Annotated in this window: 708 protein-coding genes, 12 tRNA genes, 1 other RNA gene, 6 pseudogenes, 2 CRISPR repeat arrays and 2 riboswitches (1 of these 731 cut by a window edge); of the genes and pseudogenes, 385 read left to right on the top strand and 342 right to left on the bottom strand. The window is 59.7% G+C overall.

What is annotated here, in order from left to right; all coding sequences use genetic code 11:
* Window positions 1–217: 217 nt before the first annotated feature.
* On the top strand, window positions 218–1,150 hold the full coding sequence (speE, locus tag KTAU_RS04495) for a polyamine aminopropyltransferase (protein ID WP_151727212.1): 933 nt from the start codon (window positions 218–220) through the stop codon (window positions 1,148–1,150).
* A 232-nt stretch (window positions 1,151–1,382) separates the two neighbouring features.
* Here speE and speD read toward each other — a convergent pair whose 3' ends face one another.
* The 7 genes from speD to KTAU_RS04460 all read right to left on the bottom strand — a co-directional run bounded on the left by speD (window position 1,383) and on the right by KTAU_RS04460 (window position 9,773).
* A complete protein-coding gene (gene speD, locus KTAU_RS04490) occupies window positions 1,383–1,745 on the bottom strand; it encodes an adenosylmethionine decarboxylase (protein WP_069804310.1) in 363 nt (120 codons plus the stop codon).
* Between the two features lie 587 nt (window positions 1,746–2,332).
* Window positions 2,333–4,807 (bottom strand): leucine--tRNA ligase, encoded by a 2,475-nt coding sequence (gene leuS, locus KTAU_RS04485; RefSeq protein WP_151727211.1) that lies wholly within the window; start codon window positions 4,805–4,807, stop codon window positions 2,333–2,335.
* A gap of 442 nt (window positions 4,808–5,249) precedes the next feature.
* Window positions 5,250–5,322: transfer RNA gene (locus KTAU_RS04480), tRNA-Ala, on the bottom strand.
* 347 nt (window positions 5,323–5,669) lie between these two features.
* A tRNA-Ala gene (locus KTAU_RS04475) sits at window positions 5,670–5,742 on the bottom strand.
* A gap of 96 nt (window positions 5,743–5,838) precedes the next feature.
* Window positions 5,839–7,320: a polysaccharide deacetylase family protein gene (locus KTAU_RS04470; protein WP_151727210.1), complete on the bottom strand. Its 1,482-nt coding sequence runs from the start codon at window positions 7,318–7,320 to the stop codon at window positions 5,839–5,841.
* Between the two features lie 400 nt (window positions 7,321–7,720).
* Window positions 7,721–8,740, bottom strand: coding sequence for a phosphogluconate dehydrogenase (NAD(+)-dependent, decarboxylating) (gene gnd / locus KTAU_RS04465; RefSeq protein ID WP_151727209.1), 1,020 nt, complete (start codon window positions 8,738–8,740; stop codon window positions 7,721–7,723).
* 538 nt (window positions 8,741–9,278) lie between these two features.
* Entirely contained in the window at window positions 9,279–9,773 is a 495-nt protein-coding gene (locus KTAU_RS04460) for a hypothetical protein (RefSeq protein ID WP_151727208.1), read from the bottom strand.
* A 937-nt stretch (window positions 9,774–10,710) separates the two neighbouring features.
* On the opposite strand from KTAU_RS04460, the gene KTAU_RS04455 reads away from it, so the two are divergent.
* Both KTAU_RS04455 and KTAU_RS04450 read left to right on the top strand, forming a co-directional pair.
* Entirely contained in the window at window positions 10,711–12,393 is a 1,683-nt protein-coding gene (locus tag KTAU_RS04455; RefSeq protein WP_151727207.1) for an NAD(P)/FAD-dependent oxidoreductase, read from the top strand.
* Between the two features lie 243 nt (window positions 12,394–12,636).
* Window positions 12,637–14,214 (top strand): protein kinase domain-containing protein, encoded by a 1,578-nt coding sequence (locus KTAU_RS04450; RefSeq protein ID WP_151727206.1) that lies wholly within the window; start codon window positions 12,637–12,639, stop codon window positions 14,212–14,214.
* Between the two features lie 267 nt (window positions 14,215–14,481).
* On the opposite strand, the gene KTAU_RS04445 is transcribed toward KTAU_RS04450, so the two are convergent.
* The 3 genes from KTAU_RS04445 to KTAU_RS04440 all read right to left on the bottom strand — a co-directional run bounded on the left by KTAU_RS04445 (window position 14,482) and on the right by KTAU_RS04440 (window position 24,984).
* The gene (locus tag KTAU_RS04445; RefSeq protein ID WP_151727205.1) at window positions 14,482–18,678 is read right to left on the bottom strand and encodes a DUF6788 family protein; all 4,197 of its coding nucleotides are present in this window, start codon (window positions 18,676–18,678) and stop codon (window positions 14,482–14,484) included.
* Between the two features lie 1,579 nt (window positions 18,679–20,257).
* Entirely contained in the window at window positions 20,258–20,413 is a 156-nt protein-coding gene (locus tag KTAU_RS21470; protein ID WP_170293051.1) for a hypothetical protein, read from the bottom strand.
* Window positions 20,414–20,856: 443 nt separating this feature from the next.
* Window positions 20,857–24,984: a DUF6788 family protein gene (locus KTAU_RS04440; RefSeq protein ID WP_151727204.1), complete on the bottom strand. Its 4,128-nt coding sequence runs from the start codon at window positions 24,982–24,984 to the stop codon at window positions 20,857–20,859.
* Between the two features lie 933 nt (window positions 24,985–25,917).
* Here KTAU_RS04440 and KTAU_RS21465 point away from each other — a divergent pair.
* The 4 genes from KTAU_RS21465 to KTAU_RS04425 all read left to right on the top strand — a co-directional run bounded on the left by KTAU_RS21465 (window position 25,918) and on the right by KTAU_RS04425 (window position 29,083).
* Window positions 25,918–26,082 (top strand): hypothetical protein, encoded by a 165-nt coding sequence (locus KTAU_RS21465; RefSeq protein WP_170293050.1) that lies wholly within the window; start codon window positions 25,918–25,920, stop codon window positions 26,080–26,082.
* 40 nt (window positions 26,083–26,122) lie between these two features.
* The gene (locus KTAU_RS04435; protein ID WP_151727203.1) at window positions 26,123–27,049 is read left to right on the top strand and encodes a PP2C family protein-serine/threonine phosphatase; all 927 of its coding nucleotides are present in this window, start codon (window positions 26,123–26,125) and stop codon (window positions 27,047–27,049) included.
* Between the two features lie 76 nt (window positions 27,050–27,125).
* Window positions 27,126–28,169, top strand: coding sequence for a sigma-70 family RNA polymerase sigma factor (locus KTAU_RS04430; protein WP_151727202.1), 1,044 nt, complete (start codon window positions 27,126–27,128; stop codon window positions 28,167–28,169).
* A gap of 500 nt (window positions 28,170–28,669) precedes the next feature.
* A complete protein-coding gene (locus KTAU_RS04425) occupies window positions 28,670–29,083 on the top strand; it encodes a response regulator (protein WP_151727201.1) in 414 nt (137 codons plus the stop codon).
* Between the two features lie 143 nt (window positions 29,084–29,226).
* Here the strand turns inward: KTAU_RS04425 and KTAU_RS04420 are convergent, their stop codons facing one another.
* From KTAU_RS04420 to KTAU_RS04400, 5 genes are all read right to left on the bottom strand, one after another.
* Window positions 29,227–30,486 (bottom strand): DegT/DnrJ/EryC1/StrS family aminotransferase, encoded by a 1,260-nt coding sequence (locus tag KTAU_RS04420; RefSeq protein ID WP_151727200.1) that lies wholly within the window; start codon window positions 30,484–30,486, stop codon window positions 29,227–29,229.
* A 224-nt stretch (window positions 30,487–30,710) separates the two neighbouring features.
* Window positions 30,711–32,801, bottom strand: a complete 2,091-nt coding sequence (locus tag KTAU_RS04415; protein ID WP_170293049.1) for a DUF2961 domain-containing protein — start codon at window positions 32,799–32,801, stop codon at window positions 30,711–30,713.
* Window positions 32,802–33,276: 475 nt separating this feature from the next.
* Window positions 33,277–33,951, bottom strand: coding sequence for an SRPBCC family protein (locus KTAU_RS04410; RefSeq protein ID WP_069802948.1), 675 nt, complete (start codon window positions 33,949–33,951; stop codon window positions 33,277–33,279).
* Between the two features lie 207 nt (window positions 33,952–34,158).
* Complete coding sequence (locus KTAU_RS04405; RefSeq protein WP_151727198.1) at window positions 34,159–36,138, bottom strand: baseplate J/gp47 family protein; 1,980 nt, start codon at window positions 36,136–36,138, stop codon at window positions 34,159–34,161.
* Between the two features lie 87 nt (window positions 36,139–36,225).
* Window positions 36,226–37,017: a 4'-phosphopantetheinyl transferase family protein gene (locus KTAU_RS04400; RefSeq protein WP_228026315.1), complete on the bottom strand. Its 792-nt coding sequence runs from the start codon at window positions 37,015–37,017 to the stop codon at window positions 36,226–36,228.
* A gap of 1,215 nt (window positions 37,018–38,232) precedes the next feature.
* Here KTAU_RS04400 and lysW point away from each other — a divergent pair.
* The 9 genes from lysW to KTAU_RS04355 all read left to right on the top strand — a co-directional run bounded on the left by lysW (window position 38,233) and on the right by KTAU_RS04355 (window position 47,737).
* Entirely contained in the window at window positions 38,233–38,406 is a 174-nt protein-coding gene (gene lysW / locus KTAU_RS04395; RefSeq protein WP_052887885.1) for a lysine biosynthesis protein LysW, read from the top strand.
* Window positions 38,407–38,409: 3 nt separating this feature from the next.
* Window positions 38,410–39,273 (top strand): lysine biosynthesis protein LysX, encoded by an 864-nt coding sequence (gene lysX, locus KTAU_RS04390; RefSeq protein WP_151727197.1) that lies wholly within the window; start codon window positions 38,410–38,412, stop codon window positions 39,271–39,273.
* On the top strand, window positions 39,270–40,337 hold the full coding sequence (gene argC / locus KTAU_RS04385) for an N-acetyl-gamma-glutamyl-phosphate reductase (RefSeq protein ID WP_069802945.1): 1,068 nt from the start codon (window positions 39,270–39,272) through the stop codon (window positions 40,335–40,337). Before lysX ends, argC begins: the two co-directional genes overlap by 4 nt.
* A gap of 63 nt (window positions 40,338–40,400) precedes the next feature.
* On the top strand, window positions 40,401–41,270 hold the full coding sequence (locus tag KTAU_RS04380; protein ID WP_151727196.1) for a [LysW]-aminoadipate kinase: 870 nt from the start codon (window positions 40,401–40,403) through the stop codon (window positions 41,268–41,270).
* On the top strand, window positions 41,267–43,651 hold the full coding sequence (locus tag KTAU_RS21800) for a [LysW]-lysine hydrolase (RefSeq protein ID WP_151727195.1): 2,385 nt from the start codon (window positions 41,267–41,269) through the stop codon (window positions 43,649–43,651). The genes KTAU_RS04380 and KTAU_RS21800 overlap by 4 nt, the downstream gene beginning before the upstream one ends.
* Entirely contained in the window at window positions 43,648–44,799 is a 1,152-nt protein-coding gene (locus tag KTAU_RS04370; protein ID WP_151727194.1) for a LeuA family protein, read from the top strand. The genes KTAU_RS21800 and KTAU_RS04370 overlap by 4 nt, the downstream gene beginning before the upstream one ends.
* Window positions 44,787–46,040 carry a 3-isopropylmalate dehydratase large subunit gene (locus KTAU_RS04365; RefSeq protein WP_151727193.1) on the top strand — a complete coding sequence of 418 codons (1,254 nt, stop codon included), beginning with the start codon at window positions 44,787–44,789 and terminating at the stop codon, window positions 46,038–46,040. The genes KTAU_RS04370 and KTAU_RS04365 overlap by 13 nt, the downstream gene beginning before the upstream one ends.
* A gap of 102 nt (window positions 46,041–46,142) precedes the next feature.
* Window positions 46,143–46,640: a 3-isopropylmalate dehydratase small subunit gene (locus KTAU_RS04360; RefSeq protein WP_069802963.1), complete on the top strand. Its 498-nt coding sequence runs from the start codon at window positions 46,143–46,145 to the stop codon at window positions 46,638–46,640.
* Window positions 46,637–47,737 (top strand): isocitrate/isopropylmalate family dehydrogenase, encoded by a 1,101-nt coding sequence (locus KTAU_RS04355; RefSeq protein ID WP_151727192.1) that lies wholly within the window; start codon window positions 46,637–46,639, stop codon window positions 47,735–47,737. The genes KTAU_RS04360 and KTAU_RS04355 overlap by 4 nt, the downstream gene beginning before the upstream one ends.
* 132 nt (window positions 47,738–47,869) lie before the next feature.
* On the opposite strand, the gene KTAU_RS04350 is transcribed toward KTAU_RS04355, so the two are convergent.
* A complete protein-coding gene (locus KTAU_RS04350) occupies window positions 47,870–49,165 on the bottom strand; it encodes a phospholipase D-like domain-containing protein (RefSeq protein WP_218103975.1) in 1,296 nt (431 codons plus the stop codon).
* A 435-nt stretch (window positions 49,166–49,600) separates the two neighbouring features.
* Here KTAU_RS04350 and KTAU_RS04345 point away from each other — a divergent pair, with 435 nt between their 5' ends.
* The 11 genes from KTAU_RS04345 (at window position 49,601) to KTAU_RS04295 (ending at window position 60,889) form a co-directional block, all read left to right on the top strand.
* Window positions 49,601–49,930, top strand: coding sequence for a hypothetical protein (locus KTAU_RS04345; protein ID WP_151727191.1), 330 nt, complete (start codon window positions 49,601–49,603; stop codon window positions 49,928–49,930).
* Between the two features lie 451 nt (window positions 49,931–50,381).
* Window positions 50,382–52,187, top strand: a complete 1,806-nt coding sequence (locus KTAU_RS04340) for a Cas10/Cmr2 second palm domain-containing protein (protein WP_151727190.1) — start codon at window positions 50,382–50,384, stop codon at window positions 52,185–52,187.
* Window positions 52,171–52,959, top strand: coding sequence for an RAMP superfamily CRISPR-associated protein (locus tag KTAU_RS04335; RefSeq protein ID WP_170293048.1), 789 nt, complete (start codon window positions 52,171–52,173; stop codon window positions 52,957–52,959). Before KTAU_RS04340 ends, KTAU_RS04335 begins: the two co-directional genes overlap by 17 nt.
* Entirely contained in the window at window positions 52,956–54,245 is a 1,290-nt protein-coding gene (locus KTAU_RS04330) for an RAMP superfamily CRISPR-associated protein (protein ID WP_151727188.1), read from the top strand. The genes KTAU_RS04335 and KTAU_RS04330 overlap by 4 nt, the downstream gene beginning before the upstream one ends.
* Window positions 54,242–54,751: a hypothetical protein gene (locus KTAU_RS04325; protein WP_151727187.1), complete on the top strand. Its 510-nt coding sequence runs from the start codon at window positions 54,242–54,244 to the stop codon at window positions 54,749–54,751. Before KTAU_RS04330 ends, KTAU_RS04325 begins: the two co-directional genes overlap by 4 nt.
* 6 nt (window positions 54,752–54,757) lie before the next feature.
* A complete protein-coding gene (locus tag KTAU_RS04320) occupies window positions 54,758–55,234 on the top strand; it encodes a hypothetical protein (RefSeq protein WP_151727186.1) in 477 nt (158 codons plus the stop codon).
* The gene (gene csx7 / locus KTAU_RS04315; RefSeq protein ID WP_151727185.1) at window positions 55,234–56,184 is read left to right on the top strand and encodes a type III CRISPR-associated RAMP protein Csx7; all 951 of its coding nucleotides are present in this window, start codon (window positions 55,234–55,236) and stop codon (window positions 56,182–56,184) included. Before KTAU_RS04320 ends, csx7 (KTAU_RS04315) begins: the two co-directional genes overlap by 1 nt.
* 27 nt (window positions 56,185–56,211) lie before the next feature.
* Window positions 56,212–57,270, top strand: coding sequence for a type III CRISPR-associated RAMP protein Csx7 (gene csx7, locus KTAU_RS04310; RefSeq protein WP_151727184.1), 1,059 nt, complete (start codon window positions 56,212–56,214; stop codon window positions 57,268–57,270).
* Entirely contained in the window at window positions 57,267–57,932 is a 666-nt protein-coding gene (csx19, locus tag KTAU_RS04305) for a type III-D CRISPR-associated protein Csx19 (RefSeq protein WP_151727183.1), read from the top strand. The genes csx7 (KTAU_RS04310) and csx19 overlap by 4 nt, the downstream gene beginning before the upstream one ends.
* On the top strand, window positions 57,929–59,101 hold the full coding sequence (locus KTAU_RS04300; RefSeq protein ID WP_151727182.1) for an RAMP superfamily CRISPR-associated protein: 1,173 nt from the start codon (window positions 57,929–57,931) through the stop codon (window positions 59,099–59,101). Before csx19 ends, KTAU_RS04300 begins: the two co-directional genes overlap by 4 nt.
* An 18-nt stretch (window positions 59,102–59,119) precedes the next feature.
* Window positions 59,120–60,889, top strand: a complete 1,770-nt coding sequence (locus tag KTAU_RS04295; protein ID WP_151727181.1) for an SAVED domain-containing protein — start codon at window positions 59,120–59,122, stop codon at window positions 60,887–60,889.
* Window positions 60,890–61,085: 196 nt separating this feature from the next.
* Here the strand turns inward: KTAU_RS04295 and rpsU are convergent, their stop codons facing one another.
* Window positions 61,086–61,280 carry a 30S ribosomal protein S21 gene (gene rpsU, locus KTAU_RS04290; protein WP_052887903.1) on the bottom strand — a complete coding sequence of 65 codons (195 nt, stop codon included), beginning with the start codon at window positions 61,278–61,280 and terminating at the stop codon, window positions 61,086–61,088.
* Window positions 61,281–61,291: 11 nt separating this feature from the next.
* Window positions 61,292–61,630: a zinc-ribbon domain containing protein gene (locus KTAU_RS04285; protein WP_069802928.1), complete on the bottom strand. Its 339-nt coding sequence runs from the start codon at window positions 61,628–61,630 to the stop codon at window positions 61,292–61,294.
* 669 nt (window positions 61,631–62,299) lie between these two features.
* Between KTAU_RS04285 and KTAU_RS04280 the strand changes: the two genes are divergently transcribed.
* The 4 genes and pseudogenes from KTAU_RS04280 to KTAU_RS04270 all read left to right on the top strand — a co-directional run bounded on the left by KTAU_RS04280 (window position 62,300) and on the right by KTAU_RS04270 (window position 66,356).
* On the top strand, window positions 62,300–63,253 hold the full coding sequence (locus KTAU_RS04280; protein WP_069802927.1) for an MBL fold metallo-hydrolase: 954 nt from the start codon (window positions 62,300–62,302) through the stop codon (window positions 63,251–63,253).
* A gap of 58 nt (window positions 63,254–63,311) precedes the next feature.
* A pseudogene (locus KTAU_RS22305) lies at window positions 63,312–63,458 on the top strand (DUF2568 domain-containing protein); the annotation flags it as partial.
* Window positions 63,459–63,510: 52 nt separating this feature from the next.
* A complete protein-coding gene (locus KTAU_RS21865) occupies window positions 63,511–63,666 on the top strand; it encodes a hypothetical protein (RefSeq protein ID WP_228026347.1) in 156 nt (51 codons plus the stop codon).
* Between the two features lie 314 nt (window positions 63,667–63,980).
* Complete coding sequence (locus KTAU_RS04270) at window positions 63,981–66,356, top strand: phosphoketolase family protein (RefSeq protein ID WP_151727178.1); 2,376 nt, start codon at window positions 63,981–63,983, stop codon at window positions 66,354–66,356.
* Between the two features lie 134 nt (window positions 66,357–66,490).
* Here the strand turns inward: KTAU_RS04270 and thiC are convergent, their stop codons facing one another.
* Window positions 66,491–67,828 (bottom strand): phosphomethylpyrimidine synthase ThiC, encoded by a 1,338-nt coding sequence (gene thiC, locus KTAU_RS04265; RefSeq protein WP_228026313.1) that lies wholly within the window; start codon window positions 67,826–67,828, stop codon window positions 66,491–66,493.
* A 57-nt stretch (window positions 67,829–67,885) separates the two neighbouring features.
* A riboswitch (TPP riboswitch) is annotated at window positions 67,886–67,999 on the bottom strand.
* Between the two features lie 270 nt (window positions 68,000–68,269).
* A complete protein-coding gene (locus KTAU_RS04260; protein ID WP_228026312.1) occupies window positions 68,270–69,037 on the bottom strand; it encodes an SDR family NAD(P)-dependent oxidoreductase in 768 nt (255 codons plus the stop codon).
* A 208-nt stretch (window positions 69,038–69,245) separates the two neighbouring features.
* Here KTAU_RS04260 and KTAU_RS04255 point away from each other — a divergent pair, with 208 nt between their 5' ends.
* Window positions 69,246–69,866: a TetR family transcriptional regulator gene (locus KTAU_RS04255; RefSeq protein ID WP_151727176.1), complete on the top strand. Its 621-nt coding sequence runs from the start codon at window positions 69,246–69,248 to the stop codon at window positions 69,864–69,866.
* A gap of 221 nt (window positions 69,867–70,087) precedes the next feature.
* Here the strand turns inward: KTAU_RS04255 and KTAU_RS04250 are convergent.
* Window positions 70,088–70,173 (bottom strand) — tRNA-Leu (locus tag KTAU_RS04250).
* Window positions 70,174–70,493: 320 nt separating this feature from the next.
* Between KTAU_RS04250 and KTAU_RS04245 the strand changes: the two are divergent.
* Together KTAU_RS04245 and KTAU_RS04235 are read left to right on the top strand one after the other, a co-directional pair.
* Window positions 70,494–72,476 (top strand): annotated as a pseudogene (locus KTAU_RS04245) (Ppx/GppA phosphatase family protein).
* Between the two features lie 174 nt (window positions 72,477–72,650).
* On the top strand, window positions 72,651–73,292 hold the full coding sequence (locus KTAU_RS04235) for an HD domain-containing protein (protein ID WP_151727173.1): 642 nt from the start codon (window positions 72,651–72,653) through the stop codon (window positions 73,290–73,292).
* 131 nt (window positions 73,293–73,423) lie between these two features.
* Here the strand turns inward: KTAU_RS04235 and KTAU_RS04230 are convergent, their stop codons facing one another.
* From KTAU_RS04230 to secD, 3 genes are all read right to left on the bottom strand, one after another.
* Window positions 73,424–74,368, bottom strand: a complete 945-nt coding sequence (locus KTAU_RS04230; RefSeq protein WP_151727172.1) for a VOC family protein — start codon at window positions 74,366–74,368, stop codon at window positions 73,424–73,426.
* Window positions 74,369–74,514: 146 nt separating this feature from the next.
* Complete coding sequence (gene secF / locus KTAU_RS04225) at window positions 74,515–76,029, bottom strand: protein translocase subunit SecF (protein WP_151727171.1); 1,515 nt, start codon at window positions 76,027–76,029, stop codon at window positions 74,515–74,517.
* A 12-nt stretch (window positions 76,030–76,041) separates the two neighbouring features.
* Window positions 76,042–77,418 (bottom strand): protein translocase subunit SecD, encoded by a 1,377-nt coding sequence (gene secD / locus KTAU_RS04220; protein ID WP_151727170.1) that lies wholly within the window; start codon window positions 77,416–77,418, stop codon window positions 76,042–76,044.
* Between the two features lie 664 nt (window positions 77,419–78,082).
* On the opposite strand from secD, the gene KTAU_RS04215 reads away from it, so the two are divergent.
* Together KTAU_RS04215 and KTAU_RS04210 are read left to right on the top strand one after the other, a co-directional pair.
* Window positions 78,083–78,880 (top strand): ABC transporter ATP-binding protein, encoded by a 798-nt coding sequence (locus KTAU_RS04215; protein ID WP_151727169.1) that lies wholly within the window; start codon window positions 78,083–78,085, stop codon window positions 78,878–78,880.
* Complete coding sequence (locus tag KTAU_RS04210; RefSeq protein WP_151727168.1) at window positions 78,877–81,636, top strand: ABC transporter permease; 2,760 nt, start codon at window positions 78,877–78,879, stop codon at window positions 81,634–81,636. The genes KTAU_RS04215 and KTAU_RS04210 overlap by 4 nt, the downstream gene beginning before the upstream one ends.
* Before the next feature lie 124 nt (window positions 81,637–81,760).
* On the opposite strand, the gene KTAU_RS04205 is transcribed toward KTAU_RS04210, so the two are convergent.
* On the bottom strand, window positions 81,761–83,047 hold the full coding sequence (locus KTAU_RS04205; protein ID WP_151727167.1) for an alkaline phosphatase family protein: 1,287 nt from the start codon (window positions 83,045–83,047) through the stop codon (window positions 81,761–81,763).
* A gap of 135 nt (window positions 83,048–83,182) precedes the next feature.
* Here KTAU_RS04205 and KTAU_RS04200 point away from each other — a divergent pair, with 135 nt between their 5' ends.
* Together KTAU_RS04200 and KTAU_RS04195 are read left to right on the top strand one after the other, a co-directional pair.
* On the top strand, window positions 83,183–84,328 hold the full coding sequence (locus KTAU_RS04200) for an acyl-CoA dehydrogenase family protein (RefSeq protein ID WP_151727166.1): 1,146 nt from the start codon (window positions 83,183–83,185) through the stop codon (window positions 84,326–84,328).
* A gap of 382 nt (window positions 84,329–84,710) precedes the next feature.
* Window positions 84,711–85,589 carry a GNAT family N-acetyltransferase gene (locus KTAU_RS04195; RefSeq protein ID WP_151727165.1) on the top strand — a complete coding sequence of 293 codons (879 nt, stop codon included), beginning with the start codon at window positions 84,711–84,713 and terminating at the stop codon, window positions 85,587–85,589.
* 950 nt (window positions 85,590–86,539) lie between these two features.
* Here the strand turns inward: KTAU_RS04195 and KTAU_RS04190 are convergent.
* A complete protein-coding gene (locus tag KTAU_RS04190; protein WP_069802958.1) occupies window positions 86,540–87,439 on the bottom strand; it encodes a DNA-methyltransferase in 900 nt (299 codons plus the stop codon).
* A 521-nt stretch (window positions 87,440–87,960) separates the two neighbouring features.
* Between KTAU_RS04190 and KTAU_RS04185 the strand changes: the two genes are divergently transcribed.
* A complete protein-coding gene (locus tag KTAU_RS04185; RefSeq protein ID WP_151727164.1) occupies window positions 87,961–88,182 on the top strand; it encodes a hypothetical protein in 222 nt (73 codons plus the stop codon).
* A gap of 122 nt (window positions 88,183–88,304) precedes the next feature.
* Here KTAU_RS04185 and KTAU_RS04180 read toward each other — a convergent pair whose 3' ends face one another.
* From KTAU_RS04180 to KTAU_RS04155, 6 genes are all read right to left on the bottom strand, one after another.
* Complete coding sequence (locus KTAU_RS04180) at window positions 88,305–89,741, bottom strand: glycosyltransferase family 87 protein (protein ID WP_151727163.1); 1,437 nt, start codon at window positions 89,739–89,741, stop codon at window positions 88,305–88,307.
* 291 nt (window positions 89,742–90,032) lie between these two features.
* Window positions 90,033–90,983 carry a glycine betaine ABC transporter substrate-binding protein gene (locus KTAU_RS04175; protein WP_151727162.1) on the bottom strand — a complete coding sequence of 317 codons (951 nt, stop codon included), beginning with the start codon at window positions 90,981–90,983 and terminating at the stop codon, window positions 90,033–90,035.
* Window positions 90,984–91,116: 133 nt separating this feature from the next.
* Window positions 91,117–91,794 (bottom strand): ABC transporter permease, encoded by a 678-nt coding sequence (locus tag KTAU_RS04170; RefSeq protein WP_151727161.1) that lies wholly within the window; start codon window positions 91,792–91,794, stop codon window positions 91,117–91,119.
* 40 nt (window positions 91,795–91,834) lie between these two features.
* On the bottom strand, window positions 91,835–92,494 hold the full coding sequence (locus KTAU_RS04165; protein ID WP_151727160.1) for an ABC transporter permease: 660 nt from the start codon (window positions 92,492–92,494) through the stop codon (window positions 91,835–91,837).
* A gap of 124 nt (window positions 92,495–92,618) precedes the next feature.
* Window positions 92,619–93,626, bottom strand: coding sequence for an ABC transporter ATP-binding protein (locus tag KTAU_RS04160; protein ID WP_151727159.1), 1,008 nt, complete (start codon window positions 93,624–93,626; stop codon window positions 92,619–92,621).
* Between the two features lie 731 nt (window positions 93,627–94,357).
* Window positions 94,358–94,669 carry a helix-turn-helix domain-containing protein gene (locus KTAU_RS04155; RefSeq protein WP_228026311.1) on the bottom strand — a complete coding sequence of 104 codons (312 nt, stop codon included), beginning with the start codon at window positions 94,667–94,669 and terminating at the stop codon, window positions 94,358–94,360.
* Window positions 94,670–95,017: 348 nt separating this feature from the next.
* Here KTAU_RS04155 and KTAU_RS04150 point away from each other — a divergent pair, with 348 nt between their 5' ends.
* The 6 genes from KTAU_RS04150 to KTAU_RS04125 all read left to right on the top strand — a co-directional run bounded on the left by KTAU_RS04150 (window position 95,018) and on the right by KTAU_RS04125 (window position 102,958).
* A complete protein-coding gene (locus tag KTAU_RS04150) occupies window positions 95,018–96,370 on the top strand; it encodes a hypothetical protein (RefSeq protein WP_151727157.1) in 1,353 nt (450 codons plus the stop codon).
* 552 nt (window positions 96,371–96,922) lie between these two features.
* Complete coding sequence (locus KTAU_RS04145) at window positions 96,923–97,258, top strand: tRNA-binding protein (protein ID WP_151727156.1); 336 nt, start codon at window positions 96,923–96,925, stop codon at window positions 97,256–97,258.
* 559 nt (window positions 97,259–97,817) lie between these two features.
* The gene (gene proS, locus KTAU_RS04140; protein ID WP_151727155.1) at window positions 97,818–99,275 is read left to right on the top strand and encodes a proline--tRNA ligase; all 1,458 of its coding nucleotides are present in this window, start codon (window positions 97,818–97,820) and stop codon (window positions 99,273–99,275) included.
* A gap of 341 nt (window positions 99,276–99,616) precedes the next feature.
* Window positions 99,617–101,056 (top strand): MurT ligase domain-containing protein, encoded by a 1,440-nt coding sequence (locus KTAU_RS04135; RefSeq protein WP_151727154.1) that lies wholly within the window; start codon window positions 99,617–99,619, stop codon window positions 101,054–101,056.
* A 6-nt stretch (window positions 101,057–101,062) separates the two neighbouring features.
* On the top strand, window positions 101,063–101,902 hold the full coding sequence (locus KTAU_RS04130; protein ID WP_228026310.1) for a type 1 glutamine amidotransferase: 840 nt from the start codon (window positions 101,063–101,065) through the stop codon (window positions 101,900–101,902).
* Between the two features lie 270 nt (window positions 101,903–102,172).
* Window positions 102,173–102,958 carry a phosphodiester glycosidase family protein gene (locus tag KTAU_RS04125; RefSeq protein ID WP_170293046.1) on the top strand — a complete coding sequence of 262 codons (786 nt, stop codon included), beginning with the start codon at window positions 102,173–102,175 and terminating at the stop codon, window positions 102,956–102,958.
* A gap of 191 nt (window positions 102,959–103,149) precedes the next feature.
* Here KTAU_RS04125 and KTAU_RS04120 read toward each other — a convergent pair whose 3' ends face one another.
* Window positions 103,150–104,313 carry a D-alanyl-D-alanine carboxypeptidase family protein gene (locus KTAU_RS04120; RefSeq protein WP_170293045.1) on the bottom strand — a complete coding sequence of 388 codons (1,164 nt, stop codon included), beginning with the start codon at window positions 104,311–104,313 and terminating at the stop codon, window positions 103,150–103,152.
* Window positions 104,314–105,182: 869 nt separating this feature from the next.
* On the opposite strand from KTAU_RS04120, the gene KTAU_RS04115 reads away from it, so the two are divergent.
* Entirely contained in the window at window positions 105,183–106,568 is a 1,386-nt protein-coding gene (locus tag KTAU_RS04115) for a glutamine synthetase family protein (protein WP_151727151.1), read from the top strand.
* Window positions 106,569–106,686: 118 nt separating this feature from the next.
* Here KTAU_RS04115 and KTAU_RS04110 read toward each other — a convergent pair whose 3' ends face one another.
* Entirely contained in the window at window positions 106,687–108,387 is a 1,701-nt protein-coding gene (locus tag KTAU_RS04110; protein ID WP_151727150.1) for a phospholipase D-like domain-containing protein, read from the bottom strand.
* Window positions 108,388–108,632: 245 nt separating this feature from the next.
* Entirely contained in the window at window positions 108,633–110,030 is a 1,398-nt protein-coding gene (locus KTAU_RS04105) for an NAD-dependent succinate-semialdehyde dehydrogenase (RefSeq protein ID WP_151727149.1), read from the bottom strand.
* 279 nt (window positions 110,031–110,309) lie between these two features.
* Here KTAU_RS04105 and KTAU_RS04100 point away from each other — a divergent pair, with 279 nt between their 5' ends.
* Both KTAU_RS04100 and KTAU_RS04095 read left to right on the top strand, forming a co-directional pair.
* Window positions 110,310–111,101, top strand: coding sequence for a class I SAM-dependent methyltransferase (locus KTAU_RS04100; RefSeq protein WP_151727148.1), 792 nt, complete (start codon window positions 110,310–110,312; stop codon window positions 111,099–111,101).
* 44 nt (window positions 111,102–111,145) lie between these two features.
* Window positions 111,146–111,793, top strand: a complete 648-nt coding sequence (locus KTAU_RS04095) for a GNAT family N-acetyltransferase (RefSeq protein WP_151727147.1) — start codon at window positions 111,146–111,148, stop codon at window positions 111,791–111,793.
* Here the strand turns inward: KTAU_RS04095 and KTAU_RS04090 are convergent, their stop codons facing one another.
* Entirely contained in the window at window positions 111,794–113,062 is a 1,269-nt protein-coding gene (locus tag KTAU_RS04090) for a cytochrome P450 (protein ID WP_151727146.1), read from the bottom strand.
* 306 nt (window positions 113,063–113,368) lie between these two features.
* Between KTAU_RS04090 and KTAU_RS04085 the strand changes: the two genes are divergently transcribed.
* Together KTAU_RS04085 and KTAU_RS04080 are read left to right on the top strand one after the other, a co-directional pair.
* A complete protein-coding gene (locus KTAU_RS04085; RefSeq protein WP_151727145.1) occupies window positions 113,369–114,871 on the top strand; it encodes an alkaline phosphatase family protein in 1,503 nt (500 codons plus the stop codon).
* 420 nt (window positions 114,872–115,291) lie between these two features.
* Window positions 115,292–116,332: an alpha/beta hydrolase gene (locus tag KTAU_RS04080; RefSeq protein WP_170293044.1), complete on the top strand. Its 1,041-nt coding sequence runs from the start codon at window positions 115,292–115,294 to the stop codon at window positions 116,330–116,332.
* Here the strand turns inward: KTAU_RS04080 and KTAU_RS04075 are convergent, their stop codons facing one another.
* Window positions 116,333–117,289: a ribonuclease Z gene (locus KTAU_RS04075; RefSeq protein WP_151727143.1), complete on the bottom strand. Its 957-nt coding sequence runs from the start codon at window positions 117,287–117,289 to the stop codon at window positions 116,333–116,335. It abuts the gene before it with no gap.
* 13 nt (window positions 117,290–117,302) lie between these two features.
* The gene (locus KTAU_RS04070; RefSeq protein ID WP_112429143.1) at window positions 117,303–117,485 is read right to left on the bottom strand and encodes a hypothetical protein; all 183 of its coding nucleotides are present in this window, start codon (window positions 117,483–117,485) and stop codon (window positions 117,303–117,305) included.
* Window positions 117,486–117,760: 275 nt separating this feature from the next.
* Between KTAU_RS04070 and KTAU_RS04065 the strand changes: the two genes are divergently transcribed.
* Window positions 117,761–118,435, top strand: a complete 675-nt coding sequence (locus tag KTAU_RS04065; RefSeq protein WP_170293043.1) for a DUF3267 domain-containing protein — start codon at window positions 117,761–117,763, stop codon at window positions 118,433–118,435.
* A 113-nt stretch (window positions 118,436–118,548) separates the two neighbouring features.
* The gene (mutM, locus tag KTAU_RS04060) at window positions 118,549–119,574 is read left to right on the top strand and encodes a bifunctional DNA-formamidopyrimidine glycosylase/DNA-(apurinic or apyrimidinic site) lyase (RefSeq protein WP_151727141.1); all 1,026 of its coding nucleotides are present in this window, start codon (window positions 118,549–118,551) and stop codon (window positions 119,572–119,574) included.
* Here mutM and KTAU_RS04055 read toward each other — a convergent pair.
* Window positions 119,561–120,046: a hypothetical protein gene (locus KTAU_RS04055; RefSeq protein ID WP_151727140.1), complete on the bottom strand. Its 486-nt coding sequence runs from the start codon at window positions 120,044–120,046 to the stop codon at window positions 119,561–119,563. The two genes, mutM and KTAU_RS04055, sit on opposite strands and share 14 nt — an antisense overlap.
* Before the next feature lie 764 nt (window positions 120,047–120,810).
* Here KTAU_RS04055 and larB point away from each other — a divergent pair.
* Together larB and KTAU_RS04045 are read left to right on the top strand one after the other, a co-directional pair.
* Window positions 120,811–121,623: a nickel pincer cofactor biosynthesis protein LarB gene (larB, locus tag KTAU_RS04050; RefSeq protein WP_151727139.1), complete on the top strand. Its 813-nt coding sequence runs from the start codon at window positions 120,811–120,813 to the stop codon at window positions 121,621–121,623.
* A 104-nt stretch (window positions 121,624–121,727) separates the two neighbouring features.
* Entirely contained in the window at window positions 121,728–122,036 is a 309-nt protein-coding gene (locus tag KTAU_RS04045) for a KGG domain-containing protein (protein WP_151727138.1), read from the top strand.
* Between the two features lie 375 nt (window positions 122,037–122,411).
* On the opposite strand, the gene ftsZ is transcribed toward KTAU_RS04045, so the two are convergent.
* Window positions 122,412–123,917: a cell division protein FtsZ gene (gene ftsZ, locus KTAU_RS04040; protein ID WP_228026309.1), complete on the bottom strand. Its 1,506-nt coding sequence runs from the start codon at window positions 123,915–123,917 to the stop codon at window positions 122,412–122,414.
* Between the two features lie 539 nt (window positions 123,918–124,456).
* The gene (locus tag KTAU_RS04035; protein WP_151727137.1) at window positions 124,457–124,960 is read right to left on the bottom strand and encodes a response regulator; all 504 of its coding nucleotides are present in this window, start codon (window positions 124,958–124,960) and stop codon (window positions 124,457–124,459) included.
* A gap of 502 nt (window positions 124,961–125,462) precedes the next feature.
* Between KTAU_RS04035 and KTAU_RS04030 the strand changes: the two genes are divergently transcribed.
* Window positions 125,463–125,536 (top strand) — tRNA-Arg (locus KTAU_RS04030).
* A gap of 34 nt (window positions 125,537–125,570) precedes the next feature.
* On the opposite strand, the gene KTAU_RS22300 is transcribed toward KTAU_RS04030, so the two are convergent.
* Window positions 125,571–125,990: an MgtC/SapB family protein gene (locus KTAU_RS22300; RefSeq protein ID WP_151727136.1), complete on the bottom strand. Its 420-nt coding sequence runs from the start codon at window positions 125,988–125,990 to the stop codon at window positions 125,571–125,573.
* 291 nt (window positions 125,991–126,281) lie between these two features.
* On the opposite strand from KTAU_RS22300, the gene KTAU_RS04020 reads away from it, so the two are divergent.
* Window positions 126,282–126,521, top strand: a complete 240-nt coding sequence (locus tag KTAU_RS04020; RefSeq protein WP_228026307.1) for a hypothetical protein — start codon at window positions 126,282–126,284, stop codon at window positions 126,519–126,521.
* A 32-nt stretch (window positions 126,522–126,553) separates the two neighbouring features.
* Here the strand turns inward: KTAU_RS04020 and KTAU_RS21450 are convergent, their stop codons facing one another.
* Entirely contained in the window at window positions 126,554–126,718 is a 165-nt protein-coding gene (locus KTAU_RS21450) for a hypothetical protein (RefSeq protein ID WP_170293042.1), read from the bottom strand.
* A gap of 347 nt (window positions 126,719–127,065) precedes the next feature.
* Here KTAU_RS21450 and KTAU_RS04015 point away from each other — a divergent pair, with 347 nt between their 5' ends.
* From KTAU_RS04015 to KTAU_RS03995, 5 genes are all read left to right on the top strand, one after another.
* Window positions 127,066–127,806: a TetR/AcrR family transcriptional regulator gene (locus KTAU_RS04015; RefSeq protein WP_170293041.1), complete on the top strand. Its 741-nt coding sequence runs from the start codon at window positions 127,066–127,068 to the stop codon at window positions 127,804–127,806.
* Between the two features lie 67 nt (window positions 127,807–127,873).
* Entirely contained in the window at window positions 127,874–129,505 is a 1,632-nt protein-coding gene (locus KTAU_RS04010; RefSeq protein ID WP_151727133.1) for an MDR family MFS transporter, read from the top strand.
* Window positions 129,506–129,600: 95 nt separating this feature from the next.
* Window positions 129,601–130,164, top strand: a complete 564-nt coding sequence (locus KTAU_RS04005) for an alpha/beta hydrolase (RefSeq protein ID WP_151727132.1) — start codon at window positions 129,601–129,603, stop codon at window positions 130,162–130,164.
* A gap of 54 nt (window positions 130,165–130,218) precedes the next feature.
* Window positions 130,219–131,142: an alpha/beta fold hydrolase gene (locus tag KTAU_RS04000; RefSeq protein ID WP_151727131.1), complete on the top strand. Its 924-nt coding sequence runs from the start codon at window positions 130,219–130,221 to the stop codon at window positions 131,140–131,142.
* Between the two features lie 273 nt (window positions 131,143–131,415).
* Window positions 131,416–133,593 carry a serine/threonine-protein kinase gene (locus KTAU_RS03995; RefSeq protein ID WP_151727130.1) on the top strand — a complete coding sequence of 726 codons (2,178 nt, stop codon included), beginning with the start codon at window positions 131,416–131,418 and terminating at the stop codon, window positions 133,591–133,593.
* Between the two features lie 217 nt (window positions 133,594–133,810).
* On the opposite strand, the gene KTAU_RS03990 is transcribed toward KTAU_RS03995, so the two are convergent.
* Window positions 133,811–134,260, bottom strand: coding sequence for a kanamycin nucleotidyltransferase C-terminal domain-containing protein (locus KTAU_RS03990; RefSeq protein WP_170293040.1), 450 nt, complete (start codon window positions 134,258–134,260; stop codon window positions 133,811–133,813).
* Between the two features lie 1,242 nt (window positions 134,261–135,502).
* On the opposite strand from KTAU_RS03990, the gene KTAU_RS03985 reads away from it, so the two are divergent.
* Entirely contained in the window at window positions 135,503–136,459 is a 957-nt protein-coding gene (locus KTAU_RS03985; protein WP_151727128.1) for a DUF6585 family protein, read from the top strand.
* Between the two features lie 340 nt (window positions 136,460–136,799).
* On the opposite strand, the gene KTAU_RS03980 is transcribed toward KTAU_RS03985, so the two are convergent.
* The 3 genes from KTAU_RS03980 to KTAU_RS03970 all read right to left on the bottom strand — a co-directional run bounded on the left by KTAU_RS03980 (window position 136,800) and on the right by KTAU_RS03970 (window position 139,538).
* Entirely contained in the window at window positions 136,800–137,606 is an 807-nt protein-coding gene (locus KTAU_RS03980; protein WP_151727127.1) for an ABC transporter permease, read from the bottom strand.
* Window positions 137,607–137,609: 3 nt separating this feature from the next.
* Window positions 137,610–138,560: an ABC transporter ATP-binding protein gene (locus KTAU_RS03975; RefSeq protein WP_170293039.1), complete on the bottom strand. Its 951-nt coding sequence runs from the start codon at window positions 138,558–138,560 to the stop codon at window positions 137,610–137,612.
* A gap of 318 nt (window positions 138,561–138,878) precedes the next feature.
* A complete protein-coding gene (locus tag KTAU_RS03970; RefSeq protein ID WP_151727125.1) occupies window positions 138,879–139,538 on the bottom strand; it encodes a TetR/AcrR family transcriptional regulator in 660 nt (219 codons plus the stop codon).
* Between the two features lie 620 nt (window positions 139,539–140,158).
* On the opposite strand from KTAU_RS03970, the gene KTAU_RS03965 reads away from it, so the two are divergent.
* The 4 genes from KTAU_RS03965 to KTAU_RS03955 all read left to right on the top strand — a co-directional run bounded on the left by KTAU_RS03965 (window position 140,159) and on the right by KTAU_RS03955 (window position 143,071).
* Window positions 140,159–140,392: a hypothetical protein gene (locus KTAU_RS03965; protein WP_151727124.1), complete on the top strand. Its 234-nt coding sequence runs from the start codon at window positions 140,159–140,161 to the stop codon at window positions 140,390–140,392.
* A gap of 109 nt (window positions 140,393–140,501) precedes the next feature.
* On the top strand, window positions 140,502–140,654 hold the full coding sequence (locus KTAU_RS21445) for a hypothetical protein (protein WP_170293038.1): 153 nt from the start codon (window positions 140,502–140,504) through the stop codon (window positions 140,652–140,654).
* 672 nt (window positions 140,655–141,326) lie between these two features.
* The gene (locus KTAU_RS03960; protein WP_170293037.1) at window positions 141,327–141,689 is read left to right on the top strand and encodes a hypothetical protein; all 363 of its coding nucleotides are present in this window, start codon (window positions 141,327–141,329) and stop codon (window positions 141,687–141,689) included.
* Between the two features lie 986 nt (window positions 141,690–142,675).
* Entirely contained in the window at window positions 142,676–143,071 is a 396-nt protein-coding gene (locus KTAU_RS03955; RefSeq protein ID WP_151727122.1) for a hypothetical protein, read from the top strand.
* A gap of 104 nt (window positions 143,072–143,175) precedes the next feature.
* On the opposite strand, the gene KTAU_RS03950 is transcribed toward KTAU_RS03955, so the two are convergent.
* The 3 genes from KTAU_RS03950 to KTAU_RS03940 form a co-directional block, all read right to left on the bottom strand.
* A complete protein-coding gene (locus KTAU_RS03950; RefSeq protein WP_151727121.1) occupies window positions 143,176–143,526 on the bottom strand; it encodes a hypothetical protein in 351 nt (116 codons plus the stop codon).
* A 524-nt stretch (window positions 143,527–144,050) separates the two neighbouring features.
* A complete protein-coding gene (locus tag KTAU_RS03945) occupies window positions 144,051–145,061 on the bottom strand; it encodes a CPBP family intramembrane glutamic endopeptidase (protein ID WP_151727120.1) in 1,011 nt (336 codons plus the stop codon).
* Between the two features lie 556 nt (window positions 145,062–145,617).
* Entirely contained in the window at window positions 145,618–145,971 is a 354-nt protein-coding gene (locus tag KTAU_RS03940; protein WP_151727119.1) for a hypothetical protein, read from the bottom strand.
* A gap of 560 nt (window positions 145,972–146,531) precedes the next feature.
* On the opposite strand from KTAU_RS03940, the gene KTAU_RS03935 reads away from it, so the two are divergent.
* The 9 genes from KTAU_RS03935 to KTAU_RS03895 all read left to right on the top strand — a co-directional run bounded on the left by KTAU_RS03935 (window position 146,532) and on the right by KTAU_RS03895 (window position 154,749).
* Window positions 146,532–146,729, top strand: coding sequence for a helix-turn-helix domain-containing protein (locus KTAU_RS03935; RefSeq protein WP_151727118.1), 198 nt, complete (start codon window positions 146,532–146,534; stop codon window positions 146,727–146,729).
* A gap of 392 nt (window positions 146,730–147,121) precedes the next feature.
* Window positions 147,122–147,835, top strand: a complete 714-nt coding sequence (locus KTAU_RS03930) for a hypothetical protein (protein ID WP_151727117.1) — start codon at window positions 147,122–147,124, stop codon at window positions 147,833–147,835.
* A gap of 87 nt (window positions 147,836–147,922) precedes the next feature.
* Window positions 147,923–148,639: a hypothetical protein gene (locus tag KTAU_RS03925; RefSeq protein WP_151727116.1), complete on the top strand. Its 717-nt coding sequence runs from the start codon at window positions 147,923–147,925 to the stop codon at window positions 148,637–148,639.
* 194 nt (window positions 148,640–148,833) lie between these two features.
* Window positions 148,834–149,310: a helix-turn-helix domain-containing protein gene (locus tag KTAU_RS03920; protein WP_151727115.1), complete on the top strand. Its 477-nt coding sequence runs from the start codon at window positions 148,834–148,836 to the stop codon at window positions 149,308–149,310.
* Window positions 149,311–149,520: 210 nt separating this feature from the next.
* A complete protein-coding gene (locus tag KTAU_RS03915) occupies window positions 149,521–149,943 on the top strand; it encodes a TlpA family protein disulfide reductase (protein ID WP_151727114.1) in 423 nt (140 codons plus the stop codon).
* A 26-nt stretch (window positions 149,944–149,969) separates the two neighbouring features.
* Window positions 149,970–150,779, top strand: coding sequence for a peroxiredoxin family protein (locus KTAU_RS03910; RefSeq protein ID WP_151727113.1), 810 nt, complete (start codon window positions 149,970–149,972; stop codon window positions 150,777–150,779).
* Entirely contained in the window at window positions 150,776–150,973 is a 198-nt protein-coding gene (locus KTAU_RS03905) for a hypothetical protein (protein ID WP_151727112.1), read from the top strand. The genes KTAU_RS03910 and KTAU_RS03905 overlap by 4 nt, the downstream gene beginning before the upstream one ends.
* Before the next feature lie 34 nt (window positions 150,974–151,007).
* The gene (locus tag KTAU_RS03900; RefSeq protein WP_151727111.1) at window positions 151,008–151,394 is read left to right on the top strand and encodes a hypothetical protein; all 387 of its coding nucleotides are present in this window, start codon (window positions 151,008–151,010) and stop codon (window positions 151,392–151,394) included.
* Between the two features lie 3,058 nt (window positions 151,395–154,452).
* Window positions 154,453–154,749 carry a hypothetical protein gene (locus KTAU_RS03895; protein WP_151727110.1) on the top strand — a complete coding sequence of 99 codons (297 nt, stop codon included), beginning with the start codon at window positions 154,453–154,455 and terminating at the stop codon, window positions 154,747–154,749.
* Window positions 154,750–155,552: 803 nt separating this feature from the next.
* On the opposite strand, the gene KTAU_RS21760 is transcribed toward KTAU_RS03895, so the two are convergent.
* The 6 genes from KTAU_RS21760 to KTAU_RS03860 form a co-directional block, all read right to left on the bottom strand.
* Window positions 155,553–156,356, bottom strand: a complete 804-nt coding sequence (locus KTAU_RS21760; protein WP_174844054.1) for a hypothetical protein — start codon at window positions 156,354–156,356, stop codon at window positions 155,553–155,555.
* Window positions 156,357–156,558: 202 nt separating this feature from the next.
* Window positions 156,559–157,245 (bottom strand): DUF6230 family protein, encoded by a 687-nt coding sequence (locus KTAU_RS03880; protein WP_112428865.1) that lies wholly within the window; start codon window positions 157,243–157,245, stop codon window positions 156,559–156,561.
* A 179-nt stretch (window positions 157,246–157,424) separates the two neighbouring features.
* On the bottom strand, window positions 157,425–158,027 hold the full coding sequence (locus tag KTAU_RS03875) for a DUF6114 domain-containing protein (protein ID WP_151727108.1): 603 nt from the start codon (window positions 158,025–158,027) through the stop codon (window positions 157,425–157,427).
* Between the two features lie 213 nt (window positions 158,028–158,240).
* Window positions 158,241–159,551: a ribonucleotide-diphosphate reductase subunit beta gene (locus KTAU_RS03870; RefSeq protein ID WP_151727107.1), complete on the bottom strand. Its 1,311-nt coding sequence runs from the start codon at window positions 159,549–159,551 to the stop codon at window positions 158,241–158,243.
* A gap of 263 nt (window positions 159,552–159,814) precedes the next feature.
* Window positions 159,815–160,405 (bottom strand): TetR/AcrR family transcriptional regulator, encoded by a 591-nt coding sequence (locus KTAU_RS03865; RefSeq protein WP_112428858.1) that lies wholly within the window; start codon window positions 160,403–160,405, stop codon window positions 159,815–159,817.
* A gap of 541 nt (window positions 160,406–160,946) precedes the next feature.
* Window positions 160,947–161,192: a helix-turn-helix domain-containing protein gene (locus tag KTAU_RS03860; RefSeq protein ID WP_228026305.1), complete on the bottom strand. Its 246-nt coding sequence runs from the start codon at window positions 161,190–161,192 to the stop codon at window positions 160,947–160,949.
* A 365-nt stretch (window positions 161,193–161,557) separates the two neighbouring features.
* On the opposite strand from KTAU_RS03860, the gene KTAU_RS03855 reads away from it, so the two are divergent.
* The gene (locus tag KTAU_RS03855) at window positions 161,558–161,992 is read left to right on the top strand and encodes a hypothetical protein (protein ID WP_151727106.1); all 435 of its coding nucleotides are present in this window, start codon (window positions 161,558–161,560) and stop codon (window positions 161,990–161,992) included.
* Here KTAU_RS03855 and KTAU_RS03850 read toward each other — a convergent pair.
* Window positions 161,967–163,178: an FAD-dependent oxidoreductase gene (locus tag KTAU_RS03850; protein WP_170293036.1), complete on the bottom strand. Its 1,212-nt coding sequence runs from the start codon at window positions 163,176–163,178 to the stop codon at window positions 161,967–161,969. The genes KTAU_RS03855 and KTAU_RS03850 overlap by 26 nt on opposite strands.
* A gap of 426 nt (window positions 163,179–163,604) precedes the next feature.
* Between KTAU_RS03850 and aroA the strand changes: the two genes are divergently transcribed.
* From aroA to KTAU_RS03835, 3 genes are all read left to right on the top strand, one after another.
* Window positions 163,605–164,972 carry a 3-phosphoshikimate 1-carboxyvinyltransferase gene (gene aroA, locus KTAU_RS03845; RefSeq protein ID WP_151727104.1) on the top strand — a complete coding sequence of 456 codons (1,368 nt, stop codon included), beginning with the start codon at window positions 163,605–163,607 and terminating at the stop codon, window positions 164,970–164,972.
* Window positions 164,973–165,050: 78 nt separating this feature from the next.
* Window positions 165,051–165,353 (top strand): hypothetical protein, encoded by a 303-nt coding sequence (locus KTAU_RS03840; protein WP_151727103.1) that lies wholly within the window; start codon window positions 165,051–165,053, stop codon window positions 165,351–165,353.
* A 286-nt stretch (window positions 165,354–165,639) separates the two neighbouring features.
* Window positions 165,640–166,935 (top strand): radical SAM family protein, encoded by a 1,296-nt coding sequence (locus tag KTAU_RS03835; RefSeq protein ID WP_151727102.1) that lies wholly within the window; start codon window positions 165,640–165,642, stop codon window positions 166,933–166,935.
* Between the two features lie 65 nt (window positions 166,936–167,000).
* On the opposite strand, the gene KTAU_RS03830 is transcribed toward KTAU_RS03835, so the two are convergent.
* From KTAU_RS03830 to ispE, 5 genes are all read right to left on the bottom strand, one after another.
* Window positions 167,001–168,257 carry a glycosyltransferase family 9 protein gene (locus tag KTAU_RS03830; protein WP_170293035.1) on the bottom strand — a complete coding sequence of 419 codons (1,257 nt, stop codon included), beginning with the start codon at window positions 168,255–168,257 and terminating at the stop codon, window positions 167,001–167,003.
* Between the two features lie 38 nt (window positions 168,258–168,295).
* Window positions 168,296–169,696 (bottom strand): lipopolysaccharide heptosyltransferase II, encoded by a 1,401-nt coding sequence (gene waaF / locus KTAU_RS03825; protein ID WP_151727100.1) that lies wholly within the window; start codon window positions 169,694–169,696, stop codon window positions 168,296–168,298.
* Window positions 169,697–169,719: 23 nt separating this feature from the next.
* Window positions 169,720–170,955 (bottom strand): glycosyltransferase family 9 protein, encoded by a 1,236-nt coding sequence (locus KTAU_RS03820; protein ID WP_151727099.1) that lies wholly within the window; start codon window positions 170,953–170,955, stop codon window positions 169,720–169,722.
* Complete coding sequence (waaF, locus tag KTAU_RS03815) at window positions 170,952–172,166, bottom strand: lipopolysaccharide heptosyltransferase II (protein ID WP_151727098.1); 1,215 nt, start codon at window positions 172,164–172,166, stop codon at window positions 170,952–170,954. The genes KTAU_RS03820 and waaF (KTAU_RS03815) overlap by 4 nt, the downstream gene beginning before the upstream one ends.
* A 236-nt stretch (window positions 172,167–172,402) precedes the next feature.
* Window positions 172,403–173,335, bottom strand: coding sequence for a 4-(cytidine 5'-diphospho)-2-C-methyl-D-erythritol kinase (gene ispE / locus KTAU_RS03810; protein WP_170293034.1), 933 nt, complete (start codon window positions 173,333–173,335; stop codon window positions 172,403–172,405).
* Window positions 173,336–173,559: 224 nt separating this feature from the next.
* On the opposite strand from ispE, the gene KTAU_RS21435 reads away from it, so the two are divergent.
* Together KTAU_RS21435 and KTAU_RS03805 are read left to right on the top strand one after the other, a co-directional pair.
* Window positions 173,560–174,546: a hypothetical protein gene (locus tag KTAU_RS21435; RefSeq protein ID WP_170293033.1), complete on the top strand. Its 987-nt coding sequence runs from the start codon at window positions 173,560–173,562 to the stop codon at window positions 174,544–174,546.
* 7 nt (window positions 174,547–174,553) lie between these two features.
* Window positions 174,554–175,270, top strand: coding sequence for a PIG-L deacetylase family protein (locus KTAU_RS03805; RefSeq protein ID WP_170293032.1), 717 nt, complete (start codon window positions 174,554–174,556; stop codon window positions 175,268–175,270).
* Window positions 175,271–175,348: 78 nt separating this feature from the next.
* On the opposite strand, the gene KTAU_RS03800 is transcribed toward KTAU_RS03805, so the two are convergent.
* Window positions 175,349–176,185 (bottom strand): aldolase/citrate lyase/malate synthase family protein, encoded by an 837-nt coding sequence (locus KTAU_RS03800; RefSeq protein ID WP_151727095.1) that lies wholly within the window; start codon window positions 176,183–176,185, stop codon window positions 175,349–175,351.
* A 346-nt stretch (window positions 176,186–176,531) separates the two neighbouring features.
* Here KTAU_RS03800 and KTAU_RS03795 point away from each other — a divergent pair, with 346 nt between their 5' ends.
* A complete protein-coding gene (locus tag KTAU_RS03795) occupies window positions 176,532–177,425 on the top strand; it encodes a tyrosine-type recombinase/integrase (RefSeq protein WP_151727094.1) in 894 nt (297 codons plus the stop codon).
* Between the two features lie 4 nt (window positions 177,426–177,429).
* Window positions 177,430–178,296, top strand: a complete 867-nt coding sequence (locus KTAU_RS03790; protein WP_151727093.1) for a purine-nucleoside phosphorylase — start codon at window positions 177,430–177,432, stop codon at window positions 178,294–178,296.
* A gap of 241 nt (window positions 178,297–178,537) precedes the next feature.
* Here KTAU_RS03790 and KTAU_RS03785 read toward each other — a convergent pair whose 3' ends face one another.
* Window positions 178,538–179,233: a hypothetical protein gene (locus KTAU_RS03785; RefSeq protein ID WP_151727092.1), complete on the bottom strand. Its 696-nt coding sequence runs from the start codon at window positions 179,231–179,233 to the stop codon at window positions 178,538–178,540.
* 900 nt (window positions 179,234–180,133) lie between these two features.
* Between KTAU_RS03785 and KTAU_RS03780 the strand changes: the two genes are divergently transcribed.
* The 4 genes from KTAU_RS03780 to KTAU_RS03765 all read left to right on the top strand — a co-directional run bounded on the left by KTAU_RS03780 (window position 180,134) and on the right by KTAU_RS03765 (window position 183,429).
* Window positions 180,134–180,460: a Sec-independent protein translocase subunit TatA/TatB gene (locus KTAU_RS03780; protein WP_151727091.1), complete on the top strand. Its 327-nt coding sequence runs from the start codon at window positions 180,134–180,136 to the stop codon at window positions 180,458–180,460.
* Between the two features lie 451 nt (window positions 180,461–180,911).
* Complete coding sequence (locus tag KTAU_RS03775) at window positions 180,912–181,436, top strand: MarR family winged helix-turn-helix transcriptional regulator (protein WP_151727090.1); 525 nt, start codon at window positions 180,912–180,914, stop codon at window positions 181,434–181,436.
* A gap of 61 nt (window positions 181,437–181,497) precedes the next feature.
* Complete coding sequence (locus tag KTAU_RS03770; protein ID WP_151727662.1) at window positions 181,498–182,514, top strand: ATP-binding cassette domain-containing protein; 1,017 nt, start codon at window positions 181,498–181,500, stop codon at window positions 182,512–182,514.
* A 6-nt stretch (window positions 182,515–182,520) separates the two neighbouring features.
* The gene (locus KTAU_RS03765) at window positions 182,521–183,429 is read left to right on the top strand and encodes an ABC transporter permease (RefSeq protein ID WP_228026302.1); all 909 of its coding nucleotides are present in this window, start codon (window positions 182,521–182,523) and stop codon (window positions 183,427–183,429) included.
* Window positions 183,430–183,561: 132 nt separating this feature from the next.
* Here KTAU_RS03765 and KTAU_RS03760 read toward each other — a convergent pair whose 3' ends face one another.
* The 4 genes from KTAU_RS03760 to cysS all read right to left on the bottom strand — a co-directional run bounded on the left by KTAU_RS03760 (window position 183,562) and on the right by cysS (window position 190,470).
* Complete coding sequence (locus KTAU_RS03760; RefSeq protein WP_151727089.1) at window positions 183,562–184,734, bottom strand: DNA methyltransferase; 1,173 nt, start codon at window positions 184,732–184,734, stop codon at window positions 183,562–183,564.
* A complete protein-coding gene (locus KTAU_RS03755) occupies window positions 184,635–185,564 on the bottom strand; it encodes a DNA adenine methylase (protein WP_151727088.1) in 930 nt (309 codons plus the stop codon). Before KTAU_RS03755 ends, KTAU_RS03760 begins: the two co-directional genes overlap by 100 nt.
* 374 nt (window positions 185,565–185,938) lie before the next feature.
* Window positions 185,939–188,386 carry a penicillin acylase family protein gene (locus tag KTAU_RS03750; protein WP_151727087.1) on the bottom strand — a complete coding sequence of 816 codons (2,448 nt, stop codon included), beginning with the start codon at window positions 188,384–188,386 and terminating at the stop codon, window positions 185,939–185,941.
* A gap of 653 nt (window positions 188,387–189,039) precedes the next feature.
* On the bottom strand, window positions 189,040–190,470 hold the full coding sequence (gene cysS / locus KTAU_RS03745) for a cysteine--tRNA ligase (RefSeq protein WP_151727086.1): 1,431 nt from the start codon (window positions 190,468–190,470) through the stop codon (window positions 189,040–189,042).
* 753 nt (window positions 190,471–191,223) lie between these two features.
* Here cysS and KTAU_RS03740 point away from each other — a divergent pair.
* Window positions 191,224–191,412: a hypothetical protein gene (locus tag KTAU_RS03740; protein WP_151727085.1), complete on the top strand. Its 189-nt coding sequence runs from the start codon at window positions 191,224–191,226 to the stop codon at window positions 191,410–191,412.
* A 295-nt stretch (window positions 191,413–191,707) separates the two neighbouring features.
* Here KTAU_RS03740 and metH read toward each other — a convergent pair whose 3' ends face one another.
* The 4 genes from metH to KTAU_RS03720 form a co-directional block, all read right to left on the bottom strand.
* A complete protein-coding gene (gene metH, locus KTAU_RS03735; RefSeq protein WP_151727084.1) occupies window positions 191,708–195,304 on the bottom strand; it encodes a methionine synthase in 3,597 nt (1,198 codons plus the stop codon).
* Window positions 195,305–195,778: 474 nt separating this feature from the next.
* Window positions 195,779–197,692, bottom strand: coding sequence for a serine/threonine-protein kinase (locus tag KTAU_RS03730; RefSeq protein WP_151727083.1), 1,914 nt, complete (start codon window positions 197,690–197,692; stop codon window positions 195,779–195,781).
* 232 nt (window positions 197,693–197,924) lie between these two features.
* A complete protein-coding gene (locus KTAU_RS03725; protein WP_151727082.1) occupies window positions 197,925–199,142 on the bottom strand; it encodes an aminotransferase class V-fold PLP-dependent enzyme in 1,218 nt (405 codons plus the stop codon).
* Between the two features lie 275 nt (window positions 199,143–199,417).
* Window positions 199,418–199,858: a YbjQ family protein gene (locus tag KTAU_RS03720; RefSeq protein WP_112428804.1), complete on the bottom strand. Its 441-nt coding sequence runs from the start codon at window positions 199,856–199,858 to the stop codon at window positions 199,418–199,420.
* A 338-nt stretch (window positions 199,859–200,196) separates the two neighbouring features.
* Between KTAU_RS03720 and KTAU_RS03715 the strand changes: the two genes are divergently transcribed.
* Together KTAU_RS03715 and KTAU_RS03710 are read left to right on the top strand one after the other, a co-directional pair.
* Complete coding sequence (locus KTAU_RS03715) at window positions 200,197–200,838, top strand: TetR/AcrR family transcriptional regulator (protein ID WP_151727080.1); 642 nt, start codon at window positions 200,197–200,199, stop codon at window positions 200,836–200,838.
* Window positions 200,839–200,843: 5 nt separating this feature from the next.
* Window positions 200,844–202,046, top strand: coding sequence for a cytochrome P450 (locus KTAU_RS03710; RefSeq protein ID WP_228026301.1), 1,203 nt, complete (start codon window positions 200,844–200,846; stop codon window positions 202,044–202,046).
* A gap of 69 nt (window positions 202,047–202,115) precedes the next feature.
* Here KTAU_RS03710 and KTAU_RS03705 read toward each other — a convergent pair whose 3' ends face one another.
* Window positions 202,116–203,255, bottom strand: a complete 1,140-nt coding sequence (locus KTAU_RS03705) for a vWA domain-containing protein (RefSeq protein ID WP_151727079.1) — start codon at window positions 203,253–203,255, stop codon at window positions 202,116–202,118.
* Between the two features lie 89 nt (window positions 203,256–203,344).
* Window positions 203,345–204,349, bottom strand: coding sequence for an AAA family ATPase (locus tag KTAU_RS03700; RefSeq protein ID WP_151727078.1), 1,005 nt, complete (start codon window positions 204,347–204,349; stop codon window positions 203,345–203,347).
* 249 nt (window positions 204,350–204,598) lie between these two features.
* Between KTAU_RS03700 and KTAU_RS03695 the strand changes: the two genes are divergently transcribed.
* On the top strand, window positions 204,599–204,799 hold the full coding sequence (locus tag KTAU_RS03695; protein ID WP_151727077.1) for a hypothetical protein: 201 nt from the start codon (window positions 204,599–204,601) through the stop codon (window positions 204,797–204,799).
* A gap of 372 nt (window positions 204,800–205,171) precedes the next feature.
* On the opposite strand, the gene KTAU_RS03690 is transcribed toward KTAU_RS03695, so the two are convergent.
* The gene (locus KTAU_RS03690) at window positions 205,172–207,145 is read right to left on the bottom strand and encodes a variant leucine-rich repeat-containing protein (RefSeq protein WP_151727076.1); all 1,974 of its coding nucleotides are present in this window, start codon (window positions 207,143–207,145) and stop codon (window positions 205,172–205,174) included.
* A gap of 679 nt (window positions 207,146–207,824) precedes the next feature.
* Here KTAU_RS03690 and KTAU_RS03685 point away from each other — a divergent pair.
* Window positions 207,825–208,580, top strand: a complete 756-nt coding sequence (locus KTAU_RS03685) for a hypothetical protein (protein WP_151727075.1) — start codon at window positions 207,825–207,827, stop codon at window positions 208,578–208,580.
* Between the two features lie 37 nt (window positions 208,581–208,617).
* Here the strand turns inward: KTAU_RS03685 and KTAU_RS03680 are convergent, their stop codons facing one another.
* The gene (locus KTAU_RS03680) at window positions 208,618–208,869 is read right to left on the bottom strand and encodes a hypothetical protein (RefSeq protein WP_151727074.1); all 252 of its coding nucleotides are present in this window, start codon (window positions 208,867–208,869) and stop codon (window positions 208,618–208,620) included.
* Between the two features lie 414 nt (window positions 208,870–209,283).
* Between KTAU_RS03680 and KTAU_RS03675 the strand changes: the two genes are divergently transcribed.
* From KTAU_RS03675 to mutL, 5 genes are all read left to right on the top strand, one after another.
* Entirely contained in the window at window positions 209,284–210,993 is a 1,710-nt protein-coding gene (locus KTAU_RS03675) for an APC family permease (protein ID WP_151727073.1), read from the top strand.
* Between the two features lie 125 nt (window positions 210,994–211,118).
* The gene (locus KTAU_RS03670; RefSeq protein WP_151727072.1) at window positions 211,119–212,588 is read left to right on the top strand and encodes an APC family permease; all 1,470 of its coding nucleotides are present in this window, start codon (window positions 211,119–211,121) and stop codon (window positions 212,586–212,588) included.
* A 59-nt stretch (window positions 212,589–212,647) separates the two neighbouring features.
* A complete protein-coding gene (locus KTAU_RS03665) occupies window positions 212,648–213,472 on the top strand; it encodes a GNAT family N-acetyltransferase (protein WP_151727071.1) in 825 nt (274 codons plus the stop codon).
* A gap of 285 nt (window positions 213,473–213,757) precedes the next feature.
* Window positions 213,758–216,520 (top strand): DNA mismatch repair protein MutS, encoded by a 2,763-nt coding sequence (gene mutS, locus KTAU_RS03660; RefSeq protein WP_170293031.1) that lies wholly within the window; start codon window positions 213,758–213,760, stop codon window positions 216,518–216,520.
* Window positions 216,521–216,567: 47 nt separating this feature from the next.
* Complete coding sequence (gene mutL / locus KTAU_RS03655; RefSeq protein ID WP_228026300.1) at window positions 216,568–218,328, top strand: DNA mismatch repair endonuclease MutL; 1,761 nt, start codon at window positions 216,568–216,570, stop codon at window positions 218,326–218,328.
* Between the two features lie 134 nt (window positions 218,329–218,462).
* Here mutL and KTAU_RS03650 read toward each other — a convergent pair whose 3' ends face one another.
* The 16 genes from KTAU_RS03650 to KTAU_RS03575 all read right to left on the bottom strand — a co-directional run bounded on the left by KTAU_RS03650 (window position 218,463) and on the right by KTAU_RS03575 (window position 238,429).
* Window positions 218,463–219,302, bottom strand: a complete 840-nt coding sequence (locus KTAU_RS03650) for a hypothetical protein (protein WP_151727068.1) — start codon at window positions 219,300–219,302, stop codon at window positions 218,463–218,465.
* Window positions 219,303–219,366: 64 nt separating this feature from the next.
* Entirely contained in the window at window positions 219,367–220,806 is a 1,440-nt protein-coding gene (locus KTAU_RS03645; protein WP_151727067.1) for an MFS transporter, read from the bottom strand.
* 186 nt (window positions 220,807–220,992) lie between these two features.
* Window positions 220,993–221,232, bottom strand: a complete 240-nt coding sequence (locus tag KTAU_RS03640; RefSeq protein WP_170293121.1) for a DUF951 domain-containing protein — start codon at window positions 221,230–221,232, stop codon at window positions 220,993–220,995.
* The gene (gene nadD / locus KTAU_RS03635) at window positions 221,216–221,914 is read right to left on the bottom strand and encodes a nicotinate-nucleotide adenylyltransferase (protein ID WP_228026298.1); all 699 of its coding nucleotides are present in this window, start codon (window positions 221,912–221,914) and stop codon (window positions 221,216–221,218) included. The genes KTAU_RS03640 and nadD overlap by 17 nt, the downstream gene beginning before the upstream one ends.
* A gap of 59 nt (window positions 221,915–221,973) precedes the next feature.
* On the bottom strand, window positions 221,974–223,002 hold the full coding sequence (locus tag KTAU_RS03630) for a mechanosensitive ion channel family protein (RefSeq protein WP_170293030.1): 1,029 nt from the start codon (window positions 223,000–223,002) through the stop codon (window positions 221,974–221,976).
* Between the two features lie 80 nt (window positions 223,003–223,082).
* The gene (locus KTAU_RS03625) at window positions 223,083–223,841 is read right to left on the bottom strand and encodes a Maf family protein (protein ID WP_151727065.1); all 759 of its coding nucleotides are present in this window, start codon (window positions 223,839–223,841) and stop codon (window positions 223,083–223,085) included.
* Entirely contained in the window at window positions 223,838–225,208 is a 1,371-nt protein-coding gene (locus KTAU_RS03620; protein ID WP_151727064.1) for a class I SAM-dependent RNA methyltransferase, read from the bottom strand. The genes KTAU_RS03625 and KTAU_RS03620 overlap by 4 nt, the downstream gene beginning before the upstream one ends.
* A complete protein-coding gene (locus KTAU_RS03615; protein WP_170293029.1) occupies window positions 225,205–227,556 on the bottom strand; it encodes a tetratricopeptide repeat protein in 2,352 nt (783 codons plus the stop codon). The genes KTAU_RS03620 and KTAU_RS03615 overlap by 4 nt, the downstream gene beginning before the upstream one ends.
* A gap of 155 nt (window positions 227,557–227,711) precedes the next feature.
* Entirely contained in the window at window positions 227,712–229,367 is a 1,656-nt protein-coding gene (locus KTAU_RS03610; RefSeq protein WP_151727062.1) for a glycosyltransferase 87 family protein, read from the bottom strand.
* Between the two features lie 365 nt (window positions 229,368–229,732).
* Window positions 229,733–230,203 (bottom strand): GNAT family N-acetyltransferase, encoded by a 471-nt coding sequence (locus KTAU_RS03605; RefSeq protein ID WP_151727061.1) that lies wholly within the window; start codon window positions 230,201–230,203, stop codon window positions 229,733–229,735.
* A gap of 39 nt (window positions 230,204–230,242) precedes the next feature.
* Window positions 230,243–230,473, bottom strand: coding sequence for a hypothetical protein (locus KTAU_RS03600; RefSeq protein WP_069801374.1), 231 nt, complete (start codon window positions 230,471–230,473; stop codon window positions 230,243–230,245).
* Between the two features lie 266 nt (window positions 230,474–230,739).
* Complete coding sequence (locus KTAU_RS03595; protein ID WP_151727060.1) at window positions 230,740–231,831, bottom strand: NAD(P)/FAD-dependent oxidoreductase; 1,092 nt, start codon at window positions 231,829–231,831, stop codon at window positions 230,740–230,742.
* Between the two features lie 23 nt (window positions 231,832–231,854).
* A complete protein-coding gene (gene recN / locus KTAU_RS03590) occupies window positions 231,855–233,828 on the bottom strand; it encodes a DNA repair protein RecN (protein WP_151727059.1) in 1,974 nt (657 codons plus the stop codon).
* A gap of 169 nt (window positions 233,829–233,997) precedes the next feature.
* Window positions 233,998–234,840, bottom strand: coding sequence for an NAD(+)/NADH kinase (locus tag KTAU_RS03585; RefSeq protein WP_170293028.1), 843 nt, complete (start codon window positions 234,838–234,840; stop codon window positions 233,998–234,000).
* Between the two features lie 531 nt (window positions 234,841–235,371).
* Window positions 235,372–236,553: a DUF929 family protein gene (locus tag KTAU_RS03580; RefSeq protein WP_151727058.1), complete on the bottom strand. Its 1,182-nt coding sequence runs from the start codon at window positions 236,551–236,553 to the stop codon at window positions 235,372–235,374.
* Window positions 236,554–236,830: 277 nt separating this feature from the next.
* On the bottom strand, window positions 236,831–238,429 hold the full coding sequence (locus KTAU_RS03575; RefSeq protein ID WP_151727057.1) for a tRNA nucleotidyltransferase/poly(A) polymerase-related protein: 1,599 nt from the start codon (window positions 238,427–238,429) through the stop codon (window positions 236,831–236,833).
* Window positions 238,430–238,626: 197 nt separating this feature from the next.
* Between KTAU_RS03575 and cas6 the strand changes: the two genes are divergently transcribed.
* The 8 genes from cas6 to KTAU_RS03535 all read left to right on the top strand — a co-directional run bounded on the left by cas6 (window position 238,627) and on the right by KTAU_RS03535 (window position 248,218).
* A complete protein-coding gene (gene cas6 / locus KTAU_RS03570) occupies window positions 238,627–239,628 on the top strand; it encodes a CRISPR system precrRNA processing endoribonuclease RAMP protein Cas6 (protein WP_151727056.1) in 1,002 nt (333 codons plus the stop codon).
* Window positions 239,629–239,869: 241 nt separating this feature from the next.
* Window positions 239,870–241,696, top strand: coding sequence for a PrsW family glutamic-type intramembrane protease (locus tag KTAU_RS03565; RefSeq protein WP_151727055.1), 1,827 nt, complete (start codon window positions 239,870–239,872; stop codon window positions 241,694–241,696).
* Between the two features lie 293 nt (window positions 241,697–241,989).
* Window positions 241,990–243,084 (top strand): thiamine pyrophosphate-dependent dehydrogenase E1 component subunit alpha, encoded by a 1,095-nt coding sequence (locus KTAU_RS03560; protein WP_151727054.1) that lies wholly within the window; start codon window positions 241,990–241,992, stop codon window positions 243,082–243,084.
* Window positions 243,081–244,064 carry an alpha-ketoacid dehydrogenase subunit beta gene (locus KTAU_RS03555; protein WP_112428741.1) on the top strand — a complete coding sequence of 328 codons (984 nt, stop codon included), beginning with the start codon at window positions 243,081–243,083 and terminating at the stop codon, window positions 244,062–244,064. Before KTAU_RS03560 ends, KTAU_RS03555 begins: the two co-directional genes overlap by 4 nt.
* A gap of 160 nt (window positions 244,065–244,224) precedes the next feature.
* Window positions 244,225–245,613, top strand: a complete 1,389-nt coding sequence (locus tag KTAU_RS03550; protein WP_151727053.1) for a dihydrolipoamide acetyltransferase family protein — start codon at window positions 244,225–244,227, stop codon at window positions 245,611–245,613.
* A gap of 184 nt (window positions 245,614–245,797) precedes the next feature.
* Window positions 245,798–246,670 carry a lipoyl synthase gene (gene lipA, locus KTAU_RS03545; protein WP_112428737.1) on the top strand — a complete coding sequence of 291 codons (873 nt, stop codon included), beginning with the start codon at window positions 245,798–245,800 and terminating at the stop codon, window positions 246,668–246,670.
* 103 nt (window positions 246,671–246,773) lie between these two features.
* Window positions 246,774–247,580, top strand: a complete 807-nt coding sequence (locus KTAU_RS03540) for an alpha/beta fold hydrolase (RefSeq protein WP_151727052.1) — start codon at window positions 246,774–246,776, stop codon at window positions 247,578–247,580.
* A gap of 230 nt (window positions 247,581–247,810) precedes the next feature.
* Window positions 247,811–248,218, top strand: coding sequence for a response regulator (locus tag KTAU_RS03535; protein ID WP_170293027.1), 408 nt, complete (start codon window positions 247,811–247,813; stop codon window positions 248,216–248,218).
* Between the two features lie 251 nt (window positions 248,219–248,469).
* Here KTAU_RS03535 and KTAU_RS03530 read toward each other — a convergent pair whose 3' ends face one another.
* Entirely contained in the window at window positions 248,470–250,380 is a 1,911-nt protein-coding gene (locus KTAU_RS03530; RefSeq protein ID WP_151727050.1) for an MptA/MptB family glycosyltransferase, read from the bottom strand.
* 311 nt (window positions 250,381–250,691) lie between these two features.
* On the opposite strand from KTAU_RS03530, the gene KTAU_RS03525 reads away from it, so the two are divergent.
* The 4 genes from KTAU_RS03525 (at window position 250,692) to KTAU_RS03510 (ending at window position 254,944) form a co-directional block, all read left to right on the top strand.
* Window positions 250,692–252,266: a DUF1800 domain-containing protein gene (locus KTAU_RS03525; RefSeq protein WP_170293026.1), complete on the top strand. Its 1,575-nt coding sequence runs from the start codon at window positions 250,692–250,694 to the stop codon at window positions 252,264–252,266.
* 75 nt (window positions 252,267–252,341) lie between these two features.
* Window positions 252,342–253,604 carry a DUF1501 domain-containing protein gene (locus tag KTAU_RS03520; RefSeq protein ID WP_151727048.1) on the top strand — a complete coding sequence of 421 codons (1,263 nt, stop codon included), beginning with the start codon at window positions 252,342–252,344 and terminating at the stop codon, window positions 253,602–253,604.
* Between the two features lie 246 nt (window positions 253,605–253,850).
* Entirely contained in the window at window positions 253,851–254,399 is a 549-nt protein-coding gene (locus KTAU_RS03515) for a hypothetical protein (RefSeq protein WP_151727047.1), read from the top strand.
* Window positions 254,399–254,944: a hypothetical protein gene (locus tag KTAU_RS03510; protein ID WP_151727046.1), complete on the top strand. Its 546-nt coding sequence runs from the start codon at window positions 254,399–254,401 to the stop codon at window positions 254,942–254,944. The genes KTAU_RS03515 and KTAU_RS03510 overlap by 1 nt, the downstream gene beginning before the upstream one ends.
* A 315-nt stretch (window positions 254,945–255,259) precedes the next feature.
* Here the strand turns inward: KTAU_RS03510 and mctP are convergent, their stop codons facing one another.
* Window positions 255,260–256,846: a monocarboxylate uptake permease MctP gene (mctP, locus tag KTAU_RS03505; RefSeq protein WP_151727045.1), complete on the bottom strand. Its 1,587-nt coding sequence runs from the start codon at window positions 256,844–256,846 to the stop codon at window positions 255,260–255,262.
* A gap of 105 nt (window positions 256,847–256,951) precedes the next feature.
* Entirely contained in the window at window positions 256,952–257,146 is a 195-nt protein-coding gene (locus KTAU_RS03500; protein ID WP_151727044.1) for a DUF3311 domain-containing protein, read from the bottom strand.
* 585 nt (window positions 257,147–257,731) lie between these two features.
* Between KTAU_RS03500 and KTAU_RS03495 the strand changes: the two genes are divergently transcribed.
* Window positions 257,732–258,907: a protein kinase family protein gene (locus KTAU_RS03495; protein ID WP_151727043.1), complete on the top strand. Its 1,176-nt coding sequence runs from the start codon at window positions 257,732–257,734 to the stop codon at window positions 258,905–258,907.
* A gap of 422 nt (window positions 258,908–259,329) precedes the next feature.
* Window positions 259,330–260,238, top strand: a complete 909-nt coding sequence (locus KTAU_RS03490; protein WP_170293025.1) for an HpcH/HpaI aldolase/citrate lyase family protein — start codon at window positions 259,330–259,332, stop codon at window positions 260,236–260,238.
* A gap of 141 nt (window positions 260,239–260,379) precedes the next feature.
* On the opposite strand, the gene KTAU_RS03485 is transcribed toward KTAU_RS03490, so the two are convergent.
* The 3 genes from KTAU_RS03485 to KTAU_RS03475 form a co-directional block, all read right to left on the bottom strand.
* Window positions 260,380–260,895, bottom strand: coding sequence for a MaoC family dehydratase (locus KTAU_RS03485; RefSeq protein ID WP_151727042.1), 516 nt, complete (start codon window positions 260,893–260,895; stop codon window positions 260,380–260,382).
* A gap of 29 nt (window positions 260,896–260,924) precedes the next feature.
* On the bottom strand, window positions 260,925–262,103 hold the full coding sequence (locus tag KTAU_RS03480) for an acyl-CoA dehydrogenase family protein (protein WP_228026297.1): 1,179 nt from the start codon (window positions 262,101–262,103) through the stop codon (window positions 260,925–260,927).
* A 115-nt stretch (window positions 262,104–262,218) separates the two neighbouring features.
* Window positions 262,219–263,145 (bottom strand): LysR family transcriptional regulator, encoded by a 927-nt coding sequence (locus tag KTAU_RS03475; protein WP_112428705.1) that lies wholly within the window; start codon window positions 263,143–263,145, stop codon window positions 262,219–262,221.
* Between the two features lie 394 nt (window positions 263,146–263,539).
* Here KTAU_RS03475 and KTAU_RS03470 point away from each other — a divergent pair, with 394 nt between their 5' ends.
* The 5 genes from KTAU_RS03470 to pheA all read left to right on the top strand — a co-directional run bounded on the left by KTAU_RS03470 (window position 263,540) and on the right by pheA (window position 266,636).
* Window positions 263,540–264,370, top strand: coding sequence for a cytidylate kinase-like family protein (locus KTAU_RS03470; RefSeq protein WP_170293024.1), 831 nt, complete (start codon window positions 263,540–263,542; stop codon window positions 264,368–264,370).
* A gap of 241 nt (window positions 264,371–264,611) precedes the next feature.
* Window positions 264,612–264,803, top strand: coding sequence for a hypothetical protein (locus KTAU_RS03465; protein ID WP_151727040.1), 192 nt, complete (start codon window positions 264,612–264,614; stop codon window positions 264,801–264,803).
* Window positions 264,804–265,032: 229 nt separating this feature from the next.
* A complete protein-coding gene (locus KTAU_RS03460; protein ID WP_151727039.1) occupies window positions 265,033–265,413 on the top strand; it encodes a DUF983 domain-containing protein in 381 nt (126 codons plus the stop codon).
* A gap of 56 nt (window positions 265,414–265,469) precedes the next feature.
* Window positions 265,470–265,616, top strand: coding sequence for a hypothetical protein (locus KTAU_RS21430; RefSeq protein WP_170293023.1), 147 nt, complete (start codon window positions 265,470–265,472; stop codon window positions 265,614–265,616).
* A gap of 63 nt (window positions 265,617–265,679) precedes the next feature.
* Window positions 265,680–266,636 carry a prephenate dehydratase gene (gene pheA, locus KTAU_RS03455; RefSeq protein WP_151727038.1) on the top strand — a complete coding sequence of 319 codons (957 nt, stop codon included), beginning with the start codon at window positions 265,680–265,682 and terminating at the stop codon, window positions 266,634–266,636.
* Between the two features lie 328 nt (window positions 266,637–266,964).
* Here pheA and KTAU_RS03450 read toward each other — a convergent pair whose 3' ends face one another.
* Entirely contained in the window at window positions 266,965–267,996 is a 1,032-nt protein-coding gene (locus KTAU_RS03450; protein WP_151727037.1) for a P-loop NTPase, read from the bottom strand.
* A 532-nt stretch (window positions 267,997–268,528) separates the two neighbouring features.
* Here KTAU_RS03450 and KTAU_RS03445 point away from each other — a divergent pair.
* From KTAU_RS03445 to KTAU_RS03430, 4 genes are all read left to right on the top strand, one after another.
* Window positions 268,529–269,215: a Crp/Fnr family transcriptional regulator gene (locus KTAU_RS03445; RefSeq protein ID WP_112428693.1), complete on the top strand. Its 687-nt coding sequence runs from the start codon at window positions 268,529–268,531 to the stop codon at window positions 269,213–269,215.
* A gap of 346 nt (window positions 269,216–269,561) precedes the next feature.
* Window positions 269,562–270,599 (top strand): decaprenyl-phosphate phosphoribosyltransferase, encoded by a 1,038-nt coding sequence (locus tag KTAU_RS03440; protein ID WP_228026296.1) that lies wholly within the window; start codon window positions 269,562–269,564, stop codon window positions 270,597–270,599.
* Between the two features lie 21 nt (window positions 270,600–270,620).
* Entirely contained in the window at window positions 270,621–271,718 is a 1,098-nt protein-coding gene (locus KTAU_RS03435; protein WP_151727036.1) for a lysylphosphatidylglycerol synthase transmembrane domain-containing protein, read from the top strand.
* Between the two features lie 7 nt (window positions 271,719–271,725).
* A complete protein-coding gene (locus KTAU_RS03430) occupies window positions 271,726–272,523 on the top strand; it encodes a polyprenol monophosphomannose synthase (protein ID WP_228026295.1) in 798 nt (265 codons plus the stop codon).
* Between the two features lie 143 nt (window positions 272,524–272,666).
* On the opposite strand, the gene KTAU_RS03425 is transcribed toward KTAU_RS03430, so the two are convergent.
* The 5 genes from KTAU_RS03425 to KTAU_RS03405 all read right to left on the bottom strand — a co-directional run bounded on the left by KTAU_RS03425 (window position 272,667) and on the right by KTAU_RS03405 (window position 277,190).
* A complete protein-coding gene (locus tag KTAU_RS03425) occupies window positions 272,667–273,224 on the bottom strand; it encodes an NYN domain-containing protein (protein WP_151727035.1) in 558 nt (185 codons plus the stop codon).
* Between the two features lie 149 nt (window positions 273,225–273,373).
* Entirely contained in the window at window positions 273,374–274,390 is a 1,017-nt protein-coding gene (locus KTAU_RS03420) for a hypothetical protein (RefSeq protein ID WP_151727034.1), read from the bottom strand.
* A 287-nt stretch (window positions 274,391–274,677) separates the two neighbouring features.
* Window positions 274,678–275,079 (bottom strand): CRISPR-associated protein Csx15, encoded by a 402-nt coding sequence (gene csx15, locus KTAU_RS03415; RefSeq protein ID WP_151727033.1) that lies wholly within the window; start codon window positions 275,077–275,079, stop codon window positions 274,678–274,680.
* Window positions 275,080–275,171: 92 nt separating this feature from the next.
* Window positions 275,172–276,092 carry a restriction endonuclease gene (locus KTAU_RS03410; RefSeq protein ID WP_151727032.1) on the bottom strand — a complete coding sequence of 307 codons (921 nt, stop codon included), beginning with the start codon at window positions 276,090–276,092 and terminating at the stop codon, window positions 275,172–275,174.
* A gap of 210 nt (window positions 276,093–276,302) precedes the next feature.
* Window positions 276,303–277,190, bottom strand: a complete 888-nt coding sequence (locus tag KTAU_RS03405; RefSeq protein ID WP_151727031.1) for a CRISPR-associated ring nuclease — start codon at window positions 277,188–277,190, stop codon at window positions 276,303–276,305.
* Window positions 277,191–277,249: 59 nt separating this feature from the next.
* Here KTAU_RS03405 and KTAU_RS03400 point away from each other — a divergent pair, with 59 nt between their 5' ends.
* The 4 genes from KTAU_RS03400 to KTAU_RS03385 all read left to right on the top strand — a co-directional run bounded on the left by KTAU_RS03400 (window position 277,250) and on the right by KTAU_RS03385 (window position 281,860).
* Complete coding sequence (locus tag KTAU_RS03400) at window positions 277,250–278,464, top strand: CRISPR-associated protein Csx3 (protein WP_151727030.1); 1,215 nt, start codon at window positions 277,250–277,252, stop codon at window positions 278,462–278,464.
* Window positions 278,465–278,669: 205 nt separating this feature from the next.
* On the top strand, window positions 278,670–278,990 hold the full coding sequence (locus KTAU_RS21860) for a DUF805 domain-containing protein (RefSeq protein WP_170292938.1): 321 nt from the start codon (window positions 278,670–278,672) through the stop codon (window positions 278,988–278,990).
* A 415-nt stretch (window positions 278,991–279,405) separates the two neighbouring features.
* The gene (locus KTAU_RS03390) at window positions 279,406–280,080 is read left to right on the top strand and encodes a response regulator transcription factor (RefSeq protein ID WP_151727029.1); all 675 of its coding nucleotides are present in this window, start codon (window positions 279,406–279,408) and stop codon (window positions 280,078–280,080) included.
* A gap of 151 nt (window positions 280,081–280,231) precedes the next feature.
* Window positions 280,232–281,860, top strand: a complete 1,629-nt coding sequence (locus KTAU_RS03385; RefSeq protein WP_151727028.1) for a sensor histidine kinase — start codon at window positions 280,232–280,234, stop codon at window positions 281,858–281,860.
* Window positions 281,861–281,900: 40 nt separating this feature from the next.
* Here KTAU_RS03385 and KTAU_RS03380 read toward each other — a convergent pair whose 3' ends face one another.
* Window positions 281,901–282,359, bottom strand: coding sequence for a hypothetical protein (locus KTAU_RS03380; protein WP_151727027.1), 459 nt, complete (start codon window positions 282,357–282,359; stop codon window positions 281,901–281,903).
* 401 nt (window positions 282,360–282,760) lie between these two features.
* Between KTAU_RS03380 and KTAU_RS03375 the strand changes: the two genes are divergently transcribed.
* Window positions 282,761–283,528, top strand: a complete 768-nt coding sequence (locus KTAU_RS03375) for an SDR family oxidoreductase (RefSeq protein WP_170293022.1) — start codon at window positions 282,761–282,763, stop codon at window positions 283,526–283,528.
* A gap of 102 nt (window positions 283,529–283,630) precedes the next feature.
* Here the strand turns inward: KTAU_RS03375 and KTAU_RS03370 are convergent, their stop codons facing one another.
* The gene (locus KTAU_RS03370) at window positions 283,631–285,625 is read right to left on the bottom strand and encodes a chloride channel protein (protein WP_151727025.1); all 1,995 of its coding nucleotides are present in this window, start codon (window positions 285,623–285,625) and stop codon (window positions 283,631–283,633) included.
* Window positions 285,626–285,627: 2 nt separating this feature from the next.
* A complete protein-coding gene (locus KTAU_RS03365; protein ID WP_151727024.1) occupies window positions 285,628–286,128 on the bottom strand; it encodes a MarR family winged helix-turn-helix transcriptional regulator in 501 nt (166 codons plus the stop codon).
* A 247-nt stretch (window positions 286,129–286,375) separates the two neighbouring features.
* Here KTAU_RS03365 and KTAU_RS03360 point away from each other — a divergent pair, with 247 nt between their 5' ends.
* A complete protein-coding gene (locus KTAU_RS03360; RefSeq protein WP_151727023.1) occupies window positions 286,376–287,245 on the top strand; it encodes a CHRD domain-containing protein in 870 nt (289 codons plus the stop codon).
* Between the two features lie 82 nt (window positions 287,246–287,327).
* On the opposite strand, the gene KTAU_RS03355 is transcribed toward KTAU_RS03360, so the two are convergent.
* Window positions 287,328–288,266: a CPBP family intramembrane glutamic endopeptidase gene (locus KTAU_RS03355; RefSeq protein WP_170293020.1), complete on the bottom strand. Its 939-nt coding sequence runs from the start codon at window positions 288,264–288,266 to the stop codon at window positions 287,328–287,330.
* Between the two features lie 106 nt (window positions 288,267–288,372).
* Between KTAU_RS03355 and KTAU_RS03350 the strand changes: the two genes are divergently transcribed.
* The 4 genes from KTAU_RS03350 (at window position 288,373) to KTAU_RS03335 (ending at window position 292,666) form a co-directional block, all read left to right on the top strand.
* On the top strand, window positions 288,373–288,753 hold the full coding sequence (locus tag KTAU_RS03350) for a GntR family transcriptional regulator (protein ID WP_151727021.1): 381 nt from the start codon (window positions 288,373–288,375) through the stop codon (window positions 288,751–288,753).
* Window positions 288,754–288,795: 42 nt separating this feature from the next.
* Window positions 288,796–289,905 (top strand): DUF1648 domain-containing protein, encoded by a 1,110-nt coding sequence (locus KTAU_RS03345; protein ID WP_151727020.1) that lies wholly within the window; start codon window positions 288,796–288,798, stop codon window positions 289,903–289,905.
* A 108-nt stretch (window positions 289,906–290,013) separates the two neighbouring features.
* Window positions 290,014–291,636 carry an FAD-binding oxidoreductase gene (locus KTAU_RS03340; RefSeq protein WP_151727019.1) on the top strand — a complete coding sequence of 541 codons (1,623 nt, stop codon included), beginning with the start codon at window positions 290,014–290,016 and terminating at the stop codon, window positions 291,634–291,636.
* Window positions 291,637–291,892: 256 nt separating this feature from the next.
* Window positions 291,893–292,666 (top strand): 3-hydroxyacyl-CoA dehydrogenase, encoded by a 774-nt coding sequence (locus tag KTAU_RS03335; RefSeq protein ID WP_151727018.1) that lies wholly within the window; start codon window positions 291,893–291,895, stop codon window positions 292,664–292,666.
* A 57-nt stretch (window positions 292,667–292,723) separates the two neighbouring features.
* On the opposite strand, the gene KTAU_RS03330 is transcribed toward KTAU_RS03335, so the two are convergent.
* The 8 genes from KTAU_RS03330 to KTAU_RS03295 all read right to left on the bottom strand — a co-directional run bounded on the left by KTAU_RS03330 (window position 292,724) and on the right by KTAU_RS03295 (window position 298,951).
* The gene (locus tag KTAU_RS03330) at window positions 292,724–294,313 is read right to left on the bottom strand and encodes a PAS domain-containing sensor histidine kinase (RefSeq protein WP_151727017.1); all 1,590 of its coding nucleotides are present in this window, start codon (window positions 294,311–294,313) and stop codon (window positions 292,724–292,726) included.
* Window positions 294,314–294,425: 112 nt separating this feature from the next.
* Entirely contained in the window at window positions 294,426–295,370 is a 945-nt protein-coding gene (locus KTAU_RS03325; protein ID WP_151727016.1) for a mechanosensitive ion channel family protein, read from the bottom strand.
* A 240-nt stretch (window positions 295,371–295,610) separates the two neighbouring features.
* The gene (locus tag KTAU_RS03320; protein WP_151727015.1) at window positions 295,611–295,988 is read right to left on the bottom strand and encodes an anti-sigma factor family protein; all 378 of its coding nucleotides are present in this window, start codon (window positions 295,986–295,988) and stop codon (window positions 295,611–295,613) included.
* A complete protein-coding gene (locus tag KTAU_RS03315; RefSeq protein WP_151727014.1) occupies window positions 295,985–296,671 on the bottom strand; it encodes a sigma-70 family RNA polymerase sigma factor in 687 nt (228 codons plus the stop codon). The genes KTAU_RS03320 and KTAU_RS03315 overlap by 4 nt, the downstream gene beginning before the upstream one ends.
* 287 nt (window positions 296,672–296,958) lie before the next feature.
* On the bottom strand, window positions 296,959–297,153 hold the full coding sequence (locus tag KTAU_RS03310) for a hypothetical protein (protein WP_112428634.1): 195 nt from the start codon (window positions 297,151–297,153) through the stop codon (window positions 296,959–296,961).
* 139 nt (window positions 297,154–297,292) lie between these two features.
* Window positions 297,293–297,868 (bottom strand): alkaline shock response membrane anchor protein AmaP, encoded by a 576-nt coding sequence (gene amaP, locus KTAU_RS03305; RefSeq protein WP_151727013.1) that lies wholly within the window; start codon window positions 297,866–297,868, stop codon window positions 297,293–297,295.
* A 103-nt stretch (window positions 297,869–297,971) separates the two neighbouring features.
* Window positions 297,972–298,439 carry a hypothetical protein gene (locus tag KTAU_RS03300; protein WP_151727012.1) on the bottom strand — a complete coding sequence of 156 codons (468 nt, stop codon included), beginning with the start codon at window positions 298,437–298,439 and terminating at the stop codon, window positions 297,972–297,974.
* A gap of 20 nt (window positions 298,440–298,459) precedes the next feature.
* Window positions 298,460–298,951 carry an Asp23/Gls24 family envelope stress response protein gene (locus KTAU_RS03295; protein ID WP_151727011.1) on the bottom strand — a complete coding sequence of 164 codons (492 nt, stop codon included), beginning with the start codon at window positions 298,949–298,951 and terminating at the stop codon, window positions 298,460–298,462.
* Between the two features lie 598 nt (window positions 298,952–299,549).
* Between KTAU_RS03295 and KTAU_RS03290 the strand changes: the two genes are divergently transcribed.
* The 3 genes from KTAU_RS03290 to KTAU_RS03280 all read left to right on the top strand — a co-directional run bounded on the left by KTAU_RS03290 (window position 299,550) and on the right by KTAU_RS03280 (window position 302,558).
* Window positions 299,550–300,239 (top strand): response regulator transcription factor, encoded by a 690-nt coding sequence (locus tag KTAU_RS03290; RefSeq protein WP_151727010.1) that lies wholly within the window; start codon window positions 299,550–299,552, stop codon window positions 300,237–300,239.
* A gap of 47 nt (window positions 300,240–300,286) precedes the next feature.
* Window positions 300,287–301,723 carry a sensor histidine kinase gene (locus tag KTAU_RS03285; protein ID WP_170293019.1) on the top strand — a complete coding sequence of 479 codons (1,437 nt, stop codon included), beginning with the start codon at window positions 300,287–300,289 and terminating at the stop codon, window positions 301,721–301,723.
* 121 nt (window positions 301,724–301,844) lie between these two features.
* Window positions 301,845–302,558 (top strand): YceI family protein, encoded by a 714-nt coding sequence (locus KTAU_RS03280; RefSeq protein WP_151727008.1) that lies wholly within the window; start codon window positions 301,845–301,847, stop codon window positions 302,556–302,558.
* Window positions 302,559–302,797: 239 nt separating this feature from the next.
* Here KTAU_RS03280 and KTAU_RS03275 read toward each other — a convergent pair whose 3' ends face one another.
* Complete coding sequence (locus KTAU_RS03275) at window positions 302,798–303,211, bottom strand: DUF4383 domain-containing protein (RefSeq protein ID WP_151727007.1); 414 nt, start codon at window positions 303,209–303,211, stop codon at window positions 302,798–302,800.
* A 385-nt stretch (window positions 303,212–303,596) separates the two neighbouring features.
* On the opposite strand from KTAU_RS03275, the gene KTAU_RS03270 reads away from it, so the two are divergent.
* The 3 genes from KTAU_RS03270 to KTAU_RS03260 all read left to right on the top strand — a co-directional run bounded on the left by KTAU_RS03270 (window position 303,597) and on the right by KTAU_RS03260 (window position 306,449).
* Window positions 303,597–304,160, top strand: coding sequence for an RNA polymerase sigma factor (locus KTAU_RS03270; RefSeq protein WP_170293018.1), 564 nt, complete (start codon window positions 303,597–303,599; stop codon window positions 304,158–304,160).
* Between the two features lie 327 nt (window positions 304,161–304,487).
* Window positions 304,488–305,279, top strand: coding sequence for an anti-sigma factor (locus tag KTAU_RS03265; protein WP_170293119.1), 792 nt, complete (start codon window positions 304,488–304,490; stop codon window positions 305,277–305,279).
* Window positions 305,280–305,648: 369 nt separating this feature from the next.
* On the top strand, window positions 305,649–306,449 hold the full coding sequence (locus KTAU_RS03260) for a ferritin-like domain-containing protein (RefSeq protein WP_151727004.1): 801 nt from the start codon (window positions 305,649–305,651) through the stop codon (window positions 306,447–306,449).
* A gap of 117 nt (window positions 306,450–306,566) precedes the next feature.
* Here KTAU_RS03260 and KTAU_RS03255 read toward each other — a convergent pair whose 3' ends face one another.
* Window positions 306,567–307,433: an EamA family transporter gene (locus KTAU_RS03255; protein ID WP_151727003.1), complete on the bottom strand. Its 867-nt coding sequence runs from the start codon at window positions 307,431–307,433 to the stop codon at window positions 306,567–306,569.
* A 100-nt stretch (window positions 307,434–307,533) separates the two neighbouring features.
* Window positions 307,534–307,752 (bottom strand): hypothetical protein, encoded by a 219-nt coding sequence (locus KTAU_RS03250; protein WP_151727002.1) that lies wholly within the window; start codon window positions 307,750–307,752, stop codon window positions 307,534–307,536.
* Window positions 307,753–307,899: 147 nt separating this feature from the next.
* Here KTAU_RS03250 and KTAU_RS03245 point away from each other — a divergent pair, with 147 nt between their 5' ends.
* Window positions 307,900–309,468 carry a carboxypeptidase M32 gene (locus KTAU_RS03245; RefSeq protein WP_151727001.1) on the top strand — a complete coding sequence of 523 codons (1,569 nt, stop codon included), beginning with the start codon at window positions 307,900–307,902 and terminating at the stop codon, window positions 309,466–309,468.
* Between the two features lie 188 nt (window positions 309,469–309,656).
* On the opposite strand, the gene KTAU_RS03240 is transcribed toward KTAU_RS03245, so the two are convergent.
* Window positions 309,657–310,451 carry a CAP domain-containing protein gene (locus tag KTAU_RS03240; RefSeq protein WP_151727000.1) on the bottom strand — a complete coding sequence of 265 codons (795 nt, stop codon included), beginning with the start codon at window positions 310,449–310,451 and terminating at the stop codon, window positions 309,657–309,659.
* 332 nt (window positions 310,452–310,783) lie between these two features.
* Between KTAU_RS03240 and KTAU_RS03235 the strand changes: the two genes are divergently transcribed.
* Window positions 310,784–311,599, top strand: a complete 816-nt coding sequence (locus KTAU_RS03235) for a hypothetical protein (RefSeq protein ID WP_151726999.1) — start codon at window positions 310,784–310,786, stop codon at window positions 311,597–311,599.
* A gap of 220 nt (window positions 311,600–311,819) precedes the next feature.
* Here the strand turns inward: KTAU_RS03235 and KTAU_RS03230 are convergent, their stop codons facing one another.
* Window positions 311,820–312,242: a GlcG/HbpS family heme-binding protein gene (locus tag KTAU_RS03230; RefSeq protein WP_112428606.1), complete on the bottom strand. Its 423-nt coding sequence runs from the start codon at window positions 312,240–312,242 to the stop codon at window positions 311,820–311,822.
* A 177-nt stretch (window positions 312,243–312,419) separates the two neighbouring features.
* Window positions 312,420–313,322, bottom strand: coding sequence for an isocitrate lyase/PEP mutase family protein (locus tag KTAU_RS03225; protein WP_151726998.1), 903 nt, complete (start codon window positions 313,320–313,322; stop codon window positions 312,420–312,422).
* A gap of 463 nt (window positions 313,323–313,785) precedes the next feature.
* On the opposite strand from KTAU_RS03225, the gene tal reads away from it, so the two are divergent.
* From tal to KTAU_RS03190, 7 genes are all read left to right on the top strand, one after another.
* Window positions 313,786–314,931 (top strand): transaldolase, encoded by a 1,146-nt coding sequence (gene tal, locus KTAU_RS03220; RefSeq protein ID WP_151726997.1) that lies wholly within the window; start codon window positions 313,786–313,788, stop codon window positions 314,929–314,931.
* Window positions 314,928–316,673 carry a bifunctional transaldolase/phosoglucose isomerase gene (locus tag KTAU_RS03215; protein WP_151726996.1) on the top strand — a complete coding sequence of 582 codons (1,746 nt, stop codon included), beginning with the start codon at window positions 314,928–314,930 and terminating at the stop codon, window positions 316,671–316,673. Before tal ends, KTAU_RS03215 begins: the two co-directional genes overlap by 4 nt.
* A gap of 405 nt (window positions 316,674–317,078) precedes the next feature.
* Entirely contained in the window at window positions 317,079–318,629 is a 1,551-nt protein-coding gene (gene zwf / locus KTAU_RS03210) for a glucose-6-phosphate dehydrogenase (RefSeq protein ID WP_151726995.1), read from the top strand.
* A 492-nt stretch (window positions 318,630–319,121) separates the two neighbouring features.
* Window positions 319,122–320,378: a glucose-6-phosphate dehydrogenase assembly protein OpcA gene (locus tag KTAU_RS03205; RefSeq protein ID WP_151726994.1), complete on the top strand. Its 1,257-nt coding sequence runs from the start codon at window positions 319,122–319,124 to the stop codon at window positions 320,376–320,378.
* 113 nt (window positions 320,379–320,491) lie between these two features.
* A complete protein-coding gene (pgl, locus tag KTAU_RS03200; RefSeq protein WP_151726993.1) occupies window positions 320,492–321,241 on the top strand; it encodes a 6-phosphogluconolactonase in 750 nt (249 codons plus the stop codon).
* Entirely contained in the window at window positions 321,238–321,954 is a 717-nt protein-coding gene (gene rpe / locus KTAU_RS03195; protein WP_151726992.1) for a ribulose-phosphate 3-epimerase, read from the top strand. Before pgl ends, rpe begins: the two co-directional genes overlap by 4 nt.
* A 201-nt stretch (window positions 321,955–322,155) precedes the next feature.
* Window positions 322,156–323,127, top strand: a complete 972-nt coding sequence (locus tag KTAU_RS03190; RefSeq protein WP_151726991.1) for a P1 family peptidase — start codon at window positions 322,156–322,158, stop codon at window positions 323,125–323,127.
* Between the two features lie 902 nt (window positions 323,128–324,029).
* On the opposite strand, the gene KTAU_RS03180 is transcribed toward KTAU_RS03190, so the two are convergent.
* The gene (locus KTAU_RS03180) at window positions 324,030–324,647 is read right to left on the bottom strand and encodes an NUDIX hydrolase (RefSeq protein ID WP_151726989.1); all 618 of its coding nucleotides are present in this window, start codon (window positions 324,645–324,647) and stop codon (window positions 324,030–324,032) included.
* A gap of 655 nt (window positions 324,648–325,302) precedes the next feature.
* Here KTAU_RS03180 and KTAU_RS03175 point away from each other — a divergent pair.
* The 6 genes from KTAU_RS03175 to ispF all read left to right on the top strand — a co-directional run bounded on the left by KTAU_RS03175 (window position 325,303) and on the right by ispF (window position 334,496).
* On the top strand, window positions 325,303–326,763 hold the full coding sequence (locus tag KTAU_RS03175; RefSeq protein ID WP_170293017.1) for a 30S ribosomal protein S1: 1,461 nt from the start codon (window positions 325,303–325,305) through the stop codon (window positions 326,761–326,763).
* Window positions 326,764–327,337: 574 nt separating this feature from the next.
* The gene (locus tag KTAU_RS03170) at window positions 327,338–329,884 is read left to right on the top strand and encodes an ATP-dependent Clp protease ATP-binding subunit (RefSeq protein WP_112428582.1); all 2,547 of its coding nucleotides are present in this window, start codon (window positions 327,338–327,340) and stop codon (window positions 329,882–329,884) included.
* A gap of 220 nt (window positions 329,885–330,104) precedes the next feature.
* Entirely contained in the window at window positions 330,105–331,538 is a 1,434-nt protein-coding gene (gene radA, locus KTAU_RS03165; RefSeq protein ID WP_151726987.1) for a DNA repair protein RadA, read from the top strand.
* Between the two features lie 337 nt (window positions 331,539–331,875).
* Window positions 331,876–333,045, top strand: coding sequence for a PIN/TRAM domain-containing protein (locus tag KTAU_RS03160; RefSeq protein WP_151726986.1), 1,170 nt, complete (start codon window positions 331,876–331,878; stop codon window positions 333,043–333,045).
* A gap of 231 nt (window positions 333,046–333,276) precedes the next feature.
* Window positions 333,277–333,990 (top strand): 2-C-methyl-D-erythritol 4-phosphate cytidylyltransferase, encoded by a 714-nt coding sequence (ispD, locus tag KTAU_RS03155; protein WP_151726985.1) that lies wholly within the window; start codon window positions 333,277–333,279, stop codon window positions 333,988–333,990.
* Window positions 333,987–334,496, top strand: a complete 510-nt coding sequence (ispF, locus tag KTAU_RS03150; RefSeq protein WP_151726984.1) for a 2-C-methyl-D-erythritol 2,4-cyclodiphosphate synthase — start codon at window positions 333,987–333,989, stop codon at window positions 334,494–334,496. The genes ispD and ispF overlap by 4 nt, the downstream gene beginning before the upstream one ends.
* A gap of 239 nt (window positions 334,497–334,735) precedes the next feature.
* Here the strand turns inward: ispF and KTAU_RS03145 are convergent, their stop codons facing one another.
* Both KTAU_RS03145 and KTAU_RS03140 read right to left on the bottom strand, forming a co-directional pair.
* Window positions 334,736–335,218, bottom strand: a complete 483-nt coding sequence (locus KTAU_RS03145) for a DinB family protein (RefSeq protein ID WP_151726983.1) — start codon at window positions 335,216–335,218, stop codon at window positions 334,736–334,738.
* Window positions 335,219–335,452: 234 nt separating this feature from the next.
* Complete coding sequence (locus tag KTAU_RS03140; protein WP_151726982.1) at window positions 335,453–336,403, bottom strand: hypothetical protein; 951 nt, start codon at window positions 336,401–336,403, stop codon at window positions 335,453–335,455.
* Window positions 336,404–336,777: 374 nt separating this feature from the next.
* On the opposite strand from KTAU_RS03140, the gene KTAU_RS03135 reads away from it, so the two are divergent.
* The 3 genes from KTAU_RS03135 to KTAU_RS03125 all read left to right on the top strand — a co-directional run bounded on the left by KTAU_RS03135 (window position 336,778) and on the right by KTAU_RS03125 (window position 340,751).
* Window positions 336,778–338,307 (top strand): efflux RND transporter periplasmic adaptor subunit, encoded by a 1,530-nt coding sequence (locus KTAU_RS03135; RefSeq protein ID WP_151726981.1) that lies wholly within the window; start codon window positions 336,778–336,780, stop codon window positions 338,305–338,307.
* Window positions 338,308–338,526: 219 nt separating this feature from the next.
* Window positions 338,527–339,372 carry an ABC transporter ATP-binding protein gene (locus tag KTAU_RS03130; RefSeq protein ID WP_228026294.1) on the top strand — a complete coding sequence of 282 codons (846 nt, stop codon included), beginning with the start codon at window positions 338,527–338,529 and terminating at the stop codon, window positions 339,370–339,372.
* Complete coding sequence (locus KTAU_RS03125; protein ID WP_151726980.1) at window positions 339,369–340,751, top strand: ABC transporter permease; 1,383 nt, start codon at window positions 339,369–339,371, stop codon at window positions 340,749–340,751. The genes KTAU_RS03130 and KTAU_RS03125 overlap by 4 nt, the downstream gene beginning before the upstream one ends.
* Before the next feature lie 167 nt (window positions 340,752–340,918).
* Here the strand turns inward: KTAU_RS03125 and KTAU_RS03120 are convergent, their stop codons facing one another.
* Window positions 340,919–342,433 (bottom strand): hypothetical protein, encoded by a 1,515-nt coding sequence (locus tag KTAU_RS03120; protein ID WP_170293016.1) that lies wholly within the window; start codon window positions 342,431–342,433, stop codon window positions 340,919–340,921.
* An 843-nt stretch (window positions 342,434–343,276) separates the two neighbouring features.
* Between KTAU_RS03120 and KTAU_RS03110 the strand changes: the two genes are divergently transcribed.
* Window positions 343,277–344,197, top strand: a complete 921-nt coding sequence (locus tag KTAU_RS03110) for an SDR family oxidoreductase (protein ID WP_151726977.1) — start codon at window positions 343,277–343,279, stop codon at window positions 344,195–344,197.
* A 136-nt stretch (window positions 344,198–344,333) separates the two neighbouring features.
* On the opposite strand, the gene KTAU_RS03105 is transcribed toward KTAU_RS03110, so the two are convergent.
* From KTAU_RS03105 to KTAU_RS03065, 9 genes are all read right to left on the bottom strand, one after another.
* Window positions 344,334–345,431, bottom strand: coding sequence for a hypothetical protein (locus KTAU_RS03105; RefSeq protein WP_151726976.1), 1,098 nt, complete (start codon window positions 345,429–345,431; stop codon window positions 344,334–344,336).
* Between the two features lie 391 nt (window positions 345,432–345,822).
* Window positions 345,823–346,263, bottom strand: a complete 441-nt coding sequence (locus KTAU_RS03100) for a hypothetical protein (protein WP_151726975.1) — start codon at window positions 346,261–346,263, stop codon at window positions 345,823–345,825.
* Between the two features lie 5 nt (window positions 346,264–346,268).
* Complete coding sequence (locus tag KTAU_RS03095) at window positions 346,269–346,664, bottom strand: hypothetical protein (protein WP_151726974.1); 396 nt, start codon at window positions 346,662–346,664, stop codon at window positions 346,269–346,271.
* A 52-nt stretch (window positions 346,665–346,716) separates the two neighbouring features.
* Window positions 346,717–347,883, bottom strand: a complete 1,167-nt coding sequence (locus KTAU_RS03090; RefSeq protein ID WP_151726973.1) for a hypothetical protein — start codon at window positions 347,881–347,883, stop codon at window positions 346,717–346,719.
* A gap of 136 nt (window positions 347,884–348,019) precedes the next feature.
* Complete coding sequence (locus tag KTAU_RS03085) at window positions 348,020–348,616, bottom strand: hypothetical protein (protein ID WP_151726972.1); 597 nt, start codon at window positions 348,614–348,616, stop codon at window positions 348,020–348,022.
* A gap of 69 nt (window positions 348,617–348,685) precedes the next feature.
* The gene (locus KTAU_RS03080) at window positions 348,686–348,976 is read right to left on the bottom strand and encodes a hypothetical protein (RefSeq protein ID WP_151726971.1); all 291 of its coding nucleotides are present in this window, start codon (window positions 348,974–348,976) and stop codon (window positions 348,686–348,688) included.
* Window positions 348,977–349,048: 72 nt separating this feature from the next.
* Window positions 349,049–350,104, bottom strand: coding sequence for a hypothetical protein (locus tag KTAU_RS03075; protein WP_151726970.1), 1,056 nt, complete (start codon window positions 350,102–350,104; stop codon window positions 349,049–349,051).
* Window positions 350,105–350,125: 21 nt separating this feature from the next.
* Complete coding sequence (locus KTAU_RS03070) at window positions 350,126–352,252, bottom strand: phage major capsid protein (protein ID WP_151726969.1); 2,127 nt, start codon at window positions 352,250–352,252, stop codon at window positions 350,126–350,128.
* Window positions 352,242–352,724: a hypothetical protein gene (locus tag KTAU_RS03065; RefSeq protein ID WP_151726968.1), complete on the bottom strand. Its 483-nt coding sequence runs from the start codon at window positions 352,722–352,724 to the stop codon at window positions 352,242–352,244. The genes KTAU_RS03070 and KTAU_RS03065 overlap by 11 nt, the downstream gene beginning before the upstream one ends.
* A gap of 600 nt (window positions 352,725–353,324) precedes the next feature.
* On the opposite strand from KTAU_RS03065, the gene KTAU_RS03060 reads away from it, so the two are divergent.
* From KTAU_RS03060 to KTAU_RS03040, 5 genes are all read left to right on the top strand, one after another.
* On the top strand, window positions 353,325–354,851 hold the full coding sequence (locus KTAU_RS03060) for a hypothetical protein (protein ID WP_151726967.1): 1,527 nt from the start codon (window positions 353,325–353,327) through the stop codon (window positions 354,849–354,851).
* Between the two features lie 98 nt (window positions 354,852–354,949).
* Window positions 354,950–355,216 (top strand): hypothetical protein, encoded by a 267-nt coding sequence (locus KTAU_RS03055; RefSeq protein WP_151726966.1) that lies wholly within the window; start codon window positions 354,950–354,952, stop codon window positions 355,214–355,216.
* 85 nt (window positions 355,217–355,301) lie between these two features.
* Window positions 355,302–355,685, top strand: coding sequence for a hypothetical protein (locus KTAU_RS03050; protein ID WP_151726965.1), 384 nt, complete (start codon window positions 355,302–355,304; stop codon window positions 355,683–355,685).
* Between the two features lie 146 nt (window positions 355,686–355,831).
* Window positions 355,832–356,383, top strand: a complete 552-nt coding sequence (locus KTAU_RS03045) for a hypothetical protein (protein WP_151726964.1) — start codon at window positions 355,832–355,834, stop codon at window positions 356,381–356,383.
* Between the two features lie 520 nt (window positions 356,384–356,903).
* Window positions 356,904–357,425: a hypothetical protein gene (locus KTAU_RS03040; RefSeq protein WP_151726963.1), complete on the top strand. Its 522-nt coding sequence runs from the start codon at window positions 356,904–356,906 to the stop codon at window positions 357,423–357,425.
* Window positions 357,426–357,492: 67 nt separating this feature from the next.
* On the opposite strand, the gene KTAU_RS03035 is transcribed toward KTAU_RS03040, so the two are convergent.
* Entirely contained in the window at window positions 357,493–358,464 is a 972-nt protein-coding gene (locus tag KTAU_RS03035) for a dienelactone hydrolase family protein (RefSeq protein ID WP_151726962.1), read from the bottom strand.
* Between the two features lie 447 nt (window positions 358,465–358,911).
* On the opposite strand from KTAU_RS03035, the gene KTAU_RS03030 reads away from it, so the two are divergent.
* From KTAU_RS03030 to KTAU_RS03020, 3 genes are all read left to right on the top strand, one after another.
* Window positions 358,912–359,895 carry an ABC transporter ATP-binding protein gene (locus KTAU_RS03030; protein ID WP_151727653.1) on the top strand — a complete coding sequence of 328 codons (984 nt, stop codon included), beginning with the start codon at window positions 358,912–358,914 and terminating at the stop codon, window positions 359,893–359,895.
* Between the two features lie 42 nt (window positions 359,896–359,937).
* The gene (locus KTAU_RS03025) at window positions 359,938–360,732 is read left to right on the top strand and encodes an ABC transporter permease (RefSeq protein WP_151726961.1); all 795 of its coding nucleotides are present in this window, start codon (window positions 359,938–359,940) and stop codon (window positions 360,730–360,732) included.
* Window positions 360,733–360,996: 264 nt separating this feature from the next.
* Window positions 360,997–361,443, top strand: coding sequence for an Hsp20/alpha crystallin family protein (locus KTAU_RS03020; RefSeq protein ID WP_151726960.1), 447 nt, complete (start codon window positions 360,997–360,999; stop codon window positions 361,441–361,443).
* A gap of 264 nt (window positions 361,444–361,707) precedes the next feature.
* Here KTAU_RS03020 and KTAU_RS03015 read toward each other — a convergent pair.
* Window positions 361,708–361,779 (bottom strand) — tRNA-Arg (locus KTAU_RS03015).
* A gap of 358 nt (window positions 361,780–362,137) precedes the next feature.
* On the opposite strand from KTAU_RS03015, the gene KTAU_RS03010 reads away from it, so the two are divergent.
* From KTAU_RS03010 to KTAU_RS03000, 3 genes are all read left to right on the top strand, one after another.
* Window positions 362,138–363,001, top strand: coding sequence for a ComEA family DNA-binding protein (locus KTAU_RS03010; protein ID WP_170293015.1), 864 nt, complete (start codon window positions 362,138–362,140; stop codon window positions 362,999–363,001).
* A 39-nt stretch (window positions 363,002–363,040) separates the two neighbouring features.
* Window positions 363,041–365,620: a ComEC/Rec2 family competence protein gene (locus tag KTAU_RS03005; protein WP_151726958.1), complete on the top strand. Its 2,580-nt coding sequence runs from the start codon at window positions 363,041–363,043 to the stop codon at window positions 365,618–365,620.
* 450 nt (window positions 365,621–366,070) lie between these two features.
* Window positions 366,071–366,646, top strand: coding sequence for a hypothetical protein (locus tag KTAU_RS03000; RefSeq protein WP_151726957.1), 576 nt, complete (start codon window positions 366,071–366,073; stop codon window positions 366,644–366,646).
* A gap of 198 nt (window positions 366,647–366,844) precedes the next feature.
* Here KTAU_RS03000 and KTAU_RS02995 read toward each other — a convergent pair whose 3' ends face one another.
* Window positions 366,845–367,864 (bottom strand): tyrosine-type recombinase/integrase, encoded by a 1,020-nt coding sequence (locus tag KTAU_RS02995; RefSeq protein WP_151726956.1) that lies wholly within the window; start codon window positions 367,862–367,864, stop codon window positions 366,845–366,847.
* A 485-nt stretch (window positions 367,865–368,349) separates the two neighbouring features.
* Here KTAU_RS02995 and KTAU_RS02990 point away from each other — a divergent pair, with 485 nt between their 5' ends.
* A complete protein-coding gene (locus KTAU_RS02990) occupies window positions 368,350–368,769 on the top strand; it encodes a hypothetical protein (RefSeq protein WP_151726955.1) in 420 nt (139 codons plus the stop codon).
* Between the two features lie 292 nt (window positions 368,770–369,061).
* Here KTAU_RS02990 and KTAU_RS02985 read toward each other — a convergent pair whose 3' ends face one another.
* The 12 genes from KTAU_RS02985 to ade form a co-directional block, all read right to left on the bottom strand.
* On the bottom strand, window positions 369,062–369,556 hold the full coding sequence (locus tag KTAU_RS02985; RefSeq protein ID WP_151726954.1) for a hypothetical protein: 495 nt from the start codon (window positions 369,554–369,556) through the stop codon (window positions 369,062–369,064).
* A gap of 325 nt (window positions 369,557–369,881) precedes the next feature.
* Window positions 369,882–370,190, bottom strand: coding sequence for a putative quinol monooxygenase (locus tag KTAU_RS02980; RefSeq protein WP_151726953.1), 309 nt, complete (start codon window positions 370,188–370,190; stop codon window positions 369,882–369,884).
* Between the two features lie 290 nt (window positions 370,191–370,480).
* Entirely contained in the window at window positions 370,481–372,481 is a 2,001-nt protein-coding gene (locus KTAU_RS02975) for a serine/threonine protein kinase (protein ID WP_151726952.1), read from the bottom strand.
* Window positions 372,482–372,582: 101 nt separating this feature from the next.
* Window positions 372,583–373,599: a tetratricopeptide repeat protein gene (locus KTAU_RS02970; RefSeq protein ID WP_170293014.1), complete on the bottom strand. Its 1,017-nt coding sequence runs from the start codon at window positions 373,597–373,599 to the stop codon at window positions 372,583–372,585.
* Window positions 373,600–373,601: 2 nt separating this feature from the next.
* Window positions 373,602–374,948 carry an ATP-binding protein gene (locus KTAU_RS02965; protein WP_151726950.1) on the bottom strand — a complete coding sequence of 449 codons (1,347 nt, stop codon included), beginning with the start codon at window positions 374,946–374,948 and terminating at the stop codon, window positions 373,602–373,604.
* A 75-nt stretch (window positions 374,949–375,023) separates the two neighbouring features.
* A complete protein-coding gene (locus KTAU_RS02960) occupies window positions 375,024–376,043 on the bottom strand; it encodes a hypothetical protein (RefSeq protein WP_151726949.1) in 1,020 nt (339 codons plus the stop codon).
* A gap of 359 nt (window positions 376,044–376,402) precedes the next feature.
* Window positions 376,403–377,332 (bottom strand): amino acid kinase family protein, encoded by a 930-nt coding sequence (locus KTAU_RS02955; RefSeq protein ID WP_151726948.1) that lies wholly within the window; start codon window positions 377,330–377,332, stop codon window positions 376,403–376,405.
* 62 nt (window positions 377,333–377,394) lie between these two features.
* Window positions 377,395–378,636, bottom strand: a complete 1,242-nt coding sequence (gene thrC, locus KTAU_RS02950) for a threonine synthase (RefSeq protein WP_151726947.1) — start codon at window positions 378,634–378,636, stop codon at window positions 377,395–377,397.
* A 155-nt stretch (window positions 378,637–378,791) separates the two neighbouring features.
* The gene (locus KTAU_RS02945; RefSeq protein ID WP_151726946.1) at window positions 378,792–379,820 is read right to left on the bottom strand and encodes an alpha-hydroxy acid oxidase; all 1,029 of its coding nucleotides are present in this window, start codon (window positions 379,818–379,820) and stop codon (window positions 378,792–378,794) included.
* A 98-nt stretch (window positions 379,821–379,918) separates the two neighbouring features.
* Window positions 379,919–382,852 carry a molybdopterin-dependent oxidoreductase gene (locus KTAU_RS02940; protein WP_151726945.1) on the bottom strand — a complete coding sequence of 978 codons (2,934 nt, stop codon included), beginning with the start codon at window positions 382,850–382,852 and terminating at the stop codon, window positions 379,919–379,921.
* Between the two features lie 4 nt (window positions 382,853–382,856).
* A complete protein-coding gene (locus KTAU_RS02935; RefSeq protein ID WP_151726944.1) occupies window positions 382,857–383,816 on the bottom strand; it encodes an FAD binding domain-containing protein in 960 nt (319 codons plus the stop codon).
* A 98-nt stretch (window positions 383,817–383,914) separates the two neighbouring features.
* A complete protein-coding gene (gene ade / locus KTAU_RS02930; RefSeq protein ID WP_151726943.1) occupies window positions 383,915–385,651 on the bottom strand; it encodes an adenine deaminase in 1,737 nt (578 codons plus the stop codon).
* A 481-nt stretch (window positions 385,652–386,132) separates the two neighbouring features.
* On the opposite strand from ade, the gene KTAU_RS02925 reads away from it, so the two are divergent.
* Both KTAU_RS02925 and KTAU_RS02920 read left to right on the top strand, forming a co-directional pair.
* Window positions 386,133–387,122, top strand: a complete 990-nt coding sequence (locus KTAU_RS02925; RefSeq protein WP_151726942.1) for an ABC transporter ATP-binding protein — start codon at window positions 386,133–386,135, stop codon at window positions 387,120–387,122.
* Window positions 387,119–388,060, top strand: a complete 942-nt coding sequence (locus tag KTAU_RS02920) for an ABC transporter permease (RefSeq protein WP_151726941.1) — start codon at window positions 387,119–387,121, stop codon at window positions 388,058–388,060. Before KTAU_RS02925 ends, KTAU_RS02920 begins: the two co-directional genes overlap by 4 nt.
* A gap of 24 nt (window positions 388,061–388,084) precedes the next feature.
* Here KTAU_RS02920 and KTAU_RS02915 read toward each other — a convergent pair whose 3' ends face one another.
* Both KTAU_RS02915 and KTAU_RS02910 read right to left on the bottom strand, forming a co-directional pair.
* Window positions 388,085–389,653, bottom strand: coding sequence for a helix-turn-helix domain-containing protein (locus KTAU_RS02915; RefSeq protein WP_151726940.1), 1,569 nt, complete (start codon window positions 389,651–389,653; stop codon window positions 388,085–388,087).
* 295 nt (window positions 389,654–389,948) lie between these two features.
* A complete protein-coding gene (locus KTAU_RS02910) occupies window positions 389,949–391,475 on the bottom strand; it encodes an APC family permease (RefSeq protein WP_170293013.1) in 1,527 nt (508 codons plus the stop codon).
* A 787-nt stretch (window positions 391,476–392,262) separates the two neighbouring features.
* Here KTAU_RS02910 and guaB point away from each other — a divergent pair.
* Window positions 392,263–393,822, top strand: a complete 1,560-nt coding sequence (gene guaB / locus KTAU_RS02905) for an IMP dehydrogenase (RefSeq protein ID WP_151726938.1) — start codon at window positions 392,263–392,265, stop codon at window positions 393,820–393,822.
* A 153-nt stretch (window positions 393,823–393,975) separates the two neighbouring features.
* Here guaB and KTAU_RS02900 read toward each other — a convergent pair whose 3' ends face one another.
* Complete coding sequence (locus tag KTAU_RS02900; protein ID WP_170293012.1) at window positions 393,976–394,737, bottom strand: N-acetylmuramoyl-L-alanine amidase; 762 nt, start codon at window positions 394,735–394,737, stop codon at window positions 393,976–393,978.
* Window positions 394,738–395,191: 454 nt separating this feature from the next.
* Here KTAU_RS02900 and KTAU_RS02895 point away from each other — a divergent pair, with 454 nt between their 5' ends.
* The 4 genes and pseudogenes from KTAU_RS02895 to KTAU_RS21855 form a co-directional block, all read left to right on the top strand.
* A complete protein-coding gene (locus KTAU_RS02895) occupies window positions 395,192–395,557 on the top strand; it encodes a roadblock/LC7 domain-containing protein (RefSeq protein ID WP_112428463.1) in 366 nt (121 codons plus the stop codon).
* Window positions 395,558–395,742: 185 nt separating this feature from the next.
* A complete protein-coding gene (locus KTAU_RS02890) occupies window positions 395,743–396,237 on the top strand; it encodes a roadblock/LC7 domain-containing protein (protein ID WP_052888162.1) in 495 nt (164 codons plus the stop codon).
* 27 nt (window positions 396,238–396,264) lie between these two features.
* Window positions 396,265–396,840, top strand: a complete 576-nt coding sequence (locus KTAU_RS02885) for a GTP-binding protein (protein WP_151726936.1) — start codon at window positions 396,265–396,267, stop codon at window positions 396,838–396,840.
* 241 nt (window positions 396,841–397,081) lie between these two features.
* Window positions 397,082–397,825, top strand: a pseudogene (locus tag KTAU_RS21855) (DUF429 domain-containing protein); the annotation flags it as partial.
* Between the two features lie 171 nt (window positions 397,826–397,996).
* Here KTAU_RS21855 and KTAU_RS02875 read toward each other — a convergent pair.
* The 3 genes from KTAU_RS02875 to KTAU_RS02865 form a co-directional block, all read right to left on the bottom strand.
* Window positions 397,997–398,935 carry a DMT family transporter gene (locus KTAU_RS02875; protein ID WP_151726934.1) on the bottom strand — a complete coding sequence of 313 codons (939 nt, stop codon included), beginning with the start codon at window positions 398,933–398,935 and terminating at the stop codon, window positions 397,997–397,999.
* A gap of 332 nt (window positions 398,936–399,267) precedes the next feature.
* Window positions 399,268–399,729, bottom strand: a complete 462-nt coding sequence (locus KTAU_RS02870; RefSeq protein ID WP_151726933.1) for an HAD family hydrolase — start codon at window positions 399,727–399,729, stop codon at window positions 399,268–399,270.
* Between the two features lie 395 nt (window positions 399,730–400,124).
* Window positions 400,125–400,592 carry a ribonuclease FAU-1 family protein gene (locus tag KTAU_RS02865; RefSeq protein WP_170293011.1) on the bottom strand — a complete coding sequence of 156 codons (468 nt, stop codon included), beginning with the start codon at window positions 400,590–400,592 and terminating at the stop codon, window positions 400,125–400,127.
* Window positions 400,593–400,923: 331 nt separating this feature from the next.
* Between KTAU_RS02865 and KTAU_RS02860 the strand changes: the two genes are divergently transcribed.
* The 4 genes from KTAU_RS02860 (at window position 400,924) to KTAU_RS02845 (ending at window position 405,580) form a co-directional block, all read left to right on the top strand.
* The gene (locus tag KTAU_RS02860; RefSeq protein ID WP_151726931.1) at window positions 400,924–402,192 is read left to right on the top strand and encodes an aminoacyl--tRNA ligase-related protein; all 1,269 of its coding nucleotides are present in this window, start codon (window positions 400,924–400,926) and stop codon (window positions 402,190–402,192) included.
* Between the two features lie 153 nt (window positions 402,193–402,345).
* Window positions 402,346–402,429: transfer RNA gene (locus KTAU_RS02855), tRNA-Ser, on the top strand.
* 305 nt (window positions 402,430–402,734) lie between these two features.
* Window positions 402,735–404,324, top strand: a complete 1,590-nt coding sequence (locus KTAU_RS02850; protein ID WP_170293010.1) for a DUF4388 domain-containing protein — start codon at window positions 402,735–402,737, stop codon at window positions 404,322–404,324.
* A 170-nt stretch (window positions 404,325–404,494) separates the two neighbouring features.
* Window positions 404,495–405,580: a sigma-54 interaction domain-containing protein gene (locus tag KTAU_RS02845; RefSeq protein WP_151726929.1), complete on the top strand. Its 1,086-nt coding sequence runs from the start codon at window positions 404,495–404,497 to the stop codon at window positions 405,578–405,580.
* Between the two features lie 94 nt (window positions 405,581–405,674).
* Here KTAU_RS02845 and KTAU_RS02840 read toward each other — a convergent pair whose 3' ends face one another.
* The 4 genes from KTAU_RS02840 to KTAU_RS02825 all read right to left on the bottom strand — a co-directional run bounded on the left by KTAU_RS02840 (window position 405,675) and on the right by KTAU_RS02825 (window position 408,623).
* Window positions 405,675–406,895 (bottom strand): molybdopterin molybdotransferase MoeA, encoded by a 1,221-nt coding sequence (locus tag KTAU_RS02840; RefSeq protein ID WP_151726928.1) that lies wholly within the window; start codon window positions 406,893–406,895, stop codon window positions 405,675–405,677.
* 153 nt (window positions 406,896–407,048) lie between these two features.
* Window positions 407,049–407,125 (bottom strand) — tRNA-Glu (locus tag KTAU_RS02835).
* Window positions 407,126–407,251: 126 nt separating this feature from the next.
* Window positions 407,252–407,803 (bottom strand): hypothetical protein, encoded by a 552-nt coding sequence (locus KTAU_RS02830; protein WP_151726927.1) that lies wholly within the window; start codon window positions 407,801–407,803, stop codon window positions 407,252–407,254.
* A 277-nt stretch (window positions 407,804–408,080) separates the two neighbouring features.
* Window positions 408,081–408,623 carry a vitamin K epoxide reductase family protein gene (locus tag KTAU_RS02825; protein WP_170293009.1) on the bottom strand — a complete coding sequence of 181 codons (543 nt, stop codon included), beginning with the start codon at window positions 408,621–408,623 and terminating at the stop codon, window positions 408,081–408,083.
* A 175-nt stretch (window positions 408,624–408,798) separates the two neighbouring features.
* Between KTAU_RS02825 and KTAU_RS02820 the strand changes: the two genes are divergently transcribed.
* Window positions 408,799–409,590 carry a PhzF family phenazine biosynthesis protein gene (locus tag KTAU_RS02820; protein ID WP_151726925.1) on the top strand — a complete coding sequence of 264 codons (792 nt, stop codon included), beginning with the start codon at window positions 408,799–408,801 and terminating at the stop codon, window positions 409,588–409,590.
* A 75-nt stretch (window positions 409,591–409,665) separates the two neighbouring features.
* Here the strand turns inward: KTAU_RS02820 and KTAU_RS02815 are convergent, their stop codons facing one another.
* The 8 genes from KTAU_RS02815 to KTAU_RS02780 all read right to left on the bottom strand — a co-directional run bounded on the left by KTAU_RS02815 (window position 409,666) and on the right by KTAU_RS02780 (window position 418,826).
* The gene (locus tag KTAU_RS02815) at window positions 409,666–410,421 is read right to left on the bottom strand and encodes a response regulator (RefSeq protein ID WP_151726924.1); all 756 of its coding nucleotides are present in this window, start codon (window positions 410,419–410,421) and stop codon (window positions 409,666–409,668) included.
* Between the two features lie 16 nt (window positions 410,422–410,437).
* Window positions 410,438–411,202: a phosphate ABC transporter ATP-binding protein PstB gene (gene pstB, locus KTAU_RS02810; protein WP_371875059.1), complete on the bottom strand. Its 765-nt coding sequence runs from the start codon at window positions 411,200–411,202 to the stop codon at window positions 410,438–410,440.
* 159 nt (window positions 411,203–411,361) lie between these two features.
* Complete coding sequence (locus KTAU_RS02805; protein WP_228026291.1) at window positions 411,362–411,598, bottom strand: hypothetical protein; 237 nt, start codon at window positions 411,596–411,598, stop codon at window positions 411,362–411,364.
* Window positions 411,599–411,641: 43 nt separating this feature from the next.
* Window positions 411,642–412,394, bottom strand: coding sequence for a phosphate ABC transporter ATP-binding protein PstB (gene pstB, locus KTAU_RS02800; RefSeq protein WP_151727650.1), 753 nt, complete (start codon window positions 412,392–412,394; stop codon window positions 411,642–411,644).
* Window positions 412,395–412,497: 103 nt separating this feature from the next.
* A complete protein-coding gene (pstA, locus tag KTAU_RS02795) occupies window positions 412,498–413,424 on the bottom strand; it encodes a phosphate ABC transporter permease PstA (protein ID WP_228026290.1) in 927 nt (308 codons plus the stop codon).
* Window positions 413,421–414,422 carry a phosphate ABC transporter permease subunit PstC gene (pstC, locus tag KTAU_RS02790; protein WP_151726923.1) on the bottom strand — a complete coding sequence of 334 codons (1,002 nt, stop codon included), beginning with the start codon at window positions 414,420–414,422 and terminating at the stop codon, window positions 413,421–413,423. The genes pstA and pstC overlap by 4 nt, the downstream gene beginning before the upstream one ends.
* A 119-nt stretch (window positions 414,423–414,541) precedes the next feature.
* On the bottom strand, window positions 414,542–415,681 hold the full coding sequence (gene pstS, locus KTAU_RS02785) for a phosphate ABC transporter substrate-binding protein PstS (RefSeq protein WP_151726922.1): 1,140 nt from the start codon (window positions 415,679–415,681) through the stop codon (window positions 414,542–414,544).
* Between the two features lie 454 nt (window positions 415,682–416,135).
* Window positions 416,136–418,826 (bottom strand): ATP-dependent Clp protease ATP-binding subunit, encoded by a 2,691-nt coding sequence (locus KTAU_RS02780; RefSeq protein WP_170293008.1) that lies wholly within the window; start codon window positions 418,824–418,826, stop codon window positions 416,136–416,138.
* A 569-nt stretch (window positions 418,827–419,395) separates the two neighbouring features.
* Between KTAU_RS02780 and queF the strand changes: the two genes are divergently transcribed.
* Window positions 419,396–419,851: a preQ(1) synthase gene (gene queF / locus KTAU_RS02775; RefSeq protein ID WP_151726920.1), complete on the top strand. Its 456-nt coding sequence runs from the start codon at window positions 419,396–419,398 to the stop codon at window positions 419,849–419,851.
* A 158-nt stretch (window positions 419,852–420,009) separates the two neighbouring features.
* On the opposite strand, the gene KTAU_RS02770 is transcribed toward queF, so the two are convergent.
* Window positions 420,010–420,681 carry a queuosine precursor transporter gene (locus KTAU_RS02770; RefSeq protein ID WP_228026289.1) on the bottom strand — a complete coding sequence of 224 codons (672 nt, stop codon included), beginning with the start codon at window positions 420,679–420,681 and terminating at the stop codon, window positions 420,010–420,012.
* A gap of 289 nt (window positions 420,682–420,970) precedes the next feature.
* Here KTAU_RS02770 and queC point away from each other — a divergent pair, with 289 nt between their 5' ends.
* Window positions 420,971–421,648 carry a 7-cyano-7-deazaguanine synthase QueC gene (queC, locus tag KTAU_RS02765; protein ID WP_151726918.1) on the top strand — a complete coding sequence of 226 codons (678 nt, stop codon included), beginning with the start codon at window positions 420,971–420,973 and terminating at the stop codon, window positions 421,646–421,648.
* 44 nt (window positions 421,649–421,692) lie between these two features.
* Here queC and KTAU_RS02760 read toward each other — a convergent pair whose 3' ends face one another.
* The gene (locus tag KTAU_RS02760) at window positions 421,693–422,904 is read right to left on the bottom strand and encodes a tRNA dihydrouridine synthase (protein WP_151726917.1); all 1,212 of its coding nucleotides are present in this window, start codon (window positions 422,902–422,904) and stop codon (window positions 421,693–421,695) included.
* A gap of 324 nt (window positions 422,905–423,228) precedes the next feature.
* Between KTAU_RS02760 and KTAU_RS02755 the strand changes: the two genes are divergently transcribed.
* On the top strand, window positions 423,229–424,392 hold the full coding sequence (locus tag KTAU_RS02755) for an acyl-CoA dehydrogenase family protein (RefSeq protein ID WP_151726916.1): 1,164 nt from the start codon (window positions 423,229–423,231) through the stop codon (window positions 424,390–424,392).
* Between the two features lie 261 nt (window positions 424,393–424,653).
* On the opposite strand, the gene KTAU_RS02750 is transcribed toward KTAU_RS02755, so the two are convergent.
* The 7 genes from KTAU_RS02750 to KTAU_RS02720 form a co-directional block, all read right to left on the bottom strand.
* Window positions 424,654–425,574 carry an alpha/beta hydrolase gene (locus KTAU_RS02750; protein WP_151726915.1) on the bottom strand — a complete coding sequence of 307 codons (921 nt, stop codon included), beginning with the start codon at window positions 425,572–425,574 and terminating at the stop codon, window positions 424,654–424,656.
* 52 nt (window positions 425,575–425,626) lie between these two features.
* The gene (locus tag KTAU_RS02745) at window positions 425,627–426,295 is read right to left on the bottom strand and encodes a hypothetical protein (RefSeq protein ID WP_151726914.1); all 669 of its coding nucleotides are present in this window, start codon (window positions 426,293–426,295) and stop codon (window positions 425,627–425,629) included.
* 226 nt (window positions 426,296–426,521) lie between these two features.
* Complete coding sequence (locus KTAU_RS02740; protein WP_151726913.1) at window positions 426,522–427,202, bottom strand: CpsD/CapB family tyrosine-protein kinase; 681 nt, start codon at window positions 427,200–427,202, stop codon at window positions 426,522–426,524.
* Between the two features lie 242 nt (window positions 427,203–427,444).
* On the bottom strand, window positions 427,445–428,278 hold the full coding sequence (locus tag KTAU_RS02735) for a YveK family protein (protein ID WP_151726912.1): 834 nt from the start codon (window positions 428,276–428,278) through the stop codon (window positions 427,445–427,447).
* 85 nt (window positions 428,279–428,363) lie between these two features.
* Window positions 428,364–429,539, bottom strand: coding sequence for a glycosyltransferase (locus KTAU_RS02730; protein ID WP_151726911.1), 1,176 nt, complete (start codon window positions 429,537–429,539; stop codon window positions 428,364–428,366).
* 5 nt (window positions 429,540–429,544) lie between these two features.
* Window positions 429,545–431,203: a sugar transferase gene (locus KTAU_RS02725; RefSeq protein WP_170293007.1), complete on the bottom strand. Its 1,659-nt coding sequence runs from the start codon at window positions 431,201–431,203 to the stop codon at window positions 429,545–429,547.
* A 30-nt stretch (window positions 431,204–431,233) separates the two neighbouring features.
* Window positions 431,234–432,463, bottom strand: coding sequence for a glycosyltransferase family 4 protein (locus KTAU_RS02720; RefSeq protein ID WP_151726909.1), 1,230 nt, complete (start codon window positions 432,461–432,463; stop codon window positions 431,234–431,236).
* Window positions 432,464–433,286: 823 nt separating this feature from the next.
* Here KTAU_RS02720 and KTAU_RS02715 point away from each other — a divergent pair.
* The 8 genes from KTAU_RS02715 to KTAU_RS02680 all read left to right on the top strand — a co-directional run bounded on the left by KTAU_RS02715 (window position 433,287) and on the right by KTAU_RS02680 (window position 443,949).
* Window positions 433,287–435,653 carry a Stp1/IreP family PP2C-type Ser/Thr phosphatase gene (locus tag KTAU_RS02715; RefSeq protein ID WP_151726908.1) on the top strand — a complete coding sequence of 789 codons (2,367 nt, stop codon included), beginning with the start codon at window positions 433,287–433,289 and terminating at the stop codon, window positions 435,651–435,653.
* Between the two features lie 176 nt (window positions 435,654–435,829).
* The gene (gene aspS, locus KTAU_RS02710) at window positions 435,830–437,638 is read left to right on the top strand and encodes an aspartate--tRNA ligase (RefSeq protein ID WP_151726907.1); all 1,809 of its coding nucleotides are present in this window, start codon (window positions 435,830–435,832) and stop codon (window positions 437,636–437,638) included.
* Window positions 437,639–437,996: 358 nt separating this feature from the next.
* Window positions 437,997–438,416, top strand: coding sequence for an ArsR/SmtB family transcription factor (locus KTAU_RS02705; RefSeq protein WP_151726906.1), 420 nt, complete (start codon window positions 437,997–437,999; stop codon window positions 438,414–438,416).
* 585 nt (window positions 438,417–439,001) lie between these two features.
* Window positions 439,002–439,074 (top strand) — tRNA-Arg (locus KTAU_RS02700).
* A 511-nt stretch (window positions 439,075–439,585) separates the two neighbouring features.
* On the top strand, window positions 439,586–440,323 hold the full coding sequence (locus tag KTAU_RS02695) for a histidine phosphatase family protein (protein ID WP_151726905.1): 738 nt from the start codon (window positions 439,586–439,588) through the stop codon (window positions 440,321–440,323).
* A 54-nt stretch (window positions 440,324–440,377) separates the two neighbouring features.
* Complete coding sequence (locus KTAU_RS02690; protein WP_151726904.1) at window positions 440,378–441,226, top strand: hypothetical protein; 849 nt, start codon at window positions 440,378–440,380, stop codon at window positions 441,224–441,226.
* Window positions 441,227–441,477: 251 nt separating this feature from the next.
* Complete coding sequence (locus tag KTAU_RS02685; protein ID WP_151726903.1) at window positions 441,478–442,701, top strand: glycosyltransferase; 1,224 nt, start codon at window positions 441,478–441,480, stop codon at window positions 442,699–442,701.
* Window positions 442,702–442,836: 135 nt separating this feature from the next.
* The gene (locus tag KTAU_RS02680; protein ID WP_151726902.1) at window positions 442,837–443,949 is read left to right on the top strand and encodes a DmpA family aminopeptidase; all 1,113 of its coding nucleotides are present in this window, start codon (window positions 442,837–442,839) and stop codon (window positions 443,947–443,949) included.
* On the opposite strand, the gene KTAU_RS02675 is transcribed toward KTAU_RS02680, so the two are convergent.
* The 3 genes from KTAU_RS02675 to KTAU_RS02665 form a co-directional block, all read right to left on the bottom strand.
* On the bottom strand, window positions 443,930–445,813 hold the full coding sequence (locus KTAU_RS02675; RefSeq protein ID WP_151726901.1) for a lipopolysaccharide biosynthesis protein: 1,884 nt from the start codon (window positions 445,811–445,813) through the stop codon (window positions 443,930–443,932). The two genes, KTAU_RS02680 and KTAU_RS02675, sit on opposite strands and share 20 nt — an antisense overlap.
* Window positions 445,814–445,831: 18 nt before the next feature.
* Complete coding sequence (locus KTAU_RS02670) at window positions 445,832–446,281, bottom strand: hypothetical protein (protein WP_151726900.1); 450 nt, start codon at window positions 446,279–446,281, stop codon at window positions 445,832–445,834.
* A 92-nt stretch (window positions 446,282–446,373) separates the two neighbouring features.
* Window positions 446,374–448,140, bottom strand: a complete 1,767-nt coding sequence (locus KTAU_RS02665; protein WP_151726899.1) for a glycoside hydrolase family 3 protein — start codon at window positions 448,138–448,140, stop codon at window positions 446,374–446,376.
* Window positions 448,141–448,598: 458 nt separating this feature from the next.
* Here KTAU_RS02665 and KTAU_RS02660 point away from each other — a divergent pair, with 458 nt between their 5' ends.
* Entirely contained in the window at window positions 448,599–454,040 is a 5,442-nt protein-coding gene (locus KTAU_RS02660) for a HEAT repeat domain-containing protein (RefSeq protein ID WP_151726898.1), read from the top strand.
* Between the two features lie 197 nt (window positions 454,041–454,237).
* On the opposite strand, the gene dcd is transcribed toward KTAU_RS02660, so the two are convergent.
* Both dcd and KTAU_RS02650 read right to left on the bottom strand, forming a co-directional pair.
* Window positions 454,238–454,852, bottom strand: coding sequence for a dCTP deaminase (gene dcd, locus KTAU_RS02655; RefSeq protein WP_151726897.1), 615 nt, complete (start codon window positions 454,850–454,852; stop codon window positions 454,238–454,240).
* Between the two features lie 114 nt (window positions 454,853–454,966).
* The gene (locus tag KTAU_RS02650) at window positions 454,967–457,129 is read right to left on the bottom strand and encodes an exonuclease domain-containing protein (protein ID WP_151726896.1); all 2,163 of its coding nucleotides are present in this window, start codon (window positions 457,127–457,129) and stop codon (window positions 454,967–454,969) included.
* A gap of 486 nt (window positions 457,130–457,615) precedes the next feature.
* Between KTAU_RS02650 and KTAU_RS02645 the strand changes: the two genes are divergently transcribed.
* From KTAU_RS02645 to prfB, 3 genes are all read left to right on the top strand, one after another.
* Entirely contained in the window at window positions 457,616–458,605 is a 990-nt protein-coding gene (locus KTAU_RS02645) for a threonine ammonia-lyase (protein WP_174844053.1), read from the top strand.
* A gap of 97 nt (window positions 458,606–458,702) precedes the next feature.
* Entirely contained in the window at window positions 458,703–459,221 is a 519-nt protein-coding gene (locus KTAU_RS02640) for a GNAT family N-acetyltransferase (protein WP_151726895.1), read from the top strand.
* A 97-nt stretch (window positions 459,222–459,318) separates the two neighbouring features.
* Window positions 459,319–460,435, top strand: a protein-coding gene (gene prfB / locus KTAU_RS02635) for a peptide chain release factor 2 (protein WP_353739797.1) whose coding sequence is annotated in 2 segments (ribosomal slippage) — window positions 459,319–459,384 and window positions 459,386–460,435 — 1,116 coding nt in all. Because the reading frame shifts where the segments join, the coding sequence is not laid out codon by codon here.
* 132 nt (window positions 460,436–460,567) lie between these two features.
* Here prfB and KTAU_RS02630 read toward each other — a convergent pair.
* Complete coding sequence (locus KTAU_RS02630) at window positions 460,568–461,653, bottom strand: sigma-70 family RNA polymerase sigma factor (protein WP_228026288.1); 1,086 nt, start codon at window positions 461,651–461,653, stop codon at window positions 460,568–460,570.
* A gap of 1,989 nt (window positions 461,654–463,642) precedes the next feature.
* Here KTAU_RS02630 and ftsY point away from each other — a divergent pair.
* The 5 genes from ftsY to KTAU_RS02600 all read left to right on the top strand — a co-directional run bounded on the left by ftsY (window position 463,643) and on the right by KTAU_RS02600 (window position 468,452).
* A complete protein-coding gene (ftsY, locus tag KTAU_RS02620; protein ID WP_151726894.1) occupies window positions 463,643–464,665 on the top strand; it encodes a signal recognition particle-docking protein FtsY in 1,023 nt (340 codons plus the stop codon).
* A gap of 75 nt (window positions 464,666–464,740) precedes the next feature.
* The gene (gene accD / locus KTAU_RS02615; protein ID WP_151726893.1) at window positions 464,741–465,727 is read left to right on the top strand and encodes an acetyl-CoA carboxylase, carboxyltransferase subunit beta; all 987 of its coding nucleotides are present in this window, start codon (window positions 464,741–464,743) and stop codon (window positions 465,725–465,727) included.
* On the top strand, window positions 465,711–466,670 hold the full coding sequence (locus KTAU_RS02610; RefSeq protein WP_151726892.1) for an acetyl-CoA carboxylase carboxyltransferase subunit alpha: 960 nt from the start codon (window positions 465,711–465,713) through the stop codon (window positions 466,668–466,670). The genes accD and KTAU_RS02610 overlap by 17 nt, the downstream gene beginning before the upstream one ends.
* 174 nt (window positions 466,671–466,844) lie before the next feature.
* A tRNA-Leu gene (locus tag KTAU_RS02605) sits at window positions 466,845–466,925 on the top strand.
* Between the two features lie 537 nt (window positions 466,926–467,462).
* On the top strand, window positions 467,463–468,452 hold the full coding sequence (locus tag KTAU_RS02600; RefSeq protein WP_170293006.1) for an HNH endonuclease: 990 nt from the start codon (window positions 467,463–467,465) through the stop codon (window positions 468,450–468,452).
* Window positions 468,453–468,629: 177 nt separating this feature from the next.
* Here KTAU_RS02600 and KTAU_RS02595 read toward each other — a convergent pair whose 3' ends face one another.
* The 11 genes from KTAU_RS02595 to KTAU_RS02545 form a co-directional block, all read right to left on the bottom strand.
* On the bottom strand, window positions 468,630–471,977 hold the full coding sequence (locus tag KTAU_RS02595) for a type 2 lanthipeptide synthetase LanM family protein (protein WP_151726890.1): 3,348 nt from the start codon (window positions 471,975–471,977) through the stop codon (window positions 468,630–468,632).
* Window positions 471,978–472,541: 564 nt separating this feature from the next.
* Window positions 472,542–472,790 carry a mersacidin/lichenicidin family type 2 lantibiotic gene (locus KTAU_RS02590; RefSeq protein ID WP_069803490.1) on the bottom strand — a complete coding sequence of 83 codons (249 nt, stop codon included), beginning with the start codon at window positions 472,788–472,790 and terminating at the stop codon, window positions 472,542–472,544.
* 345 nt (window positions 472,791–473,135) lie between these two features.
* Complete coding sequence (locus KTAU_RS02585) at window positions 473,136–475,697, bottom strand: peptidase domain-containing ABC transporter (protein WP_151726889.1); 2,562 nt, start codon at window positions 475,695–475,697, stop codon at window positions 473,136–473,138.
* Window positions 475,694–476,299 (bottom strand): hypothetical protein, encoded by a 606-nt coding sequence (locus KTAU_RS02580; RefSeq protein WP_151726888.1) that lies wholly within the window; start codon window positions 476,297–476,299, stop codon window positions 475,694–475,696. The genes KTAU_RS02585 and KTAU_RS02580 overlap by 4 nt, the downstream gene beginning before the upstream one ends.
* 158 nt (window positions 476,300–476,457) lie before the next feature.
* Window positions 476,458–476,700, bottom strand: coding sequence for a DUF2630 family protein (locus tag KTAU_RS02575; RefSeq protein WP_151726887.1), 243 nt, complete (start codon window positions 476,698–476,700; stop codon window positions 476,458–476,460).
* A 111-nt stretch (window positions 476,701–476,811) separates the two neighbouring features.
* The gene (gene pqqE, locus KTAU_RS02570) at window positions 476,812–478,029 is read right to left on the bottom strand and encodes a pyrroloquinoline quinone biosynthesis protein PqqE (RefSeq protein WP_151727646.1); all 1,218 of its coding nucleotides are present in this window, start codon (window positions 478,027–478,029) and stop codon (window positions 476,812–476,814) included.
* Between the two features lie 109 nt (window positions 478,030–478,138).
* Window positions 478,139–478,444, bottom strand: coding sequence for a pyrroloquinoline quinone biosynthesis peptide chaperone PqqD (gene pqqD / locus KTAU_RS02565; RefSeq protein ID WP_151726886.1), 306 nt, complete (start codon window positions 478,442–478,444; stop codon window positions 478,139–478,141).
* Window positions 478,441–479,217 carry a pyrroloquinoline-quinone synthase PqqC gene (pqqC, locus tag KTAU_RS02560; RefSeq protein WP_151726885.1) on the bottom strand — a complete coding sequence of 259 codons (777 nt, stop codon included), beginning with the start codon at window positions 479,215–479,217 and terminating at the stop codon, window positions 478,441–478,443. Before pqqC ends, pqqD begins: the two co-directional genes overlap by 4 nt.
* Window positions 479,218–479,307: 90 nt before the next feature.
* Entirely contained in the window at window positions 479,308–480,234 is a 927-nt protein-coding gene (pqqB, locus tag KTAU_RS02555; RefSeq protein WP_151726884.1) for a pyrroloquinoline quinone biosynthesis protein PqqB, read from the bottom strand.
* A 682-nt stretch (window positions 480,235–480,916) separates the two neighbouring features.
* Window positions 480,917–482,920: an acetoacetate--CoA ligase gene (locus KTAU_RS02550; protein WP_151726883.1), complete on the bottom strand. Its 2,004-nt coding sequence runs from the start codon at window positions 482,918–482,920 to the stop codon at window positions 480,917–480,919.
* Window positions 482,921–483,049: 129 nt separating this feature from the next.
* Window positions 483,050–484,153, bottom strand: a complete 1,104-nt coding sequence (locus tag KTAU_RS02545) for a toprim domain-containing protein (RefSeq protein WP_170293005.1) — start codon at window positions 484,151–484,153, stop codon at window positions 483,050–483,052.
* 395 nt (window positions 484,154–484,548) lie between these two features.
* Here KTAU_RS02545 and KTAU_RS02540 point away from each other — a divergent pair, with 395 nt between their 5' ends.
* From KTAU_RS02540 to KTAU_RS02530, 3 genes are all read left to right on the top strand, one after another.
* Window positions 484,549–485,028 carry a hypothetical protein gene (locus KTAU_RS02540; protein ID WP_151726881.1) on the top strand — a complete coding sequence of 160 codons (480 nt, stop codon included), beginning with the start codon at window positions 484,549–484,551 and terminating at the stop codon, window positions 485,026–485,028.
* 166 nt (window positions 485,029–485,194) lie between these two features.
* Window positions 485,195–486,103 carry a C39 family peptidase gene (locus tag KTAU_RS02535; protein WP_151726880.1) on the top strand — a complete coding sequence of 303 codons (909 nt, stop codon included), beginning with the start codon at window positions 485,195–485,197 and terminating at the stop codon, window positions 486,101–486,103.
* 745 nt (window positions 486,104–486,848) lie between these two features.
* On the top strand, window positions 486,849–487,097 hold the full coding sequence (locus tag KTAU_RS02530; protein ID WP_112428347.1) for a helix-turn-helix domain-containing protein: 249 nt from the start codon (window positions 486,849–486,851) through the stop codon (window positions 487,095–487,097).
* 151 nt (window positions 487,098–487,248) lie between these two features.
* Here the strand turns inward: KTAU_RS02530 and KTAU_RS02525 are convergent, their stop codons facing one another.
* Window positions 487,249–488,157 carry a Rieske (2Fe-2S) protein gene (locus KTAU_RS02525; protein WP_151726879.1) on the bottom strand — a complete coding sequence of 303 codons (909 nt, stop codon included), beginning with the start codon at window positions 488,155–488,157 and terminating at the stop codon, window positions 487,249–487,251.
* Between the two features lie 505 nt (window positions 488,158–488,662).
* On the opposite strand from KTAU_RS02525, the gene KTAU_RS02520 reads away from it, so the two are divergent.
* The 8 genes from KTAU_RS02520 (at window position 488,663) to KTAU_RS02485 (ending at window position 497,867) form a co-directional block, all read left to right on the top strand.
* A complete protein-coding gene (locus KTAU_RS02520; RefSeq protein WP_151726878.1) occupies window positions 488,663–489,340 on the top strand; it encodes a helix-turn-helix transcriptional regulator in 678 nt (225 codons plus the stop codon).
* 157 nt (window positions 489,341–489,497) lie between these two features.
* Window positions 489,498–490,703, top strand: a complete 1,206-nt coding sequence (locus KTAU_RS02515) for an alpha-hydroxy-acid oxidizing protein (protein WP_151726877.1) — start codon at window positions 489,498–489,500, stop codon at window positions 490,701–490,703.
* A gap of 494 nt (window positions 490,704–491,197) precedes the next feature.
* Complete coding sequence (locus KTAU_RS02510; protein WP_151726876.1) at window positions 491,198–491,668, top strand: CBS domain-containing protein; 471 nt, start codon at window positions 491,198–491,200, stop codon at window positions 491,666–491,668.
* 163 nt (window positions 491,669–491,831) lie between these two features.
* On the top strand, window positions 491,832–492,884 hold the full coding sequence (gene pdhA / locus KTAU_RS02505) for a pyruvate dehydrogenase (acetyl-transferring) E1 component subunit alpha (RefSeq protein ID WP_151726875.1): 1,053 nt from the start codon (window positions 491,832–491,834) through the stop codon (window positions 492,882–492,884).
* A gap of 2 nt (window positions 492,885–492,886) precedes the next feature.
* A complete protein-coding gene (locus tag KTAU_RS02500; protein ID WP_069803505.1) occupies window positions 492,887–493,888 on the top strand; it encodes an alpha-ketoacid dehydrogenase subunit beta in 1,002 nt (333 codons plus the stop codon).
* Window positions 493,881–495,224 carry a dihydrolipoamide acetyltransferase family protein gene (locus tag KTAU_RS02495; protein ID WP_151726874.1) on the top strand — a complete coding sequence of 448 codons (1,344 nt, stop codon included), beginning with the start codon at window positions 493,881–493,883 and terminating at the stop codon, window positions 495,222–495,224. Before KTAU_RS02500 ends, KTAU_RS02495 begins: the two co-directional genes overlap by 8 nt.
* A 245-nt stretch (window positions 495,225–495,469) precedes the next feature.
* The gene (locus KTAU_RS02490; RefSeq protein WP_151726873.1) at window positions 495,470–496,888 is read left to right on the top strand and encodes an MFS transporter; all 1,419 of its coding nucleotides are present in this window, start codon (window positions 495,470–495,472) and stop codon (window positions 496,886–496,888) included.
* Between the two features lie 394 nt (window positions 496,889–497,282).
* Window positions 497,283–497,867 carry a Clp protease N-terminal domain-containing protein gene (locus tag KTAU_RS02485; protein ID WP_151726872.1) on the top strand — a complete coding sequence of 195 codons (585 nt, stop codon included), beginning with the start codon at window positions 497,283–497,285 and terminating at the stop codon, window positions 497,865–497,867.
* Between the two features lie 670 nt (window positions 497,868–498,537).
* A CRISPR array of direct repeats spans window positions 498,538–500,362; the repeat unit is 37 nt; unit sequence GTCAGACCACCGCAGAAGCCCGTTGAGGGATTGGAAC.
* A gap of 115 nt (window positions 500,363–500,477) precedes the next feature.
* Here the strand turns inward: KTAU_RS02485 and ssrA are convergent.
* The 3 genes from ssrA to fxsT all read right to left on the bottom strand — a co-directional run bounded on the left by ssrA (window position 500,478) and on the right by fxsT (window position 504,462).
* Window positions 500,478–500,844: a transfer-messenger RNA gene (gene ssrA / locus KTAU_RS02480) on the bottom strand.
* A 165-nt stretch (window positions 500,845–501,009) separates the two neighbouring features.
* The gene (locus tag KTAU_RS02475; protein WP_151726871.1) at window positions 501,010–501,387 is read right to left on the bottom strand and encodes a thioesterase family protein; all 378 of its coding nucleotides are present in this window, start codon (window positions 501,385–501,387) and stop codon (window positions 501,010–501,012) included.
* Window positions 501,388–501,531: 144 nt separating this feature from the next.
* Window positions 501,532–504,462: an FxSxx-COOH system tetratricopeptide repeat protein gene (fxsT, locus tag KTAU_RS02470; protein WP_151726870.1), complete on the bottom strand. Its 2,931-nt coding sequence runs from the start codon at window positions 504,460–504,462 to the stop codon at window positions 501,532–501,534.
* Between the two features lie 311 nt (window positions 504,463–504,773).
* Between fxsT and KTAU_RS02465 the strand changes: the two genes are divergently transcribed.
* The 6 genes from KTAU_RS02465 to KTAU_RS02440 all read left to right on the top strand — a co-directional run bounded on the left by KTAU_RS02465 (window position 504,774) and on the right by KTAU_RS02440 (window position 512,499).
* Window positions 504,774–505,541, top strand: a complete 768-nt coding sequence (locus KTAU_RS02465) for a glycerophosphodiester phosphodiesterase (RefSeq protein WP_170293004.1) — start codon at window positions 504,774–504,776, stop codon at window positions 505,539–505,541.
* A 234-nt stretch (window positions 505,542–505,775) separates the two neighbouring features.
* Window positions 505,776–506,813 (top strand): glycosyltransferase family 2 protein, encoded by a 1,038-nt coding sequence (locus KTAU_RS02460; protein ID WP_151726868.1) that lies wholly within the window; start codon window positions 505,776–505,778, stop codon window positions 506,811–506,813.
* Window positions 506,810–507,979: a lysylphosphatidylglycerol synthase transmembrane domain-containing protein gene (locus KTAU_RS02455; RefSeq protein ID WP_151726867.1), complete on the top strand. Its 1,170-nt coding sequence runs from the start codon at window positions 506,810–506,812 to the stop codon at window positions 507,977–507,979. Before KTAU_RS02460 ends, KTAU_RS02455 begins: the two co-directional genes overlap by 4 nt.
* Window positions 507,969–510,200, top strand: coding sequence for a DUF2079 domain-containing protein (locus KTAU_RS02450; RefSeq protein ID WP_170293003.1), 2,232 nt, complete (start codon window positions 507,969–507,971; stop codon window positions 510,198–510,200). The genes KTAU_RS02455 and KTAU_RS02450 overlap by 11 nt, the downstream gene beginning before the upstream one ends.
* Window positions 510,201–510,242: 42 nt before the next feature.
* Window positions 510,243–511,502, top strand: a complete 1,260-nt coding sequence (locus tag KTAU_RS02445; RefSeq protein ID WP_151726865.1) for a hypothetical protein — start codon at window positions 510,243–510,245, stop codon at window positions 511,500–511,502.
* 379 nt (window positions 511,503–511,881) lie between these two features.
* Window positions 511,882–512,499, top strand: a complete 618-nt coding sequence (locus tag KTAU_RS02440) for a DUF4388 domain-containing protein (RefSeq protein WP_151726864.1) — start codon at window positions 511,882–511,884, stop codon at window positions 512,497–512,499.
* Window positions 512,500–512,627: 128 nt separating this feature from the next.
* Here the strand turns inward: KTAU_RS02440 and mfd are convergent, their stop codons facing one another.
* The 7 genes from mfd to KTAU_RS02405 all read right to left on the bottom strand — a co-directional run bounded on the left by mfd (window position 512,628) and on the right by KTAU_RS02405 (window position 522,972).
* On the bottom strand, window positions 512,628–515,930 hold the full coding sequence (mfd, locus tag KTAU_RS02435) for a transcription-repair coupling factor (RefSeq protein WP_151726863.1): 3,303 nt from the start codon (window positions 515,928–515,930) through the stop codon (window positions 512,628–512,630).
* 685 nt (window positions 515,931–516,615) lie between these two features.
* Entirely contained in the window at window positions 516,616–518,103 is a 1,488-nt protein-coding gene (gene pth, locus KTAU_RS02430; RefSeq protein ID WP_151726862.1) for an aminoacyl-tRNA hydrolase, read from the bottom strand.
* Between the two features lie 69 nt (window positions 518,104–518,172).
* Complete coding sequence (locus tag KTAU_RS02425; RefSeq protein ID WP_151726861.1) at window positions 518,173–519,354, bottom strand: metallophosphoesterase family protein; 1,182 nt, start codon at window positions 519,352–519,354, stop codon at window positions 518,173–518,175.
* 194 nt (window positions 519,355–519,548) lie between these two features.
* Window positions 519,549–520,586, bottom strand: coding sequence for a D-alanyl-D-alanine carboxypeptidase family protein (locus KTAU_RS02420; protein WP_151726860.1), 1,038 nt, complete (start codon window positions 520,584–520,586; stop codon window positions 519,549–519,551).
* Window positions 520,587–520,715: 129 nt separating this feature from the next.
* A complete protein-coding gene (gatA, locus tag KTAU_RS02415) occupies window positions 520,716–522,179 on the bottom strand; it encodes an Asp-tRNA(Asn)/Glu-tRNA(Gln) amidotransferase subunit GatA (RefSeq protein ID WP_151726859.1) in 1,464 nt (487 codons plus the stop codon).
* Window positions 522,180–522,182: 3 nt separating this feature from the next.
* On the bottom strand, window positions 522,183–522,473 hold the full coding sequence (gene gatC, locus KTAU_RS02410; RefSeq protein WP_151726858.1) for an Asp-tRNA(Asn)/Glu-tRNA(Gln) amidotransferase subunit GatC: 291 nt from the start codon (window positions 522,471–522,473) through the stop codon (window positions 522,183–522,185).
* Between the two features lie 199 nt (window positions 522,474–522,672).
* Window positions 522,673–522,972 carry an acylphosphatase gene (locus KTAU_RS02405; protein WP_228026284.1) on the bottom strand — a complete coding sequence of 100 codons (300 nt, stop codon included), beginning with the start codon at window positions 522,970–522,972 and terminating at the stop codon, window positions 522,673–522,675.
* A 422-nt stretch (window positions 522,973–523,394) separates the two neighbouring features.
* Here KTAU_RS02405 and KTAU_RS02400 point away from each other — a divergent pair, with 422 nt between their 5' ends.
* The 9 genes from KTAU_RS02400 (at window position 523,395) to KTAU_RS02360 (ending at window position 534,145) form a co-directional block, all read left to right on the top strand.
* Window positions 523,395–524,366, top strand: coding sequence for an AAA family ATPase (locus tag KTAU_RS02400; RefSeq protein ID WP_151726857.1), 972 nt, complete (start codon window positions 523,395–523,397; stop codon window positions 524,364–524,366).
* Window positions 524,367–524,369: 3 nt separating this feature from the next.
* A complete protein-coding gene (locus KTAU_RS02395; RefSeq protein ID WP_151726856.1) occupies window positions 524,370–525,593 on the top strand; it encodes a DUF58 domain-containing protein in 1,224 nt (407 codons plus the stop codon).
* A gap of 127 nt (window positions 525,594–525,720) precedes the next feature.
* Complete coding sequence (locus KTAU_RS02390) at window positions 525,721–528,099, top strand: transglutaminase TgpA family protein (protein WP_170293002.1); 2,379 nt, start codon at window positions 525,721–525,723, stop codon at window positions 528,097–528,099.
* A 153-nt stretch (window positions 528,100–528,252) separates the two neighbouring features.
* Window positions 528,253–528,651: a hypothetical protein gene (locus KTAU_RS02385; RefSeq protein ID WP_151726854.1), complete on the top strand. Its 399-nt coding sequence runs from the start codon at window positions 528,253–528,255 to the stop codon at window positions 528,649–528,651.
* Window positions 528,652–529,709: 1,058 nt separating this feature from the next.
* The gene (locus KTAU_RS02380; RefSeq protein WP_170293118.1) at window positions 529,710–530,552 is read left to right on the top strand and encodes an ABC transporter ATP-binding protein; all 843 of its coding nucleotides are present in this window, start codon (window positions 529,710–529,712) and stop codon (window positions 530,550–530,552) included.
* Between the two features lie 9 nt (window positions 530,553–530,561).
* Window positions 530,562–531,404, top strand: a complete 843-nt coding sequence (locus KTAU_RS02375; protein WP_112428269.1) for an ABC transporter permease — start codon at window positions 530,562–530,564, stop codon at window positions 531,402–531,404.
* Between the two features lie 132 nt (window positions 531,405–531,536).
* Window positions 531,537–532,247, top strand: a complete 711-nt coding sequence (locus tag KTAU_RS02370) for a GNAT family N-acetyltransferase (protein WP_151726852.1) — start codon at window positions 531,537–531,539, stop codon at window positions 532,245–532,247.
* Window positions 532,248–532,462: 215 nt separating this feature from the next.
* Window positions 532,463–532,669, top strand: coding sequence for a hypothetical protein (locus tag KTAU_RS02365; protein WP_151726851.1), 207 nt, complete (start codon window positions 532,463–532,465; stop codon window positions 532,667–532,669).
* A gap of 153 nt (window positions 532,670–532,822) precedes the next feature.
* Window positions 532,823–534,145 (top strand): MFS transporter, encoded by a 1,323-nt coding sequence (locus KTAU_RS02360; protein WP_151726850.1) that lies wholly within the window; start codon window positions 532,823–532,825, stop codon window positions 534,143–534,145.
* 31 nt (window positions 534,146–534,176) lie between these two features.
* Here KTAU_RS02360 and KTAU_RS02355 read toward each other — a convergent pair whose 3' ends face one another.
* A complete protein-coding gene (locus KTAU_RS02355; RefSeq protein WP_151726849.1) occupies window positions 534,177–534,650 on the bottom strand; it encodes a PaaI family thioesterase in 474 nt (157 codons plus the stop codon).
* Between the two features lie 91 nt (window positions 534,651–534,741).
* Entirely contained in the window at window positions 534,742–535,185 is a 444-nt protein-coding gene (smpB, locus tag KTAU_RS02350; protein WP_228026344.1) for an SsrA-binding protein SmpB, read from the bottom strand.
* A gap of 276 nt (window positions 535,186–535,461) precedes the next feature.
* On the opposite strand from smpB, the gene KTAU_RS02345 reads away from it, so the two are divergent.
* The 12 genes from KTAU_RS02345 (at window position 535,462) to KTAU_RS02290 (ending at window position 554,821) form a co-directional block, all read left to right on the top strand.
* Window positions 535,462–537,882, top strand: a complete 2,421-nt coding sequence (locus tag KTAU_RS02345; protein ID WP_151726847.1) for an MMPL family transporter — start codon at window positions 535,462–535,464, stop codon at window positions 537,880–537,882.
* Window positions 537,879–539,015, top strand: a complete 1,137-nt coding sequence (locus tag KTAU_RS02340) for a lipocalin-like domain-containing protein (RefSeq protein WP_151726846.1) — start codon at window positions 537,879–537,881, stop codon at window positions 539,013–539,015. The genes KTAU_RS02345 and KTAU_RS02340 overlap by 4 nt, the downstream gene beginning before the upstream one ends.
* A 365-nt stretch (window positions 539,016–539,380) precedes the next feature.
* Window positions 539,381–542,029 (top strand): sensor histidine kinase, encoded by a 2,649-nt coding sequence (locus KTAU_RS02335; RefSeq protein ID WP_151726845.1) that lies wholly within the window; start codon window positions 539,381–539,383, stop codon window positions 542,027–542,029.
* Window positions 542,026–542,805: a response regulator gene (locus tag KTAU_RS02330; RefSeq protein ID WP_151726844.1), complete on the top strand. Its 780-nt coding sequence runs from the start codon at window positions 542,026–542,028 to the stop codon at window positions 542,803–542,805. Before KTAU_RS02335 ends, KTAU_RS02330 begins: the two co-directional genes overlap by 4 nt.
* A 139-nt stretch (window positions 542,806–542,944) precedes the next feature.
* Entirely contained in the window at window positions 542,945–543,796 is an 852-nt protein-coding gene (locus KTAU_RS02325; protein WP_151726843.1) for a response regulator, read from the top strand.
* Window positions 543,797–543,819: 23 nt separating this feature from the next.
* On the top strand, window positions 543,820–545,223 hold the full coding sequence (locus tag KTAU_RS02320) for a DUF4388 domain-containing protein (protein ID WP_151726842.1): 1,404 nt from the start codon (window positions 543,820–543,822) through the stop codon (window positions 545,221–545,223).
* A gap of 2 nt (window positions 545,224–545,225) precedes the next feature.
* On the top strand, window positions 545,226–545,660 hold the full coding sequence (locus tag KTAU_RS02315) for a response regulator (RefSeq protein ID WP_052888274.1): 435 nt from the start codon (window positions 545,226–545,228) through the stop codon (window positions 545,658–545,660).
* Between the two features lie 534 nt (window positions 545,661–546,194).
* Window positions 546,195–546,560, top strand: coding sequence for a response regulator transcription factor (locus KTAU_RS02310; protein WP_052888275.1), 366 nt, complete (start codon window positions 546,195–546,197; stop codon window positions 546,558–546,560).
* 85 nt (window positions 546,561–546,645) lie between these two features.
* The gene (locus KTAU_RS02305; RefSeq protein ID WP_112428246.1) at window positions 546,646–547,254 is read left to right on the top strand and encodes a chemotaxis protein CheW; all 609 of its coding nucleotides are present in this window, start codon (window positions 546,646–546,648) and stop codon (window positions 547,252–547,254) included.
* Between the two features lie 56 nt (window positions 547,255–547,310).
* Complete coding sequence (locus KTAU_RS02300) at window positions 547,311–549,461, top strand: methyl-accepting chemotaxis protein (protein WP_151726841.1); 2,151 nt, start codon at window positions 547,311–547,313, stop codon at window positions 549,459–549,461.
* Between the two features lie 163 nt (window positions 549,462–549,624).
* Entirely contained in the window at window positions 549,625–554,418 is a 4,794-nt protein-coding gene (locus KTAU_RS02295) for a hybrid sensor histidine kinase/response regulator (RefSeq protein ID WP_151726840.1), read from the top strand.
* A 178-nt stretch (window positions 554,419–554,596) separates the two neighbouring features.
* Complete coding sequence (locus KTAU_RS02290; protein WP_151726839.1) at window positions 554,597–554,821, top strand: hypothetical protein; 225 nt, start codon at window positions 554,597–554,599, stop codon at window positions 554,819–554,821.
* Window positions 554,822–555,126: 305 nt separating this feature from the next.
* Here KTAU_RS02290 and leuB read toward each other — a convergent pair whose 3' ends face one another.
* A complete protein-coding gene (gene leuB, locus KTAU_RS02285) occupies window positions 555,127–556,236 on the bottom strand; it encodes a 3-isopropylmalate dehydrogenase (RefSeq protein WP_151726838.1) in 1,110 nt (369 codons plus the stop codon).
* 472 nt (window positions 556,237–556,708) lie between these two features.
* On the opposite strand from leuB, the gene KTAU_RS02280 reads away from it, so the two are divergent.
* The 5 genes from KTAU_RS02280 (at window position 556,709) to KTAU_RS02260 (ending at window position 562,390) form a co-directional block, all read left to right on the top strand.
* Window positions 556,709–557,239, top strand: coding sequence for an NADH-quinone oxidoreductase subunit B (locus tag KTAU_RS02280; RefSeq protein ID WP_170293117.1), 531 nt, complete (start codon window positions 556,709–556,711; stop codon window positions 557,237–557,239).
* A gap of 3 nt (window positions 557,240–557,242) precedes the next feature.
* Window positions 557,243–557,983 (top strand): hypothetical protein, encoded by a 741-nt coding sequence (locus KTAU_RS02275; protein WP_112428234.1) that lies wholly within the window; start codon window positions 557,243–557,245, stop codon window positions 557,981–557,983.
* On the top strand, window positions 557,976–559,307 hold the full coding sequence (locus KTAU_RS02270) for a complex I 51 kDa subunit family protein (protein WP_151726837.1): 1,332 nt from the start codon (window positions 557,976–557,978) through the stop codon (window positions 559,305–559,307). The genes KTAU_RS02275 and KTAU_RS02270 overlap by 8 nt, the downstream gene beginning before the upstream one ends.
* Window positions 559,308–559,480: 173 nt before the next feature.
* A complete protein-coding gene (locus KTAU_RS02265; protein ID WP_151726836.1) occupies window positions 559,481–561,889 on the top strand; it encodes an FAD-dependent oxidoreductase in 2,409 nt (802 codons plus the stop codon).
* 294 nt (window positions 561,890–562,183) lie between these two features.
* Entirely contained in the window at window positions 562,184–562,390 is a 207-nt protein-coding gene (locus KTAU_RS02260) for a helix-turn-helix transcriptional regulator (RefSeq protein ID WP_151726835.1), read from the top strand.
* Window positions 562,391–562,537: 147 nt separating this feature from the next.
* On the opposite strand, the gene KTAU_RS02255 is transcribed toward KTAU_RS02260, so the two are convergent.
* Entirely contained in the window at window positions 562,538–563,185 is a 648-nt protein-coding gene (locus KTAU_RS02255; RefSeq protein WP_151726834.1) for a hypothetical protein, read from the bottom strand.
* A 276-nt stretch (window positions 563,186–563,461) separates the two neighbouring features.
* On the opposite strand from KTAU_RS02255, the gene KTAU_RS21420 reads away from it, so the two are divergent.
* Complete coding sequence (locus KTAU_RS21420; protein WP_170293001.1) at window positions 563,462–563,617, top strand: hypothetical protein; 156 nt, start codon at window positions 563,462–563,464, stop codon at window positions 563,615–563,617.
* 177 nt (window positions 563,618–563,794) lie between these two features.
* The gene (locus KTAU_RS02250; protein WP_151726833.1) at window positions 563,795–565,183 is read left to right on the top strand and encodes a glycoside hydrolase family 1 protein; all 1,389 of its coding nucleotides are present in this window, start codon (window positions 563,795–563,797) and stop codon (window positions 565,181–565,183) included.
* Window positions 565,184–565,215: 32 nt separating this feature from the next.
* Here KTAU_RS02250 and KTAU_RS02245 read toward each other — a convergent pair whose 3' ends face one another.
* A complete protein-coding gene (locus KTAU_RS02245; RefSeq protein WP_151726832.1) occupies window positions 565,216–565,452 on the bottom strand; it encodes a hypothetical protein in 237 nt (78 codons plus the stop codon).
* A 209-nt stretch (window positions 565,453–565,661) separates the two neighbouring features.
* Here KTAU_RS02245 and KTAU_RS02240 point away from each other — a divergent pair, with 209 nt between their 5' ends.
* Both KTAU_RS02240 and KTAU_RS02235 read left to right on the top strand, forming a co-directional pair.
* Complete coding sequence (locus KTAU_RS02240; protein WP_170293000.1) at window positions 565,662–566,663, top strand: BON domain-containing protein; 1,002 nt, start codon at window positions 565,662–565,664, stop codon at window positions 566,661–566,663.
* Window positions 566,664–566,987: 324 nt separating this feature from the next.
* A complete protein-coding gene (locus KTAU_RS02235; RefSeq protein ID WP_151726830.1) occupies window positions 566,988–568,478 on the top strand; it encodes an AAA family ATPase in 1,491 nt (496 codons plus the stop codon).
* Between the two features lie 82 nt (window positions 568,479–568,560).
* Here KTAU_RS02235 and KTAU_RS02230 read toward each other — a convergent pair whose 3' ends face one another.
* From KTAU_RS02230 to KTAU_RS22130, 5 genes are all read right to left on the bottom strand, one after another.
* Window positions 568,561–569,802 (bottom strand): trans-sulfuration enzyme family protein, encoded by a 1,242-nt coding sequence (locus KTAU_RS02230; RefSeq protein ID WP_151726829.1) that lies wholly within the window; start codon window positions 569,800–569,802, stop codon window positions 568,561–568,563.
* Complete coding sequence (locus KTAU_RS02225; RefSeq protein WP_151726828.1) at window positions 569,799–570,386, bottom strand: hypothetical protein; 588 nt, start codon at window positions 570,384–570,386, stop codon at window positions 569,799–569,801. Before KTAU_RS02225 ends, KTAU_RS02230 begins: the two co-directional genes overlap by 4 nt.
* A 35-nt stretch (window positions 570,387–570,421) precedes the next feature.
* A complete protein-coding gene (locus tag KTAU_RS02220) occupies window positions 570,422–570,952 on the bottom strand; it encodes a peroxiredoxin family protein (protein ID WP_151726827.1) in 531 nt (176 codons plus the stop codon).
* Between the two features lie 289 nt (window positions 570,953–571,241).
* On the bottom strand, window positions 571,242–572,099 hold the full coding sequence (gene purU, locus KTAU_RS02215; RefSeq protein ID WP_151726826.1) for a formyltetrahydrofolate deformylase: 858 nt from the start codon (window positions 572,097–572,099) through the stop codon (window positions 571,242–571,244).
* Between the two features lie 36 nt (window positions 572,100–572,135).
* Entirely contained in the window at window positions 572,136–572,258 is a 123-nt protein-coding gene (locus KTAU_RS22130; RefSeq protein ID WP_265576095.1) for a hypothetical protein, read from the bottom strand.
* A 119-nt stretch (window positions 572,259–572,377) separates the two neighbouring features.
* Between KTAU_RS22130 and KTAU_RS02210 the strand changes: the two genes are divergently transcribed.
* A complete protein-coding gene (locus tag KTAU_RS02210) occupies window positions 572,378–572,920 on the top strand; it encodes a YceI family protein (RefSeq protein ID WP_112428207.1) in 543 nt (180 codons plus the stop codon).
* A gap of 126 nt (window positions 572,921–573,046) precedes the next feature.
* Here KTAU_RS02210 and KTAU_RS02205 read toward each other — a convergent pair whose 3' ends face one another.
* Together KTAU_RS02205 and KTAU_RS02200 are read right to left on the bottom strand one after the other, a co-directional pair.
* On the bottom strand, window positions 573,047–573,862 hold the full coding sequence (locus KTAU_RS02205) for a Cof-type HAD-IIB family hydrolase (RefSeq protein ID WP_151726825.1): 816 nt from the start codon (window positions 573,860–573,862) through the stop codon (window positions 573,047–573,049).
* Window positions 573,863–573,867: 5 nt separating this feature from the next.
* Window positions 573,868–574,338, bottom strand: a complete 471-nt coding sequence (locus KTAU_RS02200) for a GNAT family N-acetyltransferase (RefSeq protein ID WP_151726824.1) — start codon at window positions 574,336–574,338, stop codon at window positions 573,868–573,870.
* Between the two features lie 195 nt (window positions 574,339–574,533).
* On the opposite strand from KTAU_RS02200, the gene KTAU_RS02195 reads away from it, so the two are divergent.
* The 3 genes from KTAU_RS02195 (at window position 574,534) to KTAU_RS02185 (ending at window position 578,551) form a co-directional block, all read left to right on the top strand.
* Complete coding sequence (locus KTAU_RS02195; protein ID WP_151726823.1) at window positions 574,534–575,409, top strand: LLM class flavin-dependent oxidoreductase; 876 nt, start codon at window positions 574,534–574,536, stop codon at window positions 575,407–575,409.
* Between the two features lie 280 nt (window positions 575,410–575,689).
* Window positions 575,690–576,127, top strand: coding sequence for a hypothetical protein (locus KTAU_RS02190; protein WP_151726822.1), 438 nt, complete (start codon window positions 575,690–575,692; stop codon window positions 576,125–576,127).
* A 1,131-nt stretch (window positions 576,128–577,258) separates the two neighbouring features.
* Complete coding sequence (locus KTAU_RS02185) at window positions 577,259–578,551, top strand: serine/threonine protein kinase (protein WP_170292999.1); 1,293 nt, start codon at window positions 577,259–577,261, stop codon at window positions 578,549–578,551.
* A 503-nt stretch (window positions 578,552–579,054) separates the two neighbouring features.
* Here the strand turns inward: KTAU_RS02185 and KTAU_RS02180 are convergent.
* The 6 genes from KTAU_RS02180 to KTAU_RS02155 all read right to left on the bottom strand — a co-directional run bounded on the left by KTAU_RS02180 (window position 579,055) and on the right by KTAU_RS02155 (window position 588,512).
* Window positions 579,055–579,894 carry a polyprenyl synthetase family protein gene (locus KTAU_RS02180; protein ID WP_265576094.1) on the bottom strand — a complete coding sequence of 280 codons (840 nt, stop codon included), beginning with the start codon at window positions 579,892–579,894 and terminating at the stop codon, window positions 579,055–579,057.
* Between the two features lie 1,220 nt (window positions 579,895–581,114).
* Entirely contained in the window at window positions 581,115–582,047 is a 933-nt protein-coding gene (locus tag KTAU_RS02175) for a hypothetical protein (protein WP_151726819.1), read from the bottom strand.
* 368 nt (window positions 582,048–582,415) lie between these two features.
* Window positions 582,416–583,369 (bottom strand): hypothetical protein, encoded by a 954-nt coding sequence (locus KTAU_RS02170; RefSeq protein WP_151726818.1) that lies wholly within the window; start codon window positions 583,367–583,369, stop codon window positions 582,416–582,418.
* A 232-nt stretch (window positions 583,370–583,601) separates the two neighbouring features.
* On the bottom strand, window positions 583,602–584,483 hold the full coding sequence (speB, locus tag KTAU_RS02165) for an agmatinase (RefSeq protein WP_151726817.1): 882 nt from the start codon (window positions 584,481–584,483) through the stop codon (window positions 583,602–583,604).
* Window positions 584,484–584,692: 209 nt separating this feature from the next.
* The gene (locus KTAU_RS02160) at window positions 584,693–586,624 is read right to left on the bottom strand and encodes a serine/threonine-protein kinase (RefSeq protein WP_151726816.1); all 1,932 of its coding nucleotides are present in this window, start codon (window positions 586,622–586,624) and stop codon (window positions 584,693–584,695) included.
* A 130-nt stretch (window positions 586,625–586,754) separates the two neighbouring features.
* Window positions 586,755–588,512, bottom strand: a complete 1,758-nt coding sequence (locus KTAU_RS02155; protein ID WP_151726815.1) for a BACON domain-containing protein — start codon at window positions 588,510–588,512, stop codon at window positions 586,755–586,757.
* Between the two features lie 733 nt (window positions 588,513–589,245).
* Between KTAU_RS02155 and KTAU_RS02150 the strand changes: the two genes are divergently transcribed.
* Entirely contained in the window at window positions 589,246–590,547 is a 1,302-nt protein-coding gene (locus KTAU_RS02150; RefSeq protein WP_151726814.1) for an amidase, read from the top strand.
* Window positions 590,548–590,655: 108 nt separating this feature from the next.
* Here the strand turns inward: KTAU_RS02150 and KTAU_RS02145 are convergent, their stop codons facing one another.
* The gene (locus KTAU_RS02145) at window positions 590,656–591,615 is read right to left on the bottom strand and encodes a hypothetical protein (protein WP_151726813.1); all 960 of its coding nucleotides are present in this window, start codon (window positions 591,613–591,615) and stop codon (window positions 590,656–590,658) included.
* Window positions 591,616–592,109: 494 nt separating this feature from the next.
* Here KTAU_RS02145 and KTAU_RS02140 point away from each other — a divergent pair, with 494 nt between their 5' ends.
* The 8 genes from KTAU_RS02140 (at window position 592,110) to KTAU_RS02105 (ending at window position 603,164) form a co-directional block, all read left to right on the top strand.
* A complete protein-coding gene (locus KTAU_RS02140; protein ID WP_151726812.1) occupies window positions 592,110–593,780 on the top strand; it encodes a mucoidy inhibitor MuiA family protein in 1,671 nt (556 codons plus the stop codon).
* 226 nt (window positions 593,781–594,006) lie between these two features.
* Entirely contained in the window at window positions 594,007–594,519 is a 513-nt protein-coding gene (locus KTAU_RS02135) for a (2Fe-2S)-binding protein (protein ID WP_112428178.1), read from the top strand.
* A gap of 87 nt (window positions 594,520–594,606) precedes the next feature.
* The gene (locus KTAU_RS02130; protein ID WP_151726811.1) at window positions 594,607–597,189 is read left to right on the top strand and encodes a xanthine dehydrogenase family protein molybdopterin-binding subunit; all 2,583 of its coding nucleotides are present in this window, start codon (window positions 594,607–594,609) and stop codon (window positions 597,187–597,189) included.
* Window positions 597,190–598,197: an FAD binding domain-containing protein gene (locus KTAU_RS02125; protein WP_151726810.1), complete on the top strand. Its 1,008-nt coding sequence runs from the start codon at window positions 597,190–597,192 to the stop codon at window positions 598,195–598,197.
* Between the two features lie 330 nt (window positions 598,198–598,527).
* The gene (locus tag KTAU_RS02120; protein ID WP_151726809.1) at window positions 598,528–599,817 is read left to right on the top strand and encodes a phenylacetate--CoA ligase family protein; all 1,290 of its coding nucleotides are present in this window, start codon (window positions 598,528–598,530) and stop codon (window positions 599,815–599,817) included.
* Window positions 599,818–599,923: 106 nt separating this feature from the next.
* Complete coding sequence (locus tag KTAU_RS02115; RefSeq protein ID WP_151726808.1) at window positions 599,924–600,739, top strand: hypothetical protein; 816 nt, start codon at window positions 599,924–599,926, stop codon at window positions 600,737–600,739.
* Window positions 600,740–601,131: 392 nt separating this feature from the next.
* On the top strand, window positions 601,132–602,142 hold the full coding sequence (locus tag KTAU_RS02110; protein ID WP_170292997.1) for a Gfo/Idh/MocA family protein: 1,011 nt from the start codon (window positions 601,132–601,134) through the stop codon (window positions 602,140–602,142).
* Window positions 602,143–602,279: 137 nt separating this feature from the next.
* Complete coding sequence (locus KTAU_RS02105) at window positions 602,280–603,164, top strand: LLM class flavin-dependent oxidoreductase (protein WP_151726806.1); 885 nt, start codon at window positions 602,280–602,282, stop codon at window positions 603,162–603,164.
* A 164-nt stretch (window positions 603,165–603,328) separates the two neighbouring features.
* On the opposite strand, the gene KTAU_RS02100 is transcribed toward KTAU_RS02105, so the two are convergent.
* A complete protein-coding gene (locus KTAU_RS02100) occupies window positions 603,329–603,856 on the bottom strand; it encodes a CoA-binding protein (RefSeq protein ID WP_228026283.1) in 528 nt (175 codons plus the stop codon).
* A gap of 366 nt (window positions 603,857–604,222) precedes the next feature.
* Here KTAU_RS02100 and KTAU_RS02095 point away from each other — a divergent pair, with 366 nt between their 5' ends.
* The 7 genes from KTAU_RS02095 (at window position 604,223) to KTAU_RS02065 (ending at window position 613,435) form a co-directional block, all read left to right on the top strand.
* Window positions 604,223–605,527: an O-acetylhomoserine aminocarboxypropyltransferase gene (locus tag KTAU_RS02095; protein ID WP_151726805.1), complete on the top strand. Its 1,305-nt coding sequence runs from the start codon at window positions 604,223–604,225 to the stop codon at window positions 605,525–605,527.
* 436 nt (window positions 605,528–605,963) lie between these two features.
* A complete protein-coding gene (locus tag KTAU_RS02090) occupies window positions 605,964–607,064 on the top strand; it encodes a right-handed parallel beta-helix repeat-containing protein (protein ID WP_170292996.1) in 1,101 nt (366 codons plus the stop codon).
* Between the two features lie 627 nt (window positions 607,065–607,691).
* Window positions 607,692–610,031, top strand: a complete 2,340-nt coding sequence (locus KTAU_RS02085; protein WP_151726803.1) for a xanthine dehydrogenase family protein molybdopterin-binding subunit — start codon at window positions 607,692–607,694, stop codon at window positions 610,029–610,031.
* Between the two features lie 306 nt (window positions 610,032–610,337).
* Entirely contained in the window at window positions 610,338–611,516 is a 1,179-nt protein-coding gene (gene moeB, locus KTAU_RS02080) for a molybdopterin-synthase adenylyltransferase MoeB (protein ID WP_112428158.1), read from the top strand.
* A gap of 271 nt (window positions 611,517–611,787) precedes the next feature.
* Window positions 611,788–612,066, top strand: a complete 279-nt coding sequence (locus KTAU_RS02075) for a MoaD/ThiS family protein (protein ID WP_112428156.1) — start codon at window positions 611,788–611,790, stop codon at window positions 612,064–612,066.
* 11 nt (window positions 612,067–612,077) lie between these two features.
* Window positions 612,078–613,013: a PLP-dependent cysteine synthase family protein gene (locus KTAU_RS02070; RefSeq protein ID WP_151726802.1), complete on the top strand. Its 936-nt coding sequence runs from the start codon at window positions 612,078–612,080 to the stop codon at window positions 613,011–613,013.
* Window positions 613,007–613,435, top strand: coding sequence for a M67 family metallopeptidase (locus KTAU_RS02065; protein ID WP_151726801.1), 429 nt, complete (start codon window positions 613,007–613,009; stop codon window positions 613,433–613,435). The genes KTAU_RS02070 and KTAU_RS02065 overlap by 7 nt, the downstream gene beginning before the upstream one ends.
* A 99-nt stretch (window positions 613,436–613,534) precedes the next feature.
* Here KTAU_RS02065 and KTAU_RS02060 read toward each other — a convergent pair whose 3' ends face one another.
* The 5 genes from KTAU_RS02060 to KTAU_RS02040 form a co-directional block, all read right to left on the bottom strand.
* The gene (locus KTAU_RS02060; protein ID WP_151726800.1) at window positions 613,535–614,206 is read right to left on the bottom strand and encodes a phosphoribosylanthranilate isomerase; all 672 of its coding nucleotides are present in this window, start codon (window positions 614,204–614,206) and stop codon (window positions 613,535–613,537) included.
* A 105-nt stretch (window positions 614,207–614,311) separates the two neighbouring features.
* Window positions 614,312–614,950 (bottom strand): VIT1/CCC1 transporter family protein, encoded by a 639-nt coding sequence (locus KTAU_RS02055; protein ID WP_228026282.1) that lies wholly within the window; start codon window positions 614,948–614,950, stop codon window positions 614,312–614,314.
* Window positions 614,951–615,014: 64 nt separating this feature from the next.
* Entirely contained in the window at window positions 615,015–615,431 is a 417-nt protein-coding gene (locus tag KTAU_RS02050) for a Fur family transcriptional regulator (RefSeq protein WP_151726799.1), read from the bottom strand.
* Between the two features lie 328 nt (window positions 615,432–615,759).
* Window positions 615,760–617,280 (bottom strand): MFS transporter, encoded by a 1,521-nt coding sequence (locus KTAU_RS02045; protein ID WP_151726798.1) that lies wholly within the window; start codon window positions 617,278–617,280, stop codon window positions 615,760–615,762.
* Window positions 617,281–617,409: 129 nt separating this feature from the next.
* A complete protein-coding gene (locus KTAU_RS02040) occupies window positions 617,410–617,889 on the bottom strand; it encodes a MarR family winged helix-turn-helix transcriptional regulator (protein ID WP_112428144.1) in 480 nt (159 codons plus the stop codon).
* A 184-nt stretch (window positions 617,890–618,073) separates the two neighbouring features.
* Between KTAU_RS02040 and KTAU_RS02035 the strand changes: the two genes are divergently transcribed.
* The 3 genes from KTAU_RS02035 to KTAU_RS02025 all read left to right on the top strand — a co-directional run bounded on the left by KTAU_RS02035 (window position 618,074) and on the right by KTAU_RS02025 (window position 622,025).
* Entirely contained in the window at window positions 618,074–619,309 is a 1,236-nt protein-coding gene (locus tag KTAU_RS02035; RefSeq protein ID WP_151726797.1) for an NAD(P)/FAD-dependent oxidoreductase, read from the top strand.
* Between the two features lie 581 nt (window positions 619,310–619,890).
* The gene (locus KTAU_RS02030) at window positions 619,891–621,420 is read left to right on the top strand and encodes a hypothetical protein (RefSeq protein WP_228026346.1); all 1,530 of its coding nucleotides are present in this window, start codon (window positions 619,891–619,893) and stop codon (window positions 621,418–621,420) included.
* A gap of 257 nt (window positions 621,421–621,677) precedes the next feature.
* Window positions 621,678–622,025: a hypothetical protein gene (locus KTAU_RS02025; protein WP_151726796.1), complete on the top strand. Its 348-nt coding sequence runs from the start codon at window positions 621,678–621,680 to the stop codon at window positions 622,023–622,025.
* Window positions 622,026–622,136: 111 nt separating this feature from the next.
* Here the strand turns inward: KTAU_RS02025 and KTAU_RS02020 are convergent, their stop codons facing one another.
* Both KTAU_RS02020 and KTAU_RS02015 read right to left on the bottom strand, forming a co-directional pair.
* Window positions 622,137–622,826, bottom strand: a complete 690-nt coding sequence (locus KTAU_RS02020; RefSeq protein ID WP_151726795.1) for a response regulator — start codon at window positions 622,824–622,826, stop codon at window positions 622,137–622,139.
* Window positions 622,823–623,959 (bottom strand): HAMP domain-containing sensor histidine kinase, encoded by a 1,137-nt coding sequence (locus KTAU_RS02015; protein ID WP_151726794.1) that lies wholly within the window; start codon window positions 623,957–623,959, stop codon window positions 622,823–622,825. Before KTAU_RS02015 ends, KTAU_RS02020 begins: the two co-directional genes overlap by 4 nt.
* A gap of 962 nt (window positions 623,960–624,921) precedes the next feature.
* Between KTAU_RS02015 and extP the strand changes: the two genes are divergently transcribed.
* The 6 genes from extP (at window position 624,922) to glgA (ending at window position 632,158) form a co-directional block, all read left to right on the top strand.
* The gene (gene extP, locus KTAU_RS02010; protein WP_174844052.1) at window positions 624,922–625,743 is read left to right on the top strand and encodes a selenite/tellurite reduction operon b-type cytochrome ExtP; all 822 of its coding nucleotides are present in this window, start codon (window positions 624,922–624,924) and stop codon (window positions 625,741–625,743) included.
* A gap of 251 nt (window positions 625,744–625,994) precedes the next feature.
* Window positions 625,995–626,534 carry a cytochrome b family protein gene (locus KTAU_RS02005; protein ID WP_052888330.1) on the top strand — a complete coding sequence of 180 codons (540 nt, stop codon included), beginning with the start codon at window positions 625,995–625,997 and terminating at the stop codon, window positions 626,532–626,534.
* A 39-nt stretch (window positions 626,535–626,573) separates the two neighbouring features.
* Window positions 626,574–627,278, top strand: a complete 705-nt coding sequence (locus KTAU_RS02000) for a QcrA and Rieske domain-containing protein (protein ID WP_112428132.1) — start codon at window positions 626,574–626,576, stop codon at window positions 627,276–627,278.
* Between the two features lie 241 nt (window positions 627,279–627,519).
* Window positions 627,520–628,500 carry a c-type cytochrome gene (locus KTAU_RS01995; protein WP_151726793.1) on the top strand — a complete coding sequence of 327 codons (981 nt, stop codon included), beginning with the start codon at window positions 627,520–627,522 and terminating at the stop codon, window positions 628,498–628,500.
* Between the two features lie 483 nt (window positions 628,501–628,983).
* The gene (locus KTAU_RS01990; RefSeq protein WP_151726792.1) at window positions 628,984–630,489 is read left to right on the top strand and encodes a hypothetical protein; all 1,506 of its coding nucleotides are present in this window, start codon (window positions 628,984–628,986) and stop codon (window positions 630,487–630,489) included.
* A 199-nt stretch (window positions 630,490–630,688) separates the two neighbouring features.
* The gene (gene glgA, locus KTAU_RS01985) at window positions 630,689–632,158 is read left to right on the top strand and encodes a glycogen synthase GlgA (protein WP_151726791.1); all 1,470 of its coding nucleotides are present in this window, start codon (window positions 630,689–630,691) and stop codon (window positions 632,156–632,158) included.
* Between the two features lie 223 nt (window positions 632,159–632,381).
* Here glgA and KTAU_RS01980 read toward each other — a convergent pair whose 3' ends face one another.
* A complete protein-coding gene (locus KTAU_RS01980) occupies window positions 632,382–633,359 on the bottom strand; it encodes a sensor histidine kinase (protein WP_151726790.1) in 978 nt (325 codons plus the stop codon).
* Between the two features lie 238 nt (window positions 633,360–633,597).
* Between KTAU_RS01980 and larC the strand changes: the two are divergent.
* The 4 genes and pseudogenes from larC to KTAU_RS01960 form a co-directional block, all read left to right on the top strand.
* Window positions 633,598–634,764: pseudogene (larC, locus tag KTAU_RS01975) on the top strand (nickel pincer cofactor biosynthesis protein LarC); the annotation flags it as partial.
* A 131-nt stretch (window positions 634,765–634,895) separates the two neighbouring features.
* On the top strand, window positions 634,896–635,462 hold the full coding sequence (locus KTAU_RS01970) for a DnaJ family domain-containing protein (RefSeq protein ID WP_151726788.1): 567 nt from the start codon (window positions 634,896–634,898) through the stop codon (window positions 635,460–635,462).
* Window positions 635,463–636,071: 609 nt separating this feature from the next.
* Entirely contained in the window at window positions 636,072–637,682 is a 1,611-nt protein-coding gene (locus tag KTAU_RS01965; RefSeq protein ID WP_170292994.1) for an APC family permease, read from the top strand.
* 351 nt (window positions 637,683–638,033) lie between these two features.
* Entirely contained in the window at window positions 638,034–639,527 is a 1,494-nt protein-coding gene (locus KTAU_RS01960) for an APC family permease (protein WP_151726786.1), read from the top strand.
* A 264-nt stretch (window positions 639,528–639,791) separates the two neighbouring features.
* On the opposite strand, the gene KTAU_RS01955 is transcribed toward KTAU_RS01960, so the two are convergent.
* Window positions 639,792–639,863, bottom strand: a tRNA-Thr gene (locus KTAU_RS01955).
* Window positions 639,864–640,343: 480 nt separating this feature from the next.
* Here KTAU_RS01955 and KTAU_RS22285 point away from each other — a divergent pair.
* Window positions 640,344–640,631 (top strand): annotated as a pseudogene (locus KTAU_RS22285) (response regulator); the annotation flags it as partial.
* Here the strand turns inward: KTAU_RS22285 and KTAU_RS01945 are convergent.
* The gene (locus KTAU_RS01945) at window positions 640,597–641,469 is read right to left on the bottom strand and encodes an HD-GYP domain-containing protein (RefSeq protein WP_228026342.1); all 873 of its coding nucleotides are present in this window, start codon (window positions 641,467–641,469) and stop codon (window positions 640,597–640,599) included. The pseudogene KTAU_RS22285 and the gene KTAU_RS01945 overlap by 35 nt on opposite strands.
* Window positions 641,470–641,824: 355 nt before the next feature.
* On the opposite strand from KTAU_RS01945, the gene KTAU_RS01940 reads away from it, so the two are divergent.
* From KTAU_RS01940 to KTAU_RS01920, 5 genes are all read left to right on the top strand, one after another.
* Window positions 641,825–642,496, top strand: a complete 672-nt coding sequence (locus KTAU_RS01940; protein WP_151726783.1) for an XTP/dITP diphosphatase — start codon at window positions 641,825–641,827, stop codon at window positions 642,494–642,496.
* A gap of 96 nt (window positions 642,497–642,592) precedes the next feature.
* Complete coding sequence (locus KTAU_RS01935; protein ID WP_151726782.1) at window positions 642,593–645,814, top strand: exonuclease domain-containing protein; 3,222 nt, start codon at window positions 642,593–642,595, stop codon at window positions 645,812–645,814.
* A 46-nt stretch (window positions 645,815–645,860) separates the two neighbouring features.
* A complete protein-coding gene (locus KTAU_RS01930) occupies window positions 645,861–647,063 on the top strand; it encodes a tRNA-ribosyltransferase family protein (protein WP_228026281.1) in 1,203 nt (400 codons plus the stop codon).
* A complete protein-coding gene (locus tag KTAU_RS01925; RefSeq protein WP_151726781.1) occupies window positions 647,008–647,853 on the top strand; it encodes a class I SAM-dependent methyltransferase in 846 nt (281 codons plus the stop codon). The genes KTAU_RS01930 and KTAU_RS01925 overlap by 56 nt, the downstream gene beginning before the upstream one ends.
* Window positions 647,854–647,939: 86 nt before the next feature.
* Window positions 647,940–650,108 (top strand): molybdopterin-containing oxidoreductase family protein, encoded by a 2,169-nt coding sequence (locus tag KTAU_RS01920; protein ID WP_151726780.1) that lies wholly within the window; start codon window positions 647,940–647,942, stop codon window positions 650,106–650,108.
* Here KTAU_RS01920 and KTAU_RS01915 read toward each other — a convergent pair.
* The gene (locus KTAU_RS01915; RefSeq protein WP_151726779.1) at window positions 650,105–650,914 is read right to left on the bottom strand and encodes a TrmH family RNA methyltransferase; all 810 of its coding nucleotides are present in this window, start codon (window positions 650,912–650,914) and stop codon (window positions 650,105–650,107) included. The two genes, KTAU_RS01920 and KTAU_RS01915, sit on opposite strands and share 4 nt — an antisense overlap.
* A 317-nt stretch (window positions 650,915–651,231) precedes the next feature.
* Here KTAU_RS01915 and KTAU_RS01910 point away from each other — a divergent pair, with 317 nt between their 5' ends.
* The 3 genes from KTAU_RS01910 to KTAU_RS01900 all read left to right on the top strand — a co-directional run bounded on the left by KTAU_RS01910 (window position 651,232) and on the right by KTAU_RS01900 (window position 654,861).
* The gene (locus tag KTAU_RS01910; protein WP_170292992.1) at window positions 651,232–653,220 is read left to right on the top strand and encodes an ATP-binding protein; all 1,989 of its coding nucleotides are present in this window, start codon (window positions 651,232–651,234) and stop codon (window positions 653,218–653,220) included.
* A gap of 7 nt (window positions 653,221–653,227) precedes the next feature.
* Window positions 653,228–654,088, top strand: a complete 861-nt coding sequence (locus KTAU_RS01905; RefSeq protein WP_151726777.1) for a CehA/McbA family metallohydrolase — start codon at window positions 653,228–653,230, stop codon at window positions 654,086–654,088.
* 422 nt (window positions 654,089–654,510) lie between these two features.
* Complete coding sequence (locus tag KTAU_RS01900; RefSeq protein ID WP_112428097.1) at window positions 654,511–654,861, top strand: hypothetical protein; 351 nt, start codon at window positions 654,511–654,513, stop codon at window positions 654,859–654,861.
* Window positions 654,862–655,101: 240 nt separating this feature from the next.
* Here KTAU_RS01900 and KTAU_RS01895 read toward each other — a convergent pair whose 3' ends face one another.
* Window positions 655,102–655,866, bottom strand: coding sequence for a PspA/IM30 family protein (locus tag KTAU_RS01895; RefSeq protein WP_151726776.1), 765 nt, complete (start codon window positions 655,864–655,866; stop codon window positions 655,102–655,104).
* Between the two features lie 288 nt (window positions 655,867–656,154).
* Here KTAU_RS01895 and KTAU_RS01890 point away from each other — a divergent pair.
* Window positions 656,155–656,229: transfer RNA gene (locus tag KTAU_RS01890), tRNA-Gly, on the top strand.
* A 119-nt stretch (window positions 656,230–656,348) separates the two neighbouring features.
* Here KTAU_RS01890 and KTAU_RS01885 read toward each other — a convergent pair.
* Window positions 656,349–657,713 carry a spinster family MFS transporter gene (locus KTAU_RS01885; protein ID WP_151726775.1) on the bottom strand — a complete coding sequence of 455 codons (1,365 nt, stop codon included), beginning with the start codon at window positions 657,711–657,713 and terminating at the stop codon, window positions 656,349–656,351.
* A gap of 637 nt (window positions 657,714–658,350) precedes the next feature.
* Here KTAU_RS01885 and KTAU_RS01880 point away from each other — a divergent pair.
* A complete protein-coding gene (locus tag KTAU_RS01880; RefSeq protein WP_151726774.1) occupies window positions 658,351–659,043 on the top strand; it encodes a DedA family protein in 693 nt (230 codons plus the stop codon).
* A gap of 155 nt (window positions 659,044–659,198) precedes the next feature.
* Here KTAU_RS01880 and serA read toward each other — a convergent pair whose 3' ends face one another.
* The 3 genes from serA to pyk all read right to left on the bottom strand — a co-directional run bounded on the left by serA (window position 659,199) and on the right by pyk (window position 663,905).
* Window positions 659,199–660,917: a phosphoglycerate dehydrogenase gene (serA, locus tag KTAU_RS01875; RefSeq protein WP_170292991.1), complete on the bottom strand. Its 1,719-nt coding sequence runs from the start codon at window positions 660,915–660,917 to the stop codon at window positions 659,199–659,201.
* 35 nt (window positions 660,918–660,952) lie between these two features.
* On the bottom strand, window positions 660,953–662,116 hold the full coding sequence (locus KTAU_RS01870; protein ID WP_151726772.1) for a pyridoxal-phosphate-dependent aminotransferase family protein: 1,164 nt from the start codon (window positions 662,114–662,116) through the stop codon (window positions 660,953–660,955).
* Window positions 662,117–662,405: 289 nt separating this feature from the next.
* Window positions 662,406–663,905: a pyruvate kinase gene (gene pyk, locus KTAU_RS01865; protein WP_151726771.1), complete on the bottom strand. Its 1,500-nt coding sequence runs from the start codon at window positions 663,903–663,905 to the stop codon at window positions 662,406–662,408.
* Between the two features lie 516 nt (window positions 663,906–664,421).
* Here pyk and rpsP point away from each other — a divergent pair.
* From rpsP to rimM, 3 genes are read left to right on the top strand one after another with little or no spacing between them, the layout of a single operon-like run.
* Window positions 664,422–664,715, top strand: a complete 294-nt coding sequence (gene rpsP / locus KTAU_RS01860; RefSeq protein WP_151726770.1) for a 30S ribosomal protein S16 — start codon at window positions 664,422–664,424, stop codon at window positions 664,713–664,715.
* Window positions 664,716–664,742: 27 nt separating this feature from the next.
* Window positions 664,743–664,973: a KH domain-containing protein gene (locus KTAU_RS01855; protein WP_069803405.1), complete on the top strand. Its 231-nt coding sequence runs from the start codon at window positions 664,743–664,745 to the stop codon at window positions 664,971–664,973.
* A 60-nt stretch (window positions 664,974–665,033) separates the two neighbouring features.
* On the top strand, window positions 665,034–665,633 hold the full coding sequence (rimM, locus tag KTAU_RS01850) for a ribosome maturation factor RimM (RefSeq protein WP_170292990.1): 600 nt from the start codon (window positions 665,034–665,036) through the stop codon (window positions 665,631–665,633).
* Between the two features lie 335 nt (window positions 665,634–665,968).
* Here the strand turns inward: rimM and KTAU_RS01845 are convergent, their stop codons facing one another.
* From KTAU_RS01845 to rpiA, 11 genes are all read right to left on the bottom strand, one after another.
* Window positions 665,969–667,246: an ROK family protein gene (locus KTAU_RS01845; protein ID WP_151726768.1), complete on the bottom strand. Its 1,278-nt coding sequence runs from the start codon at window positions 667,244–667,246 to the stop codon at window positions 665,969–665,971.
* A 426-nt stretch (window positions 667,247–667,672) separates the two neighbouring features.
* Window positions 667,673–669,154, bottom strand: coding sequence for a glycerol kinase GlpK (glpK, locus tag KTAU_RS01840; protein WP_228026280.1), 1,482 nt, complete (start codon window positions 669,152–669,154; stop codon window positions 667,673–667,675).
* A 179-nt stretch (window positions 669,155–669,333) separates the two neighbouring features.
* A complete protein-coding gene (locus tag KTAU_RS01835) occupies window positions 669,334–670,881 on the bottom strand; it encodes an amino acid permease (protein ID WP_151726767.1) in 1,548 nt (515 codons plus the stop codon).
* 268 nt (window positions 670,882–671,149) lie between these two features.
* The gene (locus KTAU_RS01830; protein ID WP_151726766.1) at window positions 671,150–671,623 is read right to left on the bottom strand and encodes an SRPBCC family protein; all 474 of its coding nucleotides are present in this window, start codon (window positions 671,621–671,623) and stop codon (window positions 671,150–671,152) included.
* Window positions 671,620–672,543: an NAD(P)/FAD-dependent oxidoreductase gene (locus KTAU_RS01825; RefSeq protein ID WP_170292989.1), complete on the bottom strand. Its 924-nt coding sequence runs from the start codon at window positions 672,541–672,543 to the stop codon at window positions 671,620–671,622. The genes KTAU_RS01830 and KTAU_RS01825 overlap by 4 nt, the downstream gene beginning before the upstream one ends.
* A gap of 78 nt (window positions 672,544–672,621) precedes the next feature.
* On the bottom strand, window positions 672,622–674,076 hold the full coding sequence (locus KTAU_RS01820; protein ID WP_151726764.1) for an NAD(P)/FAD-dependent oxidoreductase: 1,455 nt from the start codon (window positions 674,074–674,076) through the stop codon (window positions 672,622–672,624).
* Window positions 674,077–674,498: 422 nt separating this feature from the next.
* Window positions 674,499–675,338, bottom strand: coding sequence for an energy-coupling factor transporter transmembrane component T family protein (locus tag KTAU_RS01815; RefSeq protein ID WP_170292988.1), 840 nt, complete (start codon window positions 675,336–675,338; stop codon window positions 674,499–674,501).
* A gap of 22 nt (window positions 675,339–675,360) precedes the next feature.
* A complete protein-coding gene (locus tag KTAU_RS01810; protein ID WP_151726762.1) occupies window positions 675,361–676,245 on the bottom strand; it encodes an ATP-binding cassette domain-containing protein in 885 nt (294 codons plus the stop codon).
* Window positions 676,230–677,069 carry an ATP-binding cassette domain-containing protein gene (locus tag KTAU_RS01805; RefSeq protein ID WP_112428067.1) on the bottom strand — a complete coding sequence of 280 codons (840 nt, stop codon included), beginning with the start codon at window positions 677,067–677,069 and terminating at the stop codon, window positions 676,230–676,232. The genes KTAU_RS01810 and KTAU_RS01805 overlap by 16 nt, the downstream gene beginning before the upstream one ends.
* A 20-nt stretch (window positions 677,070–677,089) precedes the next feature.
* Window positions 677,090–677,710, bottom strand: a complete 621-nt coding sequence (locus KTAU_RS01800) for an ECF transporter S component (RefSeq protein WP_151726761.1) — start codon at window positions 677,708–677,710, stop codon at window positions 677,090–677,092.
* 265 nt (window positions 677,711–677,975) lie between these two features.
* A complete protein-coding gene (gene rpiA, locus KTAU_RS01795; RefSeq protein WP_151726760.1) occupies window positions 677,976–678,734 on the bottom strand; it encodes a ribose-5-phosphate isomerase RpiA in 759 nt (252 codons plus the stop codon).
* A 631-nt stretch (window positions 678,735–679,365) separates the two neighbouring features.
* Between rpiA and KTAU_RS01790 the strand changes: the two genes are divergently transcribed.
* A complete protein-coding gene (locus KTAU_RS01790; protein WP_170292987.1) occupies window positions 679,366–681,396 on the top strand; it encodes a response regulator in 2,031 nt (676 codons plus the stop codon).
* A 346-nt stretch (window positions 681,397–681,742) separates the two neighbouring features.
* Here the strand turns inward: KTAU_RS01790 and KTAU_RS01785 are convergent, their stop codons facing one another.
* The 6 genes from KTAU_RS01785 to KTAU_RS01760 form a co-directional block, all read right to left on the bottom strand.
* Entirely contained in the window at window positions 681,743–682,765 is a 1,023-nt protein-coding gene (locus KTAU_RS01785; protein ID WP_151726758.1) for a PspA/IM30 family protein, read from the bottom strand.
* A 239-nt stretch (window positions 682,766–683,004) separates the two neighbouring features.
* Window positions 683,005–684,567, bottom strand: a complete 1,563-nt coding sequence (locus KTAU_RS01780) for a flotillin family protein (RefSeq protein ID WP_151726757.1) — start codon at window positions 684,565–684,567, stop codon at window positions 683,005–683,007.
* 39 nt (window positions 684,568–684,606) lie between these two features.
* A complete protein-coding gene (locus KTAU_RS01775) occupies window positions 684,607–685,479 on the bottom strand; it encodes a hypothetical protein (protein WP_151726756.1) in 873 nt (290 codons plus the stop codon).
* 214 nt (window positions 685,480–685,693) lie between these two features.
* A complete protein-coding gene (locus KTAU_RS01770) occupies window positions 685,694–686,101 on the bottom strand; it encodes a helix-turn-helix domain-containing protein (protein ID WP_151726755.1) in 408 nt (135 codons plus the stop codon).
* A 275-nt stretch (window positions 686,102–686,376) separates the two neighbouring features.
* Complete coding sequence (locus KTAU_RS01765) at window positions 686,377–687,024, bottom strand: LysE family translocator (protein ID WP_228026341.1); 648 nt, start codon at window positions 687,022–687,024, stop codon at window positions 686,377–686,379.
* Between the two features lie 84 nt (window positions 687,025–687,108).
* Window positions 687,109–687,810 (bottom strand): dienelactone hydrolase family protein, encoded by a 702-nt coding sequence (locus KTAU_RS01760; protein WP_151726753.1) that lies wholly within the window; start codon window positions 687,808–687,810, stop codon window positions 687,109–687,111.
* 357 nt (window positions 687,811–688,167) lie between these two features.
* Here KTAU_RS01760 and KTAU_RS01755 point away from each other — a divergent pair, with 357 nt between their 5' ends.
* The gene (locus tag KTAU_RS01755) at window positions 688,168–690,132 is read left to right on the top strand and encodes a HEAT repeat domain-containing protein (protein WP_151726752.1); all 1,965 of its coding nucleotides are present in this window, start codon (window positions 688,168–688,170) and stop codon (window positions 690,130–690,132) included.
* 222 nt (window positions 690,133–690,354) lie between these two features.
* Complete coding sequence (locus KTAU_RS01750) at window positions 690,355–691,836, top strand: serine/threonine-protein kinase (protein ID WP_151726751.1); 1,482 nt, start codon at window positions 690,355–690,357, stop codon at window positions 691,834–691,836.
* A 184-nt stretch (window positions 691,837–692,020) separates the two neighbouring features.
* Here the strand turns inward: KTAU_RS01750 and KTAU_RS01745 are convergent, their stop codons facing one another.
* Window positions 692,021–693,787, bottom strand: a complete 1,767-nt coding sequence (locus KTAU_RS01745) for a CocE/NonD family hydrolase (protein WP_151726750.1) — start codon at window positions 693,785–693,787, stop codon at window positions 692,021–692,023.
* A gap of 262 nt (window positions 693,788–694,049) precedes the next feature.
* Here KTAU_RS01745 and KTAU_RS01740 point away from each other — a divergent pair, with 262 nt between their 5' ends.
* Window positions 694,050–694,835, top strand: a complete 786-nt coding sequence (locus tag KTAU_RS01740; RefSeq protein WP_151726749.1) for an IclR family transcriptional regulator — start codon at window positions 694,050–694,052, stop codon at window positions 694,833–694,835.
* A 432-nt stretch (window positions 694,836–695,267) separates the two neighbouring features.
* Window positions 695,268–695,963 (top strand): FHA domain-containing protein, encoded by a 696-nt coding sequence (locus tag KTAU_RS01735; RefSeq protein ID WP_170292986.1) that lies wholly within the window; start codon window positions 695,268–695,270, stop codon window positions 695,961–695,963.
* Here KTAU_RS01735 and KTAU_RS01730 read toward each other — a convergent pair.
* The 5 genes from KTAU_RS01730 to KTAU_RS01710 form a co-directional block, all read right to left on the bottom strand.
* Window positions 695,935–696,771, bottom strand: a complete 837-nt coding sequence (locus KTAU_RS01730; protein WP_170292985.1) for a hypothetical protein — start codon at window positions 696,769–696,771, stop codon at window positions 695,935–695,937. The genes KTAU_RS01735 and KTAU_RS01730 overlap by 29 nt on opposite strands.
* Window positions 696,772–697,039: 268 nt before the next feature.
* Complete coding sequence (locus KTAU_RS01725; RefSeq protein ID WP_151726746.1) at window positions 697,040–697,516, bottom strand: DinB family protein; 477 nt, start codon at window positions 697,514–697,516, stop codon at window positions 697,040–697,042.
* A 449-nt stretch (window positions 697,517–697,965) separates the two neighbouring features.
* Window positions 697,966–700,659, bottom strand: a complete 2,694-nt coding sequence (acnA, locus tag KTAU_RS01720; RefSeq protein ID WP_151726745.1) for an aconitate hydratase AcnA — start codon at window positions 700,657–700,659, stop codon at window positions 697,966–697,968.
* Window positions 700,660–701,459: 800 nt separating this feature from the next.
* Window positions 701,460–703,031: a sensor histidine kinase gene (locus KTAU_RS01715; protein ID WP_151726744.1), complete on the bottom strand. Its 1,572-nt coding sequence runs from the start codon at window positions 703,029–703,031 to the stop codon at window positions 701,460–701,462.
* On the bottom strand, window positions 703,028–703,744 hold the full coding sequence (locus tag KTAU_RS01710; protein ID WP_151726743.1) for a response regulator: 717 nt from the start codon (window positions 703,742–703,744) through the stop codon (window positions 703,028–703,030). The genes KTAU_RS01715 and KTAU_RS01710 overlap by 4 nt, the downstream gene beginning before the upstream one ends.
* A gap of 561 nt (window positions 703,745–704,305) precedes the next feature.
* Between KTAU_RS01710 and KTAU_RS01705 the strand changes: the two genes are divergently transcribed.
* The 4 genes from KTAU_RS01705 (at window position 704,306) to KTAU_RS01690 (ending at window position 709,270) form a co-directional block, all read left to right on the top strand.
* Complete coding sequence (locus tag KTAU_RS01705; protein WP_170292983.1) at window positions 704,306–705,904, top strand: tetratricopeptide repeat protein; 1,599 nt, start codon at window positions 704,306–704,308, stop codon at window positions 705,902–705,904.
* 121 nt (window positions 705,905–706,025) lie between these two features.
* Window positions 706,026–707,831 carry a serine/threonine-protein kinase gene (locus KTAU_RS01700; protein ID WP_170292982.1) on the top strand — a complete coding sequence of 602 codons (1,806 nt, stop codon included), beginning with the start codon at window positions 706,026–706,028 and terminating at the stop codon, window positions 707,829–707,831.
* A gap of 198 nt (window positions 707,832–708,029) precedes the next feature.
* Window positions 708,030–708,581: a hypothetical protein gene (locus KTAU_RS01695; RefSeq protein WP_151726740.1), complete on the top strand. Its 552-nt coding sequence runs from the start codon at window positions 708,030–708,032 to the stop codon at window positions 708,579–708,581.
* 86 nt (window positions 708,582–708,667) lie between these two features.
* Window positions 708,668–709,270 carry a magnesium transporter gene (locus KTAU_RS01690; protein WP_151726739.1) on the top strand — a complete coding sequence of 201 codons (603 nt, stop codon included), beginning with the start codon at window positions 708,668–708,670 and terminating at the stop codon, window positions 709,268–709,270.
* A 156-nt stretch (window positions 709,271–709,426) separates the two neighbouring features.
* Here KTAU_RS01690 and KTAU_RS01685 read toward each other — a convergent pair whose 3' ends face one another.
* Together KTAU_RS01685 and KTAU_RS01680 are read right to left on the bottom strand one after the other, a co-directional pair.
* Window positions 709,427–710,464: a fumarylacetoacetate hydrolase family protein gene (locus KTAU_RS01685; RefSeq protein WP_151726738.1), complete on the bottom strand. Its 1,038-nt coding sequence runs from the start codon at window positions 710,462–710,464 to the stop codon at window positions 709,427–709,429.
* Between the two features lie 203 nt (window positions 710,465–710,667).
* Complete coding sequence (locus KTAU_RS01680; protein ID WP_151726737.1) at window positions 710,668–711,612, bottom strand: MBL fold metallo-hydrolase; 945 nt, start codon at window positions 711,610–711,612, stop codon at window positions 710,668–710,670.
* A gap of 541 nt (window positions 711,613–712,153) precedes the next feature.
* Between KTAU_RS01680 and KTAU_RS01675 the strand changes: the two genes are divergently transcribed.
* Entirely contained in the window at window positions 712,154–713,887 is a 1,734-nt protein-coding gene (locus KTAU_RS01675; protein WP_170292981.1) for a DHA2 family efflux MFS transporter permease subunit, read from the top strand.
* A 238-nt stretch (window positions 713,888–714,125) separates the two neighbouring features.
* Here KTAU_RS01675 and KTAU_RS01670 read toward each other — a convergent pair whose 3' ends face one another.
* A complete protein-coding gene (locus KTAU_RS01670; protein WP_151726735.1) occupies window positions 714,126–714,746 on the bottom strand; it encodes a PadR family transcriptional regulator in 621 nt (206 codons plus the stop codon).
* 311 nt (window positions 714,747–715,057) lie between these two features.
* Between KTAU_RS01670 and KTAU_RS01665 the strand changes: the two genes are divergently transcribed.
* The 6 genes from KTAU_RS01665 to murJ all read left to right on the top strand — a co-directional run bounded on the left by KTAU_RS01665 (window position 715,058) and on the right by murJ (window position 723,163).
* Complete coding sequence (locus tag KTAU_RS01665; protein WP_170292980.1) at window positions 715,058–717,070, top strand: S9 family peptidase; 2,013 nt, start codon at window positions 715,058–715,060, stop codon at window positions 717,068–717,070.
* Window positions 717,071–717,488: 418 nt separating this feature from the next.
* Complete coding sequence (locus KTAU_RS01660; protein ID WP_151726733.1) at window positions 717,489–718,277, top strand: CAP domain-containing protein; 789 nt, start codon at window positions 717,489–717,491, stop codon at window positions 718,275–718,277.
* Window positions 718,278–718,554: 277 nt separating this feature from the next.
* Complete coding sequence (locus tag KTAU_RS01655; RefSeq protein WP_151726732.1) at window positions 718,555–719,949, top strand: sensor histidine kinase; 1,395 nt, start codon at window positions 718,555–718,557, stop codon at window positions 719,947–719,949.
* A 145-nt stretch (window positions 719,950–720,094) separates the two neighbouring features.
* Complete coding sequence (locus KTAU_RS01650) at window positions 720,095–720,496, top strand: response regulator (protein WP_151726731.1); 402 nt, start codon at window positions 720,095–720,097, stop codon at window positions 720,494–720,496.
* A gap of 512 nt (window positions 720,497–721,008) precedes the next feature.
* Entirely contained in the window at window positions 721,009–721,215 is a 207-nt protein-coding gene (locus KTAU_RS01645; protein ID WP_052888400.1) for a KGG domain-containing protein, read from the top strand.
* A gap of 199 nt (window positions 721,216–721,414) precedes the next feature.
* Window positions 721,415–723,163, top strand: a complete 1,749-nt coding sequence (gene murJ, locus KTAU_RS01640; protein WP_170292979.1) for a murein biosynthesis integral membrane protein MurJ — start codon at window positions 721,415–721,417, stop codon at window positions 723,161–723,163.
* Between the two features lie 613 nt (window positions 723,164–723,776).
* Window positions 723,777–724,184: direct repeats of the CRISPR family, unit length 38 nt; unit sequence GTTGCAGAGGGGACGATCCGCACGAGGATACTGAAAGG.
* Window positions 724,185–724,486: 302 nt separating this feature from the next.
* On the opposite strand, the gene KTAU_RS01635 is transcribed toward murJ, so the two are convergent.
* From KTAU_RS01635 to KTAU_RS01625, 3 genes are read right to left on the bottom strand one after another with little or no spacing between them, the layout of a single operon-like run.
* Window positions 724,487–725,275 (bottom strand): hypothetical protein, encoded by a 789-nt coding sequence (locus KTAU_RS01635; protein WP_151726729.1) that lies wholly within the window; start codon window positions 725,273–725,275, stop codon window positions 724,487–724,489.
* Window positions 725,226–725,504, bottom strand: a complete 279-nt coding sequence (locus KTAU_RS01630) for a hypothetical protein (RefSeq protein ID WP_151726728.1) — start codon at window positions 725,502–725,504, stop codon at window positions 725,226–725,228. The genes KTAU_RS01635 and KTAU_RS01630 overlap by 50 nt, the downstream gene beginning before the upstream one ends.
* Window positions 725,491–725,757 (bottom strand): hypothetical protein, encoded by a 267-nt coding sequence (locus tag KTAU_RS01625; RefSeq protein WP_151726727.1) that lies wholly within the window; start codon window positions 725,755–725,757, stop codon window positions 725,491–725,493. The genes KTAU_RS01630 and KTAU_RS01625 overlap by 14 nt, the downstream gene beginning before the upstream one ends.
* Window positions 725,758–726,159: 402 nt before the next feature.
* On the opposite strand from KTAU_RS01625, the gene KTAU_RS01620 reads away from it, so the two are divergent.
* Together KTAU_RS01620 and KTAU_RS01615 are read left to right on the top strand one after the other, a co-directional pair.
* On the top strand, window positions 726,160–726,417 hold the full coding sequence (locus KTAU_RS01620; protein ID WP_151726726.1) for a helix-turn-helix domain-containing protein: 258 nt from the start codon (window positions 726,160–726,162) through the stop codon (window positions 726,415–726,417).
* A 185-nt stretch (window positions 726,418–726,602) separates the two neighbouring features.
* Window positions 726,603–726,839 (top strand): helix-turn-helix domain-containing protein, encoded by a 237-nt coding sequence (locus tag KTAU_RS01615; RefSeq protein WP_151726725.1) that lies wholly within the window; start codon window positions 726,603–726,605, stop codon window positions 726,837–726,839.
* A 77-nt stretch (window positions 726,840–726,916) separates the two neighbouring features.
* Here the strand turns inward: KTAU_RS01615 and KTAU_RS01610 are convergent, their stop codons facing one another.
* A complete protein-coding gene (locus KTAU_RS01610) occupies window positions 726,917–727,888 on the bottom strand; it encodes a uroporphyrinogen decarboxylase family protein (protein WP_228026278.1) in 972 nt (323 codons plus the stop codon).
* Between the two features lie 133 nt (window positions 727,889–728,021).
* Complete coding sequence (locus KTAU_RS01605; RefSeq protein ID WP_151726723.1) at window positions 728,022–729,497, bottom strand: hypothetical protein; 1,476 nt, start codon at window positions 729,495–729,497, stop codon at window positions 728,022–728,024.
* A gap of 278 nt (window positions 729,498–729,775) precedes the next feature.
* On the opposite strand from KTAU_RS01605, the gene KTAU_RS01600 reads away from it, so the two are divergent.
* Window positions 729,776–730,768 (top strand): sigma-70 family RNA polymerase sigma factor, encoded by a 993-nt coding sequence (locus KTAU_RS01600; RefSeq protein WP_170292977.1) that lies wholly within the window; start codon window positions 729,776–729,778, stop codon window positions 730,766–730,768.
* Between the two features lie 207 nt (window positions 730,769–730,975).
* Here the strand turns inward: KTAU_RS01600 and KTAU_RS01595 are convergent, their stop codons facing one another.
* The 4 genes from KTAU_RS01595 to KTAU_RS01580 all read right to left on the bottom strand — a co-directional run bounded on the left by KTAU_RS01595 (window position 730,976) and on the right by KTAU_RS01580 (window position 735,236).
* Complete coding sequence (locus KTAU_RS01595; RefSeq protein WP_151726721.1) at window positions 730,976–731,833, bottom strand: ABC transporter permease; 858 nt, start codon at window positions 731,831–731,833, stop codon at window positions 730,976–730,978.
* Between the two features lie 26 nt (window positions 731,834–731,859).
* On the bottom strand, window positions 731,860–732,807 hold the full coding sequence (locus tag KTAU_RS01590; protein WP_151726720.1) for an ABC transporter ATP-binding protein: 948 nt from the start codon (window positions 732,805–732,807) through the stop codon (window positions 731,860–731,862).
* Window positions 732,808–733,183: 376 nt separating this feature from the next.
* Window positions 733,184–734,422, bottom strand: a complete 1,239-nt coding sequence (locus KTAU_RS01585) for a hypothetical protein (RefSeq protein ID WP_151726719.1) — start codon at window positions 734,420–734,422, stop codon at window positions 733,184–733,186.
* A 154-nt stretch (window positions 734,423–734,576) separates the two neighbouring features.
* Entirely contained in the window at window positions 734,577–735,236 is a 660-nt protein-coding gene (locus KTAU_RS01580; protein WP_151726718.1) for an RNA polymerase sigma factor, read from the bottom strand.
* 513 nt (window positions 735,237–735,749) lie between these two features.
* Between KTAU_RS01580 and KTAU_RS01575 the strand changes: the two genes are divergently transcribed.
* Window positions 735,750–737,276 carry a hypothetical protein gene (locus tag KTAU_RS01575; RefSeq protein ID WP_151726717.1) on the top strand — a complete coding sequence of 509 codons (1,527 nt, stop codon included), beginning with the start codon at window positions 735,750–735,752 and terminating at the stop codon, window positions 737,274–737,276.
* A 379-nt stretch (window positions 737,277–737,655) separates the two neighbouring features.
* Window positions 737,656–739,329, top strand: coding sequence for a HEAT repeat domain-containing protein (locus tag KTAU_RS01570; protein WP_170292976.1), 1,674 nt, complete (start codon window positions 737,656–737,658; stop codon window positions 739,327–739,329).
* A 105-nt stretch (window positions 739,330–739,434) separates the two neighbouring features.
* On the opposite strand, the gene KTAU_RS01565 is transcribed toward KTAU_RS01570, so the two are convergent.
* Window positions 739,435–740,244 (bottom strand): carbon-nitrogen hydrolase family protein, encoded by an 810-nt coding sequence (locus tag KTAU_RS01565; protein WP_151726715.1) that lies wholly within the window; start codon window positions 740,242–740,244, stop codon window positions 739,435–739,437.
* A gap of 207 nt (window positions 740,245–740,451) precedes the next feature.
* The gene (locus KTAU_RS01560; RefSeq protein WP_151726714.1) at window positions 740,452–741,762 is read right to left on the bottom strand and encodes a DUF1015 domain-containing protein; all 1,311 of its coding nucleotides are present in this window, start codon (window positions 741,760–741,762) and stop codon (window positions 740,452–740,454) included.
* Between the two features lie 994 nt (window positions 741,763–742,756).
* Here KTAU_RS01560 and KTAU_RS01555 point away from each other — a divergent pair.
* Together KTAU_RS01555 and KTAU_RS01550 are read left to right on the top strand one after the other, a co-directional pair.
* Window positions 742,757–744,802, top strand: a complete 2,046-nt coding sequence (locus KTAU_RS01555; RefSeq protein ID WP_170292975.1) for a protein kinase domain-containing protein — start codon at window positions 742,757–742,759, stop codon at window positions 744,800–744,802.
* Window positions 744,803–745,101: 299 nt separating this feature from the next.
* Entirely contained in the window at window positions 745,102–745,383 is a 282-nt protein-coding gene (locus KTAU_RS01550) for a hypothetical protein (RefSeq protein ID WP_151726712.1), read from the top strand.
* Window positions 745,384–745,495: 112 nt separating this feature from the next.
* Here the strand turns inward: KTAU_RS01550 and KTAU_RS01545 are convergent, their stop codons facing one another.
* Complete coding sequence (locus tag KTAU_RS01545) at window positions 745,496–746,161, bottom strand: type III secretion system chaperone family protein (RefSeq protein WP_151726711.1); 666 nt, start codon at window positions 746,159–746,161, stop codon at window positions 745,496–745,498.
* A gap of 384 nt (window positions 746,162–746,545) precedes the next feature.
* Here KTAU_RS01545 and KTAU_RS01540 point away from each other — a divergent pair, with 384 nt between their 5' ends.
* The 3 genes from KTAU_RS01540 (at window position 746,546) to KTAU_RS01530 (ending at window position 750,940) form a co-directional block, all read left to right on the top strand.
* Window positions 746,546–747,583 carry an aminopeptidase gene (locus KTAU_RS01540; protein WP_151726710.1) on the top strand — a complete coding sequence of 346 codons (1,038 nt, stop codon included), beginning with the start codon at window positions 746,546–746,548 and terminating at the stop codon, window positions 747,581–747,583.
* Window positions 747,584–747,831: 248 nt separating this feature from the next.
* Window positions 747,832–749,559 carry a serine/threonine-protein kinase gene (locus tag KTAU_RS01535; protein ID WP_170292974.1) on the top strand — a complete coding sequence of 576 codons (1,728 nt, stop codon included), beginning with the start codon at window positions 747,832–747,834 and terminating at the stop codon, window positions 749,557–749,559.
* A 247-nt stretch (window positions 749,560–749,806) separates the two neighbouring features.
* The gene (locus KTAU_RS01530) at window positions 749,807–750,940 is read left to right on the top strand and encodes a carboxylate-amine ligase (protein ID WP_151726708.1); all 1,134 of its coding nucleotides are present in this window, start codon (window positions 749,807–749,809) and stop codon (window positions 750,938–750,940) included.
* 102 nt (window positions 750,941–751,042) lie between these two features.
* On the opposite strand, the gene KTAU_RS01525 is transcribed toward KTAU_RS01530, so the two are convergent.
* Both KTAU_RS01525 and KTAU_RS01520 read right to left on the bottom strand, forming a co-directional pair.
* Window positions 751,043–752,446: a GNAT family N-acetyltransferase gene (locus tag KTAU_RS01525; protein ID WP_170292973.1), complete on the bottom strand. Its 1,404-nt coding sequence runs from the start codon at window positions 752,444–752,446 to the stop codon at window positions 751,043–751,045.
* 469 nt (window positions 752,447–752,915) lie between these two features.
* Window positions 752,916–753,872, bottom strand: coding sequence for a class I SAM-dependent methyltransferase (locus tag KTAU_RS01520; protein WP_151726706.1), 957 nt, complete (start codon window positions 753,870–753,872; stop codon window positions 752,916–752,918).
* 729 nt (window positions 753,873–754,601) lie between these two features.
* Here KTAU_RS01520 and KTAU_RS01515 point away from each other — a divergent pair.
* From KTAU_RS01515 to KTAU_RS01485, 7 genes are all read left to right on the top strand, one after another.
* Window positions 754,602–754,862, top strand: coding sequence for a 4Fe-4S dicluster domain-containing protein (locus tag KTAU_RS01515; RefSeq protein ID WP_112427959.1), 261 nt, complete (start codon window positions 754,602–754,604; stop codon window positions 754,860–754,862).
* A 169-nt stretch (window positions 754,863–755,031) separates the two neighbouring features.
* Entirely contained in the window at window positions 755,032–755,727 is a 696-nt protein-coding gene (locus tag KTAU_RS01510; RefSeq protein WP_112427957.1) for a hypothetical protein, read from the top strand.
* 716 nt (window positions 755,728–756,443) lie between these two features.
* Window positions 756,444–756,653: a hypothetical protein gene (locus KTAU_RS01505; RefSeq protein ID WP_112427955.1), complete on the top strand. Its 210-nt coding sequence runs from the start codon at window positions 756,444–756,446 to the stop codon at window positions 756,651–756,653.
* 270 nt (window positions 756,654–756,923) lie between these two features.
* Window positions 756,924–757,682: a Bax inhibitor-1/YccA family protein gene (locus KTAU_RS01500; protein ID WP_151726705.1), complete on the top strand. Its 759-nt coding sequence runs from the start codon at window positions 756,924–756,926 to the stop codon at window positions 757,680–757,682.
* 470 nt (window positions 757,683–758,152) lie between these two features.
* Complete coding sequence (trxA, locus tag KTAU_RS01495; RefSeq protein ID WP_112427948.1) at window positions 758,153–758,500, top strand: thioredoxin; 348 nt, start codon at window positions 758,153–758,155, stop codon at window positions 758,498–758,500.
* Between the two features lie 216 nt (window positions 758,501–758,716).
* Window positions 758,717–759,460 carry a GntR family transcriptional regulator gene (locus tag KTAU_RS01490; protein WP_151726704.1) on the top strand — a complete coding sequence of 248 codons (744 nt, stop codon included), beginning with the start codon at window positions 758,717–758,719 and terminating at the stop codon, window positions 759,458–759,460.
* Between the two features lie 520 nt (window positions 759,461–759,980).
* Entirely contained in the window at window positions 759,981–761,417 is a 1,437-nt protein-coding gene (locus tag KTAU_RS01485) for a tetratricopeptide repeat protein (protein WP_151726703.1), read from the top strand.
* Window positions 761,418–761,591: 174 nt separating this feature from the next.
* Here the strand turns inward: KTAU_RS01485 and hepT are convergent, their stop codons facing one another.
* From hepT to KTAU_RS01445, 8 genes are all read right to left on the bottom strand, one after another.
* Window positions 761,592–762,431: a type VII toxin-antitoxin system HepT family RNase toxin gene (gene hepT / locus KTAU_RS01480; RefSeq protein WP_151726702.1), complete on the bottom strand. Its 840-nt coding sequence runs from the start codon at window positions 762,429–762,431 to the stop codon at window positions 761,592–761,594.
* Between the two features lie 501 nt (window positions 762,432–762,932).
* A complete protein-coding gene (locus KTAU_RS01475; protein WP_151726701.1) occupies window positions 762,933–763,346 on the bottom strand; it encodes a molybdenum cofactor biosynthesis protein MoaE in 414 nt (137 codons plus the stop codon).
* A gap of 65 nt (window positions 763,347–763,411) precedes the next feature.
* A complete protein-coding gene (gene moaD, locus KTAU_RS01470; protein ID WP_112427938.1) occupies window positions 763,412–763,663 on the bottom strand; it encodes a molybdopterin converting factor subunit 1 in 252 nt (83 codons plus the stop codon).
* 56 nt (window positions 763,664–763,719) lie between these two features.
* Window positions 763,720–765,291: a leucyl aminopeptidase gene (locus KTAU_RS01465; RefSeq protein WP_170292972.1), complete on the bottom strand. Its 1,572-nt coding sequence runs from the start codon at window positions 765,289–765,291 to the stop codon at window positions 763,720–763,722.
* A 35-nt stretch (window positions 765,292–765,326) separates the two neighbouring features.
* Window positions 765,327–765,734, bottom strand: coding sequence for a response regulator (locus tag KTAU_RS01460; protein WP_151726699.1), 408 nt, complete (start codon window positions 765,732–765,734; stop codon window positions 765,327–765,329).
* A 96-nt stretch (window positions 765,735–765,830) separates the two neighbouring features.
* Entirely contained in the window at window positions 765,831–767,711 is a 1,881-nt protein-coding gene (locus KTAU_RS01455; protein WP_151726698.1) for a sensor histidine kinase, read from the bottom strand.
* Window positions 767,712–767,991: 280 nt separating this feature from the next.
* Entirely contained in the window at window positions 767,992–768,414 is a 423-nt protein-coding gene (locus KTAU_RS01450) for a hypothetical protein (RefSeq protein WP_151726697.1), read from the bottom strand.
* A gap of 413 nt (window positions 768,415–768,827) precedes the next feature.
* On the bottom strand, window positions 768,828–769,364 hold the full coding sequence (locus KTAU_RS01445; protein ID WP_170292971.1) for an RNA polymerase sigma factor: 537 nt from the start codon (window positions 769,362–769,364) through the stop codon (window positions 768,828–768,830).
* Between the two features lie 339 nt (window positions 769,365–769,703).
* On the opposite strand from KTAU_RS01445, the gene mtnA reads away from it, so the two are divergent.
* The 6 genes from mtnA (at window position 769,704) to KTAU_RS01415 (ending at window position 777,401) form a co-directional block, all read left to right on the top strand.
* Window positions 769,704–770,855, top strand: coding sequence for an S-methyl-5-thioribose-1-phosphate isomerase (gene mtnA, locus KTAU_RS01440; RefSeq protein WP_151726695.1), 1,152 nt, complete (start codon window positions 769,704–769,706; stop codon window positions 770,853–770,855).
* A complete protein-coding gene (locus KTAU_RS01435) occupies window positions 770,855–771,490 on the top strand; it encodes an HD domain-containing protein (protein ID WP_112427924.1) in 636 nt (211 codons plus the stop codon). Before mtnA ends, KTAU_RS01435 begins: the two co-directional genes overlap by 1 nt.
* 147 nt (window positions 771,491–771,637) lie before the next feature.
* Window positions 771,638–772,609: a PfkB family carbohydrate kinase gene (locus KTAU_RS01430; RefSeq protein WP_151726694.1), complete on the top strand. Its 972-nt coding sequence runs from the start codon at window positions 771,638–771,640 to the stop codon at window positions 772,607–772,609.
* A 145-nt stretch (window positions 772,610–772,754) separates the two neighbouring features.
* Window positions 772,755–774,023 carry an adenosylhomocysteinase gene (ahcY, locus tag KTAU_RS01425; protein WP_151726693.1) on the top strand — a complete coding sequence of 423 codons (1,269 nt, stop codon included), beginning with the start codon at window positions 772,755–772,757 and terminating at the stop codon, window positions 774,021–774,023.
* A gap of 185 nt (window positions 774,024–774,208) precedes the next feature.
* Window positions 774,209–774,331: riboswitch (SAM riboswitch) on the top strand.
* Window positions 774,332–774,545: 214 nt separating this feature from the next.
* Window positions 774,546–775,844: a methionine adenosyltransferase gene (gene metK / locus KTAU_RS01420; RefSeq protein WP_353739777.1), complete on the top strand. Its 1,299-nt coding sequence runs from the start codon at window positions 774,546–774,548 to the stop codon at window positions 775,842–775,844.
* Between the two features lie 408 nt (window positions 775,845–776,252).
* The gene (locus tag KTAU_RS01415; protein ID WP_151726692.1) at window positions 776,253–777,401 is read left to right on the top strand and encodes an acyl-CoA dehydrogenase; all 1,149 of its coding nucleotides are present in this window, start codon (window positions 776,253–776,255) and stop codon (window positions 777,399–777,401) included.
* A gap of 208 nt (window positions 777,402–777,609) precedes the next feature.
* Here KTAU_RS01415 and KTAU_RS01410 read toward each other — a convergent pair whose 3' ends face one another.
* Complete coding sequence (locus tag KTAU_RS01410) at window positions 777,610–779,517, bottom strand: anti-sigma factor family protein (RefSeq protein ID WP_151726691.1); 1,908 nt, start codon at window positions 779,515–779,517, stop codon at window positions 777,610–777,612.
* Complete coding sequence (locus tag KTAU_RS01405) at window positions 779,514–780,368, bottom strand: RNA polymerase sigma factor (RefSeq protein ID WP_151726690.1); 855 nt, start codon at window positions 780,366–780,368, stop codon at window positions 779,514–779,516. The genes KTAU_RS01410 and KTAU_RS01405 overlap by 4 nt, the downstream gene beginning before the upstream one ends.
* A gap of 298 nt (window positions 780,369–780,666) precedes the next feature.
* Here KTAU_RS01405 and holB point away from each other — a divergent pair, with 298 nt between their 5' ends.
* The 3 genes from holB (at window position 780,667) to KTAU_RS01390 (ending at window position 783,611) form a co-directional block, all read left to right on the top strand.
* Window positions 780,667–781,704, top strand: a complete 1,038-nt coding sequence (holB, locus tag KTAU_RS01400) for a DNA polymerase III subunit delta' (protein WP_151726689.1) — start codon at window positions 780,667–780,669, stop codon at window positions 781,702–781,704.
* A 111-nt stretch (window positions 781,705–781,815) separates the two neighbouring features.
* The gene (locus KTAU_RS01395; protein WP_174844051.1) at window positions 781,816–782,613 is read left to right on the top strand and encodes an enoyl-CoA hydratase-related protein; all 798 of its coding nucleotides are present in this window, start codon (window positions 781,816–781,818) and stop codon (window positions 782,611–782,613) included.
* A gap of 65 nt (window positions 782,614–782,678) precedes the next feature.
* Complete coding sequence (locus KTAU_RS01390; RefSeq protein WP_151726688.1) at window positions 782,679–783,611, top strand: hypothetical protein; 933 nt, start codon at window positions 782,679–782,681, stop codon at window positions 783,609–783,611.
* Window positions 783,612–783,723: 112 nt separating this feature from the next.
* On the opposite strand, the gene KTAU_RS01385 is transcribed toward KTAU_RS01390, so the two are convergent.
* Complete coding sequence (locus tag KTAU_RS01385; RefSeq protein ID WP_151726687.1) at window positions 783,724–784,953, bottom strand: acetylornithine transaminase; 1,230 nt, start codon at window positions 784,951–784,953, stop codon at window positions 783,724–783,726.
* Between the two features lie 79 nt (window positions 784,954–785,032).
* Complete coding sequence (gene argJ / locus KTAU_RS01380) at window positions 785,033–786,244, bottom strand: bifunctional glutamate N-acetyltransferase/amino-acid acetyltransferase ArgJ (protein WP_151726686.1); 1,212 nt, start codon at window positions 786,242–786,244, stop codon at window positions 785,033–785,035.
* A 560-nt stretch (window positions 786,245–786,804) separates the two neighbouring features.
* Between argJ and KTAU_RS01375 the strand changes: the two genes are divergently transcribed.
* Window positions 786,805–787,440 carry a CYTH domain-containing protein gene (locus KTAU_RS01375; RefSeq protein WP_170292970.1) on the top strand — a complete coding sequence of 212 codons (636 nt, stop codon included), beginning with the start codon at window positions 786,805–786,807 and terminating at the stop codon, window positions 787,438–787,440.
* A 216-nt stretch (window positions 787,441–787,656) separates the two neighbouring features.
* On the opposite strand, the gene ftsH (KTAU_RS01370) is transcribed toward KTAU_RS01375, so the two are convergent.
* The gene (ftsH, locus tag KTAU_RS01370) at window positions 787,657–789,669 is read right to left on the bottom strand and encodes an ATP-dependent zinc metalloprotease FtsH (RefSeq protein WP_151726684.1); all 2,013 of its coding nucleotides are present in this window, start codon (window positions 789,667–789,669) and stop codon (window positions 787,657–787,659) included.
* A gap of 359 nt (window positions 789,670–790,028) precedes the next feature.
* A complete protein-coding gene (locus KTAU_RS01365) occupies window positions 790,029–790,505 on the bottom strand; it encodes an acyl-CoA thioesterase (protein ID WP_151726683.1) in 477 nt (158 codons plus the stop codon).
* 378 nt (window positions 790,506–790,883) lie between these two features.
* Between KTAU_RS01365 and KTAU_RS01360 the strand changes: the two genes are divergently transcribed.
* From KTAU_RS01360 to KTAU_RS01340, 5 genes are all read left to right on the top strand, one after another.
* Complete coding sequence (locus KTAU_RS01360) at window positions 790,884–791,936, top strand: LacI family DNA-binding transcriptional regulator (protein WP_174844050.1); 1,053 nt, start codon at window positions 790,884–790,886, stop codon at window positions 791,934–791,936.
* A 456-nt stretch (window positions 791,937–792,392) separates the two neighbouring features.
* On the top strand, window positions 792,393–793,718 hold the full coding sequence (locus tag KTAU_RS01355; protein WP_151726682.1) for a substrate-binding domain-containing protein: 1,326 nt from the start codon (window positions 792,393–792,395) through the stop codon (window positions 793,716–793,718).
* 270 nt (window positions 793,719–793,988) lie between these two features.
* Complete coding sequence (locus tag KTAU_RS01350; protein ID WP_228026276.1) at window positions 793,989–794,915, top strand: carbohydrate ABC transporter permease; 927 nt, start codon at window positions 793,989–793,991, stop codon at window positions 794,913–794,915.
* 124 nt (window positions 794,916–795,039) lie between these two features.
* Window positions 795,040–795,957 (top strand): carbohydrate ABC transporter permease, encoded by a 918-nt coding sequence (locus KTAU_RS01345; RefSeq protein WP_151727637.1) that lies wholly within the window; start codon window positions 795,040–795,042, stop codon window positions 795,955–795,957.
* A gap of 197 nt (window positions 795,958–796,154) precedes the next feature.
* Window positions 796,155–797,540 (top strand): glycoside hydrolase family 5 protein, encoded by a 1,386-nt coding sequence (locus KTAU_RS01340; protein ID WP_228026274.1) that lies wholly within the window; start codon window positions 796,155–796,157, stop codon window positions 797,538–797,540.
* A 272-nt stretch (window positions 797,541–797,812) separates the two neighbouring features.
* Here the strand turns inward: KTAU_RS01340 and KTAU_RS01335 are convergent, their stop codons facing one another.
* The gene (locus KTAU_RS01335; protein ID WP_151726681.1) at window positions 797,813–800,080 is read right to left on the bottom strand and encodes an FdhF/YdeP family oxidoreductase; all 2,268 of its coding nucleotides are present in this window, start codon (window positions 800,078–800,080) and stop codon (window positions 797,813–797,815) included.
* Window positions 800,081–800,256: 176 nt separating this feature from the next.
* Window positions 800,257–801,528 (bottom strand): L-lactate MFS transporter, encoded by a 1,272-nt coding sequence (locus KTAU_RS01330; protein ID WP_151726680.1) that lies wholly within the window; start codon window positions 801,526–801,528, stop codon window positions 800,257–800,259.
* Window positions 801,529–802,370: 842 nt separating this feature from the next.
* Between KTAU_RS01330 and KTAU_RS01325 the strand changes: the two genes are divergently transcribed.
* Window positions 802,371–803,426: a class I SAM-dependent methyltransferase gene (locus KTAU_RS01325; protein WP_170292969.1), complete on the top strand. Its 1,056-nt coding sequence runs from the start codon at window positions 802,371–802,373 to the stop codon at window positions 803,424–803,426.
* A 178-nt stretch (window positions 803,427–803,604) separates the two neighbouring features.
* Here KTAU_RS01325 and KTAU_RS01320 read toward each other — a convergent pair whose 3' ends face one another.
* The gene (locus KTAU_RS01320) at window positions 803,605–806,565 is read right to left on the bottom strand and encodes a cellulose binding domain-containing protein (protein WP_228026273.1); all 2,961 of its coding nucleotides are present in this window, start codon (window positions 806,563–806,565) and stop codon (window positions 803,605–803,607) included.
* 539 nt (window positions 806,566–807,104) lie between these two features.
* On the opposite strand from KTAU_RS01320, the gene KTAU_RS01315 reads away from it, so the two are divergent.
* Window positions 807,105–808,400, top strand: a complete 1,296-nt coding sequence (locus tag KTAU_RS01315; protein ID WP_151726678.1) for a helix-turn-helix domain-containing protein — start codon at window positions 807,105–807,107, stop codon at window positions 808,398–808,400.
* Window positions 808,401–809,053: 653 nt separating this feature from the next.
* Entirely contained in the window at window positions 809,054–811,525 is a 2,472-nt protein-coding gene (locus KTAU_RS01310; RefSeq protein WP_151726677.1) for a glycoside hydrolase family 9 protein, read from the top strand.
* A gap of 434 nt (window positions 811,526–811,959) precedes the next feature.
* On the opposite strand, the gene KTAU_RS01305 is transcribed toward KTAU_RS01310, so the two are convergent.
* Complete coding sequence (locus tag KTAU_RS01305) at window positions 811,960–813,225, bottom strand: hypothetical protein (protein ID WP_151726676.1); 1,266 nt, start codon at window positions 813,223–813,225, stop codon at window positions 811,960–811,962.
* A 120-nt stretch (window positions 813,226–813,345) separates the two neighbouring features.
* Window positions 813,346–815,931: a glycoside hydrolase family 48 protein gene (locus KTAU_RS01300; protein WP_151726675.1), complete on the bottom strand. Its 2,586-nt coding sequence runs from the start codon at window positions 815,929–815,931 to the stop codon at window positions 813,346–813,348.
* A gap of 726 nt (window positions 815,932–816,657) precedes the next feature.
* On the opposite strand from KTAU_RS01300, the gene KTAU_RS01295 reads away from it, so the two are divergent.
* On the top strand, window positions 816,658–817,545 hold the full coding sequence (locus tag KTAU_RS01295; protein WP_151726674.1) for a fibronectin type III domain-containing protein: 888 nt from the start codon (window positions 816,658–816,660) through the stop codon (window positions 817,543–817,545).
* Here the strand turns inward: KTAU_RS01295 and KTAU_RS01290 are convergent.
* Entirely contained in the window at window positions 817,532–817,930 is a 399-nt protein-coding gene (locus KTAU_RS01290) for a ComF family protein (RefSeq protein WP_151726673.1), read from the bottom strand. The two genes, KTAU_RS01295 and KTAU_RS01290, sit on opposite strands and share 14 nt — an antisense overlap.
* Window positions 817,931–818,532: 602 nt before the next feature.
* On the opposite strand from KTAU_RS01290, the gene KTAU_RS01285 reads away from it, so the two are divergent.
* Window positions 818,533–818,910, top strand: coding sequence for a hypothetical protein (locus KTAU_RS01285; RefSeq protein WP_151726672.1), 378 nt, complete (start codon window positions 818,533–818,535; stop codon window positions 818,908–818,910).
* Between the two features lie 707 nt (window positions 818,911–819,617).
* The gene (locus tag KTAU_RS01280) at window positions 819,618–819,818 is read left to right on the top strand and encodes a hypothetical protein (RefSeq protein ID WP_112427862.1); all 201 of its coding nucleotides are present in this window, start codon (window positions 819,618–819,620) and stop codon (window positions 819,816–819,818) included.
* A gap of 367 nt (window positions 819,819–820,185) precedes the next feature.
* Here the strand turns inward: KTAU_RS01280 and KTAU_RS01275 are convergent, their stop codons facing one another.
* From KTAU_RS01275 to KTAU_RS01260, 4 genes are all read right to left on the bottom strand, one after another.
* Window positions 820,186–821,367 carry an acyl-CoA dehydrogenase family protein gene (locus KTAU_RS01275; protein WP_151726671.1) on the bottom strand — a complete coding sequence of 394 codons (1,182 nt, stop codon included), beginning with the start codon at window positions 821,365–821,367 and terminating at the stop codon, window positions 820,186–820,188.
* A 6-nt stretch (window positions 821,368–821,373) separates the two neighbouring features.
* A complete protein-coding gene (locus tag KTAU_RS01270; protein WP_151726670.1) occupies window positions 821,374–822,480 on the bottom strand; it encodes an acyl-CoA dehydrogenase family protein in 1,107 nt (368 codons plus the stop codon).
* Window positions 822,481–822,483: 3 nt separating this feature from the next.
* Entirely contained in the window at window positions 822,484–823,647 is a 1,164-nt protein-coding gene (locus tag KTAU_RS01265; RefSeq protein WP_151726669.1) for a thiolase family protein, read from the bottom strand.
* Window positions 823,648–824,036: 389 nt separating this feature from the next.
* On the bottom strand, window positions 824,037–825,143 hold the full coding sequence (locus KTAU_RS01260) for a Zn-dependent alcohol dehydrogenase (protein WP_151726668.1): 1,107 nt from the start codon (window positions 825,141–825,143) through the stop codon (window positions 824,037–824,039).
* 429 nt (window positions 825,144–825,572) lie between these two features.
* Here KTAU_RS01260 and KTAU_RS01255 point away from each other — a divergent pair, with 429 nt between their 5' ends.
* Window positions 825,573–826,541 carry a VOC family protein gene (locus tag KTAU_RS01255; protein WP_228026272.1) on the top strand — a complete coding sequence of 323 codons (969 nt, stop codon included), beginning with the start codon at window positions 825,573–825,575 and terminating at the stop codon, window positions 826,539–826,541.
* A gap of 371 nt (window positions 826,542–826,912) precedes the next feature.
* On the opposite strand, the gene KTAU_RS01250 is transcribed toward KTAU_RS01255, so the two are convergent.
* The 4 genes from KTAU_RS01250 to KTAU_RS01235 form a co-directional block, all read right to left on the bottom strand.
* Window positions 826,913–827,371, bottom strand: a complete 459-nt coding sequence (locus tag KTAU_RS01250; RefSeq protein WP_069801965.1) for a DIP1984 family protein — start codon at window positions 827,369–827,371, stop codon at window positions 826,913–826,915.
* Window positions 827,372–827,740: 369 nt separating this feature from the next.
* Window positions 827,741–828,607 (bottom strand): mycofactocin-coupled SDR family oxidoreductase, encoded by an 867-nt coding sequence (locus KTAU_RS01245; protein WP_151726667.1) that lies wholly within the window; start codon window positions 828,605–828,607, stop codon window positions 827,741–827,743.
* Window positions 828,585–828,803, bottom strand: a complete 219-nt coding sequence (gene mftA / locus KTAU_RS01240) for a mycofactocin precursor MftA (RefSeq protein WP_151726666.1) — start codon at window positions 828,801–828,803, stop codon at window positions 828,585–828,587. The genes KTAU_RS01245 and mftA overlap by 23 nt, the downstream gene beginning before the upstream one ends.
* A 293-nt stretch (window positions 828,804–829,096) precedes the next feature.
* Window positions 829,097–830,731, bottom strand: a complete 1,635-nt coding sequence (locus KTAU_RS01235; protein ID WP_151726665.1) for a peptidoglycan D,D-transpeptidase FtsI family protein — start codon at window positions 830,729–830,731, stop codon at window positions 829,097–829,099.
* 386 nt (window positions 830,732–831,117) lie between these two features.
* Here KTAU_RS01235 and mftB point away from each other — a divergent pair, with 386 nt between their 5' ends.
* Entirely contained in the window at window positions 831,118–831,447 is a 330-nt protein-coding gene (gene mftB, locus KTAU_RS01230) for a mycofactocin biosynthesis chaperone MftB (protein WP_151726664.1), read from the top strand.
* A gap of 105 nt (window positions 831,448–831,552) precedes the next feature.
* Window positions 831,553–832,785, top strand: coding sequence for a mycofactocin radical SAM maturase (mftC, locus tag KTAU_RS01225; protein WP_151726663.1), 1,233 nt, complete (start codon window positions 831,553–831,555; stop codon window positions 832,783–832,785).
* A gap of 223 nt (window positions 832,786–833,008) precedes the next feature.
* On the opposite strand, the gene KTAU_RS01220 is transcribed toward mftC, so the two are convergent.
* From KTAU_RS01220 to KTAU_RS01210, 3 genes are read right to left on the bottom strand one after another with little or no spacing between them, the layout of a single operon-like run.
* Complete coding sequence (locus KTAU_RS01220; RefSeq protein ID WP_151726662.1) at window positions 833,009–833,830, bottom strand: alpha/beta fold hydrolase; 822 nt, start codon at window positions 833,828–833,830, stop codon at window positions 833,009–833,011.
* Window positions 833,831–833,858: 28 nt separating this feature from the next.
* The gene (gene mftF / locus KTAU_RS01215) at window positions 833,859–835,523 is read right to left on the bottom strand and encodes a mycofactocin biosynthesis glycosyltransferase MftF (protein ID WP_228026340.1); all 1,665 of its coding nucleotides are present in this window, start codon (window positions 835,521–835,523) and stop codon (window positions 833,859–833,861) included.
* Window positions 835,523–837,154 carry a GxGYxYP domain-containing protein gene (locus KTAU_RS01210; protein ID WP_151726660.1) on the bottom strand — a complete coding sequence of 544 codons (1,632 nt, stop codon included), beginning with the start codon at window positions 837,152–837,154 and terminating at the stop codon, window positions 835,523–835,525. The genes mftF and KTAU_RS01210 overlap by 1 nt, the downstream gene beginning before the upstream one ends.
* Window positions 837,155–837,527: 373 nt before the next feature.
* On the opposite strand from KTAU_RS01210, the gene KTAU_RS01205 reads away from it, so the two are divergent.
* Window positions 837,528–839,147: an AMP-binding protein gene (locus KTAU_RS01205; RefSeq protein WP_151726659.1), complete on the top strand. Its 1,620-nt coding sequence runs from the start codon at window positions 837,528–837,530 to the stop codon at window positions 839,145–839,147.
* Between the two features lie 331 nt (window positions 839,148–839,478).
* On the opposite strand, the gene KTAU_RS01200 is transcribed toward KTAU_RS01205, so the two are convergent.
* A complete protein-coding gene (locus tag KTAU_RS01200; protein ID WP_151726658.1) occupies window positions 839,479–840,471 on the bottom strand; it encodes a hypothetical protein in 993 nt (330 codons plus the stop codon).
* Between the two features lie 628 nt (window positions 840,472–841,099).
* Between KTAU_RS01200 and KTAU_RS01195 the strand changes: the two genes are divergently transcribed.
* From KTAU_RS01195 to KTAU_RS01185, 3 genes are all read left to right on the top strand, one after another.
* On the top strand, window positions 841,100–842,158 hold the full coding sequence (locus tag KTAU_RS01195) for a DUF4097 family beta strand repeat-containing protein (RefSeq protein WP_151726657.1): 1,059 nt from the start codon (window positions 841,100–841,102) through the stop codon (window positions 842,156–842,158).
* 87 nt (window positions 842,159–842,245) lie between these two features.
* Window positions 842,246–842,653 (top strand): RidA family protein, encoded by a 408-nt coding sequence (locus tag KTAU_RS01190; RefSeq protein ID WP_174844049.1) that lies wholly within the window; start codon window positions 842,246–842,248, stop codon window positions 842,651–842,653.
* A gap of 223 nt (window positions 842,654–842,876) precedes the next feature.
* Complete coding sequence (locus tag KTAU_RS01185; RefSeq protein WP_151726656.1) at window positions 842,877–844,766, top strand: protein kinase domain-containing protein; 1,890 nt, start codon at window positions 842,877–842,879, stop codon at window positions 844,764–844,766.
* Between the two features lie 386 nt (window positions 844,767–845,152).
* Here KTAU_RS01185 and KTAU_RS01180 read toward each other — a convergent pair whose 3' ends face one another.
* The 5 genes from KTAU_RS01180 to KTAU_RS01160 all read right to left on the bottom strand — a co-directional run bounded on the left by KTAU_RS01180 (window position 845,153) and on the right by KTAU_RS01160 (window position 854,157).
* Window positions 845,153–845,638, bottom strand: a complete 486-nt coding sequence (locus KTAU_RS01180) for an Hsp20/alpha crystallin family protein (protein ID WP_151726655.1) — start codon at window positions 845,636–845,638, stop codon at window positions 845,153–845,155.
* Between the two features lie 238 nt (window positions 845,639–845,876).
* Window positions 845,877–848,021, bottom strand: coding sequence for an amylo-alpha-1,6-glucosidase (locus KTAU_RS01175; RefSeq protein WP_170292968.1), 2,145 nt, complete (start codon window positions 848,019–848,021; stop codon window positions 845,877–845,879).
* A 219-nt stretch (window positions 848,022–848,240) separates the two neighbouring features.
* On the bottom strand, window positions 848,241–849,413 hold the full coding sequence (locus tag KTAU_RS01170) for an LL-diaminopimelate aminotransferase (protein WP_228026271.1): 1,173 nt from the start codon (window positions 849,411–849,413) through the stop codon (window positions 848,241–848,243).
* Window positions 849,414–849,497: 84 nt separating this feature from the next.
* Window positions 849,498–852,653: a DNA polymerase I gene (polA, locus tag KTAU_RS01165; protein WP_151726652.1), complete on the bottom strand. Its 3,156-nt coding sequence runs from the start codon at window positions 852,651–852,653 to the stop codon at window positions 849,498–849,500.
* Window positions 852,654–852,747: 94 nt separating this feature from the next.
* On the bottom strand, window positions 852,748–854,157 hold the full coding sequence (locus KTAU_RS01160) for a metallophosphoesterase (RefSeq protein ID WP_151726651.1): 1,410 nt from the start codon (window positions 854,155–854,157) through the stop codon (window positions 852,748–852,750).
* A 447-nt stretch (window positions 854,158–854,604) separates the two neighbouring features.
* On the opposite strand from KTAU_RS01160, the gene KTAU_RS01155 reads away from it, so the two are divergent.
* Both KTAU_RS01155 and KTAU_RS01150 read left to right on the top strand, forming a co-directional pair.
* Window positions 854,605–854,805, top strand: a complete 201-nt coding sequence (locus KTAU_RS01155) for a helix-turn-helix domain-containing protein (protein WP_052888497.1) — start codon at window positions 854,605–854,607, stop codon at window positions 854,803–854,805.
* Window positions 854,806–855,218: 413 nt separating this feature from the next.
* Window positions 855,219–856,235, top strand: a complete 1,017-nt coding sequence (locus KTAU_RS01150; RefSeq protein ID WP_170292967.1) for an NAD-dependent epimerase/dehydratase family protein — start codon at window positions 855,219–855,221, stop codon at window positions 856,233–856,235.
* A 323-nt stretch (window positions 856,236–856,558) separates the two neighbouring features.
* Here the strand turns inward: KTAU_RS01150 and KTAU_RS01145 are convergent, their stop codons facing one another.
* From KTAU_RS01145 to KTAU_RS01135, 3 genes are all read right to left on the bottom strand, one after another.
* Window positions 856,559–859,063: a mannose-1-phosphate guanyltransferase gene (locus KTAU_RS01145; RefSeq protein WP_151726649.1), complete on the bottom strand. Its 2,505-nt coding sequence runs from the start codon at window positions 859,061–859,063 to the stop codon at window positions 856,559–856,561.
* A gap of 160 nt (window positions 859,064–859,223) precedes the next feature.
* The gene (locus KTAU_RS01140) at window positions 859,224–859,406 is read right to left on the bottom strand and encodes a hypothetical protein (RefSeq protein ID WP_151726648.1); all 183 of its coding nucleotides are present in this window, start codon (window positions 859,404–859,406) and stop codon (window positions 859,224–859,226) included.
* A 590-nt stretch (window positions 859,407–859,996) separates the two neighbouring features.
* Window positions 859,997–860,251: a DUF433 domain-containing protein gene (locus tag KTAU_RS01135; RefSeq protein WP_112427794.1), complete on the bottom strand. Its 255-nt coding sequence runs from the start codon at window positions 860,249–860,251 to the stop codon at window positions 859,997–859,999.
* Between the two features lie 767 nt (window positions 860,252–861,018).
* On the opposite strand from KTAU_RS01135, the gene KTAU_RS01130 reads away from it, so the two are divergent.
* The 6 genes from KTAU_RS01130 to KTAU_RS01105 all read left to right on the top strand — a co-directional run bounded on the left by KTAU_RS01130 (window position 861,019) and on the right by KTAU_RS01105 (window position 866,436).
* Window positions 861,019–861,930 carry a biotin--[acetyl-CoA-carboxylase] ligase gene (locus KTAU_RS01130; RefSeq protein WP_228026270.1) on the top strand — a complete coding sequence of 304 codons (912 nt, stop codon included), beginning with the start codon at window positions 861,019–861,021 and terminating at the stop codon, window positions 861,928–861,930.
* Between the two features lie 259 nt (window positions 861,931–862,189).
* Window positions 862,190–862,654, top strand: coding sequence for a transcription elongation factor GreA (gene greA, locus KTAU_RS01125; protein WP_052888503.1), 465 nt, complete (start codon window positions 862,190–862,192; stop codon window positions 862,652–862,654).
* A 245-nt stretch (window positions 862,655–862,899) separates the two neighbouring features.
* On the top strand, window positions 862,900–864,378 hold the full coding sequence (gene lysS, locus KTAU_RS01120) for a lysine--tRNA ligase (RefSeq protein WP_151726646.1): 1,479 nt from the start codon (window positions 862,900–862,902) through the stop codon (window positions 864,376–864,378).
* A 353-nt stretch (window positions 864,379–864,731) separates the two neighbouring features.
* Window positions 864,732–864,803, top strand: a tRNA-Val gene (locus tag KTAU_RS01115).
* 378 nt (window positions 864,804–865,181) lie between these two features.
* Window positions 865,182–865,826 carry a protein-L-isoaspartate(D-aspartate) O-methyltransferase gene (locus KTAU_RS01110; RefSeq protein WP_151726645.1) on the top strand — a complete coding sequence of 215 codons (645 nt, stop codon included), beginning with the start codon at window positions 865,182–865,184 and terminating at the stop codon, window positions 865,824–865,826.
* A 91-nt stretch (window positions 865,827–865,917) separates the two neighbouring features.
* Window positions 865,918–866,436, top strand: coding sequence for a hypothetical protein (locus tag KTAU_RS01105; RefSeq protein WP_151726644.1), 519 nt, complete (start codon window positions 865,918–865,920; stop codon window positions 866,434–866,436).
* A 191-nt stretch (window positions 866,437–866,627) separates the two neighbouring features.
* Here KTAU_RS01105 and KTAU_RS01100 read toward each other — a convergent pair whose 3' ends face one another.
* The 6 genes from KTAU_RS01100 to KTAU_RS01075 form a co-directional block, all read right to left on the bottom strand.
* Window positions 866,628–868,298 carry an ATP-binding protein gene (locus KTAU_RS01100; protein ID WP_170292965.1) on the bottom strand — a complete coding sequence of 557 codons (1,671 nt, stop codon included), beginning with the start codon at window positions 868,296–868,298 and terminating at the stop codon, window positions 866,628–866,630.
* A 132-nt stretch (window positions 868,299–868,430) separates the two neighbouring features.
* Window positions 868,431–868,820: a hypothetical protein gene (locus tag KTAU_RS01095; RefSeq protein WP_112427781.1), complete on the bottom strand. Its 390-nt coding sequence runs from the start codon at window positions 868,818–868,820 to the stop codon at window positions 868,431–868,433.
* Between the two features lie 471 nt (window positions 868,821–869,291).
* Window positions 869,292–871,952, bottom strand: a complete 2,661-nt coding sequence (locus KTAU_RS01090) for a CDC48 family AAA ATPase (protein ID WP_151726642.1) — start codon at window positions 871,950–871,952, stop codon at window positions 869,292–869,294.
* Between the two features lie 259 nt (window positions 871,953–872,211).
* Entirely contained in the window at window positions 872,212–873,363 is a 1,152-nt protein-coding gene (nrfD, locus tag KTAU_RS01085) for an NrfD/PsrC family molybdoenzyme membrane anchor subunit (RefSeq protein ID WP_151726641.1), read from the bottom strand.
* A 6-nt stretch (window positions 873,364–873,369) separates the two neighbouring features.
* Window positions 873,370–874,287: a 4Fe-4S dicluster domain-containing protein gene (locus KTAU_RS01080; RefSeq protein WP_151726640.1), complete on the bottom strand. Its 918-nt coding sequence runs from the start codon at window positions 874,285–874,287 to the stop codon at window positions 873,370–873,372.
* Window positions 874,288–874,428: 141 nt separating this feature from the next.
* Window positions 874,429–877,560 (bottom strand): molybdopterin-dependent oxidoreductase, encoded by a 3,132-nt coding sequence (locus tag KTAU_RS01075; protein ID WP_371875057.1) that lies wholly within the window; start codon window positions 877,558–877,560, stop codon window positions 874,429–874,431.
* A gap of 507 nt (window positions 877,561–878,067) precedes the next feature.
* On the opposite strand from KTAU_RS01075, the gene ftsH (KTAU_RS01070) reads away from it, so the two are divergent.
* From ftsH (KTAU_RS01070) to KTAU_RS01015, 12 genes are all read left to right on the top strand, one after another.
* Window positions 878,068–879,909, top strand: a complete 1,842-nt coding sequence (gene ftsH, locus KTAU_RS01070; RefSeq protein WP_308789032.1) for an ATP-dependent zinc metalloprotease FtsH — start codon at window positions 878,068–878,070, stop codon at window positions 879,907–879,909.
* A gap of 18 nt (window positions 879,910–879,927) precedes the next feature.
* A complete protein-coding gene (gene thpR / locus KTAU_RS01065; RefSeq protein WP_151726638.1) occupies window positions 879,928–880,512 on the top strand; it encodes an RNA 2',3'-cyclic phosphodiesterase in 585 nt (194 codons plus the stop codon).
* A gap of 749 nt (window positions 880,513–881,261) precedes the next feature.
* Window positions 881,262–881,642, top strand: coding sequence for a hypothetical protein (locus KTAU_RS01060; protein ID WP_151726637.1), 381 nt, complete (start codon window positions 881,262–881,264; stop codon window positions 881,640–881,642).
* A 198-nt stretch (window positions 881,643–881,840) separates the two neighbouring features.
* Window positions 881,841–883,607 (top strand): biosynthetic-type acetolactate synthase large subunit, encoded by a 1,767-nt coding sequence (ilvB, locus tag KTAU_RS01055; protein ID WP_151726636.1) that lies wholly within the window; start codon window positions 881,841–881,843, stop codon window positions 883,605–883,607.
* A gap of 40 nt (window positions 883,608–883,647) precedes the next feature.
* Window positions 883,648–884,187, top strand: a complete 540-nt coding sequence (gene ilvN, locus KTAU_RS01050; RefSeq protein WP_170292964.1) for an acetolactate synthase small subunit — start codon at window positions 883,648–883,650, stop codon at window positions 884,185–884,187.
* 15 nt (window positions 884,188–884,202) lie between these two features.
* Window positions 884,203–885,234: a ketol-acid reductoisomerase gene (ilvC, locus tag KTAU_RS01045; RefSeq protein ID WP_151726634.1), complete on the top strand. Its 1,032-nt coding sequence runs from the start codon at window positions 884,203–884,205 to the stop codon at window positions 885,232–885,234.
* A 150-nt stretch (window positions 885,235–885,384) separates the two neighbouring features.
* Window positions 885,385–886,566, top strand: a complete 1,182-nt coding sequence (locus KTAU_RS01040; RefSeq protein ID WP_151726633.1) for a 2-isopropylmalate synthase — start codon at window positions 885,385–885,387, stop codon at window positions 886,564–886,566.
* 224 nt (window positions 886,567–886,790) lie between these two features.
* Window positions 886,791–887,768 carry a branched-chain amino acid transaminase gene (locus tag KTAU_RS01035; protein WP_228026267.1) on the top strand — a complete coding sequence of 326 codons (978 nt, stop codon included), beginning with the start codon at window positions 886,791–886,793 and terminating at the stop codon, window positions 887,766–887,768.
* Between the two features lie 325 nt (window positions 887,769–888,093).
* Complete coding sequence (gene thrB / locus KTAU_RS01030) at window positions 888,094–889,134, top strand: homoserine kinase (RefSeq protein ID WP_151726632.1); 1,041 nt, start codon at window positions 888,094–888,096, stop codon at window positions 889,132–889,134.
* On the top strand, window positions 889,124–890,599 hold the full coding sequence (gene thrC, locus KTAU_RS01025; RefSeq protein WP_228026266.1) for a threonine synthase: 1,476 nt from the start codon (window positions 889,124–889,126) through the stop codon (window positions 890,597–890,599). Before thrB ends, thrC (KTAU_RS01025) begins: the two co-directional genes overlap by 11 nt.
* Window positions 890,532–892,727 (top strand): glycosyltransferase family 39 protein, encoded by a 2,196-nt coding sequence (locus tag KTAU_RS01020; RefSeq protein WP_151726630.1) that lies wholly within the window; start codon window positions 890,532–890,534, stop codon window positions 892,725–892,727. The genes thrC (KTAU_RS01025) and KTAU_RS01020 overlap by 68 nt, the downstream gene beginning before the upstream one ends.
* Before the next feature lie 255 nt (window positions 892,728–892,982).
* Window positions 892,983–893,423: a hypothetical protein gene (locus KTAU_RS01015; RefSeq protein WP_151726629.1), complete on the top strand. Its 441-nt coding sequence runs from the start codon at window positions 892,983–892,985 to the stop codon at window positions 893,421–893,423.
* 123 nt (window positions 893,424–893,546) lie between these two features.
* Here the strand turns inward: KTAU_RS01015 and KTAU_RS01010 are convergent, their stop codons facing one another.
* A complete protein-coding gene (locus KTAU_RS01010) occupies window positions 893,547–894,581 on the bottom strand; it encodes a type I phosphomannose isomerase catalytic subunit (protein ID WP_151726628.1) in 1,035 nt (344 codons plus the stop codon).
* Between the two features lie 476 nt (window positions 894,582–895,057).
* Window positions 895,058–895,732: an alpha/beta hydrolase gene (locus tag KTAU_RS01005; RefSeq protein WP_112427751.1), complete on the bottom strand. Its 675-nt coding sequence runs from the start codon at window positions 895,730–895,732 to the stop codon at window positions 895,058–895,060.
* 1,106 nt (window positions 895,733–896,838) lie between these two features.
* Between KTAU_RS01005 and KTAU_RS01000 the strand changes: the two genes are divergently transcribed.
* Window positions 896,839–897,933: a GGDEF domain-containing response regulator gene (locus tag KTAU_RS01000; RefSeq protein ID WP_151726627.1), complete on the top strand. Its 1,095-nt coding sequence runs from the start codon at window positions 896,839–896,841 to the stop codon at window positions 897,931–897,933.
* Between the two features lie 247 nt (window positions 897,934–898,180).
* A complete protein-coding gene (locus KTAU_RS00995) occupies window positions 898,181–898,573 on the top strand; it encodes a hypothetical protein (RefSeq protein ID WP_151726626.1) in 393 nt (130 codons plus the stop codon).
* Window positions 898,574–898,757: 184 nt separating this feature from the next.
* Here the strand turns inward: KTAU_RS00995 and KTAU_RS00990 are convergent, their stop codons facing one another.
* From KTAU_RS00990 to KTAU_RS00965, 6 genes are all read right to left on the bottom strand, one after another.
* Complete coding sequence (locus KTAU_RS00990; protein ID WP_151726625.1) at window positions 898,758–899,411, bottom strand: hypothetical protein; 654 nt, start codon at window positions 899,409–899,411, stop codon at window positions 898,758–898,760.
* 389 nt (window positions 899,412–899,800) lie between these two features.
* Entirely contained in the window at window positions 899,801–902,149 is a 2,349-nt protein-coding gene (locus KTAU_RS00985; RefSeq protein ID WP_170292963.1) for an ABC transporter substrate-binding protein, read from the bottom strand.
* Between the two features lie 64 nt (window positions 902,150–902,213).
* Window positions 902,214–902,798, bottom strand: a complete 585-nt coding sequence (gene ruvA / locus KTAU_RS00980; RefSeq protein ID WP_151726623.1) for a Holliday junction branch migration protein RuvA — start codon at window positions 902,796–902,798, stop codon at window positions 902,214–902,216.
* Window positions 902,799–902,889: 91 nt separating this feature from the next.
* Entirely contained in the window at window positions 902,890–903,441 is a 552-nt protein-coding gene (gene ruvC, locus KTAU_RS00975; RefSeq protein ID WP_151726622.1) for a crossover junction endodeoxyribonuclease RuvC, read from the bottom strand.
* Between the two features lie 93 nt (window positions 903,442–903,534).
* Window positions 903,535–904,296 (bottom strand): YebC/PmpR family DNA-binding transcriptional regulator, encoded by a 762-nt coding sequence (locus KTAU_RS00970; RefSeq protein ID WP_112427737.1) that lies wholly within the window; start codon window positions 904,294–904,296, stop codon window positions 903,535–903,537.
* A 67-nt stretch (window positions 904,297–904,363) separates the two neighbouring features.
* Window positions 904,364–905,131, bottom strand: a complete 768-nt coding sequence (locus KTAU_RS00965; protein ID WP_151726621.1) for an alpha/beta fold hydrolase — start codon at window positions 905,129–905,131, stop codon at window positions 904,364–904,366.
* A 178-nt stretch (window positions 905,132–905,309) separates the two neighbouring features.
* On the opposite strand from KTAU_RS00965, the gene KTAU_RS00960 reads away from it, so the two are divergent.
* The 7 genes from KTAU_RS00960 (at window position 905,310) to KTAU_RS00930 (ending at window position 911,197) form a co-directional block, all read left to right on the top strand.
* The gene (locus tag KTAU_RS00960) at window positions 905,310–905,738 is read left to right on the top strand and encodes a YraN family protein (protein ID WP_151726620.1); all 429 of its coding nucleotides are present in this window, start codon (window positions 905,310–905,312) and stop codon (window positions 905,736–905,738) included.
* Window positions 905,739–905,957: 219 nt separating this feature from the next.
* The gene (locus KTAU_RS00955) at window positions 905,958–906,491 is read left to right on the top strand and encodes a zinc ribbon domain-containing protein (RefSeq protein WP_151726619.1); all 534 of its coding nucleotides are present in this window, start codon (window positions 905,958–905,960) and stop codon (window positions 906,489–906,491) included.
* Window positions 906,492–906,590: 99 nt separating this feature from the next.
* A complete protein-coding gene (gene tsaE, locus KTAU_RS00950; RefSeq protein WP_112427729.1) occupies window positions 906,591–907,148 on the top strand; it encodes a tRNA (adenosine(37)-N6)-threonylcarbamoyltransferase complex ATPase subunit type 1 TsaE in 558 nt (185 codons plus the stop codon).
* Window positions 907,129–907,962 (top strand): tRNA (adenosine(37)-N6)-threonylcarbamoyltransferase complex dimerization subunit type 1 TsaB, encoded by an 834-nt coding sequence (gene tsaB, locus KTAU_RS00945; protein ID WP_112427727.1) that lies wholly within the window; start codon window positions 907,129–907,131, stop codon window positions 907,960–907,962. Before tsaE ends, tsaB begins: the two co-directional genes overlap by 20 nt.
* On the top strand, window positions 907,946–908,581 hold the full coding sequence (gene rimI / locus KTAU_RS00940) for a ribosomal protein S18-alanine N-acetyltransferase (protein ID WP_112427725.1): 636 nt from the start codon (window positions 907,946–907,948) through the stop codon (window positions 908,579–908,581). The genes tsaB and rimI overlap by 17 nt, the downstream gene beginning before the upstream one ends.
* A 213-nt stretch (window positions 908,582–908,794) precedes the next feature.
* The gene (locus KTAU_RS00935) at window positions 908,795–909,973 is read left to right on the top strand and encodes a tRNA (adenosine(37)-N6)-threonylcarbamoyltransferase complex transferase subunit TsaD (RefSeq protein WP_151726618.1); all 1,179 of its coding nucleotides are present in this window, start codon (window positions 908,795–908,797) and stop codon (window positions 909,971–909,973) included.
* A gap of 180 nt (window positions 909,974–910,153) precedes the next feature.
* The gene (locus tag KTAU_RS00930) at window positions 910,154–911,197 is read left to right on the top strand and encodes an ROK family protein (RefSeq protein ID WP_170292962.1); all 1,044 of its coding nucleotides are present in this window, start codon (window positions 910,154–910,156) and stop codon (window positions 911,195–911,197) included.
* A gap of 149 nt (window positions 911,198–911,346) precedes the next feature.
* On the opposite strand, the pseudogene metG reads toward KTAU_RS00930, so the two are convergent.
* A pseudogene (gene metG / locus KTAU_RS00925) lies at window positions 911,347–913,056 on the bottom strand (methionine--tRNA ligase); the annotation flags it as partial.
* A gap of 257 nt (window positions 913,057–913,313) precedes the next feature.
* Window positions 913,314–914,336 (bottom strand): ThiF family adenylyltransferase, encoded by a 1,023-nt coding sequence (locus KTAU_RS00920; RefSeq protein ID WP_151726615.1) that lies wholly within the window; start codon window positions 914,334–914,336, stop codon window positions 913,314–913,316.
* A 301-nt stretch (window positions 914,337–914,637) separates the two neighbouring features.
* Between KTAU_RS00920 and KTAU_RS00915 the strand changes: the two genes are divergently transcribed.
* Window positions 914,638–915,081 (top strand): response regulator transcription factor, encoded by a 444-nt coding sequence (locus KTAU_RS00915; RefSeq protein ID WP_069805134.1) that lies wholly within the window; start codon window positions 914,638–914,640, stop codon window positions 915,079–915,081.
* A gap of 328 nt (window positions 915,082–915,409) precedes the next feature.
* A complete protein-coding gene (locus KTAU_RS00910; protein WP_170292961.1) occupies window positions 915,410–915,826 on the top strand; it encodes a response regulator in 417 nt (138 codons plus the stop codon).
* A gap of 468 nt (window positions 915,827–916,294) precedes the next feature.
* On the opposite strand, the gene KTAU_RS00905 is transcribed toward KTAU_RS00910, so the two are convergent.
* The 5 genes from KTAU_RS00905 to KTAU_RS00885 all read right to left on the bottom strand — a co-directional run.
* Entirely contained in the window at window positions 916,295–917,302 is a 1,008-nt protein-coding gene (locus KTAU_RS00905; protein ID WP_151726613.1) for an ABC transporter ATP-binding protein, read from the bottom strand.
* A gap of 25 nt (window positions 917,303–917,327) precedes the next feature.
* Window positions 917,328–918,305 (bottom strand): ABC transporter ATP-binding protein, encoded by a 978-nt coding sequence (locus KTAU_RS00900; protein ID WP_151726612.1) that lies wholly within the window; start codon window positions 918,303–918,305, stop codon window positions 917,328–917,330.
* Window positions 918,306–918,339: 34 nt separating this feature from the next.
* A complete protein-coding gene (locus tag KTAU_RS00895; protein WP_223258233.1) occupies window positions 918,340–919,434 on the bottom strand; it encodes an ABC transporter permease in 1,095 nt (364 codons plus the stop codon).
* A gap of 12 nt (window positions 919,435–919,446) precedes the next feature.
* Window positions 919,447–920,406, bottom strand: a complete 960-nt coding sequence (locus KTAU_RS00890) for an ABC transporter permease (protein WP_151726611.1) — start codon at window positions 920,404–920,406, stop codon at window positions 919,447–919,449.
* Between the two features lie 750 nt (window positions 920,407–921,156).
* Window positions 921,157–922,746, bottom strand: the 3' portion of a protein-coding gene (locus tag KTAU_RS00885) for a peptide ABC transporter substrate-binding protein (protein WP_151726610.1). 129 nt of this gene lie beyond the right edge of the window; only the last 1,590 of its 1,719 coding nucleotides appear in the window; its start codon lies off the right edge, out of view; the stop codon is at window positions 921,157–921,159.

Genomic DNA, 922,746 nt, shown 5'->3' with positions numbered 1-922,746 from the left:
CTGGGTGATAAGCGAGCAGGGCGATGAGGCAGGCAGGACCGTGGTAGGAAGTGCAGAATAGCAGAGGCAGAGGGGCATGAATATGCTATAATAGTTGCCGGGACTGGAACAGCTTGGGAGCGAGGAGTGGCTTCAAGCCGCACTTCACTTCTTTTTATCAGATCCTCTCCTCTATACTTTTTATCTCACAATATCTTAGGAAGTTGAGGGGTGAATTATGCATTTGATGAAGCAGATGCAGGCACAGAACTGGCTCATAGATTTCCGCGGGGGCACGCGTGCCAACATGTACCGCGTGCTCAAGACGGTTGTTGCCACCAAGTCGCCGTATCAGGAGATTCTGATCCTGGACACTATTGGCTTTGGGCGAGCACTCTTTCTGGACGGCATTCCGCAATCCTCGGCTCTCGACGAGCATATCTATCACGAAGCGCTCATTCATCCAGTTCTGGTAGCGCACCGGCAGCCCAAGAAAGTCTTCATTGTCGGAGGGGGAGAGGGAGCCACGTTGCGGGAGGTGCTGAGGCATAACACCGTCGAGCGTGTTGTGATGGTAGATATTGACGACACGCTGGTAGCCCTGGCCAGGGAGCATCTTGGTGACTGGCATCAGGGGGCCTTTGATGATCCACGAGTGGAGCTGGTGCATGCTGACGCGCGGGGTTATCTAGAGAAGACCAGCGAGACCTTTGACAGCGTCATTGTGGATGCCACTGACCCGTTGGAGGGCGGACCAGCGGCTCTGCTCTTCACTAGCGAATTCTTCAAGCTGGCCAAGTCTCGTCTCAATCCGGGGGGGACTTTTGGCATGCAGGCCGAGGCGACCGACATTGGAGTTTGTGAGGCGCATGCCTCCATCATCAAGACCCTGAAGCAGTGCTTCAAATCGGTGTTTTCCTATCAGGCGATGGTTACCTTCTTCGGTCTGCCCTGGGGCTTTGCGGTGGCCAGTGACGAAGATATCGCGGCGCGCTTTACGCCGGAGGTCATCGCGGCCACCCTGCGAGAGCGGGGGTGCACCAATCTCAAATTTTATGATGTTGAGTCGCACCAACACATGTTTGCCCTGCCCAAGTACGTGCGGGAGGCTATTGAGGACCCGAACGTTGGCATGATCATTCGTGACGACCGCGTTCTGGTGGTGGAATAGAAAAAACGCCCACCTGAGCCATGCCCCGCTCAGCTTCGGCGCGGGGCATGGCCGTGAGCGTTTTCTGCGCCGAGGAGCCGACCCCACCCACAGGGATGTTCTCCATCCTCCTCTCGTTCCCTTTCCTTCCTCCTCCCTTCCTCTCTCTCACCTTCGCGACGACCCGTCCCTGCGGACAGGCAGGTGGATAGCGGGCAGGCGGACAGGTTTGGTGGATGAGCGGAGGGCGGAATTAGCGGGCGAGCCGGCGAGTTTCGACTTTACCTGGCTCGAAGAACGAGACGAGCGCGGCGTGGATGCGTTCAGCGGCGTCGGAGTTATCCCGCTGGTAGTTGCAGATGTAGACTTCCAGCGTCGCGTAGCCTAGTTCTGGCCAGGTATGGATAGCAATATGAGACTCAGCCAGGGCGATCAGGCAGGTGATACCGCCCCCATCGAACTGATGACAAAAAGCTCCCAATTGCGTGAGATTGTGCTCTTTCGTCATCCTAGAGACGGCTGCACGCAGCTTCTCGCTATCCAGCTGAGCCATCAGGTTCTTGTCGCACGAATACAGCTCCGACAAGATGTGCTTTCCAACCGGAGGGGGTGCCATCGATTCAGAAACGCTTCCTTTCCTGAATTAATGTACCACTTTATTAGCCCTGGTCGGTGCAACCAAACTCTATGTATCGCCAATGCGATATTGTTGAGGTGCGTTGGTGAAAGCAGATATATCAGCCCAGATGGCTCCAGGGCGTTTTGTCACAGCGGCCATACTAGTTTAGCACATTTCTTTCCCCATGACAATGGCTGGGCTTTCGGCCTCTGGTTGAGGTTGTGTAGTGTCTCTGTAGGCCTCTCAAGTGCTCTGAAGCTCTCTACCGTCTGTCAGATCATAGGTCAGAGGAATAGGGAAAGTTGGGGAAACGGTCAAAAAGAGGCTCCCAGGAAAAGATGGCCGTGATGCCGGTTTGGACATCACGGCCATCGGTAGGCTGATTGGTTGCCCGGTGCTTGCCTTTGCCGCTGTGAAAGAAGATCAAGGCACCAGCCTCCAGCCTTCTTCCATCGTTGGCTCTGCTGGCTGGGCCTGAGTGCGCGCTGCGGCTTAGGCGACCGTGGCAGAGGCCTCAAAGGCTATCAATATCAATAGTTATGGCGCTCGCTCGACTACGAGCAGCACGCTGCCTGAGCCGGGGTCTAAGCGTGGCGCGTGACCACGTTTGCTATGCGGCCAGGCACGTAGATGAACTTCTCCACGGAGGCCTCGCCGATGTAGGCGGCCACGCGCGGGTTGCTCAGCACCAGCTGACGGATCTCCTCCTCGGGCGTCTCGACTGGTATCTCCAGCCGTTCGCGCACGCGTCCGTTGACCTGTACCACCAGTGTGAAGGTCTCATCGTGTGTCAGAGCCTCATCGTATTGAGGCCAGTCGGTCAGGTGAATGCTGCCCTGGTGGCCGGTCATTTCCCACAGCTCCTCGGTGATGTGAGGAGCCATTGGAGCCAGCAGGTGCATCATAGTCTCCAGGGCCTGGCGATAGGCCGCGGTGCGGGCGACCGGCTCGTGCTGCTGCTTGATCAGGGCATTGTTCATCTCCATCAGCGCGGCCAGGGCTGTATTGAAGCGGAAGTGATGCAGGTCCTCGGTGACGCGCTTGATCGTCTTATGGCGCAGGCGCTCGATGGCGCGGGTGGCCTCGTTCTCCTCCTCGCTGACGGTGCCGCTGACCCAGCTCTCCGTCACCAGGTTCCAGACGCGATTCAGGAAGCGCCAGACACCTTCCAGGTTCTCGGCCTTGAAGCTCCCACCCTGATCGAAGGGGCCGATGAACATCATGTAGCAGCGCACCGTATCGGCGCCGTACTTCTCGACATACTTATCGGGGGCCTCGACGTTACCGCGCGACTTCGACATCTTCTGGCCATCGGCTCCCAGCACCATGCCCTGGTGGTACAGGCGCAGGAACGGCTCGTCGAAATGCAGGTAGCCCATATCGCGCAGGGCCTTGACGAAGAAGCGCGCGTACAGCAGGTGCATAGTGGCGTGCTCAGCGCCACCTACATACTGGTCGACCGGCAGCCAGCGACGGATGGCCTCCTGGCTCCAGGCTTCCTTATCGTTATGCGGGTCGGCGTAGCGCAGGAAGTACCAGGACGAACAAATGAAGGTATCCATCGTATCGACCTCGCGCGTTGCCGGGCCGCCGCACTTGGGACAGGTCGTATTCAGGAATGCTGGTTCGTAGCGCAGAGGAGACTCGCCCGTCGGTTTGAACTGAACATGCTCAGGCAGGTAAACGGGCAGCTGATCCTCGGGAACGGGAACCGTGCCATCCTTGGGACAATAGATGATTGGGATCGGGGCGCCCCAATAGCGCTGGCGACTGATCAGCCAATCGCGCAGGCGGTAGGTCACCTTCGACTGGCCAATGCCCTGCTCCTCCAGGTAGCTAATCACGCGGCGGATGGCCTGATCGGCGGGCGTGCCCGTAAAGGGGCCGGAATTGATCATCGTGCCATAGGCTGTTTTCGCCTCGCTCCAGGTTGCCGGATCGCTCTCCTCCTCGCCTGGGGGCAGGATCACCTGACGGATCGGCAGGCCAAACTTACGAGCAAACTCGAAATCGCGCTGATCATGGGCGGGCACACCCATCACGGCGCCCGAGCCGTAGCTCAGCAGCACATAATCGGCGATCCAGACCGGCACGCGATCGCCGCTGACAGGATTGATCACGTAGCCACCGGTGAAGACGCCTGTCTTTTCCTTCTCCGTGCTCAGGCGCTCGATCTCTGTCATGCGACGTGTACGCTCGACATAAGCCTCGACCGCGGCGCGCTGCTCGGGAGTGGTCAGGCGCTCGACCAGCGGATGCTCCGGAGCCAGTACAAAGAAGGTGACGCCATAGACGGTATCAGGGCGCGTAGTAAAGACGGGGATCTCGACGCGCTCGCCGTCGATCTCGGTGAAGAAACGGATCTCCGCACCCTCGCTGCGTCCGATCCAGTTGCGCTGCATCGTGACCGTCTTCTCTGGCCAGTCAATGCCATCGAAACGCAGCAGCTCCTCGGCGTATTTGGTGATGCGCAGCAGCCACTGCTCGATCTCCTTGCGGATCACCGTACTGCCGCAGCGTTCGCACGTGCCGTTAGGCAGCACCTGCTCATTAGCCAGGGTCGTGTTGCAGCCGGGGCACCAGTTGGCGGGGGCGCGAGTGCGATAGGCCAGGCCGTGCTTATAGAACTGCAGAAAGAGCCACTGAGTCCATTTATAGTACTCGGGCTGGCAGGTTACGACCTCGCGCTGCCAGTCCCACTGAGCGCCCATCATGCGCAGCTGCTTGCGCATGCGTTCGATGTTGGCCATTGTCCAATCGCGGGCCTGGATGCCGCGCTTGATGGCGGCATTTTCGGCGGGCAGGCCGAAGGCATCGAAGCCGATGGGCTGCATAACATTGTAGCCCAGGCGGCGCATGAAGCGGCCATAGGCATCGAACGGAGAATAGTTGTACCAGTGGCCCATATGCAGATCGCCGGAGGGGTAGGGGAACATCACCAGATGATAGAATTTTGGCTTAGGCGAATCGTCCGGCGCGTGATAGATCTGCTCCTCCTCCCAGCGAGTCTGCCATTTTGGTTCAATTACCTTTGGATCATATTTTGTGCGCGTGATCATTGCAGGTGTCCCTCCCCTGATAATCGGTCGGACCTGATCAGGCACTGCGGCCAACAGCAGGAAAGCAGAGGCAATGCGAGCCGACATCGTCATCGGTTCCCGAAGCCAGCCCGAGGCGCACGCATGAGAGCGGAGGCGCTTATTCTGCTGCTTCACCTGGTTTTCTCTATCTCCCTGGCTGTCGGGCGCTGTCTGGCTTGTAGTGAGTAGCCCTGCGCCTACGGCGGTGGCCCAGGCGGGAGCGGCAGCCGAAGGCGGAGCAGGCTGCAGCAGCATAGACGCAGGACAAAAGGCGACAGCGACAGGCCAGGAAATAAGCGATGCAGTAGGGAGTGAGCGTAGCAATAAAAAAACCTTTCATCCGCTCGGGACGAAAGGTTTTTCCGTGGTACCACCCTGTTTCCAATCACCATCGGTAGCTTACTGCGGAGCTGAAGAGAAGTGGACCTGAGGGGACTCGAACCCCTGACCTCCTCCATGCCATAGAGGCGCGCTACCAACTGTGCTACAGGCCCATCTGCAATAGACGCTTATGAGCGTCTCATCAAGAATTCTTCACTCCGCAGTGCCAGGTGACTGGCACTCGTTCATTGCTGTAACGGGCATACCGACAGGTGCTACTGACTCCCGAGGTGTTCGCACCTGTTGCTCACAGGCGAGTTCGGTCGTTATCCCGTATAGCCTTGCACCAGCCGGCTACTCTCTGGACGGGTCTGGCGACCTACTACTCCTGCTCATCGCCAGGTTTATTCTCTTTCCGCTGCCCTTTTACTATAGCACAAAGCTTTGCGGTTTGCAAGGGGGGGAAGGCCCTCCTGCCCTTGCTGCCCGTTGAGCTGAGCTGTACTGTGCTGGCAGCGGGTGGAGATGAGGGGACTCGAACCCCTGACCTCGACAGTGCGATTGTCGCGCTCTACCGGCTGAGCTACATCCCCATACCTTCGTGTTGGCGACTAGAATGATAGCACATCTGAGGGTGAATTGTAAAGACCCTTTTCTAGGGGATCTCCCAATTCACCCATTCGTTCTATCTATGAAGACGCTGGTAGGCTAGCGATAAATTCCGCCAGGTTTTCACGTCCGTCGACGCGGATGCGCAGCAGGGCGAAGGGCCGGGTGCTTTGCTGGAGCCAGCCGGTAAGGCCGGGATCGGTGGTGGCACCAACGTAGCCATCGGCGGCCAGCATGGTGGTGATGCGGGCCTGTTCAAGGGAGGTACCGTGGCGGAAAGGCTCGCCGCTGGGGTAACAGAACTGCTGAATGGGGATGCCGAGGTGCTGCTGCAGGGTAGCCTGTGACAGCTGCAGCTCCTGCTGAGTAAGCTGAGGATCGCCGACGACGATCCAGCCCAGGCTGATATGATGCACAGTATGTGAGCCAACCTGCATGCCCTCAGCGAGCAGGTTGCGGATCTCTCCCCAGCTCATATAGCCCGCGTTTCCCACGACACCGGTGATGATGTAGAACGTGCCAGTGAAGCCGTGGGCCTGCAGCAGGGGCACCGCGTAGCGATAGACATCCTCGTAGCCATCGTCAAAGGTGAGAATAATGGGATGCGGAGGCAGCGGTGCGTCAAAATAGAGGGCGTTGAAGAGCTGGTTGAAGGTAATGGTATGGTAGCCGTGGCTTTTAAGATAGTCGAGCTGGGCGGCAAAGTTGCGCGGTGTGACGGTCAGGCTGTAATCGAGCAGATTGTGGGTGGGTGCAGGTGAGACATGGTGATACATCAGGATGGGCACTGCAACGCTGCGGGCGGCTGGCTGAGGCGGTGGTAGAATGGGCGCTTCAGGATCAGCCGGTCCTCCGGCGAGTACATACCAGTGCGGCTGCTCATTGCCCTGGTCGGGGCTGGCCTGGACAATGAAAGGCAGGTTGCGGTAGATGCTCGCCGGGTGAAGGTCCTCGGGCGGTAGATTGGTTTCTTTGCTCAAAGTGGCATCGGGAACGAGCTGCAGGGAGACTGGGACAGTGAGGACATCGCTGTAGCTCGTCATGGTCTCTGGATCGACCCAGCGACTGAGTCGGCTGGGGAGCCCCAGGCTGAAGCCCTGCAGAGTGTAATGGGCAAAGCGCGCCTGCCAGAAGTGAGCAAAGGCTTGTTCATTGGGCCAGAGGGCGCGCCGGGCCGGTGCCAGGAGCGACCACATAGTGGTGTAGTCATGATGCAGGAAAGCGGTCAGATAGCGCTGGGCCAGGACGAGCACTTGTTGCTCGTTGGCCGCCTCCTGCGGGCGCTCGGCGATAAAAGTAGCGGGGTTGCGCTGGGCCTGCTTGCCACTCTGACTGTTGCCGCTCAGCAGCGCATAGAGACCCCAGGCAAGGACGGCGGTGGCGATCAGCAGCAGGGTGAGGAGTCCAGCCAGCAACATGGCCCGGGGTGAGGCCGGACGATGGCGCTGCCTCCTGGAAAGTGGCTGGCTCGCTGGTTGGGCCGTTTCTAGCCCTGATAGCGCTGCTCCCGATTCCCTCCGGGAGGCGTAGCCTTGTGACTCGTGATTGCTAGTGTATCTCATGGCTAAGGACCTGTGCGTGTTGTGTGTTCCTGCCTATAGCTGTACATGACCGCCCCCTCATTATACCAGAATCTAGGTAAAAATACCTATTCAGGAGCGGCAACTAGAGCACAGCCGTAATGAAATACGCCGGTCAATGATGAGGTTAAAAGAGCGGTTCGTATCCTCTTGGAGGACATGAGGGCTTTAGGGAGGCTTATCACCCTGAGATAGAGGCAGGGAGAAGAAGAAAGGGCAGGAAGGCTGGCTCCGCGAGGCAGCGGGCCAGCCTATCCCGGAGCCGCGGGCGAATGTGGCAGCGACTGCCCGGCGGGCGGCGTCCCCGGCGCGCATCTCGCGAGATAGGCGGGTGTGGCTGCGCGAGAGGAGTCAGGTCTGGTGGAGGCGGTGCCTACCGGGGCTAGCCTTGCTTCTCATGGTGGCCGCCGAACTCAAAGCGCATGGCTGAGAGCAGTTTGTCGGCAAAATCCGCCTCGCCGCGGGAGGCAAAGCGCTCATAGAGAGCGGTGCTGAGCACGCCAGCGGGCACGGCCTCATCGATCGCAGCTTTGATGGTCCAGCGTCCCTCACCTGAGTCGGAGACGCGTCCCGCAAACTGGCTGAGATCGGGGTCTGTGAGCAAGGCGTGGGCGGTCAGGTCGAGCAGCCAGGAAGCGATGACGCTGCCGCGGCGCCAGAGTTCGGCGATATCGGCCAGGTTGAAGTCGTACTGGTAGTATTCGGGATTGCGCAAAGGCGTCGTCTCGGCGTCGATCTCTTCGGGGTGCTTGCCGATGTTGGCGTGGCGCAAGATGTTGAAGCCCTCGGCGTAGGCGGCCATAATCCCGTACTCGATGCCATTGTGCACCATCTTGACAAAGTGACCGGCGCCGTGTGGGCCGCAATGCAGATAGCCGTGCTCGGCAGTACCGCCAACCTGCTCGCGTCCAGGAGTACGGGGAGCGGCCTGGAGACCGGGAGCGAGGGCTTCAAAGAGCGGTTCGAGCCGCTGAACGATCTCGGCCTCGCCGCCGATCATCAGGCAGTAGCCGCGCTCAAGGCCCCAGACGCCGCCGCTGGTGCCGACGTCCAGGTAGTGGATGCCATGCTCTTTCAGGGTGGCGGCGCGGCGAATGTCGTCCTGATAGAAGGAGTTGCCGCCATCGACGACGACATCGTCGGGAGAGAGCAATGGAATGAGCTGTTCCAGGGTGGCATCAACGGAGGCGGCGGGAATCATCAACCAGACAGTGCGGGGTGGCTTCAGCTGCCCAACGAGTTCTGACAGGGAAGTAGCTCCCGCGGAGATAGCCCCCTCTTTCAAACGCTTCTCCACGGTCTCGGCGTGGCGTGCGTAGCCAATGCATTTATGGCCAGCCCTTTGGAGCCGCAGGGCCATATTGGCTCCCATGCGTCCAAGCCCGATAAGACCAAGTTCCATATAGCGATCCTTTCTTTTTCTGTCTTTCTTCTCTAGCTAGCGAAATTGGTGCTCTCCGGGGTACGGATGGAGAGGCGGGCGCGGCGTGCTCTGGCCTGCCTGATGGGAGTTCCCTTCTGAACGGCAGGCGGCTGGAGGCCGGGCTAAAGGAAGAGCAACACAGCGCTGCCTGTCCATCGCTAAGTGTACCATACTAGCGCTGGGAAGTGAAAAGAGGAGGGCTGGTCGCGACGCTGGGAGAGGGAGGGCCAGCCTGGCCGTTCCCTGGGGCCGAAGGCTGGCGAGGGGAGGATCAGGGAAGAGGTGCTCCCTGGCAATTTGCCAGGGAGCAAAGGGCAAGGTAAGTCGCTGCTGTAGAGCTGTCGCAGGGCTGCGCGTGCCTGATCCGCTCTACCACAGAGCAGTGATCCTTGTTGAGCACCGCTCGGGACCAGCTGGCTGGGTGACTGGTTCTCTCTGGCAGACTGGAGGCAAGACAGCCGGTGCTGCCAGGGCCAGCGTCAGAGAGGGTCGGCGCCGGGGGCTGTCCCTGACGCTGTTAGCCGCTGGGGCGCTGGCGCGTTCGGCGCATCAGAACATAGCCCGTTTCCAGGATTGAGAAGATATCGATACCGAAGGCGTACAACTTCATACGCGTGCGCGAGAGGACGTTGCGTACGGGGCGCATCTCCTGGTCCCAGACGCCTTCAGCCTGGGCCAGGCTCAGGCGTCTTCGGCAACGCTCAACCTCGGCTTCTGTGATCTGGCCGTTGGTAAAGCTAGCGAGGAGGACTTCGTAGGGACAGTAGTGGGGGTAGGCTTCCAGTAGGGGGAGCAGCACACAGATTTCGCTGTTTGTGAATTGCTGCTCGGCGATGAGGCGGGGCAAACCCTCCTCGCAGGCGAGCTGGGCCAGGGTGCCGAGAGTCAGATTGAGAGCGAGATGATGCTCAGGAGGGAGCAAATCGGGCAAGGCGAAATGGCGTATCTCGGTAGGTGCTTCTTGTGAGGGACGCGGAAATGCTTTAGTCATACGCAGAGAGGTCTTCTGCATGGCACGCTCCTTCTGGCTGGATAAGATAGCTGCTGACAGATGGACCAATTGGCCGAACTAAGCCCACGCCGCGCCGGGAGCCTGTGGTGGCTTTGTGTCACCTGGTTGCTACTGAAGCGCCCGCGACGTTCTCCCCTCTTCCCGCGTGAAGGCCAGCGCAGTTCGTCGCCGGGCCGCGAACCCCTCTTCCGCTGGCGCTCGCTTGCTTGCTGGCTGGCGAAACGGCTGCCCCTCTTCAGAGGAGCAACAGGCCCTGCACTGCGAGAGCACTATGGTTTCTGCACGAAAATAACGCTCCTTTCCTCGTGCTGCTTCCTCACAAGCACTTCTCGCTCCTTAGATGCTGCTCTCTACAGAGGACGAACGAGCGGCGCAATGATCAAATTCAGTCTCGGGGGCGCGCTCGCTGCCGCTGAACCAGCGCTGCGGTGAGCTGGCCGTTGCCATGAGAAGCATGGACTGCTTCGATAGGTGCTGTACAAAGAAACGCAATGATATTCAATGTCTGATATATTTCGTTCCTTCCATATTTTACAGTACCAGATAATCGCCCAAAAATCAATACCTGAATTGGCTTTTTTTGCTTCTCTTGCCGTAATGATGGCTGCCTTTCCTGCGGCGGAGGGGGGTGGGCGCTTGGTATAGGATATTCTGGCTATTTGTCCGTGCTGCACCCGCAAATTGGGCAATTTTGTTCCATACTGCTTTCGGTATCAGCTTTTCAAAGTCAGCATGCAGCTGACCGTTCAAAGGTCAGCCTCTCTCAGTATCCCTTCCCTCTCCTTCCTGTTCTTCCATCCTGGCTATATCGGTTGATGTCGATTCCATAGCTTCATGCTGGAAGAGCTGCCTCGTTGTCAGGGTATGGGGTATGAGAGACGATTGCTGCTAAATGGATGATACAGACTTAATTCAATAGGAAAGGTGCGCTTCAACCATGCGGAAGACCGCCCTGCCGGCCTGGTTCGGCGATTCGCGGATACAAGCCAGCGCGGACATCGTGATTGTGGGGAATGGGATCGCCGGCCTGACTGCTGCAATCGAGGCTCGCCGTTTTGCGCCTGATGCCACGATTCTGGTCCTGACAGAGCAGTGCTATCCGACGATTCACACGCCGGCGCTGCGCCAGGTTCTCTCTGGCAAGGTGGGTCGGAGCCAGTTGCTGGCCTATCCGGAGGGGACGGAGCAAGCGCGGGGGATCAAAGTGGGAGTGGCGCGGGTCGAAGTGATCGATGCGGTCGAGCAGAGGCTGCTGGTAGCACGTGGGGGGGTAGTCCACTATGGGGTACTCCTCTTGGCGACGGGTAGTGTTGCCCGTGGGTTGCCGAAGGATCTGCCCGGCGCTGCGCTAGATGGCGTTCTGACGTTGCATCGCCTGCCCGACTATCTTGATGTCAGGCGCCGGCTACGGGAGGTCCGTGATGTGGCGGTGATCGGTGGTGGTGTGCATGGAGCCGAAACTGTCATGAGCCTCTTGCACCTAGGCAAGCGTGTTCACTGGTTCATTCGCGGTTCCTACTGCTTGCCGCGCCTGCTCAATCGAGCGGCAGCTGAGCTTGTTCTGCGGCACGTGGAGCAGGCGGGGGCGCTGGTTCATCTGGAAAGCGAGGTGATAGGCTTTCTGGGCAGTGTGGGGGAGTTAGCGGGGGTTGCCACTGCTGACGGGCGTGTTGTTCCGGCGCAGCTGGCGCTGATTTGTACGGGAACGCGTCCCGCGCTCGATCTGGCTGCTCGCTCCACGCTGCCTCTTGTCTATGATGAGAAGCAGGGCATCCTTGTCGATGAGCGGCTCTGCACCAGTGTCCCGGCAATTCTGGCGGCGGGCGATGTGGCCGCCTGGCGACATCCCCTGAGTGGTTCCTATCGCTCGCAACCATCCTGGCATGCGGCTGTCCTTCAGGGACGAGTGGCAGCGGCGACCATGACGGGACAGATGATGGCCCCTGTCAGTGGAGTGATCGGTGCTCCCTGGCAGGCCACGCGGCTGGGTTCGCTCTCGATCCTGGCTGTCGGCGATCCCTTAGCGGAGGAGGCGGAGGTAAAGGTACTGACGCGGCATGGGAAGCAGAGTTACCATCGCCTGGCGCTGGCTGGTGATCGTCTGATTGGCTATCTCGCGCTGGGAAGAGCGCAGCCCGATGCCCTGGCGATCAAGCGCCTCATCGATGAGGCCTTACCGGTGGCGGCGATCCAGGATGCTCTGCTCCGAGGCGACTTTGATGCGCGTGCCTACTTTGTGCGGCTTCGCTCGTCTAAGCTCTACACTCTAACGGCGCCCGGGCGGCTAGCGGAGCGTACATTGGCGACCTCCCGGTGTGCGCCCTCTCTGTCTCCTCCGCTGGGCACGACGGCTGCGGTGGCGGGATGGCAGGAGCCGCCCCAGGGCGGTAAACCCTTCCTGCAGGGAAGCGTGTCAAGAAGGAGGCCCCAAACTGAGCCACTACGGAGATTGATCCCTGCGCAGCATGGTACCAACGCGACCAATGCTGCGGGTTCTGGTTCACTTGCTGATCCTGATTCTTGGGCTGGGAGGCCGGAGCATGAGCTGTGGCCGCGGCGGCTTGCGCTGCCGGCCTCCTTGTCCCAGCCAAACCCGCGTTCGCTGCGATGTTGTCAGTAGCCAGGCGCCAACGCCTGGTGCGAACGTGTTACTCTCTGAGGTGATGCAATCTTCCTTTCTGACTGGGAGGTGCCCGGGTGGTTGGTCTGGTCGGCTGCTTGATTGCTCAATGGGTGACAGCTGCTAGTAGGCGCCGGCTCTGTGCTGACCATCCTGGCGTTATCCTGGTGATCCACCGCGCGCTGACCGGTAAGCAGGGATGCCGGTCATTCACACTTCCATACATCAGGGGAGGATGATCTTATGCTGTGTCCACGTTGTCACGCTCAGTGGGATGGAGAGAGACGAGCCTGTCTGCGCTGTGGCTTCGTGTTACCTGTGGCCGGTGGGGACGCGGTGGCTCGTCAGGGAGAGCAGGAGCAGCCGCGTTGGTCAGCTGGGGCTGAGGCAAAAACGCCGCACTGGCATGTTCCGCGAGTGACCCCTGTTGCGGGAAGACATGCTGGTAGGCAACAGCCTCCCGTTCCACCAGTATTGGTGAGTGAGGCCCCGCGCTATCAGACGCCAGCTGAGCAGCTACGTCAGCATCGGCCCTGGCAGGCTGCTGGCGGTGATGGGCGCCGGGAACCGACGACGCTTCATGACCAGCGCCGCACGGAGGAACAGCAGTCGGAGCGAGAGCGCCGCGGGATGGGCCGCTCTTCTGCGACGCCGCCGTCGACGGCTGAGGGGCTGCGGCCCCTGCAGGCTGGCGAGCTGCTCCAGGGTGGGCGCTATCGCCTGGCTGAGCGTCAGGGGCGTCATGAGTGGTTGGCGGAGTCTTACGAGGCGTTCTGGTTGGCTCATGATGCCCGTCGAGGCGGGGCGCCGGTCCGCATCTGTGAGTTTGTCCTGCCGCGTGAGGATAGTCGCTTGCGGGGAGCGCTTGTCCGTTCCGCTGCTTCTGCTCTCCACACGGCGGGACGTCATACGCAGATCCCTACGCTGCTCGATGTTTTCTCGGAGGCGGAGCGTGATTTCTTCGTCTTCGAGCATGTTGAAGGGGAGTCCTTGTTGCTCCGTTTGCGTCGACGCGGACGGCCACTCAGTGAGCAGGAGGTGGTCGAGTGCTGCCTGCAAATGGTAGATGTCCTGGAGTTTCTCGCCAGCCAGACTCCCCCGATTGTCCACGGTTTGATCCGACCAGACTACATTATTGCTGGTCGTACCCGTTCTCACTATGTGCTTACGGGCTTCTCGGTGATGCTGGCCTCGGGGGCGACGCAGTTTGTGACTGGTATGGCGCGCTCGCAGCTCTCGCCCTATACCGCTCCTGAGCTGACTCATGGGGTGATCGATAGCCGTATTGATCTGTATGCTTTGTTGGCTACGGCCTACCATCTGGCCACGGGCTGCCCACCGGCAAGGAGTCAGGGCCGGATTCCTCCAGCTCGTCAATTGAATCCAGCTCTCAGTCCAGGTTTCGAGGCCATCTTAGCAAAAGGCCTCTATTCGGGGCAGGGGCTGCGGCCAGATCTCTCGCAGCGCTATCAGCACCCTGCCCAGTTGCGGCAGGCTCTCACCGAGAGGGCAACGCAGTCGGAGACGCCGGCCCCGGTGGCTGAGTCTATCGCGGCGTCTTCGCAGCCTCTAGTCTCTGAGCCACGTCCACCCGCGACCGAGCCACTAGCTGATGCTTCTGAGGACTCTCTTCAAGGGCATCCGCTCTTGCAATCGCTGGCTCCGTCGGATCTGCTCCAGCATGAGGAGTCGCTGCTCCCTGCGCCTGAAGAGCTGCCTCCTCTGCCAGATAGCAATGATTATCAGCGACTGTTGCTCTGGGGGATAACACTTTTTCTCTCGCTTGCCTTGACTATTGCGCTCGCACGTGGCTGGTTCTGATCAGCTCAGCCTGCGGGTGACAGGCGGTTGGAAATGTGGGGCGTTGGGCGAGGCATCTGTCTGGGCTGAGGCGCGCGATCTCCTTACTTGGATGGCGCGAAGGGGGGGTGCCTCTCGGTTGGCTGGTGCTCAAGTGCAAGTCCTGCCAGGCGCAGGTAGCTGGCGAGGGAAAAAGAATAGAAGGAGAAGGCCCGGCTCACAGTTCGGGAGCCGGGCCTTTGCCTTTGTTCTGCTGAGTGGACTTGCTCGTCTGGCCGATGGCTCTGCTCAGAAACGTGGTTCTCCTGATTGGAGTTGAAGGAGGTCAAGAGTGGCTCCGCACTCGCTGAGGATGCCCGTGGCCTCGCGGCGATAGTTGAGGGCCTCGATCTGACGTGTGGGGCTGTGGTGCAGAAGCATCTGGGCATAGGTGGCCAGGGTGCGGGCATAATGCAGTCTCATACCGCGCTCTTGGAAGATGCGCAGGGCCTTCTCAAAGTGTTCTTCGGCGCGGGTGCGGTCCTCAGTGGTTCCCGACTGAGCGGAGATGCGGGCGAGTAAGGCCAGGGCCTCCCCTTGGATGATGGTCATGCTGGTGGTGCGCGCCTGTTCAAGGATGGCCTGAGCCTGGGACTGCGCTCGGCTGACTTCACCTAGCAGGAGGTTGATCTCGGCCAGTGCCAATTTCCCCTGGGCTTCGACATCGGCGGTGATTCCTGATTGGGCTAAGGCGAGCCGTAGTGCTGCTCGCGCTCGTCTCAGCAACTGTTGCCGAAGTTGCTGACCTTTCGCGCGCTGCTCTGATCCTGCCGCGGCCTCTCGGGCGAGGCTGATTTGCAGCAGGCGCGCCTGTCCAAGGCGCAGACGGGCCAGACCGACCAGGGCTGAGCTGATGCAGGGGCTGCTTTTGATGGCCCGCCCGATGGTCAGGGCCTGGTAGAGGACCTGGCCGGCCTCACTTAGCTGCCCTCGGGCTTGCAGGACGCCTGCCAGGTAGCCATTCCAGTAGCTCAAGTAGACCTGATCTTTCCCTTGCTCGCCCTGGGCAATGGCCCGCCTAAGATAGCGCTCAGCATCGTTGAGGTCGCCCGTGCGTTCTGCAAGGATGCCCAGGTTGCTGAAAACGACGGCCATCAGGGGCAGGTCGCCTACTTTGTCGGCCAGCTCCAGCGAGCGACGGCAGTAGGCCAGCGCTTCTTCGTGATCGGCGCGGTGGAGTAGAACATGGCCGATGTTGCAGCAGATGTGGGCGATTTCTCGCTTGTGACCGAGTTCTTCGGCCAGCTGCAGGGCGACGTGTAGGTGATGTAGGGCCTGCTCATGGCGACCGGTGTTGATCTCCAGTGTGCTTAAAAAACGATGTGTACGGGCCAGGCCGATAGGGTCACCGCTGATGAGAGGAGTGGCGGGCCGGGTTTCCGACGCTGCCTGCGATTCTCTGTCTCCACCTGTACGGGCGAGTGGGGCCGTCAGACGGCTGTCACGCTCCTGGGAGCTGCGAGCGGAGAGGGCTTCGAAAAGGCGCAGGGCCTCTTGCCCTTCCTGGCGAGCTTCGGCGTAGCGGCCTTCGTCGTTGTAGATATAGCCTCGTAGATAGCGGAGAGTTGCCCAGGCCATCCCCTCTTCGATGCCCGCTGCGCGTAGCCTGGCTGCGGCCCGATCACAGTAGTCGTGTGCTCGGGCGAAATCGCTCATATAAAACCAGGTTCGGCCAATCTCGGTGAGCAGGCGGGCCTCTAGTTGGGTCTGATAGAGTGGGTCGCTTGCTTTAGGTATTCGGCCTTCCTGTGCAACATCAAAGGCACGCTGATAGAGCTGACAGGCTTCGGCGTAGTGCCCCTGAATGCGGATACATTCGGCCAGTCTCCCCAGGAGATAAGCGCGGCGGTCGTAGGGGAGAGCCTGAGAGCTGCCTGTGGGCGAGTTGGGGCTGCCGAGCTGAGGGAAGTGCTCGACGGCGATCCGGTAGAGGCGGGCCGCTTCAGTGTAGGCGGAGAGCGCGTAGGCCGCTTCTGCTGCCAGCGAGGCATAGTGGATGATCTGCTCGGGCGGGCCGCCGCCAGCAACAAGGTGATAGGTGATCATGGCGGCGCCTTTCTCTTCGTGGCCGGCATAGAGCTGGCGCAGCGTCTCTGCGGCCCGTCGGTGGAGCAGAACGCGCTTCATGCCCGACATGCTCTCGTACAGGTGGCTGGCTAATAAGGGGTGCCAGAAGTGATAGCTGATGTGGCTACCGCTACTGGTCTCGCTGAGAACGCCGGCCTGCAGGGCTTCGTCCAGGAGATCGAGGACGCGCTCCTCGTTGAACGGCTGTGGATCGGCGGCCTCCAGAGCGCACAGGGCGTCGAACTCGAAAGAGCCACCAAGGATGGCAGCATCGTTGAGGAGGCGTCGGCAGTGGCGGCTGAGCCGGTTGAGGCGCATGTCGAGCACTGCGGTGATGGTCTCGGGCAGGCGCTGGAGACCAGCCTGGATGCTGCTCTCCGTAGGAGAGAGCAGCTGCATCTCAATGCTGCGAGCCAGTTCCTCGGCGAAGAAGGGGTTGCCAGCAGCGTGCGACTGGATGAAGCGCTGGGCCGCTGGGGGCATGTGGCTGACGATCTGGGCGATCTGTTCGTCGGTCAGCGGTGGCAGATCGAGGGTGATGACGCCGTGCTCGCGCTGCAGGTGGGCGATAAGTGTCTGGAGCACCGTATTGGCGGCCAGGTCGCTATCGCGGCAGGTGCCGATGAAGAGCACGGGGTAGCCTGCCAGGCGCCGGACCAGATAGCCAAGTAGCTCGCAGCTGCTGGCGTCGGCCCAGTGGAGGTCATCCAGGACGAGCAGGAGGGGGACCTGCCGGCTGACGCGCATGAACAGTTCTTGCAGGGCTTCTTTGAGACGCTGCTGCTCCTGCTCTGGTGGCAGGGGGAATGGTGGCGGCAGTATCTCGTAGAGTTCTGGCAGAATGGCCCCCAGCGGTGCGTAGAGAGCGGGATGCTGTTGAATCTCCTGAGTCAGCCAGATGTCCTGCGCTGTGATGCTCCGCAGTGGCTCGATCCAGAGGCGGTAAGGGATAGCGCTTTCTTGTTCGTAGACGCGGCTCCAGATGACGGTCCAACGGCGTTGCAGGGCTTCGCGACTGAGTTCCTCGGCCAGGCGAGTTTTGCCGAGGCCAGGGGCGGCGACCAGGACAGCATACTGGGGTTGTCGTTGGGTGGCTGGAGGCAAGGTGGCGGCGCTGCCGTTGCGGGTGGAGCTAGGGCCAGTTGTCACAGAGGTCAGCTGCTCTAGTGCGGTGGTGGCAAGTTGCTCTGTGTCGGTCAGTAATTGGCGTAAGACGGCCAGTTCCTGATCGCGCCCGACCAGCGGACTGCGATGGGTGCGCCCGATTGGGGGCGTAGCGGGGGTGGTGGTGAGAGTCTTCTCCTGTGAGGCCGGTGGGAGCGCCGGGTGGCTTGGTTGGGTAGCAAGTGTTGGCCGTGGTCGAGGGAGAGGCTGGTTGGCACAGATAGCCTGGTAGAGGGCCTGGGCTGCGTCAGAGAGGATTGTTTCATGGGTCGAGAGGAATTGCTGGTATAGGCGGATAGCCTCGCTGCGGCGGCGCAGTCCTGCCAGACAGTACATGGTCAGGGCAAGGGCCTCCCCGTCACCGAAATCGCTTGCTAAGAGGCGTTCGAGCAGCGGCAATGCCCCAGTAAAGTTGTCGCGGCTGAGGCGCAGATCGATCAGGGTCAGCAGGGCTTGACGCCAGCGCCAGCGCAGAGCCTCGCGTCGTCTGGTCAACTGGGCGGGATAGGGTGGCGCTGTCCAGCCGGCGAGTAGATCCCCTTTGTAAAGGCGGAGAGCCTCGTCAAGAAGGCTCTCACGCAGTGGCTCGTCGCTGCAGCGCGAGGCGTGATCGAGCAGTTCCTCGAAGGCGTCGGCATCGATCCAGAGGGTTTGCTGTCCGGCAAGGCTGAGTGCCTCTTCGCTCTCCTGGAGAAGCGTAGGGGGCGGAGGAGCGCCAGGTGGGGTCGGCGCTGAGGGCGTGGCAGTGGCGAACCAGTAGCGTAGGTTGGCGGCTGTGCGTTCGAGGCGGCGATTGGCCTCGCCGGGGGGGAGATCAGGCCAGAGGACAGTCAGGACCTGGTGACGTGGAAGCTGACGCTCTGGGCTGGAGATGAGCAGAGCCAGGAGGGCGCGACCGGCAGGCTGGAGAGCAGGGCGTCCGCTTCGTCGGGCGATGCGCTGTTCCTCGGTGGAACGTTCCAGGCGGAAGTTGCCCAGGAGGTAGAGACGTCGCAGCGGAGGCTGGCCTGGCTGACCGGCTATGATCTCTTGTTGTTCGACCTGGGCCAGCGCCTCTGGGGGCAGGCTACGACCAATGTAGGTGCGTGTAGTCTGACCGCCCTCGCTGCGATAGGCGTACCAGTAAGGTCCATGCCCACGCCCCTGGCGACATTTTTTACACTGTGGTTTACCACAGAAACTGTATTGACGATAGTAGGTGACCTTACTGTTCATCGCGCGCACTCCTTGCCTCTACGCAAGCTTGCTATTGGGGAGATGAGTACAGAAGCGGCCAGCAGCCCCGGAGAGTCTGCCAGGAGAGGCCTGGCCTGCGAGCGTTGCACCGTTGCTGATGGCGCGTCTAGGGGCCACTGGGCAGTACGCAGACTCCTTCTCCTGGTGGGGACGAGACAGTGGCTGAGTGGCTGCGCAGGCTCCGGCTGGGCCTGGAGGCATGCTCTTACCCAGGAAGTCCCAGACGCTTTCGTGGGGGGACGGCGGTGGTTGGCAACATGGGGCGGCTGATGTGGCTGGCCGCTTGCTGGCAATGCAAGGCCATCCCCAGCCTGCTCTGCTCTGGCAGAGGAGCGCGTTCTCTTTCCGTGCTCCAGAGCTGGTCTGGCGAGCTGGGCAGGAGAGCGCCGGAGTGCTGCAGGCATCGCGCAACTGTGGCGCTGGTACCTGGTTGGGTCATCTGGCGCCGCCGTTACTACACGCATGCGCTCTGCTGCTCCCTTGTCAACTGGCCTGGCTTACTTGGCATCGGGCACCCTGTGGGGCCATCGCAGGTGTGAAGCGGAGCCGCTGTCTGACCACTGGCCAGGCCGGCCTGTTTCATCTGTCTAGCACACTAAGTCTGCTCGCGGATCTTTGGCTGGACTGCTGTAATCCCGGTGCTGCCGCGGGACAGAGGCTTTGGGAGAGGCTCGATAGGTAGGTCTCTCCCTCCCCTTCTGAATGAATCCCCAGAAGGCCGCACTTTGCAAGGTAGGGAGTAGCTAGTCACAGCTAAGATTACCCGATAAATATCGGTGCTTCAACCTGACCGCCAATTGAGACCGCTGGCAAGCGGCGCGGGAGGTCGATCTCTCTATGCGAGCAACCGGCGTTTCTTATTATAGCTCATGAGGCGCGATCTGTCAGGCAATGCTCACTCCTGGTAGCAAGGAGAGACTGCTCAGGATTGCGGCAGGCTATGGTTGAGATTCAGGGGGATGAAGACGGGTGGTAGTTGAGAGAAGGGGAAGAAGAGACAGAAGGTGGGTCGGTCAGCGCTGTGGCTTCGAGGGGTTCAGATCGGGGGAGGCTGACCGACCCTTTTATCGACAGGCGGGCCAGGCAGGTGCGGCTGGTGCATCAGCGGGCCAGAGCGATACTATGGGAGGTGGCCATAGTTCATGGCCCGCTGGCCGTGGCACCCTGCCGGGGGCCTGAGCTAGCTCGCCGTGTCTGCGATTGTCACGAAGGGTGCGCCGATTAGTCGAAGTGAGACATCAGACGCTTCCTTTCTCAGGGACGTTACTCCGAGAGGGATAAGGTGCGATGGGTTGTGATATCTCGACCGGGTCGCTTCCTCTCCCGCTCAGGCAAGGGTTGTAGTCTGCCCACGATGGGCGGCTGGGTTGACCGCTTGGGCTGGAGCTGCTGGAGCCATGTGCTGGTGGGTCACCATAGCTCGCAGTCGTCACCAGCTCCCCCAGCTCGCTGCCAACCCAGCCGCAGGACCAGCAAGCTACAGGCATAACAGTGTTCGCGTGAATGCTCGCTTGCGGCTGAGCAGCTGGTTCTCTAGCCCAAGAGAGCCAGCTGGCGATTAGGGGCTACCGCCCCACTGGAAGCTGGGAGCGCTCAAGATATGGACGATGGCCTGGTGCTCAATCAGCGCCACCGCGCTCACGGCGGCGGCCACAAGGAGCGCCAGCAGGACGATCAGCGTCACCAATTGCTTCTTGCTGAGAGCGATCTGCATTGTGTTCCTCCTCGGCGGCATGTCAGGTTGACAGGTAAAGAGTACGACTGGTCTTACTGTCTGGATAGGAAAGGCTGAAGCCGACTCCCTACTATGAGATTCTGTCTGATAGATGCTGATCTGGGCTGGCTCACCTCCGACTCCGAGCAGCTAGAGCTTGGGATAAGCTTGGTCACTGGTAAGAGCTATCTTACCTCTTACCGGGTCTGCTCAGTTTTGTCATCAGTATCGTACCCTATCTTGATGGGGTCATGCCTTGAGTTTTCACCTGAGTAGAGGGGCAAATAACATAGCGCCTGGAGGAGGGACCTATCAGAACTTCTGGATGTAACAGGTGCCTTCTATTGCTGTCCACTATTGCAGAGTAAGTATCAAGGAGCCATGGACCTAGTGCAAGGGGTCTGCTTACTTTGATGCTGACACACTAAATTCTACTCTCCAGCCTATCTGAGGTGTTTCAGCAGATAGTGGGATGCCTGATAAGAAAGCATGTCATGGCAATTCTTAAAAATGTTTAGAACATTGTTTAGATTGGGGAAAAATATAGAATTTAGCATATTGCTTTTGCTATATATATTGGATAGCACTGCTATAGTGTATATAGAATAAGCATATTCTAATATGAGCCTCTTCTCATAGAGATTATTTAAGGCTTTGTTGATCTGATTTTCTGCTTGAGTATCCCCCCCTTGTAGCAGAAGGATAGCTCCCTGTAAAAATTGGGCTTTGGCGAACTCGAGAATCACTTCTTGCTCGTTTAACTCCTCCAACAGCTCCTTGACTAGCTTACTGGCCTCCGGAAGCTTACCCAGCAGGAGAAGGACCTGAGTTAATACCAGTTTCCCCTCAATGAGAGTTTCTGATTCAAGTTCCATGACGAGTGCGCGCTCCAGGATCAGTCGTGCTCGCTCGAGGCAATACCTTGGTCTTTCGCCTCTGCTCTCACGGCTGAGAAGCTTATCAGCCTGCGCTGGTTTGTGAGCCAGCTCATACATTGCCTGAGTCAGCCGCATGCTGCCCAGAGCTACGAGTGCAAAGCCGAGACAAGGCGGAAGATTAAGGGAGGCGCCCACGGAGAGAGCCTTTCTAATGCTAAGGGCTGCCTCCTGGCTCTTCATCCGCCTCTGCAAGATCGTAGCTAGAAAGGCGTTCCAAAGGCAGAAATATGTCTTATCGCTGGCTTTATCGGACATCTTCAGGCTTCGCTTAAGCTCTCTCTCGGCTAAGTCCAGATCTCCCAGCCTGGCGGCCAACAGACCCAGGTTGCTGATAATTACGGCCTGCAGCAGGGTATCTCCCAGCCTTTCTGCGTGCATCAGGGCCCGGCGGAAGGCGGCCTGCGCCGCTTGGAATTGGGCTTTGCTCAGATACGTGTGACCGATATTGCAGCAAGCTGCAGCGATATCTCTGTAACGGTTATATTGTTCAAATATAGTAATAGCCATTTTTAGATGATAGAATGCTTCTCTTTTCTTTCCAACGCTATTTAGGATCGTTCCCAGAAGTCGATGAGTAAGAGCTATGTCAATTTGATTTCCCATCAGACTGGTATTGATGTTGGTTTGTCTAAGCGGCTTATCCAAAGGCAGACTGGAATCTGCCTGTTCCAGATTCTGCTCAAACAGCTGCAGGGACCGATTGGCCTCCCGCAGGGCCAGTTGGTAATCTCCCGCTCTCCATGCGATATAACTACGTTCCCGATGAATACTGGCCCAGGCGGGACTCTTCTCGATATGGGCCTGCTGAAGGATCTGCGCGCTGCGCTCACAACAGCTTATGGCCTGTGCACTATTATTCGCATCGTACCAGGTCCAGCCGATCTCGACCCAGATCATCGCCTGATACTGTGCCTCGTAGAGGGCCTCCTCCGGGCTGGCCGGCTGGCGCAGATAGTTGCGCACCTCCAGAAGGCGCTCGTAAAAGTGGCGGGCCTCTTCGGGTCTGCTTTGCATCCGCAGCGAATAGGCCAGCAGCTCGTACAGGTCCGCCAGATGCAGGCGCTCCTCCTGGCTCCAGGAGGCCAGCGGGCGCCCCTGCGCTGCCTGCAGCAGATACTGAATCGCCAGGCGATAATAGTACTCGGCCTCCCCATAGGACGACAGCGCATAGGCATGATCGCCCGCCAGCTCCGCATAACGCCTGATCACCGCCGCCTCGCCGCCGCCCTTCACCAGATGCTGCGTAATCGTCGCCGCCCCCTCTGCCTCGCGCTCCGCATATTTCTGCTGCAGCACCTGTGCCGCCCGTCGATGCAAGCTGGCTCGACGTGCCCCCGACAGCCGCTGATAAAGATGTAAACCGAGCAACGGATGCCAGAAATGGTAACTGATACGCGTCCCTGCCCCCTCCTCTACCAGGACACCCTCACGCAGCGCCTCCTCCAAGAGATCAAGTAATTTCCCTTCATCGATACCGCTGCCGCCCAACTGCTCTAGCTGCAACACCTCCCCAAACTCGAAGGCCCCCTCCAAGACCGAGGCATTGCTCAACAGACGCTGGCAGGCCAAACTCAGACGTTGCAAACGCAGATCAAGCACCGCCGCAATCGTCTCCGGTAGCGGCAGCGCCCGCCCTAGCTCCTGCTTATGATCGCCGCTTCCCTTATCGATCAGCAACTGCTCTACCAGCTCCGGGCCTGCGCCGGCCAGCGTTCGCGCCAGCTCCTCAGCAAAAAACGGATTGCCACCAGCCTGCTTCTGAATATAGTGGACTAGCGGCTCAGGCAAATGCGCTACCAGCGACGCGATCTGCTCCTCGCTCAACGGCTCGATTTCCAGACGCAGCGCCACCTGCTCGCGCTGCAGATGAGGCAGCAGCGTCCGCAGCGGATGCGCCTCCGGCAGCTCCGTATCGCGGTAAGTTGCAATGACCATAATAGCTCGCTGCTGCAAATGGCGCACCAGATAGGCCAGCAGCTCACAGCTACTAGAATCAGCCCAATGCATATCATCCAGCACGATCAACAGAGGCGTACGCTCGCTGATCATCGTCAGCAGATCAAGCGTAGCCTCCCAAAGACGGCGCTGCTCATCCTCGGGCGAAAGGGGATTGGCAAACTCAACATGGGGCAAAGCGTTCAACTCAGGGAGGAGAATACTCAGAGGCTGATAGAGCAGGGGGCGGTGACTGATCTCCTGGATCTGCCAGAAGCCGCGGCTTTGGGCATTGCGCAGTACCTCCGTCCAGGGCCGGTAGGGAACATTGCTTTCCTGCGCGTAGACCCGACTCCAGGCGATCGCCCAACCGTGTTGCTGCGCCTCGCGTCCCACCTCCTCCGCCAGGCGCGTCTTGCCGATTCCCGCTTCGCCAGCCAGCAAGACACACTGTGGTTGGCGAGGCTGATCGAAGGGCGAAATCAGAGCGCGCCGGCGATTGCCCAGACGAACACGGCGCTGCTGCTCACACGTCTGCATCACCGTACGCAGCGTCTCCAACTCCTCCTCGCGGCCCACCAGCGGACTCTGATGCTGGCGTCCGACCTGTACCTGCGAGCGCCCGTCGCGTCCCTCCTGGCTGCGGCCCTCCACATCCAGCAGCGATGTCAGAGGCACTGGTGGCAGCCCCCTGACACTGACTGAGCCACGGCGCACCTCCTCATAGAGCCGGCGCGTCTCAGCCAGCGGGGCTATGTCATGCGCGCGCCGTAGCGCCTCAACCAAGCGGTGGTAGACGCGCATTGCCTCAGCTCGTCGACCCAGCGCCGTCAAAGCGATGATCAAGCGCTGCACAGCGGCCTCATTCGTATCATCTGCCGCCAGCAGACGGTCCATTGGCTCGATCACCGCAGCGTAAGCCTCACGAGCCAGACGCAGATCGGCCAGCTCCAGCAAAGCCCCCATCCAATGGCGGCGCAACATATCGCGGCGCGTCACTACCCACGGCACATCTGCCATCTCCGGTAGCAAATCGTTAGCATAAAGAGCCACCGCCTCCTCAAGCAGATGCTCGCGCTCGGAAGCCGTGCGCTGCTCCTCATGAGCCTGTGTCAGCAAACGCTCGAAGGCATCGCTATCCACCCAGATCTCGTGCTGATCGGCTAGTACCAGTCCCTCATGTTCAGTACGCAGCAAATGAGAAGCCGAAGCCCGAGGAAGCGAAGGCTCCAAAATACGACGCAGCGCATGTACCGTCCGGTCAAGTCGGGCGGCAGCGGTCTCTGGGTCAAGACCTGGCCAGAGCGCTTCCATGATCTGTTCGCGGCCCAGCTTGCGCCCTGGGCTCAGGAGCAAGAGGGCGAAAAGCAGGCGCTGACGCTGGTGATTCCACGGGGCGGCTTCCACAGTCTGCCAGTTGCGTCCAACACGGCGCTCAAGCTCAAAGCGACCGAGCATCGAAACACGGAGCACAGAGGGATCATCGTCCTGGGCGGGCCGCCCGGCAATCCAGGTCTGGATCTGCTCAGGCTGAACATCGGGCGGTAGGGTCTTCCCAATATAGGTACGCGTCGTACGGCCATTCACCGTCTTGTAGGCATACCAGTAGGGGCCATGACCAATGCCCGTGTTGCATTTGTGGCAGCGCGGCTTGCCGCAGAAACTAATTTGTTGATGGTAAGTCACTTTTGTGCTCATATGATGATCCCCTGATGGCGGTTCCAACCTGTCTCAGGACTGTGCTTTGCTGGAGATAGGGATAGGCTGAGCTGCGCAAAAGGAGCTTACTGGGACGCTTCGATTAACTCCCTCATTATAACTTATACCCGATTGTTCGCAAGCTGGCAGCAGGAGCGGGTCAAAAGGATAGCGCCCCTTCCTCGCTCTCTTCACCTGACAACGCTAGCGCTCACGGTGCCTGCTGAGAACAGGCACTGGCGGCGCTGACGCTGCTCACGGCCCTTTTGAATTACATCACGTGCAGAGGAGCAGAGCCTGACACCTACCAACCGGAGACAAGACCACCGCTGAGGGGCGGCCAAGACACCTCAGAGACAAGACCCTGTCTGTATGTAGGACCGGACCCCCGAGACAGGCTTGAGCACAAAGAACCGGCCCCCGGCGACCAGCAGGCAAGGCACACACTCTACGCTTTACATAAGACTGGTATAAGACAAAGCAGGGCAATATCTTCTACTGAAGTCAGTTCCTGTGGCAGCTGCGACCCTCTACCCACCTGCTCGGCAGCAGAAGCCTGCGACACGAATCAAGCTACTCAAGGGTCTGGATTACTCCAGTGCGAGGTATCCATCTTGTGATTCTGGGACGTCTGCCGAGGGAAGTCGCAGCATGTACTCCTTCACTCAGGGACCTCAGCATTCGCCCATTGTGCTGCTCCCCCACAGTTGGCCCTGCTGGCAAAGGCTCAGGGCTGCCGAAGACTTCCTCTCAGGAAGATGGTGAGGAGGTAGGAAAAACTGTCGGTCGGTATACTGCCCAGTGTCAGTGAAATCCTCGTCTGTCCTTGTGTTCTTCTGCGCGCCTGGCGCAGTTAACGAGGGAGGAAGACAGCCCATGTGCGAGAGCGAGGTTGCACGGCTGCGATCGCAGATTGAAAGAGAACTGGAAGCTATGCAACGCGGTCTTTACGGCCTGGCTCTGGGGACCGCCCGCCATGAGTTTATTCGGAGGCGCATGGATTACCTTGGACGCTACCAGCAGCGACTCGCGGGCCAGGTAGGAGAGGAGCAGGCCATACAGCTGGTGTATACCCTCTACGTCCAGGTAGTGGGCTAGCAGGGGCCAAGGCGCACGTGAGGAGGCGGAGACGCTGACTATGAAAGAGCAGCAGCTGCAGTCGGAGTGCGAGACGCCCCTGTTGGCACATCTGCAGGCTCTCCCAGGGTTGGTGAAAAGACAGCTCTCGGGGCGCAGCAGATCCCCTTTGCGTCGCTGGCAGCGCGACCTGCCCCTGCGCCTCGACGTGGGTACAGCCTGGCACCAGGGCGAGGGGCGCAGCCTCGGCCCCAACGGCGATCGCTTGATTGCCCTGCAAGGAAGCTGTATTTGCAGTGAACGCTTGCTACCCTTCGGCCTTTTTGGGGTGGCCGATGGGCTGGGTCTTGGTGATCGCGCCTTCGATTTGGAAGCAAGTAGTCTGGCTATCCAGGCCCTCTTACATTTCGTCCTTCTGGGGCTGGCAGGCTCCCGTCAACTGAGCGAGGAGCTGCTGCCAAAGCTGCTCGTCGAAGGCGTCAGGCGCGCGAACCAGGCTGTCTATCTTCGTAGCATAGAAACATGTGCATACATGGTGACAGCGCTAACAGCTGCCCTCGTTGTCGAACTGACAGCCTATATCGTCAACGTAGGCAACAGTCGGGCCTATCGTTATCGAGAGCGTGAGGGGCTGGTGCAGATCACCCGCGACCATTCCCTGGCTGCGCGCATGGTTGAGACCGGCGTTCTCACCTCAGAAGAAGCCCAGCATCATCCCGAGCGCCGGCAGCTCTACCGCGGACTTGGTAGCAAAGCCACCGTCGACGTCGACTGTTTCAAGCTCGGCCTACAGGTCGATGATCGCTTGCTGCTCTGCTCTGATGGCCTATGGGAGGTTGTCCAGGATGCCCAGCTATTAGAGATCCTCTGCCGGCCCAGCCTCTCCTCAGCTGAAGTCTGCAATCTGTTGGTGACTACGGCGCTCGACAATGGCGGCCTTGACAACATCAGCGCGATTGTGGTGCACGTTGCACCCATAACTGCCTGATTGGAAGCCTAACGATAGTTGTTGATGAAAATCAACAGCATATTTCTTGAAACAGAGAAAAGAGAGGAGTATAGACATGGTCAGTGTTTTGCCTCGGACCACGGCCACCACCTGCGTTGTCATTGGCGCTGGCCCGGCTGATGACGAGGAGCTGCGCTTGCAGCCGCGGCTTATGGAGCGGGCCTTCCTCGATATTACGGATGACAAGACATCCTTGCAACAGGAGCAAGATATTCTCTGCCTGCGCGATTCCCGCCAGATGTACAAGCGCGAGATTGGGCGTACGCGGCAGCTCTCTGCTGAAGAAGTGACAGTCCTTGCGCGGCAGATGGAGCGTGCTCGCGAGGAGCGCAAGAAGGCCCATCCCGATCCCTACATTCTAGCCCAGGGAGAGGAAGCCAAGCGGCAGCTGATCGAATCCAACCTGCGCCTAGTAGTCAGCATTGCGCGTCGGTACGTGGGCCTGGGGATGGACCTGATGGATCTGGTACAAGAAGGCAACATTGGCCTCATCCACGCCATTGAAAAGTTCGACTATCGTCGGGGCTACAAATTTAGCACCTATGCCACCTGGTGGATCAAGCGCGCCATGTCCCATGCCCTGGCCAAGCAGGCCCACACCATTCGCGTGCCCCTCTACAAGCGTGAAGAACTGAAGCGTCTGACTCAGGTACGTCAGCGCTTGCAGCAGGACCTGGAGCGTGATCCCACCACCGAGGACCTGGCGGAGGAGCTGGATCTCTCAGAGAGGCAGGTCATAGCCCTGTTGCAGGCTAGCGAAGAGACTCTCAGCCTTGACTCCCCGGCCACCGGCTCGGAAGATGAGATCCCTTTCAGGGACACCATTGAAGACGACATTGCCTACTCGCCGGAGCAGGTAGTCATTCGCCAGATGCTGGAAACCCATATCAAGGAAGTGCTTCAAAGTCTCAGCCCCAACGAGCGCAGAATCATCTCCTTGCGCTATGGTCTCCAAGGAGCGCGTGAGCACTCCCTCAAGGAGGTGGGGCGCAAGCTGGGGGTCACGCACGAGGCCATCAGGCAGGCCGAGGCCAAAGCCCTGCGCAAACTGGCCGAGCCTTGCCGCAAGCGCATGCTTGAAGAATTCCTTGTTCCCTGACGGAGCAGAACATGATTGGTCGCTGGCGCCTGGGCCAGGAGAACAGACAAACCGCAAGAGCGCTGTCCCTCTCCTGGCCAGGCCGGCCCGGCCAGACCCGTCTCCATCCAATTTCTCCATCCAATTGCCCTGGCCTCTGAGAAAGCAGCCGCAGGACGCTTTCGGCAAGAAAGAAGAGACTGCCGGGGAGAAGAGAAGGAGCTTTGCGTCAGATCAAGATCAAGGTCCAGCCTGGAGTCAATTTACTCGTAGACAGGCCTACCAGCAAGAGGAGGCAGGTATTTCGGCGAAAGCACCCGTGCCCATGCGCAACGAAGGCAAACCATCCTATCGCCTACGGCGGAAAAACCAGAGGCCTTCATCGCCGCTGGCTGACTACCCTCCTAGTCAGATGAAAAAGCAGCAACCACCTGTCAGCATGATTGACTGATGAGGGCCAGATCGCTCAGCTCAAGGCCAGCCAGCGGTTGGACCTCGTTTCCAGGAAGGGGCAGGCCACGATGGGCAAGCTTGTCATGGTGATCGACGACTCATTGCCAGTGCGCAAGATCGTCGAGGTATGTTTGCGACGCCAGGGCATCGATTGTCTGACCTATGCTGATGGCGTCGAGGCCATCAGAACCCTCGCGAAGCAACGCGATCTCCTCCCCGATCTCGTGCTCCTGGACATTGCCTTGCCGCGCCTGAGTGGCTATCGTATTGCACAGATCCTCAAAGCCCGTCACCCTCGGCGCCCAGTCATCGTCATCCTCTCCGGCTACGATGGCGTACTAGACCGCCTCAAGGGGCGTCTGGCGGGAGCCAGCGCCTATCTCACCAAGCCCTTTCGGACCGAAGAGCTGCTGGCGCTCATCAAGACGCACCTGGGTGAGAGCGAAGCCGAGCCGCCTGTTCAGCAGGCCCATCCTGAATAGAATAAAAATCACTGGTGAGAAGGAAGGAGAGAGGTCAGCGCCGGTGGCGAGGAGGAAGAAGAGAGACGGCGGGAGAGGCAGAGCGAAGCTTTGCCACCGGCGCTGGACCCATCCTCTGATGAAGAGGCCTGGCAGGGGGCTGCTTATGGGCAGCGGCTCAACACTTCCTCGATGCGAGCAACTTCCTCCTCTTCAAGCTCGGGATAACAAGGGATGGCCACCAGCAGGCGAGCGGCCTCCCGTGCTCGCTCAGCGGCCACGATACGGCAGGGAAGCAAACCCTGGCGATAGAGTGGCTGGTCTGGCACCACACTGTAGGTATCGGCGACCTGGATACCCGCCGCGCGCAGGCGAGACTCCAGCAGGCGACGGGCTTCCAGCGTGGGCGCTTTGACCATGTAATTAAAGAAAGCATGGGTGCGACCAGGTGCAGTATAGGGGGGCGTGAAGGAGGTGCTGGCCAGAGCAGCGTTATAGCGTGCAGCAATCTGTTGACGACGGCTCACCCAGCTATCGAGATAGCGCAACTGGGCCAGGCACTCTGACGCTGAATACTCATCCATCCGTGCACGGATACCCCAGGTCTGGTGCTCATAGCGGTGCCGACCGAAGCGGCCTGTATTGCGCCAGGCGCGGGCCTCAGCGGTGAGGGCTGGCAGGCGAGAGCCGAGGCGTGTAGTCAGTGTCAGCAGGCCCGCATCATTACCCATCGAGCCAATGTTTTTGACATCGCTCAGCGAAAAGCAGCCGCAGTCGCCCATGCTCCCCGCCTGGTAAATATGGTTCGTCCGGGGATCGCGGTAGGTCGCGCCGTGGGCCTGCGCGGCATCCTCAATGACAAAAAGCTGGTGCTCATCGGCCAGATCGAGCAGGGGGCGCATGTCGGCCATTTGGCCCAGCATATGAACGGCGATGATAACGCGTGTACGCTCGCTCAAAGCTTCCCTGGCGCTGGCCGGATCGATGGTATAGGTTTGAGGATCGATATCGACAAAGACAGGGACCAGCCCGCCTTTGGCTAGCGCACCGCTCTGCGACTCGAAAGCAAAGGCATCGTTGACCGCATATGCGGTCATAATAAACGTATAGGACGGGACAATGACCTCGGTTCCAGGGGGCAGGCGTAGCAGTTCGCAAGCGGCTCGCAAAGCAGAGCTGCCGCTATTGACGGCGATCGCCTCAGCCACCTGAAGATAGGTCTTAAATGCCTCCTCCAGGGCCTGGACACGAGGCCCATTGGTGTGACTGCCGCTCTCAACTGCCTCCTCTACGACCTCGGCCACTTCCTGCTGAAGAGCGTTGAGTCGTTGCAGGAGACGGCGCCCGTTGCCCTGAGCGGGAATCAGTGGCCGGGCCTCGCTCGGGGCAACTGCTGCTGTAGCGTAAGAAGCTGACCGGCTCATAGCTATGCCTCCTTGCTGCGCGGTCTACAATTGAGGCCGCGGTGGACGCGATGATCACTGTGCTCAAGATGAGCACTTCTATCGTAACGATAGGCTACCATGATCAGCTGCCAAATGCTTGTAATTTCTACCGCACTGGTGGTGAAAGGATGTCGATCTTACTGGATGCAAGGTGCGCTTCCGGGGCACAAGTGTGTGTGCCGCTGCGGGCAGAGGAGACTGGTCTAGGGCAGGAAGCTATACACTTGGTAGCGGAAGGCCGTCCAGGCTGATAAGGGTGTCTGGCTCAAAGAGACGGGGACAAGACGCAGGTGGATGGCGCTTTTGCCCGCCGTCAACTGAGCTGGCAGCGGATAGTCTTCCTCGCGCCAGCAGTGGCGAGGCGAGCCGGGCGGGCCGTGGTTGGCCACACCGGCGCTGTACCAGATCCCGGCGAAGGCCCCATCCACGTAGACTGCGGCGCTCTGATTGGGGGTGCAGTAGTCAAAAAGACGGCGCAGAAAAGCCCCGACGTTATTGGCCGCCAGGCGGAGACTGAACGAGAGCGCCCCGCTCGCCGCGCTGACAGTGCCGCTGCGCGTGATATTCCCCTGTTGGTAAATAGCGGCGGCGCGCAGATCATAGAAGTGTTCATCTACGGCCTGGTAGCCGTGTTGGAAGCGGCTGCCTGCCTGGGCTGGCAGCAGTGTATCGCTAAGAGTCGCCGTCTGACGTACTGTCCCATACCAGAGCAAGAGAGCGCGATAGGGGTAAGGACTCTGATTGTGGCTACCATGTCCCAGCCGGAAGACCAGATGGCGGTTGAACGGGATACTGTCTGCGACCAGGAAGCGGTAGAGGGCTGCGCCATCACGCTCGCTCCCAGGTGGATTATCGGGACCGCTGGGGAAGCCGCCCAGAGGCAGGCTCGTCTGGTGACCGCCGTGCCAGTAGTCGCCGCCGAGACCCCACTCCTCGGTGCCTGTAACCTCGATTTGAGGAGTCAGGCTATCGTCGAGCGTGATCTCTGGATTGCCTTCCAGCGTCCCGTCGGGTCGCCAGAAATTAATCACCGTTCCCACAAGCTTGCCACTTCCGCGGACGTCCAGCAAAGTCAGGGCCTGGCCCTGTGGCGGATGGGGCACACTGGTATAGGTAGCATGAAAGGTCCCCCACCAGCTGGGAGGATCGGGAAAAGGCTCAAAAGCCACGCTCCAGTCTACGGTGGTCAGCCGTTGGGACGACTGCAGCATAAAGCGAGCGCTGCGCGAAAAAGGCATCGGCCAATAAAGATGGAAGGCCATCAGTCGCTGATTGCCACTACTCTCGCTCTGGATCGTCGCCAACCAGCTGGCTACCAGAGGACGGCCCACGGGTTGGTAGAGGCCAGCGCCATCGCCAGCGAGGAACTTCACCGGAGCGACCACCGAGGGTTGCCGCTCACCGTCCCAGGCGATCGACAGCCAGCTCCTTCCAAAAGCGACCGCCTCGCTCAGCGGCACACGAAAGGTCAATTCCCGCACCTGGGCAGGCCCCCGTAGAGTCAGAAAAGTCACACGCTTCCCTGGCGACACTGTGAGCTGACCGCTTTTCCGGTGTCTGGAGGCCACTGCTGGCAAAACTGGGGTGTGGGTACTGACCAATGTGGCCGTCTGCGCTATCGTGCTGGCGGGGCACTGTGGGGGAACGGTCCCCCAGGGAAGGCGCCGATAAAGCGCATAAAAATTACCGTTGGGGTGCGTTGTGCTCAGCGTCAGGCGTTGGGCGAAAGACAGCGGCAACGCGATAATACTGCTGCCCTCATCTTCGCCCGGGTTCAGGGAGAAAGGATACGGAAAGAGACTGGCCGTCTGTGAGGTGGGCCGTAGCTGGCCCAAATCGCTGGCTGAGAACTTGTGCAGCTCGCCATCGCGGTAGAGCAGCCAGGGTGCACCGATCTCCTCCTGCATACGGGCGAAGGTCAAGAGGCCGGGGCCGAGCGCATCGAAAAGCACACGCCCACCGCCAGGGAGCGCACGCAGGTAATGAGAAGAATCGGCATTGTTTCCGAAAAGATCGGCGGTGGACAAACCCAAGGCGCGATCGCCGATCTCCAGATAGGCCAGCTTATCCACAAAGCGATAGGCCACCAGGCCCAGATAGAGCGGCGGCGTGCGCCCTGGAGAGAGGGAGAACGCGGTGCAGCCGCTGGCGAGCGAGTCGAAGCCGTCCAAGGCCGATCTGCCAAGGAGCGCCACCAGCAGTGGTAGCAGCACCATGAGCAGCACCAGATGCACCAGCAGACGACCACGACTGGCTCTCTGATCCCAATACGCATCAGGCCACTGCGCTCTCATCGCAAAAGCCATCCTCTGTCTCTTCTCTCCAACGGGGGGGAGCAGGCTACTGCTCTCTCGCTCGCAAGTACCAGGTCAGCTCAGCCAAAACCTGGCTCCTCCTGCTCAGCCTGCCCTTTCCTCGCTGCCGAGGCCCCGAGGCCCGAAAGGGGCCTGAGCCGGCCAGGACAGGCCTCGCCTGGTCTCGTGCCTCAATCGATGGCAGCAACTCTGGCGGACCAGGCAGGCAGCGGAAGGAGATAGCTGCTGGAAGCAAGCGAGCCTTTTTCTCTTTCAGAAGCGTGTCTTCGTTTTAATCAGGGCTAGCTTGTTTGTAATCTTCTGCATCTATCCCTGCTTTGGAGGATAACGACTTCGGAGAAGGTTGTCAAGCAGCGAGCGGCGAAAGAAGGAGAGAGCCGAGGAGACGCCAACCGTCTCAGGTGGCGTCTCTCCTGCTCAACTGAGGGTGATCAACGGTGGTCATCGGATCGACTCAGGCCCGCAGCGAGCGCAAACGAGGGAGCGCGCGGGCAGCCTGATGGCGAGCCTCACGGAGCCGCGAGCGGGCTTCTTTCAACTTACTGGCGGGGACAACGCGCGCTGGCAGCTTCGAGCGTCGGCGGCGTTGCTGGAACAGGCGAATCAACAAAGGTAGGGCGATGAGCAACGCTAATAGCGGTAACAAGAGCACTGGGCTGCTTGGGCGGCGCCCCTCGGCAGGTCGACCTTCGACCACAGCCGCCAGCGAAGCCAGGGTCTGGTTATAGATCCGTCGCAAGCCCAAAGGAGCGAAGAGACGCTCAAAGAAACCGCCGAGGCCACTGCCTCCTTCCCACATTGTGGCAATGCGTACCTGCGTACGTTGCCCATCGTCGAGCGGCGTGACCGTCCAGGTTGTGATCAGTGAAGAATTGAGATCACTCTCTGTCAGGGTTTGGCCCCGTACTGGCTCGCTCACGCGCATGCGGTAGAGACGTTCCCGTCCGCCAGCGTGCAAACGAAAGCTCACCACTGTGCCCTCGCCCTGGGCGCCCTGCTCAACCCGATAGTCCTGGAAGTTAGCTGGCAGAATCTGCGGATGACGGCCCTTATAGTCAGCTAGAATCGCGTAGATATCTTCTGGCTTACCAGAGATAACCTTTTCGCTCTGAACAATAATGCGACTCACAGAAGTCCACTCCTTTCCTGATGTGCGTCTCCATTGCAACGAGCATATATGCTGATCTGTCACTTTCCTTTCTGCTCTCAGTATGGACACGCCCTATGACAGACAAATGTATATATAGATATCCACTTACGAAGGAGCAAGGGGGGCGATGTCCTATCTCCTGTAGTGGGGAATGGCTGACATGGTAGATAGACGAAGGCAAGGCTGCTAGCTGTGGTCCATCTGATCCTGTGAGGAGACAGTAGGGGTGATCGCAGCGGATGAGGCCGTGGGAAAGGGAGGGGGAGCCGCCGAAGGTGTGCTATTGCTGAGGGGCTGTGCTGGTTCAGGAGGAGTGGAAGGCTGAGCGAAGCGCTGGTCAGGGAAAGCTGTTGGCAGCGGCGATGCTTTCAAACCAACAACCGTGGCTACATGGATGCTAATCGCATCAGCGTTGTCTGGCAAGCGGGAGCCGCTGCCACTGAGGGCGAGCGAGACACTTTGGATGCCGGGCTGCTCTCGAAGCAGGGCCAGCGCCTGATCCTGGGTTTTTCCTTTGATCAGGTTCGCCAGTCGCTGACGCGCTTGAGCGTCGAATTGATAGGTCCAAATGCCTTCGGCCTGCACGCGAAGCGTGATAAGGCCCTGCTGCTGCTGAGCGAGGGTGGCAGACACGATAGTGGTGGCGATCTGACCTATCAGGCTATAGCCTGGCCCTGGGTTCCGCGCTGCATCGTTAGCCAACAGACTGGCGGCCAGCACGCGTGCCCCCACTTGATCGTAGACCTCGCCGCTGCAGACGACAGCAACCGTCACTGTCACCTCTGACACCCGGTCGCCTGCCTGATGGTCGGCGCTCGTCAAGGCCGGGCACTCTGCTCCGCCGACGAAGCGCTCATTAGCTGCCGCTCGTGCCTGGAGATCGCGCTGGGCTGCTGCAATGAGGCTCATCTGGAGCGCCGTGCTGGCCTGATCGATATCGCTCTGTTGAACATAGGTGTAGGGCTGTGGATCAGCTCCACCGCTGAAGGCCAGAGCATTTTGGACTGTGAGGCCATTACCGCAGCAGGAAACGGTATGGAAGGCGAAGGCTGGAAGATTGCCCTGACTACCTGGTTGCAAGGCATGAGCCGGAACGCTGGCGCTGGACTCCACGGGGGGCGTAGCTGCCGGCAATGAGGCTGTCTGATCGGTGATGACTCGAACGCCGCTTGGGGCACTTAAGATGGTCCCTTTCGGAATGCTTTGGGGCACGGGCAAGGCATTGTAGAAAGTCAAGATGCCCTCGGCTCGTGTTGCTGGTATCACGCCGTGCCCGCTGGCTGGTACCTGGCGGCTCTGGCGCAATTCGGATGAAGCCAGGAGGCGGGCGCTGACCTGGTGGCGGGCGGCGTTGGAAGAAACACCCGGCTCTCCGCTCAAGGTATAGATCTGCTTGAGGTCGCGCGTTTCGGGAACAATGGTGACACTGGCGGCGCTGGCAGCCCCACCGAAGATCTGAGTCAGCGGAATCAGCACGATACTGATGAGCAGCAGGAGCACGATAATGAGACCGAGGAATAGCCAGAAACGCCGGCTGGCAAGAACGCGGCGGGGAACACGAGGCCTGCGCGTCGGCAGAGGAGGGATGCGGCTACTCGCCACCGGCACCAGCGCAGGAAGCGCTCCGGTCGCCTGCTCGGAAGGGGCTTGGGGACCGACTGCCGTAGTGCCAGGCTTGTCCTCTCCAACCGCAGAGCCGGGTACTGCTGGAACTGGACCAGGCAGAGCAGCAGCAGGCCACTCGACAGCGGGGCCACGTTCAGTCTCGGTGACCGGTACTGGCTCCGTGGCTGCGGCTGCCCCCTCGACCGGCGAAGGCTGGGGCAGCTGGGCTGTGGCGGCATAGTCTTCCAGCGAGGAGAAGACAGGAAAGCGCTGTTGGCGGGCGTAGTGGGCCACCTTCGAATCAGGCTGGGCAATAACAATGAGCTGCGTCTGAAGCTCCCGCTGTAGCTCTCGCAACCCTTCAAAATCAACCTTGCGGTGGAAAGCCTTATTCTCGGCTGGCAGAAGCAACACTGTTTGTCTGCGCCCCAGTTTCTCTTGCGTCAAGATGGCCGTGAGCACACTCTGGCGCGTGTCAGTGGGTCGCACCTCGATGATAGTGATAGCCTGGCTACGCAATACCTCTGATGGGGGCAGCTCACCGCTGTGATGCTCTTTCATGTTCCGGGCCTCCTTGCTCTCTGCGAAGGCCGCCGCCAACTGGTGATAGACTCACTGCCTGGATTATGAGCTTGGACGCTTGCTTTGTCAAGTAGCGAAAAGAGAAGGCTCCTGATCGTTCCAGCGGAAATACGCTACATGCTCGATATGGCCCTCGACGGCCAGGGCAGCGGTATAGGCCGGTGCTGGCTCGATGGCCAGCAGCGACCAGTGCTGAGGAGCATCTGGCTCTTCGGTGCTGGCTAGCAGCCTGGCGGGAGATGCGGGAGTCAACGACACCTCAAAAGCATCCAAAGGCAGCGCAAGGCCCTGACCGCGCGCCTTGACATAGGCCTCTTTGCTGGTCCAGCAGCGGAAAAAGGCTGGCAGCTTCTCCTCGTCTGCCAGACTGAGGAGCGTCCGATATTCCGCGGGCGCAAAGTAGCGGGCGGCGAGCTGCTCTAGCTCGGCCTCTGGCAGAGGGCGCAAATACTCCAGGTCGATGCCGATCGCCCGTCCGCCTGTCACAGCATAGAGAGCGAGCGCTTCGGAGTGCGACAGATTGAATGTCAGCCTCGGCTGAAGGCTAGCTGGCTCAGGATCTAGCTCTGGCTTTCCCCAGGGATTGGTACGCAGGCGCAACTGCTGTGGAAGCAACCCAAGATAGCGGCTCAGGATGAGGCGCAGGATCGCCCGCGCTGCCATAAACTGCTGGCGGGCCTGCGCCGAGCGAAAGCGAGCGGCGTGTTCCTGTTCTGCGGGCGTCAGAACTGTGGCCAGCTCTGCCATCCTGGCGGCGGGCAGAGCCAGCGAGGCGCACCAGATATGGACCTCGCCCTGGGCGAGACTCAGCTGAGCTGGCGCACATGGCCAGTAGTACCAGGGGAGCATAGTGCTCATGCAGTGGCCTGGCCCTCCTTCTTTCATTGGCAACGGAGCCGGGTGCCTGGTCCTTCCCCTCAGCAGAGGAAGGAACTGGCGAGCACCCGCACCTCTGTCTCTCTCTTCATTACATAGGACGTGCCAGGTGGCATCTCCTGTTGCAACAACCCGGCTGGGCGCCAGGGACCAAAACCAAAACTGTGGCTCCAGGCCAATGCCTTCCCCGGGACTTGACAGCAGCGGCAAAAAATGGTATAAATCCCAAAAAAGCAACCCATTCTAAGAGCGAAAGGCGTTGCGGGATGAGTAGCGGCCAAGCCGCATTCAGAGAGCGAACGGTTGGTGCAAAGTTCGTATGCTGGCAGGTCGCGAAGAAGGTCCCGAAGCTGCGAGAAGAAATCGTCCCGTCCGCTGAGGCGGGCGAGAGTAGACCTCTGCCGGAGGCCCCCGTTAACGGGCAGGAGTGCAGTCTCGCTCCTAGAGAAGCTCGCCCAGGGATTGAAACCAGGGATTGAAAGAAAGAAGATCAGGGGATTGCACTCGCCGAGGTCGCTGCCGTGAGGTAGCGGCGAATGAAGGTGGTACCGCGAGAGCCGCCATCTCTGTTGCGCTCTTCGTCCTTTCGAGGATGAAGAGTTTTTTTGTTGCTGCAGTCCATGACCTATGACGCCATCCGCTTACCACAGACCCGCGGAGAAAACGGACAGCAGCAGTAGCAGTAGCAGAAAAGAAGCAGGCGACTCAGAGTGAGAGCCTGGTGAGAGCCGGCCAGTGGGGACCGGGCCACACGTGCCGGTTACTGGTTCTCTAAGGAGAGCCTGATAGGTAAACAAGCAAGCAAACAAACAGATACGGTCACAGTCAGAGAAGGCGCTGAAGGGGACAGGTAGCGGTTCCTCCGATAGCCAGAGAGCGAGCGGTTGGTGGAAAGCTCGTCTATCGTGAGCCGTGAGAAAGACCCTGGAGCCGCGAGAAGAAATCGTCCCGTCCGCTGAGACGGGCGAGAGTAGACCTCTGCCGGAGGCCCCCGTTAACGGGCAAGAGCACGCTGGCGTGCTCGCTGAGGCCGGTGCGCAGGAGTGCCGGCGAATGAAGGTGGTACCGCGAGAGCTGTCGATTGCGATTGCTGACGCTCTTCGTCCTTCGCGAGAAGGGGCGAAGAGCGTTTTTGTTTGGCTGTAGCTGGTGAAAGACCCTGGCCTGCAATCAGGCTGCTAATCAGGAGGAACCGTCATGAGCAAACTGGTGGCCCTCTGTCCAGAGTGTGAGGCCGAAATTGATCTGCAGAATAGACTTGTCGGCGAAATCGTCTATTGTCCCGATTGTAATGCTGAGCTGGAGGTAACCAACCTGGAGCAGCCAGCGGTGGCGCTGGCCCCGCGTGTTGAAGAGGATTGGGGTGAATAGAGCATGAGGCTGGCAATTCTGACCTCGCGCATCCGCGTTGAGGAGAAGCTGCTCATCGAGGCTATGCGCCAGCGCAACATCGCCTTTGACCTGCTCAACGATGGCGAGCTGCTTCTCGATCTGGCGCGTCCCGATGAGCGCTGGCGCTCCTACGATGCCGTGCTGTGTCGCAGCGTGAGCCAGTCCCACGGCCTGGCTGTGGCTCAGGTTCTGGAGAGCTGGGGAGTGCACGTCTTCAATCGTCCAGCAACAACAGCTATGTGTAACGATAAGCTGCAAACCACCCTGGCCTTGCTGCGCGCCGGCATTCCTACGCCGCGCACGCTCCTGGCCTGTAGTGCCGAGAGCGCTCTGCGCGGCATCGAGGCCCTGGGCTATCCCGCGGTCATCAAGCCAACCACCGGTTCCTGGGGGCGGCTGCTCGCGCGCGTCAATGACCGCGACGCTGCTGAGGCCGTGCTGGAGCACCGTGAGACGCTAGGCTCCTATCAGCATCACCTGCACTATATCCAGGAATATATACAGAAGCAGCAGCGCGATATTCGGGCTTTTGTTGTAGGAGAGCATACAATATGCGCGATCTATCGCACAAGCGAGCACTGGATCACGAACACGGCCCGCGGGGCGCAGGCCAGCAATTGCCCAGTTACTCCCGAGCTTGATGCCCTCTGTGTCCGTGCGGCGCAGGCGGTTGGCGGTGGCATCCTGGCCATTGATCTCCTGGAAGACGAAGAGCGTGGTCTGCTGGTTAACGAAATCAATGCCACAATGGAATTCCGCAATAGCATCGCTCCCACCGGGGTCGACATTCCTGGCGCGATGCTGGACTACATCGAGCAATGCGTGCTGCAAGGAGCGGAGCGATGAGTCAGGTGCGCGTAGCGATCGTGGGCGGCTCGGGCTACACAGCGGGCGAGCTGCTGCGTCTACTGCTTTTCCATCCCCAGGTGGAGATTGCCCAGGTGGCTTCCAGCAGTCACGCTGGCCAGTATGTGCATAGCCTGCATCCCAATCTGCGCAAACTCTGCGGCCTTCGTCTCTGCCATTATGATGACCTGTCGACTTGTGACGTGATCTTTCTCTGCATGCCGCATGGAACGGCGATGCAGGCTATCGAGCGTTACCGCAATCTGGCGCCAGTAGTCATTGATCTCTCGGCAGATTTTCGCCTGCGCTCGCCGGACCTCTATCTGCGCTGGTATGGAAAGGAGCATCCGCAGCCGGAGCTGCTGGCCCAGGCTGTCTATGGGCTGCCCGAGCTGCATCGGCAGGAACTACGCGAGGCGGCCCTCATCAGCGGAACGGGCTGCATGGCCACGGCGGCCATCCTCGGTCTGGCTCCGCTCTATCGGGCTGGCCTTGTTGACCAGGGGCTGCCCCTGGTAGTCGATGCGAAAGTTGGCTCCTCGGCGGCGGGCGCTACGCCGGGGCCGGGAAGCCATCATCCCGACCGCAGCGGGGCGGTCCGCTCGTTCCAGCCGACCGGTCACCGCCATAGTGCCGAGCTGATCCAGGAGCTAGGCGCTCTGGCTGGCGTGGGTGGCTCCTGGCGGCAGACGCTGGCCTTTTCGGCGACCGCGGTGGAGCTGGTGCGTGGCGTGCTGGTCACTGCCCAGGTCTTCTTGAACACTGACCTCGATGAGAAGGTGATCTGGCGCCTCTATCGCGAGGCCTATCGTGAGGAGCCGTTTATTCGCCTGGTCAAAGAGCGAAGCGGTGTCTACCGCTATCCAGAGCCGAAGATTCTGGCTGGCAGCAACTACTGTGACATAGGCTTTGAACTCGACACGGACCAGCGCCGCCTGGTGGTCATGGCCGCGCTGGACAACCTGGTGAAAGGGGCCGCCGGCAACGCCGTGCAGGCGCTCAACTGTCGCTTTGGCTGGGATGAAACCCTGGGGCTGACCTTCCCAGGGCTGCATCCGATCTGATCTGAGTGCTGTTCTGTTCGGTTCGGTTCGGTCAGGAGAGCAAGAGAAGAGGAGGCACGGGCCATGACTCTCGTTGTCAAGATTGGCGGTGGGGCCGGGATTGATGCGACGCCGGTTGTTGAGGAGATTGCGCGCCTGGTGAGGGAGGGCGAGCGGGTAGTGGTGGTACATGGCGGCTCCCAGCTCACGAATGAGCTGAGCGAGCGCCTGGGCCACCCCATGCAGGTTCTCACGGCTCCCAATGGAATGACCAGTCGCTATACCGATGCCCAGACCTTGCGTATTTATGCGATGGCAGTAGCTGGTCAGATCAACACGGAACTGGTGGCGCTCTTGCAGCGCTGCGGTGTCAATGCTGTGGGGCTGGCTGGCGTTGATGGTCAGCTACTGCGAGCGCGGCGCAAGACGGCCCTGCGGGCGGTGATGCCGGATGGCCGCGTGCGTGTGGTGCGCGATGACTACAGTGGGCAGATCGAGCAAGTCAATGCCCCGTTGCTGCGCCTGCTCCTGGAGGCGGGCTATACACCGGTAGTAGCGCCGCTGGCCCTGGGTCTGGAGGGAGAGCGCTTGAATGTTGACGGGGACCGGGTGGCGGCGGCGGTCGCGGCAGCCTTGGGGGCGGAGACGCTGGCTATTCTCACTAACGTGCCGGGGTTGCTGCGCGATCTGGCCGATCCGCGCAGTGTGGTGCCCACGATCGTGGCCCACGAGCTGGAGCGCTATCTCTCCTACGCTCAGGGGCGCATGCGTAAGAAGTTGCTCGGCGCTCAGGAGGCCCTGGCTGGTGGAGTGCGCCGCGTCTGCATTGGCTCTGGCTCGCTGGCGGCGGTTCTGGCGGGTGCTGGGACAGTCATTGCCGCTTCCAGCTCCTGTGAGGCTGAGGCGTCCCCAGTTTATCAGCAGCCGGCGCTCTCGGGGGAGGTGCGGCGATGAGCATACTCAGCGAGCCAGCGGCGGCCTTCGAGACGCTGATGGATCTGGAGCGCCTTCACACCAGCGGCGTCTACAACAAGCGGCCAGTGGAGATCGTGCGCGGCGAGGGGGTGCTGCTCTGGGATGCGCAGGGACGCTGCTACATTGACTGCGCCGCCGGGCATGGAGTGGCAAACATCGGACATGGGCGGGCGGAGATTGCCGCAGCGCTGGCGGCCCAGGCGCAGCGCCTGATTACCTGCCCCGAGAGTGTCTACAACGATGTGCGGGCGCGTCTGCTAGAGCGTCTGGCGCAGCTCATGCCGTCCGGGTTGCAGCGTTTCTTTCTCTGCAACAGTGGGGCTGAAGCGGTCGAGGGAGCGATCAAGTTTGCTCGTCTGGCGACCGGACGACCGGGCATCATTGCCACTCTGCGTGGCTTTCACGGACGCACGTTCGGCGCGCTCTCGGCCACCTGGGAACGCAGCTATCGCGAGCCATTTGCTCCTCTGGTACCAGAGATCAGGCATGTGCGCTACAACGACCTGGCGGCTCTGGAGCGAGCGATCGACGATCAGACAGCAGCGGTTCTCATTGAGCTGGTCCAGGGAGAAGGCGGGGTCCATGTGGCCGATGCGACCTACGTGCGTGAGCTGGCCAGGCTCTGCCAGGAGCGTGGAATCTTGCTGATCGTCGACGAGGTGCAAACGGGCTGTGGACGCACGGGGCGCTTCCTGGCCTGCGAGCATTATGGGCTGCAGCCCGACCTGCTCTGTCTGGCTAAAGGAATCGCCGGAGGGTTGCCGATGGGAGTAGTGGCACTTGGTGAGCGTGTAATTGCCAGCGGGCGGCTGACGCCGGGCACGCATGGCAGCACCTTTGGCGGCAATCCGTTGGTCTGTGCTGCGGCCCTGGAGACGCTGGACATCATCGAGCGCGAGGAACTGGCTGAGAGAGCCGCGCGCCTCGGTCAGCATGCTCTGGAGCGTCTGAGGGCACTGCAGTCGCCGCTGATTCGCGAGGTGCGTGGCCTGGGCCTGCTGCTCGGCGTCGAACTGCGCACGCGCGTGCAACCCTATCTCGAAGCGCTGCTAGAGCGCGGCGTGCTGGCCCTGCCCGCAGGTCCCAACGTCATCCGCTTGCTGCCGCCGCTAGTCATCAGCGAGGAGCAGCTTGACCAGGCGCTCGACTGCCTGGCAGAGGTATTGCAAGCCGGCCAGCCGGCAGCGACGGCAGAGCCTCGTCCTGCGCACGCGCAGACGGCCTCGGCAGGGGAAGGGGCAGCCGCTGAACAGGCTGCTGAGATTGAGCTGCTCTATCGTATGGTCAGCATTCCCAGTCTCTCGGGTCAGGAGCGTGTCCTTGCGACCTGGCTGGCCGAATATCTGCCACGCCTCGGACTACAAACTGCCATTGACGAGGTCGGCAACCTGATCGCCACGGTACCTGTGGCCGCGGAAGCCGCCCGACGAGCGCCGCTGGTGCTGCTGGGGCATATGGATACCGTGCCCGGGGCGATCCCGGTGGCTTTCCGCGAGGGCAGGCTTTACGGACGTGGGGCCGTGGATGCCAAGGGGCCGCTGGCGGCTTTCCTGGCGGCGGCGGCGCGCCTGGTGGGACGTCGCCATCTGCAGCGTCCTATTGTGGTCATTGGGGCTGTCGAAGAGGAGGCGGCCACCTCGCGTGGAGCGCGTGCCGTCGTAGAGCGCTATCGTCCCTATGCGTGCATGATCGGTGAACCAAGCGGCAGCCGGGCGGTGACGCTCGGCTACAAAGGGCGACTGCTTGTTGACGGGCGAGTGGTACGTCCCTGTAGTCACAGCGCTGGGCCACGCCAGACGGCGGCGGAGGCAGCCGCGGCCTTCTGGGAGCGGGTCAGGCAGCATGCAGAGGAGTGGAACCGTCTGCATGGTGGCAGCTCACCTTTTGCGTCGCTGCAGCCGGTGCTGCGCAGCATCGAGAGTGACCAGGATGGTCTCCATGAGTGGGCGACGCTGCGCATCGGTTATCGTCTGCCGCTGGCCTGCTCAGCGCAGGCGCTGCGTGAGGAACTGCAGCACTGGGCAGAAGAGTCAGATCTAGCATTAGAATTCAGCGGCGAAGAAGCTGCGTTCCAGGCACCGCGCACGACCAGGCTGGTGCGCGCCTTTGTGCAGGCCATGAGGGCAATGGGAATCCAGCCTGCCTTTAAAGTCAAGACCGGCACTTCGGATATGAACGTCGTGGGGCCGGCCTGGGGACCTGAGATTGTGGCCTATGGTCCGGGCGACGCGCGCCTGGATCATACACCCGAGGAACACCTTGCTGTGGAGGAATATATGGAGGCCATTGCCATCCTGGAGCGCGTGCTGACAAGCCTGGCTCAGGAGGTGGCAGGCGGAGAGGAGGACGAGGAGCGATGAGACGAGCGCTGCACATTCTCGATACGACGCTCAGAGAAGGCGAGCAGTTCGCCGGCGCTTTCTTCAATCTGGAGCAGCAGATTGCTATTGCTCGTATGCTGGATGCCTTCGGCGTCGACTTCATTGAGGTGCCCTCGCCGATCTCGGCGCCGCGCATCCGCGAAGCCATCGAGCATCTCTGCGCCCTGGGGCTGCGGGCGCGCATCGTAACCCATGTGCGCTGTGTTGAGGCGGATGTCGAGGCGGCTCTGGCGACCCCGGTGGCCGGCGTCAACCTCTTCTATGGTACCTCACCCGAGTTGCGCTCTTATAGTCATGGTAAGCGCATCGAACGAATTATCGCCGACGCTGTGCCGCTGATTCAGCGCATTCGCGCTGCCGGGCGCTATGTACGCTTCTCGGCTGAGGATGCCTTCCGCAGTGATCTGGTCGACCTGTTGACCGTCTTTGATGCCGTGGTGGAGGCTGGGGTGGAGCGCATCGGCCTGCCCGATTCGGTGGGCATTGCCACGCCGCGCCAGGTCGAGCGCATCATTCGCCTCTGTGCCGAGCGCTATCCCCAGGTTGGGATCGAGTTTCATGGGCACAACGATAGCGGCTGCGCCATTGCCAATACCGTTGCCGCCTATGAAGCCGGAGCGGATTGTCTGGATGTGACTGTACTGGGCATCGGCGAGCGCAATGGCATTGCTTCACTGAGTGGCCTGGTGGCGCAGCTCTACCTGCATTATCCTGAGACGCTGCAGCAGCGCGATTTAAGGCAGTTAGCGCCTCTCGATGATTACGTAGCTCAATGTCTTCATCTCCCTATTCCTTTCAATAATCCGATTACAGCGCCGTACGCCTTCACCCATCGCGCCGGCGTGCACACGCGGGCCATTCTCAACAATCCGCGGGCCTATGAGATCCTGAATCCGGCGGACTTTGGCCTGGAGCGCCGCGTAGACCTTGGCTCGCGCTTTACGGGAAGCCATGCTGTAGCTCATCGGGCCGCGGAGCTGGGGCTGCAGCTGAACGACGAACAGGTGCGTGAGCTGACCTGGTCGCTGAAGATGCGTGCTGAGGAGGGGCCACTTTCTCCAGAGGCAGTCGATGCCTTTATTCGATCCTGGTATGAAGAACAGAGGAGTACCGCATGGGAACGCTAGCTGAAGAGATCTTTAGCTATAAACTGGGCCGGCCAGTGAACGCTGGTGAGATCGTTATCGTTGACGTTGATCACGTCATGAGCCATGACACGACCTCGCCGCTGGCCATTCAAGCCTTTCGCAAGCTGACGGGCGAGCGTGGCGGGCGCGTCTTTGATCCCGCACGCGCGCACATCGTGTTTGATCACATTGTCCCGGCGGCCACCGTGGCGGCGGCTACCCTGCAGCGAGATATCCGCGGCTTTGCCCGTGAGCAGGGCATCCAGATCCTGCAGGAAGGCATTTGTCATCAGGTAATGCCGGAGCGTGGCTTTGTGGCGCCGGGCGAGATTATCGTTGGGGCTGACAGCCACACCTGCACCTATGGCGCCCTCGGAGCCTTCGCCACCGGCATGGGGTCGACCGATATTGGCGTAGCCTATGCTACAGGGCGCAGTTGGTTCCGCGTTCCCGAGACCATCAATGTGCGCCTGACGGGGCAGTTGCAACCCGGCGTCTATGTCAAAGATGTGACGCTGGAGCTGGTGCGGCGTATTGGTGTGGACGGGGCCAACTACCGCGCCCTGGAGTATAGCGGCCCGCTTGTCGAAGCTCTTTCGGTCAGCGAGCGCTTCACGCTCTGCAACATGGCCATCGAGATGGGAGCCAAGACCGGTCTGGTCGCGCCCGATGCCACCACCGAGGCCTGGCTGCGTGGGCGTGTCAATCGTAGCTATCCGATGCTGCAGCCGCAGAATCCGCGCTACGAGCGTGTGGTCGAAGTCGATGTCTCAGAGTTGTCACCGCTGGTGGCCTGCCCGCCGGATGTCAACAACGTGGTCCCGGTTGAGCAGGTCGAGCACATTCAGATCGATCAGGTTTTCCTGGGCACCTGTACCAATGGCCGGCTGGACGATCTGGCGATCGCGGCCTCGATCTTGCGCGGGCGCACCATTCATCCTACTACGCGCATGGTCGTTATTCCGGCCTCGCGGGAGGTCTATCTGGAGGCGCTGCGCCTGGGCTACATCGAAACCTTTATCCAGGCTGGGGCCTCGGTCGGGACGCCGGGCTGTGGCCCCTGCATTGGTAGACACTTCGGTGTGCTTGGTCCCGGCGAGCGTGCCCTGACGACGATGAATCGCAATTTCACCGGGCGCATGGGCGATCCCACTGCCGAGATCTATCTAGGCAGTCCGGCCACGGTGGCGGCAACGGCCATCACCGGGCATATCACCGATCCGCGCCAGTTCCTTGCTTGAGTGTGTGAGCAGGTGCTGGTGAGCAAAAGGAGACGAGAGGGCAGATGCTCTGTCCAGTAGAGCAACAACTGTAGATTGAGATTGAGAGTGAGAGAAGGAGCGATCAAGAGCATGGGACGTATCTGGAAGCTCGGTGATAATATCAATACCGATGTCATCATTCCGGGGCGTTACAATGTCACGACCGACCGTGCGCAGCTGGCGAAGTACTGTCTATGTGAGATTCTGCCGGAGTTTGCCCAGCAGGTGCGCCCGGGCGACATCATTGTGGCCGGCCACAATTTTGGCTGTGGCTCCTCGCGCGAGCATGCTCCGGCGGCCATTCAAGCCAGCGGCGTCAAGGCGGTGATTGCCCGTAGCTTTGCTCGCATTTTCTACCGCAATGCCATTAACATCGGGCTGCCTGTCCTGATCTGCGAGGAGGCTGTGCTCAATAGTGAGGATGGGCAAGAGGCCGAAGTCGAGCTGGAGCAGGGTCTGATTACCAACCTGACCACCGGCCAGCGCTTTCAGGCGCAGCCGCTACCGCCCTTTATTGCGCGCATTGTGGAGGCTGGGGGCATCATCGAATACATCCGGCGTGAGGGCACGCTGCGATGAGCGCGGCCATCTTTCGGCGGGAACTGGTTCAGGACGAGCCGGCGCTGATCTGCGTCGTTGCCGGCGATGACGCCGCGCCCGAAGTAGTCTGGCCCACCGTGGAGGTCTTGCGGCGCCTGGTGCCGGAGTTGCGCTTTGTCAGAGGGAGCAGTGGGCGTGAGGCCGAGGAGCGCTACGGAGCGGCCTTTCCGCAGGAGACGCAGGAGCTGATCGACAGGGCGGTGTGCACGCTCTTTGGGGCCAGTGGCGGACCAAGCCGGCCTGTGCTCTGGTATCTGCGCTGGGGCAAAGATACGCGCGTCAACATTCGTCCGGTGCGCTGGCAGCCGGGCTATCGCAGTCCGATGCGCGAGCCGGAGCATTTCGATTTTGTCATTGTGCGCGACAATCTGGAGGGGATGTATCCACCGCGCGAAGGAGACCTGGCCGAACTGGCGGCCCTGGCGAGCAGCCGCACTTGGTGGCAGCCGCCGCCGGTGGACCGTCAGGGGGCCTATGCGGTGCGCATCTGCACCGATGAGCAAATGGCCTATGTGGCGCAGGCTGCCTGTGAGCTGGCCCTGGAGCGCAAGGCTCAGGGCTATCCGGGACGGGTGACGCTCGGCGCCAAGTATTCGATTCAGCCGCGCACCGATGGGCGCTTTCGCGAGATAGTGCGCGAGACGGTGCGTCGCTATGGAGAGCTGGAGTATCAGGAGTTCCTGATTGATGATCTGGCGCGGCGCATGGTAGCGGTGCCTGAGAGCCTCGATGTGGTTGTGCTCTCGAATGAGCACGGCGACATTCTGGCCGATATGGCCGCTGGCTGCATTGGAGGGCTTGGTCTGGCACCAAGTGGCTGCTATGGTCCCGCCTATGCCTATTTTGAGCCGGTGCACGGTTCCGCACCGGATCTGGCTGGCAAGGGGGTGATTAACCCGACGGCCATGCTGCTCTCTGGGGCCATGTTGCTGGACTATCTTGGCTATGGAGAGCAGGCGCGGCGCTTGAGGAAGGCCGTTGCTGAGGTCTATCGGCGCGGGCAGGTGCTGCCTCCTGATCAGGGGGGCAGGGCGACCACCGAGGAATTCGTGGCAGCGGTGGGGCAGCTTCTCTAGAGACTGATCAGCAGACGGTGGAGAGCAGGGGCGCGCCCCGGCTGAGTCTGGCAGATGATGCAGGCTGCCAGTGACTCAGGGGGCGCGCTCTCTTTTTGCTCGCTGGCGGGAAGACTGTGGCGGGTGGGGGAGTCATGTCAAGAAGCGCAGTGGGGTCAGAAGCCACTCGCTGAGGCGCACATACCAGGGCCGCTGCTCCCAGTCTTCGAGGCGCAGCTCGAAGGCATTGGTCTTGTCGTACTTGAAAAGGACCTCCATCTGACGGGCCAGGTCGCCGTTGTAGATCTCCACGTTGATCTCGTAGTTGCCGATCGAGCTGAGGCGGTCGAGGTTGGCGGTGCCGATGGTTGCCCATTCGCCATCGATGGTGCAGGTTTTGGCGTGGAGCATGTGGCGATAGCCGAAGATGCGGATGCCGGCCTTGAGGCATTCGCTGAAGTGGCTGCGCGAGAGCCAGTCGGCGATGATGTGGTTGGACATCCAGGGGACGAGAATCTCGACGTCGACGCCACGCCGGGCGGCAGCCTTGAGGGCGTCGAGCAGAATGGAATCGGGAACAAAGTAGGCGTTAGTGAGGTAAATAAACTGCTGGGCGCGGTCGATGGCCTCGATGTACATGTCGCGGATGGGGAACATGAGGCGCATGGCGCTGGTGCCGCGCACGTTGATGAGCGGGTTGAAGCAGCGCGGGTGGCGCCTGGTGATGCGTTCATAGGCGGGTACGTGCTGGTTCCAGAAGTCGACGAAGGACTGGGCCAGGTCGGCGGCGGCTGGCCCGCGGATGCGCAGGTGGGTGTCGCGCCAGCTGGTGGCGTAGGTTTCGCCGATGTTGTAGCCACCGATGAAGCCGATTTTGCCGTCGACGACGAGTAGTTTGCGATGGTCGAGAGCATAGCGTCGCGGATCGAAAAGATGCCAGGGGTAGCGGAACGCCTGGTACTGGAGCACATGAATGGTGGGAGGGAAGATTTTGAATTTGCGCGGGACGACCAGGTTGGCGAACCAGTCAAAGATGACGTAGACGGCAACGCCTTCTTCGGCTTTGCGAATGAGGTGCTCTTTAAAGGCACGGCCAACGCTGTCGTCTTTCCAGATATATGATTCCAGATAAATGGTTTCTTGAGCGGAGTCGATGGCGGCGAGCATATCGTCGTAGAGGTCGCGCCCGTAGTCGTAGAGCTGCAGGTGGTCCTGTCCGATGGTGACCTCGGCAAAGCGCGTGTGTGGGAAGCCGCCCTGGGGAAGGTAGCGCTTGCGCTGACGCGAGATGACTTGCAGGATGATCAGGGTGATGGCCTGGGCGCTGAGGATGGCCCCCACGGTGCGTAGGAGCAGGCGCTTAAGGGAGAAGTGGCGTGCGAGGGAGATGAGCAAGGCCATCGCTATGCTTGTTGGGCTGCTGCGCTCTCGATGCTCTCTATGCCTCATGTGGTTTTCTCCGTTCGTACTGTCTGTGAGGATGGCTGTTGTGTGTTCTCTCTGGCTGGTTCATAGGCTCTCGGTCCGGCCCGGCCCGGCTGGTCCTGCTAGTGCCGATGGCGGCTGGCTGAGGTACCCCCGTTGTCCTCTGCTGTTCCCGGCTGCCTTGATATGATAGCGTACTTTGCCCCCTCGGGGAAGGTGAGAGTAGGCTGAGACTGGAAATCCGGAGTGTTGGATCGTTCTGTTTCTACCGGATAGTACTCTTTTCAGCAGGCAGCGGGGAGAATTGCCATCTGTGTCTTCCTGGCCCAACTTGATTCTATGGAACCGCTTTCCGCTATTGACAGCTGAAGCCGAGAGTGCTAGATTGGTGACAATAAATATGGAGTCAGATATGAAGGATTTTTCACTTCAAAATCTGACTCCTGAAAGGAGTAAAATATGAAAAATAAGAAAAGAAAGAAAACGAGCAGTGTTACGACGGGAAGATCAAATCAGGCAAATTTAGCGCATTTCTCTAAGGAATTTCATCGTAAGCCTATGCGTGCTTCGGTTCCAAGGCGAAATGCGCCAGATTTGCCACCCGATGCTTCTGGACGAAGACCAGAAAGGCTTCATCCTCTGGTAAAGGCCGTTCTATTAAACATTGTAAAATCGATGCTTCAAGCGCTGGGGAATTGCTTTTGGCAGCTGGTCAAGCCACATGTATGTGAAACTATAAAAATTATCATTTGTATTATTGATAATATAATAAGGCATCGGCGCCTCTAGAGCTAGGCAGCTCTCGAAGTGGGGGCTGTCTTCTTCAGAAGAGAGGAAGGAAGAAATCTCCTCTCTTCTGAAGCTAAGGAAAGAAGAGGCCAGCTTCTCAAAGGAAAGTAGGCTTCGCTGGGGTACCAAACCTGTGCACTTCTCCAGGTGATGTGCTATACTCCAAGGAGGTAGACCAAGTTGGTTTTGAAACGAGCTAATTTGACTACTTTGATCCTCTCGACGTATTGTTCTCCCGTCTGGGCTTGCGAGAGGAGTAGCATAGCATCCACCTGCGCTGCACACAGCGTATGTGGATGCTTTTTTCTTGATGCCAGCTCTCCTTAGAGTTATTGAAAGAAATTAGTAGAAGTTCTCATATGCAATTCAGCTGAACTATGCTATACTCCTATTGCTTGCCGGGTAGGGCAGCTAGAGAGCGCTGTAGACATCAGAAGGAGGTAGTGCAGCTGTGGCCTATGCGCTGGTAGCGCTCGACACCGATCGTATCAAAAACTACGTCTTCAGCACCGATCGTCTGAGAGAGATCCGGGGTGCCAGCTCTATCCTCGACCGACTCAACCGTGAGATCATGGGAGCCATCGCCAGGGATCTCGATCCCAACGCGCGGGTGGTCTATGCCAATGGCGGCTCGGGCCTCTTCTTGCTGGCTGAGGACAAAGCAGAGGAATTCGTGAGACGAGTCCAGGCCAGATACCGCGAAGAAACCCAGGGTGGGGCTACTGTCACGGGCGCTGTGCAGCGGCTGCCAGCGGAGTTGGCTGAGCCTGATCTCTGGCAGGCTAACCTGCTCCAGCAGCTTGACCTGCTGCGCTACAAGCTGCGCCGCGCCAAGGATTGCCCACCGGCCATCGTGGCCTTGCCGTCTCATCCGCTGCTCCAGCTCTGCGACTCCTGCGGCCTTGCATATGCTGCCGGGCAAAGCCCCTGGAGAGAGCCTCGGGGGGAAGAGCAGCGTTACTGCCCTGTCTGCCTTCAGAAGAGAAGAGAGGATGCTCAGATCAAGAAAAGTATTGAGAGAATGGCAGCCAGGCCCCAGGAGGTGAGCCCCGACTCTGACGAGGAGGCGAAGCGAGCAGTACTCTGGGCCAACCTGATCTATCGGCTAAATAGAATAGCGCCTGATTACTTCCTGGAAGATGGTAAGCCAATCGTACCCAAGCGCCCACGTGATATCGATACCTTGCGCGCCGTTGCCAGCAGTGGTCGAGGTAGTGGTAGTGTCAGAGACTATCTCGGCCTGATCTACGCCGATGGCAACGGTATGGGCAGCAGGATTGAAAAGCTCTCGACCCTCAAACGAATCGAAGAATTCGCCAGCGATATCGACGATGCCATCTACGAGGCCCTGGCGAGCGCAGTCGCCGAACACCTCAAGCCGGTCCCCGTGAAGGGCCTGTTGGATGAGGAGGACAACGAGGAGGAGAATGGTCAGGCAAGACAAGAAGCTCAGCCAAAGGGCGACTATTTCTTTCCCTTCGATGTGCTCTTGCTTGGCGGCGACGACCTGATGCTGCTGACCAGCGGTGATCGTGCCCTTAACGTGGCGCTGGAGGTGGCCCGTGTCTTCCGTGAAAAGGCAGGTAAGCAGCAGGGCACACTCTCAGTGGGGGTAGTTTTTGCCCCATTGAAGTATCCTTTCGGCCTGATGCACGATCTGGCAGAGAATGCGCTCAGGTTCGCTAAGAAGCAGGCCCGGGTGGACCAGTGGCGTGACGCCGGAGATGGCGACGACACGCGCATCAATTTCCTGGTCGTAGCTGGCGCCGGTACCCATGAATTTGACTATCTCTACAAGACCGTCTACTGCAAGCGTGAGGCCAACACTGAATTCCGTGCCACGCTACGCCCCTATCGGCTCCCCGCGCTGGAGGATCTGCTACAAGCCATTCGCGAAGCGAAGCGCCTGGGTTTTCCGCGCTCCAAGTTGCATCAGCTACGCGAGGCCGTGCTCAAAATGAACCGGACCAGCACCGTTCTCGAGGCCCTGGCGGCCCTACAGGGCTGCCGCGACAGAGAGCGCGAGTTTCTGCTGAAACGGCTCTATGACTTCAGTCAGCGCTATCTCCTGCGCGGGGACCAGTCGATAGAAAACGCTAGTCTCTTCCAGGGTTTCCCGCGTGTCATTTTCCCCTGGTCGCGGCTTCAAGACCAGGGTCAGTCGGGGCGAGAGATCTACCTGACGCCGCTGCTCGACCTGGTCGAACTCTACGATTTTGTGGCAGCAGAGGAGGGCGAGCGTGAAAGCGAGGACTGACCGTCTGTCGATCGATTACAGACTAACCTTCCTTACCCCTTTCCACTTCGGGACCGGCTTCCGTCAGGGGTTGGTAGATCGCACGATCGCGCGCGATCGACAGGGCTGGCTCTACGTGCCCGGCGCCACCTTCAAAGGGGTCGTCCGTGAGTGCTGCGAACAGCTGGCCCGCACCTATGAGGAGCTGGCAGAAATGAGTGAACTTATGGCTACTCCTCACGACGACGATGTGGCCTTGCGTGGCCTGGGGGCACGTGTGAGTATGATCACGCGCATCTTCGGCTCGCAGATGTTGCCCGGTACGCTCTTCTTCGACAATGCTCGCCTCTTGACGACCGCGGAGACGGCTCCGACTGCAGGGACAGCATCCACGGCGGAAGGACTGCAAGAGTCTCCCGAAGCCCTGGTAACCCCCTATACGCAGGTGCGCCTGCGGCGCCTTACGCGCACGGCGGTCCCTGGTGCCCTCTACACCAGCGAGTTTGGTCGGCGCCATCTAACTTTCTCCGGCACCATTCGCGGCTGGCTGACCTGCCTGCCTCTTGATGAGGAGCCGCGTAGCCCGACTTACTCGCTGCTGCTCTTGCTCGCGGGCCTGCATCTGGTCGAGCAGCTCGGAGCCAACAAGTCAACGGGAAAGGGGCGTTGTCGCTGCGACGTGCTGCATCTGGAAATCAATGGTGAGGAGTATCCTCCCGAAGAATGGCGCGGCTGGCTGGCGCGTCTCGACGAGCTGATGTACTATTCGACGGCGCAGGAGGATGAAGAATGAAAGCTTTCGCCCTGCTGCTGCAAGCCCGCGCACCGCTGGCCATTCGCGCTGATCATGCCCCCTCTGGCTTTGGTTGCCTGGACTACCTGCCTGGCACTAGCCTGACTGGTAGCCTGGCTGGTCTGCACCGTCTGCTCTATCCGACCCAGCGTGACGAATTCAGTCGCCTCTTTCTCAGCGGGCGCGTACAATTTCCCGACCTGTTGCTCGCTCCTCTGGCCTCGGATGGAGAGAAGAAAAATAAGTCCCGGCAAGAGATAGCACTCAGCCCTGTCTATCCGCTGCCGCGCACGGCCCAAAGCTGCAAACGGCACCCAGGCTTTAAAAGCGATAGCGGTCAGGAAGCGGACGAGAACGGGCACGGCGTGAGCGATACACTGTTTGCCTGGGCTGTCTTTGCTCTGCAGCCCGGCAATGAATCGCAAGCGATCAAGGCGCTTAAAAAGCTGCACTCCTGTCCTAGTAAGGACTGCAGTGCCTCGATGCAGAGCATTACCGGTTGTTATGCGCGACACAACGGGGCCTTTCATCTGGCCGATTATCGCGGGCGGCGGCACCTACAGACTCATACTGGCATCGACCGCTTGCGAGGAACTGTACAGGAAGAGATCCTTTACAATCGTGAGGTTCTGGACGAGGGAACCTGCTTCTGGGGACTGGTGAAAGCCTCCGACGAAGAGGCCCCTTTGCTCCAGCGCTTTATCGAGGAGGCAGGCCATTCGGGTCTGGTGCGCATTGGAACGGGCCGCACACGCGGCCTCGGCGCAGTTGAGCTGACGCTGACTCCTCTGCAAGATGCAGCGACCTCTTTGGCTCGTTTCCGTGAGCGCCTGCTGACCTTCGATCGCAAGCTGAAGGACTACCTGGCCAGTCATGAGCTATGCAACGACCAGAAGCCTTTCTACTTTGCCCTTACGCTCTATTCGCCGACCATCCTCTGCGATCAGTTCCTGCGCTATCGCGGGCGCATCGATGAGACCGCTCTGGCGGAGCTGCTCGGCCCGCCTTTCACCAGCGATGATCTGCGCTGTCTTCACACGGCGGCAGCGCTGCGTCGAGTAACGGGTTGGAACAATCTCTGGGGGCTGCCACGCGCCGCTGAGTATGCCATTGAGCGTGGCTCCGTCTTCCTCTTCGCTTACTGGGAGCGCAGCGGCGCCGGCCTTGATCGGCTGATTGAAGCCCTCTTCCGCCTGGAAGAGGAGGGCATCGGTCGCCGTCGCAACGAGGGTTTCGGTCGGGTGTGCGTGTCTGATCCTTTCCATTTTGAGGTGTTGTGGTCATGAGCACAAAGCCCAGGGCGATCCCTGAGATTCAGATTGTGATTGCCGTGAGTAAGGAAGCGGATAGACCGGACTTCTATGAGCTGGCCGAGCGCCTTGGATACCATGCGGCGGTCGTTCTGAAAAAGGATCACCGCTCGCAGATGACCGGGCTGGAGGCTATCGTCAATGGAACGCTCAAGCGCAGCGATGTCCTGGACTATGTCAAGAAGCAAATCGCCCGTTTTGACTATTGGCGCTTGCCTCTCAAGGACGATAAGGCAGATCCTCAAACAGGTTTCGGCGAGCGTTTGCTGCGCGTCCTGGAGCAGGATCTGGCCGTGCGTGCTGACAGAGTCTGCCAGGAGCTGGGCATCGGCGAGAAAACTGAGGAAGACCGCCAACTCCGTCGACGTGTCCATCTCTCCTTGATGCGCCAGTTTATCCGCTCGATGGTAGCCCACTATGAGGTGCGCTCTACGATGGAGGGCCGCAAGGAGCTAGAGGCCTTTACGGAGCGAAGGAGGTAGTGGCCCGTGCTCTCAGAGGAACAGATTAACAGGATTGCCCTACTGAGCGACGAGGTGCTCTATCCAGAAGCTGTGAGCCTCATACGCCAGTTGCTGGACGAGGAAGACTGCGAGCCTCTGCCCAATAGCCAGATCAATGGCCTGCACGCCATCTCGCTGGCCCTCAACTACCAGGCGCTGCGTGACTTCGTCACCCATCAGACCGAGCGTAACTGGCCCGCCAGTAAAAGAAATATAGAAATTTTTTACCAGAATCTGAAGAAATACATGGAATCTATGCAGAAGAAGCGCCTGAAAACTGAGTTCCATCTGCTCGATGACCAGGGAGGGGTACAGGCCATGCGTGCTCAGACTGAGGAGCTGATGGCGCAGTTGATGGCCGAATTCATTCAGCATTTGGTGGCAGAAAATAGCCGCTTACAGGCGTATTACAAGCGACAAAAGGAGCAGACTAACAAGAGCCTTGTCGGGGGAGAGCAATAATGGCCATTCATCACCAGCTCTATACAGATGATCCCGTACGCCGACTGCGCCTGCGCAACCGCTATCTCTTCAAAGGGCGGCTTGTCATGGAGACGGCGCTCCACATCGGCGGTGGCAAGCTCACCCTGAACAGCAGCCGAAGCCCGATTGTCCTGACGCCCGAGAACATCCCTTTCATTCCGGGTTCGAGCTTTAAAGGGGCCTTGCGCAGCACGGTTGAAAAACTGGTGGCTGCCCTGGCTGAGCTGCCGCAGCCGCGCCTGCGCACCTGCGGCCTCATCGAGCGGGAGCAGGAGGAGCTAGAACAAATCCAGCATGAGGAAGGAAGCCTTGATAACATCTGTCCGACTGCGCGCCAGCGCACCATAGCTGAGGAGAGGCGTCAGCGGGGCGAGCTGGATCTGCTCCCTATTCTAGAGCAGCTTTGTCACACCTGTCGACTCTTTGGCTCACCGTTCTCGGCTTCGCGAGTCAATGTCAACGACCTCTACATTCCCGAGGAGGAATGGAACGGTATCATTCAGCTGCGCGACGGCGTCGCCATCGAGCGCGACAGCGAGCGTGCCAAGGAGCGCCTCAAGTACGACTACGAGGTCGTGCCGGCCAGCACTGCCTTTGACCTGGAGATCACTCTAGAGAACGCCACCAGAGAGGACCTCTGGCTGCTCAGCCTGGGACTCAGCGAGTTCGTCAACGGTTTCGGATCGATCGGCGGCAAGCGTTCGCGCGGCCTGGGGGCCTGCCGTCTGCGCGACCTGCGCGTCTACATCCTGGAACTGGAAGGCGAAGAGGACGCCGACGGTAAGAACGGTAGGCTAAGCCCCGAGGAGCGCGCCCGGCGTTTGCAGCGTTATCTGCTTGGGCGCAGTCCCGAAGAGAAATTTCACCGCGTCGAAGACGGTGAGGACTTCCTGGCGAAGCAGATTGAGCAGCTGTTTAGCGCCAACTAGCCAAAGAGATGGGAGGAATTGTTACCAATGCTCAAACAACTCCTCAATGAGGCCCGCTTGCGCCTGCGCATCACCACCACCGGCCCGCTGCTCGTCAAATCTGGCCTGCCTACGGTCAGCGGGCCGGACATGACGCCAGTGCTGACCTTTCGCAACGGGCGTCAGGAGCCGTTCCTGCCTGGCAGTTCGCTCAAAGGGGTCTTTCGCAGCCACGTAGAGAAGATTGTCGCCAGCCTGAAACCGTGCGTGGTTTGCTATCCCTTCGCCGGCAGCGAGGATCAGGAGGCTGATCTTGAGGAGCGTCGCCGCACCTATCGTGATTCCTGCGGCGAAAGCTTCAACCGCGAGGTCAGGAACAATGATCTGCGGCGCCGCTATCTTGAAGCCCATACTGATGAGGTCTATGCACGCTCCTGCCCGGTCTGTCGCCTCTTCGGTTCAACCTGGTTTATTGGGCGCCTGGCCATCGGCGATGCCTATCTCGTTTCGGCTCCTATCCGCGAGCAGCGCGACGGTGTGGGGATCGATCGCCTGACCGGAGGCGCCTCCCACGGGGCCAAATTTGAGCTGGAGGTCATCAGCGAAGGGGTCACCTTTGAATGCGCGATTCACCTGCGGAACTTCGAGATCTGGCAGCTTGGTATGCTCTTCGTGGTTCTGCAAGACCTGGAGGATGGGCTGATTCGCCTTGGCTCAGGGCGCTCGCGTGGCCTGGGTTGGGTCAAAGGAGCGATCAGCGAGGAGGAGCAAGAGGGCTGGCCTGGCGGCTTTGTCACGGCCACCATCCGCGGCAGCGACGCGCGCGAGCCGGTCAGCGAGCTGTGGGGACTGGGGCGCTGGCTGAATGAGCAGCCAGCCATCGGTGAACTCGGCTGGGGGCGCTACGGCACCTGGCATGACGACCTGGTGGAACTTCCTGCTGGCATTGAACGACGCCCGCGCGGTATTCGTCACCTGCGCGTCTTCACCGATCAAGCCCTGGCCCAGCTCCGCGAGGAGGCCATTCAGCACTTTATTCGCCGCATCCAGGAATGGCCAGATGAGTCGGCGATGCGCGCGGCATTAGCAGCAGGAGGACGTGCATGAGCGAGACGCCATCTCCTGAGCGTGGCCTCCGGAATCGTAGCGAGGTGGTCGCCAGCACATCCGTGGCGCACGCTGATCTCAAACAGCTTGTCAAGCCCTTTCCTGCAAACGCCTTCTTTCTTGGCGAGCATCTGCCCGACAGGGTTGTGGATGATAATCGACAAATGCGGCGTCTGTTGGTGCGCTTCGCCCGGCTGAGCGAGGTGCTGCAAGTGGAGAGGGACCCGCTTCCGTGGGCTGCCTATACCTGGGGACGGGTCTTCTGCGAAGAGGGAGAATTGCGCTGGGATGGCAGCGAGGGGGAGCTGCGCGTGGTCTACCTGGGACAGGCGCACTTGCTGGCCGAACATCTGCAGGCAAGCTCGCGCCCGGTGGAAGGTCTCAAGCGTCGCTCGACGCAATACTATCTTTTCGGGGAGCGTCCCCGTCGCCTGCATCCGCAAGAGGTAGGGGTAGCACCTGAAGAGGAGCCGCGCCTCTTTCTCACCACGCGCATTCCGCGGCCCTTGTTCTATCCTGCCGAGCTGCTCCCGACGGCAAAACGGGTAACGCTGAAAGTCTACTCCTACTACGACCCTGCAGATGGGGCGACGGCCTACTTTCGCTTTGCCGGTCTAGAAGCAGAGCCATTGCCCACAGAGATCAGGGGAGGTCGCTCATGAACCCGTATGATTTCGCGCGCATTGACTGGAGCCGTCCCCCGGAGCGGCGTAAGCCCGTCTGGCATCACCGCCTCTTTGGCGCTGGCCTGCCACGGCTCTACAGCGGCAGGCTGGAGCTGCGCCTGACGGCACGTACTCCCATTTTTATCGCGGCCTACTCGCTGGCTGCGGCTGGCAAAGCGATCAAAGATCCCAAGAAGCCAGTACCTTTCATCCAGGATAGGACTGGCCACTACATCATTCCCGGCACCTCGCTCAAGGGCCTGCTGCGCAGCCTGGTCGAAACCCTGGGCAACGGCTGCCTGACGCTCTTCGATGGCAACTATGAGCAGGAGAAAACAGGCGAGCGGGGTCGCTATAAGGCGGTGTATAAGGATAAAGTCAGGCCTGAATTCTTGCACTGCCAGGACGATACCCATCTCTGCATCGCCTGCCGGATCTTTGGCTCGCTCAAAGAGCACAAGCGGGAAAGCATCTTCATGGGCAAAGTGAATATCGGCGATGCTCAGGCCGACCCGGAAACGGTGGCTCTCTACAAGCCAATGTATACCCAGCCCCTGGTTGAGCCAAAGCCGCATCATCGTGCCTTCTACCTCGATGAGCAAGAGCGCTACATCGCCGGGCGCAAGTTCTACTTCCACCATGATCCTGACAGGGAACCTTTGCAGGCGAGCGGCTATGTCTACTTCACGCGCGCGGAACCGGCCAACCGCTACATTCACCCGCTGGACTACGACACCGTCTTTTACGCTCGCCTCGACTTTACCAATCTGGAGCGCGACGAGCTGGGCGCGCTGCTGCTGGCCATTGTGCTCGAAGAGGGCATGTGTCACAAGATCGGCTACGCCAAGCCGCTGGGCCTTGGCTCGATTGCTCTGGAGCCGCTGCGTCTGGAGTTGATCGACTATGCACGGCGCTACAGTTTCAGTGCGCGTGGTCAGGACGGCAGAGAGCAACTGCAGGGCGAGGCCCTGGCGCAGTTTATCGACGAGCTGGTAGAAGAGTTCAAACGCGAGCACTTGCAGCGGCTGGCAATGGAGGATCTGCGCCGTATCTGGCGCTGGCCGCCTGATCCCGACGTCGAATACTACTATCCTGACAAAGCCGGGTGGTTCGACCTGCCCGAGAACGCCCGCAAGCGCATTGCTGAGACGCGCGATTCTGCCTAGTAGAAGGGAGATCTTCTTATGGGAGCGAGTCAGTCGATTGCTGGTGAAATTCTTTGCTTGTATGCCAGTGAGGATAAGCGTGGTTTTGAGGAACTAAGCAAACACTTATATAATCTTAATAGGATAAGAGATATTCAAGATACCCTACCAGGAAAACCGCCGAAGCAGGAGCAGAGCAAGCTGATCAATCAGGCGAAGCTGATCATCATGCTTATCAGCCCTGATTTCTTGTTTTCGATGGGAGAAGTGGCCAGCATGGCCTTGAAACGAGCAACGAGTGGCGAGGCTGAACTTATTCCAATCTTATACAAGACCGTGGATCTCGGAGGCACTGACCTGGCCGAGCTGCAACTCTTGCCGCGCAATGGGGAGGCCCTCGCCCAGCGAGAGGGAGATAATCGCAATAAAGCATGGAAAGAAATAGCTGAGGAGATTCGGAAAATCTGGGAAGCCCTCGACGCAGGCTCTGGAACAGAGGAGAAAGAGAGGACGACGATGGATGCTGGCCAATCCGAGGCTCATCGATCCCAGCAGGAACAGGACCCGACCAGACCGGCCACCGTTTTCATCAGCTCTGCTGGCGATGCCGGAAAAAACCGCGAACAGCTAGAACTCATGCTGCGCCTGCGCGGCCTCAAGCTCTGGCACCGCGACAGCGAGGACCTGCCCTTTCTCGGCCTCCGTGAAAAAGCCGCAGAGCGGGCCGTGAGCGAGTTAGCCGATGCCTACCTGCTCTATCTCACACCCGAAGCCCTCAAGAAGCCGCAGCTCTGGCTACCCGAGGCACACGCTGCCCTCACGCGCCACGAAAGCGAGCTGGGGTTTCCTATAGTTGTGATCCTGCAGGGGGTCAGCCGGAAAAGAGTGCAGAACGCCCTGGCAAAGGTCAGTCTCGGGAAGCTGACGAATTTTATTGCGGACGAGCCTGAGCCGGAGGTGAGCCAGCAGGAGGTAGTGAGCGGCAAGCTACGCTCGCTTGCGCGCAAGATCCTGCGCGAGGCCTTTCGCCAGCGTCGCGTGAGAGCTGGGGAGAACCATGAAATCTGGATTGGGCTACGCACCTTTGTTTTTGGAGAGGGCAGCCCTCGGCTCGATCTGTCGGTTGATGCCAGGAGGCTTTTCCTTGAAGACGAGAATAGGGATGTGCGACGTGTCCCTACGGTCGCTGAATGGCAGGATCTTATTGTTCCCGCTCTGCAGGATATCGAAGGACTGCTCACGGCTATTGGTCCAGGCTCTGGAGAAAGTCTAAAAGTTCCGATTAAAGCAGTCTATTCGCTGACCTACCTGTTCGGCTTCATTTTCCAGGGAATGAGGCTGCAAGTACGTGATGAAGCAAGACAGCAGTATTGGGATAACGAAGGGCCGCAGAGCGATTCTTCCCCTCTTACCTGTGATGAGAGCATTCAGGAGGGAGATCCCCAGACAGCGGTAGTGGCTATTTCCATATCGAATAATATTGAAAATGATGTAAAGGTATACATGCAACAGGCAGGGAATAAGATTGACTATAGCTGCTTCATCCATTATTCGATGCCGGAGGGAGTAGACCACACCCGAGGGGTAAGGGATGGCAATCATGCCCTGGCCATTGCCCGTCAGATTGGACGTGACCTGCGCCGCCTGCGCAGCCAAGGCATTGCCCATATCCATCTCTTCTCATCACTTCCTGCTGGGCTTGCGGTCCTGATCGGCCAGCAGCTGAATGCTAGCGTTTTCGGCCCAGTTTCCTTATACGAGTTCTCTGCAGCCTATCGCTATGCCTACACACTCAATCAAAAAGAGTAGGAGTGAGATCCTGCAGATAGGCATCTGTTAGATGAGCACTCGCTTGAAGGGGGAGCCTTCAGCAAGACTGTGCCTCTAGCTTGCATCTGCGACAAGCAGTAGAAGAGCGAGCGCTTGTTAAGGACAGCTCTTCTACTGCTGCTATTGCTGAGTCTTCTATGGATGACCAGTCAGGCACTCTTGACCGTGTATGGAGCTAGCGGCGTGTGCGTGTATGGCGGCGGCGGCGGCGGCGGGCCACAGCAGCCTTACGCTTGCGGCGATCGCTGCGGCTCTCGTAATGTTTGCGGCGGCGCACCTCGGCCAGAATACCAGCGTTCAAAACCTTGCGATTAAAGCGCTTAAGGGCGACCTCAAAGGACTCGTCAGGGTTCAGGCGAACTTCGCTCATCTCGGCCCGCCTTACCAGCGCGCGCGGCGGCCCTGGCCGCGCCCGTACGACTCCTGGGGACGATAGCAATCGCTGCAATAGACGGGGCGATCATCGCGGGGCAAGAACGGCACCCGGGCCTCGTTACCGCAGCTAGCGCAGGTCACCGTATACATCTGGCGCTCCTCACGCCCGTAGCCACGGCCACGACGCCCACCGCTCGCCTTCCGCGCTGCCCGACAGCTGGGGCAGCGGCTGGGTGTATTGGTCAAGCCACGGCTGGCAAAAAACTCTTGCTCTCCAACGGTAAAGGTGAATTCCTGGCCGCACTCGCGGCAGACCAGGATTTGGTCCTGTCCAGGGTTAATCATGTAGATAGTCTCCTTACGCGCATTTCTCTGTGGTGGGAAATGCATTGGGACTCGTCTGACAGCGCTCTTATCTGCAAGCTACCAGACGGCAAAAGGCTATAGGCGCGGGAGCGTGCGACCTGAGCCTAGCAGAGTAGGGGCAGCGTCGGCGCGGAGCCGCTGAATGACAAAGAACGGCGTGCCAAAAAAAGCCGCTGCCCGTAACCATGGGCAGCGGCTTTGACAGTTCGCTTCCATGTGTCCTTTGCAGCATACCACACTCTCCGTCTCTCGTCAAGCCTGCCATCTCAAGCGCCAAAAGCTCGTCTGTTGCTTCTCAACGGCCTTTCTCGCTGCACTGCGCTCGAGAACTGGTCAGCACGCAACCGCTAGCGAGTGTCCGTCCGCCGGAGCGGGTATCAGAGACCTGCCCATGCGCCATGTCAGACCACACAAAGCCAAACAGCCCCCTTGACCAGGTTGGTGCGCGCTCCTCCTCCACCCCTGGCTTGCAGTCGTCCACATTTCTGCTGTATTCTGAAACCAGCTTGTCTGAGCTGGCAACAACGGGCGAGCAGAGCAGCGGCGAAGATGCAACCCAGTCCGGTCCAGTCGAGGAGAGAAGGCATCCAGTCGATCAAACCAGGAGAAAAGCCATCGTGCTACTTTTGCGCCAAAGGAGCACTACTCATGAGCGAACAGGTGACGCTGCCCCCGGTCGACACGATCGACGTCACGATTCTCGTAGATAACAGTGTCGATGTCCTGCTGCCCGGCAATGAGATGGTTCAGCGGGCCCCCCTGGCCATAAACTGGACCGAGCGCGAGCAGCTCATTGCCGAGCACGGCTATGCCCTGCTGCTCACAGTGGTGCGCAATGGGTGGCGGGCCTCTCTACTCTACGATGCCGGGCTTGGGCGCAGCACCCTCCTGCACAACATGGATGTGTTGGAGGTGCGTCCGGCTGATCTACGGGCTATCGTGCTCTCACATGGTCACGCCGACCATCACGGTGGGTTAGAGGGCGTCGTACGCCGTCTGGGGAAGCGCGGTCTGCCCTTGCTGCTCCATCCCGATGCCTGGCGCTACCGACGCATCGTCTTCCCAACCGGTACCGAAATCCATATGCCCCCACCGAGCCAGGCCGATCTCGATCGCGAAGGTGTTACCATCATCGAAGAACGAGGTCCCTCGCTGCTGCTCGATGGAACCGTGCTGGTGACCGGTCAAGTTGAGCGCGTCACCGATTTTGAAAAAGGCTTCCCCTTGCAACAAGCGCGTACCGACCACGGCTGGGAGCCCGATATCTGGGTCTGGGATGATCAGGCTATTGTCTGCCATCTCAAAAACCGCGGCCTGGTGGTCCTCTCTAGCTGCAGCCACGCCGGGGTCATCAACATTCTTCAGCATGCCCGGCGGCTTACCGGCATCGAGACCGTCTACGCCTTTGTCGGCGGCCTGCATCTCAGCGGTGCCGTCTTCGAGCCGATTATCCCGCGTACCATCGCCGAACTGCAGGCGATTGGACCCAGTGTCATTGTGCCTGGGCACTGTACCGGCTGGCGCGCGACTCACGAACTGGCTCGCGCTTTGCCCGCGGCCTATATCCAGACCAGCGTTGGCACCACGCTGCACTTTGCCTGATCCCCCTTTTCTCTGGCCTGGTGCACCAGGCCAGGGGCGGGAAACTATTACCATCGTCATGATTGACATTCTCAAAGAATGTAACCGTGCTCTGCGCTTCCTGCTGGAAGTGGCCATGATCCTGACGTTGAGCTACTGGGGAGCCAGCTCCACCAGTCTGGCGCTCCCACTCAGCTTCCTCCTGGGGCTGGCCCTGCCCCTGTTCGCAATGCTTGTCTGGGGCCTACTCGTAGCTCCCAAGGCTCGCTGCCTCCTGGTTGATCCCTTGGCGGCTGCTGGTCGAGCTGGCTCTCTTCGGCCTGGCTGCTCTGCCTCTGTGGCATCGACAATGCTACCTGCTCGCTAGCATGCTGATGGCGCTCTTCCTGCTTAACCGCCTGGCTCTCTCGCTCTGGGGACAGAACACGGTCTAGCGCATGGACCGCAGCGACACCTTTTGCGTGGCCCAGTCGTACCTGTGACAGAACGGAGATAACTGTTACTATTGTGCCTCTGCTTCTTGTGTGGCCCTGTGCCGTTCTTGTGAGAAGGAGCAGGATTGCTGTGAGTGCGCTGTGAGAGGCTCTTGCTATGCTCAGAAAGAAAGCGGGCGCAGCTCACTGGCTGTACCCCGAGGATGACCACGGCTGTGACCTCGAGCGACGATCGCTGCAAAAGCTGCCAGAATAACGAATGAATGTCAAGTGGGTATTCTTGCCTTGTTTGTCACTGAACAGAGGAGGGAAGCATGTCGACCGCTGCCGGGGCGCGTACACTCAGCCAGCAGCAGCTAGAACTGATGCATAAGTACTGGTGTGCCGCCAACTACCTGACTGTAGGGCAGATCTACCTCCAGGAAAATCCCTTGCTCAAGGAGCCACTGCGACCCGAGCACATCAAACCCCGGTTGTTGGGGCATTGGGGCACCTCGCCCGGCTTGAATCTCATCTACGTCCATCTCAATCGCCTGATCAAAGACTATGACGTCGATATGATCTTTCTGGCAGGACCCGGACATGGTGGTCCGGCGGTGATCGCCAACGTCTACCTTGAAGGGACCTATTCAGAGATCTACCCGGAAGTAAGCCAGGACGAGCAAGGGCTGCGTCGCCTCTTTCGCCAGTTCTCTACTCCTGGCGGCGTGCCCAGTCACGTCGGCGTTCCCATTCCTGGCTCCATCCACGAAGGGGGCGAGTTAGGCTATGTGCTGGCCCATGCCTTCGGCGCTGCCTTCGACAATCCCAATCTGATTGTAGCTGCCGTTGTCGGCGATGGCGAAGCCGAAACTGGTCCCCTCGAAGGGTCCTGGAAAAGCATCAAATTTCTCAATCCCGTCCGTGACGGAGCCGTGCTTCCTATTCTGCACCTCAACGAGTACAAGATCTCCGGTCCGACGGTTCTGGGTCGCACCAGCGACGAGCGGATCGAACAGCTCTTCTCGGGACACGGTTACCGCGTCTACTTTGTCGAAGGAGACGACCCGCTCACTGTGCATCGGGCCCTGGCCGAAACCCTTGATCACTGCTATCACGAGATCCGCAGCTACCAGCAGCAGGCCCGGACCCAGGGTTTCAGTGGCGTACCGCGTTGGCCGCTGATTGTCCTTCGTACGCCCAAAGGCTGGACCGGCCCCAAGGAAGTCGATGGTATCCCCGTTGAAGGGACCTTCCGCGCGCATCAGGTTCCCCTGGAGGAGGTCAGGACGAAACCGGCTCACCTCAAGCTGCTGGAGGACTGGTTACGCAGCTATCACCCCGAAGAGCTGTTTGACGAAGGCGGACGCCTCCGCCCCGAATTAGCGGCTCTGGCCCCGCAGGGCGAGCGCCGTATGGGCGCCAATCCTCACGCTAATGGTGGCAAACTGCTCGTTGACCTGCGCTTGCCCGATTTCCGTTCCTACGCGCTCGAAGTCTCCAAACCGGCTACCAGCTACTATAGCAACACTCGTCCGCTTGGGGTCTTTCTCCGCGACATTTTCAAGGAGAACGCGGAGCAGGCCAACTTTCGCTACTTCTGCCCTGATGAGACCAACTCCAACCGTCTCGGCGACGTCTTTGCCGTCCAGAACCGGACCTTTTTGGAACGCATCCTGCCCATCGATGACCATCTCTCGCCGGATGGGCGCGTCATGGAAGTGCTCAGCGAGCATCTCTGCGAAGGCTGGTTAGAGGGGTACCTCCTGACCGGCAGGCATGGTCTGTTCGCCACCTATGAGGCTTTTGCGATGATCGCCGACTCTATGATCATCCAATACTCAAAGTGGCTCGAAGGCTCCCGAGCCCTCTCCTGGCGCGCACCGATTGCCTCGCTCAACCTGTTGCTCACCTCCACCTGCTGGCGCAACGATCATAACGGCTTCTCCCATCAGGGGCCGGGCCTCATCGATACCCTGCTCTCGCGCCGGGGGAGCATCGCCCGCATCTACCTGCCGCCTGACGCCAACTGCCTGCTCTCGGTGGCTGACCACTGCCTGCGCAGCCGTGACTACATCAACCTGATCGTGATCGACAAGCAGCCGCATCTGCAGTATCTCAGCATGGCCGAAGCCATTGAGCACTGCCGGCGCGGCCTCTCGATCTGGCCCTGGGCAGGCAACGAGGATGATAACGAACCGGATGTCGTGCTTGCCTGCGCCGGAGACGTCATGGCAATGGAGACCGTGGCCGCCGCCTGGTGGCTCCGCCGCCGGCTCCCGCAGCTCAAAGTACGTGTCGTCAATGTCGTCGATCTGATGACACTCTATCCTCCCGAGCTGCACCCGCACGGCCTCGACCATGCAACCTTCGTCGCCCACTTTACTGAGGAGAAGCCTGTCATCTTCGCCTTTCACGGCTATCAGCGCGCTGTCCATCAGCTCGTACACGGGCGCCCCAATCCGGCCCGCTTCCACGTCCGCGGCTACAACGAGCAGGGAACCACGACCACACCCTTTGATATGGTCGTCCTCAACGAAGTCAGCCGCTACCATCTCTGCCTGCTAGCGATGGAGCACACGCCACGCCTGCGCCATCTCACAGCGCCACTCGTGCGCGAATGCGAGGAGCGGCTGCGTGAACACCATCGCTATATCCGTGAGCACCTGGAGGATATGCCTGAGATACGCGACTGGACCTGGACAGATTGAACTCTAAACGGGAGCGACTCAAAGAAGCGATGTTATCTTGCTTCTCTTGAGCCGCTCCCATGGAGTTTCAAGCGCGGCAGGACGACAACAGGATCTGCCTCCAATTGGGACCGCAGCGGCTCAGATGTAACCCCTCAGCGGACCAGCTGCTCCGCCGCCTGTGGATGCGGGCTACCGTCCCGTTGCTGTCGACGCAGCACATGCTCAACAAGATTCATCGGACAGAATGGCCCACACATTGAGCAGGCCCGCGTCTTGGAAGCGCGCTCAGCGAAGATGCGCCGTGCCTCTTCGGGATAGAGCGCCAATTGAAATTGGGTATCCCAGTCGAGACGATAGCGAGCCTCCGACATCTGACGGTTGCGAGCCAGAGCCTGGGGGTGGCCACGAGCTACATCAGCGGCGTGGGCGGCGATTTTGAAAGCCACCACTCCCTCGTAGACCTGGCGCGGGTTAGGCAGACCCAGATGCTCAGCCGGCGTCAGATAGCAGAGCATATCGGCCCCGTGCATGCCTGCCAGCGCCCCACCGATCGCTCCGGCGATATGGTCGAAGCCGGCAGCGGTATCAACGGGCAACATGCCCAGAATGTAGAAAGGAGCACCACGACAGAGCTTCTTCTGCAGCTGGACATTGGTCTGCACTTCGCTGAGGGGCACATGGCCCGGACCTTCAACCATCACCTGTACGCCTGCGCGCCGCGCTCGTTCGACTAACTCCCCCAGGATAATCAACTCGCCCACCTGGGCGCCGTCAAGATCATCGGCAAGCGATCCAGGCCGAAGGCCATCGCCCAGGCTCAACGTCATATCATACTGGCGAGCGATCTCCAGCAGCCAATCGAAATGCTCGTAGAGCGGATTCTCGGCTCCGTTCTCCAGCATCCAGGCCGCCAGCAGGCCCCCGCCGCGCGAAACAATCCCTGTCACGCGCTCCGCCTGCCGGTAATGCTCCAGATTCTGACGCGTCACCCCACAGTGCACAGTAATAAAATCGACGCCTGCCTTGCCATGCTGTTCAATCGTCTCAAACAGCTCATCGGCGCTCATCTTGAGAAAAGAACCCTTCTCGCGCACCGCCCGAAACTCGGCTTCGTAGATCGGAACGGTGCCCAGGGGAACAATACAGGACCCCAACAGCGTCTGACGAATGGCGGGAATATCGCCACCGGTCGAGAGATCCATGACGGCATCGGCGCCAGCCTGCTGGGCCAGTGCGAGCTTTTGACGCTCCTCTGCTAGATTGACATAGTCGTAGGAGGTACCAAGGTTGGCGTTGACTTTTACCAGGAGGCCCTGGCCGATAGCGGTGAAGTGAGAGAGGGTGCGATGATTGGGGTTGGCTGGAATAACTGCCAGGCCGGCAGCGACCTTCTCGCGGATTGCTTCAACGGGGAGACCTTCGGCTTGGGCCACGTAGGCCATTGCCTCGGTAATCTGGCCCTGACGGGCCTGCTCAAGCTGAGTTGGCACTGTTCCACCTCCGGTCATTGTCTGAGACTGACCTGAAGGGGAACCGGCAGCGGGTTGGGCGGCCAGACGGACCCTTCCCTCCGCCGGTATTACCCGGGTCAGGTTCGAGGGGTCGGCCCCGCTGACAGGGGCCCTCTCAGCCCGGTTGCCCGAGCTCCCCCAGGTCCAATGAGAAGCGCTCAGTCTTCTACTGAAAGAATCATACCATATGCATCCTGTTGATGAGCCATGCTTGATGGCCGGCAGCGCCCTTCTCTGGCTGGCTGAAGGCGACAGATGAGCAAATACGATCAGTTTGGGGAAGAGGGTAAGCATCTATCTATCAACCGGTGCGGATAATGCCCTTCGCCTGACACTACCCAGAAGGGGAGAGAGCAAAGAAAGGAGCCGCCGGAGCTAGAGAGCTGCCGGGCTCCGACGGCTCTTCGGCGGAGGCATAGCTCAGGCCGCTAGCCAGCCCCCATCGACGGGCAGAATGGCCCCATTAATGTAGCTTGCCTCTTTGGAGGCCAGAAAAGCGATGGCCGCAGCGATCTCGTCGGGAGTAGCTACACGCGAAGGGGCACTGGCATGAATAAAAGCCCCAACGCGCTCCAGGCCAGACTGGCTTGGCGCCCCCTGTCCCAGGCCAATGGCTGTCGCCACCGCGCCCGGGCAAACAGCGTTGCAGCGGATACCACGCTCACCATAGTGGAAGGCGATGCTGCGGGTCAGGCCGATCAAGCCGTGCTTGGAGACGGTGTAAGGGGTACCGGCGGCGCCACCGCGCAGACCAGCCTCGGAGGCCGTGTTCACAATCGTGCCGCCGCCCTGCTCCAGAAAAAGCGGAATAGCCCGGCGACAGGCCAAGAAAGGACCATATAAGTTCACAGCCAGCACGCGCTCCCACAACTCTAAGGGGACCTCGGCGGCGGGTGTCATGAGATCCATGATCCCTGCATTATTGCACAGGATATCGAGCCGCCCGTAGGTCGAGGTAGCAGTGGTCAGCATGGCCTCAACGCCGCTCTCCGAAGCCACATCGGCGCGGCAGGCGCAGAGCTTTGCCCCCTGCCCTTGCAATTCCGCCACCAGTGCCTGCAACGGCTCCTCGACAATATCGACGGCGACCACCGCAGCCCCTTCGCTAGTCAGGCGCTGCACCAGTGCGCGACCGATGCCCGACGCGGCTCCTGTCACCACGGCGACCTGTTGCTCGAAGCGCATCATCTCTTGCTTACTCCTTCTCTGCTAAGCTGAGACATCAGAAAGTGGGAATTGGAAGAGAAACGCTGAGCCATCCTTGCTCGTTGCCAGATCCAGGCGGCGCTTGACGGCCAGAGCTGCGGCGTCAGTGCACGTGCGGGCTGGTTGTCAACGCCGCTTGTTCGCATTATAATGTCACTAACTGACAAAAGTCAATGAAAGACAAAAGGAAATGAGTGATACAGCCATTTCGCAACAGAATCAGCTTGGGCAGCCTGGCCTACGGGAGCGCAAGAAGCGCCTGCTTCAGGAAGCGATCGAGCAGGCTGCGCTCAAACTCTTTCTGCAGCGTGGCTACGAGCAGACCTCGATTCAAGACATTGCCGAAGCAGTCATGATCTCGCCACGCACCTTCTTCCGCTACTTTCCATCTAAGGAAGAAGTTTTACTGGGGCCAACGCGCACCGTCATGAGGGCCGGGCTAGAGTATCTGCGTACCCTGCCGAAGGTGCAGTCAGAGGATGAGGCTGCGCGCATGGCGCTAAGAGCTGCCGTGTTGCACATTGCTCAGCTCTACCAGCAACAGCGCCACAGTTTCCTGCTTCGCTATCAGATCGCCCGCCAGGTTCCATCGGTGGCTGCATTCTACCTCTATGCCCTTTTGGAGGCCGAAACGGCTTTCTGTGATCTCCTCCAGGAACGCGCGGGAGGGACGTATGAGTATGGCCAACTTCGCCTGTTGGTGGCGACTCATGTGGCTATCCTGCGCGTTGCGCTAGAGCAATGGCTTGATGGGGACGTGCAGGACGATCTCCAGACTCTTCTCCTCAACTACCTTGGGGCACTGCACTAAAAAGCCAGATTTTGGTCTTCCCGCTCAAAGTCGCTTGTGGTGGTCTTGGGCAGGGGAGAGAAAGCCAGAGAGAGGGATGGCCATTGCCTGCTGAGGGGTACCAAGCCCTGGGAGGGGGATGCCAGAGAGTGCCAGCCGCTGTCGGCGAAGGAGCAAAAAAAGCGACTGCCACATGCAAAGGAGCTTGCAGAGCCTGCTCACATGTGGCAGTCTAAAAGAGGTGCCGAAGGTGGGATTCGAACCCACACGCCCGTGGTAAGGCACAACGCCCTGAACGTTGCGTGTCTACCAGTTTCACCACTTCGGCTTGCGCTTGTGGTCCGCTGCCCATCTGCCTGAGCGGTAGGGCTTTCGGTTCCGTGACGCTATATTACTCCAACTTGAGCTTTCTGTCAAGGGGTTTCCCGAAGAATTTTTCAATTGGCTGCTTATCCCGGCCCTCTTCTCCGGCCCGCTGGCAAGCGTGCTATAATGAGACAAAAGCGGCCAATTGTCGGTTCGCCTGAGAGATGGCCTGGTTTCTGCCAGCGGCCAGCGCAGCGCGAGGGAGCTGGCCAATCGAGTGGTCTCAAGGAGACCGGGCTGTAAGAAAGAGCAGGTCCTGCAGAGAGAGCGAGACAAGCACCTATGGGAGCAGAGTCGCGGCCAATTCGAGCGGCCATTGACATCGGTAGCAACACCATTCACATCGTAGTTGCCCGTTGCTGGCCTGATCACCTGGACATTCTTGCCGATGAACTCGACCTTACGCGGCTCGGGGAGAGCGTCAACGCCAGCGGCGCCATCTCTGAGGAAAAGATAGAACAGGCCTTAGCGGTCATTGCGCACTACGTTGCCCTTGCTCGCCGCCTGGGAGCTGAAACCATCCTTCTGATTGCCACCGAGGCCATTCGCCGGGCCAGCAATCGAGAAAATTTCCTCGAACGAATTGAGCAGCAGGTAGCGCTCCCTGTTGCCCTCATCAGTGGCGAGGCAGAGGCCGTTTTGACCTTCTATGGGGCCACCTACGAACTCTATCGTACAGGCCGAGCTCCCATTGACCTCGGAGTCGTTGACCTGGGTGGCGGAAGCACCGAACTGGTCACTGCCCGCGACGGGCAGATTACCTGGCGTCGCTCCCTGCCCATTGGCTCCGGCTGGCTGCTTGATCGCTATCTGACTTCCGATCCTCCGACCCGTCAGGAACGTGCTCGCGCGCGAGCCTTTCTACAAGATTACCTGCAAACGCTCACCATCCCATACTACCCGCCCGTGCTGGTTGCCACTGGTGGCAGCGCCAATTCTCTTTGGCTGCTGGCTGAACGGGCCTTTGGCCTGCCGACTAACCAGCGCTCCCTGAGCGGCGATGACTTAGCTCAATGCGAGGGACTGCTGGCGGCCCTCTCGGCGAGCGAAATCGCCCAACGCTATGGCCAGCCTTATAAACGGGCCCGCATTCTCCCGGCTGGTGCTCTCATCTTGCGCTCCCTGCTGGCGCGTCTAGGGTTGGATCAGCTACTGATTAGTCCCCACGGCATTCGCGAGGGAGCTTTGCTAGCCTATGAGCGCTACGGGCCGGCTTGGCTGCACGAGGTTGAGAGGCAGGGAGCCGTCGGCGGTCAGGATCGGACCCAGGGCCAGCAGCAAGTTACCGAGGGGGCCAGCCCGGACAATTTTCTTGCCTATGGTCGGCGTCTCCTTACTGAGCGCCTGGAGAAAATGCTCTCCTGGCGTCGCCTCCTCTTAAAGGAAGCTGATGAGGAAGCGATCCATAAGATGCGTGTGGCTTCGCGGCGTCTGCGGGCGGCTCTTGACGCCTATCAAGGCTATCTAGAGCCTGTGGCCTTCAAGAAGCTCTATCGCCGCCTCAAAAAAACCGCAGCTCTCCTCGGCACTGTGCGCGACAGCGACGTCCTGTTGCTGAACCTGCAGGCACTGCTGACAGAAGCTGGGACTGACGATCGACCGGCGCTCCTGTGGCTGCTGGCCCTGCTGGAGGAGCAACGTGCTCAGCAAGTCGCCGCTCTAGAGGAGCATCTGCGCGAGCTAGATGGCGAGACATTGCGTGCACAACTGCTGGCCTGCTTTGCAGAAGAGGAGTGTTAAGGAATGGCCAAAGCCCAGCCTGTCAAAGGTCTTGATCCCTGTGCTCCCGCCGCACACAATGCGCGACTGATCGCCTTGCAGCGCTTAGAGGAACTCTATAGCTGGAGCCAGGCGGCGGATGATCCGCGCGACACGCTGCACCAGCACCATCTGCGTATTGCTGTCAAACGGCTTCGCTATACGCTGGAGCTATTCCAGGAGATGTTACCGCAGGAGTGTCATGCTGTTCTCGCAGAGCTGGAACAACTGCAAGAAGAGCTGGGAAGACTCCACGATCATGATGTGCTCATTGCCTTGCTCAAAGGAATACTGATCGGACAGGACGTTGCTGATGAGGTAGCGGAGACCGCAAGCCTTCTCCAGGCCCTGGGGGAGCCACCTCCTGCGGTCCAGGAGAGCCTCCGTCACTTGCTACCGCGTCTCCTCCAAGAGCGCGAAGTGCATTTCTTCACCTTCCGTCAACATTGGCGCGAGCTTGAAGCTCGTCACTTTCGTCAAGAGCTGCAAGCCCTCTTACGTAGCTAGCGGAACGGAGTGACCTTCTCAGGCCTTCGCAAGCTGGTTTTTTTCTCTGCACGGCAGTCTTCGTCAATCTGGTGTACAATAAGAACAGGTAAAGGGATAGTAAACGCCGGGTTAAAACTATGCTACAAAGCATGGTCTGTTGAAGAGCGTGGCGTATAAAGGTGGGTATACCGCATGCATTCCATAGAAGATCAATTAGAGTGGTGGCAACTTCCTCAGCCCACACCCGAAGAGTTGCAGCTCAGCGGGGGATTGCAAGTCGAAGACTGGCCCCATGCCCGTCATGTGGCGCGCCTCTCCTTGCAGCTCTTTGCGGCCACAGAACCGTTGCATAGACTTGATACCAAAGCCCTGCGCCTGCTCGAGCGCGCAGCCCTCTTACACAACACAGGCATGCTCGTTGAAGAGCGGCGTCACCACAAGCATTCCTTCCGTCTCATCAAAGAGACCCCGCTCCCTGACTTTTCCGACGAGGAGCGTCACGAAATTGCTTGCATTGCACGCTATCATCGGCGAGCCTTACCGAGTCTGGCTCACGAGGAATATGCGGTCATGAGCCGCCCAGCGCGTAAGCGCGTCTCCATGCTTGCGGCCCTCTTGCGCATTGCTGATGCCCTCGACTACAACCACGATGCTCGTGTCCTGCGTCTGGCCAGTGTGCCCGAGGAGTGCACCCGGGAGCGCTGGACCATTCAACTCTGGACACGCCCCCTGGCTGATCTTGATGAGGAGCTTGACCAGGCTCACGAAAAAGCCGATCTGTTCGAGAAAGTCTTCAAGCGAAAGCTGCGCTTTCAAATCGCAGCGGCGGAGTAGGAGGAGGCTGAAACAGGTAGCTCAGCCGGATCGCTACCGGCCCGGCTCTACGCCTCGTCTGCTCCGCCGCTGCTCACTTCTGCTCCAGTGCTCTGATCTACTTCTAAGTGCTGGCTTTCCTTTCTGATCACTCAGGAAAGTTCGTGTAGCACAATAGCAGCTCCGCACGTAAAGTCTGGATGAATCCAGAGGGCTGCTTGAGGCTGCTCCTGGAGCATATAAGTTACTCCGTGCTGGTCCAGATAGCGCCGGGCTGTTTGCAGATCGGCAACCTCCAGCGTCATCCGACAGAGATTCTCGCCCACCTGCTGGAGAAAGTGCATCAGACTGGCTGGCTCCGGCAAAAGCTGGTCCCGGCTCAGAGGCGGATCAACGAGCGAGTTCTCAGCGCTGGCCTGCGCTAGAGGAGCGGCCAGTTCAAAGCTCTGGAAGCCATTACCCAGAGGAAAAGCCGCCAGGAGTGCTTCCCAGTGGTCGGCCTCGCCTGTGTAGGGAGGAGAGGCCTCCAGCCCATAGATATGGCTGAAGCGCCGCCGGCCCTCGTCCAGATCGGCCACAGCGATCGTCACACTGGAGACGCGCACTGCCCCCAATGGGTGGTGAGGTGGCTGCTGCCAGCCAGCAAGACGAAAACGGCGCTCCTCTCCGCTGCTGTCGTGCTGGATCAGGAAAGGATAGCGCTGAGCCAGGTCGGGGCGCTCGATATCGGCGCGTAGCCAGGAGCGAGAGCGGCCATCGGTGGCTCGCAGCTCTCCACGTGTGGGACCTAGCACGGGCACCCCGCGTGCTCGCATTCGCTGGCAATCTGCCTCAATCGCATCGGACGCCAGAGCAAAGTTCCAATAGCCTTCTCCCTTGGCGAGGCGTTCCAGCATAGCAGGCTGAGCCTCATCCGGCGCTATCACCGTAATCAGTTCCAGATAGGTGTCGCCGATCACAATAATACGATTAGCCGTCCCGGCGGCGGGGTGGCGCCCGCCGCCAGAGACGGTCAAACCCAGCTGCTCGCTGAAGAGAGCACTCGCCCCCTCCAGATCCTTGACCCCAATGATCACATGGTCAATGCCGGTGAGCATAACCGTTCTCTACCTCTTACCCGTTCAGGAGAGACCTGAAGGGTAGCTAGTTGATGCTTTCTTACGTGTGCTTCCGCCTGCATCGCTTGCTCGCTCAAGTCAGGAAAGGCGAACCAGGCACATGCTTCGCAGGTGGGATCGGCAGGTTAGCCGCGGGTCGAAGTCAGCTCGCGCTCGCGAGCGCGGCGCCCACTCGGAGCAGTTGCACCTGCACCGCCGAAACGGGCTCGTAGCCAGCTCAGACCAAGCTCGCCTTTCTCCCAGATCACCAGCAGCATACTGGCGTTAAAGATAGACGAGTACGTGCCGCTGAAGATGCCGAGCAGCAGCGTTCCCGTGAAAGGTCGGATCGAGACGCCGCCAAAAAGCGTCAGTGCAGCCAGCGTGAAGAGCACCGTCAGCGAAGTGTTCAGCGAGCGCGCCATTGTTTGGATCAGACTGGCATTCACCACCTCCTCGAAAGTTTCAACGGTGCGTCGCTGCATGTTCTCACGGATGCGGTCAAAAACCACAATGGTGTCGTGGACCGAGAAGCCGATCACCGTGAGCAAAGCGGTGATAAAGAGCGAGTCAACCTGGAACCCAACCGCCCAGCCCAGAATCGAAGAGACCCCCAGCACCACCAGCACGTCGTGCACCAGCGCGAGCACGGCGCAGACACCATAGCGCCAGGGACGCGGCACCTTGCGGAAGGCGAACCAGATATACAGCAGGATCAAAATGGAGGCTGCGACAACTGCCAGAATAGCATTGCGCTGTGTATCTGCTGCCACCGACCCCTGAACAGTGGCCGTCTGGAGCAGCTGCACGTAGGTATTGCCCTGATTAATAAAGGCTCCTTCGATCGCGGCCTGCAGATTCGGATCCAGAGGGGTCACTGTCAGAATATTGATCGTCTGGGTCGTGGTCCCCTGACGGATGTCCATAACCTTGACCGGGATAGTGGCCGCGTTACTATTGGAGCTGCTCGCTGGCGTGGCGGTTGCCGTGGCCGTAACCGTAGCCGTAGCCGTGGCCGTAGGCGTCACCTGCTTGGCCGTAGCCGTAGCCGTAGCCTGAGCCGCAGCCGTAGCTGTCGCCTTGGTTGGGGCGCTGGCCGTTGGGGTCGGCGTGCGCGCTACCGAAGGCCCCGAGGTCGGCGTAGGAGTGGCTGATGAGACACTGCTAGAGGAGGTGGCCTGCGTCGTATCGGTTGTATTAGGCAGCTTGCTCAGAGCATTACGGATGTCTTCCACCTTGGGGGTGACCCCTGTGGGGAAGTTGGTCACCGTGACGATCGTGACCTTCTTTCCGCTGTAGACCAGGTCATCGAAGGTAATCCCCAGACTCGTGCTCTTATAGAGTGTCTGCAGATCCTTCTTGATCGCGTTCTGAACTGTACTGTCGATGGTCGTATTCAAACGTACCCAGACCGTACCCTTGCCGGCCAGCGTCTGATCGTTGCCGAGCTGGACCTGCACATCCTTAAGCGGGAAGGGTCTGAGCAGGTTACGCACGGTTGTGATAGTTAGCTGCTTTTCTGGTCGCAGGCTGAGAGAAGATCCGCCAGCGAAGTCGATGCCAACATTAAGCCCTTTGATGATCAGGGATAGGGTACCAGGTACGATCACCAGCAGCGAGAGCGCCAGGAAGAGATAGCGCTTTTCAACGAGCCTGAACACGGCAGCCTCCTCTTACAGCGAGCTACGCCGTCCTGCAGTCGCCGCCGCGATCGAGCCGGCGGGCAGACCGAAGAGGGCGGGATGGTTGATGACTCCTGTCGGCACCAGCACGTTCAAGAAGGTCCGTGTCACCACAATGGCCGTGAACATGCTGATCAGCACGCCCAGGATAAGCGTAGTAGCGAAACCGCTGATGATCGTGGCGCCGAAGGTGTTGCCGAAGAAGAAGAGCACCAGGCATGTGATGATAGTAGAGAAGTTGGAGTCACGGATCGAAGGCCAGGCACGCTTCCAGCCGGCATCGATCGCTGCTGCCAGTAAGCGACCGGCGCGTAGCTCTTCCTTGACTCGCTCAAAGATCAAGACATTGGCGTCCACCGCCATGCCGATCGAGAGGATGAAGCCGGCAATTCCGGCCAGCGTCAGAGTGACGCCGATAAGCTTGAAGACAGCAAAGGTGAGTCCGGCATAGAGCGCCAGGGCCAGATCGGCCAGCAGGCCGGGCAGGCGGTAGTAGAGAAGCATGAAGAGCACAACCATGCCCAGGCCGATGGCTCCGGCGATCAGGCTCTTCTGAATCGAGTCCGTGCCCAGGGTAGGGCCGACTGTCTGCAAGCTAGCGATCTTGAGTGCGATGGGCAAGGCTCCGTAGCGCAGAACTGTCGCGATCGATTGGGCCTCCTGGAGGGTAAAGCGACCGGTGATGACCCCTGGGCCGTTGATGGCACTCTGAATCACTGCTGACTGAATAACCTTGCGGTCGAGGGTGACGGTCAGGTAGTCGCCGATGTGCTGCTGAGTGAACTGGCCGAATTTGGAGACAGCGTCACCCTTCATGGCAAAGTTGATCTGCAGCTGACCGGACGAGTCCGTGCTCACGCCAATCTGGCTGGGATCGAGATCCTTGCCGGTAAACCAGGGCTTGCCGCCCGGGTTAGTGCTGGTATATTGGCTAGGGTCGAACGTGCTATTCTCGGCGAGCGGCGTCGAGCCAGTATCCCAGAATTCGAGATTGCCCGCCTGCAGCAGCGTCTGCAGGGCCTGCGTCTGGTTACCGGTGTTGAAGCCCGGCAGCTCCACTGAGATGCTATACTGGTTACCGTTCTGCTGCACGCGGATGCTCGGCTCCGATACGCCCAGACCGCCATTGACGCGCTGCTCAATCAGATTGCGGGCGGCCTGGATGGTCTCATCGGTCACCTGTTCATTGGGGTTAGATGGCACCAATAAGGCGCGTACGCCTCCCTGCAGATCCAGTCCCAGATTGACCTTGAAATCGTGGTTGATCCCCAAAATGTGGATACCCGGCGTATTGGGCCAGTCAATATAGGCCGCACAGGCTGCCAGGATGACGATCAGCAGGAGGAGTAGGGCTGTTCCTCTACGCATAGCGTCTACGTTCTCCTCGCTCTCTGCCTAGCTTCCCTCCCCGTTGCCCACTTACGAGCGCTGGCTCTCCTTGCCGTCCTGCCCGCACTGCTGAGATCCCGGGGAAGGAAACTCAGGAAAAGAGATGGTATTGGGTTTGACCAGCGCCTGCCAAAACGCGCCGAAGCCAGCAACATTGCTTATAGGCTGTGTGGACCGGGCCGCTGATGCGCGCAGGCGGTCGCTGTTGTTCGATTCTTGTCAGTTGCTCGCTGTTTCCTCTGTCAAGGCTGTACGATGAGTTCCTGTGCAGTATAGCATAGTTGATGATACTTGCCTATCCCGGACTCTTGGACCGACGCAGCCCGGCCTCTCCTTCTCTCTGGCTGCCCTGTCCCCCTGGCCTGGCACCAGACTTTGACCGATTTGCACCGAGAAAGCTCCACGTTGCCCTAATTAAGGCGCTATTGTCCCCTTGACAGATCAGATAACAGTATGTTATAAATTCGAAAGCTATAACAATAAGCTATAGCCAGTCGGAGGATCGGCAGATCGCTGCCGGGCAAGCAACCAGCTACCCTCTTCCCTCTGAGGGGTTATCATATGCCTTATGAGGGAAAGGTGAGGAGACAGAGCGAGCGACCACTTGTCAAATGTCACCGGGAAGGAAGGAGAGATCACTGTGATGGAAGAAAGAGCGCAAGGCGATCTGGGTGCGGGTCAGTCCAACCTCCAGCCTGCAACGGCAGCGGTCGGTGAGCAGGGATCTTCAGTGCTGGGGGGCACCATCTTGCAGGTTGAGGAAGTGACGCGCAGCCTGCCGCTCGGTCACGAGCGTATTGAGATTCTGCGCGGTATCAGTTTCAGCGTGCGGCAAGGGGAGTTCATTGCCATCGTGGGACCTTCGGGTTCGGGCAAGAGCACCTTACTGGGGATCATTGCCGGCCTGGACAACCCGACTAGTGGGCGGGTTATCATTGACGGTATCGACGTCACGCAGATGAGTGAGGGCAGGCTAGCCGCCGTGCGCAATCAGAAAATCGGCATGGTCTTTCAAGCTTTCAACCTGATCCCCACCCTCACGGCTCAAGAGAACGTTGAAATCCCTCTCTACGTCGGCAAGCACAAGGGGTCGCCAGCCGCTCGGGCGCGGGAACTCTTGGAGTTGGTTGGCCTCTCGCACCGGCTCAATCATCGCCCGACGCAGCTTTCTGGGGGCGAGCAGCAGCGTGTTGCCATTGCCCGCGCGCTTGCGACCGATCCTCCCCTGGTGATTGCTGATGAGCCTACTGGGAATCTGGATGCTGCTAACGGCGAGAAGCTGTTACAGCTGATCGCTTACTTGCGCCAGACCACCGGCAAAACCTTTATTATTGCCACGCATGATGCGACGGTGGCCAGCCACGCCGATCGTGCCATTCGCATTATTGACGGTCGCATTGCCTCTATCGAGGTGCTCAGGGAGGAGGCAATCCGCTCATGAAAGCCTCACTCTACTTCAAGTATGCCTGGCGTTCGCTTCTCAGGGGTGGTCAGCGCAGCGTGCTAGCGATTCTGTGTATTGCGGTCGGTGTGCTGGCCATCGTCTCGCTTGAACTGGTCGGGCAGATGATCAATCTGGCGTTTACCAGCAACGTGCGTGAGGCCAATGGGGGCGATGTTGCGGTCGCTGCCTATGTTCATCCTTTCAACAACACTGATCTGGCCTTCTTTGAGCGCCTCAAAGAGCAGGGAGAAATCAGCGCCTATACCCCGGTGATTACGGCACGCGCCTCGACGCGACTGTCGGCCAGTATTGGCGATGCCTTCTCTCTCATCGTGATTGACCCTCAGACCTTCCCTGTGGTTCCCTCACCTACCTTCCTCCAGCCTGCCGACGGCAGCTTTGCACGCCTGGTCCAGGGGCAGCAGGTGGTGGTAACCAAGAATTTTCTGGATCAATATCATTACAAGGTTGGGGATAGTCTAACTATCTATGTCAGCCCTGACAGCTCTACTGCTACGGGGAGCATCTTCCATGTCACCATTGCCGGCGTCATCGGCAATGAGGGCCTGGCCGCCACAGCGGGCAGTACGATGTACCTGTCGGCGGCGACCTATCAGGCAGCTGCCCCTGATCAGCCTTTGCTTTATGACAGCATTTATATATCGACTAATAACGATCAAGCTCGCGCTGATCAAGTTGCCAAGGCTGTTCAGAACCAGTTCTATTATGCCTCGACACAGACGGCGACGGACGCTTTGAAGGCCGATGAGCAGCAGGTTGACTATATCCGCAAGTTCCTGGAGATCGCTGGTTTGCTGGCGCTGCTCATTGGAGGAGTGGGTATTGTTCACACCATGCAGGTGCTGCTCTTGAGACGGCGCACTGAGATCGCCATGCTTAAGACCACTGGCTATCGGCGGCGCGATCTGTACCTGCTCTTTGGTCTGGAGGCCGGCCTGCTTGGACTCGTCGGGGGAGTGATTGGCTCTGCCATCGGCCTGGGTGTCAGTCTGCTGGCGCGCGGCCTGATCATGCAGCTCTTTATGCTCAATCTGCCAGTCAGCTTTGACCCGCTCATCCTCGGAGGTGGAGTGCTCATCGGTCTGGGAACCGCTCTCATCTTTGGTCTGATGCCAATCGTCCAGGCGGCCAATATTCGCCCGCTGAGCGTTATCCGCGATCTCCCGGAGGGCTTTCGCCCTGGCAGTTATGCCCTCACGGCTGGTCTTCTCTTGTTGCTCTCGCTGCTCTTTTGTGGCATGGCTATTGTAGTGCTTAACAACAACGTTGGGCTGGGAATCGGCGTTGTCTATGGGACCTTCATCTTCCTCGGGCTACTCAGCCTCTTCTTTGTCCTGGCTGTTATTGTCATTAGTCTGCTGCCAGTACCGGAGCGGCTCAATGTTGGTTTTCTCGCTTTGATTGTGGTAGCCCTGGTGATTGCCGGCCTGATCACCCTGGTGCTGCCCGTCTTCGGCTCGCTGCTCTTGCTGGCAGCCGTGGCCGGGCTAGTGGTGGTCTTCTTACCCGCCACCTGGAAGGCCAATATCAAAATGGCCTTGCGTAATATCGGACGGCAGCGGGCGCGTACCACTACAACGATGCTGGCCCTCTTCGTTGGCATCTTCACGATTGGTCTAATCCTGATTCTGGGGCAGGACCTGCGCGATGCCATTAATTCTTCGCTGGCGCGAATCGTCTCGTTTAATGTCATTGTGACCGCCAACGACCGCCAGGCTCAGCAGTTAGAGGCGCAATGGAGCAGCGTGCCTGGCATTCAGAATCGACAGCATCTGATTGTAACCTCCTGCTTGCCACTGACGATCGACGGTGTGCCGCTGCAGACGCTGTTGCGCCAGAATGCAACTGCATCTTCGAATCCGAACAACTTTGAAAATCAGGCTGCTCTCTTCTACCTGGGAAGTTTGCAAGGTTTCGATCTGGCGCATGGCCAGGTGCCGTCTCAAGACGTCACCATTGTCCAGGGGCGCAACCTCAGTGCAGCGGATGCCGGTAGCGATAATGTGCTCTTGCCCCAGGCTGCTCTCCAGCTTGCTCCTCTGAAAAACCACCTGCATCTCGGCAGTAAAATCACCCTGATCAGCCAGGATGGTAAACTGCTCCACACGGTGACGGTGGTGGGCATTTACCGCTCACAGGGGATTACCTCCTCCGGCGCGATGCTGGCGTCCCTGGATCTGGTGCATGCGCTCAGCCCTGGCGGCCAGGTCACCAACATCTACTACCTGAAGATCGATCCGGCCCAGTTGGGCAAGGCTCTCGATCGTATGCAAGCCATTGCCGGAGCCATCTCGGTGACCAATCTGGCGAACTTGGGCGATTATGTGAACCAGTTCCTGAGCTATATCATTCTGACGCTGAGCGCCATCGCCTCGCTCTCGCTCTTCGCGGGTATCGTCATTATTGCCAATGCTGTGGGCCTGGCCATGCTAGAGCGAAGGCGCGAGCTGGGTATTCTCAAAGCGGTAGGCTATACCAGCCGTTCGATCCTGGGCGAGGTCTTGCTTGAAAACGGCACCGTCGCTGGTGTAGGGGCTTTCCTCGCTATGCTGCTGGTTAGTCTGGCTCTCAGCCTGCTGGGTCACTTCGTCTTTAATTTCAATCTGGGCACCAGCGAGATCATCGTTCTGGCGCTTATCGTCGGGGCGGCGGTTCTCTCGATGGCGGTGGCGGCCCTTGTCGCCTGGGGAGCGGTGCGTGTGCGTCCACTGGAGGTGCTGCGCTACGAGTGAGGGCGGCCCAAACCTTTGCGCGCAGGAGCAGGGCAAGCCCGATGTGGGGGGAGCCACAAGGACAGGCTCCCCTTGCTCTGGCGCTCTCTATCGAGGACCGAGGCCCTTCCGATGCTGGCGGCTTTCAAAGAGGCAGGAGCAGCAAGGGAATCTGCATCTCCGCCGGGGTCAGGCCGCCGTGATGGCCTCGGAAACGCATCTCGAAGCGTCCTTTTTCAAACCACCAGACGCTTTCCCCCGCATAAGGTAAGATGACAACATTGCCCACACGCTTCAGAAAGACCTCGCTGGGGGCCTGACGGCCAAAGAAATGGGCGGTGATCAGCTCCTGCGTTCGGTAGATCTCTGCCCGTCCAGCCAGGGCCTGTCTTAGTAGAGCAAGAGCCTCGTCCAGGGCTTCGTCTCTCACATAGAGAAACATATCGCGTGCCGAGCCTGCGGCGACCAGCGGGCGGCCCTGGCGTGTGGTGCGGAGGAGGGGAACCAGTTCCGGTAGCTGCACGTTCAGATAAAAGGTTGTTTCCGGACGAACGGGGACCATGCCGTGGTCGGCGGTGAACATCAGAAGCGTCTCGGAGAGCTTATCGTGTAGTGGTCGGTAAAAATGGGTTTCCAAAAGGCTCCAGAACTGGGTGATCGCCTCCTCAAACTCCGGAGAATCGGGACCAAAACGGTGACCGGCGGTATCGATCCCGTCGAAGTAGAGCAGATAGTAGGCTGGCCTGGCCTCATCGGCATGGTCTGAGAGGAGCTGCTCGCGCAGCTCATCAAGAGCCTGGGCCAGGGTGTCGAAGGCGTAGACGCGCGCCCCTCGAAAGACCGCGGTAGAGAACGTCGATGGGGTATAGGAGCGGTGCTGGAAGATCGTACTGCGCACACCGTGGCTCCCCAGCTTTTCGTAAAGCGTCTGTTGTGGATAAAAGGCTGAGGGCGGTAGGCCGCACTGCATCAGTGTATCGCGCGTGAATTCGCCCGCATATGAGAAGAGCAGAGGAGCAATCACCTCATCGACCAGTGGCTCATAGTAGGTCCATTCATAGATCCCACTCTGGCCCACTTCCAGGCCGGTGTGGATCGTTGTAGTGTGGGCTGCCGTGGTCGAAGGAAACTGCGAGGTGAGAAGCGAGACCGTGCCCTCGTTAAGAGCCAGTCGAAGCAACGGATGGCGCTCGGCATAGCGTTGCAAGAAGTGCCAGCCAAAGCCGTCGATAAAGAAGAGAATCAGCCGTTGATAGCGCTGGGGCAATGCTCCAAAAACATCGATGGGCAGGGCACTCTCGCCCGCGCCAGTCAGCAAGGTCAGGATGGTACCTGGAATGTTGGCAAAGCAATAGGTGTCGTAGAGTGGCCTGACGAAAGCTTGCGAGAAGCGGGCCTTCTCAACGGCCTGCACAGAAGCTGTATTCAGCATACCTGGTTCGCTTTCCAGAGGGAGGATCGATGCTCGCCTGGTTCATCATATAATAGAGTATACGCGACTTGCCGCACAAAAGATAGAGCACACAAGCGCAGTCCGTTTCCGCTGAGAGAAAGGATAAAGCCAAAGATGGACTTCGAACTTCCTGAAGAGCACCGACTGGCCTACGAAAGCGCTCTGCAGTTTGCACTCCGTGAGATCAAGCCTCTGACACCGGAGCTTGAGCGCAGCGATGATTTCCCGCGCTGGCTCTGGCAAAAGCTGGCAGCCCAGGGTTATACCGGCATTGGTATCCCTGAGAGCTACGGTGGTAGTGGCGGCGACTTCTTGATGGCTGCCCTGGTAGCGCGCGCCATTGGGCGGGCCAACGGAGGCATCGCCATGTCATTTGGAGCGCATTTGAACCTCTGTGCTCATAATATTTTGCGCAATGGAACAGAAGAGCAGAAGCAGCGCTATCTCCCCAAACTTGCGTCAGCCGAGATGATCGGCGGGCTGGCCCTGACCGAGCCTGATGCCGGCTCCGATGCTATGGGTATTCGTACGACGGCGCGCGCTGTTGATGGGGGGTTCGTGCTCAACGGTACTAAGGTCTTTATCACCAATGGCCCGATCGCCGATTTGCTCATTGTCTACGCCAAAACCAAGCCAGAGGCCGGTAGTCGTGGCATTACCGCCTTCCTCTTCGAGACAAAGACGCCAGGCTATCATGTGGCGCGCAAGATTGAAAAGGTCGGCATGCATGGCTCGCCCACGGGGGAGTTAGTCTTTGAGGAGGCTTTTGTGCCAGCGGAAAACGTTCTGGGCCGGGTCAACGAGGGCTATCGGGTGGTCATGAGCGGGCTTGATCTGGAGCGGGCCTTCTTCGCGGTCAGCATTGTAGGCGGGATCGAAGCCGCGCTGGAGCTTTCGCTCAAGTATGCTCGTGAGCGTCAGCAATTCGGGCAACCCATCGCCAACTTTCAGCTCATTCAAGCCAAGTTGGCCGATATGTACACCGATCTGGAAGCAGCCAGGCTGCTAGCCCATCGAGCCTTGTGGCTGGCGCAGCAGGGGCAGCGCGTCAGTAAGGAGGCGGCGGCGGCCCTGCTCTTTACGGCTCGTGCTCAGTGGCGAGCGGCAAACGAGGCGCTGCAGATTCATGGTGGCTGGGGGTACACCACCGATTTCGAGGTCGAGCGCATGTGGCGCGATGCCCGCCTGGCGGAGATAGGGGCGGGGACGACCGAGATTCGCCAGCTGATTATTGCGCGCGAGTTGCTTGGCCTGCGCTAGTCCCCTGTGGCTGCGGTCGGCTGTCGGATTGACTCCTTGCGACCATCGAGATCGAGAGGCAGCAGCTAGCTCTGATTCTTCAGCAGGCCCGCCCGGTGGGCGCCAGCGCCGTAGCGTCTCCTGGTTGACAGGGGAGCTGAGGCTATGGCAATGTATAGAGCGACAGCAGAGAACCTTTGTGGCAGAGAGAGCAGAGCACTACGCTGGCCCTGTAAAGCCTCTCTCTGCTGCACCCGGTTTGGCTGGGTCGGGTAGAGAGAGGTAGAGAGGCTGAGGGCGAGCGTCTGTAGCCCCCCTGCGGAGAGGTACTGAGCCGACGTGAGCCGCGCCGCAGGGGGAATGTGCTCGAAGTAAGCAACTGACTAGATTGGACCAGCGAGACATGCAGAAACACGGTCTGGTGCGTAAACGTACGCTGGCGGTTGAGGAATTGCAGGAGATTGCCGCCCTGGCGGCCCTCTGCCAGGAACGTGAGGGGATTGCAGTGCGCCTGCTCTGGGAGATGTTGCGGTCGCGCTCGGGGCAGGTGACCAATGACTTTCTCTACTATGAGGATGGCCAGTTGCTCGGTTATCTGGCACTCTATAGCTTCAATCCGCGCGAGGCCGAGCTAACGGGTATGGTTCATCCTGACAGGCGTCGCCAGGGTATCTTTTCGCTGCTCTTCCGCCTGGCCAACCAGGAGCTGAGGTCTCGTGGTGTGCCGCGGATTCTGCTCTTTTTTGATCGCAACTCGCTGGGGGCCCAGGGCTTTGCGCAAGCGGTAAAGGCGCGCTATCACAACTCGGAGTATCGAATGGTGCGCGAGTTGGAGAGTGCTCCCCTCCGGGTGGAGCGACAGGATGGAGTGCGTATTCGCCCGGCCAGGGCAGATGAGGCACCTCTGCTGACGCACATTACGGCGCGGGCTTTTGAGATGACGGAGGATAGAGCGCTCTTAGCGGAGACGACACGGGATATTACCAGTCCGCGGCGCGTGACGCTAGTAACGGAGGTGGCTGGCGAGGTTGTTGGGCTGATCCGTTATATCGATGATGAAGACGAGGCCTTCATCTATGGCTTCTGTATGTTGCCCGAGCACCAGGGCAAAGGCTACGGACGCCAGACCTTGGCCTGGACGGTTGAGCATGTTCTCCGCCGGCGTCCGCGCCGGATTGCGCTAGAGGTGGATACCACCAACGAAGGTGCGCTGGCGCTCTACCGCTCCTGTGGCTTCGAGATCACCACCACCTTTGATTATTACGAGGTGCCAGTTGGCTGATCGGGCTGGTTCAGTAACAGCCATAAGTCGTGAAAGAGCAGGTCCTGAAAGGACTTGACTTGCCCCTGGAGTCTCTGGTCTGCGCCCAGTTCAGGCCGATAGTCTACATAGTAGACTCCTTCCAGACGTCTCAGGAGATAGCTGTAAACGAGGAAATGATTTATTTTAAAGGTTGATCGAACACAGAATTCATTATCGCCAATAGTGGCTCTTTGAACGTCATGGAGAAAGACAGCTACAACTGGCGTTTTTCTCTTGAGAAGTCTATCGAGCAAATACTTATCGAGAAAAATCTTGTCGAGCCGGTCCTTGCTAGTGGTTTTGATAGAGGCGATAATCTCACCTGAATGTAGATAGGACTCTGAAGAAGAAAGCTGTCTCTCTTCGGGGGAAAGGACAATATCAAGCTCATATGACATATGCTCGGCTGTGGTATCTGGCACAGGCAGCCTGATTGTTCGTGGACTGCTTTTTAAACCAACTTCGTGAAAGATCTGCTTAATGAGACCTTCAAATAACTGACCCGTTCGCTTTCGAGATTGATTAGAGCTTTCTAAAGAATCGCTAATGCTCCCGATGATCTGCTGAATTAGACTACGCGGTTAATTAGACTATCTGCCTGGGAAAACCGCGAAAGGGCAGCCCACTCCCCTCTTGCGAGACGCAGGTCTTCTAGCATGTCTTTGAAGACTTCAAAGTTATATTCAAACTCATCAATATCATTAATAAATAAATATCTATTTATTGGTCGTGTTATTCTTCTTATTCCTAGTAGATTCTGGTAATTTAGGAACATATATTGAGGATGTGAGGAAGAGACAACGCACTCGATTGGTGACACTTTCATAAATTTTATGAAATCAGTACAGTAATCTTTATATTCATCTAATTGCTGGAATGCAAGAGTGTCGAGCATCTTTTTCTGAAATCTCTGCAGAATGCGGTTATAATCATCTGATTGACTGTCTGCGCCTGGCGTTCTCCTGGTCATATAAAATCCACCTCTCTATCGGCCAGTCCTCGACAAGCTCGAGGCGTTCAACTGCCCAGTGACAGTACTCGACGGATATATCGCAGCCCTTCCAGCGACGCTTGAGCTGCTCGGCGACGACAGCGGTGGTGCCGGAGCCGATGAAGGGGTCAAGAATTAGATCACCTGGGTTGGACGAGGCGAGCACTATTTTGCGCAGCAGCTCTTCAGGCTTTTGTGTTGGATGAGGAGTTTTCTCGTGCATGCCGTTGCAGGTCGTGGGGATCTCCAAGACATCGCGTGGCTTGGCTCCGTGTGGATGTGGTTGCCAGAGATGCGGGTGGCCTCGTCCATACTGGCTACTTGCAGCTTGTGGATGCTCGGGGTACTTCAGGGTATGGTTGCCGTAGGGGATGCGTACCGCATCGATATTAAACGTGAATTGCCGCGTCTTGCGGAAATGGAGGATGCTTTCATGCGAGCGTCCCCAGTCTCTACCAAGATTCGCTTTGTTCTTGTAATGCCAGACAAGCCAGCGGCAGCCTTGGAAATAGCGGGAAGCGGGCAGGCGCAGGTCAGCCAGAATCTCGGAGTAACCGCAGATATAGAGGGTACCTGTTGGCTTCAGCACACGCGCAGCCTGCTCGATCCACTGTAAGGACCAGTCCACGTATGCCTGCTGTGATTCAAAGCTATCCCATTCAGCTTTTTTGATATTGTAAGGCGGGTCGGCAAAGATGAGATCGACGGACTCACTTTCCAGCGAGCGCAGCCAGGCAATAGCATCTCCGACCCAAATCTCCCCATGAGGATGACGGTAGAATAAGTAAGGTTCCTCCCTGTGAACTGCAGGTGGCTCGTACACAATGCCTCGTCTCACAGGTTCTCCAAAAAAGCTCGGTAGTTCTCGCTCCCCTTTCTGGGCTCGCGCTCTAAAAGCCACGGACAACCACCTCTCTCATCCCTCGGGCTGACGATGCTCTCCTGATGAGGGATCATGTATTTACTACAGCTATGATACCATGCACCGCCCTCTGGGAACTAGTATGGGGTGAGCCTTTCCCAGGGCTTCCTGATCAAATAGCCAGGGGCAAGGAGGGCTACGGGCGAATGGAGCGACCGGCAGAGCCACGCCATCGGAGATCGCGCGATTGGCCCGCATTGATTCCTGTGAAAAGCTGTAGATTGGCTGTGGTTACGCAACCATCTTTCCTCTATGGTTGTTTCTAGGAAAGGAAGAACAATGATGGCAACATGAGCGGGCGGGATGTGGCTAGACCAGGTCGTTCATCGAATCTCTCCCCGGTCAGCAAGGCAGCTGCTAGCTACCGCTGCGCACGGTCGCCGTCGATCCAAGTACGTTGGTTGGCACATGGCCTGTCCTCATTCAGGAGGTACCTGGTGACTGGCATACTTCTCCTCTTACTGCTGATCTTGCTGATCGCGTTGCTCGACATCGCGGCCCTCCTCTGGGGAGCGGATAGCCGCGATGGTCCTGACAGCCCCGAATGGCAGCGGCGCGGCTCCTGGTTCCTACCCATCGACCATGCGCGTCCCTCGGGCCGCAGCGCTCATGAGACCTATCTCTATCGACGCCCACCTTATGATGAGCGAACGTCGTAACAAGAAGCTGTCCTATTCTCACAGGTAGCTGGCTCTGAGAGGAAGCTGCCTGCGAAAGTCTAAGGCATCTCTGACATCGAACGGGGCGCGGCAATGACGCAGCGCCTCTTACCAGGCGACCTCTACTTACGGACGCGACGATACAGGCTCAGCGCTGTTGCCAGTGTCAGCCCGAGGAGCGGAGGCCAATAGACCAGCGCATAGTAGAGTGTCCAGTCGCGTTCATACATGAAAAAGTAAGCCAGCGGAGTCGTACAGGCAAAATACCAGGCCCAGAAAGCTATTGGCCTTCCCAATCCCTGCTTGCTCTCGCTGCAGGTCAGGAGCAGCGCGGCCAGCGGAATCAGCACGGTCGTATACCAGGGGAAAATATGGGCTGACACGGCAAACAAGGCGCTGATCAGGAACAGAGCAGCGGCCTCTCCTGAAAGGTGACGTCGCCGGCGCAGCCAGAGCACTGCCAGCGCCGAACCTCCCATGATTGCCCCGATCACGGCCTCCTCCAGCCAATGCAGCAAGACCGGATTCAGAGAGGTATGCAGGGCCAGCCAGTGGCTCAGTTGCTGAGGTAAGCCTGCGTTCGGGGTATAGCTGCCGGCATAGCTCTCAAAGGGACTGAGCAACTGGCCGTGCCCCAAAATCAGGTATGGCAGGTAACCAGTGACCAGGGTCACGGCCCAGGTTGTCAGCAGGAGCCAGTCGCGCTGGCGGGCGATGGCGAGCAGCAACAGGGCTGGATAAAGGCGTACTAGTGTTGCCATGCCCAGCAGAAAGCCGGTCGTGGCCCGTCCGCGGTGGCTGGTATATTCAGCTGCCAGCAGAGTTAAGATTGTCAAAAGCACCGCTGGCGCATCGACGTGGCCCTGAATGGCGAACTCCGCCACTGGCAGCGGACACCAGGCATAGAGTACACAGCGTCCTGCGTCCTTACCCCTCCGATACAGCAGCCAGGCCAGAGCTGCGCAGGTCAGCCAGTCGCAGCCCACGAAGATCGCCTTCAAAACCGTTAGATTGCTGGGCGCCAGTAGATAGCTGACCAGAAAGAAGAGCTGGGCACCGGGCGGATAGAGCGTTGGCACATTGCGATAGCGGCTGTTGGCAAAGACAAAATCGCGCAGGTGGATGAAATGTGGATCACCGGGAGCATAGACGTAGGGGCTGTAGCCCAACAGCGTCACGCGCGCGTCCCACAAGTAGCGCCAGGCATCTGGCGAAAGCACTGGGGGGATGGGCAGCAGCATCAGACGGAGCAGTAGGGCCCCGCCTAGGAGCAGTCCAAGCTCAAAGAGGCGCGCTCGATCTGAGAGTGGCCGGCTAGTCAGCACAACCAGGCAGGCCAACAGATACGGAAGAAAGGTCAGCAGCCAGTGCCAGACGAAAGCATTGATCAGAGGGGCTGGGCTATCGGTGGTGGGAGGATTGATCAGCAAAGGTATTTGTAGAAGCAACTCTAGAAGCAACAGTACAGCGAGCAGAGCAAGACGTCGGCTTGAAGGCAGCGGGAAAGCCGCTGGCTTGCGTATCTTTTGCTGCTCGACCTCTCTGGCCAACTGTGCCATCGCTCTCTCCCAGAACGACGATCGGGAAGCAGAAACAGGGCCGCCCTGGCTGCGGCCTCAGTCGCATTCATGATAGCACATGGCTCCCCTGTTTGCCTCTGCTCAACGGGTTCTACACCGCCTGGGGGAACAAGGAGAGAGAACAGGATAAGCCCGGTACGAGCGGGAGCTGGTGGCCAACCGCAGCCAGGCAAAGCAGGGCTGCTGCCCTGCCTTTGGCCATAGATAGGAGGCAGCAGCCCTGTCAGTCAAAGCCTGGATACGTGCCCGAGGCTGGCGCGCAGAGAGTTCCTAGAGCAGGCCAACGCTCTTCAGCCAGTTCGTTGCCACCTGCGTAATCGCCTGGGAGCGCGGCGTACCGCTATTGACGGCCTGAGTCACCTGACGCTGCAGGTCGATGCTAACCTGGGTGGTTAGCTTTGGAGCCAGGGGATTGAGGGCAGTAGCGATAGCTGGCGCCTTCTTCAGGGTATCCTCCCGCACAATGGGGGCCGGATTGTAAATCGGGAAAGCGTTCTTGTCGTCTTGCAGCAGTACAAAGCCATTCTGATCGATGAGCGCGCTCGTCGTATAGCAGACATTCAGCTGCGCCTGATTCTGCTTCACGGCGTTAAAGGTCAGCGCCTCATCCATCACGATCACCTTCTTGAAATGGATGCCATAGATCGACTCCATCGTCTGTAGCGGCTCCTGACCATCTGTTGGGGCCGCGACTGTCAGCTGTGAAGCCACAGCAGCTGGAAGCTGGGAGAGCTTCGTAATCTGCAAAGGGGCGGCGGCCATCTTAGGGGCGCAGATCCCATAGGTATCATTGAGCGGGGCCACATCCAGCCAGACAATCTTGTACTTGCTCTCAAAGCCCTGCTTCACCAGCTCGTAGTCCTTCTGCGGATCGTGCGTCGTCTGCAAGCCCAGACGTTGCAGGCCCGTGGCCGTAAATTCAGGATAGAGATCGATAGCGCCGCTCATAATGGCATTAAAGACCACATCGTTGGTGCCAAGAGCTGGCTTTTCAATCACCTTGAAGCCGGCGTGACGCAGCAGGAGGGTGTACATCTTTGTCAGAAGCTGGGCCTCGACATCGAGCTTCCCGCCGACCGTCAGCGTGATCTGGCTATTAGGAGAGGACCCGCCACCCGAGCTGGAAGAGCCACCACAGGCGGCCAGGGTCATCAGGCTGATCCCCACTACAGACAACAGGAGCAGCGCGCGCAGGCGCGCTAGCAAGGCAACAGAGCGCATAGACTCTCTCCTCATACAATCCAAATAAGACAGGCTGACTCCACTCTCAGTATAGCCATCGAGCAAGAATGAAGAGTTGAACAGTGAGCGAAAGGCAGAAACAACTGACCAGACTCTCACCCCAGCTTGATCCTTAAGCCCGCGCAGCTTCACTCAACGCTGTCTCCTGGACCCGCAGACCGGCGGGCGTCAGGGCGCGCTGGAGCCAGCCCATCAGCAGCTCAATCAGTAGTGCCAGCAGGGCTACCGGCAGGGCCCCTGCCAGAATCTGAACGGTCTGAAACTCATAAAGGCCATTGACAATGTACTCGCCATAGCCGCCAGCTCCAATAATAGCCGCTAATGTGGCTGTTGCCACGATCTGCACTGCCGAAGTGCGCACACCAGCGGCCACAATGGGCAGTACCAGCGGCACCTGGATGCGCAGCAGGATCTGCCGCGTGTTGAGGCCCATCCCGCGCGCAGCATCGATGATCGCCGGCTCGATGCCGCGAATGCCAGTATATGTATTGAGCAGGATTGGCGGAATCCCCAGTAGTGTCAAAGCGACGATCGTCGGCTTAAAACCCACTCCCAGATAGGGGAGAGCGGCAGCCAGGAAAGCAATAATGGGGATAGCGCGCATCAGACCACTGAGATTAACAGCCAGGAATGACAATAGAGGACTGCGGACCACGGCCACCCCGATGGCAATGCCGAGCACAGTCGCCAGGACCACAGAGACAGCGCAGACCTCCAGGTAAGCGACCGTATGGTCCCAAAAAGCATTGGCTGGATCAAGAATGAACTGCCACAATTGGACGAGCAACATGGGGATCTCTCTCTTTTCAAGGCTTCTTCAGCGGGCTGGCCTAAGATGCCAGGGCCAACTGACTGCGTCCCCGTTCCAGTGCGCGCTGTAACAAGAGCAGCAGGAGATCGGCCACGAGCGCAAAGAGCGCCAGAAGAATCGCCCCGCCCAGGATCGTATCGTAGTCCCCCAAGGGGATACTCTTGAAGATCAAGTCGCCCAGCCCTCCCTGGTCTACTAACGAAGCCAGCGAAGCAATGCCAATCGTCGTGACAGTGGCCACACGAATCCCTGCTATAATCACGGGCATGGCCAGCGGCAGTGTGACACGCCAGAGAATCTGGAGCCGGTTCATGCCCATTGCCCGCCCGACCTCGATCAGCAGCGGATCGATGCTGCTAATGGCCGTGGAGATGTTGCGTACCAGCACCAGCTGGGCATAGAGCACCAGGGGAATGACCACCGTGGCCAGCGATAGCCCGGTGACCGTGACCAGAATACCGATCAGGGCCAACCCGGGGATTGTGTAGAGCAAGCCCATCAAAGTAATGACGGGAAGACGCAGGCGGCGGTAGCGCACAATCAGGAGCGCAAGCGGAAAGGCAATAGCCAGAGCGATCAGCATGCTAATCGCTACAATCGTGAAGTGCTGTAGAAGAAGGTTAGGGATACTGCTTGGATCGGAAAGGTCATAACTTGAAGGACTTGTTAAGTAACGCATAAAGAACCCCGTCAAGGAAAAACGGTCCAGAGACCAAGAGGCAGCAAAACAACTACTGGCAGCAGATGGTCTTGCCATCCTCGCTGGAGCAGCTCAGCGCCCCGTGCCCAGCTCTGCCGGGCCTTTAGTGGGTTGGGCTGGCCGTCGCCTTTTCTGCCTCTGCATGCCGGGCGGTAGTGATCGCCTGATTAATAGCGCTCAGGGTAATCGTGCCGATGGGGGCCTGGCTCTGCTCATCGTAGACAATCAGAGAGTGAGCGCCAGAGGCGATCAGGCTCATCAGGGCCTCTAGCAGCGTTGCCTCTGAAGAGCAACGTGGCTGGTTCTCATACCCGCCGGCTGCCTCTGTCCCTGTCAGCATCGCGCTTCTCACGGGCAAGTACTGAAGCTGACGCTGAATATTGTCGGACCCGATAAGGCGGCTCACAAACTCGTTAGCAGGCTTCAGCAGCAGATCGACCGGGGTGCCGATCTGAACAAGGCGGCCCTCGGAAAGAATCGCGATCTGGTCCCCCAGGCGGAAGGCCTCCTCCACATCATGGGTGACGAACAGGATCGTCTTGCGCATCTCGCGCTGGATGCGCTGTAGCTCGTCCTGTAGATGGACGCGTGTAATGGCATCGAGCGCACCGAACGGCTCATCCATCAGGAGGATGGCCGGGTCTGCGGCCAGGGCGCGAGCCAGACCGACGCGTTGCTGCTGGCCGCCAGAGAGCTGACGGGGGTAGCGCCGGCGATATTCTGCGGGGTCCAGGCCCACCAGGGTCAGCAACTCATCGACACGCCTCTCCATGCGGGCCTTAGACCAACCAGCGATTTCGGCAGTCAGGCGCACATTCTCGGCAATGGTCATGTGGGGGAAGAGGCCGACCTGCTGAATGACATAGCCAATGCGCCGGCGCAGCTGAATAGGGTTTTCCTCCAGAATAGAGTGGCCATCGATGGTAATCGTACCGCTGCTTGGCTCGATCAGGCGATTAACCATGCGCAGCAGGGTTGTTTTCCCTGAGCCGGAGGTGCCCAGCAGCATGCAGATCGAGCTTTCGGCGACCTCGAAGCTGACATGATCGACGGCGGGCTTGCTGGCACCGCGGTAGTACTTGCTGACCTCATGAAACGCAATTCTGGCCATGCGACACTCCTTCGCTAGAGCAATGCTTGCTGCTCTCTCTGACTGATCCCTCTGCGCAGCTCTCTCTTCACCCACGGTCTGCGTTTGTGGACAGTGACAGAGCATGACACGCTGCCGCTGTGCCAGCTGTTGCCTTGTGAGCGGATGGCTTGCTGTTGCCTCCGCTGGTGTCGGGAGAACGGAGTTCCGTCCCTCTCCTTGCCTTTCTCTAGCGCTTGCTCGATCGGAAAAGAACCTCTTCATTATGGCATACAGCCGTCTCCCCCTGCAAGCTAGCCAGCTACAGCCTGACAGCACGCGGGCAAGTCTTCACCATACAGACACGATGCAAGCCCCATCGAGGTATAGCTAGAAATGAGAAAAAAGGAGAGGAACGACTTGCCGCAGGCCAATGCTTGCAGCCGCCCTTGGAGAAAGGTTGCACCGCGTCTCGCCGATCCGCACCGCCGCCTTCATTGCTGTCGAGACAAGTTTTGACGGAAGTGCTGAAGGTACGAGGTGCGACCAAACAAATGGGGAGGCGTGTGTGTTACAGGTGTGGCCTTCTCATGGTGGTGTGTGGGGAGTGGACTCCTCACGCGAGAATACTAAGCATGGAAAAATGCGCAGTTTCATCCTCTACAGCGTTTTATCACGCGCTACGGCTCTCCCTCAGTGCTTTGCCTGGCCCCTCACTTCGTGGCCTCTTCGAGGCAGAACCTGGCTTATGCTGAGCACTGCGTGTTTCCTTCTCAGCGCTTCACGTCATCTGGTTCATCCTCTGGGTCGGGGAGTTCTTCAAACAGTGCCTCCATTGGGACACGCAACGCCTTGGCAACCTGAGCCAGGGTCGTGTAGGACGGTCTGTAGCTGTCTGGCTCCTTGATCATCTTGCTGATCAATTGGTCTTGCACCCCGGACTTTCTCGCCAGCCAGGACTGCGTCCGGCCCTTTTCTTGCAGCACTTCCCTCACCCGTAGTCGATACACGTGTCGCTCCCTGTTTTCGTTGTCTCCCAGAATAGGGTAAGGGATGATGGCATTGAACGCTAGCCAATATTTCACCAATACACTTCACGGTATTGATTGCTATATATTTTAAGGTGTATACTATTGTATAGTATGATTGTATAGAGCAAGCAGAAGCGTTGTCACACAGTGCATTCGTCTGGTTCCGAGCTGTCGCCTCTGGCGCAGCCCCTGTGGCGTATGGAAGTGCTGTAAGCAAAGGAAGTAGAGGGAGAGTATGGTAGAGACGTATCTGATTATTTCTTGTGTATATGGTGTTTTTGTGACACTACTCTGTGCTATGCTGCTGTTCATGTCTATAAAGTATGAAGCTGGTTATATAGATGCCATGACATGTGCTGACAGTGTAAAGCCTGATTGAGTACGTTGCGAAGGAGGAAACAGATGAGTACGCCGCTGTTGCCATTTGTGCCGCCGCCAGAGGGCCTGCTCAGGCTCCCTCAAGCGCTGCTGGAGCACCTGGAACAACCGGAATGGGGTCAGGCACACCTGCGCCTGCACATTGGAGGCGGAAAGATCTACTGGGGCGTCTCCCAAAACGAGACGGACATCGTCTATGCAGTCACGGATCTGCCCGCCTGGCTGGCGTGCACAGAGTGCCCACAGACCCTAGAGGGGCGCGTCCTGGCCTACAAGGCGAAGACGAGCGGCAAAGAGAGAGCAGGGACAACGCTCCTCGCCGAGTGGAAAGACGGCCTCCTCTTGCTGCAAGGCCAGGCCCCGCTCCTGGTGGCTCCATCCCCGTTGCTTGCCGCCTTGCAGGAAGCAGCCGAATGCCGCGCCCGTGCAGAGACCATCGAGGCGGGCTATCTTCCCTGGCAGCTTTTTGAACCGCCACGGGAGTGGCTCTACTGGCCGGGGCATGGCCTTGCTGCTGTTGTGCCACCTCAGCCGAGCGAAGCGAGCACGAGCGAGATGCTGCTATTTGTCGCCTCTGGGACAGGGCGTGACGCCTCTGGCGCAGTTCCTGCCCAGGTGCCTCATGCTGGTGCTGGCGACAAGCCTCAAGCTCCCCCGCTGCTTGCGTTTGCCTATCCCCCTGAGCTGGCACCGTTCTTCATGGACATGATCGTTGTGCGATTGCAGGAAGAGGAGGAGCAGGAACAGGAGGTACGCATCCTGGTTGCTGGCAGAGACATCCGAGGCCGGGGCGAGGAAGCTCACAGTTACGTGCTCACGTCTGCTCGCCTGATCCCGACCCTGACCCAGATCCAGGACGCCCCCGCTGGGACGCTGCACGTTGAGGCTGCCATGCAAGACGTGCTGGCTCCTCCAATTGCTGAGGCGCAGATCAACACACCGGATTTCCTGGCCGCTGGCTTTGACGCGCTGGCCAGCCGCTTCGACTACGCCCCTGTCGACGTCTGTTTCTTCCGCCACACCGTGCGGTTCAGGACCATTACCACGGAGGAAACAGAGCGTCTGCGCCAGTTAGACGAGGAGGAAGCGCTCTGCATGGCAACCGCAGAGGAGGGCGATCTGAGCCTTATCCTGGAGGCGTCCGCGCCCTGTCTCGAAGGAAGCACACCGCGAGATGGTCAGGATCAGGAGCAGGATGAGCCACGCGGCGCCCCAATGGCGCAAGGCGTCCTCAAAGCCAGCCAGATTGCGGCGGTCCTTGCGCCATTTGCCGCGGCGCCCTCGCCGATCGTCATTGGCATGGGGCGCCGCACCTTTTTTGCGCGCTCAGACCAGCTCTTTTTCATCGTGCCACTATGCTCGTGCTCGCTCTCGTAAGAGCGCCAGCAGGCACAAAGCCGAAAGATGCCCGAGCAAGGGGGGCCCTCCTGAGCGCCCCTCTGTTCCTATTCGCCTGGTTGCTTCCCATCTCCCCTACAATTTTTTGATAGAAATCTGACAACTTCCCCATACTTTCTTGAAGTTCTCGGCGTATGATCTTGACGTAACGATAGAGGCCCTGCACAACGAAGCAGTTGCGATGCGGCTTCTCTAGCCGGCGGATTGGCACACAATTTGCACGCACATGATCTCTGTCATGAGAATCCAACCAGGGCGGGAGGTGAGAGCAGCGGCCTGAGCTGATCGACAGTTGTGTGTTCTGGCGTACCCATTCTGCTTGGACCATACCATCCGGAGGCACCCGGATCGCGCGAAGGATCGGCGATCCGGGTGTTTTTTCTTGCTTGCTTGGGAGGCCGCTCAGCACGAACGCTGCTCGGAACCCCTGCCAGGTAGTGAGACCTTGTGCTATAATAGGCGCCACGCCAGGATGGTAAAGGGGATGCGACGAACGGGGCACTAACAAGGAAGGAGGATCGTATCGTTGTTATGGCAAGCATCAGCTATGAAGACTTTGAAAAAGTCGATATTCGGGTGGGCAAAATCGTGGCCGTCGAAGATTTTCCTCAAGCGCGCAAGCCCGCCTATAAGCTGACCATCGACTTCGGTCCTGAGATCGGCCTCAAACGCTCCTCCGCTCAGATCACCAACTATGCGAAGGAAGAGCTATTAGGCATGCAAGTCGTAGCCGTGGTCAATTTCCCGCCCAAACAGATCGGCCCCTTTCGCTCTGAGGTCCTGACCCTGGGCGTACCCGACGCTGACGGCAAAGTCATCTTGCTGACCCCCACCAGAGAGGTACCTCTTGGGGGACGCATGTTTTGAGGAGGCGAGGCAGATCTTCTCTCGTCTCTTCCTCTTCCGCCTCACCTGCTTGACAGCCCACAGCAAAAGGTGTATCCTGAGCGCCAGAGCAAAGCGCAGCTGCGATTAACCCAAAGATAGCATAGTGGAGTGCGGTGATCAGGACTAGTAGGCGTGGCGACCGTTCGATAGCGAGCCGGGACGGTGCAAGCCGGTGAATGGGACCGCGCTGAACCCACCTGAGAGCGTCGGCGAAGAGTCGACCGGTGCCCTCCCCGTTAACGGAGGAGACGATTGGGATTTGCCTGCTAGGGCAAGGTGCTGGCTGGCTACTGGCCTGCTTGCAAGAGAGGAGGTTGTCGCTGGGGCCGGGGCTTGGGTGAGACGAGTTGCTGCTGGAAGGAAGATAGCTGGCTGCCTGGTCGTACGAGTGGGGCTGTCTCGCAAGAGGCCGCTCAAGTAAGGTGGTACCACGGGTCTCGGTGCTCGTCCTTCTCGAAGGGCGAGTTTTTTTATTGGGCTGTTTCTCTTCCTATCCGTCTGCTGTCTGCTCTCTGCGAGAGAAAGGGTGTTCTTCACTATGGCCGAAGGAGCAAAGGAGAAGTACGTCGAGGAACTTGTCGATCAGAGTGACGATTTTTCACGCTGGTATAACCAGGTCGTCCGTAAAGCTGAGCTGGCCGATTATGCGCCGGTGCGCGGCTGCATGATTATCCGCCCCTATGGCTATGCCATCTGGGAGCATATTCAGCGCCTGCTCGATGCCCGCTTTAAGGAAACAGGGGTGATGAATGCCTACTTTCCCCTGCTCATCCCGCGCAGCTTTCTGGAGCGGGAAGCGAAGCATGTGGAGGGCTTTGCCCCAGAAGTGGCCTGGGTGACGCGCGGAGGCGGCGAAGAGCTGGAGGAGCCCCTGGCTATTCGCCCCACCAGCGAGACGATCATTGGCTACAGCTTTGCCAGGTGGATTCAGAGCTATCGCGATCTGCCGCTCTTGATTAATCTCTGGAACAATGTGATGCGCTGGGAGAAGCGCACGGTGCTCTTCCTGCGCACCGCCGAGTTCCTCTGGCAGGAGGGTCATACCGCCCATCGAACGCTGGAGGAGGCTGAAGAGCGCACGCGCCTGATGCTGGAAGTCTACCGCTCGTTTGTGCAAGAGGATCTGGCGATCCCTGTGCTTCACGGGCGCAAGAGCGAGAATGAGAAGTTTGCCGGAGCCTTGCGCACCTATTCCCTGGAGGCGATGATGCGCGATGGCAAAGCGCTGCAGTCGGCCACCAGCCATAATCTAGGCCATAACTTTGCGCAGAGCTTCGATATCCAGTATCTGGATGCTGATGGCCAGCGCAAGTATTGCGCGACCACAAGCTGGGGCCTGAGCACGCGCATCATTGGCGCTATCATCATGGTTCACGGCGATGAGTCGGGTTTGATTCTGCCTCCGCATGTCGCTCCCTATCAGGCCGTGGTTGTGCCGATCTGGCGCAAGGATGCCGATCAGGGGGCGATCATGGAGGCCATCGGGCGTATCGAGCGCATGCTGAAAGGCAAGGTGCGGCTGAAGGTTGATTTGAGCGACAATACACCAGGCTGGAAATTTAACGAATGGGAGCTGCGTGGAGTGCCGGTGCGTATTGAGATTGGGCCGCGCGATGTGCAGAACAATAGTGTGGTCCTGGTGCGCCGCGATAACCGCGCGAAGGAGGCCGTGGCGATCGATGCCCTGGAGACGCGCCTGCCCGAGCTGCTAGCGGAGGTGCAACAGGCTCTCTTCCAGCGGGCCCTGGCCTTCCGCGAGGAGCATACCTACTACGCTGAGACGTACGACGAGTTTAAGGAAATTATGAGCGAGAAACGCGGCTTTGTGCGTGTGAAGTGGGCAGAAGATAGCGAGGCTGAGCTGGCGATCAAGGAGGAGACGAAAGCCACGCTGCGTGTGATCCCCTTTGATCAGCCCGAAGGTGGGGTTCAGGGACGTTGCTTCTACACGGGAAAGCCGGCAACCTGCGAGGCCGTCTTTGCGCGCTCATATTGAGCATGGGGATCTGGGTGAGACTGTTCTCACCCAGGCCATGAGGTGCTGTCTCGGGCAATCGATCCTGGCCAAGGGGCAGTCTCCGGAGCAGTCTCAGATAGCTCTGCTTGGGGCTGTCCCTCGCTGCCTTCGTCCAGGCAAGGACGCTGAAGCCGGGCGTCCGGTGCCGGTGGGTCCGACGGGAGCAGCCTGGCTCTCTCAGCTCTTTCTCTGAAGGCAGCCGACCAGGCCGGATGGAAGAAAGCTAGCAAGAAGACCTATCTGACTTGCCCGCCTGAGCCTCCTTTGTTATACTGCTCACGATGAACTATCCGCCTTGAGTGCTGGGAGGCTCTTTTCGTATGGCAGACTACTCGAAACATGGTGGCGGGGGAATCTCATGGCCGAGCCGTGCGCGCCTGGCCCTGGCGATCTCCGCTGGCAAGCTGGCGGGGGCCTCGGGCCGCCTCTTTCGTATCGGCGGCGGCACAAGCCTGCCGGGCATGATTGCACGGCGCATCGATCCCAACGTGCTCCGCTCTGTCATGGCGGCCACGACCGCCAGTAAAATCGTCATTACCGGCAGCAATGGCAAAACTACTACCGCGCGCATGACCGCCGCCATCGCCGATGCCAGCGGTCGGCGCGTTTCTCATAATCGCACCGGCTCGAACTTGCTGCAGGGCGTGACCTCTGTCGTCGTCAACTACGCGGACGTTTTCGGGCGGCTTGATAGCGATCTCTTGCTCTTTGAGATCGACGAGGGCACGATGCCGGTGGCCATGCCCGAGATTCAGCCTGATGTGGTTGTCGTTACCAATATCTTCCGCGACCAGCTAGACCGCTATGGCGAGCTATATTCAGTGGCCAAGGCGCTCGACAAGCTCCTGGAGCGTCTGCCAGAGACAGCCACGATTGTGCTGAACGGTAATGATCCCCAGGTGGCCAGCTTTGGCCAACAGGCGCGTGCCAAAAAGCTCTATTTTGGCCTGCGCACCACCGATATCGGTCGCCCTGTGCCCGAGCACGCCGCTGACGTCATTCGCTGCATTCGCTGCAATGAAGATCTGGTCTATGAGGTGGCCTATCTTTCCCATCTCGGACTCTATCGCTGTCCCAACTGCGGCTATGAGTTGCCGCCGCTGGATGTGGCTGCGACCTCGATCCAGTTGGACCCACGGGGCGATGGCCCCACTCAGGTGACGATGCAGACACCGCTCGGTCAGTTAGAGCTGACGCTGCCGCTGCCCGGCGTACACAACGTCTACAATGCTGCTGCTGCCATCGCCGCCTCGATCGCTGCAGGCTTTGGCATTGAGAAGGTCCCGGCAGCGCTCAGCAATATCCGTACCGCCTTCGGGCGCCTGGAGAAGATCCAGGCTGGTGATCAGACCATCTATCTGGCCTTCGTGAAAAATCCCACCTCCTTCAATCTGGTGCTGCGTCTCATCGCCCAGCATCCGGGCGAGAAACATCTGCTGCTGGTTGCCAGCAACACAGTCGTCGACGGCGAAGACTTTGCCTGGTTGTGGGACGTCGATCTGGAAGAGATCTCGCCTCAAGTGGCCGATGTCATCTGCAGTGGAACCAAGGCCGAGGAGCTGGCGATGCGCCTGAAATATGCTGAGGTGCCGCTCGATCGCGTACGTGTCATCCATGAACGTGAGGCAGCGCTCAATGCGGCCTTGCAGAACGCTGGTCCTGGCGGCACACTCTATATCATGGCCAGCTATACACCTACACAGGAGCTGCGTCGCATTATGCAGAAGCGTGGCTGGGTCAAGCCCTATTGGGAGGAGTAAGCAGGCATGACAAACGAGCAGGGAAAAGATACGCGCCTGGTTTTGCGCATTGGGCACCTCTATCCGCAGTTGATGAGTGTGGCCGCCGACCGCGGCAATCTCTTCGCGATTGTCAAACGCTGCAAGTGGCGCGGCATCAAGACCGCTATTGACCAGATTTTTGTCAAGCAAACGCCGGACTTCACACAGTATGATCTGATCCTCTTCCACGGAGGTGCCGATCGCGAGATGGAGGTGGCGGCGCGCGATCTGCAGGCCAAGGCGCCCTCGCTGCGTGAGGCTGCTGAGGCGAATACAGTCTTTCTGGCTGTCTGCGCTGGCTACCAGTTGCTTGGGCACTCCTACAAACCCTTCGAAGGCCCTGAGCTGAAAGGTGTGGGTATCCTTGATCTGCATACCGAAGGCGGCAGTACCCGCTTCATGACCCATATCGCCATCGAATGTGAGTTCCCTGAGTGCGGCAAGCAGGTGCTGGTCGGCTACGAAAATCATAGCGGGCGGACCTATCTGGGACCGGGGGCTCAGCCGTTGGGGCGGGTTTTGGCTGGCTGGGGCAATAATGGCAAGGATGGCTATGAAGGAGCGGTCTATAAAAATGTCTTTGGGACGTATTTGCATGGGCCTGTGCTGCCGAAGAATCCCTGGTTCACCGATCTGCTGATTACACGCGCGCTGGCACGCCGCTATGGACAGGTCGAGCTGCCGCCTCTAGATGACTCGACAGAGCAGGAGGCCCACGCAGCAGCTTTCAAGCTGGCGATGGCCTTCAAAGGGACGGTCTCGGCTATCGACGCCACCCCCTGGCGGGAACGCCTCTCGCCTGGCTCTGCCTCGCGCTCCCTCTAGCTCTCTGCGCGTCGGGGCTCGCAGGCCGACTGCCAGGCTTTTTGAGGGGCCGAGTCTGGAGCTGGCGTTACGATCGGCTGGCTGTCTTTCCTCGCCCTCCGATCCTGACGAGCGCTGCATCTGCTTGAACGCACGAGGGAAGAATCAGCTCTTAAGTTATAATTGTGGCAGGAAGGGACTGTTGTCATGCCCTGGATGAGAGGGAGAGAAAAAGGCAGAAAAGGATTCTCCTGGCTCTTATTCTGCTTGCTGCTTCTGAGCACGTGGCTCATGACAGCTTGTCAGGAGCCGATCAACATCAGCATTACCGGATCAGGCACGCCTTCCCCGACGGTGATTACTTCCACTGATGGCACCAGCCGCCCATTGGATCGCTGGCTGATGCTCGCTACGGGTGTGGAGCTACGTTATGAGCATTGGAAGGGGCCAAGTGGCAACGAGGACACCATCATGATCACCCGCTTCGATCCGCGGCGCATCGCTTTGCGGGTGCTCTACAGCCCCTCTACGCCGCACTTCATTAGTGACTGGCTCAAACAGGAGAAAGGGGCGCTGGCAGTAATCAATGGCGGCTACTTCAACGATCAGGGTGAGGCCACCGGTCTGGTCGTCTCCGACGGCCAGGTCTACGGCAGCTCCTACAGTGGTTTCGGCGGTATGCTCTACGTCGATAGCCAGGGGGCCATCCATCTGCGCTCTTTGAGCCAGTACCCATACAGTCCCGGAGAGCAACTCCAGCAGGCCACGCAATCTTCCCCCATGCTTGTCCTGCCCGGAGGCAAGCGCACCCAGTTTGACGCCGACGCTTCGAGCAACCGGCGTACGGTGGTGGCTTTTGATAAGGAGGGACGCCTTCTCTTCATCATCAGTCCTGATGCGGCCTTTTCGCTGGATGAGTTCGACGATTTACTGCTGGCCTCTGACCTGAATATTGATGTCGCTCTCAACCTTGACGGCGGCTCCTCGACGGGGATGTACCTGAATGCCGGTGGCCAGCGCTTCGGTGTGGATTCCCTAACGCCAGTGCCGATTGCCATCGTGCTGCAGCCCCGTTAGCACCCGCTCTGGACCCAGGTCTGGCAGCGGATGCCAGTGTTGCTCTCCTGGGCGCGTGGCATAGCGACCAAGCAAGCACAAAAGCAAGCTGGCCCCGGCCAGCAGCTGTGCTGGTCAGCCCCCACTTCCCTTTGGGAAGGCCGGGTCTCAGCCAGGGGCTTCGCCGATGGCGGGTGTGGCGACTGGCTGGGCTAGAGACGTTTACACTGCTTACCGGCCAGATCGCACTGGATGGTAGCTTTCTGGAAACGTTGACTTACCAGATTCCCTTGATTGTAGTTGGGCATGCTGGTTGGAAAGCCAAATTGATCCAGGCCGCCGTTCTTATCGAAAAAGTTTAAAATAGGAGGTGAGACGCTGTAGCCTGTATAGATGTAGTAGCGACCGTGATTAGCCGTTGGCAGCGTGTTGGTCTTTTTATCACGAACAAAGTAGCCCCAGTCATAGTCATAGGGAATGGGGTGCTGCAGATCGACATCGTAAGGTGAGATCCACTGGAAATTGTCAAAGCCCCAGTTCATCAAATCGCGCATATCCGTCCACCAGTCTTTCGTGTTCATCGTTACGCCAATCAGGTGGCGGTTATTGCGTGTGCAAGAAACCACCTGTACAAAGTCTGTGTTCCCGTCCCAGCCGGGCTTACCGCCGTCAGCGCCAGGGTACCACCAGAGAAACTGGTTCCCATTGACCAGGTAGTGCTCGGCATGCTGGGATGTCTTGGGAATATGGTAGATGCGTGTGTTCGCGATCTGGTGGAGGATTGGGTTGCTCATGGTGTAGCGACCGAGCACCGCCAGGTCGTGGGCGCTAGAGTAATGGCCGGTGGCGAGCAGGCCGCTGGGGTTCATATAGTGAGTGTCGTACATGCCCAGTTCGCGAGCGCGCTGATTCATCATGTCCACGAAGTGTTGATAGGAGCCACCCACCGCATCAGCGATCGCCACTGCGGCGTCGTTGCCGGAAGGCAGGAGAAGTCCATAGAGCAAGTCTCGCAGCGTATAGGTCTCGCCTTTCTTCAGCCCGAAGAGGCTGCTGTCCGGGGAGATATGCTGTTGAATATCACGATCGAGGGCGCTCGTGATCGTCACCTGCTGATTGAGATTCCCATGTTCCACGGCCAGCAGGGCTGTCATCAGCTTGGTTGTGCTGAGCATCGGCAGGTGCATGAAGGGGTTGTAGGCGTAGAGCGTCGCCCCGGTGTCCATGTCCATGAGATAAGCGGCTGTTGCTAGCACAGGTGGAGGTGGATGATCGGTATCGCTGGGAATGATCACCAGCTGGTGCGGATTAACGGGGGCCTGGTTAAGCGGTGTGGCTGCCGCTGTGGCTGTGTTCGGTTGCACACTGAGACCCATAGGTCTGGGCGTCCCTAACCAGCTTACGAGTAGCGGAATAAGGGAAACAAGTACTACCAGCAGAGCGGCACATAGCAAAAGCAGGGTCTTGTTATGGCTCAAATCGTGCAAACGGCGAAGCAAACCTGGAGGGGGAGGGGCAGCCGAACGAGCAGGCTGTGGGGGGGGAGAGACCGCGCGCATTCTGCCAGTACTGGCTATAGAAGATGGAGGACGGCGCTGCTGGCTGGAAGCTGTCGACACGTCGTCGTCGGAAGTTGGCCAGTCAGAGACGCTGCGGCGGCTTCGGCTTGTGCTCTGGGTCGGTTGCCATGCGGGGCGTGTCTCGGGGCCTTGTTGCCTCTCAAGGCTAGGACCTGAGCGGAAAGCGCTGCTTGGTCCCGGAGCGGCAGAGCCTGCCTGGCCGGAGCCCCGGCTGGCCCGCAGCGAGGCCCGGCGTTTCGGGATAGAGACACGTGTCCAGGGTGGGGTGCTGATCGTCGATGATGGCTCAGAGTCATCGAGAGGTGGCAGCCGACGCGATCTCTGGGCCCGTTGTCTGGCGTACTGGGGAGCCTGCTGCGGAGAAGAGGCAGGCGGATAAGCGCGCTGCTCGTCGTCGTTAAGCGGCGTGCGTTGCATCGAAATGTATCTCTCCGTTCTATCGTAGTTCAGCAACACCGGTTCTAGTCTAGCATACCTGTTCAAGAGGAAAAGAGGGGGACGTCATAGGAAAGCGAGGCAGCCGCCCGCTCTTTCGGCCCTTGACGGTCCAGGCCAGGCATGCTACTCTGCAACCAATGCCTCGATACCTCAGCCGTCTGTCTGGCTCCCTGAAGAGAGTCAACGAGGCGCCAGCCCTCAGTTGCTGAAGAAAGGACGGAGATCGAATGGAACTCGCTCAGATTGAGCAGCTTGTACGCGATGGCAAACTGGAGTACGTCAAAATCGGAACTCCCGATATGGAAGGGGTCTACCGCGGCAAGCGCGTCGATGCCACCTATTTCTTACATGCGCTCAACGATGGCTTTGCACAATGCGATGTGCTCTTTGGCTGGGATATTGCCGAAAATGTCCTGCCTAATCTCAGATTTAGCAACTGGGAGCGCGGCTTCGCCGACCTGGTCATGCGCCCTGATCTCTCGACTTTTGCGCTGGTCCCCTGGGAAGAGCATGTCGCTTCTTGTATCTGTGATCTCTGGACCGAGGCAGGTGAGCCGGTGAAGCTCTCGCCGCGCTACCTGCTCAACCAGCTCGTTGAGCGTGCGCGCTCGCTTGGCTACAACGTGGCAGCGGCTGCCGAGCTGGAGTTTCGCCTCTTCCGCGAGAGTCAGGTCTCCCTGCGCGAGAAGGATTTCGGGCCGAATCTAACGCCGCTCAACCCGGGCATGAACTGCTATGCTATCAGCCAGGCCAGTGCCGATGATCATTTGCTGGGTCGTATCGCCCGTATGATGCGCGATTACGGCATCGCCCTGGAGGGCTACAATCGCGAGCATGGCCCCGGCATGTACGAGATGAACCTGCGCTATCAACCCGCTTTGGTTGCTGCCGATTACACTATGCTCTTTAAAACGGGGATCAAGGAGATCTGCTATCAGATGGGCTATGCTGCGACCTTCATGGCGAAATGGCATGACCAGGAGGACGGCAGCAGCGGCCACTCGCATATGAGCCTCTGGGACCTGGATATGGAGCGCAATTTGTTCTGGGACGAAGAGGCGGAGGGTCATATGTCGGCGACCATGCGCCATTTCCTGGCCGGCGTGCTGGAGTCCATGCCGGGTCTGATGGCGCTCTATGCCCCGACGATCAATTCTTACAAGCGTTATGTCGTTGGCACCTGGACGCCGCTCAATACCACCTGGGGCTGGGATAATCGTACCTGTGCCGTGCGTGTCATCAACAATGGTCCGCGAGCCATTCGCATTGAGAACCGCGTGCCGGGCGCCGATGCCAATTTCTACCTGGTCTTTGCCGCTATGTTGGCCGGTGGTCTCTACGGTATTGAGCGTAAGCTGGAGCTGGGGCCGGCTCTACGAGGAAATGCCTACGATCCGGCGACGATCGCCCGCGCCGCGGAAAGCGCTCCTATCCACTCGCTGGCGCGCAATCTGACGACAGCGACCGACCTCTTTGAGCAGAGCGAGGTGGCACGCGAGTACTTCGGCAGCGAATTCGTGGAGCACTTTGCGGCGACACGACGCTGGGAGGTCAGCGAATTTGAACGTGCAGTAACCAACTGGGAGCGCCGTCGCTATTTCGAACTTATTTAACTGCTTCTGGCGGCCCAAGCGCGCAGCTGAGCGCGAGCGATAAGGACGAGCGAGAGCCACAGCACAGTCGATCAGCGCTGTGCTGGCGTGCTCTCCTCGGGGACCTCACCTTTCTCCTCTATGCCGTGGGTTCAGAGGGCTTTTCCTGCTCAATCCAGCCTTGGGCTTCATCGCAGGGAAGACCTTGCTCTCTGGCCTCTTCCGCTGTCAGATAGGGGAGGACATGCCCGACCAGCAGCTGGCCAGCACGGTAGCGTTCGAGATTAGCGCGCGCTTGCTCTGCCAGGAGAAGTAGCCCTTGCTCACTCTGGCCCAGACGACGCTCCAGCTCCGCGAAAAGATCGCGGGCCCGTGCCTGCCGGGCGGGACGCAAAGGCTGGCGCCCGAGATAGCGCAGGAGAGCCAGCATATCCTCGTCGGGAACCAGACCGAGGTGTTCGCCCCATAAGAGAAGGCGCAGGCCACGAGCCAGCTCACTATCTAGCGTGGCCACATTCATCTCTGTATCATCACGCATGCCCCGGTTGTTCAGGTTGGCTGACCCCACTGTTACCCAGAGATCGTCAACCAGAGCCACTTTGGCGTGGACATAGATGGGACGGTAGCGCACCTGCCCGTCGACCAGGTCGGAAGTAGCCAGTGTCAGGACAAGCAAACGACCATCCTTGACAGCCTCGGGGGCTTCCTCGCGCAGACGCTGCAGACCAGCATCGCTGAAAGCACGGCCCACGTTGGGGTGGTCTGGCAGGACCATGACGAGCTGTGCGCCGCGCCGCAGAGCCTCCCCGAGCAGCCGGATATTCTGCTCCATATCGGGGCTGTCTGGTCCGATAAAGGGAACGTTCAGTCCGAGAAAGGAGCGGAGCCAGAAATACTGATTCTCCAAATAGATCAGGCGCTGAGCGTTGCGAAAGGCCGCTCTGTAGAGCTGAGCGATGCCCTGGATTCCTCCCTCTGGGGTGAAGCTGTAGGTATGTTGAGGAATGGTGCGGGCAATCTGTACCACCGTGTGGCTCTGGAGCGGAGGCGGTAGCGGATGCTCCGGTACCAGGAGGGTAGCCTCAAGCTCTTTGCGCTGCACCACATCGTTCCAGCGCTGGCGGAAATTCAACTCGACGTCGGCGGCTGCCGGTCCTTCGATCAGAGCATGGGCGTCATGCCAGGGGTGGGGTGAAGCTGGTTTGGCCAACAGGCGGCGTAGAGGGGTAAAGAGAGGGTGCGGGTGCATATCCCAGCGATCAAACTCACCATCGTTCTCGATCAAGGGATCAATGCCGCCCACAAAGGCGTAGCGCCCGTCGATAACACTGGTCTTCTGATGCAACGCCTCCGCTGGATGATGGAGCAGACCGCGTGAACTATCATCGAGCAGGCAGAGCACGCCGACCGCGCTCAGCTCCTCGTAGGCTTGCTGAGGGTGATAGTGAGAGAAAATTTCCGGGCAGTCCCAGAGCAAGGCTCGTACTTCAACGCCGCGTTGAACAGCATAGCCGAGGACCGTCTGAAGGGTCAGCTCGTGGTTGCACCAGAAAGCGATGGCTTCCTCGCTCAGGCCAGCCAAGCGCAGCTCGGCGACCAGCTCCTGCTGAGCGGGGCTATCGTCAGGTCCGGCGCGCTGATCCCTGCCACGCACGAGAGGCATTGAGGGGGTAATACCCCAGTGAGCGAGATAAATATAGTCTCTGGCCTGGAAGCAGGCCAGGCAGAAGGCGAGGAGCGTCGCATGGCCATCAACCAGATAGGTCACGCGCGAATCGCGGCGAACCGGTGTGTCGCCTTCAGCCCACCATTGCCGCTCGTCAACGCTCGCAGCGCTCATTGCATCTCTACCTCCGTCGCTCAAATTGTGCACCGGACCACAAAGCTCTTCCTACCGGCAGGCTCCCTGATTGTAGCATTCTCGCGGTAGCAGATGCAAGCCTGGGATGAGCTACGAAAGCAGAGCGGCGAGAGTGCACCGACCACCCAAGGCTGACGTTGCACATCGTAGCGAGGAGTGGGTCGATCGAGACTTTGCTTGCCGACTGATGACCCACTTCCTCACCCTCGAAGAGGATAGTCTACTTACTGGCGAGCAGGTCCGATCCAGACCGTCTGGATATTGACAAACTCGCGAATGCCGAAAATCGATAGCTCGCGGCCATAGCCGCTGTGTTTAACACCCCCGAAGGGCAAACGTGGGTCACTGGCAGTCATCCCGTTGATAAAGACACCGCCAGTCTCGAAATGGCGAGCCATCTGGCGTGCGCGCTCGATGTTGCGCGTCCAGATATTGCCACCCAGGCCAAAGGGCGAGGCATTGGCCAGCTCTAGAGCGTGCTCTGCATCGCGAGCATAGATCACCGCGGCAGCCGGGCCAAAGGTCTCCTCGCGGAACATCGGCATCGCCGGCGTCACTCCGCTCACAATTGTCGGCTCGTAGAAGAAGCCGCGACCCGAGCCGGGCTTGCCGCCCAGGAGCAGGCGCCCGCCCATCTGCAGCGTCTCCTCGACCTGGCGGCGCAGAGTCTCGCGCAAATCGCCGCGGGCCAATGGGCCAATCTGTGTCTCCCGCTGCAGCGGATCGCCCATGCGCAGGCGCGAAGCGGCCTCGACAAAGCGGCGCTCAAAATCGGCGGCCACCGACTCCACTACGATGAAGCGCTTGGCAGCAATGCAGCTCTGGCCGGTATTCTGGAAACGTGAACGCGCAGCCCATTCGGCAGCGGCATCGAGATCAGCATCCTCCAGGACGATGAAGGCGTCGGAGCCGCCCAATTCCAGGACATGCTTCTTCAGCGCGCGCCCGCTGGCAGCGGCTACCTCCATACCCACTTCGGCGCTGCCAGTGAGGGTCACCGCGGCAATGCGCGGATCGCTAATCAGCTTCTCTGTCTCGGAGCCGCGGACCAGCACTGTGCGGAAAACTCCCTCGGGAAAGCCACACTGGCGGAAGACGCGCTCGATCTCCAGAGCGCAGCGTGAAACGTTGGAGGCATGCTTGAGCACCGTCGTATTGCCCGCCATCAGCGCTGGTGCCGCGAAACGGAACACCTGCCAGAAGGGGAAATTCCAGGGCATGAGCGCCAGGACGACACCCAGGGGCCGGAAGGCCACATAGCTCTCGCTGGCACTGCTCTCGGCAGGCTGATCGGCCAGGAACTGCTCAGCATGCTCTGCGTAGTAATCGCAGCCCCAGGCACACTTGACGACCTCCGCCTCGGCCTCAGCGATGGGCTTGCCCATCTCCAAGGTAATCAGGCGCCCCAGCTCTTCCTTATGCTCTCGCAGGTAGGCGGCAAGGCGCTGGAAGAGAGCGGCGCGCTCCGGGAAGCTGACGTCCCGCCACTGCAGGAAGGCGCTCCGTGCCTGATCGAGTGCTGCGTGGATCTGCTCATCCGTGAAGAGTTCGAAGGTTTCCAGTACCTCTTCGGTTGCCGGGTTGATTGACTGGATGGTCGGCCTGGTCGATTGGATGGTCATCGGCACAACTCCCAGGGAACGAAAATCAAGGTCTCCTCTCGACTGATATTATATCATCCCCGGGGCGCCTTCCCGATCGCTTGCTCTCTGGCCACCAGATAAAATATTGCTACCGACCTCTTCATCTTTTTTGTATATTTGACATATCGCCATGAATATGGTAAAATTCTCCAATCAATTGGTAAAATAAATTCATTGATAAGGATCTTTTTGCTACGCTGGGCGGAGAGCCTCAATGGCGCCCTGCTAGCAAGGGTGAGCTGGAAGGAGGACCGACCTATGCTGACTCAGCCTGGTAGCCGGAAGCCGGATTATGGGATCGATGCCCCCGGGGTGGTGCGTGCGCTCATGCTGGGGGGACTGCTCCTTGGGGGGGTGGCCTTGTGGCTGCTGATCGCTCTACATCTGATCTGGCTGGCCATCTGGTGTATTGTGTGGGCCTGCGTCTGTCTGGGGGAGGCTTTGGCCATGCTCTGGACTTCGCGTGTTGGGAAGCTCTGGGAAATTCGACGTATGCTTGATTGTCTCGTGCTCTGCGGCGATGAAGAGGTGCTTGACGTCGGCTGTGGGCGAGGAATGTTGCTCATCGAAGCGGCCCGTCGCCTGGGCAGTGGGCACGCCACTGGCATTGATGTCTGGAGCGCGCGCGATCAGAGCGGCAACAGTCCTTTGGCGACCCAGGAGAACGCACGTCTGGCCGGAGTGGCGGAGCGTATCAGCGTGATCACTGCGGACGCCCGGCAGCTGCCTTTTCCGTCAGAGCGCTTCGACGTCGTCGTCTCCTGTCTCGCCCTGCACAATATCCACGGACGGGAGGAGCGCCGTCGAGCCTTGCGCGAAATGCTGCGGGTACTCAAGCCGGGTGGAAAGATGGCTGTTCTCGATTTTGCCCATGTGAAGGAATATGCTCGCGATCTGCAGGCTCTGGATGCTGGTCAGCTCGTCCTTGGACGCCCCTCATGGCGCGTCTTTCCTCCACTGCGTATGCTGCTGGTTCGCAGGCTGCCAGCCTCGGGAGAGGGCGAGGCTGCTGCGACGGCATCTGAAGCGCAGGGAGATACGCTTGCTTGAGACTGGCTGAAGAAGATTGCGAGGAGTGAGGAGGAGCCATTGCCATGAAGGCCCTATTGCATGGTCTGAGACTGGCCTCCCCTGGTCTGGCGGACCGCCAAGAACTGCGACAGCTCTTCGCGGTCTGCGGCTATGGTCTCTGCGATCCTGACTATGGTGACTATGGAAGCGAGCTGCTGCTCACTGCGGAAGAGAGCTGGCTGGTCAAAACTTGTGGGGGAGAGCCGATTGCCTACGCTGATCTCCGCAGCCAGAGAGTCAATCAAGAGATTGCAGGCTCTGCCGGTCTGGCCTGTCTGCTGCGCCTTCTCGTCCATCCTGACTATCGCCGTCGGGGTCTGGGTACGCTCTTACTACGGCTGGTGGAGGAGCAGGCTAGCCGGCTGGCCCTTGCTCTCTTCCCTCAGTCGAGGGGCGTCACCTATGTCCCGCTCCTGCTCTGGACGCCGATACTGCTGGGACGGGACCAACAGGGGGCGCTGCTCTTCTTAGAGCGTGAGGGCTATGCTCCTCTGGCCTTTGGCTGCCGACACTGGCCGCAGACAGAGGCAGAAGCGGGTGCGGGTAATCCTGACTTGCTGGCTCTTCTGCCCCTGCCAATGCGGCCATGCCGGCCTGTGGTCATCTATGCCAAAGAGATCGCTCTATCGCTGCGAACGGTGCTCTCCGCCGCTGCTGCACGTGACCTGTAGTTAGTCTGCTGCTGCTCCTGTTGCTGGCAAGACCGACGCAAACGTCACTGGCAGGGCCTTGATACCGCGGAAGACCAGAGACGGCAGGTGCTCAATCTGCTCTGTCGCCAGGCACAACTGTGGCAGGCGTCGAAGTAAGGTCGTAAAGGCAACCTCCGCCTCCAGGCGAGCCAGCGGGGCCCCAAGGCAGAAGTGGGGACCGTGGCCAAAGGCCACATGGCGATTGTCAGTGCGACGGAGGTCGAGTCGGTCAGGGTCAGGGAACTGCTCGGGGTCGCGATTGGCCGCTCCCAACACAGTCAGCACTTCCTCGCCGGCTTTGAAACGTCTCCCTGCCCAGTCGACGTCAGCTGTGGGGCGACGTGAAGTCAGCTGCACCGGACTATCGTAGCGTAAGAGTTCCATCACTGCCGTCGGCGCCAGACTGGGATTCTCCCGCAGTAACTGAAGCTGCTCGGGATGCTGCAAGAGGGCATAGAGGCCATTGCCAAGCAGGTGAGTTGTAGTACCATGACCGGCGGCGAGCAGCAGGACACAGTTCCCGAGTAGCTCCTCCTCGTTAAGGCGATCGCCCTGCTCCTCTGCCAGGATCAGCGCCTGCAAAAGGTCATCGCGCGGAGCCGTGCGCCGCTGCGCGATCTGGCGCCTGAAGTAGGCTAGAAAATCTGCGATGCCGCTCAGGGTGGTCAGCAACTCCTCGAAGCTTAGATTGCCACCGTCCAGCAGCCGGCCAAAGTCCTGTGTCCAGACAATGAACTGGCTGCGGTCCTCGGGCGGCACACCGAGCATCTCGGCGATCACGATTGCTGGCAGCGGATAGGCAAAATCGGCGACGAATTCCATCTCGCCCTGGTCCTGTACCGCATCGAGCAGCTCGTCGACAAGACGCTGCACACGTGGGCGCAGGCTCTCGACCATGCGCGGCGTAAAGGCCCGCGCCACCAGGCCGCGGAGACGCGAATGATCGGGAGGATCGAGAAAGAGCATCTGGCGCGAGACGGCCCGCAGAGCAGGCTCTAGCTGAGGACGCAGGTCCTCTGGCATCCAGGCCGTCTCGACTGGACCCCAGGCCGATGAGAAGCGCGGATCACGCAGCACAGCTACGACATCAGTGTAGCGCGTCAGCACCCAGGCGTGCATCTCCTCGTCCCAATAGATGGGGTCGTGCTCGCGCAGACGGTGATAGAGAGGGTAGGGGTTGGCCAGATATTCTGGCCTCTGGACATCGCTCAGCGTAAGACGCTGGTGACCGCTCTGATGATCTTGCATGACCGTTGCTGCTCCTTGCTGCACAAGCTGCAACTCGTAGAGAAGCGAGAACGAGTAAGACACGGAGCGTTTGCCGTCAGACCCCGGTCTGTTCATCCTTGCTTTCCCTACACCCTATCACAGCGCCCGGACCGAGGACAATGCTATCTCTCCTCTTCCCTGCGATAGCTGTCTCTGTCAGTCCAAGGCCGCCTATGGAGAAACCTTTATCAGTTGTGCCTGGCATTAACCAGATCTTGACAAATCTTCGCTATCTAGCGGCAACACCTGCGGTATATAATACTAGGCAGTAATTTGAGGGGGATCATGCGGGTCTTGCTTCTTGGGGTGGATGGCCTGACGTTGCGCATTGTCAAACCGCTGATGGCGCAAGGATTGCTTCCCCATCTGCGGCAGATCTACGAGGGGGGAGTGCACGCCTTGTTACGGGCGCCGCTACCGCCAGCGGCAACCACGCGTTGGCAAGCCATCCTGACTGGTCTTCCACCGCAGCGGCAGGGCCTGACTCCTGGTGACGGAGAGTACGATCGCTGTCTCCTTGAGACAGTTACTGAGCCTCAGTCGGCTTCAGGGACCTTGCACGAGCTGGGGCAAGAAGACAAGGCGCTCTGGAGCCTCCTCAGCGCCTGGGGGAGGCGTGTCTTAGTCGCTAATGTCCCCGCGACCTATCCGCCTCGTCCCCTCAATGGTATCATGCTCAGCGGTCCGCCGGCGCCACCATTCTATGCCGGCCTTGCCTATCCGCCCGACTTCGCCTCCAGGCTGCTGGAAGTCATCCCGAACTATCAGCTCACCCCTACCTGGCGAGGACTGGCGGTCTGGCTCGAAGAACCTCTGACGGAGATCCGCCGCCTCTTGGAAAAGCGCTTGGCTCTGCTGGACTTGCTTCTGCGCGAAGATTGGGATTGCTGTCTTTTTGTGCTCCATGAGATTGATCTGCTACAACATCTCTACTGGGACCGCGTGCTCGATCTCCGCCGCGAAGTAATCGCTTGCTATCGCCTTCTGGATGAGCTACTTGGGCAAGCGCTGAGCGTCTTACGGTCTGCCGATCTCCTGATCCTCCTCTCGCCTTATAGCTTCCAGAGCATCAGACGCACCTTCTATCTTCAGGAATATCTGAGACGCTATACGCTGAATCTGCCTGTCCAAGATACACTAGTTCGGCAGAGAGTCGACTGGCCTGCTCGCCGCTGGAAACTAGGGTTGCTGCCTCACCTTCCTGCGCAGCGGCGTTGGCGAATCTGGCGACGAGCGGCATTTCCTACAGGAGGGGGCGCGCCGCCTCTGGCTGGTAGCTCTCTCCTATTGCTCCCGACCTCATCACCGCTGGGGGGCTATGCAGCTATTGCTCTTGCCGATCACCTCACGGAGAAGCAGATCGAGGAGTTCATGGCTGATCTGCAGGCCCAGGTCGATCCTGCGACGGCCTATCCAGCCATTGGAGACCTTTACCGTGACGAAACCTACCCGGGAAGTCACGTGCCAGCCGCGGAGCCGGAGCCGACGCTATCCGGAAAGCCAACACGACGTCTCATACTCCTGGCCCACGATGGGATCATGCTCTCGCTGGCCACAGGGCAGCGGCGGCTCTGGAGCGCGGGCGAGCCATGCTGTGGTATGCATCATCCAGACGGACTGCTCTGCCTCTATGGGGCGGGCCTCCAGCGGTCCGTACTCAGGCCCGTGTCTGCCTATGACATCGTCCCGACCATTCTGGAGGCGCTCAATATTCCTGTCCCTGCGCAGCTGGTAGGCCGCCCGCTTATTGGTGCTGGGGCGCCCCTTGCAAGCCCGTTCTCGATATAGTATCATAGCTAATGAGCTAATTTAGAAGTAAGCAGGATTGCAAGAGCAACCTCAAACTGCCCGATTTATTGCAGCGGCAGGCCAATGACACCAGACAGCTCGCCGCTGCCTCTATTTCTCTCTGGGGTGGGGCGGCTATGGCGGGGGTTCATCTACGAAAGAAAGCGTGCACCGACGCGCTCGCGTACGCCTGGCTAGTGCAAGGTGCTTTTTTCGCCTTTTGCATGGCTTAGGTATACCCGGCTGCGAGGGGAGCACCGGCTCACCTGAACAAACGAGGGGCCGATGAGCCTGCGGCCAGGGATGCGAGTCGCAGCGTTATAGTGAAGGTATGCTAGTTAGCTCAGCTGTCCCTCTGGGCAGACGTGATCTTGTCCCTCTGGGCCAATCAGCTAGCGAGTAGAAAGGTTGGCGGCCTCTGTGCTAGAGTTAAGCAAGATTCGTGTAGGCAAGCCTTCTTTGAAGCAGCTTTTGGTTGGCGGCCTGGGGAGCGTCATCGGAGTGGCAGGATTCATCGTCACAGTAGCAGTCTATGTTGTTGAAACCCTGATCCGTCCCAAGAAAATCGTCAGTTTTGCAGACCTCTACAAAATCTCCCCGTTTGAGCTTGAGCTGCCTGCCGAGGCGGTGACCTTCCCGGCGTCCAACAGCGACCACATGGTCAATGGCTGGTACATTCCCTATCCCGGGGCCACTACGACTATTCTAGTCTGTCCCGGCTACCGCTCGGGGATGGCCGACGTGCTTGGCATGTGTGCCCACCTCTGGAAAGCCGGCCATAATGTCCTCGTCTTTGAGTATTACGGGCATGGACAAGAGGTTGGCAAGCCAGTCACCCTCGGCTACCGTGAGATTAATGATTTCATGGGAGCGGTGGCCTATGCCAAGGAGCGTGCTCCTCATGCTCGCCTGGGGGTCATTGCCTATTCGATGGGGGCTGCTGTGGCCATCATGTGCAGCGCCCACTGTCAGGATGTAGAGGCAATTGTCGCTGACAGCTCGTTTGCCACTCACTGGAGCGTCATCGACTATAACGTTCACCGTGTGCTTCACTTGCCGGCTGCCCCTTTTACCTGGGTGGCCGATTACCTCCTCTGGTGGCGCGCGGGCTATCGTTTTGACCAGGTGGCGCCGCTGCGTGATATTGGCAAGATCGCGCCGCGTCCCATTCTCATCATCCACGGTGGCAAAGATTCGCTGGTTGACCCGCGCGATGCTCCACTCCTTTACGAGGCAGCCGGCGAACCGAAAGAGCTGTGGATCGTGCCCGAAGCCGACCACTGCGGTGCCTACTTTGCCGACCGGCGCGCCTACGTCAGCAGAGTGCTCTCCTTCTTCGAGGAGCATTTAAAGAAATCACGCCCTCGCCTGCAGCTCGTCGAGGGGGAAGGAACAGGAGCGATGCTGCCACGGCCTGCTGAGCGCGCGGAGGAAATCACTGGCCTCTCGGAGGCCAGCTAATTAGTCAGCAGGTTCAGCTGACTGCGAGCGCTCCTGTTGCTCGCCGGGGGCGGGCGGATAGCTCAAAGTCAGAATCTCTCCATCTCGGGCGGCCCGCGTCGCGCGAAAAATGCGCCGGGCCGCTTTTTCTGCGCTGGAGGGATCACTGATCTTAGGGCTGAAGTGAGTCAACAGCAGTGCATGGGCGCCGGCCTCCCTGGCCAGGCGTGCCGCCTCCTCCGCCAGCATATGCGCGTGAGCGCGGGCCAGGGGAAGATCCGCCGGATCGTCATACATGCTCTCACAGATCAGCAGGTCAACGTCGTGGGCGAAGGCGCTCAGCCTCGTCGTCGGGCGCGTATCAGTGATAAAAGCCAGGGAGATGCCGCGCCGTGGAGGACCAAGTACCTGATCCGGGGTGATGAGCCGTCCCTCGTACTCCACGCTCTCGCCGTGCTGTAAGCGAGACCAGTACTGGACAGGCAGGCCCAGAGCTTGAGCGCGCTCCACCTGAAACTGGGGACGGCGTGGCAGCTCCAGGCGATAAGCCAGACAAGGTATGCCATGCTGAGCGGGGGCGCAGGAGCCTTGCAGTCCTCCTGGCAGGATCAGCCTCTCACCGCCCTGCAGCTCCTGCACATGCAGCGGGAAAGGAAGGTCTCCCGCAATGCGCAGCAAGCCTTCTACTACATAGGCCGTACCCGGTGGCCCATAGAGCTGCAGCGGCTCCGTACGTCCAGCATGGGCCACCATAAAGAGTACTCCTGGCAGCCCTGCCACGTGGTCGGCGTGCATATGTGTCAGGCAGATGGCCCCGAGCTGACGAAAGCCCCAGCCCAGGCTCTTCCAGGGGATCTGCGTCCCTTCACCGCAGTCCAGCAGCGTGAGCGAAGCGCCGCAGCGCACCAAAACGCACGAAAGCCAGCGTCCCGGTAATGGCATCATGCCGCCTGTTCCCAGCATGCAGATGTCAATCATCGTCCGCTCGCATTTACAGATTTTTCTGGTAGGCCCAAGCCAGCCCGAGGATGAAAAGAGAGATCATCAGATCACTGCTGAGGCTGAGAGTCACCACAATGAAAGGGAAGCCAGAGATGATCATCACCGTGGCCAGCAAGAGCCAGAAGACGAGCAAGGCACCTGCCAAATAGGCGAGGGCAGGAATTCGCCGCATAGGTTGCATCCTTTCACGCCATTTCCCTCGTATGGTAGCACGCCCGGATGGCCTTTGCAACCGGCATGGCAGCAGTCCGCGCCGCAGCCGAGGCAAGAGGAGAGAAACTGAGGTCAGCAGGAGATTCTCTCTCCTTGTCTGGCGACCTCCTCTATCTTCTTTCTGGCTCTGGACCAATAGCTGTGATATCATCAATCAGCAGAAGCCTGGTCTCGGGCAGGATCAGGGGCCTGGCCAGCAAACAAAAAAATTGCAAAGAGCAGGCGGGCGCAGCCGTGAGAGTTATTGATCGCTTCCATCCTCAACGACGTTACGAGCTTCAAGCTGCTCTCGACGCAGGCCTGGCGCTCCTGCGAGGGGAGGCTTCTCTGCTGGAGCCACCGTTGCTCTACCCTCTGACCTTGCTAAGTTTTCTGCTCCTTCTCATCGGGTTGGTGGGCTTTGGCGCCCTGGCTATACTGGCGCTCGTCTGGCGGCCTCTCCACGGCTGGTCTGTAGGGAGTGCTGATCTTCTGCACCTGCTCATCTGGCTGGGGATCAGCGGCGTCGTTTACCTGCTCCTGTTGCCCTTCCATGAGCTGCTGCATGGGCTGGCCTTCCGTTTCTGGGGAGGACAACCCTATTATGGAGTGCGCTTCCCTGTGGCCCTCTATTGTGGAGCGCGTGACCAGCTCTTCCGGCGCAACCAGTATCTTGTTGTGGGGCTGGCCCCCTGTCTGGTCCTCTCCCTTCTCCTGGCTCTGCTGATGTTCTGCTGGCCGGCGGTAGCTCCTTACCTGGTCCTGGCTGGGGCTGGACATCTCTCCGGCTGTGCCGGCGACTTGCTGGCGGTCTGGTTGCTCTTGCGTTATCCGTCCCACCTTTGCGTTGAAGATACAGAAGCGGGCTTCCGAGTATGGGAAATTTTCCCTCTTCTGCCCGACCTCGACTCCATGATCCAGGCAGACTGAGGCATACTATCCTGCGGGAGCAAGGAGTGGCGGACACGAAGCCGGTGGCTGTCTGTCCCGCCCGAGCGACTTTGCTCCCGGCAACTTATGCACCAGACGAGTGAGTAGCAATCATGCCAGAACTACCTGAAGTTGAATATACGGCGCGTCAGGTTCGCGCTGTCCTTGTCGGAGCCAGCATCGCTGAAGCACAGGTTTTCTGGGGGCGGAGCATTGCGCGGCCCGATCCGGACACCTTCCGTCAGGAAGTCGCCGGACGACGCATTGAGGGTGTGCGTCGTCGCGGCAAACTGCTTCTGCTGGATCTCAGTGGCGACTATCTGTTGACTATCCACCGGCGTATGACTGGTAACCTGCTTGTCCTATCTCCCGGCTGGCGCCTCGACTGTCAGCTCCTGCAGCAGGACCGGGCGTCGTGGGACCGCTTGGGGCCAGCCTTTGTGAATGAGGGCTATCAGTGCCGTTGCCTGGAGAAGCAGCGAGGGGAGCAGGAGGAAACCCTCTGTCTGCTACATGATCAGCCGTTCTACTGTCGTGTCTGCTTCACCTTAGCCGATGGGAGGCTCCTCCTCTACAACGACCTGCGCAAATTTGGTAAGCTGGCTCTCTGGCCTCGTACCCAGGAGGCTGAGGCTCTGGCGGGCCTGGGCCTTGAACCGCTCGACCCGGACTTCACCAGCGAACGGCTGGCCATGCTGCTACAAGGAAAGAAACGACCTATCAAGCAGGTACTACTAGAACAAACCCTGATCGCTGGCCTGGGGAACATCTACGCCGATGAAGCCCTCTTTGCGGCGGCCATCCATCCGCTGCGCCGTGCCGACACGCTCAGTTTCGATGAAGTGGTCGCCCTACGCCAGGCTATCGTCGCGGTGCTCCAGCTCGGTATCGAACATGGAGGAACCTCCTTCAACGACTATCGTGGCCTCTGGGGAGAAGCCGGCAACAACTATGCCCATATGCAGGTCTACCAGCGTACCGGCCAGCCCTGTCGACGCTGTGGTACAGCGATCCAGCGCATGAGCATCGCCCAGCGTAGTACCCATTTCTGCCCGCACTGCCAGCCAATCAGCCAATCAGCTAGTTCTGAGTCCTGTAACCAGCCCAGCGTGGTCAGCAGGCGCATTACTGAGGTGTAAAGAAAGCCGGGCTGCAGCGCAAGCTAGCAGGCCCGCCCGGGATATTGGTAAAGGTCACATCGACCGTCGCTGGAACGTTGCGCGGCTGCCGTCCAGCCAGGGAGAGCGTGAAGCGGACGTAGCCGCCCTGATCGCTCGTAGGCTGTTGCGTCAAAGGCACGTCTCCACTGCTAAAATGGACTACTGCTGTTGCTGTAGCTCCTGACACGCCTTGTAGATTTTTCGTCAGGCGGGCATAGATAGTAATCACCGCGGTTGGTGACGGAGCGTTATTGGAGGCCCAAGCGCCGCAGCGATAGGGCGGCACTGTAGGCAAGGGCGAAGTGCTTGCCTGGAAAGCGGGATTAATGGTCACCGTCGCCGCCGGAGAAAGCTGGTTGGCCGTTGGGCCGCAAGCGCTCAGCAGGAGCAGCCAGAGCATAGCCCACCCCGAGAGCAAGGCGCCCATGCGCTTATATCCAGATCTGCTCATACAGGTTGTCACCCTGAACCTCTCTCACAAGGCATCGTGGTTGTCCCTCCGGCCCGGGCGGAATCCAGCAAAGCGGCGAAGCGCGGATCTGAGCGATCCTGCGCTGCTCGCTCAACGGTCCTGCGATGTTCACTTGATGCTGACAGGCAGGATACATCTGAAATGGGGATCTGGCAAGCCCATTGCTGAGGGGCTGACCCGACTCTCTCCCCCGGGCAGGCAGGAGACGCCCAGCGAGTGATAGATGGTGAATTGCTGATGTCCTACAAAAAATGAGAAGAAAGATACTTCGTGTAGAAGTATAAAGCATCCTCCGGCCCGGAGTAGCAGTTGCTGGCGCGACTCCATAGCACCTGTTAGAAATAGACCACATTTGGAGGTGCGAGTACATTATATCATAGACAGGTAGTATAGGAGAGCTTGCGCCCAGCCGGCTTGGCCGGCAGACGCTGAAGCGAGGGGACGCTTGATGGAAAGTGGAGGAGAGCAAGAGCAAGTTGATCCTCTTGATAGAGTCCGCCTGGCTACTGTCCATCTGGCGTTCTGAGCCACTGTCTCGTCTGGCGACTGGCCAGGTCTGTGGTGGTTGAGGGGCGAAGGTTCTCCTAGGAGACATGCTTGTCCAAAGGTCCTGGTGGCCCTGGCGGTTCTGGTGCTGGCATAATTGCCTTGTTCTTTCTATCGAGATGTGTTACACTACTGGGCGTTGGAGAATTCCTGGATAGGAAGACAATTATTTTGCTCAATCAGGAGTGTACATTTCCATGAGTCATCGGTCTGACGAACAGTGGGAGCTGTTCGCGGAGCTGGAGCAGCTGAGCGAGGGGCCGGAGGCGCGCACGCGAGAGGTATCGAAGCCAGGGCCGTCGAGTGCGCAGTCCGAGCCGGTCACGATCCGTCCTGATCCTGGTCGCGAGCGCAGGAAAGGAGCGCCGGAAGTCGTCTTTGGGGAGACCAAAGAGACGGCGCAGGTGATTGCCATGGCCCAGGCGTTGCTGGCTGGTTCAGGGCGAGCGATTATCAGCCGCATGCGCTCAGAGACGAAGGAGGCACTCCTCGACGTCTTTCGTGACTACACCATTCGTCTGCGCGAAGCCGCCAGAGCGATGGTCATCTCCAGGCCCGATTTTGTGCGTCCCGACACGGGGGGGCACGTTGGCATCATCACGGCAGGCACCTCCGATGTCCCAGTAGCGGAGGAGGCGGCCCTCGTTGCCGAGGAAATGGGCTGCCGCGTGACCTGTATCTATGACGTGGGGGTGGCAGGGCTGCACCGTCTGGTTGGCCCACTGCGTGACCTGCTCTCGAACGACGTAGATGCGATCGTGGTGGCCGCTGGCATGGATGGGGCGCTCCCTTCGGTCGTGGCAGGACTGGTTCCTGTCCCTGTCATTGGCTTGCCCACTTCGGTTGGCTATGGCCTGGGCGGCAAGGGCATGGCCGCCCTGCTGTCAATGCTGCAGACGTGTGCGCCGGGCCTCGCCGTCGTCAATATCGATAACGGCATCGGTGCGGGCGTCACCGCGGCCCTGATCGCCAACCGTGTGGCTCAGGCTCGCAAGCATCCCTTGCGCTAGCTAGAAGGCTGCGAGATTTCTGTCTCTCTCGCTGGGAGCAGAGACTGTCTCGCCGCGTTGTTGGGTAAACGTGGAGTTTGAGTGAAAGAGAGGCGGGACCTTCTATGGCGAACAATAAACGCGGACCGGAACCCGGATCGCAGAAGGCCAAGCATGGCGGTCAGGCTGTGCGCGAGAAGTATGGTACGGAATTCTACGCAAGAATTGGTAAGAAGGGAGGCGAAGCAGTCAAGCAGAAACGCGGCCCTCAATTCTATTCTGAGATCGGTAAGAAGGGCGGAGAGTCGACGAAGCGTCAGCAAGGCTCGGCTTTCTACTCGCGCATTGGCAAGAAGGGCGGTGAGCGGGGACGTGCTGCTAGCTCCGCCGCTGCTCCAGCTCAGACCCAGGACGAGAGCAGCGCCAACCCTTAGCCTTAGCTTGGCATGGCTGGTTTTGCCTGCCGGGCACCTCAGAGAGAAAGTGGCTTGTCCGCTCTCGCCGTGTCAGGCGGACGTGAGATGAAGAGTGTAGACGCTTGAGGCGTTCGGCAAGCCTGCCGACGGAGAGGCTGACGGATGGGAAGAGCTGGCCTGCGAGGGGGCTGGCCAGCTCCTCTGAACTCATCCCAATGGCCGCCTTGTGGTCGTTGAGAAGGATGCGTTCTGTTTGATGGACTTACTTCACTCAGCTGCGCTCTGCCTCTGCTGACTTTCATGAACAGACAAGGCTGTCCTGAACGGCTCCATCAAATGCCCGGATGAGAGAGAGGCCGCTCTCTCGCCGGTCTGGAGGCTTTCCTCGCCGTCCTAGCGACGGCGCAAAAAGGGGGGCGCGCTAATCTCTCTCTCCTGCTCCAGCCGCTCCTGGTAGCGGCGCGCCAGGCTTCGCAGGCCACGGAGATCTTCCAGGCTGCGCTGCGGGCGTGGCAGAGCCGGTGGACGCAGGGGTGTGGCCGAGGCGGCTGGCGTCCCCTGAGACAGGGAGGGACGAGGCGTCAAAGGTGGCATAGGAATCATCTGGTGAGACGCCCGAGCCGGCTCGGGCGTCCCTGCGCCGTTGCTGGCCTGGGCTGGTGCCTGCAGCTGAGCCGGACGCGGCGCCCCTGAAATCAGCGCTGGTGTCTGAGCTGTGAGTGGCTCTCCCATACCAGCAGCGATCAGTGTCACACGCAGGCTGTCCTGCAACGTTGGATCGATGACTGCTCCGAAGGTAATGTCTGCTGCCTCATCGACCACACTACGGATGCACTCCGCCACCTCATTGACCTCGAAGAGCGTCAGATCTTCGCCGCCACTGATATTGAACAGCACGCGGTGCGCCCCCTTGATCGTCACATTCAGAAAGCCGCCGGCAATAGCCTGCTGAGCAGCAATCTGAGCGCGATTGCGGCCCTTTCCCTCGCCGATACTCATGAGAGCACTGCCGGCATCGCGCAAGACATTCCGCACGTCGGCGAAATCAACGTTGACCAACCCAGGCACGTTAATGACCTCGGCGATTCCCTGCACTCCCTGGCGCAGCACATCATCGGCGACCTTGAAGGCTTCTGCCAGACTGCGATCGCGTGTGCTCGACATCAGCAGCCGATCGTTGGGAACGGTGATTAAAGCATCGACCTCTTTGCTCAGCTCGGCCAGACCCTCCTGAGCCACGCGGCGGCGGCGGGAGCCTTCAAAGCTGAACGGAAGCGTCACAATGCCGATTGTCAGGGCGCCCAGCTTGCGAGCAATCGAAGCCACCACCGGGGCCGCTCCCGTGCCGGTACCGCCTCCCAAACCGGCGGTGATAAAGACCAGGTCAGCATCCTTGAGCGCGGCGCGAATCTCCGCCGCGCTCTCCGTTGCGGCGCGCATGCCTACAGCCGCGTTACCGCCCGCTCCTAAACCCTTAGTATAATGGTGGCCCAGGCTAATCCGCAGTGGGGCCTGTGACAGCTCCAGCACCTGCGCATCCGTATTCATCGCGATGAAACGCACGCCCCTGACATTCATATCAATCATGCGATTCACCGCGTTGGTACCTCCGCCGCCTACACCGGCCACCACAATATCAACATGGCGCGGCTCATCGCAGCGCTCCTCGGCGTCGGCAGGCGCCTCAGTAGCAATCATCTCCTCTTCCGTATCCCGCTGCTCCCAGCCGGCCAGGGTGTGCTCCTCCCGCATATCCTCTCCCACCTCTACCTCATGTCGGAGTACGGCCCAGCGGTTCGCCTGCTCATCGTAGAAGTCTGACCCTTCGTTCGCCGCCTGCCCCTGGCGGTCCCAGGGCCTCCCTCTCTCGTATCGATCGCCATGAAATATCGACTGCATGCGGACCCCCGTTTCTCTTCTCTCTGTGAGCGAGCAGCCCTTATCTGGGTGCTGCGATGAGCAGGTAGTATGTTGCCGAAAGGCGTTCTAAGCGCATTGTAGCAAGTGTGTCAAGGGATGGCAAGACGTTCCTTCTTCTTCAAAATGCGAACCCTCCCTATCAGATATTACGGAGAGCACTGGCGGTACGTAAAACGGAGAGTGAAAAGACCCCTTTGTCCCGGCTACCCGCGAGCCAAATTCTGCAGGCTACTCAAACCAGACAAGGCAGGCGGATCGAGGTGAAAGCCCTGGACTCGATAAGAGAGGGACGAAAGAAAGGAAAAGCGAGCTGAGGGACAAAAGAAGGGCAGCTCCTACCTCTTCTGTCCCTCAGCTCGCTCTGCCTTGGGCCTCTTGGCTCGTCCCTACGTCCCTGTCCCTGCTATCCCTGTGCAAGGAGTGTGTCAGCCCTTATGAGGGTAACGAGAAACTGCCTGGCGCCTCTGCGGAGGGGGCAGGTCAATCAATATATGACCTGATTGCCACTGCAGCGCTACTCAGGGTTGGGCACGCACCAATTGCTGTCGTGATTGCTGCTGGGACGGTTGAGGCGACTGGAGTGGCTGAAATGGCTGCTGAGCACGGGCCAGCTGTTGCTCTTCGCTTGTAGCCAGGGCATGGGTGATCACACGGATCACGCGCCGGATGTCCATAGGCTTGCGCAGGGGATGGATACCGCGCTGCTGCAGCTCCTCATAGGGCAGGTCAGCACTCATCATGATGGCTGGGGTACCGCGCGTCTCCTCCATCTCCTGCAAGCGATCAAAGACCTCTAAGCCGTTGATGTCCGGGAGCTTATAGTCGAGGAGTAGAAGGCAGGGACGGAGGCGCTTGGCCTTCTCCAGGGCGCAGGAGCCATTATCGGCAAGAGCCGCCTGGTAGGGGGTTTCACTGTTAATAACCTCCTCCAGAAACTTGCCGAAGTCGGCATCGTCCTCGACAATCAAGATAATAGCACTGCGTGGGCGTTGGGCTGCCGGCGGAAAGACAAGCCCTGACATTGTGTACTCCTTCCCTTTGTCTCTGTCAGCTCAATGGAGAGAGAAAGAATCTCCGATAACTACATTGTAGTCTAACGGTTATTCCTATGGATAGGTGACATGATCGCGACATTTAACCGCGACACCCTTTCTCTCTGTAAAGCATACCATCATCATGCGGACCGGCACTCTGAGTCTGCGCACTCTTCTTGTGAAAGATGTCCTATCTCTCTTCCCATTCTACCTTTTGCCCTCTCATCTGGGGAGGAGAGGATCAGGTGCTGACCAGCGACAGCTCAGAAGTTCAAGCCACTCAGGATGGGAAGGGGGCAAGTGAGCGGGAGCCCACTTACTGACCCCTATGTCGGTGTACCTGCTTGTGACTAGCATAGAGCAGAAAACCCTTTCTGGGAAGGGGGTAGGGAACAACTGGCCTCTCTTTCTGCCCGGGTCATTTATCTGCGAGCGAGAGAAAGAGAGGGACTTGAACATTGGTGGGGGACTATGCTATCATGAAAGCGCTGCACCTGTAGCTCAATTGGATAGAGCGCTTGACTTCGGATCAAGTGGTTGCGGGTTCGAGTCCTGCCAGGTGCGCTCTCCCACACTGGCCACCGTCTCCAGCCGCTTCTCAAGCCTCACGGCGCCACACGGGGAAGCCGGGCTGTCGAGACGGCGGTCTTGGGACCGCCTTCTTCCCCTGCAACGACCACCTGCCTCGCTCAGCGGTGGCGGACACAAGTGTTCCCTTTCTCTGGCGGCTGGGACCGCCTGTCTGCCTCAACTGGCAACCACCTGTCTCCAGGGGAAGCACGCTCAGCTTCCCACCTGGTTCCCGCATTGTTCCCCGATGCTCCTGCCCGGATTCCTCCCCCGTTCTGGGGGCGGCCCCCCCTGCTCTGCTATGGTTGTCCCTGGCAGACTCCTGCCCACGAGCTTGGACGAGAGCACTGGTACGTAGTCCAGCGGCCCGTTGCCGATATTGACGTTCGAGGCCAATGGCTAGGCCACAGGCCAGCGCACTCGACAAGCGCACGAGAAACAAACCCATTCATATGATATCCCTCTTTTCCATAACAGTGAGCAGGGCTAGTCCCTTCGCATCTCTCCTCGCCATCACAGCAGGCAGACAGCAGATTGGATGACAGCGGCGATGAGGGGCCTCTCCCAGGCGCTGGCGTGTACGGCACGCTGAGCTGCCCGGCGAGCAGGAGCCTGGAGAGGCGATCATTTGTCTTGCGAAGGAGCTGCCTCCAGCCCTGTCTGCCATTTGTCGTAGTGGGGTAGCGGCGCTCTGCCATGCTGGAGGCATGAGCATAAAATGCATAACCGGGAGGCGAGAATGGCGATGGCTATCAGCACACCAGCAGCCCCCCCATCACAACAGCTGAGAAAGACGCTGTTGTTCCAGAGGAGATGTGAGAGGAAAAACAAGAGGCTCAAGATCATCACGGCCACGATCAGGTTCTTCCAGGTGAGCTGCGGGTCGGCCTTGTTCCGCACCTTCGACCAGATGCTGCCTGCTGCTGTCAGCAGGAGACCAGCAAGAAAGCCCCCCGTGTTGAGGAGCAGGCCGTTGTGAAGCGTGGGAGAGGCCTGGTTCGCGACAAAGGATCAGATGAGGAGGAGCGCCAGGGCTGCCGCGGCCAGGGCTTTCAGCTGGAGGAAGCGTGACAGGAGGCAACCGGAGCGCACGCGCCTCTGTTCCAGAGGGGTCTTGTCATCGTATTTGGGATACTCGCGCGCGTATCTGGTGTCAAAGTCAGGGAGTGGGTTCATGATGCACTCCTGTTGTGAGCTGGGGAGCCAGCAAGAATGGTTGCAAGTGGTGTCACCGCTACCAGACAGTGTATGCCAATGATGATGGATGTGCAATGAGGTCGCTCACAATTGGGGAAGGCACCAGAGTGCCACTGGACCGGGATCATCGTGGCCCGGGCAGCGAGGCTACCCGGCCCGGAAGGCAGGGAGCCTGTCGCCAGCCGGAAGCCAGCGACCGTGGCTGTCCGGGCCGTGAGAGCACACGTGCTTTTCCTGGATGTCGAGCCGACTACTGTGACGTTCGACCCCCCGGGGGCTCTCTGGAAATGGGGACTCTCATCGTTTCGGTGAGGCAGCGTTGCGCGGTGAGCGAAGACCCTCTTGACATTCGGGTCCAGTGTCAGGTATACTTCTCTGATAAGTTAGTTATCGCTAACTATTATTCGCTGAGAGCACATTCGATGGCAGGCACACCACAGGAACCACAGTACCAGCGCACCCCTCGCAAACGACTTTCGGGCGAGGAGCGACGAGCGTTGATCCTACGTCGGGCCAAACAGGTCTTTGCCCGCTCTCCCTATGCGGAGGCCAGCACCGGGGAACTGGCACGCGAGAGCGAGGTGACTGAGCCGGTGCTCTACAAGCATTTCGGGAGCAAGAAGGGCCTCTTTCTGGCGGTGCTCGGCGAGTTCGGCGCGCAGTTCCTCGAAACGCTGCAGGAACGTGTTTCGCGCAGAGCGGAGGAGGATATTCTTGACGCGCTCGCCCACTTCGTCGACGACTACCGTGCCGCGATCCAGGCCGATCCTGAAACCCAGCGCGTCCTCTTCCAGGCTGTTGCCGAATCCAGTGATCCCGAGATCGCGCAGTGCATCCGCGAGCACAATCGCAAGATCTATGCGTTCCTCCATCAGCTGATCGCACGCGCCCTGGAGCGTGGCGACCTCGATGCTGCGGTCAACCCGGATGCCGCCGCCTGGGGCTATATGAGCATGATACTCACCTTCCAGTATGGCTTGATGCTGGGCCTCTCTGGAGAGGTGGCCGAGGTCCAGCAGGAGATGAGCCGTCTCTGGCTGCGCGGCCTACGCGCTCCGGCTTCGTAATTTTTTTGTCCTCGTATGTTAGTGAACGCTAACTCTATAATAGGGTGTCAGCGACAAGGAGCCATGCATGCACGACCTGACGACCGCCGCGCCGCAGCCAGGAGGCGCGCGTTTCTCCTACAAATGGATGGTCACCCTGGTGGTGATCTTCGGAGCCTTTATGAGCATCCTGGATCAGACCATCGTCAACATCGCACTTCCACGCCTGCAACACGCCTTTGGCGCTGACCTGGATAGCGTCCAATGGGTGCTCACCGCCTATATTCTCACGCAGGGCGTCGTCACACCAACCACCGCCTTCTTCGCCGATCGTCTGGGCACCAAACGCTTCTACATGCTGGCGCTCGCCATCTTTACCGCCGGCTCGGCTCTCTGCGGCCTGGCCTGGAGCCTGCCCGTCCTCATCCTTTTTCGCGTTGCGCAGGGGATAGGAGGAGCTGCACTTTTTCCACTGGCGGTGACGCTCCTGTACCGCGAGTTCCCTCCCCACCAGAGAGGGCTGGCCAGTGGCCTGCTGGGCATTGCCGCATTGCTGGCACCCGCCGTCGGCCCGACGCTTGGTGGTTACTTTGTCACCTACGTGGACTGGCGCTTGATCTTCTTTGTCAACGTTCCCATCGGCATCATTGGGCTGCTGCTGGCCGCTTTACTCCTGCGCGAAGTGCGGCCAGAGACACGAACACCGTTTGACGTCCCGGGCTTCGTGCTGGCCTCCACCGGTCTGGCAGCTGTGCTCTACGCCCTCTCGGATGCCAGCATTGACGGCTGGGGATCAGGAAAAGTGCTCGGCTTCCTTCTTGGTGGACTCTTTTTGCTCGGCTGCTTTGTGCTCGTCGAGCTGGACCGTGCAAGGCGCAACAGGCAGTCGTTGCTGGACCTGCGCCTCTTCGCCAACGGGCCATTCCTGTCAAGTAATATCGTCAATATCCTGATCACGTTCGCCTTCTTCGGAGGACTCTTCCTCTTTCCGGTCTACCTGCAAAATCTGCGTGGGCTGAATGCCTTCAATGCCGGTCTGCTCCTGCTCCCGCAGGCCTTCGCCTCGCTCATAACAGCCTTGATCGCCGGGCGAGTCGTGGATCGCTTCGGTGTGCGCGTGGTGGTCGTGCCGGGACTGATCTGCCTGGCTTTCGCGACGTGGCAGCTGAGCTTCCTGACCCTCTCGACGTCCTACAGGTGGCTGCAGATGCTCTTCGTCATCCGCGGCCTTGGGCTGGGAGTGGTCATCCAGCCGCTCAGCGTTTCAGCGGTGTCGGATCTACACCCTCGCAAATTCGCACACGCCTCCACGCTCTACACCGTCATGCGCTTCGTCTCGACCTCGCTGGGCATCGCCGTACTGGCGACCCTGGTGCAAACGCAGGCCCAGATTCACGCTGGTGACCTGGCCGGGCAGGTGACCGCAGCCTCCCCTCTCGGCCAGCTGGCCGCTCGCCTCCAGGCGCTCCTGATGCGACATGGAGTCAGCACGGCCCATGCCAGAGCCGCCGCACTTCAGGAGATCGCCCGGCTGGTACAGCAGCAAGGCTACCTGCTGGCGATCCAGGACGCTTTCCGGCTGGTGCTCTTCGTGATGATCGCGTCGATCATCGCCGCCTGCTTCATACGCATGCGGAAACAGAGGCCACCGGCTCCCCAACAGGAGGGCCAGGGCGTCGGAAGCGCAAAGGAAACGCTTGAACCAATGCTCCCAGGCTGATCCTGCTAGGATTGCTGCTCCAGGAAGGCAGGCAGACAGGCAGCAATTCTGGCCTCACCTGGGGCACCTCTCTTATGAGAAAGGACCGTTGTTCTATGGCTGATTTCAGCGACCCATCAACAGTCATCCCGCTCTGGCCGGAGAAGGCTCCCCGGCCGGAAGCGGCTGCACTTCCTGAGCAGGAGACCGTGCTGCCCCTGCCATCCGAGGTTCCTCAGACCATGCTCCCCCTGCCGTTTGGTATCACGATCGCGCGCAATGTGATGCAGCCAGGCCTTCTGCCCTATCTGCCCGATCCTTCCGTCGCGACCGGAACGGCGGTCATCGTCTGCCCAGGCGGGACTTTCCAATTCCTCTCTATCGAGGACGAAGGGAAGGCTGTGGCTCGCTGGCTGTGTGCTCACGGGATTGCTGCCTTTGTGTTGAAGTATCGCGTGTCCCAGACCGCCGCGCGCGATGAGGACTTCATCACGCAGTTGCTGGCGCGTTTTGCTAACCTCATGAGGCTGGTGGAGCTGATGCTGCAGATCGAGCCGCTGGCGGTTGCAGACGGGCGACAGGCCATCAGAGTCGTCCGCCAGCGGGCCGCTGCATGGGGAGTTGCGCCGGAGCGCATCGGCATCCTGGGCTTTTCAACCGGCGGCGTTGTCGCCAGATGATACAATGACTGACAGCAAGTCAACAACAGGCAGGAATGCCTGTGGAGAGATGTCATGGCTCACTCACCAGTTCAGGTCGATTGGACCTTCGACGGACTCTGGCCCTATCAACCGCGCTACTTTGCCACGCCAGAGGGACGCTGTGCCTACATCGATGAGGGACCCAGGTCGACTCACGCGGTATTGCTGCTCCACGGTAACCCAACCTGGTCGTTTCTCTGGCGGCATGCCATTGCCGCCCTGATCAGCGCAGGGCAGCGGGTGATCGCCCCCGATCTGCTGGGATTCGGGCGCTCTGACAAGCCGAACAGGCTGGACGCCTATACACTTGAGCGCCATGTCGCTCGTCTACTGGCGCTCTGGCAGACGCTGGGCGCTCAGCAGGTGTCGCTGGTCGTCCATGACTGGGGAGGGCCGCTTGGTCTGTGGTGGCTCTCAGCTTCACATGTCCCGCTGCGACGACTGGTGGTCTGCAACACCTTTAGCCCGGTGCTCCCGGGCCGGCTGGGTCAGACCCCTGCGCTCAAGCTGGCGCGCTTTGTCAGTCGCTCCCGCTTCGTGGCCGACTACCTGTACCGGCGGCGCCATCTGATGCTGCGCGACTTCCTCTTTGGAGGCGGAACGGCTCATCATACGGCCCTGACGGCGCAGGTGCGCACCGCCTACCGGGCCCCTCATCTGCATGCCGAAGATCGGGCCGGCGTACTCGCCTTCCCGCTGCAAATACCACGCACGACCAGCGAGCCGATCGCTCAGCACAGTGCAGAGGTGGCCAGGGAACTGCGCGAGACACTGGACGCTGTCCCGTCCCTGCTGCTCTGGGGGATGAAGGATTACTTGTTTGATGCCACGACCCTGGACTCCTGGATCGAGTTCCTGCCGCGAGCCAGCGTGGTGCGGATCGCAAGCGCCAGCCACTATGTGCAAGAAGATGCCCCGCAAGAGGTCGCATCCGTCATTGCCGAGGGGATTCTCTAGCGCATCGGTCCAGCCACAGAGGGGAACGCGCCCGGCGTGCGGCTCCTGCAGATAAGGATCTTGATCAGATTTGCTGCAAGCACAGCCGCTCTGATTGCTCAAGGAGCATGTGCTGCACTCGTATTCCTGACAAATGGCTAACTCTCTCCTCCATGCCTTGCATGTTTTCCCCGCTCTGTGCTATACTGCTTCCATCATGTCGACACCACAGCCTGCGACTAGCTTCCTCACTCGAACAGTACGGCCTCTGTTGCTTGAAAGGAGTGCTGCCTGATGCTCCCGGATCTCTCCGGTCAGCCTCTCGATCGCTATCAGCTCGTCCATTTGCTCGGCGCTGGCGGCTTCGGCCAGGTCTACCTTGCCGAGGATCGGCGCCAGCCCTCTTCCGCCCCCGTGGCCCTCAAGCTCCTCACTTCCTGCCCGCTCACCCCGGCCGACTTGCAGACCTTCCTCAACGAGGCCCGCACCCTGCTGCGCCTGCGCCATGCTCATATCCTGCCCTTGCTCGATCTCGGTTTTGAGCGCAAGCGTTCGCTTCCTTTCCTGGTGATGGCCTACGCCCCCGGCGGCTCCCTGCGCCAGCACCTTCCCCGCGGCTCACGTCTGCTCTTGTCCACCGTCCTGAGCGCCGTCAGCCAGCTCGCCTCGGCGCTGCAGTACGCCCACCAGGCCGGGGTCATCCACGGCGATCTCAAGCCCGCCAATGTCCTGCTCGATGCGGCGGGCCGCCTCCTGCTCAGCGACTTCGGCATTGGGCTGCTGACCACCAGCTTCGCCACCTCTCTCACGCCCGACGCGGGAGCAGAAGGCAGCGCCGTCTACATGGCGCCAGAGCAGTTCGTGGGGCAGCCGCAGCGCGCCAGCGATCAGTATGCGCTGGCCGTCATGGTCTATGAATGGCTCTGTGGGACTCCTCCGTTCCGCGGAACCTACCCCGAGCTGGCTGTGCAACATCAGCACACGTCGCCGCCGCCCCTGCGCGAGCGCGCCCCGGAGCTGCCCCCGGCGGTGGAAGCGGTCATCTTGCGCGCTCTGGCCAAGCAGCCTGCGGAGCGCTTTCCCTCCGTCGAGGCCTTTGCTACCGCCCTCAAGCAGGCTGCCGCTCGCCAGCAAAGCGTTGACCTGCCGCAAGCCATCTCTGCCTCTGATGCCGTCGCCTATCGCCACCGTGGCGCTCTTTACGAGCAGCAGGGCGACGTCGAGCGCGCCCTCGCCGACTTCAACGAAGTCCTTCGTCTCAATCCCACTGATGCCATCGCTTACAACAATCGCGGCCTCCTCTACGCTGAGCAGGGCAACTTCGAACAGGCCCTCGCCGACTTCACCGAGGCCATCCGCCTTGATCCCACCGATGGCACCGCCTACTATAACCGTGGCCTCCTCTATAAACAGCGGGGGGACGTCGAGCGCGCCCTTGCCGACTATACTGAGGCCATCCGTCTCGATCCCTCCTCCGCCCTCGCTTACCGCAAGCGCGGCCTCCTCTACGCTGAGCAGGGCGATCTCGAGCGTGCCCTCGCCGACTTCACCGAGGCCATCCGCCTCGATCCCTCCTATGCCGTCGCCTATGTCAGCCGCGCCGATCTCGGCGTCAAGCAAGGTAGCTTCGAGCGCGCCCTTGCCGACTATACTGAGGCCATCCGCCTCGATCCCACTCTGGCCGTCGCTTATACCAACCGTGGTCTGGTTCATTACTACCTGGGTAAGTTTGAGCGCGCCCTTGCCGACTATAAGGAGGCCATCCGCCTCGATCCTACCTACGCCGCCGCTTATACCAACCGCGGCATCCTCTATGCCAGGCTGGGGGACGTCGAGCAGGCCTTCGCCGACTACAGCGAGGCTATCCGCCTCGATCCTTCCTCTGCCCACATCTACAACAACCGCGCCACTCTCTATGCCAGGCTGGGGGACGTTGAGCGCGCCCTCGCCGACTATAAGGAGGCCATCCGCCTTGATCCTGCCTATGCCGTCGCCTACTACAATCGCGGCACGCTCTATGAGCGGCAGGGCGACGTTGAGCGCGCTCTCGCCGACTACAGCGAGGCCATCCGGGTCAATCCCACCTCCGTCCTTGCCTACTACAACCGCGGCAACATCTACTACCGCCAGGGCGACAGTGAGCGCGCTCTCGCCGACTACAGCGAGGCTATCCGCCTCGATCCCACTTTCACCGCTGCCTATAACAACCGTGGGGCCCTCTACGAGAAGCAGGGCGACGTTGAGCGCGCCCTTGCCGACTACAGCGCCATCCTCCGCCTTGATCCCCTCCACCTCGATCCCACCTCCTTCGCCGCCTACTACAACCGCGGTCGCCTCCACCGGAAGCAGGGCAACCTCTCCCAGGCCCTCGCCGACTTCACCGCGGCCCTGCGCCTCGATCCTACCAATCCGGCGCTCCAACAGGCGCTGAACGAGGTCCAGCAGGCCATCAAAGGCGAAGGGCGGAGCTGATGCTGACAGCCCACCTGGCTGCTCTTCTTCCTCCACGAACTGGCTGGGTGGTCGTACGCTAGCTGCCAGGCTCGCCTCGCTCAGCAGGCCGAGGCGAGCCTCAGTGAGCGACTGATTCCCTCTCCCCAGCGAGGACCAGGCAAGACATCGCGCACTGCGACGAGAATGGAATCGTCTGCGGCTCAATCAGCGCAATGCCCTGCGCCAGCGCCCAGGCCTAGATCCCCTGCCAGGCCGCAACGACCAGCCGATAGTCGCGCAAGTCTCCTTGCATCACCAGCTCACAGAGAGGAGCGAAGCCCTGCGGTAGATCGGGCAGGCTTAGGGCTTCTGGCAGCACCAGCGAGCGCTTCGTGTAGCAATGGCGCTGTGCCAGGCCCACGACCAGCGCCAGATACCAGGCCAGATCGACCGCACACTTGGGGAGATAGCTCGTCACCTGGGCCGCACAGGCATTGCGCATCTTACCAATGAGTTCATAGATGTCTCCCACCAGCACCTCTTTGATCGCCGCATGAAAGCTTTCGGGCGATCCCGAGAAGACCAGCGGCTTCAACCTCGCCAGGAAGGCCTCGGGATCGTACACTGGTTGCTTCTGGAGATAGGCACTGTGCGTCAGCGCCCAGTTGCCTTTGACGGCGCGCGCCTTCTCCTGGACGGCCTCCACAGTGGTGAGTTCGACCTCGGCCTTCCAGGTTCCGCTCCACCATTCGTAGACCGATCGCTCAGGCTGGCAGGTGAGGACGCAGAGCAGCTCGATATCCGAGAACGGCCATCATCACCGCGTGCCAGGGAGCCGTAGAGGCCAATGGCCTTGACTTGCTCACCATAGCGAGCCAGCAGGCGATCGCGCAGCTGTGCTACGATCACTAGGCGCTGCTCATGTCATGGCTCAAGGGGTCTGATTCACCATCATGTGGTCGCTTCTTGATTGCATTCATAGTCTTTCTGAGTGCCGTTGCTCCCCTCAGCCTGCGTGCCGCGATCGCAGCGGCACATCGCGGGCGGCAGCAGGGCCAGTCAGAGGCCAGATGAGAGAAAGGCTCATGCAACTCCCTTTCACTCAATTAGAAGGAAGAGGAGACAGCGCCACAGATCTCGCTGCCCCATCCAGGCGTCCAAGTAGCAGAGGGAACGGCGCGCCTCTCTTGCCTTCTGCCTCGACTGTCAGCCAGAGGTGTCGAAGGGATCTCGTCGGGCGCCATCCGCTTGCTTTCTTTCTTTAAGAGACATCTCTTGACAGAAAAGTCAGGTGTAGCTATACTCATCATGCATGCCTGTTTTCTCTTAGATGATTCTACACGCAGGGACAGGCTGGCGGTCGACCAGCCCCTGTCCCGGCTCAGGCTCAGGTGTTCTCCTGATGCCAGGCGCTCGTCTGGCTGGAGCACAAGCAAATGATCGACTCACCTCTGTCACCTCTGATGAACGATTCCTCACGATTCCTCCTTTCCTTCCTGCTCCACTCCCTGGAGCCAGTGAGCGACCGGGATGATGACCTCTCCGTTTCCGAAACGCCTATCAGAGCGGCCACGCTGAGCCGCCTCAAGCACCCTACACCGATGTTCTGGATACAGGGAGGTAAGTATGCCACAGTATCTGAGGCACACGATTGCTTCGTCGAGCAAGGCGAGGAGCATCCCCTATTGCGGGCAGTGGCCGACCGGGTGGGCAGGGCGCGAACTGAACCAGAGGATGCTTCAGAAACGAGATCACCTATCCAGCTTCAGCCGGTACAGAGCGATCAGAGGTGCTCAGGCGCCTCTCGTTGCCATTTCCCCAGGAGGGGAAACGCTTCCACATTGGCTCCGGCGTAGCTAAAGACCAGTCCACCTTGCGGCGTCTCCAGGCCCGAGGCGGAAACGAGAGCAGCCGCTGTTTGCCTTGCTGCATGTGGAGGTCGCGCACCATGTCTCAAGATGCTTCCGCTCTGGTAACGCGCTACCAGCTGGGCCCCATCCTCCGCGAGTATAGGACTCGCTCGTTCCCCCAGCTGGTCGGACGCGCCTGGCTTGGCATCCTCAGCTGCCTAGTGCTAGGCGGACTCTCCCTCGGAGGAATGTTTGCGATCGTACAACTGGGTGTCTTCCTCGTGACCGGGGCCTGGGAGCGAGTCCGCGAGGAATGGCTGGAATGGCTCTCCATCGAGTTGATCCTGGGAGGAAGTGCCCTTCTCATTGCTTTCCTGTTGCTCCTCCTCCTGATCTTGATGGCTCTAATCATCAAGGGAAGGATTCATTCGTGGCGAATCTATGTCTGCACTGAGGGACTGCTCGTCAAGAAAGGCCGAGTCAACGCCTTCCGTTGGGAGCAGATCGATGCGCTCTGGCAGAAGCCTGCAGAGCACGACCTCTTACGGCATGGCATCCTCGTCCTCTGGCAGCGACCGGATACCTGTGACGTGCACATCCGGGGAGCCGGTGGAAGACAGGTGGTCTTGGAACCCCACCTGTGGAGCCATTTCGGGGAGCTCTTCGCGTTCCTGGATCGCCAGATCAGCGCCCGTCTCCTGCCTCGCGCGCTCAACGCGCTCAATGCGGGCGAAGCCCTGGATTTCGGCGACCTCCAGGTGAATCAGAACGGTGTGAGCCTCCTGAGGCCGGAGCTGGGCGGCAAGGCTTCAGCCACGGTGCCGTGGTCAGATATAGGCGATCTCAAGATCAAGATCAGGAGAAGCCGCCTTGGACTCTCTACTTTTGTGGATGAGCCGCTGGCTTCCAGACCGACCGACCACTATTGCGTCGTGATAGAAAAACGTGACCAGACGTGCATACGCTGGGATGTGCCTACTGTGACCAATGTCAGTGTACTGCTGGCAATCAAGGAGACCCAGCTGGGGAAGCCGCCCGGCCAAGCTGCTCCCTAGCCGCCAGCAGCATCAGTGCTCCTGCCAGCGAGGCGATGCGATAGCGCCTGGGCTTGGAGACCAGCAGGCAATCGGCGATCAAGCTCACGGTCACCTCCAACAAGAGCGAGATGAATGAGGCAGCACTAGAGCTGAGGGAGGCCTACCAGGCGTAGCTTGCGTAAAGAGCAGGACCTGGCCATCAGCGACTCTGCCACCTGAACAGAGGCCCAGGGGCAGGTCTCTCCTCCCCAGCTTAGTCCGAGCAAGAGGCAGATTGCCACCGCGGCGGCGATGAGGAAACCTGGCAGGCCGAGCAGACTGAGCAGGCATCGATGGAAGAAAGGGGTTTCAGGAGCGTTTATCCAAAAGAGTACCGCTCTTCACGGCGATAGGCCCAGACTGCCAGACTCAAGAAGATCACGCTGTAAAGGACAAGCAGCCATACAGTATTACCGATCGTGCCGATGTGCACACCGACCGCATTCCAGGCCAGGAGGGCCAGGAGATAGAATGGCGAGTAGGGGGCTATGTTTTGTAAGGCGGCGGGAAGCTGCGTTAGCGGGACAAACACCCCCGAGGCAAACGCCAGGATGAAAAATGATAGGTTGATAATGGGGGTCGCGCCCGCCGGGTTGACAAGATTGCCAATAGCAAAGCCGAGCAGGATAAAGGGCAGCACACCCAGCAGCAGAGAAGCGATCAATGTGACCCACGAGAGAGCACTGAGCTGCACACCGCCCACTATCAGAGCAAAGCCACAGAGGACAAGTAAGATGATCAGAGCAGAGAGCAGAGCTGTCACCACTTTGGCCAGCAGGTAGATCGAAGCAGGCAAAGGAGTAGCTCGCATTAGGACATTCAAGCGCTGCCCTCGCTCATTGGCAATGCTCACCCCAAAGGAATAGAGCATTACACTGATGATACTATAGGTGGCAACAGAGGCAAGAGCATAGGCATGCCGACTGATCCCGCCCTCCAGGCTGTTTGCTTTGCCCAATCCCCCCAGCAGGCTGTAGAGGACAAGCGGAAGCAGCAAGCCGGGTACCAGAAAACTGGGGGTGCGCCACAGGCGCAATACCTCCGCCTGCACCTGCGGCCAGAGCATTGCCCGCAAAGGCGCAACGAGTCTGCGGGTAGAGGACCCTGGCGTTACTCTGGCGGGCATACTTCAACCTCCTTTCGCTTCAGATTCAGCACGGGTGAGCTGGAGAAAGGCCTCCTCCAGGCTTGCCTCAGTGATCGTGAGATTCGTGATCTCAGCAGGCTGGGTGAATAGAGCTCGCAGCACCGTTTCCAGCTGCGGCGTCAGCAAACTCACACGATGCCCCTGTATTTCAAGTTGGGAGACCGGGAGCTGGTCAAAGAACCCGGCTGGCAGCGGCTCGCTCACCTCGAAAGCGATACGCCTGTTCGTAACCTGCGCTTTCAGGAGGGCTGGAGGGGCATCGGCACGCACCCGGCCATGATCAAGAAGAATGATACGGTCGGCCAGAGTATCTGCTTCTTCCAGGTAGTGAGTGGTCAGCACGATGGTCTTCCCCTGCTGACGAAAGGCGCGAAGCTGCTCCCAGAAATGGCGGCGGGCCTCTACATCCAGCCCAGTTGTGGGTTCATCTAGAAAAAGGACATCAGGATCACCGCAGATAGCCAGTGCGAAGTAGAGCCGCTGGCGCTGCCCACCGGATAATGATCCCACGTGAGTCATGGCCTTCTTCTGTAGACCAGCTATTTCAAGCACCTGAGCCAGAGGCAAAGGATGGGGATAATAGCTGCGAAAAAGCGAAATGATTTCGCGCACCGTGAGGTTGAGAGGCACGCCAGATTCTTGCAACATGCACCCGCAGCGACTCCGTGCCCGGCGGTCGCGGGGATCAAGGCCAAACAAGCGTACCTGACCGTGAGAGGGGCGACGCAGGCCAAGCATCAGGCCGATGGCAGTGGTCTTTCCTGCACCGTTAGGCCCAAGTAGTGCCACAGCCTGGCCTTGAGGAATGGCAAAGCTGACATGTCGCAACGCTTCCACCGTGCCGAAAGACCGTGAGACATCTTCCAGCTCAATAGCTAGCCTCTGGGAGACCTCTTCGACTGTTTGCGCTCTATGAGTGGCTGAAGTGAGCATAGTGAGTACCTCTCGGGCGCCTCTTTGTAAGCTCAGGTTAGTCATTGCTCTCGCTCTCATTTCTTCGACTCCTCATCCTGAAGAGAAGCCGCACGAAGATGAAAGCCAGAAGAGCGAGCAAGATGATCGTCAGTGGTTGAAGTGTGCCAGCATGCACAAGGCGATACACCAGGTAAGCCGCAAGGGCCACGGTTATGCCCATTGAGAGCAGTGGAGGTAAGCGTAGGAGACCTGTCATGCAGAGTGTACCTCTTAATTAGTTATTTAGCTAACTAATACTGTGCAAAAATATGCATCCGTCTGGACTGCCACAACCTTTCAGGTACTACTCTGGCCAGGTGTGTTTTGGCGAGGCAGCAGGCCATAGACGTAGAGCCCGACCAGCGCTTCGGCTAAGCTCTCCAGGCTGGACGACAGCGTATTACCGGGTCCGCGCATGCTGACTGTCGCGATCAGGGTGCGCGTCAGAATATACGATACGAGCGCAGGATTGATAGTATTCATCTGCCTCTGCGCTATTTGCCTCTCCAGGTATTCACGAAATCGCTGTGCCAGGTGTCTGGCCAGGCCACTAACGGCTCGCCGCTCCTCCTCATTGCTCAACTCTCCATCAGGGACGCGACTGCCGGCGACTTGATACATGACGCGGAGTAGATGGCTGGCAGGAGGGGTCGACAAAAGTCGCACAGTCTCTTTCAGTAGCTGAGTCAGGCCACTGGCCAAGTCGGCTTCATCTACCTGCGCAAAAATAGCATCAAGCTGAGCGATCACCTGGTCAGTATAATAGGCGGCAGTGGCAAAGTAGACATCGGCCTTACTGGCAAAGTAGAAGTAGATCAACCCCTGATTTACACCGGCGCGTTCGGCAATGGCCTTATTAGTCGCCGCCTCAAATCCTTGCTCGGCGAAAATCTCCAGGGCCGCCTCCAGGATCTTCTGACGCCGATCAATCCCCGGCATTGCTGGCTTGCGCGGCATGGCCCATCGCCTTCCTCACACTTTATTAGTTATCTGATTAAATAATAATTGCTGGCATGCGCTTTGTCAATGCCAGCTCAGCGAAAGATCACCTCTACGGGGTGAAGTTCCTTCCCAGACGGGTCCTCTACGCGAGGCTGTGCCTTTACGCACAGTCCGCCCTGTTCGAGGCAGCAGGGTCACACTTGTGGAAGAGGGGCAAGGCCTGATGGCTACTATGACGGTGGTCTTTGCCTACACTGGCGTATCCTTATTCCACTGTGCTCAACAGGAAGGGCGGCGAGCGTTTTCATACACCCCGCTCATCTTTAATGCGCGTATCACGCAGCGACGTGTCAATCAAGCCTCCAGACACTCTGGCTCACAGTAGTCCATCTTTGCATCAAGAGCACTGGCTGCTGAGGATGATGGTAATCCAGGATACACATCTTTTGCTGCTAATGCCGTTGACTTCGAGGCTCTCGGCTCCCGGGTTTTCACGCAGCGATCCTCGAATGGCTCTCCAGGAGCACAAAGCCCTCTCTTCGCGCTGCGATCGTGCCCAAACAGGGCCTTCAGCAGTCTTTTTTGGGAGATGCTCGGTAAGTGTTCAGGCTTGACCTCTTTGTAAACTAAAAGCTATGAACCAGCAGGAAGAAAGCGAGCGCCTCCGAGGAGAAAATCACGAACTGCGGGAAGCCCTTCACCTGGTGCAGGAAGAACTGAGCCGGGTGAAGGAAGCCTTACGTGTGGCGCTGGCTCGCATTGAGGAACTGGAAAAGCCGCGCGAGCCGCCCGAATTTGTGAAAGGGAACGTGAAGAAGCGCCCAGCAGAAGAGAAACTCCCCGCGAGAGAAACGGGAGGGCAAGCATAATCGAGGCCGCATGTGTGCGGTGCCAACGCCGATCGTGGAGCACCGCATCCTTTGCTGTCCCCAGTGTCATTTGCGGCTAGGAGGCATCAGCCTGGCACGGGTGCGATAAGTGACCGAACTGCCGGAACCTCAGCCGGTCGAGGTGATCCATCATCGCCTTTTCAAAGGCTGGTGCTCGCAGTGTCAGAAGTGGCACGAGGCCCCGCTGGATCTGCATGAGCAAGCCCTGGGGCAGGGACGGGTCCGGGGTGCGCTTGAGTAGCTTGATAGCCTGTTGCGCACGGTCATGCGCTTGCCGGTAGGGCAAATTCTGGCGCTGCTCCGAGTCCTGTATGGATGCCAGATCAGCACGGGCGAGATGGTGGAGGTGCTGCACCGCATGGTGAAGCATGCCAAGCCTGTCTTGGAAGCGATCAAAGGCTAGATTCGAGCTAGCCCGGCGGTGCAGGCCGATGAAAGGGGTTGGCGAGAATGGCTATATCCGGTCTCAAAGCAGCCAGCGATCAGCCCTCTGCCGAAGTAGGCTGCGGCAGCCACCGCTGGCGCTGTCCCTATCGCGCCGGTGCCGCCTCTACCGGCTTCTAGGGCAGCGGGCTGGGCCGCCGCGAGTCTACCTGCTCACTCGTTGCAGGCGGCCCAGCCCCTGTCGATCTGGAGCTGGTCGTGATGATTCGACGTGCGTATGCCGAAAGATTGACAGGGCAGAAGATGCAATATACAATGGAGGTAGTCTTATCTAGGTGGCTGGCGTGAAGCCACGCAAGAATGACGTGTCAGGACACTCTGAAAGCGGCACGGGGGGCCGGTCTGGGGCCTCTGGCGCTGCTCAGATAGCTCACTCAGATATTCCGCAGATCTTCGGGCCAGGGCTGCTCTCTCTGGGAAGCTGGAGCAGCTTGTAAGCGTTTTCTCCGAGCACCGCAGGTATGACATCATGAGTGAGGACGACTGGCAACCTCAACTCAATCGCTCTGCCAGGGGCGATCGGCCAGAGGGGCTTTCTCCATATGATCAGGCTGATGTGGCTCCATCCTCGCAAAGCCAGCAGATGAGCGAAAGATCATTATGGCTCCAGCGAAGGGCGCAGGTCAAGGAGAAGCAGGATCAATATGCCGCAGGCGTCTGCCTGGCTGATCTCATTGGACTTATTGTTCTCTTCGCCTTTTTTGTGGCCTTCAACGGTCATCTGATAGGTTCGGGAGCCTTTATGATCGCTATGGTGGTGGATGTGGCCCTGATGGCAACGGTTCACGTGATCGCCTATGCGATGGCTAGAAGAGCTGAAGATATCTATTAATTTAATAGTTCTATTGCAGAAAGTCTGGCCGCAGCCCGAAGGGGGGCCGCCTGCGGTTTGGCATAGGCTGCCACGCCCAACCGGGGACTTTGCTGGAGGTCTTATTGACGCGCTGGGCATCGATTGTTGTGGTAAGCTGCCTTAAGGCCCTTTTCTCCGATGCCGTTCGCAGAAGCTTTTATCCCATGACCGGCCCAGTCGGGCAGATATCATGAAGGGTATGCCAGCAGAGCCTGCCGTTTCGGGAATCCAGTGCATATACGCCACCCTGGACCAGACTCACGCACTGGAGGAGCCGCTGAGCAAGCGCGAGCTGGAGATTCTGAGCCTGATGGCTGATCGCTCGCACCGCGGGCCACGCAGTCGAAACGGGAGCCGGATAGCGGCGCATATGGGCAGTCGCCACCCGTCCGGGCGCTGCTTGCACAGAGGCTGCTCCAGCGCCAGCGGCGCCCCACAGCTGTGGCTTCTCCCTTCCCAGGAAGCCGCTAGCGACCGTCCTCTCAGATAGCAAGCCTCTCTTTATAGGCGTGAGAACCTTTCTGATCGCTATAGATGTGGCGACGGCTCTTCTGCTCCTGATCAAAGTGATCGCCTACTTCATGGCAAAAAGGCTGAAAGCGACTTCTGAGCCTTCAGATCTCTGTGTGGAACTCTCCCGAGAGCGGATGTGCGTCTGATCGTGCATCTGTAGGGACTATGCTCATGACGCTGCGCTCTTCCCTGACCACCAGCGCGGGCCTCTCTGATGAAAACGATCCGCAGACACATACCCTCTCTGCTTAGATCGCCACGCTAGCCAGTGGCACACTGACTATCAGAGGAGCCGCCGTGAATGGGGCACCTTCTACCCCGCTGCTAGATGGTGTACAAGGCAACTCCGGGCGGTTCTCCTACTGGCTATCCGCCCTCGGTCGTCGCCGGTCCGCCGGGCACGACACCAGCCCTGGTCTACTACAGCGAGAGTACCAACGAGCGGCGACTCATTGCAATATGTCATTGAAAGCGATGGGACGCGCCAGAACTACGAGTGGGGTCTGGATCGGGTCTCCCTGGGGAACGAAGGGTCTGGGACGGAAGGGCGCTGTATCAGCATTAGTTATTTTCAAGATAAAACCTCGCATGGGGTGCGCAGCGCGGCGCCGCGCCAGATCGTCTACGGCGATGCCTCCAGTGCTGCCGGCACGATCGACTTCTACTACCGTGCCCCTTTCAGCAGCGCGCCCTCTGTCATCAGCTACGGTACCAACTACAACTGCAGCCAGGCACCGCCGCTGAATACGACCTTGCGCTGCGACGATCCCCTCGATCACGCCAATGGTCTGGTGGCCCCGCTCGTGTGCCTAGCTAATTCACGCTGGACCGCCTGGGCATGCCAGTAGCGGTATGTCTCTTTGGGATTCTGCGCTTCCAGGGCTTTTAACCGTTCGATTTCCGCCAATACCTGGCGGCGTAATTCGTCACGCTGCTGTTCCATGCGGTCTGTTCAAAGTATAATATCGCGCCGACCCGCCAGCCCTGCTGGCGTAGCAGTAACACGAGCCAGTCGGTCGGGAGCAGCCGTGCCAGCCTGCGCTGCTGATGGGCCGTGAGCCTGGGGGCCGGTGCCGGCAGCGGGCTGGAGCTGGCAGAGCAGGTCATGGGGCACCTCCTGCGCCTGCCGGGTCCTCTCCGTCCCCAGCAGACATGTCACTGATACGACCTGCAACCCATAGGGGGCCAGCAGCAGCAGCACTTGATCCAGGGTCGTGAGGATGAGGCCGAAGATCGTCAAGAAGACCAGGGAGAGCGCAGCCAGTGGGATCGCTTGCAGGATCCAGAAGGCCACAGCAGGCACAGTGAGCAGTCTGCTTCCGATCAGCCAGAGATGTAAAGAGTATTTATTTATAGGTAGCATAACCCAGGGGAGGCTTTCCCTCGCCTATTCAGTAGCGCCGCACCACGAGCATCCCCTGCACCGGCGGCTGTTCCATCGTCCTCCCTGCCCTTCTTGATTGATTGCCGGGCGGCAAGGTGAGCCAGAGCGCTGATGCGCTCCGCGCACAGGCCGCAGGCTCCCGCGTTGGAGAGCGTGGCGATCGTCTGAGCTCGATAGCAGGAGAATCACCTGCTTCTGCCAGCGCAAGGCGAGCGGCACGCTGGCCGGATCATGGACGATCACGCGCCTCTCTCACCGCACCATGCTCAGCCGTCAGCAGATGGCGCGCGGGTTGTCAGTACTGTTGACGGGCCTGACCGACAACCAGGAGCACCAGGTGGGAAAAGAGCATGTCAGTTGGCTGGAGCGCTTCACCGGCGGGCGCTGAGGGACCAGGGGAAGCGCAATGGCGCTCTCCGGGTCCAGCCGGCGCCACACCTTTGCTAACCAGATGTGACCAGGCCTTCCTGCTCGACATCAACCGCCCTGCGACTGCGACGAAGCGCCAGGAGAATGATCGCGAGCAGGCCCACTGCCACCACCGCAATCACCGGAATCCCTGCCTCCGGCCCGATGATCCCGCCCGTCATCCAGACCGGGCCAACGGACACTAACTTGAACAGCGTGCCACCAGCAATACTGTGCCCGCTGACGAACGAAGCAAGGACGTTTCCCTCCGTCCAGTTCCAGGCAGCGTGCCAGCCCAGCACACCCCACAGACTCTGTTCGTAGAGGACATAGGCGGCCAGGAACAGGCAGACGGCAACGAGACTCATGAGCGGAAGGACATTCAACCCTCCAGCCAGGAGCACAGGCCCATGAAAAAAGGCGAACATCACAGTAGCGATCAGCACGCCGATCCACGGCCGATAGCGCGCACCCATCGCTGGCAAAAGCCAGCCACGTGTCACGAGTTCTTCGCTGGCTCCCTGTACCAGCCAGCCAGGAAGGACGATGACAGTGCCGAGGAGCGCCCCTACCCCTGCCTGCTGCGGCAGGCCAGGCGTGATGGAAACAGACCCTGTCAGGGCAAGGATACCAACGGCTAACCCATACATGGCCATGCCCAGCACGAAGCCGCGCAGATACTTGATGAGCGCCCCTTTGCGCTCCAGGCCGACCGTCCAGAAGGGGCGCTTCTCCAGCCACTTAATCCAGGCCAACAGCAGCAGGATTCTGGTGGCATAGGTGATCACCAGGGCCAGCAGCTGGCCCAGAGCCGATAGCCGTGGATCCGCACTTTTGGTGAGAGCGGAGATCGGGACCCAGTTCACCAGAGGCGGCACGGCAAAGAGAAACTGCAGAGCAAAGCCGGAACCAAGCGTAATGATCGTGGCTACCACGATGGCGAGATACCACGGTGGAAGCCACCTGGCCCGGCGCGCCAGCGCGAAGATGCGATTGTCCGGATTCAGAAGGATACCCTGCGGTGAACCCTTGTTGATGACAGACATACATCGCTCCTCTAGAGTACAGCTACGTCCAGCCCGAAGGCATGCAGCAGAATCCCGCAGCCTCAGGAGCTCCTGGCGAGGACCGGGTAGACCAGCAAGCCAGGTCACCTTTCGTCACAGTGACCCGACCGCTCTGCGCCCTCCTTGCGAGATGCAACAGGAGAAAAAGCCTGGAAGTGGCAGCGTGAAGATGGATTGATCGAGGATGAGGGAGAACCAGACACGAGCAGGGCCCACGTGCAAACATGCAGTCGATTCATGACTGGATGCAACGGGCAATCTTCTGCCGGAGGGGATGATCGCGTGCACGTAACAGAAGCAAGTGTTGCCAGCTATCAGACGTTGCCCGGTAAAGCAAAGAGCGCCCAACTTGCATGTGGCAGCGGATAGCAGTACAAGGGCCTGGTTTTCATCTGCCAGAGCCAGCATCTATGTCTCTCCGGTCATATCGCAATAATTACGCCTCCATAGAAACGTGAAATCATCAACGGAGAACTATCGCTACTGCCCGGTCTGATCATATCATGATCTAAAGCACGCCCTGTTGTCAAGACCACTACGAGCGTGCACACTGCTGCTGAGCATCTTCTTCGCCAGACGTCGCCGGCGGGCGCTGAGGGGGCACAACGGAGAAGCGGATCACGCTCAGCCTCCCGACTTCAGCCCGGCGGGCCAGGACCCAGTCGCCTTCTTCCCCCTCCAGGAACGTTCCTCGCTGCCAACAGCGTACCACTTCCTCCAGCAGCCGCTCAGCGGCGGCACCGTCGCCGCACCGCCGACACGCTTCCGCCTGCTGGAGCAGCTGGAGCGCTGCCTCAGCATCAACCCAGAGAACCGCTTGCCGGCAGCCGATACCCTTGGACCAGCCATCCCTTGCCTCCCTCCACAGACCTACGTCTTGTTCAGCCAATGCTCCTGCAAGCAGCCTGTCTGCTTGCTCGTTCTCCAATCCATCCCTCGTCTACTGCTGCACTCTAGCTTGTGCTTTCACCAGACCGTCATCAGGAAGTTTCTGGAAGGTACTGATGCCAGGCAAAGCTCTCCCTGCTTCATAAGATGCCCGGTCTGCTGTTGCCTCTGGGACCATCCGCCAGGAAAGCAGGAACGATCTTGCTCCCTCGACTGCTCACCAGGCCCCGACAATGGACCTCGCGCGAGCTCCTAGACCTGCTGCGTCAGACTGCTCGCCGCGTCATGGCGATCGACCAGAGGAAAGCCTGGTGGCTCGACCAGGCAGTTTGCACGTTGCTCAAGAGTGTTTCGTCTGATACCCATTCGGCATTGTGCCAGCGGCTCTAACGGCTTCGTTAGTGACAGAAATGTTTCTATAGGGAAGTATCTATTGACTAGCATTTGGCCTATTGAATATGGTATACTCCTCTCATGGAACACATATCTCAATCTGGGGAAGAAAAGCGCCTCTATCATTCACACGTACGCCACCGCTAGGCCGAGGAGACGCAGCGACGTATCCTGACGGCAGCACGCTCACTCTTCGAGAACCAAAGCTATGCAGCGGCGACGCTAGAGGCCATTGCCGAGACCGCTGAGGACTCGCCCAGAACAATTACCGCCATGTTTGGCTCCAAGCGCGCGCTACTGGAGGAAGTCATCAATCCCGAAGCGTTCAGCGCGCCCATTCAGCAGCTTATCGAAGAGTTGCATTGACCGAAGCCCCACCACGGCGACTCTGCTGGTGGCTCAGATCGCCCGCCGGGCCTATGAGCTGCTGGCAAGCTCACTCGAATGGCTGAGTGTTGCCGGGACTCTGGCTCCTGAACTGGCAGCAGATCGAAGCAAGACGGCGTCAAAACCAGGTCCGGTTGATAGCCTCTCTGCTCGAACGGGAAGTATTACGTGCTGGCCTGTCGTTTGAGGAAGCAACTGACGTGTCGTGGGCGCTGACCAGCTATGCTCTCTATCGCATGCTGGTGGTGGAGCAGGGTTGACAGCCCGAACGCTATGAAACCTGGCTGGCGCAGTTGCTGATTAAGCAGCTACTTGCTTCCCGCTAAGGGATGTCTTTCAGGCGAGATGGGTCGAAAGGAAGGAACTTTAAGATGGCTCTCGCTCAAACACGGCTCAATCAACAATCGGCAGGAGCCGAGCCTTTCTACCGCAAGCTCCACCGCGCGTTCTTTGCACTGTGCATTGTGCTGGCCCCATTGATCCTCTCTTTCTGGTTCAGCCTCTGTCCTCAATACGGCAATCCGGCCTGTCTCACCGTCGGGAACAATCTCCTCGGCGTTCTGGTCGCTTACAGAGCGGCAAATCCGCTCCTGATCCAGATCTTCTTAGTCATCAACGTTGTGATCCCCTATCTCTATCCTCTCAGTTACATTGGCCTGGGCCTCCTCTCCATGAAACGTGCTCCCTGGCTTTCAACCATCGGCATTGCCTGCGGATTTGTAGGAAGCATCCCCTGGGGCCTCGTGGCAGACCAGGTGTTTTCCATCAACACCATGGCGCATTTAGGCTACAACCCATTGTTTGCCCTGCTGGAGGCAGGATACTCCACCAGCTGGGAAACATTTGTCATCTTCGGCGGTTGGGTGATCGGCCATCAGCTTGCCTATGTGCTATTGGGGATCGCGCTGGCACGAGCGCGCATTGTTCCTCTCTGGGCTGCTGCACTCATCATTGTCAGCGCACCTGTCATGGGGCCGCTGGCTTACGGGACGGGTCTAGGAATCCTTCAAATTCTCGGTTACGTCATGGTATTTGCTGGCAGTATTCCTGCTGCCTTTGCCATGCTCAAAGTTCGAGAGTCATAAGGGTGGGCAGCCCATGCCGCCAACGTGGGATACAAAGGGACCGTTCTGCACACCCGAATGCATCCTTTTCCAAGGAGAAAGAGCAACATGCAGTCAGCCGGTAATCCACCTCACCTGGGATCAGACCTCCGAGTGCCTGTGTTTTTAAAGGTACAACGCATTTTCTTCGCCATTTGTATGGTGTTACCATTCCCGCTCCTGATCGTGGGTTTCGTGACGGCGGGGAATCTCAACCCTGCAAATGGGAACATTGCGATTGCCAATGTAGCAAGCATGTCTCTCCCACCTTTCCTTGACTTAGCTCTCGTGACCATCGGCCTCTTCCTGCTCCCGTTTGGATTCCTGGGCATGGTATCTCTGGCCATGTCGCGCTCGCCCTGGCTGGCGAGTATCGGCGGCGTCCTCTCGCTCATCGGGATGATGACGACCATTGCCTTCGCCGCCCAGAGCGACATGACCTACGACATGGCGCAGTTGGGGAGCAGCCCGCAGTTTATTGCTTTATGGAATCGCTTCAATAGTGATACGTTTATGACAGCCTGCTTAATCCTTTTCATTATCGGCTTTGTGGGTGGTCCCCTCTTGCTTGGCATCGCGCTTGGCCGGGCACGGGCGATTCCTCTCTGGGCGGCCGCAGCTATTGTTCTCAGCCGCCTGCTCCCGATCATCGCCTTTCCAGCTCATCTCAACTCGTCCATCACCGACCCCGTTTCGTATGGGCTGTTCTTGCTTGGCAGCATTCCGGCTGCCTTTGCCATGCTCAAGCTCAGGAAAGAAGAGGAATCGGCACCCAAGAACCGCTAGTACCCAGAGCAGAGGAATATATCATAGTGATTCATCCAGCGCTCATTTCATTTATCAAAGAGACTCAGCGTCACTGCGTTCCTGTTGGGCCGTGGTGTAGTTGTGGGCTGCCTGCCTTTTCCGGAGGCAAGAAAGTTGGGGATCTCCTCATGTGCTGCTCGTAAGGCAATCGGACTCAGGTAGCCGAGCGTGGCATGCCTGCGAACTCGATTGCAAAAACACGCGATGTACTCAAAGATGGCGCATTGCGCTATAAGGTGCTCCCGCTGCCAGCCGCCCAGGAGGAGGTCCGGGAGCAGGTGAAAGTCCTCTCCTGGAAAAAGGCTGAGCTGGAACGGGAGCCAGGACAAGAAAAAGAGCGGCTGCTGCAGAAGCGGGGACGGCTGGTCAAGCTTTATTCCGAGGGCTACCTGAGTGAGCGCGACTTTCAGGTGGAGATGGCGGCTGTCGAACTGGGGCTCTATCAGCTCGAGCAGCCTTTCCGGGCTAGGGTCAGCAGCTGGGAAACGATCCAGCAGGCCGCAGCACAGCTGCCTCGCAAGATCTGTCGGAAAGGAACCTCCCTGTGCCAGGTCGCAAGGCGCTATGGCGTCTCCTACGCAAGTGTACGGCGCGTGCACCAGGCCTGGCGCGAGCTGCATCCAGAGGGGCCCACCTCGCAGGAAGAGTGACCAGCGAGGGCCCTTCCTCTGCTCATCTAGCAAGCTTCCTCGGCCCGGGCCTATGCCCAGGACCGGGATGAAAGCGCAATGAACACTGTCCTTTTGCTGGCCCTCTGCTGCCTGGGGCTGGGAACCAGGCTGGCTGGAGTGCAGGGTGGCGCTCCAGCCAGCGTCCGAGGCCAGACGGGGCAGCCTGCTCCGGATTTCTCGCTACCCTGACTGAATGGGACGACATTTTCGCTGTCCCAGGCGCGTGGGCATCCCGTCGTGCTCTACTTTCTGGCCCCGACCTGTGCCACCTGTGCTCAGGGCAGCCAGCCACTGGCACGTGTGATCCAGGCGGCCAGGACGACTGGGGCCATCGCCCTGGCGATCGATGTGAATAGCTGGGACCGTCCAGCGGATCTGGAGGCGTTTGTCCGCGCTGTGGGCCAGCCAGCGGCCTCGACGCTGCGGTGGGGAATCGATCCCAGTGGCGGCATCGTGAGCGCCTACGGCATCCAGACGCTGGAATCGATGGTCGTGATCAGCGCCAGTGGCCAGGTCTTCACGGTCAGTGCCACGCCGCTCTCGCCGGCGCAGCTGACAGCGCTCCTGCAGCAGGCCAGCGCGGGGGCAAGTGCAAGAGACGCTCAGCCGTGAGCTTCTTCTTTCACACGGGAGGAACAATGAACAGCCGCGAAGGGATGACCCCTGGACAGAAGACTCGTGAACCAGTGCATGGTGAACATGGGCAAGACAGAGGAAAAGAGGAGCAGGCTCTGCTGGACTACTGCGCCGGCTGTGGGGGGCGGTTTCCCCTGGCGCCCGCGCCTGCCCGCTTCCCGCTGGAGGACAGCGATCAGCCAGCGCGCAGACGGCTGCTCGGACCGCTGCTCCTGGGGGGCCTGGTCCTGGGCATCCTGCTGAGTCTGGTAGTGGCCAGTCGGGGGCTGCTCCCCACTGCCACCAGCCCGGCCAGCCCGGCGCTCGCCCCTGCATCCGCCGCCACGACCAGCGCTGCTGCAGCCCGGCAACCCGCACCGTCTCGGGGAGGTTCCACCCCCGGTTCGGGGCCAGTCGCGCCGGACCTGGTGGTTCCCACGCTGGCAGGAACGACCTTTCACCTGGCGGCCCAGCGTGGACAGGTGGTCATTCTCTATTTCATGGCCACAGGCTGTGCTGGCTGTGAGCCGGGCAGTACAGACCTGGGGCGGGCGCTGGCGACTGCCCATCTGCGTGGCGTGACGGCGCTGGCCATCGATCTGAATGGCCTGGATCGTCCCCAGGACTTGCAAGCCTTCGTCGCCTCGCTGGGTCTGCCGGCAGACACCTCCGTGCAATGGGGCATTGAGACGACTGGGGCCATTGGCCAGGCCTACGGGGTCCAGGAGCTGGAAACGACGATCGTTATCGATCGTGCCGGCCAGATCGCGTTTCGCAGTCATGGCCCGGTGCCGGCGGCTCAGCTGCTGCAGGTGGTGAGGCAACTCGTATGAAGGCGGTCTTGCTCTGGCAAGCCCTGATACCCTTACCAGCGGGGGATTCTCTGGCCGTGGCGCTCTCGCTGGCTTTTGGGGCCGGGCTGCTCTCGCCGCTCAATCCCTGCGGGTTGGCGCTGCTGCCCGCCCTGGTGGCTGGGCTGGTCAGCCGCCAGGCGGTGCGGCCCAGCCAGCGCGACGCTGCAGGGTAGCCTGCTCGCGCTGCCGCTGACAGGAGACTATCTGGTGAGCTTCCTGCTCGCCGGCATAGGGCTGGCCCTGCTGGTGGGAGCTAGCTTCATCCTGGGAGGAGCCTGGTCGCTGTGGAGTGGGCGAGCGCTGGAGCTGCCGGGCCTGGGCCAGCTGACACCGCGCAGCGCGAGCGATCCGAGCGATCGGCAGCGTCGAGCGGAAGGACTGCGGACGGCCTGGCTCTTCGGCCTGGGGTATGGCCTGGCCTCGCTGGGCTGTGCCGTTCCAATCTTCTTGCTGATGGTAGGGACCGCCCTGACGCGCGGGAGCCTGGCCGAGGCGGCCCTGGTGCTGGTGAGCTATGCCGCTGGGATGGCCCTGCTGCTGATGGGGGTGGGACTCTGGATCATCTGGTACTGGGTGCGTGCCGGCCTGTGGTAGCCGGGCCAGGGCCGGTGGCGAGAGAGGCCCGAAGGCAGATCTCCGCCTTGCGACTGACGGGCGGAGATCTCCTCTCAGGTCGAACAGAGCAGAAGACGAGATGGAAAGGAGCAGGAAGAACAGTCGGAATCGGACGAGACAGCGACCATTCCCTACTCCTGAGAGCCGATGACAGCGCAGGCGAAGTATGGCCTGAAGCTCTTGCCAGCAAGCCGGGTAGGAGAGTGGGCAGCGGGCGATATGGGCCTGCTTCTGCTGAATCTCGGCAGGGCCGCCTATGGTTGTTCTCTCTCCGGGTGGTCGCCAGGGGAGGTCAGGGAGGTAATCGTATCCCAGCCATAGTCACTACCAATCAAGAGCATGTGTTGGGTCTCCCAGCTCGCAGCCGAAGAACAAGAGCGCCTCTTCGCTGTCCTTGGAGGAGCGCAGGCACCAGCAGCTGATCTTCCGTTGCCTGAGCCGGACCTTTCCACTGCTCCACCCTGGCTTCCCCAGAATCCGGGGGTACCACTTCTGCTGGACCAGCCAGCTGCTGGGGGTATTCATCTGACAGATCTCTCGACGTACCGCGCTCTTGAGGCAGCGCTGCCCTTGCTCAGGGCATCGCATCAGCGCTGCAGCGCGCACCTGCTCTTCCAGCAGCTGGTGGAGCGAGCGTTCCTTTGTCTCGACGAGACCCGCCGTCCTGCAGACATTGCTCCGCTCGAGGCTTCCGACAGCCAGCAGTGGTCAGCGCTGACCACTGGAGAACAGCTTGCCTCTTTCCTCTTCTTCTCAGCCTCGCCAGACAGCCCGCGGCAGTGTTTCGTCAGCACGGCCCGCCCTGCGCTCTCTACTTCCGTGCGATCTTCACAGGGACCGCTGATGAGCATCAGCGGTGGTCTCCAAGAGGCTTGCCAGCTACCTCTTGTACAGTGCAGCCGCCAGAGATGGTAGTAGAGGGTAATAGCGTAGAAGCGCTCTGGGGAGGTTTCAGTACGTGCACGTCCTGAAAAGCGCCCATATCTCAAATCATGCAGGGTTTTTATCCCCATAGTTGCTTGCCCCTTTTTCCCTGCGAGTTGCTCTGAAGAAGGATATCACCGCGCATGGCAGCACGTGCGCCGTGCTGATGGGCAAGCACAGCCAGGCTGGCTGGTGATCGCTGTGTCTTCGTGCTCCTGACCTCTTGTGCTACACCTGCTTGCCGACGTCCGCTCTCGACCCCACCTGGTTCATCACCAGGACCCCGTGCTGTGGCCTCTGCCTGATCCTTCCCGTCTGGCTCCCAGGGGATTCCCAGGGGCACTCCCGTTGTCCTGGGGGTCCAGTGCGCTAGACTGCTCCATGAGCGTGACTGGCCCTCCGATGCCCAGCCTCACCGATGAGATGGAGAGGGGGAAGGCTGCCACTGTGGGGAGGAAGCCACCTGCGGCAAGGAGTCTGCGCTGGTCCTTCTGACGGGCAGGCTGAAAAGCTGCTCCTCCACTGTCAAGTAAGCCAGCAAGAAAAGGAGAACTATCTGATGACAGGCGAGCCACCTGGCGCTTCTGCAGGGCCGTCCTCTGGCCCATTGCACCAGACCGATCAACATGGGGAGCGACCCCTGTCGCCGACCCCACTGCGAGCACACGCCCTGTCGACGCCATCGGATTTTAATCCCAGAGAGCGGGCGCCACAGGCATGCTGACCTCGTAGCCCGTGTCCTGCAGGTTGGGGAAGCCCGGTTTCGATCCCAAATCGGGCTGAAGGGGCCTTCTGACCTGGGCCGCGGCCCAGGCTGGGCAGCCGGAGCGGGCAGTTTCAATCCCAAATCGGGCTGAAGCGGCCTTCTGACCGTATTATGAATATTCAGAGCATATCATGCCATTTGGTTTCAATCCCAAATCGGGCTGAAGCGGCCTTCTGACGGAGGATGGGGAGGAAATGAGAAGAACTCAGCGGGTTTCAATCCCAAATCGGGCTGAAGCGGCCTTCTGACAGCCCCCTCTCTAGGGTAGCATCAGGAGCGGCCTCCGTCAAGTCGTTTCGAGCATCCCAAAAAAGCGGTCACTACAGACCGCATTTGTACGGCCATGATGCCATCCCCTGTGGCCCTGCGGTGGCTTGTGAGGCCCTTCGAGCATCGCTGCGTGGAACGCCGGGTGCCGAGATGCTCGAAGCGAACAGCAGGAGCGGCAACAGCGGCAGCAAGAGGGACCGCCTCGCCTCGGCAAGGGGTGACGGCGATGGCTCGGGATGAGAAGGCAGAGGTGACAGGGTTCGGGAAAACAGTCGTTGGTGGGGAGGTCACGATCACCACGAGTGATCAGCCAGTGAGAGAGCGGTCCACCAACGCAGAAAGGGGAACAGCATGGCTTCTTTCCCTTCTGAACAGCGAGCGGGGAGAGACGAGTCCCCCGTTCTCTTGTCGCTCTGTTTCGACCGCGTGGAAGCCGTCTGTGGGGAGCGGAGGGATGCCTTCCCTTCCTGACATCCCTGAACAGCAAGCGGACGAACGAGCAGGACAGCGACCTGGCGGGAGCGCAGCGGGGTTCAACCAGCGCAGGCAGGTCGCTGCTGTCTGGGTCAGAATGGGACGGCGCTCCAGAGGGTTGTCGTCCTTGCGGGCCAGGTCAGGTCAGGCACAGCGCCATGGGCGTCGCCTGTTCCTGCCCTCGGTGGGGGGTGCTCTTGGGATCAGGGGGAAGCACCGGCGGCAGCGCTTCGCTTTCCCGAGGCCGCAGCACGTTTACACTGCTCGCAAGCAGACCCGCTCGACCCGAGAGCCACTCGGGAACGAGAGGGGAACACCCTGGGAAGGGAACGGGAACGCAGAGGGAAGGGGTTCCATCCCCGAGCAGGGAAGCGCAGCGGTGGAGCGAATGGTCTGGCTGCCTTATCCATCCCATGCTCTTGCTCCCAGGAGCAGGGAAGCCTGAGTCAGCGATATACCTGTCTGCTTGCTGCTGGGTGTCAGCCCAGCCGGCTTTCCTCCTGGTTCCTATGCGTGCTCCAGTCTGGGCCAACGCATCTGCCTGCATGCTCCTCGTCCTCCCCTCTCAGATAGTCAGCGGAAGAAAGGAGGCCACTCGTTCCGATGTCACGTGTCATGTCTGGTGATCAGGATCGGCATCGAGTCATACAGCAGGGGGGGCCAACGCTCTCACCTGCGCGACGCAAGCGCCTGCTCAAGGCCTATGGGCCAGCCCCAGCAGGCTACACCATCGAGGACCTGGAGTGCTTTCTGGACCTCCTCTACGGTCTCTATAGCCATATCACCTCCCCGAAAGCCTTGCAGGAGATGATCGTCAGCGATCCCTTTGATCGCAGCGAGCGGCCACGGCAATTGCGTCTGGTGGACCTTGCTGCCTGGCTGGAGGCGCTGGTGAGCTAAGAGAAGCCGCCTGTCCTGCCTTTCCCTCTGCTGAGCAGTGGGGGGATAGGTGGCTTCTGCCTGCCGGGGAGAGGAACCAGGAATGAATGGGAGAGGGGGAGAAACGGGTCAACCTTCGAAAAGGGAAGAGTACCTGACCGGACCTGGTGGGACCTGGCGATTGGAGTGCTGAAGAAAAGAGCAGGCTGGATGCAGGAGATTGCTTCCTGCAGATGAACGGCCCAAGGGGGCGCGCTCTGGGGAGTGCCCAGCCTGAAGGTTCCTGCAGAAATGGTGCTCGCTGTGAAGAGCCATCAGGTGTCAGGAACACATAGATGAACACTTGACACTCTTGTCTTTGTTGAAAGGGGAGCGTATAGTTATCGTAGTGCAGCCTTCTGCCTGGAGAACACTTTTGTCTAAAATCAGGCGAAGGACAGGTTGTCCTTTTCTGGAGAAGGCAGAGAGTCAGAGAGTAAGGAGCCTGTGACAACTTTTGCCAAGCGTGCGGCACTAAAGAAGCGGTTCCCGCCAGGCCGCCTGGAGAGCGGCTTCCGAAGCCAGGTGGCCGTTCGAGGGAAAACCTGACTTCGGATCAAGTGTTGGTAGGTTCGAGACCTGCCAGGTATGCCCAGACGCTTGGGCCTATGCTCCGGCTGGCAGCCTGGGATAGCGGAAGAGGAGATCCGCTCAAGTTCAGGCCAGGGCAGCCAGCCGGTGGTGAAGCCCTCTGTAAGCAGAAAGAAGCAAGAGGGAGACGCGCCAGTGCGTCCCCCTTCTTTTTGCTTGGCGTTGGGCTGCGCAGGGCAGTACCAGCAAAAGGATCAGGAGAAAGAGACCTGCAGCCCGCCAGCCTGGAGAGAGGCGCTGCTGAGCGAGCGGTCGATATAGAGTACCACATTGGTCATCACAAGACGGGGTACCGTGCCCCCAGCAGCCAGGATCAGCAGATCAGCCTTATTGGCGAAACTGCTCAGGCCAGTAACAATATCCTGCAAGATTGAAGTCTTGATTGAAACACCAGTTGCCACCGCTGTGCCCGAGGCTGTGATAGTAATAGTCACACTGCCGAGGTCACGTGAGATCTGCAGCCCCGACATGGTGGTTGAACTGAAGGTCAGCACGGGATGCAGCGGGTCGGGCAGAAGACTCAGGTGAGCATTGGTACCAATAATCTCGCTTGCCCGCAACACAATCGAGTTGGGGGCCGTGAGAATCGTCGGCTTCGGCGTAGCCGTAGGGGTTGGGGGGGGAGTCACCGTCACTGTCGCCGTTGCCCCAGGCGTCACAGTGACCGATGGGACCGCGCTCGGCGCCGGGGTTGCCGTGGCTGTTTCGCCCGGCGTTGGTGTTGCCCGTAGCGGAGGCGTCGGCGAAGGTGTCGGTGACGGTGTCGGCGTTGGGGTTGGTGGATCGACAGTTGGTGTCGGGGTCGGCGTCCGATAATGACACGGAATCAGCGGCGGCAGACAGAACACCGGCCCGGCCTGCGGTGCCGTCGCTGGACCAGCGGCGAAGGCCACCTGGCCCCCCGCAACAAAGGCTGGAATCAAGAGCACCAGAAAAGAACAGAGTGCGCCGACTTTCCCCCAGAATGCCAGCACTGCTAGAGAACGCTTCTTCTTCATAGCTTGGCCTGACCTTTATTCATTTACTCGTCCGCTGAGCTTGAGAGGATAGGAAGAAAAATACCGTCAGATGGCAGTAGTACTACTGGAGTACCAGACGGGGAGAGAGCGCGAGTGCAGCCGACCCTGGGAGCACCGCTGCACCCGCGCGGTGACGATGGACGGGTCTTACAGGAGGCGACCTGTCTCTCGCCAGCTTTTATTAGCTATGGGTGATGCTCAGCGTCAGACCGGGCAGCGTGATGCTGTTTGCAGCCTGGTATGGGGAATTAATGGTCAGATTGGTCAGCGTCGCGCTGGTGGCCGTCTGATCAAAAGGATTGGGGCCAGTGCTGAGCACGAGGTTCTGGAACTGGCCCTCGTCGGCCTGCAACCCCGTGGCGTCGTTCGTCAGCCCCGTCACCGACACAGGTGTGTTCTGGCCGGCCTCCAGCTTGACGGTCACTGTACCCAGGGGTCCCAGGCTGATGCTCTTGCTGATCACCAGGTCAGTGATGGTCCCATCAAGCTGGTTGACTGCCACCGGCGTGCTATTATCGGCGGGCGAGATGCCCGGATAGAGATGGAAGTTTGTGGCCTGCAGGACCTTGGCCTGCACCGTGACTGGCACCGGCGCCGCTGCCGCCAGGGCTATGGCCCCGTTCTCAACCGCTCCGAGCATGCCAAAGAGCACCAGGGCCGCGAGCAGCATCACCGACCAGAAAACGGTCCGGTTAGTACGCCCCACCGGCGGTAGCTCCTCGTCCTCGTCGGCAACCGCTCGGGTCTCGATAGTCTCCACCCGGCTGACGTCAATGCTTTCCTCATCGAAAGGCGGCAGGTGAATGGGCAGGCTAGTTTCTTCGCGCTCTGGCTCCCGGGTCATTCCGGTGTCGTGCTCTTTTTCCATGAGACGCTCTCCTTTTTAGGTACTACATGACAGATATATATTTATGTATATGCAATCCCGACGAGCGGGATTACAGACGAATGGATAGGGGCGCACATGGGATAACGATCTCAGAAGATAGACTGATTGGCGATCCTTGCGAGCTAAGAACTCCAGACTAGAACTCTAGGGCAACGGATTCACGGACGGGTCGTTGCGCGAGTACGAAGAGACGGGCGTGGCACACGGCTCCGTTTGCCGGCGGCGACGGGGCGCCAGGCCACACCCAAGGCCCCGCCGATGATGCCAAGTAGCATACCAATGCCGAAGCCGCCGAAAGAGGAAGCGATCAGCGAAGTCAGGGCGAGCACCACGCCAATAGCCCCTGTGATGAGCGAGTAGGCAGGGACGAGCAGCTGGATGACGCCCATAATGACCAGCAAGGCGCCAACAAGTATGCCGGCCCAAATCGTGCTACCAGGGAGCATGGCCAACCTGATTAACATAGCTGGACCCCAGAGGACCAGCAGGCCGGAGAGGATCAGAAGAATGGAGCCGGCAAAGGGTCGGGAGCGGCGCCAGCGGCGGAAGCGGCCCCAGCGCTGCCACTGTTGGACCAGCCGTGCCTCTTTGTCAGCGGTGCGCAGGCGTCGGTAAGTACGCCAGGCACTGAAGCGTTGGCGCAGTCCTGCCAGCTTATTGCGGCTGGAGCGACTGGAGAGGTCGACAACGATCACTTGTTGGCTCTGGCTACTGCTGCTTTGCGCGGTACCTTCCGCCTGTGGTTCTTGAGACATCGCCATTGTAGAAACTCCTTTTCCACGCCTCTACGGTGAAGCGACCTGCCGGTAAACAGCCCCGGCCAAACCAGCGAAGCGAACATTGCTCAACGAGCTAAGCGAATAGGGAGCGTGGGCGCAGCTGGATCAAGAGCGCTTGAGGATTGCAGCATAGCCCTCTTAACCAGCTGCGTGGCCCTGCGCCACCCTGGCGTGCAGAAGCTGACGCTCCGTCTCCTAAACAGCGAGCAGGCGCGGCAGCTCCAGTGCCAGCCGCCAGTCACCGCTGATGCGGAGGCGGCGTGAGAGTACAGCCTGGCGCTGATTGAGACGACGGCTGGAGAGGCGGGCCCAATCACTGGCCGAGCAGCGCAGCGTCAGCCGCGGATTCTCCACACGCCCCACGCCGGTGACTGGTGGTGCGCCCGGCTCTAATTTCAGGTAGCGAGGCTGCATGTCATCAAAGAGCCACTGGATAGAGGCGCGGATGGGCTTGGAGCGCTGCTGCGACCAGGAGGCTACCAGGCGCATCGAAGTAAAGATAGTCTCCATTGTCTCCTCGGTCACATGGGGGGCGTCCCCAGTTCCCAGGACCCCGCCTTCGATGAACTTGATGATGCGCTCAGCCTGCACCTCGAAAGGATCATCAAGGCCCAGTTTGGCCAGCTCGCTTACCTCATGGGGATCGATGCCCGCACGGCGCAACTTCGTATGAAGCGAACGCAGACCAAAAGCGAACATCTCCTGGGGGGTAAAGCCGAGGCAGGTAATGTACGACCAGTCGTGATTGGGGGGAGCAAGCACGCCCGCTGTCCAAGCCAGGATACGATTGAGCATGGTAATCGCTGCCTCCTTGCAACGTCGATCCTTGCTCACCAGCTCGCGCAACAACTGGATGCCAAAGGCGATATGCCGCGACTCATCGCGGGAGACAAAGAAGATGCCGCGCCCCAGAGCTGGAAGAAGGCCAGTGCGGGTGGTGTATTCGCGGAGAAAATGCTGTCCTGTATGGGCCAACATGCCCTCAATCACGATGTGGTAGAGGACGACACCCTGGGCCAGCAGCGGCAAGCTGTGGGGATTGCGGCGCAGCCGCTCTGCGGCGCGATCTAGCTCTGTGAAGACCTGCACAAAGCCCCAGCTCAGATGAGGACGAACCGCGCTCAGCGTCGTACTGATGTCCTGGCCGAGCTGGCAGACTTCGCGGATAAAGCGGTCGAAGAAGACATGGTGACGGGCCTCGTCAGCGATCTGCGTTGCGAGAAAGATTTTATCCTCTGGCCGCGGAGCCGGCTCCACGAAGGGGGCCAGCGTCAGCGTTACAGATTCCTCGCCATCGAGGAACATCGAACAATTCCAGAGAATCGCCGCCCGCTCTCGCTCACCGTGCTTTTCTCTCCAATCCAGCGCATCCTGGCTAAAGTCCAGCGCCTTTGCTGACCAGTTCCCTTCCTCCCACAGGCGATAGAGTCGATCTTTCTCAACCGGTGGCGTCTGTTCAGAATCGACATCGATGAAGCCTTCCTGTTGGGCCGGTTCGGTGGTCATGGGTTATTTCCCCCTGTTCCTGGTACCTGCCTGCCTGTGAGGGAGGCGCCGCCCCGACAAAGCCGCGTCGGGACCGGCTGGCCCTCGCCAGATCCTGAACCATCGACTAAATTGACTGACAGTCAGTCAACCGTTGTTGTATATGACTATAGCCGGCAATCAGGTGATTGTCAAGGGGAACACGGTCGCCTGGTAAATTAGGGTAGTTTCTGCAACCGGACAGGATACCGGGAGCGAGAGCGAGCGACCGGCGCGAATCGGCGTTAAGCAATGCCGAGTGCGTGGCGAATGAAGCTAGAGCATTCGGCGATGAAGACCTCGGGGGAGACGGGCGAGTTATAGATATAGCATTCTTCGGCGGCGTAGTAGACTGTACCGACGATAAGGATCGCCGTCACCTCGGGGTTGATTGTTGGGCTAAGGGTGCCATGTTGCTGCTCCTGGCGGATGATCTCAGCGATCAGCCCGTAGTAAGGGGCGAAGATATGCTGGCGTTCGGCGGGGTGCTCGGTCCAGCAGGTATTGAAGTGCACGATTGCCAGGATATCGCGGTACTCCGACATGATCTGGAACGTTTCGGCCACGCTACGCTCGATCATCTCCTGCAGATTGTGGGCCTCATCGTAGGCGCGTCGGAGCGCGGTCTCGATGCGCTCTTGCATCTCGCGGGCGAGCGTTGTCAAGACCGAGGCCTTGGATGGGAAGTACCAGTAGAAGGTTCCCTGGGCCACGCCGGCGCGGGCCACGATCTCGGAGATGGTCGTTGCTTCGAATCCTTTCTCGGCGAAGACCTCGCGCGAGATCCTGAGCAATTCGGCCTTGCGTGCTTCGCGATTGCCTCGATTTGCTGCCATTCCCTTCACCTTTGTGCTATCAGTAAAGCAGATCCCTTGCTAGTCTTTTCTAATAGCATAGCATACAAACACGGCCATACGCCAGGTTAGGATGGAACGGAACCTGCTGCCTGGGGAAGGGGAGGAAGATAGCGGGCTGTTACCTGAGCCGTGGTAGTGCGGTGTGTTGCTTTTCTGCCCTTACCTTGCGCCTGAGAGTGGCTTTAGTGCAAGGGGAAAAAAGCCGGCTCACCGCTCTTATTACGCACCTCGGACCTTAGCGCTCGCTAAGTGAGAGCCGAGCGAGGCCTGGGCTGGCTGAAGGTGGGCCGGCCTGAGACTCTGTTCCACCACGTACCTATTCCACGATGTTTCGCTGGCTGAGTGAGCCTGGTGCGGGGTCGGCAGAGGGTGAAGTGCTCCACCTCGGCTCAGCATTCATACCTTTCTCCTCCTTGTCTGCTTGCCCTTCAGTCTGACCAGCAACCAGCTCCTGGCTGTGCCGTGCCGCGTCGCTCTCCCTGACCAGGCTGCGCTAGACCAGGCTCTCTGTAGCCTTCATCTAGACGCTGACCGCTGTGGTACCATGGATCAGGGCGTCGAGCGTACTCTTCTTGACCCGGTAGCCCTGCCGTTTGCCACGGTGGGGGAGCAGGATGGCCTCCAGGGCGCCCGACTTGATCCAGCGCCGCACGGTGGTGTCGTCGACGCGGAGCCGCTGGGCGACCTCGCTCACGGTGAGCAACTCGGTGGGAGGTTCCATCTCACGATCTGTTGTCTCCTCATGATGTGTGCGTGTTCGTGCCATATGTCTCTCCTTCCTCCTGAATTCCAAAAAAGCACCTGCGGTATTCCTAGAACGGAGCAGCCTCCGTCTTACAACTAGCATACTGTAGTACACAAAGAGGACGTCTGCAAGCTGACGCCATGCCGCGCAGTAGTCCGCCGGAGGAGCTGCTTCGCGAGTGCCCTGCCTGGCTGTCGCAGCCCTGTCTAGCCTTGCCTGCCTGGCGAGACAGGGCTATGCAGGACGATGCGGGGCCTGCTGTTGTCAGCTTCCCTACGCTCCTCCCTTATATAATGATGATGCTCGCTTGAAATAATGCGGGTAATATGTCCTGACCGAGAGCGAGAATCTGACTATGGGCGATCGTCACCAGAGAGGTGAGCAGTATGTCTAGCCGGTTGACTTTCGGAGCAGGCTCGGACTCCAATGGAGAAGAGAGGCAGGAGCGAAGGCAGGGGAGGCTAGCGATCCCCTGTTCCCGACAGGGCTTGCCGGCCTTCACTGAAGAGGATGTGCGCACCTATCTCGCTGAGCACCCTCCGCTCTCTACCATGTTCGGCAGTGTGCCTGTGGTTGGCAGTGTGTGCTTTCTTTCCGTTGCTGAGGCGGTCTCACGGCTGGCCAGGTGGCGGACGGAGCAGACCCTGGCCTCCCAGCTCGCTGGACGAGGGCAGATCTGCCTGGTCGAGCTGCAGGGACCGTTTCAAATCCATGATCCACTGCGCCCTCTGGGGCGGGTGGCACCCATCGCCTCGCGCCTCTACTTGCTCTTCGACGCGGGCGATGGGTCACTGCTTACCTGGGTGCCCGCTGATCAATAGGCCCGGGCTGGCGGCGGCTCAGGGCATCGCGCTCATGGAAGCGTGCCAGGCGGAAAGGGGTCAGCGATACCAGTGGTTCCTCGCCACAGACTAAGCTGCTGAGTAGCTCACCGAGCAAGGGGCCAAATTTGAAGCCGTGGCCCGAGAGGCCCGTCGCAAAGGCAACGCGCGGCTCATCGGGCAGGAGGTCGATAATGAAATCGCCGTCGGGGCTCATGTCGTAGATGCATTTGCCAACGTGGGCCAGATAGGCCCGTCGCAGAGCCGGGATCAGCTCCTCTAAATCGTGGATGGCCTGACGCACAAGCTCCTGGCTTCGTGCAGGATGCTCGGTCTCGTCGGGATCGATCACCGGGCCGGTGGCGTGAGAGGCGACTTTGAGCCAGGGCAGCCCCTCGCCATTAGCGCTGTAGGTGCTGTGAATGGGAAGCCCATAGAGATCGTTGGCCATAAAGGCCGGGAAATTATGGACGCCAAAGCTCGAGAGCGGCAGACCACCAAAATAGAGCAGATATTGGCGGGTTGTCTGAACGGGCAGATGCAGCTCGCCAAGCAGACGGTGAACCCAAGGCCCGGTGGCCAGGACAACACGATCGGCGCTGATGGTGGCTCCATCGGCTAGCCGCAGACGAAGAGGCCGCTGCCGGCTGCTGGCGTCGAGGGCGCAGACGCGCGTTCTCTCACAAATTGTTCCTCCCATCTCGCTCACGAGTGCTTTGAGAGCGCGTAGAGCGGTCGAGGCATGGAGAATACCAGCTTCCAGATTATAGGTTAGCAGATCAAAGGCATGGGTCTCAAATTGAGGAAAACGTCGGCGACATTGTTGCTCGGCTAGCCGCTCTGTCGGCAAGCCCAAAGCTCGCAGCGTACGATAGCTTTCCAGGGTGAACCCGTCGTCCTCACGCCCGAGCAAGAGCAACCCTGTGCGTAGATAGAGTGTTCGCTTTGTCAGCTGCTCCAATGCCGCCCAGCGACTTAGACTGAGTATAACCATTTGCGAGTAGAGGGCATTAGCTCCGTATTCAAAGCGTAATAGACGCGAGGCTCCGTGAGAGGTAGAGCGCGGATGGTCGACAACTTCCTGCTCCAGTACGGTGACGCGCTCTATGCCTCGGGCCAGCAGCGCATAGGCCGTCGCCAGTCCCACGATCCCCGCTCCCACGATGACAAAATGGTCTTGTTTCACGATCGTCTGGCGCCTCCTAGAAATTCTGCTATATGGAATCCTAGTATAGCAGAATATACATTTTTAGTCAATTGATAGCTATGACTTTTCCCTTGTTGAAAAGGTAAAATGATGCACTATAAAGTGTAGCGTGACTTGTATGTACAGTGTAATCCTTTTGTAAGGCGAGCAAGAGACATATGTTGCCCTGGCTACTGACCACAAGGTTGCATCGGCTGGCTTGCATGTCATTCATCTCTTTCTTTCGCCTCTTGAGAGAGAGCGCACCGGCGTGATACTATCTTGAAGACAAGCTCCGACCTGCTGGCGGGGCTGTTGCGCAAGATGAATATGGCTCTGCTGCGCACTACAAGGCGGCGTGCTGCTTCTTGACAAGGCAGCCGGATGTGATGTGAGATGTTCGAGCATGAGCCAGGCTAATGAGAGATGGAACAACGAGACGCGAGAACCACAGCGGCGGGCAAACCAGGACGCAATCTCTCGATTGCGCCGACAACGTTGCTGCGGGGGGAACCGTCGTTTCCCTCTTCCAAGTACTATACCTTGCGTTACCTGTTAGCGGCAACCCTGGCGGAGGGAGAGAGCCAGATTCTCTTCCCCGCTCTTAGTGAGGATAGCGAAGCGCTTTTTCGGGGCTGTCGTGCCTTAGGGGCGCAACTCGACTGGCTAGGAGAACCGGGCGAGCGCTTGCAGGTGAGAGGTGTCGGGCGGCCCCGGGCTGCGGGAGCGGTTCTGATCAACGTCGGCAATGCAGGAGCAGTACTGCGCCTCTTGCTCGGCGTCTCCGCCTGGCTGCCCCAAGTGACTTTTGTGACTGATCAGCCGCAGTCGCTGGGGCGCAGGCCAAATCGCGAGCTGCTGCAGGCGCTGGAGTCTCTGGGCGTGCGAGTCGAGGCTCAGGGACCGGAGGGCTATCTGCCGATTACGCTCTATGGAGGCCAGCCGCATGGCGGTCGGGTGGTGGTCTCGGGAGCGCGCAGTTCCCAATATGTGAGCGCTTTGCTCTTTCTGGCCCCTTTGCTTGCTGAACCGCTGACGATCGAGGTTGTTGACAGCTTAACCTCTCAGGTGATGGTGGAGTTGACGCTCAAAGTCCTGCGTCAGGCAGGGATTGTCATTGAACACGATGCTGCTCTCCGGCGCTTCCGGGTGCCGGCCCCGCAAGCCTACCGCGCGGGTGCCTATGTGGTGCCTGGTGATTATCCTTCGGCGGCAGCGCTGCTGGCGGCCTGTGCGGCGATGGCCGATCCTGCCAGCGAGCTACGGCTTGGACGCTTGCCGGCAGGTGAGGAGGATGGCGAGGCGTTGGTGGCGGCTCTGCTAGCGATGGGCTGTGACCTCCAGCGCGAAGGCGAGACCTTGTGTGTGCGTGGTGGGCGGCCCCTGCATGGGCTGGAGCTGGATGGTAGCAGGATCATCGACTGTATCCCGGTGCTGGTGGCTCTGGCCTGCTTTGCCGAGGGGCGCAGTGTCTTCTATAACGTGGAGAATCTCCACTATAAGGAGTCGGATCGCATTAACGATCTCTGCGCCGAGCTGCAGCGTGCTGGCTGTCGCGTGACTCCTTTGCCGGACGCCATTGTGGTCGAGGGGCAGCCGGAGGGCGTCGAGGGAGGGGTCTGGGTCGATGGCCATAGTGACCATCGCCTGCTGCAGGCTCTGACAATCGTGGGGATGCGCAGCCGTCGCGGGCTGTCACTGCGTGGGGTGGAGCATATTGCCAAGAGCTTCCCGCACTTCTTCTCTGAGCTACAGCGCCTGGGGGCAGTGGTCAGTCCTGCGCTTTCGTGGTAAACTCTTGTCCAGATGGGTGATAGAAAGCGTTGTGTACCTGAGTCTGCCTGACTGTTCTAGCAGGGAAAGGACAGAGGGGTGTATCGATACAAAGGCTTTGATAGTGCCCAGTGCGGCGATAGCATCTCCGCCCTTGAGGCGGCCATCAATGCCTGGATGGAGGCCGAGCGCCCCCGCATCCGTCATGTCTGCCAGAGCGTGCTGAACAATCATATTCTGCTAAGCTTTGTCTATGAGGAGATGTCGGAGTTGGAGCAGCGTTTGCCTGCCCAGGCTCAGACCCAGGCCGGTAGCACTCACTCCAGGTTCTTAGAAGACGAGTGTTCCGAAGGGCCTCCAACCAATCCGCAGCTGCCGGTCATACCGCCGGTCGTCCACTGAGCAACTCGGCTTCCCGCACAGGGGCGTTCATCCCCTCGCAGACAACGCACGCTCTCAGTCGCCGCTGCCGCCTTGCTGTGCCTGCGTTGCGGGCAAATCAAGTGCAGCAGGCAGGTGAGGTGTGCCTGTCTTCTGCTGGGTTGTTCTTTACCTTTTTCGCCTGCTTGCTGGCTGACTTCGTTCTCTTGTGGGCATCCTTGGGCAACGACTGCGGCAGGTGGAGAGCATCCAGGATCAGGCGCTCGTCTTGTTCTTGCTGATTGATGAGCGGAGCGCAAGAGGTGCTATGAAGGAACCGTATCTTGTTTATTCGACGGCGCGTGGGGAGGTTCGTGAAGAGCGAAGTCTGCGCGCACTGGCCTTTGATGGAAGTCCGCTCCGGGCTGAGGAGCTGATTCCTCTCCCCGATGGGGCGACGCTCTCGATGCTCCCTGGTCGCCTGCCTGTGGGACTGGACGCGGCTGGTCAGCGTCGCACGTTACAGCGCCGGGGAGCCTGGGCCCTGGCGGCGCTGCTGCCGATCGGCTATACACGCACTCATCTGCCAGCTTATAGCAAAGACCCTGAGAGTGGTCCGCTCCCCTTTTTTGGCTACTGTGCTGTGGCCGGCCTGAAGGGACGGCTCTTTGTGGCAGCACTGCGAACCGATGATCCGCACAAGTGGCATCCACGAGCCTTCCCGCGCCGTACGCTGGAGCGTCTTATCCAGGAGAAGCTGGCAGCCTATCCTCACAATCGCGTGCTGAAGCAGCATGCCCATTGTGCACTAGACTACTATTGTCCGACGGCCAGTAATCTGTTTTTTGGCCGCTGGGAGATGGCTATTGCGGTTTCTCCTGGCTGCAATGCTCGCTGTGTAGGCTGCATCTCGAAGCAAGAAGAGGAGCAGTTGATTTCACCCCAGGATCGCCTGACCTTTGTGCCAACGGTGGAGGAGATTGTGGAGGTGGCCGTCCCCCATCTGGAGCTGGCTGAGGAGGCGATTGTGAGCTTTGGTCAGGGGTGCGAGGGCGAGCCGTTGCTGCAGTGGCGCCGTATCGAGCAGGCCATCCGTGAGATCCGCCGGCGGACGGATCGCGGCGTCATTAATATCAATACCAATGCGAGTAATCCGCGCTGGCTACAGCGCCTCTATGATGCCGGCCTCGATATGCTGCGGGCCAGCACCATCTCTGGCCGCGAAGAAACCTATACAGCCTATTATCGTCCGATTGGGTATACGCTGGCTGATGTGAAAGAGTCGCTCAAGCGCGCTCGCGATGCTGGCGTCTATGCCTCTATCAATCTACTTTGCTTCCCTGGTCTGATCGATCGCGAGCGCGAGGTGGAGGCGCTCCTGGCCTTTGTGCGTGAGACGGGCCTGCGCCTGATCCAGCTCCGTAATCTGAACATCGATCCCGAGGTCCTCTTGCCGCGTCTCCCAGCTCTCGATTCGCTCGGTAAGGCCCTGGGCATGCGCGCCCTGATTGAGATTCTGCGTCAGGAGCTGCCCGAGGTTGAGATTGGCAATTTCTCGCGTCCCGTCAAGCGTTGTACCGGTCAGCCCGCTGGCAACCGGGCCGAGGCTGGCGCCAGGGTTTAGCGAGCGAGAGAGCGCGGCTGGCTCACCCCTGGCTGCACGCCACGCCTCAAAGCCGCGGCTCGTCTTCAGTGGTCCTCATTGGGCGTGCCCGCTTGGGAAGGCTGAGAGGTGTGAAGGGGCGAGGCGGGCCGATAGCCAGCCTGAAGTAAAAGGCTGCGCGCTGCGGTAGCGACCGGATCGACGCCAAGTTGGGCCAGGCAGTCGCGGGTGGCGCAGCCCTCGGGAGTGCCCAGCTCATGACCGCGATAGAAGCAGGGCATGCAAGGCAGGTCGAGGCGTACGACGACTGCCTGTCGTCCAGGCACGCCGCCGGTATAGGGACCCCAGGCGCGATGGTTGGAGAGACCAAAGATAGCGACGGTGGGGGTGCCGGCGGCAGCGGCCAGATGCATGACGCCCGCGTCATTGCCGATAAAGAGATCGACCTGTTCCAGGACGGCTGTTGTGACTTTGACGCTCCCTTTGCCAGCGAAGCTGCGCGCTGGCACACCCGAGCGCAGCAGGCTCAGGATATGTTGATGCAGCTCCCGCTCTTCTGGACCCCCGAGCAGTACCAGTTGTCCCCCCACCTCGCGGTAGAGGGTGTCTGCCAGGGCGGCAAAGCGCTCGGGAGCCCAGCGGCGGGCAGTGCTATAGCTGCCGCTGCCCGGATGCATGGCGATAATCGGGCGCATGAAGGGATCAGGGGCCTCATCCATATACAGCAGGTAGCGGGCCTGCTCCCGCTCCGCCTCGCTCAGGGGGACGATCAAACGACGGTCGCTGGTGTGAGCGCCGACGGCTGCGGCGATGGCCAGGTTGTAGTCTGCTTCGTGCATGGCTCCGAAGCCCTCATCTTTGACGCGTACATTCAGAAACCAACCGTGCCCGTTATCCAAGCCAACTCGCCAGCGTGCCCCTGTAGCACGCACCAGAAGCTGATGTTTCAAGCGACCGAAGGGCAAAGTCAGGTGGTGCAAGAGCAGCACAGCATCGTAATGGGCGCTGCGCAGGCGCTGCCAGAGTGGGAAAAGGCGTCTGAGCCGCAGCGGATCGGTCAAGACCTGCTTGGGCGAATCAAACAGGTATTTATCAAGAACAATGATTTCGTCGATGATCTCCCAGCCGGCCAACAAATCCGCGGAACCGGGCGTCACGAGCAGGTCGATGCGCGCCTGCGGATAGGTCTCGCGCAAAGCGTGCAGGGCTGGCGTAGCCAGCAAGAGGTCGCCGATTGAAGCCAGCTTGATCACGAGGAGACGCGCCTCCGCTGGCAAGCGGATTGACTGCTGCTGATCCGGCTCTGCTGAAGGTGTTCTCAAGGACGCGCGTTGCTGCTGCACTACTGTAACTGCCTCCTCTGCAAAGGTCATACATAGGACTAGTGACTCTGGCCCGGCTGTTCGGGGTTGGCGGGATTAGAGGGTGGCGGCATAGCGGGACGAGCCGCCGCGGATGGGGCTGGCTGCCGTTTCTGGAGGCGGCGCAGGGCCAGGGTCAGCACCTGCTCCGGCGAGACCTCCTTCATGCACTGGACGGTATGGAAGCGACAGTCGGCTGGACTACGGGCATCGTAACAAGGACTACACCAGATACCGCTACGTACGATTGTGGCCTGCGGGCTGACTGGTCCACTAAGGGCCGGATCGGTCGGACCGTGGATAGCGATCAGGGGAGTCCCGGTGGCCGCCGCTATATGCATTGGGCCGCTGTCTCCGCTAATCACCAGGTCAGCCATCTGCATCAGCGCTGCCAGCTGAGGCAGATTCGTCTGACCGGCCAGGTTGAGCACTGAAGTGGAGCCTTCCAGACGCTGGAGGATGGCCAGAATGAGAGGCAAGTCGCCCCTGGCACCGGTGAGAACCAGGTGGGCCTGAGCCTCCCGAGCCAGACCTGTCAGCAAACGTGCCCAGTAGGGAATAGGCCAGCGCTTGGCGTAGCCGTTATGTGAGGCCACGTGACAGACCACCAGTGGTCTCGCGCGTGACCCGGCAACGTGTTCCTGCTCGTCGTCCAGGTCGATCGCAGGATCAAGACGCTTGAGGAGCCTCTCAACCTCAAGGCGGGCCTCTGGATCGACATGGAGGCGCGGGAAGCGATCTTCTGGTTGGAGGCTAACGCCTGCTGCGCGCGCCAGCTCCAGACAATAATCAACCTCGTGACGGCGATCACCAGGCTGCCAATGGCGGCCTGGCACCGGATCGGTCATAAAGCCTGCATAACCCTCACCGGCGAAGCCTACCCGTCGTCGGGCGCCGCTCAACAGGGACAATAGCGCCGCCCAGGGGCCGAAGACGCTCACGGCCAGATCATAGTGCCTGGTCCGTAGCCGGCTGAGCAGCGCCGCGGCCTCGCGCCAATTCCGGCCCCGTACGAGCGCTTGAGGCCGACGCCAAATGTTCGGATCGTACGTGATGATCTGGGCCAGATCGGGATCGGCGCCGGCGATTGGCGCTGTCGAAGGCATCGCCAGCAGATCGATCTCCGCCTCGGGATAGGTCCGCTTGAGGGCGTGCACCAGCGTGAGCGAGAGGACCAGATCACCGATCAGGTCCAGGCGAATAACCAGGATGCGCCGCGGCCTGAAGCGCTGCGGATCGAGCGGCTCGTGGCGTCGTGCCAGGCGAGCGCAGCGCAAGAGCAAGCCGTAGCTGCTCAGCGCCAGGTAGATGGTCGTCAGCAGCGTGCGTTTACTGATCTGGATCAACAGCTTGCGCAGGCGGCGCCGAGCTGGCGGGCGAAGTGGGTAGCCGTATTCATCGAGTTCTTCTCTTTCTGCCATAGCTCTTGCGTGCCATCCTTATTCTACAACATGCGTGCTGGCAAGAGTTGCTCCACCGCTGCAAGGACACGCTCCTCTGGAATCAGGCGTACGCAGGGATGCAAAGGCACGGCCTGCGGAGGAATATCGAGACGCCCGCAGGGGAGTTTTGGACAGGCAGGACAGCGTTCGCTTGCCAGAATGACCACGTGGCGTCTGGGGTTGCCCCAGGGACCGAAGATGTGTGGATCGGCAGGCCCGTAGAGCGCCACGGTTGGAGTCCCCTGGGAGACAGCCACATGCAGCGGACCGCTATCGACACCGAGCACCAGCCGCGCGCGGCGTAGAACGGCGGCCAGCTCTCCAACACTCAAGGCGGAGAGCAAGACGGGCGGCGCCTCGTGGGCCCTGAGCTGCTGATGGACCAGAGTCGCAATCTCCTCAAGCAGGGCTTGCTCTTGCTGGGTACCTGTTAAAACGAGACGCAGGCCATAGCGGCGCAGCAAGGACACGGCGCAGGTAGCCCAGCCCTCTGGACGCCAGAGCTTGACGGCGGCCCCACTGCCAGGATGGATGACCGCGAAAGGCACCTCACCTGTCAGACTGGCCTCAGCGAGCAGGGCGGTGGCCCGTTCTTCTTCCTGGGCCGTTGGCCTGAAAAGGAGCGGGTAGCGTTCGGGCGTAAATGGCTCCGCGAGAGGGGCCTGACCCAGCAATTGGAGTGCAGCGCTGACCAGACGCAGGCTGGAGCAGGTGCTATGCTCTCCTTCGGAGAAAGGCAAGGCATGCGTCAGGAAACGCCTACCCGGGGCGAGCGCATAGCCGACGCGCTGCGGGATGCCTGCCAGGTAGAGCAAGGCTGCCCCCCACCAGAAATCGGGGCGCAGGTTGATCGCCAAATCGTAGCGTTCGCGCCGCAGTTGCCAGGCCAGGCGTAGCAGCAGCCAATAGGGTCCCAAGGCTCCCTGGGCCGCCCGCCGGAAGCCAGGGAAGGCGCAGGTCAAGACCCGTTCCGCTGCTGGATGGCCCATCACAATCGCCTGTGACCAGGGTCCCACAAAGAGTGTCACCTGGGCTGTCGGGCAGCGCTCCTTAAGCGCCGTCAGCGCCGGGGTAGTCAGGACCAGGTCCCCCAGGTGGTCCGGGCGTAGGAGCAGCAGGCGAGGGGCCTGGGCAGATGAGGGGGGACGTCGGGCGCGTCGCTGTGCCAGCCATGCCCCCGGCAGGCCACAGAGGTAGATCAGCAGCAGAAGTGCCCCACGTAGCCGTTCTCGCATCATCGAATTCCCCCCCGCTCAGGGCTGGGCAGCAGTTGCCGCACGGCCTGCCAGACCAGATCGACACTGAGCGCCTGCATACAGGTGCATTCCTGGCAGGCGCGCATGCGACCCAGGAAAAAGCAAGGCTCCCCGCGCGGATGCTGCCAGAGAGCCACGTGGTGCGGCTCGTCCAGGGGATAGGGACCATACTCCTGTGGACTGGTCGGACCGAAAAGGGCGATCACTGGAATGCCCACAGCGGTGGCCAGATGCATCGGACTACTATCGTTGCCGATGAAGAGAGCACACTGCTCAAAAATGGCCGCCAGCTCGCCAAAGCTAGTCTCGCCTGCCAGATTGAGCACGCGGCCTGGTGGGACGGCCAGACCGGCCAGCACCTCCTCGTTGACGGCGCGGTCCTCTGGACCTCCAACCAGCAACACGCGAGCCTCTAGCTCGCTTAGCAGGCGCTGCACCAGCTCGCGATAGCGTGCTACTGGCCAGCGCTTGGCCGTCAAAGTCATCCCTGGGTTAGAGCCGCCGCCGGGCAAGAGCGCGACCTGCAGGCGTGGCTCGCCATCCCGACCGGCGTCACGAGAGAGCAAGGTCCGGGCGCGCTGGCGCTCCTCACTGGTAGGCACAAAGCGCATGTCGGCCCATTTCAGCGGCAAGTCCAGGGCACGTGCCAGGTCCAGGTACAGCTCAGCCTGATGACGCAGGTCGGACAGAGTAGCAGGGGCAGGCACACGGTCAGTCAGCGCGAAGCCGCGTCCCAGGCTGTCCGGCCCCACGCGGCGGGGAATACCCGCCAGCCAGGGGAGCAGGGTCAGCATAGGAGATCGATCCAGAACAAAGGCCAGATCGAAACGCTGCCTGCGTAAAAAGCGAGCAAAGCGCAAATACTCTGACAAGCGGTAGCGCCCAGGGATACCGACCGTACCACAATCCAGGACTGCATCCACGGCGGGATGATGCTCCGGCACCACTTTCGACCAGCTGCTGGCCACATACGTAATCTGGGCCTGGGGATAAGCCGCCCGCACGACCGCGAGCAGCGGCGTTGTCATTAGCAGGTCGCCCAGGCAACAGGGCTTAATCAGCACAATCCGGCGCGGTTCGCGCCAGGCGCGTCGCCGGAGCCAGCGCTCGACAAAATTGAAACAGACGAAAGGAAGGCGCAGCATGTAGCAGAGCAAGCTCACCACATGCTGGCGCAAGACTGCCAGTGGCATCGTCTACTGCTCCCTCATCCTCAACAAAGCGCGCCTCAGCCAGCACAGTCGCACCTGCCGGCCCGGCTCCGACCAGGCCGGCAGAGTAGCAGGCAAAAAACATATAACAAGCTTTGGACGTATACCTGCTCTCTCCATGCTGCATGGCAGGGCGCAGGAATTTGACGCTGTTATAGCAAAAGGCACTTTGGCAGCGAATCTAGTGTACGAGCTAGCTCGCTGCGGCCCGAAGCAGTTTAGTGAGCGGCGACAGACGCAAGAGTCAGGGATTCTGCTGAGGGATAGACCACCTGGGTCAGGTAGACCTCGTAGCCCTGCTCCTGGAGGCGGAGCCAGAGGCGGTGAGCCTCCTCAAGATCGGCCAGAGCCGTAAAGAGCGTCGGACCGCTGCCTGAGAGACGGACGAAAGGTGCCCCGGCCTCCAGAAGCGCGGCCCGTCCGACGGCCACCTCGGCATAGCGCTCCAGGACCCCGCGCTCAAGACCATTGTGGAGATGAGACAGGGCAGGCATCCGCTGCGCCTGCAAAGCCGCGCAGACCGCCTGCGTGTGCGAACCATCGCTATAGTCGTGCGCCGTCAACGCCCCAAAGACCCCGGCGGTTGCCACACTGATCGCTGGCTTCAGCAGCACCAGCCAGCGCAGCTCGGCGGGCCAGCAGGGAGGCAAAGGGGTTACCAGCTCGCCCCGGCCCTCGCAGAGTGCCAATCCGCCATAGAGGAAGAAAGGCACATCCGAGCCGAGCGAGGCCGCCAGCTCCATTAATTCCGTTGCAGTCAGTCGCAGCTGCCACAGGCGTGTCAGAGCCAACAGAGCCGCCGCGGCGTCGCTACTTCCTCCACCCAGGCCGGCAGCGCTCGGGATGCGCTTCTGTAGTTCAATCAGCACGCCACGTCGCTCGCCAGTATGTGCTCTGAGCAGCATCGCCGCGCGTAGCGCCAGATTCGTCTCCGTACTCAGCTCGGGCTGCGTGCAAACCAGGTGCACTAGCCCATCCTCGCGCAGCGTCAATGAGAGTGTGTCGTAGAGATCGATCGTCTGCATCACCGTCGCCAGCGCATGATAGCCATCGCCGCGACGGCCAAGGACGTCAAGTGTCAGATTGATCTTGGCGTAGGCGCGTACCGTGCAGCTGCTACCCGGTTGTAACCATTGCCATTGCATAGCCATAGCCATTCCATTCGTCTGGATTGTGCCGCTTCGTGACCAGGCTGTCAAGAATGCGGCCCCAGAGAAGGAAGTTAGTCCTTTTTCGCTCGTGGGAGAACTATTCTGTCCCACCTGTGGTATACTACCAGCGAGCTATTTCCCAATATAGCCCAGCTGCTTGCTCAGTACGAGTGAAGAATCGGTCTCCGCACCACCTATCCTGGACCGCTTGCCTGGTGAGCGTCATGGACATTACCGTTGCCTATTTCCACTCGCTCTTTCATCCCGACCTCGTCAAACGGGACTTTGAGCAGATCCGCGCCGCGGGCGCCAGCAGCATCGTTTACAGCATTCTAGATGAAGAGCGCCACTACTGGCCTCGTGATCTGGAGCGTGGCCTGCTCCTCGCGCAAGACGTGGGTCTCAAAGTCTACCTGAGTCCGGGCCAGCATGGTAATCTTTTCGCCACCCCTTCGCCGGCCCCAAGCTGGTATACCTTCCATCACCCTGAGTCACGTGTATTGGACCGCCACGGTCGTTATCACGATCTGACCTGCTTCAACCATGAGCCGTTTCGTCGCTGGCTCTTTCAAGAGATCGCTTTTTATTTAAACACCTATCCCATTAATGGGATTCTGCTCGATGAACCAGACTACGGAGAAATTACCTGCTTCTGCTCGGTGTGTCGGGCGCTTTGTCCCGATGTGACCGACCTGGCGGGCTTTCGTCGCCGCTCCTGGGTGACCTTCTTGAGCGATCTCTGCGCCTATATTAAAGGTCTGGACAAGCATGTTCGGACCGTTATTGTACTCCCCTCCTACGATGCCAGCCTGATCGAGGACCTTGCCCTCTTACCGGACCTGGACATGTTGGGCCTCCACTTGCAGCGTCGACCCCGCCAGCAGCCTCAAGCTACTGAGGTTGTGACTGGCAGTTATGATCGTAGCGAGCGGGAGATTGTTGATCGGGCGCGCCAGCATCAGAAGCGTAGCCTGCTCTGGTTGCAGAACTTCGATCTGGACGAAGAAGGCCAGCAGGAGCTACCGCAGCTCTTCCAGCTGGCGCTGCATGCTGAACCTGACGAAGTTGCTTGCTATTACTACTGGCGCAACAATAGTGATCCAGAGGGAGTCTGGCAGCTCACCAGGCAATTGCTGCGGAGCATTCCCCGGCGCCAGCTGCACTGGCAGACCGGCAAGCACTTTGCTATTCCACGCCTGGGAGATGAGTGAGGAAACAATGGTAGAGAACAGCAACATCCTTCTTCCCCCTGGTGGTCAGCGTATCCTGGTCGTGATGGCTCATCCCGATGACGCCGAGTTTCTCTGCGGTGGAACCATTGCCCGCTTGACCGCTCAGGGCTGTGAAGTCAGCTATCTTCTGGCCACCCGCGGGCAGCGCGGCAGCGATGACCCGGCCATGACGCCGGAGCGCCTGGCGGTGATCCGTGAGGCCGAACAGCGGCGGGCAGCGGAAGTCCTTGGCGTACGCCAGGTGCTCTTCCTCGACTATGTCGATGGCGATGTTGAGCCGTCGCTGCAGATGCGGCGTGAGATCGCCCGCATGGTGCGTCTGCTCAAGCCGGACGTAGTCTTTACCTTTGATCCCTGGCAGCGCTATCAGGTGCACCCTGACCACCGCGCAGTAGGTCTCTGCACCCTGGACGCCCTGGCCGCCTCACGTAATCTCATGTATTATCCTGAGCAATTTGCCGAGACGGGTGGGCCGCATCGCGTACGCCAGATCTACTTCTTTGCCAGTGACCAGCCGAACCACTGGGTAGACATTAGCGCTGTGATCGACAGGAAAGTCGAGGCGCTCCTTTGCCATGCCAGCCAGATGCGCGGGCGCGATGCCCAGGCCATCCGCGAACTGGTGCTCCAGCGTGGTCGTCCGCTCGGCAGCGAGCACGGCTTTACCTGTGCCGAGGCATTTCATCATCTGGTGATGAACTGAGCCACGTGATCACGCACGCATGGCCCGACCGTAGGCCCGCCCCGCGCTCAACCTGGCGCGAAGGCCGAACCGACTATTCTAGGGTTCTTCTTCCTCCTCAAAGGAGGTTGAGAGCGACGGCTGAGGCACGGTCGGCGGAGGAAGCTCCTTTTCTTCCTGCCGATGGACCTTCTCCAACCACTCGCGCAGCTCCTGAATGCGCTGCGTCGTCGCGGCGGTGCTCTCGCTGGCCGGCACAATCACCGCCTGAACGCCCAGCGTCAGCAGGCCATAGGCGGCAGCCTCGCTATTGAGCGACGTCAGGCTCAGAAGGGCCGGCAGGCGCAGCGCCTCGCGGATGGCGCGGTAGCCAAGAGCCTCTTCGATGCTCAGGCGCTCTAATGGTAGCTCTCGGCCATCCAGATGCAGGGCCGAGAGGCCCTCGAAGGCGCCCAGGTTGCGTACCACCAGAGGATAGAGGGGGTCGTTCCCGCGCCAGGGTAGCGTTACTGCCAGATCGAAGTCCTTCAGGTGCGTGCTCAATAAGCGGGCTGGGGCCTGGAGCGGCACGATCAGGAAATGGACTCCGTGCTCTTTGAGAGAATCCAGCATCTTGCGCTCGATATTGGCCCCGTTGCCGAGAAGGCGCAGGCCGAGGGCGGCGTTCTCGTCCTGGCTCTGAATAGTCTCACTGAGCTGTTTCAGAGTTGCAAGGCTAGCACTTTCCAGGGGGGAGCCAGACCAATGGAAGAGCAGGCCGTTGGCACCGGCTTTGATGGCGGCCTCCGCCTCGCCGGCGTCCACGGCGGGAAACTCAATCAGCAGCGCGGCGGCACGGGGCTTAACCGCTGGTCGGCTTTTGCCACCGAAGAAGCCGATGGCGCCGCCGCTCTGGCCGCGCCGCGCCTGGCTCAACATATCAGAAAACTTGCTCATCTCTCTCTCCCGCTAGCTGATAGTGGATAGGATTGTATCATAGCAACAGGGGTGGGGTCATCGTCGCTCGCTCGTCCGCCCGCTTGTGACGAACGAAGGCGACAACTGGCGCCCCGACCTGCCACATCTCAGTCTCTGCGCATGCCGGGCGGATAGTCCTATTATAGCATTCCGTTCTGGGTTGGCGCAGTGGTACTCTTCTGTCGCCACTCTTGCCTCTGTCCAGCCTCTGGCATATAATGCCAGCACCAAGGCAAGCCACCCACTCCTCCCTCAGATACGGACGAGACGAGAAGATGGTGGTAGGTGCACTTCTTTCTCATTTCTGGGCAGGGGATATGTTGCAATGTTGCAAGAAGCTGTCGATGCCTATCTCGCCACTCTGGCTGAGAGGGGCGCCGGAATCAATCACCACACGGTGGCGGCCTATCGCAATGATCTCTCTCAGTTCTCCTCGTTTCTAGAGCAAAAGCGGCTACGCCGGCACTGGTCGGAGGTAGAGAGCGAGGATGTGCAGGCTTATCTAGAGGAGATGCGTCAGGTACGTGCCTATCAGCCTACGACGATCAGTCGCAAGTTGGCCGCGCTCAAGACCTTTTTGCGTCATCTCAAAAGCCAGGGGCTGTTGGAGAGGAATCTGCTGGAGACGGTGCAAGCTCCCCGTGCTCTCAGGACCACCTTTCCAGTGCTTTCTGCTGAGCAGCTTGCGTGCCTGCTGGAGCAGATTCCGCCGTTCACACCAACGGGCATGCGCGATCTGGCGATGGTGCAGGTGCTCTATGCGACGGGGATGCATCTCACCGAGCTGGTGGCTCTCGATGTGAGCTGTTTCAATCGCCTCTATGGCTCGCTGGTTTATCCGCGCAGCGATGGTCGTTTGCGCGAGTGCCCGCTGACATCGCAGGCCATTATGGCGCTGGAGCAGTATCTGTTGCGCTCGCGTCCTTATCTGGCCCGCCGTCATCCCGAGGAGCCTGGCCTGTTCGTGAACCATCATGGCCGCAGGCTCACTCGCCAGGGCTTCTGGTTAGTGGTCAGAAACTATGCCCTGCGCGCCGGTATTGCTGAGCTGACGCCCTGCCAGTTGCGTCAGTCGCTGATGCTTCTGGCTATCAAGCGTAGTAGTGAGCCGCAAGGTATCCAGGCGTTATTGGAATATGCTCACCTATCAAGGGGAGCGGGACAGTCGGAGCGCTGGGGAGCGTCTGAGGGTGATGATTCTCTATTGAAGCGAGGATAGTGTCATGTTGTACGACCAGGTCGAGGAGGCCGTGGCGGCGATCCGGCAGCTTTCTCCATTGGTGCCTCAGGTGGCCCTGATTCTAGGGTCGGGCCTGGGCGAGTTGGCCGAGACGGTAGAGGCCGCTGCTGCCATTCCTTATGCTCAGCTTCCGCATTGGCCCTCATCGACGGTAGCGGGCCATGCTGGTCGCTTGATATTGGGGCAGCTGGAGGGAGTGGCGCTGGTAGCCATGCAGGGCCGACAGCATCTCTATGAGGGGTATACGCCCCAGGAGGTCACGCTGCCTGTGCGAGTGATGGCGCGTCTGGGGGCTCAGGTGCTCGTGGTGACCAATGCGGCAGGCGCTTTGAATCCAGCCTATCAGCCGGGTGATTTCATGCTGATTCGCGATCACATCAATCTGCCCGGGTTGGCGGGCTGGCATCCACTGCGTGGTCCTAACGATGAGCGGTTTGGGGTACGCTTCCCGGCCATGACCGTGGCTTACGATCAGGAGCTGCGGGCCTTGGTGCAGAGGGTGGCCGGGGAGATTCCCAGCCTGCACCTGCACGAGGGAGTCTATGTGATGGTCAGTGGCCCATCCTACGAGACGCCGGCTGAGCTGCGCTTTCTGCGCCAGATTGGGGGCGATGCTGTGGGAATGTCTACCGTGCCCGAGGTGATCGTGGCCCGCCATATGGGGCAGCGTGTCCTTGGTCTGAGCCTGATTACGAATAGCGCCACCGGGACCGAGGGGCAGCCGGTGGATCATGGCGAGGTGCTGGCAGCGGCGGCAGCCGCCAGCTCGCGCTTTGTGCTACTGATCCGGGGGGTGCTGCGCGAGCTGGCGCAGATGCTGCAGGGACGAGTGGAGCAAGCGAGTGAGTGAGTGAGTAGTGAGTAAGGAAGTGGAGCGCTGTCGTCGGCCTACGAAGGTACAAGGGAAAAAGGCCGCTGGCAGCTTCGCGTTCCAACTGCTCCCTCCTCTCCTCCGGAGACCAGGCCAACAAGAAGTTCCTGACGCCGAGCTGCTTGCTGGTCAGTGAGACGCAACAGGGCGACTACTGCTGGCACGCTGTCAGCTCTGGCCTGGCCGGAGATCGCGACGAGAGGCAGCAGCCGGAAGGTGCTCAGTCGTTGCCTGGTCCCATTCCCTGTGCTTTGGTAATGACGATGTGGGCCCAGCTCCAGTTGTAATGGATGCCCTGCCAGTCGGTGAGCAGGACGAGATCATACTTGCCCGGCGGCACGCTGGGGGAGATGGTGTAGTTCCAGGTGGCCCGCCCCTGAGAATCGCAGGACTGGGTTTGTGGGGTGCCTGCCGAAAACTGTAATCCTGCTACCTCGTCGTAGGGCTTGTCTTTGACCTGGCCCGGAATGGGTTGCTGGATGCTGGCCAGATCCATACGCTTGCCGATGTCTGGCAGCTGTAAGAGAGCCCCGTCAGGGACGCGGTGCACCAGCCAGAGCTTGCAGGTCACTCCACTGCGGTTGATCGCCTGCCCTTGCTTATCGATGGCCTGCACGGTAACGGTGTAGCTGGTTTGGCCGTCAGCAACTTCGCTGAAGGTTGGTCCGGCGGCAAAACGAGGAATACCGAGCAAAATGGGCACCGGCGAGGGGGTAGGCGTCGGTGTAATGGTGTGTTGAGCGATAGTAGGCACCGTCGGCGAGGGAGTCGGCTGGCTGGCGCCGGATCGGTGGTGCACAGCGGCCCCGAAGGCGAAGCCGCTCATGATACCGGCCAGAGCAAAAAGAACCAGGGCACTGACGACGATCGTACGGAGATGGGTTCCACTCTGCGGAAAGCTCTCTCTGGGCTGCATGATCTCCTCACTCACTTACTCGCTTACTCGCTTGCCCGCGTGACAAAGGTCACGTCGCTGCTCTCCCTTTTATTTCTGCATTTCTATATTCGGCTTAGATGATAGCACAGGCCAGGGAATGGGCAGTAGTGATAAGCCTGTTTCTCCCCCGATCTGGCCATATGGGAGGGCACGAGGGTGAATAAGCTAGTAGTTTAGGAGAGAGTTGAGAAGGTGGGAGGGGGCCAGGGTGGCTGATTGTTCTGCCAAAAAAGAAGGAGACCGATTGCTGTAGCAGGAACCAAAAAACAGCAATCGGCAGGCTCGGAGTGGGGGTGTGTGGGGGAAAGCCCCGGGCCTGGATCTCCTGCGTTGACCGCGTTGGCCTCTGTTCTCACAGCCATAGCCCTGGTCTTCAGCTTTCTCGTCTTCTCATTCCTCGTGGTGGGTTGCGATTGCCCCCTCTTACGAGGCGAGGCTGAGAGGCGCGAAGATATGCTGAGAGATAGGATGAACTATGCTATGAGTGAGAGCCGGGCGGTCAACCTCGGCACTCTCTCCATTATAATAAACTCCTAACGATAACTTTTTCGTTCCTGAATTTTTCGCTCTCCTGTCCCGGTCAGTCGTAAAGAATCCGTGTGAGCCAGGCAGCCTGAGTCAGGAAAGGAAACAGGCGACGACGGAGGAAGCAGCGACGGAGGCGTCAGGAGGGTCGCTATAGAGGGCGATCACATGGCCCGGCTGGCTTCAACCTGGGAGAGGCAGCCGGCTCTTGCGGCAAGCAGGCTCTCCCAGACCAGCACCGGAGAGATCTCGTCAGAGCAACAACCATGTGGTATCATACTCTTATAGCGAAGAGTCGAGAGAGCACTCATCGCCACCCAAAAAGCTGGAGAGCGAACAGGAAAGGCGGCCCCTATGGGCTTTCATCCAGTTGACCTGCTAATTATTCTCCTCTTCGGGCTAGCGCTCTTTGGACCGCGGGCGCTCCAATCGGTAGCGCGCAACCTGGGTAGAGGAGTTGGCCAGGCCCGCGTAGTGAAAGACAAGATCAAAGAAGAGCTGCAGGTTGAAGAGCTATCGCAGATCTCTGAGAGTATCCCTCGTCTGCCGCTCAATACACGGGAAGCTGCCAGCCTCTTGTTGAAGGAGCAGAAGGAGAAGCGCCCGAGTGAGGGGACAGCTCAAAGTCGTGCGAGCGAAACGAACGAGCGGGTGGTGCGCGATAGCGCGGCCAGCGCCTGAGACGCTCAGCCCCGCGAGCAGGCGGGCATCGTTCCAGTCCTGGTGTTCCTGCCTTGAGTGACCTGGTTTAACCTGCTGACCTCTGTTGTCCTGATCTCCCCGCGGCGGCGCTGCCGTCGTGGCCCTCTCTTTTTTACTTTCCTTTCTGAACCCCGTTTTTTGACCTGGACACTCCCCCGCGCTGTATTCCGGCGGAGCAGCAGGCGAAAGCGAGTGCTTGCCTCTTGCCCGGACCGACAGCTGACTCTGGCCTCGTGAGGGGCGGCCTGGGGCGCAGAGAAGCCGTCCCTGTCTCGCGGACAACGCGATATATCGTACCGGTGGGAGGGACTTGACAGAGGGACGAAGTCGCGCTATTCTTTGATTGTATCAATGATTGTTACTACCAGTAATTGGTGGCGACAATCAACGCAACACAGCAAGGCAGGGAGAAAGGAAAGAAGCAGGGGTCATGGAAAGAGAGACCGATGGTGAAAGGCAGGTGCGCGACCTGGAGGAGCAAGCGGAGCGCTTTGCATCCCTCTTCAGTCAGGTTCAGAGGGCGATGGGAGCGAGTTTCAAGCGTGCCCATCAACATGGAACGATGGTGAGTACGACCCAGTTCATGGTTCTGGGCTTGCTGCAGAGGGCACTGCAAGAAGGGGGGGAGCCGTATACCATCGGTCTGCTGGCCAGCCGTCTTGACCTTGATCCTGCAACGGTGGTGCGGGCGGTTGACAGCCTGGAACGGCGGGGGCTGGTGATGAGGAGGCGGGATCATCAAGACCGTCGCCAGGTTTTTGTTGAATTCACCGATACTGGGCGAGAATTGCGCCAGCACATGGCACAGCAGATGAAAGAGCAGCTCAAGACGGTCTTTAGCCTCATGAGCGAAGAGGGACGGTTTTCCCTTCTTCGTGGGCTAGAAGAACTGGCCGCTGTGATAGCTGAGAGAGCTGAGAGAGAAGGAGAGATACATGGCAGACATGGCTGCTGAAGAGCAGACGCTGCAGGGAGAAGAGCTCAACGGACGGATTCAGTCGCCGGCGGATTTGCGGATGGCCGTGGCGAGCGAGGGAGTGCGGCCCACGGGCACGCCCATCATCGAAGTTGAGGGCTTGACCCGTCACTATGGCAAGCTAGAGGCGGTCAAAGGCATCTCATTCGAAGTCTATCCGGGGGAGATCTTCGGCTTCCTCGGTCCCAATGGAGCCGGCAAATCGACTACCATCAACATGCTCTGTACGCTGCTGCGTCCCACCGCTGGGCGGGCGCGCATTGCTGGCTACGACCTTGTGACACAGCGCAACAAAGTGCGCGAATCAATCGGTCTCATCTTCCAGGACCCGAGCCTTGACGATCGCCTGACTGCGGACGAAAACCTGCGCTTTCATGCCACTGTCTATGGCTTGCCGGCGGCGGTCAGCAAGCAGCGTCGCGAGGAGTTACTCAAGATGGTTGATCTCTACGACCGGCGTGACCAGCTGGTACGCACTTTCTCGGGGGGCATGAAGCGCCGTCTGGAGATCGCTCGCGGCCTTTTGCACTATCCGCGTGTTCTCTTCCTCGATGAGCCAACTATCGGCCTTGATCCTCAGACACGCTTGCATCTCTGGTCATATATTCTAAATCTGCGTCAGCAAAAGCAGATTACGATGTTTTTGACCACGCATTATATGGATGAAGCCGAATATTGTGATCGAATTGCCATTATAGATCATGGCAAGATCGTGGCTCTGGACACACCGAGTCGGCTCAAGGACATGGTAGGAGGCGATGTCATTCGTCTCAGGACCAGCGATAATGCCCTGGCGGCGCAGCAGATCAAGGAGCATTTTGGAGTGGAGCCGCGCGAGAATAAGGGGGAGCTGGTCTTTGAGATTGCAGGCGGTGAAGAGCTGGTCCCGCGTATCGTTGAAAAGGTGACGGCGCGCATCGCCTCGATCAGCGTGCGGCGCCCGACGCTGGACGATGTCTTCATCAAGCTCACCGGGCGTGAAATCCGTGATGAAGAGGCTGATGCCCGAGAGCTGATGCGCGGCTTCATGCGCTCGCGCCGCTGGGGAAGGAGGTAAAAGATTATGGCGACAACTGTAGTGACGCCGCAACCGGCGCGGATGGAGCAGACCCTGACGCCGATCAACGGGCCGTTTCGGCGCAACCTCAATACGATTGTGATCATCTGGTACCGCGAGGTCTTGCGCTTTGTGCGTGACTGGATACGGATCATCACCTCGCTGGCCCAGCCGTTGATGTTCCTCTTCATTTTTGGCTCCGGCCTCTCCAGCAGCCTGAATGTGGTTGGAAGCCAAGCCAATCTACCGCCGGGGACGCCGACCCTGGATTTCCGAACCTTTCTCTTCCCGGGCGTCTTGAGCATGACCGTGCTCTTTACCTCGATCTTCTCGGCGATTTCAATTGTCTGGGACCGCGAGTTCGGGTTTCTGCGTGAGATGCTGGTGGCGCCGATCTCACGCACCTCGCTGGTCTTGGGGAAGGCTTTGGGTGGCAGCACGATCGCCATGTTGCAGGGGACGATCATGCTGATCTTTGCGCCGCTGGTGGGGGTCAATCTGAGCGTTGGCCTGGTGGTCAAGCTGATGCTGGAGATGTTGCTGTTGGCCTTCTCCTTGACGTCGCTGGGCATTGTCATTGCCTCGCGTATGAAGTCGATGGAAGGCTTCCAGATGATCATGCAGTTCTTCCTGATGCCGATGTTCTTCCTGAGCGGGGCGCTCTTCCCACTGCGCAATCTGCCCGGCTGGCTGGCCTTCCTGACGAAGATTAACCCGGTGACCTATGGAGTGGACCCGCTGCGGCAGGCGGTACTGCGGGCTCTCAATCTGCCCCAGTTCGTACTGGATGCCTTAGGTCTGGGGGTCAAGGTTTTTGATACCACGCTCTCGACATCGGTGGAGCTGCTGATTGTGGCTGTCCTGGGGCTGATCTTTATCGTCTGGGGCGCGCTGGCTTTCAATAAGCAGGATTAGGGCCGAGGGCGGTATAGCTGCCTGCACCTGCAGGCGAGCAGGTTGCTGATGGCAGGTTTTGAGCCGGTATCTCTTGCTCTTTGAGGCGGGGATACCGGCTTGATTATTGGGGCCATAGTCCTGCCGCCTGACTCAGTTCCCCTCGTCGCCGCCGATCCCGTTGCTACTTACTGCTGCCAAGCGCAGTGCTAGGAATGCCTCCTTCAGTTCTTGCCTGACGGAGCTTTCTGGCTCTTCTAAGAGGAGCTGTTGATAGATATCAAGGAAATTGTTTCTTAGGTGGTGAAAGAGATGCAAGAAATGTCTGATAAATGAGATACAATCAAGTATTGCAAATTCTATGCCACCTGTTCGCTTATATAAGCTGATTGCATATTGATGAACCTGTGGGGTAATCTCTTCTGTGGTGATAAATATATATTTATCTATTCTATGGCCTAGGCTGGCTACCTTTTGCAGGGCTATCTCTAAGTCACTGGGAGTAACGCGCCGTGTTTTCATTTCGTAGACTGTGGTGATCCGGCTGTCGCCAAGCAAGCAAATTTGCAGGTCACCGAGCGCTCCTGTTCTCCTATCTGCCGCGTTGTGAGGGGTCAGAGGAAGGACATGTTCTTTGAGGTGTTCCTCGGCTGCCTTATAGGCAGCTGCAACTACGAGGACAGGAAGACGACTAGAGTTAGGACATTTCAAGTGCTGCTCGATGAGCGTCACGATAGTTTCAGCTGAAAGAGTGACTCCCTCACTGGTCCTGAGCTGGTTCGAGATACCTTCTGTCCGTAGCAGCTGCTCTTCTCGAAGAAGCAGGAGCTGTCTTGTGACCTCGGCAAGGACATCTTCAGCTGTGAGTTTGTCTGCCTGGATATCTGAGAGCACCTCTAAAGTCGCTTGATAGAGTCGTTCGGGACGCCCTACCATTACGAGACCCGGAGTCAAGGGAACATTTCTATTCCTGAACGCTGGTGTGAGAAAGGCGGTTGTCATGTTACATGGAAGGTTATGCTGAATGATAAAAGGAGTAATATAGCGCTCATCATATGTACGACCTGGGTAAGAATCTGGACTTCTGATTTCTGTATAAGGTTTTCTTATATCCCATGAAGGATTATAGGCTTTTGCGAGACAACAAGCTAACAGGAAACGAGCACAAGCACGATTTGATATAGAGCGACATATATAGCTAATTTTCTGAAGATTGAGTGGATCACTCAGCTGGGGTTGATGAAGCTGAGTGTGAGCGCGCTCGAAAGCTCGATCAAGGATGGCTGGCGGATCTCGTCGCTCTCCTGCTGCATCGTTTCTTTCCATGATGTTGCTTCCATGATGTCGTAATTCACCCACAATACTTCTTGCCTGGGAGTCTTCTTCGAATGGCAGAGCTTTACTGGTGCCTCTATGCATCTCCAATCTTGATAAAGATGATCAAGGAGATCGCAGTGGTAGCCAGAGAGGGCAACCTTCCCTTTAACACTGTGCAGTACCTCTGCCAGACGGCGATGATCATCGTCGCTCATTTCATGAGCATAGGCATTGGCATCCCCTCGAGCATCGTGTGGATAGGGAGGATCGCAGTAGAAAAGGGTCTCCTCGCTATCGTAGCGCTCAATGACGTCGATCGCAGGGGCATGTTCAATTTGCACGCGCAGCAAGCGTTGGGCAATTTCGGCCAGTCCCTCAACGCTGCCCAGCCAGCGCGAAACGGCCCCTGCCATCCCGGCGCGGCTGGTCAGGATGCAGTGTGCCCAGCGTCCGGCGCTGGCGGACTGCGCCAGCCCGGTACGAACTTGCCTGGCGCGAATGAAGAAACGCCGGGCCCGTTCCAGATCAGAGAGGCCTGCCGGCGCTTCGCTGCAGGCGCGCTCGAACTCCTCGCGCGAGAAGGGCGTCAGGCCGATGGCTTCGATCAGGGCCTCTTTCTGCTCGCGCAGCACGCGGAAGAAATTGACAACCTCGCTGTCGAGATCATTGTAGGTCTCCACTGGTGATGGCTCGCGGTTGAGCAAGACGGCAGCAGAGCCGCCAAAAGGTTCGCAGTAGTGTGTGGTCTTGGGCAGCAATGGTAAGAGCCAATTGAGATGATTAAATTTCCCCCCGTACCAGCCAAAGGCGATCAGTCTTCTTTTCCCATCGTGTTCCATGCCAGCAGCCTCAATGCACTTGAAGTAGAAGAGTACCTCTGATCCGCCGCTTTGGATTCCCGCGCGGCTAAAACCGTGGCGGCGAATACTGTCAATTAGGCAGTATAGACCAGTTGCCTGGGCTTTGCAAGAGTCTCTGCAGCGATAGGCTTGTCCCTGCGCAGCTTCTGGCGATCGATCCAACTGGTGCCGGGTGAGACGCTGGCTATCGTTGCCTCTGACCTAGTGCGTGGGACGGCCATAGGGCAGCTCCGCGGAGAACCGGCGCACGGAGAAGGAAGAGGACAGACAACAGCTGATTCCAGCTGTTGTCTGTCCTCCGCAGTGACGGTATCCCGGGCCTGATAAGCTGCCTTGTCTCCGCAGAGAGGAGGCTAGCGCGGCTGTAAGAGCAAGTGGCCCTCCATATTGGCCTCGATCGCCTGGCGCTCGAAGAGCATCGGATGATGTTCCGTGCGCAGCCAGGGGCGCACAAAATCACCGTAGTGGCGGCTGCCGGGATGGCCCGACTGCCCGGGCGCGTGGCCCGAAAGCGAGGCATTCAGATCAGCCAGGTTCACAATCTGGCGATACGAAGGCACAATCACCACCTGCTCCGGCTGATTAGGCACCACCGCACCCATAAAGACCGTATCGATATCGCCGCCCGCTGGATAGGGGCCGCGGTTGAATAGCTTATCGAGCGGTTTCACATTCCCCAGCGGATGCTGGTAAGTCAGACGGTGGATTGCCCCATACTGCCAGCGTGTCACATCCGGCCCCAGCTTCTCCAGCAGCTCAGCGATCGCCGCCGACCAAGCTGCTGAGATAGCCGCATGCCACGAGCGTGGCCCATTGGGGATGGCCGACTCTGCAAACCAGGTGTCGTCACGCTCCTTGAGCAGGCGAATCAGCAGCGGCTTGCTTCGACTGGCATAGCCATTAAGAATTGCCAGCAGCGTCGAACCGACGCCCAGGTACTGATAGAGCAGCTGCTCATCATCCCCGATGACGGCGCCGAAGACAATACGCTCTAGCTTCTGCAAGAATGTTTCATAGATCGCCGCTCCCGCGCTGTCAGGAGAGAGCACGTAGTCCCAGTCGCGCAGCGTTTGTAGAGCGGTCTCCTCCAGAGCATTTGCAGGACTAACTGTCTCCAGCACCTGGGGAACGATCTCGCGCGCCGGCAGCGCATACTGATCCGATTGGATGCGAGCCATGTCGGCCAGCGACAGGCGTTCCTTGCTCTGCAGCAGGTCGCGGATGCGCTGTGCCCGATAACCATTCAGCCACTCGTGAGTGATGTAGTAAGGATAGTCGTCCTTCACCACCCGGTTATTGGCAGTCACAATCAGATGCTCGGGCGGATTAAAGAGGCGTGGCAGCTCCTCAAAGGGAATAAAGCCCGTCCACTCATATTCACCCGTCCAACCCGGCGAAGGCAGCAGCGTCTGGCGATGGCTGCGCACCGGAATCAAGCCCGCCATAATGTAGCCAATATTGCCCTCGCGATCCGCATAGACCACATTCTGTGGCGGCACATCCCAATCGCTCATAGCCTCCAGAAACTCCTCCCAGCACGTCGCGCGGTTTAACTTCTCCACTGCCGCAATGATGCGACAAGACTCGAAGCCGGTCCAGCGCAGGGCCAACGGCAACTCTGAGGGAGTGGCGCCATCGCCTTCGCTTGCCCGCTCCTTGCTCGTGGGCAGCGTTGTCAGAATGGGGCCATGACGTGTCACCACCACCTCTTCGACAACCGGCTCCTTCCGCCCCTTCACATGGATCTCCTCACGGATCACCTGAGCTTCCTCCCACTGGCCCCGGAACTCATAGCGGTATGGATGCTGCGGATCAAACTTCTCAATGTAGAGATCCTGAACATCGGAAATGGCATTCGTCAGGCCCCAGGCAATATGGCGATTGTGGCCGATGACGATCCCGGGCGTGCCAGGGAACGAGGCTCCGATGACATCGATGTCGCCGGCTGCCAGGTGGCACTCGAACCAGATCGAAGGAGCGCCCTGGGCCAGGTGCGGATCGTTGCAGAGAATAGGCGCACCAGTTACCGTCTTACTACCATCCACCACCCAGTTATTGCTGGCTCCCAGCGGACCAAAGCCGCTCAGCAGCTTCACCTGCTCATACGGCTCCAGCAGACCCGGATTGGCGCCGCCATATTCGGCGCCGGGCGGGATAATCAGCGGATGCGAAGGGTCATAGCCAGCCTCCAGTTTTGCCGCTCGCTCTGCTCCAGCACGGGCTACGATGCGTGCCCGAATCAACTCGCTCTCCCAGTTGCCGCTCAGATTCCAGCCCATCATCTTTGCCCAGAGCAGACTATCGGCGGGCTGCCAGGGGTCGGGCCGATAGCGCAAGAGCGTGAACTCCACCGGGAGCGTATGATTCTCGATAAAGGCATTAACGCCAGCGGCGTAGGTTTCCAGAATGCGACGATGATGGGCCGAGAGACGGGCCACATCGCTGGCCGCAGCGCGATGCAGGCCCAGGCGCCGGCAGAAACGATCAAGTTCCAGCGTTACCTCCCCCACCACTTCCGAAAGCCGGCCTGAACCCAGACGGCGGTTGAAATCCATCTGCCAGAGGCGCTGCTGGGCATGGACGTAGCCCTGAGCGAAGAAGAGATCATCCTCGTTGCGGGCATAGATATGGGGCACGCCATAACGGTCGGTAATGACCTCGACTTCCTCATGCAAACCAGGCAGGCGCCGGACACCCTTGGGCGAGGGGACGGGGCGACGCAGAAAGAAATAGTAGGCGCCGCCAACTGCACCCGCCAGGCCGGCAGCGGCCATCAGCGTCTTTTGCCACCAGGATGCCATGATTCTCGCCTCCTTTGCGTGCGTGTGATACGACTGACTCGCTGAACCAGCGTCGACAAGCGCTGGTATGATTGATACTCCTGGTTTCTAGCTTGCGCAAGTGCCCGCTCGTCCGCCCCTCACGCCGCACTCAAGCCTCCCCACTTGCCCAAGCATCTGAGATAGGACAGAAGTCTGCGAGTCTCTCGATTCTGATGCTGAAAGCTGATCCGACTGACACTTCAACCATCGGCGCTTGCTCATAGCGAGCGGATGAGCAGGCGAGCGAGGGAAAGCAGAAGAACAGCGGGAAGAACACCAGGCTGATCCTGGCTCCCTCCCGCTCTTGCTAGCAGACAACCTGTATCGTCCAGGCAATATTATACGTTGTGCACAGCGCAGACTGCAGGCTCTCACAGTTAGCGCTGGCCGAAGAGCATAGTCGCCGCGCTACTGCTTCCTGCGATCTGGCGCCCCGCCCAGCTACCCCCGTCGTTCGGGCTTGACAGCGAAAGCAGCGGTCATTGCCGAGTACAAAGCACCTAACAGGCGACGAGCCTGTACCTGTGACCAGCGCCTGGCAGTAGCCCCGGGTCTGGTCGTGCTCATTCTCATCGTGGCAAGAAGAGTCAGGCAGATAGCCAGGCCCGCCGCCCGCCTTTCAGCAAGCCTGGCTAGATCAGCTCGGTGCCCCGAGGAGTATCGCGCACCTCGAAGCCGTGCGCTTTGATCTGCTCGCGTAAGGCATCTGAGCGCTGCCAATCGCGGGCGGCGCGAGCTGCCTCACGCTCGCGCACCAGAGCCAGCACCTCCTCGGGAATGGAGCGCGGCTGGCGCGGGGCCACCATCTCCAGGCGTAGACCAAGCACACGGTCGAAATCCAGCAGCAGACGGCGCCGCTCAGCCGGCGGAATGAGCTGATTGTGGAGAGCGCGGTGGGTCAGATTCAGGGCCGTGGGCAGCTCCAGATTATCGTTAATTGCCTCGTGGAAGGCATCCCGCAGGCGCTGCGCCTCCTCAGACCAGGGGCCGGTGGCGCCCACGCCGTCAGCCGGCAGAGAGGCCAGTGTCTCGCGCAGATTATTCAAGCCATTCTGCGCCGCCGTGATCGACTCATCGGTAAAGTTGATCTTTGAGCGATAGTGCGCGGTCAACAGCAGATAGCGCAGGGCCAGCGGCTCTATACCGCGTTCCTTCAGCGTCGAGAGCAGTACCACATTGCCCTTCGAGCGGGCCATCTTGGCGTTGCCGAAATCCAGAAACTCGCCGTGGACCCAATAGCGCACTGGCGGCTTCCCGCTGACGCCCTGGCTTTGAGCGATCTCATCCTCGTGGTGAGGGAAGATCAGATCAACCGCGCCCGTATGGATATCGAACTGCTCACCCAGGTACTTGACGGACATCGCCGAGCATTCGATATGCCAACCGGGGAAACCAAGGCCCCAAGGGCTATCCCAGTTCATCTGGCGCTTGGGACTACCGCGCTTCCAGAGGGCGAAATCCTCGGGAGACTCCTTGTCATCAGCCACCTCCATCTGTTCACGTCCGTGCCCACCGGCTCGCAGCTGCTCCAGGGTATTGCCGGAGAGCTTGCCGTACTCCGGGAAGCGGCTGACATCGTAGTAGACATTGCCCTCGCTTGTCACGTAGGCTAGCCCCTTCTCGATGAGCTTGGCGATCATCTCCTGCATCTCGGGAATGTGCTCGGTCGCCTTGGGCACGATATGGGGCGGCAGAATATTCAGCTCGGCAGCGTCCTCTTCGTACCGGCGTGTATAGTAGGCGGCAATCTCGTAGGCTGAGCGACCTGTGCGGCGCGCCTCATGCTCGATTTTATCCTCACCGCTCTCCTCAACGTCGTTCTGCAGATGACCAACATCCGTGATGTTGCGCACCAGCAGAACATCATAGCCGTTGTATTCGAGCATGCGACGCAGCCAGTCAGTCATCAAGAACGTGCGGAAGTTCCCGATGTGGATGTCACGATAGACGGTGGGGCCGCAGCTATAGATACCCACCTTTGGCGGATGAAGCGGCTCAAAACGCTGTTTCTCACGACCGAGTGTATTATAAAGCACAATCGGCCTGGCCGATATGCTGCTCATTGTGCTCTTCTCTCCTAATGTGCAGAAATGCTCACAGAACTGTACCCAAACGGAGCCGAGGATAAAGAAAGCAGACAGGCAAGCAGTTCGCTAGTTACACATGTTGCGGTCAGAAACAGCGTGGGTACAGAAGTGTGTTGCAGCTCGTGGTATAGCCGCCATTATGCCCATAGCACCTTCAGTCCTCTGATTTCTCTGCCCTGTATCTCTCGTCTTGTCGGGCCTCATCTCATCTGTGCTCGCGCCTGGGGCCAGGTCGCGATAGCGAGCGCTGGCGCGGAGGCCAGTCTAGGTTTCAGCCGGGAGGGAGCCACCGATGCGTGACGGTCAAGGTGGGTCCGTCTTCGCTAGTATAGCACACTCTCGGGCGCTGGTATAGCCCCGCACAGAAATTGCCGGGTTTTTTCTACTCGGTGACCATTGCCCATCATTTTTTCGGTTTGCACCCTCTGTGACGTCTACAGGATAGAAAGTCAAAGTCGCAGGGGCAGAACTGGCGATACCGGCCTCCTCTTACCGAAGCCGATCCCTGTCTTCCTGCGGGCTGCTTCCTCTGGGGCAGCGATCTCTTGCCGCACTTTCCTGTGTTTAGCCCCTGGCTAGCTACTGCCGCGCGTCAGCTCGGCGAGGAGGATCGATTTATAGTGCCTCTATCTTTAATAGCTGAATGCATTTAAGATTTCGAGATTATAAAAATCTCGAAATCGGAGGCCAGCTAGCCAGCATCAACCATGATAAGAAAGGAGAGAGTTTATGTTGTACGGACAAAAGCAGTCTGAGCAGCGCAGCTGGCGGATCTTTCCCTACGATGGGCCAGGCCCTTACGATGATGACAACGGCGGAGAGAGCCGCTGGAAGCCCGGAACCTCGCCCGAAGACCCTGATCCCGAGGAAGAGGAAGGAGAGGAATCGCAGGTCAGCGGTCAAGGAGCGGGGCAGTAGCTCGTCTCTCGCTGCCCTCCACTGCTGGTGAGCGTTCGCTGCCGACTCACAGGGGCCCTGACCAGCACCTGGGATAGCAGTCTTAGCTCTCCAGAGAGGCGTGTGGATGGCAGGAAGAGCGCACCAACCCTCTGCGAGCCCTGCCCCTCACATCCTATCACAGCGTACCTCAGCAGAGCAATCGCCGCGGCGAGGCCAACAGCGGAGCGTGCCCGCCAGCCCGAGGCTAGGGTCCTCTGGGGCTGGGCCTGAGCCGCGGCGGCGCATTCTCGGCGGTGCTCTGCAACTGAAATACTCACAGGCCGCTGGGGCCTGGGGATGGCTCTCGCACTGCGAAGTAAACAGCCTGGGGGTGATGAACTACGATGGCTGCCGTCGACTGCTCCGGTACCAGCTGATAGCCAGCAGTCAACTCGACCCCGATGCTGCTCTGGACTGGCAGCAGTGCGAATAAGACGCGGTGATCCTCCAGGTCTGGAATAGCGGGGTAGCCCCAACTATAGCGTCTGCCTCGCCCTTCGTGCTCTCTCAAGCCCAGCTCGCGCCGGATGTGTTGATTGGCATACTCGGCCAGCGCCTCTGTCATCTGGACCGATAACCCATGAAGAAAGTAGGCCTCCGCATAGCGCCCCTCCTGCTGAAGCTGGTGAACCAGCTCCGAAGGCCCGGGGCCTACGGTGACCACCTGCAGCGCTACGACGTCGATGAGGCCACTGGCCGTCGAGGCAAAATAGTCGGCCAGACAGAGCCGTTCGCGCTCGCGCTGGCGTGGGAAGCGGAAGCGAGCCAGCTCACGCAGGGCCTTGCCATCCTCCGTAAGCGACTGCGGATCATAGATGATCAGGCTATTGCCCTGCGACTGGCAGGGATAGTAGCCATAGATGACGCGCGGCTGCAGATAGCGCTGTTGCCTGGCCTCGCGTAGCATACGCTCCAGGCGCGGGCGAAACTCCTCTGTCGCCAGACGCGCAAAGTCATCGCCATGCGCCTTACCACCCCAATGCAGGCGGAAGAGCGTATTCTCATCCAGGCAGGCTGCGATGTCCTCCAGGCCGATGCGCTCCAGGACGCGCGGACCCCAGAAAGGTGGCTTAGGAATGGAGGGGGCGGGCTTGATGCTGGTCGACGGCTGCTCGTCCTCTGCCGCGGACCCGGGAGCAGGGGCGGCCTGCTGCTGCTTTTGCAGCTCGTGAAGGGCTTCCTGCTTGATACGCTCCACAAAGGCCTCGCGCTCGTGTGGGTCTCCGGTCAGGCGATCCATAATCTCCAGGCCCTCGAAGGCATCGCGGGCATAAAAGACTCCCGGCTCGTAAGGAACCAGGCGCCCTTTCTCGTGTGTGCTGCCGTCCGTCTCCTCGACAAAGAGGATGCGGCGGCCATAGGCGCGATTAATGGCGGCGCCGCCCACGATCACCGGATAGCGCAGGCCGCGCCGATGCAACTCCTGAACGCAGAGCGGCATCTGCTTCGAAGTGCTGACCAGCAGAGCCGAGAGACCGATGGCGTCGGCATTGACCTCGACGGCCTTGTCGAGGATAGTATTGAGCGGAACCTGCTTGCCCAGATCGTAGACCGTGTAGCCGTTATTACTCAGGATCGTATTGACCAGGTTTTTGCCGATGTCGTGCACGTCGCCGAAGACGGTGGCCAGCACGACCCGCCCCTTGGTGTAGCCCTCTTTGCGCTCAAGATAGCCTTCCAAGTGGGCCACGGCCCGCTTCATCACCTCGGCAGACTGCAGTACGAAAGGTAAGATCAGCTCACCGGCGCCGAAGCGATCGCCAACCTCTTTCATTGCCGGCAGGAGCACCCCGTTGAGTACCTGGACAGCGGCCTCGCTTGCTTTCATGTCCCCGGCAGCGCAGCGCTCCTGGATGGCCTGCGTGATCAGCTCCTCGATACCCTCCTTGCGCCGGTGAAGGATCTGCCAGTGGATGCGTTCATCGGTACTCAAACCTTCCGTTGGATCGCTGCGTGTCTCGGTCCCCGTCTCAGGCTGAGCGTACTCCTCAAAATAGGCGATATAGCGTGGCAGAGCCTCGGGTCGGTTGTAGATCAGGTCCTCGGCGAGGCGGCGCTGCTCCTCGGGGATCTCCGCATATGGCTTGATGTGGGACGGGTTGACAATGGCGGCATCCAGGCCCGCGCGCACCGCATGATAGAGAAAGACGCTATTGAGCACGGCGCGCGCTTGGGGCTTCAAGCCGAAGGAGACGTTGCTGACTCCCAGCAAGGTCAGGGCGCCGGGCAGCTCGGCCTTGATGCGACGCAGCGCCTCCAATGTCTCAATAGCCGCTGTGCGCAGGTCCTCCTGGCCTGTTGTAATGGGGAAGGTCAAAGGATCGAAGAGCAGCGCCTCGGGCGCCAGCCCATACTCTTCCACGCAGATCTCATAGATCCGGCGTGCGACCTCTAACTTACGCTCAGCGCTGCGGGCCATGCCCGCCTCATCGATGGTCAGGGCTACCACTGCTGCCCCGTGCTCCCGCGCCAGGGGTACCACACGCTCAATGCGCTCGCGCCCATTTTCCATGTTAATCGAATTGATGACGGCCCGACCTGGGTAGACCTCCAGCGCTGCCTGAATGACTGCCGGCTCTGTTGAATCGATAAAGAGCGGCACCTCAATACCCTGGGAGAGCTTCTTAATGGTCTGGGCCATCTGAAGAGCTTCATCGCTGCGCTCCGTGAGAGCCACGCAGACGTCCAGCGCGTGGGCCCCACCCTCAACCTGTTCGCGGGCAATGGCCAGCAGGGCGTCGTAGTCATCGCGCAGCAGCGCCTCCTTAGCCTTGCGACTTCCCTGGCTATTGACGCGCTCGCCGATCAACAGTGGTGGCGGGTCCTGTCGCAAGCTGGTTGCGCGCATGCCGCTGGCCACCAGAGAAAGCGAGACACTGGGGAAGCTATGCCGCTGGAGCACATCGTCGGCCTGCGGGCGTGGACGGCGCCGCGCCGTGCGGCAGGCTTGCACAATAGCCCGTAGATGAGCGTGGGAGCTACCACAGCAGCCCCCTACGATATTGACACCGAACTCGGTAATGAACTCGCGCAGGGCTGTGGCCATCGCCTCTGGCGCCAGCGGATAGACGGCTTTGCCCCCGACATTCAGTGGGATACCGGCGTTAGGGATTGTCGAAATCGGCAGCGGGCAGTGTTCGGCGAGGTAGCGCACCGGCTCGCGCATATGCTCGGGGCCGGTCGAGCAATTGAGGCCGATGATCTGGACCCGCAGCCCAACCAGGGTCGCCATCACAGCGGCGATATCGGTGCCGAGCAACATCCGTCCGCTGGTATCGAGCGAGACCTGGGCCTGAATCGGCACGCGTCGCCCCGTTTGCTCCATTGCACGGCGCAGGCCCGTCACCGCAGCACGCACCTCCAGCAAATCCTGGCTGGTCTCGATCAGAAGCACATCGACGCCTCCCTCCAGCAAAGCAGCGGCCTGCTCCTGGAAGACCGTCACCAGCTGCTGATACGTGATATTGCTCAAGACCGGATCATCTGAGGACGGCAGCATGCCGGTGGGACCGATCGAACCCGCCACAAAGCGCGGCCAGTCGGATGTACTGTAGCGATCCGCCAGCCGGCGGGCCAGGCGCGCGGCGGCCAGGTTAATCTCGCGTGTGCGCTCCCCCAGGCCATACTCATTGAGCTTCAAGCGACTGGCTGTGAACGAATTGGTCTCCAGTACATCGCAACCCGCTTCCAGAAAGCCCACATGGATCTCCTCGATCACCTCCGGTCGCGTCAGCACCAGATACTCATTACAACCCTCGGTGGCGGGCCCACCGTAGTCAGCTGCGCTCAGCTGATAGGTCTGAATCGTGCTGCCCATAGCACCATCGAAAATCAGGACGCGCTGTGCCAGGGCCTCCAGAAAGCGGCTCATAAGCAGACCGCTTACCTCCTCTACGCTCTTGCTTGTATTCCTACTCCGGGCGGGCCGGCGATGAAAGGTGCTCAGCGCTGGCTGGTTGTCTGTAGCCGGAGTCAGTTGTCGGGTCAGGTGACTCATCGCATCGCATCGCTCGGAGCGAGATAGCCCCGAAGCCGATGGCCTTGGGCGCTGTAGTCGGCAGCAAACAGGCTCTCTGGCATGTGAATGCAGGTAGAGAACCGCCGCTATCACAGGTTGCTGAAGCTAACCGGGTTGCTCTATTATAGCATGTTTCTCGATCCAGGCTGAGTTGAGATCTGCCCCCGGTTGAGGCGGAGGGATTGGCTAGCAGTCGCCGGGCCGGGCCTGTTAAGACCCCTATCGTAGTAGGGGAGCAGCGAAAGGAGCCAAGGCTGCCCAGGTGCAGAGAAGGAGGGGCACTGAACAAGGAGGAGTGGGAGGCGGTCTGATAGTGCCCTCCCTTACTTAGTTGTCCGTGGCAGCGGCCTTCTCGCTGAAAGGCTCCCAGATCTGCACAGTGCCATCCCACGAGCCGGAGGCGAGGGCGTCGCCGGTGGGTGACCAGGCCACGGTGCTCACCCAATCGCTGTGGCCGCGATAGCTCAGGAGCGGGGTGACGGGGGCAACCTCACCGTCGGCCCGCCAGACATGGACCTGTTCATCGACACTCCCGGAAGCGAGCAGGCGACCATCAGGGGACCAGGCCACGCAGGTCACGCCGCCGTCGTGGCCGTAGTAACAGAGGGGTTCGCGCCCGCTGTCGAGGCCGCGCGGGTCGCGAGCCTCCCATACCTGGACCGATTGATCATCGCTGGCAGAGGCGACAAAGCGTCCATCGGGCGACCAGGCTACAGCATTGACCTTATCATGGTGGCCGTAATAAATGCGGATGTTCCCCCCGGTGCTCGCTGTTGGCTCCCAGACATGGACCGTGCGATCCTCGCCGCCAGAGGCGAGCTGGCGGCTATCGGGCGACCAGGCCAGAGCGGCGATGCTGCCGTGGTGACCGCGGTAGGTGCAGACGACGCGACGCGTAGCCATTTCCCAGACCAGGACGACCTGCTCCTCGCCAGCGGCGGCCAGATACTTCCCATCGGGCGACCAGGCTAGTGCCAGGATACGCTCGTTGAGACCCTCATAACGTGCACCGGCGGGCGACTCCAGCCGGGCCGCTCGGGCGTCGTGGGGAAGAACGGCGAGCAGCTGAACCACCTCAGACAGCAGACCATCGGTCATAGCGAGATAGAGCCCATCGGGTGACCAGGCGATCACCGGTGCCTCCAGCGAGAGACCGTGCTGTACAAGCAGCGTCTCACCGCTGCGGCTGTCCCAAATCTGGACGCTCTCATCTTGACTACTGGAGGCCAGATAGCGCCCGTGGCTGGCCCAGGCCAGCGAGGCCACGCGAGCGCTGTGACCGCGATAAACCAGGCGGGGCGTGGTCACCACGGAAGAGGGAGACAACTCAGCGGCTGGTGCTGCCGCTGACTGAGCAGCAGCCGGGGCAAAGGGCAGCGGCGATTTAAACTGCGAGCGTGGCAGAGAAGAAAGCGGGAGGCGCTCCTGGCGACTGGCGCGCTCCAACTCACGGGCGAACTCCTCTACTGAGGGGAAGCGCTCATTCGGGTCCTTCGCCAGAGCGCGCAGCACCACCTGTTCCACTAATGGAGGAAGCGTCGGAGCGCGTTCGCGCAGCGGTGGCGGAGGTGCGATCTGATGCTGCAGAGCGATCTCCTGGGTCGTGCCAAGAAATGGCCACTCGCCCGTCAGCCACTCATAGACCACCACACCCAGAGCATACTGATCGCTGGCCAGCCGGGGACGTCCGCGCAGCTGCTCCGGCGCCGCGTAAGGAACCGTGCCTTCGAAAGCCTGCAGCTTCTCGCGGCGGTAGCCCGCGCTGCGCGCCACCGTTGCAATATCGAAATCGCTTAGCCAGACCTGGTTATCCGGCCCCAGCAGCATATTGTGCGGCTTGATATCGCGATGGATGAGCTTATAGCCGTGGATATACTGCAAGGCCGCAGCCACCTGGCGCACGTAGGAAACCACTGTTGGCAGAGGCAAAGGAATACCTCGCGGATGCCGCTCGCGCAGCGTCCCATGAGGGGCGTAGGCCATCACGATGAACGGCTGCCCATCCTCCGCCCCAAAATCGAAAACACGCACAATGTGCGGATGCTCCAGCCGTGTCAAAATTTGTGCGCGGATCAGCAGCTCGGCCAGTTCCTGGCTGGAGAGCTGTGCCTCGACCACCTTCAGCGCCGCCTGGGCCCCCGTGCGCAGGTGCTCTCCCAAATAGACACGTGTCATATGGCCCTGGCCCAGCAGGCGCACCAGCCGATAGCCTCCAAGCCGCTGATCGATTCGACTGACCATAGCGCTCTTCTCCCCCCGCAAGGTTCCTGCTTTGGCCGCCACCTTCTCCTTCTACCTTGCGAGTCCTCCTGTTGGAGGATTGTAGAGAATGGGCAATGATCATGTCAAGCGGATAGTCAAGATGGTATATGTTGATGCTTTTGCGTTCTCTTGTGCAATAGTGAGAACGGGAGACGGGAGGACAGCAAAAAAGATACCCTGTTGCAACAAAGCGAGGGAAGAATAGGGAAACTTAACTCAGCGAGCTAGTGGGGCCGGCAGCAAGCAAATGCTCCAGCGCCCGAGCGAAACGCTCGACCTCCTCCTCCGAATTGTAGTAATGTACCGAAGCGCGCACCAGCGTCTGAAGGCCGTGGGCCTGCATATCCAGCAGCGCGGCCTGCTGAGAGACCGCCGAGACATTGATGTGCTGGCGGCGCAGAGCCTGGCGGATCATCTCGGCCTCCCAGCCTTCCACCGTGAAGGTCACAATGCCGCCCTGAACCACTCCCCGATCATGGACAATGACCCCTGGCAGCGGAGTGAGACGTGTACGCAGCAGATAGGCGAGATCGCGAACACGGCGCCAGAGACGTTGCTGATCCCATTGCAGGAAATAATCGATAGCGGCCCCCAGGCCCAGGCGATTGGCAATACTTGCCTCCCAGCACTCGAAGCGACGCGCATCGGGACGCAAGGCATACTGGTCGGGCGCCGTCCAGCTGGCGGCATGTAGATCGATGAGCGGCGGCTCCAATTGCGCTAACACTTCCTGACGCACATACAAGAATCCTGTACCACGCGGACCACGCAAGAACTTACGCCCCGTGCCAGCCAGGATGTCGCAGCCGAGCGCGCGCACATCCAGTGGCATCTGGCCAACCGATTGCGTCGCATCCAGCAGATAGAGCACACCAGCCTCGCGGGCGATACGCCCCACCTCAGCCGCAGGATTCACCAGGCCATTGTTAGTCGGCACGTGCGTCAAAGCGATCACGCGTACGTGCTCATCGATGGCGTTGCGCAGGGCGCTCAGAGAGATTTGGCCATATTCATCGTCAGGAATCACCTCGACGCGGACACCAGTGCGGCGGGTCATCTGCAGAAAGGCCAGATAGTTACTGGCATATTCAGCCATGCCTGTCAGAATCCGGTCGCCGGGCGCAAACGGAATAGCGTAGAAAGCCATATCCCAGGCACGGGTGGCATTCTCCACCAGGGCCACCTCACTCGGCTGGCAGCCAAGCAGCATGGCCACCGCCTCATAGACGTGGGCGAGAGCCTCACGCGCCTCCTCGGCTGCTTCGTAGCCGCCATGACGTGCCTCGCGCTGGAGATGAGCGCTCACGGCTTCCACTACTGGCTGAGGCATCAAGGCGGCCCCGGCGTTATTGAAATGCAGCACTTCGGTGCAACCTGGCGTCTCCGCGCGTACCTGAGCCAGATCAAAAGCACGAGTCTGCCGTTCCATGCTTTACTGCTCCGTTCTCATTCTCATTGCTCGTGCGGCTACCTATGCCATTGTGAAATAGAGCGGGATCGGCGCTCTCTTCATCTTGCCCGATGTGGTGTGGACGGAGCTGACCTGCTCGTCAAAGCACAGCCAGCCTCAGCGTGGTCAGGTCGGGCCGAGAGGGCCAGGCGCTGCCCCACCAATCAGCAGCGAATGAGCCGTTTCGGATCAGGTCAGATCAGAAAAGAAGCTGCCGCTGGAGCTGGCAGCGCCAGTACATCAGGAGGGGGCTGTTACTGCCCTACGGGGATAACGACGCGGCCCTGGCCAGTAGGCGGCATATTGGGACCGCTACCGACCCAGCGCACCGCGGTACCGATAGCCGTCACCTCCATCCATTCTCCGTTATGCAGGTACTGAACCTGGATGTCGACGCCGATAACACCATCGGCCCCGAGCTGGTCAGCCTCAAACTGCATACGGCTCAAGGCCAGCTCGCGTGCCTGATACATTAGCTGGGTGTATTCTTTCAGCTCGCCCTGGAAGTGGGACTTGATCCCCGCCAGCCAGTTGCGAATGGCGCCCATTGAGTAAATGCAGTTGCCCATCACCAAACCCAGGGGCTGAAAACCCTTGTCGACAACCAGCCAAAATTCCTGTCCGGTGAGATCGGAGGTGAAGGCCCGGCCTCGGTAGCCCGGTCGGACATCCATCGCTGTTCGTGGTTCGCTCATGGGACCTCTCTTTCGCTGTGGTCTTGCCTGGCCGCTTCTTGTAGTCTTGCTTGCTGCCACCGGCTCGCCGACCCTGGCCTGGCGGCGAGCCGCCTTTCCAGGATAGGCAATTGCCTCTGGAATGTCAACCATTCGGCAAGGCGTCCTGCTCTTGCGGGAGCTGGTCTTGTTGCCTCTCTGGCGGCTCCTATCTGATCTACGTCTGGCTTACCTTGACTCATACGTCTAAAATATGACTGGAAAGTTCAATGTGGTTGAAGAGAGCGTGGAGCGGAGGGCCTGCCTTCCTGGTCTGAGGAAGGGAGCAGCATCAACCATAACAGAGGAGGAATGAGCCGATGGGGAGTGAGATGGGGCGGCAGCGCTTAAAAGAGCGGCTGCGCGAAGTACGCACAGAGCTGATTCTCAATGTGGCGGAGGAGGTCTTCGAGGAGCGAGGTTATCACGAAACGACGATGGATGAGATCGCGGCCCGCTGCGGCGTCGCCAAGGGGACGCTCTATCAACACTTTCCGGGTGGTAAGGACGAGCTGATCACCGCTCTCTTCGAGCGTCATCTGGAGCAGTTCGCTCGCGCTGTCGCTCAGGCCCAAAGCGCTGCCAGCACGGCTCGTGGCGGACTCAGGCGCATTCTAGAGTATGTCTATCTAGAGCGCAGTGGCCTGCATGCGCGCCTCTTACAGCTGCTCACCTATGGCGGAGACCTGCGTCAGGCCCTCAAAGAGCGTCTTGGTCCCCGCCTGGAACCGATCAGTGCCGCCATTCGCGCCATGATTGAACAAGGCCAGCGCAATGGCGAGTTCCGCGACACGCTCTCGACCGATCTGCTGCTACAGACATTTATGCACCTGCTACTCTTTAACAAGTACCAGTCTGTGCTTGAGCGCGAGCAGCTCTCTGCCGAGAGCCTCGTGGCGCAGGTGGCACAGATTTTCTTTGACGGTATTGCCAGCGAGACGTCTGGAGAGGAAAGGATATAGCAGCAATGCAATCACAACCCGGTTTGCGCGCAACGGCCCCCATGCTCTTCGGGCTGCAGCCCCTGGAAGATACCGAGCGCTCCTTTGCCTGGTTTGCGGCCATGCGCGAGGCGCACCCGGTCTTCTTTCACGAAGGTACTGGCATCTGGCAAGTGTTTCGCTACGATGATGTTTTAAATGTTCTCACGGACTATGCGCGCTTTTCTTCCAACGCCTTTGAGGACGTTGGAGCGTTTTTTGAAGGAACGTTGTTGGCTAAAGATCCGCCGGAGCATCGCAAGCTGCGCAACCTGGTCAACCAGGCTTTCACACCGCGAGCTGTGGCGCGTCTTGCGGATCGCATCACGCAGATCACGCAAGAGCTGCTGGATGCAGTGCTGGCCAAAGGAGAGCTAGACGTGGTGGCCGACATTGCCTTCCCCTTGCCGGCCAAAGTGATCGCCGAGCTTCTCGGTGTCCCTGATCAGGATTGGGACATCTTCCAGCGCTGGGCGCAGGCTGATCCTTCCGCTCCACCGGCGCGGCGCCTGGCCGGGCGGACGATGCGCCAAGAGATGGAGGAGTACTTCACGGATCTGATCGCCGAGCGCCGACGGGTGCCGCGGGAGGACCTGATCAGCGCGCTCTGTCAGGCCGAAGTCGATGGGCAGAAACTCAGTCAGAATGAGCTGTTGAGCTTCTGTGTCCTGTTGCTGGCCGCTGGTCAGGAGACCACCAAAAACCTGATCGCTAATGCTATCGTCTGCTTCACCGACTATCCCGACGTCATGGAGCGACTGCGTCGCCAGCCAGAGCTGATGCCGGCGGCCATCGAGGAAGTGCTGCGCTTCCTACCGCCGGTCTGGTTCCTGCTGCGGCGCACAACGATCGAGGTCGAGCTTGGAGGGCAGCGCATCCCGCCAGGGCAAAACGTTCTTGTCTGGACAGCCTCGGCCAACCGCGACCCGGCCCAGTTCCCCGAGCCGGATCGCTTCCTGATCGAGCGCAGCCCCAACCGTCATCTGGCTTTCGGTCATGGTGTCCATTACTGCGTCGGGGCGCCGCTAGCGCGTCTGGAGGCCAAGATTGCTCTGCCGTTAATGTTGCAACGCCTGGGCAGGCTAGAGCGTGTCTCGGGCGTTCCGATCATGGTCAATCGGGGTCTGGTCTTTGTGATCCGTTCCTTGCCGATCGCCTTCGAAGCGGCGACCGCTGGCAGCCAGCGCTAAAGAAACAACCGTAGACAGTAACCTGCCCCTGGCGGCTTCCGATCCTGCGCAAAAGGGATTGGAAGCCGCTTAGTTTCCTTCATCAGGCACCAGTTCGATCACTTCGCCAAACGGAAAGCCTTCCCGCTCAAGGTGATGTCCTGTTACGACCCAGAGCACGGGCAGCCCAGGCGGCTCCTCGGGAAAGGAGCCGAAGCCGTCGGTCAGGTAAACACAAACGGCGTTCTGCCACGGTTCGTGCTCAGTCTGGATACGCTCGAAGAACGGGGCGAAATTTGTTCCCCCGCCGCCCTGTGGTGGAGGTAACTCGGCGGAGACGCTGCTCACCTCGTAGGGACCGTGGCATTCCGTATCGACGTAGTAGAGCTGGCCGATCACATGGGGATAGGCGGCCAGGATACCGCGTAACTCGCTCAGGAAAAGGCTCAGGTCCTTGTTGCTGATCGAGCCGCTGGTATCGACTGCGATGTAGGCGTGAAGCTGCTCGTTCTCCTGGGCGTCCAGGTAGAGCCGCTGACCAATAAAGCGCCGGTCGAAGCCGGAGAAGTCGCTCGGGGTCTGCGTCAGAAAGCGCCAGAGATAACTACGCCAGTCCAGTCGGCTCGGGTCGATACGGGCCAGCTCGCGTTCCAGGCCGAGAGGAAAATGACCAGATTGCGCTCCTGTGCTGCTGGCCTGCTTAATGGCCCGCCACCAGTAGTCTCGCTGTCGGTTATACTCCTCGTGCGATAGCGGGTCCTCTTGCTGGCTCTGCTGTTTGAGGTCCAGAGGGACACGTAGCTGAGAGGCGCGCCTAGGGTTCTGCTGTAGTTGCTGATAGATCTCCTCGACGCTCAGTCTCTCCAGATCAGGCTCGCGTAGATGGCCCCTGGGTAACTCTAACCCTTCCAGATGGGCGATAATGCCGTTGACCACGATATCAGCAGCGATGTTCCAGAGGTGCGGGTCACGCTGGCCGCGCCGTGGCACATGCTGCAGAGCGGCGTGGAGCACCTCGTGGGTGAGCACCCCCAGGCGCTCGGCTGGCGTCAGCTGACGCCAGAAGGTAGGATTAAAGGTGATACTGCGCCCGTCGGTCATGGCCGTATCGACGGTATCGCTCACCTTGATCTGGGCAAAGAGACTCAGCGTGGCGAAAAACGGCTGCCGTAGACGCAGCTGCAGAATCGCGGCACTGATCTGCTTGTGTACATCGTGGTGCTCCTGCATGGCATCTCCTCCTTGGAGCAGGCTGGTTCAGGCGATGGCTGAGCACTGGCGTTCTCTGGCTATGTCAGCTGTTACCCCTCCTTCGTTCATTACTGTTGATTGAGCAGCTCCATGTACTCGGTAAACAGCTTCTGAAGCTGCTGATTGCGCTGCACCAGCGCAGCCAGCTTGCCTAGCTCGTTGCGTGCGCGCAGCAGGCGGAAGAGATCGGTGGCGAAGAGCTGTACCCATTCAGGTTGGGCTTTCTGGCTCATCCAGACGAAGGCCTGGTAGCATTGCTGCAGGCTCGTGGCGCGCGTCGCCAACGCCACTGTGATGGCGTAGCGCAGCGATGGCTCGCTGGGAAAAGCGATAGGTTCTCCTGCGCCTTCGAGAATGGCCTCGACATCGGGAAGGCGGTCGTAGAGGGCCATGAATGCCTCAAACTCAGCGGCAGCTCCCTGGCCGACTGCCGGGGCGATATCCAGTCCAGCCTTGTAGAGCGCATCGGCCATCATCCAGGTGCGCGGCGAGGGCCAGGCTGGCTGCTGCGGATCAAGCCTGTGCAGCAGCTCAGGGCGGAAGGCCAGAAAAGCTAATAAGTGTTCGTGCATGCCTTGCTCCAGGGCGTAGGCTTTGAAGCTATCGAAGTTCGGTTCTACAAATAGATGAATGAAGCGGTTGCTCAGCGGCGCGGGCATGTCGAAGACGGCGGCGCGGTCTTCTTTGCGATTGCCGGCGGCCCAGATAAACCAGCCTTCGGGGACGGTGTAGCTGCCGACGCGCCGATCGAGAATCAGCTGCTGAGCGATGCCCTGGATCGTCGGCGGAGCCAGGTTCAGCTCATCGAGGAAGAGGATGCCCCGGCCTGAGCGCGGCAGAAACTCGGGCGGGTACCAGCGGGCCGTGCCCTCTTCAGCCACGGGCAGACCGCGCAGATCGGTCGGGGCAAGCTGCGAGAGGCGGAGGTCAATCAGCTCCAGGCTGTGAGCACGTGCTGTCTGTGCGACGATACTCGATTTACCGACGCCGGGTGGTCCCCAGATCATGGTGCTCATCATCAGGCGCCGGCTCACCAGGCCGGACAGAAAGCGTGCCAGGGCATCAGGTCGCATGAGACTCTTTCACCCTCCTTGTTATCCTCGTCTTCAGCGAAAGATGATCTTCTAGCGTTCCAGCTATCAGATATCAGGTGGAAGCATGGCGCGTACAGAGCATGTGCTGAGGACTGCTCTCGGGTGCCACTGTCGAAAAAAAGGGGCTGGGTAGATAGCAACCACCATAGAACGTCGAGCGAGCAGTTGTCAAGGCTCCAGCCGCCAGGCAGTCTGGCTGCCGCTGTTCATTCAGGCCGACAAGAGTTCATGTTAATCTACGAGTGCAAGAGCCGCGGCAATCAGGCACAATACGACGCCATTGAAGAGGCGAGACGGGTGACGCAGTTTATCCGTAACAAGTGCCTGTGCCTGTGGATGAATCCTCGTGGAACCAGCAGAAATGGCCGGCAATGCTTCTACTCACAACTTGCCAATGGCTATGTCTTTGCTTTGCGCCTCGATTCCTAAGTGATGCCTCATGGAGCGCTTCCTCTCCTGGTTGCACGACTGTGAACAGGTGCATGACATTCCTGTCATCGCGGTTAATCCAGCATTCACGAGTCAGGAAGCCTCTCCGTCAGGACGCATGTCCCACGTTGGGGGCTGGTGCTTGACCGCGACCACAATGCCGCGAAGAACATCTTAGCAAAGGCTTTCAACTGTACCGCTGGGGAATCGGAAACGGGCCTCTCTCAGCAGAGGCGAAGCGCTTCTGAACAGACACCCGCTACTCATTCTGGCAGCGCCAAGACAGGCAAGGTGGCTGGATGAAGGAAACACCCCCTGGGCTTGCGCCGGGGGAGTGTCAGGCTATTAGTGTAGGAAAAAGCCTGATGCCTGTCAATCCCTCGACTGACTGGCTAGTCGGGCGCGGGCGGCGGCGCGCACAAAGCAGTTACCATCGTGGGCCAGGGTCTCCAGTAGTGTGGATGGAACTGCCGCATGCTGAGCCACAAGATAGCGCTCGACCCAGCGACCGGATTCGGCGAATAGCTCCAGTAAGGCTGGTGGCAGATCTCGACGTTGCAGCAACAGCGGACGCAGACGCGACGGCAGATCAGCTTTGATAATCTCTTCGCGTAGCGTCTCCAGCAGATAATCGAAGATCAGGCTCTGGCCCTGGGTGATGGTCCGCGGGTGAGTCGCGACCGCGATCGCCACCTCGCTATCGTTCAGGCGCAGCAGCTGCTCTAGCAGTGTCAGTGGAGAGGAAGGGTGAGCTGCCAGGGAGCGAAGGATCTCAATGGGCTGAGTGCCCTCATCTGTCGAGACGACAGCGCGCTGGCGGCGCCACTCGCTCAGATAGCGGGCGGCAAGACGCTCCAGCAGGGGTGCGGGCAGCTCTGGCTGCTGACTCAGGGCCAGATGGATCTCGCGATCGTCAAGTTCTGCAAGCCACGTCAGGACATCGGCGGGCGTGTTAGGATTGCGGGCCAGACCGGCGAGCAGGGAACGATCCTGCCTGTGGGAAGATGCCAGATGGCGCAAGGTCTCTGGCGCCAGCGCCGGGTGGGAAGCTATCCGCCAACGGACCATCGCCTGCGAGTGTGCGCAGAGCTGTTCGGCGAGCTTGGGGGGCAGACATGGGTTGCCTGCCAGCGAGAGCACAACCTCTAAAGCGGAATCCCTTGCCAGAGAGGCACTGAGCGCTGTGGGCAGGGCTGAGTGAGAAGCGACGGCAGCCCGCACCTGACTGGCCTCATCCTCCGCCAGACGCCGGAGGAAGGCACTCTCAGGCGGCAGGTGTGGTGCGACAGCGGCCCGTACTTCGACGCTGGCATCGGTGGCGAGCAGTTCACGCTCGATAGCTCCCAGCGCGGTATGGCCAGCCACAGCCCGCCGCACCTCCGGCTCACCACTCCTGGCCAGGTGAGCTAATCTCTCTGCGGGTAGCTGGGGATGCCGAGCCGCCGTGCTGCGTACCTGGCTGCTGGCATCCTCCGTCAAGGTCAACAAAAGTGTGGGAGGAGTGGCAGGGTTAGCCGCCACCGCGCTGCGGATCTCTACCTCTGGAGCACGTGCCAGTTCATAGAGTAGCTCAGGCGGAAGTGGTAGCAGCCTGACAGCCTCGGCGCGGACCGCTAGCGGCCCCTCGCTGACCAGTTTGAGCACTGTCTCCTGGTGCAGATAGGGATAGCAGGCTAGCAAGAGCCGACGCCAGCATTCGTCGTCAGGCGAGTAGATCCCCTCGACCAGCTCAGGATAGAGATCGGGTATGGCCAGGGTCAGAAGCACCAGCGTCGAGCTGAAGGAACGCGGATAAAGGCCAACCTGGCTGCTACGCCGCTCGTAGTCAGCCACTGCCTCGCTGACGAAGCGCTGCCGCTGTTCGTTAAACTCAGAGATCTCACCCGCGATGGCGACATGCCACTGTAAGGCCCACATGGTTTCATCGGAGAACCAACGAATGCGGCTGAGATTCACATCTTCATTGAGCCAGCGCAGCCAGAGCAGGGGGGTCTCTTCGCAGCGCAAGAGCTGCAGCCACGCCTGGGGCGAGGCTTGTTTAATAAAATCGGGCTGCGTCAGGTTCAGAAGAGGCAGGATGGGATTGGCTAGAAATTCATGGGGGAACTCGCGGGCCAGCTCCAGCAGCAGGTCAAGCGAGGTGTTCGGATTGCGTGCCACAGCCCGGCGTACAGTCAAATCGCGTTCCCTGCTGAGCTGCTCCAACACAACGGGCGGTGTTGCCGGATTGGCGGCGACCAGGGGACGTAAGGCTGGCTGATGACTTAGCTCGCTCAACCGCTCAGGAGGCGTGTCAAGATTTTGAGCCTCGGCGATCAGCTCGGGGGGCACGTTTTCAGTTGTCATAAGCTAAAAGATCCATCATAGCCTGATGCTTGATTGTCTGAAAACGGCTGCTTCACGTACTGGAGTAGTATGAAGGTGGGCGACGCGCGCGAAGCAACTGGCTGTCAGGTCAAGCAGGGAGAGCGACAGCATGGGCTGAGTACGGGTGACCCTGTACGGCTCTCCGAGCTACTTCCTGGGCAGGCACATAGGCGAGTGACTAGTAAAATACTATAGACGACAGGGCCAGTCTTTGTCAATCCAGTCCCAGGTCTGCCTGATCTCCCGACGGCTCTTTATGGGTCTGATCGGGCCTGCTACCCGAGGGATAGCACACAGTCAGGAAGCGGTGAAAACCTCTTGGTCAGGCTTACACCTGCTCTTTGCTAGCTGTCTGGTGAAAAATCGGGCCAGTCAGTGGTCTCGACCCTGGCAAAAGCTGCTGCGCTCTATCTGCCCCACCGCACTATATCATCTGTCCTCACTATTCTGGCCCCTGCAGCCGACGACTCCCTGTGCTGGTGGGTTCCTCTCCCGAGACCGTCTCATCAGAAGCTTTCTTGTATAACTTCTTTTAGCATAGGGTGCCATTTTTTTATAGGCTATTAATATCCATCTGGTTTAGATAGGTGCTATACTCTCTAGCTGTGTAGAAGAAACTGTTCAAGCGTTCTTCCTATCCTCTGACAGGAGCGCCCAAATGTTGGCGGATCGTAGTCTAGAGCTACAAACGGGGTATGAGGCGAGACAGGACCCGTGGCCGGAGGCTTCTCTCGACCTGGCGACCCTGCTACGCCGCACAGGCTTTGGCATCAAGCTGCGCTTTCTTATATCCATGATTATTGTTTCATTTATTCCTGTCAGTTTATTTGTTCTGCTCTTTTATGGGTCGATATATCGACTGGCTGGAAGAAACACCTGGCTGCTGCTCTGCGGCATTCTCCTCTTGACGGTCTTGACCGCAACATGGGTCTTTCTACCGATAGTGCGCCCCATTCGCCGGGCGACGCGCCGGATTACGGCGACTACGGACGAGGTAAGGCGTCTGACCGTCGACGCCCAGCGTATTGCCGAAGAGCAGCAGATTGGTACCTCCATTTTAGCGGCGGTCAGCCGGCACCTTGCCGTGCGCCACACGGCTATTGTGCGCGATATTGCCCTGATTACGCGAACGTGCCAGAGTCTGCAGCCTCGCCTGGTCTTTCTGCACCAGCGGGCCCAGGCCAACCGCGATAGCGAGACCCTGGAGGCGCTGATGGCTCTGCGTCATGGGTTGCAGCAAATCTCCTTTCTCTCGGCTCGAATAGCTGATGCCTATGAGCGCGATAGATTACCGGAGCAGCTGGATAAAGCTATGAAGAGTGCCCAGGAGATTGCGACCCAGTTCAGAGATACCAGTCAGCAACTCGCCAGGGATCTGGAGCAGCTTGAGCTAGCCACGGAGGCTCTTATTTAGGCTCGTCAAGGGTAGGTCATAGGTCCGAAAGGATTTCCTAACCTGGCCCACCCAGAGGGCAAGTGAGCTGGTCGATCTGCTGGAGGACGATGGGGACGGCGATGCCATGTACACCAAAGACTTCGCGAGCCTGCTGCACCTCCTCAGCCTGTCTCAGCAGAGCGGGACACTCATCGTGCTCCGCCAAGGAGAAGCCTGGCAGGCCAGCTTGCAGCTGCAGAAAGGTCGCCCTCTCTCGTGCATCATCATTAGCCTTGTCGATGGGCGACTCCTCATGAGCGGTGCTCAAGCGGTTGACTGGCTTGCCAGTCGAGGAGAATTACAGTGGTATCTGACGGCAGGAGAACAGACAGGTGCTGCTGGCCTGACGCCGACGACAACAGCGCCGACAGCGGGTCCTGGCCAGCGCAGCGCTCCGCCCTCTTCGCCTTCACAGGGGATGAGGCCGTCCTATCTTGTGCCTCGGCGTCTGCTCCAGTCGCCTCCTCTCTCGTCCTGGTCGCGTGAGGAACGGCTGCTTTTTGCCTTGATCGATGGGAGCCGAACGGTGTCCGAGATTGCCCACCTCCTCCGTCGCTCACCAGAACAGATTATGCCTCTGCTTCTCTCTCTAATCCAGAGAGGAGCTATCGCTCTTGAAGAGCTTCATCAATGAATTTAATAGATATAGTTATATATATAGCTAGAGAGGGAGAAACTCACGATGCCTTTTGTATCCCCGCTAGCTCCCGAGCAGCGTCCATCTGTTGGCAATGAAGTGGCTCCCGAGAGTCGTCCTGCGCTGCCCAGCGAGCGCTTTCCGCTTGATCGCCTGCCGCGTGTCCTCCGTCCGCGGGATCTGACCGTCCTCTGTTTGTTTGCAGTCCTGCTCATTAACAATGTCCAGACGGTAGGAGCGGCGGGGGGAGGCAGCTTGCTGTACTGGACCCTGGGCTTTCTCTGCTTTCTCATCCCCTCAGCGCTGGTCTGTGCCCAACTCTATCGTCTCTTTCCCGGTGAAGGGGCGGTCTATCTATGGGCGAACCGGGCCTTTGGCAATTTCTGGGACACCTTCCTCGGCTTTTTCTGCAACTGGTGGCCTGGGGCTATTGGGTTGACTGTGGAGGCTGAGGCTGCTGTCGCCAGTATCCAGGGTCTGAACAGTGATTGGTTGAGTCTTCCCTGGGAGCAGGGAGTGGTGGCGATCCTGGTCCTGCTGGTGGCGCAGTTGCTCTGTGCTCTCGGCCAGAGACAGCTTCAGCGGATCTTGAATGTGGTCTTCGCAGCCTATGCCCTCATGTTCGGACTTGTGGGGCTGGCCGGTCTGGGGTGGCTCCTGAGCGGTCAGTCGCTGCGCGGAGACTTCTCGGCCCAGTCCTGGCAGCTCGGCATCTCTAGCCTGCCCGTGCTTGCCGTTGTCACGGTTGCCTTATTGGGCATGGCAGTGCCGCTGAACATGGGAGGAGAGGTCGTAGACCAGCGGCGCAGTGGACGCTATCTCTTATGGGGCACACTGATCATCATCGCTGGCTACCTCTTCGCCACCTTTGGCGTTCTGGCTGTTCTTTCCCCCGCAGAGTTAAAAGAGACGGCTTTCATATCTATACTCTTCAGCCATGTTTTTGGTAGCGATCTCGGGCATATTATTTCTAGTTGCTACTATATTATAGTGTTTGTCTATTTTGTTTGCGCGACAGCAGCCTACAACGCTATGTTCGGGCGCTTGCTCTTCGTTGCTGGCCTGGATCGCCGCCTGCCTCGTGCTCTGGCGCACCTTAATTCCAATGGAGTGCCTTTCAATGCCATGCTCTTACAGACCTTGATCAACATCGCTTTTATCTTTGTTATCTGCTTTGTAGCTCCTGTTGCGCCTAATCAAGAGCTAGCGCTCACTGTGTTTCTGGTCGTCATTAACGGGGCCTCGGTCATCTGGGACATAGCTATGATCAGTCTCTTCCTGTGCGGTATTCTTCTCTGTAGCCGTTACAGTCGCCAGCTACGCCAGCACTGGGTTGTACCTCCTCTGCTCTTTTTTCTATCTGCTGTGCTCGGGATCGCCTTGACCGGTGTGGCCATCGGTTGCACCTTCTTCGCTGGTTCTCCAGTACCGGCGGTCTTGAACAACGAAGACTGGGGCTTCTGGGTCTTGCTTTTTGTGCTGGCCAGCCTGACAGTGGGTGCTATCTACAGCTTTCTAGTTCCCGAGGCAGAGGACCTGGCGGCGCTGTTACCGCCGGATAGCCAGGCGCCCCTATCGCCGATAGGGGCCAGTCCAGCTGTACAAAAGGTGTCTTCCGTTGCTGCTGCTCCCGGCGCTCTCGCTGGCTGGTCAGGGGAGGGGCGTCCTCTCCAGGAAGGCGCTCTAGGTCAGACCGAGCCAGCTGGGTGGCCGAGGCCCGGCTCTGTTCCCGGTCCTGGGGGATGGGAGCCATAGGGTGAGCACTCAGTGGCGGCGAACCTGGCTTCGCCGGGGCCAGACTGGCCTGACAGGTGAGGGGCCAGGGACGCTGAGCAAGTGCTTATGAGAGTTGAGATGAGAAGAGAAAGGAATGGTGCAAGATGAGTGAAAGCCAGATGCAGACCTCATCGGGGCTGTTGTCTCAGAGCGAGGCGCAGGTCTATGCCTTGCGCAAGGACAGCCTGGGTCTCTTCGACGCCGTTGCTCAGTCGGTGGCTCTGCTCTCGCTGGAGATGGGGATTGCGCTCTCCAGCTCCTTTGCCGCCGCTTCGGCGGGGGCTGCTGTGCCTCTGGCCTATGTCGTCGCTGGCCTCGCCAGTCTCTGTCTGGCCTACGTCATCATTCGCTTCACCAGGCGCATTGCCAGTGCTGGTGGCCTCTATACCTATATTGCGCACGGGCTGGGGCCGCAGGCTGGCTTTATTGGCGGCTGGATGTATGGCGGAGCTTTTGCTGCTGGGGCTTCCTTCACACTTGCTATTTCCAGTATCTTTCTTGATCAGTTGTTGGAACATCTGGGGCTGACGCTTCACTGGTTCGTCATTTTCTGTATCTTACTGGTGCTTCTCTTTGTCCTGGCCTTCTTTGATGTCCGGCTCTCGACGCGAACGCAGCTACTGCTCTCCTTTATCGGTCTGCTCTCGGTCCTCGCCCTGGCTGTGATTATCCTGGCCCGTGGTGGAGCGAGCGGCATTAGCTTCACCCCCTTGTCGCCGGCTGGACTGGCCGGCGGTTGGTCCTCGCTCTTCTTCGCCGCCATCTTTAGCTTCACCTCGTTTATTGGCTTCGAGGCGGCGGCGGTGCTCGGAGAAGAGACACAGCGTCCGCGTCAGGCTATTCCCTGGGCCATTCTGACAGCGGTGCTTGTGGCCATCATCTACTATGTTCTGGTCTCCTTCGCGATGGCCAACGGCTACGGCGTGGCCCACATCGGTCAGTGGGCCAATGACGAAGCGCCCCTGGACACGCTGGCCACACGCTACGCTGGGGCTTTCCTGGCGACTCTCATTGACCTCATGGTTGCCATTGGGGCCTTTAGCGCCACGCTTGCGGGGGTCATCCTGGCTTCGCGCATGATGTTCGCCGTCGGGCGTGATGGCGGTCTACCGGCGGCCTTCGCCGTGACCCATCCTCGCTACAAGACGCCCTGGGTTGCGATTCTGGTGGTGCTGGCTCTCACGCTGCTGCTGGGGGCTGCCCTGGGGATACAGCTGGGACCGTTCCTCTTCTTCGGCTTCATGGCGACGACAGCCTCGCTTGGCATTCTGCTGGCCTACATTCTGGTAGCCTTATCCGGGATTGTGGCCTCCATCCAGGCCCGGGTCCGCGGTGAGGGCACGCCACTGGCCCTGGTCTTCGACATCCTGCTGCCCTTGATTGCGATCGTGATCTGCGCCTTTACTATCTACAGCTCAATTGTGCCAGTGCCGCAGTTCCCGCTCAACCTGGCACCCTACATTGCTGCTGCCTGGTTAGTCATTGGTCTGGGGCTGTTGATTGCTCTTCAGCTGCGCAACCCGCAGCAGGTGCAGCGCTTCGGGAAGATCCTGGGAGAGCATGCCGGCGAGTAGCCAGAGTAGCCAGTGAGAGCGCGCTAGCGATGAAAGAGAGTCTAGCAGGAGGAAAAGCGATGACAGAGGCAATGGAGCAGTCGGGGACAGGACCCTCGCCCGAGCTGCTAGCAGCTATGGAAGCCAATCTATTTGAAGCCTATGCCCACCTTGGGCGGGCCTTGGGCGGTGAGTTTCACCAGCGTGATGGCCTGCTCTTCTTTTTCAGCGGACGACCGGTCTTCTTCGGCAACGGAGTGATACGCTGCCAGCTTGCTGAGCAGGAGGCGGATGAGCAGATCGCGGCCCTCTGTGCGGAGGCGCGACGCCGACAGGTGCCTCTGACCTGGCTACTGGCTCCCTCGTCGCGTCCCGGGGACCTCGAACAGCGTCTGCAGGCGCAGGGCTGTCGGCTGGATGAGGAGGTCCCGGGCATGGCGATCGATCTAGGGCAGCCGGTACCGGCAGCGGCGCCCCCGGTGCCCGAAGATCTGGTTGTCGAGGAGGTCGGCGAGGCGCGGGCGATGGAGACCTGGCTGCAGGTGCTCTGCGATGGCTTTGGTTTCCCTGAACCGATCAGAGCGGTCTTCTTCGATCTCTACCAGCGCTATGGCTTCCTGCCGGGCCAGCAGGTGCGCTATCTCCTGGGTTTCTGGCATGGGGAGCCAGTCGGGACGGCCCTGCTGACTTTCGGTGGGGGTCTGGCTGGTCTCTACGGCGTGGCCACCCTTCCCCAGGCGCGTCGTCGAGGAGTTGGTACAGCTATGACGCTGGCAGCCATGCGCACGGCTGAGCAGCTGGGTTACCGTCGCGCGACCTTGCAGGCCACACCAATGGGTCTGAATGTCTATCGGCGTCTGGGCTGGCAAGAGTATTGTCTGTTCAAGACCTATGTCCTGGCCTGAACAGCATAGCGTTGCCTAAGCACCAGCGCCTGGCACAAACAGCGAAAAAGCTTCTGCCATGCCAGGCATGGACGGACAGGGGAGGCGCCTCCAGCAACTGTCAAGAGGAGCGCCTCCCCTGCTGCTGTACTGCCGGTGCTTGCCACGAGCGCGTTGCCTTTTGTCTGCCCAGGTGCCGACCGCTCCGCATTCGGGCTACCGGGTTTTGACAATCGCACTGGAATACGCTATAGTACAGGCGTTCAGTCGAGATCTGCTATGGCTTGGCAGGAGGAGAAGAAAGCGGTGAAGGTTACCCCCGCACGGCGCCAGTATCTGCAGATCAAGAGCCAATATCCCGACGCAATTTTGCTCTATCAGGTTGGCGATTTTTACGAGACCTTCGATGAGGATGCGCGTATCACTGCCCGCGAGCTGCAGATCGTCCTGACGGCGCGCAACTATGGCGAGGAGCGGGTACCGCTGGCCGGCATCCCGCTGCATGCGCTCGAAAACTATGTGGGCAAGTTGATTCAGCGGGGCTATAAGGTGGCGATCTGTGATCAGGTCGGCGAGGTGGGTCATGGGGTAGTTGATCGCGCTGTGACGCGCATTCTGACGGCAGGCACTCTCTCCGAGCCAAATCTCTTGCCAGCGCGGCAGAATAATTATCTGGTGGCCATTGCTGCCTCGCGTCAGCAGACTGGGCTGGCGGCGGTCGATGTGAGCACGGGCGAGTTCAGCGTGACCTGGTTTGCACCCGCTGAGCTGCCGGCGGCCTTAGAGGCCGAGCTGCAGCGTCTGGCCCCCTCCGAATGCCTGCTTGTTGAAGGGGCAGGCCGGGATGCCTACCGCTTTCCTTCGCAGACTGTGACCATTACTCCTTGCCCACCCCATTTCTTCGATGTCGATGCGGCTCGCGCGCGGCTTTGCCGTCATTTCGGTGTGCAGTCGCTCGATGCCTATGGCTGTGCCGGCGCTCCCCAGGCCATTGCCGCTGCTGGGGCCATTATCGCCTATCTGGAGAAGATGAATACGGCCCTCCTTTCGCTCTTGACGGGCCTCCATTCCTACCAGACGACCAGCTATATGGTGCTGGATGCCCACACCCAGCGTAATCTCGATATTCTGCAAGGCTCACGCAGCGGTACTACCCAGGGGAGTCTATTGGGGGTACTCGATCGAACGCTGACGCCGATGGGCGCGCGCTATCTGCGTCGGATGGTGACGCAGCCGCTGCTCGATCTGACCTTACTGAACGCGCGCCTGGAAAGTGTCGAAGAGCTATACGAGAGCCCCGCCCTGCGCAGTCGCATCGCCGCCTGTCTACAGAGCCTGGGCGATCTGGAGCGCTGCGCCGGACGGGTACGGCAGGGGACGGCCACCCTGCGCGAGGTGCAGGGATTGCGCAATTATCTGGAGATCGTTCCCCGTCTGCGCGAGCTGTTGCAGGGCTGTCAGGCTCCACTGCTGCAAGAGATTGCCGCAGAGCTGGATGATTGTCCCCAGGTGCGCGATCTCGTTGCCCGGGCCCTGGTCTCCGAAGGGCAGGTGGATGACGGCGCCGAGCACGGACGACTGATCCGCGCTGGCTTTCATCCTGAGCTGGATGCCTTGATCGCTTCCATCCGCGACTCGCGCCTCTGGATGGCCCGTCTGGAGCCGCTCGAACGCGAACGCACCGGCATCAAGTCGCTCAAAGTTGGCTACAACAAAGTCTTTGGCTACTATATCGAGGTCAGTAAGGCCAATCGCCATCTGGTCCCTCCCGATTATGAGCGTCGCCAGACCCTGACAAACGCGGAGCGCTATATCACCCCCGAGCTGAAAGAGCATGAGGCGCGCATTCTCAATGCTGAGGAGCGCATTGAAGAACTTGAGCGCAGCATCTATGCCGACGTGCTGCGTCAGTTGAGCCTTTCCTACGGTCAAATCATGACCACAGCCTCGGCAGTGGCGCGCATCGATGCCCTGCTAAGCCTGGCCGAGGTGGCTGCTCACTATGGCTACGTAAGGCCGATCCTGGAGCAGGGACACGTGCTCGACATTGTTGGCGGACGACATCCCGTGGTTGAGCGTAGCCTGGATGGCGATGTCTTTATTCCCAACGATACCCACCTGGATGGCGATGAGGGCGAGCGCATCCTGTTACTGACCGGGCCGAATATGGCTGGCAAGTCAACCTATCTGCGGCAGGTCGCCCTTATTACCTTGCTGGCCCAGATTGGCAGCTTTGTTCCCGCCAGGAGCGCTCGCATCGGCCTGGTCGATCGCATCTTCACACGCGTAGGAGCTGAGGACGATATCGCTTCCGGCAAGAGCACCTTCATGCTGGAGATGGAAGAAACGGCGGCCATTCTGCACCATGCGACGCGTCACAGCCTGATTGTGCTCGATGAGATCGGGCGCGGTACCAGTACCTATGATGGCCTGGCCATCGCCCGCGCGGTGGTTGAGCATCTACATTCGGTGATTGGAGCGCGCACGCTCTTCGCGACCCACTATCACGAGCTGGCCGCAATGGCTAATGAGCTGCCTCATCTGCGCGTCTACACGATGGCGATCAGCGAGGATGAGGATGGCGAGATCGTTTTCCTACATCGCGTGACTCCCGGCTGCATCGGACGCAGCTATGGCGTCCATGTGGCGCGTCTGGCGGGCATGCCGCCGAGCATTATCCGCCGCGCCCAGGAAGTGCTGAAGGCGCTGGAGGTTGGTCAGCATGCCCCGGGCCAGGTGGCCGGCGTCGCTCTGGTGACCGGCGCGTTGCCCGTTGCCCCGGCTGCTGAGTCATCAGCCTCTGTCTCTGTCACCAATGGTCATCGGGCAGGGGCGGGGCGTAGTCAAGGAGAGCAGAGCGTCAGAGTCGCTGAGGAGAGTGGCGAACTGGTGCTTACCTATGCCTGGCAGAGCGAAGAGGGACGACGTTTGGCAGCTCTTCTTGAGCGTCAGGGGACGAATGAAGCCCTGCTTGATCACATCGATATCTGTGCTATCACCCCACTGGATGCTCTCAATCTACTCTTTCTGATCCAACGTCAGCGACAGAAACAGAGAAAGGCGCTATGAGTCGTCCGGACCCATTCATGCCAGATCCGACTCACCAGGCTCCATCTGTGCCTATATCGCTCCCGCCGCGCCTACCCATTCGCCAGTTGCCAGCGGAGGTAGCGGAACGTATTGCTGCTGGCGAGGTCATCGAGCGCCCCGCCTCAGTGGTCAAAGAGCTGGTGGAGAATGCCCTTGACGCCGGCGCCCGTGAGATCCGCGTTGAGATCCGTGACGGGGGCCTGCGTCTCATTCGTGTCAGCGACGACGGCCAGGGAATTCCTGAAGAAGACCTGGAGCGGGCCTGCGCGCGTCACTCTACCAGTAAGATCGTGCGTGTCGAGGACTTAGAGCATCTACAAACTCTGGGCTTCCGAGGGGAGGCGCTGGCCAGTATCGCAGCGGTCTCCGAGCTGACTTTGCTCAGTCGGCCCATCGAGAGCGAGGAACGTGGCCAGGAGGAGCCGGCGGCCTGGATTACCGTGCGCGGTGGGGAACTCGTCCAGCGCGGCCACCGAGCGCGTCCGCACGGCACAACCGTCACCGTACGCGAACTCTTCTATAATGTGCCGGCGCGTCTCAAGTTCATGCGTAGCGCCCGTAGCGAGGCCGGCCAGATCCTGCAGCTCCTCAATCACTACGCTGCCGGCTATCCTTCCGTGCGCTTTAACCTGAGCATCGAAGAGCAATCCCTACTACAAACCAGTGGCAGTGGTGACCTGGCTATCGCCCTGGCCGAACTCTACCGCCTGCCGCTCGCTGAGCTACTCATCCCCATCGAAGTGACAGATGAGGAGGGGATCAGGATCTTTGGCTACGTAGGCAACCGTGTTCTGGCCCAGCCCAATCGGCAGCATGTGATGCTCTTCATCAATGGGCGACCCGTACAGGTGCGCGCTCTGCAAGAGGCCCTGGAAGCCGGTTATCGCCCGCTCCTGGCCAAAGGACGCCATCCCCTGCTGGTGCTTCATCTGCAGTTGCCAGCCCAGGAGGTCGATGCTAATGTCCACCCGGCCAAAACAGAGGTCCGTCTGAGGCGTGAGCGCGAGCTGGCAACGCTGCTTACCCGAAGCGTTCGAGCGGTACTCGAACGCAGCCCAGCGCTGCCCGCCGAAAGCACCTGGCCAGGCCCGCCCAGCGTCTATCAGCCGCGCTTGCCGGGCCCGCGTCGGCGAGGTCTGCGCGTCCTGGAGGCAGGCGAGCACTATCGCGGCGAAGGCAGTCTTCCGACACCTGCCGAGGTGCTGGCGGCCCTGCGTCCTCTGGCCCAGTTGCAGCAAGCGGTCATTCTGGCCGAAGCCCCTGATGGGAGCCTCTATCTCATCGACCAGCACCGTGCTCATGAGCGTATCCTCTATGAGTATCTGCGTGGCCAGAGCGCTGGCGCTGGCAGCGAAGGAGCAGAGAACCTGGCGGCGCGCCTCCTGCTTGAACCGGTGGTGTTAGAGTTGAAGGGCTGGCAGGCGGAGCTGCTGGAGCAGCGCCTGCCGATCCTGGCCAGTCTGGGTCTAGACTGCGAGCACTTCGGAGGGCACAGCTTCCTTGTGCGTTCCGTTCCCGAAGGGATCGGCGATAGCGAGCAACTGGCGGCCCATCTGCGCGAGCTGGTGGAGATCGCTCTTGAAGATAGCGAAGACTGGAAAGATCACCTGCTGATTGGGCTGGCCTGCCGTTCGGCCCTGCGCCGGGGGCGCATCTTGAGCCAGGGTGAACAACAAGATCTCTTGCATCGCCTGGCCCAGACTGCAGCACCAGCCGTTTGCCCGCATGGTAGCCCGGTGCTGCTGCACTATAGCCGTGCCTTCCTCAGCGAAAAGTTTGAATGGTAACATTGGCCGCCGGTTGCCGAAGCGGAGTCAGTCCGGGGGAGAGAGGGAGGAGACTGGGACAGCCCCTTGTGGTACCGATCGCTCGCTCTTGGGGTGTGGGGCATCCGCGTCGAGCAAGAGGTGGGAAGGGATGGTCATAGCAGCCGGTTGAGGAGATCGGCCACAATAAAGATAGCCAGATCGAGGATCAGCAAGGCCAGCAAAGCAAAATCAATGTGGAGAGCCACCGAGGCCACTCCCTGCAAGAGAGCCTCATTGAAGACGAGCAGATGCATGTACCAGAGCGTTGCCAGGGCAATCCCGGCCAGAAGCAAGAGGCCCGTCAAGAGCCAGCGAGCGCCGCGCCAGTCCTGGGAGCTGGGCCAAAGCTCGGCAGTAATAGTCAAGATCAAGTAGGGGGCGAAGAGGAGTGTCCACCAGGGCCAACCTGGCCGGATCAGCTGCAGGCGTACCTCCCAGATATTGTAGCCGGTGGCCACCCAGTAGAGGAAGATGATCGCCCCAATCCCCCCGATTAGAGGAGCGATGGCGCTCAAGCCGTCGCCGATATGGCTGACCAGGCGCCCGGGAGGGCGCACATATTGCACCTCACCCAGCTGCAGAGCCTGGGGCATACCGCGCTGCAGCATACCGTACGGTCTTTCTTGCACCAGTGGTTTGATGCGGAAGAGCGTGATCTTGGTGATGCGGAAGCCGAAAGGACGGAAGAGCAGCACCACGCAGGCATGGCAGAGTTCATGCAAGATGACGCCGGGGGCATTCATCCAGAACCAGATCAGCAGGCCCCGCTCGCCGAACAAACGATAACCGATACGATCGACGCGATGGCGCAGAGCACGACAGGTCAGGCGGAGCAGGATAAAGAGCACAAAAACTCCGCTAATCAGCAGCCAGGGTTCATAGGGCCTGATCTGAGCAGTCAGGGCAGGGTCCATGAGCATAGCCTCAGCGACGGTCGACAGCGCGACGGCCACTCATCTTATCTCTATTGTAGAGAAGGATCTGGACGAGCGTCAATAGGGTCACGTTCTTCAGGAATCAGCGACTTATCTCATCGGCTTCCGTCTCAAACTCCTCGTGCCCATATTCTTCCTCTGGCTCCTCCTGCAAGCAAACGGCAGGAGGATGGCGGCGCTCATAGAAGAAGCCCCAGAGAGCGAAGAGCAGGATAGCCAGAGATAACAAATAGATTACGCGGTCGATACCGAGCAGATCAGCTGCCGCGCCTGTCAGCAGAATCACTGGAATTGTCCCGGCGTTATAGAGCATCAGCTGCAGTGCCAGCACACGGCCCTTAATCCACTCGGGGGTCTCCTCCTGGACGCGTGTCTGAGCGGGGATATTAATACAATCCAGGGCAATGCCGCCCAGGAACATAATCAGTGCGGCGCTGCCCAGGAAGAGCGGATGGGTATTCCAACCAACCGGCTGTAGACTACGGGCAATGACCGTCAAGAGTGGCAAGAGCAGAATGATCAAAGCGAAGCCCAGGCAGCCCAGAAGAATCGAGCGAGAAATGCCCAGGCGGCGCGTAATGCGTGGCATAAAGAGCGACCCCAGCACCAGGCCGATGCCGGCGGGAGCAAAGACAAAGGCCAGAGTATCGGCGGGCAGCAGGAAGAGCCGCGTCACCAGAGCCGTAGCCAGCTCAGCCACCAGAGCCAGCAAGATACCGGCGAATGACAGCTGCACCACCGCCAGCAGCAGCGGCTTATTCTGACGAATAAAGAGCCAGCCCTGGCGCATTTCGCTGCCGATATTGCCGAATAGGCTCAGCGACTGTGCTGCCAGGTCCTCGCCGGAAGCAACAGGGCGACGCGGAGCATGCTGCTCGAAAGCGCGGGGAGGGATCAACAAGATCAGGCCCGCGCAGGCCAGGTAGAGCAGCCCGATCAAGAAATAGAGTGTCTCCACTGGCTGCACTGTCAGTGAAAAGAGCTGGAAGGTGGGGAGCAGGCTCAGCACCAGCGGGGCGAAAATAATCATCCCCAGGGCCATCGATGTCATAAACGTAATATTGAAAAGTGCCAGGGCGGGCATCAGCTCATCCTCATCGACCAGCAGGGGGATCGTCGAACTCTCAGCTGGCGTAAAGAACTGACCGATACTCGAAATCAGGAAGGTCAGCAAGTAGGCAGGGATGAGCTGTCTGGCATCGATCAGCAGCGAGATCACGAAACCGAAACTTGCAATAGCGCGCAGGCAGTTACTGCCCCACAGAATCAGCCGTTTGTCCAAGCGATCGACAAAAACGCCAGCGGGGGCGCTGAAGAGCAGAGCGGGCAAGCTAAAGCTGATAATCGCCACGCCCACCAGCGTCGTCGACCCCGTGACCTCCTCAACAAGGACCATGATGGCGTAATTGGAGGCGTTGAGGATGGTCATCGAGATCAACTGAGCGAGCCAGAGGTAGACAAAGTTCTTCTTCCTGAGAAGTGTCTTGAAGCCTCCCCCTTGCTTGGACCTGGCAACATCCATAGCATCTCTCCCAAATGTGCTAGCTTCGAAGTGAACACAGAGCAGCGATCACGACCAGGCACAGAGCCATGACCACCTGGGGACCCGCTTGGCGGTGGCTCCAGCTTGGACAGCGGCCTGAGCTGGAGCCTTTCCCGCTCATCTGTCTCTTCCTGTTCGTGTGTGTACTGGCCCTCGCTCTGTCGGTCAGGGCTGGAACGTCGAAGGCGCCTGCGGGTCGTCATCCGGCGCCGGCGGAGTCACGGGTGGCAACCGTTCCTTGGTGCGCCGCTCCACCTCTGAGCGAGGCAGCAACACGCGCCGTCCACACGTCTCGCAGCGCAGGCCGATATCGGCGCCCAGGCGGACTACCTGCCAGGTCGACCCGCCGCACGGATGCGGCTTACGCAGGCGCAAGCGGTCCCCAAGCTCAAGATGCATGGGCATCCTGGACATAGCTGGACCTCCCCTCTGCTGGTTCACGTGGCATCGGCTCACGATAGAGCTGGTGCTGTGCAATATACGCCTCGACACTCTCCGGTGTTTGATACTTGATTGGGCGCCCCTCCGCCACGCGCCGACGCAGATCGCTTGCCGAGATGGAGAGATAGGGCGCGTTGACCACGCGGAGCCGCTCGCCTATGCCTGGCAGGCGCTCTTCCAGAGCGGTGACCAGCTCCTGGGGGGGGCGATAACCTGGGCGGCCTACCGCCACTAAGCAGTCAAGCTGCGCCAGAACGCCAGCAGCGTTGTACCAACTGGTGAACTCAGCCAGGCTATCGGCGCCCAGGATGAAGGCCAGATAGGCTTGTGATCCCCAGCGCTGGCGCAGCAAGCGCAGCGTATCCACCGTATAGGAGGGACCTGGTCGCTCGATCTCGATCTCGCAGAGAGAGAAAGCGGGATTCGACGCAATGGCCAGTTGCAGCATAGCGAGGCGATGCTGCGCCGGCGTTACCGGGCGGCCCGGCTTATGGGGTGGCTGGCCAGCAGGGATAAACACCACCTCGCTGAGTGCCAGCGTCGCCCGCACCTCCTCGGCAATCACCAGATGCCCGTAGTGGATCGGATCAAAGGTCCCTCCCAGCAGGCCGATGCGCCTCATAGCTTGCGTCTCTCCCATACCCATAGGCGAAAACAACTCCTCTCAGCAACAATTGTAGGCGGCGCGTCCACCCGGCTGAGCTGCTAAATGGCTCCGGCGGACTCCTGGACTGTCAGCTCGGCCTCGGCGAAGGCATTGCGCAGGGCGTGCAGGACGTCAGCGATCACGCCGCTCTGGCCGTGGACGATCCAGAAGCGCACCGTCAGAGTCACTGCCTCGCGCGTATAGCCACTAATGGTGGCCACTGGCTCCGGTTTGGGGATAATTTCATCAATTTCGCGCAGGATGCTTAGAATCCGCGCAGGCGTCTGCTCGCGATCATACTGCTCCTGGGGCAGCGTTATCGTCAGAGTCACACGGCGTTCGCCATAAAAAGTATTGTTGATAACCGTGGTACTAAAAATCCGTGTATTTGGAATCGTCACTTCCTCGCCACTGACCAGACGCACCTTCGTCGCGCGCAGCTGCACGTCCTCGACGCGCCCGGTCAGAATACCGGCGGCTCCCCCCTCGATGCTGATCTCATCTCCAATGTGGAAAGGGCGCTCGATCAGAATGTAGAAGCCCGCCACAAGATCCTTGAGAATATCCTGGATGGCAAAAGTAAAGGCCACCGTGATGGTGCCCAAAATCGCCAGAGGCGTCTCGATCGAGAGGTGCCAGAGGGCGAGAATCCAGAAGATGGCGATGCCCAGCACCACAAAACTCAGCATGCGCCCGATCAGCGTCCGCATGTTAATGTCGATGCGGTTCTCCGCCAGGTTGCGGATGATGATCTTGCTCACCGTGCGTCCGACGCCGATGCCGAGCACCAGAATGAAGGCGCTCAGAATGACGGTCCAGACATCGCCCATATAGTTGGCCAGCTTCTCGATGGCCAGATTGCCGGCGAAGCTATGCCACAGCTGCTGCAAATTGCTAATGCTCCAGATGCTGATAACCACCACTATCCCAAGGGCAAGCAGCAGCAAAATGACCATCACGCCCAGGGTCTCGACCAGCCAGTCATCAAGCACAGTCTGGCGCAGGCGCCCAACCAGCAAGCGACGTAAAAAAAAGCCCGCTGCTCCCGTAATGAGGAGAGTCAGGATCGAGTAAATAAGCTGTTGCACCTGGATTCCCATTGCAAACCCGCGTCCGGCTCTTTACCTTCCTTGAAAAGAGCGTGTGTTGTGTATTACTTCGTCGCAAATTATATCATACTCTTCCTTGCTGGCGGCAGGCAGTGCTCTGACCAGGGGCAGAAGCGGCCTGCCGAAGGCTGCACTGGCGCTGGCAGAGTGAAGCCGTTTGCCTCCAGGAGTGCGCTCAGAGTGCAGAGCGGGAAGCCCACCACGTTAAGGTAGCAGCCGGCGATGCGTTCGGGCAGCTGAAAATCGGGGTTCTGAATGCCATAGGCGCCAGCCTTATCGAGCGGGTCGCCGCTGGCAATATAAGCCTCGATCTCCTCATCGCTGTAGGCGCGCATCAAGACCGGCGTCACACACTGACTGCTCCTGATCAGGGCCGGCTTCTGGCCCTGGTAAGCACCTGACGCGCTGGCCTCGTCTCTCCTCGTGGGAAAGGCAACGGCCACCCCTGTAATGACCTGATGCCAGCGTCCGCGCAGCCGGCGCAAGATAGCTCGGGCGTGTGCAGCGTCGCGAGGCTTCCCCTGAGAGATTCCATCGAGGATGACTGTGGTATCGGCGGTCACTACGAGGCAGTCGGCAGCCTCGGGCAAGGCCAGCGCGGCTTCTGCCTTACGCTCAGCCAGCCAGCGCCCTAACTCCTCAGCAGGGCCATCGTAGCGCGCCTCAAGCCACTCTTCGTCGAGAGGAGAGACTGTTACCTTGAAAGGCAGGCCCAGCTGCGCTATCAGCTGGCGCCGGCGTGGCGAAGCCGAGGCCAGCAACAAGACTGGTAGCCGCTGGCTACCCCCATGCCCTTCACTGGTCCTCTGATTGTTCATGCCTGCCTCTCCAGGATTGCAATGCATTCGATATGGCTGGTCTGAGGAAACATATCCAGCGGCTGGACCGAGAGCAGCCGGTAGGTGGTCTGACGCCGACAGAGGACCTGCAAATCGCGGGCTAGCGTCGATGGATCACAGGAGACATAAACGATCCTCGTCACTGGGTGCTGTAGCAGCGCCTCCAGGACCACCTCCTGACAACCGGCGCGCGGTGGATCAAGCACCAGGCCATCGAGCTGACCGGCCAGCGTGGGCAGGAGGTGCTCTACCTTACCTTTCAGGATCTCAACATTGTTGACCTGACGCAGGTTCCACTGAGCATCTTCAATAGCGCTTGGCGACTCCTCGATGGCGTAGACTCTGGCGGCGTAGCGTGCCAAAAGCAGCGCGAAAGTACCCACGCCACAATAGGCGTCGGCCAGGACTGGTCGGCGCTCAGACGCGGCGGGCTCAGGCAACACCTGGCTCTGCCCGAGGGAAGAGGCGCCGACACTGACAACGGCCCTGTCCTGGAGCAGACCCTCAATGACCAGGTGTGCCATCTTCTCTGCCTGGGCCGTGTTGGTCTGGAAAAACGAGCTGGGACGAATGCGGAAGGTCTCGCCCGCCAGGCGCTCCTCAATGGCCTGAGTATGAACCTCAATACCGGCCTGGCTCAGCTCCTCAGCAACCTCCGGCGCTGGGGCTGGCTGCATGAGCACCTGGCCCGTGGCTGCACCACAGCGTACCAAAACCTGGGGGCGCGGATTAACGTGACGCGCCAATACTCCCAAAACAGTATTGATCCGCTCATGGGCGATGGGGCAGGAGCTGAGCGGCAGCACGCGATGGCTGCCGCGCGCAGTCAACCCGAGCTGACCCTCGCGATTGACCGAAAAGCGCATGTGATTGCGATAGTGCCAGGGTACAGCGCATGGCTCTGTCGCGCGCACAATTTCGCGCAGCTCCAGGGCGTCGAAGCCGCCAATCTCGTGCAGCAAAGACACGACCACCTCGCGCTTCCAGACCAGCTGAGCATCGTAGCGCATGTGTTGTAGCTGGCAGCCGCCACAGGTGCCGAAGACCGGACACGGAGCGGGCACCCGCAGAGGAGAGGCTTCGTGAATAGCGCTGATCCAGACGCGCGGGGGGGCCTGCCGGCGAGCACGCCGCCGACGGGCAGACAATACTGGTTCCTCGATAGCGATCGTCACACGCTCGCCCGGAAGACCGGCGGGTACCTCCACAACCCGGGGCCGACTGGTGGGCGCCTCGCCTACCTCGCTCGCTTGCTCGCCAGGAATCTCCGCCTGAGCCAGACCAGAGCGTGTCAGTGGCCCCAGGGTCACCGTATGGTAGGTCAGCGAACGCTCTCCCTCCATCATCGCTGTTTCCTGCGCTCGTTCAAAATCTCACGTGCAGCCTGCACACTGGGCAGGCGCTGATCGATCTGCTCAGCCTCTTCTAAAAAGCGCTGGGCCTGGCGCAGATCGCCTTGCTCGGCCAGAACCATCGCCAATAGCGCGCGCAGATGGGCCGACTGCGGGAGCTGCTTCAAGCCTTCCTCCAACACGGCGTGCGCCTCTCCAAACTGCCGTTCCTCGACAGCCAGGTCCACCAGCTCGCTATAGGCTTGCAGGTCGGCAGGATTATAGCGGAGAGCACGCCGCAGGCTCTCGCGAGCCTCTGCCTTTCGACCGAGGGCGCGCTGGGTATGGCTCAATGCCAGCCAGATACCGGGGTAGTCGGGGCTGAGCGCGGCGGCCCGCTCATAATGCTGTAAGGCTTGTGGCTGGTTGCCTCGTGCACTGGCGATCGTTCCCAGGGCCGCCTCGATAATGGTCTCCTCTGCGCGGTTAGGATTGAGCGCTCGAGCCTGCGCTAGCAGCTGCTCCGCCTCCTGCAGGGCCTCCGGCGGAGGCAGCGGGGCTGCTGTGTGCTGCAGCTTCATCTGCGCCAGGAGCGCATAGCCGAGGGCCGTCGGACGCAGAGCCAGCGACTCCTGCATGTGCTGCTCGGCCAGTTCATCGAAGCGGCGGCTCCGCTCCTTTAAGCCCTGCTGCTCGAAAAGGGTCGCCAGACTATCCTCGGTCATGGCCAGCTCGCGCAAGGCATCGGCGCGGCGACCTGGGAAGCGCTGGGCTAGACGCTCCAGGTAGACCATCCCGCGCTCGCCGTTGCGGAGAGCGGCGGCGTGGTTATAGGCGTTCTCAACAATCTGCTGGTCGAGCGGAAGGCGCACCATCAGCGCATCCTCATAGTGTAGGGCCTGCGTCAGGCGGCGTGTGATCTCTTCGAGCAGTACCTGCGGGTCGGGACGGTCCAACAGTGAAATGCTCTTCAGCAAAGCTTCGCGCTGTTGCATTGAAATCTCGCGGACGCGATCATCGTGCTCCTTAATGCGCTGTTGCAGCTCAGGAATCGGGAGACCCTGTGCGCGGGCGCCCTCATCGCTCATCGAATGAATGCGCCAGGCTTCATCCTGGCGTAGTAGCGTATAGCTCGTCCAGAACCAGTGTCGGCCTGTTTCCTTATTTACCGCTGTTCCCATGGCCATCTCTGGCAGGGTACCGCTCAGGGGCGTCTCGCTCAGCTCCAGTGACCAGCCGATCTCGACCAGCTTGCGTGGACCGCGGCTGGAGAGTGTGCTGCCGGGCAGCCAGAGGCCGCTTTGTGGCTGCTCGCTTTCGGTCACGAAACTGACCGTCAGGCGGGCAGGGTGTGCCTCGTTGGCCCAGGCGCGGCGGCGCTCAACCCATTCCTCGCGGCTCAACCCCTCGCGCAAAGGACTCTGCGGTGTCAGCAAATCGTAGGCCAGCCCGAAGTCACCTAGCGACCAGGCGCCGATAAAGGTGAGAACCAGCTCTTCCGGGTCCAGAGCTGGCTGAATGAAGGTCAGGCCGCGATCCTGGCCGGCCTCAGCTTCGGGGGCCTCCAGGACCAGCTGGCGGATCAGCGGCAGGTGATAGCGATAGCTTTCCGGCAGCTCCTGCCCGCGCCAGCGGCTCACCGTCAGCGCCTCTTCCAGCAGGCGGCGGCCCTCGGTCAGCGTACACTCGCTAAAGCGCACCTCCTCCTGGCGGCTCATCAGCTCGCTAAGGCGGGCCTCGATGCGGCGTTTGCTCGCGCGCTCGACGATGCAGTCGCGCACTCCTTGCTGCCAGAAATCCAGCCCGAGCGCGATCAGGCGCGCCTCATCATAGTCGTAGCCCTCTTCCCAGCAAAGGAAGAGCTGGACCTCACCCCGCTCGCGTGTCTCTGAGACCAGCCCTTTCCAGAAGCGTGGGGGACGGCTCTGGAAAGCTGCCGGCTGTTCGCGTGGCGGCTGCCATTGAGGATAAATGCGGGCTCCTTCCAGGCGTATCAGCGAACGCCTGGCCTCCTTGCGACACTCCTTCTCAGGGCTGTACTGATAAAGAGCCAGCAAGAGATCGGCGGCGTCCTGTGCGCTCCAGCGAGGCCCTCCTGCAGAGGAAAGTGTCTGTAGTGCTTGTGACTCCGGGGACTGCTCCCTTATCGCGGGTCCCGGCGATCCCTGCGCCAGCTCCCGCATGAAAGCAAGCTGGACGTTCATGGGAGCGGAAGTAATAGGCGCCAGAGCAGCCTCCGCCTCCTGCTGGCTCTGACTGCTGCGGAGCTGCTTGGCCAAATCAGGGACCTGTGCGAGCAGGCTCTGGAGACGAGACTGGTCCTCTGCAGAGACCGGGCTGGCAATTTCTTTCTTACGTGCCATATGAGTAGTATTCTGCTCCTCCCCTCGCGGCGACATACCTCTGTTTCTGTTGGGAGGATTGTATCACGTCCGGGCGTGAGGCGTCGAGACCTCATCTACTGGCAGCCAGGCAGGCCGACCCGGTGCTGCCCACAGAGAGCAACATCGCAACTGACCTAGCCTGACAATCGTGACTGTCGCTGCAGTGGCAGAGCGGGGAATGAATCAACCGCCGGCAGGCTTGACAACAGCCCTGCCCCCGCTGGCTGCAAGGCCGCCCGTCCGCTCAAAGCTGGTAGAGGTCGCTGCTCGACCAGCGCGGGGAACGGCTCGCCGGAGCCAGGACGCTGAGAGGGGTGCTGCTCGCGTCTGGGGGCCGTCGCCTTTTGTCGCTGGCGAGCCATCTGCAGCACAAAGAGCGGGAAGGCCGCACAGTAGAAGTAAGATGAGAGGCTGCGCCAGGCGAAGAAGAGCGGCACCACCGCCAAAAAGAAGGCTGCCTCTGGCCGTGTACGACAGATCTGCCAGTACCAGGCCAGCGAAGCCAGCATAGCCGCCAGCTCAAGAGCCAGGTAGACCTTTTCAGGGAGATAGGGGATCAGGTGCGTGGCGCTCAGATTAATGATCCCGACCCCGAGCGGGAACATTGGATCGTTGAGAGGGGCCAGCACGCCGGAGACGAAGGCTCCGGGGTTCCAGACAATAAACGGGAGGTTCACCACCAAGGCCGTCACGGCAGCAATCCCCAGGCGGCGCAGTGCCTCCCGGGGCTGATAAAGGCGCCAGGCCATAATCAGATAGAAAGGCGTCGAGAACCAGGCTGGTTGCTTTGTGGCGATGGCCAGTCCCAGTAAGAGGGCCGAGAGCCAGCCACGCTCGCGCAGCAGCCAGGCGAGCAGCAGCAACAGACAGCACAAAATATCAAGATTCGCCCCTGTTGTTGAGGCCCACATAGGGACATTGGCCAGGCTGAGAAGCAAAACCCAGGGGCGTAGCTCCTGGCGAGCCACACGCCAGCCAATTGCCACGATCAGCAGGTAGCTCAGCAAATACAGAGGGAGCACATTCACATCGCGTAAAGGGGAATGAAGTAGCACAAAGGGAACAAGAGTCAAGAAAGAGAGCGCGGGATAGCTCACCTTACCCTCGAACTCAGGGGCTTGGCCGGTTTTGAGGGCTGCGGCGAAAGCGGCGGCCAGCTCAGCATCCGAGGGATAGTCCAGACGGTTGGCAAAGCGGCCCTGACGCAGAGGGGTGGTCCACTCAGGCTGGATTGCGAAGGTGCGCGCGATACTCACAAAGTTCGAATCGCTATAGGGATTGCGCCCCGCGAGCAGGAGTGCAGCGGCGTTGGTGTCCAGGGTTGTGCCATCGTTGGAGAACTCGGGAGGGAGGAAGCACATCACCACGCCACGACCTAGCTCTATCACGCCTGCCACGCTTGTCAACAAGATGAGAATGAGAGCGATGCGCTGCCAGCGGCGTGGGAAAGGCTGGCTCAAAGTCCGCGGCTGTGGCCGACGCGGTAAGGGGCGCAGGGCCATCAGCATGGCGGCGAAGCTGCCCAGAATCAACCCCAGAGGAATGAGCGAGCCATAGGGGAGCAGGTAGGGCATATAGAGACGGTGATCGATCTCGTTAAGCGTTTGCAGGATCAGGGCAATGCCGATCCAGACAGCGCGCTCCTGCAGGGCGCGGACCATGTAGTTGTCGGGGCTTTGATCCTCACTAAAGAAGAACCGTAACCAGCTGCGTTTGGCTGTGGTGGTGGCCTGCGTGGCCTGCTGCTCGCACGCCTCCAGGGACGGGGGCAGTAGGGATGGCTGCACCATAGCGTTCCACTTCCCTCCTGATACTGATGTAAGGCAAGCCTGTTGTATACTCGTGCGTATGACAGGACCACTACCCAACCGGCACCGGGAACCTGTGGGAGACGGCCTGATCTGCTCTCGGGCCTGCTGCACCGGCCAGACAACCGAGCCAGTGCAACCAGGACGGCCAGAGAACGGGCGGGGCAGGGCTTTCTCAGATGTTTCCCCAGCCTGAGTCTTACAACGAAGAGGAAGAGCCGGGCGTCACAAATTGGCGTGAGGCTGGGGAGGCCGCTTCGTCTTGCAGAGATCTGGAGATTAGTAAGTAAGCAAGCGAGCAGGCAAAGAAAAGGAAGCGGGTGGTGGAGGGCCACCGCTGCGCTGAGTTAGAGAGAAAGGCGATAATATAGCTCGCGGTGCTGCAGCTGGAAGCCCAGCGACTCATAGAGGCGAATGGCTGGCCTGTTCTCCTCCCAAACGTGCAGGTCCAGTGCCTCCAGTTGCTCCTCTTGGCGGGCAAAGTCAATGATATACTGGAGCAGACGGCGGGCCAGGCCCCGCTGCCGATATTCCGGCAGCACCACCACCCGGCGAATATAGCCGGTGCGGCTCCCTTCGCTGCCATCGGCGGGCGGCAACATCAGCTCTGCCTTAGCCACGGCTCGCCCCTCCAGCTCCCCAAGAAAAATCAAACCGCGCTCGTGCGTGGAGGGATCAACCGAGCCAAAATACTTCTCCAGCTCACGATGAATATTGCGCGTGGGCGAGGTGCCGAAGCGATCCAGGTATTCGATGCTCTGGATATCCTCCGCACAGGCCAGGCGAATCACAAGGGGGGTGGCGCGCTCCTCTACCATAGGTGACCGATGAACGCTAGAGTTGCTCTCGCGGCTCGACTAGCGCTGGGCATGCCTGGCCTTTCTGCTCTGCCGTTCTCGCTCGTCTTCTGTCTTCTTGCGCGGCAGTAGCAAAATAGAAACCAGAGCATAGCCTGCGCACCCCAAGAGCATCAAGGCGTAAATGACATCTTCGGTGCTGGTGCGATTCGCCAATTGCCAAAGCCCCCACCACAGAAACGCCGCAAATACGAGAAACAGCAACACCGTGCTGAGAATGGTCTTGCTCATAGCCTTACGGTCCTTACGTACTGGTCAGCTGGCCGCTTGCCGCTGCCTGGCATTCTCCCTGTGCTACAGGAGCCGGCTGGAGCATGAAAAAAACGCATCTCACTCTGCTGTGGCTTTGGGCTGGTGCTCCTGATCTGAGCCGTCTCAGAGTGGGCGGGTCCGCCGCCAGCCAGCGGCAAATACTCGCTAGTATTGTAGCATATCCGTCCAGCGGACTGCCAGCCGCTCGCGCAGCCGGGTGGGTCTGAGCTGGGAGAGAGAAGGAGCTAACGATGGCTGGCCAAGAGGCGTAAAGCGCTCTCTTGGCCCTGCGCCAGCGCCAGATGCACTCGTCCGCCAGTGAAAGCATCGCCGCTGAAGAATAGCCCATAGGGGGCGCTCACCCTGTGCAGGGTCTCGGCATCCAGCAGTCTTTCCGGTTCAGGAAGGGCCAGGGGCCAGCGCTGGACGTCGTAGAAATGCGGTGCTGGCAGCGGCTGTCCGAGCAGAGCCGAGACCAGAGTCGTCGTTGCTGCAGCCAGGGCCTGATCATCCCATGACCAGTGTGCCCGGCTGTAGTCAGGCGCGAGCTGAACGATGAGCAGCGTCCAGGCGGGAGGGACCCGTTCGGGACTCTTTTCCTCCTCGCGGGCCAGCCAGGAGATAGGGTGAGTTTTATCGCTATTGACCAGGGCGTAGTAAGGGGTAGGTGGGAGTGCCTTCCGGGGCCAGGCCAGAGCGAGGGACAGCAGGGGACGGTAGCGAGCACGGCCCAGCTCGGCGAGCAGGGTCTGCTGCAGCCCAGGTGGTAGCTCGCTCGCGGCAATCAAGGCTGCTGCCTCTGGAGCAGGCAACGTCACCAGCACAGCAGGGACCTCGGCCACAACCTGACCGGTGGCAGAGAAGAGGCGCCAGCCTGGTCTCATATAGGCCAGACGGGCGATCTCACAGTGAGTATAGACTGTTAGCTCACGCGCCATCAGCTCTGCCAGCGTCAGCAGCCCGTGCCGATAGGTCCAGCGCGGTAGAGCGTTCTGGCGTGGGTCACCTTCGCGAATCCGATTCTGGCTATCGAAGGTCCAGACCGGCTTGGCAATGGACACCAGTTCGGAGGTAGCGAAGCGCTGTAACAGCAGGGCGTCGCTGACGGGGGCATTGCCGTGGATATACTGGGCGCCGGGATCAAAGCGGAAACCTGCGCGGGAGCGCGTCGTCGCCCGGCCTCCCACGCGCTCCTCACGCTCATAGAGCGCCACCTTCAGATCGTGGTCGCGCAGCACATGCGCCGCCGCCAGGCCGGAGACCCCGGCGCCGATCACGGCCACCTCTACGCTCTGCTCGCGCTCGCTCTCTCCCCTCGTCGCCGGCCAGCTCTCCATTGCTGGTACTTCACCCCTTCCCTCTAGCGAGCCTGGGCCTGAGAGGCGTCCCGGCCTGCTGTCTGGCTCTCAACCTGGCGCAGCCAATTCTCCTTCCAGAGCTGGGAGCGTGCCAGCAGCTCCTCGGCGCTCTTAAGAGAGAACTCGCTCACGTTCCCGCCCATGATATGAGCGATCTCGCGCACACGCTGTTCGGGACGCAGCTCATTGACGATCGTGATCGTCCGCTCTCCCAGCACCTGCTTATTCACATTGAAGTGCAAATCGGCAAAAGCTGCAATTTGTGGCAAATGCGTCACGCAGATCACCTGGTGGTTGCGCGTCAGCATCCACAGCTTCTCGGCCACTACCTGGCCGCTGCGTCCACTAATGCCTGAATCGATCTCGTCGAAAATCAGTGTTGGCGTGGCATCGGCCCGGGCCAGGATTGTCTTCAAAGCCAGCATCAGGCGTGAGGTCTCGCCGCCCGAAGCAATCTTTGTCAGAGGCTTGAAAGGCTCGCCTGGATTAGGAGCGATCAGGAACTGGATGCGATCGATGCCAGTCGCATCGCAGGCGTAGAACCGCTCGGGCTGGCCGTCGATCGTGGCCGGCACCCCCTCGGGATCAGGCTCCTGAAGGATCTCCACTGCGAAGCGAGCCCGCTTCATATTCAAGTCATCCAGCTGCTCTTCCATCGCGCTGGCCAGGCGAGCGGCGGCGGCGCGGCGGCGCTCCGACAGCTCCTGGGCGATGCGCCCGATCTCGCGGCGCAGCTGCTGATCCTGCTGCTCCAGCCTGCGGATATGCTCCTCGCGGTTGACGATGCGGTCCAGCTCCTGGCGGTCCTCCTCAGCGCGCCTGAGAATCTCCTCAATCGTGGCCCCGTACTTCCGTTTCAGACGGGCGATCAGATCGAGGCGCTCCTCAATTTCTGCCAGGCGAGCTGGATCATCTTCGATATCGGTCTCATAGCTACTAATAGCGGCGGCCACATCCTCCAGGCGATAGATGGCCTCGTCCAGGTTGGCCTCCTGTTCCGCAAGGCTCTTATCCAGGCGAGCCAGCTCGTTGAGGGCACGGGCGGCGCTGCGCAACAGATCGAGGGCCGACTGTGTCAGATCGCTGGCCAGCTCCGACCCCTTGATCGCCCCATAGATCAGGGCGCACAGCTCGCGCATGCGTTCGGCATTGCTCAGTACCTTCCGCTCGCGCTCCAGCTCCTCGATCTCGCCGGGCTGCAGCTCAGCCTTCTCAATCTCCTCGATCTCAAAGCGCAGGAACTCAGCGCGGCGGCTCTCATCGCGCTCAGTCTGCAAGAGCTGCTGCAAGCTCTTGCGCACCATGCGCCACTCACTGACGCGAGCCGCCAGCTGCTCGCGCAGCGGCAGCAGCTCAGCATAGCGATCAAGGAAATTAACGTGCTGCTCTGGGCGCAGCAGGCTCAGATGCTCGCTCTGACCGTGGATATCGATCAGCCAGCTGGCCACCTGCTGCAGCACATGCTGAGAGACAGCGCGCCCATTGATCCGCGAGACCGTGCGTCCCGAGCGGAAAATATCGCGCGAGAGGATCAGCGTTCCATCCTCGGGCTGGAGGCCGTACTCCTGGAGCAGGCTGGCGAGGACCACGCGCGCATCGGCGCTGGAAAGGTCGGCCTGCAGGCGTTCCAGGCGCCGGCCCTCCTGGCTTTCGACCTGCTCCAGGGCTTCATAGAGCGTATTGCCGACAGCAGCCGCTTCCTCCTCCCCCTCAGTCGGGCGGGCCAGGGACTGGAAGCCATTGCCGCCGGGTGGCAGCAGCGTCTCCAGTGAAAAGACGCCCTCGACACTGGCGCGCTCGCAGCCGGCGCGCACATACTCTGCACCGATCTTTCCTCCCAGCAGGGCACTGACGGCGTCGATGATGATAGACTTGCCGGCCCCTGTTTCGCCGGTAAAGACGTTGAAGAGTCGATGGAAAGTGAGATGCAGATTGTCGATGATAGCGAAATCTTTAATATTCAGTTCGAGCAACATGGCACTGCACAGGCAACTTTCTCAACGGATGAGCAAAGCGGGAGGCAACAGCGGGCCGGAGGATCGGACCGGCAGCCGGGTCGCCACCTGGCACCCGTTGCTGAAGGGAGTGCGGGTGAGCGCGCGCCTGGCATCGGGGATGAGCGAGTGCATGAGCGTACGAGCGATCCTACTCGTCATCTCTCAGCTTCGCATTGATAATCTGATAAAAGTAAGTTGGTGGTCGGCGTCGCAGGAAGCGGGTCTCGTATTGGCTTTTCTGGACAGTGACCATTGCGCCGTTGCGTATCTCGCGATTCAGTTGGCCGTCGGCGGAGAAGACGCCGCTTTGCGAGCCGGTCACGATTTGCAGGCGCACGCAGGCATCGGGGTGAAGAATGAGCGAACGATCAGAAGCCAGATGAGGAGCGATAGGTGTCAGGACCATGCTCTGCACCTGTGGGTGCAGCAGAGGTCCCCCAACAGCTAAATTATAGGCCGTTGAGCCAGTAGCCGTTGAGACGATAACCCCATCGGCGTAGGTTGTGCTATAAAAATGATCGTCGATCCAGATACCTACCTGCACTACGCGGGGCCAGGTGCCGCGTGCGATCACAATGTCATTGAGCGCCAGAAAGGTCTCGCTTTGTCCTTCCTGGTCCAGGGTGGCGGTGAGCATCGTGCGCGTATCCACCCAGACCGAATCATCCTTCTCCAGATAGTGTACAAGCTCGTAGGGAAGATCGCGGGGTTCCAGTTCCGTCAGAAAGCCGACGCGCCCGTACTTTACTCCTACAATTGGAATGCCATCGGCAGCACACAGGCGTGCGGCGTGCAAAATCGTTCCATCGCCGCCTAGCACGATGACCAGCTCACAGCCCTGCAAAAGCCCCTCGGGGGTTTCCTCCCCCTCCTCGCGGATATCAACACTACGGACCTCGTAGCCGCGGCGGCGTAGGAATGGTTCGATCTGGGCTGCAGCCTCAGCGGTGTGCTGTTTGCGGCCCTGATAGAATATGGCGATGACCTTCACAGATGGCTCCAGTCAGTCGGTCGGTCGGTCGAGCAGATCTGAGAAAGCGCGCCTGGCTGCTGTCTCCACGGTCCTGGTAACAGAGAAAGCCGCCGCCAGCCTCGGGGTCCAGTCCCAGCGGCGGTGAGGCAAGTTCCCTACCTCCTAGGCTTCAGCCTTGACTGCGAGTCAGCCAGACACTCTCTATCCTTTTCTTATTCTGGAACATCTCCCCACCGCGGGATAGGTGCGGTCAGAGGGAGCAGACGGGCAGCTGGGTGTATCCCTGCAGTTGAGGGATGGCCCGCTCTTCCCACGGATCTGCGGTTTTGCCGCACGCCTGTCTCGCTCATCAGGGAAGCCCTTGGCGAGAAACCGCCTCCCACTATGGTGCGTGCACAGCTTCCAGCAGAAGCCGCCCGACTTCTGCCCCAGCGGAATGTCACAAGGTAATGGTACGTCATCTAGATAGGCTTGTCAACCGTAGTGCAGCCAGGCTCGGAAGGGCAGAAGCCGCCTCCCGAGCCGCTTGAGAGCAAACAGACAGATTTTCTAGATGGACCGGCTGCCGCTACGCGGGCGGCTGCTACTGGTCGGTGGCAGGCCCTCGCTGAGCGAGGTCAGGTTGACTGCCACGGAGTCAGAGCGGGCCAGGGCTACCCGTGGGAGCTGCTTCTCAATTGTCTGAATAAACGAAGCCTTACAGACGCTGGCCGGTTGATCGTTGGTCGCCACGCAGATCCCTGCCGTCAGATAGTTAGCCACGCCCAGGATGCTCTTCGAAATGGACGTGCTTGAATTGGTCATCTGAATCGCGATATCCTTCTGCGAGAGACCACTGAGCAGCCCCGGGTCGACGGTCTGGCCTTGCGACATATAGATATTAGCGATGTCCAGGAAAGGGAAGCCGCCGCTGGGATTGAGGGCGTTCACCAGTTGTTGTTGATCCTGGTTGGGCGTCTGTAGCGGCTGCTGATTGCGGTCCTCCACCTCCAGCGGCACAAAATCAATATAGGAGCTGGTGTAGCTGCTGCCGTAGAAGGTGAACGTTGCCGTATCGGGATAGACATCGCTACTGGAAGAGGTCGTCTCTGGAAGAGCGCTGAAGTGGCCAAAGCGACTCAGAGCGACCACCAGCGACCAGCGTTCCGCGGCGCAATACGGGCAGAACTCGGCACCCCAGTAGAAGACCTCGGGCTTGCCGTGGGGACCTACCAGACGATCGCGGTTTGTGACGGCCTGCAATGGATTCTTCTGGCCACCAGTCCCGATTTGGGCCAGCAGATTGGCGTCGAGGCGAGTGACCGTATTCAGAACCTCGGGATCGGTGCCGCCACGTGCTCCAGGGCTGCTGTGCTGCTGCGAGAGGAAGATGAAGCCTCCAATGATTGCCAGCACGACAACCAAGGCCCCGGCGACGATGAGCCAGCGTGTCCGCCCACTGATGCGCTGGCGTGTGTAGCGGCGCTGTGGCTGACGAGCGCTGCTACTCGGGCGGCTAGTCGATTCCGTACGTGTGCTGCTGCGCGCAGTGGAAGTGCTGACGCTCCTGGTTGGGGCGCCCGTTGTTCCCGATGCGCTCGGGGAGGCATTGCCGCCCTGGACTCCCCCGGCGTTGGCTCCACTGGTGCTCTGCTGGCTGCGGCTCTGTAGCTGCGCTTGCGCCTGGATCTGGGCCCGTCGCTGGACTGCCGAGGAGCCGCTGCCGCTATTTTTCTTGCGCTTTTTGGCCATACTTGTCGTTTCCTATTTGGGAATTGTTGAACCAGGTGACTTGAGGAATTGTTTGGCTGCCGGGTATCGCCAGTTATTATAGCACGGGGTCTTTGAATGGAACAGAGCACGAGTGCGGAGCTATGATGTCGAGCTGGCTGCCGGGTAAGAACAGAGCCAAGAGCAGAGGACGGGCCTGGCTCAACGCAACGGCCTCGCCAGGTGAGCAGGCGGCCTGGCTTACCTGGGAAGCTGGTGAAGAGAGCGCTATCCTGACTGAGCCATTGGCCAACACTGGTCAGGTGTCTGAGTCAGGATCGAGTGCCTCGCGGCTGCCAGTTGCGTGGGCCTGCAGATACTCGCGGGCCAGCCAAAGGGCCTCCTCCTTCGAGTGGATACGCTCCTCGGCGCGCGCCTCAGCGATGACTTCGAGCAACTCGCCGATCAGGGGCCCAGGCTCCAGTCCCAGGCGGCGCATCAGCTCGTGCCCCGTCAGCAGGCGTGTTGGCAGAAAGCGCTCGCGCTCATAGAGGTAGCTGCGCAGCAGCAGCGCCACGCAGCTAAGATGCGCCTCCCAGGCTCCGGCGGGGCGCCCACCATAGCCGGGGCCGTAGGTGGCGACATGGTCGGCCAATGAGAAAAGAGCCACATGCAGGCCTTGCACGCCCAGATCGACAAAGTAGCGACGAATAGCGCGTGGCGTCACAATCTCCTGCTGCGCGAGCTGGCCCGGACGCATGTGGTGAAGCGTTATCAGACGCACCAGATGGCGGTCGTGACTGCTCGCACTCAGGCGTTTCATCACATCCTCTGCGAGCGGCGCGCCAGCCTGTTGGTGGCCATAGAAATGGCTCATCCCTTGCTCATCGTAGCTCAGAGTGGCCGGTTTGCCGATATCGTGCAGCAGGGCAGCCAGCTTCAAGGCTGGTTTCGTCAGCTCGGCGAGCTGCAGCAGGTTCTGCCGGCTAGCCTCCGCTACCAGAGCGCGCAGCTGGGCCATCTTCTCCGTCTGCTCAGGGGCCATCAGCAGCGGCAGGCACCACGGAGAGCAGGACAGTTCATCCAGCGGCAGCGGATCAGGATACAGCGTGCGGGCCACGGCTTCCAGGGCGCTCAGGGTTTCTAGCGAGTGCTCAAAAACGTCCCAGTAATGGGGCGGGGGCTGTGGCATGCCGCGAGCGGGTATCAGCTCTGGTACCAGCACAGTCAGCAGGCCGTAGCGATCGAGCAGATGGAGACTGCGGGTGGCATCCTCCTGTTCGAGTAGCCTGTATAGCTCGCCGTGGAGGCGCTCTGCCACCTCGGTCGCTAGCAGTTCAGCATCGCGGCGGATGAGGGCTTCTGTGGCTGGCTCGATCTGCAGAGAGTAGCGGCGGGCGAGGCGAATGGCTCGCAGCAGACGCACCGGACGGGAGCGAAAGACCTCCGTATTGACCGCCCGTAGCAGACGCGCGTGAGCATCAGCGAGGCCCCCACAGGGATCGATCCACGGCAGGGAGGCCAGGGAGGAGGAAGAGGGCAGGCTCAAGAGGACGTCCAGGGGCAGCGCCAGGGCATTCACTGTAAAATCGCGCTGGCGCAGATCTTCCTCAATGCTGGCCCCCGTCAATGGTGCCACATCGAGCGTCCACTCTCCCGCTGATGTGCGCACCACAACCCGGCTGGCCTTCTCATGCATATGGGCATAGTAGCCACCGAGAGTATCGGCCAGTTGACGCGCCAGCAGAGGCGCCTCGCCGACGACAACCAGGTCCCAATCAACGCTGAGCTGGCCGAGCAGCAGGTTGCGCAAGGCCCCACCTACCAGATAGACCTGGGTCTGGGACCGCTCTGCAAAGAAGCGCGCTACCTGCTGCAGTAACTCGTAGGTTCCTTGCTCTAAAAAAGGCACCGACATCTCTCTCTCTGCTCATTAGATCGATGTGGCAATGCCTGGGAGCGGAAAAGGAGCTTCTCCCCGTCCCGTCTGCAGCCACCTTTCCTACTCCTGCTGGACAAGAGGTTATACATATTTTATGCTAACATACAGTTGTGGCAGTTGCAACCATTAACTTGTGGTACAGCTATATATGAGAGTTCTCGGAAGGGGCGAGCATGGAAACCACAGCTCTAACATCACCGGGCAGCTTCAAAGCTGATCTTTATGCTCTGCATCTGCGATTGCGACCATTGCAGCCTGGAACCTTAATGCCGTTTTCGGGAGAACTGGTACATGGAGCCTGGCTCGAATGGCTGCGTGGTGCAGCCCCAGATGTCTCTGCACGCCTCCACGAAGGAAACAAGCGTCGCCTCTTCACCTGCTCCAGTCTGCAATTTCCGCTGCCGCCGGCCCAGGTCAGAGAGGCGGAGCGCAACAATCGGCACCTCCCGCTCAGCCCGGAGAAAACCTATACGATCCGCATCACCTTGCTGCTCGGCGAGCTCTTCCCACACTTCTACAAGGCCCTTATTCAATTCAACCACTTGAGCGGAAATTTGCGACGCTCGCCTTTCATGCAGATTGGGCGTCAGGTCTTTCTGCTCGAAGAAGTCATTGCCAGCCCGGACGACCCTGCGCGCTGGACCGGCTTCACCACCTTTCATGGTCTGGCTGAGCAGGCGGCCTTGTTGCAGCCAGCGCGCTGCGAGCGTATGACTCTAGAATTTGATTCGCTCACAACTTTCAACTGGATCAACACGCGCAACAAGGTTTATGGAAACTATTATGCTCTGTTGCCTTTGCCGCGCTACCTCTTCCCCGGGCTGGCCAAGCGCTGGCAAGAGCTGGTGGCCCAGGAACCGGAAACGCGCGAGCTGGCCGCGCTGGTCCAGCCCGAGCTGATCGAAGAGTATATTCTTGACGATGGTATTGTTATCGACGACTATGACCTGCGACCGCATCAGGTGCATTTCTCTACGCATGTTCAGCCGGGCTTTATCGGACGTTGCGTCTATCGCCTGCGCGGGCCTGACCCCCCGTCGGCCCCAGCGCCGTCGCCGGCGACGAGGCTTTCTCTAACAGTGCGGCAACAGCTCTGGCTGCTCGCCTATTTAGCCTTCTACTGTGGCGTAGGGTACAAAACGCCTATGGGTATGGGGCGAGTGCGTCCTCTCTAGGAAGAGGAGCCCTCTACTGAATGTAGGCCCTTACGCCGCTCACAGTCTGGCGTCTGCGCACGGCGGGAGTGCCACCTCTGCGGCCAGGTGGCTTACTCTCCCTGCGCTTTCTATGCTACCATTATATAGCAGCGACGCGGCCTGAGCCGGGTGTGCAGGGCATCCAAGGCGTAGTGCGTGGGGAACAGGTAGGGTATGTACTGACGATCAACACAGCTATCGCCGCAGGAACATATGAACAATGAGCCAGAGTTATGGTGTGCTACGGGTGGTGCGCATGCCCCACCTGCAACCCCAGACGACGCGGGGTTGGACCATACGTACGCCCTATCCTACCGCCTGGTTGCCCGATGAGCAGCTAGTGCATGTGCTGACACGACGTGAAACCAGTATTGGGCGGGCCCTCAGCAACGACGTCGTCTTGATGGATCTCTCGGTCTCGCGGGAGCATGCACGGGTGGTGCTTGATAGTGATGGCTGCTGGTACATTATCAATCTGACGCCCCACAACGTGATCCGGGTCAATGGGCAAGCCATTCCCTCGCATGTGCCTTTCCCACTGCGCTCGCAGGACCTCATCGTCTTAGGTAGCACGATGCTCCAATTCCTGGCTCCCCATGTGGCCGTTGTTGGAGGAAGCGAAGGGCCAAGAGAGCAGGCACGGGCTAGCTATGCTGAGCAAGTCACGCAGCTGCTGCCGAGCGCTCAGCCCCAGGCAGTGTTATCTGCGCCTGGCAACCCCCTTCCAGCCACCTTACCGCCGGGCGAAGGAGAGGCGGCAGTCTGTGAACCCTGGGACGAGAGGGAGAGTGAGGAGGAGAGCCTGCTTGGAGCAGGTGTGACCATGCAATTTGCTCTCTCGCCGCGACTGGGGAGGCGTATACGCTGGCTTATGGCCGGTGTCGGACTCAGCATCCTCGCCATCTGTGCCCTCATCACCCTCATTCTCAACAGTTTCATCGGCATCAATGCCCTCACTCAGAATGGGGCTTCCAGTCTGCTGGCGGCCCTCACTATTCCTCTTGTTCCTGCGCTCGGGACCTTGCTGCTCGTCAACTTCATTGATCGCTTCGAGCGCGAACCGTGGTATCTTCGTCTGGCTACCTTTCTCTGGGGCATGGTGATCGCCATCCCCACCGCCTTCTTTATTGAACGCCTGATCGATAGCGTGCTTCTCAACCTGCTGGCGCCGGGTACGAGTACGGTTTTACGCTCGGCCTTGCAGGGTCTCAATGCCGGTTTCACTGAAGAGACCGTCAAAGGGCTGGGCCTGCTCCTGCTCTTTCTGGTGCTGCGCGACCAGTTCGATAATATCACGGACGGTATTGTCTACTCAGCTATGATCGGGGCTGGCTTCGCCCTGGTGGAGAACTTCAGCTATTTCGCCACCGGTTATCGCAACTCGCTGGTCTTTCTGATTATCTATCGTGTTGTGCTAGGCTGGCTGGGGCATCCGACCTTTACCGCCTGCTTTGGCTCGATGCTGGGCTACACGCGCCACACGCGCTCGCGCTGGCAGCAGGTGATCACGCCCTTACTGGGCTATGTCATGGCCGTTATGCTGCACAGCTTTTTCGATTTTGTGGACATTCAGGCGGGCATAGAGGTTCAGGCTAATCCTGGCAATACGCATGTGGCCATACTAGCTCTGGTGACGATCATCTGTGACTATATTCCTCCTTTCCTGGTTCAGATGCTGCTGCTCTATCTGCTGATCCGCTCCCTGGCCCAGGAGGCGGCCATCATCCGCGAATTTCTGGCCTCCGAGGTGAGCAATGGGGTGGTCACAGTCGATGAGTACGCCTTACTACAGCATTCCTTTCAGCGCACGCGTCAGGAGCGCAAGGCCCTCTGGCAGTACGGTTTCAGGCAGTGGTTACGGGTCAAAGCTCTCTATCAGGCGGAGATCGGCCTGGCCTTTCGCAAGTGGCATGTGAGCATGGGCGATAGCCAAAAAACCGGCTACCTACGGCAGCCGGAAGATGCCTATCGGGAGCGTATTCGTCGTTTGCGTCAGGAAATTCGGGCATTTGAAGAGCAAGCGCGAGCAAGGAGACGGGGGACCTGAGTCGTCTATTCTCGCAACGGAGCGCGTTGTGGTACACTTATGGGGGCAGGCACGTCCATCGCCACGGCCAGGCAACCAGATGCACATCTTCCCTTATGCAGCGCACTGCTTGCTGCCGTTCGGGCCGGGCTGCCCTGCAAGGGCGATGGGGAGGAGGAGGGCGAGACCGCTCGCCGGTAGGGGCTGGATGCTGGTCGCTGGAGATGCCTGTTGTCGGCCACCCAGATAGACGCTCACTCCCTCGTCAGGCAGGGATCAGGCGATCACAATGCGGAGGAGTATCCCAGAAGATCATGAGCGAAGCGGAGCGGGCTGACCTGCTGTTGCAGATCTATTATTATATGCGCCTCACCCGCGCTATGGAGGATCGTACGCGCACCCTCTTTCTACAGGGGCGCATTGTCGGCGGGGTCTATACAGCGCAGGGTCATGAGGCGACGACCGTCGGGGCGGCGATGACGCTGCGCGATGGGGACTGCATTGTACCGCAGCACCGGGATCTGGGCATGCATCTGGTACGGGGAGTCTCGCCACGCGCTGTGATGTGCCAGTGGTTGGCACGCGGCAATGCTCCGACGCTGGGACGCGACGGCCAATTGCACATTGGCGATATGCATCATGGGGTCGTCCCTATGATCAGTATGCTGGGCGAGTCGCTGCCGGTGGCCTGCGGCGTCGCCCTGGTCATGAAGATGCGCCGCCGTTCAACGGTGGTGCTGGCTAGCTGTGGCGATGGGGCGACCAGTACCGGGGCCTTTCACGAGGCCCTCAATTTTGCCTCGGTGCAACGATTGCCCGTGGTCTTTGTGATCGAGAATAATGGCTATGCCTATTCGACGCCGACCGTCAAGCAGTTTGCCATCGAGCAGCTCGCCCAGCGAGCGCTGGCCTATGGCATGCCTGGCGAGAGTGTCGACGGTAATGACGTGCTGGCGGTGATGGAGGCAGTGGGGCGGGCAGTGGCTCATGCGCGCAGTGGCCAGGGGCCAGCGCTCGTCGAGTGTCGTACGTTCCGCGTCCGAGGTCATTCCGAGGCTGATAAGGCCGACTATGTGCCGCCAGCTCTGCGCCAGGAATGGCTCGCCAGGGATCCCATCAGACGCTTTGAGGAATATTTGACGGCTCAAGGACTGCTGAGCGCGGAGCGCCGCCGGGAGATTGAGGCCCGAGTGCGCAGCGTAGTCGATGACGCTGTGGCCTTTGCCGAGGCCAGTCCCCCGCCCGATCCGGCGACCGTGGCCGACTATGTCTTTGCTCCCGATGGCCCGATCGCTATTGTCGGCGAGCCGGATGCGACCGATCCACGCTATGTCAACGCCCTGGATACGCGCACCGGGAGGCCTTTCTGCACGATGAGTCAAGTAGAGGAGGCTGTTACTCAGCTATGACTGCGGTAACCTATCTGGAAGCGATCAGCCAGGCGATTCGCGAAGAGATGCGGCGCGACGAGTCGGTCTTCCTCCTTGGCGAGGATGTGGGCACCTACGGCGGGGCCTTCAAGGTGAGCGCCGGCTTTCTAGAGGAATTCGGCCCGGAGCGGGTGATCGATACGCCAATGTCTGAGACGGCGATCATTGGCTCGGCGGTGGGGGCGGCCCTGATGGGAATGCGCCCGATCGCTGAAATGCAGTATATCGATTTTATCACCTGCGGTTTCGATCAGATCGTGAACATGGCCTGTAAAATGTACTGGCGCTCCGGAATCCCCTTGCCGCTGGTGATTCGTGGTCCCGCAGGCGGCGGCACGCATGGTGGCCCTTTTCATTCGGCCAGTCCAGAAGCCTGGTTCTTCCATACGCCCGGAATTAAGGTGGTGATGCCAGCCACCGCCTACGATGCCAAGGGCCTGCTGAAGGCGGCGATCCGCGATAACAATCCTGTCCTGTATCTGGAGCATAAGCTGCTCTATCGCCTGCCGGAGCTGCGCGAAGAGCTACCCAGTGAGGACTACATTGTCCCACTGGGAAAGGCCATTATCCGTCGCCACGGTCGGCATATGACGATGCTGACCTATGGGGCAATGGTTCATCAGTGTCTCAAGGCTGCCGAGCAACTCGCCACTGAGGACGGTCTGGCGGTCGAGGTCGTCGATCTGCGCAGCCTGACTCCTCTCGATCGCGAGACAATCAAGGAATCGGTCAAGCGGACCAATAAGGTGCTGATTGTGCATGAGGATACACTGACCGGTGGCGTGGGGGCTGAGCTGGCGGCTCTGCTGGCCGAGGAGCTGTTTGACTATCTTGATGGCCCGATTATGCGAGTGGCCGCTCCCGACGCTCCCTATCCTTATGCCCCTCCTCTAGAGATGGCCTACTTGCCTGGCGTGGAGCGCATCGTGGCCGTCGCGCGCCAGCTCGCCGCTTACTAGTTTGGCGAGGCCCTTTCTTTAGTTATTGGGGGCGGCCACGCGCGTAAGTGAGTGGGTGAGTGAGTTCGTGAAGCCGGGAAAGCGTAAAAGGAGAAAGGGAGAGCAATTCGCTCCCCTCTGAAAGGAAACTGATGGAGTAATTGTTTGCGAGGAGTGGACTATGCCAACGCCGGTGAAATTCCCCCGTCTCGGCGAGTCAGTTGCAGAAGGAACCGTCGCTGCCTGGCTCAAGCGCGAAGGCGATTATGTGGAAAAGGATGAGGCTCTGGCCGAGGTAGTGACTGACAAGGTCAATGCTGAACTTCCTTCGCCCGTCGCTGGTCGGCTGGTGAAAATCCTGGTGCCAGCTGATCAGACAGTACCAGTCGGAACCGCCATCGCTCTCATTGAGGAGGAAGGGGCAGTGGCGGAAGTCGCAGAGGAAGCGAGTGCCAGCCAGAGTAGTCGTGCAGCCGCAGCTCTGGCGACGCCCGCGGTTGAGCAGGTAACTTCTGCAGCTGCTGTGCAGCGTGGCACCTCAGCCCTCTCCGTAGAGGCTGAGGCCGTGACGGCGGAGCCACACGATGGCCAGCAGCCTGGCGAACGTGAGCGTCAGCGTATTTCGCCCCTGGCGCGGCGCCTTGCCCGCGAGCATGGCATCGATCTGAACGAGATCAAGGGCACGGGTATCGGGGGACGGGTACGCAAAGAAGACATCCTGGCTTATCTGGACCAGCGTCAGCGCAGCGCGCAGACGGCGCAGGTGCCCGCTGCGGCTGTGGCCGCTCAGCCCAGGCCCTCCTCGGTGACTGTCGCAAGCTCAGCGGCGGTCGCTGCCAGGGGGCCGGAGCCGGTGGCTGCTGGCCCGGATGAGGAAGTCATCGTCCCGGATCGGATGCGCCTGGCCATTGCTGAGCACATGGTGCGTAGCAAGCGGACCGCTCCCCATGCTACCACCGTGGTAGAGGTCGATATGACCGCCATTGCGCGCTGGCTGGAGCGTAACAAAGAGGAGTTCAAGAGGCGCGAGGGCTACAGTATCAGCTACGTGCCCTTCGTCATGAAAGCGGTCTGTGAAGGTATTCGTAAGGTACCGCTGATCAACTCCAGCTGGACTGAGGATAACCGCATCATTGTTAAGAAGCGCATCCATCTCGGGGTGGCGGTTGCCACCGATAGCGGCCTGGTTGTGCCTACCATTCACGATGCCGATCAGTACACCATTGCTGGCCTGGCGCGGCGCCTCAACGAGGTGGCACAGCGGGCACGCAGCAATCGTCTGACGGTGCAAGATCTGCAGGGGAGCACCTTTGTGGTCAATAATCCGGGTACCTTTGGTACAATACTATCGGTACCGATTATCAATCAGCCCCATGCGGCTATTCTCAGCATGGATGCCGTGGTCAAGCGCCCGGTGGTGACAGAGGAAGACGCCATTGCCATTCGTTACATGATGTATCTCTGTCTCTCCTTTGACCATCGTATCCTCGATGGGGCTGGAGCCGCTACCTTCCTGCAGGCCGTGCGGGCCAAGCTGCAGAGCTACGGATCGGAGATCGATGTCTATTAAAGGTGCCGCTGGTGGAGCAAGGGTAGAGCAGAGAGGGAGAGTGGCGATGTGGTAATGCGGTAATGCTCGATCGAACCTGGTAGGCGAGGCTAAAGCTGGCAAGCAAGGGCCAGTTGGCCAGCCGACCAGGAAGCCAGCGAAGCGAAGCCGAAGCCAAGCCAAGAGAGGAAGTAGAGGAACGATCATGGCGACCATTATCCCTGAGCGCCGCCCCTCGTGGTTACGTGTGCGCCCGCCCGAGGGAGAGGGCTATGAAGAGATCAAGCGGCTCATGCGCAGCAAAGCGCTACACACAGTCTGCGAGGAGGCGCGCTGTCCCAACATCCGCGAATGCTGGGGACATGGCACGGCTACCTTTATGATCCTGGGGCGCATCTGCACCCGCAGCTGTGGCTTCTGTGCCGTTGAGACGGGGCGTCCCCTGGGAGTAGACTGGGAAGAGCCGAAGCGGGTAGCGGAGGCCGTGCGACAGATGGGACTGCGCTATGCCGTAGTGACCTCAGTGAATCGCGACGAGCTGAAAGATGGAGGGGCCTCCATCTTTGCCGCAACCATTCGCTGGATTCGGCGCCTCAATCCCGGCTGCAAGGTGGAGGTGCTCACGCCCGATTTCAAGGGAGACTACGATGCGCTCAAGGTGGTGATGGACGCCAAACCCGATGTCTTCAACCACAATGTGGAGACAGTCCCGCGCCTCTACCGTCGTGTGCGGCCCCAGGCGGTTTACCAGCGCTCGCTGCAGGTTCTCAAATGGGCGAAGGAGCTAAATCCAGCGGCTCCGACCAAGTCCGGCTTCATGCTTGGCCTTGGCGAAAGCTGGGACGAGGTGCTGGAGGTCATGCGCGATTTACGCGCTCATGACGTGGATATCCTCACCATTGGTCAGTACCTGCGTCCCTCTTTCCAGCATCTGCCGATCCAGCGCTATGTGCCGCTGGAAGAGTTTGCTGCGCTCAAAGAGGAAGGGAAGAAGATGGGCTTCCGTCATGTAGAGTCCGGCCCCTTTGTGCGCAGCTCGTATCACGCTCACGAGCAGGCCGAGGAGGCTCTCGGGTGAGCATGCCGGTGCGGGGCTGGCTCAGGCCCGGAGACAATGCTCATAGAGGCAGAGCGCGCTCTGGGGCGCGCGCTAGACTTCGACTGAGGAGGGAAAGCTGCTCATGAAAGCACGGCTCAACGGCGTCCAAATCGCCTATGACGATCATGGGGCAGGTCTGCCTGTGCTCTTTCTGCATGCTTTCCCACTGAATCGCCGCATGTGGCAGGGCGAGATGGAGGGACTCCTGCGGGAAGGCCGCTATCGCCTGGTCGCTCTTGATTGGCGCGGCTTCGGCGAGAGCGAGATCGATCGTGAGATCCTGACAATGGAGACGCTGGCTGACGATGTGGCGGCACTGATGGACTGGCTGGGTATGGAAGGGGCTGTCCTCTGTGGCCTGTCGATGGGGGGCTATGTGGCCTTTGCCTTTCTCCGCAAGTATCCGCAGCGTGTCCGCGGTCTGATTCTGGCCGATACGCGACCGGAGCCTGACAGTGAGGAGGGGAAGGCCAATCGCGAGCAGCTGGCGCGTCTGGCCGAAACCCAGGGAGTTGAAGCGGTGGCCGATCTCCAGATCCCGCGCCTCCTCTCTGAAGAGACGCTCCGTCAGCGGCCCGAGGTCGAGGCCCAGGTGCGCCGTTTGATTGCAGCGGCTACACCGCGGGGCATTGCCGCCGCCTCGCGCGGCATGGCTCAGCGGGCTGATGCGCGTGGGCTATTGCCTACCATTCGTTGCCCGGTGCTGGTTGTTGTGGGCGAACTGGATCAGCTTTCGCCGCCTTCGCTGGCCCAGGAATACGCGGCACGCATCCCACAGGCCCAGCTGCAGGTGATTCCGCGGGCCGCTCATCTCTCCAATCTAGAGCAGCCACAAGCATTCATTGATGCCATTGGCGCTTTCCTGCGCTCCTCAATCCCGGCTCTGTAAACAGGGCTGGACGGCTGCCCCTGTTCTATGGTGGAGGGAGGAGCTGAGACGTGGCTGGGCCAGCTCGGCGGGCTTGTGGTGTATGGAGACAGTCAAAAGGGTCTCCAGAGGTAGCCGCTGGCTGGCCCGCTCGCTAGTGATCTGTGGGGTACGCTAGCCAGCGCAGTGGTTGGCAGAGGTGGCTTGTTGCAGTGTTGTTGTGCTCTATGGTAAGGGGAATACGAGAGGCAATGGATGACGATTGTGATCGGGGTGAGGGACGTCACCCGATAGTGCTGGTTGTGGATGATAATCCGGCCATTCGTGACATGGTAGCATGGGCGCTGGAGCTGGATGGCTATGAGCCAGCAGAGGCCGCTGAAGGTCAGGAGGCGCTGGCCTGGGTCGATAACGCAGTGCGTGAGGGGCGCTATCCTTCCGTGATTCTGCTCGACCTGGCTATGCCGGGCATGGATGGCGAGACCTTCTTGCAGCGCCTGCGCTCCCAGTGGGAGCCGGCTTATCCCTTCCCTCAGATTGTGGTCATCACCGCTGGAGCTGGCTTGACCACTGCTGCCGCTTTAGATGTGCAACAGGTCATTGTCAAGCCTTTTCACGTGCGTGACCTGCTCGATATCATTCGTCGTCTGACTATCTGAGGGGGTAACAACGGCCAGCGGGCTGTCCCCTTGCGGCGGAAGGACGGCAAAGGTGTGAAAAGTCTGATGTCCTTGAGGTCCTTGAGGTCCTCCCCCGCCAGGTGGCAGGAGCCTGAGCCAGGCTCTTGCCACCACCGGTTAGGCTTCGTCTGAGCCAGATAACCAATAGGCACAATGTCCTCCTCTGGTGGTGAGCAGATTCCTATCCCAGCCTGCGAGCACTGTTCCCTTCTCACCGTCCTTTTTCTTTTTCATTCCATTGATGAGGGCGACAGCCTGTCCTCTCGCTGCTCGGAGGCGCCGGATTGGAGCAGGAGACGATAGGGCAGCGAGAGACGCTGGATGAGAAGAGCAACAGGAGGAGAATTTGAGCGTCCAGTTGTTGGTAGATCGAGGCCAAGGTTGCTGCGCCTGGCGAGGCGGTCAACCAGCCAGGTTAGTAAGAGGGGGAGGAGCCAGGCGCAAGGGCCGCGCAGATAAGCCAGCTTGAAGCCGGGCAGGAAGGGCACAAAGGCCCCGTGCAAAGCCCAGGCGTAGGAGCCATAGAGCATCAGCATCGTCAGGCTGAGCAGGCGAAAAGGCAGGGGCCGCCGCAGAGTAGCCACCCCACGCCAGCGCACGAGCGTCAATGGCCAGCGCCTACTCGCGTCGCTTGCTTCCAGCAGGGCATAGAGACCGAAGAATGTGACCAGGTACCAGGGCCAGAACCAGGGGGTACCGAGGGCGCAGTAGAGCAACCAGACCAACGCCAGCCACTGGATCAGGCCACCAGGGGTTCTGATGCGCCAGGAGTGGCGTAACGCCCGCCAGCAGAGCCAGAAATAGCAGAGAGCAAAGATGCCCATGCTCAGCGTATGCGTAAGGCGCTCGCCCGGCGAGCCGATGATCGGGATGGTCACCTCGAAATGTGATGCAATTGCAGCATTATATAGTTGACCAAGAAATTCGGCAACTGTGTTGATATTGCGTGAAGCTGAGGGGTTGACGCGTAAGACGTCTAGAACGGCACCGCCATCCCAGAAAGGGGCATAGAGCAGCACAATACAGCCAATGTAGAGTCCCAGGCAGAAGGCAATCTGGCGCAACGGTACTCCTCGACCCCAAAGTAGCAACAGCAGCCCTGGAAAGAGCAGGACCGTGTTGATCTTCAGGCAGGCTGCCAGGGCGAAGAGGATGGTAACTAAAGAGTAGAGGGGTAGGACGGGCTTCCCGCGCACAAGGAGCCAGAGGGCGAGTAAGATTAAGAAAAGCAGGGTGCTATCATTGTGGGCGTTAACAGCCGCCTCGAAGAGCAGGAGCGGATTCCAGGCGAAAGCCAGTGTCGCCAGAATACGCCGGCGCTGCCCAGGCTGATCTTCAGCGCGTGCCGGCTGCAAGTAGCCGCTGATAGACCAGATCAGGAGGGCCGAACCCAGGTGCGTGGCCAGGCCAAGCAGGCGCAGCAATAACAAGGGAAGAAGCAGATTGTTAGCGCCAGCTAGAGGCAGCGCCAGCCACTGCAAGAAGCAGGTGATGGCGGCCCAGGTTGGGCCATAGGCTGAAGGTTGATCGATCCAGTAGAGATAAGGATAAGTTGCGTCATATTGAATTTTAGTGGGAAGTGTGGTAAGAGGATTGAGATGATAAATAACTCCCATCCGTGCGTAGATCAGGTAGGAAAAAAGATCGGGGGAGGTAACTACGGGAATAAGCGCGTAGAGCAGGCCCAGTGCTACCGTTGAGAGCATGACATGACGACGGGAGATAAGGGCAGGTAGTCTGGCCAGGGCGTAGAGGTAAAGGAGGAAGAGGGCCGTCAGGACTGTCAGGAACAGGATGATCTCCAGCCAGGCCAACGGTGGCGAAGGGATCGCCGGGTCGGTGGGCACTGGCTGCAGCGGAATGATACTCCAGTTAGGGAAGAGGGCCTGGGTTGGCAAGAGCGACCAGGTGCCGGCCCGTGAGAGCAGCGCATCGTTGAACCAGAGGCCGCTCAGAGGGAGCACGGCATCCAGGAGCACGATGGCCAGGATCATCCCCCCAAAAACAGCCAGAAGAAGAAACCGCTGGCTCCTGTGCGGTCTCTCTGGCGACTGTGAAAGGGCTTCTTCCTTGAACTCCTGTTGAGCGATGACATCTGCTTCCGCCGTTTTTTGCTCAAGTGGCAATTCTACATTTCTCATCCCTATACTTGCTACCCATCTATCACAGCTGATGCTGATATAGCACTGGCAGATGGCAGCGTGCCTGCGCAAAGGAAGGCCCCGCGGGTAGGGCCTTCCTGGACAGCGAGAGGCACAGCTTCCAACTTTCTTGAACGATTGATAGTTTCGCGCGGTGACGGACCAGGCCAGATTCCTGTCGGGAGTCATCTTCAGCAAACATATAGCTCTTCTTGAGGACATCTTGAGTTTTCTCTGCTAGCATGACTGGTATACCCCGGAAAAACATCCTGCCTGTTTTTTGCAGAGTACGCACGGGAGCGACCTGGCTTATGGAAGAAGCAGCAAGTTATGAAGAACCGCGCTGGCCCCCTTCTGCCGAACAGAGCGAGCCACAGCCGGCGACATCTGCCTCAAACGCAGCACCAGCCTCGGCACGGCTGCCCCGGCGCCGTCTCCTTGGACTGGCGGGGATCGGCTTGGGTGCAGCGGGGTTAGTGGTTGGAGGCGTCGCCCTGGAACAGTTCTGGCAGCATAGCCACTCAACCAGCGCCCAGGCTGACCAGCAGCTCATCGGGCACTTGCTAAGGCGCGCAGGTTTTGGCGCTGGACCCGAGGAGCTAGCGCTCTATCGCAATCTTGGCTTCACCGCTGCGGTCGATCGTTTGCTGCACTATCAGCAAGTGCCCGATGATGAGATGGAGCAGCGTCTGGCGGCTCTCAAACTCAATCTCGATCGCCCGCAGGATCAGCAGCGCTGGTGGCTTCTGCGCATGGCCTGGACGCAGCGTCCGCTGCTGGAAAAAATGACCCTCTTCTGGCATGGGGTGCTTACCAGCAGCTTTCGCAAAGTCGGGGGCCCTCGCTTCTATCGGCGCATGATCATCCAGAACGAGTTTTTACGCGAGCACGCCTTCGATACCTTTGATAGCATTCTGCTGGGGATCACCAGTGATCCCGCTATGCTCTTCTATCTCGATCTCACCAAGAGCACGCGCAACTCCCCCAATGAGAACTATGCCCGCGAGCTGATGGAGCTGTTCACCATCGGGTTAGGTCACTACACTCAACAAGACGTCACCGAAGGAGCGGCGGCCCTTAGCGGCTGGCATGTTCGGGGCTTCTCCTCTTATTACAATCCTGCCACTCACAGCGACCGCATCAAGCATTTCCTGGGGCATAGCGGTAACCTGGATTATCGAGACGTCATCACGATCCTGGCCAACCATCCCGCCGCCCCCTGGTTTCTGGCGCGCAAGCTCTTTAGCTTCTTTGTCTACGAGAACCCGAGTGAGGAGGATCTCCAGCCGCTCGTCACGGCTTATCAGCAGAGCAACCATAATATTGGGGCGGTCATGCGGGCCCTCCTGCTTTCGCCGCAGTTCGCCTCGGCGAAGGCGTATCGCAGCCGACTCAAGTCGCCAGTTGAATTCGCCGTTGGCGCCTATCGAGCTTTGGGCCTCCAGGACGATGGTAGCTTCCTGCCGCAATTCACCACGCTCATGGGCCAGACCCTCTTTGATCCCCCCAACGTTGGTGGCTGGCCTGGCGACAAGGTCAGCGCTTTCTGGCTCAATAGTGGCACATGGATGACGCGTCTCAATTACGTTGATCTCCTCCTGCGACGTGGCCTGGGGCGTGGCGTTGTCCATCCACTCAATCTGCAATCTCTGATCGAGAAAAACCGTATCGCCTCGCCCGAAGCTTTTGTAGACTACTTTGCGGCTTTCCTGCTTGACGGGCAGCTAGCCGGCGATCGGCGGGACCAGGTTGTCAGCTATCTCACTACGCCAGCGACAGGGCGGCAGGAGAGCGTAACCTTTGCCAATGGTAAGTCCTACCCGCTCAGCCGTGTGCGGGGCGCGCTCTATCTGCTCCTGGCCTCGCCGGAGTATCAGCTGAACTAGATTGGAGGAAGCAGATGCCCAACAGGGCTGCGGTTATGGCCTGCTGGGGACCTGCTTGAAACGGGAGGAAAAACAATGGCCCTTTCTCGTCGTGCACTGATCAAAGATGGTATGCTCGTCGTGAGCGCCGGCATGGTCATGCCCTCTGTCTTCAGTCGTGCTCTGCTCTCGGCGCGCGCGCAGGCCCGCGAAGGGGTACGCTTGGCCCAGGCAGCTAGCGAGCGCACCCTGATCGTCGTTCAGCTGGCCGGCGGCAACGATGGTCTCAACACCGTCATTCCCTATACAGACGCTCACTATTACCAGATGCGTCCCACGCTGGCCATCAAGGAGGCTCAGGTACTCCCGCTTGATCAGCGACTGGGCCTACATCCTGAAATGGCGGGCTTCAAAAAGCTCTGGGACGCTGGCCACCTGGCCGTCGTCGAGGGGGTTGGCTATCCCAATCAAAGCCTCTCACACTTTCAGGCGATGGATATCTGGCAGACCCTCGATCTCAGCGGCAACGGACGCGAGGGCTGGCTGGGCAAGCTCGTGGCTGGGCTTGTCGACCAGGAAGGTCACCCTTTTAAAGCGCTAGAGATCGGCAGCCAGACCGCCCTCGCTCTCTCCTCACTCACCACTCAGGTTCCCACGCTCTCCAGCCTCAACTCCTATCGCCTCAGCGCTGACCCAGCTGATCACGATGGCGGAGCCTCGCGTCTGCAGGCCCTGCTCAAGCTCTACAATTCCTATCCGCGTACCGCCCCTTATGCCGCGCTTCTAGAGGCTACTGCCCTCGACGCCCAACAGAGTGCACAACGCCTGCATCAAGTGGCCAACAGCTACAAGCCTGCCGTGACCTACCCCCAGGGTCCATTTGCCGAGGGACTCAAGATTCTGGCGGAAGTCATCGTGAACGATCTGGGCCTGCGCGTTGGCTACATTACCCTGGGCGGCTTTGATACCCACGCCAACCAGGAGGAGACCCATGCCCAACTTGTCAAAACGCTTGCCGATGGCCTCTATGCCTTCTACACAGATCTCGCCTTGCACGGCAAGGCTGATCAGGTGGTGGTCATGACCTGGTCCGAGTTTGGGCGGCGTGTCGAGGAAAATGGCAGCCTGGGCACTGATCATGGAACAGCGGCACCGATGTTCATTGTCGGCAGCGCTGTCAATCGCGGCATTTTCGGAGAGCCACCGTCGCTGACGAATCTTGACGATAATGGGAATCTAAAATACACAGTTGACTTCCGCTCAGTCTATGCTACCGTCTTAGAGCGCTGGATGGGAGCCTCGGCGCGCGATGTGCTGGGAGGCTCTTTCGGCACCCAGAATTTCCTCGCGGCTTCCTGACTCATCAGGTGCTATTCTGTTTGCGGCTCGCTGCTTTTCCGATGGATGAGTGGCCAGCCGCTCCGCTCATAGAGGTCTCCTGCCACTCCTGGCATCCTGGCGGCTCGTCAGGTGACCAGGAGTGGGGGGATGGCACCATCTTGCCGCTCGCTAGCTGCATCGTGGCCGTCTGACCTGCCTGCCGGATCTTTGCTATAATATGAACCGGTTGATCTAACTCTCGCAGTCAGGAGTACCATCGTCAAGATGTCTGATGATTTCAAGGAAGAGGGGTATCCACAGCGGCGTGAGCTGTGGATCACACTGGGCATTGTGGTGCTTGTGATGCTGATCGTCCTGGTTGGTCTCATGGCCTACAGCCACTTACCGCGGGCTGGTGGCAATGGCAGCGATGCGTTAACGGCGCTAACCCCCACGCCGGCACAGAACAATCCAGTGGCTTCCATCGAATTGAATCGGTCCTTCTCCTTTAGCGGGGTGAACCTGACCGTGACCCGCGTTGGCGAGGCAGGCAGCTACTCTGATGACCAAAAGCACCAGAGCAACTATGTCATCCGGGTCTATCTGGACATTCAGAATCCCGGTGAATCGCCAGTAGGGATCGACTACCAGGCCCTGGCCCGCCTGGTGCTTCCCAATGGCACCCAGATAGCCCCCCAGCTAATTTCCGTTCCTCCTGTGATCCTGCCGGGTCAGAAGCAAACGGGCTACCTGGACTTCCCTGTCAATCAGCAACTCGATCTCTCCACGCTTTCACTGCATCTCGGCAAGAAAGCGCAGGTGCTCTTCTCCTGATGCATTTCTCTGACGAATACGAAGACCAGGAACAGGAGCAAGAGGAGCGAGGCAGCGACGAGCTACTCGCCTCAGATGAGCTACGTTTGCCAGAGGGAGCCAGCTTCCTTGTGCGACTGCACGCCGTCAGAGCCTGGCTGGTGCGTCGGCAAGAGGAAGCAAAACTGGCCGCGGGCGAGGCGGCTCTGCGCCTGCAAGAACTGGCTCTGGCCCGGGAAGGAGAGTCGCGTTTGCGCCGCCGCCAGCTAGAGCAGCAAGCGCATCTACAGCGCCAGGCCCATCAGGACCTGGCGGATGCCAACTCTCGGCTCCGGGCCTATGCTGAAGCAGCGGCCCTCTTAGAAGAAACAGTTGATCATGTTAGCGGCCAGCGTGTGCTGGTCGAGTACTATCTGGCCCTTAGCGAGCTACTAGAGTGCGAAGCGAGCCACGCCAGGTCCCTCCAGGAGGGGGAGAGCCTGATCGCTCGCTCGCCGCGGCTCCAGGCTTTGCAAGACGTGCTACAGCGTGTCGAGCAGGTCAGCGTGCCAACGGAAGACGACTGAAAAGGAAGGGACCTGGCCCGGGCCGGGTGGAGAGTCAGCGAAGGGGGAGGAGCCTGGGCATAGTGGCCCAATCTAAGGGGCTTTGATAGCAGACAGCCCTGACAAGGCAAAGAGAGACGGGCTTCCCTCACCCTCATGGGTGGTGGTGGGTGAAAGGATGCTCGTCTCTCTTCGTTGGTCCCAAAGCTTCAAGCGAGCCTGCGTCTTCTTCCTTCCGTTGGGCCTAAGCGGGGCCGGCGTTGTCAGCCTGCGTGTGCCGGGCGGGTAGCGGACGAAAGAGCAAGCCAGACCCCACCAACAGAAACAGAACAGGACTCAGGCCAGTTCCTCCATCAGCGGCTCTTTGGGCAGAGCGGCCAGCCCTTCTTCCTCGTAGTCGCTGGGCTGTGTATTGTCCTTCCCCGAAGGGACGCCCAGAGCGCGGAAGACCGGCGTCAAGATCAGCGTCAACACCAGATTGAGCAGCAGCGAATAGACGGCGATGTAGGCAGCGATCTTCACGTTGCCGAGAGAGATCGTAAAGACCGAGGAGGCGAAATTATTGGCTACCGCCATCCATGTGCCGGCTATCATCCCGCCGGCCCAGCCGATGATCATCGCCCAGCGGTGCATCCAGTTGGTATAGAGGCCCAGGAAGACCGGAGGCAGTGTCTGAATAATCCAGACGCCGCCCAGGAGCTGGAAGTTGATAATATTGGTAGCTGGCACCAGCAGGATAAAGAGCAGGGCACCGAACTTCACCACCAGCGAGACCACCTTCGCCACCGTCGACTCCTCGCGGTCCGAGCAATTCGGGCGGAAGTACTCCTTATAGATATTGCGCGTAAAGAGGTTGGCCGCGGCGATCGACATTACTGCGGCGGGGACCAAAGCTCCGATCGAGATAGCGGCGAAAGCGAAGCCCGCAAACCAATCGGGGAAAGCCCAGCTCATGAGCGAAGGCACGGCCCCATTGGCCTTATAGTTGTGGAAAGCAGGCTGGCTCGTGACTCCCGTGCCGGCGGCAATGGCCATATAACCAAGGAGAGCCAGCAAGCCCAGCATCAGCGAATAGAGGGGCAGCAGTGCCGCATTGCGCTTCACTACCTGGCGACTGCTACTGCTGAGCACGCCTGTCATCGCGTGCGGATAGAGGAAGAGAGCCAGAGCCGAACCGAGAGCCAGAGTCGCGTAAGCCAGCTGAGCCTGGGGTGTGGTCAGCAGATCGCGGAAGGTCGTGCCTTGAGCAATGGCGCTCAGATGCTTCGTATGGGCCGCGGCAAAGATATTGCCGAAGCCGCCCAGCTTGATCGGGATCACGATGATCGCCGCAATCATCACCGTAAAGATCATCAGATCTTTGACCAGAGCGATCATCGCAGGCGCGCGCAAGCCACTGGTATAGGTGTAGGCAGCCAGAATGAGGAAAGCGATAATCAAAGCGGCCTCAACCGGGACACCCATCTGAGCGATCGAGACCTCGATACCGAACATCTGGAGGGCAATGTAGGGCATCGTCGCCAGAATGCCGGTGAAGGCGACCACCAGAGCGAGGGTGCTGCTCCCGAAACGGTCGCGGACAAAGTCCGAAGCAGTGATGTAGCCGTGCTTCCTGGCAACGCTCCAGAAGCGTGGCATCAGCAAATAGACGAGGGGATAAGCTACAATCGTGTAGGGAACAGCAAAGAAGCCGGTTGCCCCGCTGTTGAACATCAGGCCCGGCACAGCAACGAAAGTGTAGGCTGTATAGAGGTCGCCGCCCAGCAGGAACCAGGTAATCACGGTGCCAAAGCGTCGACCCGCGAGCCCCCACTCATTCAGCAGGCTTAGATCACCGCGGCGCCAGCGAGCGGCGACGAAGCCCAGCACGGTGACAAGAATGAAAAATACGATGAAGACGCTTAAAGCAACGACATTGACCATTGCAGTCTTTCCTTTCTCGGCAGGCATTGCATCACGGTGCAATGCGGCAATCCGTTGCGCAGATGCTCGAACAACGCTGTTCTCAGGGCCGCTTGCTTTGCTGGCTCAGGCTTTCAACCAGTAAACGATGCCAGTGACCAGCGCGCCGAGAATGGTCCAGAGCAGCTGGTACCAGTAGAAAAATGGGATGCCGATGAGCTCCGGCTGATAGGAGTTGTAGAGAAAGGGCAGCAGGGTAGCAATAAAGGGGATGATGAGCAGGAGAAGAGGCCAGCGTCTCTTCTCGGTACGGGTAACCATAAGCTGTCACTCCTTTGAAACAGGTGGTACGATCCCCGCGGCGCGTTGGGAGACGGTTGGATGGAAAAACCTGGTATGGTCGGCCCGGCCCGGTATCGCACGATAGCAAGAGCCAGCGCACAGGCATGAGGCAATGGATGAAGGAACCTCCACCTCACCGGCTGGCTCGTTGGCTCACTCGCTGTTGGCCTTTGCCGAGACCATCCCCGCGTGCGCCCTTGCACGCAGCAGGCCCGATTAGGCTGAATTGGCGTGTCTCTCAGTCTGTACTGTTGCTGGACCCGGCAACCGACACGCGCAGTGCTGATTGGTATGCTATAATCGTACGCAATAAAGGTCGAAAAGTCAACCCGCCCTTGAAACTAGTCATTCGGACAACCGTGTCTTATGTCCTTCCCTCACTTCTCTCCCAAGCCAAAGCAGACTGGTATGATTGGAGCAACAGGGGCATTCCCCGCCAGTGCAGAAGTATAATAATATAAAGGTAGCACTACTAGATGGTATGCCAATCTGTTAAGCTCTTCCTAGATATACGTCATATGTAATAAAAAGGATATAAAAAGAAGAAAGGCAGATTGTCAGCTCATGAACGAAGCGCAGACGAAAGAGAGCGCGTGGGATGTGGAGGAACGGGAGCTGCGGGGGGCGGCCCTGCCGGAAGGCTCGATCATCCTCGGCGGGCGCTATCGTCTGATCCGCCTGCTGCATGAGCGTCCGCGTGTCCATCTCTACCTTGCCAGGCGTCTCTCGGGCAGGCGGGAGCGCATCCAGTACAGTGAGGAGCCGGAGCCACTGGTGGCGGTGCGCGAGCTGTTGCTTGGTGGACTGAGTGCTCGTGAGCGCATGCAGATCGAACGTGCGGCCTATGAAGAATTTGCCTCCTTCACGCTCCTGGCCTCACCGCGTCTGCCCGAGGCGGGGGATCGACTGCGGGTAGAAGGGGATCGGCACTATCTGGTCCAGCAGCTGATTGGTTTGCGGCAGGCACGTGAACTGGAGGTCATGACCCTGGCTGACCTGCTGCTTGCCGATGGGCGCTGGCCGGCCTGGCTTGATCTGGAAGTTGCGCTCTCCTGGAGTATTCAGCTCGCCCGGCTGGTGGCGCGCCTGCATCGCCTTGGCTGTGTCCTTGGGGACCTCGACCCCGCCACTGTGCTGATCGACGCTGAGGGGCGGGCCCCCTGGTCTCCGACGCTGCTCGTATCCTGGCCGCCGCCACCGGTCTTCTGGCAAGCGACTGTAGGCACACCGCAGCTAGCGGTCGAGCATTACCGCCAGCTCTTTCCGTCGCCTGCGCCCTCGGCGGCCAACCCATTCGTGGCCCCCGAGGTCTTTTCAGGCCAGTGTGACGAGCGCTCCGATGTTTATTCGCTGGGGGCGCTCCTCTACCTGCTTTGCACCCACTACGCTCCCATTACCGCGACTCATCGCCAGTTAGCTGAGATCCTCGATTGCGAAGAGATGGGGGCTGAGGTTCCTGATCCTCTGGAGCCATTGCCCGTGCCCGAGGGCCTGGCGCTGGTGCCCCCGCATTTGCTGAATGTTCATCTCCCGCTCGCCATAGAGGATATCCTCTTACGGGCTTTGGCTCTGGACCCTGAGCAGCGCTATCCCTCAGCCTTCGCCCTGGTAGAGGAGCTGGAGGCCCTGGATCTGCGTCGTCTAGGGATCTTGCGCTATCGGCCAGGCATCCTGGCCCGTTGCTTAAGCAAGCTCTCCGCCTTCCTGCGGCGCTGCATCGGAGCTGATGGTCTTGTCTAGTCAACATTCTACTGCCTGGCTCCTGATCTCCCATGTGACCGGCTCTGCTCAGGACCATCAGCGTACTGGCCAGGCAAGTGCTGGCAATGATGGCCACTGCCTTTCTTCGGAGCGGAGGGGCCTTGTCGCTCTTCTCGGCTCCCTCTAGCCTGGTCTGTTGCCTCTCCTTGCTCCCGGGATCTGCTTCTCACTGCCAGCCTCTCTCTCCTGCCAGGTCTGGTTGCCGCTCCTTCTCGCCATTCATCGGGCTGATCAGACTGGCCAGCAGCACAGCAGGACGTCTGCCGAAATGTCAGGCTCTGACCCAGGGTGATGGGAAAAGGATGGTATGATAGAGAGAGATTAGAAAGGCTCTGGTCTCGCCCTCGTGGCGCCGACTGCTTTCTCCACAGCAGATGAGCAAAGGAGAGGATACAGCGATCATGAGCATGGTGCGCCTGAGACGCAGCGAACTGTCGACGCCGGCCAGCAATGTGCGCATGCTGCAAAAGGCGGCAGCCAGTCAGGCCGATCTTGTCATGCTGGATCTAGAGGATTCCGTTTCCCCCGCCGAGAAAGAGAAAGCGCGGGGGCAGGCCATTGAAGCCCTGCGCTCTCTGGACTGGGGAAACAAGACCCGTGCGGTGCGTATCAACGATCTTGAAAGCGAGTATGCCTATCGTGACATTGTGGCGCTTGTCGAAGAGGCGGGGGAACACCTTGACATCCTGATCGTCCCTAAAGTCAAGCGAGCGCGTGATGTCTGGTGGGTTGATCGCTTGCTGACCCAGATCGAGAAGCGTTGCAAGCTGACGAAGTCCATTGGACTGGAGGTTTTGATTGAAGAGACCGAAGCCCTGATCAATGTTGAAAAGATCGCCCGGGCCAGTAAACGTCTAGAGGCCCTGATCTTTGGTCCTGCCGACTATGCGGCTTCCCAGGGCATCGATCTCAAGTATATCGGCAACGATCTGGATGCCTACCCTGGTGACCTCTGGCACTATGCGCGCAACAAAATTGTCGTGGCGGCACGGGCAGCGGGCATCGAGGCCATTGATGGCCCCTACATCGATATTCGCAATCTCGATGGCTACCGGCGCGAATGCCTGCGGGCAAGCGTATTGGGCTTCAGCGGCAAATGGGCTATTCATCCTGAGCAGATTCCCATTGCCAACGAGGTCTTCGCGCCCGCGCCTGAGCAAGTGACCCAGGCGCGTCGGCTGCTGGCTCTCTACGAAGAAGCTCAGCGTCATGGGCAGGGCGCTATCGAAGTCGAAGGCCGCATGATCGACGTGGCCGTTATTCGCAACGCGCGGCAGCTCATTGCCCGCGCCGATCTGCTGAGCATCTAATCCGCCCAATGGCAGGCGTCGGCCCACCAGGCTGCGCCTGCCTGTCTGCCTGTCTGTCTGTCTGCTTCTGCTACTCTGCTCTCCTGATCAGTCTGGTGATCAGTCTGGCCGCTGCCGCCTGCCAGAGGCTGGCGGATCGGCCTAGACACTGGTTCCGTCGCGCCCGTGCTCAATCCTGCTGCGGATCTGGCGCTGCAGCTCCTCATCCAGGGCGCGCGTAGGTACCAGCACGCGCCTCCGGTACGACAGAACCTTTTCCCCACGCTGATTGTAGGCCACTGTCTCGACGGTCACAATGCCGCGGTCTGGCTTACTGGTCGAGAGCCGCTTATCGAGTACGCGCGACTCGGCATAAATCGTATCGCCGTGAAAGGTCGGGGCCAGGTGCTTGACCTCCTCAAATTCAAGATTAGCGATTGCTTTCCCACTCACATCGGGCACCGACATGCCGAGCACAATGCTAAAGACCAGGGCCCCCACGACCAGGCGTTGCTTATGCTGCGTGTGCGCGGCATAATTAGCATCGATATGCAGGGGATTATGGTTCATCGTCAGCATGCAAAACAGCATATCGTCGTACTCGGTGATGGTGCGCCCTGGCCAATGCTTATAGACATCCCCAACCTCGAAATCTTCATAGCAGCGACCGAACGACATAGTGTTCTCTCCTTCTCCAAGCAAGCTAGCTAAGACGGTTGCTCGTCAAGCGCGTACCGCTGAAGGAGCTGGCGGGCGATGATCAGACGCTGGATCTCGCTCGTTCCCTCGCCGATCAGCATAAAAGGAGCATCGCGATAATAGCGCTCGACGTTGAACTCCTTGACGTAGCCAAAGCCGCCGTGGATGCGCAGCGCTTCCAACGTCACGCGCTGGCACATCTCGGTGGCGAAGAGCTTCGCCATCCCGGTTTCGAGATCGCAGCGCCCGCCGGCGTCCTTCTTGCGGGCTGCCTCATGGAGCAGCAGCCGGGCGGCCTCGATCTCCGTGTACATATCGGCGAGCTTAAGCTGGATGGCCTGATGTTCAGCGATCGGCTGACCGAAGGTGCGGCGTTGCTGAGCATAGCGAATAGCATCTTCAAAGGCGGCGCGAGCCAGGCCCACAGCGCGAGCGGCCACATTGAGCCGTCCGATCTCCAGACCACTCATTGCCTGCTTGAAGCCCTGGCCCTCGACGCCGCCAAGCAGATTAGCCGCTGGTACGCGCACCTCCTCAAAGACCAGCTCAGCCGTATCCACTCCCTTGTAGCCTAACTTCGCAAAGGTGCGGCCCACGTGGAGGCCCGGTGTCTCCTTCTCGACCAGAAAGAGGCTCATGCCGCGGTAGGATGGCTGAGCCTGGGGATCAGTGCGCGCCAGCACTGCCAGAATCCTGGCGTGAACTCCGTTGGTCACCCAGAGTTTGGCCCCGTTGAGTAAGTAAGATTCGCCGTCGCGCATCGCTGTCATACGAATAGCCTGCACATCGCTACCAGCCTCGGCCTCTGAGAGACAGAGAGCACCTCGACGTCTGCCCTCGGCCATCACTGGCAGAAAGCGCTGACGTTGCTCTTCTGTACCGTACTGAGTAATCAAAGCAGCGACCAGGATGTGCGTATTGACTATGCCGGCCAGACTCATCCAGCCGCGGGCCAGCTCCTCGATGAGCTGGACATAGGTTAGCAAGTCCAGTCCCAGACCGCCATAGCTCTCGGGGATAGTGGCGGCGAAAAGACCGAGGCGGCGCAGCTCTTCGACCAGCTCGCTCGGATAACGGTCCTCATGTTCCAACTGCTGAGCAGCTGGGAGCACTGCGCGCTCCACAAAGCGCCTGATCTCGGCGACCAGCAGACGCCGTTCCTCATCGGCGTGTGATGGCATCTCCATTGATGAGCCTCCTTTGCTTGCTGTACGACAGTCTCGCCCAATAGAGTGGCTCCGCCTGGCAGCCGAGCCAGAGCCCGTGCTCTCTGATGGACGGTAGCCGTAGCCGGCGTCGGCGCTAGGAGCGCGGGGGTTCTTGCTTGCGGAGCCGCTTATCAGCGTGCTGTAAGAGAAAGAGCTTAAAAGCTCGTGCTGTGGCAGAAAGATTTTTATCCTTCAGATGCACGATGCGCCACTGGCGAATGATCGGAAAACCCTCGACATCGAGAATAACCAGGCGCCCTGTCTCCAGCTCCATATCGATGGCTACCCGTGAGATTAGGGCGATCCCCAGGCCGGCGGCCACGCCCTGCTTAATAGCGCTGTTATTGCCCACCTGCATAGCCACCTTCAGTGGAACCCCGGCCTCCTGGAAAAGGCCCTCCAGCGCTGCGCGCGTGCCCGAGCCGACCTCGCGCAGCAGAAAGGTCTCGCGTGTCACCTCCTCGAAGGGGACCTTACTGTGCCCTGCAAGGCGATGCGTCGGTGCGGCCACCAGCACCAGCTCGTTAAAGGCAAAAGGCTCGATAACTACCGGAATATCATCGGGAACTCGTCCAACCACCGCAATATCGATACGGTTATTGGCCAGAGCGTCCACTACCGCGGCCCGATTGAGCACGTTCAAGGTAATCTCGACCTCGGGATACATCTGGTGAAACTTGCCGAGCAGGCGCGGGATGACATAGGAGCCGACGGTGGTATCGGCGGCCACGCTGAGTCGTCCATAGTGGGGGCTGCGCAGTGACTCGATGACCTCCAGGGCCTCCTCGATAACCGAGAAAATCTTCTGGCTGTAGAGATATAGCTCCTCGCCAGCCTGCGTTAGATGGGTCTTGCGCCCGATCTGGTCGAAGAGCTTAACGCCCAGACTCTCCTCAAGCTGGCGAATCTGTGCGGAGACAGCGGGCTGGCTAAAATGGAGTTCCTCAGCGGCACGGACAAAGCTACAGTGTTTGGCGACCACCTGGAACGTTGCAAGCTGATGCAGATTGAGCGTGCGCATGGGGTCTCCTGGCAAGGGAATGGGAATCGACAGTATAGGCGTCAGACGTAGAAAGCACAGTTGCCCAGATGCTTGCTCTTTGTCGTCTATTTATATTTCTTATCTTAGAAGAAACGGGCGAGCCTCGACAAGCCAGCAAAGAACGGCAGCGCGCTCTTGGAGAGAGCACCTGGCAGGCTGTCGCGGAGAAGGCCCCAGGGCGGGGCAGACCCGGACTTGATTGACCTTGCGTCTGGCACTGCCCTCAGTATACCATGAGGGAGAGGAGGGCTGCAGAGGAGCAGCGAGCAGTTCTGCTTGGGTATGGATCAGTGCCTGCTGACCGGCGAGCGGATACGCGGGAGCGATGGCCAACCAGTCAGTGGGAGTGGCCAGTAAGTCAAGGAGCCAGAGTATGAGCAGTGAGAACGAGGAGCAGGTTCGCGAGCGGGCTGTAGAGGAAGTGAGCGAGGAGCGCTCTGTCAGCCTCGAAAGGAGGGAGAGCCCGACGCGCCCGCTCGAGGGACACGGCTGGAGCGAGGAGCTGCCGACCGGGATTCCTCCCCAGGGAACAGTGGTGATCACCATCACCCGTCAGCTTGGCAGCGGCGGCAGCGAAGTAGGGCGCCTGGTGGCCCGTCGTACGGGGCTGCGCTATCTGGATCGCCAAATTATTACGGAGGTGGCCCGTCGTCTGGGCGTGGATGTCCGCGAAGCAAGGCGCCTCGATGAATATACCGCCGGTGTCGCTGCTCAGATCCTTGAGGCCGTGCGTGCCAGCCAGCCATTCACCCTCAACTATGCTGGCCTGCTTGGCCAGGCCAGTCGTCCCCTGCAGCAGTATGATGAGGTTGCCTATCTGCACCTGACCCAGAAAGTCATTTTGGAAATGGCCGCGCAAGGAAACGTCGTCATCGTTGGCCGTGGCTCCCAGTTTTTGCTGCAAGACACTCCACGCACGCTCCATGTTGCTGTGTTTGCCCCGCTGACCCAGCGCATCGCTCGCGTCATGAGTACGCTTCATATTGATCAGCGCCGAGCGCGGGAGCTAATCGAGCAACGTGACTATGAGTATGCTGCTTACCTGCGCCGCTACTATGGAAGCGACGGCCAGCAGCCAGGCCTCTACCACTTGCTGATCAATACTGGCCTCTTCTCCTTCGAGCAAGCCGCTGATCTTATCTGTCAAGCCCTCTCTGCTGTCAGCCGCGGACCGGAGGCCGACCTGTCCTCCCCTCAGCAGTGAGTGATTGGACAGCCGGCGCTGCCCTATGGTATACTGTAGCGAAAGCAGGCAGGTCAGAGGTCTTTTTCTTCTGTGCCGTGGAGCAATCAGCCAGCCTGCGAGCGGGGGTGGTATGGCGGAGCGAGCCTGACGGATGACAGGAAGGCGCTTCCGTCTGGGGAGGGGGCGTTGTGCGAACCGCAAGCTATGACTGCCTATAGAGCAAAATCTGTTCATCATCAGCTGAAAGGGGGTAGCGCTTATGCCACGTAAGGGTGAGCTGTCCAAGACAGCGCGCGCATCGCTAGCCAATCGTGAAGAGGTCAACCATCTGACCAGCCGCATTTGTGCGAAGTGCGGTGAGCCGATCATGCTGAAGGAGCTGCAGCCAGTAAAGGTGATCGGCAAGGGCATGGTATATTATCACAAGAGTCACTATAACATCCAGCAGTAGGAGCGTTATCGGCGGGGAGCGTACTCAGCGCGAGCAGGCCGGGAGTGCTCAAGGAAGTGCTCACAGGCAAGTAGGGCTTAAGCTACTTTGGCCCTGCTAGGCATGGCCCGCCAGCGCCCCCGCCCACCCAGCTCAGGCAAGCGGTTCTGACCTTCTTTTGCTCTGGGACGGTGGCGCGACGTAACGACGGCGCTGAGTGTGTGTCTTCGCCTGAGAAGGTGTTGAGCCAATGACATGGAAACGTGCACGTGTGTTATTCTTCCGGGCCTTGTTGCTGCGCTGTCCGGTTTGTGGCGAGGGTAAGCTCTACTGTGGGCTGTTCAAGACCTATGAGCGCTGTCCTGCCTGCAATTTCGAGTACGAGCGTGAGCCAGGCTACTATACCGGAGCGATGGCTGTTAACCTGGTGCTGAGTGAACTGCTCATTACCGCGATCACTCTCCCACTGGCGGTCAACACCAGTGTCCCCTTCATTCCCCTGCTCATCTGGGGCATGACGATGCCTATCATCTTCCCCCTCATCTTCTATCGACACACGAAAAGCTTCTGGATGGCCTTTGACCATCTCCTGCATCCAGTAACCAACGAGCGCATCTTTTTCCCCGAGTAGAGGAACGTCAGTGCGAGTGCCAACGGAAGGTAGGAAGGGGCGGTAGGAGGGAGCAGGTGCAGAGACCGCCTGGTGCCCTGGCCGAGGGTGGTTCTACCTTGCTCCATGCCGATGGGAGCTATCTGACCGCCTGGCCGGACGTCCTGGCCTCGCTTTATGCTGATCTGTCTTGGCCAGTGTCAATCGTCAATCTTTCCTCTTGACAGTGGAAGCAGGAGTTGGGACAATCGAGAGCAACTATACAGGTGAGGAGTAAGGTATCTTTGATGGTACAATCGCTAGAGCATGAGCAGGATCGTCCTCCATTGGAGGAGTCGGCTCCTCCCGCTGTGGGAACGGCCTCGGTCGCAGGAGAAGGGCAGGAGGGGCCAACCACGACTGACGTCAGGGAGAGCGGGGGTCTCACTATTCGTGTAGCTTTTCAGGGAGAGCGAGGTGCCTTTGGCGATGAAGCGGTGCGGGCCTACTTTGGCCCTGTCAGCGAGCCGCAGCCCTATCGCAGTTTTGCGGACGTCTTTCACGCCGTTGCCGCTGGCGCGGTCGACTATGGCCTGGTGCCGGTAGAAAATTCGCAGGCTGGCAGTATCAATGAGGTCTATGATCTGCTGCGTCAGTACGATCTCTTTGTCATTGGTGAGATCAGCCTGCCAGTGAACCACTGCCTGCTTTGTTTACCCGGGCAGCAGCTCAGCGATATCAAGCGTGTGATCTCCCATCCGCAGGCTCTGGCCCAGAGCGAGGCCTTTCTGCGCGAGCTAGGTGTGGAGGTTGTTGCCAGCTATGATACTGCTGGTAGCGCTAAAATGATTCGTGAGCAGAATCTGCGTGGAGTAGCTGCTGTGGCTGGGGCGGCGGCAGCAGAGCTATATGGCCTGCAGATTCTAGCCGAGGGCATCCAAACCATCAAGGATAACCACACGCGCTTCATCGCTCTGGGGCGTGATCCGGCGCCACGACGTGAAGGCCCGGCCAAGACGATGATTGTCATGGCGACGCCGCATCAGCCTGGGGCGCTCTATCGCTGTCTGGGCGTGCTGGCTGAACGGGGCATCAACCTGCTCAAGCTGGAGTCGCGTCCCTCGCGCCAGCGTGTCTGGGAGTATGTCTTCTATCTCGACTTCGAGGGGCACCGCGACGATCCAGCCGTGCGCAGTGCCCTGGCCGATCTGGCGCAGTATACTACCTTTTGCAAAGTCCTCGGCTCCTTTCCACGCCGCATTTAGTCAACTCGCGCTGGAGGCCTGGCGAGCAAGGAAGGCCATGCCAGAACCAGACCAGAGCCAGAAGAGAGCAAGATAGACGGCAGCGCCGAGAGCCTGGCGGGGCACAGCGTAGCGTATTCTTGCTGAGTTTTTCTCGCTTCAGTGTCCCGCTGTGCCCCACTCTGCTTCAGAGTGCTCCGGCCCCGTGCCTCTTCCTCTCACGTATTCCCCGGCTCTTGAGAACCAACGGCTTAGCGGAGGAGTCGTAGTGAGCGAGCAAGGGAGACATCGCTCGCCAACCGACCGCCTGAAGGCGACCGGCACGGCAGAAGAAGCAACGGCATAGGACTTAGCGCTTGATCTTCAGCGTATTCAGGAAGTTCTCCGCCAGCAGCTGGTAGGCCGACGATTCGTACTCTTCAACGCGTCCTGCATCGCAAAGAGCGGCGACCTGGGGATCAATCGGCAGTTGTGCAAGCAGCGGGGCTCCGGTGATAGCGACCAGCTCGGCGCCCTGGCTGGGGCCGAAGATCTCGTAGCGCTCGCCCGAGGGAGTTTCGAAGTAGGCCATATTTTCAACCACGCCGATGATGGTGCCCTTCAAGTGGCGCACCATATTAATGCACTTCTTGACCACCATCGTCGCCAGCAGCTGTGGTGAGGAGACGATGACCACGCCGTCGGGGACGACGGCCTGCATCACCGTCAGCGGCGCATCGGAGGTCCCGGGCGGCAAATCGACCAGCAAGAAATCGAGCAGATCCCATTCGACATCGCTGTAGAATTGCTGGATCGCCTTGGCCACCATTGGCCCGCGCCAGATCACCGGGTCGCTCTCCTCTCCCAGGAACATGTTCATCGAGATAACCTTAATGCCACCGCGACTCTCGACCGGACGAATGCGGTTATCGGGCAACATCGTCGGTTTAGCGCTCAGGCCGAACATGCGCGCCATACTTGGCCCGGTGATATCGGCATCGAGCACACCGACTCGATAGCCCTGACGCCGCAGAGAAACCGCCAGCAGCCCGGTGACGAGCGACTTGCCAACGCCCCCTTTGCCGCTCATCACGGCAATCACGTGCTTGATCTTGCGCCCGCTCCCAGAAGCCATTGTCAGCGGAATGCCCCGTCCAACGGGCGCCTTTTTGGGTGCGACCGAAACTGGCTCGCCCTTGATAGCGGCGTTAAGGTCTTTGAGCAATAAGTCCAGCTTCTCTGGAGGCAGACGGTGAGTGCGTGCTCCCCCAGCGATGCTCTCACGGGAACCGACCGCGCACGCCGTGCAGGGCAACCCGTGCCCGTGGAAGACCTTCACAGTCTCCGGGTGCTTGGTTACCACATCATGAATAACCATATCGGCAGTAATAAGCTCCGCCATATCAGCTGATACCCCGTCCTCTCGCCGACCCGTCGCTGTCAGCCGAGAGCGGACAGGTCGACGTTGGTGTTTCTCTTTTGTGCCTATGTCGGTTGAGCAAAGTGGCTCGCGCACTTAATTCCGACTTGTGCACTAAGTATTATAGCACAGGAAAGCTGGCTCTGGCTATGCTCTGCCCCCGGAGAGAGGGGTGTACCGGTCCGTCCGAGCCTGCCATACCCTGTACCCTGGCGGGATGGAGATGGAGTAAAAAAGCAAGCGAAGTCATGAGAAGAGAGCCATCTCGTGGCATTGCGCGCCCAAAGACTGTATGCTATCATGGCCGCGAAGGCTCCAGTCGAGCGTACGTTAGCTGCCTGGTTAGTGAACGGGTTGTCTGATCAAAGAAAGGACCGGGCGCTTTGTGCCGGTGCTTGCTGATAGAGCTGAGCTGTCTGGTGCCCTCGCTCACGACAACGCACGACTACTTGCTTACTCATTTGAGTACGACCGTTACCTGTCCCGCCACCTATGACCAGGAGAGGAATGACCTATGTCGACAGATGAGACACTGTATTTGAAGCAAGTATCGAGCTTTGCTGAACTTCCCGATGATGATCTCCGCGAGCTCATGGCGGTCGCCAAGAAGCGAATCTTTCGTCCCGGCGAAGTCATCTTCCATCGCGATGATCCGGGGCAGGTACTGTATATTATCAAGGAGGGCAAAGTCAAGATTGCGATCAACAGCCCGGACGGCCAGGAGATCTCCCTGGTCATCTTTGGGAAAGGCGAATATTTCGGGGAATTTGCCCTCCTGGACGGCTTGCCGCGCTCGGCGGATGCGGTGGCTCTGGAGCGCGTCGAGTGCTATACCCTGCAGCGCGACGACTTTCACCGCGCCATTCTCAAGAATCCGCGAATTGCCATTCATATGTTGGAGTCACTCTCGCGGCGCCTGCGCAACACCGATAGGATGATTGAAGACCTCATCTTCCTTGATGTGCCGGGGCGAGTGGCCAAGAAGCTGCTCGAACTTGCTGAGCTGCATGGGGTGCCCACCGAGAACGGAGTGCGTATTGACATTCGACTTACTCAGCAAGATCTGGCTGCAATGGTTGGGGCTTCGCGCGAGAGTGTCAATAAGGTGCTTGGTTATTTTTCCGCCAAGGGGTATATCTCGACTGGTCATCATCGGATTACGCTCCGGCGGCCAGCTGAACTGAAAGAGCGCATTTATTAGCGGACGAGTAGAGAGTACTGGTTGGCCGGAGCCTGTCTTAAAGTCCTTTAGATCTCGCCTTGTCTAATCTCCCTCCTTTCTGTTCTGTCCGTGTCTGGGCTGGCTTCTGGGGCCTGCTGATCGGCTGGGCAGTCAAGGAAGATTTTGTCTCCTTGCCGGCTGAAGATCAACAAAGGTGGGAGAAGAGGTTGAGCCAGGTGAGCCAAGGGGACAGGGCTGAGATAGAAGGCGGACTTCCTGCCAGGTCTGTTACTCCCTTTCCCCACTGCTCGTCTTCACACAAAGGTCAGGGTAGTTGCCCTGCAGGATTGTGCAGTTGAAAGGCAGCGAAGGGAGCGTTTGACCATTGAACGAAGCGTTGACCGATCAAAGAGAGCAATCGCAGCCGGTCGAGCAAAACGCGACATTGGTCAGCGGCGGGGGGGAGGAGGTGGCGGCCAAGAGGACGGTGGTATGCTGGGCTCGTCTTGGGGCTTTGCTGCAGGCTCTGCGTCCGCGCCAGTGGACCAAGAATCTGGCGATCTTTGTGGGCATTCTCTTTGCGAAGCGTCTTTTGGAAGTTACTCCGCTGATCCATGCTCTGCTCGCTTTTATAGCGTTCTGCCTTGTCTCAAGCTTTATTTATTTGCTGAATGATCTACTTGATTTAGAGAGCGACCGGCGTCATCCTCGCAAACGCAATCGTCCCCTGGCCTCGGGTCGTCTACCAATCTCCTGGGCCTGGGTGGCCATGGGGGGTCTCTTGGTGGGGGCGACGCTGCTCACGCTGGCTATTTTTGCCATTCCGCTAGGAGGCCAACATCTCCCTTATAGCTCCCTCGGTGGAGGTGATTTGCTCTTCGCCCTTGTGCTAACAACCTACGTAGTCCTCATGGTGCTCTACAGTGTGTGGCTCAAGCACGTCGTATTGCTAGATGTATTTATTATAGCGAGCGGTTTCTTGCTACGTATTCTGGCGGGAGCTGTAGTCATCTCAGTCGTCATCTCTCCCTGGCTTTATCTAGTAACTATTCTGCTCTCGCTGTTTCTGGCTCTCAACAAGCGGCGGCATGAGCTTGTATTGTTGCAGGGCGAGGCCAGCACTCATCGGCAGATCCTGAAGGAATACAGTCTGCCCCTGCTGGACCAGATGATCACCATTACTGCTGCTGGGACGGTCATGGCCTATAGCCTCTATACCTTCCAGGGTCCAACGGGAGATCATCATCTCATGGTCACGATCCCCCTGGTGCTCTATGGGCTTTTCCGCTATCTCTATCTGGTCTATATGCGCATGGAAGGGGGCAGCCCCGAGGAGGTGCTGCTGCGTGATCGCCCCACGCTGGCGGCAGTCGGGCTCTGTGCTGCAGTAATCGTTGTGGTGCTTTACGCGCTCCCGTCCTAGCAAGTGGAGGATCATCGGCCTATGTTGACTGCGAGCCGGCTTCGGACTGTGCGTACAGGCATAGTCTTTTCTCTGGTGCTGGCGTTTATCGTCCTGGTGGCGATAGGTCTCTATGCGGACTTCCCGCGCATGTTGAGCGCGCTAGCAAGCTTCCGCTGGTCCTTCCTGCCCTTGATTCTCTCTTTGACGCTCTTTAATTACTGTTTCCGCTTTGTCAAGTGGCAATATTATCTCCAGCGTTTACAGATTCGCCTGCCGCGCCTGACTAGCTTTCTGATTTTTCTATCGGGGCTGTCGATGGCCATCACGCCGGGCAAGGTGGGAGAGCTGCTGAAGTCCTATCTTCTCAAGCGTGCGGTGGGAGAACCAATCAGCCGGACGGCCCCGATCATCATGGCCGAGCGGCTTTCAGATGGGCTGGCGATGCTCCTCCTGGCTGCCACGGGTCTGATTTTCTATCGCTTTGGCTGGGAAGTGCTGCTGACTCTTCTTGTGGTGGGCTTAGGAAGCATCTTGCTGATCCAGCATCGTACTCTCTCTTTGAGGATACTCGCGACTGGCGAGCGGCTACCTCTGTTGGCGCGCCTGACGCAGCCACTGCGTGCTTTCTATGAGAGCGCCTATATATTGCTCCGCTGGCGGCCTCTGTTGTTGGCCATTGCTATTGGCTTTCTCTCTTGGTCGGGGGAGTGTCTTGCGCTCTATTTTGTCTTTCTCGGCCTAGGAGTGCCGGCCTCGCCTGACCTCTTGCTCAAGGCCACCTTTATTTTGGCGGTCTCCTCCCTGGTCGGTTCAGCCTCTGGCCTGCCGGGTGGTCTAGGCACCGCCGATGGTAGCTTACTTGGTCTGATCCGCCTGCTGGTTTCCTCCTCCTCTGTCATTGGTGGCACTGCAACTCTGCTGATTCGCTTCTGTACGCTGTGGTTTGGTCTGGCGCTCGGTGTTATCGCATTGCTTGTTTTGCGTCTTACTCAATACAAGAAACTTTTCGTGCCAGAGGCTTATGAGGAAGGAAAGCTGTATTTCTCGACAACTGCAGATTCTGACGCAATGTTGTCTGAAGCCGATGGAAGCTACAATCTATCCCGGGCATCGGTACCTCTAAGCAACGGAGAGTGAGCAATCGATGATGAAAACCTTGATTATCATTCCTACCTACAACGAGAAAGACAACCTGCGCCCCCTGATTGGGGAGATCTTTCGCTATGCTCCAGCGACGGATGTGCTGATTGTGGACGACCATTCACCTGATGGTACGGGAGAGCTGGCTGATGAGCTAGCCAAAGAGGATGCGCGGGTGCATGTACTGCATCGTCCAGGAAAGCTCGGACTGGGCACAGCCTATATCACAGGCTTCAAATATGCCCTGGAACATGGCTATGATGCCGCTTTTGAGATGGATGCGGACTTTTCGCATGATCCGCGCTATCTGCCCGACTTTCTGCGTTTGATTGAAGAGGCCGATCTGGTGATTGGTTCGCGCTATATCAATGGTGGGGCCACGCCCAATTGGCCTTTCCTACGACGCTTGATCAGTGGTGGTGGCAATATTTTTGCGCGTACCGTGCTGGGTCTGCCGGTGCGCGACTGTACAGCTGGCTATCGCTGTTACCGTCGTGAGGTCCTTGAAAGCATCGATCTCGACTCGATTCGCTCGCGTGGCTATGCCTTCCAGGTCGAGCTAGTCTATCGGGTCTGGCGCCAGGGTTTTCGCATTGTTGAGACGCCGATTGTCTTTGTTGATCGGCGGCTAGGCCAGTCCAAGATGTCGAAGGCCATCGTCTTGGAGGGCTTGCTCTTTGTCCTACGTACCCGCTTTGGCCGCAAGCCACCGCTGCCGTCACCGGTCCGGCGTGAGGCCGTTCTGGTGGGGGAAACCGTCGGAAAGGAGGGGCACGAGCGGGTGCCCGAGACCTCCCATTAATCTGGTGAGTCAGCTGTGAGGTGACTCGCTATGGCTCTCTGCAGGCGGCCCTGCGATGGCTTGGAAGGACGGAGAGCGGGCCCGCCGAGCGCTGCTGAAGCGGCTGAACAGTTTGCCAGGCTGGTGGCTGGTGTGAGGTCGCTTCAGTAGCGTCTTTTTTTGGGGGTGCCTCGGTGCTGGTGGCGCTGAGGTCGACGGTGCCTGGGAAAAGGGGGCTCATCTTCGTAGTCTTCCAGCTTGAAGGAAGGGTCAAGTCCATAGAGAGCACGCATGCGCATCTGGTGGGCGAAGCGCTGGGCCAGACGGCGTGGAGGAGCGTTCAGACGAGTGGCCAGGCCCTGAGTGGAATCGGCCAGACCGCCTTGACGGATGACGGCCTGACGTACTTCGCTATCGTCGCTAAAAAGCTGGACCTCGTGTCCGGCGGCTCTGGCCTCGCGGGCGAGGCGAGCGATGACCTGATCGGCGTTTTCGCCGTGTTGTGAGTAAATAATATGGATACGTCTCTCGTAGAGGTGTTGCTCGTGTTTGCCTGATCCATCGAAGACGACCGTGACCTGGTAGGGAGTATGGCGGTAGCGGTGGACGAGTTGGGTGATCAGCAGCTGACGGGCGCTTTCCAGACTGTGAGCCAGAGCGGCGCGGAACTGTGGATTGCGTCGGATCACGTTGTAGCCGTCGACAAGAATGTATTGTCCCATTGTTCACAATCCTCTCTCGTACATTCCACCAGGGAAAGCCTCCTCTATCCAGCGGGCTGCTTGGTCTGGCTCAAGGTGCTGGCCGCCCGAGCGGTATAGCAGGCGGACAAAGGTTCGGCTCTCCTCGCCTGGTGCCTTCAGGTGTATGTTCAGTGAAACCATTGTATCCATTGGAGGAAGAGGTTGATAGTCCCACGAATATCAATGTGGATGGCTCTGAGCAGCAGGGCATCAAAGGCGGATGAGAGTTCGGAGAGGAAGACCGCTGTCAGAGCAAGTGTGAGCAGGGCCAGCAGAGGTAGAGAGAGCCAGAGAGGAAATACGCTCCTTGTGGCATGGGGGAGGGCCTTGGGTGTGGCAATGGGGTCCGCCTGGTGGTAAGCGGCTTTGGAGGTTGCTTGGGAAGTGAGCAGTGGGGAGGAAGGTAGATTGTGGCTGGGGGTAGCCTGCTGCGAGGGTAAGGCGGTGGCCGCAGACGAGGCTAGCGGTGGGCGCAGGGGTGCTTGCTCCCTCGCAGGGAGATCGTGGGTGGAAGACGCGGTGGTGCTCTCAGGGGTAGCTGGACTGCTTGATGGGGCAGCGGCGGAGGGTGAGGGATAGGCTTCCGACGTGATTGGGCCTGGGCTGGTTGGGGGCAGGACTCCCTGCATTTCGACCGTCTCGATCGCTGCAATGAAGGTTGAGGGGGAGCTGGGAGTGCGGAAGCGACCAGCCTGAACACAGGTGAGCAGAGGGTCGGGTGTTGGGCCGCTGTTGTCGGCTTGACAGGTGTAGGGATCGGAAGAGGAAGGAGTAGTAGAAAGGGCTGGGGCTGCGGGAGGAAAAAGGGTACCTTCCAGCGGGGGGACCTCGTGGCGGAAGGGAAGGCCAAGCTCTGCGACGCAGGCGCCGCAGAGGCGGTGCACATGGTCCCAGCATTCGGGGCAGGAGGCACGGCGGCAGCGGAAGCAGAAATGGGACATGCTCATCAGGGCAGCCTCAAGCACAGAAGGGCTGGCCAGGTGTAGCTCTGAGTGCAGGTGTGAGGGGGCAAAGATGGCCCCGCAGGTGCTGCAGGCTACGGTCATAGTTTGTCTGGTCGCCGGAGGACGATAGATGCGCCGGACGCTGCCATGTGGCCCGTGTGACTGGGGAGGCTGGTCGTGTCCTAGAGTGTCTTCATGCATAGCTGCCTGCCCATCTTCTCCGTTGGGATCGAGTCGTCTCCAAGACAAGGCTAGTAAGTGGTCCGTCTCCTGCCTGCTTCGGCTGGCGCAGCAAGCAGTCGATGAAATAGGCCGAGAGGAGGTTAGACCCTCTGTAAAGAGTATACCCTACGGGCAGGAGAAGGTACGCCAGCCGAGCCTCGCACTTGTTGGAACAGTCCCCTCATCTTAATTATGCCCGTTGTCTACTGGAGGGTGCCAGACTCTTCCTGAGCTGTGCGGCGGTGGAGGCGGCCTGCATCCGATCACTAACGATCAGTGTGCTGATTAGCCAGGCGACGCATGCGTGCCTGATCCCGCAGCTCTTGCAGGTTGACTATTTCAGCTACTTCGTAGTCGGTAGCTCCGTGGTGGCGAGGGCGCAAACGGATGACTGAGGGAAAGTGACCCATGCGCCCATGAAGCTCGGCCAGCAAGGCTGTCGCTACAGGTGAGTAGCCGGGAGGGTTGATCAAGATGGGAAGCGTTTGCCACTCTTCGGCTGTGAGATTGGCTCGATTGGCGATGGCTACCACCTGGGGGGCCAGTTCTTTGGTTTCATCAATGCGGACGGGAATAGAGCGGACCTCTTCGATTCGCACGATAAGGCGCTCGTCGATCTGACGCAGCTGCTCTTCGGTCAATGGGTGAGCAAAATTTAAGATAATCACGGCCTTTCTCCTGTATTGGCGAAGTGTCGCTTGAGTGGGTCTTTCCCAAAGAGATGAGCAGAACTCGGAGGGGGTGGCAGCCCCCTCTCGCCTCAGCGTAGCACTTGAGCGATCTCGCTCAGGAATTTCTGGCGATCCTCTTCGGAGAGTTTCCCATCTCTATAGGATTCTAGTACAATCGTGTTGATACCTGTAAGCTCAATGAGTTCTTTATGGATCGACGGGAGAGGCACATTTAGAATATAGAAGCGTTGTACATAGGTGCCGAGCTGCCTTGTACTGGTAGCGAGCTGCTTGATGGCTTTTGTATCGATGTTTACTTGCTTTCCTGCTGGTGCTTTTTCTTTATGCTTTATCTCAATCACTCCATACCGCTGCCGAAAACGTAGCATGATATCTATCTCGATCTGGCTGTCCCCAATGTGCACTTGCTGACGAACTTCATAGCCATCGGCTCTCAAAAGATCGGCCAGGGTCTGCTCGAAACGGGAGCCTTCGTCATCTTTTCCTTTTGCATCTTCACTCCACTTACCTGGTCCGAGGTGTAAGTCCAGGATGTCTTCAAGGGTGAGCTGCTCGCAAGAAAGATCACTGAGCCTGACCTGCTGAGGTCTACCGTTCTGCCACTCATACTCTATAAGGTTACCCTGTTTCAGTTCGCTTTGGAAGTAGCACATGGGGGCTTGCCATTCCTGGGCGACCTGGTAGGCAGCAAATGACATGACCTTGGTCCCGCCCGTCGGGTTGAACAGGCAATCCTGCCCTGCTAGCTGCATTGGCTCCAAGTATTTCTTTAATGCATTTGCTGTTTTGTCTAGATCATATGGTTCTACGCAGAGACCGCTGACAGCGCAATTAAGGTCGCCATGCTTTTGGACAGTTTTCTGAAATCTGTCAAAAGCCTGGCGGGTAGTGCTTGTGTACAAACAAAGGACGTGAGCGGGTTTGTAATGGAGAAGTGGTAAGAAATTAGGTAGGGTTTGTTCGCCCATCAAAGCAATCATCGTTACCATGAGGACCAGCTCCTTCTCCTCTCTTTTTCAGAGGCAGACGTCTGAGCTGAGCGAGCTGCAAGCGGCAAAGGGACGGACGAGTTGCTCTCAACTCAGAAAGTACGATCCAGTTTGCGAAGAACTGTTAATCTCTTTATACTCGAGCAGGTCAGGGGAAGCTTCCTCAAAGGCGATGAAATTTCTCATAATGTCTTTGGAAGACCCGTATCATTATAGGATAGTATCGTTGTCTTGCTCCTGCTCTACTATCCGGGCGAATTTCTCACGCAGGAAGTGGTAGTCCAGCGAGTCTTGCTCAGGAAGCTCCCAGGCTTGACGACACAGGCTCAGCAGGACTGTCTTGTGAGAATGAACGGTCGTCTCGCTCAGGTGCAGCTCTTCTGCGACCTGCTTTGGGCGGAGGCCTCTGGCGAAGGCGCGAAGCACGCGCTGCTGCGCCGGAGTGGCCTGGCTAAACACTGTCCGACAGCGACGCCAGTCCTCAGCAGCGGCTTGCTGACGCTGCTGCTCGTAGATGGCGCGGAAAGAGAGGGAAGGGGAGTAGAGAAAAGGGCCTATCGTGGGCAGGGGCACCTTGATCAGCCGGTGGCCTGTGTCAGGAGGAATGTGCATCTGGCGTCCTTCATCAACCTGCTTTTGCACTTCCCAGGGGGTGTAGAGATGCCAGATATGATCATGGTGACCGAAATTGAAAATGGCGACTGAAATGGCCAGCAGTGTCATCAGGCGCTTACCACCGCTGACAGAGAGGTGGATCACATAATCGCGGCGTTTGTAGTCACCGAGCAAGCGCTGGAGAAAGTTGAGGGAGGCGTCGATCTGGAGATCGGTCTGAATATCCTCTATCGGCTGTCCATTCAGCTCAAGTGCTTGCGACGAGAAGGAGATAGTCTTCTGAGCTGCCCGGTAATAATGACCTGAGAATTCACTGGCCAGCAGTTTGCACGCCTTACTCAGGCGCAGATCTCCCCTGGTGGCAGGGTGGACAACCACTACTTCACTAATAGGGAACCCTTTGGCTAAGAGAAGATCGAGCGTAAAAGTCACAATCTGGGGTTGGCCCCCCAATGTAGCGATCAGTACGTGCTTTTTATCCATTATCTTGCTCCTTTTGTTGGTTAGAGACTTTCCTATGTTGTAAAAGGAGGTAGCAACAGATGGTTTCGCTCCCTGCAGTGCTTATCGCTGGGACACCGCACTCTGGAAAATCTGTGCTGGCGTACTATCTCTGCCAGGCACTCTGTGAGCGGAAAATTCCCCATTATCTGCTCAGGGCTTGCCCTGATGGGGAAGGCAACTGGTTCTATAGCGCTGATCCAGAGCGGGTCGGCTCGATTCGCCAGAAACATGAGGGTCCCTGGCCTGAGAGCTTTCGCGCTCGTATTCAGGCTGATTTGCATCATCGTCGTCTTCCTCTCCTTGTCGACATCGGGGGGAGGCCATGTGAGTCTGATCAAGTGCTGCTAGAAGAATGCACCCATGCTATTCTCCTGCGGCGTGCCGATCAGCCTGTCGAGGCTCAACAGTGGCTTGACTTCATCAATACGTGCCAATTGGAGCTGCTTGCTGATCTTTCCTCAACGCTCAAAGGCGAGTCGAGCCTGAGTAGCCGCGAGCTGGTGCTGGAAGGAACCATCAGTGGCCTGGAGCGCCAAAAGCCTGTGTCCCCCGGTCCTGTGCTTGACGAGCTGATCGCACGACTCTCCTCTCTTTTCAAGACGCCTGATCTGCAGAGAATTGAAAATGAATATCGCCACAATGCCCCTGTGAGGCCCGTCGTTGACTTAGACAAAGAGCTGTCGTGTCTCCGTCCAGAGGCGAAGCGTTGGGAGCCAGACTTGCTAAGCCAGCTCCTGCGGTCGCTCTCTCCGGGGACCCCCTTAGCTGTGTATGGCAGAGCGCCAAATTGGCTCTACGCTGCCCTGGCCGCTTTTGCTTATCCTGCCGAGTTCTATCTCTTTGATACGAAACTTCCCTTGGCCTGGGTGCAACCAGTGGAAGTCAAGCTGGCGGACAACGGTAGTCATCCTGATCTTCACGTGCGGGTGGAGGAATACGATGATTTCTGCTTGCTGGACTTCTCTCTCCCCAGCAAACGTCTGGAGTATTGGCAGCCTCAGCCGCTACCTCTGCCCTCAATTCCCCGCGGCAAAGGACTCGTGGTAGATGGTCCTCTCCCGTTCTGGCTGCTCACAGCGATTATACGCTTCTATCTCCGTCATATGCACCTGTTTGATCTGCCCTGGATTGCTCCCGTCTATGTTGCCAGTGGGGAAGGAAAAAAGCCCATTATTGTCTGGTCGCGCCTTCCTGACCATTCTCCAGGAGAGGCTTATCCCACGATGCCTGGAGATAAGCCGCCCATTGGCTAGGGCTCCGCTTTTTATGGAAGCTGGTCCTAAGCTCGTCTGCAATTAGAGACGCTCTCTGGCGTTTACCCATTGAGTGGACTGGATTGCTCTCCTATCAAGCGCGGCGGCGCTCGCGAGTACCGGCAAGGCCCACTTCACTTGTCATAATGAGGGTTAATGCTGACTTTAGCTTGAGCCTACAACAGCGACGAGAAAGGAGTACGGAATGTCCTCGGATTCTATCACTGCAGCTTTTACATCTACATTACTCTTTTCCTGTATAATTGGGTTGATTGTTGCTGTTTTCGGCGTACTGATCTTCTGGCAAATCTTTTCCAAAGCTGGCTACAGCGGCGCCTGGGCCCTGTTGATGCTGATTCCGGTGGCTAATATAGTAGCCCTCTGTATTCTGGCTTTCGGTCGCTGGCCTGTCCGAGAAGAACTTGAGCAGCTGCGCGCCTATGTCGGTCAGTGGCATGGCGGCGCCACGCCACCAGGCGCTGCACCCGGTTCCTTCTCTCGACCCGGCATCCCTCCACAGGGCTGATCCCGTCGACGAGCTGGAGCTGATTGGCCCGGCAAGCCAGCCTCTCTGAGGACAGAGCCGGGCCACGCCCCTTAACCTTGCTCTTTCCCGCTTTCCTGCCTCGCAACTCCATGTCCTCCCCTCTCCGGCGGAGGATACTCTCGCTGCTCGCTCTCAAACTACGCTATAATAAAAAAACTACTGTGCACTCTCAGATCCATCTCAGACGATTCTCAGGATTCATTCATTGGAAGCTGGCATACTGGGTCTGAGGAAGGAGGCAGAAGGGTGCGCTCGCTTGCAGCTTGTTGGGTTCCCCCTCTCTCCCTCTCTATGACTCAGTAGATCCTGGTAAGGCGTTTGCCTGGCTCGACGGTGACTGTAGCGTCACTGGCCACTGGCCAAGGCGACTCACCAGTAGCCCGGAGAGAGGCCTATGAAGGCGCATATCCTGGTTGTTGACGATGATCCACGCATCACCAATCTCCTGCGCAGAATTTTAGCCTACGAAGGATACAGTGTGGCCATCGCCGCTACGGGCGATGAGGCCCTGATGCGCAGCCTGGAGCATCCACCCGATCTAATGATCCTCGACATCATGCTGCCCGGGATCGACGGGCTGGAGGTTGTCCGCCGCCTGCGCGCCGCCGGCGATACGATGCCTGTCTTGATGCTCACCGCGCGCGACGCTATTCCCGATCGCGTGAAGGGCTTCGAAATGGGGGCCGACGATTATCTGGTCAAGCCCTTCGCTCCCGAAGAACTCCTGGCACGTGTCATGGCTCTCCTGCGTCGTAGCCAGACCGAGCGTAGCGAGGTATTGCGCTATGCCGATCTCACCCTGGACACCGGTACGCGCCTCGCCTACCGTGGGCAGCGCGAGATCGAACTCTCCCCGACCGAGTATGAGCTACTGGCGCTCTTTCTGCGCCGTCCGCGGCAGGTTCTGACTCGCGACCTGATTATGGAACGGGTCTGGGGTCTCGATTTTGAAGGCTCTTCCAATGTGCTGGAGGTCTATATTGGCTACCTGCGCTCGAAATTGGAGGCTGGCGGCGAGCCGCGGCTCATCCATACAGTACGCGGCATTGGCTATGTACTCAAAGAGTAAGTTCCTCCAGTGAGCGGCAGGCCGGACTTTGCCCCGGAGGCCACTCTTGCCGGCCAGGACTTGTTGCTGACCTGGACCCTCTTGCAACCGACAGCGCTGCGACCAGAGTCACGGCTGCGTTGCTTGAACTCAAGGAAAATGGAAGAAGTGTATGGGTGAGATTGGTGCTAGTCGGGCGGCTGCCCGCTTGCGGGCCATGCCACACACATTGCGTCTGCGCCTGGTCTTCTGGTATGGTCTACTGCTGACGATCACACTGGTAGCCTTCGGCTCCCTGATTTTCCTCCTGGCAAGCAGTGCTCTCAATCAGAGCGTGGTCACAAACACGCGCGTCGTCGGTCATGCTGCCCTGCTGGATGTCGAGCGACAGCTGCAACCGACTCCACCTTATATGCCTCTCAATCCTGACCTTCACGATATTGATCTCTATCGCACACCAATTGTGATTGCGCTCCTGACCCCCAATGGTCAGGTCCTGTATTCCTCGAACGGCAGCCAGCTCAATATGCTGCCGCGCAATAGCGCAGCCTGGAATGCGGCCCTGCGTCGCCAGGAGGCCTGGTATACGACCGAAGTCAACGGCGACCGACTGTACGTCGGCGTGCTTCCTGTCTGCCAGACCAAGACAGCGAACGCGCTGCCTTCTAATGTCAGTGCGACAGCAGCTCCCACCTGCCAGGGGCCGCTCGTGGGTCTCCTGCTGGTGGCCAAGTCCTTTAATGACGTCGATAATATCCTCCTGTTGCTCAAAACTTTGCTCGTGGTAGCCAGCGCTGTCATTCTGATCGGCGCCCTGGCGGGTGGCTGGTTCATTGTCAGTCATGTGCTCCGCCCTCTGGAAGGCGTCGTAGCGACAGCCCGCGCCATCAAGGAGGCCACGGCTCGCGGTACCCGTATCGGCGATCTGAGCTTGCGCGTCCCACGTCCGCGCCGCCACGACGAAATCGGTCTGGTCATCGATTCATTCAACGCAATGCTCAGTGATCTGGAGCACGCGGTCCGGGCCCAGCGCCGCTTTATTGCCGACGCTTCCCACGAGCTGCGTGCCCCTCTTACCACTATCCAGGGCAATCTTGCCTTCCTGCAGCGCCATATCGATGAGCTGCCGCCCGAAGAGCGGCGGACCATGCTCGGCGACGCCCATAGCGAAACGCTGCGCCTTGCGCGCCTGGTAGATGATCTCCTCCTCTTGGCCCGGGCCGATAGTAGCTTCGCCCATCAGAACCCCGAGGAGACGCTCGCTCCTGGCAGCAATGGCCGCCGTGCTCTCTCCCCAGTTGTTGAGCTAGACCGTATCGTTCTGCATCTCATTCGTCAGCTGCGTCTTCGTCTCCAGGCGGAGGATTCACCGCTCAAGCTAGAAATAGGTCATATTGAGCCGGTACGTGTAAGAGGTGAAGAGGAGCAGTTAAGGCGTCTGATACTTATCCTACTGGATAACGCGCTTAAATATACCCCCGCTGAGAATGAGCAGCAACCCGGGCGCGTAGTAGTCTCGCTGGAGCGCCTCGGCCATGAGGCCGTTTTGCGCGTCAGTGATACGGGGATTGGCATTGATCCCGCTGATCTCCCCCACATCTTCGAGCGCTTCTATCGTGCGGATCGGGCCCGCCAGCGCCCGGGCACCGGCCTCGGCCTGGCCATTGCCCGTACGCTCGTCGAGCAATTCGGCGGTCGCATCGGAGCCGAGAGCGTGCCCGGTGAAGGCAGTACCTTCAGCGTCTGGCTGCCCATTGCCTCACCGAGCAGCCAGGGCAGCTCAGCGGCGCTGGGAAGCTGAAATCATGCGCTACGACTGGGTCTCAGCACTCCTTGTAGAACTACTCTGGCCTCTCCTCCTGCCTATGAGACGGGGGCTGGTCGCTGGCTGGCTGCGCCAGATCCTCGGGATAGGTGAGGTCGAAGAAGGGCGATGGCTGCTCAGTACGAATATTAGGAGCATAGGGTCCACGCCGCTCGCGGCCTGCATGGGCATCGTAGGCGCCATGCCCTTGGAGAAGGGCCACCGCCTTGCGTGCGCTGGCCGGAGGCAGTCCGGCAACACGCACGGTCACCAGAGCATGCCCCTCGCTGAATTCTTGGGCATAGAAGCGGGCCTCTTCGTCGGGAATGCCAGCTTCTATGAGATACCTTAAGTCCAATTGGGGCCGATCCATCTCCTGGGGATTAGCCAGGCTCACATAGTCAGCCCCGAAGCCTTGCGCTCGCAGGCTGTCATAGGCTTGCCGGGCCTGGTCGACATCCTCGAAAACGCCGACAACAACGCTGCTCTCTGCCATGTCTGCTTTCGTCCTCTCCTCTCTTCGGATTATGTGCGGGCAAGACCGCAGGCCATCGCCCGCTCGCTTGCTTGTCCGCTGTCTGGCGGTGCAACCCGGAAGGGCAACCTCCTCGATATTGCCCGCTCGCTCAGTACCCGCCAGTCACTCTCACGAGGATTCCACGCAGCGGGCGTCCTCGCAGTGACTCTGCCATAGGGAAGGTGAAACCGAGGCAGGATCAGCCCCGGCTGGCTCTTATTGACCTGGAGCACGCTGCGGGCGGAGCCAGGGACCCAGATCCACCGTGTTCTTCAATGAGGAGTCTGGCCAGACCTCTCGATCGGTGAGTAGATGAGATATGAGGTGCGGGATCATTTGTTGTAATTTCTAATAGTCTCATAAAGAAGGAGAAGATGAGTATGCAACTCAATGAGAAAGTCGCCCTGATCACGGGAGGCGACAGCGGCATCGGACGCGCCATTGCGCTGCGCTTTGCTGGCGAAGGCGCGCGCGTTGCCATTAGCTATGCCCACGCTGCAGAGAAAGCCGCGGAAGTCAAACAGCTCATCGAACAAGCCGGGGGGCAGGTTCTGGTGGTGCAGGCTGACGTCGCGCAATATCGGCAGGCGCTGGCTCTGGTCGAGCAGACAGTCGAGCACTACGGACACCTTGATATTCTGGTTAACAATGCTGGCATGGAGATCCATCGTCCTTTTGTTGACGTCTCCGAAGAGGAGTTCGATCGGGTGCTGGGGATCGACCTGAAAGGAGCTTTTTTCTGTGCCCAGGCGGCGGCCCGTCAGATGATCAGGCAGGGCAGAGCGGGACGCATCATCAATATCTCTTCGGTTCATGAGGATCTGCCCATGCCGCTCAATGTGCCATACTGTTGCGCCAAGGGAGGCCTGCGCATGCTGACGCGCACGATCTGTCTGGAGCTGGCTCCTCATCAGATTACAGTTAACAATATTGCCCCTGGGGCCATTGATACCCCGATCGATGCTGATGTCAAAGCTGATCCTCAGAAGTACCAGGCGCTGCTGGCGGAGATTCCACTCCATCGGATGGGTCAGCCGGAGGAGGTAGCCGCTCTGGCCCTCTATCTGGCCTCGGACGCCGCGGCCTACGTCACTGGCGCCACCTTTGTCATTGATGGGGGCCTCATGCGCAATACAGGCTCACTGTAGCCGCGGCGTCTGGTTGCTGGCAAGTCGATAGGCCAGAGGATGGCTGGCCTGCCTGGGTCTGGCTTTATTGACCAGATTTGGCTGACGCGGGGCCGCCGCTGGTCAACGATGCGTTTGCTCCTCCTCGCTGCTTTCCCGATTGGGTGGGGGCAGATGCTCCTCGCGCAGGCGCAAGGCGCGTAGTCGTGTCCCGAAAGGGAAAAGCAGACGAATGCGCAGAACACGCTCGCGCCGTTGCTCCTCGATCAGCGTGCGCACCCGGGCCTGCAACAGATCGCTGATCGAGACCAAACCAACCAGCCGCCTACTCTCCCGCTCGACCACCGGCAAGCGTGTCAGACCTGTTGCGGCCATGCGATAGACTACCAGACGCAGCGGTTCATCAGGATGGCAGATTACCGGCTGACGTCGGATAGCCTGAGCCAGTAAGTGCCCATCCTGTTGCTCCGCCTGTCCCTCGTGAGCAAGCAGCTCTAAATCGCGCCGCGTGAGCACGCCAACGAGGCGCGCCTGCTCATCAATTACAGGGTAGAGGCGCTGGCCATGCTGGGAGGAGGTGTGTCTCAGCGATTGCAGCAGCTCTTTCTGAGGCAGCGAGGCGGGTAGGGCCACAATGCTCGTGCGCATCACTTCACGGATAAAGATGATTTCTAATGGATCGATGGAGTACTCGCGCGTCAGGTGGTAGCCACGGCGGCTGACCTTCTCCGTCAAGATCGAGCGTCGCATCACCAGGACCGTAAAAGCGTGGGCTATTGTCACCGCGATCAGCAGCGGGAGCAAGGCATTCACATCGTGAGTCAGCTCCAGCATGAAGACGATTCCGGTAAACGGTGAGCGCATGGTTCCGCCGAGAATAGCCCCCATGCTCACAAGGGGCCAGAAACCTGGCCCCTCGGCAGGCAGCAGGGGCGTTAGCAGTCCTCCGAGAGCGCCTCCCATCAACAGGAGGGGAGCCAGTACGCCGCCGGAAGTACCCGAGCCGAGTGAGATGGCCCAGATTGCCGATTTGACCAGCAGAACACCCAGAATGATAGTCAAAGGGACAGTGCCCTGAAGAAGGGCACTGATCGTGTCATAGCCTACGCCGAGAGCCTGGGGAAAGATCAGTCCGCCAAGCCCGATAGCTAGCCCCCCGATGGCCGGCCACCACATCCAGTGGATGGGCAACCGGCGAAAAGCGTCCTCTGAAGCGTAGACCGCCACCGTCAACAGGGCCGAGAGCGCCCCAGCTAGCAGCCCAACGACGAGGCAACAGAGTATGGCCTGGGGGCCGATGAAGGCTGGGTGTGGTGGCGTTGGAAAGAGCGGCCCCATGCCGATCAGGTAGCGCCGCAACACAGCGGCAGTGGCACTGGCCAGGGCCACCGGAATCATGCTGCGCGGCTTCCACTCGAAGAGGAGCAGCTCCACGGCGAGCAGGACCGCCGCCACAGGCGAGGCGAAGGTTGCTGACATCCCTGCCGCGGCACCGGCGACCAGCAGTGTCTTGCGCTCAGCGCTGCTCAGATGGAAGAGCTGAGCGATCATCGAGCCAAACGCACCTCCGGTCATAATAATGGGTCCCTCGGCACCAAAAGGGCCGCCGGAGCCGATTGAGATGGCCGAGGAGAGCGGCTTGAGAAAGGCGACACGCGGCTGCACGCGGCTCCCGTTAATGAGAATCGCCTCAATGGCTTCGGGAATGCCGTGACCGCGTATGCGCTCAGACCCATAGCGTGCCATGAGGCCAATGATCAGGGCCCCGATGACTGGAACCAGTACCTCGAAAGGGCCAAGGCGATTGCTCGCTGGGGAGATCAGGGAGGTATCGAAACGCTGATAGAAGAAGAGATTAGTAAATAAGCCGATGAGACGTAGCAAGATGAGAGCGACGACCGCTCCCAGGGCGCCGATGGCGATGGCCAGCAGCGCGATGAAGATGACGCGTGGCGTGGTGGTAAAGTCGCCCAGGGGTCTGCTGCTCTCTTCCTGGTTCTCGCCCCTTAATGCCTGGAGCAGGGTCTGCCAGGAACCCGCTCGCCGCCCTGATTGTTGGTGGCCCACGCCGGCGGCGGTCTGCCCTGTCGGATCTCCTGCAAGATCACGTTCAATCATTGCTATTTATCCTCTTGAACCACTTGATCCTCTTGATCCATGTTCTTGTGATGAGACTCACTCTCCTGCAGCGTGGTGGCTAGGGCACTGTCCGTGAGAATAGCCTTCAGTGCAGCGACCAATGCCGGCCCAATAATTTGCAGCTCGGCCCGATGATAGGCAGCCAGGGTCTGCAGCACCTCCTCGCCGCGTGGTGTGAGCGAGAGAATGACCTGGCGCTGATCGAGCATGTCACGCTGCTTGCTCACAAGGTCGCGCTCGACCAGACGGTTGATCAGCTCAACGGCGCTATGATGCTGGATCTGCAGTCGCTCGGCTAGCTCGGTGATGGTAGCTTTGCGCCCTTCGGGCAGCCCTTTGAGGGCTAGCAGGAGCTGATAGTGCTGCGGCTCCAGGCTGGCTTCACGTGCAACCTGCTCGCTGAAGCGCAGGAAGCGTCGGATCTGATAACGGAACTCAGCCAGGGCGCGGTAGTCGATGGGCGGGTCCTGCTTGGATGACATGAGCGCTCTCATTCTGGGACGCAATTCTATCGTATTACGATAGAATTGTACGGCGTGGGGTGCGCTCTTGTCAAGATGACAGCGGTTCCCTGTTCGTATAGTCTCGAATGGAGAGATCTATTTCATTTGTATTTATCTTTTTGATATCTTTCGTATTGTGTAGGCTATTATAATCTACTTATGAGTAAAGCACAATAATATCGTTATATAGTTGAAAAACATTTTTGTCGTGAAAGGAGGAAGCAACATGAACGCTCTCAAATCGAGAGCTACCGCCTGGGCTGGTGCCCTGGGGGGGCTGGCGCTGCTGTTCATGCTGGTGGCCTGTGGAGCTGCCACCCCTTCCAGCGGAGCGGCGCCGAACAGAACAGCGGTGGCGGCCACCTTTGCCAGTGTCGTCTTTAAGCACATGCCGACGGGGACAGCGCAGCTGATCTGGACACCGCAGGATCATAGCCTGACTGTCAAAGTCAGCATGCAGGGATTAGTGCCGGGCACCAGTCATCCGGCGCACATTCACAAAGGGAGCTGTCAGCATCCGGGACCAGTTGTCTATCCCCTGCCGATGCTACGTGCCGACGAGCACGGTCAGGCCAGCATTACCGCCGTTTTCAAAGGTGAGAGCGAGGGCATTCCCGCGACTGGCTGGTATATCAACGTCCACAATGGGCCGACTGCCGTGACTGCAGCTCAGATTCAATCGATCTCTTGTGGCGACATCAGCAATCCAGCGGGTTCCTCGCCCAAGAGTCGGCAGCAGGTCAATGTGGCCCTGGGCGAAGATATTGCCCCCAACCAGGCTATCAAGGGGCAGGCCCAGCTTCGCCTGGAGGAGCGCACCCTCACTATTCACGTCTCCGTCAGCGGGTTGGCTCCTGACTCAACCCACGATTTCCAGCTGCATGCTGGCAGCTGCAGCAGCATGGGGCAGCTGCTTTACAATCTCCAACCCCTGAAGGCCAATGCGCGTGGCGAGGCCGATGCCAGTCTGACGGTGAAAGGGATCAAAGCCATTCCTGCCAGTGGTTGGTATTTGGTCCTCTATCAAGCCAGCGGAGCCTCGGTGGAGGCCAATAGCGATATCATTGCCTGTGGGGATGTGGTTCCCGCTATTTAAGCACACTGCTTACTGCTCTGTGGGCGGAGAGGGCAAGCCGCGGACATAGCCAGCCAGGGTCAGGCAACTGCCACTGGCTGTGTCACTGGCTGGCTCTCTCTTGTTGTTTTCCAGCTACCAGACATGCCCTGGCTCCGGCAGTGGCCGCCTTCGTCTGCAGGCCCGCCTGGAGACGTCCGCTCAGCATAAGCCAGAAGGCCAGGCAGCCCAGCAGGAGGATGGAAAGTACGCCGTTGTCGGCAACCACGAAGAACTGCGAGTTGCCGGCGAAGAGCATCACGCTGAGGTTCCCTCCGATAGTGTTGGTGGCGGCATGGGCCAGGCTGCTGGCCCAGATGCTACCGCTGCTAAGGCGTAGCCAGCCGAAGATGATCGACAGCACGATTGTGAACAGGATGAATAGCATTGCCCCCCACCAGGGATTAGGGTAGCCCTCGTAGCCCATGAAGATCAGGGGCAGATGCCAGCACCCCCAGATCACTCCCGTGGCGATCGCTGCTAGCTGCGGGTGCCCCGCGAAGAGACGCAGTTGCAGATAGCTACGCCAGCCAAACTCTTCGCCCCAGAGTACCGGTGTGGCTACCACGGCTGAGATCAGCAATTGAAGCAGCAACACAGGCCAAAGCGCCAGGGGCAAAGGCCCAATGTGAACTGCGGGAGCATAGAGCTGGAAGAAGTGCTGTAAGGTGAAATCTGGCCTGGCTATGCCCAGAAGCAAGCTAGCGCTGACAATCAGAGTCATGTTAATGAGCGGTAGCAGAAGAGCGATCAGATAGTAACGCCACTTTCCTCCGCGCAGCGAGAGCCGCAAGCCGGCGTCGCTCAGCCCTTCGCGCGTCACCCACAGGCGCACGATCAAGGCCGCAATGGCTGGCATCAAGCCGCCAGGCAAGAGAAGCACTTGAAAGAACGGGCTGTTCACTGGTATCCTCGCGAGCATGTCCATACTCCAGCAAAGCCAGGCTCCTACAAAAGTGATCAGCAGGTAAACGACGATTCCTGTTCGCTGGCTTTTCTCCATGATGGCGCTCGTTCTCCTTTCCTCATCCCCTGGTCGACCTGGGGGATTGCCTCTTTGTGCCATTTGTTATATAATAGATATAACAAAAAGTCAAGGCGAGCTGGCGATGTTGATCTTCATCGAACCCGAAAGTGAGAAGCCGATCTACCAGCAGATTCGCGATCAGATCGTTGAAGGAATTGCCCGCGGCGAGCTGCTGCCGGGGACGGGGCTGCCGTCGATCCGGCAGTTAGCTGCCGATTTTGGCATTAATCTGCACACTGTCAACAAAGCCTACGAGCTGCTGGAGCGCGAGGGCTTTCTGCAGGTGAGGCGCAAGACGGGGGCAGTGGTCCAGCCGCGTGGTCGCCTGGCCGAGGATTGGGAGGCGCGCCTGCGCACGCTGCTGGCGGAGGCGCTCGCTCAGGGACTGCCCGCTGAAGAGATTCTGGTGCGCTGTCAGCGCGTGCTGGCTACACTGACTGAGCGTGAACAGCCCGATCGGTAGCTGGCTCAGCAGGAAGGAGAAAGAGGGAAAAGCATAGAAGCCATGAATGCTCTTTACACCTGTATCAATGTTCTCATGCTCATCTGGATCGTCATGATCTGCTGGCTCTGGCCAGATCTGGCCTTGCCAACCTTGCCTTTCGGGGTGCGCGTCCCGCCGACGCATGTGAACGAAGCGGTGATTGCGCAGTCCCGGCGACGCTATCACCTGGCGCTGTTGCTGACTGGATTGGCCGAGTTGCTGGTTCTCCTGCTGGTGGCCTTCTTCTTGCCTCTCTGGGGGCAGATCTGGGTCATGCTCGGTGTGCTGTTAGGGACAGTTGCCATCGCGGGGATCAGCTACGCGCTGCTCAATCTGAGGCTCCGGCGTATCAAAGAGCAGGAGGGCTGGTATGCGGGCCTCCGCCAGGCGGTCGCGATTGAGGTTGGAGTCTCCGAGCAGCGCGGCTGGCCCTCGCCCTTCTGGCTTGGGCTGGATCTCCTGCTGCTGGTAGCGCTCTGGGTCGTGACGGTCGTACGTTATCCGGTTCTGCCGGAGCGCATCCCTCTTCATTTTGGCCCCGACGGTCAGGTGAATCGCTGGGGCGGAAAACAGGAGCTACTCTTGTTCTCCTTGCTGGCCCTGGCGCTCAATATTCTGCTCCTTGGTTTAGCGCTCGCGCTGCCTTTGGGGGGCCGGCAGCTCGACCCTGCGGACCCAGAGCAGGCGCGTCGCGATCGGCAGCGCAGGCAGCAGGCGCTGCGCAATCTGCTGGCCTCCGTGCTGGGGATCGTGAATCTCTGCTTTTTGCTGATTCTCTTACTGCTCACGCAGGTCATTCCACCGACAAATCTCAATGTAATGCTCATGGTAGTCCTGCTGCTGATTCTACTTCTTGGGCTGGGGGGGCTGATGGTCTTCTATCTGATCCGTGCCAGGCCCTCCCAGGCCTACGCGCTGCGCACAAACTATGTGGCGCGCGATGACGATCGCTACTGGAAAGGAGGCCTGGTCTATATCAACCGCGATGATCCTGCGCTGTTTGTAGAAAGGCGCTTAGGAATGGGCTGGACTCTCAATCTAGGCCATCCACTTGGCGTGGCGTTGATGCTTGTCATCCTGCTCGTGGTGGTTGCTGCTCTGCTGCTTGGCCTGCTACTTGGGCAGCGCTGACGGAAGGTGAGGGAGGGCTGGGGGAGGTCATGTGCTACAATCAGGAGAGAAGGGCTGGGCTTGCCAACCTGCCCGTTTTCCAGTCTTTCCTGCGTCAGGAGCAGAAGCATGAGCGCGAGACGGCGCAAATTCTGGGGCTGGGGCTATGAGGGGGACATCCTCAGTAAGGAGGAACTGAGCTGGCTCGAAGAGACATGGGCGGCCTTCTTCGGTGTAGATCAGTTCGAGGTCACCCCGCCACCAACGGTGGAAGAGATTGATCTGCCTCCTCCGCGTCTGAGCATCCCCTCTCAGCTCGCGGCCATTTGTACTACGGAACCCTATGAACGACTGCGCCATACCTATGGTGCTTCTTTCCCCGACTCTGCCCGCGCCTTTGCACGCGACTTTTCTCATCCGCCCGATGTGGTGGCCTATCCGCGCAACGTTCAGGAGATCACAGCCCTGCTCGACTGGTGCTATGCTCAGGGTATTGTCACGATCCCCTTTGGCGGGGGCACGAGCGTCGTGGGCGGTGTTGAACCACCACCGGTGGCGGAGCGGGTGCTGACCATTGATCTGACACGCATGCAGCGTGTGCTGGAGATAGATGAAGCATCACAGGTGGCACTGATCGAGGCCGGAGCTGCCGGCCCGGTGCTGGAGGAGCAATTGCGGCCCGGCGGCTGGACGCTGCGCTTCTTCCCTCAGTCCTTCGAGTTTTCGACCCTTGGGGGCTGGATCGCTACGCGCGCTGGTGGCCACTTCGCGACCCTGGCGACCCACATCGACGATCTGGTCGAGAGTGTCGAGCTGGTCACACCGCGGGGGGTGATCGTCTCACCGCGCTTCCCTGCCTCGGGGGCTGGACCCGACCCGCTGCGGCTCTGGCTTGGTTCTGAGGGTATTCTTGGCCTGATCACGCGCGCCTGGGTGCGCATTGTGCGACGTCCGCGCTTCCGTGCCTCGGCCAGCGTGCGCTTTGAGGAGTTTGAAAAGGCCAGCGAGGCCGTGCGCGCCATTGCTCAGGCCGGCCTCTATCCTGCGAACTGTCGCCTGCTTGACCCCTGGGAGAGCCTGGGCAGTGGTCTGGGCAATGGGAGGCAGGCGTTCCTGGTGCTGACCTTTGAGTCGGCGGACCATGCGCTTGATCCCTGGCTGCAGCGTGCGCTGGAACTGTGCGCCGACTATGGGGGCGCCACGGAGTCGCAGGCGAGTGAGAGCGGACCGGGGGAGAGCCACCGCCAGGGGGCTGCTGGCCGCTGGCGCCAGCGTTTTTTGCGCATGCCCTGGTATCGGGAGGCTATGACGGCGCGCAGCATCATCACGGATACCTTTGAGACCGCTGTGACCTGGGAGCGCTTTCCTCGCCTGTATGAGCAGGTACGCCTCACTACTGCGCAGGCCATTCGCGAGGTGACCGGCAAAGCCGGTTGGGTCAGCTGTCGCCTAACGCATGTCTATCCCGACGGGGCGGCGGCCTATTTCACCTTCTGCGCCCTTGGGAAGAAGGAGGCTCTGGTACAGCAGTTCTGGGAGATCAAGCGCGCGGCCCTGAATGCTGTGACCGAGCATGGGGGGACGATTACCCACCATCATGCCGTCGGACGAGATCATCGCCCCTGGTACGATCGTGAGCGGCCCATGCTTTTTGCTGAGGCCCTGCGCGCGACCAAGCAAGCGCTCGATCCGCGCTGGTTGCTCAATCCCGGTGTACTGCTGGACCCGCCTGCTGGTTCTGGCGTGATATAGTAGTAGTTATAAAGGGGCAACGGATGCCAGGCCAGCGAAGAGGCGGAGCCGGCCCCTGGTGAGGGTCTTCAGCCTCGGCTCACCTCTCTGCCCGGCAGCTATCAAAACCTTGCAAGGTATAAGAGCATTAGAGCGTGAACAATGCATTGAGTGCATGGAGGGAGCAGGAGGGGAGCCGGTGAGGAGAGAGCGCGCTCACTGGCCTGACCTGGTGTCCACAGTCAGCGTATGAAAGCAATGACGAGGGAGTATCAACGTGGAACTCAGTGGCAAAAGCGTCATGGTGACGGGAGGCGCCTCCGGACTGGGGGCGGCCTGTGTGCGGCTCTTTAGCCAGAGCGGTGCGCGTGTGCTCATCGCCGATATTAACAGTGAAGGTGGCCAGAAGCTTGCCCAGGAGATCGGTGCTGCGGCGCGCTTTGTGCAAACCAACGTTGTCGACGAAGCTTCAGTTCAAGCTGCTCTTAAAGAGGCTCAAGAGGCTTTTGGCGCTCTGCACGTCCTTGTCAACTGTGCCGGTATTGGCCTTGCCGAGCGCACGCTCGGCAAGCACGGACCCCATAGTCTTGAAGCCTTCACCCGGGTCATCCAGGTCAATCTAATCGGTACGTTCAACGCTCTGCGGCTGGCAGCGCAGCTCATGAGCAATAACGAGCCGAACACTGAAGGTGAGCGTGGCGTCATCATCAATACAGCGTCGGTGGCTGCTTTCGATGGGCAGATTGGCCAGGCGGCCTATTCGGCCTCCAAGGGAGGGATTGTCGGTATGACGCTCCCTGTCGCCCGTGACCTGGCGCGCAATGGCATTCGCGTTGTCACTATTGCTCCTGGTATCTTTGACACGCCGCTGATGGCGGCGCTGCCTGAACCGGCCCGCGTCTCCCTTCTGCAACAGGCGCCGTTCCCGCCGCGTCTGGGCAAGCCAGAGGAATATGCTCTGCTGGCGCGCCACATTGTCGAGAATCCGATGCTTAACGGCGAAGTCATCCGCCTCGATGGCGCGATTCGCCTTCCCTATTTGATTCGTTAAGGCAAGAAGCTGAGAAGAAGGGGCCGCTTTGTCCCGGGAGGCTGACGTCGTATCCTCCTAAGCGGCTCCTTCCCTGCTCTCTGCCTGTTGCATAGATTCCCTGGCCTCCTCTGTAGGAACAACCAGTGGCAAGGTGAACCAGAAGGTCGAGCCAACTCCCTCGCAACTCTCAACGCCCACCTCGCCACCTTGCTGCTGAATGAGACGCCGACTGATGTACAGGCCCAGCCCGAGGCTGGCGCCGGCGTTCTGATAGGGACGAATGCCAGGCACCTGATAGAAGCGCTCCCAGATATGCTCGCGAGCCTCATCGGGTAGGCCCGGGCCAGCGTCGCGCACCCAACAGCGCGCAACGATAGCGCTGCGCTCTACCCCTACCTCAATCGGCTGCTCAGGCGGCGAATATTTCAGCGCGTTAGTGAGATAGTTATGGACCACCTGCTCGATACGATCGCGATCGATATAAACCAAGAGAGACTCCTTCTCAGGTAATTTGAGCGCAATTATGCGCTGCGGAAAAGCCAGCTGCAAATCCTGGACTGTCTCGCGCACAATCTCCACTAGGTCCCAGTGAGCCAGGCGCAGCTCCAGGCTCTCATCCTGGTTGCGCGACATCTCCAGCAAATCATTGATCAAGCGGTTCTGACGGCGTAGATGTTGCTCGCCGCGCTCTAGTAGACCCTGAGCCTGCTCAAAGAGCTGGAGGCGTGTTCCCTCATCCAGCTCTGTCGAGTGTGCTAGCCGTTGCAGCAAACGGCGCGCAAGCTGAATATTACCCAGCAAGGCCGTCAGCGGCGTCTTCAATTCGTGGGTGGCCAGGCTCAAAAAAGCATCGCGCTGGCGCTCAAGCGCTGTTTGCTTGCTGATATCGAGCATAGTGCCGATATAGCCGGCGAACTGGAGGCTGGCATCGTTGTAGGGGGTGGTTCGAACCAGCATATCGTGATACTCGCCATCGGCTCCCAAGAGGCGAAACTGGGTCTCGTAAGGCTGCTGGGTGGTCAAGGCCATATGCCAGTGCTCCAGCACTCGTCGACGATCGGACGGATGAATCGTCGTGGTCCATTGCCAGCCCTGACACTGAGCTGAAGGGCGCCCGGTAAAGTGCTGCCAGGTCGTATTGAAATAGACAGCAGATCCCGTCGTATCGGTTTGCCAGATAATAATCGGGGCATGTTCAGCCAGGCTGCGGAAGCGCTCCTCGCTGGCCTTGAGGGCCGCCTCGGCCTGTTTGCGCTCGGTGATATCGCGCGAAATGGCTAACAAGCAGGTGATGCGTCCTTCATGATCAAGAAAAGGCGTGATGGTCACCTGCCACCAGCGAGGGGTGCCCTTCATGGTCGGACAGAAGCCCTCGAAATGCCCCACTCGTCCGGCGCGGGCCTCTGCCAGTGCCTGCTCGGCCAGGCGACGCCCCTCACCCGACCAGAACGTCACCCACTCGCTATTGAGGCAGCTGGCAACATCCTCGATCTCCAAAGCGCGGATACCGCCCTGATTGAGCCAGAGCAAGTGACCCTCGTGATCTAGCAGCTTAATGCAATCGGGACTCTGATCGATAATTTCGCGGGTGTGGCGCTCTTGCAGCAGTTGCTCAATAGAAGGGCCTCTGGCGGGAGGCCCCTCCTCTGGAAACGTTCCAGCCATTGTGGCTACTCCTCTTTTGCTGGGCGATCTGAATCCAGGTCGTAACGCTCTTCATTATGCCACTATTTTCGCTCTTTGGGGATTCTTCTCGGGTTTCCCCATGCTTACTCCCTCACTGCTCGCTCTCATGAGCGGCATCCGACGCTGAGGGGGCCGTGCCGGAGGTAGGCGATGATCCTGGCTTTCCTGCCTGTGGGCCGGCAGCCTCAGCAGCTTCAGACGCTGAGCTGGCTGGCCCACCCAGAATAATCTGGCGTAGAAAGAGCGTATTCGGGATCGAGAGCAAGCGGGTCTGACCCGTTTCGTCGCTGATCTCCAGGGTGGTGTACATGCCCGACGTTGCTTGAAAACGCCCCTGGTACCTGCCGAAGTGCAGCTCTTGACGCGAAGAAAAGTGACGGCGGATATAGTAGCCAGCGATAATATTGCGTGCTGCTTCTTGTGAGCCGATGCCGAAGCTTAAAGCAATAGCCAGACCCAGAGCCGCCAGCAGAATGGTAAAGCTCGTCGTGAGCACCGTTGTATCGATGCCGAGCAGCGAAATGGCGATGATTACCAGAAAGGCCAGCAGGACATATTCCACTAATGAGGCCAGCAGGCGACTGTAGGCGATATTGACACTGCGGGCCAGGGCCGCCACCGTTGTGGCCAGAAAACGCGCGCCCAGACCACCCAGCAGCACGAGTAGGGCGGCACTGATGGCCCGCGGCACAAAATGCAGAATAGCCTCTAGAAAGTCAACCAGGCTAGCAAACTCCAGTAGATGTGCGGCAGAAGTAAGAAAGCTTAATAGCAGAAAAAAGAAAACAGCGTTTGATAGAAAGCGTGGCACCGAAGGTGGGAGGCCAAGCCGGCGTAAGAATGCGGCAAAGCCGAGGCGCTCCCCAAGCTGCTGCGCTCCCACATGCTCCAGAAGAAAGCGCAGCCCCCAGCGTACCAGCAGACTCAGCACATAGCCGATGGCCAGCAGCAGCAAGCTATTAATCAGACGAGGAAGGAACGAAGCGATCTCCAGGAGTGTCTTGCTCAGGCTATCAATGACCGGTTGGATGTTCATAGCCTCTCTTCTTCTTTCCAGGTTACATCAGACCAGGATAATCGCTCACAGAGGCCATCTGTACTGAAGTGATGTCATAGCCGCCCCTCTCTCTCCGCCCTGTCCTGTCTGGCCGGTCATAGAGCCGAAGCGGTCAATCCGGCTCCGACTCGGACCTGGAGGACCAGTCTGACAGACGGACAGGAAGCAAGTCGAGACAAGCAGCCAACCGAGGTCGAGAAACGCGGGGCGGCTGGCTTATCAAGGCCCTGGCTCGACCTGCACCGAGGCAGAACCCTCGTTCCTCTCCCAGTCTGGAACCAGGAAAGCGCCGAGCATGTGCAGTAACTCTCTGAGCCAGGTGGTCAGGGCCAGGGCTGAAAGGTCGAGTAGCTCCAGGCTGCAGCGTTCTTGATGGAGGCGGGCCAGCACACGGCGTTCCAGGTTGACGGACAGGGGCACCGTGCCTTCACGCTGTCGCAAGACCTGGAAAAAAGCATGGACCTGGCGCGCGACCTCGAATTCGCGCCGACACTCAGGACAAACGGCGAGTGCTGCCCGGGCCTCCGCCTGCTGAGCTGGGGACAAGCTGCCGTCAACCAACTCGGGAAGAAGGGAGCGCAGTTCATCACAATTCATGGCTGCTCCTGAGCTCTCTGCTGCTGCCGTGGAACCGGCTGAGCCTGCGGCGAGGGACGCTGTCCCGAACGCTCTGGCCGAGGACGGGAACGTACCACTCGCGCATAATGGCTACAGAGCTTGAGAAAGAGACGCTGGAAGGCCAGCCGGGCTCGATGCAGGCGCATTTTGATAGCGCCCAGGCTCACGTCGAGCATGCGTGCTATATCGTCATAGCTCTGCTCTTCCAACTCACGCATTACAAGAATCTGGGCCTGCTCTCGCTCCAAAGTGCAGAGAACAGTATTAATACAGTCTCTCAGCTCGTTTCGCAACAGTTGTTCCTCTGGATGGGCCAGGGCGATTGCTGCTGCTGGCAATGGCTGAGCCTGCTCTGGCGACTGCTCGATGGAGGCAGTCCAGGGGTGGCGCCGACGCCGCTCCAGCGAATCCAGGGCGGCATTGGTCGCCATGCGATACAGCCATGTTGAGAACTGGGCGGGCTGTTTAAGCTGGGGCAAGGAGTAGTAAGCTTTGAGCAAGACATCGTGAGTGATATCCTCCGCTTCTTCGCGGTTAGCGACGATCCGAAAGACCAGGGTATAGATGCGCTGGGTATAGCGCCGAACCAGCTCCTCAAAGCTGCGCGTAGTCTCAGGCAGTTCGTGCTGGCAGCGCATTACCAGAGCAGCATCACTAAGCATACTCTCGTCCAAGGACGTATTCCACCTGCTAATGAGCAGGCATGACCGCCTGCATCAGGAGACCGGCCTCTCTCATCCCTTGCCTGGGCCATCTCCTTCCCTGCCTGGCTCTGCTCGGCTGGTGGGCCAGGCAGAGACCCAGGCCAGGAGTGAAGGCAGAGGAAAGGAGAGAGCAAGCGCCGCGCAATCCTTGGCGGTCATGCCAGGGCAGAGTCGAGGACGGGGCGAGAGAGTGAACGAGCGATCAGCCGATCGGATCAATTGAAAGATGATCGGCCTGGCTCGGCTCAGATCAGATCGCGCCGGCGTCCCTGCAAATCTTCCCAAAGGGTCACCACATTGATCTGGCCCTCGGCAATGCCGCCAACCAGCCAGCCCAGAAAGGCGAGCACGGCAACCAGGAGCGCGGCCCCAAAGCCAAAGGCTACCCAAACGACCCCGAGAGCAAAGCCTATCACCAGGCCTAAGGTACGGGCCGTCATCTTCTCACTTCCTCCTTTCATTGCATCTCAGCGCGTGAGACAGTACCTTGTCCAAGGCTAACAAGCCGACTACGACAACGGCTAGCTGACCGTCGGCCTGCCTGATCTGATCAGGCAAGGAACTGCTCCGTCACCTTCCTTAGCGAACACGTCTCCCCCGTCCGGGAGAGGCAACCTGTGTAGCAATCTCTACCCTGGCTACTGGCAAGCCGAGGTGATGCTGAAGGGACTGCTGCAGCTTCTCTTGAAGCGTCTTGCCTACCTCTGGCGCTGCCGCATCGGGAGAGATGGCGGCCTGAACGCGCACGCGCAGGCCCTGCTGCTCCTGGCGCACTGCTCCACGAGTTTCCAGAATACCTGGCACTGTCCCGGCGACATAACGCACCAGCTCATTCACGCTGCTACGCGTCACAGCGACCATGCCGCGGTTATCGTGCTGAATAACGAATTGGGCAGGCGCCCGTCTGCCCGGCAGCAGCTCCACGATGAGCAAGATCAGACCGACCAGGGCCAGACCTATCCCTACGAGAGTCGCAGTAGTAGCGTCGGCCTGGTTAAGATGGCTCAGGAACTCCCATTGCCGCTGTAAGAAGCCCCCCGGGCTAACCTGAGCCGCAGTGACCAGTCCCGCTTCCAGCAAGATGAGCACGATACCTGCCACCAAAGCCACCAGGCTCAAGAGCACAATCAACAGACGATTGAATATATTTCTCATAGCACTTCCTCAAAAAGCAGGAGAAAACGGCGTTCCCACTCGCCAACCAGGACAAGAGAACAGAAAAGAGAGGAGCGTGGGAGCGCGCGTCACCCAGGCAGCCTCAACGCACGTCGTCAAAGAAGACATTAATCGTCCGTGCAGGCTGTTGCCCAGCCTGGACAAGCGCACGCTGAATCACGATACGGATCTGCTCGCTCAAATCCAGCAGTGAAAGCTGATGGCTGCTGGCACTGGGTGCCCGTGGGTGCTGCTGAGGCTGAGTGCTGGCACTGCCCCCAGAATGTGGGAAGCCACCACTGTTACTGTGATGACCATCGCGGCGGACCGCAGGGCCACCACGTAAAGCTTGCTCAGCCAATACCACACGGACATCGACCTCCAGCGAGTCGGGCGTGGGGCGTTGTAAGACAACCCCACGCACGAACTCGCCAGGGCCATAGGTACCTTCGCGGGCAAAGCGACCCGCGCTTAGCTCTAGCACCGCTGGAATTTGACAGACCGCCTCTGCTACCGCCCGTGCCAGCGAGAGATCGTCAAGGCTCGTCGGGGTCGCTTGCTGCTCAGTCATACCCCTGGCCATCCTCTCCACTATTGCACACGCGGCTGATTCTGGCGTGCCTGCTCTTCAGGGAAGTAGAGGTCGGTCACGGCAATGTTGACCTCTTTCACCGTCAGGCCAGTCATGGCCGCCACCCGATTAATGATGTTCTGGCGCACCGCCGCCGCCACCTGGGGAATGCTCACCCCGTAGTCGACCACCATGTTCAGGTCGATGGCCGCCTCCTGCTGGCCCACCTCGACGTTGACACCAAGCGAGCGCGTATCTCCTCCGGTGACGCGACTGGCTAGACCGGCGATGGCCGCCCCCGCTCCGGCGGGCACAAGCTCGTGTACGCCATCAATCTCACGGGCAGCGATACCGGCAATCTTAGCCACAACATTGTCGGCGATAGAAGTCTTTCCCTGCGGGGTTATCGCCTCCAACCCGCGCCCCGTCGTTGCCGGGGCCATGCCACGAATCGAGCTTTGCGGCGCTGCCGTGGCTGTTGCGGTCGTCTGATCATCAGGACGATCTGGCATTTTTATAACCTCCTTTGATCGTTTGTGCGAATAACCATCGTTTTGCTGTTTTTCTGGCGTTGCCTCTGCCGTGGTCTTTCAGACAGCTCAGGTCCTGGACAAAAGGAAGATGGCTACGGAAAAGAGCCTGTCAGGCTGCTCTCATCTTTATGATAGAGAGGATGCAAATGTCCACCACCGAAAGAGAGAGACGGCAGAACTTTCAAAAAGTCACGCCTCTCTTCTCGCTGGCACCGACCAGTAGACGCCATCTTCCTGCTGCAAGAGAGACTCCAAAAACAAACACGGCTTGTCCCGGTTCAGCGTTTCTGCGTAGGGCGAAACAGCCTGCGCGCCTGGAGACTGCTGGCAGCTGAGGTTAACAAAGCTCCCACAATTTTCCAATCAAATTCTCATAAAGAGCTGCTATCCTGAGAAGGGCAGATTCCGGGAGCCAGCCGTTGGTCTCTTCCTCTTTGCTTCCAGGCAGTCTCTCCTCCGGTGCCGCCTGGGAGAAACTGGCAGGAGGGGAGAGGCAGAGGAGGCATCAATCCAGTGGCAGTGGCGTGAACCACTGCTTTGCTGCGCTGGCAAACGCGAGCATTCGGGGGAAGAAGGCATGCATATTCTTGTCATTGAAGATGAGAAGCGTCTGGCCTATCTCTTGCGCCGTGTGCTGCAGGAAGAGCGACACACGGTAGATCTGGCTCATGATGGTCAGAGCGGTCTTGATCTGGCACTTTCCGACACCTACGACGTCGTCATTCTTGATCTGATGCTGCCGGGCATCGATGGGTTGGAGATCTGTCGACAGATGCGGGCCGAGCACGTCACCACGCCAGTGCTGATGCTCACGGCGCGCGGTGCCATTGAGGATCGAGTGACCGGCCTCAATGTGGGAGCTGACGACTATCTCACCAAACCTTTTGCCATGGCCGAGCTGCTGGCTCGTATCAATGCTCTGCTGCGGCGGCGCGACCGCCGCTTCGACGATAACCTGCAGCTAGCCGTTGGTGACCTGACCCTCGACCTGGTTCGTCACGAGGCGCGCCGCGCAGGACGGGTCATTGAGCTGACGGCCAAAGAGTTCGCCCTGTTGGAATACCTGATGCGCCATCCTGGTCAGGTGTTGAGCCGCACGCAGATTATCAATGCGGTCTGGCGTTATGACATCGATGCTCTCTCCAATGTCGTTGATATCTATATCCACTACTTGCGTGAGAAGATCGATCAAGGTTTTGATTATCCCCTGATTAAGACCGTGCGTGGTGTGGGCTATAAAATCGAGGCGCGCGAGAGCGGCAAATAAGCGAGGATAGGGCCATGTTCCAAGGCTATAGATGGATAGGCGGCCTCTTGAGACGATCAGGCCGGCGATTGCTGGTTGAAGAAGCGGGAGCGAGCCTCTTCCGCGGTCTACGCACGCGTCTGACACTCTGGTATTGCGGCGTCCTGGGAGCGGCGCTCATCCTCTTCGGGGTTGCGCTCTACTTTGGAGCCAATTATTTTCTCCTGCAGCCGCTAGAAGACTCGGCCCAGCAGCATGCTCGTATGCATGCCGAGCAATGGCTCGCGGGGCACCTTGACCGAGCCTGTGCTTCTTCCATGCCGGGCAATCCCTTTCCAGCGCCCGGCAAAGAAGGCCCAGTCATGGAATGGGTGCTGTGCTTTGATGCTCAGGGCCATCCGCTCATCGGCAGCGATGATCAGCTTCCGCCAGGTCTGATCAGTGGCAGTCTCGTGCAACAGGCTGTCCAGCAGGGTAACGCCAGCGACATCGTTGACGGCGGCCACTCCTTCGGCGCCATCTACCGCTATGCTGTTGCCGTACCCAGCAGCGACGGCTCTGCGGTCTCCGGGGTGGTGCTGGTGGGCGAATCAATCCAGGCCCAAGAAAATGCTCTCTCGTTGCTCCTGATCCTGCTCCTGTGTCTGGGGGCTTTAAGCCTGCTCGGAGCTGGTGTCGGCGGCCTCTTCCTGGCTAACCGGGCCCTCGCTCCAGCGCGGCTGGCCTGGGCTAATCAGCAACGCTTCATCGCTGACGCCTCGCATGAACTCCGTACGCCTCTCACACTCCTCCGGGCCGATGCTGAAGTACTGCTGCGCAGTCGTGAACGTTTGCAGGGGGAGGACGCTGCTCTCCTGGATGATATTGTCACGGAAACCAACCATCTGGCTGCCATTGCTAACAATCTGCTCACTCTAGCGCGTCTCGACAGCGGCCAGCTGCATCGCGAACATGAGGTTATTCACCTGGCAACCCTTGCCCATCATGGGGCGCGGCGCATTCGTGCGCTTGCCGTGCAGCGGGCCATTCGAGTAGAAGAAGAGCACCATGACCAGCCATATGTAATTGGTGATCCCCTTCTCCTCGAACAGGCCATTCTGGTCCTCCTGGACAATGCACTCAAGTACAATCGCCAGGGCGGCAGCGTCCTCATCCGTACGCTAGAGCGCGATGGGAGAGCCATTCTGGAGGTCTGTGATACTGGCATCGGCATTCCACCAGAACATCTGCCACACCTGGGGGAACGTTTCTATCGCGTCGACAAGGCACGTTCGCGCGAGGCGGGGGGCACCGGGCTGGGCCTCTCGATTGCCCGTAGCATTGCCAGGCTTCACCGTGGGCAACTGACGCTGACCAGCGTACCCGATCAAGGCACCGTTGCAACACTCAGCTTACCATTAGCTCGCAGCGCGGGCTTTGAGACCCTACAGCATCGGCCTGCACTCCGCAAGGCGGCAGCTCCTGACCAGCGATTAGGTGCGCGCGAAACGGGCCTCAGTCGCTAAGGAAGGCTTCCCCCGGAGGGAGTTTTTCCTCTGATCCTGTAAACAATGCAGCAATTCAACGTAAAGGAGAGAGGGCAGGTCAATTGCAGATGATGGGCTATTGCTTTCACAGGGAGGAACTATGAAGAGGAAGAGCATCATCGTTGCGGTTGTGCTCGTGGTGGTAGTTGTCGCCGTACTCGTCGGCGGCTTCTTGGTCTATGCCCAGCACTTTGCCAGTAGCGTCAATCAGCCGCATCAGGCGGCGGGGCCGATCAGCGTCACAGGGACGCCGACTACAATCCCGGGGCTGCGCACCTTCCAGATTGTGCCCGATCAGACCACGGCAAGCTATAGCGTCTATGAGAACCTTATCATCGAGAATAAGCCGCATAACAAGGTCATCGGCACTACGCATGCGGTCCAGGGCAGCTTTGGTGTACGTACCGATCCCTCGCCGCTCATTGGCAACATGAAGATCACTGTGGATCTTCGGACCTTGCAGACCGATTCGCCGCGACGCGACAGCTATGTGCAGCGTAATGCTCTCCAGACCGATCAATATCCCTACGCCACCTTTGTCTCTGTCCTGGCCCAGGGCTTGCCCGCTAACTATAGCGATGGACAGAACGTGCATTTCAAACTTATCGGCAATCTAACCATGCATGGCAAGACCAACCGCACCGAATTTGATGTCCAGGGCAAGCTCAGCGGCGACACGATTACTGGCACGGCGACGACAACGATCTATATGACTGACTTCGGCATTCAGCCGCCGAATCTCGCCAACATTGCTATTTCTGAGAACCAGGTGACGATTTCGATCACCTTCACTGCTCGTGCCGTTGGGAGCTGAGCGAGTGGGAGGAGCGAAAGGGAGCGCCCTGTGCCGCCTGCAGCGACGGGCAAGGTTAAATGCAGTAAGTAAGTAAGAACAGGGGTATGCTGAGCACTACTCTCAGAGGCGCAAGGCGGGCAGGCCGTACGCGACCTGGAGACCACTCTTTAGCTCGCGCACGGCCTGCCCGTTCAATGGAGGGAAGCAAGCCGTAGCCTGCGGGTGGCAGGGCATCAGATCAGGACAGGACTAGCAGATTAACGCGCTCTACCGTAGCTCTCGCCCGACAGAGCCTGACGACCAACTGGCAGAAAGCCGACGATGGCTGCGGCGGCCCCGACAATCAGATGCAGCAGATTATCGGCCAGGTTGATATGGACGAGACCGAGCAGCATTCCATCGGGAGCAAGGCCCGGGATAAACCCTAGAATGCCAACCAGGAGGTAGACAATTCCCAGAATCTGAGCGTAAAGGCGTGGCCATCCTGTAAAGGCTGCTGCGATGCCCAGAATACCTACCAGCAGATGGATGAGATTGTGCTCGATATTGACCGCGAAGATGCCGAGGAGCGCCCCCTCGGTCGGATTCAGAATGAAGCCAAGGATGCCAACCAGCAAGAAAACAATCCCGATAACCAGAGCGAAGCCACGAGCAAGGTCAAACTGTTTCATGAGGCAAAACCTCCTTTCTGCAAAGGGGCTACGTGATAGTGGGGTTGGCGGATTACTTCACTCCTTCGCACGCGCCTGGTGCTGTGGTTAGGGGCAGAGGTGAGCGAGAACGGCCCTCTGCCCCTGACTGCTAGCGAGCAAAGAGATCCAAAGGACCATCTTTTGCGTATCCATCGCAGAGAGAGCCTGTGATAGAGAGGCGGCGTAGCTTGTAACTTGCTGTCATGCCTATAATGGCCTCTGTAGTGGCCTCTGGATCTTTTGCTTGCGACGAGGACCGTGAAGTGCAATGAGTGCATCGGGGAAGAAGGAGGGGCAGGGGTCGAGTGGGAAGGCTTCTGGCTCTGAGCCCAGGGCGAGGCCCCCGCACATCCCTGTTGAAGAGTTGAGCGACGAGACGCTCGTGCGGGCGATTTCCCTCGGCGTAGTCTGGGCTTTGGAAATGCTCTATGAGCGTTACCATCGCCTGCTCTATTCTGTGACGTACCGCATGATCAAGGATCATCAGGTCGCCGAGGACTTGCTGCAGGAAGCTTTTCTGGCGGTCTGGCAGAACGCCAGTAGCTACTCATCACGCATGGGTTCGGTCCAGAACTGGTTGATCTCGATCATGCGCCATCGAGCGATCGATCACCTGCGTCGCCTGCGCACTCACGCTGAATTGCGCGGGATGCCCCTGGAAGATGCTGTCACCAGCGAAGAAATGGTCACTGCTGACGCCTGGGATGCGGTCTGGCGCTCCGTCCAGGGGGCGCAGCTACGGAGGGCGCTCGCGCTGCTCTCCAGCGAGCAGCGTCTGGTCATTGAGTTAGCCTATTTCGAGGGCTGGACCCACTCCGAAATTGCTCGTGCCTATGGCCTTCCCCTGGGAACGGTCAAGGCCCGCATGCGCTTGGGCCTGATGCGCCTGCGCAGCGTTCTCGAACGACTTGGTACTGTTGAAAGCTAGCGCCCTGCATTCAGGCAGGCAAGAGAGAAGCTCGCCAGGCCCCATCTATCCTGTGGCGTTGCCCACTGCACTGGTCCCACGTCAGGCGCTTGCCTTGCTTCTTGCTCGTGATAGGCCAGAGCGATCTCCCTCTCTCCAGTCTGGCACTGCCGCCAGGACCAGGAAAGGAGGAGGTAGCTGGCTGTTATACAGGCAATCTCATTGAAAGCAAGACCAGCACTGCAGACAGAGACCACGTCACCCAAGCTTGGCACGCTGACAGGGAGCGTTACAATACAGTGGAGCGGGTTGCCCCGGGAAGAGAGAGCAATGGAGACGGAGCCCCTTATGAACTGCCAGGAATTCGAAGAGCTTTCCGGCGCCTATGCCCTTGACGCGCTAACAGAAGAGGAACGACGTGCCGCCGATGAGCATCTGGCTCAATGTCCGAAGTGCTCTCGCGCGCTGCAGCAGTTGCGCAGCGTCGTGGAGCTCTTTCCCCTCACCGTTCCTCCGGTCGAGCCCTCACCACGTGTGAAGGAGCGCATTCTCGCGCGCATCGAAGAGCAAGCCCAACAGCAGCGTTTGAGCCAGATCCAGCCTGCCTGGCCTGCTCAAGCGGAGAGCCGCTTTCGGCAGAGAGCAGGTAAGCGCTGGCGCTGGGCCGCTCTGGCCGCAGTGGCTGTTCTGTTGCTGTCGCTCCTCGGCGGGAGCTTCGCCTGGAATATCTCGTTGCAGCAACAGCTCAGCCATCTACAGCAGCAGGTAGCGCTGCTAGGCAGCCCGGAAGCACCCGCGGTCTATTCGCTCCGTGGCACAGCTCGGGCCAGCTCAGCTCGTGGAGAAGTCATGTACTTTCCCCGCCAACAGGTCACCGTCGTCGTAGTCTATGGACTTCCCCCTTTACAGGGCACCCATGTCTATCAGGGCTGGCTCCTGCGCCATCAACGCCCAACCAGTATTGGTCTGCTGACGGTCGAAAACGGCGTGGCCACTCTCAACTTTCAAGGCCCGCTGGCCGGCTACGATAGCCTCGCCATCAGCCTTGAAAACGGTCCTCAGCCTAGTCTTGATGCGCCAAAAGGCCCAGTCGTTGCCCTCGGTACGCTAATCAATTCTCAGGCAAATTATCATGGGTAATGGATAATCTCTCTGCAGTAGTACCTACGGCCTTTAAGGCGGTAGAGTATCTGGAGGGGAGTAATCTAAGTGAGCCAAATTGGCGTATACGCAAGGCGAGGAGGAGAAGGATAGCAGGAGTTAGCTCTGTCCCGAGCCGCTCTGCTACCCTGGTCGGGAGCATCTGCTGTGGTTCGACCTACCTGCTCAGGTGATGGGTGCATGAGTAGTGCCCGTCTTTCCTCACAGTCTCCTCTCTCCGACTGGGGCGAGCAAGCAGGTTCAAGGGGCCTGGTCTGTGCTATGCGTGCTTCCTTCTTCTCCTCGCTCGATCGTCCGACCCACTGACAGCGCACAACAAAGTGAGAACGACGCAAGGAGCATGGAACAATGGATGAGATGAGAGATATACCAGCGCCAGAGCTGGTGCCTGTGCCTGAAATACAGCAGCCGGAAGCGGCCCGGCGCGCTCTTCTGAAAGGGGTGGCCCTGGGGGCGGTCACCGGAGCTGGCCTGGGGACTGCCCTTTCTGCGGCAGTCAGCAGCGCCTTCCTGGGCCAGGTGGCCCATGCTGCCCCTGCGGCGAGCAATAGCTGTGTGACTCCTATCAAGGATATTTTTACCATCGCTCGCACCGCCGAGCGCCTGGCCGTGACCTTTTATAGCAACGGGCTACAACGCGCCTATCGTCTCGGCCTCACCTGGCGTGAGATTGCCGCTCTGGAGGCGGCCCTGATTGAAGAGCAGATCCACGAAAACTTCTTTGCTCAGGCGGGGGGTGGTGTCCTCACCAGCGAGTTCAGCTTTCCTCACGGAGAAGAGACCTTCGAGAATCTGCGCCTCTTCATTGAGACGCAGCAGCAGCTAGAGGGAGTCTTTGACTCAGCCTTCCTTTCAGCGGTACGCGAGCTGGCCCAGCAGAATCGCCCAGATCTGGCGCAGATTGCCGCCCAGATCGCCACTGTCGAGGCGGAGCATCGTGCCCTGGGGCGCTTTATCGGGCGGCTCGATCCTGCTGACAACTGGGCCTTTTCACCTGTACTGGTTGCCAAAGTCGGCGATGCCCCGGCCCTAGTCCAGAAAGCCGGCTACCTCAATCCGCGTCCTGGCAACCGCTTCGTCTATCATCCAGTTGATACAACCGACCGCGGCGTGACCTATCGTACCCCCTACGCTGTGGCCTGCTCCTAGGGGTTATCGCTAGCTGCTTTAAGCGCTTGCCATTGCGGAGCGGCGGGAGCCAGCACCGCTATTCAGCGGACGCTCTTGCTGCTCCCTCCCTCGCTGCGGAGTTCCCTGTGCCTCGCCTCATGGTTGCCAGGCAATGCACAGAATGCCTGCAAAGATCAGCAGCGAGCCGACCAGTTTCTGCCGTCCAAAGGATTCATGCAGGATGGCCGTGCCCATCAAGGCTGCAAAGACAACCGAGAGTTCGCGCGCTGAAGCAATATAGCTGACCTGTGTTTGCCGGAGTGCGAAAAGGACCAGTAAATACGAGAGCAGGGCCAGGGCACCAGCCAGCACGATCCGCGGAGCGTGGGCTTGCCATTCAGCTTGCACTGCTGCACGGCGGGCCAGGAGCATATAAGGAAGCAGATAGAGAGCCGAGATCACAAAAACCAGGTAGATATATGTAAGAGGCGCAGCATAGCGCAGGCCCACCTTATCGACTGTCGAATAGCCGGCGATACTCAAGCCACAAAGCAGAGCCAGCAACGCTGCCGGTTCGCGCAGCCGGCGCAGTGGCGCAGTCAGCTCGTGCCAGGCGAAGGTGCGCAAGTGTATCACATAGATTCCGCTTACAATCAACAGGATACCGAGGCCCCCAATCAGCGATGGGCGCTCGCCCAGGGCCAGCAGGGCGATCACGGTCACGAATAACGGGGCGCTGCCACGCGCCAGTGGATAGACCACCGAGAGATCGCCGTAGCGGTAGGCTGCCCCCAGCAGCAAGTAGTAAGTGGCCTCCAGCGCTGCTGAAAAGGCGATCAGCGGCCAGACATGAGGCGACACTGCCTGATAGAGCAGCAGAAACGGCAGAAAGCAGAGCAGGGAAGCGGAGCAGATCGCTAACCAGATGAAAACCTGCCGATCCTTACCCTCTTTCGACAGGAGATTCCAGCTGCTGTGCATGAGGCCGGCACAGACTAAGAGCGCGAGGACCTGGATACTCATGGCTCAAGGTCGCTCCTGGTGGGGCTAAAAATGGTCCAGTTCTGCTTCAACTGGGCTGGAGCAAGTCAGCGAGACGAGCGTTGCCGCCCGCGCCAGCGCATCATGAGGAACGATTACGGGTCTGGCTGGACCCTGGCTGATCGTCTGCATGGTCTGCCTGCCGCGGGCCGATCAGCACGGTCAGGGTGCCGATCTGGCGCTCTCTTCCCAGGAGCAGAGCGGCATCACCAGTATAGCTCTCAGGCAGCGCCTCGTCCAGTCTACCGGTCATGCCAGCCGGCGGTGTGTCAGCGCGAGCGTGGCGCCACTTCTGGGCCATTGCCCTTCTGTGCTATGCTGTTAACATGCCCTGAAGAGCGATGCCACTCTCCTAACGAGCAGGGTGCCACATCGTCTATCATCGCATCTCATCTCTCTCGTTAGCAGCTGATTGCGATTCTGTGGATTTGAGGAGAAGATCGTATCTATGTCGTCGTTGCATTCACAGCAAGAACAAAAAGCGCTGATGCCGGAGTTCTCACGCTCGCATGAGGAGGTCAATGCTCTGCTAGGCTATCTGCAGGAGATCTCTGACCTGGCGGCGCTCGGGGCACTGGCGGACTGGGACCAGAATACAGCCTTGCCGGAGGAAGCGGGAGATGTACGTGGCGCCCAACTGGCGACCCTGCGGGGCGTGCTTCACGAGCGCTGGACCGCCCCCGAGCTGGGGCGTCTGATTGCCAGGCTGGAAAAGGTGGTCGAGCACGAGCCTTTCACTGATGCCGACCGCGCCCTGGTGCGCGAAGCGCGGCGCGAACATGAAAAAGCCACACGCCTTCCGCGCTCGCTTGTTGAAGAGATGGCGCGCGTCGAGGCGGCCAGCTTCGAAGCCTGGCGGAGAGCGCGCGAACAGAACGACTTTGCCAGCTTTGCTCCCTGGCTGAGCCGCACGGTAGCCCTGCAGCGCGAGGTTGCCGACCGCTATGGCTACCGTGAGACGCGTTACGATGCCCTGCTGGACCTCTTCGAACCCGACCTGACGGTGCGCAAACTCGATGCCCTCTTCGCCCCAGTGCGCGAGGTCAGTCTCTCCTTACTCAAGCGCATTCAGGAAAGTGGGCGCAACATCGATGCTTCCTGCCTCTACGGACACTTTCCTGTGGCCCAGCAGGATGCTCTCTGTAAGCGTTTGCTGGAGGCCCTGGGCTACAACTTCAAGCGCGGTGGTCTAGCTCACTCGCCGCACCCGTTTACCACTAGCTTTGGCAGCCCGGTTGATGTGCGCCTGACCATTCATCCCCAGGAGAATTTTATCGCCTCGGCAGTGATGGCCACTATTCATGAAGGCGGCCATGCCCTCTACGAACAGGGTTGCGCTTTCACGCTTCTGCGCACACCGCTGGCTGGTGGGGCCTCGATGGGCGTCCACGAGTCCCAGTCACGCCTCTGGGAAAACTACATTGGCAGCTCTGAGCCATTCTGGCAGGGCCATTTCCATCTGCTGCGCGCGGCCTTCCCCGAGCACTTTGCCACGATCGATGCGGCAACCTTCTCGCGCGCTCTTAACAAGGTTGAGCCGAGCTTGATCCGCATTGAGGCCGACGAGGTCACCTATAATCTGCACATTATCATCCGCTACGAATTAGAACGCGAACTCATCAACGGAGAGCTGGCCGTCGAGTCCCTGCCACGTCTATGGAACGCCCGTTATCGGCAGTACCTGGGGATCGAGCCAGAGAGCGATACCAATGGCGTCCTGCAAGATGTGCATTGGACGAGCGGCTTTGGCTACTTCCCCAGTTATACGCTCGGGAACCTTTATGCAGCTCAGATCTACTATACGCTGCGCCAGACCTTCGCGGACTTCGACGAGCGCCTGGCTGGAGGCGATACGTCTTTCATTCTGGACTGGCTGCGCCAGCACATGTATATCTATGGTATGATCTATCTGCCTGAGGACCTCATTCAGCGCGTCACCGGCGAAGTGCCTGATGCGCGCTACTTTGCTCGCTATCTCAACGAGAAATTTGGTCGTATCTATGAACTGACCAACTGAGCGAGCGCATTCTGGTCTCGCTGGCTGCTGGCACCTGGTAGCGCACCTGCCGGAAAAGAAGCCAGCCGGCCCCAGCGCCAGGCAAGACAAGAAGTAGGCAGGCAGGAGAGAAAGAAATTGAGGCTTCCCCCTTGCTCCTGCCCTGCCCTGCCTGCCTACTTGTCTGTCTCCGAGGGCGGTCTTCAGCCCTAATTGGTGAAATCTTCAGTCACCCAAACATAGCCCTGGCTATCGAGATAGATGCCGACGCCAATCTGGTGGAAGGCGCTGCTAAGCAAATTGCGACGGTGCCCGTCGTTAGGTGGCTGCTCGTTGAGCATGCTATTCTCGATCAGTTGCACGCCGCTCCAGGCATCGGGTGAGGCCGATGCGTAGCCCACGTTCTCGCCGCAGACGCTCCACGTAATTCCTTCTGCGCTAATGCGGTCGCAAGGGTCGGCTTCTCCAGGACAGGCGTGGCTCAGGCCGCAGTGTGCCATATTCCAGCTGTGCAGGCGAGCGCCGGCAGAGAGAGTACCATCCAGGGTATAGGCGGGTAGTCCCTGACTGGCGCGATCATGGTTGATGAGGACAAAGAGCTGCAGCCGTAGTTGGCTTTCCTGGCTGGTCTCCGCGGGCGGCGTCCCATAAGGACCACTACCGACGGGTGCCAGGGTCGGAATAGGAGTGGCAGCAGAGCCAGAGCGCCCCGAAGCAGGACCTGGCGAAGGTGTCGTGCGCCCGCGCACCGTAGGGCTCGGCGTCGCTGGGGCCTCGCCGTGACCCGTAATGCTAATTGGGGTGGCAGCTCCCATGCCACCGGAAACTGTCGCTGTTATCTGCGGTGTTCCCCGAAGGAACGGAGTACTGCTCCCTTGCGCCGTTGACCCCCTCCCTGATGAAGCCGGTCCCGTGGCCGGCTCACTTGTTGCCCCACTCGCACATCCGCTTAGCCAGGTCAGCAGCAAGAGCATCAGCAGCACCAGTGGCTTCTTGCTCAGCACGACATCCTCCCTTCTCCTGGCTCATCTCACCTACCCAGAAGCGAAGTCATGGCATGGAATTACCATGAACCAGTCTGGCAGCAATTGTAGCATAGGCGGCCCGCCACGTAGTAAGCAAGCGAGGAAAAACAGAGAATATCTAGTACTGAAGTCCTGGAGAGGGGGGAAGAAGGGCTTAACCTTTCGCGCCCGCTGAGAGCCGGCCATCACCTTCTGTCAGGCATGAGAGGACGCGTTGACAACGCCGCTGACCAGGCAGTACAATTCGGGCAGACATCTCTTCTTGTAGGATAAACGTGGCTTGTGGTAACAGATGGGAAGGAAACCGAGGCATGTCCGAAGATACCCAAGACCAAACAGATCATGCTTTTGAGCGTGCCATTACCACCCTGTGCAACTGTCGTAGCCTGATCCGTCATCATCCTGATCTAGCAGCCATCCAGCGCGAGCAGCTGCTCAGTGACATTGACCAGACTCTGGAGCTATTGCAGGGCTGTGCCGCCAGGGCAGCCCAGGAAGCCTTGTTCTCCGTTGGGCCGATGCCGCAGCGGCCCTCGCAGGAACAGTCGACCTTACGTGCTCTCTACCAGCTCTATCAAGAGCACATCAACTCGTCCCAGGCCAGCACACAGGTGCTCAGTGCGCGCTTCAACGAAACCCTGACGACCCTCAAAGAGATTCAGGACCTCATTCAGGAATGCGATGATCTCGATCTAGCAGGTGATCGCCAGCAACTCAGCATCGCTCTCCAACGCGTTGGAGCCTTCACCGCTGACCTCTACTGTCTCTTTATGGAGTTTCGTCGTTCGCTCGCGGCTATTCTTGACGAGCAGAGCAGCTACATTCACACTGAGGAACTCTCCAGCTTGCAGCGTCTGCATCCAGCGGCCAGCGAGCGGCAGCCAACCCCTACGCTGCGTCCGCCCCATGTGCGCGAAGACCATCGTCGGCTCGACGAGCAAAGGCAGGTCCTGACCAGCCGACTCACCGATGCCACGGCCTTTCTTGTCATGCTGGAGGAAGGCCTGCGCAGCGATCTCAAACGCCGCAACGAGATCATCAGCCACCTTCACAGTATCGGGCAGCTGCTACGAGACATGGCTGGCCTGCTCGCTGGTTACGAAGAAACGCTGAGAGCCATCCTCTAGCCAGGCCAGAGTAGCTGGCCCATCAGCGCTTCTCCCCCTGGGCCAACTCAACCAGGCTCAACCAGGGACCCTGTCATCCTGGCCCTACTGGGAGGCACAGGAGGCGGGGGCACAATACTGGTGACTCCACAAGAGCAAGCTCCCAAAGAAGAAGCGGTATGTACTATTGCTCCCAACGTTCGCGTTGGCTGGACGGGCGGCCATCTCCCTGCTATCTGATCTAGAGAGCTGCCAGCGCTGCCTGGGCCACTTCCATATCCTGGGTATAGTGGCCGCCGCTGACCCCGATTCCTCCGATAATCCCCTCGGCGGTTTTAATAGCGAAGCCGCCGCCGAAGACGATCAGGCGATCCGTCTTGATGATCCCGTGCAGCAAAGGCGGATCGTTCCTAATAAAATCAAACCACTCGTGGGTAGCCATGCCTCCAAAGCTGACCGCCGTATAAGCCTTATCCTGAGCGATCTGAACGCTCAAGAGAGGTGCTCCGTCCATGCGGCTGAAGGCTTTCAGCGTACCATCAGCGTCGCAGATAGCGATGCACATCGGCACACCCATTTCACGAGCTTTTGCCTCAGCTGCAGCGATGAGACGATGCGCTGCCTCGATCGTAATACTGGGCTTCTGAAAGCTATTCTCGGCCATCGTTGGCTCCTTTCTCTCAGCAAGATGATCGCAATAAACGCAGACAGCAAGGGGGACAGCGTGTGCCGCTCATACCTCTCGTAGAGCCAGCGCAAGGGAGGAAAGCGGCCAGTCAGCCGAGGCAGCAGGCTGGCCGAATTCCCCCATATCTCTCTAATCCTTACTCAGGTCTAGTTTTCAGCTCTGGTGGGGCTGTGGAGTGGCCTCCTGGCGTACACCGTAGCGAGCTTCCAGCTCCTGAATAAAGGGCAGGCCGACCAGCTCGGTAAACTGCTGGAAGCTCACCGACTGATCAGCGAAAGCCGTCGGCGTCTCGCCCTGCTTCAGTCCTTCCAGTAAGCGAAGCATGGCATGAGTGGCCGTAAAAAGCAAGGCAACGGGGAAAAGTACCAGCTTAAAGCCCAACTCCCGAATCTCATTCACAGAGAGCGGGGGCGTCTTACCGCTCTGGGCCCAATTAAAGAGCAGAGGCACATCAGGGAAGGCCTGCACAATGGCCCGCAGCTCCTCCATCGTGCGGGGGGCCTCAATAAAGATCACATCGGCTCCCGCCTCGCGATAGGCCCGTCCGCGGCGCAGCGCCTCCTCAAAACCGAGCACTGCCGCGGCATCGGTGCGCGCAATAATCACAAAATCGGGGTCCTGACGGGCCTCCACCGCTGCGCGCACCTTCTGGACCATCTCCTCCATTGGAATGACCTGCTTCCCCTCCATATGACCACACTTCTTCGGCCAAACCTGATCTTCAATATGCAGTCCTGCCACCCCGGCCCGCTCATACTCGCGCACCGTCCGGCGCACATTCAGCGGATTCCCATAGCCTGTATCGGCATCGGCGATCAATGGCACCTCGCCGGTCACCGCTGCCAAGGCTGCCGCGCGGCTCACCATCTCACTCATTGTCAGCAAGCCCACATCGGGCATCCCGAGCACGCTGGCTGACGTTCCGAAGCCTGTCATATAGACCGCGGAGAAACCGGCCTGGGCGATCAGCCGCGCGCTCAAAGCATCGTACGCCCCAGGGGCCACCACCAGCTCGGGGCCAGCCAGTAACTGGCGCAAGCGTGTTGTCACTCGCATGGGTTTTCTCTCCCTTTCCTTCTCGTCTCCTCCCTCGCGCGGGAGCTAGTCGCGGCTGGTGGGCACCTACCAGCCAAAGCGGAACCTGGCATTCCGCTACTGGCAAGTGTAGCCCATGAGCTGCCTCCCTGCAAGCGAGTGTCCTGGTAACGACTCCCCTGACTGAAGGTGGGGGCCGGCTAGCCGCTTCTTGGTAAGCAGAAAAGCAGGAGGCAGGCAAAGTCCCCGCCCGACTCAGTATTTGCCGCCGGGCGGGGGCAGGTGTTATCATAAAAAAGGTGACCTCTTAGTGTACTGATGACAATAAAAACTCAGGCATAGTGGCAAGCGCGATGCAAAGCCCTTGGCCAGGCGGGACAGAGCCCCCTTCCGGGTGGGAATAAAACTGGCCTGTAAGCTCTTTCCACTAAAGAGAGGGGTAGAAACACAGAACGGCATGAAGCCTTGACCAGAGGAGAAGAGCATGGCAAATCCCTTGTTACAACTGAAGGATTATGGACAGAGTGTCTGGTACGATAACATTGACCGGGCGCAGCTAGAATCCGGCGAATTCAAGCGTCTCCTGGAGGAAGATGGCATTACGGGGGTCACAGCCAACCCCACCATTTTCGACAAAGCCATCAGCAGTGGTCACGCCTACGATGCCCAGATCGAAGAGCTGATCCGGCAGGGGAAAGAGGTCGAAGAGATCTACGATGCCCTGGTCGTGCGTGACGTTCAGACTGTGGCCGACCTGCTGCGGCCCATCTACGAGCGCAGCGCCGGCGTTGACGGCTACGTTAGCCTGGAAGTCTCACCGGACCTGGCTCACGACACTGAGGGAACGCTGGCCGCGGTCCGCCGCTACTGGCAGCTCGTCAATCGACCGAACCTCATGATCAAGATCCCGGCCACCCCTGAAGGGCTGCCCGCCATTCAGCAGGCGCTGACCGAAGGCTACAATATCAACATCACCCTCATTTTCTCCATCGAGACCTATCGTGAGGTCGCTGAGGCCTACCTGGCAGCGCTGGAGAATCGCAACGCCGAAGGCCAGGACATCAGCGGCATCGCCTCGGTTGCCAGCTTCTTCGTCAGTCGTGTTGACACACTGGTCGACAAGCTGCTCGAAGAGAAGATCAAGGCCAGCAATGACCCTGCCGAGCAAGCCCGGCTCCGCTCCTTGCAAGGGAAGGCGGCTATCGCTAACGCGCGCCTGGTCTACCAGGAATTCAAGCGCATCTTTGGCTCGCCGCGCTTTGCTGCTCTGCGCCAGCTCGGGGCACACGTGCAGCGTCCATTGTGGGCCAGCACCAGCACCAAGAACCCGGCCTACCGAGACGTGCTCTACGCCGAGGAACTCATCGGCCCCGACACAGTTGACACCATGCCCTATGAAACCATCGAAAAGTTCCGCGATCATGGGCGAGTGCGCTACAGCATCGAAGACGATCTCGATGGCGCACGGGCGCTGTTCAAGGAACTGGAGCAGCTTGGCATCTCCTACGAGGCGGTGACTCAGCAGCTGCTTGATGAGGGTGTGCAGAAGTTTGCCGACTCCTACCACCAGTTGCTCAATAGCATTCGCGCCCGTCAGCAGGCGCTCAAAGAGAGGCAGGTTTCGCGGTGACAGCACAACAGGAACCAGAGCCACAATTTGAGGCCGAAAGTGCTCTTCAAGAGCTGGTAAGTACGGGACTGGAGCGACTCACTGCCGAGGGTGTCGCGCGACGCATCTGGGAACGTGATGCCAGCCTCTGGAAGACTGACCGTGCCGTCCAGCAGGAGATTCGCGAGCGACTCGGTTGGCTGACCGTTGCCAACACCATGCAGGAGCGCCTGCAGGAGATCGAGGGCCTCGTAGAAGCGGTGCGTCAAGACGGCTATCGATACGCCGTGCTGCTGGGCATGGGAGGCAGCAGCCTCTGTCCCGAGGTCCTGCGCCTGACCTTCGGCGTCGCACCCGGCTACCTGGACCTGTTCGTGCTCGACACCACCGATCCTGACACGATTCGCGCCGTCGAGGAGCGCATCGACCTTGGCAAAACGCTGTTCATAGTAGCTTCCAAGTCGGGCGAGACCATCGAGACGCTCTCTCATTTTCGCTACTTCTGGCAGCGGGTCAGCGAGCTGGGCGGCGAGGGTGGCGCACATTTTATCGCCATCACCGACCCTGGCACCTCACTAGAGCAGCTAGCCCATGACCATCGCTTCCGCCATGTCTTCGCCAATCCGCCCGACATAGGCGGGCGCTACTCAGCGCTCTCCTTCTTCGGCCTGGTGCCTGGTGCTCTGATTGGCGTCGACATCAAGCAGCTGCTGACTCGCGCTCAAGAAGCCATGAGCCGCTGCAGCGCCAGCCAGCCAGTCGCAGACAATCCCGGTCTGCGCCTGGGTGCCGTGCTAGGGGCCCTGGGCACACATGGGCGCGACAAGATCACCTTTGTGCTCTCGCCGGCTATTGCCAGCTACGGCTACTGGGTGGAGCAGCTCATCGCCGAGAGCACCGGTAAGGAGGGGCGAGGTCTCCTTCCTGTCGAAGGGGAAGCCCTGGGAGCGCCCTCCGTCTATGGCAACGACCGCCTCTTCGTCTACCTGCGGCTGGAGGGCGACGACAATGCCGCCCTCGATGAAGGTCTGGCGCGTCTACGCACGGCGGGCCAGCCGCTGGTACGCTTCCATCTGGCCGACCGTTACGACCTGGGCGCCCAGTTCTTCATCTGGGAGCTGGCCACAGCGGTCGCTGGCATCTTCCTGCAAATCAACGCCTTCGATCAACCGAACGTCCAAGAGAGCAAAGACAACACAGCGCGCCTCCTGGAGCGCTTCCGGCGGGAAGGAAAGCTTCCCGAGCTAGAGCCAGTCATCAGCGAAGGAGCGCTGCGCGTCTATGGCAGAAGGATGGGAGAAGGGAAGGAAGGACTGGATAGCTACCTGCAAGCCTTCCTCGACCAGGTACGTCCAGGCGACTACATTGCCCTCATGGCCTATGTGCGGCGTAGCGAAGTCAATGAAAGCGCCCTGCAGGCGCTGCGTTTGCGTCTGCGCGATCGCTACCGCGTTGCGACAACGCTTGGCTATGGTCCGCGTTTCCTGCACTCGACCGGCCAGTTACACAAAGGCGGGCCTAACAACGGCGTGTTTATCCAGATCACCGGTGATGTGAAGCAGGACGTCCCCATTCCGGGCGAGTCCTATACCTTTGGTATTCTCAAAGAAGCGCAGGCTTTGGGCGACCTCTTCGCCCTCTCGGCGCACGAGCGACGTAACATCCGCATTGCTATCGGAGGTGATCTGGCTGCCGGCCTGCAGGCCCTGGCGCAACGGCTGGTTCCCGTAGAGCAGCAAGGTGACGGACAGCCCTCGCACTGACTGAGGAGGCATCAACAGGCGCGCCTGTAAGCTGCACGGATGTGTGCCGACGGGAGAGCCGCATCAGCCGCATTGCACCATCTCGAACCGAGGCAGCGACCGGAGGAAGGGAGCAAGGCCATCTCTGTCTGCTCAGCAGGCCCGGCTCCCATCCTGGCGCGGCCTCTGGCCCGGATGAAGAGTGGCCTCCGGCTCTGTCGGCCTGTCAGCCTGCCTGGCCCGGGCACATGGGAAGATCTTCAGAAGATTTTAAATCTGCACAAGCATTGCACTACAATGAATATAGCCGATGACAGGCGATGAGAGGTCCTGGTTACAAACCCGGTAACGGAAGACCAACCTGGAACTCAGTCTAGAGCGTGTATTGTCTGTCAAGAACAAGTGATGACCAGGAGAATATCATCGATGCCTCAACGCAGCGCGGTCGAGGCGCCCAATCCCTTACGCGAAGGGTTGCGTATCAAGCATAGCCCGGAACCCTGCGCGATGGTGATTTTTGGGGCGACTGGCGATCTAACCCATCGGAAACTCTTGCCTGCTCTCTACAACCTGGCCTTGGAACACCCGCTGCCGGCGGGCTTTTCCGTCATAGGCTTTGCGCGCCGGCCCTATACCGATGAGCAATTCCGGGAGCAGGCTTTTGAAGCCATCAACGAATACTCGCGCCAGAAGCCCATCAATCAGCAGGTCTGGGAGAGCTTTGCGTCCGGCATCTTCTACCTGCAGTCTGACTTTCACAACCAGGCGGGCTATGAAAAGCTGAACGCCCTGCTCAACCGGCTGGATCGGGAGCGTGGCACTGGCGGTAACCGCATCTTCTACCTGTCGACGCCGCCGAGCCAGTATCCCGAGATCATCCAGCGCCTGGGTGCTGCTGGTCTCAACAAGAGCCGCAAAGGCTGGACGCGCATCATCATTGAGAAGCCCTTTGGTCATGACCTGGCCTCAGCTCGTGAGCTGAACCGTCAGGTGCTGCGGGTCTTCAAAGAGGAGCAGGTCTATCGTATTGACCATTACCTGGGCAAAGAGACGGTTCAGAACATACTGGTCTTCCGCCTGGCCAACGGCATCTTCGAGCCAGTCTGGAATCGCCGCTACGTGGACCATGTCCAGATCACCGTAGCGGAGAACATTGGCCTTGAGGGGCGAGCGGCCTACTATGAAGAAGCGGGGGCTATTCGCGACATGGTCCAGAACCATATGATGCAGTTGCTGACCCTGGTCGCGATGGAGCCGCCGATCGCCTTTGATGCCACGGCAGTGCGTGACGAAAAGGTCAAAGTGCTGCATGCGCTGCAGCCGCTGCAGGGGCAGAATGCTCTGCTCAACACCGTGCGTGGCCAATATACTGCTGGCTGGATGAATGGGCGACTGGTACCTGGCTATACCGAGGAGCCGGGGGTGCGGCCCGATTCCGGCACCGAGACCTACGTGGCCCTCAAGGTCTTTGTTGACAATTGGCGCTGGGCGGACGTCCCCTTCTACCTGCGCACTGGCAAGCGCCTGCCCAAGCGCGTCACAGAGATAGCCATTCAGTTCAAGCAGCCGCCTTCCATGTTCTGGCAGCGCAGCAACATTCAGGGTCAAATTGATCCGAACGTCATCGTGCTGCGCATCCAGCCAGACGAGGGCATCTCGTTACGCTTCGGTGCCAAAGTCCCGGGTACCGAGATGCAGATCCGCTCGGTCAACATGGACTTCTTCTACGGCTCGTCCTTTATGCGTCCGCAGCCGGAGGCCTACGAGCGACTGCTGCTTGATTGTATGCTAGGTGACTCCACGCTCTTCACGCGCCGCGACGAGGTAGAAGCGGCCTGGGAGTTCATTCAGGGCATTCTAGATGCCTGGGCTGAGGCGCCGCGCGAGACCATCCATCCATATGAGGCGGGCACCTGGGGTCCCCAGGCCGCTGATGAGTTCATCTGGCGTGATGGGCGCCGCTGGCGACGGCCCTAGCGCCTTCGCGCTCGCGTCCGTCCAGACTTGCGGGGCAACTCAGACCAACCCGTGTCACCGTGCCAGGCCGTGGCCAGCCAGTCCGGCCTGTCGCGTCAGCCAGCCTGTTAGGCAACCAATCAGACAATAAGTCGGTCGCCCAAAACTGGGGGACTGGCTGACGCACCCTCGCCTGTGTATCGGCTCTGCCGTCTCCTGTGGCGCGGCCTGATCTTGCCGTGACTGGCAGGGAGCGCCAGGGAGCGCCAGAAGCGGATGGACGCTTAACGGAACGGCGGGCAAGGCTGTGACCTGAGCCGAAGGCACTGACAACGCGGGGAGCCTGCTCACTCAGCGGTACTGGAGGGAGCTGTTTGCCTTTCGGTACCTCGCTACAGAACACGAGCCAAACAAGAAGCTGCAGTAGCTAGCGCACGCGATCCAGGCCGGACGGTCTCCGCCCGTCCGTCGGTCGCCTGGAACGATGCCGTTCTCTATCAGGGGAGATCTGGAATGACTGTGGACCTCGACCTATCCCCGGGGACACGCTCGCTGTGGGCCGGCAAGGCTATTCCCTGGGAGCATCTAGAGGAAGAAGTGGCTTTGCTCTGGAAAATGGCCGCTGATAACATGCGCATCGGCCAGAACATGAGCGTGCGCACTAGCGTGCTCAACCTGGTGATCTGTGCGCCATCGGTTGCGCGCGCACGCTACGCCAGCGACCTGCTGCGCGATCTGCTGAGTACGCACATCGCGCGTGTCATCATTCTCATTTTCGAAGACGATCCTGACGCACCGGCCTCAATCGCGACCTGGGTGACCCTGCGCAGCTTCCCAGTCATTTCAGACCTCACGCGCCACCACTTCGAGCAGATTACTGCGCTTCTGACCGGGCCAGTGGTTCAGCATAGCGCCGCCCTGCTGCAAAGGCTGGTCAGACCGGACCTGCCGATTTATCTCTGGTGGCTTGATGAGCCGCCGGCCAGCGGTGATCCCCTTGGCTCGCTGGCCGCCATCAGCCAGCGACTGATCGTCGATTCTGCCAGCTTCCAGACTCCAGGGCCGACACTGCGTCTGCTAGCTTCTCTGCTAGAGACATATCCAGCCTGCGCTATCAGTGACCTGAACTGGGGACGCCTTACGCCGCTGCGTCAGCTGGTCGCCCAATTCTTCGATGGCCTGGAGTATCGTCCTTACTTTGACGGTATCCAGAGCATTGAAATTGAGCATGCCGTGCTTGGTACGTCTGCCTCTGGTTCCTCGGCGGATCTGCCATCGACCGGGATCTCGGCTGCTGGTGTCTACCCTCAGCGCCTCCAGGAGCCGGCGCGGGCCTTGCTGATGGGCGGCTGGCTCAAAGAGCGCCTCACCTGGCGTCGTGTTGCCTGCTCTGCCTCCTGTCCGGGCAGCGGCGAGAGCCTGCCGCCGGGCGCCTATCACTGGTGCCTGGAGAACGAAGCCGGGCAGCCGACGCGCATCGATATCCGCCCGCGTCGCGAAGGCGAAGTTCCCCCGGGGACCATCTGCCTGCTGCGTCTCACCAGTCGACTGGCGGACCAGCAAGCGCTGTTCAGCATCAGCCGTCTTGCTGGTGACAGCGATCATGTGCTGACCTCCATCGAACTGGAGCAGGAGCAGCCGCGCCAGCGCACCCTCGCTCTTAACGAGCAGCACCAGGAGAGTCAGCTGCTCGTTGATGAGCTGGAGATCACCGGCCATGATGACCAATTCGAAAAAATCCTGCAGGAACTGGCGTCCTTATTGACTTGAGCGCATTGTTTGGGGGATGCCATCGCGGGGCCTCTCTCTTCTATGTTTAAGTAAGCCAGAGTGACAGCTCTACTCTGGCTGTCCAGCCTTACAGAGAGGATAGAATCGAAACAATGCAACAGCGGATTGCCATCTATCCTGATAGCGAGAGCCTCAGCCAGGAGGCGGCCCGTCTCGTCATCCGCCTCGCCCAGGAAGCCATCGTTACCCACGGGCGTTTCACGCTGGCGCTGGCTGGAGGCTCCACACCTCGCAAACTCTACAGCCTGTTGGCCAGCGATCCCTACCGTGGCCAGATAGACTGGACGCGCGTTGACATCTTCTGGTCCGACGAGCGCTGTGTCCCGCCTGACCATCCAGAAAGCAACTACCGCATGGCCTACGAGGTCATGCTGAGCAAGCTGCCCATTCCCGCGGCCAATATTCACCGCATGCCAGCGGAGCAAGCCGATCGCCAGGCTGCGGCAGAGAGCTATGCCGCAGAGCTTCGGCGTGTCTTTGGCACGGCGGGGGTCCCTGTCTTTGATCTCATTCAGCTTGGCATGGGGCCAGAAGGTCACACCGCCTCCCTTTTCCCGCATCAAGCGGCTCTGCACGAGCGCGAGCGTCTGGTCTTGGCCGTCAGCGTACCCAAGCCTCCACCCGAGCGGCTCACCTTCACCCCGCCCATTCTCCAGGCTGCGCGTCACATCCTCTTCCTCGTCACCGGTAGTGACAAAGCCGAAGCTGTGCGGGCCGTCCTCGAAGACCAAGGCTCGCCCGATGACTACCCTGCGCGTCTTGTACACGCTGCTGCCGGAGAGGTCGCCTGGCTGCTAGACACAGCCGCAGCCGCGGCTCTCCAGAGGAGGTCCACTGCATGACAGCCGAGCAACCGACAGCGAGGGCAGCTCAGGTGCCACAGTCGCCAGTAGCCATTGGCCTCGTGCCTTCTATTCTGAGTGCTGACTTCAGTCGCCTCGGAGAGCAGGTGCGCGAAGCCGAAGAGGCCGGCGTGCAGCGCATCCAAATCGATGTCATGGATGGGCACTTTGTCCCCAACATCACAATGGGACCCCTCATCGTCGAGGCCGTGCGGCGCAGCACCAGCCTGCCGCTAGAAGCGCATCTCATGATCACCAATCCCGAGCACTACATCGAAGCCTTCGCGCGGGCTGGGGCCGACGTCATCATTGTCCACCAGGAGACCTGTCCCCACCTGCACCGCATCGTGCAACAGATCAAAGAGGCTGGCAAGCAAGCAGGAGTGGCTCTCAATCCTTCCTCGCCCGTCTGGCTGCTGGAAGACATCCTCTCCTTGCTTGACCTAGTCCTCATCATGACTGTCAATCCTGGCTTCGGCGGTCAGGAATTCATTCCCGAGACGCTACCCAAAATCGCCCGTCTCAGGCAGCAGCTCACCGAGCGCCAGCTTCACTGTGACCTCGAGGTCGATGGCGGCATCAACGAGCACACCGCCCCGCTCGTCGTACGAGCTGGTGCCAACCTGCTCGTCGCCGGCAGCGCCGTCTACAACGGGCGTGAGAGCGTTGCCGCAGCCGTCGAACGACTCCGGCGCGCCCTGGCCTTCACCTGACCCCTGCGGTTGCCGCCAGCCAGGCTGCCAGAGAAACTGGCGGACAAACGCCGCCCGACAGCACCTTGATCCCTGACTGACGCTGCTTCGCCCGAGTTAGATCGGGGCGGGTGGGACCAGGCGCCGGAGCTGCCGGAGCAACAGCTGGGCCTGCCGGCGAGGCCCCCAATACCGCCGGAGATTCATCAGGAGGCAGCGACCATGCACGACGACATCACCGATGTTCCTGGCATCCGTGTCGGACACGACACCAACCTGGAGGCAGGGACCGGGTGCACAGTTCTGCTCTGCGACTTGCCGGCCGTAGGCGGGGTAGACGTACGTGGCGGAGCTCCAGCGACGCGCGAAACTGATCTTCTGCGTCCCCTCTACCTTGTCGAGCGCGTCAACGCCATTCTGCTTACCGGGGGAAGCGCCTTCGGATTGGAGGCCGCCGCGGGAGTCATGCGCTATCTGGAAGAGCGCGGCCAGGGCTTTGAGACTGGTGTGGCGCGCGTGCCGATCGTACCGGCAGCCGCCATCTTCGACCTCGGACTTGGCTCGTCGCAGATTCGGCCCGATGCCGCAGCCGGCTACCGTGCCTGTGAGCGGGCCAGCGGTGGACCCATTGAGCAAGGAAGCGTAGGTGCCGGAACCGGAGCCACCGTCGCCAAGTTTGCCGGGAGCCAGCACGCTATCAAAGGTGGGCTTGGCTCAGCCAGCACGCAGCTTCCCGACGGGACCATCGTCGGGGCCTTAGTTGTCGTCAATGCTGTTGGCAACATCATCGACCCACGGAGCGGAGCTATCATTGCTGGGGCGCCGGCGCCGGATGCTGGAACAACTCAAAGGCAAGGGCCACATCCCTTCAGCAACACCACCATTGCCGTCGTCGCCACCAGCGCTACCCTCAGCAAAGCGAGCGTCAACAAAATAGCGCAGATGGCCCACAATGGACTGGCGCAGGCCATTCAGCCGGCTCACACCATGTTCGACGGTGACACGGTCTTCGCCCTGTCCCTGGGTGCAGAGACAACAACACCCCCTGATCCTGCGACCACGGCAGCGCAGGTCAGCCTTATAGGAGCCGCGGCTGCCAGCACTCTGGCGCGAGCCATCGTCAAAGCCGTGCTCCAGGCCAAAGGACTCCACGGTGTTCCGGCGATCACCGACCAGGCTCAGCAGTCTGGGTGAGAGCCAGGCCCGTCGTGCCAACGCCGATCGAGGCCAGGATAACGCGCGGATCTGCTGGCTGGGGCAAGCGCTGATCGACCAGCATCCAGCTCCCAACCCGCGAGCCTCGTCTCGCAGCCGGTTAGCCGGCGAAGCGGCCAGGGAGGGGTACAGAGGTAATTCTGCCTGACCCGCAGCCGCAGCGGGGAGCGGGCATCAAGAGCATGCCCTGACCGGCTGGCGGACATGGCCAGTGGCGATCAGCCTCAGCCCAGTGCAACGGCGACCTGATGAAGTCCGGCATAGTGCCGGAGGTTATCGAAGCCAGCCGCTATCCGCAGTGGGAAAGGGCCAGGTGTCTCAAGGTTCAAGGATCAGTAGCAGCAGCAGCCCTCCACTCAGCAGCATAACCAGGACGCAACACAACACCAGCAGAGGAAAGAGAGGAATGTGGGCCGCTGGGGGAGGAGCGGGCGCGGCGGCAGGAGCCTGCCACTCAGCGCGCAGGGGCAAATCGCGCCGCGTAGCCAGCGTCTTCAAGCCCCCAGTGGTCAAATCCCCAGAAGGAAGGAGAGGGGAGCTGCTTCTTCCCAGACCGGACTGCAACGGCTCCGAAGTGAGGGGAGAAGGGGGGGGGGTTACAGGCAAAGCGAGGGGGGGGTATGCAGCGGAAGCGGGGGACGAGGCAGGCGACGAGTGGGGGAGCACCGCCCGGTCCGCCTGAGCGAGTCGGAGCTGCGCAGAGTGGGCATCGGAAGTTGGCAGTCTCACAGCAATCTCCACCAGGGGCAACTGAGAGCCAGACCCACAACTCACACAACGAACAACAGAACCTACAAGAGACGCGCTACAGAACAGCACTACCAACGCAGTAGCTATTGTTCATTGTAGCCGGGCGAGGGGAAGAATCAAGGAGACCATGACTATTGGGCTGTTGACTCTTCCAGTATAGAGAGCAATTGATGCAGAATTCGGGCAGTTGCGCCCCAGATGCGATAAGGGCCGTAGTCATAGAAATAGACGACGCGTCGCAGGCCAGAAGTATCCCAGACCTCGCTATGGAAGATGCGGGGATCGGCCAGAGCGGGGAGAGGAGCGCGGATGACCTCAGCGACCTCGGAGGCCTGGGGTGTAAGGGGGCCGGGGCCGGCGGGCAAGAAAGCCACCACGGGAGTGATCCAGAAATTCGTCACCAATGTAAAGGAAGGGGAGAGCAACCCGAGCACCTCAGAGCGCTCGGGGGGGAGGCCGAGCTCCTCCTGGGCCTCACGCAGGGCTGTCATGACTGGATCGCGGTCCTGGGGATCGACCGAGCCACCAGGAAAAGCGATCTCACCGCTGTGGGTGCGCAGTGTAGGAGCGCGGCGGATCAGCAGCAGGCAAGGCAGGCCCTCGGCCTCGAAAAGTGGTAAGAGCACAGCGGCGCGCCGTAGAGGGCGAGAAGCGATTTCGGGAGGTGGTGCTGTTGACAGAGCCTGGTCGGGAGGGGCCAGGCGGGAGCGCAGAGTGGTCACCACCTCGTTGATGCTGGACATATTCATGTGCCTATTCTACCACATTCACGCCGCAAAAAGGGGCTGGTTGAACTTGCGTGGGTATGATACAATGTGGTAAACAAAAAAACAGCGGGGAGGTCCGCCGAAAAGCTAGCTTTTGCCTTGCATTCACAGGCGGCTTTTGGTATAATTAGAGCATCGAGTGGGGGTATGCTTACACAAGGCTTTCATTGTGCCCATATATACCTTATGACCTGTCTGCGGGCATCGTTTCGTAGAACTACTCTCTAGCACGAACGGGTGTACTATGGAGAATCGTCGTCTCATAGTAGGAAGTACAGCGACAAGCAGCAGCCATCGCAGCCTGAGCAGCCTCCTCCGATAGCCAGTTGTCCGAGACGCATCCCCCCGATCTCAAGATGACGTTCCTGTCGTTACCCCTGGCAGAAGTGATAACGGACCAAGGAAGCGGGCGATCTACGTACGACATACGTTAGACAGGATCAGAGGGCGCTCGAGGGGCAAGGCAAAAAAACCGTGGATCGAAGGGGGTATTTTACCCATGCAAGCACAACAGCACGGCGACCTTTCGACACCGCCAGCGGAAAAAACTCAAAGCGGGCAGGTACAGACCATGTCTGAAGCAAGAGAGCCTGAAACCAGCAGAACCGGGAACCCGGAAGAATCAGAAGACCTGAACATGGAGGCCCTTCTGGCCTCAGCCAATAATCCCACCAGCCTCAAACGTGGCGATGTTGTCGAAGGGGAAATCGTGCGCATCGACCAGGATGAGATCCTGGTCGATATCGGCCTCAAATCAGAGGGCGTGCTCTCAACAAAGGAGCTGCCGGCCAGTGGCTATGGCTCGCTGAGCGAGTTGAAAGTGCACGACAAGGTCCTTGTCTATGTCGTGCAGCCGGAGACGCCGGACGGCCATGCTGTGCTCTCGCTGAGGAAGGCCAATGCCGAGCGCCAGTGGCGTCTGGTTGAGGAGCAGTATCGCAACAACGAGTTGATCAAGGCGCGCGTCATCGATTACAACAAGGGCGGCCTGATCGTCGATGTCAATGGCATCCGTGGCTTCGTGCCGATCTCGCAAATCCAGAGCCTGAAGCGCGAAGAGGTGGCTGCGGGTGGTGAGAGTCAGGAGACGGCGGCCAAGCTGGCCAGTATGAAGGACAAGGAGCTGCAGCTCAAGATTATCGAGATTAACCGCGCCCGCAATCGGCTGATCCTCTCTGAGCGCCAGGCGGTGCAGGAGTGGCGGCAGCGGCGACGTGAGGAGCTGCTGGATGAGCTGAAGCCAGGTGAGATTCGCAAGGGCGTGGTGAGCAACCTCGCGAACTTCGGAGCCTTTGTTGACCTCGGCGGGGCCGATGGCCTTGTCCATATCAGCCAGCTAGCCTGGAGCCGTGTCAATCATCCCAGCGAGGTGCTGCACGTTGGCCAGGAAGTCGAGGTCCAGGTCCTCAGTGTCGACAAAGAGAAGAAAAAGATCGCGCTCTCCATCAAGAAAGCCGAGGTCGATCCCTGGACAACCGTCGAGCAGCGCTACACGCCTGGCCAGCTCGTGACGGGCACGATCACCAAGATTGCACCTTTTGGGGCTTTTGCGCGTATCGAAGACGGTATCGAGGGCCTCATTCATCTTTCGGAGCTGCCCCCTGGTATGGACCCCAAGACCAGCCTGCATGAGGGCCAGCAGCTCCAGCTGCGTATCCTGCGCATCGATCCTGAGCGTCGTCGTCTCGGCCTGAGCCTGCGTCAGGTTGAAGAGCCAGATAGCGCCAAGACCCAGAGCCAGGGTCAAAGCCAGAGCCAGAGCCAGGCCGCCCCTGGCAGCGGTTCGCTTGAGGCTACCACCAAGGGGGCCACAGATGATAAAATGAAGCTGTCCCTTGAAGAGACGGCCAGACGTCAGGAAAGTGGGCAGCACCAGCATGAGGGACGTGGCGAACGCCGTGAACGTGGCGAGAAGGGTGAGCGAGAAGGGCGTGGCGAACGCCGCGAGCGCGCTGAGAAAAGCGAACCGTCCTTGTTGGACCATCTGCCGCTGGGCGACGATGGCGAGATCACTGCGATGGCTGAGGCTTTCCGGGCCGCTGCCCGCCAGCGCAATAAGAATCTGACAACCGAGGAAACGGAGGGTTCTGGCAGCTAGTAGGCACTGTTGCCTTGCGTAGCGCGGCAGAGCGCGGTGCAGGATCGCAGCCCGTACCACAGCCCCCGAGGGGTGGGAGGGAAACCGGCTGGTGACTGAGCCTGGGTGGGCTGTAGTCCTGGGCTGTAGTCCTTGTAGACCTGGCTCAGCCGGCGTGCTGCGCTCCCGACTATGAGGCAGAAGCGCGAAGGCACGAACGCGTACTGACACGCTTCTGGACAGGCCAGACAAAAAACCAGTCTTCAATGGCTGGCAGTCACTCGTTCTAGCTGAAGGGACCGCCTGTGCTACCAGCGGGTTGCGCGATGGCGCCCGCGCCGGACGCTAGAGCGTGCATGCGCACCTGAACAGCTGAGCTGATACGACCTCCTTGCTGCGACAGGCGAGAGTGGAGCAGTGAGGGGGTCGCTTGTTTCAGCGTGTAGAGGAGTGATCCATGGATGACGGCAATGCCCCAGGTCGTTCTTGCTTGACGCTGCAAAGAAGGGTGTTGTATGATGAATTACCAAGTTTACCTGAGCGACACAGAGGGCTCGGTTCCACCCTCTGCCACTGAAAGGGGGGTGACAAACAGGTGAACGACAGGGATAGAGATAGATTTGATAAATTCACCGAGCGAGCCAGGAAGGTCCTGAGCCTCGCCCAGGAGGAAGCCCAGCGCTTCCAGCATAATTACATCGGGACAGAGCACCTCCTTTTGGGCCTCGTACGCGAGGGCGAAGGTGTGGCCGCCAAGGTTCTGGCGAATCTGGGTGTCGAGCTGCACAAGGTGCGCAGCGCTGTTGAGTTCATCATCGGGCGCGGTGACCGCATTGTGCTTGGGGAGATTGGTCTGACCCCCCGGGCCAAGAAGGTTATCGAGCTGGCGGTGGACGAGGCGCGCCGCCTGAACCATCATTACATCGGCACCGAACACCTTCTGCTTGGCCTGGTGCGCGAGGGTGAGGGAATCGCCGCCGGTGTCCTGGAAAGCCTGGGTGTCAACCTGGAGAAGGTGCGCACGCAAACGATCCAGGTGCTCAGCCAATCCGGCTCGCCCCATGAGCGCGATGCCAAGCACTCCAAGACGCCGACTATCGACGCGATGGGCGTTGATCTGACCGCCGATGCCCGCGCCGGTAAGCTTGATCCTATTATTGGACGCCATCAGGAGATCGAGCGGGTCATTCAGATCCTGTCGCGTCGTACCAAGAATAATCCTGCGCTCATTGGTGAACCTGGTGTCGGTAAGTCGGCAATCGTTGAGGGCCTGGCGCAGCGCATCGTCGCCGGCGAGGTTCCCGAGACCATCGCGGGTAAACGTCTGCTCACGCTGGATGTCGGCTCCCTGGTGGCAGGCACCAAGTACCGTGGCGAGTTCGAAGAGCGCCTGAAGAAGATCATCGAGGAGATCCGTAATAGTCGCGACTGCATCATCTTCATCGATGAGGTCCACACGCTGGTCGGCGCCGGCGCCGCGGAGGGTGCGGTCGATGCGGCCAATATCCTGAAGCCGGCTCTGGCTCGCGGCGAGATCCAGTGTATCGGCGCGACAACGCTCGATGAGTACCGCAAGTATATCGAGCGCGACGCCGCCCTGCAGCGCCGCTTCCAGGAGGTCATCGTACGCGAGCCAACCATTGAGGAGACGATCGAGATCCTCAAGGGTATCCGCGAGCGCTACGAGGCCCATCACCGCTTGACCATCACAGATGAGGCGCTCAAGGCGGCAACGGAGATGGCCAGCCGCTATATCACGGATCGCTTCATGCCCGATAAGGCCATCGACCTGATCGATGAGGCCGCCAGCCGTGTCCGCATGCAGCATTCGCTGGCCCCGCTGAACCTGAAAGAGGCTAAGAAGGGCCTGGAGGCGGTGCTCCGCGAGAAGGAGGCCGCAATCCAGCAGCAGGATTACGAGCTGGCTGCCGAGCTGCGCGACCGCGAGGTGAAGCTGCGCGAGCGCATTGCTAAGCTGGAGGCCGGCTGGCAGAAAGAGCGAGGGAGCGATCGCCCCGTCGTTGGCGAGGAAGAGATCGCTCAGATTGTCTCGATGTGGACCGGCATCCCGGTCATGCGAATCGCTCAGGAGGAGTCTCAGCGCCTGCTCCATATGGAGGAGGCCCTTCATAAGCGCGTCATCGCTCAGGATGAGGCGATCGAGAAGATCGCGCGCGCCGTCCGCCGCGCTCGCGCCGGGCTGAAAGATCCTAAGCGGCCCATTGGCTCCTTCATCTTCCTCGGCCCAACTGGCGTCGGCAAGACCGAGCTGGCCCGCGCTCTTGCCGAGTTCATGTTTGGCAGCGAGGACGCCCTGATCAAAATCGACATGTCAGAGTTCATGGAGCGTCATGCTGCTGCTCGCCTGGTCGGCGCTCCACCGGGCTATGTCGGCTATGAGGAGGGCGGCCAGTTGACAGAGGCCGTGCGCCGCAAGTCCTACAGCGTGATCTTGCTCGATGAGATCGAGAAGGCCCATCCCGATGTCTTCAATATGCTCCTCCAGATCCTGGAGGATGGAAAGCTGACTGATGCCAAGGGCCGCACGGTGGACTTCCGCAATACGATCATTATCATGACGTCGAATGTGGGCGCCACCTTGCTGAACCGCGAGGCGTCGATCGGCTTCAAGCTGACGAAGGATAAGGAGCAGGCTTATAAGAGCGAATACGAGGAGATGAAGAATAAGGTGCTCGGCGAGCTGAAGAATACCTTCAAGCCCGAGTTCCTGAACCGTATCGATGAGGTCATCGTCTTCCACTCGCTCCGCCGCGAGGATATGTATCAGATCGTCGATCTGTTGCTCAATCGCGTGCGCAATCAGCTGACGGAGCAGCAGATCGAGCTGGTAGTCCCGCAGCCTGCCAAGGACTTCTTGATCAAGGAAGGCTTCGATCCGCAGTACGGCGCCCGCCCGCTGCGGCGCACGATCCAGCGCTTGGTTGAAGATCCGCTGGCCGAAGGTCTGCTCCAGGGTCGCTTCCATGCCGGTGATGTGGTCGAAGCGGTGGTGGTCGACAATGCTCTCGAACTGCAGGTGCGCAGTCGTCTGGAGCAATTGCCCGCTCCGGCTTCGCCGCAGGCGGCGCTCTCCGCCGGAAGCAGTGAGGGCAGCCCCGCCGGTGAAACCTTGCCAGGTTGATAGTGTGCAGAGGAGAGCCACTCTGGCGCGTCTCGCGCGCCGCAGGCTCTCCTCTTTTTTTGTCCTCGCTCGCTTGTTCCCTTACCTGGTACCCGCTGGTAACACTGGCAACTGTGGGCGCTCTCCTTGTGCCTGCCTGATCAGGCGCCGGTCAGACAAGCCGTCAGGACCTACGCTACCATATTACCTGTTCTGAAGCAAGTGTGCTGGTTGTAATTCTATGCCTAAATCTCGTACGCGCTTTGTATGCCAGCAGTGTGGTGGTGAGCAGACGAAGTGGCTGGGACGCTGCCCCGATTGCGGCGCCTGGAACACCCTGGAGGAGGTATCGCTTCCCGAAACGTCGGCTGCGGCTCCTGCCCCCCAGCGCCGCTATGCCTTGTTGACGGGGGCGGCTGCGACCGCTGGGGCCTCTGCCGCTCCAACGGTGCCACAACCCCTGAGCCAAGTGAAAGCCCTCTCTCATGAGCGCCTTTCGGTCGGCTATGCCGAGATGGATCGTGTTCTGGGTGGCGGCCTCGTGCCTGGCTCGCTCACGCTGGTCGGTGGCGAACCGGGCATCGGCAAGTCAACCTTGCTGCTGCAGGTCTCGGGCTCTATTGCCGAGCGTGTGGGGCCGGTCCTCTATGTCTCGGGCGAGGAGTCGAGTGAGCAGATCAAGATGCGCGCCGAGCGCCTGGAGATCAGCGGTGAGCGCCTCTATCTGTTAGCGACGGTCGAGCTGGAAGTGATCTGCGAGGCCATCGCTCGCCTCAAGCCGGCGCTGGTGGTGGTCGATTCCATTCAGACGGTCTTCGCGACTCATCTGACCTCGGCTCCAGGTAGTATCAGCCAGGTGCGCGAATGTACACTGCATCTGATGCAGGTGGCGAAGAGTAGCCACATCCCAATGTTCATCATCGGCCATGTCACGAAGGAGGGGACGGTGGCAGGCCCCAAAGCTCTGGAGCACATTGCCGATTGTGTGCTCTATCTGGAGGGGGAACGCTACCATACCTATCGCCTGCTGCGTGGTGTCAAGAATCGCTTTGGCGCGACCCATGAGGTGGGGGTCTTCGAGATGCATGGCGAGGGCCTGCAGGAGGTCCCCAATCCATCGGCTCTCTTCCTATCCGAGCACCCCGGGGCCGCCAGTGGCTCGGCGGTGGTGGTAAGCATGGAGGGAACGCGCCCGCTGCTAGTGGAGGTGCAGGCCCTGGTGACTCCCAGCAATTTCGGGATTGCTCGCTGTACAGCCAATGGCATTGAGCATAATCGCCTGTTGATGCTGCTGGCGGTCTTGACCAAGCGCGTTGGCCTGGCCCTGGGCAATCACGATGTCTATACCAACGTGGTGGGAGGCTTCACGCTGGAGGAGCCAGCTGTTGATTTGGGCGTGGCAGCGGCAATCGCCTCAAGCTACCGCGACCGGCGTATCCCGCCCGATCTGGCCTTGATTGGGGAGGTCGGCCTCTCAGGTGAACTGCGCCCGGTCAGTCGTCTGGGGCTGCGCGTGCGCGAGGCGGCGAAACTGGGCTTCAAACGCTGCCTGGTCCCTGCCAGCGGGCGCACGGAGCGGGTGCGCCGCGAGTTGGAAGGGGCGGGACTGGCTGAGGAGTGCCGGGTCATTCCCGCCAGTACTCTTGCAGTCGCCCTGGAAATCGCGCTACACTAACCAGCAAGGATGACTCTTGTCCCGTGACTAAAGCATCTGTTGAGTTTAAATAAAGGAGGTAAGCGTTTCGTGAATTATCGTGGCTCCCGCTCCCAGAGGTTGATCCTCACTCTTGATTCTGACTCGGGAAAACGGTATACTTTATAGCTGGCATGACGATTTTTGTGATTCGACGGGCGCGTTTCTGGCGGTTCAGCACAGCAGGCCAGGCCCTGTTATCCGGAATCATCATTCTTGTTTGTCTGATTATCATCTATTCTGCTCCTGCCCGCATGCTTTACCTCACGCTGGCCCGTCGTCGGTGCTTGAACCTCTCACCCTTCTGGAGGCTGATGGGATGTCTGTTAACACAATCGCTCGCTGCATTGGGGCGCTTCTGGCTGCCAGCGTCGGTTTCTCCATCTTCTTTTTCGAACATCCGCTTTCGACTCTCCTGCTTGAGAAGCTTGAATGGTCCGCCGCAATTGCGTTTGTCTGTGCACTCGTTGCTTTTGTGATTACACCCTATGTGACCATTGTTCCCTATCGCTGGGTGAGCCATCAGCTGCGGACGGTGGCGGTCAGTGATCTGATCGCTGGCACCATTGGACTCATTGTGGGCCTGCTCATCTCTGTGCTCTTTGGTATCCCCTTGGGTGCCTTGCCAGAGAACTGGGGCCATATTCTGCCCGTGGTAGCGGCCATCATCTGTGGGTATTTAGGGGCAATGGTGGCCGTACTGCGCAAGAGCGAGCTGGCGCATATGTTTCAGTCCCTCTTTCTGACACGCCGTCGAGAGCGGGAAGAGGAGCGAGAGCGTGAACGGGAGCGGGAGCGTGCTAAGGAGGCGGAGGCGCTGGCAAGTGCGGTAGGCCCCCAGATCTTGCTCGATACCAGCGCTATTATCGATGGTCGCATTGCCGATATCAGCCAGACAGGCTTCATCTTTGGTAAGCTGGTAGTCCCACGCTTTGTGCTCAACGAGCTGCAGCGGATTGCCGATTCTGCTGATACGCTCCGGCGGAATCGGGGCCGGCATGGTCTGGAGATGTTGAACCGCTTGCAGAAGGATGCGACGGTGCCTGTGGAGATTATGGATACCGATATGGAGAGCAGCTCTGAGGAGGTGGATAGCAAGCTGGTCAAGTTGGCGCGCGCGCTCCATTGTCCGATTATCACGAACGATTTCAATCTCAATCGCGTCGCCGAGTTGCAGGGAGTGAAGGTGCTCAATATTAATGAGTTAGCGAATGCGGTGAAGCCGGTGCTTCTGCCCGGTGAAGAGATTGCGATTAAGATTATGCAAGATGGCAAGGAGCTGGGTCAGGGCGTAGGTTACCTGGATGACGGGACGATGATTGTAGTGGAGGGGGGTCGCCAGTATATGAATATGACGATCGAGGTGACGGTGACGCGGGTCATTCAGACGGTCGCTGGGCGTCTGATCTTTGCTTATCCGAAGCAGAGTAGCGGTAATTCAATGTCCAGCAGTCAAGGGCAGTCGACCGGCAAACAGCGTCAGGGCTAGCGCTGAGCGAGCTTCACCGAGGGGGAAGAGAGACGACGGAATCGGGCCAGTGCCAGGGCAGGTTGATGGGACAGCGACAGTCTGGAGGGGGGTGGAAGGGAAGGGGGGAGACGAGAAAAAAGGGGGGATCTGGCTCTCTCTGGCTGCCAGGGAACGTCATAGTAGATGTCGGGTAGGCACCAGTCATACGGTGCCTCTCATTATAGGCGGAGGCGCTGGTGGATTATTGCTATGCAAGAACGAGCCGCTGTGGTAATTGTGGCCGCCGGTAGCAGCCGGCGTATGGCCGGTCGCGATAAGCTCTGGACCCCGCTGGCCGGGCGTTTGACGCTAGCCCGTACGGTGGATGCTTTTGAGGTTTGTCCGCTGATTAAGGCAATTGTCCTGGTGGTTCACCCCGCTCGCGAGGCCGATGCCTGTGAGCTGTTGGCCGAGGAAGGCTGGCGTAAGGTGATTGCCGTGGTAGCCGGTGGGCCACGACGCCAGGATTCGGTACGCCTGGGCCTGGAGGCCCTGGCTCGCCACTTGCCAGAGACCCAGTGGGTGCTGGTCCATGATGGAGCGCGTCCTTTCGTGTCTTCTGCCTTGATCGAGGCCGGTTTACATGCGGCCCGTTTGCATCAAGCAGCGGTGGCCGCCGTTCCTGTCAAAGATACGCTGAAAGTGGTCGAGGGGGGGTATGTCTGTGAGACGCCTGAACGTGCCCACCTGTGGGTGGTGCAGACACCCCAAGTGTTCTCCTTTCCCCTACTCTGGGAGGCTCACCGTGTTTGCTCTGCTCAGGCTGCGGAGGAGGAGGAAGTGAGCGATGATGCTGCACTGGTGGAACGCCTGGGCTACCGCGTAGCAATCTTCCCCGGCTCGTACACCAATATGAAGATTACGACGCAGGAGGATTTCCTGCTGGCGGAATATCTGGTGCATCAGGAGACGTGGCCGCGATGACTTTGCGAATCGGCTGTGGGTTCGACGCTCATGCCTTTGCCCCCGAGCGACCGCTGGTACTGGCGGGGGTAACTATTCCTTCCGAGATAGGGCTGGCTGGTCATTCGGATGCCGATGTGGTGATCCATGCGGTGGTGGATGCCTTGCTGGGAGCGGCGGCCCTTGGCGATATTGGGATGCATTTCCCTTCGCATGATCCTCGTTGGAAGGATCAGCCGAGCGCTCTTTTTTTGTCGTATGCGCGCGATCTGTTGGGCCAGCATAGCTGGCGCGTGGTGAACGTCGATGCGACGGTCATTGCACAGCGTCCTCGCCTGGCTCCTTATGTGATGGCAATGCGCGCGCGGCTGGCGGAGTTGCTTGAGCTCTCACTGGCGCAGGTCAGTGTGAAGGCGACGACGACCGACGGCCTGGGCTTTACCGGTCGTGGTGAGGGTATCGCTTGCTCGGCAGTAGCTCTGCTGGAGGAAGCGCGGTCGACAACAGTGAGCACGCTAGAGAGCTAGCTACGGCGGCTGGAAGCCATCTCTTTCCCTGCTCCTACTGGCTAGAGGATACAAGGTTGCGTAGCGGGCGATTCCCAGGCAGCTCCTCTTGCTAACGTGGGTCAGCTTCCCCCTCATATCTCTGGCTGAGAAGGGAAAATCCTGCCTCAGAGCAGGGACCCCTGGCGGCCCTCTTTTCTTTCTCAGTGGGAGCAGAGAAGAGGCCAAACAGGTTATTATGTTCCCGCTCTGAGGCAGGGCTAGGCGCGCGGAGGCAAACCCAGCAGCTGGCGTGTGAGCTGAATATGCCCTAAATGCAAGGCTGAGTGCTCCACGGCGTGCAGAAGGGCATCGCGCGCAATCAGAGGGCGATCTGCTGGGGCATAGCGATAGGTAGTTGGTCCGCTCACAGGCTCCTGAAGGCGGGCATCCGGGAGTGTATCCAGGACCTCATGCATCGCCTGCAACCAGCGTTCATAGCGCTCCTTTAAGGCTGCGAAGTCTCCGCGTGCCTGAAACTCGGCAGCGCGGTCGCGAGCGATCTGGCGCTGCCCAACGAGAACGAGCACCCAATACTCGGCGGCCCCAACCAGGTGTGTTGCCAGCGCAAAGAGGGTGTTGGTCTCGGGCAGCTCAAGGTGCCGATTCAGGTCAGCCTCTGGCACATCTTCCAGCTGGAAAAGGACATCGCGCGAGAGGCGCTCTAGAATATGGGCAAAGCAAGCTCCTTCGCTCACGCTCATCGGATTTCCTCCATCGGCAGGAATGAGTCTGGCAGAGGGAGGAGAGCAGCGATCATCAAGTCCCAGCTCGTCCTCTCTCTGCCTCGTGATCCTTCGTTATTGTTATCGTATCACCTGCTGATCATCAGAGAATAGGGAGGGGGAAAAGGGGTGTGAGAACGCGGATCAAAAGGGCTACAAGCGAGCTAGGGCGGGGGAAGCAAGAGGAAGCACAGACAGTATCTTCTTTTATTTTTATTGCTGGCGACAGATCAGGCCAAGGTCTTGTTCTGCGGCGAGGCGTACCGCTGTCAACAAATTGCTGCCATAGGCTGGGAGCACTTCATCGATCAGGCGCGTCTCCTGGCCTGAAGCCACTCCCTGGCGGAAGCGATCGTAGTCCCTGACGGCGACCTCGGTCTCTGGGGCTGTGGCTGTATGCAGGCAGTGAGCCAGCCTTTTGACCTCGGTGGGGGTCAGATAACCGATGTAGTGACCGAGTGAGACGCGAGTGAGCGCCCCCAGCAGACCGGGCGTTAAGCCATCTTCAAAGGGCAGAGCGCGCCGTCCGCAGGCTAGGTATTCAAAAAGCGCCAGCGCTGCAGGTGAGATAGAGGCCAACCAGCCGCGCAGGCGCAGCACGTTGGGATGCTGTCCGAGAAAGAAGCCTTCTGGCGGTTCCTCTTCTCTCAGGTCAGGACTGGTCACCTCAAAGTAGGCTTCACTCAGCTGGAGCGGGCTGCTCTTGACCCCCTCTGGCTGGCTCATCAGGCCCACGGCGGCCCGCGTGACTGTTGGCCGCTGCTCTGTCTCTACTGGGTCCCTGGTCAGGATCTCGCCATACGCACAGTAGTGCTCAACGATGGCGCTCCAGACTGCTGCCAACGCTTCTGAGCAGCGGTGGAGATGCGGGACATGGCGGTAGAGATAGCGATCGCTGAGCACCGTGAACTCGTCGGCGGAGCAGAGCAGGCGATATTCGTAGAGACTATGGGGGCCACGGGGCAGAGTGGCGACAAAGGCCACTGCCCGAGGCCAGGTGCGCGCCGACTGCATTGCTGCTGGTAGAAAAGCCTCCTCGTATGCCAGGCTCGTTGCAGCATAAAGCGCCTCGACCTCCCCGGCATCATTGGCTGTGAGCCAGCGTGCAAAGGCCGGCATCACCAGCTCTCGGTAGCTCCTCCAATCAAAACCGTAGATTAACATCGCTTTTGCTCTTCTTGCCATCTTCTGCTCTCTCGCCCGGCCTACTAATGTGGGTCCCGAGGCGAAGTGGCCAGGAACCAGATCGACACCATCTGGCAGAGCAGACGCTGGCCGGGCTAGTACCGGACCACCTGCTCTGTAACCCTACTCTACCTTTATCGTACTCGCATATGGGGATTTTCCCAAACTGTTAGCTCTATGGTACTCTGGGAAGAAACGGCTGGCTATCACTCTTGGCGCCATCGCCTCCGACTTGCTTTCCAGGGACGAGGGGTGCAGTTGCTCCTGTATCTTAGAAAAGAGGGTTGTTTTGTGCACGGATCGAACCAATCCTAATATACATTCTTTTTTACAGTTGAGGAGCTGATAGCCTTATGGCTGATCAAGAACATACTGAGAGTAGAGAGCAGATCATTCCTGATTTCTATGATCAGGAGACGCAAATCTTTGAAGAATTGAGCGCTCCTGAGCCGGCGCGTCCCTGGTGGCGGCAGCGGCGCTGGCAGGTGATCATCAGTCTTATTTTACTGCTCGCGCTGATTGGGGGAAGTATCTTGACAGTGGTGGCCCTCAGGCGTGGGCGAGTGACCTATCAATATCAGCGTGTCACGCGCGGAACCTTTACCCAGGTAGTCAGCGCTACTGGTACTTTGCAGGGGACCGTCTATAATGTCACCGCCCCCGCGAATGGCAAGATCAGCGCTCTCTATGTCAGTGTTGGCCAGCAGGTGCGCGCTGGCCAGGTGCTTGCAAAGCTTGACTCGACCTCGCTGCAGGATGCCGTTAATCAAGCGCAAGCCCAGGTAAACGCTGCCCAGACGGCCCTCACCGATGCCCAGAACAACCTCAACAAGGTTGAAGCTCAGGCCAACGCCAGCCTGGCCACGGCCTACGACCAGGAGCAAAATGCCCTTTATAACTGTGACCATCCAGCGCTGAATCAGTCGGTGCCTCCCAATTGCAAACAGCTGGCCGAGGATCAATATGCCCAGGCCCAGAGCCAGGCAGCGGCCCAGATCGCCTCTGCCCAAGCTCAGGTTGACAATGCCCAGGGCCAGCTGAAGACCGCCCAGGCCCAGCTCACGACGGCTCAACATAACCTAGACCTCACCACAATTACAGCTCCGCATGCTGGTGTTGTCGCCACCATCAACGGTAGCGTTGGCGGCTATCCTGGTAGCCCCAGCAGTGGCATCACCAGCGGTGCAGGTGGTACCGGGCAGAGCAGTGGAACGAATACGGGATCAGGCGGCACGGCGGGAAGCCCGGCCACTACGGCCTTTATTCAGCTTGTCGATCTCTCCAGCCTCCAGATTACGGCCAATGTCAATGAGGCCGATATCGGAGCCGTGAGCACAGGTCAGCCCGTCCAATTTACGGTCAGCGCCTATGGCAATCGTCAGTTCAGCGGCACCATTCGCGCCATCTCGCCGCTTGGCCAGAGTGTTTCCAATGTCGTGACCTACCCGGTCACTATCGATGTAGACCTCAGCAGCGCGCGCAACGCCCATCTACTTCCAGGGATGACTGCCAACCTGACCATTACGACTCTCAAGCACGAGGATGTTTTGCTCATCCCGGTTGATGCCGTGAATTTCGCGCGCAGCGCCGCCAACCTGACCCAGCGGAATGGAACGCCGGTCATTGATCCGGCCCAGATCAAAGCGGCCTCTGCCCAGGCGCGCCAGCTCCTGCAGGAGCTGCGCAATCTTCCCCCGGGCGATCAGCCGACGCCTGGCTATGTGCTGGAGCGCGTTGGAGAGCGTTGGCTAGTCAAACCGGTTGTCCTCGGGCTGACCGATGGCAATACCTACGAGGTGCTGGCTGGCCTGGAAGTCGGTGAGAGCGTCGTCACTGGAGCCCAGGGTGGCCCATTTACCTCTCTCAACCAGCTAGGCAGCTAGACGCCAATTGTGGTCTAATAGAGGCTGGGGAGCTTTCACTAGAGGTGGATCGCTCAGGACACTGTACTGCCAGCTCTGTATCAGAGCAGGACGGAGGGGCATGAGCATAAAGGAGAGCATCCTCTTCCTAATTGGGATTATTACCTGCCTCAAAAGTGAATATGACAAAGCAGCTCTCTGTCTAGGGAGCTGGTCCCCAACTCTAGAGAGAAGAGCAATATGAGCGACCGAGAAGTACAACTGGTACAGGGCAACGAACAATCTATTCCAGTAACTCAGCGACGCCCGCCGATTGTGCTTGTGCGCAACCTGACCAAGGTCTATCGTCTGGGAGAAACCAGCGTCCCGGCTCTGCGTGGAGTCTCGCTGACCGTTGGAGCCGGTGAGTTTGTCGCTATCATGGGACCCTCCGGCTCAGGGAAGACGACCTTTATGAATCTACTGGGCTGTTTGGATCGGCCCACGAGTGGCGACTACTGGCTTGTAGGGCGCAAGGTCAGCCAGATGACCCCGGACGAGCTGGCCGATGTCCGCAATCGGCGCATCGGCTTCGTCTTTCAGGGCTTTCATCTGCTGGCCCGTTCTACTGCCCTCCAGAATGTAGCTCTTCCTTTGATGTACGCCGGGCTATCGCGCGCTGAGCAAGAGCGACGTGCGCGTCGTGCCTTGGAGCTGGTTGGTCTCGGCAGTCGTCTGCACCATCGGCCCTCACAGTTGTCTGGAGGTCAGCAGCAGCGCGTCGCCATCGCGCGTGCCCTGGTCAATAATCCGGCCCTGCTGCTCGCTGACGAACCAACTGGCAATCTTGATAGTCGAACCAGCATTGAGATCATGGCTATTCTGCAAGCCTTGAATGCCCGGGGTCTGACAATTGTCCTCGTGACCCATGAGGCCGACATCGCTGCCTATGCCCACCGGCGCATTCTCTTCCGGGATGGACAAATTGTCTGCGATGAGCCGGTCACGGCGACGCGCTCAGCCCAGGAGGAGTTGCTCCAGTTCTATCAGGCCAGTCCGACCAGCAGCGATGGCTATCGAGCGCTTCCTGCGGAGAAAGAGCGATGAGTGGTCCCGTTGAACGTGAACGCCAGAGCCAGACGACAGCGAGCACGGAGTTGCTGGCCCAGCAGGCCCGTGGGCGGAGCAGCACCCAGGCGCCTCAATTTCAGACTTCGCCTGTGGAGCGCGGCAAGCAGCTACAAAGGCGCCGAGAAGTGCATCGCGGCAGCCTGCTCGTGGCCAACTTCGCCAGTGCCTTTGAATCCCTCTGGGCTAACCGTCTGCGGTCGCTGCTAACCACCATCGGGGTCGTCATCGGCGTAGCTGCTGTCATCGCCGCCATGACTCTGACCCAAGGAGCCAGCGTTCTAATCCAGGCTCGCCTGAGTGTCTTGGGCACCAATACCCTGCTGATCGTCCCCGGAGCGGCCACCAGCAGCGGAGCCTTCAGCTCGCTCGGCTCACAGCAGAGCCTGACCCAAGGCGATGCCGACGCTTTAGCTTCCATACCGCACGTAGTCCAGGTCTCGCCGGTGCTCTCACTCGGGGCCCAGGTGATCTATGGCAGCCAGAACTGGAATACGCGCATCCAGGGGGTCTATCCAGGCTATCAGCAGATTCAGGGCTGGGAGATCGCCAGTGGGCGCTGGCTGAACGCTCATGACGAGCTGGCGGGCTTGCCAGTGGCAGTTCTCGGCCAGGTGGTAGCCAACAGTCTCTTTGGCCCGTCCGGCACCAATCCCGTTGGCCAGACAATCCGCATCGGCACCCAGATGTTTCGTGTCGTGGGCGTCTTACAGCCGAAAGGCTCTTTTGGAGCCTTCACTCAGGATGACGTTGTGTTTGTGCCCTTCACTGCCGCCGTAATACGCCTCAAGAACACCGGCTATGTCGATCAGATTCAAGTCCTGGTCGATAAAGCTGAACATGTCGATGCTGTGCAGCGCGCAGCCGATGCCACCCTCTTGAAGCGCCACCGCATCAGCGCGGGCAGTCCCGCTGACTTTCAAATTCGCAATGCCAACCAATTACTGCAGACGGCCCAACAGGCAACTCAGACCTTAACCCTGCTTCTGGTGGGGATTGCTGGCATCTCCTTGACCGTGGGAGGGATTGGCATTATGAACATCATGCTGGTCTCGGTCACGGAGAGAACGCGTGAGATTGGCGTTCGAATGGCGGTCGGTGCGCGGCGAAGGGATATTCGCAATCAATTCCTCATCGAGGCCCTGACACTTAGCTCTCTGGGCGGTATTCTCGGGATTATTCTCGGTTTGCTGGTCGGCTGGCTTATGACTACGAACTTCGGAGTGCCGTTTGTTCCCCAACCGCTGTCGATTCTCCTGGCTTTTGGAGTTTCGGCCCTCGTGGGGATCACCTTTGGCTTCTACCCGGCGGTGCGTGCGGCGCGGCTCGATCCGATCATTGCTCTGCGTACCGAGTGAACAGTGGCGATAACGGAAGAAGGGCAGGAGAGCAGGGCTACTCTCGATCTCGACGCGAGAGCTAGCCGCTGCTCGGCTGCTCATCTTCTTTGTCTGGCGGTTTATCATCTCCTGGCTCAGGCGACCTGCGCTAAAGGGGGCGCACGCTGCTGAACTCAGATGCGCTATTACAATTGGCTCCCGTTGCTACTGTTGCTCTCGTCCCTATTCTCCGCTGTCGGGAAAGAGCCATCAGCAGTCAGGCTGGCCAGCCACGGTGGAAGGGCTGAAGCCCCTGGCTCTGTCTGACGCTCACCAGTTGCAGGCCCGGGGATGGATGGACCTGGCTGCCCGGGCTGCGGCGAGAGCTGGGGGGGCATATCGTGGAGGCCGCTGCCGGTCTCGGGCGAAAGCGACATCCCCTCGGCGGGGACCAGACTGGTGGTTGGGAAGAGGAAATTCCCATTGAAGGGGCTGGTTCCATGAGGCGGAAAGGCGAGGTTCGAGGCCACTGGTAACTCGCCTGTCGTGGGCATCAGGCTAGTGGTTGGGAAGAGAAAGTTGCGCTTGAGACGGCTGGAAGAGGGGCCGCCGGGTGTAGAACGAGGAGTAGCCGGGCGCCGCGCAGTATCTTCCAGGGCGCCAGATGGCAGAACGCTCTGCTTGTGCTGGGTTGAGGAGGGGCCACCTGGGGTCACAGTCAGCCCAGTTGGCACAAGCGGTAGGTCATGGGCGATTGTCGCAGGCGGAGGCGACAGCCTGGTCGAGCCTGGGGGGGGAGTCGTGGCGGATGAAGAAGCCGATGCTGGCATGGGAGTAGCTGGCTGCATTTGTGTTGGAGCGGCAGCAAAGGACTCGCTGGATGGCATTGCATTGCCCAGGCGAAGCGGTGACTGTTGAGCGGAAGCGGCAGCAGGCTGCCAGCTGCTGCTGAAGGTAACACTGGTTGGACTGCCCTCCAGGGGCAAGGGCAGAGGATTACCAGCCAAATCACGGTCGCCTGCCAGACTCTCCGGGCTGCGGGTGCGACGCCAGGGGCGCGCTCCAGAGGACAGGCGCGGGCGTGGTAACGGCTCTGGCGCAATGTAGTGGCGCAGGAGCAGCACGCCTACCAGAATCAGGGCCAGGAGCATCAAGACGACGCCTGTGACCACGGGGAGAAAGCCCAGATTGTTGTGCTGGGCGATGCGAGTCGCCGCAGCTGTGTTGTCATTACTTTGTTGACCATTATTGATATTGCCGCTTGTCATGGCTGGTGCCGCCGTGGGGGGCGTGGTCGCCTGGCTTGTGGCGGTTGCTTTGGCGGTCGCCGTGGGGTTCACGGTAGCTGCAGCCGTGGCAGTAGCAGTGGCAGCGGGCACAGCGGTTGGCGACGCGCTGCGCGTTGGGGCCGGGGCTGGCGTGCTGGTTTTCGTCGGTTGAGCCGTTGGGGCGGATGTGGGAGAAGGGGGCGGAGTCGTGGGCTGCGCCGTGGGCGTAGGCGTAGGCGTAGGCGGAGTCGTGGGCACCTCCGTGGGCGAAGCAATAACCGTCGGGCTGTCAAGCGGCTGCAGGAGCGGGATCTGCGGGCCTGACGCCGCATACATCGGCACCAGATTGGCCAGCACACCGATCACGGAAACCGCTAGCAAGCAAGCACAGATAGTGAGTGTGAGCGTTCGTAATAAAAATTTCCCCAGGTCGGGGTCGGTCTGTCTAAACATCGATCCCTACCTCTCTGCACCGGCGGTCATTGCCGGTCAGCGGTTGGTGTGCACGATGCGCCGCGTGCTCGATATGGAACGCGACCGGCAGGCACCGGGCGATGACTTCCTACGCTTTGGGCTGCGTGCTTTTTCTTTTCGTCTGCCATCGCCCTAGAGGGGAGTATAAAATATGCGTCTCAGTCGGTCAAGCAATCTGAAGAGGATATCCAAATGTACTAGTCGAAATGTGAATGTTTGGGACCCTTTGACCTTGAGAGAGCCTGCGCCAATCAGGTGGAGAACGTTCTCCAGGGCTTCTCTCTGTCAGTACGTTGATCGTCCTACTCATCTGGCGATTAGCACTTTACATTATCTCTGCTAAATATAAAAGCATTTGCATTCATGTATTGAAGAGTCCAGGCCGTAGGAATGTGGACTTCAGCCCCAGGAATAGCAGGCGCTCCTTATTGAGGCTTGGGATAGAATTAACATCACTAATTGCAATATATAACTCGATATTATATACTTTTCCCATGATGGTGACAGCCTGCATGTCCAACCGAGACATCTACTTCTCCTCTCAGTATTATGTAGTGTAGTGTGGTGCCCTAGATATTACCATCAGCCCATGAAACGCTGTCAGTAGAGTAGTTCGCGCATCGCATCGCGAAATATCCCAGGAACATGATGTAGAAGTGGTGAAGCTAGAAATCATCCCTGATCCTGATCATGTACCTCTTCTGCTGGAGTGCGACCTGACCCACAATGCGGGATGTATCGCCAGGAGCGACCCTTGCAGATGAGCACAGGATGTTCTTGCCCGCAGGGATGGTAGCCAGGAGCGAGTTGAAGGAGCGTGCTATGACTCTTGGCAATGAGATCAATGTGGTGACCGGCGCCTTTAGCTATAGTGGTCAGTATATTGCGCGGCGCCTGCTGGCCCGTGGCAAGGAAGTGCGCACTCTCACCGGTCATCCCCAGCGTGCCCATCCTTTGAGCAATCAGGTGCGGGCCTTTCCTCTAGCTTTTGATGATCTGCGCCTGTTGCGAGAGGCTCTTAGGGGGGCGCGTGTTCTCTACAACACCTACTGGATACGTTTCCCTTATGGCCTGCAAAGCTATGAGCGTGCCGTCGAAAATACACGTCGTCTCTTCACTGCGGCGCGAGAGGCCGGCGTTGAGCGCATTGTCCACGTGAGCATCAGCAATCCAAGTCTCTCCTCGCCATTCCCTTACTTCCGTGGCAAGGCCCTGTTGGAACAGGACTTGAGACAGAGTGGCCTCTCCTACGCGATTGTGCGCCCGACAGTAATCTTTGGCCGGGAGGATATTCTGATCAATAATATCGCCTGGCTGCTAAGGCGTTTCCCACTTTTTGCCCTCTTTGGCAAGGGAGACTATCAGCTGCAGCCGGTTTATGTGGAGGATATGGCCGACTTAGCAGTGCGGGTGGGGCACCAGCGAGAGGATGTCGTTGTGGACGCTGCCGGGCCAGATATCTTCTCCTATAGAGAGATGGTCGCTCTGATAGCGCGCATTCTGGGGCGGCGCGTATGGCTGGTGCCGGCGCCGCCGGCTCTGGTTTTAGCTCTGGGCCAGCTGCTTTCTCTGTTCGTCGGCGATGTTCTGATCACGCGCGATGAGATCGATGGCCTGATGGCTAACCTGCTGGTCTCGCACGAGGCCCCTACAGGCCAGACGCGTCTTGCTGACTGGTTACAGGCCCATGTGGCAGAGGTAGGACGGCGTTATGCCTCAGAGCTGGCGCGTCACTATCGCTGAAGGAGGACTGAACAAGGGCGGGAGAAGGAGCTAGTCCCTTCGCTGGTTCCCTGGCTCCTATGTCTCCCCTGTCGCCCATAGTCCCCACAGTCCTCCTTTCTCCAGCTTGTTCATCAGCCGCGGCCTATCCGCCTGGCTACTCTGGATTCGTGTTCTGGCTGCGGCCTGGCAAGACTGATAAGCCGCTTTGTACCTGGCGCATCAGAGCCTCCAGCGAAACCTCTGTGGGAGCGGTACCCGCCTGCTCTTCTTGTTGTGGCTCTGCAGTAAGCGAGTGCTCACCCTCTCCATGTTGCCGGGGCTGTTCGGGCTGTAAGCCGTTTGTGGCCAGCCTCACGCTTGACAGCGGAAGCGTTTCGCTCTCGTTGAGGGTGCTGAAGTGGCTACTGGCCAGCTTCTGGTGCCGCTGGCGGTACTGTACAAAGCCGCCGAGCAACCCGAAGAGGAGCAGGCCACCAACCGTAGTCCCCACTAGTCCCGGGAGCAGGTGACTGAAAGAAGATGACGGACTGGCCGGAGCTGTTGTCTGCGGCTGGCTTGCCGGGTTGGTACTGGCGGTGGCGATGGCCGGCATCCGATTGGTGTTGCTATCAGCAGCGGCCGTTGTCCGGGCAGGCGTTGGCGTTGGGGTATGCGTTGGCGTCGGAGTGGGCGTTGTCGCCGGAGTAGCCTGCGGCATCGAGGTCGACACTGGTATAGGCGCGGGGTTAATAGTCAAAGCAGCACTGGCGCTCAGGGTAGCTGGAGAGCCGCTACCGACGCTGGCCTTGATTTGAGCTGAACCAGAAAGCCCGTTGGGAATGCTGATACTGCGCGTGAAGTTCCCCTGTCCATCGCTCGTGACGCTCCCCAGGCTTATGGTGGTGCTACCGGCCTGTAAGACCAGCGTCACCTGTGTCCCTCCGGGCAGGAAGTTGCTACCTGTGACGGTAGCGGTTTGGCCAGCTGTAACCTGCGTTGGGCTGATGCTCAAAGTGGGGGAGGCGCTGGACAGCAAGGTATAGCTACCGGCCACGGTTGGTGTGGCTCCAATGAGGGCGCAGATTTTGTAGGTACCCGGGGCCAGGCTAGCTGGCAGGATCAGCCAACCGCTGAAACTACCGCTCTCTACTGTGCCTGGCTGGCTATTGCTCGCTGGTGTGTAGCCTAGCAGGCAGTCCTGCTGGCTGTAACCGAGCGAGACCTGGCTGCCGTCACTCAGCTGGGTCCAACCCGAACCGCTGACAGTAATCACCGCGCCTGCCGGTCCCGAACTGGGGCTGCTGCTAAGTGTTCCGCTGTCCCTGCTTGCGGCTCGCGCTGGGCCAGTGCTGCCCATAGCGAGCAACCAGGCTGCTAGTAGCCCGATCAGCAAGAGAGCCGTGCCTCTTGCTGGGCTGCAGAAAAGCCAAGCTCCAGACTGTCTCTGGAGCGATGGCCGCCATCTGCGTCTGGAGGCCTGGTTGGTAGCGCCGAAAGTTGCGACTATCTCTCTTGCGTCTGCCATTCTGCCGTTAAAATAGCTCCCGCTGGCGGGAGCCTGGCCGCTCTGATGTGCGGTGATTGCGTATAAATCCATCCTTATTCAGTGTAAGGATGCATTTCCCTATGTGTCAAGAAAGCGCGCATGGGCCTTGCCAGAAAGGCTATGCCTCGACCAGTTCAATGGTTACCTCATAGCTGAGGCCCCCTGGAGCGCCGCTAGAAAGGGGCACCTGCTGCGTATGCAGATCGCAGGCGCTTTCTGCATAATAGTCGAAGTGCACAGCGATAGGAGCTCCTCCTGTTGGCTCGCTAAAGAGGAGGGTGCGCCCGGTCGAGGAGAGGTAGCTGGTGCGCAGGGCGTCGCGGTAGGATTGGCCGCTCAGACCGGTGGGCTGGCCATCGTAACCGACGAGGTCGTTGAGGCAGAGGATCGTCATGCTCCAGGTCCGTCGGCCTGGGCCAAGATCAACGTAGCCCTCGCCTCCGTCGGCGCGCACGCTGGCCCGTCGAATGCGCGGCTGCGTCATGCGGTAGCTGCCTGGCTTGACGAAGTAGCCGACTCCATCCAGGATAATCTCGCAGTCCACGCCGATGGTAGGCATACAGGCTAGACCTCCTCATTGCGGGAGTGTGTGGGCATGATAGGGTTGTTCCCCGAACTGGCTGTCTGAGCTGGCGGTTCTTTCTCGATGATGCGGCTGGCCTGGGTGCAGTAGCCGCTCTGGTCGTGAATACTGACCAGCTCGCCGTCAATGGTGACGTGGAGACCGCGCTGCTGCAGAGCCAGACGGATGGTGCCGATAATCTGACTCAGGCGCAGGTTCTCCTTCTCTAGAGTTGTCAGGCGATCCTTGAGCGTATCAATCTCGTGCTGCATGGCGCTGATGACGCGCGCCTTGACCTCGTCGGCGGTGCGGGCAAAGCCGTGATGGTAGGCGGCAAAGGCGCCGGCAATCAGCGCCAGGGTGATGAGCAGGTTGGTCAGGCTAAGCAGGTCCTGCATGGGGGATGCTCCTTCTTCTTGTTGATTGGGCGATCAAGCGGCTGGACCAGTCCTAGAGACGAGCCCACCGGGCCGGGATATCGCCCCACTGAACACGGGCTGCGCTGGCGAAGTCGCGTTGGCTGCGAATCTCCTGGAGGCGGGCCTCGAACTGGGTGCGGCGGGTGGCAATGGCCTCTTGCCAGGCGCGGGGAATAGCGCTGTCGTCGAGGTGGTCATGCAGCTCGCCGTCCTGGAAGCTGAAGTTGTCGTTCGTGGGCACCTGGTACGCCTCCATAGCGTAGAGGCTGGCCCCCAGGACAATGAGGTCGCGGTGTATCTCGGGTATGGTCGAGCCGCTGCTATCGAGCTGGTGCCTGGTGGCATAGAAGACACGCATGACAAGCGTGTTGTCACGAGGCAGCTCTGAGCTGGAGAGTTTGAGGGTAAAGCTGGGGGTCTGCGCGGCAGGCTGACCCTGGCCGCTGCCAGCGCTGCCCTGGGGACCGAGATTCCCGCCCGCCGCCAGAGCTGTGCTGCTCTCGAAGAGATTGGAATATTCGGCGAAGTCGCGCTCCAGGGGTGGCCAGAGCATAACGCCGCTGGTGTTCACGGTGGGCGCTGGTGGCCTGCCTGCTAGGAGACTATCGGCTGTCGTGTCAAGGTAGCTGGTGCTGCTATTTTCTGTCAGAGTGGTGAGCAGCAGTAGGGTGCTGCCGCCGGCCTGAGTGCGGTAAAGGTTACGCCCGATGACGTTATGGGGGGAGCTGCTAGCAAAGGTGGGCTGTGTCGGCCCGAGAGGAATGTTACTCAGGTTGACGCTACCGTTGTTCGTCACCGAGACACTGATGATGGGGGAGGGGGTGGTCTCGCCACCTTCGCTCAGGAAGGTGACAGCGTATTGGTAGAGGCCGGAGCTTAGTCCACCGCCGCTGCCAGGGCTGGCACTCATGCTGTCTGGTGGTGGCTGGAAGTAGCTGCCGTAAGCCTGCAGTGGGTAGATGATGCGTTCGATCCACCAGACTGGATAGGCTGGGTTCCACGGTTGCGGATAAGGATAAGTCCGCTGGTAGGGGCGTGTGTTCATATCGCAGTAGCCGATATTGGGATAGTACTGACTGTAGCGGAGGACAGCTTTGTCGATCGCCCGCTCCAGGTCCGCGTTCGACCAGCGCTGATTTGGCCCGGCGGCGTCGAAGAGATCGAGACGCAAGGCATTTTCGATGTCCAGGAGATTCATTTTCTCTGTCAATCCTCCTTGCCGCTTGGCGCTTAGTAGGGCCTGCCCGCGCCGCAGGCGAGGAGGACCTCGTTCAGCAGAGCGGAAGCTGACTGAAGTCGCTCCCCGCGACGCGGTGGGGGCAAGACCTGGACCCCTAGCTGATATAGCCACAGGTGGTGAGTGTGACTGTGCAGGTCGCTCCTACGGCCCGGATGTCGATCTGCCCATTGCTGTCAAGCGGCAGGATAGCCTGGCCCTGCCAGCGCGCTGTTGTGGAGAGCAGGTCGCCGCAGGTGACCGTCTGAGCAAGATTGCCACCGTGGGGGGCAATGTCCAGGTGAGCTGGCTGGCTGCTGGCGCTAAAGGAGATCCTGGCCAGGGTGGCCAGGGCACCAGGGGGGATGCCGCTGCTGCCACCGACCAGTGTGAAGGTAGAGGTAGCTCCATTGCTGATGGCGACGTTATTGATCTGTTGCACGCCGTTGACCAGGGTCAGGCGACCTGGGGGTGGTGTAGGGAGACCGCTGAGGCCGTTGGCATAGGTGGCAATAACCACGGCATCCTGGGGATTGTGTTCGTCGAAGAAGAGCACAGCGCACAAGGCTCCGACCAGGCCGCTGCTCCCGTCGAGGCTATTGGCCACCGGCACGCCTTGAAGCATGTGGGAAGTGGCTTCAAAGAGCAACACCGAGGCCTGATACGTGCCTGGATTGAAGGCCTGAATGATGCCGCGCCTGATGGTTACTCCCATAGCGTTTCTTCTGCTCTCTTTCTGTGGCCAGATGCCTGTAGGTGATGCTCCTTTCAGCTGAGTGAAGGGCTAGGCATCATTGGCTCCCTGGCCGGGCTGTGGAGCTGCGTCGGAAGTGCCGCAGGCGTGGAAGCTGGCCGCCGTGTAGCTTGTACCGAGCAGGGTGTTGAGTGCCGTAGCGATGGTGGCAAAGGTCTGGCTGCCCGATGGGTCGACGCGGCAGAAAATGCCGTCCTGGGGGAGTACTGCATCGCTGGTCGTTTGGAAGATGCACATGGTGCGCGGGTTGAAGTAGCTGCCCGCCGGCACGGTGCTGCCGCCGTTGTAGCGTCCGTAGATGAATTCGAGGATATCCATCATAGTGTACGTTTGCTCCTTTATCCGCTGGGAGATTTGTCCCTATCAACTGCTGAGGCTGACAGTGGGTGCCGGTTAGATTTCGAGCCACTTCAGCATGGCCGCCCAGCTGTTGCTACTTGTTGCCACGTAGAGAGCCAGGCCGTTGCCTGGTGGTAGGATGATCAGGGTGCCGTTGCTAAGGAAATCAATGGTAGTGTTAGAGACCAGTAGCAGGGTATCGAGCTGGCTGCCCACTGGCGTAAGATTATTATTGCTCATGCTGGTGCTGGCCACGCTGGCGGGGCCACCGGCCTTGAGGTTGAGCGGTGTGAGAGTGGTGCCCAGAGCTGGGTCGCTGCTGGTCAAGTTGAGCTGGTGCCAGCTCGATGCGGCCTCGGCCACGCGGGCGGAGAAGACCAGTAGTGTTTTACCGGAGCTGCCCGGATTGAAAAGGCTAAGCCCGGTGGTGGCTGTGGCCGTGCTGGTTTGCTTGCCGGTAGTGACGCTATAGCCCTGGCCGTTACTCAACCACTCATTGAACTGCTGGCGTACGAAGACAGGGTTGCTGACGCTGGGTGCGGCGCCGTTCCACTGAGCGATATTGACCTGGGTACGTCCGGCGCTATCGAGCAGGATAGGAGTATCACCAGCGCTGCTACTCTTGCCGTAATTGGAGACGCGGAGTTCATTGCTGCTGTCCAGGCCCGGGGTGATGCCGCCGATCTGGGCGACGTTGATGGTCTGGTTGGGCACCAGTTGCAGGCGTCCGTTGCCATCGATAGCCAGTAGATTGCCGCCGTTGCCATCGGCCAGTCTAACCTGACCGATCAGATTGCTGCCAGAGGGTAGGGCTGGCAAACTATAGATGTTAACGATCTGGCGTCCGGCGCTATCGAGCAGGATAGGGGTATCGCCTGGAGCGCTATTTTTGCCGTAGAGGCTCACGCCAAGACGGTTGGCGCCAGTACCATCGGCCTGGGGAGCGACGCCGTTCAACTGGTTCAGATTGACGTTCTGCTCGGAGGCGGCGTTGAGGGTAGCAGTCGTTTTCAGATTCCCCTGGGCGTCGAGCTGCAGGGCCTGGCCTAGACCGGCGGGATTCACGCCCCCGATCAGCAACGAGCCGTCGCTGTTGAGGTAGCCTGACATCGGGTCCTGCCTCCTATCTGCCTAGATGCCACGATAGAGACCGCGATAGTCGACGACGGCGCCGCCGTATTCATGGCGGATCTTGTACGAGATGACGTCCTGGGTAAAGTTCAGGCCGTAGAGGGGCTGGTCCTGGATGAAGAGCACGGGATTAACCTGGCCGCCGACGAAGCCAATTTCAATGGTGTCGACCTCACGCGGATCGGCCACCAGGAACCACTGAGTTGGGCTGGTGAGCTGAGGCGAGACGATAGGGGTGACATAGCCCATCATGGGGTTAATGTCGTTGTTCGGCGAGCCAGGGATGCCTGCCGAGCGTGTAGCGATCATGGCGCTCCATTCCAGCTCGGGAGGGACAACCAGGTAGCGCGGGCGCAGTCCGATACGCTTGCCGGCGAAATTGCTCTGTTCGCGCATAGCGGTAACCCCGGTTTGCATAGCAGCAGTCGAGAGGGCGGCGTTGCCGAGGTTGTTGTGCGGGTTGCCCGTTGTAAAGAGCGGGGAGCCGTCGTAAATGGTGGGATTGCCCGAGAGGAAACCGTAGACGAATTCGGCCAGGGTATAGGCCGCGGCAACGGCCAGCTTGGTAGGGATTTGGCGGATGGCCATCAAGTCATCGTTGATGATGGTTTCGCGCGAGATGGTGACCAGGTTACCGCGCTTCATGGGGACGTAGGTGGCAGCAGTATCAGTCAGGCTGAGAGTAGTGTAGGCACTGTCTTCGGCCACGGTCGAGAGGCTGCCAAAGGCGCCCAGGCGCACGCGTGTCTGTTGCTTGAAGTCTCTGATGGGTACAATGGTGCAGAATTTTTGCCACTCTGCTGGCCAGGCCTGGTAGTCTTTGAGGAGGCGCTTGTTCATGGAGGTGCCCAGCAGGTAGCTGAAGGAGGCGGTGGTTGTGTCACCCTCGCTGATGCGCGTCAGGGGGGCGTGCTCTCCGATACGGATCTGACCAAGCAGGCTGCGTTCAGAGAATCCACTGACGCTCGGGTCGCCGGTGACGCGGGCGTAAGCTTCGCGGATGCTGGTGAAGCCGCGGATGTTGCCGAGGCGACTGGTGTCGATCTCCAGCTCGAACATGCGATCGAAGGCAGCCTGGATTTTTTCGGCCTCGGTGATTTGCTCGCCGATCTCGGGGCGGGCGTACCCGTGATCACGCACGAGGCCGATAGCGGCCAGCTCAGCTAGCACGCGGCGTTGTTCGGCGATGGCCTCGTCTAATTCGGTGACCTCGAAGATGCGTCCCTCGTAGCGGCGGCGAAGGTGCTGCTTGACAGCTTCGGGCAGGTGCACCTCCTGCAGGCGTCGCTCCAGGGCGAGGCGGGCACGCTCAAGACGTAACTCTTGCAGCAGGGCGTCCAACGAGGGAGTAGGGCGGGTGGTCTGCTCCTGCTCGCGGATGGAGCCGGGCAGCTCAGGCTGGTTTTGGGGGGTGCTGGTCTGTGCGGTAGCTGGGGAGTTGATTGGGGAGGCGGTGTCGCTCATGTGGTGACCTCTCTGGGGGATGGCCTCGTGAGAAGGACAATAGTCGTGGAGGATGCGGCGGATGCTGCCACCAGCGCTGGGACGGGTGACAATATCGCACGAGTTGAGGGCGCTGATGCTGACCACTTCGCGCAGTGGACGGGCGCCATCCTGGCTCTCGCGCAGCTGCCAGCTGCCGTAGATGTCGATGGAGAGGCCGATCAGACCCGGCTGACCCAGGGCACAGGCTTCACGGATCAGACGCCAGAGCCAATCGGCGGATTCGAGAATGTGCAGAGTGGCGTCGACGCGCCCGGGCTCGCCGGCAGTGGGTGGTACATAGTGCGGAGCACGGTAAAAGCCGGCAATGTCGCGCACGGAGCGGGCAACGCTCTCGCCGTCGCTACGGGCATGATCGACGTAGGCGTGAGCGTTGTCGAGCAGAGCGGCGAGGCGTTGGAGGACGGCCTCATTATAGTAGTAACCGTTAAGACTGGCTCCGCCGCGTATGACGGTGACCAAGACATCGCGGTGCTCATCTTGCGGAAAGGTCTGTCCTTCGCGAATGAATCCCTCGATGTGGATGCGCTCCGCGGGCTGAGCAGGGCTGGGGTAGGCGCTCGGCTCTAGGTCAGCCTGGCTCGGGCTGGTCATGTGGGGAAGCACGGGATGCTCAGCGGTCATGAGGAACCTCCTGGCCGGCCCAGGGAGGCAACCCCTGGCTGAGCGCTAGCAGCAGTGATGCCAGATGGCGCAAGCGGTGAGTCATGCCGTCCTGGGTGGTGCGCGTCTCATCGTAGTGCAGGGCGGGAGGAAGCAACCGGGCATCGGCGCTACGCTGAACCTGGGCGGCTATTTCGGGGCCGAGGGTAGCTGGTGCTTCACCCAGGGTTGGGGCTATCTCTGCCTGTCCCAGAGAGTGCTCGCTGGAGGGAAGGCGCAGGAGATTGGGGGGAAGCAACGGTTCGAGCAGCGTGGGCAAAGGTGGATCGGGCTGATCGGTAGAGGGCAGGTCGAGGGGAGCGGAAGCCGGCTGCGCGAAGAAGAGCACAGAGGGGGTGGCTTTCTCGGGATCGGGGAGCGTCAGCGCGGGCAAGCCGGGAGTATCTGGCGCCAGCGGAGGAAAACGAAAAGCGGGGAACTGATTATCGGTCATGGAGGGTCTCCTTCCTTCCTGGCCGTGGCGGGATAGACAAGTCCACTAGCGTAGGAAGTGAGTGGAATGGGGCGGGCTGCCCTGCCTGGGAGCAGAGAGCCGCCGGCGAGTGGTGACAGAGAAGAAATCAGCGATGCAGCCGCGAAGGTGGGGTGAGTGCTGCTTTGCTGGCACACTCGAGAAAGGACAGATCATGGGTGGGCGCGAGAGGGCACACTCACCATTGCCTTGCCGGAACGTGAAGGGGCACGCCGGAGGCCGTTTCGTGGTTGCATCGTGCGGCGGCAAGCCGGAAAAGCTTACCAAGTGACAAGTATAACTGAGGCTTAGGGAGAAGTCAAGCCTATTCCTGACTGGCTGTTTTGCAGCCCCGCCCTCTCTTCTTGACAGGTTGCTTGTCATACTCTATACTTGGCTTAGCTGGCAGTTTGCCACCTGCCACATCCTCGCCTACTGCGCACGGCTCGGGAGACCGCTGCCTTCGTGTCCCCTGGCCGTGCCGCATCTCACTTCTGGTCTCCGCATCAGACAAAACGCCCTGCTCTGTAGCACGGGCAGGTGTTTATTGTCTCCCATCATCGTCTCAAGAGGAGATCCCGCATGTCACCTCGCTTCTCTTTCCCCGGCTGGCTCCCCAATCGACACGCTTCCTCAACTCAGCGCTCCTGTGCCCTGGCTGTTTCCTCCACCGGTCAATCCCCGGTTCTCAACCGTGTCAGTGAGCAACTCAATCCTACCGCCTTTGCCTCCAGTCCCATGCAAGAAGACTGGTACTGGGGGCGGCTTGCCAGTGGGGCGGAAGAAGACTACTTCTGGCGCCGTCTCTCGGACAACTGGTATCAGAAGGACCCTATTCCCTCCACTTATCTCGAACTCCACAACCAATGCTATGAGGCCTACAATGCCAATCCTCTGGCTTTTGCCATCATCGAAATCACTACCAGCTTTGTCATGGGAAAAGGCGTCACCATAGCCGCGCGCGACCCGCTCGTCCAGCGCGTCCTGCTCGACTTCTGGCATGACCCCGAGAACCAGATGGAGACACGTGTTTATTCCCTTTGTACCGAGCTGGCCCTTTATGGAGAGCAGTTCATCCGTTTCTTTGTCAACCCTTACAATGGACGGGTCACCATTCGCCAGATTGATCCCTCGCTCATCGATGAGATTGAGACCGATCCCGATGACATCGAAAAGCCCTTGCGCTTCCATCGCAGGCCCGTCGGCCCCTCAGCCAGTTTGCCGAACGGCTCCGGCCAGAGCGCTGCACTCTCACCCGGCGCTAAGCCAGCGACGTCTGCCGCTTCTCTTGAGGGACAGTGGTTCAAGGCGGGCGAAGAGGTTGTCCAGTTCGCCATCAATAAGGTCTCCAGCGCTAAGCGCGGCAAGAGCGATCTGGCTACCCTCCTGCCCTGGCTGCGCCGTTACAAGGACTGGCTAACCGATCGCGTGCGCATCAACAAGTACAAGGGAGCGTTTTTGTGGGATGTGCGTTTGCAGGGAGCCGATCGCAAGACCATCGAGCGCAAAAAGATGGAATATAGCTATCCGCCGGAGCCGGGCAGCGTGATCATTCACAACGAGGCTGAGACCTGGTCGGCCATCAAGCCGGAGATCAATGCCAACGAGGCTGCCGAGGATGGACGGGCCATCAAGCTGATGATCGCCGTTGGCGCTCAGCTGCCGGAGCATTACCTGGCTGACGGCACCTACAGCAATCGGGCTACTGCTGCTGAGATGGGCCTGCCCACCCTCCTGAAATTTCAACGCCGGCAATTTGTCATGCGTGCCATGTTGCGCACCATTCTCGACCGCGTCCTGCACGAGGCGTCGCGGGCTGGCACACTGCCCCCGGCGGTCGACAGGCACTATGACATCATCTTCCCCGAAATCGAAGTGGCCGATCATGCTACCCTGGCCAGCGCCGTGCAGATGCTGGTCTCGGCTCTCAGCGCTGCGAAAAGCCAGGGCTGGATCAGCGACGAAACAGCCATGCGGCTCATCTTCCAGTTTGCCGGCGAGGAGATCGATGTTCACGAGGAAAAAGGGCGCATTAGCCATCAGCACGATCAGCTTGCAGAGAAGCCCGGGACCGTCAGCGATTCGGGAAAGAAGTCACAACCCCTGTGAGCCTTAGCTCTTGTCTTGCTGAGCAAAAAGGCTCTCACACTGTCTGCTTGCTGCTCTGCTTAGAGAGCATTGACGCACTTCAGAAAGGAGCCGCGGCCATGTCTCGTGCTAGCCCGCTGCGTCTGCCTCGGCCTGGCCATCGCCGCCTGAAGCAGGTGCCGCCTGCCGTTGTCAGCTCGTCAGCTCACAGCCTACCCTGGTCTGCTAGCCGTCGAAACCTGACCTGTGACGCTCGCCATTACGGCTATCCACTTGCTCGCTCTCACCAAGCTCTCGGCCTCGGCATGCCTGAACCTACTTCTCGGCCCTGGTGGATCGGAGTCGAGAGCGACGACCATGACTGGGAGTACCAGCTTCCCCTTTGAGGGTCGACTTTACCTGCAGGTTGCCTGGCTTCGCCCTGGCAGACAAGGCTAATGCAGCCTTGGAAGAAAGGAGGTCGAGAGATCCATGCCACTTGACGATCGAAAGGCGCAACATCTGCTCCGGCTCATCAACCGCAGCTATGCAGGGCGCCAGCGCAGCCTGGTCGCCGTTGTCCTCAACGCTGGTTGCTACAGCTACCGGCTCATACAAGGCATTATACGTCCCCTGCACTGCCTTGATCCCCAGGTCTATGATAGCAGCGGTCAGCCTCCGCGACCCGAAGCCGACCACTTGCTCATCGCGCCCCTTGGTACCGACTTCAGCGGCGTCGTTTACCTGGCCGATTGCACCGTAGCCAGCGCCGGCGCCGTGGCTGCAGCAACCAAATACGAACTGATCGAGGCTGTGCCTGTGGGCCTGCTGCCCGGGGGAACCCATTTGCGCGTCCCCCTGCGCCGCCTGCGCTGATCAGCCTCCTTACTCTGTGATAGCGGCTGGAGAGAACGGCAAAGAGGTTGTTCCAGGCCCTGCCTTATGGTATGCTCTCGTTAAGAGTAAAAGTGTGTTTCCGGCCTATCAATTCGTTCTCTTCTAAGAGGTACAGGGAGATTCGTATGAAACGTACCTTGTATCGAGCTGGATCAGAAGCAGATGAGGGGAGAGAGCCGATCATGGATGTGGCCTTAACTGTTTATGACTGGATCGGACGGATTCTGGTCATTCCCGCGGTGATCGCCCTGGCTCTCGGTATCTACCAGTGGGCACGGGGTGTATTACCTGCCCTCTACCGTCTGGGATCTGGTTTAGCGCTCAAAGAGATCGCTCTCCTGGCGAAAGGAGACAATGCCAAGAGCATTCGTAGCCTCTTGCTTGATTCGCGCCTCTTCCGCCCACAAAACCTGAAAGATATCACTGCTCCTAAGGATCTGGGAAGCGCTGAACGGGCCAGTGTGTTGCTTGTTTGCTGGGAGGATTGGAAGGACGATATTGATGAAGTTCTGCGTTTCAAGAAGGATCGCATGGCCCTTGTCATTTACGCTCCACCGCAGGCTATTGCTCGCGAGATGCTGGAGAAGCTTGACAGCGTGCGCCATACTATTGTAGCGAACTTCCGGGGACGTCTGCTAAACGACGTTGTGCTATGCCTCGTTACTGCTGGAGAGTAGCAAGAGCCGGCAGTAACGAACCCGCCGCTGTTCCTTCCTCCTGCTTGCTGTCTCTGCGCTGCACTTGCGCCAGAGCCTCCTCCTCATGAGTACCGCTCGCTCAGATCCTTATAGCGTATCAAAGGAGCCATCACTCTTTCTTCTTCAAGGCAGCAAGATGCATATTGGATTGCTCTCGTTCTTCTGGCATCTTCAGCCTGCCCTGTCTGGTTTGGGAGCATGGGAGTAACAAATCGTGCTATGCTAGGCTAGCACCATCCATCATGAACAACTACTAGATAAGTCAGAGTAGGAGGCAGACGATAGGCAGCTCCAGATCGTTTTGCCAAGCTACTTGTATCCAGGGGCAAAGGGCCTCAAGGTCAGATTCAGGAGCTGAGAGTCCCTGCTGGCTTTCTTGCCCAGAGAGGGGATTTTCTCCTTTGGAAGAAAGCCTGGCTCTCTCGTTCTATTACAGAAGGACCGAGGCGTTGTCTTGCCCAGTGCCTGGGAGAAAGACCAGGGGAAGGAGGTCAGAGCCATGCTTAGCAGCTCCACGAGCCGCTTTCGATCTGCGCTGCGCTTAGCGCCAACCGTGCTTGAACGGCGCCTGGAACGGATCACCCTGCTTCTGCTCCTGCTTATAGCCGTTCTCAGCGGCTGGGGTCTCCTCTTCCTTCCCAGAACCATTCCTATCCACTACAGCCTGAGCGGCTCTATTCATCCCGATCTCAATGGCAGCAAGTGGATTCTCGTCCTCTTCTTCCTGCTGGCCCTGGCTCTTTACGGGCTACTCAGCTTGCTCAGTCGTTGCTTGCATGCTTTCCACCATCCCCTGATAACCGTTCCCCAGCGGGTCGAGCGCCGCTATCGACTGGGGCGCTTGCTTCTAGCTGGGCTAAAGCTCTGTCTCAGCGCCCTTCTGGCTTATCTCTCCTGGATGTTTATCCAGGGAGCCATCAGTGGTCTCAATGGCTGGATCTTCCTGGGTTTTCTGCTCTTAGCTGCACTGCCTCCCTTGCTGGTTCTCCTCTATTTCATCCAGCTTCGGCGCCTGTCCTAAGCCTGCTCTGGCTGGTCTAGCACAGCATTGCCTTCCCCTTCTCCTCCTTCTGCCAGAAGCGGTCTGCTCAAGGCAGCAGCCCGCCCGGTGGCAGCGGTTTCAACCAGCGGTCTAAAAACAGATAGGCCGTCTCGCGGGCCTCTGGAGGAAAGACATGGCCGCCCTGGAACACCAGATAGCGAAAGCGCTCTGGTACTCCTAGCTGGATATAAATACTCTGCGCATAGTTCACCATAAAATAGAAACCATCGATCGGAAGCAATGGGTCCTGTTCACCGCCAACCATCATGAACGGTGTTGGAGCCAGCGACCCAAGCAGGTCATCCATATCGGCCACATCGAGCAAGCCTGGAATGCAGTTCACCAGAGGCTGGCTCAGACCATCGCGCAGCAGCGACTTCACCAACGTCAGCCCGCAGGATGCCACGCCGGCCATCACTCTGGCATCGTACCAGGTCAACCAGAGCGCCTCAAGTCCGCCCAGCGAATGCCCAATCACTCCCAGATTCTGCTTGTCTACTTCTGGGAGCGAGCTGAGAAGATCCAGACTGCAAGCCAGGTCATGCAAATACTTCGCCTGCAGCGATGAACCTTTCTGCAAGCGCTTCGTAAACTCAAAGCGCTCATAGTTTTCGCCCATCAGCGCCGTCCGCCGTCGACGGATCTCTTCCGAAGGGCGACGCTCCTCGTAGCAGAGAAGATCGGGGCACAGTACCACATAGCCACGCAGGCAGATCTCGCGCCCGTAATGATACATTGGGTCGCCAGAGATCCCGGCTACTTCTCCTTTCCCCAGCTCACAGCGCTCGCTATCGCGGTGAATGGCCAGAATCGCCGGCCAGCCCTTTTTTGGCTTCTCTCCTTGCGGGCGTAGCAACCAGGCTGGCATGATCTCGCCCGGCTCGACCATGTAGGTGACGCGCGTGCGTGTATACTCGCCCTCATCGACAGGCTCCTCAAAGACTGCCTCCAGAGGCACCTTCGAGGGAAATCTTCCCAGGCGTGCCAGAATCTTCTCTCGCAACAGGCGATTCTCCATCTTTTCTCCTCTCTTTCTACCTGCAAAACCGCACAGCCTGCAACCGGATCAGTGCAGCATTGAGCCATAGCCGGTGGACAGGCGAGGCAGCGGCGCGAGGCGTCTGCTCTCTGCGGACAGTTACCCGCTGTGCGCCCGCAGCGGTCTCTCTCTGGGACACTGTCCCTGACGAATCACAGACAGCTCGCCTGCTACAGGCACGTCCCCACGCAGCGTTTCTCTCACCCTTCCCAAGCCTCTCATTTCTTGTATAGCAGAAAAGATATGAATTGTATGATATGCATATTGTAATGCACTGCTTTAAGAATTGCAAGCCTGGGGTGGCAGTCTCACCGAACTCACCTTGTCAGAGAGCAGCGGCTGCGGTAGTGTATTATCAATGGGGCTGGCCATGAGAAGCAAGCGATGCCAGCCTCAGCTGACCACACCAAGGAGAGACTAGCCATGATGTCTGCTCATGCGCAGACAGCGGGACGGATGGTCGATCTTGCAGCCTTGCCCGAGGGAGCAGAGGCGGCCATCGTCGTAGATAGATTCTGCAAAAGCTATAACGGACGACGTGTCGTTGACGAACTAAGTTTCAGTGTGCGACGGGGAGAAGTCTTTGCCCTCCTGGGGCCTAATGGGGCCGGCAAAACCACTACTGTTGAAACTCTAGAGGGCTACCGTCGCCCCGATGGGGGGAGTGTACGCGTCCTTGGGCTGGACCCGATCCGGGATGCCGCTCGTCTCAAGCCGCTCATTGGCGTCATGCTCCAGCAGGATGGCCTTTATCCCATGCTACGCCCGCGGGAAGTGTTGCGCCTCTTTGCTGGCTACTATCGGCAGCCCCAGCCCATTGATCAGCTCCTAGAACGTGTTGGTATCGACCCTGGCACCAAAACCATCTGTCGCCGGCTTTCTGGCGGTCAGAAGCGTCGCCTGGCCCTCGCTCTGGCCCTCGTCGGCAATCCCCAACTGCTTTTTCTCGACGAGCCTACCGCAGGCATGGACCCCCAGGCTCGCCTAGCCACCTGGGAGATCATTCGCGATCTCAAGGCTCAGGGGGTCACCATCTTGTTGACTACCCACCTGATGGATGAAGCTGAGCGCCTGGCCGACCGCGTGGCCATTATCGATCATGGCCGGCTCATAGCTCTGGACACTCCTGATCGGCTGACTGGCGTTGACAGCGCTACTGTTGTACGCTTTGTCGCTCCTGCCGGCCTCGATAGCCGCGCTCTGGCGGCCTTACCTGGCGTCCAACGCGCCGAGGAAGTGCGCCCCGGCAGCTACCTGCTTGAAACGGCGCCTCAAAGCATGCCCGCGGTCCTGGCTGACCTCACCGCCTGGTTGCGCGATCGCGGCATCACCCTGACTGAATTGCGTGTCGGTCATGGCTCGCTCGAAGAGCTATTCCTGCGCCTGACCGGCTCCGAGATGCGTGAATGAGTAGAAAGGCAGGCCTCAAGCGTCCTTTGTGGAGGTGAACCTATGACAACCATTGCCAATACGGGCCAGAGTGGGCGGGCGCAGCCACAGCCGGCGCAAGCAGCTCCATTCCTCCGTCAGGTTGGGGCCCAGTTCAAAGCTGAGCTTCTGCTGACCTCGCGCCGTGGTGAAAACATTCTCGTCACCCTCATTCTCCCGGTGATTCTCCTGGTCTTTTTTGCCTCGCTCAAGATCATTCCTGTGAGCGCAGGCTCGGTCATCAACTTTCTTTTGCCTGGCATCCTGGCTTTAGCCATCATGGCCTCGGGCATGGTCCATTTGGGCATCTCGACCGCCTACGAGCGGTACTATGGCGTGCTCAAACGCTTAGGAGCGACGCCTCTCCCGCGGAGCGGCCTCATTGCCGCCAAAATTGTCGCGGTGCTGCTGCTAGAAGTGCTGCAGGTCGTCCTGCTAGTGGGCATTGCCTTGCTCTTCTATGGCTGGCGCCCCGTTGGCTCGCCCGGCCTGGCCATTCTGGTGCTGGCTCTGGGAACCATTACCTTTGCTGCTTTGGGGCTGGCAATGGCCGGAAGCTTGCGCGCTGAGACAACCCTGGCAGTGGCCAATGGTCTCTATCTGCTCTTTCTGCTCATTGGGGGCGGTATTCTGCCCCTTGACCACCTACCAGCTCCCCTGGCAGCTCTGGCTCAGTACCTGCCAGCTGCGGCCTTCACTCAGTCGCTGCAAGCTGCTCTGACTGCCGGCGCTCCTTTCCCCGGCGCAGCCCTGCTGACACTGCTGGTCTGGATGATTCTCATCTTGGCGGTGGCCATCAGGACTTTCCGTTGGGAGTAGCGTTATCTGTGGGAATAAATGAAATCATCTCATTGTTTTTGTAAGGTGGAAGCCCCAAAAAGAGGGCATGAGCAGGAGCTTCTCAATAGAGAGGTCAAACGGATCAGCGAAACGGCTGGCGGTCGTCTCTTGACGAGACGATCGTCACGATCCGGAGAAGGAGAAAGGAAAGACGGAGCCAGCCGTGAAGAGCGGCGGAGGCTCACAAGACCCGAAGCGCGGGGAAAATAAGCCTGGCAATCGTGCGAAAGGAGGTGGGCGGCTATGGTCGATATCATCCGCTACGATCCTTTCCGCGAGGTAATCAGCCTGCGGGATGCTATCGATCGGCTCTTTGAGGAGAGCTTTGTGGCGCCTGGCTGGCGCTGGGATGAGGCTTCGGCGACCATTCCCATCAATGTGCGAGAGAATGAGCATGGCTATCAGGTTCAGGCGCAGATCCCTGGCGTGAAGCCTGAGCAGCTGGAGGTGAACGTCACCGGCAACACGCTGACGCTTAAGGCGGAGGTGCCGCGCGAGGAGGTGGAGGAGCAGCGTGGTCAGTGGCATGTGCGGGAGATTCGCAGCGGTAGCTTCGCACGGACGATTACCTTCCCGAAGGACATTGATAGCGGGAAGATCGAGGCCAGGTACGAGAACGGTGTGTTGACCGTGAACGTTCCCTTCGGCGAGGCGAGCAAGCCGAAGAAGATCCGTGTCAAGGCCGCCTGAGCCTGAACGCTGGCTTGTGACGCCCAGACAGACTGAGATCGCAGGAGCTTAGCCGGTACAGGCCACACCCCTCACCGTTTTCTGGCGACGGTGAGGGGTTTTTTTATTTCAGCTCGGGAGCTGACAGGATACCGAACGGTTGCACGTGGTTAGGACCCGCTTTATCACGTCCTCCCCAAAAAAAGACCTGCACAGCCATGACTCCTGATTTGAGGCTGTGCAGGCTTCTGGTGGGAGATACCGACAAAAGGATATCGCTACCGGTGTCCCCGACAGGAATCGAACCTGCGCGCCCGGTTCCGGAGACCGGTGCTCTATCCACTGAGCTACGGGGACCTGCTCCACCGAGGATTATACCATATCTGTCAACGTGGGTCACCATTTCCGCAGGGATATGTCACCGCCACCGCCAGGCTCTGGTGCAGCTCCTTCCCTCGTAGCCTCCCCTCTCACTGGCCGTTCCCGATCAGACGCTTGCCTTTCCCGCCAGGGGCCGTTTCAGCCGGCTTTCCTGGCCAATCCCGCCCCTTGGCCAGCCGCTCTCTTATTTTACTGTTTGCTTCTTAGCTGATTATTTAATCTGTTCACTGCTTCATTAGATTGCCGCATTTAGCTATTGACAGATAAGTAAATGCCGTGTTATTATGCCCCCATATTTTCAGGGCACAGGGAATACGTAGAAAGGGTTGGGACTATGGAAAATAGCCACAAACACCTATCCTCCTCACCTACTCTACCCATTGGCCTTGACGGCCATGCGCGATTCTCCGAAGTTATGACCCCCGCTGCGGAAAACTACGGGCGATGCGAAGAAGAGCTGGTGCTGGCTGAGACACTGAAGCTGCCTGTCCCGGCTGCTCCGCCAACGGTCAGGCAGCGCGTGCTCCGGGCGGTGGCGCTGGTACTCTCTGTGGTGCTGGCGGTGACGCTCTATCTTCTCTGGCAGGAAGCAGCACCTGCCGAGGCGCCTGTGGTATCAGCTCCATCTGGCGGCACAGCGACTGCGCTGACACCGGCTTCAGTAGAGGGTCAGATGCCCCTGGTGACTGCCACAGCGACGGGTGCTCCGGCCACGGCACTGACGCCCACTGCCAGTACCACTGCCAGTATTGAGGTTTATATTGTCGGAGCTGTTCGCCATCCCGGGGTCTATACGCTGCCCGCGGGGGCCCGCGTCTATCAGTTACTGCAGGCTGCAGGCGGCCCCTTGCCCGAGGCCAATCTGGTGGCCCTCAATCTGGCCGCTGTACTCCGCGATGGCGAGGAAATCTATGTGACACGAGTTGGTGAGGCCCCTCCACCCATTGCTGTCAATGGCTCAGCGCAGGAAGGTGCCAGCTCTGTCTCCGGCAGTCCTGCTGCCTCTTCGTCAGCCCTGGTGAATATCAACACTGCCAGCGTCGATGAGCTGCGCCAGCAATTGCATGTCAGTGCAACAACTGCCCAGAATATTGTGAACTATCGTCTCCAGCATGGTTCCTATACGGCAGTCGATCAGCTTCTCCAGGTCGTAAGTCGCTCGATCTACGACCGCATTAAGAATCTGGTGACGATCTGAGCGATGTAGGGCAGAGCAGTGAGGAAAGAGGGGATTGTCATGTCGTTGCTGCTCCTGAGAGAAGCTCTGCTACGGTTGCGGAAGCTGCCACTGATAGTCGCCTGCTCGGGCTGGCTTGCAGGGATACTACTTGCCTATTGGCTGCAGCCTCCCTCGCTCTGGCTCCTGCTGCCACTCCTGGCAACGGTCCTGGCAACCGTTATTGGCTGGCGCCGCTGGGAGATGGCCGGAGAGCTTTTGCTCTTCCTATCAGCGTTGCTTGGTGGTGCCTGGCATATGGCGCTGGCCGACCCTCGTCATGATCCTCAAGCTGTGGTCAGTTTGCTCCATTCCCCTGCAAGGACCAGCGAGATGGTCGTTCGCGGTGAGGTGAGTGCCCCTCCTGCTCTGGAGGGGCATGCCCGTCGCCTCACGGTAAGTGTGGCCGAGGTGAGCAGCGATGGTGGCTTACACTGGCAGCCGCGGCATGGCGAGATCGCTGTCTTCACTTCCGGCACCTTGCTCGATGATCCCTATGGTCCAGCTTACGGCGATGAAGTCCTGCTGCGTGGGCACCTCGTGCCACCAGCCAGCAATGATGCTCCAGATCTGCAGGCGTTGATGGTCTTCCCTCGTCTCTCGGTCAGGCAGCGCGGCGGGAATCCTTTGCTGGCTTTGCTCTATACGCTCCGCTTCCGGCTGGCGGCTTTGATCGCAAGAGCTTTGCCTCAGCCCGAGGCTGCGCTGCTGGTGGCGATCCTGCTCGGCTTACGGACGCCTGCTCTGCAGCCGCTGACACCCCTATTCAATGTGACAGGCACTGCTCATTTGATTGTCCCCAGTGGCTTTAAGGTGACGCTACTCGCCGGACTGATCGCACTGCCACTGCAGCCCCTGGCTCGCCAGAAGCCTGACGATTGGCGCCTCCTGCCGGCTCAACGTCGGCGCTCTCAGCGCTGGCTGTGGCTGCTCTGTCTGCTCCAGCTGCTGACGATTGCGGCCTATACGGTGCTCAGTGGTGCAGGGCCAGCGGCCTTGCGAGCTGGTTTCATGGGGGCGCTCCTGGTTCTGGCCCCCCGCCTGGGGCGCAACTACCATGTATATACTGCTCTGGCGGCGACTGCTCTGGCGATGAGTTTTGTCGATCCGTTTATCCTCTGGGATAGCGGTTTCCAGCTCTCGTTTCTGGGAACATGGGGGATTGTACTCCTGGCTCCCCTCTTTACCCGACCTCTGCTGCGGCTGGCGCATTTCCCGGCTGGTGCGCTGCTGGTGGAGTCGCTGGCGGTCACGCTGGCAGCCCAGATAGCAACCTTGCCGGTCTTCGCTCTAACCTTTGCTCAGCTTTCGTTTGTGGCGCCGTTGGCTAATTTGTTGACGGTTCCTTTGCTGGAGCTGTTGCTCTTGCTGGGCGTGGCGATCTGTCTGCTGGGAGCGGTGGGCTTTCCTCTGGCCGTGGTTGTGGGCTGGCTCGCCTGGTTCCCTCTGCATTATGTAATTGGCGCTGTGGCTCTCTGCGCTCGACTCCCGTTGGCCTGGCTGAGTACGGCTGGCTGGCCGCTTTCGCTTCCGCTGGCCTGGGGCTACTATGCGGTTTTGGCTGGTGCATTGGGACTGGGCTGGCGCTCTTGTCCGTCGTTGTTTGTCTCATCCCCTGAAAATGGCCTCAAGCAGACAGGAACAAATCGATCACTACCGGGGAAGGAGCATGGCCGCTATCGGGGCTTGCTGCTTGGAGGACAGGTAGCCCTGGCGCTCTTGCTCCTGCTGGCGACGGGCCTACGTGCGCTGCTGAGCCAGGAGAGTGCTGGATTGGTGCTGACGCTCTTCTCGTTAGCGTCCCCCTCGGGAAACACTGGTCCTGCGATGCTGGTCCAGATGGCCCGTGGGGGCGTGCTCTTGATCGACGGCGGCCCTGATGCGACGGCCCTCGCTCAGGTACTGGATCACCGCCTGCCTTTGTGGCAACGCCGCATTGACTGGCTGGTGCTGTCTACTCCTTTGCTCTCTCATTTAACAGGCCTCCAGGATGCTGCATCGCGCTTTGAGATCGGCCAGGCCCTGGATGGGGGTGTGCTACACCCAGGGACGGCCTACGCCCTCTGGCGTCGTACCCTCCGGGAAGATGGCGTCCCCTACCAGACGCTCCGTCAAGGCCAAGTACTCTCTCCAGGGCCAAGTCTGCGTCTGGAGGTGCTCTGGCCTCCATCCCCCCTCCACCGTGGAGGCGATGAGGCGCGCAATAACGCTCTGGTCCTGCGCCTGGTTGCTCCGGGTTTGCACCTCTTGCTCCTGGGGGAGGCAGCGCAGAGCGCCTATGCGCTCAGTGGCTTACTAACCGCTGTCGGATCATCCTCTACAGGTCAGGACAATGTGGTGCTGGCCACGCTGACTGCCGGCCAGCAGCCACCCCCCGCTTTCTCTCGCCTGCTGGAGCTGCTGCATCCATCCTTACTGGTGGTGAATGTCACGACTCATCGCTCGCCAGCAGTGGCGCAAAAGCCCGTTGCGGTGAGGACTGGCGAGTGGTCCTTCATTGTCCCTTCTGGCTTGAAGCATAGGTTTTTGCTCAGAGCGCCAGCTGCCTTCACATTGCCGATCGGCCCGACTGGTTGGTCTTTTGGCCTGGCTGCCCCGTGATTGCCGCACTCGCTGAGTCGCGCCTCATTCGACGAGAAGAGATGTCCTGAGATCTACCGTCTCTCGGGCGTCACATTGTAGGAGAAAATGGATGAGGATGAGAAGAGATCGGCTGAAGATCTTTATTTCGGGCAGAATGAGCTGGCGATGAGAAAGGCCCGAACTCTCTGAAGAAGGCTGTTGGGAAACCGTCTTGGTGGGAGGCAAGGATGGCGCTATGTTTGCTACAACTACCGTGCTGAGCTTCTTGCTGTTAGAATCACTGAGGTAAAACAACGGCTTGGATCTCATCAGGCTCATTGGCTCTGCCAGTCCATCTCCTGCTGATATGCGGGGCGGACGGGACAGGCAATAAGCAGCAGCACTATTGCTATAGTGGTTGTCCATGCTATCATAGGGGGAGTCATTGGCAATTAGTCAGGATAGCAAAGGAAGGAGCATCTACGTCTTATGAGCCGCTGTGAACGCTGTGGCTATGATAGCCCCCACCATGTGGCGATCTGTCCCGTCTGCGGCTCGCTGACCACGGTCTCCGGCGACTATACTCCTCCGGCGGGAGGCCCTGAGACGCCAGGAAGCACGAGCGAGCCATTTTCGTACTATAGCCCCAGCGGCTGGCCAGGTTCTAGCCCCGGGTCCTATGCTGATCCTCAGTCTCAGCAGGCTCCCTTGTCCTATACACCCTACTCTTCACCTCAGCAGGTCAATGTGATGGTCGTTCAGCCTCAAAAGGAGGTGGCGCCTCTCATCGTCGAGCTTTTGTTATCTCTTCTTTTGAATATCTACGGCATTGGCTGGCTGATGGTCGGTGAGACCCTTCCTGGGGTGCTACTCCTCGTCGGCAGCATTGTGATTCTCTGGCCACTCCTACTGGTCTCCTTGATCGTCTGGCCGGTATGCTGCGGTTTCAAGCTCTTGCTGATTGTGGGACTGGTGATCAATAGCGTGCTGTTGAATAACTATCTGGATCGCCAGGCTGCTCGTCGCTTAATGCCGATGCCTCCTCCACTGCAGCGCCAGTGGTAGCACAACGAGGTTAGAAAGGAGTATCTCTATCCTCACTTGCATGTGCGGAAGACAAAGACGACAGTGGAGAGAGACAGTTGCACCAAGGCCCTCGACTCGCTACTCTGGGCAGCTGGCTCGGGGCGACCCTGCCCTGTGGCTCTCGATCTGTCTGGTAGAGACTGTCCCTGTAGGGCGGTGGCGACGTCGTAAGAGCAATCAGACGGGGAAGGCCAGGCGCCGATACTTCTCTCGCGATTCGAGCCAGGCTTCATCAGAGAGACCCAGCCGCTCACGCAGCGTCTCAAAAGAGACCCCAGCCCGCAACTGGCGGACGGCAAAGGTATCGCGCAACAGTTGTAGAGTCACCCGCTTCTTGATTCCGGCTGCCTTGACCGCGCGGGCCAAAATATAGTTGAGATTGCGATCGGTGCAGTTAAAGAGGGTCTCGCCAGGCTGGTGCTGGTATTTCCCTAAATATTCTCGCACAATGTCGGTAAACTCGGGCGGCAAGACCAGGCTGCGCTCGCGGTGCTGCTTGCCTGTTGAGGGAGGGAAATGAATACTCACTAACGGCTGCTGTGGATTGGAGAGGTCAATGTGCTCTGGCTTGAGAATCATGATTTCTTCTTTTTTGAGACCCGCGTGCAGCGTCAGATAGATCAGACAGAGACAGCGGACATCTTCGGCTGCCGCTCGGAGCAGTCGCTCGATCTCTTCCTCAAAGAGAAGCTCTGGCAGCGGCGGCAGCGGACGCTCCAGGATGAGGCTCGCCGATGGATCTTCGCGGATCACCCCTTCGCGTGCCAGCCAGGAAAAGAAGTTCTTGAGAAAGGTAACGCGACGCGCCATGGTCTTGGGGGCCGGTGTATGATCCTTGTTGCCAAATTTCAACTTCATGAGCCAGTCGACAAGATCCTCTTTGGTGATTCTGCCAACCGGTGTCTCTGGCCCCATGAATTCGGTGAACATCTTGAGGTCAGAAAGAAAGCAGGTAACGGTATAGTTCGATTTTCCCCGCAACTTCAGCTCCTGCTGATAGGGTAAAGCGCAGGCTGCCAAGCTGGACTGCTCTGTCAAAGGCTGAGTGCGCACCAGAGGGGGAAATGGAACCTCACGCGGGTCCGCCGGCTGCGTGACGACCTGCGTAGCTCCCGGGAAAAGACCAGCTTGTACTACAACAGGCTCTTCTTGCGCTACGCTCTCCGTTGGCCGCTTCTTCTGACTATCCTCGTGCATGAGCTGCTCTCCAGTGGTGGTTTCATGCTCTGAAGCTGTTCTTTTTGTATTTCATTATAGCAGGAGAAGCCAGCACTGTTCAACCTTCGTACTCGCTTCCTGTGACTCCTTTCCCCTGCTCATCGTTCCTCAAGCGAGGAGAGCTTGCGCTCCTCGCGCAATGCCCGGAGAGGATGGTTCTTTGACCTGAATGAGACAGCTGCGTGTGCTGTTCCTTGTGATAGTTGTGGCGAGCCTGGCCTTCGCGGTGCCTGCGATCTATAACCTGACGGTTGCGGTAGCCTACGTTCCCCATCTGCGATGCTCGTTTCTATGAAGTGATGGTACGATCGCACGGTCCTGTTGGGGGTCTATCACGATCTGAGTTTGACGGCTCCAGGTTACGTTAGTTCCCGGATCAATCCGCGGCCTGCTGCCCGGCGATTTGCCCAGCCCCTTGCGAGCTGAGGCGCGAGGAAGATTTCAAGCGTAGGGCCTGGCTCTAGGTGGAACGTCATGAGAGCAACCTTTCATTTCTGCTGTCTATGCGCTTTGGGAAGCTCTGGCAACCGGTGATCATTGAGGATGATCTGCCGGCCATTCGCTTCCCTGCAGCTCCCGAGGCGCTGGCGGTCGCCCTCACGGTGCGCTCCTTCCCGCTTCTGGTCTTCGCCCTGGTCCTGCTCAGGCTGGGGCCGCTGGTAGCTCTGGCTGCCGATTCTCCTGGCCATAGCCATGACCATCGGTCGGCGCCTCATCTTCTACGGCAGCTCTCGCATACGGGCTCCAATGGCGTCATTGCTAATCCTGCTGGAGAGTGCGGCCATTGCCCGATGGCCAAAGCGCTGGCGCCAAAGCCAGAACAGCCAAAGGAGGACCCTGGCAGTGATCCTGGCGGGGGAAACAGCTTCTCAGATAGAGAGTAAAGATGCAAGTGAAATCTGGTGGGACCTGTCCCCTGCAGGGACTTCACTAAAGGCGTACTGCAACTGCGGAGAAGAAACCAAGAGACCTCACCCGGATTGTCCTGGCATAGTGGAGGAACAATCGGCTGAGGTCTTCACCTGATAGGCGTTATCTTGCTGTAGTGCTAAAAAAGCGCCGGACGATCCTGGCTCTGGCGTAGAGTAAACTGACCAGCAACACCTGGCCACTCACTCACTCACTCACTCGGGCCAGGCGCTCAAACGGATGAGGCGTATCAGGCGGTCCAGGAGATTACTCTGATTTGCTCTCTTGGCTTCCCGACTCCCCTTCGGCTTCCCGGCTACCTGTCTCCTCCACCTCTTCCTCGCTGTCCAGAGAGTAAAGGGGTACCTCCAGATCCTCTGGCTCGAACTCCTCATCCACCTCCTCGCTCTCCTCAACGCTGGCCACACGCCCCCAGTCGCTATAGCGCGCCGGTCGGGACTCCTTCCAGACACGGATGGTGGGCCGCATCGTAGGGAAGGCGCGTAGTCCTTCTGGCGCAGCCGGACCTTCGAGCTGCGGCTCGTAAGCTGGCGCGCTCTCGCGCACAAGTACTTCCTCTCCCCAGGCCGTGGCTTCAAAGCCCAGGCGACGCAGGTCCATAACCATGCCGGGCCAGGTATCCTCTGGGGCAATGGCCCACCATTCGCGTCCCCACAGACGCACCGGGCGAACGCGTAGAGGCCGATTCAGATCCCCCAGAGTGGCTAGTAACGGCGAGCGCTTGCGTTCCGCTTTTTTCATAGCTTGTCAACCGTCCTTCCCAGGACTGAGACCACCTGTTCTGGCCTCTTCTCCTGGTACCGTGTCGCGATGGAGCAGCGTCGTGCCTCAATGCTGCTGCTAGGCAAGACCAGGAGAGTCGGATTCTGTATCCTTCCGCTATTTACGATACCACATAACCCGGGCTATTGCCAGTAGGGCGATATCTACCGCCCTCGCAGTCGCTCCGTGCTGCGCGCAAGAGAAAGCGGTTGACATCGCCCTCGTGTTATCAAAGCGCAGACTAACAGGTCTGCTTGCCTGGTCCTGAAGGCTAGGTTAGCTGGTGCTAGATCGCCTGCTCTGGCTACCTACTTTGTACTGGCAGCCCCAGATGGGCTACTATCTCACCGTCGTGCCATTCCGGTGGTCCCTCTAGCCAGCGTAGCATCTGATGATAACGCTGATCCTGCTCCTCGCTGCGAGCGTTGGCCAGATAGGCTTCTTTGTCGCTGAAAGCTACAGCGATATAGCACTCACGGCCATCGGCATCCATGCGGTAGACCAGCGTTGCAACGGTTCCAGGCACATGCGCCTGCTCAAACTCGCGTAACTCTGCCAGGAGCTGTGCCTCTGCTCCGGGTTTGATCCGGCAGTGGGCGACTGTTCCATACATGGAATATTTTCCTTTCTGTCTGACTACAATCAAGGACATTGCCGCATCGGATACCGGGCCGATGCTGTTGTTGTACCCCTTAACCCAGACCTTTAGCAAGCACAGCTGTGGGCACTATGACGCGACCAAAAAAGCAAGACCCCGCCAGCCAGCTTTCGCAAAAGCCAGCTTGGCAGGGTCTCTATCCTGGTCAGATGGTTTCAGATGGTTGCCTGGCCCGTTGCCGCTGGCCTGCCTTGTCCTGCCAGAGGGGAGGTCCGGAGGCATAACGCCAGCAGGCTGCTGTTGGCTCAGCTTAGCGCGTAGATAGCCAGGTTGCTATAGACCACGTTGGCATCGTTATCGCCCGCAGTGCCAAGAAAACCGATATTACCCTCTGTATAGCTGTTATCGCTAACTGTGGTCAAGTAAACGTTGTTAGCGTAGAACGAGAGGCTACTCCCGTTGGCGATGATCTGCAGCGTATTTGCGACACCGTTGCCAGACTGCAGAGCCGGGGAGGAGGCCCAGTCAGCAAACGGTTGTTCGATCCCCCCGTCGAATCTGGCGATCCGGTAACGACCCTGGCTGTCAACCTCGAAGAGATAGCCCGAGGAGAGGCTGAAGAGGTTAGGGTGGAGGCGAAAGAAAACGCCTCCCGAGGCGCCGCTGAGGATCTTCATCTGCACGCTGAGGGCGATATTGCCGTAACTATAGTTCGCTTCATGACAAATGCGCTGCGTTGTTGTCAGGCTGACAGCCTGAACAACGTGGTAGCCATCGCCTCCAAAGAGGCAATGACCGTTGCGGTCCCAGTTAGCTTGTCTGGTCGCCGGATTATCGGCGTTGGTCAGCGCATCGCTATAGACCAACCTGCCGGCGGTGGCGGTCTGCCAGACTGCCGCAGTCGCGGTAGCCTGGGCCTGCGCAGTAGCCGTAGCCCCGGCCACCGCTGTACGCGTGGCTTGCACCTGAGCCTCGACGGTCGCAGTGGCCTGGGCCTGTGCGGTAGCGGTCAGGTTAGGCGTGGCTGTGGGTGTCTGCTGCTGTCCGCTGGACTGGCCGCTGGGGACCGTGGGACCCCCGTTCGTTCCCGGGTGTGGCGAGGAGAAGAAGGCCAGAGCTAAGGGAATGGAGATGGCAAGGAGCAGGACGAGGGCCAGGCTGGCAATGAACAGACCTCGGCGAGTGGAGGCCGTGCCTGGCTGTGGCCCATATTGCTCATATTGTCTATAATACTGCTGCTGTCCATAGTCAGGATAGCCTGCACCCGATGGAGGCGGCACGGTTGCGGCTGCGTTGGTTTGCCCGGGAAGAGGGTAAGAGGTTGGTTGAGGCGGAGTAGGTGTACCGACGCTGCCCATACTGCGCAGCACCAGTGGCTGTGGCGCTCCTGTTCCTGGAGTGCCTGCGCTATAGGTGCTGGCCTGGGTCCAGTCCTGGTACTGCTGAGCTGTGGCTCCCCTGGCCAAAGCCCGGCTGCTGCTGGAGACCGCCTGGCAGAATGCCTCAGCCAGCTCGCTGGCGCTGCTGTAACGTAGCTCGGGACGCTTCTCCAATCCTTTGAGAATCACCTGCTCGACTGCGGGACTGATGTGGGCAGCATAGAGGTGCGGTGGCGGAGGTGGCTTGCTGATATGCATCGTGACGACCGCGATGGGATTCTCTGCGGTGAATGGCAGGCGCCCGGTGACCATCTCGAAGAGCAGGACCCCAAGCGAGTAGAGGTCACTGCGTACGTTGGCCCGGTTGTCCCCCTCGAACAACTCTGGCGCAACGTATTCGACGGTTCCAAGTACGTTACCGGTGCTGGTGAGCTGCGTGGCGTCGCTGGTAGTGCGCGCGATGCCAAAATCGGAGAGATAGCAGTGCCCGTCGGCGTCGAGCAGCACGTTAGAAGACTTGATATCACGGTGGATGATTCCCTGACGATGGATGTAGTCGAGAGCCGCGGCAATCTCGCGCAGGCTGCGGCAGACTTCGCTCAGCGGCAGAGGCCCCTGCCGGATGCGGGCCCGCAGCGTTCCTCCTTCCATGAAAGGCATCACAATGTAATACCAGGTCAGGCCATCAATCTCGCCCGAGCCAGTGTCATAAATCGGCACCAGATGCTCGTGCTTGAGCGAGGCCATCAGGCGCGCCTCGCGGATAAAGCGTCGCAGCAGCTCCTCGTCTTCTCGCTTGAACACCTTGATCGCCACGGTGCGCTCAACCGCCAGGTCGTAGCCCTCATAGACATCGGCCATGCCTCCCTTGCCAATGAGCCGACGTATCTCATAGCGTTCGAGGGTTTTTCCCTCCAGACCTGCCATGCATCTTCTCCCGATTGAAGTCTCACGGTCTTGGAGAATGCTATCTTGCCCGCCGCTAGTGGGCTTCTCCCTATAGATACAACGGTTGACCCTCCCTTTCGTTACTTGATCCAACCTCGCTTGATAAGAAAGAGCAAGAGCGGTGGCATGACTGTGCGGTAGATCAGGAATAATCCATAAGGAGTGATAATCAAAAAGCCGAGGCACATCATGGCAACAGCTATATTTAATAACTGAGAACTTCTCTCTATAATAGAGAGTTCTGCGATCTGCTTTACTAAGAAGAGGAGCAGCCTGCCAATGACGCAGATAAGGAGCACGGCTCCACAGCCAAATCCCCTTCTCAGGGATGGTGGCAAGCGCCGAAGAAAAGTGCGATAGCTGAGAATAGGCTGGTAGAGTGGATGAGCCGCCCGGATAGCCTGTAGCAAGCGCTGCTGCGTCGCTTTCTCTTGGGGGTCCAGGCGGATTGCCTCCTTGAGAATGGGCAGCGCCTCTTGAGGCCGGGCCTGGTAGTTGAGTAGGAAATCACCGTAGTCACTGAGAATCGCTGCGTTCTGTGGTTCGAGTGCTAGGGCGCGAAGGTAGGCTTGCTGTGCCAGGGCCAGATTGCCATCGATGCTGGCCTGGTATGCGAGCAGCGCTTGCAGGCGTGCCTCTTCGGGGTCAAGCTCCACGGCTTTGTAGACGTAGGGGCGAGCCTTGTCTGCTAAGGGCTGCGGCCTGAAGGAGAGATAGCTGGCTCCGAGAAAGTAATAGGGCCAGGGATTAAGGGGTTCAAGCTCTCTGGCCTTCTCCAACTCTGTCTGAGCCTGCAGCGGCTGCGATTTTGCCAGCAGGATAATTCCATAGAGCAGATGATGCCTGCTGGACTGAGGATCAAGCCGTAGAGCTTCTCGTATGGCGTTCTCGGCCTGGAGGTAGTCCTTGTTCCGCAAGGCCGCCGCTGCCATCAGGGCCAGGGCGTGGGTGCTCTCGGGCTGAACGCGCAAGACCTTGCTCATCAGCTCCAGCGCCAGCTGTGGCCGCTTGAGGTTCAGTGCAACAATGGCTTTCCTATAGTTTTCCCTGGCCGCCACCTCGTCCGGGGTTTCCCTTCTCTCTTCGCTCATGGTCATGGTTACCATTTGACCTTTTGCAGAAAACGGAGCACATCGTCGTAGAGTCCTCCCTCATTGCTGTAAGTGGCATAATTTTTTGCAGTGGCAAACCATTCGAGCGTGGAGGGACGGATCTGTTTGAGGGCTGCTAGCAGATCGCTGGTGCGCAGGGGACGCGGCTGCCCTGTTTTGATCGCTTCACTCAGCACAGCCTCTGTCGCCCGTTCACAGACAGCGCGAATATCGGCGCCTGAGAATTTTTCCATCTGCCGGGCGAGCTGTGGGTAATCGATGGCCTCAGTAGGTTTCTCCTCCAGGTAGATGCGTAGAATGGCGCAGCGCGCCTCCAGGTCCGGGGGCGGTACAAAGAGGATGCGGTCGAAGCGTCCAGGCCGGCGCAAGGAGCTGTCGACAAACCAGGGGCTATTAGTCGCTCCCAGCACGAGGATCTCGCTGTTATTAGCGGCGATGCTATCCAGCTCTAGTAGCAGCTGATTAGTTAAGATGCGGAGACCGTGGAAGCGCATTTGCTGCCGGCTCCCTCCGAGGGCATCCAGCTCGTCGATGAAGACGATTGCCGGGCGATTACGCCGTGCCAGCTCGAAGATCCCGTGAAGGTTCTTCTCGCTGTTCCCGATATACATATCTAGAATATCGTGGATAGCAATGTTAATGAAGCTACACTGGCTTTCCCCTGCTGCTGCTCTGGCAAGAAAGGTTTTCCCGCATCCAGGAGGTCCATAGAGCAGAATGCCGCCACCAATGCGCTTTCCAAAACGTTGGAAGAGAGCGGGTTGCTGGAGTGGATAGAGGATCTGCATGCGAATCTGCTCTTTGATTTCCTCCAGACCGCCGACATCCTTGAAGCTGATGGTAGGCTGCTCAATTAGCTCTTGGTCGGCCTCCATCTCCTCTACTTCGGCAAAGCGCAGCAGACGGAGCTTTCCTCTGATCACTATGCCTTGTCGGGCCAGCTCCTCTTCATAGCTGCTCTCGCGCAGGCTCTCGTCCGCCTTCAGGGCCTGGTCGTAGTAATGGCCTGCACGTTCGTACTCCTGGCGCGCGAAGGCATTTTTGGAAAGGAGCAGATAAAGCTCGGGAGTGGCCTGCTGCTCTAGGGCGGTCTGTAAAAGCTGCTCCGCGCGCTCGAAGTCGCCGCGCTGATAGTAGGCGCGCCCGAGGTTAACGCGGCTCGCGTGATCGTTGCTGCGCTCTAGTACCGCCTGGAACTGCTCAATCGCTTCCTCGATCCGGCCCAGTCGCAGCTGTAGCTCGGCCAGGTGCCTTCGTAGCGGAACGTTCTCAGGGCTGACTGCCAGCGCTTCTTTGAGGATCTCAATGGTCTGTTCGCCTTCCTGGTTGCTCATCGCTTTGCTCTGCCTCTCTGAGACTTGGTTTGAGGAGGATCAAGAAAGAGGGGTGTAAGCTGTCTGACAGACAGCTTACACCCGTACATAGATCTGCTGCTGCTCATCGTAGCGATAGACTTCATTCCCCTTGTGGAAGGTCAGGTTGCCATGCGCGTCCAGGCTGAGCCAGAGAAGGACGCGGGTCCCCTGGGGGAGATGCAACGGGAGCTTCCAATGATCGAGGCTGCTTGGTCCAACCACGCCGAGCAACCAGGCCCCTCCATCGTCATCGATGGTATTGGGCTGGAATTCGTCGCAGGAAGAGGAATGATCGTCGTAGGTGTCGTTGATCTGAATCTGACAGGCGTGCAGAGTAGCGCCGTTGAGCGAGGTCTGAGGGCTGGCATAGGGGTAGTTGCTCATCCCGGTAACATGTGCCAGCGGATAGGTAGCGAAGGCCCAGATCCAGGAACCGTTTTGCACGGGTACGTTGGTCGTGGCATCGACGTTGACCACGACGCCTGGAGCGATACGTACCTGCATGGTGCAGCCCTGCGAGCAATCGATCCCCTGATCTGGTGGAGTCGGCACGGGAATGAGCGGCGTTGGCAGAACCTGGGGCGGCGTGACGGGCCGCGCCTTCAGGATGATTCCGCCGAGTGCCATCAGAGGATACTGTGGCGAGAGCCGGATGACCATCCCTGGCTGGAGCTTGTGGCAGTCTTGACCGATGGCCGAACTCAAGGCCCGCACAGTCTCCGGTTTGGCATCACTGAAGATCTGGCTGGCGTCCGCCATGTGCATTTGAACAGTCAGGATCTCGTCGCAGTTGTCCCCTTCCTGTACGGTGTAGAGCACAGAGCCTGGCTCTGGCAAGGCCTGGGCAAAGGCTGGATAGGGTGTCGGCACTGGCGTCGCTGGTACCCCAAGCGCGTAAAAAAAACCGCTGATAGCCGGCATGAGGCGGTCCCCCAAGTGGAAGCTATAGCTGAAAACAGGGGTAACAATCGCCCCAAACAGGATCAAGAGGAGCAGCAGCTTCCAGGGTATAAGACGCAACAGCGAGCGAAGTGTGTCGCTTGCTCGCGGGCGTGAAGGCATGCGACTGGCCATAAGGTGCTCTTCCCCTCACTTCATGCCGTCTCTTGGCATAGTGCTATTATAGCAGGACTGCGCTTTGCTGGCTATCAAGGGGGGACTGGCAGGCTCCTCTTGCTGCGAAGAATAGCCCCTATTGTTATTCTACACTAGCGGCTATCCTTGCTTCTGCTAGGCAGTTAGGCTGAGGGTTTGCTGACCCAGGTCAACAAAGGCCAACTGATCGGAAGCTGGGCAGGAAGCCAGCTCTGCTGGGCAGGAAGCTAGCTTCTCTGCCTCGGTTTCTGGTTGAGCAGGCGGAGATACGGGTGGAGCAAGCAGCCCCCAGCGACCGTTCCAGAGAGGATAACCAAGAGTTGTCCTCTCCTCTCCGCCTAGGGCAGCACCCAGGTCCCAGTGCGCCCGGCCAAAGCGCGCCCAATCGCCTGGGGACAGGTGAGCAAAGCTGCGCCGCCACCCCGCTCCAGGTAGCGGATGACGGCGCGAATCTGTGACTGCTGGCGCGCGTTGGAGAAATGTCCATCGGCCTCATATTGGCGCAGCTCGGCCAGGGTGAGCATATCCAAAGGATAAGCTCCTCCTGTCTGTTGGTGAAAGAGGACCACCCTCTCGGCTGTCGTAGCGATCAGGAAAAGGTCGGCGTTCAGCTGTGTGGCCAGGAAGCTAGCGGCTAGATCGCTATGAAGTCTGGCCTCCACTGGGCGGAGGCCTCCCTCTCCATCGCGTACCATCGGGATACTGCCGCCAGCTGCGGCAATCACAATGAAGCCGGCCTGGAGCAAGGTTTTGATAGCCTCCTGTTCTACCAGCTCCCGTGGCTCCAGCCTGGTCCTGATCTCTACCTGATTGCTTGCTGGGCCGGTCGTGCATGCCTCTGTCTCCTCCGTTATCTGGGTCTCGGCTGGAGGCCATCTGACAGGCTGGGCGAGTGTTGGCTCATCGTCCTCTGGACTGACGATGAGCCGCGTGAGCAAGCAGGCACTACGGCGATTCAATCCCCGGTGCTGCAGCTCATGATCCAGGGCCTGCTGAATCAGATAGCCCAGTCTTCCCTGCAGTCCTGCCAGGAAGCTCGCAGGGGAGCACTGGGAAGAGAGCGGGGTCCCGTGAGGAAGAGGCTCGCCTGGCTGATCAAGCTGGGAGGTGTTGTCGTGTGCAATGACTACGTTCCAGCCGTTGACGACCAGGTCGACAACATACTTCGCTGACGCGCATATGGCCTCAAGCTGCCCAGGTCCATCCCTGTCTCCCTCGTCTTCGATGAGTGAGTTACCACCTATGGCAACGACAGCCAGCTTGCTCATTGAACGGGTATCCTCCTCGGATAGTTCTCTCCACTGGCCAGCGAGCGTCTGCCGCTGTGCGCTCAGGCGCTGACTTGCAGCTCTAGGGATTGCAGCCCTTCGCTGCCTCTGGCGAGCGTAACAAGCTCGTCCTCGCGCTGCTCAATTGTCTCGCCGCTGCGCTGACCGCTAGCCGTGGCTAACAGGACTACCATCTCGTGGCGCTTGATCTTGCCTTCCTCAAGTAACTGCAGCAGGGCCGCGTAGGAGGCTGCTCCCGCTGGTGCAACGAAGATACCGGTCAGGGCGGCCAACTCTTGGCGAGCCTTGAGCAGGGCCTCATCGCTGACGGTGATCCCAAAGCCGCCGCTCTGACGCACGTGTCGCAGGGCCATTGCTCCGTTGTGAGGATGACCGACGGCGAGGCTCTCCACCTGAGTTGTCGGAGAAACGATCTCTGGCTGGCGTAGGGCCTCGTTCCCAAGGGAGCGTACGAAAGCCGGCGCACCTTCTGTCTGCACGGCGATGAGGCGCGGAATCTGGCGAACGATGCCGAGCTGACGCAGATCTTCGAAGCCGCGGTAGATGCCGCTGATCAAGCCGCCATCGGCCACGGGCACCAGAATAGCGTCGGGAACGGTATGCCCCAATTGCTCGGCGATTTCCAGACCAACGGTCTTGAGTCCCTCGACAATGTAGGGGTTGTAACCGATATTGACGTTGTACCAGCCGAATTTTGCCGTAGCCTCGACGCTCAGGTCAAAGGCATCGTCGTAGCTGCCGTCGACAGCAAAGATCCTGGCCCCGTAAAGCTGCAGAACCCCGGCGAGCTTGCGGGCGCTGCGCGAGGGGAGAAAGAGCTGACAGCTCAGTCCCAGCGCCGCCGCTTGCTGACTCAGCGCCAGAGCGCTGTCGCCTGTCGAGGCACAGACCAGCTTACGCTCCTCTGGCAGGGCCAGACTGGTCGCGACAAATGCCCCGCGGTCGGTATATGAACCGCTGGGATTGCGCGTTTCATCCTTCAGCCAGAGGTTGCGCATATTTAAGTGCTTGCGTAGTCGCTCTGCCGGGTAGAGTGGCGTTCCTCCGACGATTAGTGGCGGCAAGCGATTGCCGTAAGGAATGGGTAGGAAGGGACGATAGCGTCGGATTGAGGGATCACGGCTCTCGGCATGGTAATTCCAACGAATCTGGTCGTAGTCATACTGAACTAAAAGAGTGCCCTGGGGACCGCAGTTCGGGCAGGTATAGGTAACGCTGCCCGGCGTATAGCTACTGCCGCAGAGAACACATTCTAGCTTCAGAATATGGCTCGCTAACAGCATAGAACCTGTCCTTTATTGATATGCAGTAAGTTGTTGAGATGAGTTGTTGTTTGTATGGCTGGAGAGCACGCAACTGCGGCGGCCAGCCAGCCCTGTTGGGTGTCAGCGGGAGAGAGGAGCTTGTTCTGTTGCTCCACTGATCCCACCGCTTGCTATTATGGCACATGGGGGAGCCTGACGAGGGAGCGATCGATGCTGGCCAGGTGAGGGCAGCCTGCCAGGGCCATCGCTTGCTCCAGCTCGTCACGCAGTATAGCCAGGACGTCGGCCACCCCCTGGGCCCCGTTAACGGCCAGGCCCCAAAGAGGGGGGCGCCCAACAAGAACTGCCCGTGCCCCCAGGGCCAGCGCCTTGAGGATATCGGTGCCGCGTCTGACCCCTCCATCCAGGTAGACCTCGCAGCGCCCTGCCACGGCATCGACGATCTCCGGTAGGACTTCGATGGTAGCGGCTACGCTGTCGAGCTGGCGCCCTCCGTGATTAGAGACGATGATGGCGTCGACGCCGTGCTCACAGGCCCGCTGGGCGTCCTCGCCTGTCAGAATACCTTTCAGAATCAGTGGCAGACGAGTGAGCGAGCGCAGCCAGGGAATGATCTCCCAGGTACAGGAGGGATCAGGCAGGTCGCCCTCGCTCTCATTCTCGAAGTTGGCCTTGCGAATGCTGCGGCTGAGTGGATAGCGCGCGGCGCGCTCTTTGTTCCCCCAGCGCGGCGTGTCAACCGTCAGCACCAGGCCCTGATAGCCAGCGGCCTCTGCTCGCTCGACCAGGCGCTGGGCGGTCGGGCGCGTCGTGATATAGAGCTGAAACCAGAGTGGTCCGCCGGCGGCTGCGGCTACCTCCTCCAGACTGCAGCTGGAGGAGGTACTCACTACCAGCAAAGTGCCGGCCAGGGCGGCGCCGCGGGCCATCTCGCACTCTCCTTCCGGATGAGCCAGACCTTGTAAAGCCGTTGGCGCGATGAAAATGGGCATTGGCAGGCTCATACCAAGCACTGTTGTTGTCAGGTCAATCTGACTGACGTCAACCAGGACCCGTGGTCTAAGTTTGATGCGCTCAAAGGCGCTGCGGTTGGCTCGTAGCGTCACTTCGTCGTCGGCTCCACAGGCGTAGTAAACCCAGGAGCTGGTGTCGATACGCTCACGGGCCAGGGCCTCGTAGTCGAAGACGTTAATCAGATCCATTGGGCTTTCTCCCTTTTGCTGCTCCGCTTGCTCATGGGCCACTTCGTCGGACCGCCTACCCCTATGGTAGTCTGATGCTGGCCAGTGGTCGATACTGCTCAGGCTGGCCTTGCTGCCTGCTGTCTGACTACGTAGAGGGCGTGCAAGATGCGCTCGGGAGTCAGTGGAAGCTGGCGCAGGCGCACGCCGAGCGCGTCAGCAACGGCGTTGGCCAGGGCCGGGGCCACTGCGGCGATGGCGATCTCGCCAATGTCGCGGATGTCGAACGGGTCGGAGCCATCGCCCTCCATAAGGACAATGCTCGTCTCGGGCATATCGCGAGCACTGAAGATACGGTAGTCATTCAGATCAGTGGTCAGCAAGTTCCCCTGCTGATCATACACCATTTCCTCGCACAGGCTGTAACTGAGACCTTGAGCAATGCCACCCTCAATCTGCCCCTCGGCAAGAACAGGATTGACAATGTGACCGCCGTCAATCGCTGAGACAACCTTGAGCACGCGCGTCGCACCTGTCGCGGTGTCGACTTCAACCTCGACCCCCTGGGCGGCAAAGGTAGGAGCATTGCAGGCAGCGTTCCAGGAGGAGGTGGCACTGATCGGCGTCGGTTGCTCGCCGTAGAGAGCCTGCAGCGCTACCTGAGAGAGGCTGAGACTCTTACCGCCTGGGGCGCTGATCTGATAGTCGGCCAGGGAGAGACTCTCTGCTGGCACCTTGAGCAGCCGAGCGGCAACGCTGAGTAGCTGCTGTCGAACCTGCTCTGCTGCCTGCCTGACAGCGTGAACACAGGCGTAGAGGGAGGAGGAGGGGTCGCTGCTGGTGTCAAAGGGTGTGCTGTCGGTATCAGGAAGATGAATGAGAATATCTTCAGGTCGTACTCCGAGAACCTCGGCGGCGATCTGGGCCAGGATGGTATGGCTGCCGTTGCCGTTCTCAGGGAGGCTGATGAGCAGATTGAAGGAGCCGTCCTCGTTGAGCTTGAGTGTGGCGCTGCTCAACAAGGATTGGGCAGAGGTGGGCAGGTGCATGGCCAGAGCGATGCCAACACCGCGTTGGATGCGCCCGCTCTGAGCGGGGCCACTCTGTCCCTGTCGGCGTTTCTCGCGCCAGTTGAGCTGCTCTTCGACAACCTGCAGACAGCGAGGCAGACCACAGTGGGCGAGTCGTACCTCTGCCGAGTAGGGGGAAGCCAGACCTGCCTGGGGGATAGGGGACTCATACCTGGCTTGGGCCTGGGAGAGGAAAGGGAGGGGTTCCCCCTCCTTGAGCCAGTTTTTGCGTCGCAAAGCCAGCGGGTCCATGCCCAGGCGACGCGCGATCTCGTCCATGTGGCTTTCAAGGGCAAAGAGGCCCGCCAAGGCGCCATTGCTGCGGAATGCGCCAGCCGGTGGCAGGTTGGTATAGACCGCCTGGGCGCTGTAGCGTAGATTCGGGCAAGGATAGAGAGGCAGACTGTTCAGCCCACTGCCTGCAGAGACGGAAGCAGCCTGGCCCCCGTAGGCGCCAGCGTTGACCAGGACCAGCATCTGGTTAGCGATGATGGTACCGTCACGCCGAAGGCCAGTCTTCAGACGGATGATCTGGCTCGGCACCACGCGGCTGCTGCGAAACTCGTCCACCCGGCTGTATTCAAGGCGCACGGGGCGATCGGTGGCCAGGGTGAGCAGAGCGCAGAGGTCTTCGACGATGAGATCGTGTTTGCCCCCAAAGCCTCCACCCACACGTGGGGCGATAACCCGTATCCGTCGCGGCGCCAGCCCGGTCAGTGCAGCCACAATGCGCCGCACGTGATAGGGTACCTCGCTGCTGGTGCGCACGACGAGCCGGTCATCCTCGTCCCAGTAGGTAATAGCGACGTGGTTTTCCAGGGCGGCATGCTGGCTCTGGGGAAGGACGTATTCGCCTTCCACGATTAGCTCGGCACTGGCAAAGGCCCGCTCAACGTCGCCCTGCTCGAAGTGCACGTGAGAGGCAATATTGCGATTGGCGTCGTAGATGCCATACGACTCCGGTTCGGGGTGCAGCCGTGGGGCCCCCGGCTCTAGTGCCTGGCGGGGATCAAAAACGGCGGGCAGTGGCTCGTAATCGACCTTGATCAGCTTCAGTGCCTGCTCAGCGATGTCTGCTGTCTCGGCGGCGACGACTGCCACGCGGTCCCCCACGTAGCGGACGGTATGGTCCAGACTGTACTGGTCGTGCGGCCCAGGCTCAGGCCAGGGTTGACCGGCACTGGTAGAGGGAATGCGGGGAATGTCTTTGTAGGTCAAGACAGCGTGCACCCCCGGCAAAGCTCGCGCCTCCGTGGTATCGATCTCCCGAATGATGGCATGGGCGTGGGGGCTTGTGAGCAGGCGAGCATGCAGAAGGCCGGGCAAGTCGCAGTCGTCAGCAAAGGCCGGCTTGCCTGTGACGAGCTTGATGGCATCGATCTGGCGCTCTGGTTGCCCCATCATAACCTGCACGCGCTGCACTCCTGTGCCCGTCTGCTCGTATGGCTCCAGTGAGGCGCGTCCAAGATCCCAGGAGCGCGTACGACCACCGCTATCGGGGATGCTAATCGGCTCGATATCCTCGCCACGTAGCAGGGCGGCGGCGCGCTGAACGGCCTGGACAAGACGGTTATAGCCGGTGCAACGGCAGAGATTCCCCGCCAGCGCTTCGCGGATCTCTTCCTCGCTAGGGTTGGGGTTACGTTGCAGGAGAGCGTAGGCTGAAAGCAGCATACCTGGGGTACAGAAGCCGCAGTGGACTGCGCCGGCGTCGATGAAGGTCTCCTGTAGGGGATGGAGGCGGTGCAGCGAGCCTAGCCCCTCAACCGTGGTCACCGTGGCTCCGGCTGCCTGCATGGCGAGCATGACGCAGCTGGGGCGGGGCAGACCATCGATGAGCACTGTACAGGCGCCGCAGTGCCCATGATCGCAGCCGTGCTTGACACTGTAGTAGCCTTCGCGCCGCAGGACGTTCAACAGCAACTCGTTGGGAGCGACGTCGAGGCTCTTGATCACTCCATTGATGCGTAGTTCTAGTTCCATAAGATTACGCTCTCCCTTCCGAGGACGTAATATCGCGCCAGCGGGCTATGTTCGCGGCTTCTTCAAGGGCGCGATAGGCCAGGTTAGCTCCGCAAACACGCCGATAGCCCGGGCTGGCCCGGAAGTCGGCGGGTGGACGGAAGTCGGCCAGGCCAGCCTGGACAGCTGTGGCCAGCAGGCGCAGGTCCTGGACAGGTTGACCTTCCAGGCGCCGCTCAAGGGTGGGCAGGCGCTGTGGCTCCATATTGACCCCGCCGAGGGCCAGACGCACATTGCGATAGCGACCATTTTCGACCTCCACCAGGGCGGCAGCAGTGAGCAAGGCTGTATCAACGGCGCTCCGCCCGACCCGTTCCAGGGCTGTGCCCCAGCCGCGGCCTGGGGGAGCGATCTGCACTTCGATAATCAGTTCCTGGGGGCGACGTTCCAGTGAGAGCCGGTGGTAGGGGACGCGCCGTTCCAGTTTCCCTTTGTAGGTGACGCCTGAAAGCGCGAGACCCGGACGCTCTGGCGTGCCGCCGCGCAAATCGACCTGGGTTTTCTGGCCGGAGCGCAGGACAACCTCGGCGTCGACGACAGCCAGGGCTGTGAGCAGATCAGCCTGGGAGCTGGCTCCGAGTGCTAGCGTGCCCCCCAGTGTGGCGGCGTTGCGAATGAGAGGTGAAGGAGCGGAGTACTGAGCTGCCTGAGCCAGCAGACCACCAAGAAAACTCTTGAGCAGTGGCGCCTCCGCCATGCTCTGCAAGGTGGTCATGCTTCCGATGCGAATCCCGCGCTGGTCTTCTGAAATATAGGCCAGGCCCAGGTCACGCAGATCAACTACGGCCTGGATGCTTTCGTCATTCTGGCCCAGCAGGTGGGTGCCCCCGGCCAGGGGAACCGTTTTGATGTCGGGACGCGAGAGCAGAATGAGGGCATCATCAACGTCCTCGACCCAGTGATATTCAAGTAGATTTGGCAGCATGCTAGAATCCTCGGACTTTCCTTGCCTCAAGGCCCGGCTGGGCAAGCCAGAAGCCACTGGCTCGACTTGCCTGCGTGCTGATCTGATTGACGGGTTGGCTAACTTTGCAGTGGCACCTGTGCAAAGCGCTCAACGTCGATCAGTCCTTGATCGGTGAGCTTCAAGGCTGGAATAACTGAGAGCGAAAGGAAGCTGAGGGTCATGCAGGGATGCTCCAGGGTGCAGCCGAGGGCGGCGGCGGCCTCGTCCAAGGCCCGCAGGCGGGCGACTAGCTCGGAGATCGGTGCGGCGGAGACCAGACCAGCCAGAGGCAGGGGAACGCTGGCCCTCAGCTCGCCGTCGACGACGAGAGCGAAGCCCCCTCCCATCGCTGCCAGGGCCTGGGCGGCCTTGAGGATGTCGTGATCGCTGACGCCGGCAATGACCAGGTTGTGGGCGTCGTGGGCGACGCTAGAGGCAAGGGCGCCACGCTTCAGCCCCAGACCTTGCACGAGTCCCAGGCCGATGCGCCCGCTGGCATGGTGACGCTCGATGACCACCAGTTTCAGCAGATCGCGCTCGGGGTCAGCCACGATCTCGCCGTCGCGCAAGGATGCCTCTAGTTGCAGGTGACGGGTGACAATCTGCCCTGGCTCGATGCCAATCACGGCCACTGGCCCGGGCCGACCCGCAATGCGCAGATCCTCCTCGCGCAAGGCGGCAATTCGGATAGTATTGCTGAGGTCTTGTAGCTGACCGGCTTCTGGCTCAATCAACAAACGCCCTCCCTGGGCAACCAGCTGGCCGCTTTTATAGACCGATTCCACCTGGAACGTTCTCAGATCGTCAAGCACCACCAGGTCGGCCAGGGCCCCTGGAACAATGGCCCCGCGGTCGCTGAGACGGAAATATTGGGCCGTGTTGTAACTCGCCAGGCGAATGGCCTCCACCGGGTCCAGACCCAGCTCGATCGCCCGTCGCACCATCGAATCGATGTGTCCGCGCTCCAACAGATCCAGCGGATCGCGGTCATCGGTGACAAAGAAGGCGCGCGGTGGATGCAATTCCTGTATGAGCGGAAGCAGGGCCTCCAGATTGCGGGCCGCCGAGCCTTCGCGGATCATGAGCCACATGCCCAGGCGCAGACGCTCGCGCGCTTCGGCGACGGTGGTGCATTCGTGATCAGACGAGATACCAGCAGCGGCGTAGGCGCAGAGATCCCTCCCTTGCAGCCCTGGGGCATGGCCATCGACGACCAGGCCGTGATTCAAGGTGGCAGCAATTTTGGCCAGTACCTCCTCGTCGCCGTTGAGAACACCTGGCATGTTCATCATCTCGGCCAGCCCAAGTACCCGCTCCTCACTGAGCAGGGGCAGCAAGTCGCTGGCCAGTAAGGGGCGATAGGGCGTCTCGTACTGCGAGGCGGGAACGCAAGAAGAGAGCAGCACGAAGGCATCCAGTGGCAGACCACGTGCTGTCTCTAGCACAAAACGGATGCCGGCGATACCGGAGACATTCGCGAACTCATGCGGATCAAGCATCACTGCCGTGACGCCGCGAGGGACAACTAAGCGGGCAAATTCTGAAAGGACCAGCATCGTGCTCTCAATGTGCATGTGCCCATCCATGAGTCCCGGGGCGAGCCAGCGCCCCTCGAGGTCGCGCTCTTGCTGGCCGCCGTAGGTACCTCTCGGTTCACTGATGCCGGCAATCCGCCCGCCGGCGATAGCGATGTCGGCGGGATAGCATTCGCCGCTGCAGACATTGACGAGTCTGGCGTTGCGCAGGACCAGATCGGCAGGCTCCTCTCCTCGGGCCACACGAATGCGCTGCCGGAGTCCTTCCACCGTGTACATTCAAGAACCTCCTGGCCGGAAAATAGGCTGCTTGAGGCTGTTTACGTGCCTCAGCTGTTGGGGATCAGTTGACACCTCTGGAGAGCGGGCGTGCTCCATGTCGTCTTTGCTGCTTATCTGCTTGATTGATCGCTGATCCATCCGCCACCGGCTGGGCATCCCTGCTGTCACGCCTGCTATTGCCGCACATGGTAGCAGAAATATGGCCTCTCGTCGAGGGGGAGAGGCCCCTTTCAGAGGGGGAGAGGCCCCCTTCGGATGGGCCTCCTTTCTGAGAGCGCTGTCATCTGGGCCACTGGTGGAAGCCAGTTGGAATACCGCCTGTAACGCGGAGCCAGGCTCAGCTGAATTTGTTCCTGAGTGGCGAAAAGGGCGCACGGGAGGAGTAACTGATTATCCTTGCTTCTCCCTTGTCCAGTGCCCCTGCCCTTCACTGATTATGGATAACTTACTACTCATTAGAAGCAAGGAATAGGGCAACATGTCGTGGAATGTACAGACTGCCGTGGCGCCCCGGACCGACTACACGGCGCCTGCTGATGGCCTGGCGTTACGTACGCGTGGCCTCACCAAGCGCTATGGCCAGCGCCTGGCGGTGGCTGATCTTAATCTGGAAGTCAGACGTGGCGAAATTTTTGGCTTTCTGGGACCGAATGGGGCTGGTAAGACGACTACTATCCGTATGCTTCTGGGCTTGATTACGCCCACGGCTGGCAGCATTGAGATCCTGGGGCAGGACCTGAGGCGGCAGCCGAAGCTGGTCCTGCCGCGTGTTGGCGCCTTGATTGAGACGCCGGCGCTCTATCTCTACCTGTCCGCCCAGGATAACCTGCGGGTAGTAGCCAGCTCTCTGGGAGGCGTCTCTGAGCGCCGCATTGATGAGATCCTGGAGCTGGTTGGCCTGAGCAGTCGCCGGAAGGATCGTGTCAGGACCTACTCGCTTGGCATGAAGCAGCGCCTGGGCCTGGCACTGGCCCTCTTACATGATCCTGAACTGCTGATCCTCGATGAGCCGGCCAATGGCCTCGATCCCGCCGGTATTGTTGAGATGCGCGATCTTCTGCATCAGCTCGCTGCTCAGGGCAAAACGATCTTCATCTCCAGCCATCTGCTCAGTGAAGTCCAGCAAATCTGTACGCGTGTGGCGATCATCAGACTGGGACGGCTGGTAACGGAGGCCAGTGTGGAAGAGCTGACTCGTGGTCGTGGCGAGTTTGTCGTACGCGTGGAGCACCCCCAGGAGGCGCTGCGGCTTGTGCGTGCCCAACCGTGGGGAGCGACGGCCCGTCTCACTGAGAGGGGTGAGCTGGTTACGCCTGCCCCCGACGGACGCGGGCGCGAGCTGAATCGCTACCTGGTCGAAGCTGGCCTGATCCCCGACTCACTGGCTCCTGCCACTCTGGATCTGGAGCAGGTCTTCCTGCAACTAACTGGTGACGATGTTGCTATGGAAGGAAAGGTTTCACGATGATGAAAGAAACCATGCTCTCTGCTGATGAGCGCAGCGCTCGGGAGCGAAGCGAGGTCACTGTAAGGATGCTGCAGCCGCGCTTCTGGGGACTGGTGCGCGCCGAAGTGCTCAGGCTCTCGCGCCAATGGACCACCTGGATTCTACTGGTGCTGGTGCTTTGTTTGGTCGCTGGCATCTACTTCATTGAGTTGACGCTCGGTTCTAGTTCTCTCAAAGATGAGCTTCAGCGTGATCCGCTGCGCTATCTTGAGATGCAGCTGCGCGGCCTGGATATATTGCGTGTCTTTGCCGGCGTCTTCCTCATCGTTGTGGCGGCTCGCTGCATTGGTCTGGAATATCAGCTTGGCACCATTCGCATTCTCCTGGCACGTGGAGTTGGGCGCCTCCAGCTCCTTGGGGCGAAGCTTCTGGCCCTATTACTGGTTGGTGTTCTCACGCTTGCGCTGGGAATCCTGGAGGTAGCCATCTGCTCTTGCCTTCTCATGCTTCTCCAGGCGGGCAACCTCAACGCTCTCTCAGCGGCCAATGCCACTTTCTGGCACGATGCTGGTCTCTACACGCTGGCTGTCGCCAGTAGTATGGGGATCTCGATGCTGATGGCTGTGGCGCTGGCGGTGGTCGGGCGCTCGCAAACCTTCGGCCTGAGCGCTGCCCTGGGCTACTTCCCAGCGGATAACTTTCTGGTCTATCTGCTCTACCTGGGCTTCAGGCTCACCAACAACCACTTCTGGCAGGATGTTTCCGCTTACCTGCTTGGTCCCAACCTTAACGTCATGGGCTTCGTCGTCACCAATGGACATCTTCCCTCAACGGGAGTACAGCCTTTGAACATGCACCTGGTCGACGCGCGCCACATCTGGCTGCTCCTCCTCGTCTATGCCCTGGCGTTTCTCACCATCTCACTGGTGCTGACGCGGAACCGCGATGTCAAGGAATAGGTGGCCTGGTCTCCTGTCCTGCCGTCAGCGTTCATCAAGCAGCCATCCGAGACGCGCTACGCCAGGCGTACCGCCATAGGGGCTTGCCTTGAGACGCTGGTAGAGAAGACTGAGGTGAGCCAAGGCTCGCCGGGCGTTAAGCGCTCGTGCTTCGCCGGCGGCCTGGATTGCCAGCGAGGTCGCAACTTCATAGTCCTTCAGCATCAGGTGGGCCAGGGCCCGATAGATCACAATGAAGAGTCGGCGCGTCGTGAATAGCGACTGTGTATGCTGACTGGCCTGGTCTAGCTCGCCAAGGGCCTGACGCGCCTGATCCAGAGCCAGCAGCGTTCTGGCACGGTTGAGATGATAGTAGCCGACATCGGCAGCCAGAAGGTAGGGATCGTCATCCTCGCTAGCTGGGCTTAGCAGTTGGCCCGCCTGGTCGAGCAGTACCAGCGCTTGCTTGCGCTCTGGTTCATCTCTGGCCAGGTGGGCCAGAATGTGTGCGGCTTCCTCCAGTACAAAGCGTTGAACGGAAGGACAAGTCTCGGCTAAGCGTTCGAGGGCCTCTTCTGCGTGGTGGCGAGCCGCCTCCGCTTCCCCCAGCTCGAAATGAGCAATCGCCTGCCCGATCAGAGCATTGGCCAGCAGATCGCGATAGATGCTCTCCCCCGGCGTCCTGCTCTGGCCTCTGGCCTGCTCCCAACTGCGGGCGATAGACAGGCAGTGTTGGACGAATGGCAGGGCACTCGCTACACCATAGAGGTCAGCCAGTCCGTCGGCTACCAGCTGGGCATAGTTAAATTCTAAACGTAAGATATTACCTAACAGCTCATTTTGAATAAGAGGTAACAGCCGCTTCAAATAGGTGAGACGGCGCCAGGCACGTGTCAGTAGCGCCGGCTGGCGGCTGGCCCGAAATTCGGCGTAGAGTTCTGCTTGCTGGCGCTGGTAGGTGACCAGCAGAGGCTCCTCGCTATTCTCGCTGAGGAGGAGGGAGATAGGTGAGGGAGGAAGGGGGAAACTAGGGACTGAAGGGCGTCGCGCATCTAGCCCCAGCAAATGGGGAGGGATACCCAGGATCACGGAGAGCATGCGCCGGCGCCGTGAGGAATCCAGATAGTCGCTGCGGTTCTCCATGCGGCGGATTGCCAGCTCTGACAGGCCGAGAGCCTCCGCCAGGTCAGCCTGGGTCCAGGAGCGCTCGCCGCTCTGTTGCCGTCTGACTTGCTGCAGACGGTAATACTTGATGACCGCTCCTGGCAGCGGATAGCCGTCGTCGCCAGCGGGAAAGGCCGGGTAGCCCTCCTGTACCCACCAGGGCGGTGAGCCGATGAGTCGCGGACGCTGGGGATCAAGCCCCAGCAGCTCCGGTGGAATGGCCAGCAGCTCAACCAGTTGGCGCCGCCGCTTGAGCGAATCAAGTCCCTGTTGCTGCTTCTCTAGATAGTAGATCATGCGCGCGTGAACGCCCAGCCGACGCGCCAGTTCAGCTTGAGACCACCCCTTTTGTCGGCGGTAATGCGCTACCACCTGTCCGGAATGTGGATAGTGACCCTGTTCGTCTTCGGGATCGAAGGCTCCGTAGCTCCGCCACCACTCAGCTGCCATGCTGGTACTGCCCGTCCTTTCTGCTTCTACTTCTGAAAATCTCTGTGCCCCCAGAGGCGTCTCTTCTTGATACACAAGAAGTAGACCGATAATTTGAATATTTCAATCTCAGCATATCATTGTAACTTTTCAGCCATAATTTTGCAAGCTGCCAGCATTCGACCTGTATACTGCCTTGAGATCTTCCACTGAGCCTACGCCAGGCGAATGGCCAGGGGCCTCCTTGAGCAACCCGCGCCGAGAGCCAGCGCCTTAGCGGAGGAGCGGCGGATGCCCTCTCTCCTGCGCGTGAGCCTTATCCCGCATCTGGATCACCTTCCCCTTGCAGCCACTGGAGCAGGCGAGGACCAAGACGGCTAGCCCGGGTCGTTGCTGGCAGCGCTGCCAGAGTCGCTGCACTCATACACAGCATAAGCAAGCTACCGACTAGGAGTGTCCAGTTAGAGTTGGAGAGCATAGGGGTCCAGGAGTGGGCCAGAATATCCAGCATAGCCAGGGTGCTGCCCGTTGCGCCCACCATTGTACCTGAGCGCAGCAGCCAGGAAGCTGTAGTTCTGCCTCCCAGGGCTAGGGATGGCTGCTGATAGGAGAGCAGCGTCATCATATAGAAACAGAAGAAAGCGACGAACAAGCGCAGCAGCGTCATGGTTGCCAGCAGCAGGGCCATAGCTACTGAGGAAAAAGCCGCCTCTGATGGCACCGGGGGCAGTGCCACTAACAAAACGGCGGCTAGAGCACCGGTGAGTACTGTTTGTGTCACGAAAGCGCGCCACGGAATTCGTTCCCGGTTAAGCAGGGCCAATCCGGTTGGTAAAAGGCCGTCGAGGCTGGCCACAAACAGCAGGCGTGCGCCAGCGGAAGTATGGACGAGGGCGGCGCAGAGGTAGAATGCCAGCAGACCGACCAGGGCCATACTGCCGGCGGTGTGTCCCAGGGCCATCTCAAGCGCAAGGGCCGGTCCTCCGTTGGGAGTGACCAGAGCGGAGAGCGCTACCAGCAGATAGCTGCTGCAGATGAGAGAAGCGCTCCCAAGCAAGGGGCGGCCCGGAGCGAGGCCAGGGCGCAGCTCTCCAGCCATGCTCAAAGGGGCGCTGTAGCCGAGATAGAGCAAAGCGACCAGACTGTCAGGTGAGCGTGAGGACCCGGCGATGGTCCAGTCTGGGCGCCAGAAGGGTGGGAGCCGCCACGCTCGCTGCTGCAGCAGTACCAGGCTACAGATTCCGCTGAGGATCACAATGGCCAGTGTCAGTGCGCTGAACGTGTTCACGATACGCTGCACCGTACGCTGCCGTTGCCGGCCCAGCAGTAGCAACAGCGCCAGCACGATCATGATCACCAGTCCCCGCTGCCACGGTTCAGCTAGCCAGCCCGCTTTCAGGCTCTGCAGCGTCGTCACCAAACTGGCCAGCGCGCTAACGGAGGCCAGCAGACCGGGCAGCCAGTCGCTGATGCCCACAACCGTGCCCCAGTACGGTCCGAGTAAGCGTGCAGTCCAGGCATAGAGCGCTCCCTCGGAGGGAGTCAGAGCCATCAACTGCGAGGTAGCCAGCGTCATGGGGAGCAAGAGGGTTACCGCGCCCAAGACGGCGGCCAGCAAGGTAGACGGTCCTTCCCTGGTCAGCTGCAGCAGCGGGCCAGGGGTGAACAAAGCTGTGAAGTATAGCAGACAGAGATCAAGCGATCCGATAGGCCGTGGCAAGGCCCGTCTCGTGTAGTAATGGGAGAGCGCTGGCGGGCAGATCGCCCGGGAAACGCGGCCCGGAGGACCGCCGATCCCGGTTTGAACAGTGGCATCCCTGCCGTTTGGTTGCTGCTCTATCATAACCCTTTCCTCCTTCCTCTTCTCCTTCCACCCTGCGCCTCCGTGTGCTGACAGATGAGGAGATAGGAACAGGCGAGCGGTCATGGCGAGTGAGAGGCCCGCGTCATGGCCAGGCTCGCATTTTACACAAGAAACACCTTTATTCATATTGTACCGGAGGAGGTATAAGTAGCAGAAATAAGTGGGAGCTGCTCCTCTCTGCCGTGCCTTGACAGAGGGGGAAAAGATATGTTCTTATAGAAGGAACAAACAGCTGAGAGCGTCGAGCTGACGCCCCACTTAGGTTGTCAGGGAAGAGGCTGGCTGATTGGCTGACTAGCCGATCGAGGAATGACTGACTGAGGAGGGAGCCAGTCCGACGAAGCAACCGAGGCGGCGGGCGGGCAGCGAGGGAACGAGTGTCAGTCAAAGAGTCATTGTCGCTCAAGAAGGACAGGCGTCCTGCCTGCCGTGCGGCTCGGAGGAGGCCAGCGTAATAGCAGGAGCAGGAGACCTGAGAAAAGCGCCCTCTGAAAGAGACGTGAGCGTTCCCACGCAAGCCAGAGGGAGAAGAGCCAGCGACCTCCCGGCTGCGAGAGCGCAATCCGGCGGCAGTCGCGCCGGACAAGCCAGGCGAAGAGAGAGCAAGCCCGGCAGGGAGGCGTCCCGTACGTATCCGGTGCTCGTCTACCCTGTGCAAGAGGAACGAGTGGCCCGGCACAACAACCGATGGAACTCCACAGTGTGGAGGACGCGGGACCACGTGCCGGGCGTTTGCGTATGTTGAAGGAGGAAAGGAAGAAGAGCTATGGCCGAGGCTCATACAGCAGAAACCATCGGCGACCTGCAAGCGCACCCTGCCATTGCACCAGTCGAGTTTGAGCTAGATGGGCGAGAGAAATTTGTCGGTGAAGGGTTGACCTTCGACGACGTCCTGATCATTCCGGCGGCCTCGCGGGTTCTGCCCCGCGACGTTTCGACCAAAGCCCGTCTCACACGTACCATCAGCGTCAACATCCCCATTGTCAGCGCCGCTATGGACACGGTCACCGAAGCGCGTATGGCCATTGCCCTCGCGCGCGAAGGCGGTATCGGTGTCATCCACCGCAACCTCTCGATTGAGGACCAGGCGCGCGAAGTTGATAAAGTCAAGCGCTCCGAGTCCGGCATGATCACCGACCCTGTCACCCTTGGGCCAGAGGCCTCGCTGCGCGAAGCGTTGCAGGCGATGGAGCACTTCCACATCTCTGGCATCCCAGTGGTCGAGAACGGCAGACTGGTTGGCATCCTCACCAATCGCGACATCCGCTTTGAGACCAACCTTGATCGGCCCGTCTCAGAGCTAATGACGCGCGAGAACCTGATCACCGTGCCGGTAGGCACCACTCTGGAACAAGCCCGCGATATCCTCCATCGCTACAAGATTGAGAAACTCCCCGTCGTCGACGAGCATGGCATGCTGCGCGGCCTCATTACCATCAAAGACATCCAGAAGAAAATTCTCTATCCCAACGCGGCCAAGGACGAGTACGGGCGCCTGCGGGTTGCCGCCGCTGTCGGTGTTGGACCCGACACCGACGCGCGGGCCGCGGCCCTGGTCGAAGAGGGGGCTGACGTCCTGGTCGTCGATACCTCGCATGGTCATTCCCAGATGGTACTGGATACTGTGGCCCGTCTCAAGCACCTCTTCGGCGACCGTGTCCAGATTATGGCTGGCAACGTTGTCACCGGCGAAGCCACAGAAGCCCTGATTCAGGCGGGGGCTGATGCCGTCAAGGTAGGTATTGGGGCTGGCTCTATCTGCACCACGCGTGTCATCGCCGGCGTTGGCATGCCGCAGGTCACCGCTATCTATGAGTGTGCGCGGGTGGCCCGCCGCTATGGCGTCCCGATCGTTGGCGACGGCGGCATCCAGTACTCGGGCGATATTGCCAAGGCCATCGCCGCTGGCGCCGACACCGTCATGCTAGGCAGCCTCCTGGCCGGTGTCGATGAAAGCCCTGGTGAGCTGATCATCTCCCACGGCGAGCGCTTCAAAGACTACCGCGGCATGGGTTCGATCGCGGCTATGAAGCAGCGCAGCTATAGCAAGGATCGCTACTTCCAGGGTGATATCGGTGATGAGTCGCAGCTGATCGCCGAAGGGATTGAGGCCCGCGTCCCCTACAAAGGCATGTTGGGGCCGCTCGTGCATCAGCTGGTTGGCGGATTGCGTCAGGCTATGGGCTATGCGGGCTGCGCCACTATTGAAGAGATGCAGACGCGTACGCGCTTTGTGCGCATTACCAGCGCTGGCCTGCGTGAGAGCCATCCACACGATGTGATGATTACCAAAGAGGCGCCCAACTACGGAACCAAGTTCCGCTAGGCTCAGTGGGCCATCGGAGTGGATTGCAGTGGCTTGTCGCAGCCCTGGTCGACAACCTCTGCAATCCACTCGTCGCTCCTCCTGGCCTGTCAGCAGCGCCAGGCGCAGAGACAAGACCTGAGCAAGGTGCGCGATCTGTTCTGCTCTGCTGCGCTAGCGCTTTGGGAGCTGGCTGCCTGGCGGCTTTTCCTGACCCTGGAGCCGGGCGAGCTCCAGCTCGGCGTTGATCAGCCGGCGCTGGAAGTCTGCCGCTACCTCGCGCAGCTCTTCCAGCTGCTGCCGCAGTGCTACACAGACAGAGTCTCTGTCGGCAACCGTACTGGCGTGATCGGGAGGCTGGGAGAGCATCCGAGGCGTGGGCCTGATCTCATCAGCGGCCTGAGACTGGCCGTTGCGAGCCAGGTAGGCAAAAAGTTCGTCCCAGGGGTAAGGCCCGGGGCAGTAGCTACGTCCCTGTGGATCGAGCGAGAAATGACCGGTAATGCCCCCTTGGGCATCGGCTCGCCGCCGCGGAATGCCATGCCGCTCACACAGATGGTCAATCAATAAAAAGCTGGCCTGCTTTTGGGCCTCGGTCAGCTCGTCGCTGTTATCGCGCCTCAGCTTATGATGCTCGATCGAAAGCGTCGCATAGTTGGGATTGCTGATTGTTCTCCACCAGCGGTCATGCCCCCGACTCACTGCGCCGTTGCCCCAGGCGGCATCGGCCTCACGTACAAGCTGGAAGATGCGCCCATCGCGTGCAATGAGATAATGCGTGCTCACCTCCGTCTCGGGACGCTGGAAAAAGGCAACCACCTCTTCGGCAGTGGCGAAACCGGCGGTCCCATGCACGATGATCCAGCGTGGTCGCTCCCCTCGCCGACCGGCGAAGTAATGAGGCGAAGGGCGCCACAGCGCCCCTGGTTCGTCCATAACTCCTCCTGGATTGGGTTGAATGCTCATTTACCCGACATGGAGCGTGCTGCCTGCGATCATCCCAATAACTGCTACCCTTCCTGGTACGGCCTGCCTATCCTGCTCCTGGCCAGGTCTGACCCAAGACCGGGATAGCCGATGTATTGCTCATCCATCTACATATAACCATTAGCCAAGAAGTCTCACCTGGTTGCGCTCTCAAGCCGTATCGTATACAATACCAGCAGTCCCCGTATGGCAGAGCATAGGCGGGAACAGGCTGAATAATTGGCACCGGTGTTCCCTTCATCCACCTGCCGCGAGGTGCAACCCGTTCAGATATTCTTGTGGCTTCTTTTGCTCGCTAGCTGATAGGCGAGGCAGGGCAATTCTATTCTATACGATCGACCGACCGACCGACTTACCAACCGACCCGTTGCGGTGGTGCGTTCCGTGAGAGACGGAGGAGAGCATGGTTGACCTGAAGCAGGCACTAGGCCGCTTCCTAACCATCCCAGGCGTGAGGATGGCCATCCTTGTCGGACGCGATGGCCTGCTGATCGAGGGGGTCCCCCGCGATAGCAAGGAGGACCTCGAAGCTGTGGGGGCCATTATGACTAGCGGCCTGAGCGCCGCAGAGGCTCTGGGACGGGAGGTCGCTCGCGGCGGGCTTGTTGGCGCTCTTGTCGAGTTTGAACATGGCCTGGTGAGCGCTGACCCCCTGGGCGACTTCGCGCTGATCGTGACGGTGTTCGACTCCGCTTCAGCGCTGGGGCGGGTCCGCCATCTAGTCAAAAGTAGCCGCGATGAGATCCTCGAAGCGCTCGATATCGCTTGATCAGGCGCCGTCGCTCACTCGCTCGCTCACTGGCTTGCTCGTTCGTTTCTCTTTTTCTATTGTTCGTTCGTTCTTTCTTTCTTACTTCGGTTTGTTCATGACGCCCGCTGCTCGCTGGCGCTCATGAGGCTGTGCCTGTGCTGTGCACGCTAAGCTTGTTGTACCGGACCGGAGGCGGCGCGTACATGGAGCAATTATCAAATCTGGTTATTTCGGATCATGAACTTGAGGCTATCCGGGCGACACTGAGCAAGTTGTTGCACGATACCAGCGCGTCCACTGTGATGTTGCTCGATAAGAGCGGCCAGGTGATCTCTAACTTCGGCAATGGGGTGCGCCGCAATGTGACTTCCCTGGGCGCCTTGCTGGCCGGCGCGTTCTCTTCCTCTCGCCAGGTGGCCGAACTCCTCGGCGAGAAGGATTTCCGTACGATCTTCCAGCAGGGCATGCACGAGAATATCTATACTACCCTGGTCGAAGAACAGTGGCTGCTGGTGATCGTCTTCGATAAACTAACCCATATCGGCCTGGTGAAGGTCTTGTCTAAAAAAGCGACCGATGAGCTGGTGCGCGTGCTCGCGCGCGTCAAAGCCGATACGTCTCGCCGAAAGACGTCGGTCATTAATGTGGAATTCCGTTCCTCTGTCGAGGATACGATCGATTTGCTTTTCCGCGATTAGGGCCTGCTTCCGAGGTAACTGGTTTCTATGGCTCTTATCAATATCGCTACTCACGAGATCCATTGCAAAATTGTCTACTACGGCATTGGATATTGTGGGAAGACTACCAATCTGCAGTACGTGTATAAGAGCATTAACCCCGCTATCCGCGGCGAGATGCTCTCTATCGCGACTGAGACTGAGCGCACGCTCTTTTTCGATTTCCTCCCCCTCGACCTCGGTACTGTGCATGGTTTCCGCACTCGCTTCCATTTGTATACGGTGCCCGGGCAGATTCTCTACGAGCGTACTCGCCTGGCTGTCCTCAATGGCGCCGATGGAATTGTCTTTGTCGTCGATTCTCAGGCGGAAAAATTTGAGGAGAACGTCCAGAGCATCGCCGAGCTGGAGATGTATATGCGCCGCCTCGGCAAGGATCTCAGCCATTTCCCCTTTGTGATGCAGTGGAATAAGCGTGATCTCCCTTCGGCTTTGCCTGTCCACGTGCTTGACCGCTACCTGAATCGTCGACGGGTGCCAGCTTTCGAGGCGGTGGCTTCCAGTGGCATCGGGGTCTTCGCGACCCTGCGCGCTATTAGTAAGAGTGTGATCGCGCAGCTCTAGCCTCGCTTGAGTAGGCGGTTGCCTGCTCTTTCTTTATCTGACTCCGGCCAGGCGCGGTTGAGGCCGTGACGGGATCGGGCGCGTAACTTCATCTTCTGCTGGCCTTGTGCTGTTATGGGTGCGACGGAAGATGCTGTGGTGGGGTGGACGGAATAGGATGAGGTGAGTGGCTCCAGGCAACGAGTGGTCTGCTTAGTGGCTGCTTTCTGTGCTCCTTCCTGTCTGATCAGACTTGTCCAAGATGCGCATTTATGGCTGTGACTTCACCAGTGCTCCCTGCCGTCGTAAGCCGATAGTGGTGGCTGTTGGCCAGTTAGAGGGCAGGCGTTTGACCATCCTGAGCCTAGAAGACTGCTCCGACTGGGCTGCCTTCGAAACCTATCTGCGTCTCCCTGGCCCCTGGCTAGCGGCTCTGGATCTCCCCTTTGGTCTACCTGCGACGGTCGTGAAGACGCTCGGCTGGCCGACACCCTGGGCAGACTATGTGTCGCTCGTAGCTCGGCTGGAGTTACCTACCTTCCTGGCGCTTCTCCAGCGCTATAGTGCTGGCCAACCGCCAGGTCTGAAGCTGCCACGCCGGCCTACCGACGTTCTGGCTCAGGCGCGCAGCCCCTTGATGCGTCAGCGCGTGCCTCTGGCTCGGATGTTCTGGCAGGGAGCGCCGCGTCTGCTGACCAGCGGCGCCTGCATTCTGCCCTGCCACCCGACGGAGGCTGAGCGTTTTATCCTGGAGGGCTATCCCGCTCTGGTAGCACGACGTTGGCTGGGGCGCCAGCCCTACAAAGGGGAGGGCCGAGAGCAGAACACCGCCGCCCGTCGTCAGGCACGGGTCCGCCTGCTAACGGCTCTGACCTCTTTCGAATTGACTCAGAGCTATGGCCTGACGCTCGTCCTCCCTGCAATCTGCCGATCCGCCTGCCTGGATGATGCGCGTGGCGACCGTCTTGATGCCCTGCTCTGCGCTATCCAGGCTGCCTGGGCAGCGCAGGCCAGCGGGGACGTGAGCGCTCTCACTCCTCAACAGCTCCGAGAGCGTCTGTGGACGCTTCTGCCTGTCGGCTGCAATCCCGATGAGGGCTGGATCTACGACCCGGCGCTTGTCGCCAGTGCTCGCGCCAGCGGATCACTTCTCTCGCAGACGAGCTGTCGTCCCGCTTCACAGCAGCACGCTGATAATCCCAGCCAGGGTCACAATGACGCCGATGATCGCTGTCAAGGACGGGATCTCATGCAGCCAGAGAATGCCGAGCAAAATGCCTCCAGTCACCTCCTGGGTAGCGATCAGATTGGCATAAGTGGCATGCAGCGTCCGTAGCGAGGCATTGTAAAGCGTATGCCCCAAGCCGAGGGGCAGGACTCCCAAAGCAATCACCGCCCCCAGGGCTGGCAGCGGATAAGTATGGCGAAAGGCGAAGTAGAGCATTACCGGCAGGAGCCAAAGCGCTGCCAGACCGTAGACGTAGAAGGTATAGCGGAAAAGCGGATGCCGATCCCGTTCGCCACGCCCGGCGATCGAATAGATGCCGTAGCAGATAGCCGAGAGCAGAGCCAGGCTATCTCCCAGGAGCATGCAATGTCCTTCTTGAGGCTGGCAAGCGGTGTAGTGCGGCTCAAAACCGGCCATGAAGGCTACCCCGATTACTGCCACCACAATGCCGATGTACTTGCGCATTGGCAGAGCCTCGCGCAATACCAGAGCGGAGAAGAGCGTCACGAAAATTGGCGAGGTGTAGACGATGGCCAGGGAATGAGCGATAGTCGTGAAGCTCAGAGAGGCGATGTAAAAAATAAAGTGCAGAGCTGTCACCAGCCCGTAGAGCAGGAAGCGCGGCAAATCTCGGGGACTCAGCAGCAGTGACTGGTGCGTCACCAGTCCCAATAGCAACACGAGCAGGGCGGCAATCGCCAGGCGCCAGAAAGCGATTTCGACAGAAGTAAAAGGGGTGGCAAGGCGAATAAAGACGGGGCTTGTTGAAAAAAAGAAAACCGCCAGACAGGCATAGAACAGACCCTGCCAGGAGCGGCGTTCTGTACCGAGGCCAGTGGAAACAGTGGCCTCGGCCTCGATCTCTTGGGGGGAATGAGACTGCATCATGCTCCTCCTAGCGTTGTCCACACCCGCTCAGTCAGACGGCGTGAAGCGGCACAGTATCTTCCACGGGGCTGAACGAGTGGGTGAGTGGGGACCAACAATCCAGCCAACTGCAGGCAACCCAGACCGCTTGCAGTCTGTTGACGGTTTGTTTACTGTCTGTTTGTCTAGCTGCCTGTCTGCTGCCAGGCAGACCGGCCTTTCTTCTAGGCTGGGCTGAGCGAGGCCTGGCAGCGGCTGGAACGGCTCGACCTTCTGCCAGCGCTCGCTCATACGCTGCCGGTACTCTGAACATGCCAGAGCCGCTGACTCGACTTCAACCGTGCCCTGAGAAGCTAGGGACGGAGGGTAGCAATCAGACGCTTTGGATAGAAGAGGAGGTCGATCCCATCGATGGGGTTGCGCACCAGCACATCGGCGGCTTGCAAAGCCTCACGTGCCACTCCTTCGGGTCCCAGGACTGCCACGCCGATGGCTGCCCGGCGTAGCATTCCGGCATCGTTGACACCATTACCGAAGGCGATCACATTAGCCGGACCTAGCTCCTCAACATAACGTGTCTTCTCCTCGCCTGTATCGATCACGTGCAGCGGCAGGCCCAGGCTGCGCTCCAGGGCAGCAACCTGGCCGTGTGTCGCCGCTGTCAGCAGGTGGATAGAGAGAAAACTGGCCAGACGCTTCAAGCGGCTCACGACCTCGGGCCAGGGCTTTCCATCGAAGGCCAAAGTACCGTTGATATCAAAGACAGCATGCTTCAGTTCAATAGTCTCTCTTTGCGGAATCTCGATCCTGATCATTTCTATCAACTAATAAGCATCATGCGCTCAGAGAATGATGAGCTGGCCACTGCCAGCTTTGTCCCCTAGCTAGCGAAGTAACAATGCCAGCCACAAGGTAGAACTGGCATGGCGGCCAAATGAACCAAGCTGAACAGGCGGGAGAGAGGTAGTCAGCCTGGTGTCCGCTTGTCCGCTGAGGCCACCGACGCCAGCTTCTCTGCCTGGCCGCCCGATGGATGGATGCGGCTGGCGGGCGACATCAGCCGGACAAGCCTACTCGGGCGTCCCTCTCTGCCTGCAAGGCAGACCATAATAAGAATAAGAAATTGCCGAGCAGAAGGACTGGCGGACCCTTCTTGCCCAGGCAGGCAGAGTGAAGGACAGGCGTGTTTACAGTTCACAGCTGTCCCGGCTTATGACCCTATCTCGGCAAATGGCCCCTCACGGTGGGCGACCATCTCTAGCAGTGCCTGTAAGCCCTCACGCGCACCGTGACGCTGGGTCGCACTCAAATTCGTAGCTGCCTGGAACTCATCTTCATCCAGCACCTGCACCCTCCCCTGACGGTCAACCCAGACGTCGAGAAACAGATCAACCTGCTCGATACGATCGTCCTGGATCACCGCTGGCTCGGCAATATTGCAATACCAACCCTTGCGCTGACCATCCTTCCCTGCAATGGCGAAGATGTTGAACCAGCGGTCAGTATAATAATACTCCGTAAAGCAGTCGCCCGTTTCGAAGCGCGCATAGCCAAGATCGCGATCGGGCCACGTCCAGAAGGCGCGGATGATGCAGGTGCGCGAGGTAGCAGCGAGCACTTCACCCTGATAGGAGAAGAGCGCCTCACCTTGCGGATTTTTCTTAATAACGGTGATCATCGTATGCGCTCCTCGCGGCAATCCCACACGGGTCGGACCACGGCCTGCATGACTCATCCGTCCTGGGAGAAGGGTAGCAGCAAGAGCCGGCCTTGTCAAGTGGCGAGAGCCAGATGAGAAAACCGCCGGAACGCAATAGAGAGCACTCAAATGGCAGAAGATCCTCTTCCCATAAGGAAGGTGAGCATGCTGATCAGATTGAGTAGCGGTAACCAGAGGAGCAAGGCGCTGGCGTTCTGGCCCGGCCCTGTCTCCCTGGTCAAGAAGCGCGCATTAAGCCAGCACCTGGACTGTCTTGCTCTACTCACTTGCTATGCTATACTAACAGCGTATGCTGAGTCTTGATTTACTGCGCCAGCATCCCGATCTAGTACGGAAAGGACTCCAGAAGCGCCAGGTCTCTGTTGCTCTAGAGGAGATCGTGCGCCTGGCCGAGCAGCGCGATGGCCTGGCCAGGCGCTGCGAGGGACTCTATGGATCGCTCAAGAATCTGCGAGAGCAATGCCGGGCAGCTCCAGTCAGCCAGCGCGCCAGGCTTGAACAGCAAATCACAAGCATCGGGGAAGAAATTCGAACGCTGGAATTGCAGATCGCTGATCTAGAGACACATCTGCGCCTGTCACTTTTACCATTGCCCAATTTGCCCCACTCTGATGTCCCCACCGGCTTCTTGCGTTCGGCCAATCGCGAGCTACGCCGCTGGGGCGTTCCCATGAGCTTCTATTTTCCCCCGCGCTCATATCGCGAGCTGGGTAGTGAGCTGGGCATACTCGATAGCGTTGCCGGCAGCCGCCTGAGTGGCAATCAGTTTATGGTCGTGAGAGGCCCGGGAGCCAGGCTGCTGCGGGCGCTGGTGACCTTTGCCCTCGACTTCTTCACGCATGAGTGGGACTACAGAGAGGTGCAGCTGCCTCTTCTGATGAAATACGGTGCCCTGCTGGCCGCCGGACAGTTCCCTCCCCTGGAGACCCAGAGCTATAGCTGTCAGGCCGATGAACTCTATCTGAACCCCGGAGGCGCGACATCCCTGGTGAATCTGTACAGCGACATGCTGCTTACTGCCGAGACTATGCCCGTGCGCTTGGTCACCTGGACCCCCGTCTTTCACCGCGATGGTGGCTCGGCCTCACTTCCTCCAAGTGCGGCTCGCCTGCCCTGGCACCAGCTCAGCGAGGTACAACTGCTATTGTTGGTTGCTCCGAACGAATCATACACAGTCTTGCAAACACTGTTGTTTCAAATTGAAACACTGTTGCAGCGTCTGGAGCTAGCCTATCGGGTCGTCATGCTCTGTAGCGGCCAGTTGCCCTTCGCTGCAGCGATGACCCTGACGATCGAAGCCTGGCTACCAGCCCAACGCCGCTTTCTCCCCCTGGCCTCCATGAGCAACCATGAGGGCTTCCTGACGCGCCGCGCCAACATCCGCTATCGGAGCCCCGCTGGCCAAATCGACTATCCCCACAGTCTGGGCGCCTGCGCCCTGAGCATTGAGCAGACGTTGGCCACCATTCTGGAGGTCTACCAGCAGGCAGATGGAAGTGTGGTAGTGCCCAAGGTGCTCCGTCCCATGATGGGCCTCTCCTTGCTCACTTCACACTGAACGCGATTCTAACAAATGTTTGTTCTCGCCATGACAAAGTGTCCACGATGTTGTCAATCCTTGTTATGCAATGCATAAGACAATGACCCAAATGGTATGCTCGCAACGGCCCTAATCTTCCAAATTGAAACCGGTTGTGGTAAACTATCTAGCGGAGGGGTGGCAGAGCGGTCGAATGCAGCCGTCTTGAAAACGGCCGGGCGATGAGCCCCGGGGGTTCGAATCCCCCCCCCTCCGCCCTGCGTTGATAGATAGCGGCTGGCCTGTGTCCATAGCCCGGGGGGTGCTGTGGGGACAGTGCGATTTTGTGTTTATGCGGCTGTGTCCGTAGATGGATAGGGTCATACTCACGCTATCGAACAAGGTCGTTTGATGCCAACGCTGCTCAACGTTGTTGAATTTGACTCGGGTCGTATTCTGTTTGTAGATATTGCTGATGTCTCTCACGCATGCCGTGCTTGCTGGAGGCGAGAATTATACTTAGATGTACACGCATGCACGTACACGCGCAGCAGGGGCATTGCGACAGGCGGTGAATTGCTGTGTCTACGGTGAGTTTTGCGACGACGTTAGATCGGGTCAATCTGGCTGATCTCTTGCGGCGCCTGGAGGCCCATGAGAAGAGCGGGATGCTGGTTGTAAAGCAAGGTGCTCTCTGGGTGGAGCTGTATTTTAGCCAGGGGCGTTTGCTCTGTATCGGCCCAGTGCGTGCTCAGCTGACGCTGGGCGACCGCTTGGTACAGGCTGGAGTGATCTCCCAGGCTGCTCTCTCCAACGCGATGACAGTCCTGCGAGAACGCGGCGAGGAGCCTGGTGAGACTCGCATCGCTCTGATCCTGATGGAACTGGGCTATGCAACGCGCGAGCAATTGCGTGCCTGGGCCGCGCGCGAAGCCTCTCGCGTGCTTGAGGTCCTTCTCTCATGGCGCTCAGGCGAGGTGTATTTCGAAGAGGGGCGCACGCCTCCTCCGTCTCGCTTGCTGGTCTCTCTCTCCCCCTCCACTCTCTTGCCTGTCCCGTCTGCTCACTCTGTCCCTGCGCCGTCGTCGCAGCTTATCCAAAACCAGGGGTCGCCTTCCGGCTCCGACCCGGTGTCCGCGCCTGCTGCTTACCCTGGTTCGCTGCCTCCCTCTCAGGTGCCCTATGAGCAGCCGTCGTTGTCGCAACCTCTCTCTCCTTCATCACAGCCCCAGCCGCCTCAACTAGCCACCCAGGGGCCGGGACAGGTCTCCCAGCAGCCTACCCCGACTCCTCAACCGCGTGTAACTCAGGCTCTGCCTGAGACGGGCGCTGCTCCTCAGCGCCAGGAGCGTGCTCGCATCGATCTCAGTTCGCTCTTTGACCCCGATGCCCTGGCTCGCCTCTCGGCGGTCGCTTCTGATGCTCCCTCTTCCACCGCAGCGGCCAATGCGGGAGAAGCGGCCTCTGCTCAACGACAGCCTGCTGGGAAACAGCAGGCCGCCCCAACCTCCGGGGCGTTGGCTAACCTGCCGGCTCCTCGCCCCATTATGACGCCCTATACGCCGCGGCGTGTTGATGTCTCTTTTATCCATCCCGAGGCCAGGCTGATCCCGCCTGATTTACAGGCCCTGCGCTCTGGCAGCGTGGAGATTCCTCTGACCCCCGATGAGTGGCGTGTCTTTGGCTGTATTACTGGAGAGTCAACGCCGCTGCAGATCGCTCAGCGTCTGGGGATGCCGCTAGAGCAGGTCTATGTTGTGATCGGAGAGTTGATGGCGCTGGGCCTGATCCAACATCCTTACAGTATGCAGCCGCAGTATCCTGTCCAGGAGTTTTCTCCGGCTGCTCTGCCTCCAATGGCTGATCCCTATGCGCCTCAGTCGCAAATGTCAAGCTCGCCGCCCTGGATACCAGCCCAGGCGCAGGCGTGGCCAGCTCCGCCTCAGACTCCCCAGACCACGGGTGCATTCGCTCCCACTGCCTCCGCGGTCCCTCAGTCACCGATCTATGTGGAGACCGAATCGCAGTGGGGCAACGGTGGCAATGGGGCCCGCTTCATCGTGGGTCGTGGTTGGGGGGTCCAGCCAACACGACCGCTCTCGCCCGCTAGTCCCGCCCAGCCTCCGTATCCGGCCTCGGTGCCTGTTGGTGGCTCCCAACCCGGCAGATAGTCAGGCTGCATGCAGGTGAGCATGGTGGCCGCTAGCAGAGGGGGCCTCACCGGTAGGGAGGCCGCCCCTGTTCGCTTGGTCATGGTAATTGCGTAGGCCGCTGGCTCCCCCCGGGCAAGCCGAAATGGCGGCCTCCTTGTGAACTGAACTGGAATGGAAGGGTGGGGACGATGTCGCAGGGTTCAGGACCGCGTTATGGCTCTCGGCCCGCTGCAAGCTCGCCTGAAGCGCATGAGGATGAGGCACTACTGATCGAGTTGGAGCGTTGCGGCCTGGTCATTGGACGTAGCCAGCCAATGCGTCAGATCGCGACGCTCATTCGCCAGGTGGCAGCTTTCCCAACCACGACAGTCCTGCTCCAGGGGGAGAGCGGTACTGGTAAGGAAGTTGTCGCTTACGCTATCCATGCTCTCAGCGGCGGTTCCGCTCGCCAGTTTGTGGCCATTAATTGTGCGGCCATTCCCGAAACCTTGTTAGAGACAGAACTGTTCGGCGTGGAAGCTGGTGCCTATACCGATGCTCGGGTGACGCGCGACGGCTACCTGGCGCGGGCCGATGGCGGCACGCTCTTTCTTGATGAGATCGCTTCGATGCCCCTCGTGCTCCAATCCAAGCTCTTACGCTTCTTGGAAACACGCTCCTTCCGCCGCGTTGGTGGCACCACTGAGATTCAGGTCCGCCTGCGCGTGATCTCTGCCTCGAACGTCGATCTCGCAGCGGCAGTTGCCCGGAAGGAGTTCCGCGAGGATCTCTTCTATCGCCTAAAGGTCTTCACCATTCATATTCCCCCTCTGCGCGAACATCCTGAGGATATCGCTCCGCTGGTCGAGTACTTTTTACGTCAGCAGCGGGGGGAAGAAGGCCGTCCGCGCCGTCTCAGTCCCGAGGCCCTGGCCCTCTTGGAGCGCTACAGCTGGCCCGGTAATGTGCGCGAGCTACGCAGCGTCGTCCAGCATGGCCAGATTATGTGTGAAGGCGATGAGATCCGCGTTGAGCATCTCCCTGCCTATTTGCAGTCTGCCTGCAGCAGTGCCCTACAGCGCTTGCTGGAACTCAAAGAGCAGCTCCATCTCCCCCCCGAAGGGATTAATTTAGAGGAGTTTCTCGCTGAAATCGAGCAGCGTTTTGTCTATGAGGCCCTGGAACGCTGTAACTATAACCAGGTGCGGGCGGCAGCCTTGCTGGGCCTCTCGCGCGACCAGTTACGCTATCGCCTGACACGAGTTGGCACTGGGAGAGGACGGCAGCATCGTTAGAGCACGGACGTCCCATGGACGGGCAGGTCCATGCTCCTCCGACTGCATAGCGTTCTCTCGCTCGCTGGCGACTACTGTCAACTCAGTTATTCCGCTATTCCTCCGGCCAATCGAGCATGATGGCTTGCGCCGTCTCTCCCGGCTTGAGAATCTTGCCCCCTTCTGGAACGATCACCAGGGCGTTGGCGTTTAGCAGAGAGGTGGTAATATGTGATCCCTGGTGACCGGTGGTGCGTGCTACAAAGCGGCCCTGCTCCCGGCGTACCTGAGCACGTACGTAATGACGGCGTGGCGTGCGCTCGCTGACGCCGTCCTCGACCGTGACCTCTACCTGGGGACGGTGCAGACGGCGGTGCCCCAGCAGCTTGCGGATCAGCGGGCGCCCGAATAGCTCGAAGGTCACAGCGGCTGAGACAGGATTGCCTGGTAGCCCTAGCAGCGGGACCTGTCCAATGCGCCCAAAGGCCAGCGGCTTGCCAGGACGCATGTTGATTTGCCAAAAGTCGATGACCCCCTGCTCATTCATAATGCGCTTGACCAGGTCGAACTCGCCAACAGAGACGCCGCCAGAGGTAATGATGAGGTCGTGTTGCATGGCCTGACTGAAGACCTGGCGCAAGCTCTCCTCGGTATCGCGTGCCACTCCCAGGCGCAGGGCTTCAGCTCCGGCGCGGCGCACTGCCGCCTCCAGCAGATAACCGTTGCTGTTGCGAATCTTGCCCGGTTGCAACGGCTCCCCCACGTCGATAATCTCGTCTCCCGTGCTGACAATCGCGACACGCGGGCGACGAATCACCTTCACGCGGGCCTGTCCCACAGTGGCCAGGACGCCGATCTCCCACGGGCCGATCTCACTTCCCTGGCTTAACACCCGCTGTCCGCGGCGGATGTCTTCACCAGCGGCGCGAATGTTATTCCCCGGCGCTACCTCCTGGAGGATCTCGACCCAGCTGCTATCGGTGGGATCGCTGCGCGTCAGCTCGATCTGGATCACAGCATCGGCCCCACGCGGTACCGGAGCACCGGTCATGATGCGCATGGCGGTGCCTGGCTCGATAGCCTGCTCTGTTACATAGCCCGCGGCGATCGTCCCGATGACGCGCAGACGGGCCGGACGCCCATGCTCCATGCGCGTGTCTGCGCTGCGCAGTGCGTAGCCGTCCATTGCCGAATTGGCGAAGGGCGGAAGATCTTCCTTGGCGATAACGTCCTCAGCGAGGACCAGCCCCGCGGCTTCCGCCAGAGCAACGGTTATAGCTGGCAGCGGTTGAATCGTGGCCAGCATACGTTCCTGCGCTTCCTCTACACTGATCATAGGCCCTCTTCCTTTGCTCTGTCTTGGCTCGCGCCTGCCAGGGTGGAAGAATATGGCAGGGCGAGCGGAAGGAACAACACGGCCAGCCAAAAGCAAAGAGCCTGGCAAACCAGAAACAGAGACAGGTCTGCCAGGCTCTTCCCACGATTGCGCTGGTACCTCGTACGGGATTCGAACCCGTGATCTCCGCCTTGAAAGAGCGGCGTCCTAGTCCGCTAGACGAACGAGGCCCAATGACTGCTGCGCGCCAGCGTCTGGTAAAGCGCTGAGATGCTATCGCGCCTGCGTCATCTGGATTGTACTGTATCTGACTCGTTTTGTCAAGCGGCTTTTGGCGACAAGCTCTTCCGAGCTGCTTAAGACTGGCGCGCGCCGACCGCTGACCAATGCCATTGCTGAGGACAGGTATAGTCGAGAACCGCGACGTTGCCAGGCTCTGCAATGGCCACCACAACAAACTGGGGAACGCTCGGTTCCTGCAGCTGATTCGCTCGATCGGGGAGCTGGACGCTAATGCCATCCAGCTCATGAATATGTGAGATGGTGGCCTCGACAGTGGCCAGCTGGCGCAGAATAACGGTAACACTGAAGCTGAGGCTGTGGTCATAAGCGTCGATGGCCACAAAATGCGGAATAATTGTGTCCTGCGCGTTGCGAAAAGGATCTTGGAAGGTAAAGTCTGTCTTGTAGGGATTGTCAGGGGTGGCGCGCAGATAGGCATAGGCTTCGGCGCAAAGATGGTACTTGTAGGCGCTGTTAGGACTGCGGACCAGTTGGACGCGCGGAGAAGGCGGGCGTCTAGACGCCAGGCTGGGACCTAGCTGGTGGATGAGGACCAGCACACCCACCAGTAGGAGCGCCGCCGCGAGTGGTACGAGCAGCAGCCCCAACTGCCAACGCTGCTTCATGGCTTCTCTCCCCTTCCAGGAACTGGATGGAAAACTGGCTTTGCCTGATGCCTCCATTCCTGGCAAGGAAGAGACTCATCCCCCGCCTGCTCCGTGACTCAGCGGCCTTTACCCACAGGAGAGACGCTTCTTTCCAGCAGGGGGCAACAACCCTCTCACGGCAGAGAAACTGGCGCTCACCTGGCCGGTCGGTCAGGAGCCGCCGCTTGGCCGGAGGCTGACTACTGTCTCCCCTTCTCCGCAGCTCCTGCGGTCAGATACAGAGATATGTATCTATCTAGCGACCAGCCCGAGAAGAGCGCGGGCGTGAGCGAGCAAAGGTTGTGGACGGAGCGGAGGAAGGGGGCTGGGGTGCTCCTGCCTCCATCTCTGACTCCGGTTCCAGCCACCTGGCCAGGCTAATCAGGAAAGCGATCAGGATCAAGACATGAAGAACGGTACACCAGAGACAAATGGCATGCAGGCGGACCAGCTCGACGTAGACCAGGTAGAGCACAGTGACCATACCGGCCAGCGACCAGAGGAACTGAGCGGGGCGAAGCCAGGCAGGCTCTGTAGGGCGCAGCAAGCTCACCAGCGCCAGCCCAGCCAGGATCAGGCACCAGCCCAGGCCAGGCAGCGAGATAGGAAGCGTTGTCCCGGGCACCACCGCGTAGCTGCTGCTGAGCACATGCGCGCAGTCAATGGCACCCGAGGCAGGACAGACCAGCGGCGCATCTTGATAATGCACGATAGTCAGGTAGATCGCATCTCCCATGCCTACCAGTGCGAGCAGAAGAACCAGGAGCTGCAAGCCTGAACGTCGTAGTAACAGTTCCATCAAGTCAGACTCTTCGATACAAAATCGGTGACAACAGCACTCTCTGTAGAGAGGATACTGCGCGGTTCCCTCTCTGTCAAGGGTCAATCGAGTGCTACAATAGAGACGGCCTCTTGCGGCCCGGGCTGTGAGGATGCTGCCCTGTGCTTGCTGCTTGATATGGAGGAGACTGAGAATGGGACAGCGCATTGTCCAGGTCGATGCTTTTACTGATCGTCCTTTTGCCGGTAATCCGGCGGCAGTTTGCTTGTTAGTGGAGCCGCGTGACGAGCGCTGGATGCAGCTTGTCGCGCGCGAGATGAATCTCTCGGAAACGGCTTTCCTGCTCCCAGAAGGGGATGGTTATCGCCTGCGCTGGTTCACGCCGACAGTGGAAGTCGATCTTTGTGGCCATGCTACCCTGGCCAGCGCGCACATCCTCTGGGAAGAGGGGTTGTTGCGGTCAGATGATCTGGCTCGTTTCTATACACGCAGCGGCCTGCTGACCGCTCGTCGTCTGGATGGCTGGATCGAGATGGATTTCCCGGCGACGCCGGCCACAGCTACGACCCCTCCGCCGGGCTTGAGCGAAGCCCTGGGCGTAACCCCGCGCCAGGTTGCCAGGAACCAGTTCGATTATCTGATTGAGCTGGAGAGCGAGGAAGCGGTGCGTGCTCTCCAGCCGGACCTGACTCGCCTGCTGACCATTCCCGCGCGGGGCTTCATTGTAACCAGCCGTGCCAGCGGCCAGGACTATGATTTCGTCTCACGCTTCTTTGGGCCTGCTGTTGGAGTTAACGAGGACCCGGTCACTGGTTCTGCTCACTGTACGCTGGCTCCTTTCTGGTGTAGCCGTCTCGGACGTCCGGCTTTGACGGGTTACCAGGCTTCTGCTCGCGGCGGTCTAGTGCGTGTACGTCTGGCGGGAGAGCGAGTCTTTCTCAGCGGCCAGGCGGTCACCGTGTTGCGCGCCGAGTGCTTTTTCTAAGGGAAGCTACCGGGGCCGTTCTCCCCTCTAGTCTGGATGAGGAAGGGGGAGAGCGCTGAGCGTCGACTGCCTGGGCTAGCGGAAGACGTAGCCCACGCCGCGCACGGTCTGAATCAGCTTGGGAGAAGCCGGGTCTTCTTCTAATTTCTCGCGCAACCAGCGGATGTGAACGTCGACGGTGCGGGTGTCGCCGGCGTAGTCGTAGCCCCAGACGTGGTGCAAGAGTTGATCGCGGGTCAGCACCGTTCCGCGATTGCGCACCAGATAGACCAGGAGATCGAATTGCTTCGGCTGCATTTCGATCTCCTGATCGCGACACCAGACCCGTCGTCCAGGCAAGTCGATGCGTACGGGTCCGGCAATCAGCTCCCGAGCACTGCGCCGCGACTGAGCAGTGGCCTCTGGCGTCATGCTGCCCCCTTCGGGAGGCGCCTGCGTAAGGGGATAGGCGGCACGGCGCAATAAAGCACGCACGCGCGCCAGGAGTTCGCGGCGCCCGAAGGGTTTGGTCACATAATCGTCGGCCCCCACTTCAAGGCCCACAACCCTATCGATCTCTTCCCCGCGCGCTGTCAGGAGCATAATCGGAGTGGTAGCTGTGGCCGGCTCCCGTCGGAGCTGCCGGCAAACCTCCAGGCCGTCAATCTCTGGCAGCATGATATCCAGAATGATCAGCTGCGGTCGCTCGCGCCGTGCCAGCTCCAGGGCGGCTCTGCCGTCAAGCGCCGTGAGCACCTGATAGCCCTCCTGTTCCAGACTGTAGGCAATGGCCTCAACAAGGACCTCTTCGTCATCGACCACCAGGATCTTCTCGCGTTGTCCTCTGATCATAGTGACGCTCTCATCCTTAACTGAAGCGCCCGCTGATGTAGTCCTCTGTCTCTCGCTGCCGCGGTCGCTTGAACAGCTCGGCGGTCGGCCCATATTCAATTAATCTGCCGTTAAGGAAGAAACCGGTATATTGTGAAATGCGTGCAGCTTGAGACATATTATGGGTCACAATGACAATGGTGTATTCCTTGCTGATCGAGAGCAGCAACTCCTCGATCTTGAGCGTTGCGATGGGATCGAGCGCCGAGCATGGTTCATCAAGCAGGAGCACCTCGGGATGCAGTGCCAGGGCGCGGGCGATGCAGAGCCGCTGCTGCTGTCCGCCCGAGAGACCGAGAGCGGAGGCTTTCAGGCGGTCCTTGACTTCGTCCCAGAGCGCCGCGGCTCGCAGGCTGCGCTCGACCTCCTCCTGAATTTGCCGACGTGGCTTTCTCTGGATGCGCAGGCCATAGGCGATGTTGTCAAAGATCGACTTTGGGAAAGGATTAGGACGCTGGAAAACCATGCCGATGCGCTGACGGAGGCGGATGACATCGATGGCCGGGTCGTAGATATTCTCGCCGTCAAAGATCGCTTCTCCCTCGATGCGCGTCTCGGGAATAAGATCGTTCATGCGATTGAGTGTACGTAGAAAGGTGGATTTGCCGCAGCCGGATGGCCCGATCAGGGCGGTGATCTGCCGCTGGCGAATCGGGAGCGAGATATCGAAAAGCACCTGGTGCGTCCCGTAGTAGAAATTGAGGTGCCTGACCTCAATCGCAACCCTGGCGTTCTGGTCCAGCGGCTGACCTGGCTCAACGGCCCCAAGGGCGTGGTGTAGCCGAAGATCGACAGGGGGCGTCTCGGATTGCTGACTGGCGAGACGCCCCTCCGTCGCTGGCAACCGCGAGTATGGCCCACTCATATTGCTCTCCATTGCCTTTCCTCGCAGCCGCATCAGCTAGAGAAGCTGATACTCCTTGTGAAGAGGAATAGCGGTATCTACGATCAAACGATTATTCGTCACGATGAGGCGAATGTAGCGCCCCGCGAGGGCTTTGCTGATAAAGTACGGGCGCCCTTCGTAGGAAATGTGACCGCTACGGGCCACTTTCCTTGAGAAGATGCTGACGCCCTCTGGGAAGGTACTACCCGCGGTGCTCACCGTGTTCTTGCTCTCTGCTGCGGTATCCTTCACGGTAATCCCCTCTCTTGTAGCTGAGTTATCTTGAGCAACTCGACTAGCCGAAACGTCCACTGATGTAGTCTTCAGTCTCTTTCTTGCGCGGGTGAGTGAAGAGCTGTTGAGTCTCTCCCTCTTCGATCAGGTGGCCGTGCAAGAAGAAGGCTGTGCGGTCCGCGATACGTGCGGCCTGCTGCATGTTATGGGTGACGACCACAATGGTGTACTGTCGCTTAAGATAGGTGATCAACTCCTCCACCTGGAGGGTGGAGATAGGGTCAAGGGCCGAGCATGGCTCGTCCATGAGCAGAACCTCTGGCTCCAGGGCCAGGGCGCGGGCAATGCACAGACGTTGTTGTTGCCCGCCTGAGAGGCTGGTGGCCGGGCTATGCAGGCGGTCTTTGACCTCCTCCCAGAGCGCGGCCTGCTGGAGACTGCGCTCGACCAGTTCCTTCAGCCTCGATCCATGCAGCCCCAGATTGAGCCGTGGTCCGATAGCCACGTTCTCGAAGATGCTGCGTGTCGGCAGTGGATTGGGCTGTTGGAAGACCATACCGATGTGGCGCCTGACGTTCATGGGGCGAATGCCGCGTCCATAGATATCGAGGCCATTGGCGATCACCCTGCCCTCAACGCGGGCGCCGGGGAGGGTCTCGTGGAGACGGTTGAGGCAGCGCACGAGTGTCGATTTGCCGCAGCCGGATGGCCCGATCAGGGCGGTGACACTCAGTGGGGGCACCGTCAGGTTGATATCAAAGAGGGCCTGCTTACGTCCGTACCAGGCATTGAGCTGCTCGATGCTGAGCGCCATCCCCGCCGGCCTTGACACGCTCCTGCTTGTCTGCTCTACGATTGCCTGATCCATAGGCGAGCTTCCTTCCTTCTTGTCCTCCTACCGGCCTGAACCTTGCTGCTCATCGTTGTTTGAAGCCGCCTGCAGCCAGGCGCACAGCCAGGGAGGCGAGAAGGATCAGGACGATGAGCACGAAGGCACCTGCGTAAGCTTGATTGACCTGTTGTTGATAAGGGCTGAGGGTGAACTGGAAGATGCGCAGTGGCAGAGCATCCATCGGCTGGGTGACATCGGTATTCCAGAAAGTCGTCCCGAAGGCAGTCATCAGCAGAGGCGCCGTCTCTCCAGCCACGCGCGCCATGGCCAGCACCACGCCTGTGATGATCCCGTTGCGCGCCGCGGGAAGCACTATCTGCAAGATGGTGCGCGCCTCCGTGGCTCCCAGTGCTAGCGAGGCCTCGCGTAGCTCGCGCGGTACCAGGCGCAGCACGTCCTCCGAGGTACGTGTCACAATGGGAATCATGATCATGCCGAGGGCGAAACCGCCGGCCAGACCCGAGAAGCTTTGCATAGGGATGACGATCAGAACCCAAGCCAGCAGGCCAAAGATGATGGTCGGGATGCCGTTGAGGACATCGACCAGAAAGCGCACTCCCTGGGCGAAAGGCCCGCGTCCAAATTCAGCCAGGTAGATGCCAGTGAAAAGTCCCAGCGGTACCCCCATCAGCGAGGCCAGAGCGATCAGGATCAGACTACCCTGAAAGGCTTCGCCCATGCCGCCACCCGGCTCGCCGTTCGGGGTCGGGAGTTGCGTGAAGAAGTCGAGGTTGATGTAGCGCAGGCCCTGGCTCAACACATAGCAGAGCAGGTAGATCAGTAGTCCGGCGGCGAAAAGAGCCGCCAGGGTGGTGAAAAGAACGACCAGGGCATTCACCAGGCGCCGCCGTAGGTTCAGGGAGGAGCGTGTAGCCAGAAATGGGTGAAGGCGGCTCTCCCCTGACTGCAGAGTCGAGGAAGAAGATGATGATGTTGGCATAGGCACGCTCATGGGCGCCCTCCTCTGCTTCCTTGGGCCTGGCGCTGGAGGCTGGCGATCAACCAGCGCGCCAGGATATTGGTGATCAAGGTGATGATGAAGAGGATGAGGCCGGCTTCGATAATGGCCGAGAGGAAGAGGCCGGGCGTCGCTTCGCCAAACTGGTTAGCAATGACGCTGGCCAGGGTATAGCCGGGCGTGAAGAGGCTGAGGCTTGGCTCGTTGGCCTGGTTACCGATGATCATGGTGACAGCCATCGTCTCGCCAAGGGCTCGCCCCAGGGCCAGAATGACACCGCCCAGAATGCCCACGCGCGCAAAAGGTAGCACGGCGTGGCGAATGACTTCCCAGCGAGTGGCTCCGAGCGCGAGCAGAGCCTCGCGTTGAGCGATGGGGGTCACCAGCATTACTTCGCGTGAGACTGAGATAATGAGGGGCAGGATCATCATTGTCAAGACGATGCCGGCCCCAAGGTAGCCGACGCCCTCCGGTTGCCCCGCGAATAGCGGCAGGAAGCCCAAGTGTTGCTGGAGCCAAGGCTCGCCGGCATTGTGTAGCCAGGGAGCGAGTACGAGAAAGCCCCAGAGGCCATAGATGACGCTCGGGATGGCGGCCAGCAGGTCAATCAGAAAGGCTAGAACGAACCGCAGCGGGCGTGGACAGAAGTCGACAAGGAAAATGGCAGCTCCCAGCCCCAGCGGTACGGCGAAGATGAGGGCAAAAGCTGAGGTCATCAGGGTCCCGAAGATGGCTGGCAAGACCCCGTAGACGTCGTGAACTGGATCAAAGGCTTTGTTAGTCAGGAAGCTAAAGCCGAAACGTCTGATGGTGGGCAGTGAATTGCTGATGAGAATCCAGGCTGTGCCCGCAACCAGCCCGAGAACGATCAGAACGAACAGCAGGGTAATGCCGCGGAAGAACAGGTCCCCGGGTCGCTGAATGCGCAATATCCGTTGCCAGCCTAACCACTGCTGACGTGCTTTGCTAAGGCTGACTCTCTCCTGGCTCATGCACCCTCCCCTGGCTCTCTACTCCCTAGGTGATGAGGCAGGGGCTGATCTTTGTAAGATACAGCTCCCTGCCTATGCTTGCTTGGCTGATCTTGCTCGTCAGCTCGCCGACGCGCTCTTCAGGAGCCGCTGTAGCAAGCGCTGCTGCCACAACGCATGGCCTTGATTTGGGCCTCATCCTTGCTGACGATTGTGTCTGGCAGTGGCACATAGTTGAGCGTCTGCGCATACTGCTGCCCGTCATGTACCATCCACCAGAGCAGGCGCGCCAGGGCCTGGCCCTTATCGCTGTTGCTCTGGTTCTGGTAGACTACGACCCATGAGAAGCCGGTGATTGGATAGGCATTGTCGCCGCTGCCGTTGACGATATAGAAGCGCAGGTCTGCCGGGATATTGCTGAAGCTCTCGGCGTCGGCTTTGGCGCTGTCAAGTGAGGGCGCAACAAACTTCCCAGCGGCGTTCTGGAGCAGGGCGTAGGGAATATTGTTGGCAAGAACGTAGGACAGCTCAACGTAGCCAATGGCGCCATCGGTGTTCTTGACCTGCCCGGCGACGCCGGAGCTTCCTTTGGCTCCGACACCCGTGGGCCAGTTAACGGTGGTACCAGCCCCGACCTTGCTCTGCCAGTCTGGACTGACCGCCGAGAGATAGTGCGTGAAGATACTGGTGGTGCCGCTGCCGTCAGAGCGGTGGACGACGGTGATGTTCTTATGGGGCAGGTTGAGGCCGCTATTAATGGCCTTGATCTGCGGGTCGTCCCAGGTGGTAATCTTGCCTTCGTAAATGGCGGCCAGAATCGGCCCTGTCAGCTTGAGCTGGCTGACTCCGCTGAGGTTATAGGAGATGGCCACCGCTCCGATGGTAATCGGGATGTGCAAGATCGGTCCACTGGTGCTCTTGTTGAGCTGATCGTTGGTCATAGGCGCATCAGTGGCACCGAAATCAACAATGTGCTGTAACAGGTTATTAATACCAGCTCCACTTCCTACTGCCTGGTAGTTTACGTTGATACCACATTTTACTTTGGGATATTCCTGGAACATTTTTGAGAATAAAGGATTGTCAAATGTCGATCCAGCGCCCGTAAGCTGCTTGGTCGAAGGGCAGGTACTGCCGCTGCCTGTAGTCGTGCCTCCGCTGGAGCTGTTGCTGTTGCCGCAGGCTGCCAGTAAGGCTAGCAAGCCCAGCAGCAGGAGGGCACCGAGATATCTCAGTCGCGGGCGCCCTCGGTGGCGGAGTGAAGGTGTGAATGGTGTCATAGCGCTGGTTTCCCCTCCTCAGTGACGCTGCCGTGGCGCGACAGCAGCGGAAAATAGATAAGCTGGTTAGCGGACAGGCCGCGCTGCCGGCCTTAGCCGGGCCGCTGTTCCGTTCGGGCGTGCCCTGGCTCTTTTCCGCACCACCCGAATTGTACAGTTATCGCTTTAATGGCCCTTTAAGCGGGGGTTAAGTGCCTTTAAGGGCGGGTTAAAGTTTGCCGAAAGGATAGGAAGGCTCTGTTAAGGAGGTAGGGGCGCCACTCTGCCGAGAGCACCTGGAGTGGCTCCGCAGGGAAGCTCTTGCCGCGAACGACGGGGATGAAGAGTGTAGAAGGGTGCCCGCCGTGGAGACTATAACGTTTGAGCGGGATGGAGCTGAGCCCTGGCTGCCAGTGCTCTCTTCCACGGCGGGCCTCTGGTAAGGAAGGTTATACTGTTTCTCTTTATTAGCTGATCAGGCTGCGCTGTGGCCAGATACCTCCGACCACGATAGGGCTACTGAGCCTGGGGAGCTGTCTGTTGAGGAAGGATGCGGCTCTATCGATGACGATTGCCCCTTGCCTCTGGCCTGGGACACCCGTTCCAGGCGCAGATAGCTGCTCTCGTCGTCGGGGACCAAGAGAAGGTGGTCACCCCTTCCGATCTCGCCTCGCAACAGCGCCTCACTGAGGCAGTCTTCCACCTCGTGGCGCACGAGCTGCCGCAGCGGACGAGCACCCGCGACGAGGAGCTGCCGCTGACCGCGACTGAGCAGGTAGTCGCGTGCGGCTGAGCTGATTTGCAGGTTGATGCCGAGTTGGGCCAGCCGCTGGCAGCTAGCGCCCAGCAATTGATCAACAATCTGGGCTAGATGCTCTCTCTTGAGGGGGTGAAAAGGGATAATGGCATCGAGTCGGTTAAGCAGCTCTGGCCGGAAGCTGTGCTGAAGCTGGGTGAGGAGCTGCTTCCACCGGCGTATTGGTGGCAGGCCGCTCCCGAAGCCGAGGATGGCGGCTTGTTCTGAGGAGGTGGGCAGATTAGTAGTGAGGATGATGATGGCCTCGCGGAAATCCACTAGTCGGCCCTGGCCATCGCTCAGGTGCCCATCTTCCAGGACCTGCAGGAGCAGGTCGAACAAAGCTGGATGGGCCTTTTCCAGGCCTTCGAAGAGAACAATACTGGCTGGCCGCTGGCGGAGGGCCTCGCTCAGGAGACCAGACTCCTTGTAGCCCTGATAGCCCGGTGGGCTGCCGAGCAAGCGCTGTACCTGCTGGCGCTCCGTGAAGGCGGCCATATCCAGTGCAATTAAGGCGCGTTCGTCTCCTGTCAGGACCTCGGCCAGGGCTGTTGCCAGATGGCTCTTTCCGACGCCGCTGGGGCCAACGAAGAGGAATGAGGCGGCGGGCCGTCGCGGATCACGTAGGTTGCTGCGCGCGCGGCGTACGGCCCGGGCGACGGTAGTGATGGCTTCTTCTTGGCCGGCGACTCGTTGCTGGAGCAGGTGCTCCAGGGAGAGCAAATACTGGGCCTCTGTGCCGCCTGGAAAGGTCACCTGCAGTCCTGTCCACTGCGCTACCACCGTGGCCACAGTCCCCTCGTCAACGCGCGGACGCGCGGCTGAGGTAGCTGAGTTCGAAGCTGCGGTACCTGGCAACTTCTGCATCAGCCACTCACTCTCGATGGTCAAAGCACGGCGCAGAAGCTGCTGCTCTTGTCGGCGTAGCTCTAGAGCCGTGGAGAAGTGCTGTTGACGTATGGCGGCCTCTCGTTTCGCTCGCAGGCTGGCTAACTCCTCGTGGAGCTGGCGCAGAGCTGGGGGCGGCAGGGCCTGGCGCAGGTGCAGCATGGCGGCCGCTTCGTCGATCAGGTCAATCGCCTTGTCTGGCTGGGCACGTCCGGCAAGGTAGCGTCCTGAAAGACGCACCGCCGCCTTCAATGCCTCGTCGCTGATGAGGACGCGGTGGAAGGCTTCGTAGCGTGGGCGTAGGGCCTGCAGGATCGCCAGCGTCTCGACGGCACCCGGTTCAGCGATGAAGACGGGCTGGAAGCGCCTGGCTAGGGCAGCGTCCTGCTCGAAATGGCGGGTGTACTCCTCAAAGGTAGTGGCCCCGATGCATTGCAGGTGTCCGCGGGCCAGCAGAGGCTTGAGCAGATTGGCCACGTTCGGGGCGCTGGCTGGGCCGCCGGCGCCGATGAGCATATGAATCTCATCGATAAACAGGAGAACGTCACCGGCACCCTTGATTTCCGCAAAGATACCCTGTACACGCTCCTCCAGGTCGCCGCGGTAGCGTGTACCGGCTAGCAGCAGGCCGATGTCGAGGGCGACAACTCGTTTGCCCCGCAGGCATTCTGGCACACTGCCGGTGGCAATGCGGGCGGCCAGTCCCTCGACAATGGCCGTCTTGCCGCAACCCGCTGGCCCGAGCAGCAGCGGGTTGTTTTTGGTATAGCGCAGCAGGATCTGAATTGTGCGCGTCAGTTCAGCTTCGCGTCCAATCAGGGGGTCCAGGCGCCCCTCTAGTGCCGCTAGCGTCAGATCGTGGCTAACACTGTTTAGTTCCGGGGTACGCTCATAGCGCTCACGGTAACTCGATTGGAGGTCACTGGCTGTGCTGGCTGGCGTGCCTGATGGAAGATCGGAGGCAGAGCTGCCTTGCGCTCCTGGCTCACCGGCCTGCGCAGGCGTGAAGGCGGCCTGGTCGGGCAATGAGCCAGGTGTGGCCAGGGCCTGCAAGCGAGCACGTACGCTGGCGCAGGTGATGCCAAAGCCTTCCAGCAGACCCAGCAGTAAAGCGACTTGGCGATCCTGGACGCTGAGGAGGCCCAGGAGCAGATGCTCTGGCGCAATGGAAGGTGCTCCTAGTCTCCTGGCGTAGAGAGCAGCGGCACGTAAGGCCGCCCGCGTCGCCGGGGAGAGCGTCTGACGGGACGCGTGGACACGCTTGCGCGGTCTGTCCAACGCCTCAATCATGTGGCGGAGCAGGGCAGGCCGCAGCATGAAGGAGGTCAGGAGTTGCCCAATGAGGGGATCGTTGAGGCGCAAGATGCCCAGCAGCAGTTGCTCATTGCCAATTAACCTGCGATGCCGTTTGCTGGCCTCTTCGCGTGCGTAGTGCAGGGCCAGGCGAGCAGCAGGTGTATAGGTTTCAGACACATGTTTCATTGATCTGGCCTTGTTAACCATGTCCTACAAAAATAAGCTCACCAGCTAGAAGAGACCACTACTTCCTCGCCCAGGCCGCGCTGACAGGGCACTGAGACGGAGGGAGGCAAGCAGGGGCCTGTGGACATAAATCAGCAATAATCGATAGGGATACATACCTCTACAATATCTCCTGTCGGCAGGAGGGGCGTCAGCCATAAGGGGAAAAGCAATCCCCTCCCTCCCTCCCTCCCTCCCTCCCTCCCTAGATACTGCTATGGCAGACGGACAATGCTGAGGTAGGAAAGGGGAAGAGCTAGACTGCTCGCTCTGAGACGAAGAAATAAAGGTCTCCTGCTCATAGTGGTGAGCTGTCTGATGTCCCTGGACTCCGTGTCGTGGATATGCTACGATTCTCTCGCGAACTTCATTCGAAGTTGCAGTTCAAGTAGCGTATTGCTTAGTAAAGCAGAGCAGGGGCAGCCTCGCCTGTCTCTGCTCTCTTCTTGCTCGCGACTGTGCCTCAAGCCAGCTCGCTCTGGCCTGCTGGCTTTCCTTGTTCTGATTGAAGAAGTGGAGGTCATTCTCCTATGAGTGAAGAGCAGCAACAGACGCGTGTGCCGGGACGCTACGGGTTGGATGAGATTGCCGCCAATCGCCTGGAAGCCTGGCCTAATCCGAACCCCGAGCGCGACTACGTCGTTCACCTGGAGATTCCCGAGTTTACCTGTCTCTGTCCGCGCTCGGGCTTCCCGGATTTCGCTACCATCGTCATCGATTATGTCCCTGACCGCTCGGTAGTTGAGCTGAAGAGCCTCAAGCTCTATATCAACGGCTATCGCGATCGGCAGATCAGCCATGAGGCCGCCACCAATACCATTTTGAACGATCTAGTGACACTGCTTGGGCCGCGCTGGATGCGTGTGGCTGGGGACTTCAATGTGCGAGGCAATATCAAGACGATTATCTTCGCTGAGTATGTCGCTCCCAACTATAGCGGTCCCCGTCCTGAATATCGGCGTCACATGACAGGGAGCAGCCTGTAATCAGCTCCGGCTCCGGAGCGAGAGAGGCACGACCAGTTGCCCACCTTCCCGGCGGCCGGTGGACCCCCGAGAGTGTCCGGCAGCCCGGGAAGGGAGGCAGAAGAGAGGGCCTCTCTCGCTGACCATAGCCCTGACCTAACCTGTCACTGTTGGCTCTGTCAGCGCGAGAGCAGAATTGGACTAAAATTGGTATTGTAATCGAATGTATCGATCTTTTCGTGCTTTTTGAGGAAATTGACGACTGCGTAGGTCAGTGGCGTCGCCACCACCTCGTAGCCAACCTTGAAAAGCCACTGCGTGAGCATCGCCGTCAGCAGCTCGGCAGCTGGGATCACGCCCCAGAAGGCGATCGTAATAAAAATCAGCGTATCCAGTCCCTCCCCTACGAGCGTCGAGCCGATGGTCCGCGTCCAGAGCCAGCGCCCCTTCGTCAGAATCTTGAGCTTAGCCAGGACGAAAGAATTGGCAAACTCGCCGCAGAGATAGGCCACGAAGGAGCCGAGCAGTAAGCGCGGCGTGAAGCCGAGAATGGCGTTGTAGGCGGCCTGCTGCTTCCAGAAGGAAGCGGCGGGGGCCAGCCCTCCCACAAAAATAGCGATCACCGCCAGTAGATTGCAGGCGAAGCCAAGCCAGATAACGCGCCGCGCAGCCGCATAGCCGTAGACTTCTGTCAAGACATCGCCGAACAGATAACTCAACGGAAAGACAATGATGCCCGCGGGCACGAGCAAGCCCGCCAGGGCGATGATCTTGACGGCAATAATATTAGCAGTAATCAAGCAGGTGACAAATAATGCCGCAATTGTTACGAACCAGAACGATACTCGCAACGGACTCATCCTTTCTTAGCGTTGACTCTGCGAACACCCGTCTGCCTGCCTTCAGATCTTCACAGGCTGTGCGCGTCTGCGTACAATATCAAGAGCAGTCGCCATCGCGCATCTATCCCGGTGACTCCTACTCTATCAGGCAGGTGGCAGCCGCTATCGTCTCTCGTTGGGGTGGTCACCCAACAGGCTCCGGCTGGAAGCACTCTGATCACACGATCACACGATCACACACACCTGACTCACCTGACCCGGCCAGCGTGAGGGTGAACAACTGGAAGGAGAAGCAAGCATGGCTCGTCCCAAAGCGATCGCTGTTGTCAGTGGGGGGCTTGATAGTGTTACTCTGGCCCATCTACTCCATGCCCAAGGGTATCAGCTCCATCTGCTCTCTTTTGACTATGGCCAGCGTCATCGCAAAGAGCTGTTCTTTGCCGAGCGCTGTGCCCAGCGTCTAGAGGCGGCTTTTTCTCTCCTCGATCTACGCCAACTTGGCCAGCACTTCAAAGGCTCGGCTCTAACCGATGAAAGCGTAGCTGTTCCTGATGGGCACTATGCTGCTGCGAACATGGCCATCACAGTCGTACCCAATCGGAATGCCATCATGCTTGCCATTGCTTATGGAATCGCCGTGGCCGAAGAGGCGGAAGTGGTAGCTTTTGCCGCTCACGCCGGCGACCACTTTATCTACCCTGACTGCCGCCCGGCCTTTATCGAGGCCTTTGGTGCAATGGAGCGCCTGGCGGTCGAGGGGCATGGGCACCCACGCCTGCATCTGGAAGCGCCCTTTGCCCACCTCAAAAAAGAGCAGATTGTCAGCCTCGGTGCGGCGCTGGGCGTTCCCTTCGTTGAAACCTGGAGCTGCTACAAGGGGGGCGAGAAACACTGCGGCACCTGCGGTACCTGTAACGAGCGCAAAGAAGCCTTCCAGCTGGCTGGTATCCCTGATCCCACTGACTATCTCCAGTAACCTGGCCCTGGGTGAGAAAGACAGAGGCTTCACCCAGGGCTGGCTTAGCAGGCGCAGCTCAGGTCGAGTGTGGAAACTGCCTCTTCGACGGTCTCCTCCTCAGCGCTATACCCTGAGAAGGCTTGCGGATTCTCCAGAGCCTGGTAGATGATAGCCTCCACCTCCGCCAGGCTATTGACGCGCACCAGGGCATTGCGGACATACTTAGCACCCGGGAAATGGCCCAGGTACCAGCCCATATGCTTGCGCAGCTCGACGAAATGATCCTCGCCCTTGAGCTGGGTATAGACTCGCGCGTGCTCCAGGGCCATCAGCAGGCGCTCCTCCCGGCTCGGGTTGGGGGGAGGCAGGTCGGCCTCCGTTGGCTCAATACCGGCATTGAGCAGGTTCTTCATGCGCTCGCGATCGCGGAAGATCCAGGGATTGCCCAGGGTAGCACGCCCAATCAGCACCCCATGCACGCCCGTCTCGCGGATGCGCTTGGCTGCCTCGTAGAGCGAGTGGATGTCACCATTGCCGAGAATCAGTGTATCCGTCTGGCGCACGATCTCTGCGGCGGTAGCGATGGCCTCCCAGTTGGCCTCACCCTTGTAATGTTGCACCAGCGTCCGCCCGTGCAGCGAGATGGCAAATGGCTCAGTCTCTAGCAGATGCTGTACCCAGTCCTTAATAACGATAGAAGCGTAGCCCAGACGCGTCTTCACTGAGACTGGGATCAACCGGCGCTCGCTGCGTGGCTGATCTCCCCAGAGGCGGATGCGCTCCTCATTCATCTGCCGGATGCGCTGGATGCGCTCCGGCTCCATTCCCAGATCCTCGAGCGTCTGGCCATTAGCCCAGTCGCGCACCCCGCGCTGGGTGGCACGGATGATCTCTTTCGCCAAGTCGGGCGTGCAGATCAGGGCCGCACCGCCACCACGGCTGGCCACGCTCTTGGCCGGGCAACCCATATTGATGTCGACGCCGTCGAAGCCTAGCTCACAGACCACGTGAGCGGCACGGTAGAAGGACTCCGGGTTATTGCCGAAGATCTGCGCGACCACGGGCCGCTCGGCGGGCGTGTAGAGAAAATCGCGAAAGATACGGTCGCTGCCTCGCCACAGGCCCTCGACGTTGGTAAACTCGGTAATCACAAGATCGGGCCGCCCATAGAGGCCATGCATAGTCCGGCATGGCGCGTCTGTTACTCCATCCATCGGAGCCAGCCCGACAATTGGTTGTGGTATCTTCTCCCAGAACGATGGGTACCTTGTCATATCTCCCTCTGGTGCCACCTTCCCCTAGTGGGTTGACTAGGTGCTGAATAGCGAGATGCCAGGCACTGAAGACTGGATACCAGGCGCATGGCAGCACCTGTCAAGCCCTTCTCTCTACCGACCTTATCATTGGAATTATAGCCTTGTCGTGCCCAATCTGGCAAGTCGGCCCTCTGTTTCTCTGGCTGTCTGGCATCCGGTGACGGCCTTGGGATATAATGGGCCGCAGGAGCAGTGGCGCTCGTTGTCGCTTCGGAACAGCGGAGTCCCTTGCTCTGCTCATCCTGTCTGGATCTCCGGCTGCAGTAAAGGAGTCTACGCGCGATGAATTTCTACTTGACTGAAGAGCAGCAATTAATTCGCGACACCGCTAGACGCATCGCCAGGGAAGTCGTTGCGCCTCGCGCTCCCGAGCTTGATGATACCGGGATCTACCCCGAGGATATTTTCCAGGTCTATAAGGAAACCGGCCTGCTGGGCCTGGGCTTCCCTGAAGAATTAGGAGGCAGTGGCGCCGGCATCTTTGGGCTAGCGCTGGCGATAGAGGAAATTGCCAAGGTCGACAATGCCTGTGCCCTCATCCTTCTCCTGACGCGCCTCTCCACCAGCGCCATTCTTAAAGCGGGCACTGAGGAACAGAAGAGGAAATACTGTGCTGGGACTGCGCGCGGCGAGCTGCGCGGAGCCTTCGGCCTAACCGAGCCAGGGGCCGGCTCCGACTCGGCCAATATTGCCACTCGCGCAGTAAGGAAAGGGGACGAATATATCCTTACCGGCACCAAATGCTACATCTCAGGTGCCAGCGTCGCCGATTTCTTCCTCGTTGCCGCCAAAACCGATCCCAGGGCTGGTTCTCGTGGCTTCAGCGTCTTCATCGTCGATCGTGACACACCCGGGTTCCGCGTTGGTAGAGAAGACCGTAAGATGGGCGTACATGGAGTTCCCACCTGTGAACTGATCTTTGAGGAGGCGCGTGTGCCTGCCCACAACCTGGTGGGCCGCGAGAACGAGGGCTTCAAGCTCATCATGTGGAATCTCAATTCGGTGCGTCCTTGCGTCGCGGCGCGCGGCGTTGGCACCGCCGAGGGCGCTATTCAATATGCTGTTGACTACGCGCGTCAACGTCAAACCTTCGGTCAACCGCTGATCGAGCACCAGGCCATTCAAATGATGATTGCCGAGGTGGCGATGCACATTGAAGCCTCGCGCCTCCTCACCTACCAGGCTGCACTGCTGGTCGATGAAGGAAAAGCCGATCGTGAGCACGCACACTTTCTCTCGATGGCCAAAGCCTTTGCCACAGAGACCGCGGTTGAAGCCTGCGATAAAGCTCTTCAGATCATGGGTGGCCTGGGCTACATGCATGAGTCGCTGACCGAGCGCTTCTATCGCGATGCGCGCCAGCTCACGATCGTCGAGGGAACAAGCCAGGTTCAGCGCCTGATTATCGCGCGCGCAGTGAAGGATAACCTGCTCAACTGGTACTAGGGGGAAGAAGCAGCCATTTTCCCTCACTCCGTATCATCTACCTCGATCTCAGCAAGCTGGTTGCTGGCCCGGTCGTGGCCCGCCTGAGAGACCGGGGCTGCCGGTATCCCTGCCTGGGTCAGGTCAGGCCCCGGTAATGGTAAGAGACAGGTCTTTGCGGCGGCAGCAGGCAAGAAGGAGCAACGCCGGCTCCTCACCCGGATAGGCAAGGCCGGTTCTCTCTTGCCTGCTGTTACCTCCTTGCCCGCTCAGGCTGCTCGCTCAAGCGGCTCGCGCCTGAGTGGCAAGCTGGCGCTGGATAAAAGCACCGATATGCTGGATAGCGTGGGTGGCCTCGGGCATCCAGGGAGCGCCGATTTGCCAGACATGCCACATGCCTTCCCAGATTTCCAGCTCTACGGTTACACCGGCCTGGCGCGCCCGCTCAGCAAAAGCGATCACATCGCTGAGGAGAATCTCATCGCTGCCTACCTGCAAGAACAGTGGCGGCAGGCCGTGCAAATCAGCGTAGAGCGGGGAAAGCAATGGCTCCGTCGGATCATGGTCCCCCACGTAGGCAGCGACCAGGGGGCCAACGGTCTCGACACGCAGAACCGGGTCGCGCTCGGCATGGGTGCGCAGCGACTCGCCCTTGCCATCGAGGGCTGTTGCGGGCGATAAGCAGACCGCCGCTGCTGGCAGAGCTTCGCCAGCGGCTCGCAGAGCTAGCAGGGCCGCCAGGACAAGATTGCCGCCGGCAGAATCACCGATCAGAACAGCCTCTGAAGCCTGGCAATGTTCCCTGAGCAACCAGCGGTAGGCGGTCAGCGTATCCTCAAGCGCTGCCGGAAAGGGATGTTCAGGAGCCAATCGATAGTCAATGGCAAGCGCCTCCAGCTGCGCCGCTGCCGCAATGCGAGCCACCAGGCCACGATGACTGCGTGGTGAACCCATAACAAATGCCCCTCCATGCACGAACAAGACCGTGCCACGGCGGCGCTTGCCAGGGGGCAAGACCCACTCCGCTGGAACTCCACCTGCCGAAACCGGCTCGGTCACTGTGCCACAGGGAACCGAGAGAGAGAGAAACCAGTTCCCTTTCTCCATGCTTGCTCGTAGCTGGGCAATGCTCACATCTGCTCGATTGCTGAGCGAGCCAAGGCGCACAAGGTGACGAAACAAGATGCTTCGCAGGCTGGGCATAACGCGCTCTTTTCCAGAAGCCTTTCGCTTGTGTCATAAGCCAGCCGGCCGCTTATTGGCAGGCCGGCTGAGAAGGAGCCAAAGCATTATCGGCTCCCTCGCTTTGATAGTCTACAATTCTCCACTGATGATTGCTATCCTCCTGCAGTGTGAGCGTCAGGCGATAGCTACGCTGGAGTTTGCTACGGGTGACCTCATAGGTAGAACTCCAGGTGTTGTCCTGGATAACGGTTGTGCCCTCGACCTGCTTATAGTCCACCACAGTGCCAAAGCAAGCATCGTAGTGTTGGGCTTGAGCAATAAAGGTGCTCTGGGCGCCTGGTTGGAGGGTCATGGGGGGACCAAGATAGCGATAGGCCTGAGCGTAATCCTGGGTTCCCAGGGCGGCAAGAAAGTTACTGGCGGTCACTGCTGCATCCTTGCTGAGACTCATGCCGATACCCAAATTGACGGCGGCGAAGGTTCCCATGAAGCCACAGATTCCGCAGATGACCAAGGCGGCGATAGCCAACCACCACCAGCGCCATTTACGTCTGCGAGGAGGCTCTGGCTCGACATCAACGTCATCAGGAGGAGGCCAGGCGGCAGGCGATCTCCACCCTGCCGACCGACGACGGGAGCGGTAGCGGTGACCATTGGCCCCGTTGGCCATCTCAAACTCAGCGAAATCCTCTTCGTAGCGCTCCTGAGACTCTTCATCCCGGTCCCTGCGTCCTGGCATGCGATCCTCCTGCCATGTGCTATTGCATCGCGATAGCTTGTCCACAGGTATCGCTCTTTGACTGCGCGCAGCAGAGCGCGCTGTACTGTCACAGGCGACACCTGTTCCCGAGCTTACTCGCTTTCACACTCGCTGCTCTTAATGACATTATGAATGGGGAACCGCCCGAGAGGCAAGCCAGGCTGACCTGCTTGCAAGAAGCGAAGCAGGGAAAAGCGCCACCAACTCATCCCTGCGTGAGAATGACCCCACTCAGGCGGGCGCGGGCGCGTTGGAGCTGCTCACTCGCCTTCTTTGTGGCCATCCGTGTACTGCGTCCCAGAACAACTACCAGGAAGGTCTGGTCAACGTAAGCACCCAGCAGCGAAGCATCGGCGCCTTCCAGAACGGGGGCTCCATGCACCACCAGCAAGCCTGATTGGCCCTGGCCCTCCTCTAGAAAGCGGCGCAGACTCCGGAGCAGCTCGGGTAAACGAGCTGCATAAGGAGCCAGCCCGTGCGGCATCCCTCCTATACCACTACTCAGCAGCCAGAGGTGAGGTACAAACGTTGGCGCCAGGTAGCGGCTCACCTGTTGTGGCGTCACAGCCTCTTCCTGCAAGAGCATATCCGAGAGACCCGGACCCTGACTCAGGCCGAAACGCTGGCTCAGTCCGGGGTGGCGCACGTGAGCCTCAATCAACACCGTCGGCAGACCGCTTTGAGCCGAAGCAATGGCCAAATTAGCTGCCACTGTTGCCTGCTCCTCTGGATGAGACGGACTGGTCAGCAGTAGTGCCAGAGAACGCTGCTGGCTCTCCCAGTTCAGGCGGATGGTAGCGAATAGCGAGAAGACCGCCTCAACGTAGGCTGAACCAGGATCATAATCCGATAACAAAGGCTGCATCTGTGTATGTGATTCACCCACGATACAATCTCCCGAGCTGCCAAAAGATCAGGCTGTCAGGCTGCTGGGCTTGTTGGCCTGCGAACCCCGAATGATCTGCCTGCCAGCCGTTCATTGTTGTCGCTCTCACCTTGCATCCTCCCCCCTTATCTGTCCTCTCCTCTCGGTCGTTAGAGCAATAGCAATTTGCCGAAGCATGGTTACTTGTACACTTACTGAGAGATCGCCTGCCTTCAGGAGCTAGCTGGAGTGGAGTGAGCAGCTCAGGGCACCGGGGCGGGAGGGACTTGCCGTCGCTCTCGCTGCTCCCCAGAGCGTGGTGCCCGGGGCAGCTCACCATATACCGGCAACTGTAGTAGCTCAACGACCTCCTCGGCGCTACGAAGGCGATCATCCAGGTAGTCTACCAGGAAAGCCAGCGCCAGACCAATAATCAGAGCCACGAGCATGATCGCGGCCAGAAGCGTCAAGCGGTTTCCCGCTGAACCGGCGCCAAGGGTGGGATCGGAGGCGGGACTGACCAGGCGCCCAATAGCTGCCGGCTGCAGCTGCTGCGCACCGGGACTGGCTCCTGGCGTTCCCTCAATGATATAGTCAAGATAGGTATTCAGATGGCTCGTCAGCACCTCGCCCACAGCATTGGCAATGGCCCAGGCGCCGGGGGCAGAAGGCCAACTGACGTCGATGGTCACCAGGTTATGCGACCGGCTGGCCGAAAGCGCTCCTCCAATCGCGCTCGGATTCTGCCAGTCGCCTAGGTCAGGGCTATTCCCGTAACGCGCCTGGATCGCCTGCATATCCTGACCGATCTGGTCCGAGACGGCCTGGTCGAAGCCAGGCATAGTAACCACGCTCGGCACGGCATCGGCCAGCGACTCGGCCACCTGCATATCTTCGATATAGCTAGGTATCATGCTGCGAGGCTCCGGTTGCAAGCCCACCTGAATCGTTACCGTCGAGTGGTAAGCTTTCAGCGCGCCGGGCGTCTTCCAGAGATGATAGCCCTGGTAAGTAACATAGAGAGCGGCAATAACAACCACTAGTATAACGAGCCAGAGACGGCGCCTAACGACACCCCAATAAGCTCGCAATTCCACGATTAACTATCCTTCCTCTCTTCTTCTTGGCTTGGCATACATAAGAGAAGCCAGCAGTAGCGGAGCGGACTGCTGAGCCGCCAGGCTATGGCGCTCCAGAGGCCCCTGCCTCACGCCGTGGTTTGCCCTTCACTGCGACCGAGGGGTGAGCAAGAGTCTGCTCGTGTGACTGGCGCTCTGCCAGTTTCGCCTCGATGAATTGCAGCATGCGGCGCTGGAAACGCGGCTTATCGAACTCCAGCGCATGCTCACGAATCCTATAAGGATCGAAGGCCCGCTCATCGAAGGTAGCCAGCACGGCGGCCAGGCTCTCCACCGTCTGCTCGCGGAAAAAGACGCCGGTCACGCCCCCAATCACGGAAGCCAGAGCGCCGCCGGCGCCATAGGCGATGACCGGACGGCCCGAGGCCTGGGCCTCCAGCGGCGTGATACCGAAATCCTCCTCGCCCGGAAAAATCAGGGCCCGGCAGTGCGCAAAATAGTCCAGCACCTCCGCATCGCTGAGTTGGCCAGCAAAGCGGATCGTTGGCCCAGCCAGCCGTTGCAAGCGAGGCAGATCACGCCCTTTTCCAATAATGACCAGAGGCAGACGTAAAGCATTGCAAGCCTCGATGGCCAGATCAATGCGCTTGTAAGGAACCAGGCGGCTCACAATCAGAAAATAGTCACCTCTAGCTTGCGGCTCAAACTTGAAACGGCTGGCATCAACCGGCGGAGGAATGACCACTGCCTCGCGACGGTAGTACTTGCGGATGCGCTCCGCCACCACGGGAGAATTGGCGATAAAGTGGTCAACGCGAGCCGCCGTCACCTGGTCCCAGAGGCGGAGCCTGCTGATCAAAAACGGCAAGAGGCTGCGAGCCAGGCGTCCCAGCTGCTCGCGCTCGACGTATTCCTCGTAGTTCCAGCACCAGCGCATTGGCGTATGGCAATAACAAATATGCAGCGTCTCCGGGCGCGTAATCACCCCTTTGGCGAAAGCGCTAGAACTGCTCAACACTAAATCGTAGCCGCGCAGATCCAGACTTTCCATTGCATAGGGGTAGAAGGGCAAATAGGGCTGGTGATGGCTCGTCACCAGAGGAAATTTCTGCATAAAAGAGGTGCGGATATCCATCCGCCGAAACGCGGGATCAACCCGTTTCGGATCGTAGATAGAAGTATAGAGGGGGGCGTCGGGAAACAGTTCGTGTAGCGCCAGAACAACGCGCTCCGCACCCCCCATCTGATTCAGATAGTCATGGACGAGCGCTACTCTCATCGTTTTTAGTATGCACCCCGCCTGAAAATGACCGCAGGAATCGTGCTCAACAGGATCTGAAAGTAGAGGCGCAGCGACCAGTTCTCAATGTAGTAGAGGTCGAGCAAAACGCCCTCATCGAAGCTTAAATCACTCCGCCCGCGCACCTGCCAGAGGCCGGAGATCCCCGGTTTAATAGCCAGTCTACCCTTCTGCCACTCCTCGTACTGAGCGACTTCGCGGGGCAGCGCCGGGCGGGGGCCGACCAGGCTCATCTCTCCTTTGAGCACATTGATGAACTGGGGAATCTCATCCAAACTCAGCTTACGCAGAAGACGCCCAACGCGCGTTATGCGTGGATCAGCGCGCATCTTGAAGAGTGGTCCCTGCGCCTCATTGCGGTCGAGCAGAGCCGCCAGCATCTGGTCAGCGTTCTGATACATCGAGCGAAACTTATACATCTGGAAAGGCTTACCGTTTAGCCCGATGCGCGTCGACTTGTAGATCACGCTGCCGGGCGAGTCCAGGCGGATAGCCAGGGCAATGCACAGCCAGAGCGGGGCGCCCAGAAGCAAGATCAGGCTGGAGACCACGATATCAACAGCGCGCGTGACGGCCCGCTGCCAGCGGTTGAGCGAAGACTGCTTGATGCCGATGAGGGGGATACCCTCGATCGACTCCATATCGATGCGCGAGAGACTCAGCTCATAGAGGTCGGGAATGAGTTTAAAAGAGGCACCTAGCCGCTCGCAGAGGCGCACAGTCCTGATCACCTGCTCATGCAAGTGAGAGGGCAGAGCGATGATCACCTCATCGACCTGCATCGAGCGGATGGCCATACCCAGGTCATCCAGCGTACCCAGCATCTTGAAGCGGCCAAAATCGCCGGGAGCGTTCTCCAGGTCGTGGAGAAAGCCCACAATGGAGTAGCCCAGGCTGGGGTTAGCCGCGACGTGCTGCATAATCATCTTGGCCAGGCGACCTGAGCCGACCACCAGGACGCGAGTCTCCCCCAGACCAAGCTGGTAGAGCGTGCCCATAATAGCCGAAGCGATCAGGCGCCCGAGGCAGAGCAGCACGATCGAGATGGCCCAGACGAAGGGTACCAGCAAGCGCGAATTGGCTGTCGGCTGAAAGACAAAGTAGTAGGTGATCAAGAAGGCCATGCCGATGGTGGCCGAGCTGGTAATCGTCCACATCTGGCGGAACCAGGTACCGGTCAGGCGCAGCCGATAGAGGCCGCGAACGGCGAAAATGGCGATAGCTCCGATCACGATGCCGGCCTGCATCTCGGTCAGCTTATCGAGAGGGATAAATGTGGCATGGCTAGGACTGGCATCGGTCAGGGCACGGCGCAGACGATCGAGCCAGGGACTTTCAAACAGCAGCTGGAAACGGATAAGGTAAGCAAGATAGAACGAAATCGCGACCAGGGTGGCATCTAGCAGCACCATCACGAGGCACTCAAGGATGCGCCACTGGCGGCGATGGGAGCGCCGCTGTGAGATAATACGAGTCAGTTGGCCGGTAGCTCCCGTCACTCCCATGACCCCCGTATTGCCGGCCATCATACTGGCACCTGTCGCTGAAGCGGTGGCCTCGGCTGGGGACTTCGGCGTTGCGCTCGCCGGACCCGCTGCTGGCGTTCTGGAGAGCTGTGCTTGTGAGAGTTCGCTACCTTTCACGGCCATATACCTGCTTTTTTGAACGTTTTATCACTCAAGAGAAGAAACATGTTGCTCCTTGCGTTGCGACCACGGCTCAGGCTGCTGTGGCTCTGGCGGCTTCTCGCTGAGGGCCTCCTCATAGACAGCTCGCATCTGGCGAGCCATTGTGCGCAGCGAGAAGCGTTCTGCCACCGTACTGGCCATTGCGCGGCAGTGCTGCCGGTAGGCCTCATCGCTGAGCGCCCGGTACAGGGCGTTCGCCAGGGCGTCCACATCGCGCGGCTCTACCGTCAGAGCCACGCCGGAACCTGCTTCGGGCAAGCTGGAGACAGTAGAGGTGACCACCGGCAGCCCGCAGGCCAACGCTTCTGCTACCGGCAGTCCGAACCCTTCATAGAGGGAGGGATAAGCAAAGGCCGTGGCTGCATGATACCATAAAACCTGCTCGCTGTCCGCGATGAAACCCGGGAATAGGACTTCTGACTCAAGCCCCAGGCGGCGAACGCGGGCAAAAATCGAATCATAGAGCCAGCCCTTGCTCCCCGCCAGCACGAGCTTCTCCCGAATGCCCTGCTGGCGCTTCAGACGAGCAAAAGCCTCAATCAGTGTATCGAGATTTTTGCGTGGTTCTAGCGTCCCAAAATAGAGAATAAACCCATTCTCAAGTCCATAACGGGCGCGTAGCGCCCGTACTGCCTGCTCATCCTGCTGGCTGGCAGTGAAGCGAGCGTCGATGCAGGGGTAGACGGTACGCAGACGCTCTGCCGGCAGAGAGAGCAGCTCGATGGCATCGCGTCGCGTGCTTTCTGAGACCGCGATGATCAGCGTTGCGCGGCGTAGACTATGTACCGTAAAGGTGCGCTGATAGAGCCGTTTTGGGCCTGTCAGAACCTCCGGGAAGCGGAGAAATGCCAGGTCATGGAGAGTCACCACGCCGTGGCAGTCCGCTGGCAACCGGAAAGGGAGTACGTTCACCGGCGAGTGCAGCAGCTGGATGCGCCGCTGGCGCAGCTCGCCCGGGAGCTTCAGCTGCTCCCAGGCCACGCGCCTCACAGGCTGCTCTTCTGGCCAGGGGGCACTGATATAGGTCAGCTGCGGATGGCGTGCCACCGCCGCTAGCTGCTCCTCCACCTCAGGACCATTGACAAAGATAGTATAGCAATGCTCGCCAGGTTCCTGGGCCAGCCCTTCCAGCAACCGGCGGATATAGCGGCTCACTCCACTATTACGATAGCTCTGGCTGTACGATAAGAGCTGGGCATTGATCCCAATATGCATAACAACTGCTGCCCCTCCCAGAAAGGCGTATTCCCTATTCTATGCTATAGCAGCTGCTATAACCTGCCAGAAGAACGGCTTGTAGGCTGACCTGGTAACAACTCTGGGCCTTTTCACCCGCCCTTTGTCTGCTCTTGCCTCCCGAGAACAATAGCTCAGCTTACCAGCACTAACTTGACTTGCCTTTGTACCACCTGCTTCCACTACCCTATTACGGATAAACGCATGGCTCTGTCCTTTAGACACAGGGAATCCTCGCCGTCTCTGACCAGCCCGCCCGGACGCATAGAAGGACCAGCTCCTGGCTCTGGCTCTGAGTGCCTGTGGCCTGGCCAGATTTTCTCTGCTCTCTCATTGGCCTGAGTCTGGTTTCACCCTGGCCCCCAGAACCACTCAGGCCAGCTTTCTTGACCACAGCCCCTTGCCTGTATACAATGCAAAAAAGGAGGCATTCCTCCTGGTCGGCTACCAAAAGCGAGCTGCCTGCTCACAGAGCGAGCCAGCCGGAGAGGGGGGAAGAGCAGCGGAGACGGCAGCTAGCCGGACAGGAGATTGTCGTGAGAGGGAAGGGCAGCGCCAGCAGCGCCTGAAGAAGGTACGCGCGGTCCTGTGATCAGCAAGGCTGTCTGCTTACGCATGCTGAGGAGGAGCCGACCAGGGCGGGTGGGGCTGGGCCTGGTGGCGCGGCTTCTACTCGGCCTTGCTATGCCTTTCCCATGCGTTGCGTTTTTCTCGGCGTCGGTGTAATATAGCCTAAAGTCTCGGAATTGCCTAGTGTGCACATCACTCAATCGCGAGCTATCAAGTACGGGAGAGAAGTGCTTTGGCCAAACAACTCCGTCTCGACGTTGCACAGCTAACAGACGTTGGCCGCAGGCGTGAGCACAATGAAGACAATATGGCCTATGTCATCCCTAAGGACCCCCAGGTGATGGCAACGAAAGGCTCACTGTTCATTGTGGCCGATGGCATGGGCGGTCATGCGGCGGGGGAGGTGGCAAGCGAGATTGCCGTAGACACTGTTAGCACGGCATACTATCAGGACGACAGCGATGAGGTTCCGGTCGCCCTGGTCCGCGCTATTAAGCGAGCCAATGCCGCCATTCATCAGCGCGCAGCCGAGAATATGCTGCGCAACGGCATGGGCACAACCTGCGTGGCAGCGGTGCTGCGTGGGAATATGGCCTATATTGCCAATGTAGGCGATAGCCGCGCTTATCTGATCCGCGGCAAGACGGTCAAGCAGATCTCTCAGGATCACTCCTGGGTCGCCGAGCAGGTACGCGCTGGCTTGTTGACTGAGGATCAGGCCCGTACTCACGCGCAGCGCAATGTGATCACTCGCTCGCTGGGCACACAACCCGATGTCGAGATCGATATTTTCACCGAGCCACTGCAGGAGGGGGACTCGCTCGTCCTCTGTACCGATGGCCTCTCCGGCTTGATCACTGAGGATGAACTGCAGGATATCGTCAATCGCTTCGTCCCCCAGGAGAGTGTCTATCACCTGGTGGAGCGCGCCAATGAAAACGGGGGTCCCGACAATATTACGGCGATTGTGATTCGTGTCAACGAGGTAGGGGTCGAACCGCCTCCTCGCCAACGGCGCCCTGTGGCGGTCGGTGGACCCGAGGAGGATACGGCGATTCTGGAGACTTCACTGGCCTCTTCGGCTGGCCAGGCAGGGACGCGCTATGGCAATGGCCACAGTGGTACATTCTCGTTCTCGGCTCGCGCCGTGCCGACGCTGGCGGATGCAGCGCCGCTAGCCGCTCCTGCCTTCCCTGTCTCCAAACGCCGGCGGCGGGGACGGATCTTCTTTCTCAATGTAGCCCTGCTGACGGTGGTCCTCCTGGCGCTGGTTGTCGGGGCTGTCTACTATCTGGTGCTCCGCCAAGGTCCTGATCCCGATCAAGTCCTGGCCCAGGCAACGACTCTGATCAACCGCGCTACAGGTGAGCTGAGCAGCGATCCTGTGCGCGCTCTGCAAGATCTGGCCAGCGCCCAGCAGTCTCTGCGCTCACTTCAGGGCGTGTCGCTCTCAGATGCTCAGCGGACGCAGCTTGCCAGTCTTCAGCGCTCGCTGACCAGCCATGCTGAGGCCGCTCTGACTGCCTACAATAAGCGCTTTGGCATTACTTCCCTCCCCTGTTCCAATACTGGCGTGAGTCCAATCAATACCGGCAGCATTGCCACGCGGGCCCGCAGCCTGGCAATCCTGCAGCAGAAGGGGAAGGCGCTTTTATACGCCTTGGGTGAGGATAGCCAGCTCTACCCACTGATGCAGGTTAATCGTCAATATAGCCTGCAGAATCATCTCAACCTTGATGGAAAGGTGCTCGGCGTGGCCAGTGCCAATGATGGCTCGCAGCTCTATCTGCTCCTGGCTCGCACCAGTCAGAGCCAGGGAGCAGCCTCTGTCAGCTATGAGCTGGCTGCCCTGCAGGCTGGCCAGACGAAGGCCAAAACAGTCCCTATCGATACTGCCTTGACCTCCAACGGTCAGGTCCCGTCGTTAATCGCGGCCTGGGATGGCGATGTTTATGTGGTCTTCTCTTCTAAACAGGCTCCCAACAGTGCCCAGATCGTCGACTTCGATCGTACCAAGCTGACTGCCAAGCAAGCGCCGCTGCCGATCTCGGCCAATGTGGTCAGTATTGCCGCTTTCCCCAACAATCAGCTCTTCCTCTTGCTGGGCGATGGCAGTGTGCAGAGTCTGCAGTACACCTCGGGCAAGGCCCAGGAGCCGGTACCGGTTCCTGTGCAGGTGCAGCGTCCCATTCCCAGCGCTCTCCCGGTCAGCGATCAGGGGTTCACTGCGGCTACTCCTGTTCCTACTGTCACGGTTCCGGCGCAGCAGGGTCCTGTGCCTCTGCTGGCCTCGAACAAGGCCACCCTCTCTGCCGGCCTGGTGAATCATATTCCCCATCTCTATGTGGCCGATAGCGCTGCCCATCGCTTGCTCGCTTTTACGCCGCTCGGCGGCGGCTCAGCTGGTGGCACTTCTGACTCGAATAGTATCTTAGTGCAGCTGACGGGACAATACACCTCCCCAGGCCTGTTTGCCTCCCTGCGCAGCGCTCAGCCTGATCCCTCCAGTGGCACCCTGCTCTATACACTTGCTCAGAATACCGCCTCCCTGCTCAATGTGGTTGCTGTCGACACCAGCTCGTCGGGGAGTTGTGCCTGACCACGAGATGGTGTACACTTGGTGAAAACCATTGCAGAGAGTGGCCAGCAGGGACCGCTGCCTGGGAGGCTTTCTTTCTTTTCCGGGTCGAATGGGCCGAATTGGGCTGTTTCTCGGGTGGCGGTTATCCTCTTGCGTGTGCGTGAATGGCAGTGAAGAAGGAGTCCTGAGCAATCGTGAGTTTCGCCGTACATTATCGTACCCATACCTGTGGAGAGTTGCGTCAAGAGCACTGTGGCCAGCAGGTGCGCCTGGCAGGCTGGGTCAATCGCCGGCGCGATCATGGCGGGCTGATTTTCCTCGACCTGCGCGATCGCTATGGGATCACGCAGGTCGTCTGTGATCCCTCACGCTCAGAGGAAGCGCATCGTGTTGCCAGCGAGCTGCGGGCGGAGTATGTGATCGAGGTCACGGGGACGGTGGCGCCGCGCCTGCCGGGCACGGAAAATCCCCATTTGGAGACGGGGGCTATTGAGGTCGTGGCGACAGCCATCCGCGTCCTGAATCCTTCGCGTGTGCCTCCTTTCTCGATTGCTGACGAGAGCCAGGTTGAGGAGACGCTGCGCTTGAAGTATCGCTATCTTGATCTGCGCCGGTCGAGGATGCGTAGGAATATGATCCTGCGCCATCGCTTGATCAAGGCTATGCGCGATTATCTCGATGAGCGCGGCTTTTTGGAGATTGAGACGCCCATTCTGATCAAGAGCACACCCGAGGGGGCGCGCGATTACCTGGTGCCGAGCCGGCTCTATCCCGGTCACTTCTATGCTTTGCCGCAGTCGCCCCAGCAGCTCAAGCAGCTGTTGATGGTCGCCGGTCTGGACCGCTATTTCCAGATCGCCCGCTGTTTCCGCGATGAGGACCAGCGCTCGGATCGGCAACCGGAGTTTACGCAGCTGGATATCGAGATGGCCTTTGTCGATGAGAACGATGTGATGAATCTCATCGAGGGACTGTTGATTTTTGTAGTCGAGCAGGTGACGCAGAAGCGCATCAAACAGAAGCCGTTCCCGCGCCTCTCCTATGAAGAGGCTCTGGAGCGCTACGGTACTGATCGCCCCGACCTACGCTTTGAGTTGCCGTTGGTGACGATCTCCGACTTGGCGGCTGGCAACTTTGCGGTCTTTCAGCAGGCGCTCACCTCTGGCGGCGCAGTCAAAGGACTTCGCGTCCCCGGAGCGGCAGGCTACAGCCGACGCGAAGTGGAGGAGCTGACAGAGTTTGCTCGCAGCCTGGGAGCTAAAGGCCTGGTCTCGTTGGCCATCAGCCCGACGGGCGAGCTGAAGTCTGCCCTGACTAAATTCTTGCCGGCGGAGCAGCTCCAGGCCATTGTCAGCCGCATGCAGGCCGGCCCGGGTGATCTCCTGCTCTTCGTGGCCGATCGCGTAGAGGTCTGCAATGAGGTGCTCTCTCGCCTGCGCCTGCGCCTGGCAGAGCGTCTAAGGCTGATCGATCCCCAGGAATTGGCCTTCTGTTGGGTCGTTGACTTCCCGCTGCTCAGCTATAACGAGGAGGAGAGACGCTACGAGGCCGAGCATAATCCGTTCTCGGGAATGCGTGAGGAGGATGTGCCTTTGCTGGAGACGGAACCGCTGAAAGTGCGTTCGCGCCAGTACGATATCATTTGTAATGGCTCCGAGATCGGCGGGGGCAGTGTCCGTATTAATGTGGCTTCACTGCTCCATAAGGTCTTCTCGTTGATGAATTATAGCGATGAGCAGATTCGCGACCGCTTCGGCCATATGCTGGAAGCCTTCGAATACGGCGCTCCTCCCCACGGTGGTATTGCCCTGGGCCTGGACCGCCTGGTGATGATTCTCGCCGGCGAGCAGACCATTCGCGAGGTGATCGCTTTCCCCAAGACGCAGAGCGCTCAGGATCTGCTGCTGAACGCTCCTTCACCCGTGGATGAGCAGCAGCTGCGAGAACTCCATCTACAGGTGCGCGCTGTGGAGGAGATCCCCCAGCCTCCTGTCCATAGCTGAAGTGTAGATCCTCTCGCAGTGCATACTGCACAGAGGAACCTGCGGGCAGCCAACCCCGCCCCAAAAAGCCTGGGGTTATCCCTGCCCGCAGGGGCTGCTTCGGCTGGCGTCCCCTATTCAGTCTACTGCTTTTTCTCTATAGACAATTAATTGAAGGTTAATATTTATATGCATCTGAATTTGCTAATATTGTTTAGTAAAATTTGTATCTTTTTCTTGCCCAAAAATTCGCTTGTGAGTTAACGATAGATTTCTCCTTAATACGATTTGGATAGGCAAGTATACTGGAAGTAGATCCCCCCAGATCTAGAGAAAGTTTCAAATCACCCGGATGGGAGGATGGAAGGAGAAGAAGACAATGGCCACAACGAATCAGGGAAACACAACTCGCAATACACAGTCAGGTTCAACGGGATCACTGAGCGTCTTGAGTCGGCAGTCAGGTTCAACCCATCATTCGTCGGTGGGAGTGGGGCCTAAGTTCGTGCCGGCTCTCAGCGAAGATGAGGCCATCGGCCAGGCTCGCTTGCTGAAGGCGCTGGCCGACCCCACGCGCCTGCGCATTCTGAGCCTGTTAAGTCGCTATGAAGGGGAGGTGTGTGTCTTTGAGATTGTGGAGAGCTTCACCTTGGAGCAACCGACTATCTCGCATCATCTCCGTATTTTGCGAGATGCGGGGCTGGTGGATTGCCGTAAAAAGGGCCTCTGGGCTTATTACTATGTGCGTCGCGAGGCCCTTAACCGCGCTCGGGATGTGATCAGCGGCATTGTCTCTTAGCCTGGCCTGGCCTGATCTGGCATGTCTCCTGGCCAGGTGGCTCTATTCTCTATCTGGCTGGGGCTGGTGCTTGGGCTGGAATATGTCTGGTATGCCTGAGGTGCTCTGGATCAGCTCTGGTTGCTTCCTGGTGGGAGGCTTCTTTCCGGCTAGTCAGAGGAGCTGGCGAGCCGTCGCACCTCTAGCGCATGGTCAACAGATAGTTCTCTGTCTGTGGGCCTCTCACCGGTCCTCAACGGTGTCAGGGGAGTGGTAGGAGAGGACCCCTGCTTCTCCCCTCCCTGGTTGACCGGCGCACGCGGTGGAGCGAGGCTCTAGCGCGGGAGGTGGCCCCCACTCTGCCAGGGGATAAGATTGACTGGGGTACGAATACGAAGCAGGCTCAGGCTACCGGTCTAACAGCGCTGCTGGCCTCACCTGGGGGCCTTCGTTGCAGAAGAGGTCGCTCAGCGTCTCCTGTGGAGCTGAGCTTCTTCCCTCTCTTCGCATGGAGCTGCCCCCAAATTCACCGAACTGGCCAATTTCCCCCTTGACAAGGCTCAAAATTTTTTGTATCCTACAAGGCGGAAACGATAAGTGGTAAGTGTGCCTGTAGCTCAGTGGATAGAGCGTTGGCCTGCGGAGCCAAAGGTCAGAGGTTCGAACCCTCTCAGGCACGCCGATCGATAAGCCCTGATCATCGCCAATGATCAGGGCCTTTTTCTTTATCTCTGGCCCGGTTCGGGGCCGGGGCTGACCTTGACGGGCAGTCTGACTGTGAGGTCTCTCTGCGCTGTGTCCTGCCTGGGCGAGTGGCCAGGCAGTCGCCAGGTTGCAGCCCTTTCTCCTCGCTGCTACAATGGAAACCACATGGCTGTGAGGCAGCCGCTACTGCTGAGGATCCCAGCCTCGTGAGGGCTTCGCTCGCGCGACCTTGGTTTCGAGCAGGCAGGGGACCAGCTCATCCGCTGGCCTGCCTCGCATGCCGATGGAGTATTGCCGTGACTCGCAGCTGGTTCTGTCGCTACCTATGCCTTGCTCGCCGGTGCCTTGTCTGGGAGCGTCTCACTGGTTGGCTCCAGGTGCTGGTGCTCTCTGTCTCTACGGACTACCGCCTCTTCAGGTGGCGACGCCAGCTCCTACGCTGGTGGCGGCAAGACCAATCTGTAGGGAGCACTGCTGCAAGCTCAATGGAGAACAAACAAACCTTGCTCTTTGTGCGTCATGGCCAGACTTCCTGGAACGTTGAGCATCGCCTGCCTGGACGCTTACCTGGCATTCCTCTGACCGATCAAGGGCGGCAGCAGGTAGCGCGCCTGGCTGATGCCTTGAGTGTGCTACCGATCAGTGCCATTATCAGCAGTCCGCTGGAGCGGGCGCGTGATACGGCAGAGATTCTGGCTCAGGCTTGGGGTCTGGAGGTCTGGCTGGAGCCTGATTTGATGGATACCGATGTGGGGCACTGGGCTGGTGAGCGTTACGATGAGCTGCTCAAGAAAGATCCCGCCTGGAAGGCGTTTGTGCAAGATCCAACGGTGGCTCCTTCTCCCGACGTTGAGACCTTCCCCCAGGTACAGCAGCGGGCCGTGGCCGCCGTGGAGCGCTGGCGTCAACGCCCCGAGGCAGGCGCCTGGCCGCTCTTTGTGGCTCACGCTGATGTGATCAAGCTGCTCCTGGCTCACTACAGTGGCTTGCCGCCTGTGCGGGCACCCCTGCTGGGGATCGATAATGCCTCGGTGAGTATCGTCGAGCTAGAGGGGGAGTTGCCTCCTCGCCTGGTTGCTGTTGGCTGGACTCCCCGCCCGGGCTGGTTGCGCCCGCCGGGGGCGCATGCTTCTGCCGCCTCTCCTGCTGCCGCGCCAGTGGCGGCTTCGCCAGGTGCTGGCAGCCAGCCTGGGGAAAAGGGTACAATAGAAGGGGAGGCTTAGCGCGCTGTCTAGCTGTTGTCTATGCTGAGAGAGTGCTGGAAGGAAAGAAGCAGCATGTTTGATCCGCGAGATCCTTACGAGCGTTACTGGTGGCATTACGAGTCACGCCGCCCGCTCTCGATTGCGCAGATCATCGCCCTGGGCTCAACGGATGCGGAGACGGTAGCCTTGATCTGGCTCATGCTGGAGCACGGTGCCTCGCTCACGGTGGCTGGACCGACTGATCCTCAGCCTGGCGTTGGCAAGACCACAACCCTTAATGCCCTGCTCCAGTTTCTTCCCGAAGGGACGGCGCTGGCCTATATGTCCGGCATGTATGAGGATTTCTCTTTCACTCGCTTGCCGGAGGTCGATCCCACTCGCACCTATGCTCTTTGCAATGAGGTCAGCGATCATTTGCCGATTTATATGTGGGGGCGGGTGGCCCGCCGCTATCTGAGGCTGCCCTCGCAGGGCTTCCATATCGCTACCAGTGTCCATGCCGATACAATTGATGATGTGATCCGCATGTACCGTCGCGATCTCCGCCTCGAGGTCGAAGATGTTCGTCGTCTGGGCCTGGTGATCAATATGGGCCTGGTAGGGCGCATCTACCCTCCGCGTCGTCGCTGGTTCACCACCCATTATCTGCATCCTGCGGCTCCGTCCGAGCGTCCCGATGAGATCGTCAAGCTGCCTCTTTCCGTCTGGAATCCAGAGAACGATAGCTTTGAGCATGCTGATGCCTGCGTGATCGATGAACTGGCCACGATCGCTGGCTTGCCCTCTCAAGAGTTCAGGGCCGCCTTTAAGCGCCGTGTCGCCTGCCTCCAAGAGATCTCTCAGGGACGCGGTATCGATATGCACGAAATGTTCAATGCTATCGAAAAAGTGCGAAAACAGGAGCGCCAGCTGCGCTCGTGAGCCGGCCTGACCAGAGTCAACAGCCCCAGCGGAAATATCCGAGCTTTGCCCGCGTGTTCTATGTAATGGCTACAGCATGGCGCTGTAGCCATCATGGTACATTGTTGTCTTCCGCCTGTTTTCAGGAGAGGAAAGGAGGGACGCCTGTGTCCGCGCATCTGCTCTCGATGGCAAGCGAAGGGCGCTGGCCCCGCATTTGCAACTCATAACGATTTCAGCCAATTCTTGTGAGGGGAAGGAGTTTGCGCTTTATGAGGCATGCCATTGCCATGCTCTGCGTCCATACGTCTCCGCTGGACATGCCGGGGCAGACGCCGGACGCGGGCGGCATGAATGTCTATATTCGTTCTCTGGCACGCGAGCTTGGTCAGCGCCAGGTTGCTGTTGATATCTTTACCCGTCGCACTGAGGACCATCTTCCTCCGATCGTTCCGCTTGGACCCCGCACGCGAGTCATTCAGGTTGAGGCCGGACCGGTCGCACGCTTGCCGAAGCACGATCTCTATCCCTATCTCCCCCAGTTTTGTGCCGCTGTCGAGGCTTTTCGTCAAGCTGAGGGCCTGAGCTATGATCTGATTCACAGTCACTACTGGCTCTCTGCCTGCGCCGGCCTGGAGCTGGCGAGTCGCTGGCATGTTGCGCATGTGACGATGTTTCACACCCTGGCCCAGGTGAAGCTGCTCAGTGATCCCACCAGTCAGGAGCCTCCCCTGCGCACTGAGATGGAAAAACAGGTCGTGGCCGAAGCCGATCGTATTATTGCCGCGACAGCTGAGGAGCGGCTCCAGCTGATGAATCTTTATGCAGCCTCGCCTGGCCGCATTAGTGTCATTCCCTGTGGCGTTGATCTGCGTCGCTTTGTCCCCCAGGATCGCTTCCAGGCTCGTCAGCGCTACCGCTTGCCGCTGGACCGTCCTTTGCTCCTCTTTGCGGGACGCCTGGACCCTTTCAAAGGGCCTGATCTAGTGCTGCGCGCTTTGGCGCTGATGGAAGAACAGGCTGAGGCCGTCATTGTTGGGGGCAAGCTGCGCGGTGATCGCGAGCTTCAGCAGTTGCGTCGGCTGGCGGCCTCGCTCGGGATGACGGCTCGGGTGCATTTTCTAGGAGCTTTGCCACCGTGCGAGATGCCCTTTGTCTACAGTGCCGCCGATGTAACAGTCGTGCCCTCTTGTAACGAAAGCTTTGGCCTGGCGGCGGTAGAGTCGCTGGCTTGTGGCACCCCGGTGGTAGCGACACGCGTCGGGGGGCTGGCAGCGATCGTGCGCCACGGCGAGACTGGCTATTTGGTGCCCCGTTGCGCGGGCTTCTTCGCTGAGCGCCTGGATTTCATGCTGCGTCATCCTCTCTTACTGGCTCAAATGCGCCGGGCCGCGCGTCCTTCGGTGATGCGCTTTAACTGGCAGCAGATCGCCTCGCAGGTGCTGGATGTCTATGCCGAGCTGCTCAGTGATGCACGCTACCTGCTAGCGCAGTAGGGTGGCCGGGCCGGGCGACTCTTCGCTGACTGGCGCTCTGCCAGGTCGAAGTGGGCGACCGCCAGCCCCCTCCCCCGGCTGTGGCAGATAGAATATGAAAAAAAGGATTGATCTCATGAGGAGGAGCAATGAGTGATGACACGCGCGCGCCTGCGTGACCTGGGAATCACTGTGGGGCATCTCCCGCCGGGTCGCTTCAATGCCATTACCGATGTACCTGGGGTCCTGGTGGGCCACTGTACGTTGATCTATGATGAGCCGCGGGTGGCGCGCACAGGGGTCACAGTGATTGTGCCGCGTGAGGGAAAGATCTGGACGGATCAGGCCTTCGCCGGCTATTTCAGTCTCAATGGTTGTGGCGAGATGACTGGCACGGCCTGGATAGAAGAGGCTGGCCTGCTGCATACACCTATAGCCATCACCAATACCAACGCTGTTGGGGTAGTGCGTGATGCCCTCTGCGCCTTTCCTATGGAGCAACAGGGTGAGGCTGGTCTGGCGGCGGTTTCTTCGTCATGGGCTGGGGCCTTGCCGGTGGTAGGTGAGACCTGGGACGGCTGGCTCAACGATATTGCTGCTTTCCATGTGCGCAAAGAGCATGTCTTTGAGGCGCTGAGGGCGGCCAAGGGGGGAAGCGTTCCCGAAGGGAATGTGGGAGGGGGTACAGGTATGATCTGTCACGAGCTGAAAGGAGGAATCGGGACTGCCTCGCGCCTGGTCAATTTGGACGATGCTCGCTATGTGTTGGGGGCCCTGGTCCAGGCTAACTATGGTGCACGCCATCTGCTCCGCGTCTCCGGTGTACCCGTGGGCCGTGAACTCAGCTATGAGAAGGTCCCTAGCCCCTGGTCTACTCCACCGCCTGCTGCTGGTCGAGAGGGGGCCGGCTCGATCATTGGTATTATTGCCACAGATGCGCCGCTGCTGCCCCTGCAGTGTAAGCGCCTGGCACGCCGCGCCGCTCTTGGTCTGGCACGTGTGGGCAGTATCGCCAGCAATGGCAGCGGAGACCTCTTCCTGGCTTTCGCCACCGGCAACCATCTGCCCGCGGGCCAACTGCGGCCCTACGCTCTGACGATGTTGCCCCATGATCGGCTTGACCTCCTCTTTGAGGCCGCGGTTGAGGCGGTCGAAGAAGCCATTCTTAACGCACTCACCGCGGCTGAAACGCTCAGTGGCTGGCAGGGTCGTACCGCCTATGCTTTGCCTCTGGATGAGCTGCAACGCATCATGGCGCGTTATCGCTAGCGGCCTGCGCTCCGGCACGGCGTCGGGTGTGCGCGAAGGGTCGCAGGTAGCTAGCGAGCCGCGGGTGCAGAGAGCGCAACAGCGCCAGGTCCTCCTGAGTCAGAGGCCGGATCAGGAGCAGGAGCAGGGCTGCCCCTATGAGATAGATAAAGCCTGCCAGAGTGAGCGTCGGGAAATTATGCGGACGCAGCAGCAGCGATGGTGTAGCGGCCAGGGCCAGGGCCAGGAGCAAGCGCAGGGTGTAGCCGAGGGGATAGCGCTCTGGCAGGAGTCGCCAGAGGAAGCCGAGCAGCAAGGCACCGCCGATGATCTGAGCCAGTCCATCGGCGATCAAGGCGCCCGCCGGCCCCCAGCCAGGGATCAGCACGACCCCAAGGATGATGAGCAAGAGCAGGCTGATCCACTGGCCAAGCACTACCTGCCAGGCTTTCCCCACCACATAGAGCGTTGACTGATGGATGCTGGTACCGAGGGTTCGGATGAGGATCTGGAAGATCAGGAAGAGGGCCAGAAGCGGCCCAACTGGCTCGTAGCCTTGATAGAGCAAGTGAGCAATCAGGGAGGCGTTGAAGAAGCTAAAGACCAATACCGGCGCCGCCAGCAGCGTTTCGATCTTGATGAGAGCCTGCCAGGAACGCGCGAGCCGGGCATAGTTCTGGCCAACGAAGGCCGCCGCCAAGGCCGAGCCGGCTACCCCACCGAAGCCGGTCACCATAAGGAGGCTGGCGGTGTGACCAAGCTGGTAGGAGAGGTTAAAATAGCCAATTTCTGCCAGTGGCACGGCGAAACTTCCCAGTAGGATGATTACTGTCTGCTTGAGTAAGGCGCCAGAAACAAGATTGGTGAGCCAGGCCGAAAGCCCAAGACGGATCACTGGCTTGAGCGGCTGATGATAACTCGCTCCGCGTTGAAGCAGGAGCGGCGCTTGCCAAATGAGGAAGGCAGCAGCGCTGGCGAGCGAGACCAGTGCCTGCATCCAGAGCAGACCATCGACACTACCGCCCAGCCGTAGCACCAGGTAGCTCAGAGGAAGTTGCACCAACTGGGACAGGCTGCCAATGACGAAGACGAGGCGCATGCGCATGAAGGAAGCACAGACGGCGGTTTGCAAACTGAAGATGCCGTTGCCGAGGACGTAGAAGGCGATAGGTGTGATATGACGTAGAAGCTGGGGATTGCGCAGCCCGTTGGCCAGATCGCTAGCCCAGGTCCACGAGCTGGGAAGGAGGCTAAAAGGCCAGGCCAGGGCGGGTAGGGCGAAGAGCATTACTCCCATGCACAGAACCAGGGTCAGGCTGCGTAAGAGGAGCAAACGCCGAATCAAGGCCGCTGCAGCCGGCTGCCCATGTTCAGCCAGGACTCTGGGCACATAGGTGGTTGTGGCATCCTCCAGCCCAAAAGCGACAATGTAGGCGATGGTATTAAAGGCCGACATTGCTACCGCGTAGACGCCATAGAGTTCATGACTATTGACAAACGCGCGGGTAATGATGAGCGTCAGAATGAATGAAGAGAGGAAAAACCACAGTCCGTATGCCTGATTGAGCAAATAGCTGATGGGGGTTCGGCGCAGCAAATGGCGCGCTTCGCCCTCAGCTCTACTGTGCTCTGAGCTGATCGCGGAGCTGCTATCGCTGACAGTATTGGCGCTACTTATGCTGGCACTGACCACCTCTGCGAGAGGAGGATGGCTCGGCGGCGGGTCGTCTCGCTGGTCGCCGTCCTGTCTGCCTGGTCCCACCTGCAGCGTTGCCAGTGGCACGGGCTGGTCTGCCGCACTTCGATCGAGTTGAGAAGCCTCGCTGGTGAGCTGACCAGTATAGAAGCGTTTCAATCGTAAAGGGTGAAACCTGGGTCGCTGCATAGCTCGTAGTATACACCTTTAACCAGATTGGTGCAGCTTGAAGATATGTCGCCCTAGCCAACCAATCCCACCCAGCAAGGCGAACAACTCCAGGATGCTGACGTTGGCTGTCACATGGTCCGGTGAGACCAGGTAGAAAGCTCCGATCTTGGAGGTGGCCGCCACTAGAAAGAGACCCAGGCTGAACCAGGCTGGCAGCGAAGCATAGAGCAACGCTCGCTGCCAGGCGCGGCAGAGGAAGCCGATCAGGGTGGGGAGCACATAGAGCAAAGCCGCCACAAGAGGTGCCAGGACTGGGGGGTAGGGGCCATCCAGGGCCGCTGCCGCTGACTGGGGGAGCAGGCGTGTCCAGAGTTGGGCTGGCGCCAGTGCCGTTAACAAGAGCAAGGTCTCAATAACGATCAGACAGATGGCGGTAATATGCCAGCGTTTCTCTTGCTCAGCTGTTGGTACACTTAACCGCAGCATTATGGTGTTCTCTCTTTACAATAGAAGGTCAGTCAAGGACAGAAAGAAGCATCAAAAGAAAGCGTCTCTGCTACTCTGAACGGTTAAGAGAGCTACTGTGGTAAATGCAGCAGCCCCAATTGGTATTTCAGCATCAGAATACGGCGTACAGACTCATCGATTCGTTGAACGCTCAATGTTCCCGTTTGCACTGCTGATTTCAGCGCTTCCAACATGGAGGCCGCTGTCTGCGCTGAGATCGGCCCCATAAGCAGATCGGCCCCGGCCTGGACCGCCATCACTGCCGCCTGGCTTTCGTTGTAGTATGCGCTGATCCCCTCCATCGTCAGGCTGTCGGTGATGACCACGCCCTGGAAGCCGAGCTGCTGGCGGAGAATACCGGTGATCACCTTAGGTGATAGTGAAGAGGGTGTACTGCTGTCGACTGCTTTCACGATCTCATGGGTTACCATGATCGCGTGGACCTGTCCTTTTTGAATTAACGTGCGATACGGTAACCAGTCGTTGGCCTCCAGCTGAGTCAGACTGCGCGTGAGAACAGGTAGCCCACTGTGGGGGTCAACGCTAACATCGCCCAGGCCCGGGAAATGTTTCAGGGTGCCAAAGACCTGGCCACTCTGCTGTAGTCCTTGCAGGTATGCCCCTGCCATGCGTGTCACGACGCTAGGATCGCTGCCGAACGTGCGCGTGTCCAGTTGAGGGTTATAGACGCTAGTCACGTCAACGACAGGGGCAAGATTCAGATTAATCCCGTAAGATGCCAGATCATGAGCGTCCTGTAGACCGGCGGCCCGCGCGCGCTCGGGGTCATTGGTGGCGCCGATCTCGGCGGCTGAGGGGCGAGGACCATCGAGGTTGCGCAGGCGATCGACTAGCCCTCCCTCCTGGTCAATAGCAATGAGGAGAGGAATACCGCTTCCTGCGGTGCGAGCCCCGTTCTGAATCTCTTGAGTCAGCTGCTTCAGTTGAGGAATGCTCATGATATTATTGTTTGCCGTGAAGAGGATCACTGCACCGACATTTTCTTGTGTGATCATCGTGCTGAGATCCAGCGAATAATAAGGGCCAGTGAATTGTACAAAGAGCATTTGCCCCAGCTTCTGGTCAAGAGTCATGGTGCGTAGAATCAGATTGATATAGGCTGCAGGTGTCAGCTGCTGTGAGCTTTGCTCCGTTGCGTGGGCTGACGGCGTAGCGGAGGGCAAAGCCGAACGAATCTGCTGTAAGACGTTGTTAGAGCCAGCTGTTGGACCCCAAAGCATAAAGGCCCAGCCTTGTGGTCCCAGCAGCTGAGCCAGGCTGCTAGTGCTGGCGTTGATTACCAGGATGAGCAGGAGCATGATCAGGCAAAAGGCTTGACCGCGGCTGAGTCGCCTGGCCCGCTCTTCTTCACGCCTGACAGCTGCTTTCAGGGCCGGCAATTGGCGCGTGGGTAGCAAGGCGAGAGCGGCGGCGGCTCGCTCTGCCACGCCGACCCATGTGGGGGGAGGGAAGGCAGGCACGGGAGCAGCAGCGGGTAGTTTGGCAGTTTCGATCTCGGCTAGATGAGACTCTGCCTCTGCCGGTGCCGGAGGCAGGGGTAGCTCGTGCGTTTCCTCCTGGGCGATCTGCTCAGCCCGTTCCTCTTCGCTTTGCTTCGGCTCGGCTCCAGCCGCTTCTGGGGAGGTGAACGGCGCCAGGAGAGGCGCTTGTAGCTTTCTGGCATCGCTCCCGCCGCCAGCTCTCGGGGAGGGGCGAATGGGCGAGGGCCTGCCGGGAATCCTGATCATGGCCAGCTTGACAGTATCCTCCTCATCTTCCTGGCTGATCTCTGGAATCTCTGCTGCTTTGCTCTGGCCGGGTGGTTGCTCTTTCTCCATGTTGGTGATACCTCATCATAGTGCCCTCTGACAGGGACGCACTTCTCTCTTCGCTCTAACAGAGGAGCTTGCTGCTTGCTTTGTTCTGCTGCTATTACCAATGACGTATAGCCTGCCTGCCGGTCCAGGGTCTTTTGTCCGTACTCTGGCCAGGCAGCAGGAAAGTGGAGGCGGAAGCATGGAGGTCTTTCAATAGACTTGTTGACTGGCTGAAAGCAGGCAAGCATCGCGGGCAGCCTCTACTCTGGGTCGATAGCACGTCGCGCGAGCTTGCCCTTCTCTCTGGCTTTGTGTGACACCAGGTTCATAAGTCGTCTCGGTAAGAAGATAGCCTTCCTGTATATCGGCTCTGCACGATTGCTGGTTACCTCCATGTTGACACTTGTTCAAGTCGCCGCTGCTACGCTATACTGTGACTGCTATCAACCGGCAAGTTCTGCGAAAGGTCGCTGGACGGAATGAGAGCGGAACGACATCCACAGGCCCTCGTAAGCGTACAAAAACTGGGAGGCAGGGCTGCAGCTCTGCGACTACTCGCCTGGCCGCTGCTAGCTGGGACTTTGGCCGCCACAGCTGGCTTTGCTGCTGAGCTGGCGCTGTACTGGCTGCAGAGAATGGCCGCTCACTGGCCGCCAGGACGGGGAGATGGCCGTCAGCCCGCCTTGTTACTGTCTTTTGCTTCCTGGCTTCCTTCGCTCTCCTTCGGTGGATGGTGGCCGCTGGCCATTCCTGTAGGGGTCGGCCTCCTTGTCTTTGTGATCACTGGTCTGCTGCGCCGCCCGCTGGCCCTCCGCGCCTATGCCCGAGCCGTGCGTTCCTCCCCGGCAGCTCCGCTGGCTATACTCCCGTTGTCAACTGCCTCTGATATCTATGAAACAGCGCTCGCTTATTATCAGGATATCACTGATCAGAGTGCTCTGCCATATAAACAGGACCTCTCTTTCTCCGCTTTGCTGCAGGAGCCATCTGCTCAGCTGCTACTGCTAGGAACTTCGGGGGCTGGGAAAACTTTTGCCCTCTCCATGCTGCTGAGATCTACTCTCGATGCTTTCCTCCGCAATAGAGGAAAAGATACGAGATTGCCCGTCTATCTCTCTCTAGAGCACTATAGCCTCTATCTTAATAGGCGATCGTCGATCGTATGCGCAGCTGATTCGGAGGTGGAGGAGGGAGGGCAGGGCAGGGGTGGGGTAGTGAAGGCGGATGAGGAGGGCCAAGAGGCAGCCTCTCACAAGCCAGCGCTGGTTGGCCTGCAGCCCGAGGCCACCCTTTTTGACTTCCTCCTGGAGAGCCAGGCCCCAGGTCTGCGCCATCTGCGGCCCTATCTGAGCCAGCTAGCGGAGCGTGGCCAGCTACTGCTCCTCTGCGATGATTTCCATCTGATCGAAGCGGCTTTCCGCGAGGCTATCATCTCTGAGCTGAGCTATCTCATGAGTCAGACGGGTAATCGCCTGGTGGTGAGTGCCTGCGATCTGGCTCATGACGCTCTGCCGCAGTTGGAGCGCTTGTTGACAGAAGGAGAGATGGCCTGTGCTGTCCTTACTCCACTCTCGCCCGTGCTAATCCGTCGCTTCGTTGAGCAGGCGCTGCGGGAGCAGCAGATTGTGACGCGTCGACAGTACACCGCTGGCCAGATTATGCGTGCGCTCGAAGATAGTCGCCTGCGCTATCTGTGTAGTGTGCCGCTCACCCTCTTTAGCTTTCTGGAGATTCTGGATACCCTCGATTTAGGAAATCCTGGGCAGTTCGATAGTCGTGGCCGCCTCCTCGCTCATTTAGTACACCTCTTGCTGATGCGGGAGTTGCGGCAAAAGCGCTGGCGCCGGGGCAAGCACAGTCTGACAGAAGAAGAAGTAGTGGCGCTGCTCCGCCGGCTGGCCTGGGTGCTCTACCTGAGTGGAGCGCGCAATCTCATCGTTCTGCCTGTGGCCCAAGGGCGCCGTCAGAAAACGGTGGCCCGTGTAGCAGCTCTGGCTTTGCCTCGTTGGCTCGAAGAGAATCGCTCGATCCTGTTGCGACAGGGGCTGGTGCTACCAGAGGATCTCCAGGCTCCGCTGGCTGAGCCATCGCTCCTCGAACACCAGCTTAGCTGTCTGGAGGCTGCTGGTCTGCTAGTGCTTGGCGGCGATTGCCTGCGCTTCCGTCATCTCTGGCTGGTAGAGTACCTGGTGGCCTCTGTCTTGCTAGAGGCTGATCAGGAGGCAGGCCAGGGAGTGGAGGGACGGCAGGCAGTCCTCGCACTCTGCTGTAGTGATGCTGCGCGCTGGGCGGGTCCAGTCGCGCTGTGGGCGGGCATTATCGATGAGCCTCTCGATCTGGCGGAGCGCTTTGCTGGCTTGGGAGAAGCGCATCCCTCCTCTGCCGTGGCTGCTGGAGCTTTGGCGCTTATCTGTGTCGGTGTCGCCTGGAGTCCCCCGCGTTCAATGGCCGACGAGCCGCTGAGCCTGCCACCTCGCCTCTTACGCTTGCTCAGTGGCATCCTGCGTGATCCAGCAGGTGTTGAGCAGCTCTCTCGTCTAATTGGGCGGTTCGCCGCGGAAGGCACTCTGGAGATCTATCAGGGATTGTTGCCGACCGTGATGGTACCTGGCATTGAAAACCTGCTGCGGCTCTGCGACCAGAAGTTGCTGTTGGATCGCTTCTTCGATTATCTCTACGAGGTCATCGACCTGCCTGCCTATGATGGCCAGGTCCGGCGTCTCATCCCCGTTTTAGGGCGCCTGGGTGAAGGAGTAATTCCCTATGCTGCTGAATTGCTGCAGCCAGCATCTGATCATTCGTTACGCTTGCGGGCGGCAGCGGTGCGTATCCTCGCTCGCTGTGATGCGCCGCAAGCCGTAGACCCTCTACTTGATTGCCTTGCCGATAGCGAGCAGGTGATCGTCGAGGGGGCGCTCAAAGCGCTGATTCGCCTCGGTCCCGCGCGAGCCTTGGAGCCACTGCTCGATGCCTTAGAGCAGTATCTGCCCAGTGGCACGGCAGCGCGTCAGGTGCAGCGGGCCATTCTAGTGGTACTTGACTATTTTCTCAGCGAGAGCGATGCGCAACGTGCGCTTTCTGAGGAACAGCGTAAGCGAGTTCTCGCTGCGGTCTGCCCTCTCCTGTCTGGGCAGCAGCCACCCGAGGTACAGCGTGCGGCGCGTGATCTGCTGACTCGTCAGTTGCAGAGGGAGCCGCAGCCCGAGAGTGTTCAGCTTCTCATCCAGGCTCTGGCCAGCGCAGACGAGCTGCTGGTGCGCAATGCTATTCGTGTCCTGCAGCAGGGAGATGCGCGCCTGACGCCTTTGCTCCTGAAGCAGTTAGAAAGCCAGAGCACTGATGTCGTACGGGCCCGCCTGGTCGAGGTACTCGGCGGCATCCGCGACCTGCAGGCTTTGCCCCTGCTGCTCAAGCTTCTGGCCGATACTTCGTCCCTGGTGCGCCAGCAAGTAGGGATCGCTTTGCAGCACGCCTACGTGCCCGAGAGTATTCCGGGCCTGATCGAGCTGGTGCTACATAGCAAAGAAGAGCAGGTAGCCAGTCTGGCGGCGCGTATCCTCAGCGGGATGGGCGAAGAGGTGTTGGAGCCGATTTTGCAAGCTTTACCGCAGATTGTCCCTGGTCGTACCCAGCTGCTGATCCAGGTACTGGAAGAGTTAGATGATCCGCGCGTGATCCCGGCGCTGATCGGCCTCCTGCAGGAGGCGCGAAGCGAGCCGCTGCTGACGGTAGCTATTATCCGGGCCTTGGCGCGCTTCGCCGATGGGCAGGTGGTGCCGCCGCTGATCAGTCTGCTGGACAGCAAGGAGACGCTCGTCTATGAGGAGGCTATTCTGGCGCTGAGCCGCCTGCGTGAGGTGGCTCTCTCTGATCTCCTGGATGCACTGGATGTCGAGCCGGAGTGTGAAACCGTAGTGGCGACGCGGGTGAGGCGGGCAATTCTTGGCATGGAGCCGTTTCCTGGTGAGCAGCTCATCGCTGTCCTGACCCACGGAAGCGAGGCCCAGGTCCAGCAGGTAGCGAAGATCTTCCAGGAGCGGGGGGCCGAGGCCGCGCTGCTGCTTGTCCAGCAGCTCTTCCACCCCGATGCACGCACTCGCAGCTATGTCCGCCAGATTCTCGATGGTATGGCCGGGCAGGTCCTGGTGCCTGCTCTCCTTGAAGTGCTGAATCGCCCGGCCTGGCGCCCGGTACTGGCAGAGTATCTGGTACGCTATCCTGCTGAGGCCGTGCCTCCGCTCATCAATCTGCTGGGTGATCCCGAGCGTGGTGATGCCGCGGTCTCGATCCTGCTGCTCTTTGGGTCAGAGATTCTCTCGGCCATCATTCCGGGTCTGGCTCAGGAGGATGAGCTGGCACGGCGGCGGGCGCAGCAATTAGTGATCTCGCTCGTGCGCCAACAGCCGGAAGCTGTCGAGCAGGTGGTTCAGCTCTTTGGTCCCTCGTTGCCGCCACGCGCCTATGAGAGCCTGGTGGCGATCCTGGCTGGCGATCTCGCCGATCTGGCTGTTCCCGCTCTCCTGGACGGCCTGGGCGATGCCTATCTCCTCGGAGGGGTCTCAGACGTGCTTGCCCGCCTGGCCCGACGCCGTCTCACACCTGCTGGACGCGAGGCGCTGGCGGGGCTGGTGGCGGCTCTCCGCTCGGAGGAGCGGCGGCATGGGGCCGAGATTACCCTGGTCGAGTTGGGTGATCTGGCGGTTGCTCCGGTAGGCGAGCTAATCACCGATCCTGACCCCCAGGTGGCGCGTGCCGCTCGGCGTATTCTGCGCGATATTGGTACGCCAGCCCTCCCCTTTATCTGGGCTGCCTGTAGCGATCTGGCTAATCGTCAGCGGCGTGAAGCGGCCCTTGAGATCTTCCGCAGTATGCCGACGCTTGTCATTAAGGATGAGCTTCTGGCTCACCTGGCCAGCCGGACAGTTCAGGAAAGCGCAATGGCGGCAACGCTCTTGCAGGAGCGTATCCATGATGAAGCGAACAGTGCTGATCCTTCTCGTCAAGAGATGGTTCCGGCCTTGCTGGAATATGTCCAGCATCCCCAGAGCGATGAACGGCTCTGCCGCCGCATTCTGGCTCTGCTGCTGCTCATGGGAGGGGAGTATATCGTCCAGCATCTGGTGCAGGCCCTCTATGCGCATTCGGAGCGTCAGGAACTCTTGATGCGTTGCTTTCTCTTCTTGGGCCGAGAGGGCGAGACAGCCCTGTGGGAGATGTATCATGATCCTGAGACCCCGCCGGATCTGGCCAATCTAGTGGTCAGTATGCTGGGCATGCTGCGGGCCTATCCTGAGATCAGCGAACTGGCTCTGAGTCTCAGTCAGTATGGCCTCACTCTCAATAAGGAACGCCTCCAGAGTCCCGATCAGCTGGAGATTTCTCTGCGGGCCCTTGGCGGCCTTCTGGCTGGAGGCCATTGGAATGTCGAGGCCCTGGAGGAGCTGCGCCAGCGTTTGAAGGAAGGCAGTGCAGAGCGCGATCTGGTGGAGGTGCTGCTGGGTTGGCGCTATGGGGCCTACATTACTCGCCTGGAAAACGATTTGCAGAGTGTTGAGCAGGCCCACAAGGAGAATATGCGCAATTTGACGATGCAGCTTCTGCAGGCTCGTAGCCAATTGAGCGATATGGAACATGAGCGCGAAAATCTCGAAGAATCGCTTAAGAAAGCACAGCAAGAGCTGGAGGTGACGCGGCAAGAGTTGACTCGTGTAACACAGGAATATCAGCGCCTGCAACAGGAGCAGGGGGCCAGGAGCGAGGAGCTAGAGCAGGCTCAGCAGACCGTTCAGCGTCTCCAGGAACGCTTGAATGTAGTCACACAGGAGAAGCGCCTGTTACAGGACCAGATCAATCAATTACATGCCCACAATGCTCAGCTTGTTGAGCAGATCAATCTGCTTCAAGGGGCGGAAAATCCCTGAGTACGCGCAGCAGACTGTCAGTCATTGCTGCTGATAGGTGGAACGAACAGGTAAAGCCTGGCTGGGGCGCCCCTGGAGCGGGCCGGGCCGGGCCGGACCAGCTCCATCCTGCTGCTGAGAGGCGCGAAGAGGGCTGAGGCGCTGTGGATAAGGCAGGTGGCGATGGCCGGCCTGGCCGAGAAGGCTGGCCTGGTTGGTTAGACCTCGTGCTCGGCTTCCAGGTGACGCCGGCAGTGTTGACTGTAGAGTGCATAGTCCCAGTCCAGGTACGCTTTAGGCAGCATATCCTCGGGCGACCATTCCTGCTGCTGCCCATATTTCCCCTGATATTCTTTGAGTGTCTCACCGACGTACTCGAAGGTGATCTGGCAGATGCGGAAGCCGACGGGAACGACAATGGTCGTCATGGTATGGTTGCTGATCTCCATTGTCCAGCGGCTGATATAGCCTACGTCGCCCACACCGGCGCAGCGGCAGACCGAGAGGCCCGAGCGAGCGACTGTGCTGCGTGCGTACATTTTCCCCAGATAGCCATTGCGACCACCGATGATCTCTTGCGTATGGGCGAGAATGGTTGTCCCTGGGCGAATGGCTATCTGGCCATTCTTGGCGCGACGTGGCTCGCCCCAGTAGCGTCGGATCTCCTCCGGGTTGTCTAGATGGAGGATCTCAACGTTCGCATCGCCCTGAAAGTACCACTCACCCAGACGGCAATCATAGGAGTTGGTTCCGAGCTGGCGCTCGTCGAAAGGTTCAATAACAATGTTGCCGCGTGCAAGCTCCTCTTTGATACGCTTATCTGATAGCAGCATAGATGATCATTTCCTCCGCGCTGGATGAACTGGCTCTACGGACCACCGCCATGATCTGTCTCCTGGCCTGGACTGGTCAGGAGCTGGCGGAAAGGGAGAGCGATGATGTAGCTGCTATGGTATCACATCTGAGCCATTTTGTCTGCGCGCCTGGCTGTCTGGCTCCGGCCTCTGTGGCTGGGTGCACGGGCCAGACTCTCGCTGCTGGGCACAGAGCGCTTGCCAGATGGCTTCAATCAGCTGCTCCCTGGCCTGCGCCTCCGCCAGGACCTGGGAGGTGAGAGGGAAGAAGGCGCGGTCCCGGCTATGGCGCTTGATCCAGCGACTGATGATCATAATCTGGTCGATCTCCGCCTGTCCCACTGTGGCGGGGGGGGCCGGCAGGGCCGCGGCCCTGGCGAGTAAATGGCCCAGCGTCTGGCGCATGGCGTGCTCCTCGTGAGGAACCCGTTGGAGTTCAAGCAGGCGACCATGACGGATCAGAAAGATCTCGTTGTAGCCCTCCCAGGCTGAGGGATAGGCGATAAGCAGATTATTGGCGGCAACGGCGCTGCTGATCAGGCGCTGACTGAGGAGGACTTCCTCAGCGCTCTGGAGCATGTCGCGCAGGCGGGCGGCCCGCTCGTAGTGCAGGGCCTGGGCGGCTTCCTCCATCTGGCGACGCACGTGGACCAGCAGCTCGGGACGCTTCCCCTCCAGGAAGGCGCAGACCTCCTCGATCATCTGTCGGTAGGAAACTGGATCGGCCTGACCGCTGCAGGGGGCCAGGCAGCGACCCAGATGGTAGCGAAGACATGGCGCGCTGGGCGCGCCTGCTGGTGGCAAGGGACGGGCACAGGTCGCCAATGGAAAAAGGCGCTCAAGCAGCTCCAACGTCAAAGCCAGACTGCGCTCGCTGCGAAAGGGTCCAAAATAGCAGGCCCCGTCGGCCCCTGGCTCGCGGGTAATGCCAAAGCGCGGGAAAGGCTGGTGTACGTCGACCTTGAGAAAAGGATAGCGCTCGTAATCGCGCAGCTGGATGTTATAAGGAGGCTGTAGCTCCTTGATCAGCTGGGACTCGACGAGCAGCGCCTCTAGCTCGGAGCCGAGAGGACGTGTCTCGATGGCCTGCACTTGTGGGAGCAGACCATCGATTCTCGGCCTGATGCCTGGTCGGTGACGATAGTAGGAGGCCAGGCGCGCCTTTAAACAGCGAGCCTTACCGACATAGAGCACGTGGCCCGCTCCGTCTTTCATCAAGTAAACACCAGGCTGCGCGGGAAAGGTACGTCGCCAGGCGGGATTGAGCCAAAGCGTGCCTGAGAGCGGTGACCAGACGGCGGGGTCAGGTCTCCGCCTAGCCGAGTGCCTTCCTGCCTGCTGCAACTCAGCGCGCTGTGCTGGCTGGTCAGGAACGCTGAGGGACCGGGTCAGCCCTGTGTTCAGCTCTTCCTGCCCATCTGAAACAGGCTGCAGATATTGCAGAAGCTGCCCGTAGGTCGTTAGACCCTTCTGACGGGCCAGCTGCAGCAGCTTGATAAAGACCATTGCAATTGCCTCGGCATCTGCCAGCGCCCGATGGGGAGTCGTCAGTGGAACCTGCAGTCGGCGAGCCAGGGCCGCCAGGCCGCAGCAGCGCTGATCAGGCAGGAGACGGCGAGCCAGAGTCAGCACATCGATCCCTGCCACGGGCAGCCGCGCATTGAGGGGAGCCGTCTCGTAGGCGAGGAAATGTAGATCGAAACCCAGGTTGTGCCCGACCAGGATGGCGCCAGTGCAGAAACGTAGCAGCTCAGGCAGGACCAGCTCGATCGTAGGCGCTGCCGCCAGACTTTGCTCATCGATACCAGTTAATCGTACAATAGCGGCGGGTACTGGCTGCTCAGGATTCACCAGGCTGTGGAACCGTCCACGCAGCAGCTCGCCTCGTAGGCGCCAGGCTCCAAGCTCAATGATGCGGTCGCGTCCCGGTCTCAGGCCGGTGGTCTCGATATCCAGGACGACAAAGTCAAGATGCTCTAGTTCTCGTTGCCAGAGTCTCCAGATGGCTGGTTGCCAACGTCCTGCAGGATCACGCGCAAAAAGATCCGAGCTTGCCAGCAGCCGAGCGAGCGACTGGCGTGAGGGAAGCTCTAAGGCCAACTGTCTCCTCTCCCGCAGCCCTTGAAGGAGCCTCTCCTCGTCCAGCGGCTCCCCTGCTGCCTGGAGCAGAGCGTAGATCTCTCGTAAAATGTGGCCAGAGCCGGCTACTGGCTCTGGCTCCTCAGCATAGTGCAATGATAGCCTCGACCTTGACATGGGGCGCTGCTGGTGACCGGCCTCTTTTCAGATAGCCTTGAGGGCAGCAGAGCGGATAATAGCGGGCGCTGCTCTCACATCCTGCCGATACCAAGAGGATAGCACGAGGTATCTGGCCTGACAAGAGCATGGGCCAGCAGGCGCCAGCACCTCTAGATAGCGCTCCTCTTCCGCTTGCGCATGGGTCTGTATCCTGTCTGGCCTGGTCTGGCCCGCCGCAGCCAGCCGGGACGAGACATAGGATGGCTCACTGTAGAGCCGAAGCGGATGGAGCTGGCTCGACGCTCTTACTAGAACGTAGCCCGGCAAGCCAGTCAGCGAGATGGTATACTGATCCTATACTGCTCACCCAGACGCACGCTCTACACGTCTGTTGGTGGCTGCCGGGAAATGCTCAGCTACACTCTATGCGATGCTCGGAATCCTTTGCAGCAGGCGGGGCGAGCTTTATTGCTTAACATAATCGCTGCTAGTGAGAAGTTGAAGATGATAGCAAAAGTGCAGATCCCTACCTTTCAAGATGTATTGCGGGCCAGACAGCAAATTGCGTCCTATTTGCCACGCACTCCCCTGTACAGCTACCCGGCACTCAACGAGTTGCTCGCGGCCCAGGTCTATGTCAAGCACGAGAACTATCAACCGGTAGGAGCCTTCAAAGTGCGCGGAGGCGTCAATCTGATTGCCCGTCTCACGCCCGAGGAGCGCGCTCGAGGAGTTATCGCGGCCTCCACCGGCAACCACGGCCAGTCGGTGGCCTATGCCGCCCGCCTCTTTGGAGTCAAAGCGCGCATCGTCGTTCCCGAAGGAGCGAATCCGGGTAAAGTAGCGGCCATGCGCGGGATGGGCGCAGAAGTCATCTTTCATGGTCCGACTTATGATGAAGCCAAGTCCTACTGTGAAGAGCTGGCCCGGCAGCATGGCTATCGCTACATCCATTCGGGGGATGAGCCACTGCTAATTGCCGGGGTGGCGACCCTGACCCTGGAGATTCTGGAGGACTGCCCGGACCTGGAGGTACTCATTGTCCCCATCGGGGGAGGCAGTGGTGCCGCCGGCGCCTGTCTTGTGGCCCATACGCTCAATCCTGGCCTGCGCGTCATCGGCGTGCAATCCGAGGCAGCCCCGGCCGCTTACGAATCCTGGCGCCAGCGGCGGCTGGTGACCGCTCCGAATCGCACCCTGGCTGAAGGACTAGCAACCGGCGTCTCTTTCGCCTTACCGCAGCAGATCCTGCAGGATCTGCTGCGCGAATTTGTATTGGTCTCCGACGAGGAAATCCTGCGCGCGATTGCCTGGATGGCTGAACTGGCCCATACGCTGGCCGAGGGAGCAGGCGCCGCGGCGCTGGCGGCAGCCTATCGCCTGCGGGACGAGCTGCAAGGCAAAAAAGTCGCTCTTGTCTGCTCGGGCGGCAACGTCTCCCTGGAGCAGTTACAGCGCGCCCTCGCTCTCCGCTTGCAGGAACGGAATCAGTAGGGCGCCTGTGAGCGATCGACGGATCAGCCAGAGCAGAGCCGGCAGCCACGAGAAGTGAGAGCATCGTCAATAGCGAGAAGGAAACAAGCGAATCGTGATGAGCACTGTTGTTCATATTCGAGAGATTACGCCAGACGATGCTGAGGCCTTTCTGTCGCTTTGTAAGCGACTCGACCAGGAGACACGCTTTATGCTACTGGAGCCTGACGAGCGCAACTTGACGCCAGACGAGCAGCGGCAAGCGCTTGAAAACCTGCTGGCTACGGGGCGCTCGACCATTTTTGTGGCAGAAGCCGGGCAGAGTGGCGAGCTGGCTGGCTACCTGGCCATCAAAGGAGGAACCTATCGGCGCGAACGCCAGCGGGCTACACTGGTCATCGGCATCCTCCAGGCCTTTACAGGCCAGGGGATTGGCAGCCGTCTCTTCCAGGTGATGGAGCGCTGGGCCCGGCAACGGGGTTTTCATCGTCTGGAATTAACCGTGATGGTCCATAACCAGCGCGCACTGGCCCTCTATCTCCGGCAGGGCTTTATGATTGAGGGTCTGCGCCATCAGTCTCTCGTCGTCGATGGGCAGTATGTCGATGAATACTATATGGCGAAACTCCTCGAATAAGCCGTCGGTCTCTACAGGGACGAGAGAGCAGCTCGGGCCAGTCTGCTGAACGGAACAGCTCTTTCGTCGGGGCTACAAACATGCTACAATAACAACCATGAGTGAGCTGACCTCGCGTATTGAACGCCTGCAATGGCGAGTCCACGAAACGATGGTGCGCCTTTGACCTGGCGCACAAACGAGAACAGATTGCGGCTCTAGAGGCGGAGACGCTCCAACCTGATTTTTGGTCCGACAATCGCCGGGCCCAGTCTCATATGCAGCACCTCACAGCATTGCGCGAAGAAGTCGAGACCTGGGAGAGACTAGAGAAGCAGCTTCAGGATCTGCAGGAGTTAGCGCAATTGCTAGGAGAGGAGCCGGATGCTGATCTGGAGGCTGAGGTCACGCGCTCGCTGAATGCTGTAGAGCAAGAGGTAGAGCAGCTTGAGCTGGCTCTGCTCTTCAGCGGCGAGCACGATGAACGCGACGCTATTCTCAGCATCCATGCGGGCAGCGGCGGCGTCGATGCTCAGGATTGGGCCGAGATGCTGCTGCGCATGTACTTGCGCTGGGCCGAGCGACATCGCTTCCGCACCCAGATCTATGATTACAGTGAAGGTGAGGAGGCAGGGATTAAGAGCGCCACGATTGAGATCTCGGGACGCTATGCCTATGGCCACCTGCGTTCCGAGATTGGAACCCATCGTCTCATTCGCCTCTCGCCTTTCGATGCCGCCCATCGCCGCCATACCTCCTTTGCCCGCGTCGAGGTCATCCCCGATATTGAGGACACCATCGAGGTAACCATTCGCCCCGAAGACCTCGATATCGACACCTATCGCTCGACCGGCGCCGGCGGCCAACACGTCAACAAGACCGATTCGGCGGTGCGCATCCGCCATATTCCAACGGGGATCGTAGTCACCTGTCAAAACGAGCGGTCGCAGATCCAGAATCGCGAGGTGGCGATGCGCATCCTGCGGGCGCGCCTCTACGAGTTGGAGCGTCGCAAGCGTGAGGAGGAAGTCGCGCGTCTCAAGGGCGAGTATGTCCAGGCCGACTTTGGGACCCAGATTCGCACAGTCACCTTGCATCCGTATACGATTGTCAAGGATCATCGCACCGGCTATGAGACCAGCGATACCCAGGGGTACCTGGCCGGCGATCTTGATCCCTTTATTCGCGCGTACCTCCAGATGCAGGCGCACCAGACGGTGAGCGCCCAGCGCTAACCTGACGCCTGGCAGGTTCCTGAATCCTCGTATCCTCGAAGCGAAGAGGTGGAAGAAGAGCTAGGCGGAGCCAGACCAGCGGTGGTGGCCTCTACCGCCGCTGGACGGCTCGCCGGTCTCCTTCTTTACCTTTCAGAGCGAAGCAAATTCGCGCAGACCGTAGTAGCGCTCGGGATAGCGCAGCTTGCGCAGTGCCTTCACCTCGATCTGGCGAATGCGCTCGCGTGTCAGTTTGAAGCGGGCGCTCACCTCGTCTAACGAGTGAGAACAACCATCCTGCAGGCCGTAGCGCATCTCAAGAATCGTCCGCTCGCGGGGATTGAGAATCTCCATTGCCTGCTGAAGATGGTCATGGAGTCGCTGACGTGCTTCGCTGTCCTCTGGGGCCATCATGCTGGGGTCCTCCAGCGTGTCGGCCAGGTGATACTGTTCGTCATCGGCAACCGGAGCATCGAGAGAGACTGGCTGCTCCGAGATATTGAGAAGCTCGACAATGCGCTCCTTGGGGAGGCCTACCTCGGCAGCTAGCTCCTCGGGCAGCGGCTCAACGCCTTGCTCCTGATAGATGCGTCGGGCCACACGCTTAATGCGGTAAATGAGTTCTACAACGTGCACTGGGATATGAATCGTGCGCGAATGCTCGGCGATCGCCCGGCTGATGGCCTGACGAATCCACCAGGTGGCATACGTGCTGAAGCGGAACCCGCGGCGATAGTCGAATTTCTGGGCCGCTCGCATGAGGCCGATGTTCCCTTCCTGAATCATGTCGAGGAGAGGTAGGCCCTGGTTGGTGTAGCGCTTGGCGATGCTAACAACTAGACGGAGATTTGACTCGATGAGGCGCTGGCGGGCACGAAGGTCGCCTTGGGCCACGCGCTCGGCCAGCATTAACTCCTGCTCTGCGGTCAGCAGCGGATAGGAGCCGATTTCTTTCAAGTAAAGCTTGACCGTGTCGTCGATAGCACTGCGTTCTGATGTCTCCTCTCCATCCTCATCCTCGTCCTCCTCTTCTCTCAGCTCAGCGAGAACGGCCTCTTCGCTTTCCAGGTCGAGATCAGAGGGGCCAGGCTCATCGAAAGCGGCGACTGCTTGACGGCTACGTTTGCCGGGGTGCCTGGGTTGTCCCGCTTTCTTCTTTGGACGCTGGGTCGCAAAAGTCATGTCATCCACCTCAAGCAGACCAAGATGCGTCTCTGCCTTGTTTCCTCGCACTCCCATTACTCAAGCTCCTTATGGCGCAGATGAGGTCGCGTTGATCACGCTGCTCATGCAACCGATGCCAGTGGATTGAAAGGGCCGCCCTGACTGAAGGACCAGGTGCGGCGCAGGGTTTGCGCTCCCACATTTCTCTGGATTCGCAAAAAGCATGCCAAAGGGTAAGAGAAGGTCGCAAAAAAAGGCGAGGAGGTCATGAGCCTGATGGCGAGAGGCAAGCCTGGCCTTGTCTCCGGGCGGAGAGATCAGAGAGCAGAGCGCCTGGCGAGCCGAAAGACAGTGGTGCGCCCTTCAGGAATCTACTGGAGGGCGAAGAGATTTCCACCTCTGGGGAATTTTCCTCACCCAGCTGGCTTAGCTAACCAGTCAGGCATCAGGCAGCTCTTCGCTGGCACTCGCTCGTGGGGAGCCACCAGGCCGTCAAAGCTGCGAGGGAGAGGTGCAGACACTGTCTGACAGTGTCAGACAGTGTCTCCCTGGACCGGGTCAGGGCTTGCTTCTCCCTGGTATGCTAATGTGTAGAGTGAGCAAACAGGCGGCGGAGTGAAGCAGGAGGCGCAGCGCAAGAGGAGGATGCTGGTGAGGGCAAGCTCAGGTGTGTTCACGTCAGCCCCCATCCTGACCTCAAACGATGCTGACGACCCTCAGCCACGCTTGCTTCTTGCTTGCCATTTCGGCAGAAACAATTGTGTGTGACGAATAGATATGTTATAATCGTGTGGTATCGAAGAGATACACGCGCGAGCGGTTGGGATTGGCCGTTCCCAGCAAAACCGACCCCTCATAGGGAAAGAGGGTGTCACACAAGAGACAATCTGTGGTATGATAGCGGCGGCATGGACTATGTATGACTGCTGTGGGGACGCGGATGCAGAGGCGGAGGCTCCCCCTCGGCTTACTTCTTCGCCCAGCCTCGCCTGGTCTCGTGGTTAGGCAGGCGAATACAATCCTCCAGAGAGAAGGAAGGAGGCGATTTCGTGGAATTCTCGTTTCCTCGGTGTCGCAAATGTAGTGAAGGTGATCTGGTTCCGCTTTCGGACTTCGGCAGCCAGGGAGCTTCTATCGAGTACAAGGCCTGGGTCTGTACCAATCCCTCTTGCCTGTACAACATCAAGATTAGGAATGGAGATATCATCATTAATGAACCCATTAGTGATGGCTCTCTCCATCAGTACCGTGGCAGCCGCTCGTGAACCGGCCTCCAATCGCTAAGATCCCATCCATAGAGCAATCAGCGCAGTACCTGGATGGCTACGGTGGTGGGCAACAGGGATACCCGCCGCTGCCCTGCCCCCGATCCGGTTCGGTCGCGTGCAACGGGTTTCTTTGTGTTTAGCTGCTGAAAAGACGCTGGCACGATGCTCTTGTTCTGCCTGATGCCTTTTCAGCTTCAGCGCGCACTTGTAAAGCGAGGGCGTTCTCACCTGCCGCACGGCTCCGTCCCAGGTGAGCAGGCCCTCACTTACAAGTTCGCCCCATTCGCTCTCTTCTTCCGCCGCTTCCTGCCCGGCTAATCCCCTTGCTCTTGGCTCTCTTCCGTGCCACGTAGGGCTTGCTTGCGACTGTGGCGAGGTTTGGCTGTTGAGACAGCGCATAGCAAGGCAAGTGCGAGCGTTGCTAGTATCCCTGCCTGTTGCTCTCTTCAATGACTTGTTGCCTTTCTCGCTGCCCGGTGAGCGCGCGTGAGCTAGACCTCCCTTTACTTCTCAGGTGAGAATCGTCTACAATGAAAGCTGATGGCTGGGACCGGCAGGGAGCGAGTGAGGTCTGTCAGTCTGCTGGCCTGGCCCCTTCTTGTCGTCTGCCTGTGTGCCGGACCGTGGGCAGCCAGCGCTTGCCTCCCCCTGTTCTTCCCGGATGGGGCAGGGCAGAGTGATCACGCTGGCAGTTCTGGGAGCAACTAGACGAGGGGCAGATGGAAGGAGAGCACAGTGCGCTGTTGGCGAACGATTGGGCTGAAGTCTCTGATCGCCTGAAGGAGTCGAAATCACGGTGCTGAATAGATTTTTTGGTCGTAAACCAAAAGAGGAAGAAGAAGCTGCCAGGCAAGAAGAGAGCGTTGCAGGGCAGGAGCGGAAGGGGGCGGACTCGGCGTTCGAACAGCGGCTGAGCTTTCTCAAGGCCAGCCTGAGTCGTACGCGCCGGCTCTTCGGGCGGGTGCAGGAGAGTTTCCGGCAAGACGAGCCGGTGACTGACACCTTCTGGGATGAGCTTGAGGAGTCCCTCATCGAAGCCGATGTTGGGGCTAGCACAACGACCTGGCTGCTTGAGCGCCTGCGCGAGCGGGCTGAGCAGGAGCGCTTGCGTACAACCTCGCAGGTGCGGCGTGCTCTGCGCGAAGAACTGCTGGCCCTGCTTGGCAAAGCGGCTCCATTGCGCTTTGCTACTCAGGCGCCGCTGACGGTCATGCTCATCATCGGTGTCAATGGCTCAGGTAAGACCACTACGGTGGCCAAACTCGCCTACCGTCTCAAGCAGGAGGGCCATCGCGTCATCCTGGCGGCTGCCGATACCTTCCGCGCTGGAGCGATCGAACAGCTAAAAGCCTGGGGTGAGCGCATCGATGTGCCAGTCATCAGCCAGAACCCCGGCTCCGATCCCGGGGCGGTGGTCTATGACGCCATTCAGGCTGGCCTCTCCCGTGGCCATGATGTCTTGCTGGTTGATACTGCCGGACGCTTACACACAAAGTTCAATCTGATGGAGGAGCTGAAGAAGATCGGGAAGGTGGTACAGAAGTTCCTGCCCGAGGGACCCCAGGAGCTGCTCATTGTGATCGATGCGACCACGGGCCAGAATGCGCTGTTGCAGGCGCGAAAGTTCGCTGAAGATGTTGGCCTGACTGGCGTCATCATTACCAAGATGGATAGTACGGCCAAGGGTGGCTTTGCCTTTGCTGTGGCCGACGACCTGGGTGTGCCTATCAAGTTCCTTGGTACCGGCGAGAAGGTCACCGATTTAACGCCATTTGATCCTGAGAGCTTTGTAGAAGCACTGCTGGCCCAGGATGAATAAGGAAATCAAACTGCAGCTACAGAGAAAGGCAATATAAACGACGCATCGCAACGTCACACACACGAGGGTACTGTTATGGCGAAGGAAGCGGCGGGCTCTTCCGGTGGGCCGCAGCCTGAGCAGCGCTCAGGGCCGGGGGTTGCTCCCGATAATTTGATGGTCAAATGCCCCAAATGTAAGGAGATCCTCTATAGCCGAGACTGGGAGAAGAATTTAAAGGTCTGCTCCCGCTGTAACTATCACTTCCGTTTGACGGCCCATGAGCGGGTCAACCTCCTGCTTGATCCCGGCAGTTTCGTGGAGCTAGATGCCGCGATGGTGTCGGTCGATCCTCTAAACTTCGTGAGCCGCTCGCAGTCCTATGCCGAGAAGCTGCAAGAAGAGCGGGCCAAGGTCGGCCTTAATGAGGGAGCGATCCGCGGCTACGGGACGATCGAGGGGCTGCCGCTCTCGTTGGCGGTGATGGATTTCCGCTTCATCGGCGGAAGCATGGGCTCGGTGGTGGGCGAAAAGGTGACGCGCGCTATCGAACTGGGCCTGGAGCGCCGCTGGCCGGTGCTGGTTGTTTCCACCTCGGGCGGGGCACGCATGCAAGAGGGTTTCTATTCGCTGCTGCAGATGGCCAAGACGGTCGCCGCTCTGGCGCGCCTGAGTGAGGCCCACATTCCCTATTTCAGCTTGATTACTGACCCGACCACGGGGGGCGTCACCGCCAGCTTTGCCATGCTCGGCGATGTGATCCTGGCCGAGCCGGGGGCCTTGATTGCCTTTGCCGGGCCGCGTGTCATCGAGCAATTTATGCATGTGAAGTTGCCCGAGGGAACAGTCAATTCCGAGTTTGTACTCCAGCATGGGATGATCGATGCTGTGGTCCATCGGCGCGAGTTGCGCGCCACGCTGGCCCGCCTGCTGCGCCTCTATAAGGTCCCAGAGGCTGCTCGGGCGCAGCAGCCGGCTTCCGCTACGGCGCAGTCCCAGGTCGAGGTGGCGACCCTGTTGCCCCGACAGTCCTCGCAGTCGCGGGCCGAGGTTGGAGGAGGTCAGGATGGTCTACGATCTTGAGTTTGAGAAGCCCCTGGCGGAGCTAGAGAAGCGCATTGCCTCCCTGCAGCGTAAGGGGGAGCGCCTCCGTCCGGAGGAGCATGTCCAGTTGCAGGAGTACGAGCGCGAGCTGCGTCGCCGCACAGAGGAGATCTATCGCAGTCTGACGGCCTGGCAGACGGTTCAGGTGGCGCGTCACAAGGATCGCCCCTATACCGCTGATTTCATCCACCTGATGTGCGAGGAGTTCTTCGAGCTGCATGGCGATCGCCGCGTGGGCGATGATCACGCCATCATCGGCGGCCCGGCCCTCTTCAACGGAGAAACAGTGATGATCATCGGCCACGAGAAGGGGCGCGGCATGCGCGAGAAGATGTATCATAACAACGGCATGCCTCACCCGGAGGGCTACCATAAGGCCATTCGCCTCATGGAGCAGGCCGAGAAATTCGGCTATCCGGTCATCTGCCTGGTCGATACTCAGGGGGCCTTCCCTGGCCTGGAGGATGAGGAGCGGGGTCAGGGCAGCGCTATTGCGGCCAGCCTCTATGCGATGGCTCGCCTGCGCGTACCCATCATTGCGGCGGTAATTGGTGAGGGAGGAAGCGGCGGTGCTCTAGCCATCAGTGTGGCTGACCGCCTGCTGATGCTGGAATATAGTATTTATACAGTGGCCGCTCCCGAGGCCGCCGCCTCGATTATCTGGCGCGATAAGGTCTATGCCCCTCAAGCGGCAGAGGCCATGCGCATCAGCGCGCGCGAGCTGTACGCTTTGGGACTGATCGATGAGCTGGTCCCTGAGCCCCTGGGCGGTGCTCACCATAACCATCGGCTGGCGGCGGAGAATCTTAAGACGGCCCTCATCCACCATTTACAGGAGCTGAGGCAGATTCCTGTCGATCGACTGGTGCAGATGCGCTACGAGAAATATCGCGCTGTCGGGCCGTTTGGTTTTGCCTCGTGAGCGTAAGAGGAGCCTGGAACGCACGGTTTTCTACTGGCTCATGCGGGGCTTGACGCCAGCGGCAGACTTTTGTATACTGAAAGCTGCCAGACCGCAGAACGGATATCCTTGCTGGTGGGCTGGCAGCTTTCCTGAGTCTGGACAGCTACCTCTGGTGTCGCTGCTGGCTCCAGAGCCGGTGTGGCGGAACGGTATACGCGCCTGTCTCAAAAACAGGTCCCGCAAGGGTTGTGAGTTCGAGTCTCACCACCGGCACCTCCATACCATAGAGGAAAAGAGCGGAGTGAGCCTCTACACTGGTAGAGCGTCATTCCGCTCTCTTCTTTGTTAAGACCCAGGCGAGCAAGCTGTTTTTGCTGGCTGAGCATGTGTGGCAGGAAAGGCGCGCGCCGCTCTTGAGGGAGGCATTATACTAGGGAAAGGGAAAGCGATGAGCCTGGTGCGTGATTCCTGACGAAGCAAAGGCCCTGCACAGCGTCTGCTGGGCCTTGTGGGGAGCAGTCACGCTGGCTGCTCCCCACAACGCTGCCAATACTGGGTGGTGCTGGTTGGACCTGCCGGTGCTCTGCAACGCGACTACTGCTTTCGCTACAGACCTATCAGTTGGCGAGGCTCCGCATCTCCTTTTCCTCAGCTCCTGGGCTAAACCTCTCGATGTGATCGCTACTTGCTCTTCCCCCTTCGCGTTGACTGGCATGGCAGCCACTATTTTTTCAAGTGAAAATAGTGAAACCACGGTTGTATAATAAAGCATATTTCCTCAAGCATCCTCCGATGGGAAGGAGTAGGCTGATGGTCACGTGCAAGCGCTGTGGAAGGACCATGCAAGGTGTCACTGCTTTGCTCCTCTTTAAGGGTGACCTTATGCTCTGTCGAGCTTGCGATCGGCAATTGCAAAAGATTGCGGAAAACTACCGTCGAATCTTCGTGGCGACCTTTAGCGATGGCGTTTTCAGCATGGAGCGGTGGTCGCAGTTGCGAGCGGGTGCTCTGGCGGCGGGGGTAGAGGAAGAGCGGCTGCTAGCATCCATTCGTTATGAGGCTGTCGGCGTGATTGAACGGGTCCTGAGTCGTGCTACCGCCAGTGCTCCCCTCACAGATGAGACGGAGGCGCTTGTGCGTCGGCTCATAGTTCTCTTTTGTATCCCTGCTGAGCAGGCCCACCGGCTACATCGACGTCTTCTCATTCTCAACATCTATCGGGGGCGTCTCCCGTCAGTGGCTCACCACGAACTGGAAAGGCAAGGGTTACGTCTGGAGTCGGACGAGATCTGTCACCTGCTTATGCCAGTCACCTATTATCGTCTCAGCACGACTACCCCCAGGCCGGTGGCGGGGCAGCTGCTTGCTTCCAACAAAAAACTTCGTTTTCTGTCTCCGACGGGGGGAACGACCATTCCCTGGAGCTCTGTCATGCGTATTCAGCTCGCCTGGATGGGCCAGCCACCGCAGCGAGGTCTTCAGCTCGAACTGAGCAAGAAAGCTGGCAGCGGCTTTTACCTCTTGCCTGATCCTGAAGTAGCCTGTGCCATCATCGACACGCTGGTACGGATGGCCAAGCGTCAACTGGTGCTCGTTGATGAAGCCGGCAGCCGCCACATTCCCCAAGAGGTACGGATCGCCGTTTGGCAGAGAGATGGGGGTCGCTGTGTCGAATGTGGTGCCACTGAATATCTCGAGTTTGATCACATCATTCCGCTCAGCAAAGGCGGAGCCACAAGCGTTGCCAATTTACAGTTACTCTGCCGTAAATGCAATGCTCGAAAGCGAGATCTTCTCTAGAACAGCACGTGCATCCTGCGCCGAGCGGTTGAGGGCAAGCCCTTTGGCTGAGGGGAGCAGTCACTACGGCTGCTCCCCTTGGTCCCGAACTGGGTCGAGCCTCTTGCCCGCTCCTATGGGCCTGTCTCCAACGCCGTAACATTGGTTTGGAGGGCGTCTAGACTGGGCGTGCTCCGCTCAGGCTGCTGGTGTTGAGTGTTCGGCGGGTGGAGAGAGCAGCAGCACTGAAGGAACGCGCTCCGGGGAGGCCAGACGCAGGAGCGCAAAGCCAGCTCCAGCCAGCCCTGTCATCAATCCGGGTGTTTCCACACCGAACGGCACGCCGCAGACCCAGCCCTGGTGCTCCATATTCTCCAGCAAGGCCGCGGCGATGCGTGGGATATGTTCAGCAAAGGTCTCGCCGGGCAACAGGCGTGCGGCGGTGATCAAGATATCCAGGTTGCCCAGGTCCCCATGACAAAGGGAGTGGTTCAGGCCAAAACCCTGGGTCAGGGTCGTACGCAGACCAGCCTTGATCTCTTCTGTCAGCCGCTCTTGGTCATCGAGCAGTGAGAGCAGGGCCAGGCGCGAGAGAGCCACCCCGGGTGCGCCATGACACCAGGCCACCATATATTTCTCCCCTACTGGCTGGCTGGCACCTGAAGAAGGTGGGCGCTGGCGCAGATCCAGCCAGTTCTGACGTGAGGGCGAGAAAAGCGTGCGCTCATAGGCTAGCGCTGCACGGGCCATCTCGGCAAAGCGTGTCTCCCCGCTGACCTGAGCCAGCTGCATGAGATACAAGGCGATCCCGGCGTTCCCGTGAGCGAAGCCAGCCAGCGCGACTGGCTGACGCGTCGTTGGCCAACCGCAGCCGCCCTGTGCTTGAGGTTGGGCATGGGAGAGCAGATGCTCGCCGCAGCGGACGGCAGCCGCCAGTGTTTCAGGCGAGGGAGACACACGCTGCAGGCAGAGCAGCGCTGCGATAGCTCCCGCGGCTCCGCCGATCACATCATAGACCTGGTCCTGCTCAACCTTTGCCAGGAGCGAGGGAACCAGCTCCTCTGCTTGGCGATAGAGAGCAGGTTCTCTCCAGAGGGCGCCCAGGTGGCAGAAGAGGTAGATCAAAGAGCCGAGACCATTGAAGGCACCGATTCCGTAAGCGCGGGGAAAGTACTTGCGGCGCATAATCTGCTGCTGGATCGTGCGCAGGGCCATCCGTGCCAGCTCAGTATGGCGCTGCTCGCCTGTCAGGTGGCCCAGGTAGGCCAGAAAGAGTGCGATGCCTGCCAGTCCATTGTAGAGATCACCATCGGCGGGCAGCAAGTGCCACTCGCGGTCATTCACTGGTGTCACGCCCAGCCAGCCCACGTACTCACCCTGGTAGAGAGCAAACTGGCGCAGGCGGTTACCGATTGCCGAGGCGGCGGCCAGCAGCCGCTCCAGAGTTGGAGAAGTGCGGGCGGGGTGTAGCTCCAGGCGTGTGTAGCTCTGGGGAGTGGTTGCATCGATCATGCTCGTGAAGGAGGCACGAATAATCCACAGCTGCTTCTCCAGGTCTAGTTCACTCAGCTCGGCCAGGCGTCGGCGCACCACGTCCAGGCCAGGTTCGCTGAAGAAAGCAGACAGGCGCTCGCCCTCTGACGTGAAGAGATCGGTTGACGCTGCCGTGGTCGTAAAAACCGGAACATCCCCACGCCACAAGTCGCGCCGCTCAGCGGGGATCAGTGGCACCAAATACGGGAGGCGCTCCGTCGTGGCCCATAGTCGGTCAAAGAGGCGATCGCGATCCAGGGCATCGCGCAGCACGTTGGGATGCAGGCTATCGACCAGCAGCTGCGTATAAATCCGTGTTGGACGGAGCACGCAGCGAACCTCAGCATCGGCAAAGCGTGGAAGATAGGTCTCGAGCAGCTCCGAGCGTTGGGCCATGAGGAGGCGGTAGGCGCGAGTAAAGCCCTCGATGATGCACTGGCTGTAATCCAGAACATTGATATCCTGGTCATTGAGGCGCGGGCGATTCTCCTTCACGGGCAGCTCGACGCGCTCATTGGTCAGGCGCATCTCATCGGTGCCTGTGCCTTTCCAGGTAGGGACAGGGCGCGGAGAGAGCTGGCCGGGCTGGCCGCCGAGGCCACTCATATCGATCCCCTCACCTTCCTGGTTTGACCAAAGGCGCTGTGGCAGCAAGCCCACGCGCAGCACCGAATGGCCGATGGCCTCCAGGCCGGGCGCCCCCTGGGCCTGCAACACCTCGGGGTTGATCTGGGGTAAAAAGAGCGTCTCCAGATCAATCAGCATCGGATACTCGCCAGCGGCGATAATGTTCTCGGCATGGAAATCCGAGGCCTCCAGAGCGTAGAGCAAGGCCAGGTAGGCGCCCTGGCGCAGATAGAAGCGCTCGATCTCCTCGCGAGAAGAGCAGTGGCGAGCCTGAACAAACTCGACCCAACCATAGTGTCCCCGGTCAAGGACTGTCAGCGTGCGCAGAGGTGGGCTGAAGCCTCGTTCATTCATCCAGGCGAGCAGCTCTTGAAAATGGCGATCGATAGCCAGCGAGCGCGGTTTATAAACCAGGCGGAAACCGGAGTCCCAGCGTAGCAAGATCACACTCTGCCCGTTGCGATGTAGGTCCCCGGCGCCCTGGTGAATCTCGCACAGCGACCCGGCCTCGCCGTTGGTGAGGAAAGTGGCGCAGATCAGTGGCCAGTCGTCGGTAAGGCGCTCCAGCAGCTCCAGCGAGCGGCAAACCCAGCGCTCAAGCGTCTCTGTTACCAGACGGGCCAGAACCACGTACTCTTGCAGAAAATCGAGGGTCGCCTCACGCTCGCTCAGCTGCTCCAGGAAATACTGAAAGCGCTCCTCCGAAGTGGCCCCTTGCAAGCGGCCCTGAACCCGCGCGACATGAAGCTCCAGGACGATAGCGCGCGAGATCGAAGGGAGCAATAGACCGGGGATATTGCGCGCCAGCAAATCAAGGACCCTCTCGGCATCGAACGAGAAAGAAAGGGAGCGCCGAGCCAGCTCCCGCAAGCCGGCGGCCAGCTTTCGTCTGGCGCGCCTGATCAGCGGCAGAAAGGGGTGGAGGAACGAGCGCGTGTGGCTCCCTTCCTCCAGGCCCGGCAGAGGAGAGGAGCAGACTGTCTCGGCCTCTTCTCCGTTGTCATGCGGGCCTGCAGTGGGGGAGAAAGCCTCGCTGAGAGCTAGCAGCCAGGTGGGGGGAGTGGGGCAGCGTGCGCGCAGGACTTCGGCGGGTTCACCCAACAGGAGCAGGAGCTCCTCCTCGTCCAGGCCATCCAGTGCAAGGCGGGCAGCAAAGCGGCCCTCTTCCTCGCTCAAGGCCGGTAGCTCTTTCCAACGCTGCAGGCGCTGCTGGGCCCGCGCCAGAGCCTCTGCCTCGAGGGCATCCAGCGTAGGCGGAAACGGGGTCGTGCGCAACAAGGCCAGGCGCTCATTCAACGTCAAGGCGCGGTACCAGTCGGCCTCTTGCCAACGACCCTGCAGATAGGAAACGGAAGCGGTGATAGTCTCGCTCGTTGTCTCGCTCATGGAATCACGCGCTGGGATGCAGCGCCAGGACAAGCGATCCCGCCGCCTTAGCCGGTGCCAGGAAGCCTGGTACTGCGCTGCATCTCCTTTCTTTCTTCTTCTTCATTACTCGGTAGTTACCAATGGATTGTGGCAGCAGTCGATGCCTGCCGCTCAGGTGGCTTGTCGACATGGAAGAACAGAGGTGAGCGGTGCGAAAAGACTGGCAACCGCTAGAAGGTAAAGGGCGTAGTGGTAGCGGATCTTAACTGAATTGCAACGTGCGAACCATGCTGCAGCGGACTTGATCATTGATCGTTCTCGGAGGTTTGACCCGGCTCGGAGCAAGCGCTGACAGGCAGAGGGCTGTGGATGGGATTCCCTGGGATAAGAGTTCAGCAGGCGCCTGCTCGTCTACTCTACTATTCTGGTCTGGCTAGATAAACGAGCGCCAGGTGGCTGGGAGTGTCTTGTCAGGGCAGCCTTAACTGGCGCGAACAGAGGGTCGGGACGGAGTCAGGCATCCCAACCCTCTGTATATCCTGATCAGGCCATACCGAGACCCCTGGTGTGGGGCGACGACTGCTAGAGACAGCCGCCGGCGGCGTTGGTATTGCAGAGGCCGAGGAGCACAGCCAGGGACTGCAGACAGAGCACGGCAACCGTGTTATTGCACTCGTCGGTGTTGCCGTGACCGCCCTGGACGGCCTCCAGATCTGCATCAGTCAGCTCGACCTCACCGATGGGGCTCTCAGGCAGCAGGCTGAGCTCCTCCTCGCTGAGGCTCTGGCGATAGGCTTCATCTTTCCATGCGCGAACGATGTCGAACTTCATGTGCGTGCGTTTCCTTTCTTGTACCTTTGGTGTTGTTGTGGTGTCGTGCGTTCGGGCACCCCGTCTACGCTTTGGGATAACGCTGCCCAGGCAGGTGGCTTCCTGACGCCCCCAAGGTGGCCCTTCGACGTCCGGCTGACCTGCCTGAACAAAATACGTTCAAAGCGTATTTGCTACCCGAACGCCTAAGTACATTGTACGGATAAAGCCAAATACATAAGTTTCAATATATCATTTGTAAGGGAGGAAGAAGGAAGAGAGATAGTGAAACAGAGAGGATGAAGCGAGCGGAGAGAAGAGCAGGGAGGATCAGTGATCAATGGGGGCCAGGCTCGGGGTCGCGCCTTAACGGGCGCCAGCGCGAGCCTGGCGTTCCTCCTGTTCAAGTTGCTGCCGCATAAGCTGAGCGTAGTAGCCATTCAGCTGGAGTAGCTGCTCGTGAGTCCCCTGCTCGATGATCATGCCATCGTGCATGACCAGGATCAGATCAGCATCGCGGATAGTACTCAGACGGTGGGCGATGATAATCTGCGTACAGGGATAGGCGCGCAGGTTCTCAGAGACGCGCTGTTCAGTAAGCACATCGAGATGGCTGGTGGCTTCATCGAGGAGCAAGATGGCTGGTTCATTGACCAGGGCGCGTGCGAGGCAGAGGCGCTGCCGTTGACCGCCCGAGAGGGCACTGCCGCCTTCGGCCACCGGAGTATCGTAGCCCAGTGGCATACGCATGATATCCTCGTGGATAGCCGCGGCGGTTGCTGCTTTCACGATGCGCTCATAGGGGACATTGGGATCATTGAGCGTGATATTCTGCAAGATGGAGCCACTGAAGATCTGGCTGTCCTGGAGAACGACGCCGAATTGGCGCCGCACCTCCTGGTAGTTGAGCTGGCTCAGCGGCAGTCCATCGTAGTAGATCTCGCCTTCGGTTGGCGTATAGAGAGCCAGCAAGAGCTTACCCAGCGTGCTCTTGCCCGAGCCAGTGCGCCCGACAATAGCGATTTTCTGACCCGGCTCAATACGGATATTGATCTGCTTCAGCACCCGTGGCGAATCTGGTCCATATTGGAAGCTCACATTCTGCACGTAGATGCGCCCGCTGAGTCGCGGAGGTAGCTGAGCCTTCTCGATGTCCTGCTCCGGTTCGGCTGTCGTGACGTCGGTCAGGCGCTCCAGGTGGGCGTAGAGGATCTGGAACTGTTGTCCGCTGCTGACGAGCGAGGCCACGGGAGTCAGGAAAGCGCTGGCTAGTGTATTGAGGGCGAGCATGGTACCGACGCTGAGATGGCCATTGAGAACCTGGTAGGCGCCGATCCACAGCAGGGCGATAGGCGAGAAGATCCGTAGAATCGTCATGGCCGTATTGATGCCGGCCTGGAGGTAGCTGAGGCGCAGAGTGATATTCAGGCGCTCGTAGAAGAGATTCGACCATCGTTCGAGAGCGCGCTGCTCGGCGCCGGCGGCCTTGAGCGTGGCCATTCCGGCCAGGGTCTCGGCCAGATAGCCCTGAGCTTTGCCTTGGGCCGCCAGATCGCGGCTGGCCAGGTCCAGCACAATGCGATGGGTCCCCAAAAGGACCAGCACCTGCAGCAGTCCCAGGCCAAGGGTCAGGAGCGCGAAGATCGGCGATTGCCAGAGCAGGATGAAGAGATAAGCGATGACCGTGCCGCTGTCAAGCAGGGTTGAGATAAGCTGGTTGCTCAGCGTGTCGCGGATGATGGTGTTGCTCCCCAGGCGCTGAAGCAGGTCGCCGCTCGAGCGCTGCTGGAAGAAGCTGAAGGGCAGGGTGAGGAGATGCTCGAAGAAACCGAGCACCAGCTGGATGTCGACGCGGGCCCGCAGATAGACCAGCAACCACTCGCGAAGGATCGTGGTGGTAGCCTGGGTGGCGAGGAGCAGCAGCAGGCCGAGGCCCAGAATACCCATGATATCGACCATATGAGCTGGCAGGATCTGATCGATGACGATCTTGGTGAGCAGCGGCAGGAGCAGGCCAAAGAGCTGCAGGAAGAGTGAGGCTCCAAGCACCTGAAGCAGGGCGCCGCGCGTTTGACGGGCGAACTGCTTGACCTGCATCCAGAGAGTAACGCGGTGAGCGCTGCCCTCGGTGCTGAAATGTACTCCTGGTTCAAAAAGGATCACGATGCCGGTGAAGCCAGCATCGAATTCTTCGGGGGTGAGTCGCTTGCGCCCCCAGGCGGGGTCGATGACTTCCACCCAGCGGGGAGTCCAGCGCTCAACGACAATGAAGTGCTTAAATTCCCAGTGGACCACTGCCGGAAGCGGAACGGCCTGGAAGTCCTCGGTGCGCTGCAATGAGATGGCGCGTGTGCGCAGACCATAGCTCCGGGCTGCTTTCACGATGCTCAGCGCTGAGAGGCCGTCGCGCCCCAGGCCATGCCGCATGCGTAGCTCGGAGACTGAGGTAGGGCGTCCGTAATAGTTGAGGATCATCGCCAGACAGGCATAGCCGCACTCGACGACGTTCATTTGGGTGAGGGGACGGACGCGTCGCCGTCGCCATCCTCGGCCAGACCAGGTTTGCTTTCTGGAGCGCTTACTCTGCGCGCCTGCCTCGACCGCTGGCCTGGCCTGACCTTGTTGCTGAGGGGGGCAGGCCTCCGCTGCGGCAGGCTGCTGTTGCTCGTCTGCCTGCTTGCCTTCGGCTGCAGCGGCGGGCGCTACTGGTGTTGCTGCTGACGCTGGCTTCTGCCTGACTGGCAGGCGCAGATGAGGACGAATGGCTGGATAGTCGCCCTCCTGCTGGAGGACGATCGGACGAATACGCCGTCGCTTGAGCGGTCGGCGTGCAGTGATATATTCTTGTGGATCGAAGATGTCTACATAGTCGCGATCCTGGGTTGCTTCCTGTCCATACTGTCCTTGCTGTCCGTAGTCGTGCATCATAACGCTCGCTGGCCTCCCAACAACATCCCGGCCCCTGGCAGCAAGTTGATAAGGCGGGTGAAACCGGTCTGTACCTGCGCTGTCAGACCCGTTCCAGCATAGACGCTAGCTGAGAGCTGCTGGCCTAATGGTACCAGTACAGCTACTGAGGGGTACGTGACCGGTGATGACGCCTGGTGCGAATTAGCCGTAGTATAGTAGGTGCAGGCGGTGGCAGGACTGGTGACACCTGGCAAAATGCGCGCTATGTGACTATTCAGCGTGAGATTGGTGGCTGGTAAGGTAATTTGCACAGGTTGCCCTGGTCGCAGCCTCTGGTGTGCTTCCCAAGGAAGGAAGATCAGCGCAAAGGCACCCTGTGACTGCAGCTGGAACCGCTCGCTGGAAGCTTCCGCGTCTAGTACCACGCCCGGGCCAACGGTGTAGGTCGGGATCTCCGTTGTCCAGGCGAGCGCTGCGGCAGCGAAAAGCAGCCCGAAGAGCAGCCAGAGCAGCACGGGTACGGGCAATGCCATGAAATGCGGGAGAATATCTTTTTCTCGTCCATAGAGATGATGGTGCAGTGCACGCTGACGAAAAATAGGACGTTGATGTACTTGCATCGATCTTATTCTGCCTTGCTACCAGAAGGAATAGAGAAAGAGCCTCTAAGTGCATTATATGAAGTGGACCAATTGGGCGAGGAGAGGATATGGAGAGAAAGGACAGAGAGGCAGCCAGGCTGCCTCTCTGGGAATAGGCCGATCTTGGGCAGCGAGCGTTATTGCAGGTAATGCTCAACGATACGAGGATCGCGAGGCTGAGCCTCATCGGGGTTGAGATGGGCATGGCGGCGCGCTCGCCGCTGGCGCAGCAGGTCCCAACACTGATCAAGGCGAGTCTCTAGCTCTTTCATGCGTATGCGCTCCTCGTCCGTGAGCCCCTCTTCTTCCGCCTTCTTGAGCAGTTTGTGTTCCTCATCCACCAGTTCGTCAATACGCTGCAGAATTTCCGCATCATCCATCGCTAGCGATTACCTCCTCTCTTGAACGATCGCACAGCGGTCTACCTGCAATGCTTTCATGCTGGTTGTCTCCAGCCACAGCATAGAAGTAAAACTCGGAGGTGCCCCAGCTTATTCCCCTGGGCAGGATTTGGGATTGGTGCGGAAGAGGATGGGTATCAGAGGCTGCCCGTCGGGGGCGAAAGGGCTGTGGAAGCTGGACGAGGAGCCTGACTGCTGCTCAACCTCGCTGAGGATGGCGAGCAGACGGGCACGGTGAGGGGAGAGACTACAGGCGGGGTCGGTATTGGCGGCATCGCCTGTCAGCAGGAAGGCCTGGCAGCGGCAACCGCCGAAGTCCTGCTCACGTAGCGGGCAGCTCCGGCAAGGTTCAGGCATCCAATGGCTGCCGCGGAAACGCTCAAAGGCCGCTGATCGCTGCCAGATCCAGGCCAGGGAATGCTGGCGCACATTGTCAAAATGCAGGTTGGGAATGATGCGGGCGGTCTGGCAGGGCAGGACCTCACCCTCGGGGGTAATGGTCAGATAACGGCGCCCCCAGCCATACAGGCAGGGCTTGGGACGTTCAGCATAGTAATCGGGCCAGACATAGATGACCTCCATACGTCCGCGCAGGCGCTCCTGAGCAGCGCGCACAATCGTTTCGGCCTGCTGCACCTGAGCCCTTGTGGGGAGCAGCGCGACTTTGTTGCAGAAGGCCCAGCCCAGGTATTGCGTGCTGGCCAGCTCCAGGCGCTGAGCGCCTAGCCGCTCGGCCAGTGCGATCAGTGCCGGCAGGCGCTCGATGTTGCCGCGGTGAAGCACCACATTGATCGTCAGGGGCAGGCCACAGGCGTTGACCAGGCGCGCGGCCTCTAGCTTGCGCTCATGAGCGCCCGGACAGCCGGCAATGCCATCGGCCAGGGCGGCTTCGTCGGCTTGGAAGCTGATCTGAACGCTATCAAGACCGGCTTCCCGCAATTCCTGTAGACGGCGCTGTGTCAAGCCAAGGGCGCTGGTGATCAGATTGGTATAAAGACCAACGGTGCGAGCGCTATCAACAAGGATGGGCAAATCACGCCGCAGGAGTGGCTCACCGCCTGAAAAGAGCAGATGCAAAACCCCGAGGGTGGCAGCCTCGCTGATCACGCGCTGCCACTCGCTAGTCGTCAGCTCAGGCTGTCGCTGATCTGAGAGAATCTGAGTCGGATTCGAGCAGTAAGGACAACGGAGCGGACAGCGATAGGTCAACTCGGCCAGCAAACCGAATGGCCGCAGCGTACTGCCCAGGGCAGTCTGAGAAAGAGCACCCTCTGGCTGATGTGTGCCTGGTGAAGGAGACGGCTTCATCTGCTGCTCGTTGAGCGTCATGTTCATTGTCCTCTCTGGCTATACAACCTGTCTGGCGATCGATCCTGTGCTGAAGCCGATAGCGGGCGAAGGAGAAAGCCGAGCTGATCTACTCTAGCCAGGCGACGAGATTCTGATCCCGCAGCGAACAAAGGTATTCGTAGACATCAGCCTGCAGCTGCTCGGGACTGGCCTCGTAACGGTTCGCCAGCTCTCGCAGGATATCGGCCAGCGTATACTCGCCGTTGCAGAGCTGCAAGATAGCAGCGGCAGTTTCATTGAGCATCATCACTCCTTCGGGATAGAGCAGAATAGGCTGCTGGCTGAGACGATCGATTTCCAGCCGTGCCCTGGGAAGCAGGCAGGGACGCAGCACCTTTGGTGGTGGAAAACTGTCTTCGCCAGGCGTGCTCATAGGCGACCTTCCTGTGGGGCGGGAGTGGGGGCGCTGGTGCTGGCCGCTGCCAGCGCCGGCTCGCCAGGCAAGGGGCCATAGGCGAACTGCAGAGCGTCGAGCATGCTCCAGAGCACATCACATTTAAAAGCGAGCGCCTGGACAGCGCCCTCCTGAAGCTGGCGCGTTGTGCAGTAGCGCACAGTCAACTCCAGTGCCTGTGCCGCGTCGCGTGGTGCCTGCTGCAAACGGGCCCGGAAATAGGCCAATCCCTCCGGGCTAATCCAGGTGTAATAGCGCTCAAAGGCGGCCAGGCGCTCGCTCATCAGATCGGGAGAGAACAGCTCAGTCAACGAGGAGGCTACCGCCAGAGGCCACGGCTGCTGGCGGGCGAAAGTCACATAGGCGTCGACGGCGAAGCGGACGCCAGGCAGCACGTGCTGTCCGCTCAGCACCTCCTCGCGTGAGAGGCCGCTTGCTTCGGCCAGCTTCAGCCAAGCTGCAATGCCGCCCTCATCCTCGTGCTCGCCATCGTGATCGCTGATGCGGTGAAGCCAGAGCCGGCGGACCTCTGGGAGAGGACAATTGGCAATGATTGCGGCATCTTTCATAGGAATATGCTGCTGGTAATAGAAGCGGTTCACGATCCAGGCGCGGATCTGCTCAGGAGAAAGGGCGCCCCTATTCATAGCTTGATGAAAAGGATGGAGATGATGATAGCGAGTCATGCCAACAGCTCGCAGTTGGGCGACGAAGGTCTCGTGATCCCAAGGCTCAAGAATCGTTGTGCTCATAGTAGCTCCTCTCTTCGCTCTTGCTAGCTAGCTTGCTTATCTACCCTGCGATCCTCTGGTCAGCGGCAGGTGAGATGAGGGCGTGCGCAATCATAGCTGCAATTCTAGGCCGTCCCAGCCGATGATGACCCCGGCAGCGTACACGGTGGCATGCTGGGGCGAGTCCTCGACCAGGATCGGATTGGTGTTGTTGATATGGGTATAGATGCGATAGGGAATAGGAAGCTGCGTTAACCAGGCCAGACTGCCCGCTGGCCCGCTGATTGGAAGATGACCCATGCTGCTTGCCGTTGCCTGGACGAGACCCTGCTCCTGCAGCTCATGCTCGCTCCAAAAGGTGCCGTCAAGGAGAATGGCGTCGCAGGCTCGCAGGTAGGGCTGCAGCTGCTCCTCTTGTCGGGCTAGCCCTGGTAGGAAAAGCAGACGTCCGCCAGTCCGCACATCCGTGAGATAATAGCCAACACGGAACGACGAGCCGGTTGCGAGCGTACTGGCCTCTGCGAGGTAGCGCGGAGGCTTGCCGGTCAGAGGGATAGCCTGGTAGAGAAGGCCGCTTGCATGGCCCGCCGCAGTGGGCAGAGGAGCCAGCTCTTCGGCGGGTTCACGCCACTCGACGCAGCAGTAATGAGCGAGCAACTGTGGTAGGGCCAGTCCCTGGCGCAGGGCTTGCTGAACTGCCGCAGGCGCATAGATAGTCAAAGCCGAACGCTCCCGAAGGAGCAGGAGGCCGAGAGTATGATCGAGGTCGGCGTCGGTCAGCAAAATGGCCTCGATAGGCGTGCCGCGCCTGCAAGAGGCAGGGGGCCACAGAGGTGGAAAACCTTCAAGCTGAGTGCGCAGATCGGGGGAGGCATTGAGTAGAAACCAGCGCTCGCCGTCGGCGCTCACCGCCACACAAGACTGTGTGCGTGCCTTCGCCATCAGCTCTCCCGCACGTAGACCCCGGCAGTTCGAGCAATTGCAGTTCCACTGCGGGAAGCCTCCTCCTGCTGCTGTACCGAGCAGACGCACTAACATTTTTCTTGTTTTTCTAATCCCTGAACGGGCTGCCTCTCCCTTCCATGTCAATCCTTGGAGGAGTTCACTCACTTTCCGCAGCCCAGGCCAACCAGGCAAAACCAGACAGGGCATTGACAGGAACCAGACGGGAAGCAGGGAGGAGGCAGGACCTGCTCAGTCGCCGCCTCCCCCCTCTACGGCTCACCCTTCCTCTATTAGCGCCCTCTGCCTGCTCTCTCCCTGCCTAGCGCGGTACTACTGTCTCTTTTGAGGTTCAAACAACAGGAGTACGCCTGCATAGGCAGTGCATTCAAGGCTCACCGCAATGACTTCGAAGGACGGCTTGACCCACCGGGGCTTTTCTTGCATGTTGCTCCTTTCCCTTTTCAGGCTGCACAGAGTTCCAGCGCAGTACGCTTCTCAAGCACGCCTCTGCGGAGGACATTCTGACCATGCTCATCCATAGTCCTCCGCTCCTCACCCCGTCTCCTCTCTTACCAGTCAGCTTGCCCTCCAGTCCATCCGTCGAGATAACCGCCGACGAACTGGTGGACGGCCCGTCGACCAGTGCCTCACTCTCTTCGGCCTTGCTTCGCTTGTGCGCTGGGCAAAGCTACACCTCCATTATAACCAACCCCAATAAATAATAAATGTATATCCATCTATGAAGCGAGATGAGGAGCGGCGGGGCTGGCGGAGCCTAGGGCGTACTGCCCGAGCGGGCCTGGAGTTGGCGGACGAAGTCAACGAAGAACTGGATCGCCTGAGGATTGCTCATCGCGTCGGGGCTGGCCGCCTTCTCCAAAGGCATACCCAGGAGCAACTTCTTGACTGGCACCTCCATTTTCTTGCCGCTCAGTGTGCGGGGCACCTCGGGAATGGCAATGATCTCGTCAGGCACATGATGCGGCGAGATCTCGCGGCGCAGGGCCTCCTTCAAACGGCGCTGAAGGTCTTCATCGAGGTGAACTCCCTCGCGCAGCACAACGAACAGGGGCAGGTAATAGCCGCCACCGGGGCGCTCTACTCCAACAACCAGGCTATCGAGCACCTCGGGAAAGCTCTCGACGACGCGGTAGATCTCGCTGCTTCCCATGCGAATCCCCTGGCGATTGATCGTCGAATCTGAGCGACCGTAGATGATGGCGCCCCCGCGTGGGGTGATCTTGATCCAGTCGCCGTGGCGCCAGACGCCCGGGTACATTTCGAAGTAACTTTCACGGTAGCGGCGATTATCTGGATCGTTCCAGAAGAAGAGTGGCATTGAGGGCATCGGCGCCGTGACCACCAGTTCGCCGACCTCATCGATTAAAGAGTGCCCCTCTTCGTCGAAGGCCTCGACGCGGGCGCCGAGCGCACGACACTGGATTTCGCCCGCATAGACGGGAAGCAGGACGCAGCCGCCGACGAAGGCCGAGCAGACATCGGTGCCGCCGCTGACCGAGGCCAGCCAGACATCGCGCTTGACGTGCTCATAGATCCAGCGGAAGCCTTCTGGTGGCAGAGGTGAGCCAGTAGAACCGATACAACGGAGCTGGCTGAGGTCGAACTGCTTTCCTGGCTCGATGCCAGCTTTCATGCAACTGGAAATGTAAGCGGCGCTTGTCCCGAACAGATTCATACTGCTGTCCTGAGCAAAGCGCCAGAGGGTGTTCATATCTGGATAGCCGGGAGCGCCATCGTAGAGCAAGATTGTGGCCCCGACCAGCAGGCCGCTCACCAGGAAATTCCACATCATCCAGCCTGTAGAAGTGAACCAGAAGAAGCGGTCGCCTGGTTTAAGATTGCTCTCCAGTGAGAGCACCTTGAGATGCTCCAGCAGGATGCCGCCTTGGCCCTGCACGATCGCTTTGGGCAGGCCGGTGGTGCCAGAGGAATAGAGTACCCAGAGTGGATGCTCGAAAGGGACCTGCTCGAAGGTGAGGGGGGCTGGTTGGGCGAGCAGGCTGCTCCAGGGAATGGTCTTGCTGAGGCCGGCGCTGGCCTCCTCGGGGGTAGCGTGCAGGTAAGGAATGATGATGGTATGTTCGAGTGTAGGCAGGGCTGTCTGAAGCTCGGCCAGCACTCCCCTGCGGTCGAAGGGGCGCCCATTGTATTGGTAGCCATCGACGGCGAAGAGCACCCGTGGCTCAATCTGCCGAAAACGGTCAACGACGCTGCTGGTGCCGAAGTCGGGCGAGCAGCTAGACCAGATAGCGCCAAGGCTGGCGCAGGCGAGGAAGGCGATCACTGTCTCCGGGATATTAGGTAAATAGGCCACGACCCGGTCGCCGCGCTTAATGCCGAGTTGTCGCAGGCCCTGGGCGATGGCTCCCACTGCCTGCTCTAGCTCCTTCCAAGAGAGGGCGCGCCAGGGTTCGCGTTCGGAGCGGAAGATGATGGCCGGATGCTCAGCGCTGGCCTGGCGGAAGACATGCTGAGCGTAGTTCAGCTCGGCGCCTGGGAACCATCTGGCTCCAGGCATGCTGCGGCTGGCCAGCACCTGAGTATATGGCTGGCTGGCCTGGATCTGAAAATAGTCCCAGAGCGAGGACCAGAAGCCTTCAAGGTCGGTGACCGACCACTCCCAAAGCTCATGGCGGCTGGCGAATTGCTTGCCGCGCTGCTCGGCAAGCCAGCGCATATAGTGCGTAATATTGGCTTGCTCTTTTAGTTCCTCTGAAGGCTCCCATAGGGGCTGTTCGGCGTTGAACGAGGTACTCATCGGCTCGTACTCCTTTCAAACAGATGGGCTTCGGGGCCCTTGACCTTCGAGGCAGGGAGACAGGTCGGCCCGCGCTGGTGGTTGTTCTTTTTCTGCTGTAAGTAAGTCTATGTCGCGCGTAGAGACAAGTCAATACAGACGGCGATAGCTGTCCAGTAGCGGCTGCAAGCCTGCGCGACCAGACAGGCGCCAGCGCTCATTCCAGTCCTTACCCTGTCCGTCCAGGGGCATCAGGCAACAGCTGACTGACCGCCCTTGCTCGCGGAGTTGCGCGCTGAGACGAGCGGCGGCCTCGCGTCCTCCCTCGTCGCCATCGAGGGCCAGCAGCACGCTGCGAACCTGAGCAGGGAGCCAGCTGAGGGGCAGTGCGGTGCCTGCCAGAGCGACCACTTCATTCGCTCGAAAGCCAGCCGCCAGCAAAGCTAGACGATCGAAGGTTCCTTCAACCACGATGAGCTGAGGGGCAAGCTGCTCTCGTGGCAGGCTAAAACAGCCAGCAGGATTGGTTTTGATCCAGCGCTGTGGGCGACCGAGACGCTCTAAGAGCTGCTTATGAGCGTTTTCATCCATTCCATGCTGCCACCCTGCGAGCGTGCGCCCGATGTAGCCTCTTGTGGTTTCTGCTTGAAGAGGGAAGATCAGCCGCCCGCTCCAGCGTTGCAGGAGGCGCCGCTGTTTGGAGCGCGTCAGGCGCGTGATGATCGTCGGCGTCAGGAGGCCAACGCCACCAGTAAGAGCGATCTCCAGAGGAATGGCCCGCTCGCGCAGGTAGGCGCGCCCCTGGCTGCTGGACTTCAGCGCTGCCTGCATGGTGGGTTCCAGGGCTTGCAATATACGCCGCTCCTCTTCTTGCCAGCGGCTCAGAACGCTGACGGTACTGGGCCGTTCTTCTGGCTGGCTCAGCCAGCGAAAGCGCGGGGAGGTCTGGCTTCCAGTCGGCCCTTCCTGATCGATTGCCTGTCCTCGACCACCGCTGGCGTTGGCGACCAGGAGCTGGTGGGCCGCACCTGGATTCCATTCGGCTATCAGGACTTTGGCTTGACAGGCGGCGTTAAAGCAATAGCCCCAGCCGCTGGCTGGGTCGATCGAGAGTGAGCGTTGATGATCACTGCCGTGAATCGGACAGAAGGCGCGCACCCGGCTGCCTGTTAGGCGCGGATAGCGTAGTTCGCTCTGTGAGAGAATCTCGATCCGTTTGCCTCGACGGGTGAAGACGGTGATCATACTGGCCATCCTCTGCTCCCTTTGGCGCTTTCCCCGTCCTTCCATCCTCGCAGCGCTGCTCTCTTTCTATTTCTACTGGAGATTATAGAATATTTGTTCTGGCCTGTCGAATGTCAGGCGAGCCGTGACGCCAGGCCAGAACTTTCTGCAATCGCCCCGGTTGCAGACGTGGCGGGAGAGAGAAACAGGCAGACTCTTGGAGTTATGCAACCTGCCAGCGTTCTCCTCTGTAAGTAAGAGAGAAGGGAGAAGAGGATGCTCCTCTTCCTTGACAGCGATAGCTATCTGTTATACTCTGTCTTTGAGAGAATGGCGCAATGAAGATCAGAAGCTGCAGGAAAAGGACGCACTTGCATAGAAGTTCCGCCTTTCGTGCGCTTGTTGAGAGATAGAGAGGATCGACAATGTACCGACGAAACCGTTTTGGGCGCCACCGGGGTTGGTTTTTCTGGTGGTTTATTCCTCTGTTTTTCCTGGGTCCGGCGCATTGGTGGTGGGGGTGGGGTAGCGCGATGTTCGGCATTATGCTGAGCATCTTCTTCATCGCCTTGCTTGCCTGGGCCCTTTCTGTACTCTTTGCCGAGCAGGGGCCGGGGGCGGGGCGCAGCTGGCCGATGAGCGGTGGCATGTGGCAATGGCAGCAGCAGCCGCCGCAGGCGCCGCCGGGACCAATGGATACCTACCAGACCTCTTACCCGGGCAGCCAGCCAGGAGAGCCTGAGCGACGCTATCACCAGGGCTATCGTGCCCAGACGGACCCACGCTCGAGCGTGGCTGCCGAGTCACAGCCACAGCAGGCTCAACCGGCGGTGAGGCGTCCTCAGCAGCAGTACGAAGAGCCGCAGGTTGAGTATCCACGAGAAGAGCCGCCGCTGGTCCAGTAGCCATCTTGACCTCTAACCGCCAGGCTCCCGCGCGTCTTAATCTGTGCCAGCATGCTTCATATGGTACTATTGTGGGATTGATTTGACGGAAGCCCTCAACTCCCGGGATACTTCTGGTAAATGATGTTGATGTGTTTATGGAGATGAAGAACCGGGAGGTTGCTCTGTGATCCCCGTTGTGGTGCTGGCGAGCGCGCTGCTTCTGCTCATGCTGGGGTTGAGTCTTTGGCGCCGTGGAAGCTGGCTTGAGCGCTGGTTGCGGCGTGAGGGGCTGGCGAGTGCTCTCCTCGTCTCCTCTTCAGGAGAGCAAGCGAGTTTGACCGCTCGTACTGCCCGCCTTCTGCAGCGGGCACAAGACGGCCAGGAGGGGAAGCCCTGGTTCGCTCAGGTGGTTCCAGCGCCCTGGTACCGGCGTTGGCGTGTGATCCTCTCGCTGGTGCTGCTGGTAATGGTTCTTCTGGCGCTCTCGATGACCAGTGCTCTGGCCGATGGGGGACAGCTGACGCTGAACGCGGCGCTCACCTTTTTCCGCAACAATCACGGCCAGACACTTGATCTCCAGACCCTACCTCATGGCTTCAACGCCTCGCGCAGTCTTGTACGTATCTCCCAGCTTGATCCTGCCCAGTATGCTTCTCAAGAAGAATATGACACCTGGGCCTATTCTGCATGTTCAGCAGCAGCCATGACGGAGGTCTTTAATGCCTATGGCCGGCACTATCGCATCAGCGACGTGCTGCACGTCGAGGCAGCTCTCGGGCAAATCACGCCGGAGCTGGGCCTGGTATCGCCAGATGGCATTGCTATCACTGCGGCCCACTTTGGCTTTCGCACCGAGTGGGGTGAGCACTGGTCCCTGGAGCAGCTGCTGGCCGTGGCCAACAGTGGAGCCCCTGTGATCGTAAGCTTCCCACCAGATCGCTATGCTGGCGGCCATTTGCTCGTCGTGCTCGGTGGCGATGCAACATCGGTCTATCTGGCCGACTCGTCGGCCTGGGATCGCCATGTCCTCAGCCGGGAGCAGTTCCTCCAGTGGTGGGGAGGCTATGCGGCTGTGGTAACGCCTCTTGAGTAAGCAAGGCCAGCGGAAGGCGTCCCTGCCCTGATGCTGGACCCCAAGGCTGGCACCGCTCTGGCGCTGGAACAGATCTTTCGAATGTCCATCCTCCTATCTCGGGCTGGATAGAGGGAGACCTCATAGCTGCCAGCAAACGTCTTGGCTTGACAGCTAGAGAGCCGGGGAGTACCCTCCCCGGCTGCTCCTGTTTCCAGGCAAGGGCAGTGATCACCTCTACTCCTCCTTTCGTCCCCATTGGGAGATCAATCCTCCTGATCAGGAACCGTGCTGGATCAACATCAATGGGCGCAGCGCTCAGACGGCCTCTGCCGCTTCTCCTCTGCTTTGCCGGGTTGATCATGTGCTTCTATGCTCCCTCAGCTCCCCGCTTCTCTCTTCTCTAGATACGGCTGTTCGCTGGCCGGGAAGATTATCCGGCTTCCCCGTTGTTATTACCAGTGGATTGGATAATAGATCGGAAATGTGCTATTATAAAATCGGAGAAGTGAAAAGTCTCAATTTCCCGGCCCCAAGCGAGGAAGCTGCTGAGGTTCTGTCTCTTCCTTTTCAGGCAAACTGAGCCGCTTCCCTGGCGGGACGGGCAGATCGGGAGTTCCAAATTCTCAGCGAAATTTCAGCTAATTCACAGTTCCTCTTAATAGAGGAGTGTTTTACTCATATTAGCTGGAAATGATAGAACGCTCCAGGCGAACTGCCTGGGACTGTAATCCGATCGAATTCAGTAGAGAGGAGAGGGAAACCTATGGCTCGTCGGGAAAGTGCAGTTGTGGATCGCGAGCGCGATTCTCGTGAAGAGTATACGACAGAGCTGCTCACTGTCAGCGAGGTAGCGAAGCGCCTGCGTGTTGATGACACCACGGTGCGCCGCTGGATCAAGACCGGTGCCCTGCAGGCCATTACCTTGCCGCACAAGGGCAAGCGTGAGGTCTATCGTGTCAAGAAGAATACGCTGGATGAGTTGCTCAACACGCCCGCAACTGCCGCGTCGTGAAGCGGGTCGGATCAGCGGCAGTTATGCGGTGATCTGACTACAGAAAAAAGCTGGACCCGAGGGGATCTCTCTCGGGTCCTTTTGTGTGGAAAGTGGCGCTGGGGACTATCCTGACATGACGAGCGCTACCAGGAGGCTCCTGTCTCTCTGATCAGTGCCCACCCAAACGGCGTAGTTCAACCTGGCCATTGCGAACGCGTACCGCATAGCGCGGAGCCGGCACGGTTGCTGGGCCAGTCAGCACTCGCCCATCGCGCACGCAGAAGCGTGAGCCATGCCAGGGACATTCCACCACATCCCCATCCAGCGTTCCTTCGTCCAGAGGTCCCCCGGCATGGGGGCAGGTTGCTGAAATTGCATAGTACTGCTCGCCGCGACGGAGCAGTACCACGGGCACACCGGCTACTGTCACGCGATAGAGGTGTCCCTCCTCAATATTGCTTGCCGGGAGGACTGGCTCGAAGTCCTCGCCTGCCGCCTCCCAGGCAGTATGGTTCACGTTGGTGCCCTTCACAAAGACCATGTCTCCGCCTAAATAGCCGGCCACCAGAATAGCCACGAAGCCGATGAAGCCGAGCACGGCGGCGGCGATGCTTTCGTTCAGAGGAGAGAGCAGGCGCAGGATCAATGAGACCAGATAGAGGAGAAAAGCCGCCGTGTTGAGCAAGCCATGATAGAAGCCGACCGTGCGCTCAGCTCCATAGGTATCGCTCCAGTCGGCCAGACCGGTAAACAGCGCTCCCAGAGCAGCAATCAACCCGACGATGGCTCCGACCAGCGCCCCGCGCGCGGCCCAGCTATTGCTAGCCGGTGCTGCCAGCCAGATAATGTCGAGAATGGCGGTCAGGGTCCAGGCGCCGATCGGAATATCGGTGATGGCCGGATGCAGAGGATGGCCTCCAAAGGTGCCGCTGAGTAAGCTTTTCAGGAAGCGTGGTGGCTTCTGTGTGCCTCCAGTCAGCGCGCGGGCCAGAGCCTGCAGACTGTCACCAAAGCGGTCGGCGAAAGACTGCCAAACGTTGGTCGTTGACGGGACCGGCTCATGCGTCGTGTCGCTCATGGTGCTCTCCTTCGTCTCTTCACAAGGGCTGACAACCTGCCCATGCTCCAACTCTGGCCTCAAGAGCGGCCTTCCCCCTCGTCCTTCCTGCCTGTTGCCAGGTTAAGCGCCTCTCGCCTCTGCGCACGGAAAGACAGAGGGCAATGGCTGGCAAGACCGTATACAGTGGGCCTTGACCACGTCAGCGCGTGCGCTGGCCAGGCCTCGACCGGCTGGCGTTGCTCGCCATTGCCCCTCCGTCTCTGGCTAGCCGCTCCTGCTGTGCAGGAAGCAAACAGGCGTCAGCAGATAGCAGGCAGTTGTGCTTTGGCTAAAAAAGCCTGCCCGATCCGTCCACTAGCGCATCGGGCAGCTTCCAGGACTCTCTCCCTCTTTTGGATATACCATACTCGCTCGGGAAAGTCAAGAAAGTCAAAGAATTTATTGACATAAGGCTGGCTCTCTGCTAAACTGAGGCAAAGCAAGCGCTAATTGTTTGTCCTCTCGATCAGGAAGTGCAAGACCGATGACTGGCAATCAGGCGCATCGGCGCTTTTTCAGGAGCACGCGCGGGCGCATTGTAGCTTTACTCTCTCGCCAGGGGGCCACCGTTGAAGAATTGGCCCGGGAGCTAGGGCTGAGCGATAATGCCGTGCGTGCTCACCTGGCGGCGCTGGAGCGTGATGGCTTTGTTGTCCAACGAGGAGAGCGGCGTGCTGCTCAAGGGAAGCCGGCTTACCTTTACGAGCTGGCTCCAGCTGCCGATCGTCTCTTTCCGCGTGCCTACCTCCCGACCCTCGATACGCTCCTTGAGTTACTGACCGAGCAGCTCCCTGCCGCGGAGCTAGAGCGACTACTGCGGACCATCGGCCACCGCCTGGCGCAGCGCTGGCGGGCCAGTGAGCAAAGTCGGTCGAGCGAGCCGCTGAGTCGCGTGCGTTGGGCGGTGGCGGTGCTCAACGAACTCGGGGCTTTAGCTGAGCTAGAGGTAGCGGTGGAGGGACGGAGCGATTGCCCTGGCGGCCAGGCTCGTCTACGTGCCATGAGCTGTCCACTGGCTGCGCTGATCCCCTCTCATCCCCGTCTCTGTCTGCTGGTCGAAGCGCTGTTGGCTGAGTTGACAGCTTTGCCTGTGCGGGCCTGTTGTTGCTGCGGAGAGCGACCGCAGTGCTGCTTTGAGATTGATCTTATCACTGAGCACTGAGCTTCAGCCCGGTCGAGGCGGGGCCAGGGAGGGCCCCTTTCAGTGCTCTCTCTCTTGTTTATCCTCTTTGCTGCTTTCAACAGCAGAGCCTGTCATGGTACAATGAAGAGGAAACGGCCTTGCAGCAATCCCCAGGGAAGGAAAGGACAGAGCCGCGATGTCAGAGACTCCCCACGAGGGCGGCCATGCCTCGCCGCCCTATGGCAGCGAACGCCAGTTTCAAATCTACATGGCAGGGCTACAGGGACAGCTGCCGACTTTACCTCTGGATGTGCATGAGCTGGAACGGCGTGCCAAAGAGCGCCTAAGTCCCGAGGCGTATGACTACGTGGCTGGGGGTGCTGGCGCTGAGGATACCATGCAGGCTAACCTTGCGGCCTTTCAACGCTGGTCCATCGTCCCGCGTATGCTGGGCAATATTGCCCAGCGTGATCTCAGCGTCGAGCTGTTAGGGCTACGCCTGCCAGCGCCTTTGTTGCTTGCCCCGATCGGTGTGCAGTCGATCATCCACCCCGAAGCCGAGCTGGCAGTGGCGCGGGCTGCGGCTTCGCTGGGCATTCCCTTTATTTTGAGCACGGTCTCCTCCTATACGCTGGAGGAGGTAGCTCAGGCAGCAGGCGATGGAGCGCGTTGGTTCCAGCTCTATTGGCCTGCCGATGCCGAGTTCTGTGCGAGCCTTGTTCAGCGAGCTGAGCGGGCCGGCTACGGCGCGATCGTGGTCACGCTCGATACACGTTTGATCGGCTGGCGTCCGCGTGATCTGCAGCGGGCCTATCTGCCATTCCTGCAGGCACAAGGATTGGCTAACTACTTGAGCGATCCTGTCTTCCGCCGAGATTTGCCCCAGCCTCCTGAAGAAAACCCCTTTCCTGCTATTCAGAAGTATGTCTCCAGCTTCGGTCATCTGACACTCCAGTGGGAAGACCTCGCTTTCCTTCGTCAACACACGCGACTACCCGTCTTGCTCAAAGGGATTCTCCATCCTGATGATGCGCGCCGGGCAGTAGCGTGTGGGGTCGACGGCGTGATTGTCTCCAATCATGGGGGACGCCAGGTAGCGGGCGCCATTGCGGCGCTGGAGGCGTTGCCGGGGGTCGTGGAGGCCGTCGCTGGACAGGTTCCTGTGCTATTCGATAGCGGTATTCGGCAGGGAGCCGATATTGTCAAGGCGCTGGCGCTGGGGGCGCGGGCCGTCTTGCTGGGGCGCCCCTATATCTGGGGGCTGGCTCTGGGTGGAGAGGCTGGTGTGCGCGAGGTGCTGCAGAACATGCTGGCCGATCTGGACCTCACCCTGGCCCTGAGTGGTTTCGTCTCCGTCAGCTCGCTAGATCGTTCAGCCCTCGCCAAAGCGGCAAGGGCGTGATAAGATAAAGAAGAACAGCGAGGAGCGCCGCCCCTATCTGTGGGCGAGGAAAGTAGCCGGACAGGCATCCCGCTGGCGAAGCAGCTGGTCAGGGCAAGCCTGTCCTGCAGGAAGCCTGGTCTAGCGGCAGCGACAGAACGATTGGATTGGTTTCTTCTTCCCCTCTCTGGCCACGGAAGGGGCAGTGTGTGCCAGAGAAGGGGGAGCGAGTTGTTAGCTGGCTAACTGAGGCTGCTGGCAGACGAGCCAGCCTGATGGGGCGGTGCGCCCACTTAAGATCGCTGGGAGGTTGCCAGGAAAGCGGCTTGTCGCGGCGCTGGCTCCTGCTTTTCAGGAAGGGGGCGCCTGCTAACAAGCCCTAAGAAGGAACAGAAGAGCATTCAGCAGAAGGTTCAGAGAAGAAGTGCATCGCCTGCGAGAGGATGAGTTGCCCTGTCTGCTGGTGGGGAAGAGAGTACTCCTGCAGACTAGAAGCTCAGAGGAGATGACAGGCGATGAGAAAAGTCAAAGATGTGATGACCACACGGGTAGTCACGGTCCATGAGGACCAGACACGACAGCAGGCTGCAGCTTTGATGGCGCGCCATCGAGTCAGTGGGTTGCCTGTGGTCAATGAAGAGGGGATGATCACAGGCCTTGTCACTGAGCACGATGTCCTGGCGCGTCAGGGCCGCTTTGTGCGGGAGATTATGACCCGTGGTCTGATCAGCGTCACTGAGGAGACCGACCTGGAGGATGTGGCTCAGCTGCTCGTCAATCGGCGTATTCGACGCTTGCCGGTGCTTCGTGAGGGGCGGCTGGTGGGCATCGTGAGCCGCGCTGACCTGGTCAGGGAGGTGGCGACACGCTGGACCTGTCCCGTCTGTGGTGAGGTGGCGCCTGGCGAGGAACCGCCAGAGTGCTGTCCTCGCTGTGCAGCGCCACAAATGGTGGCGCCAGCCGAACCGGCTCCTCCTGGTTTCTAGTCGCCTGCTTGCCTGGTAGAAACGACGCCCAGGCTGGCAGCGCGGTACTGGTTCTGCGCCCGCTCTTCCTTGTTCCGGCTCATTAGGACGACCGGATCAATAACGATCAAGCTCATCTTGTTGATGCAGTGTCGATTAGCCAGAAAGAAGAAGTAGTGTACCTATGGAGACCAGACAGCAACGGAAGGCAGCCGCGCAGGGGGCCGGACCGGGTGACCCCCGCTCCCCTGCTTCGCTGCTCGAAGGAACGGACCGCGAAACGCTGCTCAATTACTATTACCAGATGGTCCTTATTCGCTATTTTGAGGAGAAGGCCGGTGAGATGTACACCCGTGCGCGCATCGGCGGCTACTGTCACCTCAATCTTGGCGAAGAGGCCACTGTTGTCGGCTTCTGTGCCGGCCTGGAAGCCGACGATTACGTCTATACCAACTACCGTGAGCATGGCTATGCCATCTGCCGTGGCATCTCGCCTGCCGTCGTCATGGCCGAGCTGTTCGGCAAAAAGACCGGCTGCTCCAGGGGTCGTGGAGGGTCGATGCATCTCTTTGACCTGAAGCGCCGCTTCATGGGGGGCTATGGCATTGTCGGTGGGCAGTTGCCGTTGGCGGTAGGAGCGGCCTTTGCCCTGGCCTATCGGGGCGCGCGTGAGATTGTGGCCTGCCAGATGGGCGATGGTACCACTAATGGAGGCCCTTTCCACGAGTCGCTCAACCTGGCCAAGCTCTATCGGCTGCCGGTGGTCTTCCTCATTGTCAACAATCAGTACGGCATGGGCACGCGTGTCGACCAAGGCTCGGCGGTCCCCGACCTCTATCGCAAGGCCTGTGCCTATGACATGCGCAGCGAGCGCGTTGATGGGACCGATCTTCTGGCGGTTTTAGAGGCCGTACGCACGGCGGCTCGTATTGCGCGTGAGGAGCGTGAGCCAAGCCTGATCGAGGCGGTCAGCTATCGCTTCCGTGGCCACTCGGTGGTTGATCCTGATCGCTATCGTCCCGAAGATGAGGTACGGCGCTGGCGCGAGCGTGATCCCATCCTGCTCTACGCGACCCGGCTCAAGGAGGCGGGATTGATGGATGAGGCCACGCGCCAGGAGTTGGAGACGCGGGCTCAGCAGGAGGTCGAGGAGGCGGTGCGCTTTGCCGAGGAGAGCGAGTTTCCTTCGGTCGAGGAACTCTACGACTTTGTCTATGCCGGTGAGGGAGGGCGCTGAGTATGGCCGAGATGACCTATCGCCAGGCGCTGCACGATACGCTGCGCGAGGAGCTGCAGCGCGATGAGAATGTCTTTCTAATCGGCGAGGAGATTGGGCGCTTCGAAGGCTCCTATAAGATTACCGCCGGCCTCCTGCAGGAGTTTGGTCCAAAGCGTGTGGTTGATACGCCGATCTGTGAGAACGGTTTTGTGGGGCTGGCGATCGGGGCCGCTATGCTTGGATTGCGTCCCATTGTGGAAATCATGACGATCAACTTCATTGCGCTGGCGATGGATGAGATCGTCAACCATGCGGCCAAGATCTACTATATGTTCGGCGGTCAGTGCCCGGTTCCTCTGGTGATCCGTACTCCGGGCGGTGGTGGTCAGCAGCTCTCGGCGACCCATTCGCAGAACCTGGAGGTCTGGTTTGCTCATGTCCCTGGTCTCAAGGTGGTCGCGCCATCCACGCCGGCGGATGCCCGAGGTCTGTTGCGGACCGCTGTGCGTGACGACAACCCGGTGCTCTTCCTGGAGAATCTGGCACTCTACAATACACGTGGCGAGGTGCCTGAAGGGGATTATACGATCCCCATAGGTAAGGCTCAGGTCATGAAGGAGGGCCATGATCTGACCATCATCAGCTACTCGCGTATGGCGGTGGTGGCTCTCGATGTCGCTCGTCGGCTGGAGCAGGAGCGTCAGCTCAGCATCGAGGTGGTTGATGTGCGCTCCTTGCGTCCGCTTGACCATGAGACCGTTGTCAATTCGGTCAAGAAGACCAACCGGGCTATCATCTTTGAGGAGGATTGGCGCTCTTATGGGGTTGGGGCCGAGCTGGCGGCCACTCTTCAGGAGGAAGCGTTTGATTATCTAGATGCGCCCATTCAGCGCGTTGCTGGTGCGGAGGTGCCGCTCCCTTATTCGAAGCCGCTGGAGCAGGCGGCTTTGCCAAGTGCGCGGCAGCTGGTGGAGGCGGTCGATCGCCTGGCCATTCGCAAGAGGAGGGTCGTCTATGCCTGAGGTGACTATGCCCCGGCTCAGCGATACGATGCAGGAGGGGACGATTGCTCGCTGGTTAAAGAAACCAGGCGATCGCGTTGAGCGGGGGGACGTGCTCGCTGAGATCGAGACCGATAAGGCGACGATGGAGCTGCAGGCCTATGAGAGCGGGGTCCTGGAAAAAATCCTGATCCAGGAAGGAGAAAGTGCCCCGATCGGTCAGGTGATTGCACTGATTGGGAGTGGGGCGGCTGTTGCTGACCAGGAGGAGGCGAGGGCAATGCGCCCGGCTCCGCAAACGACGACCGCTTCCTCTGCGACTGGGGGTGGTGGCTCCGGCCTGGGGATGTCTCAGGAGGAAGCGCCGCGTCAGCGAGCTACGGCGCCAGTTGAGGTGCCACCGTCGACTGCGCCGGTTGGTCAAGAGAATGGTGATCGCTTGATCAAAGCCTCGCCGTTGGCTCGTCGCCTGGCGGAGGAGCATAATATTGACCTGCGTCAGATCCGTGGCTCTGGCCCTGGTGGGCGTATCGTGCGCGATGATATCGAGGCGTTCCTTGAAAGTCGTCGGACGGCAGCGGTGACTGCTCCAGCGCAGGCCGGGGTTGGGGCCACCCCAGCACCTCCAGCCGCCGCGCCTGCTGCCGCAGCTGAGGTCGGTGCGGCTCCTGCTGAAGAGCTGGTGCCGCTCTCGCGTATGCAGACGACTATCGCGCGGCGTCTGACCGAGTCGAAGCAGACGATCCCGCATTTCTATGTCAGCACTGAGATTGACATGACCGAGGCTTTGGCGCTGCGTCGGCAGCTCAACGAGAGTGTGGGTGAGGGGGGCGTCAAAGTCTCGATCAACGATCTTATTATCAAAGCCTGTGCCCTGGCCCTGGAGAAGTTCCCCGAGGTCAACAGCTCCTATCGCGATGGCCAGTTTGTGCGTCACCAGGCGATCAATGTCGGGATCGCCGTCGATATTCCTCATGGCCTGGTGGTGCCGGTGATCCGCGATGCCAATCTCAAAGGAGTACGCACCATTGCGCGTGAGGCCCGTGCTTTGATTGAGAAGGCCCACGCTGGGAAGTTGACGCCAGCTGATCTTTCGGGTGGTACCTTCTCAATTTCCAATATGGGCATGCTTGATGTCAGTGAGTTCATCGCTGTGATCAATCCGCCCGAGGCAGCCATTATGGCGGTGGCTTCCGTGCGGCGCACCTTTGTGCCTATCGATGATCAGCCGGTGCTGCGCGATATGATGCATGTCACGGTCTCTGCTGACCATCGTATCCTCTATGGGGCGACGGTGGCTCGCTTCCTGCAGGAAGTCAAGCGTTTGCTGCAGAATCCGTTTAGCCTGCTGGGCTAAGGCCGCGACAGACCTCAGCGATAGACGACACGAGTAGACGGCCCTCTCCTGGACTCAGTGAGGAGGCTCTTCTGAGACCGTCAGAAGAGCCTCCTTGTTTTGGCAACGGGAAGTGCACTGCCAAATTTTCTTCTTCAAGCTGCGTAATCCTCCCATTTTTATGGCAACTTTGTTCTGTCATTGACAGGAAATGAGGTCTAGTATATAAAATATTTGCATTTATCAACTCCAAAGAGGCAGATTTAATGGCAAATATTTCTGAACCCCCTCGGCAGTCTGCGGCTAAAGCTTCTCGCTTTGGTGGGTGGCTATGGCGCAGTGGTGAGTTTGCTCGGCAGCTGATGCGGCGTTTCACCTTTGCGCGGGCCTTGGCCAGTCGTTCTTTTCGCTTGCTCTGGTTGGGCCAGACGATTTCAAACCTGGGCAACAATGTCTTCTCGCTGGCGCTGGCCTGGCAGGTCTTGCTGATGACGCACTCGGCCACAGCGATGGGTCTGATCCTGATGGCCAGGCTGGTTCCCAACCTCGCCTTTGTGCTGATCGGGGGCGTTGCTGCTGACCGGCTGCCGCGGCGCTCGATCGTGCTCTGGTCGGATGGCTTACGGGGCCTTGTCCTGCTCTCTGTGACAGTGCTCGGCGTTGCCGGTCTCCTTCAGCTCTGGCTGCTTGTAGTAGAGAGCCTTATCTTTGGGATCGTTGAAGGCTTTTTCAATCCTGCGCTGATGTCTCTCCCGCCCGAGCTTGTAGCCAAGGAGGAGCTGCCATCTGCCAATGCTTTGACCGCCCTGAGCCTCAATCTGGCGGGACTGGTGGGGCCGGTGCTCGGGGCTTTACTCATTGCTCTGGCAGGACCGTTTTCAGCCTTTGCTCTGGATGCTGTGAGCTTTTTTATCTCGATGCTTCTGTTGCTCCCTGTTCCTATTGTTGAGCGCCACCGGCGCTCTCAGCAAGAGCAACTCGGATCGTCAGCTCTGGCGCTGCGTGAGGATGCTGAAGGCGAGGAGGAGAATCTCGTGAGAGGGCGGCTGTGGGGGCTGAGGTCTGGTTTGCAGAAGGTGCTGCAGGACCTGGGTGAGGGTCTCGTCTATGTGCGCTGCTCGCGCTGGATCTGGGTGACCTTGCTCAGTGCGACCGTTGGGAATGTCTGCTTTATTGCCACTTTGGCGGTTTCTATGCCAAAGCTGGTGCAGGTTGTCTATGGGCAAGGGGCTGGATTCCTTGGTCTTCTTGAAACAGCTGAGGCTATTGGCTCGCTGCTGAGCATCTTGCTTTTGGGGGTGGTCTTGCGTCTGGGACGACGCGGGTTGCTGGCCTATCTCTTTCTGATGCTGAGCGCGGCTGGCGTGCTTGCTTTTGGCTTGATCCCGGCGGCGTTGGCCCTCTGGTTAGCTCCGCTGGCGTCGATCCTGGTCGGCTTTGGCCTGACCTTTTTTAACACGGTCTATTTCACTATTTTGCAGGAGCAGGTACCTGGGGACAAGCTGGGGCGTGTCATCAGTCTGGATACCATCGGCTCCTTGGGTTTAGCGCCACTGGGGCAAGTGCTGGGTGGGATTTTGACCGATCGGGTCGGAGCTGCGACTGTCTTTCTGCTCTTTGGGGCCCTCGCGCTGGGCAATTGTTTGTATCCGCTGCTTGTGAGAGAGGTACGGGAGACGTTTTAGACGGAGATGGGGGTCTGAGGGCCAGAGTTAGAGCCATTGATCGCTTGCTGTAGAGAGGAAGCGCTGCTCATGGTAGGGGGCATTCGCTTGGCGCAGCAGGGCGGGGACCCCTGGCACGAGAGACCGGCCAGACATCCTGCCTCTCTCAGCCGTTTTCTTGGGGTGGTTGGTGGATGTCTATGGTCCCAATGGATACGACCAGAGTTGGACATTCGGCGGGGGCATCTTCTCAACTGCCTGGCTCTCTGGCAATATCTGGCCGTATGTGGACTCAGAAGGGCAGGGTAGTTGTGCTTGCCTCTCCAGGTCGACAGAGACTTATCGCAGGGCTAGGGGCTTTTGCCTTTCTGTAAAGAATGGGGGCAGCTGCTTTCTGCGAAACAGGGGGAATACTGTGAACGAGGAACTCCGCAGAATCGTTGAGCAAGTCGAGCAGTTGGACTCGGTTGTACAGAAGGCTATTGTCAAGGAGTTCCAGCGAGTCGTCAAAGTCATGGCCAACATGGCGCCGGGGGACTTGATGCCCTGGGATGAACAGTTTGAACGATTTACCATGCGGGCGCGTACTGTGCTGCATCTAGCGAAGGAGGAAACCCTGCCTCTCAACCATCCTGCGGTGGGGACAGAGCACCTGCTCCTGGGATTGATGCGTGATGGGGAGGGAGTCGCTGCCCGGGTACTCAAGCAGCTTGGAGCCGGTGATCTGGACCGGGCGCGCGAGAAAGTCGAGGCGATCACTGGGAGTGGTGATCATGCGGTTGAAGGCGAGCCGTTCTGGACAATGCGAGCCAGACAGGTCTTTGCGCTGGCCAAGGAAGAGGCTCGGAGACTTAAAGCAGGGCACATCGGCACTGACCATTTGCTGCTCGGGTTGCTTCGGGCAGAGGGCAGTCTTGGCGCAGGGGTGCCGACCATGTTGGGGATCGATCTCGCCGAGGCTCGTAGGCAGACGTTGCGTGCCATTGGCAAAGGAGAATAATGCTATGGGATGGCGATACGCACAGGTTCCTGCTGTGAGGTCTAGTCCAGGGACTCCGGTGTGAGCCTGCAGGCCCTGGATCGCATATCCTGGCTTGTTCGACCCTCTCGATGGTTACAGCCGCAAGCTGCATGTGTGCCAAACGAGGCTGGTTTCCTGCTCTCTCCTCGTTGCTCCTGCCTTGCTATCTTCTTTATCCCCCTTTCAGTATCCTCAAGCGGGTCGGGGTAGAGGCTCTCGACCTTTCTAGGGCTGCCACTGAGTTGACACCAGGCTGCGAGGCGCTCGCGCAGTCTTGGGCGTGAGAGATTGCCTGGAGACCGCAGGGGTCGTGATCGTGGGTCGAGCCAAGGGCGGGCGTGTCTCCAGATCGGCGAGGCGCTGCCCCATCGAGCTGCTCCATCTGCGTGCACTACTCTCTACTTTGGTGCCACTTTCACTACTGTCAACAGAAGCCAATATTACTGCTTGTACAACTAGTGCCGTTCGCTTCGAGCATCTCGGCTCCCGACTTTCCACGCAGCGATGCTCGAAAGGCTTTCCAGGCCGCTGGAAGGCCATAGTGGCTGGCATCATAGCCGCATAAAAGCGGTCACTAATGACCGATTTTTTGGGATGCTCGAAACGACTTGACGGAGGCCGCTCCAGATGCTACTCTAGAGAGGGTACTGTCAGACCACCGCAGAAGCCCGTTGAGGGATTGGAACTGACACATGAATAACAGAGTCATTCACGGATACAAACAGTCAGACCACCGCAGAAGCCCGTTGAGGGATTGGAACGCTCTCCCATTGCCAGCTATCGCTGTAGAGGATTTCAAGTCAGACCACCGCAGAAGCCCGTTGAGGGATTGGAACCCGTCGAGATAATGCACGTCGACGAATACGCTGCCGCTGGTCAGACCACCGCAGAAGCCCGTTGAGGGATTGGAACTGCTGTCGAGAACGTACAGCCGGCTTTCAGGAAAGAGCGTCAGACCACCGCAGAAGCCCGTTGAGGGATTGGAACCCTGAACCACCGGCTGAACCACCTGGGCACCTCCCTCGTCAGACCACCGCAGAAGCCCGTTGAGGGATTGGAACGTGTTTTTTCGTCAAATTGTGCGCCATATTCACGAGGTCAGACCACCGCAGAAGCCCGTTGAGGGATTGGAACTGGCCGTTGATTATGACGAATCGCTTTCCCTGCAGATCGAGTCAGACCACCGCAGAAGCCCGTTGAGGGATTGGAACACATCGCATGGCCAAGACACAAGTTTCCTTCCTCTACGTCAGACCACCGCAGAAGCCCGTTGAGGGATTGGAACACATCGCATGGCCAAGACACAAGTTTCCTTCCTCTACGTCAGACCACCGCAGAAGCCCGTTGAGGGATTGGAACTACGATCAGTGCTGCAGATAGTGGAGGATCTGGGTCTCGTCAGACCACCGCAGAAGCCCGTTGAGGGATTGGAACCAGATTCGTACCCTCCCCCTCCCAGGAGAGAAGAAATCCCAGGTCAGACCACCGCAGAAGCCCGTTGAGGGATTGGAACCTGCTCTCCATTGCCCAGGAAGGGCGCAAGTATGGGTCAGACCACCGCAGAAGCCCGTTGAGGGATTGGAACATCGGTCAAGCACAAAACGCCGCACAGCCGATGTCGCTGGTCAGACCACCGCAGAAGCCCGTTGAGGGATTGGAACCTTCGGGATAGAGCAGCTTGACGAAATCAGGCTGCGTCAGACCACCGCAGAAGCCCGTTGAGGGATTGGAACCTTTGTGCAGCCTCATCATGACCAGCGCCCGCATTATCGTCAGACCACCGCAGAAGCCCGTTGAGGGATTGGAACTGCCGCCGGGTACCATCATATTCGGCAACCCGAATATCGTCAGACCACCGCAGAAGCCCGTTGAGGGATTGGAACTTCGGCAAAAATTCAAGAACGCCTTGAGCACCCGAGCGTCAGACCACCGCAGAAGCCCGTTGAGGGATTGGAACCGAGTGGATTCTCCTGGGGGTGACTCCTTTGCTGCAAGGTCAGACCACCGCAGAAGCCCGTTGAGGGATTGGAACTTCCGAGGTCGCCAGCAATCTCATCGAAGATCTGGTGTCAGACCAGCGCAGAAGCCCGTTGAGGGATTGGAACGCGCGGATGGCACGCGCCACACGCGGCTCCAGTGGGTCAGACCAGCGCAGAAGCCCGTTGAGGGATTGGAACCACCTTAGCGAGCAGCGACTCACCAAACCGGCTCACGGTCAGACCAGCGCAGAAGCCCGTTGAGGGATTGGAACAATTTCGGCCTGCCCCTGCAGCCGAGCAGTGGACCAACGTCAGACCAGCGCAGAAGCCCGTTGAGGGATTGGAACATCGTCTGGAAGGAGAGGGGAGCATTTGTCTCCTCCCGGGTCAGACCAGCGCAGAAGCCCGTTGAGGGATTGGAACTACTACGTAGAAAGTCAGGTAGAGATTGCATTACGGTCAGACCAGCGCAGAAGCCCGTTGAGGGATTGGAACGCTGAGAGAGGCGATGAAGCGGTGGAGCGTGCTGGAAGAAGGGGAGAGAACTGTCGACTAAACTGTCACATGGGAGAGAAAAAAGAGCGAGGCCGCTTCTCAAGCGGCCTCGGAGTGGTGGAGATGGGGGAGAGTTGAACTCCCCGTCCAGGCAACCCTGTTAAAGGATATCCTACAGGCTTAGTCGGTGTATTGCTATGCGCAGAGGACTCCCACCGACAGGATTCCTCAGCGCTGGCCCTCTGGTCTTAGATGCCGGTTAGAGGGCGATCACCAGCACCGCAGCCCGTGTCGTCGGCGCCCACATCTGACCCCACAGGCGAAAGTCAGAGGGACGACGCTCGCCTAATTAAGCGGCGAGAGCGTAGGAGTAATTTGCCTTGTTGGCAGTTATTTTTTCGCCGGTTGTTTAACGAGAGAGCACACCGGCACCTCGGCCTGCAATCCTTTCAACAGCTTGTCTGTCGAAACCCGTCATCCCCATAGTATGGTCGATTGCGTAGGGTAGTGGCAACCCAACCAACCCTGATCGCCATCGCCAGACAGCTCTGGCCAGTGCAAGCAATCAAAGGCAGGATCGGATAAGCTGCCATCCTCTTGTGGCCTTCTTATCTTACCACACCATATAACATCCAGCAAGGGGAGAATTATTTCAGGCGCTCCAAAAAACGTTGGAGATGGACAATAAAACGCTCGTGGATGCCTTCCCCGATTTTCTTCTCCTCGTCATAAGCCTCGACCCTAAACACCAAGCGCCGACCATCCACCTCGACCAGCTCGGCAGTAGCATGCACCCGCTGGCCGATCGGTGTCGCCGCCAGATGCCGCACATCGACGCGCGTTCCCACCGAAACATACCCCTCCTCAAGAAAATCAGCCACCGCCTGCCAGGCTGCATTCTCCATCAAGGCGATCATCATCGGCGTTGCAAAGACCTCGACACCTCCTGCCCCAACAGCGGCAGCCGTGTTCTCATGAACAACCGTCGTGCTCGCCTCACCTTTCAGCCCTGGTTGTAAGCTCATAACTCTCCCATCCCTTTCTTGTAGTCTTTAATGAGAGGCACCAGTGCACACGACCCCCTCCCTGTGGCTGGTGCCTCTCATCGATGTTTGTCCGCTTGCTGCCTTTGCCTTATCCAGCAGGCCGCCCACAGTTCTTCTCGCACACTAGTTGGAAACGACTGCCCTCCCTGGAGCAGCTCCGGTCCCGGCCTGGCCTATTGACAGGCTCTGCGCCTGCCGGGCCTGGATCTCCCGCGCACGAGCACGCAGCTCAAGCGCTCGACTGACCTGGCGCGTCTGCTGCAGAAGCAAGGCATAGTTTTCCAGAAAACGTGCGTACGTTGGATGATTCTTTCCGAAGACCCGTTCGCCAATCTCCAACGCCCGCTTGAAGAGCGCCCGCGCCGGACCGTACTTGTGCAAAGCTGTATAGAGAGTTGCCAGATTATTGAGATTGATCGCTAAGGCTGGATGGTCAGCCCCCAGCATTCTCTCGCGAATCTGCAGCGCGCTCTGATAGAGTGGCTCCGCCCGCTCATACTCACCGCGATCATGGTAGAGCATCGCCAGATTTTCCAGGCAACTCGCGGTATAGGGATGCTCATCGCCGACCAGCTGCCGATAGATCACCAGTGCTCGCTGATAGAGCAGCTCGGCCTGCCCATAACGCCCAGTCTCGCGATAGAGCAAAGCTAGATTATTCAAAGTCGTCGCCAGATCTAACTGCTCGGCTAGCGGCAGACCTTCCTGAATCGTCAGCGCCTGAAGATAGCACTGCTCGGCCTGCTCGTGGTGCCTCTGGGCATGATAGAGACTGCCCAGAGCACTCAGCGTCTGCGCCACTGCTAGGTGCTCGCTCCCCAGCAGGTGCCGGCGCATCCGTAGCGCCTGTTGATAGAGCCACTCGGCCTGCTCATAGCGCTCCTGAACCCGGTAAAGTGTTGCCAACTCGTGGTAGAGGGTGGCGAGCAGAGGATGCTCAGGTGCCAGCTCTTGCCGCCAGCTCTCCAACACTTGGAGGAAAAGCGATTCGGCCCGCTCGAAATCACGCCGATCCCGGTAGAGCAGGGCCAGCCGATAGAGAGCACGAGTCAATCCCTGGTGGTCGTTCCCTGCCTGCCGCTCTTCAATAGCGACTACTCGCCAATACAGCGCTTCAGCCTCGGGAGATCGTCCCTGCTCCTCGTAGAAAAGCCCAAGGTTGTAGAGGCTGGCACTCAACTCAGGATGTTCTGGCCCAAGCTGCTGCTCACGGATGAGCAAGGCCCGACGTAAGAGCGGCTCTGCCTCGCGGTAGGCTACACAACGCTGCAGGTAATAGCCGGTCTGCTCTAGGAGACGCGCAGCGTCAGGACTGACCAGCTGCCACTCTTCAACCCAGCGAGCACAGGTAAGCAAGTGCGGCAGATAGGCCCGACAGAGAGCTGTAGGGGTAGCTGTCTCGCTCTGACAGGCGCTCTCTACTAGGCGAATAGTCTGCTCCGCCCACAGTAGACGCGATTCTCGACTCAGACGCTGACGGACAAAGGCGCTGACCAGGCGATGAAGAACCAGCGACCCTCGGCTGTAGTCGACCAGAGCAAAACGACGTAACTCATGGATCAGTCTGAGCAGATCGAAATGCTCCAGGAGCAACTGACCCAGACTCTCCCCTAATTCACTGCCGCCGCTCACCAACAGCTCAAGGGGAAGATGATCGGGCTGCAGGAAGGAGCAGAGACGCAATAACTCGGCGGCACTTGGACTGATGCGTTCGGCCCGTGAGAGACTGATATGCAACACGGTTGCCAGCGGCGCAAAGAGACTGTCGACCTGATGAGTGGCCGACCAGATGCTCCGCTGAAGCTCAACGCTGGCCTGCTTGTAGAGGTTCAGATAACTGCTGAGGCTACATTGCTCTGTCTCGATATAAGCTCCCGCCAGAGCAAGGGCCAGAGGATAGGCCCGGAGCACAGCAACCACCTCATCGGCCCGGCTAGCCTCTGCTGGAGGAGCCTGCTCCAGCGTTGCCTCCACCGGCAGCGAGCCAGCAGCACGCAACAAGAGAAGAGCAGCTTCCTCCGCTGTCAGCGCAGGGAGCGTCACTTGCATAGCCTTGGGCAGGGCTAGTGGCTGACGAGCCAGCAGAATCTGATGACCACGGGCTCCCACGGGCAACAAATCGCGGATCGTCTCACCATCCGCCACATTATCCAGAATGAGCAGCCAGCCTGGCCGCTTTTCTAGCCAACGACGCACCGCCAGGGCGACCAGATATTGATTAGGAAGCACTCGCTCCGGCAGCTCGAGCGCCTCAGCGATACGTGCCAACTCATGAATGAGTAGCTGGCGGCTGGCAGCATTGACCCAGAGCACAGCCTCATACTCGTGGCCGTACCGATAAGCATATTCAAGAGCCAACTGCGTCTTCCCGCTGCCGGCTGGTCCGCTCACCACTTGTGCTGGAGTAACCGCGCTGGCCTTGTTGCTAATAGGCATGTCGTGCAGATAGGCTAACAACGAGGAGCGACCAGTGAAGAGCGGGTTCCGTCGATAGGGTACCAGCCAGAGTGAGGGCGAAGACGAGGAAGAGGCCGCTGTCGCTGGCTCAACTGGCGGGGTCGGTGGTGGAGGTAGCGGAATAGCCGCAGTAGAGGTGGCGCTCGCGCTCGCAGCAGCAGCGAGCCAGGTCCCTAACTCCGCAATCACCTGCTGCCAGGCCGCTTCACGATCCTCCCAGGCGCTAATGGCCACGCCATTAGTCGGCAGAACCGCTAAATCGGCCAGTGGCGTGTCCTCTCGCTCAGTTGGCCGCACGAGCACGGGAATCACCCGTGCCAGGCCAGCGTTATGACGTTGGAGAGCCACTTTCAGCTCTGCACTGTAGCAGTAGGCAGAGTGCACAAAGTCGGGGCTTACTAACAGGAGAATGAGCTGCGCTCGTTCCAGGGCAGAACTGATCTCACCGCTTCCTTGCCAGGAAAGACCCTGGCCCGTAGCACGCTCCTCCCAATCAGCAATGAGACCTTGCCAGCGGAGTTGATAGAGATGATTGATAAGTTCGTTACGCGCGGCTTCGTCTTTGAAGGTGTAGGCCAGGAAGACCTTCACTGCCATGTTCTGGCTCCTTGCGTATGAGTGAGACAAGGGCAGTTCCTTGCCCTACCGCCGGGAAGCACAAGGTTCTTCGCTGTCTGGCGAACGGATCGAAAGGATGAACGCCCCCTCGAGCGAAACACGAAGGTAACGTGCATCTTGTACAGTGGCTACACATCTAGTATACACTCAGTGAGAGCGAGGTCGCAATAAATGAGGCGAGGAATCCGACATGTTCCATGCTCGCTATCGGCTTCAGGGCTGATACAGCCCATCTGCTTCGCAAGAGAAATTTATTTAAACAGAGTGTAACACTTTATATGGAGTGCTGTATGGTAAGTGCAGTTCAACGTATTGCACATCGTGGTGGGGCGCAGCTGGCGCCCGAGAACACCCTGGCGGCCTTCCGACAGGCCTTAGTCTTGCCTGTGGATGCCATTGAGTTGGATGTGCAGATGAGTCGTGATGGCCATCTTATCGTCTTCCATGATGCCACAGTCGAGCGGCTCACTGATGGTCGAGGAAACATTCTTGATCTAGACTTTGCCTATCTACGCAGTCTCAACGCTGCGGCCCACTTTCCTGGTGGCTGGCCGGAGCCGCAACCTATTCCCACCCTGCGCGAGGTCCTTGACCTTGTCAAAGGACAACGACGCGTCTGGATTGAAATCAAGCCGAGCCAGCGTGGAAGCGTCTATGGACGCTACCCGGGCATTGCCGAAGCGGTCGTCGAAGAGCTACGGCATGCGGACATGGTCGACCAGGCCGTAGTCATCTCCTTTGACTGGTATCTCTTGCCAGAAGTGAAGCGACGAGAGCCGAAGCTAGAGACGGGGGCAGTCCTCTCCGAAGACATCTGGGACCCCCAGGCCGGGCAGGCCCTCGATACCCTGGTAGAGCAGGTCCGTGAGTTAGGCTGTAGCTGGTTGGATGTGGATCAGACCCTTTTCCTATCGCAACTGCCTGTCCTGGTCCATGGTTGCGGCCTCAAACTTGGCGTCTGGACAGTGAACAGTCTCGAACGTCTGCGGGAGCTGGCGGCGAGCGGTGTTGATGCTTTGACCAGTGATCGGCCCACTCTCTTCTCTGCTTTATCGTAATCGTAGCCCCACGCCATGCATGAGTTGTCGGGCACGGCGCGCGGCTATGTGCCCTCCAGGGGGAGGCGTGTCCTTTCTTAACAGCCATTCGTTCTAGATCCCTAGAATGGGATGGTTTCCCCACACGTAAAGGTACCATCGGCTACTGTCAAGGAAGGACAGTATGCTATAATAGGCCGGCGCACGGAGAGCAGGCATCAGCCTAAACTCAGGGTTTTGTGGAGTCCCAAGAGTATGCAGCAGATGGAAATGTCATCGCTAGCTATTCCCCAACGAGCGGATACCGCCGTCACTGCCACTGCTGACAAGGAGAAGAGGCAGGACGTGGGGATCTCGGTCGTGATCCCGGTCATGAACGAGCAGGAGAATATTCGACCCCTCTTCGAGAGACTGATCGCCCAGCTTGAAGATCTCGGTCAGTCTTATGAGGTGATCTTTGTCGATGATGGCAGTACCGATAATACCTTTGCCGAGGTGAAGGCTCTGCACGATGAGCATCCCGGTATCGTGCGTGTCATTCGCTTCCGCAAGAATTTCGGCAAAACGCCAGCGCTGGTGGCGGGTTTTAGCCGCTGTCGGGGAAAGATTGTCTTTACGATGGATGGCGATCTCCAGGACGACCCTGCCGAGATCCCGCGCTTCCTGGAGAAGCTTGAGGAGGGCTATGATCTGGTCTCCGGTTGGAAGTACCCGCGCCTCGATCCTATTACTAAAACCTTCCCCTCGCGCGTCTTCAATGCCCTGGTCAGAACGCTGACTGGTGTCCCGCTGCACGATATCAATAATGGCTTTAAGGCCTATCGGCGCGAGGTTATCGATGATGCCTATCTCAAGCTCTATGGCGAGTTCCACCGCTTTGTCCCAGTCATGGCCCAGTGGCGCGGCTACCGCGTGACCGAGATCAAAGTTCGCCATCACCCCCGTCGCTTCGGAGTCTCGAAGTTTGGGGCCCGACGCTTCGCGCGCGGGTTGATCGATCTGCTCAATGTGCTCTTCCTGACCACCTTTCTGCGTACGCCTTTGCGCTTCTTTGGCCCCTTTGGTTTCTGGACATTCCTGCTCGGGCTGCTGATCGATGCCTGGGTGGTGATTCGGAGCCGCCTGATCGAGAATCAGCCTATTCATACGCAGCCAATGCTCTTTGTTGGCATTCTGCTCATGATCTTCGGGGTCCAGTTCGTTCTGGTGGGCCTGCAGAGCGAGATGATCCGCCATTATGCCTTCCAACCAGGGGAGGAGTATAGTATTAAGCAGGAAATCGATGTCCAATGAGCAGAGCGGTCCTTATACGCTGGGTCAAGGTCCTAGTGCGCTTCGCTCTGCCAGCGTTGGTGCTGGTCTTCTTCGCTATCCAGGTGAAGAATAACTGGAGCGCCCTGGCCTCCCATCGCTTTGAGTGGAATCCGGTCCTGCTGGGCCTGGCCTTTCTGGGCTTTGTGCTGCAGGAACTGTCTTTCGGGCTGATCTGGAAAAATGTCCTGGCTCGCCTCGGCTACCACTTGCCCCTGGGCGCCAGCCTGCGCATCTATCTGGGTTCCGAGTTTGTACGCTATATCCCCGGCAACGTCTGGCATGTGCTGACACGTATTCTCTGGGTCGGTAAGTATGGCGTGCCGCGTTCACTGGCCTTCACCAGCATGGTGGTTGAGCTGGTGACGAAGCTGGCTACCGCCGCTTTCATCTTCGCGCTCAGCCTACTTTTCTGGCGCGATGTCCATGCGCTAGGCTCAACCCAGGGCCTCTTCTTTCTAACCTTCAGCGCCGTCGCTATGCTGGCGGTGTTGATCGGACTGCATCCGCGTATTCTCGGGGGTCTGCTCAATCTGGCTCTACGTCTACTCAGACGAGAGCCGGTGACGCTGGCTCTGCGCTATCGTGATATTTTGTTGGTCTCCTTCTTCTGGTGCCTGAGCTGGTTGATCGCCGGCCTGGCTTTTTATGGGCTGGTACTGGCCTTGTGGCCGACGACCCCTCTGGGGGCCCTGCCGATCTGCATCGGCATATACGCGCTCGGTTGGGATATCGGCTTCATCTCGTTTATCACGCCTAGTGGCTTAGGCTTCCGCGAGGGGGCCATTGCTCTGCTTTTCGCTTTCTCGCTGCCCGCTTTGCCTGCAGCCCTCGGCTATGTAATAGCCCTGCTCTCGCGCCTGGTCTCAACGCTGGCCGAGCTACTCTGCGTCAGCGTGGCTTATCTCAGCGGCCTGCGCCAGATACGCCAGATTCGCGCTGAGCAGGCGGCAGAGCAGGCGGAGAGACAAGGGGCAAAACCATCTGACGAGCACCTGGCTGCCCCAAAGGATGAGACAATATCTCCGCCTTTGACAGCTACAATCGGTTATGAAGAGCAGAAAGAGCGAGAGGCTCAGATCCCACAGGCTGCAGTCTCTGAGGAGACGGTCGCTTCCCATGATGGGAGGAGGGGATATGAAAACTAGCTCTGCCCTGCGTAAGTGGCTGGCTGTCTGCTGGAATCGTCTCTATCTCTATCCTCCACCTGAGCCGCTGCCGCGTCGACGCTCCTTCTGGGTAGCGATGGCTTTGGTGGCTGGGGCGACTCTCCTCTTTTCTGCCTTCTTCATCTGGTATTTGACGACCCGTCAGGATGCTTTCCAGACCAACGCCGAAGATCTGGGGATTATGGATCAGGCGGTCTGGTCGATTTTGCATAGCGGGATTCCTCACCAAACGATTTGCAATATTGTCAGTGATACAAATTGCTATAGCAGCAACGGGATTAGTCGCTTCGCCATCCACTTTGAGCCAATCCTCTTTCCTGTAGCTCTGTTCTATCTGCTCTGGGCGACACCGAAGACGCTGCTCGTGCTGCAGACACTGGTGGTGGCGACCGGCGCCTTCCCCGCTTTTTGGCTGGCGCGTCTGCGCTTGCGCAACGAATGGATTGCTGTCGGTTTTGCTCTGCTCTATCTGTTGCACCCTCTCCAGAATCTGGCCTTGCTCAATGACTTCCATGCCGTCACCTTCACCTCTGCCCTGCTGCTGTTTGTGCTCTATTTTATGTATACACAGCAGACGGTATGGACCTTCGTTTTCGCCGTCCTGGCGATGGCCTGTAAGGAGGAGATTCCTGTCCTGGTGGCCCTCTTCGGCCTGTGGTCGCTCCCCTTCCAGCGGCGCTGGCGCTCTGGCCTTGGTCTGGTGCTGCTGGCCCTCGCCTGGATCGGGCTGGAGCTGGTGATTACGCGCCTCTCCGGGGGACCGTTGTTGGCCTCGCGCTACGCTCATCTCGGCAATGGGCCACTCGATATAGCGAAGAATATCTTGCTCCACCCGCTCACTATTCTGAAACAATATGTCTTCGAGCCACAGCATTTCTTCTATTTGCGTCAGGTGCTCAGCCCCACTGGCTATTTGCCGCTGCTGGCCCCCTGGGTATTGGTGCTGGCTGTGCCGACGCTAGCGCTCAATTTGCTCAGCTCGAAGCCCGATATGTATAGTGGTCTCTATCACTACAATGCCGAGATTGTCCCCGTGCTGATCTTCGCGAGCATCGAGGCGGTAGTGGTTATTGGCTGGGCAGCTCAGTGGCTGCTGCGCTGGGGGCGTGCCCTCTGGAAGGGAGCGACGGCTGCCTGGGAGAGCTGGCGCTCGCGGCTGCCCACGCGTGGAACGCTGGCAGGTCTGTCACGCTTGCCTGGTTCTCTCAGCTGGGGCCAGCTCATCGTGCTGACGTTGCTCATGATCTATTTGCTTGTCTCGGTGACGCGGGCCGACGATGCTCATGGGACGATGCCCTTCTCGCCAGGTTTCAAATGGCCGGTGATCGATGCCCACACCCAGCTCGCTGAGCGCTTCATTCAGATGATCCCGCCCTCGGCCTCCGTCTCGGCCCAGTCGGCTCTGGTCCCCCATATCAGCCATCGGCAGCGCATCTACCTCTTCCCCTATGCGGATCAGCAGGCCGATTATATCTTTCTTGATGTGACGAGCGATATGTATCCGCTCTTCCTGAACAGCTATAGTGCTGAGGTCAAAAAGGTTCTCTTCAGTGGGCAATACGGTATCGTGGCCGCTCAGGATGGCTATCTACTACTAAAACGCGGTCTCCCAGCTCCGGGCATCTCGCCCGTCTCCCCAGTGCAGAGCGGGCCAGAGGCTCTACCCGCTCTGCCCACTGCTTTCTGCTCCTTCCAGTGGGTTACGGAGCAGCAGGTAGAGCACCCGATCACGGCAACCTTCAGGAAGAGTGACAGCGCTCAGCCTTTGGTTGATGTGGTTGGCTACAGTACGCCGACACCAGCGACAATCGATGGCGGAACCTATCTGCAGTTCACATTCTACCTGCGAGCCAGAAGCACCTCGCTGCCCGCGCTCAATCCCCTGGTCTTGCTCAGAGATAGCGCTGGTCATGAGCACCTGTTGTCGCAGGATTTCCCTGGCTTCGCTTTTTGCCCGACAACGACCTGGCGGCCTGGCCAGATCTACATGCTGAAGACTCTGGCTTTCAGCCTGGGTTCTGTCCACGTCGCTCCCGGGCTAGCCCATATTTCTATTGCGCTTGTACCTGTGAGCCGTGCGGGCAGTACAATGATGGATGTGCAGGCCAGGCTGCCTGTGCAGCTGCAAAGTGCATCCGGGGCAGTGAGGGCGATACCGGATGCACGGGAGCTACAGTTGACGAGCGTGTTTGTTCGCTAACTTCAGAGGCGCCGCTGAGTGCGCGTAGAAAGGGTTTGTGGCATGGGAGTTTTGCTTGGTCAACTCCCGCTAGCAGAGCTGGGACGCTTAAAAGCTGAGCTGGCGGAGACCTTGATCGCTAACTTCTGCTACCCGCGATTTTACGATTATCGAACCGAGTCTTTGCGCATGCGCCCGGTCGATAGCGCGAAGCGCAAAGAGGTCTGGCTCTATTTGAGCGCGGTCGATTTCACGGCCTGGAACCGCGTGGACGTGATGTCGCCGGAGCTGCAGACCTATATTGAGCGCCTCTTTATCCATTTCGTCCAGCGCAATCGGGCGTTTTTTGGTAATCAGGGGCGGAAGCGCATGGCCGATGTGCGTATGCTAATTACGACCTCTGCTCAGGCAGTGGCCGAAGGGCTTCGCGCCCATCTGGCCAGTCCCCAGAAGAAACGGTCGACCTTTGGCAGCCCCCGGCCAGTCCCTTCTTGGGCCACGACCCACGCCACTCCTCTTCCCGAGTTGGGTTGGGAGCAGATTAGTCAATCAACGCTCTTATTGCAGCAACAGCTGCAGGAGCTGCGCGGAGAGGCGGGCAGCTATGAAGGCCGCCAGGTCGGCGCCAGCTTGCCCCCAGGCCCAGGGAGACCGGCTATACCTCTGCCGGCGACTCCCACTGCCTCGGGTGCATTGGCCCCTGGCCGCGCGCCAGCCCCAGCTGAGGAGCGCTCGTCCGCTGCTGCCGCCGCCGCGCCTGTTTCGGCACCACCGACGCGGCGTGTTCCTCCTATTCCCTCGCGCGCGCTGCCTGGCTCCCCTTCCGCTCCTGCGGCAGCAGGCCCCCAGGCCGCGCCCGTGCGTCGTCCTTCCGGAAAGCTTCCTCAACCTGGGCCTGCCCCTCAGCCGGCAGAGACCTCGTCAGCCCAGGCTGCTGCCTCGTCAACCGCTCCGGTGCCGGTCCAGCCTCGCTCACCCGCAGGCTCTCAGGCCGGCGGACGCGCCCCCGCTCCCACTCCAGCGGAAGGAACGCCGCTGCCGGCCAATGAGGATGTGACCATCTTTGAAGAGATGCGCCAGCAGCTGGTGCTCTGGCTGCGCCTGGAGGCAGTGCGCTTGGGTTTGGATATTTCTGGACAAAGTCCTTCTCAGTTGATCGAACTGCTGCGGCGCCAGGATGGCTTTGAACAGACGCGCCTGCAGGTTATTTCTAGCTTGCTGAATTTGATCACTCAAGTGCTTAAGAATGGCAAGGCCAGCCCGATGGATTATAAGCAGGGCCTGATGTTCTTCCTCATGCATACACGCCAATTGCGCCCCTGATATCTCTGCTGCCCGTGCATTGCCTCTGGAGTCCTGTCCCCTCTCTAGAGGCAATGCATCCTTTTGCTTGAAGCTCTATTTATGCTAGGGGGTACCTTTTTACTTGTTTTAAGGGAAAATGCCCCTTCTTCTGAAAACAGGGCCTCCATAAAAATTTCGTTAAGAATCTTCCCTACAGGAATATTTATGTTTTTTACACCTTCCCGCTCCCGTGAGGCTATGGTATAACACGTATAGTAATACGGGGATTTTTATGGCCTGGAGATACATCTTTTTGAGCGCGTACGCGCTCTGCTAACTGGCAAGAGGAACGAACGCTTCCTGAAATGGAGGCGGGTGGCTCTTGTTAGGAGGGACCCTGGAGGGAGTGTTATGCCTCATGGCTAAAGGTCGTGACAAGACTGCTGATAGCCTTCTACCTGTGTTGGAATTCTTCCGGACGAGGCAGCAGACTGGGCTGCTGAGTGTGGAGCGCCTGCGCAATGGACAGCTGGAGGAGGGGGAGATCTATTTGCGCGCTGGCCGTCCCGTCTATGCCGCTGCCGGTCAACTCGCCGGCCAGGATGCGCTCAATCTCCTGCTGACCTGGAGCCCTATCCGCTTCGCCTTCTTCCCGGATGCTCCTTATCCAATGCGCTCCGATAGCTCTTCTCTGCCCGCAGCGCGCCTCACTCCTTTGCTACCCGGGGTGGCGCGCAACGAGAGCGATCCTCAGCTCCCTCTGGCGCCGGAGAAGGTCAACGACGATGCGGCTGGCTATATTGGTATATCTACATACGGTAGCAGCTATAAGCCTGGCCTCGAATGGCTGGTGCCGCGGCGCCTGAGCAACGATCTGAGCGTCTTATCGCTGCTGAGTCGGCGACAGCGCTCGATCTATCTGCTTGTCGATGGGCGGCGCACGGTTGCTGATCTTGCCCGTTGTACCAAGAAGAGCGTGCAAGAGATTGAACGCATCCTTATCGAGCTTCAAGAGCAAGGTCTGGTGGCTATCTGAGCCAGCGGAGAGCGAGCGGGCCAGCTCATCTGAGACAAGGCTGGGCTGCAGCTGCCTTGTCTGGGCGCTGGCCAGCGACTGCCTGATCCGCCCGCCAGTTCACTGCTTGGCGAGGCGGTCAGGTCCGGTCAGGCTGCCGTGGTCATCATCGGTAGTAGTTCGCTCAGCTGTTGCAGCCAGTTGGAACCCAACAGGCGGCGTGGAATGCGGATAACCCCTTGCTGGACGCGAGCCTCGTTACGGAAGCGATGATAGAGGGCCACGCGGTTCGGAATCACCGAACGTCTGACGGTAACCACCAGCTCATTGTTTTTGAGCGAGATGGCCTCAATGCCCTGGTGGGCTGCCTCGATCTTGAGCCGGATGAGCGTGAGCAAGTTCTGTACCGGGGGCGGGGGTGCCCCAAAGCGGTCGGTCAACTCGGCAGCGATGGCCTCCACCTGCTCATGAGTGGTGAGATTGGCCAGGCGCTGGTAGAAATTGACCTTCAGGGTGCGGTCCCCAATATACTCATCTGGCAAATAGGCGTCCAGTGGCAGGTCAATGGTGACCCCGGGCATGCTCGTCTCCTCTTTCTGGCCCTGCAGCTCCTGCACCGCCTCGGCCAGCAACTTGCAATAGAGATCGAAGCCCACTGAGTTCATGAAGCCCGACTGTTCTGCCCCAAGCAGATTGCCTGCGCCGCGCAGCTCCAGGTCCTTCATGGCGATGCGAAAGCCGGCTCCCAGTTCCGTGGCTTCAAAGATGGCGCGTAGCCGCTTCTCCTGCAGCGGCGTCAGACGGGCCTCCTTATTGTAGAGGAAGTAGGCATAGGCCTGCTGAGCTGAGCGGCCTACGCGACCCCGCAGCTGATAGAGCTGTGCCAGCCCGAAGTGAGCGGCGTTGTTGACAATGATGGTGTTCGCATTGGGAATATCCAGCCCATTTTCGATGATGGTGGTGGAGACCAGCACGTCGTACTCGCCGTTGGCGAAGCCCAGCATGATCCGCTCCAGCTGCTCCTCGTTCATCTGCCCATGAGCTACGGCGATACGAGCTTCGGGTACAAGCTGCTGCAGCTTTTGCGCCAGCATTTGAATACCAGCGACGCGATTATGCACGAAGAAGACCTGGCCTCCGCGGTCAAGCTCGCGCAGGATGACCTCGCGGATCAGCCCTTCGTCATATTCCCGAATGGCTGTTCGAATCGGCAGGCGTTCCTGGGGTGGCGTCTCGATGACGCTCATATCGCGCAGGTTGACCAGGGCCATGTGCAGTGTGCGAGGAATCGGCGTGGCCGTCATGGTCAACACATCGACCTCGGTGCGTAGCTGCTTGAGCCGCTCCTTGTGCATGACCCCAAAGCGCTGCTCCTCGTCAATGATGAGCAGCCCGAGCTGGAAGAAGACAACGTCCTTCTGCAGCAAGCGGTGAGTGCCGATGATGATGTCGATCTTCCCCAGGGCGAGGTCTTCCAGAATCCGCTTCTGCTCCTTCTCGGAGCGGAAACGGCTTAGTAGCTCGACACGCACAGGATAGGGCTTGAGCCGCTCTTTGAAGGTATTGTAGTGCTGGAGGGCGAGAACGGTAGTGGGAACAAGAACCGCCACCTGGCGCTGATCCAGCACGGCCTTGAAGGCGGCGCGCAGAGCAACCTCGGTCTTACCATAACCTACATCGCCGCACACCAGGCGATCCATCGGCCTGGGGCGCTCCATATCGGCCTTAACTTCTTCAATAGCGCGCGCCTGGTCAAGCGTCTCCTCGTAAGGGAAGGCATCCTCCAGCTCTTTCAACCACGGCTGTTCGGAGTCGGGTGGGAAGGCATGGCCCTCGGTGGTCTCGCGCAGACTGTAGAGACGCAGCAGCTCGCGTGCAACGTCCTGGACGCTCTCTTTGACCCGCGCTTTGGCCCGCGTCCATTCGGTGCTGCCTAGCTTACTGAGAGCCGGCACGGCCTCTCCCATACCAATGTAGCGCGTCACACGGTCAAGCTGGTCCGTTGGGATGTAGAGCTTGTCGTTGCCGGCGTAGCGGATGAGCAGATACTCGCGCTCGACGCCGGTCAGGTTCATTCTGACCAGGCCTTCGAAGCGCCCGATGCCATGCTCCTGGTGGACGACGTAGTCGCCGGGATTCAGCTCGCTCAAGAAAGAGGCCGGCGTGACTGGTCGGCGTCGCTGGGCCGGGCGGCGCTTGGACCAGCCAAAGACCTCCGCGTCAGAGTAGACGTTGAGGCCCAAAGCACGCGACTGCCAACCCTCTGCCAGATGTCCCTGGATGAGGGTGAGGCTGCCCTCGGCGGGCGGCTCTTTGATGCTGCTGCCGGGGCTGACATGAATCGGCCCCTCTTCTTCGGTGCTGGCCTCGTCGGCAAAAACCTCAGCGAGGCGACGTGCCTGGGCTGTGACGATCACAACGCGCTCGCGCCTGGCCAGCGCTTTACGGCAGTCGTGGACGAAGGCCCGGATGCGTCCGCCGTAGGAGTTCGCGCTGCTGCAAGTCGGCAACAGCGACTCTTGACCGGGCGCAGATGCGCCATCGGGATCGTGCTCCCCTGTGGCGGCAAGGATGCCAGCGAAATGGAGCTGACGGCGCTGCTGCAGACGTGGACTCAGCTCCTCCCAGGAGAAGTGCGCCGGTCGCAGGTGGGCCGGGTTCTCGCGCTCCGCTTCCAGGCGCGCCTTCATCTCCTGTGCCTGAGCATCGAGGTCGCGAATACGATTCTGAATATGCTCAGGCTCGTTGAGGATGATAAGGGCATCCTTGGGAAGGTAATCGAGCAGCGTCACCGGCTCGTGTAAGTAGGGCAGATAGAAAGCGATGTCCTCGAAAGAACGGCTCTGGCGCAGCAGTTCCAGGTCACGGCGCCAGCGTTCCTCAGCGTCGCGATGGAGGATGCGCAGATCGAGCTTCTCTAGCTCACGGGCCGCCTGTGCTCCGCGCGTTGGCAGGGCCTCACGCGCTGGCCCAATCAGACAGCTCATGAGCGGATTGAGCGAGCGCTGGGTCTCCGGGTCGAAGGTTCGCAGCGACTCGACTTGATCGCCAAAGAACTCGACACGTACCGGTCGGCTCAGCGTGGGAGGAAAAAGGTCAACAATACCCCCTCGATGACTGAATTGACCCGGTTCCTCGACCTCGGCTACTGGCTCGTAGCCCAGATTGTAGAGGTGCTCCAGCAACAGCGAGAGGTCCAGTTCCTCGCCCTGCTGCAGCTCATAGAGCGTGCGATCCAGCTCATGAGGCGGCATCAGAGGCTGCGTCAAAGCCCTCGCCGCGCAGACGAGCAACAGTTGCGGCTCACGTCGCAGCAGGCCGATGAGGGCTTGCATGCGCTTCTGAAGCGTCTCGGCGTCGCTCAGTAGACGCTCGTATGGGAGGGCGGTGCGCCCCGGAAAATAGAGGACCTGGCTACCCTCCGGGGCGAACATGGCCAGGCTCTCTGCCATCTGCCGCGCCCCTTCTTCCTCGTCTGTGACGATAAGCAGCGGCTGCTCGTATGCTGTCGCCAGAGCAGCGATAACGAAAGGACGAGCCGGTTCTGTAATTGCGTCAAGAACCGGCAGCCCTTCTGCAGCGCGCAGCCTTCTGAGTAGTCGTTTGAAATCGGTTCTCTGGGTGAGCAGTGATAATAAACCTTGGAGTGTCAATCTTGCCTCACAACACCAGCTAAGATTTCTTGATGTGACTGGTTTCTTCTGCTATGCTGTTATACTATTGCTGTGCTCTATCAGATTTGTTTGTTTGCTGGCTGGCTGAGGGCTTAGCTCAGCGGGTGCGGCATACAGAGGTGTCCCGCTCCTCTGGCACTGACTGGCCCGACAAGGGGAGCAGGCCCATGCGGCGATCCTCAGTCTAGCACAGCAGGCCTGTCCTGTCGAGAGAGCAGGTCTTCCCATCAGAGTTAGCTGTGTGGGCAGAGAAGCATTGCTACCCCACTGAGCCTGTGCCTGTGATCCCTCGCGGCCTGACGGCTGCCAGTCAGCCGGCCTCTTCCATACAGTCCCAGCAGACACGGCATACCAACCCGGGCCGAGGTCTGGCTCTGCAATGAGGATTGATCGCTCTTGTCTTTCTTATAGTTTATCTTATCATAAGCAGGCTCAGCTTGGCAAAAAGGAGCGGAGGCGCTTACTAAGCCTTGGGTGCCTCTGGTTGGCGGCTACGCACGCGGGCATAGGCCCGTCCAATGGCGGCACGCAGGCGTTGGGCCGAAGCTTGCAGCGCCTCATCGCTATCGCGACCAAAGCCACCGGAGCGGGGGGTCCCTCCGATTTCCAGGATAGCAGGGCCAGCAAAGCCGCGTGCGAGCAGCTCTTCGCAGTAGCCCTCAATATCCAGAGTTCCCAGACCCAAAGGCAGATGATAATTCAACTGTGGTAATGGCGTATCCGAGACATGGATCAGGATCATCCGCGGAGTCAGAGCCAGGTAGTCGGGTAGGGCTTCAGGAAGGGTATGATTGATGTCCCAGACAAAGCCCAGCTCGGGCACTTGCTCCAGCAACCAGGCGCAACGATCCGGTCTGGCGAAGGGAGCAGCCGCAGGCTCGTTGTGCTCGATTCCCAGCAAGAAAGGTGGAGTCTGGGAGGTAGCCAGGGCCAGGGCCTCCTGGAGAGCGGGGGCCAGACGTTCTTCCAGAGCCTGGAGGGCATCGGGGCTGGAGGGCGAGGCCGTCAGATGAAAATGGACGCGACTACAGGGTAAACGGCGGATCGCTGGGAGATTGGCCGCCAGTACTGTGGCCAAGGTTGCCCCGCTTGGCGTGGTTCCTGCTGCAGTCAGCGGGAGAGTGATCTCCAAAACGCAGGCCAGGCCAGACCCCTGTAGGGCCGCCGCGACCGTCTCAAAGGAATCTCCCAGCGTCTGCTCGCTAAGTCCTGTTTCTGAACCACGGAGCTGCAGCCACTGGAAGCCACAGGAGCGAGCAAAGGCGATCTCCTCGCGCAGTGGACGCCAGTGGCTGGGGAAAAGGCGGGCTACCATGCCGATCTGCATCGGAGGACGGCGGGTTTGTTGGCGCTGACGTTGTTCCTCTGCGCGGCGCCGGGCCTCTGGATCACTGTTCACCATGCTCATGGCGGTCTCCAGGCCGCGCGTGAGCACCAGCTCGATAGCTGCCACGGCCTCGTCTTCCGCCCGTTCCAGCTGGCTGCGCTCTGCGGCAGGAGGAACCCCCAGCACATAATCGATCACACTCATCCGTGGGTGGGTCGGGCGTCCAATGCCAACGCGCAGGCGGGGGAACTGATCACTATGCAAATGGTGAACGATGCTCTCCAGGCCATTGTGACCACCAGTGCTGCCGCGAGCGCGCAGGCGCAAACGCCCGACAGGGAGATCGAGATCATCGCAGACGACCAGGATATCCTGGGGAGAAAGCCGATACCAGCGGGCGAGCGCACCCACGGCCTCGCCGCTGAGATTCATATAGGTCAGGGGCTTCACCAGCACGACCTTCTCTCCCCCAAACGAGCCGCTAGCCAACAAGGCCCGATTGCGCTCTTCGCTCCAGCGCCAACCCAGCTTCTGAGCCAGCTTCTCAACGACACGGAAGCCGACGTTGTGACGCGTCGGCGCATATTGAGGGCCAGGGTTGCCCAGTCCAACAATCAACTTCATTTATTGCTAATTCAGAGACCTGTTATCTATTTTTAGGAAGAAAGAGACGAAAAAAGATCTATAGCCGAGCTAACGACCGTAGGCCAGACGTATAGCCAGATACTGGGGCAGGCCGGCCTTAATGATTTTCTCCTGTGTCTTCTTAATATCGTAGGACACGCGGTAGAACTCAAAGCCGGCTTCTGTATCATAGATCATGAAAGCGGCGCGTGGATCACCATCGCGTGGCTGTCCCACTCCGCCGGGATTAATAATCGCCCGATAGCCGGCGGGCGGGTCCCAATGGCCTTCTGGCGGAGTCAGCATTTCGTTGGTGACCTTGATCATGCTCTGGCTGAGGCCAAGCAAAGCCAGCAATTCCTCGATCTCACTGTTGAGGCGATCCTCGGCGCTGAGAATCTCCTCCTCGGAAGTCCGTGCTTCGATCGCCTCAAGCGCTGCCACGATATCGGCGTACTCACCTTCCTGCTCTGGCTCGTTGGGCTCGGTCCTGGGCATCTGTTCGTCGGCAGAGGCCTGCTCGACATTGGCAGCTTCTCTGGTTGTCGCTGGGGCAACCGTCTTTGTCACTGCTCCTTGCAGCCCCTCAGCGGCCTCCTCCGTCGGTTCAGGGCGCTCGCCTTCGCCCAGACTGGCAGAAGCGGACTGCTCTGAGCCTGAATCATCTATGCTGCTCTCATCAGCCTCGGCGGCAGTCGCAGCAAAAGCCGTTTCCTGCACGCGTTCCCCAGAAGTGCCGGAGCTGCCGGCCTTGTTAACGCCCATCGGCTGCTGGAAGATCACTGGAATATGGGTATGGCCCACAAAGCAAAAGCGGCTGCTAAAATACTGGAAGCTGCGCTCAGCCAGCACCTCGGAGGTCAGGTACTCCCAGAGGGGACCGTACGGACTCCCGTGCACGAGTGTCACGTCGCCGATATCAAGGCGCTCGGGGAGGTTCGCCAAAAACTCACGGTGCTCTTCCGTCAGCTGCTGAGCAGTCCACTCGGCGGAGATGCGCGCAGCGGCGCTAAAGTCGTCAAGATCGATCTTGTTGACCGCCGCCCAGTCGTGGTTGCCCGCGATGATCACATCAGTACGCTCGCGCAGCAAAGAGATACAGGCATTGGGGTCGGGGCCATAGCCAACCAGGTCCCCCAGGAACCAGATCTGATCGATGGGTTTCTCTTTAGAGATCTCATCGATCTTGGCGAGCACTGCTTCCAGTGCTTCCAGGTTCGCGTGTATATCGCTGAAAACGGCGTAACGCATTGCTGTCCTTTGTGCCAAAGGTTAGTGCGAGCATGGTCAGGTCGTAAAGCTTATTCTATCATGTTTACGTCCACCTGACCAGTACGTCTTGCCGGCAAGATGGGCCAGAATCCGGCATCGTATAGCGGACCTAGCAGAAGCTACCAGATGCGAGCAAGATCTGCCGCGGCCAGCCTCGTCGTGCATCCTCTAAGCTAGATAGGGGGTGGTGCCGAGGGACCGGGAGGCGCGACGGGCAGCGAGAAACCCCAGTCGAGCAGACGGCGCGCGTCCTGAAAGCGAGCTTCAGGGCTAGGGGTATCGAGCACAACGCCGATCAAGTGATGGCCGTTGCGCGTAGCCGAAAAGACCAGGCAGTAGCCAGCCTCTCCCGTGAAACCCGTCTTGATGCCTGTCGCCCCTGAATAGGTGCTCAGCAACTCGTTCGTCGAGGTCCAGACATGGGCCGCATGAGTAGCGGTTGCTGGCACAGAATAGACGCGCGTTCCCACAATCTGGGCAAACAGTGGGATGCTCATAGCATAGCGAGCCAGGCGCACCAGGTCAAAGGCTGTGGTGTAGTGGTCTGGTGCTGGCAGCCCATCTGGGTTGGCGTAATGTGTCTGGAACAAGTGTAGTCGCAGAGCAAAAAGATTCATGAGAGCTACGAACTTCGCCGTCGAACCAGACAGGCCATCGGCAATCGCAATGGCTGCGTCATCGCCCGAAGGTAGAAGCAGCGCGTAGAGCAGGTCGCGCAGCGTCAACTGTTCTCCCACCTGTAAGCCTGCGTTGCTCCCATCATTATCGCGAGCCTCGTTTACTGCGTCGGCGCCGACCGTAATCTCCTGATCGAGGTTGCCGATCTGCAAAGCGATGACCGCCGTCATAATCTTCGTTGTGCTGGCCATTGGGCGCGGCACCTCACCGTTGATATCGGCCAGAATGCGATCGCTATCGGCGTCCAGCAGCATAGCCTCGGCGGCGGTCAGCGAGGGGGGTGAGCCGCGAGGAGTCAACACGGGGGCCAGGGTTGGCCGTGGTGTTGGCGAGAGCGAAGACGGCCCTACAGTTGGGGTCTCCGTCATGCTGGTACCGCCTGCCAGCCCGGTCCCCCAAGGGGTAAAAACCAGCAAAGAGGCCCCGATAGCGATGAAGGCGGCCAAGGCCAGAAGCAGCGCGGCCAGCATACGGCTGACCAGCGGTGGCAAGCTTGGGAAAACAGAGCGGGGACGATGCTGCTGTTGTGGCAAGGACAGACTCTCCTTCCTCGGCTCCGTCCAGAGCAGGTAGAGGGATAGCCAGATGAGAGGCAGGCAGATAGTCACTTGCCCGACTTGTTCAGGCGAAGCAAGCTCTCTGGGCTGCTCTCTCCCTCTACACTACAGGGCCGGGCGCTGGGTATGATAGTCCGTTACACGCTGGAAAGCATCAGCCACGCGCAGAATCGTCGCCTCGGCAAAGGCATTGCCGAGAATCTGCAGTCCTACGGGCAGGCCCTCGCTGAAGCCACTGGGAATCGAAATGCCGCAGATCCCAGCCAGATTCGCCGGGATAGTGAAGACGTCGTTCAGGTACATCTGGTAGGGATCCGATAGCTTCTCCCCCAGCTTAAAAGCCACCGTTGGTGAGGCGGGGCTGACCAGCACGTCGCACTGCTCGAAAGCACGCTCGAAGTCCTGGGCAATGAGCGCCCGCACCTTCTGAGCCTGTTTATAGTAGGCATCGTAGTAGCCGGCGGAGAGCACATATGTTCCCAGCATGATACGGCGCTTGACCTCTGGCCCAAAGCCATATTGACGTGTCTTATCCAGAGCCTCCCACATATCGCTGGTGTCGCGATAGGAGTAGCCGTACTTTACGCCATCGTAGCGAGCCAGATTGGCGCTTGCCTCGGCAGGGGCGATGATATAGTAGGCGGCGACCCCATAGCGGGTATGGGGCAGTGAGACCTCGCGGATCTCGGCCCCCAGCTCGCGCAAACGATTGACCGCCTCCTGACCAACGCGCGCCACGCCTGGGTCCATACCAGGGGCTTCCCAGTACTCGACAGGGACACCGATACGGAGGCCGCGGATCTCGCCCGTTAGCTCCGCCGTATAGTCCGGTACAGGAGTGGCTGAGCAGGTGGAATCACGTGGATCGGGGCCGGCGATGGCCTGCAGTAGCAGAGCGGCATCGCGAGCTGTACGTGCGAAGGGGCCGATCTGGTCCAGTGAGGAAGCGAAGGCAACCAGGCCAAAGCGGGAGACGCGACCGTACGTTGGCTTCAATCCTACGACGTTGCAGAGCGCTGCTGGCTGACGAATCGAGCCGCCAGTGTCGCTGCCCAGCGCTCCCGGAGCCATGCCCGCTGCCACAGCAGCTGCCGAGCCACCGCTGCTGCCGCCGGGTGTGCGTTCCAGGTCCCAGGGGTTATGCGTGGGGAAAAAAGCCGAGTGCTCGGTCGAAGATCCCATCGCGAACTCGTCCATGTTGGTTTTCCCAAGCATCACCGCCCCGGCGGCCTGGAGGCGCTCCATGACCGTTGCATTAAAGGGAGGGCGGAAATGCTCCAGCATGCGCGAGCTGCAGGTTGTTGGGATATCCTTGGTGCAGATCACGTCCTTAATGGCCAGCGGGATGCCTGTGAGAGGGGTCACCTGCTCGCCACGCTGCAGGCGCTGGTCGGCCTCCTGGGCCTGTTGGAGCGCCAGGTCTGCTGTCACCAGAGTAAAGGCGCGGATGCGTCCATCGAGGGCCTCAATCCGCTCCAAAAAAGCGCGTGTCAGCTCAACAGAAGAAATCTGGCGCTGGCGCAGCAGCGTCGCCGCATCGCTCAGCGTTAGCTCATGCAAAGCGCTCATCGGCTAGGACTCCTCCAACACAGCGTTCACCTTCAGACATTGCTCCTCCTGGTCGGGGGCGTTGGCCAGAAGCACTTCCGGGGGATAGGAGGGACCAGGCTCATCCTCGCGCATCACGTTCGTGAGACGTGAGGCATGGGCCAGGGGAGAGACCCCGCTCACATCTGCCTCGCGCAGAATAGCCATATGCTCCAGAATGCTGGAGAGCTGTTGGCGAAAAAGCTCAACCTCCTCGTCGCTCAGGCCGAGCCGTGCCAGCTGGGCAATGTGGAGTACCGTTTCTCGATCGATCAAAACCCCGAGCCTCCTTCACTCTGACTAACCTGTTGATCGCTTTCGCCTTATCTTTTTATACAGTGGAAGCTCAAATGAGCCAGGATAGAGACGCTTGACGAATCAGAAGCTGCGACAAGCATCAAAAAGCGCTCTCTACAAGACAGTGCAGGGTGAAACTGCGCTGCCCAACGGAACAGCAGAGTAGCAAACAAGTGAGCTACCAGCGGATATGGAAGCCACTCAGTGGCTCACTGGGCTGGCGCCAGTCGACGCGGACCTCATGGACCTCAGCGGCGGAAGGACCACGGTGCAGCAGAGTCAGCAACCGTTCCAGAGCGGCGCGTGGCCCTTGCGCCAGCACCTCCACGCTGCCATCGGCCAGGTTGCGCACGTAGCCGCGCAGACCCAGGGCTGTGGCGTGATGCATGACAAACTGGCGGAAGCCAACCCCCTGGACATATCCCAGGACGCGGGCGTAGAGTTCTTGCCTCTCGTTGTCCTGTTGCATGGCTCTCATGATACCATACTCACCCTTGTGAGGATAGCCCTTTCTTTTAGGAACAGGACGGATAGCTTAGCTCGGACTGGCTGGAGGGCAGCGGCGAGCAAATGGGGACCTCCTCTCCTGATGCTCTCGCCTGCCTCCCCTCTCCTTCGTCTGAGAAAGGAGAGGGGGCCATTCCTTCAGCCAAAATTCAGCAATCTTTGCTAGACTGGCAGCAGATTGCGATCGTTGCTCCACTGTCAACGTTATTATAGAAGAAAAACGGAGGCAGACGCTGTAGCGATCACCAGTACTCAGCCCGCGCCATAGGAGAAGGGTAGGAGAGGCTGGCGTCCGGGGCAAACTGGTATCATCCGGGCGGGCAGTGTGGTACACTAAAGCAGGTTGAGCTGTTCCTGGATTCGGGCCTCCGCGACCTGATCGGAGAGTAGAGCATGCAGTCAGTACAGGATCTCGCTGCTGCTGTTCAGCGAGTGATTCGCAACGTTGAGAGCGTCATTGTTGGTAAAGCCGAAGCTGTCACCTTCACCCTGATTGCCGTCATCTGTCGGGGCCATGTCTTGATTGAAGATGTGCCCGGCGTGGGCAAAACGGTCCTGACCAAGTCCATTGCGCGCTCGATCGGCTGTAGCTTTAAGCGCATCCAGTTTACCCCTGATCTTCTGCCAAGCGATATCACCGGTGTCTCAATCTACAACCAGAAGACGGGCAATTTCGAGTTTCGCCCTGGGCCGATTATGGCGCAGATTGTGCTGGCCGACGAGGTGAACCGCGCAACACCCAAGACCCAGTCGGCTTTGCTGGAAGCGATGGAGGAGTCGCAGATCACCGTCGATGGCCGGAGCTATCCCTTGCCTGAGCCATTCATGGTCATGGCTACCCAGAACCCCATCGAATACGAAGGAACTTTCCCCTTGCCCGAAGCCCAGCTCGATCGCTTTATGATGAATATCAGCCTGGGCTATCCTTCCCCTGCCGATGAGATCAATATCCTCAATAGCCAGCAACACCATCATCCTCTTGAGGATCTGCAGCAGATCATGACGGCGGAGGAACTGCTAGAGATACAGAAGCAGATTCGAGCTATTCATGTTGACCAGTCTATTCGTGAGTACATTGTGGCCATCACCAACGCCACGCGCCATCATGGCAACATTTATCTCGGAGCCAGCCCGCGCGGCTCGCTAGCGCTCTTCCGCGCTGCGCAAGCGCTGGCGGCCATTCGCGGGCGTAGCTATGTGATCCCAGACGATGTCAAGATGATGGTCAAACCAACGCTGGCGCATCGAATCATCGTCACCCCAGCGGCCCGCGTGCGCTCGGTCACCTCCTCGGCCATTCTGGACGAGATTCTGCAGACGGTGCCGGTCCCGGGCGCCTGGGTCGGAGGAGGAAAGGCGCGCTGAGCCATGCGGAGCTGGCAGACCGTTTTTCTGGTGCTCTTGATTGTGGTGACGGGCTTTCTGGCCATCAGTAGCGGCTGGAAGGCGCTCTATGTGGTCACCTATGTGTTGCTGGCCGTCTTTCTGCTCTCACTGCTGTGGGCCCATTACAGTCTGCGCGGATTGGTCTTTCATCGCGCGGCCCCTTTTGGGCGCGTCCAGGTGGGTGATACCTTCGACGAGCGCTTGATGTTAGATAATGTCAGCATCTTTCCCAAACTCTGGGTGCAGATCGTCGATGGCTCCACGCTGCCTGGCCATCGCGCCGGTTATGTCGCCAGCATGGGCGGGCGCAAGCGCGCGCTCTGGCGGGCCCGTACGGTCTGTCGGCGCCGGGGTCGCTACCAACTTGGTCCCGTGATTGCCAGCAGTGGCGACCCCTTCGGCCTCTTCCGGCGTCATCGTCTGCTCTCGCCGGCCTACGACATTCTCGTTCTGCCGCGTGTCATTCCTCTGGCAGGCTTTGCCTTTTTTACTGGTGGTCTGCCTGGTAAAGGGCGCAGTACCCGTCGCGCGCTCCATACGACAACGAATGCTACCACCATCCGAGAATACGTCAGCGGCGATTCGCTCAACCGCATTCACTGGCCCTCAACGGCACATTATAATAAACTGATGGTCAAGGAATTCGATCTTGATCCAGCAATGGATGCCTGGATCTTCCTCGATCTCCATCAGGCAGTGCAGGCGGGCGAGGGAGAAGAATCGACAGAAGAATATGGCATTACGATCGCGGCCTCGCTCGCCGTCTATCTGCTGCGTCAGGACCTGTCTCTGGGCCTGATTGTTAACGGCGAGCGTCGAGAGTTTCTGGCACTGGATCGCGGCGAGCGCCAGATCGAGCGTGTGCTGGAGCTGCTGGCGGTGGTCAGAGCAGGATCTGGACCGGACTTGAAGGAGGCGTTGGCGCTGGATGCCCTGCATTTTGGGCGCAATACAGCGGCCATTGTGATTACCCCTTCAACCTCGCGCGACTGGCACGAAGGGTTAAGGCACTTGCGCCGCCGTGGGGTCCAGGTGGCGGTCATCGGACTGGAGGCCGCTTCTTTTGATGGACGACCCGTCGATGAAGATACGTGGGCCTTGCTGGAAGGCGAGGGCGTTCCCGTGCTGCGCGTCAGACGGGGCGACTCGCTAGCAGAGGCGCTCGAACGCGGCCCGAGCGTGCGCTCTCTCCAATGGAGGTCTTGATATGGGCCAGGCCACTGCTGATCGTTTCTCTCGGCTGTTCTCGGAGCCTGAACTCCGCCCCAAGGGGGCAGGTTCACCAGCTCCAAACCCAGATAAGCCAGGGCTGAGCTGGTCCTCGCTCAAGGAGTTGTTCCATCTCGAAGAAGGCTACTTCTCGCTCGTGCTGGTGACCATCGTCGTCTATAGCACCATCTGGTCGGTGCAGGTGGCCGGTTGGGTAGCCCATCTGGAGGTACTCACCCTGACAACCGCACTTGGCCTGCTGCTCGGCTTGGTGGCCGGGCGCCAGCGTTGGCTCCCTCCCTGGCTCGTTCAGCCGCTGGCCCTGGTGCTCGGTTTGCTCATCGCCTACTGGCAGACCGCAACTGCCGACTTCAACGGCAGCTTCCCTCTCTTCTTCAGCGCCCTGCGGGCCTGGGTGGCGATCGCTCTGGCCGGGGGCACGAGTAGCGACGATTCGATCTTTCTCTTCCTGATCACTGCTCTCAGCTTCTGGCTGGCCTATGCCAGTGTCTGGCTAGTCTATCGCACTCGTGTGCCGCTGCTGATGATCCTGCTCAACGGCGCGGTGTTGCTCATTAATCTCAGCAATGTACCTGTTGGCTATCTGATCTTTCTCTTTATCTTTTTGTGCGCCTCACTGCTGCTCCTGCTCCGCTTTTCACTCTTTGAGTCGATGCGCCGCTGGAAGCGACTGGGTCTGCGCTGCGCTGACGATCTGGGCTGGGACTTCATGCAGGCCGGCCTGCTGGTTTCGCTGGCCGTGGTGATTCTCTCCTGGATTCTGCCGGGCAGCTATGTCAATGCCGATGCCGCGCAGATCTGGGATCTTGACAGCAATCCCTGGGTGCAGGTTGAGAATGCCTGGAACCGTCTTGTCGCTGTCGATGGGGGAGTAATTCCATCGAACCGCGGCAACTTCACCAATTCGCTGGTGCTAGGTGGCAATCCCCACCTGAACAACGACATCGTTTTCCGCATCACGAGCAGCGAGGGAGGGCAATATATTGCCTCGCTGGCCTATGACACCTACGATGGGCGTGGCTGGTCGACCAGTCCCACCTACAGTATCTCGCTGCCGAAGGGCCAGCAGATTCCGCCCGAGGGCACGCCTGTCCATGCCGTGACGCTCCAGATTACCGTCGTCAATCCCCCAGGTGAGCAGCAGCCCTACCTCTTCACGCCCTGGCAGGCGGGCCAGCTTGACCAGCCTGCGGTTGTGCTCGTGAGCAAAAACACTACCAGCATCGTGGCCGTGCTGCGCAAAGGGTCCAAGCTAGCGGCAGGTGATCATTACACGGTCCAGTCGTATGTCTCCTCGGCGGATGTCAAGACCCTGGAATCGGTTCCTTTCCCTTCCGCAGCTCCCAAGCTGCCACCCAACTATGAGGGCCCTCTACCCACCGATTATTATGATCCCGCCATTCTGCAGACCTATCTGCAGTTGCCTCCTCATCTTGATCCCAATATTCGCATCCTGGCCGAGCAACTGACCGCCAGCGCTCACACGATGTACGACAAGGCGGTGGCTTTAGAAAACTACTTCCGTGGCTATACCTACTCAGTCGATGTCCAGCTGCCCCCCGGCGATGAGCCGGTCTCCTGGCTGCTCTTCCGCAGCGGTCACCGGGCGTTCTGTAATTACTTTGCGACGGCGATGGCGGTAATGGCGCGCGAACTTGGGATGCCGGCGCGAGTGGTGACTGGCTATGCGCCGGGCACCTACGATCCTTCTACTCATCAATGGGTGGTACGTGGTACTCAGGCCCATGCCTGGACCCAGATCTACTTCGCTGGCTATGGCTGGATCAATTTCGAGCCTTCGCCGGGATTTCCGGCCTTCACGCGCCCGCTTCCCAATCAGTACAGCTCGTCAGATAGTGGCTCGACGATCACTCCTGGTCAGGGCATTTCGCCCAGCGCCACGACGCCACGGCGTCTCCCGCTGCCGAACGATGAAACCGGGGTAGCGGGAGGTAGTTCCCAGGGGAGCGGCCTGAGCTGGCAGCAGTCATTGAGCTACTTCACCCTGAGCGTAATCTTTGCTCTGGCCTGCTTGTTGATGCTCTTCGCCATCTGGTGGCGGCGGCTCTTCCGCCACTTGCGCCTGACAGCCCAAATCTACGGGCGCATCTGTCTATTGGCGAGCTGGGCCGGCCTCACTCCCCGTCGCGCCGAGACGCCTCACGAATATATCCAGCGTCTCAGTGATGTGGCTCCCGAGCAGGCGCCGCTCTTGCAGCGTCTGGGGGACCTCTACGTGCGCGACCTGTGGGCGCCCCCGGGTAGCCCTGAGCACCCAGCCAACTCGGGCGAAATGCGCGAAGCACCAGCCCTCTGGCGACAGATTGAGCCGCGTCTCTTCCTTTACCTCCTACGTCATCCCTATGTGCTGGCCAGGGCGCCTGTGCACTTTATCCGTTGGCTCTGGGAACACCTGCGCCGTCTCTGGCGCAGAGGTCGCTCGTTCGATTTGCCAGCGCCAACCGCCCTGGAAGATCTCTGACGCTGCGGTGCGAGGGGAGAGGGAAGGCCCAGCCGGAGCCAGGGAGCACTTGACCTGCTCTCCCTCTTCCGTTAAACTGTACTATGCCACCTTGGAGCTTTCCCAAGCCAGGGTGGCATGTGCCCTTTAAGCTGATCCTTATGGAGTGATGCGATGATTGATCGTGTTGTGCTGGAACAGGATCGGGAGATGCTGGCCAGCATCCGGGAACGGCCTCTGGAGATCCCCGATGCCTATCCGGTGAAGCTGCAGGTGCTCGACCTGGCTCGCCACGTGGTCGTCGCCCCGGATGGAAAGCGCTACGTGCTGGCGACCTTCGATGATCGCCGCCTGGGCCGCGGCTTTGTCACAGCTGTCTATCCTCAGCAGAACGGTTATCTCACCCTCTATCGGTTGGTGATCTACGAGCATAGTAGCAATACGCCGCAAGAGGCGATTGAGTGCCATAAACGGCTGGCAAAGATCATCCAGCAAGGGCAACTGATGCAGTTTGTGAAACAGGCGAAAGCCGAGGCTAAAACCGAGGTGCAGGCCGGGCTGGGTAGTCGTTAGCCCGGCCTTCGCTCCTCTTCCCCTGATTCTTCCCTCGCTCTATTGACCAGCGTTGATCTTCCCTTGACAAAGGAGTTTTTTTACCGTATACTCGTTCTAGACCTTTTCTAAAAAGTAATCATTTACTTGAAGTCCTGTGGCCCCGTGCCGCTGGTTCGGGGCCTTTGGTGTCCCCATCTGGGACAAAAAACATTCGCTGCGCTTAGCGCAAGCCCAGGGATAGGGAGGCGAGCTAATGGTAAGCAATCGTGTGCTCCTGGCCTCTTGGCCTCTGCAGCAGAAGAGGAGCAGGGGGATTGTTTTGCCGTTCGCTACCTCTGCCTTTTCCAGGGGCTTCGCTGGCCTTTCTTCGCTGTTACTCACTACTCCATGCCTGGTTGACTTGGGGATCAGTGGGCCCATTTGGGGGGAGTCGCCGCCTGTTTTACGCCTGGCGCCTGATGTGTGACAAAAGCGCCGGGCGCTGAAGAGCGATCTCTCGACCGTGGGCACTGAGACAGCAACCTTCAGTCCCACGGTTTTTTGTCGCCTTTTTCCTGGTCGGACGATGGCATCCATTCTGATCCCTGGGTTGCAGCAGCTGTGGAGTACTGAGACTGAGAAGCCTCGAAAAAACCGGGCCGAGTTCGCTTCCGTCGGCCAAGAGACTCCACTATTCACCTACTCGACATGCCTGTCCGCTCATCTGACCCGACGCTAGCTAACGGGCTGGCTGACCTGCTCGGTTTGAAGCCTATCGTGGCCTTGTCATACGACTCGCCCTGAGCTGTATGCTTCCAAGGCGGGTGGAGCTGTTCTTTAGGGCAGATGGAAGACCGGTCGAGTGATCGTGGTAAGAGGTCCCGGCTGGTAGTATCTTTCCGATCGACCGTTCTGGTTTCTCTCCACGCTGGAGAGCAGCGTGGACCGGACGGGGACAGCCAAGACGATGCTCACAAGCAAAGGAGGTTTACTGTATGGCGATACAGCGCCTGCTCCCACCATTATCTACACCGAGGTTGGCAGATCACCAAGAGGAGCAAGATGCTGTTCTTGTTGAGGAGGTCACGAAAGTCTTTATGAAGTCTCGTCCGTGGCTGCCCTGGCAGAAGGGAAAAGATGCACGCACGGTGCGGGCGGTGGATCGGGTGAGCTTGCGGGTTAAGCGTCGCGAAATCATCGGCATTCTCGGCTCGAATGGCTCGGGCAAATCTACACTGATTCGCATTCTCTCCACGCTGCTCATTCCTGATAGCGGGCGGGTCACGATCTTTGGCTACGATGTCGTGCGAGACGAGGCCATCGTGCGCCGCCTGATCAACCGCGTGAGTGTTGAGGCTTCCTTCTTCAAGAAGCTCTCGCCTATGGAGAACCTGATCTATGCAGCGCGTCTCTACAACCTGCCAGGGCGTCTGGCGCGCGAGCGAATTGTCTCTATCCTGGAGCGTCTGGGCATCGGAGCCGCACGCATTAAGCAGCCGCTGGAAGATATGTCGCGCGGCATGCAGCAGAAAGTCGCCATTGCCCGCGCTTTTCTGACGGCTCCCGTATTGCTGCTCCTGGATGAACCGACGACTGGCCTCGATCCTCGCTCAAAACTGGATGTGCAAACCTTTGTTCGCGAGCTTCGTGAGGTTCACGATGCAACAATCCTTCTGACGACCCATGATCTGGAGGAGGCTGAGGCTCTCTGCGATCGTGTCGCGATTATCGATCAGGGACGTATTGTGGCGCTTGGTTCGATCGATGAGCTGAAGCAGGAAGTGATGCACCAGCTGGGGCTGTCCGTACCCGCGAGCATGCATCAGGTGTTCATGCACTATACAGCCAGCCATCGCATCACGGAAGAGGATATTCTTCGCTACGGCAGTTGGGAAAAAGCCTTTGAGGCTTTGGAAGCTATGCGTGAAGAGGAGGAATAAAAGGACTGTATGATGTTTACTGCTTTAGTGCACCGAGGACGGGCAACCTACGCTTTCTTTGAGCGCAACTGGAACCTGACCAGACGCTACTGGGCCTGGGAAATTGTTTGGTTGCTCTACAACATCGTCAACGCTCTCAGCGTGACCTTCATCGGAGCCGCTGCTGAGCAGATTACCGGGGCAAAGGTCAAGTTCGACACCAACTCACTGCTGTTGGTACTCGTGATCGGCACCTCGGTCTGGTCCTATCTCAGTGTAACCTTCGACGGCGTGACTGACATTATCAATATGGAGCGCTGGGAGGGCACCATCGAATATACCTTTATGGCTCCCATCTCGCGCTTTACCCATATGGTCGGGAGCTGTCTTTACGCTGTTGCTCATGGACTGCTCTTTACGCTGATACAGCTGCTGGTCATTGCAGCTTTCTTCCATATCGATCTAAGCCATGCTAATTACCTGACGGCACTCTTTTTGCTGTTGCTGGGTAGTATCTCATTTATCGGCTTTGGCATCGGAGCGGCGATCCTCCCGCTGTTGTACACAGAGAAGGGCATGCAGATGTCGTTCATCGTCAAAGCCGTCCTGTTGCTGGTCTCGGGGGTCTACTATCCTATCTCAGTGCTGCCGGGCTGGATGCAGCCGCTGGCGCGTATTTCGCCAGCTACGTATGTGCTGGAGGGCCTGCGCGAGGCGATCATGCAGGGCCGGCCTCTCTGGTCTCCTGAGATCTGGAGCTGTACCTGGCCCCTGATTCTGACGGGTCTGATTAGTGTGCCAGCGAGTGTCTACGCTTTTAGCCTGGCGGAGCGCTATGCCAAGCGAACGGGGAAGCTGAAAAGGAATGGCTGAGGCCCAGGCCCCGGCCCTGGCTGCTCTGGTGAAGGCCTGTCGCGCAGCTGGCAGGCTGGAGAGCCAGCCTGCGAACGGGCTGGGGCTGGGCCGTTTATCGCCGTGGTTTCCCCTTCCAGAGGAGGACAACGGATGGCTGTTTACTTGCGCGATCTCTCAGCGCGCTCTCCGACAGCCGCGGACCTGCCGGCTGTCAAAGAACTCTTTGCCATCTGTGCACGGGTTGAAGGGGAGCAGGAGGGCCATGAGGAAGATGGAGATCTCAGTGCAAGCTGGCAGCGGATGGATTTCCAGCTGAGCAGCGATGCCTGGTTAATTCTGACGCGTCAGGGGCAGGTAGTGGGCTATGGTGCTGTTTGGTCTGTCGCCCTCGCTGGGGCTGAGGTGGCGCAAGGGAGCAATTGGGCTTTCTGCGTCCGCGTTCACCCGGCCTATCGAGGCCGAGGCATTGGCACACTCTTGCTGCGCCTGGCGGAACAGCGTGCGCGTGCCGCCCTGGAGGACATTGTAGTCAGCGAGCGCGGCTGCGCCCTGCTCACAACGACGGTGGCCTATAGCAACCGGTCCGCTCGAGCCTTGTTGGAACGTGAAGGCTACCAGTTAGAGCGGAGCTTTTGGTACATTGTCATTGAGAGTCAGACGCAAGCAGCCTGGTCTGAGCGAGGGCGCCTGACACTGGAACTGGAATTGGAAGAGGAGGAACGCTCAGCTCCCGCTTCCAGAGGCCCGGCGCGGCTGTTAGAACCTGTTGGGAGAACGCTGGTGCGCCACTACTGCTGCTATGAAAAACAGCTGTTGCCGGGGGCGCTCAATCTTCAGCAGGCAGAGCAGCGTAAAGCCTAATGCTGCTTCTAACTGATAACCAGGGTCAGCCTCTTTTACCTTGCTCGTCTGGGACTCCACCGCGCGTGGCGAGTGAGAACTGAGGCTGACCTGCTTGGTTTCTGGAGAGATAGAGGGAGGGGGGAGTGCGTTACTTTCTTTCTGCCTCTCCCGTCCTGATGATAGAGAGCTGTTCGGGGGAACTATTTCATCAGGGAGAGAGAGGATTGTCATTGATGCCACTACTGGCTCTTTCTCTGAGCAGTGCTTCTGATCATCAAGGATTGCGTATATTGTTGCTGGTGCTCCTTATTGTTGCAGTCGTCCTGCTGATTGTTGGAGGGATTATTGCCGTTTGGACCTTGCGCAGCTATCGCAAGACCACAGCAGCAGGCCACTATGGCCTCTCAGGCGAAGGTGAGGGTCAGGCCGCGCGCTTCTAGGCATGGAGGGGGCTGGACAGGTCAGGCTGGCTGTGAGCACTAACGGCGACCTCGCTGAAGAAGAGGAGACAAAGCAGGCGGTGAGGAAACTAACCTACGTGCGACGATCTGGAGAGATAGGCAGGTAGGTTGGCTGGAACTTGAGGGGGCGATATGGTGCGGCGATCGGCCATCCCGCTTATTGTGGGAACCTTTCTCTTGCGCGTCAATACAGGTGCTGGGGGGATCGTCCTGGGGCTATTCCTGGCCCGCCTGGCTATTCATGCAGGGCATCACATTACGGCCATTCAGGTGGGTCTGCTGGCTGTCGTCTATTATGCTACTGAGCTGACGCTCGCGCCGTTCATGGGAGCGTTGAGCGATCGCTGGGGACGGCGCCTTTTTATGGTCCTGGGCCCACTACTGGGCGTGCTAGGGATGCTGCTGATACCGCTGACGCCGATGGCCTCGCCGTTGCCCTTCTTACTGACCTTGCAGGTGCTTGCGGGCCTGGCGTCAGCGATGATCACCCCCTCTGTCCTGGGCTATCTGGCCGATTTGACCAGGCGGAATGAGCAGGGTCGCATGCGGGTCATGGGCTTCTATGAGCTGGCGACCAGTGGCGGGATAGCAGCCGGGGTCGTCGTAGGCGGCTTTGCCTGGGACCGCTTTGGTTCCTGGGCTTTTGCTCTGTTAGCCCTCTTCTATGCCTTGGTGACGCTCTGCATGTTCCTGGCTCCTCATGTTACCCAGGTGACTGAACCCACTGGCCCGGCGCTGCTGATGAGACGTTATCTGGCAATCTTGCACAAGCCGCGCCTCTTTATCTTTATTCCAGCCTGGATCTGTATTAGTGCCCTGCTGGGTATCTGGGTCAGCTCACAGCTGCCTTTCTTACTCTCCCGCCCTGGACGCATGGGTGATCAGCTCTTAATGGGCATCATGAGCGGACCTGGTGGCGGTGGTCGCCTGAGCCTGGTCCTGGGTAGCTATGTCCTCTTCTTCGGTCTCTCACTTCTCTTCTGGGCCTGTTTCCTTGCCCATCTGCCCCGCCTGATGATGATGCTCACTTCCGTAGCGGGTCTCTATGTGGGCGTAATGGCCCTCTGGGGCATGAATCACCGCCTCGGAGGTGATTTAGCTCCAGGGATCTGGATTCCTGTGCTCCTCCTAGGAATCTTTGCTGAAAGCAGCTTTGCCCCTTCTGCCCTGGCTTACCTGGCCGATCTCACTGAGGAGAGCGCGATGGATCGCGGTCTGCTCATGGGCCTCTATTCGGTCTTTCTTGGCCTGGGCCAGTTGCTAGGCAATGGCCTGGCTGGTCTCTTCGCCCATCGTCTTGGCTTTGATGGCCTGATTTGCCTGACAGCCATCCTTGGTCTGGTCGCACTGCTCTCACTCCTGACGCTCCTCCGTCTTGAACAACATTACGCTGCTAAGGCCAGAGAGACAGGCGAAGCCTCAGTTGCCGAGCGCTCACACATCGCTTCTTTTTAGTTTTAGTTAGTCCGAGAGGCGAGCTGGCAAACTAACCAGCGCGCTCGTTGTGAGCGCCCTTCTCCTCGCTTGGGAAGATATAGAAGGTGCTCAAGACCCGGGCCACTGCGCGCTGTTCCTGCCCCTCGTCGCTCTGGTGGTAGACCGTAGCCTCCAGCACCGCCGTGGTCCGGCCCTGATGGATAATGGCAGCCTCCGCCAGCAAGTGCCCATTGCGCACGGCGCGGAGATAGTTGATCTTGGCCTCGATCGTCCCGGTGTGCGTCCCCGGCGGATAGGAGGCCAGGAGCGCCATAGCCATAGCTGTATCGGCCAATGAAAAGATCACGCCGCCGTGCACCAATCCCTGGGGGTGCATCAGCCGCTCATCGACCGTCAGGCGAACTCGCCCACGCCCTGGCTCCGCTGCCTCCACGCGCATGCCCAGAAGCTGGCCGAAGCCTGGGCGCTGGTTGATCTGTTCTACAAAATGATGAATTTGCTCCACTTGCTTTTCCTGGTTCATTGGCGACTTATTCCTCTACTTGTGAAAAAAGCGAGATAAAGATCAGCTGGTGATTTCGCCGCTCGTGTGGGTTGACGGCGAGGTATCGGCTTCAGCGGCGACGCAGGGCGCGCTCCATCTCGCGGCGGGCATCGCGCTCGGCAATAGCCTCCCGCTTGTCATAGAGCTTGCGTCCGCGGCAAAGGCCCAGCTCAATCTTGGCGAGGCCGTCTTTGAGATAGAGCTTCAGAGGGATCAGTGTCATCCCTTTCTGGCTGACCTTGCCGAGAAGCTGGTTGATCTCGCGGCGGTGCAGCAGCAACTTACGAGGGCGCAGCGGGTCATGGTTGTGGATGTTCCCATGCTCGTAGGGAGAGATATGCATATTTTCCAACCACAGCTCGCCGTTTCTGCCGATGGCGTACGCGCCGCGGAGATTGACCTTGCCAGCGCGAATCGACTTAATCTCGGTGCCAGCCAGAGCGATCCCGGCCTCTACCGTACGCTCCACATCGTAGTCATGGTAAGCCTGTCGATTGACAGCGATGACCTGCATTGGCTTGCCATCGCCCTGGACCGGCTTTTTCGTTGTCGCCTGCTTTGCCAGCTGCTTCGTCATAGGACCTCCTCCGAGTGCCAGCTCCCCTTGACACACAGACAAAAGCTGTCTACTAGTATAACAGCAATGTCGTTCAGGGACATCTTCACAGCGACCCCGCACGGAGATGAACGCGGAGTGAGGGGCGAGCGGCTCGGCAGCCTTGACTGAGCCGTCAGAGCCAGCAGCACAGCCAGTCTGCCAGGCGCGGCCCCCAGGTGAGGAAGAGTATACATGCAGAAACCGAGAAGGTCAATTTTTTATGCGCTAGGCCAGGTGACCGTTCGGGCACGCTGGCTGATCCTCCTGCTCTGGTTACTCCTGGCGCTCGTGGCCTTACCCTTTGCCCCACGGGCTAGCCAGGTGCTTCAGCCGGGGGGATTGCTCAGTCCTGATGCTGAGTCACAACGAGCGCTCGATCTGCTCACCAGCAAGCTCCATCTCAATCCGACGGTTGTCCAGGTGATTTTCACTAGCCAGCGCTATCGTGTGGACAGCCCGCAATTCGTCCAGCAGATGCAGCAAGCACTCGCCCAGGTACGGAGCTGGTCTGAAGTGGCGGGCGTCGTCACCTACCTGGATAATCCGCGACAGATCTCGCTCGATCGTCATGGCGCCTATGCCAATGTCATGCTCAAGACTGATCCCGACAGCGCGCCGCGCCTCCTGCCCGAGCTGGAGCGCAGGCTGAAGGCGCAGCCGGATCTGGAGATTCACGTTGGCGGCAGCCCCGTCTTCTACGAAGATATTCAGTTTGTCAGCGAGCGTGATCTGCGACGAGCTGAGCTGCTGGCCTTTCCTTTTGCCCTCATTGCCCTGCTCCTGGTCTTCCGCTCTGTCATTGCCGCGCTCTTACCCACCATCATCGGTGGCGGAGCGGTGATCGTGGCGCTCGCCATTATCTTTGGGCTGGGTCACGTCATCCCGCTATCGATCTTTGTTTTGAACATTACCACGCTGTTCGGCCTCGGGCTGGGAGTTGACTATTCCCTCTTCATGGTCAGCCGCTTCCGCGAAGAGTTAGCACGCGGTCGGAAGCCAGGTGAGGCGGTGGCCGTTACCGTAGCCACCGCTGGGCGAGCTGTGACCTTCTCCGGTTTTACCGTCTCCATTGGCCTCTTCGGACTGACGTTCTTCCGCATTAACATGCTGCGCTCGGTTGGCCTGGGGGGGATGCTGGTGGTCATGCTCTGCGTTGTGGCGGCCCTGACCCTGCTTCCGGCCATGCTGGCCATTCTGGGGACGCGCGTCAACGCCCTGCCCGTGCGCCTCTCCTGGCTGTGGGGCTGGTGGCGTCAGCGGCGGGCTGCTCATGTAGATGCAGCGACAGAAGAAGTGGCTCTGGCTGGAGCACGCAGCGCCCTCATTCAGCCGCATCAGGGATTCTGGTATCGGCTATCGCATCTGGTCATGCGCTATCCGCTACGCTTCTTCTTCCCGGTCTTAGTGCTGCTGGTAGCCCTCGGATTACCCTTCCTGGCGGTCCGCTTTTCGGCGCCGGGGGCCTCGATCCTGCCCCAAGATGTCCCGTCGCGCGTCTCCTACGATCTCTTGGTCTCACGTTTCAACGCGCGCGAGACGACGCCCATTCTACTGGCCGTTCAGATGCAGGGCAACGTGCTGACACCCAGCAATATCGCCTTGCTCTATCGCTATGTCCAGCGGCTAGAAGCTGATCCGCGCGTGGCCCGCGTCGACAGCATCGTGAGCGCCGATCCTCGTCTGACTTTACAGGAATATGAGCTACTCTATACTCACCCGCAACTCATTGCTGATCCCTATTTATCCGGTCTGCTCAAATCCTCGGTCGCGGGCAACCTGGCAATGGTCACTGTCATCAGTAAGTATGACATGCTCTCGGAGCAGTCAGAGGAGCTTGTCCTGACCATTCGTAACACGCCTCCGGGGCCGGGCATGCATGTGCTTGTGGCCGGAGGGAGCGCCAGCAACATCGACTATGTCGAGGCCCTCTACGGGGATTTCCCGAAGGCGGCGCTGATTGTGGCGGGCATCACCTATGTCGTGCTCCTGCTGCTCTTCCGCTCGCTGCTACTGCCGCTCAAGGCCATTCTTATGAATACACTATCGATCCTGGCCAGCTATGGAGCGCTGGTCGTCATCTTCCAGGAAGGCTTCTTGCATCAGCTGCTGGGCTTTACACCCCTGGGCTTTGTCGAAGCTTCCAGTCCCATTCTCCTCTTCTGCTCGCTCTTCGGCCTCTCGATGGATTATGAGGTCTTTCTACTCTCCCGGGTACAAGAAGCCTACTGGGAGAGCGGCGACAATACCCAGGCGGTAGCCCTTGGCCTGCAGCGCAGTGGGGGAATCATCACCAGCGCGGCTGCTATTGTTGTGGTAGTCAGTGCCTGCTTTGCCACTGCCGACATGATCCTCGTGAAAGCTCTCGGGTTGGGCATGGCCCTGGCAGTCATCTGCGATGCCACGCTCGTGCGAGGTCTGCTTGTGCCAGCGACCATGCGGCTCTTGGGCAATCTCAATTGGTGGCTGCCATTTGTCGGGGTCCAGCGCCGGCCTACCCTCCTGGCTGAGGAGAAAGCAGGCCGCCGCGAGGTCAGCAGTGAGGGAGGGACGTTAGTGAGCGGTGAGGGAGAGCGGCCTGCTCATCCCCGGTCTCAGCAAGGAGGAAGGCTATGATGAGCACGCTGCATAAGGGACGCTGCCGTCTCGGGCAGCTGCTCTATCTTCTGCTGGCGCTGCTGTCCGGACTGAGCGGCTTGAGCGCCTGCGCCTTTCCGGGCATTCCGGCTACGTCAGCGCAGCTGCCGCTGGTGCCTGTCACCGCCCAGGCGACGCCTTTGCCTCCCATTCGTCTGCCCCAGGACGAGGCCCCGCATAAGGACCTCACCGAGTGGTGGTACTATACTGGCCACCTCCAGGCCCGAGGCAACGACGGGCGTCTCCTGCATTATGGCTTCGAGCTGGTCTTTTTTCAAGTATTGCGTAGCGACTTGCCGCCTGTCTATGCGGCTCATTTCGCCATCAGCGACATCACTCGTGGTCAGTTTCACTTTGCGCAGCAACGCGTGCTACAACTTGAACCTGCATCAGCGGGAGCGGGCAGCCAGGGAGGCTTTCAGCTCCAGGTCGGCCCCTGGCGCATGCAGGGGCGCAATGGGAAAGATCAACTGGCAGCTGTCATGCCAGACTATGCCCTGCAGTTGCAGCTACAGGCGCTCAAACCAGCTGTCTTGCATAATGGCAACGGACTGATCACCTATGGTCTGGCAGGCTTCTCCTACTATTACTCGCGCACTCGTCTAGCCGTCAGCGGCCTCCTGGTTGATCATGGCCAGACCCTGCCTGTCACGGGATTAGCCTGGATGGACCACCAGTGGGGAAACTTCCTCACTCTGGCCGGCGGTGGCTGGGACTGGTTCAGTTTGCAGCTCAATGATAACAGCGAGCTGATGCTCTATCTGATCCGTGATGCCAGCAAGCGGGTCATCTCTACCTATGTGAGCTTCATAGATCCCAGTGGTCAGGACCACCTCTTGCCGGCCAGCGCTCTGCACGTTCAAACCCTGGCAACCTGGCTGAGTCCGGTGACCCATGCCCGCTATCCTTCCGGCTGGCTGATCACCATCAGCGATGGGCGCTTCTCCGCCCAGCTCACTCTTCAGCCAGAGCTGAAAGATCAAGAGCTAGTCACCTACCAGTCGACTGGCAACGCCTATTGGGAGGGAGCCGTGAGCATCCAGGGTCAGAGCGCAGGTCATGCCGTCGACGGAGAAGGCTATGTTGAACTGACCGGCTATGCTGCTGCGTAATCCCTTGGAGAGGCGAGAGAGCGCCTGTCTAGACGGACGGTAGTCGATCGATTCGATTGACCGCGCCTGTTGGTGGTCTTGCCGCCCGTCTGATAATAGAGTAGACTCCTGCGAAGGACCGGAGCCGAGCTGCAATGCTCTATAAAAAGCCGTTCGGTCGGCTTGAGGACAGCTCTGGTAGTACCTTCGGGCCAGAGGGAGCCGCATCTCCAGCTCAACAGAAGCAGAGTAAGGCGATCAATGCGGATGAATTTGCCGACTACTTGTGTCATCCTTTTGTGTTATACTGCTGATGATTGTGTAGAGAAAAAACTCCAGGCTAACTGTTCAAGAGGTGGTAGCCCGGTTCATTGTTGGGGGGAACAATGAAAGCAGGGACGCGCGTCTCCACGCTAGATGAATCTGCTATCGTCGAGCGTGTGTTTCGCATTATTGCGAGCGTGCGCGGCTCGAAACCCGACTACACCAGGCTTGCGGCAGAGCTGACGCCGACCATCCCATTTGACATTTTTGGCGTAGTCCTTCTAAGGCATGACCGTCAAGCTGTGCGCGTGACAGTCTGCTGGCGAGGAGAGGGCGATGCCTGGCAAGCGCGCTATCATCAGCATCCGCTACCCGAATCGCGGGCGGAGCAGGTGCTGAGACACCCCATTATGCTCGTCGAGAACTATCCGCAGGGAGCGGATGGACCGCCGGCGAAGGTAGGGGATGCCCTCAGTGGTCACCCGCAGCTGCGCTCGGCAGCCATTGTGCCATTAGTAGTCGAAGATCGTGTGCTGGGCACTTTAGAGCTGGGAAGCTGTCAGCTGGGTACCTATGATGATCCCTCGCTGCGTCGTCTGCTGGAAGCGGTAGGGCGGGTCCTGGCGGCTGCGATCGAAGGGGTGCAGGTAGGCGGCAGTGCCCAGATTCAAGACCGGCAGCGGGAAGCGCTCAAAGCCGTCTCCAATGCACTGGCTTCGACGATGGATCTGGCCACCATCTTTCAGCGCATCGTCAACGGTATTGCCGAGGCGCTGCGCGTCTGGTCAGCGATTGTCACCATCGATCGCTCGGGCCAGAGGGGGGGCTTACGCCTCGAAGCTCAGGCGGGTCTGGAGGCCCATACCCTCGCGCGTATTATCGAGAATGGGCAGGCTCTCAGCGAGCAGTGCATCATTGGCTACAGCCTGCTTCATCGCCAGCCGCAATTCTCTAATGACATCGGCAATGACTCGCGCTTCCCGGCCAGCCAGCCTCTCTATAGCCAACTCAAGATTCGCTCTATCTTTGTCCATCCGCTGGTCACTGACTCCACCGTTTACGGAGCCTTACTGCTCTGCTCTGAAGAACCGGGTGGTTTTACACCACTCAAAGTAGACATCCTCTCGCTCTTTGCGAGTCAGGCCACTATCGCCATTCACAATGGCATGCTGCTCGAAGCGGTACGGCGGCAGCAGCGCTTTCGAGAGATCATTGCGCGACTCGAAGCGACTCAAAGACAATGGGGCGAAGAAGCGGAGAAGCAGCTACTGGGGCAGGTACGTAGTGAATTCGAGCAGACCTTTGGCATCAGCTTTATGAGCCTCCTGCGCTTCATTGCCGACTATCTGCTGACCTGTCCTGAGCAGAACCTGCAGACTCTGATGAGCGCCGTGCGTCAGCGCAGGCAGGCTGTTGGGACTCCCCAGGCGTTGCCTGATAGGCAGATTATAGACGTGGCAGATACGCAGGTCGCTGCTCCGGCGCAAGATCCCAGCGCCGCCCTACTCACACGCGGCGCCGAGGAAGCGCTTGAACGGGCCAGCATACTGAGCGAACTGAGCCGTCTGGTCCAGCTTCATGAGCACCTGCCGGGCCATCTGACCGATGCCTGGTTTGCTGTTGATCTCAGCGGACGCTGCATCTACATGAATCCAGCGGCGGAGAGCCTGTGTGGCGTTCGCCTGCAAGCCGGAGATAGTCGGCGACTCGCTGAAATTTTCTCAACCCTGCTCATCCTTGCGCGCAATCGTGAGCAGCTGGAGCAATACCTCGGCCAGTTTACCCAGGAACAGGCACGGACCTGGGAGCTACGCTGTGCCTTTGCCAGCGAACCACTCCATGAGAAGGCGACCACCAGAGCGGCAGACGGTGACGAGAACAGACGACACGAGCGGCGAGGGGGGGCCGGTCAGGATGACACGAGCCTCGATCGCCACTATCTCTTCACCCGTCATCCTGTCAAAGACCAGCATGGTCAGCTCAAAGCCTACGCGCTCCAGGCCCACGATATCACCGAGCAGGTACGCGACGAAAAGAACAAATTGGCCCTGCTCTCCTCGGTCTCGCACGACCTGCGCACGCCCCTCACGTCCATCAAGGCGGCCATCACCGGGCTACTGGAGCCAGGCATTGTCTGGGATGAAGAGACACGGCGTGAGATTCTACGCGAGGTCGATACCGAGACCGATCATCTGACCGTGCTCATCAACGCGTTGATCGAGATGTCGCGCATTGAGATGGGGGCTCTCACCCTTGAGAAAGAATGGTGCGACATGGGTGAGCTGCTCAACAGCTCCCTCCTGCGCTTAGAGCGCAGCTTGGGAAGAAAGCTCAACATTCGCCCGTATCTGCAGCCTCCATTACCGCTGCTTGTCCACGCTGATTACGCACAGATGGAGCGCGTCTTTTATAATCTCTTGGAGAACGCTCTGCGTCATAACCGATCGAACGAGGAGATTGCTGTCAAACTAGAGATCGTTGATGGCGTACTGCATGGTCGCCTCCTCGCTCATGGCTATCAGCTGCCGGAAGGAGAACGTGAGCGTATCTTCAAAACCTTTTATAGTGTTGACCCCCAGGGAAATGGCCTGAGTCTGGCCATCTGCCGAGGCATCATCGAGGCGCATGGAGGGCGGATCTGGATAGAGTCCTCCTCGGGAGGAGGAGCCGTCTTTGTCTTCGCCCTGCCAGTCTGCTCCTGTGGACCCGGTCCCGGCCCGGCCCACAGCCTGCCTTCGCCCGCTGCACGGTTGTCGGAGGAACAAGAATGAGATCCCGAGGCAAGCGCATCTTAGTTGTCGATGACGAACTCTCAATTCAGCGTATTTTGCGCAGAAACCTGCTCATGAGCGGCTATGAAGTGTTGGTGGCCGACAACGGAGAAGAAGCGCTCAAAGCTGTGCGCCAGCATGAACCTGACCTGATCCTACTCGATCTCTGCCTGCCGGGGAGCATCGACGGCCTGGAAGTCTGTGAGCAAGTTCGCCGCCAGAGTCAGGTGCCCATCATCGTCCTCTCAGCCAGGACCGAAGAGAAGCAGAAAGTCCGTGCCCTGGACCTGGGGGCGGATGATTATCTGACCAAGCCTTTTAGTAACGCCGAGCTGTTGGCGCGCGTGCGGGCTTGTCTGCGCCGCGCTGCCAGTGGTGGAGGGGGCAGGCAGCAAGAAGAAGCGCAGGTCTTGCGCAGCAGCGATGGCTATTTGGTTATGGACGTCGAGCGCCGTTATGTGCGGGCGGGTGATCGTGAAGTTCGCCTCACCCCGACAGAATTTGAGCTATTGCGGCAGCTGATGCTGCACGCTGGCAAGGTCCTGACCCATCGCACCTTGCTGCGAGCGGTATGGGGGCCTGAGTATGGAGAAGAGGCGGACTATCTGCGCGTCTATATTCGGCAACTGCGGCGCAAAGTCGAGCAAGAACCCTCGCGCCCGCGCTATATCCTCACCGAGCCTGGGGTTGGCTATGTTTTCCAGGCGGATGGGAGGCGTGATCAGCAGCCGACTGCTGCCTCTCGCGTGAGCAACGTTGCCCCGGCAGAGGAATAATTAATGGGATTTTAATGCTAACAAGGCCGTCCTATATGGCGAATTGAGCCGGCTTGCTGTACACTGTTATTCGGAAGAATGGGAGTTCTTTACTATATTACCGGTATTTCTTGACAGAGGCAAAGCGAGCAGGCATGCTATGGCTAGAGCGATGGTGCGGCCAAGGCCGCTCAGAGTCCTCATTGTGGGGCAGCAGGAAAGTCTGAACACCATCTTAGAAAGGCATCTGCGCCAGCGCGGCTATGAAGTCCGAGTCCTGCTGCGTGGGGGAGAGATAGACCTGGGGAGTTGGGTAGGAGACGTCCTGTTATACGACATGGATGGAGATAGGGAAGGAGCGAGGGAGGGAGAGGGGGAGAAGCTGCTGCAGCCTCCAAGAAGCTGGCCGGAAGCTCGCTTTACTGTGATCATGGGAAGCAGCTCCGTCTCGCGAGATCGGCTAGAGGAGCTAGGCGTTGTAGCCTTTTTGCTCAAGCCCTTTGACGTAGGACGGCTGTTACGCTACCTCGGTACCCTGCAGCGGCTGGTTCAGACGAGTGAAGAACGAGGCGACTATTTCATCAGCGATAGGCAAGGAGCTGAGGGCAACCGGGCACGGGTGCTGATTGTCGACGACGACGTTGACGTTGCTCAGACGATTCAGCAATCCCTCAAGGCCGTTGCTGACTACGAGCTAGCGGTGGCCCACGATGGATTAGAGGCGCTGGAGCGTTGTGTCGAGTGGCGACCGCACTGCGTAGTTGCTGACCTGATCATGCCCTGGATGAACGGCTATCAAATGATGCGCTGTCTGAAGCGCAGTGCGCTGCCCAGTCCGCCGGCCTTTGTGCTGATGAGTGCTCTGACGCCACGGCAACTGGAGCGCAGACCCTATCTACGAGAAGAGAAGTCGGTGGTCTACGTCGAGAAGCCCTTCTTTGTCGAGCACCTGCAGGCAGCGATTGAGCAGGCGCTGCAGAAACTGGCACCGGCAACGCGACCACTTGCATAGAGAAGAAAAGGAAGAAGAGAAGAATGGAGCAGCAAGATCGTATTATGGATGGTGACCTGCAGACGCTGGGTCTGCAGTCCATTCTCAAGATGCTTGCCCTCAGCGGTAAGACAGGCACGCTGTTTGTCCATTCCGGTCCTGAGACACTTTCGATCGCCCTGCGCAAGGGCCAGATTGTGGCTTTGCGTGAAGAGGGCGCTCCCCAGCTTGATCTGCTTACCATGCTCTGCCTGCTCAATCGGCTCGATCCACGCAGGGCGCAGATGGTTCGCGAGCTGGCGCGAGGTGATATGCAAGTGGCACTGGCGCTGCTGGTTGAACGAGGCTGGATGAGCGCCGAGGAGATGCAGCGCCGGCTGGAGTTTGCCGTGACCCAGTCGATCAGTCACGCCTTACGCTGGGCCGAGGGGCGTTTCTCCTTTCATCGGCGCCTGCTGGCGATCGAGAGCCGTATGCAGCCGCTCGACATCGACTCAGTCCTGCTAGAGGCCCTGCGCCAGGCTGATGAGTGGGAGGAGATGGGTGAGCTACATTTGACGCGTGCCAGCGTAGCGCGTTGGCTGCCAGAAGTCAAAAACAGCAATGACCTGCGTGGCCTGGGGCTGAGCCAGGAGTATATCGAGGTGCTCTCGCTCTGTAACGGCGAGATCCCCCTGCAGGCCATCTCCTTGGCGCTGATGATGCCGGAGGCGCGCGTTGCCCGTCTCATGGCTCGCCTGCTGGAGTTGGGATTGATCGAGTTAGTGGACACCGAGCTGGAGAAAGCCCTCCAGCATGACCTGCACGATCTCCTGATTCGCTGCCAGCACACGCTCTGGCAGCAGCGCAAGAATGTCAACCCTGAGCTGCACCTGCTGAATCTCATTCGTGTGCTGGTTGAATGCATCAATGGTCTACTAGTGCATCACGGACGTTTTGCCAGGAGCCTGCGCGGGAGGGGGCATGTGCCCACGGGTGAAATTATCCGCTATCTTGAGCGTACCTTCTCGCAGCCCTTGCAGCTCCTGGCCAAGCAGTATTACCCCATTCTAGAGACAGCCAGCTTTGTCGATGGGCAGCTTGACTGTGGTGATATCCTGACCCTGGACAAGCTGGTCAAAGGTGAGCAGCTAGAAGAATTTTATTGGGAGGCGGTCGTGGGGTTGTCGGCGTTCTTGCGAATGGTTTTTACCGCCGTCTTGCAAGATGAAGTCGGCAATTCGCACACGAGACAGCAGCTCAACGTTGCCTGGAAGGCCTTTCTGACCGAGATCGATGCCGAGATCCAGGAGTATCAGAAGGTCAGAGCCTATCGCAACGTCCAGCGAACCAGGGGGCGTGAGTTTCAGCCGCAACCGCCACGTCGAGGGGAGGAGGGACAATGGCAAGGGTTCCCGGAGAGCGGTAGCGCCTACGGGTGGCCTGAGACGCGAAGGAGGTCGATCTAAGCATGTCAGCAGTACCGACGGTACTGGTTGTAGATGATAGCCCTACCGTGCGCAAGATTGTGCAGATGACCCTGCAGCGTGAAAATATCCGTGTCATTGCCGCGGGCGATGGGCTGAGCGCCCTCACCTCGGTAGCGGACGAAATGCCGGCGCTGATTCTCCTGGATGTACAGCTGCCCCGCATGGACGGGTACCAAATTTGCCAGATCATACGAAAAAACTTGCAGTTTAGACAGATACCTATTATTATGCTCAGTGGGAAAGATGGTTTGTTCGACAAGATGCGCGGTCGCCTAGCCGGCTCTACCGAGTACATCACAAAGCCCTTCGATTCTGCCGAGCTGGTCCAAACGGTCAAGAAGCATCTGGTCAACTGGCAGGAGCGTGTTCCTCCGCGCTACGAAGGTATGCGCCCGCGGCTGCGTCGCCGCGGTTAGGGATGGAACGCTTCTCTCGGTGATCTGGGCCTGTCTAAGGGGGGTGCTGGGCCAGCTTCGACGGTAGAGCAGAGCAGGGTAGGGCAATGAGGTCAACCAGGGGAAGGAGAAGACGCTCTGATCGATGTCTCGGGTCAAGTCAAGTCGAGTCACGACGGGAGGAAAGTGGGGTCTGTTAAGGTGAGTGGTGAGAGAGGGAGAGGGGGCAGAGAAGGGAGGCCGGAGGGGGAGGGGAAGGACTGCCCGGCGGCGGTCCAGCCAGAACTTGACGAGACGAGGTGTGAGAGGACCGAGCGGTCAGCATGCATCATAGACTTGCCTCCCTATCCTGATCTGCCAGTTCGCTGGCCAGGCCCACAAACAGCATAGTGGTGCTCCGCTTGTTCCATAACGTAGCTCTGGCCCGCTGTCAGATCCAGGTCAGAACAGAGCCCAAGCCTGCTTAGAGATTGCGACGCACACGCGACTGGCCTTTCTTTCCTAAAAAGCTAATGTTTTGACTCTGGAGAAGTTACAACAAGAGGTATAGGGGAAATGCCAGGGCAGAAGGTGCTCGTTGTAGACGACAGCTGGACTGAACTTACAATGATCGCAACCCCACTGCGCAACAGTGGCTTCGAAGTGGTGACAGCGGTCGACGGTGACGAGGCTGTGGAGAAAGTCTTTAAGGAGCGTCCACAGTGCATCGTCCTGGATGTGGTCCTGCCTAAGCAGAGCGGGTTTCAGCTGTGCCGCAAGCTCAAATCATCGGAGCTGAGTCGGCATATCCCGATCATCTTGCTGACAAGCAAGAATACACCCCTCGATCGCTCTTGGGGCCTGCGGCAGGGCGCTGATCTGTACATGACCAAGCCCTTTAACGAGGAAGAACTGGTGGCCAATGTGCGCCGGCTCCTGTAGCCTAGCCAGCCTCAGCCAGCGACCCTAGACAGGCGAGGCAAGGGGGACACAGCCCGATGTGCGACCAGAAGCTGGGAGTAATCCTGTGGCAAGCGATGACCTGAACATGTTGCAACGCGCTCTCCTGGCTCAGCAGCAACGGGGAGCGCATCCTCCGGCATGGGGGGCCTCGGCGTTGCAGCCTGAGCAAGTGCGGACCAATACGGCAGCTGCTCCCGGTGTACCCACTGAGGTACCCGGCGAGCAGTACCTTGCTTTTACTCTGCTCGACCTGGAGTTCGCTTTCAAGGCGGAGTACATTCAAAGCGTGGAGCGCCTGCTCGACGTAACCCCGGTCCCGAATGTTGCTCCCTGGGTCCGAGGGGTGATCAATCTCCGCGGCTCCATCGCTTCCGTGGTGGATTTGCGCACCTTCCTGGAGAGGGAGCCGCTACCCTACAATCCACGCACTCGCCTGCTATCGGTGCAATATAATGAGATGGTGATTTGTCTGGTGGTGGATAGCGTCAGCGAGATGCTCCCCATTCCTGACAACGTTATCGCCAGTGTGAGCACACGCCAGACCAATATTCCACAGTGGGTTGCTCCCTATGCCGCCGGAACGGCAGTGCTCGGTAAACGTGTCATCATCTTGCTCGATGCCGCACGTTTGCTGTTCTCGGAAAAGATGCAACATTACGAAGCTCTGGATTAGGATAGGACGAACAGTGCAGCCATTGTTCTGTATTTTCTATAGAGGAGGTCTGGCGGATGAACCCGGATCGTAATCGAGGTGGGATGACGGTAAGCGGCCTGATGAATTTGGGGTTGGCCGTCTCCGCCATTATCCCGGCCTTCCTGCTCATCCTGGTGGGCATCTACGCCCGGCTGAGCATGCCCACCGCCGATACGTCGGTCCTGATCGTCGTGGTCATCATCTGCGCTATCGTTGCTCTTTTGGCGGTGGTCATCACCAATTACCTGGTCAATAGCCGTATCAAGGACCGCTTCCTGGCCCTGGCCGATGTCTGCCACGATTTCGCCGGGGGAGATCGCCGGGTGCGCGCCCAGGTGGATGGCGATGATGAGTTCGCTCGCTTGGTCGCTTCGGTGAATACTGTGCTCGATCAGCAGAGTGCGCAGGCGAACAGTGCCTCTGGCCTCGGCTCCGGCAGCGACGCCGCCGCTCTGCAAGCCCAGATCGAGAAGCTGCTCCAAGAGGTGAGCGCCGTCGGCGATGGTGACCTGCGCGTCCAGGCCGAGGTGACTCCCGATACGCTCGGCGTGCTCGCCGATTCGTTCAACTACATGATCGAAGAGCTGGCCAAGGTGGTCGGTCGAGTGCAGAGCACAGCCATGCAGGTGACCAATGCCACTCGCCGTATTCTGGATCGTGCCGCCGAGCTGGCCCAGGCCTCCGAGATGCAGGTGCAGCAAATTTCGCAGACTACTGAGGCGGTCGAGGCCCTGGCCATCTTCATCCAAAATGTGGCCCGCAATGCTCAGCTGAGCCATGAGGCTGCTCAGGAGGCTTTGCGCAATGCCCAAAGCGGCCAGGAAGCTGTGCGTCAAACGATCGAGGGCATGATGCTGATCCGCGAGAACGTCCAGGAGACGGCCAAGAAGATTAAGCGCCTGGGCGAGCGCTCGAACGAGATCGGCGAAATTGTACGTATCATTGAGGATATCGCTGATCAGACAAACCTGCTCGCACTCAACGCTGCTATTCAGTCGGCAATGGCTGGCGAGCATGGCCGCGGCTTCGCTGTGGTAGCCGATGAGATTCGCCTCCTGGCCGAGCGCTCGACGGAGTCGACAAAGCGGATCGCCACCCTGGTCAAGAGTATCCAGGGCGATACCTATGAGGCGGTGGTGGCAATGGAAGATAGCACGCAGGAGGTGGTCAAGGGGTCTCAGCTCGCTGATGAGGCTGGCCGCGCCCTGAACTCGATCTATAGTGCCGTGGAGCGCCAGGCCCAGATGATCGAGAGTATTGCCCGCGCTGCTAATGAGCAGACCAGCGTGTCGGAGGCGGTGGCGGTGGCTATGAGCCAGATCTCCGAAATCACTCGCCAGACCAACGCTGGTACGCAGGAAGCCGCTGCTAGCGTGAGCTACCTGGCCGAGCTGGCCGATCAGCTCCGCGCTTCGGTCTCGACTTTCCGCCTGCCCGACCATGTGCTGGAGTCGATCAATAGCAGTATGGCCACTGGCCCAGGGGCTGTGCCCGGCCTGCCCGCCGGTGGGGATCAGTTCTATGCCTCCGCAGGCGGCGACGGCTGGATGCAGCCGCAGCAGCAGAGCTACGGCGGTAATTTCCCGCCGCTCCCTGAACCGGAAAGCGCTGGCCTGGTGGCGATGTCTTCGCCCGTGGCGCAAAATCAGCATCAGGCTCAGTTCGGCTTCCCTGCTGCTTCGCAGGAGTTTGGCGCTGCCCCCGGCTTCTCCGACATGGGCTCCTTCGGTAGTACCGGTCAGCAGGATTTCGGAGCTGCTTTCGGCTCAAGTCCCGCTCCCTCCTTTAACCAGGAGTTCGGCGCCTCGGCTTTCTCTAACTCCCAACCTTTCGAGGCTCAGCGCGCCTTCGGCTCCTTTGATCCCTTTGCTAACCAGGGCTTCTCTGGCCCGCAGGGGCAGTCGGCTTTCTCGCAGCAGCCTTTCGCTAATCCCCCCGCGTCGGGGGCGGGTTTCGGCAGCTCAGGCCAGGGAGCAGTCCCCTACTCCGGTGGCGGTCAGTTCGCTTCAGTGCCTCCGCAGGCCTTCGGGACCCCACCTCAGTCGGGTCAGGGACAGGGGCCACAGCAGCGCCAGCCCTGGACCCCGCCAGGAGCTGCTCCTCAGCAGTCGCCGCATCAGTCGCCGTTCCCAAAACCAGAACAGACGCCTTTCCCGCGAGGCAATAACGGGCAGTTCGGCCAGTAGCCGTTGCACCATCAGCATCAGGCGAAGACGGAAGGGAGGGGCGCCCAAGGCTTCGACCAGGGGGCGAGGTCGAGCCAGCGCCCCCCACCGCGTTTCTACGTTTCGCGCCTCGGCATCCCGCGAAACCGAGTTCGATCGACTAGAATAAGTGGGTGCGTGCAGCATGTCAAATACATTTGATAAACTGTCAGTGCTCGATTCGTTTATCGAAGAGGTGAAGAGCTACCTGCCAGAGATCGAGGCGAACCTTGACCGCCTGGCTCAGTCTCCCGGCGACATGGATGCTCTCGAAGAGACCTATCGCCGTACGCATACAATCGGCGGCTCAGCCTCGATGATGGATTTCCCCGGCCTGGCCCATGTGGCTCACGGCATGGAGGATATTCTGGGGGATGTGCTCGATGGCCTGACTACCCTCGATGAGCCTACGCTGGCCCTGCTGCGTCGTTCTCTGCGACGCCTGCATGTGCTGATCGATGGAATTCGCGATAATTCCGTCAACCAGGATGCCATTATTGCTGAAGACGATGCCGACTATAGTCGCTATCGCGCCCTCCAGGAGGCCGCTGGGAAGGTTGTCCCGGGTTCGCCAGATCTGGCCTCTACTCCCTCCCAGCCATTGGATCATCAATCCCGGCAATCGGTCGCCCCAGAGCACTACGCACACGAGTACCAGGACTATCATACGGATAGACCTGGCTACCAGGGTCAGCCCCAGCAGGACTATCATGACTCTCCACGCTCCCACGCTCCCACGCCGCCTTCTCAGCGCTACGGTTTCCAGGAGGATGGTCTGGGCTTAGGCGAGTCCTATGCGTATCAGCAGCAGTCGGTATCTGCCTCTTCTCCTCAGTCGACGCCTTTACCTGAATCGCCCTATCCGCCTGCTACCGGACAGGAGGGATCACTCCCTTCCTTCGATGAGATGTTGGCTGCCTTCCGCACGCCCAGTACTCCGGTCGATGAGGAACCACTCTGGCCGGAAGATCCCGTTCCGCTCTCTCAGCAGTCACCCGCAACGCCAGCTTCTCCTGCCTCGCCTGCCGCTCCGGAGACCCCGAGCGCCTTGGATATGTTAGCCGCCAGCTTCCGCAGCTCCGAGGGAACTCCTTCGTCGACTGGCTCTCCTCCTGGTGAGGAACAGTCACGTTCGCCTCGCGCCCCCTCGCCGTTGGAAGAGCTGGTCAGTCGCTTTACTGCCCCTCAGCCCGAAGCTCAGGGCCAGGCTACTGCTGCTGATGCAGACCTGGGCGCTCTCCCGGATTGGTCGCAGCCGCAGCCGCAGCCGCTTGCTCCCCATACACAGTTTGTCCAGCCGCTACAACGGCTGCACTCACTGTCAGAGCAGCCGTTGCAAGCACCGTCGAGCTGGCCGCAGCCCGAATCACACCCGTCTGAGCAGCCTTCGGGCCTGGCCGAGGAAGGGCTTGTCTTGCCGACCTCTGCCTCGCGGCTCTATAGCGATCTGCGCCAGGAAACCCTCTCGCTTGAAGAGCAGGTCAATACGTTGCATACCCTGCTGACCCAACTGCAGCAGGCTGTGAGTATCATCGAGGAGCAGCGCAGCGAGTTCCGTGGCTTCCTTGATGGCTCGAAAGATGCTCTGGAGCGGATGGAAGACTGGGCAGGCCAGGCGATGGGACTCAATCTGCGCAAAAGCCCCGAGAAGGTACGCCGTTATCTGCCGCTCTCTGTGATGTGGGTGGTTAATACCAAGCTCAAGAAGGTACTAGAGCTGCTCTCGCGCATCACAAGCGGTGTTGAGGCGACCGATGAGCAGATCCAGACAACGCTGCATCAGCTCCGCAGCTCAGTCGAGGCGTGCGGCGACTTGTTGGAGCGCTTGCCTCAGGCACTGACCAATCAAGAGCCGGGTTGGACGCCCTGGCAGGTGCAGGTCGCTCGCGATGTGAGTGGAGTGCGCGAGCGCGTGACCTTTGAGCGCCAGGGGGATCTGGCAGCCTTGCGTGCTGAGCTAGAGGCAAAGATCCGTGAAGAGCTGCGTCGTGAGTATGAGCAGCGTCCTCTCTCTCTGGCTGCGCGCATGGAGCTGGAGCGCCAGATCCGTGAGGAGGTGCGCCAGGAATTTGAACGCCAGCGTCAGCTTCAGCATGAGATTGTTGGACCTGATGGGCAGGAGAGTTACGAGGAGCTGGTCAAGCGACTGCGTAATGAGATTGAGATTGAGGTGCGCCGTGAGTTTCTGGCTCAGCTGACAGGGAACGCCGATCTGGAGACGGCTGCCAACTTGCAGCAGCCACCGTCGGGTAGCGGGCCGCTGCCTGCGTTGGAGATCCCGCGGGCTCAGGTCAACCCTCCACCTGTGGTTGCACCGCCACCGCCCCCTTCACCTGTGCCTGCTCCTCCCGTGTCGTCAGTAAGCGGTGGCTCGGCTGTCAGTGAGGGCACTGACTTTGGCGAGGAGGCCGCTGAGATCTTCCGGTTGGAGGCGGAGGAGCATCTGCAGACGATCAGTATGAATGTGGCCGCTCTGGAGAAGTCGCCCGAGGATCGGGATATCCTCCAGAGTATCCGACGCGCGACCCATACCCTTAAAGGAGCGGCGGGCATGATGGGCTTCCGCCTCATCGCGGACCTCTGCCACGTCTCCGAGGATCTGCTCGACAGTATTATGGAAGGCCGGGTCGCCATCAACCCGCCTGTAATCGGCATCATTCTCGATACAGCGGAGACCCTCGATCGCCTCATCAATAACCGGGGCGAGGATCGCGCAACTCTGGAAGCGGCTGTGGCGGCTATGCGAGCACGCTACGCTGAACTGCTTGGTGAGCAGCAGCTCTCGCCACTGCCCGCCGAAGAGGAGCTGGAGAGCCTCCTCGATAGCGGCGAAGGCCCTGAGAGCTCGACTTTCTCAAGTACCGTCTCCGAGGCCGCTCCCGCCGCCGGCGAGTTGCTGATGCAGCGCTCTCCAGCCACTGAGCTGAGCGTGCGCGTGCGCCTGCAGAAGCTCGATGAGCTGGTGAACCTCTTTGGCGAGCTGCTGGTCAACCGCAGCGCACTTGAAGAGCATATCCAGCGCCTGATGCGCCTGGTGGCCGATGTGAGCATGAGTAGTGAGCGCCTGCGCGATGTGGGCCAGAAGCTGGAGAGCCGCTTTGAGGCGGCAACCTTGCCCAGTGGGCGCGTGGTCCAGGTTCCTCCCGGCACAGGCAATGGCGCCTCTCGCTTGCCTGCGCTTCAGGCCGGACGTCCTGTTCCCACCGGCAATGGCGAGCCGGCACACCTGGCCGAGTTCGATGAGCTGGAGCTGGACCGCTATACGGAATTTCATCAGCTCACTCGCGGTCTCAGCGAGGGCGTCTCGGACATGATTACCCTGAGCAGCGAGATGGAGGCGGTCATCCGCGAGTGCGAGAGCATTTTCGCCCGCGAAAGCCGTCTAAGTACCACCTTCCAGGACCGTCTGATGAAGACGCGCCTGGTGCCGCTTTCGTCGATGATCCCGCGCCTCTATCGTGCGGTCCGCTCCGTTGCGCTCAAGCAGCATAAGGAGATCAACTTTGTGACCGAAGGCGAGGATACTGAAGTTGATCGCACGGTCTATGAGGAGATCGCCGGTCCGCTGCTGCACCTGATGCGCAACGCTGTCAATCACGCCATCGAGGAGCCAGAGGTGCGTGTGCGCAAGGGCAAGCCTGCGGCAGGTCTCGTCAAGCTCTCGGCCTCCTACGAGGGCAATCAAGTAGTGATTACGGTGCGCGACGATGGGACGGGTATTGATCCCGAGAGGGTGCGTCAGGCGGCCATTGCCCGTGGGCTGATCCGGCCCGATCAGATTCTCTCACCCAGCGATGTCATCGATCTGATCTTCCGCCCCGGCTTCTCGACTGCTGAGGTGGTCAGTGAGGAAAGTGGGCGTGGCGTGGGCCTGGATGTGGTACGTGATAGCATTTCACGTCTGCGGGCCACGCTAGAGGTCGATTCGACACCGGGCCAGGGGACAGCCTTCACCATGAAGTTCCCGACCAGCCTGGCCATTCAAAGCGTGATGATGGTACGCGTCGGCGACCAGCAGTATGCTGTCCCAACAACGCTGGTCGAGGCCATTGGCCGGCTCGATACCTTTAAGCGCACAACTCACGGCGGGCGCCCGGCGGTCGTGGTGCAGAACGATGTCTATCCACTTAGCCAGCTTGCTCACTATCTCAAGCTGCCTGCCGGTGAAATCGATGAGCGCTCTCCGCTGCTCCTGGTGAATACGGGTCGTCATCGGGTAGCGCTGGTGGTGGACGAAGTCAGGACCCGCATGGATGTGGTGATGAAGAACCTGGGTCCTCATCTGCGCCATGTGCATGGAATCGCCGGAGGCACAGTGCTCGGCAACGGACGTGTGATTCTGATCCTAGAGCTGAACGAGCTGCTCTCAGTGCAGCGCCGCGGCACGGGGGCCATCGCGGGGACCCTGTCGCAACCGCAAGAGAGTCTGGCGGTTGCTGCGACCGCGCAAGCTCAGATGCCGGCCTCGGTGGCTGCGGCGGCGACAACAGTGACCGTCAATACCGGTGTGCTACCTGCGGTACGCCCGCCAGCAACGCCGCTCCCCTCGCAGCGGGTGGAGCGCGGCAGGCATGTGCTGGTGGTGGACGATAGCCCGAGTGTGCGCCGTGTGGTAAGTAATATGCTCAAGCAACACGGCTGGGAGGTTCAGACAGCTCGTGATGGCGTCGAAGCCCTGGAGCTGATCTCTAGTCAGCCACCGGCAGCAGTCCTGCTCGATATCGAGATGCCGCGTATGGATGGCTACGAGCTGATGGCCACTGTCCGCTCACAAGAGCAGTATCGCACCTTGCCGCTGGTGGTCCTGACCTCACGCGCAGCCTCGAAGCATAAGCAGCGCGCCATGCAGCTTGGGGCCAGCGCCTACATCGTCAAACCCTATCAGGATGAGGAGCTAATCTCGACGCTGAATCGCCTCGTCTATGGCGCTAGCGCCTAGATCCTAGATCAGCGGGCAGCAGGGCCGGGCCAGTCAGCGAGTGCCATGCGGGTGCTCAGCTGCTGCGCCGCTCGTAGTTGCGTTGCGGCTAATGACCTCGCTCCTGCGCATAGCGTAGCGGCGCATGGCCTGGCCTGATTGGCCTGTGGGAATGAAGCTAGGAATCATAAAGCGAGCAATGGGTGTAGAACGAGCGGTCACGCGCTGGTATGTGCAACGCCAGCGGCTGCTCACCGAGATTGCAAGTCTTGAGCAGGCACTTGTTGAGCAAGAGCAGGGGGAGCAGCCGCCAGAAGGAGCGGAACAGAGAGAGGAGCAGCGGCAGCGGCTTCTTGCCCGTCTAGAGGAGGCGCAAGCGCGTCTGCAACATCTGGGACCCTGCCCGAAACCAATGATGGGCTAGAGAGCAATAAGCCGCTGCAGAGGGCAGCCTATCCCAGCGGTGAGCTGCCTGAGAGTGCTCACCGCACCTGTACGCAGGTGCTCTGTTCCATCTGCTGTCTGTTTGTCTGCCTGTCTGTCTGTCTGCCTGTCTGCCTGCCTGCCCTCTCTTCCCTGCTTCTCTCGTTGGCCTGCCCGCCTACAAGTCTGGGCAGGCTAGTGTCTGGCCGCCTGTTCCTGTCGCTTGGGCTGACCGTGCCTGAGCAAGGTAAAAGCGGCCAGACGACCGAAAATGAGGAAGGTAGGATAGGATAACCTCGCTGTCGATCAGGATGAGGTCGCCGTGACAGCCTCGGCGATCAGACGCCCCATCTCCTCGGTCCCGACGATGGTTGTCCCCGCTTCCTGCAGGTCTTCGGTACGATAGCCGGCATCGATCACCTGCTCAACAGCGCGCTCGACCGCCTGAGCCTCAGCCTCCAGACTCAAGGAGTGCCGCAGCAGCATCGCCAGCGAGAGGATCGAGGCGATCGGATTGGCCTTATTCTGGCCGGCGATATCGGGGGCCGAGCCGTGAATCGGCTCGTAGAGACCGAAGGTGCCATGTGCTGTCTGCCGCGTCCCCAGGCTTGCCGACGGCAGCATGCCCATAGAGCCAGCCAGCATCGAGGCCTCATCAGTCAGAATATCACCGAACATATTTTCTGTCACAATCACATCAAAGCTGGCTGGACGACGGATCAGATGCATCGCGCAGGCGTCGACCAGCAAATGCTCAAAAGTGATGTCGGGATAGTCAGCGGCGACGCGCTCAGCCACACGACGCCAGAGGCGAGAAGAGCTGAGCACATTGGCCTTATCGACCGAGGTCACCTTCTTTTTAGTACGACCTCGGGCCAACTCGAAGGCCGTGCGTACGATGCGTTCAATCTCCCCCTCGCTGTAGAGCAGAGTATCGATAGCCTCCAGGCCATGAGGGGTCTGGCGGATCTCGCTAGGCTTGCCGAAATAGATGCCGCCCGTGAGTTCACGCACAACCAGCAGGTCGGTCCCCTCAAGGATCGAAGGCTTCAGCGTTGAGGCATTCAGCAGCGCCTTAAACGGGCGCACCGGGCGCAGATTCGCAAACAACTCCAGCTCTTTGCGCAGGCGGAAGAGGGCGCGCTCAGGCTGGACCTTGGAGTTAGGGCCTTCGTAGCGAGAGACGCCTCCCACAGCGCCGAACAGGATGGCATCACTCTCTTGACAGAGGGCCATCGTCGCATCGGAAATAGCATCGCCCTCGGCCTCGATGGCGGCGGCTCCGACGAGGGCTTGCGTTGTCTGGAAAGTGTGGCCAAAGCGGGCACCGACCCGTTCCAGCACACGCAGAGCCTGGGTGGTCACCTCGGGGCCGATGCCGTCGCCTGGCAGGACGGCGATCTTGTAGGTACCCAATGCAGGAATCCTCCCTGTACGATCTTAAGCCTTGACCTCCAACTTGAGGTGAACCTACGTAGGGATAGGTTCGCTATCCGCTGGATGGACAGTGCCATGATAGCCGATTCGAAACGGCAAGGCAAGGCAGGCAGGGCGAGGACCGCTTAGGGGGACAAGAGCTGGGTGGACGCTGGCGAGGAAGGGGCGCGCCAGGGTGAGAGGGCGGCTGCGGAGGCCGCTCCGCGGCGGCGCCCTTTTCTGGCGTCAATGGGTGAAACGTGCTATAATAAACTGCGGACCACAAGGCCAGGAGAAGCATCGCCCCTCCGAGCGAGGAATCCCTGTTCCAGTTCCGAGAGAGCAAGTCGCCTCATCTTTGGCGAGGGGCAATCAGTAGAGGAGCAATCATCTTATGAGCAATACGACGAGCCAGCAAGCGGGGGAGAGAGCCGCAGTGCCTGGAACGCGGCGCAAGCCCGTTCCCATTGCGATGGCGACTGGCCCCCACGAATATACGCCTGGTGATCAAGAGCTACCGGTGGCGATTACCAGTCTAGCCGATATGCTTCAATGGGCTCAGAACTGGGCGCGCTCGCGCTCGGTGTGGCCGCTGGGCTATGGTCTAGCCTGCTGCGCCATCGAAATGATGGCGAGCGCCCAGTCGCACTATGATCTGGCCCGTTTTGGCTCGGAAGTCTTCCGTTCCAGCCCACGTCAGGCTGATCTGATGATTGTCGCCGGCACGGTCTCGGTCAAAATGGCGCCGCGCTTGCGTCTGCTCTGGGAGCAGATGCCCGAACCGAAGTGGGTCATCAGCATGGGGCAGTGCGCCAACTCGGGCGGTGAGTTCTACGATAGTTACTACACCGTTCAGGGCGTTGATACCATTGTGCCGGTTGATGTCTACGTGCCCGGTTGTCCGCCGCGGCCAGAGGCGCTGATCGAAGGGCTGCTCAAGCTGCGCGAGAAGATTCTCAAGCAGGGCCTGAAGGTGCGCGGTGAGAAGGAAGGCGAGGTGTAACCCATGCGTGGCATCCTGCAGGGAATGGGGTTGACCTTCAGCCACCTCTTCCGGCCCAAAGTGACACGGCTCTATCCTTATGAGAAGCCTAAATTGCCGCCGCGAAGCCGCGGGCTGATCCAGTTGATTGCTGAAGAGGGACTGAAGACCGAGCTGAATCTGAAGTGCGAGGCCTGCTTGCTCTGCGAGAAGGCCTGTCCGCCGCGCGCCATCACGATCGAGTACGAGCCGCTGCACCGTTGGAAGGAACGGCCCTGGTTCCGTTCCTACATTCGTGAGGGCGCTGAGAAATTCACTTCGCGCAAGATTCCCGAAGCGACCGGCATCTCCAAGGCCGGTTTCTATACGCCGCGCATCTCAGAGTATGCCACAGCCTACCCCAATCGCCCGGTCGCGCCGTGTGTGGCGATGCCAGTGAAAGATCATCTGGAGCCGGAGATCGATCTGAGCAAGGTGGATGAGTTGCTGGAGCAGTGGCCGCATGAGGCGGCGGCCCTGCCGGCCCTGTTGGATGCCGTCATGGACCATTACGGCTATCTGCCGCTGCAGGCCGCAAAGCGCATCGTCCAGGCGCGCGGTGTCGATCTCAGCGATATCTTTGGGATCGCGACGCTCAGCCCGAAGTTCAAGCCGGCGCCGGCAGTCAAGGGGATCACGCGCGATGATCAGCCCGAGCGCGGGCTGGCACCTGATAAGCGTGGGGTGTGGGGAAATATTCATCATGTGAGGCAGCCAGATGCCTGAGTTCGATTCGGCCTATCGCGTTCTGCGACGGCGCGGCGAGCCTGATCTGCGCTCGCTCCAGAGCTACCGGCAGCAGGGAGGCTATAGCGCGCTCGAACGCGCTTTGCATGATCAGACGCCTGAGCAGGTGATCCAGTTGGTGAGCGAGGCTCGCCTGCGCGGGCGCGGTGGCGCTGGACGCCTGACGGGCGAGAAGTGGCGTATTGTGCGCCGTCAGCAGGAATCGCCCAAATACGTCATTTGCAATGCCTACGATGCCGATCCACGCTCGTGGGCAGCGCGCTCTTTGTTGGAGCGCAATCCACATCAGGTAATCGAAGGAATCCTCTTGGCCGCCTATGCCGTTGGGGCGACGGAGGCCTATTTGATGACGCGCAGCCTCTTCCGCGAGGGAATCGAGGCAGTGCAGCAGGCGCTCAATGAAGCGTTGGAGGCCGGGTTAGTAGGCCGCTCGATCCTCGGGACGACCTTCCACTGTACGATCAACGTCGTGGGGTTCGACATCGGCTTCATTGGCGGCGAAGAGACGGTCCAGATTGCTGTTATCAAGGGCCGGCGCGGGATGCCAGAGCAGCGTCCACCCTATCCAGCCGTCTATGGACTGTGGGACAAGCCGACGGCCATCAACTCGCTGGAGACGCTGGCCAATGTTCCTCTGATTGTGCGCGACGGCCCCGAGGCTTTCCGGCGTCTGGGCAGCGAAACGACGCCTGGCACGAAGGTGCTGACCATCTACGATGCGGTTCCCGATGCCGAGCCACGGGTCGTCGAGGTCCCGTTTGGAAGCAGCCTGCGCGAGATCCTGCGCCATGCTGGCCTGAACCATCCAGACAGCGAGTTGCGCGCTGTTGTCGTTGGCGGTGCTGAGGGTGGGGCTTTACCGGTCAGCCTGCTCGATCTGCCTTTTGACTTTGATCCCCTCGAGGAGGCCGGCGCCATTGTGGGGTCCGGCGTCATCGAGCTACTGCCTGCCCAGACCTGTATGGTGGCCTGGGCTATGGAGCGCACACGTTATCTGAGCAACGAGTCGTGTGGCAAGTGTGTGCCGTGTCGTATCGGGGTCAAGCGCATGACGGGCGTGCTCGAAGGCCTGATCAGCGATCTGGGCGTGCGCTCGGATCTCGACCTGCTGGACGAGCTGGCCGGCTATGTTCCCGATGGCTCTCTCTGCGGCTTCGGCATTCATGCCCCCAATGCGTATAAGACGGCCCGCCGCTATTGGCCAGAGCATTTCCAGATGCATATTGAAGAGCAGCAGTGTCCAACGGGGACCTGTGTGCCGGTGCGCTCCCATCGCTTTGTCACCAAGCACGTGCTGCCCTAGATCAGTAAGGAGCATGCACGGCTGTCACTACAGACGGCTCAACGGTCGGTCACACGGTCAGTCAAACAGTCGGTGTCTGGGACGCAAAGCGGCGTTCTGCCTCTGTTCTGCGCGCTGATCCAGCGTGCCAGGCACGTCGTGAGACTGCTCACTCGAAAAGAGGCATATTCGTCATGGCACTATCAATCAGAGATCGCTTCACGCCGCTTGCTCAGGATGGGCATGATGGGATGGTGCGCAACGAGGTGGGCCAGCCCAGCTTCACGCTGACCATCGACGGCAAGGTTGTGCGCGCGTACGAGAATCAGACGATCCTGAGCGTGGCGGAGGAGAATGGCATCGAGATCCCTAACCTGTGTAACGATGAGAAGCTGGAGCCGACCTCGGCCTGCCGCATGTGCCTGGTGCATATCGAGGGCTACGATCGGCCCCTGCCTTCCTGTAATACGCCTGCACAGCCCGGGATGGTGGTGCGCACTCAGTCGGATGAGCTGTTTCACATCCGGCGCACCAACCTGGAGATGATCCTCTCGGACCATAATGCCTACTGTCAGCCACCCTGCCAGGTCGATTGCCCGACCCACATCGATATCCCAGGCTATCTAGAGTTGATCGCGAAGGGATCGATGAAAGAGGCGGCGCGCCTGGTGAAGGAGGTTCTGCCCTTCCCCTATATCCTGGGCCTGACCTGCCCAGCACCCTGTCAGAAGGCCTGCCGGCGTGCCCTGGTCGATGAGGAGATCGCCATCTGTCGCATGCACGGCCATGCAGCAGAGACCTGCCTGCTTGATCCGCCGATACCCTTTGTCAAGGACCCGCCGACGGGAAAAAAGGTGGCGATCGTTGGCGCTGGCCCCGCTGGCCTGACCTGTGCCTACTATCTGGCTCTCAAGGGCCACTACTGCAAGATCTTCGATATGCAGCCGCAGCCCGGGGGGATGCTGCGCTACGGCATCCCTGAGTATCGCCTGCAGAAGGATATGATGGACCGTGAGCTGAACCATGTCTGGGAGCTGGGGGTCGATCTGCAGTGCAATGTCAAGCTGGGCCGCGACTTCACGATCGATGATCTCTTTGCCCAGGGCTTTGACGCCGTCTTCCTGGCCATCGGGGCCTGGACGAGCAACCCGCTGGGAACACCGGGCGAAGATGCCGAAGGCGTGGTCAATGCCATTGCCTTCCTCGGGGAGAAGGTCGAGGGCAAACCCGTGCCCGTCAAAGAAGGAGCTGAGGTGATCGTCCTCGGCGGTGGCTTCACCACCTTTGACTGCACGCGCACTTCGCTGCGCCTGGGCGCCAAGGTCCATACGGCCTATCGCCGCTCGATCAAAGAGATGACGGCCACAATGGAGGAGATCGAGGACGCCGAGGCCGAAGGGACGGAGCTGCTCTTCTATGAGCAGGCGACACGCGTCATTACCGATGAGCATAATCGCGTCAAGGGGTTGGAGTTCATTAAGAACCGCCTGGGCGAGCCTGATGCCAGTGGACGCCGCCGCCCGGTGCCCATTCCTGGCTCCGAGCATGTCATTCCTTGCGATACGATCATTCCGGCCTATGGCCAGAAGCCCGATCGCTCGGTGCTGGATGAGTCCTCGGGCGTCAAGTGGACCAGGTGGAGCACGATCCAGACCAATCCCTATAATCTGATGACCGATCGCCCTGGGGTCTTTGCCGGCGGCGATGCCCAGATGGGCGCGCGCACCATCATCGAGTGTGTCGCTCAGGGCAAGCTGGCGGCTCGCTCGATCCACGCCTATCTGAATGGCGAGGATATGAATGAGGTGGCGCGTCGCCTGGAGCTGGAGGAGCGCAAGCCTGACCTCTTCGATATCGTGCCCTACAAGCCCGTCGAGCCGAAGGTCAAGATGCCCATGCTCCCCTATGAGGAGCGCAAGCGCAACTTCCGCATCATTGAGATGGGCTATCTGGAGGAGCAGGCCAAGCGCGAGGCCGCTCGCTGTCTGCAGTGCGCCTGCCCGGCAGCCGGTCAGTGCGACCTGCAGCGCTATAGCATCGAGCATGGCCTGGTCGATAACCGCTTCCACGATGGCGAGCCGAGCGATTATCACGATTACGACGTCGACCTCTCGCACAGCTTCATCCTGCGCGATCCCAATAAGTGCATCAACTGCACGCAGTGCGTGCGCGTCTGCCATGACGTGATCGGTCCCGACTGCTACGGCATGTTCGGCAAGGGCTTCGATACAATCGTCTCGACGCCCTTCAACGTCAGTCTACACGATACCGACTGCGTCTCTTGCGGCGCCTGTGTGCAGGTCTGCCCGACTGGCTCGCTAATGATGGCTGAGCGCAAGCTAACACGCTATTCGTTCGCACTGGATCGCTGCATCTTCTGTGGCGACTGCGTGGAGGTCTGCCCGCATGGCGCGCTGGGTGAGACGCCGAACTTTGAGCTCTCCTTCTTCAACCGCTTCGGCCCCGATGTGACCCTGGAGAAGGAGGATCTGGCCCTCGCTCCGAACTACCTGGTGCGTCAGCGCCTGCCACGTGATAAGAAAGAGACGCCGATGATGAGTCCGCTGGTGCGTCCGCTGCCGCCGCGCAGCATCCGCGAGTAGCCGGCCCATACCCTCTGCAAGGCCAGGCGCGGGTCGACTGGGCGCTTTCTTTCCTCCCCTCGCCGATGCCGGCCTGGCCCGGTTGCTCCGGCCCGCAACAGACCTTACCTTTGCTGGTCCGTCCGCCAGTTTAGCTTGCCACTGGCGGACGGTCTTTTTTTTCTTTTTCTGGGGAAGGAGAGTTTGATACGCTGCACCATCGTTCGTCATATACAGTGATAAGCGTACAAATTGTGGATTTTTAAGTATAAAAATGGCTCTACTTTTTGTACGCTTCACTGTAGGGAGGCGACCATGTTCACCGGGAAGCAGCTCAGAGAATATCGGCGCCGACGGCACCTGACTCAGAAGCAGCTGGGGAAAGCCGTCTGTATGAGCCGCGATGCGATTGCCAAGATTGAACTCTATAACCGTGTCATCAGCGACATCCAGACCCTGAAGGCGCTGCAGAAAGTCCTGAATATTCCCTACGACGTGATCGGCTTTATTCCCATCGACTGAGTGGACACAGGCGTGGACCAGCTTCTTGCCCGGTTCACGCCTGTGGTCCGGTCCACACTGTCTGGATCTTCCCCTGATGCTGGCCCTTCCTTCTCTCTGTTAGCTCCTGTATCGCTGTGGTCTGGCAGGTAGCGAGAGGCGAGCTGATCAGGTCTGACCATGCTGGTCTATCTGGCCTGAGAAATAGAGCTGCTTCAGAAAAGCGGTGAATTCGTGCATCTCCTGGCGATACTCCTCCAGCTTCTGGCGCTGAAGCTCACGGGGGGCTTCAAGGTAGAGGTCAATGGCCCCCTGGCTCTGCAGACGCGTATAGAGACCCGGCGCCAGAATCAAATGGCGGTCAAAAGGAACCATTCTCCCTTCGTAAAACTGATTGAGGTACCTGACGAGCCTGGTGCGTAGAGGAATCTGCCAGATGAGCAGCTGCCGCTGGGCCTCACGCATGCGGCGAGCCAGTTCATAGACCTGGCTTTGGACCTCTGCCAGGAGACTCTCCTCGCAATGCTCCTGCTCGCGCAGCGCTGAGAGATGCTGATGAGCCAGGCTCACTTTGAGGACCAGCTCTTGCTCTTCCTGAACCAGCGCTTTAAATTCTGAATCCTGGGGACCGATGTCGACCCAAGGAAGCAGCAAGCCACGCCTCTCGTCAAGGTGGCCGCCGCAGGACATGATGGTCGGGAGTCCTACGGCATTGAGCGTCACAACCGTCTCGAAGATCTCCTCATCAATGCCTTTTCCCAGACGATCGGTGACTCCTGAAAAATGTGTCACCAGTGCTTCCCATTGCTCTAGCACCGTTCTCCTCCTTGAAAAGAGAATACAGTGACATTGATTCGATTCTAATCGACAAGTAAATAATCAATTGTTATTATTTTTATAATAATGGTATGTGCCATAAATTCCCATAAAATAGGAAGAAAGTAACTTATCCATTTAATGGAGACATTGTTACACTTTGTCCAGGAACATTGCCAGGAATGACCCGAAAGGAAAGTGAAAGGTATCCTGGTGGTGTCACAATCTTCACTGACTGCGGTGCTCTTAGCTAGATAGGACAGGACAGGAGGCAATATGTACGACCAGGATGACCGTCTGAGTTGTATGCGCAACGGCGAAGAAGATGTGTGCAACATGTGTGGGGGCTTCGGCTACCTGGACCCTCTCAAGCGGCAGGTTTGTCCTGATTGTCAGGGGACAGGCCGTGTCTCGATCTACCTTCCCAGTTAGCGGCTGATCCTCACCGCCGTCGGTCTCTCCAGGGGCGGGCAGATTGGAGCGCTGGCCGTATCTGCCCGCCTTAGCTGGCCGGCCTTGCTCTGGCTGGCGATGCGGGCTAGAATAGACACAGGTGCCGCGCTGCTGCGCTGCGCCTCCCGCACACAAGCTCGTACCCAAGGAGAGAGAATGGCGAGAGAACGCAAGCTGCAGTTCCCCGAGGGCTTCCTCTGGGGCACGGCCTCATCGGCTCATCAGTGTGAGGGTGGCAATGTCAACAACCAGTGGTATCGCTGGGAGCAGCAGGGGCGTACCCTGACAGGCGAGCGCAGTGCAGTAGCCGCCAACTGGTGGCAACAAGCTGAGCGCGATTTCGAGCTGGCCGAGCAGATGGAAAACAACGCTCTGCGCCTGAGCCTGGAGTGGAGCCGCATCGAACCGGAAGAAGGACGCTGGGACGAGAGCGCTCTGGAGCGCTATCGTGTTCTCCTGAGTGACCTGCGCCGGCGTCATATGACACCCCTGGTGACGCTGCACCACTTTACCGATCCGCTCTGGTTCGCCGATCGCGACGGCTTTGCCCGCGAGGAGAATATCCGCTATTTCGTGCGCTTTGTCCGTTTTGTCGTAGAGCATTTGCGCGACCTTTGCTCGTTCTGGTTGACGATCAACGAGCCGAACGTCTACGCCTTTCTGGGCTATCTCACTGGCGAGTTCCCGCCTGGTGAGCAGCGTGCGCTCCGCGCTTTGCATGTCTTGCGCAATCTAATGGCAGCCCATGTGCAGGCTTTCTATGCTATTCGCGAATTGCAGCCCGAGGGACAGATTGGCTATTGCCTTAATTATCGTCTCTTAGAGGCTGCTTGTTCCTATTCGCCTCTCGATCGAGTAGTAGCTGGTCTGCAAGAGACCTTCTTCAACTGGCTGGCGCTGAAACTGGCTGAGGGTGAGCGTTTGCCGCTCCCGCTAAGGTTCGCCCTGTCGGCAGTGCCGCGAGCGGCGGGTGCGCGCGACTATCACGGCATCAACTACTATACTCGCGATCTTGTCGCTTTTGACCCGCGGCGACCGGGTGAACTTTTTGGCCGGCGCTTTCCGCGTCCAGGAGCACCGATGCAGGACCCTGGGCGTGGTGGCTACTTCGGCGAAGTCTATCCCGAGGGTCTCTATCGCGTACTCCATTCGGTTTATCGCAGCACACGAGGCAATAAGCCGCTGTATGTTACCGAGCATGGCCTCAATGATGTCGAGGATCGTCTCCGTCCGCGGGCCATTTTGGAGCATCTGGCCATGCTCCATCGTGCTATTCGTGAAGGGCTGCCAGTGCGTGGCTATTTTCACTGGACGCTGGTTGATAACTTCGAATGGAATGAGGGCTGGGGTGCCCACTTTGGTCTGGTCGAGCTGAACCCACGAACCCAAGAGCGGCGTCCACGTCCCAGCGCCAGCATGTTCGGGGAGATCTGCCGGGCCAATGCCATCACTGAAAGCATCGTCGAGCGCTATGCCCCCGAGGCCGCAGCTACGATCTTTGGTCCAGTCACTGCCGCGGGCTCGGGAGCGCGGGTGCTGATCTGAGCGGGTCACTGCCCGGCTTGGGGAGCGGAGTCTTAGCTCTCGCTCAGCACTGCCCGGCGCAATAGCGGGTCGGGACAGAGGTGCGGGAATCGGCGGCTGTAGCAGACCATGCAGTAGTCGCCGACCAGCTCCTCATCCTCACCTGTGCCATAGTAGGTGATGGTATGGGGTGGACAGGCGTAGTGCCCACAGGGGCGGAGCTCCGCCTGGTCACGATGTGGCAGGCTGTGGGGAAACTGCTCGATATAGCACTCGTGTTGTGCGCTCATCACTCTCTTACCTCACTGGAATGAGCTTCTTACCCGAGGGCGCGGCTGGTAGCCTTCGGCTCTTTCATATTACCAGAAAGTCTGCCGTCGTCCAGGCGCCTTGCCTGGTTATGTCAGCTCATGCTACACTCTCTTGTGGCGAAGGCTGGCAGCTCGCCAGTTTCTTATGATGCATGCTGCCAGCGTTGGGAAGGTACGCGAGGAATGCGATGATGAAAAGCGAACTTATCTCTGAACTACTCAAATTTCGCTTCGGCAGCAAAGTCTTTTGCTCCGATGGAGAATATGGCGTACTTGATGAAGTTGTTGTTGAGCCAGCCCGGCGCAGCGTTACCCATGTAGGGGTCAGTCGAGGCCTCTTCGTCAAGAAGCGCTTCTATCTCTCCTTCGGTCGAGTCAGCGAGGCTTCTAGCGATGGCGTGAGGCTGACCAGCAGTCTGGCTACCCTGGAGCAAGAGGCAGTCGCTTCGCCGGGCGGGGTGCGTCTCTCGGGGCGCAGTCTTGTCGAGGCACCGACTGCTGGTCAACGTGGTTCCCTGCTCTTGCTGGCTGTCCAGCCCGGCAGTGGCGAGATTGCTTATGTGGTGGCCCATAATCTACCTGGCGGCCAGGATACCCTCTTCCGCGTTGACAGGATTGCTGAGCTGGCCAATGGAGTGGTGCGCCTCAATCTCTCTGCAGAGGCTCTTAAAGGGCTGCCGCCTTATCGGCCCGATCGCGACCTGCAGCGTGAGGTCGAGGCTGTCCTGTTTGACCTCTATCCGCTGCACGTTGACCTGCAAGGGATCTCGGCGCGCGTCCTGGACGGCGTCCTGTATCTGGATGGCAACATCTCCAGTACCCTGCGTGCCGACCTGGTCGAGCGCCAGGTCATGGGGGTGCCGGGCCTGCTGGAGATCAGGAACAATTTGATAGCCGACGATACGCTCGCCAGCGAAGTCGCGCTGGCTTTGGGGCGCGATCCGCGCACGCGGGGCCTCCCCATCGGGGTTTACCCGCGGCTGGGCGTCGTGCGGCTCAGTGGAGCTGTGCGCACGGAAGAGCAGAAGCGCGTCGCTGCCGAGATCGCGCGCGCCGTGCCGGGCGTCCGTCAGGTTGTCAACGACTTGACCGTCAATCCCAGGGCTGGGCGCCTGCCTGTCATGGCCTCTACTGGTGCCGAAGAGGAGGATCTGGTGCCGGGCGGACGCTACGTACGTCATACGAAGTAAGCTGCTGTTCACTTTAAACGGTGTCTGCATCATTGTGACCGTGGCCCGCTTGCACTTCGCTTTGCCCAGGTCAGGGTGGCGCTCTCCTCTCCTGATGTCCTGGCTAGCCAGCAGGAGTGATTGGAAAGCTCGCTTGGCCAAATCCTGCGGGCGGCTGGCAGAGGCTGCAGCGGGCCGGCCCTGCTTGATCCTTCCGCGTCGATTGCCGAAATCCTCCACTTCTTTCGGAACTTTCCCCTGTAAGGAGATCCGCGCTCAGTGAGCGATGTCCCACTAGAGGAACACTATACTTGCCCTTGACTGAGCTGAAAGAAGTGCACGCGTATGGCAGAGGATGCGATGAAAGAGCAAGAGTTATTGCACTCAGGGGAGTCTTTGTCAGGGTCGCAGGATCATCGACCGTCGGATGAGCCAGCCCTGAGCTGGCGCCGAGAGCTGAAAAGTAAGGAGATTGCTGTGCTGGGGCTAGAAAAGCTCTGGCATCAGCTACACCTGACCGGTCCAATTTTAATCTTTCATTCTCCTTTTGTATCTCTATCTTATCTTGATCATTATGAACATCACCCGCTGCTACTTGACCGTCTCGTGGCGGCTGGTCAAAGGCGCAAGCGTCCGCGCTTTGGTCAACTCAGCAGCTGGCGTCCGCTGCCGGCCCCTGACCTCGCCTGGGGTCTCACCGTCTCGGATAGGGCTGATTGCCTGTTCAAGTCCGACCTGACACGTCGCGCCGGGCTTGGCGACCGGGGAACGCAGCCAGCTTCTCTCTACGGCTGGAAGCTCTACCAGTTTGCCAGCGGCTGGACGGCCCTCTCTGTCTATTATGTGACAGAGTACAACGACAATATTGCTTTCGTTGCCTTGCCCCAGGGGCGTCAGGATGAGTGGCTGGCTTTTCTCGATCTTCTTGTGGAGACGTACAAGCAGCACCTCCATCAACATGGGCGTGGGAGCATTGAGATCGTGGGGGTAGCGACGAACCCGAGAGATCTCATCACGGTAATTCGGCAGGCCTCATGGAATGATGTGATCTTGCCGGAGGGGACCCGTGCACTCGTGGAAGCCCAGCGACGCATCTTTGATCCCACCATCCTGCGGCGCTATGCCGCCCTGCGAGTGCCCCGTCTCCGCAAAGTCCTGCTAGTCGGCCCCCCCGGGACGGGGAAAACCACGCTCCTCAAAGCCGAAGGGGCCTATCATGCTCGCCGCGGTGGACGTGTGCTTTATGTCATGCCTTCGGCCCACAATAGCGACGGGGGCAGCGCCTGGAACATGCTGTCGATCGCTTTACAGACCGCGGCTGACAGCCGCTTACCGACGCTGATACTGGTGGAAGACTTCGAATTGTTCGTCTCTGATCCTAAAGAGCAGCAAATCATACTCAATACGCTCGATGGGGTGGCAACGCCTGATAATCCTGCCGGTACCTTGCTGCTGGCGACAAGCAATAACCCGGAGCAAATTGATCCACGCATTCGTGATCGTCCCGGGCGCATCGATGCGCTCATCGAGCTGGGGCTAGTCCAGGATGAGAAGCTGGCTGTGCGCTTCCTTCAGCACCTGCTAAGAGCTGGCTACCGTGAGGAGGAACATGCGCCCGTAGCCTCGCAGCTCCTAGGACAGCCTGGCAGTCACCTGCGCGAAGTCTGTCTGACTGCCGCCCTGCATGCATTGGAGGACAATCGCACGGCAGTCCTGGCCAAAGATCTCCTCTGGGCCCATGAGGTCATTCTGAAAGGGAGGGCTGCTGCCGCCCAGAGCGAGCGCTTCACCCCCCCGCCACCGCAGCGGCGCGGCGGCTACTTTGGCAAGCGCTAGCTAAGGCAAGTGGAAGGAGACGGGGGCTACCCCACCCCAGCACGCGGTGCTCTCCCGGTCTCCTCCACACTCGCTGTGACTCTCAAGCTGTCGCCTGCTGCAGAGCCTGATCCAGATCGTGCATAATATCCTCGGCGTCTTCGATCCCCACTGAAAGGCGCACACAGCCCTCGGTGATGCCGGCCTGTTGTAATTCAGCACAAGAGAGATCACGATGGGAAGAGATAGGCGGATAACTCACCAGTGTGTGGACATCTCCGAGGGAGGTAGCCGGAGCACAAAGCTGCAGGCTGTCCATGAAGCGAAAAGCGGCGGCGCGGGTCTGTTGTTTCAGCTCGAACGAGAGCAAACCGCCGAAGCGTCCGGGAGCAAGCAAGCGTCGAGCCTGCTCGTGTTGCGGATGCTCGGGCAAGCCTGGGTAGTGGACGCGAGCCACTGCTGGATGATCGCGCAAGAAATGAGCGATGCGCAGCGCATTCTCACAGTGGCGTTCCATGCGCAGCGCCAGGGTCTTCACGCCGCGCAAGATCAAGTACGACTCAAAGGGACTCAGCATCGCGCCCAGCAAGGAAGCGTAGGAGCGCAGCGACTGCAGCAGGCTCTCGCGGGCGCTCACGACCAGGCCGCCGGTGCTATCGCCGTGTCCACCGAGATACTTCGTCGCGCTATGGATCACCAGATCAAAGCCGTGCTCGATCGGGCGGAGCAGGCAGGGGGTCGTAAAGGTGCTATCGACCAAAGTTACGGCTCCCACCTCGCGGGCGGCGGAGCTGATAGCATCGAGATCGGTGACCTTCACCAGAGGATTCGAAATCGTCTCGACAAAGACAATATCGGGCTGCTCGCTGCGGATGCGCTCCGCTGCAGAGGCACAGCACAGATCGCAGAGCACGATCTCCACACCCTGGGGAGCAAAGACCTGACGCAGGAGAGCGATCGTCTGGCCATAGAGATCCTGAGCGGCCAGGATCTTCGCACCTGGTGCCGCACCCGCGGCCAGCAGGGCTGCATGAATCGCCGCCATTCCCGAACCGAAAGCCACTGCCCCGACGCCTCCTTCAGCGCGTGTCAGCACTTCCTCCAGCTGCGTCGCATTCGGGTTTCCCTGACGTGCATAGACAAAAGAGCGCTTCTCTCCCGGGGCTGGACTCTTGAAAGCCTGGTCTAGACGCTCCATATTGCCGTGCAAATAGGTCGTGCTCGCATAGATGGGCTGCACGATTGATACATGAGCAGGCCCTTCGCTCCAGCGCTGCCTGCCGTCCTGTACCAGCTGCGTCTCCAATTTCCAGGCGGCTGAAGAATGGTGATCTGTCAAGGTCATCCCCCTCTCTGGAGTGAAATGAGAGCCCGTCCCAGGTCTCCCAGCGCGAGCGAGGCACAGGCGTAGAGCCAGGGGAGCCAGGCGGGCACGCCGAGTAGCTCGGCGTTCTGCGGAAAAGAGAAGATCCCAGCATTCACCAAGATCATCTCGATCAGCGTCCCCGTAATCGCCACCACGGCGGAGAAGATCAGGTTTTGCCAGCTTCGCCCGGCTAGCAGCCAGAAATCGAGGTAGAGCAGACCCAAGAGGCCACAGCGGGCGAGGGGAGCGAGTGGTATAGCTCCCAACAGGTGGGCTAGACACAGCCAGCCGAGAGCGGCGATGCTCGTTGAGAGACGGCGCACGGTCCTCGAATGAGCCAGGAGAGGATCTAGCAGGGGATGAGAAAGACCAATAGCGACGGCGGCACTGCCGGTGAGCAGCGGCACCCACCAGGGCAAACCGAAGAGCGTGAGGCCGGCGACCACAGCTGTGCTGTAGCGCTTTACCCCCTGGTGGACGTAGAAGGCATCAAGTGCACTTCCACCAGTGGCTCCCAGGAGGAAGAGCAGGACTGCAGCCCGGCCCCAAGCGCTCGTATACATTGCTGGCTCACTCAACCTTCCCGATCCGCCGCTGGCTAGGGACAGCACAGGCGGTTTAGATAGCGCAAGCACGACAGCAGCTCGCTGAGCGGCGGGAGCGCCTGCTCGTCTGCGCTGACCCACTGCTGATAGAGTTCGCCGTAACGATCAGCCAACAGCAGGCTGGGATTGAGCGTGCGCTGAGTGGCCTCCCACTGCGTCAGGCGGGCAATGACCTCCCCCGTGGGATCAGCGAGCAGTGGGAAGGGGAGCTGCAGACTGGCCTGGGCCTCTGCATTCCGCGCCAGATGGTCCGGGCTGATAGCCAGGAGGCTGCAATGCTCCTCGCGCAGTACTGGCTCTGCCTCTGCGAACTGCTTCAAGAAGAGACGTGTGCTCGGCAGCTCGACACTGCGTACGATCAGCAGCAAGAGGTGATCTCGCTGCTTGTAGTCATGGGGACCCCGCAGGACCCCAGCGGGGTCTGGAAGCGCGAAGCTCGGGAGCATCTCACGCGCCGTCAGCTTCGCCACGGCAGTCAGCGCTGGCTGCACGCATGAGGCGGAAGAGGACAATGGCTCATCCATGACGCTCTCCACTTTCTCTTGCTCTCTCTACTCTTTTGTTTGAGGAGTGCTAGCCAGCCTCCTGCCTCAATCGCTTGACAACTAGTGCCCCTCGGTTGACCAGACAAACCGAATTGGCAGATCGGACCCTCTCACTCCCTTCAGGGGCTGAAGAAGGGCCAGGCTGGCGGCCTCCATGCTCGTGGTTCACGGCTTCTGCCCGCAGCTGCCTTCCTTCCCTCAAAGGAAGCCCGGCGTAGCGGATGACAGCCTCCTCTCAGGAAATTATCGCACAGGTGCAGCATTCTGGCTAGAAAACGATCGTGCGATTCTTATACACGAGCACACGATCCTCGCTGTGCAAACGCACGGCCTCGGCCAGCACTCGTCGCTCTACATCACGCCCCTTGCGGATCAGGTCCTCGATACTATCGCGATGGTTGCAGTGGATCACATCCTGAGCGATAATTGGCCCCTCGTCCAGCTCCTCCGTCACATAGTGAGCGGTCGCCCCGATGATCTTTACCCCTCGCTCGAAAGCTCGCTCATAAGGCCGGGCTCCTGTGAATGCTGGCAGGAAACTGTGATGAATATTGATAATGCGCTGAGGATAGGCTTGCACGAAGAACGGCTCCAGGATCTGCATGTAGCGCGCCAGAATCAGAAAATCAACCTTGCCTTCCAGGAACTCTAGCATGCGCTGCTGATCAGCGGCACGACTCTCTGTCCGAATTGGAAAATGATGGTAGGGGAGCTGGTACATGCGTGCCAGTGGCTCCAGATCGGGATGATTGCTGATGATACAGGGGATATCAATCACCAGCTCTCCATTGCGCCATCGCCAGAGCAGATCGACCAGACAGTGATCCAGACGTGACACCAGAATAGCCGCCCGTTTGCGGTTGCGCGAATAATGGACGCTCCACTGCATGCCAAAGCGCGCAGCGATTGGCTGAAAAGCTTCGACCAGCTCTCGCTCGTTTAACTGGAAACCCTCTTCCGAAAAGCTGATACGCATAAAGAACGTACCGTTTTGGCGAGCCGTTGCGTATTGATCCGATTCGACGATGTTACCCTGGTGCTCAAAGATGAACTGCGAGACAGCTGCCACGATACCTGGCCGATCGAGGCAAGAGATCAAAAGCGTAATAACATGATCCTGTTGCATAGAACCCCTCTTCCCAAAAAAGCATCAGCAGGCAGGTCACAAGCCAGCGAGAGAGAGGGCGCAGAAGCCCTGGCGCGGCGCTGGCGTCGGTACCGCTTCCCCCTCACGGGCTATCTCTGCCGTAGTATAGCAGTAATGGCGGCAAAGCAAAATGTTCACGGGAAAGAAGCCTCCCTTGACAGCTCTGGGTTACCGGTGCTATCATACTTACATAAGTAAAGTACCATACTTTATCTTAGCAAGGATATTACGGAAGCACTGAAGGAGGAAAGTGAGAAGTGACCTGGCAGATTGATCCTGCCCATTCGCGTGTCGCTTTTGCTGTGCGGCACATGATGGTCAGCACAGTACGCGGATCATTCAAAGTTTTTAGCGGCGAGGTCGAATACGACGAGCAGAATCCTGCGAATTCGAAGATTACAGCTCAGGCAGAGGCTGCCAGCATCGACACCGGTCAGGCGGATCGTGACCAGCACCTGCGCAGCGCAGATTTCTTTGACGTCGAGAAGTATCCGACCATTACCTTTGTCAGCACCAGGATCGAGCCGCTGGGTGGCAACCAATACCGTGTCACAGGCGATCTAACCATGCACGGTGTCACCCGTCCCGTGACCTTCACTGGAGAATTCAACGGCCCGATCGTCGATGCCTTCGGGCTGCGTCGTGCCGGCATCCTGGCCTCGACCACCATCAGCCGTAAGGACTTTGGCCTGACCTGGAACCGGGCTATTGAGAGCGGTGGAGTGATTGTCGACGACCAGGTCAAGATCGAGATCGAGCTAGAGATTACGGAGAAAGTGCCCGCTACCTCTAATGCCTGAGCTTTCTCGATAGATTGGTCTATTCCCAAAATCACAGATCCTGCTGATAGTTCATATGCTGCTATCAGCAGGATCTGTGATTTTATAATCCGCTGTCGCTCCTTTTGTCGCTCTATCTGAGACAGGTCATTCGAGCGTTGGCAAGACCAGGCGTTCCAGAGCCTGCGCCACTCCATCGTGGGCGTTATCGCTGGTTACATAGTCAGCAACCGCCTGTACTTCGGGGGGAGCGTTGCCCATAGCGATGCTCAGACCGGCGAAGCGCAGCATCTCCACATCATTATAGTGATCGCCGATGGCCACAATTTCGGCTGGAGCTACTCCCAGCAAGTGAGCAACCTGGCGCAGCGCTTGCCCTTTACTGGCCTCGGGATGCAACAACTCTAGCAAATCGCGTGTCGACTGCGTCACATGTAACGCCTTGCCAAACTGCTCCTGGAGCTGCTGGCGCTTGGCTGGCAGTGTCTCTGGCGAGCCTACGGCGGCGATCTTGATACAGGGGCGGGGGTAGAGCGTGGTCACATCCTCGACCTCGATCGCCGGTGGCAGCGGAGGGCGATACCAATCGCGGGCCCGCGGCGTATGGCGATCGACGTAGACGCCTTCTGGTGTATGATAGGCACGATAGAGGCCCAGAGAGCGAGCAGCCTCTAGGACAGGTAAAATATACTCCTTGGGCAGAAAGCGTTCAGAAAGAACCGAACCGCTGACGATATCGATGATCAGCGCTCCATTTTCCAGAATCTGAGGGCCGCTCAGCGGCAGGCCGGCGCAGACATGGCGCAGCACGGCCAGCATCTGTCCGGTTGTAATCGTAATGGCCATACCGGCGGCGCGGGCGGCCTCCAGGGCTTGGCGCGCTCGCGCCGTCACCTGTTTCTCTGGGAAGGGAGTCAGCAGTGTCCCATCGAGATCGATAGCCAGGAGACGATAACGTTGCATCTTAGTTACCAGAGCAATTCCATCTCGCGCGTTGTTGGAACAAAGCCTTCGCTGGCGTAAAGCGGGCGACCGGCGGCAGTCGCGCGCAACCAGAGACGGCGCGCAGGGGTCTGCTGGCGGGTGTAGGCCACGATCTGGCGTAGAATAGCTCTTGCCAGGCCCTGGCCCCGCCAGGCTGGCAGCGTATACATATTAAGGACATAGCCCTCCAGGCCGGCCTCATTCTCGGGCGAGGGGGGGCGATGTAAAAAGACCAGGCCACCAGTAGCCGCGATTGTCCGCTGCTCGTCGACCTCAGCGACCCAGGCTAAAAATTCCTCCCGTGGCAGCGCCCGGCGAAGATAAGAGTCTGTCAGCTCGCGGAGCAGTCGCTCCTGCTGCTCGTCAACGACCTTGCCCGTCTCTCGTAGCAGGGCCAGGCGGAGCGCCGTCAAGGTGGCGATATCGGCACTGGTGGCACGGCGTATGAGGGGCATAGACTTCACGTTACTCCTTGCCAGGTTCAGCAGCGGCCAGAGGCTGTTTTTACCATAGCAGACTCCGGCCTACAGCTTAGCTTATCACCTGCGTCGGTGAGCTTGCAAACGATTGGTTCTGTGTGTCACACTTACAGAAGTACAGTACCAGTGACAAAGTGGGTCGGCAAACTGAGTTTCTGGAAGGAGAGAACTATGAAGATTGGCATTGGACTGCCGGCCTCGATCCCGGGGGTTGATCCTGGCCTCGTGCTAGAGTGGGCGCAACGTGCCGAGCAGGGACCGTTTGTCTCCCTGGGCCTGATTGACCGGCTGGTCTATCCCAATCTAGAGCCGATGATCACGCTGGGCGCCGTGGCGGCGGTCACTTCGCGCATTCGCCTGATGACGACTGTCCTTCTTGCGCCGCTGCGCAATACAGCTATGCTGGCCAAAGAAGCAGCGACCCTGGATGCCTTTTCGCGTGGGCGTCTGACGCTAGGGCTTGGCATCGGCGCCCGTGAAGACGATTTTCTCGCAGCAGGGGTACCGTTCCACCGTCGCGGCAAGATCTTCGATGAGCAACTTGCTCTCATGAAGCGCATCTGGTCCGGCGAGCCACTGAGCGCAGCGGTAGGCCCCATTGGCCCCAGGCCGTTCCGCCCCGGAGGACCCGAGGTCCTGCTCGGTGGCTATTCGCCGGCGGCGATCCGGCGCCTGGCCAGCTGGGGCGATGGCTTTATTGCCGGTGGCAGCGCGCCTGACCAAGCTGCCCAATTCTTCCAGCTGGCCAGACAGGTTTGGCAGGAGGCGGGTAGACCTGGCAGGCCACGCCTCGTCGGCTCGGTATACTACGGTTTGGGCGAGCGGGCGGTTGAAAAAGCTGACGCCTACCTCAGCCATTACTATGCCTTTGCTGGCCCTCGCGCCCATCAAATGGCGCAGATGATCCCTACCACGCCGGAGGCTATTCGCCAGACCGTGCAGACTTTCTCCGAGGCAGGTGCTGACGAGTTAATGCTATGGGCTACCATACCTGAACTGGAGCAGGTCGATCTCCTGGCCGAGGCAATCGCGGGGCTGCAGGTCTGACCAGATCGACAGGCAGATAGGCAGGCAGGCTGGCTGGTTTACTGCTGGCCAGTCAGCCTGCCTGCCGCTGCTTCTTTTCAGATCCTGGCGGCTGCTCTTCAATTTGTCCCTCTCTCCCCTGGCGGTAGCCTGTTTGCCTGCAGGCACGTCCCCAACTGGCGCCCTCCTCCTGAAAGTCCTGGTCAAAAGAAAAGGAGGTGCCGCCTCGCTCTCTGGTGTGGTATAGTTGTTGCAAGCGCCGTGTAGTTTGTGCAAAGGCTGAGAGCAAAGGAGGGCAGCCATGCCTATTTGCCCAATCTGCGATGATACCGGCCTGCAGAATTCGGATTCGGCTCACCCCCAGTTTTGCTACTGCTCGGCTGGTAAGCAGGCGCGCAAGGAGTGGGAGGCAGCTCAGGCAGGCCGGGGCCAGGGGGTGCAAGCGAGTCAAAGAGAGCAGGATCAGCGTCAGAAGCAACAGCAGAAAACCAGCTTTATTGATATTGAGCGGCTTGAAGAGGTCAACGCCAGCGTTGATGCCATGCGTGCTTCCTTGATTGGGTCGCTGGCAAGCGAGGCGGCCCAGTCGCTCAAGCTACCTGCGGTGCAGCTGCTCTATCAGGTGGCTCATCCTGGCCACGAGGTGACGGTCTATGAGGCCACCCAGCTCTATGAGCTGGCGAAGGCTCTGGAGAGCTTCTTCACTGCAGTGGCACCGATCGGGCGCAAGGCGCGCTGAGCGAAGCGTGCGGCCCGATAGCACAAACGGGTAGCGGCATTGACAGCCGTAAATCCCCTCCTCTATACTCTCGACAAGTGTACCCTGCACGAATTTTGTGTGGGGTCTAATGCAAAGAAAGTTTGCTTTTTATTTCATGTTATTTCGCGAAAGGTGTCCTTCCTCTGCGCGCGCTCTCTTGAGAAAGAGGGACTGCTAGGTGCAGTTGCGCGGTTGCCTGCCTGGCTTTCCAGCTCTCTTCTTCTCGGAGAGGGTGGGGTAGCAAGGGGCGCCGGTGTTAAGCGCGTTATTTCTGGTTGTGTCAGGGAAGAATTCTGCTGCACTGGCGCTCTCTTGAAGAGACTCCCGTTCAGGGATTAGGAGCGGAGATGAGAAGAGCAAGCGAGCAAGCAAGCTGGGCGCACCTCTCAAGCCCGTTCTGGGATTAGAAATGAGGAGGAAGAGTCCATGATATGTCCTCGTTGTGGCAACGAGTGGGATGCAAGCAAAGGCCCCTGCACCCGCTGTGGCCTGGTCATCCGCCTGCCGGGCCTATCTGGGGGGGCATCGGCGTCAGGGTGGTCGACATCTTCCCCTGTCCAACAGCAGAAGTCTTCTAGTGCTGCCGATCTCCAGCAGCAACGTTCAGGCCCGCTATCTGGCTTCCCTCCAGGGCCTTCGTCTATGCGGAGTGGGGCGCTCAACAGCCCGGGGGCCGGGGGTGGAATGCGTACGGGGTCGTCGACGACGGGTACAGGTGCGCGCTCACCTTTTGGAACTTCGGGCCCTCTCTCCAGCTCCTTCGGCGCTGGTATCGGTTCGAGCCTGGGAACTGGTTCCCTGGACTCGGCAACTCGCCGCACTGGACCTGGCCCTGCCGGCTCGCAGGTGAGCAGACCTCTCTCGCAGCCAGGAATAGCAGGCTCCGATGCGGCAGCAAACAGAAACCTGGCTTCTCCCAATCAGCAGCGTTCCCCGCTGGGATCTTCGCCGTCTCTGCGCAGGGAAGCTGCGGGCGACTCTTCCCTTCCTTCGCCTTCGCGCCCAGGCGTGCCCTCGCGGGCTCAGGTTCCCACTCGTCCCAGTCGCACGAGCGGCGCTCTGCCACAAGATCTCTCGCGCTCGCAGAGTCCGCTCCGGGTTAGTCGTCTAGTGACTGATCCTTTAGCGCGCGAAACACCGGTGCCTCCGACTTTTCCTTCGACGCCGACGCCGGCAGCGACCACCGCAACTCCTTTTCCGGCTTCGATGCCGTCTTCGGCCACTAATCCCAGTAGCAGTGGAATCTTAGGAGGCACGCTGCGGCCCTTGATGCCGGGGACGATGCTCAGGGGGGGGCGCTATCGTCTTCAGGAACTGCTGGAGCGTCAGGAATGGCTCAATGGCGTCTTCGAGGCTACGTGGAGTGGTCAGGATGCCCAGCGAGCCGGGGCGCAGGTGATTATTTGTGAGCTGGTCATTCCCGAAAGCTCCTCTGCTGCTGTGCAGTCGATGTTGCGTACGGCCACAATGACGCTCTCGTCCATTGGACGACATCCTCGGGTGCCAGCCCTGTTAGATGCCTTCAGTGATCAAGGGCGTAGCTTTTTTGTCTTCGAGATGGTCGAGGGCGAGAGCCTGTTAGCGCGTCTGCGCCGCAGCGGGCGTGCGTTGCCAGAGCAGGAAGTGGTTGAATGTTGCTTGCAGATTGTGGATGTTCTGGAGACGATGGCTCAGCAAACGCCCCCACTGGTGCATGGCCTGATCCGCCCTGAGCATATCGTTGTGGCGCGTTCTGGCTCTCAGTACCTGCTGACGAACTTTTCGATTGTGCTGGCCGGAGGCGCTACCCAGTTTATTTCCGGGCTGGATCGCTCTCGTCTCTCTCCTTATCTGCCTCCAGAATTCATGCGCGGGGCAGTGGATAGTCGCACCGATCTCTACTCGTTACTGGCAACGGCCTATCATTTGGTGACGGGTAGTCCTCCAACGGCGATGAGTGGTAGCATCGCGCCAGCTCAGCGGCTCAATCCTTTGGTCAGCTCAGAGTTCGAGGCTATTCTATCGAAAGGCTTGCGTCCTATTGCAAGTCAGCGCTATCAGAGTCCCGCCGAGCTCCGCCACGATCTATTAGCGCTGCGCTCGGCGATTGGAGAAGCTGGCTCTGTTGTCGAACAATGGCCCGAGCAATCGATTCCACTCTCACCACGCCCGGCTTCGACGCTTGCCTCGACCTCTACTCAAGCGCCTGCCTCTCCGTCGCCGGTGCCTGATAGTGTGGCTCAAGCCTTGCCGTTGATGCTGGGGGCGGTGCTGGAAGAAGAAGAGCAGCGTCTGCTCTTGCCGCGACCCGAGGACCTGCCTCCAATGCGTGAGAGCAACGACACACTCAATGCGGCCCTGTGGGTGGCTGGCATTCTGGTAGCGCTGATTGCCGTGGTCATCTTCGCGCGCGGGCTGTTCTAAGGAGGAGCTGATCACTCAGCTTCCTCTCGTGGGTAGAGGATGCATGTGGACTCATTGTTTCAGCCCGCTCGCGCTTCGCGCTCCAACAGCGACGATGGCAAGGAGTTGCTCTGGTTGGCTGGAAGGAGAGAGAAGGAGAAGAGAGAGTCAACAGGCCTTTCGTTGGCGATCTGCTCTTCTTCCGTAAAGTCCCCTACATCGCGGGCTGACGCGCTTCCCAAGGCTTTTCTCTAAGGGAGTTCTCTCAGGCTAGCTAGCAGAACAGGAGGACGTGTAAAGGAAGCTGACCGGACTGGCGTAGCCTGTTCTGTTCTGTTGCCTGGTTCCATGCCTGGAGGTGGCCAGGAGGTGCATGATGTGACAATCCGTCCTGGCGCACCGCCGAGGCCGATGGATGGCTCCAGCTCCGCTTTAGCTTGAGGATGCTAGCTCAAGCCCAGGTCGGTCAGCGTGGGAGCAAAGCAAACCTGGTCTGTCTTCCCTCTCTCAGGGTGCAGTCAGCCTCAGCGCTTGCGCAGGACAACGAAGTCAATCAGTTCATCGAGGACGTCGCGGTCCGATGAAGGAGGAAAGTGATACAGAGCTTTACGCGCCCGTGCCGCATAGCGATAGGCATCTTCGAACGAGCGTTCAATTCCGCTGCCACGGGCGACCCACTCGACGATTTCACGGATCTGCTCCTCGCTCCCTCCCTCGCCTGAAAGCAGAAGCTGGACCTGTTGATGATGACCATTGTGGGGCTGGCTCTGCAGAGCATAGATGAGCGGAAGCGTCACCAGACCCTGGCGCAGATCGTTCCCCGCGGGCTTGCCGATTGTGGTCTGATCTTCGGTGTAATCCAGCACGTCGTCAATAATCTGGAAAGCAATACCCAGATTAATTCCGTACTCGTGTAAATGCTGAATCTCTTCGTCCGAGGCCTCGCTGAGGATCGCGCCACCTTTGCAACAAGCCGCGATCAGACAGGCTGTTTTATGGCTGATCTTCTCGTAGTAGCCCTGGACGGTGAGATCCAGGCGACGAGCGCTGAGCATCTCCATGATGGTGCCTTCGCAGACAGTGGCGACTGTATCGGAAAAAAGATGATTAATACGATTATCTTCGATATCAGCGATCAAACCAGCAGTTTTGGCAAAATAGTAGTCGCCAAGTAAAATCGCGATGTGATCGCCCCAGAGAGCATTGACTGTCGGCTGACCACGTCGGGTGTGGGCTCCATCGACAATGTCATCATGAATAAGCGTCGCCAGGTGAACCATTTCGAAGGCGACGCTTAGGGGCAACAGCTTCTCGAAGCGATAGACCTTCAGTTTCCCCGAGAGCAGCGTGAGTGCCGTTCTCAAGCGTTTGCCTGGTGAGGAGAGAGCGTGCATAGAAGCCGAATTCAGAATCGGGAGACCAGATCTGGCACGCTCCTGGAATACTTTATCTACTTCGTCAAGATCAGCCTGGATACCCGCAAAAAGGCGGCTTAAGGTGGCTGTATCGTTCATATGATGTGCGGCGTGGAGGCCCCGGGCTGGCTGGCTTAGACCTGGCTGCGCTACGCACGGCTGTACTTTGCTGCGCACTTCAGCCGGGGGAAACGCCGTCCTCCTTTCTTCCTGGTCTTGGCGAGCGACAGCAAGATAGAACCCTTCCTGTGAAGGGAGGGGCTCATCACTTTCGACAGGCGAACGGAGACCCTGCATGGCCTCCGTTGCCGCATCTGACAAGCTAGGGCTAGCCCTGACGTTCAAGTGCGGGCCAAGCTGGCCCTGAGACCTGAGACAGTGCGAACAGAGTATTGCGCCGGGCGGGTCAGGATCAGGCGGCCTCTCGTCTTCCCCCGTTTCAGCCAGAGCAAGAGGCGGGCCAGGTCCCTGGCTGGAGGATGCAGGGTAAGAGAGGAGAGCCTGTATGCATGCGGTTCCTTCCTCCTGTGATGCTCCTCAGTTTAGCGAGAATACGCGAAAGAACAAGTTCCTGCCAGCTTGCCTACTGTCTTCCATCACAGGGATGTGACGAGTATCTCAACATACACACAGGGGCGGGAAGAAACCACGCCCCTGTGTGTACCTCCCTTCAGATTATAGCATGCCTTATCCACGATCCTGCTCGGGCGCGGGTGCCTTTGTCACTCATGGCCCTCGCTGCTGTCTCCCTCATGGCCGTCAAACCGTTCTCGCTCGCTTGTCGCGCTTGTCGCGCCTGTCGCGCCCGCTGCGACCAGATAACGGCGGCGCTCCGCTGTTGGGGCGTCTGTCTGGCAGCCATTGGCTGGCATCGGGAATTTGGACCCCCACGTCAGGTCAGGTCAGGGCCGCTTGTAAGCGGAGACGAAGCTCCTGCTGAGCCTGTAACATACAGACCGCCTGAGTGTGAGGCGACCAACCTGTCGAGTGCGAGCGAGCGCACCGATCTCTGGTGGTTGACGCAGGGCCGCTGCAGGCTAGGCTGGCGGTCCAACCTGCCGGCGGGCAGGTAGAGCAAGATGGACGGTGCCAGTGCCACGAGACTGGGCTGCGCTTTGAGCCTGGGCGAGATGCTCTCTGCTCATCAAAGGCCGGGACAGAAGAGTGAGCTACTCCTCTTGCTGTTGTGGCGCGCTGGTGCAGTCTGGCGTCTCTGGCCCTGTCGGATGATCATCGGTCTGAGAGGAGCCAGGAAGGTCGGGCGCTACTGATTGAGAGAAGGTGGAATACCCCTCAGCCGATGATGCTGGCTGATGGCCATTGAGCGAGAGATGCCCGAGCAGGTGATCGGTTTCTTGCGAAACCTCCTCCCAGAAGGCTTTATCGCGCGGTTTGCTATGGTTCTTCTTCTCTTTCTCTTTTTCGGCCTTCCCGCGCTCGCGAGCGGCGCGTGTGTTGCCAGATGAAGAACGAAAGCCGTTCACAGAAGCAGGCGGATGGCGGTGTCCAGGGCCTGAATAGGGGGCGTCGTATTCATAGACACCGTTGTGCTTGCCGCCACCTTTAAATGGCTCGATATCTGTTCCATAGGGCGAGCCATGCGGCCTGCGCTGGGGAGGAGGTGCGCCCCGCAGACGATATTGCTCCCGGTGGGGTTTGCCTGACTGCCAGCGGCTGTTGCCGTTAGAGAAGGAAGGCCCTCCCGGCTCTCGCTCGTACGAGCGTGGTCCCTGCTGACCACGAGGGCCGGGACCACCACGTCCCATATTCCCAGTCCCGGCCATGCGACCCTGGGATCGTCGATTCTGCTGGCCTTGAGGTGAGCGGTTCTGCGGCGGCGGCGTCCAGGAATTGCTGGACCGATAGGGCGGGGTGCTGGTCGACTGGAAGTAAGAAGGCCCATAAAGGTCCGCACGCGGCTGATAATCTGGATGGTGCAGGCGGGCACCCATCTGCCAGGCCCGGTCGACAATCTCACGGTTCAAACGAGGGCGCTTCGGGCGGGCAGACCGCTCCGGGTTATATCTGCCGTTGGCTGACGACTGGTTGCGAGCGGAAAAGCGAAAAGTATCTCTTCGCCTGTTTTCGAATTCTCTGGTCATATGTCCTTTCTGCTCGTCCCATTGAGGGGTAGAGTAATCACGAGGTAGACGGTGCAGCCAGGAAAGGAGGATTCCTACGTGCTCGTCTCTTTGAGCGTGGCTTGAAGCGTAGGCTGCCTGTCCTGGTGCAACCTTACATCGGCAAACGTACCTGCTTCATGGTTGGCGTGCGTTACACGCTACGTTAGTGGTGTTGTGGAGGGACCTTGCTCTCTGTGACTCAGTATACCACACTACGCCATGACCTGTCTGTCCTCCCTCGCTGATCGACTGCCTGTGGACGACATCGATGGCCGGCGACACGCGGGCTGACTTCCCTGACCGGACCTGGGCCGAGCGGGGTGGCCGCTCTGTGGCTATGCTGCTCTCTAGGCATGGGAGCCTGTGGAAGAGGCCGTGGCCGGAAGCGGTCCCTGCTGCAGCGGCACCCCACTGTAGGTCAGGTCCTGGCTACCATACATGGCCAGCACCCCCTGGTTCAGCTCATCCGGCAGGAGTGCGCGGAGCATTACTGTATAGTATAACCCTGTTGCTGGCTCGTAAAATTCCCCGCTCAGCTTTCCGTGTAGCAAATTGCCGATGGTGCGGCTCTGCTCGGGCGTGAGAAGCAAGGCTCGCTGGGGCGTCGTGAAGGTCAGACAGCCGGAGTCGGCGTTCGGTCCGGTGATGTCCTGGGGCACCGGACCGCATTCGAACTGGGCGAGCTGGTGCAGAGTAAAGTCGGGTACGTCCCAGGTGGGGATCGGCTGACGCAGATTGGGACTGAAGTCCTGGCGAACCAGCAGCGCTTTGCGCGTGGTGTCATAGGCTGTTGTCGATCCCTGGCTCACCGCTTCATTGATCGTCGTGAGTGCCTCGCCCAGGCGCTGGTACTCGTCGAGATCCTGCTGGCTCTCCTGACGCTGCCCAAAGATACTGTAGAGAAACTGGTAATGCTGGTTGTTCACGTTGAATTGGAGCAAGACCGCATCCTGATCGGGTATCTCGTAGAACTGCTGACGCTGGAAGCTTAGCAGCCCGTAGCTGTTAACCAACGTATGGAGCAGTTGGCTGAGTTGCTCCTGGCTAAGATGCCCCTCACGCATCTGCAGGCCGGGGCCGAGAATATAGCTACCATCGCCGTAGATGCTCAGCTGGGGACTGAGATCGAGTGTGCCCTGATGGCCCCCACCGCGGAAAGTTCGCAGCAAGACGGTCTCGGCACTACTATCGTAGATAATGGCGCCGTTATCAAGCTGGCGTAAGTGAGCCTGGCCTGCTACGGGCTGGCTCGTGTCGGATTCGCAGGCTGTTAGCAGGGCCAGTAACGCGAGCAGGAGCACAAAGACAAGCTTACTCCCCGGCCACGACCCTGTCTGCCTGCACCAGCAGCGGTACCCCTCTGAACGGTGCTTATCAAGATAGCACCTCTGCCCTGGGGAGGCACTGGCTGCTCTCCTCGCCTCTTCCCTGGTTGGGAGACCAAAACCCTGCTCACTGTTCTCGCTGTTCATCTCTCCTCCCATGCTCTTAGCCTTGCTGGTTCTTGTCTGTTAGTAGATGCTGCCTGGGGATCTACGCGGGTAGCTGAGCAGAAAACCGGTAGCCGATCATCTTATAGATCAGACGTGCGGCCAGAAAATCCGCGCGGATCTGGCCGGGGATGGGACAAAGCTCGACCACATCCTGGGCTACTACGGTGGTATGCCGGTAGATCTCGCGCAGCAGTTCCAGCGCCTGATACCAGCTCAGTCCGCCTGGCTCTGGGGTACCTACAGCGGGCATCTCAGCAGGATCGAGGGCATCCAGATCGAAGGTTACATAGGTGTGCTCGCTTAGTCGCTCCCAGGGGATGTGTGCCTGCCCACGAGCAAAGTCGCGCGCCCAGACAATGGCTGCATCGGCTCCACTACGGAGAAAGTCCATCTCTTCGGCGCTGATGCTGCGAATGCCGATTTCCAGTACCGGGATACCCAGCTCTAACACGCGTCTGGCGATGCAGGCATGTGAGAGGGGAGATCCCTCGTATTCAGCGCGGAGATCACCGTGGGCATCAATATGAATAACTGTCAGGTCGGGGAAAAACTCGCGTACCACGGCAATCGGTTCCAGAGAAAGCGAGTGCTCGCCGCCGATCAGCAGAGGGAACTGGCCCCGCTCTAGAACCTCACGCACTGCCTGGCCTGTCAGCTTCAGGGCGCTGGCATGGTCCAATCCCCGGTAGTCCAGGGCCGGGCGGGTGTAGATGCCCACCTCCTCAAGCGGGCTGCACTCTAGCTCCTCGTCATAGAGTTCCAGCTGGCTAGAGGCATTAAGGATGGCCTGGGGACCGTGACGTGTCCCTTGCATATATGAGACGGTGTATTCAAGCGGCGCCGGAATGATGGTCACCCGGGCCTTGTCGGGATGGCTGTACTGTGGCTCGTCCAGAAATTGCCTGATGATATGCTCTCTCATGAGAAGCAAGCAACCTCCTCTTGCATCTACGCACCGCCTTGTACTCTACCACAACCTGCCCTACCTGCCCAGCTCTCAGGACTCTTCTCTAGGCGTTTCGGGAGAGGTCCCAGGTCTCCACTCCAGGCTCGCCCACCTGCGTGTGGGGGGTCTCCTTGGGTGGAAGAGGGACTGCTCCCCGCGAGCTAGCCTTGCCCTTCTCTGCCTTGTCAGGGAACTGTGAGGCTGAAGCGCGTGATGGAAAAGCGTGCGTTGGGGCCGGTCAACAAGAGGCCGGCTTTCCCCCCGCTGTAGCCGCCACGGTCGCTCACGCTGTGCGTTGGGGCGTTGAAGTCCAGGGGAACAGCGTTGATGCGAGCTGTGAAGGTGTCTCCCCGGACGCTGACTTCTAAGGTGTCAGGGGCATGTGGGCGAGGGGGATAGGTGCCACTCACCAGGACTAAGGGAGTGCCGGGCTGGACTGCGTGGGCATCGAACTTCCAGAGAGCGTAGTGGCCAGCGCCGTCGATCACCAGGGCATAGCAGGAAACATAGTTTCCTTCGGGATGGAGGCGGAAAGCAATGCCGTACCAATTCTCCTCCTCGCCGGCCAGGCGCTGCATTTGAGCCTGTAATGTAAAACTGGCTGGCAGGCTTCCTACGGCCTGGGGGTAAGGGAAATAGTAGGTGGCTGGCGGCGTCCGGTCGATGGTAATCAGGTACTGGCCGTTGCCAATGGCTGTACTGAGCGCAGGAGCACTCTCGGTCCAGCGCTGTTGATTGTTCTGGAACGTATCCGTAAAAGGCCGGGCTACGGCCTCGGATGTGGGGCCAGATGTGTTCAGGAACCTCAGCCAGCTGCTCAGCGGGCCTTGCATGAGCGTAGTGGCGATGAGGAGGAGAAGAACCAGCCCGCCGAGGGCAAAGGAAAGCCAGCGGCGTTCCCAGATTTGTCTTCTAAGAGAAGCGGGCAGTGTCTGGGAGTGGGTGCCAGTGCCCGTACTGGCCCTAGTACTGGCCCTACCAGGTCTGAGCACTGAGGTGAGAGCAGAGGTCGCAGCAGGCGGTGTCTCTGTGTGGCTCGGGGCTGTGGTGATCAGGGCTGGAGCTGATGAGCTGTCCTCCTGAGCTGCTGCAAGCTCAAGGACACTGGCTCTGCTTGGCTGAGCAAGCATCCGGCCTGAGTCCTGGTCTCGCGGTGAGGGATAGATGGCCTCGCTCTCTCGCGACAGCAGAAGGTCCAGGGCCTGAGCCAGTTCTGCTGCTGACTGAAAACGTTCATCGGGAGTCTTGGCCAGGGCACGAGCGGTCATGCGCGCCAGCTGCTCCGAGACCGCCGGATTGATGGTACGGGCGTCGGGTGCTGCGCGATAGACATGCTGATAGAGCAGCCCGACGGCGCTGTCGGCCTCGAAAGGGGGATGCCCTGTCAGCATCTGAAAAAGGACCACTCCCAGAGCATAAATGTCCGTGCGCGCATCGACTGGGAGCCGCTTGATCTGTTCTGGGGCCATATAGGCCGCCGTGCCAATTAGCTCGCCAGCGCTGGTGAGTTGCAGATGCTCCAGCTCTGGCTGGGTCGGCTCGCCTTCTTCCTCGCTCTCATCGGGTAGTGGCGGCCTGTCTCTTTGGGCCGCCGGGCTAGCGTGCCGATCGAGCAATTTAGCGATTCCGAAGTCGGAGAGCAGAATCTCGCGCTGCGGACCGCTGCTCAAGAGCATGTTCTGGGGTTTCACGTCACGATGGACGATCCCGCGTTCGTGAGCCAGATGCAAAGCGCGGGCCAAGTCTCGGGCATAGCGTATAGCCAGCTTCTGGTCAAGCGGGCGACGATTGCGCAGGAGGTCGCGCAAGGTACCACCGCCAACGTATTGCATGACCAGGTAAGGGATGGTCCCAAGCCTGCCAAGGTCTGCTTCGCCGAAGTCGTAGACGGCCACAATGTGAGGGTGCTCCAGGCTTGCGATCAGTTGGGCCTCCCGCTCAAAGCGGGCGGCGAAGCCAGGGCGCGCCGCTACCTCTGGGCGAATGATCTTGATGGCCACATCGCGCCGCAGCCGTGAATGGTAGGCCTTATAGACCCGCGCCATTGCTCCTTCGCCGAGCTTGCGCTGAATCAGATAGGCACCGAGCCGCTGCCCGATCAATGCGTCACTATCCATCACTTTTTCTGCTTTTGCTAGAAAAATCACTCCTTACTGTCATACTCAACGGCCATCGTGACCCGTTTGTGGGCTGACCACGAGGCTGAGGGTCACCGTCTACGGCCCCTCCCTGCTCTGCTTGCCTGTATCAAGAAGCAATAGGGGAACAACTCCAGGTGACTTCGACGCTATTGGCTGGCCCCTCGAAGAGCAGCACTGCGGAAGAGGGACAGGCCTTGCCTGGAATCATCACCTGGATCGACACCGTCTGCCCGGGAGGCAGGGTACCTGCGGCAGGTGTGAACGTGATGCCGCTGACGCCGCTGCTGGAGCTGCTCCAGTTCAGTGCAGCAACGTTCTGGCTTGCCGCGCCAATAGTTACCGGGCACAGCCAGCTTGTCTCTAAGCTGGTGAACTGACAATCTTTATCTGCCTGGAGTATGCCTGACTGTGGCGTCTCCAAAATCAGTGTCGGCGGAGGCTGGACCGTCAGCGTCACCGGAATAGTCACCTGGCTCTGCCCGCTGCTCAGGAGAATCTTCCCTTGGTAGCTTCCTGCTGAGAGGTTGGTTTGCAGGCTGTTCACGGTGACCGTGATCGAGGTGGAGCGGTTCGCGCTGAGCGTGCCGCTATTGCTGCTGAGATGTAACCAGACTTGTTTTGTTTCCAGTTGCAGGGCTGCCGACCAGCTTTCCTGGCCGCTGCAGCTCTGGATGGTCAGGGTCTGAGGCGCCGGGTCGCTGGTGGAGGCCACAGCAGTGAAGCTGAGCGAGGTAGGGGAGGCGCTCAGACACGGGTTAACCACGATGAGTGTTACTTGGAGAAGCAGGGCTGGATGGCCGGCGTCGTCGCTGAAGCTAATCTCAGTACTGTAACGCCCTGCTGCCAGGGTACCGACGCTTGCGCTGAGGCTAATCTGCTCTTCGCCGGGCGCGGCCAGCAGACCCGAAGTTGTGCTCAAAGAGAGCCAGGGTGCTTGCTGGCTGTCCCAGCTGGCTGTCCAGCCGACTGCGCCACTGCCGGAAGCGCAGAGGGTGATGCTCTGCTCAATTGGCGTACCATAGCCGGCACTCAGCGGGCCGAATGTCACCGCTGAGGGATTAACACAGCTCAACCCTCCAGTAGGTGGGGTGGAGGTGGGCGTAGCGGTTGCCGTGGCTGTAGGCGTTGGCGAGCTGCTCGGGCTGACCTCCACCGTTGGAGTTGGGCTGGCGGTAGCTGAGGGCGTCGGCGGCGTGGCTCTCACGATCGTAAAGGTCAGGCTTGCGCTACGCGATGTCAAAGCCTCTTGGGCCTGGATCGAGTGCTGGCCCAGAGGCCAAGCTGGATCAATGGTCAGAGTGGCATCGAAGGTTCCGTCTCCCCGGGTCTGCAGACTATTCCCCTCCAGCGTTTGCCAGGCCAGCGTCACCGGATTGAACAGCTCAGCCGCGACTGCCCCCGGTTGTTGCTGCTGCGGGGCTATGCTGCCGCTGAAATGCAGGGGAAGATGGTGATCAAGTGTCAGGGTCACCGTACTGCCGGGCAAGAAATGGGAGCCGTGCAAGTGCAGTGAACCACCCGGGGTTACGGTCGAGCTGCCAGAGAGTACGGCGAGCGTAGGCGACCAGATAGTAAAGGCCGCAGCCACAGTGCTGCTCGTGATCAGTAATGCTGCGCAGAAAGCGACCAGTGCGAGTGTCAACCATGCTGGTGGCCCGCTGCTTGGACGAGTGAGTGGCTGCCAGGGACGACGAGAGGCTGATGTGCTGGCAACAGGGTAGGTCGGGGGCTGCTCAGCCAGCTCCCGGAAGCTGGTAACCTCCTCGCCGTGACCCGAAGCTTTGGGGCCGTGGGGAGGTCTACCGCGCACATAGGGTACAGGGGCCGGAGGATTGCCCTGGACATGGGGTGCCTGACTTGCCACTAGCTGCACCCCTCCAGGCAAAGGCAGAATCCAGGCTCGACGGCGCCGAGTCTCTTCCTCCTCCGCCGCCTGTGCAGCCCGGTTGTCCTGTTGAGCGACAGACGTGGCCTCTACAGAAGGAGAATGGTAAGGTCCTCCCGCCTCGTCCTCCGGGATAGTGGAAGGTGACTCTGGGATTGTCTGCCACCAGTCTGAGACCGTCTCATCTTCTGAAGGGCTGGGTGAGGATGCGAGATCCAACTCCTGCTCCGCTGGCAGTGGTAACGTTGCTTCGTCGGACTCCTCCTCACCTTCGCTGGCGGGGGTCCAAACTGAACCAGACGCGGCGCTAGACGGCTGCTGACTGAACATGCTGTCCCGGGCCGGGAGTAGTTGAGTTGGCTCCTCTATGGGCAGAGAATGCCCACAGTGTCCACAGGATCTGGCATCATCTGGCAGCTTCGTGCCACAATAGTTGCAGGCGCGCATAGCGATCCTCCTGCGCAGCGTAATCGCTCTCTTGCTTGGAGAAACTGTGTCTAGTCTACCATAGTCCGTCGTAAATAGGGAGTCTGCAAATTCTTCCTGAGAAATCTGCGGCAGTCGATGGGAAACACCACGAGAAGAACATCGCAGCGCCAGCTTGCTCTCTGGCCTTCAGAAGTGCTCTGGCAGTGCAGAAGTGTGCGTCTATTCAACTGAGTGCGTGTTACGAAATATTCACCGAACATGAGGAAAGGAGCCTAGAAAGGGGATGTGGACGAGAAATGTGCGATTGCAAGAGCAGGCGGAGCAACTCAGGAGCGGTCGCCAGGACCTGATGACCGCTATTGAGGAAGCCTGTGACTGGGTGGAGCGGGCCGAACCCGCGCTTGCCGCTCTCTTGCCCGAAGAGGGAAGGCGCGAGCGGCTGCGCAAAGAGGCGTTAAGCCTGCAGCGGCGTTATCCTGATCCGGCAGATCACCCGCCGCTCTATGGTGTCCTCTTCGCCGTCAAGGACCTCTTTCATGTGCACGGCTTTCCAACGCGGGCCGGTTCCCAGCTGCCGGCGGAGGTCCTGAGCGGGCCGCAAGCCAGCAGCGTGACCCTTCTCCGCGAGGCGGGGGCGCTCGTGCTGGGCAAGGCCGTCAGTGCTGAATTTGCCTATTTCGAGCCGGGACCAACGCGCAACCCGGTGAATCCTCTGCATACGCCAGGCGGTTCTAGCAGTGGTTCGGCGGCTGCGGTAGCCGCTGGCTACTGTCCGCTGGCTCTTGGAACCCAGACCATCGGCTCAGTCCTGCGTCCGGCGGCCTTTTGTGGCATTGTTGGCTTCAAGCCCACCTTCGGACGCATCTCTGCTGATGGCCTGATTCTCTGTGCCCCTTCTCTCGATACTGTGGGCCTATTTACCCAGGACATTGCGGGAATGATGCAAGTGGCCTCTCTGCTCTGTCGCGGCTGGCGTGGTTGCCCTTCGCTACCCCTGCCAGTGCTGGGCGTGCCCGAGGGTCCCTATCTTGACCAGACCTCGCCGGAAGGGCTGCGAGCCTTTGAGGAACAGCTCGCGCGACTCCAGCGGGCGGGCTATCGCCTCAAACGCGTACCTGCTTTGCCAGATATTGCCTCTATCAATCAGCGCCATCTGCGGCTGGTCCATGCTGAGATGGCGCGAGTGCATGCGCGCTGGTTCGAGCGTTTTGCGGCCCTCTACCGTCCGCTGACTGCGGCGGCCATTCGCGAAGGGGTGACGATCGGCATTCAGGAGATTGTAGAGGTGCGGGCTGGGCGTGAGATCTTGCGAACCCAGGTGCAGGCGCTGATGGAGCGTGAAGGCATCGATCTCTGGCTGACCCCGGCGGCTCCTGGCCCGGCTCCCCAGGGCCTGCAGACAACGGGCAGCGGCCTCATGAACTTACCCTGGACTCAGGCCGGCCTGCCGGCTCTGAGTTTGCCAGCAGGTCGGGCTAAGAACGGGCTACCACTCGGCCTGCAGTGTGTAGCCGGCTGGATGCGTGATGAGGAGTTGCTGGCCTGGGCCGCTGCGTTGGAGACTGCACTCGCTGAGCAAGCCTGAGTGTGTCTGCTCCTTTCTACTCAGGCCGCCAGCTGTCGGGCCTGCGGACCAGCACAGACAAGAGGTCTCGGGTAAAGCGGTTGGCTGGACTGGCAGGCCTCCCTTGGCTCACGGGCCGCTTAGGGCACAGCCACCGCTCTGGTTGTTCCATTCTTCCTGTACGAGATAGCTATGGCCGTTCCAGGTCACATTGCCCCCATCAGCGCCTGTCGGCCCAAACTCCCACGAGCACTTGTCTCCGATTTCACTCCCCTGGCTATCGTACCAGGCATTGAGCAGGGGATCGGTGGCCCCTTCCATCTGCTCATGGGAGGCTACATTGATGCTGCTGTCTGCGTCGCTATCGTGGTTAGGCGAGGAAGGGACGCCACAGGCCTCGGGGTCGCTCCCTGTATAGGGAATGACGGCGTAGATTATCTCCTTATCAAAGTAGCCGTGATAGGCACAGAAGCTAGAGAAACTACAGTAGCTGTTATAACAGATGTTTTCTCCACGAGCCGTAAAAACAAAGAACATGTGAGAAAGCGAAGCGCCCCAGCCTTGCATCTGCAGCGCGCGTCTGACCTCGTCCTGGATTTGGGCGTCGCTCAGTGTCGAGTCCGGGTATGGACGGCGGTCGATCCAGGAGCCGCCGAAGCTGGCGCCAGTTGGAGCCTGACCGCTGCTATCGCTGTATTGTACGTTGTTGTGGTAGAGCGCTGAAGTGCCTACATCCTGGAAGTAGTGTTCGATCAACTGATGATAGCTTGCGCTTACCTGAGAGCCTGTTGGTTCCCAGAAGATGGCGTAGGCGGTCATCGCGCGGCTCATCACTGGACCGTTATGGTAAAGTAGGTTCTGGCTGGCGGTTTGCGGCCTGGTGGCCCAGGCGGAGCGTATCTTCAAAGGATGCCAGCCACTGAGAGGGTGAGCGGCACTGAGGCCAGCATGGCCCCAAGGAGCGAGCGGCCACAAAAAGCCGGCACTCAAGCAGATTCCCAGCACGCCACAGGCCCCGAGCAGCCTGACCAGGTGGAGTCGCAGAGAACGCTGGATTGAGAGATATGGTATAGTGCTAGCGAACAACATTGTTCCTCCTCTTCCTGCTGCAACGGAGGTGGGATAGCTTCGCCGTTTAAGCGCTGACGAGTAACCTGGCACATGAGTGAGCGAGCGCTGCCTAGGGAGTGAGTATAGCCTGGGAAGCTGCGTGACTGCTTCGTCTGGCCTTCATGCTCTGGCAACGGAGCCTCTCGACTGGCGCCCATCTTCCCTACACATGGCACTCTTAGACAAGATCGACGTTGGGCGAGCACCTCTCATCAGGTGGGAAGGCCCAGCGGGGTGATCTGCAGAGGGGTGAAGGGGGTGGACGTCTCTTCTCAGTAGAAGCTTTGTTGTAGAAAGCCGTAATCAATCTCATCAGCGGTACAGGTAAGCAGATATGCTGAATCGTCTCCTGGGGCGAAGTCTGTGAGCTACTCTCTCACCGAAAGGCGAGCTGGAGCAGGTCAACAGGGCTGCTGATCGGTTGCCAGACGAGATTGGTTGTCCATCCACATTTCCCGCCAGTGAGGTTAGGCATGGTCATTGAGCTAGAGACCCGCATTACTGAGGTCACTGTCTATGGTGATCGGGCCCTTGTTAAGCGACAAGGAAACCTCCCCCTGGAGGCTGGTGAGCATGAGCTGCGCATCAACTATCTGCCACCCTTCCTCAAGGACTCCCTGCGCGCGAGTGGTAGGGGGCCGGTGGGAACGCGCCTGCTCGGCGTTGAGACGACTACAGCCTTTTTGCCGCGTCCTCCCGAGCAAGAGCTGCTGCGCTTACAGACGGCTTGCGATTTGTTGGGTCGCAAGGTGCAGCTCCTGCAGGCTCGTCAGCAAGCCCTGGAGCAGCGCCGACGCTGGGTTCAGGCCCTGGGTGAGCAGGCGCCGACGTTGATCCAGGGTCTGACCCAGGGACGCTTACAACCGGGCGATTTCCAGAGCTTTTTTGCTGCTCTCCTGGAGCAAATGTTGCAGGATGCCGAGGCTTCCCAGGATGTGGCTATCCAACTTCAACAACTGCAAGAGGAGTTGAAGGCTAAGAAACGTGAGCTGGAGCAGAAACGTCTTGGCAGCAATCCTGACCGTCTGGCCGTGCTCGTCAGCGTGGAGCTGCCACAAGCCGGTGAGCTGAGCCTGGAGCTGAGCTATCTGATCGAACGGGCCGCCTGGCATCCCAGCTACGATGCCCGTCTCTCCTTCACGGATCACAATGACAGCGCTGGCGGTCTGGAGAGCAGCGTTGATCTCACCTGTCTTGGCCTGGTGGAGCAGCACAGCGGTGAAGATTGGAACGAGGTAGCGCTGGCGCTCTCCACGGCGCGCCCAGCTCAGGCGACGGTTCTCCCCGAGCTGAAGCCCTGGTACGTAGATACTTCCCAACCGGTTTTCTCGCCGCTCGTAGGGGCGGTCCCTGCTCCGCCACCAATGCCATATGCCATGCCCAGCCCCAGCCCTAGCCCCAGCTCGCGGCAGCAGCGAGCCTTGCCTGCAGCAGCCCTCTCCAAAGAGAGCCAGATCCAGGTCAAAGAAGAAGCGCCAGCCAACGAGGAGGCCGTCGAGCCGGAGGCCGAGATTGAGCAGCGGGCCACTGCCCTGGTCTATCGCTGTGGAAGCTCCGTCAGCATTCCCGCCGACGGCTCGCCCCATCGAACGCTCATTGCCCAATATCGACTTCCCTGCCGGCTGGAAGTTGTTGCGATCCCTGCCTTGGAGGAGGCGGCTCACCTGCGTGCCACCGTAGAGAACAGCAGCGGTGGAGTCCTGCTCAAAGGCAAAGCCAACATCTTTGTCGATAACGAATACGTTGGCACCACAGAAATCGACCTGACTGCTCCTGGCCAAACCTTTCGCCTCTTCCTTGGCCTCGACGACACCGTGCGCATTCGACGTGAGTTGATCGAGCGCAAGGTTGAGCAGGGCGGTCGTCTGCAGGGGAACCTGCGACGCATCACCTACGCCTACCGCATTACAGTGGAGAGCTTTGCCCAGGGCGAGCGTCGCGTCGTGATCATGGATCGTCTGCCCGTCTCGCGCCACGAACGCATCAAAGTGCATATTGTTTCTCTGCAGCCGGAGCCACAGGAGCGCAGCAAGCTGGAGCAGCTTACCTGGCAGTTTACCTTGCCCGCTGGCGGGAAGCAGCAGATTGAAGAGCGTTTCGTCGTCGAGCATCCGCGCGATTTCCGCGTCAGCGGTCTGCCTTGAGGCTCGTCTTGGAGATTCCGGGCGGGAGTCGTTTTTGCGGGGAGGAGTGTGCACTTTACAGATACAGTGCTGCACTTGGGCAATATAGCACGCAAGGAAAAATGTTATAATAACACAGGGTTCCACTATCTGAAGAACCCGATCGGCTCCCCTGTCTGCCGGAGTGCTCACTGGGGGTTCTCCCTGGGTCACCCTGGAGATGATCATCGGGCCGAAAGGAGTCCACATGCGCGAACTGATTACCCTGCGTATCAATGGTGAACGCTATGAGGTGGCGGTGTTGCCTCATCGGACCTTGCTAGAGGTCCTGCGTGAGGATCTCGGGCTGACCGGTACCAAACATGGCTGTGAGCTAGGCGAGTGCGGCGCCTGCACCGTGCTCCTCGACGGCGTGCCGGTTCTCTCCTGCCTGACCCTGCCGCTGGAGGTTCAAGACTGTGAGATTACGACGATTGAAGGACTGGAGGAGCAGGGCAGGCTCCACCCGCTTCAAGAGACCTTCGCCGAGCTGGGAGCGGCTCAATGTGGCTACTGTACTCCCGGGATGCTACTCTCTGCTGTAGCCCTTCTCCGTCAGAATCCCCATCCAACGCGCGAAGAGATTAAACAGGCGCTGTCCGGCAACCTCTGCCGCTGCACCGGATACACGAAGATCTACGAGGCGGTTGAAGCAGCGGCGGAGCGTCTCTCTGCTGCCCGCCAGGGTGAGCGGCAGCCCAATGCTGCCCTCCAGCCTTGAAAAGGCCTCGTGGGCAGATAGATGACAGCGATCCTATCCGTGTCGTCCGCTCAGCTCAGCACCGGTACACAAGAGAGAGGAGAAGCTATGGACGAATGGCGGCGTCTGCAACCACGCAAAGCAGGTCCCTACAAAGTGGTAGGTAAGCCCTTGCCCAAAGTTGATGCCTATAGCACTGTGACCGGGCGGGCTATCTATGCCGATGACATCATACTCCCGCGGATGCTCTACGGCGGCCTCCTGCGCTCGCCTCATCCCCATGCGCGCATTATCTCCATCAATACGCGTAAAGCGCGGGAGCTGCCGGGCGTGCTCGCCGTTATTACGGGTGAAGATCTGCCGCGCAAATACGGTATTTTGCCTTCCAGCCAGGACGAAACGGCCTTAGCCGTCGACAAAGTGCGCTATGTTGGCGATCCAGTGGCGGCTGTGGCCGCCGTTGACCCGGACACGCTGGAGCAAGCTCTGCGCCTGATCGAAGTTGAATACGAAGTCTTGCCGGCTCTGATGAGCATCGAGGAGGCTCTGGCGCGCCCTGACATCAAGATCCACGAGGAGACGCGCAACGGTAACATCCACAAAGCCGTCTCTTATGAATTTGGCGATATCGAGGCTGGCTTTGCGGCCGCCGACTATGTGCGAGAAGACTGGTTCTACTACGAGGGCAACAATCACGTTCCGATCGAGACCCATGCTTGTCTGGCGCGCTGGGAGCCGGACCCCCATGATCCCATCGGGGGGAAGCTCACCCTCTGGTCCTCGACACAGACCCCTCACTATGTCCATCGCGAAGTCAGCAAGGTCCTGGGTATTCCGCCCTCCCATCTGCGCGTTATTGCTCCCCATGTGGGAGGTGGCTTCGGTGGTAAGAGCGATCCCTTCTCGCATGAGATTTGTGCCTGCGAGCTAGCGCGTCGCACTGGGCGACCTGTCAAAATCACCTGTACGCGCGAAGAAGTTTTTCTCATCCATCGGGGACGCCATCCGGTCAAGATGTGGATCAAGACTGGAGTCAAGCGTGACGGGACGATCACCGCCATGCATTTTCGCTCCTTCCTGGATGGCGGGGCCTATGGCTCGTACGGCGTGGCTACCACCTACTATACAGGCGCTCTCCAGCCGGTCACTTATGCTCTTCCCGCCTACAAATTCGAGGGCATGCGTGTTTTCACGAACAAACCGCCCTGTGGTCCTAAGCGTGGTCATGGCACGCCCCAGCCACGCTTTGCTGTCGAAGTTCATCTCGACAAAATCGCCGCTGATCTGGGAGTCGATCCGATCGAGCTGCGCAAGCGCAATCTGGTCCGGCCCTACAGTCGAACCATCAATGGTCTGCGTATTACGAGCTGTGCCCTAGAAGAATGTCTGGATCAGGTCGTCTCCCGCTCCGGTTGGCGCGAGTTCCATGCTGCGCGTCTGGCGCGCGAGGCTGAGGCTACACGCCAGTCCTCACCTGTCCGGCATGGCATGGGACTGGCTCTTTCCACCTACATCTGTGGGGCTGGCAAGCCGATCTACTGGAATGATATGCCCCATTCCGCTGTCCAGATCCGTCTTGATCGTGGCGGGGGCGTCACCGTCTACTGCGGTGCCACCGACATCGGCCAGGGCTCGACCTCGGTGCTCGCCTATATCGTGGCCGAGGAACTGGGAATTGAGCCGGAGCGCATCCACCTGGAGACCGCCGATACGACCTTAACCCCAGTTGATCTTGGCTCCTACTCCAGTCGTGTCACCTTCATGGCGGGTAACGCTGCTATTCAGGCGGCCCGGCGCCTAAAGGAGCTGCTACATAGCGTTGCGGCTGAGCGGCTGCGCCTGCCGCCCGACCGCCTGGAGAGCAGCGACGGCTTCATTTACTGTATTGACGATCCGCAGGTTGCCCTCTCCTTTGAGCAGGCAGTGCAGCTGGCCGAAGCTCGCTACGGGGCCCTGGTTGCAGCAGGCTCCTATGCGCCTCCAGAGGACATTCATGGTGACTTCAAAGGGGCCGGGGTTGGTCCTTCGCCGGCCTACTCGTACTCGGCCTGCGTCGCTCTGGTGGGGGTTGACATCGAAACGGGCGAGGTCAAGGTTGAAAAGCTCTGGCTGGCTCACGATGTGGGCCAGGCAATTAACCCCTTGCTCGTAGCTGGCCAGGTCGAGGGAAGCGCCTATATGGGCTATGGTGAGGCTCTCATGGAGCAGCAGATCTTTCGCAAAGGGCGGCATAAGATCCCGTCGATTCTGGACTACAAGATTCCCACCACTCTCGACACGCCGGAAATTGAAACCATCCTGGTTGGCCAGCCTGACGAAGAAGGCCCTTTTGGGGGGAAAGAGGCTGGACAGGGTCCGCTGCTGCCCGTCATCCCGGCTATTGCCAATGCCATCTACAACGCCGTTGGCATTCGTATTGATGAAGTGCCGATTACACCAGATAAGGTTTTGCGCGCCCTCAAAGCGGCTCGTAGCGAACCTGGAGAGCGTCCGCTACCTCCCCCACGTGTCACGCCTATCGTTCTGAATGAGCGCTGGCCCGCGCGGCTCATTCGCTGGTCTCCAGAGCAGCGGGAGCCACGGCCCGATCCAACGAACGGCCACCATCAGCATCCGAGGCAGGGAGAGAGTGCTCCTCATGGGGCGGCTTCCACCTCCTCCCGGCTTCCGCAGAAAGGAGGAACTGCCTGAATGCTACGCTTGCCTCCTTTTCGCTATCTGGCACCACGCACACTCAGCGAGGCAACGCGACTACTGGCTGAGGAAGGACCCCAGGCCATGCCCGTGGCCGGCGGAACTGACTTGCTGCCTAATATGAAGCGTCGCCAGTTTACGCCTGCGGTCCTTGTTGGACTGCGCCGCCTGCGCGAGCTGAAGGGGATCAGTGGCTCACCAGATGTGGGCGTGCGCATCGGTGCAGGTGAGACCCTGACAAGCATTAGTAACCATCCACTCATTCGTGCCCACTATCCTGCCCTGGCCTTGGCAGCCGCGGCGGTCTCTACACCTCAGTTGCGCAATGCTGGCACCATTGGCGGCAATATCTTGCTGGATACGCGCTGCAACTATTATAATCAAACCGAGTTCTGGCGCCATTCCATCGGCTATTGCATGAAGCGCGATGGCAGCATCTGCCTTGTCGCTCCGGGTAGTCCGCGCTGCTGGGCCATCTCCTCGGCGGATACGGCGCCCGTGCTTGTGGCCCTGCAAGCGCGGGTACGCCTGGTTAGTGTGCGTGGCGAGCGCGAGATACCGATTCAGGAGCTGTTCTACGACGATGGCATGCGGCCTTATACCCGCGAGGCCGATGAGATCTTACAGGAGATCTGGCTGCCACCCGCGCTTGGCTGGCGCAGTACCTATCTCAAGCTACGCCGACGTGGCTCCTTTGATTTCCCCATTCTAGGTGTAGCCGTGGCCCTGCGTCGTGAGCCGGATGGTCGCATAGGCGATGCTCGCATTACGCTGGGCGCTGTTGCCTCCCATCCCGTCGAGGCTGAAGAGGCAATGGCGCGTCTGCGAGGACAGCAGCCCACGCCTACCTTGCTGCAGGAAGTAGCGACCCTGGCGGCGAAGCGTGCCAGGCCACTGGACAACGCGGATTTGACAATCACCTATCGCAAACAGCTCACACCGATCTATGTTCGACGAGCTCTCGACCTGCTGGTAGAGGCAGAACAGGGCAGCGGAGCTGAGTAGGCTGAGACCGATCTTGAAGCGCTCCGCCGCTGCCCAGGCGTGTTACTGCATGAGAAGGCTCCGCCCGTCTGCCCGCCAGGACGGAAAGAGAGGGCTGTCCTTTGTCTGCCATCTGCGGGCGCCTGGCTCTCGCGATGTGCCGGGCTGTCCCTGCCCGGGCGCAGGCCAGGCTCCCCGTGAGAGAGAGCTGCTTGCTGCAACCACACGTACAGGACAGGCAAGGAAGAAAGGCAGAAGAACGAGAAAAAGCCGCAAGGAGAAGAGTAAGGGATATGGCGTGCTTTCCCGCCCGCCGGGCAGCTCGGGGCCGGGAGTGAAAGGACGTGATCCATGCCTCAATCAAATCATCCACGGCTGGAGACTGCTTCGCGTTCACTGATCGAAGCGCGGCAATTGGCCCGGCTCCAGCTAGGGCTTACGCGCATTTTACCGCGCAACAGTTTTTACGAACGAAAATTGTTAGCGAATGGCCAGTCGCTCTCGCTAACACGGCTGCGTGATCTATCGCTCTTGCCCTTTACGACCAAGCAGGAGCTGCTCGCTGATCAGGAGCGGCATCCGCTCTATGGCGAGAACATGACCTACGCGTTGAGCGAATACGTGCGCTATCATCAGACATCGGGCACAACTGGACGCCCTTTGCGCGTCCTCGATACGGCGGAAAGCTGGAAGTGGTGGGCCGACTGCTGGAAGACGGTCTATCAAGCGGCGGGCGTCACCCGCGATGATGTGATCTTTATCGCCTTTGGTTTCGGACCCTTCATCGGCTTCTGGGCGGCCTATGAAGGGGCCAAAAATCTGGGGGCCCTGGTGGTGCCCGGCGGCGGGATGGACTCGCTGCAGCGGCTACGAATGATGCAGGACGTCCAGGCTACCGTCCTGGTCTGCACGCCGAGCTATGCCCTGCGCCTGGCGGAGGTGGCCCGGCAGGAGGGCTTTGACCTGCAGAAGCTCAAGGTGCGCATTACAATCCATGCGGGTGAACCGGGGGCCTCGATTCCGGCCACGCGTCGGCGCATTGAAGAGGCTTGGGGCGCCAAAGCCTACGATCACGCCGGCATGTCCGAAATGGGTGCCTACGGCTTTACCTGCGAGCGGCAACACGGCCTGCATGTCAATGAAGGTGAATTCATCGCTGAAATTCTGGACCCTCGCTCAGGCCAGCCCGTGCCGGTGGGCGAAGTCGGTGAGTTGGTGCTGACCAACCTGGGACGTTGGGGTAACCCGGCCCTGCGCTATCGTACCGGTGACCTGGTGCGCAATGGCGGTTATAGCTGCCCCTGTGGCCGTGCCTTCCTGCTGCTCCCCGGCGGAATCTTGGGGCGTATCGATGATATGCTCATCGTGCGCGGCGTCAATATCTATCCGTCGGCCATCGCCGATGTCTTACACCGCTTCCCCGAGGTAGCCGAGTACCGCATTATCGTCACCAGCAATGGGCCGCTGGATGAGATCGCGCTCCAGGTCGAGTGCCCTCCCTCGTTGGTCGGCGAGATTCAAGAGACTCTGCGCGCCTCCTTCGGCTTGCGTATCCCTGTTGAGGCCGTCGCCGAGGGAAGCTTACCGCGCTTCGAGCTAAAGGCGAAGCGCGTGGAGGATCGTCGCAGGCGAATGCTCTAGCCCGGTCTCTCTCCTGGTGCGTCGTTTGCATCACTAGCCGGACAGAGTATATAATAGGACGATTTGTAAAGAATGCGCTTTGGCTCGCCATGCAAGGAGGAGATCCATGACCAGGAATGTTGTGTCCCTCGGGCAAATACTTCCACCAGAGGAAGTCTGGCGCCGCTTACGCTTCGCTGCCAACGGACTGGAGATCGTTCCCAACCCGCCACGTGTCGGCGAGACAGTCGCGATCCGTCTTCTCTTGTGTAACGAGGCAGGAGAGCCGCTCACGGTGCAGAAGGCCACGCCGCGGATCTACTCCTTCGGCATGGGCTCCCTCAAGCACGAGAGCCTGCCAGCATTGGGGCCTGTGACGTTACCAGCTGATCCCGCCCATATCGAGGTCCTCAGCTGGCAATGGCTCCCGAGCGCTGGCGGTCACCGTTGTCTGCGCGTCTCTCTTGAGATCGAGCAGTGGCCAGAACCCTGGGTCGTTGGCTGCAATTTGAATGTCATCAACGCTACTGCCGATACCTATCGCTGGGCGGTGCCGTTTCGACTGGGGAATCCCACAGAGAAAACTCAGCCCCTGCGCTTGCGTCTGAACCTCCACGGCGCCGGCCTGGGAGAGGAGGCCTTCCGAGCCTGGGTCGAGCTGCCACAGGACGGCAGTCGCCTGGTTCCCGGGCAACCCCTCTGGTTGCGGCCCCATGAGGAGCGCGAGGCTCTTCTCGTAATTCGCGCCCATCGCTTTGCGCCAGAGACCTTCGAGCTGGTCAGTGATGTTGAGGCCTGGCTTGGTGATGCATTTCTGGATGGCATTCGCGTCATCGTCCAGCGCAGTGCGCCAGTCGCTCCATTCGCTTCTCTCGCGGCACGGCAGCCAGAGGAGTCGCTCCTGGTCAGCGTGCCCGTGGGGCTGAGAGACAGCGAGGCTTAGCCCGGCAGTGCCCAGGGCGGCAGGCTCTCCGCTCCGCCCTGGCATTCGCTGCTTGACCGGTGGCACATCCAGCGCACCCAGGCTACTGGAGCCGTGGCCTGCCTGGAGTCACCGGTCCTATCTTTCTCCCCTGGCCCTGGCGCCTGGTCTAGCGATGTCCTGGTCTACCTTCTTACTTATAGAATGAGCAGACCGCCACAGCCATTTCTCGCAGGATCAGGGTCTGGAAGGGAAGGAAGGCGTGACGTCCTCTCGGGCCACTACGGACCGTCGGATGAATGGTGTGGGATTCACCTGCCCTCCTCCTCCGCCTATCTGTTCGTCGGCCCGCCTGCTCAGTCAGGACCAGAGACGAAACAGCGCTCTGCGCATTCTCTCAGGAAGAGAGGCCTATGCGAAGCGAGCTACACTCAGCGGAAGCGCCGGTGAAATGGGGGATACTCGGCGCTGCCAGCGTTGCCCTCAAGCGCGTCATTCCTGCTATTCAAGCGGCCCATAATGCCCAACTGGTGGCCATTGCCAGTCGCGAACCGGACCGTGTTCGCCTGCAGCTGTCTGCACCCCCAGCCGTACGCATCTATAGTGATTATGAGAGCCTGCTGGCAGACGAAGGAGTAGAGGCAGTCTATGTGCCCTTACCCAATAGCATGCATGCGGAGTGGAGCATGCGAGCCTTGAAGGCCGGCAAGCATGTCCTCTGCGAGAAGCCGTTGGCTCTCACCGTTGAGCAAGGGCTGAGCATGCTCCAGACGGCCCGTGCCCAGGGGCGACTGCTCATGGAAGCCTTCATGTATCGCTTCCATCCGCAGATGCTCTGGGTCATGGAGCAAATCAGCGAGGGCCTCATTGGGGCCGTCAAGCTTGTGCGTTCCTCCTTCTATTTCGACCTGCGCAGCCGTCCCCAGGACATTCGCCTGCAAACTACCCTTGGGGGCGGCTCGCTCGTTGATGTGGGCTGCTACTCGCTCAATCTCTGTCGTGCCATCTATGGTCGGGCCCCCCTGGCTGTCGGGGCCCGTGTCTATGCCCCGGCTCGCGGAGAAGTTGAGCGTGCCGTGGTGGCCTTCCTCGATTTCGGAGAAGGGCGCTTCGCTCTCATCGACAGCAGCTTTGAACTGCCTACCCGTCAGCTTGCTGAGATTATCGGAGAGAATGGGACCCTTCTGCTCAATGGCCCATTCACACCCGGGCAGGTAGAGACCACTGTGACCCTCACCATCGGCGACCAGATTATCGTGCGTCGCTTCCCGCCCAGCGATCCTTATCGTCTGGAGATCGAGCATTTTGGAAGCTGCCTGCGCACCGGGCGCCCGCCCTTGCTGCAGCTTGAGGAATCGCTAGAAAACCTTGCTACTGTCGAGGCCATCTATCGCTCCGCTGGCTATCAGTGGCCACCTGACTGAAGCTGGCGAGGAGTGCTGGTCTGGCCTCCTCGCGGCTCGGGCTTCGCCTTCCCGCAGTGGGGTGCTGACATGTGATATGATGCTTTCGACGAGAGCAAGCCTGCTCAGGTCTATTTTGATAGAAGGGACGAGCAAGCGTGAGTCGTGTTGAATTTGGTTTGATGCTTCAAATGATGCAGCGCCCCCCCTTGGGTCCAGATGAGCTATGGGACTATAATCAGCGACTGATTCTGGCAGCAGAAGGGTTCAGCACCATCTGGGTAGAGGATCACTTTGACTGGGGAGAAGCAGCCGTCATGGAATGCTTCTCGACCATGTGTTATGTAGCGGCAAGCTATCCCCACCTAAAAGTCGGCTCACTAGTCCTTGGCCAGGGGTACCGCAATCCGGCGCTACTAGCTAAAATGGCCGCCAATCTGCAACTCATGTCCGGTGGGCGGCTGATCCTCGGCCTTGGCGCTGGCTGGCAGGAACATGAATATCGCGCCTACGGCTATCACTTCCCCAGTGTCAAAGAGCGGATGGAGCAGCTGGAAGAGGCGCTTCAAATCATGCGGCTCTTGTGGCAGGGGGGGCCAGCCACCTTTAGCGGGAAGCACTATCGTATCGAAGCGGCGCACTGCCTGCCGGTCCCGCAGCCGTCGATCCCCCTCCTCATTGGGGGCGGGGGTGAGCAGCGCACCCTGGCCATTACCGCGCGCTATGCCGACCTCTGGAACTTCAATTCCTGCACGCTCGAAGAATACAGCCGCAAACTGAGCATATTACGTCAGCACTGCCAGCGACTCGGGCGCAATCCGGCTGAGATCACTCTGACCTATCTCAGCACCGCCAGCGTTGCCGATGATCCCGCCCTGGTCGTACGCGACCCCAAAAAGCACTTCATCGCTGGCAGTCCCGCCGAAGTCATTCGGGAACTGGAGCAATTCATTGAAGTCGGTGTCTCCCACTTTATCTTCCGCTTTCTGGACATTCCCTCGCTGGAGCGCTTCGTGCGTAGCGTCTTGCCCCATTTCCGCTAAGGCGAAGAGCGCGATCAGCGCAGCGCACTGCGCTGATCGGAACGATGAGGCCGGTCTCGGTTCCCTGCCCTGGGGCAACGCCACCCCCGTGTCCAAGTGCCAGCGGGGCGGGACCGGCCTCTCTCCGGGCCAAGCCTTCAGGGAAGGAAGGCCAAAGCCGCAGCCTAGCGCACCAGCTCAGCAGAAGAGGGCTTCAGTACCTCAGCCCGAGGCAAGGCCCGCGAAAGAACTACGCCCGTGTTCAGTCCAACAGTATGCAGGCCGCCGAAGAAACGAGCATGTTCCATCTTAATACACTTATTCTGCACGAAGATCAAGCCAGCCTCCTGAGCCAGGCGTCCGGCCTCATCGCTGCGAATACCGAGCTGAAGCCAGAGCACCTTCGCCCCGATGCGAATCGCCTCCTCAGCAATAGGCAGAACATCCTCGGGCTTGCGGAAGACATCCACTATCTCGATCGTTTCACCGGCCTCCTTGGCCTCCGTCAGCGAAGCATAGACCCGCTTGCCGAGGATCGTCTGCCCGGCGTAGCGCGGATTCACCAAAATGATATGATAGCCCTCGGCCTGCAGATAAATGGCCACGAAATGGCTCGGGCGATAGGGATCAGCCGAGATGCCGACAATGGCCACATGGCGATACGTCTGAAGGAGCTTCAGACGATCATACATATCAGGAGCATACTGCATCATAGAACGCTCGACCTCATCCTTCTTAAGACAATTGCGACTCAGGCCATCTTTGTCCACCTCGCCGCGGTGAAGCGCAGAGAGCCACGGGGCAAAGCGTAGGCAAGACCCCGTCCTTTATTGTACTGCAGAGCGAGGAGAGACTGCAGCCATCTCTCCATCCTCCATCTCCCCCAGCGCCTCCCCGCGTGAGGGCTGCCGAAGGCCGGAGCACATGTGATACGATACTACATAATAGTCAGCCAGCCGCCCGGCCCGGCAAGTGACCATCTCTGTGCTCCTGGCCGGCCTGCCTGACGATGGTGAGCGCACCACAGCACACCAGCCAAAAAGGAGCCTAGCCTACACGAGAGAAGAGGGGAATAGAGGATGCCAGAAATCGACGGCGATCATATCTTCGGCTTCAACACTCTATCGGTCCATGCTGGTCAGCGACCCGATCCAACCACTGGGGCCAGGGCAGTACCCATTTATCAAACGACCTCCTTCGTCTTTGATGACACTGATCATGCGGCCCATCTCTTTGCCTTGCAACGCTTCGGCAACATCTACACGCGCATCATGAATCCCACCACGGCGGCCTTTGAAGAGCGCATCGCCGCCCTGGAGGGAGGCACTGGGGCTGTCGCCACCGCCTCGGGTATGGCGGCCCAGATGGTCACCATGCTAACGCTTCTGCGACCTGGCGACGAGCTGGTTTCATCCAGCAGCCTTTACGGAGGCACACACACCCAGTTTGACATTACCCTGCGCACCTGGGGGATCAATACCATCTTTGTTGACAGCAGCGACCCTGAAAACTACCGGCGCGCTATCACTCCGCGCACACGCGCACTCTATGGGGAGACCATCGGCAACCCGCGGGGGGATGTCCTCGACATCAAGGCTGTTGCCGAGATTGCCCACGAAGCTGGCCTGCCGCTCATCGTCGATAATACCTTTGCTACACCCTATCTCTGCCGTCCCTTCGAGCACGGCACCGACATCGTAGTGCATTCAGCCACCAAATTCATCGGTGGTCATGGTAACTCAATCGCCGGCGTCCTTGTCGAATCCGGGAAATTCCCCTGGGATAACGGCAAATTTCCGCACATCGTTGATCCATCACCGGGCTATCATGGCGTACGCTTCTACGAGACCTTCGGCGACTTCGCCTTCGTCATGAAGGCTCGCTGTGAGACCCTACGCGACACCGGCCCCTGCTTGAGTCCCTTCAATGCCTTCCTGCTACTGCAGGGTCTGGAGACGCTCTCGTTGCGTATGGAACGGCACTGCCAGAACGCGCTTCAGGTCGCTCAGTTCCTCAAGGAACATCCGGCAGTCAGCTGGGTTAACTATCCAGGCTTGCCCGATAGTCCTTACTATGAACTGGCCAGGCGCTATTTGCCACGCGGTGCCGGTGCCATCTTTACCTTTGGCGTCAAAGGGGGCTACGAGGCCGGCAAGGCCGTTATCAACAATGTCCGCCTCTTCTCCCACCTGGCCAACGTCGGTGACACGCGCAGCCTGATCATTCACCCGGCCAGCACCACCCATCAGCAGCTCTCCGAAGAGGATCAGCTAGCGGGTGGAGTGACGCCGGATATGATCCGCGTCTCCATCGGCATCGAGGATATCGAAGATATCCTGTGGGATCTGGATCGCGCCCTGCATGCTGCCATGAAAGTGGCCTGATCTCGTCAAGAACTGACGTGGCGACGGTCTGGCAGCCGAGGCGTGCCTCTGGCCCCGGAAAACAACGCCAGTCTACGCGCTGTTTTCCGGGGCGCTGTTCTCTCTTCGAGAGAGCTGTCTCGCCTTTTCTCTCTCCCGCCCCTGGACCATCCAAGCTTCAACCAGAGCTGTCTCTCCTGTATCACCTCTAATTAATATCTATATATTTAGATCACTCAACATTACAATGTATTCATAAATTATCACAATGCAGATTCTTTATTGACATCGATGGGAAAGCGTGTTATATTTTTCCACGCTTCGATAGGAGAAGGTACTCGGTTGAGTGCCTTCAGGAGTATCGTGCAGCCCATTCCGCCTGGAGTGAGAGGAGGAAGGGACTGCGCAACATCTTACAGGTGTCAAGTGGAGGAAGGCATTGCGAAGAAAAGCTTCCTTGATTTTGGCGGCATGTGTACCGTTGGCGCTTGTGATAGCGTTGTTGAGTCTGGGTCTATCGCAGCTTGTTGGGGCGCGTGCCTGGCATACGAGCTGTAAGTCAACGGGTTTTAGCTGGCATGGAGTCACCCTGACGGCGGCACTGGTCAACCCCTCGACCACGGTCACAGGGGTCGTTAACGCGACGGGCTGTGACGTTGGAGTCTTTTTCAGCAGCGGTGTGACCGGTTCCATTGTCAATGCAGATATTTATGGTGCGCTGGACTTCGGTGTCCTGAATGTTGGTGCGAACGTGACGATCAAGCAGTCGCGCATTCATGACATTGGCGATGTCCATCTGAGCAACATTCACGTTGGGGTAGGCATCTATTTCGCCAATGATAGCCACGCTTGTGGCACCATCGAAGGCAACACCATCACGCACTATCTGCGCTCGGGTGTCATCATTGCCGGACCATCGGACAGCGCCGTCATTACCAACAATACCTTGATTGGCCTGGGTCCGATTTCCTTTGTGGCTCAGACAGGCATCCAGATCGTGGGCGGCGCCCATGTCTCCCTGAGTGGCAACCACATTACTGCCAATATTTATGTTGGCAGCCAGCCGGGGGTTGCGGCTGGCATCGCGGTAGTCGGTGGCTCCTGCTATGGCCTGCCGCTGACGCTGGGCCTGCAGCTAAAGTCGAACGTCCTGCAGGATAACGATATTGGCATCTGGATCTCCGAGCTGAGCATTGGTGCGCGCCAGGGTCTCTGCGTCTCGGCCCGCACAGCTACCCACATTGTCCTGCTCAGCAACACTATTAGCAATGCGCGCATTCTCAACGTTAGCGGCGCGGCGGGCCAGTCCTACCAGGCCGGTATTACCATTCAGGGCAGCGGCGTCAGCATCATCAGCAATACGATCTGTGGCGCCGGTTATCTGACCGCTGCCCACGCCACTGTTTCGGGCTACATTTACCCGATCGATCTGGTGCTGGCCACTGATCTCAAGCTGAGTAGCAATACAGCCTGCGGTGGCTCCGCCCTCAATCTCTCGCTTGGCCTGGGCACTACCACTGACATTCAGAGCCATTTGCTGGTGGCCGTGGTGCTCTGACCCCTGCTCGATAGAGGCAAAGGGTGCCAGGGATCTCCTGACGGTGGACTCAATCTCTGCGGCCTCCGTCAGGTCTCTTGCCCCTTTGCCTCGCTCTCCCGGCTCTTCTCAGGCTTGCCTGGGAGCCCGCGAGCAACACCACCAGACAGAGCAGGAATTCAACTGCACTCACGCTAGACGGGCAGCATCAAGAGGCATCCAAGGGAACCGGAGGAAGAGCAGCAGCCCCAGTCGAAGAAAGTGAAGAAGCATGGCCCGTCAAGCTCAGCGGCCCCGCTAGCTTCTCAAAGATCCTCCTGGTTCTCTGGTGGCCTTGTCGTCTCATTGCCTCCATCGGTGACAGGCGGCGCACTCCGTCCCAATAGCTTACTTCCCTCGTGCTATCCGGCCTAACGAGTGCGCCGCCTGCTCTCCTCCCGCCTTCACTTTACGCCTTGCCTCTGTGCCTGCTTACTCTCCTCCCGTCGCTCCCATGACAGACAGGCAGAGTTTGTGCTACACTGTGGGCGGACTGTTTTTTGGTAAGTAGCTGCTTTTTATCCAGGAGGCAGGGCGAAACCGGAGCTGATCTCTGTGGTTTTCTCTTCCTTGGCCTGCCTCTGAGCAGAGTGAGCGAGTGAGTGACCGATGACACAGACAGCTGACAGATCGGCTGAATACAGAGCCATAGGCAAGCCCTATCAGCGCCCAGACGCGCCCGCCAAAGTCACCGGGCAAGCGCGCTATGCTGGCGATATTCCAGTGCCGGGCAAGCTGCTCTATGCGCGACCCGTACTCAGTCCGTATGCTCATGCCCGCATTGTCAATATTAATACCAGCCAGGCGCTAGCTGTGCCTGGTGTACACGCTATCTATACGGGTGAGACGTTGCCACTAGAGGGTTACAATCCGGGTGAGCGTACCAAATCGCCCCTGGCGCGCCAGGAAGTGCTTTGGGCCGGTCAGCCCGTAGCTCTCGTCCTGGCGGAGAGCGAGGCCGCCGCCGCCGATGGAGCTGCAGCGATCGAGGTCGACTATGAGCCGCTACCGGTGGTTGTTGATCCGTTAGCGGCGATGGAGCCAGGCGCTCCCCTGACGCGCCTGTTAGAGAAGAAGCAGGCTGGAGAGATCGCTGGCGGAGAGGCCCATGCTGCTGTAGCCGGAGGAGAAGAGGAAGACGGGCAAGAGAGCCGGCCTCTTTCTGAGAACGTCAGTGACAGGAGCCACCTGCGGCAAGGTGATATCGAGGCCGGCTGGCGTGAGGCCGAGGTAGTAGTTGAGCGGCGCTATCGGACCAGCGTGGTGCATCAATCCTACCTGGAGCCGCAATCGATTACGGTCATGCCCTCCCCCGATGGGACGCAGTACACCGTCTGGGCCAGCGCCCAGGGCCTCTTTACCACTCGCACGGAGATTGCTGAGGCTCTCAATCTGCCCGAGCGCCAGATCCATGTTGAGTCAGTACCGATCGGGGGCGCCTTTGGAGGCAAATTTACCTTGCTGGAGCCGCTCGTAGTCGCTGCGGCCCGTGCCAGCCGACGACCGGTGCGCCTCGTTTTCACGCGTAGCGAGGACCTCTTAGCGGCCAATCCTGCGCCCCAGGCCATCATTGCTGTCAGACTCGGAGCCAGGCGGGATGGCACGCTCGTCGCCCTCCAGGGCGAGGTCATTTTCGATAGTGGGGCCTATGCCGGAGCTGCTGCTGGCCTGGCTGGTTTTATTCTGGCCAGCACCTACCGCTGTCCCAATATCGATATCCGCTGTTATGAGGTACTGACCAACAAGGTTGGCGTTGGGGCCTATCGAGCTCCCGGAGCGCCCCAGGCGACTTTTGCCCTGGAGTCGACTGTCGACGAGCTGTGCAGTGAGCTGGGCATGGACCCGCTGGAGTTTCGTCTCAAAAACGGTCTGCGCGAAGGAGACCCCGCGCTGGATCGTCGGCGTCCCCGTTGGCCACGTATTGGGCTGCTAGACTGTCTGGAGAAGGTGCGAGAGCATCCTCTCTGGGCGCGACGTCGGGAGCTGTTGACGCCGCCGCCCGAGCTAAGCGGCTGGAAGGTTGGTATTGGTCTGGCGGTCGGCGGCTGGCCGGGCGGTACCGAGCCTGCGGCGGCAGCCTGCCGACTCGACCGCGATGGACGCCTCACAGTGATCGTTGGCACCGTCGATCTGACCGGTACCGACTCGGCGCTGACCCTGATCGCCGCCGAAGGGCTGGGGGTCTCGCCCGAGCTGGTGCAGATCGAACATGGCAGCTCCGACAACGTACCTCACAGCGGCAGTACCGGCGGCAGCAAGATCACCTACACGATGGGGCCGGCTGTGCTGGCCGCTGTGCGTGACGCCCGTCAGCAAATCCTGGAGGTAGCTGCCGAGCTGCTGGAGGCCGCCGTTGAGGACCTGGAGATCGAGCGAGACCGCGTTGTGGTGCGAGGTGTGCCCGATCGCTCTGTTACTCTCCAGAAGATCGGTCAAGTCACCACAGCTTTTGGCAGCCGCTATCAGCCGATCTATGGCCGTGGGCGCTCGGCCCTCGGCTCCTCGCCCATGTATGCGGCCCATGTCGCGCGCGTCGCCGTTGACCCTGAAACGGGCGAAGTGCGTGTCCTCGACTATCTGGCGGCCCAGGATGTGGGTTTCGCCATCAACCCTGCTGAGATCGAAGGCCAGATTCACGGTGGGGTCACCCAGGGCATCGGCTGGGCCCTCTTTGAAGGATTCGTCTACGACGAGCATGGGCAACTTCTCACCGCCACGCTCATGGATTATGCTCTGCCCCATAGCACCGATGTTCCAACCATCACCCCTCTGCTCGTCGAGGTCCCATCCGAGCATGGTCCTTTCGGTGCCAAAGGAGTAGGCGAGCCTCCAGTGGTTCCTGTAGCCGGAGCCATCGCCAACGCCGTCAAGGCGGCTCTCGGGGTGCGCCTGACTCACCTGCCCATGACGCCCGAGCGCGTTCTGCGAGCGCTCCAGCAGCAGAGCTAAGCGCACTGAAGGAGTAAGGGTAAATAGCAAACGCGTTGCTTGCCGTGTGCCAGCAAACGCCGGTGGCTTTTCGCTCTACCAGGGAGAGTGAAGCTCCCTGGTAGAGCCAGGGCGGCGCTAGCCGACGGGAAGAGGAATAAATGGCCTAGCTCTGGCTGTTCTTAAAAATAAGGATGTCGTGAAAAGGCCGACCCCTCCTCACTGATTAGCTCTTCCTTGACAGATCAAAAGAGCGCGTGATAGTCTGTCTTTAGCACGACGCGACAAACTCGATGAACATAGTCAACAATCGAAAGGTGTAGAGCGATGGGCGAAGCGTCCAGGGAAATCATGCGGCGCGCCCGCGAGCTAGTGCCGGAGTGGACGCCCGACCAGGTTCATGAGGCTCTCAAACGCAAGGGGGAGGGAGCGCAGGACCTGGTTCTGGTTGACGTGCGTGAGAAACACGAGTGGAACGAGGGCTACATTCCCGGTGCGCTGCACGTGCCGCGTGGCTATCTAGAGCTACAGATTGAAGAGGCGGTACCTGATAAGACAAAGCCGGTGGTGCTCTACTGCGCTGGCGGTGTGCGCTCGCTCATGGCGGGAGCCACCCTCAAGCAGATGGGCTACCAAAACGTCATCTCAATGGCGGGCGGCTTTGGCCAATGGCGCGCCCGTGGCTATGAGGTGGCGCAGCCGCGCACGCTGGGGGAGGCGCAGCGCAAGCGCTACAGCCGCCACCTGCTCATCCCTGAGGTCGGTGAAGCGGGGCAGTTAAAGCTGCTCGACTCGCGCGTCCTCTTGCTGGGGGCGGGTGGTCTTGGCTCGCCAGCAGCCTATTATCTGGCAGCGGCGGGGGTTGGTACCATCGGCGTCATCGACTCGGACGTCGTCGATGAAAGCAATCTCCAGCGTCAGATCCTACATAACGTCAGTCGTATTGGCAAGTACAAGGCCGAGTCAGCGCGCGAGACCATAGAGGCGCTCAACCCTGATGTCAAGGTCATCACCTACGTTGACCGCCTCGATGAGACCAACGTGGCGCGCATCATCGCCGACTACGATGTCATCATCGATGGCACCGACAACTTCCCAACGCGCTACCTGCTCAACGATGCCTCGATCATTGCCAACAAGCCGGTAGTGCACGGAAGTGTCTTCCGCTTCGAAGGCCAGGTCACCGTCTTCAAGCCGCACGAGGGGCCGTGCTATCGCTGCCTCTATCCAGAGCCACCTCCGGCGGCCCTGGCTCCTAGCTGCGCCGAGGCTGGAGTGCTTGGCGTACTGCCCGGCGTGATCGGTCTGCTGCAGGCCGTCGAGACCATCAAGCTCCTGTTGGGTATTGGAGAGCCGCTGGTCGGGCGACTGCTGACCTACGATGCCCTCGCTGGGGAGTTCAGCGAGCTAAAGCTCTATCGTGATCCGCAGTGCCCAGCTTGTGGCGAGAATGCCCATCCTGAGAACTTGCCAACCTACGCTGACGTTTGCGCTCTCTCGGCCTGATGTCATGCCGGAGGGGAAGCGGCCAGCGTGTGAGGTTGCTCATTGGCGGCCGGTGGTCGGGACGGTGGATCGCGTCCTTACCGTGGCTATCTTGCAGCGATCCTGCCATGATAGGAACAGGCCGGTGCTGGCGCAGGCGAGTACAGTGCGAGGGAGATCGGCTCGCCCGCGCTGGCATCGCTAGGCAGGCGTGATTGCTCAGCTGACTGACTGAGCGAGCGGTGTGTGGTAGAAGTTGTAGCAGTATCTCAAGAGGAGTAGGAAGAGAACTATGGCGACAGTGCGTCTCGCCCCAGTGCTGCGCGCAGCAGCGGGGGGTGCCAAGCAAGTCAGCGCCCAAGGCAACACACTAGCGGAAGTACTGGCGGACCTCTATCGGCAGTATCCTGCCCTCAAAGAGCAGATTCAGCCCGAGGAAGAGTTAAGCCGCTTTGTCAACGTCTATGTCAACGATCAAGACGTGCGCTACCTCCAGGGCCTGCAGACAGCAGTAGGTCCCAACGACACGGTGATTCTGCTGCCCGCAATGGCTGGCGGAGGCCAGGAGTAGGGAATGCCATCATGCGCTATAGCAGCATACTGGAGACCATTGGCAATACGCCGCTGGTAGAGCTGAAAAGCTTCAGCCCACGGCCCGGGGTGCAGATCTTTGCCAAGCTGGAGGGGGTCAATCCTTCCGGCAGCATTAAGGACCGCATCGCCAAGCGCATGATCGAGGAGGCTGAGGCTAGCGGCAAGCTGGCGCCAGGCTCGATCCTGCTGGAGCCAACAAGTGGCAATACTGGCATTGCGCTGGCGATGATTGCGCGAGTCAAAGGGTACAAGTTCGTTGCGGTGATGCCCGATAATGTGACGCGCGAGCGTCGCCAGTTGCTGGAACTCTATGGCGCGGACATCATCTTCTCGGACGGGGCTCAAGGAAGCAATGGCGCCGTGCGCCTGGCACAGGAGCTGGCACGCAAAGATGAGCGCTACGTAATGCTCTATCAGTACGGCAACGCGGCCAATCCTGACGCCCACTACTACAGCACCGCCGTGGAGATCATCAATGATCTCCCCGACCTCGATGTCTTCGTGGCCGGCCTGGGTACCGGGGGAACCCTCACCGGCAACGCGCGTCGTCTCAAGGAGCACAACCCGAGCATCCGTGTCGTCGCTGCCGAGCCAATGCAAGGCGACAGTGTTCAAGGCCTGCGCAGCCTCGAAGACGGCTTTGTGCCGCCTGTGCTGGACCTGTCCCTCCTCGACGCGCGTATCCTGGTCTCGGGCATCGACGCCATCCGGCGTACGCGCCAGCTCAAGGATCAGGAGGGTATCTTCGCTGGCCCTTCCTGCGGCGCTGCCCTGCATGCAGCCCTGCGCGTCGCTTCCAGTATGGAGCGGGGGAAGATCGTCGTCATCCTCGCAGACGGTGGCTGGAAATATCTCAGTGAAGATCTGTGGACGCGCGACCTGAGCGCGCTGGAGGAAGAGCTGGAGAATAAACTCTTATGGTAGCAGAAGCCTTTGTTGTGCGTATCCCTCGTACAATGTACTCGGAGATGGTGGCGCATGTCACCGCCGGCTATCCTAATGAGGCCTGCGGTCTGCTGGCGAGCAAGGATGGTCGGGTGGTGAAAAACTACCCGACCCCCAATGCTGCTGAGCACCCAGATGATTTCTCCGAGATTGCTCCCCAGGACCTGCTGCGCATCGCTAACGACATCGACACCTACGATGGTGAGATGTTCGCCTACTACCATTCTCACCCGCGTAGCGAGGCCTATCCCTCAGCTCGTGATATCGAGTGGGCTAGGCGCAACGGCCTCTACTACATTATCTTTTCATTGCAATACTATCCTGAGCCACCTTACGCACGTGTCTTCTCCATCCGAACAGATGGGAGTGTCAGTGAGGGCAAACTGGAGCTAACCGATTGAAGTGAGGCCGACGAGCGGAGGGGGCTGGCTGATGGCCCTGTCCCGGTAGTTCCCTGCTCCACTCTCCCGCTGCCGTGCCCACTCGCCGCCCGAGGCCGACTAAAGCGGGAGACGCCCAACCTGGGCGAAGAAACGCTCTAGCTTGCGAGGATCAAGGCGGCCCTCGGTGCGTACCGAACTGCAGAGATCGAGGCCGAAAGGAGCAACCTCCTCAATAGCAGCGCGGGCGTTCTCGGCGCTGATGCCGCCCGCCAGAAAGACCGGAATAGGAACGGTCTCACGAATGCGCCGGCTGATCTTCCAGTCGTGCACCTGGCCGGTGCCGCCCAGGATTTTGACCGGCAGATCGGGTCGACCTGAATCGAGCAGCAAGGCATCCACAAAGGGAGCAATCTCCTGAGCTTCCTCCACCGATTCCGGGCCACGCACATGGATCACCTGGACCAGGGCGATACCGGGCAGTGCCGCGCGCAGGCGCTGATGGCTTCCCGGCGGCAGGCGGTCGACTAGCTGCAGCGTATTGGTGCGGCAGCGGCGCTGCTGGTCGATGATCGCCTCGACATCCTGCTGGCTGGTCAACAGGAAAGAGGCGATCGGCGGCGGGATGGTCTCGGCGATCTCCGCGATTAACTCCTCCGGAATGACCCCTGGCCCGCTTGGCATCTGCGAAACCAGGCCCAGGGCATCGGCGCCGTAGCGGATCGCCAGCTGCGCTTCCTCCTTGCTGCTGATACAACAGATCTTCACTCGTGGTCTTGAGACTGCTTCCATTGCTGGTACCCCTTATCTATCTGGGCGCTCTTCCCCTCAGAAAGGACAACACTGAGAGCATGGTACCCTACTCTCTTCTTTTCTTTCGTTTGGACCCGAACCCGGTCAGGCGTTACCGAAGAAAAGAGCTGCCAGGAAGACCAGGATCCCGCTACCGATGACCTGAACAATAGAGACTAGCCATTTTGTACCGAAGTAGCGGTGACGGATAGCGGCAATAGCCAGCAGCTCAGCGGCGACCACCAGGTAGGCGGTAGCCAAGGCGAGCTGCAGATGGGTGATCAAGAAGGGCAGCGTGTGGAGCGAGCCGCCTACAAACGTCATCAGACCTGTGATAGCTCCGCGGATGATAGGGCTACCTCGCCCAGTCAGCACGCCGTCATCCGAAAGCGCCTCTGAGAAGGCCATGCTGATTCCGGCACCGGTAGCTGCAGCCAGACCAACCAGGAATGCCGTAAAAGGGCGATGAGTAGCGAAGGCCGTAGCGAAGATGGGGGCCAGCGTAGAAACCGATCCATCCATCAGCCCGGCCAGACCAGGCTGGACCACGCGCAGCAAGAAGTGGCGCGAATCCGTATTATTGGAGGCGATCCCTCGTAGGATCTCAGCCAGCTCGATCTTCAGCCGCTCTAACTCCGATGAGGGGCGTTGCTGTAAAGCCCCTTCCATCTCTGCTGGTAGATCTTCCTGCGCGGTCGTCGCCGCGCCCGCTCGTCGTGTCTCGGTCTCCGGGTTTTGTGGCATAAAAAGACTCCCCTACCATGCCTGTAATCTGCTTGTCCGATTGCCTGTGAGCGAGGCAATCCTCTCAACCTTCCGCTGATTCTGCCTGCTGCAGTCGCTGACGGCAGGCAGTGCATAGGCCATAGAGCCTGACCTCATGCGAGTGCAGCTCTATACCTGCGGCCTGTGCTGCCGAGCGAAGCGCCTCCTCTGAGAGACGCACCTCGACAGGCAGATCGAGAAGAGCGCCGCAAGCCGTGCAGATTGCGTGGTCGTGGCGCTCGATGTGCCCATCGTACCGACAGGCCTCGTCACTGCGCCCCAACTCGCGAATCAGCCCTTGCTGCGCCAGGCTGTGCAGAATACGGTAGACACTCGCCACCCCGATGCGGGGGCGCACTTTGCGCACAGCCTCGTAAACCTCCAGAGCAGTCGGGTGGTTATGGCTGCTGCGCACAACCTCCAGCACTGCCTGGGCATTGGCGTTCAACGTCTCTTTCATTAGCGCCTGATGATTCTCTCGGACCCCGATATTAGGGTCACCTAATAATGATAATCATTATCAATCTACTATCAGAATTATATATCCGGCCTGGAGGCTTTGTCAAGGGAGGCAGGGGCTAACAGACCTGGGGGGGCAGATGAAGAGGGAATCAGAAGAGGAGGTTGGAGAGCTGAGCGACGGGAGGGGTGCCTGCTCCCGCCTAAGTCATCCACGACTGGCAGCGCGGCGGATTGGAGGGCAAGCCGCGCCAGGAGAAAGTATGTGGGAAGCAAGCACCCCTGGTCCAGCCAGCATCGGCCTCAACTTTCGATTAACAGATGCCCCTTTAGCGATGTGAAGGGCGTAAAGCGGCCACCAGCATCGCTGCCAGGCTCAGAACGAACGACACCAGAAACGCTGAGTGCAAGCCGTGCATAAAGGTGGCCAGGGCTGAGGGAAACTGACCCATACCGCCGCCATAGATAAAGACCTGCATGACTGCTCCCATTGGTACCCCCTTCAGGGCCAGCGGAAAGACAATAGCAATACTGAGCATCTGACCAGTATTATTGAGCATTCCCAGCAGCCCCGAAGCGGCGCCGCGCTGATGGGGTGGCACCGAACTCATAATCGCATTCGTATTGGGTGAGACGAAGAAACCCGAGCCTCCTCCCATCATAGCCATATAGAGCGAAAGCAGCCAGAACGGTGTTGTAGGCGTGATGGTCGTCAAGCCCAACAGGCCCAAAGCCGAGACGGCCAGACCGATGGGAGTTAGAATACGGGATCCAATGTGGTCCGAGAGACGGCCACTCAGCGGGCCGATAATCATAAAGGCTGCCCCGAAGGGAGCAAGCATCAGCCCGGCAGTCAGAGGATCTTTCCCATAGGGTCCCTGGAGAAAGAAGATCAACAGGAAGAGCACCGCGCCACGGGCAATTCCATTCAGCAAGCCACTTAGACTCGCCATCGCAAAGAGGCGCTCGCGAAAGAGCTGTAGCTGTACGATAGGTGCTTTGATGCGTGGCTCAATTGTGGCGAACAGGAGCAGGCTCAGCAAGCCCACTATCAGAATAGCCACAGTGGCCGACTCGCCCAGCAGAGGGAAAGCCACCATTGTCAGAGCCAGCAAGGTCCCAGAGAGGCCCAGAGCAAGCGTCAGGCCCCCAACCCAATCGATGGGGGTCTGGCGAGCTGGGCGTACTGGCTCGCGCAAGCGCCAGATTCCCCAGAGCGTGCCGAAGGTTGCCAGAGGCACATTAAAAAGGAATACCCAGCGCCAGGACCACTCGGTGAGAAGGCCGCCGATAATGGGTCCGATCAAGAAGCCTGCGGCCCCGGCGATCTGATTGATACCCAGGCCCAGGCCGACCTCTCCCTTGCGAAAGGCATCGGTGACAATCGCCGTACTATTGGTCATCAGCAAGGCTGCCCCCAGGCCCTGGATCAGACGTCCTGCCACCAGATCGGCGCCGTGAAAGGCTGGCTGGGCCAGGCCAGCTACCAGCGAACCCAGGGCGAAGAGCAGAAAACCGCTATTGTAGAGGCGTTTGCGGCCCCAAATATCGGCCAGGCGGCCAACGATGGGCGTCAGCACAGTCAGTATCAGCAGATACCCCATCAACGTCCACATAATCGTGAAGAACGAGGCCCGCAGCTCGACCAGAATCGCCGGCAGAGCGATCAGCAAGGCCGAGCCTTGAATAGAAGCCAGCAAGGCCCCTACTGTGGTTACTGAGAGTGCCGTCCAGCGATAGCCATCACCTCCGCCTGTCAGCTCTCTCTCATCAGCAGCTCCAGCTTGCTCGGAGGCATCAGAGATCTCTTGCCTCACCGGCGTCAAAGAAGACTCCGAAGAAGTCTGCATAGTAAAACCTTTCTACTCTCCTTTTACGTGATATATGTGGACAATAAAAGAGGGGAAACAGCGTGCAGAGAGCAAAGGCGATGGAAGCGAAGCGGTGCGGAGCGAATAGGCGCCTTCAGAGGCCACTCATCAGCCTTCGATGAGGTGACGTAAGGCGGGAAGCGCGGCGACAAGGTGCTCGCGCTCAGTCTCGCTCAGACGGGCCAGACGGCGCTCCAGCGAAGCCAGGCGGCCACGGTCATAGAGTTGGACCAGGTGTTGAGCACGTGCTGTTGGCTTCACCCAGACCGTACGCCAGTCGGCCTCATCGCGACTCCGTTCCAGATAGCCCTGAGCCTGCAAGCGTTTCACCATTGCCGTCACCGTTGAAGGCGTCACCCCGAGCTGGCGGGCCAGCTCCTGCATCATGCAGCACTTGCGCTCGATCAGGATGCGCAGCAAACTCAGCTGTCCGCTAGTGGTACGGATCTCGGAGAGATCCTCGCGGTCAGGCTCAGCCAGGATTTCGGAGTTGAGCGCATCGGTGTGCATCTGGCGCAGCACCTTGGGGACAATATCCAGCAGCTCCATTGCCAGCGCTGCGCTATCATCCAGCGAATCCGGTCGCATGGTCGCTCCTTACTCACTTTGACAATCTAATTATATGATAGGCAAACTAGCGAGGCAAGTAAAGGGAAGAAGGCCGCGCCTAGCGGCCTTACGGAAGAGTCCAGTAGCAATTTTGCCTGAACTATGCTAGAATCGCCCATAAGACAGAGACCAGGAAAACCATCGCAGGCAAGGAGAACGGCATTTGGCAACGCACGAGAAACGGTACGTTATTATTGGGAACGGGATCGCCGGCACCACAGCCGCCGAGACCTTACGCAAGCTTGATCCAAACTGCAGCATTCATCTGATTACCAACGAGCCTTACCCTCTCTACAACCGTGTTTCATTGCCGCGTTTCCTGCAAGGGGTGCTGCCCGAGCAAAAGGTCATGATGCGTGACTTTGCCTGGCATGAGCAGCGCCGCATCTCTCTGCTGACCGAGACCCTTGTGACCGAAGTCAACACGGACGAACGGATTGTAGTGACTGAACGCGGGCAACACTTCCCTTACGATGCGCTTCTCATTGCCAGCGGGGGCTGGGCCAAGCCGCTGCAGGTGCCGGGAGCAGCTGGCACGAAGCACATCTACAACTTTGTCACCCTGGATGACACGAAGACTATTATAGCGCGCATCCTCGAATCGCACACGGCCCTGGCCTACGGAGGCAGCTTCATCTCCTATGAGCTGTGTGACGGTTTCGCCATGCGCAAGCTAGAGACCACCTGGCTTATGCGTGGTCCGTACTGGCTGCGCAACTGTCTTGATCCCGAGGGGGGCGAGATCGTCGATGCCATTGCCCGACGTTTTGGCGTCAATGTCATCCACGGCGACGAAATCGCCGAGGTTGTTGCGCGCGACGGGGTACCGGCCTATGTCAAGACGAAGCAGGGACGTGAGATCCAGGCGGACATCATCGGCGTAGGGCTTGGGATTACACTCAACACCGCTTTCCTCAAAGACACCCCCATTGAGGTTCGCACTGGGGTTGTAGTGAACGAATACCTAGAGACGAATGTACCGCATGTCTATGCTGCCGGCGACGTTGCCGAGTTTTACGATCCGACGATTGGCCGTCACCATACGATGGGGACCTGGGATAATGCTTTGGCGCATGGGCGCATCGCTGCCATCAACATGGCCGGGGGCCATGAGCCATACGTTGATGTGCCCACGTATACAAGCCCGCTCTTTGATGTCAACATTGCCGTCATTGGCACGGCTGAGTCCAACAATCCAGAGCTGGAAAGCGTCTCGTTGCGCGAGCCTGGCGAAAAAGGCCATGAGAACTACCGCAAGCTATTCCTGCGCGAGAACAGGCTGGTTGGTGCGATCATGATTGGCAGCCCCAAAGGACGCAAAAAGCTTGTCGAACTGATCAAAAACCAGCAGGTGCTGGCCAGTCCCACCGAGCGGGAGGCCGTTCTGACCCTGAAATAGCACTCCTTTTGGGCTATCGCGCTTGACGAAACTGGGCTGGTAAGATACCGTAGCTACCATCAAGTACCATCAGACCCGCCAACTTGGGCAGGTCGTGATGCTGCGCCGGAGCGAGCATATGCAGGAGGGAGTTTGTGGCCGTTTTCTGTCCGCATTGTGGCAAAGCCTTGCCCAGGGAAAATGCACGCTTCTGCAATAACTGTGGCAGATTTCTACCCGCGACAAAGCAGGTGACTCCTTCCACTTCCGTCAGCGGGGAGCCGCCCTCTGCAGGGCATCTGGTAACTCAGGAGCCTGCCGGGAAGGCGCCTGCTCCTAACGATGTGCATCTGCCTCCTCCCTGGCTAGACCAGTTAGATCGGGAGGTAGCTAGCCGCCGCTGGCGGGCGCCGCGCCGCGACTCGTTCGAGCGCTTGCCCGACCTGCCTGGGGAAACGGAGAGTCCCTTTCAGAGTGCTGCTGCTGCTTCTTCTACTGCTGACTCTCCAGATCAGGGATCTGCTACTTCGTGGTCGGCCCAGCCTGCTGCACCTCGGCCTGCCTCTCCTTCTGGCGAGCAAGAGTCAAGCGCTGCCGAAGACATGGGAGAGCAGTCGGAGACCGCTGCGGTGGCAGAGGCCTGGCGCCGGGCCTGGTTGGCTGATGCTCCGACCTCGACAGTACCCGCCGCTCGCTCGGAAGAGACCCTGACAGAGGAAGCCGGCCAGTTGCTCCCTTCTTCTTCAGAGGGGGAGCTACGCTCAGGGCGCTCGCTCTCCCCGCGCGAGTTGCATGTGCGCATCTGGGAAGAGAATGAGACCTTGATCATGCCGCAGCCAGGGGAAGCAAGCGAGGCTGAGATTCGGCAATTCCCGGGGCAGACGCCGATTGAGGAAAGCTGGTCTCAGGCTCAGGTCGAGAGCGCTTCACTTCCTCTCTCCTATGAGGACATGCCCACGCAGGGGCATCTCTTAGGAATAGAGCTGCCGCGCTCGGAGCGTGTGCGCCCTGGTGAGCAACCTGATCAGCGTCACGAGGCTGTCGGCGATCTACCTACCATGCCACTCAAGGCCAGTCCCGGGCCTGGGCTGGTCATTGAACGAGCCTCGACGCCGCGTCCCAGCCGTTGGCAGGAGCACGAGCAGGGCAAGGAACGTGGCATGTCCTTTGCCGGGCAGGCCAGTTCTCTCCCGCGCTCGGGGGACATCGAGGAGCTGGATACCATGCGCCTGGCAGCGCAGCCTCCTGTTGGGCCTGGGGTGACCGCTGGCCCGTGGCGCTCTCAGCCTGTCACTCCGCTGCCGGCATCCGCGCTCGCGTCCTCTAGTGGGTCGCCTCCCTCGTTACCGGGAATAAGTGAGGCTCCCCTCTTTGGCGCTCCAGCCACGAGGACTGGTGCAGGAACGTCTTCCTCCCGACCTCCCGAGGTCGCCAGCTGGGGGGCTGACAAGGTTGAGCAGGCGTCACGTCTGGCTAATCCTTCTCTCCGCCAGTGGGAAGCCGAGGAAACAGCCGCCCTGCCCCAGGTCGAAAAGCCCAGCTTATCGCCAGCTGCCCGGTCAACTACCACTGAGAGTCGAACCTCCCGACGGCGTAAGCGCCCGCTGGCTGTTGTGGCATTAATCCTGGCTTTGCTCCTCATCGGTGGTGGCTTGACTGCTTGGGTGGTCGTTTATCAGCCGTTCAGTGTCCCGCTCATTACCCAGCCTCTGCAGGCGTTTAGCGATCAGCGTCTGGGAGTGGCGCTCTCATACCCGCAGGGGTGGAGCTATCAGCTGGATTACCAGCAGGGCAAGGTCACTTTTAGCGATAGCAGCCAGACCGGACAGATGATTCTCCTGGTGGCCCCCGCTGGTGATCAGGACCCGGCCCATTATCTCCAGAAAGAGGCAAGCCAGGTAGGCCTGACAGGTGCCAAAGCGGCAGACCCTCTGACTTTTGGCGGCGTGAGCTGGCAGCAGCTGCGAGGAACAGTCACCATCGCGGGTGCCAGCTACACAGAGGTCCTGCTTGTCACGAGCCGCTCCGGCCATCTCTACACCTTTATGCAGCTGGCATATCAAAAGATCTACACAGATGAGGAAAAGCAGGTCTTTGCGCCGGTTCGAGCCTCTTTCCGCTTCCTCAGCTGAAGCGCAAGCCGACGTGAGCGACGAAACTGGGAAGGCTGGCATTGCGTGGAAGAAGTGATCTGTGTATCCCCTATCGCGACGGAACTATGTTATAATGTGCGCGATATCCGGTGCAGGCCTGTCCCCCAGGGGAGAGGCGCCGGAGGGCGGGATAGCTTCCCATCCTTCACGATCGACGGACAGTGTGGCGTAGATCTGGTGATCAGAAAGGAGGGCGCGGCGGTCAAGCCCAGCTGCCGCGCAGACCTGGCAGGCTTATGGAAGACATTCGCTTCGAACGACACTTCCGCACACCCTACTCAGAAGGCTATTACATCATGCAGGGTAATAGCCTGCAGAACAGCACGCGCCTTGGTACCATTGACATTCACTTCACCACAACGGCAGTGCATGGTACCTTGATCCTTGAACGCGAGCTGGAGGAGGCTGAGCTGACCAAACTGATCGAGCAGATCGACGAAGACCTGGTCCTTTCCGCAGATATGCCGCGCGACGACTTTCTGGTGAGCGTCTACGTTGGCAGAGATGTCGGCTTCTACAGCGACGAGTATTTCGCTGGAGAGAGCGGGAGAGGGGCTGACCTCAGCGATGAGGATGAGGTGTGATGTGGTTGCACCCTCTCTCATCCTCGCCCCAGCCAACGCAGGAGGAGGCTCACTCCGCGGCCAAGCCGAGGGATCTCGCTGGCGGGCAGGCGGAGGTGGCGCACCGCCCGGCTAGTCTTCCAGCAAGCCGCGCCGCATTGCGTACTTGACCAGCTCGGCGCGGCTATGGAGATTCAATTTATCCATAATGTGTGTGCGGTGCGTGTCGACCGTCTTGGGGCTGATAACCAGGCGTTCGGCGATTTTTGTGTTAGTATAACCCTCAGCCACCAGTTTCAGAATCTCCCGCTCTCGCTCAGTGAGGCTCTCGTAGCTGTCCTTCTCCTCACCGGCGCGTACACGCTGGAGGTAGTCGCCCACCATGACCGACTGAGCCACCGGTGAGAGATAGACCTGACCATTCTGGATGACGTGCAGCGCTGAGATCAGATCGGTATCGGCGGCCTCCTTGAGCATGTAGCCAGAGGCGCCTGCCCGCAGTGCCTGAAAGATATATTCGTCGTTCTCGTGCATTGTCAGGATGAGCACCTTGGTCTCGGGGACCTGCTTCTTGATCTGCCGTGTGGCCTCGATCCCGCTCATGTCGGGCATGGTGATATCCATGAGCACGATATCGGGCTGGAGGCGAAGCGCTTCCTGGAGAGCCTGGCGGCCATCCTGCGCTTCGCCGACCACCTCCATATCGGGTTGAGCATTGAGCATCATCTTCAGGCCAGCGCGCAGGATCGTGTGGTCATCGGCCAGGAGAATACGAATCTTCTGCACGGCTTTGGTTGCCTCAGCTGTACTCGTCGTCGTCATACCTTCACCGGACCTCCGCGCGGTTGCTTCTCCGAAGGGGTCAGCTCAGCGTAGGGAACGGACTCGGTATCGCTCTGGCGCAGGGGCAAGCGTACCTCGATAGTGGTGCCAGCGCCAGGACGGGACTTGATGTCCAGCGACCCATCGAGGAGAACGGCCCGTTCCTGCATGCCAGCCAGGCCCAGGCCGCGCTCCTGGCCTGGTGTCTTCATCAAAGCCTCGACATCGAAGCCGCAGCCATTATCGCTGATCGTTGCATGGACCGCTCCTTCCTCCTCCCGCAGGGCGATAGAGACCTTCGTCGCATTGGCGTGACGGGCGGTGTTGGTCAGAGCCTCCTGCACAATGCGGTAAAGGACAGTCTCCATCTCGGCGGGAAGGCGTCCCTTAAAGCCTGTGGCGGAAAACTCTACCTCGATGGAGCACTTCTGTTGATATTCTTTAATATACCAGCGCAGCGCTGGCAGCAAGCCCAAGTCATCCAGGGCACTGGGACGCAGATCAATGCTCAAGTTACGGATAGCCCGTAGCGTTTGATGGGCCAGATTGCGTGTATCAGCGATACGCTCGCGGGCCTCGGGGCTGGTCACCGACTTCTCCAGGATCGCCAGGCTGATGAGCAGCGAGGTGAGCATCTGGCTGGTTTCGTCGTGCAACTCGCGGGCAATGCGTTTGCGCTCCTGCTCCTGAGCATTGATGATCTGCGTTGAACGCAGGCGTGAAGCCTCGTCAATGGCCTCTAGCATTACGTTGAAGGTCGCAGCAAGCTGGTCAGCTTGAGGATCAAGCCCGGTCAGAGGAGCGCGCAGCGAGCGCTCACCCTTCTGGACACGGCTCATAACCTTGCCCAGGTCCATCAGAGGCCGGAAAGCGATCTGCAGCAGCAGGAAATTCAAGGCCACGCTCACCAGCCAGCCCACCGTAATAAAAATGATCAGCGAGGTAGGCGTTGCCAGCCCCTGCCGGCTATCATTCAAATGGGAGGCCAGCCAGGTACCGCCGGTAGCGCCAACAAAGATAATCAAGCTATTGGCAATCAGAACTTTATAGAAGATAGGCAGGCTAAGTAGGGGTCTGAGCAAGCGTGGCCAGCTCTGCACCCCCGACCCGGCCAGTGTAGTCTTGCGCTCCATAGCTCTCGAACCTCTCTACGCTTAGCGAAGAGGAGCCTCCCTCCCCTTTAATTGTAGCGTTGGGGGGCTTGCCTGTCAAACGAGCGCACGCAAAATCGCACCTGCCATCTCCTGTTGCCTGTGTTGGCTATACTATTAGTAGTTTTTAATATGGTTTATAGATAGTGTATAGATAGAGAAAATAAAAATGGTAGAGCGACCTCCTCACCCAAGTCTCTTCTCTGTTCCTCCAGACTGCCACGGCCTGCAGCCATCCGGGGACCTGGTGGGGCGTGAGGAGAGGCGTGCGGGGAGTGCCGGGCAGAATCAGGTATTTACCTGATGCTCTCCTCGGGTCCCCGTGCTATAATCTCCCGGGTGGCTGAGAACCTCCATGCTGGCCTTTCTCCTCAGAAGAGGTGTATTACAAGGTAAAACGGGCGTTTGCCTTCCCTGGAGAACAGGCAGAGCTGGGGCTGCCTGGCTAAGGAGGCTGAGGCAACGAGGTGGACCGCGTGGCCTCCCAGGCGCGAGCGGAGGGGTGCTTGACCGAGAGGCCGGCTGACAAAATCAGGTAAACACCTGATGCTCTCTTCAGGAGATCTCTGTAATCTAACAATGAGGGGCAGAGAAAGAGCGGGCTGCTCCTTGGAGCGCGCCGAGGGCTAAGGGAGAGGAGCAAAGCCCACCAGCCTGGCCTTACCCGTCTGGCGCAGCTGTGGCCTCCCCTTAATAGTTAGAAGAGAATAGGCAGAGAAAGGGGAAGGGATGGGAGCGAGGCAGGACCCTGTTGAGAAGGGGTACTCAGGGAGAGAGCCGGTGTGGTATAATCTGCCACGCAGCTGAGCGCCCATCTCCCTTCTCGTTGCTGCTAACCAGCCGAGAAGGAATTGCTGGACAAAAGCAGGCAAGGAGCGAACCTATGAGCGGCAGCTCAGATGGTCGTCACGCTCGCTGAGGGATGAGAACAGGAGGAACTGTGTGTGAGTTCACTACCTGAAAAGAAGAGCTTGCTCGACATCATCACGCAGAAGATAGTGACGAGCCAGCTCTGGCGATCGATATTCCGCCACGGCTATCCGGACACCCCACTCAACCAGTCGCTGGTGATGATGGGGAACGTCTTCCTACATCTGCACCCGGTGAAGGTTAGCCGCCAGGCGATGAAGATCACCTATACCTGGTGTATGGGGGGGATCTCCTTCTTCCTCTTCCTGGTGCTGACCCTGACCGGGGTTTTTCTCATGTTTTATTATGTTCCTGAGACCCACACGGCCTATCAGAACATCAACCAGCTCAGCAGCGCGGTCTCCTTTGGCCATCTGGTGCGCAACATGCACCGCTGGGCGGCCCACCTGATGGTCGTCTCCGTGACCCTGCACATGATCCGCGTCTTCTATCATGGCGCTTACAAGCCGCCGCGCGAGTTCAACTGGGTTGTGGGCGTGGGCCTCTTCTTCTGTACTCTCTTCTTGAGTTTTACTGGCTATTTGCTTCCGTGGGACCAGATTGCTCTATGGGCTATTACGGTGGGAACCAACCTGGCCCCGTACACCCCCATTTTGGGACAGCCGGTCTACCAGGTGCTGGTAGGAGGTCCCGCGGTCGGTCAGGCAACCCTGATTCGCTTCTATGTGGGGCATGTAATCTTACTGCCGCTGGCCACGGCTATTCTGCTGGCGGTACACTTCTGGCGCATCCGTAAGGATGGAGGAGCGGCTGGGCCACCGCCGCCGCCGCGGCGCGAGCTGGAGGCTCGTCTGGCAGAGGCTGAGCAAGGGCTGGCGCCCACGGCTGCGCGTTAGTTAGCCCTTTATAGCCGCTAACCGGGCGAGGGAGTGGCCTGAGCGGGAGGGGCCGGGAGGCACTGAGGAAGATCTCCTTCGCAGGCGAGGCTCTTCCTTGCAGGATAGTCCACTCGCTCAGGGATGGGGAAGCGGGGATGAGAAAAAGAAGCCGTTGCTGTCTCTGGCTGCTCACCAGGCCAGCCAGGCTGGTCTGGCCTGGTCAGGAGAAGCTGGCTCAGGGATTAGAACGAAGATGAGAGGATAGACCAATGGCAATCGAACAGGAGCCAAAGGTACAGACGCAAGCAGCGGCGACCCAGCGACGCTATCGTACGCTGGCGGTAGTAAGGCAGGAGGCCATCACGCGCGTTGAGAAACCGCTGGAGGACTCGGTCTTTGTCTGGCCTCATTTGCTGGTGCGAGAGTTCTTTGCCTCCACCATCGTGATGGTCATGCTAACCCTGCTCTCGGTGGCAATCGACGCGCCGTTGCGGGAGCCAGCGAACCCCAACGTCACGCCGAACCCGGCCAAGGCTCCCTGGTACTTCCTGGGCTTGCAGGAGCTGCTGCACTACTTTCCACCAACGACTGCCGGTGTGCTCATCCCGGGGCTGGTGCTGGTCGGCCTGGCCTGCCTGCCCTACGTGGATCGCAATCCCAGCCGTGCTTACGCAGACCGTAAGATCGCCATTGTGACCTTCACAATGTTTGTGGTCTTCTGGGCCTGTGTGACCCTGGCCGGGAGTTTCTTCCGTGGCCCCGGCTGGGTGTGGTACTGGCCCTGGCAGGGTCTTTTCTTCGACCTGTAAGGGAACTCTGGGAAAACGGAAGGAAAGGATCTGTTCTTTATGAGTATGGATTTCCCGCCGCGGGATGTAGATAGGCCACCCTTGACACCGCAGCAGTACGAGGTGCTCCACGGCGGCGGCGCAGAGGCTGCCGAGATTGCCCGGCAACGCCTCTCGCGCCGGCGCTTTCTGCGCCGCGCCACGCTGGCTGTCTGGGGCCTCTCGGCGACTACTGCGGTGGCCGGGGCGCTGAATATGCTCTATCCGAATCTGGCTGGCCAGTTCGGCTCGGCCCTCAATGTGGGCAATAAGAGCGATTTTCCTGCCGCCAAGCCGTCCGAGGCGAAGCTGGATCAGGCCGCTGTCTTTTATCGCCAGGAGGCCAAGACCTATGTGGTCCATCTCGCCAAGGATACGCCTTTGTTGCTCTCTGGCCAGGCGCTAAGCGATCAGCTGGATTCCGAGTGGATTGTTAAGGATAGCGATGGCTCGTACTGGGTAGCGCTCTATCAGCGTTGCGTCCATCTGGGCTGCACGGTGCCATTCCGTGATGACTGTGTGAGCTTTAAGTGCCCGTGCCACGGCTCCCATTATAATGTCGATGGCGAGTTCCTCGATGGCCCGGCACCCCGCAGCCTGGATCGCTTCCGCATTCTCTTCCAGGGTGAGAGCGTGATCGTGGACACGTCTCAGCTGAACAATAAGGTTCAGCACCCCGATGCGTCCACCCGCCTGATCCCCGAGCCGACGATTGCCTGCGCCTGATGCTCGCATTCTCTTCTCCGGCGCCTGGACGGGTAGACGGGTGCGATGTCCAGAGAGAGCAGGCTACCAGAGATGCTCCGGCAGCAGCTCTAGTCAGTCCGGCTCTTTCCGGCACGATGCCTGTCCGGCCCCGCTCTCCGCTGGTTTCTGCCTATGTTCGGAGGCCATCTGCTTCCCGTGCAGGTTCCTGACCGGAGGCAAGAGAAGGAACATTAGGGAAAATCTTGGAAAGGTAGCGCGTATGATCAGTCCTGTCCAGGCAGCTATAGGCATTGTCGTGCTGCTGGTGACCGTTGGCGGCCTGCTCTATCTCTTTTACTCACGCACCAATGCGGTTGAGAAGAGCGGCTATGGGGCGCTGATCATGCTCTCCCTGATCACGCTGATGATCCCTGTCTTTTGGATCATGGAGAGCAATGGCGAGGCGATGGCTAAGGTCCAGCAGCATCAAACCGCTCTGGAGCGCGGAGCTGAGCTATATGCTCAGTACTGTTTCCAATGTCATGGTACCAAAGGCCAGGGCCGTGTTGGCCCCAGCCTGAACAATAATCCCCAGGTCAATAAGTTGAGCGATAATGACCTGCTGCGCATTATCAGCGCAGGTATCTATAATACAAGTACTAATCAGCTCAACGTGGCGATCATGCCGGCCTGGAGCGAGGATTATGGCGGCCCGCTGACCAACATCGATATCCAGTATCTCTTTGAGCTGATTCGCTCATCCGATCCAGATTATCTGAAGGCCAATGGTCTGCCAGCAGGCAATGGCTTCGACCAGGTGCCGGCGCTGATCCAGAAGAATAATCCTACGGCCTATCAGACAGCGGTCGCTCAGGAGAGTAGCGGTCAGTTCGGCAATCCGGTCGATCTGACTTCCAAGAAGAATGTCACGATCGATATCGTGACCGCCCCCAGTGGGGCAAGCTGCTCGCCGGCCTGCTTTGACCCGATCTATGTGAAGGTGAAGGTGGGAACCACCATTACCTGGGTGAATAAGGATACTCAGGCTCATACGGTCACGGCTCTCCAGACCGAGGATCTGAACAATAAGAAGATCGCCTCGAATATCTTCGACTCCGGCCTGTCAAAGCCGATCTTGACCAATGGTACCTTCACCTACACTGTGACGATGGCGGCCTATAATCTGAATAAGGACCATAAGGTCTACTACTATTGCCAGTACCATCCAAGCATGGTAGCGGTTCTGCTGATCGTGCCCTAATCAGAGGCCGCTTGCTAAAAGTGCGACCTGCTTGGTTTGGCTGCCGGCTTTGTACCTTGCCTGCGGACTCTTCTCGTGCTGCTCCTGCTGCATCGAGCTGGGCAGGAAAGAAGAGAGAGCCTGGGCAGGGTGCTGGCAACCATATGGATACTGGGGTCTATGTGGACGCCCTGCGTCAGTGCAGATAAGCGTCAAAGCGTCTTTCGCCGCGTTAAGGAACTGACTGACTGGCCAGGAGATCACCAGCCGGGAGGGCAGGCAGACAAAGAGTTAGCTACTCTCGGGGCGTTCTCCTGGCATGTGGATCGACAAGGATCTACAAAACCGTGCCTGGAGGTACCGGCCTGTCATAGACTGGTGAGAGGCCGGGCAAGATTTACTGCTACGGCGAAAGACGCGGTGATCAGAGCGGGGCTTCGTGCCCCATATCAAGCATGTCGCCGCAACTGTTTGTGGTACATGTCGTTGAAAGGGCTGGCAACTATGCAGAGAGTTCAACCACGGGAGCTGCCTGAGCGCATGTCGTGGGCACGTGCCCTGATCTTTGGTGTCGGCTTCTTCTTCATTACGGCCTTGCTGATCGGGCAGCTTCCGGGCTATATTTTCGATGAGCTGACGGCTTCCACGCTGCAGGGCATGGAGCAAGGCTCGCTCGCCCTCGGTCTGGTCTGCCTGCTCGGCTTCTTCGTCGTTGAGGTTATAGTCCTGCTCTTTGATCCCAAGCCGTTGCTGCCGCCCATGCTCTTCGTCGGCCTGGGTCTGGTGCTCTTTGTAGGGGGGCTGGCGCTGCTCCTCTGGGCGGTGCTCACCCCGGTGACGGCGGGGGGTGTCACGACTAACAGCCAGTACTTTCCATCAGCGAACTTCTTCTGGAACCCGCTCCTCGATGGAAATGTGCTCTGGTTGGAACCGGGGGCTGTTGATTTTGTGCTGATTGCCGTTGTGCTCCTCATCGCCGGAGCCGCTGCCATGTTCTACGGTGGTCTGGCGCTCAAGGAGCAGGGCAATCCGGATCGCAGTGATCCGGGGACCACACCGACCATTCGTGGTCTCACGGTGCTAGGTAGCGTGGTCCTCTTTGCCTACATGCTCTTCTCGATGCTGGTTGATCCCAATGCCCTGGCGGCCCGCATCAACCCGGCCTGCCCCACGGCGATCGACTTGGCAAAGGGCTGTGGGATGATCACCGGTCTTTTCGTGGTGAACGCCATCGAAGGCACGCTGCTGGCCATTGCTGTGGCTGCGACTTTGGGAGCTTTTGCCCTGCGCCTCCATTACCTGATGCGCCCGGTGCGCAAGCGTGTGATGGCGCCTTTTTATGCAGTGGGGGTCAATCTCCTGCCCTTCGGCGTGGCCTTCCTGCTGCTCTGGTTCTTCCTCTATCCTTTGCTCGACTGGATTCACAGCTGGTCGTTGGCGGGCCTCGGAGACTGGCTGACGGTATGTGCCCGTAAGTCGGTGGTGCCCGGTTCCTGCACCTTCTCCCAGCAGGCTGGTTACATTGTCGATGCCTTCTTGACGATGAACTTCTTTGTCCTGCTGATGGCCGCTATCCGCGTCTGGCGCACCAACCGTAACATGGTAATCATTGGAAGCTTCTGGGTAGCGGCGGTTCTGGGATTGGCGACCCTGGTGACCCACTTGCATCCTGAAGAGGCGCTGATCGCGCTGCTCCTCTGTGGCGGCACGCTGGTCATGGTCACGATCTGGACGAGTGTGGCACGGCGCGAGTTCGCCGTGGTGGGCGAGCGCAATCTCGGCTGTCTCGGTCAGTGGCTCGTGGTGGGGACCTGTCTCTTCGTCTATATTGCCGCTTTTGCCTTCTTCTCCATCCCGGGCTTCCGTGAAACAGAGCCGAATATTACCTTTACGCCGGGCCTGCTGATTCCCGGCAAGGGCGCGCCTGATGCCATCATTGTCTTCATCCTGATGGGCTTGCTCGCTGCTCTTCAGTTCTACTTCCTGGTGCGTAATCGCTATAAGGTGTAGTCTGGGCGAGAAAGGCAGCGAGAAGCTGCTGGGGCAGGAAAAAGAGCGGCTCAGCGCTCTCTGAAGCGTCGCAAGGCTCGCTGGTATCCGCAAGGTGAGTAGGCGGACCAGACCACGGCCTGCGGCGCTCTCTTTTTGGGCGCGGAATGATGTATAATGGGGGGACAGATTGTGAAAACGGGAAGACCAGGTAGGCAGTATGCAGTGTGAGAGTCCGCTCAAGATTTTAATTCTCGCCGCGGAAATCGTGCCCTTTGTCAAGGTTGGCGGCCTGGCGGATGTTGTAGGGGCCCTCCCCAAGGCCCTGCAGGCCCTGGGGCATGATGTACGCCTGGCCATGCCACGCTACCGCCAGGTTGATCCTGAGCGCTTTCAGCTCACGCCGGCGCTCGATAGCATCACAGTGGATATGAATAAGTTCCAGGCAAAGGTGAGCGTGCGCCGGGGCACGATCGGTAACGATATTCCTGTCTACATGATCGATGCTCCCCGCTTTTTTGAGCGCGAGAATGTCTATGGCTACACCGACGATGGCGAGCGCTTCATTTTGTTCTGTCGCGCTGCCCTCGAAGCCATGCGCGCGCTCGACTGGTCACCCGATATTATTCACTGCAACGACTGGCACACCGGCATTGTGCCGAATTGGATGCACACTATCTATCGCCACGACCCTTTTTATGGGGGGGCCGCCACCGTCTATACCATCCATAATCTGGCTTATCACGGCATCTTTGGCTATCGCATCCTCGAAGTGGCCGGGGTGGCGGCCAATGGCTTTCTCTATCCGCAGATTGCGGAGCTGGCGAACGTGGTCGATATCATGGGACGTGGTATCCTCTTCGCCGATGCCATTACCACAGTCAGTGAGCGTTACGCTCAAGAGATTCTGACTCCCGCCTTTGGTGAGAAGCTCGATCATTTACTTCGTTCGCGCAAGGATCGACTCTTCGGCATCCTAAATGGTATTGATTATGAAGAGTGGAATCCTGCAAATGATCGCTACATTGCTGCTACCTTCGATTCTAATACACTAGAACGGCGGGCGGAGAATAAGCGAGCGCTTCAGCAACAGGCGCACTTGCCCGTACGCCCCGACGTCCCCCTGCTGGCGATGATCTCGCGCCTAACCGATCAGAAGGGCTTCGATCTCCTGGCGCAAATCGCCCATCCACTGCTGGCCCAAGGGGTGCAGTTCGTGGTCCTGGGGATCGGTGATCCGCACTATCAGGAGCTGTTCCAAAGCCTGGAGCAGCAGTATCCAGAGCAGGTAGCCAGCTTCTTCACCTTCAATACAGAGTTAGCCCATCGCATCTATAGTGGCAGCGATATGTTCCTGATGCCCTCGCGTTTCGAACCGTGTGGCCTGGGACAGATGATCGCGATGCGCTATGGCAGCGTGCCCATTGTGCATAGCGTGGGAGGCCTGGCCGATACGGTGCATGAGTATGACCCGCGCAGCGGAGAGGGCAACGGCTTTACTTTTACGCGTTATGACCCCTGGGAGCTGTTTGCCGCTATTGTACGAGCGCTGGAGTTGTATCGCTTCCCGGACATCTGGCGCGATCTCCAGCGTCGCGGAATGGCTGCCGACTACTCCTGGCATGCTTCCGCTGTGCGCTATGTCGATGTCTATCGCAATGCGCTCGCCTTTCATCAGCAGGGCAAATAGGGAGGCGCTAGCGCAGGTGGGACTCCGACAGCCGGTGAGTGATGGGAGAGACCAGGATGAGGGGAGAGCCCGGGAAGGGTATGGGCGAGGCGTTGGCCGGCTGGGCAGACGGGGGAGGAGGATGGTTGCGCAGCGAGGGCTTCAGGACCTGGCTCTGAAAGACGGGCCGGACTTTGGGCGAGCGCAGGGCGAGATGAGTGGTCACCCGATGGTGCAATGCGGCTCAGATCTGGCGCAGGCTCAGCCAGACACAGGTTCCTTTACCGGGCTGGCCTGTGCTTTCCAGCCAAATCTCTCCCCCCATCTCTTCAAGCAATTGTTTGCTGAGATAGAGGCCAAGACCCTTCCCCTGGGGAGCCAGGTGCAGAGCGCTCTCCAGACGCTGAAACGGTTGAAAGAGTCGTTGCTGCTCCTCGGGCGGGATACCAACGCCCTCGTCCTGGATAGCGAGGTAGATGCGCCGCCCCCGCTGATCTTCGGCGTCGGAGAGTAGCGGGGCGCTGGCTGGTCTGGTGGTAGTGAGAGTAATCCGCAGGCGGCTACCGGGATTGGAGTAGGAAAGAGCATTATTGAATAGATTACGCAGCACCTGACGCAGTTGCAGGGGCTGTGCTATTACGTCGCAGTTGCTCATCTGCAACTCGAGCGTCCGCTGTTCGAATTGCAGACGGGGAGCAAAGGAAGCCAGCACAGAGAGTACTGCTTCTTTGAGATCAAGACGCTCGGCCCCGTTCTGCTCGCCAGCTCGCTGAGGCAAGATAATTGAATCCAGGATAAAGGTGGCTTCATCGCAGGAGTGATTGATTTGTTGAAGATATTGATCGCAAAGTTCTCCTGGGATTTGCTCGCGGTAACAGCGTAGCAGCTCGGCATAGCCCTTGATAGCAGCAAGTGGCGTTCTGACCTCGTGATTGAGGATGAGCAGTAGTTGTTCTCGGTTCTTTTGATCCGCGATAAGCTGCTCGTTTTGCTGGCGGAGTTGCCGACCTTCCTGGTCGATCTGGCGTACCTCGCTGCTGATCTTGAGGAAGGAGCAGCCGACAATGAAGATCTGAGCGGTTACCAGAACAAGACTGCTGTAGATCACGGCATTGGAAGAGCCCAAAAGGCGTGGTAGTATCATCAAGCTGGCGAGGTTGAGCAACCCAATGGTTACCAGGACCCCGCACAGGAGGCGCAGGCAAGTGCGGAGCATCGTCATGTAATTCTTCACCTTTAAGACCCCTTCGCTGAAAGCTCAGAACGAGTTACCTGTCTTGTTCTAGGAAAACGAAGATGGTCTCTTGCCAATTTCTTAATTATACCCTTGGGTCTGGCCAAAGTCGAAAAAAGCCTTGCTATCTGCCTCATCTCATGCCGGGGGAAGCGGGTGCTGGTCGCAAGCCAGCCGGGCTGTGCACTGTCGCTAGCGAGGCCGTTGGCAACAACAAGGAGGGTAAATGATAGCCTATCTGGATTGCTATTCGGGGATAAGCGGCAACATGTTCTTGGGGGCGATGCTTGATGCGGGGCTCTCGTGGAGTGACCTGCAAGAGATGTTGGCGCTGCTGCCGGTGGAAGGCTACCGGCTGCGCCGGGAGCCAATAGAGCAGGGAGGAATAAACGGTCAACGCTTCGAAGTGATCTTAGAGAACCCTGATCAGCCAGAGCGGCATTGGTCTGAGATCCGTCAGCTTTTGGAGGATGCTCCCTTGCCCAGTCGGGTTCGTGAGCGAGCCCTGGCAATCTTTCGCACGCTAGCGGAAGCGGAGGCCAGCGTACACGGTGTGGCGCCTGAAGAAGTGCATTTTCACGAAGTGGGAGCTGTTGATGCTATTATCGACATTGTTGGAGCGGCGATCGCCGTTGAAGCGCTCGGCATCAAGCAGCTCTACGCCTCGCCTCTACCGCTCACTAGTGGCATAGTTAAGACGGCGCATGGGCTGCTGCCTGTTCCGGCTCCGGCCACCTTAGAGATTCTGCGTCGCGTGGCGGCCCCGTGGCGTCCCTGTCCAGCAGAGGGAGAGCTGGTCACACCAACCGGGGCGGCGATCCTCGCTACGCTCGCGCGCTTTGAGCTGCCCGCCATCCGTATCGAACGGGTGGGCTATGGCTTTGGCCATCGTCAACTCCCCTGGCCGAATTGTCTGCGCCTTTGTCTCGGCATGGCTGAGCGCGTGGGGGGTACAGCGGGAGAAGAATTAGATCGTGATTGGGTGACCCTTATCGAGAGCAACCTGGATAATACAACGCCCGAGCTGTTAGGGGCCTTGATGGACGAGCTGCTAGCAGCGGGGGCGCTTGATGTGACTTTCTCGCCTCTGCAGATGAAGAAGAATCGTCCCGCTACCCTGCTGAGCGTCCTGGCACGTCCGGAGCAGAGCGAGGAGCTAACGAGGCTGATCCTGCGCTCCTCGGGCACACTCGGCGTACGCCTGCAGCAGATGCTGCGTCTCAAGGCTCAGCGCCAGCAGGAAGAGCTACTCACCCCGCTAGGACCGGTGACGATCAAGGTCAAACGTCTGGGTAAGCGCGTGGTAAGTGCCGCGCCAGAGTACGAGAGCTGTCGTCGTCTGGCTCAAGAACGCGGGCTGCCCCTGAGCACAGTCTATGAGCTTGTAGAGCAGTGTCTGAACGCGACCCTCCGCTCTCAAGAGCAAACTCTGGCGCAGGCAGACGAACTTGCTGCAACGACCGACTCCCCTGCACCAGGGAGAGAATGAACGCATCAGGTTAGAAGGAGAAGAAGAGGGAAAGCATGGATTTAGAGAAGCAGCGATCCTTCTATCAGCGGCAGCAGCGGCCAGAAGCAACGCAGAGCGATGGAGAGCGAATCCAGAGGGGCTACGATGAGCGGCGCTTTCGAGACTTTGTAGAGGACCAGATTCGCGAGGCTCAGGAGAGGGGAGTGTTTGATCATCTGCCGGGCATGGGCAAGCCATTGCAGCTAGATGAGAATCCCTATGCACGTGAGAAAGAGCTAGCCTATCACCTACTCAAGAGCAATGGGTTTGCCCCCCAGGAGATCGAGCTGGCCAAAGAGATTCGCAGCGAGCTGCAGCAGGTAGAGGCCAGATTGGCCAGACTGCGTGAGCGGCGCCAGCGACTGGCCAGGCGCCGTGTTCCACCTTTCCCCAGCGAGAAGCGAGCCTTCAACACCGCGCTGGCGCAGGCACTGCGCGACTATGAGGCGACTCTGCGTGAACTCAATCGCAAGATTCTGACTTTTAGCCTGATGGTTCCGCCAGCGATGCATATGAATATGGTTGACGTCGATAGCAAGGTCAGGGCATTTCGCGAAAGCTGCCCGCCATTCCCCCTCTGAAGCTCTACTGAGCCACGGAGCGATCTCACGATCATCCCTGGGCTTTAGAGACAGCGGCGAGCGCCTCTAGAACCTGGCTTGTAAGGCTTGGGTGTCCTGCCTGAAGCGCGAGCAACCGAGAGATGGCAGGAGAGTCGATTGCGGGGAAGATGCGGAAAGACCGAAAGCCGACTTCCGGGCAGGCCCTGAGCCTCTCCTTTCTCCCCTCCTCCGCTCGCAGTTTCTCACCACTGCTCACGGACTGGCCATCTGCCCGCTACAGGTAAGAGGGTAAGCAAATACTCCTAATCATAGGACCGGCATAGCAGTCCTGCTCAAGACTGGGTAGACTGCCTATCGGAGGGGTTAGGGATGGATTCCCTCGAGAGCCTGTAGGGGTTCCCTGGCTCCACTCTCAAGCGAGGGAACCTCCACTTTGAGACTTACTGATGCCTGGTTAGCTCACAGGTAGCAGGGAAAGATCTCTTCCCTCCTTATACTATCGAGCCGGCTCAGAGAAGAGAAGGGGCGTGTCGCGGACAGGTGGCCTGCCGGCGGCTCCCTATCCAGCGCGCCCCTGTGATTGCCAGCAACGCGATGCCTGGAGACGTTTTGCATGGAGGTGTGACATTGGCAACGCAAGATGAACTGGTACGGAAAGGGCTGCTTGAGGGAGATATAGATGTTGACCAAGCCAACGTTGACAAACTGCACAAGAACGTCATTGGCCTGCCAGGCGTGCTCTACTTCTGCATTGCCGGCTCGGCTCCCATCTCGGCCATGCTCTTCAACGTGCCCCCTATAGCCCAGCAGGCTGGGGCAGCTTCCCCGCTGGTCTTTCTGCTCTCAGGAATTGGGCTCCTGTTGCTGGGGGTCTCCATTGTTTATCTCTCGCGCCGGTTGACCTCGGCAGGAGGCTTTTACACCTGGGTCAGTCACAGCCTGGGGAAAGGTACCGCCTTCCAGGCGGGCTGGCTCATGATGGGCGGCTACGCCCTCTTTGAAGCGGCCTTAATGGGGGCCTTTGGCTCCTACACCAACAGCTCATTTGCCACCTATCTGCATCTCAATCTTCCGGGTGGATGGGTTAGCTGGGCGCTCATTGGCACGCTCCTCATTTTTCTCCTCTCCTACTTTGACGTTAAGTGGTCGGTCTTTGCTATGGCGCCTTTCCTGATCCTGGAGATCAGCGTGCTCGTGATCCTCGACCTGGTGATCTGCCTGCGAGGAGGAGCGAGCGGGCATGACCTGCTACATACCTTCAGCGCGGCGGGAGCGGATCTTAAAGGAGCGGCACCAGGTGGCGTGCTCGGCATTGGTATCGGCATGGCGCTGGGGGTCTGGTCCTGGGTGGGCTTCGAGGCTGGGGCCGTCTACGGGGAAGAAGCGCGCAACCCGCGCCTAGCGGTACCGGTGGCGATCTTCAGTGTGGTTGCTTTCCTGATCATCCTTTATGTCTGGACGTCCTATTCAGCTACCATCGGCTACGGCTGGCAGCACGCTGTTGATCAGTTTGCTGCCAATCCCAGCACTGCCTATTACACCCTGGCCACCGAGTACGTTGGCGGCTGGTTGCAGGCCCTCATGATCATTGCTATCAGCACCAGTGCCCTGGCCTGCGGTCTCGCCTTCCACAATGGCATGGTTCGCTATCTCTACGCTATGGGACGGGAAGGTATCCTGCCACCGCTCTTTGGTAAGACTCACCCTCGCTATCGCAGTCCCCATATGGCCATTGTGGCTCAGTCGCTCTTTACCTGTCTGCTGATTGCCTTTTTCGCCCTGGTGACGCAGAAGCCAGGGACGAATAGCTATGGCTTGGGCCTGCCGAGCAATGGCTATCAACAGGTAGACGGGCTGGCCCCTTATGCCTGGCTCGCGACAGCTGGGACAATTGCCTTCATTATTGTCTACATCATGGTCAACCTGGCGGCCCCTCTCTTCGCCTGGCGTTTTGACCGCTCCAGCTTTGGGATCATGCGCCACGTCGTAGCGCCGCTGCTCAGCTCAGTGGTCCTGCTGATCCCGCTGGCTTCCTTTATCATGCCTGCTATCCCAGGTCCCATCGGCTCCTTCTTCACAATGCTGGGTTTTGCTCCCACTCCCTTCCCGACCAATATCCTGCCCCTGTTCGTGCTGGCCTGGATCATCTGCGGCCTGCTTTATGCGAATTATCTGGCGCGCAGCGACCCGGAGCGCTATGAGAAGATGGGGCGAATCGTGCGCGGCGATGTCGTCTAACCCGCAGGTGGACCGGGGAGGCGTCCCTGCCTCCATCTACAAGCCTTAACCCTTCCTGCGCCGCCTCTTCAGGGCCAGGAGAGCCAGCGGACTGCGCCCAAGCAAGCAAACAGGCTCTCCTGGCCCGCCCTCTTACACTTCAATCTCGATAAATATAATATCTTCTATTTATAGCTAAATGTGGCCAATCTTGTGTTATTTTTCTTGCAAAAAGCAAATAAAGCAGTAAACTCAGCTTAGAGAAGAGCCGACCCATCACCAGCGAGTCGGGTGGGAGGAAGAAAAGCGGATCAGAGGCAGTGGAGTCGCTGCGGCGCAGGTGGGAAGGTTCAGGTCAGGGGGAGGAAACTGATGGCGCTCTACTCGGAGAGGAGCAAGTGGCACAGTGCTCAAGAGCCGCTGGCCTCAGAAGAATACGTGGTCAAGGCCATGCCGGCAGTGTTAGGCACCGTTGAAATGACCGCCTTTTTTATCGTCATTGTCTTCTTCATTACCAATGCCAACACGGCGAGTACAGCGGGGCCAGCGGCGCTCACCTATCTGGTGGTTGGAGCCATTGTCTTCTTTCTACCCAGCGTTATTGCCACTGCCCAGCTGGGTGTGATGTTCCCGTACGAGGGTTCGCTCTATAATTGGACCCACAAAGCTTTTGGGGGCTATTGGAGTTTCTTCGCGGCTTTTTGTGCCTGGTTCCCGGGCGTTCTGGTGATGGTCAGCGCGGCAGATAATGTCCTGGCCTTTATTCAGGGACTTAATCGCCAGTGGGTGATGCAGCCCTGGCAGCAAGGACTGGTCATCATCGGCACGCTGGCGCTGGCCGGCCTTCTAGCGCTCCAGCGCTTTCGGACGGTAGCGAATGTGATCCTGGTAGCGGCGAGTGCTATTGTAGGGGCACTGGTCATCCTGGGGGGAGCGGCGACCTGGTGGCTGCTCAGTGGGCATGCTCCTCTGAGCGACTTTGGGGAGGTAGAGGCCTGGCTGCCGACCCTCGCTCCGCATGGAGGGAACATTGCCACCTTTGGTCTAGTCATACTGGCCTATCTCGGGGCCGAGACACCGCTCAACATGGCTGGAGAACTAAAGCACCGGCGGGTGATAACGCGCCATCTCTGCTGGGGGCCGCTTGTCGTCCTGCTCGGCTATCTGATCGCTACGACTGCTCTGCTCATCGTCGAAGGGCCGACCAGTGGTGCCCTGCTGCCGGCATTAGTAGCCACTGTTGATCTCAGCCTTGGTAAGATCGCTGGCAATCTTATGGCTGTTTGCCTGATCATCTTTTTTTTCACGGCCATTGTGGCCTACAACTGCAGCTATGCTCGCCTACTGCTGGTTGCGGGGATTGATCAGCGGCTTCCTGCTGGAGTGGGACGCCTCAGCCGCAGCCGGATTCCGGCCAGAGCCATTCTCTTCCAGACAATCATGGCTATCATGCTCGCTGCCCTTATCTTCATTGTGGCCCCGCTGGTAGTGCACGTCGGCTCTCCTGCCGACCTGACCACTGAAGTCTACAATGTGATGCTGGCCTCCTCGACCCTGGTCTGGGCCACCTCTGCCTCATTTCTCTTTGCCAACCTGATCATGCTAGCCTTGCGCAATCGCGAGACATTCCACGCTCAGCTGATCTTACCGGCGCCGATCCTCTGGGGAAGCGTGGTGCTTGGCCTACTCTCATCGCTGTTTGCTGTTGTCGATTCTCTTATTTTCTCCTGGATTCCGGCGCTTATTCCCAATGGCAGCTGGTGGTACATTATTGGGGGGGTGACCTGCTTCTGCCTCATTATCGCGGCCATCGGCAGCATGTTCGCTGCCAGTGAGGCCGACTGGCAGGGCTTGAACGGTGAGTGATTGGCCGCGTGGGGAGAATAAAGGGCCAGTGGTGGAAGGGCAGAACAAAGGTTAATTATTGAAAGCAGCGCGAGGTGCGAGCCAAGAAGAAGGGCTTGAGCGTCTCTTTAAGTCAGCAAGTGTCTCCACTCACCGATCTGGCTAGCTATGACCTGCAGCGATCAGGGCAGGCAGGTTCCCGGCGAAGGGACAGAAGAGGGGCCATTACGCTGTCGAACGAGGGGTGGTAACAATAGAAGGAGAAACCAGAAAGGGCAAAAAAAGAGCCGGTGGTCGGACTCGAACCGACGGCCTGCGCATTACGAGGGCGCTGCTCTACCACTGAGCTACACCGGCTGGGATTGGGTTAACCAAACGACTGCAGTGCTCCCCCACTGGTTACTCCGTTGTGGGGGCTAGCCACCTGAGCTATTTACCGCGCTTAATTATACTCCTCGTCTAGAGCGGCTGTCAAGCATCAGTTTTGATACAGAGGCCAGGAGCGTCGTGGGCGCAGGAGAGTGGCTGGAAGTGGTGTGGAGATATATTCTGGCAGAACCGCTATCCGCATCGACCGGAGTGGGCGTCTTCATTTCCGGGATGCAAGGCGGCCCACTAGGTCAGAAGAGGCTAGGGGCAAAGAGGAACGATAAGGTTGGGGCCTGGGCATCTTGTGCGGGCCGTCTGGGCAGGGTAGGGATGAGCGAGAGCACAAATAGTACTCTCTGAAAGAGCCGTGCCTCTTAGGGAGCTGATGCGTCTCTATCGAAGGAAGCGAGTAGTGCTATTCTGTCGAGATGGTTGTCTCTGTTGCCAAGAGTAGTTGCAGGCTGACCTATGAAGGAAAGCAAGACGGTGCTCATTATAGATGATGATCGTGACGTCAGCGAGCTGTTGCAAATGGTCATTCTAGAACGCACGGACTATCGTCCATTATGGATAGGCGAAAGCGAGCTGACGCTGTATGCGGCCCCGCACGTCAGGCCGGCATTGATCCTGTTAGACTATCGGCTACCGCGTATGCATGGTCTGGAACTCTATGACCGTCTGCAAGAGATTGAGACCATGCGCAACGTGCCCACCGTGCTTATCACAGCCTGGAGTGACCTGCCGCTTGAAGAGCTACGCCGTCGCGGTATCTATCTGTTGCGTAAGCCTTTTGATCTAGAGGAGCTTCTCCAGCTAATGGCGATGTTGCTACCTGGTACAGTGCCTCCCGTGTCTTGAAAACCAGAGCAAAAAGCTCGACCAGGGCTGGATCAAACTGGGTGCCGGCATGGCGCCGAAGTTCCGTCAGGGCCTGGAGGGGAGTGCATGGCATCTGGTAGCTGCGTCCGCTGGTCATGACGGCAAAAGCATCGCTGATCGCGATCAGACGAGCCCCGAGAGGGATCGCCTCGCCGGCCAGCCCGGTCGGGTAGCCGTGACCATCCCAGCGCTCGTGATGGTGGTAGACAGCGCGCACCATGACCTGGGGGGCTTGCAGACGGCTCAGGAGTAACGCCCCTTTCAAACAGTGAGTGCGAATCTGGGCAAACTCCTCTGCGGTCAACGCTGTTGCCTTATGCAGGAGCTGTCTGGGCAGCGCCAGTTTGCCAAGGTCATGGAAGAGGGCTGCCAGCTCGATCAGGAGACTCTCATGTACCGACAGACGGAGAGCCTGCAGGAGCGGTGCGGTAAGCAAGTAGACATGTAGCGAGTGATGATAGAGCTGCCCGTCATATTCGCGCAGCGATCGAAGAAGATGAGCAAAGCCGCCAGCCGGGAGCGGTGGCTCCTGCTGAGTGGAATCTGTCAACACAGGTGTTGTCTCCACTGGCTCTGGTTTCGATTCTATCAGCAAGGTCTCTTGAACGGTTGCCAGGTTGGCCCGCCGCTGCTGCCAGCCAGAACGAACCGTTGCTGCCACTGACTGTCTCGCTTCTCCGCCAGCAGCGTTGCTGCCGTTTGAGTTGTACCTCATCATCTCTTATCCAGGTCAGTCTGGCAGGCTTTCCTTCGCTTGTCTAAGCGTTTGCCCCTCTAAGAGAGATACGTTTCAGCCAACGAAAAAGTTGAAGGCGGAGATGGATATAGCCGCAGCGGTCCCACGAGGTTGGTGGCAAGGCGCTCAACGGCCTTTTCGCCTCTCGACAAGGTAGCCACGGTATGGTAATATGGGATCAAATTTGAAACTATCCGCCTGGGACAAGGAGCGAACGGGCCTGGGAAGGTCTTGCCCGCGCAGGAAATCAGGGTGAAGGGAAGCAGTTCCCGTTAACGGCTTCTGACGAGACCAGTGCTCCTACCTGCGTCTGCTCCGTAATTATCTAAAGTCGATGAAGCAACGCGAGACGAGCGATCAACCCACTCAAGAGCCAAGGCGTTTGCTGCTAGCGACTACGAATCGCGATAAGCTGGAAGAACTGCGCACGCTCTTCAAGGGTCTGCCTTTTCATGTAGTCTCTCCAGTAGACATCGGTCTTACGCTGGAGGTGGAGGAGACCGGGCAAACGTTCTGTGAGAATGCCGAGCTAAAAGCGCGGGCCTACGCAAAGGCTTCAGGTCTGCTGGCGCTGGCTGACGACTCGGGCCTGGAGATCGATGCCCTGGGCGGTGCGCCCGGTATCTATTCCGCTCGTTTCATGGGGCAGGAGACACCTTACGAGGAGCGCTTCCGGTTTATCTTGCAGCGTCTGCAGGGGCTTCCGCCAGAGCAGCGCACAGCACGTTTCCGCTGCTGCATAGCCATTGCAGAGCCTTGGGGCTACTGTCGCACGGTCGAAGGGGTCGTAGAAGGCCAGATCGCCGAGGAGCCGCGCGGCAGCAACGGTTTTGGCTACGATCCAATTTTCCTCGTTCCTGAACTTGGTAAGACCACAGCCGAGCTGTCCCCGGAGGAGAAGCATCGCATCAGTCATCGGGGAAGGGCGGCGCAACTGGCACGGAGACTGCTCGCAAGCTGGCCTCCCTTCGCTACTTCTGCCGACCTGCTCGACGCTCTGCCTTAGCCTGGCCTTGCGGCGAGGGGGAGCAGCGATCGCTAAGTACGCAAGCAAGCAGGTGAGTGCAAGAGCGAATGAGCAAGCAGGAGAGAAAGATTTCCTATGGGGAAGAAGCCGCCTATCCGGGTCGCGCTTGATCTGGAAACAACCGGCCTGCATGTGGAGCAAGATGCTATCCTCGAAGTGGCTGCGGTCAAGTTCCAGGGCACGACGATCCTCGATCGACTTGAGACGCTGGTGGCGCCGGGGCGTTCCATCCCTTATCGGGTGCAGCGCCTGACAGGGATCACACCGCGGCAACTGATCGGGGTGCCTTCGTTTGAGGCGATCGCGCGCAAGCTGCAGCAGTTTGTCGGCAGCTTTCCGATTGTTGGGCATAGCATCCCTTTTGATGTCAGCTTCTTACGCCGGCAGGGGTTGGCTTATCATAACCAGCTGATCGATACCTTCGAGCTGGCCTCGGTGCTCCTCCCCTCGCTGCCGAGCTACAGCCTGGGCTATGTGGCGCGCTTTCTGGGGGTGCCCAGCTCCCCAGAGCGCCATCGGGCGATGGCCGATACATTGCTGGCCATGCATGTCTTTCTCGCCCTTTATGAGCGCCTGCAGGCGATTGACCTGGCGGCGCTTGAGGAGCTTGCCCATCTCGATGCTCCACCTGATTGGCCGCTGTTGACCTTCTTCCGCCAGGAATTGCGCGAGCGTCAGCGCGAGCAGGGGCTGCAGCGCGGCCCCATTTGGGGAAGCCTCGGCCAGCATTTCGCCACCCAGTTGGGCATGGACCCGCGGGTCCTCTCGTTTGCCGTGGCGCGTGCCGGCCCGCCGCTTCCCATATTGACCGCTGAGGCGGAGCGCTCATCAACGCCTCTCCCTGATGATCGTCCTCGTTTGCCAACCCAATCTCTTGCGTTCTCCTCATCGGAGGCGGCGCCTGACCTGCAAATCTTGCTTGAGGCCAGGCGCTCAGAGTGCGAGCGTCAGCGTCTCAGTAGCTATGCAGCCTTACAGCACCTGTTGCATGAGACGTTGGCCCGTTGCGAGACAGCCTTAGTCGAGACCACGCTTGGTGGCGATGACTATGTGCCGCTGCTACTTGCGGTTCTTGAATGGCTCAAAGACGCTGCCAGGCAGGCGGGAGCAGCCTCATTATCGTTACCTCGTCTGCTGATCAGCTGCGCTTCCACCCAGGCGGCCTATCGTATCAGAGATACCTTGCTACCACGTCTCCAGGAGCAGCTTGGAGCGCGTTTCGCCGTGGCCTATCTGGCTGAGCGCGATGGCTACCTGTGTCTGCATCGCTGGTTTGGTACCGCTCAAATGCGCGTGGGAGGTGGGCCGCGTTCAGAGGAGGCTCGGGCTTTTGCGAAGTTCACACTGTGGGCGCAGGAGACGCTGACCGGTGAGCGGGGCGAGTTGACGCTGTTGCCCCACGAGGTTGCGAGTTGGGAGCGCATCTGTTCGGGAGGCGAGCGCCTCGTGGCGAGCGATGAGCGTCTTGGCAGCATCTATGAGCGCTGTGCCTATCGTCGCAAAGGCTACTGCTTCTATCAACGGGCCGAGGAGCGGGTGCGAGCTGCACAGATTGTGGTGACGACCCATGCAGGACTGCTTGATGATCTCTCTTCTTCCCATTCCCTCTTATCTGAGATACCGTATCGCCTCATTCTCGATGCTGATCTCCTTGAAGAGGAGTGGGCGCGCCGCAGCGGCGTAGAACTGAGTCATGGACGGTTGCTAACGCTCCTCCAGACGCTCGGCATCGAACTACCCAATGGGCGTTACCAGGGCCTGCTGGCGCTAGCGGCTCCGGCCTTGCGCGAGGAGGTTGTCCCTTCCGCTGGCGCTCCCCTGAATCTGGCTTCCTCTTCCACGGTCACGCGGGCCGAGCTGGATACCCGCTTGCTCTCCTGGTTCCAGGCTCTGCGTCAGGCTTGTGGGGCGGCCAATCACTTTTTCCTGGCGCTGACACACTTGCTGGATGAGGCCTTGCATGCTCCTGTTGCCAGCCAGAGTTCTCGCCATGATCGTGGACGCTCCCAGGCAGCTCGCACGCAGGGTCAGAGTCCGCGTTTCGCCGAGCGTCTTGATCAAGCCCTGCGCCTCCAACGTTCCCTGCTAAACCTGGAGGGCTGGGATGAGGCTACTCATGCCTGGCGTCAGCTGTCGCAGCGCCTACAAACGGTGATCGAGCTGGCTCAGGAGGCTGAACGCTTGCTGCTGACGGGCAACCGCAATAGAACGCGCCAGGAGCGGCCAGGGCTGTTAAGCGACGCCCTGGCGGCAGAGTTTGCCATGAGCGCTCAGCGGCTGCGGGCTCTCAAAGAACAGGGGGATCAGGCTTTTGCTCTCACTGAAGGAGAGATGGTCTACTGGTTGCGTGTTCCACCAGCCCCTGTGCATCCACAGCCGCGCAGCTTAGACAGCGCTGCAGCGGCCCCGCTAGTGGAGCAGCCGCTGGAGCATGCCCCGGCCATCTACAGTCAGCCGATTCAGATTGCTCCTATGCTAAAGCGTTTGCTGTTTCATCCGCAGCGGGCGACCATTTTGGCAGGCGTGGCTTTAGCGGTCGCTGGCGATTTCTCCTTTGTGCGGGGCCGGCTGGCGCTGGAAATGGAGCAGTGCCCAGCCTATTCGCTGGAAGGCGATCGCTGTGCGCAGACGCTGCTCTATATCCCCAATGATGTTCCTGAGCCCAATATGCCCCAGTATCAGCGGCGACTCGATGAGGCCATTTTGCAGATGGCCGAAGCCTTAGAGGGCCAGATTCTGGTCTTATTCACCTCACACGCCGCACTACGCAGCTCCTACTCTGTCATCAAGGCCGCCCTGGAGGCGCGTGATATCCTTCTGCTCGGTCATGGGATCGACGGCTCGCCGCGTCAACTCTGGCAGATCTTCGCCGAGCAGCCTCGCGTTATGCTCTTTGGAGCGGGAGGCTTCTGGGAGGGTGTTGAAGAGCTACCGACACTGCCCTCCTGCCTGTTTATCACCCGGTTGCCGATGCCGGCCCTCAATGATCCTCCTCTGGCGGCCCGAGCCGAGCAGTATGCCGACCAGCTCCATCAAATGACCGTGCCCGTCGCCGCACTGCGCCTGCGTCGAACGCTCAATCGCCTGGCCTGGAGCGCTGGTAAACGCAATAGCGTCATTATCTTTGATCGGCGCCTGATCTCCAAAGAGTATGGGCAGCTTATCCTGCACTCACTACCGCGCTGCTCACAGCGGCAGGATAGCGTGACCCAGATGCCCGAAGCCGTTTTGGACTGGCTCACCTCGGATGGCCTCGGTGGTCAGTCAGCGCCTGGCTCCGGCGTCGAGCTACCTTGACCCGCATCTGCCCCCTATGGTATCGTACTGGCATTGAAGAATGACGGTGGCGAGCAGCAAGCACGTTGAGAGCGGCATAGTGATGATGAGTGTGGATAAGCGTGGAGCGCTGGCGCTCCCACATGGGGCAGTTTCGCTGCCAGCCTTTTTGCCCGACGCGACGCATGGAGTAGTGCGGGCGGTTGACAGCCTTGATCTGGAGCAGTGCGGAGTCCAGGCGCTCGTCATGAATACCTTCCATCTGATGCAACGCCCTGGGTCCTCTGCGGTGGAGGCCATCGGTGGGTTACATGCGCTCAGTGGCTGGCGGCGCCCGATTGTGACCGATTCGGGCGGCTTTCAAGCCTATTCACTGATTCGCCAGAATGCTCGCTATGGCCATTTGACAGAGAAGGGACTGGCCTTTCAGCCAGAAGGAGCAACACGGCGTTTCTTGCTCACGCCTGAGAAGAGTATCCAATTGCAGGTGAGCAGCTACGCCAGCGATGTCGTGATCTGCCTGGACGATTGTACGCATGCTGATGAGCCGCCCTCGCGGCAGCGCGAGTCGGTCGAGCGGACGATTGCCTGGGCACGACGCGGCAAGGCTGAGTTTGTGCGCCTGGTGGAACAGAAGAAGCTGCCGCCCGAGCGGCGTCCGCTGCTGTTTGCGGTCGTGCAGGGCGGTGGCGATTTCGCGCTGCGCCGCGCCTGTGCGGAGGCGTTGCTGGAGATTGGCTTTGATGGCTTTGGTTTCGGCGGCTGGCCGCTGGATAGCGAGGGCCAGCTGCTGAGCGAGATTGTGGCCTGGACGCGCGAGCTGATTCCGGCGCGCTTTCCACTGCATGGACTGGGAATCGGCCATCCCCTGAATGTGGTGGCCTGTGCACGCATGGGATATGATCTCTTCGACAGTGCGATGCCAACGCGTGACGCGCGCCATGCACGGCTGTACTGCTTTACAGAGGACCCTACCACGAGTAGCCTCGACTCCGATGGGACCTGGTTTAGCTATATGTACCTCAGCGATGAGCGCCTGCGCCGTGAGCGGCGACCGGTCTCTGCGTTCTGTGACTGTCTCTGCTGTTCACGCTACAGTCTGGCCTATCTGCATCATCTCTTTAAGGTCAACGATGCCCTCTTCCTGCGCCTGGCAACGATCCATAATCTGCGCTTTATGATGCAGTTGATGCAGCGCCTGGGAATGCTGTTGCATGGTGAGCGAGTGGCAGAGCAACAAGAGCAGCGAGCGGCTCAGCCAGCTGGTTGAGGCGGTGCGGGTGAGCCGCAAGTATCGCTCACTGTACACGGGAACAATCGCCGCTGTGGGCGCTCGTGAGCTAGCCCGGCATGTTGATCTGGAGGAGGCGATCAAGGCCACCAAGCGTCGGTTGCATCAGATTGCGGGCATGTATCTGGCAGGCCCAGCTCCATATGAGCGCTGGCTGGCGGAGCTTCGCCAGGCGCGCGCGCGCGGCGATGAGGAAGGACTGCGCACCATCTGCCGTCGCGCGATGGCCTGGCATGCCTCGACTCGCGAACGGCTCACTATGCTCACCACTTTTTACGATCGCTTGCTGGCCGATCTGCCCTCTGTGAGGCGTGTGCTGGATGTCGCCTGTGGTTTCCATCCATTGGCTTTGCCCTGGATGCCTTTCTTCCAAGCCAGCCGGAGTGCCTGCTTCTACTATGCCTGTGACATCTATGAGGATCTGGCAACCTTTCTGCAGGCTGTTTTAGAGATCCTGGGGGTTCCGGGTGAGGCCGCAGTCTGCGATATCGTGCAAGCCCCGCCGGATCTGACGGTCGATCTCGCCTTTGTCTTGAAAGTCTTGCCGTGCCTGGAGCATATTGAGCCGGAGGCTGGGAGGCACCTCCTGCAGGCCATCCGCGCGCGCTACTTGCTGGTCTCCTTCCCCGGGCAGAGCCTGGGTGGTGGAAAGCGAGGGATGGCGGCTTACTATGAGGCGCGCTTTCGCGCCCTGGTTGCTGATTGTGGCTGGCGGCTCGAACGTTTCTCTTTTCCAGGGGAGCTGGTTTTTCGCATCGAGAAAGAGTAAGCCGGCACTAGCCCTGTACGCCTTACCCGGCGAGCAAGGGAGGGGCAAGCCGGCGTTTTCTTCACTGGTAGAGGAGCTTGTTCCAGATGATCATATCTTCTTCTGATGAGGAAAAGCAGGCGACCTCAGCCGCTGTCCGTCTGGTCTACGGCGCCTGTCCTCATGACTGTCCTGATGGATGTGCTTTAGAGACCCTGGTCGACGAGCAAGGAAGGGTGCTGAGTCTCCGCGGGCGGGCCAATCACCCGATTACTCGTGGCTGGCTCTGTGCCAAAGTAAACCGCTATCTGGAGCGTGTCTATCACCCCGAGCGCCTGCTGTATCCCCAGCGTCGTAAGGGACCCAAGGGCAGCGGCTCCTTCGCGCGTATCAGCTGGGAGGAGGCTTTTGCTGAGATCAGCGAGCGCTGGCAACGTATTATCACTGAGCACGGTGCCCAGTGCATCTTGCCGTACAGCTACGCTGGTACGCTGGGATTGGTCAACGGGGCGGTGGCCGACTCGCGCTTCTGGAATCGCCTTGGGGCCTCACGGCTCAAGCGGGCCATCTGCGGTTATGCTGCCGAGGAGGCGGTGCGTCTCACTCTTGGCTGGCGTCTGGCTCCTTCTCCAGAGATGTTGCTGCAGAGCCGGCTGGTCCTCATTTGGGGCAGCAATCCGGCGAGTACTGCCCCGCACATCATGCCTTTCCTGCGTCAGGCGCAGCGCCAGGGGACACGGGTAATCGTCATTGATCCCGTGCGCACGCTGACGGCGCGTTCTGCCGATCTGCATCTCCAGCCGTATCCTGGTACCGATGCAGCTCTGGCTCTGGCCATGATGCACGTCATTGTGAGCCGTGGCCTGCATAATCAGACCTGGATCGAGACCCATACTGTCGGCTGGGAGCAGCTACGTGAGCGCATCATGCGTTATCCGCCTGAGCGAGCGGCGGCGATCACCGGTCTGTCGGTTGAGACCATCACCGAGCTAGCTGTGGCCTATGCTACTACCACGCCTGCCATGCTGCGTGTGACCGACGGCATCAATCGTCACACGAATGGGGGGCAGACGGTTCGCGCGCTGCTCTGTCTTCCCGCCCTGACCGGCCAGTATGGGCTGGCTGGCGGAGGAGTCATGTACAGTACCAGTGACTGGCTGCAGTGGGATGCTGAAGCAGTCAAACACGAGCACGATCCGGCCTGTCCGCCGGCCCCGCGTGTCCTCAACATGAATCGGCTGGGGGCCTTGCTCACCGGTGAGGCTGATCCACCCATCTATGCCCTCTATGTCTACAACGCCAACCCGGTGGCCTCCGCTCCCAACGCTGGTAAGATTGTCGAGGGCCTCCAGCGTGATGACCTCTTTGTCGTGGTTCACGACCTGTTTGAAACCGATACGGCGCGCTACGCCGACATCTTGTTGCCAGCGACCAGCCAGCTTGAGCAGACCGATCTCCACAAAGCCTATGGCCATCTCGCGCTTCAATACAATGCCCAGGCCATTGCGCCGCTGGGAGAGGCGCGGAGCAACTGGGATGTCATGCGTGGGCTGGCGCAGGCGATGGGCTTTACAGAATCCTGGCTGCAAGAAGACGCTGAAGCTGTCATTCGGGGAGTGCTGGAAGCCACGGCGGCGCGCTCTCCGCTACTGAAGGACATCATTCTGGAGCGCCTCCAGCGAGAAGGGTGGGTAGCGCTGGCCATCCCCGAAGAGCGGCGTATTCCCTTCGCCGATGGACGCTTTGGCACTCCTTCCGGCAAAGTCGAGTTTTACTCGCAGCAAGCGGCAGACCTGGGCTATGATCCCTTGCCCGATTGGGTGCCCGACGTCGAATCGCCGTTTACTGCTGACTCAAACGGCCAGCGTGAGCGCCTCGTGCTGGTCTCGCCGGGAGCACATCACTTCATCAGCTCCAGTTTCGGCAACGTGGCCACTTTACGACGTAAAGAAGGCCGCCCCAGCGTGCGTCTGCATCCTGACGAGGCCCGAGCGCGTGGCATTCGAGATGGGCAGCTTGTGCGCCTCTCGAACGAACGTGGGAGCTGCCTGGTCTTTGCCGAGGTAAGCGATGAGGTACGTCCTGGCGTACTGGCGGCCAGCTCCGTCTGGTGGCCGCGCTTCAGTCCCGATGGACGCAATATCAACTGGCTAACCTCCGATCGTCTGGCAGACTTCAATGGCGGCAGCACCTTCCACACTACGCTCGTTACTATCGAGCCGGTCGCCGAAGCGCCTCAGTCTTGCGGCGAGCCGGAGAAGGCCGTCAGGAGCTAACTGAAGTTGTGTGAGGAACGGCACTGATAGAAGACCTCATAGAGCACCAGGGCCGTGGCGACCGCCAGGTTGAGCGAATCGCTGCGGCCCGTCATGGCGATGCTGACCATGACGTCGCAGCTAGCCTGCTCAGAGGGAGAGAGACCTTCGCGCTCGCTACCCATTAGCAGGACCAGGGGCAGCGGATAGCGTAGGGAGCGATAGTCAGTTGCAGCCGCCCCGGAGGTACCGACCACTGTGCAGCCTGTTTGCTCCTTCCAACGCCAGAACTCTGCCAAACTGGCGCGAATAATACCCTGAGCAAAGAGGGCGCCCATGCTGGCGCGGACGGCATTCGGGTCGTGGGGGTCGGCGCAGTGATCGAGCAGCATCACCCCTCGGGCACCAGCTGCGTCAGCGGTGCGCAAGATTGTCCCGATGTTGCCTGGGTCCTGGGCGGCGTGCAGCGCTACCCAGTAGTCGCCAGGAGCTGGACGTAGCTCCTCCAGGCGCTGCCAGCGCTGACGGACGACAGCAGCCAGACCCTGGGGACCCTCCTTCTGCGAGAGGCTGCTGAAAACGGCCTCGCTCACCTCCAGTACGGGGATAGCTGCCGCCTGAGCCTGAGCCACCAGGGAACGGGCAAAGTCACTACGCAGTAGGGAGGGCGCCACTACCAGCGTCTCAACAGGAGCCTCCATCTGGAGCGCCTCCGCCACAAGGCGAATGCCTTCGATGAAGAAGCGGCCACTGCGCTCGCGCTCATGGCGCTGACGCAGGGCACGGATCGCTTTAATGCGTGGATTAGCGGGACTGGCAATCTGCATAAACGAGTCTCGGCCAAGAGAAAAAGAAAAAGCTCTCCTTCTTGGGTCTTGAAGCCTTCCTTCACGGCTGCCTGACGGCTGGTGTTATCATCCTGGTCCCTGCCTATCATACTGTCTCTCGGCCAGAAAGGCAAGCCCGTCCCGCCAAGCCTCTCTCGATCGGCCAGAGGAGCCGTTGCCGCCGGAGGCGGCGGTAGCAAACGGCCTCTGGAGCGAGCTGAGTCCTGTATTTGTAAGAAGCTGCTGAGACTGTGCTATAATGAGCTTGACTCGCGGGTCTCATCTCGTCTTCAGGCATGAAGAGGGGAATGCATCGTGTGAAACAGCGATCAACCAGGCAGCAGGAGAGCAGCTTAGAGCAACAGCAGCGGGAGCTGCTCCGTCATATTATTGATATTGGTGCCTCATTACGCCTGGGAATGGATACCGATACGCTGCTCCAGCGCGTATCGGAAGCTGCCTGTAAGGCGCTGCGTTTTCGCTATTCGGCGCTCTATCTCAACAACGGGGCCGGTTTTTTTGAAGCGAGAGCCTCGGCTGGCCTCTCGCCGGAGCAGCATCGCTACCTGATCGAGCACCCGTTGCCCGAAGAGGCGCTCAACAAGCTGATCTGCGAGCGCTATCGCATCGGTAACTCCTACTTTATTCCCAAAGGCGACCCCATTTGGCGCGACGCGACTCTCGCTAGCTTCTTCATCATTGTTGATGATCGCGTTGAGGCTGTGCCCCTGGATTCCACCCCGCTAAGCGAGCCGGATCTTGGCCCTGAGTGGCAGCTTGAGGACTTGCTGATTGTGCCTCTGCGCGGCGCCGATAACTCTCTTCTGGGCTTTCTTACTCCCGATTCCCCCCTCAACGGTCTGCGCCCGACACTGGAGATTCTGGAGCTATTCGAATTGTTTGCCAACCAGGCAGCGATTGTCATCGAAGGCACGAGGCTTTACGAAGAGCTGAAGCGGCACAGTGAAGAGCGGGCGGCTCTCGTGAAGATCGGGAGAGCGCTCTCGGCCCCAGAAGATCCCGGGGACTTGCAGAGCATCTACCAGACCATCTATGAGCAAGTAGCGCCCATGATGCCCGTCGATGCCTTTTATATTGCCCGCTATGTGCGCGATACCGAGGGCGAGAAGCTGGTGATGGAGTTCTTAATCGATGACGGGGTCAGGTATCCGGCGGTCGAGTTTGGTCTCATTCTGCCGCAGACGCATGATATCCTCTTTCACGAGCCAGTTGGCCGACTCATAACGACCAGTCATGAATTTCTCGAATTTGCCGGCCTCACAGCGAGTGGCGAGGGGGCGAATCTGCTTGGCAACAACCGACCGGCGGAATCGATACTGTTTGTACCGCTGCGCTATGGAGAAAAAGTCCTGGGGCTTCTCTCTGTGCAGTCCTATCGCCCTCATGCCTACACCCGCAGGCATCTGGAGCTGCTGAAAGAGATTGGCATTCAGGCGGCCATAGCCATGAACAACGCGCAGCTCTATACGGAATTGCGTGAAGCTCTCAAGCAAGCGCAGGAATCCGAGCGCCTCAAGAATCACTTCCTGATGACTGCCTCACACGAGCTGCGCACGCCGCTGACGGCCATCCAGGGTTATCTAGAACTCCTCGGAGACTTTGGGGAGTCCCTGGATGAAGAGGCCAAAGCGCGTTTCGTCAACAATGCGCGCCGGGCTTGTGAAGAGCTAGTCCTGCTGCTTGGCAATGTGATGGATGCCAGCCGCATTGACCAGGATCGTGTCATGCTCAAGATGGAGCCAGTGCAGGTTGTTCGTCCTGTCATGCTGATCCTGGAGATTCTGGAGCCGATCCTGGTGCGTGAGGAGCGGAGCATGTACATTGAAGTACCCGAGGATCTCCAGGTGTGGGCTGATGATCTGCGGCTGCGTCAAATCCTCCTCAACATCGTTGGTAATGCGCTCAAATATACGCCGGTGGGGTCGCCCGTTGCCATTCATGCGCGGCGTCTGAGCTGGGAAGAACTCTCTGGCCTCCTCTCTTTGGCAGGGCAGCGCTGTCCGGCCAGGCCGCCGTCGGACGCTTTTGCGTTGATTGCGGTGCGTGACTGGGGACCAGGGATCTCGCGAGCAGATCAGGCGCGTCTCTTTACCAGGTTTATGCGCCTACCCAACGCTCTCAACAGTATGCAGCGCGGTGCAGGGTTAGGGCTATATCTCTGTCGTCAGCTGACCGAAGCGATGGGAGGCTCGATCTGGATGGAGAGCGAGGGGATCGCGGGCGAAGGCTCGACCTTCTACATCGCGCTGCCGCTCTATTCTGAGGAAGAGTGTAACAAGGAGTGAGTTGTAGGTGACGAAGGAACTCTCTTTTGCGACAGCCTCTGATCATCAGACGAGCCCAGCCGGCACCATGACTTTAATGACTGCTGCTGGATATAGTCGTGCCGATATTCATATGCATACGAACCTTGGTGACGGTTGGGCCAGTCCGGCCCAGGTCATCAAGGAGGCGCGGCGTCGTGGTCTGCGTCTCATCGCCATTACCGATCACGATCATCTGGAGGGAGCCTGGCGCGTGGCCGAGTTACTTGCCAGGGAGCAGGCTCTCGGTTCAGACGGAGACGCCCAGGAGGCAGCGACGCCTCTGGAGCTGGTAATCGGGGTTGAGGTTACCACGCGTGACGGCCATCTTCTCGGCCTCTTTGTGGATAAGCCTCCTCGTGCCCAGCGACCAGCGGAGGAGGCCATTGATGAAATCAAGGCCCAGGGAGGGCTGGTCGTCGTGCCCCACCCTTTCGGGCGCCTGGTACCTAGCCTGAGTCGGGCCAGGATCGAAGAATTGCTCAGCAAAGGCTACTGTATCGATGCCCTGGAAATGTACAATCCCTCGCCAGCCAATGCCTCGCAACGCCATATGGTGCGCCTGGCTAACCAGGAGTGGCAGCTGGCCGAGGTGGGTGGCAGCGATGCCCATTTCTGGCAGCACATCGGCGTAGCCTATACCCTCTTTCCCGGGCAGAGCGCGGAGGAACTGCGTCAAGCTATTCTCCTACGGCGGGCTACGCCTGGCGGTCAGGAGGTACCGACGCCGCGCTTGCCACTGGGGGTCTATGTGGCTCAGTGTGCCTGGAGCTGGCTGGTTGATCCCCCACGGCGCGCCTGGCGGGCGCGTCGCAATCACCAGAATCATCGTGGTGTAGTGGTACGGTAAAGATAAGTAGCTGAGGAGTGATCGATGAATGGGCTGGTGAGCTGCTTCCAGATGGACCTCGCAGGCCTGCTTCCAGCCCACGCACTCGAGCGGCTCGCCGTCGCGCCGCTCAAGACGCTCAAGGAAGAGCGTTCAGCGCCCATCTTCTTCCTCCTTCCTCGCACCTCGTCTCTGCTCTTTTTGCGGGTGTGTCGCGTAACCCCCCGAGTGACCTGCTCTTGGGGCCTCAACTTGTCGCTGGCCCTCAGCGGGCGGCATCCCGTCCGGCTGGTAGACCAGGTGGTAGTAGGGAGGGAGAGGCGGCAGCCGCTCCTCTCTCCTCTGGGAAAGATGAATGACCCCTCAATCTGTTCAAGTAACATATAATAGAGGGTGATGAACGGCAAGCGGTAGCCGCTACCCTAGAAAGAGAGTAGGCATTCATGAACTTATACGAACAATTGCAGGTCATTCATGAGCGCCTGAACAACATCGGGGCCCATGAAGACAGCATTGCCCTGGTAGAAAAACTGCTCAAGCGAGCCGAACCCACCAGGTATGACCGGACCCAGATCTCGCAGATGCAGGTCTTAAGACACATGCTGCGCATGCCTGATGTCATCGATAATTACGATATCTATAACGATCTGCAGGAGCTAATGGGCGAGCACTCCGAAGTCGATCTGATGGCTCGTGAGGAAGCGGCGCCACCGGCGTATGAGGATACAACGCGCCGGCCCAAGCCACGCTCCTACTATAAGGCACGCAAGGCCAAGGAGAAGAAAAGCAGCTAAATCTAAGCAATAGTTGCCTCTTCCCTTGGCCGTTTCTCTTCTGGAATGAAGAGCGCGACGGCGGCCAGTCGGCAGTGCAATGAGGCCGGGCGGACCACAGCGAAGAGGAAACGAAGGCCAGGACCTCGGAAGTTGAGGAGGCAGGGCAGGTTCCCCCCAAAGCGCGAGGAGGGTCGGGTCCTGGTTACCTGCGCTGCGACCTACAGTGCTGAGCAGCAGGCTGGGACCTGCCGAGGACACTTACGTTTCCGCTGGAGGGAGATGGCCTTGCCCCTCCGAGGTTGGCCTGTCTAACAAGAGCCGCTGCTTAAGAAGCTGGAGTTGTTGCTCTATTTGCTCGTCCTGATCAAGGCGTGCCAGCTCACGATCGAGGGAATCGCCGCCAGCGGTTAGAAGCGGAGGAGAGAGGGGGCTGTCCAGCGTGCCCTGTTCGAGGAGAGAGTGCAAAGCGCTGGCGCGGGCCTCCGCGGTCAAGATCTTCTCCTGGGCGCGCTCCAGAGCGAGACGCATTTCCGTCATCTCCGTGCTCAGTCCTGCGAGGGCCTCCTCGATACGGGCCTGGGCCTGAGCGGCGCTATAGCGGGCCTTCAAGACCTCCTTCTGCGAGCGAAACGCCTCGACCCGCATTCTCAATTGCTGCTCCAGCTCAATTAACTGCTCCTTTTGCGCGCGCACCTGCCCAAGCTGTTGCTCGTAGCTATTGAGCTGATCAAGCAACAGCTCGCGACGCTGCAAGATCAAACGTGCCAGATCCTCACGATTAGTACGAAGTGCATAAAAAGCCTGCTGCTCATAGCGCTCGGTCTGGCGCTGCAGCTCTGCTTGTTGAAGCTCCAGGCGTCTCTCGCTGGTAGCCACGTCGGCGACGGCGCGGCGAAGCTGTTGAAGCTGCTCCACTTGTTTCTGATAGGAATAATCGAGCACCTGCACCGGGTCCTCCGCTCGCTCAAGGGCGGCCTTGCTGCGGATGCGCAGCAGTAAAGCCAGACGTGAAAGCAAGCCCATGACTGCCTCCTCTCGTGCTGCTTCCTGTAAGGAAGTCCCTGGTGACCGTGCGCTTACTAACCTCTCGTTCGCGCTATTACTGATGGCCTTGCGCCCTACGCGGTGTTACTTCTCTTGCCTGCCGGGCGGTGCTGCGCCGCTGGACGTCAAAGCTATTGCCATCGCCATGATATCACAAACGAAGCTGCTGCTTCCCGGCAACCTGGGGCGAAATGACAGTATATGCCCCCTTGCCCTCTTGACATTTGCGGGAGTGGGGGCTATAATAAATGCCGTCAAGAGTGAAAGGCGGGCTTGGTGTAGCGGTAACATGCAACTTTCCCAAAGTTGAGATCACGGGTTCAAATCCCGTAGCCCGCTCCAGGTTTCTGAGAACGCCCCGCATTGCGGGGCGTTCCTTTTTCTGCTTTCTGCCCCCTGCCCGTTCTCCTCAGTGACCGATTCCTGTTCCTTCTCCCCGCCACTCCCGGAGTGAGCGGTCCTTACCTGGTCTCCGCTCCCAGTGGGCGGCGCTCCTCCAGAGCGTGCTGCATCTGCTGCATATCGCGGGCTACCGTTCGCAGGCCCAGGAGGCAGATCAAGCCGGCCAGGAGCAGAGCGCTGGGGGCGGTACTGAGCAGAGCAAGGTGGAGAGAGCTGTGTTCCTTCAGCAAGCCGATCAGAGCAGGAGCTGAGGCATCTCCAAGCAGATGGGCGAGCAGCAGAGCGAGACCCAGAGCTGTGGCGCGTACTTCTGGTAGCACTACGTCCTGTATTACAGCATTCAATGGGCCAGTACAGAAGTTGAGAGCTACGCCGGCTACAAAGAGTATTGTCATAAAGAGGAGCAGCTGGTGAAAGAGGAGGGCTAACAGGGCTAGAGGAGCGCCGATCAAGAAGCCCAGCGTAGCCACCAGCAAACGGCCCTGCGCGAAGCGGCGCTGGGCGCGATCTGCCAGCAGGCCGCCGAGCACGGTACCAATCAGACCGCTCCCAACCAAGAGGGCACCCGCCAGCAGCCCGGCCTGGCTCAGAGTGAGGTGGAAATCCAGAAAGAGGTAAGTTGGCAGCCAGGCTGAAGTTCCCCCGATGGTAAAGAAGCTGCAGATGAGGGCGCCCAGGAGCACCCAATAGGTAGGAATACGCAAAATGGCTCGGGCCTGGCGCCAGAAATCGCCGCTCAGACTGGCATGGCCCTCAGTCACTAACGCGGACGAAGAAGCTTCAGATTGTCCCTGAGTCTCATCCTCCTCAAACGAGCCACGCGCAGGCTCATAAAGGCGCCAGGCCAGAAAAGCCACCACCAGCCCTGGCAGCCCAACTACATAGAAAGCCCAGCGCCAGCCGAGTGTGTCGGCGATCAAGCCGCCGATCACAAAGCCCAATGCCGAGCCGATCAGGGTTGCTGCCGCCCAGTAGGAAAGCACACGCCCACGCTGAGCACGTGGGAAATAGTCACCCAGCAGCGAGAGCGAAGCGGGCGCATAGCCAGCCTCACCGATACCGAGCACCGAGCGCGTGATGAAGAGCTGGACGAAATTTCGGGTCAATCCAGTAATAGCAGTGGCGAGGCTCCAGATGCCGACACAGAGACTGACGATGTTCTTGCGTAGCGTGCGGTCGGCCCAGATCCCCAACGGCAAGGTGGTCAGTCCGTAGACGAGCAAGAAGGCTGAATTCAGAAGGCCGGCCTCGAAATCGCTGATCTGCAGATCGTGCTGGACGCGGGGGAGAATCGCCGGTAGAATATAGCGATCGGCGTAGTTAAGCATATTAACCATTAACAAAACAGCCAGAGCAAAGCGTGCCTCGGCGCGTGTAGGCCGTCGTAGGCGTTGACCTCTAGAGGCCGGGGTGACGGCGGTCATGTATCAGTGAACTCCTTTCTTTCTCTTCAGAGCGGAATTGTCAAAGTATTGGATGCCTGGTCGATCGCAGTAATAGCTTAGCAAGACAGCGAGCAGTCAGGTCCGACAAAAAGACAAAAAAGAAAGAAAGAAAGAAGAACGAAGCAGGCAGGAGGACCTCACTACTGCGTGGTGTCCGGGCCGCTGGTGTTCAAACCGCTGGGTTCCCTGCTCTTCCCCTTGCCAAAGCTGCTCCAACGAGCGCAGATGGGCGAGGCGCAGGCAGAGGCACTGGCTTAGACTTGACGATGGAATCTCCCCACGAGACCTGCTACGCGCTCCCCTTGCGTCGAAGAAGGCCATTCGCTTAGATGATACGTTGCCAGACCAACTTTGTTGCAGAGCAAGATTGCTCACCGCTTCGGGCCAGCGCTTGCAACTCTATCGATGGCCCACTCGTCTTATGGGTGGAGTAAAAAGGGCACATGAAGATCTGGCTTGAGACATGGTTGGGACCATTTCACGATAGGTCAGTAATAGCTCCTTCTGTTGTATACTCTTCAGGAAGAAGAGAGAAAAACAGAGGGAAGCTTCCTGCCATTGGATACATGACTGGCTAGCTGGCTGGCATGGTTTGGTCTAAGCGGAAAGGAACAACATGCTAGAGACACTGATCCAGTTCCTGCTTGACAATATTCTTTTCAAAGCTCATCCAATAGTTATTTATAGTATTGTAGCCCTATTTCTCTTTTTAGAAAGCTGCGGAATTCCGGTCATCAACAGTACGCTTTTGCTACTCACTGGAGCGCTGGTGACGCTCGGCCATCTGGATTTCTGGCCATTGGCCGGGGCTGCACTGTTGGGGAGCTGTGTGGGGGCCTGCTTGGCCTATTGGATCGGCGAATGGGGAGGGCGTCCAGCGCTGGTGCGGCTAATGAAATTCCTGCGTATTGATGAGGGCAAAGCGAATGTGGCAGAGGGTTGGTTTCAGCGTGCGGGGGCCTGGATGATCTTCCTCTCGCGGATCACTCCTTATGTTCGTCCCTTTGCCTGCTTTCTGGCGGGCATATCGCGCCTGAGTTATCGGCGCTTCCTCCTGGCCATGTTTCTCGGCTCCCTGCTCTGGTGTGTGGTGATCATTCGCCTCGGCATGGTTCTTGGAAAGCATTGGCGTTGGGGGGTTGCTCTGGTCCAGCAGTATACGCTGCCGGCCTGTCTGATCTTAGTAGCCCTCATGGCGCTCTCGCTGGCCATAAGCCGCCTGCTGCAGCGTCAGCTCAAGCAGCGCTTTCTGCAAGAGCACTCGCGCCAGGGTGAGGGGACCGAGCACCAACTGCTCAAAGTCCAATGAGCTGAAGGGCATAGACCTGGAGAGGGAGAAAAGGAAGGCAGTCCCTTCCCGCATCTAAAGCTCTAGCCGAGGCGGGGAAGGACTGCCCTTTGGTGCCTGGGCTTGCGTATCCAGGCAAGCAAGCAAGCCCAATGTCCATCGCTAGGCGTTACTCCTCAGAGGTTGACCACCGTCAAGCCGAAGATATCGCCCGAGGCGCGGATCTCTTCGAGGGCCCAGTCGGGGATCGGATCATCGACTGAGATAATCATCAGAGCGATGTCGGGTTGGGCGCCGGGGTGACGCGGACGCGGAGCGCGCTCGATTGGTCCGACATCCATATGGCGGATATTGACGCCGGCCTTGCCCAGGATGGTGCCCACGCGTCCGATCATGCCAGGTTGATCGGGATTGCGGCAGAAGAGAATGTACCCCTCGGGCACAAACTCCGTCCAGTAGCGACCGACCCGCACAATACGCGGCTCCCCGTGCATGACTGTACCACTGAGCAACTCGACGTGCTCAGCCTCGCTCTCGCCCTGACCTGCGAAGGAGGCCCGGCCATTGACATCGAGCACACGCAGCGTCACCAGGTTAGCAAACTCGCTTGCCGTAGGCGACTTCTGCTCCGTGATCTCCAGGCCGCGTTGCTTCGCTAGCAGAGGAGCATTGATCATGTTGACATGGGCGTCTGAGATAGGTTCCAGCAGGCCCTTAATGAGAGCAGCCTGGAGCGGACGCAGATCGTAGGCGGTAATCTCGCCACTGTAAGACAGCTCGATGCGATGGAGCGGGCCTGGCTGGAGCTGGGTATAGAGGCGCCCCATTTTCTCCAACAGCGTCATATAGGGCTGGAGGACCTTCAGTGTCTCAGGCAGGATGAGCGGGGCGTTGACCGCGGCGCGAGGGAAGCCACCGCGTAGGACGGTCACAATCTGCTCAGCCACGTCGAGAGCCACGCCGACCTGAGCCTCCTCAGTCGAGGCCCCCAGGTGAGGAGTAGCCACTACCTGCTCATGACTGACCAGCTCCCGTAGCAGAGCGTGATCGCGAATCGGCTCCTGACTGAACACGTCGAGCGCGGCCCCGGCCAGGCGCTGCTCTTTGAGCGCCTGCAACAAGGCCTCCTCGTCGATGAGGCCGCCACGTGCGCAGTTAATCAAGCGAGCGCTGGGCTTCATCAGGCTCAGCTCACGAGCGCCGATCAGACCGCGCGTCCCGGAGGGGCCAGTGGTCAGCGAAGTATGGAGCGTGACGAAGTCGGAGCGACGCAGCAGATCCTCGAGGTTCGTCATCTGCACGCCCAGCTTACTGGCCTGCTCTGCCGAGACATAGGGATCGAAAGCGATCACCTCCATCTCCAGGCCGCGAGCGCGCTTTGCTACCTCGCTACCGACCTTTCCCAGGCCAATAATACCGAGCACTTTATTGCGGACCTCGCTGCCCAGAAAGCGGCTCTTCTCCCACTTACCGGACTTCATACTACGGTCGGCAGCGGGAATATGGCGCGCCAGGGCCAGTAACATCGCGATTGTATGCTCGGCAGCAGCGACCACGTTGCCCAGGGGGGAATTCACCACCATGATGCCGAGGCGTGTCGCTGTCTCTAAATCGATATTATCCACGCCCACCCCGGCGCGTGCGACAATCTTCAGGCGCTTGCCAGCGGCGAGCACCTCGCGCGTCACTTGCGTCTCGCTGCGCACGACGAGGGCGGCATAATCGCCAATGATCGAGCATAGCTCAGCGGGAGAGAGGCCCGTACGCACATCGATCGTGGCCTCTGGCAGATGGGTGCGTAGAAAATCGATGCCCTCCTGAGCCACGCGATCAGCAATCAAAATCTTTACGGTCTCTGTTGGCGCAGGCGGCGCAGGCTGTCTATCCTCAGCCATCACCATAGCCTTGCTCCCCCTTCCTGCAGCGGCGTTCAACGGCCCGTAAAGCCGAAAGAGCGCAGGCGCTGCTCCACCTTATCCATAGCCTCGGCCAGATCCTCCTCACGGAAGTAGCCCAGATGGCCGACGCGGAAAATCTTACCCTCCAGGTGCTCCTGGCCGCCCCCCAGAACGACGCCATCCTGCTCGCGCAGAGCCTTCATGAAAGCCTTGGTATTGAAGCCCTCTGGCAAGCGGACCGCTGTCACCGTATTCGAAGCGTAGCGTGGATTGGCGAACAATTCGAGGCCCATCTCGCGAGCGCGGCGGCGTACGTATTCACCGGCGCGGCGGTGGCGCTCAAAGATCGCCTCGCGTCCTTCTTCCAGCATCAGCTCCAGAGCGCGATCGAGGGCATAGAAGACCGAAACCGCCGGCGTCGTAGGGTGCTGACCGGCCTCCAGTCTCTTGCGCGAGCTGGCCCAATCAAAGTAAAAGCGCGGTAGTTTGGCGCTCTTATTGGCCTGCCAGGCGCGTTCGCTGGCGGCAATCATCATCACCCCTGGGGGAGACATCCAGCCCTTCTGCGAACCCGTAAAGACGACATCGAGGTCCCACAGATCCATTTCTAGCGGGATGCAGCCCAGAGAGCTAACAGCGTCCACAGCGATCAGGGCATCGGGATTGTGACGCCTGATCAGGGAGGCCAGCGTCTGAATATCGTTGGTCACCCCCGTTGACGTCTCATTATGGGTAACCAGCACTCCGCGGTAGGGGGGCAGCGTCTTCAGGCGGCTCTCTACCACATCTGGGTCGGCCCCCTCGCCCCAGGGGAACTCGATGCGGCTCACCTGCAGCCCGTAGGTCTCGGCGATACGTGCGAAGCGATTGCCGAAGGAGCCGATGGTAATCGCCACCACATGGTCGCCCGGGGAGAACAGATTAACAATAGCGCTTTCCTGCCCGCCTGTACCGGAGGCGGGATATGTCAAAACGGGAGAGCGCGTCTGGAAAAAGTATTGCAGCCGTGCGGTGACACGGCGCAGAATAGCGGCGAATTCCGGCCCGCGGTGGTTGATCATCGGGCGGGCCATCTCTGCCAGGATCTCATCCGGCACCACAGTGGGGCCGGGAATACGGAGATTCTGCTTAGGGATCGGAGCCCGTGGCTCAACCTGGGGAACGGGGATTGGGTTCTTTTCCTGCTGAACAGTCATGCACACCTCTTCTTCCTGAAACAGGACTCAAAAGCCGAGCCAGCCAGGCGGTACGTGCCATGCCATGTCTTGCCCCGTTGCAATAAGGCGCGGCGGGATAACATCGCTATTACCCGCCGCAGCCGATGGCGCTGGTCTGATGTTTTCCAGTATAGTCCTATTCAGCGAGGATGTCAAACGAGACGCGCCCTTGCCAGCCTGCCAATGCCCTCCGCTGCGGCATCGCGTTGGGGGGAGCGGAGGGCAGGGCGCTGAGGAAGAAGGGAAGTGTGGCTCTTGCTGGCCTGAGTTAGCCAGAGACGCGTCCCTCGCCGATGCGATGCAGTTTGACAAAATTGGTGCGTGCGCGACTGGCTACCGGCAGCCCGCCCATAATCACCACATGCTCACCGTCGCTGAGCAAATGGTCGCTCAGGAGGCGCTGCTCAACAGTGGCGATCAGCTCTTCGGTCGTCCCATGCATCTCGATCAGGCGTGGCCAGACGCCCCACCATAGGGCTAGCTGACGATAGACGCGCTCCGAGGGAGTATACGCCAGAATCGGACGGCGCGGTCGATCTTTAGAGATCAGGCGGGCCGAGTTGCCCGAGCGCGTGAAGACCACAATCGCCCGTACGCTGGCCTCCTCGGAGAGCGCGCGAGCGGCGTGGCTGACAGCGTGCTCCTGGGACAGGCGTCGGCAATGTGGTGGCTGAGCGGTCCGATCATCGGCCTCAGTCTCCTGAATAATGCGCACCATCATCGCCACTGCCTCCACGGGGTAGGAGCCGCTGGCCGTCTCGGCGCTCAACATCACGGCGTCGGTGCCATCAAGCAGAGCATTAGAGACATCAGCGACCTCTGCGCGCGTCGGTGTAGGATTGGTCACCATCGACTCCAGCATTTGCGTGGCCGTGATCACCGGCAGTCCTAGCTCGTTGCAGCGAGCGATGACGCGCTTCTGGATCAGCGGCACCTTCTCTAGCGACATTTCGACCCCGAGATCGCCGCGGGCGACCATCAACCCATCGGCCACCTCCAGAATCTCATCGAGGCGCGCCACGGCCTCTGGCTTCTCCAATTTAACAATGAGAGGAATGTCGCCCATAGCCTGCTGTCTGCCCTCATGGGCAGTGATCTCCGCCTGCAGCTCCTGAAGAAAGCGGCGGGCCTCCAGCACATCCTCTGGCCGGCGCACGAAGCTTAACGCCACATAGTCGACTCCGTATTGGACGCCGAAGCGCAGATCAGCGCGATCCTTCTCACTCAGCGCAGGGGCACTGACGGTCACGCCGGGTAAATTCATGCCTTTGTGCTCCTTGAGTAACCCCCCATGCACCACCTGACAGCGCACGGAAAGGCCATCGCTGGCGAGCACGCGTAGCTCCATCAGGCCGTCGTCGAGCAGGATACGATCGCCAGGCTTGACGTCTTGTGCGAGCAGCCCATACGTAGTGGGAATGACCGGTAGCTCGCCGCTCTGCTCTGGGAGAGGGACGCCTTCACCGTTGGTGGCCGACTCGCGCGTTGTGATAATCACCTGTCTGCCGGTCTCCAGGCGCAGCGGCTGCCCGCCGGGCAGACTGCCAACGCGGATCTTTGGCCCCTGCAAATCCTGAAGGATGGCCACGGGCCAGCCCAGCCGCGTCGAGATGCGTCGGATGCGCTCGATTACCGCGGCGTGCTCCTCGTGAGTGCCGTGAGAGAAATTGAGTCGGGCGACGTTCATTCCGGCCAGCATCAACTGCTCCAGGCGCTCCTCGCTGCTGCTAGCCGGTCCAATGGTACAGACAATCTTTGTACGACGCATGAACAAGCTATGCCCCCTCATACTCTGCATTCGCGCCTCATTATAGCAGAGAGCTAGCGAGCTGAGTGCTTCCTTTCCTGTCCTGCCGGACCCAAATCGGTGGACGTGCTCTGGCCCTGGCTGGCGTTCTGCATGATCCGGGCTTTGAGCAGGCGTGGAGGCCTGCCACGCCATCTGTTGACAAAATTTGTCGCCCGTGCTATCCTGATGACGCCATTGGGGCCATGCCCTATGCCTTGTCCTGCATCTACCAGGCTATGCCTCGCACGCAGCGGCGCAGTGTTTGCTCCAGCTTTCTCTTGCTTTGGCGTCGTCTGTGTATGAAGCGCTGTTTTCGGCGCGGCTGGCTGGCATGAGGAGGGGACAGCTTGACGGGCGTGGTTCCGCCGATGAGATCAATGAGGGTGCTAGCTCTACGCAGGCTGGACTGAGACGCGCAATGGCCAGCCCGGGCTAGCGAGAGAGAAAGTACTGTTGAGGACTTTCCCCGTTGGGGAGAGGAGAGAAGAGGGAAGCATGGCTGTTAAGATTCGTTTGATGCGCGTGGGCAAGAAGAAGGCGCCCAGCTATCGCATTGTGGTCGCGAACGCGCCTTCGCCGCGCGATGGGCGCATTATTGAGAATATCGGTTGGTATAATCCGTTGCGCGAGCCGGCGGCGGTGCAGATCGATGAGCAGAAGGCGCTGCGCTGGCTGCAGCATGGCGCGCAGCCCTCAGAGGCCGTGGTCGCGCTTTTCAAGAGCGCTGGAGTGCTGGAGCGCTTCGAGCAGGCGAAGGCAGGTTCTGCTTCCTCTGGTAAGGCAGAGTAGCTAGCTATGGCCGTGAGAAATTCTTCGATGCGCCGCTTGGTGGAATATATTGCGCAGTCGCTGGTGGATAACCCGGCGGCGGTGCAGGTGCGCGAGGTACGCAACGACCGTCAGGCAGTGGTCCTTGAGCTGCGAGTGGCGCCCGAGGACTACGGCAAGGTGATCGGGCGAGAAGGCCGCGTGGCCAAGGCCCTGCGTACGCTGATGCGCGCTATGGGGACGCGCGAAGGCCGCCATACCTCCTTGAAGGTTGTCTAGCCTGATTTCGCTAACCCTGTTTTTCTCTCGGAAACTCCAATGAGAGACACTGAGCGGGCGATGACTGCCAGTTCTATTCAAGGCACCATGGAATGGGCGACCGTGGGGCGGGTGATTGCCCCCTTCGGGTTGCGTGGCGAGATCAAGGTGTTGCCGATGAGCGACCTGCCTGACCGTTTTGCGCAGCTGGAGGCTATCTATTGTGGTTCCCCTCCCCGGCGCCATCGCATCGAGCATGTCCGTCCCTATAAGAGCGGCCTCGTTCTGCTGAAGCTGCAGGGCTTCGATTCGCTGACAGCTGCCGAGGCCCTGCGCAACTGCGAGCTGCAGATTCCACTGTCCGAGTTGCCTCCCCTGCCTCCCGATTCGTATTATCAGCATGATATCCTCAACCTGCGTGTCTTTACCCTCGATGGCCAGGAGGTAGGGTCGATCACTGAGATCTGGCTAACCGGTAGCAACGATGTCTACGCAATCCGCATGCCAGATGGCAGGCAAGCCTTAATCCCTGCCGTCAAAGAGGTGATCAAACAGATCGATCTGGTGCGCCGCACCATGTACATCGATCCCCTGCCAGGTATGCTGGATGAGCGAGAAGCTATTATTGATCGCGGTGAATTAGAAGACGTAGATGATGCAGGAGAGGGGTTTGACCTCTAAAAAGCCGCCTGTCTCTCGTTAGTCCCTCTTTCCCTGCTCGGCGCTGAACACCTTGCTCGCCTGTAGCTCTGCCGCGGAGACTGAGCGCTAGCAGATCGTTCTCCTGTAAACTTTCCTTCTTGCTCCTTCTCAACCCTTTATCAGCGTGAACTAGAGCGCGTCGGCGGGCCTAGTGAGACCGGCTGCCGTAGCGCGACAGCTTGGAGTCTCGGCCAGCGATTGCTCTTGCCTGGCCGAGCTGCTTGTTGGGCGCGTTGATTTTCTTATAAGGCTGAGTAACAAGCGCTAGCCTGGTTGACGGGGGCATGACTCACCGGGCCTGGGCGTGGGCTGGTCTAATGATCGCGACCACGCAGGCGGCGAGGATTCAGGCGAGGATGAGAAGGCGCTGCAGGACCAAGGTCATCGGGGGAGGGAGGTCCTGATGACTGGGGACGCTCGGTAACCAGCCAGCTGAGATCGTCGCTGGCAGGGGGAAGGCGATAGGTGCGGCTGGCGGAACGGCCCTCCCGCCGTCGGGCGGTGGCCAGCTCTTCTAGAACCAGCTCGCCTCCGCCTCTGCTGGCAAGTGCAGGAGCCTCCTGAGAGGGCAAGGCAGATGGCTCTCCCTCAGCTCGGTGGGCTGGCAGTGGGGCCAGGAACGGTACGGCGCTGCCGATGAGGGCTGCATCCCGTCCCAAATGCGCCGGGACAATGCTCAGGGCCTGGACGCGCTGACCCTCTTCCGCCGCTGGCTGTGCCCCAAATTGGGAGAGGAGCGAGTAGCGCAGATGACCGAGCAGCAGCTCATCAGCGTTGAGCAGACCGTTCCCCAGCACTACGACCTCGGGTGCGAAATGGCGCAGGTAATACGCCACTGCAATGCCGAGCCAGTGCCCCACCTCTTGATAAATGGAGAGCGCCAGGCTGTCTCCCCGGGCCGCCTCCTCGGCCAGCAACTGGGCGCTGAAATGCTCGCGATTGCTGAGACGCTGAAGCAGGCTGCTCGACTCACCCTTGCGAGCTGCACGCTGAATCAGGCGCTGGAGCGCCTCTAGCGAAACCAGGGTACTGATGCAGCCACGGCGCCCACAGCTACAGCGCGGACCAGTGTTGGCCACGGGTAGATGACAGACGTGACCAGTGCAGTCGCGGGCCGTCGGCTCCGGTTGCCCATCACTGATCAGCGCCGCACCCACAACCGCTTGAACGGTGAGTAGGAGAGCCTGATGCCTGTTCCTGGCGGCGCCAAAGGCATATTCACCCAGCGCTGCTGCCTCAACGTCGCTGTGCAGTCGTACGGGTAGGTGATAGCGCGTTTCGAGCAGATCGCATAGGGGAAAATGATTGAGGGAGGGAAGGAGAGGAATGAGAAAAGGACGGCGGTATGTCTGATCAAGTTTCCCCGGCAAGGCCACGCCAATACCGCGCAGAGCATAACCTGCTCCCTCGGCTCGCTGTATGGCGGCATCTATCGCCCGTAGATATGGCTCCAGCGTGGCTCGTGCTGGCCGCCCGCGCAGCGTTCTGGCCTCGAAGCGCTCCCGGACCTGACCGTTGGCAGAAATAATTGCGATCGTCGCCCGGCTGCTTCCAATCTCCACCCCGACCGCCGCGCTCAGCTCTCGCACCATAGCCCTGATCCTGCTAGCGGCTTCTGCCCGGGTGGCGGTACCTCATCAGAACAGATATTCTAGATGTGGTAGACCCGAGCAACATAGACAGAAACAATAACGACAGTTTGTGCAGTTCAAAGTATACTCACTGTTGAGAACATTTGTCAAGAGCATCTGTTCGTCTCCAGAGGTGCGCTGAGGTCGAAATCCAGCGAGAGGGAGAGGGCGCGCACCCTTCCCAGTCGGGGAGCAAGAAGGAAGAGAAGCCAGGCGCCGGCGAGATTGCCAGATCTAGGGGGAGCAATGAGGGGCAGCGAGGGGCCGCGAAGCCAGTAAGAGGGGAGCCATCTCGCCGGGCTAGCGAGGCGGCTCCCCGCTCCTGACCCCAAGCTGGCGGTCAGCAAAGGTAAGTGCGGGCCGACAGCAGGCAGAACGCGAGCAGGCTTAAGCAATAGCGGCCCAGCCGCGTGCGCGCTCCACCGCATTAAACCAGCGCCGATAGAGTGCCTCGATCGAACCATTGCCACGCGGGCGGTAGACCTTCGCCTCGCGCCAGAGGCGAGCCGTCTCCCTCTCATCGTGCCAGAGGCCTGCCCCGATTCCTGCCAGGAAAGCGGCGCCCAGGGCTGTCGTTTCCTGGACGGCGGCGATGTGTACCTCGACCCCAGTAATATCGGCTAGCGCCTGCATCAGGAAGCTATTGGCCGAGGCGCCGCCGTCGACTTTCAAGCTGCGGATTGGGCGCCCGGTATCTTGAACCATTGCCTGCAGCACGTCACGAGTGCTGAAAGCGATTCCCTCCAGGGTGGCCCGTACCAGATGGGCGCGTGTTGTGCCACGGGTCAGGCCGATAATCGTACCGCGGGCGTAACTATCCCAATAGGGAGCCGCCAGGCCGGCCAGAGCTGGCACAAAGAAGACGCCGCCGCTGTCAGGGACCGAGAGGGCCAGCTCCAGCGTCTCCTCGGGGCTGTGCACCAGGCCAATATCGCGCAGCCACTGGATCGCGGCCCCAGCCACATAGATGCCCCCATCGAGGGCGTAAACGATCTCCTCGCCGCGTGACCAGGCCACTGTCGGGAGCAAGCCGTGGCGCGAAGTCGGCAGCGTCTGGCCGGCGTTGAGCAAAATAAAGGCGCCGGTACCATACGTCACCTTGACATCGTTGGGAGCATAGCAGGCTTGACCGAAGAGGGCCGCCTGTTGGTCCACCAGGGAGGCAGTCAGCGGCAAAGGGTGCCCGAAGTGCTCCGCCGAGATCGTACCAAAGAGCGAGCAGGACGGCTGAATCTCTGGCAAGATCGAGCGAGGGATCTCCAGCAGCGCCAGGATCTCCTCATCCCAGTCGCGCAGACGAGGATTATAGAGCATCGTTCGCGAGGCCGTTGTCTCATCAGTGCGATGCTCGCCCAGCAGACACCACATCAACCAGGCGTCGGTAGTGCCCGCCAGTAGCTCACCACGAGCAGCTAGCTCACGAGCCCCGGGGACGTTATCCAGAATCCAGCGGATCTTCGTCGCCGAAAAGTAGGGATCAAGTGGCAATCCGGTGCGTTCGCGAATCAAGCGTTCGGCTCCCTCGCGGCGCAGCTGCTCGCACAGCAGATCGGTGCGGCGGTCTTGCCAGCTAATGGCATTATAGAGCGGTTGCCCGCTGCGCCGGTGCCAGACCACCACCGTCTCGCCCTGATTCGCCAGGCCGCAGGCCAACAGTGACACCTCGCCGGCTGTCTGCAGGGCCGCGCGGGCGTTCGCGATCACACTCTCCAGCAAGTCATAGGGATTCTGCTCCACCCAGCCCGGTTGTGGATAAGTCAGCGGCACCTCACTCGCAGCCTGAGCCAGACAACGAGCTTCGGCATCAAACACGAGCGCTTTTGTGCGGGTGGTTCCCTGATCGATAGCGAGTATTGCGGGAGCCATCATCCTTGCTCTCCTCCTGTACTGATGCCCTTCCCAACACAGCAGGGCCGGCGGCCCCTCATCGCCTCTGGCCCTGCTCGTGCGCTGCTGATCCCTCAATCACCCGTAGAGAGTAAGCCAGTGCACGAACAGGCCAGAGTAGCAAGCAGGTTGGGTTGGTCGGATAGAGTGCGCCGGCTCTGCTACGTTGTTGACGAGCCTGAGATCTCGGCGGAAGGTGAGGAGTTGCCCAAGGCCCGTACCGTCTCCTCGATCGGCACTGTCTTAAGGACCGCCGGTCGTGCAATCAGCAACCAGACGAAGTAGATCAGACCGAGTGCGAACATCCCCAGGGTATAGAGCCAGGGAACGGCGAACTGTCCATCGCGGAAGATCAGCAGTTCGAAGACGAGCCAGATGAGGGCCAGAATAATCACCGGCCATTCAAAGACCCCCAGATTGAGGCCGCCGGGAATGGAGGGTAAGCGGCGCCGGGCAGCCACATAATAGATCACCGTCAACAGGTAGATGATCGCGGGCAAGAGCGTGGCCGCCGAGAAGAGATTGCCGAGGGTTGTTGTCTGGTTCTGAGCCAGACCGATACCGGCGAAGAGGGCCAGGACCAGCTCGCACAGGACAAAGGAAAGTACCGTCGATGGAACCGGCGTGCCCGTGTTGGGATTAACCTGGCGCAGCCAGCGCGAGGCAGGAAAGCGCTCGTCGCGCGACATTGCCCAGATCAGGCGTGTCAATGTGATAAAGATCACCAGACCGCAGGCAAAGATCGAGAAAGTCACCAGCACCAGGAAAATATCGCCAACGATCGGCCCGAGGATATGGGTAATGATATCGGCCACTGGCGTCGCGGAGCTGGCCAGCGCCTGTAAATTGTCCGAGGCCAGATTAAGGGCGATCAGGAAGGCAAAGCCGACGACGCCGCTCAGCAGAACCGAAGACCACATGGCAAACGGCACCGTACGGTGCGCCTCCTGCGTCTCTTCGGCCAGGTTCGCTGCGGCCTCAAATCCGACGATCGTGAAGGCTCCCAGCAAGAAGGAGAGCATGAAAGGGCCACTGGAGAAGAGGCCGCCGAAGCTGAAGTAGTTAGCGGCGGGAACGCTGCCTGTGCTGAAGAGGTGATCGGGGTGGAGCAGGCCACGGACACCGCCGACGATCAGCAGCAGCAAGGTCAGGCCCACAATGCCAACCACCTCCGTGCCGACGGCGGTGTTGTTGATACGCGTCGCCCAGACAGTAGAAAAGAGCACGAGCAGCGTCTGGATGAGAATCACCACCGCGGTGGCGATCCAGGCATTGACCGGCGTCTCTGTATAGCCGAAGAGCATCGGCAGAACTGTCTGTGCCACCGCATAGTCGACTGCCACCACGTCGACGACTAGGAAGGTGAAGGAGATCCAGCCTGTGAGCCAGCCGATCTTTGGGTTAATCAGACGCGAGGCCCACTGATATGAATAGCCGGCCAGCGGAATGCGAGAGGCCAGAGCCCCAAAAACGAGCGCCACCAGGAGCTGACCGACAATGACCAGAGGCCAGGTCCAGATGCCGCGAGGCCCACCCCAGTTCAGCACTGAGCCGTAGGTGGTGAAGATACCCGTTGTGATCGAGATAAAGGAGAAACCTACAGCGAAGGAAGCGAAGCGCTTCAATTCGCGGCGGAATTCCTGCCGGTAGCCAAACTGTTCGACAAGCTGCTCTTCTGAGACCAGCTTTGGTTGCTCGCTGAGCGACATAGAAGGTGCTCCTTTCTTCGGCAGGGCGAACAGATGTGCATCCTTCATGGGGCGCTGGCTGAGGGGCAAGACCCGTACCAGCCCGGTGGGCGCCATACCCGCTCGCTCGCTAGTCGGGCTGGTAGCAATCCTCAGCTCAGGGCCTCATGGGCGCGCTCCCCTGCGCAGCAGACCGTGTGATAGCTTCATCCTGTTGAGGAATGAAGGAGTGGTAGACCTGGGCCAACCCGGCCTGGTGGCGGGCAGACCAGGCGAGCAAGAGCCGACTCTAGCGTTGACCAGGTTCCTGGGCCTGGGCTGAGAAGAGCTGAGCAACATTGGCGGCGAACTGTGACGCCAGCCGATTCGCCGTTGCCCGGATGATGGCCTCGCCCAGGCTTGCCAGACGTCCCAGCATCGAAAGCTCGATTGTGTAACGTACCTCCGTTCCTCCCGTCAGAGGGGTGGGGATCAGGTCAACCACCAAGTGGGCGCGGAAAGCCCCGGCCATTGCCAGCGGCTCGCCGACCATCTCGGCGACCAGATGGTCCGGCTCACGCGCCTCCAGCAAGGTACCGTGGGCGCGGGCGCGGATGGTCATGAATTGAATCTTGACCGCCAGCAGCGCCTCATAGTGAGTGTCATCCACACGTTGCGCCTGCTCGCAGCCTGGGACGACCCGACAGAGCTGGGTTGGGTCCATAAAGAGCTGCCAGACCTCTTCTCTGGGCGCGCTGACGTTGACCGCTCCGTTGAGCTTCATGATACACCTCCTGGCAGCAGGGCTGCCACCTCTTTCCCCATGCGCACGGAATCCTCATGGTCTAACCCCGGTCTGACCACCGTGCCGATGGCATAGATGCCCGCAATATTCGTGCGGTAGTGGGCATCGACGGCGATGGCTCCAGCAGCGGTCAATGCGACGCCGCTGCCCTTCAGCCAGTGTGTGCCGGCCAGCAGGCCAGTGGCGTAGATCAAGGTATCGACCTCGACCTCTACCGACTGCTGATCACAGAGCAAACGCACGGCGGTGAGGCGCGGAAAGCCGCAGATCTCCTCTAAGGTCCCGCAGAGCCTGACAGAGCGGCCATTGCCACTGGCGGGAGCAGCCGTGATTACCTCCAGGCCAGCCTCAGCCAGACGCCTGGCCGTGGCCAGAGCGTAGCGCGAATCGCCGTAGACCAGGGCGCGCCGCCCGGGCAGATAGCCCTGAGCCAGCAGCTGCAGAGCCAGTACGGGAGTCATGACTCCCGCCGGGCGCGTCCCTGGAATAGCATCATGCTCGCGGGGACGCTCCACTCCGCCGCAGGCGATTACCACCTGGCGAGCGCGCAGCTGCGTCGTGCCCTGGCGCTGACGGACGACCAGCGTATGGGTCGGCTCTGCATCGTTGGCAGGCAGCAGTCCCACTGCCGTCGTTTGCAGGAGCAACCTCACTCCTGCGGGAAGCTGGAAATCCCGCAGCAGCTCCCACTCTGTTCCAAAGCCGTCGGCTGGCAACAGATAGCGCAACAACCCGCCCACCTGCTCCTGATAATCGAGCACCACCGTGCGCCCGAGAGCCGTGCCCCCGCTATGCAGCAGGCTCAAGGCACTCAGGCCGGCTCCAACGATGGCCACATCATAATCTCCCTCATGCAGGTCTTCCATCAGAGGCATGTCCTCCAAGGTATATGCCGACATCTGCACCTTCCTCATCTGCTTCCTTTGCTTCTGCATTTACCAGCACTCCCAGCGATTGGTAGGCCAGAGAGTGCTGACCTACTGTCCTCGCTTGGACCGCTCACAGCGGTGAGCGGGGACGCTGCCAAGGTGCGTCAGGCGCTCGACTAGCAAGCGCGAGCCGGGGGCATGCTTCTCCAGAGACAAAGGATCGCGCCCCAGCTCCTGCTGGAACAGTGCGATCAGACGAGGGAGGCAGAGATTGCCCTGGCACTCGCCCAACATCGCGCCCGTCCGTCGCTTCAGGCCATCCAGAGTCTGCGGAGGGAGGGTTGAGCGCAGGGCGGCCAGAATCTCGCCGCGAGTAATCGAGCGGCAGAGGCAGACCACCTCGCCATCTTCATGGGCGGCTTCACTCAGTGGCTCCGGTAGCGCCTCACGGTAGCTGGTACGCAGACGCAGCCCCAACGTTTCCCCGACCAGCGTTCCAACGTAGTGCCCGATGGCCGGCGAAGCCGACAGACCAGTGGAGCGAATACCAGCCACATGAAGCAGACGCTCGCTGACGGTTGAAGGGCGAATGATGTAGTCGCCGGTACTGCTCACGGCGCGCAGGCCGGCGAACTGACGCACGGTGGAGACCGTGGTCATAGCTGGCACCAGCCTTCCCACACCCTCGCGGATGCGCTGCTGTCCCGCCGTGGTTGTCGCCAGGTCTCTCTTATCGCTGACGTCCTCTGCTGTCGGCCCAAGCAGGACGCCACCGAAAACGATCGGTGTCACCAAAATACCCTTGGAGACCTCGCTCGGTACCGGCAGAATGATCTGTGCAACGCCGTGGTCCTCCTCGGTGATCAGAAACTCACCTTTGCGTGGTGTGAGTTTGAAGGAATGATCACCTGCCAGGCGCGCAACCTCGTCGGCCCATAGTCCAGCAGCATTGACAACGAGGGCAGCCGAAAAGGTCCTGCCGTTTTCCGTGTGCACCCGAAGCCGCCGTGGCCCCACCTCAATGGCGTTCACGCGCTCGCCCAAAAAGAGCTGGGCCCCATTAAGGAGAGCATGCTCGCAATAGGCGCGTGTCGTCCAAAAAGGATCGATGACCCCTTCACCTTCGACCAAGACACCGCCAACGATGCGCTCGTTGACGTAAGGGGCCGCCTCCAGAATCTCCGCCCGGCTCAACGGCTGCAACGTGATCCCGTTGGCCGCTGCTTTGGGCACAATTTCCCTGGCAATGGTAGCCTGTTCCTGCTCATTGAGAGCTACCATCAGCGCCCCCGTCTGCAGATAGGGAATGTGAAGGCGCGCGATGACCTCCGGCCACAGTTGGCGTGCCTCGGCCAGCAAGCGCGCCTCCAGAGTGCCTGGCCTGGCATCGAAGCCAGTGTGCACAATAGCGCTATTGGCCTTGCTGGTACCTTCACAGACGTCAGGGTACTGCTCCAGCAAAGCAATGCTGGCATCGTAACGCGCAAGCTCGCGCAGGATCGCGCAGCCAACCACACCCCCACCAATCACAAGGATATCAACGTCAAGATCTATGCTGGTCATCTCCATATACCTGCCTGATTACCTTCCTCGCTGACGCAGTCCGCCCGGCCTCGCTGAGCACACGCCATCACAACGACAACCAGCGCAGGCCATAAGCCCTCCTTCTCCCCTTCCTCCCGGCTTTCATCCAGGTTAGTGTGATAGTTTATGATATAATTTTACGGATTAGGCGATAGTTTGTCAACATTTTCCCTCGTCATATTGACACGAAGCTGTCAGGCTGAGGACAAACAAGGCCAAAGTTGGGGAGCAGGGCACTGGAAGAAAGGTGAGGCTGAGAACGAGAGGTATTATAGATGAGACCGCTGGCTCAGGTCAGGCCAGGGAGCGATCGCGGCGACCGGGTTGAGAACATCCTCAAAGGAAGCCTGGCATGGGGCAGCGGCGCTGGCATACTAGCCACGCGGCTCTGCCGGCGCCGCCTAGAAAGGGCTGACAAAATTGAGTGCCACCAACAGCCCGCAGAGCAACAGACAGCAGGCCAGCGCCAGACTATCGGCGCCAGCCCACTGCAAAGCATGCAGTTTACTGCGACGCCAGCCGCGGTAGCCGGCGCGATAGCAACGAGCCTCCATAGCCGTGCTTAACATCTCCACGCGCTGCAGCCCGCTCATAAAGAGCGGCACAATGATCCCACTCAGCGCCCGAATACGCTGCCAGGGGTTGCCGCGTCCGAAGCGTACCCCGCGCGTCGCCTGGGCGATACTCAAGCGTTCCACCTCAGTAATGAGGAGGGGCACAAACTTCAGAGCAATCACAAAGACCATCACCAGCTCGTGAACCGGCAGTCCGAGGCGACGGAGGGGACGCAGCAAAGCCTCTGCTCCATCGGCCAGATCGACCAACGAGGTAGTCAGCATCAGGAGTGAAGTCAAATAGTACAGGAAAATCACTCGCAGATCGACCTGCGTACTGTGCATGAGGCCCTCCCAGGAGATCGTCAACACTCCCCAGTGCCAGATCACGCTCGTCGCCTGCGTGCTCGACGTATAGAACAGGACCTGAAAGGCATAGAGTATCACTAGAAAGCTGATGAACATGCGCATACCCTGCAGCACATAGCGCAGAGGCAGACGAGAGAGCCACTGAAGAAAAAGACAGAAAAATAAACAGAGAGCTAGCGCAGCGAACTGGCTAATATAGGTAAAAGCAGCGACAGCGAGAGCAAAACAGAGAATCTTGGCCCGCGGATCAAGGCGTGTTAGCCGTGAGCCATTATCGACGTATTGACCGAAGGAGATATGGCGGGAGATCTCGATCATGGTAACCACCTGCTGGCGAGTATCAAGGAGAGGAGAGCTGAGTTTCCTGGCTGGCGGCATGAGGAAGAAAGCGCACCAGCTCCTCTTCAAGCTCATCTAGGGTCAGCACATCGCAACGAAGAGCGGGCCAGAGCGAGCGCAAGCCCAGAGCGATTTGCGTAATCTCGGGCAAGGTAATATCGAGCGCGAGCAGCTCCTCGGCGTGAGCCAGGACCGTACGAGGGCTACCGCTCAAGACCACACGTCCCTCATGGAGGACAATCACCTGATCGGCCAGCATAGCCACATCGGCCAGGCTGCTCGATGTGAGCACAATCGTCAGCTGGTGCTCCGTCTTCAGGCGCTGGAGCAAGGCCAGTAACTCCTGCCGGCCCTGGGGATCGAGGCCCGCCGTTGGCTCATCGAAGAGGATGGCCTCGGGTTCCAGGGCCAGCACGCCGGCGATCGCCACACGACGCTTCTGTCCGCCGCTCAAGGAAGCAGTATAGCGCGTACGGAACTCCTCGTAGGGGAGTCCCACCGCCTCCAGCGATTCCTGGACCAGGTGCCGCGACTGTGCCGGTGCCAGCTTTTTCCGACGAGGCCCGAAGGAGACATCCTTGCCAACCGTCTCCTCAAAGAGCTGGGCCTCGGGCGACTGAAAGACAATACCGACGCGCAAGCGTAGAGCCTCAAGGTCGAAGGGGGCCTGGTGGATATCCTGACCGCGAAAGAGCACCGAGCCGCGGCTCGGTCGGAACAGGCCCAAGAGCGTCAGCAGCAGCGTCGACTTACCGGCCTGTGTTGGTCCCACAATAGCGGTGATCTTGCCCTCGGGGATCGTCAGGCTACAGCCCTTGAGGGCCTCGACCGCAAACGGTGTCCCGCGCATGCGGGTGTAGTAGACATCCTTTACTTCAAAGAGCATAAAGCCGCCTTTAGATCATCCAGAGTCAGAATCACCTCTGGGAGCTGCGACCATCCCCTGGCGCGCAAACGTTGGCCGAGCTGCGTAATCAGCGGCAGGCCCAGACCAGCGCGCTCCAGCTCCTCCCGGTGGCGCAGGACGCTGGCCGGCGTCCCGTCCAGCAGCACGCGTCCCCGGTTCATGACAATCACACGATCAAAATCGGCAAGCTCGTACATGTGATGCGTAATATGGAGCACACTGATGCCTCGCTCCCGTGCCAGGCGACGCACCGTCTCAAGCAGCTGCTCGGCGGTGTGTCCGGGAATCATCGTCGTTGGCTCGTCCAGGATCAGGTAGCGGGGGCGCATAGCCAGGACACCGGCCACCGCCAGACGTTGCTTTTGGCCCTGAGAGAGATCGCTCACTGCATGTCTGGCGTATGGTCGCAGATCAAGCAAATCCAGCATCTCTTCAACGCGCTCCTCAATTTCGAAGCGCGGCAGGCCCAGGTTTTCCGGTCCAAAGGCGATCTCATCGATCACCGTATTGGTGACCAGCTGGTCGTCGGGGTTCTGGAAAACCAGGCCCACGGACTGGCGGATCTGCCAGAGACTCTCGCCGCCGGCGTCCGTGCGCAGGCCATCGACGATCACGCTCCCCCGCTGTGGCAGCACGATAGCCGCCAGCAGGCGGGCCAGGGTACTTTTGCCCGAGCCATTGTGACCGATGAGGGCGATAGTTTCGCCCTCATCGATCCGCAGCGTAACCTCTTCCAGGGCTGGAGCTATGCCCTCTTCAGCCTCGCCACTATAGCGGAACGTAACGTTATTCACCTCGATCATAGCTCAGCGCGTCTGGCTCCTTAGTAAGGCAGGGTATCGCGTGGCTTGGTCTCGCGTGCGCGCGCCAGCCGGCCTCGCACCGCCTCGTAGGAGCGCACGATCAGAGTAATCACGATGGCGGCCGCGATCGCCTCCACCACGGCCTGGGGAATAATCAGCACGATGAAGCCCCAAGGCAAATAGCCGCGTAGGAAACCAAGGCCAAGCACAAAGACCGTATTGGTGGCAGAGCCGATGGCGCCCGCCAGGGCCGAGGCCGCAGTGCGATTCGTGCGCTGCAGGGCAGCAAAGGCCAACCACGATGTCAGGCCGATCAGAATGCGTGGCAGGAAAGCGATCAGCGGGTCCTTGAACAGAGGGCTGCCGGCTCGCAGGAAGCTGGTCAGGCCGAAAAAGAAACCCGTGATCATACCGACCAGCGGGCCTTCAAGGACAGAACCGACGATGACCGGCAGATGCTCCGTCGTGGCGGCTCCCGCCGGCGTTGGCAGAGGAATATAGCCAACGAAAGGAATGTAGGCCATTAAGATGGTCAGACCGGCCAGCACACCGGCAGTGGCGATGCGTCTCGTCGAGAGTGACCAGGGAGATTCCTTCGGAGGTGTGAATTTGCCCTGCGGGCTAAACGTATCATTGCTCAACGCTGGCACTCCTTTGGTCCAGAAGCACTAGCTAGCTCGTTGCGGCTGCACATTGCCTCATCTGCCAGCGCCGGCGGATAGGAGAGTACCCAGGGAAGAGAGGGCCGAAGCCAGCACTGGCCAGGACGCAGCAATGAATCCATCCGCGATGCAACAAGAAGAAATAGCCGGACTACAAAAAAACCTCCTCTCCTCTTGCGAGAAAGAAGTCGAAGGAGGTTTTTAAATATCTTAAAAAGATTATAATGACAAAGCAAGTGAGCTGTCAAGGAATAGCAGGGCCTGTCGTGCTGCTGCTATCGGCCTCGGAGCGGCGAGCCAGGTGGGTGATGCCTGCTGGACCGGCGATCAGGGCCTCGGTGGTCATATGCAGAAACAGACCCGTTTCGACCACGCCCACGATGCGTCGAAGCCGGTTCTCCAGCTCGCCCGGATCAGCGATACCATCAGGGAAGTAACAATCCAGTATAAGATTGCCATTGTCTGTATAGAAAGGCTGGCCATCGCGCTGACGCAAACGGGCCTCAGCTCCCAGGGCCTCAAGGCGACGTCTGACAGGAGTCAAAGCGAAGGGTACGGTTTCGATAGGCAGGGGGACATGGAGGCCGAGCAGAGGCACTTGCTTGGTGACATCGGCGATCACAACGAAGCGGCGCGAAGCTGAGGCTACCACCTTTTCGCGGAGCAAAGCTCCACCGCCGCCCTTAATGAGATGGAGGTGAGGATCGATTTCGTCGGTACCATCGATATCGAGGTCCAGCTCGGGGTAATGATCAAGGTCTGTGAGGGGAATGCCTACTGCGCGCGCCACGGCTTCGGTCCGTTCTGAGGTAGGAACTGCCCCGACGATCCGCAAGCCTTCCTGCTGGAGCCGGCGCCCCAGAGCGCGGATCATCCACTCGGCGGTAGAGCCGCTACCCAGGCCGATCACCATGCCTGGTTCGATCAGAGCAGCGGCAGCTTCGCCTACCGCCCGCTTCCAGGCTTCTTTTTCTTGCAGTTGTACGCTGTCGCTTTCCTTCATGCTCTTTTGTCCTCGCTGGTTGCTCACCTGAGTTGAGAGAGAGAAGCCGGAAGCAAGGAAATAGGAGCTTCTCTCTTCATCTATAGCATATCCCAAAGGGTGGACCTCCTGCACACCCGTATCGGGTACAGCCGTGCGTAGACCCTATCCCCTGATGCTCGCTTCTGGCAAGCGGAGCGAGCATCAGCCAGTCAAGCTGCCTGTGACCAGGTATGGCTAGAAAGGGGGAGAATGTCAACGGCTTCCTCTCTCTTCAAGGGAGTGCGAGAGTAACCTCTCTTGGGGAGAATCTTTTCAAAACTGGCCCCTTTCCAGTACTATGTACCTAAGAGCAGCAGCCGTAGCCATCTCTTTTCTGCCTGCTTTCCAGCCCAGCCTACTACCAATGAAGGGTAAGAGTCAACTTCTGCAGTGCTTGATTGAGGTGGAAAGGCTTGTCCGCTTGCCATCCCAGCACTAGCGTGGTATCATCGTGCCATAGCGAGAGAAGGGAACGAGCGCTGTGTGGTAGGGAGGATCAGCCGCATGAGGTGCCGAAAGCAGGCGCAGCACGAGGATACCGAAAGTGAGCTGTGCGCCTGCTTCTCAAGAATGTGATCAGAGATAGTCAACCCTCACGAGGATGCTGAAAATGTCGGAGCAGTCGCGCGTTCTGGTAGTCACTGATGATGCAGAAGAGGGTCGGGCCATGCTCACGGCCCTGCGCGCTGATGGGTATCTGGTTCAGGGAGTAAGCGGAACTGCCGAGGCTCTTCGCGTGCTCTGGCGCGAGATGCATCATCTGGTGATTGCTGAGCTGAAGCTGGCCAGCGCCGATGATTTTGAACTGGTGCGCTGGTTGCGCCTCTACTATCCACGCACTGCGGTGCTCTTATTGACTCCGCCCGAGGCAGGTGAGGAACGAACACAGGCCCTAGAGCGCGGCGTGGCCGCCCTCGTTGATAAGCCCCTCAATCTGGAGCGGCTGAGAATGGAGGTGCGGCGCCTGCTCACCCAGCCGGGTTTTTCTGCCAGCCTGGACTCGTTCGATCTGCTCGATGTCATTCAAATTGTAACGATGAGCCGCAAGAAGATCGCCCTCGTTGTCAGCACAGACCAGGGCGAGCGCGGCCTGTTACGCTTCCAGAATGGGGAGCTGGTGTGGGCTGAGTATGGAGTGCTGCGTGGTGAGGAGGCTTTTTTTGCGCTGGCTGCGCACCGCAATGGAACTGTCTCCTATCAGTCCTGGGAGGGCGAGATTGCTCCGAATGTGGCTCAACCGCTCTCGCGTCTGATTCTGCAGGCGCTGCAGTATCGAGCAAAGCAGAGCGGTGAGCTAAGTAGTGCTGCTCTGCCAGCATTTGGGTCACAGACGAATAGCGAGAAACAGGAGCAGAGGTCGCTATCGCTCGAAGAGATTAATGATACGCCCTTTGGCCTGCTGGGAGAGGAAGTGCAGGTCTCAGCAACTCGGGAGGAGATGGGGCCGAACCGCAGCGGTCCCACCTGGGAAGGGGAGGACGGAGGTCGCGAGTGGTGGATGGCGACAGGCTATATGCCCAGGCTGGGGAGCAGTGAGCAGCGACGAGAGGCAGACCTCCCTCAGAGCAGTGAAAGCAGAGCACTACCGGTGACCGGTCATCTGGCTGCTACCTCTGCCTCGGCCTCTGGCGCCAGCGTCGGGAGCACTGGGAAGATGCCCACACCCAACCGCTTGCAACGCCTGCCCGCCTCTGATTCCGTAGAACTGCCTTCATGGTTAACAGAGCAGCCGACGCATGCCGAACTACCGCCAGTCATACCTGCCTCCCGGGCCCCTTTGACCACCGGGCAGTTACCAGTCTTACCGACCCAAAGACAGGGGGTGGCCTTTGGCGAAGGGCGCTCTCCCGCGCCTGCTCCTCAAGGTCCTGCCAGTCCTGAGCAGCCCCTGCATCGCCCTCTCTCGACTGATACAGGCATTCGACTGCGGCGCATTGGGGGCAGTGATGGTCAGCCTTCACTAGCCCACTCCAATCCAGCGAGCGCCGTTCCCAGTAGCGGACCACTGCAGAGCCTCAAGTCGCTTGGGCGAGGGAGTGGTCCCCTTTCGCTCTCGCCTTCTTCCGCTCCTCGAGCGCATCAGGAGAGTCCCGCTTTGCCCGACACAGGTGCTCTGACTGGCCCGCGCCCGGCAGTGGGTCCTGCCGCATCAACCACAGGCAGTATACCGAGCGCTGGCTTCGGACCGCACAGTGGACCCTTGCCAGTCAGCTCGACTAGCCAGACTGGTCCGGCCAGCGGCCAGAGCGGTCCCTTGCCGCGAGCGGTCCGACGGAACATTGGTGCCATTGTGGCGGCATTGCAGACGCTGGGCTATGCGATTCCTGGTTTTGTGGCCACGGCAGTCCTGAGCATGGAAGGTCAGCCGATTGCTCAGGTTTCGGTCGATGATCTTGACCTCTCGCCGGTGGGTGGCCATCTCAAAGCAACCATCCAGGGCATTCTCCGCTCGCTGGAGCTAGGTGGCTGGGGTCCCTACGAAGATCTCGTGGTGACAAGCTCAAACCATCGTTTGCTCCTGCGGCTCATCGAAGGAGGCAGCGCCGCCTTTCATGTGCTGGTCACCACGCGCGAGGCCGATCTGAAAGAAAGCATGGAAGTGATGGCCAATGTTGAGGGAGCGATTGCCGCTGCGCTATAATCCAAAAGAGCGAAGCCGTGCGTGTCACGACCATGTCTACTGGTAAGAGTCCGACTGGAGAGAAGTACAGCGATGAGTGAAAGCCAGGGCAAATCTCAAAAAACTGAAGAGCAGCGCCGGAGAGATCAATACTCCTTCATCATTGGCATGATTATCGGCATGGTTATCCTCATAGCCTTTACTCTGCTCTTTAGTCACTAGTCATTCGTTGGGCTGCTCTGGGCCGATTCGGGCCGGGCAAGGCGGTGAAAGCAGCGCTCGCTCCACGCTGGGCAGATTGGGCGCTCTTGCGGACCCGAGTAGCCCCGCGTGGCCAGTGACGGAGGCTACCAGAGGCTGAGCATTTTCATTCGGACGGATCGTCCTGGTGGCGATGGCCTGACTGCAGCGTCTCCAGCAGGAGAGGAAGATCTGTGAGCCTTGTCCTATCCAGGGCCTCGGTTGTGCGCGTCGGAGCTTTGTCTGCGGCTTTGCGCGAACCCAGGCGTGTCCTCCCAGAGACAGAGGGGGCTTCCTTCTTTCCTTCCTCCTCATGTTCACTCGCAAGGTCGCCAGTATGATTACGAGCCTGTAGCTCACGAAGCTCCTTTTCGATGGCTGCCAGTCCACTATTCTCACGTAGCATCTGAGGCGGCTGTCGTGAGGAGAGGGAAGACGCAAGGGCCTCGGTGATCGGCGTCTGCTGCGGCTCCGGCGTTCCTTCTGGAGCGGGAGGATGAGAAGATGATGCAGTCTGCTCCCGCGGGGCTTTTGCTGGCCAACGCCGGGGCTGCTCACCGGGAACCTGCTGCTGGCGCTGTTCCCGACGGCGGTCGATCTCCCGCTGAAGTCGTTGTTGCTCCTCGAGGAGGCGCTGCTGGAGCTGCTCCCGCTGGTGATCGAGGTCTCGCTGGCGCCGTTGCTTTTCGTTGAGAACGTGCTGCTGGATACGCTCCTGACGCTGCTTCATTTCTAGTAGATCGCTGGCGGCCTCCAATTCGCGCAATCGCGATTCGAGCTGCTGGAGGGCATCGCGCATAGTGCGAGCAAGTTGCTCCTGAGTTTGACGCTGTTGCTCATAGCGGAGAGCGAGGCGATTGACCTCATTGTACTGCAAGAGGGCGGAGCGAGCCGCCTCTTCGTTCCCCTGCCGGAGAGCCTGCTCAGCCTTCTTGAGCCAGGCTGCGGCCTCCTCTTGTTTCTCGCGCGCCCGGCGCTGGAGCTGGTGTGCGGTGGCGATAGCTGTTGCCACCTGAGTTTTCACCTGTACCAGTTGATTGCGCATATCAAGCTGCAACTGGTGAAGAGACGACTGAGGATCAGGAGCTTTTTCAATGAAAGTATCGATATTGATACGCAGCAGCGTAAGGACACGTTCCAACAGGTTCATTGCACATCCCTTTCCAAAGAAGCGTAGCGGACCTACCGTCAGCGGTTGCAATAGCAGGCCAGGGAAAGCGTCACAGGAAGGGCCCGAGGCTTCTCTTCCCGACGCCTTCCCTCCAGCGAGGAGAGCGAGCACTGTTCTAGGAACGAGAACCAGAGAGCAACTCGCCAACCTCGCTTAGCCTGAAGGAACAGACGTTGCAGCACACGAACATGGGTGGTGATGCGTCGAAAGCTCTCACTTCACGCCTGATGATTACTGACTCCAGAGCGATCAACGCCGGCATCCGCCTCACTGGCTCGCTCATCGCTGCTGGCAACCTGTTGATCAGTCTGGCCTTTGAGCGTAGGAACGCGTGCCATCAGCTCATTGATGCGTACACCGCTCAGCAGCTCAAAGAGAGCCGGAATCTGAGCCGCCATATTCATGATATCACCTGTGAGGCGGCTGGCGCCCACACCGTTAGCACTGTTACCGGTTGAGACAATCGTCACCTTATCGACCTTGCTGAGCGGCTCAGCGATTGCGCGTACGATCTCCGGCATATTGGTCAGCAGCTTATCCAACACAGCGGCCTGGTTGTACTCGTGGTAAGCAGCGGCCTTTACCTTCATGGCCTCGGCCTCAGCTTCACCCTTAGCGCGGATGACCTCGGCTTCCGCCAGACCCTTGGCGCGGATGACCTCGGCCTCTGCCATCCCGCGGGCCCGTGCGGCTTCTGCCTCGCCCATCCCACGCATGCGCGCCGCGTCAGCCTGACCTTGGGCTTCGAGGATCAGGCGCTGCCGCTCGGCCTCTGCCACTGTCTCGATACGGCGCCGCTCGGCCTCTGCTGCCTTTTGAACGGTCGCCTGTAACTCCAACTCGCGGCGCTGGATTTCGGCCTCCTGCACACGGATCTGCGCGTGCTTCTCGACCTCGGTGACCTTGATAGCCTCCTCAACGACCTGCTGCTGCATGATGTTCGCCTGAATATCGTAAGCCTTATCGGCAGCCGCCTGCTGCTTCTTGACCTCGGCATCGAAGGCTGCCTTCTTGAGCAGCAGATCGCGCTGGTACTCTGCCTGCTTGGCCTGGGACTCGGCCTCGGCCTTCGCGCGCTCCTGATCGGCAAGCGAGCGAGCAATAGCCGCTTCACGCGCCGCCTGCGCCTGCTGGATCTGCGTATCGCGGGCGGCCAGGGCGGCGGCAATGTCAGCCTGCTTGCGGATCTCCGCGATCTGTGGGCGCCCCATATTGGCGATGTAGTCATTCTTGTCGCGCACGTCCTTGATGGTAAAGGAGATGACCTCCAGGCCCATCTTCTCCATGTCGGCGCTGACCGTCTTGAGCATCTTGGCGCTCACGCTCTCTGGGTCCTTAACCAGATCCTCGACCGTCAGCTGGCCCACAATGCCGCGTAGGTGTCCTTCCATCACCAGGCGGATTAGATTCTCGCGCTCCTGTTGGCTCTTGCTCAGGAACTGCTCCGCCGCCGTCTTAATGCTTTCCTTGTCGGAGCGTACCTTGATCTGGGTAACCGCCTCGACATTGACAGCCACGCCCTGGGACGTATATAGATCCTGAGCTGGTGCTACATCGAATGACATCAATTCAAGAGGAAACTCCTGAGCGCGGCTGATCAGCGGGAAGACGAACTTTGCGCCGCCGGTAACCACATCGGTGCCGCCGGCGCCGTAGATGATCAAAGCCCGGTTTGGCCCGACCTTGCGTAGCATGCTGGCCCAGAGGGCGATAGCGATGATGACCAGTACCACAAGTAGCAAGACGCCGCCGACAACCGGCCCGAGAACGCCTTCGAACATGACAGACACTCCTTTTACAAGGGTAGCTTTTCCTGCGTGTCAGAGGAGATCTTTGCCAGTAAGCAACTCGGAGCGATCATTTCCGTCCTGATCCTGAAGGAGCGTGCGCAACTGCTCCAACTCTGCCCCAGTTGGCGTACGCAGCGGCTGCTGTCCCGGCTCGCCTTCGAAGAACCGTTCCCAGGTTTCCACCTCGGCGATGCCGTGTTCGTAGTGGAGAATGATCACCTCCTGTCCGCGTTCGATAGGCTGACCATCGACGCTACGGGCTGGTACGCTCTTACGCAAGCCGCCGGGCGAGACATAGATGACCTCGCCAATGCTATTCTGGTGGATTGGCAAGCTGACCTTGCCGATCAGGCCTGTGCGGTCCGAGACATCCTGAATGGTCTCGGCCTCGCTATCTCCGAAGATGCGGAACAGCAGCGCCAGCACCAGCCCGGCCAGTAGCAAGCCTGTGATGAGGGCCAGAAGTAGCGAGAAGAGAACATCGAGATGGGTAGCGTTATGGAAAACATAGCCGAAGAAACCGAATCCGAGGAGGAAGAAAATCACGCTCCAGGGATTGACAAAAGTGAGCAGGTGGGAGAACCACAAAGCGGATGTTCCCTGCGAGGGCAGACCGCTCTGGCTGGCGTGCCCGGCGTGAGTAGAAGCGGGAGTCTGGCTACCGTGGCTCCCCTCGGACACCACATGGGCGTGAGGAGCTGCCGAGCCTGGATGGATGTGGGGCAGATGCACATGTTGGGCAAGGCCATGCGGACCGGTCGATGCGTGGGAAGCAAGGCCGCCAGCATGGTGGGCCAGGCCGTGCCCCAGACCCCCAAGCAGCGCCGAAATGACCAAGAAAAAGGTCCCAAACAGGAAACAACCAATAAAGACGAGCGAAAGCGGATCAGTGGCAATGACCATAACCCGGCTCCTTTGCTGCTGCTGGTGCGCCTCTGCTCCCGGCTCGCACGAGAGCATCGTCGCACGCTCTTCCTTCAGATCCACTGTGTATAGACGCTTCACCTTTGAAGGTGTACAACGCCATGACCCTTTTCCTGTAGTGCTGTTCCCCCAAAGAGGAAGGGGCGGGCCCAACCTTGCGAGGGAGCTGATCCTCTGGCCGGTCCAACTGCAACTACGAGGTCACTTCCCGCTCTGTGGAACCCGTGCCGGGCGCCGTCAGGGTGCGCACGAGCTGCTCTAGCTCAGCCAGGGGCAAGACCAGCAGCTCGCTGAGCAGCGCCAGATAGCGACGCGGGTCCGTTGTGCGCGCCAGGGCAGAGAAAAAACCGGCTACCTCTGGCTCTGTCTGCCACTCTTCTGCGCTGGCCTCCAGCCAGGTAGAGAGGCGATCGCTCTCTTCGGCCACGTCGGTCAACAGATCGGTGCTGAAGTCGGGTGGGTCGCTCACCAGATAGCCTGGATGCACCTTGAAGAAGCGCGCCAGCAGATCGCGGGTGAAGGCTGTCAGGTGGACCCGCTTCCCGCTCTCCAATTGCGAGAGGTAGGCCTGGCTGATGGTCTCACCGAGTTCCTTCTCCATAGCAGCGACGACTTCTGTCTGCGTCATAGGCCGATTGAGGCCGCGTAGCTCTCCTTCCACCTTCCGTAAATGCCTGAGCTTCTCAGCGAGATCCATAGTGCCTCACATAGCTATTTGCTAAGTCACCTTTTCTACTATAGCGATCTGCTATCAACATGTCAAGAAAGAAAGAAAAGAAAGCGCCCAAAACCAGCTTATCGTCTTGGGCCAGCCTGCCTCGCTCGGCCATCGTCGATGAGCGACGGCCAGGCTCTCTGACTGCCTGGTACCTGGTCCTAGAGCAAACTCCTCAAACCCTCAGCGAAGAGCCAGAGACCGAGCGCTATCAGCAGCAAGGCGCTCAAGAAAAGCACCGAGTGATAGAGTGGTCCCTGGAGCCAGTGCCGGCTCCGATTGACAGCAAAAGCGATAACGAGCTTGGTGCCAACCAGGAACGCGTAGAAGCCGAGCAACAGCAAGATGGGACCGCTGGTCCCCTGTTCCTCATAGTTACGGATCAGTAGCTGGGCCCCCACTGTGCCCCAGAAGAGATAGGGATGGGGGTTCAAGGCGTTGGTCACAACGGCGCGCCAGAGGACGGTGCTGCTGGCAGCGCTAGCGGGGATAGGGGACGAGAGGGTCTGTGAGGGAGCAGCGCCATGAGCGTAGCGGTAGGCAGTCAAAGCCGTCTCGCAGCCCAGGTAGAGCACAAAAAGGCCCCCGGCCACCGCCAGCCAGCCGAGGGAGCTGGCCGGCAACTGGCTGATCAGCAGGACGGCAAGCGCGATAATAGGCAGATCGGTGATGAGCGGAGCCAGCGCCACAAGGTTGCCTGCGCGCCAACCACGCTGCAGCGTCTGCGTGATCACCAGGCCAAGCATCGGACCCGGGCTGATACCGGCGGTGAAGCCGTAGGAGATGCCCAAGAAGAGAGCGGTGAACATCGGTGGCACACTAGCTCGCACCTCGTTCCCCGTCCGGGTGGCCTCCTGTCCGCTGGCCGGTTCGGGGAACAGCGGCCAGCCTGCTTACAGGCTGAGCTTCTCTTTGAGGAAACGCACGGCCAGCGGCCAGGCCTCGGCAGCGGCCTTCTCGTTGCCCATGCCATGCATTGGGTTCAGGAAGGCATGGCCAGCATCATAGACCTTGACTGTGATGTCCTTGCCTGCCTCCTTGTAGACCTGTTCAACCTTCTCGACCTGCTCCATTGGGATGCTGTCGTCGTAGCGGCCATAGATCGCCAGAATGGGTGCAGTCACATGAGCCACATTCTCGGGCTGGGGATCATAGCCGCCGGCGTAGAAGGGTACAGCCGCAGCCAGATCGCCGTAGCGTTCAGCCACCTTATAGGTCAGCAAGCCGCCGACGCAGAAGCCAATGAGGCCAAGCTTTTTCGGTTCCACCGAGGGCATGGCCTTCAGGGTCTCCAAAGCTCCGATGATCTCCTTGGTGGCGCGATCCATCTTCTCGTGGATCATTGTCATCATCATCTTGAGCGCATCATTTGGCTCTGTAGCAATTTTGCCGTGATAGAGATCGGGCACAGCCACAATAAAACCCTCGGTGGCCAGCTTCTGCGCCAGGTCTTGAATGTGGGGCTCAATGCCCCACCATTCCTGAATCATCACAACACCGGGGTGCTTCTGGTCATCGTCCGGCTGGGCCAGGAAGGCGTAGGCGCCGTTGCCATTGACTTTGAGATCTACCAGCGAGGTACGTATGACTGCCATTGCTCCGACTCCTTAAGTAAGAAAATAGTGCAGTGCGTTTCTGGCCTGCGGTCGCCTCTGCGGTATGCGTTGCATGCAGGGGTTACCCCTATAATTATATACTAGACTGACCGGCCTGGCGCTGGCAGTGCCTGACAAAGTGGACTGTCCTGGATAGTCTGAGGCGTCAGGAGAGGTCTGTCATTATGGAGAAGGCTGGCCGTTACAATCTTGACTGGAGAAAGCGGAAGCGCATACAATAGCGAAGAGTCTGGCTGACCGCTGGTGCCGCCGGCAGGAGGCCGTATGGCCCCAGTCGATCCGCGTTAGGACACTGAAGTGAAATATTGAAATCACGCGTGAGGATACTGCAAGAGAATGACAGACGTCTATCATGATCAGCCAGAGCCAGCAACGTCGGCGTCGGGGCAGGAGGCCCAAGCGACGCCAGTCTCGGATGAGGGGACGCTCAGTGTGGAGATGAAGCCACAGGCAGCGTCGGCGGCGCAGGAAGGGGGCCAGGCTCTTACAGCCGAGGAAGAAGTGGCGTCGTCGGCGGGGGGAGCAGAGGCCGCGGAGCAGCTTGGCAATAGTGGGTCGGCGGCGACAGTGACTGCTCTGGAAGGGAGAAGAAAGCCGCTGGAGTATGCTGCCACCCTGGAGCATCTGCTTGTGCGTCAGCCGCAGCCTCCTCTGGATGCCGAATCGCTGGCGGTCAGGGAGCGCTTGAGCCGACTCCGTACCGATGTCATGACCCTGCTCACCGATCTGCGCTGGGGGGCGCTCAGTGTAGAGGAGGCAGCCAGGCGCCTGGTGCCTCTGCTCGACTTCAGCCCGCTCCCCCAGTGGGCGCCGGTGGTCACTGCTCATCTATATGAAATAGACCGCGCCGGTAGCCTGATACCGGTCTGGCAGGCGCTGATCGCGCGTGGCGATCCCGGCGACCAAGAGCTGGAACAAAGGCCACTTCAAGCCAGTAGTCCGGCGGAGACGCCTCTGGGGAAGGCCCGCCGCCTGGCTGTGCTGATGCTCGGCAGCTATAAAGATGCGGAGCTGACAGCCCTCCTCGGACGTCTGGCTCTTGATCCGCATCTTTCGCTTTATGCCGCGCAGGCCCTGCTGCGACAGAATACTCTCTTGGCGCGTCAAACGCTCATGCGAGCGGTAAAGGAGGCCGAGGGCTGGGCGCGTATAGACCTCATCGAGGCCTGTCTGAAGTTAAAGCAGCCGGGCTTCTTTGACCTCTTGCTGGCCCTGGGTCTGGAGGGTATTCCGGGACTCGAAGCCTATGTGGCTCCCTCGCTCTATCGGGCCATTCCTTTAGAGGCCTATCTTGATCCGCCTCCAGAGGCGACGCTGTCTTCCAGGCTTATCCAGCACGCCGCTCTGGTCTGTTACTATGTCTGTCTTGAAAGCATTCGGAGCGCCAGTGTTCAGTCTGAGCAGCCGCCCCTGGTCTTTGAACGCGAGCTACAGCCGTTAGTGCAGGCTCTTTTTGCCAGCGCACGTCGCTATGGAGGCTGGCCGCAGGTCGTGGCGCTGCACCAGTTTGCTCTACTTCTTGGGCGCTACTGGAGTGGTATCGTGCGCGGCCTCATTCGCGAACCGCGGATTATCCAGCCCGTTACGAGCTGCCTTCCTCTGATGCCTGAGATCGAGCGTTGGATGAATGGACCGGCACGCGATATTTTGCTGGCGGCCCTCCACGACTGGAATGAGCAGGCCTGGTCGCCAGTTGTGAGGACGCTGCTAGATCTGCGCGAGCTACGATTGTGTGCGCCTCTGCTGGCTGCCTTGGAAAGAGCCAACCGTCTGGAGAGCGCTGAAGAGGCACAGCGCTTGGGCCTGGCCTGTGAAGCTCTGGCCGCTCTTGGAGAAAGGCGGGCACTAGATGTATTTCGTCGCCTCCTCACAGAAGTTGTTGTTCTCTCGGAGCGCACTGCCCTGGCCCAGCGCGCTGATCCCCTGCCGCCTGAAAATGAGCGTGTGCCAGGCAGTATCCTCGCCGTAGCCGTGCTGCGCTCTCTGGCTCTGCTTGAAGCTCGTGAGTGCCTCGATCTTGCAGTGCAGGCCTGCCGTGACTTCGATCCGGTTGTGCGCGAGGCCGCTTTCATGGCCCTTATGAGACTGGACAGCAGCGGTGAGCAGTGGAGCAGCCGCATGGCTATGCGTGAAGCTCTGAGCGATCCGGCTCCGGCGGTGGCGGCTTTAGCCTGCCGTTTGGCTGCTCAGTATCGTGATCGCGAGTCACTACCGGCCCTGCGCTACTTACTCCAGTCGCGTCCATCTGTGCGTGAGGCTGCCGCGGCAGCGCTTGCCCAGCTGGAGCAGGCTGTGGCCTAGCAAGTCTGGGTCCGGCCCAAGGCTGGTCTGGTGGGTAGGGGAGGGGGACGAAAGTGCCCTTTCCCTCGCTCTTCTGCTGTCTTGTTTCGTAGCCCCTCTGTATACTATACAATAGGAACCAGAAAACTCTCTTTGCCCGTCAGGGAGCATTACTGTACTTCTCTCGCGGCTCCTTCCTGGCGAGCTTTCTCTCTGTTATCCAGGTAGTGAGGGTCAAACGGAATGAATATGTTGGTGGGGAAGACGCTCGGTGGATATCGTCTCTTACGGCTCCTCGAAAGCGGTGGGATGGGGGATATCTATCTTGCCCAGCATGAACGGATCGGGCGCAAGGTTGCTATTAAGGTCATCTGTAGCGATCTCCGCTCTGCTCCTCTCTCTCCCGAGGGTATACAGGCTGCTCGTCGCTTTATCCGCGAAGCACGTGCTGTCGCTGAGCTGGAACATGAGCATATTTTACCCCTTTATCATTTTGGTGAAGAGACACTAGAGCCGGACTCAACGGTTATTACGTATCTGGTTATGCCTTATCTTTCTGAAGGCTCGCTCTGGAAATGGCTCCAGCGACGGACGCAGCAGTACGGCTTTAGCTGGCCTATTTCGGCGGAGGAGGCTGGCTACTATCTGCTTCAGGCGGCCTCGGCCCTCCAGTGTGCCCATGATCATGGCATTGTCCACCGTGATATCAAACCGACGAATTTTTTGATCCGCGTCGATCGCGGCCCGCTCAGTCCTACGGTGGATGCCGAGCGGGCAGCTCTGCTGAATCGCATTTTTCCGCATGGCCGGCCTCATCTCTTGCTGGCTGACTTTGGTCTAGCGACCTTTTATCGTCAGGGCCGTTCGTTTCATCGCTCTGTCGGGACGCCGCTCTATATGGCGCCAGAGCAGTTTGATGATCCCGCCCAGGCTGATGCGGTGGCTGTTGGTCCACCTGCCGACCAGTACGCGCTGGCGGTCATGATCTATCAACTTGTCACAGGACGGGCGGTTTTTGAGGGGACTGCCAGCCAGCTTCTGCATCATCACCATCATACTCCTCCGACGCCTCCCAGCGTCTATAATTCATCCTTGCCGAGAGAGCTGGATGAGATCTTTCTACGGGCATTAGCCAAGAAGCCCGAGCAGCGCTTTCCAACGATTCTGGCCTTTGCCCAGGCGTACGACGCTGTGATCCAGGCCAGGTTGCAGGAGGGCGCCCAGTTGCGTCAGCAGCGTAGCGAGGTGCGAGCGCTGGCGGTGGCGGCCAATCATGCCGCTTGTCTGGCCTTGCCCGGGCCGGTCGAAGAGCGGCTAGTGACGCCGAGGCGCACGCCACAGCCAGAGGAGGCGCCGCTCAAGGCAGCGGCCCAGCTCAGGAGGGCGCAGGAGGAGCGGGAAAGGCGCCAGCGACAGAGGCAGACCCCGGCTCCCGCCGCGGTGAAGCAGGCGGGGCAGGAGGTAGCTGCGGAAGAGAGCGAGCCAGCTCCTGCCCCGGGGCCGCTGAGCGAGAGCGAGCGCGGTCTGGAGGTCAGGGCCAAAGCTGTCACCCGTCCACCTCAGTCGGAGCCGTTCTTACTCACAAGCCGCTTGCTTGTGCTGACGTTAACGCTCCTGGCCATGGTGGTTCTGCTCGGCGGCCTCCTGCTTTTTTTGCTGCTGCTAGCCGGCCATCTCGGCATCTTCTCTCACACCATGCAGACTGGTGAGCGCCTCTGGTGCTGAGGGCCGTAGTGGCCTGGTTCTTGGCGGTCAGGCATGGCAGCCTGACATTAGCTCCTTGACCACAGCCACAGAAACGCTGCTGACGCGGGGTGGTCAGCCGCGCCAGGGCCAGCAAGCGCACGATCTGATCAGCGAATGTGCCGCGCACCGGCGGCCAGGGAGGCTTGACTGCCATCTGGCACAACTAGTGAGGCACAATCGGCAGAACAACATAGGAAGGGTGCTCGCGATTATGGAGAATCGTCTGCTGAGCGGGGATCATCTCGGCGCTAGCCCCCAGTGGCTGGCCGGTATTTGGGTTGCGGTCCCAGCGAGGGAAATTGCTGCTGGTGATATCCAGGCGGATACGGTGGCCTGCTTTAAAGAGATTGCTGGTCGACCACAAATCGATCACGTATTCATAGGCTTTGCCAGGCTCGATCAGCGAAGGGTCGCCACCTCGCGGCGCATGTCGGTAACGGGCCCGAATGATACCGTCGGTCAGGTTCTGGGCGTAGCCATCGGGATGGACGTCGACCAGGCGGGCCACAAAGTCGGTATCGGGAGCGCTGGAGACGGCCCACAAATGAACGCGGATAGGACCGGTGACCTCCAGGTCTGCCTGCAAGGGGGCGCTAGTATAAACCAAGACATCATGGCGGCTCTCTGTGGGTCGCTGATCAAAAGGGCCAGCGGGGTACTCGGGGGCCATCAGCAGAGCGCCTCCGCGTGTGAGCACCGGGTTGGCGGGGTCGTAGGTATACTGGTCGGCGCTCTCATCCTCTGGCGGCTTGGTCGAGAGGGTGCCGTCTCCGTGCAGGGTATTGGCGTGGCCCTGGCTATGCAGGTAGTAGCGCGTCTCGACGGCGCGGGCCAGCGGCCACTCCTGCTCGTCGCGCCAGATATTGGCTCCCATCACGAAGATCTTGATGGGGGCCTCCTGGAGGATGCCATTCTCGATGCCCTTGAGCCAATAGTCGAACCAGCGCAACTGATAGGTCATGAAATCCTGCTGCAGATTGATAAAAGCAGTGGTCGAGGCGAAACCAAAGGTCTGCTCACCAACCAGAGTCCCTTGCGAAGTATGGGCCCAGGGACCGATCAGCAGCTTGCTCTGACGGGCCTGGGGGGTAGCGCCATGCTGACGCATGGCGGTGAAATGCTCCAGCGTATCCTGCAAAAAGATGTCGTACCAGCCGCCGCCATTGAAGGCTGGCACGGTCACACGGTCGTGTTTCCCGCTGATATTCATGTATTCGGCGGCGGCGCGCTGCATCGGAAACTCCAGGGCCAGGAAGAACGCGGGTGCGATCTCCTGGGTTTTCAGCGGGCGGAACTCCTTGAGGGGCAACGACCAGTAGCCTTCCTTGCCCAAAGCATCCATCTCCTTTGCCCAGAGCGCGATGGCCCGTCCCAGGGCCTGGGGATCGTTGCGGTACCGGCGCATCAGCACGTCCATACCCATCTGCAGCTGCCAATGGGCCATTGTGCCCAGCTCCAGCGCACCGCCCCGGAAGACCACCCCATTAAAGGGGTCACTCCAGGTGAAGAGCGGAATCATCGTCTTCAGCGCTGGGGGCTGCTCGACCGCTGCCGACCACTGGGTGAAGCCGAAGTAGGAAGCGCCATACATTCCAACCTGCCCGTTGCTATAGGGCAGGCGCGACGCCCATTCAATCGTATCGAAGCCGTCGCGGGCTTCGTTGGCCATCGGCACCCAGTCGCCTTCAGAAGTAAAGCGTCCGCGTGTGTCCTGCACGATGACTACGTAGCCGCGTCTGGCGGCCTGGACAGGGTCCAGAATGGCGCTACCCAGTGGCAGATCCTTGCCGTAGGGCAGGCGTGTCAGCAGCACTGGCCACTGTCCTTCACCAGCCGGTCGGTAGATATTCGCGCGCAGCGTCGTCCCATCGCGCATGCGGGCGGGGACATCATAGTCCACGACGACTTGCTGACCCGGTTGCGTTGTCATAGATGCTGAAACTCCTTCTTGCAGATGCCTGGCCTGGCTACCTTGGTGGCCGCCTGGCCGGTCAGAGGTGACCAGGCCAGGCCAAACCGGACCTGACGAGGCCCAGCTGGGCCTGAATGATCATGGTGTATGATACAACGTCTCACGAGGAGAATGCCAGTCTTGACACTCCCTCAGCCGTCTGACTATACTGCCACTCATCAATTATGGGACACTCTATTCCGGCAGGCGAACCAGGCAGGCCGGTATAAGGGGGAGACGTATGCGGCATGGAGCGCCCCTGGATGGCGAAAAGACTGTCCAGATTGTCCATCGGATCGCCAGTGTGCTGCGCGCCTTTCATAGTCGCCGTTTGCTGGGGATTACTGACCTGGCCCAGGCGACGGGCCTGCCCAAGTCGACGACGCATCGTTTGGTGACAGCCCTGGTGAATGAGGGTTTACTGATTCAGGATGAAGATACGCATAAGTACGGTTTGAGCTTGCATGTTACCGCTCTGAGCGCGAGCGTCCTGAGTTCTCATGCAGTGCGTAAAGTGGCCCGCCCCATCCTGATGGAGTTGCGCGACCAGACGCGCGAATCGGTCCATCTGGCCGTGCTGGAAGGGATGGAAGTGGTCATTATCGATACAGAGGATTCTTATTTCTTTGTGCGCGTGGTGAACGTGCCGGGCCAGCATCTACCAGCCCATGCGGTCTCAACCGGTAAGGTTTTGCTGGCCTATCAGTGGGAGCATCGCCTCAGCGAGTTGATTGGCCGGATGAAGCTGGAGCGCTACACAGAACGAACGATCACTGATCCCCGGCGCTTCATCGAGGAGCTACGCCAGGTCCGCCTGCAGGGCTATGCCGTCTCGTGTGGTGAGCTGGAGGAAGGAGTCGATGCCGTGGCGGCGCCCATTTTTGATCATCTTGGAACAGCGGTAGCCGCTGTCTCGATCGGTGGGCCAAGTGAGCGCTTTCACCCGCGCCTCTCCGATTTTATTGGGGCGGCAGTGCACGCTGGCCAGCGCATCTCTCAAGCCCTGCGCTATGTAGGCTGGAATTAGCACAAGCGGCTAGCTGCCTGCTGCCACGAGTCACTGCCTGTCTTCGTCGCTTCTCCAGAGTAGAAACACGCGACGGGCGCTGTCTCCGGCTAGTGGATCGATCAGCCTGCGGTGTCCATAGTACTATAGTATGCTACAATCAATGCGGGAGGGAAGAGGAAAGCATACTCTACTCGCCCCAGTGCTTAGGCCGCCCCGCCGCTCACGCGGTCTCAGTCGCGGCCCAGGGCCAGGTCGCTGGTGGGACTGCCAGCTGGCCGCCCGTCTGGGAGGGCCTTGGCGAGACCAGGAGCGGCGCCTCTGCCCGCTTGCCTGTGAGTCTAACCTGCGAGAACGGGGCGAGAACAGAGAACTGGATGCTGGTCCATGCGGAATGTGTTTTGGTTGATGCGTACTCGGGAACACAGACGCCTCAGCGAGGAGTGCCGCCAGATGTTGCGAGAGTCTTCAGAGCAGCCAGGGGTCGCCTATTTGGTAATTCATCGCGAGCCGTTGCCAAACAAGCGTGTTGAGCTGTGGAATGAGTGTACAACTATAGGCCGCAGCCGTGACTGCGATATTTTCCTGGAGGATGTCAGCGTCCATCGCCGGCAGGCGAGCATTCTGTATACGCCTCAAGGTTACCTGCTGCGTGATGATCATGGAAGTGGCGATAGCTTTGTGAATGGGCGGCCCGTCAAGCAGGCTCTGCTGCGCGATGGGGACGAGCTACGCTTCGGCAATACTCGTCTAACTTTTTATGCCCATGAGGGCACGCGTCCTTTCCAGCTGGCCTCTTCGCGGGGGAAGGAGCTGCATCTGACCAGGCAGCCCGATCCCGCAACCAGTGTGATTGCTCGCCTGGAGCTGGGCAATGTCAGGGGAGTCCCGCGCACCTTCGAGCTATTGCCCGAGATGACCATTGGCCGTAGTCGCGATTGCGATCTCTTTCTGGAGGATCTGACGGTCAGTCGTCTGCATGCCACAATTCGTCAGTTGCCGGATGGACGCTACGAGCTGGAAGATCGTCGTTCTGCCACCGGCACTTTTGTCAATGGCCAGCGCGTCTCGCGCTGTATCCTCAGGGAAGGGGATGTGATCCAGATCGGCAATCACCGCATCATTTTTCGCCTGGTGCCCCCTTCCTGAGCACGGCTGCAACAGCTCGCAAGTGCTCCTCATAGGGGTCTGACGCGCCCGCGCCCGCGCCCGGGACTGCAGGCGCCTCGTAGGCGTGAGTCTCCTGGATAAAGCGCAGGACCTCTGGAGGCACATCGCGGGCATGGGCGGTCGGGTTCTGGCGCACGCGCGTCGAGGAGATGTCTCGATAGGCTGGATCGAAGGGCAGGGCCTGGACCGCCTCGGCAAACTGGCGATTCTCGGGCCGCGCCAGCAGCGCACGTAGCTCCTCTTCGCCATTGCTCCCACGCGGAGCTACCAGCAGATGCGCCAGGCGAAAAAGCTGACGCAACGCCACATCGCGATCGCTATAGTAGCGCGGATCAAAAATTTGCACAATCTTGTCAAAGCCAACCAGAAAGGTAAGACGGCTGACCTTGGGAAAACTGTGCTGTACTGCCTCCGCCTGCTCAACGTAGAGACCACGGTTAAACAGCAGCAAGCCCACGCCGGGAAGCTCGTGCTGCAGAATTTGCTGCAGTAATACCAGGCGATCAAGCAAGGTTGGGCGCTCGACATGTTCTTTGTCAACGATCTGCTTGCTCATAGCAGCATAGACCATAACATCACCTCCTCCCTGCTCTTGTGCCTTGTGCAGCAAAGAGAGATGCGCGGTGGTCGGAGGATTGAAGGATGAGGGAAAGACAATGATATGGCCCCGTGGCTCTGGCGAAGGGGGCACGACGATTGCTTTCGGCGGTTCGTGCGGATCGAGCTGATCTAGCAAGGCCTGGAGAGCGCGATACTGCTCCTGTAGCTCAACTGGTATCTGTTCCATGTGCTGCTCGCTCCTCGTCAACATCTGCTTGACGCTGCTGGGGTAGGGAGGCCGGCAGCCAGGCTATGGCTGCTTCTTCAAGCATAGCACATGCCGGAGAAGGCCGAGGAGAGGAAAACCTGCTGTCTGTCTGCCTGTCTGCCTGTCAAGGCCCCTAAGCTCAGCTGCTGGCCGCGGAGCAGAGACAACCTCGTCTTCGGCAGCCTGGCGAGGTCCGGTCCGGCCACCGTGCAGCAGAAGGGAACCTGGGTGAGCTGGTCACTTCTTCCTAGCGGAGGTGATCGCGGAAGGCAGCGATCTGCGCGCTATGTTCGCGCTTGTGACCGTAGTACATATAGACGATCAGGTCATCGAGCGAGTAGGGATCACCGTACCAGGGCAGGGTGCCTGCCTGGCGGCAGGTTTCCGCTGGAATGCGGGTGATCAGCTCCATCGTCCGCTCATGGGTTGCAACATACTCCTGGAGCACCTCAGCGAAACTGGAGGCCTTGCGCATTGCCACCTCGGCCTCATTGAACTGAGGCCCCAGCTCGGTAAAGCGCCCCAGGTAGGGAGTGGGATCATCTTCGAGGAAAGAGACCAGGACATCGACCAGGACCAGCTCATATGAGGCAAGGTGAGCAATGATATCTTTGACCGACCAGGCCCCGCACGCTCCACTTTGCTCACGCGCCGACTCGGGAAAGCCTTCAAGTGTTTTCATGACCGTCAAATGACCGTATTTTAGAACATCGCTTGCATTCATCGTTTCTTCCTCCTCTGCGCTCTGACCGGAGGTAACAGCGTGCCACCCCCACGAAGATGCCACCACCAGGCCGCTCCTTCCGGCGTCGCGACCGATCAGCGCTTGCTCTGGTAACGAGAGGCAGAGGAAGGCGCGGCCACAAACAAGGTCACAACCAAGACAGCGCCAGCTCAAGGTCATCTCTTACCCGCCGTATCGAAGCGACCGGGTTATACTAACCGACTGTGGCGCTGCTTGTAAACCGCAGAAGTACTGGCTGGAGAAGGAGAAGAACAGTCCACTAGGTCGACAGACACGTTCTCAACTACGGGAGCAGCCAAAGGCCTCGCCGAGCTGCACTCACAAGCGAAGCATCCCTGGCTGCTCTCCAAACCTGCAGGGCGGCGATCTTCCCTCAGAAGATGCCTTCGTGCCTCTCGAAGCGCGTTCTGCCTGGTCGGCAGGCCGATCTAATCCTGGATCAGGCGGCGCAGGACTGTTGGCAGAATGCCCCCATTCCTATAGTAGCTGACATCAACCTTGCTATCCAGACGCGCGATGGTCTGGAAAGTAAAGGTCGAGCCGTCCTCACGGGTCACGCGCACCGTGACCGCCTGGCGCGGTTGCAGATCGTGCTCGATGCCCAGGATATCATAGCGCTCATGCCCCGTCAGACCCAGGGACTCCTTGTTCTCGCCAGGGCGGAACTGCAGCGGCAGAATACCCATACCGACCAGGTTGCTGCGGTGGATACGCTCAAAGCTCTCAGCGATGACCGCGCGAATCCCCAGCAGGAGTGGCCCTTTAGCGGCCCAGTCGCGCGACGAGCCTGAGCCATATTCCTTGCCGGCAATGACCAGCAGCGGCACGCCTTCCTCCTGGTAGCGCATAGCCGCATCGTAGATGGTCATCTCCTGGCCATCGGGCAGGTGGAGCGTATAGTAACCCTCCTTACCGTCCACCAGGCGATTGCGCAGGCGGATATTGGCGAAGGTACCGCGCACCATCACCTCATGGTTCCCGCGACGCGCCCCGTACGTATTAAAATCGCGTCGCTCCACACCGCGGGCCAGCAGGTACTTGCCCGCGGGACTATCGGGCGAGAAGCTACCAGCGGGCGAGATATGGTCGGTCGTAATGGAGTCGTCCAGCATCACCAGCACCCTGGCCCCCTCGATGGCCTGCAGAGGAGGAGGCTCAAGAGCCATGTCCTTAAAGAAAGGCGGCTCCTGGATGTAGGTCGAATTCGGGTCCCAATTAAACAGAGGCCCTGTCGCATTGCTGAGCGAGCGCCAGTGTTCGTCGCCCTCGAAGACGTGGCTGTAGTTCTTCTTAAACAGCTCGGGCGAGATCGCGCGGCTCACCACCGCATTGATCTCCTCCTGGCTTGGCCAGATGTCTCGCAGATAGACTGGCTCACCGTTAGCATCGTAGCCGATAGGGTCCTTCGACAGATCGATATCGACTGTGCCGGCCAGGGCATAAGCCACGACCAGCGGTGGTGAAGCCAGGAAGCTTGCGCGCACCTGGGGATGGATACGGCCCTCGAAGTTGCGGTTGCCCGAAAGCACCGCTGCCACTACCAGGTCATTAGCCTGCACGGCCTCCGCCACCGGCTCTGGCAGAGGGCCACTGTTCCCGATACAGGTCGTACAGCCGAAGCCCACCAGATGGAAGCGCAGTGCCTCCAGATAGGGGAGCAGGTCAGCGCTCTCCAGGTAGTCGATAACGGCCCGCGAGCCAGGAGCGAGGCTGGTCTTCACGGTCGGCTTCACGCTCAGACCGCGCTCCACGGCATGCTTCGCCAGCAGACCGGCGGCGACCATCACCGAAGGATTGGAGGTATTCGTACAGCTCGTAATGGCCGCAATAGCGACCGCCCCATCGCTGAGCGTTGTCTGCGTATCGCCAATGCGCACAGTGGCGCTGCGTCGATGGCCGTTGCTGCCGATGCGGTCCGCGTAGGTCTCGCGGAAGACCTCTCCCACGCGCGCCAGCGGCACGCGGTCCTGGGGGCGGCGTGGACCAGCCAGGCTTGGCTCGATCGTTGCCAGATCCAGCTCCAGGAGATCGTCGAAAAGCGGCTCTGGGGCATCGTCGCTGCGGAAGAGACCCTGAGCGCGGGTATAGTCTTCGACAAGCTTGACCAGCTCAGGATCGCGTCCCGTATTACGGAGATAGCGCAGCGTCTCCTCATCGACAGGGAAGAGCGTCGCGGTGGCGCCGAACTCCGGCGACATATTGGCGATCGTCGCGCGATCGGCCAGGGAGAGATAGCGCAGGCCAGGCCCGGTGAACTCCACGAACTTGCCCACCACGCCGCGCTTGCGCAGCAGCTGGGTGACCGTCAGCACCAGGTCGGTAGCGGTGGACCCTTCTGGGAGTGCGCCAAAGATGCGTACTCCGATTACTTCGGGCGTCAGCAGATAAAGCGGTTGACCCAGCAGCACTGCCTCGGCCTCGATGCCACCGACGCCCCAGCCGAGTACACCCAGGCCGTTGACCATCGTCGTATGCGAATCGGTGCCCACCAGCGTATCGGGGAAGGCGAGGCGCTCACCCTGGGCCTCTTTCGTCATCACGACTGAAGCCAGGTACTCCAGGTTGACCTGATGCACGATCCCCGTGCCTGGAGGCACCACCCGGAAATTGCGGAATGCCTGCTGTGCCCAGCGCAGCAGCGCGTAGCGCTCACTGTTGCGCTCGTACTCGCGCTCGACGTTGCGCTGGAAGGCCAGCGTCGAGCCAAAGACATCGACCTGCACCGAGTGGTCAATGACTAGATCAGCGGGCACCAGGGGATTAATCTTTTGCGGGTCGCCGCCCATGCGCGCGACGGCGGAGCGCATCGCAGCCAGATCGGCGACGGCGGGAACGCCAGTGAAATCCTGCAGCAGCACGCGTGCTGGCATAAAAGGAAACTCCTCATCGCTGCTGGCGGCCTTGCCTGGCTGCCAGCGTGCCAAAGCCAGCACGGTCTCCTCTGTGATCAGCTCGCCATCGTAGTGACGCAGCAGATTCTCCAGCAAGATTTTCACCGTGAAGGGGAGGCGCTCCAATTGGACACCGTGTCTGGCCAGCGCCTCAAGACGGTAATACGTAACAGTGCCATAGTCCCCGCTCAGCCTTGAGCGGGCCTCAAAGGCGTCGCTGTAAGTAGCCATGCTCTTCTGTCCTCTATCCTCTCATAGGTTCGCGATCTTGGGGAAAGTACAGAGCTGGTATGGTCGCTAGGGGAGTAAAGCTGAGAGAGAAGCGTAATCGGTAGCAAGTGCGTAGAGTCCGCTCACTCAGGACTGAGGCCACCGCATCTAAGGACTCCCCTACGCCACTCGGGTTTCCTGTCCGCCAGCGTAGCGATGGGTGACGGCTACAACAGTATTCAGCTTCATTAATTATAATGGATGAGCAAGAGCCACGGCAAGCGTGCGTGAACTCCTAACCTGTATCGTACCATCTCACAGAAGCAGGTAAACGAGGGGGAGGTCATCGCTGCCGCGGAGAGTAGGAAGGGAGAGCTAGAAAGAAAGGGCGAGAGAGGAGAGAGGAAGCAAAGAGGTGGGGGTCCGGGAGGGCCAATGTGTCCGATAGAAGCTTACACAACGAAGAGTGAACACCGCACGGAGAGACAAAGATGCTACTCGTTTCAAAACCCGCAACGGGCACAAAGACCGTTCCGAGCACCGGCGATGAGTCGTCGATAATCTTGGCCCCCGTAGCCAGGTCCCGGTCCCTGGCTAGAGCTTACCGTCGACCCATCGAACCGAAGTAAGCTTCCATGAACACTGGCTGCCTCCCGGACCCCACCCAGTTATTACTATGCGTCATTGGCTGGCAAAAAGCATCAGCAGATGTACCTAATCGTCTTCGAGAAGAAATGTGAGAAGCGCTTCGCTTTGGGAGAGAGGAACTGATCGGTTTGATCTGGGGTTGAGGGCAGTGGCGGGCGCCTGCAAGTGAGGCGCTACTGCTGGTCAGTGCCCGGCTGATCAGGGGGCAGAGGGAGCGCCAGGCGGACAGTGCAGCCCTGACCGGGGGCTGACTCGATCGAGAGCGTTGCGCCGACCAAAGCCGCGCGCTCGCGCATTCCGAGCAGACCCAAACCTCCCTGAGAGCCGTGTTCGCGTCCCGGGCCGACCTGTTCAGGAGCGAAGCCCCGGCCATTATCGCTCACAGTCACCGTCAGGCAGGTGGGTAAATAGGCTACATGCAGCCAGGCCTGACTGGCCTGCGAGTGGCGCCAGACATTCGAGAGTGCCTCCTGAACAATGCGAAAGACGGCGATCTCCGCCTCTGGAGAGGTCGGGCGAGGTTCACCCGAGCAACTGAAGGTACAAGGGACGCCGCGCTCAGCGGAACTATCGCTGAGCCACTCCAGGGCCGCGTGCAGGCCCAGATCATCCAGCACCGACGGACGCAGATCGCGGCAGGCGCGGCGCACCCCCTCCAGCGTACGATCGGCCAGATTCTGCAGACTGGCGTGCCACTCCAGGTCTTTCTCCGGCAGCTGGAGCTGGCGCATGGCGCGCCCCAAACCGTCCAGGCCCAAAGAGAGCGCGATCAACGCCTGGGCTGTATCGTCATGCAGCTCACGGGCCAGACGACGGCGCTCTTCTTCCTGGACGCGTGTGATCAGAGAGGCGTAGTCGCGTAGCTCATCCTGGCGCCGGCGTGCGCTCCGCAAATCTTCGAGCGTGCGCTGCAGTTCATTGGTCTGAATACTCAAGCGTGTACTGACCAGGGCCAGGTAATAAATAGCGAAGAGCGGCACCAGAAAGAAGAGCCAGGCCAGCTCGGCGGCTGCATCGTCGAAAATATCGACCACGGGCAGCAGCGGGCCTACGCTCAGCACCAGGGCCTGAAAGCGCAGAAACGGGGAGGTCAGATAAGCGCGCCAGGCGGCCCCGGTGGGACGTCCAGACCAACGGAACATCACGGGCAAGGCGATCAGGGCGATGAGAATCATCATGACCACAGCGGCCAGCACGCTGCCGAGCAATTCGTTGGTTTCTGCCAGACGTCCACTGTGCTGAAGAGGCAGATGCGTGTTGCCGGCCACCCAGACATAGACCGAGCCGGCCAGAAAGACGATCAAGCCTGTGCTGGCCAGGCGATAGCAGGCCTCACTCCAGGAGATAAAGCCGCGTGCCAGCGTATAGCTCTGGAGCACCGCCTGGGTGATGATTGCCGTCAGCACTGCGGCGGGCACGCTAATCAGCACGCTGGCGGCCAGATAGAAGGGGGCGGTGATGTCGAAGAGAAAGAGCGGGCGCCAGGTGTCCAGGACCTGCTGCTGGGTATTTTTGGGATCGGCCAGCTCGGAGCGCAGCAGACGAAGCAAAGAGAAGCGCCCTAGTAGGGCCAGCAGCGACGTTAAGGCGACCAGGCTGTAGATAGCGCGTGGGCCGTAAAAGTTAGGGGCTGGTCGATAATTGTGGATAGACCAGAGCAGTAGAGGCAAAGCAATGGCCAGGGAGAGAGCAATTACCAGCAGCCGTAGCGGCGAGAACTGTGCCTGCTTGAGCATGGTTCTCATTGAGTATCGTACGTATCCTGGAGTGAGATCATCCCCCGGCGCAGGGCCTGGAGTACAGCCTCGGTGCGTGAGCCAACCTGCATCTTCTGGAAGATATTGGCCAGGTGGCTATGGACGGTGCGGATACTCAGGCCGAGGCGGCGTGCGATCTCCTTATTCGGCAGACCACGAGCGGCCAGGCGCAGCACATCGAACTCGCGTTCGCTGAGCAGATCTGAGGAGCGCTGAGCCGGGTGGCTGCGGTTTGTCAGGCGGCGCATCATTTTCTCCGTCAGCGACGGCTGCAGCACTGACTCACCTCGGGCCACGGAGCGAATCGCATTCACCAACTCCTGGCCATGCACATTCTTCAGGAGGAAGCCGGCGGCGCCCGCCTCCAGCAGCGCGATCAGGTACTGTTCATCGTCGTAAGCAGAGAGCACCAGGACAGCGGTTTTGGGGCAGTGGGCCTTGATCTGGCGGGTGGCCTCGATCCCCCCCATACCAGGCATAGCGATGTCCATGATCGCAATATCAGGATTCAGGCGCCGGGCGGCCTCTACCGCCTCCTCTCCGCTTGCCGCCTCGGCCACCACTGCGACATCGCTCTCTGCCTCAAGCAAGCGTCGTGTTCCTTCGCGCACCAGGGCGTGGTCATCGGCGAGCAGCACGCGGATCACTCGCTGCTCTTCGTGCTCGCCATTGACTGCACCGGGGGCGGTCTGTGTCGTCATTAGGCTATCGTCCTGCTCTCGTAGCTCGCTGAACACTGTCAAAACCCTCCTGCGGAGCAACTTCCTCGCAGCCAACCAGCATCAGCCAGTGTGAGACTGTTACAGCGTTTTGCTCTTACTATAGAGGATCTCTGCAGGAGAGGACTACAGCAAATCTGCTGAAATCCTTTTCATTATGGCACGGCCTGAGAGGGAAGGCAAGCCCCCCTGAGAGGGGGAGGGACAGGCGAAAATGGCCGCTGAGCAGCGCCCTGGCCGCACTTTGTGGTATCATGAGAAAAGCATGCTGGAACGTTCTCTTGACAGAGCAGGACCCTTTCGTTACAGTAGGTCGCGGGTCCCTATATGCTTGCATGCTGCTGTTCCACCGTTTCTGTGATGTCTACGTGTTTGTATGTATGAGGGAACGTTGTTAAAACGATGTGCTGAGCAGGGAGGAGGCCCATGGGGGGCTGTTTGGACGCCGAAGGTTGTGGTTATCAGAATCCTGATAAAGTGCGTTTTTGCGCCCGATGTGGAATTCCGACCAGAGGCTCATTCCTGCTGGGGCGCTATGAAATTATGGATCTGCTTTCTCGCGACCGTCAGACGGTTACGCTGCAGGCCCTGGATCACCATCGCGGGCTGCCAGTGACGGTGCGTGTGCTGCGCCCGCGCGAGGCAACGGAGCAGGAGCGAGAAGAGTTCCTGCAAGATGCGGAGCTGGCTATGTCGCTCTCTAGCCGGGTCAATGAACCGGGGAGCATTCGCGTGACCGATTATGGCCAGGATGGGCCGGTAGCCTTTCTGGTGAAGACGGAGTTTGACCCGGCGCGTCAGCCAGCTCGCCAGTTCCGTCCCCACATGACGGTGCGTGTGGGGAGCAACCTGTTGTGGTCGGAGGCTGAGGCAACGGTGCAGGCTGCGGCTGAGGTGAAGGAGGAGGAGGAGAAGGGAGTCGCGGAGGATGAGGTCAGTACTGAGCGCTATCCAGCGCTGCCCCGCAGGGCCGTCTCTCAGCGCCAGACGACTCCGACAGGCGTGCGCGACTGGCTGGCTGAGGCCAATGCGCTCTATGAGCAGCAGCGCTATGAGGAGGCGCTGGCCGCCTACGAGGTGGCCATTCGCTCTCAGGGGAACCCGGTAGAGGCCTGGGTCGGCAAGGGGGCCTCGCTCATGCTACTTGGCCGCCCGGAGGAGGCCCTGGCGGCCTATGATTACGCTCTGCGCTTGCGCCCGGATGATCCTGAGCTATGGAACTCACGCGCCAGTGTCTTGCATGAGCTGGGCCGCTACGATGAGGAGATGTATTGCTACGATCAGGCGCTGGCCCTCGATCCAAATTCGGCCTTTGCCTGGAGTGGCCGCGGCATGGCGCTGGCTGAGCAGAATCGCCCGGAGGAGGCCCTGCTGGCTTTTGACCGCGCCCTGGTGCTCGATCCCCACCAGAGCGTGATCTGGCAGGCTATGAGCGATACGCTCTATAGCTTGCAGCGCTACGAGGAGGCCCTCATTGCGATCGATCGTGCCCTGGAGTTGGAGAGCCAGCGCGCTTCGTTATGGGATATTAAGGGTAATATTTTGCGTCGCCTGAAGCAACCCGATCAGGCGCTACCGCTTCATGAGCGTGCACTGCAGCTGGAGCCGCGTAATGCCCTCTATTATTTTGATAAGGCAAACGACCTGCGCGATCTGCGGCGCTATGCGGAGGCGCTTGCTGCCTACGATGAAGCCCTAGAACTTGATCCTACTCTGGCCGGCGCATGGTATAATCGAGGAAACGTCTTGGCTGCGTTACGCATGTATGAGGATGCCCTTGAATCGTATACCCAGGCGCTGCGCTACGACGATGGCCTGATCTCCGCCTGGTATAACAAGGGGAGCCTCCTCCATGAGCTGGGACGCTATGAAGAAGCCCTGGAAGCTTTTGATCGTGCTTTGGCCCTCGATGCCCACTATATCGCTGCCTGGAACAATAAGGGCTTATCGCTCTTCGCCCTGGGCCGGCTAGAAGAAGCCCTGGCGGCCCTTGATCAGGCGACAGCCTTCGCTCCCGAGGAACCCGATGCCTGGCACAATAAGGCGGTCGTCCTCGAACGCCTGGGACGTAGCGAGGAGGCCCGCTCCTGTCAGGAGTGGGTACGCTCGCTGGAGCAACAGGCGGCGTTGCGCAAGACGTAGATGAGACGCTGGACACGCCGGGTGGCTGCGCCCTCTCTCTGAAGAGATGAGCTGCACCTGGTTGTCGATCGCGTTACGGAAAGACTCTGAGAGACTGGAGAGACTGAAAGAGGAGGAGGGCATGCGACGCTGCGCCGACCTGGATGATTGCGGGTACGAGAATCGCGAATCTGATCTGTTCTGCCGAGCCTGCGCTCTCCCTCTATTGGGAACTGCGCTCGCCGGTCGCTATGTGGTTGAGGCTTTGATCAGCAAAGGGGGGTATGCAGCGGTCTTCCGCGGGGTCGATCGCCATTTGTCGCGCTATGTGGCGATCAAGCTCCTCCTGCCAAGCAGGACAACAGCGGGGGAGCGCGAGCATTTTTTGCGCGAAGCGCGGATCGCGGCGGCTCTGGATCATCCCAATATTGCCCCGGTGCTGGACTATGGCCGCGATGGCCCGAGCGTCTTTTTGATTATGCCCCTCTATACTGCGGGTTCACTGCGCACGCGTCTGGCCAGCGCGGGTGGCCCTCTGCCATTCTGGGAGACGGTGCAACATTTTCATCAGTTAGTGTCGGCGCTGCATTATGCTCATACTCGCCCTCGCCCTGTGATTCATCGCGATATCAAGCCAGAAAATCTCTTGATCCATCAGGAAGATTATCGCCTGGTGATCACCGACTTCGGCATTGCCCGCGCTCTGGAGCCGGGGGCACGCGTGGGCATGACGGTCACGGTGCGCGGTACGGTTGGCTATATGGCTCCCGAGCAGGCTCATGGCATTGTTGATCCCCGCAGCGATCAATACGGTTGTGCGGTCGTCCTCTACGAAATGCTTACCGGTTATCATCCCCATGATCCGCTTAGTGGGGTGATGGTGCCTCCTTCTTCGCTGAACCGCGAGCTGACCCCGGAGCTGGATGAGGTGCTGCTGCGAGCCCTGGCGCCGCGCCCGGAGGAGCGCTACAGCGATATGCTGGAGTTTCAATATGACTTTGACCGGGCTTTGCAGCTCGGCACGGGGGCGCGGGCCCTGGTGGTGCGCTCGCGCGAGGCGGTGCGTCTACCGCCGGCCTCGGGCCCGCGGCGGGCGCTGCCTGCCCAGGTTCAGGCGGCGGCTGCCCTCCAGAGCGAGGCGGAGAGCAACGGGGTGGAGGTCCAGGCCAGCGCTCCGTTGCCAGTTCAGCATCAGCAGCAGACGCGTATTTCGTCACGTATCAGCAGCAGCGTGCGTGAGAAGTGTCAAGAGGGGGACCAGCTCTTGCGCCAGCAGCACTATGCGCAGGCGCTGCGAGCCTACGAGGAGGCGCTCCAACTCTCTCCTCGTAACTTCCATGCCTGGAATGGCAAGGGGACGGCGCTCTATAACCAGGGGAATTATCGCAAGGCATATGAAGCTTTCCAGCGGGCGACGGAGATTGATCCCGAGAGCGCGGTGGTCTGGGTCAGCGCCGGCCTGGCTCTCCATCGACTGCAGCGCTATCAGCAAGCTCTGGTCCATTTTGAGCGGGCCCTGGCTCTCGACCCTCATTATGTGGCGGCCTGGAATGGAAAGGCAGATGCCCAGTTGGATATGGGCCTGACGACCGAGGCGCTGGCCTCCTATGAGCAGGCTCTCGCCTGCGATTCCAATAGTTTTCATGCCTGGAATGGTTTGGGAAATGCTCGCTCGGCGCTCCACGATTTTGCTGGAGCGGTCGAGGCCTATACGCGGGCGCTCTTGATTAATCCGCGCAGTGCCGTGGCCTGGTGCAATAAGGCGGAGGCTCTTCTGCGCCTCGGCCACCATCGTGCCGCCCTCGATGCTTTGAATGAGGCAACCGAGCTTGATCGCAGTTATGCCCGCGCCTGGATGCTGAAGGCTGAAATCTATGAGCTGCTCGGCCAGTATCAGGAGGCCCAGAAAGCCCGCCGCCGGATGAGACCCTGGGGACCGCTGAGCTGACCTTGTGCTCTTCCACCTCGCTGCGCTGCTTCTATTTTTATATTCTTTGTTCATCTCTGCTCTCTCTTTACATCTCCGTTTTCTTTCTTCCTATCCATTTATATAGAGATCTTCAGCTTTTTTAGTGAATTATAATAGAAACTAAGGTGATCTGCTATTGCTATCACTCCCTTCCTGGTCGGTGAGGAGGAGACCCCGATGGGAACGCGTTTTCGTACCCCCAGGGTGCTGCGCAGAGGCGAGGAAGCGCTTGCCGCTCCTATGCTGATGGTCGGCGTCGATAGGGCCAGGCTCTCGAATGAGACCGAGGAGCTGCCCGGGACGGTTTGCTATGACCTGGCTGAAGAGTATCTAGCGAGGCTGGATGCTTGCTATCAGCGGCTGTGCAAAGAGCATGCCCGTCTGCGCCGGCGCCTGGCTTTGACGCAGCGCCTGGTTGTTGGGGGATTGCCAATGAGCGTGCTGTCTCTGGGTATGGCTCTGGCTGGTCTCTTGCTTGCCGTGCCGCTGGAATGGAGCATTGGGGCCGCCTCGCTGGCGGTTGTACTCGCGCTGCTGTTACTGCGCTTCCATCAGCGCTATCAGCACGAGCTGGAGGAGCACCTGCAGCGTCTGCAAGAGCTGTATGCGGCCTATCTGGAATGTTTTCGCGCCTATGAGGTGGTTGATGCTCAGCAGCGTGGAGAGGCGATTGCTTCTCTACTTGAATACTGGGTGGGGCCACCTCAGCCCCCTCTCTCGTGTGAGTAATCAATGCCTCAATTGCTTTTGTGTATAACAAAAAACAATATATGATATGAGTAGTAGGCGATCCTGTGCCGGGTTGGGGGGCTGGTATGCGTGATCACTCGGCAGAGCAGGGAGCGAGCGCGTCTGAGGAGGCGGAGGGCACATCGCGCCGGAGCAGGCGCCGCCAGACCCGGGCCAAGATGGTTGAACCTCCCTCTGAGCCGCTGGCATACTTTCCCGACCATCTGGCTGATTTCTATCAATTGCTGAAGTCAGACTATGAAGAGCTTCGTCGCGCCAATCGTATCATCTTCTATGAGACCCGAGTGATTGTCTGGCTCTGCGTGATTGTGGCGCTGGTGATTATGTTCCGGGCCTCCGTTGTGGGTGGCTCGATTCTCTCGGTGGCGACGCTGCTGGTTAGCCTGATAGGGAAGCTCATCAAAGTCAAGAGTAGTGAGCGGGAAGATCTGGGGAAACGCTTGGAAGCGCTGCGGCTGACAACGCTGGAGATTGAACGTATCTGCCTCAGTCTGCATCTGGCCCGGGCTATTAGCGATCAGCAGCGTCGTGATCGGGTGCTGGAGGAGCTGGCTGAGGAGCGAGGCCTTGCCGGGGAGGAGACGAGGCATGCCTCTTCTTCCGATGCGCTGCCCAGCGACCAGGAGCATGGGATGCACCAGCTTCCGCCTCAGGAAGGACGGGCCTAGCCGCGGCAAGGAGCAGAGCAGAGGGTGAACAGCCGCAGCATTCCCCGGATCTCCTTTAAGGACAGGCAGGAGGAGCGAAGGTCGAGTACTGATGGTGGGCCTTCGCTCCTTGCTTGTCCTGATTGAGATGAGGCGCCAGACGCTCACGGGCGACTCTCACTCAGGATGGTGGGGCGACGCGACGATGCTGTTGCGCAGGAGACCCAGCCCGGCGATTTCTAGCTCCACGACGTCTCCTACGCTCAGCCAGCGATGGCGTTCCTGTCCGAGTTCGAGCAGGCACCCGCCGCCGCAGGTGCCAGAGCCGAGGATGTCGCCCGGACGCAGGCGGACGTGCTGAGAGGCGCGCTCGATCATGTGAGGGAAGGTGTAATAGATCTCCTGGAAGTTGGCTTCGGTCAGGAGGACCCCGTTGACCCGGGCGCGCATGGGCAGATCAAAGCGCTCGTCGGCGCCGCTGCCGCGACGGTAGGGCTGCAACTCGTCGGGCGTGACCAGCCAGGGGCCAAAGGAGGTGGCGAAATCTTTGCCTTTGGCTGGCCCAAGCTGGACGGCCATTTCCTGGAGCTGGAGGTCGCGCGCGCTCCAGTCGTTCATTATCATATAGCCCGCGATGTAGTCCGCGGCCTGCTCGGCAGCGATGTCCTGCCCCTCGCGCCCGATGACGGCGGCCATCTCTAGCTCATAGTCCAATGCCTGGCTGTGGCGTGGATAGGGAATCGCTTCGTCGTGCCCGTAGAGGGCCGAGGTGTTCGAGAAATAGAAGACGGGAATCTGGTACCATTGCGGCGGCACTTCCAGTCCGCTGCGGGCGCGGGCGTTGCGCACGTGGGCCTCGAAGGCGAAGAAGTCGCGGATGGTGGGAGGGGTGGGAATGGGCGGGCGCAGGTGGACCTGCTCCAGCGGAAAGGCTAATCCCTCCTGACTTTGGAGGTGCGCCGGCTCTGTCTGACTGGCCAGGGCGAAGGCGATGCGCAGCCGCTCCCAGGCTGAAGCTCCCTCCTGGAGAAGAGCCAGCAGCGTGGAAGGAAGCGACGCTTCGCTCCCTGGGCTGAGGCGGGCAAAGGCGGCCTCGCGCGCTGCGGCCCAGCGACCGAGAGTGGCTAGGTCAAGAATGAGGTCGTTGAGCAGCACGCCGGCTCGCCCTCCTTCGCGTGGCGTGTTGGCATCGAGGACGTAGGTCACCAGTTTCATCGGTTCTTGCCTCCAGAGATCTCGGCTGGTGGGCCGAGTGGGAAGAACGGTCGCCTCGACGGTTTGGTAGGTCTCCAGACGACTGTTGCCTCTGTTCCTGCAGGGTGGCCTCTCTGTCTCCCTCACTGGCTTTTGGGACGGCTGGATCATCAGGCCAACGAGGAAGGAGAAGAGAGGCGCAGTCTTAGACTGGACGCTCAGGATCAAGAAGCCAGTGCAGCCATGCTGGCGAAGAGCAGGGGTTTCTCCGGCTGGCTCTGGTCGCCGCTGAATTCACGGTACATGGCCGCGACATTGGCCACGATGCGCTCGCCGTCGGTCCAGGTAGCATAGCGGTCGAGAGGGATATCGCGCGCGGCCTCCAGGGCCGACAGGCCGGCCTCGTAGCGCTTGCGGGCTTCGTCGTAGAGGTATTGCAGGTAGCCCTTGACCTCACTGACGCCGCGCTGGTCGGTGATGGGGCCATGCCCAGGAACGATGATCTCAGGGTCAAGTCGCAGGATCAGGTCGCAGGCGCGCAGCCAGTTGGCGGTGGGACCAGCCCACATGATGGGATGGCCACCGATGAAGAGGATGTCGCCGCTGAAGACTACGCGCTCATCGGGTACATAGACGATGATGTCGCCACGCGTGTGAGCCGGCCCAACTTCAATCAGGCGCACTTCTTTGCTGCCGACGTGCAGCGTCAGCTCGCCGCTGAAGGTGCGCGTCGGTGGGGTCAGGGTGATGTCGCTGAAGTCGAAGGCGCCAAAGGCCCGCTGCAGGAAGCGCTGTAGCTGGGGCAGGTTGGCTGTCTGGGTGAGTAAGGTGCGCAGGCGCTCTGGCGGGTCCTCTTGCATCTCGATGGCAGCTTGCTCGGAAGCGATGATCTGGGCGTTGGCGACAAGCTGATTGCCGTAACAGTGGTCGCCGTTGGCGTGGGTGTTGACCACGGTGCCGATCTCGGCGGCAGCAGGCACGGCCCGTTTCATGGTCTCCAGCATCTGTCCGGTAAGCTTGAGGTCGAAGAGTGTGTCGACAAGCAGGGTGGCCTGGCCGTCAACGATCAGCCCGGCGTTGCTCAGACCCCAGGTGCCGGGCGGTTGCAGGTAGGCGTAGAGGTCGTTGCCAAGGTCGTGTAATCCGCGAGTGTAGGCGAAGCTTGCCATAGTGTCTCTTTCCTCCCTTGTTGGTCTACTGGCAGGCTAGCGGGCTGACAATGTGAGTGAGTCAGTACCCTGGACACTGCTGGCCCAAAATGGGAAATGCGAACTCCCTGATGCTCTCCTTTCTGGTCCTGATACAGTATCGCACGTCTCTCCTGTCTTGACGAGGGCAGGCTCGGGCCTGTTCGCCCACTGCGCGCTGACCAGCCCGCCTCTGCCGGCCCCTTGCCTGACGCGGCCTCTATCCTTCGCTTCTGCAGAGAAGGTCATTATGACCTATATATACTGATAAAATTCAATATCAATGGGCAAAATTTGGGTATCTAACTATTGACTTTCTCTATAGCAAGGGATATAATAGGTCACTGTGAGATAATACCGCGGAGGAAATTACCCCCGCAGGCGTGAGGGACTTGTGAGGGAGAGCTGACTATCTTGACCGGACCGGGTGAGACAGTGCGCTATGAGCGTGACTGTGGGTGATAGCCAGCTCTCCTACTGGTGTATCCTTCCGTGCCAGAAGGCGGAAAGCGAGGTAAAGGGCATGGTACAAGCAACAAGGCCGGCAAGCGGTCTGGGGCGCGGGACGAATCCCTGGCTGGCGCTGCTGGCGATGATGTTCGGGCTGTTTATGGCCCTGTTGGATGTGTCGATTGTGACGATCGCTTTGCCGGCCATTGTGCAACAGTTGCAGACCGATCTGACGATGGCTGGCTGGGTGTTGGATGCCTATAGCCTGGTGTTCGCTGTGCTGCTGGTGACCGTGGGGCGCCTGGCCGATCTGTTCGGGCGCAAGTGGATCTTTATGGCTGGGATGGCGGTCTTTATGCTGGGATCGCTGCTCTGTGGACTGGCTCCTTCGATCGGCTGGTTGATTGGCTTCCGGGCCTTTCAGGCTGTGGGGGCGGCGGTGCTGAATCCCGTCAGTCTGGCCATTTTGATGGCCATCTTCCCCCGCGAGCAGCGGGGAGCGGCGGTCGGCCTCTGGGGAGCGGCGGCTGGTCTGGCTACGGCCCTTGGCCCGGTCCTGGGCGGGCTGATTGTCCAGACGCTGAGCTGGCGCTGGATTTTTTACGTCAATTTGCCGTTCTGCCTGGTTGGGCTGGTCCTGGTCTGGCTCTGGGTGCCGGAGACGCGCGAGGTGCGTCGGGATGGGCGTGCCGGGCGTTTGGATTGGTCCGGTTTGTTGTTGTTGAGTGTGGCCCTGTTCTCGCTGGTGCTGGCGGTGATGCAGGGCAATGATTGGGGGTGGGGCTCGCTGCCTACGCTGGCGCTCCTGGGCCTGGCCCTGGTCGGCCTGGCGGTCTTTGTAAGGGTCGAGCTGCGTGTGCAGGAGCCGATGGTCAACCTGCGCCTCTTTGGGATTCGTAGCTTCCTGCTCTCGGATGTGGCGATATTGCTCTTCGGGGTGGCGATGCAGGGGGCCTTTGTGATGGCTGTCTTCTACTTTACCGAGCTGCGTGGCTACGGGCAGCTGGAGGCAGCCTATGCTTTGCTGCCGCTACCGCTGGCCTCACTGGTCCTGTCGCTGCTGATGGGGGCTGTCGGGCGCCGCCTGCCGCCGCTCCTGGTGGGCCTGACGGGGCTGCTGCTGGTGGCGCTGGGGTTCACCCTGCTGGCGCTGGTGAGTGCCTCGGCGGGATCGCTCGACACGGCCTGGCGCCTGGCCTTGATTGGCGTGGGCATGGGAATGTGTTTCCAGAGCTTCCCCACCTTTGCTCTCAGCGAGGTGCCCCCGGCTCAGCTTGGGGTCGGCAGCGGGATTCTGAATACCTTCCGCCAGGTGGGCTTTGCGCTCGGGGTGGCTGTGCTGATTGCCCTCTTCACGGCCCAGCTTCAGCAGGATCTGCAGCAGGCCCAGCAGGAGAGCGTGCAGGTGGTGGCGAGCGATCAGCAGTTGCCGCCGGCGTTGCGCAGTCACCTGGTGACGGCCTTGCGGCAGGCACAGACGGGACAGACGGCAGCACAGGATCAGACGGGAGGAGCAACGATGACGGTCGATTTGAGGCCACTGGCGCAGACGGTGCCTCCTGGCCCACAGCGGGAGGCCCTGCGTAGCCATCTGCAGATGTTGGGTGGGCGTATTAGCGCGATCTTCAAAGATAAGGTGATGACGGCTTTTGCGGCGACGTGGTGGGCTTCTGCCGCCTTCGCTGCCCTGGGTCTGGGGTTGACGGCGCTGGCAGCTTTCTCGAGCAGGGGGAAGGGCCGCGCTCGTCAGGGCGCGCCCAGGGGCGGCGATGAGACGGTTGTGGCTGAGGCGGGCGCCGTTTCCTAGCTGAGGATGGTCTCGCTCCAGTCAGGCCCCACTGAAGTGGAGGGACTGGGGCCGGGCCTTCGGCTGGGCTGGTCCTGCGGCTGGTCCTGCGGCTCTGTCCCACAGGGGGGCGAACAAACCGGCCCTGGCGCGTGGAGAAGAGGAGGAGTCGCACACTGCCCCGGGCGGCTCCGCTGGCTGAAGCCGGGAGCCTGGACTGCGAGCTGCCGCGGCTCGCTGCTCGGCAGCGGCTGGGTGGTTAGTTGTCGGGCGCCACTTGCGGCTCTGGGTCGGCTGGGGCGGCTGCCTCTTCCTGGACCAGGTGCTGCAGGACGCCCTCGCGCAGCTGCTTGGCCCAGCACAGCTCAAGTTTCCATTGCTCGACCCAGTGGTACATGACGTTGAGGATGTGCTCAAGGCGCTCGGGGCTTCGGAGTGCTTCGTTGTCGTTGGCTTTCCGGAGGAGATCTTCAGCTTCGCGATAGATGTGTTGGATGTGCTCCTTACAGTAGCCGATGTAGTGCTCGATCAGCTGCAGGCGCTCGGCAAGGGTGAGGAATCCAAAGCCGGCCACTTTGTGGGCGAAGATCTCACGGTATTCGCCCAGGTTGGAAGTGGTGTCCATCATGAGCTGGTGGAAGCGCTGGCGCCCGGCTTCGGTGATGCGGTAGACGCGCGTTTGACGGTCGCCCTGCTGGACGCTCCCGTTCTGCTCAACTTGAATAAGTCCCTGCTGCTCCAGCCGGGCCAGCAGCGGGTAGAGTCGGCCATGACTGAAGGTGGCGTAGGGGCCGATCATGTCGTTGATGATCTTGGCAATCAGATAGCCGTGGGCCGGGCCTCGCATGAGGGTGAAGAGGATCAGTAGTTCATACAGCATAGGGTCCTCAGCGTCTGGAATGGGTCTGCTATTCTTCTGTCAGCGTGCGGGCAGGGCAACGCTTCCTCTCTTACAGTATAATAGCAAACAGTGCCCCCTTCTTAATAGGGTTGCTCATGTGCTTCGCGCGGCCAGTCTGACTGACTGGCCGCTGACTGGTTGATCAATCGATGGGATGCCGACCCAACCAGGGGGTCCGCTCTGCCGCCAAAACTGGGCTGTCCCACCCTCGCCGCGGCCAGAGCCTTGCTCAGAGCGAGGAAACGCTGTCATCATCACCAGAGGGCAGCGAGAAGGAAAGGAGTTTTCCTGTGAGCAACGAGGTCTCGCAGCAGGCAGGCCCGGCAGCGGCGCCGGCCTCCCGGCAACCTCAGTCTCGACGTCTGATCGGCCCGCGAGAGAGTGTGCATCTACGCGAGCTGGAGGAGTTCGATCTGACGCCCGATGGCCGCCGCGCGGCTTTTGTGATACGTGAGCCGGTGCCCGGACTGCCCCGCCTCTCACGACGAATCTGGTTGCAGGAGATCAGCACCAGCGCCGGGCCTGAGCCGCACCCGCTCGCCGCTGGTCTGGATGCGAGCGAGCAGTATTCTCCGCGCTGGTCACCCGACGGGCGCCTGCTGGCCTTCCTGGCGAAGGAGAAGGAGGAGCGAAGCGGCGATAGAGAGCGGTTGGCGCTCTTTGTAATGACAGCTGAGGGTGGGGTGGCCCGCCGCCTCTGTTCGCTGCCGGGCGGCCTCAGTGACCTCGCCTGGTCGCCGGATGGGACGCGCCTGGCCTTTCTCGGCTATGAACAGCCCGAGCCGCAAAGTGATCCGCGCGTCTTTGGCCATGAGGCCGAACGCTGTCAGCGCCTGTGGACCGTCTACCTCGATGAGGGCGTGCCGCGCCCGGTGACGCCCGAGGGGCTGGCGGTCTGGGAATACTGCTGGTCGCCGGATGGGCGCCGCTTCGCCGTCTATTTCTCCGCTGGCCCAGAATTGACCACCTGGTACCGCGGCCAGATCGGCGTCGTTGAGGCCGGGGGCGGCCCGGTGCGTCAACTGACATCCCTGGAGCATCAGGCCAGCGGCCTGGCCTGGTCGCCGGATGGGACGCGCCTGGCCTTCGTCTCGGGCGAGTGGAGCGATGTGATCCGCGGGGCCGGCGATCTCTATGTGGTGCCCGTGGAGGGCGGCCCGGTTCGTAATCTGACCCCTGGCGCCGAGGTCAGTGTGGCCTGGTGTCGCTGGTTCCCCGACGGGCGGCGCCTGCTCTATACAGCCTGGAGCGGCCTGAGCCAGCAGGTTGGTATCCTGGACGAGGCCAGCGGCAGACGCCAGGTGGTCGAGGCCGGAGTAGTGCTGCGCGAAGGCTGGCCCTGTCTCGCAACCACACCAGACCTGCGCTGCTTCCTGACAACGCGTAGCTCGCCTGAGCAGCCGCCTGATCTCTACTATGCCGAACTGGCGCAGGAGGACCAGTCAGACCCAGGCCAGGAAGCGCAGAGCGGCCTGACCTGGCGACGTCTGACGCGCCTGAATCCGCTGGCCGAGGAGACCTGGCTGCTGCCACAGAGCCGGCGCTTGAGCTACCGTAGCGTTGATGAGTGGGAGATTGAGGCCCTCTTTACGCCGCCCCTGGTGCGCCGTGGCCAGGGGGCCCCGCCCCTGGTGGTCTGGGTGCATGGTGGCCCGACAGGGGCGTTCCTGGAGGGCTTTGAGGATGGCTGGAGCCTGCTGCTGGCCTCCGCTGGCTATGCCGTGCTGCGTCCCAACGTGCGCGGCAGCCTGGGCCGGGGCAGAGCCTTCGCCGAGGCTGTAGTCGGCGATATGGGAGGCAAGGATCTGCAAGATGTGCTGCACGGTATCGATGCCCTGGTGGAGCGCGGGCTGGTCGACGGCCAGCGCCTGGCGATTGTCGGCTGGAGCTACGGCGGCTTCATGGCGGCCTGGGCCGTGACGCAGACGCAGCGCTTCCGAGCGGCGGTCATGGGGGCCGGCATCTGCGACTGGCACGGCTTCCACGCCCAGACCAATATCCCCGATTTCGATGTGCGCTTTCTGCAGGCCGATCCCCTGACTCAGCCAGAGGTCTACCGCGCCCGCTCGCCGCTTACCTATGCGGCCCAGGTCACAACGCCGACGCTGATCCTGCACGGGGCCGAGGATGATTGCGTGCCGGTCAGCCAGGCCCATGCCTTCTATCGAGCCTTGCGCGAGCGCGGCGTACCCACCGAGTTGGTGATCTATCCACGCGAGGGGCACGGCCTGCGTGAGCTGGCTCACCAGTGCGATCGCCATGAGCGTATCCTGGCCTGGCTCGATCGCTATCTCTGGGGATGAGCAGACCAGTCGTGGCTTTCCTGCTCGTGGGGATTCGCCAGAGAGGGGTGGCCTCCTCCCTGTTACCAGCCAGGCCGCCTCTCCCTGACCGCTGGAGAGCGCTGGCGGGCCAGGCTAGCATGCAGCGCTCTCCGCTCCAGCCCGGCGCTGCTGCCGTCGATAGTGAACCAGCCGCTGCCTGGGTATAACCGCGTGCCATACTTCTGCCGCCGAGGGCGTCCATCGCCTGATAGCGGCATTTCCTTTCCATAACGCTGGCTCGCTATTTGTCCCTGGCTCTCGCCCGAAAGTACCACTGCTCACCTGCTCTGCTGCTCGACTGCTGCTCACCGTGCTACACTGTTCCCTGTCAATCAGCAAAGCAGGCAAGTGCGAGAGAATCAACGTACGCGCCAGAGAAAGGAGCGGAGCGAGCGCTATGAGCTTGAGCCTGAGTCGTCATGGTCGCGCGAGCTTCATGCTGGTCCTCTCTCTCCTGGCCTTCTGTGTGGCCTGTGGGAATGCCAGCGGGTCGGGCGGGCAGTCACAGGGGACGGCGCCACAGACCCGAACGATGAGCGACGCTGTGGGCAGTCTGGAGCAGCATCCCCGGCCCACCAGCATTGTGATCCCCAGTCAGCGCAGCACGCCGACGCCAACGCCAAACCCGACCTCCACGTCGTCGAACGTCAGCAATGCCTCCCATGTCTGTGGGGCAACTGCTCCTGCCACGAGCGGTGCGGCTCCCGCCGCCGGCTCTATTGCCTCCACCGGCAAGGGCAGCGCTCCTTATGGTCAGCCGCCAGCCCTCACTTCCGAGGAGATCATGCTGACGCAGAAGCTCTTTCAGCAGATCAATCAGGATCGCGCCGCCTGCGGCCTGCCTCCCTTTGTCTGGAATACGACCCTCTCGGGTGGGGCGCGCCTGCATAGCTGGAATATGTATCACTGCGGCTTTAGCCATACCTGCCCGGATGGGCTGCCACAGTGCACGCGCATCGCCAACGAGGGCTTCACCTTCAGCGACTGCGGCGAGAATATCGGTCTGGCCGGCCCCTATCCGACGCCCTGGGGGGGCGTCTATAATATCCAGGCCAGCATGGCCAACGAGCCTGCTACGGGCTGGCATCACATCCATCTCTTTAGTACGACCCTGCATCAGATCGGGATCGGCGTCTACGTCGCCCCCAACGGCTGGATCTGGTTTACCGAGGATATGATCAGCTAGCAGCCAGGGTCCGGGAGTGAAACGGGAGCTGTCCGGCCTCTGGCTCGCTGCGGCCCTGGCCCTCCCTCTTGCCTGGCCCTGCTTTTTTGCTGGCGCTTGCCCGTTCCCTCTCCCCCTTCTTCGCTTCGCCCGGCCTGGCTGTCTCTGACCCTGCCGCCGCTCACTCGGCGGACCAAGGCTGCGCCTGATGCACTACGGGCGCCCCGCTTGTTGTGAGGGAACATATACTAAAAAGGAAACCCTGGGAGTCATGTGGTGAAGCGGGAGGGAAGGTAGCATGACAGCCGAGGGAGACTTACAGACGCTGGCCTGGCGGCTGACTCGCCAAGCGCGCGAGCTGGTCGACTGTCAGGCGGCGGGCCTGTTGCTCGGATGTCCCGATGAGACGGTTCGTCATCCTCTGCTCGATGTCTTTGTCCCTGCCTCTGCTGGCTATGTCGGCTGCTATGGGTGCAGTCAGGAGAGCCTGCAGACGCTGCTGCACTATGAGCAGGTGCGCGCGCTGCTCGATATCGCCGTCCAGAGCGGGCGCGTGCACTGCTGCGAGGCCGAGCCGGCCCTGCGCTGTGGGACGGCCATCGGCAGTCTGGCGGCAGTGCCCCTGGAGCGCCCGGCGGGGGTCCTGGGGACGCTGCTCCTCTTCGATGAACGACGCTCGGCCTTCGCCGCCGGCGAGAGCCAGCTACTGGCGGCAGTGCTCTCCCGGCTGGCGCGCGTGCTGGAGCAGCAGTTACGCCTGCTCTCACAGGCCGCCTGCGCTCCTGCTCCCGGGCAAGAGCAGCGCTGCGGGCCGATACGACGACGAACACTGGCACTCCGGGGGAACGGTGCCACCGTCGGCGATGGGGAGCGCCGTGCGCTTTACTGGCCGTCAGAGTTGGATCAGTTGAAGTATGAGTTTATCTCGATGGTCAGCCACGAGCTGCGCACACCCCTCACTGCCATTAAAGGCTATGCCAGCCTGCTACAGGCGTACGGCCCCTCCGCTCAGGGACGCAAGAGCAGCGACGGGCTGACTGAGGAACTGCAACGCCATTACCTCGATGTGATTATGGAGCAGGTCAATCATTTGGAGGCTCTGGCCGGCGACCTGCTCGATGTCTCGCGCATCCATGCCAATCATCTCGATCTGCGCTGCGCCCCGCTGGATATTGCCAGGCTCTGCCGCCGCGCTGTGGAGCTGATCCGCCAGCGCGTCGAGCGCGAAACGCCAGGCAAGTACGCTTTCCGCTGCCGCTTTGCTGAGCAGCTTCCCCCAGTCTGGGCCGACGCCGACCGCGTGCAGCAGGTGCTGACGAATCTGCTGGAAAATGCAGTGAAATACTCACCCGCCGGCGGAATGATCACTATCGAGGCCGGCCTCCAGGAGGAGCGGCGCGAGCGAGCCGTGGCCACGGGGAGCGCCATGATGCAGATCAGCGTCTGCGATCAGGGGATTGGCATCTCGCCAGAGCAGCAGTCACGCCTCTTCCGTCCTTTTAGCCGTCTGGAGCAGCCAGGCAATGAGTGCGTGCCGGGGGTGGGTCTGGGTCTCTATATTACGCGCCGGCTGGTTGAGGCGATGGGCGGACACATCCAGTTACGCAGTCGTGCCGGCGAGGGGACGCGCGTGACCTTTACGCTGCCCCTGGCAACAGCCCTGTCGGAGGCCACGGCTGGCCGCGCGCGCTAGCTTACCACGTCGCCGGCCCTCGCGCTCGGCCCCGGTGGAACCCGGTCAGGTTGGCAGCGGCCCGGCCCCTACTTGCGAAATATAGTCCAGTTTGCTATAGTGTGGCTGGAATGATAGTGAGACTCAACAAGGTAGGGACGAGGCCATGCATATCAGCCTGCTAGAAGATGACTCCGCTATTCAGGAGATGTTACAGCTTGTCCTGCAGGACGAGGGCTACAGTGTAACAATCTACCCTACTGCTGAGGAATGCCTGAATGCGCTCCAGGGTGCCACGCAGCATCAGGCCCCCTCGCCCGATCTCCTGATCGTTGATTGGCTCTTGCCCGGACTGGTCTCCGGGATTGAGGTGATTCAACAGGTTCGCCGTCTCCCACAGTATCGCTCGCTCCCCATTATTTTGACGACCGCGGCTACGCTGACCGAGCCGGAGGATGCGGAGTTGCAGGGGTTGCAGGTGACGCTTCTGGAGAAACCTTTTGCCATCGATGATATGGTCAGGCTGATTCGCGATCTGACGCAGCGCCATAGTCCTTCGGAACGCTAGGCCCGGCTCTCGTGAGAGGCTGCGTGCGGTGAGGCGCGCCGAGCGCCAGCCCGTGCGTGGCCCGCCTTGCTTTGCCAGGCCAGGCCCCGCCCCGGTGGCTCGCCTCTGTCACTGATTGCTGCTTGCTCAGGTCGATGGCCTCCGCGCGGCAGGCTGCAGATTGTTGCTGGCCTCCTCCCGCTAGCGGTCCCACCCCAGCCCAGCCCAGCCCGGCAGGGCCAGAGGGGAAGGGCCTGGCCGCTTGACTGTGCTCTCCGCTTCGCGGTCAGCTGATACGCTCTGGCTAACCTTAAAGAAAGCTGAAACTTTTTGGTAGAGGCGTATTGTTGACTTGTTCTTCTCCCCATGTGCCTGTTATCCTAACAGTAGGGAATGCACCCCGACTGCTGCAAGGCAGGAAGTAAGCAAGACAGCTGCAGCGGGTTCGCTGTGGTCTGCGTTTGCGTCACTTCAATAGCCACGTTTCACTCAATTGAAACGCAGAAGACGAAGAAGAAGAAGGAGAGCACAGCATGCAAAATCAGAAAGGTCGTGGTCGTGGTTTCGCATCCATGAGCCCGGAGAAGAAGCGTGAGATTGCCAGTAAGGGTGGCAAGGCGGCCCATGCGCTGGGCACAGCCCACAAGTGGACCAGCGAGGAGGCCCAGGCTGCCGGTCGCAAGGGTGGCTCGATCAGCCGACGGCGCCCGAAGAACGCTCAGACTCAGGCTCAGGCTTAGGCGCGGGCGTTTCTGCGCTCTTGCCTCGTGCGCCGCATGGCTGGCGCCGCACGGGGCTGCCTGTGATTTTACTTCAAGCTGTTCCTTGGTTGGTTGCTAACCCTGGTTGTTTTTACTCAGGTAACGCTACAGAGGCTGGCCGTTCTCTTACGGACAGCCTTTTTTCATGCCTGGCAGACGGCGGACGGGTGCGCTTGGGATGGCCGGACGGCGTGGCGGATGGGAGGCCGCGCGCCGCAGCGAATGGCCTGAGACTGGCCGGGAGTACTTTTTTGAGGGAGCGGTATCTGCCGGGGCACAGGACTGGTATAATCTCCTCTGTACGCTAGAGTTGAGGCGACGGGCATGCCACACAACAACTGTCGAGAAGGAGGCTCCTATTTCGCAAAGAGCACCACACCTGGTTGATCCGACGACCGGAATTGCGGTGAGCGAGACGCGAGTGGCGACGGAGGCCGCCCGGCTTGAGGCCCCTCTTGAGACCCCTGATGAGCTGGAGGAGCAGGAGACTGGCTCCGGCTGGTCGCTACTGGGGCTGCGCTTGCCGATCAGCCTGGCTCGCTTGCGCCCGGGCCGGGGAGCGACTTTACGCCGCTTCTCAGTGGTGGAGGCGGCGCTTTTGTTGATGCTGGGAATTCTGGCCTCCAAGGGGCTGGGAGTGGTGCGCCAGGCCCTCTTTAATGCCCTCTTTGGGACGGGCCCCGAGGCCAATGCCTATTATGCTGCTTACCGCCTGCCCGATACGCTCTTTAATCTGGTGGCCGGTGGGGCGCTGACGCAGGCCTTTATTCCGGTCTTTGTGGCCTACCAGCGCCGGGGCGATCAGCGCGAGGCCTGGTATCTGGCCAGCCTGGTCTTTAATGTGCTGCTGGTGGCCCTGACGATCTTGCTGCTGCTGGGGTGCCTTCTGACGCCGGCCTTCGTGGTCCATATTTTGGTGCCGGGCTACCCGCCGGCGGTCCAGGAGCTGACGATCCGCCTGACGCGCATTATGTTGATTCAGCCGCTGTTGTTGGGCCTGGGGACGATCGTGACGGCGATTTTGAGTAGTCGTGAGCAGTTTTTGCTGCCGGCGCTGGCGACGGCGATCTATAATGTGGGCTTGATTGCGGGCTTGCTGGTGGCGCTGGTGGTGCCAGGGGTGGGGATTTATGGGCCGACGCTGGGGGTCTTGCTGGCGGCGGCGCTGCAGATTGTGGTCCAGCTTCCGGCTCTCTGGCAGCAGGGGGTGCGCTATGTCTTCGCCTGGAATCTGCGCTATCCGGGCCTGCGCGAGGTGATGGCGCTCTTTATTCCGAGTATGCTGGCGGTGGCGGTGGCGTATGTGAGTTCGATTCTGGAGACGACGGTGACGTCGTTTCTGCCGGATCTGGCCAGCCTGGCGGCGCTGCATAATGCCTATATGTTGTTTTATTTGCCGGTGTCGTTGATCGCGCAGGCGATCGGTCAGGCGGCGCTGCCGCGCATGGCGCGCCTGGAATTGGAGGGCCGCTATGGGCGCTTGCGCCGCTTGTTCGGGCAGGTGATTGGGTCGTCGCTGGCGCTGAGTGTCTTGTCGGCGCTGGCTTTGGGCGGGCTGGGGCTGTTTGTGATCGATCTGTTGTTTCGCCACGGGGCCTTTGATGATCATTCGGCCTGGTTGACGAATCTGGCTTTGTTCGGCTATGTGGTGGGGTTGCCAGGGGTGTGCGTCGGCGATGTGGTGGCGCGCAGTTTTTATGCCCTGAAGGATGCGCGTACTCCTTTGTTGACGAATGTCTTTGCGCTACTGACGCGGGTGGCGCTGATGGTGGGGCTGTTCGTCTGGCTGTCGGGCGAGCAGCAGATTCTGGCGGTGTCGCTGAGTTTGTCCGGCTCGGCCTCGGCGGAGGCCCTGCTGTTGTGTCTGGTGCTGTGGTGGCGCCTGCGCCAGCGTCTGCGCCGGCAGGCCCAGGGAGTGGGATGCTGAGGCCGGCGCCAGTGGTGGGAGCCGTGCTTGTAGGGTGAGCGAGCTGGCTGATTTTGAGGTGGGACGGCTCCCTTTTTCTCGCTTGATGGTGCTTCTTTCCTCCTGACTATTCTCCTTTCTTTGGTGTTCCCCTCTCTCTGTTGGGCTTTGTTGGTGGTGATGGGCTGCTGCTACGATGCTGGCCGCTGCGGTGCTATGTGCTTTTCCCTGGCTGCTCTGCTGTGCAGCCACCGACCTGACCCTGCAGGGTTGTCTTCTGGTCGACAGGGAAGGACGGGAACAGGATTGAGCTGAGTCTGATCCCCCTCTGATGAGGCCCTTTTGAGAGCCTCTTTCGAAACTCTCCTCGGATCTGCCAGAAATGCAGTCAGATTCTGACCGCATTTGGCTGGTTGGCCGCATGTATTGCCTGTAAAATTGGATGATATATGCTGGTGCTTTCTCGAAACTCGCCCCTTGCGCGTTGCAAAAAACGAGTTTCGAGAAAGGTCGTAATCCGATAGATTTGTGGGCCGGGGGGCAGGGGAAAACGAGGCTCTCAGCGCCAAAAAATGGGGCCTCGATCGTTATAGTCTATGAAAGATGTATCCCGGGTCTGTTTCCGTTGGGCGCGGTTGCAGAGGGGACGATCCGCACGAGGATACTGAAAGGTCATAGGGATGACCAGGTACCCCACGGAAGCGCTCTGTTGCAGAGGGGACGATCCGCACGAGGATACTGAAAGGTGGTCGATCTTAATGGCAAGCGTCTGGTCATCGTCAGTTGCAGAGGGGACGATCCGCACGAGGATACTGAAAGGCTGACCGGCAAGAGCACCAGCCACAAGATCAATAGCGTTGCAGAGGGGACGATCCGCACGAGGATACTGAAAGGGGGGAAGAGGGGCCGAGGTGGAGAAGACGTGGAGTTTGTTGCAGAGGGGACGATCCGCACGAGGATACTGAAAGGTTGTTGTTCCATCCAGGCTGATGCCTCCTTTCTTGGTTGCAGGGGGGACGATCCGCACGAGGATACTGGAAGAAAGAAAAGGAGGATACTGAAAAGAGATAAAGAAAGTAAAAAGAGGCACAATATATAAAAAGAATAGCGTATTGCCCCGGGCATCGCCCCCCGACTAGCCCGGCGACAATACACTACATTCCTACAAAACGGCCCTTTCCTCCACTTTGGCGAATACTCACCCACCTCACTCCTTCACTCACACACCATCATCCCCCAAAAAAGAGAGCCGGAGCCGCGCCCCAGCTCGTCACCAGGCACGCGCTCCGACTCCCCAACGGACCAAGTACAGAGCGAAACTCGGATAGAGAGAGCTCGGGTACGTTAGGGAAATGGTATCTTGCTCAAACGCTGGCTCCTGACCCAACGCCCTAAGCGCGCCGCTCCCGCTGAGACTGAGGCTGATGAGGCCACCGCTCCCACGCTCAGAGGCCGCGTCTGCACCTGCTCCGCTCCTCGCTCGCCTTCCTCGCCTGCAGCGTCAGCCCCCAGTGCGCTCCCTCCTCTGATCATACCCTCCGCCTCCGCTTCCGCAATGCCTCTCCTCATGTCTCGACCAGTGTCAGGACCAGCCTGCCCCAGCACGGGACCCGCCTCTGCCTCGCCTCTACCAGTGCCTGTACTGGCGCCTGTACCAGCACCTCTACCGGCATCTGTAGCAGCATCGTGACCGGCATCCGACCCGGCGCCTGTACCAGCACCTCTACCAGTGCCTGTACCAGTGCCTGTACCGGCGCCCGCCTCCGCCAGAGGAGGCAGCGGCACCTGACTCCCATACACAAAGAGCCGAAAGTCGCTCTCGGTGAGCACCCGCCAGGCTTGCCGCTGCAACTCCTCACTGACGATAAATCCCCCGACGACCTCGATCTCCCCCAGACCACAACACGCGAGCCGCTCGCGCAAAACAGACAAGACCCGCCGCGCCTCCTCCCAACTGACCGCTCCCCCGATCTCCATCAAATAGACCGTCCGCAACGGTACACCCGCCCGCCGCGCCAGCTCGGGCGCCGTCAACCCACCACAGCGCCGCCGCAACTGGGCCACCGTCCAGAAGGCCCGCCGCTCAGTCGCCGCCGTCGCCTGGCTCGTCGTTCCCACTGCCACCGCCGTCATGACACAGATACCTCCTCACACAGCGATCGTGAATCTCTAATACCGCCGTCATCGCCTGCTCTGACCCGACATATAAGCTCAGCTTGTGCCCCAGCTCGCCAATGTGCTGCATGCGCGCGTTAATAAAGTCATGGCGCGCACAACAGGCTAAGCCTCTTAACCCACGTAGGGCCGCCTCGTATGCCGTCTCGATCTGCTTCAGTAAACGTGCGACTTCACTTTCGGCCATCTCCCGCCGTCCTCTCTTCTCTCATCACCAGAACCTGCTGCCTCTGACGCTGGTATGCCTCCGCCATCTCCTCTTGCGCTCTCACTAACCCTATGTGTTCGCTGAGCGCTTCCTCTAACTCGGCCAGCCTCCCCATACGCGCGTTGATGAAGTCGTGCCGCGCCCAGCAGGCCAGCCCCGTCAACCCCCAGAAGGCCGCCGCATACTCCTCCTCAATCTGCCTCCGCAGGCGCGCTACTTCACTCTCAGCCATCTCTCTCCTCCTTACCTGTTCACTGGACTCACTTCAGCCTTGTTCGCCCACTCACCCATCCCACAGCTCACTGCCTTAAGCTTACCATAGAAACTGCAGACTCGTCAATATACTATCTAGATTATAAACATCTCTCTATAAGAAGGTTATAATACACTGCTTACTATAAAGGGAAGATTATAGTAAGTACTACCACGTAGCTCTGACCCTCTCCCGATCACCCCCTGTACTCTGCAGCTGAAAATTTGCCATAGGAGTGCGGTTAGTCACTAAACTATAAAGACTTTTTAGAGAGTAAAATATTGATATTACTTTAGAGATCTAAGTTTATACTGTATACTATAAAGGATATACCTCGCTTTCGAATCTCTTGTTATAGTAGAAAAAAAAGCGGGGTACCTGATGCTTCGCCTCCGTGTAAGGGAAGTCGCGGAAGCGAAAGGTGTTTCAAGAACCAAGCTTTCTCAGAGATCTGAAATTAGCTACGACGTTATCAAGGAGATCTTTCGCAATCCCTATCGTGTTGTCACCACGGACACCTTGCAGCGGTTGGCCCGAGCGCTGCATGTGCCAGCGACCGACCTGATCGAGGAAGTCTCTGAAGAGCAATGGAAGCGCGAAACCGGCCAGATCAACCGGCACCCTCCTGATGAGCAGTGATATTCCTATAGTCATAAAGGTGGGGTGAGGGAAGAGCTGCAGTGAGGAGAGAAGTGCTCAACGGCCAGAGTGACTGCGTCAGGTTAGAAGCATTCGGTACCTTCGATAGTCAAAGATACGCTCTTGCGGGCACGCTAGTGCTGGAGAAGGGCAGAGAATCTGACTGGCAGGGGGATAAAAGAGATATGTTACGCCTGCGCGTGAGGGAAGTGGCTGAAGCGAAGGGTGTGTCAATGAACAAGCTATCGCAGCGCTCCGAGATTAGCTACAATATCATCAGAGCAATCTTTCACAATCCCTATCACGTCATCAGGACCGACACCCTGGATCGCCTGGCTAAAGTCCTGGATGTACCAGTGACTGAGCTGATCGAAGACGTCTCCGAAGAGCAACGCAAGCGCGAGCTGGGGCAGAGCGGCTGACCCTCTCGCGCCGGCCTGCCCGATCCGTGGCGGCGGCGATCTCGAGAGCCGCGCTCAGCCCCGCCTCTGGGCAATCCTCACTGCGAGCGCGTCAGCCCCGACGTCTCCAGCAAGCGGCGTGCCAGATGCAGCCACTCCTCCGGCGTCTCGTCCGGCACCGAGCAGCCATTAGCCAGAATCAAGCGCCGCGCATTCGTCTGGGAGATCGCCGACAACATCTCATTCTTCAGCTCCTCCTCGCTGCCGCGTGTCAGCGGTCCCCGCTCGTGCAACCCGCCCATCAGCGTCTTACTCGTCAACTGCAGCGCCTCGCTCAAACTAGGCCCCGTCAGCCGATCGCTCCAGCTCATCACCTGCACCGGATAATCCGTAAAGCTCTCGAAATAGACCTCATCCTCGGACTGATCGGGATCGGCATGCACATGCACTATATTCAGCCAGCCGTCCTGCGCCCCCTCAAGCGCCGCCAGATCGTAGGGTCGGCCCAGCGTGCGGTACTCCTCGCGCGTAAAATCCGCCGTCGTCGCCCCCATACATGAAAAGAAAATCCCGCTGGCCCCCGCCTTGATCGCCTCGCTCATCAACAGGCGCAGATTAGCGGCGATCGTCTCCATCGCCTGGCGCGCCGCCTCTGGATTCGCCCGGATCGCCGCCACCCCCTGGCGCTTGCCGATCGCCCGCAGCACATACGTCAACGGACTGAAGAGCGTCACAATCAGCGGATACTCCGTCCCCACGCGCTGGCGGATCGCCCGAATGCAGACCAGCTGCTCGCGGAAACTGGGCGTCGTCAGGTCCAGGCGCGGATGCGCGGCCAGCTCCTCCAGGCGCGCCGAGCCATCGGTCGGCAGCGGATAGGGCAGATCCGGCATCACCTTGATGATATCGAGAGCGAATTTCTCTACAAAGAACTCCAGCGTCAACTGAGCCAGGCGCTCGCCCGACCCCTCGGGCCGGAAATGATGCCAGAACACAAACGGCACGCGGTCCACCGCCTCCCCGGCCAGGGCCGCGCGCACCCGCTCATAGGGCGTCATCGTCTGAGCCATCGTCACACATCCTCTCTCAAACAAGCAAGCAAACAAGAGATCAATCGCCGTTGGGCCCTCTGCCTCCTGCCGTGGCCAGCCGGCCAGCGTAGGGCAGCGCAAGGCAAGCGATCACTGGATTATATCACGTCGCTCAGGCCAGGCGCTGAGCCGGGCAGTCCCTGGAAAGCGCCCCGTTTGCCAGTTGGCACCCGGAGCTAGCCGCAGGCAAAGGCGTTGCACTGGGCTGAGCCGCCGGCCCCAGCAGTAGCGCCAGCATTGCCGCCTGGCCCGTCTGCAGATCGCGTGCCAGCAGCGTATGACGGCCTGGGGGCCACTGTGGCAGCAAGCGCAGACTCACCGTAAAGCGCCCGGCCCCATCGGCCTCCACCAGCACGGGCCAGCCGCGCTCATCGACAAAAGCCAGGCGCCCATCGAGCCAGAAGCGCACCGGCGCAAAGGCACTAAAACCGCTGCCAGCCAGGCGCAGCCTCATCCCCACAGCGAGCGGCCCTGCATTCAGGAGCACCAGGTGCAGGCCCGGCGCCGACCTCAGCGAGGCCTCACCGCTGGCCGTGGCCGTCACCGTCGCCGTCCTGCCCTGCCAGGCCAGCGACAGCGGGGCACTCGACCGCAGCAGCGCGGCCCAGGCCAGCAGCGCCGTCAGTGTCAGCAGCCCGAGCGTCCCCCCGAGCCACAGCAGCAGCTCGCCCGCCGTCCCCCGTCGAGTCACCCCTGGCAGCGAGGGAGGAGTCTGCCCACGTCCGGCCTGCTCCGCCGGCATAGGCCCCGAGCGCCGTGCCGTCATCAGGCGCCGCAGCGGCAGCGTCGTCACCATCGCCAGCGCCGCCCGACGAGCCGCCACCCGCGCCGCGCGCCGCTCCAGGGTTGTCCCCTCAACACCCTCCTCGCCAGCAGCGGTAGGGGCCGTATCCATCCCCCTGCTCACCCCCATATTGGCCCCTATGAGAGACCCTGTACCCCGCCCTGAGAGCGACCCCCTGGCAGTGGCCGCGCCAGCCGGCAAGCCTGGACTGGGGCCGGTAGCCGCTGCTGGCGAAGATCCCATCAAAGGCCCCGAGCGCAGGACCGGCCCCGGGCGCGGCCCTCTTCCCTGGACCCGCAGAGGGCGCGTCGGCAGCTCGGCCAGCAGCCGACGCCGTTCGTCCCCCTGGCCCTGGCCGCCCACTCTCTTGCCAGCAGCGGTGGCCAGCGGCGGGCTAGTGCTGCCGTCCCCAGCCTGTCGTGGCTGCTGAGGCCGGGAGCGGAAGGCGGGACGGGAGCGAGCGCCGAAGCGCGGACGGCTCCCCGTATGACTGGCTGAGGACGAGACGGCCCGCGCTGCTCCCCTGCTGCGTGGAATTCCCCAGTCAGAGGAGAGCCGCGAGCCACAGAACGGACAGCGCCGGCTGCCGGCAGAGAGCGGGCGCGAGCAGCGCGGGCAGAGAGCGGAACGCCCCGCGCCAGAGCGATGCCTGAAGACATGCATAGTTGGATCATCCACTTTCTCAGCCCCAACCCCACAGCGGGGGGAAGAAGCCATCACCAGCGGCCCCGTCAGGCCCGACGCTGCCAGACCAGAGCAGCCGGGCCGCCACACGAACCAGGCAGTAACCAACTCTATCGACAAAGAACCGAAGTAAGCGCTTTTTTCGGGCAGTCTCTGGGCGTTGGGCCGGGCCAGGTGGGGAAAAATCCGCACCACCCTGAAAAAATTTACGGCAAGCCGGCACTATTTTGAGCACAAAAGCATGAAAGAATCGTCATATCCGTGCGTACTTGGATATTGGCACATTTCTTGCAATAGAGAAGGATGGGGGGAAAGAGACCGAAAAAATTTCGGGTTTTGCCCCGGCAACCAACACGTGGGAAGTGGTTATGAGAGGTAAAGGAGTCAGGAAAAAAACAATGGCAACCAATGCGCGGAGAATCACAAGGAGCACGCGCCGAGCGAAGCAAGGATGTCATGAAGAGGCCGTCCTGGCCTTCTACCAGGACGACGACGAACTCTTTCGAGACGACGACGAGCTAGTTGCGGGAGACGACGACGAGCTAGAAGAAGAGGAAGAAGACGAGACCCTGGACAATGCCATTCGCAAATATCTAGGAGAGATCGGGCGTTACCCACTGCTAAGCGCCGAAGAAGAAATGGAGCTGGCGCGACGAGTGGCCGAAGGAGACATCGAAGCCCAGCAGCGGCTAGTCGAATCCAACCTGCGACTGGTCGTCAGCATTGCCAAGCGCTACAACACCCAGGGTATTTCTCTGCTTGACCTGGTGCAGGAGGGGAACCTGGGGCTCATCCGTGCGGCCCAGAAATTCGACCCCTCGCGGGGCTTTCGCTTCAGCACATACGCCACCTGGTGGATTCGCCAGGCCATCAGTCGCGCCGTCGCCGAGCACACGCGAACCATCCACATCCCGGTGCATGTCGTCGAAATGATCTACAAAATCAAGCGCATCACGCGCCATCTCTACCAGGAGCTGGGGCGTGATCCCGAAGCTGAAGAGATCGCGCGGGTGGCCCGTCTCAGCAAAGAGCGCGTTGTCGAACTGCAGGGCATGGCCGAGAACCCCATTTCCCTGGACGCCCCCCTGACCGACGACGAACCCTATCATCTGGCCGACACCCTGGAAGACACGCGGGCCACCGCCCCGGCGGAGGCCGTCACCCATCGGGCCTTGCGCGACCAGATCGCCAGCGCCCTGGAACTACTCAACCAGCGCGAGCGGCAAGTCATCGAGATGCGCTACGGCCTGGCCGATGGCTACTGTCACACTCTGGAGGAGCTGAGCGCGCATTTCAAGCTGACGCGCGAGCGCATCCGGCAAATTGAAGTCAAGGCATTACGCACCCTACGTCAGCCGATCCAGGCCCATCTCTTGCGCGACCTTGCCTGATAGGACGCAGGCAACAACTTCATGGCGTTCTTCATAGAGCAAGCGGGGGCGGAACAGGCGCCGGTACTCTCCCCACCTGCACAGGATAGCAGCGGGAGTGCCGGGCGCTGTTCCGTCCCCCTTGTAGTCCTCCCCTGGCTAACTCCACTGCTTCCTGGCACTCGCCCCTTACGCTGAGGAGCGCGCCGGCCAGCCGAGCGGTCAGGGCTAGAGATCGCGGTGGGCGAAGCGCAGCATCCCCAGCAGTGGCAGCACCACGATATAGAGCGCCGTCCAGAGCGCCATCGCCGGCGTCAGAGCCTCGGCCCCAATGATCGGCAGATTCTGCACCTGGTGAAGACCGATCAAATCCTGAGCCACCGGCGGAAGCAAGGCCGCAGAAGCCGCGTGCCAGAGAGCATCGGAGGGCATCAGCAGCTCGAAGAGCGTCTTAATGCGCTCCACCGTCGTACTCTCGCCCGTAATCTGCGTCACCACCTGGGCGAAGCTCGCCAGCGGTGTTCCCAGAAAGAGCAAGGCGGCGATCGCCCCGTTCGCCAGCGTTGGCAGGCTGGCGCTGCCCAGGGTCAGCAAAGCCAGCAAGCAGAGCATCCCCAGCTCCAGCAGTCCAAGGGCCTGGGCCATCCCATCGGGCCAATAGCCGGTCTTCCAGTAGATCACCCCCAGGAAACCCAGCTCCAGCACCGCCGTATAGCCTGCCAGCACCAGAGCATAGGCCAGCCACTTCCCAAAGACGATCTCCACGCGATGCAAGGGCTTCGGCACAATCACCGCCAGCGTCCCCGCCTCGATCTCCCCCGAGAGCATGCCAGCCGTCAGCAGCAGTGTCATCAAACTCGACTGCAAATAGACCGACCAGCTCGCCAGCACCGCCATCAGCGCCCCGATCCCCAGCAGCAGCAGCTCCATATTCTCAGGCTGGGCCCGCTGCAGATTATCGACCAGCGCATTGAGCAAGAGCGTAAAAAGGCCCAGCAACAGTACCGTCAACACGACCACCGCCAGAAAGATGCGGCGGCGCACAATCTCCTTAAGCGTAAAGCGAGCGATAACCAACCAGCCCATAGCTCAGCAGCACCTCCTCAGCGGACCTATTGCAGACTGCGCGACAGCTCGATGGTCCGCAGAAAGACCTGTTCGAGCGAGCGCCGATGCGGAGCCAGGCGATAGAGGCGGGACCCGCAGGCATGGACCGCCGCCGCCACCTCGGCGGCCTGCTCCTCGCTGCGCAGGCGCAGCAGCACACGGCAAGGATCGTACTGATCGCGCTCCACCGCCAGCGCTAGCTGAGCCAGCCGTTGCAGCAGGGCCTCACTTAGCGGCTCCGCGCGCAGTTCCACCAGCAGCGGCTCATCAAACAGCTCCTCCGGGGCCCCGACCTTCAGAATGCGCCCCAGATTAATAATGGCCACCCGATCGCAGAGCGCCTCGACATCGGGAAGCTGATGCGAATTAATAAAGATGCTGGTCCCCGCCCGCTTCAGATCGAGCAACAAACTGCGCAGATCGTGCTGACCGACCGGATCGAGGCCCGTCGACAACTCATCGATAATCAGCAACTCTGGGCGATTCAGCAGGGCCTGAGCCAGGCCAATGCGCTGCAGCATCCCCTTCGAGAACGTCCCCAGGCGCTGGCGCTCGCGGCCCGCCAGCCCAACCAGGGCCAGCACCTCCTCCATGCGCGCCCGCAGCAGGGAGCCGCGCAGCCCATAGAGCGAACCGTGAAAGCGCAGAAACTCCTCCGCTGTCAGCCAGCGATGAAAGGTTGGCAGCTCCGGCAAGTAGCCGATGCGGCGCCGCACCTCGCGATCGCCCAGAGGCCGCCCCAAAATACGAACCGTTCCCTCGCTCGGCTGAACGAGGCCCGTCAAAATCTTGACCACCGTACTCTTGCCCGCGCCATTCGGCCCCAAAAAACCGAAAGCCTCGCCGCGATAGGTCACGAAGCTGATATGATCGACTGCCAGCAACCGATGGTAGAGCTTCGTCAGTCCCTCGACCTCGATCGCCGGCTCGTGTTCCTGTGGCTCACCACACATGAACGCTCCTCGCTCCTCTTCGTCGGATTGGATCAGATTCGGTCACGCAGACAGACTATGCAAAGCCCCTGCCGTTCGTCCCCGCTGCGCAGCCCCAAAGCTGGCGGAGGCTGGCCTGTCTCAGGCAGCGCGGTCGGACCGGACCGAAAGATAGACAGACAGACAGCAACGGATCGGCTCGAAGCCGTCAAACCTGGGGAGCAGTCCAGTCACCCAGACGACCTCTGCCGATCCGTTGCCTTGCCTGATGCGGGCCTGCGGGCGCCGCAGAGAGAAGCACCTGAGACGAAGAGCGCCCAATCCTGACAGAGCGAACGGGTCGGCCACGGCTGGCTGACCCGCTCGCTCCTCTGAGCCAGCAGGCCGCTGAACCTGCCTACTGCAGGCTATTCGCCACGCTCAACAGCTCGTTCTGATCATGACCGCTCTCGCCCAGCAGATAGACGCGTCCCTGGGCCTGCCAGAGCACGGCCTCCCCGACCGGCAGATTCGTCATCTTACTGGACGACTCAAGCTGATCGCTGGTCAGCAAAAGGCCCGATTGACCCTGGACCGTTACCGTCTGGGAAGACATGCCAGCCAGCACGGGGATCGGCACTGTACCGCTGCGCAGATCGATCTGGCGCAGCTGCTGCACCAGCGACGGGGGCAGCCCTGGCAGCGAGAGCAAGAAATTGCGCAGATCCTCCAGGGAAGCCTTACCAGTGGCCTCGATCGTCGGAGACGGTCCCTGCACAATCACCAGCAGCTTGCCGCCGCTGCTCACATAGTGAGTCTCGACAATGCGCGAGACATGGATCACAAAGGTCGCCCCGTCCAGCTGAGGGGGAATAGCTATATTCGCGTGGCCGATGCGTGTCAGATAGGCACGTGCGCTGGCCGCGCGGAACGTAAAGGTCGCCTGGCCACCCTCCAGCACATCAAAGGCCGGCTGGCGACCGCTGAAAGAGGCCGGCAGATTCGTCGGCAGCTTGAGTGTGAAGCCGGCCAATTGCTCGGCCTGGGCGCGCGTCAGATGGCGCTCCAGTCGCAGCAACGTCGGCGTGGTCTGCAGCTCGCCCAGATCGCGCAACTGCGGAAGCTGAGCCGCCTGGATCGTCTGCTGACTGACTGACACCGGCTGGAAACGCTGCACGCTAAAGAACGAGAGGAGTGTCGCCGCCAGCCCGGTGCTACTGCCGACCACGAACAAGACCACCAACAGCACCGCCGCGGCGATCAACATCCACGAACGGCGCAGCACCTGGCGAACCGGCACGCGGCGCCCTTGCGGCACCTGCACCGGGCGCACCCGCGGGCCAGTCTCGCCCAGGAGCGACCCAGCACGGGCCAGGCTGGCCTGGGCTGGCTGAGAGCGCCTCACGACCTGCTCAAGCCGGCGGTGCGCCTCTTCCCCCTCGGTAGCGGTCACCGTCAGCCCGTCCTCCGCCGCCAGGGCGGCATTGGTCTCTAGCAGCAGCTCCTCCAGACCGGCATCGGCCTCGGCCTCCTGCAGCAGCAGCGCCAGCCTCTGCTCGTCGCCGCTCTCCAGAGCCTCAAGGTAGCGCCGCAAGAAACGTGCGCGTCGCTCTCCCGCGGGCAGTGAGTGCTCTTGTGCATGCTCTTGTAATTCCATTGATCGATCCCTTCTCTGCTCTGTTCTTGAGTCGCTATCTGACTTCCCGTAATCGCTCAGATAATCGCTCAGAAAGTACCGCTCTAGACCGATAGGCTCCTTTCTGCTGACTTCCTCCCGGATCTGCTCGCATCTGGGGCTGGTGGCCAGGCGGCTAGCCGGGCCTGTCCAGGTTGGTGGCCACCTGCTGTTGCAAGGCCCGCCGCAGACGCTGGAGCGCGCGATGGAGCCGTACCCGCGCCGCTACCGGGCTAATCCCCAGGTGGCGCGCCAGCAGTTCGCGCTCACAACCCTCGATCACTGCCAGACGCAACAGCTCGCGATCCTCCTCGCCGACCAGAGCCAGCAGTGCTGCCGCCCCCTGCTCGGCCTCAACCTCCTCTTCTGGCCCGGCGCTCGTCGCCTGCAGGTGATCAAAGGCCTCTAGCTCACTGGGGGACTGATCCACCGCTAGCGCGCTTGCCAGACGGGCGGGAGAAAGCTCGCGCTGGTTCCGGCGCGCCCGCTCAGCCTTCTGGCGTCGGATCACGTTCAGCCCGATCCCAAGCAGCCAGGCCAGCGGCTGGCGCCCCGGCTCAAAGCGCGCGGCGTGGGCCAGCGCCTCAACGGCCACCTCCTGTAGGACCTCCAGCGCGATGGCATGAGCCTCCCTCTCGGGAGCTGCCCCCAGGCGCACAACGTAGAATTGCAGGTTCTGAAGCAGTAACTCGCTGTGCTCGATCAAAGCCCGCTCCAGCTCAGCCCTGGCTGTCTCCTCCGCTGAGGAAGCAGACGGCACAGGTGAGAACCTGCTCCGCTCTGGCTCACGCTTCATCCCTTCTGAGTATCCTTCCCTGTTGAAAACCTGTGCAGGAGGAGACCCTGGCGAGACTACCGGGTACCGGGTGCCCACTCCCGCTCACACACTTCTCTTCAAATGAGCCTGGCCCGACGTTACACTCCTGACCACAGCATTTCCTCCCCCTCGCTCATCGCGGGGAGAGGGAGCGGGCAGGTTCTTGTCAGCCCTCGCTCCATCATGCTATACTTGTTATAAGGACCGGTCACGAGCAGCGGACACGAGCCAGCTCGCTGGGCTGGCCGGTCCTTCCAGGCTCCTCCACTCTTGTTGAGCGGGCCAGGTGTTCTGCTTCTGGCCACGCGCCGGGAGATCGCCCTCCTCTTAACGCGGCGACAGCCTTCCCCCTACTCAGAGAAGCACCACGCCTGCATACCGCAAGCACAGCGGAGGAAGAGTGCCAGCCTGGCCCGCTCGCCTGTCTCTCTGCTTGCTTGTCTGTCCCCTTTGCCAGACCAGCCAGCGACCACTCAAGCATCTCCTCCAGCCATGCCTGATATATTCCCGTTTCAGTCAGTCTCGTCCCCAGAGAGCGACATTGACCACTTCGCCAGCACCGTCCTGGCGCGCCCGCTCTATCCCTACCAGCGCGAGATTGCCGTCGCCATCCTCGACTCCATCCACAGCGGGCGCGGCGACATCTTCAGCGTCATGCTCGCGCGCCAGATGGGCAAAAACCAGCTCTCTGCCGTCCTCGAAGCCTACCTGTTGGCCACCGTTCCCGAAGGCACCATTGTCAAAGCCGCTCCCACCTTCAAACCCCAGCTCCTCACCAGTCGCCTGCGCCTGCTCACTCTCTTGCAGACCTCGCCCCTGGCTGAGCGCCTCTGGCGCAGCGGCGACCACCTGCTTGGCCTGGCGCCCCAGGCCGATCCCCAGCTCGTCCGGCGCCACAGCGGCCCGCGCATCCTCTTTCTCTCCGCTGCCCCCGAGAGCAACGTCGTTGGCGCCACCGCCAGCCTCCTGCTTGAAATCGACGAAGCCCAGGACGTCAGCCTCGACAAATTCGATCGCGACTTTCGCCCGATGGCCGCCACCACCAACGCCACCACCGTTCTCTACGGCACCGCCTGGAGCGACGACACCCTGCTGGCCCGTCAGCGGGCCTTGAACCGGGAGCGCGAACAGCGCGAGGGGCGGAGGACCCACTTTGAATACGACTGGCAGGCCCTGGCGGCCATCAACCCCGCCTACCGGCGCTTCGTCGAAAGCGAAATCCAGCGCCTGGGGGCCAGCCATCCCGCCATCCAGACCCAGTATCTGCTCCAGCCCATCAGCGGTGCCGGCCACCTGCTCACTCCCCTGCAGCGCAGCCTCCTCCAGGGAGATCACCCCTGGCAAGAAGAGCCACAGGAAGAGGCGCACTACGTTGCTGCCATCGACATCGGTGGTGAAGAGCCCCGGCCAGAAGAGCAGCTTGCCCTTCTTAGCCAGCCTTCAGCCGTGCCTTCACGGCGTCGCCGCGACAGCACCGTCCTCACTATTGCCGCCCTCAGCCAGAACGAGCTAGGGCTGCCCGCCCTGCGCGTCGTCCACCAGCAATGGTGGACAGGCCGCCCCTATCTGGAGCAGTACAGCGCCGTTCTGGTCCTGGCCGAGCGCTGGCGCCTGCGCCGTCTCATCATCGACGCCACCGGCCTCGGCGCCGGCCTGGCCGCCCTCCTGCGCAGCCGCCTCGGCGACGAGCGCCTCCTGCCCTTCACCTTCACCCGTCCCCGCAAATCGCGCCTCACCTATCAGTTCCTGGCCACCATCAACAGCGGGCGCCTCAAGCTCTACGTCCCCGCCAGCGCCCCGACGGCCATCGCGGGTGAATGCTGGCAGCAACTCCGTCAGGCCCGCTACCGTCTGCTCGGTGAGAGCGGGATCGACATGTACGTCAACCCCGGCGAGGGCCACGACGACTTTCTCATCAGCCTGGCCCTTCTCTGCGAGGCCCTCAATGAACTCGACCAGCCGCCTGCCTCGGCCCTGATCCCGCCGCGCCGCCTCTATCGAGACGAGAGCCGTTTTTGAAAGCCGAAAATGGCCCAAAAGTGGCCCGTCGGTAGTGCTCCTGTCTCTCTCTAAGAAGGAGTCTGTGCTCATTTCTCTCCTGTGTGCTCCCAACCAGTCCATCTGCCCCCCTGCGCCTGGTCTGCTATCGACTTGTGCCCCACGGCGTGGTACAATCCACACGATAGCAAAGCAACCCACACGAAGACCGGCCATGAAAAAGAGGCGACGCGGCGCCGCTAACCAGACCACCCCTAGCCGCAGTCAGCGGTCCCGCCTGTGGGCGGACGCCAGAAGAGCCTCAGCGGACCAAGAGAACCAAGTGAAGAGCGAAGAGGAGAAGCGTCGTCCCATCCCCTCGACCGTAGTGGAGGACAGCGCAGAGAAAAGAGGGAGAGGCATGCCAAAGAAGCGAAAAGAATCGCCATCGCCGAGCATTGACGAAGTCCTCGACGCCGTGTGTCACCGCGACAGCATCGACCCCCTTCAGATGGATGCCTATCTGGAGCGGCTCGACGAAGAATGGACAGCGGGAGCACGCGACAAAGTACTGGACCTGCTGCGCCGCCGTGACCCGGCGGCCCACTCCACCGCGGTCTATATCCTCTCACACCTGGCCACCGAAGATGACCGCGAAGTACTTGAAGACTTTGTCACCGATCCCACCGTCAGCGACATCGCCAAGCTTACCCTGGCGCCCGTCCTCAGAGAACTCAACTCCGAGCTGGCAGAGGAGGGGCTGGTCGAATACCTCAACGATCCCGAGGCTGCCATGCTCCAGATGCAGAGCCGTCTTCTGGAGCTGGTTGGCAAGAGCGAGCTAGGAGTCGAGGCCGTCCTCGAAGACGTCCTCAGCATGCCGCTGGAGCGGCGCCTTGGCTTCGTTGACTGGCTCGGACGCAGCCACGACCCGCGTGCCGTCCATCTGCTCCTGCCCCTGCTCGAAAATCAGTCGACGCGGGTCGTCATGGCCACCATCGACGCCCTCGAACAGCTTGGCAGCCTGGCTGCCCCCCAGGCCATTCCCGCCCTCAACCACCTGCTCACCACCAGCTCGAACCGCCTGCTCAAGCAGCACGCCCGTGCCGCTCTCGGGCGCCTCACCATGCAGGCCGCTCCCGGCACCGAAGCCCAGGCCCTGGCTGAAGCTGCTCGTCCCGCCTACCCCCTCTACGAAGCGCGCGTCAGCTTCATCGATGGCAGCGGCTCCCAGATCATCATGCTCGCCTGGAAGCACTCTGAAGAGACCGTCAAGGGGATCAACCTGCTCTGTCAGGACCAGTGGGGCATCAAAGATTGTTATAGCACGGACGAAATGGCCGTCGACCGCTGGCAGCGCCTCGTCCGCGAAATGGGCGACCAGGGCTTCACCAACTTCGTCGTCCCGCCGGCCTACTGCCTGGCCCTCATCAGCGAGGCCGCCGCCCTCAACCGTCGCGGGCGCCATAAGCTGCCCATCGCTTACGCTATCTGGCGCCCCCTGCTCTCCGCCGAGATGCAGCAGCATCAGGGCCAGCCCGTGGCCACCGCCCTGGAGCCGCAGCCCTTCTCACCCGAGCTGTTGCCCCTCGTCCAAAAGGGCGATGAACTATTTCAAATGCCCGAATTTTCCTCCTGGATGTACGAGCCACTGGAGCGTATCCAGCCATTTATGGCCCGCTACTGGGGCACCATCGAGTTCCCCCGCGTGCCTCCCGCCAGTGCACGCGGACGAGGGCGCAGCCACAAGCAAAACCAGCAGCAGACCGCCACCGACCAGCGCCAGGCCCTCGAGACCGTCGTCGAGCAGGCCCTGGAGGAGCTGATCGATGACCACTGGCGCCTGCTCTACGAGACCCGTCTGCGCCGTCAGGGCCAGCTCTTCACCTTCGCCGGACGGAAGCAGGAAGTAGCCCTGATCCGCGCCGTTGCGGCGGCTCTGCACCCAGGCTCGGGCCTCCCCCTCAAAGAGCAGCCCTTTGTCCGCGCCCTCCTCAGTCTCTCGATCCGCCAGGGACCTTTCCGCATGCTGCTGGAGACGCTCGACAACAACGAACTACAGCCGCTGCCAGGCGACCTCTTCCCGCCGCGCTAACCCGGCCCAAGGACGGGCGGGCCGGCCCCGCGTACCCGGGCAAGAGCACCCACCTGGCAGCCAGCGCCGACAGCGAGCAGGCGGGCGAGAGGAAGGAAAGGAAGACTAGCTGTAGAGATCCGGGCGCCGATGTTGCAGCGATGGCACCTTCGCCCGTGCCTGCTCCAGGCGCTGGAGATCCAGCTCACCAAAGACCAGCTGCTCGCCCTCGCTCCCCTCGGCCAGTACCACCCCCAGGGGATCAACGTGCAGCGAGCGGCCCAGGAACTGATGCCCGGCCTGATCGCAGGTAAAGATGTAGGCCGTGTTCTCAATCGCGCGCGCCACCACCAGATGGCGCCAATGGACTTCCTTCAAATGCCCGTTCACCCAACCCGAGGGCACCACAAAGAAATCAACCCCGCGCGCCGCCTGATAGCGTGCTACCTCGGGGAAACGCAGCTCATAGCAGACAAACAGTCCCATGCGCCCGAACGGCGTCGCCAGCGGCTCAAAGAGCTGGTCGCCGCTCACAAACACGTCCGACTCGCGGTAGCCGTAGGCATCGAACATGTGCGTCTTATGATAGGCACGCAGCAGCTGCCCCTGCTCATCGAGCACCACTGTCGTATTGTAGGTCTTCTCCTCCGTCTCGCTAGCCGTCTCGATCATGCCCGCCACGACCCAGACCTGGGCAGCGCGTGCCGCCTCGCGCAGGCCCCTCACAAAGGGACCATCCAACGACTGCGCTACCCTGCGGGCATGGGGGGCTGTAAACTCCTCATGCGAGAGATAGGCCATGAAGATCTCGGGCAGAATCACCAGGCGCGCCCCCCGCTGGGCCGCCAGCGCGATGGCCGAACGCGCCTTAGCCAGATTTTCCTCCGCCGAAGGACTTGACTCAAGCTGTGCGGCAGCGATCAGCGTCGTTGTCATGCTTCTCGTCGCTCCTCTCCTGCGCGCATGTGCGCAACCAATCATCGGCCCGGGTCAGCCTCCGCTCTGATCCTTCCTGGCTATCGGCGATCGGTAGGCCAATCCAGGGCCAGACCAGGCAAAACAGACGGAACAAAGCCGACCGGGCAGTCCCTCGGCCAGCCACCCAGCCAGCTAGCCAGAGCAACACCCAGTCGGTCAGGAAGCCTACCAGAGTGGATGAATCACCAGCCCGCTGGCCAGCTTCGGATACAGATAAGTCGACTTCTGGGGCATGCGCTCATCGGCCCGGGCCACCTCGCAGATCTGACGCACGGGCGTCGGATTGAGCAGCAGCACCGCCTGGGCCTCGCCCCGTGGCAGCGCGGCCAGAGCCTCCTCCGTCTCATGCGTATAGCGCAAATAGCGTCCTGCCCGCACATCCTCCGCGCTCAGTCCCAGCAACTCTTCCAGCAGCAGCTGATGGGCAATCGCCACGTCGAGCGCGTTCCAGGCCGGCTCTCGCCCGCTCTTGGCCATCTGCGCCTGCCCGGCCTCCGTCAGCCGCAGCAGCCAGCTCCCTTCCGGTGTCAGCAGCGCAAAGGAAGGGGCTGTCTGGCCCGCCTCTGCCAGACGCGCCATCAGTGCCGCGCCCTGACCCGCCTCGCCTTCCAGGCGCTCAGTCTGGAAATAGCGCCCCAGGTGCTCCGGCGTCAAGCGCTGCAGCTGCTCAGCGGAGAGGCCCGCGAGCAGACGATGTGTGGGCAGCACCAGCAAGCCAGGATCATCCACATCGATCAGGACCATCATCACAAAATTCGCCCCGTCTTCCGGGTCCAGACCGCGATGCAGCTCGCGAATCTCCTCACGATAGCTCAGAGCCGTCTCATAGCGATGGTGCCCATCGGCAATGAAGAGCTGCCGCTGACTGAAAAAGTCCTGGATCAGCGCCACCTGCTGCGGGTCCGTAATCGGCTGCAGGCGATGCTCGTCGGCCAGCTCATCGTGGGCCTGGACCTCAGCGCCCTCAGCATAGGGCTGGAGCAGGCGGCGCAGGCGGGCCTGGGGGTCCTCGTACCAGGCCATGATCGGGCTGAAATTAGCGGCACAGGCCCGCATCAGCTGCAGCCGGTCATCCTTGGGCTTGCTCAGCGTCAGCTCATGGGGCAGCACTACCCGCGCGCTCCACGGCTCCAGCCGCACACGCGCCACCAGGCCCGTGCGCGTATAACTCTGGCCTCCATAGCTGAAACGCTGTTGATACAGATAATAGCTGGGGACCGTGTCCTGACGGAGTACGCCCTCCTTACGCCACTCGGCGAAGGTCCGCGCCGCGCGTGTATAGCGATTATTCAGGGTGGTATCGTCGGGAAGTTCGCGCCCCAGCTCCAGACGGATCATATTATAGGGATGGCGCGCATAATAGCGCTCCTGCGCCTCGGGCGAGATCACATCAAAGGGAGGACAGAGTACCTGCCCCAGGTCGCTCACCGCCGTTGGCGCGTAGCGTATGCCACGGAAAGGTCGTACATCTGCCATAGTCGAGGCACTTCGCTTTCTCTCCAGATTCAAGGCTCCCACAGGAAAACATGCTCAGTGACCCGCACTGCCTCGCCTGCCGAACCGAACCATCATCCCAGAGGCGGAGGCAGAGGGAGCGGCGTCTTCTCTGCCCATTGTACCATCTCTGTTCGCTCTGGCCCAGCCCAGTCCCTATCTCTGCAGGCCCTGCCTTGGGGAGGAACTGCCTCGCTCTCACTGACGAGTGAACCGAGCCAGAAAACTGTCAAAAAGCCGAATCCCCTCTTGACTTTTCACTCCTTCTATGGTATTCTGAAACTAGAACTTATGTTCAAGTTCTGTGACTGAAGTGACCTCCCCTTTTCCCCGTACGGGAGGCGGTCCCCCGCCGCCTCCCGGCTCGCACTCTCTCTTCGCTCTTCACGGGCGGTCGGGTTCCTGCGTGCTCCCCCCGATCGCCCGTCTCTTTGTGCGCTGGCGTAGGGGCTGATTCCCTATCGGGCCGGGTCGGCTGGTCAGTTAGGGGAAGGGCAGGTCGGGCCAGATCTCCAGACGTTCGCGGACGAGGTGGCCTGACCGCTCCTTGTCTGCCCGTGCCTCGCGGCCTGCCGGGCTTCGCGGCACGGGCTGGTGATGATTATCCTGCGGGAATAACCCACAAGTCCTACATGAGGCGCAACAGATTGACTCGCCCTGATATACTTTGTAAGCTCATTACGTCGGAGCCGTGAACACACGCCATCAAGGCACAGCGCTCAGGTCCCATGCGCCGCTATGGTGGACGCTGAGTCGGTCCGCGGGCCGCTCTGCGGCCAGGACCCTGGCGCAGCCCAGGCGGGCGAGCAGGGTCTGCGGTATGTGCCTTGAAGAGCTGCCTGTGGGGAGGAGCGAGCGGCCCCGTGTGCTGCTCTCTGCTGCGGGCGGGGCGCCAGCCCCTCGCGCGACAGGTACCGGACACTGTCTCTGACCCGTCCAGCGAGCGATGGGTACAGTTTCGGAGAACGGAGATGCTATGTACGAGACGCAGCAAGAAGATCTGCTGGTGGGGCAGATGGTGGGAGGGTACCGTGTTGAGCAACTGCTGAGCAAAGGTCGTGTCAGTGCCGTCTATCTGGCCCGGCACTCTGTGAGTGGCCTGCCGGTGGCCGTCACTGCCATCATTATCCCAGAAGACTTCTCAGTACGGGCGCGTAACCGTTTCATCAGGCGCTTTACCCAGATAGCGACGGCCCTGCTTGAACTTGATCACCCGCATATTCTGCCGATTTACGACTTTGGCGAGCAGCTCGGCTATCCATACTTGATTTCGCCCTATGTCACCGACGGCTCGCTGGCGCACGTCCTCAAACGCGACGGGCGCTGTGCCCCCTCCTATGCCCTGGAGGTGCTCCAGCAGGTGGCGGCGGGGCTGGACTATGCCCACGCCCGAGGCATCGTGCACCGGGCCTTGAAGCCGGCGAACATCGTGCTCCAGGGCGACGAGCATCATGTGACGGTGGCAGGCTTTGGCCTTGTCGATCTCTTGCAGCTACGGGGCGTGCGGCGCGTCGAGCATCCCTATCTCCATCTGCTCAATCTGGCCGGGACCTTCCTCGGATCGCCTGAATATCTGGCCCCAGAGGTCGTGCTCGGTCAGCAGCAGGTCGATGCCCGTGCCGATATCTATGCCCTGGGCATCATCTTATATGAGCTGCTCAGTGGCAAGCCACCCTTCACCGGCAACGATTCGCTGGAGATCGCCCTTCAGCATGTCAAGCAACCAGTGCCGGCCCTCCGCAATCTCTGTCCTTCCCTGCCGCCAGAGATCGATGAAGTGCTCTCGCAAGCTCTGGCGCGCGACCCGGCGCGCCGCTTCCCCTCAGCGGAGGCCTTTGTCACGGCCTACGCGCGCGCCTTGCGACGAGAGCGCAGCTTTGCCGCCGCTGCCGCTGCCCCCGTAGCTGCCAGCATCGCTCAGCTCCAGACCCAGCTGGCTGAGGAAGATGAGCTAACCAGCTCCGGCAGCCACTGGCAGCTGCGACCTCCCATCATCACAGGGCGCCTGCCGAGTGTCAAGCGCAGCGGAGAGCTACCGACCACTGGTCCTCTGGCTGGCGGGCTTGCCTGGCAGGACCAGCCCCTGCCCCTGGTGAAAGAGGCGCCCGCCATTGGAGCGGCGCCGACGAATGGAGCCAGGCGAGAGATGGTCTCGTTGCCCGGTACCCTGCCGCAGGCTGTGCCTCCCATGCCTCCAGCGCCGCCAATGCCTGTTCCCAGCGGCAACAGTGCCGACCTCGACAGCTTTGCCTGGTGGTCCGGGCGACCCGAAGACTATGCCCTCAAGCGCGCCGCGCCAGCCCAGACAGCTGCACCATCAGCCCCTGTCAGGCTGCCCCCCGCGGCTGGCAGCGCCGATCCCGCGCCCGTCGTCTTGCCTGCCCCACCAGAGCGGCGCTCAGAGCAGCGGGTCCACGCCCGCTTGCTGCCGCAAGAGGCGCCGCTTGCTGCCGAGATCCCCGTGAGCACACGGCGTGGCCGCAAGCGGCGCCGGCGTCAGGTAGTGGCTTTGCTCGCCGGCGGTGGCCTGGCCGCGGCTGGCCTGGGTCTGGCTATCAAAACCTCGGCGGCCCAATCGTTGCTGAGTGGCCTCTTCCATACCAACCAGAGTGGCAACATGGCCACCTCCTCTGGTTCCACCACTGGCCAGCAGCAGACCAGTGGCCAGCAGTCTACCACCGGTCAGACCACGAACGGCTCCAATACCAAGCAGAATGGCAAGGTCATCGGCACCACCTCCCTGGCGCTGAACTCAGCCCAGGCCTTTACCAATCCCGCCGATGGCAAGCAGGGGCTGCTCATTCACCTGCCGGGTGGCTCCTTTGCGGCTTACTCGCGAAGCTGTACGCATGAGGGAGTGGCCGTCAACTATGACCCGGCCACCCATTTGCTCGTCTGCCCGGCGCATGGTGCGATCTTTGATCCGGCCAAGAAGGGGAGTGTTGTCCAGGGTCCAGCCACGACCCCGCTCCCGCAGATCATGATTCGCGTCAACGCCGATGGTTCCATCACAACTGTCTGAGCGGAGTGGGCTGGCTCCAGGGTCTACCCCTGGCCGGCCTCCGCCGGGCGTTGCACTGCCGTATGTCCTCTCTCTCCCCTACCGCTGATCTGGGGATAGCCGGGATGGCTATCTCTGGCTTGACGTGCCGGGGCTACCCTGGGTAGACTACAACCAGTGACTCCTGGTGCCGCTACCCTCTCTGGTGGGGGAGAGCTGACGCTGGCAGCACAGTAATCACGTGGGAAGGAGGCGGCGCCTCTCTCTGTTTCCAGGAACAAGGTCTGTTCAGAGGAGGAGGTGCCGCAACAGATGGCCAAATGGACGAGACTGTTCTGGGCTATATCGGCTTTATTGTGGCTGCCCTCATTCTTGCCTGGGCCGCTTTGGAGATCGGTAAACGCCTCAATACTGTCCGCCGCACAGGCACAGGTACAGAGACGGCAGATCGTTTAATCAAGCTGGACCCCTCGCAGCTGAATCAGCTAGAGGAGATGGCGCCCGAGGTCCCCCTTGAAGACGATGAGGATGAGCCGCCCTATCCTCCCTTGCGTTCACGTCTCAACGGGCATTATTCGAATAAGAGTAAACAGACCTTCTAACTGAGCAGAAGGCTGCTGATCGAGTGAGCGGGGAGCAAACTCCTGCTGTAGTAGCCTGGCTTCCGCCGCAGTGGTGTCTGCGCAGCCGCCGGCCCAGTCTGCCAAAGAATGCTCAGTCGAGGTTGTCATCGCGCTCCTGGCCCTGGCCCTCCTGCAGCATACGCCTGATCTCCGCCAGCACCTCGGCGGCATCTAGCTCGGGAGCGGAAGGCGAGGCGTCAGTCTCTGTTTCGTCTTGGGTCTGCCCTTGCTCGCTGCCGGGCCTCTCCTGCCAGAAAAGGCGCTCGCCCTCGTAGCTCTCTAGAAAAGCCTGCTCGCAGGCAGTCAGCGCAGCCCGAGCCGTACAATGCCCGTAGATGATGCGCGGCAGCAGGCTGTGATAGATGACGATCGTCTGAATGACCCCTTCGAGATGCTGCCGGAAGGCTGGTAACGAGAGCCGCTCCTCGCCCAGATAGACACTGGCGCTGAAACGCACCTCCCCATCCTCCAGATCCAGGCCGAAGCGTCCGAGCGGCAGCGTATAGTTCAGGCTCATCAGCGCCTCCAGGCAGCTCCGGCGCCGCCGCTGCGGCAGAATACTGAGATGAGGCACAATAAAGAGCAGTCTTCTTCCCAGCGGTGGGCCGGCCTGCAAGATGATCAGCAGTTGCCACTGCCCCAACTCGTCGTGAAAAACTAGCTCAGCCACTCCCTGGCGCTCGTCCACGCTGGCGACGCGCAGTCCTAGCCGCGTGAGATAGCTCACCACATCGGTCATGCGAAAGTCTTCACTCACTGGTCTGCTCCTTCTCGTTCGCTGCCCACCTGTCGCCGCTCCTCTCCGCTTCACCTCAGAACAAGCAGGCTCTGTCTTTCTGTATGGAGTATAACAACGCCTTGCATCGGTAGTTCTCACCTTCTCGCTATACTGGAAACGGAGAGCACCTCCTCACCGTCGTTTCCCAGAGACGTTACTCTCGCTGGAGCGGCGGCGTCTCTCTTTCCAGAGCATCCCGCGCGCAGCCGCCAGACCGCCGCAGCGCGGCCTGTCCAGGGATGAGAGGAGGATGGAGATGGGTGAGAGAATCGGGGGACTTCTCAGCGTTCTCTCTAGAGAGCGTAGAGACAGCAAGAAGAGTGTCGTGAGATTAGTGAAGGAAGAAGGCAGGAACGCAGAATCATGAGTCAGCCAGCGATCACCAATATCCAGAGCGACTCTAATTTCGAGGCACGGGTACAGCGTGGAGCCGAGAATGCTCTTAATTGTATGGGGGTGGCGGCCACCGACCGACTCTTTATCTTGACCGACTATGAACGCGGGGCGATCGCCCGCCGGGTGGCAGCGGCGGCCCTTGATCGCCATGCCGCTGTCAGCGTGCACTTTCTGGAGCACTACGGCAAACGGCCCCTGACAAGCTTCCCCGAGAGCCTGCGCCAGGACCTGCAGCAGTTTCATCCCACTGTCACCTTCTACATTGCTACAACTCGCCCTGGCGAGATCGGTTTCCGCATTCCCTTGCTGCCCTTTTTGACCCAGGAGCTGCGTGTCCGGCACGGTCACATGCCGGGCATCGATGAGCGCCTGATGGCCGAAGGCATGTGTGCCGACTACGACCAGGTCTATGAGATCACCAACAAGGTCTATGAGATCGTGCGCCAGGCCGAGCGCATCCACGTGACCTCAGCCAAAGGCAGCGATCTGAGCGCGACCTTCCATAAGCACTGGAAGTGGATTCCCTGTCACGGACGCTATCACGAGCAAGGGCAATGGGGCAACCTGCCCGAAGGTGAGGTCTTTACTGCCCCTGCCGATGTCAACGGCGTGGTGGTCTGCGACGTCCTCGGTGACTTCTTCTCCGCCAGGTATGGCGTCCTCAAGCATCCTGTGCGCATCACCATCAAGAATGGCTATGCCACCGAGGTCACCAGCGAAGATACAGCAGTTGCCAAGGAGCTGCGCGATTATCTCTTCTCCGTTCCCAACGGCAACCGCGTGGGAGAGTTCGCCATCGGTACTCTCATCAGCCTCAAGCAGCCGGTTGGCAATCTGCTCCAGGATGAGAAGATCCCCGGCTTGCATATCGCCTTTGGCAATCCGTATCCAGAGTACACCGGGGCTGACTGGGATGCCCGCATTCACGTCGATGTCGTGCCGACAACCTGCACCATCGAGGTCGACGGACGCCTAATTATGCGCGATGGTGAGTTCTGCCTCTAGAGGAGGCGACTCACGTGCCCTGGTCTAGCTAGGGCCTGGGCCGGACTGCCTGAAGAATCTCAGCAGATCCGATCCAGGCCGCCCCCTGTCTGCCCGCTCTCACCTCGCCGCCTCGGCAGAGCTGCTAGTCTAGCGAGCGAGAAGCGACAAAGACAGGGAAAATCCCAAGCAAGCATGACTTGCCCGCCTCGCGCCGATGGCATGGCCGCCACCGGCGAGGCAGTGGCGAAGGAAAGAGGTGCTGCGAAGTGTTGCACAGCAGGGGTCAGGAGCTGCTCGGAAAGACCCTCGGGGGCTATGTGCTCGAAAAGCTGCTTGGCTACGGCGGAAGCAGCGCCGTGTATCTAGCCCGCTGCAATGACTCAACAACCCCTTCCACCCCTGTGGCCCTGAAGGTCTTTCTCCCCCGCACCCATCTAACGAGAACGGCCTACACCGAACTCCAACGCCGCTTCCTACAAGAAGCCCAGGCGGCCAGCCGCTTGCAGCACCCGCACATTGTGCCTATCTACGCCTGGGGCGAGGAGGCCGGCCTCGCCTATCTGGTCATGCCCTATATGGCTGGCGGCACCCTGGCCCACTACGTACGTCGCCACGGCCCTCTCCCCCTAGAGCAGGCCGCCACCTATGTGGAACAAATCGCTTCCGCCCTGGACTACGCTCATCAGCGCGGCTACATCCACTGCGACGTCAAGCCCGCAAACATTCTGCTCAATGAGCAAGGGCGCGTCTTCCTCTGCGACTTCGGCATTGCTCGCCTGCTACAGGACGCGTTCCCGAACGAGGGCCATGTTGAGGAAGCGCCAGCCAGCGAGCAGGCTGCCGCCATGTCTATCCCTCTAGGCACTCCTGATTACCTGGCCCCCGAGCAAGCCCTCAATGAGCCAGTTGATCACCGCGCTGACATCTATGCTCTTGGCGCTACCCTCTTCTATCTGCTGGCAGGACGTCCCCCTTTCCAGGCCGATTCCCCCATTGCGCTGGCCCTGCTGCACGTCCACGAGCCACCTCCTGCCCTCTGCGAGCTTGATCCACGTATCCCGCCCCAGGTCGACTATGTTCTGCGTAAGGCCCTGGCCAAGTTTCCCGAGGAGCGCTTTGCCTCCGCCCAGCTCTTGAGCGAGGCCTTCCAGCAGGCGATCGCTGGCCCAGAGACACCTGCCCGTCTCCGCCTGAGCGTACATGGCCTGCTCCTGCCGGCCTGGCTCCCTTTCCCACTCGTTCGGCGCCTGGAAGCGCTGCCCATTCCCTCCAGCGTGAGCGGTAGATGGAAGATCCTGCTGCTGACCCTGCTTTTGCTGCTCCTGCTCTGCTCCAGCTCGCTCGCCTACGCCTTGCATGCTGCCCGCACAAGACCAGGAAACGGCGCCAGCGCCAGCCTGTCAACCTCTGGCTTCTCTCCCCCTCAGCCCACGCTGGCCCTCACCGCTCCCGATCAACTGCTGACTGGAGCCAGCGATTGGCCTCATAGCACTAGCGCCTTCTTTGCCGATGGAGAGTATTATCTCCTCAATACCACACCGGGAACCAGCGCTCTTGCGCTCTACGCCCGCCATCACTTCGACGATTTTCACCTGGCCGTCAACGTGCGTCAGGTGCGTGGCTCCCACAACGACGCCGACTACTATGGCGTGGTCTTCCGGGCCAGTAGCGACCAGCAACGCTATTACGTTTTTGCCGTTGCCAGCTGGGGTGGTGGCTCGTATGCCGTCTGGCGCTACAGCGGACGCTGGACGACGCTGGCCGAAGGACCAGCTCCCAGCTTGCTGATCGGGCCGGGGGCCGTCAATACCCTCGAGGTCGATGCTCATGGTCCCCTCTTGCGCTTCTTTATTAACGGACAGGGACTCTCTTCTACACCGCTGCATGATTCTGCTCCTTCTGCCCCTGTCAACGGCAGCATTGGCCTCTACGTGGAAGAAGAGGGCAGCGAAATCGCCTGCTCACAACTCTATATTGGGCCTGCTCGATTCTAAACCCAGACTGGCCCCGACGCCGGTGGATGGCTCGGCTTGTATGCTTGGTTGCTGGTCTACCCGCTTCCCTGCCCGGGCCTGGCGTAGGCAGTGCTCGCCCTCCTCGCCTCGTCCCAGGGACAAGGTGCTGCTCGTCGCATCCCGGACAGAAAATAGAGTATAATTCGAAAGGATCGTCTTGAAGGCGTTGCGTGTCGATGGAGCCACCTCTGCCGGACCTGTCGCTTTGAAGAGCAAAGGATCACGTATGAAAGGTCGTTCAGCCCTTTATCGTCCCACTCTTGGCGTAGAGGAAGAATTTCAGCTTGTTGAGCGCTGTAGTGGTCAACTGTGCGGTGCCATCGAGCGCGTCCTGGAGCAAGGTCAAACCCTCTTTGGCGAGCAGATCAAGCCCGAAATGCATGCCTCAACGGTCGAGATTATCAGCCCGGTCTGTGCCGATATCGCCGCCGTCCGACAAGAGCTGTGCGAGTTGCGCCGGCGTCTCATCGAGGTTCTGGCCAAAGAAGACCTGGTACCTATCAGCGCGGGCACCCATCCCACGGCTCGCTGGCAGGACCAGCAGCGTACCGAACGCGAGCGCTACATAGAGCTGGAAGAAGAGGAGCAGGACGTAGGCCGCTCGCTGCTCATCTTTGGCCTGCACATCCATGTCGGGATTCCCGACCGTGAGGTGGCCATTGCCGTCATGAACCAGGCTCGCCTCTGGCTGCCCCATCTGCTGGCGCTCTCTGCCAACTCACCCTTCTGGGCAGGCAGGCTGACTGGCATCAAATCCTACCGCTCCGTCGTCTGGAAACGCTGCAACCGCAGCGGCCTGCCTGAAGTCCTGCCCAGCCTGGCCCACTTTGAACGCTATGTCGACGACCTCATCGAAGTCGGTGCCATCGACAATGGCAAGCGCATCTGGTGGGACATCCGCCTCCATCCCTTCTTTGACACCCTCGAATTCCGCATCTGTGATATGCCAGCCACCCTGGAAGATACCATTGCCTTGGCCGCTCTCTGCCAGGCCCTCGTGGCCAAGCTCTACCTCCTCTACCAGCAGGGAGTCACCACCGTCGTCTTGCCGCGCCTCTACATCGAAGAAAACAAATGGTTGGCCATGCGCGATGGGCTGGATGCCACCTACTTCGACTTCCCCAATCACCGCCGCCTGAGCATGCGCGAGGCCATTGGCGAACTCCTTGACTTCGTCGCCGACGTAGCCGAGGAGCTGGGTAGCCAGCGGGAAATGGCCTATCTGCGTGCCCTCTTAGCTGATCCCCGTGGAACCGGCGCCGATCGCCAGATCGCCATCTATCGCCAGACCGGCACCATCGACCAGGTCATCCGGCTCCTGATCGAACAAACCGCCCAGGGCGTGCTCGAAGTGGCCTGAACCCACCCAGGAGCAGACAGCTGGTGAACGAGCAGTCCAACCACTCGCTCGCTCACCAGCTGTCTGCCCTGGCCCTCTCCCTACCACAAGGCCCAGAAAATCCTATCCCAGCGGTGTGGCCCACGAAGGCCGCTTAGGAAAGAGCGTCTGCAGCAGCATTTCCGCCGTCGGCTTCACCTCAATATCGGGAAAGGCGTAGCTCAACTCATCCAGACTGCGATAACCAAACAGCAACGGCAGAAACGCCTGTGGCGGAAAAGCCGCATCAGCCTGCTCGTAGTCAAAGGCAGGCTTCAACTCTTGTACTCTCTCCAGCTGACCCGCCTGAAAATGCAGCAGCAGCTCGCGGCCATAGAAGTGTAGGCTCAATTTCCCACTATAGCCGGCCAGCGGCGAACGGGCCAGCCGATGCTCCAGTACTGGGGCCACCCGACGCAGGAAGACCGCCAGATCAGGCACACGGACATACCAGGCATAAGGGCGGCTACTCCGCACCGCCAGCGGCTCGCCATAGCGATTGGGCAGGCGCAGTAATGCCGCACGGATCGGGTGCTCAGTGGACAGATAAAAGCGCAAGTGATCAATCTCAGCTGGCTCTCTACGTACCGGCATCTGCCGGCCCCTGGCCAGAATGGCCCGCAGCACAGGGGGCAACAGCCAGAACAGATCGACCCCGGGTACTACCTCAAAGCAGTGCATCACCGGCACTGCCGAGCGCCAGCGCATGGTCGGCATCACCAGAAAGCCGAGAAAGTCCTCGCGCTCACTGTCCATCACCTGAACATGCCAGTGCTCACCCGTGCGGCAGTCCTGCCAGTGCGTCAATTGGTAGCGCCACCACTTCTCACTGATCGGCGTCGACACCGCTAGCTCACCCTGCTGCCGGCGAGCCTCGTAGAGCGCCATAATGGCTGGCAGATCTTCCAGGGTCGCATCGCGCAATCGCACCGGTTCCCGACCATCATCGGGAGCCGGTGGAATCAGAGCCACTGGCAAGGTCAGATAACCATCTAGCTCCAGCGCATACTCGTAACCGAACTGACGGTAAAAGTAGGGAATACCCGTAATCGCCTGCACCAGAGCGCCCTCAGCCTCGCTGCGCGCATGGAGCAGCCCAAAAAGCGCGCGAATCAAGCCGCGATGGCGATAGTCAGGATCAGATATCACCAGCTCAGGACGCCCCACCAGCAAGCGGACGTCCTCGTAATCCCAGAACTGGCGCCAAAGACAGGCGCAAGCCACCACGCGATTGCCACCGCCTCGCCTGTCCTCTACCAGCGCAAAATCGCCACTTCCCATCAGTGGGTGACTGTCACTGAGCAACTCGCGCACATGCCAGGCCAGGGGCTGATTAAGAGGCTCTGTCGGCCTATTCAAAAAGACCTCACACTCCAGCCGTGCCAGCTCCTCAGCATCCTCGGCGCGCGACCAGCGCAATCGCAGGCCATCGCCCAGATCGCGCACATACTGCGGATCGGCGGGGGATAACCCGCTGAAAGACATCATGGAAGCTCCTTTCTCCGTTGAAGTGTAGTAGATGATCATAAAAGACAAAAAAAGTCCTGCTCCTTGACGTTGGCCTTGGAGACCGGGCCGGGACAAGAGCAGGTCTTGCGTCTGCAGACCGCTAGCGAAAGCGGTTGCTATCCAGGAGAAAGAGAGAAAGAGAAGAGCAGACGCTGAAAGGGTTCAACGATGAGGTGGACAGCAGGCAGCAGAGAAAGCGAGCGGCTTTGGCTGCCTGAAGGGAGAGAGAGCCGGGCTGGCCACCGTGGGATGAATCGCCTGCGCCTGACCAGGCCGAAGGGTGCACTGTCTCTTCATCACCAGGGGCCTCCTTTCAAGGTCAAACAATGAGCGGGCCTACACCGGACCGGAAAAGCAACAAAAGTATAGCCAATGGAAGGCTCCCTGTCAAGCAAGAGGAGAAGACACAACGGAGAGCAACTTCTCCGCCATCCAGGCAAAGCATCACTTAGGGTCGCTGTGGGTCGTAGCTCCAGCGGGCGAAGATCGCTGTTGACAGCAAGCGTTGAGCGCTTTCCTCCACCAGGACCATCTCGCCAGTCGTAATCGTACCACCGTAGCCGCGCATCATCTCCTCCAGAGCATAGTATAAGCTGAGAGCCGAGGAGCGGATCGCATATGTGGTCAGCACCACGAAGAGCGGCTCCTCGCTCAGGAGCGAGCGGCAGGTCTGCAACAGTGTCGGAAGCGACTCCTGCAGCTTCCAGACCTCACCACGTGGGCCGCGACCGAACTTCGGCGGATCGATAATCACCCCATCGTAGCGCGAGCCGCGGCGCACCTCGCGCTGAGCGAACTTCAAAGCATCATCCACGATCCAGCGAATCGGACGAGAACTCAAGCCAGAGAGGGTCTGATTGGCGCGTGCCCACTCCAGAATCTTCTTCGAGGCGTCGACGTGGGTCACACTGGCTCCAGCGCTGGCAGCGGCCAGAGAAGCCAGACCCGTATAACCAAAAAGGTTCAGCACCCGTACTGGGCGCCGACGGACCGCAGCGCTCACCAGCTCTGCCAGCCAGTTCCAATGGCTGGCCTGCTCAGGAAAGACCCCCAGGTGACGGAAAGGCGTAGGAGCGGCCCAGAAGCTCAGATGTTTATAGCGGACCATCCAGCGCGGCTCAAGAGGATGACGGAACTGCCAGCGCCCATGCTGCTCTTGATCTTCCGACAGCGGGGAACCGCTCACGAAAATGGCGTCGGCCTTTTCCCAGAGCTTGCGTGGCAAAGCAGGCTGCCAGAGGGCCTGTGGCTCGGGACGCACAAAGCGGTAGGGGCCAAGGCGTTCCAGGCGGGCTCCTGCCCCGCTATCCAACAGCGCATAATCCTGCCACTCCCCTGGGGTGAGTAAGAGCAGCGAAGGCCGCTCCGCGGGCCTTGAATTCAGCTGATCTAGAAGCTGACCCATGCCAATACTCTAAAGGATCACAGCCGTTTTGGCAAGATGTGAGTTGCCCCCGCCAATCTCGACTGACCATAACCATCATTGTCTTCACCCGAAGCTCCGGGTTGGCGGTGCTCTGCTAGAGGGCTGCGGTAGCCCTGCCGTTGGTGAGCATCCTGGCTGCAGAGCGGGCAAACCCTCCTCAACGCACACTGTCCTGCATCCTGCAGAAAACGCACTGTGAGGCAGCTGTGAGAGAGAGCCAGACCGATGTTGCGAAGGGCGGCACAGGCGCGGAAAAGCAGTGATCTGGAATTGACATCGAGTTGCCAACCTTCTATACTGAACTAGGCTACAATCGGTGCCTGTCCATTGAGCATAGCAATCGTCAGCAAAACAACGGCAGCCCTATGGGCAGGCTCAAAGCAACAACCGGAAAGTCAGACTTGTGGCGGCGCCGACCCCATACCGGGCGGTTCCATTGCCAGAGAGAGTCAGCAAAGCAACGAGGCGCCCGCGCTCTCTGAATGGACTGAGAAGCTCAGGGGGGCGCTGACCGCGAGCTCGAGAAGACACGCGGGGCCTGATTGCTTGCTTGCTGACTGCCAAACCTTCTTGCTGCGAGGAAGACGCACAGGCCCCAGCTCGGATCAAGCTCATCTCAGAGGAAAAGGAGGCGGCGCTGTTCCCCCTTCCTGCTTACAGGCCGAGCGTGCTATGGCGTAGGCAGGGGTTGATGCGCCGGAATGTTGGATGCCCTACGTGATCACTCAGCCGTGCATTGGCGTGAAGGATGCTTCTTGTGTTGATGTCTGCCCGGTAGATTGCATTCATCCAACACCGAACGAAGAGGGGTTTGAGGAGAGCGAGCAGCTCTACATCAATCCCGATGAGTGCATCGACTGCGGCGCCTGTGAGCCGGCATGCCCGGTCAACGCCATCTTTGAAGAGTCGGCGGTGCCTGATGAGTGGAGGCATTTTATCAAAATCAATGCCGAATTCTTCAAGAGGTAGAGGGGCTGAGCCGAGGAGGCAAAAGGAAGGAAGCGGAGCGTGCTGGTCGCCTGGCAACGTCAGGGGCGGGCAGACCATCGATCTGCTTGAGGGACTGAAAGGGCTGTGATATAATGCAGGTGCATGTATCATCGAGGAGAAAAGAACTTTTATTGAGGGAGCTGCCCCTATGCCAGTAACGAGGCGCAGACGCGCGAATCCACCAGAGCAACCGGAGAACGACAACCATAACCATGTGGCGGAGCAAGGAGAGGAGGTTGCAGCCGAGCCACTGACAACGGAGCAGGCTCCCATTGTACCGCTGGATGGTGAGCAGGCATCGGCAGCGCCTCCCCGCCAGGGAGCACAGGCTCCCACGCAGTCGGGAGAGGCTATCTCGCTGCCGTTCCCGCCCAGTGAAGCACTCGCCACACCCGCCGGCCCAGGAACTCCACCGGTGGCCAATGGTGAACGTCCGCCAAGCGAGCGGCAAGGCCCCGACTATCTCCCTGCTGTGCCTGCGGAAGGGGGCCGTCGTACGGCTCGTGAGTACTTCCGTCGACCGGCAGCGGCGATTCCCACCAGTGCCCCTGGTCCAGTGGCAACCTTCCAACAACCGTCACCTCCGGCCCCATCCCATGAGATTACCTTGCCGCTGGGCAACCTCTTGCATCTGGCCTATAATCCCAGCTATACCGGAGCCGAAGAGGCGCGCAGCCAGCTGCTGCGCCGCCTGGAAAGCGAAAGTAAGGCTGGTGGACGCGCCCGCTGTTGGAACTGCGGTTCCCTGGCTGTCGTCTACGATCGCTGGGAGACACGCAGCAAGGCCTTCGGCGAGGTTGGTGTGGCCTATTGCGAGATCTGTGGCGTCTGGAGCGTCATGTAAGCCAGTGAGTCGCCGCAGGTGGTGAGGTGGGCGCTGGCTGTCCCTGCCCTGCCCACCTTATCTTGTCTTACCCTATGCCGCCGCGCCGGCTCGGGCCGCTACTCCCGGCTAACCCTCACTGAAGGGGCACAGATCGGGCAGGCAAGTGCCTGGCCTGTCTGGCTCATCGTCCACAGCTGGGCAAAGCCTGGCCTGACTCTGTACTGAGGTGCTAACCAGTCACTCGCATATGGAAGTCGGCAGCTGGCAAAGCTGGCTTCCTCGGCTGGTTAGTAGAGCCGAGTGCGAATAAGTAAGAATGGATAGCTGGCTGATCAAAAGCGTAGGCAGAGCGGAAGGAATCCCCCAGCTTGGTGAGAGATCACCTTGCCTGGAGCTTCGGCCTGGGGCAAGTCATGTCAGTGCCATAGCAGTGGTAGGTGAGCAAGAGGACAGGCAGGCGGAACCAGAAAGGAGAGGGGGAAGAGGAGGGAAGGAAGCCTAACGCACAATCCGTCGCCTGCCAGGCCGTACGCTGGTCCTGGGTGATCGCCCTGGCTTCACGGGGGTAGATGGGCGAGAGGAAGAAAGGATTGATGGATGGAACCGGTTCAGTTCAGCTGGCTTCCCCCGGCTGCTAGTCCGGCAGCGTATCTGTATACTTGCTTCCTCTCCCCTACAGTCAGGTGTTGTTCTCAGGCTCCTATTGCGCACTGATCTGAAGGAGTGAGGGATTTATGCCGACGAGTCAGGATCAGGAGAACGAGACACTGCGTCGCTGCCCCCGCTGTGGGGGTCTTCTCTACAAGCCTCTGGGGAGCAGTTTCTATTGGCATGCCGATAGTAACCATCCACCTTGCGATATCACCAATATCGCCGAATCCTCCTTCAAGCCGCGCAGTGCAGAGGCCGAGAACCCGGCAGAGGGGCGTGAATCCTCGAAATAAATCCGCCCTGCCGGGCGTTTCCTTTTCTAGAAAAGATCCGTGCTGAGCCTGAAGAAAAGGGAGAAGAAGGAGAAGGCAGAGAGCAAAGGAGGGAGGGAGTGTACAACTTCAGGCCCACGGCTGCGTAATATCTTGATGAAGGAGGAAGCAAGAAACGGCAGCGGCTCTGGCTATCGCCGCGCGGAAAGACTGTAAAGACTGTGTCCCAAGCGCATCGCAGCGGAGCCGAGTGGCAGCGGAAGCAGCTTGTTTCCCTGAGTGAGGTGAAGCATGTATAATCCACGCTATAATTCACCGTTTGGTATGGGAGGAGAGCGCAATAACTGGCTTGGCTCCTACCCTTACCAGACGATTCCTTACGTTAATGAGCGGGCGGGGAGCCTGGTTAGCAAGGTCATGTTGCTGCTGGCCATCTCCTTCCTGGTGGCCTGTATCGGTACCTTTGTCGGTATCTCCTTCTTTGCTCAGGTTGCCGGCTTGGGAGCCTACCTGCTGGTTGCCCTGGGTGGCCTGGTCGTCCTGTTTATCCTGCAGCTGGCGATCAATGTCCATGGGCTCAATCTCTTCCTGCTCTACCTGTTCACTTTCCTGGAAGGGATGTCATTGGCACCCCTGGTGATGGCCCTCACGGGGGCCGGTATGGGGAATATTCTCGGTGAGGCTTTCTTGATTACGGCGCTGTCCTCGTTGGGGCTGGCCGCCTATGCCTGGACCACGCGCCGTGACTTCTCTGGCCTGGGGAAGTACCTCTTCTTCGGCGTGATTCTCTTGCTGGTGGCGGGCATCATTGGTCTCTTCTTGCCCGGCCTCTTCGGCACGGGCCTGGGTGGCCTGCTGATTTCCATTGTCGGCATCGCGATCTTCGGCGGCTATGTGCTCTACTATGTACAGCGCGCCAAGTATCTGGCCGATACCCTGCCGAACGCCATCATGCTCACCGTCGCCATCTTTGTGACGGTGATGAACCTCTTCCTCTACATCCTGCGCTTCCTCATGATCCTGCAAGGAGGGAACCGCAGCAATCGCTAACAAAGACAGGAGGCGCAAAGACGGCCCTGGCAAGCGCTTGCCTGGATGATAGATGAGGGTCGGGCATAGCGAATCAGGCCGACTGACTGGTGAAGGTCGAGCAATGAGGCAAAACAAAGTCGATCCGATCCGGTTGACTGTGTCGGGGCGCTGGCCCTGTCTCGACCTTCTCGCCAGGCGAGCAGTGAAACTGGGAGGATGGAAGGAGAGGAGCAGAAAGGAGATGGCCCTGACTCAGCTCAGCAGCCATCAGCTCGGTCAGTGCGGCAACAGGACTCTTGTCACGATCAAGGCCCTGGCTATTGCGAGAGCCTCACGCCGCTGAGTATAATCAAACGGTGGCCTGGCTCTCTGGAATAAGGGCAGTGCTGCCATTGTTTTTCTAACTGAAAGCCTTTGAGGCTATCTTTGCTTCCCTCAAAAGGCAAGAAAGAAACCCATTTCCATTCCAGGGAAAGAGAGTCACGCGAATGGCTGAGCGTTCCAATCTGTTCCATATCAGCGATAGCGACTTCGAGGCGCGGGTGCTCAAGTCTCCGACGCCAGTGATCGTCGATTTCTGGGCAACCTGGTGTCCCCCCTGTCGTGCCCTCGCTCCTACTTATGAGAAGTTGAGCGACGAGTATCAGGGGAAGCTGGCCTTTGCTAAGATGGATATCGACGAGAACCAGATCACACCCATGCGTCTGCAAATCCAGGCCGTCCCAACGCTGATTGTCTTCAAAGATGGTCGAGAGGTAGCCCGCTTGGTGGGTCCCCATCCGCTGCGCCTGAAGAGCGAGATCGATCGCATCCTGGCTCAGGTCAGCGTCGCCTAATCCCCTTGCTAAGCGGGTAAAGGGAGAAAGTAAGAGGCAGTGTCGAAGGAGAAGTGCGACGATGAAGGCTGTTTCAAAAACCGCCCGTCTGACTCGCACTTCTCCATGTATGTCCCCCTCTCGACGCTTTTCGGCTTTTATGATATATTCTTCTCATCATCCTGACTGCCTAAGAGGTAGAATCCTGTTGTCTGGACATAGGGGGGACTGTATATTATGCCAATGTTGGAACGTTCGAACCCGCTGCCGCTCTATTACCAGCTCAAAGAGGTGCTCAAGCAGCAGATCCGCGCCGGGCATCTAGCCCCACATACTGCTATCCCGTCCGAGCCGGAGCTGGTGGCGCGCTACCGCGTCAGTCGCGCCACGGTGCGGCAGGCTCTGACCGAACTCGTCCATGAGGGCCTGTTGTATCGTCAACATGGCAAAGGGACCTTTGTCTGTGAGCCGCGCGTGCAGCAGACGCTCAGTGAGCTGACCAGCCTGAGCGAAGACATCCGCCGCCGGGGCAAGCGCCCGGGTGGGTTGCTGCTCGTTAGTGAGCTGGTTCGCGGCTCTGAAACGGTGCGCGAGCGCCTGCGCCTCCTCGATGAAGAGCAGGCGATTCGTCTGGTGCGTGTACGGACTGCCGATGAGGTGCCGATCGCTTACGAGGTCGATTATCTGCCATATCCGCGGGCTACGGGCATCTATCAGCGGGCCAAGGAACTGGGTGAAGGCTCACTCTATAGTATGATGGCCTCGGAGGGCCTGACCCCCTATATCGCCGAGCAGAATGTGAAAGCTGCCCTGCCTTCGGCGCGCGAGGCCGAACTCCTTCGCATTCCCCCGGACGAACCCGGTTTGCGCGTCACGTGCACCACTTTCGATCAAACCGGCTCACCTATCGCCTATAGTGAAGTATTCTATCCAGGATCTCGTTATGAATATATGGTAACATTGCGTGTCGCCAAGTCCTAAATGAGAGGTTGCCGGCTTTGGCGATCACCCGCCTGTGGAGGTGGTTGGTGAGCGAATTCTGCTGCAACTCTCGCATCTAGGGAGAGCAGAGCCAGCGCCCTGCTTTCCTCGCCTGCCTCGCTCGGTGCTGGCTAACGAGACAGCGCGCACCCGCTGTCAGCTCTCCTATGTTGACTGCCTGACTACCCTGAAAGACGATCTGCACACAGAGCGGGCCGGCCTTGTCTGGCTGAGGGTACTGCAGAGGAGTGTCCTGGCTCCGGTGCCAGCAAGACCGGCCTGCCTTGTTTAAGAGAGTCTGCTCCTTATTATCATATACACGTGTTGATCTGCTTTTGCTAAGATACTGCTGATCTTCCTGTCTGGACTTTCTTCTCTTCGCCTGGCCTCCAGGAACAGACTAGAAGAAGCCCTGGCAGCATGTTATACTAGGCCGGGACGTGCTTTTGCGTAGAACCTTACCTGTTGACCACTGTTAGTCAAGCACACTCTGATGAGCAATTAAGAAGGGTAGCTACTGATGGAAGACATACCAGAAAGAGAAGGGGCTGCTGTGTCGGGGGCTGCTGCTCAGAACGGCACGGCGGATGTTCGCCGTCGTGAGGAGCAGGAGTGGACCGATCGCGGCAACGAGGCGGCGCGCGCCGGTGACTATGAGCAGGCGGTGGCCGCTTTTGAGCGAGCGGTGGCTGCCAATCCCGACAGTGCCCGCTCGCGCTACAACCTTGCCTTAGCACAGCAATATCTCGGTGATCGAGAGCTGGCCATTGCCGGCTATCGACGCGCCATCGATCTTGATCCTGGTCTGATTGAGGCCTATGTTAACCTGGGCCATCTTTATAGCGAGCTGGGTCTCTATGAGGAGGCTATCGAGACCTTCCAGCAGGCTCTGGAGATCGATCCTGAGAACGATGAACTCTATGTCAGCCTGGGCGATACCTACCGCCTTCAAAACCTCTATCAGGATGCGGTACAGGCCTATCGGCAGGCGCTCATCCTCAATCCTGATCACCCTGTGGCCTCTGCAAACCTGCGCGACGTGCGTGGGCGCATCAATGACCAGCTACGTCGGCTCATGGCTCAGGAGGCGGAGATCGATGAGAACCCTGCTGATCCCGCCCACTACGGTGAGCTGGCCGCCATCTACCTCGACATGCGGCGCTACGATGAGGCCCTCTCGGTCGCTAACCAGATGCTGGCCCTGGCGCCCGACGATCGGGCAGCTTACGATGTGTTGGCCCAGGTCTATGAACAGATGGGCGAGCGTGATCAAGCTGCCCAAACGTATGAGCGTATTGTGAGCCTGGCCCCAGAAGATGCTACTGCCTGGGAACGGCTTGCATACTGGCGCTCACTGCAAGGGCAGACAGAGGCCGCGCTGCAGGCCTATCGTCGCGCCCTGGAACTTGATCCTCAGCTTCAAAGCGCCCGCTTCGGCCTGGCAGAGACCTGTATGGAAGCTGAGCGCTATGAAGAGGCTGCCAGCGCCTATCAGGAGCTGATCGCTGCCGCCGATGATCTGCAGGAGGAAGAGCTGGCAGCGGCCTATGCCGGCCTCGCCGATGCCTACAACGCTCTGGGCCGCTATGAAGAAGCCATCGCAGCGGCCAGTGAGCTTCTCCGGCGCTTCGAAGATGACGCAGAGGGATACTATCAGCTGGCTACCGCCTACGACGCCCTCGGACGCTATCAGGAGGCCATCGAGAACTACGAGAATGCCATCGAATCCGATCCCCTCAATGCTGACTACTACAATGACCTGGCTGATACCTATCGCGAGGTCAAACGCTACAATGAGGCGGTTGAGATGGCCCGACAGGCCATAGCTCTGGACCCCTCGCTGGTGCTGGCTTATGAGACCCTGGCTCAGATCTACCAGGAGATGGGGCGACCCGACGAGGCTCGCGAAATCCTTGCTCAGGCAAGCGAACTGCGTCAGGCCAGTGAGGCCCTCTAGCCCCTGGCTGGTCTCGTTCTTTCCTCGCTCAGCACCGTTCAGGCAGGCAGGAAGGGAGAGAAGCGGCGCGGTGCGGCACGGTGCAGCGCGGTGCAACGCGCCGCCCATTACGACGGACCCGTTCCCTTGGGAACGGGTTGCTCCGGTCTGCTCCGCCCGCGGTTCGCTGCGCCGCTACGGTTCCAGGCGACCTTTGATCGTCTCGGCGAAGCTCTCCAGGTCAGCCAGGCGCTGTCGGATGTGGTCATAGAGCAGATCGCGGTTCAGTGTGCTGGGATCGCGGATCAGGGCATCGCGCAGGTTTGTCAGAACCTCCAGGCGATAGGCGAGCGTCTTGGGAATCAGCTGCTGGGCTGCCACGATGCTCAGTAGTTCATGGTAGTCCTCGGGTCGGCGCAGGCCGAAAGAAGCGACCAGGATGCTGCAGATCTGCAGGCAGGCTTCAATGGCAAGCTGAAGGTAGCGCTCTGCCAGGCCATAGATACGGTAATCGCTGGTGAACTCCTCGCGCTGCGTCTCCCCCAGGCCGCGCAAAATGCCGATAGCCTCGCTCAGCTGCTGCAAATGACGCTGTACCAGGTCCTTATCTATCGGCAGCAGTTGCTGCTGCAGGCGGCGGCTCAGGGCCTGATTCTGAATTTCGTCAAAGCGCTTGAAGTCCAGATAGTCCATGACCGCCTTGGTCTCAAACATGATGCGACGCTTCTCATCGCGACTGTAGAGAACCTGGCCATACTTGATCACTTGCAGCTTGAGCAGCAACGAGGCCTGATTCAGGATCATGACATCAATATTCTCGGTCTCCAGGCGCCTGGCCAGCTCGCTGAAAAAGTAAAGCTGATAGTCGAGGAACTGATCCGAGCGCACCTGGTCCATCAGGAGAATGGCAATATCGATATCGCTCAGTTCCCCAAAGGTCGTGCGTCCCTTCAGTACGCCTGTCAGATACGCGGCATTGACGGGATTCTGGGCGAAGAATTGGTGAAGCTGTGCCTGCTTCTCAAAGAGATTCATCAGCAGCCTCCGATCAAACTCCTTGAGGACTGTCGGGAGACAGTAGCAGAAGGCTTCAAGGAGTATCCCCCATCCGTTGAGAGACCGGGGGTGCTTTTCTGCCAGTCCTTTGCCTGTATGCAACAGTCTGGTGAGAAGAGAGGCGCTTTCCTCTCTCTTCTATTGTTATGTAATATTCTACCATAGAAATGAGCCTGGGATGGCCTCCTGACCTCTGCGCTCCTGCTCAGCTGACAGAGAGACTAGCCTGCCCCACTCACTGATGGGCTGTTCCTGATCTCGCTCTCCTCAACAGGAAGGAATGAAGGCGAAGTCGGAGGAGATACTCAGCAGCGCGAAAGGATCAGGAGCATGTTTCCTGGTTAGCTGACTGGTCTAAAACTGGTCTTGGGGCTGGTTGTCCAGCCAGGCATGGCCTGGAGCAGGATCACGCCACACCAGCCTGGACAGCTCCCTCCGCTCTGGGCCTGTCGACATGCACCGCCGCTCAACTCAGCTTAGTTAGCCCTCTACCCAGGCTTCTCCGTCGAGGCTGACCTCTTTCTTCCAGATTGGAACGGTGGTCTTGAGCGTATCAATGATGTAGCGGCAGGCTTCAAAGGCTTCGGCGCGGTGTGGCGTTGCGACCACGATAATCACGCTGGCCTCGCCAATCTCCACGCGGCCAAGGCGGTGAGCGACTGCTACCCGCTCTGCCCCCCAGCGTTGGCGGGCCTCCTCCACAATGCGCCGAATCTGCTGCTCGGCCATCTCAGGGTAGGCATCGTACTCCAGATAGCGGATCTGTTTGCCGCGTGCGTGGTTGCGCACTACTCCCTCAAAAATGACAATGCCGCCAATCTCGGGCGCGGCCACTGCGGCCAGCAGCGCCTCGCGATTCAGCGGCTCGCGCGTAATCTGAATCACCGGCTCCATAGGCCCATCCTGCCAGGTAGAAACTCTCCCCTGTCCGGGGGTGGGTTGGCTGCTCGCTGGCAGCCTCAGGCTGCCCCACCCCCGAGCGGTGGAATAAAGACTAGCTCATCGTCTTCCTGCAGCACCCGGTCCGCGGGGACATATTCGCGATTCACTGCGCACAGCGAGCGCTCCAGGATTGGCTGCAAGCGGGAATGGCGAGCACTAAGCAAGGCCCGTGCTCCAGCGACGTCGGTCCCCTCGGGCACCGTCAGAGTCTCGGCATCCTGACCCACGATCTCGCGCAATCCCGCAAAGTAGCGTACACGGATCTTCATGCCAAGAGTATATCACGCTGTTCACGCGACTGTACAGCCAGGCACAGCTGTTCAGCTCAGCTTTGAGCAGCGGCACGCCGCATGATGAACTCGGCCAACGTTCGCACCGCGACCCCCGTGGCTCCCTTCTCTTGATAAGGCTTGGGGCTGTCCACAAAGCTCGTGCCGGCGATGTCCAGATGCGCCCAGGCTGCCGAACCGGCGAAGTGTTCCAGGACCTTGGCGGCAGTAATCGAGGAGGCGGGACGTCCCCCTGTCTGCTTGATATCTGCCACCTCACTCTTAATCTGCTCGCCGTACTCATCGTCCAGTGGTAGACGCCACAGCTTCTCTCCCACAGCCTCGCCCGCGGCAATAAGTTCTTCGCTCAAACGCGTATCATTGCTGAAGAGACCCGTGTAGACATGTCCTAGGGCCACCACGATGCCGCCGGTGAGCGTCGCGACATCGATGATTGGGGTCAGTCCCTCGCGCGCAGCGTAGGACATGGCATCGGCCAGGATAAGCCTTCCCTCTGCATCCGTATTGACGATTTCAATGGTCTTGCCGTTCATGATACGCAAGATATCGCCTGGTCGGTAAGAGTGCCCATCAGGCATATTCTCGCTGGTAGGAACGAAGGCCGTCACATTCAGGGCTGGTTTAAGGCGAGCGATTGCCTGGATCGCCCCCAACACGGCGGCGGCTCCGGCCATATCGCCCTTCATGGTCACCATACCATCGGCGCTTTTCAAAGAGAGGCCGCCGCTATCGAAAGTGATCCCTTTGCCGACCAGAGCCAGGCCACCCGCCTGCTCTGGCGCGCCGCGATAGCGCAGAATAGCCAGGTAGGGCGGTTCACTGCTCCCGCGCGAGACGGCCAGCAAGCCCCCCATGCCCAGCTCTTCCATCTGGGGACGTTCCAGCACCTCATAGGCCAGGCCCCATGTTTCGGCCATGCTGCGGGCGCGGCGCGCCAGCTCGCCGGGCGTCAGAATATTGGGGGGCTCGTTAACCAGATCGCGCGCGAAGTTGGTCGCCTCGGCCAAAATGCGACCCCGTTGAAGGGCAGCCTCAAGCGTGCTGCTATCGTAAGCTCTCTGCGCTAGCCCAACCTGCAACAGCAGCTCGCGGATCGCCGATTCGTACTCTCTCCCTCCATCGCTACGATAGCGACTGAAGCGGTAGAGTCCGAGAAGGAAGCCTTCTACCTGGGCTTGCAGGGCTGCCAGCGTTGTCAATGCCTGCGGCGAGCCTGGTGCGGGCTGAAGGCTGGTTACATCGATGGCCAGAACCACACGCCGCGCGCCTTTCTCCTGGAGCTGGCGGGCCAGGGTTGCGCAGGCCCGACGCAGGGTCCGCGTTGCATCGCGCTCCAGATCGCCAAGCCCGAGCACAATCACACGCCTGGCGGCTAACTTGCCCGGCGCATAGAAAGTCGTAATCTCCCCGCTGTAGCCTTTGATCTCGCCGCGGGTGCAGCTTTCCAGCAGCAGGCCCTCCAGACGGGCATCCACCAGTTGTCCAGGGGCACTCAGACGGGCCTGCTCGCTCCCACGGGGACGACCTGCGCTCACCACGAGCGCATCGCAGGCAATCTCTGTGACAGACTCATTAGTCAGCCGAAGATCGAGTTCTACAGTCTCCACAATCTCACTGGCTCCTTTGCACAAAAGTCAACATCTTATGAGGCCCAGGAATCTAGCAAGCGCTCAACCAGATCCAACAACTGACGCGGCTTAAAGGGCTTCAATAAGTACTCATCGTAGCCACTGGGACCAGAGCTGCGGGCCTCATCGGGAGGGTAGGCCGTGACAGCCACGATTGGCACTCTCTCCATGCCCGGGCGGGAGCGGATCAATTGAGCCGTGCGCTGCCCGTCGAGGACGGGCATCAGCAGGTCCGTGAGGATCAAATTGACCTGCACCCGCTCCAGCAGGTCCAGCGCTTCGCGGCCATGCGTCACTGAAAGGCAGCGGTAGCCGCGGGAAGAGAGGACCTTCTCTAGCAGAAGGCGGTCAGAAGGGTCATTCTCGATAATCAGAATTGTGGCTTCACGTCCTGTGGAAGATGCACCGGTATCCATCGTCATCGACCGTCACTGTCATCCTAGATGCTCGTCTTGGAGAAACTAGATGTGGCTGGCGTGGGCGGAGCAGACAGCATTGACCTGACTGCTCGTGCGGACTCATGAGCGGCTCTGGAGCTTCGGGCTGGCTGCCAGGGGAAGTACAAAAGAAAAAATCGAGCCGCGCCCCGGCATACTTTCCACGAAGACCTCACCACCCTGCAGCTCTACGAGCTTGCGGGCAATGGTCAGGCCCAGGCCAGTGCCTCCAAACTTGCGCGCTGTGCTACTATCGGCCTGGCGGAATGCTTCGAAGATGTATTCCAGCGCTGCCGGCGAGATACCGATCCCGCTATCATGCACAGCAATACGCAGCATATCATAGCGTTCCAGGAGACTGCAACGGATCGTAATGCCGCCGCGCTCGGTGAACTTAATGGCGTTCGAGACCATATTGACCAAGACCTGGCGCAGGCGATAACTATCGGCCAGAACCCGCGGCAGCTCCTCGGGCAGCTCCAGCTGCAAGGTCAAATCGCGGGCGAAAGCCAAGGGCCTCAGTTGATCCACCACCTCGCGCAAGCAGCCCTCAATAGCCAATGGCTCAAGGCGCACCTCCAGGCGGTCGGCCTCGATCTTCGAGAGATCAAGCATGTCATCAACCAGGTGCGAGAGATCCTCGGCCCGGCGGATCATGAAGCGGATATGCTCTTCCTGCTCCGGCGTCAGCGTTCCCTCGACAAAGCCATCTACCAGCAACGAGCCATAGCTGATAATACTGTGCAGGGGAGCGCGTAGCTCGTGGGTGACCGTGGCCAGGAACTGTGACTTCAACTGATTCGCGCGTTCCAGGGCGACATTCTTCTCCTTGACCTCGGCGAAGAGCAGGGCATCCTGAATGGCCATGGCGGCCTGGATGGCCGCCGTGCTCAACAGGAAGGTATCGCGCTGAGTCAGTTGGTAGGGACGCTCGGAGTAGAGCATAATCGCCCCGATCGTCTCGTCTTGCAGCAGCAGGGGTGTGGCGATCACCGCCCCATAGCCAGCCTCTAGCGCCAGCCGCGCCCAGCGCTCCTGGCGCTCCTGGTAGATAGCCTGCACGTCCTCTCCATAGGCGATTTTCTGTTTCTGCATAGCCATACGAGCAAGCAACAGATCCAGCTCGCGGAGCGCCTCATGAGGGATGCGGGGGTGAGGAGGCTCCACGCGAGCAACGGCGGCCTGCAGGCGTGGTGGACGGATCACTCGCCGCCGGGGGGCCGGGGGTGTCGGGCGTGGTAGCGCCGCCATTTTCGTAGTAGCTGCCAGCGTGATATCAGCGCGTGGGTCAGTATAGACGCGTACCTGACCCTGACGCGACGTCTCGCCAGTCAAAGGCTCGCTGCGCGGGGGATCGTTGCTCCACAAAGCCACCGCCCACGGGGCGGGCTGATCCCGCCCATAGAGCAAGAGCGAGACCTGGCGCACCTGCATAATGACCCCGAGGCGAGCAACGATCTCGGCTAGGAGATGCTCCAGATTGAGCGTTGAAATCAGGGCATCGCTCATGCTCAGCAGGTCGCTCAGCTGGCGTGTCAGTAAGCGACTTTCAGCATCCTGATGCGCCAGGGCCGAGGCGAGCTGCTGAAAAGCCTGAGAGAGCGCTCCTAACTCGTCGCCTGGAGACAAAGTCGAGGGGGACCCTGACGGCGTGGCGGAAGGCGTGCGAGGAGGCAGTGAGAGTGGCAGGTGTAGCCCCTGTTCTGCCCGGCTCAGTAGCTGAGAGAGAGGGCGACTGATGAGCTGGCGAACCACAATGCTGAGGAGTAGGAAGCCCGGGGCGCAGGTAAAGAGCAGCAAAGAAGCAAGTGCCAGCCAGACATGGGGCAAAGCCGTCTGATGAGCTGAGAAATAGGAGAGCAGAGGCCAGCTCAGGGCCAGGAACAGGCTCAGGCAAAGGAGGCAGATCAAGCCCGCCGCCAGAATCAGTTTAGCGCCCAAAGAATGCACCATCGCACGCATGCGAGCACAAGCCTCAGCAATAGATAAGGGGAGGGCGGGGTCCTCCCCTCCACGGACCGCGCCGGCAGAAGAGCTGGTGCTGGCCTGGCCAGCACCAGCGACATGAGCAGCACGACGAGGTGGCAGTCAGCTCCACTGAAGGGAGGCTGCAGCCCCTCATCAATCAGAAGGACGTCCAGGCCGGCAAGACCATGAGTGGTCCTGTTCTGCTTGTTTTGCTGACCGTCACTTGCAAGTGGACCTACCTGCCCACGCCCCGCCCTCCTTTCAGGCTCCTTTATTATAACGGATGAGAGGGAGCCTGTGTTAGCGGGGTGACCGGTGTGCCAGCTCTGGCTGGGGCGGTATCATCCTCGATATGCTCTACATAGCCGCTGCGGAGCAAGCGAGCCACAGTACAGGCCACATCTTGCTCATCGCGGTGGACGAGGCGAGCGATCTCGCTCAGGCTTCGTTTCCCATTCAGCAGCAGAAAGACCAGGCGTTCGCGGCGATCGAGCTGAGAAATAATTTCGGGCCTGGCCGCCTCGGGAAGCGCACGAAAATAGACATCGGAGTGCAGCTCACCTCGCATCGCCGTGTCCGCGGCAGCGGCGCGCTCCAGCCTCGAGGAAGAAGCAGCGGCAGGCGAGGTCAGCAAGATCGGTGCGGCGCGTGTCGCGGCATGCTTCAAATATTTACTGAGACCCCAAGCTCGTAGCATGACATCCCTCCTAACCTATTCAGTTCGCACTGCGAATCCGCCCCTGGTTCTTGAGAAGTGCCTGGGACCCACCACTACTACATTATACTCGTAACGCCTAGGTAGAAGGCTGGTTGGCGTAGGCTACAGTCGTCTATAGCAGGCTGCGGCGGAGGACGGTGAGAGGAAAGAGGCCAGCGGACAGCAAAAGAGGCGAGCGAGGGCTGCCGGTAATGCCGCAGGGCAGGATGACGCAGGGAGACAGGTGGACGAAGAGAGCATCCCGCCATGAATAGCGCCAACAGTGAGAGCAGCGGCAGGGCAAGGGATGCCAGCGATGGCCAAGGAGACAGAAGGGCAAGAACATCGTGTGGAGTGATGCGCCCTTCCCTGCCTGGCTGACAGTGCCGGATCATCACTTTCCTGCGGCGGAGTTACTTAGAGCCGGCCCCTCGCTCTAACGCCTTATAGTGTTCCCGGAACGACTGACGCGCGCGTGACAGATACATCTTCACGCCGCTCTCGGCGATGTTGAGGGCCTGAGCGATCTCACTGTAAGAGAACCCTTCCTGAGTATAGAGCAGCAAGGCAGCCCGATATTGCTGGGGCATACGTCGCAGGGCGGCGCGCACCAGCTCAGTCGTCGTATAGACCTCCTGTGGATCAGCGCTCTCTACATCGGCTGGCTCGTGATCGAGATCCTGCCAGGGAAGCCAGGCGATCAGCTTCTTACGGCGCAGAGCGTCGTAAGCCGTATTGGTCGCAATGCGATAGAGCCAGGCCGACACCTTGAGATTGCTGTCCATCTTCGGCAGAGCGCGGAACGCCTTCAGGAAGGTATCCTGAGTCAGGTCATCGGCCTGCTCGCGATCGCCTACCAGATGGTACACATAATTATAAATAGATGTTTTATACTCGTCGTAGATCTGATCGAAAGACCAGGTCCTCTCTTTCGTTTCCGCCCTAGCCATGCGCGACATCCCTTCGATGTTGACTATAGCTAGAATCTCGTTGTCCCTCGCTCATAGCCAGAGCCTGCCGGGGCAGGGTCAAGCATGGGGGAGGAACGGGAAACCTACACCTTAGTAGCATTGCGCTATTCACACTGCTGCTCTCGTATGCTGTTTATCATGTTAGCATATTGAGCGGGTTCGTTGAAAACGGTTCTGTTTATGTTAGTACTATTTGGGGGGCGGCCTCTTTTGCCAGCGAGGGGCAATTATGATACCATAACAGCAGCAGGAATCAGCCATTGGAAGAGAGTTCGATCTCCACAAAGCTAGCTAACGAAGGAAGGAAGAGAAGAGAGCATGTCCACGGTTGCAGGGGGGCTAGAGCATGGATCTGAGCCGGTGCAGCGTGTCCGTCCTCTCTGGTGGCAGGAAGACGAGCGGGGCTGTGCCCTGATGTTACTGGACCAGACGCTCTTGCCGCAGCAGGTAGTGTACAGTCGGCTAGAAGATGAGCGGCAGGTAGCAGAGGCAATTAAAACCTTGAAGGTGCGGGGTGCGCCTGCCATTGGCATGGCGGCGGCCTTTGGCCTGGTCTTAGCGCTCAGGCGTCTGCTGGCAGAGCGGGGGGACGAGGCTAGTCTCGCCGAGGTTCTGGCCAGACTGGAGGAGGCTGGAGTCTTGCTTGCTGCCACCCGCCCCACCGCGGTCAATCTCAGCTGGGCCATTCGTCGTTTGCTTGGATGTGCTCGGCAGCTGGCCGGGGCTGGGTGCCGTCCTGGGGATTTGGGGCGCCGGCTCTTGGAAGAGGCGCAGGCCATTGCAGCGGAAGATCGGGCGGCCTGTCTGTGCATGGGCCGCTATGGCGAGGCTCTAATTGCCGATGGAGATCAGCTGCTGACCCATTGTAACACGGGAATTCTGGCCACTGCGGGCTGGGGCACGGCTCTGGCGCCGATGTATCTGGCCCATCGGGCGGGCAAGCGCATTCATGTCTTTGTCGACGAAACGCGCCCGGTGCTCCAGGGGGCGCGCCTCACTGCCTGGGAGCTGCAGCAGGAGGGTGTGCCTTTCACACTGATCACCGACAATATGGCCGGCTATTTCATGCGTCGGGGCCAGATCGCCGCCGTCTTTGTGGGAGCTGACCGCATTGCAGCCAATGGCGATGTCGCCAACAAGATTGGAACCTATAGTCTGGCAGTACTGGCTCAAGCGCATGGTATTCCTTTCTACGTGGTCGCTCCTTGTTCTACGATCGATCTCGATTTGCCTTCCGGGGAGGAGATTCCTCTTGAGCAGCGTGACCCGCGTGAGGTCACGGCTATCCGTGGCGTCTCCATCGCTCCCGACGGTATCTCTGTAGCCAATCCGGCCTTTGATGTGACCCCTCATACATATATAAGTGCTATTATTACCGAGAGAGGGGTTGCGCGCGCTCCGTACAGCGTAGCCCTGCGCGGCCTCTGTGCAGATGACCATCATCCTATCGAGAAGCAGGCAGAGAGGTAATGGAGACAGACGTTGTGCAGGCTGTGGCCCAGCATGCTGAGGAGACGCTGGGCAAGGAAGGTTTTCGCTACGTCAGCGCCGTTGTGGCAAACTGTAAGATGCTTGCGCTGGATCTGGAGGCTCGGGGGGATGAGGAGGCCGCTCATTTGGATATGGAGGCGCTGACGATCGCCGCCTATCTGCATGATATCTCGACGGCCACCTATGGCTTTCAGGACCACCATATCAAGTCTGCTGAGCTGGCCGTCGATTTCTTGCGCGAGCTGGATGTCCCCGAGGAGCGCATTCGCAAGGTGGAACAGATCATTCTGGCCCATACAACGGTGGTGCCCGCCGAGCAGCGTCGCAAGGTTCCTCTGGAGACGCGCATCCTCTACGATGCCGATAAGCTGGGGCGCCTCAGTGGGCTGGCCGTGGTGACTTCGCTCATCGAGTTCGGCGCGCGCTATCCCAATCGAGCGGTGACCAGTGAGGTGCTGGCGGCGATCCTGCGCCACATTGAGGAGCGCTTTGTGGAGCTGTACCAGTCGCTCAATACGGCCCCTGCTCGCGAGCTGGCCCGTGATAAGTTCGGAAAGACCCTGGCCTTCCTGGATGGGGTCATTGAGCATCTGAGCGGGGCCACACCTGTCTGAGCGACGCTTGCCCACTCTTTCTAATTGGGGCTGACTGGTTGGTGGACGAGCACCACAGCAGGTTTCTCTCTCCACCGCTAGCTCGCCGGTGTACTGGTGCTCGTCAGCCAAAGACTGATTTCTTTCTCGCATGGAGGTTGTGAGGACGTGTCGTCGTCTATCCTCGTTGTCGGCTCGGTGGCCCTGGATACGGTTGAGACTCCCTTCGCCAAAGTCGAAGAAGTGCTCGGGGGGGCCGCTTCCTATTTCTCAACGGCGGCTTCCCTCTATAGCCCAGTCAATCTAGTGGCGGTAGTCGGTACTGATTTCCCCCAGGAATATCTGGAGTTTTTCCGCCGCCGGGCCATCAATCTCGCCGGCTTGCAGGTGCGCCAGGGTCGCACTTTCCGCTGGTTCGGTCGCTACCATCTCGATATGAACGTGCGCGACACGCTTGATACACAGCTTGGCGTGTACGCTGATTTCCATGCAGTCATTCCCCCTGAATACCGCGATAGCTCACTGCTCTTCCTGGCTAACATCCAGCCCGGCCTGCAGCAGGAGGTGCTGGATGCCATGCCGCGAGTCCGTCTCTCTGTCTTGGACTCGATGGATCTCTGGATCAATACGGCGCGTCCTCAGCTCACAGAAGTAATGAAACGCGTCGATATCATGTTGATGAGTGAGGAGGAGCTGCGCCTCTACACCGGTTGCTCAAGCGTGGTGGCCGGAGCCCGCCAGCTCTTCAACCTGGGCCTGAAGTACGTGATTGTGAAGCAGGGCAGCTATGGCGCCTTACTCTTCGGTCAGGATGGTAGCTATTTTAGTGCCCCCGCCTATCCTCTGGAGGAGGTGGTAGATCCAACCGGCGCCGGCGACGCCTTCGCCGGGGGCTTGTTGGGCTACCTGTCAACGGTGGAACCGGGGCCAGATGGCCACTATCGCTTTGAGGACCTGAAACGCGCGGTGGTGCACGGCAATATCCTCGGTTCCTTTGTCTGCGAGGATTTCAGTATCCGCCGCCTGCAGCAGTTGACGCTGGCAGATGTCGCCGCCCGCTATCAGACGCTGGTGGCCTGCTCGCACTTTGATCCCAATTGGTTACCTTCGCACTCGTCGGAGACCTCTACCGCGGGCTGAGTAGAAGGCTATGCCCCGCCTGCAGGTGAGCCGTGGCCTGAGCTGGCTAGAAGCTATCTGCAGCTCGCAGGCGGGCGCAGGAGCGAAGAAGCAACTTTCACAAGATCACTAACTACACTACAGGAGAAGAAGGGAAAGAGGGTCTATGACCACATCGACACAGGGAGATGTTAAGGACCGCTCGCTGGCCCCGCGCGGAAAGGAGCGCATCGAATGGGCCGCGAGGGATATGCCCGTGCTGCGCCTCATCCGCGAGCGCTTTAGCCGGGAGCAGCCGCTGAAAGGTATCCGCATGGCGGGCTGCCTGCATATCACAACAGAGACGGCCAATCTGGCCCTGACGCTGCAGGCTGGGGGCGCCGATCTGGTGCTCTGCGCCTCTAATCCGCTGTCGACACAGGATGACGTGGCCGCGGCCCTGGTCTGCGAATATGGGATTCCAACCTTTGCCATTAAGGGCGAGGATGAGGAGACCTACTATCGTCATATCCATGCGGCTCTTGATCATCGCCCGCAGTTGACGATGGACGATGGCTGCGACCTGGTCTCAACCCTCCATAGTAGCCGCAGCGAGCTGCTCGGGCAGGTGATTGGTGGGATGGAGGAGACGACGACCGGGGTGATCCGCCTGCGCAGTATGGAGAAGCAGGGGGTGCTCAAGTACCCGGTGCTGGCTGTCAACGAGTCGAACACGAAGCATCTCTTTGACAATCGCTACGGTACCGGGCAGAGCACACTCGATGGCATCATTCGGGCGACCAACCTGCTGCTGGCCGGACGGACGATTGTCGTCCTGGGTTACGGCTGGTGTGGGCGTGGTGTAGCCGCTCGTGCGCGGGGCCTGGGAGCCAACGTCGTGGTCACGGAGGTCGACCCAATTCGCGCGCTGGAGGCGGTAATGGATGGCTTCCGCGTGCTGCCCTCCCTGGAAGCGGCCACCATCGGCGATATCTTTATCACTGTGACGGGCAACCTCAATGTAATCGACCGTCCTCACCTCGAACGTCTCAAGGACGGGGCCGTGCTGGCCAATTCTGGTCATTTCAATGATGAGATCAATATTCCCGAGCTGGAGAAGCTGGCCGTGCGTAAGCGGCGTCTCCGCGATTTCGTCGATGAGTATACCTACGCCGACGGGCGCCAGGTCTATTTGCTTGGTGAAGGACGCCTGATCAATCTGGCCGCCGCTGAGGGCCACCCGGCCAGCGTCATGGATATGAGCTTTGCCAACCAGGCCCTGGGGGCCGAGTATATGCTCAAGCATGCCAGCGAGCTGCAGCCGCGGGTCTATACGCTGCCGTTGGAGATCGACCAGGATATCGCACGCCTCAAGCTGAAAGCTATGAACGTCGCCATCGATACGCTGACATCCGAGCAGCAATCGTATCTCAATTCCTGGGAGGCGGGTACCTGAGCCTGAGCCATTGGGGGGGGCCTCGGGCCTTCTGGCCCGCTCTCTTGACAGTCAGCAGCATTCTTCGATATACTGAGAAAAACCCGACCTGTTCTGGACAGAAGGCATCAGCATCTGTGGTGCCTTGTCCAGCGTCCGCTTACTAGACAGCACACCTACAATTGAATACGTTCGCGTGAGATCTGCTCTCATCCAGAGAGGTGGAGGGAAACGGCCCGATGAAGCCCGGCAACCCATCTGCCGCCGTGGCCACTGCCCGCGCAGCAGGAAGGGTGCCAATTCCGGCGGAACGTTCCGCAAGATGAGGGGGATAAGCAAGGTGACGTTGCTAGACCCCTGCTTGCCAGGGGTCTTTTTGTGCCTTACGCACCGCTGCAACCACTGCATCGATCCCCACATCGCTTGTCTCCTTAAGGTAGTGTGTGTGAATGACCTGCTCGATTAGCAGGCAGATAAAGAGAAAAGAAGCGGCAGAGAGTGCCAGTTTTCTCGTCAGGAGGAATGTGTTCGGTGAGCAATACCATGAGCAGCTTCATGAGCAGCCCAAAGTTGTTCTTTACCAGCGAATCGGTGACCGAGGGGCATCCCGACAAGCTGTGCGACCAGATTTCGGATGCCATCCTCGACGCCATTCTGGCCCAGGACCCTCTGGCACGAGTCGCCTGCGAGGCGGCGACTACCACCGGTCTGGTCCTGATCGCCGGTGAGATCACGACCTCTGCCTGGGTTGATATGCCCGCAGTGGTGCGCAAGACGATCGAGCAGGTTGGCTATGTTAATGCCGAATATGGTTTTGACTATCGCACCTGTGGTGTGGTGACCTCCATTGGCAAGCAGTCCCCTGATATCGATCTGGGGGTGAGTCGTTCGGCTGAAGTCAAGAGCGGCCTGGTGCTGACCGATGATGAGCTGGAGCAGATTGGCGCTGGCGACCAGGGTATGATGATCGGCTTTGCCTGTAATGAGACGCCCGAGCTGATGCCGTTGCCGATCAGTCTGGCCCACAAATTGACCCATCAGCTGGCGCAGGTGCGACGACGCTCGTGGGCTGGTGATGGGCCAATGCCCTATCTACGGCCCGATGGCAAGAGCCAGGTCACCGTCCAGTATGCGTATGGGCGTCCGGTTCGCGTTGATACGGTCGTGGTCTCAACTCAGCATGCTGAGTATGTCGATCAGGAACAGATTCGCCAGGATGTCCTGGAGTATGTGATCAAGCCGGTAATTCCATCTCATCTGCTCGATGAGCGGACGCGCATTCTGGTCAATCCTACAGGCCGTTTTGTCATTGGGGGACCGATGGGCGATGCTGGTCTGACGGGGCGCAAGATTATTGTCGATACATACGGCGGTATGGCGCGTCACGGTGGTGGAGCCTTCAGCGGTAAAGATCCCACCAAGGTTGATCGCTCTGCGGCCTACATGGCCCGCTATATTGCGAAAAATCTAGTAGCTGCCGGTCTAGCGGATCGTCTGGAGCTACAGATCTCCTACGCCATCGGGGTGGCGCGTCCTCTCTCGCTCTTTGTCGATACCTTTGGCACTGGGCGAGTCTCGAACGAGGAGCTGGTCCGGCTCATTAATGAGCATTTTGATCTTCGCCCGGCGGCTATTATTCAGAAGCTGAATCTGCGCCGTCCGATTTATCGCCCCACAGCGGCTTACGGACACTTCGGACGTACCGATATCGACGCTCCCTGGGAGGCGCTCGATATGGTGCCAGCTTTGCGCCGGAGCGTAGGTGCCAGCGTCGAAGACGGATCGCCAGCCTCGCAGCAGCCGCCACAGTCGCGCGCTGGCGAGGCTGCCGAGATTAACTGAAGGCAGCCTTGTCACGGCTGATCTGGGCCTGCAAGCTCACTTGTCTGGGGGGGCGGTGCAGTGGGGCCTGTGGGGAGCAAGCTCGCGTGGCTTCGTCTCTTCCTCTGGCTGTGGCGGCACAGGGGGAGGTCGCGAACGAGCGAGGGGAGGGACGCGAATGCTTACTTTTCCCCACAATCTGCCTCTGCTGTGATTGCCCCCTTGCTTCTCGCTTCCGCTGGTCTTCGTTCTCTTCCTCTCCTCTGGTCTGGCAGCTTGCTCCCCTGAGCTTGGGTGGCCTCACAAGCAGGTGCTTGCCAGCAGGCTATCGCCTCTTGTCCTGCTTTGTGCTATGATGTATGCCACATGGCTTCTGGCCTGACCCTTCGGCAAATCATAGTAACCCTGAAAGGAAAGTGAGTCGCTGCGATGGACTTTTCGCTCAACGAGGAGCAGCTTGCCATTCGCAATACCTGTCGTGAGTTCGCCGAGCAGGAGATCAAGCCGCGTGCGGAAGAGATGGATCGCACGGGGGAGTTCCCCTACGACCTGATCCGTAAGATGGGCGAGCTGGGGCTGTTGGGGCTGCCGTTTCCCGAGGAATATGGTGGAGCAGGAGCTGATTTCCTCTCGTATTGTATTGCGATCGAGGAGATCGCCCGTGGCGATGCCGCAGTGGCGATTACTATGGAGGCCCACACCTCGCTGGGGGCCATGCCTTTCTATCTCTTCGGGACGAAAGAGCAGAAGGAGCGCTACCTGCCGCCGTTAGCGAGCGGTCAGCAGCTGTGGGCCTTTGGGATGACTGAGCCAGAAGCCGGCTCCGATGCCGGCAATCCCCGTACGCGCGCTGTCCTGCGTGATGGCCACTGGCATATCAACGGCTCCAAGGCTTTCATTACCAACGCCGGCACTGACATTAGTGGCGGTGTGACCATTACGGCAGTTACCGGGACGCGGCCCGATGGTCGCAGTGAGATCACCAATCTCATTGTGCCACGTGGTACCCCCGGCTACATCATTGGCAATCCCTATCGTAAAATGGGCTGGCGAGCCTCCGATACGCGTCCCCTCACCTTTGAAGATTGTCAGGTGCCCGAGGAAAATGTGCTAGGCCAGCGCGGCGAGGGTTTCAAACAGTTCATGCAGATTCTCGATGGGGGTCGGGTGGCCATTGCGGCCCTCTCGGTCGGTCTGGCTCAAGCCTGCCTGGATGAGGCGCTTAGCTATGCCAAGCAGCGCCGGCAGTTTGGTCAGCCGATTAGCAAGTTTCAGGCCATCCAGATGAAGCTGGCCGATATGGCGATGGAGATTGAGCTGGCTCGGCTGATGTACTATAAGGCAGCCTGGTTACAGATGCAAGGGAAGCCCTATAGCGCTGAGGCCTCGATGGCCAAGCTCTTTGCCTCTGAGACCGCCAAGCGTGCGGCTGATCAGGCGGTGCAGATCCACGGTGGTTACGGCTTCATGGATGAGTACCCGGTTTCACGCTATTGGCGGAACGTCAAGGTTAATGAAATTGGTGAAGGAACCAGCGAGGTGCAACGCCTGATCATCGCCAAGCACCTCGGTTGCTGAGTCAAAGAGGGAGGCCCTGTCTCATTGGAGACAGACGGTACCTCCCTCACTTGCTGCGAGTCTCTGCAGGCTCTTTCCGCTCGTTATCAATGTCGATCTGGCTAGGCGGGCTGAGGGCTACTCGTGTGCTCAGGCTCTGACCGCCCGGTAGGCCGGCTTTGTCTTGAAGCTCCTCCTGCCCTGTCGTTCTGCTCAGATTCAGACTGGCTCACTCGTGGCCGCCGCCGCTGGCTGAGAGCGGCCAGTTGAACATGCGGATTGTGGCCAGTGGGCTTATAGGCGCCGATGTGCGGCTGGTTAATGGGTTAGGGGCATCGCTCCAGACAGCGCTGTTGCCATTGACGGCCACAAATGCGGCGCCGTTAAGCACCGACCCGACCTGGACAAATGAGTTTGACTCGACGTCGAACATGCCATAGGTATTGTTGTCGTCCTGCCAGAGGACGAAGGTGGCACCGCCCTGCAAGGCCGAGACATGGCTGATGGTGTTCAACTGACTAAAGGTGCCATCCGAGGTCGGCCCTAGGGAGAGCATATAGAGCGAGCCACTGATCAGGAAATCCAGCGAGGGCGGGTAGATGTTGGCGTTGGCCATCGGCGTGACGCTGGAGTTGAACGACAGCGTTGAGGTCGTCGATTGCGAGGCCGGCTGCGGGCTGGGACTGGCCGCTGGTGTCGGTGTGGCCAGGGCGGGGGTGCCGTCTAGCCCATCGTTTGTATTCAGCATGAAGAAGGTATGGCCTACTACCACGGGGCGGAACGAGCTGCCATCAGCCCGGAAGAGCCAGGTCTGTGGCTGCGTGTGCGGCAGCCAGCGACCCCGTGTGGGAGCACTTACTTCGATCTCTTGTCGTGTCCAGATATTGCTATGCAGGAGACCGGCGCTATCGAGCCACTCATCGGCCCAGAAGATGTCACTGCCATCAGCGGTGGCTGTCGGCGAGGTATAGATGTGTCCAGCTGGGGCGGAAGCCAGCTCGCTACGGCTGGCGACCTGACCGTTCTCCTGCAGGCTATAGAGCCAGAGGTGGGAAAGCCCGTGCTGGTCAAGGGAGGCCACCAGCAGGCCGTTCTCCAGAAACCAGATACCTGGTACCGGGGTGTGCACGATGCCCGCGGCCAGCGCAGGGTTAAAGACCCCGCTTAAGAGCTGCTGCGCGTGCAGCGACTCGGGGCCGGTCGCCGGGTCAACCACGGCGTAGAAGAGCTTCCAGGATCGCAGTCCTTCCGTCGCAGCATCGCGTGGCAAGCTGTTGTGCTGATTCTTCTTGGCCGAAGGCACGACCGGTGTGTCAGCGGCTGGCGGATCGTACTGGAGCCAGACGAGACGATTGTGGGAGCTGCCCAGGATGATCAGCGGACTGCTTTGGGTGCTGGGCAGCAACGGCTGACTGAGCTGAGTCTGGCGGTCCAGGCGCAAAAGCATCCATCCAGCGGGCGTGCTATCGTCGAAAGCGCTATAGTAGACGGCGTTGTCATCGGCGGCAGCGCTGACGATATTATGGTAGATGGTAGCGGTAGCGTAGCGCATCATCACCACATTCGTGGGATGATTGATGGCAGCCGGTGGGGGGATCGAGCCAGAAGAATGCTGAGCTAACAGCAGCACAGAGGTCAGACCGCCGGTGAGTAGAGCCAGTAAGAAGGTAGCGGCCACGGCCAGAGCAGCTAGCTGAGGCATGCGCGGGCGCCGCTGCACTCGCGGCGGTGTCTGGATAACCGGCAGTGGGCCAGTTTTGGCCGTTGAGAGCGTTGCCAACGGATCGCGTCCCGCCTCCTGCTCTAGTTGCTCCTGCATATAGGGTTTCAGGAAATCGGGAGGGGGCGGCGTACCAGGCAGGCCACGCCTCAGAAAACGTGCATGCTCAGCGGCCAAGGCCCGCATCAGCCGCTCGCGCATCTCAGGGGGCGGCTCGATGGCAGGCAGGCGCTGCAGACGGGCACCGACCAGCGTGAAGTCGGCCTGCGTCTGCCGGCAGTCTGGACAGGATTCCAGATGCTGCTCCAGCTCCTGTATGGTGGCCCGCGTCTCTTCATTTTGAAGCGCTGGCTGGGCCTCAGCTTCTTTCAAATCGCGATAGACCGCGAGAAGACCCCGCGCCTCTGTGCAATTCACTCTTCCCCCACCTCTTGTCGATACAGGCTAATAAAGCGCTCTCTTGCGCGCATCAGCCGCATTTTTACTGCTGAAGGACTGATATTGAGCATTTCTGCTATTTCTGCGCATGAGAAGCCATGATATTCATAGAGCCATAGGCAGACGGCGTACTTTGGAGGCAGTTGCCTCATCACGCGCTCGACCAGCTCGTGCTCAGCGACGCGGCTTTCGAAGCGACCGCCATCATAGCTTCCCCGCTCATAGAGCATAGTAGCGGCGCCTGGGCGTCCCTCGCTGCCGTCCTCGCTGCCGGAGAAACCATCACCCGTTGTACTGCCGGTCTCTGAGAGTACGCCGGCGCCGATGCCCCGGTCGTCGTTAAAGAGCGACAGAGGCAACCAGGAAATCAGGCGGCGGCGGCGGAGCGCATCGATGGCCGTATTTTCGGCGATATGATAGAGCCAGGAAGAGAGGGCGCCGGGGCGGACCACGGTGCCGGCCAGCAAGGCGCGGTAAGCTTTCACAAAGACGTCCTGGGCCAGATCGTAAGCCTGTTCCCGGTTCCCGATCATATGATAGATGAAATTCGTAATTGGCGTTTGATAGCGTTGAAAGATCGCCTCGAAGTCCGCCACATCCACGCTGCGGGCCTCGCCCTGGCTCGTCGTTGCTGCCTGGAGGGGGAGGGCCTGAGCGCTTGTCTCAGCCTCCTCGTCCGGCTCCGCCATATCCGTATCTTCCCCGGGTGAGTCGAGCTGAGCGGCCTGTTCCTCTTCAGGCAGGGCCATCTCTGGCTGATTCCCTCGAGTGGCATCCAGGATAGAGCGCCAGCCACCGTTCGTAGTGTAGAGACGGATAGAGGTATCCATTGGTTACATCAACCTTAGTGTTTCAGGAGATCGTGCTGGATGCGCACATGTATCATACTGCTCTCTTGCGAATTCGAATACAGCATAGCATATGGTTGTCATCGCTGCTATGAGGTAGGCGACAGTCACTGGACGAATTTTCTCACGGCCTTCCTCAGCTCAACAAACAACGGTACAGCATACAGTATAGCACACTCAGGCGAACTGAAGCAGGATGGGTCAAGGCAGCACTCGCAGAAGTGCGTGAAGGCTGTTCCGCCTTGCCTTGAGGCGCTCTTTCTGCTACGATAATAAAACCATGACTGTGACAGCTCTTGAGGCAGCCGCGCACGGTTGGGGGATCATTGGACATGAGCATGCCCTGGAGCGCCTGCGACGGGCCTTGGCCTCGCAGCAAGTGCGCCATGCCTATCTGTTTACTGGCCCTGATCAGATTGGGAAGACGCTCTTAGCACAGCGCTTCGCCCAAGCCTTGCTGTGCATGGGGGGCCCTGATCCGCGACAGGCCCCGGTCAATCCCTGTCAGCGTTGTCTGGCCTGCCGGAAGGTGCTGCATGGCAATCATCCCGATGTCCATGTAGTCGCTCGTCCTCCCGACAAGCAATTCATTCTCATTGATCAGATCCGGGCTCTGCAATCTGAGGCAGCCCGGCACGCTCTGGAGGGTCGCTATAAGATCTTCCTGATTTTGGGTGCACATGAGATGAATTCCCAGGCGGCCAACTGCCTGCTGAAGACATTGGAAGAGCCGGAGCCAGGGGTAGTCTTGTTGCTGACCGCTCCTGAGCGGGGCTTGCTCCTGCCGACTATCCTTTCGCGTGTGCAGCATATCCCGCTCCACCTGTTGAGCACTGCTCAGATCCGTCAGGCTCTGGAAAACTACTGGGAGGTCGAGCCGGCGGAGGCTGAGCTGATTGCTGCCCTGGCTTCAGGGCGTATGGGCTGGGCCGTACGGGCTGTGGAAGATGAGCAGCTGCTCGTGGAGCGGCGTGAGCAGCTGGAACTGCTGGCGCGCCTGCCCGGGCAGGGGCGGGCAGAGCGCTTTGCGGTCGCCCAGCGACTGAGTGGGGAGCCTGAGCGGCTGCGCCAGCTGTTGGAGTTGTGGCTGCTCTGGTGGCGCGATGTCTTGCTGATGGCCAGTGGGGGACAGGATCTGATTGTCAATGTTGATATGCGTGAGCTGCTCCAAAGGCAGACTGCTCTGCTCGGTGCTGCTGGCGCACGTCACATGATTTATGCAATCTTGCGGACTCTAGAGGCGCTCGACCAGAATGTAAATCCGCGGGCCGCGCTGGAGGTGCTTATGCTCGATCTCCCCTTGCTGAGTCGTGTCTGAGTGCCGCACCTACCTCAATTCGCGTGCTCTGCGAGCCTGTGCAAGCTGACTGATGACCGTAATCGGCAACGAGGCCTGTGCCCCTTGTTGAGGGAAGGAGCAAAGAAAGCCATGCAGAAGTCCTTTCAACATCTGCTTGTCGACCAGGCAGAGGGCGTGCTGACGGTTGCCTTCAATCGTCCTGAAGTACGCAACGCTGTCAATGATCGCATGCTCGAAGAACTGGCTGAGGTCCTGGAGGAGGCTGCCGCCGATGCCGCTGTGCGCTGTGTCGTACTGACTGGTGCGGGAGGAGCTTTTGGCTCCGGTCAGGACCTGCGTGCCTTTGAAGCGCGGGCCGCGGGTGAGCGCCGGGGCCGCGTGAGCGAGCATCTACAGAAGTATCATCGCGTGATCCGCTGCATCCGCGAGATGCAGAAGCCGGTGATTGCCGCTGTACGTGGTGTGGCGGCGGGGGCTTCTTGTAGTCTGGCGCTGGCTTGTGATCTGCGTATTGCCTCGGAAAATGCCCGCTTTCTGCAGGCCTTTGCGCGCATCGGCTTGATCCCTGATGCAGGGGGGGGCTTCTTCCTGACACGCCTGGTTGGGCTTGGCAAGGCGCTGGAGCTGGCGATGCTGGCCGACGAGGTCTCTGGGCCTGAAGCTGAGCGCCTCGGGCTGGTCAATCGCTGTGTGCCCGATGCTGAGTTCGAGGAGGCCACGCGGGCCCTGGCCCGCCGGCTGGCGCAGGGGCCAACTCGGGCCTATGGGCTAATCAAGCAGCTGCTCAATACGGCGGTGAATAGTGATCTGGAGACAGTGCTGCGCCTGGAGGGCGAGCTGCAGGAGGTTGCTATTGAGACCGCTGATCATCGTGAGGGCGTGGCGGCCTTCCGCGAGAAGCGCCCGCCGCGTTATAGCGGACAGTAGGCTCGCGGCCCGTACCGGGTGTGCTGTGGGGGTACATGTGAGGTCTTCTCGTTCGTTGGTCTGCTGTGCGTATCGATTCGCTACCTTACAATAATGCCCAAACACAGGGGCCGGCGCGCCGTCGCTGGCTGCAAGAGCATGCACCGCAGCATCTGGAGCAGTGTGCTACCCTGATGCTGGAAGCTCTGGGACGACGCTCGCCGGCTCTTTCGCAAGGCATTGCCGTACTGGGGGCAGGAGCCTGCACCGAGATCCCTCTGGAGAAGCTCGCGCGCGCGGCGGATGAGGTGGTCCTTGTCGACTTGGATCGAGCGGCTCTGCTGCAAGCGCGGGCTGAGCTGCCCGCTGCCTCCTTGCAAGCCCGGGTGCAGTTGCTGACCTGTGACCTGACTGGAGGCGTCAGCGCCCTGCTGCAGGAGCGGTTGCGCCTGCTCCCCTGGCGTCTCTTGGAGCAGGGGGAGGCCTCAGCGCTCTGGGACCGTCTGGCTGCCGTTTTGGATGACTGTCCTGTGCCCGACCCGCCCCAGATTGAGGGCCTCCCGCGCGCGGCGTTTGGTCTGGCTATCAGCTCGCTGGTGCTCTCCCAGCTCTTCAGTTATCCCTTACTTGATCTCCTCGACACCGTGCAGCAGCGGGCCGCGCGCCATCTGGGAATGCAGGAGCGTCATCGCCGCTATCAGGAGGCTGCCCAGCACTTCCGCCTGCGGGTCATGGCGGCCCATTTACATCTCTTGCGCGAGCTAGTCGAGCCGGGTGGGCTGATCGTCCTGCTCAGCGACGTGCGGGGCTTCCTCTTTAAAGAGGGTGAGGTGAGTCAAGGGGGGCCGCTACGGCGTGAGTTACCGCTGGTGCCCTATGCCTTCTTTGACCTGGTGCACCAGGCCTTTACGGTGCTGGCTGAACGGCGCTGGGAGTGGCTGAGTGATCTGCCGACCGCTGAGCGACCGGGCCGCGGCTACGAGGTGGTTGGCTATCTGGCCGCCGTCCCTGCAACTTGAGCGCTCCTGGTCTTCTCAGGAGAGTACAAACAGCCAACAGCCGCCGGCGCGCTTCATGCTGGTGTGCCGGTGAGGCTGCTGGCTGCGGGCAAAGTAGACGCGGTCAGGACAATCAGGACTGCGCGGCCACTCCGCGCTGAAGAGACACATCCTCGAGGGCGCGATCGAGGCGTTGGGCAGCCTCATCGATATCGGCTCGTGTTAAGATGAGTGGTGGCACCATACGCAGAGTGGCGTTCCCCAGGTTATTCAGCAGCAGACCATGCTTGAGAGCCTGATCGACGATCGCCGGCGCCAGATCATATTTGACCTCCACGGCGCGCATCAGGCCGATGCCGCGCGGATTCGCAATAAAATCGTACTTCTGGCAGAGGGCCTGTAGTTTCTCGTGCCAGTACTCGCCCATGCGCGCGGCATTCTCGACCAGGCGCTCCTCCTGGATGGTCTTTAGTGTGGCTAAAGCGGCAGCACAGGCCAGGGGATTCCCCCCGAACGTCGAGCCGTGGTCACCGGGCACGAACAAATCAGTACGGCGTCCGGTCAGCATGGCGCCAATCGGCACGCCACCGGCCAGGCCCTTAGCCAGCGTAATGATATCGGGCATCACGCCGTAGTGCTCGAAACCAAAGAACTTGCCCGTTCGTCCCATGCCTGCCTGGACCTCGTCGCAGATCATCACCAGATTCTGCTCGTCGCACCAGCGGCGCACACCCTGCAGAAACTCCCTGGTGGCTGGCCAGATCCCGCCCTCACCCTGGACCGACTCCAGCAAGATCCCGACCGTCTTCTCGCTGGTTGCTGCCTTGAGAGCATCGAGATCGTTGAACGGGACCTGCTTAAAGCCGTCTGGCAGGGGCTTCCAGGTCTCCTGATAATGGGCTTGGCCGGTGGCTGCCGTTGTGGCCAGCGTGCGCCCGTGAAAGCTGCGCTCCATGCTGATGATTTCATAGGCGCCGTTGCGATGCAGGCGGCCAAACTTCCGGGCCAGCTTGATAGCGCCCTCATTAGCCTCCGCGCCACTGTTGCTAAAGAACGAGCGCATCCCGCCGCTGAGCAGAGCCAGCTGCTCGGCCAACTCGATCTGACGCGTATTGTAGTACAGGTTAGAGACGTGGATCAGTTGCGCTGCCTGCTCCTGGACGGCCTGCACCACCGCAGGGTGGCAGTGCCCAAGGACATTCACCGCGATCCCAGCTACAAAGTCCAGATACTCGCGTCCCTCTGCATCCCAGACGCGAATGCCCTGGCCACGGATAAAGGTCACCGGCTGGCGTTTGAAAGTGGCCTGGTAGTATTTCTGCTCGAGTGCGATCCAGTCACGTTTCAACATAGGTGTCGTCATCGGTCAAGCTCCTTATTCTGCCGCGGTTATTCTGCCGCGGACCTGTTGCGGTTGGCGAGCGAGCGGATGCGCTGGCGAGTTAGCGCGTATAGAGTGTATTCTCATCAATATAGCCGTGGGTCAGATCGCAGCCCCAGGCTGTGGCCTCTGCCTCTCCCAGGTGCAGGTCAATCGTAATGGTTACCTCGCTGGCGGCCATCACGGAGCGGGCCGCCGCTTCATCGTAAGGGGCAGCGCCGCCCTGCTGCACCACCTGGACAGGACCGATAAAAATATCGAAACGATCGGGGTCAAGCGTACAGCCGCTGGCGCCGAGAGCGGCGACAATCCGCCCCCAGTTAGGGTCGCCCCCAGCCAGAGCGCACTGCCAGAGAGGAGAAAGCGTGATAGCGCGGGCTGCCTTAATCGCATCGGCTTGATCGCGCGCGCCGCGCACGTGGACCGTCATCAGCTTGGTCGCGCCCTCTCCGTCACGGGCGATCTCACGGGCCAGATAGGTGGTCACACGGTGCAACGCCTCGCGGAAGTGTCCAGCCTCGGGATGGGCCTCGTTGAGCGGCGTGTTACCCGCCAAGCCATTGGCAAGGAGCAGACAAGTATCATTCGTCGACATATCGCCGTCGACAGAGATCATATTGAACGAGTTCGCCACGGCGGCCCGCAGCTCTTCTTGTAACCAGGCTTGCTCGACAGCGACATCAGTTGTCAGATAGCAGAGCATGGTCGCCATATTTGGGTAGATCATCCCGGCTCCCTTGGTTGCTCCACCCAGGCGCACCGTGCGACCCTCGATCTCGAATTCCAGAGCGATGCGTTTGGGGCGTGTATCGGTCGTCAGAATGGCCTCGGCGAAATCGTTGCCGCTGTCGCTACTCAGCTCAATGGCCGTGATGCCCCGCTCAATCTTCTCCATAGGCAATTGCCGGCCAATGATACCCGTCGAAGAGCAGAGCACCAGCTCCTTCGGGATACCCAAGCGAGCGGCAGCCAGCTCGGACATGCGATACGCATTGCGCAGACCCTGCTCGCCGGTGGCGCAGTTTGCATTGCCGCTGTTGACCACCACCGCCTGGGCCTTGCCACCGCGCAGATACTCCCGGCAGAGCAGCACAGGGGCGGCGGGGGTGCGGCTCGTTGTAAAGGTACCGGCGGCGACACAAGGGACATCCGAGGCCAGGATCGCCAGGTCTTTGATCGCCGCATCAGATTTGATACCGCAGGCAACAGCTCCTGCGCGGAAGCCGCGCGGAGCAGTGACACAGAGGTCTACCTCACGGAATTGCTCAGTCAATGGTCGTCCCTCCTGATACAGCTAGAGCTGACGGCTCGGCAGCTTGCCTGTTACCAGAGTGAGCCGCCGCGCCTTTTCTCGGATAGGTGACGGGTCTGAGGGAGATGCGAAGGACCCTTTCCCTGCTGCTCTTCCCTCTAGCCAGACAACACTCCGCCTTCCCCCAGGGGGGAGACGTTCCAGCCCGGTTAATAGTGGTGAAAGAGGATCTTGGGCAAAAAAAGAAAACCGGCGGCAGCCAGACACCGGCTCTAGATAGAGGCCGCGCTCGTCGCGGATCACCGCGGAGGCCAACGTGCAGGCCAGCTTGCGCGAGGCCAGAGAAGGGCAATCGGCCCAGAGCTAGAGCTATCTATCTGGCTGGTGTCAGGCGGGCCAAGCTGTGAGGCGCGCGGTGCGTGTCGCACGACCTTTGCTGAATAGTATAGTGCGGTGGACAATGCTTGTAAAGCCTTGGTCCTGGTGCCGCTATCAGCGCAGTGGCTGGCTCTTACCAGTGAAGTGCTCGTGGCGGTATAATGAAGAACATAGGAGACTCTAGCTGGAAGGATAGCCTGACCGTGCAAAACCTGGAATTAAAAGTCCGCTGTCTCGGTGCCATGACGCTCCAGCAGGTAGAAGCACTGGCCTGCAGCGCTGGAGCGACCTATGTACGCACTGTGAAGCAGCGCGATACTTACTTCTTGGCAACCCATGCTCGCCTTAAGTTACGCGAGTGGTGGCGCGAAGACGAAGTTGTGACCACGGCCAGCATAGTCGACGTGGCCATGAACACAACTACGGGGGAGCAAGCGCGGGGTCAGGAAGCAGCCGAGGGAGGCCATGAAGACGGTAGAGAGGGAGCGCTCCTTATCTCCTCGCTCCGGCAGGAGCGGGCGGGGACACGTACCTGCGAGTATTTGGTCTATCCTGTGAGCGAGCCAATCATTCTCCGGGCCTTGCTTTCGTCGGCTCTGGGGGTTCTGGTAGTCGTTGAGAAGACGCGCCGCTTCTATCGCTATGGGCACACGCGCATCCATCTGGATGAAGTCAAAGATCTTGGTTCCTTTGTCAAACTAGAGACGGTCATTGACGAGAAGATCACACCCGGCGAGGCCAGCGCTGAGCATTCTGCGCTCATCTCGCTGCTAGAGCTGGATCGCCTACCAGTAGTACCCTACTCCTATAGCGATCTGCTCAGCGGGCACTGCGACTGATGGGCAAGTCTGCTACCTGCGGGTAGCGCAGAGCTACCAGATCCAGGTAGGGCAAAGAGATAAGGTAGCAAGCGCACTGGCCGGTCCGAGCCAGGCCGCAGTGGGGGGCGGGCGCACAGGCAAACTAGCCTGGCCCACCCACCGCTTGCCTACAGTGCCCAGCCGACAGCCTCGGCCCTGCCAGCAAGAGGGGAGCGGCCTAGGCTGTAGGGCTGGTTACGGCTCGCGGTTCCCCTCACCGTGAGATGAGGACTGGAAGCCCGAAGGCAGCGAAGGAAAGAGCGTATCAGGCAAGCGGCTTACGTCATCCCGCTTGCCGTTGAAGCGGGTATCGCGGACGTCTGGCATGCCAGCGAGAATTGAGGGAGACTCGTACTCATCCTCTTGGATTGGTTGATTGAAGAGCGCTTCGAAGGTCGGCCCCTCCAGAGTCTCTTCCTTAATCAGACGTTCGCTGATCATGATCAGGCGCTTCTTATTCTGAGACAGCACCTGATAGGCCTTGTTGAAAGCCTCCTGGACGATGCGGCGCACCTCCATATCAATCTCGCGCGCCGTTTCCTCACTGTAGTTGCGCTGCTCATTGAAATCGCGACCGAGGAAGACCAGCTCCTCTTTATGGCCGAGGGCCACAGGGCCGATCAGGCTGCTCATGCCGTACTCGGTGACCATCGAGCGGGCGATCTTGGTCACACGCTCGATGTCGTTAGAGGCGCCAGTCGTCACCTCGCCGAAGATAATCAGCTCAGCGACATGGCCACCGAGGGCGTAGGCCAGCATATCCTCGAACTGCGACTTGCTCCACAGATAGCGGTCCTCTGTTGGTAGCAGCATCGTGAAGCCGCCGGCCTGGCCACGAGCCACAATTGAGACCTTATGCACCGGGTCAGTGTTGGGCAGCATACGCGCCACCAGGGCATGCCCGACCTCGTGGTAGGCTGTAATCGCCTTCTCGCGCTCGCTAATAATGCGGCTCTTGCGCGCTGGCCCTGCTACCACCCGGTCGATGGCCTCCTCCAGCTCCTTCATGCTGATAGTCCGACGGTTGCGTCGAGCAGCCAGAATGGCGGCCTCATTGAGCAGGTTGGCCAGATCTGCCCCGGAGAAGCCTGGCGTCTGGCGAGCGATCGTCTCCAGAGAGACATCTTTCTCCAGCGGCTTGCCGCGAGCGTGGACCTGCAGAATAGCCATGCGACCGCGGATGTCGGGGCGATCGAGCACCACCTGGCGATCGAAGCGACCGGGGCGAAGCAAGGCTGGATCGAGCACGTCCGGTCTGTTGGTGGCTGCAATCACAATCACATTGGTGCTCGAATCGAAGCCATCCATCTCCACCAGAATCTGGTTGAGCGTCTGCTCGCGCTCATCGTGCGAGCCGCCCAGACCAGCGCCGCGCTGGCGCCCTACCGCATCGATCTCATCGACGAAGACAATGCAGGGACTGTTACGCTTCGCCTGCTCGAAGAGATCGCGCACCCGGCTCGCCCCCACACCGACGAACATCTCCACGAACTCCGAGCCGCTGATGCTGAAGAATGGCACGCCGGCCTCGCCGGCGACAGCCCGAGCGATCAGCGTTTTCCCCGTGCCGGGCGGTCCCACCAGAAGCAGGCCCTTGGGAATGCGGGCCCCGAGGGCGGCGAACTTATCGGGATACTTCAGGAACTCGACGATCTCTTGCAGCTCCTGCTTCGCCTCATCCACGCCGGCTACGTCGGCGAAGGTCACCGTAGGCTTATTGCCCAGGAACATGCGCGCGCGGCTCTTGCCAAACGAGAGCGCCTGGTTATTGGTGCCCTGAGCCTGACGTAGCAAGATAATGACGATGACAGCGATCAACACGAAGGGAATGAGGCCCCCGAGGAGATTCAACCACGCACCCAGCGAGCTTGGCGCCTCGTACTGCAGGGTCAGCAAGCGATTGTTGGTGTAATCGATGTCATTATCCCGCAGCACGCGGGTAATATCGAACGAATCGTTGATATTAGCGACCTCGCGCTGAGCCGAAGAAGTGGCACCCCGCGTCAAGGTGAGGGTATTCGTTCCGACGTTTAACGTATCCTGAACCCCATTGTGCAAATCCGCCTTCAGATCGCTCAGGAGGGTGGAAACCGTCACTGTTTTAGCGCCGCTCTGGGGGCGGAAGAAGACAACGAGGATCAGGACAATGGCGATTGCCAGTAGCAGCCATAGCAGGCTGTTTCTGAGCCATTTCCCAGTACTTGGCATCAAGGCTCCTCTCTCTATCCTCTCCTGGAAACGGGCAATCTCATATAGGAATGTAGGAGAGCTGTACTACGTATTACACTGTGTCAATGGAAGACTCATTCGAGGGGTATTATAACATAGTAGGCCCTGAATTCTCCACGGAATTCTGATGTAACGCTGAGTGCACCTAAAAACGTGCTGCGTCCTCTTAAAAAGCGCTGGCAGGCCATGTAAGAGGAATAAATCCCCCGGGATAAGCGGGAGCAGTGAACCCTCAGCAGGGCCGCCATTGTGATAGCTTTTGTTCAAAAAGGATCACTTCAGCCTCTGGGCCTGGAGCGAAGGAGAAAGCCCACGCGAGCGAAAAGAAGCTCCCCCGTTCACTGGTGGTGCTGTTCGTGTGGCAGCGCGGTCGGCGCCCTGCTCTTGCCCTCGGCCAAAGCTCGCAGCCAGGCCGGCAGTTCATGAGCCTGGCGTGTCGCGCGCTGGGTATAAACGTGTACACTCTCCCCGCGCGCCAGTGGCGTCAGGGAGCCATCGGCCTCCATGCGGGCAAAATCGTAACGCACTGTCAGACTCGTTCGTCCCAAACGCACCAGGGCTGTTGTCAGGCGCACGCGCTCATCAAGCGCCGCCGGCTCCCAGAAATCAAGCTGGCAATGGACCACCGGGAAGCCATAGCCCTCAGCGAACAGAGTGTGCAACGGATGACCTAGGGTTTTGAGCAGGTGCAGAAAGCCGCGATCCATCCAGATAGTGTAAGCAGTATAGTGGATGAAAAACGGGTCCATATCAACCAGAGAGACCTCGAATTCCTGTACGGCCTGCGCAAGCGGCCTGTCGTTGCGCTGATCCACGCTCTCTATACCTCCCTCGCAGCAGGTCAAAACATCCAAAGAGACCGGCTACCCCAGCGAATTGGCATCCTTTCACAGTGACCGGCCCACTAGCCGGCCAAGGCGGTAGCCGAAAGCCGATAACCCTGTCTGTGGTCCGCGGCCTTCTACCATGTATGGTAGCATAGCCGACCGGGGCCAGGCGAATCGCAGGGCCAGCCTGGGCCTTCTGTCTATGATAACGTTATCGGAAAAATGTCGTCAGAAGGGCTATATTTTTTTCAGCATTCAGCGCTTTCATAGCAAGGAGCCGAGGTAACCAGTTGAAGATCACCCTTGACAGAAGGCTGATTCCCAGGTATGATTCAAACAACCACTGTCGCGATAAGGTTACCGGTAATGAATACGAAGTCGAGGCAGAGTATGAATCGGCGACGCAGCACCATCGCCGAGATCGCGGCCCGCGCTGGGGTATCGATACCGACGGTCTCCCGTGTCCTGAACAACCGCCCTGATGTGGCTCCGGCTACTCGTGAGCGTGTCGAGCGGGTTATTCGCGAGGCTGGTTATGTGCGCAGCCGGGTAGCGAATGCCCTCAGGCGAGGGAGCAGCGGGATTATTGACCTCGTGGTGCCGGATCTGGATAGCCCCTACTATTTTGAGATCATTCGCGGTGTGGAGGAGGTGTTGGAGCGCACCGAGCTGCGCATGGCTCTCTCGACGACACACGACGAGTCGCGCCGTGAGCGGCAATGGCTGCGTCAGGTCATTGAGGGCGCGACCGATGGGGCCATTCTGGTGCTCGCGCAGGGCCAGTCAGAGCGCCTCGACGAGTTGCGCCGGCATCGCATCCCCTTTGTGGTGGTCGACCATCGCGGCGAGCTGGGACCCGATGTCCCATCAGTGGGCGCTACGAACTGGGCTGGCGGGCGAGCGGCAACCGAGTATCTGCTCTCGTTGGGACATCGCCGCATCGCTATTATCGCTGGCTGGCCTAATCTCCGTTGCAGTCAGGATCGCATTGCCGGCTATCGCGCGGCCCTGGAGGAGGCAGGCTTGCCGATCGACCCGGAGCTGATCCGTCCCGGTGAGTTTCGCCAGCAGACGGGTTACGATCAGACCTGCGCGCTGCTGGCTTTGCCCCAGCCGCCAACGGCGATCTTCGCCGGCAGCGATTTGCAGGCGATGGGAGTCTACGCCGCCCTGCGGGCTCATGGCCTGCGTGTGCCCGACGATGTCAGTGTGGTCGGCTTTGACGATGTGCCCATTGCAACGATGGTCTCTCCAGCGCTGACAACTATCCGCCAACCTCTGGCCGAAATGGGTCGCATGGCGACAACAATGTTGTTGCGCCTGATTGCGGGCGAACCGCTCGATAGCATGCGCATCGAGCTGGCGACCTCCTTGGTTGTGCGCGAGTCCTGCGCGCCCCCACCTTCGCCTGATCGCTAGCGCTCGCCAGGGCGCCGATCATCGCCGGGAGGCGTGTGCTCATAGATTACTGGTGAAAAACACATCAGTATGTATACATGTCTGGCTGTATACATGTAAGGATGGCAGGTCAGATCGGCCTACGTCTTACAAGGCAAGCCACCAGAGCAGGTGGCGAAGGCAGCCGCAACAGCAGAAGCTGCAGAAAGGAGGCTATTCTCAGCGACGAGCGCCTGATCTATTGCTCTCAAGGCAGCCCTCCGGCGGCCAGCCCCAGTGCCGGCTCGCTTCGGTCTCTCTGTTCTTGTCTGGCCCCCGTCCCGGGACGGCGACCGGGGCACGGCAAGCCAGAGGGCTGCCCTGTTCTACCGGCCAAGCAAGGATGTTTTCCGGGTCTGTCCATGTGCAGCACCATGCCACTGTCTGCGTGGGCCTCAATCATGACGGGCGAGCAAAGATGCCAGAGGAGATGGAACTATGCAGCAAAGAAGACTCTCTCGCCGCGACTTTCTCCAGACGACCGGCGCGATCTCGCTGGCCGCGTTGCTCTCGGGCTGCTTTGGCGTGGGTGGCCAGAGCGGCGGAGGGGGCAGCGCTCAGTCGATTGTGGTCTGGGATATCAGCACTGGCAACGATCAGAAGCTGATCCAGGATATCACGGCGAAGTTTAACCAGACACACCCCTCGATTCACGCCACCGTCCAGTTCTTCCAGAATGACCCCTACAAGCAGAAGCTGCAGGTGGCGATGGGAGCGCATCAACCCCCTGATATCTTCTTTGGTTGGGGCGGCGGCATCCTCAAATCCTATATCGATGCCGGCGATGTTTATGATCTTACTCCTGATCTCAACGCCGATCCGGCCTGGCGCGATCGCTTCCTGCCTTCCTCACTGGGCGCTGCTACCTTCAACGGCCACATCTATGGCATCCCCAATGACGGGGTGCAGCCAGTGGTCTTCCTCTATAATAAGGATATCTTCGCGAAGTATAAGCTCTCGATCCCCCAGACCTGGAGCGATCTGCTCAATCTGGTGAAGACAGTGAAGCAACAGGGGCTGCAACCAATTGCGTTGGGTGGAGCAAGCAAGTGGACCTATTTGATGTATGAGATGTACCTGGTCGACCGCCTTGGTGGTCCGCAGGTCTTTGATGCCATCATGGCCAACCAGCCCAATGCCTGGTCAAACCCGGTCATTATCAAGGCCAATACGATGATTCAGGACCTGGTGGCCGCCGGGGCCTTCGGCAGCGGTTTCGCCTCGGTGAGCTACGATACCGGCCAGGCCAGCGCCCTGCTCTATACCGGCAAGGCCGCCATGCACTTGATGGGTACCTGGGACTTCGGCACCATTCTGAACGATGATCCCTCCTTTATCCAGCAGGGCAAGCTCGGTTGGTTCCCATTCCCGGCGGTCGAAGGCGGCATTGGCGATCCCTCCAATCTGACGGGTGTTCCCTGCAATTACTACTCGGTCGCCAAGACGTCGAAGGCCACTCAAGCCTGCGTGACCTATCTCAAGGACGCTGTCCTTAATGATGAAGCGGTCGATCGCCGCATTGCTCTGGGTGAGATTCCTCCAGTCCAGGGCATCGAGAATAAGTTGAGCAGCGCTCCACATAGTGACTGGCTACTCTTCGTCTATCGCCTGGTGCAGAAAGCTGTCCACTTCCAATTGGCCTGGGATCAGGCTCTGCCGCCGCAGCCAGCCCAGGCGCTGCTGACCAATCTGGACCAGCTCTTCCTGCGCCAGATTTCGCCGCAGCAGTTCTCGGCTAATATGAATCAGACGATCGGTACCTGATGTAGCGCAAGCTAGCTACTGCAGCGGTAGTTGTATCGGGGCAGTGCGGTAGGTAGAGCAGGGTCTACGAGCGGGGAGGGTCCCCTGTTCTACCTACCCACTCACTCAGTCACGCACCTCTCTCGGAAGCTGCAATCCTGACAAGTGCAAGCAGGTTGTTTACTTGAGTACTAAGTGCTGGCCCGCTTCTCCAGGCCACCGCTCGCTTGCTGGTGAGGCTATGAGATGCTGCTAGCACCCGCTGTTCTCCGCTGAGCTGAGGCTAAAACGATGAGTATGAGTGTGACCGCGCGCGTCGCTCCTATCCGAAGACGGCCCGCCTCCTGGCCGGCGCTTCTATGGACTGCTCCGGCCCTCTGTTTCTACGCCTTATTCGCGCTCTTCCCCCTGTTAGTGGCCGTCTACCTGAGTTTTACGAACTGGAATGGCATCGCTCAGGCGGTCTGGATCGGCCCGGCGAACTGGCTGCATTTCTTCTCTGATCCGCTGACGCTGCACGCTATTGGGCTGACTGTGGAAATGATGATCCTGACCTGGGTGCTGCAGACTCCGCTGAGCTTGCTCCTGGGGGTCTTTATGGCAGGCCAGCAGCGTTATCGCGCTGTCCTGAGCGTCTTCTACTTTCTGCCCTTGCTCTTCTCGACGGTGGCTATCGGGATCACCTGGGTCTCGATCCTTGACCCCAATTTTGGCCTAATCAATGTCGCCTTGCGAGCGCTCGGCCTCTCTTCTTGGGCGCGTGGTTGGCTCGGCGATCCGGGCCTGGCTTTCTATGTAGTGGCTATCGTTATCGCCTGGCAGTTCATTCCCTTCCATTCTCTGCTTTATATGACTGGCGCACGTCAGATCCCCCGTGAGCTGTATGATGTAGCGGAAATCGATGGCGCCGGCAGGTTGCGCAAGTTCTTCTCGATCACGCTGCCGCAATTGAAGTACACCATCATCACTTCTTCGATCTTTATGCTGACCGGCTCGCTGACCTACTTCGACCTGATTTGGGTAATGACCGGCGGCGGACCCGGCTACGCGACGCGCATTCTGCCGCTGCATATGTATATTACGGCCTTTATGAACGAGCAAGTCGGCTATGGCAGTGTCATTGCTCTGGTGCTGGCCATAAGCGGCATTGCTCTCTCTCTCTTGCTGCTGCGGGTAACCGGCTTCTTGCGCATGTCAAGCCAGCTTGAGGGGCTGTGAGCAGCCTGGTGACGAGAGAAGGAAGGTAGAAGGAATGGAATGCCGAAGAGAAGGAGGAGAGGCGATGCGGCTGACCCGTGTCCTCTTGAGCGCGTTCTCTTTGGCTGGGGGGCGAAGCCTGCCAATGCAGGCCGAGGTTGCCCCGACAGCTCTCGGTGAGAAGGAACGGGCGGAGAAGCGCACGCCAGAAAAGCGGCTCTCGCGCCAGCGGCGGCCTTTCCGGGCCAGTCGGCTTGTCGAGCTGATTCCGGCTTGCTGTGGCTTGCTGTGGTTCGTGGTGGCTTTCTATCCGCTGCTCTACATGTTTATGAGCAGCCTGCGCTCACAGGCCGGCTTCTATCTCGATAATCCCTGGCTGCCGCCATCGCAGCCGACGCTGGAAAACTATATCAGCGTCTGGGAAAATGGCTTCAGCCTCTATCTACTGAACAGCCTCTTTGTGCTGGTGATCAGCGTGGCTCTGATCTTGCTGATCTCGGTCCCAGCGGCCTACGCGATCGCTCGCATGCGCAGCTGGCTGACACGGGCGATCTTTAACCTGTTCCTGCTGGGCCTGGCGATCCCCTTGCAGGCCGTGATCATTCCGATCTATGCCATCATCAGTAGCATGCACATCTATGATACGCTCTTTGCCCTGATTCTGCCCTATGTAGCCTTCGGGGTGCCGTTGTCGGTGCTGGTACTGGTGACCTTCATTCGTGATATCCCTGCCGAGCTGCATGAGGCGATGCGCCTGGATGGAGCCAGCCATCTGCAGATTCTCTGGCGGTTGGTCATTCCGCTCTCGCGCCCAGCCTTAATCACGGTGACCATTTACGAGTCAATCCAGGTCTGGAATGGATTCTTGTTCCCTCTGGTCTTGACTCAAAGCCCGGAGGTGCGTGTCTTACCTCTCGCCTTGTGGAGCTTCCAGGGACAGTATGCTGCCGACGTGCCAGCCATTATGGCGGCGGTCTTCCTCTCGGCAGTGCCCATGCTCTTGCTCTATATCTTCGGTCGACGGCAGCTGTTAACGGGCTTGTTGGCCGGTTTCAGCCGCTGAGAGGACCTGACAGACAAAGGAGCGGCGACCGCAAGGTTGCGTTGCCGCTCCGTGGAGCTGGTGTAATACTGGCTGCCATCTCGCTCGCCGGAGTCGCTGTGATCAGGGCGCGAGGCAAGGTGAGGCCACTGAGGTAGACAGGCAGCCGGTACAACCTAGCTCGTCACCACCATGAGAATAGAACGAGAAAGGATAGCATGACATCGGGTATGCTCACTACGCAGGGGTCACAGATTGTCAACGCTGAGGGCCAGCCCGTGATCTTGCGCGGCGTCGGCCTGGGTGGCTGGATGAACATGGAAAACTTCATTACCGGCTATCCGGCCAACGAGGAAGCGCAGCGTGAAGCCTTATACAAGGTGCTCGGCCCCGAGAAATATCGCTTCTTCTTCGATCGCTTCCTGGAGTACTTCTTTGGCCCTGATGACGCGCGCTTCCTCGCTTCGCTCGGGCTGAATCTCGTGCGCATTCCGATCAACTATCGTCACTTTGAGTCAGATATGGAACCCTTTGTCATCAAAGAAGAGGGCTTCCAGCATCTGGACCGCGTAGTCAATCTCTGTGCGGAGCAGGGGATTTATACCATTCTCGATCTGCACGCTCTGCCGGGTTACCAAAACCAAGACTGGCATAGTGACAATCCGACGCATAAGGCACTGTTCTGGAAGCATCGCCATTTCCAGGACCGGACAGTCCATCTCTGGCAGGCCCTTGCCGGCCACTATCGTGACCATCCCTGGGTGGCGGGCTACAATCCAATGAATGAGCCTGGTGATCCCACGGGCGAGCTGATTGAGCCATTCTATCGCCGTCTTTACGAGGCCATTCGGGCGGTCGATCCTCACCATATCATCTTTTTCGATGGAAACCGCTATTCGCAAGATTTTCACATGTTTCATCAGGTCTGGCCCAATACGGTTTTTACGGCGCATGACTACGCCGAGCCTGGCTTCATCCACGGCGGCCCTTATCCAGGCTATACCGATGGCCAATACTTTGATGCCAGCGTCGTCGAAGAGGTCTTTCTGAAGCGCACAGCTTTCATGCGCGAGAAGGGCAGCCCGATCTGGATCGGCGAGTTCGGTCCAGTCTATCGTGGTGAGCCGGAGGCTGATGCCATGCGCTATCAGTTGCTGCGCGATCAGCTGGAGATCTACCAGCGCTATGGAGCGAGCTGGTCCATCTGGACCTACAAGGACATCGGTCTCCAGGGCCTGGTCTATACTGCCCCCGATTCTCCCTGGAACGAGCTGCTGCGCCCCTTCCTAGAGAAGAAGGCTCGCCTCGGCGTCGATACCTGGGGAACGCTGGATACTCACATCCGACATATTATTCAACCTCTGGAGGAGATCTTTGCGCGTGAGTTCCCTGACTATGCTCCTTTCCCATTTGGGGCGGGCTGGTTGATTCGTCGGCTGGTGCGTCACATTCTGCTGGCGGAGCCGCTGCTGGAGGAGTTTGCCGCACTCTTTGCTGGTCTAAACGAGGCCGAGCTTGATCGCTTGCTGCAGTCGTTCCGCTTTGAACAGTGTATCCAGCGTGAACCACTCAATGATATCCTCAGGGAATATGCTTGTCGCTAAACAAGGAGACGAGAAAGGGAAGCGCCGGTGGCTGCTGCGAGCTAAGCAGATTTCTTCCCTTTGAGCACCGCGGTACCCGACCCTGGCTCCCTTTCCTGGAGAGCCGTGAGGCTCTCGCTCTTACCTCCCCGTCCCCGGGAGGAAGAACGGGCGGCTGTGACCTGTTGTGCGGGTCGCAGCCGCCCCTCTTACTCTCCTGATTACTAGCTGGCTGCCTGATCCTGGCAGTGACCAGTGAGTGATCGGCTGCAGGTGAGCTATGGCTAGTCAAGTCAGTGGCTGGCGCTGCTTGCAGCGGCCAGCGCCGGTGTCGCCAGTGGTACGATCTCGACAAGAGCGTTGTAGTCGGGCATGCCGGCGGCAGTATCACAGACGCGCCGGCGCAGCAGCACATTGCATTCTGGCCAGAAGGCTTGCACGTTGCGCGGCTTGATCTCCTCAATGAAGATACGGCACTCCATGCTCTGGCCGTTGTCGCTCCTGACCAGCACGCGGTCGCCGTGCCGCAGGCCCAGGGCGGCAGCGTCTTCGGCAGAGATAAAGAGGCTATCGCGCGAGGCCCCGCTCATGGTGTCCTTCTTGCCGTAGATCAGACTGTTGAACTGCTTGCCGCGACGGGTTGAGAGCATGAAGCGTCCCTCGGGCAGATTTAATTCTGGCGGGCGCAGTACAGAGAAATGGGCCTTGCCGTCGACAGTCTTGAACTGGCCATCGCGGTAGAGCACGCGCCCGCCATATTGCACCTGATCGCCAGGCTTGCACAGACGCTCGATTCCCGCGTAAAGCGGCATCACACGTGCAATCTCCTCACGGATCGCCTGGGCATTGGGGAAAGCAATGCGCTCGCGGCGTTCCGGATAGGCACGGGCGGCCACCTCCTGGAAGATTTCCCACTCGCAGCGCGCCTCACCGATGCGCGGCCCGGGAATCTCGGGGGTGAAGATAATGCGCCGCTCGGTGCTAGTCTCGGTGCCGCCTCCTGGCTGCTCATAACGCGTTTGGGCGGGTAAGAGCACAACCGTATCCGCGGGATCGACCAGCATCTGACTGGTCACAAAGATGTCCTGGTGCACACGTAGCGGGATGCGCTCCAGAGCCTGGCGCACATAGTCTGGGTCGGGCAACACCTCCAGGAAGTTGCCGCCGCTGCAGTAGAGCACATCGAGATCGCCGTCGTAGGCGGCGTCGATCATCTGCACGGCGCGCAGCCCGCTTCCCTCCGGTACCTCGAAGCCCCAGAGCTGGCTGAAGCGCTCGACATCAGCGGGATTGTTGACGGAGGCCCCGCCTGGCAGTAAGTCGGGCACAGCACCAACCTCAGCTCCGCCCTGGACGCCACTGTGACCGCGAATGGGCACCACGCCGCAATGCTCCTGGCCCACCCAGCCCTGCGAGAGAGCCAGATTGACCACGGCCTTGACGTTATCGACGCCGAAGGTGTGCTGGGTCAGACCCATGCTCCAGATAAGGATGCCGCTGCGCGCCTGGTGGATCAATGCGGCGAAGCGGCGCATCTCGTCACGCGGCAGGCCGCTGTAGCGCTCTAGCGTCTCCCAATCCTGTTGAGCCAGCTCGGCCTGCAGCTCTGGCCAGCCCACCGTATGGCGGGCGATGAAGTCGTGGTTGACCCAGTCTTGTTCGATCAGATACTTGAGGGTGCCGTTAAGGAAGGCGATATCGCCACCCGTCGAGACCTGAAAGAAGTCGTCCATCAGTCTGGTGCCCATCACGGCGCTCTCGGGGACCGAGGGCACCCAGTAGCGCGTCAGGCCCGGCTCCTTATAGGGGTTGATCACAACGATCCGCGTGCCAGCCTTTTTAGCGTAATAGAGATATTTGGTAGTCACAGGCTGGTTGTTGGCGATATCGCTGCCGAGCAGGATCAGCAGATCGGTGCCGATCCAGTCTTTGTAGGAGACCGAGGAGGCCCCAACCCCCAGCGTCTGCTTGAGAGCGACAGTGCTGGGAGAGTGACAGACGCGGGCGGCATTATCGATATTGTTGGTCCCCAGGAAGCGGGCCACCTTCTGGGCGACGTAGTAGACCTCGTTGGTGATGCCGCGCGAGGTCAGATAGAAGGCCAGGCGATCCGGACGGGTGAGGCGGATGCGTTCGGCGATTAGATCGAGCGCTTCGTCCCAGGAGATACGCCGAAAGCCGCTTTCACCACGACGTCGCACCATTGGATAGGGAAGACGACCAAGCTGGCGCAGTTGAGGGCTGGAGAGCTGCTTGAGGCTTGCTAGATCGTTGGTCAGCCGTTCCCAGGGCATTGCTTCCATTGTATTCAGCTGTAGCAGATTGAGGCGGATGGTGCACAGGTGAATGCCGTCCATCGTCCAGTCGTGCATGCCGTAGGTGCCGAGGGCACAGCCGTCGCAGCAGCCGCGTGTCAGAATGCGCCAGGCGTAGAGCGGATGGCGCCGATTCTGCCAGAAGGTGCGCGCGATCTCTGTGAAGTGATGGGGCTTGCGCTCGCCCAGACCGAAGGGCTTCCAACTGGCCCACAAGTGCGGTGCGATGAGCTTGTTTGCAGCCATAGCCTCGCCCTTTCTCTTGTGAAAGTATCGTGACACTCTCTTACTGCTGAGGATCGAAGTCTATGCAGAAGCAGGGGTGATGGAACGCTCATCTTTGCAGGGCAGGGCCCAGGCCAGTCCAGCGCGGTCAGGAGCCGAGGCTTCTGGCCTGGGCCCTGGCTGGCAGGCAGGTCAGCTTAGGCCGGCGCTGCCTCGCCCGCGGCCTCGATGCGCGGCGGGCGCGTGAAGAGAGGCAGCAGGAAGCTCAGGGCCATAATGATGGCCAGAGCCACAAGCGCTACGACGTAGCCACCGGTGCGATCCTTGACCTGGGCAATCAGAATCGGCCCGAGCACGCCGCCGGCGCTCCAGGCGGTCAGCATCAGACCGTAGATCGAGCCAGAATTTTTAGGGCCGAAGTAGTCCGCCGTGAAGGCTGGCATGGTACCGAAGCCGCCGCCATAGCAGAGGGCCACCAGCAGAGCCGGCAACAGAATAACGGCGAACGACTTGATGAAGGCGGCCATCAGCAGGAAGAGCACGATCTGCAGCGCAAACATGATCATGAAGACCTGACGGCGCCCGATCAGGTCGGAGAACCAGGCCCAGACAAAGCGTCCGCAGGCATTGAAGATAGAAATGAGGCTGACAAAGAGTGTAGCTAGGGCATCGGGAGCACCGCCGCCAAGGGCGATCTGTTTGGCCTGAGAGATCATGGCGATGCCGGCGGTCACGTTAAGCGCCAGGATGCCCCAGAGCGCGTACCACTGCCAGCGCGTCAACGCCTCGCCCGGAGTAAAGTCGCGGCTGGCCCGTTGAGAAATTACCTGGGCACTGGGGACCCAGCCAGCGGGACGGTAGCCTGCCGGCGGATTGGCGTAGAACTGGGAAGCGAGGCCGATGAGGATCAGGTAAATAATGCCGAGGGTCATGAAAGCCGGACCGATGCCGTGGGCCTGGACGCCTCCACCGTAGGCGCTCATGAGGATAGGTCCTATTTGGGAGACGATCACTGCCCCACCGCCGAAGCCGAAGACAGCCAGGCCGGTCACCATGCCACGTTTATCAGGAAACCACTTGACCAGGGTCGCTACGGGCACAATATAGCCGAGTCCCATGCCCAGGCCCCCAAGCACTCCATAGGCCAGGCAGAGGAGCACTAGCTGGTTGCCGGTAAAGCCGGCCAGGAAGACACCTAATCCGTAGCAGACAGCAGCGGTCGTGCCCACAATACGCGGACCGACACGGTCCATCCAGAAGCCTCCGATGGCCGCGGCAATGCCTAGAACAAGAATGGCGATCGTGAAGGGCAGCGTTGCCTGCGTGTTATCCCAGCCATAGAGTTTTTGCAATTGGGAGGAGAAGACGCTCCAGGCGTAGACGGAACCGAGCGCGAGCTGCATGACAATGGCAGCGATGACGATGATCCAGCGATTGCGTACCTGCGTCGTCGAGGTTGCGGTCGCCATAAGCTCATCCTTTCTGGCCGCTAGTCTCGCCTACTAGCAGCCTTGCTCTGCTCATCTGGCGGCGACGCCAGACCTGCTTGCCCACCGTGGCCGGTTGGCCGGTTGCTCATGACTATCAGTCAATACGGACCTGAAGGGGAATAGCGGCTTGCCAGCTGAGCTGACCGGGCAGAGAGTCGACGCCGCCCAGCGGTAGGTGCAGCGTGTGCCAGGCCGACATGTGGCTGCCCGGCAGAGCGCCAGGCGTTTCGACCTATGGTCGACGGCTTCGTCGGTCAGAAAGGTCCTCCTCATGTGGCCTGTGGTCAGCCAGACCGCTGTGGTGAAGGAAAGGAACGGGCCCCAGGCTGCTTGCCAGGCGTCAGAACCGGTCTGCCATGCGCGCAGATCGAAGCGCTTGCTGAACACCAGTGCCAGGCCAGGGTAGGTACCTTCTTTCTTCCCTCTTCTGCCGGCTCGCTCGCCTCATTCAGCTTATTGAGCAGAGACAGAAGTCTGCCCCTGATGATGCCACAAGCTTCAGAAGGATGGAAAGAAGTACCGATGCTTGGTCCAGGCTTGGCGCGTGTACGCTGCAGAGAAAGCCTCAGTGGCCCGTGCTAAGGCTCTCAGCGCCCGGTGCTTCGCTCTGGAAGCAGAGTACTGAGGATCTGTGATAGTATGTGATAAGTATACCAGACTTCGGTGAACCAATCAAGTCCATCTCTGCTTGATCTTCAAAGATCTGCTGTAGTATTTAAACTAGTATTCCTCTCTAGAAAGAATCAATTGCCTGGCTGTCGGCAAGGTAACAAGCGGCCTCTCAGAGGTGCAGGGCCAGAAATCAAATCAAGGAGGGAGGGGTGACCATCGACAAGAGCTGGGATAGAGAGAGAAGCGAGAGCGGAAGCTGGTCAAGTAGGAAAGCACGTCGTCTCCAGGCCGTCAGAGTGGGGAATCTGCGTGTCCTGGCTCTGGAGGGCGAGCATGAGCGGGAGCTACTCGCATATCAGCTGTGGCGTCAGGGCTGGAGCGTCCGACGAACGTTCCATTTTCTTCTCGCCTGGCGATCAAGGGAGTCAGAGAGGCCTGTTCCGGAGGAGCGGCTCCTTGCCCATTGGCTGAGCGAGCGGGAAAGCGACAATCGGCTCGTTGATTATCTTCAGCAGGAGCTGGTGAGTATTGGCTGGCTGCAGGACGAAGCCGACTTTAGTGCCGCCCTGAACGCTCTCGTCGTCTCCTTTGAGCCAGCAAGGCCCTTGCGGGCCTGGCGCCTTTTTGCTCTCAATACCTTCACCCGGCTCAGTGAACGGATTGCGCAGGTTCCCGCGAGTATAGCGACTGGCACTGAGAATACAGAGGACAGCGAGACCATCGCCTCCTTTGCGGCCATTTATCGTCGTCTGTTCTCTCTGCTGCAGGGGAATAGCTTGCTCGATGTTGGCTGTGCCTGTGCCTACTGGCCGTTGCTCGTGGCCAAAGGCGGTCACTGTCTGCCGGGGCCGATCGTCGCCGTCGATCGACGGGTTGAGGCCCTGCGCTTATCAGCGCTCCTGGCCGAGACTTTGGGGCTGGCCGCTCAGCTGCGCTTTGAGCAGCAAGACCTTTGCCAGCCGGCCTTTCTCCGTCTGGGACAGTTTGATACCGTCACCGCTATTCACCTCCTGGAACATCTGGAAGAAAGCCAGCTACCGCTAGCGCTAGACCAGCTGCTCCAGGTCACTCGTCGTCGCCTCCTGATTGTCGTTCCCTATGAGGAGCAGGCCCAGATCTGCTATGGGCACCGTCAAGTCTTCTCAACCGCAAAACTCCAGTTTTGGGGACAATGGTGTCTGGAGCAGCTTGAGGGGAGAGCCACCTACTGGTGCGAGGACCTCCTTGGAGGGCTTCTTGTGGTCGAGCGCCATCATCAGCCTTAGCGTACAGCGCTTGATGAGGGGCCAGCAGCTGGCTGGCCGGGGAGCGAGCTAATAGAGAACGGAGCAGACTCAGGTAAGAGCCTGCTCCGTTAGGAGAGCGGAGTCCGCGTGGCGGAGCCAGACCACGGCACGGCCAGGTTTCGGCCAAGCGGACTGGTCATTAAAGGAAATGGAGGTGCTAGACGATTGTACAGGCAGTTCCGTTCAGATAGAAAGCTGTTGGCGATGGATTGCTGCCGCTCCAGGTTCCATTGAAGCCCGGGTAGACCGACGAGCCTGGCGCAATCGAACCGTTGTAGCTGGCGTTCGTAATCGTCACCTGGCTCCCTTGCTGCGAGAAAACCCCATTCCAGCCCTGGGTCACCGTCTGGTTACCGGGGAAGGTAAAGGTCAATGTCCAGCCATTAATCGTTGTTGTCCCCGTGTTGGTCACCGTCAGGTTGGCCGTGAAGCCACCTGGCCACTGATTAACGGCGTAGTGGACGCTACAGTTCAACCCGGCTGAAGGCGTTGAGGTGGCGGTGGGGATTGGTGTTGGGGTAGGGGTAGCTGCCGCAGTAGGGGTCGGTGTTGGGGTAGGAGTAACTGCCGCAGTAGGGGTCGGTGTTGGGGTAACAGCAGCTGTTGGAGTAGGAGCAGCTGTCACCGTTGCTGTTGGGGTGGGCGTCGTCGCGGCCCCGGCGATATCGCCATAGACGATTCCGAAGCCATTCGTGCCCAGGTAGACGCGACCGTAGATACGCGGATCACCGGTAATCGTCGTAATGTTGCCGTATTGATGCTGACTATCGTTAATCAGCACCCAGGTATTGCCCCCATCGTCGGAGCGGAAGATGCCGCGTACGTTGCCGACGATCCCACTGATATAGATTGCCGGGTAGCTTTGGCCGGGGGCGGGCATGCCGAAACCGATCTTATCGGCACCGGCCAGGCTGGTCAGCTTTGTAAAGGTCTGGCCACCGTCAGTCGAATGCCAGAGGCCGTAGTCACTGGTCCAGGCGTTGCCGCCGGCTACCCAGACATCTCCCTCGTGACCTGGCACTGCCTTGACCACCACCGAGTCGCCGGCCTGGGGCAGGCCTGTCGCCGATGATGCGGTGAAGGTGGCGCCGCCATCCGTGCTGTACCAAAACTTCCCCTGGCCATAGGCGTAGAACTTTTGCGGATTGACGCGATCCGATGCCACGACGGCATTCTGGGGCACATTGGCTGAGGCCACCCAGCTATTGCCATTATCGGTCGAATAGGAGACCGGGGCATTGACCGGGGCCCAAAGCACACGGCTGGCATCAGCGGCGGCAGCTACCGTGCCACCGTTCTGCGAGACGCCAGGGATATCCTTATTGCCAGCGAACCAGGTAGCGCCACCATCGTAGCTGAAAGCCGTGCTCGTCACCGGCGGGCTGGCGCTTGGATTCCCGTAGCCAACGCGCACCATAAAGTTCGGGTTCTGCTCCGCGTAGTCAATGGCCGCATACGAACCGGCATAGGGGATGTAGTACATCTCCGAGGGTGACTGTGTGAGATCATCATGGCGGAAGCCGCTCACGTCGGCCATTGTACTGTAGAGATGAGCATTGGCCGGTGGACTCACCAAATCGGTGACATACTCCTCCTCGATGCCAAGAGCAGTGCTCTTAAAGTTGACGATACCGCCGTTCTGGTAGTTATCCCAGGCCGTTAGATTGTCGGTAGCGTAGAGCGTAGCGCCGGTGCCATACATCAGGCGATCCGAATTGAAAGGATCGATATTCATCCCCTCGATCATCCAGCCTAGCTTCACTGCTGGCACTGGCGGCACCGGGTTCTTGTTACCGAAGTCGAGCCAGGGGGCGTTAGAGACATCGATCGTATAGTAGAGATTGCGGTTCGGATAGCTGGCCCAGGTCCAGATGGGTTCCCAGGTTGCGCCGCCATTCGTTGTGCGGAAGAGCTGGGCGTCGGGCCACCACGAATTGACGCTGGCGACCACGATGGTGCCAGGATGCTGCCAGTCGACAGCCAGACCGCCGTAGCCAAAGTAATCGTTGGCGCTATCGGAGCCAGGCACGGGGCTGATCTTTGTCCAGGTACCGCTACTGGGTGTAAACTTCCAGACATCGCCGCGGCTCCCGTTATAGGGGCCTTCCCAGTCGCTGTAGGTTACATACAGCGTCCCCTGCGAATCGACCTTGCCCTGATGGGGGAGATAGCCAGTAGAAGCGTCGCTGGTTGTACTCCAGGTTGCGCCGCCAGTGCAGGTCACCGTGGTACCACTGACATTGCAGGTTGGCTCACCCGGGATTGGGGCCCAGGTAGCCCCAGCGTCGGTGCTGCGGTAGATATTGTAGGCCCCGCTGCGGTTATCGGCAACGCCGACATAGATTGTCTTGGTGGGGTTGCCCGGCGTGCCAGTCGAGGGATCGAAGGTCACCCAGACCACACCCACTGGATCGCTGAGATAGCCGCTCGGATCGTTGGGATTCTCCGCAAAGGGGCCGGTGTCGGGGAAGTTGGTCACCTTGCTCCAAGTCACGCCGTAGTCGGTACTGCGCCAGAGACCGTTGCCGCTACGGGCCCCGAAGTAGAGAATGGCGTCATCGTTGGGATCGACCGCCAGGCGCTCTCCCATGCCGCGCCCAGGCATGTTGCCGCCCATCTTAAAGGGCATCTGTGTGATCTGGAAGGTGTTACCATAGTCGGTTGAGCGGAGGATGACCCCGTTCTGGTTAGTCCAGTTATTGGTATACATGCCGGCGGCGATATAGAGGCGATTGGGCTGCACAGGGTCGGTGGCGATACTCTCAACGCCGGCCATATTCCAGTTGTCAGGGGTCACCCAGGCCATCAGTTGGGTCCAGGTGCCGGTTGAAGGGTTCCAGCGATAGGCTCCACCAATGTCTGTGCGCGCATAGATCAGGTCCTTCTGTTTGGGATTAAAAACGACGTCGACGACAAAGCCGCCACCACCGCCAGTCACCACATTCTGCCAGGTGTAGGGCTGGGTTGCTGCCGGCGCAGCGCTGGCAGCGCGTGAGGGTACACTGGCGAGAGCAATGGTGGGCAGAAGGATGGCGAAGAGGGCCAGCAGGGGCATGGCCTGCTGGGTCCATTTGGACCATCTCGTCCACCTGCGGGGGGGTGAAACGTGTTCTACCATAGCAAGCACTCCTTTGCAGCGGTAGTCATAAAGAAACAGGCTGAGCGCTCAGGCGACACACAGGTATGGGGAACCCTGCTGCTTCGGCTGCTATTCGTGATGGTATCGCTCCCGGGAGCGATACCACAAGAGCAAGGGCTGAGCAGGTAGTAGGCAGGTGGGCAGCAGAGCACCTCCTGCTCGTGAAGCGACAGAGGGGGAGGAATCGGAGTGATTGAAATGCATGAATATACAATTGAGGTTCATTGGCGCGACTAGAGGTTGCTACTGGCGGGCGGTAATGCTACAATAGCAATCGTAAACGGTTCCGTAATCGGTTACATAACGAATGAAACTGTTGCGATCTGCATTGTTAGGAAGCATCTCTCATTGTACAGCGGCAGGGCGCAGTGAGAGTGTACAATCGAAAGAGTGAGCAATGCAGAGAGCAACGGGATGCTGTGAGGTTGCGATCAGCAAGCAAAGGCCGTCACAGAACTGCAGAGCAGGATGCTCTCAGCAGAGAAGCCAATGCTGCGAGGTCTTTGGAGGAGACACGCATGCCGACCCCAAATCGTCGCCTTAGGCAGGCACGTGAACTACGAGGTTGGTCCCAGGCCAAAGTTGCGGAGCAGATTGGTACCGATGCCACCACGGTTAGCCGTTGGGAGAGAGGGTTGTTTTCCCCGACCCCCTACTTTCGTGAGAAGCTCTGTCAGCTCTTTGGCAAGAACGCCGAGGAGCTAGGGCTGCTAGACAGTGGCAAGGAGCAGCCTGGGGGGAGCGATGTCACGGCGATGGCGCCGGCGCTAGTGGGGAAGGAAGTAGGGGAGAACAGCCATGCGCTGCCCTGGGGAGCGATGCCGCCCCAAGCGCCGTCATGGCAGCAACGCACGGACACCTTTGCCTATATTTTGCAGAGTGCGGTTCATGACGTGCAGGCGCATCTCCTCTGGGAAGAGGCTTATGTACGAGTGCTCCAGGGTCAGCGGGCGCAGGCTCAGCGCTCTGGGGAAGCCAGTTTGACTGCCTTCGAGCAGGTTGGGCACATGAACGCTGCCGTGCTGCGCGAGTGGTTGCAACAGCATGGGCTGCTCACCTCGTCATCGTCCCCCTCCACTCCCTCTTCGGCTGGGGTGGTTGATCCGCCCGCGTCTCAGCAGCACCAGCAATCACCAACTGCCGTGTCGGCCCCAGGGTCTTCTGGGTCTGGAGCCTCTGAGAGACCGGTCGGAGCCATTCGTCGTTTTGGCTATGGCCGGAGCCTGGGTTTCCTCCTGGTACTCATGATAGTGGCCGCGGTTGTTCTTTGTGGACTTTCGCTTGGTCAGCTGCAGCCTACCGTTCTTTCCTCGCCTCGCCTTACTGGCTCAGGGCAGGATGCCCGCACTATTGACGCAGTCCCCGCTTCTTCAGCAACTACTGCGACCCTCACCACTCCGTCTGCGACGGTAGTTCCACCCGCAAAGACGTCTCAGCCCACGCAGCCCCCTTCTGTCTCTACGCCTCTGGTCCAGGCCTCGCCGACCGTCGCTGCGGCCTCCGCTGCTCTGATGATTACAGTCACTCCGGATAAACTCACACCGCGTGACTGCGTCCTTGAGGCTCTTGGCTATCGTTGCACTATAACGCTGTGGCCTTTCTCTGGCCAGGCCGACAAGCTCTCCTGGCAAGCGAGCAGCCGTGATCTCCCTGTCCGTTTCAATCCTCCAGGAGGCACCTGTACCCCGGGGCAGCCGTTTGAGGTCATCACCTACATTGTGAGCAACCCTGGTCAGCAGGGTCATCTCTCCTTTACCTTCATGATCCCATCTTCGGGCGCCACCTACACGCAGATTGTGCTCTGGCAGGACTAGCCGGCTGGGCCTGCTCGTTGGCATACCTGGTTTATGTCCCTGGACCTCGCGTGCTGGTTGGTGGCCGGCGCCAGCTCAGCTACTGCGCTTTCGTTCGGGTCAGTAAAGGGTGCAGGCACCTTGGTGAGCGCAGCGGAGTGCGAGGGGTTGTGGTCGCTCTCGCTCTCTGCTGCCCGTCAGGTGCCTAGTGACTGTCTAGCGGATGTTCTTGTGGGCATAGAGCTGGTGGGATACAGTATCTTTCCACCAGCTCTATGAGGGAAGCCGTGATCCGCTTCCTCGGTGGCTTGAGCGTAGGGAAGGGAGGGCTGCAGTTCCCGTCATGAAGGGGGTGGTCGGCGTCGCAGCGCAGCCGATGGCTCATTCGCTGCTTGCTCACTGCTCACTCGCCGCAGGCTTCACCCGGTTTGCTGGTGATGGGAACTGCGGTGACTGGTCCAGTTAGCGGGTCTGGTCGAGTGGAGTGGGACGAGGCGAGTGGGAAATAAAGGACATCTGCTATCGCTGCCTGCATCCTATGTCAAGGGGCTCCTGCTCATGTGTTTGTCTGTCTTTGGCTCTGTGGGCCACCTCAGAGTCTCTTCGTTCGGAGGGAGACATCGCTCTCGCTCTGTGGCAGCAGGAAGGAAGATCGCGAAAGGAATTGGAGACCTATGAGAACCTTCCACCTGGGGGTACTGGTCAGGAGCAGGCTCACGCTCTCAGCGATAGCTCTGATCGTTCTGGGGACCTTGCTTCTGCTGACAACCTGGCTGGTCGGCCCTTTCCCTCGCCCAACCTCGGTGCGCGCGGCGCCGGCCTTTAACTATGGCGAGGCGTTGCAGAAAGCCATTTACTTTTATGAGGAGCAATCATCTGGCCCAAAGCCTTCCTGGAACCGTGTGCCCTGGATCGGCGATTCGGCCACCAAAGATGGCTCCGATGTCGGCCTCGATCTGACCGGCGGCTGGTATGACGCCGGTGACCACGTCAAGTTCGGCCTGCCGATGGCCTACACAGTGACAATGCTCTCCTGGGGGGTCATTCAGTACCGCAATGCCTTCGTCCAGGATGGGCAGCTTCCCTACATCCTCAACAATATTCGCTGGGCCACGGACTACTTTATCAAGGCTCATCCTTCGCCTAATGTGCTCTATGGGCAGGTAGGCGATCCCAGTACCGACCATGCCTTCTGGGGGCCGGCTGAGGTCATGCAAATGGCCCGTCCCGCCTACAAGATTGATCCGAGCTGCCCTGGTTCCGATCTGGCCGGAGAAACCGCTGCTGCGATGGCTGCCGCTTCAATCGTCTTCCAACCAACCGATCCCTCCTATGCGAGCACGCTGTTGACCCACGCCAAGCAGCTCTACACCTTTGCCGATACCTACCGGGGCAAGTATGATGCCTGCATTACCGCCGCCAGCGGCTACTATACTTCCTTCAGTGGCTACAACGATGAGCTGGTCTGGGGGGCGATCTGGCTCTATCTGGCCACTAACGATAGCAGCTATCTCGCAAAAGCCGAGAATTACTACAATAACCTCAGCTACCAGTCGCAGACAAACGTCCACTCGTATCAGTGGACGATCAGCTGGGACGATGTCTCCTACGGCTGCTATATCCTGATGGCCGAGATCACAGGTCAGCAGCAGTACAAAGATGATGCTCAGCGCTTTTTGGATTGGTGGACAGTCGGTGTGAACGGCTCGCGGGTGACCTATTCCCCGGGTGGTGAGGCGTTCCTGGATAGCTGGGGCTCGCTGCGCTACGCGGCCAATACGGCCTTCCTGGCCCTCGTCTATGCCGACTATCTTGGCGCGAGCAATCCACTCTATGCCCGCTATCACGACTTTGCCGTCCAGCAGATTAACTACATTCTGGGGGCCAATCCGCGCAACTGCAGCTACATGGTAGGCTTCGGGTCCTGCTATCCCCAGACGCCACACCATCGCGAGGCGCACGATTCCTGGACAAACGATATTAACAACCCGACCTACGAGCGCCATATCCTCTACGGGGCGATGGTCGGCGGCCCCAGCTCGGCGGATGACCAGTTCAGCGATAATCGCCAGGACTATCAGACCAACGAGCCAGCTGACGATTATAACGCCGCGCTGGTAGGCGCCCTGGCCCGTCTTTACCAGGAGTACGGTGGCAGCCCTGTCTCTTCCCTGCCCGATAAGCCCAAGGATGATGATGAGATCTATGTGACAGCGGCGGTCAACGCTTCTGGCAGCAACTTTACCGAGATCAAGGCCATCTTCATTAACAAAACTGGCTGGCCGGCTCGCGTGACCAGTAATCTCTCGCTGCGCTACTACTTTACGCTAGAGCCAGGTGTGACGCCGAGCATGCTCACGCTGAACATGAACTACACTGAGTGCGGCAACCAGCTCTCTGGGCCAACTCAGTATTCGGGCAACATTTACTATGTGACGGTAAGCTGCGCCGGCGTGCTGATCTATCCAGGCGGGCAGAGCAATTATCAGAAGCAGGTCCAGTTCCGCATTACCAGCTCTGGGGCCTGGGACCCAACCAACGACTGGTCGTATCAGGGTGTGGCGACGCCCGCCGGGGCGACGCCGGTGAAGGTGACCAACATTGTGGTCTTTGATGGGAATACCCAGGTCTGGGGGACGCAGCCCAATGGCACCGCGCCGACGCCGACGCCCGCGCCAACGGCCACAGCGACAGTGACTCCTACTGTCACGCCGACCGCGATAGCGACCAGCACACCGAATCCTACGCCAACACCCAGCCCGACCTCGCAGCCTACAGTGGGGCCAAGCCCGACCGCGAGTCCGACGCCTACGGCGGGCCTGAGCTGTCGGGTGCAATACGTGATCACGGGCCAGTGGCCGGGCGGCTTTGGCGCGGTGATCAATATCACGAATACGGGGACGACGACGATCAACGGCTGGACGTTGCAGTTTAGTTTCCCGAATGGGCAGACGGTGACGCAGGGCTGGAACGGGAGCTTTAGCCAGTCGGGGAGCACGGTGACAGTGACGAACCTGTCCTACAATGGGACGATCCCGCCGGGGACGACGCTGAGCAATGCGCCGGGCTTCAACGGGACGTGGACAGGGACGAACTCGCCGCCGACCTCCTTTACGCTCAACGGCGTAATCTGTAGCACCTCCTGACTGGGTAGCCTGGTTGCTCTGCGAGTTTGGCCTGCTGAGAAGAGAGGCTCTGCTTGCCAGGTGGGCATCAAGCCGGTCAGAAGGTTCAGGGGACTGAGCGGGTGAGCGCACCCAGCGAGTGGTGATGATAAGTGCAGATAAACCTCCTCTCTTCTATCCCGTCGCCTCTAGCTGCAAGGAAGGGGAAGAGTAGCCATCAGGCTCTCTTCCCCTTCTCTTTATTTTGCTCGTTTGCAACAGCCTTTCACTCAGGCTGGTGCGGGTTTGAGCCTGCCTCTCTCGACTTCAGAGAGAGCAGAGTCGGAGCCAGGTGAGAATCGGAAGAAGGGCGTGGGCTGTGGGAAGCAGCTCCTATAGCTATAGCCTTTGAGCATGGTGGTCCTGGCATCCTCTGCCAGTGCCTCGCCCTTTCCTGGCCCTGTCCTGACGGTGCATCAGGGACAGAGCACGTGGATAAAGGCGTGGCCGCCGTTGCTGCGTGGAATACCAACGATCCAATACTGGCCATCGATCTGGGCAATCTGGTCAAGTTCGCCGGCGTTGTCCGCCGTATCCTGGAGCATCTGCCACTGATGCCCATCCCAATGAGCAATGAATGGCTGGAAGGCATTACTGCCCTCACGGACGCGCCCGACGACCCAGACGCTGCCAGAGCTGCTGACGGCCACGCTGGCCAGCCAGTTGCTGTTGTCAGGGGGTACAGCTGGAGTATCGACGATCTTCCAACTCTGGCCGTCCCAATGCTCGCTCAGCAGGCGCTGGCTGGCGCTGCCTACTGCCCACAGGTTGCTGCTGTTGCTCCCATCGATCGCATAAAGCATGCCACCACCGGAGGGAGTCAGATCGGGGCTCGCCACTGGATTCCAGGTCTGGCCGTTCCAATGCTCGATCACAGGCTGATTCACGCTCTTGCCCCCGCGGATCAGGCTGCCGTAACCTACCGCCCAGACATCGTTGCTCGCCAGGGCCTTGACGCTGGTGAACTGGAGACCGCTCACTGGCTCGGGATGCTTGACAATGGTCCAGCGCTTGCCGTCCCAGTGCTCAATCAGTGAGCTGAGCGGTCCTCGGGCAGGCACCTGGAAACCCACGGCCCAAATGTTATCACTGGCGGTTCCTGAGACAGCTACCAGGGTATTCTTGCCGTTGGGTGCGCCGTCAGGGGCAGTTACGACACTCCAGCTCTTGCCATCGTAATGGACTGTTATGGCATGGGAGGCGAGGCCGTTCGTCAATTGCTCGCCCACAGCCCAGATATTATCTGGGGCGATCTCGTCGATGCTGCGCAGATCGAGCTGGGCCGAGAGCGGACGGAAAGAGACGCTCCACTTTTTGCCATCCCAGTGCATGATGCCTGCGCCGATGCTCCAGACATCATGAGTAGAGAGGCCTGTAATGCCAAAGCCGGTGAAGTTGGTGGACAGTCCTTGTGGAGAGGCGCACCAGGGCCTGACTGGTGCCTGTGCAGCGTTCTGCCCGCCAGATACGGAACCGGAGCCGTGCCAGCTCTGTAGCAGGAAGAAGGCGCCGCCAGCGAGAAGGCAGACTACCAGAAACAAGACGGTGAGGAGCTTGACGCGGCCTCGCGGGTCGCGTCGTGGTGCTTGCTTTTCCTCTGTGGGCATCCTGTTATCTGGCGAAGGGGGAGGGGTATGAGGTGCATAGGACGGGTAAGGTGGTGTGTGTTGTTCTCCCATCATGCCTTGAACTCCTGCGTTTCGAATGAATTGTTGACTTTAAAAATGGATGAAGGCGGCGGAGCACTCCGCCGCCTTCACCTCACCGATCCTTGGCTTCAAGCAGGCTGATACAGCTGTAGCTCAACTGGTACTACAGGTTACGCCGTTGAGCGTAAAGGAGGTCGGCGGCGAGTTCGTCCCTGTCCACGTCCCGTTGAAGCCCGGCGCATTGCTCAGCGTCGTCCCCGGCGGGATCGTCCCATTGTAGGACAGGTTCGTCACTGTCACCGTGCTCCCCGACTGGCTAAAGCTCCCGTTCCAGCCCTGCGTCACCGTCTGCCCATTCGGGAAACTAAACTGCAACGTCCAGCCGTTGATCGTCGTCGTCCCCGTATTCGTGATATTGATCATCGCGCCAAAGCCGCCCGGCCACTGGCCCGTGATCACGTATTGCACCCGACAGCTCAGGCCCGCCGTAGGCGTCGGACTTGGAGTCGGACTTGGAGTCGGACTCGGGGTAGGCGTCACGGTAGGTCGTGGCGTCGGGGTAGGCGTCGGAGTGCTGGTGGCCGTCGCCGTTGGGGTCACGGTAGGCTGTGGGGTTGGAGTGGCCGTTGGTGTGCTGGTAGCCGTCGGCGTCGCTCCTGGTGTGCTAGTGGCCGTCGCGGTCGGCGTGGGCGTACCCGAAGAAGAGGGCGGGAAGAGGATGTCCACGTCGGCCATCGCCATTGCGATATCGGCCTGCGCCCAGAAGCGATGGTAGTTGAACGTAGGAGCGGGGCCACCGTTCAGGTAAGCCTGCACCTTGGGCCAGTTCGGGTCCTGTGTATACTTCGGGCGCTCGGTCAAGAAGGTCGTCGACGAGTTCAACGTCGCGCCCTGAGCATTCTTGCCGGTCCAACCAGCAGGAATGTACGCAGAAGCATTGAAGTTGCTATAGTCAGTGCGAGTCTCGGGATTGGAGATACCGATGCTATCCGAGTAGTCGTTCCACATATCGTCCAGCAGCGTCTGGGCCAGTGTGCGCGAAGAGGTATCACCCGACTTCGCGGCGTAGAAGAGCAGGGTCTTGGCCAGCGCTGCCGTCACGCCCACGTCGGTAGTCGTATCGACCACTGTCACGTGGAGGTTCGTGTTGGGCACCGGCGTTGAGTTTGCTGTCCAGTTCTGCGAGGGCTGACCGCTCCAGTTCAGGGTCGAGGGGATCGAGTAGGTGCCGTTCGAGTTGACCGTTGTCACCGACTTGGCCCAGGCGACCCACTTATCGAGGATCGACTTGGCCGTTGCGTCGCCGGTCACATAGTAGTACTCAGCCAGACGCTCCATCGACCAGGCCTGGTAGCCGAACCAGTTATTGCTGGGAGGATTATGATAGACCGGCTCCCAGTCGTAGGCCATGCCGTAGAATGTCGGATCACCGGCAGGTGGAGCGCTGTAATTGCCATTCCAGCTGTTCGTCGCACCGCCTGCAATAGCACCCTCAGCGGACTGGAGCCACTCGTAGAATTGCAGTTGTCGCTGCAGGCTAGTTGCCCAGTCGCTCGGGGCAGTCGGCGACTTTGGCTCAAGCGCAGGGACGTTGCTCAGTGCCCAGGCGGCCAGCGGGTTTTGATAGCCCTGGTGAGCCGAGCTGGAGCCGATACGCCAGGCCCAATTACCAGCCGAGGGCAGGGCACCGCCCCAGGCGTAGTACCATCCAAGCAGATAAGTAGCGCTGTTCTTGCCAGTGCCTGCTGGGCAGCTTGGGCTCTGGCAGCCCATCGTCTTAAAGTACTTGTCGAACAGGCTATAACGCAGATAGTCGCCCATCTTGGCAGCTTCTGCGATCTCTGGCGCGATTGTGCTCTCCTGGCCCTGCGCACTAGCCCAGGTGTAGGCCCAGTAAGCGGCCTGCACAGTACGTGCATCGGCGTCAGGCGCGTCGGTGTAGCGCCACTGTTGCTGATAGCTGCCGCCAGGGGCTGGCTTATTGAAAAGACTCAAGAAGCCGGTACCGTCGTTGCTGCCCCAGGTGAAGGTCTCACACTCGGGGTGAACGACCGTGTTCCAAACCGACTCCGACGAGCCGCGCTGATAGGAGTTGATAAAGGAAGGCTTGGTCGTGCCGTCGCCGCAGTGGCCGTAGCCGTACCAGTTATCAGTGTCGAGCAGCCATGGCATGCCGTAGATGTCAGGCGTGCCGTAGGTCTGCTGCAGCTCGTTGAAAAGTGGGTCCTGCCCAACTGGCACGCTCGGATCGAGCTGGGTCGGGTAATCAGTGATGTTAGGCGACTCCGGAGCATACTGAGCAGGGCTACTGGGGTTGTAGCCACTGTTGGTCGGCTGGTCCGAATGCGCCGGAATCATATACTTATCCATTGTCTGCCAGGCGTTGATGAAGGGCTGCCAGTTGCCCGTCACCTCGCCATAGGTCGCCTCCAGCCAGATCCAGAAGCTGAAGGTCTCAGAGGTCGTCTCGTGCCCGTAGTCAGGGGCCTCAACGATCAGAGTCTCTACTGAGTGATAGGGAATTCCCAGCGAGCTGAAGTAACCGTTCGCCGGGTTCTTGATCTCGTTATAGAGCGTCAGAAAGCGTTGCGTGTAGACCGATGTGGCTTGGGCAGCACTGGCGCTCTGGTTGGCCGCTCGCGTAACTGATAACTGCTGCAAGCCCAGTACTCCTCCAGCTAGGAGGGCGAGCATCACCAGCGCCAGCGACGCGGTGCGCAAAATCCTTTTACGATTCACACTAACCTCCTTGCTATCAGACTGCGTCGGCAATCTTCAATGGCAGGTCTCCTTGCTGCCCTCTTGCTCGCAAGATACGGTATGCAGCGCTGCCTTCTGCTCGTTCTCCGGGACGGGAGCAGGGCCGTTCCCTTCGGAACAGCTCCGAGCAGCATACCTGCTCGCTCTCACCTCCTTTCACCTTCTGACGAGGCCAGTGGGCCTCTCTTGACCTCTCTGCTCTTCCGTCTCGTTTGCCTGTTCCTGCTCGCCTTCTCGCAACCGCTTACGTGACCGGTTACGGAAACGTTGCTTAAAAAAGGCAAACAACTCGAAGGTCAACTGGTAGTACCCTTATTGTAGGGGGCAAGCCAGATTGGGACAACGGCAGCTACTAGGCAGCCTGTGAACAGATAGTAAGCGCGCCATCCGTGCGCAAGGCTGGGGTTGCCTGTGGGGGAAGAAAAAGGCATCGTCTGCGCTGCCCCGGTCTGTTTAGTAGCTGTCTAGTAACTGCTCTGGCAGGGGGTCCACCTCTCAGGTATAGTACTCTCTGTTCCAGGGCTGTTCATCGGTGAACGGAACGGCCTCCTCCTCCCGGAGCTATTTTCTCTCGCAGTGCGGATAGTGAATATAGCCAGTAAAATGTTTCAAAAAGTAGATGAGCGACAAATGACCGTTTGCCGGATATCTTGCTGGCGAACACTTAGGCTTGTAGTTGCCGGGCTGGCTCTGGGTCTCCTGCTCGTGACTGCGGCGTGTGCTAATTCTGCTGGCCAGCAGGGTACGACCGCTTCGCAGGAGGTTATAGCTACCGCAACCGTTGGGGCCGTCACCAGCACGGCGACTGCTGGTATTGAGGCTACAGCCCCGCCAGCGCCGGTCTGGGATGGGGCGGACCTGCATGTGCCTGGCAACTTTGTGCTGGTTCTTCCTCTACAGTTCACCCTTGCCCGGGGGGTCGTCATCAGCGACAGCGATGTCACTCCCCTTGATGATGGGACCATTCGCGCTGAAATCACCGAGGAGTTGCGCCATCTGCTCTTCGTAATCGACAGTAACAGCAACATGAAAGTCTACAGCCCTGGTGTCTCGCCTGTCAGTGCCCATCTTGAGCGAGCTGCCAATGGGGGAGTGCAGATCACCTATAGCCAGAATGTTGATTCACAGGCCGGTACTGTCTCCATTACCTTTGAAGGGACCTTGTTCAAAGAGCAGTTCACGGTCCACTACGAGCAGTACTACAACCCTTCGGCTTTCATCAACGCCAATGCCAGCGATGTCGTTGTAACTTTCAATGCGCGCATCCGATGGATTACAGCCTCAGAGATTCCAGCAGCCCCCAGAAACGGCAGCTATCATTTTGGGGCGGATGGGGCCATCGTTTTGACCTGGCAGACTGGTCAACATGCGGTGGCCTATGAAGTCTATCGGCAAATCTCTGATGTCGATCAGCAGTTTCAGTTGCTGGCCACGGTGAAAGGGACCTCTTACACTGACAGCTCCTCGCTCGCGCGCCAGAATCTCCATTCAATGAAGGGCATCACCTATGCGATTTTCTCTGTCGGACCAACGGGTGTCGAGAACCCGGGGGCCATTGTAGTGGCCATTCCTGGCCAGGCTAGTCAGGGGTAGCCAGGACGAGGGCCTGCACTCTGCCTGCCCCTCTCTGAAGAAGCGCTGTAGTACAGGCTTCCAGCGTTGCCCCTGTCGTGCAGACGTCATCAATCAGCAGGATGGTGCTGCCTGAAAGTGGGAGGGCGCTCCACTGGGGTTGGCACTGGAAGGCGCCAACCACGTTCTGCCGACGCTCGCTGCTGGAGAGGCCGGCCTGAGCGGCAGTGGCCCGCACCCGTTGTAGCAGCGGATGGGCACAAGGAAGCCCCAGCTCGTGCGCGCAGACGTCGGCCAGAAGGCGGGCATGGTTGTAGCCGCGCAGGCGCTCGCGCTCGGCGTGCAGCGGTACAGCGATTACGAGGTCGGCGCGCAGATGGTAGCGGCGATAGCAAGCGGCAAGCATATTTCCTAGAGGCTGGGCCAGGCGTGTGATCCCTCGATATTTCAGATGCTGGATACAGGTCCGCAGCGGCTCCTCGTAAAGAGCGACGGCCTGCAGGGTGTACAGGCTGGAACTGGAGAAACGGCAACGCCGGCAGGTAGCGCCGCGACATGGCAGGGCACAACGCGCGCAGCGCTGCTCCTGTAAGCGAGCGATCGCGCGCAGGCAGGCGGGACAGAGCAGGCTGCCTCTACTGGTGCAGCCGGCGCAGCATGGAGGAAAGAGTAGATCGAGCAGGTGCTCCGCCCAATGCGTAAAGCGCAGTCTTCTCTTCAGGGGAACCCCTCCTTTCTGGATACAATGAGACTGGTCTGGCTCATGGTTATCAAGGGCAGAGCCGGGCCCAGGCCCTGACTGAGCCTAAAGCCAGCGGCTGGACCTGTTGACGATGGGTTATTATTGGCTATTCCCTTGAGTGCTGGCTATGTGGCCCACGAGAGGGAGGATAATCTCTCGGGCTGGATTGCGCAAGAAACGGGCGGTGTAATGCGACGGTCTTGGGGCGGTGATATGGTATACTGAAACCAGCCATCATCACGCCTTATGGAAAGAGGGGTTTCTCGATGAGCGCACAGGAACAGCAGGCTGCCACCACAGGCGCTGGCACCCAGCCCACGGGAACGAGGGGGCAGCCAACGGAAGAGCGCCATGCCTTTGGCACGGCGAAGACGGAGAGCCTGCAGGATTCTGGCTGGTGGCGCATTGCCATTCCGGCCTTCGTTATTCTGGCTTCGGTGGCCCTTTTCTTGGTGCCTCTAGTGCTCTTAATCACTCTGCTGGTGACGACTTCCTTTAATACGGAATCCGCGGCGGCTCACCAGGGGATTCCTCTGGCCTGGCTATGGATCACGATGATTGTAATCGAGGTGGTGATCGCGGCCTTGATCGCCCGCGGGCTGCTAAAAATCTTTCTGACGGATAGCTGGAACTATCGCACCTGAGCCGCACTGAGACAGAAGGGCGGGAGCACGCTCCCTATCGCGCTGGCCGCGGAGGCCAGCGGAGCCTGGCGTGTTTCCCGCCTGGATGGTGCTGGACTGGACGCCTTCCTCTCCCCACCCACCGTCTTGGCCACTGGCTGAGGTAGACAGAGAGCGGCGGGCTGAACTGACAGGATGGAAAGGAAAGAACGGCGAAGAGGCTCTTGACTTTTAGTGGTCCTGTAGGTACACTCATTCTCAGACTTTTATGCTTATTTCTCAGTCCAGTGCAGGAACCATGCGCAGGAGTGACGCCTACGAGGAGGTCTACTCTACGGAAGACAACCCTCGTGAGGGTGCGACAATGATAAAGGTTCCCTCCTATCGACGACAGAGCCTGGCAGACCGAGGAAGTAGATGTCGGCTGCTGGCTTCCCCTGTGTTTTCTCCCGTCGTGTCTTCAGTTCTCCTCCAGGAAGGGAAGGATTCGCTGCTCTGATGATGTGAGGACGGTATGGGCCTGGCATTTACCATGCTGCACGATTCCTCTGCTCCGATCCTTACCAGGTTAGCTCTTTGTTCTGATCTGGAATGCACTCTGTACACAAGATGAAGCGGCCTGCGCTGACGGAGAGGTTTGTGCGTTGCAGGGATGTCACGCTGAGGCCTCTGTCCGGTGGTGCCTGGTTCAATGCTGTGCCAATCCCGTGTAGAGAGGAGGTGAGAGCGTGCGAGGAAAGCTGCGTGACAAGCGCGTCGACATGAAGCGCTCCCGCTTCAAATTCAAGCGGGAACGTGAGCGCGAACTTGAGGGGCGGCGTCGCCTCGTCAAGCGCGACTATCGCGACCTGGACGAGTGGCTTGACGAAGAAATGCTTGACCTGTCGGACGAAGAAGAGCAGTTCGACGAGGAAGAAGCCACGCGCTAAGGTCAACAAGGCGGCACATGTCGGAGGGCCTCGGCCCGGTCAGTGCGGGGAAACTGAGCGCTGGCCAGCTGACCCTGGACGAGGTGGGAGAGAAAGAAGGGACCCATGAGCACGAAGGGGGATGGTGGGCAATGCACTGGGGGAGAGCGCAGGAAGCTGCTCTCGCGGGTTCCCACCTTTCCAGACCAACCGCGGGCCAGGACGGGGGCCGGATCGCACAGCATCGAAGGCTTTCGACAGTGCCGTTTTTTTTGCCTACTGCTGGCCACTGGAGCCGCACGACGGCGAGAGGAGGCGGGCAAGGCCGCTAGCTGATCAGCCATTCAACAGCCCGAGGCCCGCCTTCCTCCCTTCCTTTCCCAGCTTACTAAGGAATATCGATGTTGGGGAAGAGGCGCCGGGCGATGACCAGGCGCTGAATCTGGGCAGTGCCCTCGAAGATATCGAAGACCTTAGCGTCGCGGAACCACTTCTGGATCAGCAATTTCCGCTCGCTCTCCTCGCCAGGAGCGGTGATGCGCACCGCGGTGGCCGTGGCTTTCATGACCAAAGCGCCGGCATAAGCCTTGCTCATGGAAGCCTCTTTTGAGTTAGGAATGCGGCGATCGGCCATCCAGGCGGCACGCCAGACCAGGAAACGGGCCATCTCGATCTCTTGGCCTAGCTCCTTTAGCTCCTCCTCCCAGGCGCGCCGCTTGTGTGGAGGATAGCCGGCGGGCAGCTCCTCGCGTAGCCACTCGCAAGCCGCCTCGTAAGCCGCGCGAGCGATGCCCACCGCCAGGGCACCCACCATTGGCCTGGTAGCGTCGAGTGTGCCCATTGCGGCTTTGAAGCCCGCTTTCCTCTCGCCGCGTCCCGCGAGCAAGTTCTCTTTGGGAATGCGGCAATTGTCAAAAATGAGTTCTGCCGTCTGGGAGGCGCGCAGACCCATCTTCTTCTCAATGCGACCCACGATCAGGCCCGGCGTGCCTTTGGGAACCACGAAAGGACGGATGCCCTCGCGCCCCAGGCTCTTATCAATCGTGGCGAAGGTCACGATCAGGTCGGCACGGGCGCCATTGGTGATATAGTGCTTATGGCCGTTAATGACCCACTCATCGCCGTCGAGCACGGCGGTGGTCGACATGCCAGCTACATCGGAGCCGATGCCTGGCTCGGTCAGGGCCAGGGCGCCCCAGTGAAGCTGGCCATCCATATAGATGCTCAGGAAGCGCGCCTGCTGCTCGGGGGTACCCTGCGATAGAATCGGCGGAGCCGCCAGACCTGGCCCGGGAATAGCCGTGGCCAGAGCCGCATCACCCCAGGCCATTTCTTCCTGTGAGATGACACTCAGCAGGTTCTCCTGTCTGACGCCTTCATCCTGGCCGTAGGCCCGTGCTTGAGCGGCAGCACCACCCCAGTAACGGCGCTGCATGTTCCAGAAAAACGACTCAGGGATCTCTTCGGTGCGGTCGCATTCCAGCGAGAGCGGACGCATCTCCTCCAGGGCCACCTGGTGGGCGTAGTCACGGGCCGCCTGTTGCGCTTTACTCAGAGTAAAATCGATCATGGGACATCACTCCATCGCAGCAGCATCACGCATCCACATTTCGGCGGGGTGGTCCTGCATAAAACCAGCTCCACCCATGACTTGAATCGCATCCGTTGTGGCCGCTTGAGCCATTTTGACAGCCTGCCGTTGGGCACACTCTGCCTCGTAGATTAGCGTCTCATCAGCTTCGCCGCGATCCCACGAGCAAGCGGCACGCCAGGTAAGGAGGCGAGCAGCATCGAGCTTCATGGCCATCTCGGCGATAATGAAGGCGATGCCCTGGTAAGAGACAATCGGGCGCCCGAAGGCGATGCGTTCGCGAGCGTAGGCCGAGCAATATTCGAAGGCGGCGCGCGCGGTGCCGCAGGCAATAGCGGCGCGCAAGATCTGATAGAGGGTCGCAGCGCGCACAACGCCGCTACTGCCTGCTTCCCCAAGCAGGGCCTCGGCTGGCAGCTGAACCTGGTTGAAGAGATAGGTGGCGCTGGGAGCAGCCTGCAACCCCAGCTTCTCCTCTTCGGCCTGAATGCTCAGTCCCTCCTGAGCGTCGGAAAGCACGAAGGCGCAGAGTTTGCCCTCGGCGCTCTCGCTCTCATGCTCGGCTAGGCGTGCCAGGACCACGCGCAGATCTGCGTGCTGACCATGCACAACGTCGCGCTTAGTGCCGTTAAGGAGATAGCCATCACTGGTACGACGCGCTTGCAAATGGATATCTGCCAGGGTATAGCCACCGGTGCGCTCGGCGAAAGCCAGGCTGCCACGCTGCAAGTAGCCGCTGGTAGAATTGCCAAAGGGGGGCAGGTAGCGCTCCTGTTGCTCGCGACTGCCGGCCAGCCAGACCGTGAGCGGCCCCATCAGGGAGCCGACGATATTGAGCGCCAGCCCCGGGTCGCCGTAGGCCAGCTCCTCGGCGATCAGGCTATAGGTCACAGCTTCCAGGGGGCCAGATCCCCCATATTCCTCGGGGAAGGGAGTCGTCAGGCCAGTTTGGGCCAGAGTCAGCCGCAGCTCATTAGGACTGTCACGTTCTGTCTCGGCCTTGCGGGCATGGGGCCGCAGATGATCAAGGGCGATGCTCTGAGCGAGCTTGCGAATCTCCTCCTGCTCTTCGGTGGGGGCGAAATCGAGCATAGGCTAGATCCTTTCAATGATCGTGGCTGTCGCCATGCCGTGACCGATACACATGGTCTGCAGACCGTAGCGTCCGCCGCGGCGCTGCAGCTCGTGGACGAGCGTTGTCATCAGACGAGCGCCGCTGGCGCCCAGGGGATGACCCAGGGCGATGGCTCCGCCGTTGACGTTGACGCGGCTCATATCGGGATCAAGCTCGCGAGCCCAGGCCAGCGGTACAGAAGCGAAGGCCTCGTTGATTTCTACGAGATCGATATCGGCCAGACGGAGCCCGGCCTTCTTGAGGACCTTCCGGGTGGCGGGGATGGGGCCGCTGAGCATCAGCACAGGATCGACGCCAGCTGTCGCCATCGCCACAATGCGCGCCAGGGGTTTGAGTCCCAGCTCCTGGGCCTTGCTGTCGGACATCAAGAGAACAGCAGCAGCGCCATCGCTGATCTGGCTGGAGTTACCCGCGGTAATGATCCCATCGGGCTTAAAGACGGTCTTAAGGGCAGCGAGTTGCTCTAGCGAAGTATTGGGGCGAATACCCTGGTCGCTGATCATGACTTCGCGGCTGCCGTCGGGCAGGGTCACCTCGATCGGCATAATCTCCGGCTTAAAGCGTCCTTCTGCCGTGGCAGCGGCTGCACGGCGGTGGCTCTCTAACGAGAAGGCGTCGGCCTCTTCGCGTGTGATGTGCCACTTCTCTGCTACCAGCTCGGCAGAAATGCCCTGGGGTACCAACGGGTAGCGCGCGATGAGCTTCTCGCTAAAGCTGGCGCCGGCCTTGTCCGAACCCATTGGAACGCGGCTCATGCTCTCAACGCCGGCGGCAATGGCGACGTCGATAGTGCCGGAGATAATGGCCTGGGCGGCAAAGTGAATAGCCTGCTCGCTGGAACCGCACATGCGATTCACACTGACACCGCAGGTCTCGACGGGAAAGTCGGCGATGAGGGGGGCGACTCGCCCTATATTGAGGCCTTGCTCACCGATCTGGGTCACGCAGCCCATGATCACGTCCTCGACAAGCCCTTTCTCGATGCCGGCCCGGCGCACAACTTCGGCCAGAGTCATAGCGGCCAGCTCGTCGGGGCGGATGCCGGTGAGCTTCCCTCTGTCAGGCTTGCCGATGCCAATGGGTGTGCGAACCGCTGCAACAATGACAGCTTCCTGGTGCTTCATGGTCCTTGCTCCTTTGCTTGCTGCCTCGTCTCTCGCCCGCTGCCCGCTCGCGGGGCAGTCGTCTCTGACGGCGGCAGTCGGGACAGACAATCACGCCTCCACTGGAGTTATTGTACGTGATTGGTGCGAATTTTTACTAGTAGCCAGCTAACAACAGACTGAACCCTGTCCGGGGTAGTTAGCTACCTGACAGAGCGTGGCAGGCGAGGAGCCGTACGCAAGTGTTGGCTCTCTCTTGCTGCAAAGGAAGGGGATAGCTAATTCAGCATGGCGTGGCTCTGCATCCTCCTCGGCGTTAAGGAGAAGGATACAGAGCCAGTTTTGTCCTCCAGGTAAACTTCTGCCAGCAGGCGGGTCAGCTGGGTCAGGAAGCCGCAAGTAAAGGCAGACTAGCTGAACTCAATCACGCCTCGAATGTTCCGCCCGGCGAGCAGATCGTCGTAGGCTTCATTGATCTGGTCCAGCTTGTAGGTTCGCGTCACCAGTTCATCGAGCTTGATCTTGCCGCTCTCGTACATGCGCAGCAGCATAGGAATGTCGTTGCGCGGCTGCGAATCGCCGAAGAGGGTACCCATGAGGGTCTTCTGGTAGAGGACTAGATTGAGCGGCGAGATAGGAATGGCTTGGGCCAGAAAAGGCGAGAGGCCAGCCACTACCACGGTCCCATTCTTGGCGGTAGCATTGAAGGCCTGGGCAATGGTCTCCGGTGTGGCGATCGCTTCGAAGGCATAGTCGACGCCGACGCCCCAGGTCAATTCCAGGGCCTTATTGACGGGGTCTTCCTGGCTGGAATTGATAGTGTGGGTGGCGCCGAACTCTTTGGCCTTCTCCAGCTTGAAATCGTGGATATCGACCGCGATGATCATGCGTGCCCCGGCGATGGCCGCTCCCTGCACGATGTTCATGCCGATGCCGCCGCAGCCGATGACCATAACGGTGCTGCCGGGGGTGACGCGGGCTCGATGGATGACGGAGCCGACGCCAGTGGGGACGCCGCAGCTCACAAGCACGGCCCGGCTCAGGGGATAGTAATCGGCGATCTTGACCACCGACATAACGGGCACAACGGTGTATTCGCTGAAACTGCCGATGTAGCAGAACTGGCCAATATCGCCTTTTTCGCCATGCATGCGAAAGGTGCCGTCCAGCAAAGGACCGCTCAGCGTGCCTGCCCCCTTGTCGCAGAGGTTGCTGTGCCCGGAAACACAGGAGGGACAGCTGCCGCAGGCGGGAATGAAGCTCATGAGAACGTGGTCGCCCGGCTTCAGGTCGCTGACGCCAGGACCGACCTGCTCGACGATGCCAGCCCCTTCATGTCCGAGAGCCATTGGTAAGTAGGCTGGCAGGTCCCCTTTGACCACGTGGTAATCGGAATGGCAGACGCCAGCGGCTACCATGCGTACGAGCACTTCCTGCTCTTTGGGCGGGTCAAGTTCGATCTCTTCAACGCGGATGGGGGTACCAGGTTCGTAGATGACGGCGGTTCTGGTTTTCATCGTTGAAGTCCTCTCTTCTCTTGCGAACGCTGAGAGCCCCGGGCCGACGCGGCGCCCGGACTGGCTGCCCAAGTCAGCGACAAATACGATCATCCATAAGTATACTGGAAAGGATGCTTGTTCTACAATGTCGCTCTGGTGCAATAAAATGGCCGCTCTTTGTCTACTCACAACAAACCCGGCGATAAACCCCGTGATAAACTCGGTCTGCTAGCCTTGCGCCCAGCCTTGCCATGTTGTATACTATCATGTTCCTCTCTTACTTTTTGTAAGTAAGGAGAGAAGAGAAGAGCGGCCATGAGGGAGAGCGTGGGGAAGGACCCTTTCTACATGCTGATGATGGCCCCTGTGTAACAGCGGGTGTAGTAGTGTAGTTGGTCAGCAAGGAAAGGAGGGCACGGCGCAGCAGCTTAGGGCCGTGCAGCAGCGATGAAAGAGCAGCAAGAGAACACCCCTATCAATGCAGCAGATATGCTGCCCGCCAGCACGCACATCGGCCTAGTTGCCCTGACGGTAGCCGATCTGGAGCGGGAACGGCGTTTCTACGAAGAGGTCCTTGGTTTTCAACTGATTGACCGAAGTGAGCAGCAGATCTGGCTAGGAGCGGCTGATATGGCGGGTCAGACAGAAGAGCCGACCATGAAGAAGCAGCCGCTGCTGCTCTTGATTGAGCAGGCTGAGGCCCCGCGACCGCCGTCCTGGAGCACTGGCCTCTACCACTTCGCTATTCTGGTCCCCTCGCGACCAGCCTTAGCGCGCTCGCTGGCTCAGCTAGCGGCCAGTCGTTACCCCCTGGGGGGCTATGCGGACCACCTTGTCAGTGAGGCGCTCTATCTCTCCGATCCTGAAGGCAACGGCATCGAAATCTATCGTGATCGTCCTCGCGAAACCTGGCGTTGGCAGAGCGGGCAGGTGGCGATGGCCACTGATCCCATTGATGTGAGGGCCATGCTTACTGAAGGGCGAGCAGAGTTAGAGAGGCAGCCCTGGAGAGGACTGCCGGCTGGCACCACCATTGGTCATGTGCATCTGCGAGTGGCTGACCTGCGCCAGGCGGAGCACTTTTATCATCAACTACTCGGCTTTGCGATTACCGCGCGCATGCCTGGGGCGCTCTTCGTCTCGGCTGGCGGCTATCATCATCACCTTGGCCTGAATACCTGGGAGAGTCATGGAGCGCCCCCACCGCCTGAAGGTAGCCTGGGCTTGCGTCTCTTCTCCATTGAACTGCCGGCCCAGCAGGACGTCGAACGTATCTCCGAGCGTCTAGAGCAGGCGCGCTGGCCCTTTGTATCTCACAAGGAGACGATCGCTGTCCGCGATCCCTGGAATCATCTTTTACTGCTCATGCCTGAAGGAAAGCGTCAGCCTGACGAGCTACCGGGCTGGCTTCCCTAAGCGCTCCTGGCCGGGTTGAGAGAGCTGGCGCGGCCCGCAGGGGTCCCCTGACCCACCCTCGCCAGCGGACTTCGGCCCAACACGTGGTAGTGCACGCTGTGCTGTTCGCGGTACCCTTGTGCGCAGTCCGGGCGTAACAGTACCCAAAAGCCTGCCTAGGGGCTAGCAGTGACGAGCTGCTTGCAACGCTTCAGGCCGTTGCCGCCTTCGTGTTCGCTGCCGAAGATTCGCTCGCTACCAGCTAAGAAAGCTATATATCCTGCGGGCCGTGCCCAAGGCTCTGCCTTTCCTGCTGGGTCTCTCTCTGCCAGTGAGAGAGGTACCCTGTTCCCTCCGCTCCGTCAGGAAACGGACCGACGGAGCGCTCTCGCTCATTCCAGCAGATCGACAGCCCAGTTTGTCGCCTGGATTGCCGTATCCAGCTCGCGGCGCTGGCGGGCGATGCGGTCAAGCTGGCGGTAAATGGCTGCGGTGTCTACCGTTGGCAGCCGACGGATCTCTGCCCGCCCATAGCGATCAAAGCGCTCGGAGGCTGTGGCTGCCAGATCGCTGAGGATGCTATGTTGCAGATCAAGCACATCCCGCTCGGCCATTGCCTCGGTCAAGGTCCGGCCATCCGGTAACCTGCTTTCCAGGTTGGTACGGTTGATGCGAACCATGAGCTGGCGGTACTGCTGAAGAATCTCCTCGACCTCGTGCAGCAGCGCCTCGGGCTTCTCGGGCGGTTGATCCCCTTCCTGAACGATTGCGCTCCTCTTGAGGCGATTACGCAGTTGGTTGAGCTGCTTTTTCATGTCGGCGCGCAACACGAGCGCCTCTGCGAGCTTCATAGAAATTCCTTTCCTGCCAGCATAACACCTGAAATGAGCCTGTTCCTACCATGCTGGAAAACGATCGGTTCTAGCATACTGAAATTATGACCGCCCAGCATAACACCTGAAATGAGCCTGTTCCTACCATGCTGGAAAACGATCGGTTCTAGCATACTGAAATTATGACCGCTGATTACGCTGCTATGATAGTATACAATTCTCTATCTGTCAATATGCTAAGCAAGCAGTATATTCGGTAAGGGGAGAGCCAGAGTGATTACACATCTCTCTGCCGGGCCGCTCTCTGAAAAGAGGCAAAGCGCTTTAGAGAGGGGCCAAAGGCAATAGTGGGGGAAGGACAAGAGAAGAAGAATGGTGGGCGCGCGGCTAGCGAGTCAGATAGCCGGCATCAACGGGCAGGGCGCAGCCCGTTAAGTGGCGTGCCTCATCGGAGGCTAACCAGAGTACAGCGGCGCTGACATCCTCGGGTGGCAGCAGATTACGATCGCTAAAGAGATTCATCTGGTTCATCTGGCTGACCATGTGCTCGTACGTAGCTTGAGGGCCGGGGCCGCCGGCGAAGAGGTCATAGAGTGCCTGGTTGAGGCACATGGAGGTAGCCACACTGGTGGGGCAGACGGCATTGACATTGATATTGTAGGGAGCCAGCTCGCGTGCCAGCGTCTTTACCAGCCCGATGACACCATGCTTGGCGGCCACATAGTGAGCCAGGTGATCCATTCCCTTAAAGCTGGCAGTTGAGCCGATACAGATAATTTTCCCCTGGCGCCGCTCCAGCATCTGAGGAATAGCCACCTTGCAGGTAATCCAGACCCCCTTGAGATCGACATTGACAGTCTCGTCCCACTGCTCTTCGGTCATCTGCCAGCTTAAAGCGAAGGAGTAGAGTCCGGCATTGGCTACCACCACATCGATCGGTCCCAGCTCGCGGCGCGCGCGTTCGGCCAGGGCCTCCATAGCCGGGAGGTTGGTCACATCCACCTGAGCGGCGATCACTGGGCGTCCCAGGGCCTCAATCTCCCTGGCCACAGCGGCCAGCTCCTCGGGGCTGGCCAGCGAATAAGGAACCGTGCGATATTGCCGGTCAGTATCGCAGATTACCAGGCGCGCTCCTTCACGAGCGAAAGCCAGGGCATGCGCGCGACCCTGGCCACGCGCTGCACCGGTGATCAGGACCACGCGATCAGCAAAGCGCGCTCTAGCTGCTAGATTAGTAGACTCCGCAGATGCCATCGATCGTGAAGTCCTCGATAATCAGCTCCTCTTCAAACTCCTCCTCGTCCTCGGCCAGCTCTGCCTCTCTCTCTGACGCAGCCCCTATAGCCTGCTCGCCTTCCAGCGAAAAGGCCGGCGCTGGCTCTGTCTGCCTGCAGGCAGACTGCTCTTCTGCGGAGAAGTATCGACGATCATGCTCAAAGAGGAACTCCATGCTTGCTGTTGCTCCTTCTAGGGCTAGCCTGATGAAGCGCCGCGGCCAGGGCAAGGGGAGCGAAAGCTCCAGACACCTGGTAGTGGCCTCTCTTTCTCTTCTCGACTGGCTCATGCCAGTCTTATTCAAGAATATCATCCTTGAGAGCGGCTGACAAGGCCAGGCAAGCAAACGCAGGAGGGATCTGCCCGAAGAGACCCCTCGGTCGATAAAGAAAGAGGCTCCACGCCTGGTCAGGAGCATCGGCATCCTACCAGGCGTGGAGCCTAAAGCCGACAAGATCTAAGCCATGACTAGGTCCACAGGCCGTGTTGTGCGCAGTACGGCACCGAGGGGTCGGCGGGAGCCGGTTGCTGCAGTTTCAGCACGCTGGTGTAAATGTCGTTATACATCGCTGCCACTGCTGGACCATTGACGTTGGCACCCTCGCCAGCATTCTCGCGCATGCTTACAATAGTCAAGCGCGGGTCCTGGTAAGGAGCCTGGGTCATCAGCCAGCCATGGGCGGCCTTGCCGCCACCCACCTGGCCGGTGCCGGTCTTCGCAATAATATTCCAGGGAGAGTTATAGAGTTCGGGAATCACCGATCCCGAGCCGCAGCGCACCACGCCGTACATTGCTTCACGGGCGGAGGCGGCTGTCTGCTCTGAAACCGGCGTACTCAGCGTCTGAGGAGACATCGACTTGATGATAGTGCCATCTGGTGCCTGAATACGTGAGACCAGCATCGGGCGCATCAGCACACCATTGTTGGCGATTGCGTCATCGATCAATGAAATGAGCATCGGCGTCACGAGATCCACGCCCTGACCAAAGGAGTTCTCTGCCAGCAAGTTTGGGGGCAGTTGCCCGTTAGGTGGAAGAACCGAACTCCGGGCAACAGGTAAGTCGAAGGGGATATCCTGGCCTACGTAGAAGCGTTTATTGTATTCCAGCCAGGTATCTGCCCCCAGCTTAGAGCCGATAACGGCGAACATCACGTTATCCGAGTGAGAGAAGCCCATATTCATGCTCACCGGGAACGTGCGTGCATAGCTGACGTGGTAGATATTGCTCAGCTGGGGAGCGAAGACCTCGCCACCGATCGTCACTGGTCCGACTGCATGCTGGTAGTCAAACGAAGGCGTATTCAACTGGTAGGTGCCGGTGTCCAGCGCCGCCAGCAAGGTCATCGCCTTGTAGACTGAACCGGGCACATACTGACCCTGGACGGGACGCTCTAGTAGCGGCGCATCTGGATTGCGCAAGAGCTGGTTATAATATGCCAGGTCGCCAGCGGCCACGCGGTTGCTATCGTATGTCGGACGCGTCACCATGGCCAGAATCTCCCCCGTATGAGGATCGGTGACGATCACCGCGCCGCGGTTGGTGGCAAAAACGTTATCGTTATCGATCTTAAGTTCTGGCACAGGTGGGTTGTAGCTTGGCGCATACTTGTCAAAATCGCGCTCGACAATCTTCTGAATGCGCGTATCGATCGTCAAGTAGATATTATCACCCACGGGAGGGCGGTGGAGGATCAGGTTAAGATTGTTGGTCAGTTCCGTTAAACCGGCCCGCCCGCTCAGGTAGTCGTCAAAGGCGTGCTCGATTCCTGTCGAGTTAAAGAGGGGGCTGATATAGAAGCCAATCAAGTTGGCGAGCGAGGGCATGCCATCCAGATAGTAATGGCGCTGGTAGCCGCAAAGCACCCCCTTAAAAGGGTTGTTGGGATCAATCGGCTTGGACTCGGCCAGCAGTACCCCGTTGCGGTCATAGATCTTGCCACGTACCGGGGCATGGTCTTTCATGCACTGGCGAATATTATGAATATTCGAAGTGACCTGTTGCGCGACTGCCACTTGCCAGTAGACAAGCCCAAGACTCAGCCCGAGGAAGAGCACGATGAAGATCTGGTTGAGACGGCGTATGGCCGAATTGATATTCATGACGTTCGATCCTTGCGTCTGTCTCGGAACAGTTTTTGTGCTCTCTTGCCTGTTGTGTCTCTTCTATCGATCTTGCTTGCTGTTAGGTAAGATCCAGGCAAGTGTAGCACGCGGTGTCATGTCTGCCAAGTGTTCTAGCTAACAAGGGGGAGCTGTGGACGGGGTCTCGCGCTCTCTCCCCTACAGTATCTAACGCTTCAGACTGGCGCCCTTGACTCTGGGATAGATCTCTGAGTATGCTTCCTCTGTATACCGTTCTCGCTGCGTCCGCTCGCGCGGTAAGCAAGCTGGCTTTGGAATTGGGACACTAGGGGTCACCTGGCCCCTGCCTTCGCAGTAGACAGGCTGCCTGTCTGCCTGACCACCAGGTAGAAAGAAGGACTGCTATGACCATGACAGCACATTCGGCGGGCTACCGCTATCGTCTGCTACCGGAGGTCAAGATTCGGCGCGAGGCCTTTGGCGGCATCCTCTATAAGTATGGCTGTGCTGATCGGGGAACGCTCTCATTCGTCAATTCTCCACGTCTGATTGATCTGCTCCTCTTAGCGCGAGAGCAGTTTGCTGGCGATCTCAGTGCGGCCATCGAACAGCAAGTCTCTTCCGCAGGAGCTAAGGCCCGCCTCTTGACGGCACTCGATGAGCTGCGGAAACGCGGCTATCTAGAGGCCGAGGTGGTAGCTGGGCCAGCTCCTGAGGAGACGGCGGCTGAGTAGAGTGAGCAATGCGCGATGGTTGTCTAGGACCCGGCCTCTCTACGGCGGGCCAGGACGGCCATGGGCCGCCAAGCGGAGCACTCGTAGAAGAAGGAGCAGAAAGGCATGATCCAATTCGTACAGTTTCATGGGCGTCGCCACCAGTGGATGGGGGACCAGAGGCGGGCGGAGGCGGAGTCTGGCGCTCTTCATCCTCTGGCCAGAGCTGCTTTTGCCGAGACTGGTGACCCGCTCTTGCCTGCGCAGACCAGCGGCTCGCAGCGTTTCCTGCGAGGGGGACTCTCGGCGCCAATCACGGTCACCTGGGAGATCACGGCTGCCTGCAATCTGACTTGCGTGCATTGCCTCTCCTCCTCGGGGAAACGCCGTCCGCGTGAGCTGACGACAGAGCAGGCACTGGCCGTGGTCGATGAGCTGGCCGAGATGCAGGTCTTCCAGATCCACTTTGGGGGCGGCGAGCCGTTCATGTATCCGGGCATCTGGCGCGTGCTGGAGCGCTGCCGCGAGCGTGACCTGGTGATGTGCGTCAGCACGAATGGCACGCTGATCACTCCTGAGCGCGCTCAACGCCTGGCTGCTCTGGAGCCGATTTATTTTCAGGTCAGCCTGGACGGTGCCACCCCTGAGACCAATGATCGCATTCGGGGGCAAGATGCGTTTCGGCGAGCCATGCGTGGCCTGGAGCGTCTGGCTGCCGAGGGCCTGAGTTTAACCGTCAATAGTGTCCTGACGCGTTATAGCTTCCCCGAATTGGATCGTCTCTATGCGATTGCCGGCGACTTTGGCGCCAAGCTGCGCGTAACGCGCCTGCGCCCTTCTGGTCGTGGGCGCGCCGTATGGGAAGAGCTACATCCCACGCGTGAGCAGTATCGCAGCTTCGTGGCCTGGTTGCGGGAGCATCCCGATGTGCTGACTGCCGATTCGTTTTTCCACTTGAATGCTTTCGGCGAGCGTCTGGCAGGGCTGGATATGTGTGGTGCAGCGACGGCGACCTGCTGTATCTGCCCCGAAGGCGAGGTCTATCCCTGTGCCTTTTTCCAGACGCCCGAGTTCGAGGCCGGCAATCTGCATGAACAGAGTTTTCGTGAGATCTGGCGGCACTCGCCGGTCTTTGCCTTCTACCGCCAAATGGGGGCTGGCTCCTGTGGCGGCTGTGTGCACTATGACCTCTGTCACGGTGGTTGCCCGGCCACCAAGTGGTTCGTCCAGCGCAGCCTGCAGGTGCGTGATCCCGAGTGTGTGCTCGCTGGTAGTCCTGTTGATCCATTGCACGCTTCGCCTGAAGCCCCGTGCTCGTCGGTGGCCATGCAGGAGGACGCTCTCCTGCGGCAAGAATAGATAAAAGGTAATAACAGCGCTATAGTAGTCGGAAGATCATGAGAAACGAGCATGAGGGACAGGACATTCAAGAAACGTTGCCAGGAGGCAGCGGCAGTCAGGTCAGGTCAGGTCGAGCACTGCTCTGGGGGGCGGTGCTCGACAGGCGTGCAGCATGCAGTGCGGGATGGGAGACATCTCGCTGTCTTGTTGTCGTATCGCTGCTGGCCCTGCCGCTGCCTGCCTAGCGACGCTCCAGACTGTGTAGAAATGTCAACACAGCTCGGTTGAAGGTCTCGGGGCGCTCGAGGTTCAGCATGTGCCGCGCGCCGCGAATAACCACCTTCTTGGCATCGATGATGCCGGCTTCCAGTAGCTCGGCCTGGGCCTGCATCTCCAGCGAGTCTGCGTCTCCGATCAGAATCAAGGTCGGCTGGCGGATCTCTGCCAGACGCTGCAGGGCGGGTGGCCTGAGCTGCTCGCTGGGCACTGGATTCAGGTAGTGCACAAAGCTGTAGTCGCGCAATAGCTCTCGGTAGCGCTGTGCTGCTTCTGGATATTCGTCCTCGTGCGGCATCGCCGGATCAGTGGCCCACAGCTCATAGAGCTGCTCCTTATCCTGCGCCCGGGCAGCGGCGGCGATGCGCTTCCCGCGCTCCAGCGTTTCCGGCATATAGTTATCGTAACCGCTGATGTTGGCGGCGGCCAGAATCAAGGCATCGACCATCTCGGGATAGGTCAGGGCGAAATCGATGGCTACCCTGCCGCCCCTTGACAGGCCCAGCAAGTAGGCACGGTCGATGGCCAGATCGTTGAGTACATCGTAAAGATCGCGGACATCCGAGTACTCGACGTTACCCATCGCCGAGCGACCGAAGCCGCGTAGATCGTAGCGCACAACCTCGTAGTAGCGAGCGAACTCCATGAACTGCGGGTCCCAGGCGCGATGATCGAGCAAGCCGCTGTGGAGCAGGACCAGCGGATGACCGCGTCCGGCGACTTCGTAGTAGAGTCGCGTACCGCGAGCTTCAATAAAACCCCATTCAGGTTCCAGCCTTCCTGCCATCGTCTGCCTGCGTCACCTCCTTTCAACGCTATCGTTGGTCAAGTGAAGGTGGAGAGGGTGAGCCTGACTCGGATGGTTGAGCAAGTTGGGTAACTGTGGCATTCTTCCATTCTATCACGGCTAGCAATGGCCGCCAGGTGCGCTGCCTCCAGCAGCCGAGCAGCAGGCCGAGAGCGTAAGCACAATCCTCTAGCAGAGAGTAGAGGGCGAATGCGGGCAGGCTCAGGCGCGGACGCAGGCGCGCGTAATCAACGCCTACCACCACGGCTTGAAGTAGGCCGACCAGCACCAAAAGCGGCGGAAAGAGCAGGCCCGCGGCTAGTAGCGCGAGTGTATAGTAGCGGGTCAGATGGCGGCAAAGGTGGTAGGTGTAGGCCAGGTAACTGCGCAGCGTGGCCTGCCAGATTTGCCAGGCTGTCAGCGGCAGGTGAGCAAGCCGGGCAGTCTGACGGCGACGCCAGGTACTGGCCCCAGGCAGCAGCAGAGCCAAAAGTGCCAGTAGGAGGGAGAGGCGCGCCTGCCCTGTCCTGCTCGGGCGCTGCCGACCCTGTGACCTGGTCCGCAAAAGGCTACCCAGGGGGCGAGTGGTGAAAAGCTGCCAGAGGCTGCCGAGTGTCAGGGCGGCAAAACTTGCTTCCCGAGGTGGGAGCAGCAGTATCCGGCGCTGCTGCGGGTGAAGCTGTTGGAGCACAGCCTCGGCAGAGGCATAGCGCACCCGTGTCCCCAGGAACGTCCCAAGGCGGGTGCGATAGTCATGGTAGACCACGCTCTCGGGAGCGGGCCAATAGCGGATGCGCCAGCCCTGAGCGAGCAGCCGGTAGCAGAAATCAACATCCTCGCCGCAGCTCAGAGGAGTAAAACCGCCCAGAGCCTGCCAGGCTTCGCGGCGCACGAGTAAGCAGGCTGTGGGAAGGTAGGTGAGCGGCCCACTCAAGCGCACCTCCTGCGGCTGCAGGCCCATGAAGAGCGAGGAACGGACATCCTCGTAGCGCCCCAGCACGCTGCCGGTTTCGTAGGCGCGGATTTGACCGCCGACGGCGGCCACGCCGGTCTCGCTGAAGAGTGGTACCAGGGTGGTGAGCCAGTCTGGCGTTACCACGCAGTCATCATCGACGAAGGCCAGGAGATCGTAGCGAGCGGCGGTGGCGCCACTGTTGCGGGCGCCTGCGGCTCCCTGACGCCGGGCGTGGCGCAGACAATGCAGTCTCACCCCACGACTGGCGAAGGCTGGAACGAAGCGAGTGAGCAAAGCCGGCGTCTGATCGCGAGAAGCATCATCGGCCACGATGATTTCCAGTGCCTGTGATGGATAGCGCAGCTCAAGGATGGCCTGCAGGCAGCGCTCAAGCTGGCGGACACGGTTGCAGGTGGGCACGATCACGGAGACTCCTGGCCACGACCTCGGTGGCAGTGGGGGGCCGGCCTCCAATAGCCCTTTGGCGCTGAGCTGCTGGCAGAGCATGGCCACCCGCTTGGGTGCAAGTCCACTCAGGCGAACTAACTCCTCGCTGCTGCGCTCTTGGCGACACAGGTTGAGCAACTGCCAGGCTTGCTGGCCAAGGCGCAAGACGCGCAGCGGGTAGGAAGCGATAACCAGTCCCCCTGGCCGGCCTGCTGCCCTTTCTAGCAGGCACAGACCAGGCGCCAGGCGGTAACAACCAGGCGATGGATAAGAGTAGCTCTGAGGACTCATCACGATTCTGCTCCCCCTGCCCCTTGTTGAGCAATGAGCTGCAGAAGCTGACCCGGGGCTACAGGATAAGCGATCTCACGCAGTTCCTGCAAAGCCTCCCAGAGGGCGCTGGGTGTCAGGCGCCAGGCCAGCACATAGAGTTGGAGGAAGAGCGGTCGCCGATGATGCGTGGCTTGCAGTCCTCTAACGAGGTGCACCAGCTGAGATCTGCTGCTGACAAGCCCCAGATTGTGATAGACGGGCACGTCCATGATTTTCTTATAGCTTAGAGTGAGGCCACCAGCACCTGTGAGCAGACCGCGCAGCCCAGCGGGCCGGAGTGCCTCGATAAAGGCGCGCTGCTCCTCAACATTAGACAGGCGCATGCTAGCCGGAAGCGGCAGGCCCAACCGCTGACGCCAGTCGCCATCGAGCACCTGCAGGAGAGAGAGGCCCATTCCTGAGAGCAGGCGCTGGCTATGCTCCAGGAAGGCTGGCCGCTGGGCAGCTGGCCAGCTCGATGGGAACATGTAGGCGGCGCCGCTGGGGCCGGCGATCAGCTCATCCTGGGGGCTGGCTGTCTCCAGGTAATAGGCTGCCAGGGCGGGAGCGGCCTCCAGGAGCGCTGGAGCGATCGTCCAGCCAAGTGGGAATCTGCCGCGGGCCGGATCACGCCACAGATGCAGCATACGATGCTGCGTGTATTGCAGGTTATCTCCGTCACTGATCGTCAAAGACAGGTAGACGCGTGGCTCCAGGGCTGGCAGAGGGCGCTCATCCTGCTGACGGCGATAGCGCTGAGCCAGGGTCTGGAGGCGTTCGATCAGCTCTAGGGGCTGCAGGGCAGTCCAGACCTCTAGATTGCTGCAATGGTCGCTTGCCAGAACCGCCACGGCCCGCTCTGAAGCCAGTGTTACCCCGCTTCCCTCGTCGGGGAACCAGCCCAGATGGATGCTGCCAGGGAGAAGCTCTGCGAGCAGTTCCTCCAGGAGCTGGCGCTGCTGGCCTGCGGAGGACTGCCAGGGGCGCGAATCGAGCCAGTGGACGAAGGTGCGCGTAGCTACCAGGAAGGAGCGCAAGCCGCTGGCGATCTCTGGCTTCATACCGGCCAGGGATCGTCGTGATCTCTGGGTCTGACTGATCTCTCTTGCCCAACGATAGGCCAGGCTCGCACTCTCCCAGCGCTGAAGGCGCAGGTCCCTCAGCACTGGCTTCCTTCCAGCTGCTTGTAGCAGCGGCAGCAGCTCGGGGGCTGCCACCACGCCCGCCTGGATACCGGCCAGCGTAGTCGCCACATTGATACTGGCCGGGCGCTGTGGGTCATAGACAATGAAGCCAGCAATGCGCGCCTGAAAGCGGGCGATCAGCTCGCTGAGCAAGGTCTCCCCTTGCGCTTCCAGTCTTTCCAGCTGCACAGGCCAGGGAGCGATGGCGCTTTGCAGCCAGAAAAGATCATCGTCGTAGGTTGCCAGGTAAAGCTGTGGCTGTGGCACGTTCACCAGGCCGGCCAGCGTGCTGGCTGCCAGCTTGACAGCGAAGGAGGCATCGCGTAGATCAGCCACTGCCAGGTTGTGAGGCGCTTGCAGCTGTGGGAAAAAGGCGTTCACTGGCCAATCAAGAGAGAACGAGGCCGCGCCTCGCTCGGCATCCATAGGGGGGAACAGGTCCTTTCTGGACGGAAGCCGGCGCCAGGTGCTGCCTGCGGCCTCACCGAGCACTGGCTGACATCGCTTTCTTTGAGAGGATTATAGGGTGTCAAGCTGCCCTCGTCAAGGGAAGGAAGCTTATCCTCACCTGCTGATAATTCGAAATGTATGAAACCCGAACGAATGCTGTATTGACCAGCTCGCATGTCTGGAGTATGCTACTATACAAGCCTGCGAAAGCAGCGAAGCTGAGCAGAACCTGGCTACCGCGTCGCTTCAATACCCGGTAGCTTTTTTCACCTGCTGTTACTGCTTGCAAGAGAATCTGCATTCTGCATTGCAGTTGAGACCCAGGGCCGGGTCGAGAAAGGATTGAAGCATGCCAGAAAAAATGTTTGCTCCCGAGTTGTTCAGACCTCCCGTCGAGTTCCCAGAAGTTCCCTATGATCACCTGCTGCGCAGAGCGGCGGAGCGTAACCCCGATGGGCGGGCTATCATTTACCATGACCTCAGCCTGACCTATCGAGAGGTTGTCTCGATGGTGAACTGCATTGCTAACGGACTGTACAATCTGGGACTGCGCAAGGGCGAGCGGCTCTGCATATTTACCCTCAATCGGCCAGAATATACCATCACCTTCATCGCAGCGGCCTCCATCGGTCTGGTTGTGTCCCCGATGAATCCCTCCTATAAAGAGCGCGAGATTGCCTATCAACTGGAGAACTCGGAGGCCAGTGCCATCCTGGTGCAACGCGAGTTACTGCCGCTGCTGCAGGCTGTGCTGGCGCAGAAGTCGCTGCCCAATCTGAAGCATGTCATCGTTACCGGGAGCCATGTACCCGAGGGCATGCCCCAGGCGATCCCTTTCGGGCGCCTGCTGCGCGAGTCCTCGCCGAAGGCGCCACCGACAGTACCGGTCGACCCTGATGACCTGCTGGCGCTCCCCTATTCCTCGGGCACGACTGGCCTGCCCAAGGGGACAATGCTCACCCATCGCAATCTGGTCTCCAATAATCTGCAATTTACCACGGCGCTCCAGACAACCTTCACCGATGTGGCTCTGCTCTTCCTGCCTTTCTACCACATCTATGGTGTCATGCTGACTGGTGGTTTCCTGGCCTGTGGAGCCACGCAGATCGTTATGGAACGCTTCGATATGCTCCAGTCCCTGGAGCTGTGTGAGAAATATAATGTAACCTACTACTTTGCGGTTCCTCCAATTATCCTGGCACTGGCTAATGCTCCCATTGATCTGAGCAAGCTCAAGAGCGTCAAATACATCTTCTCTGGAGCAGCCCCGCTGGCGCCGGAGCCGGCGCGCAAGGTGCAGGAAAAGACAGGCATTCAGGTTGTCCAGGGCTATGGCTTGACCGAAGCCTCGCCGCTCACCCATGCTCAGCCAAAGGACCCGGCTCTGGTGCGGCTGGAGAGCGTCGGCCTGCCCGTGCACAATACCGAGCAGAAGATTGTCGATATCGAGACCGGTACGCGTGAGCTGCCGGTGGGCGAGGATGGGGAGATCATCATTCGTGGTCCCCAGGTCATGAAAGGCTACTGGAAGGCGCCCGAGGAGACGGCTCAGACGCTGCGCGACGGCTGGCTCTATACCGGTGACATCGGCCATGTCGACGAAGACGGCTACACCTACATTGTTGATCGCAAGAAAGAGATGATCAAGTACAAGGGCTTCGGCATTGCCCCTGCCGAGATCGAGGCCCTGCTCCTGGAGCATCCCGCGGTCATGGATGCGGCGGTGATCCCCGTGCCTGATCCCGAGGCCGGCGAGGTGCCCAAAGGCTTTGTCGTCCTGCGTCCAGGTCAGAGTGTGACGCCCGATGATCTGATCGCCTTTGTCAATGGGCGCCTGGCCGGTTACAAGCGCCTGGGCTTTGTGGAATTCATCGATTCCATTCCCAAGGTAGCTTCTGGCAAGATTCTCCGTCGCGAGCTGAAGGAGCGCGAGCGTGCGCGACGCGCTGCCGAGCAGCAAGCTCTCTAGCCAGAGCGCCAGGCCGAAAAAAATAGGATAGGCCGCGAACTGTGGCCATCCGGCCTTCTTGTTTGCTTGCCTGCCCAGCGCCCTGTCAGCGGCCTGCTTCAAGCGAGCTGTGGATGGTGTTCGTCTCGGTTCGTCTCAGGGCAGGGAAAGAGGGTCAACGCCAGGTCTGTTGGAGACCTTGAGTGCAGAAACAGGGTGAGAGTTCTGGCATCTATCTGCCTGGATGCCACTCTCACCCTGTCTGGTGAGGCACCCGCGATCTGGTGACTTCCTTGCAGGCTTGTGCTCGATCTGGACGATTCGTGGCGCGACAGACCCCTCCAGCCGTGCCCTAGAGCGTGCTCAGGAACATGCCGCGGGCCAAAACCTCGCCTGCCAGCGTCATGACGACGATCAGATAGAGCATGCCCGTGGCCGATTGAAAAGAGCGTTCACGTGCCAGCTTCCAGGTGAGAGCGCCCAGGACGAGAGGGAAGGCGAAGCCAAGCAGAATGCGCAGCCAGCCAAGAACGCCCATACTCAAAGGACTGACTGTGGGAGCGCCGGCTGGCTTGACGGCTGCAGGAGCGCTTGAGACGGCGGGTGCAGGCGTCGGACTCGTGGCTATGGTTGTCGCTGTGGCCTGGGCTGAGTGTGTGGCGGCGGTTGAGGTCGCAGGACTGGCTACAGTAGAGCTGACCAGCGTCAGGAGAATCTGAAGCACAATGGCGATCAGGACCACCGCTGTGCTGAACAGGAGCGGGCGCTCGCTCAGAGCTGGCGTGACAAGATACCAGTGGCCGAGCCACATCGAGGTCATCACGCCGCCGACAGCCAGAGCCGCTATGAAGAAGCTCAGAACGGTGAGGGCTTCCCCGAGCGGCGAGGGCGCGAGCGGACGGTAAATCATGCCCAGTACAAAGAGCATGAGCAAACCAGCCACTGAAGCCAGGCCGCCGCTTACCAGCCGCAGAACCCGTATCACAGAAAATTGCCCTTCCCCGGCTTGCGCAGCTTTCTCTTTACCATCTACTCCGGCTCGCCGGTCCAGGATCAGGAAGAGCAAATAGGGCAGCAGTAGCAGGAGAAAGGCCAGCAGCACCGGGCTGGCATAGCCAGTCCACTGCTTGTCGAGTCGCTCAAAGCTATCCAGCAATGGCTGGGAGGCGAAGCTCTGCTGGAAAAGATAGGTGAGAGCGGTGAAGAGGAGATAGATGATGGTGAAAAAGAGTAGAAAGCTCCGCCGCACCTCACTACGCCAGTCCAGCACGTAGAGCAGCAGGAACGAGCCGATGGCCAGCTCGCTCATGACAATTGAAAGCACCAGTGGGAGCGTCTGTATCATGCCGGAAACATATCCTTTTAGCTCGCGTCTTCCTTTGGGGTGAGGCCGACAGCATAGCCAAACAGGGGGCAGCAGCGGCCCTCACCCTGACAGATTATACTCCTCCTCCGCCAGCCGGGACAATCTGGCTGTGAGCCGGGGCAGATGTTCTCTCATCGACCTCGACCTCCGCTTTGCTTGATTGCCTGTTCTTCTGCTCCGACTGGTCACTGTTCTGGGAAAATAGTCTACCGCTCTACTGACTGTGCAACTTTTCTCCCAGCCTCACGTATTCGCTACGGCAGTGGCAGGGATGAGGAACCCTGGAAGAGAGGGTCAGCAATCTGAAGTCGCTCTCCCTTGTGGGTTCTGTGGCGTCGGGAGACCTACTGCTAGGAGACAGCAGGGTAACCGCCTGCGGCTCAGGTACCGGGTGGGTAGTCGGGAGGGAAGAAGAGTAGGCTCTCTGGCCGTTGGTGGCCGGGGGTCAGGACGGATGAGGGGGAACTGCCTTCTCCCTGGCCTGGTCAAGTGCCTTGGCCCCTCGGCGAGCTGGAATCGACGGTCAGGGTGCTGAGACTGTTCCTGTCGGCGAAGAGAGGAAGTAAAAAGAGGAGAAGAAGACGGAAGCTAGGGGGAGAAACCAGCCATGAGCCAGCAGCAAATGATGTTCCCGCCGGCTGAGGGGCCAAAGCCGGAAGGTGAAGAGCAAAGGCAGGCCCAAGCTGAGGGGGAGCCGCGCTATCCTGCGCCTTCTTTTGTTGAGGCGGGCTATGAAGCCCACGAGGCTTTTGGGAAAGTGCAACCAGGCTCCTCGTCTCTTCCGGCTTGGCAGCTTGCCCTGATCATAGTTGTTTTGGTAATTATCGGCAGTCTCTTTGTTAGCTATCTCAACAATCTACTCGGCCTGGTGCTGGCCCTGGCTGCCCTCATTGTACTGGGGGGTGTCGTGGTCCTCTGGGGCTTTAGGCGGGTAGTCACCCTGCCCCCCAGTCGCTTCGAGGTCACGGGGCGTCCAACGCTCATTATTCGCAATCCGGCTGGCCCCATTTCTATTCACCGTGGGGGAAGCCACGCTAACACGCTTGAGATCCTGGCGACGAAGTACCTGAGTGGCCTCTGGGGCGGACGCGATGAGCTGACCGTCGATTGTCAGCAGCGGGAGAACGCGGTCAGTGTCACGGTTTCGAGCCTCTACCAGCATCCCTTTTCGCTGGCGAACCTGGGCTATGTTCGGCTGGATATCAGCGTACCTGCTGTCTGTGACCTGCAGATCGAGGGCAACGCTGGCTCTGTCCAGATCCTGGGCGGGCAGGGACGGTTGACGGTCAAAACGAATGCAGGTACGATTACTGTGTTACAGGCGACACTTGAAGATCGGTCGAGTCTGGAGACTGATGCTGGGACCATCACTGTGCAGCAGAGTCGGCTCTGTGGACAGGTTTACTGTCACACGAATGCCGGAGCCATCTCTTTTGGCGGTGCCTTGGAACCCGGAGGTCACTATCAGATGACGACCAACGCGGGTGCGATAGATGTCAGCTTGCCATCCGACACATCGATGCTGCTGGCTGCCTCTTCCAGCCTGGGCGGCGTTACCAATGAGTTCGGCCAAACGCTTGTCGGTGAGCCGCCTCGAGCCAATCTCCAGCTCCATACCAATCTTGGTACCGTGACCGTCCGCCGCACCGGTCTGTCTATGCACTGAAAAGCCGTAAGACCCTTATCCCGGCTGGTTTTTCTTCATCAAGAGAAAAATTACCTTTAATAAGTTAAAGGAGAAGTAAGAAAGTATATGGAACTCCTGGAGCGTCAGAGTGTTTCCTCCGGTTCGCCCTATGAGCCTGTGATCGGCTTTGCACGGGCAGTCCGTCTTGGCAATATGATCGCCATCTCGGGTACTGCGCCGCTTGGCCCGGACGGCAGGACAGTGGCCCCTGGCGATGCTGCTGCTCAGACTCGACGCTGTCTGGAGATCATTCAGGCGGCGCTGGAGCAGCTTGGAGCCGATCTCTCGGCGGTGATTCGCACCCGTATCTTTCTAACGCGCGCAGAAGACTGGGAGCAGGTAGGCCGTGTTCATGGTGAGTTCTTTGGCGCGGTGCGTCCGGCCTCTACAATGGTGCAGGTGGCACGCTTGCTTGATCCGCAGTGGCTGGTAGAGATTGAGGCCGATGCTCTGCTCGCGACGGGCGCTCCGTAGGAGGAGACCGTCGCAAGGCGCTGCCCGTGCCCGCATCGCAGCATGACCCCGAGCGCACAAGCTGAGCAAGCAATTGACAGCGAAACAATAACTCCTCTAGACTAGAGCGCGGGAAGCGAGCGAGATAGGCGATCTACTTGCCCTCGCGCTTGACCTGCATACCTGCAACAAGGGTCGTGACCGTTCGCCTGGTGCGCGCGGCCTGTGTTGGGAGGAACCTCTGATGCTTCGTTGTCCGAATCCGCGTTGTCAGGCCAGCTATCCTGACGGCACCTTCCAGTGCAGCAAGCCCTTCTGTCAGTGTTTACTCCCTGGGGCAGTCGTTGCCGGTCGCTACACGATTGAGCAGCTACTCGGTCTGGGAGGTATGGGAGCGGTCTATCGGGCCAGAGATGGCTTTGATGAGCAGGAGGTTGCGCTCAAAATCCTCTCCCTCCACATTGCGAATATGGATATTTCCACAGCAGTGGAGCGTTTCAAGCGTGAGGCTCGTTATGCCCATCAGCTGCGACATAAGAACATTGTGCCAGTGCTCAACTTCGGTCAGGACGGGCGCCTGCTCTACCTGGCCATGCCCCTTGTCACGGGGGGAACGCTCAAAGCCTTGCTCAAGGATGAGAAGCCGCTGTCGCTAGAGCTGGCTCTGCGCTATCTTGACGATCTCGCTGAAGCAGTAGATGCGGTGCATGCCCATCCGCAGCGCATCGTCCATCGTGATATCAAACCCTCAAATCTTCTCATTCACCAGGATGATGGGCGGCTGGTCCTGACAGACTTTGGTATTGCGCGCGCGATGGAGAAGGAGGTGCCGCTAACGCAGCGTGGTTGGGCCCTGGGTACCCAACACTATATCGCTCCCGAGCAAGAGAAGGGGCGTGCTGAGCCAGCAAGCGATATTTACTCAATGGGGGTAGTCGCCTATCAGATGTTCACGGGTCTGCTCCCCTTCCAGGCCATCGTGCGCAGCCACTCAGCTGAGCTACCACCGCCGAGCCAGCTCAACCCGGCTCTCAATCCTGGAGTCGATGCGGCTATTCTACGGGCCATGCATATTGATCCAGCGCAGCGCTGGTCGAGCGCCCGCGCCTTCGCCGACGCTGTGAAAGCAGCCCTTGCTGAAGCCCCCACCGTGATTGTGCCGCCTCCTGAGCGCAGCAGCCCTCTACGTAGCAGCGCTAATTTGTTGGTGCGTACCCTCATTCCAGGGAATCCTTGTGGGACCTGTGGACGAGAAAACCGTCCCGGCTCGCGCTACTGTCGTCACTGTGGCCGCGCTCTCAATGGAACCTCACCGCTCGTGATTGACGTCTGTCAGGTCGGCTATATAAGCGATGTGGGGCGGCGCTACGTAGCGCAAGACAACGAAGACATGCTCCTCATTGTCCAGGGTCTTGGTCTAGGTCTCGGGCTGCCACCACGTCCGTTTGGCCTGTTCGGGGTTGCCGATGGGCTGCGCGGCCCTGGAGGGCACTCGATCGGTGGACATGAAGCCAGTCATCTGGCTATTGCCACTGTAGCTGATGTTCTCATCCCGCGCCTGACTGCTTTGCCGTCTTGGTCGCAGAATGCAGGCGGCTCGCGAGCCGCGCAGCAAGCCGAATCGTTGCTGCGAGAGAGCGTCCTGCGTGCCAATCAGGTCATCTACCACTCTAATGCTGACTACAACACAGCGATGGCCAGTACGCTAACCGTGGCCCTTCTTCATTGCCACCACCTCTATGTGGCCAGCGTTGGCGATAGTCGAGCCTATCACTTCGTTCCCGGCAGAGGACTGGAGCGCATCACCCGCGATCATTCGCTGGCCGCCAACCTGGTCGAAGCAGAGCTACTGGCGCCCGACGATCTCTATAATAGTGCCCGACGCCATCGTCTATACCGTTATTTGGGCCAGGCGCCCCACCTGCAGATGGACTTTTTCAGCCGTCAAGTAGCGGTGGGTGACCTGATCCTGCTCTGTACCGATGGACTTTGGCATATGCTCCGTGACGAGCGTCTCAGCGAGCTGCTGGCACGCGGCGGTGATCTCCAACAGCTGGCTCGCTCGCTGGTTGATGAGGCTAATCGCGCCGGCGGCGAAGGAAACATCAGCGTTATTCTGGTGCGCGTGCAATAAAGTGCCTGGGGAGTCGGCCTTGCTTGCTCTCCGCTTGCGCTGCCCCCTGTCCTCCTCCAGCGGAGGGGGTAAGTGCTGGCCGAACAGGAAGTGGAGGGCAAAAAAAAACAGGCTGACAAACCTGGGTAACGTAAAGAGATCTATCCGCCAGGCTGGCGCTGTACTTTACAAGGTGCAGCTCTCACCGGAAGCGCACGCTCGATGCGTCGCGACTGACGGGTCAGCCGCCCACAGGACCGGCTCAGCTGCCAGCTAACCGGCGTCACTTTCCACGCGGTCCTCCTGCATGCCTTCACCTTCCCTGTGCCGCTTCCGGTGAGAGCGCAGAACACGGGCGGAGGAGTAGCCCGCTATCCAATCCGCCACGTGTAAACGGCCCTCACACCTCAGCGGGTGCTAGCGGCTACCAGCTCCTTCTGAGGCTCGGGCTGACCGGCTGTGATCGCGATGCGCTTTGGCCGGCTGGCCTCGCTCACCGGGATAGTGATCGTCAGCAGACCATGCTCGTAGTGCGTCTCGATCTGATCGGCCACAATCGGCTTAGCAAAGGTGATGCTGCGCACACACTCGCCGGAACCGATCTCGTGCAACAGCCAGTTCACCTGCTTCCCCTCATCCACCAGGGCCGGATAGCGCGCCTTGATCGTCAGGGTGTTCTCCTGGACCGTCAGATCGATGTCCTCCGGCTTGACGCCCGGCAACAGCGCCTGCACCTGATAGCCCTGATCCGTCTCATAGACGTTCATGGGCACGCTCAGGCTCAGGGGCGTGCCGAAGAACGGACGCACAAAGGTCTGCTCGAACAGCCGGTCCATCGCCTCGCGCAGGCTCATCATCTCACGCCAGGGATCGAAGCGAACCATCGTTGTCATGGTCCGTCACCTCCTTCGTGACATGATTACCTAGTCACGCAGCGATGTCAGGCCACAAGAGGATCGGTTCTCTTGGAGCGCGCCAGAGCGAGATTCTTCGCGCACTCCCCTGCCAGCCAGTCATACGCTACACCGGCTGGCCTCCTTCTGGCCTTTCCACCCTTTAGAAACAATGACCAGGGGAACTTTATTCCCGTCAGGGCAGTATGCATTCAGAGTCTCCCGACTATCTACTCATCTACTCAGTAACCAGCGTCCAACAGCGCAGCACCTCGGCCACGCTCCAGGCCTGGGCAAAGCAGCCAGCAGGTGTGAAAGGGGGCTCCGGCTCGGCCACCTCGCTAACTGTGCCCAGGCAGGCCTCCCAGAGGTGGCGCACCAGCGGCTCCAGCAAGGGCAAAATGGCCTGGTTGTCCTTGTAGACATGGAGGTAGGCATCGATATAGGCGCCGATGAGCCAGGGCCAGACTGTCCCCTGGTGATAGGCACTATCTCGCTGGCGTTGATCGCCATTGAAGCGAGAGCGATAGTGGGGATCGCGGGGGCTGAGTGTACGCAGCCCGAGCGGTGTCAGCAGCTCGGCTCTCACACGTTCGACAATGCTGCGTGCCTGCTCATCGCTCAGCAAACGACGTGGTAAAGCCACTGCAAAGAGCTGATTAGGACGCAGAGCGCTATCGTTCTCGCCCGTCTCTCCATCGACGTCCACCACATCGTAGAGATACCCTCCCTCGGGATACCAGAAGCGCTCGGCGAAATGTTTGCGCACCTGGATGCGTAACTGGCTGTAGCGTGTAGCGTCAACGGCCAGACGCACTGCCCAGCTCTCCATGCAGGCCAGGGCATTGTACCAGAGCGCATTGATCTCCACAGGCTTGCCGCGACGCGGCGTCACCGGGCAGCCATCAACGCGCGCATCCATCCAGGTCAGTTGCAGATCGCTTGTGCCCAGCCCTACAAACAGCAGGCCATCGCGCTGATCCATGCCAATACCGAAGCGTGTCCCGCGCATATACCATTGCAAGATCTCCTCAAGAGCGGGAAACAGCTCCTTAAGCAAAGTCCAGTCGCCGGTGGCGGCCAGATAGCGATCGAGCGCGCGGAAAAGCCAGAGCGAGGCATCGGCGGTATTATACTCCGGAGCCGCTGCGTTCTCGGGAAGGCGGTTCGGCAGTAAGCCCTGATTGGCGGAGGAGGCAAAAGCCTTGAGCAGCCCTCGGGCCTCGCTATAGCGACCGGTGCTCAAGAGCAGGCCAGGCAGGGCGATCATGGCGTCGCGCCCCCAGACCTCGAACCACGGATAGCCGGCGATGATCGTCTTATGATCGGGCGAGAGCTGCAAATAGCGCTTCCCCGTAGGAGTGAGCACGTACTGCGGACGAGCCACAATAAACTGATCAGCGGCCACTACCAGGCGGGCGCGAACAGGATCGCTCTGCGCCAGATCCTCGACGCTACGGTCTGCCACAGCAAGGAGCTGCTTGAGACGGCGACGATGATGGGCATAAGCCTGGGCGACCTGCTCCTCATGCTGCGGGCTGCCCAGGGCGGCAGGCGGTTCCTGCTCTGCACTCAATACAAGCGTCACCCGATCGCCAGGCATCAGCGGGAGATGGAAGACGCCAGGCAGATAGACATCCTCCTCACAGGGCAGGCCACGCTCGCGATCGTGACGGTGGAGGACCCGCCAATACCACAGTCCCCGTGGCTCAAAGCGAGCTGAGGGACCGACGATCAGCTGATAGACGGGAGTGTCAGCGCTGGCACGGATGCGGTAGCGGTTCCCTTCCTGCTCGACCTGAAAATGCCAGCCGGGATCTCCACGCAGTGTGCTGTGATGGCTGCGCGCGACACAGAAAGGCAGGAGCGTCAGCAGCGACGGCTCCCGCACCTGCTCACCGCTCTCGTCGTAGCTACCGTGCAGGGCATACTGGACATAGGTGGTATTCTGCCCGTATTCCATCCAGATGCGCTTCTCTAGGATGAGAGCGGTTCCCAGGCGATAACGAAAGCAGGGAATGTCGCCTTCGAGGCAGACGCTGTCGAGGTACGACATTCCCTGCGGGTCAAGCGTGCCATCGTGGTACTCGTTGACCCCCAGTCTCAGGACCGGGCCCTGGGGGAGGCGAAGCTCCTCGTCGACCTTCGTCACGAGTACCCAACGCTCAATCGGCGGGCGAAGGGCGGCGACTAGCAGGCCGTGGTAGCTGCGCGTGGTGGCTCCAAGAAGCGAGCCAGCGGCGTAGCCGCCGAGGCCGTTTGTGACCAGCCATTCGCGCTCCAGGCCCGCCTGAACGTCGCCGCAGATGGCGCGACCAAGCGAGAGATTCCATGCGTTCAGCGAAGTGCGCTTCATTGCGCTTGTCTCAGACTGTTGCATCATGGCCCTCGTTCCCCTGGCGCTAAAATGGAGGCGTGAGCGCCGCCGGAGTGCTCCCGAGCAAGCTCCGCTGCTGGCGCGTGCCTGCCTCCCCGATCCTGCTCTTGATCTCTCCATCCATCGCTATTGTTGCTGCACAAGCGTTGGCCACGCGAGGCCGCGTCTAAAGGTAGGCATCAACCTGCAGATGGTATGCCCGACCGCCTGCTCCAGGTGAGAATCTCAGGGGCGTGGTAGTTCGCGCAGAGCGGCCTTCATCCGTTGTAGCGCGGTCTCGATGCGCTCCTCGGGAGCTGTCATAGAGATGCGCAGATAGCCCTCTCCAGCAACGCCGAAGTTTGACCCGGGAGTCAGCAGCACCCCGGTCTGATCAAAGAGCCAGCTTGCGAAATCGCGGGCCTTGAAGCCCTTCGGCACCGCGGCCCAAACGTAGAGGCCAGCTTGTGTCTGGCGAGCGCGCAGCCCCAAGGAGTTGCAGCCTGCCACAAGCAGATCGCGGCGACGGCGGTAGACAGCGTTGCGCTCCTGGATCCAGGAATCGGGCAATTGCAGAGCCGCGATGGCCGCGTGCTGGATCGGACGGAACATGCCGCTATCGATATTGCTCTTGAGCCGTCCCACCGCGTCCACGACCTCGCGATTGCCAACGAGCCAGCCGACGCGGAACCCGGCCATATTATAGGTCTTACTGAGCGAGTGCAGCTCAACAGCTACCTCGCGCGCCCCCGGGATCTCCAGAATACTTGGTGGACGCTGTTCGAAATAGACCTCAGCGTAAGCCATGTCGTGCACGATGAGCAGGTCATGCCGGCGAGCGAAAGCGACTGCGCGTTCAAAAAAAGCCTGGTCGGCGCAGGCGGCAGTCGGATTGTTTGGATAGTTCAGCCAAAGGAGGCGGGCTTGTTGAAGCACCGAGGAAGGAATGCTTTCCAGATCGGGCAGATAATCATGGCTTTCGCGCAGCGGCAGCAAATAGGGATGAGCGCCGGTGCTGGTTGTACCTGTCACGTAGACGGTATAGTTAGGATCGGGCACAAGGGCCACGTCGCCCGGGTTGAGCACTGCCGCCGCCACGTAGGCTAAGCCCTCTTTTGATCCCAGGAGTGGCAAAGTCTCCTCCTCCGGTGTCAACGTCACTCGGAAACGCCGCTGGAACCAGGCCACAAAGGCCTCGTGGAGGGCACGCAAGCCGCGATACTCAGGATAGCGGTGGTTCTCTGGATCGTGGGCCGCCTGACAGAGGCGCTCAATAACGGCGGAGGGCGCGGGTAGATCGGGATCGCCCATCGACAGATTGATCACATCAACCCCTGCCGCCTGGCGGGCGGCCAGCTTCTTCTGTGTTTCGGCAAAGTGATATGGGGGTAGACTCTGAACAAGACGTGATAGCTGCACAGATGGCTCTCCTTTTGCGTTCGCAAGCGAGATCATACCGCCAGCATTCCTATGGCGGCAGCAACTCAACGGGGCGCCGGCGAGCTACTCAGCAGGAGCAGCCTCGTACCAGTTTCGCCCCACTTTAGTTTCCACCTTAAGCGGGACCTTCTCCGTGATCTCTGGAATGTCTTCCATGATGGTCCGTACCAGGCGGCGGGTTGTCTCCAACTCCTCCACTGGCACCTCAAAGACCAGCTCGTCATGCACCTGGAGGATCATGCGCGCCTTCAAGCCGCGCTCCTGCAGGGCATGGTGAATACGGATCATGGCGATCTTAATCACGTCCGCATTAGTGCCCTGGATGGGCATGTTGATCGCCTCACGCTCCAGAGCCTGGCGCTCCGGTCCGCTGAGAGTCCGCAAGTCTGGCAAGAAGCGCTTGCGCCCGAAGAGCGTATTCACATAGCCCTGCTTGTAGGCCTGGTTCAAGGTCGCATCCACGTAGTGCCGCACCTCGGGGAAGGTCTCGTGATAGCGCTTGATGAACTCGCTGGCCTCGGCGTTGCTCATGCCGGTCACCTGAGCCAATCCGAATGCTGACTGACCATAGAGAATGGCATAGACCACGGTTTTGGCCAGGCGGCGCTGCTCGGGCAAAACCTGGCTCACCGGCACGTGGAAGAGAGAGGCGGCAGTGATCGTATGAATGTCTTCGCCCCGCTGGAAAGCCTCCACCAGACGCTTCTCACCCGTAATGCGCGCCAGAATGCGTAGTTCGATCTGAGAATAGTCGGCAGTGAGCAGGAGGTAACTTGGGTCAGCAATGAAGGCGCGCCGAATCTGGCGCCCGATCTCCGTGCGCACAGGGATATTCTGCAGATTGGGATTGCTAGACGACAGCCGCCCGCTGGAGGTCACCGCCTGATTGAACGAGGTATGCACGCGCCCGGTCACGGGGTCCATTAGGGTCAGCAAGCCATCGACGTAAGTAGATTTCAGTTTAGTGAGCTGGCGGTATTCCAGCAAGGCATCAACCACCGGATGAAGGCCCTTGAGACTCTCGATGACCTCGGCGCTGACCGAATAGCCGGTGCGCGTTTTGCGCCCTGTGGGCAGCTTCAGCTCTCCAAAGAGGACCTCGGCCAACTGCCGCGTTGAATTGATGTTAAAATGATGTCCGACGGCGTCGTAGATCTTCTGCTCCAGAGTGCGAATTTGTTCGTTGAGGCGCTCGCCGAAATCGTGCAGGAAGTCGGCATCCAGGGCCACCCCGTGCAGCTCCATCTGAACCAGCACGTCCACAAGTGGCACCTCTATACGCTCGAAGAGCTTCCACAGGCCGTGCCGCTGCAGGTCGCGCTGCAAGGGGGCTACCAGACGCAGCGTCATGTCTGCATCGGCCCCGGCATACTCGGCGGCACGCCTTGCCGAAACCTGGGCCATGCTGATGGCCTTGCTACCGCTGCCGATGAGCTGGGAGATAGGGGTCATCACATAGCCCAGGCGCTGGAAAACTTGCTCTTTCAGTCCCAGGCCGCGTCGGCCAGGGTCCAGCAGATAGGCTGCCAGGAGCGTGTCGAAGGTTAATCCCTGGATGCGTACACCGTAGCGCGCCATCACCAGCAGATCGTACTTCGCATTATGCATATATTTAGCAATACGAGCATCTTCCAGTACCGGGCGCAACCGCTCCAGGACGAGTGGTAAAGGAAGCTGGGCCGGTGGCTCTTCGCCATCGAGCGTCTGCTGATGGCCAATAGGGACATAGTAAGCCTCTCCGGGGGCCATACTAAAAGCTAGCCCGACCAGTTCGGCCCGCCACTGGTCTTCAGAGGAAGTCTCGATGTCAAAGGCAAAGGCTCCTGCCTGGTGCAGACTGTGCACCAAAACCGTCAGCGCCTCCTCGCTGGTGACCAGCAGCGTGTTGGTTGTTTTCTCACTGGTCGGCTCAAGGAGTGGGAGACTATCCTCAAGAGCAGGCAGACGGAGATGGCGCACCTCTGCCTGGGCTGGCAACTCGAAGAGTGCCAGTTGCTCCACCTGGGCATGATCTCTATCTCTGGGCTGAGACGGCGACTGGCTGGCGGGCTCCTGGGAAGTCAGGGGGAGTTCCGCTGCTAGCGTTGGCTCACCGGTCTGAGTGAGCTGCGTTGGAGGAGGAGGAGGCTCCAGGATAGGCACGATACCCAGAGGAGCGGCCTGCTCTGCGCGGGCTTCCTCCTCGCTTGGGGCCTTCGTGGACTGCTCAGCAAAATCAGGCCCCGGCTGCCCTGCATCGGGAACAAAGATCTGCCCCTGGCCGCTCGCCTGGCCGCCGCCTCTCGTATCACCGAAGGTACCGTCGGGACCGGGCAGCCGATCAACCAGCGAATGAAACTCCAGCCTACGGAAGAGAGCCAGCGTCTTCTCGCGATTGAAGCGCCTGATATCGCAAGCGGCCAGATCAAGCTGTACGGGAGCGTCGCGTACAATTGTAGCCAGGTACTTGCTTTGAAGCGCCTGCTCGCGTGCCTCGCTGAGGGCTTTCTGCTCTTTAGGTTTCAGCTCGGCCAGGTGTTCCAGCAGTGCCTCAAGGCTGCCGTAGGTGGCGATCAGCCGACTGGCGGTCTTCTCTCCAATCCCAGGCACGCCGGGGATATTATCTGACGGGTCGCCGACCAGGCCCTTGAAGTCCGGCAGCTGTCCTGGTTCAATGCCATAGCGCGCTTGTACCGCGGCCCGATCGTAGACTGTCACTTCGCTAATGCCGCGTTTGGCCACCATGACGCGTACACAGTCATCGACCAGCTGCAGCGTGTCCATATCGCCGGTCAGAATAATGGTCTCCAGACCCTGCTCCGTTGCCTGACGCGCCAGTGTTCCGAGCAGGTCATCGGCTTCAAAGCCATCCAGCTCGTAGACAGGAAAATTGAAGGCCTGCACCAGCTCACGGATACGCTCAAACTGCGAGCGCATCACTGGTGGTAGCGAAGGACGCTGCGCCTTGTACGTTGGAAGGGCCTCATGACGGAAGGTAGGCACCGAGCGATCGAAGGTCACAGCCACATAGTCTGGCCGCACGTCGGCCAGCGCCTTCAGCAGCATGCTGGCGAAGCCAAAGACCGCGTTCACCGCCTCGCCGCTGCTCGTTGTCAACGTTACGGGCAGCGCATGGAAGGCGCGGTGGATCAAAGCATGTCCGTCGACCAGGAGCAGCTTTTTGCCACTCTCACCACACCGAGACTTCTCCGGTGCTCTGGAAATGTCACTCTCACTCATACCTTCTACTCAACCCTTCAGGCCCCAGCTTTCTCTCACGACTTGTATGCTTATTGCTGGCTTCCGTCATCATCTCATCCTACCCGCACTACCCTCAGAAGGCGGCTGTTATCAGGACCCGGTAAGCTGGCTGAGAGCGAACTTCCCAGGTGCAAAGGCTAGCCGTAGTCTGGACCCCGTCGTCACTGGCGCGGATCAGTGCGAATGTATACTGTGTCACCTCGCGCAACGGCGAAGTTGTCGGCGTAGGTGGCCAATCTGGGGAGCGCAGCCAGACTAACGTCGCTGGCGTGATCTCCCCCGGTGCAGGACGCGCCAGGCGCCGCGTCCATGTGCCCGTATTCAGATAGGACTGGCGGCTCTTGGCCAGCGACTCTACGAGCCACGAATGAGTATGGCCGGCCAGGGCATAGCGCAGGCGAGGCTCACGCTGCAGCAGGGCCTGCATACCAGCGCCGGTTGGGCCTGCCCGGCGCGCCGTTGGCCTTCCAAAGATGCGGGCCACTGCCTCCAGTAGCGTCCTCTCCGTCGCTGTTGGCTCGCTTGCCTGGGCCACCGCCTCCCGCAAAAGCCTGTATTCCTCCAGCATAGCTGCCGTAGCCCGCTGCTCATCCCAACCTGGCACCGGCTGCCAGTCGCTTTTCTGGCGCTCCATATCGCGCTGGAAGGCGGCCAGATCCTGCATCGCCTCTTCGAAGAGGCGCAGGGCCACGTGCTCCTCGCCTCGGCTCAAGCCAGCCAAAGGCTGGCGTGGACAGCTCATCAGCCCGACGAGGTTCGTCACCACTTCGCATAGCAGCTCGGGCGCAAAGAGACTCAGCAGCGCCATCTGGCGTGGATAGCTGAGTGATGGCTCCAGGTGGTCGAAATACGGAAAACGGCGATGGATCAACTCCCCTGCCTCTTGATAATACCACGAACCCGCGGAGAGAAGAATCTCCTCCGGGGGAGGCAGCGGCTCACCACTGGCAGTCCACAGCCCGGCACTGCGATGGTTCCAGAAATCATACAGATTGCCATGTTCTATAGCGATCGTCGACAGCGGCTCATAGCGCGCACGTGGCCAGAAGCGAAGCCGCTCCTCTGAAGCCGCGGGCCAACCCACCGCCTGGCGCAGGCGCTGCTGGACTGCTGGGAAGAGCAGCTCAATATCGTGGTTGCCGGGCACAAAGGTCACACGCCGTTGGGGCTGCCTCAAAAACTGGGCCAGCGCCTCAAAGAACGCGCCATGAGCAGCAATGATCTGCTCTAGCTTCTCCAAAGCCTGGGCTACCGTACGAGTGCGATCATGCCGCAGGGGAGCAGCCACCAAAAAATCAAAGCAGTCGCCATTGATCACCAGCTCAACCGTCTCATCTGCCCGCTCCTCGACAAGTATGCCTCCAGGAGAGGCCGCCTGCAGAAACTCCGTCCAGGCACGCTGTTGCTGCTCGGTAAAGCCCTCAAAAGGTTGTTGACCATGCGCAAGGTGGAGATCACTGACGACCAGAATGGTCACAGACATCAAAAAAAGCCCTTTCCAGTCCTTGGGACCGCTTGCAAGTCGATCACTCGCCTGTCTCCCTTACTCCTCAGGAACATTCTGCCTGACGCAATCCAATCTGGCAGCCGAAGCGACCGCTCGCTTCCAGCGGGAGAAGGTAGATGCCAACCTGACATCTGCTCCATTTTAGTACGTTTGTGCGTAGTTGTATAGTGTAGTTAACTGGCAGACAGCGTTCAACTGTTCTGGCCTCACGGGAGGATGCTACCCCCAGGGATATACTCTCGTATAGAGGGACCGAAAAAACGTCTGCTCGTGAATCGCCAGATGGCACCCCTTCCCGGCTTGAGCGGGAAGCGACGCAGCTCTCTCCGATCAACGAGGAGAATGCGGCGTGCCTGGGGTGTCAGAGGAACGCTGGTGATCGCGCCTGTTACGAGCTAATCCCAAAGAGTAGGAGAGACTGCTATGGCTGAGGATCTGGAAGAACTGCTCACGGTACGTGAAGTTGCGCGCCGTCTGCGCGTGGACGATACAACGGTGCGTCGTTGGATCAAGAGCGGGGCCTTGGAGGCGATCACCCTCCCCCACCGTGGCAAGCGTCAGGCTTACCGTATCAAGAAGTCCACGCTGGATGCGCTCATGAGAGGTACGACCCCTGCCTCATAGAGGACCAGCCGCCGCCGGTTAGCGAGACAAGCGCTGTGGCCTGGCGGCGGCTGGCACAGCGAGCGAAACCTGAGCTTCCCGACCTGCGCCGTACCCCCCGCCGGCGCAGCTCCTCTCACTTCGGCGGACCGGCGTCAGTCTAGATCACCGCCCATCTTCTCCGAGACGGCAATGCAAGCTCACCTCTGGTTTTTCTCTTACAGAAGCAGGTCGATCAGCTGTCCTCATCGTGACCAGCCATCGTCTCTCTTTGTCATGCTGATCATTGAAAAACTGCTATATACGATCATATCGCTTTTTCATATAGATACATATATATCTATATAATAGAGATCAGCGCTACACTAGAGATAGCGGAGAGCCACCGATCGAGACAGCGGCAAGCCAAGCAAGGACAGAAGGGAGAGACACACTTGGTCAAGATCGCCATCACTGGCGGAGCTGGGTTTATTGGGGCACACTTGACTCGTGCCTGTCTGGATGCTGGCCACCAGGTCATAGTCATTGACTCACTGGCCAGTGGCGCACGGGAGCGCCTTGATCCACGCGCGCGCTTCTACCAGCTAGACATTCGGGACCCGCGGCTGCACGCAGTGCTCCAGATGGAGCGTCCAGAGATTGTCAGCCATCATGCGGCCTGTCGTTCGGCGCTACTGCCTGGCCAGCGCCCGCTAACCGATGCTGACGTCAATTTGCATGGCCTGCTCAACCTGCTTGATGGCTGCATAGCGGCCAACGTTGGTCGCATTATCTTTGCCTCTGGCGGCAACGACCTCTATGCTGGAGAAGGCCAGACCCTTCTCCTCAGCGAGGAGGCCCCGCTCTGCCCACGGCGCCCTCTCGACATTAGCAAACTTGCCGGAGAATGGTATATTCGCTACTATAGCCGCTACTATCGGATAGAGCATGTTATTCTACGCTATGCTGATGTCTATGGAGAAACCGACAGACAAACCGCTCAACATCCCTTAACCGAATTCATCTACAGCCTGCTAGAGCAGAGGCGGGTAGTCATTCGTGCCCCGCAGGGGGAGAGGCGGGACCATATCTACATTGCCGATGTGGTTCAGGCTCATCTGTTGGCTCTCGAGCGTGGCGGCAACCAGACCATTCACATCAGCAGTGGCAGCGGCACCAGCCTCGAAGAATTCTATCAGCGGACCGCTGCCCTACTGGCCAGCGAAGTCCCACCGCTCTATCTAAGCGAGCGTGGACGGACTGGAACAGCTATCGCTCTCGATAACAGCCGTGCGCGGCAACTCCTTGGTTGGCAGCCGAGCGTCGATCTTGAAGAGGGGATACGGCGTACCGTCCAGAGCATCTGCGCCAGCCTGGGCCACAACCTGCCGCCGGTACCGCTCCAGCCTGTCCTGGCGCGGTCCATAGAAGCGGCGTCGGCCTCGCGTCTGGCTACCTCGGCCTCGGCCTAGCGCCTGAACCAGGCCAGGGCGCGACTGTTCGCCAGATGCAGGTACAGCCTGTCCCTCTGGCTAAGAGCGCGGCCAGAGAGTGGAAGGGCAGCTCAGAGAACGGGAAGACAGCAACCTCTCCCACGCTGGTGCAGCGACAGCGGCGGCATTGGACCGGACACCGAACTCATCAGCCCCGTTGCGGCCATTCCCTCCACCGCAACGGGGCTTTTGTTTCAGGCCAGGAGGAGCCGAAAAAGCGAAAATAGAAGACCAGAGCGCACCCCTTGTGCTGCATCCCTGGCCGGTTTGCAGATAGCCGGAGCTGCTGGACGGGGAGGGAGCTACTGCTGCAAGCCGCTGACCACGCGCGCATACTTCTCAGCCAGAGCCTGGGCCTGCTCGCTTGACTCCGATTCTGCCACCACGTGGAAGAGAGGCCGATCGGCATCTGGCAGCACCAGCACCCACTCCTTGCTTCCCAGATCGATCTTAATCCCATCGATCGGCTTGGCCCGTCGCTCGCGATACTGCTCGCTCAGGATACGCATGACCTTGCCCTTGTGCTCCCAGGGGCAGGCCACACGTGTACGGCTCAAGTAGTAGCTCGGCAGATCATCCACCACCTCAGAGAGCTTCGCCTCAAAGTAAGCCAGCAGCTCCAGCAGCTTTGCCACAGCCATCATACCATCGAAGGCGGGCAGGAACTCCGGGAAGATGAAGCCGCCCTCGCCGTCACCGACCAGCACCACTCCCTCGCGGCTTGCCGTTGCCATCAGGGCTTGAGGTAGAACGCGCGTATGCAGGATATGGCCGTCGTAGCGCTTAGCAATATGCTGGAGGGCACTGGGGGCCGTCACCGGGGCCGCCACCGTCGCCTGATGGAAGCGGCGCAACATCAGGCTCGTCATCACCGCCAGCATCTTCATCCCGTCCAGGATGCGCCCGCGGTCATCCACCACCGCGATCCGCTCACCAGCCGGATCGATGCGGATGCCCAGATCGGTATGGAGGGCTGCCGTAATCGTGGCCAGGCGCTGCAGATCGCGCTCCACCTCATCCTTCGTGCGCGTGACCAGCGACTCATCGGCGCTTGTATTCAAGATAATGACATCCACACCGAGGCGGTTAAAGATGCCGGGCAGCAGCTGAGTCGTACTTCCATGCGCATAGTCCATCACGATCTGGAACTTGCGCTGACGGATCAGCCCCTCATCGACCACCTTGTGGAAGCCCTCCAGATAGAGATTGAGCACACGCTCATTCTCCTGGACCTCGATCGACCCCAGGTCGTCGATGTAGACGCGGCGGAAGTCCTCGCGGAAGTAGAGATTCTCCACCTTGCGCTCGGTCGCCTTATTGATATCAAGGCCGTACTGGTCAAAGAACTTAATGTCGACAATGCGCGGATCGTGAGGAGAGAGGCGCACGTGGATACCACCGACGGACTCGGTATTGCGCACATAGTAGCGGGCCACCGGGATCGGGACCTGATTGATATCGTGGACATTGATGCCAGCCGAGGGGAGGCCAGCCACAATCGCCCGCTTAATCATTCTTGAGGTACGATGTGATGAATCGCGATTGACAGCAACGATGCTACCCTTGGGAAGAATGGCGCCGTAAGCTGCGCCAAGGCTGGCGGCGAACTCGGGAGTCAGATCGATATTCACCAGACCCGTTACCCCGTAACGCCCAAAGAGGCCGCGTCTGCCCTGTGAGCCCCAGATGATACTATTATTGACCACGGCGCCGGTCTCGATCTCCTTATCGGGCCAGATCTTCACGTTAGGTTGAATAATGGCGCCCTCCTGGACGATCGAATTATCGCCGATCACCGAGCCTTCGAACATCACCGCCTTGCTCTTGATGCTCGTCGAGGAGCCGACGAGAGCGCCGCGCAGCTCGGCCCGCTCACCGATATAAGAGTTATTCCAGATAATGCTCCGATCGACCTGGGCCCGCTCATCGACGATCGTATAGTGGCCAATGATGCTCGGCCCGTGGATAATAGCGCCCGACTTAATCTTGCAGTCGTGTCCCAGGTAGACCGGGCCATAGAGCTGAGCATCCTCAGCGATCTCCACACCCTCTTCGCACCAGATACTGTTGCCAATATGGCGGCCAGGAATCTCGATCTGGACCCGTCCCTGCAACGCATCGGCGTTGGCGCGCATATACTCGCTCAGGTTGCCCACATCGCACCAATAGCCGCTGGCGATATAGCCATAGATGGGGTCGCCCTTCTTAAGCAGCAAAGGAAAGAGATCCTGGCTGAAGTCAAAGGGCTTATTCTTCTCGAAGTAGGTCAACACGCGAGGGTCGAGGACATAAATACCGGTATTGATGGTATCGCTGAAGACCTCGCCCCAGCTCGGTTTCTCCAGGAATTGCGTGATATGGCCATCCTCGTTGGTGATAATGACCCCGTACTCTAGCGGATTATGGACATGAGCGAGCGTCAACGTTGCCAGCGCTTGCTTTTCCTGATGAAAGCGGATGATATCGCTCAGATTATAGTCGGTGAGCGCATCGCCGCTGATCACGAGGAACGGCTCGGTCAAGTGCTCCTCGGCGTTTTTCACGCTGCCGGCGGTGCCCAAGGGGACATCCTCGCGAGAGTAAGTGATGCGCATTCCGAACTGCGAGCCGTTGCCGAAGTAGTCCTCGATATTGCTCGCCAGGTACTGAACGGTGACGATGACCTCGGTGATGCCATGTCGCTTCAGGAGGTTCAGGATATGCTCCATGACGGGCTTGCCCACGATCGGCACCATTGGCTTGGGGCGCTTAATGGTCAGGGGACGTAGGCGAGATCCTTCCCCTCCGGCCATAACAACCGCTTTCATGACTTTTCTCTCCTTGGCGCGGGGTTGCTCATCTGGTCATGGAAACTGCAACGGCGCAGCAGGGGGCTGCGCCGTGGTCTACTGCCTGCCTCATTGCTATTGTACCTCACAGCAGAAGGCAGCTACAAGGATTTCGCCCCTTGCCTGCCTGGCTTGCATGCTAGAGATAATCGCTCAGGTGGCCGTATTCGATCAGCCAGTGCATAAAACGCTGATAGGGTATCTCCTCGCGGGCAAGCTGCTCTTCGTATGCCTCGCGCAGTTCGATCAGGCGATTGGCCTCCTCGACCGTGAATCCCTCATCCAGGAGGGCATCGATCAGCAGATCGCTGTATTGCTGCATCTATCAGGTCCTCCTTTCTTGCTTCTCTTCCAAGTCTTCCTCACAGGACTCGTGAGCGCGACTGAGCGGACGGGTACATTGAGGAGCTAAGGCGCTGCTCTGCCGCCGTCTGAGCGTGGACGGGTGCAGAACAAGCGAGAAGCCAAGGCCGCGCTGACTGGCTCGCTCTGGCTGATGAGGGCACAGCAGCCTCAGCTGCAAGGGAAGAGAGCTGTGCCGGCGAGTGTCGAAGCGTCGGCGTCAGCCTTCGAAACCAGGACAGGGACAGGTGTGCGGTCGTGTGATGAAGGGCAAGAACAGCCCTGCGGGAGTGGCGAAGAGGAGAAAAGAGCTACCCTACGCCACTCACCTTCAGCTCAACCAGGCTGATTGTCGCCAGCATACTACGTAACAGTATAACGCGTGAAGCAGCGGTGTGACTAGACCAGCCGCGATGAACATCCTGCCCCGGCTGTGGTCTCACTCACCGTTGCCTGGCACAAGCCTGGCAAGCACGCAATAGAGGGTGCCAGAGTCGGACAGGCACCAGCGTCGATCAATGGCAAGCGCAGGGAAACCGACAGACAGGGGGTCGTCCAGGGGGTCGTCTCTCAGTCGCCTTCCCAGGACTGATTGCGAATATAGTGCTCGATTTCCTCTTCGTTGTCGTAAAAATAGCTGATGGCATCGTAGACCTGAGCCAGGCTCAGACGATGGATGCGTGCGATCTCTTCGGGATCTTTCCCCGACTGGAAGAGCAGGATCACATGGCGCACGCCGGTGCGCGTGCCTTCGATGATGGGTTCGCCGCCGTAGATGGCGGAGTCACGAACAATATAGGGATGGGCGGTACGCTCAATGGCCATAGCAGAACTCCTCCTTTCCTGGACCAATCTTATTGTATATTATTTCCTGCCTTGAGAACCTGCGCATGGGCATGAAAGAACTCTTAAAATCCGCACGGTTGATCGTTCCTGTTGACATTGGCCTTCTGGTCGAAAAGCTCAAGGAAAAGGTGTTCAAGTAAATTTCAACGAAAAGCTTGACAGCACCTGAAATGCGATGTTACAATTAGCGCAATGAAAGGAGGTGGTGTGCACATGCCTGAACGACAGCGCCACACAGGTGGTGAGTTAACCAGCCACACCAATCGGGAAGAGAGGGGTGCCTCCTAAGTGTGGCCCTCAGCCGGAAGGTGGGAAACAACCAGGCCCGCTTGGAAAGTCGGTTAGCTCCCGCCTGTATGGTTTTACCGCAGGACCGGTGCCGGTCGGTAGTGTTCTCACATTCTTCGCTTCCGATGCATGCCAGCAAGAGCGTGTAGAAGTCGTTGGATTGTCGCTACCAGCCGGCCTGGTGCCCGCGGATGTCTTTTTACAGGGCGCCTGAGTCAGGCAGGCCGGGATGAGCTGGTTTATTCAGAACGGCAACGGCGGCACAAGGTGGAATGGGGGGAAGAAGTGAGCCAGAGTCGTTTCATAGCGTGTTGGAGGGGAGAGGGGGCTGCCGGGACGCCGGCGGGAGGTCCAGGTTCTCAGGTAAAGGAGAGGAGGGGTGTGGTAGCGAGGTGAGCAGGGGTGTACCAGGGCAGATGGCTAACAGCGAACGATTGCATCTCGATAGATTGAGGCAGATGTTAGGTACTCGCCTGATCGGTAGGGGGGAGGCACGACTGTTCTATGTCCCGGTGGTCGATTCAACGAATACGCTGGCGATGCTGCGTGCTGTCGAGGCTGAGCCAGGCGAGAGCCTAGAGGGCCTGGTGGTGCTTACAGAAAGTCAGACTGCTGGGCGCGGCAGGCAGGGCCGCCGTTGGGTTGACGTGGCCGGGCGCAATGTCCTCTTGTCGCTGGTGCTCTATCCCCGCTTCCCGCTTCCACTGGTAGCTATGTTCTCCGCACTGGCCGTGCTGGATGCCATCGCTGAAACCGCTGGCCTCGTCGCTGGTATCAAGTGGCCCAATGATGTCTTGATTGGCGAACGTAAAGTTGCCGGTATTTTAATCGAGACCAGCTCTGATCGAGCGGGTCGTTTAGTGGCCGTACTGGGCATCGGCGTCAATGTCAATGGACGCAGTGAAGATTTAGCGATCGAGCAGAGTGAGGGCGGATCAGTGCAGTCCTCCCCCAAGGCTCCTGCGGCTGCGTCAGCTCCGCTGGTTCAAGCGCCGACGCCGACAACGCTAGAGACCGAGTGCGGTCGCTCATTAAGCCGCGAGGCGTTTATTGCTCAGCTTTTGGAGCATGTGGAGGACTCCTATCTCGCCCTGCAGGAAGAGGTGGGGGCGCTCCCTGAACGATCCGCGCTCTTGACGCCCCCTGTCTCGGCGGCGTTCTTCTCGCTGCCGGTAGCCCGGCATATTCGCGAGCGCTGGCGCAGCCGCTTGCAGACGTTAGGGCGCATGGTGCGCATCCAACAAGGTGCTCGTCAGCTCGAAGGCTGGGCGGAAGAGGTCAATGAGAGCGGCGAGCTGCTGCTGCGCTGCCGCTCGGGCGAGCGGGTGACAGTCACCTGGGGAGATGTAGGGCATCTCTCTCCTGAATGAGCGGCTCTTGCCTCCGTGCCCACTGCTAGGCTTGAGGAGGCTGTCGTGACATACTTTGTCTGTCTCGCCTGCTCTGCTCCCAAGCGTTTACTCACGCAAAACCGGCCAGAATACTAGAGACCTGGACCGGCTCTCTGTTGAAGAAGCTGCTTACTGTCTGTTGGCGCTCTCCCCGTATTGTGGCGCGGCAGGTTGTAGGCAGGCTGAGACTCTGGTAGTAGATGAGAGATTTCCTGCAGACAATGGAGGGAAACATAGGATGGAGACACAGGGCGTCTATCTGACCGAGGATGGCCGGCAACGTCTTCTGAATCAACTGGAGTTCCTGCGTACTGTCAAGCGGGCTGAGGTTGCACGCTACCTGCACGATGCCAAGGAGGGGGGCGATGTCAACGACAATGCGGCCTATGAGGAGGCCAAGACGGAGTACGCCCGGCTTGAAGGGAAAATCTATGAGCTAGAGCAGATGCTCGCCACAGCTCGCACGATTCAGAAGGTCCAGAGCGACGAGGTAACGCTGGGATCAGTGGTGCGCGTGCGCAGCAGCGACGGGCGTGAGGCTTGCTATACGATTGTGGGCGCCTATGAGGCGAATCCGAGCGCTGGCCGCATCTCCAACGAGTCTCCGGTCGGGAAAGCCTTACTTGGCCATAAGGTGGGCGATCTGGTCATGGTTTCTACCCCTGGTGGCGTCAAAGAGTACACGGTCCTCGCCATTGAGTGAATGAGCTTCTCCCCCTGCGACGAGAGCATTTCTGTTTCTCCTCCCCGAGTGCTTTCGTCTTCTGATCCAGCCAGGATGGAGTATGCCGCTGTGTCTTTCGGGGCCGCCTTCTCTTGTGCGGCCCTCCTCTTTGCTCCCAATCAGGGGGAGGGCTGCCTCTAGGTCTTTCTCTCTCCCTGCTATCCACTGGCCCGGAATTTTGCTAAAATAGCGGCAAACCATTGTGAGGAGTTTCCAAGAGCGTTATGGCTGATGAAAGAAGTGTGCGGCTCCAGCGCCTGCAGGCTTTGCGTGAGCGCGGCATTAATCCCTATCCCAACCATGTAGAGCGCAGCCATACCATTGCCGAGGTGCTGCAGCACTTCGATGAGTGGCTGGGAGAGGAGCACTCTTTTTGTCTGGTCGGACGCATCCGCTTGCTCCGCGAGATGGGCAAGGTAGCCTTTGCCCATATTGAGGATGGCACTGGCCGTATTCAGGTCTACTTCCGCATTAACGATCTCGGTGAGGAAGCCTATCGCACAGTCCGGCTGCTGGATATCGGTGACTTTATTCAGGTACGAGGCTTTCTCTTCCACACGCGCACCGGTGAGCGTACGCTCCACGTTTTGGAGTTTGCTTTGATTGCCAAGGGCTTGCGCCCATTGCCCGAGAAATACCATGGGCTGGAAGATGTGGAGCTGCGCCAGCGGAAGCGCTATCTGGATCTGCTGGCTAACGGGGATGAAGTGAAGCCGATCTTTGTGACGCGCAGCCGCGTGATTCGCGCGATGCGCCGCTTCCTCGATGAACACGGCTTTCTGGAGGTGGAGACGCCGATCTTGCAGCCGATCTACGGCGGTGCTACGGCACGCCCCTTTGTGACCCATCATCATGCGCTAGACCGCGATATGTACCTGCGCATTGCGGTGGAGTTGTATTTGAAGCGCCTGATTGTGGGAGGTTTCGAGCGAGTCTATGAGATCGGGCGCAATTTCCGCAATGAGGGGATCGATCGCACGCATAATCCCGAGTTTACGATGATGGAGTGCTATCAGGCCTATGCCGATTATGAGGACATGATGCGCCTGGCGGAGGAGATGATCTATACGATTGCGCTGGAGGCCTGCGGGACGCCCCGCATTCGCTACCAGGGCTACGAGGTGGATCTAACGCCTCCCTGGCCGCGCCTGCCTTTGCTGGCGACGATCGAGGAGTTTACCGGGATTGATGTGAATCGCTATCCCGATCGAGAGAGCCTGGCCGCTGCGATGCAAGCTCGCGGCTATGAGGTCGATCCCGCCTTGGGCCGAGGCCGTTTGATCGATGAACTGAAGAGTGCGATGTTCCGCCAGGGAGCCGAGCCGCTGCGCCGCGCGCTCTTCCTGGTCGATTATCCCCTGGATGTCTCACCGCTGGCCAAACGCCATCGCTCGCAGCCTGATCTGGTGGAGCGCTTTCAGCCGTTCCTGGGCGGCCTGGAGATCGGCAACGCTTTTACTGAGCTGAATGATCCACTCGATCAGCGCCAGCGTTTTGAAGATCAGATGCGCCAGCGTGCTCACGGCGATGTGGAGGCGCAGGTGCTCGATGAGGACTTTCTGGAGGCGCTGGAGGTGGGCATGCCGCCCACAGGCGGGCTGGGCATCGGCGTGGATCGCCTGGTCATGTTCCTGACCGATCAGGAGTCCATTCGCGATGTAATTCTCTTCCCCACGATGCGCAAGGCCCCTAACGAGCTATGATTACTGCTAGCTGGCTCCATTCCTGCTTGCTCGCCTGCTGTCGCTCTCGCGCTTGACGCTGCCTACCTGCCTTCGCACTCCGAGCGGTGCACCAGACCGCTTGTCGTGCCTGCCGCGGCCCTGCTCCTCCTCTTCTGTCGGTCGGTAGATGTCGGGAAAGGCCGCGCCCCCGGCGTCTTTGGCTGGCTGATGAGGCCGCGTGCAAGTACGCTCCGGCGCTTGCTGCTGATATCCCCTCTCGCTACTTGACAAGCCCCGCTCGGAGTGTTATAGTAGCTATGCCAGAGCAGAGAACCGGGTGATAGCAAGAGGCCACAGTAAAGTCGGCAGTCACCACGGTTATGAGAAGTAAAGGGCGCTTAGCTCAGTGGGAGAGCGCTTCGTTCACACCGAAGAGGTCACTGGTTCGAGCCCAGTAGCGCCCACTTTTTTTATGCCTATTTGTGTTCTGTGAAAGGCATTGCAAGCCCGCTCCGCATCCTTCCGGGCTGACTGGTAGCCTGGATCACGTGCTTCTCCGCTCATTTAAGAAGAGGCAGCAGGTTGTTCCTTGCTCTCCTTGACGTCTGTTTCAACAGGCTTTAGACTCTAAATAGGTACCCTCGCGCGTCTTGACTCGAAGTGTGCAGCTTAATCTTCGAAGAAGGCTGAGGCTCTGTGAGCTGATCAGTAGCCGAGGGAGGATTATCTGTGCTGACTGCGCTCTTCCTCTGTACCTCTCCCTGCCTGGGACATGAGTCTCGTATGTCGTGCCTGATAGAGAAGGCCAAGCCTTTTTCCTCCTCACTCCGTCCTGAAATACTATGACTCGTGATCTTGAGACGCAGCGCCGTTATCTGCTAGAGAGCTTGCGTAGCGCTGGCATCCATGATGAGCGTGTGCTGGCAGCCATTGAGGCGACGCCGCGCGAACTATTCGTTGATCCCCACCATCGTCAGTGGGCCTATGCTGATCAGGCCCTTCCAATTGGCTGCGGTCAGACCATTTCTCAGCCCCTGATTGTGGCAACGATGACCCAGGCTCTGCAGCTGAGCGGTCAGGAGCGTGTCCTGGAGATTGGAACTGGTTCGGGCTATCAGGCGGCTATTCTGGCGCGTCTGGCGCGCTTTGTCGTAACGGTAGAACGCTACCAGCAACTAGCTTGCCAGGCGGCCAGGCGGCTGCTGCAGCTGGGTCTGAGCAACGTTGCCGTCTTTGTCGGAGATGGCTCGCTGGGCTGGCCGGATGCTGCTCCCTATGACCGGATCGTGGTTACCGCTGCGGCCCCGCAGATTCCTCAGCAGCTGGTTGCCCAGTTGGTTGAGGGGGGTATCCTGGTGCTCCCTGTTGGCAGCCATGACCATCAGGAGCTGCTGGTCATACGGCGCACGTGTAGCGGGCAAGAGGTGCATTCACTTGGTGGCTGTGTCTTCGTGCCGCTGGTTGGCAAAGGTGGGTGGGAAGAATAGCGAAGTCCTGTTGTCGGCAGGCCACCAATGGGCGTACAATACAAACAGAGGTTTCTGGTGTCGCTGTTTACGACGTTCGAGGAGGATGAGCATGCCGGGGATACTGGCCAGTATCCAGCTTCGTTCTCTACCGGGCTTGATTGCCTTTGTGCTGCTCTGGCTGCTGCTGGTTGAGGGATCTCATCTGCTGCTGGCGCTCTTGCGGCGCGATCAGCTGATCGGTTGGGCCATTGGTCCACTGGGGATCACCGCCCTGTTTGTGCGTGAGCCGTCGCGCTTTTATATTCTGCTAGAGGCGCTCCTGCCCGCGCTGGTCTCGGGCAGCATGGTGTATATTGGCTTCTTTACGGCGTTCGGCCCGGTTGCTCTTCCCCATCATCTGCTCTTGGTGGTTGGGGTGACGCTGGTCGGTGTGCTCATCACCAGCACCGGCGATATTGTGAATGCTCTCTGCGATTGGCTCTATCCGCTGTGGGGGGAGGCCCGCGTCTTGCGCCATATTCAGATTTTGCGAGCCAGCTGGGCCACCATCCATTTTACCCCGTTCGGTCGCTCTTACCTGCTGGACCGCTTCCAGGCAACGCCAACTGATCTGTTGAAAGCCTTCTAGGAGGGATGCGTGCCGGTTGGCACGGAGTGGCAGGGGAGGTATGGGGCACGCGTGAAGAAACGATCGCCGCGCTAGTCGAGAGGTTGCTGGTCAAGCGCTAAAGCTCTCTGTCATGCGTGGTGTGAGGAAGGAGTGGCCAAGGCCAGGCGCTGAGGCTGGCTCGACTCCCCATTCGCGGTCAATCAGCGGCGTTACCCTTTCTCGGCTGGGTTAGGGGTCCGCGGCAGGCTAAAGTAGAAGGTACTGCCCATCCCGCTCTGATTGCTGGCGTAGCCGATGCGGCCGCCGTGAGCTTCGACGATAGCACGGGCGACATAGAGACCCAGACCAATCCCCGAATACTGGCGACTGGCAGCGTTGCGGACGCGATAGAAGCGCTCAAAGATATGATCGAGGTATTCTGGACTGACTCCAATGCCTTCGTCGCTGATGCTGATCAGAAAATCTTCTCCTGCACTCTCCAGCCGCACTATGACATGTCCCCCTTGGGGCGAGTATTTAATGGCGTTGTCCAGAATATTGCCAACAACCTGGGCAATGCGCTGACGATCGGCGATCACCTTGCTGTCCTGTACCTGCAAATCGAGCTGAATGATGTGCTGCTCGGTATTGGCCTGGGCCAGGCGCACCTGCTCGGCTAAGAGGTCGGCCAGGTAGAAAGGAGTGTATTGTAAATCCAGACGTCCCCATTGTACACGCGATAGGTCGAGTAGATCACTGACCAGACGCTCCAGATGCTCGGCCTCGCTTTGTACAATGTAGAGACTGCGTAGATCGTAGCTTTCCGGTAGCTCAGATTGGTCGTGACCCTCACGCGCCTGCTGGCGCAGACGCCGCTCCAGGCGCCGGACCAGGTGCTGGGTGTAGCCTTTGATGGCGGTCAGCGGCGTCCGCAGCTCATGCGAAACCACCGAGACGAACTCGTCTTTAAGCTTCTCGATCTGCTTGCGATCGGTGATGTCGTTGAGGACCACGACGGCGCCGCCGGGCAACGGGTGATGGCTGTCCTGGCTCAGTGGGGCCGCGCTGATGCTCAAGGTGAGGGGGACGGTCTCGCCACTTTCACCAATGATCAGCTCCTGGTTCTTGATCGTCTGCCCGGTCAAAGCCTGGTCGACGACGTGGGCCAGTTCGCGTAGCCAGGGTACATTGCTGCGAGCGGCAAGCTGACGGAGAGGCACACCGGGTTCAAGGCGGGTATCAATCTCTGCCTGCTGGAAGAGCTGCTCGGCAAAGCGATTGAGGGAGACAATGGCGCCCTGGGCATTGGTAATCAGCAGGGCCTCGGCCATGCTGCTGATGATCAGCTCCAGGCGGCGCCGTTCGAACTCGGCTTCTCGCCAGAGAGCCTGCTCGCGCTCGCGCAGACGCATATTCTCCAGGGCGATGGCGGCGTAGTCGGCGATGATACGTGTTAGCTGCAGGAGCTGAGTATCAAAGACGCCCTCGCGCTCGTGGAAGAGACTGAGCAGGCCAATGATGCGGTCCTCGACGGCCAGCGGCAGGTGGAGGAAGTCACCGATCTCGCTGCTGCCGAGAGGGGGTTGTGGCTCCATCAAAGCCAGGTCGTCGGGGGCGTCGAAATAGGCGGCTACGGCCAGCTCCTCGGGCGTCACGTTGGGGAAATCGATGATGTTGGCGGCGCGGGCGATACGCTGGATCATCTCTTGGAGAAAGGAGGAACTGAGCGGATAACGGGGGATGATAGAGAGTTCAAAAGGGTCGCCATGCTGGCCCTTGAGCAGGATAGCACAGGCGGAGAAGCTGTATAACTCTTGTAACGTAGCCAGCAGGGCACGATGGACCTGGAAGCGATCGTTGGCGGCGACGAAGCGTTTCCCAATGGTATTGAGATACTCCATCTCATGGCGAAGAACCGCCAGCCGATCTTCCCCCGATCCTCTGGAAGAGCGGTACGCGCCATCTGGGAGTGTCGACTGAGACTGCACGCTGCTCTTCTCCATTGCTCGCTGCTAGGCCAGGCCGTTTTCTGTTTACTGGATGATCGACATATGCTGGAGCTGGCGGGTCACCTCATCGTGAAGCGGAGTAACAATCAGGTCGCCAGTGAGTTCCTTCAAGCCCGCAAAACACTCCTCTAGAAGAGCATTCAAGGCTGCCGTCAACTCCTGCGGAGACTGGCCACCAAGCTGCTCCTGGGCAATCGCTGGAGTAACTTCAGTATATGGGATACGCTCAAGAAAGTGAAGGAATGGGTACTTCTCCGCTACTCGCCGGGCCGCGCCCTGAACGAGGACGCGCGTGGTCACTTTGCCCAGGAGGGGCGCGACACGGTCGTCAAGCAGGCGAATGACCTCCAGATAGGCCGCGACGACCGGTTTCCGGGAGTCTGCAGAGCTGGTGTCTGATGAGTACAGCGACAATGTTGTCTCCCTTCGCTATGCTCACACTCTCCTTTATATTATATCACACGCTAACTATCCCAGTCAGCTAACTTTGATTGGAGTCGAAGTAGTTGTATTGACATGTCTTTGCCTTTGATCCAGGGGAGAAGCAGCCCAGCTTTATCAAGTGTTAATGCGTATGCCTGCTCAATGTATTGAGCAAACACTGCTCAAAAGAGGCGATTGTACTCCCAGCGGGCGTCTCTTCGGCGGCCTGCAAGCGTCCGGTCCTAGCAGCAAAGGGAGGCGGCGCCTTGATCATCGGGCCTGGTGCGCCTGATGCGTGCCCTTAGCTCCTGGATCGGGAAGAGGCCGGACGCCGGAGCAAACGAGGGGAGAGGAAAGAGTGCATCTGGCAGCTCCCGCGGGGATTCTCCCCTCGTGTCCGCTTTGGCTTTCGTGACGTATGCATTCTTGCCTGAGAGCGGCTGAATTTGCCCGCGTCTCCTTTCAGGCGGAGGGTGGTGGTGAGCCGGTCTGGGAGTGGCGCGGCAGCAGTCCGAGCAAGCGGGCCAGCCAGAGGCGCCAGCCGCGCAGTACTGGTGGCTGGAGGGCGGTCTGTGGAGCAACATTCCCGAGACCGCCATAGCTGGCGGCTAGGTCGAGCAGGCGCTGTCGAGCCTCGTCGCGACGAGTACGCTCGGCCTCCAGTCTGGCTTGGGACTGATAGCGCTCTTCCTGTTCAGTGATCGCGCGCAGAAAATGTTCGCGGCGGATAGAGAAGCGGCTCTCCTCTCCGCTTGCCTGAGCTGTCTGGGTAGCGGTGCTGACCGGGTTGGTGGCCTTCGACTCCTGCTGCTCCTCGCTGATCTGCACGCGGCCTACTTGTTGCAGACGCGGCTCGATCCAGTCGTGCAGGGCCAGCATAGAGGCGCGACGACAGATTGCTTCAATATCTGCGCCGCTCCGTCCTGGGGTCAGTTGGGCCAGCTCCTCCAGACTGACATCGGACGCCAACGGTTTCCCGCGCGTGTGCACGGAGAAGATCGCCTGGCGATCAGCTTCATCGGGATAGGTCAGCTCGACAATCAAATCGAAGCGGCCCGGACGCAGCAAAGCTGGATCAATCAATTCGGGCCGGTTGGTGGCAGCCAGCACAATCACGCCCGTGCGTCCCTCGATGCCGTCCAGCTCTGTCAGCAGCTGCGCGATCACGCGGTCTCCAACGTGGTTGTCCAGCTCGGCTCCACGGCGCGGTGCCAGAGCATCGATCTCGTCGAAGAAGATGATGCAAGGAGCCGCCTGCTTGGCACGCTTGAAGATCTCGCGCACACCCTTCTCAGATTCGCCTACCCACTTTGAGAGGAGCTCAGGGCCTTTGATGGAGATGAAGCTGGCGTTGCACTGATTGGCCAGGGCGCGCGCCAACAGCGTTTTCCCGGAGCCTGGGGGACCGGCCAGCAACACGCCGCGGGGTGGTTCGACTTTAGCTTTGCTGTAGATCTCGGGATAGCGCAGCGGCCACTCCACGCCCTCGGTCAGCAGCTGCTTGGCCTGAGCCTGCCCTCCGATGTCATCCCAGGTCGTTTCACTGACCTCAACATAGACCTCGCGGGTCGTCGATGGCTCAATCTCACGCAGGGCGGCCTGGAAATCGGCCATAGTGATGTTGAGATTCACCAGGGTCTCGAACGGAATATAGCCACTCTGATAGTCGATATAGGGCAGCACGCGGCGGAGCGCGATCATGGCTGCCTCCCGACAGAGCGCCTCCAGATCGGCCCCTACAAAGCCAGGTGTCAGTTGAGCCAGGCGAGCGAAATCGACGTCGTCCGCCAGGGCCGCATCGCGTGTATGGATGCGCAGGATCTCCATGCGTCCGTGGAGATCAGGTACGCGCAGGGCGATTTCGCGGTCGAAGCGGCCTGGGCGGCGCAGCGCCGGGTCGAGGGCGTTGGGCTGATTGGTGGCTCCAATGACGACAACCTGGCCGCGCGAGGCCATGCCGTCCATCAGGGCCAGCAGTTGACCGACAATACGACGCTCAACCTCGCCCCCCATTTCGGAGCGGCGTGGAGCCAGGGCGTCCAGCTCGTCGATAAAGATGATGCTGGGGGCGCGCCGCTGAGCCTCTTGAAAGACCTCCCGCAGGCGTGACTCACTTTCTCCATAAAACTTGTTGATGACCTCCGGCCCATTGATAACGAAGAAGGCGGCGTTCGTCTCCGAGGCGACGGCGCGGGCGATCAGCGTCTTGCCGGTGCCCGGCGGGCCATAGAGCAGTACCCCTTTGGGTGGCTCGACTCCCAGGCGATCAAAGACCGCCGGGTACTTGAGGGGCAGCTCGATCATTTCGCGAATGCGCTGCAGCTCCTTGCCCAGCCCTCCAATGTCTTCGTAGCTGACGCGTCCTAGTCCGCCGGGGCGACCGGCGCCGCGAGCCTGAGCGCGCACAACCGTCCCAGGCTGGACAATAACTGCTTCGACCACCGCCCGCTCATTCTGCTCGGCCAAGGGGGTGGCGGCAGTACCCTCTAGCTGCGAGCGGCGAGAGGGATAGCTGGGTGTGGCGGGCACCGTGCTAATAATCAAAAATTCGCGGCTCGCCGTGCCTGGCAGGTTGAGGCGGAGCAGATCGCCTGTGACCACGGGCAGGCCCACCAGGTAGCGCGCGATGTACTGCAAGTCGCTCTCTTGAATAGGGGCCCCGCGAGTCAGGGGGAGCAGCGTGATCTTCTCTGCCCTCTGTACCCGTGCCTTGCGCACCGTGACGCGCTCGCCCAGGCCGGCATCGCTATTCTGGCGTACCTGGCTGTCCATCTGGATAATGCGCTGTCCGCGTTGCTGTGGTACGCCGGGTAACAACCTGGCGGCGGTAGTCCGCGCGCCGCTGATCAAGACAATGTCGCCTGGCTGACAGCCCAAAGCCTCGATATCGCGTGGATCGAGACGGGCGACGCCGCGCCCGACCTGCATGCCCTCGACGACGACGAACTGCAGACCCTCATCCTGGCTCGCGACAGTCTTCGCTCCTTCCTGCTGCTCTGCCGTGCCCGGTCCTGCGCTGGTGCTCGCCGCTGAGGTTTCTCCCTCTGGGTCCAGGCGGCTGGTGATTCTTCCTGTTCCCACGTTGCCGGACCCGCTGCCACTGTGATGCTGAGGCTCCTCCATTGCTCGGTTCCTACTCTTTCGCTGAAAGATTGCGCTGATGCATGCCTCTGGGGAATGACAGGCTCACCGTCACTTACGTTTCCTCATTACATCTACGCTGTGGCTGGCTCAGGGTTGGAGATCGCTGGCCTGCCGGGCAAGATAGGACGTGGCCCGTGAGAGAGATCCTCCCTGCCTGGCCAGTTTCTCCCCTCGGCGTACCTGCCGGGTATGGAGAGGTCAACTGACCAGACAGGGAAAGATAAGGTCTAGTGGTTGGTTAACGAGCAGCGCGGGCGTGCCAGAGCGTGGTACGGGCGTCGCGGCTGGAGCTATGGCCGGCCTCAATGATCGTGCGGCGCAGAAAATAGCCGCCGATAAGGACAAGGAGCGAGAGCAACAAGCCGCTGAAGCGCACACGACTGCGCTCTGGCTGCTTGGTTGCTGCTCCCGTCGTGGCTGCCTCTCCATGAGCGCGGCGTGTCAGCAGCAGCCGTGTCTGGAGTAGCCAGGGCAGCAGCAGGCCACCGATGGCCACAAAGCGCCAGAAGCGAGGTCCGTACTCCGCAGGTCCGCTACCCACCAGGGCGCGGGCGGCACGTCCAGAACCGCGCAGGAAAGCAAAGAGCGCAAGCAGCTCGCTCAGGAGCGCACCCCACTCCAGGCGCTCCAGTTTGTGTAGAGCGGCAACAGGTGCAGCGCTGAGGCGTAACACGAGAGCAATCAGCGCCGAGCTGGTAGAGATGGCTGAGGAGATGAAGACCGCGCCGAGCATCTTGCTGCGCGACCAGAGCGGGATGCTAGTGGTAGCCAGGAGAACCCCCGTGTAGCCTCCCAGGAATAGCGCGAGAGCCATGCCTGGGAGAGCCAGCAGGCGCTGAGGCAGACGAGCCAGCCAGCGTGCTCCCCACCAGCGACCCAGCCACTGGTCTCGCGCGGCCTGAATCAGGGCACTCAGCCCGCTGAAGAAAGAGAAGCTCACCAGGCACCAGACGCCCATCGACATGGGCGAGCGCACCTTAAACATGCGTAGCATATTCAAAAAGCGCTCAGGACGTCCGAGATCCTTGATCAGCAGCAACGGGCACGGGAGCAGAGCCAGTGACGAGAGATAGTAGCCAGTGCGCCGCGTTGCTCGATCCTCGGCGTCGCCAAAGAGCGCCGCCAGGCTGGCAATGAAATAACAGCCGGCGGCCAGCCCCCCCAAGAAAAAGTACCAGACGATTTCCCAGCGCCAGACCGGCTCTTTGAGAGCAGGATAGTCGTAGTATGTTGGCTCTTGCTGCTCGCGTTCAGGGTCTGGATGATATCCTGTGCTGAGCACTGCCAGGCGCTCCATCCAGCCAGTGGCGCGCGAGATCTGCCGGAGCCGTTGCGCTAGTGCCTGGCCCGTGGCAAGCCAGGCGGAAAAGCTCTGCCTCTCTGGCTGCATCGCTCGTCATCGCCTCCTGAACGAGAAAATTCCGAGCAGACCCAGTGCCAACGCCACCAGCGCTGTCCAGAAGGAAGCGGGTAGAACATGTCTGCTGGGACGAGACGGGTCTTCGGGCAAATTATAGACAGCAGGCTCATCGAGCAGCAGGAAGAAGGCGTGAAGGCCGCCTTCCAAAATGGTATCGTCGGCACCATAGAGGCGGGCCTCACGCAAGCCGCGCTCATGCAGCTGAGCCAGGCGAGCCTGAGCCTGTTGGCGTAGCTGATCGACCGGGCCGAAGACGATCGAGTCCGTCGGGCAGACCTTGGCGCAGGCCGGCTCCAGACCATCCTTCAGACGATCGTAGCACAGCGTGCACTTGCGCGCGGTTCCCCCCAAGGCATCACGGGCAATCACTCCAAAAGGACAGGCGACCACGCAATAGCCGCATCCATTGCAGACGTCCTGCTGCACATAGACAGTATCGAATTCGGTGCGAATAATCGCCCCGGTCGGACAGGCTTCGAGGCAAGGGGCGTTGGCGCAATGCTTGCAAACGTCGCTCAGCATCAGCCAGCGATCGGGATTGAAGAAAGGCAACTCTGTGGGGGCTGCAGCCGTTTCCGCAGCGCTGCCTCCATCATGGTCGCCCGCCTCGTGACGCCCGATGCGTTCAATAAAGAGCACGTGACGCCAATTGATGGCGTTCAGCTCGCGCGTATTATCATAACTGGTACCTGCCCAGACCGGTTCACGTGCAGGAAGCTGGTTCCACTGCTTACAGGCAATTTCACAGGCTTTGCAGCCGATACACAGGCTGGTATCGGTGAAGAAGCCCACCGCTGTCTGTGGGGGCAGCGGCTCCTCCTTGCGCAGCGGCTCCAGCAGGGTGCGCAGCTGCTTAAGCACCCCAGGCAGGGGTCTCGCTGCTTCAACCGCCATGATCTTCTCTCCTTTGCTGCCAAGGTGCCAGAGCGGCGGCGGCATCTGGCGCAGAGGCAGACCAATGGCTTTGGAAAAGTTCGCCGTTGATCTGCTCACACTGGTCACTAAAGCCGGAGTGCCGTGCCGCTCTGAGAGCGCTTAGCTTCTGCCTCGCGCTGGACGCACATCGCACAGGAAGGCTTTCGCCTCCTCAATGCTGACGTTGGGCTCAAGCACCATGTGCGTCAGATCGTTCGTGATACTGCCAGTGGCCTTGCCCTGGAAGCCCCAATGGAAAGGCAACCCGATCTGATGGACGATGCGTCCATTGAGCCGCAGTGGACGCAGACGACGTGTCACCAGGGCGCGGGCCTGGATCTCGCCGCGGGGAGTACTGATAATCACCTGGTCGCCGTGGCGAATCTGGCGTTCTGCGGCCAGCTCTGGGCTGATCTCCACAAAGAGAGCCGGCTGGAGGGCATTCAGCCAGGGCAGCCAGCGCGTCATCGGCCCGCTCAGGTGATGCTCCGTCAAGCGATAAGTGGTGGCCACGATCGGATAGCGCTCATCGCCGACCGCCGCCAGTCGGTTGTCGGGTCGGTCGCGGTAGTAGCGAGCCGCAGGATTGCTCTGACGATGGTAGAGCGGGTTGGTGATCGGCGCCTCTGCCGCTTCATAGTGCGTCGGAAGCGGGCCATCCTTGAGGCCACTCGGCGCAAAAAGCCAGCCCTTGCCGTCGGGCTTCATGATGAAGGGGTCGCTGCCAGAGTGGGCATCGATCCCGGTAGCGCCCGGCGGCGGCGTGTAGTCTGGTGGCTTGCGCAGCGGGAAGTCGGGGACATCGTAGCCTGTCCACTGTCTGCGCTCCTCGTCCCACCAGATATACTTTTTGCGCTCCGACCAGGGGCGACCCTGGGGATCAGCCGAGGCCCGGTTGTAGAGGATACGACGGTTAGCCGGCCAGGCAAAGCCCCAGTTGGGGAAGGTATAGCCGGAAGGGTCGCGGGAAGCTGCGCGGTTTCGCCCCGGCTCTGGGTACACTCCGCTATAGATCCAGGAGCCACAGGCCGTGCTCCCATCGGCCTTCAGAACCGTGAAATCAGGCACATGGGGAGCCTCGCGCAGACTATACTCCTTCCCGTCGGGAGTACGCGCATAATAGCCGTTAATCTCCTTCAGCACCAGCAAGGCATCTGGCTCATCGAGAATACGTGAGCCAGGCTCGGGCGTCTCGCGCTCGTAGTCCCAGGTCAGGGCCTTGATAGGCAGATCGCGCTCGTGGGGGCTATCGGCGTAGAGCGCCTTCAGGCGTTTGCCAAGGTGGTAAACAAACCACAGGTCGGAGCGCGCATCGCCAGGGGGATCAACGGCCTTATCTCGCCACTGCAGCAGGCGCTGTGTATTCGTAAAAGAACCCTCTTTCTCTGTGGAGGCGGCGGCAGGCAACAGGAAAACCTCGGTCTTGATCTGCCTGGGATCAACCGCCTCGCCCTCTGGCCCACGGTACCAGAAAGCCGCCGACTCGACCTCGTAGAGATCGCGGACCACCAGCCAGTCAAGCTGAGCCAGCGCCTTGCGCTGCATGCGGGCGTTCGTGCTCCCGGCGGCGGGATTCTGACCGAAGAGGAAGTAGCCTCGCACCTTCCCATCCAGCATCTCATAGCTGGTAGCCAGATGAGAATGGTCACCGATAATCTTGGGCAGGAAGCGATAGCTGCGCTCCCCCTCTTCCTCATCGGCATAGGAGCCGTACCAGGCTTTCAACAGGCTGCGGATATAGGCTGGCAGATTGGCCCACCAACCTGTTTTCTGCCCGACCGCGGCGATATATTCGGCCAGCGTCTGCTGCGAAGGACCGACTGGCCTCATCTCCTCGCCGGCAACCGGTGCCTGGACCTCCTCGGCCCGTGGGCGCCTGGTTCCCGGTCCGGGAGCGAGCAACGCCGCAGGTTGCGGCATATAGCCGGAGAGCAGATCGTAGAGAGTCGGCACATCGGTTGACCCCTGGATCGAGGCATGGCCGCGCAGGGCCATTACCCCACCGCCAGGACGCCCGATATTGCCCAGCAGCAGCTGAAGCATGGCCGCCGTACGGATAATCTGCACGCCTTTCGATTGCTGGGTCCAGCCCACGGCGTAGCAGATGGCGCTCGTGCGCTCGCGCCCTGAATTGGCGATCAAGGTATCGACCACTTGCTGCCAGAGCGCGCGTGGCACTCCACAGACCTGCTCGACCAGCTCAGGAGTATAGCGCGCATAGTGGCGACGCATGATCTGGTAAACGCAGCGCGGATGCTCCAGCGTTGGATCGCTCAGTGGACGGCCAGCGGCATCGCGCTCGTAGTCCCAGCTGGTCGGGTCGTAAGTGCCGGTCTCAGGATCGTAACCAGAGAAGACCCCATCGAGGTCCTCGGTATCGCGAAAATCCTCACGGATCAGGGTCGCAATATTCGTGTAATGCAGTACATATTCCTGGAAGAAAGCCTTCTGCTCCAGCAGGTAGCGAATAATGGCCCCCAGGAAGACGATATCGCTCCCTGCGCGAATGGGCACATAAAGGTTGGCGAGCGCAGACGTACGTGAGAAATGCGGATCGATGTGGATGACCTTGGCGCCGCGCTCTTTCGCCTTGACAACATTAGCGAAGGCCACCGGATGGGCTTCCGCCATGTTGCTGCCCATGATCAAAATGCAGTCGCTATTGACAAGATCTTGTGGGAAGGTCGTGGCCCCGCCACGCCCCAATGTGGTGCCCAGACCGGGCACTGTGGAGCTGTGTCATATACGGGCCTGGTTCTCGATGGAGACGATGCCCAGAGCGCCCGTGAAGAGTTTCTTCATCAAATAGTTCTCTTCTACATCGAGCGTGGCACCGCCCAGCGAGGCTATGGCCAGCGTATGATTGACCTCTCGCCCATCGGGGAGCCGCTCAACAAAGGTCGCATCGCGCGTCTGCTTGACGCGCAGCGCGATCTGCTCCATCGCCCAATCAAGTGACTTCTCCTCCCAGTGATCGCTGTAGGGGGCACGATAGAGCACACGCGTCAGGCGGCTAGGATTCACGGTGTACTGGAAGGTAGCTGCCCCTTTGGGGCAGAGCGTCCCGTGGTTGATAGGGCTATCTGGGTTCCCTTCAATATCGAGCACCTGGCCATCTTTCACGTAGACATTGAGGCCGCAGCCCACAGCGCAATAGGGACAGACGCTGTGAACCACGCGCGCGTCGCGGATGCGAGGCCTCTTCTGGCGGCTCTCTGCGCTGAAGGGTTGGCGCTTGGAGCCGATCTCCAGAGCCTCATCGGCGACCTCTTGGAGCGTCTTCACCAGCAGTGGTAGCGCTGCAGTTGCTTCTTCTGCTTCTTCGCGCTTCCTGGATGACATAGGATCTTTCCTTTCCGTCCCATCTCCCGCGAGTCGTTCGTCGAGCTGCTCAGACACACTGAGTAGTGTGGCACGCTGCTGTCTTCGGCATCTTCAGCGTCGTTGGTGCCTCCGACCTGGGAACAGAATCATTATGACACGGGCCGGGAGCGATTTCCAGTCCTGTCAGGAGGAACCTCTCGCGCCCTTCCAGAGGCTGGGTGGCCGGGAAAATAGGCCTGGCCCGATCCGGCCAGATCCGTGGTTGCTGGTCTTCCCCTGGTACAATCAGCTACAGTCTTGCTAAACCGGGCTGTAGCAGGCTATAGTAATCACATATTTGAACCGATCTAAAACACTGAGAGCTACTTTGATATACTCTGGGGCAACACAACCTGCTCTGGAGGTAGATATTGTAATTAAGGATTTGAAGGATGCATGGATAGGTCTCCTGAGCACAAGCACGAATCATCGTCGAAAAACAAGCGGCGATTCTCTTTGAGGACCTTCTGGAAGAAGAACCCGTGGCTGCGTCTGGTTCTACCACTTATCTTAGTAGGAGCAGCGCTCTTTGTCTTGCTGAGCGTGCGCGTTGTGCGCAGTCCCTTCGGTGGGGCAACCACGCACGAAGTGCCGATCAGCGCTTTGCTCGACATGGCTGACCATCACACTCTCCGGAGTGCCCTGATCAGTGGTAGCGACGTCTATGCGCGCGATCGGAGCGGTCAGCAATACCACGCCTTTAAGGAAGAGGGGCAGACGCTAACCGACCTCTTGCGACGGGACGGGGTCACCGTGACTGTCGATAACGGGCAACATACGAGCTGGGAGCAAGGGCTGGCCTATCTCTTCTTTGTGGCTCTCGTTGTAGGAGGGGCCTTTTTCCTCCTGCGCCGTGTTGGTCCTGGGGCCTCGGCCCTGCCTTTCGCCCGCTCGCGTGCACGACGCTTTCACGAGAGCCGTCCCTCTATTCTCTTCAAAGATGTTGCTGGCGTTGAAGAGGCCAAAGTCGAGCTAGAAGAGATCGTCGAATTTCTCAAGCAACCCGAGCGCTTCCGGGTTATGGGCGCCCGCACGCCGCGTGGAGTCTTGCTTGTAGGCGCGCCTGGCACGGGCAAGACGCTGCTGGCGCGGGCTGTTGCTGGTGAGGCGGGCGTACCTTTCTATAGCGTCAGCGGCTCTGAGTTTGTCGAGATGTTCGTCGGCGTTGGAGCTGCGCGTGTGCGGGATCTCTTCCGTGAGGCCCGGGCCCATGCTCCTTGCATTATCTTCATTGATGAGATTGACGCCGTTGGTCGCCAGCGCCACGCCTCGGCGGCCAGCGGAAACGATGAACGGGAGCAGACGCTCAATCAGCTGCTCGTAGAAATGGACGGCTTCGAGAAAAACAGCAGCGTGGTGGTGATCGCTGCCACCAACCGGCCCGATGTCCTCGACCCTGCTCTCCTGCGTCCAGGCCGCTTCGATCGGCAGATAGTCCTGGATAAGCCGGATATCCGTGGGCGTCTGGCGATTCTGGAAGTGCATGCTCGTGGCAAGCCCCTGGCGGAGGACGTCGATCTGCAGCGCGTTGCGCGCCAGACGGCAGGGTTCTCAGGGGCCGACCTGGCCAATCTCCTCAATGAGGCCGCCCTGCTGGCGGCTCGTCGCCACCGTGAAACCATCGGCGATGCCGAGCTAGAGGAGGCGATTCTGCGGGTGATGGCAGGGCCGGAGCGTAAGAGCCGGGTGATTACGGAGGCCGAAAAAGCCATCATTGCCTATCACGAGGTAGGCCATGCCATTGTGATGCGCTCGCTGCCCGGCGCTGACCCAGTGCGCAAAGTAACAGCCATCGCTCGTGGTATGGCCCTGGGTATTACTCTCCAGGCCCCGCTGGAGGACCGCTATCTCTTGCGGCGCTCTGAACTGCTGGCGAAGATGGCCGGGGCTATGGGGGGGCGTGCCGCTGAAGAGCTGATCTTCGGCGATATCACGACAGGGGCCAGTCAGGATATCGAGTATGTGACAGAGCTGGCCCGGCGCATGGTCTGCGAGTTCGGCATGAGCGCCCTGGGAAATGTAGCCCTCAAGATGAGCGAAGATGGCACTGCTCTGATTAGCCCCGAGATGGCGGCGCGCATCGATGCCGAGGTCGCGCGCCTGGTGGAGGAGGCTCACCAGACGGCCCTTGAGATTCTCCGCCAGAAGCGCGAGAAGCTGGTAGCTATCGCCGAGCGCTTGATCGAGGTTGAAACGATTGATGGTGAGGAGCTGGATGCCATGCTCTTTGCCGCGTGAGGGGAACGATTTCCGGCAATGACACGCACCTTTCTTGCTCTCGATCTGAGTCCAGAGCTACAGAGGTTTCTAGAACGAGCTATCGCACGTGGCGCGCATCTTTTACCCGCGGCGCGCTGGGTTGAGCCAGCCTCGTTACATGTGACGCTGGCTTTTTTGGGGGAATTGAGCGATGAGCAACTGGCACAGGCGATTGAGGCCGGCGAGGCCGCGGCGCGTCAGGTGCCCCCTTTTAGCTATCGCCTAACAGGACTTGGTACTTTTGGGTCCGCGCGTGCCCCGCGCGTCGTCTGGATGGGTCTTGAGGATGCATCGGGACGGCTGCAAGCCTTGCAGCAAGTACTGATGCGTGAACTGCAGGCGCGAGGGTTCCCGCCAGAGGAGCGCCCTTTTTCGCCCCATTTAACGCTCGCGCGCCTCAAGAGGCCGCTCTCCCGTGAGGAGCAGCAGGCTTTGCAGCGCTTGCTCTACGAGATCCGCGTGCCGGCTTCGCTGCCAGAACACACTGTAGAAACCCTGGACGTGATGAAGAGCGAGCTGTCGCGAGCTGGGGCGCGCTATAGCTATCTGTATCGCGCCCGCCTCGCGACGCCAGAGGCGTAGCTGGCAGCAGGGGCTGGGTCGTTTTAGAACTGGCTGAGTGAAGTGGCGGACAAAGCCGTCTCCATCGCTGGCGGCTGGCTGATCTCTACGTTCGTTCCTATCCGGCCTAACCTGGCCCACCCTTGCGTCTGGTCATCTCTTCTGCTGGGGACCGCAGGAGAAGAGGAGGCTGATCTGTCACCTGGTGGCCTCTCTCTCGTCGCTGCCCATAAATAAAGGGAAAAAAGAGGTTCCAGGCCAGCCTCCAACCTCCTTTGAAGACGCTCTTGGCTTCTGCCAAGAGGGGCAGAAAGCGATTCAGGGGTTGACAAACTCCAGCGAGTGGTGTATCCTCTCAGACAGCAGGACCCGCTACGAAGATGTGGCTCCGAAAGGGTGGTTAGGAGAGAAGGGAAGAAGAGCAGGTACGGGGTTCGCACGACAGCCTGGCAACGACGCCCGCAGTCAATTACCTCCGAGACGCTGCACATGCTCTTGACGCTCTCTCTTTGTTGCAGACTGGCCTGGCAGCAAAATAAGAGCCGGCTGATGGTAGAGAAGGGCGAGCAGAGCAGGTTTGAGGCAACGGTTCGCCTCTAACCCTTAAACGTCTCTTGCAAGCAAGTAGTGATCTCTCTAGACACTGAAAAGGTTGTTTCTCGCGGAGGGTATCTTTCCCTCCTCTAAGCTGAGCAATCGCGCGGAGCGAAAGAAGTACGGATACTGTACGCAAAGGCAGCGAGATTCTCTGAGAGAAGGAGCCAGTGAGCATGTCAGCAGCGCGTCGCACCGGCAAGCAGCGGGCCGAAGCAATGTCCTGGGCTGAACAGTCTGCAATGGGCTGTCGCTCTGCGGCTAGCGCTATGCGCGGCGAGATGGGGCATGCTGCGACTATGACAGCTGCCGCCGCTATGGCCGCTGCTATGATGGCTGGTCTCCTCCTCATTCTGAAAATCGGCGTCTTGACGCCGATTTCTTTATTTGTCGCTCCTCTAGCTATTGCGATTGCCTCCACGCTCCTCCTTGTAGGGCTTGTGCTGCTTATTGGCCTTAGCCTTACCCTTAGCGGGTTGGTAAGCCTTACGGGCCTTAGCCTTAGCCTCGTAACGCTTACCACGGGCCTTACGCCTGGCACGCCGAGAGGAGAGTAGCGGGAGCAACGAAGCAACCCGATCCAGCGCAGGTAACCTAACGAGGGCCTCCCGGCAGGGCGGTTCCTCGTTTTTTATTGCTTGCAGGGCGTTTCGCAGCGATCTCACTTGCATTATCTGGTCTCAAGCGTCTATCACAAGTCGAACCGAGTCTAGCGAGCTATGCAGGGACGCCCCTAGGTTAAGGAGGAAGGTAGTATGACAACAACTGCGACGGTTACTCAGGAGTCAGGAGATGCCCGTAGGGCCAGTACACATGCCACTGATGAGGCGCGTGAGCTGGCAGGTAGTCACATTCTCTGCGAGGCCCTGGTGCGCGAGGGCGTAGAGCTGCTCTATGGCTATCCAGGAGGTGCGATCATGCCTTTCTATGACGCGCTTCCTGCCTATCCTCGGCTGCATCATGTGCTGGTGCGCCATGAGCAGGCCGCCGCCCATGCCGCCGATGGCTATGCGCGCGCCACCGGCAAGGTGGGCGTCTGCGTGGCTACCAGTGGCCCGGGCGCCACCAATCTGGTGACGGGTCTGGCCACCGCTTACATGGACTCTACGCCGGTGGTCGCCATTACGGGCCAGGTGGGTCGTCCCTTCATCGGACGCGATGCCTTCCAGGAAACCGATGTTCTTGGCCTGACCCTGCCCATCACCAAGCACAATTTCCTGGTCAGGCGTGTCGAAGAGCTGGCTGATGTGGTGCATGAGGCGTTCCAGCTCGCCCGCAGCGGGCGCCCCGGCCCTGTGCTGATCGACGTCCCCAAGGATGTCCAGTTCGCCAAGACTGTCTATCGTCCCGCTGCTTCTGTGCGCTCGATCGAACTATATCGCGCGACACGCGTGCCCCAACCAGCTCCCGAGGCCATTCAGCGGGCTGCGCGCCTTATCGCTCAGGCCCGCCGCCCAGTCATTATGTCTGGTCATGGCGTCATCCTTTCAAATGCCTATAGCGAGCTGCGCGCCCTGGCCGAGAAGACCAATATTCCGGTGATCACCACCCTGCTCGGTCTAAGCGCCTTCCCTGTCGATCATCCGCTCTTCCTGGGCATGCCAGGCATGCATGGGCCAGCCTTTGTGAACCGCGCGATTGGGGTCACCGACCTGATCATCGGCGTCGGCCTGCGCTTTGACGATCGTGTGACCGGCAAGGTGAGCGAGTTTGCTCCCCAGGCACAAATCATCCATATCGACATCGATCCGTCGGAGCTGAACAAGGTCAAGCCGGCTATTGTGCCCATTCTGGCCGATGCCAAGGCTGCCCTGGCGGCTCTGGCCGAAGCCGTTGAGCCGGGCGATCATCGCGAGTGGCTCAGCGAGCTGCGCCAGTGGGAGGCTGAGGAGCAGGAGCGGGCTCGCCGCCTGAGCCGCCCTGTGCCCTATCCCACACCGACCGATATCCTGGATGCCATCTACGAGGTCACCGATGGAGAGGCGATCGTGGTCAGCGATGTGGGCCAGCACCAGATGTGGACGGCGCGCTTCTATAAGTGGACCCATCCCAACAGCCATATTACCTCTGGCGGCCTCGGTACGATGGGCTTCGCCCTGCCGGCAGCGATGGGGGTCAAGATGGGGCGACCCGAGGCCACTGTCTGGGTGGTGGCCGGCGACGGCGGCTTCCAAATGAATATCCAGGAGCTGGCGACGCTCCGCGATGAGGGCGTCGAGATCAAGGTGGCCATCATGAATAACGGCTACCTCGGTATGGTGCGCCAGTGGCAGGAGTTTTTCCACCAGCGCAACTACTCTGAAACTCCCATTAGCAGCCCGGATTACGTCAAGCTGGCCGAAGCCTACGGCCTGACCGGTATGCGAGTGGAGCGCCGCGAGGATGTCCAGGCCGCTGTGCAAAAGGCCATGCAGACGCCTGGTACGGTCATCATCGACTTCGCGATCGAGGCCGAGGCCAACGTCTACCCGATGGTGCCACCTGGAGCTGCCATCACCGATATGATTATCGAGAGTGAATAACCGGCAGGTTGTGAGGATAGACGGAAGGATGGGATTGAACATGACAGAACAGGCTGTCATCTCAGCGCGTGCTGGGCAGGCGGATATTCCCCCAGGAAGCGCGCGCCTCTACACCCTGGTGCTGCTAGTCGACGATCGCCAAGGGGCTATTGATCGGGTGGTCAATGTGCTGCGCCGACGACGGGCCAACATGCGTACCCTCGTCGTCGGACCGAGCGAAGAGGCCGGCGTGGCTCGGGTCACCGTGGTCGTCGACGATGCCGAGGTCGGCGTCGAGCACCTCAGCGAGCAGTTGCGCAAGATTGTCGACGTTCGTCAGGTGCTCCTCTTCCCGGCGGGGCAGGCTATCGAACGTGAGCTAGCGCTGGTCAAGGTCAGCTGTACCGCGGCCAACCGCAGTGAGATCATCGAACTGGGCCAGCACTTTGGCGCGCAGGCGGTCGATCTTGCGCCCGAAACACTCACATTGCAGGTCACCGGCAAGGGTGAGCAGGTGGAGCAGCTCCTGGAGCGGCTCCAGCCCTATGGCATTCGCGAACTGGCGCGTAGCGGTTGTCTGGCAATTGCGCGCGATGAATAGGAGGAGATGCAATCAATGGCGAATATCTACTACGATGCTGATGCCAATCTTGAGCTGATCCAGGGCAAGCGTGTGGCAGTCATTGGCTATGGAAGCCAGGGCCACGCCCACGCTCTCAACATGCGCGACAACGGCTGTAATGTCGTAATTGGCTTGCCGGCAGGCAGCAAGAGCCGGGAGAAAGCCGAGGCCGATGGGCTGCAGGTCATGACGACCGCCGAGGCGGCGGCGCAGGCCGACATCATTATGCTGCTGATCCCCGATCAGTACCATCGCGAGGTCTTTGAGCGCGATATTCGTCCTGGCCTGGCCCCGGGCAAGATGCTGATGGTCGCCCACGGCTTCAGCATCCATTATTCGCAGATCGTACCGCCTGCCGATATTGACGTGGCAATGGTGGCCCCCAAAAGCCCCGGGCATATGATGCGCCGCCTCTTCACCGAAGGCGTGGGCGTACCGGCCCTGTGGGCCGTCCATCAGGATGCTACCGGCCAGGCCGAAGCTCTCACGCTGGCTTATGCCCGCGCCGTTGGCTGCACACGCGCCGGCGTGTTGCGCACGACCTTCGCCGAGGAGACGGAGACCGATCTCTTTGGCGAGCAGGCTGTGCTCTGTGGCGGCGTGACGGCTCTGATCCGCGCCGGCTTCGAGACGCTGGTGGAAGCCGGCTATCAGCCCGAGGTGGCCTATTTTGAGTGCCTCCACGAGATGAAGCTGATCGTTGACCTGATGTACCAGGGCGGCATGAGCTATATGCGCTACTCGATCAGCGATACTGCCGAGTACGGCGACTACGTCTCTGGTCCACGCATCATTAATGAGCAGGTGCGTAACGAGATGCGCAAGATCTTGCGCGAGATTCAGGATGGCACCTTTGCGACCCGCTGGATTCTGGAGAATCAGGCTGGGCGTCCGGCTTTCCAGGCCATGCGCCGCGCCAACGCGCAGCACCAGATCGAGCAGGTCGGCAGCGAGCTGCGCGCGATGATGCCCTGGCTCAAGCCTGTAGACAAGCGGCCTGAGATCGCAGGGCCAACGAAGAAGTGAGGAAAGGAGCAGCCTGAGCTGGCTCGCCGGTGATGAGCCAGCTGGCCTGGCCGCCGGCGCGCTCATCGGCTTGCCTGCGCTACGGGTGGCGAGACGCCGACAAATGGCCTCTCGTCGCCCGGTGAATGGTCACAAGGAGGAACAACAACAATGGGAGATCCTGCGGTAATTCGCGTCTTTGACACGACTCTGCGTGACGGTGAACAGTCGCCTGGCGCCACCATGACGACCGAGGAGAAGCTGCAAGTTGCTGAGCAGCTTGTGCGCCTGAACGTCGATATCATCGAGGCTGGCTTTCCGGCTGCTTCACCCGGCGACCTGGCTGCGGTGAAGGCCATCGCTCAGCGTGTGCGTGGCCACGATGTGGCCGTTGCCGGCCTGGCACGCGCCAATACCGAGGATATCGATGCGGCCTGGGAAGCCGTCCGCGAGGCAGACCAGCCGGTGATTCATGTCTTCCTGGCTACCTCTGATATCCACCTGAAGTATAAGCTGAGGATCACGCCCGAGGAGGCCCTGGAGCAGGTCAAGACAATGGTGACCTACGCGCGCAACCTCTGCCCACGGGTCGAGTTCTCGGCGGAAGATGCCACGCGCAGCGACTGGGACTATCTCTGCCGCGTCTTCGAGCTGGCCATTAAGGCGGGCGCCACGACGATCAATGTGCCCGATACGGTCGGTTACGTGATGCCGCATGAGTATGAGATGCTCTTCCGCTACTTGCGCGAGCGCGTGCCGGGTATGGAGGATGTGGTGCTCAGTGCGCACTGCCACGACGATCTTGGCCTGGCTACAGCTAATACCCTGGCGGCGATCCGCGGCGGTGCTCGACAGGTGGAGGTGACCATCAATGGCATCGGTGAGCGCGCCGGTAATACCGCGATGGAGGAAGTGGTGATGGCCCTGCGTACGCGCCCGGATGTCTTCCAGGCCGATACGCGTATCAATGCCCGTGAGTTTGTGGCGGCCAGCCAGCTGGTTAGTCGCCTGACGGGTATCCCGGTGCAGCCGAATAAGGCAATTGTGGGCCAGAATGCCTTTGCTCATGAGGCTGGCATCCATCAGGATGGCGTGCTGAAGAACCGCCTGACCTACGAGATCATGACGCCACAGTCGGTCGGCTGGGATGATACACGCCTGGTGCTCGGCAAGCACTCCGGGCGCCACGGTCTCGATGCTCGTCTGCGCCAGCTCGGCTACCGCCTGAATGCTGAGCAGCTGAAGAAGGCCTATGCGCGCTTCATCGCGCTGGCCGATGAGAAGAAGTATGTGACCGACGACGATCTGATCTATATCGTCGAAAGCAGCCTGGAGACGCCTTCGGCGATCTGAGGTCGCTGCTGCCCTGCCCTGTCCAGCGCAGGACCAGCAACCAGCAGGCCAGGCAGAACCGGTGGTCAAGAGAGAGCTTCTGGCCCGCAAGGGTGTGCCCGTCATAGGTCTCAACGGCGCACCCTTGCGCCTTCTTCCTTTTTTACTGTTCTATTCGCTTATTTATACGTGGGGCGGTTCCTCCTCCCCACCACTTGGTTGCTATCGATCGAAGGAGTGAGGTCGTGACGCAGACACAGAGTTCTCAGGAAGCCACGCCGCAGAAAGTTTCGATTCAGGACCCGCTGGAGGGCTACGCCTTCTTCGAGGGCCGCTTTGTGCCAATCGCTGAGGCCAAGGTTAGTATTGCTACTCATGCCCTTCAGTACGGCACTGCCTGCTTTGAAGGCATCCGCGCCTACTGGAATCCGACTCATGAGCAGCTCTACGTGCTGAAAATGCGCGAACACTACCAGCGAATGATGCATTCGTGGAATGTGATGCGCTTCAACCTTCCCTATTCAATAGATGATTTGGAGCGTATCACGATTGAGCTGCTGCGCAAACATAGCTACCGACAGGATGTCTATATTCGACCGATCGCCTACAAGGCTTCGTTAACGGTCAAGCCGCGCCTGACTGGTCTCAAAGATGAGTTTGCTGTCTATACCTTCGGCATGGGCAACTATGTGGACATCGAATCGGGCTTGCGGGTCTGTACATCGAGCTGGAGACGGGCCAACAGCAACGCCATGCCGGTGAGAGCCAAAGTGACAGGCGGCTATGTCAACAGTGCCCTGGCGACCGAAGATGCTCTGGCTAGCGGCTTTGACGAGGCCATTATGCTGACGCATGACGGCTATGTCTCCGAGGGCAGTTCCTGTAACCTCTTCATTTTGCGCAACGGCAAACTGGCTACTCCGGCACCCTCTGAAGATATTCTCGAAGGGATCACGCGCAACACTTTGATTCAGCTGGTGCGTGATGAATTCGGTATGACCGTTGAAGAGCGACGCATTGATCGCACGGAGCTGTATGCCAGCGAAGAGATGTTCCTCTGTGGGACAGGCGTCCAGGTTTCACCGGTCATCAGTGTTGATCACCGCCCGATTGGCAGCGGACGCCCTGGTCCCTTTACGATGAAGTTGCAAGCCCTCTATCTGGCGGCCTGTCGCGGTGAGAATGACAAGTATCGCCATTGGTTAACGCCAGTCTACGAGTAGGCAAGGAGACGCTGCGGAGGGAGCTGAGCAGGGTTGTTCTTCCTGTCCCCGCCTGCGATAGTCACGCTCGCCGGCCAGGGGGCGTATGGCTTCGTATGGCTTTAGGCGTGGTTGAGGCCTGAGCCGGAGCGGAAGTGTAGGGAAGAGGGAAGACGCCTCCTCTCGCTCCCAGGCGTGTTGTGCTGCATTGATATTGGGGCTACTGACGAGTAGCCCGAGAGCGTGATACAATAAAAGCCACTCTTGTCTGCTGACAGAGCAGACAGAAAGGAGATGCTGAGAGCAATGGAAGGTCTTGCAGCTGAAAGACAGGAGGCCCGTGGCGATGGCACCGGTATTTCCTGTCGCTTTTACTGTGCTCGTACCGGCCACCTCGGCTAACCTGGGGCCGGGATTCGATAGCCTTGGTTTGGCCTTGCAGCTCTACAATCGCTTTGAGGTTGTGGAGGGTGGCGATGATCCGCAGCATCCTGTCATCCAGATCGAGGGTAGTCTGGGAGCAGGGCTTCCCACTGGTCCTGAAAATCTGTTCTTCCGCGCTTTCTCCTCAGTTTTTGCTTCGAAAGGAATAGAGCCGCCGGCGGTACGCATTCGGATGTTCATTCAGATCCCTGCGGGGGCTGGACTAGGTAGCAGTGCCACTGCAGCCGTTGGCGGCGTTGTAGCGGCCAGCGAATTTCTGCGTCTGCGGGGTCTGATGCTTTCTGAGCAGGAGGTTTTGGAGTTAGCAGTGGCCAACGAGCAAGGGAATCATCCTGACAATGTGGCCCCGGCCCTCCTGGGCGGGCTGGTGGCGACCACGGTCAAGGATGGCAAGATCCATGCGGTCAAGACCCCCTTCCCGGATGCTCTGAAGGCGGTCATTTTCACTCCCTCGTTCTCAATGGATACGCTGGCCGGTCGTAAACTGCTCCCTCCCAGCTATCCCAAGGATGATGTGACCTTCAATACCGGGCGCGTGGCGCTGCTCCTCTCAGCTCTGCAAACGGGACGGTATGAGCTGATCGGAGAGGCAATGCAGGATCGTTTGCATCAGCCCTATCGGCAGGCGCTCTTTCCGGCCATGCCCGATATTATTAAGGCTGCGGTGGCTGCCGGGGCTTACGGCGCCTCTCTTTCCGGCGGCGGTTCTTCTCTGATTGCTCTTGCAAGTTCGCGCTTCCAGGAGATTCTGCGCGCGATGCAGGAGGCTGCGCGCGCCCGTGGCGTGGAAGGAACCGGCATGATTCTGCGGGCTGACAAGCATGGGGCGCGGGTGATCAATCCTCGCCATCATCGAGTGCGCCGTCCGCGCGCTCGCTACTATGAAGATCAATTTTGCTGGTCGCCCGCCCGACCGCTCAAGGAGGGATCGCTTGGACGCTAGAATCGATCATCAAGAGGAGATACAGCTCGCTGCCTCCGTCCGGCAGGCGCTGGAACAAGTACGCCTGCGCTGCGTGGGGTGCCAGGCACTCTATCCCGTGCTGGAGCCGGGGCGGGCGGCGCGCTATCGCTGTGATTGCGGAGAGGTACTCGATGTGGAGATCCCTCTCCTCTTGCCCAAGCCGCCATCTCCCCAGGCTGGAACGGCTCAACAGGCTGACGAGGAGGCTGCTGCCTGGCGCCGGCTTTTTGTTGAGCGTGCCATGCTGGTGCCGGGCACACCTGGGGCCGCTACTGTGCAGCGTAGTGGTGTCTGGCGCTACCGTGAGCTGATTCTACCAATCCCTGAAGAGGCCGTGATCTCGCGGGCGGAAGGCAATACGTCCTTATACGCGGTCGGCAGCGACCAGCAGCAGGAGACGCAGGCCAGCCCTGGCCTGCGCCGCATTGGTGAGTATGCTGGCCTCTCCCAGCTCTACCTTAAGCACGAGGGCGAGAATCCTACGGGGAGCTTCAAAGACCGCGGGATGGTGGTGGGCGTCACCATGGCACGCCTGATGGGTGCGCGAGCTGTTGCCTGCGCTTCAACTGGCAATACTTCGGCTTCGCTGGCTTCCTATGCCGCTCTGGCGGGCCTGCAGGCCCTGGTCTTTCTGCCTGCAGGCCAGGTTGCAGGCGGCAAGCTAGCGCAGACGCTGGCCTATGGGGCCCACATGGTGCAGATCAATGGCGACTTCGATGCTGCCATGCAGCTTGTTGAGCAGGTCTGTGACGAATCAGGTATCTATCTGCTCAATTCGCTCAATCCCTTCCGCGTCGAAGGCCAGAAGGCGATCGCTTTTGAATTGCTGCAGCAGCTCAACTGGCAGGCTCCCGACTGGCTGGTGCTGCCGGCGGGCAATCTGGGTAATACTTCAGCGCTGGGTAAGGCTTTCCGTCAGGCACGCGAGCTAGGGTTGATCAGCCATCTGCCGCGCCTGGCCGCTATCCAGGCCGCCGGAGCCAATCCCTTCTACTTGAGCTACCGAGAGGGCTTCGCCCGCCGGCACGCCGTCCAGGCTCAGACAGTGGCGAGCGCCATTAAGATCGGCAATCCTGTCAGTTACGCCCGCGCTCGCCTGGTGATCGAGGAGTGTGCGGGCCTCGTCGAGGAGGTCAGTGATCCAGAAATCCTAGAGGCGAAAGCCGTTATTGACCGCGCAGGTATTGGCTGCGAGCCTGCCTCCGCGGCAACCCTAGCCGGCATTCGCAAGCTTGTCAGGGCTGGTATAATCAAGCCAAATGAGCGCGTGGTTGCTATCCTCACCGGTAATTTGCTCAAGGATTATCAGACTGGTATCCCGCGCGCCGAGACGGTCTGCATTGACCCTGATCTCGCTAGTGTCAGGAGGACACTTGATGCGCTTGGCTCTCTTACCGGCCCATCATCAGGGGAGGGTGGTTCCGCAGCCACCAGGGCGCTCTGAGCGGCGGCGCTCCTGGTGGTCCTGGCTGCTGAATCCTGAAGTCTTGGTCCTGCTGCTACTCGCTGCGGCCTTGCGACTCTACGGCCTCAATCAGACTGAGTTTGATGATGATCAGGCCACGCTCTTTCGTATGGCCTACGATGCTGTTCATCAGGGCCTGCTGCCGGTGACGAGCAATACTGGCTCGATAGGCTCGCAGCATCCGCCCGGTGTGGTCTACCTGTTAATGCTGCCCGCGGCCTTGAGCGCTAACCCGCTCTGGGCCGCTGTGCTTGTGGCCCTGCTTAATGTCCTGGCTGTCCTGTTAACCTATTTCTTCTTGTACCGCTACTATGGCCGTCTGGCAGCGGTGACTGGCTCCTTTCTCTACGCTTCTGCTGTACTGCCGGTGAAGTATGCCCGTTTTATCTGGCAGCCAAATATAGCCGCTCCTTTTATCTTACTCTTTTTGCTGGCACTTTTCCGGGGTGCCGTAGAGCGACGGTCAGGTTGGTTGGGGTGGGCTGTGCTCTGGCTGGCCCTCCTCTACCAGGCCCATGAGGTCAATCTCTTGCTGGCGGCTCCGCTGCTGCTCTGCCTGGTGCTCGCTCCCAAGACTGTGCGTTGGCGCGATGCCCTTTTCGCTCTCCTTGTCCTGCTGCTCGTTTTTGCTCCATCGTTGCTCTGGCTGCTCGTCTCTGGCTTGCATGATCTACGCTCCACTCTCAGTTTCTCTAATCATCAGGCTGGGGGTCTCTCCCTTCAAGCTCTGCGTATCTATCGCCTTTTCATTATTCCATATGACCAGCTTCCCAATAGAAGTGATACGCTTCTACTGCCGCTCCATCGTTTGTTCTCTTGGCTCAAGCTGGCTATGCCTGGCCTGTTGATCCTGGCAGCCCTTTGGCTGCTGGCCGTAATTGGGCGCTGGCGAGTTGGCCCGGTTGAGCAGAGAAGGCAGCCTGTGGTAGCGGGGCTTGGCCGCTGGTGGCAGCGGCTGCGTGAAGGTTGGGAGGACTTACGCTCAGATGGCCAGCGTTGTGGAGCACTAATTTTGCTCGTCTGGCAGCTTATCCCCCTGCTAGTCTTTTTGCACTATGGAGGAGAACTTCATACCCAATACTTGTTGTTCTTGATGCCTGGTCCATTTCTCTTGATCGGTATCGTGGCGGCACGTAGCCTTAATTGGCTGAGCCGACAAGAGGGCTGGCTGCGGCGTCTACGTTTGGCCGGCTATCTCCTGGTGGGGATGCTCGTGGTGGCTCAGAGCCTGGCCGCGGCTGTGAGCGTTCTCGATACTCTTGAAGGCCACTTCGATGATCGTTCCTTTCCGCCCTATCCGTATCATAATGATCTTGCCTCGCTACAGCAAGCCCTGGCTGCTACCGATCAGCTTGCCCAACGGGAGCATCTGTCGCATGCCTACATCACGGTCGATGACGCCACGCGCACCGCTGTCTTCTTTCTCAGTCGCCAGATGCGGACACCAGTCACTCTCTTTGATGCCCACTGTCTGCTCCTGCCAACGGAACGTGCAGTCATGCTCGTAGGACCTTACGATCCCTGGGTGACGGCTCTGCTGGAGCGTTTTGGGCGTGCCACGCTGGTGAGCCAACTCTCACGCCCGGGAGGCCTGCCATTCTCCCTCTATGTGGTCGAGCCGGGACCGGAGGCGGCAGCCTCTCCCCTGGCCGCGCCCTGGAAACTCAATCAGCTCCAGGCACTCTCACAGCAGGCTTTGCCTCTCACGCTGGCCAATAGCTCTCAGACTCAGGCTACTGCCTGGCTTGTCTCGTCCTGGCAGATCAGACAGAGTGTCTCGCCTGTGCTCAATACTACCTATGCCTATCGCTTCGTGGCCACTGCCGGGGCCTCGTCTTCTTCTCAAAGTCTGCAGACGACCTGTACTTTTAACCGCTTGCAGGCTGGAGAGAGGCTCCTCGTGACCTTTGCTCTTGCTGATAAGGAAGCGATCCCTGTCAACCTGCTGCTGCGCATCTGGTCCTATCGCCTCGTCCTTTATACACCGTCCTACGGCCCCCTGCATCTAGAGACTTCTATATCGAAAGAGGTAGATGTGAATCTTTTGCAGACGGCGGCGGGGGCGAATCAAATTCTGCTCTCGGTGAACGATGGAACGGGAAGATGATCACCGAGGGCCCGAGCAGGTCTCACTCTGGAGACAAGTGTGCTGGAGGCGGAAGTGAGAGGAGCTAGGGCACTGGCGCTGTCGCCTTCTGGCTGTTACAATGATGTCAGCATCAGAGCGGCGTCCCTCTCCTCTTGCTCATTCTTGCTTGACATAGACAGAGCTGAGCTGCCCGTGCTGTTGCTGATCCGGAGGTCGGAGCAGCGCAGGGTCACATGAAGGAAGACAGAACGGACCAGCAGCGCACCTGGCATCGTGAACATGGAAAGAAAAAATCGTCGTTTACAATGGATACCGCCCTGGGAGATGCCGGCAGACCCCATCAAGGCGGTCTTCTGGTTCCTCTACTGGCTGCTCCGGGTAGTGGTCCGCTTCTACTGGCTCCCCCTACTCGCTGGTGTCATCTATGAGAGTCTGCTCAACGGCCTGATTGGGGGAGGCATCACCCTGCTTCTCGGATTAGTGCTCTGGGTGGCGCTCTTCGCTGCTCTCAGAGTTGTAGAGCTGCTCCGCGGGGTCGCGCACGTGCTGGCCACCGTCGAGCAGCTCCAGCGAGAATTCAGCCTTGTCGACAATGATCCTCTCCCCCGATCCAGTCAAGGCGGGCCAGGCGATGAACCGCGTGTCGTGGAAGGTACCATTGTCTACCTGGATGAGAAGCGGCGTGAGCGAGGAGGCCAGCCTGGGGCCAGCTAGGTGCCAGCCCGGCGCACAGGGACAGGCCAGACATGGTCAGCTCGGGCAAACCCGGCCTCGCTCCTCCTTCCTGCCTGGGGAAGGGCGGGATCCTCAGCAAGCGGTCTGTTTTGCCTCTCTAACTCAGGCCAGTTCTGGGTTAGCCTCTTTCCAGGCCAGCCAGGCCGGATCATTGGGAGCTGGCACGTAGGAGCGCAACAGCAGTCCGTGACCCTCAAGAGAGTAGGGACCAAGGGCGGCTGGTAGCACGACGCTCTGACCGCGTGTGAAGGTCAGGTGGAGCTGCTGAGAGGGACCATAGTGGATCGTCGCCTCAGCACGCAGCGCTGACAGAATCTGGCAGCTGCCTGTCGTCTGGTCGTGGACCTCTCCTTTGAGTGCTAACTCGCGCATCACGAAGTAACGGCAGGCGACCAAACAGCGCTCCTCGTAGCCTGGTCCGCCAGCGAGGGTCACCGGACGGACCTTAATGCGCGCTGAGGGGCCGTAATGGGCTACGGCCAGTGCGCGCTCAATATGCAGCTCGCGTGGCTTCCCCTCGGCGGTCAGGCGTCCGTAGTCATACATGCGATAAGTAATATCAGAGTACTCCTGAAGTTCATAGAGCAGGATGCCTGCGCCGATGGCATGCACCGTTCCAGCGGGGACGAAAATAATATCTCCTGCCTGAACTGGCTCTTCGTGGAGAAGCTGCTCCAGCTCTACCTTCTCGATAGCTGTGGCCACAGCGGAGCGATTGGTGGGGGCGGCAAAGCCGTGGACGATAGCCGCGCCTGGCTCTGCGGCCAAAATATACCAGCATTCTGTTTTGCCGAGCTTTCCGCCCTCGTGCTGAGCAGCGTAAGCATCATCGGGATGTACCTGCACAGACAGCTTCTGATGAGCGTCAATGAACTTGGCCAGCAGGGGGAAGCGCGGACCGAAGATTGCCTCAGTCTGTGGGCCAAGGAGAGAAGACCCAAGCTCTATCACCAGCTGACCCAGCGTTTTCCCGGTATAGGGAGGGTTCTGAGCCAGCGTATTCACCTCAGTCTCCCAAGCCTCGCCGATCAGCTTTGCTGGAGGCAGCTTTTTCCAGCCATCCTCCTCCAGGCGCCGCCCTCCCCAAATGGTCTCGTGGAGCGAAGCTTCCAGGAGGATTGGATGAACGCTCTCCACAGCGCAAACTCCTCCTTAGACTCATCATAAGGACAAGATGCGGATGCTCTTGGAGTGTCCCGGCAGCCGGGCCAGTGTTCAAACCTGCTGCTGGCCCATAGCCAGACAACCTGCAAGCAAGCGCAGTCGAGGTCAGCGACAAAGGGACCTGGCGGCAGAACCCTCACTGCTTCAGCTAAGAGAAGCAGTGGCTGACCCCCGGCTCCTGGCTTCGTTCAGGAACGAAGGCGCATCGTTGTCAAGGGTAGCACCCTCGCCAGTTGCTGTCAAGGTCAAGATGAGGCCTGGCAAGCCAGTCGGGCATGCCTGCGAGTTTGAGCCTGCGCCAGGGTTGAAGAGAGTAAGACCCAAGAGCGAGCGCAGCCAAACCTGCTGATCCCTTCAGGCCCTCCTGCCGGAGGCCGCCGCAGCGAGGGAGGGGAGGAGGGAGGCATTGCAAGAGAGATGCGCCTGTTAGCTCTGCACTCGATCTCAAATCAAATATCGGGCATCTCGGCCCAGCGCATCAGATAGCGCGTAATCGCCTCAATTGCTGGCTCCTCGTAGCCACGCATTAGATGGCGAGCGCCGGTGATTACCTTAATGCCCTTCGGTCCTTTCTGCTGCTCAACGAATGGCTCCAGCTTATAGAGCGGACAGACCTCGTCGAACTCGCCGGTCACAAAGAGCTTGGGGCGCTCAAACTGACGAGGTAAGCCGCCGATAGCCCGAAAGAGTGGCAGGCTGATCGCCACCACTGTGCGGATACGCGGATCGTAAGGAGCATACTGCAGCGCGATATAGGCGCCGAAGGCGTGACCAATGACGCAGAGCTTGGCTGGATTGACTCCGGGCTGGGCCAAAACAAAGTCGACGGCGCCAGCCAGATCCAGTGGCTCCAGGCGGCCATCGGTCTGTTGCCCCTGGCTACGGCCAACGCCGCGGAAGTTGAAACGCAGGGCGATCATACCTTGTTCGGCCAGGCGTCGTGCCAGGAGCAAAGTCAGCACATCCTGCATATCACTACTGGCCGGCTGAGGATGGCAGAGCACAGCGGCGGGGGCCTGACGAGCCTGGCCGGGATAATGGAGAATGCCCTCTAGCATGAAAGAAGGCTGTCCCTTGCTGGGGAAAACCACGCTGCGCTCGGTCGGTGCGGAGGATATGGCCATAGGCTCCCCTTCAAGACTGGCTAGATGTTTCTCGCGCCTGGATGGGCGCTTTTATCTTAGCGCAGGCCGAGCAGCACGTCAACTGCAAAACCTGGAAATCCTCTCTCTCCGTGGCAAGCCTTCTGGCTTGTTTGCCCCTGGCTCCGCTCGCCGTCTCTAGCCTGACCTGACTGGTCAGCAGGTCGTGGCCATCCGAAGCCGGAGAAGAACCTGCATAAGCAGGGGGCAAAAACGGCTGGGCTGGCGGCGCCAGTGCTCCAGCTGAGCTTAACGACCAGACAGGCTGCGTTACAAGGGCATCATGACACTGATGGGAAGAAGGGATAGTCTTACATCTCCTTCTGTATAACATGACAGGAGCATTTGTTAGAACTTTCTTTGCAGATCCATCTGGGGATATTACACTGGATCGTGCAGACAAATGTTGAACTTTCTCGTGCTCAGGTGGATGATGAAAAATTCATCTCTGATGTGTTGACACTGCTTGCTTTATGTGCTAGCGTTTAATATGATGGGGCAAGCAGGTATGGCGCTGTTGCCAGGACCCGTGAGGGGCAGCATGGGTCCAGCTCCGCGGGGCTCCAGCATGTTGACAGCCAGACCGAGGGGACGAGAAACCGCCGCGGCTGATGTGGGGGCTTCCGTCCGTGCTCAAAGTCAGTGCGTTGGCTGGCTGAATGGGCGGTGGAGGAGAAGACATTTGAACTCTACATTATTTGCTCTGTTTGCTCTATGCTCTTGCTCATGCGCGCTGCCTTATCGACGAGGGGAGCAGAGATAGTGGTGGCGGTGCATGAGTCGTAGTCCTCGCCCTGTGCCCGGGGAGCTGCTCGTTTGCCCTGTCGTCAGGGGTCGTCAGTGGCCAGGGTCTATGATCTGTGACAACTGATCCTGCCTGGAGAAAGAGAGGCGGTGAGCAAGCAGGCGTGCTCACAGGAGGCATGCATGCTCACCCCGGGCAGCGAACCTAGAGGTCTCTTACACAGATACCTCTGCACCTCTGTCACACCTCATCACATAGGGCTGTTTTTATTCCTGTGAGGATCAGGTGTGAAAGGTAAAATGTGCTTTCGTTGTGCTAGTGAAGCGTAGAGGCAGGAGCACTTATGGGCAATGTGTTAGTCGTTGAGGACAACAGTCTGATCTCTTGCATCCTTCAGAAACATCTGGAAAGTGATGGAGATCATACGGTCACTGTCCTTCACGGCGAGGATGCTATCCAGTTCGCGCTGCGCAAAATGCCTCAGCTAGTCATTCTCAATATGACAAGCTCCGGTAGTGATGGCGAGCAATTCATCCAGTGCCTGCGCGCGCATGCGCGGACCATGTATATCCCTATCATTGTCGTTGGTGCCGCCAGCGACCCCGGCGCTAAGGTGCGTGCATTCCGTATGGGGGTAGATGATTATATCGCCACTCCCTTTGACTCCGAAGAATTTCTGGAGCGTGTGCGCACACAGCTACGACATGTACAGCAAGTGATGTTATCAAGGCTGATTGATCTCCCTGGGGCATTCCAGGTTGAGATGACTATCAAGTGCAAGCTTACTGGCCAGGAGCCGTGGAGCCTCCTCTACCTCGACCTCGATAATTTCAAAGCCTTCAACGATACCTACGGTTTCCTTGCTGGCAATGAGTTGATCCGTCTGGTAGGGCGCATCTGCCGTCGCGTGGTCTATGAATATGGCAACCTGGAGGATTTCGTCGGCCATGTTGGAGGCGATGACTTTGTCGTGGTCACCACGCCCGACCGGGCTCGCCTGCTCAGTTGTCGCATCATTGCGGCCTACAAAGAGCTAAGTCAACCATTCTATCGGCCTGAAGACCTGAAGCGCGGCACGATCAGCGGCGTTGACCGCAAAGGACGCCCCTATCAGTTCCCGCTCGTCTCTCTCTCGATTGGCATCGTCAACAACCAGCCCTATCTTGCTCACAGTCTGCAGGAAATCAGCTATCTGGTCGCCGAAGCCAAGCGCAACGCTAAGCGTTCCAGCGATAATATTTACTACATCTCGTCGTCTCACGACGTTGCCAACTGCTTCGATCAGCCCCTTGTCTCCGCGCTCCCTCTCTCGGCCAGCACCACTATCCTGCCTTTCTCGGCTCTCAGCTGGGAGTGGGAGTTGAGCAAGCGCGAGCTGGTCCATGCCCTCAGCGGCGAGGAGGCGCGCAGCGACTACGAGCTGCATCTGCGACCCTAGAAGCGGAAGGAACAAGATCACTCTGACTGACTGGTTGACTCTGGGCCGCTTCTGGCCGCAGCCTCCCTCTTTGTGCTATGCTCTCTAGGGGAGAGCCTTGAGGGATGGCTCTGGTGAGTTACGATGAGCAGACAGATGATTGGAGATTCGGGGCAGCAGAGGCTGAGCCGCAGAAGGACGGAGATGCGTCTCACTCGAATCATCCGCTCCTCTCCGATGGAAGAAAGGACGGCTGGGTGCTTCTAGTATGAGTCAGTCGGAAGAGTTAGTTGACGCAGACGCTCAGCGTCAAGCGCGCCGTGAAAACGCGCGGCGCATTATGCGAGAGAGTGATCTTCCCTCGCTCTTGCGCCGGCTCGATCGCGAGTTGCTCAAGGGGCGAGGGCGCTTTGAAGAATACGACACGCTTGTGCTCCTCAAATGGGGTTCAGGTTATACGGGACGCCATATCTGGGTGGAAGTGGTCGAGGATACCATCCGCTTCCGCCTGACACCTCATCGGGTCTGTTCCACCCAGGTGCCCCTCTGTGATGGCGAGTACCACATCTTTACACCCGCCATGTGGCGGGATCGTGCCCTGCTCTGGTCTGAACTCCAGAAATACTATGCCAGGCCGGTGGCCGAAAGCTCCAGTGACTAGGGAGCTACCGCCGCAGAGACCAAGGCCAGGGGCCGCTGGCTGCTATCGGGCCAGGCCCGGGCGCGAGCTGGCGCCGACCCGACGGCCTTGCCTCTCACGGGGTCGTGGGGCCTGGCGCTCCAGGCGCTGCCCTGGCCCTCTCCTGCTGGATCGAGGGTAATCGCAAGGAGGAGAGCCAGGGACATCAGGGCTGTTCCAGGGCCAGCATCTGGATGAGTGCCGCCTGGTGCAGCTGCAGGCTGAAATTCTGGTAGCCTGGCTGAGTATAAAACTCCTCCTGCTCAATCTCGCTGGCCCAGGTGAGGAAATTGAGGAAGACTGTCCCCCACCGATAGGCCGGCTCCCGGCTTGCGTTTTCCTTGCCTCCGCTGGCTGGTGTCCCGTTCTCCTCCTCGCCACGTGCCAGAAATGCCGAGGTCATCAGCAATTCCGCCGCCTGACGATGGAGGCTTTCTAACCAGTGCTGTTCGATTGTCTCGGCCTGCTCTGGATGCACTCGTGCCAGCAGAGCCACGGCCAGAGTTGGACTGACCGCCGGGCGCACATAGCCCCAGATGTAGCGCATTGCCCACTGCTCTGGCGTGTCCATGAGCTGAACGCCTGCCATCTCCTGCAGCAGGCGAGCGGGACTGCAGCGGTCGCGTACTTTTTGCCAGACTTCCTCATTCTCCCAGGTGGTGAGCAGCAGGTGATAGCGCCTGTCGCGGCTGGTGTAGCTGCGCACGCCCAGCAAGCCGGGAGTCGGACGCAGGGTCTCTGTCACTTGCCGCACCTGCGTCTGAGCGTCAAGCTCGTAGGTGGGCCTGATATGGGCCAATGTTACAATTAATAGCTCCATTACTCAGTTCACCACTTGTCCTTAAACTCTCGCCTTGCCCCCCCAATCTCCCTCTTCTCCTTCATTCCTGCTCTTCATCGTCTCCGAGCTTATGGCATTCTTCTCATGTCACCAGGCTGGTCTGATAGCAGGGGATACTGGGGCAATAAGTGATCAGGGCCTGGTGAGCTGGCTGAGTGGGGCGGGGGCAAGAACGCGGCTGTCCTTTGACCAGGCAAAGTGGCAAATGAAACGGCCAGGACGGAAGAGAAGAAAGCAGAGAGGAGAGGGCGACGGCCCCAGCAAAGTGAGCTGAGGCTGACTTGTCGCCCCTATTCTCTCTTACCAGGCAGTACTGACTGTGGTGGGAAGGACAGAGGCCCTGCCTGGTCCCGCCTTGTTGCTTCCCGCTACTGGGCAATCTGAATGCTGCCATCCTGTTGCAGCACCAGGATCGCCGGTGCGGCGCGTGTGCTGGTTACCAGCACATTATCCCACAAGCGCAGTGCGATAGGGCCACTCACGCCGTTGAAGTTCTGGTTACTGATGCGCTGCACGAGCTGGGCAGGCGTAGGGAAGCTGGGAGAAGCCTGAGCCTGACCCTGGCTGCTCTGGGCCTGTTGCCCTGACTGCTGGTTCTGACCGAGGCTTAAGGCCACCATCTCTACCGCATCACCGAAGAGCAGTGCGCCCTGGTCCAGGGCTGCGGCCCCACTACAGAAGCTGCCTGGTGAGGCAAAGAGCGTGCAGAAAGCGGCGTAGAACTGCTTGGGCCAGGGGCTATCGCCGCTGGGAGGGCGAGCGGCGCTACTGACTGTCACATAGATGCGCGGCAGCGTGAGCTGGTTTTGACGCACCCAGGGCACCAGCTTCTGGATGGCCGTCGGCTGGACGAACTCGCCACCGATCAGCAGAATCGGCTGCTGATCGCGTGGAAGTTGGGCGATTGCCTCCGCCAGCGTCATGACATCGTTAGAGAGCAGCGGGGCAAAGATGAGGTCGGGACGGGGCTGGGCCTGCAGAGCATCCTTGAGGCCGGCCAGCAAATCATCGCGCGAGGCTTGGGGGCGCCCATTGGCATCAAGCAGGCCACTAGCTACAGCGGTCTCCTGGGCCACGATGCGTGTATGCCGATGAGCGGTGAAGTACTGGCTAAAATAGCGTGCTGAGCTACTGGAGGAAGGATTGCTCGGGTCATAGAAGATCGCCACATTGCGAGCCCCCAGCTCATTGTAGGCGTAATCGGCTCCTGCTCGACTCTGCGCCGAATCGTCTGCCGAGAAGCGAATAAAAGCGAAGCCGGGAGTGCAATGGCGATAGAGGGAGGTCTGAGAGAGCAAGTCAATGATGAAGAGACCCGAAGCGGTCGGGGCGAGCAGAGGAACACCGGCGCGGCAGAGTACCGGCAGCACCACCTCTGTCAAGCGGCTTGGCGCCAGCCCCAGCACGGCCAAGATGGGCGGACGTCCGGTGACCTGCAGCCCGAAGTTGCCAAAGTTCCCCTGCGCGTTTAGCGTCGCCACAGCATTGGCGATCTGCAGCGCACCCTCCTCCTCGCCTGTTGTGTTGGCAAGCACCAGGTACAGCAAAGGTGCGCCAGGAATCTTCATCTGCGCGCTATTGTACTGCTCCTGACTGATATAGGCTCCCACCAGCTCCTGGGTATAGGCGGCGTAGAGAATATGGCGATCGGTACCGCCCTGGGGATCGGCCACACCGGGACCGCTGTCGAAGCTCACCACAATGATGCCATAGGGGTGGCCTGAGAGGCGCACATGCAGGTCCTCTCGATAAATGGCCGCCTCGGCGCTGTTGCACCCCGTGGTATCGCTGATCGCTACCGCTGCCGAGAGCAGGGCGTCGGCCTTCTTGCTATTGCCCGCTTGCATCGCCTGGGCAGCCTGCCGCTTATCCTGGTAGCCTGCGGCGTTACAGGCATCGAAGACCTTCAGCCCGTCGCTCAGCCCGATACCGTCCGGTGTCGGCAACAGATGCGTATTGGGGGGATGGTAATAGCGAGCGTCATCCCAGCGGATCGCCAGGAATGCGGTCAGAGAGGTCAGCAATAAAATCAGGATCAAAGTCCCGAAGGCCAAAGCACGCGGGGAGATCGGGACCAATCCGCCGCGGAAAAAGCCGCTCATCTGCCACCACATCACGCGGAACGGATCGCGCACCGGGCGGCGCCGATACTTGCGATTGGCCTTTGCCTCCTGACGGAAGAGGTCTAGCAATACCAGACAGCCGGTGTCGCAGACAAGCAAATGGGCTTGAACCTCTGGATAGAGTAAAGCCACATTCTGCCCGCTATCCATCGCCTCGGCGTACTCAGGCAGCAGTTGACGACACTGCTGACAATCGATCAAGCCATCGCCAGCCGAGGGAGGTGCAATGCGGATTGTCTGCTCGGGTGCCTCGGGACCAGGCGAGGGAGAGGAGAAACCTGGCCCAGCCGGTGGCTGCGAGACGGGGGGAGCCACCTGGAAAGGCTCGGCACTGGCCAGGGCCGGCGCGGCTACTGCCGCCTCATTGCCTTCGGAGGCGGCCAGAGGCTCTACAGGAGAGAGGCGCCGCACCTTCTTTTTTTTGCGCTTGGGGCCGCTCGCTGCCGAGGCTTCCTTGCAACGTGGGCAAGAGGCCATATGCTGCCGGGCTGCCTCGACAGCCTCCTCGGGCACGGCCTCGGGGTCCTGCTCGTACTCAGCCAGGACAGAGACAGCGAAAGCACATGCTGGCGGCAGCAATTCGTCCGTTGCCATCAGCATCCTCCAGAAAATAGGCGTTTTCTGCGAATCCTACCTGCTACAACGACCGTCAGTCAGATCAGAGTTCGCGGGCGAGGGAGCGCAGGGCCAGGGTGATTTGTTCTTCCAGCGTCAGGTTCTGGTCCTGGGGCAGGCGAGCGATAGCCGCCTGGGCGGCAGCGGGACTGTAGCCCAAACCGACCAGGGCTTCCAGCACCTCGGAGCGCCGGATACCACCGGCGGAGGCTGTACCTGGGGCTACTGCCGGCACCTTGCCCTTCAGCTCCAGCACCAGACGACCGGCGAGCTTCTTGCCCACGCCGGGGGCGCGGGCCAACAGCTGCACGTCCTCTTGAGCGATGGCACGATAGAAGGTGGGTGCATCGAGCACCGAAAGCAGTGCCAGGGCTACCTTGGGGCCTACGCCGCTGACGCCGATCAACAGCTCGAACATATCGCGCTCGGCCTCCTCGGAGAAGCCATAGAGTGTCAGGCCGTCCTCGCGGACGTGCAGGTGAGTATAGAGCGAGACCTCACTGCCGGGAGTACTGAAACGATTGCGTGTCGAGGCTGGCACAAAGACACGCAGCCCGAAGCCTCCCACGCGGACGATCAGATGGTCCTCGCGCTGTGCCTCAAGAATGCCATGAATACTCGCAATCATCCCTGCCTGCCTATCTCTCCCTCTGCTGTCGTATAGGAAGTAACGCCACTGGCGTGATCTGAGTAACGGTTGCTGACTTTTTGGGGAATGATTACCATCCTCCTGATTCTGAGGAGTGGATCCCCTCTGAAAGGAGGCTGGCTTTGATCAGGTGGGAGCTATAGAGGTGACAGATGGCAACAGCTGCTGCATCTGCTGCATCGTCGGGGCGAGGAATGGAGCGCAGATTGAGCAAAATGCGCACCATCTCCCCGACCTGCGCCTTGTCTGCGCTGCCGTAGCCGGTGACTGCCTGTTTCACCTGGCGTGGCGTATACTCTGCAATCGACAATCCGTGGTTGGCCAGCGCCAACATAGCTACACCGCGCGCCTGGCCGACCATCATCGCCGTGCGGGCGTTTTTGGCGAAAAAAAGCTCCTCCATAGCCGCCTCCGCCGGCTGATGAATGGTGACAATTTCTCCCAGACGCTCATAGATCTGCTGGAGGCGCTGGGGTAAGGGCATGCCGGCGGGCGTGGTAATGACATCGCAGGCGAGCAAGCTAAGCCGGTCGCCCTGGGCCGCTACGACGGCATATCCTACAATGGCCGTCCCGGGATCGATGCCCAGGGCGACCCGCCGCGGCGGAGCCTTCTGAGTCATAGGGTTATGCCGCCTTCCTTGCTGTGCTTCCGGTGAGAGGACAGAGCGGCCACAAGGGTCGCTCTGATCCCTGGCTCGCTGCTGTCACAGGCCCTACTCATAGGAGGCCACCAGTTCGTCAGGAATATCAGCGTTGGAATAGACGTTCTGGACGTCGTCCAGGTCCTCCAGTTTCTCGACCAGCCGCATGAGCTGATGGGCAGTTCTGGCATCATGCAGTTCGACTCGTGTCTTGGGGACCATCGTGCTCTCAGCTTTCAGAATCTTGTAATTCTTCTCCTGGAGAGCCTGACGCACCTTCTCCAGATTGGCTGGGGTCGTGTAGATCGTCAAGATCTGGTCCTCCTCTGAGGACGTCTCCGCATCTTCGGCGCCCAGATCAATGGCCTCCAGTGAGACCTCATCGGGGTCGTGCCCGTCGAGAGCTAGCTCAATGATCCCGCGCGGCTCAAAGATCCAGGAGACGCTACCCGTCTCGCCCAGGCTTCCGCCGTTGCGGCTGAAGGCGTTACGAATCTCTGCGACCGTGCGATTGCGGTTTTCGGTCATCGCCTCGATGAGGATGGCCGTCCCGCCGGGGCCATAGCCCTCATAGGTCACTTCTTCAAGGTTGCTGCCCTCTGCGCCGCCAAGGGCCCGCTTGATGGTGCGCTCGATGTTCTCCATCGGCATGTTGGCATCGCGCGCGCGCTGGATGGCCATGCGCAGACGCGGGTTGGCGGCTGGGTCTCCGCTTCCTCCTTCGCGCACAGCAACTGCGATCTCACGCCCGAGGCGCGTGAACAGTTGTCCCCTGCGCGCATCGTTCACGCTTTTAGCTCGGCGAATCTGTGCCCATTTCGAATGGCCTGACATACCGTTGCCCCCTATCTATCGCAAATGCTCTGTATGAAGAAGGGCCGTTGCTGCCCTGCTTGCTCTATTATTCGTGAGGGAAACCACTGGCTGTATTGTAGCATGAACCAGGGGAAGGCGTCGAGGGGGCTGCTGCCAGCCAGGCAGCGATGACGCGAGCCAGCTCCTCCGGTCGCTCTTGCATCAAAGCATGACCGGCAGCAGGGATGATCTGCAGCGTTGAGCCTGCAATGTGGTTATGAAGATACTGGCTATACTTAACAGGAGTCATCTGGTCTTCTGCGCCTACGACGATCAGGGTTGGCAGCTGGATCTCTCCCAGGCGGGCCATGCAATCGAAGGTGTGGCAGGCCAGCAGGTCGCGGTAAAGCTGAGCAGCGCCGCTGGCTAGCTCCTGTTGAAAGCGAGTGCGCTGGCTCTCGCTGCTTGTCGAGACCAGGCTCCAGGTGGCCAGCGCTTGCAGCGCCTCGGGTGAGCCTGTCCGTGTGGCTTCCAGGAGATCGGCTCGTACGCGCAGGCGGGCGCCTGTGCCGATCAAGATCAGTCCGGCCAGCTCCTGGCCATGCTCCAGGGCCAGGGTCAGTGCAATGGCACCGCCCATCGAGTGCCCGGCGACAATCGGTCTCTGCAGCTGTAGTTCATGGCTCACAATCTGCCAGACGGCCTGAGCGTAGTCGCTCACGCTCACCTCTGCCGGTAGTGTGTCCGCGCGCTGGCCGTGGCCTGGCAGGTCAATGGCAATAGCGGGATACGAGCCGAGATACTCTAGCAGGGCGCTCCAGCTACGGGCGCTCCCACCTGCTCCATGGAGAAAGACAATCGGTTGCTGTACCATCTCTTGACTTACTCCTCTCCTGAGCGTTTCCCCGGGTCATCTTCGGGAACACTCCTTGTCTGCTTGCATCTGGCCGCTGTCTAGGCTATCCTTGCAGAGTCGGCAAGAGCGCTGCTAGCTCAGCGGTGCTCTCATAGGAAGCATACAACATTGAGAGTAGGGATGGCGTATTACTCTCATGAATTGTCCAGATCACGAGAAGTCTGGTGGACAGGGACCGAAGAGCCTGACCCGAGCCAGGGGCCAGCGCGCCCTTGGTCAAGCTGGCGAACGCCTGGCAGCTGCCATCCTGCGTCAGCAGGGCTATCATATTCACGAGCACAACTTTCGCTGCCGGGCTGGTGAGATCGACCTTGTGGCCAGCGATGGCGAGGAGCTGGTCTTTATTGAAGTGAAGACGCGCCGCAGCAGCAGCTGGGGCCCTCCCGAGGAGGCCCTGACATGCCAGAAGCGTCGCAAGCTCATTGAGGTGGCCTCTCACTACCTTGAGCTGCACGAGGCCTACGAGCGTCCCTGGCGCATTGATGTGGTGGCTATCCAGCTCAGCAGTGCGGGTCGACTGGAGGCTGTGCGTATCCATCGCGGGGCAGTGGAGAGCGAGGATTAGCTAGCAGCGCCTGGGCCAGGCCTCCAGGTAGCAATCTAGCGCGTCTACCCTGCTACCAGTCAGAACTGCCAGGGAGCAAACGGGGATGCATGAGCGGGCGAGAAATGGCTGCTCTCACTGCTCCGGCGGGAGAGGCAGAATTTCCCTCGTGTCGAGCAGGAGGCCCGACCTGCATTCCCAACTCACCAGATCAACCGACAAAGGGAAGGAGCACCGATCATGGCGGACTTTGTTGAGTCGGCGAAACATCTTGTCTCCGCAGCTGTCAGCCGCACCACCTGGGAGGCGCAGAAGCAGCTGCGTATTCGAAACAAGCAGGGGGAGATTGATCAGCTGCTCAAGCAGCGTCAGCTCCTGCTGGAGGAGCTGGCCACTGCGGCTATGACCCTCTATCAGCAGGGAGCGCTGTCCCAGCCACAGTTAGCGCGTATCTGTGCCAGTATTCAGGAGCTGGATGCCGATCTGCGTAATCGAGAGCAACAGCTTCAGGAGATTAAGAATGAGACCTATCAACCGGAGCAGTTTGCTCCGCAGCCACCGCGCGATTATACCCCGCCTCCGGTGGCGCCGGCGGCCCCAACGACACCACCGGCGCCGGCGGGAATGGGGGGCGTCCCAGGAACGGTAGGAGCGGCTGGGTCAGCGGCCAGCGGCGGCCCGCGTGTGGCAGATAAGGTGCCCTGCCCTCACTGTGGCCAGTTAGTCCGCGTGCGGGCGCTCTATTGCTCTAGCTGTGGGAAGAAAATCGGCTGAGGCGAAGCGGGGAGGACTGTGTTATAATAATTTGAGGTTCTCTGGAAAGGCTCAAGAGATACTTGAGCCACGGCTATAGCAGGGGAAAAGGAAGACGGTGTGACTGGTGCTTCTCAAGACGAGGTGAGCTGTACCCTTGATGTGATCAGCCATAGTGCGGCCCAAACCCAGCGGCTTGGTATGCGCTTAGGGGAGCTGCTGCGTGGTGGTGAGCTGATCCTGCTGGCCGGCCAACTAGGGACGGGGAAGACCACCTTTACGCAGGGTCTGGCTCAAGGTCTGGGCATTGCTGAGGTGGTCAGCAGCCCTACCTTTACACTCCTGAAGGAGTACCGTGGTCAGCCGCGCAGGCGCGGAGAAGAGCAGGCAACGCACTCCAGAGGTTTGGCGCTTTACCATTTCGATCTCTATCGCCTGGAGCATCCTGAAGAGATACTCGATCTGGGCTTCGAAGATTACTTTTCTAACCCGGCAGGTGTCTGTGTGGTGGAGTGGGCTGATAAGGCCGCCACGCTCTGGTCTGGCGAGTATCTCCGCATTCGTCTGAAGTTGCTCAGCGAGACGAAGCGTGCGCTCCTCTTCGAGGCCGTTGGATCGTATTATTGTGAGCTGCTACAACAATTCCAGAAAAATACCTATGCTGCTCTTGGCAATTGATTCCTCCACGCGCCAGGCAAGTCTGGCCCTTTGCTCCGAGGAGACGCTCTACGCAGAGGAGACCTGGCTTGTCGAGAACAATCATAGTGTTGAGTTGTTGCCAGCGATCCGTCGGTTACTGACCAGTCGAAACTGGCGTCCGGCGGACCTCTCTGCCCTGGCGGTGGCTTTAGGCCCAGGCTCCTTTAATGGTGTACGCGTGGCGGTGGCCACGGCCCGTAGCCTGGCGTTTGCCCTGGAGAAGCCACTGATTGGGGTGGGCACCCTGGACATCATCGCTGCCCAGCAGCGCCGCTGGTCGGGGCCGATTTGCGCTGTGCTGGAGGCAGGGCGCTCCGAACTGTATGCTGCCTGCTATCTCAGCACGGAAGGCCAGGATGAGCAGGGGCGGCTTAGGCAGGAGCTGCGGCGGCTTGGGAACTATGTCCTGCTGCCTCCTCAGCAGCTCGTGGCCTATCTCAAGGAACTGGCTGCCACATCTCTGGCTGTGCCGGGCCGGCGCGAGCTGCCTCCTTTTCTCTTCTGTGGGGAGCTGAAAGCGGCTACCTGCGCGACCCTGCGCTCCTCTCTGCCAGAGTGTGCCTTCGCTGAGCCATTGCTGGCCACCAGACGGGCCACCACGCTGGCCGCTCTCGCCTTACCGCGCCTCCTGCGGGGCGAGCATGATGACCCTTTGCGCCTGGAACCGCTTTACTTGCGCCCCCCTGCCATTACGGCCAGTGCACGTAAGCAACCGCTGCTGAACGCGGTGGGTCAGCCGCGCTCACTACCTCAAAGCGAGACAGAGAGGGAAGAACGTGCGTTACAGCATTGAACGCATGACGTTGTCAGACGTACCTCGGGTGATCGAGATTGAGCGTCTGGCCTATCCATCAACCTGGCCTCCTAGTGCCTATCGCAAGGAACTGCAAGACAACCGCTGGGCGCACTATATTGTCCTGCGGGATAAAAAGATTCTAGAGGAGCACGTGGAGCCTTCTGCCTCTGAAGCTGAGAAGCCAAGGCGCTTCTTCCCTCTGTCGCTGTTGCCGGGCCGCTCGTCGACGGCGACAACCTCTCCGCAGCTCGCCTCGATCATTGGCTTTGCCGGGCTGTGGCTCATGGTTGACGAAGCGCATATCACCACGATTGCCCTGCATCCTGACTATCGCCGTCAGGGACTCGGCGAGTTCTTGCTCATCAGCCTGATTGATATCGCCTATACCATCGGCGCCAGATGGGTCACGCTTGAGGTACGTGTCTCCAACTATGTTGCCCAAAATCTCTATCGTAAGTATGGCTTCCGTGAGGCCGGTCTGCGCCATCGCTACTACAGCGATAATCAAGAGGACGCTCTGATCATGTGGACTGACGAGATCCACAGCCCGGCCTATCGCCAGAAGTTTCAGGAGCAGAAAGCCGCGCTGCTACGGAAGCTGGAAGCTCGGGGCTAGGAGAGGCCATCCCGGCCGACCGCCTGATCTGCGCTGACAACCTCTGGCCCGCGACTCGGGTGACTGAGTCTGGATGGCCTGGCCAGCGGTTGTATGCTGGCTGCCGCCGTTCTGGCCGAGCAGAAGAGCGGGGCAAGGCCGGAGCCGGAGCCGGCCAGAGATATGTGCACCCCAGCTACGCCACTTTTCATTAGATGAGAAAGGGGGTGAGCTATGCTCGTTCTAGGGATCGAAAGCTCTTGTGATGAGACTGGGGCGGCCATTGTCAAAGATGGTCGCTACCTATTGGCTAATGTGGTCGCCTCGCAGACAGAGATTCATGAGCGCTACGGGGGAGTAGTGCCAGAGGTCGCCTCGCGCCAACAGCTGGCCGCTATTCTGCCTGTCATCGAGACGGCTCTGCAGCAGGCTCACTGCCGCTGGGAAGACATCGAGGCAGTGGCTGCTACCTATGGTCCTGGCCTTGCTGGCTCGCTGCTCGTTGGCTTGACAGTAGGCAAGACCCTGGCTCTCGCCCGCGATTTACCTTTTCTTGGGGTCAACCATCTGGAAGCCCATATCTACGCCAACTGGCTGCGCCAGGCGCCGGACACTGACCTCCAGACTGACGCGAGCGAGACAGAGAGCGCCTATCTGCCTGGTGATCCGCTCTTCCCCCTGATCTGTCTGGTCGTTTCCGGCGCTCATAGCGAGCTGGTTCTCATGCGCGACCATACCGACTATCTCCTGCTGGGGCGGACGCGCGATGATGCAGCGGGAGAAGCCTTTGATAAGGTGGCGCGCATCCTGGGACTTGGCTACCCCGGTGGTCCAGCCATTCAGCGGGCTGCACGCCTGGCAGAAGAGGAGCTACGCCAGCAGCGCCTGCCGGTGCGCAATCCTTATCGGCTGCCGCGGGCCTGGCTACGAGGAACCTATGACTTCAGCTTCAGCGGACTGAAAACCGCCATGCTTCACCTGGCCGAAGGACTGGTGGCGGATCAACAGCCTGGTCGTCCGCTGCCCAGTGGAGGGCGCCAGGTTAGTCGCTACACCACGATGGGAAGCGAAGCGGCCAGACGCGGTCAAGTCCATATCGGTCTGCTGGCGGCGGGTTTCCAGGAAGCCATTGTTGATGTCTTGGCGGTCAAGACGCGCATGGCCGCTCAAGAATATCACGTGCGGCAGGTCTTGCTGGCCGGTGGCGTTGCGGCCAACGTTGCCTTGCGGGCCCGCCTGGAGGAAGAGCTGACGCCGCTGGGTATCCGGTTGCAGTATCCGCCGATCGAATTCTGCACAGACAATGCGGCAATGGTAGCGGCGGCGGCCTTCTTCCATCGCCTGCATGGTGAGCAGCATGATCTTGATCTGGACGTGGAGCCGAATCTGAGCCTCCCCTTTCGGCAGGAGTAAGGGAGAGAAGAGGGACTGAAGCGTGCTCCCCTGGGGCAGATAGGCGTGCATGCTGCAGGAGCAGCGAGCGAGCATATTCTGCTCAGAGAGCCGTCCCATATCCACACTATCATGAGCAAGCGGTATGAAACAGGCTGTGCGGCCTGTTGCTACCGTTCTGTTTATCTTGAGGAGAGGACTATGGCCAAGAATCACGCGGGGCATCCAGCATCCTATGCTCTTGGCATCGACCTGGGAGGCACCAAGACGCTGGCGGCAGTTATCGATGTCTCCACTGGCGCAGTGATCGCCTCGGCGCGCAAGCGCACAAAAGCGGAACGGGGGCAGGACTTTGTCGCCCGCCGGGTCGTGGAAGTCGCTCGTGCCGCTCTAGAGGCCGCCGATCTGCGCAACGGGCGCGAGCTGCTCGCGGTAGGCATCGGTGCTGCCGGCCAGATTGATCGTCAGGCCGGCGTGATTCTAGAGGCGCCCAACCTCGGCGTGCGCGATATGCCGGTAGCGGCTCTGCTGAGTGCCGAATTTGAACGCCCAGTTGCGGTTGGCAATGATGTTGAGGTCGCGGCTCTGGGCGAGTACCTCCACGGGGCCGGGCGCACCTACAAAAATTTTGTCTGTGTCTTTATCGGCACCGGCATCGGGGCTGGTATCATTCAAAACGGGCGGCTCTACACAGGTCTCTCCGGTACCGCCGGCGAGATTGGCCATATTACGGTGGAAGCCAGCGGACGCATCTGTGGCTGTGGCGCGCGCGGCTGCCTGGAAGCCTACGCCTCACGCACGGCCATCACGCGGGCCATTCTGGCTGAGATCCATCATGGCCGCAAATCGGTGCTGGCCGACGAGGCCCTGCTCCAGCTCAAAGGTGGCGAGACCATCATTCGTTCGGGATTGCTGGCCAGTGCGATTCAGCAGAACGATGAGTTAGTCATAGAGGTAGTCAGCGAAGCCGCGGACTACCTGGGCTATGGCCTGGCTTCGATCATCAATTTTTACAATCCCGAGGCCATCATTCTGGGGGGAGGCGTTATCGAAGCCATCGATCTGCTCTTTGAGCGCGCCGTGCGGCGAGCGCGTACGGTGGCACTCTCCCTACCTGCACGCCAGACACCCATTGTGCGCACTCGCCTGGGCGATTTCTCGGGCGTGGTAGGGGCCGCCTGCCTTGCGGCCCAGGCGGCGGGCTATCGTCTCCGAGAGAGCGAAGAGCAGTCGATCGAAGAATAAGGATCAGCCAGGCGGAGCGCCTCCTCCGCCCGGCTGGCACTGGGGGAAGAGACTCTCCCCAGCGGTGTTGTGGCCCTCTTTTTCCTCTCCTGACTGGCTCGCTCTCTTGTCTGATCCTGTTGCAACTCTTGCCGGCAAGACGATCGGCACTAGGGCAGCGACTTACTCTCAGCGGAAGAGAGGTCAGCGGGCTCCTCCAGCTTGGCAAAGAGCGGCTGGGGTGGTGGCAGCCGTCTGCCGGCGGGCACCGTTTCAAGCTGCCAGCGAGAAGCACTGACATCGCCCTCGAAGCCCAGGTAAGTGTGCAGCTTCTGCGAAGAGAAAGGCAGGTAAGGATAGAGCAGCAAGCGCAGGCCGCTCAGCACCTGCAGCATCACGTAGAGCGTTGTCCCAGCGGCCTGACGATCCTCTTTGATGCGCTTCCAGGGGGCCTGCTCATCAAGATAGCGGTTGGCCACGTGAGCCACAGCCATCGCCGCCTGTAATCCGTCCTTGAAGCGGCAGCGACTGATCAACTCGCCGACTGTCAGAAAGCCCTTCTCCACCTCTGCCAGCATGGCCTCATCAGCGGTGCTCAGTGCCCCGGGCGTGGGAACTGTCCCGCCAAAGCGGCTCTGGACAAAGGTCAAGGTGCGATGGACAGCGTTGCCGTAGGTAGCAACTAGCTCATCGTTGTTGCGCCGTACCAGCTCCTCGAAAGTAAAATCGGTATCGCGTCCCTCGGGAGCAGAGGCTGACAGGTAGTAGCGCAGCGGATCTGCCCCGTAGAGGTCGAGCACATCCTTCGTCCAGACCACATTCCCCCGGCTGCTGGATGCTTTGCTGCCGCGCATGGTCATGAACTCGTTGGCTGGGACATCGTAGGGCAGATTGCGGTTGCCATAGCCCATCAACATGGCCGGCCAGATAATCGTGTGGAAAGGAATGTTGTCCTTGCCGATAAAGTAGTAGGCTTTTACCGGGGGATTGGTTGCGCCAGGAATCCACCATTGTTTCCAGGCCTCGGGATTGCCACTACGCTGCGCCCACTCCACGGTGGCTGAGAAGTAGCCAATCACCGCATCGAACCAGACATAGATACGCTTTTCATCGTAGCCTTCCAGCGGGATAGGCACGCCCCAATCGAGATCGCGCGTGATCGCGCGCGGGCGCAGGCCCTCCTTCAGCCAATTCATGGTAAAGGCATAAACGTTGGGACGCCAGTGCTCCTTACCCTGAGAGAGCCACTGCAGGATCGGCTCCTGAAGCTTGGGCAGGTCAAGAAAGAAATGCTCGGTATCGCGGATCTCCAGCGGCTGCTCCCGACTGCCGCAGAGGCGGCAGTGAGGCTGGATCAGATCGACGGGATCGAGTACTCGACCACAGTTGTCGCACTGGTCACCGCGCGCCTGGGGATAGCCACAGTGAGGACAGGTCCCCTCGACGTAACGATCGGGGAGAAAGCGGCGATCCGTTGGACAATAGGGTGACTGCATTCTATCCTTATAGACATAGCCTTTCTGATAGAGCGTCAGAAAGAAATCCTGTGTGATGCGATAGTGATTCTCCGTACCCGTTTCCGTATAGAGATCCCACGAGATCCCCAGGCGCTCCCAGATCTCGCAGATCTGGCGATGGTAGTAGGAGACAAATTCGCGCGGCGAAATGCCCTGACGCTCAGCTTCGACCAGAATGGGCGTGCCATGCTCATCGCTGCCAGAGATCATCAGCACATGGTTACCGGCCAGACGATGATAGCGCGCGAAAGTATCGGCGGGCAGATACGCACCGGCAATCTGCCCAACGTGGGTCGACGTTTTAGCGTAGGGCCAGGCCACGCAGACCAGAATATACTCAGCCATAGAACATGACTCCCTTGCTTGCTGATGGAGGTCAGTCGAGTCGTTCTATCTCCTTGATTATGAATTGCTTGCTTGCTGGCACTGTTGGTTGCGCTGTGTCTCTCAGAGAGACGCTAACGGATGATGAAGTGAAGAGACCACCAGGCGGATTGTGCCTCATTATAGCATAGAGTGGGAGAGGGACAAGACCCCGGCTGGGTGGCGGGGACTGGACCTGCCCGCTTCTGCTGGCAGACCTGGCACTTCTCCCCGGGCCGGGCTGGCGCGGAGATCGGTCACATGCCGATGTAGCGGGCGTAGAGTGAGCGCGCAACTTGCTCGTTATCGGTGCCCTTGATGATCGCGCGTCCGTCGGAGAAGACCGTCATCTCGTAGCCATCGATGGTAAAGCGCAGCAAGTAGGCATTGTGCTGGACGGGAGCGAGCGCTTCTAGACGCTGAGCCAGAGCCCCCAGATCGACGGGAGTCCCACGGCGGCTGCTGCGTACCTGAACAGCGTTGCGCCCACAGAGCGCGGTTGTCCTACTCTGGATGGAAGCGTTCAAGAAATCGAAGCGTCCAAGGGAGCAGGTCGGGCAATCGGGCTGACGAGGCAACTCCAGACGCTCAAACGTATTCTCCCAGAGATCGGCGGCCAGCAAGGCCCGGCTGATCAGAGGACTCTGAAGCAAGATTTTAAGGGCCTCAGTCGCTGCGATGCCGCTAATCATGCTCACGATTCCATTGAGCACGCCGGCAGTATCGCAGGTCGGTGTACTGCCGGGGGGAGGCATCTCGGGGAAGACACAGCGCAAACAAGCGGTCTCACCCGGGAGAATGTTCATCGTCACCCCGTGAGCGGCGATCACCCCGCTGTAGATCCAGGGTCGTCGGTGTTTCACGCAGGCATCATTGAGCAGATAGCGCGTTTCGAAGTTATCGGTGGCGTCCAGCACCAGATCTACGCGCTGGACCAACGACTCGACCTCCTCAGCATCGAGGTCGGCAACCAGGGCTTCGACCCGGACCTCGCTGTTGATACGCTCCAGTTTCCTGGCTGCAGCCACCGCTTTGGGCAAGTGGGCCTGAACGTCGTCTTCGTCAAAGAGGATCTGCCGTTGCAGGTTACTCAGCTCAACGTAATCGCGGTCGACAATGGTCACTTGCCCGATACCAGCGCGACAAAGGTGGTTAGCAAGCATAGTGCCAAGCGCACCGCAGCCGATAATGGCCACGGAGGAGGCAAGCAGGCGTTCCTGACCCTGGCGTCCAATAGGACCAAAGAGAGTCTGTCGCGAGTAGCGCTCAAAAGCTACCATCAGAAGAGGCCTCCCCAGAATGGGGCATCCTACAGCCGCCTGACAGCGCCACACCAGAGCAAAGGCTATCGGCAGCCCATTGTTGCTATCTGCTTCATTGTACCACAAGGGGACAAGCGGGGAAAAGATGACCAACTGGGATACCAGCGGCCTGGCCGTCCGCCTGGCTAGTACTCCCGAGGGCCTCAGTTGGCAAGGCCAGGCAGGTGTGTTACAATGCAAAGGGGTGGGTCGTCTTTGCTGTTGAGGAGAGATAAAGTGCAGTGCCTGAGCAAGACGGCTTTAAACGGCGGAAAAGACGATGAAGAAAGTGCTGGTCATCGACGATAATCCTACTATTGTAGAGCTTATCAAATATGCCGTGAATCTCCAGGGCTCGTACGAAGTCATCGTCGCTTATGACGGCGTCCAGGGCCTGGAACAGGTCTATGCCCATCACCCCGATTGCGTCATCATCGATGTGAAGATGCCTCGGATGGATGGCTACCAGCTAGTGCGCTGCCTGCGGGGCGATGCACGCACTGCCGATACTCCTATGATCATCCTAAGTGCGATGACGCGCGAGGAGGATCAGCTCACAGGCCTTCTCTCCGGGGTCGATGAGTATCTGACCAAGCCCTTTAAACCTAGCGCCCTCAATGCGGCTATCGAGCGCGTTCTGCGCCTGACTCCCGCTGACCGCCAGCGCCGCATGGATGAATTGATGCGCAGCCAGAGTGAACAGCAGCAACAGCAACAACGATAAGGACGATGAGTCGGCTGGGCACGATGGGGACCGTGCACGGACCACTCAGCTTCGCTAAAGGATGCTGCTGCAATGGCTCTTGACCAGATGCGCCACCAAGCAACAGGTCCAAGCCAAACTACTTTTGCTCAAGTGGGTGGCCAGGATCTTTTGTGTCAGGCTTGTCTTGCTGGCAGAGGGCTGTCCTCTCATCTTCATTGAGAAGCAAGGGGGCAGCCGCGGGAGAGGCCTCTTGCTTCCCGTCTCCCTCTGTCCATGTCGGTTTTATTTAGCTGCTTGAACACTTATTTCTTGTAAGTGCTGATCGACGATGCTATCTATCCGTCTCATGGCTCGTGAACCAAGGACAGCGCAATTGCCGCGGGTGCTCTTCGTTGATGACGATCCACATACCCAGGGGCGCATTAAACAAGCCCTGGAGCATATGTTTACTGTCCGCTGTGCCTCTTCTTTGGAAGAAGCTCGTCGCTGCTTGCTCGAAGAGCCCCCCGACCTGCTGATCTGTGAGATTGTGCTGGGCAACGAGAATGGCCTCGATCTCTGTCGCTTCGTGCGCGATCAGTCTTCATTGCGCCATCTCCCTGTAATGATTCTCAGCTCGCAGATGACGGTACAGGATAAAATCGCTGGATTCACCGCCGGCGCTGATGACTACGTTGTCAAGCCGGTCGATGCACGCCATCTCGCTGCCCGTCTGCGTCTTCTCTTGCGCATTAAGCAGCTGGAGCTGCGTAACCAGGACTAACGGTGAGAGCCTGCCGTTCACCTCTGGTAGATTCCTGGGGGGCGGCAGGATTCTCTCCGGCCTCGCTCCCGGGTAGACCTTCCCCTTCCACGGTTGCAAGCGAGCCTCTGCGTCTCTGGCGGCTGGCGGACGGACGAGCGAGCGAGGGCATGCCCGCTGGAAAATGGTGGACGTTCCTGCCTGCAGTTGTCCGGCATCGACTTTGCCTCCAGGTCCTGGCAAATAGGATGAACAGGGAGCAGCGCACCCTTTCTTTTCCACTTCTTCTGGCCAGGAGGGGAGTCGTTGGCAGAAGGATGGTTATCGAGAGCCGGCAGTTCTGTTGACAACAGAAACAGAAGCAGCGCCGCAGGCCAGCCTGCGGCGCTGCTTTCTATCTGAATTCCTTCCCTATGCTGCGCCCTCGATCGGGCCAGGGCTGGCAATCTGACTGATCTGGGAGCGGCGCGAAGCAAGAGGCAGCGTTTCTTAACCTGGGAAATGACAGGCCACGTAGTGATCTCGCTCCTTCTCTTCAAGAAGAGGCGTCACCTCACGGCAAATTTGTTGTGCTTTCCAGCAGCGTGGATGGAAGTTGCAGCCGGGTGGTGGATTGACCGGGCTGGGAACATCCCCTTCCAGAATGATACGCTTGCGACGAGCCTCAACCTCGGGGTCAGGGACGGGGATGGCCGAGAGCAGTGCCTGAGTATAGGGATGCAGCGGCAACTCGTAGAGCTTCTCGCTCGCCGCCAGCTCAACGATGCGTCCCAGATACATCACAGCGACGCGATCGCTGATATGTTTCACCACCGAGAGGTTGTGTGCTACGAACAGGTAAGTCAGGCCGAACTCGGCTTGCAGGTCCTGGAGCAGGTTGACTACCTGGGCCTGGATAGAGACATCAAGCGCTGAGACTGGCTCGTCAGCGACGATGAAGGAGGGACGCAGTGCCAGAGCGCGGGCAATGCCGATGCGTTGCCGCTGGCCGCCGCTGAACTCGTGGGGGAAGCGGTTCACATAATATGGGTTGAGCCCCACCACTTCTAGCAGGTGGGCCACCTGCTCACGGATCTCGCGCGCGTTCCCTCGTTTGAAGTTCTCCAGTGGCTCGGCGATAATCTGCCCCACCGTAAAGCGTGGGTCAAGCGAGCCAAAGGGGTCCTGGAAAATCATCTGCATCTCAGCGCGCTTCTTGCGCAGCTCTGCGGGTGGCAGCTTGGTCAGTTCAACCCCATTCAGCTTGACGCTGCCAGCTGTTGGTTTGATGAGCTGTAGAATAGCGCGCCCCGTTGTCGACTTGCCGCAGCCGCTCTCACCAACCAGTCCAAGTGTCTCGCCGCGGCGAATTGTCAAATCGACGCCGTCAACGGCCTTCACTTGGGCGATAGTGCGATTGAAGAGGCCGCCTTTAATTGGAAAATGGACCTTCAGGCCCTTGACCTCGACCAGTGTTGTTCCGGTTGCTGTCGAGGTTGCCATCTGCTGTTGTGCCATAGCGTCCTTCTCCCTCTCTCCCTGGCTAGCTTGGATAGAAGCAAGCGGCGAGCTGCTCACCGCGGCCTACCGGTTTCAACTCTGGCCGTTCTTGACGGCAGCGAGGCTGGACCCGCGGGCAGCGTGGGGCATAGGGGCAGCCAATGATCTCGCGTGAGAGGTCGGGGGGCTGCCCGGGGATAGGGGTCAGGCGCGTGCCACGCTTCTCGTCCAGGCGAGGAATCGATTGCAGGAGTCCGATGGTATAGGGATGAGCTGGTGTTTGGAAGATCTGCCGGACTGGGGCCGACTCTACAATATGGCCGGCGTACATCACAATCACATGCTCGCAGGTACCGGCCACCACGCCCAAGTCATGAGTGATCAGCATCAGGGCCGTGCCGAACTCCTTGGCCAGACCCTTCATCAGTTCAAGAATCTGGGCCTGAATGGTCACATCAAGAGCTGTGGTTGGCTCGTCGGCAATCAATAGTTGCGGATTGCAGGCCAGAGCGATAGCGATCATGACGCGCTGACGCATGCCGCCGCTGAACTCGTGAGGATAGTTCTTGGCTCGCCGGCGTGCATCGGGAATGCGCACCAGATCCAGCATCTCGACTGCCCGCTGCCAGGCCTGGTCGTTCGAGATACCCTTGCGATGGCGCTTGACCGTCTCGGCGATCTGATAGCCGATAGTGAAGACTGGATTGAGCGAGGTCATCGGGTCCTGAAAGACCATCGAGATCTTACTGCCACGCAGCTCCGTCATCTCGTCGTTATTCTTCTCCAGGATATTCTCGCCGTTGAAGAGAATCTCACCCCCAACGATCTTACCTGGCGGTGAAGCGACCAGACGGATAATTGAGAGCGCGGTCACGCTCTTGCCGCTGCCACTTTCGCCCACCACTCCCAGGGCCTCGCCAGGCCGCATGGTGAAGGAGACATCGTCTACGGCCTTGACAACGCCGCTGCGAGTAAAGAAGTAGGTTTTGAGATTATTCACTTCCAGCAGGTTTTCTGGCATGGGTGTATGCTCCGCTCTTGCATGGTTCGCTTGCTTAGTCTTTGGTGCGAGGATCGAAGGCATCGCGCAGGCCGTCGCCGAGGAAGGAGAAGGCCAGCACCAGGATAGCCAGCGTCAACGAAGGGACCAGCACCTCCCAGGGATGCGTATCCACCGCGTTACTGGCCTCAGAGATCATCAGGCCGAGGCTGGAACCCGGTTGCTGAACACCCAGACCCAGCAGGCTGATACTCGCCTCGCCGATGATGGTGTTGGAGATATCGAGAGTGGCGGCCACCACAACGATGCTGAACAGGTTGGGGATAATGTGGCGCCAGATAATCTTGAAGTTGCTGCTACCGGCAGTGCGGGCCGCTTCGATGAACTGCTGTTCCTTAATCTGAAGTGTTTGACCACGCACAAGGCGAGCCATCAGAGGCCAGGAGACGAGGGCCAGGGCCGCTGAAACCAGGAGCAGGCGGGCGTTTCCATTAGGACCAACGATGGGAACGTTGCTCAGGGTAGTATCGGCCCACGTGCCGAAGATTCCAGTGAGCAGGATGATAAAGAGCAACCCCGGGAAGGCGAAGATGATATCCGTCAGGCGAGCCAGAACTTGATCGATCCAGCCCCCGAAGTAGCCGGCCAGGACGCCAACCAGAATGCCCATCGTGATGTCGATGACCTCCACCAGGACCGCCACGCTGATAGAGACGAGCAGGCCCTGCATCAGGCGGGCCAGAATATCGCGCCCCAGATCGTCGGTGCCCAGCCAGTACTGAGCCGATGGCAGCTCATCCTGGCGGCTCAGCTCCTGATGATAGAAGGTGCGATAGACCGTCGCTGGAATCGGCCCATTGTCAGGACTGTCGTAAATACCTCCCAGGTGCTGGTAGACGAAAGGCCCGAACAGCGACAGCAGTACCATAAAGATGATCACGCCCAGGCTGACCATTGCGCGCGTATCGCGACGCAGGCGCCGCAGCGACTCCCGCAGCGGTGAGACTGGCTTGCGCTCTTTCGGCCCTTCGGTCTCCGGTATCACGCCTGGCGTCTCGACGAGAAGTTCCGGCTCTGCGGGCACCATCAGGTTCGTGTCCGGGGCAATCAGGGGGGAGGCTGGTTGAATCTCTCGATCGCGCATATCCATTATCTACGCCTCCTATTCGAGCTTAATGCGGGGGTCGACCAGTGTGTAGGCGATATCCGCCAGCAAGTTGCCCAGCACGACCCCGATGGCCAGCAGTACCGCAGTCGCCTGGATGACCGGGTAGTCGCGATCAAGCACAGATGAGACTGTGATGGTGCCGATACCGGGGATGTTAAAGATGTTCTCAATGAGAAAGGCCCCCGTAATAGTGAAGCCCAGCGTGACGCCTGTCACGGTGATCAACGGAATGAGCGCGTTGCGCAGCGCGTGTCGGTAGATCACAAGGCGCTCGGGCAGTCCTTTCGCACGGGCCGTACGGATGTAATCCTGGCGCATCACTTCCAGCATACTGGTGCGAGTGATACGTGCAAAGTAGGCAGCGCCGGCTAGCCCGAAGACCAGCACGGGCGCAAGCTTAAACTGGATGTCGGTCCAGGTGTAGTGCCAGGGTGTGCCCCAGTTTGCCACTGGCCAGTTCGCTCCCGTTTCCTGGTCGATGAAGACGATCAGCACCTGAACCAGGACGCAGAAGACAAAGATGGGCATCGCATAGAGCACCAGCATGATGCCCATGTTGAGGGTGTCCACCCAGGTATTGGCCTTGAGCGCGGAGATAATCCCCACGGGAACCCCAATGAGCAGATAGATGACCAGGGCCCAGAGGGCCAGCTCCATAGAAACAGGGACGCCGTCCTTGAGAATATCCCAAACCGGTCGCCCCTGCGTCTTGAACGAGTAGCCGAAATCGAAATGTGCCAGGTGGACGAGGAAGTTCCAGTACTGCTCATACCAGGGCAGGTCCAGTCCGTAGGCGTGCCTCAGCTGAGCGTAGAGCTGGGGAGAGAAATGCTCACCCAACATGGTGCGGATTGGATCGCCCGGGGCAAAGTAGCCCATGATGAAGGTGATGAAAGTAACTCCAATCACCACGAAGACTAAGCCTATGAGGCGCTTGATCAGAAACTGTATCATGCTAAGCCCCTTACTGTCCTGTCAGCGCTCACTTGACGAGAAGGAGGCTCATCTCAAGCCTCCCTATCTCCTCTGCTGTCCTCTGCCTCTTGCCTCCTTCGTGGACAAGTGTACCCATGTCACGTTCCGCTAGAGGTGGAAGATCTATGAAATGGCACCCTTTCATAGATGGATCTAGACTGTAGCGGACAACAGACGTTACATGACGGATCTTGTCCCATATTTTAAGGAGCGCTGTCAGGCTTGTCAAGCTAGAGGTTATGCTTCTGCCATCATATTATTACGCTCGCCTGCCTGCGTTGTTCACATGCGCGTAGAACAGCTTCCCACCGTCAACTCGCTCGCTGTCTGAGCTGGTAGCCTTCAATGGGCGCTGCGCTGGCCTGCTGCGACCGGTCTGACGGTGGTTCCTGGCTGCTGGCTGAATCAAGCAGGGAGGCAGGCTGGTGAAGAAGGAAGAACAGACAGACGAACAGACAGGGGCTATTATAAAGAGCAGTCAGAGGAAGGTCAAGGTGAGGGGGATAGCAGTGAGAGAAAAAGGTGAAGAGCCTGGGGAGAGGAGTCCTTTGGCTCCTGCTCCGCCAGGCTCTGGCGGTGAAGGATTCGTCTCTCGGCCAGCTCGATGGGCCAACGCAGCAGATGAGCCGTCTGGCTGACTGGCTGAGTAACCAATCCTCGCGAGCTACTTCCTGGTACCAGCGCTACCGGGACAAGCCTAAGCCGGTGATTAGTCCTGCTCAGGCGAAACTAGTGTTGCGTGATATAGATCTGGGACCAGTAGTCGGGTGGGATCAGCTGCTGAGGATTGTAGAAGAAGCCGTGGACATAGGTTTTGACCACGTAGGGAGCCTGTACCTGTTCCATCGGCAGCCAGGCCACATCATCGACGAGCTGCTGCTCGGCCTGGTTGTAGGCCTGGTAGCGAGCTGGGCCGTTGGGCATGGCGTCGGCCTGCTCCATCAGCTTCTGGGTGGCCTGCTGCTGAGCGGCGTCGGGACTATGGTTCTGGCCATAGTTCATGTTATTGTTCGGCACTCCGGCGTCGAATTGCAGCGTGAGCCAGTCCTGCGGATCGGGGTAGTCTGCGATCCAGGCGATGCCCCAGAATTGCAGACCATGCGGGTTGTTGGTGGCGGCGACAATATCGTCCAGCAGCTTGTTGAAGTCCTCGGCGTGGACTTTGACCGTGATCCCAAGGACCCTTTGCCACATCTGGGCCAGGGCTGCAGCCTCTCGATCAGCATCGGCGGAGCCGCTTGGGTAAGTCAAGGTGATCGGCGGAAGCTGAGAGACGCTGGTCAGCCCTTCATCTTTGAGGCCGGCCTGCAGATACTGCTTGGCCATTGTGGGATTCCCAGCGGTGCTGGTGGTGCCATCGGGTCCTTTGAGGTTCGGATCGTAGCCAGGCATGCCTTTCGGCACGATATGGTTTGTGGGAATATAGACGTCCTTCCAGACAGCGTGGACAATTTCGTCCTTGTTGATGGCCAGGGCGAAGGCCCGGCGCATGTTGATGCTGTCGAAGGGCTTGACCAGATAGTTCATGGTGTAGTAGTTGATCCACAGCTGAGGGGCCAGGTGGAAGTCGTTCCCTTTCCGCGCCTGATCGACGTACGAGCTAGGCACGTTCGCTATGTCAACCTGACCGGCGCGGTAGGCCTGATAGGCGGTATCAATCTTCTGATAGAAGGGGAAGATCACCTTCTGCAACTGTGGCTTGGGACCATAGTAGTAGGGATTGGGAACAAAGACGATCTGCTTGCTATGCTGATACGATTGCACCTTGAAGGGACCTGCGCCGCCGCCTTCGTCAAGATGGTCGGTCCAGTCCTTGCCGTATTTGTCGATCAGCTTCTTTTCCACCACGTAGGAGCAGGAGTAGGTGAGGGCATCCAGGAAGTAAGCGGCCTTCTTTTTAATGGTGATGACTACCGTATTGGGGTCGGGGGTCTGGATGCTGTCGCCGATGATGGTCTTAATCTTCCCTTTCTGCAGCAGGTCAGAGTCTTTGATCAGGGCCAGGTAGATAGGGGCTGTGGTCGAGTGCTCTGCCGGCTGCAAGGCCCGATCGATGCTGTAGGCTACGTCAGCTGATGTGAGAGGCGTACCATCGCTGAACTTCAGATTGGGTTTCAGGTGGAAGGTCCAGGTCAGGCCGTCTGCTGAGGTCTCCCAGGAAGCGGCCAGCTGCGGTTGAACTGTTAGATTGTTGTCGAGCTGCACCAGGCCGGTGAAGACCATGTCGATGGCCTGAATCGAGTAGAGATCGGTAGAGAGGCCGGGGTCGAAGGTGGCGATGTCGCTGACCCCTGCTTCTGGATAGACAAGGACTTGCTT

Source organism: Thermogemmatispora aurantia (genome assembly GCF_008974285.1).
GTDB classification, from domain to species: Bacteria; Chloroflexota; Ktedonobacteria; order Ktedonobacterales; family Ktedonobacteraceae; genus Thermogemmatispora; species Thermogemmatispora aurantia.
Note: the sequence above shows the minus strand (reverse complement) of the source record. Positions and strands in the feature narration are given on the sequence as shown.

Coding starts and splice junctions, on each gene's coding strand:
- ispD (WP_151726985.1), top strand. CDS start 333,277: ATGCAAGAACGAGCCGCTGTGGTAATTGTGGCCGCCGGTAGCAGCCGG.
- larB (WP_151727139.1), top strand. CDS start 120,811: ATGAGTCATCGGTCTGACGAACAGTGGGAGCTGTTCGCGGAGCTGGAG.
- KTAU_RS02245 (WP_151726832.1), bottom strand. CDS start 565,452: ATGAGCGCACAACACGAGTGCTATATCGAGCAGTTTCCCCACAGCCTG.
- KTAU_RS03180 (WP_151726989.1), bottom strand. CDS start 324,647: ATGAATATGTCCAGCATCAACGAGGTGGTGACCACTCTGCGCTCCCGC.
- mfd (WP_151726863.1), bottom strand. CDS start 515,930: ATGGCAGAGAGCCTGGCCATGTTCGCCCCGGAGGGTAGCCAGGTCCTC.
- KTAU_RS03340 (WP_151727019.1), top strand. CDS start 290,014: ATGAGCGCGAGACGGCGCAAATTCTGGGGCTGGGGCTATGAGGGGGAC.
- KTAU_RS03360 (WP_151727023.1), top strand. CDS start 286,376: ATGAACGCTCTCAAATCGAGAGCTACCGCCTGGGCTGGTGCCCTGGGG.
- KTAU_RS02065 (WP_151726801.1), top strand. CDS start 613,007: ATGGTAGCAGAAGCCTTTGTTGTGCGTATCCCTCGTACAATGTACTCG.
- KTAU_RS03095 (WP_151726974.1), bottom strand. CDS start 346,664: ATGCAGGACCTGCTTAGCCTGACCAACCTGCTCATCACCCTGGCGCTG.
- argC (WP_069802945.1), top strand. CDS start 39,270: ATGAGTCAGGTGCGCGTAGCGATCGTGGGCGGCTCGGGCTACACAGCG.
- KTAU_RS21760 (WP_174844054.1), bottom strand. CDS start 156,356: ATGAAGAAGAAGCGTTCTCTAGCAGTGCTGGCATTCTGGGGGAAAGTC.
- csx7 (WP_151727185.1), top strand. CDS start 55,234: ATGGCCATTCATCACCAGCTCTATACAGATGATCCCGTACGCCGACTG.
- KTAU_RS01770 (WP_151726755.1), bottom strand. CDS start 686,101: ATGGAGAAGGAACTCGGTGAGACCATCAGCCAGGCCTACCTCTCGCAA.
- KTAU_RS03365 (WP_151727024.1), bottom strand. CDS start 286,128: ATGTCATCCAAGCAGGACCCGCCCATCGACTACCGCGCCCTGGCTGAG.
- KTAU_RS02585 (WP_151726889.1), bottom strand. CDS start 475,697: ATGATGCACGACTACGGACAGCAAGGACAGTATGGACAGGAAGCAACC.
- KTAU_RS04105 (WP_151727149.1), bottom strand. CDS start 110,030: ATGACCATCCAATCGACCAGGCCGACCATCCAGTCAATCAACCCGGCA.
- KTAU_RS02610 (WP_151726892.1), top strand. CDS start 465,711: ATGGTCTACGATCTTGAGTTTGAGAAGCCCCTGGCGGAGCTAGAGAAG.
- KTAU_RS01385 (WP_151726687.1), bottom strand. CDS start 784,953: ATGACGACACCTATGTTGAAACGTGACTGGATCGCACTCGAGCAGAAA.
- waaF (WP_151727100.1), bottom strand. CDS start 169,696: ATGGCAGAAAGAGAAGAACTCGATGAATACGGCTACCCACTTCGCCCG.
- KTAU_RS03730 (WP_151727083.1), bottom strand. CDS start 197,692: ATGGTCAGTCGAATCGATCAGCGGCTTGGAGGCTATCGGCTGGTGCGC.
- gnd (WP_151727209.1), bottom strand. CDS start 8,740: ATGGAACTTGGTCTTATCGGGCTTGGACGCATGGGAGCCAATATGGCC.
- KTAU_RS02145 (WP_151726813.1), bottom strand. CDS start 591,615: ATGTTGTTCGCTAGCACTATACCATATCTCTCAATCCAGCGTTCTCTG.
- KTAU_RS03065 (WP_151726968.1), bottom strand. CDS start 352,724: ATGACCGATAATCAGTTCCCCGCTTTTCGTTTTCCTCCGCTGGCGCCA.
- ftsH (WP_151726684.1), bottom strand. CDS start 789,669: ATGCCAAGTACTGGGAAATGGCTCAGAAACAGCCTGCTATGGCTGCTA.
- KTAU_RS01455 (WP_151726698.1), bottom strand. CDS start 767,711: ATGCGTGCGATGGTGCATTCTTTGGGCGCTAAACTGATTCTGGCGGCG.
- KTAU_RS01650 (WP_151726731.1), top strand. CDS start 720,095: ATGCATATCAGCCTGCTAGAAGATGACTCCGCTATTCAGGAGATGTTA.
- KTAU_RS04450 (WP_151727206.1), top strand. CDS start 12,637: ATGCTGTGTCCACGTTGTCACGCTCAGTGGGATGGAGAGAGACGAGCC.
- KTAU_RS03495 (WP_151727043.1), top strand. CDS start 257,732: ATGAACGAAGCGCAGACGAAAGAGAGCGCGTGGGATGTGGAGGAACGG.
- pqqE (WP_151727646.1), bottom strand. CDS start 478,029: ATGAAGCCGTCTCCTTCACCAGGCACACATCAGCCAGAGGGTGCTCTT.
- KTAU_RS03785 (WP_151727092.1), bottom strand. CDS start 179,233: ATGCAGCCCAGAGAGAGCTTTCCGCAGAGTGGAACCCATCTCCGTACG.
- KTAU_RS01925 (WP_151726781.1), top strand. CDS start 647,008: ATGGTGAGCGAGTGGCAGAGCAACAAGAGCAGCGAGCGGCTCAGCCAG.
- proS (WP_151727155.1), top strand. CDS start 97,818: ATGGCCGAAGGAGCAAAGGAGAAGTACGTCGAGGAACTTGTCGATCAG.
- KTAU_RS03315 (WP_151727014.1), bottom strand. CDS start 296,671: ATGCTTAGTGATGCTGCTCTGGTAATGCGCTGCCAGCACGAACTGCCT.
- KTAU_RS02280 (WP_170293117.1), top strand. CDS start 556,709: ATGGCGACTGGCCCCCACGAATATACGCCTGGTGATCAAGAGCTACCG.
- KTAU_RS01435 (WP_112427924.1), top strand. CDS start 770,855: ATGGAGACAGACGTTGTGCAGGCTGTGGCCCAGCATGCTGAGGAGACG.
- KTAU_RS02965 (WP_151726950.1), bottom strand. CDS start 374,948: ATGAGCAACCAGGAAGGCGAACAGACCATTGAGATCCTCAAAGAAGCG.
- KTAU_RS00930 (WP_170292962.1), top strand. CDS start 910,154: ATGGCCAAGAATCACGCGGGGCATCCAGCATCCTATGCTCTTGGCATC.
- KTAU_RS21800 (WP_151727195.1), top strand. CDS start 41,267: ATGAGCATACTCAGCGAGCCAGCGGCGGCCTTCGAGACGCTGATGGAT.
- KTAU_RS04440 (WP_151727204.1), bottom strand. CDS start 24,984: ATGAGCACAAAAGTGACTTACCATCAACAAATTAGTTTCTGCGGCAAG.
- KTAU_RS03565 (WP_151727055.1), top strand. CDS start 239,870: ATGAGCCAGAGTTATGGTGTGCTACGGGTGGTGCGCATGCCCCACCTG.
- KTAU_RS01110 (WP_151726645.1), top strand. CDS start 865,182: ATGACTCGTGATCTTGAGACGCAGCGCCGTTATCTGCTAGAGAGCTTG.
- KTAU_RS01775 (WP_151726756.1), bottom strand. CDS start 685,479: ATGGTCATTGCCACTGATCCGCTTTCGCTCGTCTTTATTGGTTGTTTC.
- purU (WP_151726826.1), bottom strand. CDS start 572,099: ATGCAACAGGATCATGTTATTACGCTTTTGATCTCTTGCCTCGATCGG.
- KTAU_RS21450 (WP_170293042.1), bottom strand. CDS start 126,718: ATGAACCCACTCCCTGACTTTGACACCAGATACGCGCGCGAGTATCCC.
- KTAU_RS02840 (WP_151726928.1), bottom strand. CDS start 406,895: ATGATCAGTGTAGAGGAAGCGCAGGAACGTATGCTGGCCACGATTCAA.
- KTAU_RS04470 (WP_151727210.1), bottom strand. CDS start 7,320: ATGAGATACACTAGCAATCACGAGTCACAAGGCTACGCCTCCCGGAGG.
- KTAU_RS01395 (WP_174844051.1), top strand. CDS start 781,816: ATGCAGAAGTCCTTTCAACATCTGCTTGTCGACCAGGCAGAGGGCGTG.
- serA (WP_170292991.1), bottom strand. CDS start 660,917: ATGGCTGAGGATAGACAGCCTGCGCCGCCTGCGCCAACAGAGACCGTA.
- guaB (WP_151726938.1), top strand. CDS start 392,263: ATGGCCGAGGCTCATACAGCAGAAACCATCGGCGACCTGCAAGCGCAC.
- KTAU_RS02920 (WP_151726941.1), top strand. CDS start 387,119: ATGATGAAAGAAACCATGCTCTCTGCTGATGAGCGCAGCGCTCGGGAG.
- smpB (WP_228026344.1), bottom strand. CDS start 535,185: ATGCAGGTCATCGCTGTCAATCGACAGGCTTACCATGACTACGATGTG.
- KTAU_RS04445 (WP_151727205.1), bottom strand. CDS start 18,678: ATGAACAGTAAGGTCACCTACTATCGTCAATACAGTTTCTGTGGTAAA.
- KTAU_RS03325 (WP_151727016.1), bottom strand. CDS start 295,370: ATGAACATCCAACCGGTCATTGATAGCCTGAGCAAGACACTCCTGGAG.
- KTAU_RS02150 (WP_151726814.1), top strand. CDS start 589,246: ATGTGGACGAGAAATGTGCGATTGCAAGAGCAGGCGGAGCAACTCAGG.
- mctP (WP_151727045.1), bottom strand. CDS start 256,846: ATGGTCAATGTCGTTGCTTTAAGCGTCTTCATCGTATTTTTCATTCTT.
- KTAU_RS04145 (WP_151727156.1), top strand. CDS start 96,923: ATGGCAAGCATCAGCTATGAAGACTTTGAAAAAGTCGATATTCGGGTG.
- KTAU_RS02630 (WP_228026288.1), bottom strand. CDS start 461,653: ATGGGAGTGCGAGGAAACAAGGCAGAGACGCATCTTGGTCTGCTTGAG.
- KTAU_RS03380 (WP_151727027.1), bottom strand. CDS start 282,359: ATGGCAGAGAGCAGCGTTGTTGTCGGCGTTTTCGAGGATGTCGACCAG.
- KTAU_RS03435 (WP_151727036.1), top strand. CDS start 270,621: ATGTTGACTGCGAGCCGGCTTCGGACTGTGCGTACAGGCATAGTCTTT.
- KTAU_RS02270 (WP_151726837.1), top strand. CDS start 557,976: ATGCCTGAGTTCGATTCGGCCTATCGCGTTCTGCGACGGCGCGGCGAG.
- KTAU_RS01880 (WP_151726774.1), top strand. CDS start 658,351: ATGCTAGAGACACTGATCCAGTTCCTGCTTGACAATATTCTTTTCAAA.
- KTAU_RS02665 (WP_151726899.1), bottom strand. CDS start 448,140: ATGGAGAAAGAGCAACCACCCGGCCAGAGCAAAGCAGCAGAGATTCCA.
- dcd (WP_151726897.1), bottom strand. CDS start 454,852: ATGCTGCTATCAGATAAGCGTATCAAAGAGGAGCTTGCACGCGGCAAC.
- KTAU_RS04355 (WP_151727192.1), top strand. CDS start 46,637: ATGAGCGCGGCCATCTTTCGGCGGGAACTGGTTCAGGACGAGCCGGCG.
- KTAU_RS00970 (WP_112427737.1), bottom strand. CDS start 904,296: ATGTCAGGCCATTCGAAATGGGCACAGATTCGCCGAGCTAAAAGCGTG.
- KTAU_RS21465 (WP_170293050.1), top strand. CDS start 25,918: ATGCAACGCGGTCTTTACGGCCTGGCTCTGGGGACCGCCCGCCATGAG.
- KTAU_RS02325 (WP_151726843.1), top strand. CDS start 542,945: ATGGCTAGAGCGATGGTGCGGCCAAGGCCGCTCAGAGTCCTCATTGTG.
- pqqD (WP_151726886.1), bottom strand. CDS start 478,444: ATGAGCACGCCTGGCGAAGACAGTTTTCCACCACCAAAGGTGCTGCGT.
- KTAU_RS02310 (WP_052888275.1), top strand. CDS start 546,195: ATGCCAGGGCAGAAGGTGCTCGTTGTAGACGACAGCTGGACTGAACTT.
- KTAU_RS01705 (WP_170292983.1), top strand. CDS start 704,306: ATGGATCTGCTTTCTCGCGACCGTCAGACGGTTACGCTGCAGGCCCTG.
- KTAU_RS02660 (WP_151726898.1), top strand. CDS start 448,599: ATGAGAGCGGAACGACATCCACAGGCCCTCGTAAGCGTACAAAAACTG.
- KTAU_RS01655 (WP_151726732.1), top strand. CDS start 718,555: ATGACAGCCGAGGGAGACTTACAGACGCTGGCCTGGCGGCTGACTCGC.
- KTAU_RS03705 (WP_151727079.1), bottom strand. CDS start 203,255: ATGCAGGAGCACCACGATGTACACAAGCAGATCAGTGCCGCGATTCTG.
- KTAU_RS04235 (WP_151727173.1), top strand. CDS start 72,651: ATGCATTCCATAGAAGATCAATTAGAGTGGTGGCAACTTCCTCAGCCC.
- thrB (WP_151726632.1), top strand. CDS start 888,094: ATGGCACCGGTATTTCCTGTCGCTTTTACTGTGCTCGTACCGGCCACC.
- KTAU_RS04120 (WP_170293045.1), bottom strand. CDS start 104,313: ATGGGTCTCAGTGTGCAACCGAACACAGCCACAGCGGCAGCCACACCG.
- KTAU_RS02380 (WP_170293118.1), top strand. CDS start 529,710: ATGAAGTCTCGTCCGTGGCTGCCCTGGCAGAAGGGAAAAGATGCACGC.
- KTAU_RS01820 (WP_151726764.1), bottom strand. CDS start 674,076: ATGACCAGCATAGATCTTGACGTTGATATCCTTGTGATTGGTGGGGGT.
- aroA (WP_151727104.1), top strand. CDS start 163,605: ATGGAACAACGAGACGCGAGAACCACAGCGGCGGGCAAACCAGGACGC.
- KTAU_RS03675 (WP_151727073.1), top strand. CDS start 209,284: ATGCCTTTTGTATCCCCGCTAGCTCCCGAGCAGCGTCCATCTGTTGGC.
- KTAU_RS03750 (WP_151727087.1), bottom strand. CDS start 188,386: ATGGCATCCTGGTGGCAAAAGACGCTGATGGCCGCTGCCGGCCTGGCG.
- KTAU_RS02755 (WP_151726916.1), top strand. CDS start 423,229: ATGAATTTCTACTTGACTGAAGAGCAGCAATTAATTCGCGACACCGCT.
- KTAU_RS03355 (WP_170293020.1), bottom strand. CDS start 288,266: ATGGAGAAAAGCCAGCGAACAGGAATCGTCGTTTACCTGCTGATCACT.
- KTAU_RS02140 (WP_151726812.1), top strand. CDS start 592,110: ATGGTCATTGAGCTAGAGACCCGCATTACTGAGGTCACTGTCTATGGT.
- KTAU_RS02590 (WP_069803490.1), bottom strand. CDS start 472,790: ATGAAGTTCGACATCGTTCGCGCATGGAAAGATGAAGCCTATCGCCAG.
- KTAU_RS02510 (WP_151726876.1), top strand. CDS start 491,198: ATGAGAAAAGTCAAAGATGTGATGACCACACGGGTAGTCACGGTCCAT.
- KTAU_RS01265 (WP_151726669.1), bottom strand. CDS start 823,647: ATGAAGCACCAGGAAGCTGTCATTGTTGCAGCGGTTCGCACACCCATT.
- KTAU_RS01575 (WP_151726717.1), top strand. CDS start 735,750: ATGCCTGATATATTCCCGTTTCAGTCAGTCTCGTCCCCAGAGAGCGAC.
- KTAU_RS04380 (WP_151727196.1), top strand. CDS start 40,401: ATGACTCTCGTTGTCAAGATTGGCGGTGGGGCCGGGATTGATGCGACG.
- KTAU_RS01140 (WP_151726648.1), bottom strand. CDS start 859,406: ATGCAGCAATACAGCGATCTGCTGATCGATGCCCTCCTGGATGAGGGA.
- KTAU_RS02000 (WP_112428132.1), top strand. CDS start 626,574: ATGAGTATGGATTTCCCGCCGCGGGATGTAGATAGGCCACCCTTGACA.
- KTAU_RS21435 (WP_170293033.1), top strand. CDS start 173,560: ATGGACATTACCGTTGCCTATTTCCACTCGCTCTTTCATCCCGACCTC.
- KTAU_RS01610 (WP_228026278.1), bottom strand. CDS start 727,888: ATGGCTCAGACGATGACGCCCTATGAGCGGGTGCGCGCGGCCCTGGCC.
- KTAU_RS02690 (WP_151726904.1), top strand. CDS start 440,378: ATGTTTGATCCGCGAGATCCTTACGAGCGTTACTGGTGGCATTACGAG.
- KTAU_RS01510 (WP_112427957.1), top strand. CDS start 755,032: ATGCCAGTAACGAGGCGCAGACGCGCGAATCCACCAGAGCAACCGGAG.
- KTAU_RS03040 (WP_151726963.1), top strand. CDS start 356,904: ATGCTTAGCAGCTCCACGAGCCGCTTTCGATCTGCGCTGCGCTTAGCG.
- KTAU_RS01625 (WP_151726727.1), bottom strand. CDS start 725,757: ATGGCTGAGAGTGAAGTAGCGCGCCTGCGGAGGCAGATTGAGGAGGAG.
- KTAU_RS04420 (WP_151727200.1), bottom strand. CDS start 30,486: ATGAGCCGGTCAGCTTCTTACGCTACAGCAGCAGTTGCCCCGAGCGAG.
- KTAU_RS04285 (WP_069802928.1), bottom strand. CDS start 61,630: ATGATTAACCCTGGACAGGACCAAATCCTGGTCTGCCGCGAGTGCGGC.
- KTAU_RS01135 (WP_112427794.1), bottom strand. CDS start 860,251: ATGGCCATTGAGCGTACCGCCCATCCCTATATTGTTCGTGACTCCGCC.
- KTAU_RS02385 (WP_151726854.1), top strand. CDS start 528,253: ATGATTGATCGTGTTGTGCTGGAACAGGATCGGGAGATGCTGGCCAGC.
- KTAU_RS01335 (WP_151726681.1), bottom strand. CDS start 800,080: ATGGCTGCAAACAAGCTCATCGCACCGCACTTGTGGGCCAGTTGGAAG.
- KTAU_RS04175 (WP_151727162.1), bottom strand. CDS start 90,983: ATGCGCTCTGTTGCCTTGCTAGCGCGCCTGCGCGCGCTGCTCCTGTTG.
- KTAU_RS01940 (WP_151726783.1), top strand. CDS start 641,825: ATGAAGCAACGCGAGACGAGCGATCAACCCACTCAAGAGCCAAGGCGT.
- KTAU_RS01205 (WP_151726659.1), top strand. CDS start 837,528: ATGCCAGAAAAAATGTTTGCTCCCGAGTTGTTCAGACCTCCCGTCGAG.
- KTAU_RS02935 (WP_151726944.1), bottom strand. CDS start 383,816: ATGCTGCCAAATCTACTTGAATATCACTGGGTCGAGGACGTTGATGAT.
- KTAU_RS00910 (WP_170292961.1), top strand. CDS start 915,410: ATGGCTCGTGAACCAAGGACAGCGCAATTGCCGCGGGTGCTCTTCGTT.
- KTAU_RS03465 (WP_151727040.1), top strand. CDS start 264,612: ATGCCACGTAAGGGTGAGCTGTCCAAGACAGCGCGCGCATCGCTAGCC.
- KTAU_RS02195 (WP_151726823.1), top strand. CDS start 574,534: ATGAAGATTGGCATTGGACTGCCGGCCTCGATCCCGGGGGTTGATCCT.
- KTAU_RS01790 (WP_170292987.1), top strand. CDS start 679,366: ATGTCGGAGCAGTCGCGCGTTCTGGTAGTCACTGATGATGCAGAAGAG.
- KTAU_RS02960 (WP_151726949.1), bottom strand. CDS start 376,043: ATGGCCAGTCGCATGCCTTCACGCCCGCGAGCAAGCGACACACTTCGC.
- KTAU_RS01635 (WP_151726729.1), bottom strand. CDS start 725,275: ATGACGGCGGTGGCAGTGGGAACGACGAGCCAGGCGACGGCGGCGACT.
- amaP (WP_151727013.1), bottom strand. CDS start 297,868: ATGAGAAATATATTCAATCGTCTGTTGATTGTGCTCTTGAGCCTGGTG.
- ispF (WP_151726984.1), top strand. CDS start 333,987: ATGACTTTGCGAATCGGCTGTGGGTTCGACGCTCATGCCTTTGCCCCC.
- KTAU_RS03425 (WP_151727035.1), bottom strand. CDS start 273,224: ATGGGACAATACATTCTTGTCGACGGCTACAACGTGATCCGACGCAAT.
- KTAU_RS01315 (WP_151726678.1), top strand. CDS start 807,105: ATGCCGACCCCAAATCGTCGCCTTAGGCAGGCACGTGAACTACGAGGT.
- KTAU_RS03030 (WP_151727653.1), top strand. CDS start 358,912: ATGTCTGCTCATGCGCAGACAGCGGGACGGATGGTCGATCTTGCAGCC.
- KTAU_RS02160 (WP_151726816.1), bottom strand. CDS start 586,624: ATGGATAGTGACGCATTGATCGGGCAGCGGCTCGGTGCCTATCTGATT.
- KTAU_RS01980 (WP_151726790.1), bottom strand. CDS start 633,359: ATGACGATGCTCCGCACTTGCCTGCGCCTCCTGTGCGGGGTCCTGGTA.
- KTAU_RS02640 (WP_151726895.1), top strand. CDS start 458,703: ATGAGCACTGTTGTTCATATTCGAGAGATTACGCCAGACGATGCTGAG.
- KTAU_RS01550 (WP_151726712.1), top strand. CDS start 745,102: ATGGACGAGACTGTTCTGGGCTATATCGGCTTTATTGTGGCTGCCCTC.
- radA (WP_151726987.1), top strand. CDS start 330,105: ATGCCTAAATCTCGTACGCGCTTTGTATGCCAGCAGTGTGGTGGTGAG.
- KTAU_RS03345 (WP_151727020.1), top strand. CDS start 288,796: ATGAATGCTCTTTACACCTGTATCAATGTTCTCATGCTCATCTGGATC.
- KTAU_RS03110 (WP_151726977.1), top strand. CDS start 343,277: ATGACTCTTGGCAATGAGATCAATGTGGTGACCGGCGCCTTTAGCTAT.
- rimM (WP_170292990.1), top strand. CDS start 665,034: ATGACTGCCAGTTCTATTCAAGGCACCATGGAATGGGCGACCGTGGGG.
- KTAU_RS03575 (WP_151727057.1), bottom strand. CDS start 238,429: ATGTCGGTGCCTTTTTTAGAGCAAGGAACCTACGAGTTACTGCAGCAG.
- KTAU_RS02530 (WP_112428347.1), top strand. CDS start 486,849: ATGGCTCGTCGGGAAAGTGCAGTTGTGGATCGCGAGCGCGATTCTCGT.
- KTAU_RS01555 (WP_170292975.1), top strand. CDS start 742,757: ATGTACGAGACGCAGCAAGAAGATCTGCTGGTGGGGCAGATGGTGGGA.
- KTAU_RS03485 (WP_151727042.1), bottom strand. CDS start 260,895: ATGTCGTTCGGTCGCTGCTATGAAGATTTCGAGGTTGGGGATGTCTAT.
- KTAU_RS04455 (WP_151727207.1), top strand. CDS start 10,711: ATGCGGAAGACCGCCCTGCCGGCCTGGTTCGGCGATTCGCGGATACAA.
- KTAU_RS03280 (WP_151727008.1), top strand. CDS start 301,845: ATGAAGAGGAAGAGCATCATCGTTGCGGTTGTGCTCGTGGTGGTAGTT.
- KTAU_RS02750 (WP_151726915.1), bottom strand. CDS start 425,574: ATGCCCAGCCTGCGAAGCATCTTGTTTCGTCACCTTGTGCGCCTTGGC.
- pth (WP_151726862.1), bottom strand. CDS start 518,103: ATGAAGTTGATTGTTGGACTGGGCAACCCTGGCCCTCAATATGCGCCG.
- KTAU_RS02490 (WP_151726873.1), top strand. CDS start 495,470: ATGGCAAATATTTCTGAACCCCCTCGGCAGTCTGCGGCTAAAGCTTCT.
- KTAU_RS03450 (WP_151727037.1), bottom strand. CDS start 267,996: ATGGCGGAGCTTATTACTGCCGATATGGTTATTCATGATGTGGTAACC.
- KTAU_RS04110 (WP_151727150.1), bottom strand. CDS start 108,387: ATGAGCGCTGCGAGCGTTGACGAGCGGCAATGGTGGGCTGAAGGCGAC.
- KTAU_RS01855 (WP_069803405.1), top strand. CDS start 664,743: ATGCGCCGCTTGGTGGAATATATTGCGCAGTCGCTGGTGGATAACCCG.
- KTAU_RS01100 (WP_170292965.1), bottom strand. CDS start 868,298: ATGGAGTATCTCAATACCATTGGGAAACGCTTCGTCGCCGCCAACGAT.
- KTAU_RS04330 (WP_151727188.1), top strand. CDS start 52,956: ATGAAAGCTTTCGCCCTGCTGCTGCAAGCCCGCGCACCGCTGGCCATT.
- KTAU_RS02320 (WP_151726842.1), top strand. CDS start 543,820: ATGGAGCAGCAAGATCGTATTATGGATGGTGACCTGCAGACGCTGGGT.
- KTAU_RS03725 (WP_151727082.1), bottom strand. CDS start 199,142: ATGGAACGGCAGACTCGTGCTTTTGATCTGGCTCAGGTACGCGCGGAG.
- KTAU_RS03205 (WP_151726994.1), top strand. CDS start 319,122: ATGACTGTGGACCTCGACCTATCCCCGGGGACACGCTCGCTGTGGGCC.
- KTAU_RS03385 (WP_151727028.1), top strand. CDS start 280,232: ATGGGTGAGATTGGTGCTAGTCGGGCGGCTGCCCGCTTGCGGGCCATG.
- pstA (WP_228026290.1), bottom strand. CDS start 413,424: ATGAGCGTGCCTATGCCAACATCATCATCTTCTTCCTCGACTCTGCAG.
- KTAU_RS01830 (WP_151726766.1), bottom strand. CDS start 671,623: ATGAAGCTCAACGGAGCGGTCAACGTCAGCGCGCCCAGAGAAGAGGTC.
- KTAU_RS02980 (WP_151726953.1), bottom strand. CDS start 370,190: ATGTATGGAACAGTCGCCCACTGCCGGATCAAACCCGGAGCAGAGGCA.
- KTAU_RS01405 (WP_151726690.1), bottom strand. CDS start 780,368: ATGGATACCTCTATCCGTCTCTACACTACGAACGGTGGCTGGCGCTCT.
- KTAU_RS03670 (WP_151727072.1), top strand. CDS start 211,119: ATGAGTGAAAGCCAGATGCAGACCTCATCGGGGCTGTTGTCTCAGAGC.
- KTAU_RS02330 (WP_151726844.1), top strand. CDS start 542,026: ATGAGATCCCGAGGCAAGCGCATCTTAGTTGTCGATGACGAACTCTCA.
- rpsU (WP_052887903.1), bottom strand. CDS start 61,280: ATGAGCGAAGTTCGCCTGAACCCTGACGAGTCCTTTGAGGTCGCCCTT.
- KTAU_RS02985 (WP_151726954.1), bottom strand. CDS start 369,556: ATGAAAAAAGCGGAACGCAAGCGCTCGCCGTTACTAGCCACTCTGGGG.
- KTAU_RS02820 (WP_151726925.1), top strand. CDS start 408,799: ATGGGACAGCGCATTGTCCAGGTCGATGCTTTTACTGATCGTCCTTTT.
- KTAU_RS21470 (WP_170293051.1), bottom strand. CDS start 20,413: ATGCAGATCGCTCTCAGCAAGAAGCAATTGGTGACGCTGATCGTCCTG.
- KTAU_RS02050 (WP_151726799.1), bottom strand. CDS start 615,431: ATGAAAGAGACGTTGAACGCCAATGCCCAGGCAGTGCTGGAGGTTGTG.
- KTAU_RS01305 (WP_151726676.1), bottom strand. CDS start 813,225: ATGATGGGAGAACAACACACACCACCTTACCCGTCCTATGCACCTCAT.
- KTAU_RS00935 (WP_151726618.1), top strand. CDS start 908,795: ATGCTCGTTCTAGGGATCGAAAGCTCTTGTGATGAGACTGGGGCGGCC.
- KTAU_RS04270 (WP_151727178.1), top strand. CDS start 63,981: ATGTCGACCGCTGCCGGGGCGCGTACACTCAGCCAGCAGCAGCTAGAA.
- KTAU_RS04055 (WP_151727140.1), bottom strand. CDS start 120,046: ATGAGCAGATCTGGATATAAGCGCATGGGCGCCTTGCTCTCGGGGTGG.
- KTAU_RS03265 (WP_170293119.1), top strand. CDS start 304,488: ATGAACTGCCAGGAATTCGAAGAGCTTTCCGGCGCCTATGCCCTTGAC.
- KTAU_RS01600 (WP_170292977.1), top strand. CDS start 729,776: ATGGCAACCAATGCGCGGAGAATCACAAGGAGCACGCGCCGAGCGAAG.
- tal (WP_151726997.1), top strand. CDS start 313,786: ATGGCAAATCCCTTGTTACAACTGAAGGATTATGGACAGAGTGTCTGG.
- metK (WP_353739777.1), top strand. CDS start 774,546: ATGAGCAGCTTCATGAGCAGCCCAAAGTTGTTCTTTACCAGCGAATCG.
- KTAU_RS02395 (WP_151726856.1), top strand. CDS start 524,370: ATGCGGAGCTGGCAGACCGTTTTTCTGGTGCTCTTGATTGTGGTGACG.
- speE (WP_151727212.1), top strand. CDS start 218: ATGCATTTGATGAAGCAGATGCAGGCACAGAACTGGCTCATAGATTTC.
- KTAU_RS01525 (WP_170292973.1), bottom strand. CDS start 752,446: ATGATGTCTTTCAGCGGGTTATCCCCCGCCGATCCGCAGTATGTGCGC.
- KTAU_RS01250 (WP_069801965.1), bottom strand. CDS start 827,371: ATGAAGCTCGCAGAGGCGCTCGTGTTGCGCGCCGACATGAAAAAGCAG.
- KTAU_RS01945 (WP_228026342.1), bottom strand. CDS start 641,469: ATGAGGTACAACTCAAACGGCAGCAACGCTGCTGGCGGAGAAGCGAGA.
- KTAU_RS02970 (WP_170293014.1), bottom strand. CDS start 373,599: ATGACCATGAGCGAAGAGAGAAGGGAAACCCCGGACGAGGTGGCGGCC.
- moaD (WP_112427938.1), bottom strand. CDS start 763,663: ATGAAGATCCGTGTACGCTACTTTGCGGGATTGCGCGAGATCGTGGGT.
- csx7 (WP_151727184.1), top strand. CDS start 56,212: ATGCTCAAACAACTCCTCAATGAGGCCCGCTTGCGCCTGCGCATCACC.
- KTAU_RS03995 (WP_151727130.1), top strand. CDS start 131,416: ATGCTCCCGGATCTCTCCGGTCAGCCTCTCGATCGCTATCAGCTCGTC.
- KTAU_RS02365 (WP_151726851.1), top strand. CDS start 532,463: ATGCCACTACTGGCTCTTTCTCTGAGCAGTGCTTCTGATCATCAAGGA.
- KTAU_RS01320 (WP_228026273.1), bottom strand. CDS start 806,565: ATGGTAGAACACGTTTCACCCCCCCGCAGGTGGACGAGATGGTCCAAA.
- KTAU_RS04400 (WP_228026315.1), bottom strand. CDS start 37,017: ATGAGCACTATGCTCCCCTGGTACTACTGGCCATGTGCGCCAGCTCAG.
- KTAU_RS03235 (WP_151726999.1), top strand. CDS start 310,784: ATGTCCGAAGATACCCAAGACCAAACAGATCATGCTTTTGAGCGTGCC.
- KTAU_RS02025 (WP_151726796.1), top strand. CDS start 621,678: ATGGAAGACATTCGCTTCGAACGACACTTCCGCACACCCTACTCAGAA.
- KTAU_RS01350 (WP_228026276.1), top strand. CDS start 793,989: ATGAGTATGAGTGTGACCGCGCGCGTCGCTCCTATCCGAAGACGGCCC.
- KTAU_RS02375 (WP_112428269.1), top strand. CDS start 530,562: ATGATGTTTACTGCTTTAGTGCACCGAGGACGGGCAACCTACGCTTTC.
- KTAU_RS03330 (WP_151727017.1), bottom strand. CDS start 294,313: ATGGCTGGAACGTTTCCAGAGGAGGGGCCTCCCGCCAGAGGCCCTTCT.
- KTAU_RS02650 (WP_151726896.1), bottom strand. CDS start 457,129: ATGTCAAGGTCGAGGCTATCATTGCACTATGCTGAGGAGCCAGAGCCA.
- KTAU_RS03055 (WP_151726966.1), top strand. CDS start 354,950: ATGTCTCGTGCTAGCCCGCTGCGTCTGCCTCGGCCTGGCCATCGCCGC.
- KTAU_RS03475 (WP_112428705.1), bottom strand. CDS start 263,145: ATGCGCACGCTCAATCTGCATCAGCTTGCAACGTTCCAGGTGGTCGCC.
- KTAU_RS01460 (WP_151726699.1), bottom strand. CDS start 765,734: ATGACGATGGATACCGGTGCATCTTCCACAGGACGTGAAGCCACAATT.
- KTAU_RS01175 (WP_170292968.1), bottom strand. CDS start 848,021: ATGATGCAACAGTCTGAGACAAGCGCAATGAAGCGCACTTCGCTGAAC.
- KTAU_RS01970 (WP_151726788.1), top strand. CDS start 634,896: ATGGATTTAGAGAAGCAGCGATCCTTCTATCAGCGGCAGCAGCGGCCA.
- KTAU_RS01310 (WP_151726677.1), top strand. CDS start 809,054: ATGAGAACCTTCCACCTGGGGGTACTGGTCAGGAGCAGGCTCACGCTC.
- KTAU_RS01090 (WP_151726642.1), bottom strand. CDS start 871,952: ATGGAGGAGCCTCAGCATCACAGTGGCAGCGGGTCCGGCAACGTGGGA.
- ilvN (WP_170292964.1), top strand. CDS start 883,648: ATGACAGAACAGGCTGTCATCTCAGCGCGTGCTGGGCAGGCGGATATT.
- KTAU_RS01620 (WP_151726726.1), top strand. CDS start 726,160: ATGCTTCGCCTCCGTGTAAGGGAAGTCGCGGAAGCGAAAGGTGTTTCA.
- KTAU_RS02040 (WP_112428144.1), bottom strand. CDS start 617,889: ATGCGACCGGATTCGCTGGATGATAGCGCAGCGCTGGCAATGGAGCTG.
- KTAU_RS02975 (WP_151726952.1), bottom strand. CDS start 372,481: ATGGCAGGTCTGGAGGGAAAAACCCTCGAACGCTATGAGATACGTCGG.
- KTAU_RS02220 (WP_151726827.1), bottom strand. CDS start 570,952: ATGGATGAGCCATTGTCCTCTTCCGCCTCATGCGTGCAGCCAGCGCTG.
- KTAU_RS01235 (WP_151726665.1), bottom strand. CDS start 830,731: ATGAATATCAATTCGGCCATACGCCGTCTCAACCAGATCTTCATCGTG.
- rpe (WP_151726992.1), top strand. CDS start 321,238: ATGACAGCCGAGCAACCGACAGCGAGGGCAGCTCAGGTGCCACAGTCG.
- KTAU_RS02515 (WP_151726877.1), top strand. CDS start 489,498: ATGTCAGAGACTCCCCACGAGGGCGGCCATGCCTCGCCGCCCTATGGC.
- KTAU_RS03760 (WP_151727089.1), bottom strand. CDS start 184,734: ATGGAAAGAAACGATGCAGCAGGAGAGCGACGAGATCCGCCAGCCATC.
- KTAU_RS03140 (WP_151726982.1), bottom strand. CDS start 336,403: ATGTTAATCTACGGTTTTGATTGGAGGAGCTACCGAGAGCTGGTGATG.
- KTAU_RS01735 (WP_170292986.1), top strand. CDS start 695,268: ATGTTGCGAGAGTCTTCAGAGCAGCCAGGGGTCGCCTATTTGGTAATT.
- KTAU_RS03320 (WP_151727015.1), bottom strand. CDS start 295,988: ATGAATTGTGATGAACTGCGCTCCCTTCTTCCCGAGTTGGTTGACGGC.
- KTAU_RS01515 (WP_112427959.1), top strand. CDS start 754,602: ATGCCCTACGTGATCACTCAGCCGTGCATTGGCGTGAAGGATGCTTCT.
- KTAU_RS04425 (WP_151727201.1), top strand. CDS start 28,670: ATGGGCAAGCTTGTCATGGTGATCGACGACTCATTGCCAGTGCGCAAG.
- KTAU_RS03420 (WP_151727034.1), bottom strand. CDS start 274,390: ATGCATGAAGACACTCTAGGACACGACCAGCCTCCCCAGTCACACGGG.
- KTAU_RS03035 (WP_151726962.1), bottom strand. CDS start 358,464: ATGGAGAATCGCCTGTTGCGAGAGAAGATTCTGGCACGCCTGGGAAGA.
- KTAU_RS02055 (WP_228026282.1), bottom strand. CDS start 614,950: ATGCCACAAAACCCGGAGACCGAGACACGACGAGCGGGCGCGGCGACG.
- lipA (WP_112428737.1), top strand. CDS start 245,798: ATGGCGACCATTATCCCTGAGCGCCGCCCCTCGTGGTTACGTGTGCGC.
- KTAU_RS03925 (WP_151727116.1), top strand. CDS start 147,923: ATGCAGTCAGCCGGTAATCCACCTCACCTGGGATCAGACCTCCGAGTG.
- KTAU_RS00955 (WP_151726619.1), top strand. CDS start 905,958: ATGGCGGACTTTGTTGAGTCGGCGAAACATCTTGTCTCCGCAGCTGTC.
- KTAU_RS01520 (WP_151726706.1), bottom strand. CDS start 753,872: ATGGGTCAGCTTCTAGATCAGCTGAATTCAAGGCCCGCGGAGCGGCCT.
- KTAU_RS03875 (WP_151727108.1), bottom strand. CDS start 158,027: ATGGCGATGTCTCAAGAACCACAGGCGGAAGGTACCGCGCAAAGCAGC.
- recN (WP_151727059.1), bottom strand. CDS start 233,828: ATGTTGCTCGAACTGAATATTAAAGATTTCGCTATCATCGACAATCTG.
- KTAU_RS04130 (WP_228026310.1), top strand. CDS start 101,063: ATGACAAACGAGCAGGGAAAAGATACGCGCCTGGTTTTGCGCATTGGG.
- KTAU_RS01220 (WP_151726662.1), bottom strand. CDS start 833,830: ATGGCAGGAAGGCTGGAACCTGAATGGGGTTTTATTGAAGCTCGCGGT.
- KTAU_RS01355 (WP_151726682.1), top strand. CDS start 792,393: ATGCAGCAAAGAAGACTCTCTCGCCGCGACTTTCTCCAGACGACCGGC.
- KTAU_RS00995 (WP_151726626.1), top strand. CDS start 898,181: ATGAGTCAGTCGGAAGAGTTAGTTGACGCAGACGCTCAGCGTCAAGCG.
- KTAU_RS02845 (WP_151726929.1), top strand. CDS start 404,495: ATGTCGCAGGGTTCAGGACCGCGTTATGGCTCTCGGCCCGCTGCAAGC.
- KTAU_RS02540 (WP_151726881.1), top strand. CDS start 484,549: ATGTACCGACGAAACCGTTTTGGGCGCCACCGGGGTTGGTTTTTCTGG.
- nrfD (WP_151726641.1), bottom strand. CDS start 873,363: ATGCAGCCAGAGAGGCAGAGCTTTTCCGCCTGGCTTGCCACGGGCCAG.
- mutM (WP_151727141.1), top strand. CDS start 118,549: ATGCCAGAACTACCTGAAGTTGAATATACGGCGCGTCAGGTTCGCGCT.
- KTAU_RS00985 (WP_170292963.1), bottom strand. CDS start 902,149: ATGGCAACGGACGAATTGCTGCCGCCAGCATGTGCTTTCGCTGTCTCT.
- KTAU_RS03445 (WP_112428693.1), top strand. CDS start 268,529: ATGTCGACAGATGAGACACTGTATTTGAAGCAAGTATCGAGCTTTGCT.
- KTAU_RS02670 (WP_151726900.1), bottom strand. CDS start 446,281: ATGCTGCGGTTAAGTGTACCAACAGCTGAGCAAGAGAAACGCTGGCAT.
- KTAU_RS04160 (WP_151727159.1), bottom strand. CDS start 93,626: ATGGCCAGAATTGCGTTTCATGAGGTCAGCAAGTACTACCGCGGTGCC.
- KTAU_RS02100 (WP_228026283.1), bottom strand. CDS start 603,856: ATGATGCAGTATGCTCCTGATATGTATGATCGTCTGAAGCTCCTTCAG.
- KTAU_RS02895 (WP_112428463.1), top strand. CDS start 395,192: ATGGTTGACCTGAAGCAGGCACTAGGCCGCTTCCTAACCATCCCAGGC.
- KTAU_RS02645 (WP_174844053.1), top strand. CDS start 457,616: ATGATAGCAAAAGTGCAGATCCCTACCTTTCAAGATGTATTGCGGGCC.
- mftF (WP_228026340.1), bottom strand. CDS start 835,523: ATGAGTCCTCAGAGCTACTCTTATCCATCGCCTGGTTGTTACCGCCTG.
- KTAU_RS04430 (WP_151727202.1), top strand. CDS start 27,126: ATGGTCAGTGTTTTGCCTCGGACCACGGCCACCACCTGCGTTGTCATT.
- KTAU_RS02290 (WP_151726839.1), top strand. CDS start 554,597: ATGGGTGTAGAACGAGCGGTCACGCGCTGGTATGTGCAACGCCAGCGG.
- KTAU_RS02315 (WP_052888274.1), top strand. CDS start 545,226: ATGTCAGCAGTACCGACGGTACTGGTTGTAGATGATAGCCCTACCGTG.
- KTAU_RS04035 (WP_151727137.1), bottom strand. CDS start 124,960: ATGTCAGGGCTTGTCTTTCCGCCGGCAGCCCAACGCCCACGCAGTGCT.
- KTAU_RS01450 (WP_151726697.1), bottom strand. CDS start 768,414: ATGCTACGAGCTTGGGGTCTCAGTAAATATTTGAAGCATGCCGCGACA.
- KTAU_RS01680 (WP_151726737.1), bottom strand. CDS start 711,612: ATGGCAAGCTTCGCCTACACTCGCGGATTACACGACCTTGGCAACGAC.
- KTAU_RS00990 (WP_151726625.1), bottom strand. CDS start 899,411: ATGGAGCTATTAATTGTAACATTGGCCCATATCAGGCCCACCTACGAG.
- KTAU_RS01715 (WP_151726744.1), bottom strand. CDS start 703,031: ATGAGAACCATGCTCAAGCAGGCACAGTTCTCGCCGCTACGGCTGCTG.
- KTAU_RS01490 (WP_151726704.1), top strand. CDS start 758,717: ATGCCAATGTTGGAACGTTCGAACCCGCTGCCGCTCTATTACCAGCTC.
- KTAU_RS03525 (WP_170293026.1), top strand. CDS start 250,692: ATGGAAGAAGCAGCAAGTTATGAAGAACCGCGCTGGCCCCCTTCTGCC.
- queC (WP_151726918.1), top strand. CDS start 420,971: ATGGCTCGTCCCAAAGCGATCGCTGTTGTCAGTGGGGGGCTTGATAGT.
- KTAU_RS03120 (WP_170293016.1), bottom strand. CDS start 342,433: ATGTTTAGACAGACCGACCCCGACCTGGGGAAATTTTTATTACGAACG.
- secD (WP_151727170.1), bottom strand. CDS start 77,418: ATGCGTAGAGGAACAGCCCTACTCCTCCTGCTGATCGTCATCCTGGCA.
- KTAU_RS03410 (WP_151727032.1), bottom strand. CDS start 276,092: ATGGTAACGATGATTGCTTTGATGGGCGAACAAACCCTACCTAATTTC.
- KTAU_RS03700 (WP_151727078.1), bottom strand. CDS start 204,349: ATGCGACCTGATGCCCTGGCACGCTTTCTGTCCGGCCTGGTGAGCCGG.
- polA (WP_151726652.1), bottom strand. CDS start 852,653: ATGAGTGAGAGTGACATTTCCAGAGCACCGGAGAAGTCTCGGTGTGGT.
- KTAU_RS02300 (WP_151726841.1), top strand. CDS start 547,311: ATGAACCCGGATCGTAATCGAGGTGGGATGACGGTAAGCGGCCTGATG.
- KTAU_RS01360 (WP_174844050.1), top strand. CDS start 790,884: ATGAATACGAAGTCGAGGCAGAGTATGAATCGGCGACGCAGCACCATC.
- lysS (WP_151726646.1), top strand. CDS start 862,900: ATGGCTGATGAAAGAAGTGTGCGGCTCCAGCGCCTGCAGGCTTTGCGT.
- KTAU_RS02890 (WP_052888162.1), top strand. CDS start 395,743: ATGGAGCAATTATCAAATCTGGTTATTTCGGATCATGAACTTGAGGCT.
- KTAU_RS03230 (WP_112428606.1), bottom strand. CDS start 312,242: ATGGCCGAGAATAGCTTTCAGAAGCCCAGTATTACGATCGAGGCAGCG.
- KTAU_RS02230 (WP_151726829.1), bottom strand. CDS start 569,802: ATGACCTTGACAGATCACCATTCTTCAGCCGCCTGGAAATTGGAGACG.
- KTAU_RS02675 (WP_151726901.1), bottom strand. CDS start 445,813: ATGCAGCGACCCAGGTTTCACCCTTTACGATTGAAACGCTTCTATACT.
- pstB (WP_151727650.1), bottom strand. CDS start 412,394: ATGGCGCTCAGCATCGAGCAGCTCAATGCCTGGTACGGACGTAAGCAG.
- KTAU_RS03970 (WP_151727125.1), bottom strand. CDS start 139,538: ATGCCGCGCAAGCCAGCAATGCCGGGGATTGATCGGCGTCAGAAGATC.
- KTAU_RS01195 (WP_151726657.1), top strand. CDS start 841,100: ATGAGCCAGCAGCAAATGATGTTCCCGCCGGCTGAGGGGCCAAAGCCG.
- KTAU_RS03665 (WP_151727071.1), top strand. CDS start 212,648: ATGACAGAGGCAATGGAGCAGTCGGGGACAGGACCCTCGCCCGAGCTG.
- KTAU_RS03160 (WP_151726986.1), top strand. CDS start 331,876: ATGTCTGTTAACACAATCGCTCGCTGCATTGGGGCGCTTCTGGCTGCC.
- KTAU_RS04415 (WP_170293049.1), bottom strand. CDS start 32,801: ATGAGAGCGCAGTGGCCTGATGCGTATTGGGATCAGAGAGCCAGTCGT.
- KTAU_RS03530 (WP_151727050.1), bottom strand. CDS start 250,380: ATGAGAAATGTAGAATTGCCACTTGAGCAAAAAACGGCGGAAGCAGAT.
- KTAU_RS01160 (WP_151726651.1), bottom strand. CDS start 854,157: ATGTCTGTGACCATTCTGGTCGTCAGTGATCTCCACCTTGCGCATGGT.
- KTAU_RS04165 (WP_151727160.1), bottom strand. CDS start 92,494: ATGCGTTACTTAACAAGTCCTTCAAGTTATGACCTTTCCGATCCAAGC.
- zwf (WP_151726995.1), top strand. CDS start 317,079: ATGCCTCAACGCAGCGCGGTCGAGGCGCCCAATCCCTTACGCGAAGGG.
- queF (WP_151726920.1), top strand. CDS start 419,396: ATGAGTGAAGAGCAGCAACAGACGCGTGTGCCGGGACGCTACGGGTTG.
- KTAU_RS03905 (WP_151727112.1), top strand. CDS start 150,776: ATGAAGGCGGTCTTGCTCTGGCAAGCCCTGATACCCTTACCAGCGGGG.
- KTAU_RS04405 (WP_151727198.1), bottom strand. CDS start 36,138: ATGAAAGAGCATCACAGCGGTGAGCTGCCCCCATCAGAGGTATTGCGT.
- hepT (WP_151726702.1), bottom strand. CDS start 762,431: ATGAATCTCTTTGAGAAGCAGGCACAGCTTCACCAATTCTTCGCCCAG.
- KTAU_RS01730 (WP_170292985.1), bottom strand. CDS start 696,771: ATGGAACAGATACCAGTTGAGCTACAGGAGCAGTATCGCGCTCTCCAG.
- speB (WP_151726817.1), bottom strand. CDS start 584,483: ATGAGAGAGCATATCATCAGGCAATTTCTGGACGAGCCACAGTACAGC.
- moeB (WP_112428158.1), top strand. CDS start 610,338: ATGGGCGAAGCGTCCAGGGAAATCATGCGGCGCGCCCGCGAGCTAGTG.
- KTAU_RS03245 (WP_151727001.1), top strand. CDS start 307,900: ATGTCGTCGTTGCATTCACAGCAAGAACAAAAAGCGCTGATGCCGGAG.
- KTAU_RS03500 (WP_151727044.1), bottom strand. CDS start 257,146: ATGGTTACCCGTACCGAGAAGAGACGCTGGCCTCTTCTCCTGCTCATC.
- KTAU_RS02015 (WP_151726794.1), bottom strand. CDS start 623,959: ATGGAGCGCAAGACTACACTGGCCGGGTCGGGGGTGCAGAGCTGGCCA.
- KTAU_RS02525 (WP_151726879.1), bottom strand. CDS start 488,157: ATGAGCGACACGACGCATGAGCCGGTCCCGTCAACGACCAACGTTTGG.
- KTAU_RS01275 (WP_151726671.1), bottom strand. CDS start 821,367: ATGATCGATTTTACTCTGAGTAAAGCGCAACAGGCGGCCCGTGACTAC.
- KTAU_RS00960 (WP_151726620.1), top strand. CDS start 905,310: ATGAATTGTCCAGATCACGAGAAGTCTGGTGGACAGGGACCGAAGAGC.
- KTAU_RS03645 (WP_151727067.1), bottom strand. CDS start 220,806: ATGGATGTTGCCAGGTCCAAGCAAGGGGGAGGCTTCAAGACACTTCTC.
- ruvA (WP_151726623.1), bottom strand. CDS start 902,798: ATGATTGCGAGTATTCATGGCATTCTTGAGGCACAGCGCGAGGACCAT.
- KTAU_RS03560 (WP_151727054.1), top strand. CDS start 241,990: ATGAGCGAAGCGGAGCGGGCTGACCTGCTGTTGCAGATCTATTATTAT.
- KTAU_RS03430 (WP_228026295.1), top strand. CDS start 271,726: ATGATGAAAACCTTGATTATCATTCCTACCTACAACGAGAAAGACAAC.
- KTAU_RS03605 (WP_151727061.1), bottom strand. CDS start 230,203: ATGGTAGAGGAGCGCGCCACCCCCCTTGTGATTCGCCTGGCCTGTGCG.
- pgl (WP_151726993.1), top strand. CDS start 320,492: ATGCAACAGCGGATTGCCATCTATCCTGATAGCGAGAGCCTCAGCCAG.
- trxA (WP_112427948.1), top strand. CDS start 758,153: ATGGCTGAGCGTTCCAATCTGTTCCATATCAGCGATAGCGACTTCGAG.
- KTAU_RS21860 (WP_170292938.1), top strand. CDS start 278,670: ATGTCCTCGGATTCTATCACTGCAGCTTTTACATCTACATTACTCTTT.
- cysS (WP_151727086.1), bottom strand. CDS start 190,470: ATGAGCAGCATATCGGCCAGGCCGATTGTGCTTTATAATACACTCGGT.
- KTAU_RS02695 (WP_151726905.1), top strand. CDS start 439,586: ATGGAGAACAAACAAACCTTGCTCTTTGTGCGTCATGGCCAGACTTCC.
- KTAU_RS03000 (WP_151726957.1), top strand. CDS start 366,071: ATGAGCCGCTGTGAACGCTGTGGCTATGATAGCCCCCACCATGTGGCG.
- KTAU_RS03790 (WP_151727093.1), top strand. CDS start 177,430: ATGTTGTACGACCAGGTCGAGGAGGCCGTGGCGGCGATCCGGCAGCTT.
- KTAU_RS02400 (WP_151726857.1), top strand. CDS start 523,395: ATGCAGTCAGTACAGGATCTCGCTGCTGCTGTTCAGCGAGTGATTCGC.
- KTAU_RS01645 (WP_052888400.1), top strand. CDS start 721,009: ATGCAAAATCAGAAAGGTCGTGGTCGTGGTTTCGCATCCATGAGCCCG.
- KTAU_RS04205 (WP_151727167.1), bottom strand. CDS start 83,047: ATGCTGAATACAGCTTCTGTGCAGGCCGTTGAGAAGGCCCGCTTCTCG.
- KTAU_RS02250 (WP_151726833.1), top strand. CDS start 563,795: ATGGCGAGAGAACGCAAGCTGCAGTTCCCCGAGGGCTTCCTCTGGGGC.
- KTAU_RS04085 (WP_151727145.1), top strand. CDS start 113,369: ATGCGGGTCTTGCTTCTTGGGGTGGATGGCCTGACGTTGCGCATTGTC.
- KTAU_RS01475 (WP_151726701.1), bottom strand. CDS start 763,346: ATGGAGCCGGTGATTCAGATTACGCGCGAGCCGCTGAATCGCGAGGCG.
- KTAU_RS03050 (WP_151726965.1), top strand. CDS start 355,302: ATGCCACTTGACGATCGAAAGGCGCAACATCTGCTCCGGCTCATCAAC.
- KTAU_RS03460 (WP_151727039.1), top strand. CDS start 265,033: ATGACATGGAAACGTGCACGTGTGTTATTCTTCCGGGCCTTGTTGCTG.
- KTAU_RS02175 (WP_151726819.1), bottom strand. CDS start 582,047: ATGACCAGAGAATTCGAAAACAGGCGAAGAGATACTTTTCGCTTTTCC.
- KTAU_RS02450 (WP_170293003.1), top strand. CDS start 507,969: ATGAAAACTAGCTCTGCCCTGCGTAAGTGGCTGGCTGTCTGCTGGAAT.
- KTAU_RS01960 (WP_151726786.1), top strand. CDS start 638,034: ATGGCGCTCTACTCGGAGAGGAGCAAGTGGCACAGTGCTCAAGAGCCG.
- KTAU_RS02720 (WP_151726909.1), bottom strand. CDS start 432,463: ATGCATATTGGGATCAATGCCCAGCTCTTATCGTACAGCCAGAGCTAT.
- KTAU_RS01530 (WP_151726708.1), top strand. CDS start 749,807: ATGAAAGGTCGTTCAGCCCTTTATCGTCCCACTCTTGGCGTAGAGGAA.
- KTAU_RS02205 (WP_151726825.1), bottom strand. CDS start 573,862: ATGCAACGTTATCGTCTCCTGGCTATCGATCTCGATGGGACACTGCTG.
- KTAU_RS04135 (WP_151727154.1), top strand. CDS start 99,617: ATGGCAGACTACTCGAAACATGGTGGCGGGGGAATCTCATGGCCGAGC.
- KTAU_RS02870 (WP_151726933.1), bottom strand. CDS start 399,729: ATGATCAGGATCGAGATTCCGCAAAGAGAGACTATTGAACTGAAGCAT.
- KTAU_RS03795 (WP_151727094.1), top strand. CDS start 176,532: ATGTTGCAAGAAGCTGTCGATGCCTATCTCGCCACTCTGGCTGAGAGG.
- fxsT (WP_151726870.1), bottom strand. CDS start 504,462: ATGGCAGTGAAGGTCTTCCTGGCCTACACCTTCAAAGACGAAGCCGCG.
- thpR (WP_151726638.1), top strand. CDS start 879,928: ATGACACGCACCTTTCTTGCTCTCGATCTGAGTCCAGAGCTACAGAGG.
- KTAU_RS02885 (WP_151726936.1), top strand. CDS start 396,265: ATGGCTCTTATCAATATCGCTACTCACGAGATCCATTGCAAAATTGTC.
- KTAU_RS02345 (WP_151726847.1), top strand. CDS start 535,462: ATGCAGAAACCGAGAAGGTCAATTTTTTATGCGCTAGGCCAGGTGACC.
- KTAU_RS01105 (WP_151726644.1), top strand. CDS start 865,918: ATGCCGGGGATACTGGCCAGTATCCAGCTTCGTTCTCTACCGGGCTTG.
- KTAU_RS02945 (WP_151726946.1), bottom strand. CDS start 379,820: ATGGATCTGATTAACGTCTTCGACTACGAGGCCCTGGCCCGTGAGCGT.
- KTAU_RS02495 (WP_151726874.1), top strand. CDS start 493,881: ATGCCTGAGGTGACTATGCCCCGGCTCAGCGATACGATGCAGGAGGGG.
- KTAU_RS01810 (WP_151726762.1), bottom strand. CDS start 676,245: ATGCTCTTTGAAGTAAAGGATGTCTACTACACCCGCATGCGCGGGACA.
- KTAU_RS01000 (WP_151726627.1), top strand. CDS start 896,839: ATGGGCAATGTGTTAGTCGTTGAGGACAACAGTCTGATCTCTTGCATC.
- KTAU_RS01245 (WP_151726667.1), bottom strand. CDS start 828,607: ATGGCATCTGCGGAGTCTACTAATCTAGCAGCTAGAGCGCGCTTTGCT.
- gatA (WP_151726859.1), bottom strand. CDS start 522,179: ATGAGCGCTTTGCATGAGCTAACGCTGAGCGATGCGGCGACGCTGCTG.
- KTAU_RS02600 (WP_170293006.1), top strand. CDS start 467,463: ATGGTCACGTGCAAGCGCTGTGGAAGGACCATGCAAGGTGTCACTGCT.
- KTAU_RS01825 (WP_170292989.1), bottom strand. CDS start 672,543: ATGTCGGCATATACCTTGGAGGACATGCCTCTGATGGAAGACCTGCAT.
- KTAU_RS04045 (WP_151727138.1), top strand. CDS start 121,728: ATGGCGAACAATAAACGCGGACCGGAACCCGGATCGCAGAAGGCCAAG.
- KTAU_RS04100 (WP_151727148.1), top strand. CDS start 110,310: ATGCTGACTCAGCCTGGTAGCCGGAAGCCGGATTATGGGATCGATGCC.
- KTAU_RS04325 (WP_151727187.1), top strand. CDS start 54,242: ATGAGCACAAAGCCCAGGGCGATCCCTGAGATTCAGATTGTGATTGCC.
- KTAU_RS04200 (WP_151727166.1), top strand. CDS start 83,183: ATGGACTTCGAACTTCCTGAAGAGCACCGACTGGCCTACGAAAGCGCT.
- KTAU_RS03855 (WP_151727106.1), top strand. CDS start 161,558: ATGTCTAGCCGGTTGACTTTCGGAGCAGGCTCGGACTCCAATGGAGAA.
- ftsZ (WP_228026309.1), bottom strand. CDS start 123,917: ATGCAGTCGATATTTCATGGCGATCGATACGAGAGAGGGAGGCCCTGG.
- KTAU_RS02550 (WP_151726883.1), bottom strand. CDS start 482,920: ATGAGTACCTCGTTCAACGCCGAACAGCCCCTATGGGAGCCTTCAGAG.
- KTAU_RS03880 (WP_112428865.1), bottom strand. CDS start 157,245: ATGGAAAAAGAGCACGACACCGGAATGACCCGGGAGCCAGAGCGCGAA.
- KTAU_RS02130 (WP_151726811.1), top strand. CDS start 594,607: ATGGACGAATGGCGGCGTCTGCAACCACGCAAAGCAGGTCCCTACAAA.
- ahcY (WP_151726693.1), top strand. CDS start 772,755: ATGACCACATCGACACAGGGAGATGTTAAGGACCGCTCGCTGGCCCCG.
- KTAU_RS04090 (WP_151727146.1), bottom strand. CDS start 113,062: ATGCAAGATCATCAGAGCGGTCACCAGCGTCTTACGCTGAGCGATGTC.
- KTAU_RS01700 (WP_170292982.1), top strand. CDS start 706,026: ATGCGACGCTGCGCCGACCTGGATGATTGCGGGTACGAGAATCGCGAA.
- KTAU_RS01835 (WP_151726767.1), bottom strand. CDS start 670,881: ATGTCGCTCAGCGAGCAACCAAAGCTGGTCTCAGAAGAGCAGCTTGTC.
- KTAU_RS02120 (WP_151726809.1), top strand. CDS start 598,528: ATGCCTCAATCAAATCATCCACGGCTGGAGACTGCTTCGCGTTCACTG.
- KTAU_RS03390 (WP_151727029.1), top strand. CDS start 279,406: ATGAAGGCGCATATCCTGGTTGTTGACGATGATCCACGCATCACCAAT.
- KTAU_RS03620 (WP_151727064.1), bottom strand. CDS start 225,208: ATGATGGAGGGAGAGCGTTCGCTGACCTACCATACGGTGACCCTGGGG.
- KTAU_RS03740 (WP_151727085.1), top strand. CDS start 191,224: ATGTTGTACGGACAAAAGCAGTCTGAGCAGCGCAGCTGGCGGATCTTT.
- KTAU_RS04010 (WP_151727133.1), top strand. CDS start 127,874: ATGCACGACCTGACGACCGCCGCGCCGCAGCCAGGAGGCGCGCGTTTC.
- KTAU_RS03135 (WP_151726981.1), top strand. CDS start 336,778: ATGGCTGATCAAGAACATACTGAGAGTAGAGAGCAGATCATTCCTGAT.
- KTAU_RS01060 (WP_151726637.1), top strand. CDS start 881,262: ATGTCAGCAGCGCGTCGCACCGGCAAGCAGCGGGCCGAAGCAATGTCC.
- KTAU_RS04125 (WP_170293046.1), top strand. CDS start 102,173: ATGACAGCTTGTCAGGAGCCGATCAACATCAGCATTACCGGATCAGGC.
- KTAU_RS03720 (WP_112428804.1), bottom strand. CDS start 199,858: ATGAGCGAACCACGAACAGCGATGGATGTCCGACCGGGCTACCGAGGC.
- KTAU_RS02680 (WP_151726902.1), top strand. CDS start 442,837: ATGACACGCGCGCGCCTGCGTGACCTGGGAATCACTGTGGGGCATCTC.
- KTAU_RS01580 (WP_151726718.1), bottom strand. CDS start 735,236: ATGAAGCGTGAGCCAGAGCGGAGCAGGTTCTCACCTGTGCCGTCTGCT.
- KTAU_RS02240 (WP_170293000.1), top strand. CDS start 565,662: ATGATGAAAAGCGAACTTATCTCTGAACTACTCAAATTTCGCTTCGGC.
- KTAU_RS01920 (WP_151726780.1), top strand. CDS start 647,940: ATGATCATATCTTCTTCTGATGAGGAAAAGCAGGCGACCTCAGCCGCT.
- KTAU_RS02465 (WP_170293004.1), top strand. CDS start 504,774: ATGGTAAGTGCAGTTCAACGTATTGCACATCGTGGTGGGGCGCAGCTG.
- KTAU_RS01040 (WP_151726633.1), top strand. CDS start 885,385: ATGGGAGATCCTGCGGTAATTCGCGTCTTTGACACGACTCTGCGTGAC.
- KTAU_RS03005 (WP_151726958.1), top strand. CDS start 363,041: ATGTCGTTGCTGCTCCTGAGAGAAGCTCTGCTACGGTTGCGGAAGCTG.
- KTAU_RS03945 (WP_151727120.1), bottom strand. CDS start 145,061: ATGTCTGTCATCAACAAGGGTTCACCGCAGGGTATCCTTCTGAATCCG.
- KTAU_RS03255 (WP_151727003.1), bottom strand. CDS start 307,433: ATGAGTATCCAGGTCCTCGCGCTCTTAGTCTGTGCCGGCCTCATGCAC.
- KTAU_RS04370 (WP_151727194.1), top strand. CDS start 43,648: ATGAGACGAGCGCTGCACATTCTCGATACGACGCTCAGAGAAGGCGAG.
- KTAU_RS01990 (WP_151726792.1), top strand. CDS start 628,984: ATGCAGAGAGTTCAACCACGGGAGCTGCCTGAGCGCATGTCGTGGGCA.
- KTAU_RS02005 (WP_052888330.1), top strand. CDS start 625,995: ATGGCAATCGAACAGGAGCCAAAGGTACAGACGCAAGCAGCGGCGACC.
- KTAU_RS03600 (WP_069801374.1), bottom strand. CDS start 230,473: ATGAGCAAGACCATTCTCAGCACGGTGTTGCTGTTTCTCGTATTTGCG.
- KTAU_RS02225 (WP_151726828.1), bottom strand. CDS start 570,386: ATGTATACGAGCGCTTGGGGCCGGGCTGCAGTCCTGCTCTTCCTCCTG.
- KTAU_RS02425 (WP_151726861.1), bottom strand. CDS start 519,354: ATGCGTTACGCCGTTTTCAGCGATATACACGCGAACCTGGAAGCACTG.
- KTAU_RS02875 (WP_151726934.1), bottom strand. CDS start 398,935: ATGATGCAGTCTCATTCCCCCCAAGAGATCGAGGCCGAGGCCACTGTT.
- KTAU_RS03975 (WP_170293039.1), bottom strand. CDS start 138,560: ATGCTCACTTCAGCCACTCATAGAGCGCAAACAGTCGAAGAGGTCTCC.
- KTAU_RS03820 (WP_151727099.1), bottom strand. CDS start 170,955: ATGATGCGAGAACGGCTACGTGGGGCACTTCTGCTGCTGATCTACCTC.
- KTAU_RS01615 (WP_151726725.1), top strand. CDS start 726,603: ATGTTACGCCTGCGCGTGAGGGAAGTGGCTGAAGCGAAGGGTGTGTCA.
- KTAU_RS04180 (WP_151727163.1), bottom strand. CDS start 89,741: ATGGCACAGTTGGCCAGAGAGGTCGAGCAGCAAAAGATACGCAAGCCA.
- KTAU_RS03710 (WP_228026301.1), top strand. CDS start 200,844: ATGCAATCACAACCCGGTTTGCGCGCAACGGCCCCCATGCTCTTCGGG.
- KTAU_RS02370 (WP_151726852.1), top strand. CDS start 531,537: ATGGCTGTTTACTTGCGCGATCTCTCAGCGCGCTCTCCGACAGCCGCG.
- KTAU_RS01080 (WP_151726640.1), bottom strand. CDS start 874,287: ATGGCGGTTGAAGCAGCGAGACCCCTGCCTGGGGTGCTTAAGCAGCTG.
- KTAU_RS01185 (WP_151726656.1), top strand. CDS start 842,877: ATGCTTCGTTGTCCGAATCCGCGTTGTCAGGCCAGCTATCCTGACGGC.
- ade (WP_151726943.1), bottom strand. CDS start 385,651: ATGTACACGGTGGAAGGACTCCGGCAGCGCATTCGTGTGGCCCGAGGA.
- pqqC (WP_151726885.1), bottom strand. CDS start 479,217: ATGAGCACAACGATTCTTGAGCCTTGGGATCACGAGACCTTCGTCGCC.
- KTAU_RS03300 (WP_151727012.1), bottom strand. CDS start 298,439: ATGACTGAGCAGCAAGCGACCCCGACGAGCCTTGACGATCTCTCGCTG.
- mftC (WP_151726663.1), top strand. CDS start 831,553: ATGATCCAATTCGTACAGTTTCATGGGCGTCGCCACCAGTGGATGGGG.
- KTAU_RS02815 (WP_151726924.1), bottom strand. CDS start 410,421: ATGATCAGAGGACAACGCGAGAAGATCCTGGTGGTCGATGACGAAGAG.
- KTAU_RS01415 (WP_151726692.1), top strand. CDS start 776,253: ATGGACTTTTCGCTCAACGAGGAGCAGCTTGCCATTCGCAATACCTGT.
- pstS (WP_151726922.1), bottom strand. CDS start 415,681: ATGACACCATTCACACCTTCACTCCGCCACCGAGGGCGCCCGCGACTG.
- KTAU_RS02925 (WP_151726942.1), top strand. CDS start 386,133: ATGTCGTGGAATGTACAGACTGCCGTGGCGCCCCGGACCGACTACACG.
- KTAU_RS03640 (WP_170293121.1), bottom strand. CDS start 221,232: ATGCCCATGCATCTTGAGCTTGGGGACCGCTTGCGCCTGCGTAAGCCG.
- KTAU_RS03755 (WP_151727088.1), bottom strand. CDS start 185,564: ATGGAACACGATGGGAAAAGAAGACTGATCGCCTTTGGCTGGTACGGG.
- KTAU_RS04230 (WP_151727172.1), bottom strand. CDS start 74,368: ATGCTCACCGGCATTGACCATGTGATCATTGGGGTCAAGGATCTGGAG.
- ilvC (WP_151726634.1), top strand. CDS start 884,203: ATGGCGAATATCTACTACGATGCTGATGCCAATCTTGAGCTGATCCAG.
- KTAU_RS03290 (WP_151727010.1), top strand. CDS start 299,550: ATGCATATTCTTGTCATTGAAGATGAGAAGCGTCTGGCCTATCTCTTG.
- KTAU_RS02865 (WP_170293011.1), bottom strand. CDS start 400,592: ATGATCACCGTTATTAAGAAAAATCCGCAAGGTGAGGCGCTCTTCTCC.
- KTAU_RS01005 (WP_112427751.1), bottom strand. CDS start 895,732: ATGGCCATATCCTCCGCACCGACCGAGCGCAGCGTGGTTTTCCCCAGC.
- KTAU_RS00965 (WP_151726621.1), bottom strand. CDS start 905,131: ATGGTACAGCAACCGATTGTCTTTCTCCATGGAGCAGGTGGGAGCGCC.
- KTAU_RS03175 (WP_170293017.1), top strand. CDS start 325,303: ATGGAGGCCCTTCTGGCCTCAGCCAATAATCCCACCAGCCTCAAACGT.
- KTAU_RS02705 (WP_151726906.1), top strand. CDS start 437,997: ATGGCCACAACGAATCAGGGAAACACAACTCGCAATACACAGTCAGGT.
- KTAU_RS04350 (WP_218103975.1), bottom strand. CDS start 49,165: ATGAGGCATAGAGAGCATCGAGAGCGCAGCAGCCCAACAAGCATAGCG.
- pstC (WP_151726923.1), bottom strand. CDS start 414,422: ATGAGCCAGGAGAGAGTCAGCCTTAGCAAAGCACGTCAGCAGTGGTTA.
- KTAU_RS03480 (WP_228026297.1), bottom strand. CDS start 262,103: ATGGAGATGCCATCACACGCCGATGAGGAACGGCGTCTGCTGGTCGCC.
- KTAU_RS03145 (WP_151726983.1), bottom strand. CDS start 335,218: ATGAGCGTGAGCGAAGGAGCTTGCTTTGCCCATATTCTAGAGCGCCTC.
- holB (WP_151726689.1), top strand. CDS start 780,667: ATGACTGTGACAGCTCTTGAGGCAGCCGCGCACGGTTGGGGGATCATT.
- KTAU_RS01345 (WP_151727637.1), top strand. CDS start 795,040: ATGCAGGCCGAGGTTGCCCCGACAGCTCTCGGTGAGAAGGAACGGGCG.
- KTAU_RS01290 (WP_151726673.1), bottom strand. CDS start 817,930: ATGCTTGCCGCTTGCTATCGCCGCTACCATCTGCGCGCCGACCTCGTA.
- thrC (WP_151726947.1), bottom strand. CDS start 378,636: ATGCTGTTAGCGAGCCATATTCTGAAGCTAGAATGTGTTCTCTGCGGC.
- KTAU_RS03835 (WP_151727102.1), top strand. CDS start 165,640: ATGAAGGAACCGTATCTTGTTTATTCGACGGCGCGTGGGGAGGTTCGT.
- KTAU_RS04195 (WP_151727165.1), top strand. CDS start 84,711: ATGCAGAAACACGGTCTGGTGCGTAAACGTACGCTGGCGGTTGAGGAA.
- ispE (WP_170293034.1), bottom strand. CDS start 173,335: ATGGCTATGCAATGGCAATGGTTACAACCGGGTAGCAGCTGCACGGTA.
- waaF (WP_151727098.1), bottom strand. CDS start 172,166: ATGCCACTGGCAGTCTTGCGCCAGCATGTGGTGAGCTTGCTCTGCTAC.
- KTAU_RS01130 (WP_228026270.1), top strand. CDS start 861,019: ATGTTAGGTACTCGCCTGATCGGTAGGGGGGAGGCACGACTGTTCTAT.
- KTAU_RS01020 (WP_151726630.1), top strand. CDS start 890,532: ATGCGCTTGGCTCTCTTACCGGCCCATCATCAGGGGAGGGTGGTTCCG.
- KTAU_RS02070 (WP_151726802.1), top strand. CDS start 612,078: ATGCGCTATAGCAGCATACTGGAGACCATTGGCAATACGCCGCTGGTA.
- KTAU_RS01540 (WP_151726710.1), top strand. CDS start 746,546: ATGAGTCAGCCAGCGATCACCAATATCCAGAGCGACTCTAATTTCGAG.
- KTAU_RS01570 (WP_170292976.1), top strand. CDS start 737,656: ATGCCAAAGAAGCGAAAAGAATCGCCATCGCCGAGCATTGACGAAGTC.
- KTAU_RS02405 (WP_228026284.1), bottom strand. CDS start 522,972: ATGAGAGCCATGCAACAGGACAACGAGAGGCAAGAACTCTACGCCCGC.
- KTAU_RS02095 (WP_151726805.1), top strand. CDS start 604,223: ATGCCAGAAATCGACGGCGATCATATCTTCGGCTTCAACACTCTATCG.
- KTAU_RS01685 (WP_151726738.1), bottom strand. CDS start 710,464: ATGAAACTGGTGACCTACGTCCTCGATGCCAACACGCCACGCGAAGGA.
- KTAU_RS01805 (WP_112428067.1), bottom strand. CDS start 677,069: ATGATCGAGGTGAATAACGTTACGTTCCGCTATAGTGGCGAGGCTGAA.
- KTAU_RS01155 (WP_052888497.1), top strand. CDS start 854,605: ATGGCTGAGGATCTGGAAGAACTGCTCACGGTACGTGAAGTTGCGCGC.
- KTAU_RS04255 (WP_151727176.1), top strand. CDS start 69,246: ATGAGTGATACAGCCATTTCGCAACAGAATCAGCTTGGGCAGCCTGGC.
- KTAU_RS01560 (WP_151726714.1), bottom strand. CDS start 741,762: ATGGCAGATGTACGACCTTTCCGTGGCATACGCTACGCGCCAACGGCG.
- KTAU_RS03960 (WP_170293037.1), top strand. CDS start 141,327: ATGAGTGAGGACGACTGGCAACCTCAACTCAATCGCTCTGCCAGGGGC.
- KTAU_RS02910 (WP_170293013.1), bottom strand. CDS start 391,475: ATGATAGAGCAGCAACCAAACGGCAGGGATGCCACTGTTCAAACCGGG.
- KTAU_RS03535 (WP_170293027.1), top strand. CDS start 247,811: ATGGATGACGATTGTGATCGGGGTGAGGGACGTCACCCGATAGTGCTG.
- KTAU_RS01590 (WP_151726720.1), bottom strand. CDS start 732,807: ATGTGTGGTGAGCCACAGGAACACGAGCCGGCGATCGAGGTCGAGGGA.
- KTAU_RS01765 (WP_228026341.1), bottom strand. CDS start 687,024: ATGTTCACCGCTCTCTTCTTGGGCATCTCCTACGGCTTCACCGCCGGT.
- KTAU_RS02580 (WP_151726888.1), bottom strand. CDS start 476,299: ATGCAAGTACATCAACGTCCTATTTTTCGTCAGCGTGCACTGCACCAT.
- KTAU_RS01630 (WP_151726728.1), bottom strand. CDS start 725,504: ATGGCCGAAAGTGAAGTCGCACGTTTACTGAAGCAGATCGAGACGGCA.
- KTAU_RS02440 (WP_151726864.1), top strand. CDS start 511,882: ATGGCTAAAGGTCGTGACAAGACTGCTGATAGCCTTCTACCTGTGTTG.
- KTAU_RS03060 (WP_151726967.1), top strand. CDS start 353,325: ATGTCACCTCGCTTCTCTTTCCCCGGCTGGCTCCCCAATCGACACGCT.
- KTAU_RS01760 (WP_151726753.1), bottom strand. CDS start 687,810: ATGGCAGTCATACGTACCTCGCTGGTAGATCTCAAAGTCAATGGCAAC.
- KTAU_RS03610 (WP_151727062.1), bottom strand. CDS start 229,367: ATGGTGCAGCCATCCCTACTGCCCCCGTCCCTGGAGGCGTGCGAGCAG.
- KTAU_RS03085 (WP_151726972.1), bottom strand. CDS start 348,616: ATGGGAGTAACCATCAGGCGCGGCATCATTCAGGCCTTCAATCCAGGC.
- csx19 (WP_151727183.1), top strand. CDS start 57,267: ATGAGCGAGACGCCATCTCCTGAGCGTGGCCTCCGGAATCGTAGCGAG.
- KTAU_RS01200 (WP_151726658.1), bottom strand. CDS start 840,471: ATGATACAGACGCTCCCACTGGTGCTTTCAATTGTCATGAGCGAGCTG.
- KTAU_RS03075 (WP_151726970.1), bottom strand. CDS start 350,104: ATGTCAGGCTACCTCAACAGCGACGGCTCGTTGCTGATCGGGGGCGTG.
- KTAU_RS03770 (WP_151727662.1), top strand. CDS start 181,498: ATGGCCGTGGCGAGCGAGGGAGTGCGGCCCACGGGCACGCCCATCATC.
- KTAU_RS01675 (WP_170292981.1), top strand. CDS start 712,154: ATGGTACAAGCAACAAGGCCGGCAAGCGGTCTGGGGCGCGGGACGAAT.
- KTAU_RS02780 (WP_170293008.1), bottom strand. CDS start 418,826: ATGAAACATGTGTCTGAAACCTATACACCTGCTGCTCGCCTGGCCCTG.
- KTAU_RS02460 (WP_151726868.1), top strand. CDS start 505,776: ATGCAGCAGATGGAAATGTCATCGCTAGCTATTCCCCAACGAGCGGAT.
- KTAU_RS03550 (WP_151727053.1), top strand. CDS start 244,225: ATGCCAACGCCGGTGAAATTCCCCCGTCTCGGCGAGTCAGTTGCAGAA.
- KTAU_RS03540 (WP_151727052.1), top strand. CDS start 246,774: ATGAAAGCACGGCTCAACGGCGTCCAAATCGCCTATGACGATCATGGG.
- KTAU_RS02135 (WP_112428178.1), top strand. CDS start 594,007: ATGCGCGAACTGATTACCCTGCGTATCAATGGTGAACGCTATGAGGTG.
- KTAU_RS03695 (WP_151727077.1), top strand. CDS start 204,599: ATGTTAATCTACGAGTGCAAGAGCCGCGGCAATCAGGCACAATACGAC.
- rpiA (WP_151726760.1), bottom strand. CDS start 678,734: ATGAAGGAAAGCGACAGCGTACAACTGCAAGAAAAAGAAGCCTGGAAG.
- KTAU_RS21420 (WP_170293001.1), top strand. CDS start 563,462: ATGTACGACCAGGATGACCGTCTGAGTTGTATGCGCAACGGCGAAGAA.
- KTAU_RS01935 (WP_151726782.1), top strand. CDS start 642,593: ATGGGGAAGAAGCCGCCTATCCGGGTCGCGCTTGATCTGGAAACAACC.
- greA (WP_052888503.1), top strand. CDS start 862,190: ATGGAGACACAGGGCGTCTATCTGACCGAGGATGGCCGGCAACGTCTT.
- KTAU_RS02115 (WP_151726808.1), top strand. CDS start 599,924: ATGACCAGGAATGTTGTGTCCCTCGGGCAAATACTTCCACCAGAGGAA.
- KTAU_RS01695 (WP_151726740.1), top strand. CDS start 708,030: ATGGGAACGCGTTTTCGTACCCCCAGGGTGCTGCGCAGAGGCGAGGAA.
- KTAU_RS03190 (WP_151726991.1), top strand. CDS start 322,156: ATGCACGACGACATCACCGATGTTCCTGGCATCCGTGTCGGACACGAC.
- glgA (WP_151726791.1), top strand. CDS start 630,689: ATGCAGTGTGAGAGTCCGCTCAAGATTTTAATTCTCGCCGCGGAAATC.
- KTAU_RS02520 (WP_151726878.1), top strand. CDS start 488,663: ATGACTGGCAATCAGGCGCATCGGCGCTTTTTCAGGAGCACGCGCGGG.
- KTAU_RS04020 (WP_228026307.1), top strand. CDS start 126,282: ATGGCGATGGCTATCAGCACACCAGCAGCCCCCCCATCACAACAGCTG.
- pdhA (WP_151726875.1), top strand. CDS start 491,832: ATGGAGACCAGACAGCAACGGAAGGCAGCCGCGCAGGGGGCCGGACCG.
- KTAU_RS01145 (WP_151726649.1), bottom strand. CDS start 859,063: ATGAAAGCGGTTGTTATGGCCGGAGGGGAAGGATCTCGCCTACGTCCC.
- KTAU_RS02500 (WP_069803505.1), top strand. CDS start 492,887: ATGGCCGAGATGACCTATCGCCAGGCGCTGCACGATACGCTGCGCGAG.
- KTAU_RS01285 (WP_151726672.1), top strand. CDS start 818,533: ATGAGCGCACAGGAACAGCAGGCTGCCACCACAGGCGCTGGCACCCAG.
- KTAU_RS03295 (WP_151727011.1), bottom strand. CDS start 298,951: ATGCCAGATCGTCCTGATGATCAGACGACCGCAACAGCCACGGCAGCG.
- KTAU_RS01785 (WP_151726758.1), bottom strand. CDS start 682,765: ATGAACCTGTTGGAACGTGTCCTTACGCTGCTGCGTATCAATATCGAT.
- KTAU_RS03370 (WP_151727025.1), bottom strand. CDS start 285,625: ATGATTGAACGTGATCTTGCAGGAGATCCGACAGGGCAGACCGCCGCC.
- KTAU_RS02060 (WP_151726800.1), bottom strand. CDS start 614,206: ATGGAAGCAGTCTCAAGACCACGAGTGAAGATCTGTTGTATCAGCAGC.
- KTAU_RS02085 (WP_151726803.1), top strand. CDS start 607,692: ATGACACAGACAGCTGACAGATCGGCTGAATACAGAGCCATAGGCAAG.
- KTAU_RS02295 (WP_151726840.1), top strand. CDS start 549,625: ATGTCAAATACATTTGATAAACTGTCAGTGCTCGATTCGTTTATCGAA.
- KTAU_RS00895 (WP_223258233.1), bottom strand. CDS start 919,434: ATGGATATGCGCGATCGAGAGATTCAACCAGCCTCCCCCCTGATTGCC.
- KTAU_RS01485 (WP_151726703.1), top strand. CDS start 759,981: ATGGAAGACATACCAGAAAGAGAAGGGGCTGCTGTGTCGGGGGCTGCT.
- KTAU_RS01260 (WP_151726668.1), bottom strand. CDS start 825,143: ATGAAAACCAGAACCGCCGTCATCTACGAACCTGGTACCCCCATCCGC.
- KTAU_RS01595 (WP_151726721.1), bottom strand. CDS start 731,833: ATGGGCTGGTTGGTTATCGCTCGCTTTACGCTTAAGGAGATTGTGCGC.
- KTAU_RS01505 (WP_112427955.1), top strand. CDS start 756,444: ATGCCGACGAGTCAGGATCAGGAGAACGAGACACTGCGTCGCTGCCCC.
- KTAU_RS01190 (WP_174844049.1), top strand. CDS start 842,246: ATGGAACTCCTGGAGCGTCAGAGTGTTTCCTCCGGTTCGCCCTATGAG.
- KTAU_RS03125 (WP_151726980.1), top strand. CDS start 339,369: ATGAGTGGTCCCGTTGAACGTGAACGCCAGAGCCAGACGACAGCGAGC.
- KTAU_RS02045 (WP_151726798.1), bottom strand. CDS start 617,280: ATGCAGACTTCTTCGGAGTCTTCTTTGACGCCGGTGAGGCAAGAGATC.
- ftsH (WP_308789032.1), top strand. CDS start 878,068: ATGGATAGGTCTCCTGAGCACAAGCACGAATCATCGTCGAAAAACAAG.
- KTAU_RS01585 (WP_151726719.1), bottom strand. CDS start 734,422: ATGGAATTACAAGAGCATGCACAAGAGCACTCACTGCCCGCGGGAGAG.
- metH (WP_151727084.1), bottom strand. CDS start 195,304: ATGAGCCGCTTTCTGGAGGCCCTGGCACAGCGCGTCCTGATTTTCGAT.
- KTAU_RS01845 (WP_151726768.1), bottom strand. CDS start 667,246: ATGGTGCGAGAGCTGAGCGCGGCGGTCGGGGTGGAGATTGGAAGCAGC.
- KTAU_RS01995 (WP_151726793.1), top strand. CDS start 627,520: ATGATCAGTCCTGTCCAGGCAGCTATAGGCATTGTCGTGCTGCTGGTG.
- lysW (WP_052887885.1), top strand. CDS start 38,233: ATGAGCAAACTGGTGGCCCTCTGTCCAGAGTGTGAGGCCGAAATTGAT.
- KTAU_RS02260 (WP_151726835.1), top strand. CDS start 562,184: ATGTTCACCGGGAAGCAGCTCAGAGAATATCGGCGCCGACGGCACCTG.
- mtnA (WP_151726695.1), top strand. CDS start 769,704: ATGTCCACGGTTGCAGGGGGGCTAGAGCATGGATCTGAGCCGGTGCAG.
- mftA (WP_151726666.1), bottom strand. CDS start 828,803: ATGGAGTTCCTCTTTGAGCATGATCGTCGATACTTCTCCGCAGAAGAG.
- KTAU_RS04150 (WP_151727157.1), top strand. CDS start 95,018: ATGAGTACGCCGCTGTTGCCATTTGTGCCGCCGCCAGAGGGCCTGCTC.
- mftB (WP_151726664.1), top strand. CDS start 831,118: ATGACCATGACAGCACATTCGGCGGGCTACCGCTATCGTCTGCTACCG.
- KTAU_RS02190 (WP_151726822.1), top strand. CDS start 575,690: ATGCCTATTTGCCCAATCTGCGATGATACCGGCCTGCAGAATTCGGAT.
- KTAU_RS03020 (WP_151726960.1), top strand. CDS start 360,997: ATGGTCGATATCATCCGCTACGATCCTTTCCGCGAGGTAATCAGCCTG.
- KTAU_RS04435 (WP_151727203.1), top strand. CDS start 26,123: ATGAAAGAGCAGCAGCTGCAGTCGGAGTGCGAGACGCCCCTGTTGGCA.
- KTAU_RS02825 (WP_170293009.1), bottom strand. CDS start 408,623: ATGGAACTGTTACTACGACGTTCAGGCTTGCAGCTCCTGGTTCTTCTG.
- KTAU_RS03070 (WP_151726969.1), bottom strand. CDS start 352,252: ATGACCGCTGAGCATCCCGTGCTTCCCCACATGACCAGCCCGAGCCAG.
- KTAU_RS02730 (WP_151726911.1), bottom strand. CDS start 429,539: ATGAGAGTAGCGCTCGTCCATGACTATCTGAATCAGATGGGGGGTGCG.
- KTAU_RS03350 (WP_151727021.1), top strand. CDS start 288,373: ATGTTGATCTTCATCGAACCCGAAAGTGAGAAGCCGATCTACCAGCAG.
- KTAU_RS02995 (WP_151726956.1), bottom strand. CDS start 367,864: ATGCACGAGGATAGTCAGAAGAAGCGGCCAACGGAGAGCGTAGCGCAA.
- KTAU_RS02235 (WP_151726830.1), top strand. CDS start 566,988: ATGGCAGAGGATGCGATGAAAGAGCAAGAGTTATTGCACTCAGGGGAG.
- KTAU_RS01870 (WP_151726772.1), bottom strand. CDS start 662,116: ATGACTGTTCAGCAGGAAAAGAACCCAATCCCCGTTCCCCAGGTTGAG.
- KTAU_RS03920 (WP_151727115.1), top strand. CDS start 148,834: ATGCCTGCGAACTCGATTGCAAAAACACGCGATGTACTCAAAGATGGC.
- accD (WP_151726893.1), top strand. CDS start 464,741: ATGGCGAAGGAAGCGGCGGGCTCTTCCGGTGGGCCGCAGCCTGAGCAG.
- KTAU_RS02030 (WP_228026346.1), top strand. CDS start 619,891: ATGGGAGAGCAGTCGGAGACCGCTGCGGTGGCAGAGGCCTGGCGCCGG.
- KTAU_RS01255 (WP_228026272.1), top strand. CDS start 825,573: ATGAAAGAGCAGCAAGAGAACACCCCTATCAATGCAGCAGATATGCTG.
- KTAU_RS01895 (WP_151726776.1), bottom strand. CDS start 655,866: ATGGGCTTGCTTTCACGTCTGGCTTTACTGCTGCGCATCCGCAGCAAG.
- KTAU_RS02110 (WP_170292997.1), top strand. CDS start 601,132: ATGCGAAGCGAGCTACACTCAGCGGAAGCGCCGGTGAAATGGGGGATA.
- KTAU_RS03310 (WP_112428634.1), bottom strand. CDS start 297,153: ATGACGGCCCGTACCTTAGGCCTGGTGATAGGCTTTGCTCTCGGGGTC.
- KTAU_RS03965 (WP_151727124.1), top strand. CDS start 140,159: ATGAACCAGCAGGAAGAAAGCGAGCGCCTCCGAGGAGAAAATCACGAA.
- KTAU_RS03805 (WP_170293032.1), top strand. CDS start 174,554: ATGGTAGAGAACAGCAACATCCTTCTTCCCCCTGGTGGTCAGCGTATC.
- KTAU_RS03260 (WP_151727004.1), top strand. CDS start 305,649: ATGGATGAGATGAGAGATATACCAGCGCCAGAGCTGGTGCCTGTGCCT.
- KTAU_RS03865 (WP_112428858.1), bottom strand. CDS start 160,405: ATGGCAGCAAATCGAGGCAATCGCGAAGCACGCAAGGCCGAATTGCTC.
- KTAU_RS02335 (WP_151726845.1), top strand. CDS start 539,381: ATGAAAGCAGGGACGCGCGTCTCCACGCTAGATGAATCTGCTATCGTC.
- KTAU_RS01445 (WP_170292971.1), bottom strand. CDS start 769,364: ATGGCTAGGGCGGAAACGAAAGAGAGGACCTGGTCTTTCGATCAGATC.
- KTAU_RS04345 (WP_151727191.1), top strand. CDS start 49,601: ATGAAAAATAAGAAAAGAAAGAAAACGAGCAGTGTTACGACGGGAAGA.
- KTAU_RS03405 (WP_151727031.1), bottom strand. CDS start 277,190: ATGGATAAAAAGCACGTACTGATCGCTACATTGGGGGGCCAACCCCAG.
- KTAU_RS02360 (WP_151726850.1), top strand. CDS start 532,823: ATGGTGCGGCGATCGGCCATCCCGCTTATTGTGGGAACCTTTCTCTTG.
- pyk (WP_151726771.1), bottom strand. CDS start 663,905: ATGCGTCGTACAAAGATTGTCTGTACCATTGGACCGGCTAGCAGCAGC.
- murJ (WP_170292979.1), top strand. CDS start 721,415: ATGGCCGGACGGCGTGGCGGATGGGAGGCCGCGCGCCGCAGCGAATGG.
- KTAU_RS04005 (WP_151727132.1), top strand. CDS start 129,601: ATGGCTGATTTCAGCGACCCATCAACAGTCATCCCGCTCTGGCCGGAG.
- KTAU_RS03010 (WP_170293015.1), top strand. CDS start 362,138: ATGGAAAATAGCCACAAACACCTATCCTCCTCACCTACTCTACCCATT.
- KTAU_RS02275 (WP_112428234.1), top strand. CDS start 557,243: ATGCGTGGCATCCTGCAGGGAATGGGGTTGACCTTCAGCCACCTCTTC.
- KTAU_RS01565 (WP_151726715.1), bottom strand. CDS start 740,244: ATGACAACGACGCTGATCGCTGCCGCACAGCTTGAGTCAAGTCCTTCG.
- KTAU_RS22300 (WP_151727136.1), bottom strand. CDS start 125,990: ATGGGTTTGTTTCTCGTGCGCTTGTCGAGTGCGCTGGCCTGTGGCCTA.
- KTAU_RS01660 (WP_151726733.1), top strand. CDS start 717,489: ATGAGCTTGAGCCTGAGTCGTCATGGTCGCGCGAGCTTCATGCTGGTC.
- KTAU_RS03470 (WP_170293024.1), top strand. CDS start 263,540: ATGAGCAGTGAGAACGAGGAGCAGGTTCGCGAGCGGGCTGTAGAGGAA.
- KTAU_RS01340 (WP_228026274.1), top strand. CDS start 796,155: ATGACATCGGGTATGCTCACTACGCAGGGGTCACAGATTGTCAACGCT.
- KTAU_RS03985 (WP_151727128.1), top strand. CDS start 135,503: ATGTCTCAAGATGCTTCCGCTCTGGTAACGCGCTACCAGCTGGGCCCC.
- KTAU_RS03580 (WP_151727058.1), bottom strand. CDS start 236,553: ATGGCCAAAAAGCGCAAGAAAAATAGCGGCAGCGGCTCCTCGGCAGTC.
- KTAU_RS03375 (WP_170293022.1), top strand. CDS start 282,761: ATGCAACTCAATGAGAAAGTCGCCCTGATCACGGGAGGCGACAGCGGC.
- leuS (WP_151727211.1), bottom strand. CDS start 4,807: ATGATCACGCGCACAAAATATGATCCAAAGGTAATTGAACCAAAATGG.
- KTAU_RS04170 (WP_151727161.1), bottom strand. CDS start 91,794: ATGTTGCTCGTCCAATTGTGGCAGTTCATTCTTGATCCAGCCAATGCT.
- KTAU_RS02760 (WP_151726917.1), bottom strand. CDS start 422,904: ATGACAAGGTACCCATCGTTCTGGGAGAAGATACCACAACCAATTGTC.
- KTAU_RS04260 (WP_228026312.1), bottom strand. CDS start 69,037: ATGATGCGCTTCGAGCAACAGGTCGCCGTGGTGACAGGAGCCGCGTCG.
- KTAU_RS01740 (WP_151726749.1), top strand. CDS start 694,050: ATGCGGCATGGAGCGCCCCTGGATGGCGAAAAGACTGTCCAGATTGTC.
- KTAU_RS03870 (WP_151727107.1), bottom strand. CDS start 159,551: ATGACCACCGAACCGGCCCAACAGGAAGGCTTCATCGATGTCGATTCT.
- acnA (WP_151726745.1), bottom strand. CDS start 700,659: ATGGCTACTTACAGCGACGCCTTTGAGGCCCGCTCAAGGCTGAGCGGG.
- KTAU_RS04000 (WP_151727131.1), top strand. CDS start 130,219: ATGGCTCACTCACCAGTTCAGGTCGATTGGACCTTCGACGGACTCTGG.
- rpsP (WP_151726770.1), top strand. CDS start 664,422: ATGGCTGTTAAGATTCGTTTGATGCGCGTGGGCAAGAAGAAGGCGCCC.
- KTAU_RS03045 (WP_151726964.1), top strand. CDS start 355,832: ATGAAACGTACCTTGTATCGAGCTGGATCAGAAGCAGATGAGGGGAGA.
- KTAU_RS02020 (WP_151726795.1), bottom strand. CDS start 622,826: ATGACGACGACGAGTACAGCTGAGGCAACCAAAGCCGTGCAGAAGATT.
- KTAU_RS03400 (WP_151727030.1), top strand. CDS start 277,250: ATGGTTTCGCTCCCTGCAGTGCTTATCGCTGGGACACCGCACTCTGGA.
- KTAU_RS03490 (WP_170293025.1), top strand. CDS start 259,330: ATGAGCATGGTGCGCCTGAGACGCAGCGAACTGTCGACGCCGGCCAGC.
- KTAU_RS01745 (WP_151726750.1), bottom strand. CDS start 693,787: ATGACAACGCAACCGGGTCAGCAAGTCGTCGTGGACTATGATGTCCCC.
- KTAU_RS01330 (WP_151726680.1), bottom strand. CDS start 801,528: ATGGCGACCGCAACCTCGACGACGCAGGTACGCAATCGCTGGATCATC.
- KTAU_RS03980 (WP_151727127.1), bottom strand. CDS start 137,606: ATGCCCGCCAGAGTAACGCCAGGGTCCTCTACCCGCAGACTCGTTGCG.
- KTAU_RS01780 (WP_151726757.1), bottom strand. CDS start 684,567: ATGTTCGAAGGCGTTCTCGGGCCGGTTGTCGGCGGCGTCTTGCTACTT.
- KTAU_RS01500 (WP_151726705.1), top strand. CDS start 756,924: ATGTATAATCCACGCTATAATTCACCGTTTGGTATGGGAGGAGAGCGC.
- pqqB (WP_151726884.1), bottom strand. CDS start 480,234: ATGTTAGTGCGTCTGCTCGGTACAGCAGCAGGAGGAGGCTTCCCGCAG.
- speD (WP_069804310.1), bottom strand. CDS start 1,745: ATGGCACCCCCTCCGGTTGGAAAGCACATCTTGTCGGAGCTGTATTCG.
- KTAU_RS04115 (WP_151727151.1), top strand. CDS start 105,183: ATGGAACTCGCTCAGATTGAGCAGCTTGTACGCGATGGCAAACTGGAG.
- KTAU_RS01270 (WP_151726670.1), bottom strand. CDS start 822,480: ATGCTCGATTTCGCCCCCACCGAAGAGCAGGAGGAGATTCGCAAGCTC.
- KTAU_RS03515 (WP_151727047.1), top strand. CDS start 253,851: ATGTCTGATGATTTCAAGGAAGAGGGGTATCCACAGCGGCGTGAGCTG.
- KTAU_RS03555 (WP_112428741.1), top strand. CDS start 243,081: ATGACTGCGGTAACCTATCTGGAAGCGATCAGCCAGGCGATTCGCGAA.
- KTAU_RS01815 (WP_170292988.1), bottom strand. CDS start 675,338: ATGATCGAGATCTCCCGCCATATCTCCTTCGGTCAATACGTCGATAAT.
- KTAU_RS01755 (WP_151726752.1), top strand. CDS start 688,168: ATGACAGACGTCTATCATGATCAGCCAGAGCCAGCAACGTCGGCGTCG.
- KTAU_RS03080 (WP_151726971.1), bottom strand. CDS start 348,976: ATGATGGATATCCTCGAATTCATCTACGGACGCTACAACGGCGGCAGC.
- KTAU_RS03895 (WP_151727110.1), top strand. CDS start 154,453: ATGTCACGTGTCATGTCTGGTGATCAGGATCGGCATCGAGTCATACAG.
- KTAU_RS04300 (WP_151727182.1), top strand. CDS start 57,929: ATGAACCCGTATGATTTCGCGCGCATTGACTGGAGCCGTCCCCCGGAG.
- KTAU_RS02355 (WP_151726849.1), bottom strand. CDS start 534,650: ATGAACCAGGAAAAGCAAGTGGAGCAAATTCATCATTTTGTAGAACAG.
- KTAU_RS02340 (WP_151726846.1), top strand. CDS start 537,879: ATGATGAGCACGCTGCATAAGGGACGCTGCCGTCTCGGGCAGCTGCTC.
- KTAU_RS03225 (WP_151726998.1), bottom strand. CDS start 313,322: ATGCGAGTGACAACACGCTTGCGCCAGTTACTGGCTGGCCCCGAGCTG.
- glpK (WP_228026280.1), bottom strand. CDS start 669,154: ATGATGGCTCCCGCAATACTCGCTATCGATCAGGGAACCACCCGCACA.
- KTAU_RS02545 (WP_170293005.1), bottom strand. CDS start 484,153: ATGGCCAGTATGATCACCGTCTTCACCCGTCGAGGCAAACGGATCGAG.
- KTAU_RS02900 (WP_170293012.1), bottom strand. CDS start 394,737: ATGGACGAACCAGGGGCGCTGTGGCGCCCTTCGCCTCATTACTTCGCC.
- KTAU_RS01725 (WP_151726746.1), bottom strand. CDS start 697,516: ATGAATGCAAGCGATGTTCTAAAATACGGTCATTTGACGGTCATGAAA.
- KTAU_RS02075 (WP_112428156.1), top strand. CDS start 611,788: ATGGCGACAGTGCGTCTCGCCCCAGTGCTGCGCGCAGCAGCGGGGGGT.
- KTAU_RS03090 (WP_151726973.1), bottom strand. CDS start 347,883: ATGAATCTCCTGGACATCGAAAATGCCTTGCGTCTCGATCTCTTCGAC.
- KTAU_RS00915 (WP_069805134.1), top strand. CDS start 914,638: ATGAAGAAAGTGCTGGTCATCGACGATAATCCTACTATTGTAGAGCTT.
- KTAU_RS02445 (WP_151726865.1), top strand. CDS start 510,243: ATGGGAGTTTTGCTTGGTCAACTCCCGCTAGCAGAGCTGGGACGCTTA.
- KTAU_RS02685 (WP_151726903.1), top strand. CDS start 441,478: ATGAGGCATGCCATTGCCATGCTCTGCGTCCATACGTCTCCGCTGGAC.
- KTAU_RS04365 (WP_151727193.1), top strand. CDS start 44,787: ATGGGAACGCTAGCTGAAGAGATCTTTAGCTATAAACTGGGCCGGCCA.
- KTAU_RS01915 (WP_151726779.1), bottom strand. CDS start 650,914: ATGCAGATTGCCAGTCCCGCTAATCCACGCATTAAAGCGATCCGTGCC.
- KTAU_RS01900 (WP_112428097.1), top strand. CDS start 654,511: ATGAACTTATACGAACAATTGCAGGTCATTCATGAGCGCCTGAACAAC.
- KTAU_RS00900 (WP_151726612.1), bottom strand. CDS start 918,305: ATGCCAGAAAACCTGCTGGAAGTGAATAATCTCAAAACCTACTTCTTT.
- KTAU_RS03510 (WP_151727046.1), top strand. CDS start 254,399: ATGCATTTCTCTGACGAATACGAAGACCAGGAACAGGAGCAAGAGGAG.
- KTAU_RS04460 (WP_151727208.1), bottom strand. CDS start 9,773: ATGCAGAAGACCTCTCTGCGTATGACTAAAGCATTTCCGCGTCCCTCA.
- KTAU_RS03520 (WP_151727048.1), top strand. CDS start 252,342: ATGGCCCTTTCTCGTCGTGCACTGATCAAAGATGGTATGCTCGTCGTG.
- KTAU_RS00890 (WP_151726611.1), bottom strand. CDS start 920,406: ATGATACAGTTTCTGATCAAGCGCCTCATAGGCTTAGTCTTCGTGGTG.
- KTAU_RS03625 (WP_151727065.1), bottom strand. CDS start 223,841: ATGAACAATCAGAGGACCAGTGAAGGGCATGGGGGTAGCCAGCGGCTA.
- ilvB (WP_151726636.1), top strand. CDS start 881,841: ATGACAACAACTGCGACGGTTACTCAGGAGTCAGGAGATGCCCGTAGG.
- lysX (WP_151727197.1), top strand. CDS start 38,410: ATGAGGCTGGCAATTCTGACCTCGCGCATCCGCGTTGAGGAGAAGCTG.
- KTAU_RS02860 (WP_151726931.1), top strand. CDS start 400,924: ATGCTGAGTCTTGATTTACTGCGCCAGCATCCCGATCTAGTACGGAAA.
- KTAU_RS03780 (WP_151727091.1), top strand. CDS start 180,134: ATGGGCTTTCATCCAGTTGACCTGCTAATTATTCTCCTCTTCGGGCTA.
- KTAU_RS01710 (WP_151726743.1), bottom strand. CDS start 703,744: ATGACGACACAGACCGCCCCCGGTGCAGTCAATGGCGAGCACGAAGAG.
- KTAU_RS03025 (WP_151726961.1), top strand. CDS start 359,938: ATGACAACCATTGCCAATACGGGCCAGAGTGGGCGGGCGCAGCCACAG.
- KTAU_RS02475 (WP_151726871.1), bottom strand. CDS start 501,387: ATGAGCTTACAACCAGGGCTGAAAGGTGAGGCGAGCACGACGGTTGTT.
- KTAU_RS03690 (WP_151727076.1), bottom strand. CDS start 207,145: ATGACAACTGAAAACGTGCCCCCCGAGCTGATCGCCGAGGCTCAAAAT.
- KTAU_RS04070 (WP_112429143.1), bottom strand. CDS start 117,485: ATGCGGCGAATTCCTGCCCTCGCCTATTTGGCAGGTGCCTTGCTCGTC.
- KTAU_RS02200 (WP_151726824.1), bottom strand. CDS start 574,338: ATGCCCCTCATACGCCGTGCCACCAGTGCCGATATCGCCACCTTGACG.
- KTAU_RS04210 (WP_151727168.1), top strand. CDS start 78,877: ATGAAAGCCTCACTCTACTTCAAGTATGCCTGGCGTTCGCTTCTCAGG.
- KTAU_RS03615 (WP_170293029.1), bottom strand. CDS start 227,556: ATGGCACGTAAGAAAGAAATTGCCAGCCCGGTCTCTGCAGAGGACCAG.
- KTAU_RS01670 (WP_151726735.1), bottom strand. CDS start 714,746: ATGCTGTATGAACTACTGATCCTCTTCACCCTCATGCGAGGCCCGGCC.
- KTAU_RS03275 (WP_151727007.1), bottom strand. CDS start 303,211: ATGAAACAGTTTGACCTTGCTCGTGGCTTCGCTCTGGTTATCGGGATT.
- KTAU_RS04095 (WP_151727147.1), top strand. CDS start 111,146: ATGAAGGCCCTATTGCATGGTCTGAGACTGGCCTCCCCTGGTCTGGCG.
- KTAU_RS04295 (WP_151727181.1), top strand. CDS start 59,120: ATGGGAGCGAGTCAGTCGATTGCTGGTGAAATTCTTTGCTTGTATGCC.
- KTAU_RS03775 (WP_151727090.1), top strand. CDS start 180,912: ATGGAAAGAGAGACCGATGGTGAAAGGCAGGTGCGCGACCTGGAGGAG.
- KTAU_RS00920 (WP_151726615.1), bottom strand. CDS start 914,336: ATGGTAGCTTTTGAGCGCTACTCGCGACAGACTCTCTTTGGTCCTATT.
- KTAU_RS03250 (WP_151727002.1), bottom strand. CDS start 307,752: ATGGCCCAGAAGTGGCGCCACGCTCGCGCTGACACACCGCCGGCTGGC.
- KTAU_RS01210 (WP_151726660.1), bottom strand. CDS start 837,154: ATGGATGCCGAGCGAGGCGCGGCCTCGTTCTCTCTTGATTGGCCAGTG.
- KTAU_RS03685 (WP_151727075.1), top strand. CDS start 207,825: ATGTTGGCGGATCGTAGTCTAGAGCTACAAACGGGGTATGAGGCGAGA.
- KTAU_RS03130 (WP_228026294.1), top strand. CDS start 338,527: ATGAGCGACCGAGAAGTACAACTGGTACAGGGCAACGAACAATCTATT.
- KTAU_RS04075 (WP_151727143.1), bottom strand. CDS start 117,289: ATGATTGACATCTGCATGCTGGGAACAGGCGGCATGATGCCATTACCG.
- KTAU_RS03930 (WP_151727117.1), top strand. CDS start 147,122: ATGGCTCTCGCTCAAACACGGCTCAATCAACAATCGGCAGGAGCCGAG.
- KTAU_RS04215 (WP_151727169.1), top strand. CDS start 78,083: ATGGAAGAAAGAGCGCAAGGCGATCTGGGTGCGGGTCAGTCCAACCTC.
- cas6 (WP_151727056.1), top strand. CDS start 238,627: ATGGAAACCACAGCTCTAACATCACCGGGCAGCTTCAAAGCTGATCTT.
- KTAU_RS01690 (WP_151726739.1), top strand. CDS start 708,668: ATGCGTGATCACTCGGCAGAGCAGGGAGCGAGCGCGTCTGAGGAGGCG.
- KTAU_RS02265 (WP_151726836.1), top strand. CDS start 559,481: ATGGCACTATCAATCAGAGATCGCTTCACGCCGCTTGCTCAGGATGGG.
- KTAU_RS02455 (WP_151726867.1), top strand. CDS start 506,810: ATGAGCAGAGCGGTCCTTATACGCTGGGTCAAGGTCCTAGTGCGCTTC.
- KTAU_RS02955 (WP_151726948.1), bottom strand. CDS start 377,332: ATGAGCAAGCTGGCTGTCGTTGCCATAGGTGGTAACTCACTCATCGAA.
- KTAU_RS02745 (WP_151726914.1), bottom strand. CDS start 426,295: ATGCCAGGACGCAGGGACCGGGATGAAGAGTCTCAGGAGCGCTACGAA.
- KTAU_RS01885 (WP_151726775.1), bottom strand. CDS start 657,713: ATGACCGCCGTCACCCCGGCCTCTAGAGGTCAACGCCTACGACGGCCT.
- KTAU_RS03715 (WP_151727080.1), top strand. CDS start 200,197: ATGGGGAGTGAGATGGGGCGGCAGCGCTTAAAAGAGCGGCTGCGCGAA.
- KTAU_RS02125 (WP_151726810.1), top strand. CDS start 597,190: ATGCTACGCTTGCCTCCTTTTCGCTATCTGGCACCACGCACACTCAGC.
- tsaB (WP_112427727.1), top strand. CDS start 907,129: ATGCTGCTCTTGGCAATTGATTCCTCCACGCGCCAGGCAAGTCTGGCC.
- KTAU_RS02575 (WP_151726887.1), bottom strand. CDS start 476,700: ATGGATGATGCGGAAATTCTGCAGCGTATTGACGAACTGGTGGATGAG.
- KTAU_RS03765 (WP_228026302.1), top strand. CDS start 182,521: ATGGCGACAACTGTAGTGACGCCGCAACCGGCGCGGATGGAGCAGACC.
- KTAU_RS03100 (WP_151726975.1), bottom strand. CDS start 346,263: ATGCCTACCATCGGCGTGGACTGCGAGATTATCCTGGATGGAGTCGGC.
- KTAU_RS01180 (WP_151726655.1), bottom strand. CDS start 845,638: ATGACAACGATGGTTCGCTTCGATCCCTGGCGTGAGATGATGAGCCTG.
- KTAU_RS03860 (WP_228026305.1), bottom strand. CDS start 161,192: ATGGCACGAACACGCACACATCATGAGGAGACAACAGATCGTGAGATG.
- KTAU_RS04280 (WP_069802927.1), top strand. CDS start 62,300: ATGAGCGAACAGGTGACGCTGCCCCCGGTCGACACGATCGACGTCACG.
- nadD (WP_228026298.1), bottom strand. CDS start 221,914: ATGGGTATGGGAGAGACGCAAGCTATGAGGCGCATCGGCCTGCTGGGA.
- KTAU_RS01750 (WP_151726751.1), top strand. CDS start 690,355: ATGAATATGTTGGTGGGGAAGACGCTCGGTGGATATCGTCTCTTACGG.
- KTAU_RS03595 (WP_151727060.1), bottom strand. CDS start 231,831: ATGGAGAGCTGGCCGGCGACGAGGGGAGAGAGCGAGCGCGAGCAGAGC.
- KTAU_RS03910 (WP_151727113.1), top strand. CDS start 149,970: ATGAACAGCCGCGAAGGGATGACCCCTGGACAGAAGACTCGTGAACCA.
- KTAU_RS00905 (WP_151726613.1), bottom strand. CDS start 917,302: ATGGCACAACAGCAGATGGCAACCTCGACAGCAACCGGAACAACACTG.
- pheA (WP_151727038.1), top strand. CDS start 265,680: ATGGTACAATCGCTAGAGCATGAGCAGGATCGTCCTCCATTGGAGGAG.
- KTAU_RS03800 (WP_151727095.1), bottom strand. CDS start 176,185: ATGAGCAAGTTTTCTGATATGTTGAGCCAGGCGCGGCGCGGCCAGAGC.
- KTAU_RS02595 (WP_151726890.1), bottom strand. CDS start 471,977: ATGAGCGAGACAACGAGCGAGACTATCACCGCTTCCGTTTCCTATCTG.
- ruvC (WP_151726622.1), bottom strand. CDS start 903,441: ATGACTCAGAAGGCTCCGCCGCGGCGGGTCGCCCTGGGCATCGATCCC.
- KTAU_RS02940 (WP_151726945.1), bottom strand. CDS start 382,852: ATGGAACTAGAACTACGCATCAATGGAGTGATCAAGAGCCTCGACGTC.
- KTAU_RS02830 (WP_151726927.1), bottom strand. CDS start 407,803: ATGAAGCAGCGTTGGCAGTTGGGGCTGCTGCTCGTACCACTCGCGGCG.
- KTAU_RS02915 (WP_151726940.1), bottom strand. CDS start 389,653: ATGGCAGCTGAGTGGTGGCGGAGCTACGGAGCCTTCGATCCCGAAGAC.